Below are 912,154 nucleotides of genomic sequence, written 5' to 3'. Positions count from 1 at the left end.
GCGGATACCGGGCAGGCCCCCGAACGCATCTTTGAAGATTCCCTGCACGACCACTGGTATACGGCGCGGGAGGCCCTGGACTATGGGTTCATCGACGAGATTGTGACCGATTTTTCCCTGATCGCTCCCCCCGCGCGATACGCCGCGGGCCTCGGCGGAGAGCTGGCGCGGGCATGAGCGAGTATCTGATTCCCAATGTGATCGTGCAGCATCCGCGCGGCGAACGGGTCATGGACGTATATTCGCAGCTGCTCTCCGAGCGCGTGGTTTATCTGGGCACCCCGATCGACGCGGGCGTGGCCAATGCGCTGATCGCCCAGCTCCTGCATCTGGAATCGGAGGGGCCGGACCGGGATATCCAGATGTATATCAACTGCGCGGGAGGCGATCCCGGCGCGATGCTCGCGATCTATGACACGATGCGTTTTATCCGCCCCGATGTGGCCACCACCTGTGTGGGCGCGGCGATTGCCGCGGGGGCGGTCCTCGCTGCCGGGGGTGCGCCGGGAAAGCGCGCGGCACTGCCGCATGCGCGGCTGGCGCTGCATCAGCCGGTGGCGCAGGGCCGCGGCACTATTCCCGATCTGATTCTGCAGGCCGAGGAGGTCATCCGGGTGCGCGCCGATATCGAGGGGGTACTCGCGGAGCATACCGGGCACGATATCCGGACGCTGCGGGCCGATACCGATCATGACCGCGTGTTTACGGCGGCCCAGGCCCGGGACTATGGGTTGATCGACCTGGTCCTGGATCGCCGCTAGGCGGCGAGCGCAAACGCCGCCGCCCGCACCCGCGGGGATTCGGGCGCGCGGCCGTCGAGGCGGTGCAGCTCGGCGGCCACCGCGAGGGTCAGATCGATCAGGGTCAGGCCGAGGGCCCCGGCCACCGCCTGGAGGATCTCGCTGGAGGGATCCTTCAGCCCGCGCTCCAGCTCGGAGAGATACTGCGGGGAGACGCCGGCGCGCGCGGCGGTCTGCACGAGGGTAAACCCGCGCCGCTGCCGGAGCCGGCGCAGCAGTGCGCCCACCATATGTCGCCACAGCGGTTCCGGGCCGGGCGTGACTGGGCGGGCGGGGTGAGATCCGAGGGGGTCCATATTCCCCATGCTAGGTGCCGTCCCGCCCGGAGCGCCCCGCGTTCTGCTCAGGGCAGAACGCGGGCGCCCCCCACCTAAACGGGCCCGCCGGTGTCCCCGCGGTTGCGGGGACACCGGCGGGCCCGGATGGGTTAACGCCTAGCCTAGGCGGCGACGACGCGCATAGAACACGGCGCCAAGACCCGCGGCGAGGCTCGCGAGGACACCCAGCAGCAGGCCCGCGGCGGGCAGGTTCGCACCGGTCTGGGCCAGTCCACCGGCCTCGGGGGTTACCGGCGGGGTGGCCGGATCGGTCGGGGCCACGGGAGGATCGGTCGGGGTGACCGGCGGAATGACGGGGCTTCCGGCACCCACCACAACGTTATAGGTGTGGTCGATCATATTTCCGTAGGCATCGGTGCGACGCACCGAGAGCGGGAACGTGCCCTCCTCGGTGGGGGTTCCGGTGATGGCGCCCTCGGCGTCCAGGCCGAGCCCGGGGATTTCTCCCGCGGTCACCGAGAACGGTCCGTCCACGAAGGACGGGGTCACGGCCAGCTGGAACTGATAGTCGGCACCCACGGTGGTATTGGGCAGGTCGGCATTAATATAGTCGGCGCGCGTGATCGGGTAGCTCAGCGTGGCCGAGTATCCGGCGGTGGAGCCGGGGAGCGGGTTGCCCGAGATCTGGGCCTCCAGCGCGGTGGCATCCGCGGGGATATCCGACCAGATGGTCAGCCCCTCGGGGGTGGTGATGGCCTCACTCGTTGCGTTTAACACCACACCGGGGAGCATCGTGAAGGGTGCGGTGGTGGCCTGGGTGGTGCGATAGGTCGACTCCGTCGCCGATGCCACAACCGGGATTCCGGTGACGCGCTGGTTGAGGAAGCCCACCTGGCGCAGTGCGGGCCAGGTGTCCAGCATGCTCAGGTCGGACACGCGGGCGCCGTTCACGTTGATGATCGAGAGCGTGGTGCTTCCGGCCAGCGGCGAGAGGTCAGAGACCTCCGTGCTGGGTGCGGATACCGCGTTCAGCTTGGGCTTGCCGGCCAGCGGGGAGAGATCGCTCACCCCGGTCTCCTGCAGGTAGATGCCGATCAATTCGTTGAGGTTCTGTACCGGGTCGATGCTGGTGATCTGCGTACCGGCGGCCTCGATGCGCCACAGCTTGGTGGCGTTACGCAGCGGCTCCAGGTCGGCCACCTTGGTCCAGTTGAACCGCACATAGTCCAGGATCGGCAGGGTGGAGAGCGGGTCCAGGCTGGTGATCGCGGTGCTGCTCACGTTGAGCTGGCGAATCTCGGTGAGGCCGCGCATCGGCTCAAGCGTGGTGATGGGGTTTTTGCTGAGGTCCACCAGATCGAGCTGGCTGGCATATTCCAGCCCGGTCAGATCCGTAATGCCCGCATCGGGCGCCATCAGGTCCCGCAGCGATCGCAATACTCCCCGGGTGAGCGTGGGCTGCTGGGTCTTTTGCAGGATGGCCGCGCTGAGTGCGGCATCGGGCATGTTCACGAGTTCGTTATCGTCCGGGAGCGCGGCGCGGGCCTGCGCGGAACGGGCGATATCGGGGCGGGCGACGGGATCGGATTCCGGGCCACCCTGGCCCAGGGGGATGGAGGTCACGCCCGCGGCGGCGGGCGCGCCGATGGCCTGGGCCATACCGGCCGGGGTGAGGAGCGCGGCCGCGGCAATGGTTGCCGCCACCACGCTCATTTTGGTCAATCGCATGGGGTACCTTCGGGGTTGGGAGCTTGGCGCGAATTCCCGCACCGTACCCCTTTTGGGGGGCTCGCATTTAGCCTAACAGCGCAAAAACCCCGCCCGAGAGATTCGGTGCCTCTGCCCAAAACCTACACATAACAGGCGACAGGAATATGGCAAAAATTCCCGAGTTTCCGGCCATCGCTCCCCGCAAAAACGACGCATTTTCATGCGGCATTCCGTCAGTCAAAAGTGCAATTTGCGCCAGTTTCCCCTCGCCGCATCACGGCCGGCATACTCGGTTCTCCCGAGCCGGCAACTACATGGAGTACGGAGGTTTTGCTCCTCGCGGACGATCCATCACCCACCCGGAGCAGCCGATACCCGTCCGTCCGGTACCCCGTATCTTGGTGACGGAGCCCACCGCGCCCCGCCGTGGGAACCCCGCGCACCGCGTTCGGGAGGAGAGAAACCCGGGCGAATGAGCTGGCCTTTCGGGTTTATGGGCGACTCAGCGAGGACACGTTGACGATCTCGCCCCGCGCTGAAAACCGTTGTGCCGAGAAGGAGACGCGGGGCCATCGGCGCCATTTGCGGCCGCCGGGCCCGGGGCTCTGGACAAGCGCGGGCACCTTGCCGGATCGGCCGGTCGCTTTCCGGACTGTCACCCTCCCGCCGTATTGGGGGTCGTGATCGCCTCGCCTCGCTCTGCGCGGTAGCTTCCGCGGAAACAGGTGGATCCGGTCCCGGGTCGCGCGCATCCACGCGCTCCCGATCCCGGTTGGCACGCGGTTGCGAGAGCGGTGCGGCGCGATCCCCGGGGCGCCGGCCGCCCCCGCGCCTGTGCGAACGCGACCGCCCCGCACCGGGTGTGCCCGGAATCGGGCCGGCCTCCGGACGGGGGCTCCTTCTCCCTGCGGTGGCGCGTTAATCGATCGTTGAGCGAGCGTCCGAGTCCTCCCGCGGCGATGGTGCGCAGCATCCACGCCCCGTGCCCGCGCTCATCACCGGCCCCAAAACCGTCATCGCGGCGGGGCGAACCCGCCGGTCGGCAGAGGAGCGGAACCCGTCAGAGAAAAACACGGGGACCCTCTCAGTGGCCGCTTAGTGGCTCGCGCCCCGTCCGCCCTTCCTCGTCGGTCACCGCGCCTCATCCACGTGCCTCCGGGTGCGAGAGCTAGCCCGCACGGGAGCCGGCCGAGAACCGGTGCAGCGCCTCGGCATATTTGCCTGGATGCTGGCGGGTGTCATCGGTGATCAGGAGCGTTTCTGGTTCGAAAATTCGTGTATATGTGTCAACGCAGGGGATCGTGATGACCCGATTTAATCCGTTTTTCCATGCCGGGATGAGCGCGTCGATCGCGAGACGTTCGGGGGTTGCGTCCACAGGTATTGCGTTTCTGCGGTTGACCTCGTGGTGGTGCTGATCCAACCAGGCATCAAATGATGTGGTGAATGCGGCACTGCCGAATGCCTGCTGCACGCTGGGGCCCGCGATATCGGCGAGTAATGTGGCGCGCTCGGGTGACCCATCCGCGGTGGACAGGAGGCGCTGAATCGCCCGCGGGTCTGAGCCAGAAACGGCGTGATCGAGGCATTCGCTCCACAGCCGCGGCCAGAGTTCCGCCCATTTTTCCGGTGGTGTGGTTTCGGATTCGGGCCGGGTGTTGAGCCGAGGGGGCTGGTCGCCGTGTGAGGCCAGCCCCCAGGCCTCGCGTATCCAGAGCAACTCCAGGAGAGCAGGCGGGGAGTCGTCGATGCGGATCATCATTCCCGCGGGCCATGAGCCCGTCGTGGTACTCGGATCGGTGTTCATCAGGCCTGTCTCCCCTCAAAGCCGCACGAAAGGTTGCATACTGCGTAGATATATGTGGCGCGACGTCGGAGGTCCGAAAAACCATTCATCATGCCACATCGACGGAGTGCGAGACAAAATAGTACGCAACGACTTCGGGCTCACCGACAGGGCGCCCGTCAACCTCAATCCACGCGTGAGCGGTGAACGGCTCGATGCCAAATCCAATTCGCCAGTTTGGTGCGCTGCCGTACAGGCGGCACAGAATCACCACTGCAACGGAGCGCTGTACACAGCCCTGCCCTGCACATCGCCGACTGAATCGGCAAATCTGCTCCCTCGCAGTGCCAGCTTCACTGAAAGTCGCACGTCGTGTGCCGCGGCTGATGCTGTGCACAAGTTGATGCATACGGTTAGGAGGCAGATAGGAAACTAAGCGGGCAGCCGTGATTGCGGTGCGCGCCGCAACCAAGCGTAGTATCTTGCTCGTACTGTAGTGCACGGAAATCTCCTGCTATATCTGGATGAGGCGGGCATCTCTTAGCCGTGCGAGCAAGTTGTCAAGATCGAGTCGGACGCGTTCGGCCTCAACGCCGAACTCTTGCGCCACGCAGTTGCTCACGGATTCCTCTGACTTCCCCTCTAGTAGAAGTTTGAGGATCCTCGTGCCGACCTGATTGAGTCGGTAGTATGATGCGTTTCGGCCACCACTAGTCAGAATCGCCTGCTCATTCGTTTCGGTGAAGGTCGCACCGCGAGTTAGCTGGATCGTCATTATCGTTCTTTCATGGCGTCCGACCCATGGCGTGTACACCGCGGAGCCAACGTTCCGCCGTCGCAATCCGCTCGACGTCGAGAAGGCCAACGTCGTTGCTGGATGGCTCATAGACCACCGATACGATCGTTGGCCGTTCAACTAGGTCATGCTCTGCGAGAAGACAGGACTCGAATTCCTCTGCGAGGGCACCTCTGCGACGCCGGTGCTCAGCATAGATGTCACTTGTGAAATCACTTCGGCCTCGCTTCGCATAAAAGTCCGGCAGGGCAGCATTGCCGATCGCTGCCGCAAGCAGTGGTTTGTCATTTATCGTGGAAAACCGTGCAGTTGCAGGGGCTCGGAGCACGGCTCGGAGCACTCGCACATCAGTAAAGGGACCTCGCCAGTCAATATCGAAATTATGAAACAGCTCGCCGAACTGCCTTAGGATCTTCCCCTGGAATGCGATGGATTCGGTTGTCTGTTGTGCGGCAGGATCTTTACCAAGTGGAGACGGCGGGTCTTCAGCCACTTTCTTGATTTCCTCGACGATGATCGTACGGGCTTTTTGGCTTAGCCATGTGGGCAACACTATCGGCGGGAACCACGAGTATGCGTCAGCGGGACGCAGGTCTGAATCACCGCCATCTAATGCTCGGGCTACACGCAATAGATAGTTAGCGTAGTGCTCCTTACTGGCGGCACCTTTCAGTAGAGGCCGCGGGTCGATTCGCTGACTGAGCTGAAAGTGGCGAATCAAAGCTAGGGCACGGATCCTGTTCTCACGCCAGACGGATCGGAACAGTCCTGGGACGAGGTCGAACAACTCGTCGCCTCCCAAACCCGTGAAGTGGACGTGAGAACCGTCCCGCGCGATCGTAGGAGCGAGAGCTTCTACGTATCTGCGCGAAGCCGCCCAAACTAAAGGTCCTTCCAGAAGCGCACGCGAATTCGTCTCGATGTCGAGATCGAAAGCGGAACTGCTTTCTGCAAGCGGAGCAAACTCCCGTAGCGGAATGTCAAGCTCGCGTGCCACAAGTCGAGCCCGTTCCGTTTCATCGTTTGAAGCGCTCAGGGAGGACGTCCTATAGGTCGTGAAGTCATGTCCCAGATCATGAAGAATGAAGCAGATGCTGGTGGAGTCCAGCCCCCCAGAGAGATCAGAACTCACTAGCGCGCTTTCGATGGATGCCTCCCCAACCGATGAGCAGAGCGCGCTACGCACCGCGAGCGTCGCCTGGCTGCAGTCCAGATCACGTCCGGGGTCCCACCACCAGCGCTCCTCCCTGACTCGACCTGCCGTATCGAAAGTCAACAAATGGCCGACACCGACGGCATGGATGCCCTCCCAGGGCGTCCGTCGAGCGAAGGGCTGGATCGGCAGGGAAGAGATCAGCGAAAGCGTAAGCGCAATCTCGTCAATCGAGGGGTTCAACAGATGATGAAGGATTTTCAACGTGTTCGTAGCCACAGGCACGCCGTCGACGACGCCCCAAAAGATCTGCCTGTCTGTACTGATCGTTCCTCGCACGCGAGACACCTTGTCGATGGTCGTAAGGAAGAACGTATGGATCGTAATGGTGCCAGCGAGCTGGTCGAGATACTGAGGATCGGCGATGGATTCGTTTGGTAATTGCATGCCGATACCTCGCTCCTCGGGTACTGCGACTCGCGCACCTCGGCCAGGTGTTAGCACCCTCCAGCGATCAGGTGCATCAGAAAATAGCCAAGGTCGCCCGGAAGGATGAGTCGAGACGGCTGTGAGCCCGAGGGCGAGCAACGCATCGGTCAGATCACGCTGCACCTCTCGGTCCGGCAATACTGCAAACTCCATGTCGGGTCCTTCTCGTCGTAGTGGCGGTAGATGGGAGTGTGGGCGGGAGGCTAATCTCCCGCCCACAGCGGTTCGTTAATCACCAGGGGGCGATGAACGTGCGCCCACCGAAGACATCGCGGTGGTCCCACCAGGGGTAACCGTTCGTCGCTTCATGGAAGGAGCCAATCCGCTCGAGCGCGGGAGCCATGTAGGTCTGCTTAGTCATGTGATTCACCTCCCTTGCCGATGTAGCACGGACTGCGAGCAGGTCGGTCGCCACCGTGGCGGACCCGAGAAACCTTGGTGCCCCGTTCCGTCCGATCAAACTAACAGAATCGTTACACGCCTGTCTATAATGTTTTTAGTATTGTGATCGATTATTTGAGCGCATAACCCGATAAAAAAGGAAGGCAGCGTAACGCAAGGTGTGGAGTCTTTGGCCGGATAGCGAAGGCTCCGGGCCTAATCCTGCTCCTCCGGGGCAGCGGTGGTGTGGGGACGCTTGCGGTTGCCATCAGCGCGCTGGAAGCGTTGACATCCCTCGCTCTTCCTTCGTTGCTGAATCCGCTGATGCCCGGGGTGAGCGACAGCGGAGGCGTAGGTCACTCACTGCGCCAACCACTTTGGCGTACTCGTTGTTGCTGATCTCTGGTGAGCTCGATGCAATCCAGCAGTATTTACTCGGTCGAGCGGGCCAAAACCCCGTGTTTAACGCCCGACGGATCACGATCCGGGCTTTGCCTCGCCCGCCCATTCGCGAGTTCGATACACAGCCAATCAGTGATCTTATTTCCCACGTCGCAAGTGACACGTGCGTGCAGCAATAAGCGCTCAGGCAAGGGTTTCTCGCATCTGTGTGCGGAGTGGCGACAATGGCGGGTACGATCGTTGCACTGTTCGTCATCGATCCGGGACGGATGGGCCTAATACCCCCGATCTTGGCACTGTTTGCGCTTCTGACTTTTCTCAAATCCGTGGTCGCGCGCGGAGTGCTAGCCGTAGTCTTCAACAACGGATTAGGTTGTTATCAGCAGCGGTTGGCCGGGCAATCCTTGGCATCCGTATAATTCGCGCCGAGAATGCCAGTGACTGCGAAGAGGCTGGTCTCATCGATGTTGCGGCGCAGGAGCGCGCAGGAGTGATGCGGATCACGAAGTTCACTGCCCTCATTGTGCCTATGTAAATGAGGTCCATGCAGAGAGCAGCACTTACGATACTGGCCGTAGGCGGCTCTGGCGTTACCATCGGTGAGCTTTCGGTTGCCAACTTGATTTCGGTCATCATGTACGTATTCTTGCGAGTCGCTCCGCTCAGACAACTATCCTCTTCGCTCGCCTCACTAAACGCCGCGCTCAGCGTAGTTGATCGGATAGGGAAACTCATAAGCATCGCGTCCGAGCGCAATGCCGCTCGTAAAACGGGCCCCGCCTCACTGGGCCAGCGGCCGATCAGTATCGAATTTGAAGACGTAAGTTTCGGCTACATCCCGCGATATAGCGATTGAGCAATAGTCAGACTTGAGCACGTTTCCTTCCGCATTGAGGCTAGACAACGCATCGTCTTCGTCGGCCCGACAGGTGCTGACAAGAGCACGCTCCCTAGCCGGATCGTCCGCGTCTACGAGCTGGCCGCCGGTCGGGTTGTGCTCGATGGGGCAAACAGGTCAACAGTGAGTCCTACGGAATCACGAAGCGGTGTTTCATGCGTTGAGCAGGATTCCCCAGCGTTGCCAGGCACGGTGCGGGAGCGCGTTGCTGTTGTCTCCGGATGCGATCGACAAGGATTAATGGGCTATTTTCGAGTCCAGGCAACTCGACGCGATGGTTCGAGCGCTCCCCCATCATCAACTAGTGGAAGAGGCGGGTGAGCTCCTCTCCGATGGAGAATAACAGCGCATTGCAAGTGCTCGCACCTTGCTAAGCGATCCCCCACCGCTTTTGTTAGATGGATCAACGGCGAGCCTGGATCGTCGAACGTTAACGATCATCCGTGGCGTGCTAGGCAAGGTTGGCCAGAACTGGACCACGGCGACTATCTTCCATCGCCTCGCGGCTGTTCGAGACGCCAAAGCCATCATTCTTCTGGATCGCGTTCATATTATTACTCAAGGCACGCACGCTGATCTCATGACGGACAGTCGTCTCTATCTAGATCTGGCTCCTAACCAAATCATCTCGCAGCAGCGATAAAGATTATCAGGATTGGGTTTTGTGTGGTGCCGGAACGAGCAGCCCACTCTCATAGGCCGCGATGACCAGCTGAGCGCGGTCTCTCGCTGCGAGTTTGGCGAGAAGACTGCTGATGTGGGTCTTGACGGTGTTGCGTGACACGGTCAGGGTAGCCGAGATATCGTCGTTGGGCAGGCCTTTGCCGACGAGGGCAAGAACCTCCTTCTCTCGGGTGGTGAGCCTCGACAACCGTGCCGGATCGGTCTTTTCGGTCACGGCCCGGTGTCCGAGGTAGTACTCGACCAGGGTAGTGAGGATCGTCGGCGCGAAAAGAGACTCCCCTGTGGCGACGCGGCGGATGGCGTCGACCAACTCCTCCGGGCGGGCGTCTTTGAGTAGGAACCCGCTCGCGCCGGCCCTCAAGGCTTCATAGAGATACTCGTCGAGCTCGAACATGCTGAGGATCAGGATGCGCGTGTGATCGGGTGCTGCGTCGTCGATGATCTGCCTAGTCGCCTCGATGCCGTCGATCTCGGGCATTCTGATGTCCATGAGCACGAGGTCGGGGCGCAGCACCCTAGCAGCGGCAATCGCCTCCGCTCCCGTGCCGGCCTCGCCGACGACTGTCAGGTCGTATTCACGATCAATCGCGATACGGAGGCTGCGACGCAGCAACGCTTGGTCGTCGACCAGCAGGAGACGGGTGGGCTGGATCTGGGGATGAGTGGCCACGTAGTGCGCCGTCATAAGGACCCTCCCGGGATCTTCGCGAGGAGATGGAACCCCGTGCTTGTGTTCTCGATTTTGAGCGTACCGTGGTGCACTCCGAGGCGTTCTTCTAAGCCGCGGAGTCCCATTCCGGCGCCTGGGCTCGGAGACCAGCCCGGTGCAGGGCCTTCGTCCTGGATGTCGATCGCGATGCCTGTCGCAGAGCGTTCGATCGTAACGTGAATACTGGTGTGACCGGCGTGCCGCAGAGCATTAGTAAGGCCTTCGCGGACAAGAACGCAGATCGTCAGCTGAATCGCCGGTGCAACATTCCTCAGATCACTCTGTTGGTAGATGACAACGAGTCCGGCGTTCCTCGCCTCCTCGAAGATGCTCGGCAAATCAGGAAAGGGTTGTGTCGGGCGCAAGGGGACGGGGTGTTCTGCGCCGGTGGTGCGTAGGAGCGCGAGCATGCTACGCAGCTCCGAGGTAGTCTCGCGGCTGAGCTGCTCGATGTCCCGCAGCGCCTGCCGACGCTCGGCATCGTCATCGTCGGCAGTGAGATTTGCGGTCGCGGCGCGAACGGTCATCAGTCCGAGCCCGTGAGAGGCCAAATCGTGCAGGTCCCGAGCGATGCGCAGCCGCTCAGCTTGTACCGCGCGGTCAGCGGCGAACCGGACTAGCTGCTGCTCGTATGCGCGCCGGGCGCGACGAGTGCGTAGCAACGCCCAGGTCGTAGTCCCAACTGCAATGGTGACGATCGCCACGATCGCAGCCATCACATATGGCGCGCCCCGTCCGAGCGCCATCAGCACAAGCAGAAGGACAACGACTACGCATGCGGTGATCAGCCATGCGGAGGTGATGTTCCGTCTGTCGGCATTCTCCATACTTTCATCATAGAAATTAGACGACGGATAGTCTTCACCCCAGGGGAGGAGAACGAAAATCAAGATCACCCCTGGCTGTGGTGTTCTACCTTCAATCATCTGCTGGTCTGGAGTCATGTTAACTTTCAAGAACGTGACAAAAATGCGAGGCAACCGCTCCATCCTCACCGGCATCACTTTCACCGCGGATCCTGGCCGGGTCACCGGATTTCTCGGCCCTAATGGAGCGGGCAAGTCCTCGACCCTGCGGATACTACTCGGTTTGGACCGCCCGACGTCAGGCCAGGCACTCGTGGACGGCCAACGTTTCACCACTCTTCGCGATCCACTGCGCCGTGTGGGTGCGGTGCTCGACGGTTCCGGGGCCCATCGTTCCCGAACAGGACGCGCGCACCTGAAATGGGTGGCGCGATCGGCAGGGATCGGCAACGATCGCGTTGAGGAAGTCCTCAAACTCGTGGGAATTCAGGAGGCCGCGGGCAAACGCGTCTCTACGTATTCACTGGGCATGGGCCGAAGGCTGGGACTGGCGACGGCGTTGCTCGCCGAGCCCGAGGCTCTCGTTCTCGACGAACCCGTGAACGGTCTCGACCCCGATGGCATCCGCTGGATCAGGCTCTTTCTGAGGGAGCAGGCTTCGGCAGGGCGCACCGTCCTGGTCTCGAGCCATCTGATGGGCGAGCTCGCCGAGACCGTCGATGACGTGGTGGTGATCCGCGAAGGGCAGATCGTTGCGGATGGCACCCTCGCAGAGGTCACCCGTGGATATAAAAGTCTCGAGGAAGCCTTTTTCGCGCTCACAGGCGGTAAGGGCTTGCAATGAGGGCATTGCGTGCGGAACTGATAAAGCTCGTGAGTCTCCCTTCTGGGTGGGTGGCTCTCATCGCCGGGCTCGTGATCCCAACGGGTATCTGTGTCATCACTAGTCTCACCTCGCAACCGGGCCCCGACACGGGATTCTCCGAGCTGGCGATCGGTGTGCTCGGCGCGATTGTACTCGGCGTCGTCGCGATCGGGAGCGAGTACACCACGGAAGGCGAGGAGTCTGCAGGAGGTCGACAGATCACCACCACACTGACCGCGATACCTTCGCGCACACGGCTCATGATTGTCAAGATCATCACGGTGATGATCGTCGTCGCTGCCCTGGCGATCGTCGCAGTTCTGCTGGCGCATACGACGGTTCATCTGCTGCTCGGCTCGCAAGCACCCGATATTGACGGGGAGACGCTCGCTCGGGCCGGTGGAGCGGTCGCCTACTGGGTGATGATGGCACTACTCGGGTTCGGGCTGACCGTTCTCACCCGCAACGGCATTGTCCCCATGGCGGTTCTGGTCGCCAACTCCTCAGCCGTGACCGTCACCTTTCTGCTGGCGCAGAACTTCCCGGTGGCAAACTACCTGCCCGACCTGGCAGGGATGCGCATGTTCACCACGCTGCACACGAGCGTCGAGATCAACCCGGTCGCCGGCGGATTCATTATGGCCGCTTGGGTAGCGGCAATGCTGGTCGCCGCGGGCATTGTGTTCGTACGGAGGGATGCATGACCACGACGCATGACGCTTCGCGGACACGCGGGCGGGCGTTCGCGCTCGCAGCGGGCGCGGAATTATCGAAGCTCATATCCTTGCCGGCGACCTGGCTCGTACTTGGCGGCACGTTTGTGATCACCATCGTGCTATCGATCGCGTTCGGGACAAGCGTTCCCAATGGGGGCGGCGGACCTTCCGGAGCGAACATCCTCGATTACGGAGTGACCGCGGTGACGTGGACCCAATGTGGATTCTTCCTGCTCGGCGTCATCGCCTCAAGCTCCGAGTACATCGGCGGTCAGATCCGCACCACCCTTATCGCCATACCCGACCGTGTCCGATGGCGCGCAGCGGCCACGCTCGCGCTCGCTCCGCTTGCGCTGTCCGCAGGAATAATCGTCGTGCTCGCCAGCGTGACTACGACCCTCCTGACAGCGCGCATCTCGATGACCGACATCGATATTGGTACCGCTGTGCGCATCGTCCTCAGCGCCGCGGTGTACCTCACGCTCATGACAGTGCTGAGTTCTGCCCTCGGACTCCTCATCCGCAGGGCGATCCCTGCAGCAGCGATGCTCCTGCTGTATCTGATGATCATCAGTCCGCTACTGCAGAGCCAGAACTGGTACTTCCTCCCAGACATAGCCTCATACACGCTCTGGTTCGCCAGCATCCCGAGTACAGCGCCACCCGCGGTCGTATCCTGGCTGGTGCTGCTGGCCTGGACGCTCGCCTTCCTCCTGCCATCCATCATCATCGCCACGCGGCGCGACACCTAAAGCTGTAGGTTCCGGTTTCAGCCAGTGGTCCTTCCAACGCGGCGACCGAGAAACCGGGTCTCCGGAACATCACGGACGAGGCGAGATAGCGATTCAACTCGATTGCCGGTATAAGCCGTAACCACGAATACTCAACCAACGCAATACTTCCGCACAGGCGGTCTGCTTGCGGGTTTCACATGCAACACCGATTCATAATGTCTCCCCTCAGTTGCTGATTTTCCTCATCATGCACCTCAGCGAAACAAGGCCCACGAACCTTCGATACGGGCAACCTATTACGCGTTTTGGTGCGCCTAGGGCAGAGGATACACAGTTCTGTGGCGGTGTCTGAGAGATATCGGTGACACGCGTGATCGCTACTGCTCCGCTGCATCGCTCTCTGTGTTCGCGGGGTTCTACTCCTAAGACCTTGCCATTAGGAGGTGAACGAGCGAAGCCGTTCACCGTTTTCCCCTAGCCAGAAATACGGCGTGGAGCGGTCGCGTGCTCTGAGTACGATGAATGGGCCGAGACCGACGGCCGAGCTGCGACACGCGCCAACGATTCGCAGTTTCGAACATCAAACATTGGTGCCCCTGGAGGGATTCGAACCCCCAACCAGATCCTTAGGACGGACATGCTCTTCCATTGAGCTACAGAGGCGCGGGGCACGCACGGGTGCGGGCCCCGCGGCCGCCTCGGGAATACCCGCAACGGCTGCATATCCACTGTAGCGGAAGTGCGGACGGGCACCGAGACTAACGGTGCCCGGCGCAGGTTAAGACGTGGCCCGGGGCTAGCCGCACGTGGCGGCGGTATAGGCCTCGATCGAATCGGCCTCGCGCACGGCCTCGTCCAGATCGGCGGGAACAAAAACGTCAACGTGTTGCAGGCTATCGGCCACCACCACGGTGAGATAGGAGAGCGTGTCCACCGAGTCGACGATGTCATCCGGCGCCGAGAAGCTCAGGCTATAGGCGTCATCGGCGATCTCGTAGAGCAGATCGGTGGGGCCGGTCAGCGCCTCGTCATCCCCCGCCCGAAGTGCCGCCTCCAGGGCGGTGGCGTCCAGCGCACGCAGTTCGGCGAAGGAGCCCACGAGCGCGGGGGCCTCCCCACAATAGAGCTCGCGCTGCTCGGTATCGCTCAGGTCCTGATAATCGCCATAATCGCCAAAGGAGGAATCGCCCACGCGGTCGGCGGTGGACGCGGCGAAGCCGAGGAAGGCGGCCCCAAAGACCATGGTCATCAGCAGGCCGAGGCCGATCAGGAGGGTGCTCAGCGCGGTGAGGATCGAGCCTACCCAGATCGAGGCCACGCCCAACCCGGACATGAGCCGCCGCTCGCGGCGGGCGCGGGCCGAGGAGACCAGGCCCAGGATCAGGCCCACCACGGGGGCCAGGATCGACAAAATAAACGCGACGATATCAAACGTCTCGGCGGGGGGACGCTCGTTGCCCCGCCCGGCCGGATACTGCCCGTAGCCACCCGCGGGTGCGGAGCCGGGATAGCCACCATAGGGCGGCTGACCGCCCGGGGCCTGCCCGGGCGGGGCATAGGACGGCGCATAGCCCGCGGGCGGAAGATCCGCGGGGGCGTGGGGATATTCGCCGGGTGCGGAAAAGCCCGGGGCAAACCGATCCTGCGCGGGCGGCACAAAGCCGGCGGAATCCGGGCCCGCCCATTCCGGGTGCGCCGCGGCGGGCTCATCGCCGGGGGTGGGATTGGGCGAGTTCGGGTTTTCGCTGGTCATCGGATGGCCTTTCGCGGCGGTGAGGGGAGGTGCCCCCGCGCAGTGATGCCGCGACGTGGAATACACGCGCGGCATCACTGCGCAAAAAGCACACGGCTGCTGCCGCAATACTATCCGCCACCGGCCCGTTCGGGCTGATAATTACCGGCGGAAATATTCCGCTCGGTGGTGACCCTAGCCGCAGTTGGCGGCGACGTAGCTCACCACATCGCGCTGGTCTCTGGCGAGCCCGGTGAAGTCCGAGGCGTCCAGGGAATAGCCATTCGACAGGGCGCGCGCGATGCTTTCGGAGTGGGAGGTGAGGTCCAGGAGCGGGTCCTCGATATCCGTGGGTGAGATCATAAACAGGTCATCGGAGTTAGTGGATACCCGCTCCAGCAGCGCGATCTCCTCGCTCGCCGCGCCCTCGGGACGTTCGGCGAGTTCCATGATGTTGAGTGCGTCCAGGGCGGGGAAATCGCTCGCCAGCACGGGATAGGCATCGCAGAAGCGCTCCATCGTTTCATCGCTCGGGGCCACGCGGGGCAGCGACGTGGTGGGCAGGCTGGTGGGCAGATTGGTGGGCAGGCTGGCGATCACGCTGCTACTCACAAACGCGGTGCCCGCGATCACGACGATCACCATAACAACCGAGAATACGATCCAACCGGCGGTGAGGATTGCCCCCACCCAGACGGAGGCCGCGGCCATACCCGAGGCGCGTCGCTGCTCACGACGGGCCCGCGAGGTGGCCACAATTCCCATGATCAGACCCACGAGCGGGGCCAAAATCGACAGCACAAATGCCGTGATATCAAACCCGGAGGCGGGCGAACGTCCCGAGGAGGGGCCGGCCTGTCCCGCGGGATAGGTGGGGGCGCCGTACGCGGGGGCGCCATATCCGGGGGCCTCGGCGCCATAGGCCGGTGCGCCGTATCCGGGGGCGCCGTTGCCGGGGGCGGGCATCTCCGCACCGGGCACCGGGGGCGCCATCGGTGCACCGGCGGTCGGGGAGGATCCAGACTCGCCATAGTTCGGGGTGGAATAATCCGTCGGGCCCGCCTCGGGGGCCACAAACTGCTGGTGGGCGGGATCGCCGGCACCCGGTACGGAGGCGTCCGGGTTCTCGGGGGTGGGCTGTGAATCGGTCACGGTGGGGCCTTTCGCTGCCGGGAGACCGGACACTCACCGCCAAGACCGGCAAGAAGCGCACTGGTTCCCGCCTATGGAATCGAACACCCCATACAACCCCAAACGGGGGGTATTTATATCACCTGTTGGCGGGCTTTGACGGTACGCGTGTCGCATCCACCCGGCCGCGCTCTCGCTACGATGGACGTCATGGAATCCCCCTCCGCCCCCGAATCCGGATCGCGCCGACCCACCACCGCAAGACGCCGCGAGGAGATCCTGCGGGTGGCCCTGGAGACCTTTGGCCAGCGCGGTTATGCGGGCGGCTCCCTCACGGAGATCGCCTCCCAGGTGGAGATGACCCACGCCGGGGTGCTGCATCATTTTGGCAGCAAGCGCGGCCTGCTGCGCGATGCGCTCTCCCAGCGCCGGGCCCAGGATGCCGACCATTTTCGCGCCGCGGACTCCCCCGCGGGCGCGGCCCTCTTCCACCACCTCACCGAGACCGGGCGCGATAATGCGCAACACCCGGATCTGGTGCGCGCCCATACCGTGCTCTCCGCCGAGGCGGTGATCGAGGGCCATCCCGCGCGCGAGCATTTTCGGGAGCGCTATCGGGCGCTGCGGGCCACGGTGCGCGCGGCCTTTTGCACCTATCAGGGCAGCGAGTATGTGAGCGAGGAGGAACTGGACGCTGCCTCCGCGGCCATCCTGGCCGCGATGGATGGCCTGCAGGTGCAGTGGCTGCTGGATCCCGAGGAGGTGGATCTGGCCCGGGCCACCGAGTATGCGATCGATGCCATCGTCGAGGCCACGATCGCGCGCGCCTCCGCCCGCAGCGTGCCTTAGGGGCGGGATTTCGGCGGAAAAACGGCGCTCCGGTTAGGCTGAGGGGATGAAACTGAGCGTTTTTGCCGATGTGAGCCTGCGGGCGATCCTCGTGCTCGCGGCGCTCGAACCGGGCACCACGCTCTCCAGCCGCGCGATCGCGACCGCCGTGGGTATCCCCTTTAACCACGTCAGCAAGGCCGTCTCGGGCCTGGCCCGGCACGGCCTGGTGGAGGTCACGTTTGGGCGCACCGGCGGGGCCCGCCTGAGCGTGGCCGGGCGCACCGCGAGCGTGGGCCAGATCCTGCGCCTCCTGGACTCCCGGGACGATGTGGCCGATTGTGTGGGTGATCACGCAACCTGCCCGCTCATCGGCGAGTGTGCACTGCGCCATGCCCTGGCCGATGCCCGCGAGGCGTTTTATGCGGCCCTGGATCATCTGGTGGCCGCCTCGCTCCCCACCCCCGGACAGATGACGCCTGTCTTTGCCACGATTGGGCTGCGCCCCCACCTCTAGCCGGCGCCCGCCGCGGCGGAGCACCCCGGAGGTTTTCCACGCCACCCGATTGCGCGGTGCGCCGTCCGGGCACGCCTTTTGCGCCCGGATGGCCCGGCGGCACGTTCAAGCGAGCACACTGGCATCAATATACGCATATTAAATGCGCATATTCACCCCGGGGGTACTACCGGGGTGCCGTCTAAAGAAAGGGCCAGCCATGCTCTCCGAAAAATCCCGCCCCGTGATCGAGGCCACCCTGCCGCTGATCGGCTCGCGCATCGGTCATATCACCCCGGTGTTTTATCAGAAGATGTTTGCCGCCCACCCGGAGCTGCTGGACGGCGTTTTTAACACCGCCAATCAGGGCAGCGGGGAGCAGCCCCAGGCCCTCGCCGGGAGCATCGCGGTCTTCGCCACCCACCTGCTGGCCCACCCCGATACCTATCCCGAGACCATGCTCTCGCGCATCGCCCACCGCCATACCTCCCTCGGCGTCACCGCTGAACAATACGACATCGTCTATGAGCACCTCTTTGCCGCGATCGCCGAGGACCTCGCCGAGGTGATTACCGCCGAGATCGCCGATGCCTGGACCGAGGTGTACTGGCTCATGGCCCACGCCCTAATTGCCCTGGAGCGCGATCTCTACGGAATCCAGGCCAATAACCAGCACTGGGCCCCGTGGCGCATCGTCCACCGCGAGGAGCATGGCGATAGTGCCGTGACCCTCGAATTTGAGCCCGCCGATGAGACCCCCGTGACCGCCGCGGTCGCCGGTCAGTATGTGAGCGTGCGCGTGGCCCTCCCCTCGGGCCTGCGCCAGGCGCGCCAGTTCACCCTCACCGGCGGCCGCGGCACGGGCCGCAGAATCACCGTGCGCCGCGATCGCGATGGCGCGGTATCCCCCGTGCTCTGCGATGCCCTGCCCGTGGGCTCGATCGTGGACCTGTCCAATCCCTATGGGGATGTGGTCCTGGCCACGGGTGAGCACCCGCTGATCCTGGCCTCCGCGGGAATCGGCAGCACCCCCACCGCCGCGATCCTGCGCTCCCTCGCCGAGGATCGCTCGACCCGCGCGGTCACCGTGTTGCATGCCGACCGCTCGGGGGCCGACTGGGCCCTGCACGCCCAGATCGCCGCCGATATCGCCGCACTGGAGTCCGCGACCCTGCGCACCTGGATGGAGGAGCCCGAGGAGGGCGCCCACGGCGGCTATATGAGCCTCGACGGCGTGGATCTGCCCGCAGATGCCGAGCTCTATATCTGTGGCCCGCAGCCGTTCATGAAGTCGATCCGCGAGCAGGCCCTCGCGGCGGGCCTTCCCGCGCGCAGCATCCACTATGAGATCTTTGGTCCCGATGTCTGGCTGCCCGCCACGGCCTAACCCACCCGGGCGCGTGGCCGCGGGATCGGGGTCTCCCCGTTCCCGCGGCCACGCGTGGTTAAGCCGCTAGCGCGCGGCGTCCACCGCGGCGATCAGCGCATCGATCTGCGCGCTATCCACCGCACCGAAGGTCACGAGCAGGCGCAGCGGCATCTGCTCGGCCATCTTGGCCATCTCGGGGTCACCCAGGGCCCCGCCCATCGCGGCACCACCCTCGCCCTGCGCGGTCAGTGCCGCCTGCAGGATCGGGCCTCCCACCGGATCGCTAAACCACTCGCTGAGCGTGGAATCCCCGCTCAGCCGCGCGGGGTTGGCATCCCCCGCGATTGCCACCGTGGAGACGTGGCGCAGATCCCGCGAGGAGGCCCCGACCTCCACACGATACGTGCCGGGTTCCACCACCCAGGCGCCGGCGTCCACGTGATAATAGGCGAGGTCGCGCACAGCAAAGCCCAGGCTCACCCGCGCGGTCTGCCCCGCGGCAATCGCCACCGCGCTAAAGGCGCGCAGCTCGTGCACTGGGCGGCTCACGGCCGCACCGTCGAGCCCGGTATATACCTGCACGATCTCGCGGCCATCGCGCTCACCGGTATTGGTCACGTCGAGGTCGATCACCACGCGATCGCCCTCCACCCGCACGGTGGGCTCACCATAGCTAAAGGTTGTATAGGACAGGCCAAAGCCAAACGGGTAGGCCACCGCGGCGTCGCGGGTATCGTAGTGGCGATACCCCACGTAGAGCCCCTCGCCGTAGTGCACGCGGCCCTGCTCGCCCGGGAAATTGGTATAGGCGGGTACGTCGCACAGGCGCTCGGGAATGGTCTCGGCGAGGCGGCCCGAGGGATTCACCCGGCCAAAGATCACGTCCGCGAGGGCGCCACCCCCGGCCTGGCCCAGGAGCCAGCCCTCGAGCAGCGCGGGCACCGTGCCGGACCACGGCGAGAGCCGCACCACGCCGCCGTTGCTGAGCACCACGATAACGCGGGGATTCACGCGGAGAAGCTCGGCCAGCAGGCCGAGCTGATCGGCGGGCAGATCGATATCGGCGCGGTCAAATCCCTCGGATTCGGCGGCATCGGGTAGACCGCAGAAATACAGCACGGTCTCGGCCTCCGCGGCCGCGGTGATTGCCTCGGCGGTGAGCCCCGCGTCCCGGGTTCCGTCGAGCCGGAAGCCCGCGGCAAAGCTCACCTCCAGGGTGGGGGCCAGCGCGCGGATCTCGTCCAGGGCGTTATCCAGGCGGGTCGGCACGATCTGCGAGCTGCCCGAGCCCTGATAGCGCGGGGTGCGGGCAAATTCGCCGATCACCGCGAGCGAGCCCGAATCGGTGGGCAGCGGGAGGATCCCGCCCTCATTGCGCAGCAGGACCACGCTCGCGGCCGCCGCCTCGCGGGCGAGGGCATGATGCGCGTCCACATCGATACTGGTCTCGGGGCGGCGGTTTTCCACCCCGCGCAGCGCGAGCTCAATCACGCGCGCCGCGGATGCGTTCAGCACATCCTCCGGGAGCGTTCCGGCACGCACGGCGGCCACCACCTCGGCATCGGTGCGGCCACCCGTGGTGGGCATTTCCAGGTCCAGTCCGGCCGCGAGTGCCGCGGGCCGATTGGATACGGCGCCCCAATCGGACACCACCAGCCCGTCAAAACCCCAGTCCTCGCGCAGTACCTCGGTGAGCAGCCAGCGGTCCTCCGAGGCAAATACCCCGTTGATGCGGTTATAGGAGCACATCACGGTCCACGGGGATTCCTCGTGCACGATGCGGCGGAACGCGGGGAAATAGAGCTCCCGCAGCGTGCGCTCGTCCACCTCGGCGCTCACGCGCATCCGGTCGGTCTCCTGATTATTCGCGGCGAAGTGCTTCACCGAGGCCCCCACACCCCGGGACTGGATGCCGCGCACGAGGGCCCCGCCCAGCACGCCCGCGTGCAGGGGGTCCTCGGAGAGGTACTCAAAATTGCGGCCACAGCGCGGATCGCGCTTGATGTTAATGCCGGGGCCCAGCAGCACGCTCACGTTCAGCGCGAGCGCCTCCTGCCCGAGCGCGCGCCCCACCCGCTCGATCAGCTCGCTGTCCCAGCTGGAACCGAGCCCGGTCGCGGGCGGGAAGCAGGTTGCGGGTTCCCCCGAGAGCAGGCCCAGGTGGTCGCCGCCCGTGGCCTGCTTGCGCACGCCGTGTGGCCCATCGGAGACGGCTATCGAGGGGACCCCTGCCCGCTCGATCGCCACGGTGCTCCAGAAATCGGCGCCGCTGAGCAGCGAGGCCTTCTCCTCCAGAGTGAGGGTGGACAGTATGGACGCAACCTGGTTTTTCTGCATGATCCGTGGATCCCTTCGCGGGTAGTGCTCCGGCCTTTTGAGAAAGCATACAGTGTTCGGTTTTGCGGATGCAATGCCCCGGCTGGGATACGATGGTGGGCATGCCGGGAAGAGGAAGCTCCACCAAGGGCGCGGCCAAGCGCGAGGAAATTCTGCGCTCCGCGCTTGAGCTCTTTGCCGTCGAGGGCTACCGCGGCACCTCGCTGCGCACGCTCGCCCAGCGCTGCAATATCAGCCTCGCGGGCCTCATGCACTATTTTGATTCGCGCGAGGACCTCCTGGTAAAAACGCTGCAATTACGCGATGAGGTGGCCCGCGCAAATACCGAGGGCCTGCCGCCGATGCGGGGCTTTATCGCCGTCCTGCGTGCAAACGCCAATGAGCCGGGCCTGATCGAGCTATTTGTCACCCTCCTGGCTGCCGCAAGCGACCCCGAGCACCCCGCCGCGGCGTTCATGGCCGAGCGCTTTGATCGGCTGATTACCGGGCTCTCCGAGCTGATTTGCACGCAGCCCGATGGCCGGGAGCTCTCCCCCGCGCAGGTGCGCTCGCATGCCCGCCGCCTGATTGCCGTGGCCGATGGCCTGCAACAGCAGTGGGTTGTGGACCGCGGCATCGATATCGCGGAGGAGTTCCTGGCCTATACCGCCGCCCAGCCCCTCGCGGGCCTGAAGCCCTAAGCACCCGCACCCGCGCCCGTCGCCGCTCCCGGGAGGGAACGGCCGGACCCTAGGCCGCCTGCTCCAGATACTGCTCCCAGGACGGCAGCGCCCGGTCCGCCCCGCGCATGGTCCAGGTGGCCCCGCGCGGCGGCACGGGCGCCCAGCTCAGGCTCCAGCCCATCTCCCGCGGCGTGCGGTCGGCCTTCTGGTTATTGCAGCGCGTGCAGCAGGCCACCAGGTTCTCCCAGGAGCCGGCACCCCCGCGCGAGCGCGGCAGCACATGATCGATGGTATTGGCCGGCAGCCCACAATAGGCGCATGTAAACGCGTCGCGGCGCAGCACACCGCGCCGGGTAACCGGCACCCGCCGCGTGCGCGGCATGCGCACATATCGGCCGAGCACGATCACGAGTGGGCGCTCATAGCTGGCGTCCGCACCGGTCACGGGATGTTCGGCGTCGGCCTCGATGATCGTGGCCTTGTGGTTAAGGACCAGGACCAGGGCGCGACGGAAGGAGACGATGGCAAGCGGTTCATAGCCCGCGTTGAGCACAAGTGTACGCATGGGTATTTTTCCTCTCGAATGGCCGTGACGGCTTCGCGGTTATTCGACTGCAGTACCGCAGCGGGAAGCGGGCCCCCGGAAAACAAAAATGGCGCCGTCTTTTCAGACAGCGCCACGGTGGCAGACTTCACGTCGGCCGATATCCGGGGGGAAAACCACATCTCTCGCACACCACGAGCATCCTTGGGTGGGACGCCGGGTATTCGGGCCATGATCTTCCGCTCCTTCACTACGAGGTAACGGCTTTACCCTAATACACCAAAGGCGCGTTTTCCGAGGAAAACGCGCCTTTTGGTCGGAAGCAATTATGGAATTAGATTCCCACGCGGACGATCGACCAGTTCTTGGCGTAGATCGGACCGATGCGCAGCGGGGTTCCGGGCTGCGAGGCGTGCAGGATCATTCCGTTTCCGGCGTAGAAGCCGATGTGTCCGGCACTCACCACGAGGTCACCGGGCACGGCATCGGCCACGGCGATCTTCTTGCCCATGTTGCCCTGGGTGGTGGAGTTATGCGGCATGTTGATGCCGAACTTGGCGAAGACGTACTTCACAAAGCCCGAGCAGTCGAAGCCGGCGGGGGTGGCCCCACCAAAGACATACGGGACACCCTGGTACTTCAGGGCCTCGCTGAAGACGGCCGAGAGGCTGTAGTCGGGCATTGCGGCACCCGAGGTGGAGAGCAGGTCGCTTGCGCTCGGGCCGCTATAGGCTGCCTGCTGCGCGGCGAACTGGCTGCGACCGGCGGCGGCCTGCTCGGCGCGAGCCGTGGCGGCGGCGACCTGGGCGGCCTGGGCGATCTCGGCGTCGCTCGTGGCGGTATAACCCTCACGAGAAACGGCGGTGGCCTCGCTGGCCTCATCGGCGGCGGGGGCGGTGAACGCCTGGGCGCCCGCGTCCTTGGCGTCCTGAAGCGAGGTGCCGGCGGCGTCCGTGTTGTTATTGATGGCATAGGCCGGGAGGGCCACGGTGCCAAAGAGTGCGGGGACGGCCAGGGCCACGGCTACCGTGGAGCCCCAGCGGCGGCGCGGGGCCGCGGGTGCCGGTGCGGCTGCCTGGCGGCGGGGAGCGGGTGCTGCGTCACGGGCCAGTCGGGTCTCCCGACGGGTCATCGCCTGGGTCCGTGCGACGGTCAAGGAGTCTGCGTTCGACTCGTTGGTACCTACTTCAGCCAAAGTTGTAACCTCCGACGCCCCCACAACATGCAAGTTGCTCGTCCACATCAAGAATTCTTGGTGTCTCGATAGCGAGGAGACGATTGGGTAGGCGCCTCGCATCGGGTCCTGCGACCTAGTTAGGCCTTCGGACTCAACCGAGAATACGCGAAGATGAGCCCGTTGTCATCTTCTGGGGGGATATTTCTAACAAATTGGTAACACGACTGTCGCATTGTCCCCCTTAAAGAGGACGAGCCTCCCGTCGTGTCCACCAAATGGTGGAACGAGGGAGGCCCGTAGATCCGCGGAAACTAGAGGGTTTCTGCGTAAATATGGGTGGCTACCTCATTCGGCAGCTCAAGTCCATCACCAAAACCTTCAACCTGTACAAGAACGTAAGATCCGGCCTTGGAAAACTCGCCCACGCCGCCGGGCATCACGCCGGCCTGCTTCAGCTGAAGCAGCAGCTCGGGCTCAAATTGCACCGGCTCGCTCAGGCGGCGAATGGTGCCGCGCACGGGTGCCTCGGCCTCGGCCACGAGGTTCACCAGGCTGGTGACGCCCGTGATGAACTCGGGGGCGGCCACGCCGCCCAGCTCGGACAGCCCCGGGATCGGGTTGCCATAGGGGGACTCCGTGGGGTGGCCCAGGACCTCCAGCAGCTTGCGCTCCACCTGCTCGCTCATGACGTGCTCCCAGCGGCAGGCCTCATCGTGCACAAGCTCCCACTCCAGGCCGATGACATCGCTCAGCAGGCGCTCGGCCAGGCGGTGCTTACGCATCACATGGACGGCCTTGCGGCGCCCCTCGGCGGTGAGCTCCAGGTGGCGGTCATCGGAGACAACCACCAGGCCGTCTCGCTCCATGCGCCCCACGGTCTGCGAGACCGTGGGTCCCGAGTGTCCAAGGCGCTCCGAGATCCGGGCGCGCAGAGGAATGATGTTCTCCTCTTCCAGGTCCAGAATGGTTCGGAGGTACATCTCTGTGGTGTCAATGAGGTCAGCCATCGTTCTCCCTAGTCGCCCGCGGGGGTCGGTGTTAGCTTACTGGGTTACCCCGACAAGCTGTCGATAGCGTGGCCTGCTCGGCGTGCCTTTCGACCGAAACGGAGCAGGGTGCGGGCGCCAAGACCCCTAGAATCGTTTCATGCCTGAGATTTCGATCCCCACCGACCTCCTGCCCGCCGACGGCCGCTTTGGTTGCGGCCCCTCGAAGGTCCGTCCCGAGCAGATCGCAGCCCTGCTCGCCTCCGGTTCCGAGCTCCTCGGAACCTCCCACCGCCAGGCCCCCGTGAAGAACCTCGTGGGCCGCGTGCGCGAGGGACTCTCCGAGCTCTTCCGCGCCCCCGCGGGCTATGAGATCGTCATCGGCAACGGCGGGTCCACCGCGTTCTGGGATGCCGCCGCGTTTGGCCTGATCGAAAAGCGCGCCCAGCTGCTGAGCTTCGGCGAGTTTGGCTCCAAATTTGCCAAGGCCGCGGGTGCCCCGTGGCTCGAGGCCCCCGATGTGCGCACAGCCCCGGGCGGCTCGCGCAGCGAGTTTGAGGCCGTTGCCGGCGTGGATGTCTACGCCTGGCCGCATAACGAAACCTCGACCGGTGTGGCCGCGCCCGTCACGCGCGTGCACGGCGATGACGGTGCACTCACCGTGATCGACGCCACGAGTGCCGCGGGTGGAATCGACTTCTCCGCCGCCGAGGCCGATGTTTATTATTTCGCCCCGCAGAAGAACTTCGCCTCCGATGGCGGCCTGTGGTTTGCCCTGATGTCCCCCGCGGCCATCGAGCGCGTGGAGCGGATCGCGGCCTCGGGTCGCTATATCCCCGAGTTCCTGAGCCTGAAGAACGCCGTGGATAATTCGCGCCTGAACCAGACCCTGAATACCCCGGCCCTCGCAACCCTCGTGATGATGGATAGCCAGGTGCAGTGGATGAACGGCAACGGCGGACTCGCCTGGGCCCACTCCCGCACCGCGGAAAGCTCGGGACACCTCTACGACTGGGCCACGCGCACCGAGTACACCACCCCGTTTGTGGTAAACCCCGAGCACCGCTCGCAGGTGGTTGTCACGATCGACTTCGAGGACGGCATCGACGCAGCCGCCGTGGCCAAGGCCCTGCGCGCCAACGGCGTGGTGGACACCGAGCCCTATCGTAAGCTCGGCCGCAACCAGCTGCGCGTGGCCACGTTCACCGCGATTGACCCCGCCGATGTGCGCGCCCTGACGGCCAGCATCGACTACGTGGTCGGCGCCCTCTAGGCTCCCCAGCATAAAACGGCCCCGCCCCCGGATCTTGTCCGGGGGCGGGGCCGTTTTGCGGTGGGATCGCGCCTAGCGGCGACGTCCGCGTCCGCCACCGCGCGAGCGGTTATAGCGGTCTACATCGCGATAGGTGTCCTCATACTCGTCAAAGGCCGGTGCCCGCGTGCGTCCGCGGCGGGCGGTCTTGCGCGAGTATTCACCCTCGGCATCGCTCTCGAGCGCGGGGGCGGGCTCGGCCTCGGGCTCGGACTCGTCTTCCTCATCCTCATCCGCGTCGTCCGCGGCGAGCGCAAGCGCCTCGTCCACGTCCACGCCGTCGATATCCCCGCCGTGCAGCAGTGCGCCGCGCTCGTCGAAGTCATCCTCGTGATCGTCTTCGTGGTCATCGTCTTCGTGATCGTCGTCGAGGTCATCCTCGTGATCCTCGGCGGCGAGGAGGGCCGCGGCCTGCTGCGTGGCACGATAATCGGCCAGGCGCTCGGACCACGGGATCCACTCGGGAGAGAGGAGGGCCTCGGTGAGATTGGGCAGCAGCGAGATTTCCAGCACATTGGGCTCGGACTGCGCGTCCACGCGCCCCATCGTGACGCTCCAATACCAGCCCGGATAGCCGCGCAGGCGGTTCTCAAAGAGCAGCGAAAGCGCAAATTCGCCATCGGCCTTATTGCCCACGTGACGACCAATATCGGATTCCGGAATCACCTCAAGCAGTGCCGCGCGGGCCTGCTCCACTGCCACGGCCAGGACGGGGTCCGGGGCGTAGATCACGGCCTCGGGGGCGGCCTCCTCGGGCTCCGGGGCAGCCTCGGGCTCCGCGGCGGCCTCGGCCACCGGGGCAGCCTCGGGCTCCGCGGCGGCCGGCTCGGCCTTCGCGGCGGGTGCCTGCGTCCGGGCCTCGACGGGGGCGTCCGCGTCGGCGGTGACGGCCGGGGACTCCTCGCGCGCGGCGGAACCTGCACGCGAGCGGCTGCGGCGCGAGCGACCCCGAGCCGGGGACTCCCCCGCGGGCTCCTGGTCGGTGCGGGGCTCCTCCGCGGCACTCGGCTCGGCCACGGGCTCGGCGATAACCGGCCGCTCCCGCCGCGTGGTGGGGGCGGTGCGGGCCGGGCGCTCGGGCGCCTCGGTCACGACGGCCGCCGCCTCGCGGGCCGCGAGCGGCTCCCCATTGGCGGTGATTTCGGTGCCGGCCACGGCCACCGATACCCGGCGCGAGCGGCTCTTGGCCGCGGGACGCTCGGTGACCACGGGGGCCACCACGGGAGCGGGGGTCGCGGGAGCGCTCTGAGCGGGGACCGCCGGGGCGGCCTCGGGGACGATCAGTCCGGTGCCGCCGGTGCTCACCACGGACGTGGTGGCGCGGCGCGAACCCGTGCGACGCCGGGGCGCCTCGGGTGTCTGCTTGCTGTCTTCGGTCACGATCTCCTCGTTGGTTCTATCGCGGGCATCGCCCGCGGGATCGGCGAAATCTCCGCCGGAAGTGGTCACGCGTCCAGCTCGTCGGCGACGCGGCGCATCAGCTCGGCCACCTTATGCGAGTGCGCGTTATCGGGATAGCGGCCCTTGCGCAGGTTGCCGCCGAGGCCGTCGAGGACCTTAACGAGGTCCTCGATGATGATGGCCATATCGTCGGCGGGCTTGCGCTTCAGCTTGACCATCGAGGGCGGTGCATCCAGGACGCGCACGGAGAGGGCCTGCGCACCGCGCTTGCCATCGGCAATCCCAAACTCGAGACGCATTCCGGGCTTCACCGCGGTCACGCCGGCGGGCAACGCGGAGGCGTGCAGGAACACTTCCTGTCCATCGTCGCTGGAGATAAAGCCAAAGCCCTTATCCTCGTCGTAAAACTTGACCTTGCCGGTAGGCATCGGTGTAACCTCACCCCGTTGGGGATCGCGCATCGCGGCGATCCAACCTGAAGCACCCGGCCGTATGGAGGGCGCTACGAACGTAACGTCCGTGAGGCCCAGCTTACCGGGCCAGCCCCCAAAAAGGCGGCTCCGTGCCGCGGCGATGTTCGCCCCGACACGCTGGGGCGACTATCCTGAAGGGGTGACTACCGACAAGACGAGAAGTGTTTCCCGCGTGGAACGCAGCCTGGCCTATGTGCTCGTGGCGCTGATCGCCGTGTCCGTCATCGCGTTCTTCGCGATTATGATCGGCACGGGGAACGGAATGGCCCAGGCCGATTTTGATACCCCGCTCTGGCGTGCCATTACGTTTGCGCCCTGGGTGGGTCTGCCCGGTGCCTTTATCATCGTGATCGCCCTGGTCCTCGGCGGAGGCCGCGGACGTTCCCGGGCCAATTCCCGCTCCGGGGTCACCCACTGAACCCCACGGGCGGTTCCCCGGTACCGGATCTCCGGTCCCTCGCCACGTCCCTCGCCGGTCTCGACCCGGTGAGCCTGGGCACACTCCTGCACGCCCGCTGCGTGCCCGGCAATACCCGGGTGGCCGATTTTTTTGATCTGGCCGATCTGCTCCTGAGCCGCGAGTCCATCGCCCGGGCGCTGACCCACCTGGATCGCGAGGCACTCGCCCTGCTCCGCGAGCAGCCCGACCGCCCCGCCCCCGCGCTGCGTGCAGTGCTCGCCGGGCTGGGCCTGATCCTCCCCACTGCCGAGGGCACCGACGCCAAGTATCTGGACTCCGTGACCGAGGCCGTGACCGATCTCGCGGGCGCCTCCCTGGATACGCCCGAGCTTCCCGCGGGCCCCGACCCCGTTCCCGGTCTTCCCGGAATTGGCCGTGCCGTGCGCGGCGTGGGCATCATCTCCGAGCTGGTGCTGGGCCTGGGTGAGACCCCGGCCCGCGAGCTCAGCCGCGGCGGACTATCCCAGCCCGAGACGCGACGCCTCGCGGCCGAGCTTGATGTGGACCCCGCGATCGTCCTGGACACCCTGCACCTGGCCCGCGGGGCCGATCTGGTCTCCCTGGAGCCCGAGGGCTGGCTGCCCACCGAGGCGGGCGAGCGCTGGCTCCTGCTCTCCGCGGCCGAGCGCTGGGTATCCCTCGCCGCTGCCTGGGCCCTGGTGCTCCCCGCGTCCTTTCCCACCGCCGTGGCCGCCCACCCCACCGACGATCTGGGCACCCTCTTGCGCTGGTGGTATCCGGCCGGGGGCGAGATCATCGCCGCCGAGCTGGCTACGTTCCTGCTCCAGGGTGAGCTCCTGGGCCTGCAACAAAACGGCCGCCTGGAGGAGGCGGGGCTGCGCGCCCTGACCGCCCCCGAGACCCTCACCGAGCTGCTCACCGATGCCTTCCCGCCGCCCGTGGCCGGTTTTTATCTGCAGCACGATCTCACGATCATCGCCCCGGGTGTCCTGGACTCCGAGGTCGAGCGCACGCTGCGCGGCTTTGCCGATCTGGAGGTGCGGGCCGAGGCATCCAGCTATCGCCTCGGCGAGACAAGCATCATGCGCGGCCTGAGCACGGGTGTTACCGCCGAGGAGATGCTCGAGTTCCTGGGCCGGGTATCGCTCTCCGGGCTGCCCCAGCCGGTGTCCTATCTGATTAATCAGTGTGCCGAGAGATTTGGGTCGATCCGGGTGGGCCAGCTCTCGCCGCCCGTGGACGGCCACTCCAGCTATGTGCGGGCCACCGATGCGCGGGTCCTGGACCAGATCATGGTGGATCGCAACCTGATGCCGCTCTCGCTCCTGCGCGAATCGGATCTGGGTGCCGTGAGCCGCTTTGATTCCGAGGTGCTGTTCTGGGCCCTGGCCGATGCCAAATATCCCGCGGTGGCCGAGTCCGCCGATGGCTCGTTCCTGCGGCTGCGCCGGCGCCGCGTGGGCCGCTCCGGGACCGGCACGGCTGCGCCCGACTATACCGAGCTCATGGCCCGCCTGCACTCCGCGGCGGCCGCCCTCCTGAATCACGGCGATGAGGCGTGGCTCGCCCGCCGCCTCCTGGTCGCGCTGAAGGCCAAGACCACGCTGGAAATCACCGCGGTTCTCCCCGGCCGGGGCGAGGTCACCTTTGTCTTGGAGCCCACGGGCATCGCCGGTGGTCGCATCCGCGGCCTGGATAAGGCGGCCGATACCGAGCGCACACTCCCGCTATCCCTCATCACGAGCGTCACTGAACGGACGAGTTCCTAACCGGTGTTCGCCCGAGTAAGCTTATAGGTTATGTCAGACGGCCCCCTCATTGTCCAGAGCGATCGCACGGTCCTGCTCGAAGTAGCCCACCCCCTCGCCGAGGATGCGCGCCACGAGCTTGCGGTATTTGCCGAGCTGGAGCGCGCGCCCGAGCATATCCATACCTATCGGATCACCCGGCTGGGGCTGTGGAACGCGCGTGCCGCGGGGCATAGCGCGGAGGACATGATCGGCACGCTGGAGCGCTTCTCCAAGTTTGCGATCCCGCCGAGCGTGACCCTGGATATCGCCGATACCGTGAACCGCTATGGCCGCCTCGTGATCGAGCGCGATGCCGAGGGTGCGCTGATTCTGCGCTCCGAGGACGAGGCGGTCCTCGCGGAGGTCGCCGGGTCCAAGCGCATCGCACCGCTGCTAATCGGCAACCCCACACCCGGCACCTATCTGGTGGAGCCGTGGGCGCGCGGGCAGCTGAAGCAGGACCTCGTGAAGATCGGCTGGCCCGCGGAGGATCTCGCGGGTTATACCCCGGGTACCCCGCACGAGATCACGCTGCACCAGGACGGCTGGGAGCTGCGCGGTTATCAGCAGAAGGCGATCGATAATTTTTTTGCGGGCGGCTCGGGTGTGGTGGTGCTGCCCTGTGGCGCCGGCAAGACCCTGGTGGGCGCGGGGGCCATGGCCACCGCGGGCACCAATACGCTGATCCTCGTGACCAATACGGTCTCGGCGAGGCAGTGGCGCGATGAGCTCCTGCGCCGCACGAGCCTGACCGAGGAGGAGATCGGCGAGTATTCCGGCCAGACCAAGGAGGTTAAGCCGGTGACGATCGCCACGTATCAGATCCTCACCGCGCGGCGGAAGGGCGAATATGCCCACCTCGCGCTCCTGGACGCGATGGACTGGGGCCTCGTGGTCTACGACGAGGTCCACCTGCTGCCCGCGCCCGTGTTTAAGCTCACGGCCGAGCTACAGGCGCGCCGCCGCCTGGGCCTGACCGCCACGCTTGTGCGCGAGGACGGCCGCGAGGGCGATGTTTTCAGCCTGATCGGGCCCAAGCGTTTTGATGCACCGTGGAAGGAGATCGAGGCCCAGGGCTTTATCTCCCCCGCGGAGTGTTTTGAGGTGCGCGTGGATCTGCCGCACGGCGATCGCATGGCCTATGCCGCGGCCGCCGATGAGGACCGCTATCGGCTCGCGGCCACCGCGCAGGCAAAGCTCCCGATCGTGCGCCGCCTGCTCGAGCGTCACCGCGGCGAGCGCATCCTGATCATCGGCCAGTATTTGGATCAGATCGATGAGATCGCCGAGGCCCTGGGTGTGCCCCAGCTCACCGGTTCCACCGATGTAGACGAGCGCGAGCGCCTCTTTCAGGCGTTCCGCGTGGGCGAGATCGAGGTGCTGGTGGTCTCCAAGGTGGCCAATTTCTCGGTGGATCTCCCCGAGGCGAGCGTGGCCATTCAGGTCTCCGGTTCCTTTGGCTCGCGCCAGGAGGAGGCCCAGCGCCTGGGTCGCCTGTTGCGGCCCAAGGAATCGGGCAAAACCGCGCATTTTTATACCCTCGTGGCGCGGGATACCCTGGACCAGGATTTTGCGCTGAATCGCCAGCGGTTCCTCGCCGAGCAGGGCTATAGCTATACGATTCTGGACTCGGATTCGGCGGAGCTGGACGCGCCCCCGGTCGGGGCAGGGGACGACGCCGCCGCGCTTCTCCGATAACGTTCAGGATTTATCCAGACAGCTCGCAGATACTGAATACATGACCGGACCAAGAATTCTCATTGTCGACGATGAACCCAATATTCGCGACCTGCTGACCACAAGCCTGCGCTTTGCCGGCTTTGCGGTACGTGCGGTGGGAAATGGCGCACAGGCCATCTCCGCCGTCCTGGAAGAAGAACCAGACCTCATCATCCTCGATGTCATGCTCCCCGATATGAACGGCTTCGGCGTCACCAAGCGCCTGCGGGCCGCGGGCTATACCGCCCCCATCCTGTTCCTCACCGCGAAGGACGATACCGAGGATAAAATCACGGGCCTCACGGTGGGCGGCGACGACTATGTCACCAAGCCCTTCAGCCTCGATGAGATCGTCGCCCGCATTAAGGCCATCCTGCGCCGCACGATGCAGGCCGATGAGGACGCCATCATCCGCACCGGCGAGCTCACCATGGACCAGGACACCCACGAGGTTCTGGTCGGCGAGACCCCGATCGAGCTGAGCCCCACCGAGTTTAAGCTCCTGCGCTATCTGATGCTCAACCCCAACCGGGTGCTCAGCAAGGCGCAGATTCTTGACCACGTGTGGGAGTACGATTTTAACGGCGACGCCGGCATCGTGGAGAGCTATATCTCCTATCTGCGCCGCAAGCTCGATCAGTACTCGTCCGAGCCCCTCATCCAGACCAAGCGTGGCTTTGGATATATGCTCAAGACCTCGAAGGCGTAGCCCCGAAATACATGCATGACTCGATCAGCGAGTGGTGGAATACCGTCTCGCTTCGGTCGAAGATCACCGGCGTCACCGTCCTGGTCTTGGCCTTTGGAATTCTCGTCGCGGGCATCGGCACGATGGCGATGCTCAAGCCTGCCGTGCAGGGCCAGCTCGACGCGAAACTTAAGGCCACCGCCGAGAGCTACCTGAATAATAATAAGGTCATCCGGCCCACCGCCTCGAGCGGTGTGGCCGGCTCGGGCTCCGGTAACGACTATTACACCGCTGTATTTGAGCCCACGCGCGGGGTATTCCTCACCTCCAACTGGATGGAAAAGCCCGCGGGTCAGCGACCACAAATCCCCGCCACCCTGGTCATCTCCGATGCCGTGGGCAGTGCGGGCATCCCCTTCTCCGTGGATAGCGTGGACGGCAATACCCATTTCCGGGCCGTGCTGCTGCGCGCCACCATCTCCAATTACGATGAGCCCGGCGTGCTGATGGTGGCCGTCTCCACGGCGGAGACCGAAAAATTCATCGCGATGTATCTCACGATTTTCTTCGGCCTGGGCCTGGGCGTCATTCTTTTTGGCGCCGCCCTCACCCGCCTGCTGGTCACCAGCACCTTCACTCCCCTGCGCGAGGTGGAGCATATGGCCGCGGCCATCGCCGAGGGCGATTTCAGCCAGCGGCTTGCCGTCTCCACGCCCAATACCGAGGTGGGCAGGCTAAACCGCTCGCTCAACACCATGCTGAACCGCATCGATCGGGCCTTCTCCGATCGGGCCAAAACCATCGGCCAGATGCGGCGCTTTGTGGGCGATGCCAGCCACGAGCTGCGCACCCCCCTGGTCACCGTGCGCGGCTATGCCGAGCTCTACCGGATGGGCGCCCTGCAAACCGATGAGGACGTGGCGCAGGCCATGGAGCGCATCGAGAAGGAGGCGATCCGGATGGGCACCCTCGTGGAGGACCTCCTGGAACTCGCCCGCCTGGACGAAACCAAGCCGCTGAACCTCGCCGTAATCGACCTGGCCGCAATCGCGCGCGATTCCGTCATGGACGCGCGCGCCGCCTCCCCCGGGCGCACCGTTAACGTGGTGATCGACCACCCCGAGCCCGTTGCCCCCGCCGTGCCTGCCGCGCCCGAGGCGGCGGATACCGGCGAGGCCACCGCGATTCCCCCGCGCCCGCCGCTTCCCCCCAATCACGATGCGCTGGGCGGCCACCCGCCACTCACGCGCCCGCCCGCTACCGATGAAATCCCCGGCGTGGGCGTTGAGCCCGCCGCCGCGAAGCCGGGTGCGCGCGGGGCCGGCCGCGGCCGCGGCGCACGCGATCAGGCCGGCGCCGAGGCCACGCCCAGCGGGGCAATAGCGCTGGTTTCCCGGCTGCGCGGACGCCGACCCCGCCGCGCGAGCGAGCGCGGGGCCGCCGCGGAGCTGCCGCCCACGCCCATCGCCTCCACGACCCCCCGCGTTCCCACGCTGGAGGTCCCCGCGATGGTCCTGGCCGAGGAAAATAAGATTCGCCAGGTGGTCACCAACCTGATCGGTAACGCGCTGCGCTTTACCCCCGTGGAGTGCCCCATCGAGATTGGCGTCTCCGCCAATCCCGAGACCGGCGAGGCCACGATCGCCGTGATTGACCACGGCGAGGGTGTCCCCGAGCAGATCCGCGAGAAGATCTTCCAGCGCTTCTGGCGCGCCGATACCTCGCGTGCGCGGGAGACCGGCGGCAGCGGCCTGGGCCTGGCGATCGTCTCCTCGATCATCACGGCCCACCGCGGCTCGGTCACCGTGGGAGAGACCCCGGGTGGCGGCGCCACGTTCCGGGTGCGGCTGCCGCTGATTGCCGCGACCCCCGAGGCTCCCGAAGCGGACGCGGAGCCCGGGGCCTAGCCCTCGACCCGCAGCAGCACCGCGAGCATCACCCGGGTGGCCGGATCGCCGAGGTCCAGCCCGCTGATATCGGCGATCCTTCCCAGCCGATAGCGCAGGGTATTGGGATGAATCCCCAGCGCCGATGCCGCGGTGCGGACATCGGAGAACGCATCCAGATACGCGCGCAGCGTGGGCACCAGCGCCCCGTCCCCGCCCGCGTCGTGTTTGTGCAGGAGGTGCAGGCGCGGATCACGCAGCGCGGGTTTGGCCGCCACCAGGTCGATGATCTCGCCGAGCAATACCTCGGAGCGCAGGCCCGCGAGGGTCACCACACTCGGATGGCGCGGATCGGGACGCCGGGAATCGCTGCGCAGGGTATCCAGCAGGTGATCCACGGAGATTCGCGCCGCGGGGAGCGTGGGAATATCCTCCGGCGCCTCCGCGAGGCCCGCGCGCAGCCCGGGGCCAAAGCGCCCGCGGGAGTCCTCGATCGCCACGCTCGCCCAGCGCTCCAGGTGCGGTATCGCCGCCGTTGCGAGCACACCATAGAGGCGTCGGCCGTGCCGGGCCAGCGGCAGGGGCCGCCGGAAGCTCGCGGCATGCAACCGCAGATAGCGGGCAATCTCCGTGAGGATCTCGCCCGGATCGTCCTCCCCGGGCGCCGCTCCGGGTGGCAGCCACTCAAAGCCCACCACCGCGAGCATCTCGCCCGCCCGCGGATTTACCTGCGCGGCCAGCGCATAGCTCTCGGTGATGCTCGGGGCCTCGCCCGGGGCGCCGAGCCCCAGGCCCAGCAGTACCAGCCTGTCCTCGCGCGGGGCCACGGCCACCCGGCCGCGCATAATCTCGGCCGCGAGCCGCGCGGCCCCGGGCACCAGGGTCTCGGCATCCGCGGAAAACTCCTCGCTGCCGCGCTGCACCCAGAGGTTGCCGAGGTGCTCGCCGTCGTGGAAGATCCCCGCGGCGAGCCGGGCCTCGCGGCGCAGCTCGGGGGCGGCGGGCACCCGCAGCACCCCGCCCTCGCGGGCCAGCGCCGAGAGCACACCCTCATCGCTGAGCCGCCGCATCTGATCGGCGGGCCCGCGGCGGCCGAGAATCGAGGAGATTCGGAGTTCATCCGCGCCCGCCGTGACCCGGGAATAGGCCAGCACGTCCCCGCCCAGGTCCTCGATGGTTACCAGGCCGCGCACCTGCGCGGCAATATTCTCGGCGAGGGCAAAGAGGTCGCCGCGTTCAGCACTCTCGGCCCGGGTGCCCTCGTTTTCGGCAAGCAGGCGCTGCAGGATGCCCGTGAGCTGATCCCAGCCCGCATCGGGGTGCACCCGCACCAGGGCCAACCGGCGGCGGCGGATCAGGGCCATAATCGCGGGATCCGCGGCCGGATCGGCGTGCTCGGCGAGCTTCATGAAGACCACGGTGCCCGGGCGCACAAGCGGCAGGAGCGCGGGCAGGTCGCTTTCGCGGGCGCCGATCACAAGGAGCGCATCGGCGCCGGGCAGGCTCGCGGAGCGCAGCTCCTGGGCCTCCACCACCGCGACCGAGGCGAGCGGGATATGCCCCGTGGAGGCGGGGGCCACGAGGCGGATCAGCGGCTGGCCCACCGTGCGCAGCACCCCCGCAAGCGTGACCGCCGCGCCCCCGGTTGATTCCGCCATACCGTTCCCCCAACCACTCCGTGACTCTTGTTCAATTGAACCATGAACCAGCCCACCATTAGTGCAATCGACCTAATGATTGGGGGGATGGGGCTCGTATATTAAAGAGCGAGTATGCCCGTCCCCGGACGGGAGCGCATGCTCGCCCTCATCAGTGCCCCGCAACGAAGGATCCTCATGGCCGATTCCCCCTCTCCCTCCACGCCCCGCACCGAGGTCTCCGGCGCGGATGCCGTGGCCCTCGTCGAAAAATGGCTCACCGCGAGTGAGGCCTTTGCGCCGAGCAAATCCGCGTCGCTGCTCGCCGAAACCCTCAAGGATCCCGCCGGGCTGGACTTCACCCTCGGCTTTGTGGACCGCGTGGTGCGCCCCGAGGATCTCTCGGTCGCCGCACGCAACCTGCGCCTGCTGGCCAAGGACGCCCCCGGCTTCCTGCCCGCCTATATGCGCGGCGCAATCGCCCTGGGTGGCGCAATGGCCCCCGCCTTCCCCGGAATCGTGGTGCCCATCGCCCGCAAGGTCCTGCGCGGAATGGTTGATCACCTGATCCTGGATGCCCGCGAGCAGAAGCTCGGAAAGGGAATCGCGCACCTCACCGCCGAGGGCAACCGCCTGAATATCAACCTGCTCGGTGAGGCCGTGCTCGGCGATGCCGAGGCCAACCGCCGCCTCGAGGGCACGCGCACGCTGCTGAGCCGCCCCGATGTGGACTATGTCTCGATTAAGGTCTCCTCGGTCGTTAACGAGCTGAGCCTCTGGGACTATGACAATACCGTGGCCAAGGTGGTGGAGCGCCTGACCCCGCTCTATCGCCTCGCCGCCTCCTCCCCCACCCCCAAGTTCATCAACCTGGACATGGAGGAATACCACGATCTGCACCTCACGATCGACGTGCTGAAGGCCATCCTGGACCGCGAGGAATTCCTCACCCTCGAGGCCGGAATTGTGCTCCAGGCCTATCTGCCGGACGCCCTCGGGGCCCTGCAGGACCTGACCGCCTGGTCGCAGAAGCGCCGGGCCCGCGGCGGTGCCGCGATTAAGGTGCGCGTGGTGAAGGGTGCCAACCTCGCGATGGAGAACGTCGCCGCGATCACCCACGGCTGGCCCCTGGCCACCTATAACACCAAGCTGGATTCGGATACCAACTATAAGCGTGTCCTGGACTGGGCCCTCACGCCCGAGAATACCGATGCCGTGCGCCTCGGAATCGCCGGACATAACCTCTTTGATATCGCCCACGCGCACCTGCTCTCGCAGAAGCGTGGCGTGGAGGACCGCGTCGAATTTGAGATGCTGCTGGGCATGGCCGAGGGCCAGGCCAAGGCCATCACCCGCGATGTGGGAACCCTGCTGCTTTATACGCCCGTGGTTGCCCCGGAAAACTTCGATGCCGCGATCAGCTATCTGGTGCGCCGCCTCGAGGAAAACGCCAGCACCCAGAACTTCATGTCCGCCGTGTTTGAGCTCACCAAGAACCGCGAGCTCTTTAACCGCGAGCGCGATCGTTTCCTCTCCTCGCTGGCCGCCGTGGATGCCACCGTGCCCGGCCCGAACCGGGTGCAGTCGCGCCTGCACGATCTTGCCCCGCTGCCCGCCGCAGCCTTCGAGAACACCCCCGATACCGATTCCTCGCTGCCCGATAACATCGCTTGGGCCGGTGCCATCGTGGACCGGATCCCGGAGTCCGTGCTGGGTGTGGCCGGGATCGAGGCCGCCGCGATCACCGATACCGGAGCGATCGACGAGGCGATCCGTGGGGCGCGTTCCGCCCAGGCCGCCTGGCACTCGGGTGGGGCCTCCGCGCGGGCAGATATCCTGCGCCGCGCCGCCCAGCTGCTCGAATCGCGCCGCGGCGACCTGATCGAGGTGGCCGCGTCCGAAACCGGCAAGACCGTGGACCAGGCCGATCCCGAGGTCTCCGAGGCCATCGACTTCGCCGTGTACTACGCCGAGCGCGCCGCGGAGCTGGACCAGGTTCCCGGTGCCGCATTTACCCCCGCCACGCTCACCGTGGTGACCCCGCCGTGGAACTTCCCGATCGCCATCCCGACCGGTTCGATGCTCTCGGCCCTGGCTGCCGGCAGCGCCGTGATCGTGAAGCCCGCGCCGCAGGCCAAGCGCTGTGCCGCCGTGATTACCGAGATCCTCTGGGAGGCCGGTATTCCGCGCGACCTGCTGATCCTCGCCGATATTGCCGAGGGCGATCTGGGTCGGCACCTGATCTCGCACCCGGACGTGGATCGGGTGATCCTCACCGGCGCATTTGAGACCGCCGAGCTGTTCCGCTCCTGGCGCGATGATCTGCCACTGCTCGCGGAGACCTCGGGGAAAAACTCGATCATCGTGACCCCGAGCGCCGATATTGACCTCGCCGTGGCCGATGTGGTCTACTCCGCCTTTGGCCACGCCGGGCAGAAGTGCTCCGCCGCGAGCCTGGTGATTCTGGTGGGCAAGATGGGCACCTCCGCTCGCTTCCTCGACCAGCTTGTGGACTCGGTCTCGAGCCTGCGCGTGGACTATCCCACCAACCGCGCCACCCAGATGGGACCGATCATCGAGCCCGCCGCGGGCAAGCTGGAGTGGGCACTGACCACGCTGGATAGCGGCGAGTCCTGGGCCGTACAGCCCCGCCAGCTGGACGAGAGCGGCCGGCTGTTCTCCCCCGGCGTGCGCCTCGGCGTGAGCGAGGGAAGCCGTTTCCACCGCAATGAGTTCTTTGGCCCGGTGCTCGGCGTGATCTCCGTACCCACCCTCGAGGATGCCATCCGGGTGCAGAACGGCACCGAGTTTGGTCTCACCGCCGGGCTGCACTCGCTGGACCCCGAGGAGCTGCGCACGTGGCTCGCGAGCGTTGAGGCCGGAAACGTCTATGTGAACCGCGGCATCACCGGTGCAATTGTGCGCCGGCAGCCCTTTGGCGGCTGGAAGCGTTCGGCTATCGGTGCCGGGGCCAAGGCCGGCGGACCGAATTATCTGATCGGAATGGGCTCCTGGCGGCCCACCGAGCTGCCCGCGGTGGGCGAACTGCCGCTGGGCGGCGACGTATCCGCAATCCTGACGGCCGCGCTGGCCGAGACGGGCGTGGATGCCGCCGCACTGACCACCGCCGCCAACCTGGATGAGGCCGCGTGGCGCGCACACTTCGGCGCCACCACGGATGTCTCGGCCCTGGGTGTGGAGCGCAACGTATTCCGCTATCTGCCCGCACCCGCGGCGATTCGTATCGCCGAGGATGCCACGCTGAGCGATGCCGTGCGGGTGATCCTGGCCGCCGTGCGCGCCGGAAACCCCGCGCCGGTATCCGTGGGAATCATGGTGCCCGCCGCGGTCACCGCGGCCGCCTTCGCGGCCGGAGTATCCTTCACGGCACAGACCGATGCCGGCTGGCTCGCCTCGCTGGCCACGGCTGCCCCGGCCCGTATCCGCCTGGTGGGTGGCTCCGCCGCGGCCGCGCATACAGCGCTGGGTGGCCGCCCGGATGTGGCCCTCTACGCCGATCCGGTCACCGTGGCCGGACGCCTGGAGATGCTGCCGTTCCTGCGCGAGCAGGCCGTCTCGATCACCGCGCACCGTTTTGGTAACCCCGATCCGTGGTCCGAGGCCGTGATCTAAACAGGTTTTTCCACCCGCGGGCGCGGGATCCTCTGCGGAGGGTCCCGCGCCCGCGGCGTTAAGCCGTGGGCGGTGCGGTGCGCCGCGTGCGACCTGCCGGGTGCGTCCCCTTGGTCCGTCCTCCCGGGTGCGTGCTCCCGGGCCGTCCTCCGGGTGCGTGCTCTCGGTCCGTCCTCCCGGGTGCATCCTCCCGGGCCGTCGTCCCGGGTGCATCCTCTGGGGCCGCCCTCTGAGTCCGTTCTCCCGGGCCCGTCCTCCCGGGTGCGTCTTCCGGGTGCGTCTTCCGGGTCCGTCTTCCGGGCCCGTCCGCGCGGGTCCGTCCTCCGGGCAGCGGTTATGCCCGCCCGCCGCGGGCCGCGCGCCACCCGGTTTCCCGCGGGGCAACCCCCGGCGGACTATCCCCGGGCTTAAACGCCGCATGGGCACCCTCCCGAAGGAGGATGCCCATGCGGACTGCGGAGGATCCGCGGGGGATGGACTAGAAGTCCATACCACCCGTGGGGTCGCCGGCCGGAGCGGCATTGCGCTCGGGCTTATCGGCCACAACAACCTCGGTGGTGAGGAACAAGCCGGCGATCGACGCGGCGTTCTGCAGCGCCGAGCGGGTGACCTTGGCCGGGTCGATGATGCCCTGGGCAATCATGTCGCCGTACTCGCCGGTGGCGGCGTTGAGGCCGTGTCCGACGGGCAGCTCGCGCACCTTGGCGGCCACAACACCGGGCTCGAGGCCCGCGTTGAGTGCAATCTGCTTGAGCGGGGCCTCGATGGCCACGCGCACGATGTTTGCACCGGTAGCCTCGTCGCCCGAAACCTCGAGCTTCTCGAAGGCGAGCTTGCCGGCCTGGATGAGGGCCACGCCACCACCGGCGACGATGCCCTCTTCTACGGCAGCCTTGGCGTTACGCACTGCATCCTCGATGCGGTGCTTGCGCTCCTTGAGCTCCACCTCGGTGGCCGCTCCGGCCTTGATGACCGCAACACCGCCGGCCAGCTTGGCCAGGCGCTCCTGCAGCTTCTCGCGGTCGTAATCGGAGTCGGTGTTCTCGATCTCCTTGCGGATCTGCGAGACGCGACCCTCGATGGCCTCGGCATCGCCGGCGCCCTCGACGATGGTGGTCTCGTCCTTGGTGATGACAACCTTCCGGGCACGGCCCAGGAGGTCCAGGGTCACGTTCTCGAGCTTCAGGCCAACCTCTTCCGAGATGACCTGGCCGCCGGTGAGGATCGCGATGTCCTGCAGCTGAGCCTTGCGACGGTCTCCGAAGCCGGGGGCCTTCACGGCTACCGACTTGAAGATGCCACGGATCTTATTGACCACCAGGGTGGCCAGGGCCTCTCCGTCAACGTCCTCGGCGATGATGAGGAGCTGCTTGCCGGACTGGATGACCTGGTCAACGATGGGCAGCAGGTCCTTGATCGCGGAGATCTTGGAGTTGACGATCAGGATATAGGGCTCTTCAAAAACAGCCTCCTGACGGTCGGGGTCGGTGACAAAATAAGCCGACAGGTAGCCCTTATCAAAGCGCATACCCTCGGTCAGCTCAAGCTCGGTGCCGAAGGTATTGGACTCCTCAACGGTGACCACACCCTCCTTACCGACCTTATCGATGGCCTCGGCGATGATCTCACCGATGCCCTTATCGGCGGCGGAGATCGAAGCCGTGGCGGCGATCTCTTCCTTGGTCTCGATTTCCTTGGCGGCGCTGGTCAGCTCGGCGCTGACGGCGGCCACGGCCTTCTCGATACCCTTCTTGAGGCTGATGGGGTCGGCTCCGGCTGCGACGTTGCGCAGGCCTTCGCGAACCAGGGCCTGGGCCAGGACAACCGAGGTGGTCGTGCCGTCACCGGCGACGTCGTCGGTCTTCTTGGCGACCTCCTTGACAAGCTCCGCACCGATCTTCTCGTACGGGTCGTCGAGCTCGATCTCCTTGGCGATGGATACACCATCGTTGGTGATCGTGGGGGCGCCCCACTTCTTCTCGAGGACTACGTTGCGACCGCGCGGGCCAAGGGTGACCTTGACGGCGTCGGCCAGCGTGTTCAGTCCACGCTCAAGACCGCGGCGGGCCTCTTCGTCAAAAGCAATGATCTTTGCCATGTGGTTTTTCGTCCCTCCCGGACGTCGAAATCTGGGTTAGCACTCTGGGATTGTGAGTGCTAACTCGATTCTGGCACTCTCCCTGCGTGAGTGCAAGCCGGTGAGCCTGTGTTAAGCCTGAACAACGATACGGATTCGCGCAGCGCGAACGCGCGGGCACTACTCGGACAGGAAGGCCACCTCGGCGCCCGAGATCAGCGGCACCAATTCGATCCAGGTATTGCCGGGGGCCAGCAGTGCGGGATTGCCATCGGCCAGGGTCAGCGTGATCGGGTCCTTCGCGGTGGCCTTCGACCAGGTCACCGCAACCGACTGACCGCCCGTGGCGATGCGCCCCTCGCCCGTGCCCTCGAGCATGGTCATCGGGACGCCCTCATAGCGGTTATCGATATTCACGCGCAGCACAATGACGTTCTGGGCGCTCAGCACCCGATCGTTTTCCCCGATATCGGGCTTATCCTGCTGCGAGCGCTCATAAACCCCGGCCTCGGCGCTATAGGCCCAGGACTGGCGCCGGCTCGTGGAAAACGTGGCGTTGATCCGGGTGGCGGGCTCACCCGCGGTCGCGGAGGGGCTCTCCTCGCCCACCGCATAGGAGAACTGCGCGGGCGGCGGCGCGAGGTCGCTATGCGCCTCGATCAGCTTCTCGGCGCGCAGCACCACGTTATGCGGGGCCTTGCGCTTGGTCGAGCGATACATAAACGCATCGGTATTGGCCTGGCCGTGGATCGCGTTAAACAGGCCGGTATCGCGCATCTGATTCACAAAGATTTCCTGGCCACCCGAGTAGGCCACGATCCCGCCAAACGGCGAAATGATATCCGGGTCCATCGGCCGGATCGAGCGCAGCGGGCCAAGCTCCTCCGGGATATCCGAATGCCATACCGCGACATAGCGGGTAAGCCCGCCCTCAACAAGCTCCTCGATCACGATATCCGCGCGGTCCAGGCCCCACTGGGGGCGGGCCTCCACGTCGTTGCCGATCTTTGCGGCGATCGACGGGTGGAGCACCGCGGAGCCCTGCACGGGGGTACCGCGCAGGGGAAAGAGTTCGGGGGCCGGCGTGCTCGGCGAGGGGCTGGCCGGGGCGGTGACCGCGGGCTCGGGTCGCGTGGCACAGCCGGCAAGCAGCAGCGCGGCACCGCCGGCGATCCCTCCGAGGAATGCTCGGCGGCTGGCGGGCACGGAAAAAACGGGGAGATTCGCGCGATCCATGCGGCTACAGTATCCCGCGAATGCGCTTTGGGCGCGCCGACGGGCGGATCCGGCGGAATTTTCGGCGGATCCGCTCCGCCGCTAACTCACGTGAACGTTTTCGGCCTGGACCCCCTTGGAGCCCATTCCCACCTCAAACGTGACCCGCTGCCCCTCGTCGAGCAGCTTATAGCCGCTCATTTCGATCGCCGAATAGTGCACAAATACGTCCTCACCATCGTCCATGGTGATGAAGCCGTAGCCCTTATCCGCGTTGAACCATTTAACGACACCCGTCGCCATGATGTTTCCCCCGTTACTCGTGTTGACCCGGGAAGGCCGTTCGCCGCCCGGACGGCCGCACCGGGAGTTGATACCGGGTACAACCGGTCACGAGTAAAGCGCATAAAGCCGGGGATTTCTCGGGAATGGGCTGGCATCACGCGGGCCGCAGGCCCACCCACCGCGCCGCGCTAGGGTGCGGGAACGTAGTCGGCGCCCAGCACCACCACAAGCTGCAGGACCGGCTCGGAACCATCCGTGGGCACCACGGCGTATTCCTCCGATTGCACCGGGGTTCCCACGCCAAGCGCCTCCACCAGGCCGCGAGCCGAGGCCTCCTGCGAGGCGTTCTGATAGTAGACGATGGTCTCGGTGGCATCCCGCTGCTCGGCATCGCCGGGCTCGATGTCCTGGGTCCAGCCGGCGGTATTCAGCTGGTGGATGGCCTCGGCCGCAAGACCGCGCGTGGAGGTGCCGTTGAGCACACGCACCGCGGCCTCGGTATCCACCGTGGGCTGCGCCTCATCGGGGGTCTGCGCCTCCTCGGAGGAGCTTGCACCCGGGAATACCCGATCAAAGTTCAGGTTCATATTTAGCACGCCGATCGCGATCACGCCGGCGATCACGAGTGCAGCCGTGGCGCCAAGCGCAATGAATACACCCCGGCGGCGCGGCTTTCGCGCGCCGGCCGCGCGGTGCGAGCCCACGCGCTTCAGATCCGAGGGGGTGCTGTCAAAGCGATCGTGCGGGAAACGTTCTGGCATAGCTAGGAGCTTATTCCATGCCGGTAGCGCGGCGCTCCCGCGCGGCCAGTCTGGCCTGCCGCAGCCGCAGAAGCCGCTTCACCAGCATGGGGTCAAAAATGAGGGCATCGGTGCGATCGATAAGCCCCGAAAGAATCTGATAATACCGGGCAGGCGAGAGCTCAAGCTCGGCCCGAATGGCCTCTTCTTTAAGCCCCGCGTGCTGCCACCAGCGATTCTCGAAGCTGAGAATTGCCTTATCGCGCTCGGTGAGGCCGTGTCGGGGGGAGGTCTTGTCGTGCGTCGATTCGGTAGCCACGATGTTTTCCCCCACCCGTTAGTGTCCGGTGCCGCGATCATTGCGACTCCCCTGGGGCCCAGTCTAACCCGATTTTTTGGCCGGCTCGGCGCGCCGCCGGGCCCACGCGACGGAATATGTCATTGCGCGGAACATAACGACACCGGAGCGCGTTAGATTATTCAGAAGAACGTTGATCGGAGTGGGCATGGAATATCAGGTACAGAAGACCGATGAGCAGTGGCGCGAGGAACTCTCGCCCGAGGAATACGAGGTCCTGCGCGGCGCCGCTACCGAGCGCCCCTGGACCGGCGAGCTGCTCGATGAGGAGCGCGGCGGGGTATATACCTGTGCGGCGTGTAACGCGGAGCTCTTTAAGAGTGGAACCAAATTTGATTCCGGCTGCGGATGGCCCAGCTTTTATGAGTCGGTCCGCCCCGAGGCGGTGCAGCTGATCGAGGACACCAGCCTGGGCATGGTGCGTACCGAGGTGCGTTGCGCCGCGTGTGGCTCACACCTGGGCCACGTTTTTGACGATGGTTTTGGCACCCCCACCGGAGATCGCTATTGCATGAACTCGATCGCCCTGGACTTCTCCCCGGCGGCCGAGTGAGCGACGGCGCCTACCGGGCCGCGCTGGCCCGCAGATCCTGGTCGAAGGTCACGCCCGAGGCGCCGAGTCACGAGGAGCTCGCGCGCCTGGTGGCCGCGGCCGGCCGCGTGGCCGACCACTCCTCCCTGGCGCCGTGGCGCCTGATCGAGCTGCGCGGCGAGGATCGCCTGCGCCTGGGTGAGGCCCTGGCCGAGGCCGAGGGGGAGAAAAAGCCCTCCTCCAAGCCCCTGCGGGCCGAGCTGCTGATCGCGGTGGTGGTCTCCCCGCGCGAGAGCAAAAAGGTGCCGTACTGGGAGCAGGAGGCCGTGGCCAGCGGAGTGGCTCATGTGCTGAGCCTGCTGCTGCACGAGGCCGGCTGGGGTGTGCTCTGGCGCACCGGCGGACTCACGCGCAGCGAGCCCGTGGCCCGCATGCACGGGCTCTCCCACGGCGAGCAGCTTCTTGGCTGGCTCTATGTGGGAGGCATTCCCGCCGATGCCAAGCCCGGACGCCGCAAGGAGATCGACCCCGAACGCTTCCTGGGCACCCTGTCCTAGCCCATGGCAAAACGGCCCCGCTCCCGAAGGGGAGCGGGGCCGTTCTGGGTTTCTAGGACAGCGGGTCCACGATGCGGTGTCCACGCGCGAGCGCCGGGGAGGGCAGGCTTGCAATCAGCGCCGCGATCAGGGCCAGCGCGGCCCCACCGATGGTGGAAAACCCCACCCCGGCCACCCCGTGATCCACGATGTCCAGGATCACCCCGGTGATGAGCTGACCGGCCACGGTACCCATTCCGAGGAGCAATACCCCTGTGTGCTGCACGATAAACGCCGAGAGTGCGATGAAGGTGACCCCGAGCACGCCGCCAAGATACAGCAGCGGGTTGGAGGGAAATACCAGCGTATGCGGCTGGAGAAGCCCATGAATCAGGGCCACCGAGGTGAGCACCACGCTGCCCACGATGAAGTTGATAAAGGTCGCGGATAGGGTGCTGCCGGCGGCCACGCGCACGCGCCCGTTTACGGCCTGCTGCAGGCCCACCAGGATTCCCGAGATCACGGGCAGGGCAAGCGCCCCGATTCCGATATTCTCCGCGAGTTTCCCGGAGACCGACCAGCCCACGGCCCCGAGGATCAGCACGGCCCCGCCCAGCCGGGCCACGGTGAGCGCCACGCGGCCGCTCGGGCCAAAGCCCACGCCGTCGATCACCAGCCCGGAGAGGGTTTGTCCGGCCACGACGGCCACACTGAACATGGCGATTCCCACGAGCGCCCCCACCAGGCTCTGGCTCAGCACAAAAAAGGCACCACCGAGGCCACCCAGCACGGTAAACCAGGGAATGCTTCCGTCGCGCAGGCCACGGACCACCCGGCGCAACCCGGCACGGGCCACGGGCGAGAAACTGACCGCGATCAGGCACAGCAGGAACCCCATGCCAAAGGCGCTCGCGGCGGCCGTGAAGCCATCGTCCAGGCGCGAACCGAGTTCGCCGTTGATCCGCACCTGGGTCGCCATCATCGCGCCCACGAGCATCGCGATCGGCAGGGCTATCCAGCGCGGAAACGGGTGTTTCTGTGCGGTCTGCGGCATCGGGGTTCCTCCGTCCTCAAAGACCCCAGCCTAGCCCTCCCGCTAGCGCACTCCCGCAAAGAGTCGCAGGATGGGGCCACGCAGGAGCAGCAGCGCGAGCCCGATCACGATGGACACGGCACCCAGAATTCCAAAATACGGAACCTCGGTCTGGGCCGAATAGAACTGGGCGAGCGATCCGGACAGCGCCGAACCCAGCGAGACCGAGAGGAAAAAGAGCGCCACCATCTGGGTGTGGAACGCGGCCGGGGCCAGCTTGGTGGCCACCGACAGGCCCACGGGCGAGAGCAGCAGCTCGGAGACCGTGAAGATGAACAGGATACCCACCAGGGCCAGCAGCGGTGCACTGCCGGGGCCACCGCCGGACATCGGCAGGAACAGGAGGAAGGCCACACCGATACCGATGATCGAGAGGCTGAACTTGACCGGGGTACTGGGCTGGCGATTACCCAGCTTGGTCCACAGTGCCGCGAAGACACCGGAGAGGATCATGACAAAAATCGGGTTGATCGACTGCACCCAGGACGGCGGCATCTCCCAGCCGAATACCACGCGGTTCAGGCGGGAATCCGAATACGCGGCAAGCACGGTGAACTGCTGCATATACAGGGCCCAGAACGCCACGCTGCCCAGGAAGAGCGGAATAAAGCCGTATACGCGGCGACGCTCGATGGTGGTGATCTTTTTGCTGGAGAGGATCACAGCAAAATAGACGACCGCTGCCGCGCTGATCAGGATGGACACGCTCACGGCGATATTTTCGGCCGTCACCACACCCGTCAGCAGCAGAACGGCGATCACGGCAATCGCCGCAATGGTGATCAGGATCCAGCGCCCGCGCTCGGCACGCGGCAGCGGATTGGCCACGGCCTGTGCGGCAACGGGCAGGCGGCGACGGCCAAAGGCGTACTGGGTCAGGCCCGCGGCCATGCCCAGCGCGGCGAGGCCAAACGCATAGTGGAATCCGACCGTGCTCTGGACCAGCCCGGTCAGGATCGGGCCGAGGAAGCCTCCCACGTTAATTCCGAGGTAGAACAGCGAGAAGCCCGCATCGCGGCGCGAATCCTTGGCCGTATAGAGCAGACCCACGATGCTCGTGGCATTGGCCTTCAGCCCACCACTGCCCAGGGCCACAAAGACCAGACCCACGGCCACACCGATAAAGCCGGGAATCACGGCGAGGCAGATATGTCCCAGCATGATGACCACGGCGGAATAGAACAGCACGCGCTCGGGGCCGAGGACCCGGTCGGCGAGCCAGGCGCCGACGATCGTGAACAGGTAGACGGTTCCACCATAGGCGCCCACGATTCCCAGGGCGGTGGACTGCTCCATGCCCAGGCCGCCGTCCACGGCGGAGAAGTAGAGGTAGAACGCGAGGATGCCCTGCATTCCGTAGAAGGAGAAGCGCTCCCACATTTCCACACCAAAGAGTGTGGCCAGGCCGCGGGGCTGTCCGAAGAAGCTACGGTCCCCCTCCTCGGGTTCAACGTGTCTCACCGGTACGGCCTCTTTTTCGCTATTCACCGGCCCATTTTCGCATAGGTTTGCCCGATCCCCCGAATTATTCGCGGGTTATTGGTCCTCCCGAGGCCGGGTGCGTGGGTCAAGAATCCCGGAATTCCGCGCCTCCCACGGGGGACCGAGAATTGTATTCAATATTCAGAATAAGGATTCCGGAGTGGGTTTTCCCCTTAAAAACAACACCGCCCGGCCGGGGAATCCGGACGGGCGGTGGGGTGGAGCCGTTTGCGAGAATCGAACTCGCGACCTTCGCATTACAAGTGCGGTGCTCTACCAACTGAGCTAAAACGGCGGTTGGTGCCGCGGTCGGCACGGTCCAATTATAGGGCACGGAGGCGGGCCTGCCGCCACCCGCGCACCGGTGTGCCGCGGCGCGGACTAGCCCGCGGCGGGGGCCTCCTCGGCGGGAGCCTCCTCCGCGGGGGCCTCCTCGGCAGGCTCGGGGGTTGCGCTCGCGGTGGCCTTATTCTGTGCCTCGCTCGCAACGGAGAGGACAAACGCGCGGAATTCCTTGCTATCGCCGGGGGCTCCGGTATAGACCTTATCGTTCACGATGATGGTCGGAACGCCCTTCAGGCGGTCGAGCTTGGAGTCCGGAATCGGATCCGCGAGGGCGCGATCGGTGGCATTGGACACCCAGGTCTTATAGGTGACCTTATCGATGCACTTACCGATCTCGCGGGTATCGCTCGCCCCGGCCTGCGATGCGATGCTCAGCAGCTTCTTATCGTCGTGGCCCGTGGTGCCCTCGGTGGGCTGATCGGCAAAGAGCGCCTGGTTAAAGGCGAAGAACGTATCGGGCGAATAATTGGCCACGCAGGCGGCGGCATTGGCCGAGCGCAGCGAATACTGGCTGCCCGCGGACTTACCGGTGAGGATGGCCAGCGGGTGAATCTCCACCGTGGCCACGCCGTCCTGGGCGAAGCCCTTCAGCAGCTCGCCATTGGCCTTCTCAAACTCGCCGCTATCGGCGCTGAGGTAGTCGATATAAACCCGAATATTGGGGACGGCCGGATCGATCGGCGTGGGTCGGGGGGCATCGGTCACGGGAAGGGACTCGGTGCGCACGGTTTTCAGATCGGCGCCCACCACGGCACCGTTGCTCGCCATATTGGCCGGCCCGGTATTGGCCGAGGTCTCGGTGGTGGCGAAGGTCATGGTCACGGCGACCACGATTGCGGCAACCACGATCACGCCCGCGCCGATCAGCAGGGAGCGGAGCGCGATGTCTTTTTTGCGCTGCGCGCTACGGATTTCCGCGGCACGGACGCGCACCGATTCGCGTACCGATGAGCCTTCCTGGCGATCGGGTTCGGTGCTGTTACTCATAGATCCTCGCTTCAGATACGTGCGCTCTGTGCCATCCGACACGGCACACACCTACCTATCGTAAATGTCCTGCCTGCATAATAGCCAAACGAATGGAATTGAATTGTTATTTTGTATACAGTTCGCGTCGTATCAAAAGCGTGCCATACTGGCCTAGCGCCACTGTCGTCGCACCCCCGCACGTGTTATCGCGGCGGGGTATCCATCACAACGGATCGTCCGGCACGTACCTGCCGGTGAAGGAGAAGAAAATGGCTTCGGTCACTTTTGATAACGCAACACGCATGTACCCGGGCGGAACCCGCGCCGCGGTAGATAAGCTCAACCTCGAGGTCGCGGATGGCGAATTCCTCGTCCTGGTTGGCCCCTCCGGCTGTGGTAAGTCCACGTCGCTGCGCATGCTCGCCGGCCTCGAAGAGGTTAACGACGGCCGCATCCTGATCGGTGACCGCGACGTCACCGATATCCCCCCGAAGGACCGTGACATCGCCATGGTCTTCCAGAACTACGCGCTCTACCCCCACATGACCGTGGCCGAGAACATGGGCTTCGCCCTGAAGATCGCCGGCGTGGGCAAGGAGGAGCGTGCCGCTCGTGTCCTGGAGGCAGCCAAGCTCCTCGACCTCGAGGACTACCTCACCCGCAAGCCCAAGGCCCTCTCGGGTGGTCAGCGTCAGCGTGTGGCCATGGGTCGCGCAATCGTGCGTCAGCCCCAGGTATTCCTCATGGACGAGCCGCTGTCGAACCTCGACGCCAAGCTGCGCGTACAGACCCGTACCCAGATCGCATCGCTGCAGCGCCGCCTCGGCGTCACCACCGTATATGTGACCCACGACCAGACCGAGGCGCTCACCATGGGTGACCGCATCGCCGTGCTCAAGGACGGACTGCTCCAGCAGGTGGGAACCCCCCGCGACCTGTACGAGAAGCCCGAGAACGTCTTCGTGGCCGGCTTCATCGGTTCGCCCGCAATGAACCTGCTCCAGGTGGGCCTGACCGACGGCGGCGCCCAGTTCGGTTCCTCCATCGTCCCGGTGGAGCGCGAGACCCTCTCGCAGACCTCCGCCCCCAAGGCCACCATCGGTGTGCGCCCCGAGGACATCCGCGTCACCGAGGACCCCAACGCGGGCCTCGAGGTGGTTGTTGACCTCGTGGAGGAGCTCGGAGCCGATGGCTACCTCTACGGTCACGCCGATATCGACGGCATCCGTACCGACCTGGTTGCCCGCGTTGACGGCCGCATCCACCCCTACGCCGGAGAGACCGTGCGCCTGGAGGTTCTCCCGAACCACCTGCACGTCTTCGACGTCGAGTCCGGCCTGCGCCTGAGCAAGCCCACCGTTTCGGCCTAATCACGGCCCTCGCGTTCGCGGTGTCGGGGTTTCCCCGGCACCGCGAACGCATCCGTACCCCGCGGTTTCGAGCTCGGTTTCGACTCGGCTCATTGCCGAGCGAGACCGATTTTTGCGTTAAGGAGCACCATGAGTGGATCGCTGAATATCACGTCGGCCACCGTTGACCCCGCCCTGCTGGACCTCCCCTGGGACCTGCCCCTCGAGGCCTGGCCGAGCGAGACTATCGCGTCACTGCCGAAGGGAATCTCGCGCCACCTCGTGCGCTTCGCGAATCTCTCCGGCTATGTGGTGGCCGTGAAGGAGACCACCACGGAGATGGCCCGCGGCGAATACGACATGTTGCGCACGCTGCAGCGCCTTGATATCCCCTGCGTGGACCCCCTGGCCGTCATCACCGGCCGGGCCACCGGCCACGGCGATGAACTGCCCTCCGTGCTGGTCACGCGACACCTGCGCTTCTCGCTCCCCTATCGCGCGCTATTCTCGCAGCAGTTGCGCCCCGATACCGCGACGCGGCTGGTGGACGCCCTCGCGGTGCTGCTGGTGCGCCTGCATATCGTGGGCTTCTTCTGGGGCGATGTCTCGCTGTCCAATACGCTCTTCCGCCGCGATGCCGGCGCATTTGCCGCGTATCTGGTGGACGCCGAAACCGGCAAGCTCTACCCGGGCGGGCTCTCCAACGGGCAGCGCGAAAACGACCTCGAGATCGCGCGCGTAAATATCGCGGGCGAGCTGATGGACCTGGAGGCGGGGGGCCGGGCCGATGAGGACCTGGACCCCGTGAAGCTCTCCAATGGAATCGTCGCTGCCTATCGCTCGCTGTGGACCGAGCTGACCGAATCCGAGTCCTTCTCGTCCACCGAGCGCTGGCGGATCAGCTCGCGCGTGGACCGCCTGAACGAGCTGGGATTTGATATCGAGGAGCTCGCGATCCGCACCGATGAGGCCGGCACCACCGTGCGCATCCAGCCCAAGGTGGTGGACGCCGGACACCACCAGCGCCGCCTGCTGCGCCTCACGGGCCTGGACACGGGAGAAAACCAGGCCCGCCGACTCCTGAACGACCTCGACGCCTATATCGCCGCAAACGGCAAGCAGGACCTGGACGAGGAGATGGTGGCACACGAGTGGCTGATCCGCGTCTTTGAGCCGGTCGTGAAGGCGATCCCGCGCGATCTGAAGGGCAAGCTGGAGCCGGCCGAGGTCTTCCACCAGCTGCTGGAGCACCGCTGGCACCTCTCCGAGATGTCGGGGCGCGACGTGCCGCTCGCGGAGGCGCTCAGCTCATATATCAACGATGTGCTGCGTCACCGCCGCGATGAGGCCACCGTGATCGCCCCCGCGACCGAGGCAATCACGCTGCCCGAGGATATCGAGGAGGCCCCGCCCGGCACCGATTGGCGCGACCTGGTCTAGCGCTTAAAATAAAAACCCCCGCATTCCGGCCTGGCCGGAATGCGGGGGTTTTTCTCACCGCTATTTTTTGGCGGCCGCGGTCTCGGCGCGCAGGCGCGAGATCTCGTAGAGCGTGACCGACGCAGCAATACCGGCGTTCAGCGACTCGGTGGCCGCGCTGATCGGAATCGAGACGATCGCATCGCAGTTCTCGGTAACCAGGCGGGACAGGCCCTTGCCCTCGCTACCCACCACGATCAGGATCGGGCGATCGGCCAGTTCCAGGCCCGGAAGCATGGTATCGCCGCCGCCGTCGAGACCAATCACAAAGACGCCCGCCGCCTTAAAGGCCTTGATGGTCTGCGTGAGGTTGGTGGCCATCGCCACGGGGGTACGCGCCGCGGCACCGGCCGACGTGCGCCAGGCCGAGGCGGTCATGCCCACCGAGCGACGCTGCGGCACGATAACGCCCTGCCCGCCGAAGGCGGCGGTCGAGCGCAGGATCGCGCCGAGGTTGCGGGGATCGGTGATGCCGTCCAGGGCCACAAACAGCGGCTTCTGGGCGCGCGAGATGGTCTTCTGCAGCAGCTCCTCGGGGTGCTCGTACTTATACGGCGGCACCTTCAGCGCGAGGCCCTGGTGCACCGAGTCGAAGCTGACCATGCGGTCCAGCTCGGGACGCATGACCTCAAGAATCGGGATGCCACGACCCGTGGCGATCGTGATGATCTCCTTTACGCGCTCATCGTATTCGATGCGCGTGGCCATATACAGGGCACTCGCGGGGATCTTCGCGCGCAGCGCCTCAAGCACGGCGTTGCGACCGGTGACGATCTCCGACTCATCGGCCTGGCGGGCCTTCTGCCGGCGCGGCTGGGGGGCCGGGGCGGCGGTGGAGGAATTGGCATCGGTGCGCTTGGAGGCCGCGGGTCCACGACCGCCGCGCGCGGCGGCGAGGCGCTCCTGGGCGAGCTTACGCTTGCCGGCCACGTGATACGTGCGGTCCTCGGCCTTGGGGGTCGGGCCCTTGCCCTCGAGGGACTTGCGGCCGAGGCCACCGGTGCCCTTGCTGGCACCCTTCTTCGCCTTGCGCATCGCGCCCGGACGTCCGTTATTACTAGCCATCAATACTCCAATGTGCCCCGGAGGGGGTGTCTTCAATCGTGATCCCCGCGGCCTGGAGGTCATCACGGATACGGTCAGCGGTGGCGAAGTCTCGGTCGGCCCGAGCCTGTTCGCGTTGCCCCAGCAACCGCTGAACCAGGGGGTCCAGTGCGAATAGTGCCGCGCTCTCCCCCGTCTCGTTCCAGGTTGCCGAAAGTGGGTTGATGCCGAGGATATTGGTCATGGCAATGACCTCGGCCTGGGCGGTAGCGGCGGCGGCCAAATCATCGCCGTCGATTGCGGCATTACCCGAGCGAATGGTGTCGTGCAACACCGCAAGCGCCTGGGGAACGGCCAAATCATCGTCCATCGCCGCCACAAAATCCGCGGGCGGCACGGGGGTACCGGACCCGGCAAAGCGGGTCTCGGCCAGGCGGCGCTCCACCCGATCGAGGAAACTCTCGATCCGGTCCAGCGCCGCGGCGGCCTCATCGAGCGCGCCGTCGTGGAAATCAATCGTGGAACGGTAGTGGGCCTGGCCCAGGTAATAGCGCAGCACAATCGGGCGGGCCGAGGCCAGCAGATCGGCGGCGAAGAGCGAGTTACCGAGGGACTTGGACATCTTTTGTCCCCCCACGTTCACGAGGCCGTTATGCACCCAATAGGAGGCAAAACCGTCTCCCGCCGCGGTGGACTGGGCCAGCTCGTTCTCGTGATGCGGGAAGCGCAGGTCGAGCCCACCGCCGTGAATATCAAAACTGCCGCCGAGATAACGGCTCGACATGGCCGAGCATTCGATATGCCAGCCGGGGCGGCCGGGGCCCCACGGGCTTGACCAGGTGGCGGAGGCGGGCTCGCCGTCCTTGCGGCCCTTCCACAGCGCAAAATCATGCGGATCGCGCTTACCACGCGGATCGGCGTCGGTGGCGTCCTCCATGGCGTCCACGCTCTGGCGCGTGAGCGCACCATAGGCAGGCCAGCTGCGCACATCAAAATACACATCGCCCGAGTCATCGGAGGCGGCATAGGCATGGCCACGATCGATCAGGCGCAGGATGATCTCGTGCATCTGCTGGATACTCGCGGTCGCGCGCGGCTCATAGGTGGGCGGGGCGATGCCCAGCGCCCGGTAGCCGTCGTTAAACTCCAGCTCCATGCGATACGCGAGGGCCCACCAGGGCTCGGCGTCGGTGGCATTGGCCAGGACCTTATCGTCGATATCGGTGACATTGCGCACGAGGGTCACGCGATAGCCCGAATAATCGAGCCAGCGGCGCAGCTGATCATAAACCAGCGCCGAGCGCAGATGGCCGATATGCGGGGAGGACTGCACGGTGGGTCCACAAACGTAGATACCCGCTTCACCCGGATTTAACGGGGTAAATTCGCGAAGTTCTTGAGCCTTGGAGTCATAGAGGTGCAGTGCCACGCCTCTAAGACTACTTGGCGCGCGGGCTCTCGGCACGCCGGGCACCCAATATCTCGCAGGATTTCCCGGAGAATCGGGTGAACTAAGGGTGTTATCCGGCGGTGGTGGCGCGCAGCGAGGCCGTGGCGATTGCCGTGAGGCCCTCGCCGCGGCCGGCAAAACCCAGCCGGTCCGTGGTGGTGGCGCTCAGGCTCACGGGTGCCCCGATCAGGCCCGAAAGCACGGCCTCGGCCTCGGTGCGGCGCGCGGAGAAGCGCGGGGAGTTACCGATCACCTGCACCGCGACGTTTTCGATATGGAATCCCGCGGCGATCAGGCGCTCGCGCGTGGCAATCAGGAAGACCTCGCCGCAGGCCTGCGCAAACCGCGGGTCATCGGTGCCAAACATCGACCCGATATCGCCGAGGCGCGCGGCGCTGAGTAGAGCGTCGGTCATGGCATGGGCCACGGCATCGCCATCGCTATGCCCGGCCAGCCCGGTCTCCCCCGGCCAGTGCAGCCCGGCCAGCCACAGCTCCTGATTATCGTCATAGGCGTGCACGTCCACGCCGACCCCCACGCGGATGCCCTCCGTGCCGCTCGGGCGCAAGAGGTGTTCGGCGCGGTTCAGGTCCCAGGGCGTGGTGATTTTAAAGGCGCGGGCGTCCCCGGGGATCAGCGCAACGCTGCCGCCGGCCGCGGCAAAGAGCGCGGCATCATCGGTATATTCGCTATCCGCCCGGGCATATGCGGCATCCAGCGCGTGGCGCGGGAAACCCTGCGGGGTCTGCATCGCGCGCAGTTCCTCGCGGTCCACGGTCTCCACCACCATCTCCTCGGAGTCCACGCGTTTAATGGTGTCGGTCACGGCAAGACCCGGGACGATGCCGCGGGCATTGGCGGCCACGGCGTCCACCACGTTATCCAGCAGGCTCACCGGGGTCAGGGCGCGCGCGGCATCGTGTACCAGCACGATCCGCACCGAGGGCAGGAGCGCACCAAGGCCCGCGGCCACGGACTCCTGGCGGCTGGCCCCACCCACCACCACGGAGGCATACTCCTGGGCGGCACCCGCCACGTGGGTCAGCATCGTCTGTGCCTCGCCCCGAAAGGCCTCGGGGGCGACCACGACCACCTGCGCCTCGCGGCGCATCTCAAAGACCGGATGCAGTGCGTGTTCCAGGATGCTGCGGCCCGCGAGCGGGCGGAAGGCCTTGGGCAGATCGCCGCCGAGGCGGGTTCCACTGCCGGCGGCGACGACGATTACGGCCACAACGGGTTCAACACTCATGTTTCGAGCGTAGCGGGCACTTCGCCGCGGCGGGGCAGCCCGCGCGTATCGGGCCGGGACGCGCCCGCGGCGAGCACGGCGGCACGGCGTTTTCCGGGCCGGCCGCTCCCTGTCATTATGCTCCGCGGTTTCCCGCGAACCGGCAACGGTATGTGATAATACTCGTTTTGCGGTCACGCGCCCGCAACCACTCAGGCTAGACTGGTGGTTGTTCTAGCCCTCGCATGCGTGTAATCCTGCGCGCCTGCCACCCGTCTTGTTCTTGGAGGACCAGTGAAGGCGCGTTACTTGACCACGGCCGTTCTTGCCGCAACCGTTTTGATCGGCACCGCCGGCTGCAACATGATTGCCCCGCAGGCCACCCTGAAGCAGTACGATGCGAGCGACGGAATCGGCACCAACGTGGGTTCGCTTGATATCCGCAACGCCCTGATCATCGCCGATGGCAAGAAGAACGGCGTGCTTGCCGTCACCGTGATCAACCAGGGCGATAAGCCCCAGGACCTGCTGATCGAGTACCCGGGTGGCTCCGTCACCGTCGAGGTGAAGGCCTCCGGCTCCACCGCATTTGGCGTGGGCAAGGAATCCGGCATCCTCCTCGAGGGCCTCACCACGCCCTCCGGTGCCGATGCCGCCGTGTTCTTCCAGTACGCCGATGAGACCGGCTCCGAGGTGCGGGTTCCCGTGCTCGACCCGGTCCTCGAGGAGTACAGCAACCTGACCCCGGAGCCGATCCCGAGCTCCTCGGCCACCGTGGAAATCGACGACGCCGTGGACGGCGCCACCGAGCAGAAGACCGGCCACTAACCGATCCTCTCCACCAGCACAAAGGGCCCCCGTCACCGACGGGGGCCCTTTGTGCTGCTGCGCCGGTTATCCCTCGAAGCGGTAGCCCAGGCCGCGCACGGTCAGCAGCATCTTCGGCTCGGAGGGCACATCCTCGATCCGCGAGCGGATGCGCTTAATGTGCACGTCCAGCGTCTTGGTATCGCCAAAATAATCGCTGCCCCAGACCCGGTCAATCAGCTGACCGCGGGTGAGTACGCGGCCGGTATTACGCAGCAGCATCTCCAGCAGCTCAAATTCCTTCAGCGGCATCGCGACGTTTTCTCCGCGCACCTGCACGGTATGGCGGTTCAGGTCCATGACCACGGTGCCCGCGCCCAGCACGGTATCGTCCAGCCCGGGATCCTCCTCCTCGCTCACGCGGCGGCGCAGAACTGCGCGCACGCGGGCCAGGAGCTCGCGGCTCTTATAGGGCTTGGTGATGTAGTCATCGGCCCCCAGTTCCAGGCCCACCACGATATCCACCTCATCGGATTTTGCGGTGACCATGATGATGGGCACGGCCGAGTCCTGGCGGATCTGGCGGCATACCTCGGTGCCGGGCATCCCGGGGAGCATCAGGTCCAGCAGGATCAGGTCCGCGGGCGTGGCCTGGAAAGCGGCCACCGCGGCGGGGCCGTCCTCGGCGAGCTCCACCGTATAGCCCTCGCGCTCCAGCAGATAGATGAGCGGTTCGCTGAGCGAGGGTTCGTCCTCGACGAGCAGGATGCGGGGCATTTAGTTCTCCTCTGTGCTGGTACTGGCTGAAAGCTGGTCAATCTGGGCCCGGGCATCGGCCGAGGCCTCGGGCAGGCGAATGGTGAACGTGGACCCCTGGCCCACGCGGGACCATACCCGCACCTCTCCGCCGTGATTCTGCACGGTGTGCTTCACGATGGACAGGCCCAGGCCGGAGCCGCCGGTATGGCGCGAGCGGGCCTGATCCACCCGGAAGAAGCGCTCAAAAATGCGATCGCGTTCCTCCTCGGCGATTCCGGGGCCCTGATCGGTCACCGCGATCTCTACGATGCCCTCGCGCACGGCCACCCCCACACCCACGCGGGTGTGATCCGGCGAATAGGTGATGGCATTGGCGATCAGGTTATGCACGGCGACCACCAGCAGGGCACGGTCGCCGATGACCACCACATTTTTTTCGGTGCGGGCAAAGATATCCACGTGATGACCCTCGGCCACCACCCGATTCTGGTCGATGGCCGCGGCCACCACCTCGGAGATATCCACCAGATCGGGTTTACCAATCGCATCGGCCGCCTGCAGCCGCGTGAGCTCGATGATATCCCCGGTGATTTTGGTCAGGCGCTCGGCCTCCAGCTCAAGCCTGGTCGCGAAGGAGCGCACGCGCTCGGGGTCATCCGCCGCCGGGTCCAGGGCCTCGGCCAGCAGCGCGACGGCGCCGATCGGGGTCTTCAGCTCGTGGCTGATATTGGCGATAAAATCGCGCCGCACATCGTCCAGCCGGCGTCCCTCGGTGCGGTCATCCACCAGCAGCAGGATATAGCGCGCACCGAGGCGGGCGCCGCGGGCCACGAGGTGCCGGTCGAGCTCCCCGAATTTATCGCCGCCGAGATCAAACTCGCCCATCGTGGTTTCGCCGGTATCGCGCACCACCGTGGCCAGATCATCCAGCGCGCCGTGGGTGATCACGCCATCGCGCACGAGGCCGAGGGTATAGGCACCATTGGAGGCCTTGACCACATTGCCCGAGGGATCCACCACGATTCCCGCGCCCTCGAGGGCATCCAAAACCTGCTCCACCCCCTCGGGTACGCGCGGGGCAGCCACGGCCGCGACGCGTTTTCCGCGGCGAGAGGCGAGGATAAAGAGCAGTGTGAAGCCGGTACCGAGGCCCAGGCCCAGGGCCAGCGCGGCGATCACCAACCAGGTGGAGTGCATAGGACTAGATTAGAGGGTAGGCAGCACCGGACACCGGAGGGCTACCGTACCGACCAGGGTTTTTTGTTATTAGTTCAGGTAAACGGCACCAAGTGTTTACCTTCACAGGCGATCCTGGGACAACGCGCCCGGGTTCGGGCCCCGGCTTTTTGCCGCACCGTAATTTTTTGAGGAGAAGTATGCGCCAGGTATTCCAGCAGGAGTTGCGAGAGGTTCAGGACCGCCTAATCGCCATTTCGGAACTGGTTGTTATCTCCATCGAGAACGCCGTACGCGCGTTTAACGAAACCGATGTGGCCGTGGCCGAGGAGGTCATCGAGAACGATACCCGCATCGATATCCTCACCAAGGCGCTTGATGAGCTGGCCATTAACATCCTCGCCCGCCAGCAGCCTGTGGCCCGCGATCTGCGCACCGTGGTGAGCGCGCTGCGCATCTCCGCCTCGCTCGAGCGCATGGGCGATATGGCCGAGCATATTGCCCAGCTCGCCCGCTACCGCTTCCCCGAGCGCGCCGTGCCCAAGGGCCTGCGCTCCACCTTCGCCGAGATGGGCCGCCTCGACGTGGACATCGCGCGCAAGCTCACCGAGCTGCTGCGTAATCAGGACGTGGAGCTCGCGGAGGAGATCCAGCGCGAGGACGACCGCATCGACAGCCTGCACGTGGCCGTCTTTGAGAAGGTCCTCGGCGATAGCTGGAAGGGCGCCACCGAGGCCACCGTGGATGCCACCCTCGCCTCGCGCTATCACGAGCGTTTTGCCGACCACGCGGTCTCGATCGCCAAGAAGGTCCAGTATCTCGCCACCGGCGACTGGGCCCCGGAGCCCCTCGAAGACTAGTCCACGGACCGCGGCGCCCGTGTCCCCCTCGGGGGCACGGGCGCCGCGGCGTTAAACGGGACCGGGCCCCGCCCCCGAGGGGACGGGGCCCGGCCGGCCACTACTACTTCTTGGCGCCCTGCGCGGCGACCGCGGCGGCTCCCGCTGCGGCGGCCTCGGGGTCCAGATATTCGGCCGGGGCGATGGGCTTGAGGTTTTCATCCAGCCGGTACACCAGCGGGATGCCCGTGGGGATATTCAGCTCGGCGATGTCCTCATCGGAGATGCCATCGAGGTGCTTCACGAGGGCGCGCAGCGAGTTGCCGTGCGCGGTGACCAGGACGGTCTTGCCCGCGGTGAGCTGCGGGGCGATGGTGCCCTCCCAATAGGGGAGCATGCGGTCGATGACGTCCTTCAGGCACTCGGTATCGGGGATGGCTCCGTCGATATCGGCATAGCGGGGGTCGTTTACCTGCGAGTACTCGCTGTTGTGGTCCAGTGCGGGCGGCGGGACGTCGAAGGAGCGGCGCCAGGTCTGGAACTGCTCGGGGCCGTATTCGGCGAGGGTCTGGGCCTTATCCTTGCCCTGGAGCGCACCGTAGTGGCGCTCGTTCAGGCGCCAGGAGCGGGTGACCGGGATCCAGGCGAGGTCGGCGGTATCCAGCGCGAGGTTTGCGGTCTGGATGGCGCGGGTGAGGACCGAGGTGAACAGCACATCGGGGCGCAGGCCGGAGTCGGTCAGAAGCTGGCCGGCACGGCGAGCCTCCTCGACGCCCTGATCGCTCAGGCGCACATCGACCCAGCCGGTGAACAGGTTCTTCTGGTTCCAGTCACTATTACCGTGACGGAGAAGGATGAGGGTATAGGGCTCAGACATGCCCCCAGTCTATCGGCGACACCACAAAAACGGGAGGTTTATCCGCTGCACGGATATCCGCGATTCGCGGCCCCATACGCGCGCGAACCGAGCCCGCGCGCTAGCGGCGCGCGCCGAGCCGCGGAAGCTTGGGAATATCGGCAACCGACCCGGCATCGGAGGGCACAATGACCTCCTGGCCGGCGGCAATCCAGCCCTCGTCCTGGGCCACGCTCAGGTCGATCGTGGGATCCACCGCGCGGCGGATCAGCGCGAGGGCGATCGGCCCGAGCTCATAGTGCAGCGCCGAGGAGGTAATGGCCCCCACGATGCGCGGCTCGTCATTGCGGAACGCCCGCACCTCGCTGCCGGGATCGGGGAGGAACCCCTCGGAGCCGTCGAGGTTGAGCATGACCAGGCGGCGCGGCGGATGCCCCAGGTTATGCACCTTGGCCACGGTCTCCTGCCCCCGATAGCAGCCCTTATTCAGGTGGACGGCGGTGCGCAGCCAATCGCTCTCATGCGGGATGGACTTATCGTCCACCTCGGTGCTCTCGCGCGGACGCCACGCGGCAATGCGCAGCGCCTCGGCGGCCAGGGAGCCGGCCACGGGATGCGCGGCGGCAAGCGCACCCAGCCCCGAACGCTCCAGCAGAACCTCGCGCCAGGCGAAGCCATCGCCGGGGTGTCCGCCCGCGGAATCGGCGGCGGCATACTGCCATCCGCCGGGCACCACGGCGGCCCAGGGATCGCGCCAGATCAGCGGGACCCCGTGCGGGGCCACGGCGTTCAGCGAGGAAAACAGCGGGGCATCCGCGCGCTCCATCACGCCAATGCGGGCGTAATCGGCGGTGCGATCGAGGATCTCCACGCGCGAGCGGAAGCGCATCTTCAGCAGCCAGGCCCAGAGCGCGGGGGCCGAGGAGGCCTCGGGCAAGAGCCAGAGCGAAACGCCGTCCTCGATCAGCGGCACCGCGTGCTCGATGCGGCCCTGCGGATCGAGGAAGAGGGTCTCCCCGGAGTCCCCCGGGGTCAGCGCAAGCAGATCGGCCGAGGTGATCGAGTTGATCCACGTGAGGCGATCCTCGCCGCGCAGCTCAAAAACCGGACGCGTGGACAGATCCACAAGCGCCAGGCCCTCGTCGAGCCGGCGCTGTTCGGCAAGCGGATTGCCGTAGTGGCTCGGGACTCCGGCGTCGGCGGCCGACTCGAGCGCCACGGCGGAGGGCAGCCCGAGGAACGGCGAGGGGTCCACTACTCCGCCTTGGACAGGCGGGCGGAGGCGTGCGAGCGCAGGTCCTGGCCAAGCGCGGCGATATCCCAGGCCCAGAGCAGGTGAGCATCCACCAGCCCATACATGCGGGTGGCGGCCGTATAGTCTTTGGAACCCGCGGCACGCAGCACGGCATCGGTGCTGATATCGATGCGCGGGCCGTTGACCTGACCCAGATAGAGTTCGCTCACGCCATCCGGGTGGATGATCGAAGCCTGAATATCAAAGCCCCCGGCCTCATTGCGCAGGGTTTCCACGGACTCGGCGTCGGTGAACCCGGCGGCCTCGCGCGCCGGCAGCATGGCCGGGCCCGGGTCTCCGGGGGTGAGGGCGCGGTGCAGGCGCCAATAGCCGGTCTCGGCGGCGAGCGGCTGCACGGGATCCTCCGGGTTTTCCCCGAGGACCCACGCATAGGAGCTGTAGTTGAGATAGGGCTGGCCGTCGTGGCTGAAGCTCACGCGCTGACCGAACTCGCGTTCGATTCGCTCCTCGCCCACGGTATAGGAGAGCACACCGGTGCCCTCCCAGACCCCCAGAAGCCAGGACAGCGGGACGATCTCGGCGGGAAGGCCGACCGGAATCTCAATCACGGCCGTGGACCCTAGCGCTGACCGCGGAAGAGGTTCACGACGACGACGCCGGCGACGTAGAGGATGGCGAGGGTGGCAAGACAGAGCAACCCGATGAAAAACAGTTCAAGTGCGAGCATGAACCTAGTCTAGCCCGCGAGGAGCTTTCCGAAACCCATGATGGTGCTCATGACACCCAGAATCACCACGGAACCCCCGATACTCGCGGCCACCCGATCAATAAATCCGGTTTTTTTCGCGCCGTAGAGCTGTATCCCAAATGTGACCATGGTGGCCACGGCGAGGGTGATCGCGAGCCAGGTGAAGGCGGAGGTGCCGGGGGCAAAAATCCAGACCAGGATGCCGCCCACGAGGGCCACACCCCACACCACGAAGATATCGCGGCGGCGGGGGACGGCGACTTCGGAGAATTGGTTCACACCCCCATTCTGCCCGATTCCGGCGGCGCTGGCCATCGCCCCTAGTCACGGGGAGGAAATTCACAACAGTAGGATGGGCCTAGATCACCACCGGAGGAGAACGAACCCGTGGCACGACTCTTGATACTCACCAACCAGGGAGAGACCGAGGTGCTGCCCGCGCTCGGATTGCTCTCGCATCAGGCCCGCCAGGTTCCGGCCCGCGCCGATCGACTCGCGGCGGCCCCCGATTCGGATGCCGTGATCGTGGACGGCCGCGGCGATCTCGCGGCGGCCCGCTCGCTGTGCAAGATCCTGCACGGCACCGATCCCTCCACGCCGCTGTTTATTGTGCTGACCGAGGGCGGGCTGTCGGTGGTGAACGCCGACTGGGGCATCCACGATGTCCTGCTCGCGGGCATCGGCCCGGCCGAGCTGGACGCCCGCCTGCGGCTGGCGCTGGGCCGCGCCCCCAGCGAGCCGGCCGCGCGGCGCATCCAGACCTCGGGTGTCACGATCGACGAGACCAGCTATTCGGCCCGGGTCCAGGGGCGCGCGCTTGATCTGACCTATAAGGAATTTGAGCTGCTGCGGTTTTTTGTGGGCAACCCGGGGCGGGTATTTACCCGCGAGCAGCTGCTGAGCGAGGTCTGGGGTTATGACTATTTTGGCGGCACCCGCACCGTGGATGTCCACATCCGGCGGCTGCGCGCCAAGCTCGGCGATATGGAACAACTGATCGTGACCATTCGCAATGTGGGCTATCGCTTTAACCTCGCCGAAGACACCCCAGAGGAGACATCATGAGTAGTCCCCGGATTCGCCCCGCCGCCGATCTCTCCGAGCTTGAGGACCTCGCCGGCCGGGCCGCCGCGGTGGACGGCCAGCGCGCGTTTAACGATCAGGCGCTCTTCGCCGCCCGCGCGGGCTCCCGCACGGCCACGGTCCTGGACTGGGACGGCGAGATTCTGGGCGCCGCCCTCACCGGGGAGGGCGAGCTGGAGGCCGTGATCGACCCCGAGTATCGCCGCCGCGGCCTGGGCGAAACGCTGCTGAACGCGGTGCTGCAGCCGCAGATTCACGCGGCCTGGGCGCACGGCGATCACGAGGGGGCGCGGGCCCTCGCCCTGAAACACGGTTTTCGCCGCGACCGGGTGCTCTTCCAGCTGAGCGCCCCGCTCTCCGGCGAGGCGGCCCCCGCCGAGTCCTTTTCGACGTTTATCCCGGGCCGCGATGAGGAGGCCTGGGTCGCGCTGAATGCGCGGGTCTTTGCCGATCATCCCGAGCAGGGCAAGATCACGGTGGCCGATGTGCTCGCGCGCGAGGCCGAGCCGTGGTTTAGCGCGGAGAACTTCCTGCTGGCCCGGGAGGGCAATAACATCCTGGCCTATCTCTGGCTCAAGGTGGAGCCGGGGGCGAGTGACGGCGAGATCTATGTGATCGGCGTCAACCCGGAAAATGCCGGCCAGGGGCTGGGGCGTCGGCTCATGAATGCGGGGCTCGCCCGGCTGCGCGCGCTGGGGCTGAGCACCGCGAGTCTCTACGTGGACGAGTCCAATAGCGGGGCCGTTGCGCTCTATCGCTCGCTGGGTTTTATCGAGGCCACCGTGGATGTGCAGTACCGGAGGATATGAACGGCGAGTTAAATCGCTCGGGGATCGCGAAATATTCTTGGCGTTACCCCGAATAAGGTGCCACGATGGGTCAATGGCACTGCAAAATATTCCGATGGATACCGGCCTGGGCGGCGATGACGACGATTTTGATATCGAGGTCGACGCCATGGACCCGAGCCTCCCCGAGGGTCGCTATCTCGACCGCGAGCTGAGCTGGCTGGCATTCAACCAGCGCGTCCTGGAGCTCGCCGAGGATCCCACGATCCCCGAGCTGGAGCGCGCCAATTTCCTCGCGATCTTTGCCTCCAACCTCGACGAATTTTTCATGGTGCGGGTGGCCGGGCTTAAGCGCCGCATCCTGACCGGCCTGGCCGTGCCCACCAATGTGGGCCGCGCACCCTCGGATGTGCTGGGCGATATCTCGCTCAAGGCCCACGAATTGCAGGAGCGCCACGCGCGCGCCTGGCGCACCCTGGTCTCCCCCGCCCTCGGCGAGGCCGGCATCGGTGTTGTGAACTGGAGCGATCTGGACGCCGCCGATCGGGAACGCCTCGACGTCTATTTCGCCGATCAGCTCTTCCCCATCCTGATGCCGCTCGCGGTGGACCCCGCACACCCGTTCCCCTATATTTCGGGGCTGTCGATTAACCTCGCCATCCGCATCCGCAATTCCAAGACCGGCAGGCAGGAGTTTGCACGCCTTAAGGTGCCGCAGATGCTGCCGCGGTTCATTCGCGTGGACCGCTCGGAATCGCTGCGCAACGCGCGCTTCATCTCCCTGGAGGAGGTGATCGCCAACCACCTCGACGATCTATTCCCCGGCATGGAGATCCTCGAACACCACGTGTTCCGGGTCACCCGCAACGAGGACGTAGAGGTCGAGGAGGACGAGTCCGAAAACCTCATCCAGGCGCTCGAGCGGGAGCTGCTGCGCCGCCGCTTTGGCCCGCCCATCCGGCTCGAGGTCTCCGAGGATATGGACCCGGTCACGCTTGGTCTGCTCGTGCGCGAGCTGGATATCACCGAGCAGGAAATCTATCGCCTCCCGGCCCCGCTGGACCTCGGCGGCCTGTTTAGCCTGGGCGGGGTGGATCGCCCCGATCTGCGCTTCCCCAAGCGCCTGCCCACCACCGCGCTCGCCCTTCAGCCCTCCGAGGCCAATGGCAAGGTGGACTTCTTCGACGTGATCTCGCGCGGCGACGTCCTGCTGCACCACCCCTATGAGTCCTTTGCCACGAGCGTGCAGGAGTTCCTGGAGCAGGCAGCGGCCGATCCGCACGTGCTCGCCATTAAGCAGACGCTATACCGCACCTCGGGGGACTCCCCCATCGTGGAGGCCCTGATCCAGGCGGCCGAGGCCGGCAAGCAGGTGCTGGCGCTGGTGGAGATTAAGGCGCGCTTCGATGAGCAGGCCAATATCACCTGGGCACGCAAGCTGGAAAAGGCCGGCGTGCACGTGGTGTATGGCCTGGTGGGACTCAAAACCCACTGCAAGCTCGCCCATGTCATCCGCGCCGAAAACGGCCGGCTGCAGAGCTATAGCCATATCGGTACGGGCAATTACAACCCCAAGACCAGCCGCATCTATGAGGACTTCGGGCTGCTGACCGCCGATGCCCAGGTGGGCAAGGACCTCACCCGCCTCTTTAACGAGCTCTCCGGTTATGCCATCGAGAAGAAGTTTAAGCGGCTGCTGGTGGCACCCCTGCACCTGCGCAAGGGCCTGCTGAAGCATATCGATACCGAGCGTCGCAATGCGCTTGAGGGCAAGCCCAGCGGCATCCGCATTAAGGTCAACTCGATCGTGGACGAGGCGATCATCGACGCCCTGTATCGCGCAAGCAATGCCGGGGTGCCCGTGGAGGTCTGGGTGCGCGGCATCTGCAGCCTCACCCCCGGCGTGCCCGGGCTGAGCGAGAATATCCGGGTGCGCTCGATCCTCGGTCGCTTCCTGGAACACTCCCGCATCTTCGCCTTTGAAAACGACGGCGACCCGCATACGTTTATCGGCAGCGCCGATATGATGCATCGCAACCTCGACCGCCGGGTCGAGGCGCTGGTGCGGCTCGTGGAACCCGCCCACCTCCAGGAGATTCACGAGATCTTTGACCTCGCCATGGACCCCGGCACCTCGGCCTGGAATCTGGGTCCCGATGGCGTCTGGACGCGACACAGTTTGGACGCCGAGGGCGCGCCGCTGGTTGATCTGCAGGATAAACTGATGCAGCAGATCACGACCCGTCGACGCCCGAGGACCCGTAGGTGAATGAATAAAGCCGTTTATGCCGCCGGAGCGCTGTGCTGGCGCCCCATCGAGGGCAAGATCCACATCCTGGTGATCCACCGCACGGAATACGCCGATATCACCATTCCCAAGGGAAAGGTTGATCCCGGCGAGACGCTTCCGCAGACCGCCGTGCGCGAGATCAAGGAGGAGACCGGCCTCGGTGTGCGCCTGGGGGTACCCCTGGGCGTGAGCCGCTACCCCCTCGCCTCCGGCAAGGAAAAGGTGGTGCACTACTGGGCGGCCAAGGTCACCGAGGCCGCGGTGCGCGAGTCCACGTTCCGCCCCAATGGCGAGGTGGCCGCGCTGGAATGGGTCACGCTGCGCAAGGCCAAAAGCTATCTGAGCTTCGCCCACGACGTGGAGATCGTGGAGCAATTTGAGCGGCTTGTGGCCGAGGGGGTCACCGATACCTTCTCGATCACCGTGCTGCGTCATGCCAAGGCCACGTCGCCCTCGGAGTGGAACGGCCCGGATGCCACCCGCCCGCTGACCCCGCGCGGGGCCCGTCAGGCGCAGGCAATTGTGCCCACGTTGGAGGCCTTTGGCCCGCGCCGCATCGTGACCAGCGATGCCGTGCGCTGCGTGACCACGGTGGCGGCGCTCGCGGCCAGCACCGGAATCGAGCCCAAGCGCACGGCCCGGATCAGCCAGGACTCCTTCGAGGAGGGCACGGCCGATCCGCGCTCGGTGGTGGGTAAGCGCGTGCGTTCGGGTAAGAATGCCGTGATCTGCTCGCACGCCCCGCTGGTGCCCGAGCTGCTGCGCGAGATCGCCCTCGCCACCGGCAGCGTGACCGGCTCCTATCTACACAGCGCCGCGGCGCTGGGCACCGCCGCCTTCTCGGTGGTGCACCTCTCGGCGAGCAACCCGAGTTCGGGCATCATCTCGATCGAAACCCACGACGCACCCGACGTTTAGGCCCCCGGACCCCGCCCGGCGCGCGCCGGGCGGGGCCTATCGCGCCCCAAAATCGATGTTCCCTGTCCCCCTTGGGGTGACACCGGGCGGCACCGTTCCGCGTGTTCCCGAGGAAAATCGGCCCGCGGCACCGAGCATTCACTCGCGTTAACCTTCCGTTTACCCACGCATGGCAAGTTGGTCACCAACGGCGCATAGCGTACAGAACGAGCCCGCACCAGGAGCTCGTCCTGTGTTCATAACGAATGGATTTACTCGTGAAGTTTTCCCCGGTAGCCCGCGTCTCGGTCATCGCGGCCATTAGCGCCCTCGCTCTCACCTCCTGTGCGGCAAACGAGGGTGGCGCAACGCCCTCCGAGTCGGCCAGCGGAGCCCCCGCCAGCACCCTCTCGGGTGAGCTTGTTGGTATCGGAGCCTCCAGCCAGGGCACCGCCCAGGACACCTGGATCGCCGCCTTCCAGACCGCCAACGAAAAGGTCACCGTCAACTACGACCCCTCCGGTTCGGGTGCCGGCCGCAAGGCCTTCATCGCCGGTGGCTCGGCCTTCGCCGGTAGCGACTCGGCCCTGTCCGATGAGGAACTCGCCGGAAGCTTCGGCACCTGCAAGGCCGATACCAAGGCCATCGACATCCCCGTATATATCTCCCCCATCGCCGTGATCTTCAACGTCGAGGGAGTGAAGGACCTGAACCTCGACGCCTCCACGCTGGCCAAGATCTTCGCCGGCCAGATCACCTCGTGGAACGACCCCGCGATCGTGGCCCTCAACGCCGATGCCAAGCTCCCCGATGCCAAGATCAACGCCGTGCACCGCTCGGACGGATCGGGTACCACCAAGAACTTCGCCGACTACCTGAACCAGAACGCCGCGGATGTCTGGACCGAGAAGCCCGCCGATGACTTCCCCGCCGGCTTCGGCGGCGAGGGTGCCAACGGCACCTCCGGTGTGGTTGACGCCGTGACCAACGGCACCAACATGATCGGCTATGCCGACGCCTCGCGCGCCGGTTCGCTGGGTGTTGTCAAGATCAAGGTTGGCGAGAAGTTCGTTGGTTATAGCGCCGAGGCCGCCGCGGCCGTGGTTGCCGAATCGCCCCTCGTTGAGGGCCGCTCCGCCAATGACCTCGCGATCAAGCTCGACCGCAAGACCACCGACCCCACCCACTACCCGATCGTGCTCGTGAGCTACGCCATCGCGTGCGAGGAGTATAACGACGCGGCCCAGGCCGAACTGGTCAAGGGTTACCTCGGCTATATCACCAGCGAGGCCGGCCAGAAGGCAGCCGCGGAGAAGGCCGGAAACGCGCCCCTCTCGGCCGACCTGAGCGCCAAGGTCGCCACCGCGATCGCCAGCATCAAGTAATACACCCCACCCAGGCGTGGCCCGGCCTTTCTCAAGGCCGGGCCACGCTTTCGACCGAAGGATCACAGGGCCTCGCCTACCATGACCACAGAAACCGCACGGCCCAAGCCCGTCATCCGCCTGGGTGACCGCGTTTTTGCCCGGAGCAGCCTGATCGCCGGAAGCCTGATCCTCGTGGCCCTCGCCGCCGTGGCCATCTTCCTGGTGGTCGAGGCGATCCCCGCCTTCTCGGCCGATTCCACCCAGCTCAAGGGCTCCCCCTCCAGCTTCTGGGCCTATGTGGGCCCCCTCGCCTTCGGAACCATCTGGGCCGCGTTCCTCGCCCTGATCATGGCCGTTCCGCTGGCCACGGGCATCGCGCTGTTTATCAGCCACTATGCCCCGCGCCGCCTCGCCCAGACCCTCGGCTATGTGATCGACCTCCTCGCCGCCGTGCCCTCCGTGGTATTTGGCCTGTGGGGCATTAAGGTCCTCGCCCCCGCGGTGCAGCCGGTATATACCTGGCTCACCGAAAACATGGGCTGGTTCCCCCTCTTCGCCGGTCCGGTCTCCGGAACCGGCCGCACGATCCTCACCGTGGCCATCGTGCTCGCGGTGATGATCCTTCCGATCATCACGGCCATGGCCCGCGAGATCTTCCTGCAGACCCCCAAGCTGCACGAGGAGGCCGCCCTGGCCCTCGGCGCCACGCGCTGGGAAATGATCAAGATGGCCGTGCTGCCCTTTGGCCGCTCGGGCCTGGTCTCCGCCTCGATGCTGGGCCTCGGCCGCGCACTCGGCGAGACGATGGCCGTGGCGATGGTGCTCTCCCCGAGCGTCGTGGTGAGCTTTGTGCTCCTGCAGTCCACCAACCCCAATACGATCGCCTCCAATATCGCCCTGAACTTCCCCGAGGCACACGGCGTGGGCATTAACGTGCTCATCGCAACCGGCCTCATCCTGTTTGTGATCACGTTCGCGGTGAACTTCGTGGCCCGCGCGATCGTGGCCCGCCGCAAAGACTTCTCGGGAGCCAACTAATGTCGCATACAGCGCCTATTGCCAATGCCCTCACGGCCGGCAAGCTGCCCAGATTTGCCCCGCTGTGGATCTGCCTGGTCTCGCTCGCCGTGACCGCCGCGGTCTTCCTGATCCTCGGGAATGACTCGATTGCCGGAATCATCGTCACCGGGGCAATCCTGTTTGTGGTGCTGGTATATACCCTCTCGCTCGCCGTGGAGGGTGGCCGCAAGGCCAAGGACCGGCTGATGACCGCGCTGGTGACGCTCGCGTTTGCGCTCGCGCTGGTACCGCTGATCTCGGTGGCCGCCACCACGATCGGCATGGGCATGGCCCGTTTTGACCTGGAGTTTTTCACCTCCTCGATGCGTAACGTGACCGATGCGGGCGGTGGGGCGCTGCACGCGATCACCGGAACCCTGCTGATCACGCTGGCCACCGCGATCATCTCCATCCCGATTGGTATTCTCACCGCGATCTATCTTGTGGAATACGGCCGCGGCCGCCTCGCCAAGTGGATCACCTTCCTCGTAGACATCATGATCGGTATCCCGTCGATCGTTGCGGGTCTCTTCGCCTATGCCCTATTTGGCCTGATCTTTGGGCCCGGGGTGCGCATGGGTATCGCCGGTTCGATTGCGCTCTCGCTGCTGATGATCCCCGTGGTGGTGCGCTCGACCGAGGAGATGCTGAAGCTCGTCCCGAATGAGCTGCGCGAGGCCTCGCTGGCCCTGGGTGTGCCCAAGTACCTCACGATCCTGAAGGTGGTCCTGCCCACCTCGCTGGCCGGAATCATCACCGGCGCGCTGCTGGCCGTGGCCCGCGTGATCGGCGAGACCGCCCCGCTGCTGGTGGTGGCCGGATTCACCCAGTCGATGAATTACAACCTCTTTGATGGCCGCATGATGTCGCTGCCGCTCTTTGTATATAACTCCTATGCCCAGCAGGGAGCCGATCCGCAGCCCTATCTTGACCGGGCCTGGACGGGCGCGCTCACGCTGATTCTGATCGTGATGGCGCTGAACCTCATCGGCCGCCTGATCGCCCGCATCTTCTCCCCGAAGTTTTCCCGATAGAACACCCGAAGGATAACCGTGTCTAAGCGCATCGAGGTCCGCGACCTCAACGTCTATTACTCCAAGTTCCGCGCCGTGGAGGGTGTTTCACTCACGATCGAGCCGCGCAGCGTTACCGCGTTCATCGGCCCGTCCGGCTGTGGCAAGTCCACGTTCCTGCGCACGCTGAACCGCATGCACGAGGTCATCCCGGGTGCCCGCGTGGAGGGCGAGGTGCTCATCGACGGCGACGACCTCTACGGTCCCGGCGTGGACCCGGTGCTGGTGCGCCGCCAGGTGGGTATGGTGTTCCAGCGCCCCAACCCGTTCCCCACGATGTCGATTAAGGAGAACGTTCTCGCGGGCGTGAAGCTGAATAACCGACGTATGGCGAAGTCCGATTCCGAGGCCCTGGTGGAGTCCTCGCTGCGCGGCGCAAACCTCTGGAACGAGGTGAAGGACCGCCTGGATAAGCCCGGTTCGGGCCTGTCCGGTGGCCAGCAGCAGCGCCTGTGCATCGCCCGCGCGATCGCGGTATCCCCCGATATCCTGCTGATGGACGAGCCCTGCTCGGCCCTCGACCCGATCTCGACCCTCGCGATCGAGGACCTCATGGAGGAGCTCAAGCAGGAGTATACGATCGTGATCGTGACCCACAACATGCAGCAGGCCTCGCGGGTATCCGATAAGACGGCATTCTTTAACATCGCCGGAACCGGTGCCCCCGGAAAGCTCATCGAGTACGCGGATACCAATACGATCTTCACGCAGCCCTCCGTGCAGGCCACCGAGGACTACGTCTCCGGCCGCTTCGGATAGGCCCTCCCCGCGGCGCGGCCCGATACCCCGGATCATCTCCCCGATGATCCGGGGTTTTTATATCCCGGCGAACCCCGATCGGGGAGCGGGAAATCGCGGCAGGATCGATACCCGGGCGGCGGGGGACATCCGCCGGGGGCCAAGCGCGTGCGGCTTAAAAGAAGGTGCCAGGCCGCAGGAACGCCTCTCGGCGGAAGGCCGCTCGCGGCGGCAAAAATTGGAGCCCGGGGTTCTGCGGCCCGGCGTATTTAGTGTAACAAATCTCCCGCCGCGGTGTTCCCGCCCGGGGCCCAAATTTTTCGTTGAGCGCGAACGGGCGCGGAATCCGCGGCGCGGCGGAGGCCAAAAATATTCGTTTAGTCCAGCGAGTCGGTGCGCCAGAGCCGGGCGCAGGAGGCGAGATCGGAGGCGAATGTGCTGTAGCGCAGCGCGCGCCGCGTGAGCTCCCGTGCCCGCTCGGGGTGGATCAGCTCGGCATCCGCCGCGAGGGCGAGGCAACCGGCGGCACTCACACGGCAGAAGGCGGCGGCGCGCTCGAGGGCGATCGCAAAATCTCCCTCAAAGATGCCGCGCAGGATCTCATCGGCCAGGGCGGTGATCTCGGCCACGCTGGTCGGCTCGGCCGCGCCGGCCACCACCGGGTCGATGGTGATCAGTTCCTCCACGCCGCGGCGATAGACATAGCTCGCGGTCTCGGAGTCCTGGTGCACCAGCAGGCGGATGAGATAGATGCGCCAGAGCGCACCCGGCAGGCTGCGCGCGGTCGCGGAGGACCAGAGTTCGGCGATGGTCTCGATGCCGTGGTCATCGGTATAGGCGATCAGTCGATCGAGGATGCCTGAATCGGGATCGGCCCGCACCCGGGACAGCAGTGCGTGCGCGGTCTCATGCGAGATCCGGCTGGTTTCGGCCGGATCGGCTCCCCCGATAAACGCGGCAAAAAGCGCGCCGGGAAAGAGCGTGGGCTTATGAAATTCTTCGGCGATGACTGGGGTCCTTCCCGCGGATAAACGACGATTTCCAGGCTACCGCCACACCCGGCGAAACACTGTCCACGAACGGTCAGCGAAATCCGTTACACTGGTGATGTTCACCTTTTTATGATGGTCATTGGTCACGCCACTTTCCACCATAATTTGAATGAAATGTTGGGCCTGTAGCTCAGTTGGCAGAGCATCGGACTTTTAATCCGCGGGTCGCGGGTTCGAGCCCCGCCGGGCCCACTTCCTGGGGCGTCTTGGACGCACCCTTCTCCGGGCGGTCGCCTCGCGCACAGCGCTAATTGCGGCGCCCGCACCGCCGGTTTCTGCGCGGGCAGGGGCGGATGCGCGCCGCCCCGGGCCGATCCGCCAGGCGGGCCATCGGCGCCGGAAAATTCCTCACGAAATTCACGGGGTGCGCCTACAATACAGTGACATACCACCTGATATCTGCGTGGTGTGAACAAGGGGATACACCCCCGGTGACGGCGGGTGTGAAATAGGAAGCGGCGGCTCGGGGCGGTCTGTGGGCTCCCGCCGAGAGGGGCACACGGGACTCGTGTTGCTCCCTGATAAGGGGAAAAATGAATACACGTTCACACGCACGTCCGTCACGCCCTCCGCGGCCGCGACGCTCGCGGCTCGGCGGTGCACTTGCGCTGGGGCTTGCCTCCCTCCTCGCCCTCGCCGGGCTGAGTGCCCCGGCGAGCGCCACGCAGCTTGAGGGCATCACCCCCGGAAGCATCAGGATCACACAGACCTCCGGCGGGGTACCCCCGGTGATGCTCTATGACACGCTACGCGTGGATGCGGACTGGAGCGTTGATGCCTCCGCACAACCCGGCGATGTATTTTCCCTGCAGCTTCCCCTCGAGTTTCAGGTCAACGGCGGAGACCCCTTCCCCCTGGAAACCACGTCCCTCCAGCCGGCCGGATCCTGCACCGCGGTTCCCGCGCAGCTGCCCCTCCCCGCCCGCATCGACTGCATCCTCTCCGATTATGTGGCCGGCCGCGACTTCGTGGCGGGGAAACTCTGGTTTATCGTGAACGCGGTCACCGTGACGGAGAGCACCACCGTGGTTTTTGGCCTGGAAAGCGGCAGCGTCGCGATCCCGCTTCCCGGCGGAACGGGAATCGTCCCCCGCCCCTCCCCGATGCCCACCGAGATACAAAAGGGCGGCTTTGTGGTGCCGGGCAATGAGGACGTCATCGCCTGGAAGCTCGTGGCGCCCGGGGATCAGGTCAGCGGAGCGGGTGACCTGGTGATCCGCGATGTTTATGCCAATGACCTGGAACTGATCAGCGATAACCCAAGCTTCCCGTTCCTGGTGCACTCGATGCCCCGAACACAGGAGGCCTGGGAGGCGAATATCTGGGACCCGATCACCACCGCCACCGTGACCTTCGACCCGGAGAACCACGAGTTTAGGGTGAGCATCCCCGGCCCCATCGACCCCAATCGGTTTTATGAGGTCTTTTATCACACCCGCATCGCGGTGCCCCATTTCCCGGGAGATACCTTTTCCAATAGCGCAAGCTTTAACGGCATCGAGCGCACCGGCGTTGTCACGCTCAGCGAGACCGGCGGCGGAACCGGATCCGGCATCCCGCGCGGCGGCATCACCCTGGAAAAGCGCGTCCTGGGCGGGGCCCCCGCCGATATCCGATATACGGTGCGCGCCGAGTTCACCCGCTTTGGCGTGGCCGAAACCCGCGTCCTCACCCTCATCCCGGGATCCGCACCGGAGTCCCTGAATAACCTTCCCGCGGGCACCGAGGTCACCCTGAGCGAACAGCCGCCCGAGGGCGCCACCGCGCTGCCCTGGAATACTCCGCTATTCCAGGGCAACGGCGTGGTGGACCACGGCGATGGCACCGCGACGGTCACCGTGATCGCCGATGCACACATCAACATTCTGCTGATCAACAGCCTGCTTCCGCTGGAGCCCGGCAGCGGCGGACTCCGCATTACCAAGACGGTCACGGGGCTAAACACCGCGTCCCTCGCCCCGGGATCCACGTTCACCGTGGGCTATAGCTATCCCGCCGGGGAGGGCACCAGCACCGGAACCCTGACCCTCGCCCGGGATGGCTCGGCGGTACTCGAGGGGCTGCCCGCGGGAACCCTCGTGACACTCCACGAGGCACCCACCGCCGCGATGACCTCCGCCTCGGGGGAGGCCATTGCCTGGGGCGCACCGGAGTTCCGGATAGCCGGGGTGGCTCAGGGTGCAACGGCCACCGTCGCGATTCGCGCTGAGAGCACCGTGCAGGTTGATCTGGTGAACCCCGCGCTTCTCACCCCGACCGGCGCCGGAACGACGGGGCTCTCCGCCACCGGAACCTCGCTCGGCGATATCGCCCCGGCCCTGGGCGCGGCGCTGCTGCTTCTTCTCGGCGGAGCGCTTCTGCTCCGGAGGCGGGCGCACCCGGCGCATACACACTGATCGATAGAGAAGGGGGCCCGCTCCGCCATAACCGGCGCGGCGGGCCCCCTCCGTGGTACTGTCCGCGGTTCCGTACCCGGGCAAGGGGGCCCGGACCCGGGCGGAGAGTACCGGGTGATCTCCCCTCCCCCGCTCGACAAGATTGCGCTGCCGGCGAGGGGGCACCGTGCGGAAAATCGGAGCACGGAGAGGGGATTGCTGACCACCCATCGGACCGATCCTAGGCACCACAGCCCCGAGCCGGCCCGACAGAGATAAAGCGTTGGACTGTTTTGTCCGTCGCTATATCTAATCACTAACACTTGTAATCTGCCACCCGGACGGGGGGTATGTCGGGATTTTTAATGCGCCCTGTCGCCTAGCCGAGGAGCCGCCAGGGGTCCTCAACGAGGCCGCGCAGGGTCGCCAGGAACTCGGCGGCAAGCGCACCGTCGATGATGCGATGATCCGCGGAGAGGGTGAGCCGCATCCGCTCCCCGGGAACCACCACCCCCGCGCGCACCACGGGTTCCGCGAGAATCGCCCCCACCGCGAGGATCGCGCCCTGGGGCGGATTAATAATCGCATCAAAATGGGCCACACCAAACATGCCCAGATTGCTCACGGTAAACGTGCCGTGGGCCATCCGCTCCGGGGTGAGCGTGCGATCCTGGGCCGCCCGGATCAGCTCGCGGGAGAGGGCGGCCAGCGAGTCCAGCGCCCGGATATCCGCGTCCCTGATCACCGGGACCACAAGTCCCGCGGGTGCGGCCACGGCGATTCCGATATTCACAGCGCTATGCAGCAGCGTGGCGCCTCCCCCCTCGGGATCATGGGAGGCGTTCACCCCGGGGTGCGCGCGCAGCGCGAGGGCACTCGCGCGCAGCAGCAGATCGTTTACCCCGATACGCGGGCGGCCCGCCTCCTCCCGACCCTGGTTCAGCCGGGCCCGCACCTCCAGGAGGGCTCCGGCATCCGCGATGACCGTCACGCTGAAATGCGGGATATCCCGCGCGCTCTGGGCCAGGCGCGCCGCGATCACGCGGCGCACGCCGTCAAAGGGGACCCGCGTGGGCTGCCGGAAATCGGCCGCCTCCGGGATCAGGGGCGGCAGCGGCTCGGCCGCCGGCTCCGCGCCGGGCGCGGCACGCAGCGCCTCCACATCGGCGCGGATGATGCGTCCGCCCGGGCCACTCCCGCGCAAGGCGCTCAGATCTAGCCCCTCCTCGCGCGCGATTCGGCGCACGAGCGGGCTCGCCGGCGGGCGGACGCCGCGCCCATCGCTGCGGCTCGCGGCGGGCGCGGGGGCAGCCGCTGCGGGGGCCGCGGCCTCCCCCGCGACGGGGCCGGGCAATTCGGGCCCGGAGCCATCGTCCAGCAGCGCAATCGGCGTGCCAATCTCGGCCACGGTGCCCTCCTCCACGAGGAGGCGGTGCAGGGTGCCGGCCTCATAGGCCTCCAGCTCCATCGTGGCCTTATCGGTCTCGATCTCGACCAGGACATCCCCCACGGCCACCGTGTCCCCGGGGTGCTTGAGCCAGCGCGCGATCGCGCCCTCGGTCATCGTGTCGGATAGGCGGGGCATCATGATGCTAAGCACGGGTTTCTCCCGGGGTCTGGCGACGCCGTCCCACGGCGTCGAGGGTATCGTGGATGGCGGATTCCAGGTCCGCCTCGGAGGGGAGTGCCGCGGCTTCCAGCTCGGCGGCATAGGGCAGCGGCACCTCGGCCATGGCCACCCGGCGCACGGGCGCGTCGAGATAATCAAAGGCCCCATCGGAGATGGTCGCGGCCAGCTCGGCCCCGATCCCATAGGTGAGCCAATCATCCTCGATGATCACGGCGGCCCCGGTTTTTTGGACCGAGGCGATCAGGGTGGGCCGGTCCAGCGGGCGCAGGCTGCGCAGGTCGATTACCTCGATATCCAGCCCCTCGGACTCGGCCAGGCGCGTGGCCACCGCGAGTGCCACCGCGGCGGTGCGCGAATAGCCGATCAGCGTGAGGTCGGCACCCGCGCGGCTGATCCGGGCGCGGCCGATCTCCGCGGGTTCCAGATCCTCCGGGACCTCGCCGCGGGTGTTATACAGCGAGAGGTTTTCCAGGAAGAGCACGGGATCGTCATCGCGGATCGCGGCCATCAGCAGCGCCCGGGCATCGGCGGGGGTACTCGGGGCTACGACCTTCATGCCGGGGATAAACGCATAAAAGAGTTCGATATTTTGCGAGTGGGTGGCGCCGAGCTGTTGCCCGCCGCCGCCGGGCGTGCGGATCACCAGCGGCACACTGGTCTGGCCGCCAAACATGCCATAGATTTTGGCGGCGTTATTAACGATCTGGTCCAGCGCGAGCAGGGAGAAGTTAATGGTCATGATCTCCACAACCGGCCGCAGCCCCAGCATCGCGGCGCCGATCGCGGCCCCGGTGAACCCCTCCTCCGCGATCGGTGTATCGCGCACGCGCAGCTCACCAAACTCGGCCAGCAGGCCCTGGGTGATTTTATAGGAGCCCTCAAATACCCCGATCTCCTCCCCCATCAAAAACACGTCTTCATCGCGCAGCATTTCCTCGCGCAGGGTCATCCGCAGCGCCTCGCGGTAGGTCATCTCACTCATGCGTGGGCTCCGGGGATCGGGGCGGCCGGATACAGGGCCTCGCCCGGTAGCCTCCGCGAATCATTGGCCACCGCGGTGGCATAGGTATAGTCAAATAGCGTGTCCACGGCGGGCGGCGGGCTCGCCTCGGCGCTCGCGACGGCCGCCGCCACGATGCCCGCGATCTCCGCCTCGAGGGCGGCATCGGCCGCGTCGTCCAAGACCCCGGTTTCGCGCAGGCGCGCGCGCAGACCGGCCACCGGATCGGCCTCGCGCAGCGCGGCCACCTCCCCGGCATCGCGATAGACGGCGGGGTCCACCACCGAGTGTCCGCGCAGCCGGCCGCTCAGGGTTTCCAGGAGGAACGGGGTGCCCGCGCGGGCGCTTAAAATGGCCCGCTCGGCGGCGGCCCGGACGGCCTCGGGATCATTGCCGTCCACGCGCTCGGCGGGCATCCGATAGGCGGCGGCGCGGCGATAGAGTTCGGGTTCCGCGGAGGAGCGCTCCACGGTGGTGCCCATTCCGAGGCGATTATTAATCACGACAAATACGATCGGCAGGCCCCAGAGGGCCGCGATATTCAGCGATTCGTGGAACGCCCCAATATTGGTGGTGCCGTCACCCATCAGGCACATCACCACCTCATCGCCGCCGCGATAGTGGATGGCCTGGGCCGCGCCGGTGGCCAGCGGGATCTGGCCACCCACGATTCCATAACCTCCGAGCAGCCGCGCCTCGCGATCAAAGATATGCATCGAACCGCCCCAGCCGCGCGAGACGCCACCCGAGCGGCCGTAGAGCTCGGCCATAATCCGTCCCGGCTCGATTCCGCGCGCAAGCGCATAGCCGTGCTCGCGGTAATTGGTATAGAGATAATCGCTGGGCCGCAGGGCCGACATCAGGCCCACCACGGTGGCCTCCTCCCCGAGGTTCAGGTGGCAATAGCCGCCGATCTTGGCCTCGGTATAGGCGCGGGCGCTGCGCTCCTCGAAGCGCCGAATCAGGAGCATCTGCCGATAGTCCTCGAGGGCGCCCGGCGGGGAGCCCGCCTCCTCGGGTGTGCGTTTGGGGCGGGATTTATCCGGGGTATGTGCGCGTGCTGCCATCGTAGTTTTCCTCTCGGCGAACCCTCGTGAGGCCCATTTCCTGGGGCGCGCCGCGGGGAAGCGACACACCCCCTCGTTAATGACACTGAATCGTATCATTAAGTATCGCGGGATACGGAACCAACGGAACCCGGGGAAAAACACGGGCGGCGATCCCGGAACCTCCGGAATCGCCGCCCCCTACGCCGCCAAATCTAGGCGCGCGATGCGCGCTGAATCGTGCGATAGACCACCGTATGGTCCTCGCCACCCTCACCCGCGTCAACAACCCGCTCAAAGAGCGAACGCACGCCCTCGGTCACCACCAGATCCACGCCGCGTTCACGCGCGGCCTCGCGCACAAAATTCAGATCCTTAAGCTGATAATCCGCGCGACCACCCGGCTCAAAACGCTCATGGAGCCAATGCTCGCGTTTTTGCGCAAGCACCTCGGAGGATGCCAATCCCCCCGAGAGCACCTCCAGCAGCGACGCAATATCAAGACCGGCGGAGCGCGCCAATACCATCGCCTCCGAGATACTGGCCACCGTGGCGGCGACAATCATCTGATTACACGCCTTGGCCAACTCCCCCGAGCCCACCGGCCCCAGATGCCGCACGGTAGTCGCCATCGCCGCGCAGACCGGAAGAACCCGCCGCACATCGGCGGATTCCCCGCCAAGCATGATGCTCAGCCGGCCGCTCTCGGCCCCGCGGACGCCGCCGCTCAGGGGTGCGTCCACCACCCGCACCCCCTCCGCGGCGAGCTCCGCGGCATATGCGGCGAGCGCCACGGGGGAGACGGTACCCATCACAACAAGAATGGGGGCCTCCGCACCGCGCTCGCGCCACCCCACGAGAAGCCCGCGCGGCCCCTCCACAACGGCGCGCACATCGGGGAGATCCGGGAGCACGGTCAGGACGATATCGGCCGCCGCCCCCGCGGGGTCGGTGGCCACCCGCGTTCCGCGCCCGGCAAATTCGAGCGTTTTTGCGAGGCTGCGATTCCAGACGGTGAGGTCAAATCCCGCGGCCTCGGCATTGCGCGCCATCGGCAATCCCATCGCGCCCAGACCGAGGATCGATACCGTGTCCCGAATACCCACCGCGGCTAAACCTCGAGGAAGGTATCCGAGACCAGGGCCTCGGTCTCGCGGCGCAGCGTGATGGCCTCGCTCAGGCTCTCATCGATCACCACATCCTCCCAGCGCACGATCTGCCCCTTGGCGATCGGGTTTTTCAGCACCACGTGATGGGCCATCGCCACGGGCAGCGCCCCGGCGTCCACCGAGGCCTGGGCGGAGATGAGCTTGCCCCAGACGGTATAGCCACCCTCGCCGTCGAGAATATCCCCGGCGGCGAGATCCTTCTTCGCGGTGGCAACCACATCGGCATAAAATCCCACGGGCGCACCGGTGGGCACCCCGCGCAGCACGGCATTGGCGATCGAGATATTCAGCTCCAGCCCCACGTAGTGATACGGGCGATAAAGCGCCGCGTACTGATTGGTGGGGTCGCGGTGCCAGGGGTATTCGGCAAAGCAGCTCGCGACATAATCATTATTCGCCTTGACCACCACAAATACGCCCTCCTGGGTATTGTGATCAATCCACTCGCCGTCGCGCGTGACACTGGACATCACGTCCACGGTTCCGGAAACCTCCAGAACACCACCCACGGATTCGGGGCGGCAAATGGTCGCGATCTCCTCGAGGTTGCCGGGGGTAAAGGTCAGCCCCGAATCGGAGGGCTTAAGGCGCGCGGCATTGGCCACCGCGGCCATCTCGATCGCGGCCTTGGTGCCATCGCGGAACGACGTGTGCATATAGGGGTTGAGCTGGCCGGAATCGGTCAGTTCCTTGGAGAACTCCCAGTTCTCCCAGACGTTATCGGGGTTCATCTCGTGATAGTGCGGCAGGTACTTCGCACCCTTACCCGCGCAGACCACGTCAAAGCCCGAGGTGCGCGCCCAGTCCACAAGCTCCCAGATGAGGGCGGGCTGATCGCCATAGGCGAGCGAGTAGACCACTCCGGCCTCCTGTGCGCGGCGGGCCAGCGCGGGCCCGGCGAGGGCATCGGCCTCGACGTTCACCATGATGATGTGCTGCTTCTGGGCAATCGCGGCGAGAGCGTGACGGATGCCGATGATCGGATTTCCGGTGGCCTCCACAATCACGTCGATATCCGAACCAAAGAGCGCACCCGAATCGGCGACGATCGTGGTGGAGCGCGCGGCGAGGGCCTCGGGGATACTCTCGGCGATCGCCTCGGCGGGCCAGTCCACGAGCGCGAGTGCGCCGCGGGCGCGCTCGGTATTAATATCGGCAATCGCCACCACGTGAATGCCGGGGATATTGCGGGCCTGGGCGAGATACATGGTTCCGAAGCGTCCGGCACCGATGAGTCCCACCCGGATGGGGCGACCCGCTTCTTCGCGGTCGGTTAGGAGTGCATGGAGGTTCATTGCGGGGTCCTGTCTGGGGTAGTAGATCTGTGTTCTGAACGTGTGTTCATGAAAAGTGTAACCGATACCACTTTTGTTACATAGCGATTTTCTGTAAACGTTTTACTACACGCGCTAGACTCGTTCTCGCTCCGCCTCACCGCGGGGATAGAGCGAGGAGAAAGAATTGGCGAAACCAGCAACCATCCGGGATGTATCCGAGCGCGCGGGCGTGTCGATCGCGGTCGTCTCCCGCGTCCTCAACCCGGGATCCGGCCCCGTGGCCCCGGATACCAAGCTGCGCGTGCAGCAGGCCATCGGGGAGCTGAGCTATCGCCCGCGCACCGCCGCCCGCGAGCTGAAGAGCCCGGGAACCACCACGCTGGGCCTCATGCTCGCGGATGTGGCAAACCCCTTTTTTGCGCGCCTCGCCGATAAAATCGTATGGGAGGCCCGGGCCCGCGGAGTGAACGTTCTCCTGATGACCACACAGGAGGATCAGCACCTCGAGGAAGAGTGCCTGAACACCCTGTACGAGCGGCGCGTCGCCGGGGTCATCGCCACCCCCACCTCAACCAACCGCGCCGCCTGGGAAAAGCTCGATGACCTCAATACCCGGGTCGTTTTTGTGGATCGCACCATCGAGGGTGTGGACTTCGCCGATAGCGTGGGCATCGATAACGATCTTTCCGCTCGGCGAGCCACCGCCCACCTGGTCTCGCTGGGACATACCCGCATCGGCTTTGTCTCCGGCCCCACCACTACCAGCACCGGACGGGCCCGCACCGAGGGCTATCGGCAGACCCTGCGCGAGCACGGCCTCGACGTGGACGAGAGCCTCATCCGGCATATCCCCTTCCGCGGCGACCAGGGCTCCGATGCGGTCAACGCCCTCCTGAGCCTGCCGCAGCGGCCCACCGCGCTGATCATCGCCAATACCGCCCAGGTCATTCCGAGCCTGCGCCGGCTGGCCTTTTCCGGGCTGAGCATCCCCGAAGACCTCTCCGTGATCGTTTTTGATGACGACCCTTGGACCGAATTATTCACCCCGGCTCTGAGCATCATTAAGCAGCCCACCGAGATGCTTGCAGCCCATAGCATCGAGCTTGCGCTTAACACAGCCGGCGAGCGCGGGCGCACCAACCTCCTGGTGCAGGCCGAATTTATCGAGCGCGGCAGCACGGCCCCTCCCCGCGGCAGCACGCCCCCACGCGACTAAACAAAAAGAAAACGGGCCCCGGTTGATGATCAACCGGGGCCCGTTTCTAGTGCGCTACTGCCCGTCCTGGATCTGCGTGATCCACTGCTGAACCTGCGGGGCGAGGGTGCCATAGATGGGCTTCACGGCCTCCACCCACTGCTCACGATCGGTGATCTTATTAAACGTGGCCCCACCGTTTTCAAGATCCTCGCGGTACTTCTTGGCGCTATCCACCGTGGTCTTCGAGTATTCCCCACCCACAACCTCGGCCGCCTCGCGGATAATCTTCTGGGCATCCTCCGGGAGCCCGGTGAGATAGTCCTCCCACATGATGAAGTGATAGTTCGCGTAGACGTGACTCGTGAGGTTAATATTCGGGGCTACCTCGTACATGCTGGTGAACAGGATCGAGTCCAGCGGGTTCTCCTGCCCATCCAGAACACCCGATTCCAGCGCCGAATAGGTTTCATTCGCGGGCATCGCCTCGGCGCGCGCCCCGAGCTCCTTCCACGTCGCGAGCATGGTCGGGGCCGAAGGCGTGCGGATGGTCATGCCCTGCAGCTCGGAGAGCGTGGTGACGGGCTTTTTGGTATTCAGCTCGCGCGGGCCGCGATAGAGATTACCCAGCAGCTCATATCCCGAGGCCTCGCTCACCGCGGTTTTAATCTCCGTGCCCAGTTCACCATCCCAGACTTTAAAGAAGTCCTCCTGGCTGTCGTAGAGGAACGGTGCGGTCTCGATACCCGAAAGATCGGTATAGGACTCCACGGCCAGCATCGACTCGATCACCACATCGGTGGTGCCCAGTTGCAGGCCCTCGATCATTTCCTCCCACGTGCCCAGGGTTGAGGAGGCGTAGATTTCCACGGTGATATCGCCGCCGCTCTTTTCCTCCACGATCTCCTTAAGGCGCGTCGCGGCCACCTGCCGGGCATCGGTCTCATTGCCGGCATGACCCAGCGTGAGCGTAATCTTTTTTTCCCCGCCGGAACCGGCCTCCGGGGATCCCGATGAGCATCCGGTCAGAACGAGGGTTCCCGCCGCGAGACCGGCAAGAACGATTTTTGTGATTTTCATAATCACTCCTTTGTGAGTAGGGGTATTACAGGGGATGAATGATCGCGCGCGGGCGGCCGCTAGGGCATAAGCCAGCCGGGCAGCCAGAGCGAGATCTGGGGGATATACGTAATAAGCAGGAGGAAAATACCCGAGGTGATGAGGAACGGCCAGACGGCGCGAATCGCGCTCACCATATTCACCCGCGCTATCTCCGCGGAGAGCATCAGGGTGAGTCCCACGGGCGGGGTGATCAGGCCGATGCCGAGGTTACCCACGATGATGACACCCAGATGCACGGGGTCCACCCCCATCTCGATGGCGAGCGGGAACAGGATCGGGGTCAGAATAATCACGGCGGCATTGGCCTCGAGGAACATACCGATCACGATCAGGAGCACGTTAATCAGCAGGAGCAAGACCAGGGGGTTCTCGGTGACCGAGAATAGGCCATTGGCCAGGGCCTGCGGGACCCGCCCCTGGGTCAGGGCCCAGGAATAGAGCTGCGCGGCGGCCAAAACAAGCATGATCAGACCCACCACCATGCTGGAATCCACGAGCGAGTGAATCAGATTTTTGATCTTCAACTCGCGGTAGAGGAATGCCCCCACGATGAGTGAGTACAGCACCGCGACGGCGGCCGCCTCGGTGGGGGTGAAGATTCCAAACCGGATTCCCACCAGGATGATCACGGGCATCAGCAGGGCGGGGATGGCCTCATAGAGCGAACGCCAGAACCGCGGTCGGTCCGCGGGGGCGGTCTTCCCGATCCGGGACAGGTCTCCCTTGGCCTCAAGCAGCGCCTCATCCGTGAATCCGCGCTTACGCACCACGAGGTGCACCGTGATCATCAGCAGCGCGATATACAGGAAGGCGGGGATCAGCCCGGCAAAAAAGAGCTTACCGATCGAGGTACCGCTCACCACGCCGTAGACGATCATCGCGATGCTCGGCGGCATCAGCGGCGAGACCACGGGGGCCGCGGCGGATACGGCCGCCGAGAAGGCAGCGGTGTAATTGCGCTGCTTCATCGCGGGGATCAGGATTCGACCAAAGCTCGATACGTCCGCCACGGCGGATCCCGAAATGCCACCAAACATCAGCGAGGACAGCACATTGGCCTGGGCCAGGCCGCCGCGCATTCCCCCCACCACGGCATCGGCGAGATTCAGGAGGCGCTTGGTGATTCCCCCGGCGTTCATGAGCCCACCGGCGAGCACAAACAGCGGAATCGCAAGGAGCGGGAACGGCGTCATGCCCGCGACCACGCGCTGCGCACCCACGGTCAGGGGCACATCGGACATGATCCACAGCGTGATGAAGGAGGCCAGGGCGAGGGCAAAGCCCACGGGGATTCGGGCCAGGAGCGCGAGGAAAAAATTCCCCAATAGTGAAATACCCACGGTTAGATTCCCTCGGTAGCGGGCTGTGTGGCCTCGGATTTTTGGAAGAGGATGGGTGCGGCCAGAACATCGGTATCCCGCGGGGCATGGAATACCTTCCACCAGGCCTCAATGGCAAAGATCAGGCTGACCAGGCATCCCACCGGGACGGCAAGCGATACCCAACCAAACGAGATTCCGAGCCCGGGTTGGAGGCGGCGAAAGGCGGGGCCAAGCATTTCAAAGCCAAACCAGATCAGCAGGACCAGCACCACGGCGACGCCCAGCGCGGCGATGGTATCGATCGTGCGAATAAGCCAGCGTCGATAGGGCAGATACTCCCAGATATCGAGCTTCATATGGCGTCCGCGACGCACGCCGAGGGCAATGGCAAACATCGCGAGCCACACAAAGGCCATCGACGCAAGCTCACTGGTCCAGGCGGAGGAGGCCGAGGAAACATAGCGGGCAAAAACCTGCCAGCAGACCGCAAACGCGATCAGAAGCAGGAGGACGGCCACAAGAATCTGGACGATCTTGTCGAGGCCCCCGAGCAGGCGGGCAATGAGGGATGAATCGTGAATGATCGCTCCTTTGCGGGGTCAAACGGGGAGGAACAGGGGCCCGGAGGCGCGAGTGCGGATCGGGTGGGGCGGCGGGAGGGTGCCGCAAGGGGGAAGGGCCGGGGCGAGGGCCTAAAGCGCGCCCAGCCGGACATCTCCCGCGGGCACGGCTGTGAACCGCTCAACCAGGACGGGGCGGGCAAGGAACGGGGCGATCGCGGCATCCAGATCCCGCACGGCGGGACCGGCGGCATGGGCATCAAGCAGATCCGCGCTGCTCCACTTCTCGATCATCAGGAGTTCGCCCGAGTCATGGGAGTTCAGGGCGTAGAGCTCGCAGCCCGCCTCGGCGTGGACCGGGGCGATCGCCGCGATGAGGGCCTCGACCAGGGCCGCCTCCTGCCCCGCGCGGGGGAAAAAACGTGCGTTAACGATCACGGGCGTGGTCATGGGATCTCCTTTGATTAGTAAACCGATACCACTTTAGTTCCATTTTATGGTTTACAACAAGGCGGAGAAGAGAAATTACCGGAAAGACGCCAAATATTGCCACGGCAGGGAGGCCGGATAACCCATATACGAGGCCGCGGCCCCGATGATCGGGCCGGGCATAATAGGGGAAAAGGAAGGCCTCCGGACAGGAGGGGGAAGCGCGGGTGGTTTAGGGCCGGCCCTCGCCCAGGCCCAGGACACGCAGCGCCGCATCGGCATGCCGCGCAACCTCGGAATCGGTGATCGGGCCGAGGATCCCCAGCAGGCGGCGGCGATGGGCCTCGCCCAGCAGCAGGGAGAACAGTGCCTCGGCGAGCGCCTCGCGGGCGATACCCGAGCCCGCGGTGGCGATCAGGCGTTCGGCCAGCAGCGCGCGATAGCGTTCGGGGCCGGCCCGATAAAACGCCGCGGCCAGATCGGGGAAGCGGCCGGATTCGGCAATCACCAGCCGGTGCAGGGCCACGGCCTCCGCCGAGTGCAGGGTGCGCACGATGCGACGCGAGAGCTCGGGAAGGCGCTCGGCGCGGTCCTCGGCCTCCCGAATCACCCGATCGTGCAGGCGCCCCACGGCCGCGGCAAAAATCTCGGATTTATCGCCAAAATAGATATACAGGGTGCGCTTGGTGACCCCCGAGCGCTCGGCAATCGCGTCCACGCTGACATGCCCATAGCCCTCGTCAAGAAAAAGCGCCACGGCGGCATCAAGAATAATCTCGCGGCGCTCCTCGCGCTCGCTCGCGGTGGGTCGCCCGCGCTTACGCTCGCCGGTCTGCCCCGTCATCCTGGCCTCCGTCCGCGCCCCTGATCGCCCCGCACGGGGCTCCCCCCGATACTATCGGCCCTCCCCGCCGCGCGGCCACGCGAGACTCACAACGGCCCGCCGCGCGGGCACGCGAGACCCACAACGGGGAGGCGCGGACCCTCGTGGTCCACGCCTCCCCGTTGTTCTGGATGCTAGGCGGCGGGCAGGAACTCCGCGATCGCGCGTCCCGCGTATTCCGGGACACACAGCCCGGTCAGGCGCAGCTCCTCCACGCCCAGGTCCCGGGCCGTCCACTCGGCGCCGTAGAGCACACCCGCGGCAGCCCCCACGAGCGCCGGCAGCGAGGCCGCGTTACGCCCCTGGGCCAGCGCCCCGAGCAGCAGCGACTCCGCGTTTTGGGCCCGCGATACGTGGGCCAGCAGGAATCCAAACGTCTCCGGCGCGGTCACCGGATAGCTATATACCCAGTCCCCCAGCTCGGTGCTCAGGCGGCGGGCCAGATCCAGCGGCCCGGCGCTGCCAGCGGCGATCTCCAGAGCGCCCGCGGCCATCCGCGCGCTCCAGGTCTCGGGCGGAAGCGAGGCGGCCGCGACCGCGGCGGCCTCGGCCGGGGCATCCCCCGCGAGCAACCGCGAGAACAGCAGCGCGGTTCCGCGGGCACACCAGACGCCATCCAGCGAGTGGGTGACCTCGGCATCGGCCACCGTGGCGGCGAGGATCTCCTCCTCGTTGCCCGCATATTCCACCACGGCGGCGAGCGCACGCGACATCGCAATATCGTCAAAATAATGCGCATTATCGTGACCCGATTGCGGCGGGCGGAGCCCATTGCGCAGATTGGTCAGGGCCAGGCGCGTGCCGATCCGCGAGCGCACGGGCTCGGGACGCTCGGCAAGATCAATCCAGGCGGCATGCAGCAGGTCCCGCGATCCCGTCCCCGCGGTGGCGCGATGCCCCGCGAGGGTAAAGGCAAACCACTCGAGGTTATCCCCCGCACCCGGGTGCAGCGCCGCGGGCGGCGTGGCATGGGCAAACGGCCGCGGCACAATCGTGGTGCGATCATCATCGCCGAGCTTGGAGAGAATGCGCAGCCGGTTCACGCGCTTGGCGGGGAGCGAGAAGATGCGGAAATCGGCGTTCATCCAGCCCGCGGCCTCCCCCGCACCCATCCCGCGCACCAGGTTTCCGATCACGTCTGCACTCATTTTGCTTCACTTTCAATCAGGCGCACGAGATCCTCGGCGGCGTCCAGGGGGTGGATTCCCGCTACCGAGCGGATGCACGAGCCCACCACGGGCGCAAGCCCGTCGAGCCACTCGCGCGGAAAGGAATCGGCGCCGGAGATGGCCCCGGCAATGCAGCCCGCGATGGCCGCCGTGGTATCCGCGTCGCGCCCCATATTCACCGCAAAGAGCATGCTCTCCGCGAAGGCACCATTGCCGTGCAGCACCGAGGCCATGGCCAGGCCCACGGCCTCGGGGGCGATATCCGCCCAGAAATAATCCACCACGGCCAGGCGGTCGTGCAGGGCCACGGCAAGCGCATCGGGCTCGAGGCCCGAGTCCACCAGGTCGCGGGCATCACGCAGATTGCGCGCGGTCCAGGAATCCTCGGGAATGGCCGCGAGGCCACCCTCGAAGCACTCGCGGGCGCTGCCGCCGGTCATCGCGATCGTCACGGCCACCGATACCACCACCCCGGCAAGAACCCCCTCCCCGCTGTGGCTAACCACGCCGTCCTCGGTGGCCAGGTGGGCCGCCAGCGCGCGGTCACCATTGGCCACCACACCCAGCGGGGCCACACGCATCGCGAGGCCATCGCTCCAGGCGTGCACGTGATCGCCGCTCAGGGGCGGCTCGATCCCGCGGCGCAGGTTATCAATCGCCGCCATCTCGCTAAATCCGCCGCCCTTAAAATCATCGGCCTGCGGCAGCACATCCTCGCGCCAGGTCTCGGCAAAATCATGGCGCGAGGCCCCGAGCCCCACCCGATGCACGGTCTTGGCGGTGAGCAGCGCATATTCGGTATCGTCGCTGCCCGCGGGCTCATCGTCGATATAACCGGTGACCCGGCCGTATTGCTCCTGGATCTGGGTCGCGGAGAGCCCCTCGACGGGGCGGCCGATGGCGTCCCCGATGGCGAGCCCGGCGAGGGAGCCGCGGGCGCGGTCGCGCAGGGAAATCTGCGGTGAAGCGGTCATGTCACTTGCTTTCTGTGAGGAAGTTATGGGCCAGGGCGCTCGTGCGCGCGGCCAGCGAGCCGATGCTCGCGTTATGCATTCCGGGCAGGCTGGTGGCGATGCGGTTATCCAGCGGGTCCACCCAGCGCGATTCCAGCGCGGCGGTTCCCCCCAGTGCCCCCGCGATCGAGCCCACGGTGGCCCCCGCGGAATCGGTATCCCAGCCGAGCATCACGGCCGCGGGCGCGGCACGGGAAAACTCGCCCTCGCTCGCGGCGAGCGCATAGGCGATCGACGCGGCATTATTTACGGTGTGGACCCAGTGCAGGCTGCCAAACTCGGCATGCAGCATATCTAGTTCGGCGTCCAGCCCGCGTCCCGAGCGGCCGATTTCGGCCCCGCGGATCACGGCCCGGGCCAGGTCGCTCCCCTCGGGAATCACGCCGATCCCCGCGGCCAGGACCTCGTCCACGCCGGAGCACACCAGCGAGGCGGAGGTCAGGGCGGCCGCCCACATTGCGCCATACACTCCGTTGCGGGTATGGCTCAGGCGGGCATCGGTCCAGGCCATGCGGGCGGCCTCGCGCGGGTGGCCCGGCGCGGCCCATCCATAAACATCGGTGCGGATCAGCGCGCCGATCCACTCCCGGAACGGGTTGCGCACCCGGCCCGCGTGGCCCGGCTCCACCCCGTCCAGCAGGTTGCGATAGGCGATGCGCTCGGCGGTAAAAACGCGGCCCGCGGGCAGATCATTCAGCCAGGCCCGCGCCACGTCCTCGGTGCTAAAGCCCCGCCCGTGGCGCTCCAGCAGCGCGAGGTTCAGCAGCGGATAGTTCAGGTCGTCATCCTCGGGCATGCCGTCGATATTCTCCACGAGGGACGTCGCGCCGGAGACCTTATTCCACGGCCAGCGTTCACTCACCGCGGCGGGCACGCCCGCGGCGCTGAAATACTGCGTGAGCGGCCAGCGACCCGCGGATTCCAGCAGCGCCCGGATTCCCTCGCGCGGAATCTTCTCCACGGGCTTGCCCAGCAGGCAGGCCGCCGCGCGTCCGCGCCAGGCGGCAAGGATGCGGTCGTCCAGATCCGCCCCGGCCGCGGGCAGTGCGGCGGGTTCGGGCGGCAGCAGCCGCAGCATCTGCTCCCAGGTATCGGGCTCCTGCGCGGCGGCGGAGACCCGGTCGAGCCGCTCAAGCAGGTCCCGGGCCACGCGCAGGCGCGCCTCCGGGGCCCGCGCGGGGGAGGCCCCTCCGCGCGGCGGCACGGGGTCTCCTCCGGCCGCGATCCACTCGGCGGTGAATCCGCTTATATCCGCGCCCTCCGCGCGGGCCTGCGCGAGTTCATGCGCAACCAGGTCCTCCGGTTGGGTCCAGGTGACCCTCATCGGGCGGCCGCCACGGCCTCAAGGCTCGCGATCTGGGCGCGGGCCCGGTCCAGGTCGAGCGCGGCAATCTCCTCGGCCACATCCGCGAGCTTTTCCGCATAGTGGCCAAAGTCCATGCGGCTCGCCTCGGCGATCGCGTCAAGCCAATCGGTGGCCACGGCCTCGGCACCGCCCAGGGCCCCGGCGATCGAGCCCACCATGCTCGCGATGGAATCCGAATCGCGGCCATAATTCACGGCACCGAGGATGCTGCCGCGGAAGTCCCCCGCATAGGCGATAAGCATGCCCAGCGCCACCGGGAGCTCCTCGATGGCCTTGGTGCGCGAGGGGATCCGGGCGTCCATATTGGGTTCGCGATATTTTTCGCCCACGGTATCAAAGGGGCGGATCGCATCGCGCAGCACCGCGATGATGTCCTCGTGGCTTGCGCCCGCGGGCAGGGCCCGGGCGGCGGCGGCCACGGCCTCGATCGCGGCGCGCGTGCCATCGTGGGCATAATTGATGCTCACCGCGATTACGGAGTCCACGGTTGCGCCCGGCGTCATGGCCTCGGCCACGGCGGCGGCGAAGATTCCCGCGGCCTCGCGGCCATAGCTGGCCTGGTGGGCGCCGGCCATATCAATCGCCTCGTCATAGGCGCGGCGGGGGTTACCGGCGTTCACGATTCCCACGGGGGCCATATACATCGCGGCGCCACAGTTAATCACGTTACCCACTCCCGCCTCGCGGGGGTCCACATGCCCGTATTGGAGGCGGGTCACGAGCCATTTTTCGGCGAGGAAGACGCGCTGCAACAGGATCGACTCGCGTTCCAGCTCGGGGATCCACCGCCACTCGGTCTGCAGCAGCGGCACCAGATCGGAGGCCATTGCAAAGGCGTCCAGGTGGTCGCGGCGCTGCGCATAAACCTGAATCAGCGCCTGGGTCATCAGTGTGTCGTCAGTGATGTGCCCGTCACCCTTATGGTACGGACTCACCGGCCGCTGGGTCTTCCAGTTTTCGTAATACGGGGGCACGATGCCCTCGACCCGTCCGCCATAGCGCTGGCGAAGCTGTTCGGGGCTGAACCCCTCGGTGGCGCCGCCCAGGGCATCGCCGATGGCGGATCCCGCCAGCACGGCCGCCGTACGCTCTCGTACCCAATTCATCGCAAAGTCCTTCTGTGTTTGATGGTGAGTCTCCGCCGCGCGACCGGGAGCCGGCCGCGCGGCGGGGAGGGAAAAATCTACTTATTTACCTGGGCCCAGCCGGCCTCAAGATCGGTCGCGAGCCGGGCTCCGTCGATCTCCTTGCCGAGGAACTTCTGGAATCCGGGGGTGGCCACGGTGTCCTTCCAGCGCACATAGCCGTCGGCACCGAGGAACGTGGGGCCCTTCAGCCCGGCCGCGGAGGCGAGGATCGCGTCCCATCCGTTCACGCCGGCGTTCTGCTCGGCGATGGCCGCACGGGCCGAGGTGGTGGTGGGGATGAGCCCATCGGCGGTATTCATCTTCACGAGGTTGTCGGTCTGCATGAAGTAGTCGATGAACTCGGCGGCCTGCTTCTGCACCGCGGAGTCGATGTTGATCGACAGGGTCTGCGGGGTGGCCGCCTGGGCGATACCGGCGCTTCCCTCCAGCGGGGGCAGCACAATCCAGTCCATATCGGCGGGCGCATCGGCCGCGACATTGGCGATCTGATAGGAACCCTGCACGGTCATGGCGGCCTTGCCCCCGTAGAACGTGGCAAGCACATCGGAGCTGGACTGGGTCACACCGATCGGGTCCAGCGATCCGGCGTCGATCATGGCGCGCACCCGGTTGGGTACCTCCATCTCCTTCTCGCCCACGGTCAGGCTGACGTCCTTACCGGTTCCAAAAAACGTGCCGTCAAAGCCCAGGCCGAGGCTGAGGAACGCCGCGGTGGGGCTCTTCAGGCCCCAGGCAGCGCCGTGAACCTCGGGGGTGGTGGAGGCCTTGGCGATCTCGGCGAAGGTATCCCAGGACATCGAATCCCCGGTGGGGATGCTCACGCCGGCCGATTCCAGCAGGCCCTTATTGGCAAAAACCACATAGGTCTGTAGCTCGGTGGGCGCTCCCACGATCTTGCCGTCCAGGGTCACGGAGTCCAGCACACCCGGCTCGATATCGTCGAGGGTCTTCTGCGAGAGCAACGAGGAGAGATCGGCGATATAGCCATCGCGCGCAAACGGCGCGATGCCCTGGATCTCGTAGTGGATGATATCGGGGGCAACCTCGCCCGCGAACTGCGTGGTGAGCTTATCGTCGAGGCTATCCGAGGGGGCCTGGATCAGCTTGATCTGGGAGTCAGCGTGGTCCTTATTCCACGCGGCCACGATCTCCTCGGTCGCCGCGATGGCCGCGGGCTGATCCGAGAACGACTGGAATTTAATCTCCACGGGGCCCTCGGACTGCGCGGGGGTTCCGCCCGCGGAGCACGCGGCGAGCGAGAGGGATACAACCGCCATGGTGGCGACCGCTACGGTGCGGTGAAGCTTCATTACGTCAACCTTTCTCTGGTTATGGGGGTAATACGGGAAATCTGGGGTTAGCCCTTGACCGCTCCGGTGAGCAGCCCGCCGGCGAGGCGTTTTTGCAGGAGGGCAAAGAAGATCACGCTGGGGATGCTGGAGAGCAGTGCTCCCGCCGCGAGGGGGCCAATCGCGACCTTGCCCTCGCCTCCCACAAACGTGCTGAGCGCCACCGAGAGCGTGTAGTTCTCGGGTGATTGCAGGAGCACCAGCGCGAAGAAAAACTCGTTATAGGAGGACACAAACGTGAACATCGCGGTGGCTACCAGGCCCGGGGCGAGCAGGGGGAAGACCAGCTGTCGCAGCACATTGAACTTATTCGCGCCGTCGATGGATCCCGCCTCCTCGATATCAAACGGGATGGAGGCCACATAGCCCTGCAACATCCAGAGCGAGAACGGGAGGGTATACACCACGTGCACCACGATCAGTCCGAGCAGGGAGTCCACGAGTCCCACGGAGCGGAGAATAAAAAACAGCGGGATGATCACCAAGATCACGGGGAAGATCTGGCTGATGAGCACATAGCCGGTGCCGATCGTGCGCAGCTTGCCCTGGAAACGCGCCATGACATACGCGCCGGGCACGGACAGGAGCGTCACGATCAGCGTGGTGACCAGCGCCACGATGAGGCTATTCATGGCCGAACGCAGCAGGCCCTGCCGGTTCAGCGCAGCCGTGAAATTCTCCAGGGTGGGGGAAACGGGGAAGAGGTTTACCGCGAGCGAGTTGATCTCGGCGGAGGATTTAAACGCCGTGGACAGCAGCCAGATCAGCGGGAATCCGAGGAAAATCAGGAAACCAAATAGCGCAAGATACTGCAGGGTTTTCACGAGTGTGCGGTTCACTTGGGGATCCTTTCGCCGCGCAGCTGACGCCAGAGATAGGCCACAAGAATCACGATGAGGAAGAGCACGATGACATCACCCATCGCCGCGGCGGATCCGGTATGGCGCGATTTAAACGCCTCCAGATAGGTAAAGAGCATCGGGAGCATGGTGCGCCCACCCGGGCCTCCCTCGGTCATCACATAGACGATGCCGAAGGAATTAAAGTTCCAGATGAAGCTGAGTGAGGTGATCGAGATGATCACCGGCTTAATCGCCGGGAACGTCACGTGCTTAAAGCGCGACCAGGCGCCCGCACCGTCCACCGCGGCGGCCTCGGAGAGTTCCGCGGGAACCTGTTGCAGGCCCGCGAGCAGCGTGATCGTATTCTGCGGCATTCCCACCCAGACCCCAACCAGGATCACGGCGGGCAGGGCGAGCGAAAAATCGCCGAGCCAGTTAATGCGTTCGGGGCCGCCGAGGGTGCCGATCAGCCAGTTCAGCGGGCCGTTGGTGGGCGAGTAGATCATCTGCCACATGATCGCGACCACCACGGGCGGCATGGCCCAGGGCATGAGCGCAAGCAGGCGGGTGAGGCCCTTAAATTTCAGGTCGCTATTCAGCAGCAGCGCGAGCGAGAGGCCACCCAAAAATTGCAAGACCGTGACCGAGACGGACCAGATAATGCCGATGCCAAAGGACTGCCAGAAGAGCGAGTCGCTGCCCAGGTTGATGAAGTTTTGCAGGCCCACAAACGAGGTCTCGTGATTGCGGGCGAGGGTGGAATCGGTGAAGGCCATGCCGATGCCGATCAGCAGCGGGATGACGCTGAGCAGCACGACGGGGATCAGCGCGGGGATCACCAGGGCGGCGGCCTCATTGCGGCGGGCCCGGGCGAGGCCCCCGGCGCGGGGCTTGGGGGGAGGGTTATGCGCCCGCTGGGGGCGAAGTGCGGTCATGAGGTGGGATCGCTTTCGGACGGGTGGGTGGACGGGGACGGGGTGCGGACGGTGGACTGGCGGATCTTCAGTTCCGGCTGCACGGTCAGGGTGTGGTGATCGCGCGAGGGGTCCTCGAAGCGCTCCAGGAGCAGCCGGGCGGCCAGTTCCCCGCGCTCCCCCGCGCGCAGGGACACGCTGGTCAGGGTGGGGTTATAGACCGAACCGATCTCGGTATCGTCGATGCCGGTGATCGCAAGGTCCTCGGGGATGCGCAGCCCGCGGCGGGTCGCGGCGCTGATGGCCCCGACCCCGATCAGGTCATTCGCGGCCACGATCGCGTCGATGCCGGGATCGGCGTCCAGGAGCCGTTCCGCCGCAGCCATTCCGGCGGCCACGGTGAAGTCCTCCGCGGCGCGCAGGTGTTCCGGGTTGATGCCGCGGCCGAGCCGCTCCATCGCCGCGAGGAAACCGCGACGGCGCGCGGCGCCGGGGTTGGTATCCATCGGCCCGTTGATCAGGGCGATGCGCGAGCGGCCCAGCGCGTGCAGGTGCTCCACGGCCATGCCCACGGCGAGCGCGGAGTCCACGCGGACGCTATCGATATCGATCTCGCGGTGGAGCGAGCCGATGACCACCACGGGCACCACGGCATCCAGGAGCGCGCGGCGCAGTTCCGGGGTGACCCGGATGGGCGAGATGATGAGCCCATCACCCAGACCCATGTTCATGCTGCGGACCAGATCCACGGTCTGTTCGGGGCGGCGGCCCGTGGCGGAGATGCTCAGGCGCAGCCCGGTATCGCCGAAACTGCGTTCAATCGCGCGCAGCATCTCCACATAATTGGGGTTGCCAATATCGTCCACGGCAAAGATCACCTGACGGGTCCCGCCGAAGCGCAGGGAGCGGGCGGTGGCATCGGGCAGATAGCCGAGTTTTTTGGCGGCTCCGCGGACACGACGCACCATTTCGGGACTCGCGGAGTTGCCGGTGAGGGCGCGCGAGGCGGAGGCGAGGGACACCCCCGCGGTCTCCGCGACCTGGTGCAGTGTGGGTTTGGCCTTCATGGATCTCCTCATTGAGAGTGTGAATGGTGATGCCGTGTGGATACGTTTCCAGGAGCCATTTGGAAACGTTTCCAAATTGGGCCGTAGGGAAGTGATGTCACTGTAGACAGGTTCCCCCCGGCTGTCAATAACGTTTTCCGGCCCTCCCCGCCGCGCGCCCCGTAGCCAACCGTCATCGGGGCGTTACGCGCCGGAAATACGGGGCTGTCAGGATGGGGTTGTGCGCAACGGTCGACAGCAACGGCCGCGCACGGCCCTCCCCCGTCGCTGGGGAAAAATCTGGGGCATCTACTGGCCGCGGCAACGATTACTGCCTTGATCGTTGCCGCGGCGCACCGGACCGGCGGGTCCCGGGGAGGGTACAGAGGGCTCCCCCGGGCCCGTTGTCGCGGCGGCGCGATCCGGCCCGGACCCACGGATCCGCGGGGTCCGCGCCCGGGGACCCCATCCGGGCAGCACTCGCGCGGGTCTGCCCGGCATCGCCTCGCGCCCCGGCAAAAAACGGGCCCCGCGGGATCCACACCGCGGGGCGCACAACCCTCCCGCCGGGGCCGCGGCGCGGGCCCGACGGGAGGAAACCGGCTATCGCGGCGCGACCTCCCCGGGGTCCCCCGCACGCACCGCGGCGGCCACCGCCGCGGCCACCGCATCGGCCACGCGCGGATCCATCGCGCCCGGCACAATATAATCGGCCGCGAGATTATCGGCGGCCAGGGCGGCAATGGCCTCGGCCGCGGCGATCTTCATCTCCGGCGTGATCCGGGTGGCACCCGAGTCCAGCGCCCCGCGGAAGATTCCGGGAAACGCCAGCACGTTATTAATCTGATTCGGGAAATCGCTGCGGCCCGTGGCCACCACGCGCGCATATTTCGCGGCGAGCTCGGGCGAGACCTCGGGGGTGGGATTGGACAGCGCAAAAACAATCGCGTCCTCCGCCATTCCCGCGAGGTCACCCTCGGGCACCACCACGGAGGAGACACCGATAAACACATTTGCCCCGGCCAGCGCCTCGGGCAGCGCACCCCGCCGGTCTTCGGGATTGGTCCGCGCCGCATACTCGGTCTTGATCTCGGTGAGATCCCCGCGCCCGGAGTGGATGATTCCGCGCGAGTCCACCAGCACCACATTGCGCACACCCGCGTTCAGGAGCATCTCGGCACACGCGATACCCGCGGCACCGGCCCCCGAGATCACCACGCGCAGATCGGCCACCTCGCGGTTGATCACGCGGGCAGCGCCGATCAGCGCGGCATAGACCACCACGGCTGTGCCGTGCTGGTCATCGTGCATCACCGGGATATCCAGCGCCTCGATCAGGCGGCGCTCGATCTCGAAGCAGCGCGGGGCGGAAATATCCTCGAGGTTGACCGCCCCAAAGCTGGGCCGCAACCGAATTACGGTCTCGATGATCTCCTCGGTATCGGTGGTATCCAGCACCAGGGGGATCGCGTTCAGCCCCGCAAACGTGCGAAAGAGCGCGGCCTTACCCTCCATCACGGGCAGCGAGGCCGCGGGCCCGATATCGCCCAGGCCCAGCACGGCGGTGCCATCGGAGATCACGGCCACGAGGCGGCCGGCCCAGGTATGGGATTCGGCGAGCGTGGGATCGGCGTGGATCGCGGAGCTTACCTCGGCCACGCCGGGGGTATAGGCGATCGATAGGTCGCGCTGGCTGGCCAGCGGATGGATCGTATGCATTGCGAGCTTGCCGCCCACATGGGCCTCAAAAATTTCCTCGCTGCTGGGGCGCGTGGTGACGGGGGTGGGAACTACTGCGGACATAAACAACACCTTCCTCGGGGCGAAATCTGGGATGCCGGGAGTATCGACGTGCACGGTTCCGAGGATCTCTCGGGACCGGGGGCGACGCTCGACCGGGCACTAAGCCGGTGGTGATGACTGACCGCAACCATAACAACTTCGCACCCCCGCGCCCCGGGGTTTTGTCGCGTTCCACGCCTTAACTTCGGGGATTCTTAATAAATTCGAAAACTCGGCGCGGTGCCGGATGCCACCCCGATGGGTCCTAGCCGCAAAAACATATGCCTTGTAATGTTTAGCCATGACGATCCTCCCGCCGCGCCGCCGAGCGCCGCTTCCCCTGCTTGCGCTCACCGCCGCCCTGGTCCTCCTGGCCGCGCCGCTCTCCGCCGGAGCGGCACCGCGACCGGACCCGGATCAGAGCCACCGCAGCGCCTCCTCCCCCACCTCGTTCCGGCAGGCCGATGCCGTATACGTGGCGCAGCCGTTCCGCCCCCTCCGCGATGGCGACGCCGCCCGGATGCACGTCTGGTTTTTTGAAACCGCGCATAATACGGTGGCCTCGGCGGCCATCCACGCCTGGCCCGAGGACGCGGCCGAGCCCGATGCCGCGCCGCTGGCCGGGGGCCGGGGCACGCTGAGCTATCCGGAAACGGATCAGGACTCCTTCCCCACCCCCACCACCGTGGGTACCGTGCGGGTGGACTTCCCGGGCCATCCCACACTCGCCGCGGGCACCCGCTATGCGCTGGTGCTGGATACCACGGACGGCTCACCGCCGATCTCGCTGCTCCACACGCTCTCCTGGACGCCGATCGAGAATAAGGTGATCTGGAAAAATACCCGGGGCACGATCGGCGCCAATACCGCCTATCTCTGGCATGACCTCTTCCTACTCGCCCCCGGACAGGAGGAACCCACGGCCACCCCCACGGGCGATAGCGCCACCCCCACCGGGCCCGCACTCCCCACCGATACCGGCACGGCCACGGGCACCGCAACACCCCCGGGGACAACCCCCACCGGTTCCGCGGATGGACACGGAGACTCCGCGCCGACCCCCGCGATCACCGCTGAAAGCGAATACTCCGCCAGCCCGATCCCCCCGGGAACCACCGCGGGTGGTGCCGGCCTGGCCACTACCGGATCCCCCGGCTCGGCGCTGCCCGGAACCGCCGCGCTTGTGCTGCTCCTGGCCGGCCTGCTCGCCCTGGGATATCACCGCTCGCGGCTCACCGGGCTGCGCTGAGCCGACCGGGCTGCGCCGATCCGATAGGCCGCACCGATCCGACCGGCCGCGTTCCGGGCACCGCCCCCGAACGCGGCCAACGGAGCCATAACGCCTAGAATGGGGGTATGGCTCGTGCACGCTTTTCCCCCGTCCGCGCCGTCGTTTCGGCGGCGGCCCTCGACGCGCTCCTGATCATCATTTTTGTCATGATCGGGCGGCGCAGCCACGAGGAGAACGGCGATTTCCTGGCCGTGCTGAATACCGCGTGGCCCTTCCTGGCCGCGGCCGCACTCGGTTGGGTGGTCACCCTTGCGTGGCGCAATCCGATCGCGCTGCGCTGGACGGGACCGCTGATCTGGCTCTCCACCGTGGTGGTGGGTCTTCCCCTGCGGGTCTTGGCCGGGGGGAATGCCCCGATCGGGTTTATCATCGTCACCGCCGTGGTGCTCGCGGTCTTTTTGATCGGCTGGCGGGCGCTCGCGCTGCTCGTGATCCACCGCCGCTCGCGCGCCGAGAAGCGCCCCTAGCCCCAATAAAATTCGGCGCGGAATGGCCATGCCATTCCGCGCCGAACCCGATGCGTATCCGCCGCGATCACCCGGATCGCCGCGGAAAGTTACCGCCTAGTCGCGCAGCTTATCCTTGGCGTCATTGCGCGCCTTCACGGAATCGCGCTCGGCCTCGGCCTTCTTAACATCGGCGTCGGCCTTGACCTCGTCGATTTTATCCTTGGCCTTATCTACGGCGTCATGCGCGGCGCGGGAGACCTTCTCTGCTCCGGCTTCAATGGTTTCTTTTGCGTCGTCGATGAATCCCATATTTCCTCCTTGAGCGAATTGATACTTAACGTTATTGACTCTTCCTGAAAGCGAACTGGGAAGCAATGCCCCGGGGGAAAATGAAAAACCCCGTCCGGGGGACGGGGTTAACACGGGGTGCGGGCCAGGGGCTAGCCGCGGCGAACGCGGCGGCCGGTTCCCGTGCGGAAGCGCACAAATACGCCGATCGCGTGGATGATCAGCGAGGCGATCAGCACGCCCAGCCCGATAAACGTCTGCGTGGGGCTCAGGTGATATACCGCAAAGCCCACCAGGACCAGGCCGGCGATGATGCCCAGAATGCCAACCGCCGAGCACGCCGCCGCAATCAGGGTGGTGGCGCGCGGCCCGGAGGCCGAAACTTCTACGTTTTTTGCAAACATGCGGGTCCGGGGTTAACGGCCTCGCATCATGTTTGTGGGGATCGCGACGCCGACGGAAACGGCGATGATTCCGGCGAAAAAGACGAGTGCCTGGAACTCCTCCAGGTTAAACGCGAGACCAAAGAGGTAGATGCCACCCAGGAACAGGACCACTGCAAGTACGAAAGCCATACCTACAGCATACCGAGGAGTTGCCGAGAATCTCGATTCGGGCCCTTTTCTCGTGCTACTGAAAATCGCGGGAGCGGGTTCCGGGGGCAATCGCGAGGGTCTCAAAATTATCGGCCAGGAGGTTGATGATGCCCTCGGGGCTGCGCTCCAGAATGCCCCGCACCAGGAGCGCGGGGGACTCGCGGACCACCGCGCGATGACGCTGCCAGAGCCCCACCCCGCAGATAACGTTCACAAGACCACTCTCGTCCTCGAGGTTGATAAACGTGATGCCCGAGGCGGTGGCGGGGCGCTGGCGATGGGTCACCACGCCCGCGATCCAGACCCGGCGGCCGGGCTCGGCCTCGCGCAACTGCGCGGCGCTGAGGATGCCGCGGGCGCGCAGGCCCTCGCGCAGGGGCCGCAGCGGGTGGTCCCCCGGGGAGATTCCGGTGGCCCAGAGATCGGAGACCAGCGCCTCCTCGGGGCTGAGCAGGGAAAACAGCGGGGGCTGAATGCTGACCGCCGTGCCGGGGAGGTGATCGGGGCGCTCGCGCGCGGCCGGCCCCGCCTGCCAGAGCGCCTGGCGGCGATCCACGGACAGGCAATCGCAGGCCCCCGCGGTGGCGAGGGCCTCCAGCTGGGCAGCGTTCAGCCCCACCCGACGCGAGAGATCGGCGAGGTCCAGATAGTGCCCGCCGCGCTCGCGCTCGGCCACGATCTTAGCGGCGAGGGGGCGGCCGATCCCGGTGATTCCGGCCAGGCCGAGACGCACCCGATGGCGACCATCGCGGCGATGCTCGGCGTCTCGCACGGGCGCCTCGGGATCAAACGGGCCGGGCTTCTCGGCCGGGGAAACCAGGCACTCGGGCATCCCCGTGCCGCCCGCGGCGCCGGCCTCCCCGGCGAGGGGTTCCAGGCCCGCCTCGACCCCGGAGAGGTGCAGATCGGGGCGCAGGGTCTCCACGCCGTGCCTGCGGGCATCGGCCACAAGCGATTGTGCGCTATAAAACCCCATGGGCTGGGCCCGCAGCAGGGCGGCGAGGAAGGCCCCCGGATAGTGCAGGCGCAGCCAGGCGCTGGCATACACGATCAGGGCAAAGCTGATGGAGTGGCTCTCGGCAAAACCAAAATTGGCGAAGGCCTGGATGCGGCCGTAGATTTGATCGGCCTGCTCGCCGCGGATGCCGTTTTGGGCCATACCGGCATAGAGTTTTTCCCGCAGCGAATCGATTTTTTCCAGGCCGCGCTTGGAGCCCATCGCGCGGCGGAGGAGGTCGGCATCCTCGCCATCGCAGCCCCCCACCACCATGGCCATCTGCATCAGCTGCTCCTGAAACAGGGGGATGCCGAGGGTGCGTTCGAGTACCGGTTCCAGGCTTGGATGCAGATAGCTGACCGGCTCCACCCCCGTGCGGCGCTTGATATAGGGGTGGACGGCGCCGCCCTGAATGGGGCCGGGGCGCACCAGCGCCACCTCGATCACAAGATCGTAGAAGGTGCGCGGGAGTAGGCGGGGAAGCATGCCCATCTGGGCGCGGCTCTCCACCTGAAAAACACCGATGCTATCGGCGCGGCAGAGCTGATCATATACACCGGCCTCCTCCTTGGGCAGGCTGTGCAGGTCCCAGGTCTCCCCGCAGTGTTCCGCGACGAGATCAAAGCAGTACTGGATGGCGGCGAGCATGCCCAGCCCCAGCAGATCAAATTTCACCAGGCCCATCCAGGCGCAATCGTCCTTATCCCATTGCAGGACGGTGCGGCCGGGCATGCGCGCGTGCTCGATGGGGCAGACCTCCCCCACGGGGCGATCGGTGAGGACCATGCCGCCGGAGTGAATCCCGAGGTGGCGGGGGAAACCCAGCAGCTGCCCGGTGAGATCGCGCAGGTCCTCGGGGATCTCGGTATCGGCGGCGAGGCTGTGCGAGCGCTCGACCCGCTTGGACCAGGCATCCTGCTGGCCCGGGCTATATCCGAGGGCCTTGGCCATATCGCGGATGGCAAATTTGGGGCGATAGGTGATCACATTGGCCACCTGGGCGGCGTTATAGCGGCCGTATTTTTCGTAGACGTATTGGATGACCTCCTCGCGGCGGTCGGAGTCGAAGTCCACATCGATATCGGGTTCCTCCTCGCGCAGGCTGGAGAGGAAGCGCTCAAAGGGCAGCCCATAGTCGATCGAGTCCACCGCGGTGATCTCCAGCAGATAGCACACGGCGGAGTTCGCGGCCGAGCCGCGGCCCTGGCAGAGAATGCCGCGCCCGCGCGCAAACTGCACAATATCGTGCACGATCAGGAAATAGCCGGGGAAATCCTTTTCCTCGATGACAGCGAGCTCCCGCTCGATGCGTTCGCGCGAGCTCTCGGGCATATCCGGATAAAACCGGGCCGCGCCCTGCCAGGTGAGGTGCCGCAGCCAGCTCATCGGGGTATGCCCCGCGGGGACCTCCTGTTTGGGCAGGCCCGGGCGCACCGCGCGCAGCCGGAAGGAGAGGTCATCGGCCACCTCCACGGTATGCGAGACAGCTCCCGGATAGCGCTGGAAGAGCCGGGCCATCTCCGCGCCGGAACGCAAAAAGGCGGTGCCCGAGCCGGGCAGCCAGCCCTCAAAATCGGTGAGGCTGCGCCGGGCGCGCACGGCGGAGAGCGCCTCCGCGAGGCGGTGCTGTTCGGGCCTGGCATAATGCGCCGCGGTGGTGGCCACCACGGGCAGCACGAACTCGCGGGCGAGGGCCGCGAGGGCATCATTGCGGGCGGTATCGCCGGGATGGGAGTGGTCGCTGAGTTCTATCAGCACACCGTCGCGCCCAAAGAGGGAGACGAGGCGGTCGAGTTCCCGGCGCGCTGCCTCCGGCCCGCCCGTGGCGAGGGCCTGGGGAACCGCGCCCTTTCGGCATCCGGTGAGGACCATCGCATGATCGCGCACGGCGGCGGCGGTCTCCTCCAGCCGATAGCGGGGTGCGCCCTTCTCTGCACCCTCGGCCAGCTGGGCGCGGGTCACGGTGGAGGCGAGGCGATGATAGCCCTCGGTTCCGCGGGCGAGGAGGAGGAGATGGGACCCCGCGGGATCAAGTGCGCCGTTTTGTGGGGCGTCGAGGCCCAGCGATAATTCCACCCCAAACATGGTGCGCAGGGTGGGATGGCGTTCGGCGGCCTCGGCGGCACGCACCGCGCCGTAAAAGCCGTCGTGATCGGTGAGCGCAAAGCCGTGCAGCCCCAGGCGGGCGGCCTCGGCGATCAGGGCGGAGGGCTCGGAGGCGCCGTCGAGGAAGCTGAAATTGGAGTGCGCATGCAGCTCGGCATAGCCGATGCTCTCGGCCGGGTCGGTGGGCTCGGGGGCGGGTTCGGGCGCGCGGGGGGCCTCCGGCTCCGGGGTGTCGGGCGCGGCGGCGCCGGATGCGCGCCCGCGCAGGCGACGCTCAAATTCCGACCAGGGGATCGGGGGATTAGAAAAGCCCATCGGGGGCACTCCTCTCGGGATGGGACGGGGTGAGGTCGGGGCCTGCAGATGCGGTGCCCGGGCGGCCGAGGGTGTCGAGGTGGCCGGGGACCCCGGGAACGGCGGGTATTCCCCTCGGTATCGCGGTGAAAGAGCCGGGGTGCACTCGCGTAGTGGGCCACAAACCGGGGGCGCTACTCCCGGGGACGGGACGGGCCGAGGCCGTGGGATTCGGGGTCGCGGAACCGGCGGCGATAAAACCGCGGAACCGGGAAGCGGGGGTGGCGCGGCTAGTCATAGCGGGCCTCAACCCACCAGGAGTGTTCACCGTGAACGGCCAGCCATCCGTGTCCGCTCTCGTCCACAAGCTGGAAGCGGTCGGCCCGCCCCGAGGCCGCGGAACCCGCCCACCAGCGTTCCCGCACGGGCCAGGGCCCCGCCCAATCGCCGAGCGCAAACGCGCGCTCCCCCGGGACCGCGCGCGGCGCCCCGGAAGAACCCGCGGCCGGGGCCGGATCCGTTCGGGCGGGAGGGAGCCGCCCCGCGGGTGGATCGGCGGGAAACAGGGCAACCACGCGCGATTCCGGCCCGCGCGGCAGGCCGCGGGACTGCCCCGAGACCTGCCCCGCCACCGCGCCGCCACGCGCCGCACCCCCGCTCACCGCCGTCCCCCGCCCTTCGCCCGCACTCGCCGCAATCCCGCCGGCCACGGCCCCGGCCCCCGTCTCGGCGGCGGGCGTCGCCCCCAGGAATAATATGCGCGGGGCCGCCGAGACAGCCCCCCGCTCGTCTACCGTGACCGCCTCCCCCGCGGCATCGCATACGCGCGCTGGACGCGGCGGATCAAAAACGAGCCCCGGGGCGGAGCCCGGCAGCCGCCCGGGCCACGGCGCCGACTCCCCCGCGGCCGCGGGTGCGCGATCACCCCAGGGCACCAGCGTGGTGCGTTCGCGCGGGGAACGGCCGCCCGTGATCGCCGCCGTGAGCACACCATCGTGGCCCACCATCCCCTGTAGCCTGGTGAGGCCGTTATGGATGCGGGTATCGGGGCCCCCGCCCCAGAGGCCGGGCTCGTGGGTGCCCGCGGATTCCAGGGTCTCCGGCTCCACCCGCAGCCGCGCCACGGCCTCGGCCAGGCCGCTGCCCGCGCCGCCCGCACCCTGCAATTGCCAGCGCACGCGGTCAAGCACATCGCCCGCGTTAAGCCAGCGCGGATGCAGCCAGCTGCGCGCCGAAAAACCCCCGCGCTCCCCCGTGACCTCCACCCGGATGGCCGTGGCCACCAGCTGCACCTCGGCAAGCCCGTGGATAAACCGTTCGGCGGCCGAACGGAAGCCAAACGCGATCTGATCGGCGCGATCCAGCGCCGGCTCAAACTCCACCATAACCGCGAGCTCGGCCGCGGGGATCCGCGGGCGCACCCGGCGCGGATCCTCCCCCGCGGCGATCAGGTGGGCCTGCACGCCCTCGGCCCCAAACCGCTCGCGCACCGCCGCGCGATCAAGCCCGGCAAAGGCCCCCAGGGTATGCAAACCGAGCTTATGCAGCAGCACCGCGAGCTCGGGCAGCCCCAAAACATCCACCGGCAGCGGCGCCAAAAACGCGGGCGAGGTATCCGGGGCGGCGCTGCGCACGCGGCCCGGACCCGGCGTAAAGGCCACCCGCTGGGCGGCAAAAATACCATCGGCGATGCCCACCACGGCGCCCGTGGCAAGCGGATCCTCCAGCGCCGCAAGCAGCCGCTCCGCGGCCTCGGACTCTCCCCCGTAATAGCGGGCGGGGCCGCGCGCGGGCAGCAGGCAGAGGCCGGGCCGCAGCAGTTGAATGCCCGGCACGATCTGTTCCAGCAGGGCAATCAGCGGATCAAAGAGGCGATGATCGGCCGCCTCATCATAGGGAATCACCACGAGTGTGGCGCAGCGCTCCTGGGCCTCGCGCAGCCGCAACCCCCGCCGGATACCTTCCCGGCGGGCCGGCGCGTTGGCCGCAAATATCTCTCCGCGCAGGGACAGCGCCACCGGGGCCTCCGCGGGCAACCGTTGCTCGCGCGCGGCGGCATGCACCGACCAATCGGGGATCCACAGGGCCATCACCCGGGCCGCGCTCATCGGGGCACCCCCGAGACGTCTCGCGGGAGACGGCGCGGGCCACGCGCGGTTTCGGGCACGGCCAGCGATATCGGCACGGATACCGGGGCCCCGCCGCCAAGCCCACGCCCGGCCGGGGAGGGCTCGGGGGAAAATAAAAACCCACGCGCGAGCGCCGCGCGCGGCCGGCCCGGCGCACCGGGGGTTGCCCCCCGGTGCGGGCTGGGCCCCGACCCGATACCCCGGGCCGGGGCCGCGGCGGGCGTCCCCTCCGCACCCGCGGCGGCGCGCCCGCTCCGGGCCTCACCCTCCACGGGAAATACCCCGGGGCCCTGCGGCAGGGCAACCCCGCCGGCCTCGGGAAAGCGCAGCGCACCGCGCCGCGCTCTCCCCGCGCGGTCGGTGATATCGATCCCCACCTCGCGGGACCCCAGATAGCCGTGCCCCGCGCCGATCTGCTCCCAGCGGCTGCCGCGCGCCCGGAGCGTGGCCTCGCTCTGCGGCCAGTCGCCCAGCGTGATGAGGGTGGCACCGCGCTGCCGCAACCGCGAGCTCAGCCGGGCCACCTCGCCCGCGGGCAGCCGGGAGGGAGGGCTCGCGAGCACCACGGTGACCACATCGGCGAGCGCCGCCGTGACCTCCAGCCATTCCCGCCCCGGGCGAGGAACCAGCACCAGGCGTTCGAGGTTGATGCCGATCTGCGCGGCCGCCTCGAGCCCAAACTCGGGCAGCCCCACCACCCCGCACCAGGCCCCGGCCGCGCTGGGCCCGGCCATGAGGGCCATCGCGAGGGAGACCGAGTCTTGCACCGAGTAGACGGCGCCCGCCCGCAGCGCCCGCCCGGGAAGGAGCCGTGCCACGGGCTCGGACGTCGGTAGCGGCTGGGACTCTAGTTCCGAGCGCTGCATCGAGGAGATGCGCTCGCGTAGCCGCGCCACGGTATCGGATTGTTCCGGCACCGCGGCGCCCGGGGCCGACCCGGCGGGGGCCGGATCGGGTACGGAGGCAAACGCAAGAGACATGCCCTAATATTCGAATAGATATTCGATTAAGTCAATTGCCGCGGCGTGTCCGCCCCGCGCCGCCACCACGCGCAGAAACGACCGCAATTACGCGTATTTATGGGCCTTAATCGCAAAAAGCCCGCCGAATAAAACCCCTATTTAGCGATAAAAGACCCCCGGGCAACCCTCGAGTAAAGAGTGAGGTAATTAGAATATTTATTCCCCTCAGACCCGGCCCCGCGGCTTAGATTCCGTGCGTAGTGACACCCCAGCTGGCACCCCAGGTCTCGCCCGGCGCAATCCGATACAGCCCCTCCCCGGAGTTAAACGCATTGGCCGGGGCGCTCATCGGTTCCAGGGCCACCACGGCATGGGGTCCGGGATAGCTCGTGGGGTTAAAGACCTGCCAATAGCCCAGCGCCTCATCCCCCCATACCCGCACCTCGCGTCCGCGGTCATCGGCCAGCACATGCGTCACGCGCCCGTCCACCACCGCGCCGCCGGTAAATCCGTGATCCAGCACTACCTCGGAGAGCGGGCGTCCCGCGCGCAGGTCAAAATCTCCCGAGACCGGCACGGCACCGGTGGGGATCTGGTTTCCGTCCACGGTGAGCACCGTATCGCAGGCGAGCGTGAGCGTGAGCTTTTCCGCCGGCACCCCCGCGATCGTGAAATACGGGTGTGCCCCGAAGCCCGCCGGGGCCTCCTCGGCCGAAAGATTACGCAACCGGTGCGTGACCGTGAGGCCCGCGCCGGAGAGCCGATACTCCACCTCGGTATCCAGGTGGAACGGGTAGCCGTGCTGCGGATAGACCGTGGCGGCGAGCGTGATGGCCGCCTCCTCGCGCGCCAGCACCCGATACGGGCTGAAGCGCAGCAGCCCGTGGATCGCATTGGACTGCGCGGGCTCGGTGATATCCAGCTGCTGCGGCTCACCCCCGTGCTGCCACAGCCCGCCGGCCACCCGGTTGGGCCAGGGGGCAAGCACAATGCCGCTGGCCATCGGCCGCGGCAGATCCGCCGGATACGGGGCCAGCACGTCCACGCCGCGCACGTTCAGCACACGCAATCCCGCCGCCACCTCGGTGATTTCCGCCCGAATCTCGCCCGCGGAATCGCGATGGATCAGCTCAAAGATTTCACCATTGGGGCCGGGGGTCTGGGCGGTATCGCTGAGCATGGGGCTCTCCTTCGATTGCGGGTTCTTCTCCGAGCGTAGTGGGTGATGTCACCCCCTTCCAGTACCCTGTTTTTATGTCACTTAGCTTTGGATTTATTGGCCTCGTTACCCGCGATATGGCCGCCACCCTGGGGTTCTATCGCACGCTCGGTTTTGAGATCCCGGCCTCCGCCGATACCGAACCCCATGTGGAGCTCACCCCCTCGCCCGGCGTGCTGATCGCCTGGGATACCGAGGAGACCATCCGCGGCTTTGACCCCTCCTGGGTGGCCCCCACCGGCTCCCACCGGGCGGCCCTCGCCTTTTCCTGCGAGAGCCCCCTCGAGGTGGACACCACGTATGCCACGCTGGTGGAGGCCGGCTATCGCGGGCATGTTGCGCCCTGGGATGCCTTCTGGGGTCAGCGCTATGCCACGCTCCTCGATCCGGACGGCACGTCCGTGGATCTCTTCGCCGCCCTCTAGGAGCGCGCCGTCTCGCCGAGCCCACCCCCGGTTGTTATCTCCAGGTGCAGGGTGATTCCCAGCCGGCCCAGGAATTCCTCATCGTGGCTGACCACCAGGAGCGCCCCGTGGTATTCCCCCAGCGCCTCGACCAGGCGATCCACGCTGCCGATATCGAGGTTATTGGTGGGCTCGTCCAGGATCAGCAGCTGCGGCGGCGGATCGGCAAAGAGGAGCCGGGCGAGCGCCACCCGGAAGCGTTCCCCGCCCGAGAGTGAGCCCACGGGCCGGTTCACGGAATCCCCGCGCAGGAGCAGCCGGGCGAGCAGGTTGCGGATCTCCCCGGGGCTCGAACCCGGGGCCACCTCGGCCACGTTATCCAGCGCGCTGGAGTGGGCATCCAGGCCGTCCAGGCGCTGGCTGAGATAGCCCACCCGCTCGGTCAGGAGCCGGCCGGCGGGTCCCGGCCCGGAGATCAGCGCCCCGAGCAGCGTGCTTTTACCGCTGCCATTGGGCCCGCGCAGCGCCACCCGCTCGGGCCCACGAATCACAAATTCGCGGTCCGGGCCGCGCAATTCGGCGATGCGCCGGCCGGCGGCCACCTCCGGATCGGGCAGCGTCAGGTGCAGGGTCTCCTCCTCGCGCACCCGGGCCTCGGCCGCGCGCGCCGCGTCCCGCGCGGCCTCCAATCTTTCGCCGCTGCCGGTCTTCAGCTTGCCCGCGGATACCTGCGCCGAGGCCTTATTCTGGTTCATCACCAGCTTCGAGGCGGTGCGGTTCTCGAATTTTTTCTTGCCCGTGCGCACCCGCCGCGCGAGTTTAATCTCCGCCTCGGCGCGCTGTTTTTTCTCCGCCCGGATCGTCTGTTCGGCGGCGCGCCGGGCCTGGATCGCGGCTGCCTGTTCTCCGTCCAGGGCCTCCCGCCAGGCGCTATAGGGCCCGCCAAATACAGTGAGTTCCCCGGCATAGATCTCGGCGGTATTATCCATTTTTTCCAGCAGTTCCCGGTCGTGGCTCACGATGATGAGCGTTCCCGGCCAGGAGTCGATCAGCGTATAGAGGTGCTCGCGCACGCGGCGGTCCAGGTTATTGGTGGGCTCATCCAGCAGCGTGATCGGGGTGCGGCGCACCCGCAGCCCGGTCAGCGCGATCAGCATCGCCTCGCCGCCGGAGATGCCGTCCACGCGCCGCTCCAGCGTCGTATCCGCAAGCCCAATCGCGCGCAGTGCCTCGATCGCGCGGGACTCGATATCCCAGTTATCGCCCACCGTCTCAAAGTGTTCCTCGGCGATATCTCCCGATTCGATCGCGCGCACGGCGCCCAGGATCGGCGCTATTCCCAGCAGATCGGCCACGCTGGCCCCCACGTCGAGGATCAGGTTTTGCGCCAGATAACCCACCTCCCCGCCGGTACGAATCTCCCCGGTCACGGGCTGTAGCCGCCCGGCGATGAGCCGCAGCAGCGTGGATTTGCCGGAGCCATTGGCCCCGATCAGCCCGGTTTTTCCGGGCCCAAAGCTGCCCGAGATCGCGGCCAGGGCGGGCTCGCCATCGGGCCAGTGGAAACCGACATTATTCAGGGTGATCGAGGAGTGTAGTGCTGATGACACGATGGTGTCCTTCCAAAAATGCGCAGGCTGCGCCCGGGATGCCCCGCGTGCGGGACGGAAGGGAACCCGCCGCGGCGGGCGTGCCCCTCGCGCGCGGGCACGCCGAAGGGCGATCCCACGCGGGAGATAGACACCGGGGGTGGACGGGAGCCGGAATACCGGGACTCCGCCGACGCGGGTGGGAGCCTTTGCTCAACCACCTGCACCACCCTGCGGGAGGGTTAGGCCCTGTCTATCTCGTCAATCTCCATGCCTCGACCGTAACAGCCGCCCCGCGGGCGGTCAATTCGCCCGCTGCCCACGCCCCCGGCGCGGGAGCCGCGCGCGCAAAAAAAGAAGGGGATATCGCGCCGCGATATCCCCTCCCGTATTCCGAGTATTAGAGCCGCTCGGCGGCCTCAACCACATTTTTTAACAGCAGTGCCCGGGTCATCGGACCCACCCCGCCCGGATTGGGCGAGAGGAAACCTGCCACCTCGGCCACGGCCGGATCCACGTCTCCTGAGAGCTTGGCCCGTCCGCTTTCGGTGGTTCCCACGCGGGTCACGCCCACGTCGAGTACCGCCGCGCCGGGCTTCACCCAGGAGGCCTGCACGAGGTGCGGGACACCCACGGCGGCCACCACGATATCGGCGCGGGAAACCTCCGCGGCCAGATCGGGGGTGCGCGAGTGGGTCAGGGTCACGGTCGCGTCGATGCCCTTGCGGGTCAGCAGCAGCGAGAGCGGGCGCCCCACGGTGATGCCGCGACCGATGATGGTCACGTGCTTTCCGGGGATGCTCACGCCGTTGCGGGTGAGCAGCTCCACGATTCCGGCGGGTGTGCACGGCAGCGGCGAGTCCAGCTCGCCGCCCACGCCCAGCACCAGCTTGCCGAGGTTGGTGGGATGCAGGCCATCGGCGTCCTTGGCGGGGTCGATGAGCTCCAGCATTTGATTCTCGTTGATGCCCTGCGGAAGCGGAAGCTGCACGATATACCCGGTCACGGCCGGGTTCTCGTTCAGCTCGCGGATGGCCGCGCTAATGGTCTCGGCATCGGCGGTCGCGGGCAGGTCCACGCGGATCGACTCGATTCCCACCTCGGCACAATCGCGGTGTTTGCCCGCCACATAGGAGCGGGAACCCGCGTCATCCCCCACCAGAAGCGTGCCCAGGCCCGGGGTGATTCCCCGGGCCCGCAGCGCGTCGATGCGGGTGCGCAGCTCCTCCTTGATGGCGGTGGCCGCGGCCACCCCATCCAGTCGCTGAGCCGTCATTACTGGGCGAGGCCCGGGTACAGCGGGAAGGCCTCGGTCAGTCGGGCCACGCGGGCGCGCAGCGCCGGGAGGTCCGCACCCGGGCGCAGGGCCAGGGCGATCACATCGGCCACCTCGGTGAACTCGGCATCGCCGAAGCCACGGGTTGCCAGCGCGGGGGTTCCGATGCGCAGACCCGAGGTGACCATCGGCGGGCGGGGGTCAAACGGAACCGAGTTGCGGTTCACGGTGATGCCCACCTCGTGCAGCGCGTCCTCGGCCTGCTTGCCGTCCAGCTCGGAGTTGCGCAGGTCCACCAGCACGAGGTGCACATCGGTGCCCCCGGTGAGAACGTCGAGGCCCGCGGCCTTGGAGTCCTCGGCGGTCAGGCGCTCGGCGACGATCTTGGCGCCGGACAGCGTGCGGCGCTGGCGGTCGGCAAATTCGGGGCTCGCGGCGATCTTAAACGCGGTGGCCTTACCGGCGATCACGTGCATAAGCGGGCCGCCCTGCTGGCCGGGGAATACGGCGGAGTTGATCTTCTTGGCCAACTCCACCTCATTGGTGAGGATGAAGCCCGAGCGAGGACCACCGATGGTCTTATGCACGGTGGAGGAGACCACGTGGGCGTGGGGCACGGGCGAGGGGTGCACGCCGGCGGCGACGAGCCCGGCGAAGTGGGCCATGTCCACCCACAGGGTGGCACCCACCTCATCGGCGATCTCGCGGAAGGCCGCAAAATCAAGCTGACGGGTATAGGCCGACCAGCCGGCGATGATGACCTGCGGCTTATGTTCGCGGGCCTGGGCGCGTACCACGTCCATGTCTACGAGGAAGGTTTCGGGGTCTACACCATAGGACACGGCGTTATAAAGCTTGCCGGAGAAGTTGAGGTGCATTCCGTGGGTCAGGTGGCCGCCGTGGGCGAGCTCCAGGCCGAGGATGGTGTCGCCGGGCTTGGCGATCGCGGCAAGAACCGCGGCATTGGCGGTGGCGCCGGAGTGCGGCTGTACGTTGGCGTATTTGGCTCCGAAGAGCTCCTTCACGCGGGCAATGGCGAGGTTCTCGGCCACGTCCACGGCCTCGCAACCGCCGTAATAGCGGCGGCCGGGGTAGCCCTCGGCGTATTTATTGGTGAGCACGGAGCCCACGGACTGGAGCACGGAGACGGGAACAAAGTTCTCGCTCGCGATCATTTCCAGATAGTCGCGCTGGCGGGCAAGCTCCTGATCCAAAACCGCGGCAATTTCCGGGTCTACCTCGGACAGGGGGGCGTTAAATACATCGGTCAAAACTGGCTCCTTTTATGACATCGGCGGACAGCAAGGGTTATCCGTATCGGCCCAGGCGTGCGGTCGAATCCGTGTCGGTCGCTCCCCGATGGTGACCATCTTGAGCGGATCACCGAGGTGAACCCACATACGCCAGTCGCGACGGATTCAGCCTAGCATCTGCGCGCACCCCGCGGGGTGAAAACCCGGGGGCGGGGCCGTCCGGCTCCTCCACGCACGGAGGAACCATGGGGCGAATTCCCGGCCGATTCGCGCGGCGCGGTGCCGTGATCGGCCTCTCCTCGTTTCTCCCCCGCAACGCATAAGGACGGTGAGTCTCAGTGAACGCAGCCCTCCCCGGGCGCGACCCCGCGCCTTCCCCGGTATATGTCATCCCGGGCACCGCCGCCGCAACCGCCGCGGGTTTATGGCTCGGGGCCCGGGGCCCCTTCGCGGGCCCGCTGCTCTCAGCACTCGCCGCGCCGGGAATAGCCGCGACCACGGCCGCGCGCACGGGCCCACCGTCCCGGCCCCTCGCCCCGCCCTCGCCCCGGCTGCGGTCGCTCGCGATCGGCCTGGCCTGCGTTGAGTTCATCCCGTCAGTGCACTCCTGGCGGCACCCATCGGTCCCGCCTCCCGCCGCGCTCTGGCCACTCCCCGGGCTCGCGACGATCTCCTATCGGCTGCTGGTGCTTCTGGTGCTGCGCCTGACCGGGCCCGCGCCGATGCCTCCGTGCGCGGCAGGCCGGGCCCCGGCGCCCTAGGGCGCGGAGGGCTCGGCAGCGAGCAGCGCGAGGGCGTCCTGGACCGGGCCAAAATAGATCATCGGATCGAGGACCGGGGCGGCTCCGGGATCGGCCACCTGGAGGGTGATCGCATAGAGTGCGCCCTCCGGGCCGGCCACCAGCCAGCTTCCGGCGAGGACCCCGGGGGCACTGCCTCCCTTAAACGAGAGGATATCCAGCCGGTCCGAGGGAACGGGCAGGCCCGGATTGGCCGCAAGAATCTCGGCCAGGGGCTCCCCCGCGGGGGTCTGGGCACGGCGGTGCAGGGCAAGCTGCGCGGCCTCCACCTCGGCGGGCGAGGCAAACCAGTCGAGCCCCTCGGTCCAGACCGGGCGCGTGAGTGCCGCCGGGTCCACCGTGATGGCGCCCGTGGGCACCCCCGCGAGCAGCGCGCGGCGCGCGCTCTCATCGCCGGTTTTCCAGGACTCGCGCACCCCGGGCTCGGCCGCCCAGCCCAGCCAGAACAGGTCGCGGGTGGTCAGGAAGGGAACGTTGCGGGCGGGCTGGCCGGGCTCCTCCCGCTGCCCCATCCGCGGCAGCACCGCCTCCACGGCCTCGCGCCCGAGGGCGGCGATCAGCAGGTCGGTGCCGGTATTATCGCTGATTTCGATGGCCTTTTGCGCTGCCTCACGCACCGTCACGGTGGCGCCATCGGGCAGGTTTTGCAGCTGCCCCGAGGGCAGGGAGCGGGTGCCCTCGGTCACGGTGAGCTCATCGTCCCAGCCGATTGTGCCGGCCTCGATGGCATCCACGAGCGCGCCCAAAACATAGAGCTTAAAGATGGACCCAAGCGGGCGCGGCGCGCTCTCGCCGGACTCCACGATCACCTCGGGGATATCGCCGTCCACTCGGGCCACGCGCAGCGAGGTATTGGAGGGCAGGCCCACCACCTCCTTGCCCACCTCCTCCCAGCTGGTCGCGGGAGTGCGCGGCGGGGCCACCGCACCAAACCACAGGGTTTCGATCAGATCGGATTCGTCCAGGATCAGCCGCATCGAGAGCTCCCCCGCCCCCTTGGACCCGGAGATCACACCCTCGGCCGCGACGTCCAGCGAGTCGAAGGAGGTGAGGGTCCAGGGCCGCGCCTCCTGCAGGTTTTTAAAGACCTCGATAAAACCCGCGGGGGTCACCTGCGCGAGGCTTCCCGGGGCCAGCAAAGCGGTGAGTTCGGCCTCGGTGGGCGGGGAGGCGGCGTTGAGCAGCTGGAGGACGGCACCGGCGCGCTGCCCCACCACGGTATCGGGAAGGACCGGCGGCAGAGACTCCGCGGAGGCACTCGCGGGCGAGCCCTCAGTGGGAGTAGCGGCGCAGGCACCCAGCCCCAGCAGCAGCGCGGAGCCCGCGAGCAGCGCCACAACGCGGCGCGAGGCGCGCCCGCGCGGGCGGGGTCCGGGGGCGTGCGGGGAGGGCCGATCCAAAAAAACCATATAACCAGTCTGCCCCGGCCTTCCGGCACGGTCCGGCCAAATCGGGAATTCGTTGGAGAGGTGTTACTTTCGCGCGGGCGCGGTAGGCTCGATTTATGCGCACCCTGATCCACTCTGCCACCCTGATCACCGGCGGCGTAGCCGTAAAACACGGCTGGGTCGAGTTCTCCTCCGATGGCCGGATCCTTGCCCGCGGCGAGGGTGATTCCTGGCGGCTGCGCGAGGAAACCGCCGAGCTCATCGACGCCTCGGGACAGATCCTCACCCCCGGTTTTATCGATATCCACGCGCACGGCGGCGGCGGGTTCTCCTATGAGGACGGCCCCGCGGCGGTGGACGCCGCGCTCTCGCTGCACCGCGCCCACGGCACCACCCGCTCGGTGCTCTCCCTGGTCACGGGGGATGTGGAGGAGCTGATGCGCCGCGTCGGGGTGATCGCCGATCTGGCCGAGGATAACCCGCTCATCCTGGGTTCCCACCTGGAGGGCCCGTTCCTCGATCCCGGGCATCGCGGGGCACACGATCCCGAGTATCTGATCGAGCCCGATATTCGCGATGTGGATCGCCTGATCGCGGCGGGCCAGGGCACCATCTGCCAGGTCACGCTTGCCCCCGAGCTGCCCGGTTCGGCGGAGGCCATTCGCCGCTTTACCGCCGCGGGAATCGCCGTGGCGGTGGGCCATACCGATGCCGATTATGAGGGCGCGCTGGCCGCGTTCTCCGCGGGAGCCAGCATCCTCACCCACGCCTTTAACGCGATGAACCCCATCCACCACCGCGCACCGGGCCCGGTCCTGGCCGCCGCCGATAGCCCCCATGTCACGCTGGAAATCGTGAACGACGGCGTGCACGTGCACCCGAGCGTTGTTGAGCTCGCATTTGAGATGGCCCCGGGCCGCGTGGCCCTGATCACCGATGCCATGGCCGCCGCGGGCAATCACGATGGCCACTATCTGCTGGGTACCCTCGGCGTCATCGTGACCGATGGTGTGGCCCGGCTCGAGGAGGGCGGGGCCATCGCCGGTTCCACGCTGACCCTCGACCAGGCGCTGCTGCGGGCCGTGCGCGATTCCCATATCCCGCTGCCCGAGGCGGTGCGGGCCCTCACCGAGACGCCCGCCCGCACGATCGGCCGCGGCAATGAATTTGGGGCACTCGACGTGGGCTTCGCCGCCGATATTGTGCTCCTGGATCAGGACCTGAGTGTGCTGCGCGTCTGGGCCGATGGCGAGCCTGTCCCGCGCGATTAGCGGCCCCGGGAAAACGGCACCGCGGTCCCGTTCCGCCCGCCGCGAGTCCGCACCGGGCCCGCGGCCGGGTGGCGCTTAGGCCCGCGTGGGGTCTTCGTCGATTGCAGGCTCGGCGGTGGGCTCCGAATAGTCCTCGGGATCGGGATAGTCCAGGCCCAGCAGGTGATTGCGCCCGCGCAGCTCATCGCGGATCAGCACATCACTGGTGAACTTCCCCGTGCGATAGGCCGCGCGGCCCACCATATGCGCCGAGATCGGGGCAGTGAGCGCCTGGAAAAAGATGATCGAGAAGCCCATCGTGATGGTGCCCACGGTGGGGGTGGAAAACACCACATCCGCGACCACCAGGATCACACCCAGCACCTGCGGCTTGGTGGCGGCGTGCAGGCGGGCAAGCACATCCGGGAACTTCAGCAGGCCCACGCCCGCGGCCAGACACATGATTGCAGCGCCCAGGACCAGCACCAGCGTGACCAGGTCGCGCCAGAAATCTCCGGTCAGCTCTCCCGTGGTGCTCGGATTGCCAAAGCCGTCCTCCACCATCGTATAAAGCGTGCGCATCACGCCTCCGCCTGATTCGACATAAAGCGGGCCACGCTCACGGAGCCGACGATCGCAAACATCGCAAGCACCAGCATGACCGGCAGGGTATTGGTATGGCGGTTAATGGCCATCTCGGCACCCAACGAACACATGATCGTGGCGACCAGCACATCCGAGGCCACCACGCGGTCCAGCAGGGTCGGGCCGGTCAGGATGCGATATACGGCGCATAGCGCCGAGGCACCAAACATGGCCACGATAATCCAGAGGATGACGGTCATCATTTTACCTTCCCCTTTTCGCATTTTTCGCGGTGGGCCCGGGTGACCCGTTCGGCCTCCACCCGGGAGCCGATCGCCATCACGAGGCGGCGCTCCGTGTCCAGGACCTCGCCGATGAAGTGCTGAATATCTTCCTCGTTATGCACGTCGAGGACGTGCACATAGAGGATGGAACTATTGCGGTCCAGGTCCACCACGATCGACCCCGGCACGATGGAAATGGCCGTGGCCGTCCAGCTCATGATCAGATCCGAACGGGTATTCAGCGGGATACCCACGATGGCATTGCTGGGCTTATAGCCCGGACCCAGCGAGAGCCACGCGATCTGAATCGATGCCCGCACGATGTCATAAAGCAACACCGCAAAAAAGACGATCACGCGCCAAATATTCACGCGCCCGCTGAGCTCCACGCCCGGCAGATAAAACACCACCGAGACACCCACCGCCACGATAAACCCGGTGAGGATCGTCAGCAGCGTGAAATTGCCCCAGAGCAGGCACCACAGCAGCACCAGGCCGAGGGCCAGCAGGAGCCGGCTAATGCCGGCGAGGCGTCGCTTTTCGGGACTGGGACTCATTGGAAGCCTCCCGGGAACACGGCGTTGACATAATTGGAGACGTCACCGATGGTGATCGCCGCGCGCTGCGCATAGGCGAAGATCGGGCCGGCGAAGATCGTCAGCAGCAGGGTCAGGCCCACCATTCCGGCGGTGGCCCCGACCATCATCTTGGAGGTCTGCTTGGTGGCCACGGTGCCCGAGTCCTCGGGGCTCTCCGCGAGCGATTCCAGCAGCGGCGAGGAATAGCCGTCCACCTCGCCGCGGGTGCGCCAGAACGCCATATTCCAGACGCGGGCCAGCGCATAGAGCGTGAGCAGCGAGGTCGCGGCTCCCGCGGCGATCACGATATAGGACAGCACGGTGCCGTTTTCCACGCCGGCCTGGAACAGGCCCACCTTGCCGAGGAAGCCCGAGAACGGCGGAATACCGCCGAGGTTCAGCGCCCCGAGGAAAAAGAGGACCGCCACAAATGGCGCTGCCTTAAGCAGCCCGCCGAGGCGGGAAATCGAGGTGGTTCCGCCCACGCGTTCGATCAGACCGGTGGAGAGGAAGAGCGTGGTCTGCACCACAATATGGTGCACCACGTAGTAGATGGTCGCGGTCAGCGCCATCTCGCCACCCACCGCGATGCCAAAGATCATATAACCGATATGGCTCACCAGGGTGAACGAGAGCAGCCGCTTAATATCGGCCTGCATGACCGCACCCATGATGCCCACCAGCAGGGTGAAAAACGCTATCACCATGAGGGGAACCTGCAGGGGCACGTCCACAAACATCACGGTATCGGTGCGGATGATCGCATAAACACCCACCTTGGTGAGCAATCCGGCGAATACCGCGGTGACCGGTGCGGGGGCCGTGGGATAGGAATCGGGAAGCCAGAAGGACAGCGGGAACACCGCCGCCTTGACCGCGAAGCCCAGCAGCAGCGCGGCGCATAATATCCACTGCACGTCCATCGGGAGATCGCGCACCCGCTCCGAGATCAGCGCAATCGTGACGGTGCCCGTGGCCCCATAGATCAGCGCAATCGCACCCACAAACAGCAGCGAGCTCATCAGGCTGATCACGATATAGGTCACGCCCGCGCGGATGCGGGCGCCGGTGCCGCCGAGGGTCAGCAGCACATAGCTCGCGCCGAGCAGCATCTCGAAGCCGACGTACATGTTAAAGAGGTCGCCCGCGACAAACGCGTCAAATAGACCCGCGGAGAGCACCAGATAGGCGGGGTGGAAGATCGAAACCGGAGTCTCGTTATCGTCGTCCACGATGCCCTGGCCGATTGCGAAGATCAGCACTCCCAGCAGCATCAGCGCCGAGACCAGGAGCATGATGGCCGAGAGCCGGTCCACCACCAGCACGATGCCCCAGGGTGGGGCCCACTCGCCCACGTTGACCACCACGGTGCCGGTCTGGTCCACCGCAACCAGCAGGACCGCGCTGATGGCCACCACGGCGGTCAGCGCAAGCACGCTCACGGTGATCTGAATCTTGGGGCGCTGACCAAAGATCAGCGCGATGGCCGCGCCGAGCAGCGGCAGGGTGACTACGAGGGGTACCAGCGCGTTCATTTGCCGGCCTCCCCTCGGTTATCTTCGGAAATCTGTTCGGATTGCGCGGGGATCATGCCGGTCGCGAACTCACCCGAGAAGCCCTCGCTGTGCTCGTTACTGGCGTCCAGTACCCGCTGAATGGCCTCATCGTCCTCGTCCACCTGGCGGAAGGCCTCCTCGGAGTCCTGCTCGGTATCGTGCAGGTGGTCATCGGGCAGGGTATCGCCCTCATCGCCGAGCTGCGCGAGCCACCAGGTGCGGTAGATCAGCGCAAGCACAAACGCGGTGACACCAAAATTGATGACAATCGCGGTGAGGATCATGATCTGCGGCAGCGGGTCCACCATGTCGGCATCGCCCGGGCCGCCCGTGACCAGGGGCGCGTTTCCGCTGTGCCCACTCATCAGGAAGATCAGGATATTGGTGGCGTTTCCCACCAGCAGGAAGCCGATCAGGAAGCGGGTCAGGCTGCGCTCAAGCATCACATAGATGCCCACCGAGTACATCAGCGACATCAGCAGGACGAGGGTGAGGGAGGCGCTCATTTTTTCTCTCCTCGTCGGCTCGAAATCCAGGCATCGTCATTGGGTTGCTGCTGGCCGGGGCTGAACTCATCGGTGCTCTCATCGGCGATATTGGCCAGGTCCTGCTGGCGGTCCACCTCGGCACCCAGCGAGCGCAGGATATCCAGCACCAGGCCCACCACCACCAGATAGACGCCAATATCAAAGATCGTGGACGTGCCAATGGAGATATGTCCCAGAACCGGAATATCCGTGGAGAGATATGCCGTGGTGAGAATCTCGGCGCCAAAGAACAGCGAACCAATCGCGGTACCCACGGCCAGGAACAGCCCCAGGCCGAGGAGTTTTCCGGCGTCGATCGGGATGGCCTCGCGCAGTTCGTGGCGGCCCCCCGCGAGATAGCGGAATACCAGGGCGAGGCCCGCGAGCAGGCCGCCGGCAAAACCGCCACCGGGCGAGTTATGCCCCACAAAGAGCAGGAAGATCGAGACCACGATGGCCGGGTGGAACATCAGGCGCACCAGCACCTCAAGCAGGATCGAGCGGTTGGCGCTCGCAATCGAGCCGCCGCCCACGAGCCAGGACTGGCGCTCCTCCAGATGGGTATTGGGCACATCGGGATCGGGCAGCGGGGCCATCCGGCGGGCGCGGGCACCCACCACGCGGCGGGCCACGCGCGGCAGCAGATCCGCGCGGCCGGAGACAAAGAGCAGGCTCGCGATACCGGTGGCAAAAACCACCAGCACGGAGATTTCGCCCATGGTGTCCCAGGCACGGATATCCACGAGCGCCACGTTTACCACATTGCGGCCGTGGCCCTCCTCAAACGCCAGCTGCGGCAGCTTCAGGGCGATCGTGGGCTCGCCGCGGGCACCCAGCGCGATCAGCGCGATCGCGCCCATGACCGCTCCGGTACCGATCGCGATGATCGCGCGGCGCACGCGGTGCACCCGGTTCACCAGCTTCTGGCTCTTGCCGGGCAGGCGACGCAGGACCAGCACAAACGCGATGATCGTGATGGTCTCGACCAGCGCCTGGGTCAGCGCGAGATCCGGGGCGCCGTGGAAGGCAAAAAGCGCGACCATTCCGAAGCCGGTCACGCCGACCAGGAGCACCGCGGCCATGCGCTTGCGGGTCCAGGCGGCGCCGAGGGTGGCCAGGGCCATGACCACGGCGATCACAACCTGCTGCGGATAGTCGAAGAGGCGCACCTCCTCGGGCCAGCTGCGGCCGATCACCGCGAGCGTGCCCAGGGTGAGAACAAAGACCACCAGGATCGTGGACAGATACTGGGGCAGGCCGCCGCGCTGGCCAAAGATTGTGACCTTCGCCGAGACGCGGTCCACCACGCGGGTGACCGTCCAATAGCCGCGCGAGGAGTCCACGAGGGGCGGCAGTGCCTCCTGCAGGCGGGCCACGCGGGCGCGCTGCCAGAAGATCAGGCAACCGATCAGGATCACCACTGCGGACAGGCCCAGCGCGGGCTCAAAGCCGTGCCACAGCGCGAGGTGCGCATGCCCCTCGCCCGGGAAGCTGCGCGGATAGGCCTCGACCCAGGGGTTCAGCGCGGTGGCGAAGATGCCCAGGCCAATCGAGGCGAGCGAGAGAATCGCGGGGGCCACCAGGATTCCGCGGTCGCGGTGGTGCAGCTTGGTGGCCTTCTGACCGCGGCGGGTGGCAAATGCTCCCCAGAAGAAGCGCACGCTATAGGCCACGGTCATGGCCGAGCCGAGCGCGGTACCGATCAGCGCAATCCAGCCAAAAACATCGCCGTGCAGCGCGGCATCAAAGAACGCACCAAATACGGCCTCCTTGGCGACAAAACCAAACAGGGGTGGCAGGCCCGCCATCGAGGCGATTGCGATTCCGGCGATCACGGCGAGGCCCGGCATGCGCCGGCCCAGGCCCGAGAGCTGACGCCAATCGCGGGTGCCCGCGGTGTGGTCGATGATACCCACCGAGAGGAAGAGTGTGGCCTTATAGACGGCATGGGCGAGCAGCAGCGCGATACCCGCGAGCGCGGCATCGGGCGTACCAAAGCCCACCACCACCATCAGGAATCCGAGCTGGCTCACGGTGCCATAGGCCAGGACCAGCTTCAGGTCGTATTGCCGCAGGGAGCGCCAGGCGCCCACGAGCATGGTCCAGACGCCCAGGCCGATCAGCACGGTCTTCCAGCCGGGGGTATCGGAATAGCCGGGGGCGAGGCGGGCCACCAGATAGATGCCGGCCTTGACCATCGCGGCGGCATGCAGATAGGCGCTCACGGGGGTCGGGGCGGCCATCGCGGCGGGCAGCCAGAAGTGGAACGGGACGATCGCGGACTTGGAGAGTGCGCCCACCAGGATCAGCAGGATGGCCACGGTGGTGGCCGGGCCCGTCAGCGCGGCCGCGACGATTCCCGAGAGCGAGGTGGTGCCCGCCTGGACCGAGATCATGATGACACCAACCAGCATCACGAGCCCACCAAAGGTGGTGACCAGGAGCGCCTGAAGCGCGGCTCCGCGGCTCTCCTTCTTGCCCGTATAGTGGCCGATCAACAGATAGGAGAGCACACTCGTGATCTCCCAGAACATGAACATCAGGATCGCGTCGTCAGCGGTGACCAGCCCAAACATGGTGCCGGCGAAGGCAAAGAGGAGCGCGGCAAAGCGGCCGAGACCGGGCTCGCGCGGGCTGAAATAGCGGGCGCAATAGATCAGGACCAGCGCGCCCACGCCGGACACAACCAGGGCCAGCAGCCAGGCGAGGGTGTCCATGCGGAAGGAGAGCGCCAGGTCCAGCTGCGGTACCCAGGGAATGAACTCGGTGATCGCGCCGTGCTCGCGGATGGTATTTCCCTGCAGCAGCGTCCAGACGAAGGTGCCGGCGGGGACGAGGGCGATGACGTAGAAGACCCTCGTGGAGAGGACACGGGTGAGAAATGGAGTCGCGACGGAGAGCACCAGGAAGATGGTCAAAATCGTCGCCATGAGGTCTCCGTCACGTGGGTGGCCTGAGGTAACCAATCTACCAAGTCCGCGCGGGGTCGCCCTACCGGTACGGCCAAAATTCCGGAATATTTCTGTCAATCGGGCCAAATTGGGACCCCAATTCGGAAAAATACGCGGAAAATTATTCGCTGTGCGCTCGCGGCGAACGGCCGTGTCCCGGCTTCCCGGCGGCACGGATATCGCGCCGAATATTGCGTCTTGCACGAATGTTATGTAGCCTCGCTTGCGCGTCTTGATACCCCATACGGCGGAAGCCCGCCCGCAGGACGTCTCCGGAGTTGCGCCCCGGAATTGCAGTGAAGGAAGGACTACCCGTGTCCGCGATCAACCCGAACGACCCGCGAACAGATGCCGCACTAATTGCCGCCGTCAGAGCCGGAGACCAGCGCGCCTTCGCGGAGCTCTGGCGCAGGCACAGCCCCGCCGCCCTCGCCGTGGCCCGCGCCACCACCACGCGTTTTGACGCCGAGGACCTGGTGCAGGAATCATTTAGCCGGATCTATCGTGCACTCCTGGGCGGGTCCGGCCCCGAGAGCGCGTTCCGGGCCTATCTCTTCACCACCGTGCGCAATACCGCCGCCGCCTGGGGACGCGGCCAGCTCGAGGACGCCGATCCGTTCCTCGACGAGGTGATTCATCCCGATTCCAGCGAGGAGGCGCGGGCCCTCGAACTCGACGGCACGTTTCTTGGCGCCGCCTTTCGCACGCTCCCCGAACGCTGGCAGGAGGTGCTCTGGTATACCGAGGTAGAGCGGCTCAGCCCGCGCGAGCTCACGGTGGTCCTGGGCACGGATTCCAATTCCATCTCCGCCCTCGCCTATCGGGCACGCGAGGGGCTGCGCCTGGCCTGGGTCCAGGCGCACCTGGCCGAGCCCGGCCTCAACCCCGAGTGCGAGTGGAGTGTGCCCCGGCTCGGCTCGCATGCCCGCGGCGCGCTCTCGGCCCGGCATCGCGAGCGGCTGAGTGCCCATCTTCTGGGCTGTGTGTCCTGTAGCGCGGCCGATCATGAGGCGCGCGAGGTGGTCTCGCATCTGCGGGTATTGCTGGCCCCGCTGCTGCTCGGCGGCGGCGCGGCCGGTTATCTGGCCTGGCTGGATCTGGGCTCCTCCGCCGCGGTCGCGGCACCGCTGCCCGCGACGCTCGCGACCGATCCCGGGGCCGCTATTCGGCCCACCTCGGTGGGGACAACGGCATCCGTCTCCGCCTCCGCGGCCCTCACCCTGGCGCTGGTGGTGGGAGGCGCGGTGCTGGCCGCGAGCGGTGTCGCCGTGTTTTATCCGCAGATCTTTGGTGGTTCCGAGGCGGCGGCCCCGGGCAGTTTAGGTGCGCCGGGGCCCGCCGAACCGGGAGATTCCACGCCCCCGGCCACCCCCTCCCCCGGGCCGCTCCCGGGCGCGCTGCCCGCCGAGCCCCGGCGCGGGGAGGCCTCCGCGGAACCCCTCGGGCCCGGGGAATCCCCGCTCCCCTCCGCCGCACCGCTCCCGGCGATGGGGACTCCGCTGCGGCCCGCGCCCACCCCGGTTCCCTCGCCCACCCCCACCTCCACCTCCACCCGGGTTCCCACGCCCACCCCCACACCTACCTCGGCTCCCTCGCCCACGCCCACCCCGGTTCCCACGCCCTCTCCCACCGGGGACCGCCCCTCGCCCGTCCCCGCGGTTCCCGGCTCGCTCGCGGTGGATACCGCGGGCGGCACCCTCGCGCCGATCCTCTCGGGCAGCGGGGAGCCCGGCGCGCTCCTGAGCATCCACGCGGAGGCGAACGGCCCCGCGCTGGCCACGCTCACGGTGCCCGGCTCGGGACTCTGGGTATCCCCGCCCGTGACGCTGGCGCGCGGGGAGCACACCCTGATCGTGCGGCAGGAACTAAATGGCCGGGTCTCCCCGGATGCGGAACCGCTGCCGGTCACGCAGGAATCCCCGCGCTTTCAGCTGCCGGAGACCCTGCGGCTGCCCGCGATAGACGGCCGCTATCACGTGGCCGTGACAGGGATCCCCGGCACCCGCTTCCGGCTGCTCTCCGCCGGGGTAATCCTGGACGAGGGCAGCATCCCCCCGCATGGCGTGGGGCTCGCACAGATCGAGTCCGCGGATATTGCCCCCGGTGAGCACACCCTGGAACTGCTCTATCGGGACCCGGCGGGATCGGAACGGATCGGCCCCTCGCGTTGGCTCAGCACCCGGGTGGGTCCGGGCTAATCCTCGCGGGAGTGATTGGCCCCGTCAGATTCATACACGGAGCCATCCCCGCGCGTGATTTTAATGCTCACCCCGAAGTCCTCACCCGCGAGAAATTTACGCTCCAGCTCCTCGGCATCATCGGCGATTTTTTCGCCCTCGGGGGTGCCCGAACCCGTGATCTGAACGGCGAATTTCAGGTCGTTAAGCAGGTAGAGGAAATCGCGTGCATAGCGTTCGCCGGCCTCGGTCTGCGGCACCTTCGCGCGGGCCTCGCCGCGCATCCGGTATTTTTCGTCGAGCGTAAGCACCCGCACCTCGGCATCGTCCAGGGAAGGGGGCGGTCCCGCGGTGATGCGGGGCCACGAGGACGGGTCCGGGGCGCGGGTGGGCAGGGAAGTGGGGGTGGGCGCGGGGGCCTCGGCCCGGTCGGAATGCGCGGGAAGAAGGCCGGTGTGCGGCTCCGCGGGAGGCGAGAGTAGGGCGGCCACGATCAGCACGATCGCGACCACCAGGAGCGCTGCCCCGCCAAATACCAGCCCCAGGAGCCAGCCGCGCTGGACCGGCTGCCCCTCGGGACCCGGATAATCCGGAGGCGCGGCCGGGGGAAACCCATCGGGAGGAAAACCCCCCGGCACGAAACCGTCATGGGGGCCACCCGCCGGGGGAAAACCGGCGGGGCCAAGAGGCGGCGGCTGTGCGTGCCCAGAGGCGGGAGCGGGACCACCGGCGGGAGCGGTATGAGCGGACGACACAACCGGACCACCCGGCGGGGGAAACTCCCCGGCAGGAGCGGGGCCACCGGCGGAAACAGGCCCACCGGTAGGAGAGGCGGGAGCGGGCGACACAACCGGACCACCCGGCGGGAAAAACTCCCCGGCAGGAGCGGGCCCACCGGCGGAAGCAGGACCGTTGACGGGAGCGGGCCCAGAGGCGGGAGCAGGCCCAGAGGCGGGAGCGGGCGACACAACCGAGCCACCGGCCGCCGGCCCAGCCGCGGCGGTGGAGGGGCCAACTCCCGGAACCTCGGGAGCGGGTCCGGGACCGGAGGGAATGTGCGGCGGCGGCACGGGACCGGCGCCGGATGGGGGAAGTCCCCCGGTGGGAGCGGCGGGGGCCTCGGGAAAAAGCAACGGCGGGCCCGAGGCCACACGCGGACCGGGCGAGGCTGGCGGGGCTGGCGGGGCGGGTGGGACTGACGGCCGACCCGGCGGGCCCGCATTCTCGGCGTCGGCCTCGCGCTCGCCCTCGGCCTCGGCCTCGGCCGGGTGATAGATCCTGACCGGCGGCAGATCCGCGATGGGCCCATAGCTGGGCAGCCCAAAGGCGAGCACCCCCGGCTCGGGGCTCTGATATTCCCCGGGGGCACTCGCCCCGCCCGCGGCCTCCGCCCCGGGCGCGGGCGCGGGCGCACCCTCGCCGGTGGCCCCGGAGGTGGGGGCGCCCTCCCCGGCCGGAGGCGGCTCGACCGCGTCCGCCCCTGCGGGTGTTCCCGGCCCCGGGGTATGGCCCGGGGTATGGCCCGGGAGATCCCCCGGATCCGGGGTTTTGCCCGTCTTTTTTATGCCCATGCGATTCCTCCACCTCGGACCAGCGGGCGGCAACCGGGCCACCCTGCGCAGCTAATAAGCCCGCACTATACCGATCGAGCCCCGGAACCACCTGCGGATTCGGAGGAAAATTTCCGCGCGGTGCCGCTAGGAGTTGCGGGCCACCGCGTCCACAATCGTGCGGCGCGAGATCAGGAAGAGGATCAGCGCCACCGCGGTGAGCGTCGCGGCAAATACCGGCAGAGCACCAAGCCCGATATTTTCCAGCAGCACGGCCCCCACGAGCGCCCCGCCACCAATACCCACGTTAAACGCGGTGGTATAAAACGCCCCGGCCGTATCGCGCTGCCGCGGCGTGGCCGAGCGCAGCATCGTGGTCTGCGCGAGCGGGGGAACCAGCCCAAAAAAGAACCCCCAGAGGCCCATCGCCGCGAGCACGAGCCACGGGATATGCGCGGAGACCGCCACGATACTCACCGTCACGGTGATCCCGGCCAGGCCAATCACCACTCCCGGAATCGGGTAGCGGGTGAGGATTCCGCCGGTGAATACCAGCGACAGGGCCCCCGCCGCACCAAAGACCAGCAGCGCCACACTCAGCAGCTCCACCGGCAGCCCCACCCGATCCAGCAGGAACGGCGCAATATAGGTCAGGAACGAGTAGTACCCGGTCATCGTGAGCGCCACCACCACACAGAGCAGCGCGATCGGCGCAATATTACGCGATCTGGGTGCACCCTCCTCGCGCGGGGGATCGGCGGGATCCGCGGGCACCCGCGGCAGGAAAATCGCCACGGCAATCGCCCCGATCAGCAGCGCCACGGCCACCCCGGCGAAGGCAAAACGCCAGCCCACCGCGTGTCCCAGCGCGGTGCCCAGCGGCACACCCAGCACCATCGCGAGCGTGCCACCGGTCAGGGCGATGGTGATCGCGCGACCGATCAGCTCGGCGGGCACCAGCCGCGCCGCATAGGCGGGGGTCAGCGCCCAGAACATGCCGTGGGCGAGCCCGCCGATCACGCGCGCCGCCACGATCCAGCCATAGCTGGGCATCACGGCGGTCAGCACATTACATACCGCGAGCGTCACCAGGATCGCGATCATCAGGGCATGCCGCGGCAGCCGCTGCGTCACCCGGATCAGCGTGGTACTTGTGAGCACCACGGTAAACGCGAAGATCGTCACGAGCAGGCCGATCTGGCCCTCGGAGACGCCAAGCTCGGCGCTCATCTCGGGCAGCAGCCCGGTGGGCATCATCTCGGCGGTGATCGAGAGAAAAACGGAAAAGGACAGCGCAAGCAGCCCCAGCATCGGCAGGCGGGTGCGTGCCGGCGCCGCGGGAGCGGACTGAAGAGAGGAGGTCATCGGAAAAATTTCCCATGATGGCGTTCACCCGTCATAGCGCACGGGCACACCGTGCTGCCGTGCCGGCTAGATTCGCGCCCACCGGGGGAATACCAAATCTTCAGTGCCGACGGGTTCGTCTACGCGCCGATGTGCGCGCCCAGGGCCCCAAGAAACGTCGGAACCGTTGGCCAGTCTACCCCCAGATCGGACAGAATTCCCAGTATTCTCCAACAGGCAATACTCTAGAGCGGTGATTACCAATTCCGAAGCCCCCGCCACACCGCACCACTGGGTCATGACGCTGAACTGCGCCGATCGACCCGGAATCGTCCACGCCATCAGCGGCGCGATCGTGGCCGCGCGCGGAAATATCACCGAGAGCCAGCAGTTCTCGAGCGCCGATACCGGCCGCTTTTTCATGCGTCTACAGGTGGAGTCCCTCACCGAGCAGTCCATATTTGCCGAGGCACTGCGCGAGATCGCGGCTCACTATGACATGACCTGGACCCTCGACGAGGTGGGCCGCCCGCTGCGCACCCTGGTGCTGGCAAGCAAGGCCGCGCACTGCGTGAACGACCTGCTCTTCCGCCAGCGCGCGGGACAGCTGCCCGTGGAGATCCCGCTGGTCCTCGCCAATCACCCCGATCTTTCCGATCTGGCAGCGTTTTATGGCGTCCCGTTTGAGTCCCGCGCGGTGACCGATCCGGCGAGCAAGGCCGCATTTGAGGAGCGCGTGCTGGAGGCCGTGGCCGAGCACGATATCGAGCTGGTGGTGCTGGCGCGCTATATGCAGATCCTCTCCCCCGAGCTGTGCACGGCGCTCGCGGGTAAGGCCATTAATATTCACCACTCCTTCCTGCCCGGCTTTAAAGGGGCAAATCCCTATCGCCAGGCGCATGCGCGCGGCGTAAAGCTGATCGGTGCCACCGCGCATTTTGTCACGAGCGATCTGGACGAGGGCCCGATCATCGAGCAGAACGTGGTGCGCGTGGATCACTCGCGCTCGCCCGAGCAGCTCATCTCGATCGGCCAGGACGAGGAGAGCCGCACCCTGACCCAGGCCGTGCGCTGGTTCTCCGAGGATCGCATCCTGCTCGATGGTGCCCGCACGATCATTTTCCGCTAGCGTCGCACCCGCAATTCGCGCGGCCATGGCCCATAATGGAGCCGTGACCGCCGCCACCCCGTCCAGCCCGGGCTCCCAGACCCTCTCCCGCGGGATTCGTGCGCTCGAAATCCTGGCCGAGTCCCCCGCCCCGCTCATGATCGGGGACCTGGCCGAGCGCCTCGGGGTGCACCGTTCGGTGGCCTATCGCATCGTGCGCACCCTCGAGGACCACTCGCTGATCTCTCGGGATGACGCGGGCAGGCTCGCCCCCGGCCTGGGACTCGCGGCGCTCGCGCGCGGGGTCTCCCGCGATCTGCAGGCCACCGCGCTTCCGGTGCTCACCGCACTCACCGAGGACCTGGTGATGACCACATTTATCGCCGTGCTCGACCGCACCGAGGTGGTCACGCTGCTGAGCGTGGAACCGCGGCATGCGGTGGCCACCGTGGCGCAGCGCCCGGGCACCCGGCATCCGCTGTCCGAGGGGGCCCCCGGGCACGCGATCCAGGCCTCGCTCTCCGCCACCGAGCACACCCTCCTGGCCGGGGGGATCCCGCGGGCAGCGGGGGTGGACGCAGTGATCAGCAGCGGCTATGCCACGAGTCATGACGAGGTCATCGCGGGGCTCTCCAGCATCGCCGTCCCGCTGCGTATTCCCGGCAGCGCACCCGCCGCACTGGCCGTGGTCTTTGCCGGGACACCCCTGGGGGATGAGCAGATCGCCGAGAGGCTGAGCGCCGCGGCCCGTGCAATCCGCGTCGCTTTTCCCTAGGCATACATACGCCACCAGGGTCTGGCTGATAGCATCGCGGCATCGCGGCAGCCCGCCGCGCCGTCGATCGCACACCGAGGTGATGAATCGTGACCAGCCTTGCCCCGCGGGCAGCCCCGGATCTCACGCTGAGCGAGTTCCGCCATGCCGTCTCCGCGTCCTTTGTGCCGCTGCGGGTGGACAGCCCCGAGGGGCACGCGTTCCGCGGCCGCATCCGCAGCGCCCAGACCGAGGGCATCCACTTCACGGAGGTCTCCGCGGGCCCACACCGGGTCGAGCGCACCCCCGAGCTCATCCGGCGCACCCGCCGGCAGTTTTATAAACTCAGCCTGCAGCTCAGCGGCACCGGCACGCTGCGCCAGGCCGGGCGCGAGGCGGTGCTGGGTCCCGGAGATATCGCGCTCTACGAGACCGACCGGCCGTATCGGCTGGAGTTTTCCGGCCCGTTCCGGGTGCTGGTGGTGATGTTTCCGCCGCGCGTTCTTGCGCTTCCGCCCGAGGTGGTCTCCACCCTCACGGCGGTGCGGGTGGGTTCCGAGTCTCAGCTCACCGCGCTGATCACGCCGTTCCTATCCGGCCTCGCCGATCATTTTGAGCTGCTCGGCGGGGAGACCGGCCGCCGGCTCGCCCATAATGCGCTGGATCTGGTGTCCACCGTCTTCTCCCATGAGTGGGCCCCGCGGCGCGATGCCGAAAGCCCCCGGCACGCGCTCCTGCGGCAGATCCTCGAGTTCATCTCCGACAACCTGGGGGTCGCGGGGCTGGGCCCGGCCAGCATCGCCGAGGCCCATTTTATGTCAACCCGCTATCTGCATGCGCTCTTCCACGAGCGCGGCACCACCGTCTCCTCCTGGATCCGCACGCAGCGGCTGGAATATGCGCGCCGCGATCTGGTCTCCCCCGCCCGGGCAGCCGAGCCCATCGCCGCGGTGGCCGCGCGCTGGGGTTTTCCGGATGCCGCGCATTTCAGCCGCGTTTTTCGGGCCGAGTTTGGCCAGTCCCCGAGCGGCCTGCGTCGGCTCGCGCTGAACGCCCCGCATCCGGCTCCCGCGCCGCCCGGCTAGCCCGCGGCTTGTCTGCCCGCGCAGGAACTGGACGGCAACGCACGATCCGGCCCGCGCCCGAATATCGGTGTCAGGATGGGCTCGCGGGACGCGTCGCGGAGGCCGAGGAACGCCCCTGAACCGCGGGGAAACCCGGGCTCCCCCACGCGCCGCATCCACAATATTCAGGCAAGGGAGCGCTGCAATGACCACCCAACTTTTTATCAACGGCGAATGGGTCCCCGGCTCGGCGGCCGCCATCAACACGCTGAATCCCGCCACCGGGGAGGTGATCACCGGGGTGGCCTCGGCCTCCCCCGCGGAGGTGGACGGCGCCGTGGCCGCGGCCCGCGCCGCCCTCGCCGCCCCCGCCTGGGCCGGGCTGCTGCCCGTGCAACGCGCCGCCCTGCTCTTCCGCCTCGCCGATCTGATCGAGGAAAACGCCGAGGAGCTCGCCCGGCTGGAAACCACCGATCAGGGCCAGCCGCTCGCGATCTCGCGCGCCGTCTCGGTGACGGGCGCCGCCGAACACTTCCGCTATTTTGCCGGCTGGGTCACGAAGATTCAGGGCAGCACCAATCCGATCTCCTATCCGGATACGCTGCACTATACGCGGCGCGAGCCGATCGGGGTGAACGCGCTGATCACGCCGTGGAACTTCCCCCTGATGATCCTGTCCTGGAAGCTGTCACCGGCGCTGGCCACGGGCAATACCGTGGTGATTAAACCCTCCGAGGTGACCCCGCTCAGCGCGCTGCGGCTCGTGGAGCTTGCGGTCCGCGCCGGTTTCCCGCCGGGCGTGATCAATCTGGTCACCGGGGATGGCGCGGTCGGGGCGCTGCTCTCCGCGCATCCCGATGTGGACCACCTCTCCTATACCGGCTCCACCGCGGTGGGGCGCGTCATCACCCGGGCGGCGGCCGATTCCAATCTGAAGCGGCTCACGCTGGAGCTCGGCGGGAAGGCCCCGTCGATCATCGCGGCCGATGCCGATATCGACGCCGCCGTCGCGGGGAACCTCGCCGGGGCGATCCTCAATAGCGGGCAGGTGTGCGCCGCCTATACGCGGTTTTATGTGGACGCCGCGCGCGAGGCCGAGTTTGTGGACAAGATGGCCGCGGGCCTCGCGGCACTGCGCCTGGGCCCCGGGCTCGAGGAGGGCACCCAGCTGGGGCCGCTGGTATCGGAGCGGCACCTGACCCATGTGCGCGACCTGGTCGCCGGCGGCCTGCGCGCCGGCGCCGAGGTGATCACGGGCGGGCAGCGGGCCCCGGGCGCGGGCTATTTTTTTGAGCCCACGCTCCTGACCGGGGTGCGGGATGACATGGCCATCATGCACGAGGAGGTATTTGGTCCCGTGCTCGCCGTGACCGCCTATGACGCAGCCGAGGAACTTGATGCCGTGATCGCGCGGGCCAATAACACCGAATACGGGCTTGCCGCCACGGTGTGGACCCGGGATATCGCCACCAGCCAACGCCTGGCCAATGGCATCCGCGCGGGTGCGGTCTTTGTGAATATGCCGCCGATCCCGGATATGGCGGCGCCCTGGGGCGGCTATCGTGCCTCGGGCTGGGGCCGCGAGATGGGGCCGCAGGCCCTCGACGCCTATACCGAGACCAAGGCGGTCTGGCTGCATTACGGCCGGGAATAGGCGGGGATCACCCCGCCCCGGTCGCTCAGCGAGCGGGGGCCCGGCCGCGCACTCGGCGCGGCCGGGCCCCTTCGGGGTGCGGCTATTCGCCGTTATTGGCGGCGCCCTGGGCGGCGATCTGCGCGCGCACATCGTCCATATCCAGGGCCTTCACCCCGAGCAAGACGGTGTCCAGCTGGGCTGCATTCAGCGCGCCGGGCTGCGAAAACACGATGATATTCTCGCGGAAGGCCATGAGCGTGGGGATCGAGGTGATCTGAAAACCCGCGGCCAGTTCGCGCTGCGCCTCGGTATCCACCTTGCCAAATACCACGTCCGGGTGGGCCTCCGAGGCCCCCTCAAATACCGGGGCAAAGGCGAGGCACGGGCCACACCACTCGGCCCAAAAATCCACCAGGACGATGGGGTTCTCGGTGATCGTGGTTTCAAAATTTTCGACGGTGATCTCGCGCGTGCTCATGCCCTCAAATATACCCAGAATGCGCGGGCGCGTCCCCGTGATCCCTGCGCCGTGCGCGAACGGGGACGCCCCGCCCGGCTAGCCCTCGGCGAGCATCAGATCGGCGGCGCGCTCCCCGATCAGCAGCGCCACCGCATTGGTATTGCCCGAGGTGATCGTGGGCATGATCGAGGCATCCGCGATGCGCAGGCCACGCACCCCGTATACGCGCAGCTCGGGATCCACCACCGCCAGATCATCCACCCCCATCCGGCACGTCCCCACGTGGTGGTGATAGGTGGTCACATAGCGGCGCATATATTCCTCCAGCGCCCGCTCATCCTCGCCCTCCGGGCCCGGATAGATCTCGCGCGCACCCCAGTCCCGCAGCAGCGCATCCTGCGCACCGATCTCGCGACACTGCCGCAGCGAGGCGAGCAGCGCGGCGGTATCCCGCGGGTCCGCCAACACATTGGGATCGATCAGCACGGGCTCGCGCGGATCGGCCGAGGCGAGCGTGACCCGGCCGCGGCTATACGGGGTGATCAGCCCGGCCATCAGGGAGAATCCGTGCTCGGGCGCGCTCATGCCCTCCTGCACCATCGGCCGGTGAAAAGCCAGCGGCTGAGTATCGGGCACCTCGAGCCCGGGGCGGCTGCGCCAGAACCAGTGCACCTGGCTCACCGGGACCCCCGAGATCGGTTCGCCCACGGCCCGGGAGGTCTCAAAGATCACGGGCACCAGGAGATGATCGTGCAGGTTTTCTCCCACCCCGGGCAGATCTTGCAATACCGGGATGCCCAGCCGCCGCAGGTCCCCGGCCGGGCCGATGCCCGAGTGCAGCAGCAGTCGCGGGGAATCCAGCGCCCCCGCGCATAACACCACCTCCGGCGCCCGGAACTCGCGCGGCCCCCGATCGGTATCGGCGGAGACACCCACCACCGCGCCGTCCTCGATCAGCAGGCGGTGCACCCAGGTATGGCAGTGGATTTCCAGCCGCGGATTTTCCCGCTCCTCGTGCAGATATGCGCGATAGCTCGAGAGCCGCCTCCCCGCGCGCAGGGTGAGCTGCTCCCAGGACACCCCCTCCGGATCGCCCACGTTATAGTCGGCGGTGGCGGGCAGGCCCCAGGCCAGTGCCGCGTCGTGGATCGAGTGTGCCAGCGCCGAGTGTGGGTATTTTGTGGTCACGTCCTGCGGCCCCGCGAAGCCGCGGCGGGGATCGGCGGGGCCGTCCCAGTTTTCGATCCGCCGATAGAGCGGCTCGATGCTCTCCCAGCCCCAGCCGGTGGCGCCCCGGGCCTCCCAGCGGTCAAAATCGGCGGGCTGGCAGCGCACCCAGATCGCCGCGTTCAGGGAGTGCGAGCCACCCAGCACCCGGCCGCGCGGCAGTTGCATGCGCAGGCCGCGGGCGTGGGCCTGCGGGACGGTGCGATAATTCCAGTCGTCCTCGGATTCCCAGAGCGCGCCCATCCGGGAGAGATCGTGGATATCGGGGTTGCTATCCGGGCCGCCGGCCTCCAGCAGGACCACGTGATGGCCCGCGTCCAGCAGCCTCCGCGCCAGGACGGAACCCGCGGAGCCCGCCCCCACGATAATGACCCGGCGCTCGGCCGGGGTGGACTGTACCGATGTGGTCATCACAGAATCCCTTTTCTCCCGCGCCGCGCGCCGCTGCGCAGCCCCGGGAATCCCACGCTACGCCCCGCGTTCGGGGCACGCTTGCCCGCGAGTGAACACTCCTTGTCTGCGCGGGAACGGGTATGGCGCACGCATAGGCAATGCGGGCCGGACCCTGGACGACCCCGCGCACATCGTATACGATCACAGATACGGGTGTTCCCGTCCCCGATGAACACGAAAAGAGGTGTGCTCAGTGCTGAGCCCCGAACAGATCACCGAGATCGCCGATGAGCTCCTCGGAGCCGACCGCTCGCGCGCCACCGTGCCGCTGCTGAATACCCGCTATCCGGGCATGGAGGTTGAGGACTCCTATGCGGTGCAAACGCTCTGGAAGCGGCGGCGCATCGAGGCCGGCCATCGCGTGATCGGGCGCAAGATTGGGCTGACCTCCCGGGTGATGCAGGTGGCCACGGGGATCACCGAGCCCGATTATGGCGTGATCTTCGCCGATATGGTGCACGAGAACGGCGCACGCATTCCCTTCGATTCCTTCTCCAATGTGCGGATCGAGGTGGAGCTCGCGTTTATCCTGCGCGAACCCCTCGAGGGCCCACACGTCACGCTCTGGCAGGTGCTCGACGCCACCGCCTATGTGATGCCCGCGCTGGAGATCCTCAGCTCGCGCATCGAGATGACCGGGCGCACAATCGTGGATACCATCGCCGATAACGCCGCTCTTGGCGGGATCGTTCTGGGCGGCACCCCCGTCGCGGTGGATGCCGTGGACCTGCGCTGGGTCTCCGCGCTGCTCTATCGCAATCAGGAGATCGAGGAAACGGGCGTGGCCGCGGCAGTGCTGAACCACCCGGCCTCGGGCGTGGCCTGGCTCGCCAATAAGCTCGCCCAGCACGGCGGCCGACTGGAGGCGGGCGAGGTGATCCTCGCCGGCTCCTTTACCCGGCCGATGTGGGTTGAACGCGGCGATACCGTATCGGCCGATTATGGAACGCTGGGGACGATCACATGTCGTTTCGAGTAGCGCCCACGTTTGCCGAGGCGCTGGCCGGCTCCGCGCACCCGCTGCACGGCATGTGGATTTGCTCGGGCAGCCCGCTGATCGCCGAGATCTGCGCGGGCGCGGGCCTCGACTGGCTCCTGATCGATTCCGAACACTCCCCCAATGGCCTGGAATCCCTGCAGGCCCAGCTGCAGGCCGTGGCGGCCTCCGCTACCCCCGCTATGGTGCGGGTGGCGGCGGGAGATACCGTGCTGATTAAGCAGACCCTGGACCTGGGCGCGCAGAATATTCTTGTGCCGATGGTGGATACCGCCGAGCAGGCCCGCGCCGCGGTCTCCGCGATGCGCTATCCCCCGCTCGGCGTGCGCGGCGTGGGCTCGGCCCTGGCCCGGGCCAGCCGTTGGAACCGGGTCGAGGACTATCTCGCCCGCGCCCACGAACTGGTCTCGCTCTTTGTGCAGGTGGAGACCGCCGAGGCGGTGCGCAATATCGATGCCATCGCCGCGGTGGACGGCGTGGACGGCGTCTTTTTGGGCCCCTCCGATCTGGCCGCCTCGCTGGGCCACCTCGGGCAGCAAAACCATCCCGAGGTGATCGCCGCGGTGGAACACGGCATCCGCCGCACCCGGGCCGCGGGCAAACCGGCCGGGGTCAACGCCTTTGATCCCGAAATCGCGCGGCGCTATCGGGAGGCCGGTGCCACGTTTATCCTGGTGGGCGCCGATGTGGCGCTGCTCGCCCGCTCCACCGAGGCCCTCGCGGCCCTCCATCACGTCCCCGCCGAATCGGGGAGGGACATCCGCCCCAGCTATTAGGGTGGGAGTTCACGCATCAACACTGTTCGACGGCATCGGCGCCGTTGTGTTCGAAAAAGGGACACGAAACAGCGGGACCGGGAGTCTTGCTGCGAGACATATACGGATTAATCACCGCTATCTGTCTTGCAAAGGAATACCCATGACCTCAGTATCGGCGCTGATCGCGCGCACCCTCTCCACCCATGTCTCCGAGGTATTTGGGGTGATGGGCAACGGAAACGCCCATTTCCTGAACGCCCTGCTGGAGGGCGAAACCGCGTTTACAGCGGTGCGCCACGAGGCCGCGGCGGTGGCCGCCGCGGACGGCTATTATCGCGCCTGCGGACGCCTCGCCGCGGGCACCGTCACCTATGGCGCGGGCTTCAGCAATACCGCCACCGCGCTGGCCGAGGCCGCGCAGGCGGGGATCCCCGTGGTCCTCGTGGCGGGGGATGCCCCCGGCAGCGGGCCGCGGCCCTGGGATATCGATCAAGTGGCGCTGGCCGCGGCGCTCGGCGTGAGCACCATCACGGTGACCGCCGAGAACGCCGCGGAGTGCACCCACGAGGCGGTCGCGCGGGCGCTGAGCGAGCGCACCGCGGTGATCCTCGCGATTCCCTATGACCTGGTGGAGGCTCCCGCCGCCGCGGGCGGCGCGGACCCGCTGCCCCGCCGTGCGCCGGACGCGCCCGCGCCCGATCCGGCCCGGATCGCCGAATATGCGCACGCGCTGCGCGGGGCCGCGCGGCCGCTGATCCTCGCCGGGCGCGGGGCCTGGGTCTCCGGGGCCGGGCCGGCCCTCACGGAGCTCGCGGCATCACTCGGCGCCCTCACCACCACAACGGCGCTCGCGCGCGGGCTCTTTGCCGATGCCTCGGGAGACCTCGGGGTATGTGGCGGTTTTGGCCAGGAGGCCGCGATGGCGCTGGCCGCGCGCGCGGACGTGGTGCTCGTGGTGGGTGCCGGAATGAACCAGTTCACGCTGGGCTTTGGCTCCGTGCTCGGGCCCGAGGCGCGCGTGCTGCGCATCGATGATCGGGCCCGCCCCCATCCCCGCGTGGACGACTCCCTGATCGCCGATGCCCGGCTCTCCGCCGAGGCGCTGCTGCGCGCGATCCGCGGCGAGCAGCGCGCGCTTCCCGCGCGCTGGGGCGGCGACGCCCCCGATCTGGAGAGCGCCGAGTTTCGGGCGCGCGCGGAGGGGCGCGGCGTCCTGGCCGATGGCCTGCTGGACCCGCGCTCGGTGGCCGCGCGGCTGAATCGGATCCTGCCCGCGGACCGCGTCTCGGCCACCGACGGCGGCCATTTCATCGGCTGGGCCAATACCTATTTTGACGTGTCCTCCCCCGATCGCCAGATCATGGTGGGCACCGCGTATCAGTCGATAGGACTGGGGTTCCCCAGCGCCGTGGGGGTGGCCCGGGCCCGGCCCGAGGCCACCCTGGTGCTGCATACAGGGGATGGCGGCGGCCTGATGGCGCTGGCCGATCTGGACTCCGTGATCCGGGCCACCCGGCGCGGGGTTATCGTGGTGTGGAACGATGCCGCCTATGGAGCCGAGGTGCACGTATACGGGCGGATGGGCCTCAACCCCGGGCCGATGCGGATCGGCGGGGTGGACTTCGCGGGGATCGCGCGCTCGCTCGGCGCGCGCGGCGATATCATCCATACGCTTGAGGACCTGGACGCTGTACACGCGTGGCTGGCCTCGGGCCAGGAGGGTGTATATCTCCTGGATTGCCGGGTGTCCCCCACGGTGACCGCCCCCTTCCAGGAGGAGATCTACCGGGTTAATAGCGCCGCCCGGCACGCATAGGGGCCCGGCCGATCCGCCTTATCGAGGCCGGATCGGCCGGGCCCAGGGCCGCGCACCCCCGCGCGCGGCCGCCGCCGGGGTCTAGGAGGCCATGCCGTAGATCTGCCCGGTGGTCTGTTCCTCCTCGTGATCGGGTCCGAGGGGGATATTGGTGCGGTCGCGCAGCAGCAGCGTGGCGGCAAATGCGATCAGCGTGAGAATCGCCAGATAGAGCGTGACCGAGAAGGTGGTGCCGGTGCGCTGAACCAGCCACGTGGAGATCATCGGGGCAAATGCGCCGCCGAGGATCGCGCCGAGCGCATACGTGATCGAGACCCCGGAATAGCGAATCGACGCGGGGAAAAGCTCGGCGAAGAAGGCCGCCTGCTGGCCATAACTAAACCCGTTGCCCATCGTAAACAGCGATAGGCCCAGGAAGAGGAACCAGATATTGCCGGTATTCACGAGGGGGAACAGCAGGAATACGGTGCCCAGCTGCAGGGTCCAGCCGATGATATAGGTATTGCGGCGCCCGATTTTATCCGAGACGCTGCCCGCAATCCATGTGAAGATCAGCCAGATCACCGCGGAGCCGGTCACCGCGAGCAGCACCGGGGTGCGCTCGAGCCCCACCGGGCCCTCCGGGTTGGTGGCATAGTTTTGGATATATCCGCCCGTGGTCATATATCCGGCGGCGTTATTACCGGCGAAGGTCAGTGCGGCCAGGATCACCAGAAGCCAGTGGTTTTTAAAGAGCTGCACGATCGGCACGCGGGTCTGCTCCTTGCGCTGCGCGATCTCCTTAAATACCGGGGACTCATCCACGCGGTGGCGCACGATAAAGCCCACGATGATCAGGATAAAGCTGAGCAGGAACGGGATCCGCCATCCCCATTCCAGGAACGCCTCGCCGGGCGAGATCACGCCGGTCATCAGGGCGAGGACGCCCGATGCGAGCAGCAGGCCCAGCGGCACACCGATCTGCGGGAACGCGCCATAGCGGCCGCGCTTTCCCTCGGGTGCGTGCTCCACGGCCATCAGGGCGGCCCCGCCCCACTCGCCTCCCGTGGACAGGCCCTGCACGATCCGCAGCAGAATCAGCAGCAGCGGCGCGGCTATGCCCACCTGGGCATATGTGGGCAGGACGCCGATCAGCGTGGTGGCGGTGCCCATGGCAATCAGCGTGATTACCAGCATCGCTCGGCGGCCGATCCGGTCGCCGAAGTGCCCCGCGAGCGCGGCGCCGATCGGGCGGAAGAGGAAGCTCACACCCACCGTGGCGAAGGAGACAAGAATCGCCAGATCCTTGCCCATCGGCTCAAAAAACAGGTGCGAGAACACCAGGCCCGCGGCGCTGGCGTAGAGGAAAAAATCGTACCACTCGATCGTGGTGCCGATCACGGTGGCCAGGGCCACCCGGCGATGATCATTGGAATAGCGTGGGGACGCTTTTTTGGCTGCAACAGACATCTCTTGACTCCCTTGTCGTCGAGGAAGATCCGCGCAGAACCCGGCGATTCCGGGAGGGGCACGGTTCTCTAGCGTCATCGTATACGACTTCTGATGTACGTCAAATAAATTTTTTGGCCACCCCGCGAGCCCGCGCCCCGCGGCACCCGCCGGTTTTCACCGCGAGATCCCGGGGCTCGGGGTCTCGTGGGACGATCCGCCCCGGCGACCCCTTGCGAGATTATCCAGATCGTATATCATTTGGAATATACGCATTCCGAGACGAGGAGGTCACGATGCCCGGCAGCATAAGCACCGCGGTACCCACCGCCCCCGGCAAGATCATTGCCGTCCACCTGAACTACCGTTCGCGGGCCGAACAGCGCGGGCGCACTCCCGACTTCCCCAGCTATTTCCTCAAGCCCGCCTCCTCGGTCACGATCGGCGAGTCCACGATCACCCGCCCCGCCGGCACCGAGCTACTCGCCTTCGAGGGGGAGATCGCGCTGATCATCGGCCGCCGCACCCGCCGCGTGGGTGTGGCCGAGGGCTGGGCCGCCGTATCCGCCGTGACCGCCGCCAATGATTTTGGCATCTACGATCTGCGGGCCGCCGATAAGGGCTCCAATGTGCGCTCCAAGGGCGGCGATGGTTTCACCCCCCTCGGGCCCGTGGCCCTGGCTGCCGCCGGGCTCGACCCGGCCACGCTGCGCGTGCGCACCTGGAAAAACGGCGAGCTGGTGCAGGAGGACACCACCGCGGGTCTGCTCTTTCCGTTTGGCCAGCTGATCGCCGATCTCTCCCAGCTGATGACGCTGGAACCCGGGGACGTTATCCTCACCGGAACCCCCGCGGGCTCCTCGGTGGCCGCCCCCGGTGATGTCATCGAGGTGGAGGTGGATGCGCCCACTGCGGAGGGCTCCCCGGGCACCGGCCGCCTGCGCACCACCGTGATCGCGGGCACCGATGCCTTTGGCGAGTTTGGCCTGGGCCCCGTCGTGGACGACAACCAGCGCGCCGAGGCCTGGGGTTCGCGCGAGGCAGCGGGGCTGGATACCGCACCCGCCCCGTTTATCCTCACCCCGGAGCTCGCCGAACGGATCAACTCGGTGGGGGTGGCCACGCTCAGCGCCCAGCTGCGCCGCCGCGGCTATAACGCCGTCTCGATCGACGGCCCGCGCCCCACCCGCCCCGAGGCCCGCCTGCTCGGCCGCGCCCGCACGCTGCGCTTCATCCCCCAGCGCGAGGATCTCTTTGCCGCCCACGGCGGCGGCTATAACGCCCAAAAACGCGCGGTGGACGGCCTCAACCCCGGCGATGTGCTGGTGATCGAGGCCCGCGGCGAGACCGGCACCGGCACCATCGGCGATATTCTCGCGCTGCGCGCCCAGGTGCGCGGGGCAGCGGGGATCGTGACCGATGGCGGCGTGCGCGATCTCGCCCTCGTGGCCGCGCTGGATATCCCCACCTATCACAACGGGGGCCATCCGGCGGTGCTGGGCCGCCGCCATGTGCCCTGGGATACCGATATCACAATCGCCTGCGGCGGGGCCTCGGTCCAGCCCGGGGACGTCATCGTGGGCGACTCCGATGGTGTCATCGTGATCCCCCCGTTTCTTGTGGCCGAGGTGGTCGCGGATGCCCTGGAACAGGAGGCGGAGGAGGTTTTTATTGCCGCCCGGGTCGCCGAGGGTGAGAGTGTAGACGGACTGTATCCGATGAATGCCGCGTGGCGCGCGGCCTATCAGGCCTGGAAGGCACAAAATGACCCCCGATAATCTCCCCTCCTCCCCCGCCCCGGCGCTCAGCAAGTCCCAGCGGGCCTATGACTGGATCCTGGAACGCATTAACGACGGTCGCTATGTGCCCGGCTTCCGGCTCGTGCTGGGCAAGATCGCGGAGGAACTGGATATCAGCGTGGTGCCCGTGCGCGAGGCGATCCGTCGCCTCGAGGCGCAGGGGCTTGTGACCTTCGAGCGAAACGTGGGCGCGCAGGTGGCCCTCGTGGAGGAGACCGAATACCTGCATACGATGCAGACCCTCGCGATCATCGAGGGCGCCGCCACCTCGCTCTCGGCCCCGTATATCGACGCGCAGGATATTGCCCGCGCCCGCGCGATCAACGCCCGGATGATCGAGAGCCTGAATAATTTTGACCCGCAGCTTTTTACCGCGCTGAACCAGGAGTTCCACTCCGCGATCTTCACCGCATGCCCCAACCCGCATATTCTCGACCTCGTGCACCGCGGCTGGAATCGGATGGCCGTGCTGCGCCACTCCACGTTTAGCTTTGTGCCGGGCCGCGCCCGCGAATCGGTGGACGAGCACGAACAGATCCTGCGGTTAATCGAGACCGCCGCCGATGCGGAGGATATCGAGCGGGTGGTGCGGGCCCACCGCACCGCGACCCTCGACGCGATGCTTGCGCATCAATCGCACCAGAAGCCCCCCAGTGAAGGAAAGAGTCAACGATGACACATCACGTTCCCGAGGGCCTGCCCTCGACCATTCGGCACTATATCGACGGTTCCTTTGTGGACAGCGTGGGCGGCGAGACCTTTGAGGTTCTTGAGCCCGTGGCCAATACCGTTTATGCCCGGGCGTCCGCCGGCCAGTCCGCCGATATCGATCTTGCGGTTGCCGCTGCCACCCGGGCGTTCACCACGGGGCTCTGGCCGGGCATGCAGCCGCGCGCCCGCGCCCGGGTACTTAACCGCATCGCCGATCTGGTGGAGGCCCAGGATGCGCGCCTCGCCGAGCTGGAATCCTTCGACTCGGGGCTGCCGATCACCCAGGCGCTGGGCCAGGCCCAGCGCGCCGCCGAGAACTTCCGGTTTTTTGCCGATCTGATCGTGGCCCAGGCCGATGATGCCTATCGGGTGCCCGGCCGCCAGATCAACTATGTTAATCGCAAGCCCACGGGTGTCGCGGGGCTGATCACGCCGTGGAATACGCCGTTCATGCTGGAGAGCTGGAAGCTCGCCCCGGCGCTGGCCTCGGGCTGCACCGTGGTGCTGAAGCCCGCGGAGTTCACCCCGCTCTCGGCCAGCCTCTGGGCGGGGATCTTTGAGGAGGCCGGGCTGCCGCGCGGCGTATTTAACCTCGTCAACGGCATCGGCGAGGAGGCCGGGGATGCGCTTGTGAAGCACCCGGACGTGCCGCTGATCTCCTTCACGGGGGAGAGCCGCACGGGGCAGCTGATCTTCGCCAATTGCGCGCCGTATCTTAAGGGCATGTCGATGGAGCTGGGGGGCAAGTCCCCCGCGATCATCTTTGCCGATGCCGACCTGGATGCGGCCCTGGATTCCACTCTTTTTGGGGTGTTTTCCCTGAACGGCGAGCGCTGCACCGCGGGCAGCCGCATCCTCGTGGAGCGCCCGGTCTATGACGCGTTTATCGAGCGCTTTGCCGAGCGCGCCCGCGCGATTGTGGTGGGCGATCCGCAGGATCCGCGGACCGAGGTGGGGGCGCTGGTGCATCCCGAACATTTTGCCAAGGTCATGAGCTATGTGGAGCTGGGCAAATCCGAGGGTCGCCTGCTTGCCGGCGGCGGCCGCCCCGAGCACCTGCCCGAGGGAAATTATGTGGCCCCCACGGTATTTGCCGATGTTTCAGCGGATGCCCGCATCTTCCAGGAGGAGATTTTTGGGCCGGTCGTGGCGATCACTCCCTTTGATGCCGAGGAGGAGGCGCTGGAACTGGCCAATGGCGTGCGCTATGGGCTCGCCGCCTATGTCTGGACCAGCGATCTCACCCGCGCCCATAATTTTGCGCAGTCCATCGACGCCGGAATGGTATGGCTGAACTCGCATAACGTGCGCGACCTGCGCACCCCGTTTGGCGGCGTGAAGGCCTCCGGGCTGGGGCACGAGGGCGGCTACCGTTCGATCGATTTTTATACCGAGCAGCAGGCCGTTCATATCACGCTGGGCGAGGTACACACCCCGCGCTTTGGCGCCCACTAGAACCACCCCGAAAATTTCAACGAGGAAATGATCATGACACGTATTAATACCCCTACCGCGACCCCTCCCGATATTCTGCGCTGCGCGTATATGGAGCTGGTGGTCACCGATCTCGCCCGCTCGCGCGAGTTCTATGTGGATATCCTCGGCCTGGTGGTCACGGAGGAAACCGAGAACGAGATCTATCTGCGCTCCTTTGAGGAGTTCATCCACCATAACCTGGTGCTGCGCCTGGGCCCCGTGGCCGCGGTGGCCGCGTTCTCCTATCGGGTGCGCGCCCCCGAGGATCTGGATCGGGCGGTGGCGTTTTATGAGGAGCTGGGCTGCCGGGTGGAGCGCAATCCGCGGGGCTTCACGCGGGGCATCGGCGATTCGGTGCGCGTGGTGGATCCGCTCGGGTTCCCCTATGAGTTTTTCCACGAGGTGGAGCACGTGGAGCGCCTGGCCTGGCGCTATGACCTCTATGGCGCGGGGGCCCTCGTGCGGCTGGATCACTTTAACCAGGTGACCCCGGATGTGCAGCGGGCGCGCGGCTATATGGAGGACCTGGGATTCCGGGTAACCGAGGATATCCAGGACGAGAACGGGGTGACCTATGCCGCGTGGATGCGACGGAAGTCCACGGTGCACGATACGGCGATGACCGGGGGTGATGGCCCGCGCATGCATCACGTGGCCTTCTCCACCCACGAGAAGCATAATATTCTCTATATTTGTGACAAGCTCGGGGCCCTGCGTAAATCCGATCTGATCGAGCGCGGCCCCGGCCGGCACGGCGTCTCGAATGCGTTTTATCTCTATCTCCTGGACCCGGATGGTCACCGCGTGGAGATCTATACCCAGGACTATTACACGGGCGACCCGGATAATCCGGTGGTCACCTGGGATGTGCACGATAACCAGCGCCGCGATTGGTGGGGCACCGCGGTGGTCCCCTCCTGGTATACCGAGGCCTCGCTGGTCCTCGACCTGGATGGCAACCCGCAGCCGGTGGTTCATCGTGATGAGCCGAGCGAGCTCGCGGTCACGATCGGCGCGGATGGCTTCTCCTATACCCGCGAGGGTGATCGAGACGAGGGCTATAAGCTCGGCCATACGCTCTAGGCCGCGCCGCGGCGGTCAAAGGTCAAGAAAATGTTGGGCTCAGCGCGAGAAAAAGCCAAAACATGTAATCGCGTCATATATACGCGGTGCGATCTGCCCAAGCAAAGACCTCCGCAAAAGCGCGAGGATTTCGAATGAAGCCAGTGAGCCACGAACTAACGCACAAATCGAAATTCCACTTTCCCCAATGACCGATCGACACGCACCGAAAATGTTTCTCAGCTCTCCCCTGTTTAAACCAGATCTCTCTTCATCACTTGGTGACGTCTTATCCAAATAAAACGGCGACTCTGCACGGGGTCAGAGAGCGACACACGGTACGCTTTGTGCACCTGTTCTTCAAGTGAATTATTGTTCCGCTCTCCTGAAAGGAATCTGCCTAGAACAACCACTAACCATGATTCCTCAGAAAAGCTTTCCAGGCACGATTCCGTTCATTGGAGACTGACTCAGGAACCTCAAATTTAAGCGGCACTGTCAACGAAATGTTTTCTCCCTGAGACAGTCGAGGACTAATCCCATCCGCGAGATCACGATAATCAAACACAAACCGATGCATCGCCTCAATAGGTTGATCTGCAAAGGCTGAAATCGCTTTAATCACCATTCGACCTTCATCCGATTGGGCCGCAAATGACAGCATTGTTGCTTTCCAATTCAAAAGTCTCTCGTAAAGTGTGATAACACGTTCGGCGAGGCTTTCGATCAGAGCCGGATTCCCCTCTTGCCCCGGTTTACCAGTTGCCTCTTCCTGTGCAGGTCCTAGCAATAGCGATTCGAGCATATCTGCTATAGCGCTAGGGATGATGACTTGCTGCGAAACAGTTTCGCCCAAATCTTCATCCGCGAGGAATACATCAGGTATCGCAAAACCAAGTCGATGATCAGCATATTGCCGCTGCAATAATTCCATTTTATTAAAAAGATGATATGCCAAAGAGAGATACTCCCATGCGGGAGGACGCTCTCCAAGCAGCACCCCGTGTTCAGACGCCGTCCGAGGCACCCTCCCGTTAAAAAGACGAGCACCATCTTCGACTACGCCTGAAGCACCCAGCTTTCTACAAATTGCCGTTGCGACCTCAGCAGGTTTTTCTAGCTGTGCATCGAGATATCCAATTGTTTCACGTACACCGGGAAGATTCGTAGAATCAATTCGTACCGGAAGCAGGTAACTCTTTTTTTCGTTTAGAGCGCGGGCTAGGACACTACGCCGCTCTAACCGAGCCCAAGGTTTGACCGCATAATTTTTTGAAATGAACATCACTACATAACGTGATCGACGCTCATAAACATCCGGAAAATATTCGGTGAGATCCTCGCCCCAAAATTCAACTTTTTGGTCTTCGTCATAGAAAACCTTAAATCCAGCATCCTTCACAATTTTTACTACGCTTTCAACATATGCACGGTCTTCTCCAGCGAACGAAACTGCAACGTCAAAATCATGGTCCGTCATGCGTCTATCCTATTGAACTCAAACGAACATAACCGAGCGCGTCTTCCCTCGTTGGACTAAACCGGGTGCCCCGCGCCCACGTACCGGACCGGGCGTCGGCATCGCCTAGACTGGAGGGGTGTCTGACGCAACCTCACGCCCCCGGTTTGGGCCCAACGATATCCTCCGCTTTTTCCTCGAGCTCGTCGCGATTGCGGCCGTGGCAATGTGGGGTATTTTCTCCTGGCCGTTCCCGTGGAATATCGGCGTGGGTATCGCCGCCCCCGCGCTGGTCATCCTGATCTGGGCGCTGTTCAACTCCCCGCGCGCGGTTTTCCACCTGGATCTTTTTGGCCGCTCGCTGGTCGAGATCATCGTGATGTTCGCCGCCGCGCTTGCGCTCTTCAGCCTGGGTGGGCCGATGCAGATCGTCGCCGCCGTATTTGCCGTGGTGGCCGCCGTCTCGGGCCTGATCCACGGCCGCCGCCAGCTGGCCGACTAGCCTCCCCTCGTTACCGCGCACCGTAGAGCCACCCCCGGGTGGCACTACGGTGCGCGGTTTTTTGCGCCCCTAGGCTACTACCGCAAGACCGCCGCGGGAGAAAAAGCATGACCTCACATGACGACACATGACAGCACATGACGGGGTGCCCGGCGGGTGGTCGCCTCCCCCGCCTAGGGTCAAGGGAATCTTTTCCCCCAGCAGAATGAGGACACCACCCATGGCTCCCCGATCACTCCGCGCCGGCGCGACACTCCTCGCCGCCACGCTTGGACTTGGTGCGCTGGCGCTTGGCCCACAGGCCGCCGCCTCCGCCGAGGATGACCTCGCGTATCTCTATACCGTGCCCGCCTCCGCGGCCGCGCAGATTCAGGACCTGGATATCGTCACCTCCGAGGGTTCCTCCCTCGTGGTTCTTGGCGATTCCCATACCCGCACGCTCCTCGGCGAGCGCGGCATCAGCATCACCCGCTCGGGCACCTATGCCGAGAGCCTCGGCGCGGCACCCGCCGCCCGGTCCTCCCTCGCCCGCGCCGCGGCCCCCGCCTATCCCCTGCCCGAGCGCCTCGCCGGCACCGAGTATGAAACGTATTTTGGGGGTTACCGCACGGTGGCCTCCTATGAGCGCTTTGCCGCCGATGTGGCCGCCGCCTATCCCGAGCTGGCCCAGCGCGTGGACTATGGCGATTCCTGGCTGAAGACCCAGGGCCGCGGCGGCCACGACCTGATCGCGCTGCGCCTGACCGCGGGGGTGCAGTCAGCGCCCTCCTGGACCGATGGCCAGGAGGGTAAGCCCCGCTTTGTGCTGATCGGGCAGACCCATGCCCGCGAGGTCATCGCGGGAGAGTTTGCGTGGCGCTATGCCACCGAGCTGCTGAACGGCTATGGCACCGACCCCGAGGCCACCAGCCTGCTGGATAGCACCGAGGTCTGGGTCATCCTGACCCATAACCCCGATGGTGTGGAGCTCGCCCAGGCCGGGCTCTCCGATCCGAACCTCGTGGTTAACGCCGCGGGCGATGCGGCCCCCGCCGCCACCAGCACCGCGTGGCAGCGTAAAAATGCCAATGACACGGATTTTGTGCAGACCAGTACGCGCTGGAACAGCGTCCAGCCGGGCGTGGACCTCAACCGCAATTGGGGCACCGATTGGGGCGGGGTGAATACCTCCGCAATCCCGACCTCGCTCACCTATAAGGGAACCGCCGCGCACTCCGAGCCCGAGGTATACCACCTTGAGGCGCTGCTCAAGAATCTCTTTGGCACGTATCGGGTGGGCGAGACCACCCGCGCCCCCGATACCCGCACGGGCACCTTTGTGACGCTGCACTCCTCCTCAAATTATGTGATCTATCCCTATGCCTATAACAAGACCGCGCCGGTCCCCAACCTGGACGCGCTGGTCGCCTCGGGCTTCCGCCAGTCGCTGAGCAATGGCTATCAGACCGGTAAGGCCGGGGAGATCCTCTATAACAACGCGGGAAACGATATCGACTGGATCTATTCCGAGCTGGGTATCCCCGCCTTCACCTATGAGATCGGCAATGGAGACACGGGTGGTTTTTATCCCGGTTATGGCCGCGCCGAGGCCCTGTGGTCGGTGAATCGTCCCGCGGTGAACGTGGCCGCCCACGCCGCCCGGGCGCCCTATACCGCGCCCCTGGGCTCCACCATCACGGAGCTCACCGCCGAGCGCGACGCGGATCTGTCGATCTCCGTGTCGGGTGCCGCGAGCGATGATACCTATGGCACCGCCGCGGCCTCGGCCGCGCGCCGCCCCGCCGTGCGCGATATCACCGCCGTCGAGGCCGCCGTGGCCGCCGATAGCTCCCGGATCGGCAGCACCGTTGCGCTGAGCGTCGAGGGAGAGGGCCCTAGCGTGACCTTCTCCGGTTCCCTCCCCGCGGAGGCCACCACCGCCGCGCATACCCGCGTATTCACCCGGGCCCAGAACTCCTCGGGGCACTGGGGTCCGTGGCGGGCGGCATTTGTGGAGGCGGCCCCGCGCGCCGGGGTCTCGCTGACCCTGTCCACCCTGACCCCGAAGGCCGGCGAGACGATCAGCGCGACCGTCTCCGGGGTGGACGCCCTGGGTACCGTGCGCGAGGATCTCACCGCGAGTGCCGTGCTCACCAGCTCGGTGGACAGCGATGTGATCGTGGGCAATACCGTGACCTTCCCCACGGCGAGCCCCCACGTGATCACCGCTACCGTGGGTGAGTTCAGCGCCTCGGTCACGGTGCAGGTCACCGCCGCGAGCGTGGTGGACACCCCGGGTTCCACGCCCCCGGCCGAGGCCGTGACAAACCCGGCGGTCGGTGCGGGCGATAAGCCGCGCCCCGCGCTCTCGGCTACCGGTGCCGCGCCGGGTCTGGCCGCGGGCCTGGCCGCGCTGCTGCTGGCCGCCGGTGCCGCGCTGCTCGTACGCCGACGCCTCCGCGCCTAGCCACGGAGGGCGATTATTCGCGGGCCGGACGGAACATAAAACCTATGTTCCGTCCGGCCCGTTTTCCGTGGCCCGGTGCCCGCCCCGCGCGGGAAGGATGGACACCCCCGATGTTTGTAAAGTATCCTCACTTAACCCGTGTTTTTGCGCCGTCGCACCCGCGTGCGTCCGGCGTTCCCGGGACCCGCACCACACGCTCGCGCCCCGCGCCAGAACCACACGGAGAAAAATGAGCACCGCCGCTTCCCGGATCATCCCGCTTCCGCTGCACCGCGAAATCCACGAGGGGGATACCGGCTTTAACCTGGCCGATGCCCGCATCATCAGCGGCATCGCCGAGGAGGCCGCCGCGACACTGCTCGCCGCCGCCCTGGATATCCCCTTTGCCGAGGACTCCGAATACGCCACCGTGACCCTGCATATCGACGGGGCCGGTGCCCCCGAGTCCTCGCGCATCGAGGTCTGGAGCGAGGGCATCCATGTGCTCGCCGCCGATGCCGCCGGGCTGTTTTATGCCGTGCAGACCCTGCGCCAGCTCCCGGGCGAGGACGGCCTGATCCCCGCGCAGACCATCGAGGACTCCCCGCGCTTTGCGTATCGCGGCGCGATGCTTGACGTGGCCCGGCACTTCTTTGATGTGGCCACCGTGCGCGCCGTGATCGACCGCCTCGCGCTGCTGAAGCTGAACCACCTGCACCTGCACCTCACCGATGACCAGGGCTGGCGCCTGGAGATCGCCTCGCGCCCGCGCCTGACCGAGGTGGCCTCGGGCACCGCGGTGGGCGGCGGCCCCGGGGGCTTTTATACGGCCGCTGACTATCGCGAAATCGTGGACTATGCCGCGCGGAACCATATCGTGATCGTGCCCGAGATCGATATCCCCGGCCATACCAATGCGGCCCTGCTGGCCTATCCCGAACTCGCCGATGCCGGCGTGCTGGTGGAAAACTATACGGGCACCGAGGTGGGTTTTTCCAGCCTCGCGATTAACTCCGAGGCCAGCTATGACTTCCTGCGTGATGTGCTCGCCGAGGTGGCCGCGCTGACCCCCGGCCCCTATCTGCATATCGGCGGGGACGAGGCGCTCAAGACCGAGCCCGAGGACTTCCTGACCTTTATTGCCCGCGCCGGACGCATCGCCGCCGATACCGGCAAGACCGTGCTGGGCTGGCACGAGATGGGCCGCAGCAGCGATCTGCCGCGCGGCAGCATCGGCCAGTACTGGAGCCTCACCACCCCGCGCGAAAACGCGGCGGCCGAGATCCTCTCCTTTGTGAACCAGGGCGGCTCCGCGATCCTCTCCCCCGCCGACCGCATCTACCTGGATATTAAGCACACCGCCGCCGATCCGCTGGGCCTGGTCTGGCCCGGCGGACCGGTCTCGGCAAGGCAGTCCTATGAGTGGGAGCCGAGCGAGCTGGTGGCCGGCCTGGATGAGCCCTCGATCCTCGGCATCGAGGCCCCGCTCTGGACCGAGACCGTGGCCACCCTCGCCGATATCGACGCGATGTATTTCCCGCGCCTGCTGGGTGTGGCCGAGACCGCATGGTCCCCGCGCGCCGGCGAGACCCGCCCCGAGCGCTCCTGGGAGTCCTTCGCGCCCGCCGTGGACGCGTGGTTTGAGCGCGTGGGTATCCCCGCGGGCATCTCCTTCACGCGCGATGCCGGAATCGAGTGGACCGGCGAGCACGGACGCACACTGCCCGCGGCCTAAACAGCAAAAGGCCCGCCTTCCCCGAGGGGAGGCGGGCCTTGTGGCCGCTACCTAGATGGTCTGCCAGGCGGGCTTATTCTCATAGGAGTCACGGTAATAATCGGCATGTGCCAGCTCGGGCGCACACTGCCCGCGGCCCAATCAGCAAAAGGCCCGCCTACCCCGAGGGGAGGCGGGCCTTGTGGCCGCTACCTAGATGGTCTGCCAGGCAGGCTTATTCTCATAGGAGTCACGGTAATAATCGGCATGTGCCAGCTCGGTGGCCGCGGCCTCGTCGATGACCACGGTGACATGCGGGTGCAGCTGGATGGCCGAGGCGGGCATATTGGCGCTCACGGGACCCTCGAGGGCCTCCGCGATGGCCTTGGCCTTACCCGCACCAAATGCGAGCAGCACGAGGTGACGGGCGCGCAGGATGGTGCCCAGGCCCTGCGTGATCGAGTGGGTGGGAACCTGATCCAGGGAGTCAAAGAAACGGGCGTTATCGGCGCGCGTCTGGCGGGTCAGGGTCTTGATCCGGGTGAGCGAGGCAAAGGAGGAGCCGGGCTCGTTAAAACCGATATGGCCATCGGTGCCGATACCCAGAATCTGGATGTCCACGCCGCCGGCGGCGTTAATGGCCGCCTCATAATCGGCACCCGCGTGCCGGATGGTCTCCTCGGCACCCACCGGTACGTGGATGCGCTCGGGGGTCAGCCCCACGGGCTCCACGACCTCGCGCGTGATCACGCTGCGATAGCTCTCCGGGTGGGAGATGGGCAGGCCCACATACTCGTCCAGGGCGAAGCCGGAGACCCGCGAGAGGTCGGTATCCCCGCGGCGCTCGGCGAGTGCCCGATATACCGGCAGCGGGGTGGACCCGGTGGCCAGGCCCAATACGGCATCGGGTTTGGTCCCAATCAACCGCAGAATCGCGTCGGCGACGAGGTCGCCGGCGGCCTGGGCATTTTCTACAATGACAACTTCAGCCATGGTTCTTTCTTTTGTTGTGCCGGAAGGGCGGGCACGCGCTGTTGCGGGCCCACCCTCCGAGCGTATCGGGTTTCCGCAGGGTGTGTTATCCCTTCACGGCTCCGCTCACCAGGCCGCCGGTCATCCGGCCCTGCACGATGAGGAAGAAGATCACCACGGGGATCGCGATCAGCGTGGATCCGGCCATGATCGCCGCCCAGTTGGTGGCCCCAGTCGCCTGTTGGAAGGCCCGCAGCCAGATCGGCAGGGTATAGGAACCCGGGCCCTGCATGATGATCAGCGCCATCAGGAACTCGTTCCAGGCCTGGATAAACGCAAATACCCCCGTGGAGACCAGCCCCGGCGCGAGCAGCGGGAACGTGATCTTCCAGAACGCCTGGGCCCGGGTGCAGCCGTCGATCATCGCTGCCTCCTCCAGATCCGCGGGGACCCCCGCGACAAACCCGCGCAGCGTCCAGATCGTGAACGGCAGTACCCCGGCCAGATAGACGATGGTCAGGCCGATCATCGTGCCGATCAGGTGCCAGGCGTCGATCATGCCAAAGATGGTGAACATCATCGCCTCGCCCGGGATCATCTGCACGATCAGCAGCGCGATCACAAACTGGCGGCGGCCCTTAAATTTGAACCGGGATACGGCGAGCGCCCCGAGGAAGGCAAAGACCAGGCAGATGACCAGCGTGGTCAGGGTGACCCCGAGGGACATCATCAGCGCGGAGGGGAAATTGGCGCGATCGGGCCGGGCCGGCTCAAACATGACCGCGACATAATTGCGCAGCGTGAAGTTCTGCGGCCAGAACTGCGGCACCGGGGAGATCACATCGGCATTGGGTTTAAACGACGTGTTCAGCATCCAATACACGGGGAATACCGAGCAGATAAATACCACGATGGATGCGGCACCCAGCGCAAATTTACGCCCGGTGGAGCGCGCGGCCACCGCGGGCGGCTGCCGCCGCTTGGCCATCTTAATCGCGCGCGGCGGGGACCCGGCGATGCCGGAGGTGCGGGTTGCGAGACTCATATTTCTTCGTCCTTCACGGTCTTGCGCACGTAGTAGATCGAGATCACCAGCATCATGACCACCATGATGAAGGAGACGGCCCCGGCGGCCCCGAGGTTGGAGGTGCCGAGGTGGAAGATATAGGTTCCAAAAACATCGGTCTGATCGGAGATACCGCCGAGCGATTGCAGGGTATAGACCTGGGTGAATACCCGCAGGTCCCAGATCATCTGTAGCACCACGGTCACCAGCAGGATGCTGCGAATATAGGGCATCACGATCAGGAAGAAGCGCTTATAGCCGCCCGCCCCGTCCAGCTGTGCGGCCTCCAGCACCTCATCGGGCACCTGGGTCAGGGCCGCATACATCACAAAGGCCACAAACGGCACCGACTGCCAGGTGATGATGACAACCAGCACGGCAAAAAACGAGGCGGGGTCCATGAGCCAGGAGTGATCGGTGAAATTATCGGTCCCGGTGATTTGGTTCAGGGTCCAGTTCAGGAGGCCATATTTGGTATCCACGATCCAGCCCCAGACCACCGTGGCCGAGAGCGGCGGCATGGCCCAGGCCAGCAGCAGGCCGATCGAGACCAGCAGCCGGAAGAAGCGGTTGAGCTTGGTCATCATGATGGCGATGCCCATGCCGAGCACCATCGTGCACACCACGAGCACGGCCATCAGGCCAAAGCTGCGGCCCGCCACGGCCCAGAAGGCCGGATCGGTGAGGGCCTTGGTGTAGTTACTCAGGGCCACCCACTCGGGCGGTGCCCCAAAAATCTGTGCCTTCCCGTATTTCTGGAAGGAGTTAATCAGCATCCGGATAAGCGGATAGCCCGTCATCACCAGCAGGACCAGCGCGGCGGGTGCCAGCAGCATCCACGGGTAGAGTGCGCCGCGGCGGCGGGCCTTTTCCGACGTGGCCGGGGCGTCGGGTTCCGGGCGGCGGGTATCGCCGGGCGGGTTAAGCGTAGCGGTCAATTCCGGCTCCGTTTCTAGGTGAGATCGATCCGGGTACGGCGATCACCCCCGCCGTGGCCGCGGGTGGGCGGCCACGGCGGGGAGGAACCGTCTCGGTGAGAGGGGTGAGGCGGCGCTTAGCCGTTCAGCGTCTTCTCGATCTCGGCGTCCAGATCGGTCGCGATCTGCTTCACCTCTCCGCCCTGGGCGATCTTGACCAGCGCATTTTTGATGACCTCGGAGGCCTCCACATCGGCCCACTTGGGTGCCGCGGGGGTCAGCTTAGCCTTGCTTGCAGCCTCGGCCGCGGCCTTGGTGATCTCGTCATCGGGCAGCGCGGAGGCGGCGCTGGTCAGGGCGGGGATCATGCCCTTGGCGGCGAGCAGCTTCTGGTACTCGGGAGAGAGCAGGATCTGCAGGGCGCTATAGGCCTTCTCCTGGTTTTTGCTCTTGGAGGCGATGGCGATATTCGAGCCACCCGCGAAGGCCTGGGCGGGGCCGCCGTCCTTGCCGGGGAGGGCAAAGGCGGCGAGGTCCTTACCGAAGGTATCGGGGCAACCGGGGGTATCGGCATCCGCCGCGGCACCGATCGAACCGGCGAACCAGCTCGGGGCCGAAACAAATCCAACCTTGCCCTCACAGAAGGGAACCTGGGCGTTGGTCTCGTCGCCGTCCTTGGGTGCGGATGTGGCGTTGAGGAATACCTCCTGGAGCTGGGTCAGGCCGGCCACGCCGCCCTCACTCGAGAATCCGGCCTTCCACTTATCGCCCTCCTGCTTGGCGATAAAGCCGTCGTTCTCCCAGATATAGGGGAGCATGTTGTACCAGTCCTTGCCGGGGGCATAGATGCCCGAGGCCACGCCGGCGTCCTTCATGGCGATTCCCGAGGCCACGTATTCATTCAGGGTGGTGGGGATCGCGCCGGTGACCACCTGCGGGCTATAAAACACCACGCGGGCACCGGAGTAATAGGGCATCGCAAATTTTTTGCCGTCATAGCTGCCGGCCTCAACAAAGCCGGGCAGCAGGTCCTTGCCGCCGAGCTCCTCGTATTTATCGCTCAGGTCGGTGAACGCGCCCGCGGAGGTGAAGGCCGCGGCCTGGGTATTTCCGATCTCCACCACATCGGGGGCGTTTGAGCCGGATAGCGCCGTGGTGTACTTATCTACCAGGCCGTTCCACTGCTGTTCCTCGATCACCAGCGTGGAGCCGGGGTTTTTGTCCTCAAACGTCTTTTTGAGATACGCGCGGGCGTCGTCGGGGGTATCCGTTCCGACGAGCCAGACGCGGATCTTCGCGTCATCCGAGGACGCGGCGCCCCCACCGTCTCCGGTTGAACAGCCCGCGAGTGCCAGCGCCGCGACGGCGCCGATTGCCAGAATGCCAAGTTTTCTCATCGTTGAGTTCCTCTGTTTCTAGGTGATCGTTATGTGATTGCAGGTGGGGTGTCTAGGACACTCCAAGGCGGTCCAAGAGGACCATTACGGCCGATCCGCGCAGGACGATATCCCGGCCCAGATCGGTGGTTCGAAGCCGCACATCTCCAAAAACATCGGACATGGTGCGGCCACGCAGGGTCTCGAGGCAGGCGGTGGACAGCTCGCCGTCGAGAAGATGAGGGGGTCCGGCCAGCACAACCTCGGTGAGGTCCAGCGTGGCCAAGACCGGGGCCAGGGCGATGCCCAGGCGTTCGCCGGCCTGGCGCAGGAGCCCGGTGATGGCCTCCTCGCGTGCGGCCTCGGTGGGCTCGGTCGCGGTGATGCGCGCGATCTCGGCATCCAGGCGGGGCGTGGCGAGCCAGGTCTCCAGGCACGCCTCCTTGCCACACGCGCACTGCGGTCCGCCATCGGTGCCCACGCTCACGTGGCCGATCTCCCCCGCGGCGAAGCGCGAACCCACAAGCGGACTGCCGTCCACGAGCAGGCCGGAACCCACACCGTGACCGATCCGGATCAGGATGAAATTGGAATCGGCGCCGCCGAAGCCGTGCTCGGCGAGTACCGCGGCATTGGCATCATTGGCGACGATGACCTCCTCGCCGGTGGCCGCGGAGAGCAGGGCGCGCAGGGGAACGTTTTTCCAGCCGAGGTTGGGGGCCCGCAGGATCACGCCGTCAAAATCGACGATACCCGGGGTTCCCACCCCGATGCCCTGCAGCGGCTTGGTCGCGCGGGCGGCCATGGCCCGGGCCAGCTCGATCACGAGGTTCAGGGCGTCCTCGCCGTGGGCCCCGGCCAGGGGGATCGAGAGCCGGTCGAGGATCTCGCCGTCCAGGTTCATCAGGGCGGCGTGAAATGCGTCGTGCTCGGAGAGGTCCATGCCGATGATCTGGTGGGCCGCGCGGTCCACGTCGAGCAGCGTGGCGGGCTTGCCGGGGCGCGAGCCCTCGCGGGGCCCGAGGTCGAGGATGAGTTCCTCGCTGATCAGATCCGCCACCAGATCGGAGACGGTCACGCGGGTCAGCCCGGTCTCGCGCGAGACATCGGCGCGGCTCATCGGGCCGGAGGCGTACAGGGTTTGCAGGACGAGGGAGCGGTTATGGCCGCGAGCGTGCTCGGGGAGAACCTTGGCGCTCGGACGCAGCGGGCCGCGGGCGCCAAAGACGCTCGCCGCTCGTGTGGCCTCCGAGGAGGGAACGCTGCTCTGCGTTTCCGAAGTGTTCATGTTTGTTAGTAAACCTTACGAACTATCATTGCGCAAGCATTAAACCGACCTTAATCGAGTTGTTACCTGTTTGGCCTGCGCGGGGGACGGAAGAGGAATCGCGGCCGGTGGCCGCCATCATGACGCGGGGGCCGCCGCGCAACGGCGCGGCGACCCCCGCGGGATCTCGGAGACCCGGTGAGATCGAGCCTATTCGGGAAGCGCGATATTGGCGGCCAGCTCGCGCTGCAACGCCAGCCGCGCCTCGCGCGTCGTGGGCTTACCGGGCACACCCGGGCGGGTCTGCTCGGGCAGCGGCCCCGACTCGGGACGATAGGCCACACCGAGGGCATCCAGGCGGGCGCGGTGCGCAATCATCCGCTCCGAGAAATCCGCAAAATCGCGGGCCTCGGGCGCGCTCCAGACCACCTCGGCGAGCGCGCACAGGCGCGGGAATACCCGATAGTCCACAAAGCTCGCGGAGTCCATGTGCTCGCTCCAGATATTTGCCTGGCCCCCGATGATAAATTTCGCCAGGTCGGTTCCGCGCAGCGCGGCGGGGGTCGGCTCAAACTCGTATACCTCGGCGAGCGAGAGCGGAATCCCCACGGGGATCGGCTCCTCAGGGGAATCGGATTCGCGATAGTCCAGGTAGACCCGATCATCCGGGCAGGCCACCACGTCGTGCCCGGCATGCGCGGCCGCGATGGCCCCGTATTCGCCGCGCCAGGAGGCCACGGTCGCGCCGGGAGCCATGTTATTTCCCTCCAGCATCTCGTCCCAGCCAAACGCGCGGCGGCCGTGGGTGGCGAGGTGATCGGAGAGGCGACGCAGGAACCAGCTCTGCAATTCCTCCACGTTCGCAACACCCAGCTCGCGCATCCGCTCGGCCACCCGCGGGCTATTTTCCCACTCGGTTTTTATGGCCTCATCGCCGCCGATGCCGATCCACGGGGAGTCAAAGATCTCGCAGAGCTCGTCAAAAACGTGCTCAAAAAACTCCACGGTGGATTCCTCGACGTTTAACACGGTGGTGTTAATGCCCCAGCGCGTCCACACCTCCAGCTGCTCGGCGCGGCCATCGGAGGCGGCCACCCCGAGCTCGGGATAGGCGGTGATCGCGGCCTGGACATGGCCGGGGGAATCGATCTCGGGGATCACGATAATGCCGCGCTCGCGGGCATAGGCCACGATCTCCAGCAGGTCCTCCCGGGTATAAAACCCGCCGTGCGGGCGGCCATCGCCGCGGGCCAGGGGGCCGTGCCCATACTGGCTCTCGGAGCGACGCGATCCGATCTCGGTCAGCAGCGGATAGCGGCGAATCTCCACGCGCCAGCCCTGATCATCGGTCAGGTGCAGGTGCAGGCGGTTGAGCTTATGCAGCGCCACCAGGTCGATAAAGCGCAGCAGGTCGTGCTTGGGGAGGAAGTGGCGGGCCACATCCAGCATCACCCCGCGCCAGGAGAAGCGCGGACGATCGGCCAGGTGGATGCCCGGGAGATCCCAGTCGGCCTCCGCGGTGGCCCGGCGATAGATCGCGGGCGGCAGCAGCTGGCGCAGGCTCTGCCCGGCATAAAACACTCCGGCGGTATCCCCCGCGCGAATGTGCACACCCGCGGCATCGGTATCGAGGGTATATTCCTCGGGGGCCAGGGCGGGGTCCAGGGCGATAGAGATGATATTAGTCCCGGGCTCGCCCCCCTCGATCACGGGCAGCGCAAAGCCCGTGGCGGGACGCAGGACCGAGGCGAGAAAGCGCGCGGCCCCCGCCCCGGCGGAATCGGTGATGATGCGGGTATCGGCGGTGAGCTTAAAACCCTCGGGACGGGATTCCCGGTGCAGCGGTGCGGGGATAATCACGGCGGTTGTGTTCCTCTGTTTGGTGTTCCGAAGCGGCGCTGGATGCCGCCGGAATCGTCTCGCTCACCGTAGAACTTCGCGGCGGACCCTGTCAATCTGGACAGCGGCAGGGCGTCTCCCAGGCGCCCATTGCTAAGCTGTGCCGACGGAGGAACGATGAAAAAATCTCGGCGTTTACGCTCGCTCACCACCACCCTGGCCCTGGCCGCCCTCACCCTGCCGGCCCTCGCGGCCTGCTCGGCCAATCCCGATCAGACGCTTGAGGAGGCCTGTTCCAGCATCCGCTCGCTCGCCGAGAGCGCCCCCACCGAGATCACCGAAATCCAGGCCCAGGCCGCGGAGGACCCCGCGGGGGCCGCCGCGCGCGCCGCGCGCCTGATCGCCTCCTCCACAACCACCCTCGCGGGCATCGGCAATACCGAGATCCGCCCCGAGGTGGACGCACTCACCACAAGCATCGGCGAGCTGCTGGGTGCCGGCAGCGATCTCCTCTCGGGCGGCTCGCTGCCCGGCAGTGCGGAGGCCACAAAGGTCACCGCGGTGAGCGATGCCGCGGCGGCGCTGATCCGGCGCTGCGCCTAGCCACCCCCGTTGTTGAGAATAAGGAGCCCCCGCATGTCCCGTATTTCCGGCCGCCATACCGCGCTGTCCCTCGGCCTTCTTGGCCTGACCGGCCTCGGCCTCGTGGGCTGCGCCGGCGGCGCGGGTGAGCAGAGCGTGGCCGAGGCCTGCGCCGCGATCATGGATACCCGCACCCAAAAAATTGCCGAGGTGGAAAAGAATATGGCCGAGGTGCAGGAGGATCCCGCCCGCGCCACGGCCCTGGTGAACGATACGATCGACGCACTGGATCGCGAGATCGCCGCGCTGGGCAATGCCGAGGTGCGGCAGAGCGCCGATACGTTCACCAATGCGATGCGCAACCTCGCAAATTTCTTTGATACCGCGCAGGCCTCGCCCTCGCCCGATGACGAGACCAAATATAACTCGCTCACGATGGAGCTCGAGGCCGCCGATCAGGCGCTTAACGACCTGTGCGGATAGCCGCTTAAAACACCGCGGCCCGGGAATCCTAGGATTCCCGGGCCGCGGTATTTTCCGCAAGCGGATTAGGCCAGGCGGGCCTTGAGGTTATCTGCCAGCTCCGCGAGGAATTCCTCGGTGGTCTGATAGGGCTGCTCGGGGCCGACCAGGAGCGCGAGGTCCTTGGTCATCTTGCCGGACTCGACGGTCTTGATGACAACGTCCTCAAGCGTGAGCGCGAAGTCGATGAGCTCCTGGTTGCCGTCCAGCTTTCCGCGGTGGTTCAGGCCACGGGTCCACGCGAAGATCGACGCAATCGGGTTGGTCGAGGTGGGCTTGCCGGCCTGGTGCTGGCGGTAGTGACGGGTCACGGTGCCGTGGGCTGCCTCGGCCTCCACAACCTTTCCGTCCGGGGTGGCCAGAACCGAGGTCATCAGACCCAACGAACCAAAGCCCTGGGCCACGGTATCGGACTGCACATCGCCGTCGTAGTTCTTGCAGGCCCAGACGTAGCCGCCCTCCCACTTCATGGCCGAGGCGACCATGTCGTCGATGAGGCGGTGCTCATAGGTGAGCCCGGCGGCCTCGAAGGCCTCCTTGAACTCGGTGTCGAAGATCTCCTGGAAGAGGTCCTTGAAGCGACCGTCATAGGCCTTGAGGATGGTGTTCTTCGTGGAGAGGTACACCGGGTAGTTACGGGTCAGGCCGTAGTTCAGGCTCGCGCGAGCGAAGTCGCGGATCGAGGAGTCGAGGTTGTACTGAACCTGGGCGATTCCGTCTCCCGGGGACTGGTAGACCTCAAACTTCTGCGGCTCGGAGCCGTCATCGGGGGTGAACTCAACCGTGAGCTTACCCTCGCCCTTAAACAGGAAGTCGGTGGCGCGGTACTGGTCGCCGAAGGCGTGGCGGCCGATGATGATCGGCTTATTCCAGCCGGGAACCAGGCGCGGGATATTCGAGATGATGATGGGCTCGCGGAAGATCACGCCGCCGAGAATATTGCGGATCGTGCCGTTGGGGCTCTTCCACATCTTCTTCAGGCCGAACTCCTCAACACGCGCCTCATCGGGGGTGATGGTGGCACACTTTACGCCCACGCCGTGCTTCTGGATGGCGTGTGCCGCGTCGATGGTGATCTGGTCATCGGTCTCGTCACGCTTCTGAATTCCGAGGTCGTAATACTCGAGATCGATGTCGAGGTACGGGTGGATCAGCGTGTCCTTGATGGCCTGCCAGATGATGCGGGTCATCTCGTCGCCGTCGAGCTCGACAACGGTACCCTCAACCTTGATTTTGCTCATAATGAGAACTCCTCAGAAACGGGCCGGTTCCGGCCGTAGCCCAGCTTACCCGAGCCGGATAACTATCTCGACATCGAGACAGATATCCGGCCGGGCGTTCCGTGCACGAGCGTGCAGCCACCTATCCATTCCCCTCCCGAGTGGCTACCCTGGAGTTATGACCGAGCTCAGACTGGAAGAACTGTCCGCCTCGACGATCGTCGAGGTGAACACACTCACGCTTAAGCCCGGGCAGGAGCAATTTATTGCCCCGGTGTCCTATTCGGTGGCCGCCGCGGTTTCCGATCCCTCCACCACCTGGCAGCGCGTGGTCCTCGATGGCGATCACGTGGTGGCGTTCATCCAGGGCAGCTTCGACGAGAGCGCCCCCGCCGAGGAGTTCCGCAGCATTCTGTGGCGCATCAACGTGGACGCCGACCGCCAGGGCGCGGGTCTCGGTTCCTTTGCCGTGGAGGCCCTCGCCCAGGAGGCGCGGAAGCGTGGCCTAGATCACGTGAACGTCATCTATGAGCCCGGCGACGACGGCCCCGAGCTGTTCTTCCAGCACATGGGCTTTGCGCCCGTCGGGGAGACCCCGTATGGCGAGGTCATCGCCCGCCTGTCCCTCGCCTAATTTGCGGGAGCTTCCCCCACCACCCGGCGATGCCGAGGCCTTTATCGAGGGCGTCTACGAGGTGGTATTAGGTATCCCCCCGGGACGGGTCATGAGCTATGGCCAGGTGGCCGCCCACCTGGGGTCGCGCGCGTCCCGGCAGGTGGGAAAGATCATGTCCCGGCACGGCCATGAGCTGCCGTGGTGGCGGGTGATCCGCGCCGATGGCTCGCCGCCCGCCGGGCATGAGGAACGCGCCCGCGCCCACTATGCCGAGGAGGGAACCGCGCTGCGCGAGTCGGTCCGCGGGGGCTATCGCGTGGCCCGCGCCGCGTTTGTCCCCTAAAACGGGGACCGACCGGCGTTTTCTCGCGAAATATAACCGAATCGTTGCAATTGCGCCGGGCGGCCCTGAGCGCACTCAGTTTTACGGCGCTATTCCGCATGGGCGTGCGGAACTGGCGTAAATTATGCGCCCGCGCGGCGGATGAATCATCCCCGCGAGGGACCTCGCCTCCCCCGTGGGAGCGATGCCCCGGCCCGGATTTCGGGGTCTAATGGAGATATGCGTCACTCATCCACACTCACCCGTTTTTCCCTCGGAATTGCCGCCACCACCCTCGGTGCGGTGGCCCTCTCCGGGTGCGCCGCCCTCGCCCCCCTTACCAAGGAAGCGCATAACGGCATCTACAATAATCTGGGCGAGTATACGGCCGCCAAGCTGCCGTTCCCCGATACCGAGTGGATCCCCGAGGACGCCAGCAATATTCGCGTGAAATACCGCGGCGACCGCGACGGCGCGCTGCTGATGTACCACTCCGCGCAGGAGGTCACCCACGAGGGCTGCGCCCTCGCCGCCACCCCGGATTCCCCCGCCCTCAACGAGAGCTGGTGGCCCGATGATATCCCGGAGGAATCGCTGAACTGCGGCGACTGGTCCATTTTTAAGGTTGGCGAGACCACCTATGCCGAGACCAACGTGGCGCTGCGCTAGCGGCCCGACCGGTTAATCGAGCGGGGGCGTGTGCCTCACCCATAGGGTGAGGCACACGCCCCCGCTTTATGCCGCCGAAGCTAGACCAGCGAGTTGAGCCACGCGGCATGCAACGCCGCAAAGCGACCGATGCCGCCGATCAGCTCCGCAAGAGTGAGACACATGCCACCCCTCTATGCCGCCTTTATACGCCGCGACTAGACCAGCGAATTACGCCACGCGGCATGCAGCGCCGCGAAGCGACCGGTGCCGCCGATCAGTTCCGCGGGGGTTCCATCCTCCACGATCCGCCCCTGTTCCATCACCAATACCCGATCGGCGATGGCCACCGTGGACAACCGGTGGGCGATGATCACGGCCGTGCGATCGGAGAGCAGCGTCTGCAGCGCGTTTTGTACCGCGCGCTCCCCCGGGATATCCAGCGAGGCCGTGGCCTCGTCCAGGAGGAGCACCGCGGGATCGGCGAGGAACGCGCGCGCAAACGAGACCAGCTGGCGCTGGCCGGCCGAGAGCCGCCCACCGCGCTTATTCACGTCGGTATCGTAGCCGCCGGGCATCGCGGTGATAAACGCATCCGCGCCCACCGCGGTCGCGGCCGCGATGATCTCCTCGCGCGTGGCCGAGGGCTTTCCGAGGGCGATATTATCCGCGATGGTGCCGCTGAAAAGATAGGCCTCCTGGGTCACCATGACGATGGCCCGGCGCAGATCCTTCGGGTGCAGCTCGCGCAGATCCACACCGTCCAGGCTCACCGTGCCGGTGCTCGGGTCATAAAACCGCGACATGAGCTTGGCGAGCGTGGTCTTCCCGGCACCCGTGGCACCGACCAGCGCCACCGTCTGCCCCGCGGGCAGGTCCAGAGAAAACTCGGGCAGGACCTCCACCCCGTTGCCATAGGCAAAACTGGTGCCGCTGAAGTTGAGGTGCCCGCGGGCCTCCCAGAGATCCACGGGGTTCTCGGGATCGGCCACCCCGGGCCGCTCCTCCAGCACACCCGAGATTTTTTCGAGCGCGGCCGCGGCCGACTGATAGGAGTTATAAAACATCGCCATATCCTCGATCGGGTCGAAGAACCGGCGCGCATAGAGCACCACCGCGAGCAGCGTTCCCACGGCGAGCGCGCCATCGGCCACCCGCAGGCCGCCCACCAGGACCACCACGGCCACGGTGAGGTTGGCGATCAGGATCAGCGCGGGATCAAAGATTCCAAAGAGCCCGATGACCCGGGCGTTCACATCGCGCAGCTCCTCAACCTTCTCGCCGTATTCGGCCTCATTACGGCGCGCGGCACGGAAGGCCTTCACGGCGCGGATGCCGGTCATGGTTTCCACAAACTTCACGATCACGCGGGCCGAGGCCACGCGCGAGCGACGGAAGAGCACCTGCGCGCGCTTCTGGAACCAGCGGGTCAGGAAATACAGCGGGATGAGGGCACCGGCCAGCACCAGCGCACTGATGGGATCCATCAGGGTCAGTGCCGCGGCGGTGAACCCCAAATAGAGAATTCCGGAGATGAGCTGGTTAATGCCCGAGTCCAGCAGCTCCCGGATGGCGTCCAGATCGCTGGTCTGCCGGGAGATGATTCTGCCCGAGGTATAGGTTTCATGGAAGTCCAGGCTCAGGTCCTGGGTATGCGTGAATACCTGAAGCCGCAGATCCAGCAGGATGGCCTGGCTCACGCGCGCGCTCAGCACCGTATACCAGGCGATGAGTGTGGCGCTGAGGATTCCGGCCAGCACAAACCCGCCCACCACCAGCGCGGTGGGGCCCCAGTCGCCGCGCTCCAGCACGGCGGGCAGCGCGGTATCAAGTCCCGCGGCAATAAGCGCGGGTCCGGCGGCCCCCGCGGCGGTGGCCACGATCACCACGGCCAGCGTCAGGATCACGCGGGTGCGCACGGGGCGCAGCAGCCTTCCGAGCAGGCGCAGCGAGCGGCGGCGAATCTGCGCGGATTCCTCGGGGGTGAGGTTATCGCGCTCCTCGCCGCGCACGCCGATCACGGTGTTATTGGTCATCGGGTTTCCTCCTCGTCCAGGCTGGACAGTACAAATCGGTAGTGTTCGTTGCTGGCCATCAGGTGGCTATGTGTGCCCACGGCCTCGACCCGACCCTCGCGGATCAGGGCCACCCGGTCGGCCCCCGCCACGGTGGACGGGCGGTGGGCCACGATCAGCGTGCTGACCGCACCAAACTCGCGGCGCATGCCCTCGTCCACGCGGGCCTCGGTATTAACGTCCAACGCCGAGAGCGGATCGTCCAGCACCAGAATCTGCGGATCGGCGGCGAGCGCGCGGGCCAGGGCCACGCGCTGACGCTGACCGCCGGATAGGCTCATGCCCTCCTCGCCCACCACGGTATCCACGCCCTCGGGCAGGGTATCCACAAAGGCCGATTGGGAGACCGCGAGTGCGCGCCGCAGCACGGCATCGGACTCGGCGCTGCCGGGCGTGAGGTCATCGCGGCCGAGCAGAATATTATCCCGGATCGACGCGCTAAACAGCGTGGGCTCCTCAAAGGCCACCGCCGCGTGACGATAGATATCCTCGCGCCGCAACTCGCGCAGGTCCACGCCGTCCAGGAGGATCGCCCCGCCCGTGACCTCATAGAGCCGCGTGGCCAGGGCCGTGAGCGTGGACTTCCCGGAGCCGGTGAGCCCCACAAGAGCGAGGGTTTCGCCGGGCTCCACGATCAGGTTCACGCCGTCGAGCAGATCGCGGGTGCCCGCGAGGGCATCGGGGAAGCGGAAGTGCACATCGCGGAATTCCAGGCGTCCGCGCGGTTCGGCGATCTCCCGGGGGTTTTCCGGATCGGCGATGGTCACCGGCTCGTCCATGACCTCAAAAAAGCGATCGGCGGCGGCGCGCGCATCGAGGGTCATCGCCATCAGGAAACCCATCGATTCGAGCGGGAAGCGCAGGATCGCGGCGGTGGCAAAAAACGCAAAGAGCTCACCCACGGTGATCTGGCCGAGCGAGGCCAGCCAGATTCCGGCGAGCAGACACAGCGCAAAGGCGAGGTCCGGGAGCCAGACCAGCCACAGCAGGAGCGAGCCGAGCGCGCGGGCCTTTTTAATCTCGGTGCCGCGCAGCGATTCGGCCTGTGCGGTGAATCCGCGCAGCGCGTGCCGGCCGCGGCCAAAGGCCTTCAGCACCCGGATTCCGTGCACCGATTCCTCCACCGTGGTGGCGAGGTCGCCGGTCTGGTCCTGGCTGAGCCGGGAGACCACCGCATAGCGTTTTTCGAAGATAAATCCGTAGATCCAGATCGGGATACACAGGGTCAGGAAGATGATGCCCAGCAGCGGGTGCCAGTTAAAGAGCAGGAAGGCGCCCACCACGATGGTGATGGTATTGACGATCAGCATCATCAGGCCAAATGCGAGCCAGCGGCGGATGAGCCCCAGGTCGCTACCCGAGCGCGAGAGGAGCTGCCCGGACTGCCAGCGATCGTGGAAGGCCACGGGGAGATCCTGCAGGTGGCGGTAGAGCGCGTTGCGCATCGAGGCCTCCACCAGCGTGCCCGGGGTGAGTACCAGCCAGCGGCGCAGGGCGATGAGCACGGCCTCGGTGACACCGAGGCCCAGCACCAGCACCGCCGCCCAGACGATCAGCGTGCGGTTGCCGGAGGAGATCGGGCCGTCCACGAGGCCCTGCAGCACCATCGGAATGGACAGCGCGATAAGACCGGCCAGCAGCGAGGCGACCGCTCCCAGGATCAGCCGCTTCAGCGCGGGACGGGCATAGGGCAGGAGGCGCGCCAGGGACGCAAAAACGGTGGGCTTTTTAGACATGAAAACCTGTGACGGTGAAGAAGTGGCTATCGGGGGGCGTGTTCACCCGCGATACGCGTCGTCGACATCTGACGAACAGCCTTTCAGGATATCGACGGCCGGGAGAAAAGCGCAACCCGGGCGCGTCGCGCCGCAAAAATCCCGCAATGTTTGGTCAACCGGTTATCCGTAGGCTAGGGTGAGGGCATCGCTTTGGTCAACCGGTTAGACAATTGGGGGCCCGCCCCACAAAAGGGAGCGATCACAATCGGTACTCATCACAGACAAAGGAGTCGCAGTGTCACAACCCGTGGCGTCACCGCCCGATCAGACCGCCGTAGAAAAATCCACGATGCGCAAGATCAGCATCCGCCTGGTGCCGTTTGTGGCACTGATGTTTTTTATTAACTACCTCGACCGCACCGCGATCAGCTTCGCCGCCCCCAATGGCATGAATACCGACCTCGCCCTGAGTGCCGCGCAGTTTGGCTTCGCCTCGGGCGTGTTTTTTATCGGCTATATCCTGCTTGAGGTACCCAGCAATATGGCGCTGCACCGCTTTGGGGCGCGCCGCTGGCTCTCCCGCATCATGGTCAGCTGGGGCATCGTGGCGCTGCTCTTCACCTGGGTGGGCAATTTTGAACAGCTCGCGATCCTGCGCTTTATCCTCGGAGTGGCCGAGGCCGGATTTTTCCCCGGCGCGATCCTGTTTCTGAGTCTCTGGGTCCCGGCAAAACACCGCAGCAAAACCCTCGCGCTGTTTTATCTGGCCCAGCCGCTGACCACCGTGATCGGTGCGCCGCTGGCCGGGCTCCTGATCAATCAGCACGGCGTGTTTTTTGGCCTCGAGGGCTGGCGGTTTATGTTCCTCGCGGTGGCCGTGCCCGCGATCGTGGTGGGTATCCTCGCCTGGTTTGTGCTCTCCGATAACCCCGCCGAGGCGCGCTGGCTGAGCACCCCGGAAAAGACCTGGCTGATCGCCGCGCTGAGCGCCGAGCGCGCCGCCACCGAGGCCAAAAATGCCGGCACGCGCAAGCCGCGCGGCGGGCTGCGCACAGCATTTGGCAGCGGCCGCGTCTGGGCACTCTCGGCCGTGTATTTTGGGTTCATCTATGGGCTCTATACGCTCGCGTTTTTCCTGCCCACCATCATCGGCGGCTTCGAGGAGCAGTTTGGTACCACGTTCTCGGTATTCGAGCGCGGGCTGATCACCGCCATCCCGTATCTGCCCGCCGCCGTGGTGCTCTACCTGTGGTCGCGGCACGCCACCGCACACGGCCTGAAGCCGTGGCATATCTGGCTCCCCGCGCTGATCGGTGGGCTGAGCATTCCGCTGGCGCTGTCCGCGGGCTCACCCGCCGCCACGGTGGCCGTGATCACGGTCACCGCGTGTGCGATCTTCGCCGCGCTGCCCAATTTCTGGACGCTCCCGACGCAGTTCCTCACCGGTGCCGCGGCGGCCGCGGGGGTCGCGCTGATCAATACCGTGGGTAACCTCGCCGGATTCTCCGCACCCTATATCACCGGGGCCCTGGCCGATTGGACGGGCAATTATCACGCGGGCATGTGGGTTGTGGGCGCCTTCATGCTGGCATCCGCCGCGATCATGCTGGGTCTGGCCCGGCGCGGACGCGCGGACTCGGGCCTCCCGGGCGCGGGAACCACCTCCAAAATTCTTGACTAACCCTGGCACTGGCCACCAACCCTCAAAGGAAAAATCATGACGGAAAACATCCTCACCATCGCGGTCATCGGGGCCGGCGGAAAGATGGGTATGCGGGTATCCAATAACCTGCAGAAGACCGCCCATACCGTGTTCTATAGCGAGGCCTCCCCCGCCGGACGCGAGCGCGTGAGCGCCGCGGGCCGCGCTGTGAGCGAGACAGCGGATGCCATCGCGGATGCCGATGTGGTGATCCTCGCGGTGCCCGACCTCGTGCTCGGCTCGGTCTCCGAGTCCGTGGTACCCGCGCTGAAATCCGGCGCAATTGTGCTCACCCTGGACCCGGCGGCGGCCTATGCCGGGCTGCTCGCGACCCGCGAGGACATCGAGTTTGCCGTGGCACACCCGTGCCACCCCTCGGTATTTGTGGAGCGCCATACGCCCGAGGAATACGCCGATACGTTTGGGGGCATCGCCGCCAAGCAGGAGGTGGTGGCCGCGCTGGAATCGGAAAACGAGACGGCTCGTGCGGTGGCCGAGGAGGTTATCCGCGCGATCTATGCGCCCGTGGTGGCCGTGCACTGGGTCACCGTGAAGCAGCTCGCCTATCTGGAGCCCACGCTCGTGGAGGTGGTGGCCTGCATGATCGGCGACCTGCTGAAGGAGGCGCTGCACGAGACCGTGCACACCGCGGGTGTCCCCGAGGCGGCGGCGCGCGCGATGCTGCTCGGACATACCCAGGTGGCCCTCGCGAACTCGCTCCAGGGGGATAACCCCTTCTCCGATGCGTGCCTGATCGCGATGGACTACGGCCGCGAAACAATCATTCGCGAGGATTGGAAGAAGATCTTCTCGGATGAGCAGCTGGACCTCGTGATCGCCCGCATGCTCAAGCTTGAGGGTGGCATTCGCCGCTAGCCGATACGACAAAACGGGGCCGGGTGAGAATACTCACCCGGCCCCGTTTTTGGTTTAGTCCTCGTCGCGGCGAATATCCGCGTACATCGTGCGGTCACGCACATCGTCCTCAAACCACTCGGCGGAGCGCACAAGCAGGCCGCGCAGGGCCTCCTCGGAGGCCTCCATGGTTTCCCAGATGCGCACCAGGCCGGGGATCGCGATGAACTCATCGTCATCGTTGCGGGCGGCCTCGGCGCGGGCCCAGGCCCCCTCATTATGCGAGGCGAGGGCCGCATAAAGATCGCGCTGGGCGTCGATACGCGCGGCCGCCTCGATCAGGTCCTCATTGCCCTCGCCGATATTCTCCAGGAGCTCGTGCAGCTCCTCGGGGATATCCTCGTCGTCATCGTCCTCAAGGTCCTCGAGGTCGTCCTCGGTGGCCCCCTCGGTGGCCTCATCGTAGTTATCCTCGGTGATCCACCGTGCGGCCTCGCCCAGCAGGCTGCGGGTCAGCCGCTCACGCTTTTCCAGGACCGCGATCATGCGCTCCTCCTCCGCGGTGAACGGACGATCAAACTCGCTCTCGGGGTCCTCGGCCAAATCGGCCGCCACCTCGACGCTGATGAAGTGCTCACCGAGCGCAAAAAACCGCTCGCGCATCTCGGACCAGTCGGCAATCAGGCTCGCAAGACGGGCATTATCTGCCTCCACGGCGGCCACAACCAGATCGGTGGTCGCGGACGGGGTGGGATCGGAATTGGGCTGGGACATGGCGAGGGCTCCTCGGGGATTCAATGGACGAGACGAGGGTGATGAGCGGGGTACCGCCCACTCAGCCTAGGCGGTTCCGGGCGACACGGCATCCCCTCCGGCCGAACTCGCGGGGTGGCCGGAGGCGATGCCGGGGTTATCCGAGGATAAACGCGCTCCCCGGGGTGCTCGGGGCGGCCTCCACCACGGCAAAGCCCAGATCGGTGAGGGTGCGGGAAAGGTCGCTTTGGCCCGGCGCGACCAGGATCGTCACGGCATCCAGGACGGTGGCCGCGGGATCGCCCGCGCATCCCCGCACGGGCGGCAGCAGCTCGGGGTTCGGGAACGCCGCGGGATCGGCAAGAATGCTGCCATCGGGCAGGGCCACGGCGGCCCGGCCGAGGCTCCGGCCGGCGGCCACGGGCACAACACGCAGGGCGCGGCCGAGGGGCTCCAGGATGACCCGCAGCCGGTGGATTCCCTCCACGTTGGTGGTGGCGCTTAGCGCCACGTAGATGGTATCGGCGGCGATCAGGAGGTCGTCCCGGTGCAGCAGGGCGCCGCCGTCGATGCGGCGGGAGTGCAGGCCGAGGCGTTCGCCCAGCGCCGAGTGTGCGCGGGTGATCAGGACCCGGCCGATATGTGCGATCTCGGGGGCGTCGGGGGCCGAGTCGAGCGAATCCGATTCCTCGATCAGCCAGTCGGCGTCGATAAAGTGCTCACGATAGGAGAGGTCGGCGGCGTCCACCGGGGCCGGGGTGGGGGCGGTTTCCTCGGTTGTAGCTTCCGCCTCGGGCTCCGCCGGGGTCGCGGGGGTGTTTTCGGGAGCGAGGGATTCGGTGGCCGGCTCCGCGGCAGGGTCCCCGGCCGGGACGGTGTCCGCGGGCTTGGCGGCGGGGGCGGCCGCGAGCAGCAGGATCGGACGCGAGCCCGGCCGCTCGTCCGTGTCCTCCGCGGGGGCCGACTCGGGCATTACCGCGCGATAGATTGCGCGGCCCAGCGTGGGCACGGCAAGAACGGTCACGATGAGATAGGCGAGGTTGGAGTTCAGCAGCGAGTTGAAGATCGAGTCTATGGTGCCCGCGTTCAGCGGCGAACCGCCCGTGACCACCAGGATTCCCGCCCCGATAACCGGGGCCATAAAGGCCGCCACCACACCCGTGAGCACGGCCAGCCAGGACCGGGTGAGTCCTCCCGCGAGCGCCAGGATCGCGACCACCACAAAGAGCACCAGGGTGTTATAGAGGTAAAAGCCGTTCAGAATGCCGAGGGACTCGGGGGCGAAGTTTTGCACGAGGTACATCGGGAAGATGGCCAAAACGTGGGTAATAAGGGCGACCGCGGCGGCGGCCAGCAGGGAGGCGCCAACTCGGCGCAGGGAGGCAGGATTCATGCTCGCCACCCTAGCCAGCGCGACTGACCGTCCCCTGATGACCACCGATGAGTGCACTATGCGCCGGACGGGGCTAGACGGGAGATGTATCCGCTGTTAGCCTTAATGGGTAGGACGCGAAAGCCTCCCACATCTGCCAACGCCCCGCTTGCGGGGCGTTGTGTTTTAAGGCCAGACGGCCTCCGTCACGTTGCTGAGGCAAGTTCTCCCCTCGATCCGGCCCGTGTTCATCCGGGCTCCCCGGGATCTGGGTGAGTGCAACGCGGCGGGGATGCGGTGTGTGGCAGTGGTTGAGGCATTTGATGCTCATTCATTCGGTCACGATGAGGCGGGGGAACTCTTCCCCGCAGGTCGCGGCTACCGCCGGCTAGATCACGATTACACGCGGAACGATCATCACGCCTCCCGCATCGGCTAGGCCGGATTCCGGTCTTCAGTATCCCGCCGATCCTCTGAGTCCGCGGCTCGCTGCTGCTCGTCCTCTTTTTGGCGCATCTTCTCCAGGCGACGTGGGTCTTGGCCCCGCGCCAGGGGGTCTTTATAGTCCTCGGGTCTGCGATTCGCGGGCACCCAATCTGGGGGAAGCCGGCTATGGGAAGCCGATGCGGTTTGGGCGGGCACCGGCACCCGCGAGACGAAGCTCGCGCCTTCTCCTTTTTTGGAATGCTCACCGTTGCACAACTTTTTTTCTCGTTTGCGTTGGGCCAGTATCGCGGCGGATTCTTCCGGGGAAAACTTGGATTCACCGGAAATCTTCCGGGTCTCCACTGCAGCGGGTTTCCCATCGCTTATGCGCAGTCTGACCGCAGCGATATTACGCGCGGGTTGCCCCCGTTTACGCTCCTCATTCATGTTCCGAATATAGTGGCTTCCGGGAAATTGCCTGATTATTTTATCGAGAATAAGTCAATTTTTTTTCCGAGGCTTCGCGGCCGGCTGGTCCTGATAAATGGGCCCACTCATACGATCGGATACAAACGGCCGACGTTGCCGTGGGGCCCCGGGGCGCATCCGCGCTGTCCGCCGGCGCTGCATAATGTTCTTCGCTCGTGCAAGAGGGGCTTGCAGGCGCGCGGCCGCCCACGTAAGGTTGGGGATGCAGGAAGGAAACTTCCCGCCTTGCCAAACCCTCACCGCCGGTGGGGGTTTTGTGCTGGGGGCCATAGTCTTATGCTCCCGCGCGGCCAGGTGGCGGCAGGCTCGATAAGCGCCCATAACTCCTCCTGGGCGCGGAGGGCTCGAGGGTTGATATCCCTCATCGTGGTAACCCGGTTAAACAGATAGGTAACCAGATCGGCCGCCTGCAGGATTCGGTTCGAATGCGAGTCGATAAAACAAAACTCGGGGCTTATCCTGGCGAGTGTGTTGTTGTGATGACCCGCGGTTCCGGTGATTTTATAGCGTCGAAAATTGCTGCGGCTGACCTCCGCGGTGTGATGGTTATCGGCAAAAATCTGCACGCTCTCGGCCGCCGTTCCGCAATCGTTGATGCGCTCAAAAAGGTGGCTGAAGGCGAGCTCACGGGCGGGCGTGCGATTCCGGAACCCCTCACCCTTCTGCCGAGCCACGTCGATGCCCTCGATAAAAATGCGTCCCCTGCTCGCAACGAGTGCCTGAAGCACCTCCCGAAATATCCGCAACCGAAGCCGCACGGGAACCCCACGCCAGGGTGCCGAAGCCGCACGGGAACCCCACGCCAGGGTGCCGCGGCCGCTCGCATCATTGCGCTGGCATGGAACTCCTCCGCCGCGGAGAGGAGTGGATTCGACCGGGAGTGTTTCGCCATGATTCGGTGGAGCCTCATAGACAGCGCAAAGGCCTCGGGTTCATCCACCACCACCGCCCCCAGGAAATAAAAATCTTCGTCCCGCTCGGACTCATCAACGAACGCAAATTTCATAGGGCATATCTTGCAGCACCGCGGGGCGGCCGGGGAAGCCTCGGGCCGCGTTGGTGCGGCGGTATTGGGCGCAATAAGCGCCCTCCCCGCCGGGGTGAACCCGCGCCCAAGACCCGAGGTGACCGCGGTTCCGGGCGGGCGGGCCGCCCGCGCGATCGATCTCCCCAACCGCCCGAAGAAAGCCCTCACCCGGGACGCATGGTTCCTCGTTTGGAGCCTCGTTTCGCTCCCCGTTTGGGCGCAAAAACAAAAGCGGCCGACGGCGATCAGGGATCGTCGTCGGCCGCCCGGGTGTGGAGCCTAGTGGAAGAAGTGGCGCTCACCCGTGAAGTACATCGTGACGCCCGCGGCCTCGGCCGCGGCGATCACCTCGGGATCACGCACCGAGCCACCGGGCTGGACCACCGCACGCACGCCGGCCTTCAGCAGAACCTCCAGGCCATCGGCAAACGGGAAAAACGCATCGGAGGCCGCGACCGAGCCCAGCGCGCGCTCACCGGCGCGGCTCACGGCCAGCTGGCAGGAGTCCACGCGGTTGACCTGGCCCATGCCCACGCCCACCGAGGCGCCGGCGCGGGCGAGCAGGATTGCGTTGGACTTCACCGAGCGGCACGCCTTCCAGGCGAAACGCAGATCGGAGAGCGTGGCCTCATCCGCGGGCTCACCCGTGGCAAGCGTCCAGTTGGCGTCGATATCACCCTCGCCAAAACGGTCCGATTCCTGCACCAGCAGGCCGCCGGAGATCTGCTTGGTCTCCATCGTCTCGGGCTCAAAACCCTCGGGCAGCTGCAGCAGGCGCAGGTTCTTCTTGGTGCGCAGCACCTCAAGGGCCTCGGGCTCAAAGCCGGGGGCCACAAGAACCTCGGTGAAGATTTCCTTAACGGTCTCGGCCATCTTCAGCGTCACGGGACGGTTCGCGGCGATCACGCCGCCAAAGGCCGAGACGGGGTCGCACTCGTGCGCGCGCTGATGGGCACTCGCGATGGCGTCCGGGGCCTTGGGCGAGGCAATCGCGATGCCACAGGGATTGGCATGCTTGATGATAGCGACGGCGGGATTCTGGAAGTCATAGGCGGCACGCACCGCTGCATCGGCATCCACGAAGTTGTTATAGCTCATCTCCTTGCCGTGCAGCTGCGTGGCCTGGGCGATACCGTGGCCGCCGGCGCGCGAGTACAGCGCGGCCTCCTGATGCGAGTTCTCGCCATAGCGCAGCACACCCTGAAGCTCGGCCTGAATCGTGAGCGAGGCACCAAAACCCTCGGCGGTATCGGTGAACCAGCCTGCCACCGCGGTGTCATAGGCGGCGGTATGCGAGAACGCCTGGGCGGCCAGCTCGCGGCGCAGCCCCAGCGTGGTGCCCCCCTCGGCCACCGCGGAGATCACGCGGGTATAGGAATCGGGCGAGACCACGATGGCCACATTGGGGTGGTTCTTCGCGGCGGCACGCACCATCGCCGGGCCGCCGATATCAATCTGCTCCACCACGTCATTGCCCTGCGCGCCCGAGGCCACGGTCTCCACAAACGGGTAGAGGTTCACCACCACGAGTTCAAAGGGCTCCACCCCCATATCGGCGAGCTGCTTCTCGTGGGATTCCAGGCGCAGATCGGCCAGCAGGCCCGCGTGGACCCCGGGGTGCAGGGTCTTCACACGGCCGTCGAGGGCCTCCGGGAAGCCGGTGACCGCGGCCACATCGGTCACGGGATGCCCGGCATCGCGGATGGTCTGGGCGGTGGACCCGGTGGAGATAATCTCCACTCCGGCGCCGGCCAGCGCGGCGGCCAGGTCAAGCAGTCCGGTCTTATCGCTGACCGAGATCAGGGCGCGGCGGACGGGGATAAGATCGCGGTTTCGGTAGAGGCTTGCATCGTGGCTGGGACCGGCCATGGGAGGTTCTCCTAGGAATTTTGGGTTGTGAGGGACTGCAAATCTAGGCCGTTCGCGATATTGCGCACGGTATCCACGAGCAGCCGGCGTTCCACCGGTTTAATCCGCTCGTGCAGGCTTTCTTCGGTATCGCCGGGCAGCACGGCAACGCGCTCCTGAACGATGATCGGTCCGGCATCCACCCCGCCGTCCACGACGATAATCGAGGCCCCGGTCCGGTCGGTGCCGGAGGCCAGCGCATCGCGCACACCGTGCGCGCCGGGGAACTCGGGCAGATACGCCGGATGGGTATTAATCAGGTTCGGGGTCAGCGCGTCCACCACGTTATGGGGGACCAGGCGCATCAGGCCGCTCAGAACCACCAGATCGGGCCCAAACCCGCGGATCTGTTCCAGCAGCGCCGCGCCCCAGTCCTCGCGCGAGGCATACTCGCGGAACGGCACGGTGAACGTGGGAATCCCATACTCGCGCGCATGTTCGAGCCCCGCGGCATCGCGGTCGGCACCCACGGCCACTACCTGCGCGGGGAACCCGGGTTCGCGGGTAGCGTCGAGAAGGGCACGCAGATTGGATCCGGTCCCGGAGATCAGCACGATAAGTGAGAGCACCCGTCGAGTCTATCCTGAGAATCGACCGCCTAGATGCGCCCGGAGATTTGCCGGGCGGAACCGGAAATCAGGCCCAGCAGGCCGCCGATGGCGATCTCGGCGAGGAAGACCAGCCCCACAAGCCAGGCCACGGGGCCCATCTCCGCCAGACGCCCCGGACCAAACGAACCCGCGGCAAACCAGGCCAGCAGGCCGAGGGCGATTCCGGCCACGGCGGCACTCGCAGCCACGGCCACGGCGCCCTCGCGGATCGATAGCTCCCCCGCGTCCACGCGCGAACGACGAATCCACAGGCCCACCAGGAATCCGCACAGCAGCGGCACCAGGAGCAGCGCCCAGGACATCGCCACCGAGCCGGAGGGCAGGACACCAAAAATGGGCAGGGCGGGGATGGGCCCGGCGCTGGTGCCCAGCGGGGAGAACAGGCTATCGGTGCCGAGGGCAAAGCCCGGACCGGCGAGCCAGGCCGCGGCCCAGATGATAAATGTTGGCAGATAGAGCAGCTGCGCGAGGGTCACCACGATGCCGCCCCCCACCCCCAGCTGGGTGCTCTCATAGAGGCCCGTGATCAGCGGATAGTTGATGATCAGCAGGATCGTGACGATCAGCGAGGCCGCCCCGATCATCGCGGCCAGGCCCAGGGCGCCACCCCGCAGCCCCGTGCGCATAATGGAATTGGCGGGCTCGTCGAGGCGGTCCAGCGCCGCGAGGCGGCCGCCAAAAACCGGCTCGCCGCGGCGGGACTGCCGCACGGCGATGCCGAGCGCCATGCTCGCACCAAATACCAGCGGGGGGAACAGGAAGCCGCTCACGCGGCCCGCCTCGATCACCTCGCTGCCCGCGGCAAAAACCACAAGCGTGGAAAACAGCGCAAAGCTCAGCACACCGGCCACCAGCGCCACGATTGGATGGTCGGCCTCGGCCGAGCGCGAGCCCGCGCGAATACCCAGGAAAACCATCAGGGCGGTGACCCCCAGCGGGGCGAGGCTCAGCACAAAGGGATCCGAGGCCCCCAGCACGCCCAGGCCCCCCACCAGCGCATCGGGCAGCGTCACCGAGAGGTGCACGCCGTTGCCCAGCAACCAGAAGTCCACCGCCGCATGCCAGAAGATGGCCCAGTTTTCGGAGAAGCCCGTGCCGATGGCCCAGATCAGGGTAGCGGGCACCACAAGCACCCCCACCCCGATGACCAGCGCGATAAGCGCTTCGAGGGCGGCGAGCAGTGCGACGGGTGTGCGTTTCATACCTGTCCCAGCCTACAAGCTTCGACCGACGATCCCGGTGTTGACCGGGGGTGAGCCTCCGCCGTCAGGGACGCGCGATTGCGGTTTCCACGAGTATGCGCGCGATGCCGGGATAGTCGAGCCCCCGGGCCGCCCAAATATTGGGGAACTGCGATTTGGCGGTCATGCCCGGGAACGTATTAATCTCGTTAAACACGGGGCCGTTCTCATCCACGAAGAAGTCGATGCGGGCCAGGCCGCGCACCCCCAGCGCGCGGAAGATGCGGCCCGCGTTCTCGGCCAGGGCCGCGTTGAGATCGGCATCGATGCGCGCGGGCACCTCAAAGCGGGTATCCCCGCTCGCGTATTTTGCGGTGAAATCAAAAAAGGGCTGATTGGGATCGCTCAGGATCTCCAGGGGCGGGCCAATCTCCAGGCGACCATCGGGCATTTCCAGCACGGCAATATCGATCTCGCGGCCGCGAATCTCGGTCTCGATCAGCACGGCGGAGCCATCCTCGGCGGCGGTCTCCACCGCGGCGGGCAGCCCGGCGGGGTCCTCCACGCGGGTCACGCCGATGCTTGATCCGCCGCGGTTGGGCTTCACAAATACGGGGAAATTAATGCCCTCCGCCGCGAGGCGTCCGGTCAGCGCGGCGGGCTCCCGCCGATACTCGTCCACATCGCGGGTATCAAGCATCAGGCCCGGGGTGATCCGGCCACCGATCGAGGCCACCACGGCCTTAGACCACCACTTATCCATCGCGAGGCCACTCGCGCCGGTGCGGCTGCCCACATAGGTGATGCCGGCGGTCTCCAGGAGGCCCTGAACGGTGCCGTCCTCGCCGCCCTCACCGTGCAGCGCGGGAATCACGGCGTCCACGCTCGCGAGCAGTTCCAGCACCGCGGGCAGGCCGCGCACGCCGCGCGCGGTCCAGGTGCCATCGCGTTCGATCAGGACGGGCAGGACCTCGGCGCCGAGGTCCTCCAGCGCGCCCACCAGCCCGGTACCGCTCTTCACCGAAACCTCATGCTCGGTGCTGATGCCGCCGAAGATCACGGCGACGCGGCGATCATAGGGCTCAAGTGCGGGTGTGGTTTCACTCATCGGAGGTGCTCTCTTCCTGGGAGAAAATATAGCGACGGTTGATGCGGGAGCCGATCCCGCAATAAATCTCGTGTTCGAGGGTCCCGGCCCAGCCTGCCCATTCGGCCGCGGTGGGCTCGCCGTGGGTGCCCGGGCCAAAGAGGGTCACGCGATCGCCCACGGCCACGGGCAGATCACCCATATCCACCATGATTTGGTCCATCGAGATGCGCCCGGCCACGGGGCGCCGCCCGCCCGCAAAGCCCACCTCGGCGCGGCCGTGCGCGGCCCAGGGCAGGCCATCGGCATAACCCACCGCGATCAGCGCGAGGGTGGTATCCCGTGGGGCGCGATAGGTATGGCCATAGGACACACCCTCCCCCGCCTGCACACGCTTGGTTTGCATCACCCGCGCGCTCAGGGTCATCGCGGGGTTCAGGCCGATGCCCACCTCGTCGATGCCGTATACCCCCGCGCCGAGGCGCACCATGTTATAGGCGGTGGGGTCGATCAGGGCGACGCCGCTGGAATTGGCCAGGTGGGTGAACTCGGGGGTGAGCCCGGCCTCGCGCGCCGCGGCGATCGCGGCCCTCAGGCGCTGATCCTGCGCGCGGGAGCGGGAGATATCGGCATCGGAGGCATGGGACAGATGCGACCAGATGCCGCGCACCCGGATCTGGCCCGCGGCCTCAAAGCGGCGCGCCTCGGCAATAAACTCGGCCCAGTCCTCGGGGCTGGTGCCGCCGCGGTTGAGGCCGGTCTCGACCTCCAGATGCACGGCGACGCCGCTGTGTGCCGCGGCGATCTCGCGCAGGTTTTCCAGCCCGGAGACGCTGATATCTATATCGGCCGCGGCCGCGAGTGCCGCATGATCGGCCACATCGTTCAGCCACGCAAACATCGGGGCGTCCTGGCCGGAGGCACGCAGGGCGAGGGCCTCGCTGAGCCGCGCAAATCCCAGCATGCTTGCGCCCGAGGCCATCGCCACGCGCGCCACCTCGGCGGCGCCGTGGCCAAAGGCATTGGCCTTCACGGCCACGCAGATATGGCCCTCGGGATAGAGCTCGCGGAAGCGGGAAATATTGGCGGCGATCACGGCAAGATCCACAACGGCCTCGGCCGCATAAACATCGCCGGACACCGAGGGGGTTTGGACTTCGTGACTACTCACCTCTTTACCCTAGGCAATCGAGGGCCGGTTGGAATCCATCTGGCGAGGTATTCTTTCCCGCGCCGCGCCCACCAGCGGATGAGCCGGGGCGCGTTGTGCCCGGTAATCCCGGGGGTTTTCGGCGCGGGCCGGGGCTGTGCGGGTAGCGCCGCGGGGCCCAAAAATTCCCCCGCGCCACACCCATAAACAGGCGCGGCCCCCCACCCGAGGGTGGGGGGCCGCGCCGCGAAGCGTCGAGTGCTAGAGACCCTTGATGATCTCGCGCATCAGGTCTGCCGCCTGCGACGGGGTCTTTCCGACCTTCACGCCGGCGGCCTCGAGGGCCTCCTGCTTGGCCTGGGCGGTACCGGCCGAACCGGAGACGATTGCTCCGGCGTGACCCATGGTCTTACCCTCGGGGGCGGTGAAGCCGGCCACATAACCCACAACGGGCTTGGTGACGTGGGCCTTGATATAGTCGGCGGCACGCTCCTCGGCGTCGCCACCGATCTCACCGATCATGACGATGGCCTTGGTATCGGGGTCGGCCTCAAACGCGGCGAGCGCGTCGATGTGGGTGGTACCGATGATGGGGTCACCGCCGATGCCGATGGCGGTGGAGAAACCGATCTCGCGCAGCTCATACATCATCTGGTACGTGAGGGTACCCGACTTGGAGACCAGGCCGATGGGGCCGGTTCCGGCGATATTGGCCGGGGTGATGCCCACGAGGGCCTCGCCCGGGGTGATGATGCCGGGGCAGTTCGGTCCGATGATCCGGGTCTTATTGCCCTTCTCCTGGGCGTAGGCCCAGAACTCGGCCGAGTCGCCCACGGGGATACCCTCGGTGATGATGACCAGCAGGGGGATCTCGGCGTCGATGGCCTCGATCGCGGCATCCTTGGAGAAGGCCGGGGGCACAAACGCGATGGACACGTCGGCTCCGGTGGTCTCCATGGCTTCCTTCACGCTTCCAAATACCGGAAGGGTGATATCGCCGTGGGTCACGGTGGTGCCGGCCTTGCGGGCGTTGACGCCACCGACGATGTTGGTACCGGCCGCGAGCATGAGGGCGGTGTGCTTGGAAGCCTCGCCGCCGGTAATGCCCTGGACGATGACCTTGGAGTCCTTATTGACAAAGATAGACATGGGTGTATTTCGTCCTTACTTCGAAGCCAGCTCGGCTGCCTTAGCGGCACCCTCGTCCATGGAACCCGCGATGGTGATCAGCGGGTGGTTGGCGGCGGCGAGGATCGCGCGACCCTCGTCTACCTTATTGCCGTCGAGGCGTACAACCAGCGGCTTGGTGGCGGCGGATCCGAGGATCTCCAGCGCCTTGATGATTCCGTTGGCCACGGCGTCACAGGCGGTGATGCCACCAAAGACGTTCACAAAGACCGACTTGACCTGCTCGTCGCCGAGGATCACGTCGAGTCCGTTGGCCATAACCTCGGCCGAGGCTCCACCACCGATGTCGAGGAAGTTGGCGGGCTTTACGCCGCCGAAGTTCTCTCCGGCATAGGCGACCACGTCGAGCGTGGACATCACGAGGCCGGCACCGTTACCGATGATGCCCACCTGGCCGTCGAGCTTCACGTAGTTGAGGTCGTTTTCCTTGGCCTTGAGCTCAAGCGGGTCGGTGGCGTCGTTATCGGCCAGCGCCTCGTGCTCGGGGTGGCGGAAGTCGGCGTTCTCGTCGATCGAGACCTTGCCATCGAGGGCGACCACGTCGCCCTCCTCGGTGAGGACCAGCGGGTTAACCTCAACCAGCGTGGCGTCCTCGCCCTTATAAACGTCGTAGAGCTTCACGAAAACATTCGCGACCTTCTCCACAAGCTCCTCGGGGAAGTTGGCGGCCACGGCGATCTCGCGGGCCTTGGCGGCATCGATGCCCGTGAGCGGGTTGATCTCGATGCGGGCGAGGGCCTCGGGCTTCTCGACGGCGAGCTGCTCGATCTCCATGCCGCCCTCGACGCTCGTGAGCGACAGGTAGGAGCGGTTGGCGCGGTCCAGCAGCACGGAGAAGTAGAACTCCTGCGCGATGCGGGCACCCTGTGCCACCATGACGCGCTTCACAACGTGTCCCTTAATGTCCAGACCGAGGATGGCCTGCGCGGCCTCAAAAGCCTCGTCGGGGGTCTTGGCGACCTTCACGCCGCCGGCCTTGCCGCGGCCTCCGACCTTAACCTGCGCCTTTACTACTACGACGCCACCGATCTTCTCGGCCGCCGCTCGTACTTCTTCGGGGGTGTCCGCGATGATACCGGCGAGCACCGGTACCTCGTACTTCTCGAACAGGTCTCGGGCCTGATACTCGTAAAGATCCACGTGTGGTTCCTATCCGCAATGAGGTGTTTTTGGGAATGTGTGCAGTCCCGGCGTCTGGCATTTAACTCGACGTCAAGATAGCCGTCTACGACTCTACCCCTTGTCAGCTGTGAGGGACAGCCGGGCACACGTTTCCGAACGCCTCGATACCGCTATGTGACCTAAAGGGCGTTTCCGGCACGTTTGTGCGGCCGGGATGGGCGCCGTGGCCCGGGCTCCGCCCCCGCGAGGGGTGCCGGCCGGCTCCCGGATCGGCCGCGGGCCTCCCGCGCCCGGGCGGGCATACGCCGGCCCCGAGAGCATTCGGCGCCGGGTGAGTGCGCTCGGTGCGCGTGCCCTAATTGCCGCGCGGCCGGTCTCCCCGCACCCGGTGCCACTGCACCGCGTCATAGGTGCGCCGCAGCGAGTCATTCATCGAGTCAAAAAGAAGCTGGGCCACGCGCACAAACAGCACGTCGATCACGGCGAGCTGCGCGATCCGGCTGGAGGTGGCACCCGAACGGAAATGCGATTCGCGCGCCTGGGTGGTTAATAAAAAATCGCAGTGCTCGGCGAGCGGCGACTCGGGATCATTGGTCAGGCCGATCGTGGTGGCCCCGCCCTCGCGCGCGATCTGCAGCAGGTGAATCGTCTCGACCGTGAGCCCGGAATGCGAGATACCAAACGCCACCGACCCCGGGCCGAGCAGCGCCACCTGGGCAAGCCCCAGGTGCACATCGGAGTGCTGATGCGCGATCCGGCCGATGCGGCTGAGCTTGGTATTCAGGTCCTGCGCGCTCAGCGAGGAGGAGCCAAAGCCGATGATTTCCAGGCGGTCCGCGGCAATAATCGCGGCCACCGCGGCATCCACCACGGTCAAATCCAGAGAACGCAGCGTCTGCGAGATCGCCTGGGTTTCCAGGAACTGGATCTTCGCCACCACGTCCTGCGCGCTGTCCTCCGGGTCAATATCGCCCGTGGTTACCTGCGAGTGTTCGCGGTCCGCCTGATCGCGGCTCATCGCCGCGGCCACCTCGATCCGAAAATCCCGGTAACCCCCATAGCCCAGGCTCTGGCAAAATCGCGCCACCGTGGCCGGCGAGGTATGGCAGGCCCGCGCAAGCTCGGTGATGGTGGATTCCACCACAAGCTGCGGGCGGTCGATGATCACATCGGCCACCCGCGTCTCCGCCGCGGTCAGGCGCGGATGCGCCTGTTGCAGCGCCACGAGCGGATTAACCGACACGACTCGCAGTACCCTCGGCGATCGCCGGGCGCAGATAGCCCTCGTTCTTGGTGAGCAGTTCCACGGCGGTGGCCGCGGGAAGCCCGGTGCTGATCACGAGGATTGCGGCCTTTACCCAGCCGTCTACCTCCGCGAGCACGCGCGCCGCGGTCGCGGCATCGGTGCCGGTCGCGAGGATCACGGTGCGCTCGCTGCGGGCGCGCAGCTTCTCATTGGTCGCCTTGAGGTCCACCATGAGGTTGCGATAGACCTTGCCCAGGCGCACCATCGAAATGGTGCTGAGCATATTGAGCACAAGCTTCTGCGCGGTGCCCGCCTTCAGCCGGGTGGAACCGGTAAGAATCTCGGGGCCCACCTCGGTCTCGATGGCCACCTGCGCGGCGGCACCGATCGGCGAATCCGCGTTGCAGGAGTGAGCCACGGTGAACGCGCCGCGCTCCTGCGCCCGGTTCAGCGCCGCCACCACATACGGGGTGCGGCCCGAGGCGGAGATACCCACCAGCGTGTCATTGGGGCCGAGGTCCAGGCGATCAACATCGGCGATGCCCATCTCCTCGCTGTCCTCGGCGTTTTCCACGGCGGTATGGATGGCCTTCTCGCCGCCGGCGATCAGGCCGATGATCACATCATCCGAAATACCAAACGTGGGCGGTGCCTCGCTGGCATCCAGTACACCCATCCGGCCCGCGGTTCCCGCGCCGATATAAACGAGGCGTCCGCCGCGGGACAGGCCCGGAACGATACCGTCGATCGCGGCGGTGATCTGCCCGGCCTGCGAACGCAGGGCCTCGCCCACGGCGCGGTCCTCCTCGATCATCGCGGCCACCAGCTCGCCGTTTTCCATCAGGTCCAGATCGGTATTACGCTCCGAGACGCGCTCGGTCGAGAGCGTTCCCAGCAGCGCGCGCAGCTGCGCGTTTTCGGTGTTATCCACGAATGATCCGCCCCTCATAGCCCAGGGCCAGATTATCAATAATGATCCCGGCGCCGTCCAGGGCATCGCCCTCAACCGCGCGGATGCGCAGGCCGCGGGCGGCGAAGGCCGCGTGCAGACGCTCGGAGAAATAGGGGTGCTCACTGATGCCACCCACAACACACAGCGTGGGCTGTCCCGCGGCGGCCGAGGTCTCGGTGAGCAGCGCACACGCGCGCTCCACGATCTCGCGCGCCACGGGGTCTCCCGCGGCGGCGGTCTCCAGCACGCGCGGCGCAAAGGAGGCGAGCTGGCGCGCGGGTGCACCCTCGGAGCTGACCCAGTTGGGCAGCGCCGGGATATTACCCGCGTGGGCCTCGGCCTCGGCGCTCAGCGCGGTGGCCTCGCCGCGGCCATCCAGGGCGCGCAATGCCGCAATCAGGCCCTGCTGGCCGATCCAGCGGCCGCTTCCATCATCTCCGAGCCAGGGGCCCCAGCCGTCGATCTGATGGGTGGTCCCGTCCTCGTCCACGGCATAGGCGATCGCGCCGGTTCCGGCGATCAGGACCACGCCGGGTCCGCCGGAAAACGCCCCGGCATGGGCCGCAAGCGCGTCGTTAATCACGGCCGTGGGCACATCGAGGCGGCCGCGCAGCAGCGTGATGAACTCGGCGGTGGCCTCGGGTGCGGCCTCCACACCGGCCGCGCCCACACCCACGCCGCGCACGGAGGCGAGCAGGGCGGGATCGATGCGATCCAGCTGGGCGGCGACGGACTCAAAGGACAGGCGGGCGCCGTGCTGCTCGGCGAGGCCGGGCGCACCGGCACCCTTAACCTCGGCCAGCACATTACCGGGGGTGCCCACGCGCACGCGACAGGAGGTCTTCCCCAGGTCTACGGCTAAAACCAGCGGATTAGTCATTGCGGTGTTCACTTTCATGCGAATTACGGTCGGGGGAGAAAATATGGAGCCCGGCGATGCCCAGGAGCGGCTCGGGCAGGCGCAGGGGCGCGATTCCGGCGCTGAATACCCCGGCGATGCGCGGGTTCTCGGCGCGCAGGGACAGCGGCAGGCCGTGCCAGGACAGATAGCCGATCAGCGCAAATAGGAGGGACTCTTTAAACCCGGGGTCGATCCCGTGCTCGGCGCTCGTGGCCAGCTCCACCCCGGCGGGCAGCGCGGCCCGCAGCTCGGCGAGCAACGTGGGATTATCCACGCCGCCGCCCGAGGCGATCACGAGGCCCAGATCGGGGGCCGCGGCATGCAGGGCCCCGGCCACGCTCACCGCGCTATAGCGGGTGAGGGTTGCGAGCAGGTCGGAAAGACCGAGGTCCCGCGCGCCGGAGGCGGCCAGTGCGGCATCCACCACGTCCAGCGTGAAGGTTTCCCGGCCCGTGCTCTTGGGGGCGGGGCGCGCCAGATAGGGGTGAGCAAGCAGTGCCGAGAGCACCCCGTCGTGGACGGTTCCCGCGGCGGCATGGGACCCATCGGGGTCATAACCGAGGCTTCCGCCGCTGGAGCGGGCGATCGCGGCATCAATCAGGACATTGGCGGGCCCGGTATCAAAGGCGAGGATCTCGCCCGAGGCCAGGACAATCTGAAGGTTGGCGATGCCGCCGAGGTTCAGCGAGGCGGCGGGCACGTTATCGCCAAACCAGGCGCGGTCGAAGATCCCCATCAGCGGGGCTCCCTCTCCCCCGGCGGCGATATCGGCGGCGCGCAGGTTGGAGAGCACAGGTGCCCCCACGGCCTCGGCGATCCAGGCGGCCTCGCCGAGCTGCAGCGTGCCGCGGGCATGGCCGTCCTCGACCCAGTGATAAACGGTCTGGCCGTGTGAGACCACCAGGTCCACGGGGCCAAAGCGGGCACACAGATCGGCGGCGGCCGCGGCAAAGGCCCGTCCCGCCGCGGTGGTGAGCCGGGTCAGTGCCCCGGCGTCCAGGGCCGCACCATCGGCAAACGCGAGCAGGTCGCGGCGCAGCTCGGGGGCCCAGTCCACGGTCTCCGCGGCGATCTGACGCAGCGTCAGTTCCGGCCGGCGCGGGTCATCCCCGGCGGCCGTGAACTGCACGATGGCGGCGTCGATGCCGTCGGCGCTGGTGCCCGACTGCAAGGACAGGATCCTCATGCGCGATCGACCCCGTAAATAAGCTCGGCCACGCGCCGCGCGGAGAGTGCGGAACCGGCGAGGGCGTCGATGCGGGCCAGCCCGGCACCGTCATAGCCCGGGGCGGTGATGCCCACGTTAACCACCACGGCGGGCAGCCCGGCCGCGGCGATCGCCGCGAGGGCCTCGCGCTGTTTGCCGGGGATACCGATCCGATCCACCAGGACCAGCAGGTCTTCGTTCTCCGGAATCGTTTCGAGTACGGCGGCGAGGGCGGCGGCGGGGTTCTCCCCGCCCAGGACGCCAATTCCCATCCGGGTGGGGGTGGCAATGGGGCGCAGCGCGGCGCCAAAGGCATCGTTATCGGCGGCGACCGCGATGGTCACCCGATCGCGCAGATCCAGCAGGGTCACGGCCGCACCCGAGCGGGAAATATCGCCCGTGGTACGGATCGCCCCGGCCACCATAGCGGCGGCGTCCGCGGCGGAAAGTTCGGCGCGACCCAGCGCGGACTGGGCGGCCAGGCGACGGGCCAGCGCGAGGTTACGCTCGCCGGCCACGCGCAGCAGCTCGGGGTCCAGCTCGCCCGAGCGGACGGCCTCGATCAGTGCATCGCGCACCTCAAGATAGTCGTCGCGGTCGATCTCGCCGGCGCGGTCCTCGCCGGGTTTGGTCACGGGGTTACCGATGCACAGCAGGTCGGCACCGGCCCGGATGGCCAGTACCGCCCCGGGGCCGGCCCCCACGCTCTCGCGCACGGCGGCCATGTCCAGGGCATCGGTCACGATGACGCCCTCAAAGCCCATATCCCGCAGGCGACCCAGCGCCACCGGGTTCAGCGTCGCGGGCAGTTCGCCCCAGGCGGGCACAATAATATGCGCGGTCATGATGACCTCAACCCCGGCGGCAATTGCCGCGCGGAACGGGGCCAGGTGATCGCGAATGATCTCGTCCTCGGGCACGTCGATGCGCGGCAGCGAGGTATGCGAATCGGAGTGGGTATCGCCGTGTCCGGGGAAGTGCTTGGCACAGGCGGCCACGCCGCGGCCCTGCATTCCGGTGATCGTGGCGGCCACCTGGGCCGAGACGATCTCGGGATCGGATCCAAACGAGCGCACCCCGATCACGGGGTTTGCCGGATTGGTATTCACATCGGCCACGGGGCCGAGGACCACGTTGATGCCCACGGCCGCGGCGCGACGACCCAGCTCGGCTCCCACCGCGGCGCTGGCCACGAGGTCGCCCAGCACGGTCAGCTGCGCGGGGCCGGGAAGGCTTGAGCCCGCGGCGGCCTCGAGGCGGGTGACGGTGCCACCCTCCTCGTCCACTCCCAGCAGCACGTCCGGCGCAATGGCCCGGAACTTTGCCGAGAGGTCGGCCACCGCCGCGGGGTTGTCCTGGTCGAGGTTATGTCCGAAGTACACAACCCCGGCCAGGCCCTCGCCGAGAGCCTCGCGCACCCAATCGGGTACGTTTTGGCCGAGAAAGCCCGGCCATAAAACGCCGTTTACCAGGCGCGTAAGGTTCGGCTCGGTGATCATCCCTTGACCGCTCCCGCCACCAGTCCGGAGGACAGCTTGCCCTGGACGAGGATGAAGAAGATCATCACGGGGATCGTGATCAGAGTCGAGGCGGCCATGACATAGCCCCACTCATTGGAGTGCTCGCCGAAGAACTGCTTAAGTCCGATGGCAACCGTATAGTTCTCGGTGCTTCCCTGCAGCATGGTCATCGCGAAGATGAACTCGTTCCAGGCGGTAATAAAACTGAATACGCTGGTGGCCACCAGTCCCGGCATAACCAGGGGCAGCATCACGGAGCGGAACATGCGCCACCAGGAGGCACCGTCGAGGTATGCGGCCTCTTCCAGTTCCACGGGGACGGCGGCCACAAATCCGCGCAGCATCCAGATACCAAACGGCAGCGAGATCGCGACATATACGATGACCAGACCCAGCAGGGTATTCAGCAGCTGAAGATCACGAACCTGCACAAACAGCGGGATCACGAGCGCCTCAAGCGGAACCATCTGGACCACGAGGATCATCAGCAGGATTCCGGTGCGGAATTTGAACTTGAACCGGGCCACGGCCACCGACGCCAGGAGCGCCAGCACGGCCGAGATCAGGACCGTGGCGAAGGCCACGATCACCGAGTTGCGCAGGAACACACCAAATCCACCGTCGTTGATGACGTAGATGAAGTTATCCAGCGTGAACTCGGCGGGCACGATGCCCTGGTTACCGGAGCCGGCGCGCGCATCAAAGGCGCTCGACATCATCCAGTAGGCCGGGAACAGGGTGAAGAACAGCAGCGCGGCGATGAGGATGCCGCGCACCACCTTCAGGCGCGTCTTTTTGGCAGAGGTCTGACTCACAGCTCATCCTCTTTCATCAGGGCGCGGATATAGATAATGGTGATGACCAGCAGGACCAGGGTCAGCAGCACGGCGATGGCCGAACCAAACCCGTAGCGGTTCTGTCCGAAGGACTCGACGTAGGACCACACGCCGAGGTTCAGGACTTCTCGGTTGGATCCGCCACCTCCCGGCATCAGATAGACCTGACTGAATATCTTGAAGTCCCAGATCGTGGACAGGATGATCACAACCGTGAATACCTGCTTGAGCGAGGGGAAGATGATCTGGAAGAAGCGGCGGAAGGGGCCCGCGCCGTCCATTTCGGCGGCCTCAAGCATTTCCTTATTCACGCCGAGCAGTCCGGCCAGAACGGTGATGGCTACGAAGGGGAATCCGTGGTGAATCACGTTGATCAGGACGATCGCGTAGAAGCTCCAGCGGTTCGTGAACCAGTTAAAGGGCTCGTCCATCAGTCCGGCACCCATGAGGAGCTTATTGACGATTCCGTTATCGGCGTCAAAAATCCAGATCCACACATAGGTACCGGTCACGGCGGGCATGGCCCAGGCGACCATGATGGCGGAGCCAACGATGGTGCGCCAGGTCTTGCCGAGCGAGCTCATGAGCAGCGCAACCAGTGTTCCAAAGATCACGGTTCCGGCCACGGCGGCCACGGCGAATACAACGGTGTTGGGGAGTACTACCGACCACAGCTGAGGGTTGGTAATGGCCTCAAGGTAGTTAGCACCACCGTTGAAGTTTGTTTTCCCGCTGACAATTTCGCGCAGGCCGTAGTCCTGGAACGAGAAGAGCACAACGCGGATCAGGGGCCAGAGCAGGAGCACGGCCAGCACAAAGAGTGCGGGCGCGAGCAGGAGCCAGGGCCGTGCGGCGAGCACAGTGCGTGCCCGATTGCGGCGGGGAGGCCCGCCGGCCGCCCCGGAACCAAGGGTTCCGGGGACAGCCGCGGGTGATACCAATTTTGACATCTACTTCTTATCGTTGAGCAGCCCGGTCATTTCCTTGGCGGCGTCGGTGGAGGCCTGCTCCACGGTCTTGGAACCGGAAAGGATCGACTGGATCATGGCGTTGGTGGTCTTCTTGGCCTGGACGGCTCCGAAGGTGGGGGTAACGGGAACGGAGGCTCCTCCGTTGACCATCTGCTCGGCGAAGGGCTTCACGAGCGGGTTATCGGACTTCTGTGCGTCGTCGAGCAGCGAGGTCTGGCCGGGGAAGTATCCGGTCTGCTCGGCCCACTTCTCGGCGTACTTGCCGGTGCCCATCATCTCGATGAACTTGAACGCGAGTTCCTTGTTCTTCGAGGTGTTGAACATACTCAGGTGCGATCCACCCAGAACGGAGGGGCTGATGCCGCCGTCCTTGCCGGGGATCGGGGTGGCGGCGAACTTGCCCTCAAGCTCGGGAGCCTTCTGGATGATGGTCGCGGGGGTCCAGGAACCCTGGAGCGACATGGCTACCTTGCCCTGGGTGAAGTTATCCAGAACGTCGGTCTCCTTCCAGGTGGTGGCACCCGAGGTGGAGGAACCGTGCTCGGTCGCGAGACCGGTGTAGAACTCGAGTCCCTCGCGCGACTTGGCGCTGTCCATCTCGCTGGTCCAGGTGCCGTCCTTCTCGGTGGCTACCTCTCCGCCGGCGCCCCAGACCCAGGGGTATACCTGGAACTCGGCGTCTCCGGGAACGGGGAAGGGGATCATATCGGGCTTGGCTGCCTTGATGGTGGCCACGGCGGCCTCGATCTCGGCCCAGTTGGTGGGAACCTTGATGCCCAGCTCGTCGAAGACATCGCTGCGGTAGACCATGGCGCGCACTCCGGCGTACCAGGGCATGCCGTAGAGCTCTCCGTCGTAGGTACCCGACTTCACAAGACCCTCAACGAGGTCATCCTTCAGTCCGGCCTTATCAACGTATTCGGTGATGGGGGCCAGTGCGCCGGCATCGGCGAACTCGGCGGTCCAGGTGGTTCCGGTCTCGGCCACGTCCGGGGTCGTGCCTCCGGCAATCGACGTGACAAAACGGTCGTGAGCGTCGGCCCACTGAACGTATTCGACCTTGAGGTCCGCGCCGGTCTCCTCCTTGAACGACTTGCCTACCTCGGCAAAGAAGTCCTCGGAGTTCGGGTTGGTGCCCTGCATGATCCAGACCTTCAGGCTCTGGCCGTCACCATCTACTTTTCCTCCATCGGCAGGTGCGCTCGAGGAGCACGCGGCGAGGCCGAGTGCTGCTGTTGCGAGTAGTGCGATGGGAAGATAACGCTTCTTCATTTGTGCTGTCTCCTCGTTGAAACGTCGAGCCTGGAGAGTCCCAGACCACGCTGTTGGAAATAGTATTCACCAAATAATTTTTACGTGCAAACCATTTTCAAGGGCGAAAACCCGCGCGACCCGACCGTCAATTTTCTTTTGTAAGGATACATAACAATCCCCCCTCGCGCACGCCGCGGAATCACGCCGAAGTTGCCAATTTTGCGCCGCCGCGCACTCCGGGGCCCGCGCGGGACTCTCGTTATACTTTTGTTATAAACGACGGGTGTTTTCCGCCCCGTGTCGCGCCAAATTTTCAGCATATGACACAACATTAAGCGGCTGCCGCAACCCCACCGCGCGGGGTGCCCGGGGCCCGGGGCGGGCGCGTCCGGGCGCGGCAGGCACCGCTAGCGGCCGGAGGGCCACGCACCGCGGGCAGCGCGAAGGGCAGCCCGGATATCGGCAGCGGCCCGCGGCAGGCAGCGCGCCCCGGACGAGTGCCCCGGCCCGCCGCGATCACACGCGGCGGCGGGGCCAGGCCCGCTTAGCCTCGGGGCTTCAAAAAGCGCGCGAGCAGATCGTGATAGGAGGCATCGGGCAGATCCAGCCCGGCGGCCTCCTCGATATCCACCCAGCGCAGTTCCACATGCTCCTCGGGCGCGAGGTTTTCCGGCTCACCGGTCCACTCATCCAGCACCCAGAGCGAGATCTCCGCCTCGCCCAACCTAAAAAAGGCATCCGGGATCGGCCCCGGGCGCATGATCCCGATGCCCAGCTCCTCGGCCAGCTCGCGGCGCAGCGCCTCGGCCGCGCTCTCGCCCGCCTCCACGTGTCCACCCGGGAAATCCCAGACGCCGGGGAAACTCTCCCGCCCGGGTGCCCGCAGGCACAGCAGTGCGCTGGTCCCGCGCCGCAGCACGGCCACGGCCACGGCCTCCACGCGGTCGCCGGCGTCAAAACCCCCGGGTCGCTGTCCCCTGCGTGAAATCACCATGGCCGCGTTCTCCTAAATCTTCTCGATCGGCGCGATCTTAATCAGCAGCTTCTTAAAGCCCGCGGCATCAAACTGCACGTGGGCAATGCGCTTATTACCCTCGCCCGTGATCTGCTGCACGCGGCCCTCGCCGAAGTCCACATGGCGGATGCGATCACCCGCGGCCAGCTCCAGCCCGGCGTTATCGCGCACCTGGCCCGTGATCTTATTGGGCCACTCCTTTTTTTCCGCACGCGGGAGCGCGGGCGGCTGCCCCGAGCCGCCACCCGAACCGGGCCAGCGCCGCGTGGCATTCAGCGCGCGCGGCTGGGTGCCGCCGCGGGAATTGGCCGAGCCGGGCGATTGCCGCCACTCGATCAGCTCCGCGGGGATCTCCTGCAGATAGCGGCTGGGCATCGCGATGGCGGTCTCGCCATATTGGGCGCGCGTCATCGCGAGCGAGATAAACAGCCGCTGCCGCGCGCGCGTGATGCCCACATAAAATAACCGGCGCTCCTCGGCGGGGCCGCCGGGCTCATTGGCGGACATCTTATGCGGGAGCAGATCCTCCTCCACGCCGGTCAGGAATACCGCCTCATATTCGAGGCCCTTGGCGGTGTGCAGGGTCATCAGGGAGACCGTGCCGGTGCTCGAGTCGAGGTCATCGGCCGCCGCCACGAGAGAGACCTCGGTGAGGAAGTCGATCAGCGTGCCATCGGGGTTATTTTTTTCGAACTCCTTGGTCACCGCCATCAGTTCCTCGATATTTTCGGCGCGCGCCTCGTCCTGCGGATCGCGGCTATTACGCAGCGTCTCCAGCAGCGCGCTCTTGGTGACCAGGAGCGTCAGCACATCGGCCACCTTGCCGGTATCGGCCAGGGCCGCCGCCTCGTCCAGCAAATCGGAGAGTGCGGTGATCGCGCCCGTGACCTTGGGGCCGAGGCCCAGGCCCTCGGCATTGCGCATGGCCTCGCGGAAGCTGATGGCGTTATTTTCCGCGAAGCTAAAGAGCTGGGTCTCGGTGGCCGGGCCGATGCCGCGCTTCGGGGTATTCAGGATGCGGCGCAGCGCCAACGTATCGTCGGGATTGGCCACGGCGATCAGATAGCCAAAGGAGTCTTTAATCTCGGCACGCTCATAAAACTTGGTGCCGCCCATGATCCGGTAGGGCAGCGCGGAGCGGATGAAAATTTCCTCCAGCGCCCGGGTCTGGGCATTGGTGCGATAAAACACCGCGATCTCGTTATAGCCCATGCCCGCCGAGTGCAGCTTCTCGATCTCATCGGCGATGAACTGCGCCTCATCATGACCCGAATAGCCGGTGAATCCGATGATCTTCTCGCCGTCTCCGCCATCGGACCACAGGCGCTTTTCCTTGCGGTCGAAGTTATTGGAGATCACGGCGTTTGCGGCCGAGAGAATATTTTGGGTGGAGCGATAATTCTGTTCCAGGAGGATCACCTTGGCCCCCACAAAATCGCGCTCAAACTCCACGATATTGCGGATATCCGCGCCGCGGAAGGCATAAATCGACTGATCGGAATCGCCCACCACGGTGAGCGAGGCACCGGCCAGCGCGGCCGGTCCCGCGCCCTCGAGGAAGCCGTCGGGCTCGGGCTCGGGGGCGCGGGTGAGCTCGCGGATCAGCGCATACTGGGCGTGGTTGGTGTCCTGGTACTCGTCCACCAGGATGTGCCGGAACCGCTTCTGATACTGCGCCGCCACGTGCGGGAAGGCGCGGAAGAGGTAGACGGTCTGGCCGATTAGATCGTCGAAGTCAAACGCATTGGCGCGGGCCAGCTCCCGCGTATAGCGCCGGAATACCTCCACAAACATGACCTCATTGGGGTCGGAGAGGTTGGCATTGCGCGCATAGCTATCCACATCGGCGAGCTCGTTTTTGAGCTTGCTGATCTTATTGGAGACATTCGCCGGGGTGAGCCCCAGCACATCGGCGTCCAGTTCCTTAATGATGCGCTTAATCAGCACGCGCGAGTCATTGGAATCGTAGATCGTGAAGTTCTTTTTAAAGCCGAAGTTCTCGGCCTCGCGGCGCAGGATGCGCACACAGGCGGAGTGGAACGTGGCGATCCACATGCCCTCGGCCGCCCCGCCCAGCTGCTGCTGCACGCGCTCGCGCATCTCGGCGGCGGCCTTATTGGTGAACGTGATCGCGAGGATCTGGCTGGGCCAGGCCTCGCGATTGCGGATCAGGCCCGCGATGCGCTGGGTGAGTACGCGGGTCTTGCCGGAGCCGGCCCCCGCGACGATCAGCAGCGCCGGGCCACGATAGACCACTGCCTCGCGCTGCTGCGGGTTAAGCCCGTGCAGCGTGGGGTCCTCACCTTCGGGAACGTTCTGGCCAAACTGGGCCGAGGCATCATAGCGACCGGCCTCGCCAAACGCGGGTCCTGCGCCGGGGGGCAGCACGATCGGGGTCTGCTCGGAGTTCACGGAGTCACTGTGGTTGGCCATATCTCCTCAAGTCTAGGCGCTACCGCCGACGCGCTCCCCGACCGGCGACGCGCGGCGTGATGCCCGCGGCCGCGGCCCCCGCGCCGATCAGGCCAGAACCGCGGATATGCCCGCCCGAGCATGTTCCCGGGCGAGCCGGCCCAGATCGGGGTGATCCACAAAGATGCCGTCCACCCCGGTGCGGATAATCTGCGCAAACTCGGTGCGCCAATCGCCAAATTCCGCGGGGTCTTCCGAGCTGCGCGCGGCCGGCGCGAGGAAACGGTTTTCCGGGCGCAGCGTCCAGGTGAACACATCGAGTCCCAGCGCGTGCGCGGCCTCCACGAGTTCGCGCCCGCCCGCCGCCACCAGATACGCGCGGCTCAGGCTGATGCCGTGGACCCGGCCCGCGAGGGCCCGCAGGCCCGCGGGGGTGGCCATCTCGGCATAGGGGGTGCCGCTGCCGCCGTGCTCGGGCCGCTCGTCCTCGGCGATGCCGGTTTTATCCAGGAGGTAGACATAGCGCGCCTCGAGCCCGCTCGCGCGCAGGCGCTCCAGCACCCCGAGCTCAAAGCTCTCCACCACGAGGGTGCCTCCCCCGCTCCAGCCCGCGAGTTGCTCGCGCAGCAGATCCTCCATGATAAATCCGCGCTCAGCGAAATAGGTGGAGTGCTTAATCTCGGCCACCATCCCGAGTGCGCGCCCGGCGTCGAGGGAGCACTCGTTAATGATCTGGATCAGATCGGCGAGGCAGAGCAGCCGCTCCGTGTTGTTATATGTGGCGCTCGCGGCCCGCAGTTCGGGGAGGCGTTCGCGGCAGTGCAGGGTGGCCAGCTCGGCCCAGGTGAAGTCCTCGGTGAACCAGCCGTCGTGCCGCTCGCCGTCTACCATCCGCACCGTCCTGCGGCCCGCAAACTCGGGGCGGCTGGCCACATCGGTGGTCTCGGTGATGTCATTTTCGTGCCGCAAAACCAGCACACCATCGCTGCTGACCACGAGGTCGGGCTCGACAAAATCGGCGCCGAGGGCAAACGCGAGCCGGTACGCCGAGGCCGAGTGCTCGGGCCGATAGCCCGAGGCTCCACGGTGACCAATAATGACGGGTCGAGAGGGCGCGATCATGCCTCCCAGCCTAATCTCTGGGCGTCATCCCGCCGAATGAATTTTGGGTAAATAGGTTCGGATCCGTCTCCGGCCCGGGTGCTTCCCAGTAAATTCCGGTAGATTATTGATAACGAAGGCCCTGACGGGCCCTGTTGTGACCCCAGCCCGAGAACTCCCAGAACACTGAGAGAGCAGGACCATCCAGATGGCAAATAACCCCGCATTCAATAATCCGGCCTTTAAAAACGGCGGCCAGATGCAGGCTGCCTCGGCCGCGATGACCGCCGAGCAGCTTCAGCACCAGTACGACCAGCCCATGGCCTCGGTCGATGTCACCGACCGCATGACCATCGAGGACACCGTCGTCAAGACGGCCGTCGCCTTTGTTGTGATGCTGGCCACCGCGGCAATCGGCTGGAACATGCCCGGCATCATGCTGCCCGCCGCGCTTATTGGCTTTGTCCTCGCGATGGTCAACATCTTCAAGAAGGTGCCCTCCGCTCCCCTCGTCCTGGCCTATGCCGCCGTGCAGGGCCTGTTTGTCGGCGCACTCTCCGCCTATTTTGAGACCGCGTGGCCCGGCATTGTTGTCCAGGCCGTCATCGCCACGTTTGCCGTGGTTGGTGTCACCCTGGCCCTATTTGCCAGCGGCAAGGTGCGTGCCTCCAAGAAGGCCACCAAGATCTTCATGGTCGCGATGATCGGTTACCTGGTCTACTCGCTGGTCAACATGGTTCTCATGATGACCGGTGTGGTCAGCGGCTTCGGCATGAGCAGCGCCACCATCGGAAACACGGGCATCCCGATCGGCGCCGTCCTCGGCATCTTTGTGGTTATCCTCGCCGCCTACTCGCTGGTACTCGACTTCGATAGCATCCAGCGCGGCGTGCAGAACCGCGCCCCCAAGGTCTACGCCTGGGCCGGTGCCTTTGGCATCATGGTCACCGTGATCTGGCTCTATACCGAGCTGCTGCGTTTCTTCGCCATCCTGCGCGATTAATCATCATAAAAGAAACCGCCGTCTCCCCTCGGGAGGCGGCGGTTTTTTATGCCCCGGTGGCGGTTAGGGGGCGGTGGCGGCGCCCAGAATGCGCATAAACAGCGCACTGCCCGCGGCCAGGCGCGCGCCCGGGCCGCCCGCGAGCTTGATCCCCTCGGCACTGGCCAGGATCAGCCCGGCCAGCTCCCGCGGGGTGGCCCCGAGGGCGGAGAGCCTAATCTCCCCGCGGGTATCGGCCTCGGCCAGCACCTCGGCGATCCGATCCGTGAGGCGGCGGCGGGCAGCAAGCGTAATATCCGCCGAGAGCTCCAGATTGGAATCAAAGAGTTCGCGGCCATGCGGGCTCGCGCCGATCTCCTCCATGAGCCCGCGCAGATACGCGTTCATCGCGGCATCGATCCGCCCGATGGCCGGGCCTTCGGCACCCAGCCGCTCCTCCACCTCGGCCATGACCGCCGCATGGGCCCGCTCCGAGCCGGCGCGGAAGACCGCCTCCTTATTGCTGAAGTGCAGATAGAGCGTGGCCCGGGAGACCCCCGCGGCCCCGGCCAGGTCGCTCATCGTGGTCTTGGCAAAGCCATAGCGACAGAATACGGCGAGGGAGGAGTCGAGGATCTGCTGCGTTTTGGGGGATGCGGTCACACCCCCGATCCTGACACTTCAGGCAAAAAATGTCCATCTTGTACAGGTGGACATTTTCTGTCATTATGTCCAAAGTGCGCATAAGCCTATGCCACACCCCGAATCTATCCCGCCCCGGGAGAGGAATCCTGATGACCGGCACCGCCACGGAAGAACTCATTATCGCCACCGAACGCGCCCGCGTGCGCGCGCTCGTGGCCGGGGATATCGAGGCCGCGCGCTCCGCGCACTCGCCCGAGTTTCAGCTGATCACGCCCATCGGCGCGGCGCTGGATCGCGAGCAATACCTCGGCGCGGTATCCAGCGGGCAGATCAACTACCTCGCCTGGGAACCGGGGCCCATCGCGATCCGCGTGCGCGGCGAGATGGCCACGATTCGCTATCGCGCCGAATTAGAGGTGGAGTTTGGGGGCCACCGGGTACCCCGCGCCACGTACTGGCACAGCGATAGCTATGAGCTGATCGCGGGCGCCTGGGTGGCCGTCTGGTCCCAGGCCACCACCATCGCCTAGGCCGGATGCCCCGGCAGCCACTTGGCCAGCACGGAAACCTCGGAATCGGTATAGCCCAGGTGCTCATAAAAGCCCGCGGCCTCGGCATTGCCGTGACGCACCATCAGCTGCACCTTGACCGCCCCGCGCTCGGCCAGCCAATCCTCGGCGGCGGTGATCATTCGTGCCCCGAGCCGACGCCCACGCAGATCGCGGACCACCGCCACATAGTAGATCCAGCCGCGATGACCGTCCTCCCCCACCATCGCCGTGGCCACGAGGTCCTCGCCATCAAAACACCCCAGCACGGTTGAGCGCTCCCCCGCGAGCGCGCGGCGAATATCGGCGCCAGGATCATTCCACGGGCGGGTGAGATCGGCCTCGGTCCAGAGGGCAGTGGCGGCGGCAATATCGGTCACCACGAGGTCGCGCGTATCCATGGGGCCAGGCTAGCAGCGTGGCACCCGCGCCCGCGAGGGGACGCGGGTGCCACGGGACCTAGTCGAGGTCGGAGCGCCAGCGCAGCAGCCATCCCAGGCCCAGCAGGAGCAGCGCGGTCGCGGCGAGTACCACCCCGCCCCAACCCCGGCTCAGGATTGCCGGGTCCAGGCCCGCGAGCGAGGGATCCAGCGAGCCCATACTCGTGAAGATTCCGCTGCCGATAAACGCATCGGTCGCGGCACCCGGCAGGAATTTTCCGATCGCCGCGCTCCAGTCCCAGAGGCCCGAAACCATCCGCAGGATCGGCTGGACAAACTGGGAGAAGCCGAGGGCAATCACGATTACCACCGCCTGCGAGCGCACCAGGATACCCAGGCCCAGGCCGATCAGCGCCCAGAGCCCCATCGCGGGCACGGTCCGCAGCGCAATGCCCCAGGTAGCGGCCTCGCCGAGGAACGCATCGCCCCCGCCCGCCCCCGTCACGAGCGCCCCCACGCCCAGGGCACCGAGCGCACCGAGCAGCCCCAGCAGCGCACCCGCGCAGAAGAGGACCAGGGCCTTTGCCGCGAGGACAATGCCGCGCCGCGGCTCGGCGGTGAAGGTTCCGGCCAGGGTGCGATTGCGATATTCCCCACTCACCCCAAGGGCCCCCAGCACCAGCGGGATCACATAGAGCAGCGACGTGGGGGCGCTATAGACGAGGCCCGCGGCGGCGCGCGGATCGATCGGCGCCACCATCGCCCCCGATTGCATCCCGAGGGGCCCAAACATCGCGGCAAAGAGCCCGGCGGCCCCGGCCGCGAGGATCAGCATCAGGGCAGCCAGCATCCAGCCGGTGCGGGTGGCGCGGAGCTTCAGGAACTCGGCGGAGACGCTCCGCATCAGGCGGGCCATCAGCGCACCTCCCCCGTCCGGAGGCCGGATAATTCGGGGCCTACGCCCCCGGTGAGATCAAAAAAGACCTCCTCCAAGCCCTCGGATTCCACGCTCAGGTGGCGCAGGATGATGCCCGCATGGAAGGCAGCGGCGGCCAGGTCGTCCACGCCGATCCCGCGCACCCGCAGCCCGGCCCCTCCGCCCTCGGCCGCGGGGAGACCCAGGCCGGCAATCAGGGCAAGAAGCGCGGGGCGATCGGCGGAGTCCACGATCACCGCGCCCCCGGCGCGGGCCTCGAGCGCCGCGAGCTCCCCCGCATAGACCACGGCGCCCTCGCGGATCACCACCACGTCATCCACCGTTTGTTGCACCTCGGCGAGGAGGTGGGAGGAGAGCAGCACCGTGGTGCCGCCCGCCGCCAGGCTGCGCAGAAAGCCGCGGATCCAGCGGATCCCCTCGGGGTCGAGGCCGTTTATGGGCTCGTCGAGCACCAGCACCTCGGGGTCGCCCAGCAGCGCGGTGGCCAGCGCGAGGCGCTGGCGCATTCCGAGCGAGTAGCCCCCGATTCGGCGGGGCCCGGCCTCGGCCAGCCCCACCAGCGCCAATACCTCGGCGGCGCGGGTCGCGGGAATGCCGCTGGCCGCCGCGGCAATGCGCAGGTGCATGGCCCCGGTATGCGCGGGATGGAAGCTGGCCTCGAGGGCCGAGCCCACCGTCAGGGCGGGCCGGTCGAGCCGGTCATAGCGGGTGCCCCCGATAGTGGCGGTGCCGGCATCGGGGGCGATCAGCCCCAGCAGCATCCGCAGGGTGGTGGTTTTTCCCGAGCCATTGGGCCCCAGGAATCCGGTCACGCGGCCGGGGCGCGCGGTGAAGCTCACCCCGCGCACGGCGCGCACAGCGCCGAAGCTCTTCTCGAGTCCACTCACGATGAGGGAGGTGTCCCGTGACATATATACCCACTTCCGTGTCGTATTGTTCTAGTTATACTAGAACAAGTCCCGCGGGGCAAGGCTCCCGCCGACGGGAGTGCACGCCGCGACCCTCGCACCCCCGGGGCACGGCGATACCGCGCAAGGCTCCGGGCACGCGGATCCGGGCGCGCAAAAACCCCGCACCTTCCCCTCTCCGGCGCGGGAGGGGGAAGCCGCGGGGCCCACTCAGACCGCGCGCAGCGTGCGGATCTGCTCGTTGATATAGGAGGCGGAGAGCACGTGGTTTCCGGCCATCACGCCGGCCCCGATGATGCCCGCATGGGCCCCCACGCGGGACTGCACAATCGTCAGATTCTCGGTGGCCAGCGGGATTGAATTGGAGTACACCACCTCGCGGATACCGGCGAGGAGGTGATCACCCGCGGTGGAGATTGACCCGCCGATCACAATCACGGAGGGGTTAATGATGCTCACGCATGTGGTGAGCACCTCACCAATCGTGCGCCCGGCCTCGCGCACGGCCCCGGTCACCGTGAGGTTGCCATTAAGCGCGAGGTCCACAATATCGCCGTTACTCTCGGCGGCGATGCCCACCGCACGCAGATTGCGGGCGATGGCCGGGCCCCCGGCGGTGGCCTCGAGGCAGCCAAAATTGCCGCAGGTGCACTGAATCTCGGCACCCTTGGAAACCCGCACATGGCCGATATCCCCGGCGATGCCGCGGGAGCCACGCTGCAGATCGGAACCCGAGATGATCCCCGCACCGATTCCGGTGGCGACCTTCACATAGATCAGCTCACTCACCTCGGGCCAGCGCACGGTGCGCTCACCCAGCGCCGCGATATTTACGTCGTTATCCACGAGGGTGGGGACGTCAAAGGTCTCCCGCACACACGCGGGCACATCAAAATCATGCCAGCCGGGCATGATCGGCGGGTTATCCGGGCGGCCGGTGGCAAACTCCACCGGGCCGGGCAGGCCGATCCCCACGGCCACCACGGTATCGCGCGCGCGCCTATTTTTTTTCAGCAGCTCGGTCGCGGTGGCGAGGCACTCCTCGATCAGCGCGCGCGGGCCACGGGCGATATCCATCCGGCTCGTGGTGGTATCAATCACGGTGCCCAGCACATCGGTCAGGCCCACCGAGCAGTGGGTGGCCCCCATGTCGATCGCGATGATGATGCGCCCGGTGGCGTTGAGCTCAAACCGGGCCGAGGGGCGCCCGCCCGTGGAAATGGCATCCTCGGTCGAGACGATCAGGCCCAGCCCCATCAGCTCATCGATGCGCTGCGCGATTGTCGAGCGGGAGAGACCGGTGCGCTGTGCCAGCTCGGAGCGGGTGCGCGGTGCGCCATCCCGCAGTAATTGCAGGAGCTGGCTCGCGGAGAATGTCCCGGTCAGGTTGTCGAAGGTTTGGTTGGTTGCCACAGTTTATTATCTCGATGCGGTTGAATATTGCCAGTGTTATGTCGAATAATGTGTAACTTACGCCGAGTTTACACATAAATCCCCCTGGCTGATATTCGGCGAACCAGAGATTGCGATAACAATGACGATAGAGAACTCTGCCCCCCACATCATCGAACTCACCTCCTCCTGGACGGGGGAGCGCGGCGCGGATGGCCGCCCCCGCGTGGCCGATGACATCCTGCAAAAACTCGCGTTTGTGAGCACCGAACACGCCTGGCATGTGCTCGACGCCGCGGGCTATCCGTATCAGTTCTGCGGCGGCTGGCAGGCCACCCGTCCGGGCTCCACCCTGGTCGGTCGCGCGGTCACCTCGCACTATCTGCCACACCGCCCCGATCTGCGCGAGGCCACCGAGCGCGCGGGGGAACGCCTCGGCTATCCCGCGGGCACCCAGCCCAATGCCTGGGTCGTGGATATCCTCACCCCGGGCGACGTGATGGTGGCCGATATTTTTGGCAAGGTCTCCGAGGGAACCGTGATCGGAGATAACCTCGGAACCGCCATCGCCAGCCGCACCGGCGCGGGCGCGGTGATCGATGGCGGCGTGCGTGACCTGCGCGGCCTCCGCGGCCTCGATAACGCCAATTTTTTCTATCGCGCCGCCGATCCCACACCGATCCGCGACGTGGTGCTCGCCTCGGTGAACGGCCCCGTGAGCATCGGCGGGGTGAGCGTACTCCCCGGGGATATTGTGCTCGGCACGGAGACCGGGGTCACGTTTATCCCCGCGCACCTCGCCGCGGAGGTGGTGGCGGCCGCCGAGGAGATTGGCAACCGCGATCGCTTCAGCCAGTCCCGCATCGCGGCGGGAATCTATACCAGCGCGGCCGTGGATATCCCCGTCTGGCCCGCCCCGGTCGAGGAGGACTACCGCTCCTGGCTCACCACGAATTTCCGCCCCCTCGGCGCCTAAATACCCCAACGCAATGGAGCACAGCATGAAGAAAAACACGCTCGGAAACACCGGCCTGGAAATCACCGAGGTCTCCCTCGGCACCGCCTTTGTGGGATCGGACCGCGAGCGCGGCGAACCCGTTTCGGAGGAGGCCATCGCCGCGGGCCGCGCCATTTTGAACAGCCCGTTTACGATCACGGATACCTCCAATAGCTATGGCCACGGGCGCAGCGAGATCGCCCTCGGCCACGCCGTGCGCGCCAACGGCGGCCTTGCCGAGGGCAGCCTCCTGATCACCAAATCGGATCGCGACCGCGATACCGGCGTATTCACCGGCGAGCGCGCGCTGCGCTCCTTTGAGGAATCGGTGCAGCGGCTCGGGGTGGAGTATTTCCCGATCTATCAGCTGCACGATCCGTATTCGATCACATTTGAGGAGGCAATGGCCCCGGGCGGTGCCGTCTCCAGCCTGATCCGCCTGCGCGAGGAGGGCCTCGTGGGCCACCTGGGCATCGCCGCCGGGTCGCTCTCGCTCCTTGAACGCTATCTGAACACCGGGGTCTTTGATGTGGTGCTGACCCATAACCGCTATACCCTGCTCAACCGCAGCGCCGAGCCGTTTATCGAGCGCGCGCATGAGCGCGGGATCGGCGTATTTAATGCCGCCCCCTTCGGCGGTGGACTGCTCGCCTCGGGCGCACGCGAGGGCGCAAGCTATGCCTATGAGCCGGCCTCCGCGGAGACGCTCGCCTGGCTCGAGCGCCTGGACGCGGTCTGTGCCGCGTGGCAGGTGGACCTGCGTGCAGCCGCGCTGCACTTCTCACTGCGTAACCCGCTGATTTCCAGCACCGTGATCGGCACCGCCCGGGCCTCGCGGGTTCCGGAGTTTGAGGCGCTGGTGGAGGCCCGGATCCCCGAGGGATTCTGGGATGCCGTGGCGGCACTGGGCACCCCGCCCACGTCCTTTGGAACCGACTAGGGCCACCCCCGTATTGCGATTCCACAAAAACAGGTATATGTTCAAAGCACGAACAACTTACGTTATTATTTGACATAAGTTGCTCGAAGGTTATTGCAAATGACCGAGCCAATCCATTCAACGACGAATCCCGGAGATCCCCCCTCAGCACTTTGCACATCACACCCCGGCCGGAGCCCGGCCCCGGGGACATCATTTCCCCACCGCTTATCCCATCCGTGTTGAGGCCCACCCGGCGTCAACGGCTCCCCACCTTGAGTAGCCCCGCACCCCGGATGCCCCACCCCGGCATCCAGCACTACCAAGACCTGTAGTTCCTTTCGAGGCGATGTCGCCTACGATCAGGCCGGCCCCGGCCCCTCAATACCCCGCGGCCCGGCATTACACAGAGAGAGAAAATCCCCCATGGGCATGAATAAACGCATCAAAATCTCCGGCCTCGTGGCCGCGGCCGCCGCACTCGCGCTCGTCGCGACCGGCTGCTCCGCCACCGACTCCCCCGGCGATAGCTCCAGCATCACCTGGTGGTCCCCGAACTGGGACGAGGCCAAGGGCAAGGAGCTCGTCGCCGCGTTTGAGAAGGAAAACCCCGGCACCAAGGTGAATATCGTGACCACCACCAACGACACGATGGCCAATAAGATCAAGACCACCCTGGACTCGGGCTCCACCCCCGATGTGATGACCGAGCTCGTCTCGCGCGTCTCGCTCTATGCGTCCAAGGACCAGCTCACCGATGTCACCGACTGGTATGACTCCTCGATGCCCGTGGATGACTTCAATAGCGAGGCCATCGCCGCCGTCTCCAATAAGGATAAGGTCTACGCCGTGCCGTGGCGCTGGGACGCCTCGAGCCTGATCTATAACAAGGACATGTTTGCCGAGGCAGGCATCACCGAGGCCCCCACCACGTGGGCGGAACTCCAGGCCGATGCCAAGATCGTCAAGGATAAGCTCGGCATCCCCGGCTTCGCCTGGCCCTTTGGTAGCGACTCCAATACCCAGACCCGCTGGCTCACCGCGTATTACAGCAACGGTGGAACCTTCACCGAGAAGTCCGATGGCTCGGTAGAACTCAACGCGGCCGCATCCGAGGCGGCCCTGGCCAGCTTCGCCGATGGGTTTAAGGACGGCATCGTCAGCCAGGCCTCGTTCGAGTCCGATAACACCGCCGTGCAGCAGCTGTTTATTAATAAGCAGATCGCGTTCTACTCCGATGGCGCCTATGCCCTCGCCCCGATCGAAAAGGGCGGCATCAACGCCGGAACCGCGATGTGGCCGGGCCCGGACGGCCCCGGCACCGTGGGCACCAACGGCTGGGCCTATATCGTGCCCAAGGCCGCGAAGAACCAGGAGCTGGCAAAGAAGTTTGTGCAGTTTATGTCCACCCCGGACCACCAGGCCGAGATGACCCTGACCTTCCCGGCCCGCCTGAGCGCCGCGGAAAACGAGAAGTTCTCCGACCCGCTGCTCGCCCCGTTCCTGGAGCAGCAGAACGAGCACGGCAAGGCAGTTCCCCCGTATTCCGGCTATGCCCAGATGACGCAGACCATCTATAGCTCGGTCCAGGCCGTGGCCCTCGGCCAGCAGAGCGCCAAGGATGCCAACCAGGCCATCATCGACCAGGCGGCAAACGTCCTCAAGGCCAATTAGCACCACCCCGCGTCACCTCTGACCGCGCCGGGCAGCCCGCCCCTCCCCGTTCCCGGGAACGGCTGCCCGGCGCATCCCCCAAAAACTCTCCCCACACATTCCCGAAACCACCTTGGAGGTGACGATGGACACCCTGACACGGGAGGCGCCGCAATCGTCAACAACCCGCACACACGCCCAGGACCGGGCAGCCACCGCCTACCGCCGGATCACGATTAAGGGCTGGCTGCTCTCGCTGCCGTCCATCCTCGTTCTGATCGCGCTGGCCGGAGTCTCGGTCTTCACCGTCATCATCGGCGCCTTCTCCCCCGAGGGATTTGGCGCCTTCCAGACCATTATTAAGAGCCCGCGCTTCGGCCAGATGATGGCCAATACCGGCATCTGGGTCCTGATCAGCCTCGTGGGTGCCATCGTGGTGGGTTATCTCGCGGCACTCGCCCTGAATAACCGCCGCGTGAAGTTCACCGGAATCTGGCGCTCGCTCCTGCTGATCCCGTGGATCACCCCGACCGTGGCCGCCGCCACCGCCTGGAAGTGGATCTTCAGCCGCGATTTCGGAACCCTGAACGGCTTCCTGCAGGGCGCCGGAATCATTAATGAGCCCATCAGCTGGCTCACCGACCCGTATCTGGTGCTGCCCGCCCTGGCCATGGTCCAGGTGTGGTGTACGTTCCCGTTTGTCATGCTGATGGTGACCTCGGGCCTGCAGGCCGTGCCGGATGAGATCTATGAGGCCGCCCAGCTCGACGGCGCCAACTGGTTCCACACCCTGCGCTATATCGTGCTCCCCGCGCTGCGCGACGTGACCTTCATCCTGATTTTGATCGTGACCGTCTGGGCGCTGAACTCGTTTATCCCCGTCTGGGTGATCACCAAGGGTGGTCCGGCGGGAGCCTCCACCATTCTTCCCATCGAACTTTATCAAGCGTTCCAGAACGGCAGCACGGCCAGCATCTCCGTGATCGCCCTGTTCCAGCTGCTGATTAGCATGACGCTGGCCTGGTTCTATGTTCGTCAGACCCAGAAGGACGATTAGCATGACCGTCACCGCCGCCGAAATCACCGCCCGCCCACGCCGCCTGCCCGGGAGAAAAAAGGCCCGCGGACCGCAGAGCTTCATCGGGACCACGCTGTCCTATGCGTTCCTCGCCGTCCTGACCTTCACCGCGATCCTGCCGCTCGCGGTCATGCTCGCCACGTCGTTTAAGCCCGCCGCCGAGATCTTCGCGATCCCGCCGAAATTCCTCGCAAGCAATCCGACGATCGCCAATTATGTGACCGTGCTGGCCGGCTCCGAGATGCCGCGCGCGCTGCTCAACAGCGTCTCGGTGGGTGTGCTCACGACCATCGTGACGCTTATCCTCGGCTGCTCCACCGGATATGCGCTCTCGCGGTTCCGCTTCCGCGGGGCCCGCCCGCTCGCGATCACCCTGCTGCTGGGTCAGCTGCTGCCCGCGACCGTGCTGCTGCTGCCGATCTATAAGCTGATCGCCGGCCTCGGCCTGCTGGACACCATCCCCGGCCTGTCCATCGCGATGCTCGTTTTTGTGCTGCCCGTGGTCACCTGGATGCTCAGCTCCACGTTTAACTCCGTGCCGATTGAGCTCGAGGAGGCCGCGATGATCGACGGCTCCACACGGTTCATGGCCGTGATCCGCGTGGTGCTGCCCGTGGCCGCGCCCGGTATCGCCTCGGTGGGAATCTTCGCGTTCCTGCAGTCCTGGAACGAGTTCCTCTTCGCCTCGGTCATGACCACCTCGATCGCGTCAAAAACCGCGCCGATCGCGCTGACCGATTTTGCCAATGAGTTCACCGTGGACTGGGGCGCAACGATGGCCGGAGCCTCCGTGATCTCCGTACCGATCACCATCGTGTTCCTGTTTGTGCAGCGGTTCTTTGTGCGCGGCATGGCCGCGGGAGCGGTCAAGGGCTAACCATGGTCACCGCGGAATCCGTTTATGCGGCACTCGGCGTGCGCCGCGTTATTAACGCCGCCGATACCTATACCGACCTCGGGGGTGCCCGGCTTCCCGATGAGGTGGCCGCGGCGATGCTCGCGGGATCGCGTCATCAGGTGGATATCCGCGAACTCCTCGCCCGCTCGGGCGAGCACCTCGCCGCGGCGACCCGCAATCCGGCGGCCCTCGTGGTCAACGGGGCGGCCGCCGCGGTGGCCGTGACCGTGGCCGCGGCCGGTGGCGGGCTCGCCGCCCGGCACGCGACCCCCGCGCACGTCCTGCGCGAGCGCGGCGCCGAGGTGATTGTGCTGTGCAGTCAGCGCAATCCCTATGACGCCGGGATCGAGCTGGCCGGCGCGCGCATCCGCCAGGTGGGCTATTCCGATAGCCTGCCCCGGCACGAGCTGACCGCGGCCATCGGCGAAAATACCATCGCCATCATGTGGTTTGCGGGTACCCAGTTTGAACGCTATTCCCCGCCGCTGTCCGATCTCGCGGCACTCGCCCGCGAGCACGGCATCCCGCTGATCGTGGATGCCGCCGCGCAGTTCCCCCCGGTGGAAAACCTGTGGCGCTATCGCGAGGAGGGCGCCTCGCTGGTATTTTTCAGCGGCGGCAAGGGGCTCAAGGGCCCCCAGGCCAGCGGCCTGATCCTCGGCGAAAGCGAGTGGGTGGCGGCCTGCGCGCTCAACTCCTATCCCAATCACGGTACGGGCCGCGGCATGAAAACCAGCAAGGAAAATATCCTGGGCCTCGTGGCCGCGGTGGACCGCGCGCTGGAACTGGACTGGGAGGCCCAGTATGCCGCGTGGACCGGCCGGCTCGAGGATACCGCCGCCCGGCTGCGCGTGCTGCCCTGGCTGGACACCCGGATCGACCCCGCGGGCCGCCAGGGGCAGGCCTGCCCGCGGCTCTTCCTGTCCTGGCCCGCCTCCGCCTGTGCCGCGACCGCCTCCGAACTGGCCGCGCACCTCGCCGCGCTGCCCGTCTCGATCCGCATCGACGCCAATGAGGCCGATGCCCGCACCGCACTCATCAACCCCTATTCGCTGCTCGACGGAGAGCTGCACCTCGTGACCGAGGCGCTGATCTCCGCGCTCACCTCACTCCGGGAGAATCATGCCTAACCCCACCCCCTGCGATCTGCTCATCACGGGCGGCCTGCTGGCCTCCGGCGCGGGCTGGGCCCCGGGCATCGTGGCCATCCGGGGCGAAAAGATCCTCTTCAGCGGCGCGGGCTCCGCGGCCGATTTTGCCGCCGAGCGCGTGATCGACGCCCGCGGGGGCCACGTGGTACCCGGCCTGATCGACCTGCATACGCATACCTACTGGGGCGGAATACGCCTCGGCATCAACCCGGATAAAATGGCCGCGATCAGCGGCGTGACCACGTGGGTGGACGCCGGTTCGGCCGGCGCGGGCGGCTTCGAGGGCCTGCTGCGGCATATCTCCGATCACAGCGCCGCGGAGATCGTGCCGTTCCTCAACTTCTCCTATATTGGCCTGGGTACCGCGGGCATGATGACCCGCGAGGTGGGCGAACTCTGGGACGCCTCCTTCGGCGATCTGCGCGCAGTGCTGCGCACCGCCGAGGAACACCCGGGCGCGATCCGCGGCATTAAGGTGCGCGCGAGCGCAAATGCCATCGGCGATAACGCCCGCCTGATCCTGCCGCAGGCCCGCGATGCCGCGGATGAGCTGGGCGTGCCCCTGATGATCCACGTGGGAATGGCCCCGCCCGTGCTGGGCGAGGTCCTGCCCTTCCTCGGCCGCGGGGATATCCTCACCCACTGCTTCCACCCGCATGCGGGTGGGCGCATCGTGGACGCCCGCGGGGCCGTGCGCCCCGAGCTGCACGAGGCCGTGGCGCGCGGCGTGATCCTCGATGTGGGCCACGGCAATGCCAGCATCTCGCATGAGATCACGCTCACCGCGCTTAACGAGGGCCTGCGTGATTTCACGATCAGCTCCGATATGCACTCCGAGAAGGCCCCCACCATGGTGAGCCTGCTCACCGTGGCCGAGATGTTCCTGGCGATGGGCCTGAGCTTCGCCGAGGTCATCGAGCGGATGACCGCGACCCCCGCCGCCGCGCTCGGCCGCACCGATATCGGCTCGCTCGCGGCCGGCACCACCGCGGATATCGCCATCTTTGAGCTGGAGGACGCCGCCACCGTGAAGGCCGATTCCCTCGGCCACCGGCTCACCCTGAACACGCGGATTTTGCACAGGCTCACGCTGCGCGCGGGCCGGGAGCTCCTCGCCCCCGAGGATGACCGCCGCGAGTTTTTTGACTCCCCCTGGGCCTCCAAATTTGCCCAGACCCCCGATGCAGCACCCACCCCGAAGGAGAACCGATCATGAGCACCCCCCAGCAGACCATCGCCGCTCTGGGCATCGAAATGCCCACCAAGATCCCGCGCGGTAAGGGTGGCGTGGCCGCGTGCCGCCAGGTGGGAAACCTGATTTTTGTCTCGGGCCACGGACCCGAGGATAACGAGGACAACCTGCTCTATCGTGGCCAGGTGGGCGGGGAGGTGAGCCTAGAGGAGGGTTATGCCGCCGCGCGCGCCACCGGAATCCAGCTGCTGCGCAGCCTCCAGGATCACCTCGGCAGCCTCGACCGTGTGGACTTCATCGTGAAGGCCCTCGGCTTTGTGAATAGCGCGGAGGGCTTCTACGAGCAGCCCGCCGTGATGCACGGGTTCTCCGATCTGATGACCGAGGTTTTTGGTCAGAACGGTATCCACGCGCGCTCGGCCATCGGCACCTCCTCGCTGCCGATGAACCAGCCCGTGGAGATTGAACTCATCGTCGCCGTCCGCGATTAATATCCCCAGAATTTAGAAAGCAGTACAGCTGTGAAAATCACCGCGGTGAAAATTGCCGTCCTGGGCAATAGCCCGATCGTCCGCATCGTCACCGATGAGGGGGTGGATGGGCTGGGCCAGATCGAGTCCTCCAAGCCGTTTATGCGTCCCGCGCTGGAGATGCTCGCCCCGATGCTGATCGGGCTCGACCCGACCAATGTGGAGGCGTGTATGCGCCAGATCCGCCGCCTCGGCGCGTTTAAGCCCTGGGGCAGCGCCGTCTCGGCCGTGGAGATTGCGCTCTGGGATATCGCCGGTAAGGCCGCGGGATTGCCCGTTTATAAGCTGCTCGGCGGCAAGGTGCGCGATCGGGTGCGGGTCTATAACGGCGGCATCCGACCGGTGCTTGCCGGCCACGAGCCCGAGGATTATGCGCGCTCGATGCAGGAGATGAAGGACGCCCCCGAGGGCTTCACGATCATCAAGGAGGGTGTGGGCTATCACGGCTTCATGGCTCCCAATGTGGAGGGCTACGCCTATAACGAGATGGTGGTGGGTCCGCGCCACCCCAACCGCGGCCCGCTCACCGCGCGCGGAATCCGGCATACCGTGGAGACCGTCGCCGCGATGTGTGACGTGCTGGGGCCGGATATCGCCCTGGCCCTGGACATGGGCCCGGGCTGGACAGTCTCGGATGCGATCCGCATCCTGCGCGAGCTGGAACCGTTTAATATCCTCTGGGCCGAGGACCTGCTCACGGGCGATTATGTGCCGTGGGTCGGGGCCGAGCAGTATCGGGAGATCACGCGCGGCACCACCGTGCCCACGCATACCGGCGAGCAGATCTATCTGCGGAATAATTTCCAGGACCTGATCGAGAAGCAGGCCGTGCGCGTGATCGGCCCCGATCCCCTCGATGTGGGTGGGCTTGCCGAGCTCAAGTGGATCGCCGAATACGCGGATCTGCACGGCGTACAGATCGCCCCGCACGGGGTGTTGGACGGGCTGATCGGCCTCGCCGCGCTCACCCAGGTCTCGGCAACCCTGCCGGATAATTTCATCGCCTTTGAATATCCGGTGGCCGAGCACGACTGGTGGTACGACATCCTCGAGGGCTCCTCACGCACCCCGGTACAAAACGGCTTTATCACCGTGGGCGACCGCCCCGGTCTGGGCGTGACCTTTAACGTGGAGGCCGCCAAGCGCTATCTCCTCCCCGAGGACGCCGCCTTCTTTAGCAACGACTAAGAGCCGAAAGGAACACAGAATATGAGTGAATCACCGTGGCGCACACTTCTTCCCGGCCAGGTCTCCCGGGTCTGCATCTTTGATACCCATACCGATCGGGTCAGCGTGGTACTCGAAAACGCGGACGTCATCGTCGAGGCCCCCAATTGGCATCCCCGGAGCAATGAGCTGGTGGTGAACGCGGACGGCCGCCTCTATCGCATCGCCCCCGGGGCCACCGGCCTCGGTGAGCCCGTGGAGGCCGGCACCGTGACCGATGCCAATAACGATCATGTGCTCTCTCCGGACGGGTCAACCGCGTATATCTCGGCCCGCGATGGCCATCTTTATGCCGCGCCCCTGGACGGCGGGCAGGCCCGCCGCGTCTCCAATGAACACCCGGAACCGTTTGCGTATTATCTGCACGGCGTCTCCCCCGATGGCTCCACGCTGGCCTATATCGGCCATAACCGCACCGAGGGCACATTTGATGTTTATACCGTGCCCGCGGCGGGCGGGCCGGATACCCGCGTGACCGTGACCCGCGCCCATCACGACGGCGCCGAATATACCCGCGACGGCACACGCCTCCTGGTCAACTCCGAGCGCAATTCCACGCTGCCCGGCCACTCGCAGCTCTTCAGCCTCGCGCTTAACGGCGGCGACGTGCGCCAGCTCACCACGGATGAGCGCGTGAACTGGTTCCCGCATGCCAATCCGGTGACCGAGCAGATCGTCTACCTGAGCTATCTGCCGGGCACCACCGGCCATCCGGCCAACCGCGAGGTGGAGCTGCGGCTGCTGGAAACCCCCGATGCCCACCCCCGCGTCCTGCGCACCCTCCTGGGCGGACAGGGCACCATCAACGTGAATAGCTGGTCCCCCGACGGACGCTATTTTGCGTTTGTGGAATACCCCCTCGCCGCGGATACCACGGAACCCGATCCCCAGAAAGTAGCCACCTCATGACCCACCCCCTGCTGTCGGTTCAGCTCTATACCGTGCGCACCGCCTTTGAATCCGATGCGCTTGGCGCCCTGACCCGCCTCGCCGAGATCGGCTATACCCACGTGGAGCCCTACCGGTTCAACGTGCACGAGGAGGCCCTGTTGCGCGCGCTCGGGGAGACCGGGCTATCCGCCCCCACCGCGCACGTGAAGCTGCTGGGACAGGACCTGCACGAGATCTTCTCCGCGGCCCAGCGCCTCGGCATCTCCACCGTGATCGACCCCTTCGCCCCGCCCGAGCGCTGGACCAATGCCGCGGAGATCTCCGCGGTGGCCCGCGACCTGAACGAGGCCGCCGTGGTGGCCGCCGAATACGGCATCGAGGTGGGCTATCACAACCACGCCCATGAACTCGCCGATGCCGCCAACGGCGGCACACTGCTGGATAGCCTGATCGATCAGCTCGCCCCCGAAATCCTGATCGAATTGGATACCTACTGGGTGGCCGTGGCCGGAAAGGACCCCGTGGCGGTCACCACCAGCCTGTCCGATCGCCTGGTGGCCCTGCACATTAAGGACGGCCCCGGCACCCCCGAGACCATCGACCAGGTGGCGCTGGGCCGCGGCATCATGCCGATCCGAGCGATCATTAACGCCGCGCCGCATGCGCTGCGCGTGGTCGAGCTGGACGACTCCCGCGAGGATCTCTTCACCGCGCTTGAGACGAGCCGCACCTTCCTCATTGCGGAGGACCTGGTATGACCCTTGGGCTCGACTCCCAGACCCTGACCGCCGATGCCCCGGGGCGGGTGCGTCCCGTGCGGGCGGCGTTTATCGGCGGCGGCTTCATGGCCAGCGTGCACTCCCGGGCCGCCCGGGCCGCGCGCGCCGAGCTGATCGGCGGGGTCTCCTCCTCGCCCGAGAGCTCGCGCCGCGCCGCCGCGGAATATGGCCTCGACCGCTCCTATGACTCGCTTGAGGAGCTGCTCGCCGATCCCGAGGTGGACGTGGTGCACGTGTGCACCCCCAATGCGCTGCACTTTGCGCAGGCGCATGCGGTCATCGCCGCGGGTAAACACGTGATCTGCGAGAAGCCGCTGGGCATCACCGCCGCGGAGGCGCTGAGCCTGACCGAGGCCGCCGCGGCCGCCGGTGTGGTTGCCGCCGTGCCGTTTGTTTATCGTTTCCATCCGATGGTGCGCGAGGCGCGGGCGCGCGTGGCCTCGGGCGAGGTGGGCCGGCTGCTGAGCATCCACGGCTCCTATCTGCAGGACTGGCTGGTCTCCAGCACCGATGACGACTGGCGGGTGGACCCCGAGCACGGCGGACGCTCGCGGGCCTTTGCCGATATCGGGTCACACCTGGTAGACCTCGTGGAGTTTGTCACGGGCGACCGGGTCTCCCGCGTCTCGGCCACCAAGCGCACGTTCTTCGCGGAGCGCGCCCGGAATAAGGCGATCAGCACGGAGGACGCAATTGCGATCACCGTGGAGACCGCCGCCGGGGCCCTCGGCACCCTGCTGGTATCGCAGGCGGCCCCGGGCCGGAAAAACCGGCTGGAGCTGGAGATCGCGGGCGAGAATCAGAGCCTGATGTTTAACCAGGAGCGCCCCGAGGAGCTGTGGATCGGCCGCCAGGACGGCAATAGTGTGCTGCTGCGCGATCCGGCGACGCTGAGCCCCGATGCGGCAAGGCTGTGCACGGTCCCCGCCGGACACGCGCAGGGCTATCAGGACGCCTTTAACGCGTTTATCGCCGATGCCTATCGGGCCATTGCGGGGCAGGTCCCCGAGGGATTGCCCGTATTTGCCGATGGCCTGCGCGCCGCGCAGCTGACCGAGGCCGTATTTGAATCCGCCGAATCCGGCAGCTGGGTATCCACCGCCGAGACCCTGATCGAGGAGAAGCGATGAGCGCAACCCACCCCGTCACCCTGTTCACCGGGCAGTGGGCCGATCTGCCCCTCGAGGAGGTGGCCCGCCTGGCCGCCTCCTGGGGCTATGACGGCCTGGAGATTGCCGCCTCCGGCGATCACCTCGACCTGAAGCGCGCCGAGGAGGAGCCCGGCTATCTGGACTCCCGGATCGAGATCCTGAAGCGGCACGGGCTCGCGGTGCACGCGATCTCCAATCACCTCACCGGTCAGGCCGTCTGTGATGACCCGATCGATTTCCGGCACCGGGCCATCGTGCGGCCCTATACGTGGGGCGATGGCGAGGCCGAGGGTGTGCGCGAGCGCGCCGCCGAGGATATGAAGCGTGCGGCGCGGGTGGCCCGCGCCCTGGGGGCCGATACCGTGGTGGGATTCACCGGCTCCAAGATCTGGCCCTATGTGGCGCAGTTTCCGCCGGTTCCGGAATCGGTGATCGAGGACGGCTATGCCGATTTTGCGCGGCGCTGGAATCCGATCCTCGACGTCTTTGATGCCGAGGGTGTGCGCTTCGCCCACGAGGTGCACCCGAGCGAAATCGCCTATGACTATTGGACCAGCGTGCGCACGCTGGAGGCGATTGATCACCGTCCCGCATTTGGTTTTAACTGGGATCCCTCGCATATGATGTGGCAAAATATCGACCCGGTGGGCTTCATCTCCGATTTTGCGGACCGCATCTATCACGTGGACTGCAAGGACACCCGCCTGCGCCCGGCCAATGGCCGCTCGGGTGTGCTCGGCTCGCATCTGCCCTGGGGCAATCCGCGCCGCGCCTGGGACTTTGTATCCACCGGCCACGGCGATGTGCCCTGGGAGGACTCGTTCCGCGCGCTGCGCTCTATCGGCTATGCGGGCCCGATCTCGATCGAGTGGGAGGACGCCGGCATGGACCGCCTCGTGGGTGCCCCCGCGGCCGTGGAATTTGTGCGCTCGCTGCTGTGGAAGACCCCGGAATCCTCGTTTGACTCCGCCTTCTCCAATCAGGACTAGCCCTCCCTGGCCGCGAAAAACGCCCCGTCATCGGATTCGATGACGGGGCGTTTTCTGGTGTTCTAGCGGGGGATTACTCCCACTCGATCGTTCCCGGCGGCTTGCTCGTGACGTCCAGAACCACGCGGTTCACGCCGTCCACCTCATTGGTGATGCGGTTGGAGATCAGCGCGAGCACCTCATAGGGCACGCGGGTCCAGTCGGCGGTCATGGCATCCTCGGAGCTCACGGGACGCAGCACGATCGGGTGACCATAGGTGCGGCCATCGCCCTGCACGCCCACCGAGCGCACATCGGCCAGCAGCACAACGGGGCACTGCCAGATCTCGTCGTCCAGGCCCGCGGCGGTCAGCTCGGCGCGCACGATGGCATCGGCCTTGCGCAGCAGGTCGAGGCGCTCGCGCGTGACCTCGCCGACGATGCGGATTCCCAGGCCGGGGCCGGGGAAGGGCTGGCGGCCCACGATGATCTCGGGCAGGCCGAGCTCGCGGCCGATGGCCCGTACCTCGTCTTTAAACAGCGCGCGCAGCGGCTCCACGAGCTCAAATTTGAGGTCCTCGGGCAGCCCACCCACGTTGTGGTGACTCTTAATATTGGCGGTGCCGGAGCCCCCGCCGGACTCCACAACATCCGGGTACAGGGTGCCCTGGACGAGGAAACGGATGGGGTCACCATCGGTGGCCTTGGCCTCCTCGATCAGGTCGGCCTGGGCCTTTTCGAAGGAGCGGATGAACTCGCGGCCGATGATCTTGCGCTTGGTCTCGGGGTCGGTGACCCCGGCCAGTGCCGATTCAAACTCCTCGCGGGCGTCGATCGTGACCAGGCGCACACCGGTGGCGGTGACGTAGTCCTCCTCCACCTGGCGACGCTCGTCCTGGCGCAGCAGACCGTGGTCCACAAATACACAGACCAGCTGATCGCCCACGGCCTTATGCACCAGCGCGGCGGCCACGGCGGAGTCCACTCCGCCGGACAGGCCACACAGCACCTTGCCGGTACCCACCTGGGCGCGGATCTTCTCCACCTGCTCGGCAATGACATTGCCCGAGTTCCAATCGGCGGGGATGCCGGCGGCGCGGTGCAGGAAGTTTTCCAGCACGTGCTGGCCGTGCGCCGAGTGCTTAACCTCGGGGTGCCACTGCACCCCGTAGAGGCCACGCTCGGGGTTGGCAAAGGCGGCCACGGGGGTGGACGCGGTGGAGGCGAGGACCGTGAAGCCCTCGGGGGCCTGCGATACCGAATCGCCGTGGCTCATCCAGGTGGTCTGGGCGGCCGGCTGATCGGCCAGCAGGACGCCGCCGTCGCCGACGATGGCCGTCTGCGTGGAACCGTATTCGCGCTGCCCGGTATTGGATACCGTGCCGCCGAGGGCCGTGGCCATGACCTGGAAGCCATAACAAATTCCGAGGGTCGGAATACCGAGGTCAAAGATGGCCGGGTCAAACCCGGGCGCACCCTCCTCATACACGCTGGACGGGCCACCGGAGAGAACCAGCCCGAGGGGGTTCTTCGCGGCCACCTCCGCGGCGGTGATCGAGTGTGCGACGATCTCGGAGAACACTCCGGCTTCGCGCACTCGGCGGGCGATCAGCTGCGCATACTGCGCACCAAAATCTACGACAAGAACCGGTCGGTTCTCCAGGGTCTGCTCGCTAATGGGAGGACTCCACTTCTATATTTTGAGCGTTGGGATCTGCGGTGGCGGCGTCTTCGCGGCCGGAAAGATAGGTGTTGACCCGGCGGGCGATGCGGCCCTCCAGGAAAAACGACAGGAACGGGATGATGCCACCGAGGGCGATCAGCAGCAGCGTGGGCAGGCCCCAGCGCATCATGTTCCAGACCCGGAAACCGGAGAATAGATACACCACATAGAACCAGCCGTGCACGATCAGGATGGCCATCGAGATATTCACGGCCAGGATGGTGCCCTCGGGCACAAAGGCCAGGAACCCAAAGGCCCCGCCCATCTCCAGCTCATAGCCCCAGTAATACTTGATCAGCATTTCCGCACATAGGGCAAGGAGAAGCACACCGGTGATCACCGAGGCGATCATATAAAAACGGAGTGCTCCGGGAATCCGGGGAATATCGCGTTCGCGAGGCTCGAGGGGCATGGGCCTAGTCTACCCTCCGCGGAGAAGAGGTACACCGTGCTCCACTATTCAAAGGGCGAGGGCTCCCCGCGCGAGGCGGCATTGGTATCCACTTCCTTCTCCCAGGCATCGCGCGCGAGGCGATACCAGAGGAATACCGCGAACCCGGCAAAGACTGCCCACTCGATGGCGTAGAAGATATTCAGCCAGTTGATCTCGATGCCCGATTCGGGGCGCGGGGCGTCGATCGGCTCGAGCATGGAGGGGGTATCAAAGCTCACCATATAGGCGAGATATACCGGGGAGTCCGCGTCGGTCTCCCAGACGTTAATGAGCTGCGCGACCGACATATCCACGAGCAGGAACGGGTCCTCGGCCTTCATATCGGGCGTGGACGGGCCCTGGCTGGGGATCAGCCGACCCTCCAATTCTCCGGGCGGCTCGGGGAAGGAGTTCAGGGATTCCGCGGCCGCGCGGGCCGTGGCCAGATCCGGGGCCCAGCCGCGGGCCACGGCGATCACGGGGTGATCGGGCTCATCGGTGATAAAACGTCCGGTGACCCAGTAGCCGAGGTCATCGCCGTGCAGGCGATTGCCAACCACCACGGCGTTGCCCGGATCAAAATGTCCACTCACGCGCACCTTCTGTGCCACGGCAATATCGGGCAGGGGCGCGCCGGGAACCATGAGGTCGCCGAGCTCCGCGGGGGTGCGCACGATCTCGGTGGGGGCACCCAGCGTGGGGTCGGCCGCCACGGCGCGGGCGAGCTGCCACTGGCCAAGCCAGGCGAATGCGGCGGCCACCGCGAGGGCCAGCACAAGCATTCCGATCCAGCGCGGGCGTTTCATCACGGAGCCCAGCGTGGGGTCGGCCGGATTGAGCTCGATATCGCGCAGCTTGGGCTTCTTGGGACGCCCGGATCGGTCGTCGATGTTTTGCGGTGTGCTGGAAGTCATCGGGCCGGGGCCTTTCTTGCCGTGCGGCGTAACGGAAACGCCATACCTCCATGATCGGGCACGCGGGCCCATTCCAAAAATCGGGGCACCCGGATCGCACGCTCGTCGGCCGCTCCGCGGGCGGCCGGGCGGATAAAAAGCGGCCCCGGTTCCGCGCGGAACCGGGGCCGCTCGGGGTGCGGCTAGGCGACCGGCGCGAGCCTCCCCGCGCGCTCATATGCCGCGCGCGGAATCTGGGTGGCAAATTTGCCGCCACTCACATCATGCAGCGCCCCGCTGATATAGCGGGCCTGGTCCGAGGCGAGGAAACACAGCAGATTGGCCACGTCCTCCTTGCGCCCCCATTCGCGCAGGCTCAGCGTGTCCAGCAGGCGCTCCTGGGAGGCCTCGGGCAGCAGTGCAAAATTATTCAGCGTGGTGGGGATCATGCCCGGCGCATAGCTATTGGCGGTGATCCCCCAGGGCCCCAGCTCCCCGGCGAGCGTGCGCGTGAACTGCACCACGGCGGCCTTCGCGGCGGCATAGGCCGCGCTTCCGGCACTCGGCATGATTGCGGCAAAGGACGCCGCGTTAATGATGCGGCCCCCGCCGCGACGCTTCATATGCGGCGCGACGGCCTGGCACATCAGGAACGTCCCCTTCACGTTGACGTCAAAACAGAAGTCCCAGGCCCGCTCGCTGATCTCATCAAGCCAGCCATCGCCGGTGACCCCGGCATTATTAATCAGGATATCGATGCCGCCGAAGCGCGCGGCCACGTCCTCCATCGCCGCGGTGACCGCATCGCGGTCGCGCACGTCCAGGAGAATCTGGGCGCCCGGATAGCCCGCCTCGGCAAATTCCGCCCCCAGGCTCTCCAGGTCCTCGCGGTTAATATCCACGGCGATTACCACGGCACCCTCGCGGGCAAAGGTGTGCACAATCTCGCGCCCGATCCCCTTACCCACCCCGGTGATCACGGCAACCCTGCCGTTCAGGTCAATCTTCATGGCCGCGCCCCTATCCCTTGGTTGCCCCGGCACTCAGGCCGGAGACGATGTATTTTTGCGTAAACAGGGCCACCACGATCACGGGGATCGTAATCACCACGGAGGCCGCCATGAGCCCGCCCCAGTCGATCGCCGCATAACCCACAAAGTTAAACAGGGCCAGCGGGAGCGTGCGGGTCTGATCGCTGGCCAGCGTCAGCGCAAAGAGGAAGTTATTCCAGGAGAAGATGAACGCGAGGATACCCGCGGTGGCGATGCCCGGGGTGGACAGCGGGAGGGTGATCCTCAGGAATGCGCCGATCGGGGTGAGCCCGTCGATCTCCGCGGCCTCCTCGAGTTCCAGCGGCAGCCCCTCAAAGAAGGACATCATGATCCAGACGATCAGCGGCAGCGATACAAACATATGGCTGATGATGAGCACCGTGAAGCTGCCCACCAATCCGAGGTTGGAGAATACGTAGTACCAGGGCACCAGCAGGCTCACGCCCGGGATGATCCGCGCGACCAGAACCATGCCCGCGGAGCGCTTCATCGAGAACCGCGCAAGCACATAGGCGGCGGGAACCCCGAGCAGGATCGACAGCGCCGTGGATGCAAAGCCCACCCAGAAGCTGTTAAAGATATAGGGCAGGAAGTTCTGCTGATCAAAAACCCGCACAAAATTATCGATCGTGGGGGTGAAGTTGAGCAGCTTCGAGGGGTCGGTGATCTCGAGGCTGGTTTTCATCGAGGCCATCACCATCCAGGCAAAGGGCACCAGGAAAAACAGCAGGACGGCGATGATCGCGATGACCCGCAGCGCGGAGGCCACGCGGGTCTTGGCGGGGCGGCGACGGCGACGCGGGCGCACCGCCGCGGGGCTGGGCGCGGGCGCGGCCTCGCGAGGGAGTGTGGTGGTCATTACAGTGCCCTCTTTCGACGGGTCCAGATCAGCAGGCCACACAGGCCCACGATCATCAGGAAGAACAGCACGAGCACGGCCGAGGAAAGCCCGTAATCGTTATAGTCAAAGCTGTAGCTATAGGCCAGCACGTTCAGCGTCTCGGCCTCGTGGAAGGACCCGCCTCCCTTACCCTTGGTGGCGTAGAGAATATCGAAGGTCTTGAGGGCGTCGATGCTGCGCAGCAGGACCGCGGTGACCATGGTCGGGGCCAGCAGCGGCAGGGTGACATACCAGAAGCGCTGGAGCGAGCTTGCGCCGTCCACGCGCGCCGCCTCATCGGGCTCCTCGGGCAGCGAGGTCAGCCCGGCCAGCAGGATGATCACCACCATCGGGGTCCACTGCCAGATATCCACAAACATCAGTGTGGGCAGGGCCTGGGTGCGCGAGGAGATCCAGCCCTGCGGCGGGATTCCGAGGAAGCGCAGCAGCTCATTGGCCGCACCGATGGTGGGCTCAAAAATCAGCAGCCACATCATGCCCACGGCCACGGGGGTGGCCACGAGGGGCAGCAGCACGGCCACGCGCACCCAGCGCTCGCCCCGGAAGGAGCGGCGCAGCAGCAGCGCGATGGCCATGCCGAGGGAGAGTTCCACGATCACGGCACCGCCGGTGAAAAATACCGTGCGCCAGACCGCGGGCCAGAAGCGATCGGTATCGCCCAGCAGCTCGGCAAAATTATCAAAGCCGTTAAAGTTCACGTCGGCACGCACCGAGCCCGAGGCATCGGTCATGCTCAGATAAAGCGTATAGACGAGGGGGAAGGCGACCATCGCGATAATAAACGCGACGGCCGGGCCGGCGAGCACCAGTGCTCGATGCCGGTTGGCGAAGCCGACCAGTCTCTGGCCGACCGAGGGGGTGGTGTGGGTCATGGGGATGCGTCTCGTTTCTCACCGCTGGTGCCGCGGGCGGCGCGACCAGTGCTGGCCGCGCCGCCCGGGCGCGAATCGGAAAAAGGGGGAGGTTATTTTTCCTTGTCCAGGAACTCCTGGTAGTTGGTCTGCGCCTTCTTGGCGGGACCCACCACATCGCGGCCCTCGATACCCTCAACGATGGGGGCGCCCACGATATCGCGCGCCTTACCCACCTGGGTGACCAGCGGGCGGTCGTGTCCCACACCGTTCTTGGCGCTGACCTGGATGACCTCCACCAGCTGCTCCGGGAATCCGGCGGTGCCCGCGGGGTTATCCCAGGCGGAATCGCGAGCCGAGGGAACACCGCTGGCCTGAATATCCAGGGTCAGCTTCTCGCTTGTGGCCCACTGGATGAACTTCCACGCGTTGTCCTGGTTCTTGGAGAACTCGTTGACGCCCGCGGCCCAGGAGGGGATGTTATAGGGCTTGGATCCGGCGGGACCGGCGGGGAAGGCGGCAAAACCGACCTTGCCAATCACCGAGGATACCGAGGGATCATCCATGTTGTTATAGAGGCTATCGGCATCGGTATAAAACGCCGCCTTACCCTGGGCGAAGATCGCGAGGGCCTCGGGCCAGCTCATATTGGTGGTTCCGGGAGGGCCATATTTATTCAGCAGTCCCGAGTAATACTCATAGGCCTCGATGGCCTCGGGGGTGTCCACGGTGGCCTTATCGCCGGTATTAAAGTCTCCGCCGAAGCTAAACAGATAGCTGGAGAACTGGGTCACGGCCGCGGCCATCGCGCCGCGGGCGACAAATCCGAAGACTCCGTTATCGGGATCGTGCAGGGCCTCCACGGCCGCGGCAAATTCCTCGGTGGTGGTGGGCACCTCGATGCCGGCCGCCTCCAGGAGGTCGGTGCGATAGTAGACGATCTCGCGCTCGGTCACGAGCGGAACGCCGTAGACCTTATCGTTGATCGTCACGGCATCGCGCGGGCCCTGCTGGAAGTCGTCCCAGTTCCAGTCCTTATCGGTGAGCAGCGATTCGGGGGCCTCCTTAAGCCATTTATTCTGCACAAATTGGCGGCCCTCCTGGAGCGGACGGAACATCAGCACATCAAAATCGCTTGAACCCGCGTTGAGCTTCACGTTGTACTGATCCGAGAGCTGGTCCTCGCCGAAGGTATTTACCTTCACCGTGATGCCGCTCTCCTTTTCGAATTCGCCGATGCGCTCCTGGATCGCGGTGGTCCAGGTGTGGTTGGGCAGCGAGACGTTAACGGTGCTGGATCCCTCGTTGCCGGCATCGCCGCTACAACCGGATAGGACCAGGGTGGCTGCGGCGATAACCCCTACGCCGAGAGTCAATTTTCTGGGTGCAAAAGACACGTTGTTCCTCCTTGAACAATTTCTGCTGTATGCGCCGATCGGGGACCGGTTGAACAAGAACATAGCATAAGTATGATCTATCTGATAAGAATAACTTGAAGTTTATTCCGGGCGGATTTTGGCGCACACGGACGTGCCCCGAGGCCCCCATCACCCCCTATTTCATGCACGGGAGACCCCAATGACCACACTCAGCCCCACCTCCATCCGCGGCCTCACGCGGGAAAATCTGCGCACCCCGCTGGTGCAGATCTCCCTGGATCTGACCAATAACACCGAGGCCTTGCGCACCGCCGCGATCGCCGTGGAGGCCGGCGCCGATTGGATCGAGGTGGGCACCCCGCTGGTGCTCGCCGAGGGCCTACACGCGGTTCGTGCGCTGCGCGCCGAGTTCCCCGCACACCCGATCATCGTGGATCTAAAAACCATGGACGGCGGCTATCTGGAGGCCGAGATGATGGGCGATGCCGGCGCCGACGCCGTGATCGTGATGGGCCAGGCCCACGATGCCACGATCGAGCGCGTGATCGAGGCGGGCGACCGCTTTGGCATGCTGGTCATGGGCGATGACCTGGGCGCACGCGACCGGGTGGCCGAGTGCGCGCGCCTCGAACGACTCGGGGTGGGCATGGTCATCCACCACATCGGCTATGACCACCGCAATGCCAACCCGCAGCTGGGCCTGACCCCGCTGACCGATCTCCCGGCCATCGTGGCCGCGACCACCGTGCCGGTGCAGGCCGTGGGTGGGCTCAGCATCGACCAGGCGGTGAGCTGCCCGGGACTGGGCGCGCCCGTGGTGGTCTTTGGTGCGCCGCTGGCCATCGACGGCGAATCCTTCACCGCCGCCAGCGATAACCTGCTGCCGATCCTGACCGAGGCCTGCGCCCGCGTGCACGCCGCCGAGATCCGCTACCCGGGCTAGGCACCGGGAGGTGGGGGCACACGCGTGTTGCCCCCACCGCGCGGGGCGCCAGCTCGGCTAGGCCCCCTGGCCCGCGAGCTCGTCCAGGGTCTGGGCGACCAGCTGGGTGGAGAGGCGATCGGCGCGGTCGGCATCCCGATCCACCAGCGCCTGCGCAAGATCCACGTGCAGATCCACGGCGGCCTTCACGAGCCGCGTCTCGGCCAGATGGGTGCGGCTGTGCAGCACCGCGCCGATGGTCCCCGCGAATTGCTCCATCACGCGGTTTCCTGCGCCCTCCAGGAGCAGGCGGTGAAATAGCGCATCGGCATCAAAAAACAGCGTGCCATCATCGGTCTCCTGGGCGGTGCGCATCTGCAGTGCGGCGGTGAGCAGGGCCTGCGCGGCGTCATCGCTCATCCGCTCGGCCGCCAACCTGGCCGCAACCGGCTCCACCCCGAGCCGCACCTCGAGCAGCTCGCGCTGCTGCGTGGCCGCATGCCGCCCGCGGCCACGCCAGGCGATGATCTGCGGGTTTAAGAGGTCCCAGTTTTCGATGGCCAGCACCCGCGTGCCCACCTGCGGCCGAGCCTCCAACAGGCCCATCGAGGACAGCGTGCGCACGCTCTCGCGGACAACCGAGCGCGAAATACCAAAGCGCTCGCTCAGGCTCTCGGCATAGATCAGCTCCCCCACCGCGAGCCGCCCGTCCACGATTTCCTGGCCGAGGGTCTCCACGACATGCGCATAGAGCCCGCTGCCCATGCGGCTATGACGGCGAGCCTCCGCCGATTGCGGGGTACGTTCTCCGGGGGCCTTCATGCGAACTCCTCGCTGTGAAACGATCACGAATGGTGATCCTTTAGATGATATCGACAGGTCCGAGTGGGCCTAGCGAGCGACGCGATTACGAAGCGGCAGATTCTCGGTGAATAGCCGAAGGTTTTCCGCGACCAGGGCCTCCGCCCCGAGGGGCCGGCCCCCCGCCGAATGCGGCGTGATCAGCACATTGGGCAGGTCCCAGAGGGCCGAGTCCACGGGCAGCGGCTCGATCTGGGTGACATCCAGTGCCGCCCCGGCCAATGCGCCCGAGCGCAGTGCTGAAAGCAACGCATCCTCGTCCACGGTGGAGCCGCGCCCCACGTTGACCAGCCACGCATGCGCGGGAAGCGCGGCCAGCAGCTCGGCCGAGAGCACCCGGTTCGTCCGTTCTCCCGAGGGCAGGATCATGATCAGCAGATCCGTATCGGGCAGCAGCCCGGCGATCTCCCCCACCGCGTGCACGGGATAGCCATCCACGATCCGCGGCGAGCGGGCGATACCGCGCACCTCGGCCCCGAGCCCGCTCAGCAGCGGGGCGAGCGTGCGGGCGATGCCGCCAAAGCCCCAGATCAGCACGCGGGCATCGCGCAGGGTGTGCAGGCGCGCCCCGTGGTCGGCCTGCTCCGTTCCCCCACGCTCCTGCGCCCAGCGGTGCCCGATCTGGGCGCGCAGCAGCTCCGGCAGGGAGCGCACCGCCGCGAGCGAGAGGGCCAGGGCGTGTTCGGCCACGGTCGCATCGTGCAGGGACTGCCCCGACGTGATCTGCACCCCGGGCCCAAAGCCCGCGGCGAGCACCGAGTCCGGGCCCGCCGCGAGGGTCTGCACCCAGCGCAGCCGCCCCAGCCTGAGGGCGGCGTCCCGCAGCAGCTCCGCGGAGAGGCCCCAGGCCACGAGGGCCTCGGCATCCTCGTGTTCCGCGGGAATCGGCCGGGTCACGTCGTATATAACGATATCCGCATACGGGGTATCGGGTGCGGGCAGGATATCGGGATAGAGCAGCTTCATCGGGCATCGCCGAGCACGCGGAACGGCACGCCGTGGGCCTCGCCGAGCGCGGTCAGTTCCGCGACGGTCTCGGGGCCAATCGTGATCCCCGCGGCGGCGCGGGCCGCGCGCGTGCGCTCCTCGGGCTCTCCCGGGACCAGGACCTCGGAAAAGCCCTCGGCCGGCCGCGCGGCATGGGCCTCGGCCACGAGGGTATCCATGCGCGCGAGGAATTCCTCGCGCGGCAGGAAGTGCTCGATATTCAGCGCGATCAGCGCGTGCCCAACATCCTGCGGCCGCTCAAAATTATCGTACATTGCACCGATTCCGGAGGCCATCGCGGCCCCGCTCAGCGCGCCACCAAGTGCCTCGACGAGGAAACCCATGCCATAACCCTTGGGTCCGGCAAAGGGCAGCAGTGCGCGCACCGCGGCGGGATCGGTGGTGGGCCGGCCCTCGGCATCCACGCCCCAGGTATCCGGGATCGTCTCGCCGAGGCTCTCGGCCAGGAGCACCCGGCCCATCGCGCTGGTGCTGGTGGCCATGTCCAGGCTCAGGGGCGCGCCCGAGGTGGGCACGGCAAAGGCAAACGGGTTGGTTCCAAACAGGGCGTCGCGCCCACCAAAGGGCACCACGATGGGTTCGGAATTGGAGACCACGATGGCCACGGCACCGCGCTCGGCGAGCCAGCGCGCATAATATCCGGCGGTCCCAAAATGGGCGCTACCGCGCACCACGGCGGTGGCGATTCCGTTTTCCCGGGCCGCGTCGAGGACCGCGGCGGCGGCATCGCGCGCGGCGATCTGCCCGGCGGCGAGGTTACCGGCCACGCGGATCACCGAGCCGCGGCGCTCCAGCAGCGGCACTGCCTTCGGGTCGATCAGCCCCGCGTCCACCCGGCGGGCATAGGCGGGAAGGCGGATCACGCCGTGGGAATCGGTGCCGCGCAGATTGGCCTCCACCAGGGTATCGGCGATGAACTCGGCGTCCTCGCGCGAGTACCCCCAGGAGCGGAGCAGGTCGGCCGCCCACGCGGCGAGCGGGGCGGGCAAAAATGTGGTCATGGGGTTCCTTTCGGGCCGGGGAGGCGACGATGCGTCCCGGGGCGATATGTGGATCACAGCAAGTTAATCATACTTATAAGAAGAAGTATTGCGGGGAGGCTTCCCGACGCGCTAGCGTGGGCCTAGTCATATAGGTCATACTTATGACGCATACCCCCGAATCAACGACGATAAGGAAGTGCCGCGGGTGCGAATTAGCGTGTTCCCCAAGGGCGAGATGGAAGCCATCGCCACAGATAAAACCATGACGGTCTTCGAGTGGATCACACTCGCCCGAACCCTCCCCATCGAGGGGCTGGAGCTCTATTCCCGCTTCTTCTGGGACCGCCCCGCGGGCTTCGTGGAGGCCGTGGGCGATGCCCTCGCCGCGGCCGATTTTGAGATGCCGATGATGTGCTCCTCCCCCGATTTCACCCACCCCGATCCCGAGGTGCGCAAGCGCGAGCTGGATCTGCAGCGCGATATCATGCTGGTCACCCACCAGCTGGGCGGGGCCGGGTCCAGCACCCGGGTACTCTCCGGCCAGCGCCACCCCGGTGTCTCCGTGGAACAGGGACTGGACTGGGCCACCGAGGCCATCCAGGAGCTGCTCCCCCTCGCCCACGAGCTCGACATCACGCTCGGGCTGGAAAATCACTATAAGGACGGCTTCTGGGCCTATCCCGAATTTGCCCAGCGCCCCGAGGTCTTCCTCGCGCTGCTGGACCGCATCGAGGACCGCACCCATTTTGGCGTGCAATTTGATCCCTCCAATGCCATCACCGCGGGCACCAACTCCGCCGATTTCCTGGAGTTGGTGATCGATCGGGTGGTCACCATGCAGGCCTCCGACCGCCGCCTCGCCCCCGGCGCGACCCTCGAATCGCTGCGCGGCAGCGACGGCACAATCGGCTATTCCCCCGATCTGCAACACGGCGTGATCGGCGAGGGCCTCAACGATTATGACCGGATCTTTAACACCCTGGTGGGTGCGGGCTATGACGGCTGGATCAGCGTAGAGGACGGCGTGAACGGAATGCACGAGATGCGCGCCTCGGTGGAATTCCTGCGCGAGGCCCGCGATCGCTATTTTGGCGGCTCCACCGCACTGCACGTGGAAAACCACGAGCGCGCACGCGCCGCCGCGGGAGAGCGCTCGCTGGATAAACCGAACCTGGAGAAGGGACAGAACCGATGAGGGCAATCATCAAATACGGGCTGAACGACGGCGATATCGAGGTGCGCGATGTTCCGGAACCCGAGCTGCTGCCCGGCACCGTGCTGCTCGCCGCCCGGGCCGTGGGCGTCTGCGGCTCGGATGTGCACATGTGGCGGAATAACCAGAGCTGGGAGGTGGCCACCCCCGTGATCATGGGCCACGAATCGGCCGGCGTTATTGCCGCGGTGGGCGAGGGCGTGACCGGCTGGGCCGTGGGCGATCGGGTGGTCTGCGAGACCGCGGCCTCGATCTGCGGGGAGTGTGCACTGTGCCGCACGGGCCGCTATAACCTGTGCCCGCACCGCGAGGGCTTTGGCAACCTGCGCGATGGCGCATTTGGCGAACTCCTCGTGGCCGAGCCGCGCGTCCTGCACCGCATCCCGGAGGGCGTGGGTTTTGCCGAGGCGGCCATGACCGAGCCCTTTGCGGTGGCCTATAACGCGCTGGTCGAGCGCGCGCAGATCAACCCGGGGGACCTGGTGGTGATCCAGGGCTTCGGCGCCATCGGCGCGCTGGCCCTCCAGATCGCGCGGCTGCGCGGGGCCGGCACCATCGTGGTGCTCGGAACCAATGGCGATACCCTGCGCCTGGCCAAGGCCCGCGAGGCCGGCGCCGATCACGTGGTGAACGTGCAGGCCGAGGATCCGGCCGAGCTGCTGCGCACCCTCGGCGACGGGCTCGGCGCGGATGTCGTGGTGGATGCCACGGGGGTGAGCATCGCGCTGAAGCAGGGCCTGGACCTGGTGCGGCCCTTTGGCTCGATCGCGAAGATCGGGTGGGGCCCGCAGCCGCTGGGCTTCAGCCTGGACCCGCTGGTGGCCAAGGCCGTAACGCTCTATGGCTCGTTCTCGCATAGCTGGAATACATGGGAGCGCGTGCTGGGGCTCTTTGCCTCGGGCCGCCTCGATCCGGCCTCGGTAATCGGCGGAGAATACGCCATCGAGGACTGGGAGGAGGCCTTTGAGGCCATGGAATCCGGGCGCAATATCAAATCCGTGATTCGGATGTCCGCGGACTAAAACCCCGCAAAGATGGCCCCGGTTCCACCCGGAACCGGGGCCATTTTATGTTGCCCTAGGCGTCGTGAATCTCGGGGGCCTCGAGGCGCACCCTGTCGGCCGAGACGTCATCGGGCTGCTCCTGCGAGGCCCGCTCGGCCTCGACCCGCGCCAGATAGAGCGCGACCTCCCGATCGATGCGGGCGCGATCCCAGCCCAGGGTCTCGCCCAGCAGCTCCGCGGCCACCGGGGCCGCCGAGACGCCGCGATCCCAGGCCTCGATCGAGATGCGGGTGCGCCGGGCCAGGACATCGTCCAGGTGCAGGGCACCCTCGTGGCTCGCGGCATATACCACCTCGGCCCCCAGATAGTCATCGGCGCCGGGCAGCGGCTCGCCCAGCTCGGGGCGCTCGCGGATCAGATCCAACACCTCATTGGCCAGCGTGCCATAGCGGTTCAGCAGGTGCTCGATGCGCGCCGGATGGACGTTAAAGGCCCGGGCGATCTTGGCGCGCTTATTCCATGCCGCCTGATAGCCCTCGGCACCCACCAGCGAAATCTCCTCGGTCGTGGACTTCGGGATCTTGCCGTCGAGGGCATCCACCGCCGCGTCAATCGCGTCCTTGGCCATGATTCGGTATGTGGTCCACTTACCGCCGGCCACCACCACCAGGCCCGGGACCGAATGCGTCACGATATGCTCGCGCGAGAGCTTGGAGGTCTGATCGCTCTCTCCCGCGAGCAGCGGGCGCAGGCCCGCATATACGCCCTCCACGTCATCGCGCGTGAGCGGCACCGCGAGGATCGAGTTCACGTGCTCCAGCAGATAGTCGATATCGGCCGAGGTGGCTGCGGGATGGGCCTTATCCAGGTCCCAATCGGTATCGGTGGTGCCGATCAGCCAGTGCCGGCCCCACGGAATCACAAAAAGCACGCTCTTCTCGGTGCGCAGCAGCAGGCCCATCGTGGACTGGAAGCGGTCGCGCGGCACCACGAGGTGGATGCCCTTGGAGGCCCGTACCCGGAACTGCCCGCGCTCACCCACCAGCGCCTGGGTGTCATCGGTCCAGACACCCGTGGCGTTAACCACCTGCTTGGCGCGCACCTCAAAGTGCTCGCCGGTCTCCAGGTCATGCGCCTTGACCCCCACCACGCGCTGGCCCACCTTCAGGAAGCCCTCCACGCGCACGCGGCTCGCGGCATGCGCGCCATAGCTCGCGGCGGTGCGCACGGCCGAGGCCACATAGCGGGCATCGTCCACCTGCGCATCGTAATAGGTGAGGCCACCCACAAAGGCCCTATCGCGCAGCGAGGGAATCGCGCGCTGAACCTGGCGGCGGGTGAGGTGGCGGTGGTGCGGAACCCCGGGCGGGCGGCCGCCGGTATAGCTGAAAATATCGTAGAGCAGCATGCCCGCACCGATATAGAGGCGCTCAAATACCGGACGGTTCAGCGGATATAAAAAACGCACCGGTTTTACCAGGTGCGGGGCGAGGCGTTGCAGCAGGAGACCACGCTCGATCAGGGCCTCCCGGACGAGCCGGAAATCGAGCTGCTCCAGATAGCGGATCCCGCCGTGGACAAGCTTCGAGGAGCGGCTCGACGTTCCGCTGGCCCAGTCCCGGGCCTCCAGGATGCCCGTGCTCAGGCCCCGGGTCACGGAATCCAGTGCGGCCCCGGCCCCCACAATTCCGCCACCCACCACGAGGATATCGAGCTCTTTATCCTTGAGGGCGGCGATCGCCTCGGCGCGCTGCTGCGGGCCCAGGCCCTGCCGACGCGGCTCCCCGGCGCGGGATTCACCCGCCGCGGATGAAGCCGTTTTATTCGTTGCGTTCTTGGATTTCTGCGTGGCCATTGTCACTCCCATTCTTCGCTGCTTCGAGCTTAGCCAGAAGCATCCGAACACAATAGGTATGTGACGATATTGCCGAGCGCATAAAAACGCGGGGCCCGGCGATCCTGTGGATCACCGGGCCCCGCGCCAGGGAAAAACTACATGCTGCGACGGGTCACCAGCGGCGCACGCTGGAACTCGCGCAGATCCGAATAGCCCGTGGTGGCCATCGCGCGGCGCAGGGCACCCACGAGGTTGGCGCTGCCATCGGTGCTCGTGGCGGGACCGTGGAAGATCTCCTCCATCGAACCCACCTGGCCCACCTCCACGCGGTTGCCGCGCGGAACCTGGGGGTGATAGGCCTCGGCTCCCCAGTGGAAACCTCCGCCGGGGGCATCGGTGGCGCGGGCGAGCGTGGTGCCCAGCATCACGGCATCGGCACCGCAGGCAATCGCCTTGACGATATCTCCCGCGGAACCCAGCCCACCATCGGCGATGACCTGCACATAGCGGCCACCCGATTCGACCATATAGTCGCGGCGGGCACCGGCAACATCGGCCACGGCCGTGGCCATGGGAGCGTGGATGCCGAGGCTCGCGCGGGTGGTGGAGGCGGCACCGCCACCAAAGCCCACCAGCACACCGGCGGCACCGGTGCGCATGAGGTGCAGGGCGGTGGTATAGGTGGCGGCGCCACCCACGATCACCGGGACATCAAGCTCATAGATGAACTTCTTCAGGTTCAGGGGCTCCTGCTCGCGCGAGACGTGCTCGGCGGAGACGGTGGTGCCGCGGATCACAAAGATATCCACGCCGGCGGCCACCACGGTATCGGACAGCTCCTGGGTGCGCTGGGGCGAGAGGGCACCGGCCACGGTGACACCGGCGGCGCGGATCTCGGCGAGGCGGGCGGTCACCAGCTCGGGCTTAATCGGCTCGGCATAGATCTGCTGCATGCGCGCGGTCGCGGCGGCGGCGGACAGGTCGCGGATCTCGGCGAGCAGCGGCTCGGGGTTCTCATAGCGGGTCCAGAGGCCCTCGAGGTCCAGCACACCGAGGCCACCGAGCTTGCCGATCGCGATCGCGGAGGCCGGGGAAACCACGGAGTCCATGGGGGCCGCGATAAACGGGGTCTCAAACGTGAAGGCGTCAATCTCCCAGTTCACGGAGACGTCGCGGTGATCGCGGGTGCGCCGATCGGGGACGATGGCCACATCGTCAAAGCCAAATACGCCACGGGCGCTCTTACCGACACCGATCTCAATTTCATTGCTCACCCGATAACCTTAGCGTGAGCACACCAATTCCGGGATTCCGCCTAGAGATATTCGCCGGGTTCGGCCTCGCGCACGAGCCTGCCCAGCGCGCCAATCACGGCCTCGGTGGCCCCCGAGGGCTCGCGTCGGGTTGCGCGATGCCGGATCGTGAGGTGTCGCGAGCCAAGCCCGGGCCGGTCGATCACCACTACCCCCTCGGGCAATCCCTGCTGCAATACCAGATCGGGCAGCAGCGTGATGCCCTGGCCCGCGGCCACAAGCGCGAGTGCCGTCTGAAAATCGTCATAGCCGTGCACGGGCGGGGTGCTCACCCCGAGGCTCGCGCGGGCGCGCTCCACCGCGCGCACCGAGGCCCCCACGCTGGCGACCCCCAGCCAGGGCAGCTTGGCGATCTCGGCCGGGCCCAGCTCGGCGGTGGTGCCCTGCGGCGCCACCAGCCGCCAGGGCTCATCCAGGAAGGGCACATCGGCGGTATGTGGCGGGGTGCTATCGTCCAGTTCGCGGTCCAGGATGATCAGGTCCACCTCGGCGGTGCGCAGCATCCGCGGCAGGCGCGCGGTGGTGCCATCGCGCAGCGTGATCGAGATTCCCGGCAGCTCGGCGTGTAGCTCGGCCAGGCGCGGGGCGAGCAGGCCGGAGATCACGGTCTGGAAAGCGCCGATGGCCACGGTACCGGTCACGTCCTCCTGGGTTTCCACCAGGCGCGAGCGGGCCTCGATCAGCTCCCGCTCGATGGATTCGGCGGTCTCCACGAGGATGCGTCCACCGGGGGTCAGGGTCACGCCGCGCGGCCCGCGATCCAGGAGCAGGACGCCCTGTTCGCGCTCGAGTGCGCTCACCTGCTGGGATACAGCGGAGGGGGTGAGATGCAGCGCATCGGCGGCCGCGAGGATGCTTCCGTTGCGGGCCACGGCGAGCAAAAAGGCGAGCCGCTTGGGGTCGATTTCCATCATAAGCTCAGCTTAGTAGGCGGATCAGAATTCGTTATTTGCGCTAATTGATTAAGTGTTTCAGAATGAATGCTCACCCACCCATTTTCCGCTGCCCTCACCGGGCGTTCCGGAGCGTTGTTGAAAGAGTATTGCCGTGGAGATTTCCGCCCTCGTTGTGGCCGCCGGCTGGATCGGTGCCGTATGCACCGTGCTTGCATACGGGCTACTCAGTGCGGGAAAACTCGGCCCGGAATCGATGTTCTTTCAGATCGCCAATGTGGTGGGCGCGGGCCTGCTCCTGATCAGCGCTGCCACCAATGGCGCGTGGCCCTCGGCCGTGGTTAACGGCATCTGGATCCTGATCGGCGCCCACGCCGTCTTTGGCCTCGCGCGTTCGCTGCGTCGCCGCCGCAGCGAGGCCCTCGCGGCCCAGACCTCCTTCGCCGGCTCCGAGTTTAATAGCGAGTCCTTTGAGGCCGAGGCTGAATATGTGGAGCTTGCACCGACGCTGATCATGCCCGTCATCACGGCCGACATGATCGCCGAGGCGCGCGAGGAGCGCCGCCTCGATGTCTCGGCCGATACCGGCCGCCTCTCGCTCGCGGGCTAGGGTCCGCCCGCGGCCGGGCCCCGCCCACCCGCCGAACCCAGCACAGCGGATAGTTCCGCGCGGCGGGAGATTCCGAGCCGCGTGAAAACATGCCCCAGGTGCGTATCCACCGTGCGCACCGAGAGATGGAAGCGCTCGGCGATCTCCGCGCTGCTATAGCCCGCGGCCGCCTGCCCGGCAATCTCATACTGCCGGGCGGTGAGGAGCGGTCCGCGGGCCGCCGCCGGGACCCAGAGGCCCAGGCGATTAAGCTCGGCCTCGGCCAGTCCCGCGGCCCGGTGGTCCGCCCGCACCAGCGCATCGGCATGCGCGAGCAGCGCCGCCGGGAACGCGCCGTCCATCCCCGCCCCGGCCTCGGCCAGCTCCGCGCGGGCCCGCTCGCGCTCGGCCCCCGCGGTGGCGAGCACCAGCAGATATCGGCCACGCACCTCGGCCACGCGGGAATCCGAATGGGCGGCCAGGAACCGGCGCACGCGCGCCGCAAACTGCGGCTCGCCGAGGGCACGATCCACCAGCAGCAGCTTAAACGCGCTCTCGCTCGCGACCGAGTGCCGGGACGTGGCGGATTCCGCGCGGGAGCGATCGCGGGCGGCCCGCGCCCCGGGCAGATCGCCGGACATCGCGAGCGCCAGCGCATAGCCCGCCCAGGTCATCGCCCGGGAACCCAGCGGATCGGTCACCGCAAGATGGGAGAGCGCCCCGCGATAGCTGCCCAGCGCATTGGTCCAGCTGCCATAGGCCGCGCTGATATGGGCGATGCCGGCCTGCTCCAGTCCCCCATCAAAATGATGGCCGGCATGCTCACTCGCGGAATAGATCTGTCGTGCCCGCACGGGGTCCCCGAGCCAGAGGCAGGCCCAGAACCGCGCGGTGATTAACTCGGTGCGTAACCAGTGATGCTCGGTGGGCCCGCGATCGATCGCGGCGAGCGCGGCGGTGGAGAGCGTAAGCGCCTCGGTCAGCCGGCCATCCAGCGCGAGCCCCAGGGCAAGCGCGGGGATCAAAACCACGCTTCCGGCATCCCGCCCGGCCGGCCCCGAGAGCCATTCCCGGAGGGGTGTGATCGCCTCGACCCCACGGCCGGCCGGGGGCATCCGCAGCAGTAGCTCGGTGCCCAGACGGAGCCGGGCACGCTCATAGTCCGGGCCGCCTCCCGCGGGGAGCGCGGCGAGGGCCGCGAGTATCGGGGCGCTCGCGCGCTGCGGGCCCGCGCCGGCCGGGGGCAGGAGATCCGCGGTGACCACCGCGAGGTGCGCCTCCAGCAGCGCCCGTTCCCCGCCGGGTGCACACCCCACCAGGACGCTCTCGGCGCGCCGGACATCGGCGCGTGCGGCGTGGGTATCTCCGCGTTCGCGGCGCATCGCGGCACGCAGGATCAGCGCCGCGGCGAGGTCCGGCTCCGAGCGCATTGAATGCCCGATGATCCGGTCACACAGCGTGATCGCAAGCTCGGGTCTTTGCAGGGCATCGGCGGCGTGCGCGGCGTGCAGGAGAAGCGCGGGGTCGGGCTGGAGGCCGCCCTGGATCATCCAGTCCACCCGGCGGTAAAGCGCCGCGGGGGTCTCCGGGCCCCGCCCCGGCGGAATCCGGGCGAGGAGTTCGCGGCGGCGCGCGGGATAAACCAGACCCCGCAGTACCTCGCCGTGGAGGGGATGGGTGAGGGCCGCACCCTCGGTATCCGTGCGCACAAAACCGCGGTCGATCAGCGCCCCGAGAGCTGCATCCGGCACCACGCCGGCCAGCAGATCCGGCGGGATTATTCCGGCGAGCGAGAGCACGTCCAGAAGCTGCCGTTCCTCTGCGCTAAGCGGTTCGAGGTCCATGCGTACCGCGTCGGATACGCGGCGATCGGGCAGCAGCGGGGCTGTCCACACCCAGGAATACCGGTCGCGCGCCAGGTCACCGTTCTCAAGCAGTGCCCGGGTGAGCTCGCGCAGATAGAGGGGATGTCCCGCGGTGAGATGGTGCAGCCGATAGGCGGTCTGCTGGGCGGGCAGGTCTCCCAGGGCGGCACTCAGCACGGCCAGCACGGTCTCCAGGTCCAGGCCATGCACCTCGTGCCGGGCCAGGAGGTCCGCGCGCACGAGGGCGAGCAGCGGCGCGGGCAGCGCGGCACCGTGATGCGCGGTGAGGAGGAGGGTGAGGCTTCCGGCGCGCACGCGCCGGGCCACGCGCGTGACAAGATCCCCGGAGAGCGTGCGGGGATGATCGATCAGGAGCACCGGGGCGCCCTCGGCGGGGCCGTCCTCGCCCAGCCAGGCGCAGAGCGCCCCCTCCTCGCCGTCGTGGGTATATCCGATGCGCCCCTGCGCCACCAGCCGGGCCAATGCCGCGCGGGCGAGGGTGGTCGCCCCGATACCGGGCACCCCGAGCAGGAGGACGCCTCCGGGCGCGACGGATTCCTCCGTCGCGGAACTGGCGGCGATTATCGCCGCCAGTTCGGCCGCGCGGAATAGGACCGGCCAGGGTCGGGGGGAGGGTGCGGGCATGGCTATCTCTACGGGGGAGGGAACACGGGACTAAATCGCGATGATTCGTCGCGTTTGAGCGTACTCCCTCCCGGGCTACCCGGGAAATCCGCACTTCCACGCGATTTACGTATTTTCTACCGATGCCTCGGGGACGCCTCTCACCCTACCCTCGGGACTGGATATCCCTGCCCCCGGGCGGGGATAATCCTCCCCCAAAATTCTTGTGAAAGGCATTCCCATGCAGCAACCCCGCCACGCGTCGCCCCCGCGACCCGCGCGCCTTACCCGAAAGATCGGGGCGCTCACCACGGCCCTCGCGCTGTGCGCGACCGGCCTTATTGCCGCCGGCTCCCCCGCGTTTGCCGCCCCGAGCGAGCCCGAGATACAGACGGTGACGCTTGCGAATAACGCGAGATGGACGGTTCCCGACAACGTGACCAGCGCGTTTATCAAGGTGGCCGGGGCCTCCGGCGGCGATACCGCAAGCGCCCAGGGCGGCGCCGGCACACTCCTCACCGGCAACCTCCGGGTGAAGGCGGGCGAGGTTTATATCGCCACCGTCGGCACCCGGGGTGCCACCTCCGGGGCGGCCGGCCGGGGAGCCGGTAACGCGCCCGGTGCCGGCGGCAGCGGCGTCGCCGGCACCGGCGCGACGGCCGCGGCCGGCCAGGGCGCGGGCGGCGGAGGCGCGAGTTCACTCGAATATAGAGGATTCCCCCTCGGTAGCATCATGGCCATCGCGGCCGGCGGAGGCGGCGCGGGTGGCGGTGCTACCGCGTTGACCAACGGCCCCCTCGCGTGTGCGGGTGGAAACGGCGGATCCAACCAGGGTGCGGGTGCTCCCGGAGACCCCGCCTGTGCGGGTGCGGGCGCGGGCGGGGTCGCCGGCTCGAAGCTCTTCTATGGCGTCGCGGGCGAAAAAGCCGCGGGCCCCATCCGGGCTGCCGCCCTCTCCGGTGGAGGCGGAGGAGGCGGAGGCGGTAACGAGAGCGGCCGCGGCGGAGCGGGCGGAGATACCAAGTATCAGCGCCCCACGGCACAGGATGGCGCACCGGGTGGCGGCGGAGGATCCGGCATCTCGGCATCGGTGGATCGCAACTATCTGAGCGAGCGAACGCTTTCAGCGGCAACCCCGGGTGCTCCCGGAAGCGTCGTGATCTCCTTTCAGGTGACCGATCCCACCACCACCACGATCACGGATATCCCCGGCTCGGTGGTATCCGGACAGCCCGTGAACCTCACCGTCCGGGTGGCCAATAACAACACCAATATTCCCGCCGGCGAGCGGAGGGTGCCGCGCGGCACCGCCACGATTTCGCTGAACGGCACCGCCGTTAAGGCGGTTGCGGTCGACGGAACAGGCGTGGTCAATACAACCCTGGACGGAATGCCGCGCCGCGCCGCGGCGCACGAGGTGCGGGTGAGCTATGTTCCGGCCGATAGCACCTTTGCGGCCTCGCAGTCCTCAATCTCCCGGTTCACCGTGCAGACGGCCGATACCGTCACCACACTGACCACCGAGCGCGCCCGGGCACCGATCGGGGTGGACCGAGTCCTCACCGCACAGGTATCCGCGAAGGCCCCCGCCGCGGGCGCCGTGGGTGCGGGCAAGATCATCCTCATGAAGCGCGTGGGCGGCAGCTCCACCCAGGTTTCTACGGCCGATTACAGCGGCTCCCCCGTGGACTTCACGGTGCCCGCGCCGAGCGTTACCGACGCCACCGGCACGCTCTATTACGCCCAGTTTATTCCGGCTAATTCGAATACCGCGTTCCGCGGCTCCATCGGCGCGGATCTGGGAATCATCGCCTTTAAGCCCACGAGCAGCATCCTGCTCGGCCTGGATAAAACTCACTCCGTGGTGGGCGAGCCCCTGTCCCTGATCGCCACGGTTCGGGCCGAGGAATCTGTGCCCACCGGTGAGGTCACCTTCACCGTAAACGGCGATTTTCATAGCGTAAACCTGGTGCCCGCGACCGATGGCAGCGCTGTGTCCACCGCGACCCTGGCCATTCCGGCCGAGGCCCTGGCCGATACCCGGGTCCTTCTCTTTGGCGCCCGCTATGAGGGCACGCCGCTGATCTCGGGCTCCACCGCGAACGCGGTGAGGTATATCCCCGGCAATGCCTCGGCCACGATCACCGCGACCCCCGCCACAGCGACTCCGGTCTCCGGCGACTCCGTGGACTATACGGTCACGGTGGCCGTGACCGAGCCGGGTGTGGCCTCGCCGAACGGTCGTGTGATCCTGCGCGATTCCACCGGCACCGAGCTGGGTGGCGCCGATCTGACGGTCACCGCAGGCACCGGAACCGCCACGGTGAACACCGGCGCACTGCGCGGTGGCACACACAGCATCCACGCCGAGTATGCCGGTAATGACAGGGTCAACGCCGCAGTCGGCGAGCCCGCCGACCTCGTGGTGGCGGCCACCGCAACCACGGTCACCGTGCTCCCGATGCAGGAATCGGTGCGCCTCGGCGCGACCGCCCGCTTTACCGTTCTGGTCTCCGCGGGCGAGAACGCTCCCGAGGTAAATATTGCAGGCACGCCGTTTGCCCGCTTTAGCGCACTCGCGGGCCCCGAGCCCGTGACCGGACAGGTTCAGTTGAACGTGGATGGCGTCCCGGTGGGCGATCCCGTGGATCTTAATAACGGGATCGCGACCCTCGCGACCACCCCCTCCGCGGCGGGTGAGCAGGAGATCACCGTGGACTATCTGGGCAGCGCGGACTCCGCGGCTCGCACCAGCACCCCGTTCACCCTCACGGTGGACAAGGCAAGCAGCGCGGCGCTGATCTCGGCCGATAAGAGCTCCTATTTCTTTGGAGACACGGCCGTCGTGACCGTGGTGATTCCCGGCGTGGGTGACATTCTGCCCACCGGAAACGTTGTATTTGACCTTGCGGGAGCTCAGACCACGGTCCAGCTCCTCGCGGGCCAGGCGCAATATACCATCGCCGTGGACGAGGGTTCGGCCCCGGATAAAGAACCGCGCAGCCTTCTGCTGAGAGCCACCTATTCGGGGGATGATAACTTCGCCGCGGCTCCCCGCGTGGAGACGACCGTGACGTTCAGCGCTCGGGACACCACCCCGACAGAGAACCCCACGGATAACCCCACCGGGAACCCGACGGACAACCCCACAGGGAACCCCACGGATAACCCGACCGGAAACCCGACGGACAACCCCACAGGGAACCCCACGGACAACCCGACCGGAAACCCGACGGACAACCCCACAGGGAACCCCACGGACAACCCCACCGGGAACCCCACCGAGAACCCCACGGATAACCCGACCGGTAACCCCACGGGTACCCCGGGCGATACTCCCTCGGGCGCCCCGACCGGCACCCCGGGCGATTCCGTCACCGCGACGGCGCAGCCCGGCGCCGGGTCCACCACGACGGGTACCCCGGCCCCGGCCGCCCCGGTCGTGAAGGACGGCCTGGCCGGCACCGGAGCCGAGGGAGCCCTGCCGCTCGCCGGTCTCGCCCTGGTCCTGCTCCTCGGCGGCGTGCTGATGCGTGCCCGTCGCCAGGCGGCACGCGGCTAACCCGCCCCACGCCTCGGCCCCGGCGCGCACTAGCGCGCCGGGGCCGAGGCTTCTCTCCCGGGCCCACGGCTTGGGGAAACGGCGGGGCGTCAAAACCTCCCTTGCACCACAACGGGGCCTCGCCATTCGGCGAGGCCCCGTTGTGGTGAATACCGGCCTAAACCGCGTGGATCTCCGGATAGGTATAGGTCTCGTTCAGGATCGCCTCCCCCGGCACATACAGCCGCAATACCAGGCGGAATGCCTCCCCCGGGGTGGGCAACCAATTGGCGCGTTCCTCCGCATCGCGCGGCTCGTCGTGGGCCAGCGTGATCCGCAGCGATCCGTCCTCCCGATAGGAAATACCGGCCGTGCGATCCCCGATTGAATAGCGATCGATCGGGTTATCTACCAGGTAATAGCGCGGAATATCGTAGAGCGTGATCGACCAGAATGCCCCCACCGGCGGCCGCTCCGCAAATATAATCCGATACGTCTTCTCCCCGCTCAGCGGGGCACCCTCGATATCCGTGAAGGCCTGCGCATATACGGCCTCATAGGCGTGGTTGCCCCAGAGCCCCAGGCGGCAGGCCACCGCCCGATCCACGATGCGCTGCTCCGGATCGGTATTCTTCCAGCGCGGCTCGTCCACCGTGCCCAGGCCCAGCGCGTAGAGGTTATAGTCAAAAAGATGCAGGCCCACGGTCCAGCCGTTATAGACCGGGGCAGTACCCGCGAGGCACTCCCGTTCGAGCTTCGCGATCCCCTCGCTATAGGCGCGCTCCCGCTCATCCGGGCCCGCATCCCAGAGGGGACTCAGCTCAGCGATCAGCCCGGCCTCCTCGACCGGCGGTATAAACGCGCGCGACCAGGACTCCGCCTGCGCCCAGAACTCCTCCGCCGCCGAGGACTCCGCGGCCGGGGCCTCGGGGATCCCGGCGAGCGCCGCATCGGGATTCACCGGGATCAGGAGCGTGGCGTCCTGCACGGCCGCCACGGCCGCCACATCCTCGGGGCCGGTGCAGGCGAAGCGCCCCACGATCGAGAGCACCGCGGTGGAGGAGCGGATCAGCGGGAGCCGCGTCTCGCCCTCCCAGCCGGGCGGGACAATCAGGAAGCTTCCCGCGCGGTTCCCCGTGGCCCGCGTTCCCACATAGGCGATGTTATTGGTCCAGGCGTCCACAAATTGCAGCACATAATAACGATCCCCGGTATCCGGTACCTCGAGGCGCACGGGGCCTCCCGAGAGGTCCAGCTGCGCCATCGAATAGATCGTGTCGTTATTAATGGTGACAAAGGTATCCTCCGGGCCCGCGAGCTTGCGCGCATGGGAGAACGTATTGGCCGCGGCCGCCGGATTGGAGCCGATTCCCGTGGTCAGATACCGGCGCACCTGACGCAGGTTCTCCACGAGCGGGTAATAGTACAGATAGGGATCGGCGGTCATCGCTTCTCTCCCTCGGTCTGCAGGGCGGTCACGGGCGGCAGCGCCCAGCTATGGTCCAGGACCTCGGGGCGCGGACGGTAATAGCGCACCAGGAAGTTCCAGCCCGGCATGATGCTCAGATAATTGGGCCGGGAGAAGTCCCCCGTGCCGAAGTTCACGGTGGCCGAGCCATCGGCATTACGCTCCGCCGTGATGCTATTCACCGTGTTCAGGCCGTGCTCGGTGGGCACAAAAAACCCCTCGGCGTTATAGAGGGATACCGACCAGAAGGCATCCACCGGGACATCCGCGATCCGCAGCTCATATTCCCCCTCGGGCAGGCCAAGATCCACGTTTTGATAATAGGCCTCGGTCTCGGGCAGCCCGCCCCAACCCGATGCGGCACCCAGCAGATGCCGGATCGGCTCTACCTCCGTGGCCGCCCCAAAGGCCCCCGAGAATCCCTCCAGGCCGCGCGAGAGTTCCAGCAGAGCGTTGCGGGTGGCGTCCAGGGACGCGGGCTCATAATCGGGCAGGATAAACGGCCGGGACGCCGCCGCGTTCACGCTCAGCTCGTCCTGCAGCCGGTTCACGGCCTCCACATCGGCCGGGTCCGTGGGATCCACAAGAATCCGCACCGCGATGGCCACAAAATCCGTGCCCAGTTCCTCGGCCGAGAGCCGATAGGTTCCCGGAGCGTGGATCACACGCGGAATATAGTGGTCCTGGGTGATCAGCGCCACCGAGAGATAGCGGTCACCGGCATCGGGCACACTCAGTACCGCGCCCGCCGAGACATCCACCACCGCGACGCTATAGAGCGTGTCTCGGTTCAGGCGGATCACCACCTGTTTGCTCAGATCGGCGGGAACCCGATAGTGCTTCCACCGCCCCACTCCCCCGGTATCGGCCAGGAGGCCCGCAAACATGCGGTTGCTCTCCGCCCGAATAAAGTTTTCCACGGTTACCCGTATTGCGCTCATACTGCCTCTCCAATGCTCATAAACGATGAATGAGTTTTATTAAATTTTCTCGACGCATCTGCCCCGTCGGCGCTAGCGTGAGGCTGATTCCACGGGGTCCAACCGGGCCCCGATCGACCCTCAGCCAAAGGAGAACCCATAATGGGTCCCGCACTCGGAGATTCACTCCCCCTCATGATCGGTGTGGCACTGAGCCCGGTCCCGATCATCGCCGCCATCCTGATGCTGCTCTCGCCGCGCGCGCGATCCACCGCGCCGGCCTTTTTGATCGGCTGGTTCCTGGGCATCGCGATCGCGCTAACCGCGTTCAGCCTGCTCGCCTCGATCCTCCCCGAGTCGGGCGAGCCCGGCCCGCAGCCGATCATCGGCACGATTAAGATCCTGCTCGCGGCGGGCCTGCTCTTCCTGGCCATCCGCCGCTGGCGCGGCCGCCCCGCCCCCGGCGAGGATGCCCCGCTGCCGGGCTGGATGTCCTCGATCGATAGGCTGCACGCACCGGCCGCCCTGGGCCTGGGCCTGGCGCTCTCGGCGCTGAACCCCAAAAACCTGGTACTCGCGGCCTCGGCCGGGCTGATCGTGGGAGCGGCCGGGATGGCCACGGGTTCGCTGGTCGTGACGCTGCTGATTCTGGCGCTGCTCGCCTCGCTCACCATCGCCGTACCGGTGTTGTTATACCTGGTACTGGGCGCCCGGCTCGCGGGAACGCTGGACACGCTGCGCGTCTGGCTGGTCCACAATAACGCCACGGTCATGGCCACGCTCCTGTTGGTCTTCGCGTTTGTTGTGCTGGGCAAGGGCATCGCAAGCTTTTAGCTCCGATGCCCCCAGCCTCGCGCCCCGGGGAGGTCGCCACAAGACTTCCCCGGGTAGATTCATCCAGAGATGATGACCTAGAGCCGGAAGCGAATCGCCTCGCGGCGCGTGCCCACCCCGAGCTTCAGATAGATCGACCGCTGATGGGTGCGCACCGTATTCACCGATACGTGCAGGGTGCGCGCGATTTCCTCGGCCGTCATCGTGGTGCGCAGATAACCAAAAACATCGCGCTCGCGCGGGGAGAGCCGCGCACCGGCCCGGCCCACCTCGGAGGGCACGAGGCGGGTGGCAAGAAACTCCTCGTGGGCGCTGCCCCAGGCGGCGTGATCATCGAGGAACGCGGCGAGGTCTCCCGCGGCGGCAAAGGGCCGCAGCACGTTCTCGGGCGCTCCCCGGTCCAGGGCCCGTTCCAGGAGTTTATGGGCGGCCGCGGTCTCGCCGCGTTCCCGGCGAATCAACGCGGAGGTAACCAGCGCACTCGCGGCGATATAGGACGCGCTCGCGCCCACGGAGATCTCGCCCAGTGCGCGCAGTGCCGATGTGGGGTCCCCGGCGCGGCGATAAATCTCCGCGGCAAGCACCCGGGTCACGGGTACGTGAGGGGAGGCATCCGTCTCGCGTAAGACCGCACATGCGGCGCGCAGGTCCCCCTCGGCTGCGCGCAGCTCGGCCTCCGCAATGCGGCGATAGACCGGCCACGGCACCCCGTAGGCCTCGGTATCGGAAATTCCCGAAAGATGGCGCGCGGATTCGGCGATATCGCGGGCATCGCCCGAGGCGGCCGCGGTCAGCACCGCGTAGATCCGGGCGAGGGCGGGATAGGAGGTCCGCTCCGTGCTGCGGCCCAGTATCTCCGAAAAACGCTCGCGCGCCGCGGGCAGATTATTCTGCCAAAAATCGATAAATCCCTCGGCAAATACGGTGATTTCCCCGTCGAGTCCGGCGCCCGGATCGGGCACCGTATCCGCCCGCAGCGAGCCAATTAATGCGCCGGCCGCGGCAAAATGTCCGCCAAAACTCAGCGCAAATATCAGGTTGCCCGAGATTCGTCGATCCAGCAGTTTCAGCCCGGAGGCGCGGGCCTCCGCCCCGGCGGAGCGGAGGAGGCGCACGGCATCCCCCGGGTTGCGGCGCAGGCGCAGCTCCGCACGGCCGAGCAAAAACAGGGAGTAGGCGCTGGGGCCGGCCGCGGAATCCGCGGAGGCCATCAGCGCACGCATCCGATCGGCGGCCCCGAGCAGCGTGTCCCGGTCATTGGCCAGCAGCAGTTCCGCCCCGGCACGCGTGGCCGCGGCCCGGGACAGGATCGGATCGGGCAGATCCGGTGCCGAGGATCCTGGGGCCCGGCGCTCCGGGTCGGGCTCGCCACCGTCGCGCTCCACAAAGAGCGCGCGGGCGCGCGCCGCGAGGGTGAGCGAGCCGGGGGTATCCCCCAGCGATTCCAGGCAGCACGCCCGGATCAGGAGGATTTCGGGATCGCTATCCCAGGGGGCCGGGAGCGCGAGGCAACACTGGTTCAGCGCCGAGGCATCGGACTCGCTGACCAGGCGCATCCAGGACCCCCGGATGATCTCCACCGCATGCTCGGTATCCCCCGCGCGCAGGGCATGCCGGATGGCCTCGGTGGGGAAACGCTGCGCCAGCTGGAGCGCGGCCGTGCTATTCAGCGCGCGCAACAGCTCGGGGTTGTCCCGTCCCAGCGCGAGGCGGCAGTGGCGGGCAAAAATATCGTGCCAGCGGTAGACACACTCGCCGTCCTCGCCGAGGAATCGCGAGAGGAAGAGCCCCTGCCGCACACACTCGTCCAGTAGCGCGGCCGCATCGCTGCGCCCGGTGAGCGCGGCGGCCAGGCCGTCGCCCACGCGTGAACACGTGGTGGCGCGGCGGATGAACTCCGCGAGGTCGGGGCGCAGGGAGCCGAGGATGCTCTCGGAAATAAAATCGGTCAGCAGTGGGTTCAGGGCCGGTTCGGCATCCGTGACCCCGGCCGGGAGCGGGTTATCCGCGCGCAGCGCGAGGTCCACGGCCACGGGCCATCCCCCGGTCAGCTCGGCCAGCTCCCGCACCCGCGTCTCCGGGAGCGGGCGCTCCCGCTCCCGGGCGGTTGCGGCGATCTCCTCGGCGTGCAGGCGCAGGTCCTCCCCGTCGAGGACCCGGGCATCGCCCGCGATCAGGGCCCGGTTAAAGGTTTTTTCCAGCCCGCCGGTGCCGGCGAGGACCAGGCGCAGCGCGGGTCCGGCGGAGTACGCGAGGGCGCGCAGCAGTGCCCGCGCCTCCTCGCTCTCGGCCCGATGGGCCTCGTCGATCACCAGGGTCAGCGGTATGCGCCGCGAGCGCAGGGCCTCCACTAGCCGGTCGAAGGCCGCCTCGGTGCTCTCGGCGCGGGGCAGCGGCGCGGCGGGATCGCCCTCCTCCCATACGCGCTGGAGTGCGCTGAGGATCGCGGTGAGTACCCGGCCGGGGCTGCGATCAAACTCGGTCAGGGTGATCCAGGCCACGGGCCGCGGATGCCGCCGTGCCCAGTCGGCGAGCGCCGTGGTTTTGCCATAGCCGGAGGGGGCACACAGCAGCAGCGGGGAGTATGTGGCGCTCGCGTGATCCAGGAGGTCACTCACCCGGGGACGCGCCGCGATGCCTGGTCGCGGCTGCGGCGGCACGGTCAAAAACCAGGGGGCCTCGGCCCAGGTTTCGACGTCACTTCCTTCCATAACGGCAGTGTATTGCGAACACTCGTTAGCTGGCGCTATTTCTCCAAATATCTCATGTGCAACTGATGACTTCTCTCCGGAAGGCTCGGTATCGGCCGCCGCGGGCGACACACTGGATGCCGGGCGAAAGGTGGACGGTCATGAGACTTCCGTGGAGTGGGCTGGGTCGCACAACCCTATTCGGCGAGATCACGGCGGGGATCACGCTACTCGCGATCTCGGTGCCGCTGAATATCGGATATGCCCAGATCGCCGGGCTCCCCGCCTCGGCCGGGCTCTATGCGCTGATCGTCCCCACCCTGATTTACGCATTTCTGGCCTCCTCCAAACACGTGGTCGCCTCGCCCGATGCCGCCTCGGCGGCCCTGGTCTTTTCCTCGCTCGCGGGGCTCGGCATCGCGGGCGATAACCTCCCGGTGATGGCGGCGGCCCAGGCCCTGCTCAGCGGGCTACTCTTCGCCCTGGCGGCGATCTTCCGGCTGGGGTTTTTGGCCACGTTTCTCTCGGCCCCGATCCTGATCGGGTTCATCTCCGGGCTGGCCCTCGAGATTCTGCTCTCCCAGATCGCAAAGATGCTGGGGATTCCGCTGGAACACAACGCCGGCTTTGCCCGCGGCGTCCTCACCCTCCTGGGCTCCCTGGGACAGACCCACGGCTGGTCGCTGCTGATCGGCGGGGGCTGTCTTGCGGTCCTGATCCTGGGGCGTCGTTTTGCCCCGCGGGTCCCCTGGGCCCTCGTGGTCCTGGTCCTCGCCGGTGCCGCGGTGCAGGTCTGGGGCCTGGCCGCACACGGAGTTGCCGTGCTGGGGGAGGTTCCCGCGGGCCCGCCCGTGCTGGAGATCCCCCTGGTTCCCTGGGCCGCCTGGCTCTCGCTATTACCCTCGGCCGCGGCCCTGACCCTGGTGACCATGGCGGAGGGCCTGCTGCTCTCGCGCTCCTATGCGGAAAAGAACGGCGAGACGGTCTCGCCCAATCGGGACCTGCTCGCATTTGGCGCCGCGAATCTCGCCGCGGGGGTCTCCGCCTCCTTCTCGGTGGGCTCCTCAACCTCGCGCAGCGCGGCCATGGACCAGCTCGGGACCCGCACACAACTGCCCAGCCTGGTACTCGCCGCCGGCACCACCGTATTGCTACTGTGCGGCACCGGGCTCCTCGCGGTGATCCCCGCGCCCGCAATCGGGGCGGTGGTGGCGATCGCCGTATTCCGGCTACTCGGCTATACCGAGTTTTTCCGGCTCTGGCGGCGCTCGCGCGGCGAATGGGTGATTGCCCTCGCCTGTGTCCTGGGGGTGCTGACCCTCGGCCCGCTTGGTGGGCTCGGCGTGGCATTTATTCTGTCGCTGATCGCGCTTGCCCGGCGCGCGGCGGCGCCCCCGATCGATATTCTCCTGGGCTCCACCGATCCCACCGTGTCCCTCCTGGACGGCGTGGGTCCCGGGGAGCAGACCGCCCCCGGGGTGCGGGTCCTGCGCTTCGCCGCCCCGATCTTTTTTGCGAATGGCGGATTGCTGGCCTCGCGACTCACGGAGGGCCTGGACGGGGCCGTCCCGCCCATCCATGCGGTCATCCTTGACCTGGAGGCGGTGACCGATATCGATATCACCGGGGCCGATGCGCTGCGCGGGGCCCGGGACCGGCTCACCCGGCGCGGCATCTCCTTCGCCTATTCGCGCATGCGACCGGGGCTGCGCGCGCGGCTCGATGAGCTGGATCTACTGGCCGGCACCCGCGAATTCCCGACAAACCGCGAGGCGCTGCACTCGGTGCTGCGCCTGCCGGATACCGCCCCGGGCCCGGGGACAGAAAAGGGCCCGGCCACCTCGCGGTGACCGGGCCCGATGAGCGGAGACTATCCGCGATAATTGGGGGCTTCTACAACCATCTGGATATCGTGCGGGTGGCTCTCCTTGAGGCCCGCCGCGGTGATCCGCACAAACTTGCCGTTCTGCTTAAGCTCGGCAATCGTGCGTGCGCCCACATAGAACATCGACTGGCGCAGGCCACCGATCAGCTGATAGGCCACGGCCGCGAGCGGGCCGCGGAAGGGCACCTGACCCTCGATGCCCTCGGCGATGAGCTGGTCATCGCTGGGCACATCGGACTGGAAATAGCGGTCCTTGGAATAGGACGTCTTTTTGCCGCGGGTCTGCAGCGCGCCGAGCGAGCCCATGCCGCGATACTTCTTAAACTGCTTGCCGTTAACAAAGACCAGGTCGCCCGGGCTCTCGGTACATCCGGCGAGGAGCGAGCCCAGCATCACGGTATCGGCGCCGGCCACGAGGGCCTTGGCGATATCACCCGAGTACTGCAACCCACCATCGGCGATCACCGGAACCCCGGCCTCGCGCGCGGCCAGCGAGGCCTCGTAGACGGCGGTGACCTGGGGAACACCCACGCCGGCCACCACGCGGGTGGTGCAGATCGAGCCGGGGCCCACGCCCACCTTAATGGCGTCGGCACCGGCGTCAATCAGCGCCTGGGCGCCGGAGCGGGTCGCGACGTTTCCGCCCACGATATCCACCTTATTAAAGCTCGGGTCGGCCTTGAGGCGGCGGATGATATCAAGCACTCCGGCGCTATCGCCGTTGGCGGTGTCCACCACGATCATGTCCACACCGGCATCGCGCAGGGCGCAGGCGCGCTCCCAGGCATCGCCGAAGAAACCGATTGCGGCACCCACCCGCAGGCGGCCCTCATCGTCCTTGGTGGCATCGGGATACTGCTCGGATTTTTCGAAGTCCTTCACGGTCATCAGGCCGCGCAGCTTGCCGTCCTCGTCCACCAGCGGAAGCTTCTCGATCTTATGCTCGGCAAAGAGCGCGAGGGCCGCCTCGGGGGCGATGCCCACGGGGCCGGTGATCAGCGGCATCGGGGTCATTACGGCGGAAACGGCGGTGGTCTCCACCTCGGCGGTGGGGACAAAACGCATATCGCGGTTGCTGATGATACCCACCAGCGTGCCGTCCTCGGTGACCACGGGCAGGCCCGAGACCCGGAACTCGCCACAGATCGCGTCGACCTCGGCCACGGTGGCATCGGGGCCGGTGGTCACGGGGTTGGTGATCATTCCCGATTCGCTGCGCTTGACCTTATCCACATAGGCGGCCTGGTCCTCGATCGAGAGGTTGCGGTGAAGCACACCGATGCCGCCGTGGCGGGCCATCGCGATGGCCATCCGGGCCTCGGTCACGGTATCCATCGCCGAGGACAGCAGCGGGGAGTTCATCGTGATGCGCTTGGTCAACCGGGTGGCGGTCTTCGCCTCACTCGGAATGACGTCGGTGTGCCCGGGAAGGAGCATCACGTCGTCGTAGGTCAATCCAATGAAACCGAAGGGATCCGGCTGATCCATATTTCCCCTTTTGTGAAGGCCCGCGCACGGGAAAGTGAATGTGTGGCTCGGGGCCTGGGATAAAGCTCCGATAGTCCATGTTAAGCGAAAACCGGGAGGATTTATTTCCACCCCATTCCCGCACACCGCCGCCGCGGGCCGGCGCGCCCCGCTACGGCCCGATAACGGGCGGAATTGGGCCGGTAATCGGCGGGATCTCGCGGCGATTGCGGCGGGCGCTGACCACCAGGTCCACTGAGAGAATCACGAGCGAAAGCCAGACGATTCCAAATCCGATCCAGCGCGCCACCGGCATCTCCTCGCCGAGCACCAGCCAGCCGATCACAAACATCATGGTGGGGGCGAGATACTGCGCAAAGCCGATCGCGGTGAGCGAGATGCGGCGCGCGGCCGCGGCGAAGAGCAGGAGCGGCACGGCCGTGGTGATTCCGGTGCCGATCACCATCGCGGTCACGAGCGGCGGCGAGTGGAATAGGTCCAGCGTGCCGCGCGTGGATTGCAGATAGCCGAGGATGATCGCGGCCACCGGCAGCAGCATCAGCGTCTCCAGGAAGAGCCCGGGCAGCGCGCCCACGCGGCCGCCGAGGCCCTTCTTCAGGAAACCGTAGATGCCAAAGGAGAACGCCAGCAGCAGCGCAAACCACGGGAACGTGCCAAAGCCAATCGAGATGATCACAAACGCCACGGCGGTGGAGCCCAGGGCAAACCACTGCCAGAACCGCAGCCGCTCGCGCAGGAAGATCACACCGAGCAGGATCGTGACCACGGGGTTCACAAAATAGCCCAGCGCGGCCTCCACGATATGACCGGTGGAGGTGGCCACCACATAGGTCTGCCAGTTGAGATAGATCACGAGGCCCGCGACGGCGATGATGCCCAGCAGCTTGGGCGAGCGCAGCAGCCGCGTGGTCTCTCCCCAGCCGCGCGTGATCGTGAGCAGGAGCGCACAGAGGATCAGCGTGAATACGATTCGCCAGGCCACCACCTCAAAGGGGTTAACGGCGGCGATATAGACAAAATAGAGCGGTAGGAGGCCCCACAGCAGATAGGAGCCGAGGGCATAGGCGAGGCCGCGACGGGTCTCCGAGATCGAGGTGGGTGGCGCGGCGGCCATGAAATACGTCCTTTAGTGCATGGGTGGGGGCTGTGGCCGATCGCCGAGGGGATCGGGCGCACAAAAAATCTCGACGCCCGGATGGCGAACCATCCGGGCGTCGAGAGCAAAACTCTGCGAGTTAAAAACTCGGGTACTAGCGAACCACTACGGCGAGGACGTCGCGAGCCGAGAGGACCAGCAGGTCTTCCCCACCGAACTTCACCTCGGTTCCGCCGTACTTGGAGTAGATGACCTTATCGCCGACGGCGACGTCGAGGGGGATGCGGTTGCCGTTATCGTCGATGCGGCCGGGGCCTACGGCCACAACCTCGCCCTCCTGGGGCTTCTCCTTGGCGGAGTCAGGGATAACAAGGCCGGAAGCAGTGGTCTGCTCCGCCTCTACCTGCTTGATGACGATGCGATCCTCGAGCGGCTTGATGGAGACCGACACGTTTGACCTCTTTCTACACTAAGACTTGAGTTAGCACCCTCACGTCGAGAGTGCTAATAGACAGTCTAGGGAGTCGTTGGCACTCACGCAATGCGAGTGCCAACCGGGGGACGCAATTCACAGTGATTACGGACAGTCAGTGCCGCGGGCCGCGCGCCGATTGGTAGGTTGGGAGCCGTGGAGAGAAACGAATTACTCGAGCTGCTGACCCCGGAGGGGCTGCGGCTCCTTGATATCCTCTCCGCCGAGGAGAATCCGGGCGATCCGGTGGCCCGCGTGAGCCGCCTGCGCGCCGCGGGGCACTCGCCCACGCTCGTGGCGGCGGCCCTCACCCAGGATCGGCTGCGGCGCAAGGCCACGGGCAAATTTGCGGAGTTCGCGGGCCGGATGCTGTTTACCCAGGCGGGCCTGGAGCAGGCCACCCGGCTGCGTGTCGCGGCACTGCACGCGGGACGCTTTCGCGAGTTGGGGGCCACGAGCCTGGTGGACCTGGGCTGCGGCATCGGCGGGGACGCACTGGCCGCGGCCGCGCTGGGCATCACGGTGACCGCGGTGGAACGCGATGAGATTACCGCGACGCTCGCGAGCTATAACCTCGCGCCCTTTGATAATGCCCGGGTTGTGCATTCCCCGGCCGAGGAGATCGACCTGGGCGCGTTTGACGCGATTTTCCTGGATCCCGCGCGGCGCACGGCGGGGCATGCCGAGACATCGCGGCTGACCCGCGCGGCCGATTATTCGCCGTCCCTGGATTTTGCGTTTGGCCTGGCCGAGACCACCCCGGTGGGCATTAAGCTTGGTCCCGGATTTGACCGCGAGGATATCCCGGCGGGCTGGGAGGCCCAGTGGATCACGGTGGACGGGCAGGTGGTTGAGCTCGGGCTCTGGTCGCCCGCGCTCGCGCGCCCCGGCATCACCCGGGCGGCCCTCGTGATCGGCGCGGACGGGATGCACGAACTCACGGCCGCGGAGGACAGCCCCGATGTGGACGTGCGGGACCTGGGTGAATATATTTATGAGCCGGATGGTTCGGTGATCCGCGCCCGCCTGATCGGCGATCTGGCGCGCACGCTGGAGGCCGGGATGCTCAGCCCCGGCATCGCCTATCTCACGGGCGACCTCGCGGCGGATACCCCGTTTGCCGCTCGTTTCCGGGTGGTGGAGCGGTTCAGCCTGGACGAGAAGCTTTTGAAGCGCGAGCTGCGGGCGCGGGATATCGGCACGCTTGAGGTGAAAAAGCGCGGAGTGGATATCGATCCCGCGGCCTTCCGCAAGCGGATGGCGCTAAAGGGGAAGGCCGCGGCCACGCTGATCCTCACCCGCATCGACGGCCGCCATGCCGCGCTGCTGGTTGAGCGCGCCTAGCCGAGAATCAGGCCAAAAATACGGATGATGCTATAGACCATCCAGAGCGCGCTGAGCAGGATGCCGATCAGGCCGAGGGTGCGGGCGGTGCGGGCGCGGGCCGAGGCGGGGTCGCGGGAGAGACCGCGCGCGGCCAGGATCACGGCAAGAATGCTCAGGGGCAGGGTCCAGCCAAAAACGATCCCGCCCACCACCCCGATGAGGCCCAGGATAAATGCCGCGGTGGTCCCCGCATCGGCCGGCAGCGCGGGCGCATAGCCCGCCCCGGGATATTGCGCGTGGGGCCCGGGCGACGCGGTCGCGGCGGCGGGAATGGTGGCGGGTGCCGGGGCGGCGGGAACCCCGCCGATCGAGGGCTGCTCGGGGATATATGCGGGCTCGGCGGGCACGCGGGCGGCGCTATCGGGGGCAATCCCTGTCACCGGGACGGCGGCACCAAAGCCGGGGTCGCTCGGGGCGGCGAAGGCGATCGCGGGATCCTGCGCGGCCGCGTCACCCTCCTCGGGTATCTGTGCGTGCGTCATGACCGCCCCTTCCGTCTCGGAACTCGTGTGTGGTTCGAGGCTAACCCATTCGGATGCGGAGCATCCGGCGGGGGCGCGGAATTTCCCTATTCCACGTCCGCGCCGGTGCAGCGCACCCGCATCTCAATCGACCCCGCATAGCGATCGCTGTCCGCGAGTGTTGGGGTCGGAGTCTCCGGCTCGGTCATCGCGATCGGATCGCTCACCACCACCTCGCCCTCGGTCGCCGTGACCACATAATCAATCGCGCCCCGCCCATTCGGGATCGCCTCAATCTGCGGATCTTTGGACACGAATAGTATAAGTTTTTTATCCTGCACCCACGCCGATACCTCTCCGGGGCTGGCATCAAGTACATCCACCTGGTAAAACGGCTTCTGCGCGAAGCCCAGGCCGGAGGCCCCAATCCAGTCGCAACGCAGATCTCTGGGGAAAAAACTCACCCGCTCAACGCCGTGCTCCGTCTCATAGGTAATCGTCACCACCGACGTCTCCGCGGCACATCCAGAGAACCCCAATACGGCCGCCACCATAAGCCCGGCACCGGCCACGCCCTTGCCCCACCACGCGCGCGTCACATGCGCCATACCAGCTGCCCCCTCAGGTTCGCCGCCGAGGCTATCGCACGGTCGCCCCACGCCCGGGGTCGCTGTCCGATAGTGGGCTCCCCAACGCGGAGACCCTGGCAGGGTACGATCCCAGGTCCCGGACGGCCCGCAAGATTGCCCTATTCCACGTCCGCACCGGTGCAGCGCACCCGCATCTCAATCGACCCCGCATAGCGATCGCTGTCAGCGAGTCCTGGGATCGGTATCTCCGGCCTATCGCTTATCAGCGGATCGCTCACCGCCACCTCGCCCTCGGTCGCCGTGACCACATAATCAATCGCGCCCCTCCCATCCGGGATCGCCTCAATCTGCGGATTTTTGGACACAAATGAAATAAGTTTTTTATCCTCAACCCATGCCGTTACTCGCCCGGGGTCGCCCTGTTGGATACTCACCCGATGATAGGGCTTACTCGGAAAACGGATCCCACTCGCCCCGCTACCAAGGCAGCGCAGGTCCCCGGGGGAAAAACTCACCCGCTCAACCCCGAGCTCCGTCTCATAGGTAATGGTCACCACCGACGCCTCCGCGGCACACCCCGAGAAACCCAATACGGCCGCCAACATAAGCCCGGCACCGGCCACGCCCTTGCCCCACCACGCGCGCATCAGAGATGCCATACCGATGCGCGGCGGCGATCGAAAATTTCGAAGGACTCAATTGTCGAATCGGCCTGCGCGGCCGCGCTTTCCGCCGCCGCTCGGAGCCCGTCAAGCGAGGACTGTGCTCGCGCCATTGAGCTTGCGAAAGCATCGCGGGCATCCCCGTTCCAGAGGCCTTGAAGTACACGGGTCTCGTATCGCAGATCGTCGAGCCAGGTTTGTATGCCGTCTAGCTCCTTACGGATACGCGCGATCGAACCGCGGGTCGCGCCTGCCTGTATTTTTATCCCCATCGAATACCCTCCTCGGGTTGGTCTGCCGTGTGCACCCCACCGGGTTCAGACTCATCGGACGGCAGAAATAGGGCGTCATTAAGCATCCGCGAAAGCGGCACCTCGCCCTTCAACGTCGCCTCGATAAGCGCGCGGGCCGCCGGGGGAGTATCGGAAGATTTTACGAGCTCGCCGAGTGCATCTCGGAGATAGCTCATTGCGAGCGAATCAGACGGGATGGATGCCAGCAGGGTGGGGGGATGCTCTCCGGACGAATCGCCCTGCGCGCTAAAGAGCTGCTGGGGAGTTAGTTCGGGGCCATTATTCATGAGGTCTCCACCATATAAGGGACCTTCAGGTCCGTTATAAAGTCATCAAGGTCGGCGTTAAACGCTCTTAACGCCATCAAAAGGTAATAGAGCTTCTCCATGGTCTGGAACACGTCCCGGATCCTGGACCAGATTCTCATGGCCTCGCCGATGGCCACCGCCGCGGCGCCTTCGCCCAACGCCCAACCAATGACGCTCTTTTTCCCCAAAGCCTGGGCCACTGCGGCAAAAATTACGGTGTCGCATAGCGCCTCAATCTCGCCGCCCAGATAATCGGCAAAGCTCATGACCGCGTCAACATACTCGTTGAGTGCGTCCGAAAATGCAACGCTACCTTTCACAGCTTCTTCGATCCCGTCAAGCATGACCCTAAAATAGGCAGCCGCGCTATTTGCCGAATAGCCCTGCCAGTAGATCAAGACCGAGCCGATCGTCGGGATAAGTGATGAATGGACATCAAAGAGAAATTTGCTGAGGCCATCGATCTTATGGGCATACCAGCGCAAAACCGACCAGTCACCGCCAAACGCATTGAGGATCTGTTGCCGATAGCTAAGCGCGCCGATCTGCTGCAAAACGGTTCGAATCCAACCGGTTGGGCTCATAAGGTCCTCGGGGAAGAGCCCGTTGGTGAACTCATTCGTCCCGCGAAAAGCCCCGGGGCCGGCATCAAGATAAGATCCCGACATCGAGGCCGACGGGGGGAAAACGGGGGCCGTCGGCTCGTCATAACGATATTCCGGGGGAGTCAGCGAACCGGCATCGGGGTCGGAACCGTCCAGCGGTTTTCGACTAAACCAGTTATATTCGCTCGGGTCATATTTATCGAGTCGCGCCGCGGCCTCGAGGTCCATCGACCGGCCCACCACCGCGACGTGGCGCAGCTCGGTGCTGACGCTTTCTAAAACGTTTTGCATATGCGCCATCCAGCGCAAGATCGCAGTATGTAAAGTGGCTGCCTGCTCCATGGCATGGTTATATATGCCTGCTCCAGGCTCACCCTCGAGAATGACCTTCGCGAGTGATGCGTTGATAGTGCCGAATTCTCGACACCACTGATCGATCACCCCCGCCTGTTGCTCTAGCCCTTCCGGTAGTAGCCAGAAGTCGGTTTCAGATGACATATTCGGCCCCCCATTGCCCCGGCCGATGCTATCGCACGATCTCCCCACGCCCGGCGCCGCTGTCCGGAATCCGATCCTCCGCCGGGTGCATCGCCCGCGCGCCCCGGCTAGGCCACGGCGTCCGCGGAGAGCTCACCCACCTGGATCTCGGTGACCGGCAGCGTGGAGTCCGCGGCGATATTGAGGTGTGAGGGTTGGTGTCCCGCGCGGATCAGCTGGGCGGCGAGCGCCGCGATCATCGCGCCATTATCGGTGCACAGGCTCAGCGGCGGGATGCGCAGCGCCACCCCGGCCGCGGCCGCGCGTTCCTCGGCCACCACGCGCAGCCGGGCATTGGCCACCACACCCCCGCCGAGGAGCAGGCGCGGTACGCCCAGATCGGCACACGCGTTCAGGGCCTTCGTGATCAGGACATCCACCACTGCCTCGCGGAAGCTCGCGGCCACATCGGCCGTGGGGATCTCCTCCCCCGCGTCCTCGCGCTGCTCCACCCAGCGGGCCACGGCGGTCTTCAGCCCCGAAAACGAGAAGTCATAGCGGTGCTTTTCCATGTCCTTGGGGAGGCTCAACCCGCGCGGGAAACGGATGGCCCGCGGGTCACCCTCCGCGGCGGCGCGGTCGATCTGCGGCCCGCCCGGATAGGGCAGCCCCAGCACGCGGGCCACCTTATCAAAGGCCTCGCCCGCGGCATCGTCGATGGTCTCCCCCAGCAGTTCCACATCGTTTACGAGGTCACGCACGAGCAGCAGCGAGGTATGTCCGCCCGAGACCAACAGCGCAATCGTGGGGTAATCAAACGGTTCCGAGCTCGCGTCGAGGATATCCGCCCCCACGTGACCCACGAGGTGATTCACGGCATAAAACGGTTTTCCCGTGGCCACGGCGAGCGCCTTAGCGGCCCCCACACCCACCATGAGCGCACCCGAGAGACCCGGGCCGCTGGTCACCGCGATGGCGTCCAATTCCTCAAAGGTCACCCCGGCCTCGGCCATCGCTGCCTCGATCGAGGGCCCCATCGCCTCCAGATGGGCGCGCGCGGCCACCTCGGGAACCACGCCGCCATAGCGTGCGTGCTCATCCATCGAGGAGGCGATCGTATTGCTCAGCAGTGTGCTGCCGCGCACGATTCCGATGCCGGTCTCATCGCAGGAGCTCTCGATGCCCAATACCAGCGGGTTTTCGCGGTTCATTCGCGGTCCTTTTCTCTGTAAATCTCTGGGCCGCTAGCCGCGGCCAATTCCGGTTTCCCGCGCGGGGGTGATCCGCAAACGCATCACCACGGCATCCACGTTATCCGGCTGATAATAGCCGCGGCGAATCCCCAGCTCCTCAAATCCCAGGTCGAGATAGAGCGCCCGGGCACCCGGGTTATCCTCGCGCACCTCCAAAAAGAGTTCGCGCACCCCGCGCCCGCGGGCCTCGTTGATGAGCGTGCCCATCAGTGCCCGGCCCAGGCCGCGGCGGCGGGCATGCGTGGCCACCGCGATGGTCTGCACGTCGCCCTCGGGGGAGCCCGCGGGCGCAAAGAGTCCCGCATAGCCGTCCAGCGGGGTATCGCCCCCGGCCACAAAATAGGCGGTGTGTTCCGAGGCAAGCTCCCCGGCCATCAGCGCGGGTGACCAGGCATCGCGGAGGAACTCGGCGGTCTCGATGGCCATGATCGCCTCGAGGTCGGCGGCACTCGCGGGGCGAATCGGCGTACTCACGCGCGGCTCACTGGCTGACCCGCTTCTTCGGGCCGGCCGCGGCAATATCCGGCGAGCGCAGATAGAGCGGCTCATCCGCGGCAAATGCGGCACCGGCGGCGTGGATGCGCCCGGCCAGGATGCCCAGCGCCCCGGCGGAGATCCCCTCGGCATCGATGCGGTGTCCCGCGCCATCCGCGATCTCCGCGGGCACGGCGAGGCCGGGCCCCGCGAGGCGCACCGGGATGCCGTGGGCATCGAGCCCGCTATAGCGGGACCAGTACAGCTCGCGGCGGCGCGCATCCGTGGTCACCAATAATTCGCCCGTGCCACCCGCGCCATACCATTCCAGGGCCACCGCATCATGGCTGGTCAGCGGCAGCACCGGGATGCCGGCTCCCTGCCCAAACGCGCGCGCGGCGGCGATGCCGATCCGCAGGCCCGTGAACGGCCCCGGGCCCATGCCCGAGATCACCCCGGATAATTCGCGCGGGGAGACGCCGGTCTCGGCCAGGACCTCAAGGATATAGGTGCCCACCACCTCGGCGTGACGCATGGTTTCGGGCAGCAGGCGGGACGCGCGGATCTCTCCCGCGGCGCTCACCACGGCCACACTGGTTCCGGTGGAGGTATCAATGGCCAGGTACATGCTTCTAGCCTACCCGCGTCGGGCCTACGCGCCCGCGTGCCGCCGGGACAGGATGACGCGCCGCGGCTCGGACTCCACATCGCCGGCCTCGCCCGCGGTCGGCCGGATGATCTCGATCTCCCACCACCGCTCGGCGAGGATCGAGGCCACGTCCCGGCCCCATTCCACGATCACCACGCTGCGCGCGAGATCCAGGTCCAGATCGTCCACCTCCAGCGCACTGCCCAGGCGATAGGCATCCACGTGCACGAGCGGTGCGCCGCCGATCAGGCTCGGATGGGTGCGCGCCAGCACAAACGTGGGGCTGGTCACCGGTCCGCGCACCCCGAGGCCCTCGCCGATGCCGCGGGTCAGGGTGGTTTTCCCGGCGCCGAGCGGGCCGGTGAGGATCAGCAGGTCGCCCGCTCCCAGCGCGCGGCCAAGGTCCACGCCAAAGCGATGCATATCCTCGGGGGTATTCAGGAGATATTCGCCCTCGGCGGGCAGGGATGCACTCATGCGGGGGTGCCCTCCGATACGTATTCGCGGATCACGCGCGGGCCGATCCGGGTGATGATTTCATAGCCGATACTCTCGGCCGCGTGTGCGAGGTCCCAGGCCGAGGGCACGCCGGTTGCGGGATCGCCAAAGACCACCGCGCGATCGCCCACGCTCACGGCATCCTCGCCAATTTCCAGCACACACTGGTCCATCGCGATCCGGCCGCGCAGCGGATAGTTTTTACCGTTGATATTCACGAGTGCGCGGCCCGAGGCATGCCGCGGCAGGCCATCGGCATAGCCCAGCGGTATCAGTGCGAGCGTGGTCTCGCGCTCGGTGCGCTGGGTATATCCATAGGAGATTCCGGTGCCCGCGGGCACGCGGCGCACGGCGATCACGGGTGCGCCAAGCGTCATCGCGGGGCGCAGCCCGGGCAGCGTGGGGGTGGCATCCTCAAACGGGCTCACGCCATAGGTGCCGATCCCGATCCGCACCATGCCCAGGCGCGCCTCGGGGAGGGTGAGCGCCCCCGCGGTCGCCGCGATATGGGTCAGCTCGGGGCTAAGTCCCGCGGCCCGGGCCTCGGCCACGCCGCGGTTAAACAGCGCCAGCTGCGCGGCATCGGAGGGGGCATCGGTATTGGACAGGTGGCTCATGATGCCGCTCACCCGCAGCGTGCCCGCGGCCTCGAGCGCGGCGGCCTCGGCAAAAAGCGCCGCCCAGGCATGCGGTTCGGCACCGTTGCGGGAGAGCCCGGTTTCCAGCTTCAGCTGCACATGCGCCGCGGTATCCCCCGCGGCCGCGGCCATCGCGCGCAGCTGCGCGAGCGAGGATACGGCCACGCAGATATCGGCGGCCACCGCCGCGGCAAAATTGGTATCGGGTCCGTGCAGCCAGCACAGCAGCGGGGCGGTGATGCCCCCCTCGCGCAGCGCGAGTGCCTCGCGCAGATCGGCGGTGCCAATCCAGTGCGCCCCGGCGTCCTGCGCGGCACGGGCCACCGGCAGCGCGCCATGCCCATAGGCATCGGCCTTCACCACGATCAGCACGCGGGAGGGGGCCATCTCGTGAATAAACGCCCGCACGTTTCCGGCAATCGCCGCGAGGTCCACCCGCGCGGTCCGCATCTCACCCATCAGGACTCCATCCGTTCGGCCACCACAAAGGCCATCGCCCGCCCGGCATCGTGGGTGATCGACAGGTGGACGGTGCCGATGCCCAGGCCGCGCACCCGCTCGGCCGTGCCCCCGCTGAGGCTGAACGACGGCGCACCCTCGGCATCGGTCACCACCTCAACCTCCTGCCAGCGCAGGCCGTCGCTGCCGCCGAGGGCCTTAATCAGCGCCTCCTTGGCGGCAAAGCGGCCCGCGAGGGAGCGCGGCGCGAGGCCACGCTCCCCCGGGCAAAACAGGCGTTCCCGCAGGGCGGGGGTGCGCCGCAGCGAGTGCTCAAAGCGCACCATATCCACGAGGTCCACTCCGATGCCGGAGATCATTTGGCGTCCTATTCGACGGTGACGGATTTGGCGAGGTTACGCGGCTGATCCACGTCCAGGCCCTTGGCATTGGAGAGCTCCATCGCGAAGATCTGCAGCGGGATCACGGCCAGCAGCGGCTCAAACATCGGGGCCGCGAGCGGAATGTGGATGACCACATCGGTGAACGGCAGCACCGCGGCATCGCCGGCCTCGGCGATCGCGATGACCTTCGCGCCACGCGCCCGGATCTCCTGAATATTGGATACCACCTTGGAGTGCAGCGTGGCGGAGCCGCGCGGGCTCGGCACGATCACAAATACGGGCTGGCCCGGCTCGATCAGCGCGATCGGGCCGTGCTTCAGCTCGCCGGCGGCAAAACCCTCGGCGTGGATATAGGCGAGTTCCTTAAGCTTCAGCGCGCCCTCCAGGGCGATCGGGAAGCCCACGTTGCGGCCGAGGAACAGCACCGCACGCGAGTCGCTCATCCACTGGGCCAGCTGGGTGATGGTGTCCTTTTGTTCCAGGACCTCCACGATCTTCGCGGGGATCGCGGCGAGCTCCGCGGCAAACTCCGAAAGCTCGGCGGCGGGCACCGTGCCGCGCAGGCGCGCGATATGCAGCGCGAGCAGATAGGTCGCGGTGATCTGCGCCACAAAGGCCTTGGTGGAGGCCACGGCCACCTCGGGTCCGGCGTGGGTATACACCACGGCATCGGATTCGCGCGGGATGGTGGCGCCCTGGGTATTACAGATCGACAGGGTCTTGGCCCCGGCCTCGCGGGCGTATTTCACGGCCATCAGGGTGTCCATGGTCTCGCCTGACTGGCTGATCGACACCACGAGGGTGCGCGCGGTCAGGACCGGATCGCGATAGCGGAACTCGTGGCTGAGTTCCACGTCCACGGGGATGCGGGCCCATTTTTCGAGCGCGTATTTTCCGACCTGCCCGGCATAGGAGGCGGTGCCGGCGGCGACCACCACGATGCGGTCGATATCGGCGAAGAACTCGTCGAGGCCGTCCAGCTCGGGGATGACCACGAGGCCGTCCTCGGTCACGCGGCCACGAATGGTATTGGCCACGGCATCGGGCTGCTCGGTGATTTCCTTGGCCATGAAGCTGGGCCAGCCGCCCTTTTCGGAGGCGGAGGCGTCCCATTCCACCTCAAAGGGCTCCACGGTCACGGGGTTGCCCTCAAAATCGGTGACGTCCACGCGGTCGGCGCCGATCGTCACGATCTGGTCCTGGCCGATGGCCAGCGCGCTGCGGGTGTATTCGATAAATGCGGCCACATCGGAGCCGAGGAAGTTTTCGCCCTCGCCGAGCCCAATTACGAGCGGGGAGTTGCGGCGTGCACCCACCACCACATCGGGCTGGTCCTGGTGCACGGCGAGGAGGGTGAAGGCACCCTCGAGGCGGCGCACCACGGCGCGGAAGGCCGATTGCAGATCGCCGGTCTCGCGGTATTCGCGGCCGAGCAGCACCGCGGCCACCTCGCTGTCGGTCTCGCTCAGGAACGTATAGCCCTGGTCGAGGAGCTCCTGCTTCAGCGGGGCAAAGTTTTCGATGATTCCGTTGTGGATCAGGGCCAGGCGGCCCTCGTCGCCCAGGTGCGGATGCGCGTTCTCGTCGTTGGGTGCACCGTGGGTGGCCCAGCGGGTATGGCCGATTCCCACGTGCGAGGCGGGCAGCGGCGCGACCTCCAGGTCGTGGGCAAGCACGGCGAGCTTGCCGGCGCGCTTGCGCGAACGCAGGGTACCGTTCTCGTCGATCACGGCCACACCGGCCGAGTCATAGCCGCGGTATTCGAGTCGGCTCAGGCCGGACATCAATACTTCAATACTTGCGCCGTTGCCGACGTAACCCACGATTCCACACATAGGAATCACAATACCGGTAATGGAAATGGATTCGCGGCAATAGAATGTCTGTCTATGCCCGATCAGCACAGCGATACCCCGTCCGGCCCCCACAGCACCCCGTTTCTGGAAATTGGCCGGGAAGAATGGGCCCGGCTCGCTCCCGCCCAGGACTCGCCGCTCACCAGCGCCGAGATCGTCCAGCTGCGCGGGCTTGGCGACCGCATGGACCTGGAGGAGGTCGCGCAGGTTTATCTTCCGCTCAGCCGCCTGCTGAGCCTCTATGTGGCAAATGCCAAGAAGCTGCACGCGGCCACGAGCGCATTTTTGGGCACCAGCAGCCCTCCCACCCCGTTTGTGATCGGTGTGGCCGGCTCGGTGGCGGTGGGCAAGTCCACGGTGGCCCGCCTGCTGCGGGAGCTGATGTCGCGCTGGCCCGATACCCCGCGCGTGGAGCTGATCACCACGGATGGCTTTCTTTATCCCAATGCCGAGCTCGAGCGCCGCGGACTGATGGGCCGCAAGGGTTTCCCCGAGGCCTATGATCGCCGCGCGCTGCTGCGTTTTATCGCCGAGGTGAAGAGCGGCAGTGCCGAGGTACGGGCGCCGTTTTACTCGCATCTGCGTTATGACATCGTGCCGGATGCCACCGTGGTGGTTCGTCGCCCGGACGTGCTGATCGTGGAGGGGCTGAACGTGCTGCAGCCGCCGCGCGACGGCCGCCTCGCGATCAGCGATCTTTTTGATTTCAGCATCTATGTGGATGCCCGGTCCAGCGATATTGCCGCGTGGTACGAGGAGCGGTTTATGGCCCTGCAGCGCGGCGCGTTTACCAATCCAAACTCGTATTTTAATGTTTATGCCGATCTCACCGAGGAGCAGGCGCGCGCCCAGGCCCGCTATTTCTGGAACGAGGTGAACCGGCCCAACCTGATCGAGAATATTCGCCCCACGCGCGCCCGGGCCAAGCTGGTGCTGAAAAAAGACAGCGATCACAGCGTGAGCTCGGTCCTGCTGCGCAAGATCTAACCCCACCGGGAATTCCCCAGGCGGGGCGCGCTAGCATGTGCTCATGGCACACGCCCTCCTCTTTGATTTTTTTGGCACCCTGGTCAGCTACGACGCCGATCACGCCACCACCGGCAATGCGGCCCCCTTTGAGTGGGCGCGGGAGCACGGCTTCCCCGGCACCGCCGGGGATTTTGATGAGCGCTGGCGCGCGCTCTGGGAGCGCTGGGAGGAACATGCCGAGCGCACGCGGCGCGAGTTTTCCCTCACCGCGCTGAGCCGCGAGTTTCTGCGGGAAAATCTGCCCACGCCGGTATCGGATACCGAGGTGGCCGCGTTTATCACGGTCTATCTGGACGCCTGGACCGCGCCGATCCGGCCGGTCGCCGGGCTTCGGGATCTCCTCGCCGAGCTGGGCCGGGACTGGCGCATCGTGGTGGTCAGCAATACCTATCACGCGCCGCTGGTGCCCGCGCTGCTGGAGCGCTTTGGTGTGGACTCCCTGGTGCACGGCGTGGTCACCTCGGTGGAGCTGGGGCGGCGCAAGCCGGATCCGCGGATCTATGAGCGCGCGCTCGAGGTGGCCGGGGTGCTGGAATCCAATGCCGTGTTTATCGGGGACTCCTTCATCCCCGATTTTGCCGGGCCCACCGCGAATGGCATCCGCGCGTATCTGCTGGATCCCGAACGACGCTTTACGCTCCTGCCCGAGGAGAACCGGCTCGACTCGCTCGCCGATCTCCCGGAACGGCTCCTCCGGGCCGAGACGGCTTCTCCCGCGCTACGCTAACCGCGGCTGGCCGCGTAGGTCACGCGGGAAAGCGCGGCCTCGATGGCCTCCCCCGTGCCAGGCTAGCCGCGGTTGGCGGCGTAGGTCACCCGAGAGAGCGCGGCCTCGATGGCCTCGACGCAGGCGCGCTCGGCGCCGCTGCGCCGCGCCGCGATCACGTTGCTGGCGGCACCGGTACCGGTGGAGGTGATGAGTGCGAGGCGTTCGGCAAAGGCATCCAGGGCCGCGGCGGCCTCGGCGGAGATCGCGGAGAACTCGTCGAGTTCGGCCCCACGCTCGGCGAGGCGGGCCACCCAGTCCTCCGCCTCCGGCCCGCGCCAGCTCAGCGGTACCTCGCCGATTATCGTGCGCAGTGCGGCGCTGGCCTGGGCCACCGTGCGGCTCTCGGCGAGCAGCGCGGCCCCCGTGGCGGCAAATTCGGTGGAACCATCACCGCTGCGCCGCGGGGCCCAGGGAGACTCGGTGGATTCGTGGCTATTGGCCATTATTAGTTCCTCTCCTCGGGGAAAACATCGGTACTAAACTCGGCCTCCAGTGCCGCGCCCGCGGCGGCACCGGCCTCGGCAACGGCCCGATTTAATCCGAGGGTGGCATTCCACAGGGCGCGCTCGCGCCAGTGCATCAGCGCCGCGAGGGCCATGGCAATTCCGGAGCTGGACCCGTTCCCGGTGAGGGTACCCTCGGCATGGATACCGCCGTCGGAGGCGGTACGCGGCAGCGTGCGCCCAATAGCCGCAACTTCCCCGGCCAGACTCGATACCGCCAACGCGTCAACCTCGCTGTTGCCCATCATGTGTTTCCTCCGTCGGGTATAGTCGCCGCTAAATTAGCATCGTTATGTGTCGAGTAGTTCGTGCTGACATATACGGCACCACCGGCTGTCCGCCTGTGCGCCACGGGCGTCGCCGGCCCCGCGGTCTGCCCCGCCGGGCCCCGTCCCCCCGGGCGGATCGACGGCACCCCTGGGGGCGCCTCTCCCCCCAGAATAGGGGGTATTAGGTAAGACTTATAAACCGACGTTCCGAGAGTCGCAAAACGACCCTCCGGGCAAGAAAAAAAGGGCCGGTATCCCGGGAAAAATTCCCGGGATACCAGCCCTCTTTTATGGAACCTATATGGCCAGACGCGCGCGCGCAACATCCGCGAGGCGGTGGGCCAGCGCATCGGCGGTAGCCTGATCGGCCGCCTCCACCATGACCCGCACCAGCGGCTCGGTGCCACTCGGGCGCAGGAGAACGCGGCCGGTTTCACCCAGCTCCGCCTCGGCCTCGCGCACGGCCTCGGCCAGCACGGCATCGCTGTGCAGTAGATCGCGGTCCACGCCGGACACGTTAATGAGGATCTGCGGATAGACCGTCATGACGGAGGCAAGCTCGGCAATGGACTTGCCGGTGCGCGCCATCTCGGCCACGAGGTGAAGACCCGTGAGGATTCCGTCTCCCGTGGTCGCAAACTGGCTCATGATGACATGACCGGACTGCTCGCCACCGAGCGAATACTCGCCCTCGTTCATGGCCTCCAACACATAGCGGTCGCCCACCTTGGTCTGCAGCATGGAGATGCCATTTTCGGCCATCGCGATCTTCAGGCCGAGGTTGCTCATGACCGTGGCCACGAGGGTATCCCGGGCCAGCAGGCCGCGCTCCTTCATCGATACCGCGAGGATCGCCATGATCTGATCGCCGTCGATCAGGTTTCCGCGGGCATCCACCGCCAGACAACGGTCGGCATCACCGTCGTGGGCGATACCCACATCGGCGCCCGCCTCGAGCACTGCCCGGGCCAGGTTATCCAGGTGGGTTGAGCCCACACCGTCGTTGATATTCATCCCATCGGGGTCATTCCCGATGATGGTGACCGTGGCTCCGGCATCACGGAAGGTCTCCGGGGAGACTCCGGCCGCCGCGCCGTGCGCGCAGTCCAGCACCACATGGATGCCTTCGAGGCGATGCGGGAGCGACTGCAGCAGGTGCAGAACGTAGCGGTCCTCGGCGTCGGCGAAGCGGCGGATGCGCCCCACGTCGCCGTCGGTGGGCAACAGATTCGGCTCGCTCAGAGCCTCCTCGATACGCTGTTCCACCTCGTCCGGCAGCTTGGTGCCACCGTACGCAAAAATCTTGATGCCGTTATCCCGGGCGGGGTTATGCGAGGCCGAGATCATCACGCCAAAATCGGCGTCGATGCTCCCAATGAGATAGGCCGCGGCGGGCGTCGGGATGACCCCGGCGTCCAATACATCTACGCCACTGGAGGCGAGCCCCGCGGCCACGGCGGCACCGAGGAAGTCCCCGGACACCCGCGGATCGCGCGCGAGCACGGCCACCGGGCGCTTGCCGGTGGCGCGACGGGCCTCAGCACTACGGCCCCGCCCAAGCACCGATGCGGTGGCTTGAGCGAGGCCGAGAGCGAGGTCTGCCGTCAACAGGCCGTTCGCGAGACCGCGAACGCCATCTGTTCCAAACAGGCCAGCCATGAAGGTTTCGGAACGCTTAGCGCTTCGAGAACTGCGAAGCCTTACGGGCCTTCTTGAGTCCAGCCTTCTTACGCTCCTTGATGCGAGCGTCGCGGGTCAGGAAGCCGGCCTTCTTGAGGGCGGCACGGTTGTTCTCTTCGTCAACCTGGTTGAGCGAACGGGCAATGCCAAGACGCAGGGCGCCGGCCTGACCCGAGGGGCCACCACCGGAGATACGAGCGATAACGTCGTAGCTTCCGTTGAGCTCCAGGAGGGTGAAGGGATCGTTGATGAGCTGCTGGTGCAGCTTATTGGGGAAGTACTCCGCGAGCTCACGGCCGTTGACCGTGATAACGCCGGTACCGGGGATCATGCGCACGCGGGCGATGGCCTGCTTGCGACGACCGACGGCTGCACCGGGGACGGAGACGACGCGCGCGGGCTTTACGGCCTCGGCGGTGGGGGTTTCGGTCGAGTAGCTCTCGGGAGCCTGCTCGGTGGATTCTGCGATGTTCGCCACGTTATTGTCCTTTAAGTCTGACTCGGCGCTTACTGCGCGACCTGGGTGAGGGTGTACTGCGTGGGCTGCTGGGCAGCGTGGGGGTGCTCGGCACCCTCATAGACCTTGAGCTTGCGCATCTGGTCGCGGCCGAGGCTGGTCTTGGGAAGCATGCCACGGATGGCCTTTTCCACGGCGCGAACCGGGTTCTTCTCCAGGAGCTCGGCATAACCGATGGACTTCATTCCACCCGGGTAACCGGAGTGGCGGTAAGCCCGCTTCTGCTCGGCCTTCTGGCCGGTCAGGGCAACCTTGTCCGCATTGATGATGATGACAAAGTCACCCATGTCCATGTGCGGGGTGAAGGTGGCCTTATTCTTTCCGCGCAGCAGGATAGCTGCGTGGCTGGCCAGGCGGCCAAGAACGATGTCATTGGCGTCAATGACAACCCAGTTCCGCTGGATTTCACTGGCCTTCGGGGAGTAAGTGCGCGTCACGATAGTGCTGCTTTCTCGTCGTAAGTTGGATGTTCGTGAATCCCACTCCGTGTGGTGTTCCAAGAATTGGAACACACAAGGTGGAGGGCTCAACTTCGGGCATGTGATCTGCAGAGATACACATACCAAGGAGCCATGTTACGGCAGAGCGCCCCCGCGGTCAATTCGAGGCCGCGGAACTACGCGGTTTCTCCCGGGAACGGGGTGGTGTCCAGGCGACGCTGGCGCGTGAGTTCGGCCCGCGCGGCGAGGAGGGCATCCTCGGGATAGGAGACCCCGGTGAGCACAAGCCCATGGGCGGGGGCCACGGCATAGTCGAGTCCCCGATCGCCCTGGTCAAAAAGTTCCTCGGCCTCGCCCGGTTTCATCCGCCCCTGACTCGTGGCGATACACGCCCCCACCAGCGAACGCACCATCGAGTGGCAGAACGCATCCGCGGTCAGCTCGGCGATAAGCACACCATCGGCCTCGCGGGTCCAGCGAAAATCCGTCAGGTTGCGGATCGTCGTGGCCCCGGGGCGCGGCCGACAATACGCGGCATAATCGTGCAGGCCCACGAGGCGGCGCGCGGTCTCGTCGAGCACATCCAGGTCCAGCCGCATCGTGTACCACAGCGTGGTACGGCGCACGATCGGATCCTTGCGGGCGAGGGTATCGGCGATGCGATAGCGATAGCTGCGCGAGAGGGCCGAGAAACGCGCATCAAAATCCGGGGACACCACGCGGGCATCGTGCACCCAGGCATCGGCATGCGCCCCGAGTACACCGTTGATACGGCGCTTGAGGGAACCGGCGATATTCGGATCGGGCTTGCCGTCCATGCCGCGCAGCTTGGCCAGGCGGGCCACCTTTTCGGGAGGCAGGTCCAGGTGCGCAACCTGGGCATCCGCGTGCACCCCGGCATCGGTGCGGCCCGCGACGGTCAGCACGATCGGATCACCCTGATAGCCAAAGAGCTGATGCACCGCGGCCTCCAGCTCGCCCTGCACGGTGCGCAGGCCCGGCTGTTTCGCCCATCCGGCATAATCGGTGCCGTCATAGCCGAAATCCAGGCGTACGCGGGTATATTGCTCGGAGGTCACCCGCCCAGTTTATCCCGCTATCGGACCGCGCCCGCCCGCGGGCCGGAAAACCTGGTTACGCTATAACGATCGCCATGAGCATTTCTTCCACCATCCCCGCCCCGCCCGCGGCCACGCCCGGTGCCGCCACGCTTCGGCGCGCCCGCTTCTCCGGGCTGGATGGCCTGCGCGCTATCGCCGTGCTGCTCGTGATGATTTATCATTTTTTCCCCGCGTTCTCGCCCGGCGGGTTTATCGGCGTGGATATGTTTTTTGTCCTGAGCGGATTCCTGATCACCGCGCTCCTGCTGCGCGAGCGGGCCGCGACCGGCCGGATAGCCCTGGGCCGCTTCTGGCAGCGCCGCGCCCGCAGGCTCCTCCCGGCCCTCGCCGCGGTGGTCCTGCTGTGTTCCTCCGTGGCCGCCCTGATCGGCGGGGATGTGCTGGTGGGGATCGGCCGCCAGGTGCTCGGGGCATTTACGTTTAGCTATAACTGGCTCGCGGTGGCCGGCGGCAGCGATTATTTTGAATCCACCACGCTTGAGCTCTTCCGCAACCTGTGGTCACTTTCGGTCGAGGAACAGTTTTATCTGCTCTGGCCGCTTCTTTTCCTCGCGGTCCTCTGGATACCGCGCGCCCGCATGCGCGTGACCGTGCTGCTGGCCGGCGCGCTCGCGAGTGCGGGCTGGATGTGGTTCCTCACCGCGCACGGCGCCGATGCCACCCGCGTGTACTACGGCACCGATACCCACTCCTTTGGCCTCCTGCTGGGTGCGGCCCTCGCGATGCATCTGCACCGCCGCGAGGATGCCGCCCCCGGTTCGCTGCCCGCCCGGGGGCGTGTGCGCCGCGCACTCGATCGCCATCACGCGCTGATCGGGACCGCCGCGGTGCTGGGCCTGCTCGCGGCGGCGTGGTTCCTGCGGGAAACGGGCAATTCCACGTTCCGCTGGGGCCTTCCCCTGGTCTCGGTATTTAGCGCCCTCGCGATCTGGGCCGCCGTGCGGGGCGGTCGCTGGGGCCGCGCCCTGGATAGCGCGCCGCTGCGCTATATCGGTGAGCGCTCCTATGGGCTGTATCTCTGGCACTGGCCGGTGCTGGTCCTGCTGCTCGCGGCCAATCCCTCCGCGCTGGGCTCGGGTTTCCCGGAACCCTCGGTCGCGCTGATCGCGCTCCTGCTGACGTTCCTGCTCGCGGGGCTGTCCTACCGGTTTATGGAGTTACCGATTCGTCGGCACGGAATCCGCCCGTTCCTGCGCCGGATCGCCGCGGGCCTGCGCGGCTCCGCGCTCCGGCCGCGGATCGCGGCGCTCGGCGCGGGTGTGCTCGCCGTGGCCCTGCTGGGCGGGACCACCGCCGCGATCCTGATCGCGCCCGACCGCAGTTCCGCACAGCTTTTTATCGAGCGCGGTGCCCATTCGCTACAGGAGACCGCTCCCCCGGTGGCCGAGGCCGCGCCCCCGGGCCCGGCCGAGGACCTAACCGATGGCAATCGCATCTCGGCGATTGGCGATTCGGTCATGCTCGCGGCGGCCCCCGCACTTCAGGCCGAGTTCCCGGGCATCGCCGTGGATGCGGCCGTGTCCCGCTCGCTGCGCGTGGGCCTGGAGATCATCCGCGAGCAGGCCGCCGCGGGCACCCTGCGCCCCGTGGTTGTGGTGGGCCTGGGCACCAACGGGCCGATCACGCGCGATCAGCTCGATGAGCTGCGCACGACGATTGGGCCCGACCGCGAGCTCCTGCTGGTGGATGCCTCGGCGCCGCGCGCCTGGATCCCCGAGGTGAATCAAACGCTGCGCGAGTTCACGGGCGGAAATCCCCGCGTGGGCCTCGCCGATTGGTCGGGCGCGATCGAACCGCGCGCGGGAGAGCTCCTGGCCCGCGATCGGATCCATCCCGGCGATGCCGGCGGGCTGCTCTATGCGCAGACGGTACACGCCACGCTGGGACGGATGATGCTGGTGCCCGAGGGGCTTCCGCCCGGAGCCGAACAGCACCGCCAGGGCACCCGCTAATACTCCCGCACAAACGCGTCAGAACGCCCCACCGGGATAAACCCGAGCCGCTCATAAAGCGTATTGGCGCCCGTGGGGCTTCCGCCCGGAGCCAAACAGCACCGCCAGGGCACCCGCTAATACTCCCGCACAAACGCGTCAGAACGCCCCACCGGGATAAACCCGAGCCGCTCATAAAGCGTATTGGCGCCCGTGGGGCTCGCGGAGTCCACCTCCAGGGTGACCGAGGGCAGCCCGGCTTCGCGATGTGAGAGCAGGAGCCGGGAGAGCAGCGCGGGCGCGAGCCTCCTCCCCCGATAATCTCGGATCACGCCCACCAATTCGATAAAGCCCTCCTCGGCGGGCGCGGTCACGGTGCTCAGGGCAAAACCCACCACCCGCTCCTGCTTGCCACCCTCCGCGGCCACGGCGATCCAGGAGAGGTCGCGTCGGAAGTGCCCACCCGCGACCAGGCGATTCCAGCGCTCCTTGGTATTGGGTTGGGTACCCCAGTGATCGCGGAAGGCGTCATTGCGCGCCACCCGGGTGCGTTCAAAATACTCCTCGGAGCACGGAATGATCCGCACCCCCTCGGGGGCCTCAAGCACCGGGATCTCGCCGTCCAGCCCGTGCTCCATCTCGGCAAAATAGCGCTGCACGTTCAGGCCGGCCCGCCCCGCCAGCGTCGCGAGCGGGGTATTCCGCGCGTCCACATAGAGCATCGTCCATCCGGGCAGGGCGAGCTCACACTCGGAGAGCTGCTGGGCCGAGCGCGCGATCTGCCAGCGGAAGAGTTCCCCGCCGATCCCGCGGCCGCGCCAGAGTGGATGCACGGTGCCCAAAAGATAGGACTGAACGCGGGTGGCATGACCGCCGGCCACCACCACAAGGCCGTGGGCGAGCAGCTCGCCGTCCTCCCCCTCGGCCACAAGCGTATCCACCGCGGGGTCCACGTTTGAGGTCTCAAACGTCTCGGTGATAGCGCTGCGCGGGCTCAGGGCGCCGGGATGATCAACATCATCGGCGAGGCGCTGCAACCGCCAGATCGCGTCGATATCCTCGGGCCCGGCCGCCCGCCAGCGCGCGACGTCCCCGTGCCGGGGAACGGGCAGCTCGGGGCGCTGCGGAAACCGGTCGCGGAGTGCGGTGCGCTCGTTCATAGCCCCAGGCTACGCCGGGAGGCGGGGATTAGCGAGCCCCCCAAATATCCGCCGCGCGCGCGTGCGCCCGGCAGCACCTCCCGAGGAATACGCAGAAAAACCCACTACGCTCCGAATGAGGAAACTTCCAGCGAAAGGCCAGAAACGCGATGAACGCCCCGTCAACCGAGGACCTAAAAAAGATCCGGAATGAACTCACCCGGATGATGATGGCCTATCGGTTTGGACTCAATGAGGTGTCCACCAAGATTAATATTCTGCGCGATGAGTTTAACTACGTGCACGAGTACAACCCCATCGAGCATGTCAGCTCGCGGCTCAAATCGCCCGAGAGCATCCTGGAGAAGGCCAAGCGGCGCGGCGTGGGCCCGTCGATCGCCTCGCTGCGCGAGCAGGTGCGCGATATCGCCGGTATCCGCATCACATGCAGCTTTGTCCCCGATATCTATACGGTCTACGAGATGCTCGCGGGCCAGCAGGATGTCACGGTCGTGGAGGTGCGCGACTATATTAAAAACCCCAAGCCAAACGGCTATCAGAGCCTGCATGTGCTGGTGGAGGTCCCGGTATTTCTCTCCGACCGGGTGGAGCCCGTGCTGGTGGAGATTCAGATCCGCACGATCGCCATGGATTTCTGGGCCAGCCTGGAACATAAGATTTACTATAAATATGGCCGTTCGGTGCCGGATAATCTCCTGGCCGAGCTCAAGGAGGCGGCCGATACGGCCAGCGCCCTGGATGCCAAGATGCTGCGCCTGCACCACGAGGTGCGTCGCCACGAGGAGGCCCATCCGGTGCCCGCGCGGGCCGAGTCCCTCGAGCTGGCCACGGCCCTGCGTTTGGTGGAGTCGTTTATGCTTGGTGCCGCCACCGAGTCCTAGAACACAGAAAACCGCCCACCTGCCCCGGAAATCCGGGAGCGGGTGGGCGGTTTTTAGTGGGGGCGAATTACTTCGCCTCCTCCTCGGCGACAACCTCGGCCGCGACCTCTTCGGTCACGACCTCGGGGGTCTCCTCGGCGACAACCTCGGCTGCAACCTCTTCGACCTTGGCGGTCTTGGCGGCGGCGGGCTTGGTGGCCTTCTTCTTCGGGGTGACGGGCTCAAGAACGAGCTCAATCACGGCCATGGGGGCGTTATCGCCCTTGCGGTTCCCGATCTTGGTGATGCGAGTGTAGCCACCCTCACGCTCGGCAACCTGGGGTGCGATCTCCTCGAAGAGCTCGTGAACGATGCCCTTATCGGTGATGGCGCCCAGGACGCGGCGACGCGAGGACAGGTCGCCACGCTTGGCGAAGGTCACCATGCGCTCGGCGACCGGCTGCATACGCTTTGCCTTGGTCTGGGTGGTGGTGATGCGCTTGTGCTCGAAGAGCGCAGCGGCGAGGTTGTTGAGCATCAGGCGCTCGTGGGCGGGACCGCCTCCGAGACGGGTGCCCTTAGTAGGCTTAGGCATTTATGTTCTCCAAAAATATGAACAGTTTCGTTCGTCGCGAGACGAGCGGGAAAGGTTAGTTGCTGGTCTCGTCTTCGAAGCCCGAGTAGAAGTGGGCGCCGTCGAAACCGGGGACCGAGTCCTTGAGGGACAGACCCATCTCTACAAGCTTGTCGCGAACCTCGTCCACCGACTTCTGTCCGAAGTTGCGGATGTTCATCAGCTGGGTCTCGGAGAGAGCTACGAGCTCCGAAACCGTGTTGATGCCCTCGCGCTTCAGGCAGTTATACGAGCGGACCGACAGGTCCAGGTCCTCGATCGGGATCGAGAGCTCGCTGGAGAGGACGGCGTCAACCGGCGCGGGGCCGATCTCAATGCCCTCGGCGGCGGTGTTGAGCTCGCGAGCCAGGCCGAACAGCTCGACCAGGGTGGTGCCGGCCGAAGCGATGGCATCCCGGGGCGTGATGGCGGGCTTGGACTCGACGTCCACAACGAGGCGGTCGAAGTCGGTGCGCTCACCGGCACGAGTTGCCTCGACGCGGTAGGTGACCTTCAGGACCGGGGAGTAAATCGAGTCGATCGGAATCTGACCGGCCTCGGAGAACTCGTTGCGGTTCTGTCCGGAAGAAACGTAGCCACGACCGCGCTCGATGGTCAGCTCAAGTTCAAACTTGGCCTTATCGTTCAGGGTCGCGATAACCAGCTCGGGGTTGTGTACCTCGACACCGGCCGGAGCCGAGATGTCGGCGGCGGTAACCTGGCCGGAACCGGTCTTGCGCAGGTACGCGGTGATCGGCTCGTCGTGCTCGCTCGAGACAACCAGGCCCTTGATGTTCAGGATGATCTCGGTGACATCTTCCTTCACACCGGGGATGGTGCTGAACTCGTGCAGGACACCGTCGATGCGGATGCTGGTAACAGCGGCTCCGGGGATCGACGACAGCAGGGTACGACGCAGAGAGTTACCCAGGGTGTAACCAAACCCGGGCTCGAGCGGCTCAATGATGAACCGGCTGCGGAACTCGGAAATGTTCTCTTCGGTGAGCGTGGGGCGCTGTGCAATAAGCACTATTAATTCCTTTCGGCCAAGTGTCCGCTATATGACACTTGCGTTTGCGAGGTATCGACGTGTAGTGCTGAATCCGTGGCCGAACGGGTTACCCGCGAGGGAACCCGCCCGGCCACAGCCCAGAGGAAAGGCTTAAACGCGGCGACGCTTGGGCTGGCGGCAACCGTTGTGAGCCTGAGGGGTCACATCGTTGATCGAGCCAACCTCGAGGCCAGCGGCCTGAAGCGAACGAATTGCGGTTTCGCGACCCGAACCCGGGCCCTTCACGAAGACGTCTACCTTCTTCATGCCGTGCTCCTGCGCCTGACGCGCAGCCGACTCGGCGGCCAGCTGAGCGGCGAAGGGGGTCGACTTACGCGATCCCTTGAAGCCCACTCCACCGGAGGATGCCCAGCTGATTACCGCACCGGTGGTGTCGGTGATCGAGACGATCGTGTTGTTGAAGGTCGACTTGATGTGGGCCTGGCCCACAGCAATGTTCTTCTTTTCTTTCTTACGCGGCTTGCGTGCAGCCGACTTGGTTGAAGCCATTACAAATTCTCCTTAGGTCCTATTGGCGAGGGCGCTGGCGAGGCCTAGCGCGCCTTCTTCTTGCCGGCTACGGTGCGCTTGGGACCCTTACGGGTACGCGCGTTGGTCTTGGTGCGCTGTCCGCGGACCGGAAGACCACGACGGTGGCGGATGCCCTCGTACGAGCCAATTTCGACCTTGCGACGGATGTCGGCGGCAACCTCACGGCGGAGGTCACCCTCAACCTTGAAGTTTCCTTCGATGTAGTCACGGAGCGCGACGAGCTGGTCGTCGGTCAGGTCCTTAACGCGAATGTTGCCATCGATGCCCGTGTCCGCAAGAGTCTTGAGGGAACGGGTGTGGCCAACACCGAAAATGTACGTCAGTGCGATTTCCACGCGCTTATCGCGGGGAATGTCTACGCCGGCGAGACGTGCCATGGTGGCTTCTCCTATGGAGTAAGTGGAGGTGTGGAGCGATTCAGGAACCCGGGCCTCCTGCCCGGGGTGTCCGCGCCAGCCCGTGGGGCCGGCGGTTCTTAGAAGCGCAAATTTATGGAGTTACGGTATTGCATGCTGCTCCCCGAGGGGAGGCAACGATCACGGCCTTGCGGCCGCAAAAATTTCGGGAATTAACCCTGGCGCTGCTTGTGACGCGGGTTCTCGCAGATGACCATAACGCGGCCGTTACGACGAATAACCTTGCACTTCTCACAAATGCGCTTAACGCTGGGCTTAACCTTCACGGTTTCACTCTCTTTCGCTGTCCTCGTACCCCCACATAATGCGGGGGCCGTTACTTACAGCGGCACCAAAAATGGGGCCGCTGGTCGGGCGGAAATAGGCACGTCGAAACGCACATAAAATACCAAGGGTCAAGACTACGTTATTTCGGGCCAAGATGCCACCCGGGCGTGTCGTTATGACCCACGGGGGCTCATTCGGCGCGGCGGGCGCGCAGCTGGGTCGGGGTCTGTTCCATGACCTGGCCCATGACGCGGCGCAGCTGATTCGCCCCGGCAAATCCCGAACGCACCGAAATATCGTCGATCGAGAGGCCGTCAAAGCGCGCGTCCAGGAGCATCGAGACCGCGTGTTCCAGGCGGCGCTGGCGGATCACATTGGAGACGTTCTCGCCGTGATCGGAGTACAGCCGTTGCAGGGAGCGCGCGGACATTCCATAGTGCTCGGCAATCGCGGCCACGCTCAGATCGGGGCGGGTGAAATGCGCGGCGATATACCCCCGCACCACCGTGCGCTCCTCCACGCGGCGGGCCGCGGCGGACTCGCGGTTGGGGGTGGTGGCCACCAGCACCTCGTTGATGACCTTTGCGATTGCGCGCGATACCCGCAGCTCGTCCACGGGCGCGAGCGGAAATGCCACGGGCCGCAGCAGGGCCTCAAAGAAGGAGGCGGCGGCGCCGTTAAACATCTCATCGCGCGGGATATACCGCATCGTGCGATCCTCTGGCAGCCCGCCGGGAAAGGGAATCATCGAGTCCACGGTCACGGAGACAAAGCGCACCCGCTCGGGGTATTCCACGTCCGCCGAAATCTCGTCAAAGCCGATCACCGCATCGCCCGCGCGCAGGACCTGCTTGCGCCCGCGCTGGCGGATGATCATGGTGCCCTCGCGCAGGAACGTAAAGCGGATCGTCACCGGGTTGGTGGGGTCCAGCCGGCGCTCCACCATATTCAACGGCTCGGTGCGCACACTCTGAATCCGGTAACAACTGATGCGGGCCACCCGGGTGCGCAGGTCGAAGTGTTCCGGATCGCCCACCACCATGCCGTCCATCGCGTGTAGCTGGGCGGCACCCTCGGCACCAAAATAGGCGCGGTCGGAGATCGAGTTATCGGCCGCCTGCGGGTCGAGCAGCCTGCGGCGTGCCTCACTCATTGGTGGCCTCCTGAATCAGCCGAAGCTCATCACGCAGGCTGCGCGGAGCGTTTTGGAATAGGCGCTGCAGGGAGCGCGTGGACATGTTGTAGTGTTCGGCCACGCTGGCCACACTCACGGCCTCGCGTTCGGCGCGGGCGCGCGCAAATTCGAGGATCGCATCGCGCTGCTCGGCGAGGCGATCATCGGGGTCCTTGGACTCCTCCACATAGCCGAGATGCAGCTCCACCATGAAGGTGTCAAATACCCGCGTGAGACGCGTGGTCTGTTCGAGGCTCAGCGGATAGAGGCGCGCCTCAAATAGACCCATAAAAAAGCCGGTCATGCCGTTGGCCAGCAGCGAGGGTGCGGGCAGCTTCCGGACGGCATGCGGATAAACGATGCCGCGGGAGTCCAGCACATCGCGGCCAAGCGCGGCACCGATTAGCATGGTCGGCTCGAGGATCTCCGCCAGATAGGGCTGCCACCCGATGGTGACGGCGCTATCGCCGGGTCCCAGCGTGACCGTGCGTCCGGCCTGGGTCAGCGTCATGCGACCGCTGAGGATAAAAAAGAACCGAATCTGCCCGCGGGATTCCGCGGTATCGGGACGGTTCAGCACAACGGGGGTCAAACTGATCCGTCGAAACAGGTATCCCCCGATGCGAACGGCATCCTGCGTATATAAAAAGTCTTCAGGTTTCTGACCGGGTAGCGCTTGCAACCCGACCAGTGAGTGCGTTCCCTCGAGTCCAGCGATTCGCTGGTGCTGAAGCTGATTGCTTCCGCGCGTCCCGAGGTTCCAAATCTCTATTGGCTCTGACACCGTGACACATCCCCCCGCTAAATCGGACGTTGCTCGTCCTATTTAGCCCCCAACATTAGCGTGCGATAAACAGGGTGCGCCAGACCCCTTCTGGCGACCCTGCTTGTGGTTAGTTTCCCTACTTATAGCGGTAGACGATGCGACCGCGGGTGAGGTCGTAGGGGCTCAGCTCCACGATGACCCGGTCCTCGGGAAGAATTCGAATGTAGTGCTGACGCATTTTGCCGCTGATCGTAGCGAGAACCTTGTGTCCGTTGGTCAGTTCCACGCGAAACATCGCGTTGGGAAGTGCCTCAACTACCTGGCCCTCGATCTCGATGACGCCGTCTTTCTTGGCCATAGCCTCACTGTCGCTCAAAGTTGTAAGTCCGGGGGCCCGCGCGGGGCCGATGGGCCACTAAACGTGTGCCCGTTCCGGGGTGCACCAATGGCGCACCAAGACACTAGACTATGTTATTTCGGGCGTCATGGCCAATTTTGGCGCATCATTCCCGGCCTGGACCGGGCTTTTTTTGGCGGCGTTCGCTATGATGCTCGCCGCTCGAGGGCGGCGTTCAATTCCGCCGTAAGCTCCGCGTCCATCGGCACGGTGCGGTTATCTAGGCTGCGCACGGGTGCCGCGAGCCGCAGGCTCGACAGCAGCCATACCCCGTCGGCACGCCCCAGAACATCCCGCGTAATATGTCCGAATTCGCACGCCTTCCCGGCGGCTCGCAGCCAGGCGAAGGCGTCGTTAAGCGTGGTGCCCTCGAGGATGGCCTCCTCCGCGGGGGGCGAGAGAAACCCGCCGTCCACCCGCACCAGGAGCGAGGATGTAGGACCTTCCAGGACATAGCCCTCATTGGAGAGAAACAGCGCATCCTCGGCGCCGCGCCGCTCGGCCTCGCGCAGGGCGGCCATGTTGATCGCATAGGACAGCGTTTTTGCACCCGTCAACAGCCACGGCGCTGTGCGTGCTGAGTGCACCGAGATCCCGCGCTCCAGCAGCACCACCGCGATGCCCTCCGCGCGGGCGCGGGCCAGGTCCCGCGCGGTCTGCGCGGAGACCGGGGTGGCCACGGCCCAGCCGCTCGGGCCACCGCCGGGCACGCCCCGGCTCAGGGTCAGCCGGATACTGCCCGAGCCCGCGGCAGGCAGGGTCTGCGCGGCGAGATCAATCGCCGCGGCCCACTGCGCAAGATTGGGGGCCGGAAGATCCAACAGCGCCGCGGAATGCGCGAGCCGGTTCAGGTGACCCGCGCGGGCGTGCACGCGGCGGTCCACCACACCCAGCGTCTCAAAAACGCCATCGCCGCGGGTCACCGCAAAATCGAGCAGGTCCACGCGCCCGGCATCGTCGCGATGCACCGTGGCGGCATAGTCCACCGCCGCATCGGCCGAGGCGGGAAGGACGTCGAGGAAAAACACTGAGCTCATGAATTGAGCATAATCGCCCAGCGGTCCGCGCGGAATACTACGGAATCGGAACGGGCGTCACGCCAAAGGGCGCGAGGCCCGCGGCGCCGCCATCCACCGCTGTGAGCACCCAGATGCCGCCGGGATGCACGGCAACGCTGTGCTCCCAGTGGGCCGCGGGTTCGCCATCGGCGGTGGTCACGGTCCAGTCGTCATCCTGGATGATCGTATCGATTGAGCCGCGCACCACCATCGGCTCGATGGCCACCACAAGCCCGGGCTTAACCTCGGGTCCGCGCGGGCGCACGCGGTAGTTATAGACCGGCGGCTCCTCGTGCATCGACTTGCCGATGCCGTGCCCCACATAGTCCTCGAGGATTCCGTAGCGGTGGCCGCGGCCGTGCTCAACGATATAATCCTCAATGGCCGCGCCCACCTCGTTGAGGTGGCGGGCCGAGGCCAGCGCGGCGATCCCGGCCCAGAGCGAGCCCTCGGTGATATCCGCGAGGAGGCGGCGCTCGGCCACCAGATCGGGGCGCGTGAAGTCCTCCAGCACGATGGTCATCGCGCTATCGCCGTTCCATCCCCCGAGGATTGCCCCCGAGTCGATCGAAACGATATCGCCCGGCTCAAGCGGGCGGTTATTCGGAATCCCGTGCACCACATCGGCATTCACCGACGCACACACGGTATGCCGATAGCCGGGCACCAGCTTAAAATTGGACTCCCCGCCGGCGGCGATGATCGCCGCCTCGGCGAGGGCGTCCAATTCCAGCGTGGTGATACCCGGCCGGATTGCGGCGCGAACGGCCGCGAGCGAAGCCGCCGTAGCCAGTCCCGGCTCCACCATCTTGCGGAGCTGGGACGGGCTCTTATAGATCGACTTCTTAAACAATGTGGCTAGGCCGCGAGAAGCCCACGAGAGACGAGTTCGGCGCGAATGCGACCGAGGACCTCATCGATGGTTCCCACGCCGTCCACGGTGGCAACGATGCCGCGCTCACGGTATACGTCGAGGATCGGGGTGGTCTGCTCCTCGTAGATCTCGAGGCGACGCTTGATGCCGTCCTCGGTATCGTCGGTGCGGCCCTGCTCGGCGGCGCGGGTCACGAGGCGCTTCAGGCTCTCCTCGCGCGGCACACCAAGCTCGACCACGAGGTCCAGCTTCTCGCCGCGCTCCGTGAGGAAGGCGTCGAGGTCGGCAACCTGCACGAGGTTGCGCGGATAGCCGTCCAGCAGGAAACCCTCGGCGGCATCGGCCTGGGCCAGGCGGTCGCGAACGACCTCGCCGGTCAGAGCATCGTCCACGAGGTTACCCGCGGCGACGATGGACTTGATCTTCAGGCCGAGCTCGGTTTCTCCGCCGATATTGGCGCGGAAGACATCACCGGTGGATACGGCCGGAATGTTAAGAAGCTTGGCGATTTCGACGCCCTGAGTTCCCTTGCCGGAACCCTGGGGGCCAACGATTAGCAGACGGCTCAACGGAGCAACCCTTCGTAGTGACGCTGCTGGAGCTGCGAGTCGATCTGCTTGACCGTCTCAAGACCAACACCGACGATGATCAGAATCGAGGCGCCACCGAACGGGAAGTTCTGGTTTGCACCCACCAGGCCCAGCGCGATCAGGGGGATCAGCGCAATCAGACCCAGGTAAACCGAACCCGGGAGGGTCACGCGGGTGAGCACGTAGTCCAGGTATTCGGCGGTCGGTCGGCCGGCACGGATGCCGGGGATGAAGCCACCGTAGCGCTTCATGTTATCGGCAACCTCTTCGGGGTTGAAGGTAATTGCCACGTAGAAGTACGTGAAGCCCACGATCAGCAGGAAGTACATCAGCATGTACAGCGGGTGATCGCCCTTGGTCAGGTAGTCGTTGATCCAGGTGACCCAGGCCGCCTGCTCCTGGCCGGCGGCGGGCTGGTTGAACTGGGCGATCAGGGCGGGCAGGTACAGCAGCGAGGAGGCGAAGATCACGGGGACCACACCGGCCATGTTGACCTTGATCGGGATGTAGGTGTTATTGCCACCATAGGTGCGGCGACCCACCATGCGCTTGGCGTACTGCACGGGGATGCGGCGCTGGCTCTGCTCAACAAAGACCACGAGGGCCATGATGACGATACCCACGGCGATAACCATGAAGAAGATCTCCGCGCCCTTGGCGGACCAGATGGCGCCCATGGCTGCGGGGAAGGTGGCCGAGATCGAGGTGAAGATCAGCAGCGACATTCCGTTACCGATACCGCGCTCGGTGATGAGCTCACCCATCCACATGATGAGGCCGGTACCGGCGGTCATCGTGATGACCATGAGGAGCACCGCGTACCAGGTGTCAGTGGTCAGCAGCTGGGTACACTCGGCGGACGTATTTGTCCCGAAGAGTGCGCCGGTGCGGGCCACGGTGATCAGCGTGGTGGACTGCAGCACGCCGAGGAAGATGGTGAGGTAACGGGTGTACTGGGTCAGCTTGGCCTGGCCGGTCTGACCCTCCTTGTGCAGCGTCTCGAAGTGCGGGATGACCACGCGCAGCAGCTGGGTGATGATCGACGCCGTAATATACGGCATGATTCCCAGCGCAAAGATCGACAGCTGAAGCAGGGCTCCACCCGAGAACAGGTTGATGAGCTCATAGGCTCCGGAGGTTCCCCCCTGGCCCTGTGCCAGACACGCCTGCACGTTTTTGAAGTCCACAAACGGCGCCGGGACAAAAGAACCCAGCCGGTAAATCGCAATGATTCCGAGCGTGAATCCGATCTTGCGTCGAAGATCGGGGGTGCGGAATATCCGCGCTACGGCACTAAACAAAAAAGGCCTCCTGGTTGCGTGCCTTCCGGCGCGAACTCTTCTTACCTACTCTTGGCCCCGGAATTGAAAAAGGGCCCGATAATCGAATCTACTCGATTATCGGGCCCATTTAACAATTCAGACCGTAATTGCGGTGTTATTTGCCGAAATTAGGTGAATTATCGGGGTGTTACTTTACCGATCCACCGGCCGCGACAACCTTTTCCTGGGCGGAGCCCGAGATCTTGTCCACGGAGATGTTCAGCTTGACGGCGATCTCGCCGTTGCCCAGAACCTTAACCAGCTCGTTCTTGCGAACGGCACCCTTGGCCACGAGGTCGTCGACGGTTACGTCGCCGCCCTTGGGGTAGAGCTCGGCGAGGGTCGAGAGGTTCACAACCTGGTACTCGACGCGGAACGGGTTCTTGAACCCGCGCAGCTTCGGAGCACGCATGTGCAGGGGCAGCTGGCCACCGGCGAAGCCGGGGCGAACCTGGTAGCGAGCCTTCGTACCCTTGGTACCACGGCCCGCGGTCTTACCCTTGGAACCCTCACCACGACCCACGCGGGTCTTGGCCTTCTTGGCACCCTCGGCGGGACGCAGGTGGTGAACCTTGAGGACCTGGGGGCGCGCGGCCTCCGTGGTCTCCTCGGTCTTCTTGGCTGCGGCAGCCTTGGTTGCGGGCTTCTTGGCGGCGGGAGCCTTGGCGGCGGCCGCGGGAGCCTTCTTAGCGGCGGGTGCCTTGGCAGCCGTCTTCTTCTCGTCGGCTACAGCCTTTTCCTCAGCCATTAGTCGACCTCCTCAACCTTCACAAGGTGAGCAACAGTCTTCACATAACCGCGGTTCTGCGAGTTGTCCTCACGGACAGTCACGGCACCGATGCGGCGAAGACCCAGCGAGCGAAGCGTGTCGCGCTGGTACTGCTTCTCACTAATTTTGGACTTGATCTGCGTGATCTTCAGCTTGGCCATTAGGCACCTACCTTTGCGGCGGCCGCTGCGGCTGCGGCGCGAGCCTCAACCTGGAGCAGCTTGGCCGGAGCGATCTCGTCATACGACTTGCCACGACGAGCAGCTACGGCACGAGGCTCTTCCAGCTGCTTAAGCGCGGTCACGGTCGCGTGAACGATGTTGATGGTGTTCGAGGAACCGAGCGACTTCGAGAGGACGTCGTGGATACCTGCACACTCGAGGACGGCGCGCACCGGACCACCGGCGATTACACCGGTACCGGCAGCGGCCGGACGCAGCAGGACTACACCGGCTGCGGCCTCACCCTGTACGGGGTGGGGGATGGACGAACCGACGCGGGGAACGCGGAAGAAGTTCTTCTTCGCTTCCTCAACACCCTTCGAAATGGCGAGGGGAACTTCCTTCGCCTTTCCGTAGCCAACGCCTACCAGGCCGTTACCGTCACCAACAACGACGAGTGCGGTGAAGCTAAAGCGACGACCACCCTTGACGACCTTGGATACACGGTTGATGGTGACGACGCGCTCCAGGAACTGGCTCTTATCGGCATCACGGCTGTTACGGTCACGGCCCTGGCCGCGCTCGCGACCACCCTGACCGCCACGGCGGTTGTTATCGCGGCCATTGCCACGACCGGACTGGTCGGTACCGGCAGCGGTCTCAACCGGCTTCTCGACGACGGCTTCTTCAGTAGCCACGGTCTGCTCCTTGCTTGCCTCGGTCACAGGTTCAACCCACCCTCACGAGCTCCATCGGCGATCGCGGCAACACGACCGGCGTAGCGGTTTCCGCCACGGTCAAATACAACATCTTCAACACCGGCGGCCTTGGCGCGCTCGGCAACCAGTTCACCGATCTTGCGGGACTTCGCGGTCTTATCGCCGTCGAAGCTACGCAGGTCGGCTTCCATGGTGGAGGCAGAGGCTACGGTGTGGCCCTTGCTGTCATCGACTACCTGAACGAACACGTGACGTGCCGAACGGGTAACAACGAGACGGGGACGCTGCTCGGTGCCCACAACCTTCTTGCGCAGACGCGCGTGACGGCGGTTACGAGCAGCTGATTTTGACTTTACAGCCATGGTTACTTACCAGCCTTTCCGGCCTTGCGACGAACGATCTCGCCGGCGTAACGCACACCCTTGCCCTTATAGGGCTCAGGCTTGCGAATCTTGCGAATGTTGGCGGCAACCTCACCGACGGCCTGCTTGTCGATACCGGCGATGGTGATCTTGTTATTTCCCTCGACGGTGAAGCTAATGCCGGCGGGAGGGGTCACTACGACGGGGTGTGAGAAACCGAGGGCGAACTCGAGGTTTGCGCCCTTGAGAGCAACACGGTAACCGGTACCAACGACCTCAAGGCCCTTGGTATAACCCTCGGTCACACCGATGATCTGGTTGTTGATCAGGGTACGGCTCAGTCCGTGCAGCGAACGCGAATCGCGCTCGTCGTTGGGACGGGTAACCAGTACCTGGTTCTCCTCGATGGCAACCTCAATGGGGTTGGCAACGACGAGGCTCAGCTCACCCTTGGGTCCCTTAACCGCAACGGCCTGGCCGTCGATGGTTACGGTGACTCCGGCGGGAATCTGAATGGGAAGTCTTCCAATACGCGACATGTCGGATTACCACACGTAGGCGAGAACTTCTCCGCCTACGCCCTTCTTCTCAGCCTGACGGTCAGTCAGCAGACCGGAGGAGGTGGACAGGATGGCGACGCCGAGGCCGCCGAGAACCTGGGGGATTTCGGTGGACTTTGCGTATACACGCAGGCCCGGCTTCGAAACGCGCTTGATTCCGACGATGGACCGCTCGCGGTTGGGGCCGTACTTGAGGTCGAGCGACAGAGTCTCACCCACGCGGGCAGCCTCCACCTTCCAACCGGCAATATAACCCTCACGCTCGAGGATGGTCGCGATGTTCTTCTTGAGCTTGCTGCTCGGCATGGACACGGAGTCGTGGTGAGCCGAGTTAGCGTTGCGCAGTCTGGTCAGCAGGTCTGCGACCGGATCTGTCATTGTCATGTATAACTTTTCCTTTAAACACCAGGTTTCGACTGCCGTTACACGACAGGCGACCTGTGGTGGGAGGGGTGCTGCGGTTGCGAGCACCCCGAGTACCGCCCGAAAACGGGCGCGGTGCATACTTTACAGCATGAACCGCGCCCGAGTTCAATCGGTCACTATTTACTTAGCGGCCTTGAACGGGAAGCCGAGCGCCTTGAGCAGCGCACGACCCTCCGCGTCGTTCTTGGCGGTGGTGACGACGGTGATGTCGAAACCACGCACGCGGTCAATCTTGTCCTGGTCGATCTCGTGGAAAACGCTCTGCTCGGTCAGACCGAACGTGTAGTTTCCGTGACCATCGAACTGCTGGTCGCTGAGTCCGCGGAAGTCGCGGATGCGGGGCAGGGCGAGGTTGATCAGGCGGTCCAGGAACTCCCAGGCACGGTCTCCACGCATGGTGACGTGGGCGCCGATTGCCTGACCTTCGCGCAGCTTGAACTGTGCGATGGACTTGCGGGCGAGGGTTACCTGAGGCTTCTGGCCGGTGATCTTGATGAGGTCGGCAATTGCGCCCTCGATCACCTTGGAGTCGCGAGCGGCCTCACCAACACCGGTGTTCACGACAACCTTTACGATTCCCGGAACCTGGTGGATGTTACCGAAGGCAAACTCTTCCTTCAGCGCCGGAACGATCTCGCTCCGGTACTTCTGCTTCAGGCGAGGCTGGATCTTGCCAGCCGGCGCGGCAGTGTCAGTCATTACAGGTCCTTACCAGACTTCTTTGCGTAGCGAACGCGGACCGTCTTGGTGACGCCGTCCTTCACTACCTCTTCGTTGCGGTGACCGACACGGGTCGGCTTCTTGGTCTCGGGGTCAACCACGGCGACGTTCGAGATGTGGATGGGAGCCTCGTGAGTCTCGATTCCACCGGTCTTCGAACCGCGCTGGGTCTGGCCCTGACGGATGTGCTTGGTCACATAGTTGACGCCCTCAACCAGAACGCGGTTGGTCTCGTTGTTGATCGAGATAACCTTGCCCTGCTTGCCGCGGTCGCCGCCACGTGCCTGGGTTGCACCCGTGATGACCTGAACCAGGTCACCCTTCTTGATTTTCGCCATGATTAAATAACCTCCGGTGCCAGCGAGATGATCTTCATGAACTTCTTATCGCGAAGCTCGCGACCGACCGGTCCGAAGATACGGGTGCCGCGAGGCTCGCCGTCGGTCTTCAGGATCACTGCGGCGTTCTCATCGAACTTGATGTAGGAGCCGTCGGGACGACGGGTTTCCTTCTTGGTGCGAACGATGACGGCCTTAACGACGTCACCCTTCTTGACGTTTCCACCGGGGATAGCGTCCTTGACGGTTGCCACGATGGTGTCCCCGAGTCCGGCGTAACGACGGCCGGAGCCACCGAGAACGCGGATGGTGAGAAGCTCCTTGGCGCCGGTGTTATCCGCTACCTTGAGCCGTGATTCTTGCTGAAGCACTGTTTATCTCCTTCTACAAAGTAGGCCCGAAGGACTACTTAGCCTTCTCGAGGATCTCAACCAGGCGCCAGTGCTTGGTAGCACTCAGCGGCCGGGTCTCGCTGATGAGAACGTGGTCACCGATACCGGCGCTGTTCTCCTCATCGTGAGCCTTGATCTTCGAGGTACGGCGGATGATCTTGCCGTAGAGGGCGTGCTTTACGCGGTCCTCAACCTCGATGACGATGGTCTTGTCCATCTTGTTGCTGACAACGTAGCCACGACGGGTCTTACGGTAACCGCGAGCGGTCTCCGTGACGTCGGCTGCGGCCGCGGTTTCTTTAGCGGTAGCCATGCCTAGGCCTCCTTCGTGTCTACGACCTCGGCCTCAGCGGCCTCGGTCTTCTTGGTCTTCTTAGCAGCAGCCTTCTTCGGGGCAACTTCCAGCGGGGCCGGAGTTGCGCGAATACCCAGCTCGCGCTCGCGGATCACCGTATAAATACGGGCGATGTCGCGGCGGACGGCGCGGATGCGACCGTGGGTTTCCAGCTGGCCGGTTGCGGACTGGAAGCGAAGGTTGAAGAGTTCTTCCTTCGCCTTAGCCAGTTCCGTAACCAGGCGTTCGTTTTCGAATGTATCGAGCTCGGTCGAGACGAGCTCCTTGGAACCGATCGCCATTATGCGTCGCCCTCCTCGCGCTTGATGATGCGTGCCTTGAGGGGCAGCTTGTGAATTGCACGGGTGAGTGCCTCGCGGGCCAGGGTCTCAGAGACTCCGGATACCTCGAAGAGCACGCGGCCGGGCTTGACGTTGGCGACCCACCACTCGGGCGAACCCTTACCGGAACCCATGCGGGTTTCGGCGGGCTTCTTGGTCAGCGGGCGGTCGGGGTAGATGTTGATCCACACCTTTCCACCACGCTTGATGTGACGGGTCATGGCGATACGAGCGGACTCGATCTGACGGTTGGTGACGTAGGCGGGGGTGAGTGCCTGAATGCCGTACTCACCGAAGCTTACGACCGTACCACCGGTGGCCTGACCAGTACGGTGAGGACGGTGCTGCTTACGGTGCTTTACGCGACGCGGGATCAACATTAGGCGCTTGCCCCTTCCGTGACCGGAGCCTCGGCGGCACGAGGTGCACGACGGGGACGGTCAGTCCGCTCGTTGCGGCCCTTGGAGTTGGCCTGCTCGCGAGCGAGTTCCTTGTTGGTGATGTCACCCTTGTAGATCCAGACCTTAACGCCGATCCGACCAAAGGTGGTCTTGGCCTCGTAGAAGCCATAGTCGATGTTCGCACGAAGGGTGTGCAGCGGCACGCGACCCTCGCGGTAGAACTCCGAGCGGCTCATCTCGGCGCCACCCAGACGACCCGAAACCTGGATGCGAACACCCTTGGCTCCGGCGCGCTGAGCGCCCTGCAGGCCCTTACGCATTGCGCGGCGGAAGGCCACACGTGCGGTGAGCTGCTCGGCGATGCCCTGGGCAACCAGCTGAGCGTCGGCCTCGGGGTTCTTAACCTCGAGGATGTTCAGCTGAATCTGCTTGCCGGTGAGCTTCTCGAGGTCGGCGCGGATGCGCTCGGCCTCGGCGCCGCGGCGACCGATGACGATTCCGGGGCGAGCCGTGTGGATGTCCACGCGGACACGGTCACGGGTGCGCTCGATTTCGATGCGCGAAACGCCGGCGCGGTCGAGGGAGGTCTGCAGCAGGCTGCGGATCTTGATGTCCTCGGCTACGTAGTCGGCATAACGCTGGCCCGGCTTAGTGCTGTCGGCGAACCAACGCGACACGTGGTCGGTGGTGATGCCGAGGCGGAAGCCGTAAGGGTTTACTTTCTGACCCATTACTTCGTACCCTCCTCAGGAGTGGCGAGCACAACAGTGATGTGGCTGGTGCGCTTCTTGATCTGGAAAGCGCGGCCCTGAGCACGAGGCTGGAAACGCTTAAGCGTCGTACCCTCGTCAACAAATGCGCTGGTGATGTAAAGGTCGGCCTCGTCAAGGAAGGTGTTTTCCTTGTCTGCCTTGACCCGTGCGTTGGCCATAGCGGAGGCAACGAGCTTATAAATCGGCTCGGATGCACCCTGCTGGGCGAACTTCAGGATGGCGAGGGCCTCAACGGCCTGCTTCCCGCGGACCAGGTTGATAACGCGACGGGCCTTCATGGGGGTGACGCGGATGTGTCGCACGCGTGCGATTGACTCCACCATTATTTCCTCCTAATCGTCGCCGCCTTAGCGGCGACGGCCCTTCTTGTCGTCCTTCACGTGACCGCGGAAGGTACGAGTGGGAGCGAATTCGCCCAGCTTGTGTCCAACCATGGTTTCGGTGACGAATACGGGGATGTGCTTGCGACCGTCGTGCACGGCGATGGTGTGACCCAGCATGGCGGGGACGATCATCGAACGGCGCGACCAGGTCTTGATCACATTCTGGCTCTTGGCCTCGTTCTGCTTGACAACCTTGCGAAGCAGGTGGTCGTCAACGAAGGGGCCCTTCTTAAGACTGCGTGGCATCTTCTACGTCCTCTACTTGCGCTTCTTGCCGACGGTACGGCGACGAACAATGAGCTTGTCGCTTTCCTTATTGGGGTGCCGGGTCCGGCCTTCCTTCTTACCCCAGGGGCTGACGGGGTGACGTCCACCGGAAGTCTTACCCTCACCACCACCGTGCGGGTGGTCAACGGGGTTCATGGCGACACCACGCACGGTCGGGCGAACGCCCTTCCAGCGGCTACGGCCGGCCTTACCCCAGTTGATGTTCGACTGCTCGGCATTGCCGACCTCGCCGATGGTTGCACGGCAACGAGCGTCTACGTTGCGGATTTCACCCGAGGGCAGACGAAGCTGCACATAGGGGCCATCCTTGGCGACGAGACGAACCGAAGCGCCTGCGGAACGAGCCATCTTGGCACCGCCACCGGGGCGGAGCTCGATGTTGTGGATAACCGTACCGGTGGGGATGTTCTTCATCGGCAGGTTGTTACCGGGCTTGATATCGGCGCCGGCACCGGACTCAACGATGTCGCCCTGCTTCAGCTTGTCCGGAGCGATGATATAACGCTTGGTTCCGTCGAAGAAGTGCAGAAGCGCGATACGCGCGGTGCGGTTGGGGTCGTACTCGATGTGGGCGACGCGAGCGTTCACGCCATCCTTGTCGTTACGACGGAAGTCGATCACGCGGTACTGGCGCTTGTGGCCACCACCGATGTGACGGGTCGTGATGCGACCCTGGTTGTTACGTCCACCGGTCTTCGACAGGGGGCGCAGCAGCGACTTCTCGGGAGTGGAGCGGGTGATTTCAGCAAAATCGGCAACACTGGAGCCACGACGACCAGGGGTCGTGGGCTTGTACTTACGAATTCCCATTATTTTTCCTTAGCCCCTTAGCCGACAGCGGTGAAGATGTCGATGGAACCCGACTTGAGCGAAACAATGGCACGCTTGGTGTCCTTGCGCTTGCCCATGCCGAACTTGGTGCGACGGGTCTTACCCTTGCGGTTCAGCGTGCTGATCGAGTCGACCTGTACGTTGAAGATCTTCTCGATAGCGAGCTTGATCTCGGTCTTATTCGAGCGGGGGTCGACCTCGAAGGTGTACTTACCCTCGTCGATCAGACCGTAGCTCTTCTCGGACACTACCGGGGCGATGATGACGTCGCGGGGGTCCTTGTTTACGATGCTGCTCATGCGGAGACCTCCTCGGTACCCTTAGCCGACTTCGCGGCAATGAATGCCTCGATTGCGGCCTTCGTGAAGACGATGTCATCCGAGATCAGAACGTCATAGGCGTTGAGCTGATCCTGGGTGATGACGTGGACCTCGGGGATGTTACGGATCGAGCGTTCGCTGATCTCGTCGTTGCGCTCCAGGACAACCAGTACGTGACGGGTCGACGCGATGGTGTCCAGGTAGGTAGCGGCTGCCTTGGTCGAGGGGGTCTCTCCGAGGGAAAGGCTCTCAACGATGTGCAGACGCTCGCCACGGGCCCGGTCGGACAGTGCTCCGCGCAGGGCGGCGGCAATCATCTTCTTGGGGGTGCGCTGCGAGTAGTCGCGGGGAGTCGGTCCATGGACGATTCCACCGCCAACCATCTGAGGGGCGCGGATCGAGCCCTGACGAGCGCGACCGGTTCCCTTCTGCTTGAACGGCTTGCGACCGGCGCCGGAGCGCTCTCCGCGGTTCTTGGTGCTGTGCGTACCCTGACGTGCGGCAGCGAGCTGCGCGACAACGACCTGGTGAATCAGCGGGACATTGGTCTCAACGTCGAACAGCTCGGCGGGAAGCTCAACGGCTCCGGCCTTCTTGCCCTTAACGTCGAGAACGTCAATCTTGGTAGCCATAGTAATTAGGCTCCCTTCACGGCGGTGCGGACGAATACGAGACGACCACGCGCACCGGGAACAGCGCCCTTAACGAGCATGAGACCCTTGTCGGCGTCGATGGAGTGGACGTGCAGGTTCATCACCGTGACACGCTCACCACCCATGCGGCCGGCCATGCGCTGGCCCTTGAAGACGCGACCCGGGGTGGATGCTCCACCGATCGAGCCGGGCTTGCGGTGGTTGCGGTGAGCACCGTGCGAAGCGGGAGCTCCACCGAAGCCGTGACGCTTCATGACACCGGCGAAACCCTTACCCTTGCTGGTACCAACGACGTCGACCTTCTGGCCGGCTTCGAAGGTGGCCTCAACGGTGAGCTCCTGACCGAGCGAATACTCGGCGGCGTCGTTGGTGCGAACCTCGGTGAGGTGGCGGCGGGGGGTAACCCCAGCCTTTTCGAAGTGACCGGCGTCGGGCTTATTTACCTTGCGCGGGTCGATCTGGCCGGCAGCGATCTGCACGGCGGTGTAGCCATCGGTCTCGATGTTGCGCACCTGGGTGACAACGTTCGGAGCAATCTCGATGACGGTGACGGGAACGAGCTTATTATTCTCGTCCCATACCTGGGTCATGCCGAGCTTGGTGCCGAGCAGACCCTTAACGGTCTTGTTCTGCGTAACCATATCCGCCCCTACAGCTTGATCTCGATGTTGACATCCGCGGGCAGGTCGAGACGCATCAGCGAGTCAACGGCCTTGGGAGTCGGGTCAACGATGTCAATAAGACGCTTGTGGGTGCGCATTTCAAAGTGCTCCCGGCTGTCCTTGTACTTATGAGGAGAACGGATTACACAAACCACGTTCTTCTCGGTCGGCAGCGGCACGGGGCCAACTACGGTTGCGCCGGCGCGAGTGACCGTGTCAACGATCTTGCGCGCCGAGGAGTCGATGACCTCGTGGTCATACGACTTAAGTCGAATGCGGATCTTCTGTCCCGCCATTTGTGACTCTCATTCTGTCTTGCGTCTTACGGTCTCCCGCATTGGACGCTCTTCCATATCGCAGATCGGGGCACACCCTTTCGGACGTACTCCTACCCACCGGGCACTACTGGATGTCGCACCACTATTTTCGATATCAACGTGACCAGCTCACGGCTTCGGCTTGCACCGGTTCCGGAAACGGGCTCCAACCCACACGGATACCTCGGGACTCACGCTGTGGGTCTCGAGGCGAGGTGGGTGGATTTTGTTGTGTCCTCCCGGCCGCGGCCCCGCCTTTCCTCCGCAAGACCGCGAGGTCAGGGGCTGAATCTAGGGCACTGCCGGCCGGTTTTTTCCGGGCCACGCGGGGCGCTTTCCGGAAAATGTCGAACCCCAAGAGTCTGACAGGTTTTAGCCCATTGTGCAACCCGCGCGTGTCGCTCGGCGTGGCGCATGATTCCGCGGAAGTACATCAAGACACGCGCGGGATGCAGGAACCACTCGCGCGGGGCGTTCCCGCCGCCCCGAAGCCACCGCGCGCGGGGAGGGTGCGGGGCCCGCACGCGGCGCCGGGGGCAAGACAAAACCCGCCCCTGCGGGAGGGGCGGGTTTTGCACTTTTGCTCGGGTGAGCAGGAGCCTGTTATTCGTTGCCGATCGCCTTATCTGCGGCGTCGCGAGCGGACTGTACCTGCTCGGTGAATTTGCCACCCGTAAGCTTATTGGCTAGGTCGGCGGCACCGTCCAGGAAGTTATCGCTGATCTCCTCGGCTTTTTCGCTCTTGATCACATCGTTGACCGCCGCGGCGTTATCGCTCACGAGGCCCTTGGCCTTGTTCACCAGATCATCAATTGCCATAGTGTCCCCTAACCAATAGGTGCGCGCGCCGGGAGTGGTGCGTTGCTCATATTATTGTCCCGAAGCCGACCCCACGCAAGGCTCCCGGTCACCCCCGTGCGGGGGTGGCCGGGAGGGCGCCTATGCGTCCCCAAACGCAGCCCGGCGGAATCCGCGCGCGCGGTGCTCCTCGGGCAGGAACGGGCCGTGGCCAGGGAAGAACTTTTCGCGCAGGGTTCCCGGGCGGTAGCGGTCCTGCATCAGCCCGCGCGAGACCAGCTCGGGCGCCACATGATCCACAAAGTCCTCGAAGGTTCCGGGCGAGGTGACGTATTGCACGTTCAGCCCGTCCACCCCCGCGTCGCTCCACCTCTGGATGTGATCGGCAATCTGCTCCGGGGTGCCCACCACACGCAGGTTGCCATACCAGCGCACAAGCTCCCCGATCGTGAGGCGGCGGTGCGGGGCCATCTCGATCAGGCTCGCGACGATCCCCGTCTGCCCCTCGGGGCGCCGCGCGATCTCCGAGATGGGTTCCTTCGGATCGTATTGGCTGAAGTCATGCCCGAGGAAGACGCTCTGCTTTGCGAGGTTGGCCTCGATCGACTGGAAATCGGTGATCTCCTCGTGCAGCCTGCGCGCTTCCTCCTCGGTGCTGCCCACCACAAAGCCCAGGATGGCCAGCAGGCGCACGCGGTCGGCGCTGCGGCCCGCCGCGACCGTGGCCGCGCGGACATCGCGCACGATGGGGGCAGCGTCCTCGGGCGTGAGCGAGTTAATAAACAGCGCCTCGGCGTTGGCCCCGGCAAAGGCGCGGCCCCGCGGGGAGACACCCGCCTGCACAAGCAGCGGCGTGCGCTGCGGGCTCGGCTCGCTCAGGTGCGGGCCCACCACGTCATAAAAGGGACCCACGTGGTTGATCTCGTGGATCTTCCGGGGATCGCTATAGCGCTGTGTCGCGCGGTCGCGCAGCACCGCGTCGTCCTCCCAGCTGGCCTCCCAGAGCTTATATACCACCTCGATAAAGTCCTCCGCGCGCGCATAGCGGTCGCCGTGCTCGGGCAGCCCCCCAAAACCCAGGTTGCGCCCGGCCCCGGGCAAAAACGTGGTGACAATATTCCAGGCGATGCGGCCGCGCGAGAGATGATCCAGCGTGGACATCTTGCGCGCAAACGTATACGGAGGCTCCTGCAGGATGTTCTGGGTCAGCACAAACCCCAGGTCCTGGGTGGCATAGGCCAGCGCGGGGATCAGCTCCCCCGGATCGTTAATCGGGAACTGCATACCCGCGGCCACCGCGAGATCGCGCGAGTTGGCAAATGTCTCATAGGGGGCCAGCACATCGGCAAAAAACAGCGTATCGAAGTGGCCGCGTTCCAGCAGCCGCGCCAGATCCACCCAGTAGTCGATGTTGTTATATTCCAGCTGGCGGCTGCCCGGGAAGGCCCACATCCCCTGATCGTGATGCGAGGCCGCAAAGATATTAAACGCGTTAAAGATGAGGGGGCGGTCGCGGGTCATGCGCGGGCCTCCTCGGCGGTGACGCCGAGCACCTGGGCGCCGATCTCGCCGGCCAATACCTCGGTGGAATAGGCCATCAACTGCCCACCCAGCGCATTACGCAGGTGGCGCTGGATCGGGGAGGTCTTCAGATAGCCCGAGGCCCCGCCGATGCGCACAGCGAGCTGCGCGATCTCCACCGCGATCTTATTGGCCAGATATTTGGAGCGCCCGAGGTTGGCAAAACCCTCGGGGTCGCCCGCGTCCAGCTGCCACAGCGTCTGCCGGATAAAGGCGCGCACCCCCTCGAGCCGGGTATGCACATCGGCCACCTCAAACTGCACCCACTGCTGATGCGAGAGCGGTTTGCCGAGGATAATGCGCGCGGAGGCGTGTTCCACGATTGCCGCGAGGGCCGCATCCGCGATGCCGAGGGAGATCTGCGGCAGGCCCGCGCCCACCGCGTTAAAGTCACCCGGGCCGGGGAGGCGGCCGCGCAGGTCCTCGCGCAGCAGCGTGTGGTTAAAGCTCAGCAGCTGGCTGCGTGTCGCGCGCAGGCCGAGAGTATCCCAGATCGGGATGATGCTCACGGTCTCGTCCGGAATCACGGCAAAAAAGGCGGGTGCGTCTCCCACGCGCGCATTCACGAGCAGATAATCGGCCAGCTCGCTCCCGGAGACAAAGCGCTTTGCGCCGTCGAGCACATAGCCTCCCGGCGCGGCGGGGGCCTCCTGCTGCGGGTTCAGGAAGCGGTTTCCGCTCGCGGGCTCGCTCAGGGCATTGGCAAAGTGCTTGCCCGCGAGGAACTCCTCGGCAAAAAAGCCGCCGCGGGTCTCCGCCGTGATGGCGGCCAGGCCCACGCCCGCCCCGAGGTGCATGAGCCATACGGTTGCGGTGGAGGGATCGGCCTCGGCGAAGATGCGCGTGATCTCGCCAAAGGCCTGATAGCTCAGGCCCGTGCCGCCCAGGGCCGCGGGAAGCACGGCGCGGTTGAGCCCGGCCTCGTGGATCGCACGGAGGTTCTCCACGGGCAGGCTGGCCTCGTCATCGTGCCGTGCGGCGCGCTCGGCGAAGCCCACCGCGAGCTCGGTGGCGGTGGCAATCAGCGCGGTTTCCGCCGCGGAGAGGGTATAGGGGGAGGTCATGGAACTCTACTTTCTAGTGGGCGGCGGCCGGGACGGCCAGGAGTCGGGTCCGGCGCCAGTGCCGCCGCGAGGCGAACGCCAGGATGAGGAGGGTGACAAGATACGGGAGCGCCTGATACGCCTCGATGGGCAGGCCCAGGTCCTGGGTCTGGGCGAGCAGCGCGAGGCTGTTAAACAGGGCAAAAAGCAGTGCGCCCCCGAGCAGGCCCCACGGGGTGCGGCGCGCGATGATCACCACGGCCAGCGCTATAAACCCCGCACCCCCGGTCATGCCCGGGGTGAACGTGCCGATGCCCGAGAGCGAGACGGCCGCGCCGCCCAGGCCCGCGAGGGCCCCGGCGATCAGGGCCGCCACGAGCCGATAGCCGGACACGGAGAGGCCGCGGTCGGCGGCAATCTGCGGGGAGTCGCCCACGGCCCGCAGGCGCAGGCCAAAGCGCGTATAGCGCAGCACGAGGGAGCTGAGGATCACCAGGAACAGGGCGAGATAAAACAGCGTCCCGGCCCCGGCCAGACCGCGGCCCAGCAGCGGAATCCCGGAGAGAAACTGTGCGCTCCACACGGGCTGGGTGGGTGCCGTGACATTGCCGCCTCCCACCACGAGCACCTGATAGATCGCGGTGCTCAGGCCCGCGCCCAGCAGCCCCAGCGCGATACCCACGATGATGATATCGGCGCGGCCCGCGGTGGTGGCCAGGCCCAGGATCAGCCCGAGCAGCAGGCCCGCGCCGATCCCGGCAAGCACACCGATCCAGAAGCCGCCCGCGAGCGAGCCGGCCACGCCGCATACGGCACCCACCAGCATCATGCCCTCGATGCCGACGTTAAAACCGCCCGCGCGCTCGAGGAAAATCTCGCCAAGCCCTGCAAAAATCACGGGTGCGCACAGGGCAAAGGCCCCGGCGATCACGGCCGTCCAAAACTCAACGCTGCCCATCGGGTAGTGCCTTCCGTATCTGAGGGGTCCGGCGGCGGGCGCGCGGGACGGCAAGAATGAGGGCGGCCGCGAGCAGCAGGATTCCCTGGCTGACCGTGCCCACCGCCGCGGGTGTGCTGCCCGTGGCCACCTGGATACCGTTCGCGCCGGTGGTGAGCGAGGCATAGACCACCGCCGCGGCGAGGATCCCCAGCGGGTGATAGCGGCCGAGTACCGCGACCGCGATTCCGGCAAAGCCGATACCGGCGCTGACCCCGGGCTGCAGGCGCTCGTCCACGCCCATCAGCTGCATCCAGCCGGCGAGCCCGGCGAAGGCCCCGGAGACCAGCATCGTGCCCAGCACGGCGCGGGTCTGTCCGAGTCCCGCGCGCGCCGCGAGCAGCGGGCGCTGGCCATAAACATCAAGCAGGAATCGGCGCTTACCGCGGCCGAGGTACAGGGCCACCGCGATAATCAGCAGCACCAGGAGCAGGCCCGCGTGCAGGCGGCCCGCCACGGGCAGCTGCGGCAGCAGGAAGGGTTCGGGGATGGGCGCGCTCTGCGGGGTGGCCGAGCCCGCGGGATTGCGCAGGTCGGTGCGGAGCAGATATTTCAGGAGATAGCCGGCGAGGTAATTGGCCAGGAGCGTGGCGAGAATCTCGTTCATGCCCCAGCGCGCGCGGCCCAGCGCGGGCAGCAGCGACCAGGCAGCGCCCGCGGCGGCGCCGGTCAGTGCGCCCAGCGGCAACGCGATCCAGGCGGGCACGCCGGGGCCGATCCCGAGCGAGAGCGCCGTGGCGGCAATTGCCCCCACGATCATCTGCCCCTCGGCGCCCACCGTGATGATGCCGGCGCGCAGCGCCCCGGAGACCCCGAGCGCCACCACCGCGATCGGAAGCGCATAGACGAGGGTCTGGCTCACGGCATATCCTGTGCCAAAGGCGCCGCGGAACCAGCCGCCGGCCGCGACCCCGAGCTGGCCACCGGTGGCGAGGATCAGCGCCCCGAGGATCGCGGCACCCGCGAGGGCATAGGTCACGCGCAGGGCGGGACCCGAGCGCAGCGAGCGAATCAGGTCAGTCATGGGAGGTTGTTTCCGTGAGGCCGGCCATGGCGCGGCCGATGCGATCAAGATCAAAGTGTTCCCGCGTGAACTCCGCGGCGATCTCGCCGTGGGCAAGAACCAGCGTGCGATCGGCCAGCTCGCGCACCTCGTCGAGGTCCGCGGAGATCAGGAGCACCGCGGTGCCCGCCGCCGCGGCCTCGCGCACGCGCGAACGGATCGCGCCCGCTGCCTGCACGTCGAGGCCCTGGGTGGGTCCGTGCAGGATGAGCACGGCGGGCTCGGTTGCCAGTTCCCGGCCCACGAGCAGCTTCTGGGCGTTTCCCCCGGAGAGGGTTCCGGCGGCCACCGCGGGATCGGGTGGGCGCACGTCGTGGCGCGCTATCAGCTCGCGGGTGATCCGGGTGATCAGGTCCCAGCGCAGCCTTCCACGGCGAATCACCCCGGGAACCGCGAGGGAGCCCAGCGCGACCGAGTGGGTCAGCGGGGAGCGCGGCAGCAGCGCCTCGCGGCGATCCTCGGGCACATAGCCCACGCGCGCGATCGCGGCCGCGCGCGGTCCCGCCGCGAGGGTAGTGCCGTCCACGATGATCTCGCCCTCCCGGCGGGGCAGCGCACCAATAATGGACTCGGCGAGGGCACGCTGGCCGTTGCCGGCCACCCCCACCACTCCCAGGATCTCCCCGCGGGCCACCGCGAGGCTCACCAGGTTCACGCGCTCGGAGCCGCCACCCGCGCTCACCCCGCTCAGGCGGAGGCGCTCCGGGCCTCCCGGAAACGGCCGTCCCGGGGAGGCGGGAGGCAGCTCACCGACCATCGCGCGCACCAGCTCCGCATCGCCCACATCACGCACGCGGGCGCGCATCGTGACCCGGCCGCGGTTAAGCACGGTGACCTCATCGGCCACGGCACGAACCTCCGCGATCCGGTGCGTGATCAGGACCACGGTGACCCCGGAATCGGCGAGGGCGCGCACGCGATCAAAGAGCCCCCGGGTCTCCAGCGGGCCCAGCGCACTCGTGGGTTCGTCGAGGAGCAGGATGCGGGCACCCTGGGCCAGCGCGATCGCGAGCTCCCCCAGCTGGCGTTCGGCCAGGCCCATGAGGCGCACGGGAATATCGGTGCGCACCGGGATGCCGGCCTCCGCGGCCGCGGCCGAGAGCCTGCCCGCCGCGTATTCGCGGCGCACCAGGCGGCCCGCCGCGGAGGCGGCGATATTCTCGGCGAGCGTGAACTCGGGCAGCAGGCTCAGCTGCTGCGGGACCAGGCCGATGCCGTGGCCGATTGCGGCGGAGCGGGAGCCAAGCTCGGCGGGGACTCCCCCGATCACCACCTCGCCCGCGGTGGGGCGTTGCAGCCCCGCGAGAATGCGCACCACGGTGGATTTTCCGGCGCCGTTTTCACCCACGAGGGCGTGGACGCTGCCGGGCACCAGGTCCAGGGAGACGTCATCCAGCGCGCGGACCGCGCCAAATTGCTGGGTTATGCCCCGGAGCGCAAGCGGCGGAACCGCCGCGCCCCGGGCCTGTGCGGCGCTAATTACTTCTTCAGTTCGGGAAGAGTAAACGAACCATCGGCGAGCGAGGCGGCCAGGGCGGCCACCTGCTCGTCCAGATCGGCGGGAACATCGGGGGCCGCGGCCACCGTGTTCACATCGCCCAGCAGCAGACCCTTATTCGCGATCGTGGAGGTATAGGAGTGGTTGCCAAATTTGCCAGCTTTAAGCCGGGCGAGCGCCTCGGTCAGGGTCGGGGTGAAGTCCAGCTTCACGAGGCCCACGTTGACCTCGGCGGCATCGGCCGTGGAGGCATTGGACGCGCCGATCGTGGCGATCCCGGCGGTCTTCGCGGCCGAGATCACTCCCGGGGTGAAGCCCTCACCCGCGGTGATGATGAGCTTGGCACCCAGATCGGCCTGGGCCTTGGTGGCCTGCGCGGCGAGCTGCGCGTCCTCCCAGTTGCCGGTGAAGATGGGCTTCAGCTCCACGGCCGCGGGGTTGGCATCGGTGATGCCGAGCGAGGTATAGCGGTAGCTGATCTCGTTAAAGGGGGCCAGTTCCCCGTCCACCACGGCGATCGGCGAGAGCCCGGTCTTGCCGGCGAACCAGCCGGTCAGATAGCCGGCCTCATCGGTGGCATAGGTCCAGGTCTCCACATTTGCGGTGGACTTTTCGAGGATATCCGCGCCGCCGGTGGCGATGAAGTGGGTATCGGGCAGTTCCTGGCCCACCTTGAGGATCGAATCGGAGAAGCCCAGGCCCCAGCCGATCACGAGGTCAAATCCCTCCGCGGCGAACTGCCGGAAGATTGGCTCGGCATCGCTCGGGTTGACCACCGATTCGCGGATCTGGATATCGAGGTTCTCGGATTTTTCCAGGTTGTGCACGGCATCGGCCGCGTACTGGTTAAAGCCGCCATCGGTTGCGACGCCGCCGAGGACCACGGCGACCTTCACAGTGGCATTGGCGGAATCGGGGGTGCCGGGCTCGGCCGAGGCGGAGCATCCCACCAGGACGCCCAGGACGGGGACGGCGAGGAGGGCGAGCAGGGAGGTACGACGTTTCACGGGGATGCCTTTCGGGGAAAACACCGCGGCCGCCGCTGGGGGATTGCGTCCGGGTGTGGTGCAGGAAACACACTCTATCCGCGCTCCCCCGGCGCCAAAATCGGCCCGCGTCACGCATCGACACCGGCGGTCATAAACGGTCATCTTGCCGTCGCGCCACCCCGAAATGACGCCCCCAAAAACGACAACACCCCCGCGGGCCGAAGCCCGCGGGGGTGTTGTTTAGCGTAACGCTAGATCAGGAAGTGAAATTACTTAATGATCTTCGTAACGGTACCGGCACCTACGGTGCGGCCACCCTCACGGATAGCGAAGCCGAGGCCCTCTTCCATGGCGATGGGCTGGATCAGCTCAACGGTCATGTCCACGGTGTCACCGGGGAGAACCAGCTCGACACCCTCGGGGAGGGTGATGACGCCGGTCACGTCGGTGGTGCGGAAGTAGAACTGGGGGCGGTAGTTCGCGTAGAACGGGTTGTGGCGTCCACCCTCATCCTTGGAAAGGATATAGGCGGTTCCCTCGAAGTTGGTGTGAGGGGTAACCGAACCGGGCTTTACGATAACCTGACCGCGCTCAACGTCCTCGCGCTTGGTACCGCGAAGCAGCAGACCACAGTTCTCGCCGGCCCAAGCCTCGTCGAGCTGCTTGTGGAACATCTCGATACCGGTAACGATGGTCTTCTGCGTAGCGCGCAGACCAACGATCTCGATCTCCGAGTTGATTGCCAGGGTGCCACGCTCGGCGCGGCCGGTGACAACGGTTCCACGACCGGTGATCGTGAAGACGTCCTCAACGGGCATCAGGAAGGGCTTGTCGCGGTCACGAACGGGGTCGGGAACGTTGGCGTCCACGGCGTTCATGAGCTCAACGATCGAGTTGACCCACTTCTCTTCGCCCTCGAGGGCCTTGAGTGCGGATACGCGAACGACGGGGGCGTTGTCGCCATCGAAGTTCTGGCTCGAGAGGAGTTCACGAACCTCGAGCTCTACGAGCTCCAGGATTTCCTCGTCCTCAACCATGTCGGACTTGTTCAGCGCGACGAGCAGGTAGGGAACACCAACCTGCTTGGCGAGCAGAACGTGCTCACGGGTCTGAGCCATCGGACCGTCGGTAGCGGCAACCACGAGGATTGCGCCATCCATCTGAGCGGCACCGGTGATCATGTTCTTGATGTAGTCGGCGTGACCCGGGGCGTCAACGTGTGCATAGTGACGCTTCTCGGTCTCATACTCCACGTGGGAGATGTTGATCGTGATACCACGCTGGCGCTCCTCGGGAGCGGAGTCGATGGTAGCGAAGTCGCGCTGTACGTTGGTCGCGGACGGGTATACGTCAGCGAGAACCTTCGAGATGGCCGCGGTAAGGGTGGTCTTACCGTGGTCAACGTGACCGATGGTTCCGATGTTTACGTGCGGCTTGTTCCGCTCGAACTTGGCCTTAGCCACTGGGTCCTCCTCAGGACTTTGTGCAGCAACACCGCATGCTGGATTGCACGAGGGCTACTACAGGGTTTGTCAATTTTATGTTACTAGGTTTCGTCGGCGTTACGGCGCGTCGCCGCGGTTGTAGAGTCTACCCCCGCGGCAACACACCGGAAAACCGCAGAGGCTATTCGCCCTTGTTCTTCTGGACGATCTCCTCGGCTACTGCCTTGGGGACCTCAGCATAGCTGTCGAAGGTCATCGAGTACACCGCGCGGCCCGAGGTCTTAGACCGCAGATCGCCGACATAACCGAACATTTCCGACAGGGGGACGTTGGCACGGATCACCTTGATGCCCGTGGCGTCCTCCATCGACGAGATCTGTCCACGGCGCGAGTTAAGGTCACCGATGACATCTCCCATGTACTCTTCGGGAGTACGAACCTCAACGGCCATGAGCGGCTCGAGGAGGACCGGGCTCGCCTTGCGGAGAGCCTCCTTCATACCGATCGATCCCGCGATCTTGAACGCCATTTCGGACGAGTCAACATCGTGTGCGGCACCATCGAGAAGCGATGCGCGGACGCCCACCATGGGGTATCCAGCGAGGATACCAACCTGCATGGCGTCCTTGAATCCGGCGTCAACGGAGGGGATGTACTCGCGAGGAATACGGCCACCGGTGACCTTATTTTCGAATTCGTAAATCTTGTCTTCGGTAACTTCCATCGGCTCAATCGCAAACTGGATCTTTGCGAACTGACCCGAACCACCGGTCTGCTTCTTGTGCGTGTAGTCGTGCTTCGGGACGGCCTTACGGATCGTCTCGCGGAAGGCAACCTGGGGCTTACCCACGTTGGCCTCAACCTTGAACTCGCGCTTCATGCGGTCAACGAGGATGTCGAGGTGAAGCTCACCCATACCCTTGATGACGGTCTGACCGGTCTCCTGGTTGAGCTCCACGCGGAACGTGGGGTCTTCCTCGGCCAGCTTCTGAATGGCGGTTCCGAGCTTCTCCTGGTCGGCCTTGGTCTTGGGCTCAATTGCAACCTCAATGACGGGCTCGGGGAAGGTCATCGACTCAAGAACTACCTGCGAGTTGGGGTCGGTCAGGGTGTCACCGGTGGTGGTGTCCTTCAGTCCGATAACCGCGTAGATGTGGCCGGCGGTCACCCGGTCAACGGGGAGCTCCTTATTGGCCTGCATCTGGAAGATCTTTCCGATGCGCTCCTTCTTGCCCTTGGTGGCGTTATAGATGCCCTCACCGGAATCGGCGGAACCCGAATAAACGCGCACGTAGGTCAGACGACCGAAGAAGGGGTGAACGGCAACCTTGAACGCAAGAGCGGCGAAGGGCTCGTCGGCGTCGGGACGACGCTCGATGATCTTCTCTTCGTCGCGCACGTCGCGGGCCTCGATGGCACCCACGTCGAGCGGCGAGGGGAGGTAGTCCACCACGGCGTCGAGCATGGGCTGAACGCCACGGTTCTTGAAGGCCGAGCCACACAGCACGGGGTAGATCTCCGAGTTAACGGTGAGCTTACGGATCGCGCCCTTGATCTCGGCTACGGTCAGCTCCTCGCCACCGAAGTACTTCTCCATGAGTGCATCGTCGGTCTCGGCGACGGTCTCGAGCAGCAGGGTGCGGTATTCCGCAGCCTTCTCCACGAGGTCCGCGGGGATCTCCTCGATGGCGTACTTGGCGCCCATCTGGACGTCACCCTTTGCGTCTCCACGCCAGGTCAGTGCACGCATCTCAACGAGGTCAACAACACCCTCGAACTCGCTCTCGGCGCCGATGGGCAGCTGGATAACCAGCGGCTTGGCTCCGAGGCGGTTGATGATGGTGTCTACGGTGTAGTAGAAGTCGGCACCGAGCTTATCCATCTTGTTTACAAAACAGATGCGCGGAACGTTGTACTTATCGGCCTGACGCCACACGGTCTCGGACTGGGGCTCAACGCCCTCCTTGCCGTCGAACACGGCGACGGCGCCATCGAGGACGCGCAGCGAGCGCTCTACCTCAACGGTGAAGTCAACGTGACCGGGGGTGTCAATGATGTTGATCTGGTTCTTATTCCAGAAACAGGTCACGGCGGCAGACGTGATCGTAATGCCGCGCTCCTGCTCCTGCTCCATCCAGTCGGTGGTGGCACCGCCGTCGTGGGTCTCACCGATCTTGTGGTTAACACCGGTATAGAACAGGATGCGCTCGGTCGTAGTGGTCTTACCAGCATCGATGTGCGCCATGATGCCGATGTTGCGGACCTTATTCAGGTCGGTGAGCACGTCAAGTGCCACGGGGTTCCTCCGATTTGTTGTAGGTCTTGAAGACAAACGAGGTTTCCGGCCCGGCCGGGGGCGCCCATCCGAGGATGCGCACCCCCGACCGTTCCGGAGTGCTCGCTACCAGCGGTAGTGAGCGAAGGCCTTATTCGACTCGGCCATCTTGTGGGTGTCTTCACGACGCTTCACAGCGGCGCCCAGACCGTTCGACGCGTCGAGGATCTCGTTGGTGAGACGCTCGGTCATCGTCTTTTCACGACGGCCCTTGGCGTAGGACACAAGCCAACGCAGAGCAAGGGTGTTGGCACGGTGAGGCTTAACCTCAACGGGCACCTGGTAGGTCGAACCACCGACACGACGGCTGCGAACCTCAAGGGTGGGGCGCACGTTATCGAGTGCCTTCTTGAGGGTTACAACGGCGTCCTGGCCGTTCTTGGCGGACACTGCGGAGAGTGCATCGTAAACGATGCGCTCGGCGAGGCCCTTCTTGCCGTCAACAAGAATCTTGTTCACGAGCTGGCTGACAATCGGTGCGCCGTAAACCGGATCGGCTACGACGGGGCGCTTCGGAGCGGGTCCCTTACGAGGCATTACTTCTTCTCCTTCTTGGCGCCGTAGCGGCTACGAGCCTGCTTGCGGTTCTTCACTGCCTGAGTGTCGAGCGCGCCGCGAACAATCTTGTAACGCACACCGGGAAGGTCCTTTACACGACCACCGCGCACGAGCACCATCGAGTGCTCCTGCAGGTTGTGGCCCTCGCCGGGAATATAGGCGGTGACCTCGGTGCCGTTAGAGAGCTTCACACGGGCGACCTTACGCATCGCCGAGTTGGGCTTCTTCGGGGTGGTGGTGTAAACGCGGGTGCAAACACCACGCTGCTGGGGGTTGGCCTTCAGAGCGGGAGCCTTGGTCTTGGTGACCTTCGGCGTACGCCCCTTCCGGACCAACTGCTGAATAGTTGGCACAACTTCTCCTTGTTTTTGCTGCACGGTGACAGCTGCTACGTGTTTCGAGCATTCGTGATCGCGGTTTTTCCCGGGGGAAAGCGCCGGCAATCTCGAGTTCATCTGGACCCATCGAATCGGGGGTTGAGCCCTGAATCGGAACTGACGGGTATGCCGTGGGGGTCACTCATCGTGGATGAGCGCACCCGTAGTGTGTGTTCCACCGGCGTGACCACCGCAAATCCGAGGATTTTAGCGGACACGCGCGACAAAGCGCACACCTCAAAAATAGTAGTTGCTCAGGCGGTGCAGGTCAAACGCCCGGGCGCGTCGCGTCGGCGTGGCGGACGGGCCCCCTAGCCCCAGCGCGAGGGCGGTGCGTCCAGGGTGTTATGTAAATCGGCGAGAAGCGCGGCGATCTGGGGTTCCACAAAGCGCTCGACCTCCGCGGCGATGCGCTCGCGGTGTTCGCTCAGGGCGCGCACCATCAGCCGTCCGGCATGCCCGGCACACTCATCGGCGAGGCGCACCTCGGTGCGCAGGGCCGTCTTGGCCTCCTCGCTCAGCGGCGCGGGCACCGGATCGGGGGAACCGGGCGAGGCCAGCTCGGCGAGGGTAAAAAGAAACGGCTCCCCGGGCACGGGCTCGGGGTCGCAGGGCAGTCCATCGTATTCGGGATCAAGCCCCGCCTCGGGGCGATAGCCGTGCGCCTTGGCCGCGGCCATCCGCGCGAGTTCGGCCTCCAGGAGCGGCAGATTGCGGCGGGTATAGCCGTCCACCTCCTCGTCGATCACGCGCTTCAGCCGCGTGGAGAGCCCGTGGGTCACCCCGTGTGGCACATCCGAGCCGAGCCCGGCCGCGCCAAGCAGCGGCGAACCCAGGCAGATCCGGCAGATGCGCACGCGCCCGCGATGCGAGGCCGGCTCCCAGCGCGGCAGCCAGCGCAACCAGGCGTCTACCGCCTGCGCCGTGCGCTGTTCCAGGGTGCGCTCCATGACACGAGCGTAGCCGGAGGACGGCCTAAAAGACCAGGTTCCGGGGAAAATACGGTGGTCGCGGCGGCGCTAGGAATCCTCCTCCCAGTGCCAGCGGGTGGGCGTATGGCCGCGGCCCGCGGCGGCCGAGAGGGCCAACAGGGAGGGCAGAATCAGCGCGGCGAGGACCCCCGCGGTGAGCGAGAACGGGCGCAGAAGCGCGTGCAGGGCGGCGTCGGTCCCGGCGGCGAGCGTGCCCGCGGCGAGCAGTTGCCCGGCCCCGATCGTGGCCGCATAGGCCACCCAGATCAGCAGGCCCAGCGCGATGCCCGCGGCAATGCGCGACGGGACCCGCGCGGGTTCGGAACCGGTATCGCGGTGCAGGGACCGCAGCGCGGCCAGCGCAAAGATCAGCGCGGCCATCAGCGCGGCAAGCGGGCCCAGCAGCGGCCCGGCCCCCGGAATATCGATGACCTCCTCATCGCTGAAGAGGCTGATCATGCCGAAGGCGGCAACCAGCGCCGCGAGAAAAATGAGGGTCGCGGCGAACGTATATCCCAGCGCGCGGGCGAGGCTGGGTCGCGGTGCTGTCACGGCGCGGGCCTCCTCGGTTTTGGATTCCGGTCTGTTTTGATCCTAGGCGAGCGCGCGGGGAAGCAAAAATACCCCGGTCCGCGCCGAGGCGGGACCGGGGTATCCGGGCGGTGGACTAGCGTCCCTGAAGCTGCGGGCCGTTATCCAGCAGGTGCTCGTATTCCTCGCGGGCAGCGGCATTGCGGGCGTTCATTCGGCGGCCGCGCGCGGCACCCCAGAGCCCAAACCAGATCGGGATCTCGCGGCCGAGGATAAACGCCGCGAGCGAGGTCACGCTGAACAGCCGCACCAGGGTCGCGGTGAGAACCTCATCCGAGTAGATGGTCTGCGCATCGGCGATCAGCTGACCACCGGTGGCACCGATGGCCGCGAAGAGGCCAATCAGCAGGCCGCCCAGCACGTGGGCCCACCATCCGGCACGGTTCACGATGGCGGCGATCAGCACGCTGCCCAGGAAGTACATGGCCACGGCGAGCCAGAACCACAGCGAACCGAGGAATTCCAGCGGCTCGCGGGACTCCCCAAAATACTGGCCGTGCAGATAGGTCACGCCGCAGAGCAGCGCGGCAAAAACGATCGTGGACGGGATCGAGATCAGGATTCCGGCCACGCGGTTTCCCGCGGCACGCGGGGCCACGGGGGCCTCAACATATACGGGAACCGGACGCGCCGGTGCCGCGGGCGCGGCCGCCACCGGGGCCGCGGCGGCCTCGGGATATTCGGGCAGGCCGGCGCGGGAATCGGCAACCGATTCCGGGTGAATAAAGGCGCGCGCGGGCAGGTGGTGGGGGCCCTCATCCGGCGCCGCGGTGGGGACCGCATCCGATTCCAGGACCGGGGGCATAATCGGGGTGCTGCGGGCCTGCCCGGCCAGCCCCCGATCGGGCTGGGGTGCGGGATCGGGCACGCTGCCCTCGTGGCGCTGCGGCACGGGCTCGGCCGCCGGTGCCGGGGCGGCGGCCTCGGCATCGGGGTGACCCGCGGGAACCTCGGAGGCGGCGGGGGTCGTGGGCTCGGCCGGAGCGGCGGGCTCCGCGGGCGCGGCGATGCCCTCGGCGATCGGGGAGAACGCGGCGGCGGGCAGCACCACCGGTACCGTCTCGGCGGGCTCGGCCGAGATCACCGCCTCGAGCGGCTCGGCCGGGGCCTCGGTGCCGCGGGCCGGGGGCTTGGTGAGCGGGGGTGTTGGCGTAGCGGGGGGCTCGTCCTCGCCGATCGGATCCGTGCCCACGGGCTCGGTCAGAACGGCATCGATCAGCGCCTCCGAGAAATGCTCGGGCGCGGCCGGCTTCTCCCCGGGATCGGGGGTGTGCGCGTCCTCGGGTCCGGTGGTGTTCTTCGACATCGGCGGGCTCCTCACTTAAGGCGGTGGACCGAGAGTTCCTCTTGGTTTCCGTCGCCACACTTTACCGCCGTTTTGACTCAAAACGGTGGATTAACGTCACTAACCGGGGAAAAGGGTTTCCACGATATCCGCGGTATAGCCGGTGGGGGCGGTCTTTTCCCAGGCCGTGGCCAACCAGATGCCCTCGCGCAAGAAATGTGATTCCCCGCGCGCACCCTCGGCGGTATCCCGGGAGAGCAGGCAGCGCGTGCCGGCGTTCTCGCGCGTGCACTTGGCGCCGATTGTGGTCAGGCGGGCGATCGTGGCCCTCTGCGCGGCCGCATCCACGCGGGTGAGGTTGGTGGTCAGCGCGGAGGCGCCCACGCTCCCCCAGGTGCAGCGCAGCCCCGGATTTGCCGCGAGTTCCGCGGAGAGGGTGGCATCGGCGCTGCCCACGCTGCCCTCCAGGCCGGGATCGTTCAGCGGGCCAAAGCGGTGCAGCTTCTCAAAATAGGCGGGGCTATAAAGTGCGGCGCAATTCTGCGGATTTGGCCGGGTATCCGGGCTGCCCAGCGGCGCGGGCGCTCCGGGGGCCGCTGGGGCGGGGCGATCCGGAACGGGGGCGACGCTCGGCTCGGCGGTCTCCGGGATCTCGGCGTCGCCACCGCCGAGGTTAATGCCGTTATTGGCCACCGCGATAAAGCCCACGATCATGATGCCCAGCACCCCGATGGACGCGATAAAGCCGATCAGGAAGCGCAGGCCACGCCCGCGTCGCGGGGCGGGAGCGGGCGCTACCGGCCGCGGGTACGGCGGGGTATTCGGGTCCGTCACGATGATCCTCTCGTTGCGGCGAGGGCGAAACGCCACTCAGAGTCTATCCGGCACACCCGGGAGGCCCCGTGCGCCGCTTTGCGGGCCGCGCGCGGCGCGCGGGAACCACGGGGCGTCCCGCGCCTCCCGTGGCGGAGGCGGGCCCGTGCGGGCCTTGGCTAGGGCCACAGGGTCGAGGCGATGTCCTCGGTATAGCCCTTCATCTCGCCGCCGCCCCAGTGGGTGGCGATCCAGACGTCATCGCGGAAGAAATGGGATTCACCGGCCTGCAGGTCGCCATCCACCCAGCCCTCGGTGCCGGGGCCCACCAGGAGCTTCGCGCAGAGCTCCCCGCCGCGCTCCTCGGAGCATATAAAACCCTCCTGGGCCAGGCGCGCGCGCACGAGGTCATGGGTCGCGGTATCCACATGGACAATATTGGTATTGATGCCAAACTCGCTCGGGAGTCCCCAGGAGCAGTGCAGCCCCGGGTCCTCATCCAGCAGCCCCACCAGGACCTCGTCGTTGCTGCCGCGCGAGTCGATGAGGAGCGGATCATTTAACGGAAAATCGGGTGAGTCCAGGGAGGAGAACATCGACTCCGAATAGATATCACGGCAATCGCCGGGGTGGGGAGAGCCCGCCTCGGCGGTGGCGCCGGGTTCCGCCGAGGCGGTGGGTGCCGGGGAAGTCGGTTCCGTGGCGGAGGCAGAGGGGCTGGGCTTCGCCGCCGGGGTGGTGGTGCCCAATGCGATTCCCAGCGCGATACCCGCGGCGATAAATACCCCCAGCACCACCCAGATGACGATCCAGCCGCGCGAACGCTTTTCGGCGGTGTTCTCGGGGTGACGGGGCTCGCTCATGGGGGTCCTTTGATCGGGCGGGGATTAACCACGAGGGTGGCCGGGCCAACGGCCCGACCACCATGCTACGCGAACGTGGTCGCTAGGAACCAAACACGTGATCGATGATCTCGCCCGTATAGTCGTAGCGGTAGAAGTTCACCTCAACCGAGCTCAGCCAGATGCCATCCCGCAGGAAGGCGGTCTCGACGCGGCCGGCCTTCTTGCCGTATTCCGGGTCCTCATAGTGCACCTGTTCGCACAGCGTGCCACCGCGGGTCTCCTCGCACGTGGCACCCAGGGTATTCAGGCGCTGCATGATGACGGCCTGCTGCTCCGCGTTTACCTGCGCGATGCTGGTGCCCGCCCCGGACTCGCCCGCGCTATTCCAGGTGCAGGTCAGGTGCGGGATCGAGTTCAGCAGCGCCGAGAGCTCGGGGTCTTCAACACCCTCCAGCTGATTAGTCGGATCGTTCATCGGTACACCGATTTTATTTTTAAAGTCCTCGGAGAAGAGGTCCTCGCACGTGGCGGGCACCGCGACCGGGGCCGCACTGCTGGGGCTGGGCGAGGCCTCCCCCGTGGGGCTCGGGCTGGGAGCCGGGGTTGTCGGGGCGATGCTACTGGCCGAGGGCGCGGGCTCCTCGGGCGCGGCGCTCTTGGCCACCACGGCCCAGACGATCAGGGCGATGACCACCACCGCGGCCACGATGATTCCCACCCACAGGCCGGTTTTTTTCGCGCGCGCTGCGGGTGCTGTACCCTCGCCGGCCGGGCCGTTTGGATCTTGCGCCGGGCCCGTGGGTGGCAGAGAAGTAGACATAAGGTTTCCCCCCAAATAATGTGATTTATACCCACCTTAGGGGGCAACGCCACGCAAAAACGCCACGCGGGTGAGGCGTTCTGGATTTGTTATCGGCGACGGTTTCTACTGCGCGGAACCGAAGATCTTCCCCGCGATGGATTCGGTGTAATTCGGGGGTGCAATCATGGACCAGTGGGTCGCCACCCACAGCCCGTCCCGGAGAAATGCCGATTCGCCGGCACCATAGGAATACATCGGATCCGTCTCCGCGGAGAGCCCCCACGGCATGGCCTCCCGGTCTTCCTCGGTCAGGTCCTTGGGATCCACTAAGAGCTTTGAGCAGCGCGTGCCGCCCGCGACCTCACCACAGGTAAAACCGGTGGCACGCATCCGTGCAAGAACGTCCGCGGACTGCGCCTCGGTCACCCCGGTGACATTGGTGACCAGCCCGACCTCCCCCGGGGGCCCCCAGGTGCAGGTGAGGTGCGGGGTCGCCGTGATGAGGGCCTGGAGCTGCGGGTCCAGGCTGCCGATTCCGGACGTCTGTTGGCCGTGATTCTCATCCAGCCCGGTCCCGCGCAGTAGGGTCAGCATCGCCGGCGTGTAGATCTGCTCGCAGCTCGACGGCACCCCAACCCGCACCGCGGTGGGCTCCGGCTCCGGCTCGGGCTCGGGCGCGGCGGTGGGCCCGGCGGGCGTAGCCGAGACTTCAATCGTGGGAGTGGTGGTCGGTGACGGGCTAGACCCCGTGGCCTCCGGCTCCGCGGCGCCCCGGGTGATCCCGATGGTCACGGCAACCGCCGCGATCACCACCACGGCCCCCGCCGCGATCAGCCAGTTTCGTCGGGCCGTGCCCGGCGAGCTGGCCGCATCGCTGCCCGTCTCCTCGGGCCCGTTGTCTTCCGACAGGTGCTCACGATCCACCATTATTACCCCCTTGTATACAGATGTTTCTTCGACCCTACCCGGAGAGGCTCGCCGATTATTGCGCGCACCCCCGACCGTAATCGGTTTGTTAATAACAAAGCGGCCGCCCACCCGAGGGTGGACGGCCGCCGCGTTATCGACGCTCGGACCTAGTTATAGGTACCGGGGGTGAAATCGTCTCCGGTGAAGGAGTCGAAGTCCACAAACGAGAGGTCGTTCTCGTCGAATACACCGTCGGATGCGAAGATCCGGTTCGGGTAGCGCTCGGCCTTGGCCTCCTCCGTCGCGTCGACCGAGACGTTGCGGTAACGCGCAAGTCCGGTTCCGGCGGGGATGAGCTTACCGATGATGACGTTCTCCTTGAGGCCCACCAGCGGGTCGGACTTGCCCTCCATGGCCGCCTGGGTCAGAACCCGGGTGGTCTCCTGGAAGGACGCGGCCGACAGCCACGACTCGGTCGCCAGCGAGGCCTTGGTGATACCCATGACTTCCTGACGGGCCGAAGCTGTGCGCTTGCCCTCGGCGAGGGCGGCACGGTTGAGCTCGTTATACCGCGAACGGTCAACCAGCTCACCCGGCAGCAGATCGGTATCGGCGTGGTCAACCACGGTTACCTTGCGGAGCATCTGACGGACGATGACCTCGATGTGCTTATCGTGAATCGGCACACCCTGCGAGCGGTATACGCCCTGCACGCCACCCACGAGGTGCTTCTGAACCTCGCGGACACCCTGCACGCGCAGAACCTCCTTGGGGTCCACGGCACCGATGTGCAGCGGGGCACCAAGCTCCACGTGCTGGCCGTCCTCAACGAGGAGAACCGCACGCTTCAGCACGGGGTAGATGACCGGCTCGTCGCCGTTATCCGGGGTCAGGATCACCTTACGAGACTTATCGGTCTCGTCGATGGTGATGCGACCGGCGGCCTCGGCGATCGGGGTGGCCCCCTTGGGGGTACGCGCCTCGAACAGCTCCTGCACGCGCGGCAGACCCTGGGTGATGTCATCGGCCGAGGCCGAACCACCCGTGTGGAAGGTACGCATGGTCAGCTGGGTACCGGGCTCACCGATGGACTGAGCGGCAATAATACCGACGGCCTCACCGATGTCCACGAGCTTTCCGGTGGCGAGCGAGCGACCATAGCAGGCAGCACATACACCCACGGCGGACTCACACGTCAGTACGGAGCGCACCTTGATCTTATTCACACCGGCCGAAACCAGCTCGTCGATCAGGACGTCTCCGACATCCGCGCCGGCCTCGGCAATAACCGTGCCGTTCTCGGCCACGGCGGCTGCCGCGAGCGAGCGAGCGAATACGGAGTTCTCCACGTTGGGGTCCTTGGTCAGGACACCCTCGGCGTTCACAGCCGCGATCGGCAGCTCCAGGCCCTTACCGGTACCACAGTCGTCCTCACGGATGATGACGTCCTGCGAGACATCCACCAGACGACGGGTCAGATAACCCGAGTCGGCGGTACGCAGTGCGGTATCGGCCAGACCCTTACGGGCACCGTGGGTTGCGATGAAGTACTCCGCAACCGACAGACCCTCACGGTAGGACGAGATGATCGGGCGAGGGATGATCTCACCCTTCGGGTTGTTCACCAGGCCTCGCATACCCGCAATATTGCGGATCTGCAGCCAGTTACCACGGGCTCCCGAGGTCACCATGCGGTTGATGGTGTTGTCCTTCGGGAAGTTCGCGCGCATGGCCTCGGCTACCTTATCGGTGGCCTCGGTCCAGATCTCGATGAGCTCGGCGCGACGCTCGGCGTCGGTGGTCAGACCCTTATCAAACTGGCTCTGAACCTTGGCGGCCTTCTTCTCGTAGCCGGCCACGATCTCGCGCTTATTCGGCGGGGTGAGAACGTCCGACAGGGCAACGGTGATTCCCGAACGCGTGGCCCAGTAGAAACCGGCGTCCTTGATGTTGTCCAGCGTCGCGGCAACCACGTTTTTCGGGTACCGCTCGGCGAGGTCGTTGACGAGGGTCGACAGGCGACCCTTATCGGCAACATCCTGCACATAGGGGTAGTCCGCGGGCAGCAGCTCGTTGAAGAGTGCCTCACCCAGCGTGGTGTCCACGATGATCGGGCCGTCCACATAACCCTCGGGCTTGGCCTCGGGATAGAAGTGGACGTTATTCAGACGGATCTTCACCATGGCGTTGAGGTCCAGGGTGCCCTGGTCCTTGGCCATGATCGCCTCGGAAACCGTGGAGAAGGCGCGGCCCTCTCCGATGGCACCCTCGGTGACGGTGGTGAGGTGGTGCAGACCGATGATCATATCCTGCGAGGGCAGGGTCACCGGGCGGCCGTCCGAGGGCTTCAGGATGTTATTCGAGGCGAGCATCAGGATGCGAGCCTCGGCCTGGGCCTCGACCGACAGCGGCAGGTGAACTGCCATCTGGTCGCCATCGAAGTCGGCGTTAAACGCGGCACAAACCAGCGGGTGCAGCTGAATGGCCTTACCCTCAACGAGCTGAGGCTCGAAGGCCTGGATACCCAGGCGGTGCAGCGTAGGTGCACGGTTCAGCAGAACCGGACGCTCACGGATGATCTCCTCGAGCACGTCCCAGACCTCGGGACGGGCGCGCTCAACCATGCGCTTTGCGGCCTTGATGTTCTGGGCGTGGCTCAGGTCGATCAGGCGCTTGATCACGAACGGCTTGAAGAGCTCCAGAGCCATCTGCTTGGGCAGACCACACTGGTGCAGCTTCAGCTGCGGGCCCACCACGATGACCGAACGGCCCGAGTAGTCCACGCGCTTACCCAGCAGGTTCTGACGGAATCGACCCTGCTTACCCTTGAGCATGTCGCTCAGGGACTTCAGGGCGCGGTTACCGGTACCGGTGACGGGGCGACCACGACGACCGTTATCGAACAGTGCGTCCACGGCCTCCTGGAGCATGCGCTTCTCGTTATTCACGATGATCTCGGGGGCACCGAGGTCAAGCAGACGGCCCAGACGGTTATTGCGGTTGATCACGCGACGGTAGAGGTCGTTGAGGTCGGAGGTCGCAAAGCGGCCACCGTCCAGCTGAACCATCGGGCGCAGCTCCGGCGGAATCACCGGAACAACATCCAGAACCATCGCGGCCGGCGAGTTGCCGGTCATGATGAAGGAGTTAACCACCTTGAGGCGCTTAATTGCGCGGATCTTCTTCTGACCCTTGCCCTCGGAGATCTGCAGGTGCAGGAGCTCCGACTCGGCGGGGAGATCGAAGGAGAGCAGGCGCTTCTTGATGGCCTCGGCACCCATGAATGCCTCGAAGTACACGCCGTAGCGGTCCTGGAGCTCGTGGAACACGGAGTCCTCGGGCTTCAGGTCGCCCACCTTGAGGGTGCGGAAGTCTTCCCACACGCGCTCCAGCTGGGCGATCTGCTCGTCGAAGGACTTACGCGTCTGCGTCATTTCCTTCTCGGCGGCATCCTTGGCGCGACGCTTCTGGTCGGCCTTGGCACCCTCGGCCTCAAGGGCCGCGAGGTCGTCCTCGAGGCGCTTCAGGCGGTCGGCGATGCGGGCATCGCGCTGGTCACCCAGGGTCTTGAGCTCAAGCCGCAGCTCGTTCTCGAGGCCCGGAAGATCGGCGTGACGGCCCTCTTCGTCCACGGAAATCACCATATAGGCGGCGAAGTAGATGACCTTTTCGAGGTCCTTCGGTGCCATATCGAGGAGGTAGCCGAGGCGGCTGGGGACACCCTTGAAGTACCAGATGTGCGTGACGGGCGCGGCGAGCTCAATGTGGCCCATGCGCTCGCGACGAACACTGGACTTGGTGACCTCTACGCCACAGCGCTCACAAACGATGCCCTTAAAGCGGACACGCTTGTACTTGCCACAGGAACACTCCCAGTCCCGCGAGGGTCCGAAGATCTGCTCGCCGAACAGGCCGTCCTTCTCGGGCTTCAGCGTGCGGTAGTTGATGGTTTCGGGCTTCTTAACCTCACCGTGCGACCAGCGACGGATGTCGTCGGCGGTGGCCAGGCCAATGCGAAGCTCGTCAAAAGTTGTTACATCGAGCAATTTCTCTCCTAAAGAAAGGTCTCTAAAACTCTGCGTTGACCGGCTGGTTAGATCTCGTCAACAGACGAGGACTCGAACCGGGAGGAAATGTTGATACCGAGTTCTTCGGCGGCGCGGAATGCGTCGTCATCGGTGTCCTTGAGGCTGACGACCTGTCCATCGGCCGAGAGGACCTCGACGTTCAGACACAGCGACTGCATTTCCTTGATCAGAACCTTGAAGGACTCGGGGATACCCGGCTCCTGAATGTTCTCGCCCTTGACGATGGCCTCGTATACCTTCACGCGGCCCAGGATGTCATCGGACTTGATCGTCAACAGTTCCTGGAGGGCATAGGCGGCACCATAAGCCTCAAGTGCCCACACCTCCATCTCACCGAAGCGCTGTCCACCGAACTGTGCCTTACCACCCAGCGGCTGCTGCGTGATCATGGAGTACGGACCCGTGGAACGAGCGTGGATCTTATCGTCCACCAGGTGGTGGAGCTTCAGGATGTACATATAACCGACCGAGATGGGCATCGGGTAGGGCTCACCGGAGCGGCCGTCAAACAGCTGCGCCTTACCGGAGTGGTCGATCAGGCGATCGCCGTCACGGGTCGGGATGGTGGAGTCCAGAAGACCCGCAATCTCGATCTCGGACGCGCCGTCGAATACCGGGGTGGCTACCTTGGTGCCGGGCGCGGCCTCGCGGGCCTGCTCGGGGAGGTCCTTGGCCCAGGACGGCTTGCCCTCGACCTTCCAACCCTGAGTCGCGATCCAGCCGAGGTGCGTTTCCAGCACCTGACCGAAGTTCATTCGACCGGGGATACCCATCGGGTTCAGCACGATGTCCACGGGGGTTCCATCGGCGAGGAACGGCATGTCCTCTACCGGCAGGATCTTCGCGATGACACCCTTATTACCGTGACGACCGGCGAGCTTATCGCCCTCGGTGATCTTACGCTTCTGGGCGATATAGACCACAACGCGACGGTTCACGCCGGAACCGAGCTCGTCGTCGCCCTCCTCGGAGTTGAACTCCTTGACGGCGATGATGGTACCGCGCTCACCGTGGGGAACCTTCAGCGAGGTATCGCGAACCTCGCGGCTCTTCTCGTTGAAGATGGCCCGGAGCAGACGCTCCTCGGCGCTCAGCTCGGTCTCGCCCTTGGGGGTGACCTTACCGACGAGGATATCGCCGGGGCGAACCTCGGCACCGATGCGGATGATGCCGCGCTCGTCGAGGTCCTTCAGGAGCTCGGGCGAGACGTTGGGCAGATCGCGGGTGATCTCTTCCTTACCCAGCTTGGTATCGCGGGCGTCAACCTCGTATTCCTCGATGTGAATCGAGGAGAGGGTGTCGTCCTTTACCAGGTTCTGGGAGAGGATCATGGCGTCCTCGAAGTTATAACCTTCCCAGGTCATGAAGGCCACGAGGAGGTTCTTACCGAGTGCCAGCTCACCGTTTTCGGTGGCGGGACCATCGGCGATAACCTCGCCGGCCTCGATGCGGTCGCCCTCGGTGACGATGACGCGGTTGTTATAGCTGGTGCCCTGGTTGGAGCGGTCGAACTTCCGCAGGTAGTAGTCCTCGGTGCCGCCCTCGTCCAGCTGGACGGTGACAACCTCGGCCGAAACCTCGGAGACCACACCGGAACGGTTGGCGGTGACAACATCGCCGGCGTCGATCGCGGCGAAGCCCTCCATACCGGTACCCACGATGGGCGAGACGCTGCGCAGCAGCGGCACGGCCTGACGCTGCATATTGGCACCCATCAGGGCGCGGTTAGCATCGTCGTGCTCGAGGAACGGGATGAGCGAGGTGGCCACGGAGACCATCTGGCGGGGCGAAACGTCCATATAGCCGATTTCGGAGTGGGCGAAGAGGTCTACCTCGCCACCCTTCTTACGGGCCAGAACGCGCTCCTCGGTGAACGAACCATCTTCGTTCAGCGGTGCGTTGGCCTGGGCGACGATGAAGTCGTCCTCTTCCATCGCGGTGAGGTAGTCGATGTTCTTGGTGACCACGCCGTCAACAACACGACGGTACGGGGTCTCGATGAAACCAAAGGCGTTGATGCGGGCGAACGATGCGAGCGAACCGATCAGACCGATGTTCGGGCCTTCCGGGGTCTCGATCGGGCACATGCGGCCGTAGTGGGACGGGTGAACGTCTCGCACCTCAACACCGGCGCGCTCACGGCTCAGACCACCCGGGCCCAGCGCGGACAGACGACGCTTATGCGTCAGGCCGGCGAGGGGATTGTTCTGGTCCATGAACTGCGACAGCTGCGAGGTACCGAAGAACTCCTTGATCGCGGCGACGACGGGGCGCACGTTGATCAGGGTCTGCGGGGTGATGGCCTCGATGTCCTGCGTGGTCATGCGCTCGCGCACCACGCGCTCCATGCGGCTCAGACCCGTGCGGACCTGGTTCTGGATGAGCTCACCCACGGCACGGATACGACGGTTACCGAAGTTATCGATATCGTCGGTATCGATGCGGATCTCCGCCGGGGCGCCCTTGCGGACCCCGGTGAAGTGGCTCTCGCCGGCGTGCAGACGCACCAGGTACTTAATGGTGGAGACGATGTCTTCCACGGTGAGTACCGAATCGGTGAGGGGAGCCTCAAGACCAAGCTTCTTATTGATCTTATAGCGACCCACCTTGGCCAGGTCATAGCGCTTGGTGTTGAAGTAGAAGTTGTCGAGCAGCGCGCGGGCGGCCTCGGCGGCAACCTGCTCGCCCGGACGGAGCTTGCGGTAGATATCGCGCAGCGCGTCTTCCTTGGTGAGGATGGTGTCCTTCTCCAGGGTGAGTGCAATCGACTCGTACCCGGCGAACTCCGCCATGATGTCCTCGGTGGTCAGGCCCAGGGCCTTGAGGAAAACGGTGACCGACTGCTTACGCTTGCGGTCGATGCGGACACCAACCTGATCGCGCTTATCGATCTCAAACTCGAGCCAGGCTCCACGGCTGGGGATAACCCGAGCCGAGTAGAGGTCCTTATCCGAGGTCTTCTCGGGGGTGCGCTCGAAGTACACGCCGGGGCTACGCACCAGCTGAGACACAACAACACGCTCGGTACCGTTGATGATGAAGGTACCGCGCTCGGTCATGAGCGGGAAGTCGCCCATGAAAACGGTCTGAGTCTTGATCTCACCGGTGAGGTGGTTCATGAACTCGGCCTCGACATAGAGAGGAGCGGCGTAGGTCTTGCCACGCTCCTTGCACTCGTCAATCGAGTACTTCTCCGGCTCCAGGAAGGGGGCGGTGAAGCTGAGCTGCATCGTCTCGCCCAGGTCCTCGATGGGAGAGATCTCCTCGAAGATCTCATCGAGGCCGGAGTTAGTCGGCAGGTCGTTACGGCCCTCGGCAGTTTCTTCGGCGACGCGGGTTTTCCACGCCTCCGCTCCTACTAGCCAGTCAAAGCTCTCCGTCTGCAATGCAAGCAGGTCGGGAACAGTGAGCGTGTCCGTGATCTTTGCGAACGACAGGCGGGAGTGCCCGCGGCCGTTCTTGGGTGAAGTGGTGGATGCGTTGCGCGCAGCAGCCAAGGAAATAACCTCCGTGGACCCCGTCGGGCCTAAGTTACCGTGAGTAAGGTGGAGTACTCGCAGAACGTACAGTGCGGACACTTCTTAACCCCGATATATGGGTAGTGAAGCACCGAGGCCGACCGCAATATGAAGGCGTGGTGAAACGTCTGGGAGCGCAAAGATCAATCATATGCGTAAAACCCGCGGATGTCCAGCGGGTAGCTTGAAAAGATTGGGCCGGTCCGGTATAAGGCTCCGGGCCCGTGGGGATATGCGGTCGAGCAGTGCGTAATTTCTTAGCGCACGGCAACAGCATAATGCGAGCGGGTGACAAATTGCACATCGGTGGCGCGCGCGGGTGGTGGCGGGGCTCCCGCGGGCGCCGCGGCCGAGCCGGAACGCGCCACGCAGGATACACTCGGGGCGTGGCACGCACAGAGGATCACCCCAGTATCAAGCTTAAGCTCAGCGGCTATCGCGCCCAGATCGAGCCCGACCGCTTTGTTCCCGGCAGCTTCCAGCTGGTCGTGGATGGCACCCCGCAGTCCCATGTGGACCTGGATAAGCCCGATAACCTCTTCTTTGAGTACGTGCAGCGCATCGGCCATATCGTGGACCTCGTGGACGAGCCCGGCAAGCCGATCACGGCCGTGCACCTCGGCGCGGGGGCGCTGACCCTTCCCCGCTATGTGGAGGCCACGCGCCCCGGGAGCCGGCAGCAGGTCCTGGAGATCGAGCAGGACCTCGTGGATTTTGTGCGCGAGCATCTGCCGTGGTCCAAGCGGGCGTCGATCCGGGTGCGCTACGGCGATGCCCGGGACACGCTGGGTAAGCTTCCCGCGGGCATGCACGGGGCCGTGGACCTGCTGATCGTGGATATCTTCTCCGGGTCGCGCACCCCCGCCCACGTGACAAGCGTGGAGTTCTATCGGGAGGCAGCGAAGTTCCTGAAGCCGGATGGCATCATCGCGGTGAATGTGGCCGATGGGCCCGGGCTGAAATTTGCGCGCGCGCAGGCCGCCACGCTGGCCTCGGTCACCGAGCATGTGGCCGCCCTCGCCGAGACGCAGATTCTTAAGGGCCGCCGCTTTGGCAATATCGTGATGATCGGCTCGCACTCACCCCTGCCGATGGATTTTGTGCCGCGCCTGCTCGCGGGCGGACCGCATCCGGCCAAGGCCGTGGTGGGTGCCGAGCTTCGCGCGTTTATGGCCGGGGCGGTGCCGGTGACCGATGCCGATGCCACCTCCTCCCCCGATATGGATCGCGGCGTTTTCAGCTTTAAGGCCGGCCAGTAGCGGTGCCTCCACCCCCGCGCGGGATGAAAATGTCGGTGCGGGGGGATAGCGTGGGTCTATGGCCGATCTAAATCGCGTGCGCGTCTGGGCCCAGGCCCTGATCGAGCTGCACCTGCCCGGGCAGGGCTGGACCTTCCGCTTCGATAATGCGAAGCGGCGCGCGGGGCTGTGCAACTATACCCAGCACGAAATCTCCGTCTCGCGCTATCTCGCCGCGCGCTATGAGGACGACGAGATCCACCAGATTCTGCTGCACGAGGTGGCCCATGCCCTCGCGGGCTCGGCCGCCGGGCACGGCCCGGCCTGGCGCGCCGTGGCGGCCGACCTTGGCTATGAGGGCTCCCGGCTGCACAGCGGGGCCACCGCGGATGAGCTCGCGCCCTGGGTGGGCACCTGCCCCGTGGGCCACGAGATTTTCCGGCATCGCAGGCCCACGCGCCGCAGCTCCTGCGCGGTGTGCTCGCGGAAATTTGCGCCCGAGTTTGAGATCACCTGGGTGCACCGCGATATCACGCACTCCATCCGGCGCGCGGCCACCGCCGCGGCCTCCCCCGCCGCGGGCGGCAGCCTCCCGGCGGCCGGGAGGTGAGCACTACCACGGTGGCGCTGCTGCGCGGCATAAACGTGGGCGGGGTGCGGGTGGGTGCCGCCGATCTGCGCGCCGAGTTCGCGGCGCTGGGTGCCACCTCCGTGCGCACCGTGCTCGCAACCGGCAATGTGCTCTACGATTCCCCCGGGCCCGATCCCGAGGCCATCGCCGCCGCGCTCTCCGCGCGCTTTGAATATCCCGCCCGGCTCCTGGTGCGGCCGCGGGAAAATCTCGCGGCCGCCGAGGCCGCCTATCCGTTTAGCGAGGATGCCGAGCATCACGCCTATGTCGTCTTTCTCGCCGATCCCGGGGCGCTGCTGGACCGGTTCCGGGCGGCCCATCCCGATTCCACGGAATCGGTGGCGGCGGGCGAGGGGGTCCTGCTCTGGCGCGTGCCCCGCGGCTCCAGCACCCAGACGGCCCTGGCCCGAGAGCTTGAGCGCGCCAATCGGGGCGGGCTGCTCAGCACCACCCGGAACCTGCTCACGCTGCGCCGTATTTTGCGCGCCTAGCCGGGCACCCGACAGAAATATCGTCTAATCGCGGAAAAATGCGCCGCGCGATTTCCCGAACGCCCAAGCACTCAATAACCTAATGGGGTGATTGATCAAAACGGGAATACCGTCATAACGGGACAAAATTTCCTCTCCAGTGAAGGCATCAACTGGTTTTTCGACAGCGGAAGCTGCGCCCTCGACTTTTGTTATACCGGTTCTTGGGCCGCGGCCGATGGCCGGCTGGACCGCGCCGTGGAGACCCTCACCGACCCCGAGGCGCTCACCGCCTGGCTTGGTGCGCTGGTGCCCTGCTCCCCCGCAAATGATCGTGATCTTCAGGATGCCCGCGCGCTGCGCGAGGCGATTGCCCGCATCGCGCGCTCCCTCGCCTCGGAATATGAGGCCCCGGGCACCGATATCGACATGCTGAACCTCTACGCGGCCACCCCGGATGTTCCGGCCCGGCTCGCGGGCGGGCTGCGCCAGGCTGGGCGCACCGAGCCGCGGGCGGCACAGGTGCTTGCGAGCATCGCCCGGGACGCCGTGGCGCTGTTTTCCGGGCGCACCGCGGGGCGGCTGCGGCACTGCGCCGCCGAGGACTGCGACCTGATTTATTTTGATGCCTCGCGCGCGGGCAGCCGCCGCTGGTGCTCGATGCAGCGCTGCGGAAACCGCGATAAGGTGCGCCGCCATCGGGCACGCCTGGCGGCCGCGAAGGCCTAGCCCCTAAACATCAAAACCGGCCCCTCCCGAGTTCTCGGGAGGGGCCGGTTTTTGCGTGGGGGGGGGCTAGCGGCGCAGGCCGCGGTTTTTTCCGCGCGGGCGGAAGGTCTGCTCCGCGGCGGGCTCGGCATCCGGGAGAACCTCGCCGGAGGGGCGCTCAAGCGTCTCGGTCCGGGTGACCGGCTCCGCCGGGGCCCAGGCGGGCATCGCGGGGATCTCGGCTACCGGGGCACCGGCGGGGGCCTCTCCGGCGCCGGGATGCGCGGGCATCGGAGGAATAGTGGCGGAGGCCGCGGGGGCCACAGCCTCGGTCGCCCCGCTCATGAACGCGGGGAGTTCGGGGAGGGCAGGTTCCGCGACCGCCGGCATCGCCGGGACCGCCTCGGCCGCGGGCGGCACCGAGGCGGGCTCAATGTTTTCGGTCGCGGCAATACCCGGGACCTGTGCCACCGGTGTGGTGGTCAGCGGCGTCAGCGGAAGCGCACGGGTGGCGTTATCGATCGGGGCACCGGGGGCGGGCACCGGATCGGCGGCGGCCTCCTCGGGGGTGAGCACAGGCGCAATCGGCGCGGTGGCAGGCACCGGATCCGCGGCGGCCTCCTCGGGGCTGAGGACGGGCGCAAGCGGCGCGGGGGCGGCCGCGGGGGCCGGGGTGGGGGCCGGGGTGGGGGGCGCAAAGATCGTGAGGAAGTCCTCATCCTCCATCTCCGGTGCCGGGGTCGCGGGCGTCGGCGCGGGGGCCGTCACGGGGGCGGGATCGGCTTCCGGGGTGTCCGCGGCCGCTTCCGCATCCGCATCCTCCGCACCCTTCTCCTCCTCGCGCGGCTTTCGCGTGCCCGGAATCAGGTACAGGGCCACGATAAGCGCGGCTGCCGCGATCAGCAGCAGGATTCCGGGGCGGCTCTGAATCGCGCCCGAGACATATCCCAGGAACGGAATATGGATCTGATATTTGGCACCCTCGGTGATGTTATAGACGGAGGCATCGGCGACCTTATTGGCGTCACCGCGCATGATCATCGTATAAACGCCCGCCCGCTGGGGGTTCTCCTCGATGCTCTCCACGCGGTGTGTAATCAGCTCATCGCTGCCGTTACGCACGGTCGTGATGACGTCGCCGACCCGGATCTCCGAGGCGGGAATCGTGCGGCTGAGCACCAGCGAACCCGTGGGAATCCCCGGCTCCATCGAACCCGAGACCACGTTCAGCGGCCGGAGCCCCGCGATCAGCGCTACGGCAAATACCACGATGCACACGGCACCGAGGATCGAAAAGGCCGTGAGTATAATCGACCGAAAACCGCGGTAGATCATCCGCATTTTAACTCCCCCGAAAATGGATTTATCCGCCACGCCGGAATGCCGCCGCCCGGAAGGTTTCCCCTCCGGGCGGCGGCACCCGGCGCGCAGATACGGCCAGTGGCCGCTATTTAGTAGATTCTGCGTTCACGCGCAGCTTGATGGCCGCCTGTCCGCCGTTCAGCGCGGCCGTGGCGGGATCGTCCAGATAGTGCACGGTCAGCTTGACGGTTTTTTCGCTACCCGGGGCACCCGCGGCGTAAACCGCACCCTGGGCAAGCGCCGCCGAGCCGCGGGATTCCAGGATCCCGAGGGCGCCCTTGGCCGTGCCCCACTCCGCGTCGGTGAAGATCGCGGTGCCATCCACCTCGGCGCTGAAGCGCAGGAACGGGGTGATATTGGGCACGCCCGCCACCTCGCCGGTTCCGCCGGAGGCCAGCACCTCGATGTCCACGGCCGAACGCAGCCGCGGCACATTGCTGAAGAACGGGATCTCCGTGCTAATCGTGGAGCCCGGGATCATCGTGGCCGCCTCGGGGATCTCCCAGTCAAAGCCGGCGGCCCCATCGGCCTGCTCCACGGTGCCGTCCTGCGCCACGAGGGCGATATCAAAACGATCGCTTGAGCCCACGCCGCGGTCACTCTCGGACGTGATATTTACGTTGGCCACGTCGTTGACCGCGGCCACGGTGGCCAGGGCACCCACGGCCATAACCGTGCCGAGGCCCAGCAGGAGCCGCGCCTTGCCGCTGCGGGGCAGGAAGCCCCATGCGCGAGCGGACTCTGTGGTGTTTTTTGTCATGTCCGTCCCTCTCTAGGGGGTTACCAGGGCGTCGAGGCCCAGGCTCGGGGAAATAACACGGAGGGCCGAGCCCGCGGATCCGGCCGGCCCGGTGCCGTAGGGAGCACCGATTTCGCCGTACTGGTTCCTGCCGGACCCGCGGAACAGTCCATCGTCCCCGCGCCAAATGATGTGGCGCTGGCCGTGGAAGATCGTATTCACGCTGCGGGCGATCAGGGCGGGACGGTTCTCGGGGAGGATCTCATAATTCACATGAGAGCCAAATCCGTAGACGTCACCCTTGGAGTCCATCGCCATCCACCCGGTGAACGAGTGGGTCACGTTGACGATATCGCTGATGCCGGGCACCACCGCGGGGCGGCGGGTGTGCTGGCCGTTGGTCGGGCGACCGATCCGGTCGGTGGCCCCTCCCCAGGTGAGCAGTCGCCCATCGGAGAGCAGCGCGGCACCCATATCGATGCCTCCGCGGATATCCACGATATAGCCGGCTCCGGGAGCCACGTTGCCCTTAAACCAGGGGGCCATCGACTTGGACAGCGACGCGCCATTGGGCGAGTCATATTCCTGATAGGCGGTGGATCCGGCCTCTCCCCAGTAGTAGATCTCGCCGTTGGCGAGCATAACCCACAGGTTCTCATAGCCGGCCGTCACGGCCACGGGCATATTGCCGCCGCCGGGTGCCGCGGGATCGGGCAGCCCGGGAACGCGGCTCGCGCCGCGATCGGAGAGCCCACCAAAGGCGCGCTTACCCCAGGCCCAGACGGAGCCGTCGCGGCGGATGGCCGCGCCGGCCTGCGAGGAGTGGGCGATCGCGGTCACCTGGTCCAGCAGCGCTCCGCCGCCGTTCCAGTTGGTCTGAATGCGTACCCGCTCGGGACGCCCATCGGGCCGGCTCACGCCGGTTCCGTCGTTGAGCGGCTGGCTGCCCCAGCCCCAGACATAACCATCGGTGTCCAGGGCGTTAAAGTTCAGTCTTCCGCCCGCGAAGGACACAATCTTGCCCTCGGGAAGCCCGCTGACCTTGGTCACGGGCTGGCGGGTACCGCCGCGGTTATTTCCGGCCATCGTGAGGTCGGTGCGACCCCAGATATAGGCGTTGCCGTCGTTGCCCAGCGCGGTGCCGGACTCGATCACGCGGGCCGAGGTGCTGCCCCCGCCGCCAAAGGTGCGCGGAATATTCGCGGTGATCTGCTCGGAACGGGTAAACGCCTCATCGGTATAGGCGGCACCGCTGGGCACGCCGGCCAGCAGCAGTGCGCCCACGGCGGCCAGGCCGGTCAGGCCCATCAGGGTGCGACGACGACGCGGGCGAGGCCCGGTGGTCACGGTAGTGGGCGTCATGAGTGCTCTCCTCTCAGGGCACGGGCGCGGGCCAAAGCCACACCCGTCAACACGAGAACGGCGGCGGCGATTCCGCCGGCCAGGGGCGAGACACCGGTCGTGGCGAGGCCACGGTCGGCGGCATCGGCCTGCACGGTGACCACGGCGAGCGCAAGCTCGGAGTCCAATGCCTGATATTCGTTTCCCGCCGCATAGGGAAGGGTCAGCACAACGGTAAACGTTGTGGTGTCCCGCGCGCCGAGGGCGGCGAGCGGGGTGGGATTATTAATCAGCTCGCGGGCGTTATCCACGCGGACGAGGCTGCTGCCCGCGGCGTCCAGGAGCTCCATTCCGAGCGGGTGATCGCCGCCAAAGAGCAGCGATTCCTCCACGGAGTTAAGCTTCACGAGCAGATCCACCGGTTCATCGGTGAGATTGGTGACACCAAAGTCCAGCTCGGTGGCCTTACCCGGATCGGGCACGGTCAGCTGATCGGCCCCGGGGGTGATCTGCACCACATCTCCCGCGGCCAGGGCCGCGGTGGGTGCACCCCAGAGGAGACCGCCAATAAGGAGTGCGGCACCCAGCGTCAGGGTTCGTTTCCTCATAGTACGCTCATCCCCTTGAAGGTCACACCGAAGGCGGTGTGGGCACCGTTCAGTGCCGGGTCGGTTGCGGGATCCGCGGTGATGGACAGCAGCAGGCGGTGTTCCTCGCCCGCGTTGACCCCGCGATAGATGTGATCGGCGTTGGCGTTAAACTCCGCGACCGTCATGCCCTGTCCCAGCGGCGTATTATCCTTCGTGACGTCGATGCGCATGGCATCAATCAGCTGCGAGCACGTTGTATCGCAGCCGGGAAGAGTGGTGATCTGGGGGATGACCTCGCCGCGCGGGGAGTTGACGTCTACGCGGAAACGAGCCTCGTAGATCATCGGCACGGTGGTCGACAGAATGGCCTGGGGAGTGACCGGGAGCACAACCGCGGAGGCCTCGTTCTCGGCCTCCTGCCAGTTCTGTGCCGCGTCCTTTACCTGGATATTAAAGCGCTGCGCGTTGCCCAGGGCTCCGGCAGCTCCGAGATTTACCTCGGCGTGATCGTGGAATGCGGCCGCGGTGGCCGTGGCGGTACCCGCGAGCAGGAGGCCCACGACACCAATCACAAGGAAACGCTTACGCGGGATACTCATGGGTTGATCCCCTCGAAGCTAAAGGTGAGGTCGGTGGAGGCCATTTGCCAGCGGTTGTCCAGCTCACTCGGCATGTGGATGGCCACGTCGAGAATGAGCTGCTCACCGGCGGGGAGATCCCCGGGCCAGATGATGGTGCGCAGGTCTTTACCGGGCACCGCATCCGCAAGAAGGGTTGCCCCATCGCGGATGGTGAAGTTCAGGTGGTCAAAGAGTTCCAGGTAGTTCCCCGTGACGGGGTCCACTGCCTCGCCGCGCGGCCAGGGATCAACGATGGTGAGTTCAATCTCACCCGCGCGGTTGCTGCTGTTGTTTTTTACTGCGACCCGGACATCAAGCGTGGATCCGGGGGCCATCAGATAGCCCGATCCGTCCGAGGTCAGCTGGATGCGATAGTCGTCCTCGGGGTTTGCCTGTGCCCAGGAGTCCTCGGTTGGGGTCCAACCGGGTTCCGAGGAGCCCGCGGCCACCAGGTTAAAGATGTCACCGTTGGAGATAACGGGAATCCGGAGTTCCTGCTCCCCCGTGACCGCCGCGGCGGTCAGCAGGGCCGAGATTCCCATCAGCACACCTGCCGATACCAGGGTTCGCTTGGTTCCCGAGCGTGATACTGGAATCACGTTCTTCCTCCCATTTAGTTGGTTTTATTGCCCGTTGAGCGGAAAGGTGGGCCTGCCGAGGCAGGCCCACCCTCGTCACGTATTGCTCGGAAACTACCGAGGACCTACGGGGTGACCGAGTCTGCGTTGAAGTGCAGCTGGGCGAAGGAAACCTTCTCGGAGAGCGCGTTATTGGCGGCCTCGCTACCCTGGTCCGGCAGCGAGATGCTCAGGCGAACCGAGCTCTCGGTTCCGGCGGTGAAGGTACCGGCGTCGATGGCGTTGAACTGTGCCTGGGTGCCGTTGCTGAGCAGCGAAACGCCGTTCACAACAACGCTGTAGCGCAGTGCGGCAACCATCTCGGGGTCGCTTACCTTGCCGGCGCGGTCGTTCAGGCTGAGGTCGATGTCAGCGGAGAGCTTGGGGCTCTCGTTGCGGAACGGGATGTCCACGGAGATGGTGTCTCCGGGGGTCAGGGTGTCGGCACCGGGAACGGCGATGTTAACACCATCGGCGGTGTCGGCTTCCTGCCACTGGCCCAGGATCGGTGCGCCGGCGGCGTCGGTTGCAACAACCTGGATGTTGAAACGGTTGTTTCCACCGATACCCGAGTCATCGGTTCCGTTACCGATGTTCAGGTTTGCAAAGTCGTTAAACGCTGCGGTGGTCGCAAGTGCGGCCACGGCCAGGAGTGCTCCTCCGGCAACGTAAATGCGCTTGCGGCCGGTCTTCTTGTTGATGGTCTCAGACATGTAGTCGTGAATTCCTTTCTTGGACGGGATTCCCCGCGCCCCGTCGCCTCACCCCCTCGGTGAAGCGGAGTCGATCGCCTTGACGATTCGGACTCGTTAGTGAGTGGCGAAAGGTTCGTTTTTGTTACGGGAGGTAAATAGTACAGATGTTTGCATTTGCCGTTTTGCCCCGGAATCACGCGGAATTTTTGAAAAAACTCGCGCCATAACGACGTCCTAAATGCGTCAGTAGCCCGTCTTAAATATTTCTCGAATTAGGTTCGGAAGTAACAAGAAATCACCCGACATCAAATCTCTCGGAAGGGGGGACGAATGAAAAATACGACCGAACTCTTTGCCTCGTTGCAGCCCAAACTCTGTGCCTATTTGCGCCGGCTCGGCGCCACCGAGCAGGACGCCGAGGACGCCGTGGCCGATGCCTTTGAGGTGCTCCTCGAGCGCGCCTCGGCAAGCTCGGAGGAGCGCATTAACGACAGCGCCTTTCTCTATACCGTCTCGCGCCGCAATCTCTATGCGATCTGGGCGGCGCGCAGCCGCACCACGATGCTGGAGCCCGCCAGCCTGGAGGCCGTCAGCGAGGCGGTGACCCCGCTGGAGGTGGCCGAGAGCCCGCTGGTGACCCTGCTGGAATCGGAGCTCTCGGCGCAGGCGCTGCGCGCGCTGACCGCCCCCGATCAGCAGGTACTGCGCAAGGTTTATTTTGAGGGCAAGGGGCCCCGGGAGATCGCCGTTGATCAGTCCCGCGTGCCCGGCGCCGTCCGCACGCACCTGCATCGAGCGCGTTCGCGGTTCCGCGAGCAGTATCTCAACGCCTATGCCCGCCGCAATGGCCGCCCGGGCTGCGAGGATCGCACCGCGCTGCTGTGTAAATGCGCGCTGGATACCGCGACCACGCGCCAGGCCACCGAAATGTCGCTGCACCTCAGCGAGTGCATGGACTGCCGCGATCTCATCTCGGACCTGCGCGATGAGCGCACCTCGCTGGGAGGATAGCCGCCGTTACCCGGGCGGCCTCGGGCGAGGGGAGGCTAGGCCTCCGCGCCCTCGCGCAGAACCACCACCTCGGTCTGCGTATCAATCTGTGATGCGGCCTTGACCGGCTCGGCGCTCAGCCGGTTGCGCACCAGCTGGCCCACGATCGAGGCCGTAAACAGGTGCCCGGTGGCCCCGCGCAGCCCGGCAAAGGCGGCGGCGGCCACGGCGGCCTCGGGCGAGGTGAAGTCGATGCCGCGCTCGGCGAGCGCATCGGCGATCGCCCCCGCGGCCAGGAAGTCGTGGGTGGCAAAGCCGCCCTCAAAGCCGGCACCCACGAGTGCCACGGTGAGGCGGCGGCCGAGCGCCACCTGGCGGCCGAGGATCCACTCGGCCACGGCCGTGCGGGAGTTCAGGCTGCCGAGGATGATGGCCGTATGATCGCCCAGCCCGTCTAGCGCCGGAATCGAGCCTGCCTCGGGCAGCGAGTCCACCCAGACCAGGATGTCCACATCGCCGAGACGACGCAGGCCCTCGGGCCCAAAATCAAACCGGACCTGGTAACGGCCCTGGGACGGCGGGGAAATCTCGGGTGCGCTTGACTGGTTCACCCCGTCAGCTTAGACGCAGCGGGTGCCGGGCGCATCCTCGAATGTCGCAGTATTACCGGGTTAGCGCGGCGGCTGCGCCATCCGCTCCTCGGGTGCGGGTGGGGCCATCGCGAGGCGCAGCGTATTAAAGTCATTTTTGCTCAGCGGGATGAGGCCGCGGCGCAGCGGTTCGGCCCAGTTGATCCCGGTGGAGGTGAGATCCAGCACCGGGCTCATCAGCCGCAGCGGTACCGGGGTGATCTCGGGCGCAAAATCCACGCGCCGCCGCCACGGCCGCCAGTGCTCGCCGGGCACGGTATCCCCGTCCACCCGCACCGGGCGCTTATCGGCGATCCGGCCGATCGCCGTGAAGTCCCGCAGCGGCTCGTCCTCCCCCGCCCGCATCCGCGGCGAGTACAGGACCAGGCCGTCAAAGAGGCCCATCTCGGAGAGCGTCTCGTGCAGGCCCGGGGATACCTGAAAGGAGCCGTTGCGCCTCGCCCACTCGGCCTGCGCACCGCTCACCACCCCGAGCCAATATCTGATCACCACCCTCTATTTCTAGCGCACGTTGGGCCCGGGCCCTGGCGCGCGCGGCGGCCAGCGGTCAGACTGGGGGTATGTATGTTCAGCTGAGGTTCCCGATCGAGTGTTCCCCCGAGGAGGCCTGGCGCGCGCTGCGCTCGGTGGCGGTGGTGCGCGAAATCTATGCGCCGCTGCTGGATGTGCGTCCCGTATCCCCCTTTATCCCCGCGGAGCCCGGCGCGAGCCTCGCGGCCGAGGACGTCCTGGCCCCGGGCACGATGTGGGAGCCGGGCGAGGTGGAGTGCGAGATTCGCCTCCTGGGCGTGATCCCCCTCGGGCGGCAGATTATCCGGGTGAATTTTGAGCGCTCCCGGGACGGCTCGGCGGATATTTTTGTGGATACCGGCGGGGCCACCGCGGGCCCGCTGAAATTCCTCCGCGGCTGGCGTCATCGCATGGCCGTGGCCCCCGATCCGGCCGATCCCACGCGCACCCTCTGGCGCGATCGCGTGGAGTTCCACGGCCCGGCAGCACCGGTGTTTTGGTTCCTGCTGTGGTCGCTCTGGCAGGTGCGCGGCGCGAGCATCCGCCGCCTCGCCCCGGGCTGGTCGGAGAGCGTGCGCTCCTAGCCGCGCGGGTGCACTCCCAGAAACGTGCTGTAGGGTGGGGGTACTTGCGGTAATTTCCGGGCTGTTCGCGGCCCGCCTCCCGCTTGCGTCGTAGAACGCTCCCTCTCTCGTCGGCCCCGCCGATTCGATGACACTTCATACGGCGAACGGATGCGCACACCTGCGCCTTCGCCACCCTGCCCCGAAGCACAGCGCCCCGCGCTGGTGCCCGCGGGGAAATGATGCCCCGAAAGGCACCACCTTGTCAGAAACCACTTTTAGCGCCCTTGGCGTGCCCGCACCCCTCGTGAAGTCTCTTGCCTCCGAGGGCAAAACCGAGGCGTTCCCCATCCAGGTGGATACCCTCCCCGATACCCTTAACGGCCGCGATGTGCTGGGCCGCGGAAAGACCGGCTCGGGAAAGACCCTGGCCTTCTCGATCCCGCTGGTGGCCCGCCTGGCCACCGAGCTCTCCGGCGGCGCGCGCCGTCCCGGCCGCCCGCTGGGCCTGGTGCTCGCACCGACCCGCGAGCTGGCCACCCAGATCGCCGCCGTAATCACCCCGCTGGCCGAGGCCTATGACCTCAAGGTCACCACGATCTTCGGTGGCATCAACCAGACCCGTCAGGTAAACGCACTCAAGGCCGGCGTGGACATCGTGGTGGCCTGCCCCGGCCGCCTCGAGGACCTCATGAAGCAGGGCTTTGTGAAGCTCGACGCCGTGGAGATCACCGTGATCGACGAGGCCGACCACATGGCCGACCTGGGCTTCCTGCCGATCGTCACCCGCCTGCTGGCCGCAACCCCCGAAAACGGGCAGCGCATGCTGTTCTCCGCCACCCTGGATAACGGTGTCGATAAGCTGGTCCGCCGCTTCCTGCACAACCAGGTGCTGCACTCCGTGGACGAGGCCACCTCGCACGTATCGGCCATGACCCACCACGTCTTCGCCGTGAACTCGCTCGACGAAAAGAAGGACCTGATTAAGGTTCTCGCCTCGGGTACCTCCAAGCGCATCCTGTTCACGCGCACCAAGCACCAGGCCAAGAAGCTGGCCAAGCAGCTCACCGAGCAGGGAATCCCCGCCGTGGATCTGCACGGTAACCTCTCCCAGCCCCAGCGTGACCGCAACCTCGCGGCCTTCGGAACCGTGGGTCCCGGCGGCGTGCGCGTGCTGGTCGCAACCGATGTGGCGGCCCGCGGAGTGCACGTGGACGGCGTGGAGCTTGTGGTCCACGTGGATCCCCCCATGGAGCACAAGGCATATCTGCACCGCTCGGGCCGTACCGCCCGCGCCGGTAGCGAGGGTGACGTGGTGACCATCGTGATCCCGAGCCAGACCGAGGATCTGAAGAAGATCATGCGCAAGGCCGAGATCAAGGTGGAGTTCCAGCAGGTGCGCCCCGATAGCGCCCCCGTGACCGAGCTGGTGGGCCCGGTTGCCCCCTATGTGAAGCCCGTAAAGGTGGCCGCACCCGCGCAGGGTGGCGGACAGAGCCAGGGCGCCAATGCGCAGCGCAAGCGCAATGCGCGTGCCGGTGGCGGCGAGCGCGGCGGAGCCTCCCGCGGCGGCGCCCAGGGTGCCGGTCGTGGCGATGGCCGTGGCCGTCCCCGTCCCGCCGGTTCCGGCGGCGGCGAGCGCAGCGGTGGGGCCGGTTCGGGCGCCTCGCGCGGCCGCAGCCAGGGGAGCCGTCGCGCCTCCAGCGCACGCTAAACCCACCTCTTAAAAAGACCCCCGGGATCGGACATTATCCGCGTCCCGGGGGTCTTTTATTTGCCCCGCGGGATAGGCTCGAGGGATGACGGTCAGCCCAGAATCCTCGATCCTGCCTCCCGCCCTCACGCCCCAGCCCGATCCCGGACGGCGCCGCAAGGTGGCCATCGCCTCGGGCATCGTGGCACTGGCAATAATCGGCATTATCGCCGCACTCTTTATCCTGCCCGGCCGCCTGCTTCCGCCGCCGCCCGCCGAGGCCTCTCCCCCGGTGCGGGCCGCCGCGGAGGATGCCGCCGCGAGCCTCGGCACCGCGGAGAACCCGGCCCCGCTCTCCACCGAGATGATCCTCGCCGTGGACGGGCAGGACCGCTATCGGATCGCGCTGGGTACACCGATCCTGGACGATACCGACGCGATGCTCGCGGCCATCGCCGCGACCCGGGCGGAGGCGGCCGAGGCCGGAAACGAGATCTTCGAGGAGGAGGATACCGCGCTGCCCGAGGGCTATCGCTGGGCCACCGTGCCCGTGACCGTGACCTCCCTGGACGATAGCCTGGGCGTTCCGCATCGCGATATCTCGGTGCGCTATATCGCCGCCGATGGGCAGTCCACGGATGCGCTGATTCGGTTCACGTTTGCGCCCGAGCCGAGCCTATCCGCCTTTGATGTGCTCGCCCGAGGGGAGAGCGTGACCGGTAATGTCGCGATGCTTCTGCCCGCGGTGGATCCCGAGGCCGGGCAGTTTGAGGTGGCACCCGCCTGGGACCCGAGCGGATTTCGCTTTCACGTAAAGTAAGGCTGGCTCCTCAGAAACACTCGGTTTCGGCTGTTAGTTTCGGGGCATGTCCACGCCCCTGCCGGTCCCGCCCGCTCTCCCCGAAAGCATCGTCATCCCGCCGCGGGGGCCGGCGCCCGGCCTCGCCATCGGCTCGGTGCTGCTGGGTATCTGCGGGCTTATCCTGGCGCTGCTTCCCGTGCTCACCTATATCGGGGTGGCGCTCGGGGCCGCGGGTGTACTGATCGGGGTGCTGGGGGTGCTGCGGGCACGCGGATCGCGGCGACGCCCGCTGATCGGCACGGTCATCAGCGCGGCGGCGCTGGGCGTGGCGCTGCTGATGACGGGCGTCTACGGCGGGCTATTTTCCGCCGCTCCCGTGCCCACACCGGGCACCGTGGGCACCATTACCGCCGCCGATCCCGATGCCGGCACCCTCGGCAGCGATACCAACCCCGCCGCGCTGAGCACCCCCGTGGTGCTGACCATCGCCCCGGGATCCACCCTGCAGATCGCGCTGGGCATTCCCAACCTCGACGATGATGCGGCCGTGCGGGCAGCGAGCACCGCGGCCGCGCGCGATGATGCAGCCAATCACCCGCCGGTTGATCCCGAGGACACCGAGGACCCCATCTCCGCGGCCACCCCGCCCGAGGGATATCGCTGGGCCACGATACCGGTCACGGTGAGCTATCACGGCCCGCTCACCGCCACCCCCGCCGAGCTCCTCAACCTGCGCTATCTCGCGGAGGGCGCGGGCCCGGATACCGAGGCGGCCGCCCGCGCCGAGGGCGAGGTGGTCTCCCCCGCCCCGGCCCTGAGCGATTTTGACGGCCTGGGAGACGGCCAGGCGGTCACCGGAAACGTCTCGTTCCTGGTGCCGCTGAAAAATCCGGAGCGCGGCACGCTGCTGCTGGGCTCGGCCGATTCCCCCACCGGCTTTAGGTTTAAAATCTCCTAGCGCAGCGCGCCCACCGAGGCCAGGGCCGAGCGCAGGAGCGTGCCGCGGCCGCCCTCCATCTCGGCACTCACGGCATCACTCGAGGCCTCCTCGGGCGTGAGCCAGGTGATTTCCAGGGCGTCCTGGCGCGGCTCGCACGTGCCGGTGACCGGCACCACATAGGCGAGGGATACGGCGTGCTGGCGATCATCGGTGAAGGCCGAGAGGCCCGGGAGCGGAAAATATTCGGCCACATGGAAGGGCACGGGGCTCGCGGGAAGCAGCGGAAAGGCCATCGGGCCCAGATCCTTTTCCAGGTGCCGGAAGAGCGAATCGCGCAGGGTCTCGCCGTACATAACGCGGCCCGAGACGATGGTGCGGGTCATCGCGCCGAGGGCGGTGCCGCGCAGCAGGATACCCACCTCGGTGACCTGCCCGAGGCCGTCCACGCGCACGGGGATGGCCTCCACATAGAGGATCGGCAGGCGGTGCCGGATCTCCTCCAGCTCCACATCGCTCAGCCAGCCCGGGGTGAGGGGGCGCTGGGGCTCATCGGGTGTCTGATCGGGATCCGGGGTACGCACGCTCATGCTTCATTGTTACAAGTTTCCGCGCGGTTAGCGACCCGGGGAGGCAATACCCGATGCCGCCCGAAGCGAAATCCCTTTCCGATGTCGGAGGATGCGCCTAGTCTGGGAGTGCGCAGAGCCCACCGCCGCGAGAAAAGGAATCCCGCCATGTCGCCCCGTCCCGTGATCGACCCCGAAGCCGTCCTCTGGTCCGCGCCGGAGGCCGAGCGCGCCGGCCGCCCCCTGCTCCTCCTGCTGCACGGCTATGGCTCCAATGAGGCCGATCTCTTTGGCCTCGCCCCGTATCTCCCACTCGACCCGGTCATCGCCTCGCTGCGCGCGCCGCTTGCCGCGCCGTGGCCCATCGACGGCTGGTCCTGGTTCCCGCTGGATGTGCCCGGTTCCCCCGCCCCCGCCGGGGTAGACGCCGCGGCCGATGCCATCCTGGAGTGGCTGGATTCCCTGCCCGTGGCTCCCGCCTCGGTGGCCGCCGCCGGCTTCTCCCAGGGCGGCGCGCTCTCGCTGCACCTGCTGCGCCGCGCCCCCGAGCGCCTGTCCTTTGCCGTGAACCTCGCGGGCTTTGTGATCGACGGCCCCCAGCCCGGCGATGCCGCGCTGGCCGAGTCGCGCCCCCCGGTATTCTGGGGCCGCGGCACCCAGGACGAGGTCATCGCCGAGGACGCCATCCTGCGCACCACCGCCTGGCTTCCGGGGCACTCCACGCTCTCCGGGCGCATCTATGAGGGGCTGGGTCACTCCATCTCCGAGGCCGAGCTTGCCGATGTTCGGGCGTTCCTCGAGCGCCGCTATGCGGGCGAGCCCGCCCCCGGTGGCGCGGCCGAGGGCACGGCCCCCGGCGAGGCCTAGGGGCCGGGGATCTCCGCGCACTCCGCCGCGGCCGATCCGCTGGGGCGGTTCGGCGCGGCCACCCGGGAATGGTTCCGTGGGTCCTTTCCCGCGCCCACCGCGGCCCAGGCCGGCGCGTGGCAGGCCATCTCGGGCGGCCATCACGCGCTGATCGTGGCCCCCACCGGCTCGGGAAAAACCCTCTCGGCCTTTCTCTGGGCCATCGATACCCTCACCGCCACGCCGCGACCCGAGGGCGTGGGCACCCGGGTGCTCTACGTCTCGCCGTTGAAGGCCCTCGGGGTGGACGTGGAGCGCAACCTGCGCGCCCCGCTCGGCGGTATCCAGCACACCGCCACCCGGCTGGGCCTGCCCGCCGAACCGGTGAGCGTGGGCGTGCGCTCGGGCGATACCCCCGCGGCCGAGCGCCGCACCCTGATCAAAAATCCGCCCGATATCCTCATCACCACGCCCGAATCGCTCTATCTGATGCTCACGAGCCAGGCGCGCGAGAGCCTGCGCGGCGTGGAGACCATCATCATCGACGAGATCCACGCGGTGGCCTCAACCAAGCGCGGCGCGCATCTTGCGCTCACGCTGGAACGCCTGGACGAGCTGGTGGACTCCCCCGTGCAGCGCATCGGGCTCTCGGCCACGGTGCGCCCACGCGAGGAGGTGGCCCGCTTCCTCGGCGGGGTGGCGCCAGTCATGATCGTCGCCCCGGCCTCCCAAAAAACCTTCGACCTGCGCGTGCTGGTGCCCGTGCCGGATATGACCGATATCGCGCCCCGGGCCTCCGCCGAGGGGGCCACCGAGGGCGCGCTCACGGGCGAGGACGCCGCGGATCGCCCGGGATCAATCTGGCCCGCGATCGAGGAGGCCATCCTCGGCCATGTGCTTGCGCATCGCTCCACGATCGTTTTTGCCAATTCCCGCCGGCTCGCCGAGCGGCTCACAGCGCACCTCAACGAGCAATATGCGCTGCTCCTGGAGGCCGAGGGCGGCCTCGGCGAGCGCGTGCTGCCGCGCCTGCCGCCCGCCGAGCTGATCGGCGGAAGCGGCCAGACCGGCGGGCTCCCAGCGGATGCCCCGCTGCTGGCGCGCGCGCATCACGGGTCGGTCTCCAAGGAACAGCGCGGCGAGATCGAGGACGCCCTTAAATCCGGCGCTCTGCGCTGCGTGGTGGCCACCTCCAGCCTGGAGCTGGGCATCGATATGGGCGAGGTGGACCTGGTGATCCAGGTGGAATCACCCCCCTCGGTGGCCAGCGGGCTTCAGCGCGTGGGGCGAGCCGGGCACCAGGTGGGCGAGGTCTCCCGCGGGTTCCTCTATCCCAAGCATCGCGCCGATCTGCTCGGTTCCGCGGTGGTGGCCGAGCGCATGGTGGCGGGCTCCATCGAGGCCATCCGGGTGCCCAGCAATCCGCTGGATATCCTCGCGCAGCAGACCGTCGCTGCCTGCGCCCTGGAACCCATCGACGTCGAGGAGTGGTTTGCGGCCGTGCGCCGCAGCGCGCCGTTTAACGGCCTGCCGCGCTCGGCCTTCGAGGCCACCCTGGACCTCGTGGCGGGGCGCTATCCGAGCGATGAATTTGCCGAGCTGCGGCCGCGCGTGCTGTGGGATCGCGAGGCCGGCACGCTTGAGGGCCGCCCCGGGGCGCAGCGCCTCGCGGTCACGAGCGGCGGCACGATCCCCGACCGCGGGCTCTTTGCGGTTTACCTGATCGGCTCGGATGCCTCGGGCACGGGCTCGCGCGTGGGTGAGCTCGACGAGGAGATGGTTTATGAATCCCGCGTGGGCGATGTTTTTGCGCTGGGCACCACCAGCTGGAAAATCCAGGAGATCACCCATGACCGCGTGATCGTGGTTCCCGCCTTTGGCCAGCCCGGGCGGCTCCCGTTCTGGCGCGGCGATGGCATCGGGCGTCCCGCGGAACTGGGCGAGGCCGTGGGGGCGTTTATCCGCGAGACCGGCGGCGGCACCCGCGAGGCCGCGCTGGCCCGGGCGGCGGCCGCGGGGCTCGACGACTACGCGGCCGATAATTTATGGTCCTATCTGGATGAGCAGCGCGCCGCCACGGGTGTCCTGCCCACCGATCGCTCGCTGGTGGTGGAGCGCTCGCGCGATGAGCTCGGCGATTGGCGGGTCATCCTGCACTCTCCCTATGGCATGCAGGTGCATGCCCCGTGGGCCCTCGCGGTGGGGGCGCGGCTGCGCGAGCGGCTGGGGCTGGACGGCTCGATCGTCGCGAGCGATGACGGCATCATCGTGCGCCTGCCCGATGCCGAGGCCGAACCCCCGGGCGCCGAGCTTTTTCTCTTTGATGCCGAGGAGCTGGAGGAGATCGTCACCGAGGAGGTGGGCGGCTCCGCGCTCTTCGCCTCGCGCTTCCGCGAGTGTGCGGCGCGGGCCCTGCTGCTGCCCAATTATTCGCCGGGCAAGCGCGCGCCGCTGTGGCAGCAGCGCCAGCGTTCGGCCCAGCTCCTGGACGTGGCCAAAAAATATCCCACGTTCCCGATCCTGCTGGAGGCGGTGCGCGAGTGCCTCCAGGATGTTTATGATGTGCCCGCGCTGCTTGCGCTGATGCGCCGCCTCGCGGCCCGCTCGGTGCGCATCGCCGAGACGGCCACGGAGTCCCCGAGCCCGTTTGCCAAGTCCCTGCTCTTTGGCTATGTGGGCTCGTTTATGTACGAGGGCGATAGCCCGCTGGCCGAGCGTAAGGCCGCGGCCCTGGCCCTGGATCCCGGGCTGCTCGCGGAGCTGCTGGGCAGGGTGGAGCTGCGCGAGCTCCTGGATCCCGAGGTATTGGAGCGCACCGAGGCCGAGCTGCAGCGCCTCGCACCCGATCGTCGCCTGCGCGGGGTCGAGGGCACCGCGGATCTGCTGCGCCTCCTCGGCCCGCTCTCCGTCGCGGAGGTCGCGGGGCGGTTGCGCGGCAACGGGGAGGATCCCGAGTCGGCGCCCGCCGAGCCGGCCGCGGCGGCCGAGTATTTGGAGGCCCTGCGGGTCGCGCGGCGCGCGCTGGCGGTGCCGATCGCGGGTGTGGAGCGGTGGATCGCCGTGGAGGATGCCGCGCGCGTGCGCGATGCGCTGGGCACCCCGCTGCCGCTGGGGCTTCCGCAGGCCTTCACCGAGCCGGTGGCCGATCCGCTGGGGGATCTGATCGCCCGCTTTGCGCGCACCCACGGCCCGTTCCGGGTGGGCGCGCTGGCCGATCGGCTGGGGTTGGGTGTGGCCGTGGTCGCGCATGCGCTTGGCCGCCTGGCCGATGAGCGGCGCGTGGTGCGCGGCGAGTTTTTGCCCTCCACGGGCGTCGCGGGTGAGGCCGCGCGCGACCAGGAGTGGTGTGATACCGAGATTCTGCGCCGGATTCGGGTGCGCTCGCTGGCTGCGCTGCGGCAGGAGGTGGAGCCGGTGGATCCGGCCACCTTTGGCCGGTTCCTGCCGTCCTGGCAGGGCATCGGCGGCGGGCTGCGCGGGGTGGATGGCGTGGCCACCGTGATCGATCAGCTGGCCGGAGTGTATCTACCCGCCTCCGCATGGGAGAGCCTCATTTTGCCGCAGCGCGTAGTGGATTATTCGCCCGCGCTGCTGGATCAGCTCACGGCCGCGGGCGAGGTGCTGTGGTCGGGCCGCGGTGCACTGCCGGGCCGCGATGGCTGGATCGCCCTGCATCCCGCCGATCTGGCCCCGCTCTCGCTGGCCCTGCCCGCCGAGGAACCCCGCGAGTTCTCCCCCGCCCAGGAGGCCGTGCTGGGGCAGCTTGCCGGCGGCGGGGCATATTTTTTCCGGCAGCTCGCGCAGGCGCGGCCCGATATCGGGGAGGCGGAGCTGGGCGAGGCCCTCTGGGAGCTGGTGTGGGCGGGGCTGATCGGCAACGATACCCTGGCGCCGCTGCGCGCCCTGACCGGCGGGGGCGGGGCGCATCGTCAGGCCCCGGTCACGCCGCGCGCGCGAATGCATCGTGGCCGCCTGGGGCGGGCCGGTTCGCTCGGCGCACTGCCCAAAAACGGGCCCGGCGGTTATGCCGTTCCGGGTTCGGTGGGCGGCCCGAGCCTGCCCGCGGCCGTATCCGGGGCGGGCCTGCGCGGGCTGCCCGAGGAGCCTGATCGCGGGGAGCCGGGAGCCCTACCGCGTCGCCCCACGCTGCCGCGGCGCGGCCTGCCGCCGCGCTCCTCGGAGGCCCCGATCACCGCGGGCCGCTGGTCGCTGTTGCCCGAGCCTGTCGGCGATGTCACGGTGCGGGCGGCGGCGGCCTCCGAACTGCTGCTTGAACGCTATGGTGTGCTGACCCGCGGCTCGGTCATGACCGAGGGCACCCCGGGTGGTTTTGCGCTGGCCTATCGGGTGCTTTCGGGGATGGAGGATGGCGGCAGCGTGCGCCGCGGCTATTTCATCGAGGGGCTCGGGGGTGCCCAGTTTGCGCGTTCGGCCACGATCGACCGGCTGCGTCAGGCGGCACTGCCCGATGATCCCGATCCCGCGCGCACACCCGTGGTGGTCACGCTGGCCGCCACCGATCCCGCAAATCCCTATGGGGCCGCGCTGGCCTGGCCCGAGGTGGCCGGGAACCTGGAGAAGAAGCATCGCCCGGGCCGCAAGGCCGGCGGCCTGGTCACGCTGGTGGATGGCCGCCTGGTGTTGTTTATGGAGCGCGGCGGCAAGAGCCTGCTCGGGTTTTCCGCGGAGGAGCCCACGCTGGCCGCGGCAATAGACTCGCTCGCCGCCGTGGTGCGGGCGGGGCGCGTGGACAGGCTCGCAATCGAACGCTTTAACGGCGAGTTTGTCCTGGCCAGTGCTGTCTCCGCGGCGCTGCGGGCGGCGGGCTTCACGGAGACTCCGCGCGGGTTGAGGCTGCGTCGTGCCTGAGGGAGATACGCTTTTTCGGGCGGCCCGCAATCTTAACCGCGAGCTCGCGGGGCATGTGGTCACGGGCTGGGATCTGCGGGTGCCCGAGTATGCCACCTCCGATCTGACCGGCGCCCGGATCCACGGGGTGATCGCGCGCGGAAAAAATCTGCTGCTGCGGGTGGATGAGTTCACGCTGCATACCCACCTGCGCATGGAGGGGTCCTGGCACCTATATCGCCCGGGGTCGCCGTGGCGGCGGCCCGCGTTTCAGGCGCGCGCGGTGATCGATACCGAGCCGTGGCAGGCGGTGGGTTTTGATCTGGGCCTGGTGCGCCTCTTCCCCACGGCGCGCGAGGCCGAGGAGTTGGGCCATCTGGGGCCGGATCTGCTGGGCCCGGACTGGGATGCGGCGGAGGCGGTGCGCCGGCTCACCTCCGATCCCGCCCGGCCGATCGCGGTGGCCCTGCAGGATCAGCGTAACCTCGCGGGTCTGGGCAATGAGTATGTGAATGAGCTCTGTTTTTTGCGCGGGGTGCTGCCCACGCGCCCGGTGGCCGCGGTGGATCTTCCCCCGCTGGTGGATCTTGCGGCCCGGCTGATCCGGGCCAATCGCGATCGGGCCCAGCGCATCACCACGGGAGATGCGCGTCCCGGCCGCAGCGACTGGGTATTTGCGCGCGAGCGCCGCCCGTGTCGGCGCTGCGGCACGCCGATTCGGAAGGGCCGGATTGGCGCGGATGCCACGCGGCTGCGCGATAGCTATTGGTGTCCGCGCTGCCAGACCTAGCGGGGCGGCACGCCGGATTTCGCGGATTCCGTGCCGGCGGGCTGAATATCCTATAGGATTCTTATGCACGCTCGAATGCGTGGCCGCCCGGGAGGGCGGGCCGCCACGCAGGACCGCCAGAAGCGGGTAGCGTGCACACGTTTGTCCCAAAGGAGGGTTCACCGTGCCGCCAGAATCGCGCCCATCGGCCGGCCATAGCCGTGCCGAGAGCCCCGCAGAATACGCGTTTTCAGTGCTCTTTAACGGCCTCCTCGCCGGGGACTATCCGGTGGGCACGGATCTTAATATCGAGCGTCTCACCCGCGAATTCTCCCTCCCCTCCGCGGCCCTGCGCGTGGCGCTGGCCCGGATGGCCGAGTCCGGCCTGGTGCAGCGCAGTGGGCTCGACTATCGGGTGGCCCCGCCGTGGACCCCGCGGGAACTCGCCGACCTGATGGACGCGCGCCTCGTGATTGAACCCGAGATGACCGCGCTCGCCTGCCGCCGCGCTGCACCCGATTTTCTCGCGGAACTCACCGCCGCCCACGAGGACCTGATCCTCGCCGCCGCGGGAGAGCGCCCCAATGCCCACCGCTTCTGGGCCGCGGATGAGCGCTTCCACCGGGTGATCGCCCGGCACTGCGGCAACCGCCCACTCGGCAGCGCCTATACAGCGCTCGGCGGGCACGTGCAGCACTTCCGGCTCTATGGCGCGCGCGGATTCTCGGATGCCGAGCTTGCGATCGCCGAGCATGCCGATATCCTCGCGGCAATGCGCGCGGGGGACGAACCCGCCGCCCGCTCAGCGATGTGCGCGCATGTGGACAGGGTACGCCATCACGCGCTGGCCGACCGCGCCGCCGCACGACCCTAGCCCGGCGCAGCACCCGCCGGACCGTTAACGGGGACCGAGCGCGCCACCACGCACCGGCCGGCCCCGCCGCCGCCGCCGCAGGATTCTCGCCCGGCGCGGCGGCCGCTAGGGTGGGGTTGCCCGGAGGTTTTACCGGGTTGTCCACGGAAGGAAATTCACGGCATATGGGTATGGAAATGGGTCTCTGGCGGGCCGATGGGGAGCGACTCACCCGCATTATCCCCACCTCGGTGGGGTTGGAGGCGCAGCTGGAGGGCTATATTGAATCCGATCCATCGATGCTCGGCGAAACCCTCCTGATCATCGGCCGGCAGGTGGCCACCGCGTTTGGCGGTTTCATCGATCTGCTGGCCATCGACGAATCGGCCACGGTGCACGTGATCGAATTGAAGCGCGACCGCACCCCGCGCGATGTCACGGCCCAGGCCCTGGACTATGGCTCCTGGGTATCCACCCTCGGCCGCGCTGATATCGATACAATCTTCGCCGCCTATCGCCCCGGGGTGGCCCTCGAGGAGGCGTTTGAGGAGCGCTTCGGCGGGATCCTCCCGGAGGAGGTGAATGCCACGCAGGTCTTCACAATCGTCGCCGCGTCCGTGGATGCCGCCACCGAACGCATCGTGCGCTTCCTCAACGAGGACTTTGGCATCCCCATTAACGTGGTCTTTTTCCGGCATTTCCGAGATGGCGCGCAGTCCTATCTGGCCCGCACCTGGCTCGTGGAGCAGGAGACCGCGGCGCTCGCGGCCGGCACGCGGAAGACTAAATCCCGCGAACCGTGGAACGGGCAGGACTGGTATGCCTCGTTTGGGGAGGCGCCGGGCGGGCGACAGTGGAGCGATGGGCTCACCTATGGCTTTGTCTCGGGCGGCGGCGATCTCTGGTTCTCTCGCACCCTCAAAAACCTGCTCCCCGGGGCGCGCGTGTTTGTGTGCATCCCGAAGGTGGGTTATGTGGGTGTGGGCACGGTACTGGCTGAGGCCACACGCTTCCATGCGGCCCGGGTGCTGCACGAGGGTATTTCCCGCCCGCTACACGAGCTTCCGCTCGCGGGTGATTATGGCCGCGCCGAGGACGAGGATAATGCCGCGGAGTGGGTGGTCCCGATCGAGTGGACCCATGCCGTGCCGCGCGAGCGGGGATTCTGGCGGCCCGGTATGTTTGCCAATCAGAATACGGCGGCCAAGCTACGCAATCAGTTCACGATTGATCAGGTCTCCGCGGCCTTTGGTCTGATCGACTAGCGCGGCTCCCCGGGGCGGCACGACTACGGCCACGCGGGCAGATGCCCGCGTGGCCGTAGTGTGTTGTGTGTTCCGGCTCCGGGGTTAGGCCCGGCGGCGCCGGATCAGGCCCAGGGCGGTAATTCCCGCGGCCAGGAGGACGATCCCAAGACCGGCCCAGGCACCGGGTGAGGCCCCGGTATCCACGAGTCCGCCGGGCTGCTGAGCGGTCCCGGCCGACTGCGTCGGGGTGGGTGCGGGCTGCGTCGGGTTCGCGCCCGGAGCGGTGGGGGTCGGGCTCGGCGTGGGCGTGACCGCCTCGGTAGAGGCTGGGTACAGGATCACTCCGGCCGCACTCGCAATCACACCAACCTCCGCATAGGCGCTCGGATTCATGAGCTCAATCCGGAAGTCACGGTCATAGGCCGCATAGGTTCCCGTGGGGGCACCCGCGGTAGTCACCCGCACGGTCTTGGGGGCGGTATCCCCCGCGGCCCAGGTCAGCACGCTGGTCACGGCGGTGTACTGCTCCCCCGCCACGGCCGTTCCATTGGAGGTACGCACGCCCACGCTTACGGCGCCGTCCCATCCGCCCTCGGGCACGGTGCGGCGCACGGTGAACTCAAATTCTTCACCCGCGTTTTTCTCCTGATCCGGACCGATCACAAACACGCTGCTGCGCAGCTGCACGGCCGAGATGGTGATCTCCTGGGTGATGGTATTGCCCAGCGCATCCACGGCGTTCACGGTGACCTGTGTATCGCCGGGGGTGGGCGGGACACCGGTGAGGACCCCGGTGGTGGTATTCAGTTCCAGCCAGTCCGGGGCATCCCCACTGAAACCGTATTCGGTCACGGGAAAGCCCTCGGTGATCGTGAGCTGGTGGCTGAATCCGCGGTCCACCGTGGCGTCGATGCTATCCACGCTCGTGAATACGCTGTCCACGATGGGGAGCGTGACCGCACCACGGAAGGTGGTGCCGGACTCGGACCTTAAGAACTCATAAATCAGGGGCTGGCCACTCGCCAGGCCGGTGAAGCGGAGCACGGGCAGAGCGGGGTCGGCACTGACCCGGGAGGCATTATTTCCGAGGGGGTTCAGCCCGGGGAAGGTCTCTCCGTCGCGCAGTGTCACCTGGCCCGCGGCATCCATGCGAAAGCTTGTGGCCCCGAGCGGCACGTACTGCACCGGTCCGGCAAAGTTCTGCGCACTAACCTGCAGGCTGGAACTACTATCACCCACCCAGAGGCCGACCAGGCTCGAGATTTCATTGCCCGAGGCGTTAAGAGAGGTGAGCTGCGTGCTGGCGGCCAGCGGCGCCAGCGTGCTGGTCTTGGTGGCTTCGATGTCCAGGTTTGTCAGCATCGGCTTATTCGCGAGGGCATCGATACCCCCGGTGAGCTTGCTAAAGCGCACAAAAACGGTGCGCAGCTGGTCCAGGTTTTCGATTCCCGCGAGGGAGGTGATGCCGGTGGAAATCGCACTCAGCGAGCGCAGGTTGAGCATTCCGGCGATCGGCTCCAGCGTGGTCACCCCGGTACTGGATAGCGCGAGTGAGGTGAGCCCGGTGAGGCCCGCGATCGGGGTCAGGTCACTCACCCCCGTGGAACCGAAGTTCAGGGTGCGCAGGGCCGAGAGCGTGCCGAGGGGCGTCAGATCGGTGAGTGTGGCATTTTCGGAGATATTCAAGCTCGTGATGCGGGAGAGGTCCGCGAGCGGGGTCAGGTCGGTCAGGGCCGACAGCTTGGTCAGGTTCAGCGTTCCCGAGAGCGGCAGACCGCTGAGGGGCGAGAGATCGGTGAGCACCGGGCTTCCGGAGATCGTGACCGTGCGCAAGCGCGGGGCCGCAGCCAATCCGGCGAGCGCGGCATTGCTCAGGGAGGCTACGTTAAGTGTCATGGTGGTCACGGCCGGTGCCGCGGCGAGCCCGTCCAGAGCGGTGGGGGCATCCAGGGTATGCTTATACCCCTGCAGGTTCACATTGCTTACCCCGGTGGCACCCGCAAAACCATCGAAGCTGCTGATGGCCTCCTTGGCACAGGTCAGGGTGCCCGAGAGCGCGGCCAGATCCTCGGTGGTGATATCGGCGGTGGCGGCGCGGTCGCCGCCCAGCTCGGCGTTAATACACGCGGCAAGCGCCTCATCGGTGATTTCCCCGTACGCTGCATGCGCCGGTGCGGCGGCCATGAGCCCCGCGGGTACTGCTATCGCCACGGCGGCGATCGCTACCCCAAGCCGTCGCCACCCCCGCGCCTTAGTTTCATGAATATCGTTCATTAGGCCTCCCGGCGTGCGTCACTGCTACTCCAAGGCATTCGCTGCCCCCGGGCCGAGGGTATAACAGTCGTCATCCAATTACTAGAACCCGGTTCCGGTGCCCCGCGTTTATGGGGCAAAAGACCCAAAAATCGAATCTACGCCCCCGCTTCCCGCGCGAATAGCCACCTGTGGATGCCATCCACCGCTAGCAGAAGCGACTCCGACCACCTGTCATCATGCCTTTCACTCGGGGTGGGACTGGGCCTCGTGAACGATACTATTCACCCGTGATAACCACATTCCAGCCACGGCTGTATGGGCTATTCATCGGAGTTGCACAGCGATGCGGGCCCGTGCTCTTAGCCCACCGCCGGCTTTCGCGGCGGTGTCACTATGAACGGCTGGTGGTTAAAGAACCCGTTTCTCGCCTCGAGGATCAGCCGCTGACCCGCGCCGATCTCCACCCTGGATTCCACCAGGCCGAGTGCGCCCGTGCCACCGCGATATCGAGCCCCGACGGCGATCCGATGGACCCCCGCACCGGCATCAACCCGATATGGCTGCCCCCATCGCGCGGTGTGGTCCACGCCGTCGAAGCGGATAACCGGACGCGCGAAGAGACGCAAAAACCATCCGTTGATCCAGTGCGTGCGGGGCGTCACCACAACCGAGGAGTTCATGCTCACCATCCTGCCATCCCCGCAGGGCGCCGGCCCGTGACAGGTGTGTGACCGAGCCCGGGACGCGGGAGGCCCTCCGGCTATTCTTGGCACCCGAGGAAATAAAAACCCCCGCAGTTCTGAAAACAGAACCTGCGGGGGTTTTAGTGGCGGTGACGGTGGGATTTGAACCCACGGTAGGGGTGAACCTACACAACATTTCGAGTGTTGCACCTTCGGCCGCTCGGACACGTCACCGAGAACGAGTTTAGGGGATCGTGGCCCGCGATGCGAATCGAGGCCCAAAAAGGCTTTTTCCGCGTGTCGGGGGTGGGCGCTACGGTGGAGACATGGCCAAGATCGTTTCCCCCTTCATCTGTAGCGAGTGCGGCTGGAAGGCCGCCAAGTGGATCGGCCGCTGCGGGGAATGCCAGCAGTGGGGCACCATCGTGGAGGTGGGTCACGAGCCCGGGGCGCCGCGCGTGAGCGCCGCCAATGTCTCGCGCGAGCGCAGCGCCCGCCCCATCACCACCGTCACCGAAAACGAGCTCACGCACTGGCCCAGCGGCATCGGCGAGCTCGACCGCGTGCTCGGCGGCGGCATCGTCCCCGGCGCGGCCATCCTCCTCTCCGGCGAGCCCGGCGTGGGTAAGTCCACGCTCCTGCTGGAGGTCGCCGCGCGCGTGGCCCGCTCCGGCGCCCGCGTCCTCTACGTCAGCGCCGAGGAATCGGTGGGGCAGGTCACGCTGCGCGCCAAGCGCACCAACGCCCTCGAGGAATCGCTTTATATCGCCTCCGAAACCGACCTCTCGGTGCTGCTCGGCCAGGTAGAGGCCATCAACCCGCAGCTACTCATCGTGGACTCCGTACAAACCATCTCCAGCGAGGCCTCCGATGGCCTCGCCGGCCAGCCCGCGCAGGTACGCGAGGTGGCACAAACCCTCGTGCGCCTCGCCAAGGCCCGCAACCTCCCCGTCCTCATCGTGGGCCACGTCACCAAGGACGGCAGCATCGCCGGCCCCAGGCTCCTCGAACACCTGGTCGACGTGGTGTGCCATTTTGAGGGCGATAGGCAGACCGCCCTGCGCTTTGTCCGCGCCCTCAAAAACCGTTTTGGCCCCACCGATGAGGTGGGCTGTTTTGAAATGACCGGCGACGGCATCGCCGAAGTCCCCGACCCCAGCGCCCTATTCATCAGCAAGGGCGAGCCCGTCTCCGGCACCTGCGTCACCATCGCCATGGAGGGCCGCCGCCCCCTGCCCGTGGAGGTGCAGGCCCTCGTGAGCGCCTCCAGCACCCCCAACCCCCGCCGCGTCACCAACGGCGTAGACGGCGCGCGCGTCGCCATGATCCTCGCGGTCCTGGAACGCCGCGCGGGCTTTAAAGTCTCCGATAAAGACGTCTACGTCTCCACCGTCGGCGGCGTGCGGCTCAGCGAACCCGGTGCCGACCTGGCCATCGCCATCGCGGTGGCCTCCTCACTCAAAAACTTCGCCGTGCCACATACCCTCGCGGCCATCGGAGAAATCTCCCTCGCCGGCGAGGTGCGTCCAGTGGTCGGGGCCCGCCAGCGCGCGGCCGAGGCAGGCCGACTCGGCTATTCCCGCGTACTCGACCACGAAACCGCGGGCATTAAAGTAGCCCTGATCGAGGCCGAATCCGCCGCGGGCTCCGCGCGCGACCGCGAACTCGATCGCGCCTTTTAAAGGTCCAAAACCCGCATAATCTCCGCGGCCGGGGCCTGCATCGGATGCGGCCCGGCAATATCAAAAAACACCGTATCAATATCCTCGCCATGCAGGCGCAGGAAATCATGCAGCCACAGCCCCTTATGCAGCGCCACAAACGGCGGCAGCGCCGCCGGCTTATTGGCCGCATCGGAAAACAGCAGCAGCGCGAGCTTGCCGCTCTCCGGCTGGCGATAAAGCCACACATCGCCGGTATTGGTATCGGTGGGCTTATCGCGCTGCCCCGGCTTCATCAGCGGCACCACAAAGGTGTCATTGCGCAGGGCAAAGGCCACGGCCGCCATATCCTGCTTTTCCAACGCCTCCGCGAGGGCATCGGAACGGAAACTCGGCTGCTTCTTTTTTGCCATACCGACCATTGTGCCAGGAAGGTTACTCGAGCACGAACTGCTTCGTATTGGTGCTCTTAATGCCGTCCAGGCTCACCACCAGATGATAGGAGGCGCCACCCGTGGGAACCGGGGCACGCTCCTCCTCACAGGTCTTCACATCGGAACGGGTGCGGTCCCAATCCAGGGCCGCCGAGGACTCCACGGTCTCGCCCGATTTCAACACGCTCGTCTGATCCGAGGGCTGCGTCTGGCAATCGGTGGAACGCCAATAGGTTTCCGAGCCGCTGCTGATCGTAAAGACCTGCTTGCTGGTGCCCACATTCAGCGAGCAATCGGCATTGCCGGTATTGGTGATCGACAGCTTCAGCTTCGGATTCTCCCCCGCCGCATAGGAGGACTTATCGGTGATAGCGCTCACCACCACCGCCGAGGGATCACACGCGGGCTCCGCGTTTTTGGCCTCGGCCCCGGGGGACGCCGTGGCCGAGGACGTCACGGGCAGCGGATCGGTTTTTGCGTTGGGCTTATCCGAACGCGAACCGGGCTGCCAAATCAGCAGGGCGATCACGGCCACCACCGCAACCAGGACCAGCAGCACCGTTAGCCGCCGCCGCGCATATACCTTCTTGGGCAGCCGCTGCCCACCGGTCTCGTTCGTGCTCATGCACTTTAGGATATCCGCGACACGCCCCGTTTGGGGCTCGCCCCGCCCGCCACGCGGCCGATACCCGGGATTCGGCCGAAAAAGCCGCCCACGCCGACGCATCCCACCCCAAAAACACCGGGGCCCGGCACACCCCCAAGGATGTGCCGGGCCCCGGCAGGAACAGGCAGCCTAGGCGGCCTCGGCCCCCGCCTCGCGGCGGCGCAGCAGGAACACGGTGGCCCCCGCCGCCAGCAGCAGGAACGCAATGCCTCCCACTGCCCAGGGCACGGTGGTACCCGTTCCCGGCAGGGCGCCGGCGTTACCGCCGCTACCCGGCTGAGTCACGCCCGGCGTACCCGGCGTCTCTGCACCCGGCGTCTCGGCACCCGGCGTACCGGTCTCGGCGGCCAGCACGGTCACCGCGGTCCAGCCGAGGACGTTGCCGGCCTCATCCTGCACCGACAGGCGGTGTGCACCCAGCGCAATATCCGCGGGGATCAGCACACTGATGCGACCCTCGGCACCCGCGGGAACTACCCCCGCGGTCAGCGCGGCGGGCGTGGAATACAGCCAGGCGCTCACGCTCTTCTCGCGCAGCACATCACCGGATACCGTCACGGTGGCACCCGGCGTGACCGTACCGGTCACGGAGACCAGGTCACGCAGGTCGGCGGTCAGCGCCTCCGGGGCGGCCGGGGTAACCCCCGAGGCCACACCGATGGTCAGCGGAACGCGCACCACGGTCTTGGACTCCATGGCCGTGAGCACGAGGCTCGTGGCCCCGGCCGCGGCATCGGCCGGCACCTGGAAGGTGACCCGGCTGGCGCCCTCGGCCACGGTGGCGGTGCCCAGCGGCACGCCGCCCAGCTCGATACCCAGCGTGGTGTTAAGCGGCGAACCCTTGGAGGTCAGGTCCAGCTTGGACACGCTCAGCGTCACCGTCTCGCCCGGGGCCACGGCCGCGGTCGGAACTCCCTGCACCTGCACGCTGCGGCGGGCAAAATCGGGGCCAACCGGGGCGTGGGCGCCCAGATAGCTGACCCAGGCATCGCGGTCGATCAGGCCCGAATCGCGGGTGTCCTTACCGTTCTTGAACTCCCAGAAGTTATCACCACCGGTCAGCAGGAAGCTGAACGATCCGATGCGATACTCACGCTCGGCATCGATCGGAGCCCCGTTGACGGAGATCGACGTGATCCGGTCTCCCTGCTTCCGCTCGGCATCAAACGTATAGGACACGTTCTTCGACAGCCCCAGCTGCAGATACGGGCGGGACGGCACCTTGCCGTCCTTATCCAGCTGCCACTGCTGCTCCAGGATCGTCTTGAACTGCGCACCGGTGAGGGTGGTGGTCCACAGGTTATTCAGGAACGGCAGCACCGCATTGGCATCGGCAAAGGACACATCGCCCTTGGGGAGCTCCTCGCGCATTCCGCCGGGGTTCACGACGCCGATCTCGGCACCGCCCAGGCGGGGATCCCGGAGCGAGTCCAGGAGCGAATCGGCCACCAGGCCACCGAGGGTGGACTCGGCCGAGCGGTCATCCTTCACACCGTTATTAAACGCACGGGTGATATCGGCGGAGGCCTCCGAAACCTTCTTATTGCCCAGCTCATCGGCCTTGGCCAGGGCGTCGGCCACGATCGTGTTGACCTCGGCCACGGCCGGGAACTGCGCGATCAGATCGGCATCGGCGGTGCTCACGCGCGAAACATTGCGTGCGGTATAGGCCGAGACAGTGCCGGTGGCGCGCTCCACGGTCAGGGTGATCTGGCCGATGCGCTCGCCATAGCTACCGGTCTGCAGCACGGGGCGGGTCTTGCCTGCCACACCGGGAACCGGTGCATCCCAGGCATATTCCTTATGCGTGTGGCCCGTGAAGATCGCGTCCACAGCGGGGCTGGTCTCGGTCACGATCCGGGTAAACGCACCCGGGATCTTCAGCTCATCGGCCAGCGTGGCCCCATCGAGAGCGCCGGCACCGGCACCCTCGTGATACTCGGCCACGATGATATCGGCCTCGCCATTGGCGGGGTCACCATCGGTCAGGGCGGCGGCCACGCGGTTCACGGCCTCAACGGGGTCACCAAATTCCAGATCGGCAATACCGTTCGGGGACACCAGCGTGCCGGTCTCCTCGGTGATCGCGCCGATCACGGCGACCTTCAGGCCGTCCATCTCGAGGATTTCATATTCGGGAAGGGCGGGGGTTGTGGTGCCCTTGCGATATACATTGGCACCCAGATAGGCCCAACGGGCGTTTTTGCCGCCGTCGATCACGCGATCGGTCAGATCGGACATTCCCTGATCAAACTCGTGGTTTCCCACGGCCGAGGCGCGCAGGTTCAGCGCGTTCAGCACGTCGATTGCGGGCTGATCCAGCTGGCTGGAGGACGCAAACTCGCTCGCGCCGATATTATCTCCGGCGGAAAGCAGCGCGCTCTGATCGGGGCGCAGCCCCGCCTTCAGGCCCTCCACGGTTCCGGCAAACTTCACCGTATTCGGGTTGATGCGGCCGTGGAAATCGTTGATATTGAGCAGGTTCACGGTGGCCGTGGCGGGGGCGGAGCCGCCCGCGTTGAAGCCCACGATCACGGGATCGTGATCGCTCGAACGGAAGGCATCCGCCCGATACAGATCGGTCACGTTATTGTTATAGCGCGAGTATTCCAGGCCCACCGACTCCACCGAGTTGATATTCCAGACATCGGCTCCCACCACGGCGGCATCGGCCGCGGGCGAGGCGAAGACGTGGTCGAGCGAGCCGACCGCGCCGTCATAGGCATATGTGAACTTGCCGGTCTTGGCCTCCTGGCTGATATAGCCGGCGGAGGTCAGCACCAGGATCGGGTCCTCGGCGTCATAGGAGTTGAAGTCTCCCACCAGGAAGACCTTCTCCGTCTTGACCTGCTTCTTCATGGAGTCGGCGAAGGCCACGAGGGCCTGGGCCTGCCGGGTGCGGTCGCCGTTAAAGCCACCCACGCCGTTTTTGAGATCCACGTTATCCCCGGTGGCTCCCGTGGAGCCCTTGGACTTAAAGTGGTTGGAGATCACGAGGAACTTCTCGGCGTCGCCGCCGTTTTTGGTGGTGAAGGGCTGCGCATCGGGCTCGCGGGCGTTCTTAAACGCATCGCTGCCCTTCAGAATCTTGCCCTCGCCCGCGGGCTTCACCACGGCGGGGTTATAGATAAATCCGGTGCGGATCACGTCCTCGTCCTTCGCGTCGGGACGCTCGTTCGGCGAGGTCACCGCGGCCCAACGCTCGGAACCGGAGGCACGATTCAGCGCCGCCACGAGGGTTTTCAGGGCCGCATCGCGGTCCTGTCCCAGCTTGGCGGAGTTCTCGATCTCCTCGAGGGAGACCACATCGGCGTCAAGCGCGTTAATGGCCGCGATGATCTTGGCCTGCTGGCGCTCGAGGCTCTGGGCCGTGGCCGCTCCGCGCACACCACAGCCGGGTGCATCGGACTTATTCACCGTGATCTTATTGCCGTCACGGTCGGTATAGAACGTGCAGCCGTTGCGGGACTCCCCCGTGGTGGGGAAATAGTTCAGCACGTTAAAGGTGGCGAGCTTCACGTCTCCACCCACGGGCCGCGGGGCCTCGGTGCGGGTGTTTTCAAACGTCGCGGGCGCGTTCTGGCTACCGGATACGGGCGCGGTGGGCTGGAAGCGCCACGCGTCGTTGCGGTAGTCGAGGATGACCGGCGCGGTGAAGTCCACGGCGGCACCCACGCGCACGGGGTTTTCATTGCTCAGATAGGACACCGGGATGGCCTTATTGGCGGCACCGAGGAAATTGGTCGAGGCTCCGTCATCGAGGCGCACGGCCTCGGCCTGGATGCGCTTCTGCGCCGCCTTATATTCGGCGCTGCCCACCGGGCCCAGCACGGTCGGGTTCACGAGGGGGCTGCCCGAGGCGGCCAGACCGATATCGCCATACTGGTTGGTGGTATAGGTCTCGGTCACGGTGAATGCGCCGGTCGGGGCGAGCAGCATGCCCTCGAGCGCCTCGCGCTGGGTCTCATCCGCGGGGAAGGGCACGGCCGCGGGCAGCGGCGCGGTCAGTCCCGTGGCATCCAGCTTCTTGGCCACATCGGACGTGATCTGCGTCATGCCGAAGTATTCGGCCACGGGGCCACCCACCTCAACATAATCGCCCACGGCCACGGAACCCACGGCCTTCGGGGAATAGATAAAGATCGCATCGGACGCCTTGTGGGTGTCCAGGTTCACGGCGCCGCCGGTACCCGCGGTCTGCAGGTAGAAGCCGTTATAACCGCCGGTTGCATAAACGGCGGTCACAAAACCGGTGGTGGTCACGGTCTTGCCCACGAGGGGGCTCTCGGTTCCCGTGCCCTGAATCTCGGCGATCGTCGCGGGGACGATATCGCCGGGCTCCACGGGCGGGATGACCGGGGGCGTGGGGGTGGTGACCGGTGCGCTGGTCTCGCCCTTCGCATTGGTCGGGGTGATCGCCTCCAGCACCTTAAAGTCGTTGCCGTTATGGTCGGTATCCACCCCGCCGGTGCGGTTCAGCGAGCGCGGCTCGGTATTGGGCGAGGTATAGGCCGCGGGTGCGCCCTCAAAGGTATCGGCGGTGCCATAACCCAGCAGGTCCACCACTGCGGGATCCGGCACGGGTGCGCCGGGCTCGCCCGCGAGGGTATTGGCGGGCAGCGCCGCGGTACCGTTCACGAGGGCAATCACGCCACCGGCCGCCGCGGGGGACAGCGTGGACTTGAGGTCGGGGGTGGGCAGCTCGGCACCGTTGGTATCGTTGCTTCCCCCGGAGATCAGGTAGTGGCCGCCCGCGGGGATGCTTCCGCTCAGCGCAATCACCGTGCCGAAGGGCTTATCGCCGTTCTTCGCGGGGCGATACTGCAGCGAGAGCCCGGCGAGGGACTTCTCGGCATTGGTCGGGTTATAGAGCTCCACAAACTTATTCAGGAATGCGGCGTTTCGGCTCCCGCCGGAAATATAGGCTTCGTTAATCACCACCCCGGTGCCATCGGGTGCGGCCGCCGCCGGAAGCGCCACGAGGGGCGCTACGGCAAGACCACACAGGGAAGCGATTGCTACGGCCCGCCAGGGGTGCGTAAACAGCGACATCGATGTGTCTCCAAAGGAGTCAGTGTGCAGGGAGATGAAGGGAAAAGTCGCACGGGCGACGGTGCCGGCTGTGACGCTAAAAACGCCGTGGCACCATTGCTCACGCTATGTGTATACGATATGCAATCGGTATACGGCGGGTAAACCCCCCGTTAACATTATTTTTCTCCCGGGACACCGCGGCCGCGTAATTCCGCGGCCCCGCCCCCTAACCCTGCGGCGCGAGCGTCTTCAGCATGCGGGTATTGCCCAGCGTATTGGGCTTCACGCGGGCCAGATCCAGGAACTCCGCCACACCCTCATCGGGTGAGCGCACCAGCTCGGCATAGATATCCGGGCTCACGATGCCCTCGCCAATCTCGTTAAACCCATTGCGGCCAAAAAAGCCCGTCTCGAAGGTGAGGCAAAACAGCCGGGTCAGCCCCAGGCGGCGCGCCTCGGTCTCCAGGTGGCCCAGGAGCACGGCACCAACGCCGCGGCCGAGCCAGTCCCGGGAGACCGCGAGGGTGCGCACCTCGCCCAGGTCCTCCCAGATCACGTGCAGTGCCCCCACGCCGATCAGCTCCCCCGCGGCGGTCTCGGCCACGATGAACTCCTGCACGGCCTCATAAAAAACCACACGCTCCTTGCCCAGCAGGATTCTTTGATCCACAAGCGGCTGGATCAGGTCCTGGATCCCGGGAACATCGGCGGTGCGCGCGCGGCGCACGGTGAACGGTGCGGAGGTCATGCCTCCAGGGTAGTGCGGTTTAGGCGCGCCCCGCGGCGGCACGCAGCAGCCGGGCGGAGTCGGGAGAGCCGGCGGGGGCAAAATAGGGGGCCTGCCAGCGCTGGGTCGCGGCGGCCTGGGCGCTGGGCACCGTGACCCACGCGGGATATACCCGCAGCGCCCGCTTGCCCTCCCGGCCCGGGGCTGAGAGCACCCCGCGCCGCAGCAGCTCGCCCGCGGGGAAATAAAATCGGCCGTGCAACGGGGGCGCATCGGGGAGCGGCTGCATGCAGTCCACGATCACCAGATCGGCGCCGTCCTCCGCGGTCAGCGGCCGGATCGGCCCGCGCGCGGAGCGCACCCACAGCGTAAAAAACGCCCCCACCTTGGTCGGGGTGATCTTGGCCTCGCGATAGCGCACCCGCAGCTCTCCGCTGCTCCAGCGATGCGCGGCATACTCGGCGCCCTCGGGCTCGGCAATCGGCTCCGTGGATACCGGCGGGGCCAGGGCGGCGTCCAGTTCGGAGCGCAGGGCGGCGAGGCGCGGGGTTGTCATGCGGGGGCTCCTCGGAACGGAATCGATCTCTCCAGTCTGCCCGATCCCCGCGGCGGGTGGGCGCGGCGCGGCGACAGCGGGTAACCCGATCGGGTGCGGCGGCGGCAAATCTCCCCCGCCGCCACGCAATACTAGCGTTATGAGTGCCGATCCCAACGCCGTCCTGGCGGCCTATGCAACCGTCTTTGCCACGATCCTGGTGGCGCTCTCCATCGGGCAGGCCGCGCGCACTGCCCGCACCGCGCTCGGCGGCTGGCTGCATCTCATCAGCCGCTATTTTGGGTTTATGTGCTGCGCCTTTGGGCTGGTTTATATCTTCCAGACCTGGGTCGGTGGGACCGGGGAGGCCGTGGTCTCCCCCGTGCTCTGGCCCACCCTGATCGGCGCGCTGGTCTCGCTCGGCGGGATCTTTTATGCCCATTTTGCGGCCGAATACGACGAGCTCGTGCGCGGGCGAAACTACTGGTTCCCGTGGCGGACCGCGCGATCCGAAGCCGCGGAATCCCCGGCCGAGGACACTCCCGGCGCATAAAAAACCGGCCCACCCTCGCGGGTGGGCCGGTTTTTAAGGGGTGCTATTCCCCGCTGACGGCGAGGTCCGGCGTGGCCGGGCCCGTGCCGAGCATCGGAACGGGAAGCTCGCTACCCAGCGCATTCGCGCGGCGCGACGTGGTGAACTCGAACTTATTCTCGATAAAGTCCACAAACACGTGATCGCCGGGGTTCAGCTCGCCGTGCAGGATCTTCTCGGAGAGCTGATCCTCGATGAGCTGCTGCATTGCGCGGCGCAGCGGCCGGGCACCCAGGCTCGGGTCGAAGCCCACGTCGATCAGGCGCTCCTTGGCGGCCACCGACATGTCGATGGTCATATCGCGGTCCATCATCCGGTCGTTAAGGCGACCCAGGAAGAGGTCCACGATCTGGAGCAGCTCGGCCTTGCTCAGCTGCGGGAAGACGATGACGTCGTCCACGCGGTTGAGGAACTCGGGCTTGAAGTGGTTCTTCAGCTCCTCGGAGACCTTGCCCTTCATGATGTCGTAGGTCACGCTGGAATCGCCGGTGGCCTGGAAGCCCACGGGTCCGCCCGCAATACCCTTCGAACCGAGGTTGGTGGTCATGATGATCACGGTGTTCTTAAAGTCGATCTCGCGACCCTGGCCATCGGTCAACCGGCCCTCCTCCAGAATCTGGAGCAGCGAGTTGAAGATATCCGGGTGTGCCTTCTCGATCTCGTCAAAGAGGACCACGCTGAACGGCTTGCGGCGCACCTTCTCGGTGAGCTGTCCACCCTCCTCGAAGCCCACAAATCCGGGGGGAGCACCAAAGAGGCGCGAGACCGTGTGCTTCTCGCCGTATTCCGACATGTCGAGCGAGATCATGGCGTCCTCGTCGTCAAAGAGGAACTCGGCGAGGGCCTTGGCCAGCTCCGTCTTACCCACACCGGTGGGACCGGCGAAGATAAACGAACCGGAGGGACGCTTGGGGTCCTTCAGGCCCGCACGGGTGCGGCGGATCGTGCGCGATAGGGCGTTGATGGCCTCGTTCTGGCCGATCACCCGCTCGTGCAGGGCCTTCTCCATGAAGATGAGTCGAGCCGACTCCTCCTCGGTGAGCTTAAACACGGGGATACCGGTGGCCTGGGCCAGAACCTCGGCGATCAGACCCTCGTCTACCGTGGCATTGGTGGAAACCTCGCCCGAGCGCCACTTCTTCTCGAGGCGCAGACGCTCGCCGAGGAGGTTCTTCTCCTCATCGCGCAGGCTTGCGGCCTTCTCGAAGTCCTGACCCTCGATTGCGGCCTCCTTGCGGGTGCGCACATCGGTGATCTTCTCGTCGAATTCGAGCAGCTCGGGCGGGCTCGACAGCATCGAGAGGCGCAGTCTGGCGCCGGCCTCATCCAGCAGGTCGATGGCCTTATCCGGCAGGAAGCGATCGGAGATATAGCGGTCGGCGAGGTTCGCGGCGGCCACGATGGCACCATCGGTGATGGAGACCTTATGGTGCGCCTCATAGCGGTCGCGCAGACCCTTGAGGATGTTGATCGTATGCGGCAGCGAGGGCTCGCCCACCTGGATCGACTGGAAGCGGCGCTCCAGCGCGGCATCCTTTTCGAAGTGCTTGCGGTACTCATCAAGCGTGGTGGCACCGATGGTCTGCAGCTCGCCGCGGGCAAGCAGCGGCTTCAGGATCGAGGCGGCGTCGATGGCACCCTCGGCGGCACCGGCACCCACGAGGGTGTGGATCTCGTCGATGAAGATGATGATATCGCCGCGGTTGCGGATCTCCTTGGTGACCTTCTTCAGGCGCTCCTCGAAGTCACCGCGGTAGCGGCTTCCGGCGATCAGCGAGCCGAGGTCAAGCGAGTAGAGCTGCTTATCCTTGAGGGTCTCTGGAACATTGCCCGAGACGATGGCCTGCGCGAGGCCCTCAACCACAGCGGTCTTACCCACGCCGGGCTCACCGATCAGGACGGGGTTATTCTTGGAACGACGAGACAGGATCTGCATGACCCGCTCGATTTCCTTCTCCCGGCCGATGACCGGGTCAAGCTTATTATCGCGCGCGGCCTGCGTGAGGTTGCGGCCAAACTGGTCGAGGATGGCAGAGCCACCCTGCGGCGCAGCCTGCTCGGGGGCACCGGCACCGACCGAGGCGGTCTCCTTGCCCTGATAGCCCGAGAGCAGCTGGATGACCTGCTGGCGCACGCGGTTGAGGTCGGCGCCGAGCTTCACCAGGACCTGGGCGGCGACGCCCTCACCCTCGCGAATCAGGCCGAGCAGGATGTGCTCGGTGCCGATGTAGTTATGGCCGAGCTGAAGGGCCTCGCGGAGGCTGAGCTCCAGGACCTTCTTGGCGCGCGGCGTAAACGGGATGTGGCCGGTGGGCTGCTGCTGGCCCTGACCGATGATGTCCTGCACCTGCTCGCGCACGGCGTCGAGGGAAATCCCGAGGGATTCGAGCGCCTTGGCGGCCACTCCCTCACCCTCGTGGATGAGACCAAGCAGGATGTGCTCGGTTCCAATGTAGTTGTGGTTGAGCATCTTGGCTTCTTCTTGGGCCAAAACGACAACGCGACGGGCGCGATCCGTGAATCTCTCGAACATTTCACTCCTTAAACGCCGCGGCGTGGGTCGGCGTCGTTATATCGAGAATAACGCGGGAGGGCACCGAATAGTCCCCTGTTCGCCGTGGGCGTGACTTCCGCCGAAACGCGGGCCCGCGCGGGTCCCCGGGTGGGGCTACGGGGCCTCGGTCTCGGCGGCGTCGCGCGCATCGCGGGCGGCACGCGCGGCGGCCACCTTCTTGCGGCCCGAGCGCACCATGATGCCGATCGAGACGCCGGCGCCCACCAGGAAAACCAGGGAGATGATCAGGGTGACCACCTTGATCGTGACATCGTCCACAAACGTGGACACCATTGCGGCCGCGACGCTCGCGACGGCGAGGCAGATGCCCACAATATAGGAGCGGGTCATCGGGATGCGTGCGGGAGTAGTCATGGGATCCACGCTAGCAGGCCCACGCCGCCGCTATTGCAGTGCCGAGGTGAGGCGCGCGAGGTTATCCAGGATGGTGGAGCGCAGCGGCTGGCGCTCCCACTCGTCAAGCGTGAGTTCCCGGCTGACCGCGCGATACTCGTCCTCGATCGCGCGCATATCGCGCACAAAGGATTCACCGCGCACCAGCAGGGAGACCTCGAGGTTGAGACCAAATGAGCGCATGTCCATATTGGAGGAGCCGATCACGGCCACGTCGTCGTCGATCGTGAAGTGCTTGGAGTGCAGGATATACGGCGCGGGATACATAAAGATGCGTACCCCCGCGCGCAGGAGCTCCTCATAATAGGAGCGCTGCGCGTGGAATACCACCGCCTGATCCCCCTCCTCGGAGACAAAAAGATCCACCGGGACGCCGCGCTGCACGGCGGTGGTCACGGCATACATGAGGGCCTCATCGGGCACAAAATACGGGCTCGTGATCACGATGCGTTCCTCGGCGGCATAGAGCAGACCGAGGAAGAGGCGCAGGTTATTTTCGCCGTCAAATCCGGGACCGCTGGGCACCACCTGGCAGTCGAGCACATCGGGGGTACCCTCGGGCACCGCCTCGGCCATGTCCAGGCGCAGCGCGATGATCTCGCCGGTCTCCGCATACCAGTCGCTGAGGAAGATCACGTTGAGGGCGTCCACGGTGGGACCCACCACGCGCACCATCAGGTCCTTCCACTTCAGGCCGCGCTTCAGGTTGCTGCGCTTAAGGTAGGTGCGGTCCACGAGGTTCTGCGAGCCCATATAGCCCACGCGGCCGTCCACGATCATGAGCTTGCGGTGATTGCGCAGGTCGGGGCGCTGATATTTTCCGCGCAGCGGCTGCACGGGCAGCATCATATGCCACTCGGCGCCCACCTCGCGCAGGCGCTTTTTGGTCTGCTTATAGCGCGGGGAGCGCAACGAGGCGATGTGGTCAAAGAGCACGCGCACCTTGACCCCACGCGCGGTGGCGTGGCCGATCGCGTCAAAAAACTCCGCGGTGATCTCGCTCGAGGACATGATATAAAACTCGATATGCACGTATTCGGTGGCGGTATCGATCTCGCGGCTCATCTGTTCCAGCGTGTTGTTATAGTCGCCGTTCAGCGTGGCCGTATTGCCGCCCAGCAGGGGTAGCGCGCCGAGGTTGCCGTTGAGCTCCACAAGCGAGTCGAACCACTTGGGTGCGCCGGGCTGGAGTTCCTGCTTGGGCAGCAGCTCCACGCCCTCCTTCACGGTCGCGTTGATCTCCTCCTGGATCAGGCGGCGCTTGCGCGGAAGCTTGGGGTTTCCGATCAGCAGGAAGATGAGCATACCCACGGCCGGCTGAATAAAAATCAGCATGAGCCACGCGGTGCCCGCGGTGGGTTTGCGATTGCGCGGTACCACGATCACGGCCACGATCCGGATCGCGATATCGATGATCAGATAGAGCACACTCCACCCACCCCAGCCCGCGATGAAGGGTTCAAACGTCATCAAACGGCCTTTCGCGGGTGGCGGAGCGGCGGCCCGGGCAACGGGCCGACACACTAATGAGCCCCAGCTTAGCGAGTCGGGGCCCCGCGAACCGGGAGCGGGACTTCCCGCGGCGCGCCCGGAAGCGCCACCCGGGGGCGCGGGGCAGAAAAAACGCGGCACCATATCCGCGGGGGATATGGTGCCGCGTCGAGCCGCGAACGGCTAGTGGCTATTGGGTTCCGCGGGTGCGGCCACGGGGGGGCAGGCCCATGCGGGCGCGCTCGCGCGATTCGAGGTCGGCATAGGCCGCACGCTCGTTGCGGTCGGCGCGGATAATCGAGCGCACGATATACCAGAAGATGAGGCCGATCAAAACGGTCGGGGTGACCGACCAGAGCGCGTTTAACCAATAATTATCCATGACCCCTCCAGGGTACCCCGGGAATGCGTTTTCCGCATATCGCTATTGGGTGAGCAGGCCCCATACGCCCTGACCGATAAAGATCAGGCCGATGCCCCCGGCCACGGCCCAGAGGATCAGGCGGCTCTTATCGGGACCCTGCCGGTCCTCCTCGGGGGTGCGGGGCTCAGGCACGGGACTTCCCCCAGGCGGCGCGCAGCCAGAGAACGTCCACCACGATGATGGCCACACCCAGCAGGCCCGAGAAGAGGTCGCCGATAAGCAGGCCCATCACGCTAACCGTGGCCCCGACCAACCCAATCGAGCAGAATACAGTGCCCAGAACCCGCGCCCAGGGCTGGCCCTTCATGAGCGGGAAATATACCAGCGCGTAGAGGCCCGCGACAAAAACGAGGCCAAAGAGCATTCCGGCGGTCACGGAGCCGGCGCCGAGGCTGGAGGTGGCGATCTGGTCCAGCTGGGCATTGGTGCTGGTGACGTTGATCAGCCCGTTCACCATCGTCAGCGCAAAGGCCGCGAGGGTCAGCGGTTTCAGCCGCGCAACCGTATCGGGGTGCAGCGTGGTCGGGCGCAGGGGCCGATCGGAATACGGCTGGTTTCCATAACTCATGGCCCCAGCCTAGCGAAAACGCCCGCGGGGCCGTGGGGTTTTCTCTCCCCACGCCCGCGGGCGTCCTCGTTTTAGTGGCCGTTTAGGCGCGCTTGCCCCAGGCTGCACGCAGCCAGATGATGCCCACGGCGATCATTCCGGCGGAGATGACCCCACTCAGGACCGCGCCGACCGCATAGCCGGAGCCCAGATAGGAGCCAAAATAGGAGCTGGCGGTCATCAGCGTCGAGATCATGCCAAAGATCGCCATGACGGAGGCGGCCAGGTTCAGGCTGCAGAATACGGTACCCAGCACGCGGGCCCAGGACTTCCCCTGCGCCAGCGGGAAATAGACCAGGGCGTAGAGACCGAGGGTGATGATCAGCCCAACGATGCCGCCCACGATACCGCTGAGGGCCATTCCGCCCCCGAATTCGCCCAGCCCGGCATACGTGCTGGTGGTGGTGAACATGCCCACGATGCTGCCGAGCACCGAAACGCCCGCGGCGATCAGGGTGAGGGGCTTCAGGCGGGCCACGACGGCGGGGTCAAGCAGTGCGCCGCCGGGGGCGGCATAGCCGGCCGGGTAGCCCTGCTGCGGATATCCCTGCTGCGGATATCCCGGCTGCTGGCCATAGCCACCCGGGGTCTGCTGCGGATACCCGGGCTGGGCGGGCTGACCATAGGGCGACTGCTGGCCATAGCCGGGCTGCGGCTGCTGGCCATAACCCTGCGGGGGCTGCTGGCCGTAGCCGGGCTGGGCCGGCTGGCCATAGGGCGACTGGCCATAGGCGGGCTGAGCGGGCTGGCCATAACCGGGCTGGGGCTGCTCACCATACGCGGGCTGCTGACCATAGGCAGGCTGAGCCGGCTCGCCATACGCGGGCTGGGCGGGCTGACCATAACCGGGCTGCGGCTGCTCACCATACGCGGGCTGCTGACCATAGGCAGGCTGAGCGGGCTCGCCATACGCGGGCTGAGCCGGCTGACCATACGCGGGCTGAGCGGGCTCGCCATACGCGGGCTGAGCCGGCTGACCATACGCGGGCTGGGCGGACTCGCCAGGGGCGGGCTGGCCATAACCGGGGGCCGCGGGATATTCCGGGGCCGCGGGCGGGGCAAAGGACTCCTGGTTTGCCGCGGCGGGAGCCGGCGCATAATCGGATGCCGCGGGATAATCGGCGGCGGGTGTGGACTCGGAGGGCGCCTGCGGAGCCTCGGGGGCCTCGGGAGCCTCGGGGAGGTCCGTATTGTGGGGCTGCTGGGGCGTTTCGCCTGGCTGGTTGTCAGTGCTCATGGCGACAGCATACCGATTCCACTCCGAATTTGGCCCACAACGGGCGCAATCACCGCACATCAAGACGCAACCAGGACCCCGGCCGGTCGCCCCGCATCCCCCGGCAGAAACGGCAACGCCCGCGGGAAAAACTCCCGCGGGCGTTGCTATAGCTCCGACCGGCGCGCTATTTCACCAGCGGGAACAGAATGGTTTCGCGAATGCCAAGGCCAATCAGGGCCATCATCAGGCGGTCGATGCCCATGCCCATGCCTCCCGACGGCGGCATACCGTGCTCCAGTGCGCGCAGGAATTCCTCGTCCACGCTCATCGCCTCGACGTCTCCACCCGCCGCGAGCTTGGCCTGCTCAACAAAGCGCTCGCGCTGAATCACCGGGTCTACCAGCTCGGAATAGCCGGTACCCAGCTCAAAGCCGCGGATGTAGAGGTCCCATTTTTCGACCACGCCGGGCTTGGAGCGGTGCTCGCGCACGAGGGGCGAGGTATCCACGGGGAAGTCCATCACAAACGTGGGGCGCACGAGGGTGTCCTGCACAAAGTGCTCCCACAGCTCCTCCACATACTTGCCGTGGATCGGGTGGGCCACCACCACACCCTGCTCATCGGCGAGCGCCTTAAGCTCCTCGATCGGGGTCTCCGGCGTGATCTCGCGGCCCGCGGCCTCCGAGAGCGACGTAAACATATCGATGCGGTCCCATTCGCCGCCCAGATCAAACTCGGTGCCATCGGCCCAGGTCACCACGTGCGAACCGGCCACGGCCATCGCGGCGTTCTGCACGAGCTTCTGGGTGAGGTCGGCAATCGACTGATAATCGCCATAGGCCTGATAGGCCTCGACCATCGCAAACTCGGGGCTATGCGTGGAATCGGCACCCTCGTTGCGGAAGTTGCGGTTGATCTCAAATACCCGGTCGATGCCGCCGACCACCGCGCGCTTCAGGTAGAGCTCGGGGGCGATGCGCAGGTAGAGATCGGTATCAAATGCGTTGGAGTGGGTCACAAAGGGGCGGGCCGAGGCGCCGCCGTGCATGACCTGAAGCATGGGGGTTTCGATCTCCAGGAAGCCCAGATCGGTGAAGGTCTTGCGCAGACTTGCCATGGTGGTGGCGCGATCCACCACCGTCTGCCGGGCGCGATCGCGGGCGATCAGGTCGAGGTAGCGGCTGCGTACCCGCACCTCCTCGCTCAGCTCGTTATGCAGATTGGGCAGGGGCTGCAGGGCCTTGGACGCAATCTGCCAGTCGTTTACCATGATCGACAGCTCGCCGCGGCGGCTGGAGATGACCTGGCCCGAGACGAATACGTGATCGCCCAGGTCCACCAGTTCCTTCCAGCGCGCGAGCGAGTCCTCTCCCACCTCGGCGAGGGAGACCATCGCCTGGATGCGCGAGCCATCGCCGGCCTGGAGGCTCGCGAAGCACAGCTTTCCGGTGTTCCGGGCGTGCACCACGCGGCCGGCGATTCCGGCGATCACGCCGGTCTCGGCGCCCGCCTCAAGCTCGGCGTATTCCGCGCGCAGGGCGGGGATCGTGCTGGTCACGGGGACCGAGACGGGATAGGCGCCGCCCGCGGCATCGGTGCGCTCGGCGATCAGCCGTTCGCGCTTACCCAGACGGACCGCTTTCTGCTCGAAGATCTCGGCATCGGTGGGTGCGTCGGGGGTGGTGTCGCTCATGTCTGTTTTCTCCTCGCGGGGCGGATACGTCTCAGCCAGTTTAGCCGGGCTCCGCGGCCGCTTAGGCCAGGTCCTCGGGAGCCTCGCGATGGCCGCCCTCGCGCAGGGCGAGGTCCACCGAGCTGCGCACCAGGGAGGAGAGGAATCCGCCGGGGTTTTCCACGCCGATTTCGGCGAGGATTCCGGTGGCCTGGCGCACGATCGAGCGCGAAAACTCGGTGGCCGTGGCAATGGCCTCGGCATAGGCGGCCCGGTCGGATTCGGCCACGATCACCGGTTCCGCCCCCATCTCCACCACGAGTGCCTGGCCAATCGGCTGCACCGGGGTGGGCGCGGTCACGGCCACATAGCTCTCGGCGAGACGCTGCAGGTCCATGCTGGTTCCCGTGAAGGTGAGCGCGGGATGCAGCGCGAGGGGAATCGCGCCGCGGGCCGCGGCGGGCAGCAGGACCTCCACACCCAGCCCGGGGGCGGTATGGGCCAGGATCTGGCCAGGCTGCCACGCACCGGTCTCGGCGAGCCCGGATACCAGCGCGGCGATTTCCCCCTCCGGGATGGCGAGGATCACGAGTTCGCTGCGTTCGATGATCTCCGGGATCGGCAGGATCGGGACGCCCGGCAGGATCGCCTCGGCACGATCGCGGCTGCGCTCGGAGATCGCGCTGATCCCGGTGATGGCATGGCCGGCCCCGGCCAGCGCGGCCCCCAGCACGGGACCCACGTGGCCGGCACCGATGATGCCCACCCCCAGGCGCCCGGCGCGCGCGCTCATCGGCCCTCGCCCGGATCGGCGGAGGGTGCCCGGAAACGCGAGTCATCCCCCGGGAGGGCCGGATTCAGCGGCGGGTGCACCACCTCCGGAGACGGCGCGGGCGCGGCGGGGCGCGGCGGCGCGGCCACCCCGGGATAGCGTGCGGCGGCACTGTCGCCGGTGGCCGGGCCATCCGCGGCAAGCGCAACCTCCTGCTCGGCGGAGGGGGTCCACTGGCCCAGATCCAGGCGCGGCGCACCCGGCACGGGGCCGGCGGCCCGCGCGCTGGCCCAGCGGTGGGTCTCATCGGCGTTCATCGCCACCACGGTGGCCGCCGAGACCCGTTCAAAGAGGTCCACGGTATCGCTGGCCGCCATATGCGGAAGCGCGGGCGTGACCGGCCCCAGCACGGTCTGGACCAGCACCGAGGCCACCCGCAGGCGCCGCTCGATCGGCCCCTGGGTCATGCGCACGCTCTGCGTCCGCGCGAGCGGAACCAGGTCGAGGTGTCGCCAGACCAGGCCGCGGCGGAAGATCAGCAGATCGCCGGTCACGGTATAGCCCGTGCGGCTCCAGGACAGCGGGTTCAGCCAGGCGGCCCGGCGTGGGCTCAGGATAAACCCGGCGCGCGCCGGATCGCCCAGGGCATCCCCGAGCAGCCGGCGCACGGGCTGATAATAGGGCTGGTTCAGCAGCAGTCCCACAACCGCGGCGGCATCGTCGAGCTTGCCCACCTGCAGGATCGTGGTGCCCCCATTGGCCATGTCCTGCACCGAGGTGCCGGCCCGGTTAATCTGCACCTGCCACCAGCCAAAGGGCCGCCAGAGCAGCGGCTGGGTCACCCGCACCGCGTGCACCCGGCCCGGGGGCACGGTGTCATTGGAGGTGGACAGCAGGCCCGAACCCACCCGGATACCCGAGGGGGTGCTGGCCACCGAATAGCGCAGCGATTTGGAAATCTTCGACCAGTAATAGCCGCCCACACCGATCAGCACGGGCAGCAGCGGGAAGAGCGCCCAATAGCGCCCCTGCACGACCTGCGTGATCACAAAGACCAGCGCGGCCACGGCAAAAACGGTGGCGAGGCTCACGATCGTGGAGAGGATCACGCGGCCCGCGGGAATGCGCACAACCGAGGTGGCCTGCAATTCCTGGGCGTTTAGCTCGGGCGCAAGCAGATCGTTCACGCGGGAGTTGACGAGGTTTTCCAGGCGCCCACCCGCTGCCCCCGTGCCCGCTGCCGCGGCGGCGGCCTCGCGCTCGGCGAGCTTCACGCCCGAGGCGAGCGTGAGCAGGTCCCGGCGCAGCGGTTCGGCATCCCGGCCATAAACATATTCGAGCGAGACATTGGAGTTTTCCCCGGCCACGGAGACCTCCACCTTGGCCGCACCGAGGAGGCGGGCGAGGAAGGGGCGCACGATATTCACCGACTGGATGCGGTCCAGCTTGGCCTGGCGGTGGCGGCGCATCAGGATTCCGCTGCGCATCTCCACGGCATCCCCGGTGATGCGGAATGTGCCCATCCGCCAGGAAACATAAAAGAACACAAAGAGCAGCAGAAGGCCCGCCAGCACGATCCCGAGGATCAGCAGCAGATACGGGCTATTCAGCATCAGGGTGACCGGATCGTAGTCATCGGTGCCCTGGAACGCGGGCACAAACATCGCCACGAGGCGTTCCCGGAAATTCGCGATCACGATACCGAGGATCACGATAAAGGCCACCCCGCCGCGCAGCAGCGGCGTCACCGGATGCAGGTGATGCCACTGCCCGTCGGTGAGGTTATCGGATTCGGGGGACCGCTTGCGGCGGCCGCGCGTGGGCTCGCTGGTCATAGCCCGGTGCGCCGGCTCTCGGCCACCTCAACCAGGCGGTCGCGCAGGGCCTCGGCCTCGGCGATCGGCAGCCCGGGGATGGTCACATCGGTTCCCGCGGAGGCCGTGACAAATTTGAGCTCGGCCAGGCCAAAGCTGCGCGCGATGGGGCCACGGTTAATATCGATCAGCTGCATCCGGCCATAGGGCACGGCAACAAAACGCTGCCACATCAGTCCGCGGCGAAACAGCAGGTCGTCGGCGCGCAGGCGATATCCGATGGAGCGGGCGCGGCGCGGCGTCACGATCATCACGATCACGGTGATCAGCAGGACGGCCCCGCCCACCAGCAGGGGCCAGATCTCCTCGCTCAGGAAATAGACCACGGCGGTGGCCACGGCCACGATTACAAAAAAGAGGGCATTGCCGATCTGCTCGATCAGCGCATATTTACGCGAAATACGCTGCCAGTCCTGGGTGGCGAGCTCCAGCCGAGACAGGCTCTCGGGGGTGCTCGCGGCGGCATCAGGAAGCGGTGGCTGCTCCGGGTAGGTCATCGTCAGTATCCTTTGGCAGTGTGCACAGGTGTTCGGTGATCATTCCGGCCACGCACAGCAGAAGGGCGCCCGCGCTCGCGGCGATCACCGGTCCCCATGAGCTTACCCCGGGCAATACCGCGCGGCTGAGCATAAAGCCCAGCAGGCCCAGGCCAAAGCCTGTGAGCAGCGCGCCGCTCAGGGCATCGGCCTTGCCCAGCACGAGGATGCGCATCGCGTGGAACGGGTCCACATGGCGGCGCGGGGTGGCCCGAACCGCGCGATAAATGGGCACGGCCAGGGCCACGGTGATCGCGGCGATCAGGATAAGCGTGACCGCGAGCGAGAGCGCGGGCACCAGGAGCGGCTGACCCACCGCCGCGAGCAGGAGGTTCAGGAGCGCGCCAAGCGCCGCGCCAATTACGGCCACGCCGATCAGCTGGGCCGCGGACGTACGCTTCACGGGGTCTCCTCACGCAGGCGGGCGAGCACCTCGGCCACGGGACCCGCGCCGGGAAGAACGGCCGCGGGATCGATCTCCAGCCACGGGGCGAGCACAAAATCGCGCTCGGCAGCGCGCGGATGCGGGATCACCAGGTCCGGGGTGCGCACCCGCTCCTCGGCGTAGGCGATGATATCGATATCTAGGGTGCGGTCGCCCCAGCGCTCGGAGCGTTCGCGGCCGTGCCGGCGCTCGATTGCGGCGGTGGCCTGTAGCAGCGCGCGCGGGCTCAGCGTGGTCTCGATCAGGCCCACGGCATTCAGATAGCCGGGGGCATCGGGATCGGGCCCGGAGAGCTTCACGGCCACGGAGTCGATCGCGGTGGACATCGCGATCACGCGAATTCCCGGGGTATCCCCGAGGCCGGCCTCGGCCGCGGCGAGGGTCGCGGCGCGCTCGCCCAGGTTGGAGCCAAAGGCGAGCACCGCGCGCACCGGGGCGGCGGGCACCTGCTCGGCCGCAAGATAGTATTCGTTCACGCCGCGCACGGGTGGCACGAGCCGCGGGGGAATCAGCGGGCTCATCGGCCGCGCTCGATCGTGACCGAGACATCCCCGAAGGGCACGGAGATCGGGGCGTCGGGCTTATGCACGGTGACCCGGGTGCGCTGCGCCGCGGAGAAGGACAGGGCCACCGCGGCGACCCGCTCGGCCACGGTCTCGATCAGGTCCACCGGGTCGGAGGAGACCGCGGCGGTCACGGCCTCGGCGAGCTCGCCGTAGTGCACGGTGGCGGCGAGATCATCGCCCCCCGAGGCGGGGGCCAGATCGAGCCAGACCACAACATCGATCACGAAGTCCTGGCCCTGCTCGCGCTCAAAGTCAAAAACACCGTGGTGGGCGCGCACGCGCAATCCGGTGAGGGTGATGAAATCGGTGGCAGACACGCTCCCAGTTTAGGGTGCCCGCGGGCTTTTGCCATATGGAACGCCGCAAACCCCGGGCCCGGCACCCGAAGGATCTGCACCCGGAATCGGACAGCTTATCGCCCGGGATTGGAAAGGCCCGGGATTGGACGTATGGTAATCCGGATCCCCCGTTTGGGGGACCCGCCCTCCCCCTGCGGGTCCCCCACCTTTGCCTCAGCCCTGCGCCGCATCCTCGGCAGCGTCCTCGCCCGGGTCATCCCCCGCGCCGCGCGCGATGAGTGCATCCGCGAGTTCATCGGATTGCCGCAGCGAGAGCACCATAAGCGGCAGCACAAGCGCCCGGATGCTCCAGCGGCCGCCGCGGGCCCGCTGGGCATCGCGCAGCTGGGTACTAAACCCGGCGATCACCGGGATCGTGCGGATCGTGAGCGAAAACGCGAGCCCCACCCGCTCGGGGTCCACGCCAAATACCCGCAGCGGGCGCAGCACCCGCACCAGCGCGTCCAGAATCTCCGTGGTGCGCGTGGTGAGGGTCAGCAGCGCGGCCGTGAGGATCACGATGGTCACACGGGACACATTGGCCCAGGCCTGCGCGGGATCCAAAAACAGCACCTGGCTCACGAGCAGGATCGTGATGATCACCCGGGCGGAAATGATCTGCCGCCAGATCTCCGCAGGACCAAATCCGCCCAGGAGATAGAGCCCGATCATCACCGCGGCGGCCCCGCTAAATAGCGCGATACTCGGCGGGGGCACCGAGACAGCGAGGGCAAAAATAAACAGCGCAAGCAGCTTGCTGCCGGCCCCGAGCCGATGCAGCGGGCTGTGTCCGGGGCGGTAGAGGCCAATCACGACGCGTGTTCGCGGCGATAACGCCCCACGACCTCCGCGGGATCGCCGCTCTCCACGAGCCGCCCGCCCTCGAAGCGCAGGGCGATATCGCAGCGTTCGGCGAGGTCGAGGTTATGGGTGAGCAGCACCAGCTGCTGATCGAGGCCCAGCAGCAGATTGCCGATGCGGCGGGTATTGGCCGCGTCCAGGAGCGTGGTGGGCTCATCGGCCACCAGCAGCCGCGGCTCACTCACCAGCACGGAACACAGTGCCAGCAGCTGCTTTTGCCCGCCCGAGAGCGTATAGGCTGGGGCATCGTGATGCTCGGAGAGGCCGTTCTCGGCGAGCACCCGGGCCACCCGCTCGGCAATTTCGGATCGGCTCAGGCCGCGGCCGCGCAGCGAGAATGCCACGTCCTCGGCCACCGTGGGCATCACGATCTGCGCGTCCGGATTGGTAAAAACAAAACCCACGCGGCGGCGCAGCGCCGCCACCCGCCGGGCCGGGTCGATGCCGTGCACGCTCAGGCTGCCGTAATCGGCGCGGTTAAGCCCGTTCAGCAGCCGCGCAAAGGTGGACTTACCCGAGCCGTTGGAGCCGATCACGGCGATCCGGCGCTCCTCCAGGTGCACGCTGACATCGCGCAGCACGGGCCGGCCGCCCAGGTCCACGCCCACCCCCTCAAGGATGATCGCCTCGCTCATGCCCGGACCTCCGCGCGGCGGCGCCGGGTGAACGTAAACGCGGCCGGATAGGCGCGCCAGAGGGCCATGCTCAGCAGCACCGCGAGCACCGCCTTCAGCAGGTCACCCGGCACAAAAATCAGGTTGGTGCGGGCGGCATCGGCCAGGCTCATGCCCGAGATCAGGGAGAGCCCGGGGATGCCAAATAGATAGATCACGCCGATTCCGCCGATCACGGCGCCGAGCGCCACGCGCCACCAGCGCAGCGTGCGCGCGCCGGCCTGCACGATCAGGCCCACCACGGCGACCCCGAAGATCCAGCCCACCAGATAGCCCACGGTGGGGCCCACAAAAACTCCCGCACCGCCCTTGCCCCCGGCGAGCAGCGGGAGACCGGCGAGGGCAAGCACCAGCAGCAGGAGCACCGCGGCCATGCCGCGCCACCAGCCGAGAATCGCCCCCGCGAGCATCACACCAAGCGTCTGAAACGTCACCGGTACCGCGCCGCCAAAGAGCGGAATCTGCCCGGCCACCCCGAGCACCGCGATCAGCGCCGCAAACGTGGAAATGCGCGCAATATCGCGCATCGGGGACTTCTCGTAACCGCTCATTTTTCTATCTTCGCAGGTGGGCCCACGAAGGCCGCTATCGGCGCAGGTGCTCCCAGACGTCCAGGGCCGCGGCGGTGGCCGCCGGCTCATGCACGCGCACCCCCCAGATGCCGCGATCGGCCAGCAGCGCCGAGAGCACGGCGGTGGGTAGATCGCGGTCGTGAACGGTGGCCTGCGCGGGCAGGAGCTCACCCAGGAAGCGTTTGCGGCTCGCACCGATTAGCAGCGGATAGCCGAGCCGGGAGAGCTCGTCGAGCCCGCGCAGCACCGCCCAGTTATGTTCCCCGGTCTTGGAAAAGCCCAGGCCCGGATCGAGAATCACGCGCTCCCGGTTGATGCCCGCGGCCGCGAGGCGCCCGGCGGTGGCGGCCAGCTCGGCGGCCACCTCGGCGGCCGGATCGGCATAGTGTGCGTGGCTATCGGCGGGATCGAGGAATCCGCGCCAGTGGCCCGCGATGAAGCCGGCATCGCCCGCGGCCACCACCCTCAGCATCTCGGGATCGGCGCCCCCCGAGGAGACGTCGTTGATATAGTCCACGCCCGCGGCCAGCGCGGCGCGGGCGGTGGCGGCGTTCATGGTGTCCAGCGAGGTGGTGATGCCCTCCGCGTGCAGGGCCTCCAGCACGGGAAGCACCCGCGCGATCTCCTCCTCGGAGCCCACGCGCACGGCGCCGGGGCGGGTGGACTCGCCGCCCACATCCACGATCTGTGCGCCCGCCGCGACCAGCTCCCGGCCGCGGGCAATCGCGGCAGCGTGGGCCAGATAGCGGCCGCCGTCGCTGAAGGAATCCGGGGTCACGTTGAGGACCCCCATCACGAGCGGCCTAGCGGTCACCGGAGGGCCCGCCGAGACCGCCGATCAGGGCAAAAACCTCGGCCCGGCGCAGCGGATCGCTCAGCTCGCCGCGGCTCGCCATCGTGACCGTGGAGGACCCTGACTGCCGGGAGCCGCGGGCCGAGACGCAGCCGTGCTGGGCGTCCAATACCACCAGAACGCCGCGGGCGTCGAGCCCGGAGCTCAGGGTATCGGCGATCTCATCGGTCAGGCGCTCCTGCAGCTGCGGGCGCGAGGCGATGGTATCCACGACGCGCGGCAGCGCACCCAGACCCACCACGCGGGTGCCCGGAAGATAGGCCACATGCGCGACCCCGAGGAAGGGCAGCAGGTGGTGCTCACACATCGAACGGAACTCGATATCGCGCAGCAAAACGATCTCGCCGGGGCCTGACTCCCCCGTGACATCCGCGGAGGAATCCAGCGGTACGGTATCCGCGAGCAGGGTGCGGGCGTCCACCCCCAGCCCGGAGAAATACTCCGAATAGGCCTCGGCCACGCGGCGCGGGGTGTCCAGCAGCCCGGGTCGGGCGGGATCCTCCCCGATCGCTTCGATCAGTTCGGATACCGCCCGCATGACCCGTTCGCGGTCAACCTCGCTCATGGCCTAGGACTCCGGGGTATCGGGAGCGTCCGTGGCCTTCTGCGCCTCGGCCTCGGCCTGCTTCTTCGCCTCGGCGCGCTTCTTGGCCGCGGCTGCCCGCTTACGCGCGGCCTCGGCCTTCTTCTTTGCGGCGGCCTCGGCGGCCTCCGCCTCGGCCTTTTCCTGCGCGGCGGATGCCTCGGCGGCCTCGGCCGCGGCCCGCACGGGGGTCTGCTCCGCGGCGATACCGGCCTCGGCGATCGCCTCATCGGCGGCCACCTCGCCCGCGCTCAGGTTGCCCTCGAGCGGCGAGGCGGAGGACTCCACGGAGCCCTCGGTGATGGCCTCGCTGATCGGCGCCCGGTTCTGCGGCATGGCCACGGGGGGCAGGTCGCTCACGGGGCGGTCGATGCTGGAGAGCCACTGCTCGCGCTCGGGCAGCTGCTCGATGCCGGAGAAGATCTCGGCGAGCTGGTTATGGTCGAGGGTTTCCTTTTCCAGCAGCTCCAGGGCGAGGCGGTCGAGGATGGCACGGTTGGCCGTGATCACCTTCCAGGCCTCATCGTGGGCCTGCTCGATGAGCGCACGCACCTGGGCGTCAACCTGCTCGGCGACTCCCTCGGAATAATCGCGCTGGTGTCCCATATCGCGGCCGAGGAACATCTCTCCGCTGCCACCGCCGAGCTTAATCGCACCGATTCCGGCACTCATGCCGTATTCGGTGACCATCTTGCGGGCGATGCTCGTGGCCTTCTCGATGTCATTGGAGGCACCGGTGGTGGGGTCGTGGAACACCAGTTCCTCGGCCACGCGGCCACCCATGGCATAGGCGAGCTGATCGAGCAGCTCGTTGCGGGTCACGGAGTACTTATCCTCCAGCGGGAGCACCATGGTGTACCCGAGGGCGCGTCCGCGCGGCAGGATGGTGACCTTGGTCACGGGATCGGTATTGCGCATCGCGGCGGCCGCGAGTGCGTGGCCTCCCTCGTGATACGCGGTGATGAGCTTTTCCTTATCGTTCATCACGCGGGTGCGGCGCTGCGGGCCGGCGATCACGCGGTCGATGGCCTCGTCCAGCGCGCGGTTATCAATCAGCTGCGCATTGGAGCGCGCGGTGAGCAGCGCCGCCTCGTTGAGGACGTTGGCAAGGTCGGCACCGGTGAAACCGGGGGTCTTCCGGGCCACTACCTCGAGGTCCACGGAATCGGCGAGGGGCTTGCCCTTGCCGTGCACCTGCAGGATCTTGCGGCGGCCCTGCAGGTCCGGCGCGTCCACCCCGATCTGGCGGTCAAAACGGCCCGGGCGCAGCAGCGCGGGGTCGAGGATATCGGGCCGGTTGGTGGCCGCGATGAGGATCACGTTGGTCTTGGGGTCGAAGCCGTCCATCTCCACCAGGAGCTGGTTCAGGGTCTGCTCACGCTCATCGTGACCGCCGCCCATTCCGGCCCCGCGGTGGCGACCGACGGCGTCGATCTCGTCCACGAAGATGATCGCGGGGGAGTTTTCCTTGGCCTGCTGGAAGAGATCGCGCACGCGGCTCGCGCCCACACCCACAAACATCTCCACAAAATCGGAACCGGAGATCGAGTAGAACGGCACCCCGGCCTCGCCGGCTACGGCGCGCGCGAGGAGGGTTTTACCGGTACCGGGGGGACCGTAGAGCAGCACACCCTTGGGGATGCGGGCACCCACGGCCTGGAATTTCGCGGGCTCCTGCAGGAACTCCTTAATTTCGGCAAGCTCCTCGAGGGCCTCGTCGCTTCCGGCGACGTCCTCAAACGTGACCTGCGGGGACTCCTTGGTGACAAGCTTCGCCTTGGACTTGCCAAAGGACATCATCTTGCTTCCGCCGCCCTGCATGCGCGAGAGCACAAACCAGAACACCACACCGATGATCGCGAAGAGGATCAGGGGCTGCAAAATTGCGCCAAACCAGCTGGCACGGGGCACCTTATCGGTGAAGCCGTCCTTGGGCTTGGCCTCGTCCACGGCCTTCACCACATCGGCCGCGCGGGCATCGATGTAGTTGAACTGGACGCGCTTGCCCTTGTCTTTAAGCTCCTCGTTCAGCGTCAGATCGGCGCGGTTTTCGCCCGCGGTGAGGGTTACTTCCTTCACCTTGCCGTCGTTGAGGAGCTCCAGGCCCTGGTTGGTGGGAATTTCACGGAAGCCGTTGAGGCCCGAAATGATGTTGATGCCGATCAGAAATACAACGATGGCAATGAGCACGTATGGCAACGGCCCCTTGAGGAAGCTCTTGGATTTCATGTGCGAGTGAGCGGGCGCTCAGACCTTTCTGCAGGTGAGGTCAACCGGAACCAACACGGAACCGTAGTGTCCAGATTAGTCCGTGAAGTCTGAATGGCGCCCCTCTGTTCGCCGTGGGATGAACGCGCCGTCGCCCCCGGGAGCAGCGGGCAGGCAAAACGCCCCCGAATGCGAGGCATTCGGGGGCGTGATGGGGGAGGCTAGGAGGCGGTCTCGTAGACGTGCGGGGCGAGGATCGCCACATCACGCAGGTTGCGATAGCGCTCGTCGTAGTCGAGGCCGTAGCCGACCACAAAATCGCTCGGAATATCAAAGCCCACGTATTTGCAGTCGATCTCTACCTTGGCGGCATCGGGCTTGCGCAGCAGGGCGCAGACCTCCAGCGAGGCGGCACCGCGCGAGGCGAAGTTTTCCAGGAGCCAGCTGAGCGTGAGGCCCGAGTCGATGATGTCCTCAACGATCAGGACGTGGCGGCCCGCGAGATCGGTATCGAGGTCCTTGCGGATCTGCACCACACCGCTGGACTTGGTGCTGCTGCCGTAGGAGGACACGGCCATCCAGTCGGTTTCGACGTGGATCGACAGGGCGCGGGAGAGATCGGCCATGGTGACCACGGCACCCTTGAGCACACCCACCAGCAGCGGGTCCTTGCCGGCGTAATCCGCGTCGATGCGGGCCGCGAGTTCGCGGAGCTTTGCATGAATTTCGGCCTCGGTGACGAGGATTTCGGTCAGATCATTGCGGATGTCGCTGGATTCCATGAAATAAGTCTATGCCGCCCGGCCGCGCTTTGGGGACAGCCCACTCAGACCGGGGCGTCGGCGGCGGTAAATACCAGGAGGCCACCCTCGCGATGCACCCGGATTCCCGGTACGTCGATGGGCCCCTGGCCGCGCCAGCGCGTGACCAGGCCCGCAATCTCGAGGGTATGCGAGCGCTCCAGGGATACCCCAAACTCGCTGCGTGCCACGAGCCGGATGATGCGATTGCGCAGCGCCGCGGGGTTCGCGGCGAGGGCCCCGATCTCCACCGCGATGCCGGCCTCGGCGGGCTCGCAGATCTCCTCGATGAACTCCTCGATCATGTCCTCAAACGCCTCGGCGTCCTCGCGGGCCTGATCGGCGGTGCGCGCGAGGGCCTGGGCGATGCCCGGGCCCAGCTCGGCCTCGAGCAGCGGCAGCACGGTGGAGCGCACGCGCACCCGGGCAAATGCCGGATCGGCATTATGCGGATCGGTCCACGGGTCGAGCCCCAGCGCGAGGCACGAGGCGTGGGTGGCCTCGCGGCGCAGCGCCAACAGGGGGCGGCGGTAGATTCCGGCCACGGGGGCCATTCCGGACAGGCTGGTGCCGCCCGAGCCGCGGGCGAGGCCCAGCAACACGGTCTCGGCCTGATCGTCGAGGGTATGCCCCAGATAGATGGCGGCGGCACCCAGTTCCGCGGCCACGGATTCCAGGGCCGCGCGGCGGGCGGTGCGGGCGGCGGCCTCGGGGCCCCCGGCGCGCTCCACGCTGACGCGTTTGATTCGCACGGGATCCAGGCCCAGGGCGGTGGCCGCCGCCGCGGCGGTCTCGGCGATCCGCGCCGAATCCGGTTGCAGCCCGTGATCCACGATCACGGCCCCCGCCGCGCGTCCGGCCCGGGGGGCCTCGAAGGCGAGTGCCGCGGCGAGGGCGAGGGAATCGGGTCCGCCGCTGAGCGCCACCAGCACGGGGCCCGCGGGGATATCCGCGGCCAGTTCGGTCAGGCTCGCGCGCACGGCGCCGCGCACGGAGGCGGTGGCCGCATCCAATCCGGGGCGTCGGGGTTCTTGTGTGTTCTCGGGCATCAAGTAACGTTATTACAGACTTGACCTCTATATCCGCAATAGTTCTACTAAGGAGAACCACAATATGGCTGCTTACGACGTTGTCGTAGAGATTCCTAAGGGAAGCCGCAATAAGTATGAGATCGACCACGAGACCGGACGGGTATTCCTCGACCGCGTGCTCTTCACGTCGTTTGTATACCCCACCGATTACGGCTATTTCGAGAACACCCTGGGCCTGGACGGCGACCCCGTTGACGCCCTCGTGCTGCTCGAGTTCCCCGTGTTCCCGGGCGTGGGCGTGAAGGTTCGTCCCGTGGGCGTGCTGAACATGTCCGATGAGGCCGGCTCCGATGCCAAGGTTCTGGTGGTTCCCGCGAAGGACCCGCGCTGGTCGCATATCCAGGACATCTCCGATGTTTCGGAGCAGACCAAAAACGAGATCGAGCACTTCTTCACCCGCTATAAGGACCTGGAGCCCGGCAAGTGGGTCAAGGTTGATGGCTGGGGAGACGCCGCCGAGGCCGAGCAGATCGTCACCGACGGTTTTGCCGCCTTTAAGGCCGAGGGCTCGCACTAGTCTCAATTTCGGCGTGGCGCGCACCCCGCGCCACGCCGAAAAACCCCCGGAATTCCGGGGCGCAACGCCGGGCGCGCGTGGTCGATTTTTTGTCTGGGCCATTATCCCCATATACTGATTTCAGGCAGCAATGCGGGAAAGAAGTTCGCCGGTTTGGGAATTGAGAAAACGTCTAGTAGCCTGTGTAATCGGTAGTTATGGAGTTCTTGAACTCCGAGGCCCCATCGTTTAGCGGCCTAGGACGCCGCCCTTTCACGGCGGTAGCACGGGTTCGAATCCCGTTGGGGTCACTCGGCTACCGAAACATGCAGTACAATTCAATATGTAAGGCCCTGTAGCGCAGTTGGTTAGCGTGCCGCCCTGTCACGGCGGAGGTCGCGGGTTCAAGTCCCGTCAGGGTCGCCAGGTGAAGGACCCTTCCCATGTGGAAGGGTTTTTCTACCTCTAGGCGATGTTATATCGTCTAGGCTCTGTAGCTCAGTTGGTAGAGCGTTCGACTGAAAATCGAAAGGTCACCGGATCGATGCCGGTCGGAGCCACTGAACCCCTGTAAGGCTTCTACTTACGGGGGTTCTTTTATTTAAGCCGCGCCCGCCCCTACCGCGGGGCGCTTCCCCCGCGGCCGCGAAGCGCCAGGAACAGCGCGGGAATGCCGCAGCCGAGGCCGGCCCCGAGCAAGACGGGCAGCAGCGCCCCGGGCACATCCGCCCACGCGCGGGCCCCGGCCAGGGCCTGAATGCAGAACCCAAGCAGGGTTCCACCCACCACGAGCATCCAGAGCAGGCCGAGGTAGCGGGCAAGCTCGCGCGGGTTCCGGGCGTTCACCGGGCGCGTGAGCAGATTCTTTAGCGCGAACACGGGTCGGCGCTCCGCGGGCCGCGCTGCGGCGGCGAAAGAGTCGTGAGTATCATCGTGGAACCTCCCCCTCGAGTGCCACCCGGGCGAGCGTGCATACCCGGCTGACCCCAGGCTATCAGGGCCTCCCGCGCGAATCGAGGGCCGCAACCCGAAGAGGGCCATCCCGGGGAGGCCTCCGCGGGCCCGTGCGGCCGCGGAACGCGCGTGAGGCACCCGCGGGGGCCCCACACCCACACGCGGGCGGCACGGGCCGGGTCGGGCGATACACTCGGTTTATGCCCCCGCGTTCCCCCCTTCCCCAGCGCCTCGGCCTGGATGCCGCCTGGCTGCGCACACGCGATGGCAACGCCGGGGAACCCGCGCCGTGGGCATCCATGCGGGAGTGGCTCGGCGAACGGCTTTCCCAACACGTGGACGTGGAGGCCTTCCTCGCCGATAAACGCTTCGTTTATCAGGACGGTTCCGCCGTGCACGGGGACGACCCCTACCGCGATAACCTCTTTGTCTGGTTTCATCGGGATCTGCGCGAGGAACCCCCGGTTCCCGGAGCCATCCGGGTGATCCACCGGGACGAGCGCATCGTGATCATCGATAAGCCCGCGTTCCTCTCCTCGATCCCGCGCGGGCGGCACGTGGCCCAGAGCGTCGTGGTGCGGCTGCGCGCCGAGCTGGGCCTGCCCGAGCTCGCGCCGATGCACCGGCTGGACCGGATCACCTCGGGCCTGCTGATGCTGGCCACCGAGAAGCGCTGGCGCGCCCCCTATCAGAGCATGTTTATGCACGGCGAGGTGGGCAAGACCTATCACGCGATGGCCGGCATCCGCGCGGACCTGGAACTTCCGGTCACGGTGCGCAACCACCTGGCCAAGCGGCGCGGCATACTCCAGGCCGAGGTGATACCGGGCGCGGAACCCAATGCCGAATCCGACGTGGAGTTCGAACGCGAGCTGGCCCCCGGCGCGGAGGGCGAGCGCCGCGGCGTTTATCGGCTGAGCCCGGTCACCGGTAAAACCCATCAGCTGCGTTTACATATGTGGGGGCTCGGGATTCCCATCGCGGGCGACCCCCTCTATCCCGACGTGCAGGATATCGCGGTGGATGATTTTTCCACCCCGCTGCAATTGCTCGCCAGCGAGCTGCGGTTCCGCGATCCGATCGACGGCTCCGCGCGCACCTTTAGGAGCGCCCGCGAGTTTCCACTGACCCCCGAGACCGCCTAACCGCCTCCCCATGACAGAACGCCCGGGCCCCTCACGGGACCCGGGCGTTCTGCGGTAGCTGGTGCCTAGGCGTTACCCTCGCGGCGGCGGCGCAGGAGCAGTGCTCCCCCACCCAGCAGCAGCATCATCAGCGCGGCCGAGAGCAGCGGCCCCGGATCGCTACCGGTGGTGCTCAGGCCGGGCTTACCCCCGGTACCTGGTGTGGCCGCATAGGTATTAACGATCCGCACCTCCGTGGGTACCGCGGCACCCGCGGCATCCGGGCCGCGCAGCGCGATCAGCGCGGAATCGGCCCGCTCGGATTCATCCACGACGCCCGCGGTCACCGGATCCACCGTGACGCTCTCCGCACCGGCCAGGTTCGGCTCGGTCACGGCACATCGCGAGCCCTCGGGCAGATTCGGCACCGTCGTGGGTGTCCCCGGCGTGACCGAGACCACACCGTTGAAGTCGGTCACGGTCAGCTCCCGGCCTCCCACGGTCAGATCGCGGGTACACATTGCGGCGACCTCGAAGCTCGCCGGCACGCGGGACTCCGCGGCACCGGGTCCGGCCACCCGCTTATCCAGGCTCAGTGCGGCCGGGGAATAGCGGTTGACCATCTCCACGATGACCTCGGTATCGGCCAGCACGGTCGCGGTGCGATCCGGGGCGGCAATATTGGCGCCACCCGCATCGGATTCATGCACCACACACTCGGCGCCCACGGGCAGCCCCTCCAGGCTGATACTCGCGGAGGTTTCACCCTCCGGAATGCTCAGGCCCAGCGTCGCGCGGTCACCCAGGTCCATCGGGAACCCGCCGAGGGTGCAGGTGAGCTCAAAGCTCACATCGCCCACCGCGGTCCCGGCGGCCGGGGTCTCCACGCGCTTCAGGATGGTGAGATCGCCACCGGCCTCAAAGAGGTTCACAAAGTGAATCTCGTGTGCGCCCGGGTCGAGTGCGGTCGCGGTCAGCGAGCGCTCCGCGGTCAGCGGTGCATCCGTGCCGTCCACGGTGGCGGTGACCGTGGAGGCCCCGCGGTGCTCGGTCTCGGTGGTGAGACAGTTCGCGCCCACCGGCAGGTTCTCCACGGTATGCGTCTCACCGTCCCGCAGCGAGAACGGACCGTAGTCGCGGGTGAACCCGCCAAACGAACACTGCATCGCCACATCAAACGTGGCATCCGCGGGCAGATAGGAGGCGGCATTTCCGGCCACCGAGACGCCCAGCTCCACCGAGGTCGGGGTGAATAGGTTGGTCACCGCGATCACGTTCAGCCCAGTATCGGCGTCCAGGATAATCGCATCGGCCGGATCGCTCCCGAAGGAGAATCCGCTTGCGCCATCCTCCACGGAACCATACTGGCCCGGGGCGGTCACCGAGACGGGAACATAATTCTCGTCCACGATCGCACACTCGGCACCGATCGGCAGGTTACTGATCAGCGCGGATCGGGTCCCCGCAACGGTATCAATGCCGTCCAGGGTCACCGTGTTGCGCACCGGGTCGGTTGCCCCCGGGGCGAGGCAGGAATACGTCAGTTCGTATTCCTCGGCATTCAGGTGCCACGGCGTGATCTGGTCATCGGTCAGGGCCAGGGTGATCCGCAGATCGGTATCCTGGGCCCGGGCTCCCGAGCGCGGAGACTCGGAGGCGGGCAGCCAGTTGCTGATTGCGGAGGCGCGGCCGGTTGCGGCCGCCGAGTTCCAGGCGAGCTTGGCCACATCACCCGTGGCGGGGACCGTCAGCTCAAATTCCACAACCACATACTCGCCGCCCCGGAGCCGATTGGCCTCGTCAAAGACGATGTCTCCACCCAGCGAGGCGCTGCTCGTGGTGGGTGTGGCGCTCCAGGTACCCGCATCACAGCTCAGGGTGCTACCGCTGGCAAAGCCATCGGGTCGCAGCGTACAGGCCTTGGCGCTGGAGGAATAGCGGAAGCCGCCGGCCGAGAGTGCGCCGTCGCCGCGTGCCCCCAGATCCGTGGCCTCGGTGCCGCCCAGCAGGCGAACCGATCCGGGAACCAGGCTGGGGCTCCAGGCCGAGTTACGGGCGGCATCCAGGACCGTTCCCTGGTCACCGATGCGCGGCAGCTCGTCCACAAAGCGCATCTCGGAGAGCTCGGAGTTACCCGAGTTGATGAGCTTTGCGCGATATTTCAGCGTGGCACCCACCGTGGTATCGGTAATGCAGGGGTTGCGCACCCACTTGCCGTCACCCCACTCGGCGAAGGTCGAGTCATCACAGACAGCCCCATCGATCATGCTTGCGCCGCCGATGGAACTATCAATAAAGGACTCCACGCGCACGGAGTCGCTGCGCAGCGAGATCACATTGGCCGTGGCCAGACAGGACGCATTTGTGGAGGCGGGGTTTTCACAGACCGACGGGACCGTGGCCCCCTCGATGCCCTCACCGATCAGGCGCACGGCGTTCTGTCCGGAGCCCCCGGTGGGGACTCCGTCGCTCACCTGCAGCGGCACGCGAATCACGATTCGCCCTCCCGGATGCAGGACCTGATCCGTGGGCCAGGTCCAGGTCATCGTGGTGGGCGATGCGGCACCCACCTCCAGGGTCGGAGTGGTGGAGATCCCCTCCGGGGCCGAGATCACCTCCCAGTCCTGGGCGGGGCTCATGGCGTTATAGTGCAGCTCATCCGGGAGGGTATCCACCACACTCAGGTTATAAAGATCGCTGCTGGCATTGCCGCGGTTTTCCAGCGTGACAAAGAAGTTCACCCAGGAGCCGGGGTTGGCCTGCGTGCTGGTGGTGCCCACATTCGTGCCCACCGAATAGTTACGCGCATATTTACGCACCAGCGGTCCGGGGGCACCGGGGCTGATCACCGCGGCGGCCGGGGCCGCCGTGACCTGGGCCAGCGGGGCAATAAACGTTCCGATATAGGAGGCTCCCGCACCGGTCATCGGCACTGTCCACTGGGCCTTATCCGCGGGCAGCTCCGTGCCCGGCGCGCGCTCACTGGAATCCGTGCGCAGGTTCTGGCGCAGGGTGGTCTCGATGATGAGGTTACCCAGGCCCTGCTTGGCGATGCGTTGACGCAGCGCCTCATTGCCGTCAAACTGCACCCGGAAGCCCGTGACCTCGGCCCAGTTTTTGGGCCCGTCGCCGGTCTGCGGGAGCGTCAAATTTGATCCGTTGCCGGCGGCGAACCCGGCGCTCCAGGCCCCGTCCTCGCCGCGCACGGATACGGTCGCGCTGGACGCGCCCGCGGGATAGGTCACGCTCGCCCGGGTCACGTTGAACGCGTCAAAGACCGAGCCGCGCTCAAGCGTATAGCCGGCGGGATCGCCGCCGTCCCAGGTGGCGGCATCAAGCAGTTCGCTGGCCGTGGCCATCCGCAGCGAGGACACCGGGATATTTCCGGTATTGCGGGTATTCAGTGTCCACTGGGTGCTGGGGAGCAGGTCGCGGTTAAGCGCGGCGGAGCCGGTACGTGCCACGTTGACGGCCACGGTGCTCTGTGCCACGTCGATGGCGATCTGGTTACTGGGAACCACGGCGGTCTTTTCCAGGTCGTCCAGGTCGATCCGATAGTCCACGTTCTGTACCGCAAACTGGTCCACGGTATTCCCGGGGATCTGGAACGCCCCATCGATGCTCGCGCCGGACTCGAGGCTCTGCGGCACACCCTCGCTGAACGTATAGCGATAGCCCTCGCGCACAAAATCACGCAGGCTGGAGCCAAAGATCAGCTGCCCCTGGCGTTCCCCCTCGGTGCGCTTAATGCCCACGTAGCGGCCGTCCTGTTCCCAGGTGATGCTCACGCCCACGACCTGAGGCCAGCGCGCGGCATCCGGGTTCAGGCTCGCGGGGTTTGCCCCCACGGGTGCCGGAACCACCTGGGTGGAGCCATCGGCAAAGAGATAGGTGATCGCGCCGGCGACCTGCCTCTCGGCGAGGGTCCCCTCCTGCGGGGCTCCCTCACGATCGGGCCAGAGCACGGAGGTAATACCCTCAAAATCCGTGATGGCAAACGGGTTTGCGGCACCCTCGGGGGTCCCACCCACACCAACGGTCATGCTCTTCACACCCACGGCGATGCTGCCGGAGGCCTCCCACTGGTTCTCGGGAAGAACCTCGGAGACGCCCAAGGCCGTCTTATTGGAGGCGTCCAGGCGCACTCGGGACAGCGTCTGGTTTTGCGCCACCAGATACGCGGTGCCATCGGCGGCATCCCAGTGCGCCGTGGCATCCCCGAAGAGTGCGGTGGCGGCATAGACGGTATAGCGGGCCGAACCGGTGAGCTCCTCGGTCCAGGCTCCGCCGGGTGCCTGCGAGGAGATACGGGCGATATTCAGGTAGACGTTTCCGCCGAGCGATCCGGAGACAATATTTGCCGGATTGGACAGGAACGTCGAGCGCAGGTTGAGGTCAAGAATCACGGCAAATGCGCCATAGCGTTGCAGGGCAATACTTTTGTTGGAGCGTGTCACGTCTACCTGGACGCTGAACACGCGCTCCATCTCGCCATCGGCCCACTCCTCGCTCCATTCCAGATCCCGCGGAGTGCGCTGAAACTCCAAATAGCGAGAGTTCTGCGAATCGTCGATTTCATCCTGGCTGAGCGTGACGCCCTCTAGCTCTCTGCTGGCCTCCACGACTGCCGTGGGCCCGATCGGGTCGCCCGCGCGGTCCAGGAAGCTCACCGTCATGGTCTGGTCGGGACCCACCCGGGCCTCGCGCAGGCCGGCCAGGGCAAATACATCCAGCGAGGAACCACTGCTGCCCCCGTCCACGATGCGTGCCGCCACGGCTTCGCCGTTGGCGGGGACGCCCGAGAGCAGGAACGCCGTGGGCGAACCCTGCCCCTGGATCCCATAGGACCGGGCGTCCTTGGCATAGTTCTTATATACCGAGGCCCGCTCCAGATCCACCAGGTAGAGCTCATCGCTACCGGTGGCCGTGGCGGTATTCAGGCCGGTGGTCAGCTCCGCGGTATTACCCACGGCCAGCAGGCCCGGGGTATCTACGGATCCGACGGTGCCGGGCGAGACGATCTTGCCATCGTTCACGCGGTTATCGCGGAATTTAATCTTCGCACCGGGGGCGGTGGAACAGCTCACGTCCACGGGAAAGCGGCGGCTCTCCGGGGTGATCGTGGTCTCAAAACCCACCACAAGATCCAGGTTCATTCCCGCAACATACGGGGTCTGGGTCAGTGACTGCGGGTCCTCCAGCCGGTCCAGGATCCACACCTGATGCTCCGTGGTGCTGGCCACGGGCGAACCATCCTCGGCGGTACACTGCGCCGCGGCGGTGGGCAGCACCGTGAGCTTAATAACGTTAAACGGGTTATGGGCGAGGTTGGCGAGGGTCGGCTCGGTCTGCGGATCGGCGATCCGTAGCACATCGGCTCCCTGCGCCTCCGTCGCGTTTTCGCTCGGGCTGGTCGAGGCGGTCAGTCTCAAGGCATGCTCGGTGAAGTCCTGCACGGTCTTGGTGGAGTCAAAGATGTCTCCGGCCTTGGCCACACCCGTGAGCGGATAGACGGTCTGATCGCTGCCGTCACCAATACGCTTGCTGAGCTTGGCGTTGAACTGCGGCTTCACGATCGACAGTCGTGCGTTATTACTGCTCTGCCTGATCTTTGAACCGGTGGCCGCGGTGGCCCGAATCTCGGCCATCAGGTCCACCGATGTGGTCCCGGGGTTGGACTCGGGCGGGGTGATCGGGGCATTCGAGGTGAGCTGCTTATCGCGCAGCTTGGCGCTGAGCGTGATGCTGGCCACACAATCGGCGAGGATTCCGTCCACCGGCTCGAGCGCACAGCCACCCAGAATGCCGCCACCCGCGGCCAGGAAGGTCACGATGATTCCGGAGATCTCTCCCAGTTCACGCTCGTCCCCCTCGGGGCCGGGCACGGCTGCGCCCGCGGTGAAGGCCTGGGCGGCACCCTCGCGGGGGGCCGTGGCATAGCGATACTGAATCGTGGCGGAGGTGGCCCCGGCCGGGAAATGGATCTCGGGGATCGCGGTGAGTTCCTGGAACTCAAAGTATTTTTCGGTGCCCTCGGGCAGCGTCACGGTCAGGTCGGTCAGGACCGGAACACCTGAATTGGCCACCAGCAGGGTGGCGGTGGAACCCTCGCCCGAGCCATAAACGGAGTTCTGATCGCCGGAGGAGGTGACCCAGGTCAGCAACTGCGCCACGGTGGGCACCAGGGCGGCGACGGTGATATCGCGACGATTCTGCAGCGTCGCGGTCGCGGAGGATCCAGGAGCATTATCGGTCACGGTATCGGTGGCCTGCATGGTCGCGCGCACCTGGCGTGCGGTGGCGGTCGGGTCGATGATCTGCCCGCCGGTGCTGCGGCGGGTATCGCGCAGGGTATAGGCGGCCTCAACCGTCACTGTGCGCTGCGCCTCCTCGGAGGAGGCCGCGGAGGGCAGCCCGGTCACGGTGACCTCATAGGCCACGGTATCCGCGGGGGCCGTGGCCACCAGGTTTCCCGCGGTCAGCGGGACGTCCACGGTGCCGCCATCGGCGAGGGTGAAACGAACGGTGGCCCCGGCGGGGTTCTGGTTCAGCGTGAGTGTACCCAGGTTAAAAACCTCGGAAACGGCCAGGCTTGCACCGGGGATCGCCTCGGCGCTGGGGGAGCGCAGGGTCAGCGAGCTTAGGGAGTTTGCGGAGGCGGTGGCTCCCACGGTTGAGGTGACCTCGGCGCGGCTGCCATCGGCCACGGAGTTTTCGGACCACGTCTGTGTGCCCTTAATAACGCCGGGACGCTCAAAAACGCGGAGGGTCACGGTGGCCGAATCATCGATGCGGGTGATGTCCTCCCCGCTGCCCGCGTTCATCACGGCAACGGCTTCCTGCTGCGTGCCGTTCAGCACAAAATCGGTATCCACGGAGACCTTGGCGGGAAGAAACAGCACGGCGGTGCCGTCGAGGTTATCCCACTGCACGGTGAGGGTTTTGCCGGTTGCGGGCAATCCCGGGGGCGTCACCTCGAAGGTGGCCCCATTGGGCGGATTAAAACCGCCCGCGATGAACTCCACCTCGGAGGGGAACTCCACGCTGAGGGTTGCGGGCCCACAGCCCGAGGGATCGGGGCAGCCCACGCTCGCGACATAGGAAAACTCTTTCCCCGCCTCAATCTGGGCGACCGGGGCGCCCGTGGACAGATCCGCCGCGGCGATCGCAAACGTAACCGGCGGCCCCGCGGCGAGCGCGGGTGCCACAAACATGCCACCGCCGGTGCCGATCAGTGCGCCGATCAAGACGGCGACGATGGCTATTTTTGATCGAGTTTTTTGTGAAGGCTTCACAATTATTCCCCCCAGAGGATCAGCCGCGCGGCATTTTTGGCTCTCTCGACTGAGAGCCCTCTCCCTACAGAGAACCGCTAGACATTCCACACGTTATCAATAGAATCCGTGATCGCCTAGCCAAAAAAATGCGGATCAGGGCGAAGAAACCCAAACGGGTGACAAAAAAATGACCCCCAATCGGGGGTTTTTTCGAGGCGAAACACGCGCGAGATTCTTTAAAAAAAGTCCCCCGGGAGGGGGACGCGGGGTGTGCAGGGGCGCCCGAATGACCGGGAGCGCCCGGATCCGGCTACTCGGATCGGAGGGGCGCCGGGTGATCGCGCAGCCGGGTGATCCGGGTGCGAATGCCCTGCCGCCCGGCCGTGCCATCGGGCAGGGGATCACCCTGCTTATCAAAGCGCTGGAAGCGGAAGCCATCGCGCTCCCATGTGATCTCGGAGCTGATGCCCGCGCCCTCGGGCGTATTACGCAGGCGGTTGGTGAACCAGGTGCGCGGCCGATCGGTGCGCTGCGCCGCCTCCTCGATGGTGAGGCCGGGCAGCGCGGGGGCCGGGGCCACCTGCCGGTCCCGATGGCGCAGGATCGCGGGATTCACCCGGATGAGATCGCCGATCCGGGTGAGGGACAGCCCCTCCCGGCGGGCCTCATCGATCGCCTCGCGGCGGGCCTCCTGGGCCCGGGCCACGGCCGCCTCGGCACGCTCCAGATCCCGCTGGACCCGGAGCAACCGGGCCGTTATTTTCTCGGGGGTGCTCACGCGGGCAATGCTATCGCAGAGGCGCGGCAAATGTACCCCTCTCGACGGTGACAGGATTCTCTCCCCAGGGTTATCCACAGGAGAAAACGAATTACACACATGTAACCCCACAGTTTTGGGGGTTTATCCCCAAGATTTCCCACAGGGGTTGTGGATAACTTTTCCGGCCCGGATCGCCGGAACGCGGCGGAATATCCCGGGGCGCGGCGACGTTATCCCCGGGGCGGGTGACGCCCGTGAATCCCCTGTTTATGGATTCGCCGCCCCGCCGCCGGGGACCCCACCCGGGCTATTCGCGATAACGTGGACACGGGGCTCGCGCTGGTCGCGCCCTCCATATTTCTATTTGAGAGGACCGCAATGAGCTCAAAGCGCTCCGGCATTTTCCTCGGCGTATTCTCCGTGCTGCTCGGCGCGGTACTCCCCGTGATAATCCTCGGCCTGGTGCTGATCGGGGGGCTCGGTACCCTGTACTGGTTCCCCGTGGTTTTTATGATCTTTCCCGCGAATATTTTACTCGCCGCCATGGTCCTCACCGCCGCCGTGCTGGGGTTCCTGGCCCTGCGCCACCGCGGCGCAGGCCGCAAATGGGGCATCGTGGGCCTCTATCTGGTTCTTCTCCAGCTCATCGGCTTCACCTCGCTCATGATCAGCATCTATCTCACGGAGCACTAACCCCCCAACCCCCTCCCCCGCGCCGCAGCGTGAGCCGCGACCCCCACCCAAAGGCAGTTCCCGCATGGCCACCACTCCCCCCGATCCCGATCCCGAGTCCTGGCTCAGCCCGGCCGAACGCGCCCGGCTCAGCCGTCCCCTCCCCGAGGGGGCCATCATCGGCAGCCTCGCCTTCACCGGCCTCGTCGCCGCGTTTATGATGACGCTTGTCACGCCGCTGATCCCCGCGCTCCCCGACCTGCTGGGGGTATCCGCCACCGATGCAATGTGGGTGCTCAGCTCCACGCTCCTGGCCGCCGCGGTGGCCACGCCGATCGCGGGCCGCCTCGGGGATCTCTACGGCAAACGCCGCATGGTGCTGCTCCTGCTGGGCCTGATGGTGATCGGCTCCGTGCTGGCCATATTTAGCTCCACCCTGATCCCGCTCGTCATCGCGCGGGCGCTCCAGGGAACCGCGCTTGGTGTGGTCCCGCTCGGGGTCAGCATCCTGCGCGATGTGCTGGGGCCCGATCGCCTCGGCAAGGCGGTGGCCCTCGTGAGCGCCACGATGGGCATCGGCGGGGCTGTGGGGCTGCCCGTGGCCGCCGCGATCTCGCAGTTCCTCTCCTGGCACCTGCTTTTTGTGCTGGCTGGGCTCCTGGGCCTGATCGGCATCGTCCTGGTCTGGAAATTTGTTCCGGTCAGCACGCTGCGCGCGACCGGCACCTTTGATGCCCTGGGCGCGGTGGGCCTGGGCCTCGGCCTGGTGGGAATCCTCCTGGCGGTATCCAAGGGCAATGAGTGGGGCTGGGCCAGCCCGCTTACGCTCGGATGTGGAATCGGTGGCATCCTGGTGATCGGGTTGTGGACGATCTACGAGCTGCGCATCAACAGCCCCCTGATCGATATCCGCATCTCGATGCGCCGCAGCGTGCTGCTCACCAACCTCGCCTCCATCACGGTGGGCTTCGCATTTTTTGCCAGCACCGTGCTGCTCCCCCAGCTCCTGCAATCACCCACCGATACCGGGGTGGGCCTGGGCCAGAGCATGCTCATCGCGAGCCTGTGCATGATGCCCAGCGGGCTGATCATGTGGGCCATGTCCCCGGTGGCCGCGCGCCTGATTGAGCGCGCCGGGCCGCGGGTGAGCCTGGGCCTGGGAATCTTTATTATCGCGGCCGGCTATTTCCTCACCATCGGATTCATGACCGAGGTATGGCACGCGGTACTCACCGCGACCGCGGTGGGCTTCGGCGTGGGATTTGCCTATGCAGCGATGCCCACCCTGATCATGGGGGCCGTTCCGGCCACCGAGACGGCCGCATCCAACGGGGTCAACTCGGTCATGCGCACGCTCGGCTCCACGAGCGCCAGCGCCGTGATGGGTCTTGTGCTCGCGGCCAATCTGGTCACCAGCAATGGCGTGAGCACGCCGAGCGCGGGGGCCTTCCATGCGGGCTTTATTATCTCGGGCGTCGTGGCGCTTGCCGGGCTCGGCCTGACCCTGGCTATTCCGCGCCGCCCGCGCTCCTACCGCGATGCGAGCCTGCCCGGATAGCATCCAGCACGCCGTTACCCGCGCACCACGCGATCGCGATCGACATCGCGATGAACTCGCACAGGGCCCCCAGATCCACGGCCACGTGGAAGAGCGCAAGCAGGCCACCGATCCCGGCAATGCCCGCCACACACAGCGCCGAGACCAGCGCGATCCTGCGATCTCGCGGTTCCCGCCCCAGGATCGCCTCGGAGAACATCGCGAGGCAGACCAGGGCAAAACCGGCGATCGCCGCCGTGAGATGCACGGTATCGCGGGGCGTATGGGCGAGGCTGCCCGGCACCGGGCAGCCCGCGGTACACGGATAGGCGGCGGCCACCGCAAAGCCAATTCCGGCGAGCAGCAGCGACCAGCCCACGATCAGCGATCCCATCCGCAGGGTGCGCGCGCGGCGGCCCGGGCCGGCATCCAGCGGCAGCGCGCAGAGCCGGGCACTGCCCAGCAGCGCACCCGCGCCGGCCACCGCAAAGAGCGCGATCCGGAAGCCTTCCGCGCCCGGGGCACCATCGCCCCCGAGCTCGCTCACATAGACCGCCCGATCCAGGTCGAGGCGCAGCAGCCAGATTCCGGCCAGCGCGGCGAGGGCCAGCGCGGAGCCGGCCAGGCCCAGCCCGCTTAATAAAACGCGCGAGGCCCGCGCCGTTGCGGGCCCACTCACGAGGGTCATTTTTGCAGCCGCGCGCCGGTATGGGCGTCCACAAAGGCCACGATGCGATCCAGCGCGGCATCGGCCTCGGGAGTGCCCAGATTAAACTGATATTCGTGGTCGAGGGCGGGTTCGTGATCGGCGGCATAAAACAGCGCGTCCACGGGCACCCCCAGCTCATCGAGCCGGGTCGCGAGCGCCTCGGACTGCGGCAGCAGCGCATCGGCATTACCCGCGGTGATAAACGAGGCGGGGAAATCGGCCGTCACAAAATTCAGCACCGAGGCGCCCGCGGTGCGCGGATCATCGGCATAGTCCCGGGTGCCGGTATAGGACCACAGCACCGTTTTCAGGAACGAGGAGAACGCGCCCGGCACATCGGCCAGGCTCAGGTCATAGGCCCCACAGGTGAGCACGGTGGCCGCCAGCTGGCGCGGTTCAAGCGTGGGCGCGATGCCCAGGTCGCGCGCATAGGCCGGGCTGGTGATCAGCGTGGCCAGCTGCGCGGAGATCTGCGAGCCCGCGGAATCCCCCGCCAGCACGATGTTATTGGCATCCACCCCCAGCTCCTCGGCATGGGTATTGAGATAGTCCAGCGCCGCCATCGTCTGGGTCACGGGGGTGGGATAGGTGGCCTCGGGGGCGATTGTATAGTTCACGCCCACCACGGTGAAGCCGCGCGCCGCGAGGATGCGCAGATAATTGGCGATCTGGTCCTTATCCCCCGAGATCCAACCCCCGCCGTGCACCCATACCACCGTGGGCAGCGGCACGTTCTCGGCCGAGAGCGGTCGGAAGACATCGAGCCGGGTATCCTCGCCCTCCAGATAGGAGATATCCAGCTGCTCGGAGATCTCGTCCGCGAGAACATGCGGCGCAAGCGCCTCGTTTACGCGCATCCCCTCGCGGTCAAACATCGAGCGGATCACGAGGGCCGAGGGCCACGGGCTCCAGCGAAACGCCGCCCAGGTCCCGAGGCCCAGCACCAGCAGAACGCCCAGGATGATGGCCAGCACACGCAGCACCGGATGCCGCCGACCCCACCTCTTTTTTTCCATTTCCCCAGCATATTGGACGGCCGCCGGGGTGGGCGAGAGGCCGCGGGGTGTCCCTAGAGCCGGCCCCCCGCCGCAAACGTATTGCAGGTTGTCGCGCCGCCCTGATAGCCGGTGAGGAACCAGCGCTGGCGCTGCTCGCTGGACCCGTGGGTCCAGCCCTCGGGGTCCACCCCGCCCGTGGCCTGCTGCTGGATGCGGTCGTCACCCACGGTCGCGGCGGCATCCAGCGCGTCCCGAATCTGATCATCGGTGGGCGGCTGGAGCAGGGTGGCGCCGTTTTTATCGCGGGTGCTGGAGGCGGCCCCCACCCAGGCCCCGGCATAGCAATCGGCCTGAAGCTCGATCCGGACGGTGCCCGAGAGCGGGCCCGTCTCGCGGCGGTCCACGCTATCAAACGTGCCCTCGAGCTTTTGGATATGGTGACCCCATTCGTGGGCCACGATATACAGTTCGCTGAGCGGGCCGCCCTGCGCGCCAAACTGCGAGCGCAGCTGATCATAAAACGTGGTGTCGATATAAATCGTGCGATCGCCCGGGCAATAAAACGGCCCGGTCGCGCTGCTTGCGGCGCCACAGGCGGTATTCACGCGCCCGCTAAACAGCTCAAAACCGGGGGTGCTATACGCGGTCCCGGGGGCGATCTCGGGAAACTCACCCACCCAGAAGTCCTCGAGCGATACCGCGGCGCCGGCCATGCGGCAGTCCACGCTGGCATTGGCATCGGCGCCCGTGCGGCACTCATCCAGGGACGCCCCCTCGATCACGGGGCTCTCCGCGGTGCTGTCCTGTTCCCCGAGGAAACCGCTGATATCCACTCCCGTGAACTGCGCGATAACAAAGATCAGGACGATGCCCAGCCCGCCGCCGCCGATGGCGAGTCCGGTGCGGCGGCCCGAGCCGCCGCGGCGCACCTGGGATCCGCTGATATCGGATTGTGGGTTAAAGGTCATGCGGGGCGCTCCTTCGCTCGGAGCCACAATATCGCACCACCGTTATCCGCGGCCAGCGCCACGGGCCTAACCCAAACGTCCCCCGCCTCCACGGGGAGACGGGGGACGCGCGGTGCGAGGACTAGGCGTCGCGACGGACCAGCGCAATGCCGCCGGCCACCAGCGCCACCGCGGGCCACAGCAGCAGATAGAGGATATTTAGTCCGGTATCAAGATCGCTCGGGAACGTTCCCATGAGGGACTGGCCGAGGTTTCCAAACAGGTACGGCTGCAGGTCATTCAGCCACTCCAGCGGAATCAGCTGGAAGATCAGCGGGAGCACCAGCAGGGTTCCCAGTGCACCGGCAATCGCACCGGCACCGCTGCGGATCAGCGCACCGAGGCCCAGGGCAAAGATCGAGACACACGTGATGAAGAGGATTCCGCCCCCGATATAGGCCGGGGTATCTCCCTCAAAGAGGGGCGCGTCAAAGCCGCGGGCCATGAGGGTCAGGGCGGAGGCGAGATAGGCGGCAGCCACACTCACCACGCTGACCGCGGCGGTGGTCACTGCAAGCACCACGGCCTTGGCGATATAGGCCGATACCCGCTTGGGGGCGGCCGTGAGCGTGGTGCGGATCATACCCGTGGAATATTCCCCGGTGATCACCAGGGCGCCCAGTACCGCGGCCACCAGCTGCGAGAACATGAAGCCGATCAGCACCGACATCTGCACGGCCAGGGCCGGGGTGACCTGATACATATCGGGTGTAGTGGAGATCTCCGAGGTGGCGGAGAACAGCACACCCATGCCCGCGGCGATCAGGACCATCAGGCCATAGGACCACAGGGTGGAGCGCAGCGAACGCAGCTTAATCCACTCGGATTTGAGGAGTCCGCCGAAGGTCAGGCGGGGCAGGCGCACGGTGGCTGCCTGGCGGGTGGTGGTGGTCATCGGGTGCCCTCCGGTCCGGCGTGGGGTGCGGTGGAGCCGGTGCGGTATTCCACATCGTCCGCGGTGAGTTCCATATAGGCCTCCTCAAGCGAGGCCTTAATCGGGGAGAGTTCGTGAATCGAGATGCCCAGCACCGCTGCGGCATCTCCCACGGCGGCCGCGGACAGACCCATGATGCTGAGCTCCTGGGCGCCGACGGTATTAATCAGGAGCGAGCCCGCGGGGGCGCCGGCCTCGGGCGCACCCGAGCGTTCCAGGGCGGCGGCGAGTTCCAGGGCGCGCGGGCTAATCACGCGCACGCTCTCATGGGTGGACCCGGCGATGATCTGGGACACGGGGGCATCCGCGATGACGCGGCCCTTGCCCAGCACGATCAGGTGATCGGCGGTCAGGGCCATCTCGCTCATCAGGTGGCTCGAGAGCAACACGGTGCGGCCCTCGGCGGCGAGTCCGCGAACAAGCTGGCGGACCCAGCGCACACCCTCGGGGTCGAGGCCGTTCACGGGCTCGTCCAGGATCAGGGTCTTCGGGTCGCCAAGCAGTGCGGCGGCGATGCCCAGGCGCTGGCCCATGCCGAGCGAAAAACCGCCCACGCGCTTATTGGCCACGGCCCCCAGGCCGGTAAGTTCAATGACCTCGCGCACGCGGCCGCGGCCGATGCCGTGGGTGGCCGCGAGGGCGAGGAGGTGGTTATAGGCGCTGCGCCCGGTGTGCACGGCCTTGGCGTCGAGGAGCACACCAACCTCGTGCAGCGGCGAGGCGTGGTCGCGATAGGGCTTGCCGTTGACGGTAACGGAGCCCGCGGTGGGACGGTCGAGCCCCACGATCATGCGCATCGTGGTGGACTTGCCGGCACCATTGGGGCCGAGGAAGCCGGTAACCATACCCGGGCGTACCGAGAATGAGACCGCATCGACCGCTTTTTTCGGTCCGTACTGCTTGGTCAGGAGATTTGCTTCGATCATATTGACAGCGTATCCAGGGGGGATTCCCGGCCGCGTCCCCCCTCGGGGCCAGAAATAAAACGGGGTCGTCATCCGATCGGATGACGACCCCTCATATCCCGGTCGGGGTTAACGCTGCTTTTTAATCAGGGTTTTTTCGTCCACGGGGGCCGCACCGGACGCGCGCAGATCGCGATAATACGCGCGCGCCTCGTCCTGCCGCTCGCGCTCGGCCCCCGAGGTCACCTTCGCCCGCAGGTGATCCTGGGTATAGCCAAAGGCGTTCACGAGGTCGAGGGCGTGCGGGCGCAGGCGCGCCACGAGCCGATCGATATAGGCGGTCACGGCCTGGGCCCTGGCGGGCGAGAGCCGGCCGTTGATGAGGTACCACGCGGCATGCTTCTCGATCAGGGACAGCCCAAAGAGATCGCGCAGCCACGTGACCACCGTATGGGTTCCGGGATCGGTGATTCCGGCCAGCGCATCGGTGAAGGACTCCCACTGCAGCAGCTCGGCATGGGCGCGGGCGGCCTCGATCAGCTCGTTTTGCTGGGTATTAAACAGCTCGGCCGCGGCGGCCTTATCCAGCTTGGCGGCGGGACGCAGCCGGCCGGCCACCTCGCCGATCATGGTCTCGACCCGATCGGTCAGCAGCTGGCGCTGCTCGTTTTCCTCGCGCACATGCCCCACCGAGCGGGCCACCGAACCGAGGTCGGCCACGTTCTGGCCGAGGCGGCGCAGGCCCGAGCCGTGGAAGGCACGATCGGCGGCCTGACCCACCGCAAATTTTGCCAGGTCGGCGCCGCCCGCACCCTTAAACTTGCGCGCATAATCGCCGAGCAGGCGCTTGGCCACGAGCTGCAGGAGCACGGTGTTATCGCCCTCAAATGTGACATATACATCCAGGTCGGCGCGCAGACCCGTGAGCCGGTTCTCGGTGAGGAACCCGGCACCGCCGCAGGCCTCGCGGGCCTCCTGGATGGTGTCCAGGGCGTTCCAGGTGGAGAGAGATTTCAGGGCCGCGGCGAGCGTCTCCAGGTCCTGACGATCGTCATCGGTATCGTGCTTACCACTGAATACGCCGTCGAATTTTACGAGCAGGCGATCATGCGCGAAGTTTTGCGCATAGGTCTGGGCCAGCAGGGGGATCAGGCGGCGCTGGTGGCGCTGATAGTCAAGTAGCACCTCCTCATCCGTTTCCGAGGCGGCGTTAAACTGGCGGCGCTGCGTGCCATAGATGATCGCGATCTGGAGGGCTACGGCGCTCGCGGCGGTGGCGGCACCGTCGAGCGAGACGCGACCCTGCACCAGCGTGCCGAGCATCGTGAAGAAGCGGCGGCCGGGGCTCGCGATCGGCGAACTATAGGTGCCGTCCGCGGCCACATCGCCGTAGCGGTTAAGCAGATTGGTGCGCGGGATGCGCACATTGCTGAAATGGAGGCGGCCGTTATCGATGCCGTTTAATCCGCCCTTTTGGCCGTCGTCCTCGCCGCCCACTCCCGGCAGGAAATTGCCCTCGGCATCGCGGATATCGATATAAAACGCGTGCACACCGTGGTTGACGTTATTGGTGATCAGCTGCGCAAAAAGCACCCCGGCGATTCCGTGCTTGGCGGCGTTGCCCAGATAGTCCTTCCACGCCCCGCGGAACGGGGTGTTCACGATGAACTCCTCGGTGGCGGGATCGTAGGTGGCGGTGGTGCCGATCGAGGCCACATCCGAGCCGTGGCCGGTCTCGGTCATCGCAAAAACGCCGGGGATCTCCAGGCTCATGATGCCGGGCAGCCACTTCTTATGGTGCTCCTCGGTGCCGAGGTGCATCACCGCGGAACCAAATAGGCCCCACTGCACGCCCGCCTTAATCTGCATCGAGGGATCGGCCGTGACCAGCTCCTCAAAGCCCGCGATATTCGCGCCGTGGTTTTCGCCACCACCCACCGATTTGGGGAACGCGGCGTGCACCTGGCCATCGGCCACCAGCAGCTTCAGCTGGCCCAGAACACGCTCGCGGTGCTCGGCCATCGCGAGGCTGTCATCGCGCTGCATCTCCGGACGGGCGCTCAAATCGCGCGAGTGCTGCCGGGCCTCGGGCCAGGTTCCCAGTAGGGCGGTGTTCAACACCGAGAGGTCTACCGCGGCCCGGGCCGCATCAACGGGTGACGGGGTGTTGGTGGTCGTAGCTGACATCACAAACCTTGCCTTTCCGGACATCATTATCGTGGTCCCACGCTACGTTCCGGGATGCCGGGAGGGAAATATCCCGTGCCCCGGCTACAAACGGTGCGCGGGGCGATTGGGTATTCCTGTGGGAACCCCACTAACGGCGAGCGCGGCCTCCGTGGGATACCGCCAAATATGCGCGGGTGCGCGGCGGCCCGGGCTAGGGTGATGTCACGTCATAACCACCGGGGGAGCGATAATGCGTTTTCTGTATGCGATCGGCTATCTGGTGGCCGGGGTGAGCCTCCTACTCCTCTTCGCCAACGTTATTTACCCCGAGCCCTCGGCCGCGCGGACCGTGCTTCTTTTACTCCTGAGCTGCGCCTTTAACGTGGGCGGCGGGCTCCTGGCGCGGCGCTATCTGAGGAAACCGCGCCCGACGCGGGGCGGCTAGCCGCGCGGGGTTTCGCCCAGCAGCCCCAGGCGGCTAATCGTGCGGGTGATATCGGTGGGCAGATCCACGCCCTCGGTGAAGGCCGCGCGCGGCACCAGCGCCTGCACGTGCAGCGTGCGATCCCGGTCCACCAGCACATCCACGAGGTTCACAAAGCGCTGCTGCGCGCGCGGATTGGCCTCGGCCAGCGCGGGCACGTCCTGCACAATCCAGGTTGGGTAGCGATCGGCCCAGACCAGCAGATCGGATACGGAGGTATCGGCCACCATCAGCTCGGCGAAGCCAAAGCGCAGGGTATCGGCGGAGGCGGCGCGCACGGTGAAGTGGTGTCCCCCCGCGGAAATCAGCGCGGGCTCGGCGGTATCGGGTGCCGTGGGTCGCTCAAGCGTGGTCCAGGTGCCCGCGGCAAATCCCGTGGCCCGCGCGGCGGGCGCCGCATCGGCCCGGAAGTCCTTCCCCGGACCGATCTCCACCACGGCCAGGCGCGCGCCCAGCAGGCGGATGCTGTCCTCAAAAAGATCGTGGAAATTCTCGTGCGGCAGCAGGCCCTCGGGGGCATAATTTGAGCTCAGGATCAGCGTGATCCCGCGCTCGGCCAGCGACTCCAGGAACGGGATAAACAGCTTGGCATCGCCCACATCGTGCACGTGGAACTCGTCAAAGGCCAGCACGCTCACGCCGCGCAGCACATCCTCCAGCGCCGCGGCCCCGGCACCCGCGCGCCGGAAATGGGTCGCGGTGGCCAGCTCCAGCTCGCGGAAAAAATCGTGGAAGTGCACCCGGCGCAGATCCGCGGTGGGCAGCTGCGCGGCATAGGCGTCCAGGAGCCAGGTTTTTCCGCGGCCCACCGCACCCCAGAGATAAAAGCCCCCCGCCCCGGGACGGCCCTCCACCGCGGCGGCGAGCGCCGCACTGAGCGGTTCCAGGGCCGCAAGCTGGGCCGCATCCAGCACCAGGCCGTCGGCCTCGGCGCGGGCAATCACCCCGGCGCTCAGCTCCCGGGCGCGCACCGGGATGCGCTCCTCGCGGGCGCGCTCCTCGGCCAGGATCCGCTGGGCCTCGGCCGCGATGGCCTCGGCCGGGGAGAGTTCTGCGGGGGTATCGCTCGGATGCGGGGTCATGGGGTCCTATTCGCCTTCATAGCCGGTGACAACGCCGATCAGGCCCGCACCGTATTTTTCGAGTTTTTTCTCACCGATACCGGTGACCCCGTCCAGCCCGGAGAGTTCGGTGGGCCGCTCGGCCGCCACCTGGCGCAGGGTGGCATCGCCAAAGACGATATAGGCGGGCACCCCCTGCTCGGTGGCCTCGGCCGCGCGCCAGGCCCGCAGCGCCTCAAAGAGCCCGGCATCGCGCGGGTCCAGCTCGGGATGCGCGGCGCGCCGGGCACCGCCGCCGCCGCGCGATTTCGAGCGCTCGGGTTCGCTGCGCATCGGCACGGTACGACCGCCCGAGAGCACCTCGGGGCTGGTCTGGGAGAGCGCCAGCGTCCCGTATTCGCCCGTGGTCAGCAGCAGGCCGCGCGCGAGAAGCTGGCGGACAACACCGCGCCACTGCTGCTCGCTGAGATCCTGGCCGATCCCCCACGTGGCGAGGGTCTCATGGCCCCACTGGGTGGTGCGTGGGGTGGTCTTGCCGCGCAGAATATCGATGATCTGGCCCGCGCCGAAGGACTGGTTGCGTTCGCGCTGCAGGCGCACAATTGTGCTCATGAGCTTCTGCGCGGGCACCGTGCCGTCCCAGACCTGGGGCGGGGTCAGGCATACATCGCAGTTGCCGCAGGGCTGCGAGGGCTGACCAAAATAGGTCAGCAGATTCACGCGGCGGCACTCCACGGTCTCGCACAGCGCAAGCATCGCGTCGAGGTGCGCGGACAGGCGGCGGCGATGGGCCATATCCCCGGGGGACTCGTCGATCATCCGGCGCTGCTGCACCACATCGGCGAGGCCATAGGCGAGCCACGCGACGCTCGGTTCGCCGTCGCGACCCGCGCGCCCGGTCTCCTGGTAATAGCCCTCGATGCTCTTGGGCAGATCGATATGGGCCACAAAACGCACATCGGGCTTATCGATGCCCATGCCAAACGCGATCGTGGCCACGATCACCACGTTATCCTCGCGCAGGAAGCGCGCCTGGGTGCGCTGGCGCAGGCCCGCGTCGAGCCCCGCGTGATACGGCAGCGCATTTACGCCATTGGCCTGCAAAAACTCGGCGGTTTTTTCCACCGTCTTGCGGCTCAGCGCATAAATAATGCCCACCTGGCCGGCACCCTCGGCGCGGATAAACTCCAGCAGCTGCTTGCGCGGCTCGTTTTTATTTACGATCCGGTACTGAATATTGGGCCGGTCAAAGCTCGCCACAAAATGTTCGGCGTTTTCCATCCGCAGCCGCGTGGTGATCTCGCGGTGGGTGGCCTCGGTGGCGGTGGCTGTCAGGGCGATCCGCGGCACATCGGGCCAGCGATCGGCGAGCTCACTCAGCGCGAGATAATCGGGCCGGAAATCGTGCCCCCACTGCGCCACACAGTGCGCCTCATCGATGGCAAAGAGCGAGATATGGCCGTTGCCGAGGAAACGCTTGGTCTGCTCCGAGGACAACCGCTCGGGGGCAACATAGAGCAGGTCCAGTGCACCGTCCAGATAGGCGCGCTCGACCCGCTCGCGCTCGGCGGCATCCTGGCTGGAGTTCAAAAATGCTGCACGCACTCCCACGGCGAGCAGCGCATCCACCTGGTCCTGCATCAGGGCGATCAGGGGCGATACCACAATCGCCGTGCCCTCGCGCAGCAGGGCGGGCACCTGATAACACAGGCTCTTTCCGCCACCGGTGGGCATCAGCACCACGGCATCGCCGCCGGCCACCACGCGGTCCACGATGGCCGCCTGATCCCCGCGGAACGAGTCATACCCAAATACGCGCTGCAGGATATCGATGGCCGTGGGTGCGCTCGAGGTCTCCATTTGTCTAAGGCTACCCGGTATCCCCGGGGCCGGGAGCGGCTCGGGCCGGGCGGGGGCGATATCCCGTGGGTATCGATCCCGCCCGGCCCGAGGCTCGCGCTAGGCGCCGGTAGTGCCCGGGGTATCCCCCGGCGTGCGCGCCTCGCGCTCCACATCGGCGCGGCGGCGCTGACGCAGCAGCAGGACCAGCATCACGAGGCCACCGGCGAGGATCACGCCGATCGCGCCGAGGATCCAGCCCAGGTCGGCGGTGATCCCCGAGGGGGCCGTGGTGGAAGGTGCCGCGGAGGAGTCCTCCCCGGGGGTGGCCGCGGGCGTGGAGACGCTCGGCGATTCGCCGCCCGCGGCCACGCCACACATCGGCCGCTGCGGGACGCCCACGGCGAGTTCCTGATCGGCGGCGGGCTGCCACTCAAAGCCGAACTCATCCGAGACCGGGTGGCCATCGGTGGAGACCACCTGCCAGGTCACCGTATAGTGGCCGGGCGCACCCAGCTGGGCCTCCATGATCATCGCGGGACCGGTCACGGCCACGCAGCCATCGCCATAAAACTCGCCGTTGGGGCCCGTGATGGTCATCGCATTGGCGCCGTTTTGCTCGCCCGTGCTGAGCAGGTTGTCATTGGTGGTGACGGCGATCTTCCCGGGCTGTTCCGTAAGGGTGGAATCGGCCTCCGGATTGGTGCTCACCACATAGTTATGGGCCTGCGCGGCGGGCGCACCGGCAAAAACACCCAGCCCCAGGACCGCGGCGGCCAGGACCATACCCGCGCGGCGGGCCCGCGCGGGGGTACGCACTACCGCGGCGCTCATGCCTTGGCCTCCCGTCGGGCGCGCAGGCCCAGGGTGCCCACGATCACTCCCACCACACCCACGGCGATACCGCCCAGGCCAAAGACGCGCGCAAGCACGTCCTGCTCGGCGGCGGCCGGCGCGGCCTCGGGGGTGGCCGTGTGCTCGCCGTGGGCCTCGCTCGCGGCGGTGATGGTCACGCTCGGGGCGGGTGCGGCCAGGTCGTGCTCGTCCTGGCCCTCGGCGGCGATCTCGGACCAGTCGGTGGAACCGGTCTCACAGGTCTGCAGCGTGGGGAATACCAGGGTCTTGCCCGCGCTATCGGGCAGCTGCAGCGAGAGCTCAAAGGCGTCCCGGAAGCCATCGGCCAGGGGCTCCTTGGCGGTATAGGTGACCGAGCCCACGCGCTGCACCAGCGAGTTGCCATGCGCATCGGTGATCGGATCGGACAGGTCCACCATGTCCTTGGTCACGGTCCAATTGGGGTTCACCGTGGGGGTCACGCCGTTGATCTCCTCGGGGATCTGGATGCTCACCGCGGTGGTGCCGGAACCATCGCAGCCGTGGGGCACCGAGAAGGTGAGCAGGCTATAGGAGCCGGCCGCCGTATCCGAGGGGGTGACCCCCACGTGGGCGCTCGCGGCGAGCGGGCCGCCGAGGGCAAGGAGGGCACCGGCGATCACGGCGCCGGAAACGATCAGGGGAGTTTTTTTCTGCATGGGAAATCCTTATTGGGGAAAGACTGGGGGGGCTCCGGGCGGGGCCGGAGCGTGAGGGGGCGCGGCACGGGGCGGCGGATACCGGTATCACCGGCAGCGGGGGTGCGGCGGAGGCACCCCGGGGGAACCGCGGACTAGGCGGGCAGTGCGGCCGGCGCGGGCGGGCCGCGGCGCGAGAGCGAATCGGCGAGGGCGGCACACGTGCGGGCGGGAATCCGCCGCACGGACGCGGGGATCGGCACGGGCCAGCTGCGGCGCAGCGGCGCGATCAGGTGCGCGGCCCGCAGCAGCAGCGCCAGCAGCCGCACCAGGGTGCGCACGGCGCGCTCGCCGAAGATCAGTGCGGCGGTGGTGGCCACCGCGGCGAGCGCGTGTGCGGCCCACATCGCGGGGGAATTATGGTTGATGACGCCCGTGCCGGTGCCGATCAGCTGCACCGGTCCGTGGTGCGCGGGGGTCCCCACCACGCTGGCTCCCCCGGCGGGAATCGCGAGGAAAAGCACGTGATAGAGGCCCTGGCTGGCGATCACCGCGAGCGCGATCCGCACCCGCGAGAGGCCGTTGCCGGAGAGTGCCACGCAGATGAACGTGGCCGAAATCAGCGCCAGGAGCAGCGCCACGGGCGAGATCTCACACGCCCCGGCCACCCCGTGCGAGAGGGCCGCGAGGAAGGTCGCCAAAAACGCCGCGATCGTGCCGCGTAACGCCCGGGTGCGCCTACTGTCCATCGTGATCTTGGGTCTCGCCTCTGTGGTGGTGTCTCTAGCGTACTTCACCCCCCGCGCGGGCGCCGCACCGGGGCCGACAGCCACCCATGCGCGCGGGTTCCCTTATTATGCGGATCGCGCACCCTCGGGTAAATTAGAGTTGACCTGTTATTTATCGGGGTTCTCTCTGCGGAAGTGAATGGCTCGCATCATGCACAAAACCAATACCCGGCTCCTGCTCACTTGCGCCGCGATCGGCGTGGGGGCGGGAATCCCCCTCGCGGTGGCCGGCTATATGCATGTTGTGGTGTTGGGTTTTGTCCCGGTGCTTTATGGCTTCCTGCTGGGCCTGTATTTTTTCCCCGGCGTAATCGCGCAGTGGCTGCTGCGCCGCCCGGGTGTGGCCATCCTGACCGGCCTGATCGCGGGCCTCACGAGCGCGGCCCTGGACCCCACACAATATGCCCGCCATATCGGCACGGGCCTGCTGATCGGGCTGATTCAGGAGCTTCCGTTTGCCCTCGGCCGCTATCGCTATTGGGCGGCCTGGCTGTATTACAGCAGCGCCCTCTTTGGCGGCGTGGTGATCGCCGTGATCATGTCGCTTGCGCTGGGCACGACCCATTTTGGGCCCGTGGCGCAGGTAATCTCGGTGGCCGTTTATGTCCTCTCCCCCGTTTTCTTTACCTGGCTTGCGCGCCAGATCGCCGGCGGCATCGACCGCACCGGCGTGGTGCGCGGCATTCAGTATCCCGTGGACCGTCGCCGGCCGCGCGGGGGTGCCGCGCTGCGCGTGGCACTCGCCTAGGGAACGGTGGATTTCCCCCTCTCCCTCACCGATGTGCGCATCGGCCACGAGGATAACCCGGGCTTCACCCCGGATGGCGTGAGCTTCGACCTGATCCCGGGCGAGGTGCTGCTGATCCTCGGCCCCAGCGGATCGGGCAAGTCCACGCTCGCGCTGGCCCTGAACGGCCTGGTGCCCCACGCGGTCTCGGCGCGGCTGCAGGGCGAGGTACACGTGGGCGGGCTGCGCACCGTGGGTTCCTCGGTGGCGCGGCTGAGCGAGCACGTCGCGATGGTATTCCAGGATCCCGATACCCAGATGATCACCGGCACCGCGCTCGACGAGGTGTGTTTTGGCCCCGAGAATCTGGGGCTGCCCGCGGAGGAGGTCCTCGCGCGCGCCGAGCAGGCCCTGCGCGAGGTGGGGCTCTGGGAGCGCCGCGGCGATAATCCCGACCGGCTCTCCGGCGGCGGCCGGCAGCGCCTCGCGATCGCGTGTGCGCTCGCGATGCGCTCCCCCGTGCTGGTGCTCGACGAGCCCACCGCAAACCTGGACCCCGCCGGTATCGAGGAGGTCTATCGGGTGCTGGCCGGCGTGGTCTCCCGCGGCGACCGCTCGGTGGTGCTGATTGAACATAATCTGGATCCCGCGATGGACCTCGTGGATCGGGTGCTGGTGCTGGACCGCGAGGGGCGGCAAATCCTGCTGGGCCCCGCCCGCGAAATCCTGGTGACCCATGCCGAGGAACTGGACCGGCTGGGCGTCTGGCTTCCGGTATCCTCGCTGGCCGCGCTCCGGCTCGCGCGGGCCGGGGTGGTGCTGGATCCGCTGCCGCTGACCCCGCGGGAACTCACCGCGGCGCTAGATGCCGTGGAGCTGCCCGAGCGGCTGCCCGCCCCCGAGACCGGGCGCGGCGTCTGGGATGCCGCGCTGATCACGGTGCGGGATCTGGAAATCATCCGCAACCGGGTATCGATCCTACGCGGGGTGAACCTCACGCTGAACCCGGGTTCCTTCCTGGCCGTGGTGGGCACCAATGGCGCCGGAAAGACCACCCTGGTGCAGGCCATTGCCGGGGTGGTGCGCCCGCCGCGCGGCAAGATCGCCCTGGGCGGGCTGGACCCGGCCCGCATGGACGTGCGCACCCTGACCTCCCGGATCGGTTTTGTTTTCCAAAATCCGGAAAACCAGTTTGTGACCTATACCGTGGGCGATGAGCTCGCACACGGCCTGCGGCTGCGCGGAATCGAGGAGCCCATCGTGGAGGCCCGCGTGCAGGATATGCTGCAGCGCTTTGGGCTGGTCGGCGAGCGCGAGCGGCATCCGTTCCTGCTCTCCGGCGGGCAAAAGCGGCGGCTCTCGGTGGGTACCGCGCTGGTCACGGGCGCCCCGATCCTCGCGCTGGACGAGCCCACCTTTGGCCAGGATCAGGCGCGCGCACACGAGCTGCTTGGGCTGTTGCGCGAGCTCAACGAGGCCGGCACCACGGTGCTGGTGGTCTCCCATGACCTGCAGCTGGTCGCCGATTATGCCAGCCATGTGGCCGTGATGAGCGGGGGCGAACTCGTGGGCTTCGGCGAGACGGACGATATTCTCAGCGATGAGGAGCTGATCCTCTCGGCCGGGCTGCGCCTGCCGCCGCTTGCCCGGGCGATGCGCGATCTCAAAAATCATCCAGCGTGGAACTCGGTGACGCGCCTGAGCGAGCTGCCGGAGGCGCGCGCATGAGCCGCGGTGCGGCGCCGGCCTTTGACGCCTATAGGGCCGATATTCAGGCCGAGCGCGCGGGCGCCCGCCACTACCTCTACCGACTGAATCCCCTGGCCAAGATCTTTGGTCCGGCACCCGCGATGATCTGCGCGCTGCTGTCCAAAAACATGTTCACGCCCGTGTGTTTTATTGCGCTCTGTGCGCTACTGATGCTCACGGGGCTGCGCTGGCGGCGTTCCTCCCTGCTCACCCTCACGCTGGGTCTGCCGCTTTTTGTGCTGGTCTTCGGGCTGAGCTTTTCGGTATGGACGGATGCGGTGCGCGCCGGGCAGCCCGAGGTGGCGCTGGCCCTCGGGGCGTTTGAGCTGACCGTGGGGCAGCTGACCACGGGCTTCACCACGTCGCTGCGGCTGGCCTCCCTGTTTGGCCTCGCGCTGATCGGCGGGCTCAGCAGCACCGGGCCGGATCTGGTGCGGGCGAGTATTCAGCAGCTACGAATGCCGTATCGCATCGGCTATACCGCGCTCGCCGCCTATCGTTTTGTGCCGCGCTTTGGGCATGAGCTGGAGACCATCCGGCAGGCACACCGGGTGCGCGGCATGAGCCCGGGGCGCGGACCTATCGCCACGATCCGCCGCTCCAGCGGCTATGTGGTGCCGCTCATGGCGGGCGCGATCCGGCATGCCGAGCGGGTATCGCTCGCGATGGACGCCCGGGCCTTCGGCGCGCATCCCACCCGCACCGAGCGCTATCGCATCCCGTTCCGCACCCGCGACTGGGCCTTCATGCTGGGCTTCTGGGCATTCACCGCCGCGGTCGTGCTCGCCTCCGCGCGGGTGGGCTAGCCCCTCTGCGCCCGCGAAAAGGCTGCCCACTGTGCCGCGATTGCGGCGGCCGCGGGCTGCGGGCGGCCGTGGAGCAGCGAGTGCTCGGCGATGCCCAGCCGGCCCAGTTCCGTGCCCGCCGCCGCGACCAATCGATGATCCTCGGGACGGATGGCCCATAACCCGCGATCAAAAGCGCGGTGATGATTCGCGCACAGGGGCAGGCCGTTTCCGGGGCTATCGCTCCCCCGATCGCTCTTGGCCCGGATATGGGCGGCGTCAAGCAGCTCCCGCTGCGTGAGGGGGCATACCGCGCAGCGCCGGCCATAGCGGGCAAAAACCGCGTTCGCGAAGCGCAGCTGGTGGGGACGCGCGATCACCGATTGGAGTCTTCGCCGAATATCCTCCCGCATGATGGATTCATCGCGGAGGGGCTCACCCGTGAGGGGCGGATCGGGGATGCTGCCATCGATAAAGCTCACCAAAACCGAGCGTTCGTCCTCGTTGATACTCTCGATGATTCCGCGGCCGATCCTCACTCGATTCCGCCCGTGGACGTGCGCCCCGAAAACGGATGCACCATACCCGCGTGTGGCCTTGCGGGCTAATTTTCGCGCGGCAGGATCAGCGGGCGGGCCAGATAATAGAAGAAAAACGACAGCAGGGCCGCCGCCAGCGCCCCCGACAGCCTCTCAAAAAACACGTGATACAGCGCCGTGAGAACGAGGAGTGTGATGGCGTCCTCGAGGAGGCTTTATGCGCGAGATTTTCCCGGAAATAGCCGCCGGCTCGACCGTTCCAGGACGCTGATCAGAACGCAGAGCAGAGCATAGATCCAGAGGAAATGCAGCAGCGACCACCAGGAGAACGGGGTGCGTGGCTCGCCCCACACCGGAACCAGCCGGATGATGCTCACGCCCAGGGCCAGGGGAAGTGCCGCCAGGGCGATAGTCGTCACCACGACCCCGAGGATCCCGGCGGTCTCGGTGCTTCGGCGATTCTTCCGAATCATAGGCTCCCCCTCTCGGAACATCCCGTCACGGATACAGCGGAGCGCGGGCCGCGGCACCCGATGACCTCAAGATTTTTAGGCACCCTATCCGAGCGAACGGAAAGGATGCTGCATATCCGGGGCACTAAAAAACCGCCCGCCACCGGAAGGTGACGGGCGGTTCTCTGTAGGGCGGCTAGCGGCGGTCGGTGCCGTCGAGCTTGCCGATCGGGGCCTGGCGGCCGGCCAGCTCCTCGATGATGTCATCGCCGAGGCGGGCATCCACAAACTCGGCCTCGATCTCGGCGCGGCCGAGCAGCTCCTCCATGCGGCGGCGACGCGAGCGGGGAATCAGGGTGACCACGATTCCCTCCTTGCCCGCACGACCTGTACGACCCGCACGGTGGGTATAGGTCTTATACTCATCCGGCGCATCCGCCTGAACAACCAGATCAATATCGTCCACGTGGATTCCGCGGGCGGCCACATCGGTGGCGACCAGAACGTTCACGCGGCCGCTTGTCAGCTGCTGCAGGTTGCGGGTACGGCGGGCCTGGTTGAGGTCTCCGTGCAGCGCGACGGCGCGGATTCCCGCGTCCTCCAGCTGATCGGTGAGGCGCTCGGCATAGGCGCGGGTGCGCGAGAAGATCAGGGTCTTGCCCTCGCGGTCGGCGAGCTGCTCGATCATGCGATCCTTATCGCGGTGCTCCACCACAAGCACGCGGTGGTCGATGGTCGAGGACGCCTGGTCCTCGCCGGCCACCTCGTGCACGGCGGGCTTATCCAGGAACTCGTTCACAAGCATCGCCACACCCTTATCCAGCGTGGCCGAGAACAGCAGCTTCTGGCTGTCATCGGCGGTCTGCCGGATGATGCGCTGCACGGGCTCCAGGAAGCCCAGGTCGCACATGTGGTCGGCCTCGTCGAGGACGATGATCGAGACCTCGGACAGGTCGAGGCGGCCCTGGTTAATCAGGTCCTCCATGCGTCCCGGGGTACCCACGATGATGTCCACGCCGCGCTGCAGCGCACCCACCTGGCGGTGCTGGGGAACTCCACCATAAATCTGGGTGGTGAACAGGCCCACGGAGCGGGCGATGGGCTGCACGGTGCGGTCGATCTGCAGCGCGAGCTCACGGGTCGGGGCGAGGATCAGCGCGCGGGGCTTGCGGCCCGGGCGACGGTTCTTGCCACCGCTGTTCTCCATCAGGCGCTCCACGAGGGGGGCACCAAAGGCAATGGTCTTACCCGAGCCGGTGCGACCGCGGCCCAGCACGTCCTTCCCGGACAGCACGTCCGGGATGGTCGCGGCCTGGATCGGGAAGGGGCTGGGGGCACCCAGCTCGGCGAGGGCGGTCACGATATTGCCGCCGAGGCCCAGGTCGCCGAAGGTTACGCCCTCGACGTCCACGGCCTGGATCGCGTCGGCCTCGAGGCGCTCCAGCACCACGTCATCCTGCGGCGCGAAGCCACCGGACTTGGCGGGGTACATGCTGGAGCTGCGCGCGGGGCGCTCATCACGATCAAATTTACGGGCCGGACGCTCGCCGCGGTCAAACGAGCGGGGAGCACGGTCGTCGCGGTCAAACTTACGGGGGGCGCGGTCGTCGCGGTCAAACGAACGCGCGGGGCGCTCGTTGCGGTCAAACGAGCGGGGAGCACGGTCGTCGCGATCGAACTTGCGCGGGGCGCGGTCGTCGCGGTCAAACGAACGCGCGGGGCGCTCGTTGCGATCAAAGGAGCGGGCCGGGCCACGATCATTACGATCAAAGCTGCGCGGCGCACGATCATCGCCGCCACGGGCGGGACGCTCGTTACGATCAAACGAACGGGGAGCCCGGTCGTCACGATCGAACTTGCGGGGACCGCGGTCATCGCGATCAAACGAACGCGCGGGACGCTCGTTACGATCAAAGGAACGGGCCGGGCCACGATCATTGCGGTCAAACGAGCGGGGAGCCCGGTCGTCGCGATCAAATTTGCGCGGGGCGCGGTCGTCACGATCAAACTTGCGGGGACCGCGGTCATCGCGGTCAAACGAACGCGCGGGACGCTCGTTGCGGTCAAAGGAACGGGCCGGGCCACGATCATTACGATCAAAGCTGCGCGGCGCACGATCATCGCCGCCACGGGCGGGACGATCGTTGCGATCAAACGAGCGGGGAGCCCGGTCGTCACGATCAAATTTACGGGGACCGCGGTCGTTGCGGTCAAAACCGCCACGGGCATCGCGACCGGCGCCACGCGGCGAACGGTCATCGCGGTCAAAACCCTGGGGCGAGCGCTCGGAACGAGCCTCGGCCGAATAGCGCGAACCGGCGGTGCGCTCATCGGCGTTCCAGCGGGCCTTGCGGGGGCCGCCCTCGGGCTCCTCGCGGAATCCGCGGTGTCCGGGGCTGCGGCTGCCGGCCTTGGGGCCACCCTTGGCGGGGCGCTTGCCGTAGCTGGGATCGTAGTTCTTGGCCGGACGTCCGCCGGCGGAGTTCTTATTTTTAGGCATTATTAATTTTCCGGGTTATCTCATGCATGAAACAGTGAGCGCTCGCGAAAGGCGCGGCACTCTGATACCCGGGCGTCTTTTGGCCGGGACCGTTTTCACATCGTGTGAATCTGTACACGCGTATTCGTGTACAAAACCGGCCCACCAGACTTACAAACCCTTCCGCGGTTACAATCCGCGGTGTCTAGAGCCGACCTACATACGATACTCCACCACATCGCATAAGTCACGTTTTCTTTTTTCCCGCGCGCCGTCATATGCCGTTAACCGAACATAAATCCCCGGTCAACCGCGTTTCTTTCGCGGGGGACTAGCGCCCGGTGGATAACAGACGCTAGCCTAATTTCCCATCGACGGTATTCCATCCGGAATGCCGCGACATCAAAGAGCCATACAGCAGGAGGTAGAAACATGAATTTCATCGCTTTCCTTATTTTGGGTCTGATCGCCGGATCCATCGCGAAGGCCATTCTTCCCGGACGCCAGAACGGCGGGTGGTTCTCCACCCTGATTCTGGGAGTCATCGGAGCGGTTGTGGGTGGATGGATCGGCAGCCTCCTCTTCGGGGCAAAGGTAGACGCGTTCTGGGACCTGGGTAGCTGGGTCCTCGCGATCGTGGGATCGATTGTGGTCCTCGCCATCTTCGGGGCAATCACCGGACGCAAGAAGGCCTAGCGCCTCCTCCTCCGGCCCGGGCCCAGGCCCCGCCCGCCGCCTCCCCGTTCCACGGAACGGGGAGGCGGTTTCTATTCCCCCGCGCGGCGCGGCCGATGGGTGTCGGGAGGCGCCGCGGCCGGTCATGACGCACACTAGAGGTATGGGACACAATGCCATTACGGTCTCCATCGAGCGCACGGTAGACCCCGCGCGGCTCGACGAGGCCACCGTCTGGATCCAGGCGGGAATTAATCTTGCAAATAAATACCCGGGCTTTCTCGGCTCCGGCTGGGTGCGCTCGGGGGAGGATGCCACACGCTGGCATATGCTCTACCGCTTTAGCGATGCCACCACGCTCGATGCCTGGGAAAACTCCCCCGAGCGCCGCTGGTGGTTGGGCACGGGAAGCGAGTTTGCGCACGAGGATCGCACCGAGCGCCGCACGGGCATCGAGGGCTGGTTTGATACGCCGATCAGCGTCGCGGCGGAGGACACCATCGCCACCGTGATCGTGCCGCCGCGCTGGAAACAGGCGGTGAGTATCTGGGTGGGCTTTTTCCCGCTTAACCTCGCGTTCACGCTGCTCGCGGTATGGCTGATCCCGGGCTGGGAGGACTGGGGAACCGCGCCGCGGGTCCTGGCAAGCACGCTTGTGCTCACGCCGATCATGGCGTACTGGGGCCTGCCCACCGTGACCCGGATTCTGCGGCCCTGGTTGCAGCGCCCGCCGCGGCAGCCGCGGAAATAGCGGGGCCTCCTCCCGGAGGCAGGACAGACGTCATCCTGTGGGGTGAGGGGTATAGCCGGGCGAGGGATGCCGGGCCCGCGGCGCGTGCCTAACGTGGATTATGGGACGCAGCACGCCCCCGCCGAACGATTGGCTCCACCCTATGCAGTTCCTCACCGATGCCATCCTGGCCGTGGCCACCTCGCCGTGGATCTATCTGATCGTCCTGGGCATGGTGCTCGTGGACGGATTCTTCCCGCCGATTCCCGGCGAGACCGTGCTCGTGGCGGTGGCCGCGATCGCGATGAGCTCGGGCTCCCCCAATCTCTGGCTGCTCCTGCTCGCGGGGGCCCTCGGCGCGGCCGCGGGCGATAATATCGCCTTTGCGCTGGGTCGCCGGGTGGGCACCGAACGCTTCGCCTGGATGCGCGGTGCGCGGGTCGCGGCCGCGCTGGACTTTGCGCGGCGCGGGCTGGCCCGCCGCGGCACGCTGCTGGTGCTCGGCGGACGCTATATTCCCGTGGGGCGGCTCGCGATTAATATGACCGCGGGCGCCACCGGGTTTCCCGCGCGCCGCTTCGCCGGGCTGAGCCTGGTCGCGGGCGCGCTCTGGTCGGCCCATGCGGTGCTCATCGGCGTGCTGGCCGGGCACCTCACCGCCGGCAATCCCCTCTTTGGCGCGGCGATCGGCATCGCCCTCGCCCTGATTCTGGGCGTGATCATCGACCTGATCGGCCGCGGCCGCCGCGCGCTCCGGCGCCGCCGCGTCGAGCGGGCCGGGACCGCACCCACCCGGGCCCCCGGGGACGCGGCCACGGCGCGGGAGATCCGCGACCGCGAGATCGCTGCCCTCGGCGCGGAGCTGCGGGTGGAAAATACCGCCGATACGGGCGAGCTGGAGCCCCTGCGCCGATAGCGCCCGCCTGGAAACGGAACGGGACAGGCACCGAAAAGACCGCGCCGATCTCCCCCAGCCGATAGCGGCCCGCCCAGAAACAGGAACGAGACAGGCACCGGAAAGACCGCGCCGGACTCCCCCGGCCGATACCACCCCACCCGGAAACGGGAACGGGAACGGGAAAGACCGTAGTGGTCTTCCCCGGGCCCGCCCGGATCGCGGCTAGGCCGCGGCCTTCGCCGCCCGTTTCGCCTCGCGCCGCTCGCGCGCACCCTCCACGAGGTTATAGAGCGAGGGCAGGACGATCAGGGTGAGTACGGTGGAGGAGATCAGGCCGCCGATCACCACGATCGCGAGGGGCTGCGAGATAAAGCCGCCGTGGCCGGTGATGCCCAGCGCCATCGGGATCAGGGCAAAGATCGTGGCGAGCGCGGTCATCAGGATCGGGCGCAACCGTCGCGCCGACCCGTGCCGCACGGCCGAGATCACGTCCATGCCGCGGGCCCGATACTGGTTCACGAGGTCCACCAGCACAATCGCATTGGTCACCACGATTCCCACCAGCATCAGCACACCGATCAGCGAGGGCACCCCGAGCGGAACACCCGTGGCCACCTGCAGGCCAATCGCACCCGTGGCCGCAAACGGCACCGAGACCAGCAGCAGCAGCGGCTGACGCAGCGAGCGGAACGTGGCCACCATCACGATATATACGATCAGGATTGCCGCGAGCATCGCGAGCCCCAGCTGGCGGAAGGCCGTGGCCTGATCGGCGCTCACGCCGCCCAGGGTCACGTTTGCGGCCGCGGGCACCGCGGTATCGGTGATCGCCTGCTGCACCTCCGCGCTCACCTGGGACAGGTCATCGCCCGCGGGGGTGACCGTGACATTTGCCGAGCGCTGGCCCTTCACGGTGCTGATGCTGGCCGGCCCATCGGCCTGCTCCACGCTGGCCAGCTGATCCAGGCGCACGGGCCCGGTGAGCGTGGGAACGGTGATCTCCCGCACCTCGGCGAGGGTGGCCGGCGGGTTATCGCTGGCCAGATAGATATTCAGGTTGGTCTCGTTAATCGCCACGGAACCGATCTGGCCGGGGCGCATCGCCTGGGCCACAAGACCGCCCAGCGCCACCTCGGAATATCCGGCACGCGCCGCGGCATCCCGGTCAACCTTCACCTGGATATAGGGGCGCGACTCGGCCAGCGAGTCCTCCACCTGGGATACCCCGTCGAGCTTCTCCATCGCGCGGTGGATGGCCGTGGTGGCCTCGGTCAGCTCGGCGGAGGTCGGGGCCTGCACGCGCACGATCACATCGCTTGAGGCGCCAAAACCGGAGCTTGAGGCCAGGGTGATCTCACCCACATCCTTGAGGTCGTCCAGGCGCTTGCGCACAGTGTCCTGCAGCGCCTCCTGATCGGCCGATTCATCCGTTGTGATCGAATAGCTGATCTGGCCCGAGCCGCCGCCGCTAAAGGCATCGGCGAGCGCGCTGCCGCTGGACCCGATCGAGGCCTGCACGGTCTCGATGCCGTCGATCCCGCGCAGGGTCTCCTCGACCTTCTTGGCCGCGGCATCCTGGGCCGCGAGGCTCGCACCCTGCTCAAGCGTCTGGCTGATGCTGAGCGTGTTCTGGCCCGAGGCGCCGAGGAAATTGGTTTTCATAAACGGCACCAGCGCGAGCGTGCCGCCGAGCACCAGGACCGCGATCAGCAGCGTGGCCGCGGAGTGGCGCAGCGTCCAGTCGATGATCGGCAGATACGCGCGCTGCATGCGCGTGGGGGTATCCAGCTCATCGGGCAGTTCGCCCCCGGCGCGGCGCGAACGCCGGGTGCCGCCGACCACCGCGAGTGCCCCGGTATCGGTGAGGATCGGGTCCGCGGGCCGCGTATTCAGCGGGCGGGTATAGCGTTCGCTGACGATCTGCGGGGCCGGGGCCTCCGCGGCCACGGCGGCCACGACGGGCTCGGGGGCCGCCGGGACCGCCGCGGGCTCGGCGGGTTTTTTATCCTTCACCCGCAGGAACCAATAGGCGAGCACCGGCACGATGGTCAGCGCCACCAGCAGCGAGGCGAGCAGCGCAATCGTCACGGTCAGCGCAAACGGCCGGAAGAGCTCCCCGGTCATATCGCCCACAAATGCCAGCGGGAGGAAGACCGCAACCGTGGTGATCGTGGAGGCGGTGATGGCCCCGGCCACCTCGCGCACGGCGGTGAGGATCGAGATCACGCGGCCCGCCGGTGACCGATCGGTGGCGGCCTGGAGGTGGCGCTTAATATTTTCAATCACCACGATCGAGTCGTCCACGACCCGGCCGATTGCAATCGTCAGCGCGCCGAGCGTCAAAATATTGAGGGTATAGCCCGAGACCTGCAGGCCAATAAACGTGATCAGTACCGAGGTGGGGATCGAGATGGCCGTGACCAGCGTGGCCCGCACATCCATCAGGAACAGCAGGATCACCAGGACCGCAAAGACCAGGCCCAGCAGGCCCTCGGTGGACAGCGCCTCGATGGACTGCTCGATAAACGGTGCCTGGTCAAAGACCACGGTGAGGCTCACGCCGGAGCCGAGGTTCTTTTCGATCTGGGGCAGCAGATCGCGCACTGCCTGCGATACCGCCACGGTATTGGCATCGGGGGTTTTGGTCACGGCGATCGTGATGGCATCCTTGCCGTCCACGCGCGAGATCGACGTGGTGGGATCATTGCCCTGCACCACGGTTGCGAGGCTGCCAAGCGTGACCACGGGGGCCGCGGGATCGGTGGGGGTGGTGGCCACCACGGGCAGCGCCTGGATATCCTCCACGCTGCCGAGCTGGCTTCCGGCCTGCACCGAGAACGTGTGGTCACCCTCGGTGATCTCACCCGCGGGCAGCAGCACACCGTTTTGTTTCAGGGTATCGGCGAAGATCGCCAGGCTCAGGCCCTGGGCGGCGAGCGCCTCGGGGTTCGGGGTGATCGTGATGCGCTGCTGCGGGGCGCCCACCAGGGCCGCCTCGCGCACGCCCTCCAGATCGGAGAGATCGGGCACGGCATCGCGGCGCAGGAGGTTGGCCAGCTCATCGGCGCTGCCCCCGCCGGTCGCGGAGATCTGGATCACGGGCAGGTCATCAAAGCTCCCGGAGATCACCTGCGGATCGCTGTTATCGGGCAGCGAGGACTTAATCCGGTTTACGGCCTGCGTGATCTTCTGTTCGGCGGTGGCCAGATCGGTGCCATAGCGGAACTTCGCCGTGACCATCGAGACATTGGTATTGGAGGTGGTTGCGGTGCTCTCGAGGCCGGGGACGCCCTGAATGGCCGTCTCGATCGGCGTGGAGAGGTCGTTATTCACGACCTCGGGTGCCGCGCCGGGATAGCTCGTGAGGATCACCAGCTGCGGGAATTGCACGCTCGGCGCGAGCTCCTGCTTCAGGGAGGTCATGGCGAGCCCGCCGAAGAGCGCGGCCACCACCGTGATGAGGGCAATGAGCGCACGGTTTTTCATGCTGAGCACGGCGAGCTGATGCACGGTTCTCCCTGAGTGTTGGTATCGCGGGGCGGGTGGGCCCCGCGAAAAAACGTTGCCTGTCGGCCATTCTTCCATGTCACGTCGAAATACGAGCGCTATCCGACCGGGATTGGGCTTCGGCGTGTTATGCGATGTGGTGGGGCCCGCTAGGACGCGCCCTCCTCCAGGTCCCGCCAGCTGGCCGCGAGCGCGCGCAGCGCGGTCTCCGTGACCTCGCGCGGGGAGGTGATGGGGATCCGCAGGAAGCGCTCAAAGGCGCCGTCCGCGCCAAACCGGGGGCCCGCCGAGAGCAGCAGCCCATGCCGGCGCGCGGCGAGCGTGAGCCGGGAACTCTCGGGGCGGCCCAGGCCCACCCAGATCGCCAGCCCGCCGTGAACATGCGGCACGCTCCACTCGGGAAGCCACTCGGGCAGGAAGGATTCCACGGCATCGCGGGTATCACCGAGCTGGCGGCCGCGCAGCGCGATAATCGCGTCATAATCGCGGAAGAGTTCCAGCACCGTGAGCTGTTCCAGGATCGAGGTGCCCAGGTCCGAGCGCGAGCGCGCGGCCACGAGGCGGCGGATGGTCCCGGCCTCGGCGCGCACCCAGCCCAGCCGGATTCCGCCCCAAACGGTTTTTCCCACGGTGCCCACCGTGATGATCTCGGCCCCGGAGAGGTTATCCACGGCAAACGGGCGCGGCGGTTCCGGGCGGTCAATATTCAGCTCGGCGGTGGTCTCGTCGATCAGCAGTACCGTGCCCTGCCGGGCCGAGGCGGCGCATACTGCCTGCCGCGTCTCGCGCGACATGCTCGCGCCGGTGGGATTATGAAAATCGGGCATCAGATAGGCCAGCGCGGGGCTTGTGCGCTCCAGCGTGCGCACAAACTCCGCGGTATCCCAGCCCTCCTCGGCGGTGACCGGCACGGCCACCACGCGCGCGCCGAGCGAGCGCATCGTATCGTGCGCATAGGGATAGCTGGGGTGTTCAATCAGCGCCCGGTCGCCGCGCGCGAGCAGCAGCCGGGTGACCATACCGATGGCATGCTGGGCGCCCACGGTCACCATGATCTGATCGGGTTTGGTGGGCAGGCCCGCGGCCACATAGCGCGCGGCTATCGCGGCGCGCAGCTCGGGCAGACCCACCGGGTCCGAATCGGCGTCCAAATAGCGCGGCAGGGCCCGCGCCGCGGCGAGCGCGGCCTCGGGCAGCTGCGGGGCCGCGGGAAGCGAGGCGCGCGCGAGGTCCAGCAGCACCGGGCGGCCGCCGGGTTCGCGCGCGAGCCGCGCGGGGTTGATGCGGGCCACGCTGCCCGAGCCGCGCACCGATTCCAGGACGCCGCGCTCGCGCAGGTCCCGATAGGCCGCGCTGATCGTGGCGCGGCTGAGGTGAAGCCGCTCGGCGAGTTCGCGCTCGGCCGGGAGCCGGGTGCCCGAGGGAACCCGGCCATCGAGGATCAGCAGCCGAATCCGGTCGGCCAGCGCGCGATAGGCGATGCCGGAGCCGCGCCATTCCCCGAGCAGCACCGCGAGGGTGCGGGCGGGGAGCGCGGGATCATTCATAGTGCCATCCTAATCAGGGACGGGCATCCCCCGAAGGCGCAGCCGGGGGGCCGGGCCCGCGCCGGAGGCCACCGCGACCGAGACGATCAGCTCGGCACCGGGATCGGTATGCACCCACCATGCCCGATCGGAGGAGGGCTGCCAGCCGGGCACCCACTCGGGCAGCAGCGGCAGATCCCCCGGGCCCGGGCGGCGATGGGCCTGCCCGCGGGCCTTGAGCAGCGCCTCGCACTGCGTCCAACGCTCGATATCGCGCACCCGGGTTCCCGTGAGCCTCTGTAATAGGGCAAAGGCCGCGGGCCGCTCGCGCCGCGTTTCGATATCCACCCCGACGGGGAGTGCGGCGCGCGCCACGGCGATCATGGCGCCGGTATGCGAGACCGACCAGCGATCCCCGCAGCGCTCACAGCGATACGGGGCAGCGGCAATCACGCAGCCGCCGCTGCCGCCCGCGCACGGCTCGGCCGCCGCGATCCGGCGCAGCCCGGCCCGGCCCGAGGGCGAGCGGGGACGCGAGAAATCATCGCGCCCGCCCGCCCCCGCGGACCAGACCCAGAGGTCAATCACCGGGACCCCGCGGCTCAGGGGGTGGAGACCAGTACCGACTGGAAGCTGCCACCCACCTCATAGCTGGACACGAGGGTGTTATGCACGGAGCCCGCGCGACCCTCGGCACCCAGGAAGCCCTCGGGGGCGGTGCCGCGTTCGCCGGCGTTGCCGTGAATGCGTCCCTCCTCGGCCATCCAGATCGCCTGGGCCACACCCAGCAGCCCGGCCGAGGCACCGGCATCGCCCACGATGCCCTTGGGGGCCAGCAGGGGGCGATCGCCGAGCCCGGCGCGGGTGAGCGCGGCGGATTCCACATCGTCGATCTTGGGCAGGCCACAGGCCGAGGCGATGACCACATCCACCGCTTCCGGGGTGATCCCGGCCTCGGCCATGCCCAGCTCAAAGGAGCGCGACCAGCCGGTCGGGTCCTGCGCGATCCGGCCGTGACCGCTGGTATCCCCGGTCAGGCCATAACCCGAGATGCGGCCGCGCACGGCGTCCGGCTCCACGAGGTCCTCGCGCTCAAGCAGGATCGCCACGGCGGCCCCGCCGATCAGGCGGCCCTGGCCGGTGAACGGTGCCGAGACGCTGCGCGCCAGATAGCCCGGGATGCGGGCATAACCGGCGAGCATCGCGCGCGGGGCCTCATCGGCCGAGAGCACGATGATGCGCTCGGCGCGGCCGCGACGGATCAGGCTCTCGGCGAAGTGCAGCGCGGTGATTCCCCCGGTATTGCCGCAGCAGATCGTGGCCGTGGGGCCCTGGATCTTATTCAGCAGCGCCACGTGTCCGCCCGCCGCGTTCATCACGGTATTGGGGAAGAGGCGGGTATTACCCGTGCCGTTGAGGATCAGGTCGCGCTCAAAGGCCTCCACGGTGGACAGCGGGCCGATACCCGTGGCAAAAATCAGCCCGGTCTCGGCGAGCTGCTCGCGGGTGAGCCCGCGCTCGCGGATGAGCTGCGCGGTGGCCACCGCGGCGCGGCGACCCAGCGTGTCCATGCGGCGCAGCTGCGCGGGGTTAATGCCGCGCTTCAGGTTGCCCTCGGGGATCTCGGCCACGGGCAGGTGGCCGTATTCCTCCACGTCCACGGTCATCTCGCCATAGGCGGGGGTGGCGCTACTCAGGGCCTCGCGCACGTCCTCGGTGGTCGCGGCGCTTCCGGCAATCGCGCCGATTCCGGTGATGACCACCGGGATATCCTCGATCGGCGCGGAGGGCTCCTCGAGCGGGCGATAGCGCTGCAACAGCAGCGAGGCGTTATTACCGCCGAAGGCGAAGGAGTTGGAGAATGCGTTCCGGATATCCGCGGGGCGACCCTCGGTGACGATATCCAGGTCCGCGGGCACATCCGCGGGATCGGCGATGCGCGTGGGCGGCAGCTCGCCGTTTTCCAGCGCGAGCACCGTGATCACGGCCTCGATGGCCCCGGCGGCGCCGAGCGTATGACCCACCATCGACTTGGTGGAGCTGATCGGGAGCATCCGGGCATTGCCCAGCGCACCCTCCACAAACTGGCGGGCCACGCGCGTCTCCGCGGCGTCATTGGCCGGGGTGCCCGTGCCGTGGCCGTTAATATAGTCGATATCGTCCAGCGTGATCCCGGCCATATTGGCGGCCGAGGTCATCGCGCGCACGGCGCCGCGGCCCGTGATATCCGGGGCGGTTGCGTGATGCGCATCGGCGCTCAGGCCATAACCGGCCACCACGGCGTGAATCTTCGCGCCGCGGGCGAGGGCGTCCTCCTCGCGCTCCAGGATCAGGAAGCCCGATCCCTCGCCGAGGTTCAGCCCCGAGCTGCGGCTATACGGCGCGCAGTGTTCGGGGTCAAGGGCGCCCAGGCAGGAGAATCCGCCGAAGGAGAAATAGGCGAGCGGGTCCACGCCGCCGGCGACCATCACATCGGCCTGGCCCGAGAGCAGCAGCTCCACGCCGTAGCCGATGGCCACGGTTCCCGCGGCGCAGGCATTGGACTGCACGCTGCGCGGCCCGCTCAGTTCCAGTTCGGCGGCGAGGAAATCGGCCACCGCGTGCAGCGGATACTGCCGCAGCAGCCCGCCGTTGGCGCGGCGCAGGCCGCCCTCGATCCACTGCCGGTGGAAGGACTCACCGCTGCGGGCCCCGCCCAGGGCGGTTCCCACGGACAGGCCGATCCGGGTGGGGTCCAGGCTCGCGCGGTCCAGGCCGCTGCCCTCAAGCGCCTCCACGGCACCCGCGAGTGCAAGCCGGTTACAGCGATCCAGATAGCCGCGGGAGGAGCTCGGCTCCCCCTCCTCGACCATGCCGCGCACCTGGCCGGACATGCCGGAGATGAGCTGATCGGTGGGCACAATATCGGTGGGCCCAATATTGGAGACACCGGCGAAGATGGTTTCCCGGCTCTCGGCGAGGTTCATACCCGCGGCCGAGCGCAGGCCCAGCCCGGTGACAACGATACGCATGACCGCGGCCTAACCGATCGCCTCGACCCACGAGCGCGGGTCGGCGGCGGGACGGGATACGGTGCGCAGGGCTACACCATCGGCGTTCAGGTCCAGGCCGGGAACGTTAAAGGGCAGGTCCACGAGGGCCAGGCCAAATCCATCGGCCTCGCCCGCGGCGGGCAGCGCGAGGTGGATCGTGCCGATCACGGTCTCGCCCGCACGCACCTCGGCGCCCGCGGGAACCTCGGCGCCGGTGGCGCGCACGGCGATCAGCGAGCGGGTAGCCGCCACATCGGCCAGCGCGGCCGAACCCAGGAACTCGTCATCGCGGTCGGGCGAGGTGAGCCAGACGGCCCCCGCCTCGCGCACATTCAGGCCCGTGAACTGCTCGGGAACCACGGGGTGGCTCACCTCGGCCTGCGCGCGGATCAGCGCGGCGCGATCGGTCACGCCGCCACCCACCGCGAGCGCACGCTCCGTAGCGCAGGCCAGCAGGGCCTCCGCGGACAGACCCTCGGTCACGATCAGATAGCCGTATTCGGCGGTGGTTCCGGTGCGATATACGGTGGCCGAGGCGGCGCCGGGCACGGTGGCCGGGGTGGACTCGCTCAGCAGCAGGCTGGAGACCTCCAGCTCGATCAGCGGCTCGATGGCGCGCCAGGACGCGGGGCCCTCGATCGCGGCCAGCGCGATATCGGGGCGCGGGGTGCAGGTCACATCGTTAAAGCCGCCGGCGGCGAGGGCCGCACGGACATCAAAAAACTCGGGCAGCTCGCTGACGAGGAGCACCTCGTCCTCGCCGATCAGGGCCAGGACAACATCCTGGATACCGCCCTCGGCGTTCAGGACGGCGGATTCCACGAGGGTGCCGGGCTCGGCAAACTCGGTGCGCTTGGCCAGCAGATAGGACAGCGCGGCGAAGCGATCGGGTCCGCCCAGGGCGAGGACGGCGTCCCCGCGACGGTAGGCGGCGGCGGTGTCACGAATGTTGCGGTAGCCCGCGGAGGTGGTGTTCGTCATGGTGTTCTCCAGATATTCACTGTGGGAAGGAAAGAGGGTTAAGTTCGGGATGTGGTGCGGCGTCGAGGATCCAGCTGGCCAGACCCGGTTGCCCGCGCGGAACGCGATGCACGAGTGAGGCGAGGACCCATTTGGGATGCGCGCGCACCAGGATTTCATCGGTCTCATCGGAGACGGACCGCAGTTGTAGGGTGTGTCCGCTCGCGTCATCAAAGCGGGCGGCGCGGGCCGTGGCCCGCCACGGGTGGGCGCCCTCGCGGGAAAATACCTGCTCGGGTTCCCCCGGGCTGCCGCCCAGGCGCACGGTGCCCGCGCCGGCCGGCGCGATATGCACCGCGAGTTCCCGATCGGAGCGCGAGGGTGGTACCCGCACATCGAGCCGCAGCCGCGTCAGATCGGGGCCGATCCGGGTCAGCGACCACCCCTCATCGGGGCCGGTATCGGCGATATCCAGGGGCGGAAGGCGGCGACCCACCCCCCATTCGACCCCCTGCTCGGGATGCTCGCGCGGGCCCTGCACGCTGACCCAGAGGCCCGCGCGGCCATCGGGCACCGCCCCGATCGAGCGCGGTGCGGGGAAGGAGGAGGCGAGCACGCGGCGGCCACCGGTTTCCCAGTTCACCACCCCGAGCTCGGGCACAACCCAGAGGGCCTCGCCCTCGCCGTGCCCCGCGGCCTCGTGCACCTCGGCGCAGCCGCGCCGGTGTGGCGTCCAGACCGGGGCCTCGGCCCGCTCCTGGGTATATATCGGCGGCAGCGGTTCGGCGGCCCCCACCGAACGCAGCGAGATGCGATAGTCCACCCGGCCGCCGGGGGAAATATTCAGGGGCAGGCTTCCGCCCTCAAAACGCAGTTCGCCGTCGGTATACCAGGTGATGCCCACCTCGAGCCCCAGCCGCGGCTCGATCCAGGTGGTGGTGGCTCCGCGGGCGGGTTCGCTCTCCAGCGCCGCCTCATAACCCATCACCTCGGCCGGCCAGTGGCCGCGGGCCACGGCGTGCACCTCGGTGCCGCGCACCCCGCAGTGCTCCACATAGGCGCGGCGCATTCCGTTCCAGGGCACCACGGCCACGCGATTGCCCGCCCCGGCATCCACGCTCAGGCGCAGCCCGTCCTCGTCCACGGTCAGCTCGCGGGAAACGGCGGGGCTATCGTCCCGGGCGGGCACACTGCTGTGCCAGCCGGAGGCTGTCAGCAGGGTGGTGACCCGGAGCCGCTCGGGGCGGCGCGCACCATAACGGCGCACGGGGGAGACGGGGAAGTGTTCGGTTAGCAGCGGGCCGAGGTGCTGCGGGTGTTCCACGCGCAGCGTCCCTGCCTCGTCCACGGATACCAGGAAATCCCCCACCGCGGCCGAGACCACGCGCCGCGGCAGCGTTCCGGTTTCCCCGGGCTCGCGTGCGGCGGGGCGCACCCACGGCTCCTCGTTCACGAGGGTGCCGCGCGGCCTGCCGCTGGCCAGGTCCACGCGCACGCGGATCCGGCCGTCGTCCACGTTAAACACGTATTCCACGATGTCCTCGCCCCCCTCCCGGGTCACGCCGTCATGCAGCGTTCCCGAGCGGGCGCGTTCCATCGTGCGCCAGTGGAACCCGGAGTCCCCGCCGCGCGGGTCCTCCCCGAGGTCGGCCAGCAGGTCGATCACCACACCGGGGAGGTGGCTGATCAGCTCCAGATAGCCGTTCTCATCGGGCTCCGTGCCCTCGGGCGCGCGGAAGCCCACGCGCAGATAGAGGGGGAAGGCCCTCACGTTTACGGGGTCCACCTCGAGGCGGAGGGTGCGAATGCCCATCTCCACGATCCGTTCAAAGGATTCCAGGAAGAGCCTGCCCGCGAGCGGCCCGGTGCGATGCGCCGGATCGATCAGGAACATGCCACAAAACAGCTCGCCCGCCGGGGCCACCCGGCGGCCGGAGACCGCAAAAAATCCGATGGTTCCCACGACGGTGTTCTCCTGCACGGCCACCAAAAAGATGGTGGTTCCGCGCTCGTCAAGCACCGCGTTCAGCGAGCGCGCGTCGAGCGGGACACCGCTGGCCGCGGCCGCATAGCGGAGCCGGTTAAACAGCGCCGCCACACCGGCGCCGTGCAGCGCCGGGTCATAGGGAAGGATCTGGAGAGACATGATCGGGTTTAGGCGTCCCCGAGGGCGATGACCACGTTGCCCGAGGCCACCACGGTGGACCCGTTGCGCAGCTCCACGGCAAAATCGGTGAGCGCCCCGAAGCCGGAGCCTCGGGTCGCGGAGATGCGCAGGCTATCGCCCGGGCGCACGAGCTCGCTGAAGCGGAACTTCTTCACCGCGGCCAGATAGCCGATGCGCGGCTCGGTCTGGGCGCTATCGCGGGAGAGGATGATGCCGCATAGCTGCGCGGCGGCCTCGATCATAAACACGCCGGGGTAGATGGGTTCCCCGGGGAAATGGCCCTGGAATACCGGATCGGAGATCGTGATATTTTTCAGGCCGATGCCGGATTTTCCGGGGATCAGCTCGGTCACGCCATCCAGCAGCACCATCGGGTGACGGTGCGGCAGGAGGGTCATCAGCTCGGCGGCCCCGAGGGTTTCGGGGGTACTCACTTGGCCTGCTCGCGCTCGATCAGGTCGCAGATCTTATTAATCGAACCAAAAACAAACTTCTCGTCATCGGTGATATACACCTCAAACTCCTCCTCCACGAGGCTGACGATTTCGAGGGTGTCCAGCGAGTCGAGTTCGAGTCCGCGGCCAAAGAGCGGCTGGTCATCCTCGATCTGGTCCCCGCTCACGGGAAGGTCAAGGCCCTCCGCGATCAGGCGCTTCAGGGTGCTATTCAGCTGCGTGCGGGCGGTGGCCCGCTCCAGGATCTGGGCGTGGGTAGTCATGATTTCCTTTTCTGGGTGGTTAGGCGGTCAGTCCGCCGTCTACGGCGAGAATCTGTCCGGTGATATAGGAGGCGGCGGGTCCGGAGAGGAAGGCCACCACGGAGGCGACCTCCGCGCTCTCGGCGACCCGGCCGAGGGGAATATGGGCGGTCATGGCCGCGCGGGCCTTGGCATCCATCGAGCGCAGCATGTCGGTATCGGTGAAGCCCGGGGCCACGGCGTTAACGCGGATGCCAAAGCCGGCGGCCTCCTTGGCGAAGGCCTGGACCATGGTGTGCAGCCCGCCCTTGCTCGCGCTGTAGTTCACCTGTCCGGCCTGGCCGCTGATGCCCGAGGTGGAGCCGATCATCACGATGCTGCCCCCGCCGCGGCGCATGGCCTTCACGGCCTCGCGCGCGATCAGGAAGGAGCCCGTGAGGTTGGTCGCGATCACGCTGTCCCAGCTGGCCAGCGACATCGTGGCGGCGAGCCCATCGGCGGTGATGCCGGAGCTGATCACCACGTCGGTGAGGGTGCCCAATTCGGTGCGCACGGCGCGGAAGGCCGAGCGGACCTCGGCCTCCTCGCGGACATCGGTGCGCAGGGCGATGGCCCGGCGACCCAGCGCCTCGATCTCGGAAACCACCTCAAGCGCGGCGTCCTCCGCCGAGTGATAGAGCACGGCCACATCGCGGCCCGCGGCGGCGAGGGCCAGCGCGCTGGCCCGGCCGATTCCGCGGCTACCGCCGGCCACCAGGGCGACGGGGGTGGGCGTGGGGTCGGTCATGATTTTCTCGCATTTCTGGCATAGGCATCGTCGATGGTGATCGGGGCTACCCCGGGAACCCCGCGGCGGCCGAGCCCAACGAGGGCGCGGCCGGGGCCAAATACCGCCCATTGCGGGGACTTCGCTGTGCGCTTCAGCACGCGGTCCCAGCGCACGGGCGAGCGCAGTCCCCCGCGCAGGTCCTCGCGCACCTGTTCCGGGCTGCCGGCGAGCTGCCCGCTGGCGCTGCCCAGATAGCCGCTGCGGCCGGGCTTAAAGGTGACCTCGTTAAGCAGCTGGGACCAGCCCGGCAGGATCGGGTCCATCAGCCGGGAGTGGAATCCGTGGCTCACGCGGAGCGGGCGCGAACGGGCCCCGAGGCGCTCATGGGCCACCGCAACCCCCTCGACCCGGCCCGAGAGCACCAGCTGCCGGTCGCCGTTATAGGCGGCCACATCCAGCCCACACTCCTCGGCGATGCGCAGGGTATCGCGGCGGTTCTGCACCGAACCCACGGCCACGGCCAGCATCGATCCGCGGCCCGGGGCCTGGGACATCAGCAGCCCGCGCGAGCGCGCGAGCCGGGTGCCCTCGGCGATGGTCAGCGCGCCACAGGCGATTGCGGCCGAGAGGGCGCCGATGCTGTGCCCACAAAAGGCCACGGTATCGCGCTCGCTTTCGCGCACGCGCTCATCCCATACTCGCCAGGCCGCCACGCTCACGGTGACGATGGCCAGCTGGGCGTTCTGGGTCTGCGCGAGATAGTCCTCGGATGTGCGCTCGCACAGCGCCACCACGTCTATTCCGGTGGATTCGGAGGCGATTTCATATACCTCCTGGGCCTCGGGAAAGGTTTCGCGCAGGGCGCGGCCCATGCCCAGGCTCTGGCTCCCCTGGCCGGGGAACTGGCCCACCTTGAGGATGGGGTGATTAGAAACTTCTCTGGTCATAGTTCACGTATCCTTCCAAAATTGTCATCGAATGCTCCGGCCGATTCGCCAGGAGCCGCACAGCACAAACACCACAAAGATTCCCGCCATGATGCCGAGGATCATCCCGTTGTTCAGGTCAAAATCGCCCACGCTCAGGCTGATGCCATAAAACTCGGACAGCTCCGTGATCGCCTCGGAGTGGCCATCCGCCAGGTCCTCCAGCGCGTTCGCCGTGAGCGGCTGGCGCATGAGGGCCGCCGATTGCGCAAACGGCAGCGCATTCATCACGTTGACCACGCCGCTGGGCAGCGTGCCCGCGGGGATATAGGCCCCCGCGAGAAAACCCACCACGGTGCCCACGATGGTGCTGAGCGCCGAGAAGGCCCCGTTGGAGCGGATGAATGTCACGATAAAGCTGGACAGCGCCGAGAAGGCCGCGGCCGAGAGCGCGATATAGCCCAGGAGGGTCAGGGCCTGCACGGCGTTCATGAGCGGTTCGCCGCGGATCGCGAGATATACCTGCCCCACGATCGCCACAAAGATGGTCATGACGAGTGCCACCACAAAGCTCGCGATCAGATAGCCGAGGATCAGGTGCGAGCGCCGAATCGGGGAGACCAGGAAATCCCGGAAGCGCCCGGTGGAGCGGTCCTCCACGAAGATGCCAATCGCGGCGAGTCCCGTGGTGAGCGAGGTGATCATGATGATTCCCGCGAAGACCCAGGAGTTCACAAACGCACTGATCTGCTCATCGCTGGCCCCGGGCACGGCCTCGCGCAGGTTCAGCACCTGGAGGTTACCGAGGAACAGGGCGTAGAGCGCGATCAGGATCAGCGCCGAGAGCAGGGAGAAAAATACCTGGGTGCGGTCGCGGAAAAACAGGCGCAGGTTACGCATGGCCAGCAGATAGACGGTCATTCGGTGACTCCCGTTCCGGTCAGCGCCAGGAAAACGTCGTCCATCGTGCCGTGGCGGAATTCAAAATCGGCGACGTCCTCGCCCAGCGCCGCCAGGATATGGCGGGACTGCATGCTGTTTTCGACGGTGATGCGCAGCACCTCGCCGGCCTCGCACTCCATTCCCCAGGAGGCCAGGGCGGCCGTGATGCGCTCGGTGCTGCCGGGCACGGGGGTGATCGAGAGGATGCTGCGGCTATATTCGCGGCGCAGCTGCCCGGGGGTGCCCTCCGCGACGATTTCGCCGCGGTCGATCACGCAGACCCGATCGGCCTCCTCCGTCTCCTCCATATAGTGCGTGGTGAGAAAAACGGTGAGTCCCACGTTTTTATTCAGCGCGTGGATCGTGGTCCAGACCTGTTCCCGGCTCTGCGGGTCCAGGCCCGCGGTGGGCTCATCCAGGAAGAGAATGCGCGGGCGATGCACGAGCGCACGGGCGATATCGGCGCGCCGTTTTTGCCCGCCCGAGAGCTGCCCATAGGGCCGGTCGAGGAAGTCGTCCAGGGCCACGAGGCCGGAGAGTTCGGCGATGCGTTCGCGCCGTTCGCGCCCGGAGATTCCATAAAATCCGGCGCGCACGGTGAGGTTTTCGCGCACGGTGAGTTCGGAGTCGAGGATCGACTGCTGGAAGACCACGCCGATCTGGTGGCGGATCGCGGTATCGTCGCGGCCCACGGTCAGGCCCGCGACGAGGATGGTTCCGCCGTCGAAGGGTGTGACGGTGGTGATGCAGGAGATGGTGGTGCTTTTCCCCGCACCGTTGGTCCCGAGGAACGCAAAGATGGATCCCTCGGCCACCTCAAAGGAGAGGTCTCGAACGGCACGGACCCGTCCGTAGCGTTTCTTTAAATTGGCGACACTAATCCCCACGCGTCATTCCTCTAACTGTTCTGGGGGTGCCGTCGCCAATTAATCCCCACGATATGGGGTCGATCGGGTCGGGGCACCACGGTTTTGGATGCCCCTAGCGCACCCAAAATCAGGTCTTATCGACGCGCCGGAATTCCCCAATCGGCCCCCGCTTCGGGGTCGGACGGAACGATCCCAGCATCGCCCAGACACACACTACCCCCCGGTCGAGGGCCGTTTTTCAAACCCATTGTTTTTGTTTGAAAGGGGGCCCGGGTTTGGGATCGGCACCGCCGATTTTGGGTGGTTTTCTGGCGGGATTTCGGGCGCGCTTTTCGACCGCGACGGGCGAGAGCACCACGGCGGAAGGCCCCGAAATCCTTGGAAAGACGTGGGAATCCAGTTCGGAATTTTGGAGAGAGCGGGGCAAAAAGACTATTGTTCACGAGTCGCGAGGGCGTTTGCCCCCCTAAGCGCCACGGGGCGGGGCCATTTCGGACATTGCGCGGGATCCGCCGCGCGAAAACGGAGACGCGACAGCCGCAAGTCACGATATAGCGCGATATATTGACGGAACCGATATCGAGATATATCGTGTTTTAAATCAACCGCAGTGAAAGGGGGCCCGCGTGGCTCAGGAGGAATGGGTGGTGCCCTCGGGGCAGACCCGCGTGATCGATATCGAAACGGTGCGCCGGCTGCGCATCAGCCTCGTGGGCGGGCAGATCGACGTGATCGGCCACGATGACCCCGGTACGCGCGTCGAGGTGCACTCGGTGCGCGGCCGCGATCTGCGCATCACCCTGGACGGCGATTCGCTCGAGGTGGACCATATGCGGCTGGGCTGGTCGAGCCTCATGGATATCGCCCGCTTCCTCGGTCCGGATACCGCGCGCGCCCGCATCAGCATCCTCGTCCCGCGCCACACGGCCCTGAACCTCGGCACCGTCACCGCGGATGTCCTGGCCTCGGGCCTGATCGGTTCCGCCCGGATTAATACCGTGAGCGGGGAGATCCAGGTCGAATCGCACCGCGGCGATGTGGCTGCCCGCGCGGTCTCGGGCGAGATCGGCGTGAGCGATCATCACGGCCCGCTGCATACCCAGACCGTCTCGGGCGAGATCACCGCCTCGGGGGCCATCTCCCCGTTTGACTCCGAGACGGCCTCGGGCAAGACCTTCCTGGATATCACCGGCCCCGCCGGGCATATCGCCACCAAAACGGTGAGCGGGCACAGCACCGTGCGCGTGGACGGCGATCTTGGCGTGCACTATGCGCTGAACTCGGTCAGCGGAAAGGTCAGTATCGACGGCCAGGTCGGCGATCTGCGCACGGGACAGCTCCCCGGCGGGGGCGAGACGGTCGAGATTACGGCCAATTCCGTCTCCGGCAGCCTCACGATCCTGCGCCGCGGCACGGCGGATGCCTCGTGACCCCGGTTTTCCCGCACGGCGGGCTGCGCCTCTACCTCCTGCACCTGCTCGATGAGCAGCCCCGGCACGGCTATGAGCTCATCCGGGAGCTGAGCACACGCTTCGGCGGAACGTATTCGCCCAGCGCCGGCACCGTCTATCCGCGCCTCTCCAAGCTCGAGAGCGAGGGCCTGGTCTCGCGCAGCACCGAGGGCCGCAAGACGGTTTATACAATCACCCCGGCCGGGCGCGAGGAGCTGCGGGCCCGCGGTCCCGAGCTCGAAAAAATCGAGCACGGCGTCACGGAGAGCATCCGCGCCCTGGCCGATGGTGTGCGGGTCGAGGTGGCGGGCGCCATGAAAACGCTGCGCGCCGATCTGGCCGCCGCCGCGCGCGAGGCCCGGGCCGGCGCGACGCGTCCCCCCGCGGCACCCGCCGCCCCGGCCCCGGAGGCTCCCGCCGATCCGGCGCCGGATGCCCGGGCCAACGCCGTGCCCGAGTGGTTCCTCTCCGCTGGCGAGGCCGCTGATGACCCGGGGCCCGCACCCGCCGCCGGACCCCGGGATTCCCGGGCCCTGCTGCGCGAGGCCGAGCTGCTGATCAACGGGTTCCGCCAGGAGGCGCGCCGCGAGCTCCGGCGCGGTGCCGCGGCGGGCACCCTGAGCGCGGAGGTGGTAGCCACCCTGCGCGATGGCCTCGCGGCCCTGCGTCGCGGGCTCTAACCCGCGAGAAACCCCAGGGCATAGCCCAGGCCCGCGGCCAGGACGCAGGCCGCGAGGCCACCCAGCCCATTGCCGAGGGCCGCCAGCGGGCGGCCCTCGCGCAGCAGCCGCACGCTATCCACACTCGTGGTGCTGAAGGTTGTATACCCACCGAGGAATCCCACCCCCGCAATGAGGAGCCAGGGCGAGGGCAGCGCGGCGGCGGCCGCGAGCCCCACGAGCACCCCCAGCGCAAGCGATCCCGAGGCATTCACCAGCAGGATGCCCCACGGCATCCGCTCGCCAAGGAGCGCGCGCAACCGGAGGTCCAGCACATAGCGCGTCGCCGCGCCGAGCCCACCGGCCAGCGCGATCCCCGCGAGCAGCAGCGGGCTCATGCCCGCCCCCGCTTCCGCGCGAGGCGCGCACCCAGGAGGATGCCCAGCCAGGCCGCCACCGCGCCACACAGGACCGAGCCGAGCGCATAGGCGAGCGCTGCCAGCGGGCGGCCCAGCGTGAGCAGGTGCACCGTATCCACGGCGAGGGCACTAAAGGTGGTGAAGCCCCCCAGGACGCCCGTGCCCAGCAGGAGCCGGAGGGTGCGCGAGCGCGGGGACTCGGCCTCGCCCGGGCGCGGGATGAGGGCCTCCAGCAGCAGGCCCAGGGCAAATGCGCCGCTAATATTTATCAGGATGGTGATCCAGGCGAGCCCATCCGAGGCCGGAAAAGCCTCGCCCAGCAGCGCGCGGGCGGCGACGCCAAGCGTGCCCCCCAGGAAGACCAGGGCCACGGTATGCAGTGGCGGGAATGCACGGATGGGCATCATCTACGCGCCTCCTCGTGGCTTGCGGTCGCGAACCACTATATTCAAAGTATGGGCAGCCGACCTGGAGCCCGCGCCGGAGTACCGCTCCCGGGCAGCCGCATCCCGCGGCGTGGCCGAGATTCACCCCACATCATGCTACGATCAAGGTTAGTCTTTATCGTTCCCTGGTTGGTGAAACCATCGGGCGGAGTTCTCCGTTCGACAAACTGATTCGTGAGGGGGTCTCGCATGGGGCGCGGCCGTCAAAAGGCAAAGCACACCAAGATCGCTCGTGAGCTGAAATCATTCAGCCCCGAGGTCAATTATGATGCGCTTGAGCGTGAGCTCACCGGACATGAGCCCGGTGATCATTACGACGCCGAAATTTCTAAATGGGCAGAATATGCCGACGACTACGAGGGTGAAACCAAGCACGCATAGCGCGCCGGTTTCACCGCCTCAAAACGCTCGATCCCGATGACGGGTCGGGCGTTTTGCGTTTAAGTCGCGGGATGGATCGGGCGCCGACACGCGGCCAATCGCGGCCGGGCCGAACCGCAGTCTCACAAAAAGATAACGTTCCTGACCCTCTTTATGGGGTGCCCGCCAGGGGGTAAAAGCCATCCCCGATCCACCCGGGCGATCCCCGTGTTTCCGCGTCGGAAGCGCCCATTAATCGTGTCATCACGAGACAGCGCCGATACCCCTCTCCGGTACGGAATCACGCGCGCACCCACCGCCGTTTTGGCCCGGGGCACCCGCACGCGCCACCCGCAATAATGCTACGTTGCTTAGGTAACCCTTGCCTTACTGATGCCGCGACTTTCTGTGTTCCGCGGCGGGGGCTCAACCACAGCAAAGGAGATCTCACACTCATGACGTCTACGATTCGGCGCTCCCTCCTGGGGGCCACCGCGCTCCTCGCGGCACTTGCCCTGGCCGGCTGCTCCACCGCCAGCACCCCGGAAAAATCGGGCGAGGCCGCCTCCACCATCACCGTGAAGGCCGCCAACGGGTCGATCGAGGTTCCGGTGAACCCCCAGAAGGTCGTGGCGCTGGATAACACCTCCTTCGAAACGCTGCGCGACTGGGGCATCACCCCCGTGGCCGTCCCCAAGCCGCTCCTGCCCAAGAAGGGCTATGAGGAGTGGATCAATAATAAAGACATCGTGGATATCGGCAATCACCGCGAGCCCGATCTTGAGGCCCTGTCCGCCGTGGACGCCGACCTCGTGATCGGCGGCTATCGCTTCGGCGAGTACACCGAAAAGATCACCGAAATGGGCATCGCCCCGGTCATCGATATCTCCGCCGATCAGGATGCCGCGGGCGGCTGGACGGGGTCCCTCAAGACCCAGACCACCACGCTCGGCGAGATCTTCGATAAGAAGGATAAGGCCGCCGAAACGGTCAAGACCTTCGAGGCCGCCGAGAAGAAGGCAGGCGATGCCACCTCGGGCGAGAGCGTTTTCCTCGGCGTGGTCTCGGGCGGCAAGCTGGATAACGGCGCCAAGCGCATCGGCCACCTGCTGGAGCCGCTGAACCTCAAGGATGTATTTGCCGGCGAGGGCGGGGATGTGCACGGCGACTCCGGGCTCGCCCCCGAGACCATCGCCCAGGCCAATCCCGACTGGGTCATCGTGATGGACCGCGACGCGGCCGTGGGCGGAAAGGATGTCTCCCCCGCCAAGCAGATCATCGATGCGCAGGAGGCGTTTGCAAATACCACGTTTGCGCAGAAGGGCCACGTCATCTACCTCGACCCGTTCTTCTACACCCGCGAGGGTATCCAGTCCTATACCGAGGCCTTTGACCAGATCGCCGAGGCGTTCACCAAGGGCTAGCCCCTCCGCCCCGCGGCCGTGCCCTCCCCGAGCGGGGGCGCGGCCGCGGCCAGTCCCCCACCCAGCCCATCCCGGGAGAGTATGTTTCGCCTTCGCCGCACCGTTGTCCTTCCGCTGCTTATTGCACTCACGGTGGCCCTGATCATCACCTCGCTGCTTGTGGGCGGCTATGACATCACGCTTGCCAATCTGTTCACCGATCCCGATGCCCGGGAGATGTTTTTTATCTCCCGCATCCCGCGCACCCTCGCGCTCATTTTTGCCGCCGTGGCGATGAGCGTATGCGGCGTCATCATGCAGGCCATCACCCAGAATAAATTTGTGGAGCCCACCACCGTGGGCTCCAGCCAGTGGGCGGGTCTGGGCATCCTCGTGATGCTGATCCTCGCCCCCAATGCCGCCCCCATGCCGCGCATGATCGTGGCGAGCGTTTTTGCGTTTATCGGCACGATGCTGTTCATGTTTGTGCTGCGCCGGATCCCGCTGCGCTCCTCGATGGTGGTGCCGCTTGTGGGCATCATGCTGGGCGCCGTGGTGGGCGCGATCACCACGTTTATCGCGGGCCAGTTTAACCTCCTTCAGTCCATGTCCTCCTGGGCCTCGGGGGGCTTCAGCGGCATCGTGCGCGGGTTCTATGAGCCGCTCTGGGCCACGGTGATCGTGGCGATACTCGCGTTTTTCCTCGCCAATCGCTTCACCGTCGCGGGCCTCGGCCGCGACCTCGCCACCAATATCGGGCTCAATTATGAGCGCACGGTCCTGATCGGGATCCTGATGGTGGCACTGGCCACGGGCGTGACCAGTGTGGTGGTGGGTTTTATCCCGTTCCTGGGCCTGGTGGTACCCAATATCGTCTCGATGCTGCTCGGCGATGACCTGCGCCGCAACCTGCCCTGGGTCGCGGTGGTGGGCATCTGCTTCCTGCTGGCCTGCGATCTGATCGGGCGCGTGATCGTGGCCCCGATGGAGATCCCCGCCTCGGTGATCCTGGGCTTTATCGGTGCGGCCGTGTTTATCGGCCTTGTTCTTCGGCAGCAGCGTCGTGTCGGCGCCTAGCCCGCGCGCGGCGCGCCCGCTGCTGCGCCTCGGGATCGTCGCTCTCATCGCGGCGCTGGTGGTGGCCGGCTTCCTCCTGCTGATGATTCGCGGCTCGTTCTCCTATAGCCTCGGCGTGCGATCGACGATGCTCGGGGCCATGATCATCGCCGCGTTCACCCAGGGCGTGGGCACCGTGATCTTCCATACGATCACCCAGAACCGCATCCTCACGCCCTCGATCATCGGCTTTGACTCGATGTATACGCTCATGCAAACGCTGATGGTCTTTTTCTTCGGCGGCACCGTGATCTCCAATACCGAGGGCATCCCCAAGCTGCTCGCGCAGACGCTGCTGATGGTGATATTTGCCACGCTGCTCTACCGCTGGCTCTTCTCCGGAAAATTTGGCAGCCTCTATCTGCTGCTCCTGGTGGGCGTGGTGATCGGTATGGCGTTTTCCAGCCTGTCGGTTTTCCTGCAACGCCTGCTGTCCCCCACCGAATTTGATCTGCTCTCGGTGAAGCTTTTTGGCCGGATCTCGGCGGTGAATCCCGAGTATCTGCCGCTGGCCTTTGGCATCTGCGCGCTGATTGGCCTCGTGATCTGGCGGCGCCGGCATCGCCTCGACGTGCTCCTGCTGGGGCGCGATGCCGCCACGGCCGTGGGGGTCAATCATCGGCGCGAGCTCACGATCATGCTGATGCTGATCGCGGTTATGGTGTCCTTCTCCACCGCCCTGGTGGGGCCAATGACCTTTTTTGGGTTTATTGTGGCGACACTCGCCTACCAGGTTACCGGCTCTCATCGCCACCAATACGTGCTGCCGATGGCCTTCCTCCTGGGGATCATCACGCTCGCGGGTGGCCAGTTCATTCTGCAAAATATCTTCTACGCCGGCGGCTTCCTGACCGTGATCATCGAGTTCGTGGGCGGCATCCTCTTCCTGGTCCTCCTGCTTCGAAAGGGCACCCCGTGATCGAATTCTCCGACGTCCTGAAAAGCTATCCGGGTGGCACCGTGCTGGGCCCGGTCTCCGGGAGCATAGCCGAGGGCGGAATCACCTCCCTGGTCGGCCCCAATGGCGCGGGCAAGTCCACGCTCCTGACCATCATCGGCCGCCTGCTGGAGCCCACCGCGGGCACCGTGAGCGTGGCCGGGATCCCCGTGATCGCCGCGCGCTCGGAGGAGCTGGCGCGCCATCTCTCGATCCTGCGCCAGGAGAACCACATCACGGCGCGCCTCAGCGTGCGCGATCTGGTGGGGTTTGGCCGCTTCCCATATTCGCGCGGGCGGCTGCGCCCCGAGGATCACGAGGCGGTGAATCGCGCGCTGGAGTTTTTAAACCTCGTGCCGCTCGCGGATCGTTTCCTCGATCAGCTCTCGGGCGGCCAGCGCCAGCGGGCGTTTGTGGCGATGGTCCTCGCCCAGGACACCCGCTACGTGCTGCTTGACGAGCCCCTGAATAACCTCGATATGAAACACGCGGTGCTCATGATGCGGCAGCTGCGCCGCGCTGCCGATGAGCTGGGGAAAACCATCGTGCTGATCATCCACGACGTGAACTTCGCCGCGGCCTATTCGGATCGGATCATCGCGCTGCGCGATGGGCTGATCAGCCACTCCGGGACGGCAGCCGAGATCATGCGCTCGGAGATCCTCAGCGATGTTTTTGATACGCCCGTGCGTGTGCACAGCATCGACGGCCAGCTCACCGCGGTTTATGCCCGCTAGGGTCGCGGGGAGATCCGGCGCACGCGGCGCACCGTCATCCACACCAGGAGCGCGATGAAGAGGATCGCCCAGATTCCCGCGCCGGAGAGGAGCAGGCGCGAGGCCAGGAGCGCGCGCTCATCCACCACATTGGTGCCGGCGATCACGTCCGAGAGGATCTCTCCCGCGCGCCGCCCGCGGGTCTGCACCCGCTCGGTGGCGCGCAGGGCCAGCACACCGCCGGAGATTCCGAGGCCCGCCAGGAGCACCAGGCCGAGGCCAAAAAAGCGGTTGATGGCGGGGGTCCAGAGCGGCGGGTGCGGTGCGGGAGAGGTCACACCACAGAATAACCCTTGCTATCTATGTGCGGCCACCCGGGCCCGCCACTCCGCGCGCAGGATGCCGCAGCGAATCTCATCGTGCAGGCGCCCCTCGTGCAGGCTCACCTCGCGGCGGCGACCCTCCACGAGGAACCCCGCGCGCTCATAAACCCGGGCTCCGCGGGAATTAAAATCGTAATAGCCCAGCTCCACCCGGTGCAGATCCAGCTCCTCAAAGGCCAGCCGCAGGAGCAGCTCCACCGCATCCGTGCCATAGCCGCGATTGCGATATTCCGGGCCGATCATCAGGCCCATCGTGCCGATCCGGGGCACACCCCCATAACCCCACAGCGCCACGTGGCCCACCAGCTCGCCCTCCGCGGTGGTGATACACAGGCCCAGCGAGGAATCGCTGCCCGCATCCCACTCCCGAAACATCGAGGTGGTGCGCTCGGCGGAGAGCGGCAGGGCGGTGCCGCGCTGGGAACGCGCGGTCTCGGGATCGTTCCACCACGCGCACAGGCGCTCCAGATCGGCCTCGATCAGGTGGCGGACCCGCACGCTGCCCCGGATCAGGGCATCGGTTCCGGGTATGGGTATGGGTATGGGGGTAGCCTCGCTGCTGCTCATAGCCTCGACACTACCCCCGCACCGGGGGAGTTTCCCCTAGATGGCCGACCAGCCCCCATCGGAGGGCAGGATCACGCCGTTCACATTCTCGCTATCGGCACTCGCGAGCCACGTGATCGCGGCGGCGAGCTTATCGGCCGAGGCCGGAGTGGGGACCACCACCTGCATCAGCGGGCCGAGGGTCGCGGCGGCGAGCTCGGATTTCATGGGGGCCTCGATATTGGTGATCACGGCACCGGGGGCCACGGCATTCACGCGGATTCCCTGCTTGGCGTAGAGCACCGCGGTGTTTTTGGTGAGCCCGGCCACGGCGTGCTTGGAGGCCGTATAGGCCACGCCCGCCGCCGAGCCGCGCAGCGCCGCCTCGGAGGCCACGTTCACAATCGCGCCGGAACCCGCGGCGACCATGAGCGGCAGGACCGCGCGGCTCAGCCGCATCACGGCCGTGACATTCACGGCAAATACGCGCTCCCACGTGGCGTCATCCACCTCGGCGGCGGGGAGGAAGGAGTCCATGATGCCCGCCACATTGGCCAGCACATCCACGCGGCCCGCGGCCGCGGCGATGATCTTCTCCACGCCGGACTCGGCGGTGATATCACCCACGACGGGCACCAGGTCCAGCCCGGGGTTTTCGGCCAGGAGCGCATCGAGGCGCTCGGAGGACACATCGGCGGCGATCACGCGCGCGCCCTCCGCGGCGAAACGCAGCGCGCTCGCCTGGCCGATGCCCGAGCCGGCACCGGTAACAATAACGGTCTGATTCTGAAAACGAGGGTTGGTCATGATGATCGGGGAAACCTTTCTTCGTGGAGTTCCCCAATTATGACACTTAGTGCCATAAATGACCAGGGGTGCGCCGCGGCGGTAGCATGGGGAATCATGACACTCCCGTCCATCCCGCGCGGCCGCCCCGCCCGCATCACCCCGGAACATATCGCCGATAGCGCCGTCACACTCTTTGAGGAGCGCGGTTACGATGCCGTGAGCATGGATACCGTGGCCACCCATGCCGGGATCAGCCGGCGCAGCCTCTTTCGCTATTTCCCCACCAAGGGAGACCTGGTATGGAGCGGCGTGGGCCCCGTGCGCGAGCACCTGCACGCGCGCCTGGCCACGATTCCCGCGGGGCAGTTCCGGCTCGCGGAACTGGGCGAGGCAATCATCGACTCGATCCTCTCGCTGGATTTTGGCAGCGGGGTCACCCGCACCCGGCTGCGCATCATCGCCGACCATCCGGATCTGCTCGCGGCCGGGCCCGGCAAGCTGGAGGACTTCTGGGGCGAGCTGGAAAAATTCCTCGGGGAACACCTGCCCGGAAACGAGCGGGCCACGGCACGGGCCGTCCTCGTGGATGCGCTCAGCTCCGTGGTATTTGGCGCGCTCGTGCGCTGGGCGCGCGGGCAGAACGCCACCCCGGAACGGGACCTGCGCGCGGCCCTCTCCGCGCTGCGCGGCCTGGATGCGCTCTAGCCGCTAGCGGCGGTCCCACATCTCGCGCTCGTCCCCGCGCGAATCGTTAATCGTGGCCGAGACCGCGTCAAAGCGCATCTCGGTGCGGGTGGTGGTGTCATAGGCGGGCCAGCCCGGATCCCCCGTGCAAATAAAACTCACCCAGGCCGCGTGCACCGTATCGGCGAGCGACTGCGGCGCGGATCCCCCGGTGAGGCCGTCATAGCCGGGCTCATCCAGCAGATCAAAGACAAAGGCCAGCTCCAGCGCATGGCAGGCCCCGAGCTGCCCGTCATAGGCGGGCGAGCGCCAGGCAAACTCATATACATGGGTTCCGGGCCGCGCCTCGGCCAGGCGCAGCGCGGGGATCCGATACATCCAATCGGTCATGATCGCCGAGAGGGCATCCCCGGGCAGGGCGTCGAGCCGGTTCCGGCGATAGCGCCGGGCCCCCGCAATCCCCAGGCCATAGGCATGCGCCTTCAGCCCCACAAAAAAGCCGGGAACCTTGCGAATGATGCCCGTGGGCACCAGGAAGAGCCGGGTCTCCTCGGCATTGGTTCCCACCAGCAGCTGCACCCCCGCGGAGGCCCCCGCGCCGATCGCGTTAATGGGAAACTCGGGCAGCACCATCCCGTCCACCACGGGCTCAAAGGGCATAATATTGCGGGCCACCTCGCCCCAGCGGCGCGGGCTCGGGCGGGCCGAAACCTCCTTTGCCAGTGCCACCTGCGCGGCCACCACCGTATCGAGCGGAAGCGCGGCGATCGCCTCTCGCGTGGGCTCCACCCCGAGCAGCGCCGCCAGGCGCGTGCCGATCTTGCGGGCGGTCGCGGGCGAGACGGCGTGGTGCGCGGCGCCCGATTGCAGGATCGCCCGCTGGAATAGGCCCGCGGCGGCGGGCATCGCGAGCAGGCAGCCCACGCTCATCGCGCCCGCCGATTCCCCGCACACCGTGACGGAGGCGGGATCGCCGCCAAAGGCCGCGATATTCTCGCGCACCCAGCGCAGCGCCTGAATCTGATCCAGCAGCCCCAGATTGGCCGGGCCCTCGCCAAACCACAAAAAACCGTGCGCACCCAGCCGATAGTTGATGGTCACCACCACCACGCCATCGCGCGCAAAGCGCCGCCCGTCATAGCCGGGCACCGCGCCCGAACCGCTCGTAAACGAGCCGCCGTGAATAAAAACCAGCACCGGGGCGCGCCCGCCCAGCCCCGGGGTCCATACGTTGAGGTTGAGGATATCCTCGCCCGGAATGATCGTATTGGGTAGCAGCCTCGCGGCCTCCCCCGTGGACGGCGCCTGCGCCGAGGTGGGCCCAAATTCCCGGGCCGGGCGCACCCCCTCCCAGGGCACGGGAGGCTGCGGCTCGGCAAAGTGCAGCTCCCCCACGGGCGGCGCCGCATAGGGAATCCCCCGGAAGACCAGCCCCGCCTCCGGCAGGCGCTCCCCCTCGACGATTCCGGCGGTGGTCACGGCCTGGGTCGTGCTGCTGGCGCTCATGGGCGTCTCCTCGGGTCGGGGATATTCCCCCGCGTCTCTCGGGCGGGGCTGCGGGCTCTTAGCGATCCCCCAGCGTGTCACGATGAGACGGTGCCGGGCAACCCCCGCGCGGGGAAAAAAGAAAACGGGCGTCGCAGATGCGACGCCCGTTTTTGGGGAGACCCGGCGGCCTAGGACAGCTGGGTGCGCTCGACCCACTCCAGGTATTCGGGGGTCACGGTGCCCGTGACATAGTCTCCCGTGAAGCAGCTCATCTCGAGTTCGGTCACCGCGGAACCCTCGATGATCGCGCTCTGCATATCGGCGATCTCCTGATAGATCATGTGATCGGCGTTCAGCTCGCGCGCGATCTCCGGGATCTTGCGGTTATGGGCGATCAGCTCCTCGCGCGAGGGCATGTTGATGCCATAGACGTGGGGGAAGCGCACGGGCGGTGCCGCGGACGTGAACGTGACCTTATTGGCCCCGGCCTCGCGGGCCATCTGCACGATCTGCTGCGAGGTGGTGCCGCGCACAATCGAGTCGTCCACGATCAGGATGTTTTTGCCGCGGAACTCGCTGCCCATCGCGTTCAGCTTCTGGCGCACGCTCTTCTGGCGCTGCTCCTGGCCGGGCATGATAAACGTGCGGCCGATATAGCGGTTCTTATAAAAACCCTCGCGGTATTCGATGCCCAGCTTCTGCGATACCTGCATTGCGGCGGGACGCGAGCTATCCGGGATGGGCATAACCACGTCCACATCGCCCAGGGGCATATGCTCGGCGATGGTATCGGCGAGGCGGTTACCCAGGCGCAGGCGCGCGTCATAGACGCTGATGCCGTTCATCACGGAATCGGGACGGGCCAGGTATACATATTCAAAGGCGCAGGGAACCAGGCGCGAGAACTTCGAGCACTGGCGCGAATAAACCTCGCCGTTTGCGGTGATAAATACGGCCTCGCCCGGGGCGATATCGCGCACAAATTCATAGCCGGCACTCTCCAGGACCAGCGACTCGGAGGCCACCACATAATCGTCCTGGGTGCCCTCGCCCGCGCGGCGACCCAGAACCAGGGGGCGGATACCAAAGGGATCGCGGAAGGCCAGCATGCCGTGGCCGGCGATCATCGCGATGGCCGCATAGGAGCCCTCGACCCGCTCGTGCACCTGGGCGACGGCGCTGAAGATCTGATCGGGGTCCAGCTCGAGGCCGGTGATCTTGGACTGCAGCTCGGTGGCAAGCACGTTCAGCAGCAGCTCGGTATCGCTCGTGGAGTTCACATGGCGGCGATCCACGTGGAAAAGATCGCGGGTGAGCTCGCGGGTATTGGTGAGGTTACCGTTGTGCACCAGGATGATGCCATAGGGCGCGTTTACATAAAACGGCTGCGCCTCCTGCTCATTGGCCGCGCTGCCGCTCGTGGCGTAGCGCACGTGGCCCAGCCCCATATTGCCGGTCAGGGCGCGCATATCGCGCGTGCGGTACGCCTCGCGCACCTGCCCCTTGGACTTATGGATATGGAACGTCGCGCCATCCGCGGTGGCGATTCCGGTGGAATCCTGACCGCGGTGCTGCAGGAGCAGCAACCCGTCATAGACCTGCTGGTTGGCCGGGCTGGATGAAACAATACCAACAATGCCGCACATGCGTCGTTGCTCCCTGTTTGAGGCTGTAGGTGTTTAGTTGTTATAGCTGCCGACGAGGCGAACCGCTCCGCCGTTGACGCCCTTGGCGCCCTGTTCAAAACCGCCGAGGTCGCGCTCGCCCATCCCGATGCTGCCCACGGCCCAGGTGGGGATGCCACCCTCGGTGAGTGCGCGCGAGATTGCGGCGGCGTGCTCCGCGGCAACCACCGCGAAGAAACCGATGCCGAGGTTCCAGGTGCCCTCGGAGCTTTCCAGCGAGGTTCCGGCGATATCGCTCAGGACGCGGAATACGGGAGCGGGAGACCACGTGGAGCGATCCACCTCGACCCAGGAACCCACGGGCAGCACGCGCGCGAGGTTCGCGGCGATGCCACCCCCGGTGACGTGGGAGAGCGAGTGCACCGCGCCGTCGAAGCGGGCGTCCTCCAGCAGGGAGATCAGCGGCGAGGTATACAGGCGCGTGGGCTCCAGCAGGATCTCGCCCACGGTGCCGCCGAGTTCGGCGCTGTGATCGCCAAAGCCGATCTTGGCCTGGGCGAGGATATGGCGCACCAGCGAATAGCCATTGGAGTGCAGTCCCGAGGATTCCAGGGCCAGCACCACGTCTCCCTCGCGCACGCGCTCGGCGCCGAGGATGCGGTCGGCCTCAACCACGCCCGTCGCGGCACCCGCGACGTCATAGTCATCGGGGCCCAGCAGGCCCGGGTGCTCGGCGGTCTCGCCGCCCACGAGGGCGGTGCCGGTGGCCGAGCAGGCGCGGGCGATGCCGGCCACGATATCGGCGATGCGGGTGGGGTGGACCTTGCCGCAGGCGATGTAATCGGTCATGAAGAGGGGCTTGGCACCCACCACCACGATATCGTCCACCACCATACCCACGAGGTCCTGGCCGATGGTGTCGTGCTTATCGATGGCCTGGGCGATGGCCACCTTGGTGCCCACGCCATCGGTGGAGCTGGCCAGCAGCGGGCGGCGATAGCCCAGCAGCGCGGAGGCATCAAAGAGGCCGGCGAACCCGCCCACACCCCCCAGTACCTCGGGGCCGTGAGTGGCCGAGACGGCCGATTTCATCAGCTCGACGGCGAGGTCTCCGGCCGCGGTGTCTACACCGGCGTCACGATAGGAACTGGAGGCAGAGGTCATGAGTTGTGGTTACCCTCGGTCGTAGTGGGAGGCACCTGAACCTGTTCGGCATCCGCCGAATCCGCGGGGTGCACGTATAGCTTATCGGCTTCCACGACCCGCACCTTGCGCCCCACGACCCGGTCGAGGATGAGGGCGATGCAGCAGAACACGGCCACACCGATGACCACCGAGACCAGCGCCACAAATCCGAAGACCTGAAGCGGCGTGAACTTATCGTTCTCGGGGAAGGCGAGGGTCAGAATTACCGCCGCAATGAGGCCAATCGCGGCACCCAGGACGATAAACGTGACGTATTTGGGCGAGCGGCGTACCTGCACCCGGGTATGGGTGCGAGCCTCGATGGGCTCGGAGGGAATCTGCTCCGGGGAGTCATTCATGGTTCTATTCTCCCCCATGTCGTGCGCGGTGAGAAACCGCCGGGAAAACGCCACCGGCCCGGCCCTCCCCGCGAGCGGGAGGGGCCGGGCCGGTGCGGCGGCGGGGCGGGCTATTCGGCCGCGATACCCGCGCGCTTGCGGCGGATTGCCACGATGGTGATGGCGGCGGCGGCGCCGAGGAGGAGGATGCCACCCCCGGTCCACCACATCCAGGAGTTATCAGCTTCCTCAACCACGGCGGAGGTCACGGTGGCCTGCACGGGCTTCGGATCGGCCTTGGTCTCCGTGACGGGCGCGCTGCCGCAGTCGGCGGGCAGCGGAACCTCGAAGGTCACCGCGTCCAGGGCCTCGCCCGCGGGATAGGTTCCGAAGGCCGCGGAGCCCTCGGCCGTGAGTGCGGCCGGGATGGCCGTGCCCACGAGTGCATCGCCCGAGCGGGTGAGGTTGCTGCCGTCCACGGCGAGCGTGGCGAAGCGCACGGACTTCTGATCCACCGCGGCCCCGTCCTGCGTGGTGCCGTGGATATCCAGGAGCAGGAAGGCGGTGGAGGCGTCCACCAGCTCGATGCGCGGGTTGGAGACCGTGGTATCGAGGATTCCACCGTGCCCGGTGAAGTGGATGCTACCGGGCCAGGTGACCAGGCCCGAGGCCTTCTCGCTCAGGTAGTGCCCGGTTCCGGCGGTGAAGCCGAAGGCGGGATACGTAAACGTGGCGCCGTCTCCGGCCACATACTCGCCGCGGGCGATGCCCTCGATGTAGTTGAGGAACGAGGCCTTAAAGCCCCAGCTGAGCGTGGCTCCCTCGACCGTGCATCCCTCGGCGAGGTCGGGGGCGGCGACGGTGATCACCACTCCCTTATTCACCGAACCCTGGAACGTGAGCGTGTGCTCGCCGGGCTCAAGCGTGGCGGGCAGCGATCCGGTCCAGCTGGCCACTCCCGCGGCATTCGCGGAGATGGTGCCCAGCACGATGGGGTCCGAGTAGACGATCACGCGGATGTTTTTCTCATTGGGCTGGAAACCATCGGCGGTGACCGTGCCGACCTCGCCATTGGCGAGTGCGGCGAGGGTGGCCTCGTCGAGGATCAGGCCCGTGCTGGCCGGCGGGGTGGCCGGGATGGGCAGGGCGGCGGCCTTGGACGCGGCCGAGGCGGCCAGGACGGTTCCGCTGGCACCCGCGGGGGCGGCGGCGGGCGCACCGATCGTGAAGCTCAGCGGGTCGGCCGAGTCATAACGACCCTGGAAGAGCTCCCCACCGGCGGCGGTCACGCTCACGGGAACGCCCGACCATGTGGTGGCCGCGCCGTTCTCCGAGCGGGTGGCCGCACCCAGGTTCAGCGTGCCGAAGACGATGCTGCGGCCGTTAAGCGTGGTGGTGAGTGTGGCGGAACTCGGCGAGTTAATTGTGATCACCGGATTGGCAAGCGTGAAGTTCAGCGCGCCGTTATGGCCCGAGAAATTCACGGCTCCCGAGTAGCTCACGCTTCCGGTTCCGGACTGGCGATCATAGGAGCTGATCGCCGCCTGGCCGAACTGGAACACGCCGTTGGAGCGGGTGGCTCCCGCGAGGGCGCTCACCGAACCCTTGGCAATCGGACCCTGCACATAGTCGTTGTACTGGTTCTTAATCGACCAGCGCAGCGATCCACCCGCCACGGCCGGGGTCACCGGGGCAACCACCACCGGGTCGGTGGGCGGCACGATCGGGGTGGTTCCGCCGCCGGCGGAGATACCCAGGGTGGTGAACGTGTCCAGGCTGCGATCGGTCACGGATAGGCCGTGCGCGGCCGAGGTCACGAGCTGATAGGCGACGCCGTCCCGGAACGCGCCCGCGGGCACGGTCAGCGTGGCGATAAACGAACCGTTAATCACCGCTCCCGAGGGAATAAGGACGCTCGTGAGCCAGCCGTCTCCGTCGGGGAGCGGGCCGTTGCCGGACCAGAACGACTTTTCGCCGATCAGGATATAGACGCCGTTGGCGGCGCCCTCACCCAGGAAGTCGGAGCCGGTCACCGTGAAGGTATTGGCCACGGCGGGGTTAATCCGGTTCTGCGGGGTGACGCTTACGCGCGGTCCCGAGGTGACCGGCTGCTTGATCGTGATCTCGGCAAAGGCGTCGAGGCTCCGATCGGTCGCGGACAGGCCGTGCGCGGCCGAGGTGGCCGCGTGATAGCGCACGCCGGGCTCAAATTTCCCGGCCGGGATCGTGATCTTCACGCTGAAGGTTCCATCGGCGGCAATCTTGGCCGGCGGAATGAATTCCTCGGCAAGCCAGCCACCCGAAGGCAGCGGCCCCTGACCGGACCAATAGGACTGCTTGCCGATCAGCACATAGGCACCAAACTGGGCCGAGCTGCCGGTGAAGCCGGAGCCACGAACGGTAAAGACGTTATCAATATTGGGCTCAACGTTATTGCTCGGATCCACCGTGACGGTGGCCCCATTGGGGTGCACCACGGCGATCGGGGCGCGGGCGCTAAAGGTATCCACCGCGGGGGCTCCCACCGTGCGGGCGGCGACCACCGCCTGATAGCTGACGCCCTTCAGGAAGGCCCCGCGCGGGACCGAGACCTTGGCGCTAAAACGGCCGTCCTTCACGCTCTCGGCGGTGACAAAACCCTTGCCCACCCAGCCCTGTTCGGGGAGTGCACCCGTACCGTTCCACAGCGCAATATCGCCGATCCGCACCTCAAGCCCGGTCAGGGCGGCATTCGCCGAGGCGATGCCATCAAAGCCGGTTCCGGTGATGGTGAACTCATTGGCGACCCCGGCGTTGATGTTTCCGCCGGGAGCCACGGTGATCTGGGGCACGGGGACGCCGGCGCGAATGGCCAGCGGAGTGTGGGTATCCAGGCCGCGTTCGGCGCCTACCAGCCCGTGGGCGGCCGAGGTGGCCACCTGATAGGACTGCGTCGGGTCGAAGGACCCCGCCGGGATCTCGATGGTGGCGGTGAACGATCCGTTCACGATCTCAGTGGGCTGAACCCAGCCGGTTTTAATCCAGCCGGCCATGGTCGGGGGCGTGGTGGAACCGGCGGGCCAGGAGGAGCTGAGTCCGGCATAAAGATAGGTGCCAAATTTGGCCGCGGGTCCGGTGAAGTTTTTACCGGTCACGGTGAGCGTGTTCTTTACGGTGGAATCGATATCGGTATTCGGGGTCACCGTGACCTGGGGAATAACCGGCTCCTCAAACACCACCGGGGTATACGTCTCAAAAAGAGGCTCGGTCGCACGACCACCCGGATACGTATAAATACCATACGAACCCTCGGCCAACTCCCCCGCAAAACCCTTCTTCACATTAATCTCAGCCGTGAAATTACCCTCTGCATCAATCACAATCGCACCAGCGGACGCACCACCAACCCGATCAAACTCAGACTCATGAACACCCCACCGCTGATGGAACGTCTTCCGCGCAGCCGTAGCAGCACCCTCGGACGCCTTCCACACCGGAGCAAACTTGCCAAACGCCACATAAGCGCCACCAAACTTACCCGTCAACGGCTGACCCAACGCAGTGGTCTTATCCGTGGGAACAAAACCCGAACCGGTAACCGTAACCGTCTCACCCTCCGGGTTCAACCCCTCGGTCTTCGACACCTTCACCTCAGGAACAACCGGCTCCTCAAACACCACCGGGGTATACGTCTCAAAAAGAGGCTCGGTCGCACGACCACCCGGATACGTATAAATACCATACGAACCCTCGGCCAACTCCCCCGCAAAACCCTTCTTCACATTAATCTCAGCCGTGAAATTACCCTCTGCATCAATCACAATCGCACCAGCGGACGCACCACCAACCCGATCAAACTCAGACTCATGAACACCCCACCGCTGATGGAACGTCTTCCGCGCAGCCGTAGCAGCACCCTCGGACGCCTTCCACACCGGAGCAAACTTGCCAAACGCCACATAAGCGCCACCAAACTTACCCGTCAACGGCTGACCCAACGCAGTGGTCTTATCCGTGGGAACAAAACCCGAACCGGTAACCGTAACCGTCTCACCCTCCGGGTTCAACCCCTCGGTCTTCGACACCTTCACCTCAGGAACAACCGGCTCCTCAAACACCACCGGGGTATACGTCTCAAAAAGAGGCTCGGTCGCACGACCACCCGGATACGTATAAATACCATACGAACCCTCGGCCAACTCCCCCGCAAAACCCTTCTTCACATTAATCTCAGCCGTGAAATTACCCTCTGCATCAATCACAATCGCACCAGCGGACGCACCACCAACCCGATCAAACTCAGACTCATGAACACCCCACCGCTGATGGAACGTCTTCCGCGCAGCCGTAGCAGCACCCTCGGACGCCTTCCACACCGGAGCAAACTTGCCAAACGCCACATAAGCGCCACCAAACTTACCCGTCAACGGCTGACCCAACGCAGTGGTCTTATCCGTGGGAACAAAACCCGAACCGGTAACCGTAACCGTCTCACCCTCCGGGTTCAACCCCTCGGTCTTCGACACCTTCACCTCAGGAACAACAGCGGCGGGGGGCTCTACAACCGGAGGCTCCACAACGGGAGGCTCCACAACCGGGGGCTCTACAACCGGGGGCTCCACGACGGGAGGCTCCACAACGGGCTGCTTCACCGTGATCGGCTTAAAGGCATCCAGAGTGCGGTCGCTCGCGGAGGCACCGTGCGCGGCCGAGGTGGCCACGTGATAGGACTTCTCCGGGTCCAGCGCCCCCGCGGGGACCTGGAGCGTATAGCTGAACGTGCCCGCGGCGGCGTTAAAGCCGGTTCCCGGGGACACAAATTTTTCGACCACCCAGCCGCCGCTCTTCAGCGGCTCATTACCCGACCAATAGGAGGTCTCCCCGAGCATCAGGTACACACCCTGGAAGGCATTGGGGCCAAAATAGCCCGAGCCCGTGACGATGATGTCGTTGGCCTTCGTGGAATCAATTTCCGCACTCGGCGTCACCGTGAGGGTCGGGGCGGCGGGCGATGCCGCCACGGCGCTGGCCGGGCCCGCTCCCGCCATCACGCCACCGGCAATAAGCGCCAGCGCGATGATCGGGGCGAGGGCGACCCTCAACCGGGAATTCAGGGCAGAGAGAAACACGGGGTACTCCTGGGTGTGTGGGTGCTGTGGTGTCCCCGGTGGGGCAGCGGCAAAACCCGGGGAGGTTCAGGCCGGACGCAGGGACATATAGAGAGGTACAAAAACCTATTAAGGTGAGGCTATGCTTAGAAGGTAATCCGAGTATGGTCCGAATGTCAAGCTGAGGGTACCCTTACCTCAATAATTCGGCCTTTTTCCCCACAATTGGACGGTCATGCAGCAGCTTCGCCCCGCGGCGCGCCTCGGCGCCCTCCTCGCCCTCGGCGCCCTTCTTCTGTCCGGATGCGCCGCGCAGACCCCCGCCCACGAGGTGGCCGGCTGCCCGGATGTGGCCATCGCCGATCTGGATATCGGCGTAGCCGCCAAGGATATTAAGGGCACGTCCACCGCGTGCCTCGCCAATCCGGTGATCGATCCGATCGATAACCCCGGCACCCCCGCGCTGCCCGCCACCGTGACCGATGACAGCGGCACCGAGGTCACCGTGACCGATGTCTCGCGCATCCTCGCCCTTGATATTTCCGGCACCCTCGCGGCCACCGTCTGGGGCCTGGGCCTCGGCGAGAACCTCGTGGGCCGCGATGCCGCCACCCAGTTCCCCGGCACCGAGGACCTGGAGATCGCCACGGGCGCAAGCCATACCCTGAATGCCGAGGCCATCCTGGCCCTCGAACCCACCGTGTTATTCCTCGACGGCAGCCTGGGCCCGAAGGCCGTGCGCCAGCAGCTCGCGGAGGCCGGAATCCCCGTGGTCATGATCACCCAGGACCGCACGATCGATAATATTTCCGAGATCGTGGACTCCGTGGCCGCGGCCCTGGGCCTGTCCGAGACCGGCACCCGCCTGGATACCCGCATCGCCCAGGAGCTCGCGGCCAGCCAGGCGGAGATCGATAAGATCGTGCCCACCGCCGAGGCCGATCGCCCACGCGTGGTCTTCCTCTACGCCCGCGGCGGCGCCGGCATCTACTATCTTTTTGGTGAGGGCTCCGGGGCCGATGCCCTGATCCGCTCGATCGGCGGCGTGGACGTGGCCGAGGAAATCGGCTGGACCGGAATGAAACCGATGACCGCCGAGGCACTCCTGGACTCCCGTCCCGACGTCCTGCTGATGATGACCGATGGCCTGGAATCGGTGGGCGGCGTGGACGGCCTCCTGGAACAGATCCCCGCGCTCCAGCAGACTCCCGCCGGGCTGAACCGGCGCATCGTGGACATGGACGGCACCGAGATTCTGGGTTTCGGCCCGCGCACCCCGCGCATCATCGAGGCGCTCGCGCGCGCCCTCTATACCGAGCCCGCCGCGGGCAATGAGTAGGCGCCCCGCCGCCACGGCCACCCCGAAACACGTGATCGGGCGGCGCGTGGCCCTGTTCTCCGGCCTCGGCATTGCCCTGATCGCCGCGGTCATCTTCTCCCTCGGGGTGGGCCAATTCCCCATCACCCCGGGCGAAATCCTCAACTCGATCCTCGCCAAGATCGGCTTCGATGTGCCCGCGCCCACGCGCGTGAACGCCGAGGCCGCGCTGTGGACCATCCGCATTCCGCGCCTGCTGCTGGGCCTGTTTATCGGGGCCGCGCTGGCCGGCTCGGGCCTGCTATTGCAGGCCATCTTTGGCAATCCCCTCGCCGATGCCGGCGTGATCGGAATCTCCTCCGGTGCCGCGCTGGGCGCCTCCGCCGCGATCGTCACGGGCATCGGGGTATTTGGCCAGTGGACCATCCCGGCCATGGCGTTTATCGGCGGCCTGGTCACGGTGATCGGCGTTTATCTGGTCTCGCGCTCGGGGGGAAAAACCGAGGTGGTCACGCTGATCCTCACCGGTATCGCCGTGAATGCCATCGCGGGGGCCGGGATCGCGTTTATGACGTTTATCGGCACCACCAGTTCGCGCGAGCAGATCATCTTCTGGCAGATGGGCAGCCTCAACGGCGCGCGCTGGCAGCAGGTGCAGCTCGTGATCCCGCTGGTGGTAATCGGCCTGCTGATCGCCTATCTCCTCTCCCCCAAGCTTGACCTCTTTGCGCTTGGCGAGAAGAGTGCCCGGCATCTGGGGGTGAATGTGGAGGCGCTGCGCATCGGCGTGATCCTGCTTGTCGCCGTGCTGGTCTCCGCCGCCGTGGCCTTCGCGGGCATCATCGGCTTTGTGGGCCTCGTGGTGCCACACCTGATGCGGATGATCATCGGTCCCGCGCATCGCCCGCTGCTGATCGCCTCGGTGCTGGGCGGCGCGCTGCTGATGGTGCTCGCCGATCTGGTGGCACGCACCACCGTGCCCATGGCGGACCTGCCGATCGGCATGGTCACCTCGCTCGTGGGTGGCCCCTTCTTCTTCTGGCTGCTTATCCGCACCCGCAAGCGCTCGGGAGGCTGGGCATAATGACACTCACCGCCACCCTCGGCGCCAGCAACCTGACCGTGACCCTCTCCGGTCGCGCGATCCTCTCCGATGTGTCCATCCGGGTGCATCCCGGCAGCCTGCACGCCCTGATCGGCCCCAACGGTGCCGGAAAATCCACGCTCCTCGCGGCCCTCGCGGGAGATCGTGCACCCTCCTCCGGGCGGGTATTCCTCGGCGAGCGCGATCTGGCCGACTGGCGCGTGCGCGATCTGGCCCGCGAGCGCGCGGTCCTCGCGCAGGAGAACACCGTATCGTTCCCGTTCACGGCCGCGCAGGTTATCGAGATGGGTCGCGCGCCCTGGCAGCGTACCCCCGCCGAGGACGAGGATGAGGCGGCCATCGCCGAGGCCGTGGCACAGACCGATGTGGGGCACCTGCTTGAGCGCACGGTCCCGGCGCTCTCCGGTGGCGAGCGCGCGCGCGTTGCGCTTGCCCGGGTCCTCGCCCAGCGCGCCCCGATCCTGCTGCTGGATGAGCCCACCGCGGCGCTCGACCTGCGGCATCAGGAGGATGTGCTGCGCATCGCCCGGGAGCGGGCGCGCGCGGGCGATGCCGTGGTGGTGGTGCTGCACGACCTCAACCTGGCGGCGGCCTATGCCGATACCATCACGCTATTGGGTCGCGGAACCGTCGCGGCCAGCGGAACCCCCACCGAGGTCCTCACCGCCGAGCGCATCCTCGAGGTTTATGGCCAGGAGGTTGAGATCATCTCCCGTCCGGGTCGCGCGAATGTGATCGTCCCGATCCGTTAGCCCCGGGGCCTCGTCCAGAATCAGCGCGGACGCATGATCATCCACGGGGGCCGGATCGGCCGAGCGCGTCTCCCCGGGGAAGAGCAGCCCGGAGGAACCCGGAAGCGGCTGCGGCGCGGGGTGACCGCGCCGGCGCGAGGCCATACGGACGATATAAAACACCGCGAGCGCGGGGAGCGCCAGGGCCGCGGCCACGCCCAAAATATCCGCGACCGCCTGCCCGCTCATGCCGCTCCCGCCACGCGAATAATCGTGCCCCCGGTATAGCCGGCCTCCTCCCCGAGCAGCCAGTGCACGGCGGCGGCCACCTCCTCGGGATGCCCCGCGCGGCCAAACGGGATGCGTGCGGCGGCGGCCTCCGCGCGGCCGGGGGCCCCGGCCTCGGCGTGCAGATCGGTGAACGTGGTGCCGGGGGCCACCCCCACCACGCGGATGCCGCGGCCCGCGACCTCCGCGGCCAGGCCCACCGTGAGGGCCTCGACCCCGGCCTTGGCCGCGGCATAGTGCACATAGCTACCGGGGGCCCCGGTCTGGGCGGCGGTAGAGGAAATATTCACGATCACGCCCGGGCCCTCCTGCCGCTCAAAGGCGAGTACCGCGGCGCGGGCCAGCAGGACGGTCGCGGTGAGGTTGGTGCCGATCACCGTGCGGATGATGTCCTCGGGGGTGCGCGCAAGCTCGCCGAGGTGCAGCGTGCTCCCGGCGTTATTCACGAGGGCGTCGAGGCGGCCGAAGCGCTCCCGGGCCGCCTCGATCAGGGCCAGCTCGGAGCCGGGCACGGTCAGGTCCCCCGCGCAGAGCCCCACCTCGGCGCCTTTCGAGCGCAGCTCGCGCGCCAGCTCCTCGGCCTCCGCGCGGCGCGAGCGATAGCCCAGGATAAGGCGATCCCCGTCGGCCGCGCAGCGCCGGGCGATGGCCGCACCGATCCCGCGGGTCCCGCCGCTGATCACGATCACTCTCGAAGCGTTCATGGTCCCCAGGGTACGGGGTGGCGCGTTAGGGGCGCGAGGGGGCGGCGTAGATTCCGCGCAGCAGCGGAATCACCGCGGAAATATCGGCGCGCTGGCCCGAGGCCTGCACGAGGTTCCCGGAAAGCGCCTCCTCCCACGTGATCACGCCGCGGGCCAGGTCGAGCCACACCGCGGCGCGCATCTCCACCACATTGGGCGGGGTGCCCCGGGTATGGCGCGGCCCCTCGATGCACTGGGTGGCCCCAAACGGCGGCACCCGCACCTCCACGGTATTGCCCGGCGCGCGCTCGGCGAGCAATTGCAGGGTATAGCGCACGGCCAGTGCCGTCTGGTCTCGGGTGGGATTTTCCCCGGAAGCCGCTAAAACCGCCGCTAATCCGGGCTCATCGTGTATCTGTGCGCGTGCCATGCCTCTAGGCTAGTACTCGTGAAGATCCTGGTACTCGGCTCCGGTGCACGCGAGCACGCAATCATCCTGTCCCTGCTCGGCGAAAATGCCGGCCACAGCATCGTGGCGGCGCCCGGCAATGCGGGCATCGCGGGCGATGTTCCCGTGGTGGCGCTGAACGCCACCGATTCCGCCGCCGTGGTGGCCCTGGCCCAGGCCGAGGCGGTGGACCTGGTCATCATCGGCCCCGAGGCCCCGCTCGTGGCCGGCGTGGGAGACGCCCTGCGCCGCGCGGGCTTTGCCGTTTTTGGCCCGGATCGTGCCGCCGCGGCCATCGAGGGTTCCAAAAACTTCGCCAAGCGCATCATGTCCGAGGCCAATGTGCCCACGGGTCGCGCCCACCGCGCGGGCACCCTCGAGGAGGTTGCCGCCGCGCTGGACGACCTCGGCGCACCCTATGTGGTGAAGGCCGATGGCCTGGCCGCGGGCAAGGGTGTGCTGGTCACCTCCGATCGTGCCGCCGCGCTCGCCCACGCCCAGGAATACCTCGGCGATGGGTCCATCCTGATCGAGGAGTTCCTCGACGGCCAGGAGGTCTCGCTGTTTTTCCTGAGCGATGGCCGGACCGTGCTGCCGCTCTCGCCCGCCCAGGACTTTAAGCGCCTGCTGGACGCCGATGCCGGCCCCAATACCGGCGGCATGGGCGCCTATTCCCCGCTGCCCTGGCTGGATGAGCACTTCGGCAGCGAACGCGCGTTTATCGATGAGGTCCTGCATACCGTGGCCGAGCCCGTGGTGCGCCAGCTCGCCGCCGAGGGCACCCCGTTTGTGGGTCTGCTGTATGCCGGGCTTATCCTCGTGGATGGTGGGGCCACCATTAAGGTCATCGAGTTTAATGCCCGCTTTGGCGATCCCGAGACCCAAATTGTGCTGCCGCGCCTGCTCACCCCGCTGTCCGGGCTGCTGCTGGCCGCGGCCACGGGCGAGCTGCACACGCAGCCACGTCCCGAGTTTTCCCCGCTCTCGGCGGTCACCGTGGTGCTCGCGAGCGAGGGCTATCCCGAGGCGCCGATCACCGGGCGCGAGCTGCACGGGCTGGAGGCCGCGGGCGCGGTCCCGGGCGTGCACGTTACGCATGCAGCCACCGCCCTCCAGGAGGGCACCCTTTTTGCCACGGGCGGCCGCGTCCTGAACGTGGTGAGCCTGGGTGAGGGTTTTGCGCAGGCGCGCGCGGGGGCGTATCACGCACTCGGCCTGATCGAGCTGGAGGGCGGCCAGTACCGCACCGATATCGCCGCGAAGGTGGCGAATTAACCGAGTTCCACAAGCTGCTCGATGAGCCGCGGGGAGAGCGGGCGGTCGGCGTAGATGCGCCGCCGCAGGTGTCGGGTGTCCAGCGGATCGGTGGGATGGCGCTCGGGGCTTGCCCCGATCCAGACCGCCTCGAGCCCGAGGTTTTCCAGCACCCGGATCGAGGCCGGATTATTTTCCAGGACCCGCGCGGTGATCGCGCGGGCGGGGCCCGCCTCGCGCGCCGCCCGCACCGCGGCGCGCGCCACCTCGGTGGCAAAGCCGCGCCCCCAGGAGGCTGGGTCGAGGCGATAGCCCAGGTTCCAGGCGCCGCCGACGGTCAGCGCGCAACCCCCCGAGCCGATGATGGTTCCGGCCCGGAGCGCGCGATCGGCGGTATCCTCGCGCACGCGGATGGTCCACTGGCCCAGCCCGCCGTCGATCCAGCTGCGCTCGGTGCGCTCGATATGATCGGCGGTCTGCACGAGGTCGCGGTGGCGTCCGGCGGGCAGGTGCAGCCACGTGCCCGGATCGGAGTAGATGCGGTGGATATCCTCCAGGTCAGCGGGGCTCACCGGGGTCAGCAGGAGGCGCGCGGTGCGCAGCATCGCCGGGGAATTAGTCATAGGGGTATCGTCTCACCCACACCCGACCGCGCACATCCCCCCGGTCGCCGGGTGACGCCTCGCGCGGCGGTGCGCCCGCGAGCCGCAAAACCTGAGTGTTTGCCTGGTATGGCCTCCCCGGCTTGCTCGATTCGTGCAGTCACTGCATAATTTACTTATGTGCAAGATTGCAGTACCCGCATCGAAGGATTATTAACATGAACGCCGCCCAGGATCCCCCCGCCACGGCCGCGCAGTGCGCACCGGCCGAGCCGGGCCTGCGCGAGCGCAAGCGCGCCGCCACGCAGCTGAAGATCGAAAAGATCGCCGTGGCCCTCGCCGAGACCCACGGCTATGAGCACGTCACGGTCGAGATGATCTGCGAGGAGGCCATGGTCTCCCCGCGCACGCTGTTTAACTACTTCGGCACCAAGGAGGGCGTATTCCTTGGGCCCACCCCGCCGATGCCGGCCCCCGAGGTGATCGAGGGCTTTATCCACGGCCGCCCCGGCAGCGTCCTGGGTGATCTGGTAGAAATCTTCCGCACCCTGATCGTGGGCACCAGCCCGGATATCGAGTTTCTGCACGCGCGGCGCGCCCTGATCCACTCCACCCCCGACCTCGCGGTGCGCGAGCTGGCCCGCATGGGCGGCATCGAGAAGGGCCTCACCAAGCTCATCCTCGCCCGCTATCGGGCCGAGGGGCGCACCGATGAGGACCTCGCCAATGAGGCCCGCATGGTGATCGCCCTCGCCGCGGGGGTCATGCGCACCACGATGCACCGCTGGCTGGATGATCCCCAAAACCTCGACCCGAGCGAGCTCTTCGCCGAGTCGATCCAGCTCATCCGCCGCATCACCGGGGATGCCCCCTCGGGCTAGCCTCCCCGCAGCACCCCTCCCCCTCGGCCCACGCCGTCCGGGGATATCAGTCTTTCCCTCCCGCCGAAAAACGCCGTCGTGTTTTCGACAGTTCCCCCGTCCCCGCCCACGGCGTTTATCCCACAGAACCGGATTCTCCTATGACCTCCACCACCCTCGCCCCCGCGCCCACCCGGCGCCATATTCTGCTGGTATTTGCCGGCCTCATGGTCACCATGCTGCTGTCCTCGCTGGATCAGACCATCTTCAGCACCGCGCTCCCCACCATCGTGGGAGAGCTAAACGGTGTGGACCATATGCTGTGGGTCACCACCGCGTATATCCTCGCCTCCACGATCATGCTGCCGGTCTACGGCAAGCTTGGTGACCTGATCGGCCGCAAGGGCCTGTTCATCGCCGCAATCGCGATCTTCATCCTCGGCTCGATCGTGGGTGGCCTCGCGCCCGATATGGCCTGGCTCATCACGGGCCGCGCCATTCAGGGCCTCGGTGGTGGTGGGCTAATGATCCTGTCCCAGGCGATCATCGCCGATGTGGTTCCCGCCCGCGAGCGCGGGAAGTACATGGGAATCATGGGTGGAGTCTTCGCCCTGAGCTCGGTGGCCGGCCCGCTGCTGGGTGGCTGGTTCACCGAGAGCATCGGCTGGCGCTGGGCCTTCTGGATGAATATTCCGCTGGGTATCCTCGCGATTATCTCCGCCGTGGCCTTCCTTAAGCTGCCCAAGAACAGCACTGCCCGCCCCACCCTGGACGTGGCCGGAATGCTGCTGATCGCGCTGGCCTCGACCGCGCTGGTGCTGGTCACCACCTGGGGTGGCACCACCTATGACTGGGATTCCGCCGTGATCATCGCCCTGATCATCACCGCGATTGTCTCGGCCGTGGCCTTTGTGATGGTCGAGCGCCGCGCCGCCGAGCCGATCATGCCGATGCACCTATTCCGGGACCGCAACTTCAACCTGACCACCGTGGCCGGGCTGATCACCGGTATCGCGATGTTTGGTGCGATGGCCTATCTGCCCACCTATCTGCAGATGGTCACGGGGGCCAATGCCACCGAGGCCGGATTCCTGATGATCCCAATGATGGCCGCGCTGCTGATCAGCTCGATCGGTTCGGGCCAGCTGGTGAGCCGGACGGGTCGCTATAAGTGGCTGCCGATCACCGGCACCGTGCTGGTGGCGGTTGCGCTCCTGCTGCTGTCCACGATGACCGCGGGGATGGCCGTATGGATCATCTGCGCCTATCTCGCCGTGATGGGTCTGGGCCTCGGAATGAGCATGCAGATCCTGATCCTGATCGTGCAGAACTCCTTCCCCCTCGCCGAGGTGGGCACCGCAACGGCCTCCAATAACTACTTCCGCCAGATCGGTGCCTCGATCGGTTCCGCGGTGGTGGGCAGCCTCTTTGTGGCCCGCCTGCACGATCTTTTCGCCGAGCGGATGCCCGCCGCCGCGGGTGGCGCCGTGGGTGGGGCGGGCGAGAACTCGCTCACCCCGGCCGTGGTCAAGGGCCTCCCCACGGAGATCAAGGACATCGTGATCGGTTCCTATAACGACGCTCTGACCCCGGTGTTCCTGTATATGGTGCCGCTGGTGATCATCGCCGTAATCCTGCTGTTCTTTGTGGTCGAGAAGCCCCTGGCCACGACCCTGGACCGCGGCGTTCCGGCCGAGACCCCCGCCGAGGACCTCGTGGGTGTCACCAGCGCCCATACCGGTTCGATCTCCGTGCAGCCCGGCACCGGGGAGCGTCCCGCCCCCGAGTCCCGGGCCTAGCCCGCGCCGCCCCGGATCGCTCCGGGGCGGCCCCCAGCCCGCCGCCGCATCCGCGTCGAGCCCATACCCCTTTTACTCTCTCCGGGTTTTTGGTGTGGGATCGGCGGTGGATGCGGCGGTGTTTTATTCGGCGGCGAGCGGATAGCTCACATAGGCGAAGCGGCTCCCGCCGGGCTCCCAGCTATTCACGTTGATGGTGCCCTGCCCGCCGTGGAGGACACGCACCGTGCGCACATGCGCGGCATCGGGGGTGGCCAACCGCAGCTGCACGGTCACATTCGCGGGGTGCCCCAGCGTGCCCGGGGGATAGCTCAGATAGAGCAGGCGCAGGCCATCCCCGGAGAGGTGGGGGAACCAGTTCACGCGCTCATCCCGCGTGAGCTGTTCCGCGACGCCCTCGTCCAGGTCCATCCGGAAGAGCTGGGCATGGCCGGGGGCGGCACCCCCGGGCTCGGCGTTAAAGTACAGGCGGCGGCCGTCGGGATGAAACTCCGCGCCGTCATGCGGGCGCTCGGAGGCGGTATGCGCGGTCATCTCGCCGGTCCGCACGGAGGCCGTATATACGTTAAAGCGCACCGCGCCGCCCAGCTCATGCGCGGCGATCAGGGACAGCCGGGAGCCATCGGGATGGATCCCGTGCAGATAGCGTTTTTTGAGGCCGTCACCCGAATCCGTCACGGGGCGAGGCGTTCCGCCGGCCACCGGAATCTCGTAGAGGTGGCCATTTTTGGAGGACGCATAGATAAAGCGGCCATCCGGGGACAGGAGATGGTCGTTATTAAAATCGGTGATCTCGCCGGTATTCACCACGGCGGGTTCCCCGCCGGCCAGCGGGATGCGGTAGAGGCGGCCATCGCGGTTCACGAGGAACCACCGCCCATCGGCGCTCCAGTTGGGGGCCTCGATCACGGCCTCATCCGTGGCGTAGACGAGGGTATCCTCCCCGCTCTCCGCATCGTAGATGCGCAGTTCGCTGCGCTGCCCGGGCTCCAGAGTGCGCCAGTCTGGCCGGGTGTAATCGGGCCCGGGCGGCGCGGGGTGCGCGGCCTGCGGGGTGGGCCGCACCGCCGCGGGTATTGCCGGAGACGCGGCCTCGCGGGCCACCGCCGCGGGGCCAAAGGCCGAACCGGGTGCGGCGGAGGGTCCGGGCGCGGCGGGTGCCTCGGGGGATCCGGGTGCGGCGGGGGATGCGGGACGGGGCGGAACCGGTATCGCGCTCATGGGGGCCTCGCTCTCTGTGGAAAGAACGCCCCCGCCCGGTCCGGACAACGACGCCAGAATAATACTCAGTATGCACCCCGTCGGGGGAAAAAGGCCGGATGCCACCGGGAAAAATTTCCGGCCCCTGATAAAACGCCGGGCCATCCCACCCCCGGAGGGAATGTGGATGGCCCGGCGTAGAGGGCGCGGAGAGGAGGCCCCGGCTAGCGCATACCGGCCGTGGAGGCGGTGCGCTTGGCAAAAAACAGCGTGACGATCATGCCGATCACGGCCACCGCCGCGGGCAGCATAATCGCCTGGCTCATCGCCGCGGAGAAGCCCTCGTGCAGCGGCGCGGGCAGCGCCCCGCCAAACCCGCCGGCGCCCTCGGCACCGGCACCCAGCTCCGCGCTGAGGCGGGCCTGGATCAGGGCCGCGATCGCGGCGCTTCCCAGCACCGCACCCACCTGACGCGTGGTGTTATACACACCCGAACCGGCACCGGCCAGCCGCGGCGGAAGGTTATAGGTGGCGCTCGTGGACAGCGGGCCCCAGATTCCGGCATTGGCCACACCGAGGATCGCGCTCGGGAAGAGCAGGATCCAGAGCGGGGTATCCGGGCCCAGCAGCGCCGCATACCAGAACAGGCCGATGGCCATAAAGGCCAGGCCCGCGGTGGAGATGAACTTGGGATCGGTGCGGTCGATGAGCTTACCCGCGAACGGCGCAAGCACACCCGAGATCACGGCCATCGGCACCAGCATCAGTGCCGACTGGGTGGGCGTGAGCCCACGCACCGTCTGGAAGAAAAACACCAGCGGCAGGCTCAGGCTCGTGACGGTGAAGCCCACGGTGGTGATGGCCAGGTTGGCCACCGAGAAGTTGCGGTCTTTAAAGAGGTTCAGCGGCAGGAGCGGCTCGCCCTTATTTACCCGCTGCCACAGCACAAATACGATCAGCACCACGATGCCGGTGATAATCAGCGACCACACGCTGATCGGGCCCCAGATGGTGCCCCAGTGATAGCTTTCGCCCTCCTGGATTCCAAAGACCAGCAGGAACATACCCACGGCGCTGAGAATCACGCCCGGGATATCAAATTTATGCGGCGAGGTCTTCAGCGCGGGAACGTATTTCATGGCGAGGAAAAAGCCCACGATACCGATCGGCACGTTAATAAAGAAGATCCACTCCCAGCCGAGGCCGTCCACGAGCAGGCCGCCGAGGATCGGGCCCAGCAGCGTGGCCATACCGGCGGTGGCTCCCCACAGGCCCATCGCCGCACCGCGGCGCTCGGGCGGGAAGATGCGGGTAATCACGGCCATGGTCTGCGGCGTCATGAGCGCGGCGCCGAGGCCCTGGAAGACCCGGGAGATGACCAGATGCGAGATATCCCCCGCGAAGCCACAGGCCAGCGAGGAGACGGTGAACAGCACCAGGCCGATCAGGTAGACGCGCTTGGGGCCAAAACGATCGCCGAGGCGACCGGTGATCAGCAGCGGCACGGCATAGGCCAACAGATAGGCACTGGTGGCCCAGAGGGTGGCGTTAATTCCGGCGTCGAGGCCCTCCATGATGGCGGGGTTGGCGACGGAGACGATGGTGGTGTCGATCAGGATCATAAAAAATCCGACCACAAGCGCCCAGAGGGCGGGCCACGGTTTAGCGATTTGTTCCACGAGGGCGAGGTGCCTTTCATACATGTTTCATCGCCGAAGCATCGACTAAGCGGATGCCGTCTGCGATGAGGGAAGAGTCTGTGGAGGGAGAACGGATCGAATCTTCCGGTCCCTAAGAATTTAACCGGGCCCCGGTATGGGGTTGGCCCGATTCCGCCGCGAACCCTCCGCCCGCGACAAATCCATAGGTTCCCTATCGTAGACGAGTCCACCGACGCGGGGAATCCCCCTTCCCGGGAAGTTCGCGGGCGGCGCACGCCCGCACGCGAATACCCGATAATAGAGGCGTGACCGATTATGCAGAGCTGCCCGGATGGACCCACTTCTACTCCGGGAAGGTGCGCGACCTCTACCGTCCCGCGGGTGTGCCCGCGGATGCCCCCGCCCCCGAGATCCTCGTGGTGGCCAGCGATCGGGTGAGCGCCTTCGATTTTGTGCTCTCCCCCGGCATCCCCGAGAAGGGCGCGCTGCTGACGAGCCTGAGCAACTGGTGGTTTAACCAGCTGCCGGATGTCCCCAATCACCTGCTGCCCGCCGAGACCATTCCGGCGTCCGTGGCCGCGCGCTCGATGCGCGCGAAGACCCTGAATATGTTCCCGATCGAGGCCGTGGTGCGCGGCTATCTCACCGGTTCCGGCTGGGCCGAATATCGCGAGACGCAGAGCGTGTGCGGCATCCCGCTGCCGGCGGGCCTGAAAAATGGCGACCGCCTGCCCGAGCCGCTCTATACCCCCGCCTATAAGGCCCCGCTGGGTGAGCACGATGAAAATATCAGCTTCGAGCGCTCGGTGGAGCTCGTGGGGGCCGAGGATGCCGCGGCCCTGCGCGATCTGGCCCTGGATATCTACCGCCGGGCCGCGGCCATTGCCGAAAAGCGCGGCGTGATCCTCGCCGATACCAAATTTGAGTTTGGCCGCAATCCGGAAAACGGCGAGATCACCCTCGCCGATGAGGTGCTCACCTCCGATTCCTCGCGCTATTGGGATGCCGAGGTATATGCCACGGCCGGCGATCCCGCCGCCCGCATGGCGAGCTTCGATAAGCAGATCGTGCGCGATTGGCTCGCGGCAAACTGGGATAAAACCGGCACCCCGCCCGAGCTTCCGGTGGAGATTCGCGAGCGCACCGCCGCGCGCTATCGCGAGCTGCTGGAGCGCCTGACCGGACACTAACCCTCCGCCCGACCGAAGGAGCCGCCATGCCGATGGACCCGTATTTTGAGGCACAGCTGCGGCAGCGCCGCGCCCAGGTTGTCGGCGGGGTGCGCGCCACCGTCGGTGCGGCACTGCGCTCGCTGCCCGCGCGGCTGCGCGGCCACTCCCCCGCGCGCTCCGCGGGGGAGGCGCTCACACTGGTGCATGCCACCGGCCCGGCCACCCGAGCCGCCGAAGCGCCGCCGAAGCCCGAGGCCCCCGAGGCACCCGCCGAGCGGGCACCGCTCGCGGAGTTTTCCGATGCCACCGAGCTGGTCCCGGCTCCGGCCGATAGCGTGCGCCCCGCGCGCACGGCCCCGCCGCGCGGCACCCCCGAATGGGAGCGCCGCAACGCCTGGAAATGGGATATTAAGCTGCACGGCCTGGTGGGAATCAACGGCCCCGTGCTGCCCACGCGCGAGTTTTTGATCCCCGTGCCCGGCTATCCCGCTGTGCGCGTGCGGCTCTATCTGCCCGCGACCCCCGCGGCGGGGCCGCTGCCCGCGGTGATCGCGTTTTTTGGTGGTTCCTTTCATCTCGGCGGCATCGACTATGCCAGCGTGGACCACGCGTTTCGCCGCCGCACCGCCGATTCCGGGGTGGCCACCCTCGCGGTGGACTATGCCCTCGCCCCCGATCATCGTTTTCCCACGCCCGTGGAGCAGGGCTATGCCGCGCTGGACTGGTTTTTCCGGCACGCCGCGGAGCTCGGGATCGATCCCACCCGGATCGCCATTAATGGCACGTCCTCGGGCGGTAATATCGCCGCGGCCACCACGCTCCTCAACCGCGCCCGCCGGGATCACCCGCTGGCCCTCCAGGTCTTGGAGGTGCCCACCACGGATCTGACCGGGCGGCATATCGACTTCTGGCCGCTGCGCCGGATGGGTGTTCCGCGCCCGCTGGCCGCGCGCGAGCTGCGCAAGATCCGCACCCGCTATCTGGGCGATGCGCGTCTGGCCCGCACGGATCTGGCCTCGCCGCTGCGCTCCCGCAATCTGCGCGGGCTGCCCCCTGCCTTTATCCTCACCGCCGAATACGATGCGTTGCGCGGGGACGGCCGGGATTATGCCGATGCTCTGCGCCGCGCGGGGGTCGAGGCGAGCGCCGTGCAATATCAGGGTGCCACCCACGAGGCGGCAATGTATACCGCCGAATTACCGCTGGCCCGGCGCTGGCATGCGGATATCGTGACGATCCTGCGCACCCTGCACGGGGATTCCGCGGCGGCGGACACGCTGCCCCGGGACTAACCGGGGCAACACATCCGCCACGGGGGCCGGCTAGCGCGCGGGCGTGCGGCGGGGCCCCGCGAGCAGGAAGGCTGCCACCGCGAGCACGGCGCTCGCGAACATCACCAGCCCCAGCGGCAGGGCGCTGGTCTCGCCGGCCAGGCCCACCAGCCCGGATACCAGCGCCCCCAGGACGTATTGCAAAAATCCGAGGATGGCCGATCCGGTGCCGCTGGCTCCGGGTGCGGCATCCAGCGCGAGCGCGGTGGCATTGCCAAAGATGAAGCCCATCCCCGCCACCATGATAAATAGCGGCAGGAGCAGCGTGATCGGGGGTACCCCGGTGAGCGCGATCAGGAGCACGGCGAGCCCGCCGATCAGGATCATGACCAGGCCCACGCCCAGCAGCGAGCGCACGGAACGCGTCGCCGTGAGCCTCGCCGAGACGCCGCTGAATACCGCAATCCCGGCCGCATTTGCCGCGAAGCTCAGCCCATAGGCCACCGGGCCGAAGCCCATCATGGTCTGATAAATGAACGGTGACGCCGCGATATATCCCATAAATGCCGCAAAGCTCAGCGCAAAAACCAGCGTATAACCCAGATAGCTCCGCGAGACGAGGGCCCGATACGGGGACCCGGTGAGGTGGCGCCCCGCGATCAGGGCCCGGCGTTTGGCCGCCCCATGGGACTCGGGAACCCCAAAAATCACCGCAAGAAGCATCAGCACGGCCAATCCCGCGACCACCCAGAGCAGCCCGCGCCAGCCGAGCGGCCCCACGAGGAGGCTCCCGGCGACGGGACCGATCACGGGGGCGATGCCGCCCACGATCATCATCAGGTTCAGGCCGCGCGCGGCGGCGGCTCCCACCGCAAGATCGGCGATGATCGCGCGGCCGATGACCATTCCGGCGGCACCTGTCAGCCCCTGGATCACGCGGGCGGCAATCAGCACCTCCACGTTGGGAGACAGCGCGGCCAGTGCGCTGGCCAGCACACACAGGAGCGCACCAATAATCAGGGGCAGGCGTCGCCCAATACGATCCGAAAGCGGCCCAAATACCAGCTGTCCCAGGGCGAGGCCCAGCAGGAATGCCGTCAGCGTGAGCTGCACGCCGGTGGCCGTGGTGCCGAGGCTGCCGACCATTTCGGGGAAGGCGGGCAGATAGAGGTCGATGGCAAACGGGGCCAGCGCCGAGAGCAGCGCGAGCATAATCAGCAGGCCGCCGCCGAGCCGATCGGGGGCCGTGGCCCGGGGCGGGGTGGATGAATCGGGCTCCGCGGCAAAACCGGCTTCGGGGGATTGGGACTTCACGTATCACTCCATATTGATTATGTTTTTATAATTATGTTCATATTATGGCATAGACTTGGGGCATGGAACCCGCGCTGAATCCACACGATCTCGCCGACCTCGCCGATCTGATCGTCACCGTCGCCCGAGAAATCACGCTGCACCGGGATGGCGAAACCCCCAATATCACGCTGACATCCAGCGCGGGGAACGTCATGCGCTATATCGACCGCAACCCCGGATCCACGGCCGGCGCCGTTGCGCTTGGCACCGGCCTACACCGCGCCAATCTCAGCACCGCACTCGGCGAGCTGGAACAGCTCGCGTTTGTGCGCCGGGAACGCGATGAAAACGATCGCCGCAATATCCGGCTCTATCCCACCGCCACCTCCGCCAAAAACCTGGTGCACCTGCGCGAGGAATGGGCCCAGCTGATCGCGGATGCCCTCGCCCCCGCGGAAACATCCGCACCGGTGGCCACCGCCACCGTGGGCGATACGCTCGCCCTCCTGGAACGCCTCGAAACCGGGCTCCTTCGCCGTCGCGGTATCGGCACCGAATAACCGGCGTCTGCCCCCTCCGGGCGCGGTCCGCGAACTACCGTCGGCCCGACTAGACTAAAACCGTATCCGCCCCTGACACCCGGGAGACACTGATGCCCACAATCATCGTAGAAGTCATGCCTAAGGCCGAACTGCTGGACCCTCAGGGTAAAGCCGTCGCCGGAGCCCTGAGCCGACTCGGACACGGTGCCATCACCGACGTCCGCATCGGCAAGCGCTTTGAACTCACCGTCGAGGGCGAGGTGACCGAGCAGGTGCTGGCCGATGTGGCCACCCTCGCCGACGAAATCTTCTCCAATCAGGTGATCGAAGACGTCACCAGCATCTCCGTGGAAGAGGCGACTGTATGACCACGCCGCGCATCGGCGTTGTCACCTTCCCGGGCTCGCTGGATGATCGCGACGCCCAGCGCGCGATCCGCATCGCGGGTGCCGAGGCCGTAGAGCTCTGGCACGGCGATCACGACCTGCGCGGGGTGGACGCCATCGTGCTGCCCGGCGGATTTAGCTATGGCGATTATCTGCGCGCCGGCGCGATTGCCGCCCGCGCCCCCATCATGAGCGAAATCATCGACGCGGCGGGGAAGGGCATGCCCGTCCTCGGAATCTGCAATGGTTTCCAGATGCTCACCGAGGCACACCTGCTGCCCGGCGGCCTGATCCGCAATGAGCGCGGCAATTTTATTCGCCGCGACCAGAAGCTCAGCGTGGAAACCACCGATACCGCATGGACCAATGCGTTCAGCGCGGGCCAGGAAATCATCATCCCGCTGAAAAACGGTGAGGGCGGATTTATCGCCTCCGATGAGGAGCTGGATCGCCTCGAGGGCGAGGGCCGCGTGGTCTTCCGCTATCTTGAGACCAATCCCAATGGCTCGATGCGCGATATCGCCGGCATCGTGAATGCCGCGGGCAATGTGGTGGGGCTCATGCCGCACCCCGAGCACGCTGTGGAGCCCGGCTTTGGACCCGATACCGCGGGCGCCATGCGCTCGGGTACCGATGGCCTCGGGTTCTTCGACTCCGCGATCGCGGCGCTGCTCGCCGTATAGGCACGCCACTCGCGCTGCGCGCCCCCGCCTCGGCGGGGGCGCGCAGCGCGTTAAACGCGGGTGCGCCCGCGGAACAGGGCGGCAATTCCCACCATGAGCACGGTGATGCCGAGGATCCAGGCGGCCGCCACGGGGCCCGGAAGCAGCGTGCTCACCGCGCCGGGACGGCCGGCGATGCCCACGACCCCCGCCGCGGCATCGCTGAGCGAGGAGGGCAGCCGGCGGGCCAGCGGCGCGAGCGCGGGATGCATAAGCGCGGCTGCGCGCAGCCCCAGGTCCACCGCCCCGCCCAGCAGGATCAGCAGGCTCGCCGTGCGGCGCGAACGCAGGATCACCGCGAGCGCGGCACCGGCCACGCCCCAGAGCGTCAGGACGGCGGCGCAGCGGGCGAGAATCCCCCAGGTATGGGGAATACCTAGCAGCAGCGGCTGACCGATCACCACCTGCACCACCACGGCGCCAAAACCCGCCCCGAGCAGCATCAGCACCGCCGCCGCCGCGCCGGCCAGCGCGCCCGCGGCCAGGCGCCGGGGCAGCGCGGTTGCGCGCACACGCCGCGCTGCGGCGGCCCGCGCATCCGGGCCCGTGGCCTCGGTCGTGGCCGCGAGGGCCCCCGCGAGCACCGCGCCCGCGACCCCCAGCCCGCCACCCAGCACATATACCGAGGCGGTGATCCGGGGATCCCCGAGCGGGGTGAGGGGCAAGAGCCCGGGGGCGACCGGTTCGCGCGGGATGACCAGGCCCAGGTAGTAGATCGCATAGCCGGCGATCAGGGCGGAACCCGGGAGCAATACCCAGGCCAGTGCCCGCCCCGCGCGGCTGCGCGCCAGATCACCCAGCGGGCGGAGCGCGTGGGCCAGGCGCGCGCCCCGGTGCGGCGAGGATTTGCTATGACTCATGGGTTGCGGCGTCCTTTCCCGTGCCGCGCGCCGAGGGGCGAAAGCGTCACGTTTTCTAGGATGCACCGCCCGGGTGCCTCGCCCTATCCGCCGCCGGGAATCTTGATCGTTCCCCCAGCAGATTCCCATTCTGCGCCGGGGGCCCTAGCGCGTGGGGACCGGCTCCCCCGCGCCGAGCCGCGCGTCCACGACCGTGCTGCCCGAGAGCGCACAGGCCAGCCCGCGACGATCGGTGGTGGCCCAGACGGCGATGATCGAGGCCAACACAAATAGCGGCACGATCAGCGCGGTCACCGGGGTATCCAGGGCGGTGAGCACCGTATAGCCGCCGATTCCAAAGATAAAGCGCAGCGGCCGGGCCAGGGCAATCGGAACCCGGCCATAGCGCGGCGCGAGCAGCACGGCGCTCTCCCCCACCGTGGTGCCGCGCAGCAGCACCCACAGCAGCTGGATGCCGAGCGGGATGGCCAGCCCAAAGATCCACTCGGTACCGTCGTTGATCGCCTCCACGCTCATCCCCAGCACCAGCCCGCGGTAGAGCCGCCAGCCGATCACCAGCAGGAACCCCAGCAGGCTCACAAACATGAAGTCACACAGCATCCCGAGGAAGCGCCGGCCGGCGGTGACCCGGCGCGGCTCGCTCCGCGTGCCTTCCTCGCGCCGGGCAAAGCCCACAAAGAGGAATGCCACGAGGGAACCGAGGAGCGCGCCGAGGGTATTGGCCAGCAGATCATCCACATCAAATACGCGATACGGGCGCGGGAACAGGCCCCATACGGCGGTGAGCTGGGTGAGCTCGACCAGCAGGGAGAGGGCAAAACCGGAGAGGGTGGCGATGATAAAGCCGCGCCGAAACAGCGTGCGGATCAAAAATCCCAGCGGCATAAACAGCAGCACGTTCAGGGCCACCTGTTGCACGGCCTCATTGCGCAGCAGCTGACCCACCGAACCGTGTGCATAATTTCGGATATCGCGCACGCTCTCGAGCGGGATCAGCTGGGTCCCGGAGGCCCGATAGGTATCGGTCTCGGGCAGCGGCAGCAGGGTATAGGTCCAGATCGCGAAAAAATAGATCAGCAGCGCAAGCCAGCCCACCGCGCGCCAAAACGACAGCCTCCCGTGCCGGCGATAGCTCAGCGCGATAAACGGCACCATCAGTATCACGGCGAGGAAACCGCCCACGAGCAGCGCAATCACACCCAGCATCAGCATATTTCCCATGCTCGAACGGTAGCAGGCACACGCGCCCGGCCGGCGTGATTTCCGGCGATCTACATCATCCGGATGAGTGGGTTTCATCCTCGCGTCCGGCCCCATCGGGCGCGATGCCTGGCCCCTCGCAAAACCCCTTAGGATGGGAGATGTCCGGCATCAGCTGCTTCGAGGAGAAATCGACACCCGTGACCGCTATTCCCACCCCCGTAGAATCCTCGGCCGCCGTGGCCGATACCGTCGCCAATGCGATCGCCACCCCGGAGCACGAGCAGCCCTATGCCGCTCTTGGCCTCGCGGATAACGAATACGCAAAAATCCGCGAGATCCTCGGCCGCCGCCCCACCTCGGGCGAGCTAGCCATGTACTCGGTCATGTGGAGCGAGCACTGCTCCTATAAGTCGAGCAAAAACTACCTGCGCCAGTTTGGCAAAAAGGTCACCCCCGAGATGACCAAAAACCTCATGGTTGGCATGGGCGAGAACGCCGGTGTTGTGGACGTGGGCCAGGGTTGGGCCGTGACCTTTAAGGTCGAGAGCCATAACTCCCCGAGCTATATTGAGCCGTTCCAGGGCGCCGCCACCGGAGTGGGTGGAATCGTCCGCGACATCATCTCGATGGGTGCACGCCCCGTGGCGATCATGGATCAGCTGCGCTTCGGAAAGATCGATCACCCCGATACCGCGCGCGTGATGCACGGTGTGACCGGCGGCATCTCCTTCTACGGCAACTGCCTGGGCCTGCCCAATATCGGCGGCGAGACCATTTTTGATCCGGTATATCAGGGCAACCCGCTGGTAAACGCCCTCGCCGTGGGTGTCCTGCGGCACGAGGACCTGCACCTGGCCAATGCCTCGGGCGTGGGCAATAAGGTGGTCCTCTTTGGTGCCCGCACGGGTGCCGATGGCATCGGCGGGGCCTCGATCCTCTCCTCCGTGGCCTTCGAGGAGGACGGCCCCTCCAAGCGCCCCGCGGTGCAGGTGGGTGACCCCTTCGCCGAGAAGGTGCTGATCGAGTGCTGTCTCGAAATGTATCGCGATGAGCTGGTCGAGGGTATCCAGGACCTCGGCGCCGCCGGAATCTCCTGCGCCACGAGCGAGCTCGCGGCCAATGGCGATGGCGGAATGTTCATCGAGCTGAGCAATACCCTGCTGCGCAACCCGAATCTGACGCCCGAGGAAATCCTCATGTCGGAATCGCAGGAGCGCATGATGGCCGTGGTGACCCCCGAGAAGCTTGACGCCTTCCTGGCCGTGGCCGCAAAATGGGACGTCGAGACCTCCGTGATGGGCGAGGTGACCGATACCGGCCGCCTGATCATCAACTGGCACGGCGAGGAAATCGTCAACGTGGACCCGAGCACCGTGGCCGTGGACGGCCCGGTCTATGACCGTCCCGTGGCCTATCCCACCTGGATCGACGCGCTGCGCGCCGATCGCGCCGAGGCCCTGCCCCGCGCCACCGAGGGCGCCGAGCTGCGCGAGCAGTTCCTGTCCCTCGTATCCTCGCCCAATCAGGCGGATAAGTCCTGGATCACCGATCAGTACGACTATTACGTGCTGGGCAATACCGCGCTGTCCTTCCCCGATGACGGTGGAATGATCCGCGTGGACGAGGAGAGCGGCCTCGGCATCGCGATCGCCACCGATGCCAACGGTCGTTACTGCCAGCTCGACCCCCGCCAGGGAGCCCAGCTGGCCCTCGCCGAGGCCTATCGCAACGTCTCCGTCACCGGCGCCACCCCGGCCGCCGTGACCGACTGCCTCAACTTCGGTTCCCCCGAGAACCCCGAGGTGATGTGGCAGTTCTCCGAGGCCGTGGCCGGACTCTCCGATGCGTGCCTGGAAATGGGCATCCCGGTTACCGGCGGAAACGTCTCGTTTTATAACCAGACCGGCGATACCCCGATCTTCCCGACCCCCGTGGTGGGTGTGCTCGGCGTGATCGAGGATGTGGCCCACCGCACCCCGAGCGGCTGGCAGGATGACGGCGAAAACCTGTACCTGCTGGGCGTGACCCGGGAGGAGCTCTCGGGCTCGGCCTGGGCCGGCACCGTGCACGATCACCTCGGCGGTACCCCGCCCGTGGTGGACCTCGCGGCCGAGGTAAACCTCGGTGGCCTGATGCAGGCCGCCGCCGCGCAGGGTCTGGTGGGTTCGGCCCATGACCTCTCCGATGGTGGACTCGCGCAGGCCCTGGCCGAGGGTGTGCTGCGCTTCGGCGTGGGTGCCCGGATCTGGTTTGGCGAGATCATGGAGCGCGATGGCGTAGACATCACCACCGCGATGTTCTCGGAGTCCACGGGCCGCGTGCTGGTCTCCGTGCGCCGCGAGGATGACGTGCGTTTCCGGGGCCTGTGCGCCGGTCGCGAGTATCCGGTGCTGCGCGTGGGCGTGACCGATGCCACCTCGCAGACCCTTGAGTTCCAGGACCTCTTCACGGTGGGCCTGGACGAGCTGCGCACCTCGCATACCGAGACGCTGCCGAAGCACTTCGCCTAGGCACCATCCCCTCTCCGACACGGGTCGGCCGCCGCGGCGGCCGGCCCGTTGTCCGTTTCCGGGCGGGTAGTGTGCCGCCGAGAACGCATCATCGCGGACAATCGCGGCCCGAGGGTGCCCCCGGGCCGAGGGGGCCCCGCGGCGCGTGCCCCCGCGCGCCGCCTCTCCCAAATAGTCGCCCCGAACGGGGATTTAACAACCTTCGCGGCCGCCTCCACTCCCGGATTTTGCCCCGGGAACCGCGTGCCTCTCCGATATGGCCTCCGCGGATCGGCGGGATTTTTGGGGTATCGCGCGTACCCTGGTCCACCACCGGCACGGGGCCGGTGCGTGAGTATTCCGGGAGGGCGGGATGAAATTTGAGGTGAATACGGACGGGCTGGCGGGGGTGCTCGGGGGGCTAAGCTCCGTTCTGGACGTGCTGGGCGGGGGCGGGCTGGGCGATGGCTATCCCTCCCGGAGCGAAGGCGTGGTGAGCGCTCTAGCGGAGTTTTTGGCCTGGCGCCGTCGCGAGACCGCCACGAGCACCGAGACCATCACCGCCCTGTGGATGGAGGGCGGGGCCGCCGTGACGTACTATCTGCAACGCGATCGCGATGTGGCCAATCAGGCGGAGGCGAGCGGCTAATGGGGTGGCCGGATAGCGAGCCGGAGGCGGGAGATTTTGAGGAGCTGGCCCAGACGGCCCATAGGCTGATCCGGGAGGCCGAGGACCTCGTCGCCCCGATCACCATCCTGGCGCAGGTGATTGTGCACTCGGCCATCGTCTGGACCGGTCCCGGGAGCGAGCACTGGAGGGCCCGGATAGCAGCCCAGCAACACGCCCTGGTGGCCCGGGCCGAGCGCGAACGGGAGGCCGGCGAGGCGCTTCGCACGTGTGCACGCGCGCTTGAGGATATTGTCTGGGAGGCGCGCATGCTGAAGCTGCGCCGGGACTCCGCACTCGAGGATTATCGGGCGGCCCTGCGGGTGATGCAGTCCCGGGGGGAATGCCTGTATATGCCCAATACCCCCGCCACGGGTCCGGGGCCCATGCTCGCGGGGCGGGCGGAATATGCCGCCGCCGATCGTGAGCTGGAGCGCGTCGCCAAGCATCGACACGAGGTCGAGGCCACCTGTGAGAATAGGATCCACGACCTGCTCCCGGATTCCTGGGCCGCGCTGGGCCGGGTGGGTTCGATAGCCGGGGTCGCCCCCTCGACCCTGACCCCGGCGGCCCTCACCGCGGCGCTGGGATACTGCTCCGAGCCGCAGATCCGCGAGTATCTTGATTCACTCACGGCCGCGGAGGTGGCGACGCTCTGGCCGCAGCTCCCGGAGGATCTGGTCCAGCGCCTGCTCCATGCGTCGCCCCATTTTGTGGGCAATCTAAATGGCGTGCCGTTTCGGGTCCGGGACGAGGCCAATGTACTGGCCCTCACCCGCGACCACGAGGCGCTCACGGACCGGCTCGCGGAGCTGGACGGGCTCATCATCACCACCCCCGCGGGGGCCAGCATCACCCCGGAGACCCCCGAGCAGATACGCCTCATCCAGGAGCGTAATGCGCTGCGCGAGCGCCTCGCCGATCTCGATGAGCTCTGGACCCTATTCCAAGAAGGTGATGGCAGGACCGTCAAACCACCGCGCCGGCTGATCGCCTATGAGCCCCAGGCCGAGGGGCCCCCGCTGGTCTCAATCGCGCTGGGCGACCTCGATAATGCCCATAATATCTCCACGTTTATACCCGGCATGAATAGTTCGGCCGCGCATCCCGGCGGCTACCTGCAGGGTGTGAAAAATATCATCGGGCTCGATCACGATCAGGCTGCCGTATTATTCCTGGGCTACCGGAGCCCGGATCTGATCTCTGTGAGCGGCGAGGGGCTGGCCCGGGAGGGTGCACCCCGCTTTAATCGGCTTCTCGCCGGGATCGCCGCGGTGCGCGAGGGCGAGGATACCCGGCTGAACGTGATTGGCCATTCCTATGGCACCACGATGCTCGCCTATGCCCTCTCCCGGAACCGGGTCCCGATTAGTTCGGTGACCTTCCTGGGGTCGGCGGGCATCCCGCCACAGTTCCGGGGGAATAGCTTGCGGGTTCCGCCCAGCCGGATCTTTGTGACCGAGGCCCACGGCGATGTCCTGGCCGATACCGGGCGCGCCCTGAGCATGCGGTGGAACCCGGAGCATCCCGATTTTGGGGTGACCATTTTTGGCTCCGATGGCACCACCCTGCCCGATGGCACGGTGCTCCTGCCGGTGACCGATCATCACGCGGAGGTGAGGGGCGATGGGAAATATAGCGGCGCTTATTTAGACCGCGATACGGAGGTTATCCGGAACATCAAAAAAATTATCGCGGGTAGATTTGACGATCTCACCCCGGGCGATGATAGCGATGCTACCGGGATTCGGCTGGGGCCCTGGGTCTGGAATACGGATTCGCCCGGGGAGGAGAGCGATGAGGATTCCGAGGATGGCTAGCCGCGGACGCCCCATTGCTCCGCGGGTGCCGCCGCGCCGCGGGCGGTGCCGCGCGGCGCCCGCCAGGAGCGGGTTCCGGCGCGGGAGCGGGGTATGCGCCCTCCTGCTCGCCACTGCGTTCTGGGCGGCAGGCTGCGGATATGACACCCCCAATGCCACGACGCCCTCGCGCAGCGAATCCCAGATGATCGAGGACGCCCTGCAACAGCGCGAACAGTTCTGGACCGAACTCGACCAGGTCCAGGACATCATCGGCGGGGACTGGCAGCGCGAGGACAACCCGATCGCGGACTTCTGCGAGGACGCGGAACATAAAAAATATCTCTATAGCGGCGCACGCCTGCGCAGCGAACCCCTACCCGACCCGGTCGCCACCGGCAAACGCCTCCGCACCTACTGGGAGGAACAGGGCTATACCGTCACCGAACGGTCCTTTGACCATAACCACCGCAACGCCGTGGCGGAAAACGGAAACGGCCGAAAAATCATCCTGGAAACCGATACCATCGCCGAACTCAACCAAACCACTCTCACCGCGGAAACAGGCTGCTTCACCGGGGATGTGGGGGTCATCGCCCACTATCTCGCTCAGGCCGTGCGAGCGTCCCAGGCGGCGGACCCGCCCTCACCCAGCCCCGAACCCTAGGCCTCACTCATCACCCGGAGCCCCGCGATGAACACACCACACGCCGCACACCGAATAGGCGCCCATGCCCTCCTGCTCGCCACCGCGTTCTGGGCGACAGGCTGCGGATATGACACCCCCAATGCCACGACACCCTCGCGCAGCGAATCCCAAATGATCGAGGACGCCTTGCAACAGCGCGAACAGTTCTGGACCGAACTCGACCAGGTCCAGGACATCATCGGCGGGGAATGGGAGCGCCACGATAACCCGCTCGCGGACTTCTGCGAGGACGCCGAACATAAAAAATATCTCTATAGCGGCGCACGCCTGCGCAGCGAACCGTTACCCGACCCGGTCGCCACCGGCAAACGCCTCCGCACCTACTGGGAGGAACAGGGCTATACCGTCACCGAACAATCCTTCACCAAAAACCACCGCAACGCCGTGGCGGAAAACGGAAACGGCCGGCAAATCATCCTGGAAACCAAGACCCTCGCAGGGGTGACCCAGACCGCCCTTTTTGCGGAAACAGGCTGCTTCACCGGGGACGTGGGCGTCATCGCCCACTATCTCGCTCAGGCCGTGCGAGCGTCCCAGGCGGCGGACCCGCCCTCACCCAGCCCCGAACCCTAACCCGCCCGCCGGGGGCGGCCCCGCCTCCCCGCGGGCACCGGGGCGCTAGGAACCGGGCTCGTCCAGGGGCGTGGTGAGTGCGCGCACAAAGAGCGAAATGGTATCGGCCACCGCGTCGATCGCATCCGCGCCGGGGCTATCGGAACCCGCGAGCACCATGTCCTGCATGCCCGAGGTATACATATCGGCCAGGACCCGCGCCATGATCTCGGGGTCGATCGTGAAGCGCAGCCCCACCGCCGCGAGCATCGCGGAAAGGCGCTCGGCGAGCTTGCCACACATCATCCGCTCACCCTCAAGATAGGCCTTGCCCAGCTCGGGATCGCGCATCGCCAGGAGGCTGAACTCGCTCTGCAGCAGGAACCACATGCGGTCATCGGGTTGCAGCGAGAGGAACTCGCGCACCACCTGGGTAATCTGCTCGGCACTGAGCGCCCGGGGCCCGGAATCCTCCGGCAGATACGTGGCGATGCCCGCCTCCAGGCGCTCAAAACGCACGCCGTTTTCCTGCTCGGCGAGCGCAAAAAACAGCTCCACCTTGCTCTCAAAATTGGAGTAGAACGCGCCGCGGGTAAAGCCCGCCTGCTCCACGATGTGCTCCACCGAGGCCGCGGCAAAGCCCCGCTCGGCAAAAACCGTATAGGCCGCATCGATCAGGCGCTGTCGCGTTTTGAGTCGCCGCGAGGATTCGGCCGCCGGGGCCTGTTGCCCCGCCGGTTGGCCGATCTGTTCGCTGTTAGTTGTCATGGAATCTATCCGTTTCCCGCTACTCGGATTGCGATACACCAATGTATCGAATACATTAACGTATTGGATACATAAGTGTATCGAACTTCTTGGTTATCTGTCCCGCCCGCGCCGTACCCATCGTCTCAGGAGCCTCATCCGTGTCCTCACTTCTCTACTCGCTGGGCCGCTGGGCCTTCGGGGCCCGCAAGCTGGTGCTCGGTGCCTGGCTCCTGCTCCTGGTGCTGCTCGGCGCCGGCGCGGGTCTCTTCTCGCAGGGTACCGAAAATAACTTTACGATTCCCGGAACCGAATCGCAGGAGGCACTGGATAGCCTCGCCACCACGTTCCCCCAGATCAGCGGAGCCTCCGGGCAGGTTGTGGTGGTCACCAAGGACGGCCTGAGTGTATCCGATCCGGCCGTGGTGGCCGATATCACCACCGCCGTGGCCGATCTGGGCAAGGTCCATCAGGTCGCCGGGGCGGTGTCTCCCTTTGATTCCACCGTGACCGGCAGCGTGTCCTCCAATGACCGCGCGGCGCTCATCTCCATCCAGTTCGACGGCGATATGACCGAGGTCTCCGAGCGCACCGTGGAGGATATCCGCCACGTCGTGGATAACCTGCGCGAGTCCCTCCCCGCGGGCAGCACCGCGACGCTCGGCGGCGAGGTCTTCGCCGCGGCCATCCCGGAGATCGGAATCTCCGAGGGGCTCGGCGTGATCGTGGCCCTGATCGTGCTGATCTTCACGTTCGGCTCGTTTGTGGCCGCCGGAATGCCCCTCATCAACGCGCTCCTCGGCGTGGGCGTCTCGGCCCTCGCCATCATGGGCGTCACGGCGTTTGCCCCGATCCCCTCCACGACCCTCATGCTCGCGCTCATGCTTGGGCTCGCGGTGGGCATCGACTATGCGCTCTTTATCATCGCGCGGCATACCGAACAGCTCGCGCGCGGCATGGAGGCCCGGGAATCCGCGGCCCGCGCGGTGGCCACCGCCGGATCGGCCGTGGTCTTTGCCGGACTCACCGTGATCATCGCCCTGATCGGTCTATTTGTGGCCGGAATCCCCTTCCTCACCATCATGGGTATCGGGGCCGCCGGCTCCGTGGCCGTGGCCGTGCTGATCTCCCTCACCCTGGTCCCCGCGATGCTCGGCTTTGCCGGGGATCGCCTGCGCCCCAAGACCGGCAGCCGCGGCGAACGCCGCGCCCTGAAGCGCGCGGCCGGCCGCGAGGCCCGCGCCGCCGCCCGCTCCGGCGAGCGGGTCCCGGCCGAGCAGAACACCCCCGCGGCCGAGGCGCACTCCCCCGCCGATCACCCCGCGGGGCCCCCGCCCAACCGCTTCTTCCTGGGCTGGGTGCGCGCGGTCACGCGCTTCCCCCTCGTCACCATCATCGTGATCGTGCTGGGGCTGGGCGCCGCGGCCCTGCCCGCGCTGCACCTGCGCCTCGCGCTGCCCGATGCCAGCACCCAGGCCCCCAGCAGCGAGGCCCGGCAGACATTCGATAGCATCACGGAAAACTTCGGCGCGGGCTTCACCGGGCCGCTGATCGTGACCGGCACCATCGTGAAATCCACCGACCCGCTGAAGCTCATGGCCGATATGGCCGAGGAGATTCGGGGGCTGGACGGCGTGGAATCCGTGCCGCTGGCCACACCCAATGAGAGTGCCGATACCGGCATCATCCAGGTGATCCCCACGGGCGGACCCAATTCCCCGGAGACCCAGGAGCTCGTGGCGGAGATTCGTTCGCTGCACGATCACTTCGAGGATAAATACGGGGTATCCCTCTCCGTCACGGGCTATACCGCCATGGCCATCGACGTCTCCGCGCGCCTCGGCGAGGCACTGCTGCCCTTCGGAATCCTCGTGGTGGGCCTCTCCCTCGTGCTGCTGACCATGGTCTTCCGCTCGCTCTGGGTCCCCATTAAAGCCACGCTCGGCTATCTGCTCAGCGTGGGCGTGAGCTTCGGCGTGGTGGCCGCGGTCTTTGAGCTGGGCTGGGGTGCGGAGTTCTTCAACCTGCACTCCACGGGGCCGGTGATGAGCTTCATGCCGATCCTGCTGATGGGTGTGCTCTTTGGCCTGGCCATGGACTATGAGGTCTTCCTCGTGGCCCGGATGCGCGAGGAATACGTGCACGGGGCCACCGCCCGGCAGGCCATCGAGCGCGGATTCACCGGCTCGGCCAAGGTGGTTACGGCCGCCGCGATCATCATGTTTGCGGTATTCGCCGCCTTTGTGCCCGAGGGAGATACCAGCATTAAGCCGATCGCGCTGGGCCTGGCCGTGGGTGTATTTGTGGACGCGTTTATCGTGCGCATGATGCTGGTGCCCGCGGTCCTCGCGCTGCTGGGCGACCGCGCCTGGTATATGCCGCGCTGGCTGGACCGCATCCTGCCGTCCTTCGATGTGGAGGGCGAGGGCATGCAGCACGAGATCGCGATGCGCGACTGGCCCGAACCCGGCAATGACGATGCCCTGGTGGGTGCCGATCTGCGCCCCGGGGGCACCGGATTTGCCCCGTTTGGCATCTCGGTGCGCCCCGGACAGACCCTCCTGGTGGACGGTCCCCCGCAGGCGGTCACCACCACGCTGCTCACCCTCACCGGGCGGCGCACACTCCAGGACGGCCTCCTGAAGGTGGCCGGGCTTGCGCTGCCCACCCGGGCCGCGCTGGTGCGCCGGCGCGCGGGCTTTGCCAATATGCCGCGGATGAGCCGCGAGGGGCTCGAACGACTCCTCTCCGAGCGGCCCCGCATCCTTGCGCTGGACGGGGTGGATCGGCTGGATCCCGCCGGCCGCGCCGCCCTGCGCGCCCGCCTCGAGCGGGCCCAGGCCGAGGCCGAGGGGCGCGGCGAGCCGCTGACCCTGATTCTGGGCGTGGAGGATCTTGATCTTGCCGCCGATGTCCTTCCCCCCACCGCGCGGATCGTGCGCGCCAGCCTGGTTGCCCGGGCCACTACCGAAAGTGAGGTGCGCGCATGAGCGCCCTGACCGATATTTTGCAGCGTCCCGGGCGCAATCCGCGCCGCCGCATCCTGTCCCTGATCGGTATTCTGCTGGTGCCCTTTGTGGTGGCCGGGGTGCTGGTCTGGGCGCTATGGAACCCCACCGAACGCCTCGAAAACGTGAACGCCGCGATCGTGAATAACGATGAGCCGGTGACGGTGGACGGCCAGCTGGTACCGCTGGGGCGCCAGCTCAGCGCGGAACTTGTGCGCGCCCCGGGCAGCGATGTGCAGAACTATAACTGGACCCTCTCGGATGATACCGAGGCCGCGGCGGGCCTGAAATCCGGCAAATATGTGGCCGTGATCACCATCCCGAAGGATTTCTCGGCGGCGGCCACCTCGGCCGCGGGTGATCACCCCAAGACCGCAACGATCGACGTGGCCACCAGCGATCGCTCGCGCCTCGTGGACGATGCGATCAGCAATACCATCGCCGGCACGGCCGCCTCGCTGGCCGGAAACCAGATCACCACCAACTATCTGGAAAACGTGCTGCTGGGCTTTAATACGCTCGGTACGCAGCTCGGGGAGGCCGCCGATGGCGCCCGCCAGCTGGGTACCGGCGCGGGAGCGGTGAATGACGGTGTGGCCGAATTGGGCGACGGTGTTGCCCAGCTTGGTGCCGGGGCCTCGCAGCTGAGCTCGGGTGCCTCACAGCTGAGCTCGGGCACCGCGGGGCTCGCCTCGGGTGCGGGAGCACTCAACTCGGGCGTCTCCCAGCTCGCCGCGGGCTCCGCCCCGCTCGCCTCGGGGGCCCGCGATCTCGCGGGCGGACTCGGCGAGTACTCGGCGGGCGTATCCTCGCTCGCGGGCGGACTCGACCAGAGTGTTCAGGGGGCCAACGGGCTGGTCGCCCTTGCTCAGAACTCGTCCGCTATGGCTAACGGTCTAGCCACTCAGGCGACCGCCCAGGCCACAGCCCTCTCGGGACTCCTCGCGCAGTGCGAGGCCGCCGACCCTAGCGGCTGCGCCGCTCTGCGCGATGCTCGGGATGCCGCGATGGCCATGGCGCATGACGCGACGGTTCTTTCGATGCTCACCGGTACGGGTGTGCACGGGAACCAGCCGAACGCGATTCCGGGGCTCGCTAGCGTCGCGGAATCTCTCGCACAGGGCCTGGGAGCGGCGTCCGCCGGCGCCCGCACACTGAGCGAAAACGGCCCGGCCCTCGTGGCCGGCGCCCAGGGCCTGGCCGATGGCGCCGGGCAGCTGAACTCGGGCGTGCAGCAGCTCTCGGGCGGGGCCTCGCAGCTCGCCTCCGGCGCCCGGCAGCTCGCGGGCGGGGCCTCCGGGCTCGCCTCCGGGGCCGCGGGACTCAACGGCGGAATCGGCGCGCTGGGCGAGGGCATCGCCCCGCTCGGCGAGGGAACCGAACAGATCAAGACCGGCATCGATTCGCTCGGCGAGGGCCTGAACCAGGCGGTGGATCAGCTGCCGAGCTATACCGAGCAGCAGCGCAAGAAGCTCTCCGAGGTGGTGGCGACCCCCGTGACCACGGGCGGCTCCTCCTCGGGCACCGCGTCGATCGGCGAGGGACTCGGCTCGGCCGGGGCCCCGTTCTATGCCGTCCTCGCCCTGTGGCTCGGCGCACTCGCGAGCTTCCTCGTGCTGCGGGCCCTGCCGCTGGGCGCCCACGGATCCACCCGCCCCTCCGCGCTCCTCACGCTCCGGGCATTCCTGCCCGGTGCCGTACTCGGCGCACTCCAGGGTGTGCTCGTGGCCGGGCTCCTGCAGTTCCTGCTGAAGCTGGACACCGGGGCCTGGATCGGTTTTGCCGCGACCGCCGCGCTGGTGGGCATCGCCTTTGCCGCCTCCAATCAGGCGCTGAGCGCGCTCTTTGGGGGTGCCGGGAAATTTATCTCGATGATCGTGGCCCTCGTGGTCATGGCCACCGGAATCATCGCCACGGTACCCGCGGTACTCACGGGCCTGGAGTCCTGGCTCCCGGTGGGCCCCGCGGCCGCCGCACTGCGCGGGATCGCCACGGGCACCGGGGTGGGCGGGGCAATCGCCGCGCTAATCGTCTGGACCCTCGGCGCGCTTATCGTGACCACCCTCGCCGCGCGCCGCGCCCGGCAGCACCCCGAGGTCACGGCGGCCTAATCGCCACAAAACACGCGGCGGGCCCGGGGATATCCCCGGGCCCGCCGCGTGTTTTGATCGGGATTCGCGCACCCCGGTAGTCTTAGCCCATGGACGGCGTACTCACAGGCTTTGGCATCATCGCGGCCATCATCGTCGCCGGATATTTCCTGGAGCGTTCGGCGGTGGCCGGGCCGCAGGCCCAGTTTGCGCTGAACCGGGTGGCCTTTTTTGTGGCCACCCCGTGTCTGCTGTTTTATACGCTGGCGCACTCCGAGATTGCCGCGCTTTTTTCCAGCCGGCTTCCGCTCGCCGCGCTCTCGGCCTTCTCCGCCGCGCTGGTATTTATCGTGCTGAGCCGCCTGTTTTTGCGTCGCGCCCGGCCACGGACCGCCGCCGAGATGACCATCGGTGCGCTCTCGGCCTCGCTGCTCAACGCCAATAACATCGGTCTTCCGGTGGCGATCTACGTATTTGGGGACTATACCGAGGTGGTTCCGGTATTGCTTTTCCAGCTGCTGATCATGAACCCCATCGCGCTCAGCATCCTCGATTTTTCCACCGCCAAGAAGGTCACGCTGGGGTCGATCCTGTCCCAGCCCATTCGCAATCCGATGGTGATCGCCTCGGCCATCGGCGTGCTGGTGGCCGTGAGCGGGGTCCACATCCCGGACGCCGTATTTGAGCCGTTCCATATCATCGGGGGCGCGGCCATCCCCATGATTCTGCTGACCTTTGGCATGTCCCTGCACGGCTCGAAGCCGCTGCGCGGCGGCCCCGATACCGGCGATATTTGGCTCGCGAGCCTGATTAAGGTGGCCGTGATGCCCGCGCTGGCCTATCTCTTTGGCGTCTATCTGCTCGGGCTGGAGGGCCCCACGCTCACCGCCGCGGTGATGGTCTCGGCCCTCCCCACCGCGCAAAACGTTTATAACTTCGCGAGCCGCTATAACGTGGCGCTCGTGATGTCACGGGATACGGTGTTATTAACCACGGTGCTCTCGATTCCGGCGCTCTCGCTGATCGCCGTGCTCATGATGTAGCTAGGCCGTGAGGTGTACCCCGAGCATGGCCGCGAGCAGCGGGCTGAGCCGGGCAAACTGCTCCTCGCTCATGGTGACCCCGGCGAGCGATTCCAGGCCGCGCAGCGAGCGCAGATCCAGACCCCGCAGATCGGCATCCACCAGCGTGGACCCCGTAATATCGAGGTTATCCAGGTCGCTCCCGGAGAAGGCCATCCGGGTTACCCGGGCACCGCCGAGGTCGAGCTCGTCGATGGTGCAATCGGTGAACCGGAGGTCGTGGATGGTGGCCCCGCGCAGGTTGAGATAGCCGATCTTGGAGCCGATGAACTCCACCGACTGCCAGGAGGACTCATAGAGATCTCCCGAACCGATGCGGGAATTACTCAGCCGCACATCCCGCATCGAGGAGCGCGCCGCCTTCAGCACCGGGGCATTGAGCCGCTCGATGCGGGAGTCCACAAAACGCACCCCGCGCAGCTCAACCTCGGAGAGATCCAGGCCCAAAAACTCGCACTCGGCGAACTCCGCTCCCGCGAGGGAACCGCCGGAAACCTGGGCATCGCTAAAGCGCAGGCCATCGTGATGCGACCCCGCCTCGAGCTCGCTCTCATAGCCCTCGGCGAGATCCTGGAGCAGGATGGGGTCGAGGCGCGGGGCACGCAGGCCCTTGCGGGTGGCCACGGCTAGGCCTCGCGTGCCTCGGCGAGCGAGACGTGGTGGTGGATCACCTCGGCCACCACAAATTTGAACCACTTTTCGGCAAATGCGGGATCAAGCTCGGCGGACTCGGCGAGCGCCCGGAGGCGGGCCACCTGGGTTTCCTCGCGCGAGGGATCGGAGGCGGGCATGCCGTGTTCGGCCTTCAACACACCCACCGCCTGGGTGCAGCGAAAGCGTTCGGCCAGCATGCTGACCAGGGCGGCGTCGATATTATCGATGCTGCGGCGGAGGCGTTCAAGCTGTTCTTGGGGAGTGGGTTCGGCCATGACGTTAATCTATCGTGCCGGGGTGACACCGTGCATCCCGCGCCGCCGCTTGTGGAAAACCTGGCGGCGCGGGGGCGGCTGTGGACTATACCCGTTCCGGCTCGTTCAGCACCCGGGTCAGCACCGGGCGCGTGGCGCGCACCGAGAGCCACACCAGCCCGATCCCGCCGGCCAGGCTTCCCCCCACCACCAGCAGGGTGAGGGGGTTCAGGAGCAGCGCGAGCCCGGTCAGGGGAAAGACCACCAGCGCGCCCGCGAGGGCCGAACCCACCGCGACCATTCCCACGGGGGCCACCGCCTGGGTCATCCGCGCCGCCTCGATCATCTCGCGCGACATTCCGAGGCGATCCAGGCTCACCGAGAGCTCGCGCCGATCCAGCACGCTTGCGGCCTGGTTCACCCCCACCGATGCGGCCACCATCAGGAACGACCCAATCAGGGTCACCACTATGCCCGTATACATATCGGCGAATAGCTGCGCGGACTCGGGATCGGACTCGCCCGCCATGCCCATCAGCGCCACACCGGTTCCGGCCACCACCGCCACAAAGCTCGTCATCGCGACCCCGCCGACCTGCCGCCACGCGGCCCCCGGATTATCCAAAACCCCGCGCGCCGCCAGCAGCCGCGGCACGGTTTTTGCGCGGCGCAGGCGCACCCGGGCCCAGACCGAGAGCACCCAGGGACCCACGAGGGAGAGCACCCCCAGGCCGAGGGCAAACGCGAGGATAAACACGCCCAGCAGCACGGCCTCAAATTGGGCGAGGGCACCAAAGGCGCTCAGCACGGTGAAAATAAGGAGCAGCGAGGCCGCGCCGATCACCGCGCGCAGCCAGTGCGGCTGCGGGCGACGCTGGCGCGTGCGCACTCCCAGGGGCGAGATCACCACCCGGCGCAGGCCCACCGCGGCACTGGCCCCGGCCAGCACCGTGATCCCCAGGACCACGGCGGCCACCGTGCCGGGGCCCAGCAGCAGGGCACCGGCCCCGATCGGCCCGCCGAGGAAGTGGATCAGGCCCACGAGCGGTAGCAGGGCCAGCGAAAGCAGCGCGCCGGCGATGGCCCCGACCAGCGCAACCGCGGTGGACTCGATGATGGTCACGGCGATCACGTCCCGCCCGGTGGCCCCCAGCAGGCGCAGGGACGCGAGGCGATCATCGCTGCGCCGCGCGGACAGCCTGGCGGCGGCAGCCCCGAGGCTAAACAGGGGAACGATCAGCAGCGCGAGGGCGAGCCCGCTGAGCAGGCGATAGATCATGTCGTTCTGATCGTCCACGCGGAAAAACATGCTCACGCCGCCGATCACGATCAGGATCAGCGCCGTGGTCACGGCGAAGGCCACCGCGGGCAATATCAGCGTGGCAGGGCTCTGCGCACCCGGGCGCGCGAGCATCCAGGCGAGACGAAATACGGGGGTACGCCGCGGGCGCGTGGGACGCAGCGGGGCGGCGGGGAAAACGGCGGCGGTGCGCTCGGCCACGATCATGCCCCCGCCCCCGCGGGACGGGCCCAGCCCGGACCCACAAAGGCCGGGCGGCCCGGGGAACCCACGGCGGAGGCGGCCACGTGCACGGCGGCCGGCGCGCGCCCCGGGGTGGAGGGGGCCGGGGTGGAGGGCGCCGGGGAGGAGCCGGGAACCGCGGAGGCCGCGGGATCGGGGGTGCGCTCGATCGTGGGCCACTGCGAGCTGAAGGTATCCTCCGCAGCGGAGTGGATGCGGCCATCACGCAGATAGATGATGCGGGAGCAGCGCTGTGCCACCGCCAGGTCGTGGGTGACCACCACGAGGGTATGGCCCTGGCCCACGGTGGAGCCCAGGAGTGCATCCATCACATCGGAGGACGTGGCGGAATCGAGGGCCCCCGTGGGCTCATCCGCGAAGATCACGGTGGCACCGGTGACCTGGGCCCGGGCGATGGCCACGCGCTGGGCCTGGCCCCCGGAGAGTTCGCCGATGCGGCGGCCCTCCATGCCGCCGAGGCCCATGGCCTGCAGCCAGCTCGCGGCGTGTGCCTCGCTCTCGGCCCGCGGATAGCCCGCGAGCATCATCGGGACGGCGACGTTTTCTCCCGCGGTGAGTTCGGGGATGAGCAGGCCCTGCTGAAAAACAAAACCGAAGGACTCGCGGCGCAGCCGGGAGCGGTCGGCCTCGGAGAGTGCACTCACGTCCACGGTGCCCTGCGGACCGGAGAAGTTCACGCGCCCACCATCGGTGGGGATGATGCCGGCGAGGGCGTGTAGGAGGGTGGTTTTGCCGGAGCCGGAGGCCCCCATGATGGCCACGGATTCGCCCGCGGCGATGCTGAGGTCCACCCCGGCGAGGGCACGGGTATGGCCGTCATAAACCTTTACGAGGTTTGCGGCGCACAGCACCGGCCGGGCTTCGGAAACTCGATTTTTGCTCATGACTCCATCCTCCGCCCGGGGGTGGGGGTGGGGCATCGCTCGGGAGGGGGAAGAGGATCATCCGGGAGAGGTATCCCCGGGTAGGCCCCGCGGGGAGTCGGCGGGCGGGACGGGGCATACATAAATCCCCTGGTTCGGGGCATTTTTATGCGGCGGCCGCCGGGTGGGGAGGCGCGGCCGGGGCCGGGAAGGCGCGGAGAGCGCGGGTTTTACACAGGCCCGGTGCCGATGACCAACCGTCCACAGGAGCGATTATTCCGCGGCGCGCGGCTGCCTCCGGTGCTGGACTGGGGACATGACTTCACTCGGCCACAACATCCCGTCCCCGCCCGTCGCCCTATTCGCGCAGATCCACCGGCCTGGTCCAGCGCGCCAGGCGCGACTCAAGCCCCGCGCGCACCGCGGGCCACTCATCAATAATGATCGAATACAGCGCCGTGGTACGCCACGTGCCGTCCGCGCGCTGCTGATCGCGGCGCAGCAGGCCCTCAAATTTTGCGCCCAGTTTCAGGATGGCCGCGCGCGAGTGGCTATTCAGCGCATCCGCCTGAATCCGGATCCGCCCAAATCCGTTATCAAAGGCGAGGGTGAGCAGGAGCAGCTTCGCCTCCACGTTGACCGAGGTTCCCCATACCCGCGGGTCATATGCGGTCCAGCCCAGGTGGGCCGATTCATTCGCCTGGTCAAAATCACCCAGCGTGGTGGTACCCACCACCCGGCCGTCGTGCTCCCCGCCCACGAGGCGCACGGTAAAGGGCTGCTTGCGCGTGCGCCCATAATAGCGCGAGGCAAAGCGCCGGAACCCCGCGAGGGTCTTGGGCATCGCCGCGAGTCCCCCGCCATAGCCATCCGCAAATACCTGGGGCTTACCGATGGCCTCCCACAGTTCGGGGAGGTCGGTGTCCACCATCGGATCGAGACGAATAAAACGCCCCACGATCGGGGCGGGGGTGGGCGTGCGCGCGGTCATTCCCCGATTCTACGCGGTTTCCCGCGAAAGCCCGACAATCTGTCGGCAAATTTCGGCGGGCACCACCCACCCACCCCGGGATTGCCGCGGTCCCGGCCGGGGTGGGTGGGTCGCAGGCTCCTAGGAGGCCACCAAAAGACACGTGGGCGAACCCGCGTCGATGGTCCCCACGAGGCGGCTCGGCAGCCCGCGGGCGTCCAGCTGGAAGCTCGCAATATTATTCGACAGCTGATTGGCCACGTGCAGCATATCCCCGTCCAGCAGGTGGTGCCGGGGCCAGTTTCCGCCGGCCTCCCGGTCCCCCAGCGGGCGCAGGGTCGAGCCGTCGCCGGTTATCTCCAGCGTCGCGATGCGGTTGCTTCCGCGCACCGATACATAGAGCCGATTGCCCGACTCATCGCGGCTGATCTCCGAGGGATAATCGCCCTCCTCCGGGCCGTCCGATACCGCGGAGACGCCGTTAAGCACGCGCCAGCGGCCGTCCCGGGCCGAGCCCAGGGTAAAAATCTCCGTGCTGTATTCGGTCACCACAAACAGGTGGCCACTCTGGTGGGTCACCAGGTGCCGCGGGCCCACCCCGAGCGGCAGGGCCACCGTATGGTCCAGGGCCACCCCCGTGGGGGTGCGCCGCCAGATCCGCACGGCATCATGGCCCAGATCGGTGCTGGCGATGCGCCCGTCCTCCAGTTCCACACTCGCATGGGCGTGGGAGGCCCGCGGCGGGGCCTGCTCGGCCACGATACTCCCGAGCGAGAGGTCGATCAGCGCGCTCTCTCCAAATTCCCCGCCCAGCTCCCCCGCGGTAAACGGGCTGCGGTGGGGGTCCACGGAGTCCACGGCCGGCCGGGCCGGGCCGAGGATCGCCCCATCGGGTCCCAGCGGGAAGGCCAGAAACGCGCCGTCGCCGTAGCAGGCAGCGAGCAGCAGCGCGCCATCCGCGGTTACGGCCAGATGACAGACCGAATCCCCCGCCGCCACCGAGGGGCCAAAACGCGAGGGGCGGGCGCGCGCATGATAGGCCTGCACCCGGCCGGCGCCCTCCAGCGCCCCATAAAACACATCCAGTGTGGGGTGCGCGGTCAAAAACGAGGGGGAGGTTTCCTCAAAGGAGTTCACCTGGCGCAGCGAGCGATCCTCGCGCACCTCAAGCGAGGAGATCCCCTCGCCCACCCCGTCCATATCGGCCGTATACGAGCCCAGCCACAGGCGAGTCGCTCCCTCGCGCATCATCGCCGTTCCGCCAGATTGCTTAGGCCGCTACGCAGATACTCCCACAGCCCGTCCGCGTCCACCCGGGTGAGCACACGGGCATTGGGGGTTACCGAGGTAAAGTCGGCCACCGTCATCCCCAGCGTAAACTTTCCGTCCAGCTCAATATCCACACGGGCGGGCGTGGCCTCAAACAGCTCCGGGCGGGCCAGTGCGGCCACCGCACAGGAGTCATGCATCGCCGGGCCCTCCTCGGGGTCATTGGTCGGGCCGCCGTTAAACGTCAGGAAGGGGGTAATAAACTCATCCGAAAAATCGCCCAGCTCCAGCAGCTCCCCCACGCGGGTGAGCGTGCCCAGGGCATGATTGGTCACGTCCAGCCCGGCCATCGTCACGGTCCACCCGGCGTTAAACACCACCGAGGCGGCCTCCGGGTCGGCGTAGATATTAAACTCCGCGGCCGCGGTCACGTTGCCCCCCGCCGCGGCGCCGCCCATGATGGTCAGCGAGCGCGCCCATTCGGCCACCCGCGGTTCGGCCTGCACGGCAAGCGCAATATTGGTCAGCGGGCCCACGGCCACCAGGTCAATCTCCCCCGGGCGCGCGGCCAGGGTCTCGATAATCGCGGCGACGGCATCATCGCGGTCCCTCGAATCCCGGGCGGGCCCGTTCGGGCGCAGCGAAATATTCGCCAATCCGTTTTCCCCATGAAATTCCGGGGCGTGTACGGCGGGCCGCTGCAGCGGGGCGTCGGCGCCCAACCACACGGGGATATCGGCTCCGAGGTAGTCACGAATCTGCTTGGCATTGCGTCCCGTATCCGCGAGCGATACGTTTCCGCTCACCGCCGAAATCGCCAGAATATTCAGGTTCGGGTCGGCCCAGGCCAGCGCGATCGCAATGGCATCGTCGACACCGGGATCGCAGTCAATAATCACGTTTTTGATCATGTCCCCAGCGTAGTGGTAGCTCCAACACGCGGCTCCTTGTTCAAGTCTTGAGGTTGGGCGCGCGTAAATCTTGAGCGTAGAACCGCACACTTATATCTACGTGACCACTTTTACGATGGCCACCCCCAACGTTGCTTTCCCCCGAAGGCAGTTAGACGAAAGGCTCCAGATGAGCTCAGGTTCCGAGAACCCCCCGCTCCTCGACCCCGATGAGCTTGACCGTCTGTGCGCCGCACTTAACGGCGATCACGAGGCCTGCCACGCATTTGTGCTGTCGTTCTGTGAGCGCTGGCCCCAGCGCCTCAAGACGCTGCGCGATAGCGTCGAGAATATTCAGATCGTGGGCGCGCTTGATGCGGCGCTGAGCCTCAAAACCTCCAGCGCGATGCTCGGGGCTCTTCACCTTAATGCCCTATCCGGGCATATCGAGGATGCCCTGCGCGAGAGTGACCGCGAGCGCGCGGGCCACCTCCTCACCCAGATCCGGGAGGTTGGCGAACGCACGGTCGCCCTGCTTCATGTGCGCCTCGCGGCGGGCCCCCAGGAGCACTAGCCCCGCGCTCGCCCCACGCCCGAACCGGCCGCGGGCATCTCCGTCCGAGCCGGACCCGAACGGCCAACCGGGGTACACAGCATGACGCGCCCCGGGCCCCGCTCCGCGGCGGTCCGATCCCGCGGCGGTCCGATCCCTCGGCGGTCCGATCCCTCGGCGTTCCGGACCCGCGGTGTTCCGGCCCCGCAGCGGTCCAACCCCCAGGGCGGGCCAACCCCAGGGAGGTCCAGCTCCGCGGCGATCCGACCGCGCAACGGTCCGCCCCCCGTAGCGGTCCGATCCCGCGGCATTCGAACCTAATGGTGGTCCGGCCCAATGGTGTACGACCCCGTAGCGGTCCAACCTCCTAGCGTTCCCACCCTATGGAGGTCCACCCCATGGCGCTCCGACCCGATGGTGTTCCGACCCCATGGCGGTCCCGCCTCATGGAGGTCCAGCCCCAGGGAGGTCCATCTCCGCGGCAGCCCGACCCCGTCGTTTTCCAGCTCCGCGGTGGTCCGGCACTATCGGGGTCCGGCTCCGTTGTGTTCCGACCCCGCGGCGGTCCCGCCTCATGAAGGTCCAGGCCCATGGCGGGCCGGATCCGCGGCAGCCCGACCCCGTCGTTTTCCGGCTCCGCGGTGGTCCGGCACTATGGTGCTCCGGCTACGCTGCGTTCCGGCCCCGCAACGGTCGAACACCATGGTGTTCCGAACCTATGGCGGTTCAAACCCGCAGCGTTCCAGCCCCGCAGCGTTCCAGCCCCATGGAGCGCGGGCCCCGCAGCGGTCCCGCCCCATGGCGGGCCGGCTCCGCGGGCGGACCTACCCCGTCGTTTTCCGGCTCCGCGGCGTTCCGGCACTATGGTGTTCCGGCTTCGCGGCGTTCCTACCCCGCGGCGGGAATACTATCCCGCGGGGTGTGCCGCCGGGCGCTCGGGCGCAAGCCGGTAGCCCACACCGCGCACGGTTTCCACCCAGGCGGGGTTGCGGGCATCATCCGCGAGCTTGCGCCGGAGGTTACCAAAATGAACCTCGATCGAGCGCTCCTCGGCCTCGCTGACATAATCATTCACCACGTACTCGCCCGAGCGTAATTCGCGCACAAGCTCGGCCTTGGAGCGCACGCGCCGCCCCGATTGCAGCAGCGATGCAAGCAGATCAAATTCGGTGCGGGTGAGCACCAGGGTATCCGTGGCGCGTTCCACCGTGCGGGTATCCAGGTCAAGAGTGAGTCCGTTATGGGCAAACCTTCGCCGGCCCTGCTCGTCGGGCGTGGGTGCCGCGGCGGGCTGGGCGGAGACGGCCTGGCCCGCTGCCCCCGTACCGATACCGCCGGGCGCCGCGGCGTCCGGGCCCGCGCCGCTCGGATCCGCGGGGGCCACGATGGCCCCGGCAGCTATCGGGGCATTGCCCTGCCGCGGGCGGCGCAGCATCGCCTCGATGCGGGCGCGCAGCTCGCGCGGACGGAACGGCTTCACCAGATAATCATCGGCTCCGGATTCAAGACCAAAAAGAAGATCAACCTCCTCGGACTGCGCCGTGAGCATCACGATATAGCAGTCGCTGAACAGGCGGATCCGGCGGGCCACCTCGAGGCCGTCGATATCGATCAGGCCAATATCCAGCGTCACCACGTTGGGGTTGGTCTCGCGGACCAGTTCCACGCCCTCCACGCCGCTGGCCGTGGCCGAGACGGCAAAACCCGCCTGGCGAAGAACGGTACCAATGAGGCCGCGAATATCCGCGTCATCCTCGATCACCACCGCGGTGCGGGTGAATTCCTGGGTCATAGTGCTGTTGTGCTCCGAGCTTCCGGCAAGAGTGCGCGCAGAGAATCACGCCACGGAACAGGATAGCGGTTATTGTGCAAAAATGGCCCAGAAGAATTGGGGGCGCATCGGGCATTCCCCTCGCGGCCATCATCCGGGCCCCGCCCGGGACGGGCCGGACACGGCGATACCACCGCTGGGGGCAATAGCCGGGTCAGTGCTCGCGCCCGAAATCGGGTGCCGGATCGGGGCCGGGGGCACGCCCGCACCCGAATACAGACGCGGAATCGGAACGGGGTGGATCCGCGGCATCAACCGGCGGCTGCGGGCCGGCTCCGTTAATCTGGAGCATTCCGCGCGTGGTGTGCTCGATTTCGATAAATATCTGCACGCGATGCCCGGGGCCCCCGGTGCGTCGATGCCCAATCCAGCACCTCATATACGTTTGTCACCCCCGTGAGGCGCCACTCCGCGCAGGCACCCGCGGGGTCCCAAAAATACACACGATAGGTGCCCGCGTGGCCCTCCCACGTGATATCGCGTGGGTCTGTCGGATGTGCGTGTACAGCCATAGCCGCAACATAAACATAATCCCGGGCACGGCGCCAGAGCCGTGGCCGATCCCAGTCTCATCCCGGCCTTTTCCCGCCCGCCGCCGGGCCGGAGAAATAATGCATCGCGGTCCCGGGTGGCCGTACGTGCGCCCGACTCAACACCGCGGTTTTCTATTCCGCCCGCTACGCTCTACCCGATTCTCGCCCCGCCCCGCCCCGCGCATCATCCCCCGGCCGAGGGCACGATTCACGTATCGCGGGCAGCCACGGGATCACCGACCGGACCGGGCCGCCCGGCGCGGGAAGAGGTCACCCCCGGGAGGCCGCGTCCGGGAGGCCTCGTCCGGAACCGGCGCGCGCGGCTTCGCCCAGAGCGGGCTAGGCGCGTGAACGCCTCCGGCGGCGCAGCGCGCCGATGCCCAGGCCCAGCAGCACCAGGCCGCCGGCCACGATCAGGGCATCGCGCGCGTTTGTTCCGGTGCCGGACAGGCCTCCGGCCCATCCGGCGCTCCCCGGGATGGCCGATCCCGCCGGGCTGGCACCCGGCCCACCGGCCCCGGAGCCCGAACCGCCCGGGGCGCCCGTAGAGATTTCCCCGGGCACGGTCACGCCCGAGTCCACCACGGCGGTGGCCCGCACGATAAAGGGCAGGCTCAGGTCGCGGGTAATATTGGTGGCCTCCTCGGGCAGGGAGACCGAGATCTGCACCGGCACGCGGGTCTGCGCCCCCGTGCCCAGATCCAGGCGCTGCCCATCGCCCACCAGGCTCGCAAACTCCCCGCTCAGCCGGTGACCGGCGGCATCCACCGTGAGGATCGCATCCCTCGCGAGGGGGCTCGCCGCGGCGAGACCCGAGTCCAGGCGCAGGGTCAGGCTTGAGGCCACCCCGCCGAGGCGAACCACCTCAAAGGAGGCCGTGATTTTTCCGCCCGGGATCAGGTGTTGATCACCAAAGAGCTGGCCCAGCGCGGCCTCGCCCTCCGAGGCCAGCGCGATGCTGGCCGGGGTGCGCTCGTCCTGGCCCGCCGGGGCGGATCCGCTCGGCGTCGCCGCCACACCCGTGGCGGGCAGGAGCAGCAGCGCGAGGGCCAGCGCGGCGGATAACGCCGCCGCCCGGATTTTCCGCGGGGCACTCACCCGACAAACACCTCCACCTCGACGCTCGGCGGCGGCGTGGCACCGGTCCACTCGATCACTACCCATTGCAGGAGTCGGCCGCTGGTATCGGCCAGGGGGTTGGCAAACCCGGGGGAGGCCACCTTGGTGGGGCTCGCCGCGGGGGCCGCCGCGCTTCCATTGGCGTTCACGGGCCAGGTGCCGCCCTCGGCATAATATTTGGAGGCCAGATAGGTCACGGAGTTTCCCACCACCGCGCCGGAGGCGGGGGCGGCCTCGTTCAGCGAGAGCGCCGAGGAGAACGAGGCACCGGTCTTGCTCGGGGCCACCACGCAGGACTTATTCCCACAGGCGGGATTCGCGGCAGATTTTGCGCCGCGATCGCGCGTGGAATCCAGCAGCCAGCTATAGCGCGAGGTGGAGGCGCTTACGCCGGTGGACGGGTCCACGCCGCCGGGCACGCTCGACCCGCTATGCAGGTTACGCAGCTCCGTGCCCAGGGTTCCGGCGGGGTTAAGCCGCGCCGAGGCATAGGAGCCATTGGCGGGGGCGGTGATCCAATCGCCCGCCGTGGGTGCGCCGGACCCGCGCCAGGCGGTGACCTTAAGCGCGGAGTTGGTGACATCGCCGCAGCCCCAGACCCGGATGCCGAGGCGGCCGGATTCGGCCGGGGTATCGGTGGCCAGATACTCGCCCGCGGGCACCACCGGGACGATGATCATCCGGGTCCCCGCGACGCTGGGCAGGGTGGAGAGCGGATGCACGTTCTTTTTGGTCGTGGGGTTGGGCGTGGAGCACCACTGTCCCATGCCAATCGCCGCGGAGGCCTGCGCCTGGGCGGTGAAGTTTGCGCCGGTCACCGCCGTGGGAATACCCACGGCCAGGAGGGCCAGGGCGCCCACGGCGAGGGCCGCGCCCGCACGCGAGCGCTTGGTGGAAAACAGGCGGGCGATCATGGGCGTTCCTCGGCTCGGGGGACCTGGGTCAGGGTGGCGTTGAGGTCAAAGGACCCCACGGTGCTCGCGCGCAGGCCACGCAATTCGCGGGCCAGGTCTAGGCCGTTCACGGTTGCGGGAATGCTCGCGCTGATATCAAAGGTGCAGGATTCACCGGGCTTCAGGGTATGCCCGGGGGCGGTGGCGATGGTGGTCTGCAACCGGCCATCCACGATGGCGGGGTTCTGCCCGATCACACACCCCGTCGAGGCGGAGGAGGCCAGGAGGAGGAACCCGCGGTTATAAATCTCGCTGCCCTGCGCCGTGCCGCTCGCCGAGACGGTGCCGGACAGATAGGACTGCACGGGTGTTCCCGCCCCGATGGTCACCGTGAACCGGTAGTTCAGGGAGCGTACCCCCGGGACCAGGCCGTCGCCGGGCGCGGCCACGACCGAGCCGGGGGCGCCGGGAAGGGCGCGCGATTCCACGCTCGCGGCGGCCGTGGCGCTGATGCCCGGGGCCGCCTGGATTGTGGTCTTCGGGGCTGATTCGGCATCGGAGAAAAACGCGAGCGTTCCCGGTCCGCCCAGCAGCGCAAGCGCGGCCACCACGGCGATGCCGGCGATGATCAGGGGGCGGCGCAGGCCGCGCGAGCCGGTCACGAGGTGGCTCCGGCGGGGCGCTGGGTCAGCGTATAGTCCATACCTAAGATTACCGAGGCACTCCCGGAACCGGTGGCGCTCCACGGAAGAGATACCGCGACCACCACGGGTACGGTGGCCCCGATGCCGGGGCGCAGCGTGACCGATCCGGGGCTCGCGGGGGCCGGGGCCTGCCCGTTAATGCTGATGATGCGGGTGCCGAGGGAGGCGGCGAACGCGGCATCCGCGGCCGTCTTGCCCGTGGGGGTTACGCTCAGGCGGCTCAGGGCGAGATCGGCCACGAGGTTCTGTCCCACCAGGGATACGGGCACGTTGACCGTGGCGGTCAGGACATCCCCCGGGACCAGGGCCTGACCCGTGAAGGGCACCGCGTTGGAGGCGGGGCGTCCGGGGATTTCCTGGGCCAGGGTCCAGGTCATTGCGGAGGCGCCGATCGGGCCGAGGTCCAGCGAACCGGAGGAAATCTTCACGGGGGTCGCGGTGCGGGTATCGGTCCAGGAGGCCATCGTGCCCTCGCCGCCGAGGAGCAGCGCGGCACCCAGCACGGCGGCGATCACGGGGAGGAGAAGGTTGCGACGCATCGGAACACACTCTCCTTCGGGACCGGGATGATCGGATTATGGCCCCGTGAGCGGGGTGACTCACGGGGCCGGGCACATCATCGGGGGGATTTCGCGCCCCGGGGGGAGGGGCGGCGAAGACGCGATGGTGCCGGCATATCGGGTTCGGGCCCATATGCCGAGGGGGTGTTCCCCGCTCCGTTCGGGCGGTGCGGGAAACCTTTTGGGGGTCTGGGGGGGTGTCGGCGGCCGGCCGGGAGTGAAACTCAACCGGCCGGCCGCCGAGCGGGTGATATCCGCGGCGCCGAAAACCAATGGGGGGAGAGGCAGACGACGAGGCCGTGGATATCCAACTTGGGGCGATAACTATAGGGGGGAGGATTATCGCCGCCAAGAAGCTTAGGAGCCGGCGGGCACCTGGGTCAGGGTATAGCTCGAGGTGATCGAGGTGCTCTGCATCTGCTCGATCGCGGTGGCCGCGGTACCAAAGGGGAAGGTCACGGAGATCACCACGGGCACCTTGCCGTTATTGACGCTGGTGGGCGTCAGGGCCACGGCGGCCGGGGTGGAACCATTGGCGTTGACGGCCTGGCCGTTGATCGATACCACCGTGGCGCTCAGGGCGTTCTTCAGGTTGTTATCGCCGACCAGCTGCGGGCCCGCGACCGTGAGGTTGGCCTTGAGGTTCTCACCCACGAGGGTCACGGGGACCTGGACGGTCTGGGTGAGGACGTCACCGGGAACGATGCGGGTATTCGAGTTGAGGTCAACCAGCTGCGACTTCTTATCTCCGACGACGTTCTGGATCTTCCAGTTACCCGACTCCAGGGCACCAAGCGAGAGGTTTCCGGAGTTGATCGTCTGGGTGGCGGAGGTCTTGGTATCGGTCCAGAAGGCCAGCGTGCCGGCCCCTCCGAGGAGCAGGGTGGCTCCAAGAGCGGCGGTCAGGGCGACGGTGGTGGTCTTCTTCATGGGTAGTCCTTTTTCTCGGGTTCCCGTCTTCGGGGGGAGGTATGTGACGAGTATGTGATGTTCTCCGGGGCGACTTCGGGTGAGCGCTTCCGACAACATTGATATTTCCGACCGGGGCTCAAGAAGAACCCGCAGGATCGCGAAACGTTGCACAAGTTTCGGCGCGGGAGTCAAGGGGCGCCCGGTTTCGCCTCAAGAATCCCTCAAGGCCCACGCAGTTTCGGGGCCGCGTCCCCCGCGCGGGGGTGAAATTACGCGGCGGAACGCGGGGCGCGGAAGGGGCCATGCGCGGCGGTCCCGTCCGCGGATCGTTCCCGGCGCACCGGCGTCCGCGGCACGGCGCGCGCCGCACGGCCCTCCGCCCGGGCGCGCGCCGCACGGCCCTCCGCCCGGGCGGGCGGGGCCGGGCGCGACGGGATTGCGCGGCGCGGATAACGGCGGCGCGGCACGGGAGGATAAAAGCCCGGCGGAAAAACACGCCGGGGCGTACCGATTAGCGGGTGGGGTGCTCCGCGGCGGTGGCCTCGGCCTCCGCGAGTGACGGCTCCGCGGCGGTGGCGGCGGAATCCCTCTCCTCCGCGCGGGTCTTGGCGCGGCCGCGCACGGCTAGCACCACGGTCACCGCGGCATAGCCCAGCAGGGCCACGCCGAGTCCGCGGGCGATCCAGGTGCGGGTATCACTCGTGACGCCCGAGCTGAAATAGCCGATCAGGGGCGCCCAATACCAGGCCTTGCCGCGCACCTGCTCCTCGCGCACGGGGGTGGGGTCCTCGGCGGGGTTGGCATCCCCCTGGGTGCGCAGCCGCGGACCGTCCGGGGTGATGTCCACGCCCACCACGCGGTGGGTCACCACCTCGGGTTCCCCGGAGCTGAGCTGATAGGTGATTACGTCGCCCACCCGGATCTGGTCAAAGGGGATCGGCTTCACCACCACCGTGGTGCCCGGCGGCATGAGCGGCTCCATCGATCCGGTGAGCACCGTATAGGGCACGGAACCGGTCACGCGCGGCACCACCACAAAGGCGAGGATCAGCAGGACGGCCACCGAGATCACACACCAGCTGACCACGCGCAGCGCGATTGCGGCGATCCGCACGGGAAGCGGGCGCCTGGCCGCGGGTGCCGCCTCGGTCTGGGCGGCATCCCCGGGCGCCGCGGCGTCCCCGGAAACGACCAAACCCGCGGACTGCCGCGCACGCTCCCGCGCCTCGCGGCGGGTGAGTGGGGCGGAGTCCACGGGTTTAATCGGTTCCGTCATGCGGGTTTTAGTCGATCAGGTCGTGACGCACGATGATGGCGTCGCGGCCGGGGCCCACACCGATCGCGGAGATGCGCGAACCGCTCATCTTTTCCAGTGCAAGCACATAGTTCTGGGCGTTCAGGGGCAGGTCCTCAAACGTGCGGATACCTGAAATATCGGTCTCCCAGCCGGGGAACTCCTCATAGATCGGCACGGCGTGGTGGAAATCGGTCTGCGAGACCGGCACCTCATCGTGACGCACACCGTCCACGTCATAGGCCACACACACCGGGATGGTCGCGAGCTCGTCGAGGATGTCCAGCTTGGTCAGCACAAAATCGGTCACGCCGTTGATGCGCGCGGTATAGCGCGCGATCGGGGCGTCATACCAGCCCACGCGGCGCGGGCGGCCGGTGGTGGTACCAAACTCAAAACCCTTGGCGCGCAGGTGATCACCCGAGGCATCAAAGAGCTCGGTGGGGAACGGGCCGGCACCCACGCGGGTGGTATAGGCCTTCACGATACCGATCACGCGGGCGATGCGGTTGGGGGCCACACCGGAACCGGTGGCGGCACCACCCGAGGTGGCCGAGGAGGAGGTGACAAAGGGGTACGTGCCGTGGTCGATATCAAGCATCGTGGCCTGGCCACCCTCAAAGAGCACGTTCTCGCCGCGGTCCAGCGCGCGGTTGAGCTCCAGAGAGGCATCCACAACCATGGGGCGCAGGCGCTCGGCATAGCTGAGCAGGTCCTCGACGATCTCGTCCACGGTGATCGCGCGACGGTTATATACCTTGAGCAGCAGGTGGTTCTTAACGCCCAGGGCGCCCTCGACCTTCTGCCGCAGGATGTTCTCGTCGAAGAGGTCCTGGATGCGGATTCCCACGCGGTTGATCTTATCCGCGTAGGCCGGGCCGATGCCGCGGCCGGTGGTGCCGATCTGGCGCTTCCCGAGGAAACGCTCGGTGACCTTATCCAGCGTGCGGTGGTAGTGCGTGATGACGTGGGCGTTGGCGCTCACGCGCAGCTTGGAGACATCCACGCCGCGGGCCGAGAGGGCCTCCAGCTCCTGGAAGAGCACCGAGAGGTCCACCACCACACCATTGGAGATGACGGGGGTCACGCCGGGGGTGAGGATTCCGGAGGGAAGAAGGTGCAGGGCGTATTTTTCGTTGCCCACGACCACGGTATGACCCGCGTTATTTCCTCCGTTGAACTTCACAACGTAGTCGATACGACTACCGAGCAGGTCGGTGGCCTTGCCCTTTCCTTCGTCGCCCCACTGGGCTCCAACGATCACGATTGCCGGCATGGCGGTGTTCCCTCGTTCGGTACTGCGCTAACAAAAAAGCTGATGTGTGTCCGGGGACACGGGGGCTGGGGCTAGTCGAGCCCGCGAATAAAAAACGCCTCGGTGGCGGGGGCGGGCTCGCTGGGGCTGCCCTCGTTGAGGATCTGGGCGACGGCCGTTTCATCGGCATCGCGCAGGAAATCGGTCAGGCGCTGCACCTCGGCCTCCTCGCCGATGGCCTCCGCCGCGCAACGCAGCAGATAGAGCGAACGCAGCACGCCGCGGTTGGGCTCATGCGACCACGGTACGGGACCCTGGCCGCGCCAGCCCGCCTTGCGCAGGGCGTCGAGCCCGCGGTGATAGGCCACGCGCGCAAACGCATAGCCGGTGACGGGGCGCGCGGGATCGGCCGCGGCCTCGGCGAGCGCCGCCCAGGCCAGCGAGGACGCCGGATAGCGGGAGGCGATGGCTTCAAACTCCTCAAGCTCCACCGCGGTGGCGAGCGCGCGCTCGACCTCCGGTTCGGCCGGGAGGCGGGTTGCCGGTATTCCGAGCAGGTTGCTATCAGTCACCCCTCCAGACTACCGCGCCGCGTGCGCGGGGGCCTCCCCCGGGCCAGATTTGGCAAAACTTCCCCGATTTTGCGGCCCCGGCCCCAAACAAGACCGCCGCCTCCCCGAGGGGAGGCGGCGGCCGTGTGTACCCGCGCTAGTTGAGCTTCTTGGCGGCGAGCCAATCGGCGGCGAGCTTCTTGGCGCCCGCCTTCTCCGTGCCCTGGTTGCGGGTATTCAGCTCGATCAGGTCCTCGGTGGTGAGCTTGGCCGAGACCGCGTTGAGCACGCTCACGACCTTATCCACGTTGGCCTTCTCGCTCACGAGCGGGATGACCGCCTGCGGCAGGATGAGGTTTTCCGGATCGGTCAGGGTGATAAAGCCGTTCTCGGCAATCGCCGGGGTGGTGCTGAAGATATCGGCCACCTGCACGGTGCCGTCCCGCAGCGCCCCCACCGTGAGCGGTCCGCCCGAATCGCTCAGCGGCACAAAGCTCATCCGGTCGGCCGGCACGCCGTATACGGCGGTGAGCCCCTCGGGGCCATAGGGCCGGGTGGCCAGCTCGGGGTTGCCCCCCACGGCGAATTTTTCGGTGAGGTTTTTCAGGTCGGTCAGGCTCGCCAGCGCGTTGCTCTCCGCGAATTCCTTGGTGACGTTATAGCTGTCTTTATTTTCCGCGGGGGCCGCCTCAAGAACGGCGAGGTTCTTGGGCAGCGCCTCGTGCAGTGCGTCCACCACGGCCTCGGGGGTTTTTGCGGTGGAGTCCTGATCAAATGCCTGCAGGAGGTTACCCGAATACTCGGGCACGATATCCAGGGAGCCGTCCTGAAGCGCCGCAAGATAGACCTCACGCTGCCCGATCTGGCCGCGGAAATTCACCTTCACATCGGCGGCCTCGAGGGCCTGCGCATAGATCTGCGCGATGATCTCGTTCTCGGCAAAGGCCGCCGAACCGATCGAGATGGTGTTGTCGTTTTCGCCCCCGCCGCCGAGCGGATTGGAGTTGCCGGAGCAGGCGGCGAGCGAGAAAATTGCGCCCGCGGCCACCACCAGGGTGGCGACGCGCGAAATCCTTGAGTTTTTCATGATGTCCTCTCGGTGGGCTGTTTTTTCTGAAGTGGTGCGCGGGTGACCCGGACGCCCGCGGGCAGGACTGCCCGGGAGATCAGGATCAGGAATAGGTCAAGCAGCAGGGCCAGGGCCGCCACCAGGATGGCGCCCGCCAGCATCTGCGGATAGTCCTGTACGGGAAGGGCGTCAAAAAGATAACGCCCCAGCCCGCCCAGGGAAATATAGGCGGCGACGGTGGCCGTGGCGACCACCTGAAGCACCGCGGAGCGCAGGCCGCCGAAGATCAGCGGCAGCGCCAGCGGAAACTCCACCCTCCACAGGATCTGCCACTCGGTCAGGCCCAGCGCACGCGATGCATCCACGGTAGCGGGAGCCACCGACTCGATCCCGGCATAGGCGCCGGCGAGGATCGGCGGAATCGCCAGGACCACCAGCACGATCAGGGTGGGGATAATCGCGAGCCGCACACCAAACCCAAATTGCACGGCCAAAAATACCAGCAGTCCCAGCGTGGGCATCGCGCGCAGCGCACCGCTGAGCCCCACCACGAGGCCGCGGCCGCGGCGGGTATGGCCGATATAAAATCCGGCGGCCAGCGCGATGGTCCCGGCAATCAGGATCGTGGCCCCGACCAGGCCCAGGTGTTGCAGGACACGGGTGGGCACTCCGCCCGGCCCCTGCCAGTGCGCGGGGTCCAGGAGCCATTCCCAGGCGAGCGCGATCATGCGGTGACCTCCACAACCGTGCGCAGCCGGCGCGCCCGTGCGGGTGTGCGCGCCCAGGGCAGCAGCAGCCTGCCCAGGAGCACCAGCGCGAGGTCAAAGATCACGGCCACCAGGATGGTGCCGATGATGCCCACGAGGATCTCCAGCGGGAATGCCCGCTGGAAGCCATCGGTGAAAAAATAGCCGAGCCCGCTCATGCCCACCAGCGCGCCCAGGGTCACCAGGCTCACCGTGCTGGAGGAGATCACGCGGGTTCCGGCGAGGATCACGGGGCCCGCGAGCGGCAATTGCACACCCCAGAAGCGCCGCCACGGGCCATAGCCCAGCGCCACCGCGGAGTCCAAGACGGTGGGATCCACCTGGTCAAAGGCATCGGCGGCGGTGCGCACCATAAGCGCCACCGCATAGAGCGTGAGCGCGACGATCAGGTTCAGGGGGTTCAGGATCTGGGTGCCCAGGATGCTCGGCATCGCCACGATCAGCGCGAGCGAGGGAATCGTATAGAGCAGGCCGGATATCCCCAGCAGCACGCCGCGACCCCAGCGATAGCGGTGGGCCACCCAGCCCAGCGGCACGGCGATCAGTACGCCCAGCAGGATCGGGGGCAGGCTCAGCGCCATATGCGTGAGCAGCAGTTCCCCAATCTGGTCGAGGTTTTCCCCGATCCAGGTCATCGGGTTGCACCGCCCTCGGCGGAGAGCACCCCGGCGATGCGGCCCTCGCCGTCCACCACCACGGTGCGGCCATCGGTCTCGCGCAGGGTCAGGGCGCGGCGGCCGCGGTCGGCGCCGATGAACTCGGCCACAAATTCGCTCTCCGGATTTGCGAGGATCTCCTCGGGGGTTCCGCGCTGGGCGATCTGGCCCCCGCGGCTGAGGATCACCACCTCATCGCCGAGCAGGAATGCCTCGTCGATATCGTGGGTGACAAAAACCACCGTCTTGCCGAGCGTGGATTGCAGGCGCAGCAGCTCGGCCTGCAATTCGCGGCGCACGATGGGGTCCACGGCCCCGAAGGGCTCGTCCATCAGCAGAATATTGGGGTCCACCGCGAGGCCGCGGGCCACGCCCACGCGCTGCTGCTGGCCTCCCGAGAGCTGGCCCGGATAGCGGCCGGCCTGGGCGCGGTCCAGCCCCACGGTATCCATGAGTTCCAGGGCGCGCTCGTGGGCTGCCGCACGCGGCATGCCGTTCAGGAGCGGGACGGTGGCGATATTTTGCAGCACCGTGCGGTGGGGCAGCAGGCCGGAGTTTTGCATCACATAGCCGATTCCGCGGCGCAGCTTTACGGGGTCCAGTGCGGCGATATCCTCGCCGTCGATCAGGACGCGGCCAGCGCTGGGGTCCACCATCCGGTTAATCATGCGCAGCAGGGTGGTTTTTCCGCTGCCCGAGGAGCCCACAAAAACGGTGGTGCGGCGCGAGGGAATGCGCAGGGAAAAATCCCGTACCGCGATCGTGCCATCCGCGAATCGTTTAGAAATGCCGTCAAACTCAATCATCGTTTATCCTCATTTCGCACGATTTTCTCGTGACGCTGAGTTCCCAGCGTAGACAGTGTTGTCTCCCGATGCGACGTAATTTTTGGTCGCAGTGATCATTCGGAGCCGGGGCTTCCGCGGATTGGTGCGGATCGCGACGAATTAAAAAATATTCGTGGAAGGGGGAATGTCGCGCGCCTATGATTAGTTGCATATGAATGGAACCGCGGGTATTGGACCTGACCGGGCCGCTTTTGTTGATTTATAGAAAGAAGTTCTCATGACCTCGCTTCGCATCGGTTACCTCGTTGGCAGCCTCTCCGCAAACTCCATCAACCGCAAGCTCGCCCTGGCCCTGAAGCGCCTCGCGCCGGCCGATGTTGAGCTCTTTGAGATCGAGATCAAGGATCTCCCCCTCTATAACCACGACCTGGACGGCTCCTACCCCGAGGTCGCCAACGTCCTGAAGGCCGGCTTCGCCGATGCCGACGGAATCCTCTACGTCACCCCCGAGTACAACCGCACCATCCCCGGCGGACTCAAGAACGCGATCGACTGGGCCAGCCGCCCCTGGGGCCAGAGCTCGCTTGGCAAGCCCTCCGCCGTGATCGGCGCCTCGATCGGGGCCGTCGGAACCGCCGTGGCCCAGCAGCACCTTAAGGGTGTCCTGAACTTCTCGGATGCCCCCCTGATGAACCAGCCCGAGGGCTATATCCAGTTCACCGAGAACCTGATCACCGCCGATGGTGAGGTCACCAACGAGGGCACCTCGGACTTCCTCAAGATGTGGATCGCCCAGTTCTCGGAGTTTGTGGCCGCACACGCAGCCAAGTAATACCCCCTAAAAAAAATAGCGTCCTTACCCGGATCAACGCGCACCCGTCACCTCCCGCACCACCCGCTCGGCCAGGCCGAGGGTGCGGCGAGGGGGCGGGTGTTTTTTGTCCCGTGCCCCCTGTCGCCGGGCGCGGCCGCGTGCCATAATCAACCAGGCCGCGGCACCGCCGCCCGGCCCGCCCCAGGCGTCCCCAGAGAAACACGGACATGACCTCCCCGCATACAGCCCCCATCCCGCTGCCGCTTCCCGATCAGAACCCGCTGCGCGCGTTTTTGGGCCTGCTTCGCCCGCATCGCGGCAAGCTGACCCTCGCCGCGCTCGCGTTTATCGTGAAGGACAGCCCGCTGTGGCTGATGCCCGTGATCACCGCGAATGTGATCGATATCGTGGTGGATCGCCGCTCGCTCGGGGAACTCGCGATCAGCGCGCTGCTGGCCGTGTTGCTGCTGGTGCAGAACTATCCCAATCACATGGCCTTCACGAAGCTCTTCAGCGGGGTCACCCGCCGCCTCGCGGCCGATCTGCGCAATACCCTGACCGCCCACCTGCAGGGGCTCTCGATTGGATACCATAAGCGCGCGAGTGCCGCGGTGATCCAGACCAAGGTGGTGCGCGATGTGGAAAACGTCGAGCTGATGATGCAGCAGGCGTTCCCCGCGGCGCTGTCCTCGGTGGCCGCGCTGATCGGGGCCATCGTGATGACGGCGATCTCCGTGCCCCAGTTTGTGGCGGTATTTGCCCTGACCGTTCCGATCGCCGTGCTGCTGATGCGCTATGTGCGGGCGCGCTCGCGGCACCGCAACGAGGCATTCCGCCGCCAGGTGGAACAGTTCTCGGCGGGCATCGGGGAGATGGCGAGCCTGATCCCGATCACGCGCGCCCACGGCCTGGAAAAGGTGGCCGTGGATCGGGTCTCCGATCGCACCGAGGAGGTGCGCAGCGCGGGCATTAACCTCGACGTGTTAAACGGCCGCTTCGGCGCGATGTCCTGGGTGGCGTATCAGCTGCTCGGGGTGTTTTGCCTGGTGGCCGCGGCCGCCGCGGCACTCACCGGGGTCCTGCCCATCACGCCCGGGCAGGTGGTGCTGCTGAGCACCTATTTCACGATCCTCACCGGCGGCATCGTGGCGCTGCTCTCGCTTATTCCGGTGTTCACGCGCGGCCTGGAATCGATCCGCTCGATCAGCGAGGTGCTCCAGGATCCCGATCTGGAGGAGAACGACGGAAAGGCCGTACCCGAGACCGTCGCGGGTGACCTGGAATTTGAGGACGTCTCGTTTATCTTCCCGGGGGATGATCGCGCCGCCATCGGCCACCTGAATCTGCATATCCGCGCGGGCGAAACCATCGCGTTTGTGGGGGCCTCGGGCTCGGGCAAGTCCACGCTGCTTAACCTCGTGCTGGGCTTTTTACGCCCCAGCGGGGGCCGCATCCTGCTTGATGGTGTGGACATGGAGGCGCTGGATCTGCGCGCGGTACGCACCTTTGTCTCGGTGGTGCCTCAGGATTCCGTGCTCTTTGACGGGACCGTGCGCGATAACATCACCTACGGCCTGGAGGATGTCAGCGATGAGCGCGTGCTGCGCGCCCTGACCGATGCACACGCGCTGGATATCGTGGAGCATCTGCCCCTCGGCTGGGATACACCCGTGGGCGAGCGCGGTGCCACGCTCTCGGGCGGGCAGCGCCAGCGGCTCGCGATTGCCCGCGCGCTCGTGCGCGATCCGCGTATCCTCTTCCTGGACGAGGCCACCTCGGCGCTGGACTCCGAATCCGAGTCGCATATTAAGCAGGCGCTGGAGGGGCTGATGCGCGAGCGCACCACGCTGATCGTGGCCCACCGGCTCTCCACGATCCGCTCGGCCGACCGGATCGTGGTGCTGCGCCGCGGGGTGATCGTGGAGCAGGGCACCCATGCGGAACTGCTCGCCGCCGAGGGACACTACGCCCGGCTGCACCACGCCCAGAATGGCTAACCCAGCACGGCTAACCCAGCACGGCTAGCCCGCGGGGGTGCGCGCCGCTGAAAGCGGCAGGATCACCCGGAAGACCGTGCGCCCGGGCTCGGATTCCAGGTCCACCCGGCCCCCGTGTGCGGCCACAACCGCCGAGACAATCGACAGCCCCAGCCCGGAGCTGCCGGCCGTGCGCGAGCGCGAGGCATCCCCGCGCACGAAGCGTTCAAATACGTGATCGTGCAGCTCGGGGCCGATCCCGGGCCCGTTATCGGCCACCTCCAGGATCGCCTCGTTTCCCGCGGGATCCACGCCCAGCCGCACGTCGATGCGGGTTCCGGGCGGGGTATGCACCCGGGCATTGGCCAGCAGGTTCAGGACCACCTGTTGCAGCCGGGCGGGATCGCCCGTGACGCGCACGGGCGTGTCCGGGACCGCCAGCTCCACCTCGTGCTCGGGGCCCGCGGCACGCGCATCGTTCACGGCATGAAACAGGGTATCGGTCAGATCCACGGGGGCCGCGGTGAGCTCGCGCCCCTCGTCCAGGCGCGCGAGCAGCAGCAGGTCCTCCACGATCCCGGTCATCCGGATCGATTCCGAGCCGATCCGATCCAGCGAGTACTGCACGTCCCGCGGCAGGTCCCCGCCGATACGCGCGGCCAGCTCGGAATAGCCGCGGATCGAGGCCAGGGGCGTGCGCAATTCGTGGCTGGCATCCGAGACAAAACGGCGCAGCTTCACCTCGCCCGCGCGGCGCACCCGCAGCGAGTCCTCCACGTGACCAAGCATCCGGTTAATCGAGGCCCCCACGCGGCCCACCTCGGTGCGCTCATCGGCATCGCGCGCGGGCACCCGCACCTGCAGGGCCTCCTCCCCGCCCGAGAGCGAGAGGCGGGAGACCTCGGCTGCGGTGGCGGCCACCCGATCCAGCGGGCGCAGCGCGAGCCGCACCACCACGTAGGCGGCCCCCGCGGTGAGCAGCAGGACCAGCCCGGCGAGCGCCGCGATCAGCCCGATCAGCTGCGAGAGGGTGAGTTCCATCTCGGCCAGCGGGAGCCCCAGGATGGCCACGCCCTCCTGCGGGGCCAGGCCCGCCCCCGAGCTCAGCAGCACGGGCTGGGCCACCACCCGATAGTGGCCCACCGTGCCGAGGTCCACGGTTTGTGGGGTGCCCCCGGTGGGGATCGCGGCGAGCGTGGCCTCCTGGGCGGGCGTGAGGGTCACGGGGGTGCCGTCCTGCGCGAGATAACCCGAGTACAGGGTTTGGCCGCCGACGATCACGGCGCCCAGCGCGCCGGGGCCCATGCCCGGGGAGCCGATAAAGGACGGCGGTTCGCGCCCGGGCAGCCCCGGGATCGCCAGCGCGCTATCGGAGCGGTTCACGGCATGACCGAGCTGTTCGTCCACGCGATCAAGCAGGAGCGAGCGCACGCTGAGAACGGCGGCGCCGCCGATGATGATGCTGGCCAGCGCGAGGCTCGCCACCACCACGAGCACGATGCGCTGGCGCACACCCAGCGGGTGGCGGCCGCGGCCGGCGCGCGCGGCACTCGGGGTGCCGGGGGCCCCGGGCGTATTTTTGGGGAGCGGGGGGCGCGGGGGAATCACGGCGCCGGGGGCGCTCATTCCGCGATCCGCGCGGGCTTGATCATATAGCCCACCCCGCGGGAGGTATGGATCATGGGTTCCCGGCCGGCGTCGATCTTTTTCCGCAGATAGGAGATATAGAGTTCCACGATGCTGGTGCGCCCCTCAAACTCGTAGTTCCAGACCCGGTCCAGGATTTGGGTTTTGCTGAGCAGGCGGCGCGGATTGCGCATCAGGAAGCGCAGCAGTTCAAACTCGGTGGCGGTGAGGTCGATCGGGGTCCCCGCGCGCTCCACCTCGTGGGAGTCCTCGTTGAGGATCAGGTCACCCACCTGCACAAGCGGGCCGGTGTCCTCGGTATTCACCAGCACCGAGCGGCGCAGCAGGCCGCGTACCCGCGCGATGACCTCCTCGAGGCTGAAGGGCTTGGTGACATAATCATCGCCGCCCGCGGTGAGGCCCGCGATGCGGTCGTCAAGCGCGTCCTTGGCGGTGAGGAAAAGCACGGGGATCGCGGCGTCGCGATTGCGCAGCCGGGCCAGCACCGCGAGCCCGTCCAGGTCGGGCAGCATGATGTCCAGGATGACCAGATCGGGTTGGAAGCGGCGTGCCGCGGCGAGCGCGCCGGCGCCATCGCCCGCGGTCTCCACCTCCCAGCCCTCGTATTTCAGGGCCATGCGCAGCAGATCGGTGAGGCTCGGCTCATCGTCCACCACGAGGATGCGCAGGGGGCTGCCATCCGCGCGGGTGAGGACCGGGCGCGGGGCGGAGGAGAGGAAGGGACTGGTCACCCTTCCAAGTATCCGCCCCAACCTATGAGAAGGCTATGCGTCACATCGGTATTGCGTGCACGCCATCGATTCATAGGTTCCGCATAGCCCACGCCGGGCCCCGGCATAGCCCGCGTCCGTAGCGTCGGCCCCGGGCGGCACCATTCCCGGAGGCCGCGGAAAGCGAAACCGATCCACCATGTTCTATACCTCCCTTAAGCGCGAGCTGCTGGGCCGCAGGAAACAAACGGCCATCGTGGCCGTGGGCCTTGCCCTGGCCGTGACCCTCGTGATGCTGATCGGCGGTGTGGCCGCGGGTGTGCGTACCGCACAGGCCGAGGTCCTCACCTCCATTTACGGAATCGGCACCGATATTACGGTGTCCGGAACCCCCACCGCCCCGGGCGAGGGGGGCGAGGGCGGCCGCGGCGAGCGCTTCGATTTTGACTCCGGCACCGAGAACGCCGATGGCGGCACCAGCGTGGCCACCTCGCGCCTCACCCCCGAGCGCGGGGCCCCCACGATTGCCGCGGATACCCTCTCCCGGGCAGCCTCGGTCGCGGGAGTCTCCGCCGCCGCGGGCGCACTCGCGCTGAGCAATATCAGCTTCGATGGCCAGCTGCCCGCGGCGGGCGAGACCCGCACCGCGCCCGGCGCCGGCCAGGAGCCGCCCGCCGGTGGCGGTGGCGGCGGCAGCTTTAACGTGGACAGCACGTCGGTGCTGGGCATCGATCCGTCCGCCGTCGCGCTGGGTCCGCTCTCCGGCATGACCCTCGCCACCGGGCGCACGCTCGCCGCGGGGGATGCCACGGCGAGCGTCGCGGTACTGGACTCCGCCTATGCCACCACCGCGGAGCTCGCGGTGGGCGATACCGTGAATCTCGGCGGCAGCGACCTGGAGATCATCGGCACCGTGGACGGCTCCGCGGGCACCGCCGCCGCCGATGTATTTATCCCGCTACAGACCGCGCAGCAGCTTTCGGGGCAGACCGATCTGATCTCCACCGTATATGTCCAGGCCGATTCCGCCGAGAATATCGCGGCGGTGACCGCGGCCCTGGAGGAGGAGCTGCCCGAGACCACGGTATCCACGCAGGAGGATCTGGCCGCGAATGTCTCCGGCTCGCTGTCCTCGGCCTCCGATCTGGTGGGATCGCTCGGGACCTGGCTTTCGATCATCGCGCTGTCCGCGGCCGCCCTGCTGGCCATCCTCTTCACGGTATCCGGGGTGACCCGGCGCACGCGGGAGTTTGGCACGCTGAAGGCGCTCGGCTGGAGCAACCGCCGCGTGGTGGGCCAGGTGGCCGGAGAATCCGTGGTGCAGGCCCTGATCGGCGGCGTGATCGGTGTGGCCCTGGGCCTGATCGGCATGGTGGTGGTGAACCTGATCGCCCCGACCATCGGCGGCGCCTCCGCCGCGAGCACGGCGGAAACGGGAATGCCCGGGGCGGGCGGGCCCGGCGGCTTTGGCGGCGCACCCGGTGCCGCGGGCGGGGGAAGCACCGCCGAGGTGGCGCTGCACCTGCCGTTTGATCCGTGGCTGATCGCCGCGGCCGTGGGACTCGCGGTGGCCAGCGGGCTGCTGGCCGGGGCCGTGGGGGGCTGGCGCGCCGCGCGCCTGAGCCCGTCCGAGGCGCTGCGCGCCGTCGTCTAAGCAGCATCCGATCCAAGGAGAACATCATGTATAACCTGCTGAATATCGGCAAGACCTATCAGACCCCGCGCCGCAGCGTGACCCCGCTCTCGGGGGTGAACCTGCGCATCGAGGACGGCGAGCTGATCGCCATCCAGGGGCCCACGGGCGGCGGAAAATCCACGCTCCTACAGATGCTGGGCGCGCTGGATCGCCCCAGCACCGGGTCCATTCACCTGGCCGGGGAGGACCTCGGGGCCCTCTCGGAATCCCGCCGCGGCGCGATCCGGGCGCGCGAGATCGGCTTTATCTTCCAGGGCTTTAACCTGCTGCCCACGCTCACGGCGCGCGAAAATGTGGAGACCGCGCTGGTTCCGCTTGGCGTGCGCGCGGCCGAGCGGGAGGACCGCGCCCTGGAGGCCCTCGCCGCGGTGGGATTAGCGGATCGCCACGGGCATCTCCCGGGCGAGCTCTCGGGCGGGCAGCAGCAGCGCGTGGCGATTGCCCGGGCCCTGGTAAAAAAGCCGCGGGTGATCCTCGCCGATGAGCCCACGGGCAACCTGGACGAGTCCACGCGCGACGATATCCTGGCGCTCCTCGAGGGCCTATGGCGCGAGGAGGGGCTCACCATGATCATCGTGACCCACGATAGTGCGGTGGCCGCGCGCGCCCCGCGCCGGCTCTATCTGGGGGGCGGCAGCGTGCGAGAAATGACAGCAAGCGGGCGCTGATTCCGCGCCCAGCCCCGGGTCCGGGCGGGCCCGGGGCCCGGCGGTCCGCCAGCCGCCCGGATGTAGTTGACATTTATCAACGATAAAAATATAGTTGACCTTTCGCAACTATTAATGATCGTTTTTCGGAGCCGCATCCCCCATGACACAGTCCCCACCCATCACCTCGGATCGCCACCCGGCGTCCACCCCCGCAGACCAGTCCGCCCCGATGAGCCACCCCGCGGTAATGCGCGCGCTCTCGGGCCTGCTGATGGGCATGTTCGTCTCGATCCTCGCCGGCACCGTGGTCTCCACGTCGATGCCGCGCATCATCTCCGAACTCGGCGGCAACCAGGCCGCCTTTACCTGGGTCATCACCTCGACCCTGCTGGCCACCACGGTGTCCACACCCATCTGGGGTAAGTTCGCCGACCTCATGAACCGCAAGCTGCTTATCCAGATCGCGCTGGTCATCTTTGTTCTGGGTTCGGCCCTCGCCGGATTCTCGCAGGACACCGGCACCCTGATCGCGTTCCGTGTGATGCAGGGCCTCGGCGGCGGCGGCCTGGCCGCACTGAGCCAGATCATCATGGCCGATATCATCAGCCCGCGTGAGCGCGGCCGGTATATGGGCCTCTTTGGCGCCGTGATGGCCGTGGGTACCGTGGGTGGCCCGCTCGCGGGCGGCATGATCACGGACGCCTTCGGCTGGCGCTGGAACTTCTTTGTGGCCCTCCCCTTTGCCCTCGCCGCGATCCTGCTGCTGCAGCGCAACCTGCACCTCCCGGTGCGCGCCAAAATCAAGGCCCGCATCGACTATCTCGGAATGGTCCTGATCGGCGGCGGCGTCTCGCTGCTGCTGATCTGGGTGACCCTCGCCGGCCACGATTTTGAGTGGCTGTCCCCCACGAGCCTGATCATGGTGGGTGTGTCGATCGTGATGCTCGCCGTGGCCGTGGTGGTCGAGCTGCGCGTGGCCGAGCCCATCATCCCGATGTCGCTGTTTAAGAACCGCACGTTCACCCTCGCCGTGATCGCCTCGATCTCGGTGGGTGTGGCCATGTTTGGCACGTCGGTCTTCCTCGGCCAGTACATGCAGCTTGCGCGCGGTGCCACCCCCACCCAGTCGGGCCTGCTCACCCTCCCGATGATCGGCGGCCTGCTGATCTCCTCCACCGTGGCCGGAATGCTGATCAGCAAATACGGCAAGTGGAAGGTGTATATGGTCACGGGCTCAATCGCCCTCGCCGTGGGCATGTTCCTGATGGGCACCATCCACTACGACACCAATTATGTGTTGGTCTCCGTCTATATGTTTGTGCTCGGCGTGGGCGTGGGTATGGTCATGCAGAACCTCGTGCTGATCGTGCAGAACGCCGTGGAGCCGCAGGAGCTGGGTGTGGCCAGCTCCGGTGTGACCTTCTTCCGCAGCCTCGGCGGTACCATCGGTATCTCCGCGCTGGGTGCGGTCCTGGCCACCAAGGTGGCCGATGGCCTCACGGCACGCACCGCGGATCTGCAGTCCGCCCTGGCACAGCTGGGCCCCTCGGGCGCCGAGGTGGGGGCGTCCCTGAACTCGGGCACGATTCCCCAGATGGATCAGCTGCCCGTGACGATCCGCACGATTGTGGAATCCGTATACGGCCAGGCCGTGGCCGATATCTTCATGATTGCCGCGCCGCTCGCGCTGATTACGATCCTGGCGATCGTATTCCTGCCGAATAAATCACTCAGCAATAAGACCACTCGCCAGCGCCTGGCCGAACAGGAGGGTGACGTGCACACGCCGACCTCCGATACGCTGGTGGCGGTATCCGAGGCCTCGGTGGCCGGCGCCTCCGGGTCGCTGCCCACGGGTTCCATCTCCGTGATCCCCGCCCCCGCGGAGGACACGCCGAAGCCTCCCCGCGATCAGAAATAGGACGGACGCTCGATGAGCACTGCGGTAATCGACGAGCCCGAGGCCGGAACCCCCGCATGCGGCGATGCCGTGCCGGAGGTCCGGCCGGGGCAGGATCCCGAGCTGGATGCCGCCGTGGAGCTCCTGGAGCAGCGTGTTATTGGGCTCTTTGCGAAGGTCCGGGTGAGCATGCGCGAGCGCGCGGAACTGCTCAGCCCGGGCCTGCAACCGAGCGCGCTGAAGGCCCTGAGCTTTGTGATCATGGCCGGCCGGGTGACCGCGAGCGAACTCGCCGATCATATTAACAGCGATCGGAGCACCACCAGCCGCCTGATCCGGCAGCTGGAGGAGCACGGGCTTGTGGCCCGGGTGGCCGATGAGCGCGATGGCCGCGTGGTGAATATCAGCGCCACGCCCGAGGCCATCACGCGCGTGCGTGCCCTGCGCGAGAAAAACCGCAATCAGCTTTATGAGCGCATGCGCGAGTGGGACCGGGAGGACGTGAATCGCCTCTCGGGCCTGCTCGAACAGCTCACCGAGCTGGTCTAAGCGCGCTCCCGGGAAAATCCGGCCACCCCGCGGGGTGGCCGGATTTTTCCGTCCGTGGGCGGATACGGCCGGGCGGATCCTTTGCGCGGGAGTGCGGGCAGCATCGCGGGGCGGGGCCTGTTCCGGGCGCAAAATACGGCGTCCCGGAACAGGCCCGCAGCGGCACCGTTGGTCCGGCCGCGGTCAACTCGACCGGCGGGCCGACCCCGGGTGCGGGCTCGGGTCCACGAACGGACTCGGGTTCGGGCTCGGGCTCGAGTACCGTCGCGAGTGCTCGCCCCGATGCCGGAAGCGGGTACTGGCCGTGGCCCGGGTACTGCCCCCGAGGCGAGTGCCGGCTCCGGCGCGGGCTATGGGCCCCGGAGCGAGTATTGGGCCCCGGCGCGAGTATTGGGGCGGGTGCTAAAGCGGGGGCCGGGCGCGCGCGACCAGCTGGCGCAGCGCCGGTACGGAGCGCGGCGCGGGGGCCGTGGCGGCTGACTCCCGCACGGGTGAGCCCAGGGTGGAAGCCCCCTGCACGGGTGAGCCCAGCACTGAGGAACCCTGCACGGAGGAACCCCGCGCGGCCGCACGCCCCACACCCGGGAGGGTGGCGGGGCGCGAATCGCCCGCGCGCGGGGCCTCGGGGCCGGCCTCGGAGACGCGCATCTCCCCCACCCAGGCCCCCGATGGCCGCGCCTCGGAAGCGCGGACGCCGCTCGTGCGCAGGTCCACCGAGCCCAGCGCGGACAGCGCCCGCACCGCGGCGGCGGAGGCCAAAACCACCACCACGCGCGGGGCGGCGCCGTCGCATTCGGCGGCCACCCAGTCCAGCAGCTCCGCGTCCGGGGCCACCACCACCAGCGCGTCGAGGTCTTTACCGCCGGGGCCCGTGCCCACGCTATGCGCCCAGGCCGAACGAATATCGAGGCGGCGCGAGAGCTCGCGCACGGCCTCCTTCTCGGCCACGGAGGTTTGGCTCGTGGAGACCACAAGCCCCACGGCCTGACAGGATTTCAGCCACGAGGCCACCAGATCGGCGCCCTCACCCAGGCCGGGCAGGCCGGCGGCCAACCCCACATGCGCTAACGAGTACTGTCCCATGTCCTCTACCGTGCCATCCACCACCGACATTGCGCCCGGGGCGTCGGATGAACGTTTATCAAACGTCGCATGCATAGTGCCTGTTGACCGCGGTTTTCCGGGTATTTTATGCGCGCGCGCATGCGCCCGATCGGCCTGCAAAAACCGCCACCCGCCACGCCCCCGGGCCGCCCCGACCGCGTTTTGGCTCGGGGCTCCCGGAATACGGAGGACAATGGAGGGGTGACATCTAGCTATTTGGATCGCTTTGTTGCCGATTCCACCGACCGAGTCTCCTGGCTGCGCGCCCGCTCCCGCGGCATTACCGCAACCGATGTGGCAAAGCTCTCGACCCCGCGCTCGATCGAGACCGCCGCCGAGGCCAAACTCAACGGCACCGGTTTCACGGGCAACGCCTTCACCGATCACGGCCGCCGCCGCGAGCCCGAGATCGCCGCCTGGGTCGCCGCGACCCACGGCATCCAGCCCTCCTCCTCGCTGTATCACGCCGCCGTGGAGCGCCGCCACCTGGCCACTCCCGATGGCGTAACCACCACCCCCGAGGGCGTGGTGATCCTCTCCGAGATCAAAACCACCACCAAGCCCTGGCGCTCGGTTCCGCGCAATTACCTGCGCCAAATCTTCTGGCAGCAATACGTCCTCGGCGCCGAGCGCACGCTGGTGGTCTGGGAGGAGCATCGGAATTTTGTGCCCGTGGGCGAGGAGCCGCTGTGCCGCTGGATCGACCGCGATGAGGCGGAGATCGGCAAGCTGGTGGGCCTGGCCAATGACCTGATTAACGAGCTGCACCGGCGTACAACCGCCCCGGCACCCCGCACCGAGAGCGCTCCCGATCCCTTTTATTACTAAATCACGGCGTCGCCTAGTGCACGCCCCCCTGACGGATATCCGCGCCCCGCGCGGCCGCCCGGCCCGCGGCCGTTCCGGACTCCCCACCGCCCCACACGCCGGGATCCGGGGGCCGTTCTCCCCCGCGGGCACCCCGCACCGCCGCGTGCCCCCTCCGGGGGACCGGGTTTTTCTCCCGGAAGGTTTGATTTTTCTCGGGTTGACAGGGTACTGTGCGGGGGTTGGCCAACCGGTCACCTCCGGCGTCACGAGGCGTCGAGATGCACAGAACAGGGCAGGCCGCGCGTGCCCCGAGCGCCGCGGCGGAAGGAACCGTTCAGCACCATGACCCCCAGCGATCCCCTCGGCACCCCGAGCGAGGCCGAGATGGCCCGAGCCGCCGATATCCTCGGCACCGTTTCCCGCGCATATTCCAGCAAGATGGTGGGCCAGGAGCGCCTGCGCACCAGCCTGCTGACCGCGCTGATTGCGGGCGGCCACGCCCTGCTGGAGAGCGTGCCGGGCCTGGCCAAAACCACAGCCGCGAGCACCCTCGCCGATACCGTGCAGGCCGAGTTCCGCCGCATCCAGTGCACCCCCGACCTCCTCCCGAGTGATATCACCGGCACCCAGGTTTACGATGCCAGCACCGGCAGCTTCCGCACCGTGCTGGGCCCCGTGCATGCCAATTTTGTATTGCTGGACGAGATCAACCGCTCGAGCTCCAAAACCCAGAGCGCGATGCTGGAGGCCATGCAGGAGCGGCAGACCACGATCGGCGGCGAGGTCCACCGCCTCCCCAAGCCCTTCCTCGTGATCGCCACCCAAAACCCCATCGAGCAGGAGGGCACCTATGAGCTGCCCGAGGCGCAGATGGACCGCTTCCTTCTGAAGGAGATCGTGGGCTATCCGAGCCCCGCCGAGGAAATGGAAATTCTGCACCGCATCGACACCGGCGTGCTGAACCCCGAGCTGCACGGCACCGCCTCCGTGGCGCTCTCCGATATCGTGTTTTTGCAGTCTCTGGCCGCGCGCGTTTATGTGGCCCCCGCGGTGCGCAACTATATTGTCTCGCTGGTTTTTGTCACCCGCAGCCCCGCCGAATATCTCTCCCCGGAGAGCGCCGCGGCCATCCGCTATGGGGCGAGCCCGCGCGCGAGCATCGCCTTCCTGCAGGCCTCGCGGGCCCTCGCGCTGCTGGCCGGTCGCTCCTATGTGATCCCCGAGGACATCTCCTTCCTGCGCCACCTGGTGCTCCGGCACCGGGTCCTGCTCACGTTTGAGGCCGAGGCCGATGGGCTGCGCAGCGAGGACATCATCGACCAAATCTTCGACGCCGTCCCGGCCCCGTAGGAGCATCCCGTGGCCAGCCTGCTGCGCCGGGTGAAGGCGAGGGTAGCCCTCGCCTCCTCCCGCAAAACGCTGCATCCGCTCGAGGGAGCGCATGCGGCCGTTCGGCGCGGGCGAAGCCTCGATTTTGATGATCTGCGCCATTATGAGCCGGGCGATGAGGTGCGCGATATCGATTGGCGGGCCACCGCCCGGCAGGGCCAGCTGCTGGTCAAACAGTATGTCGCCACGCGCCGCTATAGCCTCGCGCTCGCGGTGGATACCTCCCCGCGGATGTCCGCCCTCGCCGCCGATGGCACCCCCAAGCGCGATCTCGCGGTACTCGCCGCGGGCGTGCTGGGGTTTCTCTCGCTGCGCAACGGCGATGAGGTGCGCGCATTCTGCGGCGAGGGTGAGCGCATCCGGCGCACCCCCGCGGGCGGCTCCGAGGGCCGCCTCGAGCAGCTGCTGCGCACGATCGATCGCAGCGTCGCGGGGCCCGCGGCCACGCGCGCGGAACTGCTCGCGGCCGTGGCCCGGGATAGCAATCGCCGCCTGATCCTCGTGATCATCGGCGATGAGAGCCCGCTGCTGCCCGAGGAGATTCGGCAGCTGCGCCGCCTGCGCGCGCGCCACGAGGTTCTCTGGTTCACCATCTGCGAGGAGCCCCTGCTGGATCACGCGCCCCGCAGCCGCCCGCGCGTGGATATCGACAGCGGGTGGGAGATCCCCGAGTTCCTCGCCTCCGATCCGGCGCTGCTGGCCGAGCTGGAACACCACGATCGGGATGAGCGCGAGCGGCGCACCGCCGCGTTTGCGGAGCTGGGGATCGATCACCGCGATCTGCATACCGATGCCGAGGTTGTCCCGGTGCTGCTGGATGTCCTGGAACGGAGGCGACGTGCCCGACGGTAACGGACTCTATCCCCCCGCCCAATATGGCTGGGGCTGGCTACTCGTGGTGCTCGCGGTGCTTATCGTGGGCATCACCGTGGCGCTGCTGATTGCGCACTTCACGCGCGCCGACCGGGTGGCCGCCGCGCCCCCGCTGCCGCCGCAGCCCCCCGCGGACCCCGTATTCCCCGATCAGATCCGCGCCGATTATCTCCACCGCCTGCAGCTGATCGAGGCCGAGTTCCGCGCGGGCCGCCTCGATGGCCGCGAGGTCAACCGTCGGCTGAGCCAGCTGGTGCGCGGCTTTGTGCACGAATATAACGGCCTGGAGGCCCCCGTGATGACCCTCGGTGACCTGGTGGAGCGCGGGGTGCATCCCGCGCTGATCGACGCGATCGGCCGCCACTATTATCCGAGCCTGTTCCGCCGCAATACGGTGGTTGATCCCATCGCCGGCATTAACGCCGCCCGAACGGTGGTGCAGGTATGGAACTAACCACACCCTGGCTGCTGTGGCTCGCCCCCGCACTCCTCATCATCGCGCTGGGCCTCGGGCTCTGGCGCGGCACCCGGCCCCCGCGAAACGCCCCCGAGGTCTCCGGCATCGCGGTCACCCGCAGTGCGCGCCTGCGCGCCCTGCCCGGCTTTGAGCGCGCGCTGCGGCGGCGCAGCCTCGCCCTCATCTCCGTGCTCCTGGTGGGCGTTATCGCCCTGGGCCTGGCCGCGGTGCTGGCCGCGCGCCCCACGGTGGCCAAGACCGTGCAACCCATTAATACCAACCGCGACATCATGCTGTGCCTGGACGTCTCCGGGTCGATGACCGATGTGGACTCCGAGGTGGTGGAGACCTTCCAGCGCCTCGTCACGGGCTTCACGGGCGAGCGCATCGGGATGACCATTTTTAACAGCTCCTCGGTGCAGATCTTCCCGCTCACCGACGACTATACCTATGTGCAGCGCCAGCTGCGCACGATGCTCGACAGCTTCAATTCCGATGGCTATGAGATCCCCGATCACTGGCGCGGCACCCTCAACGGCGCCGGGGCATCGCTGATCGGCGACGGCCTCGCCGCGTGCGCGATGCGCTTCGATAATCTGGATACCGAGCGTTCCCGTTCCATCATCGTCTCCACCGATAACGAGGCCTTTGGGGCCTCGATCGTCTCGCTCCAGGAGGCCGCGGCCTATGCCGCCGAGCGCAGCATTCGTGTATATGCGCTGAACCCCGTGGACGATTCCGCGCAGCGCGATTCGGTCGAGTTGCGCGCGGCCGCGGAGAGCACGGGCGGCGCGTATTATCCCTTGCGCGAGGCCACCGCGGTGGACGATATCATCACCCGGGTAAATACCGAGCAGGCCCGCGAGCTGCGCGGCGACCCGCAGATCATCCGCGCCGATGACCCCGCGCCGTTTGCCGTGGCGCTATTCCTCGCGGGGCTGGCGTTCCTCGGCCTGCTCTGGAGGTTCCGACTATGATCTTCCAGCCGGTCCTGAGCCCCCTCCTGCTTATTCTGTTTTTCCTGCCCGTGATCGGCCTGATCCTGTGGTTGCTGCGCGGTTCCCGGCAGCGCTGGCGCTGGATCGGCCGGCTCGGCATGGTGCTCCTGCTGCTGCTGATCCTGCTGCGCCCGGGGATCCCGGGCGGGGAGACCAAAACGCTCGCCACCGATATGGATATTGTGCTGGTCGTGGATAATACCGCGAGCAGTATTGCGGAGGACTGGGGCGATCCCGCCCAGCCGCGCAGCGTGGGCATGCGCTCCGATATCCAGGCGATCATCGAGCGGTATCCCGGCGCGCGCTTTGGGCTGATTACCTTTGATGCGGCCGCGGAGATGCGCGTCCCGATGACCACGGATGTCACCGCGCTGCGCTCGGGCCTGGACCTGCTGACCCCCGAGGTCACCACCAATTCCCGCGGCAGCAGCATCTCGGTGGCGCGGGATCTGCTGCGCGATACGCTCGCCTCGCTGCGCCTGGCCAATCATCCGCGCGCCGCGCTCGTATTCTATTTTGGCGATGGCGAGCAGACCGCCCAAAACTCCCCCGAGAGCTTCGAGGACTCGGCATCGCTGCTGAACGGCGGCCGGGTCTTTGGTTATGGCACCGAGGCGGGTGGCCCGATGCTGCAGACCACCGGCCGGGTGGATGGCGGCACGGACCGGGAGTATATCCAGTACCAGGGTTCGCGCGCGCTCTCCACCATCGACGAGGCCAACCTGCGCGCGATTGCCGAGCAGCTCGGGGTGGACTATGAGCGCCGCAGCGCCGGGTCCGCACCCTCGCTGCCCGATCCCGCGGATGAGTCCTCGGGGTATAACGTGAGCGGCACCGTGGGCACGGTCACCGACCTGTACTGGATCCCCGCGATCCTGCTGGCCGCGTTACTTGCCGCGGAGCTGAGCATCGCCACCACCAACCTGGTGCGCATGCGCCGCCAGGCACTTCCGCAAAAGAGAGGGGAGGGATCCCGTGAATAGCCGCACCGAGGTGGGCCCCGGCCCGCACCCCGAGGATCCGCACACCCCCGTCCCCGAGGCGGAGGGTTCCGGGACCGGCACCCCGGCCCCCGCTCCGGCACGCGCCCGACGCCGCCCGGCCCCCGATTCCCCGGCCGCGCGCCGCCGGCGCCGCCGCCTCCGCATCACGCTCGCCACCCTGCCGCTGAGCCTGGTTGCCGCGCTGCTGGTGGTGAAGCTTCTGAGCATGTATGGGCTTGCCCACGCCGCGATCCTCAATGTCGCGGCGGCCAATTATGAGGCGAGCACCGCGGCGAGCCGCTGGCTGCAGCCGCTGAATTTTTTTGAACGCTATAAGGCGCCGTTTAACCTCGGTGTGGGCCTCGCGAGCGAGGGGCGGGCCGCCGAGGCCCGCGAGCTCTTTGAGGAGGCCCTGCCACTCGCCCACGATATGGAGGTATGCGGGATCCGCGTGAACCTCGCCATCGTGATCGAGATGCAGGGTGATGAGGCCCGCGCCGCGGGTGATCTCCCCACGTCGCTGCTGTATTTCCGCGAGGCGGCCACGGTGGTCCAGGAGACCCCCGCCGAGTGCCGCAGCGAGGAATCCGATAAGTCCTCCTCGGATCCGCGCCGCAGCCTGGGTGATGCACTCGACGAGCTGGAGCGCGATCTGAACGGCAAAATCCAGGAGGGGGAGGGCACTCCCCCCGAGCAGCCCGATCCCGGCGAGGGCGACCAGCCCTCGGGCGGCGGCGAGGGCGAGCAGGAGCAGCCCCAGGGGCCGTCCCCGGAGCAGCTCGACCGGCTGGATCAGCAGCTGAAGCAGGGTGAGCGCGAGCGCCAGTCCGGCGGCCCAAACGGCCCGGGTGGCGGCGGCGGAACGGATCGACCATGGTAACCCCCACGCCCCAGTCCCGCTATGTGGAGGGCACCGAGGGTGCGCCCCCGCTGCCTCCCCCGGGCGGCTATCGCGCCGGTCGCGGCGGGCCGCGCCGCGCGCCGGCGACCCCCGTCGCGGGGTCCGAGCCTCCCGCCGCACCCGCGGCGAAGGCCGCGCGGGCGCCGCGCCCGCGGGCCTCGCTCGCCGCCAAGATCATCCTCGGCGTCGCGATTGCCCATGCGCTGGGCCTGGCCGCCTATGTGTGGTTTGGCCGCGGCAGCAGCTATTTCCTCTCGCTGAACGCCGTGGTCTTGCAGCTTGTGGTGCTCGCCGCGGTGATCGTGGTGCTCCTCTCCGCGCGCGGACGCCGCCTCGGCACGATTGCCCTCGTGATTACGCTGCTGCTGAATACCGCGACGCTCGGCGGTGTGCGCGCCGTTGTGGCCGCCCAGACCGGCGACTATAGCGATTTTAAATCCAGCGATCAGCGCTATTGGGAGGCCTATCCCGGCCTGCGCGATGTGCCCGCCTCCGAGCTTCTCTCGCAGCCCTCGATGGAATCCCTGCGGGAGCGATCCACCGCGATCATGGCCGATCTGCGCGAGCGCATCTCGGCCGAGTTTGGGGTCACCTGGGTGCGTTCGGGTGATGAGGGCCAGCGCAATAAGCGCAATGGTTATGGCGGCGAGTCGATGGCCGTGGACTGGACCTCCGAGACCTGGTCCACCGTGGAGCCCTTCCGCAACCTGGAGGATAAGCGCCGCCTGATGGCGCTGGTCTCCGAGGTTTTTGTCTCGCACGGCTTCCGCTATCCGGTGGCGCTGAATACCGGCGGGGGCGTTTTCACCCCGGATATCCTCACCAAAATGTTTGGGGCCGCCGAGCCGGAAAACCAGCATTCCTGGAGTACCTATAGCGAGTATCCCGGCTCAAACCTGGGCTTTTATGTGGATATCGACGATCTCTCGCGGGACCCCACGGGCCAGTTCCGCGCCGAGCGGGAGGCCCTGGCCGAACGCTATGGCAAGCCGCTGGAGGGCATCACCCTGATGGGGCGCGCCTGGAGCGTGCTGAGCGAGGAGCGCCTGCCCGAGTTCCGCGCCGCGATGGAAAACTATCGTTCCAGCTAGCGGCCCGCGGAGCTAAAAGGGCACGCCCGAACGCAGGATCACGTTTGCATAGGGTGTGGCCTCGCCCGTGCGCACCACAAAGCGCGCATTGCCGCAGAGTTCTTTAAGACGCGCATGGGACACGGTTGCGGGCTGGGCGCCGCGCGAGACCAGGCCCTCGGCAAAGGCGGTCCCCACGGATTCCTCGGCCACCAGCATGGCCTCCACCACCACCTCGTCCAGGATCGCGTCGAGGACCACAAAAATCCCCGGCGTTCCGGCCACCACGGCCAGATCGATCACGGGTACCCCGGGCGGGACCGGCAGCCCACAATCGGCGACCACAAAGGTATCGGTGTGTCCGAGGCGTCCAATGGCGCCCAGGAGTTCGGCATTCAGGATTCCGGTTTTCTTCATAAAACGAGTGTGACATATCTCCCCGTCGTGCATCGCTATCCGTCGGCCCGGGCTCAAATTTCCAGAATCGCGTGGCAGAATCTAGCCATGAGCCCAGAAGAATTTAAGATCCCAGAAAAAATGGTCGCCGCTGTTTATGACGCGGTGGGCCCCGCCGAAAACATGTATCTCACCGAGATCACCCCTCCCCTGCCGATGACCGCGGATGTCATGGTGCGCGTGGACTATAGCGCACTGAATCCCATCGACGTCAAAACCCGCGCGGGCGGCGGAGCCTCCCCCGGGGTGCTCAATTATCCCGCCGTGATCGGCTCCGATTTTGCCGGTGTGGTTGTGGCGGCGCCCTATGCCGCGCATCCCCTGCAGCCCGGTACCCCCGTTTACGGCATGAATCCCGTGCCGCGCTATCCCGGCACCTATGCCGAGTACACAGCGGTGCCCAGCATGTCGCTCTCGCGCATGCCCACCACGATCGGCGCGGATATCGCGGCGGCCGTGCCGCTCGCGGGTATGACCGCATGGGGCATGGTTGAGCTCGCCGAGGTCGCGGCCGGCCAGCGCGTGCTGGTGCATGCCGGAGCCGGCGGCGTGGGTCATTTTGCGGTGCAGTTTGCCGCGCTGCGCGGCGCCCATGTGATCGCCACGGGTTCGGCCCGCAACCGCGAGTTTCTGCTCTCGCTGGGTGCCGCCGAGGTGATCGACTATCGCTCCGAGCGTTTTGAGGAGGTGCTGCGCCCGGTAGACGTGGTCATCGACCTGATCGGCAATGTGCACGATAATACCGGCACCCGCTCCCTGCAGATCCTCCGGCCCGGCGGTTATCTGGTGAACGCCCCGAGCTTCAGCTGGCCCACGATGGCCGAGGAGGCCGAGGCCGCGGGCGTGCGCGCGAGCCTGTATAAGGTCTCGCCCGATGCCCGCGTTCTGGACCAGATCACCGCGCTGATCGACGCCGGTAAGCTCACCGTGCACGTGGACGCGCTCTACGATCTGGCCGATATCGTGCAGGCGCATAACGCGCTCGAGCAGGGGCATACCCGCGGCAAGATTGTCCTGCGCATCCCGCACGACTAGCCAAAAATGCACCCGGGGTCGCTTCCGAGGGCCCCGGGTGCTTCGCGCCCGGCTAGGGTGCGAGCACTGCCTCCAGGGCCGCCGCCTCCCGCGCGGTGGCGGGCAGATAGGGGCCGCGCGGATCGGCCGTGCCGATACCCAGCGCGCGGGCCGCGGCATGCAGGCCACCGAGGGGGCTCGAACCCGCGGCGAGTGCCGAGGCCAGGGCGATCAGGCGGTCGCGGGCGGGGGAATTATCCACCGCGAGGGCCCCGCGCTCGGCCCATACGCGCACGTATTCCTCGGGCAGGAGTGCGGCCAGCCCGGTATGCCAGGCGTCCACCACGGGCGGGTGGTCAAGCAGCCCCAGATCGCCGCTCAGCCCGATCGCCAGCTCGGGGCCGGTGCCCGAGCACAGCTCGCGCATGCGGCGCGCGAGGGGCGGTTGGCCGGCCGGACCCGGCCGCACCGAGGGCTCCTTAATGCCGCGCACGCGCGCCTGCGCCACAAGCTCGGCCAGCAGCTCGCCGTCCACGTCGAATGACAGCTGGGCCGGCTTATTATAAAAACAAATGGGCAGTGCGCTGGCATCGCTCACGGCGGCAAAGAGCGCCCGCACGGCATCGCGCGTGAGCGGCACATAGGCAAAGGGCGCAAGCAGCACACCCGCGAGGCCCGCCGATTCGGCATCTCGCGCATAATTTTCGCTCTCGCGCGTGGATGCGGCCGTGACGGCCGCATAAACCGGCACCGCCCCCGCCACCGCTGTCATCGTGGTTTCCTGCACCCGCTGCCGCTCGGTGCGGCTAAAGGTCACCCCGGCACCCGAGGTGGCCAGCACGCTGATTGCGGAGACCCCGGCCTCCACCGTGCGCCCCACCAGCTCGCCGAGGGCCTCGTGGTCCACCGCGCCCGAGGGCAGCAGCGGGGTGATCGGATAGGCGATGAGCCCGCGAAAGACGGACGCGGTTTCCGGCGGGGAGAATTCGAGCGGAGGCATATCCCGATTATGGCACCGCGCCCGCGAGCACGCCCGGCGAAGTCCTTGATTGTGTCCGCTATTTTCGCCTCGGGAAAATAATAGGGCCACCCGCCGAAGCGGATGGCCCTATTAAGAATGCGTCGAGACTAGATGCTGTTTACATCCAGGGCGATGCCGGGACCGAAGGTGGTCGAGACGGCGCCCTTCTGGATGTAGCGGCCCTTGGAGCTGGACGGCTTCAGACGAACAACCTCGTCCAGTGCGGCGGTGATGTTCTCGTTGAGCTGCTCGGCCGAGAACGAGGCCTTGCCCACAACGAAGTGCACGTTGGAGTGCTTATCAACGCGGAACTCGATCTTTCCACCCTTGATCTCGGAAACGGCCTTGGCCACGTCCGGGGTCACGGTACCGGTCTTCGGGTTAGGCATGAGGCCACGGGGACCCAGGACCTTACCCAGACGACCGACCTTACCCATGAGCTCGGGGGTCGAGACGGCGGAGTCGAAGTTGGTATAACCCTCCGACACCTTCTGGATCAGCTCGTCGCCACCAACCTCGTCGGCGCCGGCGGCGATAGCTGCCTCGGCGGCCGCACCGGTTGCGAATACGATAACGCGGGCGGTCTTACCGGTTCCGTGGGGCAGGATGACGGTTCCACGAACCATCTGGTCTGCCTTGCGGGGGTCTACACCGAGCTTGAGGGCAACCTCAACGGTGGAGTCGAACTTGGTCGAACCGGTCTCCTTGGCGAGCGCTACTGCGTCGGCCGGGGTATAAACGGAATCGGCGCCAACCTTGGCGGCTGCGGCCCGGTAGGCCTTAGACTTCTGTGCCATTTTTTTCTCCTATGAGAACGTGGTCATATATGCGCCTGGCCGGCGCTGCCACTGATGAAAAGTTTTGTGAGGGTGATTTACGCGGGTGCGTAAATTACTCGACGGTGATACCCATCGAACGAGCGGTACCGGCGATGATCTTCGCGGCGGCGTCGATGTCGTTCGAGTTAAGGTCCGACTTCTTCTGCTCGGCGATCGCACGGACCTGGTCCATGGTGATCTTCGCAACCTTGACGGTGTGCGGGGTTCCGGAACCCTTGGCAACTCCGGCAGCCTTCTTGATGAGCTCCGCGGCGGGCGGGGTCTTCAGGATGAAGGTGAAGGAGCGGTCCTCGTAGACGGTGATCTCTACGGGGATAACGTTGCCGCGCTGCTGCTCGGTAGCCGCGTTATACGCCTTGCAGAACTCCATGATGTTCACGCCGTGCTGACCCAGGGCGGGGCCGATGGGCGGTGCCGGGTTCGCGGCGCCAGCCTGGATCTGCAGCTTGATCAGACCCGTGACCTTCTTCTTCGGTGCCATGTTTTTATCCTTTATTTGAATGTCGAGCAGGGGGCGGTTGCCCGATGCTCTCCCGCCGACCCAGTACTGGGCCGCGGTGGTGTGAAAAATCGAGGGGTTTATGCGCTGCCCGCGAAGCGGAAGACACAAACCTGCATAAGTCTACGCGAAGCGCCGCCAATTAGCGAGTCGGGGCCGCGCGCCCGGCAAAGCGGAACGGCCCGCGCACTCGGGAGAGTGGGCGGGCCGTTCCGGGAAAAACCTAGAGCTTGGTGACCTGGTCGAAGCTGAGCTCCACCGGGGTCTCGCGCTCGAACAGGGATACCAGCACGGTGAGCTTTCCGCTCTCCGGCTTGATCTCGCTGATCGAACCGGGAAGACCCGCAAACGAGCCCTCCTTGATGGTGATGGTCTCGCCGATTTCGAAGTCAACCTCGGCGGGGATCACGCGGCCGGTCACGGGCTTACCCGCGGCCTTGGTCGCGGCCACCTCGGCCACCTCAACGAGGCTCTTCAGCATGTTGAAGGACTCCTCGAAGCGCAGCGGGGTGGGGTTATGGGCGTTGCCCACAAAGCCGGTCACACCGGGGGTGTGCCGCACGACGGACCAGCTGTCCTCGTTCAGGTCCATGCGCACCAGCACATAGCCGGGGATGCGCACGCGGGTGACCATCTTGCGCTGGCCGTTCTTGATCTCAACCACGTCTTCCATGGGGACCTCAACCTGGTAGATGAAGTCGGCCACGTCCAGCGTGCCCTTACGCTGCTCGATATTCGCCTTCACCTTGCGCTCAAAACCGGCGTAGGAGTGAATGACGTACCACTTACCCGGGAGGGTGCGCAGCTCGGCGCGGAAGGCGTCGTAGGGGTCGATCTCGGCGGCGGGCTCGGCGTCTGCCTCGTCCGCGGCGTCGGCGTCAACCTGTACGTCGTCATCGGCGGCGACGTCGGCCACGGGGGCCTCCGCTTCCGTCGCCTCGACGGCCTCGGCAACCTCGACGGCCGATTCCTCGGCGGCTACGACGTCGCTCTCGTTCAGATTATCTGACACCTGATCTCATTCCTTAGTTCTGTTGCCGTCCGGGGGAGTGCCGCGGGCGGGCTATGCCCGGGAACCGTTTGGGAGGCTCCCGTAGTGAGCGGAAAGCGTGTGGGTTAGACCGGGGCCCCGAAGACCAGCACGACCAACCAGGCGAACAGGCGGTCTACGCCATACACCAGACCCATCATGATCAACACAAACACGAGAACAACCAGCGTGAAGTTGATCAGTTCCTTGCGGGTGGGGGTGACAACCTTCTTAAGCTCGGCCACCACCTGCTTGAGGAACAGGATGATTCCGGCAAACGGACCACGCTTCTCGGAGCGTGCCTGCTTTGAGGCAGCGACGATTTCCTCACCGGGTTCGTCGATTACGTTTGCGGCCACGTGTTTACACCTTTCATGTGTCGATGCTCTTCACATCGACGCGCAGGGCGGACAGGACTCGAACCTGCAACCTGCGGTTTTGGAGACCGCTGCTCTACCAATTGAGCCACCGCCCTATGGATCGATTTCTCGATCACAGGATGCGAAACCAACTTTACTATAGTGCTCACACTTCCACCGAATTGAGGGGGAAAATGGGCGCAAAAAAGCTTGGCAGGTTTCTCTTACTGCGCCAGTCTAAGCGAGACTGACGCGAGAGTAAAGCCGGGAAGCCCCCCGCGACGGATTTTGAGTCCGGGCGAGCGCGGCGGGCGTGTCGGGCGGGTTTCGCCTCAGCGATCCACGGCAAATGCGCCCGAGAACACGCCCAGCACGGCATCCACCGTGTCGTCCCGGGAGCGTCGCGGATCAAAGACCACCCATTCCAGGCCCGCGACAAGCACCGCACCAAATACCGCGCTGGCCATGATCGACGCGGCCGGCTCGGTCACCGTGCCCGTCTCGCGCAGGGCCTCGGCAAAGATGCCGATGGCCTCGGAGCGCACCTTATCCAGGGACTCCCGCCAGACCCGATCGGTGCGAAAGAGCTCGGCCACCAGAAGTTTCGACATCGCCTGATTGGCGCGAATGCGATCCAGCGTGGCCTCCACCAGCGCGCGCAGAGCCACCACACCGGTGCGCTCACCCTTGGCCTCGTGCAGGCTCGCGCTGAGCGCACCAAGACCGTCGTCCAGGAGCGCCTCGAAGAGCTGATCCTTGGAGGAGAAGTTGTAATACAGGCTGCCCTTGGCCACCCCTGCCCGCTCGGCCACATCATCCATCGTGGTGCCGCTGATGCCGCCGCCCGCGGACAGCTCCAGCGCGGCATCGAGGATCGCACGCTTGGTCTTGGACAGTGGTGCCGCGGTCATCGGGTTCTCCTTGGAAAGATTATGCGGATTATGGGTACGGTGTGGCGGGGCCTAAGCCCCGCCACACCGCTTCCGAGACCTAGCCTAGATGGCGAGCTCGGGACGCAGGCGCTTCATGGTCCAGACCTTCTGCTTTCCGGCGGCAATGGCACTCACCGCGAAGGTGATCACCAGCAGGCCCACCATATAGGCCAGGGCGATCCAGAAGCGCTCGTCCACGCCGCCGGTGATCAGCTGGCGCAGGCCGTTGACCACATAGGTGGCGGGCATAAACGGGTGCATGATCTGGAAGAAACCGGGCGTGGTCTGCACGGGATAGGTACCACCCGAGGAACTCAGCTGCAGCATCAGCAGCACGAGGCTGATGACGCGACCCGTGGCGCTGCCAAACAGGATGATAAACATCTGCTGGAGCGAGAGGAACGCAAGCGTCGTGAGGTACATAAACAGCGCGGTGCCGATCCAGTTATCGGGACGCAGCCCGATGGCATACACCAGGACCACCATCATGATGGCGACCTGTCCGGCACCGATCAGGGCCGCCGGGACAAAGCCGGTCAGCACGGAGCGCATGCCCGAGGTGCGGCTCGCGAGGGCCCGCGTGGGCAGTGCCCGCAGGATCAGCCACGTGATGAGTGCCCCCACAAACGCGGCCAGGGCGATGAAAAACGGGGCGAAGCCCTCGCCGAAGCTGCTTGCCTTATTCTCGTTGGTCTCGCTCAGGCCGATCGGATTGGCCACAACCTCGGTCATCTTATCGATGCGCTGGGCGTCATAGGAGGGGGCCTCCTCGGCGCCCTCGGCGAGCTTGGTGGCGAGTTCCCCGCTGCCATCGGCGAGCTTCTGGGTGCCCTCGAGCAGGGTGTCACCGCCGCTGGCGGCGGTATCCGCCCCCGCGGCCAGTTCCCGGGTCTTCTCGGAGAGGGTGCCCGCGCCGGCGTTGAGCGTCTGCGCGCCGCTCGCGAGTTCCCGGGTCTTTCCGGCGAGGGTGCCCGCGCCGCCGGAGAGCGTGGCGGCACCATCGGCGAGCTGGGTGGCCCCGGGGACCGCGTTATTCAGGCTCGCGGACAGCGTGCCCGCCCCCGCGGACAGGGTGCCCGCGCCCGCGTTGAGTTTCTGTACGGCGTCATTGACCCCGCCGGTACCCGCGGCGAGCTGATTAATACCCACCACGAGTGCGGGCACGCTGCCGTTGAGCTGGCCGGTTCCGGCCGCGAGACTCGCGGCCCCCGAGCCGAGGGCCGAGTCGGCGGCGGTGGCCGCGGCGAGGCCGCCGGTGGCGCCCACCAGGCCGGTCATCGTGGCGGGCCCCTGGGCGAGGAGCTCGTTCAGCTGGGCCACCGTGAGGTCCTTATTATTGGGATCCGCGAGGATGCCCTGGATCGTGGTGGCCAGATTCTGCGTGGCCACGGCGTTCTGATGCAGGGTTCCCACGCCGGTATTCAGCGCGGCGGCCCCCGAGTTGAGCCGCTCGGCCTGGGCGGGAAGGTTTGTGGTCTGCGATTGCAGGTTCGCGGCCCCGTCGCGCAGCGGCACGGTGTTCTGTGCGAGCTGGCCGAGTCCCGCGGCCAGGTCCTGGGCGCCCCCGGCGAGGGTGCCCGCGCCGGTTGCGGCCTGGGACATGCCCGCGGCGAGCGTCTTATTTCCCGCGGCGAGGGTATCGGCCCCGCCCGCGAGGGTGCCCGCACCCGCGGCGAGCTGACCGGCTCCGCCGCTCAGGGTATTCACGCCCCCGGCGAGGGTGCCCGCGCCGGCGGCCAGCTGATCCGAGCCATCGGCGAGCGCGCCGAGGCCCAGCACCAGTTCGCCCGCGCCATCGGCGAGGGTGCCCACGCCCTCGTTGAGTTCACCGGCGCCATCGGCGGCGGTGCGAATTCCATCGCCCAGCTTATTCACGCCGACCAGCATGGTATCGGCGGTGGTGGCGCTGATCTTCTCGGCCACCGCGTTGCGCACCAGGGTCATGGCCGACTGGCCGAGGGTCGAGGCCAGGAAGTTATTGGCGTCGTTAAACTCCACCTGGATCTGGGCCTGGGCGGGGTTATCGCTGTCCACCGAGACGGCGTCCTCGGAGAAGTTCTGCGGCAGGGAGACCGAGAAATAATAGGTGCCATCGGCCACGCCCGTGCGGGCGGTCTCGGCGTCTACCTTCTTCCAGTCCAGGTCCTTGCCGTCAAGCAGTTCCTTCACCACATCGTCACCCGCGTGGACCGCCTGGCCATCGCTCAGGCTCGCACCGCGGTCGTCATTCACGAGCGCCACCGGAAGATTTTTCATCTCCTCGGTCGGGGCCCAGAACGCCCAGAGATAAAGCGCCCCATAGATCAGGGGGATAAACAGAAGGACAACAAGGGCCAGCTTGGGAAGCTTTCCCTTTTTAAAACGGGTGAGTTCGGTACCCGAAGAGGCGAACGAGATCATACGAGCTGCTCCTGGCGCATGGGGACGACCTGAATATCGGTCGCTACGTCTTTATAGAGGGCCGGCGTATAGCCCGCGGTGGTGACCACGACGGGGGTTCCGGAGGCGGCGAGCGCCCCGAGCCGGGTGAGGACCGCGGCCTGGCCGCGGAGGTCGTGCACGTGGTCAACATTGTCCACGAAGAGAATCCGGGGATCGTCCAGCAGGGCCAGGCCGATGCGCACCAAAAGCTTGGCGTCCTCGTCGAGGTCCCAGATCATGGTGTCCGCGGAGGGGACGGGGATCTCCCCAAATGCGGGCGCGAGGGCGCGGCGCACGGCGCGGTCATCGGCGCGGGGAACGCGGGTATACCAGGGGGCGTTCCAGCGCAGGCGCTCGGTCACGGCATTGCCCACCGTGACGGAGTCTTCGAGGCCGTCGATTCCGTAGAATCCGGCGATCGCGCTCTGGTTCTGTAGGGCCTTCACCCCCGCGCTTCCCGGGGTGCCGAGGACGTCAAACGTTCCCTCCCCGGCGCGCATGCGGCCGGCCAGGGTGAGCAGGAGGCAGGTCTTTCCGCTGCCCCGGGAGCCGGTGAGGACTCCAAAGGGGGCGTCCAGCGACACATCCAGCGGGCCGTAAATGGGGCCGCGATCCGCGCGGAGGGCGAGTCCGCTCGCCCGAAATGTTGTTGTCACGAAGGTGACCTTCTTTCCATTCTTTGTACTGACTGGTCAGTTTACTCGGATGAACGGAAAACGCAAACCGCGGCTGGCAGGAGGCTGGGAATGGCAGCGCGGCGCGCGGGGCGAGGCCCCCTCGGCGGGGCCACTCACCCACGCCACACGGCGCCGCCGGGGAGGCGCGGGGCGGCCTCACCGCGCGCGCCCACCCGCCGGGATACTGCCGCCCGCGGAACAAAAAAGCCCCCGTCCCCACCCGCGGTACGGGTGGGGACGGGGGTGCGTGCGGGTCGCGGCTAGAAGCTCACGTGCTGCATGACCCACGCGTGCATCGTGACCGCGGCGGCGGCCGAGGCGTTCATCGAGCGGGTGGAGCCAAACTGGGTAATTTCCACGATCGAGCGGGAGGCGGCGATCGCCTCGGCGGAGAGCCCCGGACCCTCCTGGCCAAAGAGCATCAGGCTGCGCTCGGGGAAGGAGAAGGTCTCGATAATGACCGAGCCGGGGACGTTATCGATGCCGATGATGGGCAGGTCCTCGGCGGCACACCACTCCACAAGCGCCTCGACGCTCTCGTGATGCAGGACGTGCTGATAGCGGTCGGTCACCATTGCGCCGCGCTTATTCCAGCGCCGGCGACCCACGATATGCACCGTATCGGCCCCAAAGGCATTGGCGCTGCGCACGATAGACCCGATGTTCATATCGTGCTGCCAGTTCTCGATGGCCACGTGGAACGGGTGTCGATGCTCGTCCAGATCGGCGATGATCGCATCCATATTCCAATAGCGATAGCGGTCGATCACATTGCGGGTATCGCCGCGCTCCAGGAGTTCCGGATCGTAATGAGCCTCCGTGGGCGGCTCGCCGCGCCACGGCCCAACCCCCGAGGTGGAGAGTTCATGGGTGGGATTGGCGGGGATCTGACTCATGCCCCCAAGCGTACTCGCTGTCGCGGGTGCGGCCCTTCGCGGCCATCCCCGTTCCACCTCTGGCCGCGGGTTTCGGTGCACCGAAAATTAAGCTATGTTTTCGGTATGCCTAAATTTCCCTCGATCCTCGCCCTCGCCGCGGTGGCCGGGCTCACCCTCGCCGGATGCACCTCCTCACCCGATCCCGCCCCCACCGATAACCGCCCCGTAGTCCTGGCCACCTTCACCGTGATCGCTGATATGGCGCAGGTGGTGGCCGGCGATGACCTGCGCGTGGAATCGGTCACCCGGCCCGGCGCGGAGATCCACGATTATGAGCCCTCCCCGCAGGACCTCCGCCGCGGCCAGGGCGCCCAGCTCATCCTCGAAAACGGCCTCGGCCTGGAAACCTGGTTCCAGCGCTTCACGCAGGATATCGACGCCCCCACGGTCACCCTCTCGGAGGGGGTCACCCCGATCCCGGTGGCCTCGGGCGAATATACCGGGCGCGATAATCCGCACGCCTGGATGTCGCCGATCGTGGCGCAGACCTACGTCAAAAACATCGTCACCGCCTTCTCCACACTCGACCCCCAAAACGCCGCGGGCTATCGCGAGCGCGGCGAAGCCTATTCCCGCGAGCTCGGCAGCGTGGCATCCGAGCTCAGCGCGGCCCTGGAGACCATCCCGGAAAACCGCCGTTTCCTCGCCACCTGCGAGGGGGCGTTCAGCTATCTGGCGCGCGATGTGGGCCTGGACGAGGGCTTCCTCTGGGGGGTGAACCAGGAAAACGAGGGCACCCCGCAACAGATCTCCGGGCTCATCCGCGAGGTTAGGGAACGCGAGGTCCCCACGATCTTCTGCGAGTCCACCGTAAACAACAGCGCCCAGCGCCAGGTCGCGGCCGATAGTGGCGCCCAGCTCGGCGGGCTGCTCTATGTGGACTCGCTCTCGGATGGTCCCCCCGTGGGCAGCTATCTGGATCTCCTGCGTCACGACGCACAGGTCATCGCCGAGGGGCTCACCCGATGACGCCCACGGCCACCCCGGCGGTGAGCATCTCCGATATCAGCGTGCGCTACGGCAGCGTCAGCGCCCTGGAACACGTGGACCTCCACATCCCGCGCGGCCGCGTTGTGGGCCTGGTGGGCATGAACGGCTCGGGTAAATCCACGCTGTTCTCCGCGATCATCGGCCTGGTCACCCCCGAGAGCGGAACCGTGCGGGTTTTTGGGCAGGACAACCGCCAGGCCCGCAAAAAAAATCAGATCGCGTTTGTCCCACAGACCGAGGCCATCGACCGCGATTTCCCGATCAGCGTGCGCGAGGTGGTGATGCTGGGCCGCTATGGCCGCCTCGGCTTCACCCGCCGCCCGCGGGCCGCCGATCACGCCGCCGTGGATACCGCGCTCGCCCGCGTGGGCCTGAGCGATCTTGCCGACCGCCAGATCGGGGCCCTCTCGGGGGGTCAACGCAAGCGCACCTTTGTGGCGCGCGGCATCGCGCAGGACGCCTCCCTGCTGCTCCTCGACGAGCCCTTCGCCGGGGTGGATACCACCAGCCAGGCCATGATCACCGCCCTCCTGCGCGAGTTGCGCGCCGAGGGCCGCAGCCTGCTGGTCTCCACCCATGACCTCGCCGGGATCCCCGAGCTCTGCGATGAGGTGGTGCTCCTGAACCGGCGGGTGCTCTTCCAGGGTCCTCCCGCCGAGGCCCTGCTGCCGGAAAATCTCGTGCTGACCTTTGGAGTGACCCCGTGAACGACATCCTGAACTTTCTGACGGAACCCTTCACGCACCCCTTTATGGTGCGTGCCATCGTGACCACCGTGATCGCCGCGGTGAGCTGCTCGATGCTCTCCTGCTGGCTGGTGCAGATCGGCTGGTCGCTTATGGGTGATGCCGTCTCGCATGCGGTGCTCCCCGGGGTGGTCATCTCCTATGCGCTCGGCTGGCCGTTTGCGATCGGCGCATTCATCTTTGGGGTGGGGGCCGTGGCAATCATCGGCGGGCTCCAGTCCAGCACCACCCTCAAATCCGATACCGCGATTGGGGTGGTGTTCACGAGCCTCTTTGCCCTGGGCCTGGTGCTGATCACGCTGGTGCCCAGCCAGGTGGACCTCAACCATATTCTGTTTGGCAATGTGCTCGGCGTGAGCCCGGGTGATCTTATCCAGGGCGCGATCATCGGCGGCATCAGCTGCTCGCTGCTCCTGCTCAAGCGGCGAGACTTCACGCTATTTGCCTTTGATCCGGTGCACGCCCACGCGCTGGGCATTAACACCCGTGTGCTGCGGATGATGCTGCTGGGCCTGCTGGCGCTTGTGGTGGTGATCTCGCTGCAGTCGGTGGGAATCATCCTGGTGGTGGCGATGCTGATCATTCCCGGCGCCACGGGCCTGCTCGTGAGCGCCCGGATGGGGCGGGTGCTGATCGTGGCGGCCGTGGCCACGGTCCTGGCCACGCTCGTGGGGTCCTATGTGAGCTATTACGCCAATATCTCCACGGGCGGTTCGATAGTGCTCGCGCAGTCCACCCTCTTTGCGCTTGCCTATCTGCTGGGGCCGCGCGGGGGAATCATTCCGGGGCGGCTGCGGGCACGGGCCGCTACGCTGGAGGTTGCACCGAAGGTCGGGGCGGTACTGATCAAGGGATAACCGCATGTTCAGCTCGGGCCGGGAGAGCGCTCACGAGGACTACCTCAAAACCATCTACGCCTATACCGAGTGGCAGGATGATCCGATCACCCCCTCGGTCCTGGCCGGCCGGCTGGGGCTTGCCCCCTCCACGGTCACCGAGATGGTCAAGAAGCTCGCGGCCGCGGGGCTGGTCTCCCATGTACGTTATGGGGCGATCTCCCTGACCGAGGAGGGCCGGATGCGGGCGCTGGCCGTGGTGCGCCGGCACCGCATCGTGGAGACCTGGCTCGTGCGCGAGATGGGTTATGCCTGGGACGAGGTGCACGATGAGGCCGAGGTCCTGGAACACTCGATCAGCGATCGCCTGCTGGAGGCGATTTCCGCCCGCATGGGACACCCCACGGCCGATCCGCACGGCGACCTGATCCCCGATGCCGCGGGCCACGTGGTGCGCCCCGAGACCCGCACGGTGGCCGCGGCCGGGGTGGGTGCCGAGGGGCCAATCGTGCGCATCCGGGACCGCGATCCGCGGGTCCTGCGCCAGCTCGCCGAAAACCGGCTGGGCCCGGGAAGCATCATCCGGGTGGAGGCGCTGACCCCGCTCCCCGTGCTGGCGGCGGGGGACGCCCGGGTGGAATTGCCCGAGGGCGCCGCCGAGGCGATCTGGATCGGTGAGCTCGCCCGATCCGGCGGGAAATCCGAAATATAGATTTCACACCCCGGGCCTCCCCGGGGTGACACCGGTCGCCTAGACTGGACCCGATGGCTACAGCAGAAGGAGTTTCGCGAATGCAGCAGAAGCGCGCCGAGGTTGAATGTTGGCTCACCGATATGGATGGGGTTCTTGTTCACGAGAATAAGGCCATCCCGGGGGCCGCCGAGCTCCTCCAGCAGTGGCGGGACGAGGGCAAACCGTACCTCGTGCTCACCAATAACTCCATCTTCACTCCCCGCGACCTGAGTGCCCGCCTGCGCGCCTCGGGCCTCGAGGTCCCCGAGGACCGCATCTGGACGTCGGCGCTGGCCACGGCCGCGTTCCTTAAGGGTCAGAAGCCCGGCGGCACCGCGTTTGTGATCGGTGAGGCCGGAATCACCACGGCGCTGCACGAGGCCGGTTTTATCATGACCGAATCCAACCCCGATTATGTGGTGGTGGGCGAGACCCGCAATTACTCCTTTGAGGCGATCACCAAGGCCATTCGCCTGATCAGCGGGGGCGCGCGTTTTATCGCCACCAACCCCGATGCCACCGGCCCGAGCCGCGAGGGCCCGATGCCCGCGACCGGCGCCATCTCGGCGCTGATCACCAAGGCCACGGGCTTTGAGCCCTATGTGGTGGGCAAGCCCAATCCGATGATGTTCCGTTCCGCGCTGAATAAGATTGGCGCGCACTCGGAAAACACCGGAATGATCGGTGACCGCATGGACACCGATATCGTGGCCGGAATCGAGGCCGGGCTGCACACCGTGCTGGTGCTCACCGGAATCAGCGATGAGGCCGAGATCGGCCGCTATCCGTTCCGCCCCGATGAGATTCTGGGCAGCGTAAAGGACCTGCTCTCGGATTCCCCCGTGGAGTCCGAGGTCGTCTAATCCCGCAGAGCCCAAAACGGCCCTTCCCCACTCGGTGGGGAAGGGCCGTTTTTATGTTTATGCTGCCGGCTATTGCACCGGGGCGAGGCTCCCGGTGAGGGGCGCGCCATCCGGGCGGGAGATAAAGCAGTCATAGGAGCGCTGCCCGGCGGCCCACTGCTCGGCCGTGATCGGATACGTGGCCTGGATCAGCAGATCCGGGAACGCGGCGGCGGCCTCGCGGTTGAGCACCGTGGGGGCGGAGCAGGCCAGCGCGGAGCGGGCGGCGAGGGCGGCCTCGCCGGGGAATACGGCATCGGGGGCCTCGTCGATCACAACGCTGGAAACAAACTGGCCGTTGTGTTCGGTGGCGCAGTCCACCACGGTGAACTCGCGGGCCCAGCCGTCACTAAACGGCGCGAGGCATTCGCCGCCGCGCAGCTCATCCCAGGCATGGGTTCCCGCGGGGAGCGGGCCCGTGGCGGGCGGCTCGGGTTCCGTGCTCGGGGTGACCTCGGCGGAGGCGCTGGGCGCGGGTTCCGCGGGGGATTTCAGCGAGGATGCGATGGTATTGCTGAGGAAATAGAGCCCGATCAGTGCGGCAATCGCTGCCACCGCGATCAGCGGGAAGAACCATCCGGGGCGCTTGCGTCCGCGCGGGGGCGGCGGGGTGGCCCCCGAACCGGAGCCCGGGCCGCGTACCGGCGGGACCGGCGGCGCGGGGGGAACGGGCACGCCGATGGCATCGGCCAGTTCCCGGTTGGTGAAGGCCACGGTCTCGCCGGGATCGGCGGCCGCGGCGGGGGATTCGGGGGTCGCGGGGGATTCCGCGGCGGCCACGATGGCATCAAGATCCACGATGCCGGTAGTGGTGATAAACGGAATCTCGGCGGTGATCGGCGGGATTTCGACCGCGGCCGGGGGCAGATCAGGATCGGGGGTATGGCTCTCGCGCACGCGGTTCACGAGGTCCAGAACCGAGGGCTCGGCGGGGTCGGCGGGGTCGGCGGGGTTGGCCGGGTTGGCCCCCGGCGGCACGATATTAATCGGGCCCGAGAGCGGGGAGGCATCGGCCATTCCGGCCAGGCCCGCGGCACCGGCGGCACCCGCGGCGAGGTTTCCCGCGATCAGGCCCGCGGCGGCGGACGCCGCGGAGTCGGTGGGCGCATCTCCGAGATATTCGCTCATATCCACCGCCACCGTCTCGGTGGTGAGGGCCTCGGGGCGGGTGAGCCCCGCGGTCTCGGTGGCCTCCTCCGCGGGAAGGGGCTCCGCGCTCTCCGCGTGCACACGCGGGTCGAGCCGGTCGTTCGGGGTCAGCGCCCAGCTGAACGGGGCACCGGTTTCGGCGAGGTTGGGCTGCGCCGCGGCGGGGGCCTCGGCGGTGGGGTCCAGATCGCGGGCGTTGCGCGGGGTGGCCTGCTCGGAGAGTACCGGGAGGCGGCCCGAGAGCGGGCGCGAGGTCTCGGGATCATCGGGCAGCTCCAGATCGGAGTGCGGGGCGTGGAGGATCTCCTCGATATGCTCCGCCTCGACGATGATCTCATCGGGGTCGGTCTCGGGGGCGGGGCGCTCCCAGGACTCGAGATGGGTGCCCGGCTCGCCCGGCGCGGGCTCGGGCTCTACGGACTCAGGCTCGGCGAGCGCAGGCTCGGGCTCGGTCGGTGCGGGCTCGGCGGGCTCCGGTACGGGCGCATGCTCGACCGGCACGACCTCGGGCTCCGGCGTCGGCTCGGCCTCAACCGGTACGGCCTCAACATGTACGGGCTCAGCGGTCGCGGGTTCAACCGGCGCAGGATCGGTCGGTACAGGCTCGGTCAGCGCGGGCTCGGTCGCTGCCGGCTCGGCGGGCGCAGACTCGGTCGGTGCCGGCTCGGCGGGCGCGGGCTCGGTCACTGCCGGCTCGGCGGGCGCGGGGCTGCCCACCACCGGGATCGCTCCCGCGAAGGTTTCGGAATCGGCGACCTGCTCGGCGGCCACCTTGCGGGCGAGCGGGGTCTCGAAGGTCGCGGGGGCGCCGTCCTCCACCGAGGTGGAAAACAGCGGGGAGCCGCCGGACGGCGCGGGGGTTTCCCCCTCCGGGGTCTCGGAGACGGGGCCCGCTACCACGCGGTCGCTGCGCTGGAACGGGGCGGTATCACCCTCGGCGCGAATGATCGGAATCGAGGTGGCAAAACCCTCGGAATTGGCCTCGGCGGCGGGAAGCTCCGCCGCGGACGATACCGGGGCGACAGGCTCGGGCTCCGCCGCGGACGATACCGGGGCGACACTCTCTGGCTCCACGACGGACGATACCGGGGTGACAGGCTCGGGCTCGGCGACGGGCGGTGCCGGGGCGGTCGGGGGCGCGGAAACCGCGTCGCTCTCGCCCGCGGGAAGCGGCACGGAAAGAATCTCGGTGGCCGGCTCGGGCTCCGCGGCCGGGGCCACGGGCTCGGCGGGCACGGGGTGCAGCACCGGCTCGGCGGACAGAACGGGCTTGGCGGACACGGCGGGCTCGAGCCCCTCCGCGGGTGCACTCTCCGCCGCGTCCTCGGGAAGCGTGGGCAGCTCGATCGCGCCGGTCTCCTCCAGCTCGGATAGCAGCCACTCGGTGCCCAGCGGCTCGGAAACGGGCGTGCCGTCCTCGGCCGGGGGCCAGGTGAGGGCCCAGCGCGAGGCGCGCTGCTCCCACTTATTGGGCTCGTGCCCGGCCGGCTCTATCGGCTCGGCCGGGGCCTCGCCCTCCACGGCGGTGGACTCGGAAATCGGGGACGAGTCGGAACCGTTGGCGGCATCCACGCCCTCGCGCGATGTGCGCTCGGCCGGAACCCCCTCGATATCCTCCGGGCGGCGCTCCTGTGCGTCCCGCTCGTCCCCGGCCATTAGACCAGGCCCAGGTCGTGCAGGCCGATGGCCGAGAAATACGGATAGCCGGCGGCCTCGATAATCTCCTTGGCACCGGTATTACGGTCCACCACCACGGCCACGCCGGCGATCTCGGCGCCCACCTTCTTCAGCGCCTCGATGGCCTGCAGCGGGGAACCGCCCGTCGTGGAGGTGTCCTCCAGCACAATCACGCGCTTTCCGGCAAGATCGGGGCCCTCAACCTGGCGGCCACGGCCGTGATCCTTGGGCTCCTTGCGCACCACAAAGGCGTCATAGGATTCCCCGCGGGCCGCGCCCTGGTGCAATACGGCGGAGGCGATGGGGTCGGCGCCCATGGTGAGGCCACCCACGGCCACCACATCCGGGATATCCCGGATCAGGTCAAGCATGACCTGACCGATCAGCGGGGCAACCCGGTGATCGAGGCTGACCCGGCGAAGGTCAACATAATAGGTGGCCTTCTTCCCGCTGGTGAGCGTGAAGTCGCCGTGGAATACGGCGTCGGCCTTAATAAATTCAATGAGTTTCTGGCGTGCGTCGGTCACACTCCCTAGCTTACGGGTGCGGCGGCGTTAGACACAGCCCGCGGGCCAATCCTCCCGCGGTGCCGTTACGGTAGAGGCATGCGAATTGCCACCTGGAACGTAAACTCCATCCGTGCCCGCGTCGATCGCGTCGTGGACTGGCTCATCCGCGAGGACATCGATGTGCTCGGAATGCAGGAGATTAAGTGTCGCCCCGATCAATTCCCCCGCGAGGCCTTTGAGGCGGCGGGCTATGAGCTGCACGTGCACGGGCTTAATCAGTGGAACGGCGTGGCCTTCGCCAGCCGCCTTCCCCTGGAGGATGTGACCATCGGGTTTGACGGCATGCCCGGTTTTGGCAAGCCCGCCGCGCGCCCGCGCCTGAACTTCGAGGGGTTCCCCACCGAGGATGCCGCGGGCGTTCCGCTTGAGGCCCGCGCGATGGGGGCCACCGTAAACGGCGTGCGCCTGTATACGCTCTATATCCCCAATGGCCGGGCCCTGGATGATCCGCACTGGCACTATAAGCTCGCCTGGCTCGACGCGCTGCGGGCCAATACCGAGCGCTGGCTCGCGGAGTCCCCCGAGCTGCCGCTGGCCCTGATGGGCGATTGGAATGTGGCCCCCCTGGACTCGGATATGGGCGATCCCTCCTTCACCCTGGGCTCCTCCACCCATGTGTCCCCGGAGGAGCGTGCAGCCCTGGCCGCGTTTGAGACCGCGGGCCTGAGCGATGTGGTGCGCCCGCTGGTGCCCGAGGGCTTTACGTTCTGGGACTATACCCAGCTGCGGTTCCCGCGCAACGAGGGAATGCGGATCGACTTCATCCTGGGCTCGCCGGCATTTGCCGAGCTCGTGACCGAGGCATCGATCCACCGCGAGGAGCGCAAGGGCGACGGGCCCTCCGATCATGTTCCCGTGGTGGTGGACATTTCCCTCGATGAGGACGACGATGACCGGCCGATGATTTTTGGCTAATCGGAGCGCCTTTCCGGTCGCCCGACGTCGGAAAACGATTGCTATTCTGTCGGGTTCGGGGGCGTCCCGAATTTTAATTAACCGCCCCCTCCCGCAGAACCACGCGGATCCTCGTTATGTTTCCGTTATATAACGGCAAAAATCCAGGCAGGATCGCGAAAACTCCGGTAATCTTGAATGGTTGCCGCGGGTGATTCACACGGCAACCAGGTGAGAGCCCGGCCGTTCCGGGCAAAAAACTCACCCCCATCATCAAAAAAACGGCGCGGAACCCTCCCCCATTCACGCGCCGCACGGAGAACACGTTGACCGAAAGCATCACCCCCGAGTCCGCTCGGGTCGCTGCCGAGGTACCGCCTACCCGCCGGAGCCTGCGCGAGGCCGCCGCACGGCGCGCCGCCGAGGAGGCGGCTTCGCTCCCGGCCCCCGCCGTGGCACCGATCCTCGATACCTCCGTGCTGCACCCCGCGCCCGCGGAGAGCCCCGCCGCCCCGGTTCTGCAGAGCGCGCCCGCGGACGCCCCCGTGCTCGACGCCGCGGCGGTACACCCCGCGGATGCCGCGGTCACCCCGTCGCTCGCCCGCCGCTTCCGCCGCGCAACCCCCGATGCCAGCGCCCCCGCCGCCCGGGCCACGGCCACCGCCGAGCCCCGCGTGGACGCCGCACCCGCCGTCGCGGCCGAGGCCCCCGCGGAGGAGCCCCGCACCCGCACCGCCTCCCCCACGGATCCGATCCTGCTCTCGCTGCCCTTCCCCGAGACCACCGGCCCGATCCGCACCCAGTCCTCCGCACCCACCGAGGAGGCCACCCACGAGGCCCCCTCCCGCGGCCGCCGCGCACCGCGCCGCGCCGCCGGTCGCCGCGCCAGCTTTGTGGCCGCACCGCGCGAGCCCCGCCGCCGCATGCGTTCCACCGTGATCGCCGCCCTCATCGTTCCGGCACTCTTTGGCACCGCGGGCCTGCCCGCCTTTGCCACCACCGATAGCGCCCAGGCCTCGAGCGACGGCGTGATCGTAAGCACCTCCGCCACCGCGCTGATCCGCGGGGAGGTCCGCCCCGCGCAGTCCCTCACCGTGAGCGATACCGTGTCCGCCGAGGTCCTCGATCGCGGCAGCTATTCCACCGCCAACGGCGCACTGAAGCCCTCCGAATACGATAGCCTCACCGCCCTCGGCGGCTATTCGGGCCCGTCCTCGCAGGGCTGGTGGCGTCCGCTTCCCGGGCCGATCACCTCGCCCTATGGCCCCCGTAACCTCATCTGCAATAGCGTGGGTTGCTCCAATAGCTTCCACGAGGGCATGGACTTCGCCGGCTCCTCGGGCACCCCCATCCGCGCAATCGCCGATGGCGTGGTGACCTTCGTGGGCAATGCCGGAGCCTATGGCAACCGCGTGATCGTGGACCACGGCGAGGGTGTTTCCTCGGTATATGGCCACCTGCTCACCGGCTCGGCCAAGGTGGCCGTGGGCGATACCGTCCAGGGCGGCACCGTGATCGCCGGCGTCGGGGCCACGGGAGTGGTCAGCGGTCCGCACCTCGACCTGAAGATCGAGATCTTTGGCGAGATGACAGATCCCGCCGCCTTCCTGCGCAGCAAGGGCGTTCCCGCCGTCTAACCCAATCCCGGTCCGAAAAAGCACGTCGGACCGTCCGGATGGGGGCGTCGTTTTCCGCACCCATTTACCCAAAAACCCGCGTGATTACGCGGGTTTTTTGTTGTCGCTTTAGATATCGAATCTAATCTAGACCAAGGTTTGTTTTCCCCCGGCCCGTTTTGACTGTCGCCTATGCCACGATCGGGGCATAGGGAGAGTGCCGCCGCGATGACACGTGAGAAGAGGCTTTTCCAGCTCATTACTCACAGAAAACAGGGATATGAAACCTCGTCCATCATCCATGCGCCGCGGGATCGGGGCGCTCGGCGCCGCGGGCATCGCACTGCTCGCCGCCGGCCTGGTTCCGCTCACCGCGGCCCCGGCCCCGGCCTCCGCCGCACCGGGCACCCCCGCACACGCCGTGCAGGATCTTGCCTATTGCTCCAATAATTCGCTCGACCGCGGGATCGGCGTCTCCAGCCCCGCCGTGGCGCTGCCGTTCCCCATCGGCTATTTTGGCCAGACCCATAACGAGCTTTACGTGAACTCGGTGGGCAGCGTCTCCTTCGGGTCACCGGTGACCGAGCCCGGCTATGACGACGGCGTGGGAATTTCCGAGTGGCACTCCGAGCAGATCGCACCGTTTTACTCGCTGCTGGACACCTCCATCGCCGGTTCGGAGGCCATCACCTATGGCGCGAGCCCCGATGGCTCGACGTTCTGCGCCAACTGGGTCGGCGTCGCCGCGGGGGACCGCTATGACGCCATGGGTATACCCGCGGGAACCAACTCCTTCCAGCTCCTCATCCGCGATCGCTCCGCCCTGCCCGGCGGCACCGTCGGCGATGTGGACGTCACCTTCAATTACGACTCAGTGCAGAGCGCCGGGGCCCACGACGGCTTCTTCCGCGGCTTCGCGGGCATGATCTCGCATGATGAGCCCAATGCCATCTGGCGCACCGCGCTTCCCGGATCCGGTGTACTGATCCCCGCCCCCGAAAACGCCGGGCTCCCCCAGGAGATCTCCGTCCTTACCGACGGCCAGGAGTGGGCCCTGACCGCGGGGAGCCTGAACTCCCCCGGCACCCTCGGGCGCTATACGTTTAACCTGCGCGCGGGTCAGCTCCCCACCCCCTCCGGCAGCCTCAGCGGCACGGTCCGGGATGACCGCGGGCGTCCGATGCCCGGCGCCATCGTGCAGGCCAGCCCGAGCCGCTATAACGGGAGCTATAACATGGTCACCACGGATGCCCAGGGACGCTACCTGCTCCCAAACCTCGAAGGTTCCCAGCTTGTGATAGCAAGCCCCGCGCCGAATACCAGCTATCTCTGGCCCAAATCCGTACAGGTCTCGATTCTGCCCGCGGAGCAGAAGACGGCGGATATTCAGCTCCCTCGCCCGAACCGCGTTCCGCCCGAGGGCACCACCCTGACCAAGCTGGACGGCACCCTCGTAGACTCACCCAAGTGGCGCGAGGCCACGATCATGACCGTGACCGCCTGCTCGTCGGGCAGCGTAAACTTCGGGATTTACGCCCCTAACGGGCGGAGGGTCTGGTCTGACAACATGGTGCCGGACACCCAAAACCGCGGGCTCTATCGGGCAACGATTCCCGCCACGATCGACCTCGAAAGCTACGGACCCGTAGAGCTGCGAATCACAAAGCTCTGCCCGGGTGAGCTGGGCGTGACGACCACAACCGACCTGTATATCGACCCGAGCGGCACCATCGTGGATACCGCCGATAAGCCGGTGGCCGATGCCACCGTGACCCTGCTGCGTGCCGATAGCCCCGAGGGCCCCTTTATCGCCGTGGAGGAGGGCAGCGCCCTGATGTCGCCCAACAACCGGAAGAACCCCGATGTCACGGGAACCGACGGCGCCTTCGCGTGGGACGTGATGGCCGGCTATTACGTGGTCGAGGCCAGTGCGGAATCCTGCCACGCACCCGGCAGCACCGAGGCCACGGTCCGCACGGATGTGCTCCCCGTGCCGCCCGAGCAGCTGGACCTCAAGCTGGTCCTCGAATGCGCCGAGCCGGGAGAGGTCATCATCGACCCCGCACCCGAGACCACCCTGGCGCTCGAACTCGGCAGCGATTCCGTCCTGCCCGGGGCCGAGCTGGCCCTGACCGGCAGCGGCTTCGCCGCCGGCGAGGAGATCGCGATCTGGCTGCACTCGACCCCCGTGGTCCTGGCCACCGTGACCGCCGATCCCGCGGGTGCCGTAGCCACCACGGTCACGATTCCCGCCGATGCCGCCGCCGGTGCCCACCGCGTGGAGCTGCGTGGCGTCACGAGCGGCTCGGTTTTTGCCGCCCTGACCGTCGCCGACCCGGCCGGTAGCAACCCGGCCGGCGCTCTCCCGGAGGCCGCCAAGCCTGCTCCGGGGCTCGCGTCCACCGGATCGGATATGCTCCCCGCGGCCGCGCTTGCGCTGCTGCTCCTCGCGGCCGGAACGGTCTTTACCGTGCGCCGCCGGGGCGCGCGAGCCTAACCGGCTCGGCCCCCTCGGGCGCGGACCCACCGCGCACCCCCTCGCGGGCGGCATCGGAACCCCTACGGTCCCGATGCCGCCCGTTTCTCCGCCTAGAGCCAGTGCTTCTTTTTGAAGATGAGATAGAGCACACCGGCAAAGGCCACCATCAAAAACATGGCAAACGGATATCCCCACGTCCAGTGCAGCTCCGGCATGATCCGAAAATTCATGCCATAAATCGAGCCGATCAGGCTCGGCGCGAAGATGATCGCTGCCCAGCTGGAGATCTTTTTCATCTCCTCGCTCTGGCTCAGGCTCGCCTCCGAGAGCAGCCGGGTCTCGTCGTTCTGGCGCTGGCCGACCAGCGAATAATTCACCGTGAGGGCGCTCTGCAATAGCGTGCGAAATCCCTCCAGGCGCTCCACCACCCGGGTGGCATGATCACTCACATCGCGCAGCCGCCGCCGCGCCTCCACCGGGTTTCCGGTCTCGCCCACGGCATCGTGCATCTCGCGCAGCACCGCGAGCAGCGGCACGGCCGCGCGCTGAAACTCGATCACCTCGCGATTAAGCTGATAGATGCGCTGGGACTGCTCGTGCCCCTCGGCAAACAGGGCGTCCTCGATCTCGTCGATATCGTTTTCCAGCCCCGCCACCACGGGCTCATAATCGTCCACAATCCGGTCCACGATCGCATAGAGCACGGCCCCCGGACCCCCCGCGAGCCGCGCGGGATCGGCCTCCAGCTCGGCGCGAACCGCGGCCAGATCGGGGGTTTCCGAGTGCCGGATCACGATCACAAAATCCGCCCCGGCCACGATATGCACCTCGCCAAACTCCACGCGCTCGCTCTCGTCCAGATAGCGCGCGGGGCGCAGCACGGTAAAAACCGTGTCGCCATAGCGCTCGATCTTGGAGCGCTGATGCCCCAGCTCGGCATCCTCCACGATCAGCTCGTGCAGGCCAAACTCGGCCGCGAGCGATTGCAGCTCGGAGGGCTCGGGACGATAGAGCCCGATCCAGGCCATCGCGCCGGGCCGCGCCCTCAATTGCGCATAGGTCTCCTCGAGGGAGGCGGGGGAGGCTGCACGCGCCCCGTCCACATAGATCGCATTATCAACCATGACCATGAGCCGTCCCCTTTGCCGGCCGCGGTACCGGCCCTCCCGCCACCGTAGCGGCTGTCCCGGCAGGGAAGCGGCTCCCACGCATGACGAACTATTACGCGGGATTGCACCGCGCGTCGCGGCTCTGGTTACCGTGGGCTGTAGAGCCCCTAAAATTTTTCCCCCTATCCACCATCAGTTCAGGAGAACCCCCGCATGTCCGCCAACTCCAGCGCCGCGAGCGTACACTTCCGCGGCATCGGCCGCACCTTCGCCGGTGCGCGTGCGGAGGACGCCCGCCCGGTCATCCGCGATATCGATCTTGCGGTCGCCCCGGGCGAAATCATCGCGATCCTGGGCCCGAGCGGCTGCGGAAAATCCACGCTGCTGCGCATCCTCGGCGGCCTCGACGTGGCCAGCACCGGAACCCTGCTGCTGGATGACACCGCGATCAGCGGGATCAACGCCCGCACCGCGATCGGCTTCCAGGAGCCGCGGCTGCTGCCCTGGCGCACCGTGCGCGCCAATGTGGCCCTCGGGCTGCCGCGCGGCACCCCGCGCGCCGAGGGTGCCGCGCGCGTGAACCGCCTCCTCTCGCTGGTGGGCCTCGCCGATTTTGCCGATCACCGCCCGCGCGAAATCTCCGGCGGCATGGCCCAGCGCGCCTCGCTGGCCCGCGCCCTCGCCCGCAACCCCGGGGTGCTTGCGCTGGACGAACCCTTCGGCGCGCTGGACGCCCTGACCCGGCTTAATATGCAGGACCTCCTGCTGGATATCCACGGCGCGGAACCCGCCACGATCCTGCTGGTCACCCACGACGTGGACGAGGCACTCCAGCTCGCCGACCGGGTGATCCTGCTGGGCCACGAGACCGGCACCGCGGGTGCCGTAATCACCCAGGAGATCACCGTGCCCGGCGCCCGCCCCCGCGATCGCGGATCGGCCGAACTCGCCGAGCTGCGCGGCCGCCTCCTGGCCGGCCTCGGCGTCTCCCGCCACGGGCAGAACCGCGGCGATGAGGCCCTCCCCAGCATTCCCCATTTTCCGTACTAAACAGCAAGGACATCCCCGTCATGAAGCTTTCTCGTTTTGCCCTCGCCGCGGTCCTCGCCGCGGGCGCACTTGTGCTCTCCGGCTGTGTGGCCGGGGAAAAGGCCCCCGATGCAGAGTCCGGCGCAGGCTCCGAGGCGAGCGTGCTGAATATCGATTTCGCCACGTATAACCCGCTCTCGCTGATCATCAAGGAAAAGGGCTGGCTCGAATCCGATCTCGCCGCCGATGACGTGAAGGTGAACTGGATCCAGTCCGCGGGCTCCAATAAGGCCAATGCCGCGCTGCTGGCCGGGGCGCTGGACGTGGGCTCGACCGCCGGTTCGGCCGCGCTGCTGAACCGCGCCAATGGCTCGCCGATCGAGGCGATCGTGGTGGCCAATAAGCCCGAGTGGGCCGCGCTGGTCGTGGGTGCCGATTCCCCGATCACCGACGTCGCCCAGCTCAAGGGCAAAAAGATCGCCGCCACCCAGGGTACCGACCCCTATTTTTTCCTCCTGCAGTCGCTTGAGGAGGCCGGCCTGAGCGCCGAGGACGTGACCATCGAAAACCTGCAGCACGCCGATGGCTGGTCCGCGCTGCAGGGCGGCTCGGTGGATGCCTGGGCCGGTCTTGACCCGATCATGGGCACCGCGGTGACCGATGGCGCGCGCTTCCTGTACCGCAATGTGGACTTTAATACGTATGACATCGTGGCCGCGACCGAGGACTTCCTCACGAAGAGCCCCAAGCTGGCCCAGTCCGTGGCCAATGCCTATGCCGATGCCCGCGTCTGGGCGCTGGCCAACCCCGAGGAGACCGCGAGCATCCTCGCCGAGGCCGGTGGGCTCACCCCCGAGGTGGCCACCCAGGTGATCACCGACCGCACCAATTTTGATATCGATCCGGTGCCCGGGGCCGCCCAGAAGTCCGTCCTGACCACCGTGGGCCCGATCTTTGTGGAGATCGACTCGGTGGACACCCAGGACAAGGTAGACACCGCCCTGAAGGGCCTCTTTAACGCCACGTTCGCCCAGAACGCGGTCACCACGGACCGGAAATGAGCACCGCCGCCACCCTCGCCGCACCGCGCCGGACGCTCGCCGCCCGGCGCGGGGTCATCGTCCTCGGCGGGGTACTGCTCCCGCTGCTGATCCTGGCCGCGTGGCAGGTGGCGTCCACGAGTGGGCTGATCCCCAGCTCGCGCCTGCCCACGCCCGCGATGGTCTGGGAGGCCGGGGTCAACCTGGCCGCGAGCGGCAAGCTGGGGCTCTATATTGCCATCTCCCTGCAGCGGGTCCTGATCGGCTTTGCCGTGGGTGCCGCCGCGGGCCTCTTCCTCGGGGCCATCGTGGGCCTGTCCCGCGCGGGCGATATCCTGCTGGCCCCCACGCTCGGGGCCATCCGTGCGGTGCCCTCGCTCGCGTGGCTGCCGCTGCTGGTGCTGTGGATGAAGCTCGGCGAGAGTTCCAAGATCACGCTGATCGCGATCGGCGCGTTTTTCCCCGTGTACACCACGGTCTCCGGGGCGCTGCGGCACGTGGATAAAAACCTCGTGGAGGCCGCGCGCGCGTTTGGCCTCAACGGTGTGCGCCTGTTCACCACCGTGCAGCTGCCCGCGGTAATCCCCGCGGTGATCTCGGGCCTGCGCCTCGCGCTCGCCCAGGCCTGGCTTTTCCTCGTGGCCGCCGAGCTGCTCGGGGCCTCGATGGGGCTCGGCTATCTGCTCAGCGAATCCCAGGGCAACGGGCGGCTGGATCGGATTTTCCTCGCGATCATCCTGCTGGCCGTGATCGGTAAGCTCACCGATGCCCTGGTGGGCCTGCTCGGCCGCTGGGCACAAAACCGCTGGACCTAAGATCCGTCCCCCGGCGGATGTCGCCGCGGGCCGCGCTCACTAGGCTGAGGGGATGAACCGCTCCAGCCTCGTCTTTGATCGCGCGCTCGCGGCGATTTTATCCGTATGCGGTGTCCTGAGCCTGGTGCTGTTTATGCAGATGGGTTTTGTCAAGGATCCGCCGCCGCTCTGGGCCAGCCTCATCTGGTGTCTGGTCATGACCGTGCCGCTGGCCTGGCGGCGGGTCTATCCCGGCAGCGTGCTCCTGCTCGTCTCGGCGGCCTTCATGATCGGCGGCAGCGCGCGCGTTCCCGAGACCCTGATCTCCAATGTGGCGCTGTTTCTGGCGGTATATACCGTGGGGGCCTGCGTGGCCGATCGCCGGCGCGCGTTTGCGCTGCGCGCCCTCGTCATCATCGCGATGTTTATCTGGCTCATCGTGAACCTCTTTGCCTCGGCCACCGATCCCGCGCTGCTGAAGGTGTATTCGGGGGCCGGGGCGCTCTCCCCGCTCCTGGCCTTCCTGCTGGTGCAGCTGCTCACCAATCTGCTCTATTTTGGCGGCGCCTATTTTATGGGCGACCGGGCCTGGGCCGGGGCCGAACAGCAGCGCGCCCTCGCGGCGAGCTCCGAGGAGCTGCGCCGCGAGCGCGAGCGCACCGCCGCGCAGGCCATCGAGCTTGAGCGCCTGCGGATTGCGCGCGAGCTGCACGATGTGGTGGCCCACCACGTCTCGCTGATGGGGGTGCAGGCGGGGGCCGCGCGATTCACGCTGGAGAGCGATCCGGACGTGGCCCGCGACGCGCTGAGCGGGGTCGAGGCGAGCGCCCGCTCCGCGATCGAGGAGCTGCGGGTATTGCTCGGCACCCTGCGCCGCCCCGAGGCCGAGCGCCCCGATACCGAGTCCAATTCCACGGTGGGCCTCGCCGCGCTGCCCGCGCTGGTGCAGGAAAACCGGGTGGCCGGGCTCTCCACCCGCCTGGAGACCCTGGGCGAGGAATATCCGGTGGAGACCCTCACCGGCTTTACGCTCTACCGCGTGGCCCAGGAGGCGCTCACCAATGTGCGCAAACACGGCGGCCCCACCGCGACCGCCGATCTGCGCCTCCGCTATCTGCCCGCGGGCCTGGAACTGGAGGTGGGCAATACCGGTTCGGCCCCGCGCGCGGGGCTTGGCACGGGCCTGGGCCATCTCGGCATGCGCGAGCGGGTCGCGGCACTCGGCGGCGAGATTGAGCTGGGGCCCAAGCCGCGCGGCGGATATCTGGTGCGGGTCTTCCTGCCGCGCATAATCGGTGCGACCACAGATAGTCCCCCGCTGTCCGGCGGGACCGAGCCCGCTCCCGGCCCCGCTAACGTGGGACTCACCCGGCCACCAACCGAAGGACCGTCCGCATCATGACCGCCACCCCCACCCGCATCCTTCTGGTTGATGACCACGAGATGGTCCGCGCCGGCTTCCGCATCATCCTCGGCTCCCAGCCCGATCTGGAGATCGTGGCCGAGGCCGCCACCGGGGCCGAGGCCCTGCTGCGCGCCCGCGAGACCCACCCCGATGTGATCTGCATGGACGTGCAGATGCCGGATATGGACGGGCTAGAGGCCACCGCCCTGATCACGGCCGATCCCGCGCTGCGCGCCGCGGTGCTGATCCTCACCACATTTGACCGCGACGACTATCTCTTTCGGGCGCTGCGGGCCGGCGCCGCGGGGTTCCTCCTCAAAAACTCCACACCCGAGCAGCTGATCGAGGCCGTGCGCGTGGTCTCCCGCGGCGATGCGCTGCTCGCGCCCGAGCTCACCCGGCGGGTTATCTCCCGCTTTGCCGAGACGCCCTCCTCCCCGGCCGCCCCGGCAACACCCCCCGCCTGCCTCACCGAGCTCACCGACCGCGAGCGCGAGGTCCTCGGGCTGGTGGCCCGCGGCCTGAGCAACCTGGAGATCGCCACGCGGCTCTTTGTGGGCGAGGCCACCGTGAAGTCTCACGTCTCCAAGGTGCTGCAAAAGCTCGGGGTGCGCGATCGGATCCAGGCCGTGGTGTATTCCTATGAGCACGGAATTATTGTGCCGGGTGGCCTCGAAACATAGCGGGTCGCCCCGATCACTGGGTAGCGTGGGCCCATGGACTTTAGATATCTCGGAAACAGCGGTCTCAAAATCTCGGAGATCATTTTTGGCAACTGGCTCACGCATGCCTCGCAGGTGGAAAACGATATCGCCACCCGCAGCGTCCGCGCGGCCCTCGACGCCGGCATCAGCACGTTTGATACCGCCGATACCTATGCAAATACGGCGGCGGAGACCGTGCTGGGCGATGCCCTGCGCGGCGAGCGACGCGAGTCACTGGAGATCCTCACCAAGGTGTACTGGCCCACCGGCCCCAAGGGTCATAACGACTCCGGGCTGAGCCGCAAGCATATCTTTGAGTCGATCAACGGCTCGCTGCGCCGCCTCGGCACCGATTATGTGGACCTCTATCAGGCCCACCGCTACGATTATGAAACCCCGCTTGAGGAGACCATGCAGGCCTTCGCGGATATCGTGCGCCAGGGCAAGGCCCTGTATATCGGCACGTCGGAGTGGAACGCGCAGCAGCTGCGCGAGGGTCAGGCCCTCGCGAGCGAGCTGGGTTTCCGGCTGATCTCCAATCAGCCGCAGTACTCCGCGCTATGGCGCGTGATCGAGGCCGAGGTGGTTCCCGCCTCGGAGGAGCTGGGGATCTCCCAGATCGTCTGGTCCCCCGTGGCCCAGGGTGTGCTCTCGGGCAAATATGTGCCCGGGCAGGAGCTGCCCGCGGGCAGCCGCGCGACCGATGAGAAGGGCGGCGCAAATATGATTAAGAACTATCTGCGCGAGGACGTCCTCACCGCCGTGCACACAGGTTTTGCGCCGATCGCCGCCGATCTGGGGCTGACCCCCGCGCAGCTTGCGGTGGCCTGGGTTCTGCAGAATAAAAATATTGCCGGCGCGATCGTGGGGGCCTCCCGCCCCGAGCAGGTCGCCGATAACGCGCGCGCCTCGGGTGTGGTGCTGGAGCCCGCCGTGATGAACGCAATCGATGTGGCCCTGCACCCCGTGGCCGAGTTTGATCCGGCCAAGACGCTCTCCCCCGAGGTGCGTCCCTCCTAATCGCTGTTCGCGGGCCACCCGTGGGGTGGCCCGCGGGAAGCGGGTCTAGCGCATCATCAGCCCGCCGCCATCCACCATGAGCGTCTGCCCGGTGATATAGCAGGAGGCCTCGCTCGCGAGGAACACCACGGCCGGCGCGATATCGCTCTCGATGTCCCCGATCCGGCCGAGCGGCACCTTGGCCAGGGCGGCGGCGGCCAGCTCGGGATAGGTCTCGGACCACCACTGCACCCCCTCGCTCAGGGCAAACGGGCACACCACGTTGACGCGGATTCCGTCCACGCCCCACTCATTGGCGGCCACGCGGGATACCCCGCGCACGGCCTCCTTGGCCGCGGCATAGGAGCCCTGCAGGGGATCGCCGCTCAGGCCCGCGCCCGAGGCGAAGTTGATAATCGAGCCCGAGGACTGCGCGAGCAGTTCGTGGCACGCCTGCATCAGCGTGAGCGTGGGGGTGAAGCTTGACCCAAAGGCCTGCGCGAGGTTGTCCTCATCCGCGAGCAGCAGCGGGGCGGGGGTCGAGCGGTTGGCATTATTCACGAGGATATCCAGCCCACCAAATGCGGCCACCGCGGCATCGCGGATGGTTTCCGCCGCGCCCGGCACGCTCAGGTCAAGCCGCAGGAAGCGCGCGCGGTCCCGGCCCAGCTCGGCCTCGAGGGCGGCCCCGTTCTCGGCATTGCTATCCACAAAGAGCACGCGGGCCCCCTCGCGGATGAATACCCGGGTGATGCCGCGGCCGATGCCTCCGGCGCCCCCGGTGACGATTGCGACCTTATTGGTTAGTTGCATTGCTCCTCCTGGGATCTGGGTACCGTGCCCGCCGCGGGTAACGGCGGGCGTGGCGTTAACCATGGCACACTGTGCCACTTTGGCGCAATCTGTCAGCAATGCGCTATCCTGGGAGCGTGCACACCCCCGATCCCACCGCGACGCCCCCCGGCGACCTGCGCGAACGCCGCCGCGCCGAGACCGGCGCACAGATCACCGCGGCCGCCCTCACCCTGATCGAACGCGAGGGCATCGAGCGCACCACCGTGGCCGATATCGCCCGCGAGGCGGGGATCTCCCCGCGCACCTTCTTCCGCTATTTCCCCTCCAAGGAGGCCGCGGCCGTAAACGGCCAGATCGCGTTCACCGCCGCGATTCAGGCGCTGGCCACCACCGAACCGGCCCCCGCCTCCGCCCTCGATGCCATCGTGGCAAATATGCGCGCCGGCGCCCCGCTGCTGCCCCAGCTGGAATCCGCATATCGCCGCGTCCTGCTGAGCCTGGAGCGGGAGCGGGGCGATACCCGGGAGCAGCTCTTCCGCATCCGTACGCTGATGCTGCGGCACGCCAGCCTGCGCGCTGCCTCGCTCCTCTACGAGGATAATAACGACCTCCGGCTGGCCCGCGCGCTGAGCGAGCGCCCCGCGCCGGCCGCCGATCTGGACGAGTGCCTGCTGATCGTGCACGCAGCCTCGTTTGCGCTGCGGATCACCTTTGACGAGTGGGTGCGCCGCTCCGGCGAGCTCCCCGCGGTCTCGCTCACCGAGATTTATGACCGGGTGACCTCGCTTCAGCGCCGGGTGCTGGGCGCCTAGCCCGCTTCCGGGTTTATACTCGACTACATGATGTCCCTCAATCGACAGTGGTGGTGGCCGCGCTAGCGGCCTCCCCGATTGAGCCACGCGTTCACGAGGGTAGCTGCACGAGCAGCCGCCCCCGGGGAACGCCATTTTTTTTGCCCCGTCGGCCCGCATCCGGCCCGTGTGGTTTCCCTCCCCTAGGAAAAGGAAAACCCATGACCCCCATCAGCACCCCCGGATTTGCCGCCGCCCTCGCCCGCTCCGAGGCGGTCACCCGCGAGGTGGAGCTGCGCCCCGAACGCTTCCGGGTCCTCACCGGCGAGCGCCCCACCGGGCCGCTGCACCTCGGCCATTATTTTGGCAGCATCGCCGAACGCGCCCGCCTCCAGCGCCTGGGCGTGGACGTATTTTTGGTGCTCGCCGATTATCAGGTGATCACCGACCGCGAGGGCACCGGCAATATCCGCGAGAACGTTCACGGCGCGGTGCTGGACTATCTGGCCGCCGGAATGGATCCCGAGCAGACCACGATCTTCACGCACTCCGCGGTGCCCGCGCTGAACCAACTCCTGCTGCCGTTTTTGAGCCTGATGTCCGAGGCCGAGCTGCACCGTAACCCCACGGTCAAGGCCGAGCTTCAGGCCTCGGGCCGCGCACTGAGCGGGCTGCTGCTGACCTATCCCGTGCATCAGGCCGCGGATATCCTGTTTTGCGGCGGGAACCTGGTGCCCGTGGGGAAGGATAATCTGCCACATGTGGAGGCCACGCGGCTGATCGCCCGCCGCTTTAACGAGCGCTATGAGCCCATCTTCCGCGAGCCCGAGGCGCTGCTCACCCGGAGCCCCGAGGTGCCGGGGCTGGATGGCCGCAAGATGTCCAAGAGCTATGGCAATGCGATCGCGCTCGGGGCCAGCGCGGATGAGACGGCCGCGCTGATTCGCGGCGTGGCCACCGATTCGCGCCGCGAGATCACGTTTGACCCGGGGGCCAGGCCCGGGGTCTCGGCCCTGCTGAGCACCGCGGCGCTGTGCACGGATCGCACCCCCGAGGAGATCGCGGCCGAGGTGGGCGGCGGCGGCTCGGCCGCGCTGAAGGCACTCACCACCGAGGCCGTGAACGAGTTTCTTGCCCCGCATCGCGAGCGTCGCGCCCGTATCGCGGCCGATCCCGGCACGGTGCGGGAGGTGCTGCGCCGCGGCAATGAGCGCGCCAACGAGATCGCGGAGGTCACACTGGATCGGGTGCGCTCGGCGATGGGCATGAGCTACTAGGCCCGCCGCGGGGTCCGGGCCGCGGCCCGGACCCCACGCCCTAGCCGGCGAGCGCGGAAATAATGGCCGCGGCGAACGCGTCCACATCCCCCTCGGTGGTATCAAATGCGGTCATCCAGCGCACCTGCTCGGTCGCGGCATCCCAGTCGTAGAAGCGGAAATCGGCGCGCACCCGATCGGCCGCGGCCGCGGGCAGCGAGGCAAAGAGCGCGTTGACCTGCGTGGGCTGGGCGAAGCTCAGCCCGGGCGCGCGGCCCTCGGCAATGGCCCGATCCAGCGTGCCACGCAGCCGCGCGGCCATCGCATTGGCATGCGCCGCGCTGCGCAGCCAGAGGTCACCCTCAAGCAGCGCGATCAGCTGGGCCGAGACGAAGCGCATCTTGGAACCCAGCTGCATGTCCATCTTGCGCAGATAGTCCACGCCGCTGGCCGAGTCAGGGTTCAGAACCAGCACGGCCTCGCCAAAGACCAGGCCGTTTTTGGTGCCGCCGAAGGACACCGTATCCACCCCCGCATCGGTGGTGAACGCGCGCAGCGGCAGATCCAGCGCGGCGGCCGCATTGGCCAGCCGCGAGCCGTCCACGTGCACGCGCATATTTTGGGCGTGGGCATACTCGGTGATCGCGGTGATCTCCGCGGGTGTATAGAGGGTGCCCAGCTCGGTGGACTGCGTGATCGAGACCACATGCGGCTCGGCCCGGTGCACATCGCCGAAGCCCCAGGCCTCGGTGGCGATCAGCTCGGGGGTGAGCTTGCCATCCGGGGTGGGAACGGTCAGCAGTTTCAGCCCGCCGATGCGCTCGGGGGCCCCGCACTCGTCGTTATTAATATGGGAGGTTCCCGCGGCGATCACCGCGCCCCAGCGCGGCAGCATCGCCTGCAGGCTCACCACATTGGCCCCGGTGCCGTTAAAAACCGGGAACGCCCGCACCCCCTCGCCAAAATGCCGGGCGAATACCTCACCCAGGTGTTCGGTATAGAGGTCGTCGCCATAGGCGGGCTGATGACCCCCGTTGGCCGCGGCGAGCGCCGCCAAAACCTCGGGATGCGCCCCCGCATAATTATCGGAGGCGAAGTGGCGGACGGAGGCGTTGTGCAGGGTGGTCATGATTCCATGAAATCATGAATTCATGACAACCACCCTTTCCCCCATGCCCAGCGAGCGCCTAGCGTCCTGGATGGACCGCGTTGCCGCGGAATATGAGGCGTCACGCCTCCAGGCCGGGGACTCCCCCGAGGAGGCGCGCACCCGGGCCCAGGCCACGCGCGATAACTATCTGCCGGGCGGCTCCCCGGCCCCGGATCACCTCATTTTTGATGTGCTCGCGGGCGCGGAGCCCGGGGCCGAGCGCGTGGGTTATCTCTGGATTGGCGTGCGCGAGGCGGGCGAAATCGAGAACTGGTGGGTCTGGGATATTGAGATCGACGAGCCCCACCGCGGGGCGGGCCACGGCCGTGCCGCGATGAGCCTGGCCGAGCGCGCGGCCGCCGAGCACGGGGCGCTCACGCTGGGCCTGAATGTATTTGGATATAACACCGCCGCGCGTGGCCTCTATGAATCGCTCGGCTATGACGTGACCGCGCTGCAGATGCGCAAGGACGTCGCCTCCGCCTAAAAAAATACGGCCATCCTTCCGCGGGAGGATGGCCGTATTTTGCGCCGCTTAGCCGCGCAGGGCGTCCGTGAGTTTCATGGTGCCCCCGGTGTGCAGCAGCGAGGCCCGATAGATGCGCGCCGCGAGGCCGATCACCAGCACCGTGCTGATCAGCAGGATCGCGAGCGAGAGCACGGGCTCCCACCACTGGGCCTCGCCCGAGAACATCCGCACCGGCATGCCCACCGCGGCCGAGAACGGCACATAGGACATCACGGTCATCACGGTCTCGTTGTTATTAAAGGCGATCACCGCGATATACGGGATCATGATCAGCGTGGTCACCGGCATCACGGCGGTGCCCACATCCTCCTGGCGCGAGACGAGCGAGGCGAAGGCCGCAAACATCGAGGCCAGCAGCACAAACCCAAAGACAAAGAAGATCACAAACCAGAGGATCGGCGCGCCGATTCCCTGCAGGAGTGCGTCCTGGCCGGTCACGGTGAGGCCAATCACGGCGATCGCCGCGATCAGGGCCACCTGCGCAAAGGCGAGCAGGGAGTTGCCCAGCACCTTACCCGCGAGCAGGGCCCGCACCGAGACCGTGGAGATGAGGATCTCGACCACGCGCGTGGATTTTTCCTCCACCACCGACTGTGCCATCGCGGTTCCAAATGTGACCGCGGAGAACATAAAGATGATGCCAAAGGCGATCGATACAAAATAGCGCAGCATCTGGTCCATGGAATCGGGCTGCAGAAGCTCCACCGTGGGGGTCAGCGTGAGTGCCGAGACCAGCGAGCCGGGGACCTCGCTCTCCCCGATCACGGTGAGACCCTCGGTGCCCGCAAGGACCGCGGCGTCCGCCTCCTCCGAGCGCACCCGATCGCGCGCCTCCTCCGCGTCGGCCACCACGGTGATATTAAATGCGGCGGGGTCGAGGTCAAGCTGCGCGGAGACCTCGGCGGTGGTGGCCACCCGCACGGCCTCGTCCTCGGAGGCAAATGCTCCCTTGGCGGCGAAACCACTAAAGAGCACGCTGCCGAGGACAATCAGCATCAGGACGCCCGTGGAGATGAGGAATGCGCGCGAGCGCAGCCGGGCGGACATCTCGCGCTCGGCAACCAGCCAGATGACCTGACCGGTGCCGGCGGTGGGGGTGGTGGTAGGGGTGCTCATTAGATGACCTCTCGGAAGATCTGCGCGAGTGTGGGACGGACGGGGGTGAAGGAGGCGACGGGCCCGCGCGCAAGCGCCCCGCGCAGGACCTCCTGGGCGAGCTCGGGCGTTGCCGCCTCAAACTCCACGTTGCCGGCATCAAAGCCCAGCACGGAGACTCCGGGGAGATCGCGCACCCAACCTGAATCGGCGGCGCCCTCCAGGACGTAGCGGTTGCTGCGGTGCTGCTCTCGCAGGGCCTGCGCGGACCCGGAGGCGCGCACGGTTCCGCCGGCGATGATCACGAGGTCGTCACAGAGCCGCTCAACGATATCCAGCTGGTGGCTGGAGAAGAGCACGGGCACGCCGGAATCGGCGCGTTCCTTCAGCACGGAGACCACCACGTCCACGGCGATCGGGTCGAGGCCCGAGAACGGCTCGTCGAGGACCAGTGCGATGGGATCGTGCACAAGCGCCGCGGCGATCTGCGCGCGCTGCTGGTTTCCGAGAGAGAGGCTCTCGAGGTTATCGCCCGCGCGCTCGGTGAGCCCGAGCTGCCCCAGCAGGGTCTCGGTATTGGATTTGGCCCTGGCGGCGCTCAGGCCGTGCAGGCGGGCCAGATAGGTGATCTGTTCGGCCACACGCATCTTCGGGTAGAGCCCCCGCTCCTCGGGCATATACCCAAACCCGCGGCGGTCCTGCTCGGTCACGGGGGTGCCGTTTAGGAGCACATCGCCGCCATCGGCGCCCAGCACGCCCAGCAGGATTCGCATCGTGGTGGTTTTTCCCGCACCGTTGCCGCCGACAAAACCTGTCATCCGGCCGGGTTCAATCCGGAAGGTGATGTCATCAAGCACCCGCCGCGTGGCGTAACTCTTGGTGATGCCGCGTAGTTCCAGCATGTATCCGGCCTCCTGAGGTCTGTGTGGATGATTCCAGAATAGGGAGCGCCCACCCCCGGGCGAATCCGCCCCGGGAGGGGTTTTGCCCTCCCCCACACGGGGGAGACCGCGCCGCCCTGCCCCGGATTCGCAAAAAAGACACCTGTTCAGGGCTCATTTTTGGCCCAAACGTGACCAATTATTCCGAAAAACTACTTTTTCCTTGACCGATTACATAAACATCGTGATCCTAGTGGTGGAGTCGTGTCCGTGTCTTGGGGGAGGAACCCGGATATCGAACGCGCCGACACACCTTTATCCATCGTCACCGATGAACCGAATGGAAGATGTTATGAACGCAACTCCCCTGATCGCCCCGCGGAGGTTATTTCAGACCTCCGCCGCGATCATAACCGCGAGCGCCCTCCTGGTCGCCGCCCCCCTCGCCGCCCAGGCCGAGACAGCCCCGACCACCGTGACCGTGGCGGCGGAAGCCTCCATCCAGGCGGCCCTGGACCTCGTCGCCCCGGGCGGCGTTGTGACCCTCGAGGCCGCAACCTTCACCGAGGACCTGCGCATCACCCGCCCCGTGACCCTGCGCGGCACGGCCGGGACCGTTCTGCAGGGCGTGCGCTCCGGCAAGAACATCGATATCACCAATACCACGGGTGTCACCATCGAGAACCTGCAGCTTGAGGGTAACCCCGCGGTGAATTCCACGGGCATCGACGCCAACGGCGTGCGGGACCTGACCCTGCGCAATCTTGAGGTCTCGGATTACGCCAAAAACGGCATCGCGATCACCAACCGCTTTAGCTCCGATTCCGCGGTCACCTCGGCCGATATCACCATCAGCGGCGTCACCTCCGCGGATAACACCTGGGCCGGACTGGCGTTTTATACCAAGAGCTCGCGCGGTGTCGAGGTCGATATCAATAACGTCGCTTTCGCCGGCAACAACTCTTTCTACGGCAATGCCTATAACCTGCAGTTTGGTGACCCGGGCAATACCGCTAAGGTCACCGGCGCCGCGGGCGGAGCCGTCTCCCTCGCCGGAGTCACCGTGGGAGCCCGCTCCTCGGACGCGCTCGCCTCGATCTTTGTGACCGATAAGAGCACCGTGGCCGCCACGGCCACCACCAAGCTCCGGACCGGCACGGGAACCCGCGCGGTCTCCCTCTACGACCTGCCCGGCGGAGTCACCCTGAACGCCGATTCGATCGCCGTGCCCGCGGGCAAGTCGATCCAGCGCGCGCTGGATGCCGTGAACAGCGGCGGCACCGTGAGCGTGGCCGCCGGCACCTTCGCCGAGGACCTGAACATCACCCGCCCCGTGACCCTGCAGGGCGCCGCGGGAGGAGCCACCGTGCTCTCCCCCGTTGCCGCCAATAAAAACATCGCGATCACCGATGTCACGGGCGTGACCGTGCGCGATCTCACCCTCGCGGGCAATGCCGTAAACGCCAGCGGTATCGACGCCAACGGCGTCGCCACCCTGAACCTGAGCGATCTGAAGCTCTCGGGTTATGCCAAAAACGGTATCGCCATCACCAACCGCTTCGCCCCGACCAGCGCCGTCACCTCGCGGGATGTGACCCTGAATAACGTCACCTCCGTGGATAACGCCTGGGCCGGTGTGGCCCTCTATACCCGCAGCTCGCAGGGAGTGAACGACGATATCAACAACGTTCTCTTCACCGGCAGCAATACCTTCGCGGGTAATAAATATGACGTGCAGCTCGGCGATCCCGGCAATACCGGTAAGGTCACCGGCGCCAACGGCGGACCCGTACACCTCGGCGCCGCGACCCTCGGCCTCAAGCAGAACGTCACGCCCGAGCAGGCGTCGATCTTTATCGCCGATGCCAGCGCCGCAACCGTGGATGCCGCCGCCCAGCTGCGCACCGCGGCCGATAGCACCCGCAAGATCACCGCGGCCGACCTGCCCGGCGGAGTCACCCTGATCGGTGGCGTTGTTGAGAAGGCCAAGACCACGCTGAGCGCGGTGGCCGGAAGCGTCTCGGTCACCGTTAACTCCTCGGTCACCGTGACCGGCACCGTGACCCCCGCCGTGGACGGCATCGTCTCCGTCCGCATCGCCGATAGCCAGGGCCCCGTCCGGACCGTCCCGGTGGTGGCCGGCGCGTTCAGCGTCTCGTTCCCGTTCCCCACGGCCGGCACCTATGCCCTGGCCGCGGAGTTCACCCCGAGCGATGCCGCGGCCTATGAGGGCTCCTCGGCACGGACCGCCACGATCACCGTGACGGCCCCCGTTGTGGTTGCGCCCCCGGCACCCGCCGCGGACTCGGCCGGGCTGGACCGCCTGATCGCCGAGCAGAAGCTTGATGTGGCCGCCGCCACCGCGAGCTTTGTGGCCCCGGCCGGCGTCCTGCTCAACTCGCTGAACTTCAAGACCCTGTTTTCGGGCAACCTGCCCTGGGCCGCCGAGGACACCGAGGTTGACGTCTTTGCCTATTCCACGCCCCTCTACCTGGGTACCTTCCCGGTGGTCAACGGCCAGGTTGTCCTGACCGATGTTGACCTGTCGGCCCTCGAGGCCGGCGGACACCGCCTCGTATTCCAGGGCAAGCAGTCGGGCACGGTTGCCGTGATCGCGATCCGCAGCGCCGAGGGCACCCCCGTGGTTGTCACCAAGCCCGGCACCACGGTTGTGAAGCCCGGAACCACCATCACCAAGGCCGGCGGCTCGCTGGCCCACACCGGTAGCGATGCGGGTTCCTTTGCACCCGTGATTGCGCTCACGCTGCTGCTCGGCGGGGCCGCGGTCCTGCTGCGTCGCCGCACCCGGGCCTAAGCGCCCATAAGAAGGGCCCGGTACCGTTCGCGGTACCGGGCCCTTTTGGTTGCGCTAGGAGGCCAGCAGCCCCAGCGCCGAGACGGCCTCGCGCTCGGCCTCCAGCTCCGCGACCGAGGCATCGATGCGGCCGCGCGAGAACTCGTCCACGGAGAGCCCCGGAACGATCTCCCAGGCGCCGTTCACGCTGCGCGCGGGGAACGAGGAGATCAGGCCCGCGGGCACACCATAGGAGCCGTCCGAGACCAGCGATACGCTGGTCCAGCTCTCGCCCGGGGTACCCCGCACCCAGTCGCGCATATGATCGATTGCCGCGGAGGCCGCACTCGCGGCCGAGGACAGCCCGCGGGCCGCAATGATCTCGGCACCGCGCGCGGCAACACGGGTGATATAGGCATCGCGGGCCCATGCGGGATCCACGCTGGCCAGGGCGGGAACGCCGCCGATCGTGGCATGGCTCAGATCGGGATACTGGGTGAGGGAGTGATTACCCCACACCGTGACGCCCTCCACCTCGGCCACGGGAACCCCCGCCTGCGCCGCGAGGATGCCGCGCGCGCGGTTATGGTCCAGCCGGGTCAGGGCGGTAAAGCGCGAGGCCGGGATATCCGGGGCATTGCGCTGCGCGATCAGGGCATTGGTATTGGCGGGGTTACCCACCACGATCACGCGCACATCATCCGCGGCATGATCGTTCAGGGCGCGCCCCTGCGGGCCGAAGATCCCGCCGTTGGCCTCAAGAAGATCCGCGCGCTCCATGCCGGCGGTGCGCGGGCGGGCCCCCACCAGGAAGGCCTGGTTCACGCCATCAAACGCCGAGGCGGCATCGGTATGCACCGAGACGTCCTCGAGCAGCGGGAATGCGCCATCGATCAGCTCCAAAACCGTGCCCTCCGCGGCGGCGGCACCCTGCGGAATCTCCAGGAGTCGCAGCCGCACCGGCGTATCGGGACCCAGGAGATCCCCCGCCGCGATGCGGAATAGTGCCGCATATCCGATATTTCCTCCGGCGCCGCTCAGGGCGATAGTGACCGCTTTTTTGCTCATGCCTCCGAGTCTAAACACGATCCCCCCAAAAATGTCCTGTTACGGTCGGTTACGGGTAGCCCGGCGCGACGCGCGCGCGATGCCTACCCTGGGGATATGTCCACCACGCTGCCCGCATCCCCCGCCTCCCTCTCCGCGCCCGAGCCCGAATTGCAGGCGCTCCTGGCCGAGACCCGCGCCTTCCCGGCCCCGGCCGAATTCGCCGCGACCGCCAATGTGGACGGCACCTGGAAGGCGCGCGCGGATGCCGATCCCGAGGCGTTCTGGGCCGAGCAGGCGCGGCGCCTGGACTGGGCCACCCCGTGGCACACCACGCATACGTGGGAGCCCGTGCGCGAGCTCGCGGATGGCACGCTGAGCGTGCCGCGCGCAGAGTGGTTTGCCGGGGGCACCCTGAATGTCGCGGTGAACTGCGTGGACCGACACGTGGCCGCGGGCCGCGGGGATAAGGTGGCGCTGTATTTTGAGGGCGAGCCGGGCGATCGCCGCGAGATCACCTATCTTGAGCTTCAGGAGGAGGTCTCGCGCGCGGCCAATGCCCTGACCGAGCTGGGCATCGGGCGCGGTGACCGGGTGGTCATCTATCTGCCCGTGATCCCCGAGACCGTGGTGGCCACGCTCGCGGTGGCCCGGATCGGGGCCATCCACTCGCTCGTTTTTGGCGGCTTCAGCGCCGAGGCCCTGCGCTTCCGGGTGGAGGATACCGGGGCCAAGCTGCTGATCACCACGGACGGCCAGTTCCGCCGCGGCAGCGCGGTGGCCGTGAAGGCCAATGCCGATGCCGCGGTCGCCGGGGTGGATAGCATCGAGCATGTGTTGGTGATCCGCCGCACCGGCAGTGAGATCGACTGGACCCCGGGCCGGGATATCTGGTGGCACGAATCGGTCGAGCCCGCCTCCCCCGTGCACAACCCCGAGTTTTTTGACTCCGAGAACCCGCTGTTTATCATCTATACCTCGGGCACCACGGGCAAGCCCAAGGGGCTTGTTCATACCTCGGGTGGCTATCTCACCCAGGCTGCGTTTAGCCACTGGGCCGTTTTTGATGCCAAGGACAGCGATGTGCACTGGTGCACCGCCGACCTGGCCTGGGTCACCGCGCATACCTATGAGATTTATGGGCCGCTTGCCAATGGCCTGAGCCAGGTCATCTATGAGGGCACCCCCAATACCCCGCATCCCGCGCGGCACCTGGAGATCATCGAGCGCTACGGGGTCACCACGTATTACACGGCCCCCACGCTGATCCGCACGCTGGCCACCTGGTTCCCCGATGGGCTGCCGCCCGAATATGACCTCTCCAGCCTGCGCCTGCTGGGCACGGTGGGTGAGGCGATTAACCCCGAGGCCTGGGTATGGTTCCGGGAGAACTTCGGGCGCGGCGAGCTGCCGATCGTGGATACCTGGTGGCAGTCCGAGACCGGTTCGGCCATCCTCGCCCCGCTGCCCGGGGTCTCCACGCTGAAGCCGGGCTCGGCCACGCGCGCGCTGCCGGGCGTCAGCGCGATCATCGTGGACGAGAATGGCGCGCGGGTGCCCTACGGTTCCGGGGGCTATCTGGTGGTGGACCGGCCGGGCCCGGCGCTCGCCCGCACCGTATGGGGCGATCCGGAACGCTATCGGGATTCCTATTGGACGCGCTTCCGCGAGCAGGGCTATTTTTTCTCGGGAGACGGCGCAAAATGGGATGCCGAGGGCGATATCTGGGTGCTCGGCCGCGTGGACGACGTGATTAACGTCTCGGGCCACCGCCTGTCCACGATCGAGATCGAGTCCTCGCTGGTCGCGCATCCCGACGTGGCCGAGGCCGGCGTGGTGGGCGTGCACGATCCGATCACGGGTCAGGCGATCGCCGCGTTTGTGATTCCCGCGCGTAATGCGCCGGGGGCCGCGGCCGATGGCCTCGAGGACCCGGCCGCGTGGAACGCGCGGGCCGCCGCGCTGCGCGAGAGCCTGCGCGCGCATATCGGCACGCAGATCGGGCCGGTGGCCAAGCCGCGCGATGTGATCGTGGTGCCCGATCTTCCCAAGACCCGCTCGGGCAAAATCATGCGCCGACTGCTGGTGGACATCGCCGATGCCCGCCCGCTCGGCGATGTCACGAGCCTGCAGGATGACACGGTTCCGGAGCGCATTAAGCGCATCGTGGACGCGCGCTGATAATGCGCCGCGCCTAGCCCGCGGGCGACTCCGGGCACGCGGCCGCGGGATCGGTATCGTTCATGAGCTGGCTCACGCGCTGCGGGGTCAGCCGCAGCAGCCGGGCGATATCGGCCTGGCTGAGCCCCTGCTCGGCGAGCGAGCGCAGGGTATCCCGGCGCAGGCGCGCGGCCTCGATGATCTCGGCGCGGCCGCGGGCCTCGCGCTGATTGGCCTCGGCCCAGATTCCGGCGGCGGCACCGGGAAGCTCAATCGCTGTCCTCACCTCAAGCGTGCACGGCTCCACGGCGAGGTATTCGCCGGCGATCTCCGCGGCGATCTCGGGGATCTCGCGGATCGAGGGCGATTGCCCACCCGTGTTGAGCTCGGGGATATCGATCTGCCACCAGCGGCCGCGGCGGCTCGCGGTGGCGCTGAGAACTCGGGAGGTAGAGGGGATGGTCATGGGGGTCCTCTCGCGTCCCGGGGCGGAACGCTCCCGTCGATCGTACACGCTTTTTTGGCACGCAATCCAGGGCCCCTAGACGCCGCCGGAAAATCCCGCGCAACTTTTTTGGACTTCCGGGAATACCCAACCCCGTGACGGGGGTTATTACCCGTGTACCCCGGGCCTTGCGGTCGCAGACTCGCCCGGTATGTGCACCGCCTCCGCGTACCGCACCGCCCCTCGAAAGGAACCTCCCGCATGACCATCACCGATACCTCCCGCCACGCCCAGACCTCGGCCCCGATCAGCCAGGTACTCGCCGCCCGCTGGAGCCCGCGCGCCTATGTTCCCGAGGCCATCATCAACGAGACCACCCTGACCGCCGCCCTCGAGGCCGCGCGTTGGAGCCCGAGCGCCAATAACAGCCAGCCCTGGCGGTTCATCCTGGCCCGCCGCGGCACCGAGTCCTTCCAGAAGGTTGTGGATGCCCTCGTGGGCTTCAACCAGGCCTGGGCCCACCGCGCGAGCGTCCTGCTCGTGGCCGTGGCCGAGCCCACGGATGCCGAGGGCAACGCCCAGCCCTGGGCCTATTACGACCTCGGCCAGGCCGTGGCGCACTTCAGCGTGCAGGCCCATAAGGACGGCCTGTTTGTTCACCAGATGGCCGGATTTGACGGTGCCGCCCTGAGCACCGCGTTCTCGCTTGAGGAGCGCCTTGTGCCCTTCACCGTGACCGCCGTGGGCGAGCTCGCGGCCCCCGATACCCTCGAGGACGGTTTCCTGCGCGAGCGCGAGACCGCCCCCCGCGAGCGCAAGGCCCTCGCGGATATCGTCATCGTTAACGACTAAGGAATCCCCATGGCCCTCCTCCCGAATCACACCACCCGCCCCGCGCGCGCCGTGCGCATGTGCCTGCGCGGGCTGGCGCTGCTCCGGCTGCGCCTCGTTCTGATGAGCGTGGGCCTCACCCGGCTCGGGATGCACCGGATCGAGGCCGATTTTGCGGCCATCGAGGCGCATCGCGAGGCCGCGGCGCGTGCCGCCGAGGCGCCGCGGTTATGCCCCGCCGCCTAGCCTAAAACGGCCGTCGCCCACGAGTGTGGGCGGCGGCCGTTTTATTTAGGCGAGGGTCAGGAAGAGCTTTTCCAGTTCCGCGAGGCTCAGCGCATCGGGATCGGAGGTTTCCCCCTCGGTCACGCACTCCTTCAGGGCCTCGGTCACGATCGCAAACCCCGCGCGATCCAGCGCGGCGGTGCACGCGGAGAGCTGGGTAATCACGGTGCGGCATCCGGCCTCGGCCTCCACCGCGGTGATCACCGCGGCCAGCTGGCCCTGCGCGCGGCGCAGCCGGTTCAGGATCTTCCGGCGGGCCTCATCCTCCGCGGGCGACTGCCCCGGGCCACTCATTCCGCGCCGCCCGGGCCCGCGGCCACCGGCAGCCCGGCCTGGGACCAGGCCCCCATGCCACCGAGGACGTTCACGGCCTCGATTCCGCGCTGCTCCAGATAGGCAACGACGCGCGCGCTGCGGCCTCCCGCGGCACAAATAATATAGAGCGGGCCCTCCTCGGGCAGCTCGGCCTCGCGCTCCATGAACTGGCTCATCGGCAGCAGCGTGACCCCGGGTGCCACGCCCTGGGCATGCTCCTCGGGCTCGCGCACGTCGATGATGGTTTTGTCGAGGCCAAGTGCGGCCAGTTCGGTGACGGTGATTTCCTGCATATTCTGATTCCTCACGATGGGAGACGGGATTAGGGGGTCTGCGGCCTCGCCGCGGCGAGGGCGTCCACGCCGGCCCGCCAGGTGACATAGCCTCCGTCCAGGTTACGCACCTCGCGGCCGAGCTGCGTCAGCAGGCGCTGCGCCGTATGCGCACCCTGGCCCACGCGGCAGTGGATGATGAGCGGCCCGGGCGGCAGCGTGGGCTCAACCTCGCGCAGCATTTCCACGGGCACATGCCGGGACCCGGGCACGAGGCCCTCGGCGAGCTGGGCCCCGCCGCGCACATCGAGGAACGTGGCGCCGGTGTCCAGGGCCGCGGCCAGCTCGTGCCATTGCAGCGTGGGATCGGCCCCGAGCGTCTGATTGCCCGCGATATAGCCGAGCATATTCACGGGGTCCTTGGCCGAGCCAAATTGCGGGGCATAGGCCAGCTCCAGGTCGGCGAGCGCGCTCGCGGTCACGCCCGCGGAGATCGCGGTGGCCAGCACGTCGATGCGCTTATCGATCCCGTCACGCCCCACGGCCTGGGCCCCGAGGATGCGGTCGTTCCCGGGGTCCACCAGGAGCTTCAGCGATATCGGTTCCGCGCCCGGATAATAGCCCGCGTGGCTGGCCGGGTGGGTGTGGATGATCCGCGGGACGATGCCCCGCTCGCGCAGTTCGCGTTCGTTCCAGCCCACGGCGGCGGCGGCGAGGCCGCGGAATTCCACGATTGAGGTGGCCAGTGCCCCGCGCTGGTGGGCGTCCAGCCCGGCGATGCGATCGGCCACGGCGCGGCCGTGCCGATTGGCGAGCCCGGCGAGGGGAATCAGCCGGGGCTCGCCCAGGATCAGGTCGGTTTTTTCGGCGGCGTCCCCCACCGCATAGATATGCGGGTGGCTGGTGCGTCCGGTGGAGTCCACGCGGATGCCGCCGGTCACGCCAATTTCCAGCCCGGCGGCCGCGGCGAGGCCGGTTTCGGGGCGCACGCCGATCGCCGAGACGATCAGCGCGGCCTCGACCCGGGAGCCATCGGAGAGCAGGAGCCGCCCGTCCTCATAGCCGATCGCGGTGGTATTAAGGCGAAGGTCCACCCCCGCGGCCCTCAGGTGGGCGGCCACGGGGCCGGCCATCTCGATATCCAGTGCGCGCAGGATCTGGCCGCCGCGCTGCACGAGGGTCACGTCGAGGCCGCGCGCCCGCAGGTTCTCGGCCATCTCCACGCCGATGAATCCGCCGCCGAGCACCACGGCGCGGGAGCCGGGGGCCGCGGCGGTGATGGCTGCCTGCAGCGCATCGGTATCGGCGATATCGCGCAGGGAGAGGAGCGCGGCGGGGTCCAGCCCGGGGATGTTGGGCCGCACGGGCGCGGCTCCGGGGGAGAGGATCAGGGTGTCATAGCCCTCCTCGGCGAGCGCGCCGGTGGCGAGGTTGCGCACGCTCACGGTGCGCCGCCCGGGGTTGATCGCCACGGCCTCGTGCCGCACGCGCACGTCGAGCCCAAAGCGCCGCCCGAGCCCGGCGGGGGTCTGCGGCAGCAGTGCGTCCCGCTCCTCGATTACGCCGCCGAGATAATACGGGAGCCCACAGTTCGCGAAGGACACGTGTTCCCCGCGCTCAAGCACGATAATCTCGGCGGTCTCATCGAGGCGGCGCAGGCGTGTGGCGGCGGACATCCCGCCGGCCACCCCGCCGATAATCACGGTTCTAGACATACCCCCTAGGGTATACCACGCGGGGGCGAGACGCGAGGAAAAGTGCTGCGGGCGCTCGCGATCGCACCCCGGGACAGCAAAAGCGGGGTGCCGCTCCCCGAGGGAAGCGGCACCCCGCCGGGTAGTGCCGGGGGCTAGGCGCCGACCGTGAGGGTATCCCCGGACTCGGCCAGGCCCACCTGCACGGTATCGCCATCGCGAATCGAGCCGTCCAGCAGCGCGGTAGCGAGCCGGTCGTCGATCTCCTTCTGCATCAGGCGACGCAGCGGGCGGGCACCATACATCGGGTCATAGCCGCGCTCGGCGAGCCAGGCCCGCGCATCCGGGGTGACCGCGAGGGTCAGCCGGCGCGAGGACAGGCGGCGCTGCAGGCGATCGATATAGAGCTCCACGATCTGACCGAGGTCGGCCTCGGTCAGGGCCTGGAACACCACGATATCGTCGAGGCGGTTCACAAACTCGGGCTTAAACGCCTGCCGGACCGCCTGCTGCACCGCGGCCTCCTTGGTGTCCAGGTCCAGCGTCGGATCGATCAGCACCTGCGAACCCAGGTTCGAGGTGAGGATCAGGATCGTATTGCGGAAGTCCACCGTGCGGCCCTGGCCATCGGTCAAGCGGCCGTCGTCCAGCACCTGCAGGAGCACGTCAAATACCTCGGGGTGAGCCTTCTCCACCTCGTCCAGGAGCACCACCGAATACGGGCGGCGACGCACGGCCTCGGTGAGCTGACCACCCTGCTCATAACCCACGTATCCGGGCGGGGCACCCACCAGCCGGGAGACCGCGAATTTCTCGCCGTACTCCGACATATCGATGCGTACCATCGCCTTCTCGTCGTCAAAGAGGAACTCCGCAAGCGCCTTGGCCAGCTCCGTCTTACCCACACCCGTGGGTCCGAGGAACATAAAGGAACCCGTGGGACGGTTGGGATCGGAGATTCCGGCCCGGCTGCGGCGCACCGCATCGGCCACCGCGGCCACGGCCTTCTTCTGGCCGATCAGGCGCTTTCCGAGCTCACCCTCGAGGTGCAGGAGCTTCTCGGTCTCGCCCTGGAGCAGGCGCCCCACCGGGATGCCCGTCCAGGCGGCAATCACCGCGGCGATATCATCGGAGCCCACCTGGTCGTTCACCATGCGCTCCCCGTGGCTCTCGGCGCTCTCCGCCGCGGCGAGCTCGCGCTCGATCACGGGGATCTCACCGTAGAGCAGCTTCGAGGCCTTCTCCAGCTTGCCCTCGCGCTGGGCGCGATCGGCGTCGATGCGGGCCTGATCGAGCTTTTCCTTGAGCTCACCCACGCGGTTAAGGCTCTTCCGCTCGGCCTCCCAGCGCTCCTGGAGGCCACGCAGGGTCTCCTGGCGCTCCTTGAGGTCGGCGCGCAGATCCACGAGGCGCTGCTTCGAGGCGTCGTCCTTCTCGCGCTTGAGCGCAAGCTCCTCCAGCTTCAGCCGGTCCACGCTGCGGCGCAGCTCGTCGATCTCCACGGGGGCGGAGTCGATCTCCATGCGCAGCCGGGACGCGGCCTCATCGATCAGGTCGATGGCCTTATCCGGCAGCTGACGCGCGGGGATATAGCGGGCGGAGAGCGATGCGGCGGCCACCAGGGCGGAATCGGCGATCGTGACCTTATGGTGCGCCTCATAGCGCTCCTTGAGCCCACGCAGGATCGCGATGGTGTCCTCGACCGAGGGCTCGCCCACATAAACCTGCTGGAAGCGGCGTTCCATCGCGGCATCCACCTCGATGTACTGGCGATACTCGTCCAGCGTGGTGGCACCGATCAGGCGCAGCTCACCGCGGGCGAGCATGGGCTTGAGCATATTGGAGGCCGCAACCGACCCCTCGCCCGCGCCCGCGCCCATCAGGGTGTGCAGCTCATCGATGAACGTGATGATCTGCCCGTCGGCGTCGTTAATCTCCTTAAGGACCGCCTTCAGGCGCTCCTCAAATTCGCCGCGATATTTGGCCCCGGCCACGAGGGCTGCCAGGTCCAACGAGACGATCTGCTTGCCCTTAAGTGAGTCGGCAACATCGCCCGCGACGATGCGCTGGGCGAGGCCCTCAACCACGGCGGTTTTACCAACGCCGGGCTCACCAATAAGGACGGGGTTGTTTTTGGTGCGCCGGGTGAGCACCTGGCTCACGCGGCGGATCTCGGCGTCGCGGCCGATGACGGGGTCGAGCTTGCCGGTGGCGGCAATCTCGGTGAGGTTAACCCCGTACTGTTCGAGCGCGCTCTTCATTTCTTCCTGGGGTGGCTGCTGACCTGGCTGCATATGTTTTACCCTTTCGCTCGTGTACGGGGGCCCCGGAGCGGGGCCCTCGCGGGGTGCGCCGGTCCGGCGCTACCCCAAAAGTTGAGTGTTGATGACTCAAGTTTACCTCGCGCGGGGCGGAAATACCAGATCCAAAGCTGTATGATTTCTGAGAATTTCCTGGTCGGGGCTTGTTTTTAACGCGACTCGCGGCAAGGGCGCCCGCACATACCCGGGATGCGGGCCGTCACACCGGTTCCGCGCACCATAAACCCGCACCCGCCCGCCCCGGCGCGGAATTATCCCCGATCAAATCGGGGAACACGCCCACCAAACGCGACGGGGGTTTGCTTTCCTCGCGTAGGTTTGTTGTAATCGGTTCGGGCGTGTCCCTAGTTCGGGGTGCGCGAAATCCGGCGCACCAGCAGTTGCGCCGAAAAAGAGCCCCTGCTGGAAGGAACCACTCGTGAGAGCACGTACCCGCGTCGGCGCGGTCACGATCGCCCTATTTGCGCTGATCGGCACCCTGGGGGTCACCACCCCCGCGTCGGCCGCCGGAGACTACCCCTCCTGGGAGGACGTCGAGCGCGCCCGCCAGAACGAAACCTCCGCCGCGGCCGAGGTCACGCGCGTCGAGGGCCTGATCGAATCGCTGAATAACACGGTGGCCGAAACGCAGTCCGCCGCCAATATCGCGGCCAATGAGTTCCAGACCGCCGATGCCAATGCCACCCAGGCCGAGATCGAGTCCAACCGCCTCGCGAGCGAGCTCGAGACCGCCACCGCCGCGGCCGAAACCTCCGCGGGCCAGGTCGCCGTGCTGATGGCCAAGATGGGTCGCGGTACCGGCTCCTCCACCTCCCTCGAACTTCTCGCCGATCCCGGGGCTGCCGATGACGCGCTCTATAAGCTCGGCGCCATGACCAAGCTCACCACGCGCTCCACCGAGGTGCTGGAAAAGGCCAAGCAGGACGCCAACCTCGTCACGAGCCTCAACGACCAGGCCGAGGTGGCCACCGGCATCCTGCAGCAGGCCCGCGATGACGCTTCCGCCTCGCTGCAGCGCGCGACCGACACCGCCAACGCCGCCCAGGCGGCCGTGGCCGAGCAGGAGGCCAATCAGGGTCGCCTGATCGAGCAGCTCGCCTCGCTTAAGGGCACCCGCGTCGAGGAGGAGCAGCAGTACGCCGTGGGCGTGGCCGTTCGGGCCGAGGAGGCCCGCAAGCGCGCCGAGGAGGAGGCCCGCCGCCAGGCGGAGGCCCGCGCCGCGGCAGCCGCCGCGGCCGCGGCAGCCGAGGCCAATAAGCCCCGCCCCGGTACCGGCGGAGGTGGCGGAGGCGGCGGAGCCGTGACTCCCCCGCCGCCGCAGACCGGAAACGGCACCGGCACCTACTTCGCCCCGTCCAGCTCCGGCTGGTGGCGCCCCGCGCCCGGTGGAATCACCTCGTGGTACGGCCCGCGCCCCGTGATGTGCCCCAACGGCTGCTCGGTTCCCTTCCACGCCGGCCTCGACTTCGGCGGCGCGAGCGGAACCCAGATCAAGGCAGTACAGGCCGGAACCGTCATCTTTGTGGGCAACGCCGGAGGCTTTGGTAACCGCGTGATCGTGGACCACGGCGGCGGAGTGCACTCGGTCTACGGCCACCTCAGCGGCTATAACACCCGCGTGGGCGCCCAGGTCGCCGGCGGCCAGGTCATCGCCTATATGGGCATGACCGGTGTGGCCACCGGCCCGCACCTCGACCTCAAGATCGAGATCAACGGACGTCATACCGATCCCGCCGCTTTCCTGCGGGCGCGAGGCGTGCGGATCTAGCCCTCCCAGAAAAAACCCGGTTCCCCCTGAGGGGAACCGGGTTTTTTATTTACTGGGGAACCGTGGAGACGTTCACCGTGAACTTCGGATTGCGCCCGCGCTGCCGGGTGGGCCCCACCAGGGCCTCGAGGGCCCCGCGATAGCCCAGGTGCGAGTTATATACCGTCCATAGCTCGCCGCCCGGGCGCAGCACGCGCGCCGCCTCGGCAAAGAGCTCGCGGGCCAGGCCCGCATGCACCGTGGCCCCGGTATGGAACGGCGGGTTCAGCAGCACCAGGTCCACCGAATCGCTCGCGACCTCGGAGAGCCCAATATCGCGCTGCGCCGTAATCCGGTCGGCAAAACCATTTGCCTCCGCAGTCGCGGCGGTCGCTGCCACCGCATCCGCGGAAATATCGCTCGCAATAATCTTCAGTTCGGGGCGGGCAGCGGCGAGGCTCGCCGCCACCAGGCCCGTGCCGCTGCCCAGATCCACCGCGAGGCGCGCCTCGGGGGCCATCTCCGGGATCAGCTCCAGCAGGCAGCGCGTGCCGATGTCCAGGGTGGCGCCGGCAAACGTGGCCCCGCCCGCGCAGACCCAGAGCCCCAGCTCATCCAGATAGGCGCGGCTGGGCTCGGCGGGCGATACCTCGCGCGGGCCCGAGGCGATCAGCAGGCGGGACTTCTGCCGCGCCAGCGAGGCGTGTACCGAGGTAAAGGACTCCTCGAGGATGCCGTTCATCGCGGGGCTCAGGTGCTTAATGCGCCCGCCCGAATACACCACCACGTCGGGGGCGGCAAATGCGGCAATCAGCCGCGCGATCTCGTTCAGCGCGGCGAGCTGACGCGGCAGCTGCACCAACACCACGCGGGCCCCGGCGATAAGCTCCGCGGTGAGCGGCAGCGAGCGCACGCGCCCGGTCAGCCCCGCGCGATGCGCGTTGCCCTCGAGCGCGTACTCGCCAATCAGCGAGTCCTGATGCACCCGGATACCGCTCAGGCCGTGGGCGGCCGCGGCCCCGAGGGCCAGCGCACCGTAGCGGTCGCCGATCACCACAACATCCTCGCCGGAATCCACCGCGCCGAGCGCGGCGGCGGCCTCATCCAGAATGAGGCGGTCACTCGCATCGGCCGCGTGCAGGTTTTCTTCCTCCACATCGGGGAAGCGGCGGAGGGCGGAAAAATCGAGGTCGATCGGGGAAAGTTTCACCCGTACAGACTACCGTCGGGGCACCCCGCACGGGCAATCGCGCATTAGCGGCCGCGGCGCTCCCCGGGCTCAATCGCGCGCTGCACGCGGGCGAGTCTGCCCGTGCGCTGCGGGGCGTCTTCCTCGGCTGCGGCACGCGGGGAACGGCCCGGGCTCCAGATCATCATTTCATTGCGGCGCTGGGCGCGCATGCCGTGGCGCAGGCTGATCACATCGCCCTCGGTTCCCGCGGCAAAAACGCGGCGGCCCGGGCTCTTCAACATCTCCGAGGCGAGCGCATGCTCGAGCTCGCGCACGCGCTCGGTGAGCGTATCCACCTGGTTTTCCAGCGTGAGAATGCGGGCGATGCCCTCGAGGCTTACCCCCTCGGCGGAGAGCCGGGCGATGGTCTTAAGCTGGGCGATATCGCGCATCGAATAGCGGCGGGACTTACCCGCTGTGCGCGTGGGGCGGACCAGGCCAATGCGATCGTATTGGCGCAGCGTCTGCGGGTGCATGCCGGCCAGCTCGGCGGCCATGGCGATGGCAAATACCGGTGAGTGCTCGTCCATCAGATGTGCTCCCTCCCGGCCTGCCCGGCCGATGATCGATTTCGCAAAAGTGTGTCACCCAAAAATTGGGAATTACCCGGTGGCCGGGGCGCGGGAATGATCCGCGTCCCGGCCACCGGGTGGTGCCGGTTAGCCCCGGGCCCGGGCGAGGAGATCCTCGCGGGGGTTTTCCTGGGGCTCAACCTCATGGAATTTCTCGAGGGCGGCGCGCGCCTCGGGGGTCAGGTGTCCGGGGACGGCCACCTGGACCACGGCGAGCAGATCGCCGGTGCCCTTGGCGCTGGAGACGCCGCGGCCCTTGACCCGGAGAATCCGGCCCGAGGGCGTCCCGGGGGCCACCCGCAGTTTCACGGGATCGCCACCGAGCGTGGGCACCTCAATCGTGGCGCCCAGCGCGGCCTCCACAAACGTGACGGGAACGGTCACCCGGAGGTTAAGCCCATCGCGTTCAAAGACCGGGTGCTTACGCACGTTCACGGTGAGCACGAGGTCGCCATCGGCTCCGCCGTCCGGGGACTTGCGTCCCTTTCCGCGCAGCCGGATCTTCTGGCCATCGCTCACCCCCGCGGGGATCTTCACCTTAATGGTGCGTCCCTCACCGGTCTGCAGGCTGACGGTGTCTCCCTGCGTCGCGGTGATGAAGTCCACCGTGGTGCTGGCCGTGACGTCCTGGCCGGGCGTGGGCCCGCCAAAACCCCGGTATCCACCGGAGCTCTGGCTGAAACCGCCGCCGCCAAACATCCCCCCAAACAGATCCTCGAAGCCGGTCTGCTGACCACGACCGCCGAAGCGCCCGCCAAATACGTCCTCAAAACCCTGCCCACCCTGGGTTCCGCCGGGAGCGGTAAACCGCGCCCCGGAACCCATTGCGCGCATCTGATCGTATTCGGCACGCTGCTCGGGATCGTGCAGTACCGAATAGGCCTCGCTGATCTCCTTGAACTTCGCCTCGCTCGCGGCATTTCCCGGGTTGGAATCGGGGTGGTGCTTGCGGGCGAGTTTACGATAGACCTTTTTGAGTTCGGCCTCGGAAACGTCCTTAGACACCCCCAGAATCTTATAGAAGTCCTTATCGAACCACTCCTGGCTTGCCATAAGCGATACTCCTATTCGGTGGGAATTGCGACGACTACCTTGGCTGCCCGGAGCAGGGTGTCACCGATGAAATAACCGGTCTCCACCACATCCGCCACGGTTTCCACCGTGACGTCGGCACTGGGCTGCTGGAAGATCGCGTCGTGCATATTCGGGTCGAAGGCGTCACCGGCCTCGGCGAAGGGCTTCAGGCCCATGCGCTCGAGCGTGCCGCGCAGCTTTTCACCCAGCAGGGTGAAGGCCGAGCCCTCGACCAGATCGCCGTGCTTGCGGGCACGATCGAGGTCGTCGAGGATGGGCAGGAGTGCCGCGAGGACGGAGCCGGTGGTGCGCTCCTTCTCGATATCGCGGTTGGCCTCGGTGCGCTTTCGGTAGTTGGCGTACTCGGCGTTCACGCGCTGGAGATCCGACAGGATTTCCTCGGCCGATACCTGACCGGAGAGCATGGCTAGCTCCTCGTCGGTGATCGACTCGGCGGAATCCGCGGTGGGCTCGGAGGCCGCGGCATCTTCCGATGCCCCGGAACCGGGGGCCGAGGCCCCCGGTTCCTGCTGCGACGAACGAACCTCGCCGTTATCCGCGGTTTCCTCGGCGCCGTTTCCGGTGGTGGGGTCTTCGGGATTCTGGTTCTGGTTCTGCTCGGTCATTTTTTTACTTCTTCTCCGACTCGTCGTCCTCGATAACCTCGGCGTCCACAACATCCTCATCGGATGCGGAATCGGCCGCGGGGGCACCCTCGTTGGTCTCGGCTGCCTCGGCCTGGCTCTGGGCGTAGATTGCCTCGCCCAGCTTGCCCTGGCTCTCGTTCAGCTTGTCGAAGGCAGCCTTGACGGCGTCCTCGTCCTCGCCGGCGAGCGCGCTCTTCAGTGCGTCCACATCGGCCTGGACCTCGTTTTTGATGTCCTCGGGAAGCTTCTCGGCGTTATCCGCGATGAGCTTATCGATCGAGTAGGCGAGCTGCTCGGCGGAGTTGCGGGTCTCGGCCTGCTCGCGACGCTTGGCGTCCTCGGCGGCGTGCTCCTCACCCTCGCGCACCATGCGCTCGATGTCTTCCTTGGAGAGCGAGGATCCACCGGAGATGGTGATCTTCTGCTCGGTTCCGGTGCCCTTATCCTTTGCCGATACCTGGACGATACCGTTGGCGTCGATGTCGAAGGTCACCTCAACCTGGGGAACTCCGCGCGGGGCCGGTGCGATACCGGTCAGCTCGAAGGTGCCGAGGTTCTTATTATCGCGGGTGAACTCGCGCTCGCCCTGGAAGACCTGGATGGCCACCGAGGGCTGGTTGTCATCGGCGGTCGTGAAGGTCTCGCTGCGCTTGGTGGGGATGGCGGTATTGCGCTCGATCAGCTTGGTCATGATGCCACCCTTGGTCTCGATACCGAGGCTCAGGGGGGTCACGTCGATCAGCAGAACGTCCTTGCGCTCACCCTTCAGCACGCCGGCCTGGAGGGCGGCGCCCACGGCGACAACCTCATCCGGGTTAACACCCTTATTGGCGTCGCGACCGGTCTCGGCCTTAACCAGCTCGGCCACGGCGGGCATACGGGTCGATCCACCCACGAGCACGATGTGCGCGATGTCCTCAACCTTAACGCCGGCCTCGCGGATGACGTCCTGGAAGGGCTTCTTGGTGCGGTCGAGGAGGTCCTTGGTCATCTGCTCGAACTGGGCCCGGGTGAGGGTCTCGTCGAGGTTGGCCGGGCCGTTCTCGGTGAGCGAGAGATAGGGCAGCTGGATGCTGGTCGAGAGCGAGGAGCTGAGCTCCTTCTTGGCCTGCTCGGCTGCCTCCTTCAGGCGCTGCAGGGCGATCTTGTCACCCGAGACGTCAACGCCCGTGGTCTCCTTGAACTTCTTCACCAGGTGGTCAACAACGCGCTGGTCCCAGTCGTCGCCGCCGAGGCGGTTATCACCCGAGGTGGAGCGCACCTGAATGGTCGAGAAGTCGTCATCCTTGCCCACCTCGAGGAGGGAGACGTCGAAGGTTCCACCACCGAGGTCGAAGACCAGGATGAGCTCGTCTTCCTTACCCTTATCAAGGCCATAGGCGAGGGCGGCGGCGGTGGGCTCGTTGATGATGCGGAGCACGTTGAGGCCCGCGATCTCACCGGCCTCCTTGGTGGCCTGACGCTCGGCGTCGTTAAAGTAGGCGGGTACGGTGATGACCGCGTCGGTTACGGTATCGCCCAGATACTGCTCGGCATCGCGCTTCAGCTTGGCGAGGATACGAGCGGAGATCTCCTGCGGGGTGTACTTCTTGCCGTCCACATCGAAGGTCCAGTCGGTACCCATGTGGCGCTTTACCGACGCGAGGGTGCGGTCAACATTGGTGACGGCCTGGCGCTTGGCGGTCTCGCCGACCAGAACCTCGCCGTCCTTGGTGAACGCAACGATGGACGGGGTGGTGCGCTGACCCTCGGCGTTGGTGATGACGGTGGGCTCGCCACCCTCAAGCACGGACACCACCGAGTTAGTGGTACCGAGGTCAATTCCTACTGCACGTGCCATGTGATTCTCCTTCTGTCACGCTCCGGGGAGCGATGTGCCGTGAAATGGCTCGGCCGGCGGGGGGACCCGGGGGCCGAAGTTATCGGAGGCTCTAAGTTGAGCTTCCTGCACTCAAGTTTACCGATGAGATTTTAGCTGTCAACTTTTCTCAGGAAACATTGAGCCAACTCGACTCAACTTTTTTGCGACGCTCCGGGTAACACCGGGGGAAACCCTCATCCGAAATCGCCAACCTGTGACATAGAGTGGGCGTTATGAACGAATCGCAGCCAGACGAGCCCCGTCCCGAGGAGACCCCCGAGACCGGCGCGGCACCCGAGGGTATCGCGGGCGAGCCGGGAACCACCGGACCCCAATCCGGGGCCAACCCCAGCACGGCACTCCCCAACTATCCGCCCGTTATCCCCGGCACCGATCCCACCCCCGCGACCCCCGTCGCCCCCGCCGCGGACGCCTATCCCGGGGGGCCGCTCCCCTATGACCCGCAGGCCAAGAGCCGCCTCACCGCGGGCCTGCTGGGCATCTTCCTGGGCGGCTTTGGTGTCCACCGCTTCTATCTGGGCTATACCGGAATCGGCCTGCTCCAGATTTTCCTGACCCTCATCACGTTTGGTTATGGCGCGCTCTGGGGCATCGTGGAGGGCATCATGATCCTCTCCAAGGCCCGCCCCTTTGCCACCGACGCCCTCGGCCGCCCGCTGCGCGATTAGCCACTCATTCCGGAAAAATAGTTCACCCCCGGGCGCACCCGCTGGCTAGTCTGGGGAGATGAACGCGAGCGCGCTATTAAACGAGGTTGCCGATCTCTCCCCCGCCGCCCGGCGCTCCCGGCTGGCCGAGGTGGCCCGCGCCGCGGACGGGGACCTCGACGCACTATGTCGCGACCTCGAGGCCCACTCGACCGCGGGGGCCGAGACGGCCATCGCGCTGGCCCGGGCCGCGGGCCTCACGGAGGCGCTGCGCCGCGGCCTTGATCACGCGGATGGCCGGGTGCGCGCACTCGCCGCCTCCGCCCTGCCCGCCGCCGCGGACCTGCCCGCGAGCGTCCTTCTCGCCGCCTACCGCGGGGCCTCCACGCGCGAACGCCGGGCACTTTTGCGCGGCATCCTCCGGGAGCGGCGCAGCCACGCGGCCGATGTGCTCATCCCCGAGGCGCTGACCGCGGGACGCACCCGGGACGCCGTTGCGCTCCTGCCGCTATCCGGCGAAGAGACCTATCTTTTTGAGCTACTCCCCCTCGCCGCCGCACCCGTGCGCGCCGTGCGCGGCCGGGAGGACCTCGCCCGGCCGCGCCTCCTGGAGCTGCTGCGCGAGGCCACGCCGCTCGGGCGCGAACGAGCCTGGGCCCGCTATGCCCCCGCCCTGACCGCGCGCCTCGGCGACCCCGAGGCCGCCACCCAGATCCTCGACACATTCGCCGCGGTCCCCCCGCTCACGGGTTGGGGTGGCGCCCAGGGCGGGCTCTGGGATTCCCTGCTGGGGCTGCTGCCGGAGGAGACCAGCGCCCTACTCACCCGGCTCCCCGCCGCCACGTCCCGGCCCTATCGCCCCTCCTCCCGCATCGCCCGCGGGCTCGCCCAAAACCCGGGGGATGCGCTGCTGGGGCTGCTGCTTATGCCCGATCCCGCGGGCGGGCCCAGCGCCCTGCTGACCCGGATCGTGGCGTCGGCCGAGCCGCCCCGGGCCACCGCCCTCCTGACCACCCTCCTGGATCGTGGCCTGCCGGTACCCGCCCCGGGCTGGCCCGGGGAGCACCGCCTGCCCGCGGCCGCCCGGATCCGGGCCGCACGGGAGCGGGTCCGCGCGCGGCCCGGGACGGTGGGCCCGGAGCTGGCCCGGCTGGCCTTCCCCGAGGCCCTCGCCGCGCTCACCCCGCTGCGGGAGAGCCCCGAGGCCGAGCTGCGCGGCACGGGCTACGCCCTGAGTATCACCGCCGCGGGCTTTGGCACCGCGGCCGATCTGAACGGGCTCCTGACCGGCCTCACCCGGCTGGCGCGCGAGCGTGATCCGGTGCGCGAACACGCCCTCTCGACCCTCGCGGGGCTCCCGCTGCGGGCACTCGGGGGGCTGGAAACCGGGGTGATGGCCACCCTCGCGCGCGATGCCCTGGCCGCCGCCGATCGCTCCGCGGCTACCCTCGCGGCGCTGCGCAACCTGGCCGCGCGCCTCCTCGCCCCGGGCACGCGGGTTCGCGCCGAGCTACGCGCGGAGGCGGTCTCGGTGCTCATCGCCACGGTCCCGGCCGGCGGCTACTGGCCCGATCTTGCACATATCGCGCCCTCCGAGGCGGAGACGCTATGCACCCGGGCGCTGGGCGGCGGCCCCCTCGCAAACCCGGTGCCGCTGCTGCGCGCGCTGGGACCCCGGGCCCGGGGCAATGCCGCGGGCGAGGCCGCGCTCCTCGCGGCCCTACCCGAGCCCGAGCACTCCCGCGCGGTGGTCTCGCTCCTGCTCGCCGATCCGGCCACGCGCGTGAACCGCACCCGCACCCTGCTCGCCGCCGATCCCGGGTTGATCACGTACCCCGGCATCGCGGACGTGGTCTCGGGCGCGGCCAGCGATCTGATCACCCCCGCACTGCTGCACGGCCCCGCCGGGTTCCGGCCCGATACCGCGCGTTCTGCGGGCTGGGACGGGGGCCGCCGCACACTCGTGGCCCACACCCTGATCGCCGATGACCGGGCGCTCCGCGCGGCCGCCGCGGGCCACCCCGAGGAGTGGGCCACCCTGCGCCGCCTCAGCGCGCTGGCCGGCATCCCCGGGGAGGGCCTGGGGTATCTGCGCGAGCGCGCCGGCGAGGCCGATCCCGCGGACCCCTCGGCCGTGCGGGTGCGCGAGCGCGTCCTCTTATTACTCGGGGCACGCACCGAGGACCACGCGGGCGATGATCTTCTCCTCGACGGGCTGGGCGGCGCCTCCGCCTCCGCGGCGGGCGCCGCGCTGATCCGCCGCGCGGGTATCCTGCGTCCCGCGTCCGCCCTGGGCCTGATCCAGACCGCGGCCTCGGCCGCGATCGGCGTGGTCGCCCGCAAGGCTCTGCTGGAGGCCGTGGACCGGGTGGACCCCGCCGAGCGCGGCGCCGAGCTCGCGGCCGTGGCCGGTCCCGATCCGCATCCCGATGTGGCCTTCGCCGAGGCCTCCGTGGCCGCGCGCCGCCCGGCCAGCGCCGAGGGCCTGACCGCGCTGCGCGCCGCGGTGCCCGGCGGGGTGCGCGGGATCACCCTGCTGTCCCGGATCGACCCGGATACGCTGCCTCCCGCCTATCGCTCGGAGTATGCGGCCCTCCTGATTTTCCTGTGCGGCTCCCCCGAGTCCGCCTCGATTACCAGCGCCCTGACCCTGATCCCGCGCTGGGTGGGCACGGATCCCGCGCTTGATAGCGCCTTCTGGGCGACCCTCCCCCTTCTCCCGGCGGGGGCCACCCCCGCGCGCGCGGCGGCACAGATGCTCTCCCTCGGTGCCGTCACGGGCTTTCCCGAGGCGATAGCCGGCCTCCTCGCCCGCGATATCCCCGCGCGCGGCCGCCTGCGGGCGCTGCTCTTTCCGCCCACGCTGGCCGCGGCCGGGCCGCTGCCCGATGCCGCGGCGCGCGCACTCCTCGCCGCCGGGGAGGCCCTGACCGCCGCGGGTCTCCACGCGCGCACGGCCACCGCCCTCGGGATGCACGTCCTGATCTTCTCCGCGCTCCCCGTGGCCGAGGTGGCCGCGGCGCTGCGCGGATTCCTCGGCGAGCGCGGCTCGGTTGCGGCCGAGGCTGCGGCCGGAGACCTGCCTCTCGGGGCCCCCGCGGCGGCGGCCGGCCGGCTCGGCGAGGCCGCCGATGTCCTCCTGGGACCGCCCGGCCCGGTCTCCCCCGCCCGCGCAATCCTCGCGGTGGAATTTGCGCGCCGCGCACTCACCGCCCCCGCGGTACCGGTGGGCGCGGTGGAACGGCTGCGCTCCTATCGCGCCGGGCTCCCGGAGGAGGCACGCGAGAGGGCGCTGGACATCGCGCTCCCGGAGGGGCCCGATCCCGCGGCATAATTCATCCAGGTTTGCGCTACCCTCCGTTTGCCCACACGCGATAGCCTGGGCCCATGACACACGATGCCCTCCGCAGCGCCCCGGAACACGAGGTCGCCGACCCGCGACTGTTCAGCAAAAAGGTTCTTGCCTGGGGCATGTGGGACTGGGGTTCGGCCGCGTTTAACGCCGTGGTCACCACGTTTGTTTTCAGCGTATATCTCACGTCCTCGCCCGAGTTTGGCGGCGAGGCCACGGTCTCCGCTCAACTCGCGTGGTGGATGTCGGGGGCGGGCCTCGTGATCGCGCTGCTCGCGCCGGTCACCGGGCAGCGCTCGGATCGCTCGGGCCGCCGCAAGTTTTGGCTCGGGGTGAATACCTATATTGTGGTGGCCATCACCGCCGCCCTGGTGTTTATCGCCCCGGACCCCAACCTGCTCTGGGTGGGCCTCTTCCTGATCGCCGCGGGAAATATCTTCTTTGAGTTTGCGTCGGTGAACTATAACGCCATGCTCAGCCAGGTCTCCACGCCGCGCACGATTGGCAAAATCTCCGGCTTCGGCTGGGGCCTGGGCTATATCGGCGGCATCGTCCTGCTGCTCTTCCTCTACTTCGGGCTGATTAACCCCGAGGTGGGCCTGTTTGGTGTCACCAGCGAGGGCGGCTGGAACGTGCGCATCTCGATGCTGATCGCCGCGCTCTGGCTTGGCCTCTCGGCCCTGCCCGTGCTGCTGAGCGTTCCCGAGAACCGCCAGGAGGACGGTCCCGGGGCGAAGATCGGCCTGATCGGTTCCTATCGTAAGCTCGGCCGCGATATCGCCGAGCTCTGGCGCAACGACCGCCAGCTGGCCCGCTTCCTGCTCGCGAGTGCCGTATTCCGCGACGGCCTGGCCGGTGTATTTACCTTTGGTGGGGTGCTCGCGGCGGGCACGTTTGGGTTCTCCCCGGGGGAGGTCATCATCTTTGCGGTGGCCGCGAACCTCGTGGCCGGTGTATCCACGATTGCGCTCGGTGCGCTGGACGACCGGGTGGGGGCCAAACCCGTGATCCTGATCTCCCTGATCGGCCTGGTGGTCTGTGGCCTCGCCGTATTCTTCTTCCACGCCGATGGCCAGACCATGTTCTGGATCTTTGGGCTGGGCCTGTGCCTCTTTGTGGGCCCGGCACAATCGGCCTCGCGCACGTTCCTCTCGCGCTCGATTCCCGCGGGCAAGGAGGGGGAGCTCTTTGGCCTCTATGCCACCACGGGCCGCGCCGTTTCGTTCCTGTCCCCCGCGGCCTTTGGCCTCGCGGTCACGCTCGGGGGTGCGCAGTATTTTGGAATCCTCGGAATCGTGGTGATCGTGCTGCTGGGCCTCGCGCTGATGCTGCCGGTGCGCCAGAACACCCCGCTAGAGCGCACGGCCCTGATGGTGGATACCGACGCCTAGCCGATCCGCACGTACCAGATCAGCAGCAGGGTGATCGCGGCGCCCGCGAGAAAATTCAGCCAGAGGAAGCGTCGCCAGCCGGCGTTCGCGGCCTCGGCCCCGGCATCGCTAATGCGCCAGAACGGCGCCACGTTCAGCAGATAGGGCACGGCCAGGAGTGCGGCAAGCGGGCCGGGCCACGCGGTGAAGAGCATCAGCGCACCCGCCAGCAGATAGCACGCGGCCGCGAGGCGCACGGTCGCGCGCGCCCCGATCACGGTGGCCACGGAGGCGAGGCCTCCCGCGCGATCGGCCAGGACATCCTGCACCGCGCCAAACGCGTGGCTGGCCATTCCCCAGAGGAAAAAGGCCGCCAGGAGGCATAGCAGTCCGGGCTCGGCCAGGCTTCCCCCGGCCAGCACGATGCCATAAACGGCGGGGCTCACAAAATGGGTGCTGGAGGTGAGGGAGTCCACAAACGGGCGCTCTTTAAAGCGCAGCCCGGGGGCGCTATAGGCCAGCACCGCGGCCACGCTGATCGCGAGGATCAGCCAGCTCAGCGGGGAACCGAGCAGGATCAGCGCCACCAGGAAGGGGATATTGGTGATCAGCACGGCCCAGAGCGTGATGCGGTGCATTCCGCGATCCAGCACCGCGCCCTCGACCCCGCCCTTGCGCGGGTTGCGCAGATCGGACTCATAATCAAAGACGTCGTTAATGCCGTACATCGCGAGGTTATAGGGCACCAAAAAATAGAGTGTGCCGATGATCCAGGCCGCGTCGATCTCGCGCGCGGTGAGCAGATAGGCCGCGGCAAAGGGATAGGCGGTATTCACCCAGCTCAGCGGGCGCGAGGACAGGGTCAGCGTGCGCAGGATACTCATCGTTTCTCCTCCGAGGTGGGGCGGGCGGGGAGGAGCAGCCAGAGCGCGGGCAGCCCGAGCGCCGCGGCGATGGCATAACCGAAGTCTTCGAGCGGCGCAAGACCGAGGAACGCGCCGCTGATCTTCTCCTCGCGATAGCCAAAGAGGTCCACGGCGATCATGAGATTATCAAAGACGGCGGTGGCCGCGAGGATCACGGCGAGGGTGGCCAGCGCCGCACGCCACGGTAACCCGCGAGGCCGGTGTCGGTGGCGAATCAGCACCGCCATCCAGGCCAGCGCAACCACCGCGAGGAAACACGCGTTGAGCGCCCAATAGGTCATGCCCGGCCCCTTCCGCGGGGGCGGCTAAACCAGCCAAACGCGTTCATCGCGCAATAACACAGCAGCACCAGAAAAAAGAGTTCCTCGAGTGGCAGCTCGGGGGCCAGCAGAATCCCGGTCATAAACTCCGTCTCCCCGCGATAGAAGATATCGAGCCCGATGCCCAGCAGGTCCCAGGCCAGAAAAAACAGCACTCCCGCCGCGAGGGTGATTCCCGCGCGGCGGGCATCGCGCCAGAAGAATAGCGCGAAGCGGCGATCCAGCAGCAGCATGCACCCGATCGAGATCAGGAGCGCGCCCAGATAAAACAGCGGCATCACGCCCCCCGCGCGGGAGGCTCGGGCAGCGGCTCGGTTCCGGTCTCGCCGAGCCAGCGCTTAAGCACAAGCTCCGCGCTGATCAGGCACATCGGCAATCCGATGCCGGGGATCGTGGAGCCGCCGGCATAGACCAGGCCGCCCACCCGGGCCGAGACGTTTTTGGCGCGGAACATCGCGCTCTGCCGTAGCACGTGGGCGGGGCCCAGCGCGGTGCCGCTCCAGGAGTTCAGCTCGTCCACAAAATCTGCGGGCCCGGTCTCGCGGCGCACCGTGATCCGCCCGGCCAGATCGGGGATTCCCGCCCAGTCCGCGACCTGGGAGATCGCGGCATCGGCGATCTCCCGCACCCGCTCGGAGCCGCGGCCGCCGATTCCCGGATCGGCCGGCACCGGCACCAGGATAAAGAGGTTCTCCTGCCCCGCGGGGGCCACGGTGTCATCGCTTGCGCTCGGGCGGCAGACATAGATCGAGGCGGGATCCGGAACCGACGTGGGTTCCCGGAAGATCCGGGAGAAATTATCGCGCCAATCGGTGGTGAAAAACAGGCTGTGATGAGCGAGCTCGGGCAGCTCCCCCGAGACGCCCAGCGAGACCAGCACGGCGCTGGGCCCCGCCACCGCGCGGTCCCAATACTCCTGCGGATAGGTGCGCAGCCGCTCGGGTAGCAGCCGCGTTTCCAGGTGGTGCAGATCGCTCGCGCCCACCACGTATTCCGCGGGCAGCGTGTGGTCCCGGCCCCCGGCATCGGTATAGGCCACGCCCGCGACGTGATCGGCGGAATCGGTGAGGATCGCCGTGGCGGTGGCCTCGGTGAGGATGTTCACCCCGGCCTCGCGCGCGAGGCGTTCAATCGCGGAGATGATCTCACCAAAGCCCCCGCGCGGATAATAAACGCCGTCCTCGAGGTCCAGGTGGCTCATCAGGTGATACATGCTCGGTGCGGTATATGGCGAGGAGCCGAGGAAAACGGCGGGATAGCCAAGCACCTGGCGCAGCCGTGGGTCGCTGAAATATTTGCCGGTGAGGGTATTCAGCGGGGTCAGCAGCAGGCGCGCGAGCGTGGGAAAGCGGCCCAGCACATCGCGCCGCAGCAGCCCCCGATAGGATGCAAACGTGCCGTAGAGGAAGCGTTTTTTCGCCACCTCATAGGTATCGCGGGCCGAGGCCAGATAGCGTTCCAGGCGGGCCCCGGCGCCGGCCTCGACCGATTCAAAGAGCGCAATATTTTCGGCGCGGGTGGCAGCGATATCCAGCGCCGGCAGCCCGCCCTCAAAAAATACCCGGTAGCCGGGATCCAGCTTCACCAGGTCCAGCTCGCGCTCCGAGGAGGTGCCCAGGAGCCGGAAAAAATGATCAAAAACCTCGGGCATCAGATACCAGCTGGGGCCGGTATCAAAACGAAATCCGGCCTCCTCATAGACGCCCGCGCGGCCCCCCAGCTCGGAATTTTTCTCCAGGAGAGTGACGTTATGTCCGGCGCGGGCCAGGAGCGCGGCACTCGCGAGGCCGCCGATGCCGCCGCCGATGATCACTGTCTGTGCGGGGGGACGGGGGGCACTCATGCGCGACTCTTTTCTGTGGGGATGGGGGTCATCGGGGGAGCCTACCGAGCAGGACGCCCGCGGCCAGGCGGGCCTTCACCGGATCGGGGACCCGCACCCGGGTATGGCTCAGCCGCGCGGCCGGGGTGGCCTCGATCCGATCGGTGAGCTCCGTAAAGAGCGCCTGGGCGAGTGCCACCGCGCGCCGCGAGGAGCGCGGCAGGCCGGGAAGCACCGCGGCGGAGGCCGCCAGGTCCTCCCGGATATCGGCAACGAGGTGGGCCTTGGTGTCCTCGGTCAGATGATCGATATCCACCCCGGGGAAATAGGCTCGCCCGAGCCCCTCCTCATCGGCGGCGATATCGCGCAGGAAGTTCACCTTCTGGAATGCGGCACCGAGGCGGCGCGCACCGGCGGTGAGCCGCTCGCGCTCGGCCGTATCCGCGGGGCTCTCGGAGAGGAAAACGCGCAGGCACATCAGTCCCACCACCTCGGCCGAACCAAATATATAGCGTTCAAAGCTCTCCGCGGAGTGCTCGCTGCGCAGGCAGTCGGCGCGCATCGAGGCAAAAAATGGCTCGGTGAGATCGGTGCCGATGCCGTGCTCGCGCGCGCTCAGGGCAAAGGCGTGCACCACGAGGTTGGCGCTATAGCCGGTGCCCAGGGCGTGCACGGTCTCGGCCTCGAGGGCATCCAGCGCCGCGAGCACCGCGGGCTGGTCGAGCCCGGCCGAGGCGGCCACGCCGTCCACCACCTCATCGGCCACGCGCACCAGCGCATAGAGGTTTTTGACGTGCGGGCGAATATTTTTCCCAAGCAGCGCGGTGGCCATGCCGAAGGACGTGGAATAGCGGCGGATGACCACCGCGGCGGTTTCCACGGCCACCCGGTCATAGAGCGCGCGTTCGGCGTCGAGGGTCATCGGGTGCGCTCCAGGACACCGCGGATCAGCGGGGTCAGCTCGGTGCGTGTGCGCTCGGGAATCAGCGGATCATGGAGCGCCTCCCACCCGCGGTTCGCGGCATCACGCGCGAGGTTCAGCGCAAACTCCCGCGCGCCGGTGGCCTCCACCAGCCCGCGCAGGTGGTCGATCTGGGCGGGTGTGGCCTCGCTGCTGCCGAGGGTTTCCAGGATCTCGGGCCAGAGTTCGCTGCCCGCGGCATGCGCTATCAGTACCGTGCGCTTGCCCTCGCGCAGGTCGCCGTCCACGCTCTTCCCGGTGAGGGCCCGGTCGCCAAAGACCCCCAGGAGGTCGTCGATCAGCTGATAGGCGATCCCGAGGTGGCGGCCCACGTCGGCGAGTGCCCGGGCCCGTTCGGGTTCGGCGCCGGCCAGCAGCGCGCCCGAGCGCAGCGGGGCCTCAAAGGAGTACACCGCGGTTTTCATGCGTGACATCGCGAGGATCTCCTCCACGGTGGGCATGACCCCGGATACCGAGAAGTCCACATCGGCGAGTTCCCCCGCGGCGGAGGCCTCGATCGCATCGTCAAAAACCTCGCGCAGTTCCGCCGCGCGTTCGGGCTCTATCCCGGCCACGGCGCCCTCAAGCAGGCGGTGGGCGCCGGCGAGGGTGAGATCCCCCGCGATGACCCCGGCGGAGAGCCCGCGGTGTTCGGCGGTGGGCAGCTGCAGGCCCGCGGTATGGGCGATATCGCGATAGCGGCCCGAGACATTGGTGCGGCCGCGGCGAATAAAATCGCGATCGATCACGTCATCGTGTTCCACCAGCGCGGCGTGCAGGAGCTCATAGGCTGCCGCCAGGTTTGCGGCGGCGGCCACATCACTGCCGCCGAGGGATTCAAAGGCGGTCATCACCAGATACGGGCGGAAGCGCTTGCCCCCACGGGTGCCCAGCGCAATATTTTCCCAGAGGGCACGATAGCCCTCGCCATAGCGGGTGGAGGCGGAGATCCGGGCCCGAAAGAACCCGTTCAGTGTGTCTTCCACGGTCTGTCGCCGGTGAAATACCGGCATACCGGGTTGGTCGGAGTCCATTTTATGAGGTTACGGCATTTTTCCCCGGCGTGCGGCACCATTCCGGGCCGCGCGGATCGGGTCGCGTTAGGGGAATACCGCGGAGTCGATAACAATGGAGTCATGGATACCCGCGAATTTGTGCAGCTGCTGGCCGAGGACGGCTCCCCCATGGGGGTGGCCGATAAGGCCGAGGTGCACGGGCTTGATACGCCGCTGCACCTCGCGTTCTCGTGCCACCTGCGCGATGAGGAGGGGCGCGTGCTGGTGACCCGGCGGGCGCTGGGCAAGATCGCATGGCCCGGGGTCTGGACCAATGCGTTTTGCGGGCATCCCGCCCCCGGCGAGGGCTTCGAGCAGGCCATCGCCCGCCGCGCACTCCAGGAACTGGGCACGCAGGTTACCGATATTCGGCCGCTGCTGCCCGAGTTCCGCTATCGCGCGGTGGATGCCAGCGGTATCGTCGAGAACGAGATCTGCCCGGTGTTTTCAGCGCGGATCGTGGCCCCGCTCCTACCCAATCCGGCCGAGGTCTCCGAGTATTTTTGGGTGGAGATGGCCGATCTGGATCGCGCCGTGCATGCCGCGCCCTGGGCGTTTAGCCCGTGGCTCGGCGATCAGCTCGCGCAGCTGCGCGAATAGCGCCGCTCCCGGCTAGCGGCCGCGCGCGGGGTCGCTGAGGAACGCCCGCAGCAGGCGATCGGTCACGCCAAACTCGGCGGCCACATCGGCCTGGCTGGCCCCGCGATCAAGCGCACCAAGCACCTTGGCGGGGCTCAGCAGCATTCCGGCGGCACGACGATCGGCCTCGGCCTCGGTCTTTCGGGTGCACAGCGTATGGCCCAGTTCGCGATGGGCGATCTCGTGGGCGAGCACGCTGCGCTCCTGCCGCGCAGACATTCCGGGGCGCAAAAAGATGGTGTTCAGGCGCGGCACCCAGAGGCCGGTTTCCCGGCCGAGCGAGCGATGGGCCACCTTCACACCGAGGGCCTCGGCGTGGTTATAGGGGTTATAGGAGCTCATGCCTAACCGCCGAGGCTTCCGGCGTCCACGCCCGAGACATCGGTTTTATGGAAGTTCTGGAACGAGCGCGAGGCCGTGGGGCCACGCTGGCCCTGATAGCGCGACCCGTATTTGGCCGAACCATAGGGGTTTTCGGTGGGGCTGGAGAGCTGGAAGAAGCACAGCTGGCCGATCTTCATGCCGGGCCATAGGGTGATCGGCAGGGTGGCCACATTGGAGAGCTCCAGCGTGACGTGCCCGGAGAACCCGGGGTCGATGAAGCCCGCGGTGGAGTGCGTGAGCAGGCCCAGCCGGCCCAGCGAGCTCTTGCCCTCGAGCCGGGCTGCCACGTCATCGGGCAGGGTGACCTGCTCATAGGTGGCGCCAAGCACAAACTCGCCCGGGTGCAGGATAAACGGTTCGCTCGGGTCGATCTCCACCATCCGCGTCAGCTCCGACTGATCCTGGGAGGGATCGATATACGGGTAACGGTGGTTATCAAACAGCCGGAAGTAGCGGTCAAGACGCACGTCCACGCTCGAGGGCTGGACCATGTCCTCGTCATAGGGGGCCAGGCCGATGCGGTTGGCGTGGACCTGGGCTTTAATATCGCGATCTGAGAGCAGCACGGTGCCCAGTTTAGCTAAAAACCGGGCCCGTGCCGCCGCACCGGTATTACCGGGCCGTGATTAGCGCGGATCGTGGGGCCGCCCCCAGCCCGATCCGCTGCAGCCAGGCGTTAACCCGTTCGATCGCCATGATCCGGGTGAGTACCGCCTGCACCGCAAGCAATTGCACGGCAATCCCCGCCCAGGCCTCCGAGGGCCACTGCTCGCCGATGATCGCGAGCGCCTCGGGAAGCACGCTCAGGAGCGCGCATATTCCGGAAAAAAGCGTGCGCCAGACGCGCTGGTTTTTCCACCAGATCGTGGGGTGTGATTCAGCGGTCATGGCCCTTTCCCTTCAGGTGGTTATCGAGGCGCAGATCGGTGGATCTTCCGGCCGCCCGCAGGAGCCGGATATCCTCGCGCAGGTCGTGTAGGTCCCCGCGCGTGGTGCGCAGCTCGGTGAGCGTTTCGCGATGCTTATTATCCATGTCCTCGCGCAGGTTCGCCGTGGCCAGCGGATCCATTTGGTGATCGTTTTCGAGCTGGGCCCGCGAGGAGCGGGTATCCCGTTCCACGCGCCCCACCCGCCGGTTCACCAGCGCCGTAAGCGCAACCGAGGTGAGCATGCCCAGCGTGCCGATTAATTCGATCAGCACCCCCTCCCCACTCATCGCGGCTCCAGCGCGGCGGCGATGCGGTTAAACGCCCGGGTATAGGCCGCGGCGAGCGCCTCGGGCGATACGTCGGCCTCGGGTACTCCCCCGAGGGCCGCGGCGAGCGCGGACGCCAGCTTCAGCGGGTCGATCGACTCGCTCCGGGGCGCCTGCAGGAGCCGGGTATGGGCCTCCATGATCTCTCGCTCGGCCCGGTGGAATTCAGCGGGTTTCCCCGCCACGGCACCCGGGACAAACGCCGTCATTTCGGCGCTAAACGGCGTGCGCAAGCGTTCGGCATTAATGCGTCGATAGAACAGGTTATAAACCTCGGGATTGGGGAGGGGGACGCTGCCCTGATCGGTACCAAGCCAGCCGGTGCCGTCGGTTGTCCAAAAGAGGTGCATGGTGGGTTCTTTCTCCGGAAGGGATTGTCTGGGTGGCGGGATCTGGGCGGCGGGCGCGCCCGTGATGATGTTGTGGCCGAGGAAATAATCGGACCAGCCGAGGTAGCGGCGCCCGCCCCACGCCCGCTCGATCGCGGCGATGGTTGTGCGTCCGGTGTGTCCGGCTCGCGGTTGATCGGTCGAGGCCAGCGCGTCCCGGTCGCCGAGGGCAATGGCAATATGGCCCGCGGCGACCGGGTGTGCCCGGTTCAGGAAGTAGACCACGGCACCCAGCGGCGGGTTGCGGTCGGTATGGCGGCGGTTGACCGGGGTATTCTCCCAGCCGTGTCGGGCCAGCGAATACGGGGATTTACCGTCCCCCGCCGGGCGGCCAAAGGCGTTCCAGACGGCGTTGAGGCACATTCCGGTTTGCCAGGTGCCATAGCCGAGTAGCCGCGCGGCCGCGGCGGCTCCGTCGAGATTCATGATGCTGTGTGTCCTGAGTGGTCGTGAGAGTTTTCGGAGAATTCCGATGAGCGGTGCCCACCGTTCATACCCCTGCCGCGCCGGCGGCAGGGACGGATATGGGCCGACCGCCGCGCGACGTCCGGCCCATATCGTCATCGCTTACTTCTTGTTGTTGATGCTGTTGACGATGTTTGTGACCTGATCGCTATAGCGGAAGAAGTCCGCGATCACGTCCCATTCGCGGTCGCTCACGGACTGCGGGCTTGCACCCACCGTGCCGAGGAGAATCTGCAGCCGCTCGGTACCCGCGATTTCGCGGACGAATCCGGGGCCGGTGACGAGGAATCCGCGTCCGGCTGCGTGATAAATGGTGATGGTGTCTTTCAGTGCCAAAATGTGCTCCAATTCGGGATCGATGGGAGGGGTGGTTCCGCCTCCCAGGTTGTTGATGTTCTTTTCGGGGTCCACGGCGGTGCCATAAATCGGGTCCGTGAATGAGTGATTACGCACCTCAAAGTGCAGGTGCGGGCCGGAGGATACTCCGTATTTGGGGCCTACGACGCCGATCATGGCGCCCTGCTCCACGCGTTCGCCCTTCCGGGGGCCCGCGGCGGATCCGAGCATGTGATAGCGGGTATACCAGCCATTGGCATGCTCAACCTCCTTCCACCAGTTATAGGAAGATGACTGCCCAACACCGGTCACGGTGCCGGCGGCCGCGCAGGCGGCCGAGGCCCCGACGATCCCGCCGAAGGAAAAGTCCATTCCCTTGTGATATGGGTCCCGGGGGAACTCCGGCCGGTATCCAAACTTCTGCGACTTGGTAGAAAGCGGAAACGGAAACTGTGCCATGAAGACTCCTTTCTCTTAGTTGTTTTTCGGATGATGTGCACCGGGTGAAACCGGGGTTTCTCTCGGTGTGGTTATGAATTTATGGGCGCCCCCTGACCGCTTTTCCGGGGCGAGTTTTTCCCGCTCCGCCGGGATCAGGACCGCCCCGGGCCGCGCGAATCGTGCCGCGAGCGCGGGTGGCCGCCGCCGCGCGGGGTACCGCCGCCACCCAGGGCCAGCCGATGCCGTGCGCGGTGCACGGTGCGGCTGGTAATGCCCACCTCGTGTGCGATCTGGGTGGCGGAGAGGCCGCGTCGGGTCAGCTCCCCCACCCGTGCAATTTCCTCGGGTGTCAGTCGGGCCCCGGGCGCGCGGCTCGAGGTGACGTAATAGCCGCGGCCATCCGGGCGGGCAAACTCCTCGGTGGTCACCGGGCGCTCCACCTCAAGCACATCGCAGCAGTCGATACACAGGCCGGGCTGCAGGACCTGGATTCCACAACGCCCACAAAAAATCATTTCCTCGCCGCGCCCCGGGGGCCGGCTCCCGTTGATCGCCATGATCACACCTCTTTCTGGCCCGTTTTTGGGCACGCTAAACGACGCCCCGGGGGCGTTGATGACTGGTCGGGTGGCGGCTATACCGCCTCGATGGGGTTAGCCGAGGGAGGGCTCAGGCTTTCGCGGGGGCCGCGGGTGTCCGTGCGCGGGCACCACCTCCAGGACCTCCCCGGGGCTCAGGCCGAAGGCCAGACAGATTCCCAGGGTCAGGGCGGGGGACGGGGCACTCCCGCACTCCGCCCGGTAGAGCGTGGTGCGGCTGACCCCGATGAGCTCGGCCAGCGCCTCATCGCTGCACAGCCCGCGAATCTCCCGAAGCCTCGGGAGGAGACCTTCCCGTACCCGCAATACCTGTTTCACCAATAACCCCCGTAATGCAATAACTCACTGTTGCATTGCAAGTGTGCATCATTTGGAGACAGCAAACAACCTCACGCGGTGCACTGATTCATAATCTGCACACGCCAGTCCGGGGATCGCGGGAAATCCAGATTGAAAGTGTTGCAAAATTGCACCATACTTGGAGTCATGTTAACGATAGGACGCGACTTCCTGCACGGCATTACCGGCGAGCGCAGCATGCGGGCCATTGCGCTGCGCACCGGGATGGACCCCAGCACGCTGAGCCGGCAGCTCGCGTCCGGCCTCAAGCCGGATACCCTCTCGGCGATCGCGCGCGCCTTTGGCCAGTCCCCCATCTCCGCACTGATCGCGGCCGGGTTTTATACCGCCGACGAGGCCCGGCAGGCCGGGCGCGATATTGCCCTCGCCGAGGTGAGCACCCCCGAGCTGCTACGCGAGCTGCTGCGCCGGGCCGAGGCCACCCCCTCCCCCAACGTCGTACCTCTGCGCCATGATGTAGACCTGCATACCGTGGACCTGAGCCAGGAACTCGCCGCGGCCACCGATGACGATGGGGGGCAGGAAGAGTTTCCGAATGGATAAGTGATGAACGGCTATGACCCACACGCGCACGCACTCGATCTGGGTGTGCGCGTGGTGCACCGTCCTCTGGGGAAACTCACCGGCCTCTGGGTTCCGCGACACGGCGCAATTTTCCTGCGCCCCGGCATGACCCGCCGGCATGAGCGCTCGGTTCTTGCCCACGAGGTTGCCCATGTTGAGCTGGGTCATGTACTGAGCACCCGGCGCACCGAGGCCGCCGCCGATGCCCGCGCCGCCCGATTGCTGATCGACCCGGCCGAGCTTGCGGCCCAGATGCGCTGGTCGCAGGAGGTCGCGGAGCTGGCCATCGAGCTGGGGGTCAGCGAGCGGATTCTCCTGGCCTATCTGCGGGCACACCCTCCCGCCTAGGCGCCCCCCGGTCGCGCAACCGTGTGCTAGGTTTTATTCATCGCCGGTTTCCGGCGATGCGCGGATGTAGTTCAATGGCAGAACTTCAGCTTCCCAAGCTGATAGCGCGGGTTCGATTCCCGTCATCCGCTCCACCCGGTGCCGCGCCCCTATCCGCGCAGGCGCACCACATTCCAGCCCAGATCGCTTGCGGTATCGGCAAAGCGTTCCGCGTTTTCCGCGCAACGCGAGGTATCTCCGCCGCCCTCATAGTGCATGCGCACCACCTCGGCGGGCACAAAGCGGCCACCCAGTACGGTGCCGGGTTCCGCGTTGCGCTCCTCCCACCAGCGCCGCAGCGCGCGCTCCACGGCGGTGGCCTCGGGCACCTCCACGTCGAATACCGTGATTTTTTGATAGCCGTGCGCGCTCAGCCGGGCCAGCAGGTGCGTGGCGTATTCGGCGCTCGCGAGGGTGCCGTGGATCACCACGTTCTCGCCGCGACGCAGGCTCTCCTCGCGCATCATATTGGCCACCTCGGTGGATTCCGCGTGCACATAGGAGGATAGCTCGCGCAGCGCGAGCGGCTTTCCGTCAGCCAGCACCTGACGGCGCCATTCCTCCAGGCGTCCGCGGCGATGCTCCTCGCGCAGCAGGGGGTCTTTAAAACCATCGGCGTCGATATCGCGAAACCCCGCAAATTCCGGGAATTGCCGCAGGCGCGAGGTTTTCCCGGCCCCCGGGGGCCCGGCGGTGATCACGACGCCGAGCGCCTTATCCCGCGATACGTCTCCGCGGGCGCGGAACTCGCGCGCGATCAGGGCCCCCTGAAAATCCAGCCGGGCCAGCGTATAGAGGCCCGAATGCGGGGCATATTCCGTGCGGGTGGAGGTGCCGGGCACCTCGGACCAGGGATCACGCAACCCCCAGTCGCCCAGTAAACCCGAGAGCTCGGCCGCGACACGATCGCGCAGCGCGCTCACGGCGCGGGGTGGGTATCGCGGGCGATGTTTTGTCGGATCTGCTCATAATCGGCCCGCGAGAGAATACCCTCCAGATAGGCCTCGGCGAGCTGCTGCAATACCGCGGCATCCCCGGCCCCGCCGTCAAATGCGGCGGCGCCGCGCGGCGGTGCGGGCCGGAAGTCCACGCGCGCCAGCGCGTTAAAAAACCCCGAGCGGTCGATCTGGTGCAGGTGCCGGCGGAGGATCAGCTCGCGCACCTGATCCTCGGTGCTGGCCAGGCCGCGGCGGCGCAGGCGGCGGGAGACCTCGGGCTGGGACAGCCCCACCAGCTCGGCGATGCCGCGCTGCCCCACCCCGCTATCGGCGAGGCGGAATACCATGCGTCGCTCGGCGATCTCGGCAAGCTCGCGCAGATAGCGCGACTCGATCAGCGCCTGCGCGCTCTCCTCCAGCTCGAGCCGATCGGCATCCAGCGCGGGATTGCGCCGGGTCGCCAGCTCGGCCCAGGCCTTGGCGGCGCGGGCCGGACGGCGGCCGGCATAGGCGGGCGGCTGCTCCGCGGCAGCGAGTAGCGGGCGGGCGGTGGCGGGCACGGGCATCACATCCTTTGATACCAAAAGTATCACCCCTCCCACCCTCGCACCAGGCCCAAAACGTGATTTAGTCCAGGGTCACATAGGCGGTGCCGCGCACGTTTGGCGCGGAGCGTCCGGCGGTGAGCTCGGCGATGCGCGTGGCACAGGCCTCGTATTCGGCGGGCGGGATCGAGATTTGCAGCGCCACCTCGGCACCGTATTCGGCCCCGAGGATCACCCAGCCGCGGCGGTGCGCCTCGGCCTCGATAAGCGCCGCCGCGGCATAATCGGCGTCCACCACCACCGTGATCCGGCGTTCGCGCACCACGATCCGCGCTGCCTCCACGGCCTCGGCCACCGCGGCGCGATAGGCCCGGGTGAGCCCACCCGCCCCGAGCAGGACACCACCAAAATAGCGCACCACCACCGCGGCCACATCGCTCAGTTCCGCGCCCAGCAGCGCGTCGAGCATCGGGGCCCCGGCCGTGCCCGAGGGCTCGCCGTCGTCATTGGTGCGCTGCAATTGGCCGCGCTCCCCGATCACAAAGGCCGAGCAGTGATGTCGCGCCTTGGGATGCTCGGAGCGGGTGCGGGCGATCAGCGCTCGCGCGGCATCCTCGGAGTCAGCGGGCACCAAAAAACACAGGAAGCGCGAGCGGCGAATCTCCAGCTCGGTCTCCACGGGCGCGGCAATCGTGCGGTAGGGGGCCGCCTCCCCGAGTTCCGAGATCACGCCTCCAGGCTACGCGGTTTTGGGGCGCTTAATCGCCTGCAGGGTATAGCTGAGCGGGAACGGCGCCGGGTCCTGGTTCAGATACCATTCGTCGAGTTCCCCGCGCCGCATCTGGCCGGGCAGCGCCTCCCACGGCACCGAGACGTGCTCGATAAACTCGGTGAGCTCGAGCCCCTGGCCGAGCAGGGCCGTGAGAATCTCGCCGATTCCGTGATTCCAATCGGCCGAGCGCGAGGACACGATGGGAGTATCGGTATCCACATAGGTGCCGGGCTCGTCCCAGATCATCGGGTCGTCCTGCTCAAAATACGGGCGGGTCAGCGCGAGCACATCCGTGCGCTCATCGTCGAGTGCCCAGAGCACCGGATGCCCCTCGCGGATGAATAGGCGGCCGCCCGGGCGCAGCAGCCGCGCGACGGTCTCCGCCCAGCGTTCAATGCTCGGGAGCCAGCACAGCGCGCCGATACCGGTATAAACAAAATCGAATTGTTCCTCGCCCAGGGCCTCCACGGCCCCCTGCACATCGGCGGCCACAAAGCGCACGTCGGCCCCGGTTTCGGTGGCCAGGTCGCGGGCCTCCGCGAGCGAGGCGGTGGAGAAGTCCAGGCCCGTCATGCGCGCGCCGAGCCGGGCCAGCGAGATGGTATCGGTGCCGATATGGCACTGCAGGTGCACGCCGCGCAGGCCCGCGATCTCGCCCAGGCGCGGCAGGTCATAACGCACCACGTTGCTCAGGAACCGCGGATCGCGGCGGAACTGATCCAGTGCATAGCCGGGCGATGCGGCGTGCAACGGGGCGCGCTCGTCCCAGTTGGCGCGATTAAGTGCCAGATAGTCTTCCATCACGAACCCCCTTGGTTTTCGCCCGAGACCTTCGAGCCTTTTAGACTAACAGCCGCGCCCGGGCGGCAGCGGATACGGCGGTTCATGACCCCGGATGACGCCGGGACTCCCCGGGCCCGGCGCGCTACGATGGGGGCCATGTCTCCCGCACTCTCCCCGTTTACCGTCGCCATCTATACCGGCTCCGCCCCCGGCTCCTCGCCCGTCTTTGCTGAGGCCACGGCCCTGGCCGTGCGGGCAATCATCGCCCGCGGTCTGGGCGTGGTTTATGGCGGTGGCAAGGTGGGCCTGATGGGGGTCGTGGCCGATACCACCCTGGCCGCCGGCGGCCGTGTGACCGGGGTGATGCCGCGCTCGCTTGTGGACGGCGAGATCGCCCATACCGGGCTCACCGAGCTCGAGATCGTCGCGGATATGCACGAGCGTAAGGCCCGCATGGCCGCACTCGCCGGGGCGTTTATCGCGTTCCCGGGCGGCTCGGGCACCCTCGAGGAGCTCTTTGAGGTGTGGACGTGGCAGCAGCTGGGCCTGCACCATAAGCCGGTTGCGCTCTTCAACGTGGACGGCTTCTGGGATCCGCTGCTCGCGGCGATCGACGCCATGGTGTCCACGGGCTTTATCGCGGCGCGCTATCGGGAGGCGCTGATCGTGGATGCCGATATCGAGTCACTCCTGGACCGCGTGGATGCGTGGCAGCCTCCCGCGGCGAAGTGGCCGGCCCCCGCGGCCGATCCGGCCGTGCCCGAAATTTCCTAGGACCCGGCACGGCCGAATTTTGGGGCAATACCGGTGCGACACGGCGGCATCCCGCGCCCGACCGGCCCGCAAATTTTACTCCTGGGAATCTTCCCTACACACTGTCGGGAAAATCGCGATATGCTCAGTAAGGCAACCCTCACTTCCCTAGGAGTTTATCCCGCCCATGAGCGCATTTATCTTCGCCCCCGATGTTGTAGCCGGCGTGCTGCACCACATGAATGACGACCATAACGACGATAATCTGCTTATCGCGCGCGCCTTCGGCGATACCGCGGCCACCGCCTCCGTCATGACCGACCTGGACGGCGACGGCGGGGTGTGGACCATCACGGTTAATACCGAGGCCCGCGAGCTGCGCGTACCGTGGACGGACCCCATCACCGAGCGCCCCGAAATCCGGCGCGAGGTTGTGGTGCTCTACGATCGGGCCTGTGAAATCCTCGGCGTGACCCCGCGCCCGCACGCCTAAACCCTCCCCCAATTTCCCGCAATTCCTTCCGATCCGGAGACATTATGACCACCGAGACGCCGTTCTCCACCCTCGTCCGCGAGCGCACCCGCATGGACCACTCCTCGAGCGAGGGCGCCGATTTTATGACCGACCTCATGCGCGGCCGCGGCACGCGCGAGGACTATGTTGCGCTATCGGCACAGCACTATTTCATCTACGAGGCCCTCGAGGCCGCGGGTGAGGCCCAGCGCGGCGATGCCGTTGCCGGCCCCTTTGTTTTTGACTCGCTGCTGCGCCTGGACGCCCTGCGCGCCGACCTCGAGCACCTGATCGGCGAGAACTGGCGCGAGCAGATCGCGCCGCTGCCCACCACGGTTGAGTATGTTGCCCGCATCAACGAGGTGGGCCCGAGCTGGGCCGGCGGCTTCATCGCCCACCACTACACCCGCTATCTCGGCGACCTCTCGGGCGGCCAGATGATCGCTCGCCTGATGAAGCGTCAGTTTGAGCTCACCGATGCGGGCGTGGAGTTCTACGCCTTCCCCAAGATCGAGGATATCGCCGCGTTTAAGGATGCCTATCGCGAGCTGCTTGACGGCGTGGACTGGACCGAGGAGGAGCGCGAGCGCGTTATCGCCGAGGTAGTCCTGGCCTATAAGTACAACACCGAGCTTTTTGTGGACCTCGGCACCGCCAAGGCGGCCGCCGCGGCCTAGCCCGGCACCCTCAGGACGGCCCCGGAGCGATCCGGGGCCGTTTTAGTTTTCGGCGCGCGGCGTGGGGCGCGCCCCCGCCGCCGGCTCCGGGTTCACGCTCTCCCGGCCGCTCATGAAGCGCGCCACATCGGCATCCACGATCACATCGCTCGGGCGCAGGGGGCGGCTCAGATAGAGGCCGTCGATACTCGTGAGCCGGCTCAGTGCCACATAGGTTTGGCCCGGGCTGAAGGCCCGCGCCCCGAGGTCCACGATGGCCCGGTCATAGGTTTTGCCCTGGGATTTATGGATGGTCACGGCCCAGGCCAGGCGCAGCGGGAACTGCGTAAACTCGGCCACGATCTCGCGCTTAAGCTGCTTGGTGGCGGCCGAATAGCTGTATTTATATTTCTCCCAGACCGCGGGCTCCACCTCGTGCACCTCGCCGTCCACCTCCACATAGACATTGGCGTCGATGCGGGTCACGGTGCCGATGGTGCCGTTTACCCAGCGCTGGCCGTCGGGGCCCGCGGTGTCATTGCGCAGGAACATCACCTGGGCACCCACCTTCAGCTCCAGCTTTTCATCCGCCGGATGTGCGGCCTTGCCAAAATCGCCGTTTACCTCGGCCCGCGCGGTGAGCAGCTTCCCGGGGAGCTTTTTGAGTTCGGCCGCGTTGATCCGGGTCACCGCGTCATTACGCGAGGCGAGCGTGATGATGCTGCCATCATCCGGGATGGGCCGCTCCCCCGCGGCGTTTAGCTTGCCGCCGATCTCGGCGTCCACGGTGCCGTGGCGCACGGCCGTGAGCATGCGCCGGAACTCGCTATCGGCCTGGCGGTGGATCTGCACGAGCTCGATCACGCGCAGCGGGGTCTCCTGCCAGACGCGGGCATCAAAGAACCAGAACGAGCGATACGTATCGTTGATATAGTCGCGTTCCTCGCCGTGCCCGGGCACGGGGGCGAGCTGATAGGGGTCGCCAAAAAGCACCACCTGCACGCCGCCAAAGGGCTCGGATTTACGCGCCCGCGCCTGGCGCAGGCTGCGGTCCATTGCGTCCATGAGGTCGGCATTCACCATCGAGATCTCGTCGATCACGAGCGTATCGATGGTATTCAGGAGCTTTTTTGTCTGGTCGTTTTGTTCGATCTCGGAATCGGCGATGAGCCCGATCGGCAGGCGAAACAGCGAGTGGATGGTCTGGCCACCCACGTTCAGCGCGGCCACGCCCGTGGGTGCCGCGATCACGATCTGCTTTTCGGTATTCCAGGACAGGTGATTCAGCAGCGTGGACTTGCCGGTGCCGGCCCGGCCGGTGACAAAAATATTATCCCGGGTACCCTCGATCAGCTCGAACACGGCCTTCTGTTCGGCACTGAGATCGGGGCGTGAGGGGAGGGACACCGGGGAAACCTTCGTTCTAAATCGACAACCCTCAGGATACCCCGCCGCAACCCAAAATGACGTTCCCGGTTTCACTATTACGCAATCCGTAGTAGTGTGCGATGTGTTGAAGGGAGAATCTATGGATACCACGCAGCTCCTCAAGGGGGTGCTTGACGTCGCAGTCCTCGCGGTGATTCGCGAGGAGGACGGCTATGGCTATGACATCGTGCGCCGCCTGCGCGCCGCCGGCCTCGAGGACGTCGGCGACGCCTCCGTCTACGGCACACTCCGCCGCCTCTACGCCTCCGGGGCGCTCTCCACCTATGTGGTGCCCTCCGAGGGTGGCCCCCACCGCAAGTACTACGGGATCAACCCCCAGGGCCGGGACATGCTCGCCCAGCAGACCATTAGCTGGAATGCCTTTGCGCATACCCTCGGCGCCCTCATTAATGCCACGCCCGCAAACGGAGAAGAATCATGACTCAGCCCATCAGCCTCGATGCCCGCGTGCGGGCCTTCGCCTCGGATGTCCGCTTCCGCCTGGGCGACCTCGGCGAGGAGGAGATCACCGAACTCACCGATGGCCTCGAGGCCGACCTGAGTGAGCGCCTCGCCGATACCGGCGAGCTGGGCGATCCCGCCGCCTATGTTGCCGAGCTGCGCGCCGCCGCGGGCCTGCCCGACCGGGTGGCCGCGCCCGGGGCCCTGCGTGTCATGGTCACGGATCTGCGTGCGAGCTTTAACACGCTCCCGGCGCGGATTCGCGAGAGCCCCACGGGGGCTCGGCTCCTCGACTTCTTTATCTCCCTGCGCCCCGTGTGGTGGGTGCTGCGCGGATCGCTGATCGCCTTCCTGGTGCTGCTGGTGCTCAACCTGCGCGTGGAGAATAATGCTCTTCTCTGGGTGCTGATCGCGGGCTTTATCCTGCTGAGTGTGCAGTGGGGACGCGATCGCTGGCTGCCCTGGGGCTGGCTCCGGGTCGTCCGCGTCCTGGCCAGCATCGTGGCCATCCTGGCTTTCCTCCCGGTCGCGGCCACCACGATGAACCGCCTCACCTATGGCTCCATCGGCGGCCCAAGCATCGACTATATCGATAACGCCGGGCTGCGGCTGGACGGGCAGGATGTCGCGAATATCTTCGCCTATGACTGCAATGGCACCCCGCTGGAGCATGTGCAGCTCTTTGACGGTTATGGCGAGCCGCTGAGCCTGGGAGGCTCCGAATCCGCCTCGGATCGCCTGATCTATACCTCCACCGAGGACGGGGAATCGCTCACGCTGCGCCCCGGCGTCCCGGGTGGCGACACGATGCTCTATAACGTCTATCCGCTGCGCGCCGCGGGCGAGGAGGGGGCCACCACAAGCCCCGGAAATAACACCTCCTCCTATCCCGCGCCCCTGCCCCGCACCACGGTGGCCCCGCTGCCGGGCTGCACGCTCGCGCCGGTGGCGCCCGAGGGCGAGGCCCCCACGGAGCCGAGCCCGGGGGAGACCGCGCCCGAGAACCCCGAACAGCCCACACCCTAATCCGCATCCCAGCTAAGGAGTAACCCGTGCCCACCGATCAGGAGTCTTTCCGCGTCCACCCGCCCCGTCCGGCACCGCCCACACCGCAGGCCAATCCGCGCACCTATTCGGTGGGAATCGATATCGCCCCGTGGCTGGATGCCAGCGCGGCCTCCCCCACCCGGCCACTCGCGCCGGGCGACCACTAAAGAAAACGGCCCGGGGCATCCGCCCCGGGCCGCGTGGGTTTAGGCCCCAGCCTCGCTATCACGCGCGGCAATCTTTGCCAGGCGCTCGTTATAGGCGTTGAGCTCGGAATTGCCCGTGCGCTCCTCGCGCCGATCCTCGCGCTTTTGCCGCTTCACGTCATCGCGGCTCCACTGCACCATGACGGCCACCGCCAGGGCGAGCGTGGGTATCTCCCCCACGCTCCAGGTGATGCCGCCACCCACGCCCTGGTCCACCATCGGGGTATCGCCCCAGGTGCGGCCCATCGCGCCAAACCAGTCGGCCACAAAGAGGCCGGTATTGCTCATGATCGCGAGGCCAAAAAAGGCGTGGAAGGCCATCGTGCTGATCAGCAGGATCAGCCGCATCGGATAGTCCAGGCGGCGCGGGACCGGGTCGATCCCGATGATCGTCTGCACAAAGAGGTAGCCGGTGATCACAAAGTGGATCACCATCCACTCGTGACCGATATGGTCCACCATGCTCCAGCGCAGCAGATCCGTATAGTAGAACGCCCAGAGCGATCCCACAAAGAGCACCGCGGTCACGATCGGGTTGGTGATGATCCCGGCAAACTTCGAGTGAACGGCGGTCAGGATCCACTCCCGGCCCCCGCGCGAGCCATCGGTGCGGCGCGCGATCGCGCGCATCGCGAGGGTCACCGGAGCCCCGGGCACCAGCAGCACGGGCACGGCCATCGTGAGTGCCATATGGCCCAGCATGTGGGTACTAAACAGATAGCGCTGGTAGACGTTGATCCCGCCGTTGGTGATCCAGAACAGCAGCAGCAGCCCGGTCACCCAGGCCACGGTGCGCAGCACGGGCCACTTATCGCCGCGCTTGCGCAGGCGGTACACACCCATCAGATAGAAGAAGATTCCAAACGCGCACAGCAGGAGCCAGATCAGATCGATCTCCCACATCGTGAACAGTCGGTCCGGGCTCAGCGGCGGCGGGAGCGGGTCCCCCGTGAGGATCTCGGCGGGGGTGCGGGTGGGCGAGATATCCTCGACCACCGGGGTCGCGGTGCGCGCGAGGGCCGCGGCCACACCCGAGGCGATACCCATGAACCCCAGCTCGGCCACGACGATCCACCAGAACGTGGAATTGGCGCCCTTCTTCGCGAGCCGGCCGATCATGGCGAGGCGGTAATAGGCCCCAAATACGCCCAGGGCCAGCAGCACGGCCACCTTGGCGAGAACCAGCACACCATAGGGCGTGGCCAACTCGGCGAGGGAACCCAGGCGCAGCGCGGCGCTGGCATAACCGGAGATCGCCACCACGATAAACGCGATCAGCGCGATCGTGGAATAGCGCCGCAGCACCGTGACCAGGCGTCCAGCCTCCAGCTGCGGGCGCAGGATCACGAGGGCCACGAGGCCGCCCAGCCAGACGGCGGCAAAAAGAATGTGCAGGCCCAGCGAGGTCACGGCCTGGCCGTGGCTCGCGGCACCCGCCGCGTGCCCCTGCTGCGCCATGGGCAGCAGCGAGAGGGCCGCGAGGACCGTGACAAAGAACAGGGCGGTCTGGCCGCGCACGGCAAAGCACAGCACCGTCACGGCGGCCGCGATCAGCGTGGTGTACATCCACGCCTGCCCCACCTCGATCGTGGTGAAGAAGGCCCCGATCTTGGAGCCAAACGCATCGGTGAGTTCAAACGGGGTCTGGGTCACGTTGAGGAACGTAAACAGCCCGGTGGCCGCGGAGGCCACGGTGAGGACGGCGGCCGAGGCGGAGGCGATATCCACCGCGAGGGCAAACTCGCGCCGCTTGGGGCTCAGCACAAAGAGCGCAAGCGTGAGGGAGCCGATGGCCCCGGCCGCGGAGATATTTACGAGCAGCTTGGCAAGCGGCAGGCCCAGCAGAACCACAACTCCCGGATCGGAGAGAACCTGCGGCTGCGCACCCCCACCGATGGCGAGGGCGATAAGTGCGGACAGCAACGCAAGCAACAGGAGGGCTGCGGGACCGATGATGCGGGTTAGACGTGACACCTCCCTAGACTACGCGAGTGCGGCAGTCCCGGGGCACCGGCGGCGGCGACCCACACCCCGGAGACACAAAAGGGATGACCGCCGAAGCGGGCATCCCTCTTGAGTGTGCTGGTGCGAAGACTACTTGGCGGCAGCCTTGAGCTTCGAACCGGCGGAAACCTTTACCGAGTGACCGGCCGGGATCTGGATCTCGGCGCCGGTCTGCGGGTTACGACCGGTGCGAGCGGCACGTGCGGTGCGCTCCACTGCGAGCCAGCCGGGAATGGTTACCTTGACGTCGCTGGCAACCGACTCGGCCAGAACGTTGAACAGAGCGTCGAGCACGCCGCCGACGGCAGCCTGGCTCTGGCCGGACTCGGAAGCGATCTTCGCAACGAGCTCGGTCTTGTTAAGAGTCTTATCAGCCATGAGTGTCCTCCTCGGACTTTCTTGCAGTCTGTAACTGGTACTTTCCACGAGCTCGCCTGAGTTCGTAGCTGGTCCACCGGACCGCCTTGAATGTACCAGAGATCCGCATGATTTCGCGGATATTCGACATAAAACGGCATTATTTGCCCGCGTGTCGCGGCAATATTTCCCCCGCCGCGTAAATTTTCCGAGCCGCCATCGTGCCGCTCGGGGGCTCCGCGCCACCCCGCGCCCGGACGGGCAAAAATCCGCGTGTTTTCGGGGTTTTTGCCGCCGATAGTGCGCCGCCGCGGCGCAAATTCTGGCCGCGCGGAGGGGGATTTGGGGGCCGGGATCGGGGCATCAAGCGGCCACGGAGGCGATTTCCCGTGTAAACGCCCGGAAAATCGCGCTTTTCCCGGCGTGTTGTGCGTTTCGGGTGCGGCGGCAACACAAAGGGGCGCCCACCGAAGTGGACGCCCCTTGGAGTAGTTAAACCGTTACCAGCTCGACTTGGTGATACCGGGCAGCTCGCCCTTATGTGCCATGTCGCGGAAGCGAACACGGGAAACACCGAACTTGGTGAGGATACCGCGGGGGCGTCCGTCTACGGCGTCGCGGTTGCGCACGCGCACCGGCGAGGCGTTGCGGGGCAGCTTCTGCAGGCCGAGGCGAGCGGCTTCGCGCTGCTCATCGGTCGACGTGGGGCTAACCAGGGCCTTCTTGAGTTCGAGACGCTTTTCGGCGTAACGCTCAACGATGACCTTGCGCTGGTTGTTCTTAGCGATCATGCTCTTCTTAGCCATGGTTTAGCGCTCCTCTCGGAATTCAACGTGCTTGCGCACTACGGGGTCGTACTTCTTGAGGACAAGACGGTCGGGGTTATTCCGACGGTTCTTGCGGGTTACGTAGGTGTAACCGGTGCCCGCGGTGGAACGGAGCTTGATGATCGGACGTACGTCCTGGTGCTTAGCCATGATTAAATCTTCCCTCCACGAGCCAGAATGTCCTTGACTACCGACTCGATACCGCGGGCATCAATTACCTTGATTCCCTTGGCGCTGAGGGTAAGAGTGACCTTACGACGAAGCGACGGCACGAAGTACGTCTTCTTCTGTACGTTGGGGTCGAAGCGACGCTTGGTGCGTCGGTGCGAGTGTGAAATGTTGTGTCCGAAGCCGGGTACGGCGCCGGTCACCTGGCACACTGAAGCCATAGTGATTCTCCTTGAATACCGCGAAACATGAGTTTCGCCCAAGATCTCTTGTCGGCACAGATTGACCCAGATTTATCAAAAATTTGGGGTGCTGTGCGATCCGAACGGGGGAGTCCGTCCAGCCAAGGTTCTATTCTAGGCGAGGATCGGCCCGCGAGCAAACCGAGGGGCGGCACAGACGGCGATGCCCCGCCCCGGAACGGCGGGGCGGGGCAACGGCCGGCGTGCGCTAGGACCCGAGAGCCGCGAAGCGGGTGACCGCGAGGGTAAAGAGCTCGCGCCCGAGGGCAAGATCGCCGTCGAGATGCAGCCGATAGCGAATACCCGAGAGGGTGTCGATATACAGCGCCGCCTCGACCCGCGCGCGGTCGGCGTCTACGCCGTGGGCCCGCAGCCAGGCCTCCGCGCCGTTAAGCCAGTTGTGGTGGACCTCAAGCAGGACCCCACCCTCGGGCTCGCGCAGGGTCTCGGTGACGCCGGCCTCGAAGGACAGCCGACTCGTGAGCAGCCCCCGGCGGGAGACGCTGTCGTCCCACATCTGGGTGACCACGGCGATATACGACTCGGGGTCCAGCCCCTCCGGGTCAAAATTCGCGAGGGCCGAGGCCTGGCGCTCGCGCACCACGCCGATGATCTCGCGATCCAGCTGCTCTCGATTTCCAAAATGATAAACAAGCGCAAACGTGCTAACCCCTAGCGCGTCGGCAAGCGCCCGGAACGACGCCTGTGCGAGCGGTACGCCCACCAGATACTCCATGATCTGATCCAGCAGCTCGCCCTTGCGCTCCGGATTTCCCGATCTTGCCATATTCCCCCCTTGATCCTTCTTTACTGTCGGCGGCTAAAACTGCGCCGCCCCGTGGCAACCGGTACCACCGACTAACATTCTAAGAACAGATGTTCTGGAAACTGGCTGGGAGTTGACTTCCGCATGCAGCCTTCTCCAGAAAATAACTGTTATTCTCTCCGTTATTGATAACGGAAGGAGAGTGACCATGGGCCGTCCGCCTAATCCCAATCGTAAGCCCGAACTAATGGGCCAGATTCTGCAACACGTGGCCACAGCTTCGCTTGCCCAGATGACTTTCCGCAGCCTCGCGTCGGCACTCGGGGTGAGCACCTATGTCCTGGTTTACCACTTCGGATCCCGCCAACAGCTCATCGACGCAATCCTTGACGAGTCCGTTCAGATGCGCCGCCAGGCGCTCCAAGGACACGATATCGCAAGCTTCGATCGCGCAACAATGGCCGCGTGGATGCGCGAGTCTTTCCGGGTTTCGCTCGAGCCACGGCATGCCGCGGGTATCCGGTTACAGTTCGAGGCGGGGGCACTGGAACGCATCGATCCGGACATCGGTCAGCGCATCACCGAGTCGCACCGGGTATGGACCGAATTATTCGAGCTCTGGCTCACCCGACAGGGCCTGGAGGCCTCCCGGGTGCCGGCCACCTCGCGGCTCATGACGGACACGCTTTTTGGCACCCAGTTTGGGTATCTGATGCATAACGATCTCGACCGAACCCTCGAGTCTTTTGAGCTTGCGCTCGACCTTTTGATGGGTCAATTGGATACGCCACGGGTACGGGCGTTTTCGGCCTAGGCCTTCGCGGCGGAGGCGCTTTCGGCACTGCAGGAGGCGCATAGGCCAAAAATATCGACCACATGGCGCGCCTCGGTGAACCCGTGTTCGGTGGCAACCCGCTTCGCCCAGACCTCCACCTCGGCCGCCTCGATCTCGGCCGTGAGGCCACAATTGCGACAGATCAGGTGGTGGTGGTGCTCGGTGGACTCACACGAGCGATAGAGCGATTCACCCTCGGGCGATTGCAGGGAGTCGGCCTCACCCTCGGAGCTCAGATCGGCGAGGGCGCGATAGACCGTGGCCAGGCCGATGGGGGACCCGGTTTGGTGCAGCGTGGTGTGCAGAGCCTGGGCGCTAATAAAGCCCTCCGTGTGCTCAAGCGCCTCACGAACTGCCTCGCGCTGCCAGGTATTACGCCGAATAGCCATGTCACTGCCTTTGGTCGGTGACGATCAGTGTGCGGACGCCGGCACCCTCGTTCGGAAGGTGCGGGCCCGCGACCGCCTGGCCCCCCAGGCCCAACAGCCCAGGTAGATCGCAAACGAGATCGTGGTGATGTACGGGCTGATCGGAAGCGATCCACCCAGTGCCAGCAGGATACCGCCCACGGCTGCAATAAAGCCAAATAACATGCTCAGGAGCGGAACCCAGAGGGGCGAGGAGGACACCCGCATCGCCGCGGCGGCGGGGGTCACGAGCAGCGCCATAACCAGCAGGGCGCCGATGATCTGCACGGAAACGGCCACGATCAGCCCCAGCAGGACCATAAAGGCCAGCGCGATAAACCGGGTGGGAACGCCGCGGGCGGCGGCCACATCGGCATCGAGGCTATCGAAGCTCAGCGGGCGCCACATAATCAGCAGCAGCACCAGTACCAGTGCGCTGATGCCGATCAGCCATACCAGCTGCGGGTCGTCCACCGAGATGATCTGGCCGGTGAGGAGCCCAAATTTATTGGCGCTACGCCCGGGATAGAGCGCCAGGAACAGGATGCCCAGGCCCAGCCCAAAGGGCATCAGCACGCCGATGATCGAGTTGCGGTCCCGCGCCCGGGCCCCCAGGACCCCGATCAGGATTGCGGCTATCAGGGAGCCCATAAGCGAGCCCACAACAACATTGGCCCCAAACAGCAGCGCCGCGGAGGCCCCCGCGAAGGAGAGCTCGCTGATCCCGTGCACCGCGAAGGCCATATCGCGCTGCATCACAAACACGCCGATCAGGCCGCCCACGATGCCCAGCACGGCGCCCGCGATCAGCGAGTTCTGGACCAGGCCCAGCAGCTCGCCATAATTTTCAAAACCAAACATGCGCGACCATAGGTCATCGCTCGCGAGGCGCAAGTGCGCCCCGGTGATCAGGGAGTTCATGCGTGTATATCCGCTCCGGGAGTGGCCGCGGGATGCGGGTGGGGATGTTCGTGGGAGTCCGGGATACCCATGACCACTACGCGGCCGCGGGAACGGAAAACCTCCACCGGGGTGCCATAAAGCTCGCTCAGGACATCGGTGCGCAGCACCTCGTCCGGGGTGCCCTCGCGGAAGCGTCCCCCCGCCAAATAGAGGATGCGATCCACCATGCCCAGCACGGGGTTCACATCGTGGGTGACAAAAACCACGGGGGTGCCGTGCGAGAGGCGGCGGCCGTTTATCAGCTCGGAGACCTCGCGCTGATGGTTCAGGTCCAGGCTCAGCAGCGGCTCATCGCAGAGGAGCAGGTGCGGGTCACCGGCGAGGGCCTGGCCCACGCGCAGGCGCTGCTGCTCCCCGCCGGAGAGGGTGCCCACGGGCGCGTCGGCAAACTCGGTGGCGCCCACGGCCTCCAGCAGCTCGTCCACGCGCTCACGCTCGGCCCGGCGCGTGATCGGCAGGCCAAAACGATGGCCGTTCACGCCGAGGGAGACCAGGTCGCGGGCGCGCATCGGGGTGCCCGCGGGAATCATTTTTTGCTGCGGGATATAGCCGATGCGGCGATCCCCGCGGTGCACGGGATGGCCGTCAAAGCTCATGCTGCCGTGATCCAGGGACTGCTGGCCCAGGATGGTCTTCAGCAGGCTGGACTTGCCCGAACCATTGGGCCCCAGCACGGCCAGAAACTCCCCCTCGCAAACATCGAGGGAGAGTCCCGACCACAGGGTGCGATCGCCAAAACCGAGTTCGGCATCGCGCAGACTCAGCACCGGCGGCCCGCTGGTAGCGTGCGCGTGAGGGTTCACGGGCGCGGCCATCGGTGCGTCGCTCACTTGCCGAGTGCCTTTGAGATGTTGTCGAGGTTCTCCTGCATCCAGCTCACATAATCCTTATTCTCGGGGAGGGTCTCGGTGAAGTTCACGATCGGGACACCCTCGGTTTCGGCGGCGGAACGAACCTTCTCGGTCTCGGAACCACTCGTCTGTTCATTGTAGGCGAGCAGGGCAAGCGAGCCGTCGCCCATGATCGACAGCGTTTCGGCCATCGTGGCGGGGGATACGTCGGTGCCCTCCTCGATGGCCTCGCTGAAGGCCTCGGGGGTTACGTTCTTAAGGCCCACGGCCTCCAGCAGATACAGCGGCACAGGCTCGGTGATCGCGGCGTTTTTGCCCGCGGTCTGGGCGTGCAGCGCGTCGGCCTCGGCCAGGAGCGCGTCGATCTTGGCGTTAAAGTCCTCGTAGTTTTTGTGGAAGTCCGCGGCGAACTCGGGGCGCAGATCGCCCAGCTCATGCGCGAGGTCATGGGAGACGGCCTTCATACCCTCGAGGCTGTACCAGACGTGCTCATTAAAGCCCTCGATATGATCGTGGCCCTCGTGACCCTCCTCCTCGGCGGCGTGATCATGCGCGTCCTCGGTGGCGGGCTCCTCGGAGGAGTGCTCATGGGAATCCTCGGCGGAGTGATCGTGTGCCTCGTGGCCCGGCATCAGGCCGGAGGCCTCGGAGGCGTTCAGCACCACGGGCGCCTCGCCCTTGGCGGCGCTGAGCAGGGAGTCGATGAAGCTATCGTAGCCACCGCCGTTTTTGATCACGAGGTCGGCCTTGGAAATAGCCAGGGTGTCCTGCGCGTTGGCCTCATAGCTATGCGGGTCCTGCGCGGCGGAGGTCACCAGGCTGGTCACCTGGCCGTGCCCGCCGGCGACGGCCTCGGCAATCGATCCATAAACATTGGTGGACGCCACGATGGACACGGTATCGGCGGCGGGGGAACCCGAGGCTCCGGGCGCGGCGGTGGTCGAGCAACCGCTCAAGACCAGGGCCAGGGCCGGGACGGCCAGCAGGGAAAATCGAAGGGATTTTTTCATAACCCCCACACTAACAGTAATGATAACCATTCTCAATTTGGGTGGTGGGTATGACTACAGGCCGTTTGGAGGCCGGTATACGCGCCGGCGGCGGGGCCAGATAACCCCGCCGCCGGGCGCCCGCCCCGCTATTGCGCGAGCGTCGCCACATACTCCGGGTTCTGATCCATCCACTCGCGCACCAGCTCCGAGAGGTCTCCCTTGCGGTCGTTAAACATCGCGTTTTCGAGCGAGTTGAGGGTGTCGCCATCCATCCTAAACTCCGAAATCCAGCGGTGCAGCGTGGGAAAACGCGTGCCAAACTCCCCGCTGGCCACCGCGTGGACCCCCTCGGTTTCCCCCAGCGAACCCTTCGGATCGGGCAGGTCCTTCAGCTCAAAGGCGTCATAGGCCCAGTGCGGGTGCCACATCGTGACCGCGATATTTTCGCCCTTGCCCAGCGCGGTCTTGAGCTCCGCGAGCATCGCCGGGGTGGAACTCGTGGCGAGCGTAATATCGGTCAGCCCATAATCGGGAATAAGCCGCTCCTGCACCGCCTTCATATAGCTCGCCCCGGACTCGATCCCCATAATGCGGTTACCAAATTCGCCCGCGTGCTCCTGCAATTCCTCGAGCGTATTAATCGGCGCATCGGCATTCACCGCAATCGTGAGCCTGCCATCCGGGAACCACGCCCCCAGATCCTCCACATCCGCACCGTATTTTTTGAGATATTCGCCGTGCATCACCGGCAGCCAGGAGTCGAGCACAAAATCATAATCATTGGCCGCCAGGCCCGCAAAAACCGGGGCCACATCGGCGTATTTCAGGGTGACGTCATAGCCGCGCTCGGTGAGGACCGCCCGCCATAGCTCGGATGCGGCGATGCCCTCATCCCAGCCGTTAAATACCGCGAGCGTGACCTTTTTTTCGTCGCCGTTGGCAAGCTTCTCCGCGGCCGGTGCCGAGCAGCCGCCGAGCATCAGCAGCGCCGCCGTCGCGGCCGCCGCGAGCGATATTTTTTGTCCAAACCTCATTGTTTTTCCTCTCATCGGGCCCGGAAAGCCCGGGCAAAACCACAACCGGCGGCCGGGCGCCCCGGAGCGAGTGCTCGGCGGGATGCCTGGCCGCCGGAAAGCGGTGCGGGGTGCTACTTGGTCAGCGAGTCAACGTAGTCCTGGTTCTCGGAGATCCACTTCTTCACCACGGGGGTATAGTCGTCGATCTTGCCCGAGTTGAACATGGCGTTCTCAAGCGAGTTCAGCTGATCGCTGGACATCGTGAAGTTCTTAATCCAGCCGGCCGCCTCGGGGAAGCGGTTCTCAAACTCCTTGGTCCCCACCGAGTGCACGCTCTCGGCAACGCCGAGGGTGTTCTTGGGGTCCTTCAGGTCCTTGATATCAAACGCGTCATAGGCCCAGTGCGGGCGCCACAGCGTGACCACGATATTTTCGTTTTTATCCAGCGCGGTCTTCAGTTCGGAGAGCATCCCGGGGGTGGAGCTGGTGGTCAGGGTGAATTTTTCGTCGAGCTTATACTCGGGAATCGTATTGTCCTTGACCTGGGTGGTCAGCCCGGCGCCGGGCTCGATCCCGATGATCTTGCCGTTAAAGGTATCGGCATTGGCAAGCAGCTCATCGATCGAATCGATCGGGGCATCGGCGTTGACCGCGAGCGTGAGCTTGGCCTCGTCGTACCAGGCCCCGAGGTCCACGACCTTATCCTTATTTTTTTCCATATAGGTTTTATGGGTCGTGGGCAGCCAGGTATCCAGCACCACGTCATAATCGCCATCGGAGAGGCCCTGGTAAATGGGGGCCACATCGGCGGGGGAGAGCTTCACGTCGTAGCCCTTCTCCGTGAGGATTTCCTTCCACAGCTCGGACGCGGCCACGCCCTCATCCCAGCCGTTAAAGACCGCGATATTCATGGCCTTCTCGTCGCCGTTATCGTGCTTCACGGCCTCGGCCTGGGAGCTACATCCGGTGATGGCCAGCAGGCCCGCGAGGGCCACTCCGGCCCCGGCAATTTTTAACTTCGTGTTCATGATGTTTCCTTTCCTGCGCGGTCACGCGGACCGCGAGTTGGGGTTATTTCAGAGAGAACGGTATTTAGGCGGCGGGCTCGGGCTTCGAGCGCTTACGCCGCGGCTTGGACAGCGCGGCCGTGATCCGGTCGAGGTAGATCGCGAGGATCACCACACCCAGTCCGGCCTCCACGCCCAGGCCCACATCCAGTTGCATCAGGCCGGCCACGACGTCCTTACCCAGGCCGTCGGCGCCCACCATTCCGGCGATAACCACCATCGACAGCGAGAGCATGATGACCTGGTTGACACCGGCCATGATCGTGGGCAGGGCCAGAGGGAGCTGAATCTGGCGCAGGATGCGCCCGGGGGAGGCACCAAAGGCCTGCCCGGCCTCCACAACCTCGCTGTCCACGCCGCGGATACCCAGCTCGGTAAAGCGCACACCGGGGGCCATCGCAAATAGGATGGTGGCCACGATTCCGGGCACCACTCCCACCCGGAACAGCACCAGCGCGGGGATCAGATAGACAAACGCGGGCATGGTCTGCAGGAAATCCAGGATCGGGCGGATGATGCCCGAGGCCAGATTGGAGCGGGCCGCCAGAATACCCAGCGGCACGCTGATGAGGATCGCGATAAAGCTCGCGACCAGGACCAGCGCGAGGGTATGCATGGCGTTATCCCACTGCGCCATCAGGAAGATCAGGGTGAGCCCCACCAGGGTGCCCACGCCAAAGACCCAGCCGCGCACCCACCAGCCGAGGCCGGCCAGGATAAGGATGACGATCCAGAACGGGGGAGCGGAGAAGATAAAGTCGACGCCCTCGTACATGCCGAGGAAGACCGAGCGGATCACGTCAAAGAGGCCCGAGAAGGCCCCCGTGATGAATTCCACAAAATCCTCGGCCCATTCGCCGAGGGGAATCCGGGGATTGGCCAGGAAGTCGTCCCAGGCATTCAGGCGCAGGGTGGCGGCGATCATGAGGCGCTCCCCTCGGTAGTGGCGGCGGCCCGCGTGGCATCGTCCTCGCCGAGCTTCTCGGAGGCCGAGCGCAGGGTCGCGGTGATGACATCCACGGGAACCGTGGGGGCGGGCTCGATGACGGCGTTCTCGCCCGTGGTGGTGGCCGGAACATTGGCCATTGCCGCGAGCAGCGTGACCCGGGGGACCACACCGATCAGGCGCACCTTATCGTCTACCACGGCCACCGGAAGCGAGCTCTCGGCGGAGAGCTCAAAGAGCTCGGTGAGGTGAACATCGCCCGCCACGGTCGCGGCGTCATTCCGCACCACTAGCGAGAGGTCGGTGATACCGGCGCGCACCTGTTGCAGCACATCGCGATCGCGGGCCACACCCAGCAGGCGGCGGCCCGGGCCGATCACAAATACCGCGGAGGTCTGCTTATCGCGCATGATGCGCAGCGCGGCGCGCGGCCCGGCGGAGACCTGGACCACCGCATGCGGTGCCTCCATGACCCCCGCGGCGGTGAGCACGCGGGCGCGGTCCACATCCTGCACAAACTGGGCCACATAATCGGTGGCCGGATCGGTGAGGATATCGTCGGGCGTGCCCACCTGCACGATGCGGCCATCGCGCATCACGGCGATGCGATCGCCGAGGAACATGGCCTCGTTGAGGTCGTGGGTGATGAAGATGATGGTTTTGCCCAGCTCGCGCTGGAGGTCTACCAGCTGCTCCTGCATCTCGCGCCGGATCAGCGGGTCGAGCGCGGAGAACGCCTCGTCCATGAGCAAAATATCGGTATCGGCGGCGAGGGCGCGGGCGAGGCCCACGCGCTGCTGCATGCCTCCGGAGAGCTCATGCGGGAACTTATCCTCCCACCCGGATAGGCCCACGCGGCCCACCACGTCCAGCGCGCGGGCGCGGCGCTCGGCAAGCGGCATTCCCTGGATCTCCAGGGCATAGGCGGCGTTGTCCAGTACGGTGCGGTGCGGAAGCAGGGCAAAGTGCTGGAAGACCATGGACACGGATTTGCGGCGCACGGCGCGCAGCTCGGCCGCCGGGATCCCGGCGATCTCGTGTCCCTGGATCCGGACCGAACCCGAGGTGGGCTCAAGCAGCCCGTTGAGCATACGAATGAGGGTGGATTTTCCGGAACCTGACAGCCCCATCACCACAAAGATTTCTCCCTGCGCCACGGTGAATGACGCATCGATGACCGCGGCGGTGCCCAGCCCGGCGATTTCCTCGCGGCTGGCACCGGACTGGAGGCGCTTCAGCGCCTCCTTCGATTTTCGGCCAAAAATTTTATAGAGGCTTTTTGCCTCGACGGCGAAAGTGTCTGACACAGATTTCCCTGGCCGTTGACGAGCGAACATTAATGTCGTCAACGACACTTGCTGTTTGCGTCCGGGTACGAGGCATCCGGTGCGGCTTCCCCCCAATCAAGCCCCGCCGCGTCCCCTCAGAAAGGGGCCGCGACCGGGCGAATCGGTGCCACACCCGGCTCGATCATGGGGATCGCAGCCGATGCAACGGACCATACGGTCGAGCGGTCTCGTCCGAGGAAAAAACCACTCGCTCGCGGGCTAGTTTTTGGACCCTAAGGCCTCCACCACGCTAACAAGGTGCCCGGAAATGCACCAACCCTCGGCCCCGGAATCCCGGGCGTTTATGCGGTATGTGCGAATGTTTTACCCGGGTAAAGGGCAGATCAGCACGGGAAAGGGCGCGTGTTACTTGATCGTTACGTAAAACCCGTGTTGCACCCCGCCACCGGGGGCCATTACGGACCGATTGCGGCCCCAAAAACCAGCGGCCCGGACCCGCGATCTCCGAGGAAATCGTGGGTCCGGGCCGGGCCATTAAGAGGTGCAGATTAGTCGAGCAGCAGCGCCGGCTCCTCGATGATCGAGGCCACATCGGCGATGAATCGCGACACCACATCGCCGTCCACCACGCGGTGGTCAAAGGAGCCACCGATCGTGGTAACAAACCGCGGGCGCACCTCGCCATCCACGACCCAGGGCTTCTGCTTAATCGTGCCCAGCGCCACGATGCCCACCTCGCCCGGATTCAGAATCGGGGTGCCGGTATCCATCCCGAATACACCGATATTGGTGATCGTGATGGTGCCGTCCTTCATCTCCGCGGGCGAGGTCTTGCCATCGCGCGCGGTGAGCGTGAGGTTCTCCAGGGCCTTGGCCAGCTCCAGGAGCGTCATCGACTGCGCCTCCTTCACATTCGGCACAATCAGCCCCCGCGGGGTCGCGGCGGCCACACCGAGGTTCACATAATGACGCACCGTGATCTCCTCCTCGGTCCACGTGGCGTTAACCATCGGGTTGCGGCGCACGGCCCAGATCATGGCCTTGGCCATGATCAACAGCGGGGATACCTTGACCCCGGCAAAATCGGGGGAGGCCTTCAGACGCTTCACAAACTCCATCGTGCGGGTGGCATCCACGTCCACAAAAACGCTCACATGCGGGGCCGTGAAATAGCTCGTGACCATGGCCTGCGCGATGGCCTTGCGCATGCCCTTCACGGGAATGCGCTCCTCGCGCTCGGGGGCCCACGCGGGCGTCTCGATATTGCGGAAGACGCTGGCCTGACCCGCGGAACGGATCACATCCTCGCGCGTGATCTCCCCGGCCAGGCCCGTGCTCTCCACCTCGGCGAGGTTCACACCCAGGTCCTTGGCAAGCTTGCGGATCGGCGGCTTCGCGATGATCGGCAGGGCCTGCGAGGCGGGCACCGACTGCGGGCGCTGCGGCCGCACGACCGGCGCGGCGGGACGGCCGCGGCGGCGCGAGCTCACCGCTCCCGCGGTGCCATAGCCCACCAGCACGGCCCCGCCACCGGCGGAGTCCTCGGGCTCGGCAATCGTGTCCTGGGTATCCCGCGCGGCCTGCGCGGCCTCGGCGCTGAGCGCGGGGGCCGCGGGGGTCTCGGCGGCGGCCCGGCCATCGCCGATGGTCACGATGATGGTGCCCACGTCCACGGTCTCACCCTCGGGGACCAAAATCTCCGAGACGGTACCCGCAAACGGGGAGGGCAGTTCCACGAGGGATTTGGCCGTCTCGATTTCCACGAGGGTCTGATTGACCTCCACGGTATCGCCCGGTGCCACCTTCCACGAGACGATTTCGGCCTCGGTCAGGCCCTCGCCCACGTCCGGGAGGGGGAAGCGCTGTTCGCTCATGATGTCTCCTTGATCGGTACTAATAGGCCAGGGCGCGGTCAACCGCATCGAGGATGCGGTCGGCGTCCGGCAGGTAGAGGCCCTCGAGCTTAGCCGGGGGGAACGGCGTATCAAATCCGGAGACCCGGAGCACCGGGGCCTCGAGCGAATAGAACGCCTTCTCGGCCACGGTTGCGGCGATCTCGGAGCCGATCGAGGCCTCGCCCGGGGCCTCCTGGGCCACGATCACGCGGCCGGTCTTGCGGGCACTCTCCAGAATGGGCGCATAGTCGATCGGCGAGAGGCTGCGCAGGTCGATGACCTCGGCGCTCACGCCCTCCGCCTCGGCGAGCGCCGCGGCCTGCAGCAGCACCGAGACCATTGCGCCGTGACCGACGAGGGTCACATCGGTTCCGCTCCGGGCCACACCCGCTGCATGCAGAGGCAGCACGGGGGAGTCCAGGTTTACCTCACCCTTATGCCAGTAGCGGCTCTTGGGCTCAAAAAACAGCACGGGGTCGTTGCTGAGCACGGCCTCCTGGATCATCCAATAGGCGTCATTGGGCGTGGACGGGCTGATCACGCGCAGGCCCGCGGTATGCGCAAAATAGGCCTCGGGGCTCTCCTGGTGGTGCTCGATTGCGCCGATATGTCCGCCATAGGGCACGCGGATCACCACGGGCATGGCCTGGGCCCCCTCGTGGCGATTGGTCATCTTGGCCAGCTGGGACACGATCTGGTCAAAGCCCGGATAGATGAAGCCGTCAAACTGGATCTCGCATACGGGGCGGAAGCCGCGCATCGCGAGCCCGATCGCGGTACCGATGATCGCGGATTCGGCGAGCGGGGTATCCATGACCCGGCGCTCACCAAACTCGGCCTGAAGCCCCTCGGTCACGCGGAAGACGCCGCCGAGCGGGCCGATGTCCTCGCCCATCAGCAGGACGCGGGGGTCCTCGCCGAGGGCGGCGCGCAGGCCCGCGTTAATGGCCTTGGCCATGGGCATGGTCACGATATTGCTCATCGGGTCTCCTCGGCTTCTCCGGCGGCGTTCATGCCTGCCTCATACTCGGTGAGCCACGCGAGCTGCTCCTCCATCTGGGGGTGCGGATCGGTATAAACGTGCTCGAAGATTTTCTCGACTGCGGGATCGGCGATCTCCAGGGTGCGGCGACGGATATCGGCGGCCAGATCGCGCGCCTCCTCCTCGGCCCCGGTGAATACGGATTCCTCGGCCCCGCGCGCGCGCAGATACTTCTCAAACCGGATGATCGGATCCCGGGCGACCCAGGAGGCGAGTTCCTCCTCGCTGCGATATTTGGTGGGGTCATCGCTGGTGGTATGGGCTCCCACGCGATAGGTGAGGGCCTCGATGAAGCGGGGGCCGCCGCCCGCGCGCGCGGCGTCGAGCCGATCGGCGCTCACGGCATAGCTTGCCAGGACGTCGTTGCCGTCGATCTGGATGCTGTTGATGCCAAAGCCCTCGCCGCGGCGGAACAGCGGCGTGCGCGACTGGATGCTCACGGGCACGGAGATGGCCCAGTGGTTATTCTGCAGGAAAAATACCTGCGGGGTCTGATAGCTCGCGGCGAAGACCAGGGCCTCGTTCACGTCGCCCTCGGAGCTGGAGCCATCGCCGAAATACACCATCGTGGCCTGATCGGTCTCGGGGTTGCCGGTGCCGGTGGCCCCGTCCAGGACCTGGCCCATCGCATAGCCCGTGGCGTGCAGGGTCTGCGAGCCGAGCACCAGCGTATAGAGGTGGAAATTGCCGTTTTTGGGGTCGTTGGGATTCCAGCCGCCGTGGGTCACCCCGCGCATCAGGCGGATGATGTCCAGCGGGTCGATTCCGCGGATCATCCCCACCACGTGCTCCCGATAGGACGGGAAGATATGGTCCTGCGGGCGGGCGGCGCGGGCCGAGCCCACCTGGGCGGCCTCCTGCCCGTGGCTCGGCGGGTAGAGGGCCATCTCGCCCTGGCGCTGCAGGTTGGTGGCCTCGCGGTCAAACGCGCGCACGGACACCATGTCCCGATAGAAACGGGCGTGATCGGCGTCGCTCAGGGCGTCGAGGCGGGCCAGGAAGGGCTCGGCGGCGGCATTGGGCGCAAACGTGCCGTCCGCCTGGAGAATTCGGACGGGCTCGTGCTCGGCCGGCTGGTTCTGCTGGTTCATGGGTATTACCTCGCCTTGGCGGGATGGAGGGCGGGAAGAAGATTCAGGATGGCATCGGCGGCGTCCAGAATGGGGGTGAGCGATTCGCGTTCGCCGATACTGATGCGCACGCCATCACCCGAGAAGGGGCGGGCCACGAGGCCGGCGTCCCAGAGAATCTGTGCGGCCGCGTCGGTGTATTCGCCCGTGGCCAGCCAGATGAAATTGGAGCCGCTCACGGGGATATTCCAGCCGCGTTCGCCGAGCCCTGACAGCAGCTCCTCGCGGCGCGATACCAGCTCGGAGACGCGCTCAAAGAGCTCCTCCTCGAGCTCCAGCGAGGCGATAGCGGCGGCCTGGGCCACCCCGGTCACCGAGAGCGGGATTGCGGTGGCGCGCGCGGCGTCGAGGATGGCCTCGGGGCCCGTGGCCCAGCCCACGCGCAGCCCCGCGAGGCCATAGGCCTTGGAGAAAGTGCGCAGGATCACGAGGTTGGGATAGCGGCCCACGAGGTCGCGGCCGTTAACCGCCTCGGGGTCCACCACAAACTCGGCATAGGCCTCGTCCAGGAGCACAAGCAGGTCCGCGGGGACCTCGGCCATGAACGCCTCAAACTCGGCGCGGGTCACGGTCACCCCGGTGGGGTTATTGGGGCTGCATACGATCACCACGCGGGTTGCGGGGGTGATCGCCGCGGCCAGGGCCGGGAGGTCGTGCCCACCATCGGCGCGGTTGGGCACGGGAACGCTGCGCGCCCCGGCCACGGTCACCAGCGTGGGATAGGCCTCGAAGGACCGCCACGAGTACACCACGTCATCGCCCGGGCCGGCGGCGGCCGTGATGAACTGCAGGAGCAGCGCCACCGACCCCGAGCCCACGATGATCTCCTCGGCTCGCACGCCGAGGCGCTGCCCGAGGGCCACCCGCAGGGCGCCCGCGGTGGCATCGGGATAGCGGTTAAAACCGAGTTCGGCGGTGACCGCCGCGGCCACTCCGGGAAGCGGCGGGAACGGATTCTCGTTGCTGGAAAGCTTAAATGCCTCCGCGCTGGCGGGCTTGCCCTGGCGATATACCGGCGAGGCCAGGATCTCCGGGCGCAGCCTCACGGCGCTTTTCTGTACGTTGTCCACCACCAAAGTCTATTGATCTGCCGATTCCCGCGCGCGTATGTAGTGCGACTCGCCGCAAGAACTGCAATAGTTGGTCCTATGGGAAAGTTTCTTCTCCGAATTATCATCAACGCCGTGGCCATCTGGCTCACGACGCTGCTCGTGTCGGGCATCAGCGTGCGCCCCTATGCCGATGACTCCTGGGGCCCCATCGCGCTGAGCTATCTGGCCGTGGCGCTGGTCTTTGCCCTGGTGAATGCGATCCTCGGCACGCTCATCCGCATCGTTGCCTTCCCCCTGTACATCATCACGCTGGGCCTGATCTCCTTCCTTGTGAACGGCGCCCTGCTGATGATTGTTGCCTCGATCACGCAGAGCTTCGGCTGGGGCCTGAGCGTGGAAAATATCTGGTGGGCCATCCTCGGCGCCATCGTCATCTCGATTATTAACTCCATCCTGGGCTCGATCCTGCGCCCGCAGCTGAACCGCCGCTAGGCGTACCGGTGCGAGGACGCGGAAAATGATGCCGATAGCTGCCCCGAGCGACGCCCCCGCGCAACCATTTGCCGTGACCTTTGTCTGCTCGGGAAATATCTGCCGTTCCCCGATGGCCGAGCTGATTTTCCGCCGCCTCGCCGCGGCCGCGGGCCTTGAACACGCTCTCCATATCTCCTCCTCGGCCACGGGGGACTGGCACGTGGGTGAGCGCGCCGATTCGCGCACCGTGGACTCGCTCGCGCGGCACGGGCTGGACGGCAGCGCCCATCGCGCCCGCAAATTTCAGCCCGAACACTTCCGGGAATTTGATCTGGTGGTGGCCCTGGATCGCAGCCATGACCGCGTCCTGCGCGCCTGGGCACCCGGCCCGGAGGACGCGGATAAGGTCGCGCTGCTGCTGAGTTTTGATCCCGCGCAGGCCCATCTGGCCGATGTGCCCGACCCGTATTATGCCGACGATGCGGTATTTGACGCCGTATTCGGCATGATTGAGGGGGCATGCATTCAACTTTTCCGCCAAATACAACCCGCGATTCAACAGGGAGCTCCTCGATGACCTCACTTCCCACCCAGCCGCTCAGTCCCCTCGACGGCCGCTACCAGGCCGCCGTGAGCGGCCTCGGCGAGTACCTCAGCGAGGCCGGCCTGAACCGTGCCCGCGTCCAGGTGGAGGTCGAGTGGCTGATCGCCCTGACCGGCCGTAGTGCCTTCGGGTCCTCCCCGCTGACCGAGGAGGCGACCACCGCCCTGCGCGCGCTCTATACCGAGTTTGGCCAGGCCGATATCGACTGGCTGGCCGAGAAGGAGGCCGTGACCCGGCACGATGTGAAGGCCGTGGAATACCTCGTCCGGCACCGCCTCTCGGAGCTGGGCCTGGACGCCATCGCCGAGCTCACCCACTTCGCGTGCACCAGCGAGGACATCAACAACCTCTCCTATGCGCTCACGGTCTCGGCCGCCGTGCAGGAGGTCTGGCTGCCCGGCCTGCGCCGCGTGATCGATATCCTGCGCGAGCTCGCCCATACCCACCGCGCCGCCCCGATGCTCTCGCATACCCACGGCCAGCCCGCCACGCCCAGCACGATGGGCCGCGAGCTTGCGGTGACCGCATGGCGCCTGGAGCGCATCGTCGCCCAGATCCAGGACACCGAGTACCTCGGTAAGTTCTCGGGGGCCACGGGCACGTTCTCGGCCCATGTGGTGGCCGAGCCCGGCGCCGATTGGCCCGCGCTGTCCAAGGAGTTTGTGGAGGGCCTGGGGCTCACCTGGAACCCGCTGACCACCCAGATCGAATCCCACGACTGGCAGGCCGAGGTCTACGGCAAGATGTCCCATGCCAACCGCGTGCTGCACAACCTGGCCACGGATATCTGGACCTATATTTCGATGGGCTATTTCACGCAGATCCCGCAGGCCGGCGCCACCGGCTCCTCCACGATGCCGCATAAGATCAACCCGATCCGCTTCGAAAACGCCGAGGCCAACCTGGAGCTCTCGAGCGCGATCCTGGACTCGCTGGCCGCCACGCTGGTCACCAGCCGGATGCAGCGCGACCTCACCGATTCCAGCGCTCAGCGCAATATCGGCGTGGGCTTTGGCCACTCGCTGCTGGCGCTGGATAACCTCGCGCGCGGTCTGCGCGAGATCTCGCTGAACGAGCAGGCCCTGCTGGACGATCTGAACGCCAACTGGGAGATCCTGGGCGAGGCCATCCAGACCGTGATCCGGGCCGAGGTGGCCGCGGGTCGCTCCACGATCGAGGACCCCTATGCGCTGCTCAAGGAGCTCACGCGCGGCAAGCGCATCGGCCAGGCCGACCTGATCGAGTTTGTGGAGAAGCTTGATATCGGTGCCGAGGCCAAGGCCCGCCTGCTGGCGCTCACTCCCGCCACCTATGTGGGGCTGTCCGCGGAGCTTGTGGACTACCTGCCCTAGGCGCATAAAAAGTGGCCACCCGGGATTCCCGGGTGGCCACTTTTTTATTAACACCCCGCCTGGGGATAACCGCCTAAAGAAGTGTCCACATGTGGATAACTTTGGGGATAACCCTGTGTAGAGGTGTGGAAACTCCTAGCGCTTGGGCTTCTGATCCTGCTCGCGGATATCCGTAACCTCGAGGTCATCGGGCTTCACGGCGAGCGAGAACATCGCCAACCCGATCACGCCCACGATAAAGGCGATGCCGGCAAGAATGGCCGAGAGCATCGGATCCCGCGAGGACATCAGGGCGATCAGCCCGGCAAATACCGCAAAGATGAGCGCCATCACAAGCAGCTCGGCGGGGCGCAGAATCTCGCGCCGGGTGGGCTTGCGGGTGCCCTCGGGCAGGCCGTTTTCCGCTGAATCCTTCATAAAAACCTATACACCTTCCGTGACGCGATCCGCCGTTTTGGCGGTGCCGGCCCAGCGCAGGGACAGGCCGGCGATGCCCTGGAATACCGCGGAGATCGCGGCATAGGCACCAAAAAGACCCACGCCCATGATGGACGCGGTGAGCACTCCCGGCGGGACCTTGCCGTCGCCACCATAGGGGTGGTTAAACTCGGGACGAACCAGGACAAAAACCAGGGCGAGCAGCAGCGTGAGGCCACCGATCGTGAGCCAATCGCGGGCGCCCTCCACCCGGCCGCGAGCGCGCAATCCGCTCACCAATTCCAGCACACCGCTGAGCAGGGCCCAGGCGATGACCAGGCCCAGATAGGCCACGAGGCGCGCATCCGGGAGCGTGGCGGCGAGGATCAGTGCCGCGGCACCCAGCACCACGCCCACGATTCCCTGCAATCGGAACAGCCCGCCGGAGATCACGCGCGGCAGTGCCCGGCCCGAGAAAATCAGGAGGACCAGGCCCTCCAGCACGGCAAAGCCACCAAAGGTATAGAGGCCAAAGAGTGCGGAGTGGTCGCTCGAGAAGGTGATGACAAGGGCCACCACCGCGGCCACGATCGCGCGGGCGATCGGGAGGGTCCAGGAGCTGCGGGGAAGTACGGGTGCGACGGCGCCGGGGGGCGCGGCATCGACGGGTGTGGCCACGATAGTGCCTCTTTCGCAGGAAATTGATTATCCCGCCCAGTCTACGCCAGGGTGGTCGCGCCCGCTTCGGCCGGGGGGCGCTGGATAAACTCCGCGATGATCAACAGCAAGAGTGCACCCAGGATGGTGCCGATCACCAGCCCGGGGGTGAGCGGGCGAATCAGCAGGATCGCGCAGCCCGCGGCCACCCCGATCAGCGCGCGCAGTGCGTGCCGCACCCGATATACCCGCTCCCCGAAGGCCCCCGTGGACAGCCCAAATTTCTCGCCCAGGGTGCGTGCGGCCCGGCATACCGCGGAGCCCAGGCCGCGCAGGCGCACAGCCACGCTGCCGGGTCCGGAGAACCAGGCGGAGACGGCCACCGCCACGGCCAGTACCGCTATCGCGGTGGCGAGGCTGAGGGTGAAGCGGGTCAGCGCGTCATATACCAGCTCCGCAACCTCGCGCGAACCGAGGCTCTGCGCGAGGCCCGGGACCACGAGGCCGCGCGCGATGCCTAGGCCGACCACGGTCAGGATCAGCACACCCGCGAGCAGGCCCGAGGCCCAGATCAGCCCGGCCCGGCGGCGCGGGGCAAGGAGAATGCCGCCGCCGAGGATCAGCAGGGCCAGGAGCGGCAGCCACGCCCCCACTCCCACCGCGAGCGCATAGAGCGGCTGGGCCCGCAGTATCTCCTCGGACTGCGCGATTACGATTATGCGATCCAGCTCCGGGATGGCCGCGGCCACCGAGAATCCCTGGCCGATAAGCGCGGTCTTGACGGCCGCGATGACCGGGGCCAGCTCGATCCCCACCGCGCCATCGGCCCCGATATTCACAAGCGTCCCGGAATCGCCGCGCAGCGTTCCCGTGATTTGTGCGTGGGTGCGGGACAGCACTGCGGAGGACAGGGACGTAAACTGCTCGGAATCAAGATAGCCAGCGACGGTGCGCTCGATCATCGTATGCAGTCCCTGCGTGGCCGCGCCGCGAAGTGCGCCGAGTGCGGCCGCGGAGCGCGGCGGAACCCCCAGCCCCTCCAGCCCATCAAAGGCCTGCTCGGTGAGGCCAGGGATATCCACGGCGGCGGAGATTGCCACGGTCACCTCGGCGGCAATACGCTCCTGCACCGCGCTCTCGCGCAGCAGCGGCTCAAAGGTCGCGATGAAGGAATCGGTATTATCCAGCTGCTGGCCCGCCCAGTGGGCCAGGATGGACACGGGCGCCAGGAGCGCGCCGATTGTGATCAGAACACCCGCAGCGAGGGCTCGGCCGCGCCCCGTGCGGGGCCGCGGGGGCCGCTCCCGCTCGGCCCGCAGGCGCGCGTTCTCCGCGCGCAGATCGTTCACGAGGGCGCTCAGCTCCGCCTCGCCGGTGGCCGGGGGAGTGCCGGGGGTTCTTTGAGTCACGCTGGCCGCCAGTCTGCGGGGAGGGTCGCGTCGAACGCGCGACTCCGCCTCCCCATATAGCGGATGTTATCTAGCGCGGGGAGCGCGTGTCAAAGATATTCACCCACCCGGCCTCGCGACCGGGCGCACGCTACATGGCCGGGGCGAGATCCGCGAAGCGCGAATAGTGGCCGTGGAAGGCCACCGTGACGGTGCGGGTGGGGCCGTTACGGTGCTTGGCCACGATCAGATCGGCCTCGCCCGCGCGCGGGTTGTCTTTTTCGTAGGCGCTCTCGCGGTGCAACAGGATGACCATATCGGCGTCCTGCTCAAGCGAACCCGACTCTCGCAGGTCCGAGATGGCGGGCATCTTATCGGCGCGCTGCTCGGGACCACGGTTCAGCTGGGACAGGGCGATCACGGGAACCTGAAGCTCCTTGGCCATGAGCTTCAGCGAACGCGAGAACTCCGACACCTCCTGCTGACGGCTTTCCACACGCTTACCCGAGGTCATCAGCTGCAGATAGTCGATGACCACCAGCTGCAGGCCCACGCGCTGCTTGAGCCGGCGGCACTTGGCCCGAATCTCCACGAGGGTCATATTGGGGCTGTCGTCGATATAGAGCGGGGCGTCGTTAATCTTGCCGCGGGTGGCGGCAATTTTGGTCCAGTCGCGCTGATCCACCGTGCCCTTACGCATGCTCTGCAGCGGCACCGAGGCCTCGGCGGCCATGAGGCGCATCGCGATCTCGGAGCGGCCCATTTCCAGGGAGAAGAAGATGGAGGGCATATCGTTGCCGATGGACGCGGCGCGCGCGAAGTCGAGGGCCAGCGTGGACTTACCGAGGGCCGGACGCGCGGCCACGATGATGAGCTGGCCGGGGTGGAAACCGTTGGTGAGCTCGTCCATCTCGATGAAGCCGGTGGGCACGCCGGTCATCATGCCGTCCTTGCCCGCGGCGGCCTCGATCTCGTCGATTGCGGCACCCAGGGCATCGGTCAGCGGCACGTAGTCTTCGGTGTCCACATTGCCGTTGACGGCATAGATCTCGGCCTGCGCGTTATTTACGAGGTCAAGCACCTCGCCCTCGCCCTGATAGCCCATCTGGACGATGCGGGTGCCGGCCTCCACGAGGCGGCGCAGCAGGGCGCGCTCGGCCACGATGCTTGCGTAATAGCCGGCGTTGGCGGCGGTGGGCACGAGGCTCGTGAGGCTGTGCAGATAGTCGGCGCCGCCCGCGCGCGAGAGCTCACCCTGCTTGATGAGCTCATCGGTGACGGCGATGACATCGGTGGGCTCGCCGTGGGAATAGAGCGAGAGGACCGCGTCGAAGATGATCTCGTGCTTGGGGATATAAAAATCGACCGCGCGCACGGACTCCACCACATCGGCCACGGCGTCCTTGGACAGCAGCATGCCGCCGAGCGCCGATTGCTCGGCCAGGAGGTCATGCGGAGGGGTGCGCTCGTGACGGGCACCCTCGTTGAGAGAGGGATCTGACAGGCCCAGGTCCGCGATCGACACCGTATTTACCTCCGCTTTCACCGCGAATAACCCCGGCGGGAGCCGGCGGAAACTCGCCCGTGGATAGTTCAACATGAACCACCGACACGTTGCGCCGGGAGGGGCCCGACGGGACCCTCGATATGACGCCTCCCCCACGCTACGGGAGCGCATTACGGATTGACAAATGTGCCTGTGGATAACTCTGTGAGTAATCTGCGGGAAACGCCGCGCTGCATGTGCACAACCTGTGGAAACTACTGTGGAATAATAATAATTTTTGATCGCAATATAACGGATGACCAGCTGTTTTAGTGTCCACAACCGGTGGTGTGGAAAACTCTTTAGAGCGGCAGTTGAATGTTGACAACTCAGGGTGTGCCTGTGTACAGATCCGGGGTTGACCGGCGGCCCCGCGGGGGTGTACCTTGCGCACTCGATGGCTCCGCGGGCGGCCGCCACATAGCGGGCGCCCCGGGGTCACGCGCGAGGACGGGGCCCGGGTCCGGCGGGTCCGGCGGGTCCGGCGGGTCCGGCGGCGGCCGAGGGCCACGCGGGCCGCCCGGGGCCCGCCGCGCGGGACCCGGCGCCTACCGCTCCCCGCGAGGCGCGCGCCAATAACCACAGAACATCAGATCCGAACGCGCCACCCCGGCGGCCACCCAGGATCGGCGCAGTTCCACCGCGAGCGACTGTTCGCCCGCCACCCAGCCATAGAAGGGCTCCACGGCGCTCGGGAGGTCGCGGGCGGCCGCGAGGGCCAGCGCGCCGGGGCGATCGCCCAGATCCGCGCGCGGGAGCCAGTGCACACGCACCCCGCGGGGGTGGGCGAGGCGCTGCTGATCGGCCTCCTCAGGCACCTCGATCAGCGCGTGGCCCGTGGCTTGTGCGGGCAGCGACGCCAGGATTCCGGCGATCGCGGGCAGGGCCGTCTCGTCCCCCACGAGCCGCACCGCCGTGCGCCCGGGGAGTGGATTAAACCCGATCCCCTCGTCCAGGAGGGCCACCACGTCCCCCGGCTCGCAGGCCAGGGCCCATGAGGCCGCGGGCCCCGCTGTGCCCGCGGCGGCATCGCCGTGCAGGACAAAATCCACGTCGAGCTCGGGGCCCTCCGGACCGGACTCCCGATACGCGCGCACCGAATAATTGCGCAGCACGGGCCGGGTGGCCTTCGCGAGGGTGAGATAGCGCGCATAGGCCAGCATGTTAAGCCGCTTCGGCAGCCGCGCGAGGCCGGAATCCTCGGCCACCGGGATAAAAAGCCGGAACCACTGATCAAACCCCATATATTCGAAGCGGCCAATATCGCCGCGGCCGAGCGTGACCCGCATGAAATGGGGGGACAGCCGCGTGCGCCGCAGCACGTGCAGGGTCATCAGTTCGGCGGCCTCGGGCTTAATGCGGGTGGCGGCCAGATTGGTTTTGGTCATGGGAGCGTACCTTTTCCGCGCGTGGTCTTGCGGTGGATACCCACCCGCGCTCCCTCTAGTTTAGGTAACCCTAACCTTGCCTGGCTACCCGTTTCTATCGCATACCCGACAGCACGGCAAAACGGCGCCGACCCCTCCCGAGGGAGGAATCGGCGCCGTTATACGCTCAGCGAATTACTTCGCTGCAACCACCTGAAGGGTGATCGTGGCGCTGATCTCGTCGTGCAGACGCACGAGAACCTTGTGGTCACCAACGGACTTAATCGCGTTGGGGATCTCAACCTTGCGCTTATCGATCTCACCGGCGCCGGCAGCCGAAACTGCGGCGGCGATGTCGGCGGTCTTGACGGAGCCGAAGAGGCGTCCTTCGCGACCGGCCTTAACCGAGAGCTTAACCTTGGACTTCTCCAGGTCGGCCTTCAGGGCCTGAGCTTCCTCAACGGTCGCCAGTGCACGAGCGGCACGGGCGGCCTTGATCTGCTCGACCTGCTTCTCGCCACCGCGAGACCAGACCACAGCAAAGCCCTTGGGTACGAGGTAGTTACGGGCGTAGCCGTTCTTTACCTCGATGACGTCGCCGGGGGTACCGAGACCGGTCACCTCGTGGGTCAGAATAACCTTAGACATTTGCTACTCCTTAGCGGCCGGAACCGGCGTAGGGGAGAAGCGCCATCTCGCGTGCGTTCTTAACGGCACGGGCGATGAGACGCTGCTCCTGGACGGAAACACCGGTGATGCGGCGGGCGCGGATCTTTCCACGCTCGGAGATGAACTTGCGCAGGGTAGGGACGTCCTTATAGTCAATGACGCCGACGCGGATAGCCTTCGCGGGAGCGACGACCTTTGCGCCCTTACCGCGGGCAGGCTTGCGGCCAGGGCCGCCAGACTTTCCAGCCATAATAATTCCTTTTTGTGCTACTTCCCACCGCGAGGCGGGAAGAAATTTTCTTAGAAGGGAGTGTCGTCCCCGTAGGAGCCCGGAGTGTTCCAGGCGTCCGCGGACGAGTTATTCGAAGGCGCATTATTCGACGGCGCGGCGCTAGCCCACGGCTCGTCCTGCACGGCACTCTGCTGCTGCTGGGGGCGACCCCCACCACCACCCGAGGACTGGGCACGGCTTACCTGAGCGGTGGCGTATCGCAGCGACGGACCGATCTCGTCGACCTCCAGCTCGATCGACGTGCGCTTTTCGCCTTCCTTCGTCTCATAGGAACGCTGCTTCAGGCGACCGGTCGCAACGACGCGGCTTCCCTTGGTCAGCGAACCGGCGACGTGCTCGGCGAACTCGCGCCAGACGGACGCGCGCATGAACAGCGCTTCGCCGTCCTTCCACTCGTTCGTCTGACGGTCGAAATTGCGCGGCGTCGATGCGATCGTGAAGTTGGCAACAGCCAGCCCGCCCTGCGTATAACGCAGTTCCGGGTCCGCGGTGAGGTTTCCCACTACCGTGATGATCGTTTCGCCAGCCATCGAATCTACTCTGCCTTTGCCTCGGCCGGAGCGGCCTTCGCGGGGGCCTTGGCGGCGCGGGCAGCCTTGGCGCTTGCACGCTCGGCTTCGGCGGCAACCTGAGCAATCGCTTCCTCGGCACGGAGTACCTTGGTGCGCATGACGGCCTCGGACAGCTTGAGCTGACGATCCAGCTCGGTGGTGGCCTCGGCGGTAGCGGTGAAGTCTACGACGGCGTAAATGCCCTCGGCCTTCTTGTTGATCTCGTAAGCCAGGCGACGGCGGCCCCAGATGTCAATCTTCTCGATGGTTCCACCATCGTTGCGGATGACATTCAGGAACTTGTCGAGGCTCGGTGCAACCGTGCGCTCGTCAATCTCCGGGTCGAGAATAACCATGAGTTCATACTGATGCGTCACTAACCCACCTCCTTCGGACTCGAACGGCCACAGACTTTCTGTGACAGGAGGGTAATAGCATCGGTGCCTAAATCGGGTTTCCAGAATGGAACCCAAGATGGACAACTTTCTTAGTGTAGTAGATTTTGCCCGGGCGCGCCGACATTCCCGGGAATCCGCACCCGCGGGCACACGCGTTAACGGCGCGGGGCCCGGGGGAAAATCCCCCGGGCCCCGCGCCATCCGCGTGAATATTAGCCGGCGAGGGCGGCGTTGCCCGCGTCCTGCGCCTTCTTCAGCCCGTCACGCACCTCGATCTGACCCGCGAAGATCTGATCAAAGATGGGCTTATAGGCCGCGGCGCCGGATTCAAACTTCGGGCCCGTGAACGCCGGGATGGTTTTATTGTCCTTGATCACGTCGAAGAAGGGATCCACGTCCACGTTCTCCTTCTTCCAGTAGTCGAAGAAGGACTTCTGGGCCTCGGTCACCGCGGGGATATGCGAGCCCTCGGCGCCGATGAAGGTGGCACCCTCGGTGGAACCAAACCAGGCCAGCAGCTTCTTAATCGCGGGCTGGGAGTCCTTATCGGCATTGGCATTTCCGGCCAGCGCCACACCGTTGGTGACCGAAACGCGGCCCTCGGGGCCGGCGGGGAGCATCGCCACGCCCCACTTAAACGCGGCACCCTCGGAAACATTCTTGAGGTTATACACCCCCGACTGGAACGTGGCCAGGCGACCCTCGAGGAACGCATCGCGCGCATAATCGCCGCTCGCATTGGTCTCGGCGGCCGGGGGAGCCACCTTCGAGGTATTAATCGCGTCCACGAGGTATTTCACCGACTCGGTGGTCTGGGCATTGGCGAAGTTAAAGTCATCGCCGTCCTGGAACGTGCCGCCATTGGAGCCGGTGAACGGAAGGATGATGGCCTGGCCGTCATTGGACAGGCTGGTTCCGTACTGCACGGGGGTGCCGTCAAAACCCTCGACGTCCACGGGCACACCCGCGGCATCACGCGTGAGCTTCTTGGCCAGCGGCAGATAGGTGTCCTTTTCCACATCGGGGGACCACGTGAGGTCGTTCAGTTCCTCGGGGTTTACCTCGGCGGCGGCCAGCAGATCGGCGTTATAGTACACGGCGATTCCGGCGTCATAGAGCTGCGGAACGGCCCAGAGCTTATCGTTGCGGGTGTACTGATCCACCACGCTCGGCTCCCACGCGTTTTTGGCATTTACACCCAGGGTGGTGCCGATATCCAGCAGGTTTCCGCTGTCCACATAGGCCGAATAGCTTGAGGCATTCACCATGAAGAGGTCATCGGCCTTTTTGGTGGCCACGTCCTGGCGCAGCTTGGTCCAGTAGTCGGTCCACGGGACGATATTAATGTCCACGTTAATCTCGGGGTTCTCGGCCTCAAACGCGGAGATCGACTTCTCATAGGATTTGGCGACGGTTTCGTCCCACATCCGGAGGGTCAGGGTGGTGCCGGAGGTATCGGAGGCTCCCGAGGACTCGGGGCTTCCGGCGCAGCCGGCGAGCGTCAGCGCGGAGGCGCCGAGGATCGCGGCGAGGGAGAGCAGCTTGCGGGTCATAGCGGGGAATAGTCCTTTAGGGTGGGTCAAAAATCTGTTGCGGGAGCGGGGGAAGGCAGAACGCTCCTGAGAAACTATTTCACTGACACCCGCGAGATTCAAGGTGGGCGACGCCCCACGATCACCCCCCGACGCATTACCGTGCACCGTTTGGGCCCGGGAACTCGCGGCCCCGGGGAGAAGACACCGCCCCAAAAGAATTTTCGGCGGGACCGGGAGAATTGTGCAAACTCCCGGGCGTTTCCCGGTTAGGCCGGGCGCGAGGCCCACCACTCGCGGAGGCGACGGGCGGCCTCCTCGGCGCCCAATGGCCCCTCGTCGAGGCGCAGCTCCAGCAGCCAGCGATAGGCCTCGCCGATCTCCCGGCCGGGGGCGATTCCGAGGATCTCCTGGATCTGGTTGCCGTCCAGATCCGGGCGCACCGCGTTCATCTCCTCCTGCTCCGCGAGCACCCGAATGCGCTCCTCCAGATCGTCATAGGCAAACGCCAGACGATCGGCCTTGCGCTTATTACGGGTGGTGACATCGGCGCGCGTGAGCATGTGCAGGCGCTCCAGCTGATCGCCCGCATCGCGCACATAGCGGCGCACCGCGGAATCGGCCCAGGCCGCCTCGGAATACCCAAAAAAGCGCATATGCAGTTCCACGAGGCGCGCGACGGCCTTGATGGTATCGCCGTCATAGCGCAGCTCGCGCAGGCGCTTCTTGGCCAGCTTGGAACCCACCAGATCGTGGTGGTAGAACGTCACGGTATTGCCCGGGCCCATTTTTCGGGTGGCGGGCTTGCCGATATCGTGCAGCAGCGCGGCCCAGCGCAGCACCAGATCGGGCTCGGCCCCCGGGTGCCGCTCGCGCTCATAGCTGATAGCCTGCTCCAGCACGGTGAGCGAGTGCTCGTATACGTCCTTATGGTGGTGGTGCTCATCGGCCTCGAGGCGCAGCGCGGGCAGCTCGGGCAGGACCCGATCGGCGAGGCCCGAGTCCACCAGCAGCTCGATTCCGGGGCGCGGATCATCCGAGCCCAGCAGTTTGCTCAGCTCGGCCTGCACGCGCTCGGCGGAGATATGATCGATGGTCTCCACGCGGTCGGCAAGCGCCGCGCGGGTATCCTCGTCCACGAGAAAACCCAGCTGGCTGGAGAAGCGCGCGGCGCGCATCATCCGCAGCGGGTCATCGCCGAAGCTCACGGCCGGATCGATCGGGGTGCGCAGGGTATGCGTCAGCAGGTCTTCCACGCCGCCCGTGGGGTCCTCGAGGGCCACCTCGGGCAGGCGCAGGGCCATCGCGTTTACCGTAAAATCGCGGCGGTTCAGGTCGCCCGCGAGGCTCTCGCCGAAGGCCACCACGGGCTTGCGGGTCAGGCCGTCATAGGTATCGGCGCGATACGTGGTGATCTCCACGATCTCGCCGCGCACGCGCGCGCCGATCGTGCCAAACTCGCGGCCGATATCCCACTGGGCATCGGAGATCGGGGTGACGATGCGCAGGATGTCATCGGGCCGGGCATTGGTGGTGAAATCCAGGTCGTTTACGGTGCGGCCCAGCATCGCATCCCGCACGGGACCGCCCACAAGCGCCAGCTCATACCCCGCATCCCGGAACGCGCTCGACAGGGTCGAGACGATCGGGGAGGCGGCGAGTTCTTCGAGCCGCACGAGGGCTTCAGCCATTCTCACCATGCGGGCAATTCTACTCGGTCGCCGGGAGCGCCCCGCGGCGGGACGGTGCTAGAGCGGAAGCCAGCGGCCCTTTTCCCGGCGCGTGATGATCGAGCGGGGGACCTCGGCGAGCGTGCGGGCGCGGGCCGCGGTATGGGTGGCCACCTCGATTGCGCGATCGGCATCCTCCGCGGTGAAGCGGATGACCAGCTGCGCGGTATAGGACACCACGCGCACCTCGCTGGCCTCCACCACGGCGCGTTCGGCCGCGGCGGCGGCCACCGCGGGCAGCAGCTCATCCGGGGCGATCCCGGGGTTCAGCTCGCCGATGCTCAGGGTCACCCGATACGAGGGCATTAGCGCCGCCCGCGCTTTTTGGCCGAGGGCTTGCGCGTGATGCGCTGATAGCTGCCGGTCTTTTTTTTCGGGGCGGGCTGCTGCACGCGCTTCTTCGCGGGCTTCTTCTCGGGCTCGGCCGGGGCGGCCCCGCGCGAGCTATTGGCCGTGCGTCCGCGCACCACGCCGATAAAGTCCTCCACCCGCGCGGCCAGCTCCTCGCTATCACCCTCGATGCGCCAGGCGATTGCGATGCGGGTGCGATCCACGTCGATCACCGGGCGATGCACCACGTCCTTGCGGGCGTGCAGGCGCGCGAGCGACTGCGGGATGATCACAAAGCCGATACCCGCGGCCACGAGTTCCACGGCGTCCTCCACGCGCTCGGGGGCGGGCAGATCCGGGCGGGTACCCGCGGTCATCTCCTCGCCCACGCGCTCCCAATCGGGCACCTCGGCGGGGTCCTGGATGAGGTGCAGGTGGGCGAGTTCCCCCAGCGCCAGCTCCTCTTTTGTGGCGAGCTCGTGGTCCTTGGGGAGCACCGCCATCGGCACCTCGCTATAGAGGGGGATCGCGTGCAGGTCATCACCGCGGTCGATCGGCATGCGCACAAAGCTGACATCCGCGAGGTCCTCGCGCAGCACCGAGACCTGTGTCTCGGCGCTGGTCATCTCGAAGCTTGTGCGGATCTTCGGATTGCGTTCCTTCCACGCGGTGCCCCATTTTCCGAGGGAAACACCGGGGATATAGGCGATGCGGAACTGCGCGGGAAGCTCGGCGGGCGTGTCTTCCTCGGGCCGCTCCGATGCGTTCTGGGTGCTGTCCGATGCCACGGTATCCTCCTAGCGGCGGGTCAGATTACCCGCGAGGGTATAAGCCTACGGCAGGGATCGCCGGGAATGATTGGGTCGATTCCGCCACGCCGGTTACGCTATGACCATGAGCGCGCAGCAGCAACAGACGATGAAACCCGCGACTGCGGCCAAGAAACTGGGTATTTACCTGCCGGCAACCCCGGAACAGTTCCAGGCCGAGCCGATCACCCGCGAGGCCTTCCTCGCCCTTCAGCAGACCCCTCCGGAGTGGCTCGTTGAGCTGCGCCTGAACGGCCCGCACCCCCGCGATGAGGTCGCGCGTAAGCTCGGCGTCTCGATCTCCGGTCTCGCCCGCGCCCAGATGGCCGATGAGGCCCTGACCACCGCGCAGATCAAGGAACTCCTGACCGACCCGCCGCAGTGGCTGGTGGTTGAGCGCGCCACCCAGGCCGAGGTGCGCGCCACCAACGCCCGCACCAATGAGCGCAATGAGGGTCGTCGCATCCTGCGCGAGGAGCAGGGACTCGAGTAGGGAAAACCCTCCCGCGGCCCCGGCCGCGCGCGTCGAGGGGCCCCGGACACCACACGGTGACCGGGGCCCCTTTGTGTATGCCGGAACGGCTAAAACACCAGTACCGCGGTGAGGGCGAGCAGGACCGCTGCATGCAGCGCCGCGGGGATCACGCTGCGGCCCCTGCCGCGGCCGGCGCGCAGCGTGGGCCAGGTCTCCCAGCGCCAGATCAGCGCGGTCACGGCGCCCGCTATGGGGAGGACCGCGAGGAACCACAGGCCGGGCCATACCTCGCCCCAGGACACGATCCGATGCGCGAGGAGCATCGCCACGGCCGCGTCCAGGATTCCGAGGATCACATCTACGCGGGATGGCGAGACGGGAACCCCGCGCCGCATCCGCGTGCCGTTCAGGGCAAGGGCGGCAAAAAACACCGCGAGGAGTAAACCGATCCAGGCCACTAGGGGGCCTCCCCCAACAGGGCGATCCCGACGTCATCCACCGGATTGGCTGCGGAGGACAGGATGATCACCGCGCGACCGGCGGAGCGATCCAGGGCGATAAAACTGGAATAGCCACCTGTACCTCCGTTATGCCAGGTGATGTTCTCGGGGGTGATAAACCAGCCGAGACCGATGTGCCCACCCTCGCCGGCCTCCGCGCGCGGTTCAAGCGCCTCGATTCCGGGGGCCGTGCCGTCCAGAAGCGCCCGGGTAAACCCGGTCATCTCCGTGGCCGTGGCCCGGAGGCCTCCGGCCGGCGCATAGGCGTGCATCGTCCACGGGGCCGCGGCGCGTCCCGCCGCGGTGACCCCGGTGGGCGCGTGTGCGGGGAGACGGGCCGGGGTGAGGGGGAGCGCGTTTGCGGTCATGCCCAGGGGTTCCAATACGCGCGCGGTCAGCAGGGAACGGTAGTCGGTATCCGCGGCGGCCGCGAGCCCCTGCCCCAGCAGGGCCACCCCAAAATTGGAATAGCTCACGGTACCCGCGTCGCTCAGCTTGGCGGCGCGGGCCTGCTCGATCAGCTCGGGCACCTCCCAGTGATAGGGATCGGACGCGCGATACTGCGACAGGATCGCCGACAGGATCACGCCCGGGGTCGCGGGCAGACGCGGCAGGCCGGACGTATGCATCGCGAGGCTTTCGAGCGTGATCCGGGACGCGGGGGAATCCCCCAGGTCAAGCAGCTCACCAAGCCGGGTATCCGCGCGCACCTCTCCTCGCCGGATCGCCTCGGCCAGCAGGGCGGCCGTAAGGGTTTTGGTGATCGATCCGATCTCAAACGCGGTCTCGCGGTCGGCTCCAAATTCGGCACTGCGGGTGGCCTCCCCCTCGATCACCGTCACGGAGACGGTGTTATCCACGCCGCCGCGCGCGGCCAGGAGGTCGCGGGTGCGTTGGATCAGGGCGGCATCACCCGTGGCCTCCGCGGCGAGTCGCGGGGGAGAGGGAAGCGTGCAGATTCCCAGCAGGATCACCAGGGCCCCGGCCAGCGCGGCGAGAATCGCGCGGGACCTCATGCTCCCCTCCGCACGGCCGCGAGGATCGCCAAGAGCGGCACCACGCGCTCGGGAGGAATGCCAAATTGGCCGCGACCGGCGGCCAGGAGCCAGCCCCCGGCCACGAGCTGGTTGAGGTGGTGATAAAGCTGTCCGGTCGTGCCCAGCCGCGCATCCTCGGCGAGGTCACCCACGTGCGTCACCCCACCCAGAATTGCATGCAGGAGCGAGAGGCGCAGCGGGTGAGCGAGTGCGCTCAGCACGGGGGCGGCCGCCGACCACTCGGCCTCCAGCAGGCTCTCCACGGGCACCCCCATCTGCCACTCCACGGGCCCCGCGGGGGTGCTCACGGCACCCGCATAGGCCACCACCCCGGGCGCGGCATGGCGCGCCTTCAACCCCTCCAATATCCAGAAGGGATCGGGGTCCGCGGCCTCCCGGGTGGCGGGGGGCGGAACGGTTTCGAGCGCGCCGATTCGGGCACTCAGCGACGCTAGTTCCGCGCCGAGCGCCCGCACCCGTTCCGAAAGATCCTCAACGTTATCCATAATTCCAGTATTACGAATAACTGGAATTAAGTCGAGGATCCCCGTGGATTAGCGGCGGCCGGGGCGCACCATCGACGTGCGCGTGGGCTCGGCAAAACCAAATTTCTCGTAGAGTCCGTGCGCGCTGGAGGTGAAGAGGGTCCAGCGGAAATCCGCGCCGGGGCCCTCATCGATCATCGTGGCCACCAGGCGCTCGCCCAGCCCGTTGCCGCGGTGTTCGGGCAGCACATATACATCGGCCAGATAGGCGTCGTTCACGCCGTCCGAGAGCGCGCGGGCAAAGCCCACCTGGCTCCCGTCCTCGGCGTATACGCCCACCACGCGCCATGCGCCGCGGATCTGTTTTTCCACATCCGCGCGCGAGCGCCAGCGGTGCCAGGGGGCCTGGGTGGAGAGGAATTCCCAGATGGCCGAGAGGTCGAGGCGATCGGGATCGGAATCAAACACATAGTTCACGATTTATTCTCGCACCCCGGCGGGTAACCGCGGGGTGAATAGTGCGGGAAGGGCGGATGATCCCGACGCGATCGCCATACTCGGCGCGCTCACCCCCGCGAAAAACCGGTGCGTCGGCCCGGGCGATATAGCCCCTCCATTGAGCCCCTCAGGAGCCCCTCTCCGAACGAAGCGGCTCCCCCGGAAGCAGATTGCTCATCGCTCAAGAACGAGAAATTGCGCGAGGGGTGCCCTCCGGACTCAATCGGTTGGTCCCCGGGTGCATCCAGGCAGGGACAAACCGGGGCACCGGCCACGGGCGCCGCCGGGCGCGCTAGGGGCGGGTGATGCTGACGCGATCGCCAAACTCCGCCACCGCGAGCCCGTGCCGGGCCGCGAGCCGCCGGAATAGATCGCGCGCCTCCTGCGCCACGGAGAATCCAAACGCGGCATACACCACGTGCCGGCCCACCGAATAATCGGTGAGCCGGTCCTCGAGACCCTCATCCGCGTCCAGCGCATCATCATCCGGGGAATCCGGGCCGTTCAGCGGGGGAAAGCGCGCGATGAGCTCGCGATAAAACGCACCCAGCGCGGGCACACATACGTCCGGATTATCGTAGCTATGCGGCTCGGCCCATTCCGCCTGATCGTCAAACCACACAGGGAAATGGGCGTCGTCCGTGGCCTCCGGATCAAACGCGAGGATGTTATCGCTCATGACTGGATGATACGCCTAGGCCCCCGCATAAAAGGCACCGATGGCCGAAGACAGCGCAATCGGATCGTTCACGTGGCAAAGCTCGCGCGCCGAGTGCATCGACAGCAGCGGGATGCCCACATCCACCGTGCGGATACCCAGCCGGGTGGCGGTGAGCGGGCCAATCGTGGAGCCACAGGGCACGGTGTTATTGGACACAAAGTCCTGATAGTCCACGCCCGCGGCGCGGCATGCGGCGGAGAACAGCGCGGCACCGTGGGCATCGGTGGCATAGCGCTGATTGGCGTTGATCTTCAGCAGCGGGCCCGAGCCGGCCAGCGGCCGGTTTTTGGAATCGTGGCGCTCCCCATAATTGGGGTGCACCGAGTGCCCGGCATCGGCCGAGAGGCACCAGGAGCGGGCCAGCGCGCGGGCCACATCCTCCGCGTTGGAGCCCAGGCCGTCATAGATGCGGTTAATCACATCGGCCAGGAACGGACCCGAGGCACCCGAGCGGGTCTCCGAGCCCAGCTCCTCGTGATCAAACGCGGCCAGCATCACGATCTCGGTGGGGTCCTGCGGCAGGTCGATCAGCGCGCGCAGCGCGGCATAGACCGAGGAGAGGTTATCCATTCGTCCCGCGGCAAAGAGCTCCCGGTCCCGGCCAAAGCGGCGCGGCTCCTGGGTATCGGCGGTCAGGATGTCATAGCCGGCCACGTCCTCCGCGGCCACACCCGCGAGGCCCGCGAGGTGTCCCAGCACATCGGCCTGCGCGAGGTCGCCCACGCCATAAACGGGCTGAGTATGGCGCTGGCGGTCAAGCGTCAGCCCCGAGTTGGCCTCGCGGTCGAGGTGAATCGCCAGCTGGGGGATGCGCAGATACGGGCCCGTGCGCACAAGATGCTCGCTACCATCGCGCAGCACGAGGCGGCCGGCGAGCTCAATCTCGCGGTCCAGCCAGGAGTTCAGCAGCGGCCCACCATAAACCTCCACGCCGGCCTGAAGCCATCCGTCCGAGCCCGTGGTGGGGGAGGGCTTGAGCTTAAAACCGGGGGAGTCGGTATGCGCGCCGAGCACCCGCACCGGGGTTGTTACGCCCGCGGATTCCGGGCGCACCCAGGCGATGATCGCGCCATCGCGCACCACCAGATAGCGGCCGGCGGCGGTGGGCCAGGCGGCATCCTCGGCGAGCGCGGTGAAGCCCGCGTCCTCGGTGAGCAGGCGCGCGGCCTCGGCCGCCGCGTGATACGAGGAGGGGGAGGCGGCGATAAACGCGCCGAAGCCTTCGAAGAAACTATCGGTATTCTGCATACCCCCATCCAATCACTCCCCACGCCGCTCCGCATCCACAGGGAATAACAACGCGCCGTGCCTACCCTGTGTCGCATGAGCGCACTTCCCACCCCACGGCACTCGGTGGCCGGCAACGTCCTGCGCGGCAGCCTCGGTAACCTCATCGAGTGGTACGACTTCTATACGTTCACGATCTTCGCCACCTATTTTGGTGCGGCCTTCTTCCGGGCCGATGCCGAGCTGGATCGTCGGCTGGATGCCTTTGCCATCTTTGCGCTCGCCTTTGTGCTCCGGCCGGTGGGCAGCTGGCTCTTTGGCCGCCTGGCCGATCGCCGCGGCCGGCGCATCTCGCTCACGCTGAGTATTCTGCTGATGGCGGGCGGCTCGCTCCTGATCACGCTGACCCCCGGGCACGAGGTGATCGGCTTCTGGTCGGTGATTCTGCTCCTGCTCGCCCGGCTCCTGCAGGGGCTTTCCGTGGGGGGCGAATACGGCACCAGCTCCACCTATCTCTCCGAGATCGCCCCTCCCGGCCGGCGCGGATTTTTTTCCAGCTTCCAATACGCCACGCTGATCGGCGGGCAGCTCGCGGCGCTGATCGTGCAGATCCTCCTGCAAACCCTGCTCAGCGAGGAGCAGCTCGCCGCCTGGGGGTGGCGCGTGGCGTTTGGCATCGGGGCGCTCGGGGCGCTGATTGTGCTCTGGCTGCGCCGCGGAATGGACGAAACGCTGCCCGCGGGTCAGCGCGAGCTCTCGCGCGCGGGCGGCGGCGAACCCGCGCCGGGCTCGCTGCGGCTGCTTGCGCGATACTGGCGTCCGGCACTGATCGTTTTTGGGCTTACCTGCGGGGGAAGCCTCGCGTTTTATACGTTCACCACCTATACCAAGGCGGCACTGGATGGCGCGGGCCTGATTGCCCGCCCCACGGTGTCACTCATCATGTTTCTCGCCCTGACGCTGTGCCTGGTCCTGCAACCGCTCTTCGGCTGGCTCTCGGACCGGATCGGGCGCACCCCCCTGCTGGTCTTTTTTGGCGTGGGTGGCATCCTCGGCACCTGGCCGATCCTCTCCACGCTGGCGCGCACGGATAGCCCCGCGCTGGCCTTCTGCATGCTGGCCGCGGCGATGGTCATCATCTCGGGCTATACGTCCGTGAATGCCATCGTGAAGGCCGAGCTCTTCCCCGCCTCGGTGCGCGCGCTCGGCGTGGGCCTGAGCTATGGCATCGCGAATGCCCTCTTTGGCGGCACGGCCACCTATGTGGGCACCACCTTTGAGAAATGGGGCCACCCCTGGGGCTTCTCCGCCTATGTCATCGTGATCATCGCGGCGAGCCTGATCGTGGTGGTGTGCGCCCTCCCGCATCGCGCCCCGAATCACCTGGATCCGGGGCACAACGCGGGCGGCACGCGCGCCTAGCAGCAGCGCCCCTCGGGGCTCGCCCCCTGTTCGGCATAGCGCGCCCGCCAGAACTCGCGCTCGCTGGGCACCGGCCGATCGGGGTGGGTGCGCCGCAGATGCGCCACATAACCCGCATAGGCGGTGTCGCCCATCATCGAGGTGAGATACCAGCGCACCGCCGCATAGGCGCGCCCGAGCGCGGCGAGCATCAGTGCCCCCCGGGCCCGCGCCGCAGCTCGGGACGGGCATCCCACTGCTTCTGCACGGCCTTCTCCGCGGGCGTGGACAGGAAGCCCGCGCTCGCGAAGATCCGCGAGGGTGTGGCCGGGTCCTCGGTATTGGGTCCGCCCCCGCGCAGGAGCGCCTGAGCGGTGGTGCGCAGGGCCGCGATGATCACGATCAGCGAGAGCACCACAAATACGATCGACAGGGTGCCCTGCACCAGCGTATTGCGCACCACCGCCTCCATCGCCTCCACGCTGCGGGCGGCCCCGAGCTCGGTCTGGCCCGCGTCAAGCGCCTCCCGATAGGCGAAGTGTTGCGCCCAATAGCCCACCGCGGGCACGGGGGAGAAGATCTTATACATCGACGCGGTCACGGTGACCACGGTGGCAAACGCGAGCGGCACCGCGACGATCCACAGCCAGCGTCCCACCCGGGCCCGGGCCGCGATGGCCAGGCAGATGGCCAGCGCGATGGCCGCCAGCAGCTGATTGGAGATTCCAAACAGCGGGAAGAACGTGTTGATTCCGCCGAGTGGATCGGTGACCCCGAGGATCAGGATCGCCCCCCACGCTGCCACCATCACGGCCGTGCAGAGCCAGGCCCCGAGCCGCCAGCCGGTGTCCTTAAACTTCGGGAAGATATTGCCGAGGCTGTCCTGCAGCATAAAGCGGGCCACGCGGGTTCCGGCATCCACGGCGGTGAGGATAAACAGCGCCTCAAACATGATCGCGAAGTGATACCAGAACGCCATCATCTCCTTGCCGCCGATCAGGTTTTGCATGATGTGGGCCAGGCCCACCGCGAGCGTGGGCGCACCACCCGTGCGCGAGACGATGGACTCCTCGCCCACATCCTTCGCGGTCTGCAACAGCATGTCCGGGGTGAGGTTCACGCCGGTCAGGCCGAGGGAGTTCACAAATGCCACCGCGCCCTCCACCGTGCCGCCGGTCATTCCCGAGGCCGAGTTCATCGCAAAATAGATTCCGCGGTCGATCGAGATCGCGGCCACGAGGGCCATGATCGCCACGAAGGATTCCATCAGCATTCCGCCGTAACCGATCAGGCGGGTTTGCCGCTCCTTCTCGATCAGTTTGGGGGTGGTGCCCGAGGCGATCAGCGCATGGAAACCCGAGAGCGCACCACAGGCGATGGTCACAAATAGGAACGGGAACAGCGGCCCGCTAAAGACGGGACCGGTCTGGCCCCCGGCGAACTCGCTGATCGCGGGCACGGTGATCTCGGGGCGCACGATCACGATCGCCCCGGCGAGCATCACGATCACGCCGATCTTCATAAACGTGGACAGGTAGTCGCGCGGCGCGAGCAGGAGCCAAACCGGGAGCACCGCGGCCACAAAGCCGTAGATGATGATCGCCCAGGCAATCGTGACCCGGTCCAGGTGGAAGACAGCCTGGCCCCAGTCGGTGCCGGCAACATAGCCGCCGCCGATGATCGCGGCCATCAGCAGGATAAAACCAATGATCGAGACCTCGGTGATTTTTCCCGGCCGCAGATAGCGCAGATAGAGGCCCATAAACAGGGCGATCGGGATGGTCATTGCCACACTGAACACGCCCCACGGGCTCTCGCCCAGGGCGTTTACCACCACGAGTGCGAGGATCGCCACGATGATCACCATGATCAGCAGCGTCGCGATCAGGGCCGCGGTGCCCCCGATCACGCCAAACTCATCACGCGCCATCTGGCCCAGCGAGCGGCCCCCGCGGCGCATCGAGAAGAACAGCACCAGATAGTCCTGCACGGCACCTGCCAGCACCACACCCACGATGATCCAGATGGTGCCCGGCAGATAGCCCATCTGCGCGGCGAGGATCGGGCCCACGAGGGGGCCGGCGCCGGCGATGGCCGCGAAGTGGTGCCCAAAAAGCACCCGGCGGTCGGTGGGAACAAAATCCTTCCCATCGGCCAGATACTCCGCGGGGGTGGCCCGCACGTCATTGGGTTTGGTGATGAATTTTTCAATCACCTTCGAATAAAAGCGATATCCGATCAGATAGGTACATACGGCGGCAAATACAAACCAGATGGCGTTTACACTCTCGCCGCGCACCAGGGCCAGCATCACCCAGGCGATACCCCCGAGCAGCGCGATGGCCGCCCAGATGATGACCTTCAGCGGCGTCCAGGACCGCTCCTGTTTCTCCAGGACCTCCGGATCCACCGCGACCGGCGGCAGTGTTGGATCCTGCACCGGCGGCGATGTGTTTCTCCCCCGAGTATTATTTTTGGCGTCATTGCTCATGGCTTCTCTTCCCCCATTGTCAGAGTCTTGCCTTATCGCCCCGAAACTAGCAGGAGGTGATCCCGCACTTCAAGGCGGCCGACCGACGCGGGCGGATAGGCTGGGGGCCTCCCGTCAGAAAGAGCCCCACCCGTGTTTTTCTCCCCCGCTCCCGCGCAGCCGCTTCCCCTCGCCGAACTGCATATGCATATCGAGGGCTCCCTGGAGCCGGAGATGCTGCTGCGCCTCGCGCGCCGCAATGCCGTCTCGCTGCCCACCGAGGACCTGGAAACGCTGCGCGGCCGCTATAAATTTGACGATCTACAGTCGTTTTTGAATCTCTATTATGAGTCGATGCGGGTGCTGCGCACCGAGCGGGACTATACCGAGCTGGCCGATGCCTATCTGGAGCGCGCGGCGCGGGCCGGGGTGGTGCGCGCGGAAATCTTCTTTGACCCGCAGACCCACCTGGAAAACGGCATTCCCCTGGACGTGGTGTTTAACGGCCTCTCGGCGAGCCTGGACTCCGCGCGCGAACGCTTCGGCGTCTCGGCGGATCTGATCCTCTGCGTGGAGCGGCACCGCGGACCCGAGGCCGCCGAGCGCGTGCTGCGCGAGGCGCTGGAGTTCCGGGATCGGTTTATCGGCCTGGGCATGGACTCCGCCGAGGTGGGGTATCCGCCCGCGCCGTTTAAGCCCGTCTACGATATTGCCCGCGCCGAGGGCCTGCACCTCGTGGCGCATGCCGGCGAGGAGGCCGGGCCCGACTATATTTGGCAGGCGCTGGATGTGCTCGGGGTGGAGCGGATCGACCACGGGGTGCGCGCGCTGGAGGATCCGGCGCTCGTGGATAGGCTTGTGGCCGAGCAGATCCCGCTCACGGTATGCCCGCTGTCCAATGTGAGCCTGAAGGTCTTCCGCGAGCTGGGCCATCACACGCTACCGGAGATGATCGGCCGCGGCCTGATGGTGACGATCAACAGCGATGACCCGGCCTATTTTGGCGGCTATCTGGACGATAATTTTGCGGCGCTGCGCGGCGAACTCGGGATCGACGAGGAGACCGTGGCCCGGCTCGCGGAGAATTCGATCCGGGCCTCGTTTGCCCCCGAGGCCGAGAAGGCGGGCTGGCTCGCGCAGATCGCGGCGGCGCGCGGGGCGGATGCCTAGGCCCGCGCGGGGGAGTGGCCCCGGGAAGGATCCGGGGCAGGAACCGGGGCAGGAACCGGGGCGGGCCCGGGGAATAGATGTGCGGTGGCGGGCCCTCACCCTTGCCGGGGCCCTGCTGCTCCTGATTCCGGTGGGCCTGCTTGCGAGCCGCGGGATCCCCGGCGCCACGGGCGATATTCTCGGCGATGTGCTCTATGCGGTTGCGGTCTATCTGGGCCTCGCGCTGCTGCTGCTCGCCTCCCGGCGGGGCCGGGCGCGTGTGGCGCCGTGGGCCCTCGGTGCCGCGGCCCTGCTTCTGTGCGCCGGGATCGAGGCGTTCCAGGCCACGGGCATTCCCGCGCGGCTGGGGGAGTCCTGGAGCGGCTGGCACTATCTGCTGGGCAGCACGTTTGCGTGGCGCGATCTCGCGGCCTATGCCCTCGGCGCGCTCGGCGCCGCGGCGCTGGATCGCGCTAGCGGTCGATTCCGGGGCTCCAGCGCAGGCTGATCCCGTCCTCACCCGTCAGCACCAGCTCCTCGCCCTCGCGGGCAGCGGCGTTGACGCCGTTCAGGGCGCGCTCAAACCGCTCGTCAAAACTCATTCGATCGGGGTTGCACCCCACCTCGGTGCGGCCACCGCCGGACAGGATGCGGGTGCGGGTCAGGTCGCCCGTGACGGTATTACACGCCATCGTGCTGCGCACCTGATCATCGGCCACCTCGAGGGTGACATCGGAATTAAAATCGGCGGGCAGCGCACCCGCGGAATCCTGCGCGGAGACCAGGGTCCACTCGCCGTCCACCGCCGCGGCATCCACCGGGGCGGGCGCGCATCCGCTCAGAATTAGCGCGAGTGTTCCCGCGGCCAGCAAGCCCCACCACCTGTTTCCCATGGGAAGAGCCTACTGCCTGAGACCACGACCCGCGCCGGGGCGGCGCACACCGACCTATCCGCGAGGAAGCGTTCCCGCGTCCTCATCGTGTGCGATCAGGGCCAGCACCACACACTCCTGCAGATAGCCGAGCCAGTCATAAAGCGGCTCCAGCTCATTCTCGGCATCGGGCTCGGGATTCTGTGCCGAAATATTCAGGCGCTCGGCCAAAACCTGGCGCAGATCGGCGAGCGCGCGCATGACCCGCTCGGCCTCGATCCGGTCCAGGCGCGGCGGCGCGGTCTCGGCATCGCCCACGGCCCGCGCCAGCACGCGCGCACCCTCGCTCTTCTCGGAGAGCAGATCGTGCCGGGTGAGCCGGCGAAACTCAGTGGAGGCCTCGGCATCGCCCGGATAGGCATCGGGGAAGAGGCGCTCGCGCACCGGATCGTCCTGCTCGCCCAGCACGGTGTCCAGCTGCTGCGCGAGCGAGGCCAAAAGCACCCGCTCATCGGCGGTGAGCTCCAGCTCAAACCCGCCCTCGCGGCGATTCACCCCGGTCATAGCGATTCCCCCTCGCGGCGAATCGTGGCCCACAGCCCATAGCCGTGCATGGCCTGCACGTGGCGCTCCGCGGTTTCCCGGCCGCCGCTGGCCACCACCGCGCGGCCCTCGTGATGCACCGCGAGCATCAGCGCCTCGGCCTCGGCCGCGGAATAGCCAAAATAGCTGCGGAACACAAAGCTGACATAGGACATCAGGTTCACCGGGTCGTCCCATACCACCACCTGCCACGGGAGGTCCGCGGCGAGCGAGAGGTCAAGATCGGGTTGTTCCAGGAGCTGCGTCACCTCTCCAGGATAGGCACGGCGACTACAGGAAGCGAATACTTGACTGCAACGCGCTGCGCAATTCAAAAACATCGCTCAGGCTGCCGCGATCCAGGCCCGGGATTCCGTTGCGCAGCACGTGCGCGAGCATCGAGCGGCGCAGGATCAGCGTGGACGCGTGCCGGCCGCGGCCCAGCGCCATCACGGGCTCCTCCAGCGCATCATCGGGCACCACGATTAGCTGGCCCGTGAACTTCACGCGGCTGGCCCGAGCAAACGCGCGGGCCGAACGGGTCAGGCGGCGCACGGGCTGCTCCAGCGGGCCGATATTATCGCCGATTAATTCGCCACGCTTGAGCCGAACCGGGCAGCCCCAGTCCTCCGAGGCCACGGCAAAGAGACCCGCGGGGCCAAGCACAATATGGTCCAGTCCGCCCTCGTTCCCGGCCACCACCTCGCTCCACAGGGTGAAGCCCATGCCGAGGTCGGCCACGCCGCGGGCCACCGATTCCTCGGCGAGCGCCTTGGCCAGGCAGCGCCGGATCTCGGGCGGGGCCGAGCGCACCAGCGCCGGGGCATAGGGATCGGGGATCTCCACGCCGCGGCCCACCCACTCGCGCAGCAGGGTCAGATAGCGTTCCCGGGCGCGCCCGCCGGGGTGGCCGTGCACGCGGGCCTTGGGGCGCGAATCGCGCTGCGGCTGACGGCCGGCGCCCCCCGTGGACCACGCGGTTGCCGGCTCCTCACCCGGGACGGAGGAGAGGCTGCCGCGGTCATAGGCGGAGCGCGCCTCCGCGGTACCCACGCGCTCCCAGGCCAGCTGCACCTCGCGGAAGGCCACGGCGCTGCCGCCGGTATCGGGATGGGTCTGCCGGGCCGCGCGACGATACGCGCGACGCAGCTCCTCCTCGGTCACGGAGGCGGCCACGCCCAGGACCTCATAGGGGGTCCGATCGGCGGGGCTGGCGGCCATGGGGCTCCTTCGAGGGCTTAAGAATTGCCGGTCGCGAATACGCGACGCCCCTCCATTGTTATAGATCGTGGCGGCCCCCGGGTAATCCGGGGACCCAATTTCGCTCATGGAGTAGTGTGCGGCGAAATCCGCGGCCCTCGATAGAGTGGAGAAGCGGCACGGATAATAAGGAGACATATGTCGGAGACCCCCTGGCTGGACGAGCGGGAAATGCGCGCCTGGCTGCGCCTGATCGCCGTGGTCCAGCTCCTTCCCGGCGCCCTCGAGGGCGAGCTGCAGCAGGACGCCCAGCTCACCCATTTTGAATATTTCACGCTCGCGATCCTGTCCGAGGCCCCCGAGCGCACGCTGCGGATGACAGCGCTGGCCGATTCCACCAATGCCACGCTGCCGCGGCTCTCGCACGTGATCCGCCGGCTGGAGGATCGCGGCCTCGTGCGGCGCGGCCCGTGCCCCACCGATGGCCGCGCCACCAATGCCCACCTCACCGAGGCCGGCTGGGACGTGGTGGTCGCCGCGGCCCCCGGGCACGTGGCCACCGTGCGCCGACACGTTTTTGACGTACTCACGCCCGAACAGGTGGGCCAGCTTGATGCGATCGGCACCAGCATCCTGCGCACGCTGGACCCCGAGAACCGGCTCTCGGCGCTCGATGACGTGCGCGATCAGCCGCTCCCGCGGTGACCACCCTCCCGCGGCCCACGGAGGTCGTGATCATCGGCGGCGGCCAGGCCGGGCTCTCGGCCGCCTATTATCTGCGTGAGCGCGGGCTGCGCAATTTTATGATCCTGGATCGGGGGCCGCTCCCGGGCGGCGCCTGGCAGCATCGCCGGCGCGCGCTGCGCCTGGATCTCACCCACCGGGTCAACGATTTACCGGGCCTGAACACGCTCGGGCTGAGCTTCCGCACCGCACCCGGCGATCGGCCCGCGCGCGAGATCGTCTCCGAGTACTACGGCCGCTATGAACGGGATTATGACCTGCCCGTGCGCCGCCCCGTGGAGGTCACCGCGGTCGCGCCCGGTCCCGGGGAACGGCTGCTGGTGCACACCCGCAACGCGGTCACCGGGCAGGCCACCGAAAGCTATCTGGCCCGCGCCGTGGTGAATGCCTCGGGCACGTGGGAGCGCCCCTATCGCCCCGCGATTCCCGGGGCCGAGACCTTTGCCGGCCGCCAGTATTCCACGCCACAGATCGGCGAGCTGGAGCGCTTCGCGGGGCGGCGCGTGATCGTGGTTGGCGGCGGAACCAGCGCGCAGGAGTTTATCCTCGGCCTCGAACCGCTCGCCTCCCGGGTGTCCTGGGCCACGCGTTCACCCGTGCACTTTATTCCCGCCGCGGATCTGAGTGCGGAGCTCGGCCGGGCGGCGGTGGCCGATCAGGACCGGGCCGCGCGCGCGGGCCTGGTGCTGCCCAGCATCGTCAGTGGAACCGGTGTGCCCCTGACCCCGGAGCGCGCGGCGGCGCGCGAGCGCGGGATCCTCGTGGAGCGCCCGATGTTCCGGGAGATCACCCCCACGGGCGTGATCTGGGACGATGGCGAGGCACAGGAGGCCGATGACATCATCTGGGCCACCGGTTTTCGCGCGGAGATCGAGCACCTCGCGGGCACCGGAATCCTCGAGCCCGGGGGCGGAATCCGGGTGGAAAACGGGGTCGCGGCGCGCGATCCGCGGATATTCCTCGCGGGCTACGGGCCGCAGGCCAGCACGATCGGCGCGGCGATGAGCGGCCGGGCCACGGCACGCTCGGTCCTGGCGCTGCTCGAACGCCCCGCAAAAACTTAGGGTTCTGGACCGGGAGCGTGTAGATTGGGCTCGTTGGACCACATAACTTTATATGCCATTAAGTCGCCGCGGGAGAGTCCCGAGTTTTCGGGCGCCGAAGGAGCAAACCCTCCCCGGGAATCTCTCAGGCCCCCCGTACCGCAGCGACGCGGCAACTCTGGAAAGCGGCGCCCCGGGCGCCCACCGACGGTGCAAGTGCTTCGGCACGAAATCTCTCAGGTATAGGCCACAGAGCGGGGAGGAAAACCACACCGATACCGGCATGCCCGCATGCCGGCTTCCGATTGGAGTTCCTCGATGACGCCCGAAGCCATTCCCACCGCCTTTATTGATCGTCATATCGGCGCGCGCCGCGAGGCCGATATCCGCGTGATGCTCGACGCGATCGGCCAGCCCTCCGTGGATGCCCTCGTGGATACCGCGGTGCCCCGCGGCATCCGCCAGTCCACGCCGCTCGCGCTGCGCCCCGCGCGCAGCGAGGTCGAGACCCTCACCGAGCTGCGCGAGATCGCCGCGAAAAACGTCACGGCCGTGCAGATGATCGGCCAGGGCTATTACGACACCATCACGCCCGCCGTGATCCGCCGCAATGTGCTTGAGGGCCCCGCCTGGTATACCGCGTATACGCCGTATCAGCCGGAGATCTCCCAGGGCCGGCTCGAGGCGCTGCTGAACTTCCAGACCATGGTGCAGGACCTCGTGGGCCTGCCGATTGCCAATGCCTCGCTGCTGGACGAGTCCACCGCGGTGGCCGAGGCCGCGATCATGATGCGTCGCGCCAATAAAAAGAACGGCGGCAAGACGGTCATCGACGCCGATGCCCTGCCGCAGACCATCGCGCTGCTGCGCGGCCGCGCCGAGGCGCTGGGCTTTGAGGTGGAGGTCGCCGATCTCTCCACGGGCGTGCTGCCCGAGGGGGAGATCAACGGCATCGTGCTGCAGCAGCCCGGGGCCTCCGGCACGATCCACGATCACGCGGCCCTGATCGCCGAGGCCAAGGAGCGCGGTGCGCTTGTGACCGTGGCCGCCGACCTGCTGGCGCTGACCCTGATCACCCCTCCCGGGGAGCAGGGCGCCGATATCGCCGTGGGTTCCACCCAGCGCCTGGGTGTTCCGCTGTTCTTCGGCGGCCCGCACGCCGCCTATATGGCCGTGCGCCAGGGCCTGGAGCGCTCGATGCCCGGCCGCCTCGTGGGTGTGTCCAGCGACGATGCCGGGCGCCCCGCCTACCGCCTCGCGCTGCAGACCCGCGAACAGCACATCCGCCGCGAGAAGGCCACATCCAATATCTGTACAGCCCAGGCCCTGCTGGCCGTGGTGGCCTCGTTTTATGCCGTCTATCACGGCCCCTCGGGCCTGCGGGCCATCGCCGAGGGGATCAACGCGCGCGCCCTCACGCTGCGCGCCTCGCTCGCCGCCGCGGGAATCAACACGGTGAATGCCTCCGCCTTTGATACCCTCACCATCGCCGTTCCCGGCCGCGCCGCGCAGGTCATTGCCGCGGCCGAGGCCGCCGGCATCAACCTGCGCGTGATCGACGCCGATCACGTGGGTGTCTCGGTGGATGAGACCACCACGGGCGCCCACGTGAGTGCCGTGCTGCGCGCAATCACCGGAAAGGCCGAGGTGGTTGCGGCCCCCTCCGCGGTACCCGCCCAGCTCGTGCGCACCTCGGAGTATCTGACCCACCCGGTCTTTAATACCTACCGCTCGGAAACGCAGCTGCTGCGCTATATTCGCCGCCTCTCCGATCGTGACCTCGCGCTGGATCGCACCATGATCCCGCTCGGCTCGTGCACCATGAAGCTCAACGCAACCGCCGAGATGGAGGCCATCTCCTGGCCCGAGTTTGCCTCGATCCACCCGTTTGCGCCCGAGCATCAGACCATCGGTTGGCGCGAGCTGATCGGCGGGCTGGAGGAGGGCCTCGCCGAGATCACCGGTTATGACCGGGTCTCGATCCAGCCCAATGCCGGTTCGCAGGGTGAGCTTGCGGGCCTGCTCGCGATCCGCGGCTATCACCACTCGCGCGGCGATGAACAGCGCACCGTATGCCTCATCCCCGCCTCCGCACACGGCACCAATGCGGCCTCGGCCGTGCTCGCCGGAATGCGCGTGGTGGTGGTGGCCACCGCCCAGGACGGCACGATCGATCACGATGACCTGCTGGCCAAGATCGAGACCCACCGCGAAAACCTCTCCGCGATCATGATCACCTATCCCTCGACCCACGGCGTCTTTGACGGCGATGTTCGCGAGGTCTGCGATGCCGTGCACGCGGCCGGCGGACAGGTTTATATCGACGGCGCAAACCTCAACGCCCTGGTGGGCCTGGCCAAGCCCGGCGAGTTTGGCGGCGATGTTTCGCACCTGAACCTGCATAAGACCTTCTGCATCCCGCACGGCGGCGGCGGACCCGGCGTGGGCCCGGTCGCGCTGCGCGAGCACCTCGCGCCGTTCCTGCCCGGTGATGCGCATGATCCCGCCGCCGGCGGGGGAGCACCCATCTCGGGTTCGCGCTATGGCTCGGCGGGTGTGCTGCCGATCAGCTGGGCCTATCTGCGCCTGATGGGCGGCGAGGGGCTCACCGAGGCCACCCGCTCGGCGCTGCTCTCGGCCAATTATGTGGCCGCGCGCCTGAACGAGTATTTCCCCGTCCTCTATACGGGCGAGGGTGGGCTCGTGGCCCACGAGTGCATCCTGGACCTGCGGGCACTCACAGCGCAGACCGGGGTGACCGCGGAGGATGTGGCCAAGCGCCTGATCGACTTCGGATTCCACGCCCCCACGCTGTCCTTCCCCGTGGCCGGGACCCTCATGGTCGAGCCCACCGAATCGGAGGACCTTGCCGAGATCGATCGTTTCATCGAGGCGATGATCCTGATTCGTGGCGAGATCGATGCCGTGGCCGCGGGCGAGTTTGCGGTGGCCGAGAGCCCGCTGCGCCGCGCGCCGCATACCGCCTCCGCGCTGATCGGCGATGACTGGGATCGCCCGTATTCGCGCGAGCGCGCCGCGTTCCCCGTGGCGAGCCTGCGCCAGGATCGCTATTTCCCGCCGGTGGGACGCATCGACGGGGCCGCGGGCGACCGCAACCTCGTCTGCTCCTGCCCCCCGATCGAGGATTTTGAGGACTAATCATGAGCGAAAAGCACACCCCCCTCTCCGCGGAGCACGCCGAGCTGGGCGCGTCCTTCACCGATTTTGGTGGCTGGCAGATGCCGCTGAAATACGGTTCCGAACTGGCCGAGCACCGCGCCGTACGCGAGGCCGCGGGCCTATTTGATCTCTCGCATATGGGCGAGGTTTATCTGGAGGGGCCCGGCGCCGGCGCCGCGCTCAACTACGCCCTGATCGGGCTGTTCACGGGCATGGCCGTGGGCAAGGCCAAATACTCGCTGATCGTGGCCGAGGACGGCGGCATCGTGGACGATCTGATCGTCTATCGCCTGGGCGAGGAGCGCTATCTGGTGGTGCCCAATGCGGGGAACGCCGAGACCGTCGCGGGCCTGCTTGCCGAGCGCGCCGCGGGCTTTGATGTGGTGGTTCACGATGCCTCCGCGCAGACCTCGCTCGTGGCGATCCAGGGGCCGCTGGCCGAGGAGATCCTGCTGCGCACGGTCCCCGCCGCGGAGAGCGACGCGATCACCGGCATGAAATATTATGCCGCCGCCGAGGTCACCGTGGCCGGGGTTCCCGCGCTGGTGGCCCGCACCGGCTATACCGGCGAGGACGGCTTTGAGATCATCGTGCCCAATGAGCAGGCGGCGCCGCTCTGGCGCACGCTGCTGGCCGCGGGCACGGACTCCGGGCTGATCCCCTGCGGCCTGGCCGCGCGCGATTCGCTGCGCCTCGAGGCCGGAATGCCGCTCTACGGTAATGAGCTGCGCCGCGATCTGGATCCGTTTACCGCGGGCATGGGCCGCGTCGCGGCACTCGCCTCGGAGGTGGATTTTGTGGGCCGCAGCGCCCTCGAGGGCTTTGCCGCCGAGGGCCGGGGAGGCGCCGTGGGGCGCCGCCTCGTGGCGCTGCGCGGCCTCGGCCGGCGCGCGGGTCGCGGCGGCTATCCCGTGACCGTGGACGGCGCCGTGATCGGCGAGATTACCAGTGGCCAGCCGAGCCCCACGCTGGGCTATCCCATCGCCTTTGCCTATGTGGACGCGGCCCATTCCGAACCGGGCACCCGGGTCAACGTGGATCTGCGCGGCAAGGAAGAACCCTTTGAGGTTGTCAGCACCCCGTTTTATCGGCGTTCCGTCTAAATTTTCGTATCAAAGAAAGGCATCATCATGAGCAAGGTAGTCCAGAACCTGAAGTATTCGGCCGAACACGAGTGGGTCGCCGAGGGTGCGCCCGCGCGCATCGGTATCACCGCCGTGGCCGCGGATGCACTGGGCGATATCGTCTATGTGGATCTGCCCGCCGTGGGCTCCACCGTGACCGCGGGGGAGACCTGTGGCGAGGTGGAATCCACCAAGTCGGTATCCGATCTCTACGCGCCCGTCTCGGGCGAGGTTATCGAGATCAACCAGGGCGCCATCGACGACCCCGCGAGCATCAACTCCGATCCCTATGGGGCCGGCTGGCTGTTCACCGTGGCCGTAACCGAGGAGGGCCCGCTGCTGAGCCCCGAGGATTACGCCGCCGCCAACGACGTGGAAATCTAACCCCGTCCCATCGCTCCATCACCGCTTCGCGAGAGGAGTCGACAATGACCGTCGGCGTCTTTGATCTGTTTTCCATTGGAATCGGACCGTCCAGTTCCCATACCGTGGGCCCCATGCGGGCCGCGGCCGTCTTTGCGGCGGAGCTGTCCGAACGCGGGGTACTCTCCCGGGTCCGGGGCCTGCGGGTGGACCTCTATGGTTCACTCGCGGCCACCGGGCACGGGCACGGCACGTTTACCGCCGTGCTGCTGGGCCTGGAGGGGCGCGAGCCCGAGCACATCCTGCCCGCGGAGGTGGAGGAGCGCCTCGCGGCCTTTGCCGCGGGGGCCGATCTACTGATCGGGGGAGAGGTGCCCCTCGCCTTCGGGGCCGGGGATATCGTCTTGCACCCGCTGACGATCCTGCCGCGGCATACCAATGGCATGCGCCTGAGCGTGAGCGATGCGGCGGGGGAGGAGGTGCACTCCGCCACGTTTTATTCGATCGGCGGCGGATTTATCACGCGCGATGGCGCCGAGGACTCCGACACCGCATCATCCGGTTACGATGCAGTGCCCGCGCAGCCCTATCCGTTCCGCACCGCCGCCGAGCTGCTCGCCCACTGCGCCGCAACCGGCCTAAGCTTCAGCGGCGTGATGCTCAAAAACGAGGAGGCGCTGCGTCCCGAGCCGGAGGTTCGCGCGGGCCTGCTGCATATCCGCGATGTCATGGAGGAGTGCAAAAACTCCGCACTCGAGCGCACCGGCCTGCTGCCCGGCGGGCTAAAGGTGCGCCGCCGCGCCCCGGGTTGGCATGCCCGGCTGCGCGCCGAGGACCCCAATCGCGATCCCGAGTTCTGGCAGGAATGGGTGAACCTCGTGGCCCTCGCGGTCAACGAGGAGAACGCCTCGGGCGGCCGCGTGGTCACCGCCCCGACCAATGGTGCGGCCGGAATCATCCCCGCCGTCCTCTTTTATGCCACGCACTATACGCCCGGGATGCGGCACGCGAGCGCCGAGGCGCGCGATGACGTGACCGTGCGCTTCCTGCTCGCCGCGGGTTCGGTCGGGGTGCTCTATAAGGAGCAGGCCTCGATCTCCGGCGCGGAGCTCGGCTGCCAGGGCGAGGTGGGCTCCGCCTCCTCGATGGCCGCCGCGGGCCTCGCCGATATCATGGGCGGCACCCCCGCCCAGATCGCCAATGCCGCCGAGATTGCGATGGAACATAATCTGGGCCTCACCTGCGATCCGATCGGCGGCCTGGTGCAGATTCCCTGCATCGAACGCAATGCGATCGGTGCCGCAAAGGCCGTAAACGCCGCCAAGATGGCGATGTGGGGAGACGGCGTACACCGGGTGTCGCTCGACGAGGTGATCATCACGATGCGCGAGACTGGAAAAGACATGAGCAGTAAATATAAGGAGACCGCAATGGGCGGTCTCGCGGTTAACGTCGTGGAGTGCTAACGGGGCTCGCCCGTTCTCGGGTTTTCCCCGGATAGTGCGCGTAATCTGCTGACGTCCGTTCACGCACACAGAATTAGGGGCGCCATGAACCCGGAGCAAGACACCGCAGAGGCACCGGCGGTCGGACGCTGGCACCCCCGGCGATTGCGGGCCGCCGCGATTCGCATCCCGTTCACGCTGAGCCTGTTCGCGGTGATGTTTTTTATGGCCATCACCACGGCCGCCCTCTGGGAGCCCATCCACGAGCGCCGCTTTTTCCCGGCCATCGCCTATGGCCTGCCGTCCTTTGAGAAGGGCCACTGGTGGACGCTGCTGACCGGAATGCTCTGGGAGCCGCGGCCCGCAATGTATATCGGGCTGATCATCCTCATCCCCGTCTCGGTGATGTGGCTCGAATTGCGCCGCGGCAGCGCGGTGGCCGCGCGCTATTTCATCTTTGGTCAGATCGCCGCCGTCCTGCTGTGTGCGCTTTTCCTCGCCCTGGTTTCGGGGGTGGACTGGGTCTGGGCGGATAAGCTCGCCAATGGCCTCGCCGTGGGCCCCGGCCCCGGACTCTTTGCGTGTCTCGCGGGGGCCGTGAACAGCCTGCGCGAACCGTGGCGGCGCCGCGGACGCCTCATTCTGCTGTATGTCATGGTGGTCTCGGTGCTCTTTGTGGGGGCGCTGGTGAACGTCTTAAATGCCGCCGCTATCGGCCTGATCCTGCTGCTGGGCATGCGCCATCAGCCGCGCGCCGCGAGCGTGCACGAGCGCCGCTTTACCTCCTTTGTCTCGATCCTCGCGCTCGGGGCCATGCAGCTCATCCTCACCGTGGTGCAGACCAGCGGCCCCTTCGGTACCACCGAGCTCTTTGACGGTGCCTGGCCCCATGCCCTGATCAACGCCGCCATCATCCTGGTGCTCGCCAATGGCCTGCGGGTGGGCCGCCGCCTGGCCTGGGTGCTCACCCTCCTCCTGGTGATCTTTAATATCCTCGCGGGCGCGATTGTTTTTGGAATCCTGCAGATCGACCTGCCCGAGCTCGAGGAGGTCACGGCGTTTGTCAGCGGCTCCACCGTGACCATCGCCAATGCCGTGCTGTGGTGTGTCTTCCTGGTTTATCTGCTGGTCGCGCGCGGCGCCTTTACGGTCCCGATCCGGCGCCGCCTTCCCGGCGTCGCGGGTGGACCCGAGGAGAGCGTGCGCACGCTGCTGCGCCGCGAGGGCGGCGGCGATATGTCCTGGATGGCCACGTGGCCCGATAATCGCCATTTTTTCAGCGCCTCGGGTCGCAGCATGCTCGCGTATCAGGTGCATGCCAAGACGGCCATTGTCCTGGCCGATCCGGTGGGCCCCGCCGAGGAGCGCACGGCGGTATGTGAACAGTTCATCGCCGCGAGCGAGCGGGCCGGCTTTGTGCCCTGCTTTTTTGTGGCCAGCGATGCGCTGCGCGCGGAGTCGCTGCCGCAGTGGCGTTCGCTTCAGGTGGCCGAGGACACCATCATCGATCTGCCCGGCCTGGCCTTCACGGGCAAGCGCTGGAACTCGGTACGCACCTCGATTAATAAGGCCGAGCGCGAGGGCATCACGTTCCGACTCACCCACCTGTCCACCGAGCCGCGGCGCGTGCAGCAGCAGGTGCGCGCGATCTCCGAGGCCTGGCTGGGCGATAAGGGCCTGCCCGAGATGGGCTTCACGCTCGGGGGAGTGGACGAGGCCCTCGACCCCGATGTCCGCCTCGCGCTGGCCTATAACGCCGAGGGGGAGATCGACGGCTTCCTGAGCTGGCTCCCGGTATTTGCGCCGGGCGGAGAGATCCACGGCTGGACGCTAGACCTGATGCGTCGCCGCGAGGGGGGCTTTGGCCCGGTCATGGAGTATCTGATCGGAAGCTCCGCGCGGGACTTCTCGGCCGAGGGGGCGCAGATCGCCTCGCTCTCGGGCGCACCGCTGGCCAATATCGGCCAGCCCGGGGCCACCCTGATCGACTCGCTCGTGAATGGGCTGGGGGAGGCCATCGAGCCGCTCTATGGCTTCCGCTCGCTGCACGCCTTTAAACGGAAATTTAATCCGCGCTATGAGCCCGTTTTCCTGCTCTATCGGGACGAGGGCGATCTGGCAAGAATCGGAATCGGCCTGAGCCGTGCGTTCCTGCCCAATGCAAGCCTGGCCTCGCTCGCGCGCGGCCTGCGCCACGATCTGCACGAGACAAACGCCTAGCCGGGCGACGCGGGTGTGGGCGGCCCGATAAACGTCGGCGGATCCTGCGAGACTGGGGGTATGTCCTCCTCGCAGACGCAGCTTGATGCCCTGGCCATTCTGGCCGACCTCACCGGGGTTCCCGGCGCACAATTCCACGACGGCCAATACGAGGCCATCTCCACGCTGGTGGAGCAGCGCCGGCGGGCCCTCGTGGTGCAGCGCACGGGTTGGGGAAAATCCGCGGTCTATTTCATCGCCACGCTGCTGCTGCGCCGGCGCGGTGCCGGCCCCACGCTGCTGGTCTCGCCCCTGCTCTCGCTCATGCGCGATCAGGTCTCCGCGGCCGCGCGGGCGGGAGTGCGCGCGGTGGCCATTAACTCGGCCAATGCCCACGAGTGGGAGAGTGCGCGCGCGGCCCTCGCGGCCGATGAGGTAGACGTGCTGCTGGTCTCGCCCGAGCGCCTGAATAACCCGCGCTTCCGGGATGAGCAGCTGCCCGAGCTGATGTCGCGGATCGGCATGCTGGTAATCGATGAGGCCCACTGTATTTCCGATTGGGGCCACGATTTCCGTCCCGATTATCGCCGCCTGGCCGAGCTCATCCGCTCGCTCCCGGAGGATCTGCCCGTCCTGGCCACCACCGCCACGGCCAATGCCCGCGTGGTCACCGATATCGAGGAGCAGCTGAGTGTGGACGAGGCCGGGGTGGTCACCATCCGCGGCTCCCTCGCGCGCCGCTCCCTGCGGCTGGGGGTATTGGATCTCGCCGATTCCCGCGCCCGGCTGGGCTGGCTGCTGAGCCACCTCGGTGATCTCACCGGTTCGGGCATCATCTATACCCTCACGGTCTCGGCCGCGGAGGATACCGCGCGGCTGCTACGCGAGGCGGGGCATAACGTGCGGGCGTATACGGGTCGCACGGATACCGATGAGCGCGAGGAATCCGAGCTGCTCCTAAAAAATAATCAGCTGAAGGCGCTCGTGGCCACGAGCGCGCTGGGCATGGGTTTTGATAAGCCCGATCTGGGCTTTGTGGTGCACCTCGGTGCCCCCTCCTCGCCCGTGGCCTATTATCAGCAGGTTGGTCGCGCGGGCCGCGGCACCGATAGCGCCGATGTCCTGCTTCTTCCCGGCTCGGAGGATCGCGAGATCTGGCATTATTTTGCCACCGCGTCAATGCCCGATGAGGCCCGCGCCGAGGCCGTGCTCGCGGCACTAGATTTTGACCGCCCCCTGTCCACCCCGGCCCTCGAGGCGCGGGTAAATATCCGGCGTTCGCCGCTGGAGCTGCTGCTTAAGGTGCTGGATGTGGACGGCGCGGTGCGCCGGGTCGAGGGCGGCTGGGTGGCCACGGGTGCGCCGTGGCACTATGACGCCCCGCGCTACGATCGGATTCGGCGCGCACGCCTGGATGAGCAGCAGTCGATGATCGATTATCAGCGCGGCCCGGGCTGCCGCATGGAAACGCTTCAGCGCGATCTTGACGATGCCACGGCCGCCCCGTGTGGCCGCTGCGATCGCTGCACACAGGCCTGGTATCCGAGCGATGTTGCGGCCGAGGCCGCGGGGGTTGCGGCGGCCTCACTGGATCGGGTGTCGGTCGAGATCGAGCCGCGCCGGCAGTGGCCCACGGGGGCCGATCAGCTCGGCGTCCTGCTGGATGGCTCGCCCGTGCGCGGCAAGATTCCCGAGTCCCTGCGCCTCGAGCCGGGCCGCGCGGTGGCGCGCCTCACGGATCTGGGCTGGGGCAATACCCTGCGTGAGCTTTTTGCCCCGGGCACCCCGGATGCCCCGGTCTCCGAGGGCCTGCTGGGCGCCAGCGTGCGGGTGCTCGCGGAGTGGGGTTGGGCGGAGCGTCCGGCCGCGGTGGTATCCCTTCCCTCGCGCTCGCATCCGCTGCTGGTGGACTCGGTGGCGCGCGGCCTGTCCCGCGTGGGTCGGCTCCCGTATCTGGGGTCCCTGGATCTGCTGGGCGAGGGCCCGCGCGGTTCCTCGGGCGGAAATAGCGGCTATCGGTTGGCCTCGGTCTGGGACGGCTTCACTCTGGGTCCCGAGCTCGCCGCGGCCCTCGAGGAGTATCGCGGCCGGCCCATCCTGCTGGTAGACGATCGGGTGGATAGCCGCTGGACCATCACCGTGGCGGGTGGCCTGCTGCGCCGCGCGGGCGCGGGTAGCGTGCTTCCGTTTGCCCTCGCGCTCACGGCTTAGGCCGCCCCGGGGAAGTCACCCACATCCGTAACCACATAAACGGGTGTGGGCTCGCGTCCTAGGACGCGCTATTAAACTCCGCGGGCACCAGGAAGCCCTCGTCGAGCAGCTCGCGCAGGCGCGGGAGAAGCTCGGCCGCGAGGGCCGCCTCGTCCACCTCCAACAGCTGGGCGATCGCCCCCACCAGCACCCCGGCCGGCAGGGTCCCATCGCTCGCCCCCACGATCGCCGCGAGCCCGGTATCCAGGTCCACGGAACGGCTAAAGCCCGCGCCCTGGTGCAGGATCATCACGGAGGGATCCTCGGATCCGGGCCAATAATGGCGCTCCTCGGTGACATCCCCGCTCACCAGGAGCGATTCGGCGGCCAGCTCGGCATCGGTGCGCGCAGCCTGCCAGTCCCGGGCCGCCACCACCTGGGCGACGTGGCCACCCAGCCCACCCACCACGCGCGAGTCCACGCGCTCAAAGCGCCGCCAGATCGGCAGGTCCCCGGTCGCGCGGCGCAGGAAAACATAGCCAAAGCCCACTCCTGTCACGCCGCGATGTTCAAAATCATCCAGCCATGCGGTGGCCAGCTCCTCAAATGCGGCGGTGCCGGGCACGGTGCCGCCATCGCGGATCCAGGTCTCGGCATAGCGCACGGGGTCCTGGCGCTCGCGCTCCACGATCCACGCATCCACGCCGGCGTCGAGCCAGCCCCGGATGCGATCAAAGGCGTCCAGCTCCCCGCGATACTCCCAGTTGCCAAGCATCTGCGCGATTCCGCCGGGGGCCAGGTGGCGCGGGGCCTGGGTCATCATGGCCGCCACGATCGCGTCGCCCTCAAGCCCGCCGTCGCGATATTCATAGGTGGGGACCCCGTCCATCCGGGGGGTGATCACAAACGGCGGATTGGATACGATGCGATCAAAGGTCTCGCCGGCCACGGGCTCAAAGAGGCTGCCGAGCCGAAACTCGATATTTTCCACGCCGTTAAGCGCGGCGTTAAACGCGGCCATCTCCAGCGCGCGCTCGGAGATATCGGTGGCGATCACGCGCTCGGCAAAGCGCGCAAGATGCAGCGCCTGGATGCCACACCCGGTCCCGAGGTCCAGCGCGAGCCCCATCGGTTCGGGAATGATCAGCCCGGCCAGCGTGCGGCCGGCCCCGCCGATTCCCACCACGTGGCCCTCGCCCAGCGCGCCGCCGCGGACCATCTCGCCGAGGTCCGAGACGAGCCACCAGTTCTGTTCACCCAGTGCATCCACAAACGCATAGGGGCGCAGGTCCACGCGGGCGCGGGCGCGGTCGCCCTCCACGGCCACCAGCCCGGCGTCCACGGCACCCTCAACCCCAAACCGGGGGAGGGCCTCCGCGAGTGCGTCCACGCCCACGGCATCGCCTACGAGGAAGAGTTGCGCAAGCGTCGCGAGGGGCTCGATCCGGGCGGCGGCGAGGACGCGGCGCGCGGGGAGGCGATTGGCCCGGGTGAGGGCATCCGCGGCGGCCGGGCCCCAGAGTTCCGCGAGGCGCGGTTCCCGGTAATCGGCGGCGTCGAGATCGGAGACGAGGTCACTCAGGCGGTTCTTATTCACGCCCCCTATTCAACGGCATTTTTTCGCGCCGCGCTCACCACCGAAACCGGATGCGGGGGTTACTGCGAGTGTGTCGGGTCCTCAAGCGGGCGTCCGCCGCGCCCCACCACGGTGGCCGCGTCCGCGCCAAATTCAAAGTCCTCGTCCACGCTGCCGCCCGCGAGCACACCGGGCAGCCAGAGCCGGGCATCGTCCCACATCAGGTCAAAGGGAATCTCCGCCACGGGTACCCACCGCAGTTCCAGCTCATCGGAGTGGGTGGCCTCGCCGGAGAATACGTCGGTGCTAAATACCCAGGACACCTGGCTCCACTCGGGGCGATGCGGGAAGGCATAGCGGTTCACGCCGCACGCGCGCAGGTCGCCCGCCGCCACCACCAGCCCACTCTCCTCGGCCACCTCGCGGATGACCGCCGCCTCGGGGGTCTCCCCGGGCTCCAGCTTGCCTCCGGGTGCCACCATTTTTCCGGCGCCCAGCCCGCGCAGCTTAAGCCCGAGCAGCACCTCGCGGCCGCGGGGGCCGTCACGCAGAATAAAACACACACAAACCTCGGGATGAGCCATGGGTTTAGGGTATCGCGGCGCGCGGGAACCCCGCGAAGCGCGTACCCTTGAGGGGGCACTTCCGGCATCCCGGCCGCGCCCCGGTTTATCTCCCGCGGAAGGAGCGGTCACGATGGGCATCACCTCCCTCGACCTGGCACGACTCAGGCGCGACGCCACCCTGGAACGTTCGGTTCTGATCGAGAACCGTTGCCGCGCCGGGGAGGACCCACACGATTTTTTGGCCGAGCTCCCCACGATCGACGAGCTGGTGGTTCAGGAGCTGCGTGCCGAGGCGATCGAGGAGCGCGGGCTGACGGCCCAGTATTTGCTCGCCCGACTCGCCTCGCGCAGCAGCCGCGAGAATGCCGCCGAGCACCGTCGCGATGCCGACCAATTGGAGCGCGAGGTGCTGCGCGAGATCGGCCTGCGCCACCCCGATCTCACCCGCACCGTCTGGCACCTGATGGGAGATCTGGGGTCCTGAGCGCACCCGGCTCCGCCGCCGCGGAGCGGCGCACCGCACACACCCAGGCTTAACGCCTAGAATCGGGAGTTATGCTGTGTGCCCTCATGCACACCACACACTACCTATGACGAAAACACGGATCCTTCCGCCGCTGCGGACCCTGATCGCCGCCGCTAGCGCCGTGGTGGGGCTGTTGCTGGTGCCCGCGGCCGGACCCGCCGCCGCACTAACCAGTCAGACCGGTGTCGGCACTCCTGTGGTGCGTCTGGAGCCCGCCACGGTTGAGGTAAAGCCCACCATCACGCTCAGCGGTTCGCTGGATGTTTTGGCCCCCGGCGGGGAAATCACGTTTACCTCCACCATCACCAATACCACCGCCGAGACCCTGCCGGCGGGCCGCGCCACACTCAGCTCAAGCGATCGCCCCCTGTCCACGCGCAAGATCCTCGACGGCTGGCTGAGCGGCGCGAGCGACCTGCGCCTGCCCGGCGCACTCGATTCGGTTTCCGTGCCCGAGCTGGCCCCGGGGGCATCCTATGGTGTGCCCCCGGTCACGCTCACGGCCGATCAGCTGGGGCTCTATAGCCAGTACGGTAATTATCCGGTGCGCGCCTATTATCGCGGGGGCGATGTCACCGCCGAGGATCGTTCCTCGATTCTTTTTGATACCGGCGATATTCCGGCCCCGGTGGGGGTGGCCCTGGTGGTGCCGATCACGGTACCCACGAGCGGCGATGGGCTCATCCCCTCGGAATCACTCGCGCAGTGGACGGCGCCGGGGGGTGTGCTCACCCGCCAGCTGGATGAGTCCACCGGCCGGGCCGTGACCCTCGCGATCGATCCGATGATCCTCGCCTCCATCCGGGTTCTTGGCAGCGCCGCCCCGGAATCCGCGCGCGCATGGCTGCAGCGCCTCCAGGATTCCCCCAATGAGAGTTTCCTGCTGCAATACGGGGATGCCGATGGCAGCCTGCAGGCCCAGTCCGGCCTCCCCGTGCTAAATGCCCCCGCCTCGCTGCTCTACGGCGTCGCCGCCGAAAATTTCGCCGAGACCGCACCGACCGCGCAGTCCGAGCCCTCCCCCGAGCCCACCACCGCCGAGGAGCCTCGCCTGCCCACCCTCGGGGAGTTAACGGCCTGGCCCGCGTCGATTTCGGGCCTGCTATGGCCCACGGCAAATACCACTTCCGCCGCCGATCTGGGTGTTTTTGCGGCCTCCGGGGTCTCCACGACCATTCTGGAAACCGGCCAGGTCGCGAGCAGCGAGCTCACCACCCCGGGCTCCCTGCGCACCCTCGGCGACCGCTCGGTCCTGGTAAACGACACCGCCCTGACCCGGTTGCTCACCGAGGTGGCCTCCGGGCAGTCCCCGGAGCGCAGCGCCCGGGCCTCCGCGGATCTGCGCCGAATCTTTGCGGCGATGGCGCGGGAGTCCGGCGCCGAGTCGCACCGCCATCTGGTGGCTCTGGATCGCGGCTGGGTGGATCGGGTAGCGGGCCTGGATACGGCCCTCGCCACGCTAAACGAGCTGCCCGAGTCCACGGTTATATCGCTCGCTGCCGTGCTCGATCAGGAGTCCTCCTCGGGCTCGCTGATTCCCTCGGTGGCTCCCGCGGATCGGGTCACGCTCGGAAAGCAGCTCACCACGGATCTGGAATCGATCACCCGTTTTGCCGATGTCCTGGAGCAGCCCGAAATGCTGGTGGGCAAGGAGCAGGCCCAGCTCGGCTCGCTATTTTCGGTGTCCTGGGCCGGTTCTCCCGAGCGCTGGCAGGAGGCCGTGACGATTCATAACGAGGCCACCCGCACCACGCTATCCTCGATCACCCTCGCCACGACCGAGCAGTTTAATATGGTCAGCTGGCAGTCCACGCTCGGATTTTCAGTGCGCAATAACCTGCCTTATCCGGCCCGCGTGACGCTGCGGATCGAGAGCGATAACCTGCGGCTGTCCCTGGATAACGAGCTCACCAAGCTCATTCCCGCCTCCACTACCGTGAAGTATTCGGTTCCCGTGCGTGCCCGCATCGGCAACGGCCAGAGCGTCCTGGCCCTGGGTCTCTACGGCCCGACCGGGGTAAATCTGGGTGCCGATACCTCGGTGCCGGTAAATGTGCGCGCCGATTGGGAGATTATCGGTGCCTCCGTCCTGATCGGTCTGGTTGTTCTCCTCCTCGGTGGCGGCCTGACCCGAACCATCCTGAAGCGCCGGCGTGCCCGCCGCTCGCCCGAGACGCTCCCCGCCGACCCGGCAGAAAGTACTTCCCTCAATGGCTAAAGCGGTTTCTATTCCGGGGATTGGGCGCGCGAGCGCGTTCCTCGCCTCGGGCACGATGGTGTCGCGCATCCTCGGATTTGTGAAGGCCATCCTGCTGGCACAGACGATCGGTCTGACCAGCATCGGCGATGCCTTTGGTACCGCCAATCAGCTGCCAAATACCATCTTCACGATCATCGCGGGCGGTGTGCTCAGCGCGATTCTGGTGCCGCAGATCGTGAAGGCCGCGATGCAGCTGGATCGTGGCCAGGCGTATATCAATAAGCTCATCACGATCACGCTGAGCGTGCTCACGGCCGCCACCCTGGTGGCCCTGGCCTGCGCGCCGCTTCTGGTGCGGATCTACGCAAATTTCCCGGAACAAAAGCAGGCCCTCACGGTGGCCTTTGCGCTGTGGTGTATTCCCCAGCTGTTCTTTTATGGCCTGTATTCGGTTGTGGGCGAGATCCTGAACGCCCATAAGCTTTTTGGCCCGTTCACGTGGTCTCCCGCGCTTAATAACGTGGTGGCCATCGCGGGTCTGTTTATTTTCATCGGCGCCTTCGGGGCCGATCCCGATGGCCTGCGCACGGCGGCCGATTTTGATCCCCTGATGATCGCGGTGCTCGCGGGCACGGCCACGCTGGGTGTGGCCGCTCAGGCGCTGGTGCTGTTCCGCTATTGGGGCCGCCTGGGCCTGAAGTTCCGCCTCGATTTTGATTGGCGCGGCGTGGGTCTGGCCGAGACGGGCCAGCTCGCCGGCTGGACCTTCGGCATGATCATGCTCACGTTTGTGGCCGGTATCGTCCAATCGCAGGTGGCTAACTCGGTCTCGGGTGACGGTAATGCCTCGGTCGCGGTGATGCAGAATGCCTGGCTTATTTTTATGCTTCCGCACTCGGTCTTGGCGGTCTCGCTGACCACCGCGTATTTCACGCGGATGGCCGAGCATGCCGCCACCAAAAACCTGGAGTCGTTGAAGCAGGACGTATCGGCGGCCCTGCGCAATGTCAGTATGCTCATCGTGCTCTCCGCGGCCGTGCTGCTGGCCGTGGCGTTCCCCTTTGCCCGGGTCTTCACCCCGTCGCCGGGGGCGCTGGGCTGGGTCATCATCGGCTATGCGGTGGGTCTTGTGCCGTTCTGTTTCCTGTTTGTGCTGCAGCGCACGTTTTATGCGCTGGGGGATACCCGCACACCGTTCTTCTTCACCCTGTTCCAGGTGGTGCTGTTCAGCCTCCTGGCCACGGCATCGCTGCTGCTCCCGGAAAATATCACCACCTTTGGTGTGGCGCTCTCGCAGTCCATCGCCGGCACGGCCCAGGCCTTCCTGGCGTTTTTCCTGCTGCGTCGCCGCCTGCACGGGCTCGATGTACAGCAGATCCTGAACAGCATGTCGATCTTCTCGTTCTCCGCGATCCCGGCGTTTATCGTGGGTATGGTCAGCGTGGTCCTGATGGGCGGGTTGAATATCGCGGGCTGGGGCATGGGCTCCACGCTCGCCGCCATCATCACGATGTGTGTGGCCGGTGCCGCGACCGCCCTCACCTATTTTCTTTTCCTCTGGGTTTTGCGGGCCCGGGAGCTTTCCACCGTCTTCGGGCCCGCCCGAAAGATCATCCGTCGCATCGTGCGTCGCTGATCCCGATCCTCGGGAATGCGGCGCGCATAGAATGTGTTCTACCCCTCAACGGGACACTCTAAAGGGAGCCTAATTGCGTAACGTCATCATCATCGGATCCGGCCCGGCCGGCTATACCGCCGCCATCTATGCCGCGCGTGCAAACCTCGCGCCGCTGCTGATTGCCTCGAGCGTTCAGGCCGGCGGTGAACTCATGAATACCACCGAGGTCGAGAATTTCCCCGGTTTCCCCGAGGGAATCCAGGGCCCCGAGCTCATGAATAAGATGCAGGAGCAGGCCGAGCGTTTTGGCACCGAGGTGCTCCTGGACGATGTCACCGAGGTGGATTTCTCCGGCCCGGTCAAGAAGGTCAAGACCGGCTATTCGGGCGATTTTGAGGCTTCCGCGGTGATTTTTGCCACGGGTAGCGCCTATCGCAAGATCGGCCTGGCCGATGAGGAGCGCCTGTCCGGGCGCGGCATCTCCTGGTGCGCCACCTGCGATGGTTTTTTCTTTAAGCAGAAGACCATTGCCGTGGTGGGCGGGGGAGACTCCGCGATGGAGGAGGCCACGTTCCTCACCAAGTTCGCCGATAAGGTTTATGTGATCCACCGCCGGGATACCCTGCGGGCGTCGAAGATCATGCAGGACCGCGCGTTTGCGAACGAGAAGATCGAGTTCATCTGGAACTCCGAGGTCACCGGCATCAGCGGCGAGAACGCACTCGATGGCGTGACCCTGACCGATACCGTTGATGGTTCCACGCGCGAGCTGCCCCTGGACGGCATGTTTGTGTCTATCGGTAACGATCCCCGCACCCACCTCATCCACGGCCAGCTGGACCTGACGGCCGAGGGCACGATCGCGGTGGATGGTCGTTCCTCGCGCACCAGCAACACCGGTGTCTTCGCCGCGGGCGATGTCATCGACCCCACGTACCGTCAGGCGGCCACTGCGGCCGCTTCGGGCACCGTGGCGGCCCTGGATGCCGAACACTATCTGGCAAGCCTGTAGGGGCGCTTCAGGCGCCTCTCAGAACCATACCTATCTCAACACCCAATCTAAGGAGAACATTATGAGCGCACGTTCCGTATCGGAGGCCACGTTCCAGAGCGAGGTCCTCGACTCCGCCAAGCCCGTCCTGGTCGATTTCTGGGCCGAGTGGTGCGGTCCCTGCCGCATGGTTTCGCCCATCCTGGATCAGATCGCCGCCGAGCACTCCGAGAAGCTCGACATCGTGAAGGTTAACGTGGACGAGAACCCGCAGCTGGCCGCGAAGTACATGATCACCTCTATCCCGGCGCTTAAGGTCTTCAGCGCCGGCGAGGTGGCCAAGAGCATCATCGGTGCCAAGCCCAAGGCGGCCCTCGAGGCCGACCTGGCCGATTTCCTGGCCTAGGCCACACACTCCCGCTGAACATATAAGGCGCGCATCCCTTGGGATGCGCGCCTTTTATGTTGTGTACTCGCGGGGGATACCCACCTTTATATACAAAAATGCCCGATAAACACGATAATTTGTCGATGCGCGGTGGCGCGTATTCCGCGGCCGCGGCTGGCGTGCCCCGGGGGCCGGGGGCTAGCCCTGGTAGCCCGGCTGGCCCAGCTCCGCGAGGATGCGGTTAAGGTCGCCGATGGTGGCAAAATCGATCGTAACGGAGCCCTTGCGTGCCCCCAGCGTGACCTTCACCTTGGTATTAAGTCGGTCACCCAGTTTCTCGGCGACCTCGTCGAGGTGTCCGCGCCGGTTTCCCGGCGCGGGAGTGGCCTTTCGCACGGGGGTGGACTTGGCGGCCGCGGCCTCCGCGGCGCGCACGGAGAGTTCCTCGTTGATGATTTTATCGGCGAGGTTCTGCATGCGCTCAACGTCGTTGACGGAGAGGATGGCCCGGGCATGACCGGCGCTGATCACGCCGGCCGCCACCTTTTTTTGCACGGAGGCGGGAAGCTTCAGCAGGCGCATGGTATTGCTGATCTGGGGTCGGGAGCGCCCGATGCGGCTGGCCAGCTGCTCCTGGGTGATGCCAAAATCGCTCAGCAGCTGCTGATACGCGGAGGCCTCCTCCAGGGGGTTAAGCTGCGAGCGGTGCAGGTTTTCCAGCAGCGCATCGCGCAGCATGTCCTCATCGGCGGTTTCCTTCACCACGGCGGGGATGCGGTCGAGACCCACCTCCTTGGTGGCGCGCAGCCGGCGCTCACCCATGATCAGTTCGTATTTGCCGCGCTTGGTGGGGTGAGAGCGAACCACGATGGGCTGGAGGACTCCCACCTCGCGGATACTGATCACCAGTTCCGCCAGCGCCTCGGGCTCAAAATAGGTGCGCGGCTGCACGGCGTTGGGGATGATATCCGCGGGGTTAATATCGACGAGGCGGGCACCCGGGACGGCGACGAGGCCGTCCTGGTCGTTCTCGCGCGCCTGCGCCGTATTGGGGAAAAAGACGTCCACGGGGCGCGGGGCGCCGGGGGAGTCGGTGGTGGGGATCAGTGCGCCGATTCCGCGGCCCAGACCCGTTCGCTTTGTCGCCATTATTTTGTGTCTCCCATTCCCGCCGATTGTGCCCGCTGTTCACTCTTGCGTCCCCATACGGCGATCTCGGCGGCGGCCTCCAGATAGGACACAGCTCCGAGGGAACCGGGGTCATAGGAGATCACGCTCTGCCCGAAGCTGGGTGCCTCGGAGATGCGCACGGTGCGGGGGATGACCGTGTGGAGTACCTGATCGGGGAAGTGTGCACGCACGTCCTCCGCAACCTGATTGGAGAGGTTGGTGCGGCCGTCAAACATAGTGAGCAGGATGGTGGACAGGCGCAGCCCGGGGTTGAGGTGGCTCTCGATCATCTGGATGCTGTTCAGGAGCTGGCTCAGGCCCTCCAGTGCGTAGTACTCACACTGAATCGGGATGAGGACTTCCCGTGCCGCCACAAAGGCGTTGATGGTCAAGAGGCCCAGCGATGGCGGGCAGTCGATGAATACATAATCGAATTTTTCGCCCTCGTCGTCGAGGAGCACCTGCACGGCCTCGCGGAGGAGGTGTTCCCGGCGTTCCTGCGAAACCAGCTCGATTTCCGCGCCCGCGAGGTGAATCGTGGACGGCGCGCAAAACAGGGTGTCAAATTCCGGGCTCGGCTGGATGACGTCCCTCACGGTGAATCCGTCGATGAGGACATCGTAGATGCTTGGGGTCTCCGAGTTATGCTCAACCCCGAGTGCGGTGGAGGCATTGCCCTGCGGATCAAGATCGATCACCAGTACCCGCGCACCATTCTTGGCGAGGGCGGCGGCGACGTTCACGGTGGTGGTGGTCTTGCCCACCCCACCCTTTTGGTTCGACACGGCAAAGACCCGTGTTGAGGAGGGAAGCGGCACCGGGAAATTGGTGATGATCCGCCGCCGCTTACTCAGGTCGGCGATTTCTCGCGCGAGTGGCGTGCCCGCGTCGTTGGACGCGCTACCGCTGGACTTCTCGCGGTTAGATTCAGGTTGTTTCACGTGAAACGCACTCCGTTCTGTGTACCCCTTAACCGTACCTGACTGGGCCGACAATCGGGCACACTTCGCCGCATCCGTGCGCCGCTGATTCCGCCGTTTTCCGGGGTTGCGGGCGGGGGAGTGCCCGCCGGACCTCACCACGGCGCCGCGGAATCCGGCCCTCACCTGCCGTACCCCAACGGGAATTCTCGCGTGCCAATATTTGCGCGGGCACGCTCACCGCGTCACCTTCGGGGGCGGGAAGATATGGCCTCGGGCCTGCGCCCGGTAGACGGCGCACACCACACCGAATACACAACGGCCCGCGCCCGCGCGGGCGCGCCTCCAAGTGGTCGTGGGGTCAACCGGAATTCACGCCGGCCTGATCGGACCGGCGGTGAATATACGCCGCAATCCCGACACACGAAGATATGCCGCATCGCATGATGTCCCGCATAGTCTCCCGTCCCCAACACTCCCGCCATCACATATCCCCAGCGGTGGACCCACCCCGTCCCCAACGGACCCGGATCCGTTCGCCCCGCAGGTTCCATCACTCGCATCAGCCTGTGGTTCCGCCCACACCCGGGGTTCCATCACGCTCGGGGTGCCATCACGCTCGGGGTGCCACCCACACCTGAGGTTTCACTCACCCACGCCGCACACCGGGGCTTCCACACCACGACTGACGCTCTTGCCGACACCCTCGTGCACCCACGTCTGGGGCCGCCACTCGCCCACACCCGAGGTTCCATCCCCTAGGGTGCCGCGCGCGTATTAACCTGCGTTTGCGAGTATTGGCTCATCGGCGTTTTCGCACCCGGATGGGTTGCCTCCGATCAACAGCCCTAATCCGCACGCTACGGCCAACGGGTAGATCGGGGTTCCGCCGGTGTTCCTCCCGCGCATGGCCCCGTCCACCCCATCGCATCCTTCCGCATACCCAGGTTTCGGAATGTGTCGGCTTCCGGGAGGTGACCGTGATGTCTTCGCATCGAGATGGGTTATCACCGCGAATCCATGGATCGCGGCCCGCGCCACCGCGCCGGGATCGGTCCCTGTCGGTGAACCAATCCCCACGCAGAAGCCTCCACCCACCCGCCGTGTGGTTCCCTGTACGTCTAAACCCCACGTGCAAAAGACACCTTTCCCGGCAGGCGGAGTAGTGATGCTTTGACCTCCACCTGATCCTCTTCGTCACGTCCGCGCCCAATAGTCCCTCGCCGCCACCTCAGATTGGTCCGGGTTCCCGCGATAATTCGTATATACGCGCGCACCCACCGCCTCGCTGTACCCTCACCCACCCCGGGGCTACATAAGGGGAGTTGCCCTCGGATAGGTGGGTTTAAAGCCCCAATGCTTTCCTTTCCGCGGGCGACGCTCCGCCGGCCTTAATCACCAATTTCGGTACCCGAACCGCGGCTTTGCTTCTGGCGCCAATAAGCGTGCGTTGATGTGTCCACCTCATCCAGTCCGGATCGCGCGTGATGGCGGCAGACGCGCATAGCTTTCGGCGCACCTGCGTCAGGCCCGCTGCCCCCACACCACATTGGGCACCACCCACCACCAGGCCCGCCTACAGTGGACGCAAACTTGCCCCGACACTCCACCGAGCGGCCCCGCGCTGCGCGGCTACTCAGTCGCCTGGTTTCCGGGATGCCAGGAACACCACTTACATATCCGCCGAGCGTTTCACGTGAAACACTTCGTCGGGGCGGGCCCGAAGAATAGCGGGGGATACAGCAGTAATCGCCGTCATGCGGCTCGCCTCTCCCTCAAAAGACCGCGCCACCCCGGTCCCGCCACGACCCGGACGCCGGGACACATACGCGCCCATCAACGCCGGGCATAAGTGAAATTCCCACGATAAGACACCCCTATGTGGCGCCATAATCAACGCCCCAAGTTCTGCCTGCATGATGCCGGCGCGGAACGGGTACCGCGAGATCAACGTGACTGCGGCGCCTTCTCGGCGCTCGCGCCATCACCCATTAGCGGGTCAGGTCACCCATCATCGCCCCGCGAATCAGAGCTACGTACACAGCAATATAGGCCGAAGCCGCCGGATGGGCGCAAGAAATCGCTGGGTCCGCACGTCTATCACCTTCCACGGAAATCCCCTCAGTGGCGTATTCGCGGGTACTACAAACCCCAGGAATGCCCCTCCTTCCAAAGCGAAGGCCTGGCACGCGCAACAATAAATGCACCTAGGATTCGGAGCCACGGGCTCACTTCCCAGCCGGGCAAACCTTCGCATCCAGCGACGATATGGCCTCGCCCCAACGGCAATTAGCCAGCCCCCTATAAGCAGGGCGCGAAGATTAGAATGCGACCCACGTAGAGCTATCGCGGAAAGCAGCGTTAAACGCTGCCACAAGGTTTCCGGCGCGAGAGACGGACGCATTCGACCCGTGATCGACCACGGTATGCCTTCCACAAACACGCCAGCCAAACTGGGCGCGCCACCGAATGGACGCCTGGATCGCTTCAAGAACAAAGGCGTTTTCGTGGGGTGGAGACCAACTTTTATACCCTCGGCGCGGCCAAAATTCGATGCCGCCATCCGAACACCGCCGATTATTCACCACCGGGCAAAAGACGGAATAGTGCCCTTCCGGCTCAGGGTTGCCCCTGGCGACCGGAGGCAAACCTGCGTGATTGCCCCCATCCTGGCCGGCGACCTTTATGCATCGGCGCGCGCTCCAGGGCATAAGCCATCTATTCGAGTGCTCGGCAGTCGCGTTGCGGAACGCCCGACCCTGCCACCTATGCCTTGTTCGTACGCTCTCCATCCCCACGCATCATGCCCAAAATTCTGCGCATCGGGCGCAACGGGGGAGCGGGGGCGCGCCCGAGCCCCGCGAAATGCCACTCAAATACGGTCATACGGTGTGGGTAGAACGAATACGTGACGGCGCAAATTTGCCCGTAAGCTCCTCCGATGAGACCCGAAAGCAACCTCCACACCAAACGACGAATCCCGTTTCGACGACCCATAAACCGGTTGCAAACGATGGCCTAGGGACTGCCGCAACCCACGCAAATAAACAGGTCGGCGAGCCACGGGGGTCAAGAAAATAACACCGCAGGTGTGGAAGTCCACCATAGTTTCACGTGAAACATACTGCGCTTCCATCACCTCCGCAGCCTTTTCCCTCGCGCAAACCGCGACCCCAGGATGCGGTGAGGTGGGTGATATCGAGCACCCGACTGACCCTCCGGCACGCGTTTTACGGGCAATCTACGAATAGATGTTGTCCAATAATCGCAGTAATGAGACCGACGGAATTCGTCCTCGGGCACACCCGGTCTCCCGGAGCTGGAACCGAATCGAGCTCTCTAAGCACAGCAAAATTGGCGTCCGGCACTCAAATCACTACACCCGTTTGACCCGTTGATCTTGAATCGTTTCACGTGAAACACGACGGCGAGGGTTTCCGCATTCCTCATACGTGGTCAAATTCATGGCGCAAAATCCACGCCGGAACACCATCGGCGGGCACCGCCCGCGAGCACTGAGGTGGATAAAAGACGGGGGAGCAGCGCCTCAAAATGCCACAACGCGACCCTCATATACAACGCACCCAACACGATTTTATCCAGCCCTGCATCTCCCAAAACGTCACGGGTGGGGGAGGCGTCTCCAACCACTGTTTAAGATCAGAGGCTCTCCATCTCCGGTTGCGTGGTGCAGGCCGATAAACGGCGGCACAAAATCGGGCGCGGACCCAAATGTCCCCAAATAGGCAGCGCAGTATCCCTCGCGCCCCAAAATGAAACATAAAAATGCAGATCAGAAGCTTATTCAGGCACGCAATTTAACTAAATTGATTCTGACGGCGTCTCCCGCAAATACCTGGGAGCTTGCCTTCGCTATTTTGCTTAGGATTGATCTGGACACACCACTTTTTGACATAAAAGACTCTCGCCCAGGCGCACGCGCTCTGCTCGGAAATGGGACACCGGTCTCTACGTCGCTCGGGCACACACGTCGCCCTCTCGAAACAGGGCCGATCTGAAACTTATCCATGGAATAGGGCCGATCTGAAACTCATCCATGGAATAGGGCAACGCGCCGCTCGTTCGAAGTCTCGCCGAAGCATAGGGTCATCGCGAGTTGATCAAACTCGGCAGTCGGAGGGCATTCCAATCGTCGGCCCAATATTCTGATCTGTGTCTCGTGGTGGGGATTCCGACTCGCCGGACACCGGCTGGCACTAATCGATGCCAACGCGGGGCACGATAGAAAGCAGCGCAGCCGCCGAACATAAGGCGTGCGGAAAGCCAAACGAGCCATCGAATAGGAGCCGCTCGCGCCGGCTACACCCGTCTACGAATACAGCATCAAAAAGAAAACAGCAGATCAATTTTGATTTACGTACGCAGTCCGCAGTACCTAACCCCAAAAGACAAGCTTCGGTCGCGGCAGGGAATCGCTACCCGCGAAACGGGGCGCGCGCCCCTACGCAGCCAAAAAACACTCCAACGGCGCCACCAGACGAACACATCGAGGCGGGGGAGGGGCACGGCCTCACAGAGCCCCAGACGGGCTTAGGAGGCGCGCACAAACCCGCGCACTACACGGGTGACCTCGGGCGTAATGCCCTCGCCCAGCACGTCCACACGAATATCCGAGACCTTAAAGCGCCGGATCTCCTTGGTGGCCGCAGCCACCTCGGCCTCCGCGTTAATGCCCTTCATCAAGACCAGTTCTCCGCCGTTACGGAGCAGGGGAGCGGTCCACGGAAGCAGCTTACGGAACGCGCTGACGGCACGCGCGGTGACCTGATCCAGGGGATCGGGCAGCGATACCTCCTCCGCGCGGGCGCGAATCACCGTGACATTTTTCAGCCCCAGCTCGGATACCTGATCCTTAAGCCACGCCACGCGGCGCTCCATCGGCTCGATTAATACAAAGTCCACATCCGGCCGAGCGATGCCCAGAACGAGGCCGGGAAGGCCCGCACCCGAACCGATGTCTCCCACCAGGCCCGGGCGCAATAGGGGTGCCACCAGGGCGGAATTGAGTACGTGTCGCGACCACAGCCGCGGCAGCTCGAGGGGACCAATCAGGCCGAGTTCCTCGCCATGGGTCGCGAGGTTCCGCGTGAACTCGCGCGCAAGCGGGAGACGATCGCCCAGAATAACCTCGGATTCCGCGGGCTCTACCTCAAGATTTTCGATACTCATTTTCTGTCCCTTTGAAATAGGTTCGGGTCGTGTTTCACGTGAAACACGACCCGAGCCACAAAAATAATACGTCGTCCGCCAAGCTGGCTAGGACATTAAGACGTGGTGATCACCGTGTGTCGCTCGCGGCCCTCGCCCGAGGAATTCGAGACATAACCACGATCGGCAACAATATCGTGAACCAGCTTGCGCTCATAGCTCGACATCGGAGGCAATGCCGCCGTGCTTGCCCCGCCCTGGATCTGGACGATCGCCGAATCCACGAGAGCGGAAAGCTCCGCCTCGCGGGCCTCGCGTGATCCACCAATATCCAGGATCAGGCGGGAGAAGGCTCCGGTCTTGCTCTGCACAGCGAGGCGCGTAAGCTCCTGCAGCGCGTTCACGGTCTCCGACTTGGCCAGGGTATCCAGGTTGGAATCGGAGTCATCGCTGGCGTTCACTGCGATATAGGCACGACCATTGCGCACATCGATATCGATATCGCCATCCACGTCGGCGATATCAAGGAACTCCTCGATATAGTCCGCCGCTACCTCGCCCTCCTCCTCGAGCTGAGCCAGGGTGGGTTCGGTATCGCGCAGTTCACGGGTGGATGCGGGGCTATCGGTCATCGCTATTTCTTTCCGCTCGGATCAACGGGGGGAGTGCTGGGAGTCGAACCGTCCTCGGTCGGACGGCCCTGCTGGGCCGCCTTCTTCGCGCGGTTTTTACCCATCGGCTGCTGGCGCTGCGCGGGCTTCTTTTCCTCGATCACGATGGTCTCACCGGCGTCATCGGTCTTCTCGGACTTGCCCTTACGGGCCAGGCGCTCCTCTCGCTCACGGGCGGCCGCGGTTCCGGGCATCGGCATGCTGCGGATGATCAGGAACTGCTGAACCATGGTCCAGATATTGGTGGTCAGCCAGTAGAACATCACACCGAGGGGGAAGGCGAAACCGGAGAACAGGAAGACGAAGGGGAGGATATAAAGCAGGATGCGCTGCTGCTTGAACATCGGCGAGGCCTTGGTCTCATCCGAGATGTTCTTCGACACGATCTGCAGCTGGGTGATGAACTGCGAGGCGGTCATGATGACCACCATGATCGCGGCGATGATCATCACGGTGACCTGCGGGCCGGCCGGGTCGTTCATGGCGGCCTGGAAGCTGCTCTTCAGCGGGGCAACACCAAAGAGCGAGGCGCTACCAAACTGTGTCGCAAGATCGCCGCGGAGCAGGCCCACGCCGTCCGTGCCGTGCTGGGCGTTATTCAGCACCGAGAACAGCGAGAAGAAGATCGGCATCTGGATCAGGAGGGGGAGGCAGGAACCCAGGGGGTTGGTGCCCGTGTCCTTATAGAGCGCCATCGTTTCGCGGCTCATGGCCTCGCGGGAGAGCTGATCGCGCTTACCCTTGTACTTATCCTGAATCTTCTTCAGCTGCGGGGCCACCGTCATCATGCGACGCTGGTTCTTGATCTGCTTCACAAAGAGAGGGATCAGCAGGGTACGCACCACAAGCACGAGGCCCACGATCGAGAGTACCCACGTCAGACCGGCCGCAGCGTCGAGGCCAAGGGCCGTCAGAACGGTGTGCCAGGTCACCAGAAGGAGCTCGACCACCCATTTCAGTGGCCACAGAATAGTTCCTAGGAAGTCCATGGTGCGGGTTAGCCCTTTCTCTGGCGTGGGGGTACGACAAAACCGTGCGTCGTGACCGTGTAACGAAAGTTTTTCTTAGCTGGCGCATCATCGATGCCGCCCTCGGCCCAGGGGTGACAGCGCAGAATGCGGCGGGCCCCAAAAAACGAGCCCACTATCAAACCGTGCTGTTGAACCGAGTGCACCGTATAGGCGGAACACGAGGGGTAATACCTACATACGTCACCATAAAGAGGCGAAATAACAGTGCGATAGGCCTTGAGTAACGCGAGGCCTAGGTTTCGCGGGGCCGTGAGTGCCCAATCCAGTGCGATCATTGCTGACCGACTCGACCGGATACCTTCTCAAGATCGGCTAGTAGCGCCCGATAATCGGCATCTGCCGATGTGGGAAATGCCCGAAACACCACTTCGGAACCCGCCGGGAAGCGGTCGCGCAGCTCAAAGCTTGCGGCTTTGAGCCGGCGGCGCACCCGATTGCGCGTCACGGCGTTTCCGACGTTCCGGGCAATAATGAACCCGAATCGCGGACTTCCGCCATTCGGGTTCACCTGTGTATATGCAACAGTCACCGCGCCAACTACCCGTCGACCCCGGCGTACCAGCCGCTTATAGTCGGCGGCAGTGGTAATCCGGAGCTCGGGAGCTAGCACGGTGATGTGCGCTTAGTCGCTAATTGGCGATTTAGGCCGACAGCTCGGTACGACCCTTGCGGCGACGTGCCGAAAGGATCGAACGGCCGGCACGGGTACGCATGCGCAGGCGGAAGCCGTGCACCTTGGCGCGACGACGGTTGTTCGGCTGAAAAGTTCTCTTGCTCATAATCACTCACTCTGGGTTGGGACATTCACTGCCGCAATTAGTGATGGCAGGGAAAAACTGGGTGCCCGAAGGCTACGTCAACTAATTAAAACTACGGCGGATCAGGCCCCAGGTCAAACTGAGCGCACATAAAGGCATAATTATCCACAGTTTCCACAGGCTTGTCGAGACTGATGTTCCGCCAGACTTTCCGCTAGATTTGGCCTCTCGAAGCATTACCGGTTAACTTGAATAATCAGTTATCCCCAGATCCGGGCCCTCACAACCCGGTAGATACGCCGTTGTTACGATTTCCGTGGATAAACCTGTGAATAACTTTTGGGGAGAAATGTCCGATCAGAACGACGCAACAGTCAAATCTTGGCAGTTGGTGCTGGATGCAATTTCGCAGGACGAGCGCATCACACCGCCCCTCCATGGCTTCCTGAATCTCGTCATTCCCAAGGGAGTGATGGCGGGAACCTTCTATCTTGAGGTGCCCAATGAGTTCACCGCCGGGCAGCTCAACACCCGCATGAAGGCCCCGCTGCTCTCGGCTCTGGGATCAACCGAGGCCGATCACGGCGCGCGCACCTTCGCGGTCGTGGTGAACCCCGACATGATCGAGGACGCACCCGAGCTTGCTCCGCCGGCGCCCGCGAGCGGCGAACCTGTCTCCTATGCCGAGGCACCGGCCACGGTTCCCTCGCAGGGCCCGGTTTCGGAGACGATTCACCCGGCGCGGCAGAACGATACGCGGCTTAATCCCAAATACTCATTTGATAATTTTGTGATCGGTCAGTCCAACCGTTTTGCCCATGCGGCCACGGTCGCCGTGGCCGAGGCGCCGGCTAAGGCCTATAACCCGCTCTTTGTTTATGGCGAATCGGGACTTGGTAAAACGCACCTGATGCACGCCATCGGTCATTATGCGATGAGCCTGTATCCCGGAATCCGTGTTCGCTACGTCAGTAGCGAGGAATTCACCAACGACTTTATTAACTCGATCGCCAATAACCGCGGATCCGCATTCCAGGCGCGATATCGCGATATCGACATTCTGATGATCGACGATATTCAGTTTTTGCAGGGTAAGGCGGAGACCCAGGAGGCCTTCTTCCACACCTTCAATACGCTGCACGATCATAATAAGCAGGTTGTGATTACCAGTGACCTTCCGCCCAAGGCCCTCACCGGCTTTGAGGATCGGATGCGTTCGCGCTTTGAGTGGGGCCTCATCACCGATGTTCAGGCACCGGACCTCGAAACCCGAATTGCCATCCTGCGAAAAAAGGCCCAGAGCGAAAAACTCCTCATCCCCGATGAGGTCCTCGAATTTATCGCCTCCAAGGTGTCCTCGAATATCCGAGAACTCGAGGGAACCCTGATTCGGGTCACCGCCTTTGCGAGCCTCAACCGCACCCCGGTGGATATGACGCTTGTCCAGACCGTGTTGAAAGATGTGATCACACTCGATGAGGACAACGTCATCTCGCCGGTGGACATCATCAATACAACCGCCTCGTATTTTAAGCTGAGCGTTGATGACCTCTACGGTTCAAGCCGCTCGCAGGCCATCGCCACCTCCCGCCAGATTGCGATGTATCTCTGCCGCGAGCTGACCAACCTCTCGCTGCCCAAGATTGGTCAGCTATTCGGGGGTCGGGACCACACCACGGTGATGTATGCCAATAAGAAGATCGGTGACCTCATGCAGGAGCGTCGATCCATCTATAACCAGGTGACAGAGCTCACCAGCAGAATCAAGCAGGGACACCGTTTTAACGGCTAATTCAGTTTTTCCCCGCCCCGAGCGAGGCCCCCAGGGCCTCCTCGGGGTATTTTTTTGCCAAAAACAGGCTCCCAGATTGATTATGAGCGAGGCAAAAAAGGCGCCCAAATGGCTAAAACTGCCCAGGACGCGCCCAAAACACACCAGCACGAGGGCTCTCGTTAAAGAAATTTAAATGCCTCAGGCGGCGATTATGGCGGGGTTATCCACAGATTAGAGGGAACTATCCCCAAGTACACACTGTGGATAACTGTGTGGAAACCTGTGGAAACTACCGTGGAAAGGTGTTGAAGTTTTGCCTCGACCTGTGAATACCGCCCCGACGACCGCGAGATTCCGCCTCAGGCTTCCACAACGATCACACAAACCGCCAACAAGTCACAGACCTGTAGTTCCCTTTATTCATATGGGCTCGACGAAGTTATCCACAGTTTCCACAACGGTTAACACGATTAAAGAATCTTTAACTAAATTTGGCCCCCGATAACCTTTTGCGCCGCGGCGATGATTTTTCGGGCTGGGAAGAAGCACCTATGGCGATGCACTCAACCCATAGGGCTCCGTTCCCGGCTAACATGGTGAATCCAGAGCTAGAAAACGACAGGGGATAAAAAGTGCGATTTAGCGTCAATCGCGATGTCTTTAGCGAGGCCGTCTCGTTTGCAGTCAAACTGCTTCCGCAGCGGACCACTTTGCCGATTCTCAGCGGTGTGCTGATTGAGACCAGCGAATCCGGCCTGACCCTGTCGAGTTTTGACTATGAGGTTTCCGCTCAGACGCAGATTGTCGCCGATATCGAGGAATCTGGATCGATCCTGGTCTCCGGGCGACTTCTCGCCGATATCGCCAGCCGCCTGCCGAATGCACCGGTGCAATTTGCCACCGATGACAACCGCATTCAGGTCACCTGTGGTTCCGCGAGCTTCACCCTGCTCTCGATGCCCGTGGAGGAATACCCGAGCATCCCCGAGATTTCCGGCAGTTCCGGACTTGTCCCGGCCGAAGAATTTGCCACCGCCGTGGCCCAGGTGGCCGTCGCCGCCTCGCGTGACGATGTCACCCCCGTCATCACCGGCGTGCAGCTCGAGGTTTCCGATAATCACCTCGGGCTTGTGGCCACCGACCGCTATCGCGTTGCGGTCCGCGAGATTGAATGGGATTCCGGGCAGGTCGGCGGCGGAGAGCCGATGACCGCACTGGTTCCCGCCCGCACCCTGCAGGAGGTGGGCAAGACCTTTGGTCATTCCGGAAATATTTCCGTGGCATTCACGAATAAGGACGATCGCGAGCTCATCGCCTTCTCCGCGGATAATAAAACCGTTACGTCGCTGCTGATCAAGGGTTCGTTCCCTCCCGTTCGCCGGCTCTTCCCCGAAACCACCGAAAACTACGCCGTGATCAATACCGGCGAGCTGATCGAGGCCGTGCGCCGAGTGTCCCTCGTGCTGGAGCGCGAGGCGGCGCTGCGTTTCTCGTTCTCGATCGACGGTCTCATCATGGAGGCCGTGGGTTCCGAGCAGGCTCAGGCCTCGGAAAAAATCGATGCGCTGCTCACGGGCGACGACATCGTGCTATCGCTGAAGCCCGCGTTCCTGATCGATGGTCTGAACGCCGTGCGCAGCGAATTTGTGCGCTTTTCGTTCACAAAATCCGAAAATACCAATAAGCCCGGCCCCATGCTGATGACCGCTCAGTCGTCCAAGGAACAGCCCGGCGCCGATAGCTATCGCTACCTGCTGCAGCCCAACCTGCTCCTTCGCTAAATATTTTCGGAGTACGGTTGATATCAAGTAGTTCTGCGAAAAGGGTATAAAAATGCATATTGGTCTTGTCGGTCTCGGAAAAATGGGTGCAAACATGCGCACCCGTCTTCGTAACAACGGAATCGAGGTCACCGGTTTTGACCGGAACCCCGAACTCACCGACGTTGCTTCCCTCCCCGAGCTGGTAGCCGCACTGCCCGCACCGCGCACGGTGTGGGTCATGGTTCCGGCCGGAAAAATCACGGATTCCGTGATCACCGAACTCGAGGGTCTCCTCGAAGAGGGCGATCTGGTCATCGATGGCGGCAATAGCCGCTTCACGGATGATTTTGCGCACGCCGCGCAGCTGTCCCCGAAGGGCATCGACTATATCGACGCCGGAGTTTCGGGTGGAGTCTGGGGCGTGGAAAACGGATATGGCCTCATGGTCGGCGGAAGCGCCGAGCAGGTGGAGCGCCTCATGCCCGTTTTTGATGCGCTTCGTCCCGAGGGACCGCGCGAAGAGGGCTTTGTCCACGTGGGCGAGGTCGGCGCGGGACACTACGCCAAGATGGTGCATAACGGAATCGAATATGCGCTGATGCAGGCATATGCCGAGGGTTTTGAGCTTCTCGAGACGCGCAAGGACATCATCAAGGATGTTCCGGGCACGTTTAAGGCCTGGCAGCGCGGAACCGTTGTGCGCTCCTGGCTCCTGGAACTTCTGGTTCGCGCCCTGGACGAGGATCCGAAGCTCAAGGACATCGAAGGCTATGTCGAGGACTCGGGCGAGGGTCGTTGGACCATCGAAGAGGCCATCGAAAATGCCGTACCGGTGCCCACCATCTCCGCCTCGATCTTCGCGCGATTTGTTTCGCGCCAGGATGATTCCCCCGCGATGAAGGCGGTGGCCGCGCTGCGCAATCAGTTTGGTGGCCACGCCGTAAAGCCCTCCGAGTAGTGACTCTCCGTGGTGTCGGCGACACACGTCGTCGGCACCACGGGATAGTGTGAAGCCGTGATCGTTACCCAGCTAAACCTCGCCGATTTTCGCAATTATGCGGCGGCGGATGTTGCCGTCCATCCGGGCGCCAACCTTTTTGTGGGAAAAAACGGCCAGGGAAAAACCAATCTGGTGGAGGCCCTGGGCTATCTCTCCACCCTTGGCTCGCACCGGGTATCCAGCGATCAGGCGCTTATTCGCGCCGGCCAAGACTCCGCGGTTATTCGCGCCAAACTGCATCATGATGGCAGGGACCTCCTGGCCGAGGTGCAGATTAATCGCAGCGGAGCCAACCGCGCCCAGGTCAACCGCGGCCAGATTCGTCCGCGGGATTTGCCCCGATATTTTACGAGCGTGCTCTTTGCCCCCGAGGATCTGGGGATCCTCCGCGGCGACCCCTCGGCCCGTCGCCGCTTTCTTGATCAACTGCTGATCCTGCGCACACCGCGTTTGGCGGGAGTGCTGGCCGATTACGATCGGGTCCTGAAGCAGAGAAACACGCTCCTCAAATCATCCAGGGGCTCGGGTCTGCGCGAGAATCAGCTCACCACGCTGGAAATCTGGGACGATAAGCTCATCGCGCTCGGCTCCGAGATTATTAGCGAGCGGCTGCGTCTTGTGGCCGAGCTTCGCCTGCCGATCCGGGAGGCCTATGCCGCCGTGGTCGGGGACGACCACGGGCCGGCGATTATCCCCGTACTCTCGATAGCCGGAAACGATGCCGAGGATGAATCCTCCGTGGATTCCGGTGCTGTCCCCACCGAAAATACCTCGCGCGAGCGTATCGCGGAGGTATTTCGGGAGGCTTTGGGGGCAAAACGGCGCCTGGAGCTTGATCGTGGGCTCACCCTGATCGGCCCGCATCGTGATGATGTGCGTTTTGATCTCAACGCGCTGCCCGTGAAGGGCTATGCGAGCCACGGGGAATCCTGGTCTTTTGCGCTGGCGCTGAAGCTCGCCTCGGCCGAAATTTTGCGGCGCGATTCCCCCCTGGGCGACCCAGTATTGATCCTGGACGATGTTTTTGCGGAATTAGACCAGCGCAGGCGTGCGCGATTGGCCGTGGCGATCTCTCGATACGAGCAGGTTTTGATCACGGCGGCCGTCCTGGACGATATTCCCGAGGAGCTCACGGCACACGTGGTACATATCCGCGCCGGTGCGGTCCTGGATCCCGAGGCGGTGGGCGATGCCTTCGCCTAGGGATAAAAAAGAACGCGCCGCCGAGGCCGTTGCCGTATATGAGCGCTTTAAATTTCTTTTCACCGGCAATCGCCCAAAACCCCGTAAACGTGCGGGAAAACCCGGGGATCCGGGCGAGAGCGTGCCCTATGGAAAGGGGCGCGAGCCCCGCGGCCTGGGAGACGTGATGGAGGCCCTGACGATCTCCTTGGGATGGGACTCCAATCTGTCGCAGGCCGAGCTGATGGAAAACTGGACGGCACTCGCGGGTGAGGAAACCGCCCGTCATTCCACCCCGATCGCGATTGAAAACGGCACGCTCAGCGTGCAGTGCGAGTCCACCGCTTGGGCCACCCAGCTGCGCCTGATGCGGATGGAAATCATGAAGCAGATCGCGCTGCGCTATCCCGAGGCCGGCATCGAGGGGATTCGATTTGTGGGACCCAACGTCCCGTCCTTCAAACGTGGCCCCAGGTCGGTTCAGGGCCGTGGTGTGCGCGATACCTACGGGTAATCAGACAAAACTGGTCGATAGGGCAAAAAAAGCGGCTTAGAAGGCTAAATAGCCACGTAAATCCGGCAATCCTTGGTAGACTGGGAAGGTCGAATTCACGACGGTTTGGAGCCCAATTTCATATGTCATCAGAACCGAATATGTCGGCTAATTCCGGCGACTACGGCGCGAGTCAGATTCAGGTTCTTGAGGGTCTTGAGGCGGTCCGCAAGCGGCCCGGTATGTACATCGGATCCACAGGACCGCGCGGTCTGCACCACCTGGTTTACGAGATCGTCGATAACTCGGTAGACGAGGCCCTGGCCGGCTACTGCGATTCAATCGACGTGCGCATCCTCGAGGATGGCGCCGTACGCGTTGCCGATAATGGCCGTGGTATCCCGGTGGACATCCACCCGGTAGAGGGAAAATCAACCGTGGAGGTTGTTTTGACCATCCTGCACGCCGGAGGAAAATTCGGCGGTGGCGGATACGCCGTCTCCGGTGGTCTGCACGGTGTGGGTAGTTCCGTCGTGAACGCCCTCTCGACGCGACTCGATGTTGAGGTCCGCCGTCAGGGACACGTCTATCGGGCCACGTTCCACGACGGAGTCGCCGATGCGCCGCTCGAGATGGGGGAGGCCACCGAGGAGACCGGCACCACCATCACCTTCTGGCCAAACGCGGACATCTTCGAGACCGTGGACTTTGACTACGACACCCTGCGTACGCGCTTCCAGCAGATGGCCTTCCTCAATAAGGGTCTGCGCATCGAATTAACCGATGAGCGCGTCGAGGAATTTGACGACAGCGTGGAGCTCGCCGAGGGCGAGGAGGCTCCGGCCCCCACCAAGAAGCACAACGTCTTCCACTATGAGCGTGGTCTGGTGGACTACGTGGAATACCTGAATAAGGCCAAAAAGACCGAGCTGGTCAACGAGGAGATCATCTCCTTCGAGACCGAGGACACCGATCGTAAGATCGCCCTCGAGGTGGCCATGCAGTGGACCACGCAGTACACCGAGAGCGTGCACACCTACGCCAATACGATTAATACCCACGAGGGTGGAACCCACGAGGAGGGCTTCCGCGCCGCGCTCACCACGCTGGTGAATCGCTATGCGCGCGAGAAGAACATCCTCAAGGAAAAGGACGATAACCTCTCGGGCGATGACGTCCGCGAGGGCCTGACCGCGGTGGTGTCGATTAAGCTCGGCGAGCCGCAGTTCGAGGGCCAGACCAAGACCAAACTGGGAAATACCGAGGCCAAGGCATTTGTGCAGAAGGTTGTCGGCGATCAGCTCGGCGACTGGTTCCAGCGCAACCCCGCGGTGGCCAAGGAAATCATCATGAAGTCGATCTCGGCGGCCACCGCCCGGATGGCAGCCCGTAAGGCCCGCGAAACCGCGCGCCGCAAGGGTCTGCTTGAGGGTGGCGGTATGCCCGGAAAGCTCAAGGACTGCCAGTCCAAGGATCCCTCGGTCTCCGAGATCTTCATCGTGGAGGGTGACTCGGCCGGCGGTAGTGCCGTGCAGGGGCGTAACCCCGAAACCCAGGCCATCCTTCCGCTGCGCGGAAAGATCCTGAACGTGGAGAAGGCCCGCCTCGATCGGGCGCTGGCAAATACCGAGGTCCAGGCGATGATCACGGCATTTGGTGCCGGCATCGGCGAGGACTTCAACCCGGATAAGGCGCGCTATCACAAGATCGTGCTGATGGCCGATGCCGATGTTGATGGTCAGCACATCACCACCCTGCTGCTCACGCTGCTGTTCCGCTATATGCGCCCGCTGATCGATCACGGCTATGTCTATCTCGCGATGCCGCCGCTGTTCCGCCTCAAGTGGAGCAACTCGGCACACGAGTATGTCTATTCCGATGAGGAGCGCGACGATAAGCTCGCGAAGGGCCTCGCGATGGGCAAGCGCATCCCCAAGGACAACGGAATCCAGCGTTATAAGGGTCTGGGTGAGATGGACTATAAGGAACTCTGGGAGACCACGATGGCCCCCGAGACCCGCACCCTGCGCCAGGTCACCATGGACGATGGCGCGGCCGCCGATGAGATTTTCTCGACCCTGATGGGCGAGGATGTCGAGGCCCGCCGCACGTTCATCCAGCAGAATGCCAAGGATGTGCGCTTCCTTGATATCTAATGGCCTCCCCGAATTCCGTGGAAACGCGTTTTCCGCAGTCGAGATTCTGTAGCGAAGAGACGAATACATGAGCGACGAAAAAAATATCGAAGAAGCGCCCGATCACGGTGATCACGGCGTCCACGGCAAGATCGACCAGGTTGATCTTCGCCTAGAGATGCAGCGCAGCTACCTCGACTACGCGATGAGCGTGATCGTGGGCCGCGCCCTGCCCGAGGTGCGCGATGGAATGAAGCCCGTGCACCGTCGCGTGATCTACGCGATGTACGACGGCGGTTACCGCCCGGAGAAGGCCTTCTCCAAGTGTGCCCGCGTGGTTGGCGACGTGATGGGCCAGTTCCACCCGCACGGTGACTCGGCAATCTACGACGCCCTGGTGCGCCTCGTGCAGCCCTGGAGCCTGCGCTATCCGCTGGCCCTGGGCCAGGGAAACTTTGGTTCCCCCGGAAACGACGGCGCCGCGGCCCCGCGATATACCGAGACCAAGATGGCCCCCCTGGCCATGGAGATGGTTCGGGATATCGACGAGGATACGGTCGATTTCCAGGACAACTACGACGGACGCACCCAGGAGCCCGCGGTTCTGCCCGCACGCTTCCCGAACCTGCTGGTGAACGGTTCGGTGGGTATTGCCGTGGGTATGGCCACCAATATCCCCCCGCATAACCTGCGTGAGGTTTCCGAGGGCGCCCTGTGGCACCTCGCCAATCCCGAGGCCGGCCGCGAGGAGCTGCTTGAGGCCCTGATGGAGCGCATCAAGGGACCGGACTTCCCCACGGGAGCCCAGATTCTCGGTGTTAACGGCATTAAGGATGCCTATCGCACGGGCCGCGGTTCGATCACGATGCGCGCCGTTGTAAACGTGGAGGAAATCCACGGACGCACATGCCTCGTGGTAACCGAGCTGCCGTATCAGGTGAACCCCGATAATCTCGCGATTAAGATTGCCGACCTCGTGAAGGACGGCAAGATCGCGGGAATCGCGGATATTCGTGACGAGACCTCGGGTCGCACCGGCCAGCGCCTGGTCATTGTGCTGAAGCGCGATGCCGTTGCCAAGGTGGTGCTGAATAACCTCTATAAGCACACGCAGCTGCAGGAAAACTTCGGCGCCAATATGCTCGCGATCGTGGACGGCGTGCCGCGCACGCTCGCCCTCGACGGCTTCATCACCGCGTGGACCGCGCACCAGATCGAGGTCATCGTCCGCCGCACGCAGTTCCGTTTGCGTAAGGCCGAGGCCGATGCCCATATCCAGCGCGGATATCTCGCGGCGCTTGACGCGCTCGACGAGGTTATCGCCCTGATCCGGCGCTCGCCCGATGTGGACGAGGCCCGCACGGGCCTGATGGAGCTCCTGAAGGTGGACCAGCTCCAGGCCGATGCCATCCTCGCGATGCAGCTGCGCCGCCTGGCCGCCCTCGAGCGTCAGAAGATCATCGATCGTAATGCCGAGCTGGAGCGCGAGATCGCCGAATATAAGGCGATTTTGGATAGCCCCGTGCGTCAGCGCGAGATCGTCAGCGATGAGCTGGGCGAGATCGTCGCAAAATACGGCGATGATCGCCGCACCGAGATCATGTACGGTTTCGATGGCGATATGAACATGGAAGACCTCATCCCCGAGGAGGAGATGGTGGTCACCGTGACCCGCGGCGGCTATATCAAGCGCACGCGGAGCGATAACTATCGCTCGCAGCACCGCGGCGGCAAGGGTGTTAAGGGCGCGCAGTTGCGCGCCGATGACATCGTGGAACACTTCTTTGTGACCACCACTCACCACTGGCTGCTGTTCTTCTCAAATAAGGGTCGCGTGTATCGCGCTAAGACCTATGAGATCCAGGAGGCCGGCCGCGATGCAAAGGGTCAGCACGTCGCCAACCTGTTGGCCATGCAGCCCGATGAGGAAATCGCGCAGATCCTGGATATCACCGATTATCAGGCCGCCGAGTATCTTGTCCTCGCCACGCGCGATGGTCTGGTAAAAAAGACCGCGCTCAGCGAATACGACACCAACCGCACCGGTGGAATCATCGCGATCAACCTGCGTGAGGGTGATGAGCTGGTCTCCGCGCTGCTCGTGGAGCAGGATAGCGACCTCATGCTGGTGTCTCGCCAGGGGATGTCAATCAGATTCACAGCAAATAATGAGGCTTTGCGTCCGATGGGGCGCTCGACCTCTGGTGTGACCGGTATGAAATTCCGCGGAGACGACCAGCTTCTCTCGGCCTCCGTGCTTCCCCCCGAGGGCGAAGAGGGCTTTGTTTTTGTGGTCACCGAGGGCGGATTCGCCAAGCGCACCGCCGTGGAACAGTACCGTTTGCAGAACCGCGGCGGCCTGGGAATCAAGGTGGCCAAGCTCAACGAGGATCGCGGTGAGCTCGCCGGGGCCCTCGTTGTGACCGAGGATGACGAGGTTCTCGTGGTTCTCGCCAGCGGCAAGGTGGTAAGGTCTGCCGTGGCCGAAGTTCCTGCAAAGGGACGCGACACCATGGGTGTTGTCTTCGCACGATTCGCGGAGAAGGACAGAATCATCGCCCTGGCTAGAAACAGTGACCGTAATTTGGACTCCCAGAACGCCGACGCCGAAGACACCGACCCGGCGGCGACTGAGGATTCGTCCGAGAAGGAAGTTTAAGCATGAGTAGTAGCGTCGCCGAGAAACTCGCAAAGAAGTCGCCGAAAAAGCCCAGCACCAAGCAGGTCCGCCTGAAGCTGGTCTATATCGACTTCTGGTCGGCCCTGAAGATGTCTTTCCTGGCTGCCGTGGCCCTGGCCGTGGTTACCGTGGTGTTCTTTTTCCTCGTCTATACCGTTCTCCAGCAGACCGGCGTATTTGACCAGGTGAACGCCCTGTACGTGTCCGTGGCCGGAGGCGATGGACAGGACGGCGGCAAGGCCACCAACGACCTCACCGCGATCTTTGACCTCGGTCGAGTGATGGGCTTCGGCGTGGTTATTGCGATCCTCAACCTCGTGGTCGTGACGGCCATCGGTGCGATTACGGCGGCTCTTTATAACCTCGCGGTGAAGATCACCGGCGGCGTTCTGGTGGGTTTCACCAATAACTAAATAGCTTTTGAGGGGCGTTTCGGATGGTCCCAGGACCATCCGAAACGCCTTTATTTTTCGCCTTTTCCCGGGGGAACACGCCGCTGAGTTTCTCGATTTGGGAAATGGTTACTCTCTCCGGTAATGTCATTTATGCCCAAAGGGGGCTATAGCTCAGGCGGTTAGAGCGCTTCGCTGATAACGAAGAGGTCCCAGGTTCAAGTCCTGGTAGCCCCACTGCAAGATAAGAAATTATTATTGCGTATTACACCCCTTTTGGGGCCTTAGCTCAATTGGTAGAGCGCCTGCTTTGCAAGCAGGAGGTCAGGAGTTCGATTCTCCTAGGCTCCACAAATATAAAGGCCAAATCCTCCCCGAGGATTTGGCCTTTTATGTATTACCGCACCGGTTTCACTCGTCGGGGGTGAGTGCCCACTCAGCGGCGTCGCGAGGCCGGGGGAGTACCCCAACCGAACAGGGCCCTCTTTGGCTCCTCAGCGGGCGGCAGGGGCCCGCTCAGGATGCAACGGGTAACGTAGACCCATGGATATACGTGTGGCGGCCTATGCGCTGATAATCGAGGGTGATCGAATTCTGCTTGCGCACTGGAACGAGCGCGGACGATCGGGCTGGACACTGCCCGGGGGCGGAATCGATCCGGGCGAGGATCCGGCCGCCGCAGCGGTCCGGGAAATCTTAGAGGAAACGGGGTTTCGCGCGGAGCTTGATGGCCTGGTGGGAATCGATTCAATCGTGACCCCCGCCGAGCGCCGGCTGGATCCCGAGGTCACCGTGCCGTTGCACAGCATCCGGGTGATCTATCGCGCGCATATCACCGGCGGGGAGCTCACCTATGAGCAGGACGGCTCCACCGACTGGGCCGCGTGGCACTCGCTCTCGGAGATCAACAGCCTCGGGACGGTGAGCCTGGTCCCGGCGGCATTGCGCCTGCTGCGGGACGCGGGGAACGATCCGCGTTAACGCCGAAGGGGCCCCGAAAAATCGGGGCCCCCTCGTCGGATGATTCTTAGGCGTTGGGGAGCAGGGGCTCGTCCTCGGAGACCCAGAGCTCGTCATCGGCACGGAAGGTCTGCCACAGGGCATAAACCACACCGGCCGCCGCCAGCACACCGGCACCGATGGCAAGAACTCCGCCAACGCTGCGCTTCTTCTTTTCGGGAGCGGCCACGAACTTCACCTTTGACTTCGGGTTGACCCGGGCCAGGGCGTTACGCACGCGGTGATCGCGCGCGATATCGCCGATGGAAAGGACGGTTCCCACGGCGCTTCCGAGCGCCGGAACGACCGTGTGGTCGATGCTTCGCTTGGTGGCATCGGCCAGATCGCGGCCGATGGAGGCTCCGCGGTCGAATACCGGCTGTACCCGCTGCTCATAGGTGTTTACAACACCCGGAACAACCTGTTCGCGCCCGTAGTTGCCTACCTGGCGTCCGGCCTCGCGAGCTACGCCGTTGGCGTGCTCAAGAAGCTCCTGCTGAGCGGCCCAGAGGGCGCTAGCCTCACCCTTGAGACGCTTGATCTCTTTCTTGCGCTTGCGCGTCAGATTCACTGCGGACCTCCATAGATCGTTTTGGATGCGTCAATTAACCATCTTGCCATTGAATCGCTCGAACACAGCCTGAGAGTCACAAACTAGTATGCGAGAATTGATTTATGTCAAAGCACACCGCTGTCGCAACCCTTCACACCAACTACGGAGACATCGTCGTCAACCTTTATGGCGACCACGCTCCGAAGACCGTGCGTAACTTCATTGGCCTCGCCACGGGCGAAATCGAATGGACCGATGAGCGCACCGGAGAAAAGAAGCAGAACACGCCTCTTTACAACGGAGTGGTCTTCCACCGCATCATCCCCGGCTTCATGATTCAGGGTGGAGACCCCCTGGGCAATGGAACCGGCGGACCGGGCTATAAGTTCGACGATGAGATCCACGGAGACCTCACCTTCGACGAGCCCTATATCCTCGCCATGGCCAACGCCGGAAAGATCGGCGGCAAGGGCACCAACGGCTCGCAGTTCTTCATCACCGTGGGGAACACCTCCTGGCTGCACGGAAAGCACACCATCTTTGGTGCCGTCGAGGATGCTGCCAGCCGCAAGATCGTTGATAAGCTCGCCGAGGTTCCCACCGACGCCCGCGACCGTCCGATCGACGACGTCGTGATCGAGAGCATCGACATCACGCAGCTTTAATAATCGCGATCGACCCGGGAGTCATCAATGAGTCATAATTCCGAGTCCCGGGTCGACGCGAATAGCGTCTGTTACCGGCACCCGAATCGCCACAGCTATGTGCTGTGTCAGCGGTGCGGACGCACCATCTGCGGCGAGTGCCAGACGCCCGCCGCCGTGGGCGTAGTCTGCCCCGAGTGCCTGCGCGAGCAGCGCGCCAACCGGACGCCCTCGCAAAAGCGGGCGCAGTCCTGGGCCGCGCGCGGCGCGGCCACCGGAATCTTCTCCTCCGTCACCAACGTCCTGATTGTGGTGACCGTATTTGTGTTCATCCTGCAGCTGGTATTCCGGCCGCAGGTGACCGAGGCCCTGCAATATGCGGGCCTGTATTCCACGCCGTATATGTTTGAGCCGTGGCGCATGATCACGTCGATCTTCACCCACTCAACATCATTCTTCCTGCACGTGTTCCTCAACATGTACACGCTGTGGATCTTCGGCAGGGCCCTGGAGCAGATGCTCGGGCGCTGGCTCTTCCTCACGCTGTATCTGGCCTCGGGCCTGGCCGGCTCACTCGCCGTCATGTTCCTGAGCGATCCGCGGGTCCCCGTGGTGGGTGCCTCCGGGGCGATCTTTGGTGTGATGGCCGCGTTTGTGGTCATCCAGCGCCGGATGGGCAACCAGATGAGGTCGCTCCTGGTGCTCCTGGCACTCAACCTCGCAATCGGCTTCATCCCGGGCACCAGCATCGCGTGGCAGGCACACCTGGGTGGCGTGATTGGCGGTGCCCTGATCGGGCTTATCGTCTTTGAGAACCGCGCGGTGAGTCAGCGGAGGCGGCTGTGGACGTGGCTGATCGCGCTGTGTACGATCCTGGTGCTGCTGAGCTTCACCTGGCTGGTCTTTCCCCCCTTCTAGATATTGGGGTGGATAGCGATATCCAACACAGCATATTGTGGGTTCTCCACATGGTTGTCAACAGGTGGAAACTCCGCCTCCGTGGGGCCCCGGTCGATATCGACCGGGGCCCCACGGGCGTTAAGCAGGTTGTTCCCTCGCCGGAGGAAGACTTGGCGGCATAGATTCCGCCGGCCATCTCGCGCGGTACGATCCGGTAATTAACGGGCCGCGCGGGGCCGACCGGCGGCGCAAGGCGGCGCGGTCGCGGAATGGGTCTTAGCCTGACGCATCCCGAACGGCGGGAAATAAAAACGACGCCCGCCCCGGAACCGCGCCCAAGAGAGGGCGCCGGTTGAGGGGAGAACGTCGTTTTACACAGGTCGCTCCACAGGAGTTTCCACAGAGTTATCCACAGCTTGGGGATAATTACATCCTTGTAATTGTCCACACTGTGGAGAGCGCTGTGGATTAAATTACATTCGCGTAATTAGCGCCACTGCGTGGTCATAAGGAAGCCCACAAAGGCGATTCCAAAGCCCACCAGGATGTTCCAGGAGCCAAGCGAGGGGACCGGAAGGGTGCCCTGGCTGAGATAGAAGACGATGATCCAGACGAGTCCGATCAGCATGAAGCCAAACATGACCGGCTTGAACCAGACGGCGTTGGGCGCCGGTTCGCCGGAGTTCTCGGTGCCCTGTACGGGCCGGTTCTTATTGGTTTTTGCACGTGCCATGTCCCCGATTGTAGCCGAGGCGAGGCACCTCTCCCAGGCATAGCGCCAAACCATCACCGTTTATTCCGATTCGGCGGATAGAATTACCGCCATGTCCACACCTCCCGAAGACGATGTTCCCCTGACCCGTGCCGCTCGGCGCGCGGCGGAACGAGCCGCGGGAGCGGAATCGGTAGAGCCGATTCCCTCCGTATCGCCCGCCCCCTCCGAGTCCGCCCCCGAGCGTGGTGCAGAATCCGCCACGGTTCCGGCCGAATCCGCGGATCCCGGGGCCGTTACCCGCGCCGCCGCCCCCACCAACTCGGCCGACGCGGCCCCGACGCGCGCACTCCCCGTGGTGGAGCCCTCGGGGATGGACGCCCTCTTTAACCCACCCACGGATGAAACCCCGGAGGTAGCACCGGTGACCCCGCGTAAAACTGCCCCCGTGGCCAAGCGTCGCCCGCGCACATCCGTTGTGGGAGTCCTGGGCGAGTTGCTCATCACCGCCGGGGTATTGGTCATGCTCTATCTGGTGTGGCAGCTGTGGTTTAACGACATGGTCGAGCGCAATCAGCAAAACGCCGCGGCGGTGGATCTGAGCCAGCAGTGGGATGCCGACGCCGCAAAAAACCCGCCCGTCTTCCCCGAATCGGGCGAGCCGCCCGCGATCGCCCAGCCCGAGGACGGCGTGGAATTTGCCATTCTGCAGATTCCGCGCTTCGGTGCCGATTATGGTGCGCCGCTGGCCGGCGGCGTCTCCAAGGCCAAAACCCTCGATAAGGCGGGGATCGGCCACTACCCCGATACCCAGCTGCCCGGGCAGCCCGGAAACTTCGCCCTCGCCGGTCACCGTAATACCCACGGTGCGCCGCTGAACCTCGTGGCCGACCTGCAGCTCGGCGATGCCATCGTGGTGGCCACCCCGGAGGGTTGGTATACCTATCGCTATCGAAACAGCGAGTACGTGACGCCCTCCGCCGTGGAGGTCCTGAATCCGATCCCGCAGTCCGACTCGGCCGAGATCAGCGATTCAGTGATCACCCTCACCAGCTGTAACCCCAAGATGTCCACCGCGGAGCGCATTATTTCCTATGGCGTCTTCGAATCCTTCACCCCGCGCGGCGATACCCCGCCGGCCTCGCTCGCATCCCCCCAGGAGGGCTAATATGTACGCAGCACTCTGGCGCATCCTTCCGGGCCCGGCCTGGGTCCGAATTATTTTGCTCCTGATCCTGATCGCGGTTGTTCTCTACGTATTGGTCACCTGGACCTTCCCGTGGGTACAGTCGATTGTGGATAACCAAGAAGTCACCCTAGAGGAATAAACACCACCATGACCCGTGTACTCGTGATCGATAACTACGACAGCTTCGTCTATACGCTGAACGGGTACCTGCAGCAGCTGGGCGCGGAAACCGATGTGGTGCGCAATGACTATTTTGCCGAGGAGGATGCGGCGGAGTGGGCCTCGCGCTACGACGCCATACTCGTCTCTCCCGGCCCGGGAACGCCCGCAGACGCCGGGGTGTCCATTGCGATGGTTAGGGCGGCGCTGGCCGCCTCCCAGCCCCTCCTGGGCGTCTGCCTGGGGCACCAGGCGATCGCGGAGGCCTTTGGCGCCACCGTCACGGTGGCAGAGGAGCTGATGCACGGCAAAACCTCGCTGGTCACTCACGACGACGGCGCGTTCTATCGCAACGTGCCCCAGCCGTTCACCGCCACGCGATATCACTCGCTCGCGGTTGTGGCCGATACGGTCCCCGAGGAGCTCATCGTCACGAGCAGCACCGATGGCGGGGTCATCATGGGCCTGCGTCACGCCACCGCCCCCATCGTGGGAGTGCAGTTCCACCCCGAAAGCGTATTAACCGAGGGCGGCTATCAGATGATCGCGAACTGGCTCGAAACCGCCGGGCTGAGCGAGGCCCCCGAGCGCGCCCGCGGGCTCTCGCCGCTCGTGCGCTTCGAAGCCACCGCGTAGCGTCCGACGCTACGGCGCCGCGGGCGTATCGCTCGGCGCCGTAGGCGTGGCACCGGTGCAGTATTCGAGCACGATATCCGAACCCTGGGGGACGCTGCCCGCGGGCAATGACTGCGCGGTGACCAGATCGCCCGACTGCCGCACACAGGAGGCATCGGGCTGGGAGATAACGTTCAGGCCGGCCTTGCTCATGGTGTCGCTGGCCACGGTCAGCGGCTGTCCCCGGACGTCCTGAATCGAGGTCTGGCCATCGGATACGGTGAGATCCACCGTGGAGCCCGGGGCCACGGCCTCACCCGCGGCCGGGAGCGTGGAGAGGACGATGCCCGCCGCTGCCGCGGGGGCGCTCTGCGTGGAGACGGCCCCAAGCAACAGGCCCTGCTCCTTAAGCTTGGCCTCGGCCTGTTCCCGGGGGAGGTTCATCAGGTTCGGGACGCTGACGGTTTTTGCGCCGAGGGAAATAATCACGCGGACAACCGAACCGCGCTCCACGAGCGTCTTGGCACCGGGATCGGTGCGGATGACATTACCCGCGACCACTTCTGAGCTGTTTTCCTCCACGACGCTACTGACCAGGTTTAGATCCCGCAGCGTATCCGTGGCGTTTTCCTGGCTCATGTTTACGAGGTCGGGAATCTCTTGGGATTGCGCGTTCACCGGGGGTACCGCCGAGAGCGACATGACCCAGATCATGACCGCCACGAGGATCACGGCGACCACAACCACCCCGGCCCAGATCCAGACCACCGGGGGGCGGCGCTGGGTGCGGGTGACCGTGGTGTCCTCCGTGAGCTGGCGCAGTGCCTGCTCGGTGGGGGAGGCCGCGGCGGAGGGGCTGCCAAATAGGGCGGTGCTGGCGTCTACCTCGGGCCGGGCGGCGGGCAACTGGCCCTCGCCCGCGAGGATCAGTTCCTCGCGGAACTCCGCGGCCGTCTGATAGCGCTCATCGCGGTTTTTGGCCAGCGCGTGATGCACCACCATATCGAGCGGGCGCGATACCGCCGGATTAATCTCCGAGGGCTTAACGGGCGCCTCGCTCACATGCTGATAGGCCACCGCCACGGCGGTATCGCCGCGGAACGGGGCGCGGCCGGTGAGCATTTCGAATAACACAACGCCGGTGGAGTAGAGGTCGGTGCGGGCGTCAACCGTTTCGCCCTTGGCCTGCTCGGGAGAAAAATATGAGGCGGTGCCCAGGATGGCGGTGGTCTGGGCCACCGTGGCCGAGGAATCGGATACGGCGCGGGCGATACCAAAGTCCATGACCTTGACCGCATCATCCTCGCCGAGCATGATGTTCCCGGGCTTGATATCGCGGTGAACCACGCCGGCACGGTGGGAGTATTCGAGCGCAGTGAGGACGCTCGCGGTGATTCGAACGGCGCGCTCGGGATCCAGCGGTCCATCGGAGATGACGGACTTGAGGGTGCGGCCCGAGACAAACTCCATGATGATGAAGGGCTCCAGGACCGGGTTGCCGTTGGCATCGGCGGCGTGATGCTCACCCGCGTCATAAACGCGAACGATCGTGGGGTGAGCCATCCGGGAAGCCGCCTGGGCCTCCTGGCGGAAGCGGGAGCGGAACGTGGGATCGAGGGCCAGATCGGCCTTGAGGATCTTGATCGCCACGGTGCGACCGAGCTTGGTATCGGTCCCCTGATAGACGTCGGCCATTCCGCCTCGGCCGATCAGCGCGCCCACAACATAGCGCTCCGCAAGAAGACGATTCTCGTCTGACACCCGTATTCCCCCTGCTTCGTACCGAAATTCTTAGAACTTCAGCATAACGTGACAAACCGAGTGGGCCCCATACCTACCCTGCGGTAAATATGGGGCCCACGAACTTTAGTTGCTTGGTGACGGCGCGGTTGGTGCCTGAATCGGAATATTTGTTGTGGGTGAGGAACCGGACTCGCCGTTCTCCCCACACTTGACCGAGTAGCTCACCGTGGCCGGGCCGGGGGCCCCACCGAGGATGATCGACACGCTCGTAGTATTCGGGCCAAGCACATTGGTTGCCGGGTTACCGGCAATCGTGGCACCGTTCAGGTTCAGCGTATATCCGGTGGTGCGCTGCGGCGCCGGGCACTGGTTGAAGGCGGGCCAGCTGACCGTGGCGGTTCCTCCGCTCACGCAGACACCACCATCACAGGCGACCGAGGGCTGACCGGAGGGCGTGGGGATCTCCGCGAGGGGGCCCAGAACGGTCACGGTGACCTGGGTACCCGGGGCGAGGTTTCCGCTCGGCGATACGGCCGAGACCGTACCCACCTTGCTGCTCTCGGTGGCGGCATTGCCGGTGGTCTTCTGCGCGTTCAGTCCCAGGGAGTTCAGTTCGGCGACCACCTGGTCACCGGGCTGACCCAGGTACTTATTGGCGTCCACCGCAATCCGCTCTTCCTCGGTGGGCTCGGGGCTGGGCTCCTCGGAGGGCTCCTCGCTCGCGGAGGAGGAGACCGACACGCTCGGGGAGGGCTCCTTCTCGCCACCGGTATTGGACAGCGCAAAAATCACGCCGGCCAGCACCAGGACCAGAACACTGATGAGGATGATGAGGGGCCACGTCCAGGGGCTCCGCTTCTTTTCCTCCTCGCCCTCCTCCTCGCCGGCCTCGCCATCCACGAGCGGCATGCTCGAGGTGGTGGCCAGAAGGGTGGTGGCGGCATCGGTGGGGGAGAGGATCTGCGTGGCCTGGGTGCCTGCAACGCCATCGGCGATCGCGGAGACGGCGACCGTGGCGGCCGCGATATCTCCCCGGCGCAGGGCCTGCGCCGCGCGCGCCACATGGGCCGCGGACGCCGGACGATCCGAGGGGTTCTTTGCGATCATCGAGAAGACGAGGTTGCGTACCGTCTCGGCCACCGTGACGGGCAGCTCGGGCGGGGCCTCGTTGATCTGCGCCATGGCGATCGCCACCTGGGACTCACCCGTGAATGGGCGCTTCCCGGCCAGCGCCTCATAGGCGACAATTCCCAGCGAGTAAATATCGGTCGACGGCGAGGCCGGCTGACCGGACGCCTGCTCGGGCGAGAGATACTGCACGGTTCCCATGACCTGACCGGTGGCCGTGAGCGGCACCTGATCGGCGATGCGGGCGATACCAAAATCGGTGATCTTCACGCGGTGATCGGGCGTGATCAGCAGGTTTCCGGGCTTAATATCGCGGTGCACAAGGCCCGCGGAGTGTGCCGCCTGCAGCGCGAGTGCCGTCTGGGCAACGATATCCAGGACCTGATCGGCCGGGAGTACACGCTCGCGCTCCAGGATCGTGGACAGGGCCTCGCCGGGCACCAGCTCCATGACCAGGAAGGCGCTACCCTCCTCCTCGCCGTAGTCATAAACATTGGCGATGCCCTCGTGGTTCACCAGGGCAGCGTGGCGCGCCTCGGAGCGGAAACGCTCGAGGAAATTTGGGTCGCCGAGATACTCGTCCTTGAGGATCTTGATCGCGACCGTTCGTCCAATTATGGAATCGGTGGCCTGCCAGACCTCGCCCATACCGCCAATGGCGATCCGCGAAACCAGCTCATAACGTCCCCCGAAGGTGAGTCCTGCCGTGGGTCTCATTTATTCAGCACCGCCTCTATCACTTTCTTTGCAATTGGCGAAGAAATCCTGTTTCCTGAGGTGTGGTAACCCAGGTTTGCATCATTTTCTACCACGACCGCCACCGCGACCCGGGGGTTTTCCGCGGGCGCGAACCCGGTGAACCACAGACTATAAGGCTCGTTATTGCCATTTTCTGCGGTACCCGTTTTCCCGGCCACATCAACCCCATCTATTCTTGCATTATTGGCCTGTCCGGTAGCCACTCCCGCGACCATGATTTGTGTCAATTGAGTCGCAACTTCGGGCGTAACCGCGTTATTTAACGTTTCGCTGTCAAAAGTCTTCACAACTTCGAGGTTCGGGCCGATCACGCGGTCCACGAGGCTGGGCTTTTTGAGCTCGCCCCCGTTGGCAATCGCGGCCGATACCATCGCCATCTGCAGCGGCGAAGTACGCACATCCCACTGGCCAAACGCCGACATTGCGGTATTGGGAACGTTGCCGTCCTTGGGATAAACGCTGGGCTCCACCGCGAGCGGAATCGACAGCTTCTTGTTAAAACCAAATTTCTCGGCCTGTTCGCGCAGGGCATCCGCCCCAAGCGCCATTCCAAGCTCCGCGAGCGGCACATTACAGCTCTGTCGGATGGCCTCGGCAAGCGTGACCGTATCGCCGGGTCCACATTTGCCGCGGGTGAAGTTATAGACCCGGGTATTGGTGCCGGGCAGCGTGAGCGACTCGGGGTTATCAAACTCGCTCTCGGGCGTGTAATTTCCCGAGGCGAGGGCGGCGGCGGCGACAACCACCTTAAAGCTAGAACCCGGGGGGTTCAGATTGCCGGAGATGGCGCGGTTGATCAGCGGGTCCTGCGGGTCGGCGATGAGCTCGTTATAGAGGCTGGTCACGGCGCTGTTATCGTGCGCCGCCATGCCGTTGGGATCAAATCCCGGGCTTGTGACCATCGCCAGGATCCGGCCCGTCTTCGGCTCGATGGCCACCACCGCGCCGCGGAGATCGCCGAGGGCATCCGAGGCCGCCTGCTGCACGGTGGAATCCAGGGAGAGTTCCACGCGGGAACCGCGCTGCGGCTGGCCGTCAAAGATGCGGCCCAGGTCGGCGAGGAACTGGGAGTTGCTGGTGCCCGAGAGATAGTCGTTCATCGCGTATTCGATGCCCGTGGCGCCCTGGACCGGGTTGAAATAGCCGGTCACGCCGGAATAAAGCGATCCCTGGGGATAGCTGCGCTGGAATCGGAACTGGTCATCGCTCGGAACGGATTCCGCGATCACCGTGCCATCGGCCAATACAATCGGGCCGCGCTCGATCTGATAGCTATCGTTCAGGATGCGCGTATTACGGGAATCCTTGGCCAGGTTATCCGCCTGCACGGCCTGGATAAGCGTGGTTGATATAAAGAGTGCGGCAAACATGCCCACCACCACAACGCCGACGCGGCGTAGTTCCTTATGCATCGGTCTTCACCTCCACCTCGGGCTTAACCCCGTCGCTGAGTTTCAGGAGGAGCGCCACAATGATCCAGTTGGCCACCAGCGCCGATCCACCCGCCGCGAGGAACGGGGTGGCTAGTCCGGTGAGCGGGATCACGCGGGTCACGCCGCCGACCATGATAAAAACCTGAAGCGCGATCGTGAACGCGAGGCCCACGGCCAGGAGCTTCCCGAAGTCATCGCGCGTGCTGAACCCGATGCGCAGGCCGCGGGCCACAATCACGAGGAACAGCGCCAGGATCGCAAAGAGACCGGCCAGACCCAGCTCCTCGCCGAGGCTTGTGATAATAAAATCACTCTCGGAGAGCGCGGTCACGGTGGGCTGCCCCTGGCCCAGGCCGGTTCCGGTCAGGCCGCCGTGGGCCAGGCCAAAGATGCCCTGCACGAGCTGCCAGCTACCGCCGACCTTCTCATAGTTCTCCTGCGAGAACGGATTCAGCCAGCTCTCGAATCGGCTGTGCACATAGCTGAGATTTTGGGCGGCAAAAAACGCGCCACCAAAAAAGAGCGCAAGCCCGATGAGGACCCAGCTCAGCCGACCCGTGGACACGTAGATCATGATCGTAAACATGCCGAAGTAGAGCAGGGCCGTTCCCAGATCGTGCTGAAAAACGATGATGCCCATCGACAGTGCCCAGACCACAAAAATGGGGCCCAGATCGCGCAGCCGGGGCAGGCGAATGCCCAGGAACTTCTTTCCAACAAGCGCGAGCGTATCCCGGGTACGGACCAGATAGCCGGCGAAGAAGATGGCCAGTGCGATCTTGGCGATCTCACCGGGCTGGAAGTTCAGCGAATCGCCGATGCTGATCCAGACCCGCGCGCCACCCACCGATTTTCCGAGGCCCGGAATCAGGGGCAGCAGCAGCAGGACAAACGCGAGGAGCCCAAAAATATAGGTATAGCGAAAGAGCACGCGGTGGTTGCGCATGATCAGGATCAGCGCGATTGCGGCGATGATCGCGAGGGCGCTCCACGTGATCTGGCGCGTCGAGGCGGCGGCCCAGCCGCTCGCCCCGCGGGAGAGATCGATGCGGTAGATCATTGCGACCCCGAGCCCGTTGAGCACGGTGGCCACGGGTAGCAGGATCGGGTCGGCATCGCGAGCCACAAAACGCAGGCAGACGTGCAAACCGATCACGAGGGCCGCAAGGCCCGCGCACAGATAGAGCACGGTGGCATCCACCCGCCCGATCGCGCCCAGCTGCACCGTGACCAGGGCCGCACCGTTGACCAGGCACGCAAAAATCAGGAGCGCGAGCTCACGGTTGCGATGCGCCTTGGGAAGGCGCAGCTTGCGCATCGTGCGGATCACGCCGGTATCGGCCCGGAAGAGTTCCTCGGGGTGTTCCGTGGTGACCACGGGGCCGGCCTGGGCGCGGGTGGGGGTCTGGTCCTGGGACACTAATTTGACTCCCTGCTCAGGGTACGCAGGCGCTCCACGATGGCCTTGGCCTCATCGAGGCTATCGGCACCGATTGAGCGTTCCACCTGATTGCGGTCATACGCGGAGAGCTTGGAGAGCTCAATTCCGGTATCGGAATATTCGTGGGAGAGCGAGATGGGACCGAGGTCCTGCTGCACACCCTGATAGATCATGACGGTCTGCTTATCCGGGCTTGCCCGCACAAAATAGCGTGACTGGGTCCAAGAATAGGCGACGAGGGAACCGAGAGCGATCGCCAGTACTACCACGATGGCGCCCACCGACCAGGTCAGCCGGCGGCGGCGCACCCGCCGGGCGTCCTCCTCGATGAGCTCCCCGTAATAATCCTCGGATTCGGGCTCAAAATGGCTCGGACCGGACGGCGCCGAGCGGCCGCCGTGCAGCCGCAGCGTCGGCAGAATGCTGGTGCGGCGCGGTGCTGAAAGTTCAAATGCGAGCGGCTTTGAGGCCGAACCCACGGTGACGGGTTCGGTGCGCGGCCGATCATCGCCCACATCGTAAATGACGATGGTGACATTATCGGGGGCTCCGCGATCCAGCGTGTATTTCACGAGGCGCTGGCCCACCTGATAGGCGTTTAACCCGGAGAGCAGGGTGGCCCGGATCAGGTCGTTATCCACCACACCGGAGAGGCCATCGGAGCACAGCAGCCAGCGATCCCCGGGCCGGGTCTCGAGCACCATCGTGTCCACCTCGGGAGCCTGGTCCACATCGCCGAGGACCTTCATGAGCACCGAGCGCCGCGGGTGCACCATCGCCTCCTCCTCGGTGATGCGGCCGGCATCCACGAGGCGCTGAACAAACGTATGGTCCGTGGTGATCTGCGTAAGTTCGTTATCGCGCAGCAGATAGATGCGGGAATCGCCGATATGGGCGATCGCAACCTGGTCACCAACCACGGCGAGGGCATCCACGGTGGTGCCCATGCCGGTGAGCTCGGGATGCTCAAAAACCGCCTCATTAAGCTGCGAGTTCGCGGCGATGATCGCGGTCTGCAGGGCGGCCGCGGCATCCTCGGCCGTGGGATAGTCGATATCGGCCTCGATGATGCGGCGCAGGGCCACGGCCGAGGCCACATCGCCTCCGGCGTGCCCGCCCATGCCATCGGCCACCACAAAGAGTTGGGTTCCCGCATAGCCGGAATCCTGATTATTCGAGCGCACCTTGCCGACGTGGGAGACGGCGGCGCTATCGCCGGTATAGGTCATGGTTTATCGCCGCAGCTCAAACGTGGTGGCGCCGACCTTGATGATGTCGCCGATATGGATCGGGGTGGGCGCGGAGATGCGCTTACCCGCCAGGAAGGTGCCATTGGTGGAATCCAGATCCTGGAGCATCCAGTCATCGCCCCAGAGCAGCAGGCGGGCGTGGTGCGTGGAGGTGTAATCGTCCTTGAGGATCAGGCCCGAATCGGCGGAGCGACCGATGGTCAGCTCGGGGCCGGAGAGGGGGCGATCCTGGCCCGCGCGCGGGCCCCCGGTGATCGCGAGACGGGACACATTATGAACCGTGGCCCGGTCGCCGACGGCGGGTGCCGGACGCGCCGCGGGAGCGGGAGTTGGTGCCACGCGGGCGGGTGCCGGTGCGGCCTTGGGGGCGGCCGCCGCGGTGGCCACGGCGGGCTTTTTCTTGCTGGAGCGCCCAAAGAGATCGGCGCGCAGGGCATAAACCACGGCAAAAACAAAGACCCAGAGCAGGAGCAAAAAGCCAAAACGCAGGACCAGGAGTAGCAGTTCACTGGGCATTAATTGGACCCCCAGAATCCGTCGCTGCCGCCCGCGGGGCCGGCGGATCGCCGCGCTGTCTGCGCGAGAAGTCGATAGGTGATTTCGGTGCGACCGATCAGGATCACGGAATCGGGCTCCAGGAGGGCCTGGCCCACCTTATGGCCGTTGAGCTTGGATCCGTTGGTGGAGCCCAGGTCGCGCACCTGGGCGCGCTTGCCATCCCAGAGTATTTCAACGTGTTTACGGGAGGTACCGGGATCGGCCACAGTGATATCGGCATCGCTTCCGCGGCCAATCACCGTGCGGCTCTGCGTGATCGGGAAGCGGCGTCCGTCGATATCCAGCACCGGGGTCCAGACCACGTCGGTCTCGGCATCCGCGGTATCAATATTCATCATGCCCTCGGAGAGGCCGGTGTCCTCCACCAGGGCAATGGAGACGCGGCCCGGAAAGGAATAGCCCTGGGCTGCGCCGTAACGCTCCACGATGCCGGTCAGCTCGGAGACGAGGGCGGAGCCCATCTTCTGCATGCGCTCATAATCGCCCGGTGCCAGATTTACGCGAAAATTATGCGCGGCGAGGATGCGATCGCGGCTGACAACGGCGGCGGTGGTATCGAGTTCTCGTTTCAGCGCGGAGGAGATTTCCACCGGCTGCAACCCCGAACGAAAGGTCTTTGCAAACGCGCCATTTACGGCGCGCTCGAGTCCCTTCTCGAAATTGTCCAGAATGCCCACAGATCTCCCCGGGGTGTCGTTTGAGGTGCCGATCGGCTAGAGCCATGTTAGTCGGCGCGACTGAGACTGGCACCTTTTCGAGAGATGGGGCGCGCGCCACGCCGTAGATTCGGGGGTCTCATACCGCGGAACTACGCGGCGGTGGGCGGATTCCGCCACTCCCAGGAATTCTCGATTCGCAAACGCACTACGCGCTGTGATAATCTCACTAAGTCCGCACGAGAGTGGGGATAAAACATGTGAAAGCATGTGTAACTGCGCGAGTGGCGGAATTGGCAGACGCGCTGGCTTCAGGTGCCAGTACTCGCAAGGGTGTGGGGGTTCAAGTCCCCCCTCGCGCACAGTTATGAGGGAGCCTCTCCCTCGGACTTCGGTCCGGGGAGAGGCTCCCTTTTTTATGCGTGCCGCGGCCCGAAACCGGGGCGACAGCGCAGCGCCCGTTCGGGGACAGCACAGGCTGTGTACCATCGCGCGTTCCCCGAAAAGCCCGGTATTTCCTCGCGCCCGATCCCCGACGGCGCCCTCGACCGTGGCCTCAACATCCGCTAGCCTGCAAGCAGTGAATCTTATGTTTTCCCTGTGACCCAGTGTCCCGTGAGTGTTTTTCGTCTGTCTGCCCGGGCAGCGGTGATTTTCTGCGCCCTCCGGGGGAGCTTCTCCGGAAGTTCCCGACCCCAGGCCCAGAAAAATCTCACTCCTGAAGGATCACTAAATGTCCACCATCAGACTGCCCGACCCCAGATTTGGAACCCCGGATCGCGACGCGCTGCGCGCCGATTGTGGGAATTGTTTTGCCCTGTGTTGCACGGCCCTGGGCTTTGCCCGCTCGGCCGATTTTGCCCGGGATAAACCCGCCGCTACCCCGTGTTCCCATCTCTCCGCGGAGTTTTCCTGCACCATTCACACCGCCCTCCGCCCGCGGGGTTACCGGGGCTGTACGGTATTTGATTGCTTCGGTGCCGGCCAAAACATCTCCCAAAATTTCTTCGAGGGCAAAAGCTGGCGGGCCGCACCCTCCAGTCGAGACGTGATGTTTGGGGCTTTTGGGGCCGCCCGGCAGCTCCATGAACTGCTCTGGTACCTGGCCGAGGCGCAATCGCGCACGTTTGATCCGGAGTGCGCCGCGACCGCGCGGGTCCTGAGCGCGGAGATCGGCGAGCTGCTGGGTGGTGGCCTCGAGGCTCTATTGGCCGCCGACCTGCGCGAGATTCATGCCCGGGTCCGGGTGGTGCTGATGGAGGTCAGTGAGCAGGTGCGGGAATCGCATCTTGCGGGGGGAGCCGACCATCTGGGTACCGGGCTACATCCGGGTGCGGATCTAATCGGCAGCGACCTGCACAACCGCCCGCTGCACGGCGCCGATCTGCGCGGCGCGTATCTGATCGCGGCGGATTTGCGCGGTAGCGATCTCTCCGGCGTCGATCTGCTGGGTGCCGATCTGCGCGATGCCCGCCTGCACGGTGCGGATCTCTCGTGTGCTCTGTATCTCACCCGCCCGCAATTGGCGGCCGCCGCGGGGGACGCGAGCACGCGCCTGCCCGCGGACCTGGAGGCCCCGCCACACTGGGGTGGCTAGTACCCCGGCACGACGAGAATCCCGTTCCCGTCCGGGTCTTCGCCCGAAACCCCGGACGGGGTGATGCGGAGCCGGGTACCCGCGGGTACCCGGCTCCGCTCCGGGAGCATCCCCAGGGGTGCCCCGGGGAGGCCCGGCTATTTGCCCCGGGCGAGGATCTCGCGTACGGCCGGGATGACCTCGGTGCCGTAGAGGCGGATGCTCTCCAGGAGCGTCTCGTGCTGCATCGGCCCGCTTGCATATTTCAGGTCAAAGCGATCCAGGCCCAGAATGCCGGCTGTCTTGGCAATCTTCGCCGCGACCGTTTCGGGGGAGCCCACATAGAGCGAGCCGTGTTCGATCTCCTCCACGTATTCGCGTTCGGTCACGGGAGGCCAGCCGCGCTCGGCACCGATGCGGTTGCGGTTCTCCCGGAAATGAGGCCAGAGCTGCTCACGCGCGAGCTCATCGGTGGCGGCAATATGACCGGGGGAGTGGGTGCCCAGGGGCATATGCGGCAGGCCCTGCTCGTCCTGTGCCCGGTGGTAGAGGTCCACATAGGGGGCAAAGCGCGCCGGGTCACCGCCGATGATGGCCAGCATCATCGGGATGCGATAGCGCACGGAGCGAATCACCGATTCCGGGCTGCCTCCCACGCCGATCCAGGTCTTAAGCGAGCCGGACTCGGTCTTCGGGAAAACATCCTGATTATGCAGGGGTGCGCGGTGTGTGCCCTCCCAGCTCACCGGCTTCTCGGTGAGGAGCTGTGAGAACAGGTCCAGCTTTTCGTTAAAGAGCACCTCATAATCGGCGAGGTCCAAACCGAAGAGCGGGAACGACTCCGTAAAGGAGCCCCGACCCAGAATCACCTCGGCGCGACCGGAGGAGGCCGCATCCAGTGTGGCAAAGCGCTCAAATACCCGAACCGGGTCGTCGCTGCTGAGCACGGTTACGGCGGTGCCGAGGCGAATGCGCTCGGTGCGGCCGGCAATCGTGGCCAGCACCATATCGGGAGCGGAGATGGCGAAGTCATCGCGGTGATGCTCGCCAATGCCGATGAAGTCCACGCCCACGGAGTCGGCAAGTTCGGCCTCCGCGATCACATTGCGAATGACCTGCGCCGAGGAGAGCGGGGTCCCCGCCGCGTCCACCGTCACATCGCCGAAGGTATCAAGCCCGAGTTCGAGCGGTGTAGACATCATGCCTCTTTCTTAAAGTATTCAAATGAATCAATTACCGGAACCGACGCACCCGGGAAAACATTCCCAATCGCCAATATTGCCGCGAACGCCACGATTCTGATGCCCTCCGATGCCTGGGCGAGAGCCCGGAAGTGGTCCCTCTTATATACAAGCCTCGCCGAGGGCCTCAAAATGACCGCGACACGCCTAGCGACGGGGTCGATTTGCCGCTTCTGTGGATCGCACGTATAGTTTTACCTATCACCCCAAAGGTGCGGCCAAGCGGAATGCGGGTCGGCCTCAAGCGGGGATCATCCCCACCAAATATTCTGAACTTGTTTCGGTTGTGTTTGTGTGGCAGGATGGGAATCCTTCACTTCGGATGCCCCACTCAAAGCCTTTAGGTTTTGGAAGCGAGTTCGTGGTGGATGGTGATGTATATCGTGACCCCTAGGAGAAGCACCCGTTTGTGGTGTGGAAATGGGGAGTATCCGATCCTTGAGAACTCAACAGCGTGCACAATGTCAAATGCCAAAAACCTCGGCCACTTTTTAGTGGTGGAGATTCCTTTGGAAAACATTTAAACAACAAAGCAAGTCAGTAATGATTTGTTCTGTCAGTTTCAAACTCGCAGTTCTCGTCCTATTCCGGGCGGGTTCGGCATAAAATGTCCCGGCTTTTAGTCGTGGAGATAAACATTTACGGAGAGTTTGATCCTGGCTCAGGACGAACGCTGGCGGCGTGCTTAACACATGCAAGTCGAACGATGAAGCCCAGCTTGCTGGGTGGATTAGTGGCGAACGGGTGAGTAACACGTGAGTAACCTGCCCTCCACTCTGGGATAAGCGCTGGAAACGGCGTCTAATACCGGATATGAACTTCCACCGCATGGTGGGGGTTGGAAAGAATTTCGGTGGGGGATGGACTCGCGGCCTATCAGCTTGTTGGTGAGGTAATGGCTCACCAAGGCGACGACGGGTAGCCGGCCTGAGAGGGTGACCGGCCACACTGGGACTGAGACACGGCCCAGACTCCTACGGGAGGCAGCAGTGGGGAATATTGCACAATGGGCGAAAGCCTGATGCAGCAACGCCGCGTGAGGGACGACGGCCTTCGGGTTGTAAACCTCTTTTAGCAGGGAAGAAGCGAAAGTGACGGTACCTGCAGAAAAAGCACCGGCTAACTACGTGCCAGCAGCCGCGGTAATACGTAGGGTGCAAGCGTTGTCCGGAATTATTGGGCGTAAAGAGCTCGTAGGCGGTTTGTCGCGTCTGCTGTGAAAACCCGAGGCTCAACCTCGGGCCTGCAGTGGGTACGGGCAGACTAGAGTGCGGTAGGGGAGATTGGAATTCCTGGTGTAGCGGTGGAATGCGCAGATATCAGGAGGAACACCGATGGCGAAGGCAGATCTCTGGGCCGTAACTGACGCTGAGGAGCGAAAGGGTGGGGAGCAAACAGGCTTAGATACCCTGGTAGTCCACCCCGTAAACGTTGGGAACTAGATGTGGGGACCATTCCACGGTCTCCGTGTCGCAGCTAACGCATTAAGTTCCCCGCCTGGGGAGTACGGCCGCAAGGCTAAAACTCAAAGGAATTGACGGGGGCCCGCACAAGCGGCGGAGCATGCGGATTAATTCGATGCAACGCGAAGAACCTTACCAAGGCTTGACATATACCGGAAACGGCTAGAGATAGTCGCCCCGCAAGGTCGGTATACAGGTGGTGCATGGTTGTCGTCAGCTCGTGTCGTGAGATGTTGGGTTAAGTCCCGCAACGAGCGCAACCCTCGTTCTATGTTGCCAGCACGTTATGGTGGGAACTCATGGGATACTGCCGGGGTCAACTCGGAGGAAGGTGGGGACGACGTCAAATCATCATGCCCCTTATGTCTTGGGCTTCACGCATGCTACAATGGCCAGTACAATGGGCTGCGATACCGCAAGGTGGAGCGAATCCCAAAAAGCTGGTCCCAGTTCGGATTGAGGTCTGCAACTCGACCTCATGAAGTCGGAGTCGCTAGTAATCGCAGATCAGCAACGCTGCGGTGAATACGTTCCCGGGCCTTGTACACACCGCCCGTCAAGTCATGAAAGTCGGTAACACCCGACGCCGGTGGCCTAACCCGTAAGGGAGGGAGCCGTCTAAGGTGGGATTGGTAATTAGGACTAAGTCGTAACAAGGTAGCCGTACCGGAAGGTGCGGCTGGATCACCTCCTTTCTAAGGAGCAACTGGCACTTTATGTGTCCAGGCCCCAGATCAGAACGACTGTTTCTGCTGGGAGCTCATGGGTGGAACATTGACATTGCTGTGCATGAAGTTTTGTGTGGTTAGTACGTCTTCTTTGAGGATGGGAACGCTGTATGGGATGGAGTGTGCAGGTGCACGTTGTTGGGTCCTGAGGGACCGGGCCGAAATTTTGTTTCGGACGGCCTTCTGGGCTAAAGCTGAGGGACATTTTTTGTCGTGATGTTTTAGTACCGCCCGTACTTTGAGAACTACACAGTGGACGCGAGCATCTTAAAATTCAAAGCCTTTATGGTTTTGTTTTGATAATAAGATGATCTATTTATAGATCATTGGTCAATTTCTAAGAGATTTCTTTTAGGTTTGATCGATTTTTATACTCATGTGATTTCAAATTTTTAAGAGCAAACGGTGGATGCCTTGGCATCTGGAGCCGAAGAAGGACGTAGTAATCTGCGATAAGCCTCGGGGAGCTGATAAACAAGCTGTGAGCCGAGGATTTCCGAATGGGGAAACCCCGCTGCGCGTGGCAACATGACGTAGTGACTCCCGCCTGAATATATAGGGCGGGTAGAGGGAACGTGGGGAAGTGAAACATCTCAGTACCCACAGGAAGAGAAAACAATAGTGATTCCGTCAGTAGTGGCGAGCGAACGCGGATCAGGCTAAACCGAGCATGTGTGATATCCGGCAGGAGTTGCATGTTCGGGGTTGTGGGACTTTCCAGGATCATCTGCCGATGGTCGAACATTAGAGAGCGTTATAGACGAATGGTCTTGAAAGGCCAGCCAGAGACGGTGCCAGCCCGGTAGTTGAAATGACGTAATCGTGTGGAGAGTATCCCAAGTAGCACGGGGCCCGAGAAATCCCGTGTGAATCTGTCAGGACCACCTGATAAGCCTAAATACTCCCAGATGACCGATAGCGGACAAGTACCGTGAGGGAAAGGTGAAAAGTACCCCGGGAGGGGAGTGAAATAGTACCTGAAACCGTTTGCTTACAAACCGTCGGAGCCTCCTTGTTGGGGTGACGGCGTGCCTTTTGAAGAATGAGCCTGCGAGTTAGTGATATGTGGCGAGGTTAACCCGTGAGGGGAAGCCGTAGCGAAAGCGAGTCTGAATAGGGCGATTCAGTCGCATGTCCTAGACCCGAAGCGAAGTGATCTATCCATGGCCAGGTTGAAGCGTGTGTAAGAGCACGTGGAGGACCGAACCCACTTAGGTTGAAAACTGAGGGGATGAGCTGTGGATAGGGGTGAAAGGCCAATCAAACTTCGTGATAGCTGGTTCTCTCCGAAATGCATTTAGGTGCAGCGTTGCGTGTTTCTTGCCGGAGGTAGAGCTACTGGATGGCCGATGGGCCCTACAAGGTTACTGACGTCAGCCAAACTCCGAATGCCGGTAAGTGAGAGCGCAGCAGTGAGACAGTGGGGGATAAGCTTCATTGTCGAGAGGGAAACAACCCAGACCACCATCTAAGGTCCCTAAGCGCGTGCTAAGTGGGAAAGGATGTGGAGTTGCAGAGACAACCAGGAGGTTGGCTTAGAAGCAGCCACCCTTGAAAGAGTGCGTAATAGCTCACTGGTCAAGTGATTCCGCGCCGACAATTTAACGGGGCTCAAGCACGCCACCGAAGTTGTGGCATTAATATTTTTGGTAGGCCTTCGTGGTCCAGCCGTATTGATGGGTAGGAGAGCGTCGTGTGGCCAGCGAAGCGGCGGTGTAAACCAGCCGTGGAGGCTACACGAGTGAGAATGCAGGCATGAGTAGCGAAAGACGGGTGAGAAACCCGTCCTCCGAAAGACCAAGGTTTCCAGGGCCAGGCTAATCCGCCCTGGGTAAGTCGGGACCTAAGGCGAGGCCGACAGGCGTAGTCGATGGACAACGGGTTGATATTCCCGTACCGGCGAAGAACCGCCCAAGCTAATCCAGTACTGCTAAGTGTTTCGAAACCATGATGACCGAGCCCTTCGGGGTGGAGCTTTATGGCAACGCACACGACCCGATCTGGTGCGGTTAGCGTATTAACAGGTGTGACGCAGGAAGGTAGTCGGTCCTAGGCGATGGTTGTCCTAGGCCAAGATTGTAGGCCGGGAGATAGGCAAATCCGTCTCCCATATAGGCTGAGAATTGAAGGGGAACCCGTAAGGGTATGATCCGATGATCCTATGCTGCCAAGAAAAGCATCGACGCGAGGTTCTAGCTGCCCGTACCCCAAACCAACTCAGGTGGTCAGGTAGAGAATACTAAGGAGATCGAGATAATCACGGTTAAGGAACTCGGCAAAATGCCCCCGTAACTTCGGGATAAGGGGGGCCTAGCATGTCAATGGATTTACTCCAGGTAGCGTGTTTGGGCCGCAGAGACCAGTGGGAAGCGACTGTTTACTAAAAACACAGGTCCGTGCTAAGTCGCAAGACGATGTATACGGACTGACGCCTGCCCGGTGCTGGAAGGTTAAGAGGAACGGTTAGCCGTAAGGCGAAGCTGAGAATTTAAGCCCCAGTAAACGGCGGTGGTAACTATAACCATCCTAAGGTAGCGAAATTCCTTGTCGGGTAAGTTCCGACCTGCACGAATGGCGTAACGACTTCCCAGCTGTCTCAACCGTGAACTCGGCGAAATTGCATTACGAGTAAAGATGCTCGTTACGCGCAGCAGGACGGAAAGACCCCGTGACCTTTACTACAGCTTGGTATTGGTGTTCGGTGTGGCTTGTGTAGGATAGGTGGGAGACGTTGAAGCATGCACGCTAGTGTGTGTGGAGTCGAAAGTTGAAATACCACTCTGGTCATATTGGATATCTAACTTCGAACCGTGATCCGGTTCAGGGACAGTGCCTGGTGGGTAGTTTAACTGGGGCGGTTGCCTCCTAAAAAGTAACGGAGGCGCCCAAAGGTTCCCTCAATCTGGTTGGCAATCAGATGGCGAGTGTAAGTGCACAAGGGAGCTTGACTGTGAGACTGACAAGTCGAGCAGGGACGAAAGTCGGGACTAGTGATCCGGCAGTGGCTTGTGGAAGCGCTGTCGCTCAACGGATAAAAGGTACCTCGGGGATAACAGGCTGATCTTGCCCAAGAGTCCATATCGACGGCATGGTTTGGCACCTCGATGTCGGCTCGTCGCATCCTGGGGCTGGAGTAGGTCCCAAGGGTTGGGCTGTTCGCCCATTAAAGCGGTACGCGAGCTGGGTTTAGAACGTCGTGAGACAGTTCGGTCCCTATCCGCTGCGCGCGCAGGAAATTTGAGAGGATCTGACCCTAGTACGAGAGGACCGGGTTGGACGAACCTCTGGTGTGTCAGTTGTTCCGCCAGGAGCACCGCTGATTAGCTACGTTCGGGATGGATAACCGCTGAAAGCATCTAAGCGGGAAGCCGGCCTCGAGATGAGATTTCCATCCCTTAGGGGGAGAGGCTCCCAGTAGACTACTGGGTTGATAGGCCGGATGTGGAAGCGAGGACTACAGACTCGTGAAGCTGACCGGTACTAATAAGCCGATAATTTGATAATCATTACTCAGACACAGTTTTTAAAGGTTGGTGTCTGGGGTCCAGAGTGATGTTTGCGTCCACTGAGTGGTTCTCGATGTACGGTCGAGAACCAAACAACAAGCCACTTTTGTGTGGTGTGTTGTTTGATTCGTGATTGATATGTCTATGTTTGTTTCGGCGGCCATAGCGAGAGGGAAACGCCCGGTTACATTCCGAACCCGGAAGCTAAGACTCTTTGCGCCGATGGTACTGCAGGGGGGACCCTGTGGGAGAGTAGGACACCGCCGGACTTATTTTCGTGAAGAGGCCACCCGTGAGGGTGGCCTTTTCCATTTAACACACACACACCACAAGGGGGTGTGTGGTGGCCTCCCGCGGGAGGCCTTTCGTGTTTAACACGCACACCCAGGATGGGTGTGTGTTGGCCTCTTCCGGGAGGTCTTTTGTGTTTAACAGACGCACTGGTTGTGTGTAGGTGGCTTGCTGCGGGAGGTCTTTCGTGTTTAACAGACGCACTGGTTGGGCCCGTGATGGTCTCCCGGGAGAGGCCTTCCGTGTTTACCGGGCACACTGGTTGTGTGTAGGTGGCCTCCTGGGGGAGGCCTTTCCTGTTTCACGGGCACACCGGTTGGGGGTGTGGTGGCCTCCTGCGGGAGGCCTTTCCTGTTTACCGGAAGCACTGGTTGGGCGCGTGGGGGTCTCCTGGGGGAGGCCTTTCCTGTTTACCGGGCGCACTGGTTGGGTGTGTGGGGCTTCCATGGGGAGGCCTTTCTGTTTAGCCAACACCAGCCCACAGGCACCAGGATGTTAGACCAGCGTCGGCGAGTGGCAGGCATGCGCGGTCGTCACGGGGTACAGAGGCCTTCGATCTTGCCGTTTGGTGCCGTGGTTATCCCGAGGGTTTATGGCGGGTGCCGAGTACCGAGCGCGGAAGCAGGAAGGCATAAATGCGGGTGCGGCGGGGAGAGGCCCGGTGCAGATAGCGCGTGACCTCGCGCAGCAGCAATATGGGCGGCCGCGTTGGCTCCGCGGGGTCGGGGTGAGGGGCATAGGACTCCCGCTCCACGGCCTCAAGCAGCGACCAGAGCGCGGCGGGGGCGGGCGGCAGCGTGGCCGCCAGGTCTCGCGCGAAGGCGCGCGGGGTCCGGGTAGCGTCCGGCGCCAGTCCCAGATCCGTGGCCCGGTCCAGCAGCTCCTCCCAGGCGCCCGCGGCGGGCGTGCCCGAGGCGAGGGAGTGGCGGCCACGCCGCACCGTGCGTCGAAGCCTCAGTAGCCGCGGGGCAAGCAGGATCAGGGCGGCCACCAGCGCGATCAGACCACCGCCGATAATCCGGGTGAGGTCTAAGCCGGCGCCGGCCGCAGCCTGACCGGTGGGCGCGGTACCGGCGTCGGTTCCGGGCGTGGGAACCTGCGTGCCGGGCGTCGGCACGGGAGCGGGCACCGTCGGGGGTGCCGGGAGCGCGGTGGAGGCCGAGGCAAAATTGGTGGGGGTACCGCGCGAGGCCGTGGGCTCAAACGGGACCCACCCCACGGATTCAAAATAGAGCTCGGGCCACGCATGCAGTTGCGAACTGGAGACCGCATAGCGTCGCTGCCCCGTATCGGGATCGGACTCGGCAATACCCGGCAGATAGCCCAGCGCGAGGCGGGCCGGGATCCCCAGCTGCCGCGCCATGATGGTCATGGCGGAGGCAAAATGCACACAATAGCCGCGGCGAAGCTCCAGGAAACCCTCGAGGGCGGAGGCGGCGCCGCCGTTTGGGCCGTCCCCCACCGGGGCCTCTTCGGAATAACTAAACTCCGAGCGGAAGAAGCGTTGCAGCGCGAGGGCGCGATCATAATTCCCCGCCTCCCCGGCCGCGACGCGGTGTGCCGTCTCGAGGACTATCGGGGGCAGGGCCTCCGGGACGGCGAGATAGGGTGCGGCCCACTCGGCATCAACCGGTGTTGTGGCCTCGCGCAGCTGCTCGGCCGTGGGCGAGAGACTAAGCGCCTCCACATGATAGGACTGCCCCAGGGTGGTGGTGGCGGAGGCATAGGCGGTGAGGCCGGCGGCCTCCCAGCGCCAATCTCCGGGAAGCCCGCTCACCGCGCGGGCGGGATAGGGCAGGGGAAGCCGATCGGCGGAGAGCGAGACAATCGTGATATCCATCGCAAATGGCGCAGCGGGAGTATCCGCGGCAAGACCGGGGACGGGACCAAAACCGTCCAGGAGATTCAGGGGTTCCCCGCTAAACGGGGTGGGGCCCCAGATATCGCCGCCCAGATCCTCGATATTAAGTAGCTTCAGATACGGGGCCCGCGCCGCGTCCGTGCGATAGGTGAGGGCCACCGTGGGGGTGGGCCGGGTGAGTTCGCGCCCGAGCTCCACGAGCGGATCTACCCCGCCCGCCCACTGCCCGCGAATGCCGGAACCCGAGGAACCGGGGGGAGCGGTGGGGACCGGGAGAGCGGGTGTGATTACGAGGGTTGTGATCAGGGCAACGGCTCCGAGGCCCAGGGCAACCGGGCGGTTCCCGCGCGCGCGGAGGATCACCCGATCGCGGCGCTCGGCCCTTCGGGCCGTGGACTCCGCGAGGAGCCACAGCGTGGCCACGGCGCATAGCACGCACGTGGGCATATCAAACCCGGGCGCAATGGCTACCAGCGGCACCAGCACCAGTGCGCCCGCGAGCAGCGCCGCGGGCAGCGCGGCATCGGCGAGCAGGGTGAGGGCGGACAGGATAAGAATCAGGACCGCGGCGATGAGCGCGGTGAGGAGGGTCACGTTCCAGGACACCTGCATCGGCGCGCGGCCCGCGGCCAGTTCCGCGAGGCCCGCGCCGATCACCTCGGAGATTCCGGCGCGGGTGGACGGGGTGGGAATAACGCCCCACAGGGCCGTGCGGGGTGCCCAGAGCGCCGTGAGCAGCAGCACTCCCGTGAGCGCCCCGGCACCCCATGCGAGCAGCTCCCGCGGGAGGGCCCGCCGCATTCTTGGCGATAAACCCTGCCGCATCAGCCCGATAATAAGCAGAATTACGGCGGCCACCGCCACGGATACCCACCACCAGCCCCTCCCGGCAAATACCGGGCCAAACCCCCAGAGGCCCGCGGCCAGTACCGCGAGCGTGGCCGCCGCGATCCGCCACTCCCGGGTGGCGCACGGACGCACCGGGAGAACCGGCCGGCTCACGGGTGCACCTCCCGGCGGGCGGCCCCGGCCTCGGCATCCGCCAACAGATCCACGACCCGCCAGCCCGCCGCGAGGAGCGCGTCCCGCGGTCCCGCGCCGAGCCCGGCCGGGGCCAGCACGATGGCGCGGCGGGCCCCGCGGGCCAGGCCCAGCAGCTCCCGCGTGGAGGCCATATCCAGCGCGCCCACCACCGCGATCACCGTGGAGGCAGGTTCGCCCCCCGGTGAGCGCGGGAACGCCGGGCCGGGCAACCGGGTGGAGACCGTGGCCAGCGCGCGCCGGGCACGCTGCGGACCCGCGGATACACCCGCGCCGCCAAACACGCAGTCGAGGCCGCCCGCACCCAGGAGCCGCGCGCGCCCGCCGGACTCGGCCACCTGCTCCACGGCACCGGCCGCGACCGAAACCGCCCGCTCAAAGAGCGGCAGGGCCCCGGGCCGCGGGCCGGGCGTGAGCGCCCAGTGGGCGTGCGCGGTATCCAGCACCAGCCAGATCAGCGGGGCCACCGGCGGCTCCTCCTGCCGCACCATCAGTTGATTGCGGTGTGCCGTGGCCCTCCAGTGCACGCGACGCGGGGAATCCCCGGGAACATAGGGTCGTGCCGAAAGATCGCTGTGCCCGGCCGCGGTACCGCCGCCGGTCAGCCCCTCGGCGATGCCCGCCGCGGACACCCCGGGGAGCGGGACGGACAGCACCCGGGGCAGGACGGTGAGTATCGCCGTATCGCCCAGGAGCACGGAGCGCTCGGCAAACCCGAAGGGATCGGCGCGGATCATGCGCAGCGGCCCCAGCCGGTGCTCGCCGCGGTGCTGCGGCATAAATTCATAGCTACACGCGAGGCTGCGGGAGCGCCCGCGCCCGGTCTGTTCGAGGCGGGCCACGCCCGCTGGATGCGCGGTACCGTCCTCCCAGCGCGCCGCGCGCGCAAAAAACGCGGCGCGACCGCTCAGGCGCACCCCGACCCGGACGCGCTCGCCCACCCGCGGCGAGGATGTCCCGAGAGACCGGGTCACCACCGCGCCACCGAGGGGAATCAGCAGCATCAGCAGCGAACCCAGCACCGCCGTGAGCAGGAAAACCCCCGCGGCACCCAGCTGCGGGCTGGGCAGCATCAGCCCCGCGCCGAGGGCGGCCGCGCCGGAACCGAGGGCCCCGATACCGCGCGCACGCAGCACCGGGCCCCGGGCCGCCGCGCTCATGGGCGCACGGAGCCCGCGCGCGGCACGGCAACCGTGGCCAGGATCGAGCGCAGGATCTCGGTGATCGCACGCGCACCCGAGGGATCCTGTTCGGTCAAAACGCGCGGCAACGGAACCAGCCGATGGGCCAGCACCGGCACCAGGAGCGCCACAATATCATCGGGCAAAATAAACTCGCGCCCGTCGAGTCCCGCGTGCACCTTGGCTGCGCGCACGAGCTGAAGCGTGGCCCGCGGGCTCGCCCCGAGCCGCAGATCGGGATGGGTGCGGGTGGCACGCACGAGCGCAACCGCATAGCGCTCCACGAGGGGGGAGACATAGATATTCCGGCCCCGGGTGATCAGCTCGCTCAGCTCCGCACGGGAGATCACCGGGCGCAGCGTATCCAGCGGGTTATGCGACTCGCGCCGCGCGAGCATCTCTCGCTCGGCCTCGGCATCGGGATAGCCCATTGCGATACGCATCATGAAGCGATCGCGCTGGGCCTCGGGCAGCGCATGGGTGCCCTCCATATCCAGCGGGTTCTGCGTGGCCACCACCGTAAACGGGCGCGGCAGGGGATGCGTCTGGCCGTCGATCGTGACCTGGCGTTCCTCCATGGCCTCCAGCAGGGCCGACTGGGTCTTGGGGGAGGAGCGGTTGATCTCATCGGCGATCACCAGGTGGGCAAAAATCGCGCCCGGCTGAAACTCAAATGAGCCCTCCGCCCGGTTAAATACCGAGACACCCGTGATATCCGAGGGCAGCAGATCCGGGGTGAACTGGATCCGGCGCACCGAGCACTCCACCGAGGCCGCCAACGCCCGGGCCAGAACGGTCTTACCCACCCCCGGGACATCCTCGATCAGCAGGTGGCCCTCCGCGAGCAGGGCGATCAGCGCCATCCGGGCCGCCTCGGGCTTGCCATCCAGCACGGCGCCAATATTATCGAGGATGCGCCCGCCGAGGGTAGAGAATTCGGCGGCGGGGGAGCTCATGCGCGCGCCCCCGTGCGATCGCGGCGCAGGGCCAGCCGGAATATGAGCCCGGCGAGGATCAGGACGCCCACGGGAAGCAGCCGGGGGGCAAATGCCCCGATCAGCGCCTGGGTGGTGTAATCGGTGGTGGGCGCGGAATCCAGGGAATAGCCGTCGAAGCCGCCGAGGCTAAATACGCCGTCGTTGGCGCCATTAATGCCCCATAACAGCAGGAAGCTGCCCAGGATCAGGGTGGTCGAAAGCACCCAGAGCAGGATAATCCACGGATTGCCGCGCGGGAGTTCCGCGGGAAAGGACTCCGCCTCGGGCGGGAGCGGGGCGAGCGGCTCCGGGACGGGTGCCGGGGCGGGCGGGGCCGGGCTGGGCGCGGACCCGAGCGTGCGGGCACCGCTCTCAAATGCGGCCAGGAGCGCGGAATCCTCGGGTTGATCTTGGTTATTCACGTGCGGTTACCCCTCGCTCGGCCGCATCGGCGCGGCTTCGGTCCGATGCCACGATCCTAACCAATGCCCCGGCAAACGCGGTGGGTTCGCCGGGATTTGACGCCTCCGGGAGGTACCGGAGTCCAAAAAGCCCGCCCCCGGCGGGCGGGGGCGGGCGTGGAAGGGGGCCGGGCTAGGCGGTGGGCAGTGCGCCCTCGATGAGCGCGATGATCGCCGGATCATCGGGGAGGGTGGTGCTGCGGAAGCGGTGCATTTCGCCCGAGGGGAGCACGAGGAACTTCTCGAAGTTCCACAGCACGGGGCCGCGCAGGCCCGCGGAATCCGGGGCGGTCACGAGCTCCTTATAAAGCGGGTGCCGATTGCGGCCGTTGACCTTGGTTTTGGAGAACACGGGGAACGTGACGTTCCAGGTGACCGAGCAGTACTCGGCGATCTGCTCATCCGAGCCGCCCTCCTGCAGGAACTGATTGGAGGGGAAACCCAGCACGGTGAACCCGCGGTCGGCGTATTTTTCCTGGAGGGCCTCAAGCTGCTCATACTGCGGGGTGAAGCCGCATTTGGACGCAAGATTGACCACCAGCAGCACCTTCCCCGCATAATCGCCGAGGGGCTGGGTGGTGCCGTCGATGCGGGTGAGTTCAATTGCCGGGTTAACCATGAGCCCAGACTACGCCCCCGCGGGTGGCCACACCAGAAAAAATACGACCGCCATACGGGTAATGCTCAGCTAGTGGCTTCCGCCGGGCGGGCCGATCAGCAGCAGTGTGGTGGTGATGATCACCACGGCCGCGATAAAAAGCGTAACCAGGGTCTTGGGGTGGGTCAGCATCCAGCGCAGGAGGCGCGCGATCCAGCCCGCATCGCGCGGGTCCGCGGAGGGCTCGGTGCGCCAGGGGCCGTCCAGGCGGCCGCGGCGATCGGCCCAGATATCAAAGGGGATCGTGGCATAGGGCACCACGGCGGTGGCCACGGCGAAGGCGATCAGACCCAGCGACCAGCGCTGGTTCACACCCACCAGGACCGAGGTCAGTGCATAGGTGATAAAGACCACGCCGTGCAGGCCGCCGGCGATCGTGGTGACAAGGGGATTCGCATGGAATCCGTATTTGAGGATCAGGGAGGTGATCAGGAGGGTCCAGGTGACGGCCTCGGCGATGGCGATGACGCGGAAGAAGCCGCGGGGTGTGATCTTAACGGGGTGCTCCAGAGGTTGGGGGTGGATGCCCCTCCAGCGTATCCGACAATATGTCGGCATATAGGGCAAGAAAAAAGCCGGTGCGGATCAGGGACTGATCCACACCGGCTATTTTGGCGGAAAACTACTGAGCGGCGACCTTGGCCACAAAGGCGAAGAAGTCGTTCGAGTCGCCCCAGCCGGTGCCCTTGGTGGGGCCGTACTGCTCGCCGTTCACGAGGATCGTGGGCGTGCCGGTGACCTTCTCGACATCGGTATTGGGCAGCGGGCCGTCCAGGACGCGCTTGGTGGAGGCATCCACCCAGTTGCGGAACTCACCATCGGTCACACACGTGGCCACCTGGGCATCGTTGATGCCGGCGTCCTTAAACGTCTGGGCGATCACGCTGTCATTGGGTCCGGCGGTATTCTCCTGCGGCGCAGCGGCAAAGAGCGCGGCGCTGGCATCGAGGAAGCTATCGGGGGCGTAGTTCGCCACGCAGGCCATTGCGGCGGCCGAGCGGGTGGAGTACTTGGTACCCGCGGCGAAGCGGTCCAGCAGCGAGATCGGGTGGATTTCGAGGGTGGCATCCCCGGCCCCCACCATATCCTTCAGGCCCGCGATATTGGCCTCCTCAAACTGCTTACAGAGGGGGCACAGGTAGTCCAGATAGATCACGATATTGGTCTTATCGGCATCGGGCTTCGTGGGGGTGGGCTTCTCGCCGGCCGCGGTGGCGGGCGTGCTCACGGGAACAACCTGGGCGTCGGCGGAATTGGTGAAGAGGATGCCATCGCTCGCCATGTTCTGCGGGCCGGGGCGGTTGGCCTCGACATTGGCGTTCACAATCATCGTGACCACGAGGGCCACGACGGCCAGGGCACCCACAACCACACCGATCTGGGTGAGGATGCGATTGCGCTTCTTGCGCTTCAACTCCTCGGCGCGACGAATGCGGGCCACCTCGCGAAGGTGCTCGCGGCGGTCCTTCTTGCTCATCTTGCTGGGGTCGTTCTCGAAGTCATTCGAAGCCATGGCTGATCCAATCGGGTCTCGCTCGGTGCCCGCCCGTGACGAACACACTCAAAGCAAATCGTAACCGAACGGGGCCCAGGAAACCTGTTATCTTGCCGAACGGTATGTTTTCGGTGCCCGGTTAGCCCAGGAGGCGCTCGCCGAGGACCTCGGCGGTGGCGATTACCTCGAGGGCACCCGCCTCCTCGCCCGGCTTGGCATAGCCCCAGGACACCAGCAGGGTGGGGATATTATGCGCCGCGGCACCGTCGATATCGTGGTGGCGATCGCCCACCATGATCGGGTTGCTCAGGTCAACATCAAGCTCGCCGAGCCGGCGCAGGGCCTCGGCGATCACATCGGCCTTGGCACTGCGGGTCTCGTCATCGCTCGCGCCACAGATCACCGTGAAATCGGCGGTCATGCCAAAGTGCTCCAGGATATCCAGGGCCTGCGACTCGGGCTTGGAGGTGGCCAGCGAGAGCGGGATACCCGCCGCGCGAATAGCGCCCAGCAGCTCGGGCACCCCGGGATAGGTCTCGGAATTATCGGAGGCACCCACGGAGGCCACGAGGCGGCGATAGGCGTGCACACCCTCCCAGGACCCTGCCTCATCCAGGCCCGCATAATCGCGGAAGGAATCCAGCAGCGGCGGACCCACCCAGCGCATGAGCTCGGAGGGGGACTGGGCGGGCAGGCCCAGCTCCTCGAGGGTCAGCGCGAGTCGGGCGATGATCCCGGGGGCAGAATCGACGATTGTGCCATCCAGGTCAAAGAGGATGCAGCTCCAGGCTGTGCTCTCGGCGCTCGTGGCATCGGCCTGCGCGGAGGAAAGTTGAGTGGACATATGGACCCCATCTTACGGAACTCCCCGGGAAAAGGGCAGACGGGTATGACGGGGCTAGAACAGGCGGGAGCCGCCATCGTCGAGCCCACGCATCTCGTCATAGTCGAGGATGACGCAGCGAATGCCACGATCCTCGGCGAGGGTGCGCGCCTGCGGCTTGATCTCCTGGGCCGCAAAAACACCCTGCACGGGGCGCAGGCCCGGATCGCGATTCATCAGTTCCAGATAGCGGGTGAGCTGCTCCACGCCGTCGATCTCGCCGCGACGCTTAATCTCCACGGCCACGGCACCACCATCGGCATCGCGGGCGAGGATATCCACCGGCCCAATCGCGGTCATATATTCGCGCCGCACGAGGGTATGTCCGGCGCCCAGCATCTCGATCTGCTCGGCCATGAGCTCCTGGAGATGAGATTCGGCGCCCATCTTCTGCAAGCCCGGATCCACGCCGAGATTATGGGAGCTATCGTGCTCGATGTGATAGATCGACACCACCAGCTGATCGCCGGTTTTGCTGTGGGCCACGCGCCACAGCTCCTGCACGCCGGCCTCGGTCTCCTCCGCGGAGGGCTCCTCGGTGCGGATCGTGCACGGGGGGCTCATCCAGTTCAGCGGCTTATAGCTCCCGCCGTCACTGTGAATCAGGAGGCTGCCATCGGACTTCAGCATCAAGAGCCGGGTCGCCAGGGGCAGATGGGCAGACAGCCGCCCGGTATAGTCCACGGAACACTTCGCAATAACCAAACGCACCCAGTGAGTGTATCGCTCCCCGGGCCCGGCCACGTAGCCCTGGCGGTGGATATGGTGTGAATTCGGGAGGCTAGTGGCCGGGGAGTTCGGCCCAGCCGAGCAGATCGGTAACCCCCAGGCGGCCGCCGTCCTCCCCGCTCACCCAGCCCGTATAGTGCCCAAAATGCTGGCGCGTGAGGCTGCCCACGGTGCCGGGATTGCCGCGCGAGCGGCGGCTGGCAAACGGGGTGAAGGAAAGATCCAGGGCCTCACCCGAGACGCGCCACGGGGCGCGATCCGAGGCGCTCCAGGCCGCGCCGCCGGCCAGGCGATGCAGGCCACCATCAAGAAAATACGCGCTGTGTTCCCCGAGGCTCAGCCCCACCCGGCGGCCGGCCTCGACGCCCGCCGCCGCGCCACAGCCCCCGGGGTGGGAGCCGCTGCGGCCGCGGCCGTGATCCAGCATGGCCCAGGACTCCGTGGCGGGCAGCACATGGGAGACCCCGTCGATGCTCAGCCGACCCGAGACCGGGCGCGCCAGATCGGAGACTATATAGTCGAAGCCGTCGTTGCCGCGCGGGCAGACGCTCCCGAGACTCTCCTGGCCCGAGGGGCGGGAAATAAAGGCGTCCAGCTGCACGCGCGCGGTCTGGGCGCGCACGCGGGTGCCGCCGGGAACCTCGTCGATGCTGATATCGATATCGCGGCTCCAGGCCCGGACCGGACCATCGCCGAGGCTACCCGGGAGGATCACGTGGCCGCCGAGCGGGGAGAAGACCGTGCGGTCGAGCTGGGTTCCGCTCGCGCGGTCCAGGGTCCAGAGCTGATGGCGGGAGCCGCGATCCAGGCTCGCGGCGGTGAGCGCCACGATATGCGTGGGTGTGATCAGCGCCCAATACTCCCAGCGCCTCCCGCGCGAACGCGGAAAGCGGGAGCGGCCGACAGCCGAGCTATCGTGCACGGGCGTGCGGGAAAACCCCACGGCCTCCGGGTTCAGGCCGCCCGAGGCCAGGCACAGTGCGATGGGCTCCGTGATTTCACGCTCAAGATAACCGTGGGACATAGCGGCAGAGTATCGAGGGCGGGCGAGGGGCAACAGAACCATGGGAGATTATTCAGCTAACTCTCAGTGAACGCGGGAAGCGGCGGCGCGCTCATGCTCGGGGGTGCGGGTGGCGGGGGCCGCGGCGAAGGCCACCACCATCAGGATCAGCACCGGGATCAGTGCATAGAGCAGCCCAAAATGCTCACCGAGGAGGCCAATCAGGGGAGGCCCGGCGAGGAACGCCAGATAGCCCATCATGGCCACCGCGCTCACGCGCGCCGCGGATTCGGTGGGGTGCTCGGCCGCCGCGGACATTCCCACGGGGAAGCCCAGGGCGCAGCCGATGCCCCAGAGCCCGGCGCCGATCACCGCGAGCCAGAACTGGCCGCCGAAGATGAAAAAGAGCAGGCCCAGCACGCCGATGCCCGCGCTCACCCGCAGGGAGGCCACGCGGCCGAAGCGGTCGATCAGCGGGCCGCCCAGGAACCGGGCCGCGGTCACGGCCAGGACAAATACCGCATACACGGCGGCGCCCACGGCGGGCAGGCGGTCATATCCGTCCACGACCGCCTGGGCGATCCAGTCATTGGCGCTGCCCTCGGCGAAGGACATCCCCAGCATGACCAGCCCAATCAGCAGCATCCGCGGATTCTTCCACACCGACAGGTTACGGCGAATGCGCTCGCCGCGGGGCGGCAGATCGGCGGCCTGCGCGCGGGTGACGGGCGGGCGATGCGGGATAAACCGCACCACCACGGCGGCCGAGACGACCATGAATCCGGCGATCACGGAGGCATGGATCAGCAGCGGGATATGCAGGGACGCGGCGAGGGCGCCGAGGCCCGCGCCGGCCACCGTGCCCACGCTGAAAAAGGCGTGCATCGCGGGCATCACCGTTTTATTAATCTCGATCTCGGCGGCGGCGCCGTCCAGATTCATCATGACGTCCACCGAGCCATTGCCAAAGCCAAAGATAAACAGGCCCGTGAGGACAAGGCTAAACGAGGAGTCCGCGCCGATTCCGATCAGCGCCAGGCCGAGGGCCGAGACGGTAAAGGATGCAAAGATGCCGGCGCGCGGGCCGAGGAGGGATAAAAACGCCGTGGAACCGGCGAGGCCGATGATCGCGCCCGCGGACATGCCAAAGATCAACAGGCCCAGGGTGCCGGTATCAATATCGAGGCCATTACGAATCGCGGGGACGCGGGAGGCCCAACTGGCCACGCTCAGGCCGCTCAGCGCAAAAATAAAAAACACGGCATTGCGCCAGGCCAAAAGCTCGGCGTGGGGGCGGCGCGTGGCGGCGTCGGTGGTCATGGAATTCCCTGTCATTTTGTGGTGTCGAATCGTTTCGATCGGGCGCTTCGCCTAAGCTATCCGAGACGACAGACTTCGGTCAAGCACGCCGAGGGTGGAGGGGGATATCAGCATGGATTCTCGGGATGATCCCGCGCAGTCTCGGATAACGCTGGCCGCGGTGGCCGCTCGGGCGGGGGTCTCACCCTCCACCGCCTCGCTGGCGTTCAGCGGACGCGGCCCGGTATCGGATGCTACGCGGGAAAAGGTACTGGCAACTGCACGGGAGATGAATTATGCGGGTCCGGATCCGCGCGCACAATCGCTGCGCCGCGGATCCAGCGGCATCGTGGGGGCGCTGATCTCGGACCGAATCGGGGTATCCTTCCGCGATCCCGTGCTGATTCAGACCCTCGACGGGCTCGCGGAGGAGCTCACCAAGATCGGCGCCTCGCTACTGCTGATCCCGGAATCGGAATCGGGTTCGGTGACCGTGGCCACCGCCCCAATCGACGCGCTCGTGATGATGTGTGCCAGCGCCGATGCACAGGAGAGCGCGCGCACGCTCGCCTGCCGGGGGATCCCGGTGATTCAGGTGGAGGGCCCGGATATCGAGGACGCCGTGAATATTCGGGTGGATAACCGGGGTGGCTCGCGCCAGCTCGCGCAACACCTGCGCGACCTCGGCCATACCCGCGTGGCCGTGGTGACGCTCGGCGTGGACCGGCATCGCCGCCTCGCGCCGCTCACGCCGGAGGCGGAGGCCACGGCCACCGTGGAGACCACGATGCAGCGCCTGCACGGCGTGCGCGAGGTATTCCCCGAGGTAGGGGGAATGATCGCGGGCAGCAGCCGGGTGGACGCCGGGAGGGCAGCGGCGCTTGCCCTTCTCTCGGTGGAGAGGGAGCTGCGGCCCACCGCGATCATCGCGCAGAGCGATCTGCTGGCCAGCGGCGTGCTGGCCGCCGCCGAGGAGCTAGGGCTGCGGGTGCCCGAGGATCTGAGCGTGGTGGGCTTCGACGGGATCCGCGTGGACGGGCTCGAGCGAAGACTAACCACCGTCTGGCAGCCCGCGCAGGGCAAGGGACTCGCGGCGGGCCGGACCGTGCTCGCGATGCTCGCGGGCGAGGCCGTGGCCGATACGGATTTTGAGGTCTCGCTGATCCTCGGCGATACCTCGGGCCCGGTGCCCGCGGCGGCCCCGGCGGCATAGCGACCCGGCGCGAAGTGATGCCAGAATGGTTGGGGCCGGGGTTAAAGCCCTGATCAATTAGCCTCTTCCCCGCGTAGCGGGGGTGATGCCTGCAAAAACGCCGCCCGGGGGGCGGCACCCACGCTTCTCCCCGCGTAGCGGGGGTGGGCCCACCCCCGCCCCGGGCCGCGGAACCGGGCGGAGCGCGGGCTAGGCGGGCGCGGCCGCGGTGAGGAGCGCGGACGCGAGGTCCGCCGGGCGGCTCCACATCGGCCAGTGGCCGGTGGGGAGGTCCACGAGGGTGAGGTCGCGGAGGGTCAGGAGCTCGGCCATCATCGGGTTGCCCTCGCGGGCCAGGCGCATCGTGAGTTCCGCGGGATAGGAGCAGCAGATGATCGTGGAGGGCACATCGCGGCGGGCGTTATTTACGAGGGTTACCGGCTCGCGGATGATGGCCGCGGGCATCGGGACGGCGCATTGGCGGAGGAGTGCGAGGGTCGGTTCATCCAGGCCCTCGAGGCTCGCCGGGAGCTGATCAAACGGGGGCAGCGGGACCTCGTGGACCTCGGCGGGCAGCGCCGGGTTAAAGGCCAGGCCATCGGAAACGGGGCCGCTATCCACATAAACCACGCGTTCCACCAGCGTGGGCTCGCGATCCAGCAGCAGCGAGGCCAGAAAACCCGCTCCGCTATGCGCCACCAGGACAACGGTCGTGCCCGTTTCCCGCAGTGCCGCGATCTCCGCGCGCAAAAAATCGGCCTGATCCGCGAGGGTGCGGCCTGCGCGATCGGGATCCCGGGGATCCAACCCCGGCAGCGTCACGGCGGTCACGGTATGGCCTCCGGCCCGCAGCGAGGCGGTGACGGCATCCCAGGCCCAGCCTCCCAGCCAGTGGCCGGGAACCAGAATAAACGAGAGAGGGGTAGGGGTATCAGTTGTCATCTCCCCATCCTCGATCGCCGAGTGGACAGCAGTATGTCACTATTCATTTCACTAATTAGAAATCTCTGCAAAACTTGGTTCATGAATAGGACCGAGCGCCTCCACGCCCTCACCGAGACCCTGCGCCGCGCGGGCCCGCGCGGCCGCACGGCGCGGCAGCTCGCCGAGGAATTTGAGGTCACGGTTCGCACGATTAAGCGCGACCTCTCCGCGCTGGAATCCGGCGGCCTCCCCGTCTGGGGAAAAACCGGCCCCGGGGGCGGCTATGGCCTCACCGAACGCGGAACCCTGAGCCCGGTGAGCCTCTCCGCGACCCAGGCCCTCGCGCTGCATGCGGCGGTGGCCGCGGCCGCGCAGGCGCCGTTTTCGGACTCCGCCCGGGCCTCGGTGCGCAAGGTCCTGGACGTGCTTGACCCGGCCACGCGGCGGCGGGCCACCGCGCTCGCGGGCCGGGTCTGGGTGGATACCGGGCCCGCCCCGGAACGCCGCATCATGTCCGCGCTGGAGCAGGCGATGATCGATCAGGTCACCGTGAATATCACCTATGGTGATGCCCGCGGGCGCGAAACGCGGCGCGAGGTGGAGCCGATGATTTTTGCCCTGCGCTCCGGCACCTGGTTTCTGGCCGGCTGGTGCCGCCTGCGCGCGGATATTCGCTGGTTTGCGCTGTCCCGCATCCGCCGGGCCGACGCGACCCGCACCCCGTGTGCAGGTCACTCGATCGCGGCGATCGGGGAACCCCCGGCGCTCGCGCGTTCAGCCGAACTCTGAGCCGCGAACGCCCGGGCTAGACCCCCGTGCGCATCCACGCGGTGCCGCGGGCCCGCAGCCCGAGCGTGAGCGCGCGGGCCCCGATATAGCCCAGGGCGAAGGCCGCCGTGAGCCAGGCGAGCCCCTCCGCGCCGGCCGTACCCCGCGCCAGGACTGCGAGGGCCAGGGGGATAAAACAGGCGAGGTTAAGCAGGCCGGTCAGGGCTAGATAGCGGGCGTCACCCGCGCCGATCAACACCCCGTCCAGCACAAAAACAAACCCCGCAAGCGGCGCCCCCAGGGCCAGGATCAGCAGGCTCGGCACGAGCATCCGGGACAGCGCGGGATCGCTCGTGAGCAGCGGGCCGATCGGCCCGGAAAGCGCCGCCACGAGCAGCCCAAATACAGCGCCCGATCCGATCCCCCACAGCACGCAGCGGCGCAGCACGGCGCGCACCCCGAGCGGATCGGAGGAGCCCAGGCCCTTACCCACCAGCGCCTGAGCCGCGATGGCCAACGCATCCAGGGCAAAGGCCACCGTGGAGAAAATGGTCATCACCAGCTGGAAGCCCGCGAGCTCGCGCGTGCCCAGGCCCGTGGCCACAAAAATCGCCAGCAGCATCGCGGCCCGCAGTGCCGCCGTGCGCAGCAGCAGCCAGCCGCCCGCGCGCGCCGAGCCGCCGATGCCCGCGCGATGCGGGCGCGGATCGGCCCCCGTGCGCCGCACGTGCCGGGCCACCACCAGAAGATAGGCACCCACCATCGCCCACTGCGCGATGACCGTGCCCGCGGCCGAGCCCGCGATGCCCCATCCGGCCAGATAGATAAACGCGTAATTCAGGGCGATATTGGCGGCAAAACCCGCGCCGGCCACCCAGAGCGGCGTCATCGTGTCCTGGAGCCCGCGCAGCAGCCCGGTCGCGGCAAAAACCAGCAGCATCGCCGGGATCCCCGCCATCGAAATCGACAGATACGTGGTGGCCTGCGCGGCGACGCCGGGGGCGGCGTGAAATAGACCCACGAGTGTCGGGCTCAGGAGCGCGCCCGCGGCCCCCAAAACGATGCCCAATCCCAGCGCGAGCCACAGCCCGTCCACACCCACCGAGACCGCGCCGCGCTCATCACCCGCGCCGATGCGCCGCGCGACCGCCGGGGTGGTGGCATAGGCCAAAAACACCATGAGCCCAATGATTGTCTGCAATACCGCGGCGGCGAGGCCCAAACCCGCGAGGGGTTCCACACCCAGATGGCCGATCATCGCGGTATCGGCGAGAAGAAAAAGGGGTTCGGCAATCAGCGCGCCGAGAGCCGGAACGGCGAGCCGCAGGATGGAACGATTCAGGGAGGCCACGGAGTCCTACGCTACGGTACGCGCGCGATACCCGCCGGATATTACAAACCGTGGGCGCGTGTCGGCTGCCTAGATTACGCTGTACCTATGAGTGAATCGTCGCTGGCTTCCGGAATCGCTGTATCCGACCTCGATCGCGCCGTTCGGGCGCAGGACGACCTCTATAGGCACGTTAACGGTGCGTGGCTTGAGCGCACCGAGATCCCCGCCGATAAGGCGCGCTGGGGCTCGTTCTCGCTGCTCGCCGAGGAGGCCGAGGCGGCCGTGCGCGATATCATCGTGGAATCGCAGCACGCCGAGCCCGGCACCGAGGCCCGCAAGATCGGCGACCTCTACTCCAGCTATATGGACAGCGCCCATATCGAGTCCCTGGGGGCCACCCCGCTGGAGCCCACGCTCGCGCTCGTGGACGCCGTATCCGATATCTCCGCGTTTGTGCGCACGGCCGCGTCCCTGGACCGCGCCGGAGTGGGCGGCTTTTTTGGGGTCTGGGTAGATAACGACCCGGGCAACCCCGAGCGCTATCTGGTCATGATGCAGCAGTCGGGCATCACGCTGCCCGATGAGAGCTATTTCCGCGAGGAAAAATTTGCCGATATCCGCGAGGCCTATCTGGGTCATATCCAGAACCTCCTGGGCCTCGCGGGCCTCGACGATGCCGCCGGTCGTGCCCGCCGCGTATTTGACCTGGAAACCCGCATCGCCGCGCTGCACTGGGATAACGTGGCGGCGCGCGATAGCCAGGCCCAGTACAACCTCTTCACCTGGGCCGAGGCCCGCGCCGAGTTTGCCTCGGCCGGAGACCCCGCGCTTCTTGATACCTGGCTCGCGGGCCTGGGTGCCCCCGCCGGCGCCTTCGAGGAGCTTGTGGTGCGCCAGCCCAGCTATTTTGCCGGCATCGCCGGGCTACTCGTGGAGCCCGAGCTGGAGGCCTGGAAAGACTGGCTGCGCTGGAAGATCGTACACGGCTCGGCCGCGTATCTGGGCGCCGATATGGTCGAGGAAAACTTCGATTTTTATGGCCGCACCCTGTCCGGTGTGCCCGATAACCGCGAGCGCTGGAAGCGTGGTGTCTCGCTCGTGGAGGGCCTGCTCGGCGAGGCCGTAGGCAAGGTCTATGTGGAGCGTCACTTCCCGCTGGAGTCCAAGGCACAGATGGACGTGCTGGTGGCCAATCTGGTGGAGGCCTATCGCCGCTCCATCCGCACCCTCGAGTGGATGAGCGCCGAGACGCGCGAGCGCGCGCTGGAGAAGCTCGAAAAATTCACCCCGAAGATCGGTTTCCCCGATGTCTGGCGCGATTATTCCGCGCTTGCGGTGTCCCCCGATGACCTCATCGCCAATATTCGTGCGGGTGCCGCATTTGAGTTTGATCGCGAGCTTGCCAAGATCGGCAAGCCCATCGACCGCAGCGAGTGGTTCATGACCCCGCAGACCATCAACGCCTATTACAACCCCGGGTTTAACGAAATCGTGTTCCCCGCGGCCATCCTGCAGTATCCGTTCTTCGATCCGAAGCGCGATGCCGCGGCCAATTACGGCGCGATCGGTGCCGTTATCGGCCACGAGATTGGGCACGGCTTCGACGATCAGGGCTCGCGCTATGACGGCGATGGCAAGCTCACCGACTGGTGGACCGAGGCCGATCGTGCGGCCTTCGAGGAGCGCACTGCCTCGCTCATCGAGCAGTACAACGCCCTCGCGCCCGCACAGGTGCCCGATCACCACGTCAACGGCGCCCTCACGATCGGCGAAAATATCGGCGACCTCGGCGGGCTATCCATCGCCTGGGACGCCTATGTGCTCTCGCTGGAGGGCCGCGACCCCGCCATCATCGATGACCTCACGGGCGCCCAGCGCTTCTTCCTGTCCTGGGCCCAGGCCTGGGCACAGAAGTCCCGGGATGCCGAGGCCATCCGCCTGCTGTCCATCGACCCGCACTCTCCCAATGAGTTCCGGTGCAACCAGATCGTGCGCAATATCGACGAGTTTTATCAGGCGTTTAATGTGCACGAGGGCGATGCCCTGTGGCTCGCCCCCGAGCAGCGCGTGACCATCTGGTGACCCACGCACAGCAGGGGGTTACCCGGCGCTCGCGGGGGCGGGCGTCGGGACCGATCGCGCCCGGTAGCCGGCGCGCCCGTCGGGATGCCGAGATTTCCGACCGCGGTTTTGAACACGCCCTGGGCGCCCTCGGCACGCTCGCCCAGGCGGGCGTGCGGGTCTCCGCGCGCCTGAACGACCTCGCCACGGGCGAACCGCTGCTGCGGGTGGACGATTATTTTGTGGCGCAGACCGGCTCAATCGGCAAGGTTTTGCTGCTGATCGAGGCGGCCGTGCGCTGCGATGGTGGGCCCGGCCCGATGCTCGTTCGCGAACCCGGCGATGCCGCGGCCGGCGCGGGGCTCTGGCAGTCCCTCACCCAGGACCGGCTGCCGATGGCCGATGTGGCGGCGCTGATCGGTGCGCATAACGATCATTTAGCGAGCAATGTATTGCTTCGACAGGTGGGGTTGGAGGCCATGGCGCAGCGCGCCCAGGACCTGAAGCTGCGGCATACCCGGCTGCTCGACGGCGTGAGTGCGCGCTGGGATCTGCCGGGCCGCGCCGCGCTCTCGCGCTCCACCATGACCGAACTCAGCGAATTATTTTGGCGCCTGGATCGCGGCGAGATCGTCAGCCCCGAGATTTCCGCGCGGGTTGTGGGCTGGATTCGCGGCGGGGCCGACCTCGGCATGATCGCGGGGGCGCTGGGCCTGAACCCGCTCTCGCACGGGATCCCCAGCTATGGCCTGGAGGCCTATGCCATGGTCACGCGGGACCGCGGGTTGCGTGCCGAGGCCGGGGTGGTCCGCGGGGAGCGGGCCGGCGTGTGCTATTCGGTGAAGGCCGCGTTCACGGAGGATAACCTCAGTAGCGGTTATGCCGTGCAGGAGACGCTGCGCACCGTGGGCCTGGACCTGCTGGAGTATGTGAGCGCCTAGGCACGCGGCGCCGGTGCGCCATATGGCGATCCCGCGGCGGTGATCGCGGCGGTGCCGCCGCCCGCCCGGGGCGTGTGGCGACGAGCGCGCGGCCGGGGGTACTTGGCCGCCGGTGGGCGCGTGGTCCGGGAGTCCCTGCGGGCGTGTGCGCTCGCGGCGCGGAGACCGGGTTCTCCGCGGATATCGGTGGGTGCGTGACGGGCGAGCCCTCGCCCGGGAGCGTGAGCACGGAGCACGGGGGCCGCGGGATGAAGCGGATGCTGCTGGGCGCGGGATGCGGGAATCCCCGTTCGGGTCGTGAGTCCGGGATATCTGGGTCGGGTTTTATGCGAATGCCGGTGGACGTGTGGTGGGGGAGTCCTCGCCCGTGAGTGTGAGTGTGAGCCCGGGTGCGGAGGTCGTGGGGTTTATCCGGATGACGGTGGGCGCATCGCGGGGAATGCTCGCCCCGGGGTGTGGGCCCGGGGCGCACAGGCATCGGAGCTAACCGGGTGCCGGTGAGCGCGCGAAGCGGGAGTACCCGTGCGGGTGTGGGGCCGTAAGTTTATGCGGATGACGGTGGGCGCATGGCGGGGAATGCCCGGCCAGGGGTGTGCGTCCGGGGCGCGCAGGCAGCGGGGTAACCGGGTGTCGGTGGGCGGGCGAAGCGGGAGTGCCTGTCCGGGTGCGGAGGCCGCGGGATTACGCGGATGCCGGTGGGCCCGCGGGGGAGTCCCCGCCCGGAGGCCCGGGACGCGCGGCCCCCGCCCCGGTAGCACCAGCCCCGGTAGTCCCCGCCCCGGTGGCCCCCGTCTCGGCAGCACCCGTCTCGGTAACCCCCGGTGCAGGTGTCGGTTCCGTTGCGGGATCCGCGGGCACCGGCGGCAGCAATACCGCGGCACCCCGCGCCGGGGCCGCGAGCAGAAAAATACTCACGAGCCAGAGCAGGATTACGAGGGTCAGCAGGAGCCGCGAGGCCAGCGCGATTGCCGGGGGCAGATCCGCGAGGGCCCGCGGCAGGCTGGGCAGCCGGCCGGCGGGGGACGCGGGCGGCGGAAGCGCCACCGTGATCAGCACCAGGACCCAGAGGATCGGCGTGAGCGCCACATAGCCGGGCGGGAGCGGCAGCCCGCGGCGCAGGAAACGCCGCCGGGCAATCAGCGGACCCAGCAGCAGGCCGCCCAGCAGCGGCGGCAGGATATACAGCAGATCGGGGCCCATATTTTGGGGATGATCAAAAATCAGGCAGCGGGCGATAAAAACCAGAGGCGCGAGCACCACCATGATCCACCCGCCCCAGAGAACCCAGGCCCGGGAGCGCGCGGGGGCCGCGGCCGGCGCGGGCACGACCGGCGGCGCGGGCTGCTCCGCTGCCTCGACCCGCACCTGATGCCGCGCATGGCTCACCAGGATGACAATGCTGATGATCGCGGCCAGCAGCGCGAGCCGGGAATCCAGCGCGAGCGCGGGGGAGCGCATATTCCAGGTAGCCCAGTGGATCGCGAGCGGCCGGCCCAGCCGCGCCAGCTCACACGCCTCCAGGACCAAAAACACCACCGTGGCGACCACGCCACAGAGATAGGCCACGGGGAGTCGCCGCGAGGCCCGCAGCGGGCCCGAGACAACCGTCATCAGGGGGCCCACAAGCAGCGGAACACCCGCCGCGACCGTGCCCAGAATCACCCAGGCGGTGGTGGAGGGGTGTACCTGCGCGATGCGCGAGGAGACCGAGGCCAGGAAAGCCATCGCAAAAATATAGCCGCCGCCGAGCACCCACTGGAAGAGGAAGATGCCGCGCGGGAAGCCGCCGCGGCCGCCCGGCGACGACTGCACGTGGGCGATGAGGAACCAGATCGCCACCATCGGCGCGATGATCGTGATCAGATCCGCGAGCGGGGCACCGGGCGCGGGCCGGTTTGTGCTCCAGGCCTCGGACCAGAGCGCGAGGGTGGCCGCGAGGGACACCACCCAGCCAATCACCGAGGCCACGGCATAACCGGTGGGAACTGATTTTCGCAGCACACCCTCGCGCGTCACGAGGGTCAGCAGGGGACCGAGGAGAACAAACGGCAGATCGGTGACAAAGGACTGCGTGGCGACGCGGCCGTGGGAGCCGGCCAGGGAGGTTTGCAGCCAGAGCAGCAGGACCGGAACGATCCACTGGGCCACATAAAACACCCGGATGGTACGCGCAACGACGGGGGTCGTGGCCGCCTCGGTGCTCATTCGCCCATGTTACGGCGCGGGGCGCGCGTCAGCCTGTGAATTCGCCGAGGCGCGGCCCACCCCGTTCCGTGGGAGACGGGGTGGCCCGCGCAGACTATTCCCGCTCGGCGGCCGCGCGCGCGGCCGCGGCCTCCTCGTGTCGCTCGAGGCTTTCCAGGACCGACCCGAGTTCCAGGTTCAGCCCAATAAACGGCGGGGTGCCCGGCGCGAGGCGGTCGATTGCCGCGCGATACATCGGCACGGCCTCCTCCAGACGCCGGGACTCGCCGAGCGCCCGCGCCACAAAGAGCTCGGCCATGGCGGCATTGCCCTCGTCTCCGCAATCGGCAAAGGCGTCCGCTGCCCGCAGGGCCGCCGCGATGGCCTCATCGCCGCGGCCCAGCGCACCCAGCGCGCGGGCCGTGGAATCGGTGACCTCCGCGATCAGCCAATCGGCGCCCTGTTCGCGTGCAATCTGCTCCACGGCCGCCAGATCCTCCAGCCCCGCGGGATCGCCGTGGGCGGCGCGGGCCTGGCCCAGGCGATGCCGGGCCATCGTGGACATCGTGGCGTCCTCGGCCAGATCGGAGTGCGCGAGGGCGCGTTCGAGCACGGCAACCGCATCGGGATCATCAAACTGGGCCAGCAGCTGACCCAGCGTAATGCCGGCGCGGGCCGCGAGCGGATAGGCCTCGCCCTCCTCCGCGAGTTCAATCGCCTGGCTCAGTGCCCCATAGGCCAGGCCGTTCTCCTCGGCACCCTGCGCCGCCTGGCCGAGCCAAAACAGCGTCTCGGATCGCTGGGTTGCGGGAACCTCGGGGCCCTGCGCGCGGAAGACGGCGTCCAGGTTTTCCACGGCCGCGGCATTTTCGCCCGCCCAGTGCTGATAGCGGCCGAGCAGGAAACGCAGGGCGTTCTGCTCCTCGGATTCCGCGAGCCGGGCGTGCTCCAGCGCATATTCGATCCGCGCCGCGGCCTCGCCGTCGCGGTTATCATCGCTGAGCAGGTTGGCGGCGAGCTGGGCCGCCAGGATCACGCCCTCGCGCGAGCCACTCTCGGCCACAAGCGTGAGCATCTGATCGGCCAGGGCCGCGCCCTCGGAGGGCTCACCCGAGGCGCCGTGAACCTGTGCCCGCAGGCGCAAAACATTCACCCGCATCGGGGCCACCAGCGGGGAGGCGAGGAGCGTATCGAGGTGTACCACGGCGGCGGGCATATCGCCGTTATTCAGCTCCGCATAGGCGGAGACGAGGCGCGCGGTGACCCGCATCTGCTCCAGATCGTTGTCCTCCGCCAGCACCAGGGCCTCGGCCGCGAGCGGGAGTGCGGCGCCGTGCCGCTGGCCGCGCATGTGCAGATCGGCGGTGGTCAGCAGGAGATCGCTGAGCACAATCGCGGGGGCCTGCTCGACCCGGGCCCGCTCCAGTTCCGCGGTTAGCACTGGGAGATCCTCCTCGCCCGCGGCACCAAAAAGCAGCACCCCGAGCCGGTCCTCCACCGCGGCCTGGGCCTCGCGGCCCGCGGCCCGAAGCTCCTCGGCGCGCAGCGCGAGGAAGCCCGCGGCATCCTCCGTGCGCTCCAGCGTGAGCAGCGCCTGCGCCCCGCAGCCGAAGAGGCTCAACCGGGAATCCAGATCGCCATCCTCCACCGCGAGGCCACTGCCCACGGCGTCCAGGATGTCCTGCGCATTCTCGGTCAAAAACGATGCGCGGGCGCGACCCAGCCAATCGGCGGAGCTCACGGGCTCGGTATGGGTGGTCGGGGAGGGCGGCGTGAAGCGTTCGCCCTGCAGCGGCAGATCGTAGTGCTCCTCGGCCAGCGCCCGCGAACGGTTGAGACGTAGCGTGAAATAGTCGTTGCCATTGCGCGCATTAAATTCCGCGGCGAGGGTCTGTGCCCGCTCCCACATCCGCGCGGCAAGGTCGCTGGCGTTCCAGGGGCCGTCGTGCGGGCCAAAGAGCCCCAGCAGATCGGGGTTTTCAGCGCCGCGCACGGGGGTATCGCCCGCGCCCGCGGCGGTCACGGCATCCAGCAGCACCGCGATCGCGCTGGAGACGGAAAACAGGAGCGAGCGGTTAAGCGGGTCCAGGGTGACCTCGCCCAGCTGGCGTTCCAGGATCGATAGCCCGCGCGATTCATTGCCCGTAACCGCGCAGAAGACCAGGTGGTTGGCGATGATGCCGAGGCTATCGGGGGAATACCGGGCCACGCGATAGCTGCGCAGGTGTGCCCGGCGGGCATCGTCCAGGCGGCCCGCGCGCAGGAACGGCAGCAGCGCCTGGGCCTCGCTCGCCTCGGGCTCCTCGCCGCAGGTCAGGTGGCCGTCAAAAATCTCATCGTAGAGGCGCAGCGCCGTCTCATCCTCGCCCAGCTCGGAGAAATAGAAGGCATCCTCGCTGCGCACGCAGGCCTCGCAGTGGCTATAGTCATCGCGCGGAATCAGCTCGCGCTCCTCGCGATAGCGCCCGGCCGCGCGCAGCTCGCCGGTGTCCATCGCGGTCGCGAAGCGGCTCTGCAGGACCCCCGACTGGCTCACGCCCGCGCGGCGATAGCGCTCCGACATATCGGCATGGATGGCGTCGAGCTGGGAGAGCGGAAAGGAGGGGTTGGTGGCGAGGCGGCCCGCCATCCACTTGTACTGAAACAGCAGGTCATTGCCCTCGGAGATCAGCGGGAACCGCGCCGCATCCTCGTCGTTTTTTCCCACGCACCAGCCGAAGGAGGAGAACATCGCATCGGTATCGCCGGACATATGCGCCGAGGTGGTGAGCCGCAGCCGCAGCTGGAACGCCCGATCGTCATCGGCGGCCTCCTCGGCCAGCGCGAGGGCGCGCGCGATCAGGTCTCGTTCCTGGGGTCCGACAGGGGTGGTATCGATCTCCGCGATCAGGTCGTCAATGGCGGTGCTGGAGGAGGAAGACATGGGGTCCTTTCTAGAGGCCGATGCTGAGCTGGACAAGGTCGGTCATGGCGCCGGTCAGCAGCGCCCGGTCCGCGGGGGACAGGGGGCGATGCCCGGCGAGCATGGCCTGCACATAGAGCAATTCGATGCTGCGCCGGAAGACCAGCGGATCGTCCAGCGCGGCCAGGCGGCGAATCAGGGGGCTGTCCCAGTTCAGGCACAGCCGGGCCCGGGCGGCGGGGTCCTTCCCCGCGGCCTCGGCGTGTTTGGCGAGCAGGCCATCGGCGGTTCCGATCACCGCGGACCACAGCCCCGGCGCCATCTCGCTCGCCTTGCTGCGCTCGATGCGGCGCAGCACCTCGGGATCGGCCACATAGAGCGCGGGCAGGTCCGCGGGGGCAAAGCGGCGCACGGAGACCCTGGTCTCCACGCCGGAGAGTACGTCCTCGGCCCGGGATTCCAGCGCCACGGTCTCCCCGCGCTCGGAGAGATCGGGGGCCTCCAGGCTGTCGAGCTCGCCCGCGACATCCACGCGGCGCACGGAGGCGCCCACAAGCTCGGGGAGCCGGCGCAGCAGCGCGGCATCGTAGATATAGCCGCCGTTGACCACGGGCACATCCTGCGCGGTGATCGCGGCGATCTGCCGGAACTCATCCACCGTCTCGGTATAGCGCAGCTCGCCATAGCGTTCCAGGTATTCGGAGATTGTCATCTCGCCCGCGGAGGTCTCGATGCGCAGCCACGGCAGCATCAGCCCCGCGAGCTCATCATCATGCACGGCCATCGACTTCAGCGCAAGCTGATGCACCTTCACCAGTTCGGCGAGCTTATAGGGGCGGGTGGCGGCCTGCAGCAGGATCCAGCGGCGCAGCGCCTGCCCCAGCTCGGTGCGGGTATATTCCAGGGCGTCGTTTTCGACAAAGCCCTCGCGCGAGGCGGTGGGGGCCAGGCCGGTGGTATCGATCACGCAGCGCACAAAAAACGCCCACTCGGGGAGGAGATCATCCACGCGCTCGCCGAGGAGCATCCGGCCCAGATAAACGCGGTTGGCCTGCTTGGCCCCGGGCGGCGGGGCATAGGGCAGCACATAGGCGATGCCGCGGGTGCCGGTGCCGGGCACCACGAGTTCAATCGCGGCGAGGGGGCGCGCACCCAGAAGCTCGCGGCCAAGCTCCAGCTGGGCCTCCTCGCCCGGGGAGCCCTCGATCACAGGTTCCAGGAACGGCGCCGGGACCGTGAGCGTGGTCCAGGAGCGATCGGCCTCCTCGATCTGCACATCGAGTGGCAGATAGCGGCCATAGAGTGCGGCCAGGGCGCGCACCCGCTCGGGGCCCAGTAGCGCGGCATCATCGGGGCGCGGGCGCAGCGAGACCTCGGTCCCCACGGGCAGCCCGGCGGCCTCCTCCGCGCCGAGCTCGCGCACGCTGAAGGTGCCATCGGAGCGGCCGAGCCACTCGATCGGCGCGGAACCGTGGGCGTCGCGCGAGCGCACCATGATCTCATCGGAGACCATAAAACAGCTCAGCAGGCCGATTCCAAACTGGCCCAGGAAGTCCTCGCGGCGCAGGTTCAGGACCTCATCGCGTTTGGAGCTGCGCCCCACGGTGGAGAGCAGCTCCGCGGCCTGATCGGCGGTGAGACCCACGCCGTTATCGGTAAAGCGGAAGACCGGGTCCTCGGGGGTGGCCGGGCTGATGCGCAGCAGCCCCGCGGGGGCCTTTGCCTCGCCCGCGCGGGCGGCCACCGCATCGCGCCCATTTTGTAGCAGCTCGCGCAGATAGACCTGCGGGCTGGAATAGATATGGCGGCTGAGGAGATCCACGACGCCACGCAGGTCCACCTGGAATGGGCGGGCCCGGCCCGCGGCGGGCTCGGGCAGATCGGAGGCTGACTCGGCAATAGACACGTGGGGCTCCCTGCTGGCGACCAGGATTGGTTCTCGGCGGCTCGTGGCCACATCGGGTGGCCTCATTCCAGGCTAGGTGATGCCCTCCCGGTTATGCACATCCCGGGCTTGGGCTTCGCTCAACGCGTATCCCGTGCTGACGCATTTGGGGGAGTGGCGCGCAGAATCTCGGCCAGCGCGCGCTCCACCGCGTCCCGCGTTTCGATGCCGCGCAGGATGCGGAAATGCCCGGAAATGGGAACGGGGAGGTTGATCCCACCCGCGAGATGGCTGCCCTCGGTCACATGCGGATCATAGGGACCGTAGATGGATACGATGCGGGCGTTAAACTCGGCATGCCGGCCCAGGCCCACGATGGTGGAATTGGTGGGGAGGAATGCGCGCAGGCTCGGATCGAGGATATAGCGCGCATGCTTGGACCCGGCAAACGGGCTCGCGATGGCCACCACCCCGCGGATCTGCAGGGCCTCGCCGTGGGCCACCATGAGCTGCTTGCCGATCAGCCCACCCTTGGAATGGGCCAGCACAATCCGCCCCGCGGAGGGAACCGGCCCGCGGCCCAGGGCGCGCGCGAGGCGCTGAGCGGTCTCGATGATGGGCAGCAGGTTATAGCCCAGGCCGCGCACAATCGAGATCCGATAGCCCGCGCGGTGCAGCCGCTCCGCGATGGGTTCCAGGAAGGCCCAGGTCTCATATACGCCGGGCAGGATCAGGATCACGGGCAGGCGCGGATCGCCGTTGCGAAAGCGCCGCGGAAAACGCTGAAACGGGGCGCGCACATGCAGGGTCACGGCCAGTGCCGTATCGGCCAGCAGCACGCCGGCGCGCCGAAAAATATTCAAGCCCGCCCCCCTTTCTCCCGCACTGCGATTGTGTCAGGGTTTGCCGCCCGCCGCCGGAAAATCTTTGTGTTAACGGCCGCGGCCGCCCTCCTCCCGGGGGAGAGGGGCGGCCGCGGGGGACGCGGGGTTAGGCGTCCGTGGTGGCGTGCGCGGGATGCTTGCGCTCAAGCGCGGCACCCTCCACGTCCACATTGGGCAGGATGCGGTCGAGCCACTTCGGGATCCACCACGCGGAGTCCCCGAGCAGGTGCATCACGGCCGGGATCAGCAGCATGCGCACGATAAACGCGTCCAGCAGCACACCAAAGGCCAGGCCAAATCCGATCGAACGGATCATCGCGGACTCGGCGAAGATGAAGCCACCAAACACCGAGATCATGATGATTGCCGCGGCGATCACCACGGTGCGTCCGGCATGCAGGCCGCGCTGCACGGCGAGGCGCGCGGGCGCCCCGTGGGCGAAGGCCTCGCGCATTCCCGAGACGAGGAAGAGCTGATAGTCCATCGCCAGGCCAAACAGGATTCCGATCAGGATCGTCGGCAGGAAGCTCAGGATCGGGCCCGGATCGTGCACCCCAAATACGCTGCCGAGCCAGCCCCACTGGAAGATCGCGGTGATGCCACCAAACGTGGCCGCGAGCGAGAGCATAAATCCGATGGTCGCGGTCAGCGGCACCAGGATCGAACGGAAGACGAGGATCATGATCAGCAGCGAGAGGCCCACAACCACGGCCAGATACAGCGGGAGGGCCGCACCGAGCTGCTCGGATACGTCGATATTTCCACTCGCGCTTCCGGCCACACCCAGCTCCACGTCCCCGCTCAGGGGCGAGAGGCCGCGCAGGTCACGCACGAGCTGCTCGGTCGAGGCGCTCGAGGGCCCCTCGACCGGAACCACCTGGAAGGCGAGGACCGTGCGGTCCTCGGAGGCGCCGATCGGGGCCACCGCGGTGACATCCTCCTGGTCCTTCAGCGCCTGGCCGATGCGCACCTGCTCGGCGAGCACCTCGTCCTCGGTTGCGGCCTCGGGCAGCGTGGCCACCACCAGCAGAGGGCCGTTCACGCCGGCCCCAAACTCGGAGGCGGTGAGCTGATACGACTTATACTGCGTGGAGTCCACGGCCTCGGAGGAACCATCGGGCAGCCCCAGGCGCATATCCAGCGCGGGCAGGGCCACGATCACGAGGGCCGCGAGGCCCGCGATCAGGGTGACCACGGCGCGGCCCGTGCGCATGGGCTTCACCTCGGCGGTTGCGGGCAGGGGAGTGCCGATCAGGGCGCGCTCGCGCTTTTTCAGCACCCGGTTGCCCACGAGGGCGAGCAGCGCCGGGGTGAGGGTCACGGCGAGGAGGATCGCGACGGCCACGCAGATCGCGCCGACGGTGCCCATCAGGCCGAGGAAACCGATTCCGGTGACGTTCAGGGCGAGCAGCGCGATCAGCACGGTGGAGCCGGCAAAAACCACGGCGTTTCCGGACGTGCCATTGGCCAGCCCGATCGACTCGTGCAGTTCCAGGCCCTGGCGCAGCTGCTTGCGGTGCCGGTTCAGGATAAATAGCGAGTAGTCGATACCCACCGCGAGTCCCAGCATCACGCCGAGCACGGGGGTGATCGAGAGCATGTCCACCACGCCCGAGAGCGAGAGCGCGGCGGTCACGCCCACGCCCACTCCCACGATCGCGCTCACGAGCGGAAGCGATGCGGCGATCACGGTGCCCAGCATCACCAGCAGCGTGATCGCGGCGATCAGCAGGCCCACGGCCTCGCCGACGCCAAAGATGCTCGGCACACCCTGGGTGAGTTCGGCGGAGAACTCCACGTCCACGCCCGCGGGGGCTCCCGCGGCGGCCGCGGCCACCACGGCGTCCTTCTCGGCCGGCGGGATATCCAGCTGGGCCTCGGTGAAGACAATATTGGCCACGGCCGTGGCCTCGTCCCGGGACACGGTGCGAATCTCGGCGGACATCGCCAGCAGCTGCTCGGAGAGGTCCAGTGTGGTGGTGTTTTTGGCGATCTCGGCGAGGCCCTCGCTCAGCGTTTTCTGCTGCGTGTCGAGCTCGCTGCGGGCGGCATCCAGCGTGGCCTGCTGGGCCTCAAGCGCGGGCAGTGCGGCGGCGGGGGCCTGGCCGCGCGCGGCGTCCAGCTGGGCCTGACCCGCGTCCACCTGGGCGCGTCCGGCATCCAGGGCCTCCTGGCCGGCCTCGGCCTGCGCGCGTCCCTCGGTGATCTGGGTGCGGCCATCGGCCACCGCGGCCACCTGCTCGGCGATCATCGCCTGGGTTTCAAACGGATCGGTGGTGGTGCTCACGCCGTCCAGATCGCGCAGGTCGGTCAGCAGCTCGCCGATCTGGCTGCGCTGCTCGGCGGTCAGTGCGGACCCATCGGAGGAGTGGAACACCATGGTGCCGCTGCCGCCGCTCACGCTCGGGAAGGTCTCCGCGAGCTGATCGGTGACCTTGGCGGTCTCGGTGCCGGGGATCGAGACCCCATCGGAGAGGGTGCCGCCGACGATGAAGAAGGCGGAGACGGAGATCCCGAGGATCACCAGCCAGGAGAGGAGAACCGCCCACGCGCGACGCGCGGAGAATTTTCCGAGGCGATATAACAGTTCGGCCAAGGGGGAGCTCGTTTCTGTATTAGGGGAATGCGGGACGGACGGGGGGAACGGGCTACTCGGGCGGATAGCCGATGCGAACGCTGTGGATCACGCGTTCCAGCAGGCTGTACCAGAGATCACGGGCGTCCTTGTCCGTGGCGGCATTGGTGGCGGTGAGCCAGTGCATTGCGACGACCTCGAGGCCGTGCATGAGGGAGGAGACCAGGAGTTCGGCCTCGAGCTGGTCCACCTCGCGGTTTTGGGCCGCGAGTTCCTGGGCGAGCTCCAGCGCTGTGCGCGAGAACGTGGCCTGGAAAATCTGGGAGGGGCGCGGATCGCCCGCCTCGAATCCGCCGAGTGCCTGCCAGAGATAGGAGATCACGCCGGGGATATCGGTTTCGCGGAGCACCGTCACGACGTGCTCAAACATCGAGGAGCGGCTGCCGCCGCCGGGGGGCGCAGCGCCCACCGAGGCCTTAATGCTGTGTACGAGGATCCCCAGCGCCTCGGTGCACGAGGACGTGACGATATCGTCGATCGACGCAAAGTGGTTAAAAACCGTGCGCCGGGATACCCCGGCGCGCTCGGCGAGGGTGTCCACGCTGAAGCCGGCCACCCCGTTTTGGGCGATGAGGTCGCGGGCGGCATCAAGAATCGCGCGATGCGAGCGCTCGCGCAGGGGATGCGGGCGGGGCGCGGGGGTGGAAACGGTCACCCCATTACACTAAGTGCAGTCTTGCACTCAGTGCAAACCGGGGAGGTCATCCCCGTCCGGCAAGCCGAGGTGTGTGCGGATCGCCGCGGCCACCTCCGGATAACCGGTAATCATGGTTTCATGGCCGTGTCCGGGCACCTCGACCAGGCGGGCATCGGGGATCAGCCGCACCACCTCGCGCGCCCACCCGCGCGGGGAAATCCGATCGCGCTCGCCGCGGACCACGAGGGTATGCGCCCGGATCAGCGGCATCCTCAGCTCCACATGATGGCGCATCATCGTGCCGAGCTTCTTCAGGTACCAGCGCGGCCCGGCCTTCACATAGTAGATCGCGCCGTAGTACATCGTGGTGAGCTGCGGGGTGATCATGTCCTGCACCAGGCGCAGGCCCTGCCGCAGATACGTGCGCTCGGCCGGGTTCACCGTGGGGGCCAGCAGCACCAGCTCGGGAAAGAGCTCCGGGTGGCGGCAGGCGGCCTCCACCGCGAGCTGGGTGCCCATCGAGTGGCCGATCAGCACCGGGCGGGTGATCCCCAACCCGCGGATGAGCTCGGCGATCAGATCGCCCGAGCCCGGCATATCCAGGGGTTCCTCGGGCTCGGGGGCATCACCAAAACCGGGGAGATCCAGCGCATACACCGTGCCGGATGTGCCCAGATCCGCGGCCAGGCCGCGCCAATAGGCGTGCCCCATCCCCACGCCATGCAGCAGCACAAAATCGGGGCCGTCCTCGCGGCCGGAACGATAGACCAGGGTGGTGCGGCCCGCGTGAATAAACGGGCGTGGTGCGGCATCCTCGAAGTCCTGCGTGCGGGTCATGAGCGCTAGTTTAGGCGGTCCGCGCGGCCCGTGCCCGCCGCACGGTCGCGGCCATCCGGGTCACGGCCTCGCGCAGCAGCGGCCGCGGCAGCGCCAGGATCAGGCGGGCAAAGCCGGGTGCCCCGCAGGCCGCCCCATCGGTCAGCAGCACCCCGTCCGCGGCCCAGGCGGCCACCGGATCGGGCAGATCCAGGCCGCGCAGATCCAGCCAGGCCACATACGTGCCCTCGGGCGGGGAATAGCCCACCTCGGGCAGAAGCTCGGCCAGCAGCGAGCCCAGCTCCGCGCGATTGCCGTCCAGATACTCGAGTGCCTCGCGCAGCCACGGGCCGCCCTCGCGATACGCGGTGATGCCCGCGATCACCCCGAGGGTGGAGGCCCCGAGCGCGGTGAACGTGCCAAATTTTTCCCAGACGGCGAGGTCGGCCTCGTTATGCGTGATCAGCTGGGCGGTCTTCAGCCCGGGCAGGTTCCAGGCCTTGGAGGCGGAATAGCCCGTGGTGGTATGCGCGGCCGTGTGCTCATTCAGCCCGGCATAGGGCACATGGGTATGGCCCGGATAGATCAGCGGCGCCCAGATCTCATCGGCAAATACCCGCCCGCCCGCGGCGGTGACCACCGCGGCTACCCCCTCCAGCTCGCCGCGCGTGAAGACGCGGCCCACGGGATTGGAGGGGTTACACAGGATCAGCAGCTCGGCCCCCGCAGCAAAGGCCCGGGCGATGCCCGCGGGATCGGGGGTGGGGCCGTGCGGGCCGGGGATCAGCGGCACCCGGATCACCTCGCGGCCCAGGGTCGGGGGCAGGTCCAGGAAGGGCATATAGGCGGGGGTGGGCACGATCACGGGGGAGCCCGGGGAGGTGAGGTGGGTGATCGTAAACGCGAGCGCGGTCAGGACATCGGCCACCTCGTGCACGTGCTGCGGCGGGATCTCCGCGCCGAGTTCGGTGCGATAAAACGCGGAGGCCGCCTCGCGCAGCCCCCGGGACCGGCCCGGCGTGAGATAACCCAGCTCCCCGCGCCCCACGGCCGCGGCCAGCGCGGCACCGATCTCGGGGGCCGTACCAAAGTCCATCTCCGCTACAAAGGCCCCGATGCTGCCGGGTCCACCCGTGGTCCACTTCAGCCCGCCGCGCTCGCGCAATTGCGCGGCGGTGGTGGCATCCCAGCTCTCCTGCAGCGTCATGATCGGGGTCCCTTTCTTGCCTGTGGGCCCACTCTATCCGGGCGGGAATCTTCCCCGCCCCGGCGTGTACTCACTACACTCATAACCATGGCTGCCTCCACGAATTCCGTGCCCACGATTCTGATCCTGAACGGACCCAACCTGAATCTGCTGGGAACGCGCGAGCCCGAGCGCTATGGTCGGCATACGCTCGCCGATGTGGAGGCGCTCGTGGCGGCGGAGGCCGTGGACCTCCGGGCCGAGGTGGAGTTTCTGCAGAGCAACCACGAGGGTGTGCTGATCGACGCGATCCACGCCGCGGCCGGCCGCGTGGACGGCATCGTGATTAATGCCGGGGCCTATACCCATACCTCCATCGCCCTGCGCGATGCACTCTCGGCGGTGGCCATTCCCCTCGTGGAGGTACACGTGACCAATGTGCACGCGCGCGAGGAGTTCCGCCACCACTCCTATCTCTCCGATATTGCCCGCGCCGTGATCGCCGGCGCCGGCATCCGGGGCTATGTCTATGCGCTGGATCTCCTGGTGCGCGAGGCCCGCGCCTAACGACCCAGGGTTCCGGCGAGCACCGCGCCGAGCTGCGCGTGCAGATCCGTGTGCAGCGCCTCGGGCGGGGTGGAGCCCAGCCCCACGCGGATAACCTCCAGCTGGAACGCGGAGAACATGGTGCGCGCGGCGAGCGTGGGGTCCAGCCGCGTCCGCACGCCGAGGGCCATCGCATGCTCGCGAATCAGCGCTGCCAGCGTGGCCTCCAGCCGTTCGATATCGGCGAGGGCCGCGAGCCGATACTCGCCCTCGGGGGCGCCAAAGAGCACCTCGCGCTGGAAGAGGGCGGTGTTTTTTCCCGCCCGGATGGAGGCCTCCAGCAGCGGGAGTAGCAGGGCCTCGAGCCGCTCGATTCCGTTCTCGGCGGGCAGCGCGCGGGCGGCGGTTTCCCCCGCGGCCACGGCCTCGGCCACGCGGCGCTGGGTCACCATGAGGAGCAGCTCGGACTTGGACGCGGCATAACGAAATACGGTGCCCGCGGCCACATCGGCGCGATCGGCCACGGCCTGGGTGGTGACACCCTCATAGCCGTGGGTATCAAAGAGCTCGCTCGCGGCGCGGAAGATGCGCTCAAATTTATCCAGCTTATTGCGCTCGCGGCGGCCGCCCGCGGCCGGGGATCCGGTGCTGTCCGTCATGGCGTCCCTCGTCTCTGCGCAGCGAAGCTCCCATTCTAGCGGTAGAGGAGTACACTCATTATTGATTAGACTCATTAATTTTGGAAAGGGTGATCACGATGGCTCGTGTATCCGGAAAAATTGCATTGATCAGTGGCGGCTCCCGGGGCATGGGCGCGGCGCACGCCCGCAAGCTGGTGGCCGAGGGCGCGCAGGTGGTCATCGGAGACCTGCTTGATGCCGAGGGTGAGGCGCTGGCCGCCGAGCTCGGCGCAAACGCGCGCTATATCCACCTCGACGTGACGCAGCCCGGCGACTGGGAGAAGGCCGTGGCGCTCGCCGTGGCCGAGTTTGGTGGGCTCAACGTGCTGGTGAATAACGCCGGTATCGCCAATGGCGCCCCCGCCGAGGACTTTAAGCTTGAGGACTGGAATAAGATCCTCGATATTAACCTCACCGGAACCTTCCTCGGAATGCAGAAGGCCATCCCCGCGATGAAGGCCACGGGCCCCGGCTCGATCATCAACATATCCTCGATCGAGGGCCTGCGCGGCAGCCCGCTGCTGCACGGCTATGTGGCCTCCAAATTTGCCGTCCGCGGGATCACCAAATCGGTGGCCCTGGAGGTGGCCGAGCACGGTATCCGCGTGAACTCGATCCACCCCGGCCTGATCGAGACGCCGATGACCGCGGGCCTGTCCGCCGAGCGAATGAGCATTCCGCTCGGCCGCGGCGCGAAGCCCGAGGAGGTCTCCGACCTCGTGCTCTTCCTCGCCTCGGATGAGTCCGGCTATTCCACGGGCTCCGAGTTTGTGATCGACGGCGGCCTCACGATGGGCGTCTCGCTGAAGTAGTCGCGCCCCACCTCATACCGCGCCGCTCCCCCCCCCGGGGGAGCGGCGCGGTGTTTTATGGATCAGTCCCGGTAGGGATCGGCGGGATGGGTGGCAAGCGGATGCACCGTGATATCCATCCAGGCGTATAGCGGTAGCGAGGCGAGCAGCCCGTGCAGCTCGGTCGCATCGGCGACACGATAGAGGCTCCAATTTGCGCGCCGCCCGGGCACGCGCCAGATCCGGCTCAGCGCCCCGGAGGCGGTGAGCTCCGCGGCCCGCGCACCCTCGCGGGCGTAGAGATCCTCGCGCAGCGCGGGGTCCGTCTCGGGGGGCAGGTTAATGCTGATCTCCACCAGAAATTCCATGATCACTCCTTCTTAAGGGTGCTGTGCGCGGAGGCCGTGCGGGCCACCGCCTCCCAGTCCAGGGGGAGGTCCAGCCCGGGCCGGGTCGAGTGGCTCCAGCGGCCTCCCGAGATCGGCATGGGTTCGGTCAGGATCCGGGACAGCGGTTCCGCCCCGACATATTCGGGGATGACCTCCAGCGCTCGCACCGCCTCCGAGCGCTCCGCGAGGGCCGCGTGCAGGTGCGGCCAGACATGCGGCAGCACGCTCCCGGGTGCGGCCGAGTCCAGCCCCGCCCGCGCGAGGGCCGGGCCGCCCACGGTGGTGGCATCCACGCGCAGATAGCGCACGCCGTGCCCGCTCAGTTCCCGATAGGCGGACGGCGTGATCACGTCCTCGCCCGAGGCGATATCCAGCCCGGCCGCGCCCACACAGCGGCCCACCTCCCGGGTCTCAAACGCGGGCACCGGGTCCTCGGCGAAGAGCAGCCCGAGGTCGGCCAGCCCGGCGCTATGCCGGGCATAGTCCTCGGCGCGATGAAAAACCCCGTGGAAATCGGCCGCGAGTTCCACGCCGGCCGGAAGGATCTCGCGCGCCCGCGAGAGCGCCCGCAGATCCTGGGCGGCGTCCACGCCCTGCACCATATATTTCATGATCGTATAGCCCTCGTCCACAAACCGGCGGATCTCATCCAGCACGGCCCCCTCCGGGCGGCGGTCCGGGAAATACCCGGCCACGGCCATCAGCGGAACCGGGGTGGCGCGCGGGGCCGCCTCGGGGGCGAGGGCCTGCGCGAGGGGGACCCCGAGTGCGCGGGCCCGGATATCCCAGAGCGCACCATCGATCAGCGAGGCCGCCCGCACGAGTGCCGCCCATCCCGGGGAGAAGCGCGAGCGCAGGGTCGCGGACACCGCCACGGGATCGGCGGGCTCCCCCAGAATCTGGGCGGCCAGGCCCGCGGTGGCCTCGTGCAGCGGCGTATTGCGGGCATAACCCACGGCCCGCCCGCTCAGGCCCCCCGCGGTATCGATGCGCAGCACCACATAATCGCGCGTGACATAGGAGATGGGTCCCAGCCGCAGCGGATAGGGCAGGGGCAGGGCGCACGTCCACACGCGCACGCGGGTGATGCGATCCGCGGAGATTTCAGGTTCCATGCTGTGATGTCCTTTGGGCGTTAACGACCCGGGTGGGTGGGGGCACGGCCTCGTGCCCCCACCCACCCGGTTTTCCCGAAATTACTTTGCGGCCTTGCCGCTCAGGGCGATGCTCAGGTCCATGCCGGGGGTCCACTTCTCGCTGAACCAGTCGGCGAAGAATCCGGGGGAGACCAGGTCCTGGGCGAAGGCATTACAGCCGGCCTCAAGCTCCGCGAGGGAACCAGTCTCGCATACCTTGACCTCGTCCTGGGTGACCCAGCCGAAGCCCACGTTCACGTTATGCTCCACGTCCTTGCCCTCGAGTGCATCCACCGCGAGGTGCAGTGCAGCGACGCCCTGATACTGGGGTGAACCCACCGAGGCACCCACGAGGCCCTTGGCGGCATAGGCGGGATCGGCCAGCGCCAGGCGCCACGCGTTTTCACCCTCGGAGAGGATCGGTACATAGGGGCGGTTTGCGGCATCAAAGGCGGCGGTCAGCGAGACGCCACCGGCCTGGGACCAAACGCCGTCGATATTATCAAACGCGGCGAGGAAGCGGGACATGCACTCGCCCGAGGGGCCCTGGGCCCAGTCTCCGGCGCACTGGTCCAGCACCTTGATGCCGTTTTTCTCGAATGTCTTAATCGCGGCGGCATTGCGGTCCTCATCGGTCGAGGTGCCCGCGACGCCCGTGATCATCACAACATTGCCCTTATTGCCCATGAGCTTCGAGAGGTGCTCGGCGCTCTTGGTGGCGTATTCGGCCTGGTCGTAGGTGACGTTATAGGCGCAGGGCTCGGTCACGGTCGCGTCATAGGCGAAGACCTTAATGCCCGAGTCGCAGGCCATCTTAATGGTCTGGTTCAGCGCGGTGGGGGAGATCGGGTAGACGATGATCGCATCATATTTCTGCGCGATCATCTGCTGCAGCTGCGAGATCTGGTTCTGTGCCTCGTCGCCCGAGACAAAAACATCCACGCCCGCGACCTTATCCTTCAGCGGGTCCATCTCGGCCGCGGCCGTGATCAGGTTGCGCGAGGTGGCCTGCCAGTCGTTGCCGGTATAGCTCATGCTCAGGGCCACGCGATAGCCCGAGCCATCGCCCGAGGCCTGGGGTGCGGCCTCGCCGCTACAGCCCACGAGGGTCAGTGCGGCGGCGGCCAGAAGCGCGCCTGCCGAGATTAGTTTTGAGGTTTTCACCGTGTTTCTCCTTTGAAAGTCGGTACTGCGGGGGTGGGGAGGGGTTTTTGGGGGGAGCGCCGGCGCGAGCGCAGCGTCCCGGCAATGATGGCCACGAGGATCACGGCACCAAAGGCGATCTGTTTTACCGCCTCGGGCAGCTGATATGTGGTCAGCAGCGAGGTGAGCAGGCTCAGCAGAATGCCGGCGCCCACGGTGCCGAGGAAGTGCCCGCGACCACCCGAGAAGGCGGCGCCCCCGAGTGCAACCACGGCGATGGACCCCAGCAGATAGGGATCACCCATGCCCAGATAGCTCTGCGAGGCGAGGCCCGAGAGCATGATTCCGGCAAGCACCGCGCAGAGCGAGGACAGCACATACATCAGGACGGATAGGCGCGCGGAGGAGGTTCCGGCGAGGCGCGCGGACTCGGGAGCGAGGCCCACCGCGTTGAGGCGGCGACCGAATGTGCCGGAGCGCAGGACGAGGGTCACGGCGAGGACCAGCACCAGCATGACCCAGAGGATCGGCGCGATGCCCAGCAGGTCGCCGGTCATCAGCCAGCCGGCCTCGGCCGGGGGTGAACCGGTCACGGAGCCGCCGGTATAGCCCAGGGTGGCCCCCTGAAGAACGGCGTTCATCGCGAGGGTCATCACCACCGGATGCACCCCGAAGCGGATGCTGCCGATTCCGTTTGCAAGCCCCACCCCCACGCCCAGCGCCAGCGCTGCCAGCAGGCCCGGCAGCAGCAGCTCGGAGCGGCCGCCGGTGATTCCGGCAAAGAGGATCGCGGAGGAGCTCATCGTCCACGGAATCGAGAGGTCGATTCCGCCGATGAAAATCACGGCGCCCTGGCCCAGGCCCACCATGATGGTGATGGCCGCGAGCACCAGGATGGTCTCCAGGCTCGCGGGGCGCAGGAGGGCGGGGCGCACGATCAGGACCAGCGCGCACATCAGGGCGAGCGCGATCCAGATCGCGGCCACGGGGCGGCCGGCGGTACCAAAATCGAGGAGGCCGCGGGAGAACAGCCCGGTAAACGGGCGGCCGCGGGTCGCGGCGGGGGCGGTCGTGGTCATCGCGGGGACCTTTCACTGGCGGCGGGGACCTCTCCCACGCGGATGGGTGGCGGAGTGGGGCGGGCCCGGCGCAAGAGCAGCACGGCCACCGATTGCAGGGCGATCGCGAGTAGCAGCAGCAGGCCGCGGGCGATCGTGGACCAATAGCTGGCAAAGCCCAGCACAAAGAGCACGTTGACGGCGATCGTGATGGTGATCGCCCCGAGCAGCGCGCCCGAGATCGAGCCTCGGCCGCCGCCGAGGCGCAGCCCGCCGATCACCACGGCGGCAAAGGTGCCCAGCAGGAAGCTGCCGCCCGTGAGCGGGTCCCCGCCGAGCGTCTGCGAGGTCAGCGCGATTCCGGCCAGCGCATAGAGCGCACCCGAGCCGGTGAAGGCAGCGAGCTTGGTGCGGTTCACGGCGATCCCGTTTTGGGCCGCGGCCTCGGGATCGCTTCCCACGGCGATCAGGGCGCTGCCAAAGCGCGAGCGACGAATCGCCCACCAGCCCCAGAAGATCAGGGCGAGCACAAGCGCGCCGATCGGGATTCCGAAGATTTCGCCGGTCACCACCGAGACCACGCCGGTGGCCGAGGGGTCGATGCCCGCGGGCTTGGGCAGCAGCAGGAGGGCCACGCCGCCGAGCACAAATCCGGTGCCGAGGGTTACCACCACGGGTTCCAGCCGGAAGCGGGTGACGATGAATCCGTTGAGGAAGCCGATCACCGCGCCGAGCGCGATCACCGCGAGCAGCACCAGGATCTGGGTCAGAATCCCGCCGCGCAGCTGGGTGGTCAGGATCGCGTTGCTCACGGCGATCACCCCGGCCACGGAGAGATCCAGGCCGCCCACGAGCACCACCAGGGCGAGCCCGGCGGCGGCCAGGGCCAGCGCGAGGCTGGCGTTAATAATGAGATAGCGCAGCTGGGTGGGTTCGAGGATGCTGGGCTGGCGCGCGATCAGGACCGCAAAGAGCCCGATCAAAAACACGGCCGAGACCAGCACGCCACTCTCCACGCCGCGGCTCACGGTGCCCAGGAGCCGGGACTGAAGCCGGTGCGTACTGGCGGTCATGCGGATTCCCTTTCGGTGGGGGAGCCGAGGGCGGCCCCCATAAGCGCGGATTCGGTGATCGCGTCCCCGCGCAGCTCGGCCACAATCTCGCCGTTATACATCACGAGTACGCGATGGCAGATATTCACGAGCTCGGGGATTTCCGTGGAGTACATCAGCACCCCCGTTCCCGCGGCGGCGACCTGCTGGATCAGCGCATAGAGTTCAAATTTGGTTCCGATATCCACGCCGCGCGTGGGATCGTACAGAAGAAGGACGCGCGGATCGGTCACGATGGCCCGCGCAAAGACCACCTTCTGCTGGTTTCCGCCGCTCAGGGCGCGCACGGGGGTATCCAGGCGGTCGAGGTTCACGTCCACGGCGCGCAGGGTTTTTTCCACCAGCGCCGATTCGCGCCGACGCGAGATGAAGCCCGCCCGGGATACCCGGGAGAGCACGGTCAGCGCGGTGTTTTTGCGCACGCTCAGGTCAAGCACGAGGCCCTGGGTTTTCCGCTCGGGCGGCACAAAGGCGATCCCGCCGCGGCGCTTTCCGAGGCGCAGGGCGGCGCGGGGCGAGTGGATCCGGCGCGGTTCGCCCGCGAAGACGATGCTGCCTCCGGTCTTGCGCAGCGCCCCCGCGAGCACCTCAAAGAGTTCGCGTTGGCCCTGGCCCTCCAGCCCGGCCACGCCCACGATCTCGCCCTCGCCGAGGGTCAGGGTTGCGGAGGTGAGCCCGTGGGCGGCGCGCAGGTCCCGGGTTTCCAGGAGCGGTGCGGCATCCGCGGCGGCGGGGGTTTTGGGGGGATAGGCGGCGCCGAAGGAGCGTCCGATCATCTGCTCGATGGCGGCGGGCCGGGAGAATTCGGCGATCGGCACGGTGGCGATATGGCGGCCGTTGCGCTGCACGGTCACGGAATCGCAGAATGCCTCAACCTCGTCGAGCATATGCGAGATAAACAGGGTTGCGCAGCCGCCCGCGGAGAGCCGGCGCAGCACGCCGTGCAGCCAGGCGGTGTCCTCGGGGAGCAGCGAGGAGGTGGGCTCGTCGAGGATCAGCACGCGCGGTTCGCGCACCACCGCCCCGAGGATTTCCACGAGCTGGCGGTCGCGCAGCGAGAGCGAGGCGATCGGCGAGGATACGGGCAGATCGTGCAGGCCCCAGCGTGCCGCGAGTTCCGCGGCGCGGGCCTCGCGGGCGCGGCGGGCGCGGGGCCAGGGGGCGCCGGGGGCCACGGTGGAGAGGATGAGGTTTTCCGCGACCGAGAGGTCGGGGATGAAGCTCAGCTCCTGGAATACCGTGCAGATTCCCGCGGCGCGGGCCTCGGGTACCGAGCCGATGCTGAGCGGTACCCCGTCGATCAGGAGCTGGCCGGAGTCGATCTGGACGAGGCCGCTGAGGGTCTTCACGAGCGTGGATTTTCCCGCGCCGTTCTCGCCGATCAGGCCGGTCACGGTGCCCGCCCGCAGGCGGAGGGCCGCCCCGTCCAGGGCCCGGGTGGCGCCATAAACCTTATGGGCGTCGCGGAGTTCCAGGAGTGGGGGCTGTCCGGGGGAGGAAGCGTCGGGTGCGCTGCGGGTCACGAGGGGTCTCCGTCTTCATTGGCGAGCGTGGCTGCTGAAGGTTAGAGTCACAGAATTTTTCTTAATTGTCAACAAATGGAGCTAATTTCAGATAGTCGAAGTAAACGGGTGCTTTTGGGGAGATTTTCCCAAGATTTGTTCTATCTGAAAGAAATTCGATCAAGTTGATTTTGGCCGGGTCGCGGATAGGATACTCACACCCGAAGACTCACATTGGAGAAAACATGACCGTGAACATCGACGTTCTCTGCGATATCAAGAACCACCTCGGCGAGGGGCCGCTCTGGGATGTGGAGCAGCAGCGCCTGTACTGGATCGACAGCAAGGTGGGGAATATCTATCGTGCCACGGCCGATGGCCGCGAGCTGCGCGCCTGGGACGTGCCGGGCCAGATCGGCTCGATGGCCCTGCGCCGCGACGGCGAGGGCGCCGTGGTCTCGCTGGACTCCGGCTTCCACTTTCTGGACCTCGCCACGGGGGATACCGAGTTCATCGTGGACCCCGAGCCGGATCGCCCCGTGAATCGGCTCAACGACGGCAAGGTGGATCGCGCCGGGCGCTTCATCGTGGGATCGATGCACGGCACCGAGGACGAGGCCTCGGGCCGGCTCTACCGGCTCGACCCGGATCTCTCGGTCCACGTCCTGGACGAGAACATCATCGTCTCGAACGGCCCGTGCTGGAGCCCCGGGGGCGAGACGTTTTATTTTGCCGATTCCTGGTCCGGCGAAATCTGGGCCTATGACTACGACCTCGCGACCGGCTCGGTGAGCAACCGCCGCACGTTTGCCCGCATCGATGCCGATACGATCGCCGCGGCCGATGGTGCCACCGTGGACTCGGAGGGTTATCTCTGGAGCGCCCACGTATTTGTGGGCAAGATCGTGCGCTATGCGCCGGATGGCACCGTGGACCGCGTGATCGATATGCCGGTCCAGAAGGTGACCAGCGTGATGTTTGGTGGGGCCAACCTCGACACGCTCTATGTCACGTCGATGGCCAAGCGCTATAAGACCCGCTATCCGGCCGATGGCATCCAGCGCGGCAGCATTTTTGCCGTCACGGGTCTCGGGGTGACCGGGGTGCCGGAATCGCGATTTGGGGCCTAAATACCCCGAATAACTCTCACTATCTGAAACAACATCAAAATGTTGACAAAATATTAATAACGGTGTCACACTGCCGGGGTACTCGAACCGACCCTGAGGAGCACGTGATGACCAGAGAAGATCTCACACCGGCCGCGGCCTATCTACAAATGCTGACCATTCGCGCGAGCGAGGAAAAAACCCTCGAACTCTCCCGCGAGGGTCTGGTGGCGGGCTCCGTGCACCTGTGCCTCGGCCAGGAGGCCATCCCCGTGGGTGCCGCCGCGGCGCTCGGGGAGAACGACGTGGTGCTCTCGACCTATCGCGGTCACGGCTGGGCCCTGGCCCTGGGGTCCAGCCTGACCGCGGTGCTGGGTGAGATCGCGCAGCGCGCGGGCGGCACCAACGGCGGCCGCGGCGGATCGGCGCTGCTGAGCGATCCCGATACCGGCTTCCTGGGGGAAAACTCGATCGTGGGCGCGGGCTATCCGATCGCCGCGGGTGTGGGGGTGTCCTCGCGCCTGCTGGGCAGCGACCGGGTCACGCTCACCAGCATCGGCGATGGCGCGATGAACCAGGGCGCCTCGCTCGAGGGCATGATCTTCGCCGCGGCCCGCAACCTGCCCGTGGTTTTTCTGTGTGAGAACAACGGCTGGGCCGAGATGACCCCGCTTGAGGCCACCACCCGCAGCGCGGACCTGGTCGAGCGCGCGCGTGGCCTCGGCATCGACTCCCGGATCGTGGACGGCGGCGACCCCTTTGCCGTGCGCGATGCCGTGGCCGAGGCCGCCGCCGCATGTCGCCGCGGCGAGGGCCCGGTCTTCCTGGAGCTGAAGACGGTGCGCCTATCCGGGCACTATAACAAGGACATCCAGCACTATCGCCCGCGCGAGGACCAGGAGGCCGCGGAGGCCGCCGATCCGATCGCGCGCTTCCGCGCCCGGGCGCTGGGCGAGGGCCTGCTGACCGAGGCCGAATGCCTCGCGGCCGAGGCCGAGGCGCTGCGGGCCGTCGCGGAGGCGGAGACCGCCGTGCGCGCGATGCCGCTGCCGGATACCGCTGGCGTTTTTGAGCACCTCTATGCCGAACCCGTGACCGATCTGGCCAATCCCGATGTGGGCGAGACCAAAAACCTCACGTATCAGCGCGCGGTGAATCTCGCGCTGCGCACCGAGCTGGAGCGCCGCCCCGAGACCATTCTTTACGGGGAGGACGTCGGATTTGCCGGCGGAATCTTCGGCGTGAGCCGCGGGCTGCACCGCGAGTTTGGCGACGAGCGGGTCTTTGATACCCCGATCGCGGAGGCCGCGATCCTGGGCTCGGCGGTGGGCGCGGCGATGACCGGGGCCCGGCCGATCGTGGAGATCATGTGGGCCGATTTCACGTTTGTGGCATTTGATCAGATCATCAACCAGGCATCTAACGTGCGCTATATCAGCCGCGGTCGTCTCTCCGCCCCGCTCACGATCCGGATGCAGCAGGGCGTCACGGCTGGCTCCTGCGCGCAGCACTCGCAGAGCATCGAGGCGTTTTTTGCCCATATCCCGGGCATTAAGGTGGGCCTGCCGGCCACGCCGCAGGACGCCTATGACATGCTCCGCGCCGCCGTGGCCGATCCCGATCCCACGGTGGTCATCGAGGCCCGCTCGCTCTATCAGATGGAGGGCGAGGTGAACCCCAACGGGCCGCTGCAGCGCGTGGAGGGTGCCCGCACCCATCGCGAGGGCGCCGATCTGGTGATCTTTACGTGGGGCGCGATGCTGGGCACCGTGCTGGAGGCGGCCGAACTGCTGGAATCCACCGAGGGCATTTCCGCCCGGGTGGTGGACCTGCGCTGGCTGCGCCCGCTGGATGACGCCGCGATCGCCGAGGCGATCCTCGCCACCGGGGGCCGCGTGCTGATCGTGCACGAGGCCACCACCACGGGTGGTTTTGGTGCCGAGGTGGCGGCGCGGATCGGGGAGTCCCAGTTTGAAAACCTGGACGGCCCCGTGCTGCGCCTGGGCACCCCCGATATTCGGATGCCCTCGGCGCCCAATCTGCAGGATGCCGTGCTGCCGGGTATCGCCGCGATTCTTGCGGCCGCGCGCCGCGCCGTGGCCTAGCCCCGGCTTTTCCACGCGGCCCGGCGATCACCCGCCGGGCCGCGTGCGGTTCCGTGTAACACGAGTGTGGGGAAGATATGGTTGAGAGTATGTCCGATAAAGCGCTAACGAAGGCGGAGAAGCCGGGGACCACCACGATTCAGTCCGTGGCCCGGGCCTCGCGCATCCTGATCGCGGTGGCGGGTACGGACGAGGGGCTCCTGGCCAAGGAGGTCGCCGATGCGCAGGGTCTGTCCCTGCCCACCGCCTACCACCTGCTGGCCACGCTGGTGCAGGAGGGCCTGCTCTTTAAAGACAGCCGCCGGCGCTATGTGCTGGGCCCGCAGGCCGAGGTGGTCGCGGCCGCGATTGAGCGCAATTCCGCCGCCCCCGAAAACTATCTGGTATTCCTGCGCCAGCTCGCCGCCTCCACCGAGGAGACGGCCTATCTGAGCGCGTGGCGCAACGGCGAGATCGCCGTGCTGTCCTCGATCGAGGGCTCGCGCGCCGTGCGCGTCTCGGGCCTGACCGGCTCGCACTCGGACGATCTGCACGCCCGGGCCAGCGGCAAGCTGCTGCTCGCCTATGGCACCCCGGAGCTGCGCGAGCGGGTGATTGCGGCGAGCGGATTCCATCCGCGCACGGCCAATACGATCACCTCGGCGAAGGCCTTCCGCGCGGAGCTGGAGGAGATCCGCCGCGTGGGTTATGCATTTGATCGCGAGGAGTTTGAGCTCGGCGTGATCTGCGTGAGTGCACCCATTCTGGTGGGTGGCACGATCGTGGCCTGCCTCACCGTCTCCACCCCGAGCGAGCGCTTCCAGCAGAACCGCGAGTTCATCGTGGACGCCGTGGTGGCCGCGGCACACGCCGCGAGTAGCTAACCGGCATAAATTTTTTTCGGGGCCCACACGGAGGTGGGCCCCGCATCCCGACGTTAAGGAAAACATCGTGAAGCTGGGCCTGGAAAATAAGGTAGTTCTGTGCACGGGAGCCGCGGGTGGCATCGGCCGCCCCACGGCGCGAATTTTTGCCGAGGAGGGCGCGCGGGTTATCTGCGTGGATCGCGATGCGTCCGCGGTGGAGGAGCTCGTGGCCTCGCTCCCGGGGGAGGGCCATACCGGGATAGCGCTCACGGTGCACGATCGGGCCACGGCCGAGGAGGTGGTGGCGCGCGTGCTGGCCACCTATGGCCGAATCGACGTGCTGGCCCATCTCGCGGCGATGCTACAGACCGTGGAGCTCACCGAGGTCACCGAGGAACAGTGGATGGCCCATATGAACGTCAACGTGAACGCCACGTTTTTCCTCGCGCGTGCCGCGGCCGAGGCGATGTGTGAGCACGGCGATGGCGGCCGGGTCACGATCATCTCCTCGGGTGCCTGGCTCTCCGGCGGACTGTCCACGCGCCTGCCCTATGCCACCACCAAGGGTGCGGTGACCACGATGGCGCGCGGGCTCGCGAAGGCCTATGGGCCGCGCAATATCACGGTGAATACGATCGCCCCGGGCCTGATCGATACCGCGATGATGCGCGATGGCCTCACCCCGGAGCGCCGCGTGGAGCTCGAGGAGGCCACGCCGCTGCGCCGATTTGGCACGCCCGAGGAGATTGCCTCGGTGATCGTCTTCACGAGCTCGGCACCCGCGAGCTTCATCTCGGGCGCGACGCTGAATGTCTCGGGCGGCAATACCCTCTACTGACGCGAGGCCGCCGCCCCCGGCCCGGCCCCTAGCGGGCCGCGCCGGGGGTGTTATTTTCCCCCGGGGCGGGCGCGCTTCCGTGCTCGGCCGGGCCATAGGCGGGGGGAGGCGATTGCTGGCCGGGTGCCGGGAACTGCTGTGCGGGTGCCGGGAACTGCTGTGCGGGCCCGCCGGGCGGCGGAGCGCCCGGCGCCGCGGCTGCCGGGGCCAGCGCGAGGCCCACGAGCGTGCCCAGCCAGGCGAGTATCGCGATCATCGCGAAGAGATACATGAGGGACTCCGAGACATCAACCGGGATCACCCCGTCCAGGATATGTGCCTCGGGAGGGCCGTCCCCGGCATCCCGGATAAACAGCCCGGCGAGGAAGACCCCCGCCCAGAGCGCGAGCGTGCCGATCACATAAACCGGCCCAAGCGCGCGCTTTCGCCGCGAGGGAATACTCGTGATGATCGGCGCGATCAGCAGCGCAATGATGATCAGGGGGCTGATCATGATCAGGAGCACGCTATACCAGCCCAGCCCGCCGAAGATCTGGCGGCCGAGGATCAGATAGAGCGGGATGCCCGGCACGGCCACCCACTGGCCCACGCGGATCACGGACTCCAGAACCGGATGCGGCGCCGAGAGCGCGCGATTTTGCGCCGGGCCCGCGGCCACGGGTCCGACACCCAGGCCGCGCAGCAGCAGGCTCAACGCGAGGATCGCCAGCACCCAGGCGGAGAGTTCCACGAGCGTCGCGAATCCGCCCAGGAGCTCGCGGCCCGGCAGATCCGGGCCCAGGACCCCGCCGTTGATGAGGAGCAGCATCGAGAGCGTGTGGAAGAGCTCCTGGAGGAGAAAAAGCCCCACCGCGATCCCCAGCAGCAGGCCAAACCGTGGCGGCAGGTTGCGGCCGCGATACGCGGCCCAGAGCACAAGGGAGATCGCGAGGAACGGCCCCGTGGAGACGGCATAGATCGGCGCCTGGATCAGCGCCCAGAGCGAGCCGAGCGAGGGCTGATACCAAAACTGCGTGCTCAGAATCGCGATGCCCACGCCCAGCAGCAGCGGCAAAATATGCAGAGTGATGCGCCCGCCACCCACGGGCCGCGGGCCCACGCCCCAGAGCCGCGCCACGGCCAGGGCTGCGCGCAGCGAGGCAAAAAGCACGGCCACCGCCACCAGAATATTTAACCCCAGGCCCAGCGCCAGGCTGGTGAACAGGTTGAAATCGAAGCGGTCGGCGTTATTAGAGAGCAGTGCCGCCTGCACCACCAGCACAACCCAGATCGCGATCTGCGGATAAAACAGTCGCGGCGGTACCGCGCGTGCGCGCAGCGCCCCGGGATAGGCCAGCAGCACCGCGGGGGTCACCAGGCCGTATGCGAGCAGCGGGAGGAGCCGATCGAGTCCCGCACCATAGCCGCCGCGGGGTATCGCGATTAGGATCACGGCGATCAGCAGCGGCATCATCCACTGCACCCAGAACAGGGCTCGGTCGAGGGTGGGCGGGGCCGTACTCCGGTGAGGGTCCATGACGGAAACCCTATAACGGCAGATATTCCCGCGGGGGATTATTTTCCCCCGCGGCGTGGATTCCCGCCCGGTTGCGCGGGGCAGGGGGTGCGGATGGAATGGTCATGCCGCGAACCTAGCCCCGGTGGCTGTAAATTGCGCGGGGGCGCGGAGGCGGCGCGGGATCCCGCCGGGTCTAGTCGATCAGCCCGTCGGCGAAGAGCCGGGCGAGCACCGCGGCCCCCGCGGGCGGGCAGCGAGGAGCATCGGCGGTACTCGCCCAGTGCAGGGCGCTCACCTCGCTGCTCGGGGTGGGCTCGGTCGCAAGCTCCCCGCGGAAGACCCGCATCTCCACGAGCCGCCCCTCGGGCTCACCGTGGGCCTGCAGGGCGAGGTCAAAATATTCGTGCAGGGTCTCCGGGATCAGCTCGGCCCCCACCTCCTCGCGGACCTCACGAATCACCGCCTCGCGCGCGCTCTCGCCCGCGTCGATCTTGCCGCCGGGTAGATAGATGACGTCCCGCCCGCGCGCGGTGACCATCAGCATGCGCCGGTCGCGAATAAACGCGAGGGCGGCCACGGGAATATGGGGAAGCGCGCTCTGGGTCATCAAATTAGTCTATGCCGCGGGGCAGGGCACGCCGGAAATGGGTAAACTGGGGCGTTAATGCCCGGCACCCGGTCGGGTAATCAGTGCAAACTTCAGGAGCCACAGTGGCAGCCAGCCGTCTCGATAAAGTCATCGCCCTCGCCCGTCATCGCGGATTTGTCTTCCAGGCCGGTGAAATCTATGGTGGATCGCGTTCCGCATGGGATTACGGCCCTCTCGGTGTCGCGCTTAAGGAAAACATCAAGCGCCAGTGGTGGAAAACCATGGTCCAGGGTCGCTCCGACGTCGTGGGACTCGACTCCAGCGTGATCCTTCCCCGCAAGGTCTGGGAGGCCTCGGGACACGTGGAGGTCTTCACAGATCCCCTCGTGGAATCCACCATCACCCATAAGCGTTACCGCGCGGATCACCTGTGGGAGGCCTTCGAGGCCAAGCACGGCCGCGAGCCCGCGAGCTGGGACGAGATCCCCGACCCCGATACCGGAGTCCGCGGAAACTGGACCGAGCCCAAGGCCTTCTCCGGCCTGCTCAAGACCACGCTGGGTCCCGTGGAGGACGAGTCCGGAATGCACTATCTGCGTCCCGAGACCGCCCAGGGTATCTTCGTGAACTTCGCCAACGTGCTGCAGGCCTCGCGCCAGAAGCCGCCGTTTGGAATCGGCCAGATCGGAAAGTCCTTCCGTAACGAGATCACCCCCGGAAACTTCATCTTCCGCACGCGCGAATTTGAGCAGATGGAGCTGGAGTTCTTTGTGGAGCCCGGCACCGATGAGCAGTGGCACGAGTACTGGCTCGAGGAGCGCATGAAGTGGTATACCGACCTGGGTATCGACCGCGATAACCTGCGCTTCTTTGAGCACCCCAAGGAAAAGCTCTCGCACTATGCCAAGCGCACCGTGGACGTGGAATACCGCTTTGGTTTCCCCGGCGGCGAGTGGGGCGAGCTGGAGGGTGTGGCCAACCGCACCGATTATGACCTCAAGACCCACTCCGAGGCCTCGGGCAAGGACCTGTCATATTTTGACCAGCCCAAGAACGAGCGTTGGATCCCCTATGTCATCGAGCCCGCGGCGGGTCTGACCCGCTCGCTCATGGCGTTCCTCGTGGACGCCTATGACGAGGAGGAGGTTCCCAATTCCAAGGGTGGCGTGGATACCCGCACCGTCCTGCGCCTCGACCCGCGCCTGGCCCCGGTCAAGGTGGCCATCCTGCCGCTGAGCCGGAACGAGGCGCTCTCGCCGCTGGCCCGCGAGGTCGCCGCCGAGCTGCGCGAGACCTGGAACGTGGACTTCGACGATGCCGGCGCAATCGGCCGCCGCTACCGCCGCCAGGACGAGGTGGGTACGCCCTTCTGTGTCACGGTGGACTTCGATTCGCTCGAGGATAAGGCCGTCACCGTGCGTGACCGCGACAGCATGAAGCAGGAGCGCGTCGCGATTGCCGACCTCTACCTGTACTTCGCCGAGCGCCTGCGCGGAGCCTAGGCTTCACCGCTCACGAGCCCCGCGGGTCATCCCGCGGGGCTCGTGTCGTTAAGACACAGATTTCTCTGCGGATATCCATCCGGGGCGGCTAAGATCGGGGCGTCGGAGGCGGAGCGTGTCCGCCCCACGGGGAGAGATAAACCATGACCTATGAGCAGCCCGCGGGCCCCCAAACCTCTGCAGCCTCGGCGCCCGTTATGCCGGGCTGGAACGTCCTGGCAATCATCGGGTTTATCGTTTCCGTGCTGGGTATGCCGGTCGTGGGAATTGTGCTCGCGGCCGTGGGCCTGGGCCAGATTCGGCGCACGGGCGAGCGCGGGCGGGGCCTGGCGATAGCCGGCATCATCGTGGGTTCGGTGGTGGTGCTGGCCTATATTGCGCTGGGCATCTTTCTGCTGGTGGGGCTCCTGATCGTATCCTCCTCCTCCGGCGATGCCCTCGCGCTCATTGCGGGATAGGTCCGACAGCCATGCGGGCGGTTTGAGGGCAAGGCGCTACGCTGGGAAGATATCTGACCGATGAACGAGGGAGACATGATGCGAGGCAAAATTCTCTTTGTCGCGGGACTGGCCACCGGGTATGTCCTGGGAAGCCGAGCCGGGCGCCAGCGCTACGAGCAGATCAAGAGCGGCTGGCTGAGCGTATGGCATACAGCCCCGGTGCAGAACCAGGTGGAGAAGGTACAGTCCTTCGCCAAGGCCCGCGTGAGCGAGGTCCCCGGGATGCTCTATAGCGGAGTGCGTAAGGTCGCCACGGTCATCGCGAGCGATTCCCCGGCCGAGCCCGCCGCCAAGGAGGCCAAGCCCGCTGCCAAGAGCGCGGGAACCTCCACCACGAAGGCCGCAGGCGCCTCCAAAAAATCCGCGTCCACCAAGCCCGCCGCGGGTAGCACCGGCGCCGGGGCAAAGAAATAGAGTCGCGGCATGAGTGATTCCTCCAAGCGTTCGCTGATCGCGCTGATCGCCGATCTGCCGGGCCAAATCTCGGCGCTCGTGAAGGCCGAGATCGAACAGGCCAAGGTTAAGGCCATCCACCTCGGCAAAAACGCCGGAATGGGTGCGGTTTTTGTGGCCGTGGCCCTGATCTTTGTGTTTTTTGCCGTGGGTACGCTGGTGGCGGTCATCATCCTGGCGCTCGCGCTGGTGATGCCCGCATGGCTCGCGGCCCTCATCGTTTTTGTGCTGTTTATTCTCCTGGCCGCCGTATTTGGGTATATCGCACTGCGATACTTTAAGCGCCTGAGCGAGGAGCAGGGCCCGATCGAGGGTCTGCAGAAGGATTTTCGAGCGGTAAAGGGAGTGGGCGAATATGAGCGTAAATAACGCACAATCACCCGAGCAGGCCCGTCAGGACCTGGTCGCTACGCTGAACGCGATTGAGGATAAGCTCAACGTCCCCAAGCGGGTCTCCCATGCCGCCGACCGCGGCAAGATCCGCGCGCGCAGGCTGCGTGCCAAAAACCCCGCGGGCTTTTATGCCGGGGCTGTTGCCGTGGCGGGTGCCGCGGGCCTCGTTGCCTGGGGCCTCGTGCGGGCGCTGAGCCGCTAGACCACGCGCCAAGAAAAGGGCCGTCCCGGACAGGGGCGGCCTTTTCCGTTCCCGTAATCGCCGTTCACCGCGTGTATTCCCGGCCGCCCGATTTCGCCTCTGGACCATTAAGGGCGATCATGGGTAGGGTAGGGCACGTCCACCGTGCCCTTTGCCGCCCCCGCAAAGTGAGGTGCGGCCGCGATCGTTCCACAAAGGCAACCCGATGACTACAGCAGATTTGTCCTCCAAGCCGCTGGCCGGCTGGCGGATCCTGGTGCCCCGAGGAGGGCCCTGGGGAGACGGCGTCGCCGCCGAGCTTCGCAGCCGCGGAGCCACGCCGGTGATCGCCCCGATGGTGAATTTTGCGCCCACGGATGATCCCGAGGCCCTGGCCTCGGCGCTCGAGGCGCTCCAGCAGGGGGCCTTCGACTGGCTCACCCTGACCAGCGCCACCACGGTGGATGTGCTGTATTCGCAGGGGGTGAAGATCCCCGCCCATACCAAGATTGCCGCGGTGGGAGAGACCACTGCGGCGGCGGCACAGGCAGCGGGGTTTACCGTGAACCTCGTGCCCGAGCAGGATAATTCCGCCTCCGGCATGGTGCGCGAGCTGGCCGAGCGCGAGCCCGAGCCGCGCCGCTTCCTCACGCTGCGCGCCGAGGATGCCAAACCCGTTCTTACCCGCGGCCTGATCGCCGCGGGACACGATGTCCTCTCCGTGATGGCGTTTCGCACGGTCGGCGAACCGGTCTCGGAAAAGGTGGTCGCCGATGTCCACAGCGGCCGCATTAATGCCCTCCTGGTGACCTCGGGCAGCATCGCCGAGCAGGTGGTGAAGCAATTCGGGGCGATCCCGCAGAGCACCCTCGTGGCCGCAATCGGCCCCCGCACCGCAAAGGACGCCGCCGCGGTCGGCCTCGAGGTGCACCTTGTCGCCCGCCATCAGACGGTTACCGCGCTGCTGGATGCGGTGGTCACCGCATCCGATAACGGCGCCACTTTCCGCCGCTGAGTTCCCGGGGTGGGCGGTGTCGCCCACCCGCGTGGCCCGCGCGCCGAGTGGCCGAGTGGCCTCGTGCCCGGGGTGGGTGGCGTCGCCCGCCCGTGTGGCCCGCGCCCCGAGCGGCCTCATGACCGGGGCGGGGTGCTTCCGCGGGCGGCTCCGCTCTCGCCCGGGTGGGCCTCGAGGTGCACCTTATTGCCCGCCATCAGAGGGTTACCGTGGTGCTGGATGTGGTGGTCGCTGCCTCCGATAAGGGAGCCACTTTCCGTCGCCGAGTCCCCGAGGTGGGTGGCGTCGCCCGCCCGTGTGTCCCGCGCGCCGAGTGGTCTCGTGCCCCGAGCTGCCTGGTGCCCGGGGGCGGGGTGCTTTCGCGGACGGCCCCGCGCTCGCCCGGGGCGGGCCTCGACGTGCGCCTTGTTGCCCGCCATCAGATGGTTACCGTGCTGTTGGATGTGGTGGTCGCTGCCTCCGATAAGGGAGCCACTTTCCGTCGCTGACCTCCCGGGGTGGATGGCGTCGTCCACCCGTGTGGCCCACGCGCCGAGTGGTCTCGTGGCCGGGGTGGGGTGCTTTCGCGGCCGGCTCCGCTCTCACCCTGGGGTGGGCCTTGCGGTGCGCGTTATTGCCCGCCAGCAGATGGTCGCCGTGCTGCTGATGTGGCGGTCATTGCCTCCGATAACGGCGCCACTTTCCGTCGCTGAGCCCCGGGGTGGGCGGCGTTGCCCGCCCGTGTGGCCCGCGCCCCGAGTGGCCTCGTGCCCCGTGTGGTCTCGTGCCCGGGGGTGGGGTGCTCCCGCGGGCGGCCCCGCTCTCGCCCGAGTGGCGCAGATCCGCCGCCGCCGAGCGGGCGCGTGGCCGTATTCTCCTCCGGGGTCTGCCCGTTTCACCGCGGGTGGCTTGGGCTCCCATGTGGATGCCGTTCCGGGTTCGCGGTGATGCCGCCCGTTGCGGGGAGTATTGCCGCGGGTTTGTTGATCCCGGCGCGGTACACGATATTTGGGTGTGCGTCGGCCGCCCCTCGCGGCCACTGCCGCCTCCGCGGCCACCGCCCCGGGCGGGAGTGGAACGGGCCCGCGCCGCGCCCTCCCGGGATGCTTGTTATGACTTTGTGAGGTGTCTTCACCCCATTATCAGGGGGAAGAGTGCAGACTAGTCAGTATGGCTAGCCTCCTTCTGCACCCCGACCGTCTCGAAGTGAAGCTAACGGCGGCGGAAAAGGCCTTCTCCTGGCGCAAAGACAACGTCATCATTCCGCGCGAGGCCATCCGCTCGGCCACGATCACGGAGGATCCGTGGATCTGGCTGCGCGGCATCCGCGCACCCGGCTGGAGCATCCCCCTCACCCTCGCGGTGGGCCAGTGGAAATTCCACGGGGGCAATGATTTTTTGGTGATTCGGGGATCAAAACCCTCGGTGGTTTTTGACCTGATCGATAGCGATTATAGCCGCGTCATCGTCACCACCCGGCATGCGGCCGAGCTCATCGCCGCGCTGCGCCTGGACACCCCCAAGGCCCGTCCCGGCCGTCGCCCGGCCGGGGGCAAAACGACCCGTGCCGCCAGGATCGACGCCCGTCGCGCCACCGAGGCAGACGTGGCCGCGCTGATCGAATCCGGTATCGATGTCTCCCCGGCCTCGGTCACGGGCGTGAAGCCCGGGCTGATCCATAAGCTTCGGGCCCGCAAGGCCGAGGGTGTGGACCTGATGTCGGGTAAGCCGGTTGAGCCCACCCCGGAACAGCCCACCACGGCCGCCGTACCCGCGCCCGTGGAGAGCGTGAACGCGGCGGGTGAGACCATCATCACCGATACCTTCCTGGAGTTCTCGGAGAAGGCCGCCCCCAAGACCATCACCACGGTCACGCGGGTGAAGGCCCCGGGTGCCCCGGCCGCCGCGGCGAAGAAGCCCGCGGCCAAGAAGCCTGCCGCGAAGAAGCCCGCGACCAAGAAGGCCGCGGAGCCGACCACGGTCACGCCCGCGGAGAAGAAGGCTACGGCGAAGAAGGCCGCGGCTCCGAAGGCCACCGGCACCCGGAAGCCCGCTGCCCCGGAGGTCGCCGCGAAGAAGTCCGCGGCCCCGAAGACGGCGGCAAAGGCCCCGGCGAAGAAGGCGCCGGCCGGCGCCGCCGCGGAGCCCACCACGCCCGTATCCACCACAAAGCCCGCCGCCGCAAAGGCTTCTGCGAAGAAGGCCGCCTCCGCCACCTCCTCCACACCGGCATCGGCGACGTCCAAGGCTGCCGCCAAGAAGGCCGCGACTCCCGCGTCCACTCCCGCCGCCGAGACGACCGTCGCCAAAAAATCGTCCGCGCCCGCGGCCAAGAGCACCGCGTCGAAGCCTGCCTCGGCATCCTCCGCCAAAGCCGACACCACCCTAAAGGGTGCCGCCTCCGCGACGGCCGCCTCAAAGACCGCCGCATCCGCGTCCGTCGCGTCGAAGTCCACGGCATCGAAGTCTGCGGCCCCGTCATCGTCGGAGTCCCCGGCGGCGGAGCCCAAGTCCACGACCTCCAAGCCCACGACGGCTTCCGCGTCGAAGCCCGCGGGGTCCGCGTCCGGGGCCACCGCGTCTTCGGGTTCGAAGTCCGCCGCGTCGAAGTCTGCCGCATCGGAGCCCAAGTCCGCGACGGCTTCTGCGTCGAAGTCCGCGGGGTCGACTCCCGCGTCGTCGAAGGCCAAAACCTCCACGCCCGCCGCGTCTAAGTCTGCCGTGTCGAAGTCTGCCGCGTCGGAGCCCAAGTCCGCGACGTCTTCGGCATCGAAGCCCGCCGAGACTAAGCCGGCAGCCGCGAAGGCCGCGGCGATAAAGTCGGGGACTACCGCGTCCGCGGAATCCACTCCCGCGACCCCGAAGCCCGCAAAGAGCAAATCCGCGGCCGCCACGTCGACACCCCCGTCGCCGGCCGATGCTCGCCCCGAGCCGGCCAAATCCGCGGCAAAAAAATCCACCGACACGACCTCACCCGCCACGCCCGCAGAGGAGAAGACGCCCGCTAAACCGGCGGCCACGAAGGCGAACGCGTCGCCGACCACCGCGCCCGCGCAATCCTCCCGCCCCCGGGCAAAAAAGGCTCAGGCCCCCGAGGAAAACTAGCACCGGGCGTGTTCCGGCCGCCGCCGGCGGGCGGAACACCCCCGTGTTTTCCCGTGGCACGGATCATGCCTGGCTGAGGCTTTGGCCACACCTATGTTTGGCTTGGATTGGACCACACTCGCGTTTGGCCTGGGACCGGACCACGCCTGCCTCCTGTTTTGGCTTGGGCTCGCCCGCGGCCCGGGTTCATTGGGGGAGGGGCCCGCCGGGTGGCCGAGGCCTGGGTCTATTGGTCTGGTGTCCTCGTGTGAGCAGGTTCCCGTGCCGGATGGCCACCGTTGCCCACCGGGCTTGGCCGGGGCCGGGTTTGGGGGTGATTTAGATCTGCCGCGTGAAGATTCGACGGGTGCGCCCTCGGCGTGGGCTTCCGGGCCACACCCGTGTTTATTCGTGGCGGGGGCTCGCCCGCGACTTGGGTGCGTTGGGGGAGGGCTCCGCCGGGTGGCCGGCGCCCGGGTCTATTGGGGTGGTGTCCTCGGGGGAGCAGGTTCCCGTGCCGGATGGCCCCATTGCCCATCGGGCTTGGCCGGGTTGAGGGATGTTCAGGATCTGGCAGCGCGAAGATTCGGCGGGTGCGTCCTCGGCAGGGGCGGCCGGGTCATACCCGTGTGTGTTCGTGGCGTGGGCTCGCCCGCGACTCGGGTCTATTGGGGTAGTGCCCGCGGGCGATTGGACTCTCGTGTCGGGTGGCCACCGTTGCCCACAGGGTGGCAGGGGTCGGGTTGAGGGTGGATCAAGATCTGGCCGCGTGAAGAATCGGCGGGTGTGCCCCCGGCGTGGGTGGCCGGGCCGCTTTTGTGAGGGCCGTCGGCGGGAGCCCGGACGCGGTCCGAACTACCCCGGTTCGTCGGCCGGAACGAGGCTATGGGATTGGTCGGGCCGTGCATAATTAGCGTGGAGCGCCTGCCGTGCGGGGCCGGGCGAGCCCGGGGCCGGAGTGGCGACCGCACCGGCGCCTGCCTAACCGGGGATGGGTTTCGCGGCGGCCGGCCACTCGCTATCGTGCAGGATCAGCTGGGAGAGCACGTGATCCTGCCAGGTACCGGCGATTTGCAGATAGGCCGGGGCGAGCCCAATCTCGTGAAACCCCGAGGCCCGGAGCACCGCGCGCGAGGCCGCGTTATGCGGCAGTGCGGCGGCCTGGAGGCGATGCAACCCCAGGCTGTTGCGCGCAATCTCCGCGGTGCGCGCGATCGCCGCACGGGCAAGCCCGCGCCCCGTGAATTCCGCATCCACCCAATAGCCCAGATTGGCGCTGCAAAACGGTCCGCCGGAAATTCCCGAAAGCGTCGCGCGGCCGATGATGCGGTCCCCGGCACAGAGCACCAGCGGAAGCATTTGCCCATCCCGGCAGGCAGCGTGCAGGTTAAGCGCCTCCACCGACTGGGCATCGTCGCGAAAAAAGGACTCGCTGCGCAGCGGATCCCAGGGTGCAAGATGGGCCCGATTTTTGCGATGGGCCGCCGCGAGGGCGGGCCCATCACCCCCGGCGATCGGCCGCAGCACGATATCGGGTGCGATCTCCCGGTGGGCCCAGAGATCGCTGTTGGCGGGTTTAGGCGTCGACATCCACGACCGTTCGGCCGCGGAGTTTCCCGGCGAGAATCTGTTCGGCCGCCGTGCCCGCCTCATCCAGCGCGATGGAACTCGTCAGCGAGTCGAGAAGCCCGATGTCCAGGTCGCGGGCGAGACGCTGCCAGGCCCGCTCCCGCAGGGCGCTCGGGGCGTATACCGAGTTGATTCCGGTCAGGCTCACGCCACGCAAAATAAAGGGCATCACGGTACCCGGCAGATCGATTCCCTGGGCGAGGCCACAGCTGGTGGCGACGCCACCATAATCAAGGCGGGCAAGAGCGTTCACCAGTGTATGGCTGCCAACCGAGTCCACCACCGCCGCATAGCTCTGCTTCTGGAGGGGCTTGCCGGGCTCGGATAATTCGGCGCGATCCAGGAGCGCGGAGGCCCCCAGATGCCGCAGGAAATTTCCCTGCTCGGCGATGCGACCGGTGGAGGCCACCACTTCATAGCCGAGGCCGGCGAGGAGCGCCACGGCGATGCTGCCCACGCCGCCGCTCGCCCCCGTAACCAGGACCGGTCCGGAGGAGGCGGTGATGCCACGATCCTCCAGCGCAAGCACCGAGAGCATCGCGGTGAACCCGGCGGTACCGATCGCGGCGGCGCGAAAATTGCTCAGCGTCTCGGGCACACGAACCAGATCATCGCCGTTTACCCGGGCAAACTGCGCCAGCCCTCCGTTATGGGTCTCGCCGAGCCCGGCACCGTTGATAAGCACGCGCTCGCCCACGCTCCAGCGCTCCTGGGTGGAGGAGCGCACCATTCCGACCAGGTCGATCCCCGGGATCAGGGGAAGCGTGCGCAGCACGCCGGGACGCCGGCTCAGCGCCAGGCCGTCCTTATAGTTGATGCCGGAAAACTCCACGCGGACCAGGGTGTCGCCCTCGCCCAGCTCCGCGGTGGACGTGGGCCGGATATGGGTGTCATCCTCGCCCACCCACCAGGCGTTAAACATCTCTGTCTCAGTCATGATCCCAGCCTATCCAGCACCACCGGGGAAACCCAGGGCGGCAGGGCAAACGACTAAAAACCGAGTGCGGTGGCGCTGGCGCGCAGCGCCGCGGCCGAGGCATGGAATTGCGCAAGCTCGCGTGTGTCCATGGGAACCTCCAGCAGGCGCTCAACCCCGCGCGACCCGACAACCGAGGGCACGCTGAGCGCAACACCGTCGAGGCCACGATAGCCTCGCAGCAGCGAGCTCACGGGTAGCACCGCCTTTTCATCGCGCAGGATTGCCTCCACGATGCGGGCGGCCGAGAGCCCAATCGCATAATTGGTGGCCCCCTTGCCCTCGATCACCGTATAGGCCGAGTTCACCACCTCGTGGTGCAGCCGCGAACGTACCTCCTCGGTGAAAAGGGGGAGCCCATCGGCGCCCGCCCATTCCGCGAGCGGGGTGGGGCCGATCTTTGCCTGGGACCACAGCGGAAACTCGGTATCGCCGTGCTCGCCGATGATGGCGGCATGCACACTGGCCGGTGCCACCCCCGCGGCGCTGGCCACGAGCCAGCGCAGGCGCGCCGAATCAAGAACCGTGCCGGAGGAGAAGATGCGTCCCGGGGGCAGATCCACCAGGGTTTCGGCCTTCACGGTGAGAACATCGCAGGGGTTGGTGACCAGGATGAAAACGGCGCGGGGCGCGAGTTCCACGAGGGTGGGGAGGAGCGATTCCAGGATGCGCGCGTTCACCCCGGCCAGATCAAGCCGGGTCTGGCCCGGGAGCTGTTTTGCCCCCGCCGTGATGACCACCACGTTTGCATCGGCCACCACCGAGATATCGCCGCCGCCGCTGACCACCGTGGCCCCGGTGAACGGGGACCCGTGGGAGAGGTCAAGCACCTCGGCCTCGGCCCGCGCCGCGTCCACATCGTAGAGGGCAATCTCCCGGGCTGAGCCGCGAATCAGCGCCGCATAGGCAAGCGAGCTACCCACGCTGCCGGCACCGATGATGGCCAGCTTGGAGTTTTCGATCATGCCGTCACGGCAACGTGCGCGGGGCAGAGCGGCTCCGCCGCGGAATGCTCGGCGCACACCACAAGCTGTGATCGGCAGGAGGGCTCGGCACAGTTTTGCATGAGGTTGGTGAGGGAATCGCAGGTCACGCAGTGACCGATCCGCGGGGTATCGGGACCAAAATCGAGGGATCCGCGACGGTCGAAGACGTAGAGGGAGCCCTCCCAGAGCCCCGTGTCTCCGAATTTCTCGGCATAGCGCACGATTCCGCCGTCGAGCTGGTAGACCTCGTCAAAGCCGCGGTTTTTCATGAGGCCGGAGAGTACCTCGCAGCGAATTCCGCCGGTGCAATACGTGACGATGGGGGAGCCCTTGAGGTGGTCATAGCGCCCGGAGTCGAGCTCGGCGACAAAGTCTCGAGTGGTGGAAACATCGGGGATCACGGCATTTTTGAATCTGCCGATCTCGGCCTCAAACGCGTTTCGGCCGTCAAAAAATACGACGTCTTTGCGTGAGGCGACGAGTTCGTGGAGCTCCTCGGGCGCCAGGTGCACTCCGCCACCGACCACGCCGTTTTTGTCCACGACCAGTTCGCCGGGGGCGCCGAAGGACACGATCTCATCGCGTACCTTCACGCTGAGCTTGGGGAAATCCAGGCTGGAGCCGGACTCATCGAGCCCGCTCCCCTCGGACCATTTGATGTCCATGTTTTTGAACGCCGGGTATTCGCGGGTCTTGCGCAGATAGCGTTTCACCGCGGAGAGTTCCCCGCCAACCGTGCCGTTCATGCCATCGGCCGAGAGCAGGATCCGTCCGCGCAGCCCGAGGGACTCGGCCAGGTCGCGCTGCCACAGGCGAATCGCTTCGGGGTCCGCCAGCGGGGTGAAGACGTAATAGAGCAGGATCTTCGAAATGGCCATACGGTCAAGTTTAGCCGCGGGAATACCGGGAGGCCGCCGCTTGGAGAAGTCACCCGGGGATTGCGAGAAGGATTGTAGGGTGGCCACAACTGGGTGGGCGTGGTTTCGGGGGCCCGTGGCCGCTTCCGCACAAGGTTGGGCACGGCCACCCGCGGCGTCGCCTAGGCTCAACCGAGACGAATGGAGATAGCGATGACGCTCGATGATCCACGGAATAATATTTTGTATCGGGTTGACGCCGGCCTGGCCCGGATCACCCTGAACCGTCCGCAGAGCCTGGGGGCGATCGACCGCGATTCCGCGCTGCTCTGGCTGGAGATCGCCCGCGATCTGCGTGATCGGGACGATGTGGGTGCGGTGATTTTTGACTCGAACGGGCCGGCCTTCTGCGCGGGCGGCGATGTGCTCTCGTTTGCGCGGCTGGGCGAGGGGGCGGCCGCCGCGGTGGGCGAATTGGCCGACGTGATCCACGAGGGGCATCGAATTTTTGCCTCCATTTCCGTGCCCATCGTGACCGCCGTGCAGGGGGCCGTGGCCGGCGGAGGGCTGGGTTTCATGCTCGTGGGTGATTATGTGGTGGCCGCGAGCCGTGCCGTATTTGTTTCTAAATACGCCGATATCGGGCTGACCCCGGACTGCGGCGTGAGCACGCTGCTCCCCGAGGCCGTGGGAATGCGGCGTGCGCTGGAACTCACCCTCACCGATCGGGTCTTGGATGCCGATACCGCACTGGCCTGGGGGCTGGTGAATGAGGTGGTTGCGCCCGAGGAACTGGCCTCGCGCGCTGAGGCCGTGGCCGCACACTGGATGAACGGTGCCACCGCCGCCTTTGGTCAGGCCAAGCGCCTGCTGCGCGCCGGAATTGCGCGACCGTATGCCGAGGGGCTGGACGATGAGGCGCGCACGATCGCCGCGGCCGTGGCCAGCGAGGCCGCCCGCACTCGAATTGCCGCGTTTGCCGCCCGCTCGAATAAGGGAGAGAAGTAGATGACAACCACACTGCAGGGAAAAACGATTCTGATGTCGGGTGGAAGCCGCGGTATCGGGCTGGCCATCGCGCTGCGCGCGGCCGCCGATGGCGCGAATATTGTGATGCTGTCCAAGACCGATAAACCCCATCCGGCGTTGCAGGGAACCATCCACACGGCCGCCGAGGAGATTCGCGCGGCCGGTGGCCAGGCGCTCGCCGTGGTGGGGGATGTCCGCAATGACGATGATGTGCTGCGGGCCGTACTGGAGGCCGTGGGCGCCTTTGGCGGCGTGGATATTGTGTTGAATAACGCAAGCGTTATTAACCTGTCGGGCACGCTCGAACTGGAGCCCAAGCGGTTTGACCTGATGCAGGATGTGAATATGCGGGGCACGTTTATGCTGTCTCGCGCGGCACTGCCCGAGCTGCTGAAGGCCAAAAACCCGCATATCCTCTCGCTGTCGCCGCCCGTGAGCCTCGACCCGCGCTGGCTGGGTGCGCACACCGGCTATACCCTGGCCAAATTTGGAATGTCGCTGGCCACCCTGGGTATGGCCGCGGAATTTGGGGAGCGCGGGGTGGCGGCCAATACGCTGTGGCCCAAGACCACGATCCGCACGGCGGCGGTGGCGAATATCCTCGGGGGTGAGGAGCTGATGCGGCGCAGCCGTACCCCCGAGATTTATGCGGATGCCGCCTATCTGGTCTTGACAACGCCCTCGCGTGAACTGAACGGACGGTCGTTGATCGTGGAGGATGTGCTGGCCGAGCACGGAATCACGGATCTGTCGAAGTATTCGCCCGGCGTGGACGAGTCCGAGCTCTTCCCCGATATTTTTCTCTAGGAACCCCACACCATGCACATGATCTTTCGCACCATGATGGTGATGGCGCGCGCCCGGCGGAGGGCCAAGCGCGGCGATACCGTGGGCTTTTTTGACGTGGGCTATCTCACGTTGCGCACGCTTCCCACCGACCTGGACGTGCTGTGGCACATGAATAACGGCGTTTACCTGTCGATTTTTGACCTGGGACGTTTTGACCTCATGGTGCGCAACGGGATGTGGGATCAGTTCCAGGAGCGCGGGTGGTACCCGGTGGTCTCGAGCCAGAGCGTGACGTACCGGAAGTCGCTGCGGCTGTGGCAGCGCTTCACGGTGGAAACCCGCGTGATCGGCATGGACGAAAAGGCCGGTTATATCGAGCACCGCATGGTTGTGAACGGGGAAATTTATACCCGCGCCATTATGAAGGCGCGGTTCCTGCGCAAGAGCGGCGGGACGGTGCCCATATCGGAGCTGATGGAGGCCGTGGGCATCCCCGATCCCCGGCTGCCGATGGAAGAGTGGATCGAGCCCTGGGGAGCGGCGGTGGCCCTGCCTCCCACCAAGGCGCCCGCGCCCAGCGAGTGGGACTAATGTGCGGGCCCCGCGCGCGGATCCGGCGCAGATTCGGGGAGGGGCCAGGCGCGTGCAGCCCGCCCATAGCGGGGCCGCGGGTTGCCCGCACCCGGGGCGCCCCCGCGATGAATAGGACCGGGGAACATCCCGTTCACGCCGAGAGTTCGGGCCCCTGGGCACGTCGCGATCGGTTCCGCGAGGGGGAGGGCTTACTGTCAGAGCATGGCCGATAGCAATACCTCCGACGATATCGATTATGACCGCCTTGCCGCGGACGCCGCCGAGCTCGCCCTGACCTGGGTGGGGCGAAGTGTTGAGATGCCCGTGGACCCCGCCGCCGAACGACTCGCCGGTATCCTGAAGGACCCCCACGGGCTGGAGTTTTCGCGCGGTTTTGTGGACGGGGTGATGCGCCCGGAGAGCGCCTATGTGGCCGGAAATAACCTGGCGCGCATCGCGCATATCGCCCCCGAGTTTTTGCCCCCAACGCTGCGGGCGGCCATCCGCACCGGGGGTGTACTGGGCCCCGTGGTGCCCGCCGCGGTGATTCCCGTGGCCCGTCGGGTGCTGCGGACGATGGTGGGGCACCTGGTCTTGGACGCCACCCCGCATAGGCTGGACGAATCTCTCGGGGCACTGCGTGCAAACGGGACGCGGCTGAACCTGAACCTGCTGGGTGAGCCCGTGCTCGGGGACCATGAGGCGGCGCTGAGGCTTGAGGGGACGCGGGTGCTGCTGGAACGCCCGGACGTGGACCATGTATCGCTTCGGGTTTCGGCCATCGCCGCCCAGATCTCGCTGTGGGCGTTTGACGAGACCGTGGACCTCATCGTTGAGCGGCTGCTGCCGCTGTATCGCCTCGCGGCTGCCGCACCGGGTGGGCCAAAGTTTATAAACCTCGATATGGAGGAATACCGAGACCTCGACCTCACCATTGCGGTTTTCACCCGGGTGCTGGACGACCCCGCCCTGCGCGGGCTCAGCGCAGGGATCGCGCTGCAGGCCTATCTGCCCGATGCGATGGAGGCGATGGGGCGGCTTCAGGAGTGGGCGGCCGCGCGCGTGGCCGCGGGTGGGGCGCCGATCCGGGTGCGCCTGGTGAAGGGGGCGAACCTGCCGCTGGAACGGGTGGACGCAACCCTGCACGGCTGGCCGAGCGCGCCCTATCTGAATAAGCAGGACACCGACGCCAACTATAAGCGGGTGCTTATCTGGGCCCTCACGGCCGAGCGCACCCGGGCCGTGACCCTCGGGGTGGCCGGACATAACCTGTTTGATATTGCGTTTGCCTGGCGCCTGGCGCAGAGACGCCGGCTCACCACCGCCGTGGAATTCGAGATGATGCTGGGGATGGCTCCCGCCCAGGCGGAGGTGGTGCGCCAGGAGGTGGGCGCCATCCGGCTGTATACGCCCGTGGTGCACCCCGGGGAATTTGATTCCGCGGTGTCCTATCTGGTGCGCCGGCTGGAGGAGGGGGCCCTCGAGGAAAACTTCCTCTCCGCCATTTTTGAGGTGGGAACGGACCCGATCCTGTTTGAGCGGGAGCGCGAGAGATTTGCGGCTTCGGTGCGGCAGTTGAAAACGGAACGCAGATTCCTGCCCGAGCCGCGCCGCACACAAAACCGCGAGAGCGAGTGGAGCCTGGCGGAGCCGTATGCGCCCGTGCCCGATGCGCCCGAGGCACCCGAGGCATTTACCCGGCCGGCGGCGGACGAGGACGAGGTGGGCATGACCGAGCAGGTGCTGGGGCTTGAGCGCCGAAATTATTCCGCGGGGCTGTTTGACTCGGTGCGGATTTTTGATTCCACAACCATCGTGGAATCCGCGGCCACCACCCACGGCGCCCCGGGGTTTAGTAATGCCCCCGATACCGACCCCACGCTCGCCGCCAACCGCGCCTGGGCCCGCCGGGTGCTGGCCCGGGCCGAGGAAAGCGAGCTGGGAAACCAGACGGCCGCCGACGCCCGCGTGGACTCGGCAGAGACGCTTCAGAAGATACTGGCCGAGACGCAGCGCGCCGGGCGCGAGTGGGGGCTCAACCCCGCGGCCGAGCGCTCGGCCCTGCTGCGACGCGCGGGATTCTCGCTCGCGGCCAATCGCGACCGCCTCCTGGAGGTTATGGTGAGCGAGACCGGTAAAACGGTGGCCGAATCGGACCCGGAAATCAGCGAGGCCATCGACTATGCGCATTATTATTCGGCGATCAGCCGAGAACTTGATAGCGTGCGCGGCGCCCGCTATCGCGCCCCCGGGCTGATCGTGGTGGCCTCGCCGTGGAGCTTCCCCGTGGCGGTGCCCGCGGGCGGGGTGCTCGCCGCGCTCGCCGCGGGCGCCGGAGTGATTCTGAAGCCGGCCCCGCAGGCCCGCCGCAGCGCGGCCGTGCTGGCTGAGGCCCTGTGGGAGGCGGGTGTGCCGCGCGAGCTCCTGCGCCTGGTTGATACGGGGGAGGGCGAGGACACTCTCGACCGGGCCCTGATCACCGACCCGCGCGTGGACCACGTGCTGCTGACCGGTGAGCTGGACACGGCCGAGCTGTTCCGCTCGTGGAAACCCGAGCTCTCGCTGCTGGCCCAGACCGGCGGGAAAAACGCCATTATTGTGATGCCGAGTGCCGATATTGACCAGGCGGCGGCGGATGTGGTGGAGAGTGCGTTTGGCCTCGCGGGCCAGAAGCGTTCGGCCGCGAGCCTGGTGATCGTGGTGGGCTCGGCCGCCCGCAGCGAGAGGTTCCGCCGCCAGCTCGTGGACGCCACGCTCACGCTTGCCGTGGGGGAGGCCACGCATCCCGGAACCCGGGTGGGGCCGCTGATCGAGCCCGCCGCGGGCCCCCTCCTGGAGGCGCTGACCGTGCTTCCGGGCAATGAGAGCTGGCTGTTGCAGCCCCGCCGCCTCGATGATGCGGGCCGGCTGTGGAGCCCCGGGATTCGCGAGGGCGTGCAGCCCGGCTCGGATTTTCATCGCACCGAGTATTCGGGGCCGGTGCTGGGGCTGATGCAGGCGGGATCGCTGAAGGAGGCCGTGCGCTATGTGAATATGGCCGATTCGGGGCTCGCCTCGGGGCTGCACACGCGCGAGGCCGGGGACCTCGCGGACTGGCTTGAGCTTGTCCAGGCGGGGAACCTGTATGTGAACCGCGCCATCACTGGGGCGATCGTGCAGCGCCAGCCCTTCGGCGGCTGGAAGAGCTCCGCCGTGGGCACCGGAACAAAGCCCGGCGGGCCCAATTATTTGGTGGGCCTGGGGAGCTGGGAGGCCGATACCGGGGCCTCGAGCTCGACCCTGCACCTGCGCGGGCTGGACCCGCGCATTCGCAAGCTCATCGAGGCGGCACAGCCCGCCCTGAGCTATCAGCGTTTTGACCAGCTGCGGCGCGCGGCCCTTTCCGATGCGATCGCCTGGGGCACTAATTTTGGTGAGACCGTGGATGCCGCGGAACTCGGGGTGGAACGAAACCTGCTGCGTTATGTGCCCGTGCCGGTGGCCATCCGCGCGGGGGAGTTCGCCGAGCTCGACGAGGTGTTGCGGGTGATCATTGCCGCATTGCGCGCAAAATCTGCCTTTAGCGTGAGCCTTGCCACCGGTTTGCCCGCCGCCGTGCGTGCGGTACTTGGGGAACTGGCCGTACCCATTTGGCTGGAAACCGATGCCGAGTGGATTGACCGCTTTGCCGAGGCGGAGCCCGAGGGGCGCCGCCCGGCGGCATCCGCCGCACCGGTGGCCCGGGTATCGCGCGTGCGACTCGTGGGCCCCGACCGCGCCGCCCTGCACGCGCGGCTGGCCGCGGCCGTGGGCGGCGATACCACGCTTGCCATTTATGACGGGGCCGTGACCCCCGCCGGGCGGGTGGAGCTGTTGGCCTATCTGCGAGAGCAGGTTATTTCCATTACCGCACACCGGTTTGGGGCGCCCGACCCGTGGAGCGAGGGCGTGATCTAGGGCCGAGGGCAACAAGGCAGCAGCAGCTAGCGTGGCGGTGGTGCCGGGAGCAAATTGGGTTTTTATCATGACCCCAGTTCACTCCGGCTCCGCCCCCACCGGGGCATTCCCCGATGATCTGTGGATAAAACCCCCACCGATTTCGCCTGTGGAAACCTCCCCACGCCGCCACTACCGCGGCCCCGGCCTCCTAACCGGCGATACCCAGCAGCGCGCCGAGTTCGGCATCAAAACTGCCCGGATCGATCCCGCTCCGGGCAAGCCACGCCTCGTCGTAATAGGTATCGCGATAGCGCTCGCCGCCATCACACAACACCGTCACCACGCTTCCGCGCTCTCCCCGCCCCCGCATCTCGGCCACGATGTGCAGCGCACCCCAGAGATTGGTTCCGCTTGATCCCCCCGGATCGGTACCCAGGAGACCCCCGAGCCGGCGCATCGCCGCGATACTCGCCCCGTCCGGGACCCTCTCCATCCGGTCAATCACGCCCGGGATAAACGAGGCCTCCACGCGCGGCCGCCCGATCCCCTCGATCCGCGAACCCACCCCGGTGGCCTCCGGATCACCCTCGGTCCAGGCTCGATAAAACGCGCTTCCCTCCGGGTCCACAACGCATACCCGTGTGCCCAGCCCGCGGTAGCGGAAATGCCGCCCTAGCGTGGCCGAGGTTCCCCCGGTTCCGGCCCCCATGACCGCCCAGAGCGGCTCCGGATAGCGTTCGTCGGAGAGGTCGGCCAGGATCTCCCCGGCCAGCCCGGTACTCGCCCGCCAATCGGTTACCCGCTCGGCGTGGGTGAACTGGTCCATAAAATGGCCCCCCAGCTCCGCGGCGAGGGCGGATGCCTCGGCGCACAGCAGCTCGGGGTGATCGCTGAAGCGGCAGGAACCGCCGGCCTCCTCGATGCGCGCAATCTTTTCCGCGCTTGTCCCCCGAGGCAATACGGCGATAAAGGACACCCCGATCAGCCGCGCAAAATATGCCTCGCTGACCGCCGTGGATCCGCTGGAGGCCTCAACCACGGTGCCGCCCTCCTTGAGCTGCCCGCTGCACAGCGCCGACAGAAACAGGGAGCGCGCGAGGCGATGTTTCAGGCTGCCCGTGGCATGCACGGTCTCGTCCTTGAGATAAAGATCGATGCCCCAGTGCTCGGGGAGCGCCAGCCTATGCAGCGGAGTGGGCCCGTTCCCGGCCTCCTCGGCGCGGATCTTTTCCACAGCCGCGCGGGACCATTCTCGCGCGGCCGTGGCGGCGGGGTTGGGGATCGTCATGCGGCCGACACTATCCCCGTTTCCCCGCCCCACGCCCGGGATTTTCCCGTGTTGATGCACCCCATAGGGCATTCGTTGAGGCTCCCAAATTTTCCCCGATGGGTCAGGCGACGGGTCGCCGCACCACCCAGGCCGTGCGGGGCCCGCGAAACTCGAGATCCGTGCGGTTGGAGAGGGCGTGTGGTCCCTCGGGCGCGAGGAGGAGATCCAGCACCGCGGCGTCCTCCGCGGATAGTCCGGGTCGGGCTCCGCCCGCGATCTGCGCAAAATAGAGCTCCGCGAGTTCCGCGACCGCCGGGTTTTCCGGGCCGCCCGGGACGGTGATGTTAAAGACCCGGGTGGCCACTTGATCCAGCCCGGCCTCGGCCAGGAGGTCGGTCCAGTCAGGGTGGGCGTTTGGCCCGCGTCGCGCCCGCGCGGCGGCGAGGCGGAGCCTGTCCTCGAATCCCGGCTCGCCCAGCCCCAGCTCCCGGGGGAGGAATCGCGGCGGTTCGTTCATCTCGATCACCGCGAGTACGCCCCCGGGCCGGAGCCCGGCGCGGATTTCGGAGAGCACCCGTCCCGGATCGGTCATCTCGTGGAGTGATGCCGAGGCCCAGGCCGCGTCGATCGGTTCGGCCAGGGGCCAGCCCGCGTTCACATCGGCGAGGAGCGTGTCCACGGCCGCGGCCACGTCGGTGTCCCGGGCGCGGTCCCGCACGCGGGTGAGCATATCCGGTGTGCGGTCGATTGCGGTGACCCGGGATCCGGGGAATGCCCGTGCGAGGGCCACCGTGCCGGAGCCGGTTCCGGCGCCGATATCGGCGATCCGGGGGCGTGGTTGCGCCCCGGTTACCTCCCGGAACCAGGTGGTGACCTCGGTCAGGAATTCGCTGAGCACGCGGGCGTCACGGTCAAGCAGGGTGGCGAGGCCGTGGGAGGAGTGGTGATGTGTCATGGTTCCAGGCTAGCCACGCATTGCCGTAAAGGCATAGAATATTGCGCATGACGCAAGAAACGGATCTGGACGCCCTCATTCGGCAGCGCATCCGCGGCCTGCGCGTGGCCCGCGGCCTCTCGCTGGACGCCCTCGCCGCCCGCTGCTTCCTGAGCCCGTCCACGCTTAGCCGCATCGAAACCGGAAACCGGCGCATCGCGCTGGACCAACTGGTGCCGATCGCGCGCGCCCTCGGGAGCACCCTCGATCAGCTGATCGAGGCACCCGATGACGAGGACGTGGTCATCCGGCCGCGCCGCGATCGCCGCCGCGGCTCCACCACCTGGCTCCTGTCCCGGGATCGCGGCACAGGCGGCCCCACCGTGGCCAAGATGCTTTTTACCCCCGTGCGCCGCTCGGGGCCGCCCGAACTCGGCGTGCACCCCGGCCGCGATTGGTTCACAGTGCTCTCGGGAACCGTGCGCCTGCACCTCGGCGAGCGAACCATCCTTGTGCAGGCGGGGGAGTCCGCCGAGTTCTCCACGATGGTCCCGCATGCGATCGAGGCCCAGGACGGCCCCACCGAGATCATCACCATCCTGGATCACGACGGTGAGCGCGCGCACCTTCAGCACGACGCCGCCCACGAGTCTTGATACGGTCGGCAGAGAACATCATCGTGAAGGGGTGAGACGCGCATGGATACCCGACTCCTCGAAATCTTTTTAGAGGTCGTGAAGACCGGCAGTTTTTCCGCGGCCGCGCGCTCCCTGAACTATTCCCAACCCTCGATCAGCGGCCATATTCAGGCGCTTGAACGCGAGCTGGGGGTGCGCCTCTTCACCCGGGTGGGCCAGACCCGCCGCCTGACCGAGGCCGGCGTGGCCCTGGTGGGGGAGAGCGCCCAGGTTTTTGGTGCGGTGCGTGGCATGCGCGACCGGCTGCGCGGGGCCGCGGGGCTTGGCGCCGATCGCACCCTGCGGGTCGCGGCCTTCCCCAGCGCCCGGGCCTCGCTATTGCCGCGCGCGATTGGCCTGCTGCGCGCGGCCGATCCCTCGCTGCGCGTGGACGTGCTCGACGTGGAGCCCCCGAGTGCGCCCGAGGTGCTTGCCCGCGGGGAATGCGATCTGGCCCTGTCCTTCACCTATGAACCGGTGGAGCCCTCGATCTCGATCGCCACCACCCGCCTCTTCACCGATCATCAGGTATTGCTGGTGCCCTCCGATCATCCGGCGGCCGGGCGCTCGAGCGTGTCCCTGCGCGATGTGGCGGAGGAAAACTGGATCGCCGGCTGTCCCGTGTGCCGACATGCCTTCGAAAACCTCTGCCGGGAGCAGGGTTTTATCCCGCAGGTGGTGTGTTCAACGGATGATGTGCTTGCCGTGCGGGAGCTTGTCGCCTCGGGGGTGGGTGTGGCCGTGCGTCCCGATCTCCTGGGCTCGCTCGCGGGGGATTCCCGCACCACGAGCGTGCCGCTCTATCCGCGGGTGGAGCGCGTGGTTTCCGCGAGCATTCCCCGCGAGAACGCGGCCGATCCGGCCCTGATCCTGCTGCTCGACTGCCTCGCGGGTGCCGCGCGCGAGCTGGGGGCGCTCCCCGATCTCTAGCGGGTGCCCCCGCCGCCCAGGGCCGCCGCGACGAGTGCCAGGGCCTCCTCGCGATCCATTCCGACCCGGCCCACCCGCTGCGCAAATTCCCGCGCGGCCAGTTCAATCTGCTGCCGGGCCGAATCGGCGCGGGCGGCGATCACGGAGCCGGAGCGGCCGTGGGTTTCGATCACGCCGTCGGTCTCCAGCTGCCGATAGGCCTTGGCCACGGTGCCGGCGGCGAGGCCCAGCTCGGCCGCGAGCCCGCGCACGGTGGGAAGCCGGGTACCCGCGGGCATTATGCCCTCGGCGGCCGCGGCCACGATGGCCGCGCGGATCTGCTCGAAGGGCGGGGTGGGGTCCTGCGGATCGATCTGCAACATGCTCCCACTGTAACTCGCGGATTTCGGCGTGTCCGGGATTGCCCGGTTGACCACCTAGGATATTGCGTATGAATAAGAGTGGTGGCACTGGGCGCGCACTCGGAAGACGCGTTCTCGCCGATACCGTTCACGAGGAAATCCTCGCCGCCCTCCTAGACGGCCGATATGAGCCCGGCGCGTCCCTGAGCATTGACGGCCTGGCCCGCGAATTTGATGTATCGCCCACCCCGGTGCGCGAGGCACTCGCCCGGCTCGAAAGCACCGGTATGGTGCAGCGCTTTGCCCTGCGCGGCTATCGCGTGGCCTCGCTCCTGCAGGAGGAGGAGTTTGTGGACCTGATGGAGGCGCGGCTCGCGATTGAGCCCGTGAACTCGCGCCTGATGGCCACCCGGCGCACCGAGGAGAGCCTGGCCGCCCTGCGGGCAGCGGTGCACGATCAGGCCACCGCGCAGCGCGGGCCCTCCTTTGCCGAGTTCCGCGATTATTATGAGGCCGATGAGCGCTTCCATCAGCTGATCGCGCAGAACTCCGGCAATCAGTTTTTGCTCACCGCGCATAATTCGCTGGGTGGTCTGGTGCAGCGTTTCCGCCTGTTCAGCGGTGTGGGTGTGACCGATGCCGATACCGCGGTGCCCGAGCATGAGGCCATTCTGGCCGCGATCGAGCGCGGTAGCGCGGAGGATGCCGAGGCCGCGATGGCCGCGCATATCTGCCTGGTGCGCGATCGTTCGATCTCGGAGCTGCGCGCGCATTAGCGCCCCCGGGGCGGGACGGGCGGGTGCTCTCCCGCCCGCGGTGGTAGCGTGGGTCGGTGCTTTCCGCCCAAGACCCCGTGACCTGGAATCCCGCCCGCATCGCCGTGGCGGGGGTGAGCGGTGTGGGGAAAACCACCCTGGCGCGCTCGATGGCCGCCGCCCTGGATATTCCCCATACGGAGCTCGATAGCCTGTTTCACGGCCCGAACTGGGAGCCTCTTCCCGGTTTTGAGGGTTCGGTGGCCAAGCTGATCGCCGGTCCGCGCTGGATCACGGAGTGGCAGTATTCCTCGGCCCGCGATCCGATTGTGGCCCGCGCCGATACCCTCGTCTGGCTGGACTTTCCGTCGCGCATCACGATGTGGCGCGTGATCCGGCGCACGGTGCTGCGCCGTGTCCGCCGCGAGGAGCTGTGGAACGGCAATATCGAGCCGTCGCTGGGGACCATCTGGAGCGATCCCGAGCATATTATTCGTTGGGCCTGGGGCACGCGGAAAAACTATCGTGTCCTGGTGCCGGAGAGTGCGCAGCGTCATCCGGGGCTGCGCGTGGTGCGCCTGCGCACACCGCGCGAGGCCCGGCGCTGGGTGGCCGCGCTGCCTCGTTCCTAGCCCGTTTTTTAGCGGCGACACGCCGCCGTGCGTTCCGGGCGGCGGCGTCTTGACAACCCCACTCCTTTCGTACATCCTATAGGAAACAGGATTTCGCCACAAAGGAGTGAATAGTGCGTTACACCGCAGAAAACTGGCCGATTGCCGCTGCGCTGCTGCAGTTTCCCGGCACCAATGCCGCCGGACAGCACATCAACGACGCCGATCCCAGCGCCTGGGAGAAGGTCTTTACCGAGGTGCGCGACGCCGGTTTTAGCAACGTAGACCTCACCGATAGCTGGGTTCGCCCCGGCGATCTGTCCCCCGAGCGCCTGGAGGCCTTCGCCGCCTCCGCCCGCAACGTGGGCGTGGGCCTGCCCTCGCTGTCCTCCATCCGCCAGAGCATCATCCAGGACAACGGCTGGGAGGAGAACCTCGCCTATGCGCACCGCACGATCGATGCCGCCGCCGCCCTCGGCTGCGAGGTTGTCTCGATGGGCCTGCACCAGGCCCTGACCGAGGAGCAGAAGCGCCAGTTCTGGTTCTGGACCGTGCAGGGTCATACCGACCCCGTGGGCGACGCCGAGGTCTGGGGCAACGCCGTCTCGCGCTTCCAGGAGCTCGGACGCCACGCCGCCGAGGTGGGCCTGCTGCTCTCGCTCGAAATGTACGAGGACACCTATGTCGGCACCGGGGACTCCACCGTGGCCCTGATCACCGATATCGGCCTCGATAACGTCGGCGTGAACCCGGATATCGGAAACCTCGTGCGCCTGCACCGTCCCATTGAGGACTGGCGGGAGATTGCCGCGAAGGTCCTCCCGTATTCCAATTATTGGCACGTGAAGAACTACAGCCGCGATGAGAACACCGCGGCCGGCACCTTCACCGCGATGCCCGCGCCGATGGAGAGCGGCCTGATTAACTATCGCGAGCTCTTTGCGCTGGCCATCGAGGTGGGTTTCCAGGGCGTCATCTGCACCGAGCACTACGGCGGAGACGGACTGAGCGTCTCGGCCTCGAACCAGGACTACCTGCGTAACCGCATCCTGCCCAAGACCGAGGACTACACGCTCGGAACCAGCCTCGTGGCCCAGGGCCGTTACGCCCCGGTCTCCCGCTAAACACCCCCGAAGAAACAGGATCAGCGACGATCATGACGCGACTCTTTGATAACCCCGCCACCTTCGCCGAGGACGCCCTCGACGGTTTTGTGGCCGCCCATCGCGAGCACGTGGCCCGCGTGGACGGCGGAGTGGTCCGCGCCACCGAGATGAACCCCGGCCAGGTTGCCGTGGTCATCGGCGGCGGCTCGGGCCACTACCCCGCGTTCTCGGGCCTCGTGGGCCCCGGGCTGGCCGCGGGTTCGGCCTGCGGCAATATGTTTGCCTCGCCCGCCGCCGGCCAGATCTACCGGGTGGCGCGCGCCGCCGAAAACGGTGGCGGGGTGCTGCTGAGCTATGGCAATTATGCGGGCGATGTCCTGCACTTTGGCCAGGCCCAGGACCGCCTGCGCTCCGAGGGAGTGGACGTGCGCACGGTTCTTGTGACCGATGACATCGCAAGCGCGCCGGTCGAGCAGATTACCAAGCGTCGCGGCATCGCCGGGGACCTCACGGTCTTTAAGATCGCCGGGGCCGCCGCCGAGGCGGGCCATGATCTGGACGGGGTGGAGGCGCTCGCGCTGCGCGCGAATGACCGCACCCGCACCCTCGGTGTGGCTTTCGCCGGGTGCACCCTGCCCGGTGCCGATGCCCCCCTCTTTACCGTCCCCGAGGGCAAAATGTCCCTCGGACTGGGCATCCACGGAGAGCCCGGAATCCGCGATCTGCCGCTGCCCAGCGCCACCGAGCTGGCCACCCTGCTGGTCGAGAGCCTCCTGGCCGAGCGCCCCGAGGGCGCCGATAACCGCGTGGTGGTCCTGGTCAACGGCCTGGGTACCGTGAAATACGATGAGCTTTTCCTGCTCTTTGGCCGGATCGAGGCGCAGCTGGTCGAGGCTGGCCTCGAGGTGCTCGCCCCCGAGTGCGGCGAACTGGTCACGAGCCTGGACATGGCGGGCGTGAGCCTCACCCTGTTCTGGGTGGACGATGAGCTCGCCGAGCTGTGGACGGCCCCCGCCGATACCCCCGCATTCCGTCGCGGAAACCTGGCGCCCCGCGCCCGGCGCACCGTGATCGACCGCGCCGAGAACACCCGGGCCGCCGAGACCGCGAGTGCCGCATCCGCGCTGCTCGCGGGCAGCGCGGTGGAGGCCGTGGAGATTATCCGGGCCACGATTGAACTGCACGAGGAGGACCTCGGCCGCCTCGATGCGATCGCCGGAGACGGCGATCACGGCATCGGAATGCGCCGCGGGGTGGAGGCCGCGGCCGCCGCGTCCCGTGCCAATCCCGGGGCCGGCGTGCGCGAGGTCCTGCGCGCCGCGGGTGAGGCCTGGGCCGAGAAGGCCGGCGGGACCTCGGGTGCGCTATGGGGAGCCGCGGTGGTCGCCACGGGCGAGTCCCTGGCCAACCGCGAGGACTATGCCGCGGCCGATGCCGGTGCGGCCGTGACCGCCTTTGCCGAGGCCATCACGACCCTGGGCAAGGCCGATCCGGGCGATAAGACCATGGTGGATGCCCTCCTGCCGTATCGCAATGCGTTCCTGGCCGCGCTGGAGACGGGGGCCACCCCCGCCGAGGCTGCGCTGGCCGCCGCCGAGGCCGCCGAGGCCGCTGCCGAGGCCACCTCCCTGCTGGTGCCGTTGCGCGGACGCGCCCGGCCCCTCGCCGAGAAGAGCATGGGCCACCCCGATCCCGGTGCGGTTTCCTTCGCCCGGATCGCCCGGGCCCTCGCGACCCACTGGTCAGCACACTAGAGATAAAGGACATACGGACAATGACGACCGAAACTTCCCCCGCCTGGCGCATCGTCATCGGAAACGATGAGGCCGGCGTGGAGTATAAAAACGCCCTGCGCACCCTGCTGGAGGCCGATCCCCGCGTGGCCTCGGTCACCGATATCGGTGTTCCCGAGGGCGATAATCGCGCCTATCCGCACGTGGCCGTGGACGCCGCCCGGCTCGTCGCGGCGGGCGAGGCCGATCGTGCACTGCTGATCTGCGGCACCGGCCTCGGCGTCGCAATCGCGGCCAATAAGGTCCCCGGAATCCGCGCCGTCACGGCGCACGATGCATACTCGGTGGAGCGCGCGGTCCTGAGCAATAACGCCCAGGTCCTCACGATGGGCCAGCGGGTCATCGGGCTGGAACTGGCCAAGAAGCTTGTCACCGAGTGGCTCAGCCACCGCTTCGATGAGTCCTCCGCCTCGGCGGAAAAGGTGCGGGCAATCTGCTCGTACGAACCCGAATCCGCAGCGAACTGATAGAAGAGGAATACAACATGACCAACGCAGAAATTACCTCGCTCGAGGGTCGCCGGTTCGCGGTAGTCGGCTCCGGTTATATGGGTGGCGGCATCGCCCAGGTGCTGGCCCTCGGCGGTGCCACCGTGGCCCTCGCGGATATCTCCGAGGAGATCGCCGTCAAAAACTACGAGCGCCTGCTCACCGAGTCCGATCAGTTTGTGGCCGATGGCCTATTCCCCGCGGGCGCCACCGAGCTGCTGCGCGTGAACCTGCGCCCCGCCGCGAGCATCGAGGAGGCCGTGGCCGATGCCGAGTTCATCGAGGAGGCCGTGCCGGAGATCCTCGCGATTAAGCATGAGACCCTCGCCCGCATCAGCGCCGCCGCGCGCCCCGATGCCGTGATCGGTTCCAATACCTCCACCATCTCGATCGCGACCCTCGCCGAGGCCGTGCAGGGTCCCGAGCGTTTCCTCGGTGTGCACTATTCCAACCCCGCACCCTTCATCCCGGGTGTGGAGATCATCGGTCACGCGGGTACCTCCGCGGCCACGATCGGCACCGCCCGCGGTCTGGTGGAGGCCGGCGGGAAGCACACGGCCTCCGTGGCCGATGTCACCGGTTTTGTGCTGAACCGCCTGCAGTATGCGCTGTTCCACGAGGCGGCCCAGGTTGTGGAGGCCGGAATCGCGACCCCCGAGGACGTGGACACGCTGGTGCGCACCACGTTTGGTTTCCGCCTGCCGTTCTTTGGCCCGTTTGCGATCGCCGATATGGCCGGACTGGATGTGTATAACTTCTGCTACGCCTCGCTGCAGACCGGTTTCCCGGAGCGCTTTGCCACCCCGAAGATCCTCACCGATCTGACCGATGCCGGAAAGCTTGGCACCAAGACCGGCGGCGGTTTCCTCGACGTCCCGGCCGAGCGCCTCCCCGAACTCATCGCCTACCGCAACCGCGCCTATGTCGGTATGCAGAAGCTGCTGGATGAGCTCGGCCCGGCCCCCATTAACTAACCCTCAGTAACACCCCTTTTTTAGACCAAGGAGAACACCATGAATGTCTTTCCCGAAGAGCGCTCGGTCATCATCACCGGCGCAGCCTCCGCGCGTGGCATCGGCCGCGCCACCGCCTCCTACCTTGCCGAGCGCGGCTGGGCCGTGGGTGTCATCGACCTCGACGATGCGGCCAGCAAGGCCGTCGCGGCCGAGCTGACCGAGAAGTTTGGTGTGCGTGCCCACGGCGCGGGCGCCAACGTGGCCGATGAGGCCTCGGTGCGCGCGGCCGTGGACGAGCTCGAGGCGAACCTGCCGCAGATCGTCGCCCTCGCCAATGTTGCGGGTGTCAGCTCGCCCACCCCGTATCTGGAGCTGGACTCCGCCGAGTGGGACCGCGTGCTGAATATCAACCTCAACGGCGTGCACTATGTCACGCGTCGTGTTGCGGAGACCATGGTGAAGAACCGCCTGGGCCGCATCGTGAATATCTCCTCGGTCTCGGCACAGCGTGGTGGCGGAACCTTCTCGAAGACCCCGTATTCGGTGGCCAAGGCCGGCGTTATCGGTCTCACCCGCTCGGTGGCTCGCGAACTTGGCCCGTTTGATGTCACCGTGAACGCGGTTTCGCCCGGACCGATCGATACCGACATCATGGGCGGCACCCTGAGCGATGAGCGCAAGGACGAACTCGTCGCCGATCTCGTCGTCACTCGCGTGGGAACCCCCCGCGATATCGCAGCGGCAATCCACTTCCTCATCGGCGAAGACGCGGGATATATCTCGGGTCAGACGCTGAATGTGGATGGTGGACTCTACATGCACTAGGAGAGATGGTTATGCCCGAGAAATTTTTTGGAACGTGGAGCCGCGGACGGGTCATTTACCTGTGCGTGGGCATCGTCTGCTGCCTCGCCGGCATCGCGTTCATGGTCTTTTCCTAGTCACCCTATTTTTTAGCACCGCGCTCAAAGGAGAGTTAGATGTCAACACGTGAGTCCGATACCCAGGACCTCCTCAATTCACCAAAGCTGAAATCGGCGATTTCTAAGGCGTCCCGGCGCCTCATGCCGATGCTGGTCATCCTTTATGTGGTGGCCTTCCTCGACCGCACCAATGTGGGCTTTGCCCAGCAGGCATTGGAGATCGACCGCGGAATTGGTGCCGGGGCCTATGCCCTCGGTGCCGGTATCTTCTTCATCGGTTATGCGATCTTTGAAATCCCCAGCAACCTGTTGCTGACCCGGTTTGGCGCGAAGATGTGGCTGGCCCGCATCGCCATCTCGTGGGGTATCGTCTCCGCGTGCTTCGCGTTTGTACAGGGCGAGACCTCGTTTATCATCCTGCGTTTCCTGCTGGGTGTCACCGAGGCCGGTCTGTTCCCCGGTGTCATCATGTTCCTCGCCGCGTGGTTCCCGAATAAGTCCCGCGTGCGCATGTTTGCGATCTTCTACCTCGCGCAGCCGTTCTCGCAGATGATCGGTGCACCGCTCTCGGGCTGGCTCATCAATATCGGTGACCAGATCCCGGGTGTCCACGGCTGGCAGGTTATGTTTGCCGTCGAGGGTCTGCTCGCCGTATTCGCCGGTATCGCCGCGTTCTTCTTCCTGGTTAATAGCCCCCAGGAGGCGAAGTTCCTCGATGATGACGAGAAGAAGGCCCTGCGCGATGTGATGGCGTTGGAGGATTCCGTGAAGGAGGAGACGGGCCCCAAGGGTGTGTTCTCCGCGATGGGTAATGGTCGCGTCTGGTACTTCACCATCATCTACTTCTGCCTGCAGATTGCCGTTTATGGTGTCACCTTCTACCTGCCGCAGCAGGTTGCCCAGCTCGTGGGCAAGGAGGTCGGCTTCGAGGTGGGCCTGCTCTCCGCGATCCCGTGGTTCTTCGCCCTCTTCGCCTGCTATTTCGTGGGCAAGCACGCCAATACGGTGCTGCGTCGTCGCCGGATGGGTGTCTTCTTCTACCTGTCCACCGCGATGTGCATCTTTGGTTCGGCCTGGGCCGGCGCCAATGCGCAGCCGTTCCTCGGCATCCTGTTCATCACGCTCGCCGTGTGTTCGTTCCTCGCCGTGGGCCCGATCACCTGGTCCTACCCCACCGCGTTCCTCACGGGAACCGCGGCCGCGGCGGGTATCGGTCTGATCAACTCGCTGGGTAACCTCGGTGGATTCGTGGCACCGATCCTGCGCACCTGGGTCAACGACATCACCAACTCCGATACCGGTGTTATGGGTGTCTACGCACTTGGTGTCATGCCGCTGCTGGCCGCGGCCATGATGTTCGGTACGCGGAAGTTCAAGCTCTCGGGCGATAAGCTTCTGGAAAAGGAGTAGTTTCCTCCGGAAGACCAGCGACGGTCCCCGCACCCTGGGTGCGGGGACCGTCGCGGTTTTATGGGGGAGTGTCCGCGCATCTCGCGGACACCGTGGGGAAACGCAATTGAGGGGTCGATCAGGATGTTCCCAGTAAAAGATCGGGATACTGGTTCAATGCAGACGAATAGGTGGGCGGCACTGGCCCGCCTTCCGCGACCCATCTACGCACTGATCGCGGGCGTTATCGCCACGTTCATCAGTGCGCTTGGCTCGGGCAACGCGTCCTATTGGGGCGATGAGGCCGCGAGCGTGATGTCGGCCACGCGCTCCCTGGACTCCCTGTGGCCCATGCTGGGCACGGTGGATGCGGTGCACGGTTTATATTATGTTTTCCTGCACGGATGGATCGATATCTTCGGTCCGAGTGAGTTCTCGACCCGGATGCCCGCGGCCATCGCCGTCGGGTTTGCCGCCGCGGGTCTTTTGCTTTTGGTCTGGCGGATGGCGGGACCCCACCTGGCCGCGATCGCCACGGTCATCTTTGCCGTCCTTCCCCGCGTCACCAATATCGGTTCCGAGGCGCGCGGTTATGCCCTGGCCGCGGCCGGCGTGGTCTGGATTGTTTATGGCCTGATCGCGCTCCTGGATGCCTATCCGCGCCGCCGCTGGCTGTGGTGGGTCTGGGCCATCTGCCTCGCCCTCACCGCCACGATGTTTATGTATTCGCTGCTGATCCTGCCCGTCCTGGGTGTCTGGCTGCTGCTGAACCGGCGCGGTCCCGACCGCTTCTGGCGCACAGTGATCTTCGGGTGCATCGCGGTGGTCTTCAGCCTCCCGGTGATCGTGATGGGCTATCTGGAGCGCGATCAGATCGGCTTCCTGGCCAACCGCCCGCCCGGCTGGGACGGCGTGTTTATCACGCAGTGGTTTGGCAGCGGGGCGCTCGCGATCCCCGCCTGGATCCTGATCGTGATCGCTATTGTGGGGATGGTCCTGCGCCGTCGCGAGAAGCAGCCCCTGGAGACGCTCGCGCTGGCCTGGATGATCCTGCCCCCGATCCTGCTGGGCCTGATCAGCATCGTTTCCCCGAGTTATTCCCAGCGCTATCTCTCGATCTGCACCCCCGCGGTGGCCATCATGATGATGCTGGGAATCCGTGAGATCGCCCGCCGTATCCGCCCGCTCTCGGCATCGGCATCGGTATCGGTGCTGGTGTCCTGGGTGCTGGTGGTGGGCCTGGTCCTTGCCTCCGCCCCGAGCTATCTCTCGCAGCGCTCGGCGTTTGGAAAGGACGGCAGCGACCTGCGCGAGATCTCGGAGGTTATTGCCGAGCAGGCGGAGCCCGGCGATGCCGTGATCTTTAACGACGATATTCGTCCCTCCCGGAAGCCCCGCCTTGCGCTGCGGCTCTATCCCGAGGCGTTTAGCGGCATCCTCGATCCCGGGCTCACCCGCGCGTTTGACCGCACCGATTTTCTCTGGGATGAGGCGCTACCCGCGGCCGAGACCCCGGTCCCGGCCGAGGTGGATACCCTCTGGTACGTCATTTCCGGTTCCGATAAGCCGGAGCGCGCCCCGAAGGATCTGGCGACATTCGAGGCGCAGGGTTTCAGCGTGGATGAGCTCGTGAAGATCAAGCGAACCTGGGTTTACCGTCTGGTCCGTGACGTGGGATAGCTCCCCGCCCGGGCCTGCCGGTTATCACATTTTGGTCCGCCCTGGTCTCGGCCGGTGTCCGGCCGGGTGATACTGGGTACTGGTTCATTCCGCCGCCGTTTAGGGTGGTTTCAAAATTTTTGGTTTTCACCCGCGGGTGAGCCGCATCAACAGCAGAATCTGAAGGAGGCGCCGTGAGCGTTCCGACCGTCGTGATCATCCCGACCTATAACGAGCTGGAAAACCTTCCGCTCATCGTGGGACGCGTACGCGCAGCCACCCCGGAGGTCCACGTTCTTGTGGCCGACGATAACTCTCCGGATGGTACGGGGGCCCTCGCGGATACGATGGCCGCCGAGGATGATCACATCCACGTTCTGCACCGTCCCGGTAAGCAGGGACTCGGCGCCGCCTATAAGGCCGGCTTCGCCTGGGCCTTTGACCACGGGTTTGAGCGCATGGTGCAGATGGACGCCGATGGTTCGCATCAGCCCGAGCAGCTGCCCGCGATGCTCGCCAAGGCCGATGAGGGTTATGAGCTGGTGATCGGTTCGCGCTATATTCCGGGTGGCAAGGTGGAAAACTGGCCGCTGCACCGCCTCCTGCTCTCCCGTGGGGGAAGCGCCTATTCCCGAATCATGCTGCGCCTGCCGGTTAAGGACGTCACCGGTGGCTATCGGGTATTCAGTGCCCGCGCCCTGCGGGAACTGAATATCGATGATGTCCAGAGCGCCGGCTATAACTTCCAGGTGGACATGCTGTGGCATACCCAGCGTGCGGGCCTGAGCATCACCGAGGTTCCGATCACCTTCATCGAGCGGGTGCACGGTACCTCAAAGATGAGCGGCAATATTGTGTTCGAGGCGATGTGGCGGGTAACCCGCTGGGGAGTCCAGGACCGTTTCGGTTCTAAGAAGACCACACCCGCGGCGGAGTAGGACCCGTCCGCCCGGCCTACTGGCCCCGTTACCCGTGCGACTCGCCCGGGCAGCGGGGCCATTATGGTGTTTAGGCCCATTTTCCCCGCAACATCGGCCGCCGGGGGTACCGGGTACCGCGCCGGGGCAAATCGGGAGTTCCGCGTGTTTCCGGGGGAGTGGTGATGCGACACGCCTAGCGACGGGCTCGATTTGCCGCTTCTGTGGATCGCACGTATAGTTTTACCTATCACCCCAAAGGTGCGGCCAAGCGGAATGCGGGTCGGCCTCAAGCGGGGATCATCCCCACCAAATATTCTGAACTTGTTTCGGTTGTGTTTGTGTGGCAGGATGGGAATCCTTCACTTCGGATGCCCCACTCAAAGCCTTTAGGTTTTGGAAGCGAGTTCGTGGTGGATGGTGATGTATATCGTGACCCCTAGGAGAAGCACCCGTTTGTGGTGTGGAAATGGGGAGTATCCGATCCTTGAGAACTCAACAGCGTGCACAATGTCAAATGCCAAAAACCTCGGCCACTTTTTAGTGGTGGAGATTCCTTTGGAAAACATTTAAACAACAAAGCAAGTCAGTAATGATTTGTTCTGTCAGTTTCAAACTCGCAGTTCTCGTCCTATTCCGGGCGGGTTCGGCATAAAATGTCCCGGCTTTTAGTCGTGGAGATAAACATTTACGGAGAGTTTGATCCTGGCTCAGGACGAACGCTGGCGGCGTGCTTAACACATGCAAGTCGAACGATGAAGCCCAGCTTGCTGGGTGGATTAGTGGCGAACGGGTGAGTAACACGTGAGTAACCTGCCCTCCACTCTGGGATAAGCGCTGGAAACGGCGTCTAATACCGGATATGAACTTCCACCGCATGGTGGGGGTTGGAAAGAATTTCGGTGGGGGATGGACTCGCGGCCTATCAGCTTGTTGGTGAGGTAATGGCTCACCAAGGCGACGACGGGTAGCCGGCCTGAGAGGGTGACCGGCCACACTGGGACTGAGACACGGCCCAGACTCCTACGGGAGGCAGCAGTGGGGAATATTGCACAATGGGCGAAAGCCTGATGCAGCAACGCCGCGTGAGGGACGACGGCCTTCGGGTTGTAAACCTCTTTTAGCAGGGAAGAAGCGAAAGTGACGGTACCTGCAGAAAAAGCACCGGCTAACTACGTGCCAGCAGCCGCGGTAATACGTAGGGTGCAAGCGTTGTCCGGAATTATTGGGCGTAAAGAGCTCGTAGGCGGTTTGTCGCGTCTGCTGTGAAAACCCGAGGCTCAACCTCGGGCCTGCAGTGGGTACGGGCAGACTAGAGTGCGGTAGGGGAGATTGGAATTCCTGGTGTAGCGGTGGAATGCGCAGATATCAGGAGGAACACCGATGGCGAAGGCAGATCTCTGGGCCGTAACTGACGCTGAGGAGCGAAAGGGTGGGGAGCAAACAGGCTTAGATACCCTGGTAGTCCACCCCGTAAACGTTGGGAACTAGATGTGGGGACCATTCCACGGTCTCCGTGTCGCAGCTAACGCATTAAGTTCCCCGCCTGGGGAGTACGGCCGCAAGGCTAAAACTCAAAGGAATTGACGGGGGCCCGCACAAGCGGCGGAGCATGCGGATTAATTCGATGCAACGCGAAGAACCTTACCAAGGCTTGACATATACCGGAAACGGCTAGAGATAGTCGCCCCGCAAGGTCGGTATACAGGTGGTGCATGGTTGTCGTCAGCTCGTGTCGTGAGATGTTGGGTTAAGTCCCGCAACGAGCGCAACCCTCGTTCTATGTTGCCAGCACGTTATGGTGGGAACTCATGGGATACTGCCGGGGTCAACTCGGAGGAAGGTGGGGACGACGTCAAATCATCATGCCCCTTATGTCTTGGGCTTCACGCATGCTACAATGGCCAGTACAATGGGCTGCGATACCGCAAGGTGGAGCGAATCCCAAAAAGCTGGTCCCAGTTCGGATTGAGGTCTGCAACTCGACCTCATGAAGTCGGAGTCGCTAGTAATCGCAGATCAGCAACGCTGCGGTGAATACGTTCCCGGGCCTTGTACACACCGCCCGTCAAGTCATGAAAGTCGGTAACACCCGACGCCGGTGGCCTAACCCGTAAGGGAGGGAGCCGTCTAAGGTGGGATTGGTAATTAGGACTAAGTCGTAACAAGGTAGCCGTACCGGAAGGTGCGGCTGGATCACCTCCTTTCTAAGGAGCAACTGGCACTTTATGTGTCCAGGCCCCAGATCAGAACGACTGTTTCTGCTGGGAGCTCATGGGTGGAACATTGACATTGCTGTGCATGAAGTTTTGTGTGGTTAGTACGTCTTCTTTGAGGATGGGAACGCTGTATGGGATGGAGTGTGCAGGTGCACGTTGTTGGGTCCTGAGGGACCGGGCCGAAATTTTGTTTCGGACGGCCTTCTGGGCTAAAGCTGAGGGACATTTTTTGTCGTGATGTTTTAGTACCGCCCGTACTTTGAGAACTACACAGTGGACGCGAGCATCTTAAAATTCAAAGCCTTTATGGTTTTGTTTTGATAATAAGATGATCTATTTATAGATCATTGGTCAATTTCTAAGAGATTTCTTTTAGGTTTGATCGATTTTTATACTCATGTGATTTCAAATTTTTAAGAGCAAACGGTGGATGCCTTGGCATCTGGAGCCGAAGAAGGACGTAGTAATCTGCGATAAGCCTCGGGGAGCTGATAAACAAGCTGTGAGCCGAGGATTTCCGAATGGGGAAACCCCGCTGCGCGTGGCAACATGACGTAGTGACTCCCGCCTGAATATATAGGGCGGGTAGAGGGAACGTGGGGAAGTGAAACATCTCAGTACCCACAGGAAGAGAAAACAATAGTGATTCCGTCAGTAGTGGCGAGCGAACGCGGATCAGGCTAAACCGAGCATGTGTGATATCCGGCAGGAGTTGCATGTTCGGGGTTGTGGGACTTTCCAGGATCATCTGCCGATGGTCGAACATTAGAGAGCGTTATAGACGAATGGTCTTGAAAGGCCAGCCAGAGACGGTGCCAGCCCGGTAGTTGAAATGACGTAATCGTGTGGAGAGTATCCCAAGTAGCACGGGGCCCGAGAAATCCCGTGTGAATCTGTCAGGACCACCTGATAAGCCTAAATACTCCCAGATGACCGATAGCGGACAAGTACCGTGAGGGAAAGGTGAAAAGTACCCCGGGAGGGGAGTGAAATAGTACCTGAAACCGTTTGCTTACAAACCGTCGGAGCCTCCTTGTTGGGGTGACGGCGTGCCTTTTGAAGAATGAGCCTGCGAGTTAGTGATATGTGGCGAGGTTAACCCGTGAGGGGAAGCCGTAGCGAAAGCGAGTCTGAATAGGGCGATTCAGTCGCATGTCCTAGACCCGAAGCGAAGTGATCTATCCATGGCCAGGTTGAAGCGTGTGTAAGAGCACGTGGAGGACCGAACCCACTTAGGTTGAAAACTGAGGGGATGAGCTGTGGATAGGGGTGAAAGGCCAATCAAACTTCGTGATAGCTGGTTCTCTCCGAAATGCATTTAGGTGCAGCGTTGCGTGTTTCTTGCCGGAGGTAGAGCTACTGGATGGCCGATGGGCCCTACAAGGTTACTGACGTCAGCCAAACTCCGAATGCCGGTAAGTGAGAGCGCAGCAGTGAGACAGTGGGGGATAAGCTTCATTGTCGAGAGGGAAACAACCCAGACCACCATCTAAGGTCCCTAAGCGCGTGCTAAGTGGGAAAGGATGTGGAGTTGCAGAGACAACCAGGAGGTTGGCTTAGAAGCAGCCACCCTTGAAAGAGTGCGTAATAGCTCACTGGTCAAGTGATTCCGCGCCGACAATTTAACGGGGCTCAAGCACGCCACCGAAGTTGTGGCATTAATATTTTTGGTAGGCCTTCGTGGTCCAGCCGTATTGATGGGTAGGAGAGCGTCGTGTGGCCAGCGAAGCGGCGGTGTAAACCAGCCGTGGAGGCTACACGAGTGAGAATGCAGGCATGAGTAGCGAAAGACGGGTGAGAAACCCGTCCTCCGAAAGACCAAGGTTTCCAGGGCCAGGCTAATCCGCCCTGGGTAAGTCGGGACCTAAGGCGAGGCCGACAGGCGTAGTCGATGGACAACGGGTTGATATTCCCGTACCGGCGAAGAACCGCCCAAGCTAATCCAGTACTGCTAAGTGTTTCGAAACCATGATGACCGAGCCCTTCGGGGTGGAGCTTTATGGCAACGCACACGACCCGATCTGGTGCGGTTAGCGTATTAACAGGTGTGACGCAGGAAGGTAGTCGGTCCTAGGCGATGGTTGTCCTAGGCCAAGATTGTAGGCCGGGAGATAGGCAAATCCGTCTCCCATATAGGCTGAGAATTGAAGGGGAACCCGTAAGGGTATGATCCGATGATCCTATGCTGCCAAGAAAAGCATCGACGCGAGGTTCTAGCTGCCCGTACCCCAAACCAACTCAGGTGGTCAGGTAGAGAATACTAAGGAGATCGAGATAATCACGGTTAAGGAACTCGGCAAAATGCCCCCGTAACTTCGGGATAAGGGGGGCCTAGCATGTCAATGGATTTACTCCAGGTAGCGTGTTTGGGCCGCAGAGACCAGTGGGAAGCGACTGTTTACTAAAAACACAGGTCCGTGCTAAGTCGCAAGACGATGTATACGGACTGACGCCTGCCCGGTGCTGGAAGGTTAAGAGGAACGGTTAGCCGTAAGGCGAAGCTGAGAATTTAAGCCCCAGTAAACGGCGGTGGTAACTATAACCATCCTAAGGTAGCGAAATTCCTTGTCGGGTAAGTTCCGACCTGCACGAATGGCGTAACGACTTCCCAGCTGTCTCAACCGTGAACTCGGCGAAATTGCATTACGAGTAAAGATGCTCGTTACGCGCAGCAGGACGGAAAGACCCCGTGACCTTTACTACAGCTTGGTATTGGTGTTCGGTGTGGCTTGTGTAGGATAGGTGGGAGACGTTGAAGCATGCACGCTAGTGTGTGTGGAGTCGAAAGTTGAAATACCACTCTGGTCATATTGGATATCTAACTTCGAACCGTGATCCGGTTCAGGGACAGTGCCTGGTGGGTAGTTTAACTGGGGCGGTTGCCTCCTAAAAAGTAACGGAGGCGCCCAAAGGTTCCCTCAATCTGGTTGGCAATCAGATGGCGAGTGTAAGTGCACAAGGGAGCTTGACTGTGAGACTGACAAGTCGAGCAGGGACGAAAGTCGGGACTAGTGATCCGGCAGTGGCTTGTGGAAGCGCTGTCGCTCAACGGATAAAAGGTACCTCGGGGATAACAGGCTGATCTTGCCCAAGAGTCCATATCGACGGCATGGTTTGGCACCTCGATGTCGGCTCGTCGCATCCTGGGGCTGGAGTAGGTCCCAAGGGTTGGGCTGTTCGCCCATTAAAGCGGTACGCGAGCTGGGTTTAGAACGTCGTGAGACAGTTCGGTCCCTATCCGCTGCGCGCGCAGGAAATTTGAGAGGATCTGACCCTAGTACGAGAGGACCGGGTTGGACGAACCTCTGGTGTGTCAGTTGTTCCGCCAGGAGCACCGCTGATTAGCTACGTTCGGGATGGATAACCGCTGAAAGCATCTAAGCGGGAAGCCGGCCTCGAGATGAGATTTCCATCCCTTAGGGGGAGAGGCTCCCAGTAGACTACTGGGTTGATAGGCCGGATGTGGAAGCGAGGACTACAGACTCGTGAAGCTGACCGGTACTAATAAGCCGATAATTTGATAATCATTACTCAGACACAGTTTTTAAAGGTTGGTGTCTGGGGTCCAGAGTGATGTTTGCGTCCACTGAGTGGTTCTCGATGTACGGTCGAGAACCAAACAACAAGCCACTTTTGTGTGGTGTGTTGTTTGATTCGTGATTGATATGTCTATGTTTGTTTCGGCGGCCATAGCGAGAGGGAAACGCCCGGTTACATTCCGAACCCGGAAGCTAAGACTCTTTGCGCCGATGGTACTGCAGGGGGGACCCTGTGGGAGAGTAGGACACCGCCGGACTTATTTTCGTGAAGAGGCCACCCGTGAGGGTGGCCTTTTCCATTTAACACACACACACCACAAGGGGGTGTGTGGTGGCCTCCCGCGGGAGGCCTTTCGTGTTTAACACGCACACCCAGGATGGGTGTGTGTTGGCCTCTTCCGGGAGGTCTTTTGTGTTTAACAGACGCACTGGTTGGGTGTTGGGAGCCTCTTCCGGGAGGTCTTTTGTGTTTAACACGCACACTGGTTGGGTGTTGGGAGCCTCTTCCGGGAGGTCTTTTGTGTTTAACACGCACACTGGTTGGGTGTTGGGAGCCTCTTCCGGGAGGCCTTTCGTGTTTAACAGACGCACTGGTTGGGCACGTGGCGGCTTCCTAGGGGAGGCCTTTCTGTTTAACATGCACCAGCCCGTGGCCGCGGTCCCGTGCCGCCGGGCCCGCGATCCCACCCCATGGGCGACACCGCACGCGGATGCGGGCGCGCGACATGGCAGGATGGGACGCTGGCCGCAAAATACGGGGGAAGAGTGCAGCAGTCATCGATCTTTGATCCGGCGGGACGCAGCTATCGCGCATTCCGGGAGCGCCCCACGTCCGCGCAATTGGCGACCTTCACCCGCTGGCTCCGGCAGGCCTATCCCGGCGCGGGATCCCGCGCGAATATCCGCGTATTCTTTGCCCTCATGGCGGCGCTGATTCTCCTGCCCGTGATGGCCGGAACCGCCTCGGCGCTCTTCACCGCGCTAGCGCGCGGCGAGGACGGCAAGGCCCTGGCCGCGGGCATCGGGCTTCTGGTCGAAATCGCGGCCGGCTTCGGAACGGTGCGGCTATTCACAAAGCTTGGCGGCCCGGTGAACCTGGGCTATTACCAGCTGAGTGAATTTGCGCGGGAAAACGGGATGCAGTTCACCGGCGTTACCCCGGACCCGTATTACCCCGGAATGATCTTTGGCGCGGGAAGAACGCGGGCGTCCTATGGGCGCGTGCATTCCCGGCCGGGCGAGCGATTCTTTGATATCGGGACCTATCGCTATACGATCGGGACGCGCGAGCGCCAGCGCGTGGTGGTCTACGGCTATATGGCCTTCCAGATCGACCGCCGCCTGCCGCATATCGTGCTGGACTCGCTGCAAAATAACGTGAGCCTTTTTGGCCTCGGTATGAGCAACCTGCCCGCCTCCTTTAGCCGGGACCAGCGCCTCTCCCTCGAGGGTGACTTCAACCGCTATTTCACGCTGTATTGCCCGCGCGAATATGAGACCGATGCGCTCTATATTTTGACCCCGGATATGATGGCGCTCCTGATCGACCACAGCGCCTCCTTTGACGTGGAGATCGTGGACGACCTGGTATTTATCTACTCGCCCACGCCCTTCTATAACGGAGACGAGAACCTCCTGCGGCGCGCATTTGGTGTACTGGATATCGTGGGCGGGCAGACGCTGCGCCAGACCCGGATGTATAGCGATGACCGCACCGGCGGGCGCGAGATCAACCGGGTAGCCGAGGGCGGGCGCCGGCTGCGCCGCGGTTGGCTGACTGCGCTCATCCCGATCGGCATCGGCGTGATCTATCTGACCTGGCAGATCATTTCCGCCGCCATGTGGCGCCTTTAATTCGAGGGCCGGCCGAGATCCAGGCCGGAGCGGGCGACCAGCACCGCGATCTGCGTGCGGTTCTTGGTGCCCCATTTGGTGTGAATCGCCGCGAGGGTGGACTTAATGGTGGACTCGGCCACGTGGAGCGTGGCCGCGAGCTCCCGATCGCCCGCCCCGGTAACCAGGGCCAGGGCAATATCGCGTTCGCGCGGGGTCAGGAGCGCCATCTGCTCCGTCGCATCCCTGTGTGCGAGGGCCGAGGAGGACTCGCGGACCCAGCGCGTTAGATGCCCCGCGCTGCGCCCCGAGAACGCCGCCTCCCCCGAGGCGACATTGCGGATAGCCGCGATGATGCCCTCGGGCCCCTCGTCCTTCAGGAGGAAGCCCGTCGCCCCGGCGGCGATCGCGTCCAGAACCTTCGCGTCGTCATCAAAGGCCGTCATCATCAAAAAGCGGGTGGATACGGGCAGGCCCTGGGCCAGCTGCACGGCTGCCACTCCGTCCACGCGGGGCATCCGGACATCCAGCAGGGCCACATCGGGGCGCAACTCGAGCAGGGCGGCATTCACCTCGATACCATCGGAGCGCTCACCCATCACCTCGATATCCGGGGCATAACCCAGGAGGGCCACCAGGCCGCCCCGGGAGAGCGCATCATCATCCACGATAAGAACCCGAATCGGCGAGTATGCGGCGGCGCGATTCGGGGAAGTAGTCACCCCGGTAGTCTAGCGAGCCGCGGTCGGCTCCGCGGTGGTGGGGGCGGCAACCCACGGCAGCCAGGCGGTCAGGGTGAACGTATCATCCAGCGTGGGCTGGGCCGAGAACGTGCCACCCACCAGGGCCGCGCGCTCGCGCATACCCAGCAGTCCGTGGCCCCCGCCCACCGAGCTGGGGACGGAACCGTGCACCAGATCGTTGACCACGCGCAGGCTCAGCCCGGTACCCGGTCCGCCCTGGAGGCTCAGCCTTATGGCCGCGCCCGGGGCGTGTCGGCGGGCATTGGAGAGCGCCTCTTGGATCAGCCGGAAGCACGCATGCGCGACCGCGGGATCGCAACCCTGGGGATCGGAGAGCACGATGCTGGAACGCAGCCCCGTGCTCGCCCCGGCCTCATCCAGCAGCGCCGTGATATCGGCGAGCCCCGTGCGCCCCGCGCCGATCGGAAACCCCGTGACCGGGTTACGAAGCACCTCGACGACGTGACGCAGATCGTCCAGCGAGTTCTGGGCGGACTCGCGCACCACGCGGGCTGCATCGGCGATGCCGCGGTCCGATTCGGTGGCGGAGAGCTCCAGGGCGCCCGCGTGCAGGGAGAGCGAGGAGAGCCGCGAGGCGAGCGTGTCGTGAATCTCGCGTGCCACCTCCTGGCGCTCCTGCTGCCGGGAGACCTCGCCGCTGAGCGCGGTGGCGCGCTCGGCGGTGGCGAGGGACAGGGAGCGGGCGGAATCGCGTTCGCGGCGGGCGCGGCGGATGAGGCCCACGCCGATAAACGGCGCGAGCTGGAGCAAAATCAGCAGCGGGATCAGCCACGGCAGATGGGCCTGCACCTCGGCGACGCTCGGCTGCGCGCCCGAGAATAAACCGATCCAGCCCTGATCGCCCGCGGCCGTATCCCAGATCGTGGTGACCGTGACCGCGAGCGCCGCGGCGGCGGCGGCCAGCCATACCTGCCCGCCGCGCCGGGTGGCCACGACCAGCCCCAGCCCGATCAGCGCCGGGAGGGGCGTGGACGGGAAGCCTGCCGCGACCCCCGCGGCGGTGAGGGTGAGGGCCAGCGGGATCTGCCTCCGCCAGAACAGCATGACGCACACGCCGAGCATGGGAAGCAGCCCGATAAACGACAGGATTGCGGGGAGCGAATTGGGTAGGTGGTTTTGGTGCTGGCCGATCGGGAGCGCGGCCAGCAGGAACGTGCACAGCGCCAGGAACGAGGTGAAAAGAATCGAGCCCACGCGCCGCCATCCCGAGGGCCCGCGGGGGGAGGTCTCGTCCCGCGACGCGGGCCGCGGGGGCCCGGCGGGCAGGGGAGGGGGTGGAGGGTACACGGAGGACATGATCACATCATATGGGGCCGCCCGGGCGGGGATCTCCCCTCAAACGGTTATGGTCGCTCGCGCCAATTCCCCCCTTTTGGTGGCCCGGTTATCGCCAAATGGCGGGAGCGCGGGGCGCGCCGCTTGGCCAGGCTGGAGATAGCCGCGGAACCTGCCGCCGCAACGCACAGCTACGAAGGATTCACACTATGACCACTCAGCCTCCCGCACCGGAAACCCCGCTCGCCGCCGCACCCAAGAAGAAGAACTTCTTTGCCCGGCATAAGGTGCTCACCGTGATCGGTGCGGTGATTGCCGTGATCATCATCGCCAATATCGCAAACGGTGCCGGAACGGATAAGACCGCCCAGGGGCCGGCGGAGACCGCCGGCGGACAGACCCAGGCGGCCGGGGAAAAGCCCGCCGAGAAGCCGGCCGATGACGTACCCGGATTTGGGACGCCGGTCACGGCGGGCAAGCTGGAGTTCACCGCAATCGCACTCGACCCCGCCGGGACCCAGGTGGGTGGCGAATACCTGAACGCCACCGCGCAGGGCCAGTTCATGCGCCTCCAGATTCGCGTGGCCAACGTGGGGGATAAGCCCGCGACGTTCACCGTGAACAGCCTGAAGCTCACCGATGAGAGCGGCCGCACCTTTGACGCCGACTCCTCCGCCACGGTTTATGACCAGCCCGACTCGCAGACGTGGATCGCGCAGATCAACCCGGGCAATGCCGTGGAGGGCGCCGTGATCTTTGATATCCCCGCGGATGCCACCCCGGTTGAGCTGACCGTCTCCGATAACATGTTCTCCGGCGGCAAGAAGATCGCCCTGCGTTAGCCCCCCCAAACGGCCGAGAACTCGCCCGCGAAGCACAGCCCATACATAACGAACGCTCAGGTGGAACGGGCCTAATGGTTCTCGACGGGAATTACCGCCATTTACCCGGAGCCGGCCCCGGTGACACCTCCCCCCTTCTTGTCCCGCGGCCGGCCCCGGTTCCCGACCCATTCGGGTGGGTCGCGGCGTGGCGCGGTGGGTCGTTTTGGTAGATGGTCCCCGCGTCCCCTAAACTAAAAACATATCCACGAAATGCTGTTTCGGTGGCCATAGCAAGAGGGAAACGCCCGGTCACATTCCGAACCCGGAAGCTAAGACTCTTTGCGCCGATGGTACTGCAGGGGGGACCCTGTGGGAGAGTAGGACACCGCCGGACTTATATTTCATGAGGGCCCGATCGCCACGCGATCGGGCCCTTTGGAGTTAACCCCGCCCCAGCCGCGGAACCCAGCAGCGCACGCGCGCGCAATAGGCCATAAACTCCTCGCCAAACCTCTCCTCCAGGTCGGCCTCCTCGACCGGGCGAATAATCCAGTTCCAGACCAGCGATCCGCACAGCGCATAGGCCACGATGAGCCAGGACCCCGCGATCAGGCCCACGGCGACCCCCTGCGCGATCCCCGCGACGGCCATCGGATTACGCACAAACCGGTAGGGCCCCGCCACCACCAGCAGCCGCGGCATCGCCGAGGGCAGCGGGGTACCCTCCCCGCGCGTGGACATCGAGACGGCCGACCAGATCCCGAGCGCGCTGCCCGCCGCGAGGAGCGCGGCCCCGCCCAGACGCACCGCGAGCGGCATCTCAATATGCAGCCCCCAGCGGTATTCCAGCGGCAGGATCGCGGCGGGAATCAGCAGCAGAAACAGGCCCCAAAATACCGTGATCTGAAGCCCCGTGCGGCGCAGATTGCTGCGCCTACCGGTGCGGGAGGCCGGGCGAAACGCAAACGGCCCGCGCGCGATGATCTCGCGCGGCAGCCGCCCCCAGAGCACCAGGCAGCCGGCGACCGAGCTCGCGACCGCGGAGGCGATCATCAGCAGGGCACCCCAGCCGGCCTCCCCGGAGATCGTGGCATAGGCCACCATGCCGAGTGCCACCAGGATTGTCCACGGCGCGATGACCCAGACCGCCGCGCGCACACCCAGCGCCACCAGCAGCGAGGCCAGGACAAAGAGGGGCAGATCCAGCGCCGCCATCGGCACGGGGGCGATCCCGCCCAGAGTGGCCTCGCGAATGCCCGGAACGCTAAAAACCCCGATCCACCACGCGGCCCCGGCCAGCGCCTGCACGGCAAAATAGGCGCGCCCCCAGCGGGGATCGTCGATGCGGCTGGGCCGGTGCGGGGCGGGGGAGGGGCGTTCGCGGGGCGGCACTGACATGCGCACCAGCATAGCGGTGCCAAACGCACGAGGCCCCTCCGCTCGCCGCGGCGAGGGAGGGGCCCGTGGGTATTCCCCTGGAGAGAGGAAGTCTTAGCGCGCGAGCGTGGAAGCCGCGCTCAGCGGGACCAGCCGCGCGAGCTGGGTGACATGGCCCGGCTCCAGCTCGTCCAGGCTGGAGACCCCGAGCAGGCGCATCGTGCGCGCGATCTCCTCGGAGAGGATCTCAATCGTGCGATCCACACCCTGCCGGCCGCCGGCCATCAGGCCATAAAGATACGCGCGCCCGATCAGCGTGAAGCGCGCACCCATCGCCACCGAGGCCACGATATCGGCGCCGTTCATGATGCCCGTATCCAGCATCACCTCGGTATCGTTCCCGACCTCGGCCACCACCTTGGGCAGCAGGTGGAACGGGATCGGGGCGCGATCAAGCTGGCGGCCGCCGTGATTGGAGAGGATGATGCCATCCGCGCCCAGATCCACCGCGAGCCGGGCATCGGCGACCGACTGAATACCCTTCACCACCAGCTTGCCCTCCCACTGCTGGCGGATGAAGCGCACCTCCTCCGGGCCCACCGTGGGGTCAAACATGGTGTCGATGAGCGCCGCCACCGTGCCCGACCAGCGGTCCAGCGAGGCAAATGCGAGCGGCTCGGTGGTGAGGAAGTTGATCCACCACGCGGGGCGCGGGATCGCGTTAACCACGGTCTTCGGGGTGAGGGTGGGAGGGATGGTCATGCCGTTGCGGACATCGCGCAGGCGGGCACCACCCACGGGGGTATCCACGGTGACCATCAGCGTGTCATAGCCCGCCGCCGCGGCACGATCCACGAGGGCCAGCGAGCGCTCGCGATCGGTCCACATATAGAGCTGGAACCAGTTGCGGCCGTTCGGTGCCGCGGCGGCGACATCCTCGATCGAGGTGGTGCCCATGGTGGAGAGGGTAAACGGGATGCCGGCGGCCTGCGCGGCAGTGGCGCCCGCGCGCTCCCCCTCGGTCTGCATCATCCGGGTAAAGCCGGTGGGGGCAATACCAAACGGCTGGGCCACGGTCTTGCCCAGCACCTCGCGGCTGGTATCCAGCTGGGCGACGTTACGCAGGACCGCGGGGTGAAACTCGATATCCTCGAAGGCCTGGCGCGCACGGCCGAGCGAGATCTCGCCCTCGGCGGCGCCATCGGTATAGTCAAATGGCGCGGTGGGGGTGACCCGCTTGGCAATGGCCCGCAGATCGGCGATGGTGCTGGCCGCTGCCAGGCGGCGGGTGCGGGCGTTAAACTCGGGCTTCTTAAACTGCATAAGGGGCGCGAGGTCGCGCACCTTGGGAATGCGACGTTCTACCATGATTTAGTTCTCCTCCGGGGATGAATCGGTGACGGGCTGGCCGGAGCCGGGGAGGCCGGATTCGACGTAATAGCCAGTGATATGGGCGCGAATGGCCTGGCGGGCGAGCTTGGCGTCCCCCGCGGCAATCGCATCGGATACGGCGCGGTGCTCGTGGCGCAGCCGCAGCGAGGTGGTTTTCCAGGAGGCCAGCCCCGCGAGGCCCTGCCGGGCATAGCCCTCGACCGAGCTGCGCAGCCCGGCCATCGTGGCGGTCAGGACGTGATTGCCCAGGGCCTCGGCGAGGGAGAGATGAAACTGGGTATCGAGTGCCAGAAACTCCTCGGGGCTGAGGTCCGTGGACTCCATCGCGGCGAGCAGGCGATGCGAGGGCTCCAGGTCGTGGGGGGTTGTGGCCCGGGCCAGCTTGGAGACCACCTCGGTCTCCAGGATGAGGCGGGTATCCACCAGATCGGCCACACTAAAGCCGCGCGCGGCCACCTGCATTCGCATGAGCGCGGACATGCCGCCCCCGGGCACGGAAATAATGATGGCCCCGGAACTGGGTCCGGAGCCGCTGGCGGTGCGGATGAGTCCCAAAACTTCAAGAACTCGCAGCGCCTCGCGGACGCTTGAGCGACCCACGCCGAGGTCGGCGGCAAGGGAGCGCTCCCCGGGGAGGCGGTCGCCGGGTTTGAGTACCCCGGACAGGAGATCTTTTTCGATATGTTCGAGGACCACCTGCCAGGCGCGTGGTTCATCGGCCATGAAGGCTCCTTTCATCGGTGAAAGCTTGTGGTCAGACCACATACACTAACACGAAACCAGGCCCGCGGCGGCCCGCGCGAAAATTTAGGCGCGAATTACGATGTTCTCGACCGGATCCCCGGCGCGCAGGTGGGCGATCTGGCGGTGCAGCAGGGCGGCCATGCGCGGCATCATCGCGGTGGATGCGCCACCCACATGCGGCGTGATCAGCACGTTCTCCAGTGCCCACAGCGGATGATCGGCGGGCAGGGGTTCGGGATCGGTCACATCGAGCGCAAAACGCAGGCGGCCCGACCGCGCCTCGGCAAGGGCCGCCGCGGTATCCAGTACGGGACCGCGCGCAATATTCACGAGAAGCGCCCCATCGGGAAGCGCAGCCAGGAAGGCCGCATCGGCCAGGCCGCGGGTCTCCTCGGTGAGCGGAACCGCGAGGATCACGATCTCCGCCGCGGGCAGCAGCCCCGGCAGCTCATCCAGCGCGAGGATGGGGCCGTGCAGGCCGCCGCGCGCCGAGCGGGCCACGCGCGTGACCTCGACCTCAAAGGGGATGAGCCGCTCCTCGATGGCCTGGCCCACGCCGCCATAGCCCACGATGAGGACGCGGCGATCGGCGAGGCTTGCCGAGCGCAGCGGCGCCCAGCTGCCGGACTCGGACGCGCGAACGGCGGCCACAATATTGCGCTGAACGGCCAGGATCAGGCCCAGGGTGAGCTCGGCGGTGGAGGCCTCGTGCACGCTCGCGGCATTGGCAAACGTATGTCCCGGCGGCAGGGCCTCGGCCACGCCGTCATAGCCGATGGACTGGCTCTGCACCAGGTCGGTGGTGATCGGGGCGAGCGCGGCCAGCGCGTTTTGGATGCCCATATACGGCGGAACCACGATGTTAATATGCTCGGCCGGGGCCGGCGAGGCCAGGTCCCAGACCCGCACCTCCACCCCCTTCGGAACCGGGCCGAGGGCCGTGAGGAGCGTCGCGCCGGGAACGGTAACCAGGAGTTCGGGGGGTGTCATGACACCATGCTAGGCGAGCGTCCGGCCCCGCGTCATCCCCCGTTTCGCGGTGCGAGTAATTCGGTGACATATCTGCCGTTTTCAGGCCGGGGGGACTAGCCTCGGAGGACAGTATTCCCGCGTATCGAAGGAGCAATAATGACAGTCTCACCGTCTCGCATCGGATCCTCGGACCTGGAGGTTGCGCCCCTGGCCCTGGGTGGCAACGTCTTCGGCTGGACCGCCGATCGTGATACCTCCTTTGGGGTGCTGGATGAGTTCACCGCCGGGGGCGGCAACCTGATCGATACCGCCGATGGCTATTCCGCGTGGGTCCCGGGTCATGAGGGCGGCGAATCCGAGTCGATCATCGGCGAGTGGATCGCGCGCCGCGGAGGCGCCGAGGACCTGGTGATCGCCACGAAGGTGAGCACCAAGCCCTCGCGGGCGGGGCTCGCCCCCGAGAATATCCGCGCCGCCGCCGAGGAATCTCTCGCGCGGCTGGGCACCGATCATATCGACCTGTACTACGCACATTTTGATGACCCGAGTGTGCCCCTGGCCGAGACCGTGACCGCGCTCAGCGAGCTCGTGGACGCGGGCAAGGTGCGCTATCTGGGCATCTCCAATTACGATGCGGCGCGCATCGACGAGTGGTTTGCGATCGTGGCCGAGCGTGGGTTGCACGCCCCCGTGGCCCTGCAGCCGCACTATAACCTCGTGGAGCGCGAGTTTGAGGCGGAGCTTGCGCCGCGCGCGGAAAAATACGGGCTGGGTGTCCTGCCCTATTTTGCGCTCGCCAAGGGCTTCCTGACAGGAAAATATCGGGACGGAGTGAGCGTGGATAGCCCGCGCGCGGGACAGGCCGAGGGATATCTGGACGAGCGTGGCCGGCGCGTGCTGGCCGAGCTGGACGAGATCTCGGCGGCCCACGGCGTGACGCTGGCCACGATCTCGCTCGCCTGGTTGCGCCAGCAGCCCACCGTGGTGGCCCCGATTGCCAGTGCACGCAACCGCCAGCAGCTGCCGCCCCTGCTGGACTCGCTGAATTTTGAGCTCTCCGCCTCCGAGCTGGATCGCCTCACCGGGGCAAGCGAGGCCCGCTAGCGAAGGGCCCCGCCGCCGCGGCGCTAGATTGGCGTCGCGGCGGCGAGGATCGCGGGCGGAAGCACGCCCGTGGCGCCGAGAATCTCGATGCCCAGGAGATGCCCGCGGCGATCAAAATCGAGGATGACCTCGCCGAGCCCACCCGGGGTGGCCAGGGCGTCCGTTTGGGCCACGCTCTCGCCGGCGGCGATGGACTCGGCAATGTAGATATACGCGGCGTTGGCATCGGCGTCATACGTGATTTTCATGATGGGGCACATCCTCTCACGCCCGCCCGTGCGCGGGCTAGGACTCGGTATCGAGTTGCCCCTCCACCCGCTGCGCGGCGGTGCGCATATGCCCGGTCATCGCGGCCTCGGCGGCGCGCGGATCGCGGGCGCGCAGCGCGCCGAGGATCTCGCGGTGCTCGCGGGCGGCGTCCCGTGCCTGCTGTTCGTTTTGGAGTGCCCGCTCGACCCAGAGGCGGAGCAGGGAGCGCACGGTGAGGAGCAGATCGCGCAGCACCATATTTCCGGAGCTGGTGGCGATCTGAAGGTGGAAGCGGGCGTCGGCCTCGATAAACGCCTCGACGTTTTCCAGGTTGTGTTCCATCGTGGTGACGTATTCGTCGAGCCGCCCCAGTGCGGCGGCGTCGATGCGGGCGGCGGCGAGGGTCACGGCCTGCACCTCGAGGCCCGAGCGCACCTCGATCAGTTCCGAGGTGCTGCTCGCGGAGAGCATAAGGCCCCAGCTCAGGGTGGTGGGCAGCAGCTCGGAGACGCTATCGCGTAGATACGTGCCCGAGCCCGGTTTTACGGTGACGATGCCCAGGATTTCCAGGGCAGCCAGCGCCTCGCGCACGGCCGAGCGACCCACGCCGAGGGATTCCGCGAGCTGGCGCTCGGGGGGAAGCCGCGAGCCGGGGGCCAGCCCGCCGCGGGTCAGGAGCGTGGTGAGCTGTTTGGCGACCTCGGCCACGGCGGTGCCGCGTGGCATCGCCCGCAGCTCCAATTTGAGGAGGGCGGGATCGTCTTGGGGGTAGGCCGGCATTTCTTGACCGTATCAAGGACCCGAACCGGTTGCCCACTCGGCGGCGGATTATTTCCGATATTGCTATGATTGGCTAACCGGTTGACAGGTATCGAGGTTGCCGGACACTATGGGGTGTGGGGGTTACCGCACCCCGACCGAAAGGACCCCATGACCGCGACCCCGGCAGTGCCGCCCCGGATCGGCCTGAGCAGCTACGCGTTTTTCTGGCGCGGGTCGGACCTCGTCAGCACACCCCTGGACCTCGACGGGATGCTGCGCGAATGCGCGCGACTCGGGGTGCACCGCTTTCAGATCTGCGACCGGCCCGAGATCGAGGACTACGATCCCGCCCGGCTGGCCGCGCTGCGCACCCTGGCCGAGGAGCTGGACATCGCCCTGGAACTGGGCACCCGCGGGACCGATCCCACCCACCTGCGCACCTATCTGCGCCTCGCCACCGCGCTGAACGTCACGCTGATACGCAGCATGTGGAGCGCGGGGGAGGACCACCCCGATGCCGCCGAATCCGAGCGCAGGCTGCGCGAAATCCTGCCCGAACTGGAGGCCACCGGGATCACGCTCGCGCTGGAAACCTATGAGCGCGTTACCACCGCGGAACTGATCACCCTGGTGCGGGCCCTGGACTCCCCGCGGATCGGCATCTGCCTCGACCCCGCCAATACCGTGGCGAATTTTGAGGAACCGATGGACGTGGTCATCCGCTGCGCGCCCTATACCGTGAACTGGCACGTAAAGGACTTTGCCTTCAGCCGCTCGCCCGGCTGGGTGGGCTTTGCCTATGGCGGAACCGCGCTTGGCCACGGCCGGTTTAACTATGACCGCGCGCGCGAGATTCTGCGCCCCGCGGAGCGCGGAATCTCCGAGATCGTGGAGTTCTGGCTGCCCTGGCAGGAGGACGAGGCCCACACGATCCGGGTCGAGGCCGAGTGGACCCGGATCACCCTGGACTATTTACTGAGAAAAAACGGGAGAGAAAAATGAGCGCAAGACTGCACGGAAAAACCGCACTCGTGACCGGGGCCGGATCGGGCATCGGCCGCGGCGTGGCCGAGCGCTTTGCGCGCGAGGGTGCGCGCGTGGTGTTCTCCGATCGAGACCTGGACGCGGCCGAGGCCGCCGCCGCGGGGATCCCGGGCGCGCGAGCACTGCGCCTGGATATCGCGAGCGAGGTCTCGGTTGAGGAGGGCTTCGCCGCGCTCGCCGCGGGGGGTTATGCACCCGATGTGGTGGTGGCCAATGCCGGGGTGCAGCTTTTTGGGGCCGATGCCCCGATCGCGGACCTGGACCTCGCCACCTGGCAGCGCACGATCGATATCAACCTGACCGGTACGTTCCTCACGGTAAAGCACGCGGTGCGGGCAATGCGCGGGCGCGGCGGCTCGATCATCCTCACCGGCAGCCCCACGGGGCTCAACGGAGAGGGCCGCGATTTCACCGCCTATTCCTCCTCGAAGGCGGGAATTCACGGGCTCGCCCGCACCGTGGCCGCGGCCTATGCGGCCGAGGGTATCCGGGTGAATACCGTGGTGCCCGGCTATACCGAGACGCCGTTGGTGAGCGCAATCTCCGGAGACAGCGCTGCCCGCGCGGCCATCACCGGGCGGATTCCGCTCGGGCGACCGGGGCGTCCCGAGGACGTTGAGGGCGCGATGGTGTACCTTGCGAGCGATGAGTCTTCTTTTGCCACCGGCTCGCTCCTGCGGGTTGATGGCGGCATGACCACCCTTTAACCCCGGAGCGTAAATCATGACGGTGCATCCCCCCACAGACCTGCTGACCCCCGCCGAGCGCGGGGCCCGCACCGTGACCTACGGCCCGTGGGAGATCGCGCTGCGCGGCGCGGAGCTCGACGATATTCGCTATCACGGCCGCGCGGTGCTGCGCAGCATCCGCGCGGTCACCCGCGATCGGGACTGGAATACCCTCCCGGTCACGGTGCTGGACGTGGCCGAGGACGGCGGAAACCTGATCGTGACCGCGCGCCACGGCGTGGAGGGACAGCCGGTATTTGACTCGGTGCTGACCGCGCGGATGGGCAAGGACACCCTGAGCGTGGAGGTGGAACTGCGCGCACTGCGCGATTTCCTCAGCAACCGCACCGGGCTGATTATGCTGCATCAGCCGGCCCTCGCGGGCAGCGAACTGCTGGTGGGGCACGGCGCCGGCGAGCCCACCCGCACCCGCTTCCCCGCGACGATCTCGCCGCATCAGCCCGCGTTTAACATCGCCTCGCTCGCGTGGGATCACGCGGGGGTCGCGGTGACCACGGAGTTCTCCGGAGCCGTATTTGAGATGGAGGACCAGCGCAACTGGACCGACGCCTCGTTTAAAACCTATTCCACCCCGCTCGCCGAACCATTCCCGGTGGCGATCGCCGCGGGCAGCGTGATCCGGCACGGTGTGCGCGTGGCCTGCGCGGTGAGCGGGGACGCCGTTGCCCCCGCCGCCGTGACCGCGATCATCGTGGACCCCGCGGGGCGCCTCGCGCCGCTGCCCGAGATCGGCGTGGGCGTGAGCACCGCGGCCGATACCGGGCGCACGGCACATCCCGGGCTGCCCGAGGGCATCCGCACGCTGCTGGTGGAGATCGACCCCTCCCGCGAGCAGTGGCTGGCCGGAATCGAGCGCGCACGGGAGGAATCCCGCGCGGGAGGCCCCGCCGGGCCGCTTGGCCTGGACCTGCGTATCCTCGTGGGCGAGGGCTCCGAGATCGGGCCCGTGCTGGACGCGGTGGCCGAACTAAAGGTGCGCCGCCTCGCCGTATTTGACCGCGAGAGCCTGCTGGCCACCCCCGGGCTCGTCTCGGCCCTGCGTGCCGAGCTGGCCGCGCGGGGGGATTCTCCCGCCGTGATCGGCGGCACCCGCTCACACTTCACCGAGCTCAACCGAGGCAGCACCGAGATCGAGCCTCGCGGCCCCGTGGCGCTGAGCCTGATCCCGTTTATGCACGAGCGTTCCGGGCATCAGCTGGTGGAATCCCTCGGGGTGCAGGCCACCGTGCTGGAAAATACCCGGGCCCTCGTGCCGCACCGGGCGCTGCATATCGGGCCGATCACGCTCGGCGCGCGCTTTAACGCCGTGGCCACCGCCCCGGCCGCGAGCGAGCACGCCTCTCCCGCCGCCGCGGCATTTGGAACCGACCTGGTGCCCGGCAGCACCGATCCCCGCCAGCACGCGGTCTCGCTCGGGGCCTGGACCCTGGGCAGCATCGCGGCGCTCGCCGGGGAGGACGTGGCCTCGCTGAGCTATTTTGAGTCGCGCGGACCGCGCGGAATCCACGATCCCGATGCCGCGCTCAGCGGCGCCGGGCGGGCGCTAGCGCTCGCCGCGGGCCTGACCGGGCTGACCCGGCTGGCCGCCCAGGTGCCCGCGGGGCTCGTGGCGCTGGCCGCCGAGGGCCTGGACGGCGGCGTGGAACTGCTGATCGGAAACCTCTCGGATGCGCGGGTGGGCACCCGCATCGAGGTGCTTGGCGGGCGCCACGAGGACGCGGCACTTCCCGTGAGCCTGGCCCCCGGGGAGCTCGCCCAGATTCGGATCTCCCGCCTGCCGCGCTAGGGCCGGGCTCCCGGATCGCGGGGGCCCTCGCCCGAGCGCGGTGGCGCGGGCCGCAGCTTGGGGAGCGTGATCGGTGTGGTCTCGGCAATGGCATCCGAGAACTGCTCGGGGACCACGTCCTCCTCGGCGGGCAGATCCGCGCCATCGTGGACCACCCGCAGGCGCCACGGCGAATCGGTGCGCCGCGCGAGGCGCAGGTGCTGGGCCAGGACCATCCAGCCCAGGCCGATCAGGCACGCGAGCAGCGCCGTAACGGCCGCGACCCCGAGGGCCCAGCGCGGGCCCCACTGATTGGCGACCCAGCCCATGATTGGCGCACCCACCGGGGTGCCCCCCATCAGGATGGCCATATAGAGCGCCATCACGCGGCCGCGCATGCCCGGATCGGTGCTGGTCTGCACATAGCCATTGGCCGTGGTGAGCATGCTCACCGAGGTAAAGCCGAGCAGGATCGTGGAGATCGCAAACGAGGTGAACGTGGGCATCACGGCGCTCACCGCGGCCGCGAGGCCATAGCCCCCGGCCGACAGGATGATCACGCGCATCCGCGCGCGCGGCCGCCGGGCGGCGAGCAGGGCGCCGGTCAGGGAGCCGATCGCGAGGATCGAGGACAGCAGGCCGTATTCACCCGCGCCGCGCCCAAACTCCACGGCCATCGTGGAGGAAAAGATGGGGAAGTTCAGGCCAAAGGCCCCGAGCAGGAAAACCATCACAAAGATCACGACGAGGTCGGGGCGCGACCCCACATAGCGGAAACCCGCGATCAGCTGCCCGCGCTGCGCCTGCTTCTTGGGGCGCTTGCGCAGCTCGTCCAGCCGCAGGTTCATCAGCACCGCGATCATCGCCAGGAACGTAAACGCGTTGATCACAAAGACCCAGCCCGCGCCGACCAGCACGATCAGGGTTCCGGCCACCGCGGGGCCCAGCATGCGGGCGGCGTTAAACGAGGCAGCGTTCAGGGCCACCGCATTGGACATATTATGTTCGTCCACGAGGTCGGAGACAAAGGTTTGCCGGGCGGGGGCGTCGATCGCGTTGATGATTCCGAGCATCAGCGCAAAAAGATACATATGCCAGAGCTGCGGATCGCCGAGGATCAGCAGCAGGCCAAGGGAGAGGCCCAGCAGGGCGAGGGCGGTCTGGGTGACCAGGAGAATCTTGCGCCGGTCGAAGCGGTCGGCAACCCAGCCGCTGACCGGGACCAGCAGGAGCTGCGGACCAAACTGCAGCGCCATGGTGGTTCCCACCGCAACGGCATCGTTATCGGTGAGGTCCGTCAGGACCACCCAGTTTTGTGTGGTGGCCTGCATCCAGGTGCCCACGTTGGAGACGAGGGCGCCGATGAACCAGAGGCGATAATTATGTGTGGCGAGGGAACGGAACATGGCACTCACTGGGTGGCGAGCCTCCTCATGATTTCTGCCGCGCGGGCGATGGTATCGCGTTCCTCGGGGGTGAGGGTCAGCAATTGTTTGGAGATCCAGGCGTCGCGCTGGGTCACGGTATCGCGGACCAGGGCCGTGCCGGCCTCGGTCAGGGCGATGGTGACGCGGCGGCGATCCGCCGGGTCCTCAAGCCTGCTCAGATACTCGTTTTTTTCGAGGCAGTTCACGGTGCGATTCATCGACGGGGGTGAGACGTGTTCGCGTTCCGCGAGGGCCCCGAGGGTATGGGGGCCGTGGACATAGAGAGCCGCGAGCACGGAAAACTGGCCGTCGCTGAGTTCGTCATCGGCCTTTTCCGCGCGCAGGCGGCGGGCCAGTTGAAACGTTCCCAGGCGCAGCTGTGTGGCGTGCTCCGAGAGGGTGAGAGGCATGATTATTTAGCCTAGCTTATTAGCCTTGCTAAGTAAATGCCGGGGTGCGTGGTTTAGGCTGGGCGCGTGAGCGATAATAAATTTTCCCCCGAGATCGATGCGGCCACCGGGGCCCGCGTGGGCCGGATCATGGACCCCGATGGCGTGGGGATCTATACCTATACCTGGGAGGTCCCGCGGCCGCGCGCCGTGATCCATATCGCGCACGGCGTGGGGGAGCACGCTCGCCGCTATGCGCCGCTCGCGCGCGAGCTGAACGCCGCCGGCTATACCGTGGTGGCCGATGACCACCGCGGACACGGCCGCAGCGGTCTCGAGGCCGGCGGACTGGCCGACCTGGGGCCCGGGCGCGTGCGCGGGGCGATCAACTCGCTGCGCAGCGTGGGCGAGAGCATCCGCGCCGATTATCCCGGGCTGCCGCTTGTGCTCCTGGGTCACAGCTGGGGCTCACTGATGGCCCAAAAAATCGTAAATACCACCACGATCTACGATGCCGTGGTGCTCTCAGGTTCGAGCCTCGCGGTGCCCGGAGTGCTGAACGCGGGCGACCTGAATAAGCGCTGGCGCGGCCCCGAGTCCACCGGGCTGGAATGGCTCGGCCGCGATCCCGCGGTGGGCGAGGCCTTCAGCGCCGACCCCCTGAATTTTGATATTGCGGTGACCCCCGCGTGGAGCACCTTCGAGGCGCTGGGCCTGCTGGGCCGGCCCCCGCGCCGGATGCCGCGGGATATCCCGATGCTGATCCAGGGCGGCGAGGACGATCCGCTCGGCGGCCGCCGCGGGCTCACCAAGCTGGACGCCGCCTATCGCCGGCGCGCGGGGCTGAGCGATGTCACGCTGCAGATCTATCCCGGCGCCCGCCACGAGATCTATAACGAGACTAACCGGGACGAGATCATCGCCGATCTGATCTCCTGGCTCGACGCCCGAATGCCCGCCGCGCAGGCCCCCGCGGGCTAGTGCGTGGGGGTATTAAACCCGATCAGCGCGGGGCCGCGCTCGCCGAAGCTAAACGTGGTGCGGCCGCAGTTCAGCATCTCCGGCATCAGATCCCGATAGCGATTGGGATCAATCCCGAGTAGCTCACACGCCAGCAGGCGGATCGCCGTGCCATGCGCCACCACCAGCACGCGGCCCGCCGGATACTCCGCGCGGAGCCGGGCTATCACCTCCAGATAGCGATCTATCGCCGCCCGGCCCACCTCGCCGCCCGGCAGCGGGCTATCGGCCGGGGCCGCCTCAAAGGCGGCCACCGCCTCGGGATAATCCGGCCGCAGCTCGCTGATGGTTTTGCCCTCGCCCACGCCAAAATCCACCTCGACCAGCCCCGGGTCGATGCGCAGCGGCAGGCCCGTCGCGAGCGCGCTGGGCCGCGCCGTATTCACGGCGCGAATCAGCGGGGAGACCAGGATGGCGTCCAGGCGGGCACCCTCCGACCACCGCGCGAGGGACTGCGCGGCGCGCGCCCCCTCATCGTCTAGCGGAATATCGCTGAGCCCGGCATAGCGGTGACCGGTATGCCAGATGGTTTCGCCGTGTCGCGCCAGAATAATGGTTGTCATAGGGGCATTCTGCCCTCTTCCCCTGAATAAAGCCCGGTCCCGGACGGGAATCGCTAGGCTGGGGGCATGCACGGTGAATATAAGGTACCCGGCGGCAAGCTTGTTGTCGTGGACCTCGATGTGGTTGATGGTGTCCTGGCGAATTTCCGCCTCGCGGGCGATTTTTTCCTCGAACCCGATGACGCGATCGACCTCATCAACGCCGCGGTAAACGGGCTCCCCGCGAGCGCCGATGCCACCACGATTGCCGCCGCCGTGCGCGAGGCCCTGCCCGAGGACGCCCAGCTGCTGGGCTTCGCCCCCGAATCCGTGGCCACCGCCATCCGCCGCTCGCTCACCTCCGCCGCCGATTGGCGCGATTTTGACTGGCAGATCATCCACTCCCGCGCTGTATCGCCGCGCCTGCACCTCGCGCTGGACGAGGTCCTCACCACCGAGGTGGGCCTCGGGCACCGCGGCCCCACCCTGCGCATCTGGGAATGGGACGAATCCGCCGTGGTGATCGGCAGCTTTCAGTCCCTGAAAAACGAGGTGGACCTGGAGCAGGCCCGCGCCCACGGCTTTGACGTGGTGCGCCGGATCTCCGGGGGCGGCGCGATGCTCATGGAAAAGGGCTCGATCATCACGTATTCGCTCTATGTGCCGGCCGAGCTGGTGCAGGGCATGACCTTCGCCGAGAGCTATGCCTATCTGGACGACTGGGTGCTGATCGCCCTGCAGGGCCTGGGGATCGCGGCCACCTATAAGCCGCTGAACGATATCACCTCGCCCTCGGGCAAGATCGGCGGGGCCGCGCAAAAGCGGCTCGGCAGCGGCGGTGTGCTGCACCACGTCACGATGAGCTACGACATGGACGGCGAGCTGATGGCCCGCGTGCTGCGGATCGGGCGCGAGAAGCTGAGCGATAAGGGCACCACCTCCGCGGCCAAGCGCGTGGACCCACTGCGCAGCCAGACCGGACTCGAGCGCTCCGAGATCATCGACGCGATGAAGGCCACGTTTATCTCGCTCACGGGCGCGGTGCCCGGGGAGATCACGGAGGCCGAATATGCGCGCGCCGAGGAACTCGTGGCCGAGAAATTCGCGACCGCCGCCTGGCTGAATCGGGTGCCGTAACCGTGGACGCGCCCACTACGCTTCCCGGCGATCCCCGGGAGGGCGAGGCCGCCGCGGGGGACCCCCGCACCCTGCCCCCGACCAGCTCGATCCTGCACGGCAATAACCTCGATATTCTCGCGAGCCTGCCCGATGAGTCGATCACGGTTGTTTATATCGACCCTCCCTTTAACACCGGGCGCACCCAGAACCGGCATACCACCACGGGGGTGCGCAGCAAGCCCGGGTTTTCCGGCAGCGTGGGCTTCCAGGGCAAAAGCTATCAGCGCATCCGCGGGGAATTGCGCGCCTATGACGATAGCTTCGACGATTATTGGCGCTTCCTTGAGCCCCGCCTGCTGGAGGCCTGGCGGCTACTGGCCGAGGATGGCACGCTATATCTCCACCTCGACTATCGCGAGGCGCATTATGCCAAGGTCATGCTGGATGCGATCTTTGGCCGCGAGTGCTTCCTGAACGAACTGATCTGGGCCTATGACTACGGGGCCAAGTCCACGCGGCGCTGGCCCACCAAGCACGATACGATCCTGGTCTATGTGAAGGACCCCGCCAAATATCATTTTGATTCCAGCGCGGTGGATCGGGAGCCCTATATGGCCCCGGGCCTGGTGACCCCCGAAAAGGCCGAGCGCGGCAAGCTGCCCACCGATGTTTGGTGGCACACCATCGTCTCGCCCACGGGCAAGGAAAAAACCGGCTATCCCACCCAGAAGCCGGTGGGCATCCTGCGCCGCATCATCGCGGCCTCGAGCCGCGAGGGTGACTGGGTCCTCGATTTTTTCGCGGGAAGCGGAACCACGGGGGATGCCGCGCGCCAGCTGGGCCGTAATTTCCTGCTGGTGGACCGGAATCCCCAGGCCATCGAGGTCATGCGCGCGCGCCTCGGGGACGATGTTCACTACCGCGAATTTCCGGAGTCCGAGCCGGCCTGAGCGCCCGCGGTGCTGGCGTTGAGGCCGCCGGGGTAGGATATTCCCCATGGCTACGCCAGCACTCCCGTGTTGGATATCCGGCCTTCCGAAGGGATCTTTGTGCCACGAACGACGCAAGCCGCCGCGGCTTTTCCTCCCCCTCGCCATGCCAAACGCAGTACCCATCCGGTGCTGGTCTGGACGGCCACCCTCACCGCCATGGTGATGATGTGTGTGGGAGGCTTTGCGGCCACCGCGTATCTGCGAGTATTGGGTAATATCACCGAGAACGTCGTGGCCCGGCCCGGATCCACCGAGAAGACCGTGGAAATCCCCGACTGGGACGGCCCGGTAAACCTGCTGATCATGGGTTCGGATACCCGCGACGGCCAGGTCACCGGAGACTACGGGCAGGATGAGCACGGGGCCCGCTCCGATGTGCTGATGCTCCTGCACGTCTCGGCCAATCACGAGGACGCCACCCTGGTGAGCTTCCCGCGCGATACGATGATGCCGATTCCCTCCTGCACCGATGCCGCGGGCAATGTCTCGCGCGCGCAGCGCGTGGGACAGATCAACAGCGCGCTGGGTTATGGCCCGCACTGCTCCCTCGACGCGATCCGCGAGTTCACCGGCCTGGACATCGATCATTTTGTGGTGGTGGACTTTGATGCCGCGATCACGGTGACCGAGGCCATCGGTGGCGTGGATGTATGCCTCGCCGAGGACGTGGACGATAAATATTCGGGACTGAACCTCCCCGCCGGAATGCATAATGTGCAGGGCGCCGAGGCGCTGGCCTTCCTCCGCACCCGGCACGGCTTCGGCGACGGCAGCGATATGGGTCGCATCGCCGCGCAGCAGTCCTTCCTCTCCGCTCTGGCCCGCAAGGTAAAGAGCGCCGGAACCCTGAGCAACCCGGTGGCGCTATTCTCCCTGGCCGATGCCGCCTCCAAGTCGATCAGCGTGGACCAGGCGCTGGGCTCGCTCGGCAGCATGGTGGGCCTGCTCGGAACGCTCGCGGGTGTGGACCTCGAGCGCATGGTGCTGATTCAGCTGCCCGTGCAGGACTATCCGGCCGACCGCAACCGCGTGGAGCCGATTAAATCCGAGACGGACCAGATCTTCGCAGCGCTGCGCGCGGATGTGCCCCTGGTGCTGGCCGGCTCCGAGCCGCCCGCAACCGATCCGGCCACCACCGATCCCGCGGCCCCCGAGACCCAGGCCCCCGCGGTGCCGGAGACGCCCGCGGCCCCCGAGACCGGCGCGGCCAGCCCGCCCCCGACCGTTCCCGTCCCGCTCCCGACCACGCTGCGCGGGCAGACGGCCAATCAGGAGACCTGCGCAAAATAGCGCGTGTCGAAATATATGCGCGGATTATCGGATACCGAGGTCGCCGAGCGGATCGCCTCCGGGCGGGCCAATATCGTGGAGCGCACCACGAGCCGTTCCCCGTGGGACATCATCCGCAGCAATGTATTTACCCGCATCAACGCGATTTACGCGATCCTCTTTGGGATCGTGGCCTTCACCGGGCACCTGATCGACGGGCTCTTTGGCGCGCTCATCCTGGTGAATAGCTCGGTGGGCATGATCCAGGAGTTCCGGGCCAAGCGCACGCTGGACCGCCTCGCGATCATCGGCCGGGTGGACCCCACGGTGCTGCGCGAGGGGGAGCGCCGCTCGGTGCCCGCCGCCGAGCTGGTCTGTGATGACGTGGTGATCCTCGCCAGCGGGGATACCATCATCGTGGACGGCCCCGTGCTGACCGCCGTGGGCCTCGAGGTGGACGAGTCGATGCTCACGGGCGAAAGCGATCCGGTGCTGAAAAATCCGGGCGATCGTGTGCTCTCGGGCAGCTATGTGGTGGCCGGTTCGGGCTCGTTCCGCGCCGACCGGGTGGGAGCGGATGCATTTGCGCAGCGCCTCGCCGCGGAGGCGCGCGGCTTCCGCCCGGTGCGCAGCGAATTGCGCGCCGGGATCGACCGCATCCTCAAGGTCATCACCTATGTGCTGATCCCGGTCGGGATCCTCACCATTTTTAACCAGCTTTTTCGCAATAATCAGCCGCTGGACGAGGCGCTGCGGGGCATGGTGGCCGCGCTGGTGCCGATGGTCCCCGAGGGGCTGGTCCTGATGACCAGCGTGGCGCTCGCGGTGGGAGTGATCCGGCTGGGCAAGCGCAACTGCCTCGTGCAGGACCTGCCCGCGATCGAGGAGCTCGCGCGCGTGGACGTGGTGTGCACCGATAAAACCGGCACGCTCACCGAGAACGGCATGACCCTGGACGAGGTGCGCCCGCTGGCCGAGGACGGCGAGATCGAGGACGCCCTGCGGGCCCTGGGCGGGGCCGAGGAGCGGCCCAATGCGAGCATCGCGGCGATCATCGCCGGGCTGCCCGGAGACAGCGCATGGGAGCGCGTGGGCAGCGTGCCGTTTTCCTCCGCGCGCAAGTGGAGTGCGGGCGAGTTCCGCGATCGCGGCGCGTGGATCCTCGGCGCCCCCGATGTGCTGCTTCCCGAGGCCGATCCCGCGCGCGCGGAATCCGAGGCCCTGGCCGCGCGCGGCCTGCGCGTGCTGCTGCTCGGGCGCATCGGCGAGCTCCCGCCGGCCGAGCAAATCCCGGGCACCGTGACCCCCGCGGCACTCGTGGTGCTGGGGCAGCGGGTGCGGCCCGAGGCGCGCGGCGCACTCGATTATTTTGCCGAGCAGGACGTGGCCGTGAAGGTCATTTCGGGCGATAACGCGGCCAGCGTGGGTGCGGTTGCGGCGACGCTGGGTATCCCCGCCGCCGAGACCCCCGTGGATGCCCGCACGCTCCCCGAGCCGGGCGAGGAGTTTTCCGATCGGATCGCCGCGGGCACCGTCTTTGGCCGGGTTAATCCCGAGCAGAAGCGCGATATGGTGCGTGCGCTGCGGGCCGAGGGGCACGGCGTGGCCATGACCGGCGATGGCGTGAACGATGTGCTTGCACTCAAGGAGGCCAACGTCGGGGTGGCGATGGGCTCGGGCAGCCCCGCGAGCCGCGCGGTCTCCCGGATCGTGCTGCTGGACGATAGCTTCGCAACCCTGCCGCATGTGGTGGCCGAGGGCCGCCGCGTGATCGGCAATATCGAGCGCGTCTCGACCCTGTTCCTCACCAAGACGGTGTACTCGATCCTGCTCGCGATGATCACGGTGATTGCAGCGGTACCGTTCCCGTTCCTGCCGCGGCACATCACGATCATCGCGTGGTTCACGATCGGCATTCCCGCGTTCCTGCTCTCGCTGGCCCCCAATACCGAGCGGGCGCGGCCGGGCTTTGTGGGCCGCGTATTGCGGATCGCGATCCCCGCGGGGGCGTGGATTGCCGCGGCCACCATGACCACCTTCCTGGTGACCTTCGATCGCCATGCGGCGCTCGGCGAGGCGCAGGTGCAGGCCTCCACCTCGGCGCTGATCACGGTGCTCGCGGTGGCGCTCTGGGTGCTCGCCGCCGTGGCGCGCCCCTATGTGCCGTGGAAGGTGCTGCTCGTGGCGGCGATGGCCGGCGCGGTCACGCTGCTGCTGGTCACCCCGTGGGGTGGCAAGATTTTCCAGTTGGACCCCGGAAACCTGGCCTTTACCGGCTTTGCCCTGGTGTCCGCGGGGATTGCGATCCTCGGGATCCTGGGTACGTGGCGGCTCATGGCCTGGCGTTCGCGCCGCGCGCGGGCCCGCGCGGGGGCCTAGACCCGCGCGGAGGAGTGGTCGAGCGCCCAGCCCAGCAGGCTCTCCATATGGCCCGCGAGCTCGCCGCCCGCCTCGCTCAGCCGGTATTCCACATGCGGGGGCACCACGGGATAGGCATGGCGGATCACCACGCCATCGGCCTCCAGGGTGCGCAGCGTCTGCGCGAGCATTTTTTCGCTGATGCCCTCGATGCCGCGCAGCAATTCGCTCCAGCGCAGGGTGCGGCCGTTGAGGCTCACCACCACGAGCACACCCCATTTGCCGGTCACATGATCCAGGAGTGCGCGGCTGGGGCAGGCGGATTGGAGGACGCCGTCCACGGCGCCGAAGCGCGCGAGGTCGGCGCCAAGCTCGGTAGTCATTTTCTAAGCTTACCTAAAAGTGGGTACCCCCCAAATGGAATGTATGGGAAAGTGGGAGGGTTCCTCCTTATGAAGCACATCGCCCCCGGGCATTTAACCCATAGCCGCAGGAAAGGTACATCATGTCAATTCTTATCACCGGAGCCACCGGATCGCTGGGTCAGCTGGTCATCGCCGAGCTGCTGGGCCGCGGGGTCCCCGCCGGGCAGATCACCGCGGGTGGCCGCAACGAGGTGGCCCTCGCCGAGTTTGCCTCGCGCGGGCTGAAGACCGCCCGCCTCGATTATCGCGATCCCGAATCCCTGCGCGCCGCATTTGCCGGGCAGGAGCGCGTGCTGCTGATCTCCTCCAATGACATGAACGACCGTGCCGGCCAGCACGCCAATGCCGTGGCCGCCGCCGCCGAGGCCGGGGTGGGCCACCTCGCCTATACCTCGATCCTGGACGCCCAAAACTCCAGCCACGTCCTGGCCCCCGATCACGCCGCCACCGAGCGCGTGATCGAGGCCTCGGGAGTGCCGTTTACGTTCCTGCGTGACGGTTGGTATAACGAAAACTATCTGCCCATGCTGGAGCAGGCGCGCCAGACCGGGGAGATCTCCTCGGCCACCGCGGGCGGGCGCATCGCGAGTGCCGCGCGCGCCGATTATGCCGCGGCCGCCGCCACCGTCCTGACCGGCGAGGGGCACACCGGGCGCACATATGAGCTCGCGGGCGATACCGCCTGGAACTTCGCCGAGTTGGCGGATATCCTCGGCGAGGTACTGGGCACCCCGGTCAGCAATATCGAGCGCACCCCCGCCGAGCAGGGTGAGGCGCTCCGGGCCGCGGGGCTCGACGCGGGCACCGCCGGTTTCCTGGTGGCGATGGACGAGGGTGTGGCCGCGGGCACGCTGGATAATACCTCGGGTGAGCTGCGCGAGCTGATCGGCCGCCCCACCCGCACGCTGATCGATACCCTGCGCGACGCCTAGAGGGAACTCCCCGGGCGCGGGGACATCCCGGCGGCGCGATAGGCGTCGTCGATGAGGTTCATGACCTCGAGGGTGTCCCCGGGCGTGACCGGGAACGGGGTGACCCCCCGCACCGCCGCGGCAAAGGCCTCCAGCTGATACGCATAGGAGCTGCGGGTGCCGAGGTGCTCGGTGGACTCACCGGCCGCGGTGCGCAGGATGAGCCTGTCATCGCGGTGTGGCAGCACAAAACACGGCAGGAAGAGCTCGCCGCGCTCGCCGGAAATCCGCAGCGAAAACTCCATCTCCCGCGCGTTCATCGCGGTGCGGAGCCGCACGGCGGGACCCGTGGGATAGCCGAGGGTGATCTCCATCGCGCGATCCATCTCGGGATCCGCGGGATCGGCCTCGGCGACCGCCGAGAGCACGCGCGCCGGGCCGCCCAGATAGCGGCCGAGCGCGGCCGCGGCGTGCAGGCCATAGCAGCCCACGTCCATGATGGTGCCGCCGGCCAGGGCCGTATTCCAGCGCGCATCGGTTGCGGGAGGTGCCGGAATCACGCAGATGATCTCGGCCCCGGTGACCCGGCCGATGGCCCCCGCGGAGAGCAGCTCCCGCAGGCGCAGGAGCAGGGGGTGCAGCGCATAGTGAAAGGCCTCCGCGGCCACGAGCCCGGTGCGTGAGGCCACGGCCAGGACCCGGCGGGCCTCGGCCGCGCTCGAGGCGAAGGGTTTTTCGACGAGGACGTGTTTACCCGCGAGGAGGGCCCGCTCGGCCCAGGGCCCGTGCAGCCCATTGGGCAGCGGGATATATACCGCCTCGATATCGGGGGAGGCGAGCAGGGCCGCATAGGAGTCCTCGGAGCGGGCAAAGCCGTGCTCGAGCGCATAGGCGGTGCCGCGCTCGGGGGAGCGGGCGGCCACCGCCACCAGGCTGTCCCCGGTGCTGCGGGAGGCGTCGATCAGCGCATTTTTGGCGATCGAGGCGGCGCCAAGCTGGCCGAGGCGCAGCGGCGGAGGGGCGGGGGTGGACGACGGTGTCATGGTGGGGCTTCCTGCTGGGGGTATCGCGGGGTGCGCGTTCCGCCACCGTATCCGATCGCGCGGCCCGGCCGCCAGTGCCGCGCAGAAACGCGGGCCCCGTTCCACCCGGAACGGGGCCCGCGAGGGATGGCCTCGGTTAGGAGGCCGGGGTCTCGGCGCGGCGTGCCCGCAGGCGGGTGGAAATCGGGTGGTCCAGGGCGAAGGCCCCCGGGCCGGTCAGCGCGAGGGCCACGCCACCCGCGGCCAGGGCGAGCACCAGCTCATAACCGCCGGCGTCCACAAAGATGCCCGCGGAGGCGTGCACAAAGATCAGGGCGCCGAGCATATCGGCGGCCAGGAGCGCGCCGAATACGCGCGTGGCGAGCCCGAGGATCAGGGCGGCCCCACCCACCAGCTCCAGGATCGCGACGGCGGGACCCACCAGCTCGGGCAGGGGCACGCCCATGCCGCGGAAGGCCTCGGTGGTGCCGGAGAGGGTGAACTCGGTGATCTTCTGCCAGCCGTGGGCGAGGAAGATGATGCCGAGGGCCACGCGCAGGATTGCGAGGCCGAGGGAGGTTCTGATCGAAGGGGTCATATTGGCTCCTAGGTGCACCCCGGGGGTGCTGGTTGCACGGAAGAGGCGAGGGAAGGAACCCCCGCCTTCACTTGTAGCAACAACCTTGTCAGATTGTCCGCCCCCGCGCGAGGGCCACTCCCTGCTCCCAGAGCTTTATCAGGCTTTCGCCTCCAGCAGGGCACCCTCCAGCGCGACCCAGGCCAGCATCGCGCACTTCACGCGGGCGATATAGCGGGATACTCCCTCGAGGGCCGCGGCATCGCCGAGCGGCTCATCGTCCTCGACCCCGGCACCCTTGGACTGCATCAGCTCGCGGAAGAGCGCGATCCGCCCGGGCAGCTCGGCCACGGGCAGGCCCGCGGTCAGATCGGTCAGGAGCGAGGCCGAGGCCATCGAAATTGAACAGCCCGCACCCTCCCAGGCCAGCTTCTGCACCGTGCCGCCCGCGGGATCGGTCACCAGCTGCAGCGTGATCTCATCCCCGCACGTGGGGTTGAGCTGATGCGAGCTCGGCAGCTCCTCGGGATGCAACCCAAAGCCGTGCTTTTGCTTGGAGGCCTCAAGAATGACCTGCTGATACAGGGAGGCAAGTTCGGGTGAGCTCATCGGTCTGCTCCAAAATAACCGCGCACCTCGGCCAGGGCCGCAAGCGTCGCGTCAATATCGTCGGTGGTGTTGTACAGATAGGGGCTGATGCGGGTGGACGCGGTCACGCCCAGCCGGCGGTGCAGGGGCTGCGCGCAGTGATGACCCACCCGGATCGCGATGCCGCGGTCGTCGAGGAACTGGCCCACATCGTGTGCGTGCACGCCGTCCACGTCCAGCGCAACCACGCCGGAGCGCCGGGCCATATCGGCGGGGCCCAGCACGCGAATGCCGGGGATCTCCCGCGCGCCCGCGAGCATGCGGGCACCGAGGGTATGCTCCCAGTCGTGGATCGCGTCCATGCCCACGGCGTCCAGATAATCGGCCGCCGCGGCCAGCGCGATGGCCTGCGCGACCTGCTGCGTGCCCGCCTCGAAGCGCATCGGCGCGGGCAGATACTCGGCGGATTCCAGCGTGACCGTGGTGATCATCGAGCCCCCCGTGAGAAACGGCGGCAGCGCGTTCAGCAGCTCGGAGCGCCCATAGAGCGCACCGATTCCGGTGGGGCCCAGCATCTTATGGCCCGAGAACGCCGCAAAATCCACGTCCAGCTCGGCAAAATTTACAGCCTGATGCGGCACCGACTGGCACGCGTCGAGGATAATCAGGGCATCCACCGCGCGGCCCAGCGCCACCAGCTCGGCCACGGGGTTGATAACCGCCGTGACATTGGAGACATGCGTGAATGTGAGCACACGCACGCGCTCATCGATCAGCGTGGCGGCCGCGGCCATATCCAGCGTGCCGTCATCCAGAATCGGGATGACCCGCAGCGTGGCGCCCGTGCGGGCCGCCAGTTCCTGCCACGGGATGAGGTTGGCATGATGCTCGCCCTCGGTGGTCACGATGACATCACCCTCGCCCAGCGCAAAGCGCCGCGCGGCCTCGCCGCCGCGGCCAGCACTGGCATTGGAGAGGCCATAGGCCACGAGGTTCAGCGCCTCGGTGGCATTTGCGGTCCAGACGATCTCGTCCTCGCGCGCCCCCACAAACCGGGCAAGCGTGGCCCGGGCGGCCTCAAAACTCTCGGTGGCGAGGGCCGCGAGGGTATGTGCGCCGCGATGCACGGCGGCGTTCTGGCCCTCATAAAACTCGCGCTCGGTATCCAGCACGGCGCGCGGTTTCTGCGCGGTGGCTCCCGAGTCCAGATAGATCAGCGGGGAGCCGTTCACCTCGCGCCCCAGCAGCGGAAAATCGGCCGCCAGCGCGCGGGCCGCGGCATTATCTAGCGCGGGGCGGGCGGGGGAGGGGGTGTCTGCCATGATGGGGCCTTTCAGCCGGGACCCGGGGGCCCGGGAGAGTCTGGGGCGATTGATTCCGCGCGGCGGGGCCGGCACTGCGACGCACCGCCCTCACGGGGAGCAACACATCCGCGGGGCCAATCATTCCCCCGCACCCTCTATTGTGCTCGCCCCGGGCCGCGCATGCCACCCCGGGGCGGCGCGGTGGTGGGTGACGGCAACATAAACGCCGTCATGCCATACCGGGCGGATACACGGGTGGCGTCGTTTACGATGGGACACGGGCTCCCCGGGCCCAGAATTTTCCCCTCGTGAAAGGTGGCCGACCCGTGTCGTCATCCCGGATGCATCTTTTTGCCGTGACCGGCGTGCTCGCGCTTGCCCTGACCGGCTGCGCGCAGGCGGCGCCCTCTGTTGAGGGAACCCCCGCGCCCGCCGCGTCCTCCGCGGCCCCCGGCGCGGCCGCGCTCGCGGCGGTATCCCCGGCCGAGGGCGGCCTGGTGGGCGGCGAGCGGGTCACCCTCACGGGCGAGCACCTGGACGCCGTGACGTCCGTGCTCTTTGGCGAGGAGGCCGGCACCGATCTGCGCGTGGAGGGTGATGGTTCGCTCAGCGTGATCGTCCCGGCCAAGCACGGCTTCCAGCCGGGCGCCGTGGCGGTCACCGCACTCACCGCCGAGGGCACCGCGGTGGCCGGCGGCGCAAATTTTGACTATCGGGCCGTGGCCCCCGTGGATCACCAGATGCAGTATCTGTTTACGCACTGGAATAACTACAACACCTCGGTCTGGGGCAATATGAACCCCTCCGGCGGGGACTGCACCAATTTCACCAGCCAGGGCCTGATCGCCCGCGGCTGGGCGCAGAGCCCGCAGTGGAATAGCCCCGGCGTGAATGCCCCGGCCTCCACCGAGAGCTGGCGGTTCACCCCGAGCATGGATCAGTGGCTCGCGAGCGATGCCAGCCGCGGGGCCAAGCGCCTCGAGCTGGACCAGCGCGATCAGCTCAAGATCGGCGATATCGGCATGTTCCTGTGGACCGGCCAGGGCCGCCCGGATCATGTGATGACGGTATCCAGCGTGAAGGTCGTGGACGGCCAGACCAAGGTGGCGTTTGTGAGCCATAACCTCGACGGCGATTATCGGGACCTCGACGAGCTGATCGCCGAAAAGAACGCCGCCAATACCGGCGGGGCCCAGATGAAGGCCTGGTTCTACTCGATCCCCTAACCGGGAGGGGCCCGGGGCTCACGCACCCGGACCCGGCAAAGCGGGGCTAGCCCGCGAGGGCGGCGGCCACGATCTCGCGCGCCTCGGCCTGCACGCGCGCGAGGTGCTCCTCGCCGCGGAACGACTCGGCGTAGATCTTATAGACGTCCTCGGTGCCGCTGGGGCGTGCGGCAAACCAGGCGTGCTCGGTGACCACCTTAAGGCCGCCAATCGCGGCGTCATTGCCCGGGGCATGGCTGAGCGCGGCGATAATCGGATCGCCCGCGAGCTCGGTCGCGGTCACGGAGCTCGGGTCCAGCCGGGCCAGTGCCGCCTTCTGGGCGGGGGTGGCCGGGGCATCCACGCGGCGATAAACGGGATTGCCGAAGCGCTCGGTGAGCCCGGCATAAAGCTCGGAGGGGCTCTTGCCGGTGACCGCGCGAATCTCGCTCGCGAGCAGCGCCAGGATGATGCCGTCCTTATCGGTGGTCCAGACCGAGCCATCGCGGCGCAGGAAGCTCGCGCCCGCGCTCTCCTCGCCGCCGAAGCCCACGGAGCCATCGATCAGGCCCGGAACAAACCATTTAAAGCCCACCGGCACCTCCCACAGGGTGCGGCCGATCTCGGCGCTGACCCGATCGATCATGGTGCTGGAAACCAGGGTTTTTCCCACCCGGGCCTCGGGCGACCAGCCGGTGCGGGTGCGGAATAGATACTCGATGCATACCGCCAGATAGTGATTGGGGTTCATCAGCCCGGCATCGGGCGTGACGATTCCGTGGCGATCGGCATCGGCATCATTGCCGGTGAGGATATCGAAGTCCCCGCGGTGTTCCAGGACCGAGGCCATCGCGTGGGCGCTGGAGGGATCCATCCGAATCTTGCCGTCCCAGTCCAGCGTCATAAAGGACCAGCGCGGATCCACCTCGGGGTTCACCACGGTGAGGTCCAGCCGATAGCGCTCGGCGATGGCCTGCCAATAGTGCACACTCGCGCCGCCCAGCGGATCGGCCCCGATGCGCACGCCGGCCTCGCGGATCGCGTCGAGGTCGATGATCTGCGCCAGATCCTCCACATAGGCCCCGCGGAAGTCATAGCGCTCGACCAGCTCGGGCAGGTGGTCAAAATCGAGGGGGTCCACGGCCCGCACCTCCGCGAGGCCACCCGCGATCAGCTCGTTTGCCCGCGCGGCAATCCAGCCCGTGGCATCCGAATCGGCGGGGCCGCCGTGCTCGGGATTATATTTAAATCCGCCATCCGCGGGCGGGTTATGGCTCGGCGTCACGATGATGCCATCGGCGCGCTCGCCGCCCTCGCGGCCGCGGTTATAGGTCAGGATCGCGAGGCTCAGCGCGGGGGTGGGCACAAAATCATCATTGCCGTCGATGAGCACCCGCACGCCGCCGGCCACCAGCACGCGCAGCGCGGTCGCGAGGGCGGGGGCGCTGAGCGCATGGGTATCGGCGCCCAAAAAGAGCGGGCCGTGCAGTCCGCGACTGGCCCGATACTCCACGATCGCCTGGGTGATCGCGAGGATATGCGTCTCGTTAAACGCGGTGTTCAGCGAGGAGCCGCGGTGTCCGCTGGTGCCAAACGCCACCGCCTGCTCGGGGACACTCACATCGGGGACGCGGGAGTAATAGGCCGCGATCAGCTCATCGAGGTTGATCAGATCGGCTTCTTGGGCACGGGTGCCGGCACGGTCATTCATACCCACATTGTGCCATCCCTTCGAAAAATCCCCGAGATTGCGCACTATGCTCGTAGCATGTCCGCCGAAACCGTGCCCGCGCCCACCCGTAGTTATAGCTATCTGGGTCCCCGCGGAACGTTTACCGAGCGGGCCCTCGCACAGGTGCCCGAGGCCATCGGACAGACCTGGCGTCCCGTGCAGAACCTCGGTGAGGCCCTGGACGACGTGATCACCGGGCGCAGCGATGCCGCGATGATCGCTATTGAAAACTCGATTGACGGCGGGGTCTCCGTGGCGCAGGACGCCCTGGCCACCGTTCCGGGCCTGCGGGTGATCGGGGAATATCTGGTGCCCGTGAGCTTCGATCTGGTGGCGCGCCGCGGCACCCGGCTCGAGGATGTGCGCGTGGTTAATGCGCACCCCGTGGCCTATGCCCAGAGCCGCGAGATGCTGGACCGCACGCTCTCGGGCCACGGCCATATTCCCTCCGCGAGCAATGTGGCCGCCGCCGCCGATCTGCTGCTGAACGACCATGCGCAGGCCGCCGTGGCCCCTCCCGGCATCACCGAGCATTACGACCTGGAGATCCTGGAACGCGATATCGGCAGCAATAAAAATGCCGTGACCCGCTTCCTGCTGGTGAGCACCACCACGGCCATTCCGCCGCGCACGGGGGCCGATAAAACCAGCCTGATCGCCGAGCTGCCGGATAACGCGCCGGGTTCCCTGCTGAACCTGCTGGAGCAGTTTGCCACGCGCGGCGTGAATATGTCGATGATCGAGTCGCGCCCGGTGGGCGATGAGCTGGGCCGCTATCGGTTCATCATCGACGCCGAGGGGCATATCCTCGATGAGCGCGTGGCCGAGGCCCTGCTGGGGCTGCGCCGCACGAGCGAGAAGCTCACGTTCCTCGGCTCGTTCCCCGCCGCCGACCGCACCCATATCGAGGTGGATCCGCGCTTTGGCGATCCGGTATTCACCGAGGCCCGCGAGTGGCTGCGGCATATCCTCACGGGCGGCACCCCCGCGCCCTAATCCGGGCCCGGCCTCCCCTGCGATGCCGGCCTGACGTTTTGGGTCGCCGTATCGTCATCCTGGTGAGGGCAAAAAACGGCCCCGGGAAAGGTGGCTTCACATGGTTCGGAGTACGGGTTTCGCGCCCCCGCGCAATATCGTGATTTTGGGGGCCGGATATGCCGGGGTCATGGCCGCCAATCGGCTACTCGCGACCCTGACCGATGCCGAACGTGCCGGAACCCGGGTCACGGTGGTGAATCCCCGCGACCGCTTTATCGAACGGATCCGGCTGCACGAGGTGGCGGCCGGCAGCGCTGCCGATGCCTCCCTTCCCCTTGCCGAAATACTGCACCCGGATGCTCACGTGCTGATCGGCGAGGCCCGGCTGATCAGTCCCGAGCGCGATATCGTGCAGATCAACACCGCCACGGGCCCCGTGGAGCTCGCCTATCAGGAGCTGATTTATGCCGTGGGAAGCGCCGCCGCCCCGCGGGTGCCCGGGGCCCGGGAACACACCTATTTTGTGGGTGACGCCTCCCGGGCCGCGCGGGCAGCCGCGAAGCTGGCCGAGCTCCCCGCCGGGGGCCGCGTGATCGTGGTGGGTGGCGGGCTGACCGGCATCGAGACCGCCAGCGAGATAGCCGAGCACCGCCCCGATCTGCGCGTCGCCGTGCTGGTGGGATCGGGCCTGCTGCCCGGATTTGGGGCCGGCGCCCGCCGCTGCGCCCGCCGCGCCCTGGGGCGCCTCGGCGTGCAGATCATCCCCGGCGAACGGGTGCGGGAGGCCCGGCCCGGCTCGCTCCTGGCCGACTCGGATCGGCAGTTCCCCTATGACGTGTGCATCTGGGCCGCGGGTTTTGAGGTTCCCGATCTGGCCTCCCGCAGCGGCCTGGCCGTGGATGATGCCGGGCGGCTCCGCGTGGGCGAGGACCTGACCGCGCTCGGCGCCGCCAATATTATCGGCGCCGGGGACTGCGTGGTGCTGCCCGCGGCACGCGGCGCACACCTGCGCATGGGCTGCGCCGCGGCCCTCCCCCTCGGCGGGCATGCAGCCCGGACCGTGCTGGATCACGCGCGTGGCACCGCCACCGCCCCGGCCTCGGTGGGGTTCCTGGTGCAAAATCTGAGCCTGGGCCGCCGAAACGGGGTGATCCAGCCGGTGCACGCGGATGATCGCCCGCGCCGCCTCTTCCTCGCGGGCCGCGCCGCCGCCTGGTTTAAGGAATATATTTGCCGACTCACCGTGAGCGGGCCGCGCCGCGAACGCACCCACCCGGGCTCCTATCGGGCCCCCGCCGGGCCCCGGCACCCGCGGAATGCGGGCGCCGCATGAGCGCGGCGGTGCTGCCCGAAGCCGACCGCCGCCGGCTCGGTGCCGTGGCCTATCGCATCCTCGGATCCTTTCACGATGCCGAGGACGTGATCCAGGAGACGCAGATACGCTGGGACGCCCTGGGTGAGGAGGGGCGGGCGCGCATCCACGAGCCGCGCGCCTGGCTCACCACGGTGGCCTCCCGGATCGCGCTTGACCTACTCGGAAGCGCGCGCTCCCGGCGCGAGGCGGCCGCGGGGATCTGGCTGCCCGAACCCGCCCCGGACGCCTATCTGGGGAGCGCCCCCGCGGATCCCTCCGCGCTGGCGGACCTGGACGAGTCGATTGGCCTCGCGCTGCTGATCGCGATGGAGACCCTCACGCCGGCGGAACGGGTGGCGCTGATCCTGCACGACTCCTTTGGCCTCTCCTTCCGGGAGATCGCCGAGATCCTCGACCGCACGGCCCCCGCCGCCCGGCAGCTCGCCAGCAGTGCCCGCCAAAAACTCCGGCGGCGGCCCACGCCCGATCCGCAGTCGCCGGCCCGGGACCGGGTGCTCCTGGCCTTTCGCGAGGCCTGTGCCACGGGTGACCTCGCCGCGCTTATTGCCGCCCTGAGCCCCGAGGTGATCTCCCGAGCGGACGGCGGAACCCTGATCCGTACGGCGCCGCGCCCCGTGATCGGGGCCGACCGGGTGGCCCGCTATCTGCTGGGCATCCTCGGCCGGGAGGAGCCGCGGGAGAACGTAACGGCGCAGATCGTCCGGGCCAATGGCTTTGGGGCGCTCGCCATTTTTCGCGGCGAGGACCCGATCGCGCTCCTCGACCTGGATATCTCCGGGGGGCTGATCCGGGAGATAGCGTTTATCGTGGACCCGGAAAAGCTCACGGCGCTGCGCCGCCCCTGAGTGGCAGTATGCGGCCCGGACCCCGTCGCCGGTGATCATCAAAATTTTTCCAAAAATTTGGCTAGACTTCCGCGGAATTACGCGGAAGTTATGATTCGCGGCGGTCACCAAAGGTTGCCCCAGAGGCATCTCGGATTGACTCGGGGGCCCTTCTCGGGTCAAACTAGCGAGGGCCTCATAAGGGCTCTAATTCGCAACGCTGCGTTTTCCACAGGAGTGGCCGGCGCACGCTGCCGGCCCGAAAGCCGCTAGCGTTCCGCCCGTTCGAGAGAGTCTTCCTTCGTGTCTCACGCTTTTGCGTCCTCCGACGCCGTTCGTCCCGTATTCGAAACCGCCATCGCCCGGAACCCCGGCGAGCCGGAATTCCACCAGGCCCTGCACGAGGTGCTGGAGTCGCTGGCCCCCGTGCTCGCGGAGCACCCCGAGTACCAGGAAGCCGGCATTCTGGAGCGCCTCGTGGAGCCCGAGCGCCAGATCATGTTCCGCGTGCCGTGGGTGGATGACTCCGGTACCGTGCGCGTTAACCGCGGTTACCGCATCCAGTTCAACTCGGCCCTCGGCCCGTTTAAGGGCGGCCTGCGCTTCCACCCCTCGGTGAACGCCTCGATCATTAAATTCCTCGGCTTTGAGCAGATCTTTAAGAACGCGCTCACCGGCCAGGGCATCGGCGGCGGCAAGGGTGGATCCGATTTTGATCCCCACGGCAAGTCCAATGCCGAGGTGATGCGCTTCTGCCAGGCCTTCATGACCGAGCTGCACCGCCACATCGGCGAGTACACCGATGTGCCCGCGGGTGATATCGGAGTGGGTGGCCGCGAGATCGGCTATATGTTTGGCCAGTACCGCCGCCTCACCAACCGCCACGAGTCCGGAATCCTCACCGGCAAGGGCATCGGCTGGGGTGGTGCGCAGGTGCGCACCGAGGCCACCGGTTATGGTGCCGTGTTTTTCACCCAGGAGATGCTCGCGACCCGTGGTGAGCAGATCGAGGGCAAGACCGCCGTGGTTTCCGGTTCCGGAAACGTCGCGATCTACGCCATCCAGAAGGTTACCCAGCTCGGCGGAACCGCGATCACCGCATCCGATTCCTCCGGCTATGTGGTGGATGAGGCCGGAATCGATCTGGAGCTGCTGAAGCAGATCAAGGAGGTCGAGCGCCTGCGCATCTCGGTCTACGCCGATCGCCGCCCGAGCGCCCGCTTTATCGCGGGGGGCAATGTCTGGGACGTGCCCGGCCAGATCGCCCTGCCCTGCGCCACCCAGAACGAGCTGAGCGCCGAGAGCGCCCGCACCCTGATCAAGAACGGCGTCCAGGCCGTGGCCGAGGGCGCAAATATGCCCTGTGTTCCCGAGGCAGTGGAGGCCTTCCAGGCCGCGGGTGTGCTGTTTGGACCGGGTAAGGCCGCCAACGCCGGTGGTGTCGCGACCTCCGCGCTGGAGATGAGCCAGAACGCCGCACGCCAGCACTGGAGCTTCTCCGATTCGGAGATGCGCCTGCACGGCATCATGTCCGGCGTGCACTCCGCCGCCTATGAGGCCGCCGAGCGCTATGGCCACCCCGGCAATTATGTGGTGGGCGCCAACGCCGCCGCATTTGTGCGCGTGGCCGATGCGATGCTCGCGCAGGGTGTGATCTAAGACCCCCACAAAAAGGCCGCCGGTTCCCTCGGGAACCGGCGGCCTTTTTATGCCCGATCGGTCGCGGGCACCCGCACCAGGAGGGCATGCGGATCGGTGCGCACGGTGACGGAGCGGGTCACGCCCATCTGATCGCCGTCGAGCTCCACCCCCTGCGGCTCATCGAGGCGTACCGTGACCGAGCGCGTGCGCAGATAGCTGATGGTTTTTGTGCCCTTGCGGCCGCGCGTGACCGTGATGATGCGCTGGCCGATCCGGGACCTGCGCAGCGAGCCGTTCTCCCAGCGCAGCTTGCGCCAGATCCGCACCCAGCCGAAGAGGCCCGCGGGCTGGAGCACCGCGAGGTCCAGCTTGCCGTCGTCCACCGAGGAATCCGGCAGCAGCTCAAGCCCACCCGGGAGGCTTCCACAATTCGCAAACAGAATTGTGGAGACGTTCACGCTGTGCAGCGAGCGGCCCTCAAGCCGATAGTGCAGGCGGAATGGTTTGGCCGTGGCGAGGGTGCGCACGCCGGCATCCACATAGGCCAGCCATCCCACCGTGCGCTTCAGCATCGCGGAGGTATTGGCCATGATCGTGGCATCCAGCCCAATGCCGGCCATGACGAGGAACGCGTGTTCCTCGGGCGGCGCATCCTCGCGCTCGATACTCATCACGCCCATATCGATCGGGCGGCTATGCCCGGTGAAGCCGATCAGCGCGGCCGTGGCCAGATCGGAGAGCGGCAAATCCAGGTTGCGGGCCAGCAGATTTCCGGTACCGCTGGGCACGAGGCTCAGCGGGATGCCGCTGCCGCGCAGGGTCTCGGCCACCGCGCGCACCGTGCCGTCCCCGCCCGCGGCGAAGACCAGGCTCGCGCCATCGGCGATGGCCTCGGCGGCGATCAGGCCCCCCGGATCCTCCACCGAGGTGGGATACCAGCGCGTGCGCGCCCAGCCCGCGGTGGTGGCGGCCGTATTGATTTCGGCCTTGAGCTCGGGCAGTTTCACCTTGATCGGGTTATAGATCACCGCGGCACGGGGCCGGGATCGGGAGGGACGCGTCGATGTCATAACCCGAACTTATCGCCCTTTTGCTCCGGATTCACTCGGGACACCCGAGGCACGGCCTAGACTGGTGGGGTGATTGATCCCGTACTTCTTCGTGAAAACCCCGACCGTGTCCGCGCCTCGCAGGCTGCCCGCGGCTCCTCCGTGGAGCTGGTAGACCAGGCGCTCGCCGCCGATTCGGCCCGCCGCTCCGCGATCGGAGCGTTCGAGGAGCTGCGCGCGGAGCAGAACACATTCGGGAAATCCGTGGCCAAGGCCCCCAAGGAGGAGAAGGCCGCGCTCGTCGCGCAGGTCCAGGAACTCGCGGGCCGGGTAAAGGCAGCGCAGCAGGTGGCCAACGAGGCCGAGGCCGAGTTCACGCGCCTGGCCGGGTCCATCGAAAACGTCATCCTGGACGGCGTGCCCGCCGGTGGCGAGAAGGACTTCACCACGCTGCGCGAGGTGGGAGAAAAGCCCACCTTCGATTTTGAGCCCCGCGATCACCTGGAGCTCGGCGAGCTGCTGGGTGCGATCGATATGACCCGCGGCACCAAGGTGAGCGGATCGCGCTTCTATTTCCTGCGTGGCATCGGTGCGCGCCTCGAGATCGCCCTGATGAATATGGCCCTGGATCGCGCCCTCGAGGGTGGTTTTGTGCCGCTGATCACGCCCACGCTGGTGAAGCCCGAGATCATGGCCGGCACCGGTTTCCTCGGCGAGCACTCGGACGAGATCTACTATCTGCCCGCCGATGACCTCTACCTCACCGGCACAAGCGAGGTGGCCCTGGCCGGCTATCACTCCGATGAGATCATCGACGTGAGCGAAAACGCCGCCCGCTATGCCGGCTGGTCCACGTGCTATCGCCGCGAGGCCGGCTCCTATGGCAAGGACACCCGCGGCATCATCCGGGTGCACCAGTTTAATAAGCTTGAGATGTTTGTTTATACCCGTCCGGAGGATGCCGAGGCCGAGCACCTGCGCCTCGTGGGAATGCAGGAGCGCATGCTGCAGGACCTGGGCCTGAGCTATCGCGTGATCGACACCGCCGCGGGTGACCTCGGCTCCAGCGCCGCCCGCAAATACGATATTGAGGCCTGGGTTCCCACCCAGGGTGCCTTCCGCGAGCTCACCTCCACCTCCAATTGCACCACCTATCAGGCGCGCCGCCTGTCCACGCGCTATCGCGATGGCTCCGGCAAGACCGCCCCGGTCGCCACCCTGAACGGCACGCTGGCCACCACGCGTTGGCTCGTGGCTATCCTCGAAACCCACCAGCAGGCCGATGGCTCCGTGGTGATCCCCGAGGCGCTGCGTCCGTATCTGGGCGGCCTCGAGGTCGTGCGCCCCTAACCCGTATCCTCCCGCGTTCCGCGGCCAATACCAAGGACGTTCCACCGTGACCCTCGATGCACCCCTGACCACCCCCGGCGCGCCCGGTTCCGCGGATTCCTGGCTGGTGGCGCTGGATATCGACGGCACCCTGGCCCATGAGGACGGCAGCATCTCGCCGGCCGTGGTGGCCTCGGTGCGCGCCGCGGAGGCGCGGGGGCACCGGGTCATGCTGGCCACGGGGCGCAGCTGGGGGGCCACCCATATTATTCTCACGGCCCTGGGCATCACCCCGCGCTATGTGGTGTGTGCCAATGGTGCGATGATCATGCGCCACGATCCCGATGCACCCGATGCCGATCACGGCTATGTGCGGGACGCCGTGGAGACGTTTGACCCCGATGAGGTGCTGCGCATCATCCGCCCGCACCTGAGCGATGGCCGCTATCTGGTGGAATACCCGGATGGCTTCCGCCGCTATACCCGCGGCATGACCGAATGGGATCTTGAAAACGCCGAGGAGGTCGAGTTTGAGCGGCTCATGGGCCTGCCCGTGATCCGCGTTGTGGTGGTCTCCCCGGAACACGACGAGGCGCAGTTCTCCGAGATCGTCTCCGCGATGGGCCTGCACCAGGTGGCCTATGCCGTGGGCTGGACCGCGTGGATGGATATCGCCCCTCTGGGCATTAATAAGTCCACCGCGCTGGAATCGGTGCGCGAGTGGCTGGGTGTCCCCACCGACCGGGTCATGGTGGCCGGAGACGGCCGCAACGACCTGGAGATGCTGGCCTGGGCGCGCGATCGCGGCCGTGCCGTGGTCATGGGACAGGCCAGCCCCGAGGTGCGCGCGGCGGCGGGCGAGATTGTCCCGAGTGTCTATGAGGACGGCCTGAGCGTCGCCCTCGACTCCCTGCCCTAGCCGATCCCACCCACCTGCACGCGGACTACCGGTGCGGGGGAGTGCGCCGAGAGCTCGGCGCGCAGGGCCTCGGCCGCGGCGCGGGCCACGAGCGGGGTGGACAGATCGCTGCCCACCCGGATCCGGGCGCGCACCTCCAGCCGGTCGCCGCTGCGGGAGATTGCCAGGAGGGCGGGTAGCGCGGGCGTCGCCGGGTAGAGCGCGGTCACGCCGGGCACGGCGAGGACCAGTGCGCTGAGGCGGGCCTCGAGGGTGCTGTCATCGGTCATCGGGGTCTCCCGCCTTGGTGCCGGGTGCATGGACATCGGTCACGGTCACGTGGACCGCGGCCAGCGCCAGCTCGGTATGGGTGGTGAGCGCGGAGCTTACGGCCTCGCGCACGCGCTCGGCGAGCTCGGGGAGCGGCGTATGGGCCCGCGCCGAGACGGTGACGTTGACCACGATCGGGGCGCCGGGGGAGGAGACATCGCCCTCGAGGCGACAGCTACCAATCAGCGCCCCGGGTACGGCATCCCCGGCCTCGCGCACGAGCGAGCGCACGGCACCCTCGGTCACGCTCAGGTCCAGATCCTCCACGGGCGCGGAGAGGGGAATGCTGCGCCCGGCCCGCGCCTCGCGGGCAATATTATTCATGATCCCGGAAAACCAGGAGGGATCCGGGGCGGAGGAATCGCGCGCATCGGATTCCAGGAGGTCGCGCGAGAGCCGGCGCAGGCGGGTCAGTGCCGCGAGAACCTTCTGGGCTTCGGGATCGTTATCGATCCGCGGATCGGCGGGGGTGCACCCGGCGTCCAGGTACTCGGAGAGCTCCTCGATTGTTTTACCCGGGGTGGAAGCGGCGCGGGGATCGGGTGAGTGTGTCACTGCCAGGCCTCCATTCCTCGAAGTAGTGCGGTGCGGGCCCGGGCCAGGGCCCCGCGGACGGTGGGTTCGGGGAGATCAAGCTCCTCGGCTATTTCGCGATAGGAATACTCGCCGATCTCCTTGAGGACCCAGCACTGGCGCTGGGTATCGGGAAGTTCCTGCAGGATGCGCGCCACCGCCTCCAACTGTGAATCTACCTCGGCGCGCCGCTCGGGGCCATCCCGCGCGGGCGCGGGGGCATCCCAGTCCTCGAGTCCGCTCTCGGCGCGCCGGGCCCGGATGCGATCGATGGCCTTGCGCCCCGTGATCTTCATGAGCCAGGATTTCACGGCGGCCGGATCGGCCAGCCCGTCGAGCCCGTTCCAGGCGGTGATGAAGGTGTCCTGCACCACATCGTCCGCATCGGCCCAGGACCCGGTGAGGCGGCGGGCATAGGCCCGCAGGAGCCGGGCATAGCGGTGCAGCAGGATTTCAAAGGCCCGGACGTCGCCGCCGAGTGAGCGCTCGACCAGGAACGAATCCTCCGCGGCCCGCAGCGCGTCATCCGGCATGAGAACCCCCGTTCCCCAAAAATCTTTTCTCGATTTTGTGACGAATCTGGTCTTCGACTCGTCCTATGGATAACGATAGGTTGCAAGTTCGATTATGACAACAGTTGTAATCTCGGCAACCGCGATAAAGGAGCATTGATTATGGCAAACGCACAGAACCCCATCACTCCCGCCACCCTCGCCGCCGCGACCGCCGGCCCCGTCACCGGAAATACCGTGATCGAGGACGGCGTGATCGCCAAGGTTGTGGGAATTGCCGTGCGCGAGGTTAACGGCGTTTATGGCCTCGGCGGCGGAGTGGCCCGCGTGATCGGTGCCGTGCGCGATGCGGTGGGCAATACGGACCTCTCCCAGGGTGTCTCGGTAGAGGTGGGCGAGACCGAGGTGGCCGTGGACGTCTCCCTCGTCGCTGCCTATCCCGTGCCGCTGCAAAAGATCGCCGATGAGGTGCGTCATGCCGCCGCGAAGGCCATCACCGACCTGGTGGGCATGAGCGTGGCCGAGGTCAACGTCACCGTCTCCGATGTCCACATCCCGAGCGATGACGACCAGGCCGAGCCCGCCGAGCCCGCGGAAGCGCGCGTCCGGTGAACCACACGCTGATCGGGATGGCCGTCGGGGCGGTGCTCGCCCTCACCTGGATTGCCTTTGGTTTTTGGGCGTTCCTCTTCGTCGCGGTGGCCATCACGCTCGGCGCCGGCGTGGGGCGGGTACTCGAGGGGAAGCTCTCGCTCGCCGGCCTCGCCGACGTCCTGCGGGGGCGAAAGTCATCATGACCGATACCGCCCCGATCCCCGGGAGAACACATATCACCGCCCGCGCCCTGGGCGCGGTGGCGACGGGAGTGGCCGCCTCGGTGCTGGGGGTTCCCGCCGGACGGGTCCGGACGGAGATCGGCGATATCAACGGCGCCCTGGCCCTGAGCGTCACCGCCCCGCTACGCACCGGATCGCTGCGGGCCTCCGCGAGGACGCCGCCGGTCACCCTGCTGGAGCGCGCCGAGAGCGCGCGCGAGGAGATCGCCGAACGCGTGGCCGCGCTGGCCGCACGCCGCGTGGGCCGCGTGGACCTGAGCTTTAACGCCGCCGAGATTCGAGAACCGGGGAGGGTGCAATGAGTACCTCGTATTATCGCCACACGCTGCGCCGCGAACTGCACTCCCCGCGTAGCACGGCCGCGATTCTTGTCCTGATCGTGGCGATCCTGCTGGTGGCCTGGATCGCCGTGGAGACGGTCCTGCGGCTGCTGGGCTCCCCGGCCCTGCTGATCGAACCCTCCGCACTCGCCGAAGCGATCGTGGAGACCCCCAAAAATCCGGCCACCGCGCTGATTGCCGGCGGTGCGCTCGCCGCGCTGCTTGGCCTATGGCTCCTGGCCCTGGCCCTGGGGCCGGGCCGCCGCGGACGGCGCAGCCGAAACTCGCGGCGGGCCGCCGTGATCGTGGACGACGGCGTCCTGGCCTCCGCGCTCGCCGAGGTGGCAGCGCGCGAGGCTCATCTGCCGCCGGGACAGGTGCGGGCCAGTGTGGGGCGCCGGGACGTTTTTTTGCGGGTCATACCGACCACGGGGGTTCCCGTGGACACCCCGGCCTTGACCCGAGCCGTCGCGGATGCCGTGGCCGAATACGATCTGAACCCCACGCTGGGCGTGCGCGTCCACGTGGCACCCCGAGGAACGGTGGGAACATGAATCGCACACCGCGGGCATTGAACCGCCTGATTCTCTTTTTTTCCGGCCTGGTGCTGCTGATCGGCGGGGTGGGCGCGATCCTCGTGGCCACCGTTCCGGCGCTGGCCGAGGCCTGGGCCGCGGGCGCCGGTGCCGCGCACGAGGCCACCATCGGGCTCTGGGCAGCCACACCGATCATGGGGACACAGCACTCCTGGATGTGGGCCGCGGTTATTGCCGCGAGTGTGCTCCTCATCGCGATTGCCGTGCTGGTGATCTCGCGCGAGGGCCGCGGCCGCACCGGTCGCCTCTTGCGGCGCGAACCGGGTGGAACGCCCGGTTCGATCGAGCTGGGGGTGGGCGTGGCCGAGGATCTCCTCAGGGAATCGATGTCCGGGGTGCCGGGTGTGGTGGCCATGCAGGTGGGCGGCTTTGAGCGCGGCGGCGAAACCGCGATTAAGGTCTCAATCTCGGCACGACGGGGGACATCTCCGGCCGCGCTGGTTAGACTCCTGGAACACCGGATTGACGCGTGGGATAGCGCGCTTGGCGAGCAGATCCCGATCGTCATAGAAATAACCGGCGGCCTGCGCACGCGGGTAAGCCACCCCCGTCGGGCGCACTAACCCGCCCGCGGGCCTCTCGAAAGGAACGACATGAAACTCAAAACCATCCTGATCATTGGCCTCGCCGGAGTGGCCGGTTATGTGCTTGGCTCCCGTGCCGGTCGCGCCCCCTATGAGGAGCTTGCCGAGGGAGCTAAGAAGGCCTGGAATAGCCCGGAGGTAAAAAAGGCGGTGCGCGAGGCCAAGCGTGATCTGAAGCGCGCCGGCCGGAAGATCACCCGCTAGCCCGCGGCCACACCCGCCCGGCCGCGTCCGCTAGACTTAACCCGAGTATCCGCCACGCGGATATTCACGGAGGGTTGTCCGAGCGGCCGATGGAGCTGGTCTTGAAAACCAGTGGGCAGCAATGTCTCGTGGGTTCGAATCCCACACCCTCTGCCCCTGCCCCCGGTACACATCGATGCATGTGTTCCGGGGGCCTTTCTTTTTGGGGCGCGTTTTACCGGTCGCCCCGGGCTCTTCCACCCGGGGGAGCGCATCCACGCCCGCGCCCCGGGGCGCGCCCGCGCCGAGGTCCTGCTATTCTGAAATAAATCGGACGTATTTACTGCGGCCGGGGCACACCGCCGAGAAAGGCCATCCAATGACGCAGAACCTCTTTGATCTCACCGGGCGCCTCGCGCTGGTGACCGGCTCCAGCCGCGGCATCGGCCGCACGATCGCCCGCGGGCTCGCCGAGGCCGGGGCCAGCCTCGTCCTGCACGGCCGCGATCCCGAGCGCCTGGCCGAGACGGCCGCGGAGTTCACCGCCGAGTTTGGTGCCGAACGCATCCACCACATCGCCTTCGATATCACCGATGAGGCCGCCGTGGCCGCCGGAATCAAGACGATCGAATCCACGATGGGGCCGATCGAGGTCCTGGTGAATAACGCCGGCGTGCAGCACCGCGTGCCGCTCGTGGAGCTCGCCGTGGAGGACTGGGATCGCGTGCTGCGCACCAACCTCACCAGCGCCTTCCTGGTGGGCCGCGAGGTGGCCCGCGGGATGATCACGCGCGGCTCCGGCAAGATCATCAATATCGCCTCGGTGCAGACCGACCTGGCCCGCCCCACCATCTCCGCCTATACCGCGAGCAAGGGCGGAATCCGCAACCTCACCCGCGCGATGACCGCCGAGTGGGCCGGGCATAATATCCAGATCAACGCGCTCGCCCCGGGCTATATCCACACCGAGATGACCCAGAAGCTCGTGGACGATGAGGCCTTTAACTCCTGGATCCTCGGCCGCACGCCGGCCGCGCGCTGGGGCAGCACCGAGGACCTCGCCGGTCCCGCCGTATGGCTGGCCTCGGCCGGTTCCAATTTTGTCAACGGTCAGGTCATCTTCATTGATGGCGGCATGACCGTGGTTGTTTAGTTTCTGATCCGAGCGAGGAAAATTATGAGCACAGTAAATATCGCCGTCATCGCCCACGCCAAGGATGACCTGCGCGTCGAGGAGATCGCCGAGCCCACGCCCGCCGTGAACGAGGCCGTTATCAACATCGCCTATGGCGGAATCTGCGGATCCGATCTGCACTATTGGACCCACGGCGCCGCGGGCGAATCCGTGCTGATCGACCCGCTGGTGCTTGGGCACGAGGTTGTGGGAACCGTCGCGATCGCGGCGGCCGATGGCACGGGACCGGCCGCGGGCACCCGCGTGGCCGTGCACCCGAATACCCCGCACCCCGTGCCGGGCGTGCGCTATCCCGAGGAGCGCCCCAACCTCGCCCCCGCCTCGACCTATCTGGGCAGCGCCGCGCGCCACCCGCATACCGAGGGGGCCTTTGCCCGCCGCGTGGCCCTGCCCGCGGCAATGCTGCGCGCGCTTCCCGCCGGGCTCTCGCTGCGCGAGGCCGCCCTCGCCGAGCCCGCCGCGGTGGCCTGGCATGCGGTCTCCCGCGCCGGGGACGTGGCCGGAAAAACCGCCCTGGTGATCGGTACCGGCCCGATCGGGGCGCTCGCGATCGCCGTGCTGAAGCGCGCGGGCGTGAGCTCGATCACCGCCGTGGACATGCACGAGAAGCCGCTGGAAATCGCGCGTGCGCTCGGGGCCGAGCACACGCTGAAGGCCACCGATACCGACGCCATCGCCGCGGTCCAGGCCGATATCGTGATCGAATCCTCGGGTAATTATCGCGGGCTGGCCTCGGCCGTGCGCGGCGCCACCCGCGGCGGAACCGTGGTCATGGTGGGCCTGCTGCCCTCGGGGGAGCAGCCCGCGCTGATCAGCCTGGCGATCACCCGCGAGCTCACGCTGATCGGCTCGTTCCGCTTTAACGACGAGATCGACGAGGTGATTGCCGCCCTCGCCGATGGTTCGCTTGAGGTGGGCCCCGTGGTCACCCACGAGTTTGGGGTGGAGCGGGCGGCCGAGGCCTTTGCCGTGGCGCTGGATTCCGCGACCAGCGGCAAGGTGCTGCTGAGCTTCGAATAACGATAATTGGGCCCCGGGATATCCCGGGGCCCTTTTTCTTAGTGCTCGCGCACGAAGCGGTGCACCACCGCAAGATCCTCGGGGCCGAGCCCGGCGGCGACCAGATCGTCAAATACCGTGCGCACGGTGTCCAGCTGCGGCGTGCGGGTGGCGGTGCGCGCTGCCTCCGCGGCCGCGGCGGTGAGGTCCTTCACCATAAACGCGGCCACCCCGGTGGGGGTGTAATCGCGCCGGATCAGCCGGTCCTGCTTGGTTTCCAGCACGCGCGATCCGGCATAGCCGGCCTGCAGCAGCGGCAGCAGCACCGCGAGGTCGATGCCCGAGCGCTCGGCGATCACGGCCGCCTCGGAGATCGCGGTCATCGTGGCCGCCACGATCATCTGGTTGCAGGCCTTGGCCACCTGTCCCGAGCCGAGCGGCCCGAGGTGCACGGGGGTGCCCATCGTGGCCAGCACCGGGGTCACCCGGGCCACGGTCGGGGCATCGCCGCCCACCATGATCGAGAGGGTTCCGGCCTCGGCGCCCTCGGTGCCGCCGGAGACGGGGGCATCCACAACGCGCAGCAGCCCCGCGGTATCGGCGTCGAGCCGTTCGGCCAGCGCGCGCACCCCATCGGGTGAGACCGAGGAGGACACCACGAGCACCGTGGGCCGTTCGATCCCGGCGAGCAGGCCCTCGGGGCCCGCGAGAACCTCGGTGATCTGCGGAAGATCGGGCAGCATCAGGATGATGGCCTCGCTCGCGGATGCGAGTTCGCGCAGCGATCCGGCGGCCCGGGCCCCCGCGGTAACCAGCGGGGCCAGCCGTTCGGGGGAGCGGGCGTGCACCGTGACCGGGACGCCCTCGGGGCGGTGGGCAAGAAGGTTCAGCGTCATGGGGGCACCCATTGAGCCCACCCCCACAACTCCGACGGAGGATACGGCCTCTGCGGGCCAGCACTGGCGAGTCATGGGGCCACTATAGCGAACATTGTTCAACCCGCTGTATGGACCGCTAGGATGGTGTCACCGTTTCCGTGCCCCGAAAGGACAATGACGTGACCCAGGACCAGAAAACGCTAAGGGTGGTTATTGCGACCCCCCTCCCCGAGGACCTCGCCGCGATGATCGTGGAGGCCGAGCCCCGCATCGAGCTGATCCGCGAGCCCGACCTGCTTCCCCCGATGCGTTTTGCCGCCGATTTTGCCGGGGATCCCGCATTCTCACGCACCCCCGAGCAGCAGGCGCGCTTCGAGGCACTGCTGGATTCCGCCGAGGTGCTCTACGGCATTCCCGATGTGGACCCCGCGGCGCTCGCGCGCACCGTCTCCGCCAACCCCGGGCTCGCCTGGGTCCAGATCATGGCGGCCGGTGGCGGCGGCCAGGTTAAGGCCGCCGGGCTCTCCGATGCCGAGCTGGACCGCGTGGCATTCACCACCTCGGCCGGCGTGCACGGCGGGCCGCTCGCGGAGTTCGCGGTATTTGGCGTATTTGCCGGCGCAAAGACCCTGCCGCGCCTGAACGCGCAGCAGGCCGAGCACCGCTGGAGCGACCGCTGGGAGATGGGCCAGGTCTCCGAGCAGGAGATTCTGGTGATCGGCCTCGGCGGCATCGGCGCCGAGGTGGCCCGCAAGCTCTCCGCGCTGGGTGCCCGCGTGATCGGCACGAGCCGCCGCGCCGTGGAGGTGGAGGGTGTGGATGAGCTGATCCACCCCGATAATATTTCCTCCGTGATCGGGCGCGTGGATGCCATCGTGGTCACCCTGCCCGGCACCGCCGAGACCGAGAAGATGCTCGGGGCCGAGCTGCTGGCCGAGGTGAAGCCCGGCGTGACCGTGGTCAACGTGGGCCGCGGCACCGTGATCGACGAGGAGGCGCTCGCCGCCGCCCTGACCGATGGGCGCGTGGGCTTTGCCGCCCTGGACGTTTTTGCCGCCGAGCCGCTCTCGCCCGAGAGCGTGCTGTGGGACATGCCCAATGTTTTGGTGAGCCCGCATACCGCCGCACTAAACTCCGCCGAGGAGCGGCGCATCGCGGAGCTCTTTGCGCGAAACGCCACCGCCTTCCTGGATGGCGAGCGGATGCGCAATATCGTGAACACCGTTCAGTTCTACTAGGAGGTCCGTCATGGGCAACGAATCCGGCGCCGAGCGCAGCAATGCACCGGCGGTCACCCGCTCCATCGCGATCCTGAATCTGCTGGCCGAGGCCCGCGGGGCGGAGATCGGGTTGAGCGAATTGGCGCGCACGCTCGGAATCGCAAAGTCCTCCACCTCCAATCTGTGTGTCGCGCTGGAGGAGGGTGGGCTCATCCAGCGCGGCGAGCAGGGCTATCGCCTCGGGCGACGCACCGTGGAGCTGGGTGGCGCCTATCTGGCCAGCTTTGATCAGGTGCGCGAGTTTTATCGTGTGTGCTCGGAATCGGCGGAGCTGAGCGGGGAGCTTGTGCAGATCGCGATGCTCGATGGCACCGATGTGCTCTATCTGGCCCGGCACGAGGGGCGCGCCCCGCTGCGCCTGACCGCGGGCATCGGGGATCGTTTCCCCGCGTCGCTCACGGCCGTGGGGAACGCGCTGCTGGCGCGGCTGGATGACGAGGAGATCCGGCGTCGTTTTGCCGATCCGGCCACGCGCCCGCGCGTCACGGAGGCCTCGGTCACGTCCCTGGACGGGCTCCTGGAAAAGGTGCGGGCCACCCGGGAGCGGGGCCATAGCGTGGACGAGGGGGAGATGTTCCCGAGCGTGATCGGCGCGGCCGTGGTGATCCCGCCGCGTAATATCGGCGATCAGCCGCTGGCCCTCGGTGTGTCGATGATGCTGCCGGTGGCCACCGAGAAGCATCGCACCCGCGTGATCGCGCAGTTAAAGACCGCGGCGGATGCCCTGTCGAACCCACTCCTGGTCGGCGCATAGCGACATTCAGTTCAGCAGGTTGTACTTCGTTCAGCATGTTGGTACGCTGACGGAACGGGCAAGGATGCCCGGTGAGGTCGATCCTCAGGTCAACGACGACAAAAATCGCGATGACCGCGGGACCAGATTCCGAAAGGTACAACCCAGTGAGTCAGAGCACAACCGAGCACCCCGAGCGGGGCTCCAATGATCCGGAGTACGCGGCAAACCTGCGCCGTGCGACTCTCGCCTCCAGCGTCGGCAGCGCGCTGGAATATTATGACTTCGCCCTCTACGGGCTCGCCTCGGCGCTGATCTTCGGTCAGCTCTTTTTCCCCGCGCTGGGTGCCGGGGCGGCCGTGGCCGCCGGATTTGCCACCTATGCGGTGGGCTTCTTCGCCCGCCCCTTCGGCGGAATCGTCTTTGGTCTGCTCGGCGATAAGCTCGGCCGCAAGTGGGTCCTGATGGCCACGATCGCCCTGATGGGTGGCGCGAGCACGCTGATCGGCGTGCTGCCCACCGGCGAGCAGATCGGCATCTGGGCCCCCATCCTCCTCGTGTTCCTGCGCATCCTGCAGGGCCTCGGCGCGGGCGCCGAGCAGGCCGGAGCCACCACGCTCATGGCCGAGTACGCCCCCGTGCGTCGCCGCGGATTCTTCTCCGCCCTCCCCTTCGTGGGCATCATGGTGGGAACCGTGCTGGCCTCCGTGGTGTTTTATCTGCTGGGCCTCGTGGACGAGCAGATCGTGCACGACTGGCTGTGGCGCGTACCGTTCCTCGCCTCGATCCTGCTGATCGCGGTGGCCGTATTCATCCGCTTCCGCCTCGCCGAGAGCCCCACCTTCGTGAAGCTCGAGAAGCAGGAGCAGGAGACGCACAGCCCGCTGAAGGAGATGTTCAGCACCTCGTTCCCGAGCGTGCTGCGCGGAATCGGCCTGCGGATGGCGGAAAACGGTGGTTCGGCCATCTACCAGACGCTCGCCGTGAGCTATATCACCGTGGTGGTGGGCGCCGAGCGCTGGACCGGTCCGCTCGCGATCGCCCTGGGTGCCGTGATCGGTGTGGCCATCATCCCGCTGGCCGGCGCGCTGAGTGACCGCTACGGCCGCATGCCCGTCTACCGGGTGGGTGCCATCGTGCAGCTGGTGCTCGCGATCCCCGCGTGGTGGTTGCTCTCGAGCGGCAATATGGCGCTGATTGTGCCCGTGCTTGCGCTGAGCTATACCCTGAGTGTGAACATCATGCTGGGTGCCCAGTGCGCCACGCTCCCGGAACTCTTTGGTAACCGTCACCGCTATGTTGGGGTGGCCGTATCCCGCGAGTTCTCCGCGGTGCTGGCCGGCGGTATCGCACCGTTTATCGGTGCGCTGCTGCTGTCCGCCTCGGGTGACTCGTGGTGGCCGCTGGCCATCTATGTGATGGTCCTCGCCTCGATCTCGCTCTGGGCCACGTTTATGACCCCGGAGACCCGGGGCCGCGATCTGAACCTGGTCAACGACGCGATGCAGGATAGCGCCGAGGACATCGCCCGTCGCCCCTCCGCAACGGTCTCCCGCAGCGCCCACTCCTCCCACTAATACAGAAAACGGATATCCCCCGCATGCGTTTAGCCCGAATCTCCACCACCGATGGTCCGCGCGAGGTAGTCCAGCGCGGCGAAAACTGGCACGGCATTGCCGATATCTTTGCCCGCCCGCCGGTGGAGACGGGGGAGAGCTGGCCGGTGGTCGGCAGCGAGCTGCTGGCCCCGGTCGAGCCCCGGGTGATCCTCGGGATGGCCCATAACGGGGCTCCGGGCGACCGCGAGCTGCCGCCGCAGGCGTTCATGAAATCGGCGCGCACGGCGGTGGGCCCGGGCGATGCGATCATCCTGCGCGCGGGCACCGGCGTTGTGGTGGGCGAGGGCGAGCTGGCCGTGGTGATCGGTGCGCGCTGCCGCGATGCGCGCGCCGAGGATGTCCCGGGCCTGATCCTGGGCTATACGATCGGCAATGACGTGACCGCCGTGGACCAGGTCCCGCTGGACGAGAAGATGACGCAGTCTAAAAATGGCGATGGCTTCACCCCGCTCGGCCCGTGGATCGAAACCGATCTGGACCCCGCGGATGTGACTATCGCGGTGAGTGTGAACGGCGAGCCCCGGGTCGAGAGCACCACGGCACGCCTGGCCTATAACGTCGTGGAGCAGGTGGTCTACCTGAGCTCCTGGCTCGAGCTGGGCCCGGGGGATATTATCCTGACCGGCTCTCCGCAGACGGCCACCCCGATCCTGCCCGGCGACGTGGTGGAAATTGAGCTGACGGGGCTCGGCGTCCTCGCCAATCCGGTGCACTAAGACCCTCAATCAGTTGCGGCCGTTCTCCCCCCTGGAGAACGGCCGTTTTCTGTTGACGGGCACCTCCCTCAAACGGGGGTATTCCGCGCAATTCCGCGCAAGAACTGCGCAAAAACCTGCCCCCAGTTAGGGGGAAATAGGCCCATTTTGGTCAATCGGAGCCCGCCGAGATGGCATCGTAGAAACGATGCTCTGGATGGGAATCCTTGCATCGCGTTGCCATGATCCCGGTATGCCTACCCTCATACCCACCCAGGGAAAATGACGGCGCCCCTTCCCACACTGTGACCCGAACTCAGTACGGAGATTTTTTCATGCTCGGCAAAAAGAGCCGCTATTTGGCGCGCCATAAATCAGCTACACCCTCCCCCCGAACCTCGCCGTGGACCCGCGGTATCGCGGTTATTGCCACCGCCGTCAGCGCCCTGCTGGTGGCCGGTTCGCTGACCGCCGCCCCGGCCCTCGCGGCCCCGCAGGCCATTAACGCGGGACTCACGATCGCCAAGGTCGTGAATAACTCCAAGGCCGTGGACGTCAAGCCGGGTGGGGAGTTCACCTATAAGGTGACGATCGGCTGTGACGAGCAGGACTGCATCAACGCGTCCTTTACCGACGCACTGCCCGCCGAGCTGGCCGGCTTCGATTTTGTGGGTATCTCCAACCCGCCCGGAGTGAACGTCACGTTCACTCCCGAGGGCAAAAAGGTGGGAGCCAACTCCGTACTGCACGGTGTATTCACCAATAAGCTTCCCGGCACGACCAATGTGGGTCTGCCCGTGGATAAGTCCATCGACATCACCCTGACGCTGCGGGCCCCCGCGGATCTGCCCGCGAGCTGGGCCTCCAACGGTGTCCCGATCGTGAACACCGCCACGGTGAGTGCCGATAACGCCGCCACCGAGACGGATACCGCCTCGGTCACGGTGAAGGTTGATAAAAAGACCGGCGTGAACACCACCAAGAACTGGGAGCCCAAGAGCCAGCAGTTTAAGCCGGGCGATACCTCCACCATCACGCTGGGCGTGGGCAATACCGGAAATATCAACGCCACCGAGCTGGATATTCAGGACCCCAAATCGGCCGTGGAGGGTGCCACCGCACTCGGCGCCGATAACCCCTTCTCGATCGTGAACTTCACCGGCTTCGGCCCGGTGACCCTCGCCGAGGGGGCCACCCGCGTGGCCGTGGACGCCTATGTGTATAACAAGACCACCCTGAAATGGGAGTGGATCACGGGCGAGCCCACCGATGCCGCGGGAATCACGCTTCCCGCCTCGGTGAGCAATGAAGATGTTGGCGGACTTCGGATCCGTCAGCTCGGAACGGACGACTCGATCGTTTATGGCGGCAAGGCGGGTTCCTTCCCCCTGACCGTTGAGCAGCGTTCCACCAAGCGTGGCGGAAGCCCGGAGCAGGGCCTGGCTTCGGGTGCCAAGGTCACAAATATCGCCGAGGGTACGGCGACCTATCCGGAGCTTCCGCCCGTTAGCACCACCGCCACGGCCGATTTTGCCGTGGGAGCACTCACCGTCGCCGTCACCGCGACCAAGACCATCGAGCCCAAGGAGATCCCCGCCGGAGGCCGTGCCTCCGCCGAGATCACCGCAAAGAACACGTCGAACGGCCCGGTCAACTCGATCACGCTGAGTGACCGCGATTATTTCAGCGATACCCTGACCTTCGGCGGCTTCGCCGCGGCCGGTCTGGCCTATCCCGCCGGTGCCACCGCCGGATCCATCACCTGGGTACTCGCCACCGGCGAGACCCAGACCGTGAGCTTCGGCTCCGGGGAGAGCCCCGTGGCCCCCGCCGGAATCACCGGTTTTGATATCACCTATACCGGTTCCATCCCGCAGGACACCATCGCCTCGGTCGATTTTGTGATCGCGCCGACCTTCGACCACGTGGAGAAGGGTAAGGCCGTCGAGAAGACGAAAAATACCCTCAACACCTCCGCGACCAACGCCGTTGGCACCGCCACGGCCACGGATACCAAGCCCCTCGACATCTACTTCCCCAGCATCGACATGACGCTGAAGAAGAACATCCGCCCCGGCGGAGCCGTTGAGCCCGGCGGACTTGTGGTCGCCCAGCTGCAGGGAACCACCTCGACCGAGTCGAAGTATGTGAACCCGACCAGCATTGTCGTCACCGATGAGTGGGATCCCAAGGACCCCGCCACCAATTTCTGGGACGCCTTTAACCCCGTATCGATCGCCTCGACCCAGGTGATTGCCGGCTCGACCCTCCTGGTGGAGTACAAGGTAGACGGCAAGTGGATCGTTCTTGACTCGCTCACCGCGGTGGGCAAGGCCGAGTTCTTCCGCGCCGATCTGCCCACGGGTGTGGACATCACCGGCCTGCGCTATACCTTCACCAATGAGGCGGGCTTCGCTCAGGGCACCACGGTGAGCCCCAACGCCACCTTCGAGGCGCGCGAGAAGCTGCGCTCGGATGACACCAAGCTGACCGCCGTTCCCGCCGCGAAGCCCCAGCCCACCGAGTATAAGAACCACGCCACGGCCCAGGCCGCGGCTAAGGGGCCGACCCCCGAGTCCTCCGTGACGAGCGATGTGAAGGAGGCCGTGGCCCCCGCGAAGATCCAGATCACCGAGTATCCGGGCGGCACGGGTCCGCGCCCGCTCGCCTCGAAGGACTGGTATGACGCCAATAACGGCAAGAAGCTCGGCGATCTGAACTCGCAGTCGGGCGATCGCGCCGTGACCCGCCTCGGCTGGGGTGTCACCAATACCGGCTTTGACAAGATCGTGATCTCCGACCCCAACGGCAAGGAGTCCACCCCCCAAGGACACCGTCTTCCAGGCATTTGACCTGATCGCCGTCCAGCCCGTGAGCTATAACAGCGATCCCCTCCTGTACTGGGATACCGTCAGCGCGGTGGAGCTGTATAACTCCGACCTCGGCGCCTGGGTGACCGTTACGGCCCCCGCGACCGGCTGGATGAATAACACGGGCTTCAGCGGTCACACGCTGACCGCCGAGGAGCGCGCCAGCACCACCGGAATGCGCCTCACCGTGGTACCCAATACCACGGCCCGCACCGCCGCCGCCGATAACGCGATGGCCCCGCCCGTGAACTCGGGTATCGCCACCAGCACCAGCGGTTCGGTGCGCACCATCCCGCTGCTGTGGGAGCTGCGTAATACCCTGCGCGTACCCTCGGGAGACTCCAAGTGGGTCGAGGCGGAGACCGCCCTCAACGCCGATAAGGGTGCCGTGGAAAACACGGTCCTGGTGACCGGTACCCGCGGAGATAAGACCTCGTCCAATACGGACAAGGACACGATCTCGCTGACCAATTCGACCCCCGCCGTGAAGGTGTCCAAGGTCGCCGATAAGAAGACCAACGTGCTTCCGAACCTCACGGACGCCACGCCCGCCGATTTCCCCGTCGTGACCTATACGATGAAGGCCGCCAATACGGCCGGATCCTCGGCCTCCTATCTGCGCCTGACCGATCCGTGCGCCGTGGCCTCGAAGTGCGCGACCGGTCCCACCGAGTGGAACGCCAACGTCTTTGCCGGTGCGACCTATGACGAGAACAACCCGTTTGAGCGCATGACGCTCACCGGAATCACGTTCCCGGACGCTTCCCAGATGGCCGACCGCGACGCCTCCCAGGTGCTGCTGTGGGACCGCGCCGAGGATGGCACGCTGTCCACCCGCGCCCCGCTGAGCATCAACGCCGCCGAGGCCCTGACCCCCGCACAGCTCACCACCGTGGTGGGTGCGAGCGTCCTGTTCCAGGGCACCGACCCCGCGCGCGATGGTGGAAAGCTTAAGGCAGGTAACCTCGCGACGGATACGGTTGCCGAATCCAATGTGCTGGGAATGACCCTGGTCACCCAGGTGCGCGCCTATGAGCGCACGAGTGGCGCGGTTGTCACCCCGGACTCGGTGAATAAATCCAATATCAATAACGTGGTTCATTCCCAGAGCTATGACCCCGTCCTGGCCCCGGAGAACACCCCCACGAGTGTTGAGAACGAGAGCGTAAAGGTTGTCTCCGGTGAGCTGAAGATCGCCACCACCAAGACCATCTCGCCCTCGAGCCTGACCGAGGTGCAGCGTCATACGCCGCTGACCCTGACCCTGGCCGCGAACGATAATAACTCGACCGTGTCCACGGGCAAGGTTGTTGTGGAGGACAGCACCGAGGAGTTCTGGAATACCTATCGCCTGACCGGATTTAACCCGGCCCAGGTCACCCTGCCGGCCGGCGCCGACCGGGTGCAGGTGGACCTGCGCACCGGAACCGCTAAGGATGCCACCTGGCATAACGGAACCGCCGCGGCCGCCGCGGCACTGCCCGCGGGCGTCGAGCTGGACGCCGTCACCGGTATCCGCTTCACGTTCACGAAGCTCAACGCCGTGGCGTTCTCGCGGACGACCCCGCCCGCATCCTGGAATACCAATATCGTGCTGCCCCTGGCCCTGCGTGATGTCACGCTCGCCGGCGAGGAGATCGTATTTGCCGGAAGCATCGATAACGTCATCACGGCCGAGACCAGCCGCAACGATAACCCGCTGATCTACCCGTCGAAGGACGCCAAGAACGAGGCGTCGATCTCGCTGGGACTCGGCACCCACTCGCTGGACGTGAGCAAGGCCCCGGCCCAGCAGACCGTTCAGGTGGACGCCGATAACCTGTGGACGCTGACCTTCACCAATAGCCGCAATAGCTACCTCAACATCACCGAGCTCGTGGACATCATGCCCGCGACCCTGAAGTGGGACGAGGAGGAGCCCACCTTCAGCACCTCGGAGGGTGGAACCCTCTCGACCGATGTCGTCACCCGCCTGGACCGCGAGACCAATACCCTCCACTTCACGTGGCCCGAGGGTGCAAACCGGATGGCTCCGGGGGAGAAGTTCACGGTCACGATGAACATGCCGCTGCAGCCCGGGCTGGAGCCCAATGGCAAGGCGATCAACCAGATGGTTGTGACCACCGCGCAGCAGCTGGATTCCTGCACCAATACCTCGGTCCCGACCGAGGGCAAGATCCCCAACCTGCCGGGTAACCAGTGTGGAACCACCAACTACGTGCAGCAGAGCACGGGTGGACTCTTCCAGCTCTATAAGACCGTCAAGGGTGAGCTGCGCGAGAACGCCGAGGATAAGCTCGTCTCCGGTGCGACCAATAAGATCCCCGGTCGCGATTGTGTTGCCGACGCCGATGGGTTCTTCGGACCCGAGTGTGCCGCCAATACCGTGGTGGGTGGCACGGACGCCTGGCGTCTGCGCATCGCCAATACCGGTGACCAGGCCATCTCCTCGGCCACCATCGTGGACGTCCTGCCCGCGACCGGTGACCGTACCCTCGTGGCCGGTACCTCGCGCGAGTCCACCTTCCGCCCCCTCTTTGATGGTGCGCACGGTGTGCAGCTGCTCGGCAACCTCGCCGGAGCCAAGATGACCTGGCAGGTCACCACGGGCACCAGCGTGTGCACCGGCCCGAACTCGGGCAGCACGTGGCGCGCAAACCCCACCTGTGAGGCAAGCACCTGGATCGACTCGGATAAGTTCAACCTGGCCGAGGAGTCCGATTCCATCACCGCGATCCGCGTGAAGTATGACTTCAGCGGAATGACCGGTGGCGGCCTCGCGCCCAATGCCTCGGCAAGCGTGGACTTCCAGACGATCAACGTGCCCCGCTCGGATGCGTTTAGCGATGGTGCCCCCGTGGTTGCCCCCGTCGACGGTGTGGTGGCCTGGAACCAGGCCGGTGCGCTTGCGAACTTCGTGAATAACGAGTCTCTGACCCGTGCACCCAAGGTTGTTGGTGTGCGCATCCAGACCGGCGCGCTGGCGATCGCCAAGCAGATGGTCGGTGAGGCCGCGGAGCTTTACGCCCCGGGCTTTGCCGGAGCGGCCGTGCAGTGTCGTGTACCCAGTGGCCTGCTGGCCGAGGACGGTACCCCCGCCTTTGCCAAGCTCACCATGCCGGGTAACGGAAGCTACGGACTGAATACCGAGAACGAGTTTGCACGCACCATCACGGGTCTGCCCCTGGGCGCCCTGTGTGACGTAACCGAGGCCGGAGAGCGTGGACTCTACGGAGAAACCCGCCGTGGTGGCGGTGCGCAGAACGTGATCATCGTGAATAACGAGGTCACCGACCTGGCCCCGATCGTGCTCGAGAACACCTATGACTTCAGCAACCTGAAGATCGTCAAGCAGGTGGACTCGCTCGCCCAGGGCGTGAACTTCGGTACGTTCTCCTTCTCGCTGCAGTGCACCGCCGCCGTGAGCGGAGTGCCCGTGCTGTGGGACGGCGAGGATCGCCTCGACTTCACCCTGCTGGACGGCGAGGAGAAGATCGTTGATCGGATCCCGGCCGGCGCCTCCTGTGAGCTGACCGAGACCGATAACTCCCTGGCCAATGAGACCCGCATGGTTGTTAACGGTGTGGACGTTCATGCTCCGCGGCTGCTGGCCGCGGAGGAGGAGGGTTCCGAGGAGCCCGAGACCGCCGCTCCCGTGAGTGCCACGTTCACCGTGAACCCGCTGGACGAGGACTCCAAGAACGACGCCGCCAATACCGCGGTTGTGCACAACGTTTATGCCACCGGAACGCTCTCGGTCTTCAAGAACGTGGCCGGTAGCGGAGCCGATGTCTTTGGTAACGGCCCCTTCACCGCCGCGATCACCTGCACCTATGGTGACCAGGAGCTCTACGCAAATGGCTCCTTCGCGATCACCGGTGGCGAGTCCACCCTGGTCACCTCCGAGCAGGAGCCCGAGGGTGTGCAGTTCCCCTATGGCACCGTCTGTGGCGTGACCGAGGTCAAGACCGGTGGGGCTAACCACACCGAGAACCCCGATGCGATCACCATCGGCGAGGCCGCCTCGACCGTGGACATCACCAACTACTTCGAGGTTGGCTCGCTGGAGCTGATCAAGGAGCGCACCGGAAGCGGCGTGGAGAAGTTCGGAAACGACGACTATACGGCCGCCGTGACCTGCACCTGGCAGCGCGATGGTGAGACCATGACCGTGGCCCTGCCGAACTCCGGAGTTGTGGTGCTGAGCGCCTCGCAGGACTACCGCGCCACGATCGAGGGAATCCTCGTGGGTGCCGAGTGTGCGGTCACCGAGACCGACGCCGGACTGGCCGTGGCCACCGCGTATAGCCCCGAGGACGGAATCGTCACGATCCTGGACCCGGAGACCGAGCAGGAGCCCGCACAGGTGATCATCACCAATACGTTCCTGACCGGTTCGCTGGAGATCACCAAGACCGTGGCGAGCCCGATGGCCTCGCTCGGTGAGCCCGTGAACTACACCATCCTGGTGCGCAATACGGGTGAGATCGAGGCGAAGAACGTGCCCGTCACCGATACGCTGCCCGCGGGTGCCACCCTGGTATCCGCCCCGGGTGCCACCGCGGCCAACGGAGTCCTGACCTGGACGATTGACGCGCTGGAGCCCGGCGCCGAGAAGTCCTTCTCCGTCACGGTGACCTATGCCGCCGCCGGTGAGATGGTCAACTGTGCCTCGCTCACCACCCCGGTGGGACCGTGGGATAAGACCACGGTGAAGAACCCCGGCACGGACCCCGAGAGCTCCTGCGCCACGGTGCAGATCCTCCCGCTGCCCGCGCTCGCGGGTGGACTGCCCAGCACGGGTGGAACGTTCCTGCAGCTGGGTGGGCTCGCGCTCGCGCTGATGCTGGCCGGTCTTCTGATCGCACGCCGCAACCGTCGTGAGGAGCTGGGCAGCAACGCCTAGTCGCTAGCGACCAACGGTGCGCGGCGGGTGGGGCCGGGAAGCAATTGCTTCCCGGCCCCACCCGCCTTTTAAATGCGCGCCGCGGTGGGACGGTGCCGCCTGGACCGGCAACACCCCCGAAAACCGCTGTCAGGAAATCCACGGGAAATGCTGACATGCTGTTCTTCCCTCCTCTGCCTAGGGCGCGATACCCCGTGTCGGCCCGTCCCGGCGGCCCGGCGAAGATCGCACCCGGGCGGGGGTTCCCCATGTTCTCCGAAGAAAGGAGCAGTGTGAGTCCCGCTCATCAACGCTCTCAGCAGTCCGCGGCCGTGCCCGGCGCCCGCCACGGACGCCTCCGGAAGTCCTCCCCGTGGCTCACGGGCATTAAGGCCACCGCGGCCGCCCTGGCCGTGGTCATGGTCAGCGGTGCGGGTGTGGCCGCCTATGCGGCCTGGGATATCGTGAATACCGCGAAGCCCTCCGTGACCCTGTCCAATACCGCCGAGGTCCCGCCGATCGATGAGATCAAGGGCGGCGTGAATCTACTGCTCGTGGGCAGCGATAGCCGGCAGGGCCAGGACCCCTCCTTTGGTGACCCCACCAAGGAAACGGGCGTGCTGAACGACGTCACGATGCTGCTGCATATCTCCGAGGACCACAGCGCCGCCTCGGTCGTGAGCTTCCCGCGGGACATGTTTGTGGATGTGCCCGAGTGTGTGGGGCCGGACGGGCAGAAATATCCCGCGATGCGTTCCGCGAAGATCAACTCCACGCTGGCCCGCGGCGGCCTGGCCTGCACGGTGTCCACCGTGGAAAAGCTCACCAACCTCTCCATCCCCTTTGCCGCCGAGGTGCAGTTTAACGGCGTGATTGAGCTCTCCAATGCCGTGGGTGGCGTGGAGGTCTGTGTGGCACAGGAGATCTCCGACCGCTATACCGGCACGTTCCTGGAGCCCGGAATGCATAACCTGCAGGGCCTGGACGCGCTGCAGTTCCTGCGCACCCGGCACGGTGTGGGCGATGGCTCCGATCTGGGCCGGATCAGCAATCAGCAGGTATTCCTCTCGGCGCTGGTGCGCGAGCTCAAGGACTCCGCCACGCTCTCCGATCCCACCAAACTCTTCTCGATCGCCAAGGCGGCCGTGAGCAATATGACGCTGTCCAGCAACCTGAATAACATCAATACGATGGTGCAGATCGCGCTGGCGCTGAAGGCGATTCCGCTGGAGCAGGTTGTTTTTGTGCAGTATCCCAATGCCCTGGGCAGCTCGGGTGGGCAGAGTGGTGTGCTCCCGCTGAAGGGCCCGGCCGATGAGCTCTTCGCCGCGATCAGCGGGGATAAGCCCATCTCGCTCTCGGGCGATACCGGGCTCGGCTCGGTAAAGGAGGACCCGGCCACCCCGGGCGCCCCGACCGAGAGCGCCACGCAGGCCCCGGCCACGCAGGCGCCGGCCACGCAGGCTCCGGCCACGCCGGACGCCGGCACCGGCACGCTGGCCCCGACCGACGGCGGCGCCGTGGTGCTCCCGCCGAGCGTGCAGGGCCAGACCGCGGGCGAGTTTACCTGCTCCGCGGGTAACGCCAAGCCCAAGCGCTAGGCCGCGTCGGCGCGCGGGTCCCGGCATCCCCGGGGCCCGCGCGCCGTGCTTTCCGGGCGAATCCGCCACGCGAGAGAAAAGAAACTCCCGCCAGGATTCGGAACCTCGGCCCGGTTCGGATATGCTTATGCCGTACCTCTCCTCGGAGAACGTACGGAGACGTCGCATAGTGGCCTAGTGCACCACCCTGCTAAGGTGGAGTCCCTGAATGGGGACCGCGGGTTCAAATCCCGCCGTCTCCGCCACCACAGGATAAAAGGGCCCCGGATTCCGGGGCCCTTTTGCGTGCCCGGGCTAGGCCGCGGGGGAGGCCGGGCCGCGGGCCGGGGCCACCCGGAGCTGGCGCGCCAGCGTGCGGGAGGCGCGATCCACGCCCGCGGCAAAGCTGCGCGCGGGAATGCCCGCCTCCGGGAACTCGCCGCGCAGCAGCAGCTCACCCCCGGTGCGCTGGGCGTCCACGCGGCCCACAAAACGACCGCCGTGCAGCACGCCCAGTACGTAGTGTCCGTAGACGCGGGTCTCGGCGGGCTTATAGGCCTCAAAAAGATAGTCAAAACTAAAAACTCGGCGCGCGCGATCGCGGTCGCGCAGCAGCGAATCAAACGGGCCGATCAGGCGGCTCGGGAGCGCCGCGGCGGGGGCCGCGAGGCGCTCGGCGGCCGCGGGGGATACCCAGGCCGGATCGGCCCAGCCGGCTACCCGCACCGGGACCGCGGCGGAGAGCTCCAGCGCGCGCACCGCCTCCACCCGGGACAGGCCGTAGTGGCGGGCCAGATCGCGCGCGGTGGCGATGCCAAGGGAGGCGATCCCCAGCCCGCCGAGGGACGCAAGCGTGGCCTCGGGGGAGAGCTCCGCGTGCAGCAGCTCCGCCGGAATGCGGCGCTCGGGCAGATCAAAGACCCGCTGCCCCTCGATCCGGTGGGTGACCACCAGCGCGCCCGTGCGCACCAGAAACTCCGCGACCCATTTGCGTCGCGACCACTCCCAGCCCGCGGTGCGCCGGCCCTCGTGCTCCAGCACGCCGATCGTGACGCCCGCGGGATGCTCCGCCACGAGCGCCAGAATCTCGGCGGCCTCCGCCGCCTCGGGGGCATTGGGGCGCGCGGCCAGGCGGGCTCGGATGGGGGCAAAGAGGGGCCAGTGCGCGAGCGGATATACGCAGGCCACGCCGTTGAGCAGCTCAAAGGTGACGGCGGGGCCCGGCCACAGCGCGGAATCCACCGTGTGGATACCGGCGGAGGAGGGCAGGCGGCTGAGCAGGGTGAGGCGATGGGCGCGGTCTACCCGGCGCAGGGGATCAAGCTGGAGCACCCCGAGGCGGTGAAAAACCTCCGCGGCCCCCGCGCGCTCGCCCGGCGCAAACTGCGCCTCGAGCGCGAGGGAGCGAGCCCGCTCCGCGGTAATTTCCGGGCCCGGCCCCTGGGTGCTGATCACGATCCCAGGCTAGCGGATGCCCCGGACAGCGCCGGGCCCGATTGCCCGGCTAGTCCTCGCCGCGCACGGGCGTGAGCTCCATCTGCTCGGCGAGGGTCTCGAGGGCGTCCCCCACCGCCTCATGGAAGATGATCGGGCACTGATTGGGTTCCACAAACTCGCGCGCGATCCGCAGCTTCTTTCCCTCGCGGCGGGCATCCACCCGGCCGAGGAATTCCGAACCCAGCAGCACCCCCAACACATAATGTCCGTATACGCGCTTGGCCGCGGGCTTATAGGCCTCAAATGTATAGTCAAAATCGAAGAGCCGGCGGGCGCGCTCGCGATCGCGGATGAGCGGGTCAAACGGGCCGATGAACCGCGGTTCGGCCGCGATCTCCGGGCAGATCAGCGGGCCATCGCCCGGCGCGCAGGAGCCCCCGGCGAGCAGCGGGCAGGCCTCCGCCGGAACCCAGGAGGTTTCGTCCCAGCCGTCCACGGTGACCGGAATGGAGGTACCCAGCGCCAGGCCCGCGCGGGCGTGGGGGAGCGCGAGGTTATAAAAATGGGCCACATCGCCCAGCGTGGCGATCCCGAGTGAGCGCACCGCACGATCGGTCAGGCCCGCAACCGTATCCTCGTACTCGAGGCGGGTCTCGGCGATCTCGCGGGGGATGCGGCGCTCGGGAATATCGTAGATGCGGCGGTTCAGGCGGCGATCGGTGGTGACCAGATCGCCGCGCCACACCAGGTGTTCGGCCGCGCGCTTGCCCTCGATACAATCGCCCGCGCAGCTCTTGGCTGCGGACTCCTCGATCCGGCGCAGCGTCACGCCGTGGTTACTCTCGGCCACAAAATCACGCACGCTACGCAGCGTCGCGAGCGCGGGGGAATCGCGGCGCTTGGTGGCCAGCGAGCGGAAGAGATGGAAGAGGGGCCAGTCCTCGATCGGGATGAGCACCGCGGCGTGTGTATAGGTTTCAAAGGAGAGCGCCTCGGCGCGCGACCACAGCGCGCCGTCGATATCTGCCGCGCGGGCCTCGCGCGGAAGCCGCGCCAGCACGGTGAGCCTGTGTGCGCGATCCACACGGGCCAGGGCGTCCAGCTGAATGAGGCCCAGGGTGCGCAGAACCTGCAGCGGGTCTGCGCCGGCGCCGGGGACCCCCTGCGCGGTAACGGCCAGGGTGCGGGCCTCCTCGAGGTTCAGATCCAGTGCGGCTACCGGGGGTTTATGCATGGTGGACAAGTGTTTCTCCGTTCGGGTTGATTCCGGCGGCCCGCAGAGGGGGCCACCGGCGTAGGCGCGGATGCGTTTTTGCGCGCGAAGGAGACACTGTGAAGATCCCCCTTCGTGGCTCGGCGCGGATGTCATGCGCGTTACGCCGCCCAAAAGTTATCCCCCGAACCTGTTTTTTAAACCCCAGGCGGTTGCGAGATTGCTGTGTTTCCGGAAGGGTTTTTCGGGGCGTATTACCTTGCGTGACGCGCATGCTGGCGGGCAAGGCGCGGAAAAACTATCGTCGTTGCATGACCTCTCTCAGCGCACCCACCCTCTCCGCGGCCGATGTGGCCGCCGCCCGCTCCGAGCGCCTCGGAACCGCCGGTGCCGCCTGGCATGAGCGCATCGCCGCGAATCCCGCCGCGGCCACCATCCACCCCTCCGCGAGCGGCGTGGCCGAGGGTGGCGTGGCCACCCGCGTGCGCGCCGGCGGTCACGAGTTCATCGTGGACGAGCCCGCCGGGCTCGGCGGCGAAAACACCGGCGCGAACCCCGTGGAATACGCCCTCGGTGCGCTGATCGGTTGCCACGTTGTGGTCTATCGCCTCTATGCCGAGGCCCTGGGCATCGTGATCAACAGCATCACCGCCGAGGCCGATGGCGATCTTGATGTCCGCAAGCTCTTTGGCATCGACGAGACCCTGCGCCCCGGCTTCTCCGATATCCGCATTAACGTCACCATCACCGGCCCCGAGAGCGCCGAGCGCTATGCCGAGCTGAAGGCCGCCGTGGATGCCCACTGCCCCGTGCTGGATCTCTTCCAGAACCCCACGCCCGTGGCCACCACCCTCATCACCGCCTAGGGATTTCCTCCGGGGGGAGGTAAACAAAGGGGCCCGGGTGCCGCGCGTTCAAAAGACGCGCGGCACCCGGGCCCCCGGCGTTAGGGGTTAGAGAGCGCCGGTATCAAAGAGCAGACCCAGGGCATAGGTGATGCCCGCGGCCCCAAATCCGATTGCGAGCTGGCGCAGGGCGCGCTTGAGCGGGGAGGCCCCACTCAGCACACCCACAACCGCCCCGGTGCCCAGCAGCGCGGCACCCACCAGGCCCGCGGCCATCAGCACGGCCCCGATGCCGCCCATCCCAAATAGATACGGCAGCACCGGGATGATCGCGCCCGAGGCAAAAAAACAGAAGCTGGAGATCGCCGCGCCCCACGCGGTGCCCAGCGATTCGTGCTCGGGCTCGGGGGCGCGCTCGGCGGCCTCGCGGATCTCCTCGTGGGCGCACTCCAGATCGGTCAGCGTCTCGAGGGCGTGCTCATTGGCCTCCTCCTCGCTCATGCCGCGTGCGCGATAGACCAGCGCCAGCTCATTGGCGTTAACGTCGAGGTGGGGAAGCGCGGTATTGGCCTCGGGGTTGGGGGTCGAGGCATCCAGCAGCTCCCGCTGCGAACGCATCGACACGTATTCTCCCGCGCCCATCGAGAGGGCCCCGGCCAGCAGGCCCGCGACGCCCGCGGCGAGGACCACGCCGTTGCCCACGCCGGTCGCGGCCATACCAAGCACCAGGGCCAGGTTGGAGACGAGGCCGTCATTGGCGCCAAATACGGCGGCGCGGAACGACCCTGAGAGCTGGATGCGGCTGCGCGCGGCGAGCCCACGCACCACCTCCTCGTGGATGCGCTCATCGGCGGCCATCGCATCGGTCGCGTCGGCATCCTGGCTATAGGGGGAGCGGGCCTCGGTGCGCTGCATCAGGGCCAGCACAAATACCGGACCGAAGTGGCGGGCCAGGAAGCAGCGAAAGCGCGTGCGGAAGGCCACGGGGCGCGGCCTGCCCACGCGCTCGCCGAGGAGATCCACCCAGTGCTGTTCGTGGCGGCGCTCGGCCTCGACCAGGCCCAGCAGGATCTCGCGCTCCTCGCCCTCGCGGCGTTCGGCGAGGTCGCCATACACGGCGGCCTCGGCGCGCTCATCGGCCAGATAGCGGCGCCAGCGGCGGACCTCGGCGGAGGTGGGGGTTTTGATGGTTTCGGTCACGATGTGGCTCCTGTACTCGGGCCGGAACCTGACTCATCGCAACGAGGGGACCGGCCACGGGGTCAATAATGTGGCCGAAGGTCTCGCTCGCCCTGCAGCGGGGCGGGGTGGGCTGCCGGGCTTGCGCCAGTATGTCGACAGACCGCCTATTCGGAAAACCTGGGTTTTCCGAGGGTGGGAGCTACTCCCCTTCGATCTGTCCAGTGTAGCGTATTACGCTCTGATCAGGGATTCGGTGTACCGAAGTTTAGCCGACGGGCGTGCTCAGGGGGTGGCTGGCCGGATCGGCGGCGCGGATTACATCGTGCAGGGTCTCGCGCAGATGGGTCAGCTCGGGCAGGCTCATGCCCAGCTCGGCGATGATGCGCGGGGGGATTCTCTCGGCGCTCGCGCGCAGTTCGCGGCCGGCCTCGGTGAGCTCGATATCCAGGACCCGCTCATCGCGGGCGCTGCGGGTGCGGGTGATCAGGCCGGCGGATTCCAGACGCTTCAGGAGCGGCGAGAGGGTGGGGGGCTCCAGCGCGAGCGCGCTGCCCAGCTCCTTTACCGAGCGTGGGCTGGTCTCCCAGAGCGCCAGCATGACCAGATACTGCGGATGGGTGAGCCCAAGCGGTTCGAGGATGGGGCGGTAGAGGGCGAGGACGCTGCGCGAGGCCACGGCGAGGGCAAAACACACCTGGTTTTCCAGGGTGAGCAGGTCTGCTTCTTCGTTGCTCATGCGGTCCTCCCGTGATGATTTCTCCCAGTCTAACGAATATACGTATACACTAATAGTTATGGCACGAACTAAAGGTGAACCCGGTGGCATTAAAGCCGCGGGCGGCTTCACAAACTGGCTGAACGGAAAACTCCGACCCTATATTGGGCCGCCGCCGCTCGGGCCGTTTAACGAGGAACCGCTCCCTCCCACGGCACAGGCACCGTGCCCGATCTGCGGCAACGTGATGTCCGAGCACATCGTGGACCGCAGCGGGGAGCGCACGCAGCTGCACTGCCCCAAAAAGACCCCGGCGGCCCCCGCGGCCTAGCCGCTGATCGCCGGAAAGACCACGCGCATCCGCAGGCCCCCGGCCTCCCCGGGGGTCGCGGTAACCTCCGCGCCGTGCGCCGCGGCAATCTGGCGCACCAGCGCGAGCCCGAGGCCGTGCCCGCGCGGTGCACCCGCGGTCGCGGCCAGCCGGCCCCCACCGCGCATAAACGGTTCAAAAAAGGCGTGGATCCGCTCCGGGTCCAGTACCGCCCCGCCGCTGTCCACCGTGAGGATCGCGCCCCCGGGCGCATTCTCCACCCCGAGCATCACCGCGCCCTCGCCGTGCCGCAGCGCGTTCTCCAGCAGGTTCTGGGTGAGCTGGCGCAGCAGATCGGCATCGCCGCTCACCGGCGCGGGCCCCATCGCGAGGCGCAGCTCGCGGCCAGAGAGCCGGGCCTCGCCCGCGACGGTGGACGCCGCCTCCTCCGCGATGGCCGCAAGATCCAGCCGTAGCGGAACCAGCCGGGCCGAACCAATCTCGGAGAGGGCAAGCAGCGCCGTGACGATGCGCGAGCCGCGCTCGTTCACCTCCAGCAGCCGCGCGGTCAGCACGTCATAGTCCTGATGCGCGGGATCGGCCCGCGCCACCTCCAGCATCGTGCGCGAGATCGCGAGCGGCGTGCGCAGCTCATGCGAGGCGTTTGCCGAGAACCGGCGCTGCGCCTCAAATGAGGCCTGCAGGCGGTCCAACATATGGTCAAACGTATCCGAGAGATCGGTGAACTCATCGCGCGGCCCGGTCAGCGCGATCCGATGCCCCAGCGAACCCTCCGCCGCGCGCCGCGCGGCATCGTTAATATTTTGCAGCGGGCGCAGCACGCGGCCCGAGATGAACCACCCCGCGCCGAGCCCAATCACCGCGAGCAAAACCATCGCGAGCACCGAGGCGTTCAGCAGCGCCGACATGATCTCCCCGCGCGAGGCCGCCGCCATCTCCGGGAACTGCGCGGAGGACAGCGGATAATCGGGGATGAACCGCATCACCACAAAGATCACCGCGAGGGCCACGGCCCCCGCGATCATCACAAATAGCGCATAGCTCAGCGTGAGCCGGGCCCGGGCGCTGATCCGCGGGCGCGGCCGGCTCATGCGCCGCGCCCCAGGCGATACCCCACGCCCGAGACCGTCTCGATGGGGTCGGGGGCACCCAGGCGTTTGCGCAGCGTGGAGATCGTGATGCGGATCGCGCTGGTGAACGGATCGGCGTTCTCATCCCAGGCGCGCTCCAGGAGTTCCTCGGCGCTGATCACGCCGCCCCCGGCGGCCATCAGCACCTCCAGCACCGAAAACTGTTTCCGGGTGAGGTGCACAAAGCGGCCCTCGCGATAGACCTCGCGCCGAAACGGGTCCAGCCGGATCCCCGCTGCCTCCAGCACCGGCGGGGTACCGCGCGCGGGGCGGCGGGCGAGGGAGCGCAGGCGCACGATCAGCTCGCGCAGCTCAAAGGGCTTGGTGAGATAGTCATCCGCGCCCAGCTCAAAGCCCTCGACCTTATCGTCAAGATCCTCCGCGGCCGTGAGCATCAGCACGCGCGGCCCCGCGCCCGCCGCCACGATCGCGCGACAGACATCATCGCCGTGGGTGCCGGGGATATCGCGATCCAGCACCACCACGTCATAGTCATAAACCGCAAGACGTTCCAGGGCGGCATCGCCATCGCCCACGATATCCGCGGCGATTGCCTCGAGCCGCAGCCCGGCCTGGAGGGCCTCGGCCAGATAGACCTCGTCCTCGACCACGAGTACCCGCATCACAGAGCCGCCTTCCGCCCCGGGCGGGGCCTGCCCCCAGTGTAGGCCGCGGCCTGTATTGAAAATGTATCGATTTTCCGGAACATCCTGGCTACACCCGGGCGGGTGTACTGGGGGGAACCCCATTGATCCCCGAGGAGAAACATGTTTTTATCACCCCGCCTGGGCGCACTCGCCCTGCTCGCCGTAGTATCGCTATCCGGGTGTGCGCCGGGGGAGGCCGGCGCGCGGCCGAGCGGGCCGATCGGGGAGGAGGACGGCCTGATCCACGTGGACTCCCCGCTTGATCCGCTCGCCGTGACGGTGCCCGCGATCTCCCGCCTGGAACCCGGGCTACGCGCCGCTGTGCGCGAGGCCGCGGAGGATGCCCGGGCCGCGGGAACCCCGCTGTTTATCACGTCGGGCTGGCGTCACGAACGCTATCAGCGCAGCCTCCTGGAGGAGGCCATCTCCACCTATGGCGGCGAGGAGGAGGCCCGGAAATGGGTTAGCACCCCCGAGTCCTCGCGGCACGTCACGGGCAATGCCGTGGATATCGGCCCCACCGATGCCAATTCCTGGCTCGGCCAGCACGGGGCGCGCTACGGCCTGTGCCAAACCTATGCCAATGAGCGCTGGCATTTTGAGCTGGCCACGACCCCCGGGGGCACCTGCCCCGCGCAGCTCGCCGATGCGAGTGAGGGCTGAAAAATACCGTGGCGGCGGCCCGTGCCGGGGCACGGACCGCCGCCGCGGTGGAGGAGAGCCTAGAGGTCGGAGGATACCGACCACAGGTTCACGCCGGCGTCGCTTCCGGCGGCGGCATCAATCTCGGCCAGCTCGGCCGCGCTGAACTCCAGGTTGCGCAGGGCCTCCAGGTTTTCGTCCAGCTGCGCCACCGAGGACACACCGATCAGGGCGCTGGTGACCCCACCCGGGCGCAGGACCCAGGCGATGGCCATCTGCGCGAGCGTCTGACCGCGGCGCTCGGCGATCGCGTTCAGGGCGCGCAGCCGGGCGAGATTATCCTCGCTCAGCATGGTGTCCCGGAACGACGGGCGCGGCACTGCATGCGAGGCCGTGGGATCCTGCAGATACTTATTGGTGAGCAGGCCCTGCGCGAGCGGGGTAAACGCGATCGAGCCCATGCCCGCGGTATCCAGCGTGGAGAGCAGGCCGTCCTCGACCCAGCGGTTCACGATGGAATAGGACGGCTGGTGAATGACCAGGGGCGTGCCGAGTTCCTTCGCGACCGCAACCGCGCGCTCGGTGCGCTCGGGCGAATACGAGGAGATACCCACATAGAGTGCCTTACCCTGACGCACCGCGGTGTCCAGGGCGTGCACGGTCTCCTCGATCGGGGTATCGGGGTCTACCCGGTGCGAATAGAAGATATCCACGTAGTCGGTGCGCAGGCGCTCCAGCGACTCATCCAGGCTGTTCAGCAGGTATTTGCGGCTGCCAAAATTGCCGTAGGGGCCCGGCCAGTGCGGCCAGCCCGCCTTGGTCGAGACGATCAGCTCGCTGCGGTACGGCTTAAAATCGGTATGCAACATCCGGCCGAAGTTATACTCGGCCGAGCCATTCGGCGGGCCGTAGTTATTGGCCAGATCGAAGTGGGTGATGCCACGATCAAACGCGTGCTGCAGGATCTCGCGCTGGGTATCAAAGGGGCGGTTATCCCCGAAGTTGTACCACAGGCCGAGGGAGATGGGAGGCAGCAGCAGGCCGCTATTGCCCACCCGGCGGTAGCCCAGGTGGGTATAGCGGTCGGCGGCGGCCTGATAGGGGCGGTGCGTTTCATACACCGACGCGTCGAAGCGAACCTCGTTGCTCATTTACGCGGACCTTTCTTAGGTATAAAGCGAAATGGGCTGCAGCTCTCCGTTGAGATAGTGCGCGCCCACCTCAAGCTTCTTATAGTCCACCGGGTCATGCAAGGAGTGGGTGCGGATATTGCGCCAATAAATATCCAAACCCACCCGGGTGAGGGCCGAACTGGAACCGGTCACCTCAAAAATGCGGTTGGCCACGGTCACGGCCACGTCATCGGTGACCACCTTAAGCTGGGCGATCTGGATCGCGATCTCGCCGCGCTCGGCGGCCGTGAGATCGGCGCCGCGCTCGATCGCGCGGTCAAAAAGCACGTTCACGCGGTCGGCGAGTGCCTCGGCGGCGGCGATCCGGGACACAAACTCGCCCACGGTGCGCTGCACAAACGGGTCGTTGCGATAGAGGTCGGCGCTGCTCAGGAACCACGCATTGGCGCGGGCCCGGAGGATCTCAGTGCCGCGCTCCAGCGCGCCCTCGGCGATACCCAGGTAGAGGTTGCCAAAGGCCAGCTGAATCCCGGGGGTCACGAGGCTCGAGAAGGGCTCCTCCGAGTCCAGGCCCAGCAGATCCGCCGGCTCGATCCGCACATCGGTAAAGCGCACCGAGCCGCTTGCTGACAGGCGCTGGCCCAGCGCGTCCCAGTCACCCAGATAGTGCACACCCGCGCGGGTATGTTCGAGGACCGCATAGGCGAAACGTCCGGTATCGGGACCCTCCGAGACGCGCGCATTCACGAGCGTGACATCGCCCACGGAGGCCCCCGTGGAGAACCGCTTCAGGCCGTTTAGGATATAGCCCTCGCCGTGCGGCACGAGGCTCAGGGCGGGGTCCACCGGATTGACCGAATCGCCCCAGACCCAGTTGCCGGCGGCGCTGCGCCGGAACCACTCGGCCTGTCGCTCGCCGGGGAGGTTAAAGACGATGCCCGCCGAGTTCACATAGTGATAGGCGAGTACCTGGGAGACCGAGGCATCGGCGCGGGCGAGGATGCGGATCGCGAGGAAAGCGCTCTCCCAGTGGGCGCCGCCCCCGCCGTATTCGGCGGGGATCAGCAGGTTCACCAGCCCGGAGGAGCGCAATAATTCCAGCTCCACGTGCGGGTCGAGATTGGCGCGATCGCGCTCCACGGCATCCACCGCGAGGGTTGCGGCCACGGTCTCGGCCACGGCCCGCCAGTGGGCCAGCTCGGCGGGATCGGCGGTGCCGTGCCAGGGGGAACGGGAGGTGAGTGTCTCGGTCATGCTGCGGTCCCTTCGCGGGTCGGTGCTGCGGTGGTGGGGGTGGCGGGGATCCCGGCGCTGCCGTCGGCGGCCGAACGGGCCCCGGCATAGGCGCCGCGATATTGTGCCCCGGGATGGGTATCGGCCAGGTGCGGGCCCGCACCGCTCAGGCGCTCGCGCAGGGTGCCCTCGGGATAGTCCTCCCAGACGCGGCCGCGGCGCTGCAGCTCGGGGACCACGAGGTCCACGATGTCCTCGAAGCTGCCCGGGCTCACGGCATAGGCGATGTTAAAGCCGTCCACATCGGCCACCTCCACCCAGCGCTCCAGCTCATCGGCCACGGTGCCGGGGCTGCCCACGATCACCGGGCCGATTCCGCCGATTCCGAGGTATTCGGCGATATCCAGCGGGGTCCACTCGCGCTCCGGATCGGAGATGGTGAACGAGGCCAGGGCGGAACGCGCCGCATCGGTATCCACGTATTTCAGCGGCTCATTGGGATCAAACTGGGACAGGTCCAGCCCGGACCAGCCGCCATAGAGCGCGAGTGCCCCCTCGGAGCTGGCATAGGAGAGATAGTCGGCATATTTTTCCCGCGCGAGCTCATCGGTCTCGGCGGTGATGATGGTGACCAGCACGATGACCTTCACGGCATCGCGCGGGCGGCCCGCGGCCTCGGTGGCATCGCGGATGGCGTCCACGTTTTTGCGGGTGATCTCGGGGCGGTTACCGTTCAGGAACGAGGCCTCCGCGTGCCGGGCCCCAAAGACCTTGCCCTTGCCCGAGGTGCCGGCCTGGAAGATCACCGGGGTGCGCTGCGGGGAGGGCTCGGACAGGTGGATGCCCGGGACCGAATAGTGGGTGCCCTCGTGGCCGATCGGATGCACCAGACTGGGATCGGTGAATACGCCGCTCTCGCGATCGCGCTTGACCGCGCCGTCCTCCCAGGAACCCTCCCAGAGCTTATAGGTGACGTCGATGAACTCCTCGGCGATCTCATAGCGCGTATCGTGGGCGATCTGCTGGCCCAGGCCGAGGTTGGTCGCGGCGCTATTCAGATAGCTGGTGACCACGTTCCAGCCGATGCGGCCGTTGGTGAGGTGATCCAGCGTGCTGAAGGTGCGGGCGAGCGCATAGGGCTGCTCATAGGTGAGCGCCACGGTCACGCCAAAGCCGAGGTGCTCGGTCACGGCGGCCATCGCGGTGATCGGCAGGATCGGGTTGATCAGCGGGACCTGCGCGGCGTCCAGGATGGGCGGGGCGGCGGAATCGCGGTAAACATCGTAGATGCCCACCACATCGGCGAGGAAGAGCGCGTCAAATTTGCCCCGCTCGAGGAGCTTGGCCAGATTGGTCCAATAGCCGAGGGTGTTATATTCATCGGCGCGGTTGTCCGGATGCCGCCACAGGCCGGGGGACTGATGCGTGACACAACCCATGTCAAACGCGTTCAGGATGATGCGAGAAGCCACTATTTCCACCTCGTCAGATTGCCCGGCGACCGAATATTCCGCCGTGTATTTCTCGAAACTAACAGCGCCGCGCGGCGGGCCCAAGGCGGTGCGTAACACACGGGCCCGGGCGGGGGTTTTATGACCGTTCATGACGGAGTATGTCAAAAATCGAGGGGGTGGGGGCGGGACAGGCGGTACCGAAAACGGGGGTCGTGTGCGACCCGGGGGAGCGGCCGCGGGGCGTGCGCCGGCGCGGTATTGCGCGGCAGAACCCGCCCCGAACTCCCCCTGGTCAGCGGCCGCCGGGGGAGGTAACCTTCCACTATGGTCCTGCACCGTTATCGTGTCTTTGCGATCCTCGGCCTGCCCCTCGGTGCCCTCGCGGGCCTGCTCTGTGGCCTGTATTATCGCGCGGCCGGGGGCGGCCTGATCTTTGCCGTGTCCCTCGGCACCCTCGCGGGAATCCTCGCCGTCTCGGGCGCGCTGCTTGCGCTCTGGCTCGGCGACCGGAACCACGCGCGGGCACCCGGGGTGCGGGTGGCGCTCGCCGCGGGGGGTGCGCTGCTCGCGCTCCTGGCGGTGGTCTGCGCCGCGGGCCTCGTGGTGGTGCCGGATGCCAACCCGGGGTATCTGGACCCGGTGGGTTTTATTCTCCGGGTGACAACCATCCCGCTGCTGCTGGCCGCGCTCGTCTCGGGCCTCCTCGCGGCGGCCGTGGAGGCGCACGCGGGAGCCTCCGCCGCGGCCCCCGCGCCGGAGACCCACCCGCGGCCGGGGGTGCGTGGTTTTATGCGCGCCTATCGCTGGCCGATCCTCCTCGCGATCCCCGCGGGCTATGCGCTCGGGGCGCTCGCCGCCCTCCCGATTCTGGGCGGGGGCGCGGATGGGGGAGGGGCGATTAACGCGCTGAGCACCGGATTTGCGGGGGCCCTCTTTGCGGCGGCCGCGCTTGCCGGTGCCCTGTTTATGGGGTTACGGACGGCGCATGCCCCGCCGCCGCGCCGCTCGACCCGGATGTGGCTGGCCGGCGCGGGGGCCGGCGGCGGCGTATTTCTGTTTATCATCGCGGGGCTCCTGGTTTCGGACCCGACCTGGCTCGGGGCAGCCGTGCCCTTTGCCCTGGGGCTCGCGGCGCTCGGCGCGGCCGCGGCGATGGCCCTGGTGGGGGTGACCGAATATGCGCTGGGTCGCCGGGAACACCCGCGCGCCTCCCCGCGACCGGGCGCCCCCGCGGGCAACCCCTAATATTCGTTATTTGTTTTTCGCACGGGGCCCGGGCGGCGGCGCAAAAATCCGCGTAATTCCGGGCGACACGGCGGGGGATTATCTCGATTCGCGCGAGTGGAAATCCTACGCTAAGCTATCTAATGGCCCAAGGGGATAAGAAATTATCTCGCCGGGTCACATAAATGAATATCTGCGCCCGTAGCTCAACGGATAGAGCATCTGACTACGGATCAGAAGGTTGGGGGTTCGAATCCCTCCGGGCGCACATCTCGGAACTTGCCTCGTCTTCGGACGGGGCATTTTTCGTTAACGCCTCCGCCCGGGGTGGCGTACTGGGCTCAGCGCCGAGAATAGATTCCCATTGCCGCGATGGTGGGGGAATCGGTGATCTCTCCCCGCGCCACCAGATCCCAAAACTCGTGCCGGTCCACCCAGAGGATGCCCGAGATTATCTCGGTGGGTTCCGGCTGTGCGGCGGCCTCCGCCTCGATCTCCGCGGCGAAGAGGTGGCACCGGCTGGCGCTGATCCCCGCGGACTCGTGAATGCTGCCGAGGGGTTCCAGGGAGCGGGCGATCAGGCCCGTTTCCTCGCGCAGCTCCCGGAGGGCCTCCTGCTCCGCGCTCGGCCGGGGCCCGGCATCCTGCGTCGAGCCCTGCGGAAACTCATAACCCCACCGGCCCACCGGATAGCGATATTGCCGGACCAGGCACACCCGGTGCCCTGCGAGGGGAATGACGAGGGAGAAATCCGGCTTCTCGAGGATCGCGTAGCCGCCCGTATGGGTGGGCGAGAACTCCACGCTGTCCTCATAGAGGGTCAGCCACGGATTGGAGAATTTCTCCACGCGCGACAGCCGGCGCGGAAGCGGAATCTGAGGAGGGCGGAGGTTCATCCTTCGACACTATGACACGGCGTGATCCCGGGCGGTCCCGGCCCCGATCTGGGGGTGCGGGCCTCGCGGGCCGCCGCGGGGGACCCTCGGTAGCCTGGGCGCACGGGGAGGCGGGGGCGAAACTCGCTCATACGCGGCCGGGAACGAGGGGCATGATGACCGGGCATGATACGGACGAGGGTGGAAACGAGACCGCGGATCCCCGCGCCCGGCGGGCGGGCGAACGCGACGCGTTTGCGATCGTGGGGCGCGTGGCCACGGTCACCGCGATCCTGATGTATGTGTCCTATATTCCGCAGATCATTGGCAACCTGCACGGCGATAAATCCTCGCCCGTGCAGCCGCTCGTGGCCGCGATCAACTGCACACTGTGGGTGGTTTATGGGTTCTTTAAGAAGGAGCGCGACCTGCCCGTGGTGATCGCCAATCTCCCGGGCATCCTGTTTGGGATCTTCGCCGCCCTCACCGCGTTTTAGGCCCCGTCGCCTGTCGCCGCATACGGGGGTTGCCCCGCCCGGGGATCGCCCGCGCGGTGGTCCCCTTCCCGCGACGTTATGGCATCGGAGTGGGTCCAGAGCAGCACCAGTACACCAAGGAACACGGCTACCACATTATTCACGAGGCCACCCCAGAGCAGAGCGTTCTGCGCGGCGAGGGTCAGGGCCCCACTTCCGGCGAGGAAGACCGTCTGAGTGATGAGACCGACGAGGGCCAGGGCCCCCAGCGCCCAGGTGGGGGCCCAGCGCCAGCGCGGCGGGAGCCCGGGGAGGCGAGCAACCTGAACGGCCACGATCAGCGCGGTTATCAGGGTGATAAAGTCCAGGGCTTGCAGGAGCAGAACCCCGCTCTCCCGCAGCGGTGTCAGCAGCCCGGGATCCCCACCGGCGGGACCAAAGATCAGGCTCGGCAAGACGGCTCGGGCGAGGATGAGGCCCGCAAGCAGGAGCAACGCGGTGGTACCCAGGGGTCGACCACGAAAAATATTTCGGGATACGCCGCCGCCGAGAGCGAGGAGAAGTAGCGCCGCCGCGATCAGGAGGGTGCGCGCGAGGGGGAGGTCAAACGGTGCGGGGAGGGGAGACCCCGCCAGAAGGGCGGAGAGGATCAGGAGCGAACCGCCCCAGTAGTGGAATCTGAGCCCCACCGGTGTCTCGGACATCGCTACCCCCTCGTCGCGTATCCCTGTCACGCTATCTCGCATCGGGGCTCGGGGCAAGGGTCGCTGGGAGCGGCGCCCTGGCCGGACAGCGTTATCGTCTTGCGGCCTTGAGGCGCCTCCGCGATCGGGGCCGTGATAATTGCGATCCCACCCGTGGACCGGATGGTTCGGGCCGGTGCCGCTATCTGCGGGGCATTCAGCGTCTCGACGGGCTCCACAAGATGAGGGGTTTTAGCCGAGACGACCCCGCCGGCTAGGCCCCCGCGAGGAGGAGCGCGACGCTGTCCCTGGCTGTCCGGAGCGGAGATGGCGCAAACCGCGAATTCGGGGGTGAGTGCAAGGGGTGCGTGAGTGCGGCTGCGGGAAGCGGCGGCCGCATATGAGCTCAGGCCCGTGAGGGGGCGGATGCCGCCGCGAGTGCGGCCAATACCGGGGCGATTGGGCCCGCATCCACGACCCCGCTACCGGCCGCGCGCTCGGTGGCCGCGGGCAGCAGGGCGGCCCGCGCACGGTCGCGGGAAGGGGCGTGATCGCTCAGCAGGGAGGCCTGGGCGACCAGGACCCAGGCGGCCTCGCGGAGCAGATCGGCGGGCGGATCGGGCAGGATATTCAGGGCCCCGCGTGCCTCCTCCAGGGCTCCCGCATGGGCGAGGACGAGCGGCCGTGCCCAGGGTTCCAGGGGCCCAAAATCCGCATCCCCCGGAGAATCCGTACCGTCCTGGCTCACGAGGTGTCTCAGCTCGGGCAGGCCCACCGAGAACCCGGGCATCTCGGGGGAGTGGGCGGGCTCATCCCCGGTCCCAAGAACCCCGTAGCGAAACCAGGCCGTGAGGACCGTGGCGAGGGGGCGCTCGTGCAGCAGCGCCAGCATCTCCACCGACTCCGCCTCGGATATCGCCTCCGGGTATCGGCTCAGTGCGCTCAGCGCCTGCATTCGGCTGAGCCTGCCGTAGATCTCAAATGTGGGGAGCTCCGCCGCGACGGCCAGCGCGGTCAGCTCGGCCGCGAGGGCCTCGCGCTCGGCGGCCAGCCCGCAGCGCCCAAACTCCTGCATGACCCGCGCCGCCAAGGCAAAACAGATCAGCGCGGGATCGCCCAGGCCACGCGCGAGCCGCTCGGACTCGTGCGCCTCCGCAGACCGGGAGGCCGTACCACGGGATTCCATCGCGATTACGGCGAGTAGCCGGGCGCGCACCCGAGCCGAGGCATCCGGGGGGAGCCGGGCGAGTGTGCGCAGGGCGGCGGTCACAATTTGGTCCGAGCGTTCGGGGTCGTCCGATCGTGTCCAGGCACCCGGCACATCATAATCACCGATGATCCTAGCCGTGAGCTGCGGATCGTTAAACTCCTCGGCCGCCGCGATGATATGAATGCGCCGGGCCTCGGCAAAGCGCAGCCCACCCGAAACTGCAAGCCGGGGCAGGAGGCTACTCGCCGATTCCAGCCGCGTTCGGGCCCCCGTATGAGAGTGTGCGGCGGCGGCATCCGCGAGCAGCGTGCCGCTCGTGGCGAGGTCGAGCGCCGGATCCGAGCGGAGGATCGAGAGCTCCAGGTCGGCGAGGGCACGTCCCGGATCGAGCCCGAGGCTATCGGCCAGATAGGCGCGGGCGCGGCGCAGGGTTTCCAGCGCCTCCGCGCGCCGGAGGCCACGATGCAGTGCGAGGGCGAGCAGCCGCCAGCCCTCCTCTCGCCAGGGATAGGAGGCTACGTGTTCCTCCAGTTCCGGCACCGCCCGTGCGTTCTCCCCGCGTTGGAGCCATCCGTATGCCAGCTCCTCCATTGCGCCTGCCCGTACCTCGGCGAGGTGAGCGCGCTCGGCCCGGGCCCAGGGCCGCTCCCGAAACTCCTCAAAGGCTCCCCCGCGCCAGAGGGACAGGGCCTCGGCACGTAGCCCCTCGGCGGCAAGCGGTTCCGCCTCACGGGCTGCGGCAAGTAGCGATTCCGCATGCCAGAGATCCACATCCGCGGGGCTCAGCCGGAGGGCATAGCCCATAGCCGAGGACACTAAAATTTGCGGGGGTGTGCGTGCGGGCCGCCCCGGTTCCAACGCGCGCCGCAGCTCGCCGATGAAGGTCTGGACGGCACCGACCGATCCGGTCTCGGGTTCGTCCCAGAGATCCTCGCGCAGGCGTGACATCGAGACCGGGCGTCCGCGTGCGGCGGCCAGGAGCCCGAGGATCTCGCGATGCCGCGGCCGACCCGGCACGGAGGAACCGTGCGGCCCAAATTCAATCGGCCCGAGGACCCGAATCAGCGGCGTCTGCATGGGCCCAGTCTAGTTGCGCTGAGCGGACGCTGATTGGGGTGCGGCACCGTAGGACTCATCATAATTTTGAGGAGAAAACCCATGACCCTAACTCTTTCCCAGGCCGAATACCATCGCATCACCGTGGCCGAGGGGGTGGCCCTCAACGTGGCCGTTGCCGGCTCCGGACCCGCGGTAGTGCTGCTGCATGGTTTCCCCGAAACCCACGTGATGTGGCGGCATGTGGTCGCCAATCTCGCCGCCGATCACACGGTGATCGTGCCGGATCTACGCGGATATGGTGCGAGCGATAAACCCGCAGAGAAGGATGAGGATACCTATTCCAAGCGCGTCATGGCCGCCGATATTATCGAGGCGGCTCGCGTGCTTGGCCACGAGAAATTTGCGTTGGCCGGCCACGACCGTGGCGCGCTCGTGGCGATCCGTGCGGCGCTGGATCACCCCGAGGTCGTGACCCACCTGCTCTCTCTGGATGTGCTCCCGACCCTGGACATGTGGGATATTCTGCGGGGGGTGGACGCCCGCGTGGCCTGGCATCTCTACCTGATGGCCCAGCCCGCCGGAATTGCCGAGCCCATGATCGAGGCCACGGCGGATACGTTTTTTGCGTCCTTTATCGACGGTTGGGTATCCACCCCCGAGGCCATTCCGGAGGAGTATCGCGCAGAGTATCTGCGGGCCTCGCGCGGCGCGGTGACCTCAATCGTGGCGGATTATCGGGCATCCGCGGGTGTCGACCTGCGGCACGACCGGGAGGACCGAGACGCGGGCCGCACGCTGGCTATGCCGGTCATGGTGATCCAGCAGGACTGGGGTGTGCAGCTTGGTTTTGACGCGCGAGCCCTGTGGGGTGCCTGGGCCAAGGACCTGGATCATCGCACGCTCGCCGCCGGCCACTTTATGGCGGAGGAGGACCCGGCGGCGATCATCGCGGCGATCCGCGAGCTGCTCGGGCGCTAGCCTCGGGAGATCAGGCGCTGCGCGCTCTCGCGGGCCACGCCGAAGGGATCCGCGAAGGTGCCCATTCCCGTGGTCACGAGGGCGCCCTCATAGAGCAGCATCAGGGCATCGGCGAGGGGTCCCGGATCGGCGAGGCCGGCGGAGCGGCATTCGCGTTCAAAAATATCGCGCAGCCATTTCTTTTGACGGATGGCCTCGTGGGCGATGGGATCGGCGGGGGACTCCACCTCGGCGCGGGCGTTGATTGCGCTGCATCCGCGCGCCCCGTGAAGATCGGCCCAGGCGCGGGAAATATCAAAGAGGGCACCCACGCGCCCGGGTCCCGCAGGCAGCGCCTCCAGCTCGGATTCGAGATATTCGCGCCAGCGGGAATCCCGGCCGCGCAGATAGGCCACCACGAGGGCCTCCTTGGAACCAAAACGATCGTAGAGCGTTTTTTTGGTGACCCCCGCGGCCTGGGCGATGCTATCCACGCCGACCGCGTGAATGCCCTCGCGATAAAACAGATCCGAGGCCGCGTCGAGCACGCGCTGCGCCCCCGGCGTATAGCGCGGCTCGGGCTCGGGGAGGTGATCGCTGGTCATGCGTCGAGTATACAGCTCTGTATACTCGACGCATGACTATACAGATCGGTATACCTCGGGTGGTGGTCCTTATCGCGGCCGCGGCGGCCTTCGTCCTGAGCTGGAGCTCCGGCTTTATCATCGCGAAATACGGCACCGATGCGGCCCCCGCCACGACCGTGCTGTTTTGGCGCTTCCTCTGTGTGGCCGCGATCCTGGCCGTCGCGGCGCTCGCGCGCACCCCGCGCCGCGGCCGGCCACGCCCGCCAACCTGGCGCGACGCAAGGCCACACCTGCTTATCGGGTTATTAAGCCAGGTGGGTTACGTCCTGCCCATCTACCTGGCGGTGGCCGCTGGGGTATCGGCGGGCACGGTGGCGCTCATCGACGCCGTGCAACCGCTCCTGATTGCCACCCTGATCGGGCCGCTCCTCGGGCTGCGGCTGCGCTCCGCGCAGTGGGTCGGCCTGCTCCTCGGCGCGCTCGGAGTGACGCTGATCGTGGGAGCCGATGCCGCCGCCACCGCCGCGTTCTCCCCGGCCTATCTGCTGCCCCTGATCTCGCTCGCGAGCCTCGTGGCGGGCACCTTTGTGGAGAGGCGCACGCCCGTGCGGCTCGCGGTGGGCACCACCCTCGCCGTGCACTCGGGCGTGGCCCTTATCGTTTTTGCCCTGCTCGCGGCGGCCACCGGAACCCTCGCGCCCCCGGCCTCGGCGCAGTTCTGGCTGGCCACCGTGCTCACAGCCGTATTTCCCACGCTGATGGCCTATGGGCTGTACTGGTATCTGCTGCGCCGGATCGGCATCACGCCGCTCAACGTGCTGCTCTATCTGGTGGCCCCGACCACGGCCCTCGCCGGCACGATGCTCTTTGGCGATCCGTTTACGCCCGCGACCCTCGCGGGCCTGATCCTGGGGGCGCTCGCTGTTCTCCTGGTGCTCCTTCCCCCGCGTCGCACGGTATTCTCCTCCGGGCATATTCGCCGGGAGCGCCGGCTACCCCCGTCGTAACAAGCATGTGAACATCGTGTTTCCCGGGGCTTTTTGGGCATCCCGCGCTGATAGCTTTCCCTCAATCACGCAGACAGCACGCGCTCGGAGGGGTGGGCCCCGGCGCGCTCGTGAGAATCCATCCCCAAGATCACATCACAAGGAGTTCCGTGCACCCGTATCAACGCACCCCCAGACGACTGGGCATAGCCGCCGCGCTCTGCCTCCTCGCCGTTCCCCTCACCGCGGTGGTTCCCGCCGCCGCGACCCCGCAGAATCCCGTGACCCGCAGTGGCGATAACTGGAGTATCGAGGCCGCCGCGGGCGGCTATGTGGTGACGCTCGACCTGGAGAGCCCGCTGCCGATGCGTGCCGCCTCCCCGAGCCTGCTCGCCGATGGGATCGACCTCGGCCCCGCAATCGAATCCGCGGATGGGCTCAGCCTGAGCCTGGTCACGGGCGATCCCGACGTACTGAAAACCGATTCAATCGAGCTGGGCTGGGACGGCGCCCCCGATGCGGTGGCCGCGGCCCCCTCCCGCGCGCGCTCCCTCGCCCCGGACACCCCCGAGACCGCGGCCCTGGGCCGCATAATCGACGCCGATCCGAGCGCCCCCGGGGCCTTCAGCGTGGCCCGCGCCGATTATGACCTCGGCGATGAGGCCATCGCCCTGGCCGGGATCGGCGGGATCCGTGGCGAGCTCACCGGCGCGGTCTACTATCCGCGGGAAAAAACCGATGCAAGCCCCGTGGTGCTTCTCCTGCACGGGCGACACACGTCCTGCGCGGGCAGCGGGGCCAACCCCAACCGCTGGCCCTGCGGCCCGACCCAGACCAATATCCCGAGCTATCGGGGCTATGACGATACCGCCAATGCGCTCGCGAGCAACGGCTATGCCGTGGTGTCTATCGCCGCCAACGCGATCAACTCCAACGATAACCAGCTCGCGGCCGACCGCGGTGCCCTCGCCCGCGGCCAGCTTGTGCTGGACAGCCTGGACCTACTGGCCCGCGCCAATGCCGGAACCCAGCCCGGGCTGGACCCCGCGCTGATCGGCCGCCTGGATCTCGGACATGTGGGCCTGATGGGCCACTCCCGCGGCGGCGACGGCGTGGTGCGGGCGGCACTGCTGAACGCCACGCGCGCCGAGCCCTATAACATCGAGGCTGTGCTCCCGCTGGCCCCCACCGATTTTGGCCGGATGACCCTCCCGGATGTGCCCACCGCGGTGATCCTGCCCTATTGTGACGGCGATGTCTCCAACCTGCAGGGCCAGCACTTCATCGATGACTCGCGCTACGCATTTGGCGATTCCGTGCTGCGCTCCTCGGTACTGATCATGGGCACCAACCATAACTACTTCAATACCATCTGGACCCCCAGCATCTACCCCACATCCTCCTCCGATGACTGGGCCGCCCAGGACCGGCCCCAGGCCAATCCCGACTGTGGCTCCGCGCAGGCACCCGCCCGCCTGAGCGATACCGAGCAGCGCGCCGCGGGCACGGCCTATATGAGTGCCTTCTTCCGGCTCACGATGGGCGGGGACACCCGGTTCCTGCCGCTCTTTGACGGCTCCTCCGCCACCGTGGCCTCCGCGGGCCGCGCCGATGTGCGGGTGACCGCGCATCAGCCCGCCGAAAACCGCACCGATATTGCCCGTTTGACCACCCCGGGAGGGGTGACCACCGCGGGGGCCGCGCGGGCCCAGACCTGCGCAAGCCTGAGCGAGCGACCCGTGGCCGGAACGCTGCCCTATTGTGCCAGTGCCCTCGGATCCGCCCAGGTGCCCCACTGGACCCCCGCCACCTATGCACCCTCGGTCGCGGCCAGCCCGATGCTGCGCTTCACCTGGAGTGCCGCGAACGGGGAACTGCGCATTCCGGTGCCCGCCGCGGCCCGCGATGCGTCCTCCCGGCAGAACCTGAGCCTCGCGATCGCCCCCGATGAGAGCGTGGTGGGCGGCACCGACCTGCGCGTGAGTGTGCTCGACGGAGCGGGAAAAACCCAGTCGCTCCTGGTGTCCTCGCTCGGCAATGCGCTCCAGGTATTGCCGGGAACGGCCGCGCCGCTGCGCAAGGTCCTGCTGCAAAACGTGCTGATTCCGGTGGCCGAACTGAGCGAGGTGAATATCGCCGATCTGCGCGAGATTCGGCTCGGGGCCACCACCCCCGCGGGCGGCGTTTATGTCTCCGATGTGGCGCTCACCACACCCGGCGTGGGCACCGCGAAGACCTCGGCCCGCCCGTCGGTGAGCGTGGCCGATACCATCGTGGAAGAGGGCAACGGCCCGGCCACGGCCGGAGTGGCCGTGCTCCTCTCGCGGGCCTCGACCGTTCCCGTGGTGGCCGAGCTCAGCGGGCTCGGCGCGACCGGGGGCCGAATGGGGCTCTCGCTGGATACCGTGACCTTCGCCCCGGGCGAGACCTGTAAGGCCATCTCGGTGCCGCTCTACGGCGATAGCGCGCCGGGAACCGCGGCCTCCGTGTCCTATCCGGTTGTGGCCAGCGTGCTGCAAAACGCCACGATGGGTCAGCCCTATGGCGCGCTCACCGTGCGCGAGGATGACGGCGTGATCGTGGCCGGTACCGCACGCGATTCCCTCCCGCCCGTGGGCGTGCAGGGTGATGCCTGTGCCGAGGCCACGGCCGCCCCGGGAACCCTCGCGGTCAGTGCCGCGGATCCGCGCCCGGGCCAGAGCCTGAACCTGAGCGGCAGCGGATTCCGGGTGGGGGAGGCAGTGACGCTGAGCCTGCACTCCGACCCGGTGGAACTGGGCACGCTGATCTCCGCCGACGGGGGCTTCGCCGCCCCCGTGACCATCCCCGCCGATACCGCGTTTGGGGCGCATGAGTTGCGCGCCGTGGGTTATGGTTCGGGCTTTGCCGCATCCGCGGCGATCGGCGTGGTGGACCCGGATGCCGTGATCGATCCGGGCACGGACCCCGGCACCGATCCCGGAACGGATCCGGGTACCGATCCCGGCGCAACCCCGGGAACCACCCCGACCGGGGCCGCCACCGCGGGAACCGCGGCCCCCGCGGGCCTGTCCACCACCGGTGGGGATCTGCTCGCCCCGCTTGCCGCGGCACTCGTGCTGCTTGCACTCGGCGCGGGCGCCCTGATCCTGCGCCGCCGCCCCGCGGCCGAAGAGGGCTAACCACCGGGCCCGCCCCGGGACGATATTTCCGTCGTCCCGGGGCCGGGCCTCCCGGACGATCGGTTCCCCGCGGCGGACGATCCATCGGATGCACACACCGCCACGCGGCCAGACTCGAAGAATGACCACTCCCGTTTTATCCCCCGCCGAGCCCCGCACCGCGTGGGCCGGCATCGCCGTCCTCATGGCCACCAGCTTCATCCTGGTGACCGCCGAGTTCCTGCCGCCGAGCCTGCTGCCCACGATGGCGGCCTCGCTCGGCATCACCGAGGGGCAGGCCGGGCAGGCAGTGACCGCCACCGCGATCATCGGATTCCTGACCGCCCCCACGATCGGCATCATCTTCCCGCGCCTGGACCGGCGCACCCTGCTTGCGGGGCTGGCGCTGGCCGCGGCGGTATCCAATATCCTGGTGGCCCTCGCACCCAACCTGATCCTGCTGCTGATTGCCCGGCTCCTGCTCGGCGCGGCCATCGGCGGATTCTGGGCGATGTCGATCGCGGTGACCGCGCGCCTCGCCCGGCCGCGGCACCTCGGCCGCGCCCTGATGCTGGTTAATACCGGCACCACCGTGGCCACCGTGGCCGGGGTGCCGCTGGGCATTTTCCTCGGCTCGATCTTTGACTGGCGCGTGGTCTTTGCCGCGGCCGCCGCGCTCTCGCTGATCGTGGCGGTGCTGCTGCGCTCGGTCCTGCCGCCCGTGGCCCCCGCCGCGAGCACCGGTTTCCGGGCCCTCGGCGAGACGCTGCGCGTCCCCGGAATGCCGCTGGGGCTACTTGGTCACGTCCTGGTGGTGCTGGGACATTTTGCCGCGTTCACCTATATTCGGCTCGCGCTGGAACGCGTGCCCGGGATCGACGCGGGCGGAATCGCGGCGCTGCTCGCGGCCTTCGGGCTGGGCGGAGTATTTGGTAACTTCATCGTGGGGTTGCTGGTGGATCGCCACCTCGCACTGATGCGTTTCCTCGTGCCGGCCCTGATCGGCGGCGGCATCGCGGCACTCACCATTTTCCCCGGCCAGCTCTGGATCGTGGTGATCGCGGTGGCCCTCTGGGGCATCGGCTTTGGCGCATGGCTGCTGGTGGTCTCCACCTGGATGGGCCGCCTCGCTCCCGAACGGATGGAGGCCGGCGGGGGCCTGCTGGTGGCCGGATTCCAGCTGGCCATCACGATCGGTGCGGGCATCGGGGGCCTGCTGGTGGACGGCGTGGGCATCGCCGTGACCCTCGTGGCCGCCGCGATCTCCACCCTGCTCGGCGGCGCGCTCTTTGGGGCCGCGCGCCATACGCACCCGGCCTCGGCCTCCCCCGCGGCGGAGGCGGTGCCGGTGCGGACCTAGGCTGCGCGGTGACCCTCGCGCCAGAGCGCGGGGGTCTGCCCGGTATGGCGGCGGAATGCGCGGCTGAAACCGGCCTCGGACTCATAACCGAGACGGCGCGCGGTATCGGCAATGCTCAGGCCCTCGCGCAGCAGCAGCCCCATGCTCTCCTCCATTCGCACCCCGGTGAGATAGGACGCGGGGGTCTTCCCCACCAGCCCGTGGAAGCGTTCGGCGAAGGAGGAGCGCGACATTGCGGCCACCCGCGCCAGCTCCTGCACGGTCCAGGGATGACCCGGATCGGCGTGCAGCGCATCCAGGGCGCGGGCAATATAGGGGTCGCTCACGCGGTGCAGCCAGCGCTCGGGTGCGCAGCCCAGCTCGGCCCAGAGCCGCACGGATGCCGAAATAATCGTGGTGGCAATCAGGCTACACACCACGATATCGCCGTCGCGGCGCGGGGCCGTGGTGACGCGGCCCGGTGCCGCGGCGGTGGCCGGGCCGCAGGCCATCGACTCGATCAGCCGGGCGAGATTGGGTTCCCGCTCGCGGAAACCGGTCACGCGCAATGCATCGGGAAAAATGGTGAGCGCGTTGCGGGTGGTGGCGGCCGGGACCACGGTCGCGTCGAGGAGGGAACCGGCCTCCCGGGCGCGGATCTCGCGGCGGGCCCCGCGCGGATAAAACAGCAGATCGCCCGCGGCCAGCTCGGTCCAGTGCTCGCCGATCCGGATCGCGGCGCTGCCCGCGATCAGATAGCTAAAGCCCGCATCGGGCGAGGGCACCATCCGCTCGCCCGCGGCCAGCTCAAGATGGGTGGACTCGCGCAGGGTCCAATCGAGCGCGGCGAGTGCCCGGTCGAGGGCCCCAAATACGGGCGCGGGTTCGAGGAGCGGTGACATTCCCGATATAACCGCGGGAACCGGGTGCTGTATTCCCCGCGGCATTAGGCTGGGTCTCGGATCAGCAATCGAGGAGGAACCGATGAGCTTTCTGGGTGATACCGTGCCTTGGGGCAGCCCCACCGTGGCCGATATTCCGCTGCCGCCCTTCGCCGATGAGGCCGAGCATCGCCGCTATCTGCGCGCGCTGCAACTGCATATAGCGCTGCTGGATGACGCGGGCCCCGCCCTGCCCACGATTGCGCTCGGGGCCCTCCTGGAGCCTGCCCGCTCGGCCCCCAAATCCGCGTGGCGTTGGCCCAGTGCCGCGGCGCTGAGCGCGAGCCTGAGCACCTGGTTTCCCGCGCCGTGGACCCCGGAAGCCCTCGCCGAGACGCTGGAGCGCGTGAATAACGATGCTCCCGGGAATACCGGTGTGGCCTGGCGCTGGGGCGGTGACCCCGATTTTTCCGCGCGGCCGAAGGACGGCGGCGGGTGGGAGATCACCCGGCACGAGCGCGGGGCCCTGGAATACGAATCGCTGCGCGATGACCGCGACCTCGTGCTGTTCTGGATGGGGTACTACCGGGCGCGCTTTGTGTTTCCCCTGGGCTGGCGCTATGAGGACGAGGACGTCCGCGCGATGGCCCCCGCCACCCGCGCGGTGCTCGCCGCGGACGCGCGCGATGCGGAGTACGCGTATCGTTCGTCCTGGCGCTCGAAGCGCGCGGGTTTCCTCGCGGGGGACTAACCCTCCGCGGCGGTCACCGCCCGGGCCGCGCGATTGGCCGCGCCGCCCGCCGCGAGTGCCCAGGCCACAACCCAGACCGAGGTGGCAATAATCAGCGTCGCAATTGCCGAATTGGTGACCATTTCGGAGCCCCCGAGCAGCGGCAAAAAACCCGCCAGAACCCCGAGTGCGGCTCCGATCAGCGCGCCGAGACCGCAGACGCGCAAGCGCGCCCCGCCCGCGCGATGCCCGGCCTCCCAGGCCGCATCCGAGGCCAGGGTCGCGCGCGAGCGAATACCCACCGAACCGTTGCGGGCCAGGGTGCCGCGCTCGCTCGAGCGGGCAATGCCCAGCGCGACGAAGGCCACGATCAGCAGCATCGCCGCCGAACCCATACCGATCAGGATGCTCGCCGTCATGGCCCCAGTCTAGCCGACGCGAATCGCTAGACTCGGGGGCATGGATACCCCGCCCATCGCCACCCGCCGGCCCGTATTTCCGCGCAGCGGGACGGTGTGGGCATGAGCGCGCGGCGGAAATCTGCCCCCGTGGGGCGCACCCTGGTGCGGACCGACGCGGAGAATGTGACCGTGATCCCGCGCGGCCTGGACCGCCTCTGGTGCTTCCGGCGCAGCGTGATCATCCCCCTCGCCCGGATCGACGCGGTGGGGATCGAGGCCGCCCCGCACCGGGTCGCGACCGGCTGGCGCGGCCCCGGACTGGACTTCCTCGGCAAGCTCTGCGGCACGTTCCATCCGGACGGCGAGCGACACTTCTGGAACTACTCCGGCTCGGGCGAGGCGCTGCGCATCGACGTGGCCCCCGGGCAGCATTTTCGGCGACTCTATCTCTCGGTTGCCGATGCCGAGGACTCCCGGCGCGCGCTCGCCGCGGCGCTATCCGCGCGCGCGGAGGGCTAACGAGTGCGCGGGATCGGCCGCGCGATCATCGGCGCGCGACGGGCGGGGCAGGTCACCCGCGGCGGGCCGGGCCCGGGCCGCAGTGCCGGTCACGCCGGTGCGCCCGGGGGCGCCGAGGCCGCAGACGCACTGATTTTCATGCGGGCAATCTGGCCCAGGACAATGCCAAACCCGAGATTATGTCATCCGAGCCCACGCGGCGGCGCTGATAGCCTGAGCCCATGACCCCTCGGAATTTCTGGCGGAACTGCCGCGATATCCTGCCCGGTCTGCCCGCGGAGGCCCCCGAATCCTGGGCCTTTGGCGCCACCCCGGAGCATGCCGATGGCCTGCTGGCCCTCGTGCTCGCCGGCACCAAAACCGCCACCGCATCCGCGCTCTGGGACTACGAGTTTTCGGGGGAACGGCTGCCCGAGCCGGGGCTGCTGAATATCATTCTTGACGGATCCGGGCGGCCGCGTGCCCTGGTGGAAACCGTGATGGTTGAGGTGATCGCCTTCGACCGGGTGGGCGCGGATCATGCCCGGGCCGAGGGGGAGGGCGACCGGAGCCTCGCGTATTGGCGCGAGGCGCATCAAAAATTTTGGCGGGAGCACTCGGAGAACCCGCGGGGATTTGAACCCGATATGCCGGTGGTATGCGAGCGTTTCCGGCTGCTGCATGTCGCGGCCGACCCGCGCTAGCGACTCCCGGCAAAATCCTCGGCCCCGCCCGAACCCCGCCACGTATCCGTGAGGGTTCAGAGCAGGAACTCGTATCTATACGTATCCCCGGAGCGTGCCACGAGGGTGAGCCCGGCCCCGGTCAGCACGCGCTGCGAGGCCAGATCTATATATCCGGCGCCCGGTCAGAACTCTGGGATGAAATCCTCTCTGCCTTCCCACCGAATGTGCTGCGCTATCTCCAGATCATCGTTGGCCAAGCGCTCACCGGCTACCAGCCGAGCGATGCGTCGATCTTCTTCTTCAGCGGCGGCGGGTCAAATGGTAAGAGCACTTTTCTCGATGTGATCAGCGCGATCATGGGTGACTATGCGGACACCCCTGATTCCAGCGTTCTGTCCTCTGGTGGAGCGGATAGCTTCAGCCGAAGTGTATTCAAGGGGCTGCGTATGGCGCTCCTTGAGGAGACCGCTGAAGGCCAGTGGCTCGATGACAAGATAGTGAAGAAGCTCGCAGGTACAGACAAGATGCGCGGATCGAAGAAGTTCCAGGACGAGGAGACATTCAAGGTAGTCACCACGATCTTCATCACTACCAATGACCTACCTCAGGTGAGTGCAAATCACGATGGAACCTGGCGAAGGCTCGAACTCTTCCCTATGCCCTACAAGTATGTTCCCGCTCATCAGTACGACCCTAAGACCTCACCTGAACATCACCGTCCTCGCAATCCGAAGCTCACACGAGCTAATGAAAACCTTGAGATTCTGGAGGCTGCACTGGCCTGGGCTGTCGAAGGGGCGAAGCTTTGGTTCGAGAACAGCAAACAGGAGCTGCCTGTGCCAATGGAGATGGAACTGGAGCAGGCTGAATGGAGAATGCGGCAGGACAAGATCGGCTACTGGTGGAGCGAATAGATCGTCACCGATCCCAATAGCTTCGTGCTGATCCCGGATCTCTACGAGACCTTTAAGTAGTCCGCGAAGGATTCTGGCCCTGAAGCTGGATCGAAGCAAAAGTTTCTAGCAGCGCTCACGGGCCACTCGCTCTTCGAGAATAGCAATGCTGAGTATGTCAAGCAGCAGCGCGCGCCCCGCGAGTTTATCCACTCTTCCTACATCCCTGAAAAGCGTGGGCGGGGTTCCTACGAAGATGATCGTGAGCCGCTCTCTGTGGTAGGTGCCCGTTACTTCGTCCGGGGCATCCGCTTTGTCTCAGAACAAGATCTCCCTACGGCGCTAGAGGCCGCCTAAACAGACACCAAACCCGCTTAGGCGGGAGGAAGCAGGAACTGATGAGAAATGGAAATCAAAACGCACAAGCTGGCACATTCCCCTTTGGGAAGTACCGGGGAGCACCACTGGCGCGTGTAGCCGAGGACACCGCCTATTGCAAATGGCTTTTCAGTAGCGCTGATCTCAAAGAGAAACACCCTGAACTGGCTGAGTGTCTCTCAGATCTCGTCTCGTTGAGAAGGTTCATGCGCGAGACGCGAATCAGTCTGTACTAGCCGGTGTGCGAGTTACCTGGGCCGCGATCCATCCGCGGATCGTGGCCCATTCGACTTTTTTCCTAGCTCACCGTCCGTTGTGGAGAGCATCGATCTCTTCGCAAGGGAAGCATAGCCATCTGTGTCCACTCGGGGTCGCTTCGGGCCAGACGGCAGCCCCTTCAAGCGAGCTTGTGCCACTGTCGCTGCTCGCCCCCATTCCTCAAGTGTGGGAACTGTGACTTCGATCTCCAGCAGGCGATCCAGGAAGTTCTTTGAAAATGCTTCGATAGCTTTCTCGAGAGGAAGTGGGGCCCAGAGCAGAGACCCCGAGAGTAGTTCCGCAGCAGAGCTGATGAAGACTACCTGGGGAGTTTGAAGCCTTTGCATGATTACAGCGGCGTCGAGATTGAGGTCAACCTGCTGAGGTGCATCCACAAACATTACGGCTCGTTCGACCCCAGCTTCCTTGCATTCGTCCGCAAAGGTCGTGAGATCTGTTGCCTTTACGGTTTTGCCTTTGACCTCCATAGACATGGCGACGACTTTGCCGAGTAGTACTTGGACATCACCGGGAACATGCGCCGAAGGATCGTTGATTCGACGAGACTTTACATCTTGATGAATAAGGTCAAGGCAAGCTGCGGCAAACGCCTGAAGTCGTCTCGGTCGATCAGGCGCGTCATCGCGCAGGAAATCTTCGACGGCGATCTTTGCACCGTGCGCGGTTAGCCCCCCGGCTTTCACAGACACGCTTCGAGTCGCTGCAGCCACAGCCAGGGCTTCCCTCAAGAACGCTGCGAGTGCGTCAAGCGCTTGGTCAGCGGAGAGCTTATTCGCCTGCTCCACGACATCGAAGAAGTACTCGCGGTCGACTGGTTTGCGTACGCGGTCGATCTTGTCGATTCGGTCATAGCGGAAGAACGGTTGGTTGTTGAGTGGCTCAGGTCCTTTATTTCGGATTGAGAAGTTGTGGTTGACTGCCGCGGGGACCAAAATCTTGTGGCAAAGACTGCGGGCGCTGTAGGCGTAGGGATTGCCAGATTCTGCTTTAAGGCTCATCGTGTCGACTCGACTATCGGTCGCTTTCGCGAGCAACATGGTTGCGAATGCAGGAGTCCAGGTCTTCGATTCAAGCGCGAAGACGGTTCTTGCGTGACTTCTCCATTCGACAGGTAGCCGCCTATCGCTACTTGCGATCGCCAATGCATCGAGGAGGACTTGTTCGGCTGCTTGGTAATCGATACTGATTGGCAAGAGGGGCCTCTCTCGGGCCCTCACGCCATCTTCAGCTGATCAGGACCGCACTACTCGTGGATCGTACGAGCCGATCATCGTTAACTGTCTCAGGATCAACATAGCCTAGCTGCAGGGTTAGCGCTCGGAGAACGGCCTTGCCTAGCTCCATCGGGACCGCGTTTCCCAGCTGACGCTGAATGTCCGCTCTACTGCCGATGAGACGGAAGTCGTCCGGAAAAGTCATGAGCCGAAGTAGCTCCGGCACCCTCAACCGGCGGGCTCTCAAATTGCCTTCTTCGTTGGGAAGATTCTCCCAGTGGAACGGCCCTACATATGGACCTGGCTGGGCTTGGAGTGTGGAGCTTGGTTTGTCTGCCGCGAGTCGGAGGAGGAATGTCCAGTAGCGCGAGCGCCACTCGAACTCGTCGCGGCCTCCGTAGCGAGAAGTATGCCAAAGATAGTTCTGTCCACCCGGAATCTCGGCAGCCAGCTCGCCATACTTTCCCTCGAGAAGCTCCCCCTTTTCTGGTGTGGTGACAAGACCCTCAAATGCTTGCTGCGCGGTTACATGGGGGAGCTTGGAAAGGTCCCAAGTTCGCGTTGTTTCACTCGGCCCAGCATGGGTTGGCTCAGGAAACTTATATGCCTTACCATCGCGCCGCCCGACGATGAACACTCGCTTACGAAGCTGGGGTACGCCATAATCTGCAGCGAGCAAGGTCTTCCACTGTGGGTTGTAGCCCAGTTCAGTCAGTGCGCTGAGGAGCTGATCGAAGTGAGCCTTGTGTGTCTTGTAGGTCAAGGCTTGAACATTTTCAAGCACAAACGCCTCAGGTTTCGACTGTGCGACAACCCGCACATATTCTTCGAGCAAAGATGCATTTGGATCACGAGACTCTCGCTTCTCCGCGAGCCAGAAACCCGACTTCGAGAAGGGAGTGCACGGAGGCCCGCCGATCACGAGCGCAGCGTCGCCTGAGGCCATCGACCCCGCACGCAGGAGTTCAGAGGTCGAGGTTTCCCGAATGTCTCCAGATAGCGTTACTGTCCCCGGAAGGTTTAGTGCCAGTGTGTCCAAAGCTTGGGGTGCATAGTCAGTGGCGACCGCGACGCGATATGGGCCAGGTGTTGGGCTGGATGGGCTAGAGAGCGGCGCATCAGCTACTCGCTCGACAGCCAAATCGAGTCCTCCGGCTCCTGCGAATAGGCTAATTACTGGAAGCTGAGAGCCCCGCGATGAGGGTGTCGGTCGTAGTTCTGCGGGCATAGGGTCAATTGTATCGCGCACCAATGACACAATCTCGTGCAGTTGGAAACGGTCCGTGCTTCAGGTCCATCGTGCCTCACTAGTCGAACATTCTCGGAAAGCTCGGAGCCTACGGCGGAACCGAATAGTGCAGAGCGCCGCCTGGAGTGAATGTGAAGTGAAGGAGTAGTTACTTCCCGCTCAAGTAGAGTAATGGCCGACACCGGTGATTATTCAAAACAGTGGACGGGCGGTCATCGGCACGGGTGGCATGTTGTTGCCAAACGAACAATTGTGGGCAGTGCTAGAAGCACGGTCCTCTCAAAGAGGCTGTGGAGTCACGATCCAGCCTCGAATTGCGATCCGTTTGCTGGTCTGGCCTTGAGGTAATGGTAGTGTGACACACCAATTCTCGGTGGTTGTTAAACGAGCGTTTAACAACCACCCATGTTCGACCGTTATAGCGATATGTCTAATCGTGGTTGTAAAGAATCACCGAAGGAGACAGCTATGAGTACCATCCACCGAATCGGCTACACCAGAGTGAGCACGGTCAAACAGGAACTCGGCCTCGAGGCTCAGCAGCAGCAGCTCATCGGCTACGGAGTCGCTAAAGAGAACATCTTCGTAGATAGGGGAGTGAGTGGAACCACGAACGCTCATTCCAAGAAGATGAACCAGCTCATGGCGGCGGTCAGAGCCCATGAAGGAAAAGTCGAGGTCGTCATGGCGAAGCTCGATCGCTGGGGGCGAGAGCCTGAGGAGACAATCGCCTTACTCAAGCAGCTTGAACCCATCAGCGGATGTCTAACCTCGCTTGCGGATGGAGTCAGCATGGTGACTCCAAAGCACAGTGTAGGCATGCTCATCATCAGGGTGATGCTTGCGGTTGCTGCTCAGGAGCGAGACCGAATCGCTGAGCGAACTCGGGAAGGTCTGGCCGCAGAAGCTGCCCGGGGTACTCCACTAGGCCCACCGCCGAAACTCACAAGCAAGGATGTCGCCTGGATTCGGGAGAAGCACGAGAAAGACCGCTGGGGCTCACAGCGCATCATGAAGGCGCTTCCCGAGGAACGGAATGTGACTGTAAGCAGATACACAGTGCAAGTCGTGCTCGGTCAGGTCAAGCGGGCCAAGCCCTATGTGCCGAAGGACAACCACAAGTATGTGAAGCGCGGCGAGGCAGCGGCTCTCAAGGTCGCCGCCAAGAGCAAGTCCCCATGAGCTGCTGCGACACAACTATGGCCGAGGATGTAACTCGAAAGTTCCGGCTCTTGCCGCGTGCAGAACAGGCCGAGACGGCATGCTCGGGCAGTTGCTCGACCTAAGCGCACATCCGGCGCTCCGTGAGCCGATGGGCTGAGATATAGACCTCCCACCATGTGTAGCGCAGCACGCATCCAAAGTTGGGCGACTCGCTAAGCTTATAAAATGCAAACTCTTCACATCGAGCTTCGCAACTGCCACGGGATCCGAGAGTTCGATGCTGTGCTCCCATTCGACAGGAAGAGAGCCGTTGCCATCTACGCGCCGAACGGGACGATGAAGTCGAGCTTCGCCCGTACCTTCCTGGACTTCTCGCGAGGGGAAGATTCGGCCGATCATGTCTTCACCGATCGTGAGACGATCCGCAAGATCGTCGATGGGAACGGGGCACAGCCGGACCCCTCAAGCGTGGCCGTTTTCCTGGCGTACGACGAGCAGTACGCTCCGGACGAGTTCGCTTCGACACTCCTCGTCAACGCGCCGCTTCGCACTGAGTTCGAGGTCATCAACAAAGAGCTGATGAAGCTTGAGGTCGAGCTGACTAAGGAGCTGAAGAAGACGGCTCGGACGAAGCAAGATGTCGCAACGCTCGTGTCACAGATCTTCACGAAGGAAGATGGCAACTTCTTCGGTGCCCTGGCGCGGGTCAGCTACGAGGTCGAGCAGCTGGAGGATGCTCCGTTCGCCGATCTCCCGTATGACACGATTTTCAACGCCAGCGTAGAAAAGGTATTGGCCGACCCAGCACTTCGAGGTTCCCTCAGCGACTATGTCACCCGGCTCAACGAGTTGCTGGATCGCTCGATCTTCTTCAGTCGGTCATCATTCACTTACTACAACGCTGAAACGGTGAGCAAGAGCCTGGTTAACCAGGGTTTCTTCACGGCCAAGCACGCGCTACTCCTCGCCGGCGACGAGAGCCCCCGAGAGGTTTCGAGCGAGAAAGAACTGACTGCCCTGATCGCGGATGAGAAGCAGCGGATCTCGGACGACGATGAGCTGACGAAGCGACTTGGGGCGCTGGAGAAGGCCCTGAACGCTAACCAGGCTACTCGCGACTTCTTCAAGCTCGTTTCCGACCGGCCTGAGCTTCTTGCCCAGTTCCAGAACATCGAGCTGTTCAAAGAGAAGCTCTGGGTCTCGTATCTGAAGGTGTCGGAGCAACTCTTCTTGGAGGCGGTCGCTACTCACAAGTCCTCCGAGGAACGGCGCAAGGCGATCCTCAAGCAGGCAGCGGCCGAGCGAACGCGTTGGGAGGAAGTGATCGAGCTTTTCAACACAAGGTTCTCCGTGCCGTTCACGCTCGTTCCTCGGAATCGGGAGAAGGTGATGCTCGCCCAGGAACCCTTCCTGACGCTCGACTTCGAGTTCAAGGACGGTGGTGGCTCATCCCGCGTTGACCGGGAACACCTGCTCCGAGTGCTGAGTACCGGAGAGAAGAAGGCTCTCTACATCCTGAACATCCTGTTCGAAGTGGAGGCCCGGCGCGGCACCGGGGAGCTGGCGATTTTTGTCATCGATGACATCGCTGACTCCTTCGACTACAAGAACAAGTACGCCATCATCTACTACCTGCAGGAAATGGAGCAGGAGGAGAACTTTCGACTTCTGATCCTGACTCACAACTTCGACTTCCTGCGGACGATCTACGGCCGAGGCGTCGTGGGTTGGGGACACTGCTTCATGGCTGAAAAGAGCCCCGAAAGAGTAAAGCTCAGCGAGATGAAGGGCAATACCATCAAGAACCCCTTCACACTCGACTTCAAGAAGGAGATCTTCAGCGATGGGATGAAGCGGATCGCCTGCATACCCTTCGTTCGGAACCTCATCGAGTACAGCCGAGGCACCGATGATGGCGATTACCTGAAGCTAACTTCTCTGCTCCACCGAAAGGGCGACACTGCGTCCATCACGCAAGATGAGCTAGACACCATATTCAGAAACGCTCTAGCAGGACTACCCGCTCAATCCTGGGCTGACCCGAGCGAGTCAGTGGTCGACATGATCTACCGCGAGGCAGATGCATGCCTCGAGGCGGACGAAGGTGTGAATTTCGCCAACAAGATCGTTCTCTCAATAGCTGTTCGCCTTCGCTCCGAGTCATACATGCTGGGTCAGATCAATGACCCGGCAACCACCGACGCGATCACCAAGAACCAGAACTGGGAGCTCTTCAAGCTCTTCGATCAGCGTGAACTTGGCTCCTCTGTTGAGCTTGCGCTCTTGCGATCGGTGCTGCTGATGACTCCGGAGAACCTGCACATCAACTCGTTCATGTATGAGCCGATCATCGACATGTCTGACGGCTCCCTACGCGATCTGTACTTGATGATCACGGGGCTCGACGAGGCGGCAGCCTAAGCGGGGTCTCCAACGGCTCTTTTGCACGCCCTGGCTGCGATCTCAGTGCGTCTTAGCCAGCCCTCGACCGAGTGTATCGGGGCAGAGAGTCGCGCCTAGATCGCGTCTCCCTCGACGGGGCCCTCTGTGTTTGGCTTCCAGCCAAGCGAGGGAGCTACATGCTTAGCTATAGATTCCAGAATATGTGCACAATAAGCAACGCCCAACTGATTGGGCACGGTGAGCAGCACGGTATCGGCCGCCTGCACCGCGGCATCGGCCGCGAGTTCCGCCGCGAGCACATCGGGCTCGCCCGTATAGCTCTTGCCGAAGCGCGCGATGCCGCCGTCGATATAGCCCACCTGATCGTGGGACTCGCCCCCGCGGCCACCAAAATAGGCACGATCCTCATCGGTGGTGATCGGGATCACGCTGCGGCTGATCGAGACGCGCGGGGTGCGCTCCCAGCCGGCCTCGGCCCAGGCCGCGCGATAGAGCGCAATCTGCTCGGCCTGAAGCTCGTCGAAGGGCACGCCGGTGTCCTCGGTCAGCAGCGTGGAGCTCATCAGGTTCATGCCCTGCTCGGCCGCCCAGCGTCCGGTCGCGCGGCTTCCCGCGCCCCACCAGATGCGATCGGCCAGGCCCGGGGACTGCGGCTGAATCGCGAGTGGTTCGTAGTTGCCGGTCATCTGCGGATTGGGTTCGGTCACGCCCGCGCCGGAGATTGCGGCGCGGAAAAGCTCGGTTTTGGTGCGGGCCAGATCGGCATCGGTGCTGCCCTCGGCCGGCACATAGCCAAATGAGCGGGCGCCGTTGAGTGCGGGCTCGGGTGATCCCCGGCTCACGCCGAGCTGCAGCCGGCCGCCCGAGATCAGGTCGGCCGCGGCCGCCTCCTCCGCCATATAGAGGGCGTTCTCATAGCGCATATCGATCACGCCCGTGCCGATCTCGATGCGCGAGGTGCGCGCGCCGATTGCCGCGAGCAGCGGGAACGGTGAGGCGAGCTGCTGCGCGAAGTGGTGCACGCGGAAATAGGCGCCGTCGATGCCGATCTCCTCGGCGGCCTCGGCCAGTTCGATCGATTGCAGCAGCACGTCACTCGCGGTGCGCGTGCGCGATCCGGGGATGGCCTGATAGTGCCCAAATGAGAGGAATCCGATGCGTTTCACCTCCGGTATAGCACCCGGGTATGGCAAAAAATTCCCGGTCAGCTCCCCGAGAGCCGCTCCGGGACCTCGGGGGAGGTGGGGGCGCGCCAGATCGTAACATTGGCGGTGAGGGGCAGCGCACACGTGGGGCACCAGTCCGCCGACGGGGGCCGGGTCTCGCAGCGCGCGCAGCTGATATCTAGGGTGCCGTGATCGGGGGTATGTCGGGCGCCCCAGCGGGAGAGTGCGTGCAGGATCGGCAGGGTATCGGCGCCCGCCGCGGTGAGGCGGTATTCGTGGCGTTCGCGGCCGCCCTCGCGATAGGGGACCCGGATCACGAGGCCGGCCTCCCGCAGTGTGGTGAGGCGCTTGGCCGTGACGGAATCCGAGCAGCCCGTGGCCGTCACCAGCGCATCAAAGCGGTGGGTGCCGCGGAAGAGTTCGCGCAGCAGCAGGAGAATCCAGGGATCGGCGAGCACATCCGCGCCGCGTGCAATCGAGCACGCCTTCGCGGAGAGGTCGGAACGCAGGGCCATAATGGCCACCTTACCCCCGAAACTGCACTATCTTAAAGAAAGCCAGCTCGGAGTTTCCCGTGAAACTCCGTCCCCCACCCACCGAAATGAGGAGTGCATGACCCCGCACCCCGAGGCCCCCGCCCGCCGGTTCCACCCGGCCTGGACCGTGGCCGCCGTTGCCTTTATCGCCCTGCTCGCCGCCGCGAGTTTCCGCGCCGCCCCGAGCGCCCTGATGCTGCCCCTCGAGGACGAGTTCGGCTGGTCCCGCGGGGAGATCTCCGGCGCGGTCACGATCAACCTGCTGCTCTACGGGCTGATGGCCCCGTTTGCCGCCGCCCTGATGGCGCGCTTTGGCGTGCGCCGCGTGACCGTCGCGGCGCTGCTCCTGATCGCCCTCGGCGCGGGAGGCAGCATCTTTGCCACCGAACCGTGGATGCTCATGCTCACCTGGGGCCTGCTGATCGGGGTGGGCACCGGATCGATGGCCCTCGTTTTTGGTGCCACGATCGCCAATGCCTGGTTTATCAGTCACCGCGGGCTGGTCATGGGTATCCTCTCGGCCGGGGGAGCGGCCGGGCAACTGGTATTCCTTCCCCTCGTGGCCGCGATCGCCACCGATGCGGGCTGGCGGCTCGCCACCCTCGTGGTCACCCTCGCGGCCCTCGCCGTGATCCCCCTCGTGATCGGATTCCTGCGCTCCAGCCCCGCCGACCTGGGCCTCGCCCCGCTCGGCGCGCCCGCGGGGTGGACCCCGCCGGAGCGTCCCCGCGGAAACCCCGCGGCCAACGCGCTGCGCACCCTCGCCCGGGCCGCCCGTACCCGCACCTTCTGGGCCCTCGCCGCGGGGTTTGCGATCTGCGGCGCCACCACCAACGGCCTCGTGGGCACCCATTTTATTCCGAGCGCCCATGATCACGGCATGCCACAGACCACCGCCGCGGGGCTGCTCGCGATCGTGGGCATCTTTGACATAATCGGCACAATCGCCTCGGGCTGGCTGACCGATCGGGTGAACCCAAGAATCCTGCTCGGTGCCTATTATGCGGGCCGCGGCGTGGGCCTCGCGATCCTCCCGTTCCTGCTCTCGGAGAGTGTGCACCCGCCGATGATCGTCTTCATTGTGATCTACGGGCTGGACTGGGTCGCGACCGTGCCGCCCACCGTGGCGCTCTGCCGCGAGGTCTTTGGGGAGGACGGCCCCGTGGTCTTCGGCTGGGTCTTCGCCGCGCACCAGATCGGGGCGGCGGCCGCGGCCACGATCGCGGGAATCGTGCGCGATGTCTCGGGAGAATATACCCTCGCCTGGTTTGGGGCCGCCGCGCTCTGCATCGTGGCGGCGGTGGTATCGCTCGCGATCAGGCGCACGCGCCCCCCGGTTGTGTCGGCCTAGCCGCGCTCCACGCGCAGGCCGCGCGAGCGCTCGCCGCCGAGACCCGCGAGCACGCGCTCGCGCACCCCGCGGCTATGGTCCGCGACCAGGCCCGCGGCGGCCGCGGCATCGCCGCGGCGCACGGCCGCCATGATCTCGCGATGCTCGCGCGCGCTCTGGGTGGGGGTGGCCGTCTGTGCCTCGACCCAGCGCACGCGCGAGAGCCGGGTCAGCGCGGTTTCCAGCGCGTCCAGCAGAAACGGATTGCCGCCGAGTGCGGCCAGGCTCAGGTGGAAGCGGTCGCCGCGGCGCACGATGGCCGCGGGGGCCGGAATATCCTCCCCCAGTTCGGCCTCCAGCGCGTCCAGTTCCGCGCCCAGATCCTCACCCGCCGCGACCCGTTCGGCCACGAGCCGCACCGCCGCGCATTCCACGGCCTCGCGAAACCCGCTCAGGTGGTGTACCTCGTCCTCGCTCAGCGGCGCAACCGACCAGGCCCGCGATCCGCGGCGCACCAGGCCCTCCGCTTCCAGCCGGAACAGCGCGGCGCGGATCGGCGTGCGCGAGGCCCCGAGGGTGGCCTCCAGCGCGCGCTCGCTGAGCGGCTCGCCGGGGGGCAGATCAAGCGTGAGAATGCGGGTGCGCAGCGTCTGTAGCACCCGATCCGAGGTGCTGGGCAGCACGGGACCCCCTGGTATCGATTGGTATACCAGCACGGTACACCAGTAGCCTCGCGGTATGACTTCCAGCGCCCGCATCCCCCGGCCGTGGCTCATGCTTGCCGTGGGGGTCTTCGCCCAGGCCTCGGCCACCGTGGTTGTCACCGCGCCCGCCTTTTTTATCCCGTTCCTGCATACCCGGCGCGGATTCTCGCTGATCGAGGCCGGTACGCTCGCGGCGGCCCCCAACCTCGGGCTGGTGCTCACCCTTGTGCTGTGGGGCTGGATCGTGGATCGCCGCGGGGAGCGCTGGGTCCTGACCCTGGGCATGGCGGCCACCGCGCTGATCACCGGGGCGGCGGTGCTCGTGGCCGGGACCCCCACCCCGAGCTTCGCCGCGCTATTCCTCCTCTTTTTGCTCGCCGGGGCCGCCACCGCCTCGGCCAATTCCGCGAGCGGCCGCGTGGTGGTGGGCTGGTTCCCGCGCGAGCGCCGCGGCCTCGCGATGGGGATTCGGCAGACGTGCCAGCCGCTCGGCGTGGCCGCCGCGGCGCTCGCTGTACCCGCGCTGATCGCGGGCGGCTCCCTCGCCCCCGCCCTCGTGCTGTGCGCCGCACTCGTGGCGTTAAGCGCGCTGCTGTGCTGGGCCGTGATCGTGGATCCGCCGCGCCCGCCCCGCCCCGCGCCGCAGGGCGCCCCCGCCGCAAACCCCTATCGCTCCTCCGGGGTGCTCTGGCGCATCCATGCCGCATCCGCGCTGCTGGTGGTGCCGCAGTTTACGCTCACCACCTTTGGCCTGGTCTGGCTCATGGCCGATCAGGGCTGGGGCGCGCTCGCCGCCGGGGTGCTGGTTGCCGTGGCGCAATTCCTCGGCGCGCTCGGCCGGATTGGTGTGGGCGTGCTCTCCGACCGGGTGGGTTCGCGGTTGCGCCCGCTGCGCTGGGTCGCGGTGGCCGGGATCCTGGCGCTGATCGTGATGGCGGCCGCGGGGGCCGCGCACTGGCCCTGGGCGGTTGCGCTGAGCTATGTGCTCGCGAGCTGCATCGCCGTGGCCGATAACGGGCTCGCGTTTACCTCGGTCGCGGAGCTCGCCGGGCCACACTGGTCGGGCCGCGCACTGGGCGCACAAAATACCGGGCAGTTCCTCGCGGCCGCGTTTGTGGGGCCCGTGATCGGTGCGTTGATCGCCGCGGTGGGCTATCAGTGGGCATTTTTCCTGATCGCCCTGGCCCCCGCCGCGGCCCTGCCCGTGGTGCCGCGCCCCGCGGTGGAGCGGGAGCCGGCGGATTCCCCGGCCTGACCCTCCCGCGGTTCCCGGGCTTGACCCTCCCGCGGCGTGAGGCGGCACCCTGGGGTCATGACCACCTATTTTGATGCCTTTGATATCGGACCCGTGCCCGCCCCCGGACCCGGGGCCGTAGCCCCCGAGCCCTTCCGCGGGATCTACGGAATGCCCGCCTTTATGACCCTCCCCACCGCCAATCTCGCCGAGTCCGTGGACTTCTGGGAGCGGGGCCTGGGGTTTATTAACCTCTTTACGATCCCCGATCGCCTGACCCATCTGCGGCGCTGGGCGTTTCAGGACGCGCTGCTGATTCCGGGGGAGATCCCCGCGCGGCCGCCCGCGATCAGCCTGAGCTTCGCGTGTATGCGGGATCAGAGTGAACAGATTGCGCGCAACTGCGAGCGGGTGCGCCCGGGCAGCGTGAGCGGCCCGCGGCATACCCCGTGGAATAGCGTGGAGCTGGAGATCATCACGCCGGAAAACGCCCGTATCATCATGACCGCCGCGAAGGAGCTGGACCCGGCCGGGCCCGAGGCCCGCTCGCTCGGGGAGATGGGCATCGCCGTGCCCGGGGCCTAACCGGCCATGCGCACCGGCACCGTGCGCACTCGGCGACCCTCCTCCAGGATCGCGCCGAAGCGCTTGGGCGTGGAGAAGTTGATCGAGCGATCGGCCACCTGGAGCGAGGGCTGCAGGCGCGCGAGCCGCGCCTCCACCTGGTGCAGATGCGAGACCGAGCGCAGCCACAGCGTGAGGTGCACATTGGCCTCGCCCGCGATCAGCAGCGCCGAGCGGATCTCCGGAAAGGATTCGGGGCCCGAGCGGGTATCGCGCAGCAGCGCGGCAAAACCGTCCATCTGATCCACCGGAAGCCGGCACCAGAGCGTGGCCGCGACCGGCCAGCCCACGTGGGTGGCGGAGACATCGCAGCGCAGCGCGAGCCGATCGGTGCGGAACATGGCCGCAATCTGCCGCCGCACGCTGCTCAGGCTCACCTCAAAATTCTCCGCCTCGGTGAGGTGCTTCCAGACCTGGGTGGTGGACATGCGGCCGTCCAGATAGAGCAGCTCCAGGATGGCGGTGCTGAGCGGGCTGGACAGGTTGGTCTCGCGCCCGGGCCCCGATTTTTCCGGAGCCGGACCGGGTGCGAGGGCCGCGACCGCCTGCGCCTGGCCCGGGCTGAGCCCATCGGCCTGCCACATGCCGCCGTGAAAGAGCAGCTGTGTGCACGGGAGTACCCGATAGGAGCGGATGCCGTCGATGCGGCCGATGCGGTCCACGAGGTAGCCCTCGATATCGGCGATATCCATGCTCATCAGCATCAGGATGTCGTAGGTGCCGGTCATCAGGTGCACGGTCTGGGCGGGGGCGTCCTCGCGCACCGCATTGGCCACATCGCGCAGCCGGCCACGCTCGCACTGCACCTGGATGAATGCCTGCGGGGAGAGCGTGACCGAATTGCGCACATGCGAGAGCGTGACCCAGGCGAGCCCCTGCGCGGAGAGTGTCTGCCAGCGCCGGGCGAGGGTCGGGGCGCTCTGGCCGAGGATCGGGGCCAGATCGGTCCAGGACGCGAGCGGGTGAATCTGTAACGCCGTGACCAAAGCCAAATCCTGGTCGTCAAACATGAATAATTCCTTCATTAGAGGGCCACCCAGGGCGCTAAATAAACGTATTTCAACCCTGAAACGTCACCCGCCTAGTGTTGCATTATTCCGACCAACTAGCGAAAGTGGGCCAATGGTGGCCGAACTCACCCGTGAAAAATTTGGCAGGCGTCTGGCCGATTCCGTCCTCGGAGGAATCGAGCGTACGGGCAATAAGCTGCCGCATCCGTTCTTCCTGTTTTTATATATCTTCGGCATCGTCGCCGTGGTCTCCACGGCGCTCGCGCTGTTTAACGTCGCCGTCACGATGCCGGGCACCGGCGAGGTTATCCCCGTCCTGGGATTCTTCACGAGCGAGGGCATCCTCTGGTTCCTCGATAATTTTGTGAAGAACTTTATCCAGTTCCCGCCGTTTGGCACCGTGGTCATGATGCTCATGGCCGTGGGGCTCGCGGAGCGTTCGGGCCTGCTGGGCGCGGCCGTGACCGCGATGTTTGCCCGCGCCCCCAAGCGCATCCTGCCCTATGCGGTGGCGCTGATAGCGTGCCAGGGACACATCATGAGCGACGTGGCCATGATCGTGCTCCCGCCGCTGGCCGCGCTGGTCTTCCTTAAGGCCGGGCGAAACCCGCTGGCCGGCATGATCGGTACATTCTCCTGTGTGCTCGCGGGCTATGCGGGCGGCATGTTTGTGGGGGTCCTGGACACGCTGCTGCTGGGCATCACCGAGCAGGCAGTGCTGATCCTGCCGATGGGTGCCGAGCTTGAGCTCAACCTGCTGATGAACTACTTCTTTACCGCGATCTCGGGAGTGATCCTCGGATTCCTCGGCGGCTATCTGATCGACCGCGTGCTGGAGCCGCGCCTGGGCACATTTGTGGCCCCGGAGAACTTCAGCATCGACGAGGGTGACCAGCTCACCACCACCCCGCTGCAGCGCCGCGGCCTGCGCGCGGTCCTGATCGCCCTCGCCGGCTATTTTGTGCTGGTCATCGGGGCCTGGGTATTCCCGGGCAGCCCGCTACAGGGGCCGGGCGGCACGCTTGTGCCCTCCCCGCTGCTGAGCAATATGGTGCCCATTATCTTCGGCGCGTTTATGCTCATCGGCGTGGTCTATGGCATCGCGGCCAAGACCTTCACAAGGGGCACCGATGTGCCCAAGATGATGAGTGAATCCGTGGCCACGATGTCCAATTACATCGTGCTGATCTTTGTGATCGCGCAGATGATCGCCCTGTTTAAATGGTCCAACCTCGGCACGTTCCTCGCGGTGAAGAGCGCCGCGGGGCTGCAATCGATGAACCTCACCGGGTTCCCCGCCGTGGTGCTTTTTGTGCTGCTGATCGCGGTGCTGAGCCTCGTGGTGACCTCGGGCTCAGCGCTCTGGGCGCTCGTGGCACCGGTATTTGTGCCCGCGTTTATGCTGCTGAACTACGATCCCGCGCTGACCCTCGCCGCCTATCGCATCGGAGATTCGGTCGCGAGCCCGCTGAGCCCGCTGAACCCGTATCTGCTGGTGCTCCTGGTGGCCGTGCAACGCTATGAGCCCACCGCAAAGCTCGGTACGCTACTGTCCCGAATGGCGATCTTTGTTTTGCCGTTCCTCGTGGTGTGGCTTGCACTGCTGGCAATCTTCTTCTTCTTTGACCTGCCGCTGGGACCCGGCGCCGGCATCCACCTGAACTAGCCTCCCGGTTAGAGAGAGAGAGTTTTCCCGTGAATAACACCGATATCATCGCGCTGCGGCGCGATCTGCACCGCAATGCCGAGCTGGGTTTTGTGGAGTTTTATACCGCGAGCCGGGTGCTTGACGCACTCGAGGATCTGCCGGTGAGCGTGCGCACAGGCGCGGAGGCCATGAACGTGGCGGAGATCGTGAACTATCCCGATGCCGAGACCCGCGAGGAGTGGGCGGCGCGCGGGATCGCGGCGGGAGGCAATCCCGAACGCATCCGCTATCTGCGCGATCACGGCTCCGCGGTGGTGGCCGAGATCACCGGCAACCGGCCCGGGCCGGTATGGGGGCTGCGCGTGGATATGGACGCGCTTCCCGTGGCCGAGGCCGCCGATGAGCGCCACCTGCCGGCGCGCGAGGGGTTCCGTTCCGTGACCCCCGCGATGCATGCCTGTGGCCACGACGGCCACGTGGCAATCGGCGTGGGGCTGTTGCATCGCCTCGCCGATCACGATTTTCCGGGCACCGTGCGGATCCTGTTTCAGCCCGCGGAGGAGGGCGTGCGCGGCGCGCGACCCATGGTCTCGGCGGGGGTCGTGGAGGGCGTGGAGCGCATGCTCGCGGTGCACCTCGGCCATGATCGCCCGACCGGGCTGATCGTGGGCAGCGGGGTGGACGCGATGGCCACCACCAAATACGTCCTGGACTATCGCGGGGTTGCGGCGCATGCCGCGGCGAGCCCGGAACACGGCCGCAATGCCCTTGCGGCGGCGGCCACGGCGACGCTGGGGCTGCTGGGCATCCCGCGCGTGAGCTCGGGGGAGACCCGCGTGAACGTGGGAACGCTGCGCGCGGATGGCGCGGCCAATATCATTCCCGCCGCGGCCCGGATGACGTTTGAGACCCGCGGCACCAGCAATGCCGCACACGAGGAGATCGACCGCCGGGCCAAGGAAATCGTGGCCGGGGCGGCCAGTATGCACGGCGTGGAATATGAGCTGCGCGTCACGGGGGGCGCACCCAATATGGTCCCCGATGAGGCCATGATCGACCTGGTGGGGGCCGCGGCCGCGGCGCTGCCGGGCGAGATCAACTTCCACCGCACGATCACCACCACCGGAAGCGATGACGCCAATATTTTCATCCGCGCGGTGCAGGAGGCCGGCGGCCAGGGCGCCTATGTGCAGGTGTGCAGCGGCAACCCCGGCCCGCATCACAGCGAGTATTTTGACGTGGATGAGGCGTCGATCCTGCTCGCGGTGGACCTGCTGGAAAACCTGCTGCGCGCGGGCTAGGCGCGGGTGGGTCGTCGCCGCCGCGCGGCGACGACCCACTCGGAGGGGCTAGTTCCAGCCCGCCACGAACGAGCGCGTGAGCCACACGGGATCCACAATCGCGGAGCCCACAACCACCGCATGGGCCCCGCGGGAGCGTGCCTCGGCCAGGTGCGCGAGGGTGCTATAGCCGCGCTCGGCCACCACGGGAACCCCCGCGCCGGCCACGAGCGTGGAGACCAGATCCAGATCGGGGAGCGGCCCCACGCTCACGCCCGCGGGATAGCCCATCGTGGAGGAACTGACGATCACCGCTCCCGCACGCACAGCAACGAGGGCATCCGCGAGATTGGGCACGCCCGCCTTCACCGGTCGGCCCAGCGCACAGATCTGCGCGATCAGCTCGGCCATATCCTGGCCGTCGGCGCGACGCGACGCGGAATCGGCCTCGATCTCCACCACATCCGCCCCGGCCTCCACCAGCTCCCGGGCGTGCTCCAGCGTGGGCGTGATCCGGACCACACCGCCGTGCGATCCGTCGATCGACACCGCGAGGAGCGGAAACTCGGGAAGAACGGCGCGCACGGCGCGAATCGCGGCGGGACCGTCCACCTTCACGGCACTCGCGCCGCCCTCGGCGGCGGCCACCGCGAGCCGGGCAATATCTCCGGGCGTGCGCCACGGCGACTCGAGCGAGGGGGTCAGCGAGACGATCAGTCCCGGAGCGAGGACGCTCATGCCGCCACCTCGATTCCCGCGCGCAATACGCGGGTGATGCGTAGCTCATCATCGGCGATGATCAGATTCGCGGGCCGGCCGATCTGGAGCTCGCCCACCCCACCCAACCCATAAAAACGGGCCGGGGCGCGCGAGGCGAGGTTGACCGCGCGATCCAGCGCCCACCCGCGCTCCACCAGCTTTGCTACCTGTTCAAATAGGGTCACGGTGCTCCCCGCGAGGGTCCCATCGGGAAGCCGCGGCACGCCCTCGGTCACGGTGATCTGGAATCCGCCCACGGTAAACGTGCCATCCCCGGCACCGGCCGCGGAGGACGCATCGGTCACCAGCATGATGCGGTGCTCGGCGGCGCGTACCGCGAAGATCGAGGTCTCCGGCGAGAGATGGATATCATCGGCGATCAGCTGGATCGCGATATCCTCGCGCGCAAGCGTGGCCCCGGCGATCCCGGGGGAGCGGTGGCCAAACGCGATCATGCCATTAAAGAGGTGGGTGACCGCGCTGGCGCCGGCGTTAAAACCGGCATTCGCGGTGTCCACATCGGCCCCGGAATGCCCCGCCTGCACAATCACCCCCGCGGCCGCCGCACGCTCGATCAGCTCGCGCGCCCCCGGCAGCTCGGGGGCCACCGTGATGGTGCGCAGCGGTCCCGCCGCGAGCATCCGCCGGACGATCTCAAAATCGGGATCGCGCAGATATTCGGGGCGATGCACCCCGCGATGCGCGGGGGATAGGAACGGCCCCTCCGCGTGGACGCCCACGATCCGGGCCTCATCCGCGCGCGGCTCCAGGCCGCCCAGAACCCCGAGCCGGTGGGCGATATTCTCCTCGGAATCGGTGATCAGGGTGGGCTGCACGTGCAGCACCCCGTCCCGGGCCAGGGCGCGCAGGGCCGCGCGGGCCTCGTCCTCGCCCGCGGCGTTAAAGTCCACCCCGCCATAGCCGTTGACCTGAAGATCCACGAGGGTGGGTACAACCGACCCCCGACCCGTGGACGGCAGCCCCACCCGGGTCAGGATGCCCTCCTCCACCTCGATATCGCCGCGAACCCAGGCGCCGCCGATGACCGCGCCGCGTGTTGATATTCTCAATTCCGTACCCTTGCCTTATCTGCTCTGAAGCCGCGGCCGGTTGGCTCATCGGCGGTAGTACCCGCGCGGGAGGGGCGCTGTGTGCCCTCCAAATCCGCGCGGAATCGGTAGCGGTCGCCGCGATAAACGCTGCGGCCCCACTGCATGACCCGATCGTTCTGGTCATAGATGGTTTGGATGATTTCCAGGACGGGATCACCCGGGGCCAGGCCCAGCCCATCGGCGATCTCGGGGCTGGCGCCGCGCGCCTCGATTGCGCACTGGGCGCGCACGGCGTGCAGCCCATAGCTATCGGCGAGCGTGTGATACAGCGAGCCGTGTGAGAGATCCACCGCGCCGAGGCCCGGGGCGAGTGCCTCGGGAATCAGCGTGAAGTCCATCAGGATCGGGATGGAATCCAGATAGCGGATCCGCACCAGATCCACGATCGGTGCCCCGGGGGCCACCGACAGCAGATCGGCCTCATCCAGGGAACCGGGGCGGGTCTGCATCGTGAGGATCGTGGCACTCACCGTGAGCCCATTGGCCGCGGCCAGATCCGAGAAGCTGACCAGGCCGGTGGCACCCTCCTCGAGGGAGTGCGAGGAACGACGGGCCACCGAACTCTCGGTATGCTTGCGCACCCAGCGCACACCCCCGATCACCTCCACCAGCCCCTGCGCCTCCAGATCGCGCATGGCCTGCCGGATCGTGACCCGGCTCACCGCAAATTGCTCCGCGAGCACGCGCTCCGAGGGCATCCGCGAGGAGGGCTGAATCACGCCGGATTCGATGCGCTCGCGCAGATATACGGTGACCTGGCGGTGCAGGAGCGTGGAGGTGGCCATATGCTGTCCTTCCCTGGTTATTCGTTATCGTCGAGCTTTGTGCCGGTATCGAGGAAGAGGAACTCATCCGGGTCGATCCCCGCCTCGGCACAGTATTGGCTCGCGACCCGTTGCAGCAGTGCCGCGAGATAAAGCGGAACCTCAAGCTCGCTCAGCGCCGGGATCTCGATCCGCAGCGTGCCGGGGATCGCCGCGGACCCCGCGGGGCACAGGTCCAGCACGCGCCGCCCGAGCGAGGTGAGGGCCGCGAGTACCTGGCCGTTATCCTCCCCGCGGTAAACGAGGTGGATCGTGGATTCGCGCGTGGACTCCATGAGCCCGTGCAGATACTGCCGGGTCTCAAACGCGGCCGTGGGAATGCGGGTGACCTCGCGCAGCAGGAGCGCCCCGGCCTCGGCCCCACCAAACTGGGCCTCGGGTGCCGTGAGGTCTATGCTCTCCGCGGCATGTGCCCAGCCGACGAGGGTATTCACGCCCGCGGTATTGGCCGCGAGGAACGCCGCGAGGCGCCCCCCGATGCCCGACCAGGAGTCCCGCGGTGCGCCGTGAACCCAGGTTTCGGCGAGCATCGAGACCGCCGCCGCGGAGGCCGTATAGCCGATCGTGGAGGCCAGGCTATCGGAGAGATCGCCGAGTTCCAGCACCGCATCGGAGGCCTGGGCCAGGGGGGAGCCGGATACGTTGACCACCGCAAGATTGGGGCGTTCGCTGCGCCGGATCATCTCCACGGTTTCCCGGCTGCGCCCGGACTGGGACAGCGCGAGGATTGACTCGGCGGGATCAAATCGCGGATCGCCACCCGAGTTCACGCGGCGCGCGGGGATGCCATGCGCATCAAGATAATGCGCGGGGCCGCCCTCGGCACCGAGGCTCGCCCCGATCCCGATCAGCGCGACCTTGCCCGGGGTTCCGAGCGTTCCGGCCGCGTGGGCCGCGCGCTCTGCCAGCGCCGGAATCAGCTCGTCGAGCCGCTCCCACTGGGTCTCCAGCGCGGTGTTAAAGGGGATAAAGCCCTGTCGAAGAAATGCCTGAATACTCATCGGCCGCTGGCCACCCGTCCTCGTCGTGAAAGTGAATCGATAACTACCGCCGCCACCAGGACCATCCCGGTGATGACATATTTGACCGCGGAGGTCTGGTTGAGCAGGTCCATGCCATTGGAGACGGCCCCGATCACCAGCATTCCGAGCAGCGCCGAATACGCCGATCCGCGGCCGCCGAAGAGGCTGGTGCCGCCGATCACCGCCGCCGCGATCGCGTTCAGCAGAATGTCGCTGCCGCCGCTGGCCTGGTTGACCGCAAAGAGCCGCGAGGCCGCGAGCACCCCGCCAAAGGCCGCGAGGGCCGAACAGATGGTGAACGCGATGACCTTCACGGCGTTCACGTTAATGCCCGCGCGCCGTGCCGCCTCCGCATTGCCGCCCACCGCAAAGAGCTTGCGGCCAAACGTGGTTCCGCGCAGCACCAGATCGGCGATGACCACGAGGAAAACAAAGATCAGCAGCGAGAGCGGGATGCCCTGCCACAGGCTGAATACATAGGAGGCCACCAGGATCAGCGCGGTGATCACCGCGGTGCGAATATGGGGCCCCGTCTGCGAGTACTGGCGCAGGCCGTGTTCGGCGCGCAGCCGGGCCCGCCGCCGCTGGGTCAGCACGGCAAATAGTGCATAGCCCGCGGCCACCAGATAGCCGATCACCGCGGGCAGCGTGGTATTGGCCAGCGCGGCGATCAGCCCGTCATAGGGCAGGTTGATCGTGCCCTGATTGCCCAGAATCAGCAGCTGCACACCCTGCCAGGCCATCAGCCCGCCGAGCGTGAGCACAAAGGAGGGAACCCCGAGCCGGGTGAAGATCATGCCGTGCAGGAGGCCGATCCCGGCGCCAAAGGCCACGGCGATAAGAATCGCGGCGAGCGGCGGCCACCCGTGCATGATATTCAGCACCACCATCGCGGCCGCGGTCACGCCGCTCACCGCGCCGGCCGAGAGGTCGATCTCGCCGATGACCAGGACAAAGACGATACCGAGGGCGATCACGCCGGTGGAGGCGATCTGCATGCTCAGGTTAAAAATATTCTGCGGGGAGAGGAAGCGATCATTGGCCAGCTGGAAAACCACGGCGATGATCACGAGCCCGAGGATCACCGGGACGGGCCCAAAATCTCCCGAGCGCAGGCGCTGGAGCCGCTCCTGGAACGGGCTGCTGGGCGGCGGGGCCAACGGGTCGGCCGCCGATACGCGCGACATGCTCACGGTCATGAGAGTTCCTTTCCGGCACGGCGGGTGCGCCGTTTCTGGGCGTTACTATCGTGAATTCCGGTGATCGCGGCGACCACCTGCTCCTCCGTGACCTCGCCGACGGTGAAGCTGGCCACGCTCTGGCCGAGCCGGAGGCAGACGATGCGATCGGCGACGTCAAAAACATCGCCGAGGTTATGGCTGATCATGAGCACCGCGTGCCCCTCGGCGCGCAGCCGCTCGATCAGTTCCAGCACCTCCGCTGTCTGCTCCACGCCGAGCGCCGCGGTGGGTTCGTCAAGCACCACGAGGCGCGGGTTTCCGAGCAGGGAGCGGGCGATCGCGACCGATTGTCGCTGGCCGCCCGAGAGCGAGGACACGGGGACCCGGATATCGGAGATCTTCACCGAGAGCCGGGTCAGCAGCTCCATCGCGACCTGTTCCATCTTGAGTGGTTGCAAAAAGCCGAGGGCATTATCTTCGCGGCCCAGGAACAGATTGGAAACGATGTCGAGGTTATCGCACAGCGCAAGGTCCTGATAGACGGTGGCGATGCCCAGGCGCGTGGAATCCAGCGGGTTGCGCGGCGAGACATCCTCGCCGCCCACCCGCATCGTTCCGTTATCGCGCGGGTGCGCACCCGAGATGGTTTTGATGAGCGTGGATTTGCCCGCGCCGTTATCTCCGACGAGGGCCACCACCTCACCGGGATAGATGGTGAGGCTCACATCGCGCAGGGCGTGAACCGGCCCAAAACTCTTGGAAATATGTTGCAGATCGAGTACCGGAACCGGGGGCGGCAGCGTTGCCGACGGGGCGGGTGACATGGTTATCCTTTCGAGGTTACGGGGAGGTGGAGGGGGGAGCCGGTGGCCTTAAACCAGGCCGCGGCCCCGGCGAGGCCGGCGTCATCGCCCAGGGCTGCCCCGCGGACACTCACGGGCCAGCCCACGTGGTGGGTGGCCTCATCCGCGAGTGCCGCGGAGACCTCCTCGAGGAGCGGGGCGCCGAGTGCGCGGCCCAGCCCACCGCCGATCACAAGCACCTCCGCGGACGTGCTATGACAGAGCAGGACCGCGCAGGCGATTGCCGCGGCGGAGAGATCGGCGCGCGCGGAGCGGGCCGCGGCGGCCGCGGGCCCCTCGCCGCGGGCAAGGTCCTCGAGCTCAACCACGGTGCGGACCTCGCGCCGAATCTCGCGGGAGAGCAGGTGCAGTCGCTGCCCGGATCCGAGCACATCCACCATGGGACGGTCGGTCCCGAGCAGGGGGAGGAAGCCAATTTGAAAACCGGATTGGAGCCCCGCGAGGAGGGTCCCTCCGCTGACCGCCGCGGCCCCGACCCCGGTGGAGAGGGTCAGATACGCGGTGGTGACCGTGCTCTCGCCCGCCCCAAAATAGGTTTCCCCCAGGGCCGCGAGTTCGGTATCCCCCGCGAGCGTGATCTCCAGCCCACTCTCGCGCCGCAGCGAGAGGGCGGACAGGGTATCCAGCGGGGTGCCCGGCAGGTTGCGGGCCCGGCCCACCTCGCCGCGCACATGGTGCACCCGGCCGGGGACTCCGATCACGGCGCGCTCTGCCCCGCTGCGAGTGGCGGCCCCGCGCAGGAGGCGCGCCACCTGGTCGCGGCAGGAGAGGGGATTCACCGGTTCGCGGTGGATATCGGTCACGGTGCCATCGGGGGAGACGGCACCCACGCGCACGGTGGTCCCCCCGATATCCACGGCGATCAGCGGCGAGGACACCTAGCGCAGCCCGGCCGAGCTACACGCCGCGGCATACTCCGGCGTACAGATCTGCTCGATCGTGAGATAGCCACTGTCGATCAGAATCTCGCGCATATTTTCCATCGTGACGGCGATGGACTCCAGCAGATAGGCGGGAACCTTCTGGCTCTGGTCGTCCACATCGCCGTTGACCAGATCGCCCGCGGGGACCTTGCCCCGGGCCAGCTCTGCCGCCGCGCGGGCGGCGATCGTGGCCTCCTGCTCCACGGGCAGATACGTGCTCTCGTAGAGGTCGCCGGCGACCATCTTCTGGATCGCATCCAGCTGGGTATCCAGCCCGGTCACCGGGGGCATCGGCGAGACGCCGGCGCTCTTCAGTGCCGCGATCACACCCGTGGCCATGCCGTCATTGCCCGCATAAACGCCGTCGATATTTTCGGCACCAATCGCGGTGATGGCCTGCTGCATCTGATTCTGGGCGTTTTCCGCCGACCACTTTTTGGTGTCGTATTCGGCGGCGATGGTATAGCCCGAGCCGTCGATGACGCTGTGTGCGCCGCGCTTTTCCGGTGCGGCTCCCGAGTCCACGGGATCGCCGTTCATCATCACGATATTGCCCGAGGTTTTGCCCTCGGCGGCGAGCTTATCAAGCAGCGATTTCATCCCGACCGCGCCCTGCTGCTCGTTATCAAACTTAACCGCATAATCAACGTCTGCGTTATAGATCACGCGGTCATAGCTCATGACGGCCACCTTCTGCCGCTTGGCGGAGCCCACCATCGACGCGGCGGCATTGGAGTCCACCGGGTCGATCACGAGCACCGCGGCACCCTCGGTCAGCGCCGATTCGGCCTGGCTGAGCTGCTTATTGGCATCGCCCGCCGCGTTGTAATACTTCAGGACACACTCGGGACAGCTCTTTTTAAGCTCCGCCTCAAACGTGGGCTTATCGCGGGCCTCATAGCGAGAGGTCTGGTTTTCGGGGAGGAGAAGGGCCACGATGGGGGCATCGCCCCCCGCGCCCCCCGCCGCCGGATCGGAGGTGCTACACGCCGAGAGCGTGAGTGCCAGGGTGGCCAGGGTTGCCGCCGCGAGGAGCGATCGCCTAGCCCGGGGAATATGAGTCATCATTACGTCCGCCTTTGGAAGTAGTTGAACTAAGAGTGACCATAATCTAGGGATAAAAAATACCGCCGGTCAATGATTCCGAACCAACTGGCCCCGAAAAACAGGTACCACTGGTATTACCCGGGCACGCGACACGGGGCGACCGCGGCGTCCGAATATCGGGTGGCCGCGGGGATCGGGAACGCGGCGTTCCGGGCCGCCCGCCGCCGCCGCGAGAGGCCACAACCGCGGCCGCAATTCCGGGAAAAATGGGGGCTCACCGGGGATTCGCGCGCATGGCCGCGCCGCGGGATTAGCCGGCACGCGCGAGCGCCGCGCGGGGCGGGGCCCGGCGCACGGACACTCTTTTTGCGCCGCCCGCGGGGGCGTCCGGGCGGGGGTGGAGCCCGCCGCGGCCACCACTGGTCCTAACCACCGGTCCGGCCGGTGCGAGCGCGGGCTAGGCGCGGGGTGCGCGCACGCTCGGCGCGAGGATGACCCCGCATACGCAGAACAGCAGGGGCAGGATAAACGCGAGGGTCAGCCCGATTCCGCCGCCGAGGAATCCGATCACGGCGGGCCCCGCGAGCATGCCGATATAGCCCGCGCCCACGACGCGGGAGATGATCAGGCCCGAGCGGGCGGGATCCACGTTGCCCGCGGCCGTGAAGATCTGCGGGATCACACCTGACAGGCCCAGCCCAAATACGGCCCAGCCCAGAAGGGTCAGCCCAAAAATGGGGGAGAGCACCACGATCAGCAGGCCCAGGGCCCCCGCCGCCGAGCCATAGCGCACGACGTTCAGGGGGCCCACCGCGAAGGACACGCGGTCGGCGAGGAAGCGGCCCACGGTCATCGTGATCGCAAAGGTTCCATAGGCGAGCGAGGCCTGCGCCTCCGAGCGGCCGAGGTGTTCCACCGCATGCAGCGCGCTCCAGTCATTGGCAACTCCCTCCGCGAGCATCAGCACAAACGCGAGGAAGGCGAGGGCGATCACGCGGCGGCGGGTCGCACCGCGCGCGGCGGGCGCTGCCTGCCCGGGCTCGACGGTGGGAGTATCCGCGCGCTCCTCGCCGCGGGAGAGCAGCGCGGGCCCGGCGATCAGCGCGAGCACCGCCGCGATCACGGCGGCACCAAGCAGCGCCCAGCGCACGTCGAGCCCCGCGGCCTGGGTGCCCGCCCCGAGCAGCGCACCCGCGGCCCCGCCGAGCGAGAAGAAGGCGTGGAATGCCGACATGATCGGCCGCCCATAGCGCCGCTCGACCACGACCGCCTGGTGGTTCATTGCCACATCGGTGGCGCCGTTTCCGAGGCCAAAAATAAACAGGGCAACCCCGAGGCTCGTGGCGTCCCCGGCCATCCCGGGCAGATTCACCGCGAGCACCATCAGGACCACCCCGGCGAGTGAGGCGCGGCGGCTCCCCACCCGATCGATCAGTGCCCCGGTGATCTGCATTCCGATAAACGAGCCGAGGCCAAAGACCAGGATCAGGCCGCCCAGCACGGCATGGGAGACGCCGGTGCGCTCCTGGATCGCGGGGATATTCACGAGCCAGATGGCCATCAGGAATCCCACCACAAAAAAGATGCCAAAAACACCGAGGCGGGCGCGGCGCAGGCGCGGGGTGGGTGGGGTGAGGGTGCTCATGGGGCTCTTTCGGGGAGGACTGCGGGCTGGAACACCGACGCTATCTTAAACAAACATTAAATGCGACCGTTCGAACATATTTAATGTATGTTTAAGGCATGGCCCCGCATCCCCGACACGAACAGATCCTCGACGTCCTACACCGGGAGGGCCGCGTGGAGGTGGCCGAACTGGCCGCCCTGCTCGCGGCCTCCGAGGTGACGATCCGCCGCGACCTGGACCAGCTGGCACTCACGGGAGTCCTGCGCCGCGTGCACGGCGGGGCCGTGAGCACACTGCTGCGCGGCGAGGGTCAGCCCTATGCGATGCGCGAACCCGATGCCGCGGCCGTGAAGGCGCGGATGGCCGCCGCCGCCCAGGCCCTGCTGGTGCAGGGCGAGGCCGTGGTCCTGGACAGCGGCACCACGGGCGAGGCCGTTGCCCGCGCACTGCGCCCGCGCCGCCTCACCGTGATGCCGTTCTCGATTCAGGCGATTGCGGCCCTGGCCGGCGCCCCCGAGATCACCCTGCACCTGCCTGGCGGAACCGTGCGCCCCGAGGAGGGCTCGGTGGTGGGCCCGCTTGCCGAATCCGCGCTGCGCGATCTGCGCTTTGATACCGCCATCATCAGCTGCTGTGCCGCCTCCGCGGGGGACGGGCTCCTCGCCTATGACCTCCAGGATGCGGCCGTGAAGCGCGGCATGATTGCGTCCTCCCGGCGCGTGATCGCGGTGGCCGAGGGGGCGAAATTTCGGCGCTCGGCGATGGCCGTGATCTGCGCCCTGGACACCCTCGATGTGCTGATCACCGATGCCGCGGCCCCGCCGGAGGCGCTGGAGGAGCTGCGCGCGGCGGGGGTCGAGGTCATCGTCGTTTAGGCCGCCACGGAGCGCCGGGCATCGGTGCGCGCAATGACCAGCGCGAGGGGCAGGGCGAGCAGCATCAGCCCGGCCGCGATCGGGATCAGCGGCGTGGGGCCCCAGCCCGCGAGCACCGCGCCCCCCGCGGCGCCGCCCAGCGCAATCGAGATATTCCAGATCGTGACCAGCGCCGATTGTGCGGCATCCGCGGCCGCGCCGCCCGCGCGGGCCACGGCGATCTGGAAGAGCACCGAATAGGCCCCAAAGGCCAGGCCCCAGGCCGCGGCCGAGAGCAGCAGGAGCCACGGGGCCGGGGTGAAACCAAATACCGTCAGGCCGATCACGCCGATCGCCAGCGCGGAGATCAGCACCGGGCCGAGCCGGCGATCGGCGAGCCGGCCCGCCCCGAGCGTGCCACCCACCGAGGCCACGCCAAAGGCCGCGAGCACGAGGCTCAGTGGCACCGGGCTGCCCCCGAGAGCGAGGGACGGCGCCAGATAGGTATAACCCATATTCTGTCCCACGACGCACAGCAGCGTGGCCAGGATCACCACGAGTACCGCGGGCATCCGCAGCGCGGACATCAGGCTCGCGCCGCCCGTGGAGGGCACACCCGGCACGCGCGGGGCCATCCACAGCGCGAGAATTCCGAGGGCCACGGTGATCGCCGCGATGAGCATAAACACCGCGCGCCAACCGAGCTGGGTGGCCAGAATCGTGCCCACGGGCACGCCGAGGGCCATCGCGAGGGTCGCGCCCGAGAGCACCACGCCGAGCGTGGCCCCGAAGCGATCGGGGCGGGTGAATCCGCGGGTATAGCCCGGCTGCATGGCCCAGACCAGGCCGGCCGCGAGCCCCGCGATAAAGCGCGAGACGAAGTGGGTGGGCAGATCCTGGGCGAGGGCCGTGCCCAGATTGGCCAGGGCCGAGACGGCGAGGATAAGCAGCAGCAGGGTGCGCCGATCCAGGCGCACGGTGGCCCGGGTCAGGGGGATCGCGGCGGCGATACAGCCCACGGCAAAGACGGCGACGGTCTGGCCCATCACGGGAATGGAGGTGCCCAGATCGGCGGCCATCTCGGGCAGAACCCCCGCGGGGAGGACCTCGGTGAGCAGCGTGATAAAGCCCACGCAGGCGAGGAGGAGTGCCACGGAGAGCGGGGAACGGGACCCGACGGGGGTGGCGGAAATATTGGTCATGATCGAAGTATGATCGGCTACCACTAGTGTCAGGGTCAAATCGGGCACCCCCGCGCGCCGAAAAAGCCGGGAATAGGCGTCGGACCGCCGGGGTTGGGGCAAGGGGCGACAGCGCCCCCATGCCCGTTCCGGAGGACCAAAAATGCGCATTGGCGAGATGGCCGCACTCACCCAGACCACGCCGCGACTCCTGCGCTATTACGAGGAGCAGGGCCTAATTACGCCCACCCGCGGACCCAATGGTTATCGCGAATACGGGCCCGAGCTGGAGTTTAAGATCGGGAAGATTCGCTGCCTGCTGGCCACCGGGATGCCCACGCGGCTGATTCAGCTTGTGCTGCCCTGTTTTACCACCGAGGCCGATGTGCTTGAGGTGACGCCCGAACCCGGGGTGCGCGCGAGCCTCGTAGAGTATCGTGATCGCCTGGATCACAGCATCGAGCGCCTGGCCGCGAGCCGCGATGCGATCGATCGCTATCTGGCCCATGTGGGCGGGGCGGCGACGCCGGTAGCGCCGCTGCCCGAGCCGGTTCCTGCGCCGGATGCGGCGGTGAGCCGGGCGGCGCCGCGGCTCCCGCGCCCCGCGTCCGGCGCGGCCCGGGGGCGGCGCGTGGCGGTGCCCGCCGCCTAGTCGTGCGCGCAGGGGCGTGCCTGGATGCGCCCCGGCGCGGTCCTCCTTTTTTCGTGGTCTTGCGTCACTATACATTGAGTGTATAGTCGCGGTATGGATAAAGCACAGACGCTCCTTGGGCTGCTCGGCACGGGCCCCACCCACGGTTATGACCTCAAGGCCGATTATGATCGCTTCTTCGGCACCCGCAAGCCCCTCGCCTTTGGCCAGGTATATGCCACACTCGCGCGGCTCATCCGCGATGGGCTGATCCTCGCGCTGGGCGAGTCCAGCGGCGACGGCGGGCCCGATCGCAAGAGCTATCAGATCACCCCGGCCGGGCGCACCCGGGTGGAGGAGTGGATGTTTACCCCCGAGACCCCCGAGCCCGATCTGCAATCAAATCTTTTTGCCAAGACGATCATCGCGCTGCTCCTGAACGCCGATGCCGATCGCCTCCTGGACCTCCAGCGCGCCGAGCACCTCGCCCGGATGCGCGTGCTCACCCGCGAAAAACAGGGTGCCGACCTCGCCACCGTGCTGATGTGTGACCACGCCCTATTTCATATCGAGGCCGATCTGCGCTGGATCGAATTAACCAGCGCCCGCCTCGGCGAGCTGCGCGGGCAGGTGAGGGGAGCATGAGCGAGCACCTCCCGCAGACCCCGCTCATCTCGGCCCGAAACCTCAGGGTCACCTTCGGCCAGACCCAGGCCCTGCGCGGCGTGGACCTCGATATCTATTCCGGGGAAATCCTCGCCGTCATGGGCCCCTCGGGCTCCGGTAAATCCACGCTGCTGCACGCGCTGGCCGGGGTGATCGCGCCCGATTCCGGCACGGTGGAGTGTGGGGGAATGGTCGTCTCCGCGCTCTCCGAGGCCGAACGCTCCGCGCTGCGCCTCTCGGAATTTGGCTTCATCTTCCAGTTTGGCCAGTTGCTGCCCGATCTCAGCGCGCTGGATAACATCAGCATTCCGCTGCTGCTGAAGGGCATGAAGCGCGCGGATGCGCTGCGCCAGTCCCGCACCTGGCTGGACCGCCTCGATCTGCGCGGGCAGGGCGAAAAATTTCCCGCCGAGCTCTCCGGGGGCCAGGCCCAGCGCGTGGCCATAGCCCGTGCCCTGGTGGGGGGCCCGCGCGTGATTTTTGCCGATGAGCCCACGGGCTCGCTGGATTCCCTCGCGGCCGAAAACGTCATGGTGACCCTCACCGAGCTGGCCCGTTCCACGGGGGCCACCGTGGTGGTCATCACCCATGATCCGCGCACGGCGTCCTATGCCGACCGCGAGATCATGGTGCGCGACGGCCATATCAGCGGCGGCCTGCCCGTGGCGGCTCTGGGTCGGGCATGAGCCTCACGCTCACCCGCGTGCTGCTCGCGGGTAATCGCCAGGGCCAGGCCCGGCTCGCGGGCATCGCGGCGGGCATCGCCGCCGGGGTCACGCTATTCCTCCTCCTCTGGGGTGCCTATGGTGGGCTTGAGGCGCGTGATCTGCGCGGCGCGTGGTCCTCAATCGCCTATCAACCCGGTTCCGAGGATGCCCCGGAGCCCGCGGCCGGCGCGGGCCAGACCCTCGGGGTGGAGCGCATGGATCGCTTCGGCGAGTACGAAATCACCCGCCTGGACGTCTCGGGCCCCGCGGACCCGGTGTCCTTTATCCCGGGGCAGGAGGGCATCCCCGCGCCCGGCACCTATTTTGCCTCGCCCGCGCTCCAGGAGCTCATCTCCGGGAGTGCCGAGCTGGGCCCGCGCTTTGGCACATTTGCCGGGTTGCTTCCCAATGCGGCGCTGCCGAGCCCGGACTCGCTGACCGCGGTGGTGGGCGCGAGCGAGGAGCAGCTGCTCGGCTATCACGGCATGGAAAGCGTCATCGTGGAGAGGGCACCGGTGGCCTTCGGGGGAAGCCCGGTTTATAGCCTGATTGCGGTGATCGGCGGCTTTGCGATCCTGATCCCGGTGCTGCTCCTGGTGGGCATCGTGACCGATCTTGGGGCCGCGGCGCGGCGCGAACGCTTTGCGATGCTGCGCCTAATCGGGGCCACCCCCGCGCGCCTGCGCCGGATCGCCGCCACCGAAATGCTGATCGCCTCCGCGGTGGGCACGGTGGCGGGTGTGCTGCTTGCCTGGCTGCTGCGCCCGCTCGCGGCCCGGATCGAGGTGGGCCCGGGGAGCTTTTTCACCGAGGATCTCTCGGTGAGCGTCGCGCCCACCGTGGGGATCGCACTGATCACCGTGGTATCCAGTGTGGCCGTGGCGGTCTGGCGCACCCGGCGCGCCAATATTGGGCCGCTGGCCACCGATGTGACCGCCGCCGAGCGTCGGCCGCGGCCCTGGTCGCTGATCCCGCTGCTGCTGGGCCTGCTCCTGATGGTCGGGGTATCCTCGCTCGCAATCGCCGGGTTCGGCAATTATGCGATGGGGCAATTGATATTGCCGGGCTTTATTCTCACCCTGGTGGGCCTGCTCCTGGCCGGCCCCTATCTCACCTATCTGCTCAGCTCCCTGCTAGCGCGGCGCGCCAGCAGCGCCGCCGGGGTGATCGCCCTGAGCCGCATCGCCCGCGGCCCGCGCGCCACGTTCCGCACCGTGAGCGGGCTCGTGATCGCCGTATTCCTGGTCTCGATGTTCTCGCTCGCGATGACCACGCGCGAGGATCTGCCCCCGGCCGAGGCCGGTACCCAGCGCCTGGACCTGAGTACCCTGAGCGTATCGCCCCCCTATGGCCTGGGCTCCCGCAATACGGAACAGGTGGCGGCGCTCGCAGATATGCCGGGGGTGGAATATGCGGTGCCCGTGTATTTTGACGAGGGTTCCGGCGGTTGGCTCCTCACGCGGGCCGATGCCCGCACCGCCGGTCTGGACGTGCCCGGGGGCGCGCCCACCGATACGGTACGCGTAAACGAGGGCTATGTAAATAACCGGGACGGCCGGGTGAGCGAGGCGGAGGGCGCCGAGATTGGCGACGCCGAGGTACACCTGGTCCTGATCGGCACGGATGGCACCCCGGAGGGGATCGAGGCCGCGCGCACCTCCGCCTGGCTCGCGTTCCCGCAGGACCCGTTTGGGCCCATCACGGTGAGCGAGCGCTGGACGGATACCAGCATGAGCTATATCGCCCAGTTTGAGGGGCTCGCCAATCTGGGCATCCTCGTGGCCACCCTGATCTCCACCGTCTCGCTCGCGGTGGCCACGGTCGCGAGCGTGCTGGACCGGCGGCGCGCACTCGGGCTGCTGCGCCTGATGGGGATGCCGCTGGGGTCGTTGCGGCGAATCATCCTCGGCGAGACCGCCCTGCCGCTGCTCGCGGTATTCGGGGGCGCAATCGGGCTGGGCTTTATCTCGGCCTGGGCCGTGGTGGTGGGCCTGACCGATGGCAGGCGCTCGCTGGGCTGGCCAGCGCCCGGGTTTTATCTGGTGCTGGCGCTGTGCCTGGCCCTCGCCGCGCTCGCGGTGATCGCCACGTTCCGCACGGTGCGCACCGCCACCGGGCTCGCCGCCGTGCGCGAGGAATAGCGGGCGCGGGGCGGGCGGGTATTCCGGCCCGCCCCGCCGCGCGCTACTGTGGGGTTCGGGGCGGCGAGTGCGCCCGCGGAAGGAACCGATGAGCGAAGTCGCCCAGAATCAGCGCGGGGCCCGCGCCCGCCGAGCCGCGATTCTGGGGCTTGTGCGCGAACGCGGAAGCGTGGCCGTGACCGAGCTTGCACCGCGGTTTTCCGTCTCGGCCGAAACCATCCGCCGGGACCTGCGCGCGCTCGAGGCCGAGCGGGCCCTGGAGCGACACTACGGGGTGATCCGGGTCGTGGAGAGCGGCCTGATCGAGACGGCCCTGGACTTTCGCGCCACGCACCATACGGCGGAAAAATCCCGCATCGCGGCCGAGGCCGTGCGCCGGCTGGGGGACGCCGGCACCGTATTTATCGACGAGGGTTTTCTGCCCTCGCTTGTGGCCGAGGCGCTGCCCACCGACCGCCCGCTCACCGTGCTGACAGCGTCGATCCCCGTGGTCCTGCACCTCGTGGGGCGGCCGCAGACCGAGGTGATCATGATCGGCGGCCGCGTGCGTGCCGGAACCCTGGGGGCGGTGGACGCGCTCGCGATCCGCGGCCTGGAGGGGTTTGCGCCGGATCTGGCGATCCTCGGGGCCAATGGTGTCTCGGCGGACGGCGCGCTGACCACCCCCGATCCGGCGGTGGCCGCGGTAAAGCAGACGGCGCTGCGGGTGAGCGCGCGGGCACTCTTTGTGGGCGGGCACGATAAATTTGGCCGCTCCAGCTTTGTGCGCTTCGGGACGGTGGATGAGGTGGAGGCGCTGATCACCGGGACCGAGCTTCCCGCGACGCTCGCGCGGGATTTTGCGGCGCTGGGTACCCGGGTGGTCCGGGTCTAGGCCACATAAAACCCACATAAACCGGTTGGCGTTTGCGGGGAAACGGGCATGATACGGGCCGCGCCGCGGAAATCGCCGCGGTTTTCCGCGGGGTCCCTCCCCAGACAACGGTCACTTATTCCGGTGCGGAGGGGGATGACCCGCGCGCCGCCGCCTGCCAGTCTGGAAGGGCCTCCCCGTCATCGAAGAATCGAGTGCCCCGTGTCCCTTCCCCTGTCCCAGCTGCACGGCCACCGCCCCGCGGGGGATATCCCCGTGGCCGTGCCCGCCTATGACCGCTCCGCGCTCGGGGTCGGGATTATCCACTTCGGCCTGGGCAATTTCCATCGCGCCCACGAGGCGATGTACCTCGACCGGCTGCTGGCCGCGGGCGAGGACCCCGGCTGGGGAATCTGCGGCGTGGGGGTCATGCCCGGCGATGCCCGGATGCGCGATGTCCTCGCCGCGCAGGACAACCTCTATACGCTGGTCCTCAAGGCCGGCGACGGCGGCCTGGAGGCGCGCGTGATCGGCTCGATCGCCCGCTTTCTCTATGCGCCCGATGACCCGGAGGCCGTGCTGCGGGCGCTCGCCGCCCCGGGCACCCGCATCGTCTCACTCACGGTCACCGAGGGGGGCTACCGCCTGCCCGAGGCCGCGGATTCAGCGGGGGTATTTGCGCTGATTATTGCGGGGCTGGCCCGCCGCCGCGCGGCCGGGATCGCGCCCTTCACGGTGCTCTCCTGCGATAACGTCCCGGGCAACGGCGATGTGGCGCGCTCGGTGGTGCTGGACTGTGCCCGGCGCAGCGATCCCGCGCTGGCCGAGTGGATCGCCGCCGAGGTGGCCTTCCCCAATTCCATGGTGGACCGGATCACGCCCGTCACCACCGATGCCGACCGCGCGCTGGTCGCCGAGCGGCTGGGTCTTGAGGACGCATGGCCCGTGGTCGCGGAGCCGTTTGTGCAGTGGGTAGTGGAGGATCACTTCCCCGCCGGACGCCCCGCCTGGGAGCGGGCCGGGGTGCAGCTGGTGGAGGATGTGGAGCCCTATGAGCTGATGAAGCTGCGCCTGCTTAATGCCGCGCATCAGGGCATGGCCTATACCGGGCTGCTGCGCGGGTTCACATTTGCGCATGAGGCCGCGGCCGATCCGGTGATCGCCGGTTTCCTACACCGCTATCTGGCCGAGGCCCGCGCGAGCCTGGAAGCGGTCCCGGGCATCAACCTGGACGACTATATTCGGCAGCTTTTTATCCGCTTCACCAATCCCGCGATCGCCGATACCCTCGATCGGCTCGCCACCGATGCCGTGAATCGCATCCCCAAATTTGTGCTGCCCGCGGTGCGCGATAACCTCGCCGCGGGCCGGCCCGCGGGGGCCGGGGCGCTGCTCGTGGCGGCCTGGGCCGAGTGGGTGGCCCGCTCCCCGGAGCCCGGCGATCCGCTGGAACACGAGGTGTGGACCCGCGCGCGAAACCTGGGGGAGGACCCGCTCGCCTTCCTGCGCTGCGAACAGGTCTTTGGGGAACTCGCAAATAACGCTATCTTTAGCGAAGGATATATCGCCTCCCTGGAGGCCATTCGCGCCCACGGCATCGACGCCGCACTGGAAGGATCCCCCGAGTGAGCCCTGAACCCACCGCCTATGTGATTGGCGAGGCCCTGACCGATATCGTGGACGGGCCCGAGGGAATCCACGAGCATCCCGGGGGAAGCCCGATGAACGTGGCGATCGGCCTGGCGCGGCTGGATATCCCCGTGGTTTTGCATACCCGTTTTGGCCGCGACGAGCGCGGCGCGGCCATCAACCGGCACCTGGAGGCCAGCTCCGTGGCGGTCACCGCCGGGTCCCGCGATGCGGGGGACACCGCGACGGCGCGCGCCACGCTGGATCGGGACGGGGCCGCGAGCTATCGTTTTGAGATCACCGGGGCGCTCACGGAGCCGGAGATCCCAGCGGATGTGCGCCTGGTGCATACCGGGTCCATCGCCGCGTATCTGGAGCCCGGGGCCGATCTGATCGAGGCCGCACTCGGCGCCGTGCGCCCGCGCGCGCTGGTGAGCTTTGACCCCAATATGCGCCCGCTGATCATTCCCGAACATCAGAGCGTCGTGGAGCGCACCGAGCGCCTGGCCGCGCTCGCGGATATCGTGAAGCTCAGCGATGAGGACGCCGAGTGGCTCTATCCGGGGCTCGCCCTGCCCGCGGTCCTGGACCGTCTCGCCTCCCGGGGCGGGGCCGGGCTGGTCGCGGTGACCCGCGGCGCCGAGGGCTGCCTGATCCTCGCGGGCGGCGAGCTCTATACCCTGCCCGCCCCGCGCGTGAGCGTGGTGGATACCATCGGTGCGGGGGATTCGTTTATGGCGGCGATGCTCGCCGCGGTGCTTGAGGTGGGCGCGGATGAGGCCGTGCGGGCGGGCACGCTGGATTCCCCCACCCTCACCCGGATCGGCGAGACCGCGCTGCGGGCAGCGGCGATCACGGTATCCCGGGCCGGGGCCAATCCGCCGCGGCGCGCGGAGCTTTAGCGCGCGCGCCCGAGCACGCGCGCCCCCATCCAGAACCCCAGGCCGAGCAGGCCCAGGGAGGCCAGGCCCAGGCCCGCCCAGGAGGTGGGTCCCAGGAGTGCGCCCGCAAACGGATTCTCGTGCAACGGATCGCTCGCAAAATAGCCCGCCTCCACGGGGGACATCCCCAGCAGGAAGAGCACGCCGCCCACGAGGAGGAGCGCCCAGGCCCCGAGCCCCACCCAGTTCAGGGTGGCGGCGAGGGAGCGATCGGTGGCCGTTGCGGTCGGGGTCATAGCCAAATTCTAGGCGGGCGCGCCCCGGCGCCGAAATGCCAGCAGCGCGATACCGGCGATCAGCAGCGGCGCGAGCAGATACCAGCCGGCCACCGCGAGCAACAGGGCCGAGGACACGGTGGCGCCGAGCGCAAGAGAGCGGCCCGCGGAGCGGCGCGGCAGCAGCATCAGCCCCGCCGCGGAACCGATGAGCAGGACCGGGATCTGCGAGGCCGCCGAGAGCGATACAAAAAGCTCCGTGGCCTGCGGCAGCAGCGGGGCCGCGGCCAGCGCCAGCACGGTCAGCCCCACCGGGATGGCCGTGAGCATGACCCGTCCAGCGCTCGGCAGCAGGCCCTCGCGCGCGAGCGTGCCACCCACCGCGACGAGGCTCGCCAGATAGGCGTTCATATTGCCGAGGGTCAGGATCACCGCGGTCACGGCCCCGAGCGCGGGACCGGCCGGGCCCAGCGTGATCGCGAGCATCGCGCCGATCGGGGCGCCCTCCGTGGCAGCGGGCCCCAGCGCGAGCACCATCACGAGGCAGACCGCGGCAAACGTGGCGGCGAGGATCACCAGCGCGGCCACCGTGATCGGCAGCAGCCGGCGGCGCGGATCACGCAGCAGCCCGGTGAGATTGGCGGCGGCCTCCCAGCCGGTGAGAAACCAGACCAGGATCAGCGCGGCGGGCAGAATCGCCCCCCAGCCCTCGGGCGCAAACGGGTGCAGGTGGGAGGCATCGGCGGCGGGCAGCGCGAGGGTCACCGCAAGCCACAGCAGCACTAGGAGCGTTCCGGTCAGGATCAGTTGCAGCCCCGCACTCAGCCGCACCCCCGCGAGGCTGCCGAGGGTCGCCACGGCGAGCAGGATCGCGGCGGTGCCCACCACGGTCACGAGGCCGCCGCCGATCAGCCCGCGCACGTATTCGCCCGCGATCAGCCCAAGCGCGGCCATGCCCGGGGTCACCCCAAAATAAAACCAATAGCCCACGATCGCGCCGCCGCGCGCCCCAAAGGCCGAGCGCACATAGCCGGCAATATCCGAGCCCTCGTTGCCGCGCCGCCCCAAAAATGCAAATGTCAGGGCGATAAATACCGACATTATGAGGATGCCGCCGAGGGCCA

General features: G+C 66.4%; 838 protein-coding genes, 15 tRNA genes, 7 rRNA genes, 3 pseudogenes and 3 riboswitches (2 of these 866 only partly in view). Of the genes and pseudogenes, 341 read left to right on the top strand and 522 right to left on the bottom strand.

What is annotated here, in order from left to right:
• Together KXZ72_RS12865 and KXZ72_RS12860 are read left to right on the top strand one after the other, a co-directional pair.
• Positions 1-177 carry the final stretch of a ClpP family protease gene (locus KXZ72_RS12865; RefSeq protein ID WP_226081329.1) on the top strand. 447 nt of this gene lie to the left of the window's left edge, so 177 of the gene's 624 nt are visible here — the last part of the coding sequence; the start codon falls outside the window, past its left edge; the stop codon is at positions 175-177.
• Positions 174-761 (top strand): ClpP family protease, encoded by a 588-nt coding sequence (locus tag KXZ72_RS12860; protein ID WP_226081328.1) that lies wholly within the window; start codon positions 174-176, stop codon positions 759-761. Before KXZ72_RS12865 ends, KXZ72_RS12860 begins: the two co-directional genes overlap by 4 nt.
• Here KXZ72_RS12860 and KXZ72_RS12855 read toward each other — a convergent pair.
• The 7 genes from KXZ72_RS12855 to KXZ72_RS12825 all read right to left on the bottom strand — a co-directional run bounded on the left by KXZ72_RS12855 (position 758) and on the right by KXZ72_RS12825 (position 7,373).
• A complete protein-coding gene (locus tag KXZ72_RS12855) occupies positions 758-1,096 on the bottom strand; it encodes a helix-turn-helix domain-containing protein (RefSeq protein ID WP_226081327.1) in 339 nt (112 codons plus the stop codon). The genes KXZ72_RS12860 and KXZ72_RS12855 overlap by 4 nt on opposite strands.
• Positions 1,097-1,234: 138 nt before the next feature.
• On the bottom strand, positions 1,235-2,806 hold the full coding sequence (locus KXZ72_RS12850; RefSeq protein ID WP_226081326.1) for a leucine-rich repeat domain-containing protein: 1,572 nt from the start codon (positions 2,804-2,806) through the stop codon (positions 1,235-1,237).
• 1,150 nt (positions 2,807-3,956) lie between these two features.
• The gene (locus KXZ72_RS12845) at positions 3,957-4,550 is read right to left on the bottom strand and encodes a hypothetical protein (protein WP_226081325.1); all 594 of its coding nucleotides are present in this window, start codon (positions 4,548-4,550) and stop codon (positions 3,957-3,959) included.
• Positions 4,551-4,683: 133 nt separating this feature from the next.
• A complete protein-coding gene (locus tag KXZ72_RS14810; protein WP_226081324.1) occupies positions 4,684-5,076 on the bottom strand; it encodes a lasso peptide biosynthesis B2 protein in 393 nt (130 codons plus the stop codon).
• A 12-nt stretch (positions 5,077-5,088) separates the two neighbouring features.
• On the bottom strand, positions 5,089-5,349 hold the full coding sequence (locus KXZ72_RS12835) for a PqqD family protein (protein WP_226081323.1): 261 nt from the start codon (positions 5,347-5,349) through the stop codon (positions 5,089-5,091).
• Positions 5,350-5,359: 10 nt separating this feature from the next.
• A complete protein-coding gene (locus KXZ72_RS12830) occupies positions 5,360-7,165 on the bottom strand; it encodes an asparagine synthase-related protein (protein WP_226081322.1) in 1,806 nt (601 codons plus the stop codon).
• A gap of 79 nt (positions 7,166-7,244) precedes the next feature.
• Positions 7,245-7,373 carry a lasso RiPP family leader peptide-containing protein gene (locus tag KXZ72_RS12825; protein ID WP_226081321.1) on the bottom strand — a complete coding sequence of 43 codons (129 nt, stop codon included), beginning with the start codon at positions 7,371-7,373 and terminating at the stop codon, positions 7,245-7,247.
• Positions 7,374-8,654: 1,281 nt separating this feature from the next.
• Between KXZ72_RS12825 and KXZ72_RS14805 the strand changes: the two genes are divergently transcribed.
• Positions 8,655-9,014, top strand: a complete 360-nt coding sequence (locus KXZ72_RS14805; RefSeq protein ID WP_226083529.1) for an ATP-binding cassette domain-containing protein — start codon at positions 8,655-8,657, stop codon at positions 9,012-9,014.
• 328 nt (positions 9,015-9,342) lie between these two features.
• On the opposite strand, the gene KXZ72_RS12815 is transcribed toward KXZ72_RS14805, so the two are convergent.
• Together KXZ72_RS12815 and KXZ72_RS12810 are read right to left on the bottom strand one after the other, a co-directional pair.
• A complete protein-coding gene (locus KXZ72_RS12815) occupies positions 9,343-10,062 on the bottom strand; it encodes a response regulator (RefSeq protein ID WP_226081320.1) in 720 nt (239 codons plus the stop codon).
• A complete protein-coding gene (locus tag KXZ72_RS12810) occupies positions 10,059-11,030 on the bottom strand; it encodes a sensor histidine kinase (RefSeq protein WP_226081319.1) in 972 nt (323 codons plus the stop codon). Before KXZ72_RS12810 ends, KXZ72_RS12815 begins: the two co-directional genes overlap by 4 nt.
• Here KXZ72_RS12810 and KXZ72_RS12805 point away from each other — a divergent pair.
• The 3 genes from KXZ72_RS12805 to KXZ72_RS12795 are packed head-to-tail and all read left to right on the top strand — an operon-like array spanning position 11,029 to position 13,225.
• Entirely contained in the window at positions 11,029-11,736 is a 708-nt protein-coding gene (locus tag KXZ72_RS12805; protein WP_226081318.1) for an ABC transporter ATP-binding protein, read from the top strand. The genes KXZ72_RS12810 and KXZ72_RS12805 overlap by 2 nt on opposite strands.
• A complete protein-coding gene (locus KXZ72_RS12800; RefSeq protein ID WP_226081317.1) occupies positions 11,733-12,461 on the top strand; it encodes a hypothetical protein in 729 nt (242 codons plus the stop codon). The genes KXZ72_RS12805 and KXZ72_RS12800 overlap by 4 nt, the downstream gene beginning before the upstream one ends.
• Positions 12,458-13,225: a hypothetical protein gene (locus KXZ72_RS12795; RefSeq protein ID WP_226081316.1), complete on the top strand. Its 768-nt coding sequence runs from the start codon at positions 12,458-12,460 to the stop codon at positions 13,223-13,225. Before KXZ72_RS12800 ends, KXZ72_RS12795 begins: the two co-directional genes overlap by 4 nt.
• A gap of 570 nt (positions 13,226-13,795) precedes the next feature.
• On the opposite strand, the gene KXZ72_RS12790 is transcribed toward KXZ72_RS12795, so the two are convergent.
• From KXZ72_RS12790 to KXZ72_RS12780, 3 genes are all read right to left on the bottom strand, one after another.
• Positions 13,796-13,870, bottom strand: a tRNA-Arg gene (locus tag KXZ72_RS12790).
• A gap of 133 nt (positions 13,871-14,003) precedes the next feature.
• Complete coding sequence (locus tag KXZ72_RS12785) at positions 14,004-14,960, bottom strand: hypothetical protein (protein WP_226081315.1); 957 nt, start codon at positions 14,958-14,960, stop codon at positions 14,004-14,006.
• Between the two features lie 174 nt (positions 14,961-15,134).
• Positions 15,135-16,091 (bottom strand): DUF4190 domain-containing protein, encoded by a 957-nt coding sequence (locus KXZ72_RS12780; protein ID WP_226081314.1) that lies wholly within the window; start codon positions 16,089-16,091, stop codon positions 15,135-15,137.
• 189 nt (positions 16,092-16,280) lie between these two features.
• On the opposite strand from KXZ72_RS12780, the gene KXZ72_RS12775 reads away from it, so the two are divergent.
• The 3 genes from KXZ72_RS12775 (at position 16,281) to KXZ72_RS12765 (ending at position 18,781) form a co-directional block, all read left to right on the top strand.
• Positions 16,281-16,919 (top strand): TetR/AcrR family transcriptional regulator, encoded by a 639-nt coding sequence (locus tag KXZ72_RS12775; RefSeq protein WP_226081313.1) that lies wholly within the window; start codon positions 16,281-16,283, stop codon positions 16,917-16,919.
• 46 nt (positions 16,920-16,965) lie between these two features.
• Positions 16,966-17,415: an RrF2 family transcriptional regulator gene (locus KXZ72_RS12770; protein ID WP_226081312.1), complete on the top strand. Its 450-nt coding sequence runs from the start codon at positions 16,966-16,968 to the stop codon at positions 17,413-17,415.
• 199 nt (positions 17,416-17,614) lie between these two features.
• The gene (locus KXZ72_RS12765; protein WP_226081311.1) at positions 17,615-18,781 is read left to right on the top strand and encodes a globin domain-containing protein; all 1,167 of its coding nucleotides are present in this window, start codon (positions 17,615-17,617) and stop codon (positions 18,779-18,781) included.
• 66 nt (positions 18,782-18,847) lie between these two features.
• On the opposite strand, the gene KXZ72_RS12760 is transcribed toward KXZ72_RS12765, so the two are convergent.
• Positions 18,848-21,100 (bottom strand): glycoside hydrolase family 3 C-terminal domain-containing protein, encoded by a 2,253-nt coding sequence (locus tag KXZ72_RS12760; protein WP_226081310.1) that lies wholly within the window; start codon positions 21,098-21,100, stop codon positions 18,848-18,850.
• Between the two features lie 101 nt (positions 21,101-21,201).
• On the opposite strand from KXZ72_RS12760, the gene KXZ72_RS12755 reads away from it, so the two are divergent.
• Positions 21,202-21,780, top strand: a complete 579-nt coding sequence (locus KXZ72_RS12755; protein WP_226081309.1) for a TetR/AcrR family transcriptional regulator — start codon at positions 21,202-21,204, stop codon at positions 21,778-21,780.
• Positions 21,781-21,829: 49 nt separating this feature from the next.
• On the opposite strand, the gene KXZ72_RS12750 is transcribed toward KXZ72_RS12755, so the two are convergent.
• The 3 genes from KXZ72_RS12750 to KXZ72_RS12740 all read right to left on the bottom strand — a co-directional run bounded on the left by KXZ72_RS12750 (position 21,830) and on the right by KXZ72_RS12740 (position 24,490).
• Positions 21,830-22,327, bottom strand: a complete 498-nt coding sequence (locus KXZ72_RS12750) for an HNH endonuclease (protein WP_226081308.1) — start codon at positions 22,325-22,327, stop codon at positions 21,830-21,832.
• Positions 22,328-22,640: 313 nt separating this feature from the next.
• Positions 22,641-23,462: a C40 family peptidase gene (locus KXZ72_RS12745; RefSeq protein ID WP_226081307.1), complete on the bottom strand. Its 822-nt coding sequence runs from the start codon at positions 23,460-23,462 to the stop codon at positions 22,641-22,643.
• A gap of 332 nt (positions 23,463-23,794) precedes the next feature.
• Positions 23,795-24,490 (bottom strand): metal-dependent transcriptional regulator, encoded by a 696-nt coding sequence (locus tag KXZ72_RS12740; protein WP_226081306.1) that lies wholly within the window; start codon positions 24,488-24,490, stop codon positions 23,795-23,797.
• A gap of 139 nt (positions 24,491-24,629) precedes the next feature.
• On the opposite strand from KXZ72_RS12740, the gene serC reads away from it, so the two are divergent.
• Positions 24,630-25,742 carry a phosphoserine transaminase gene (gene serC / locus KXZ72_RS12735; RefSeq protein WP_226081305.1) on the top strand — a complete coding sequence of 371 codons (1,113 nt, stop codon included), beginning with the start codon at positions 24,630-24,632 and terminating at the stop codon, positions 25,740-25,742.
• 72 nt (positions 25,743-25,814) lie between these two features.
• Here the strand turns inward: serC and KXZ72_RS12730 are convergent, their stop codons facing one another.
• Both KXZ72_RS12730 and KXZ72_RS12725 read right to left on the bottom strand, forming a co-directional pair.
• The gene (locus tag KXZ72_RS12730; protein WP_226081304.1) at positions 25,815-27,230 is read right to left on the bottom strand and encodes a DUF3027 domain-containing protein; all 1,416 of its coding nucleotides are present in this window, start codon (positions 27,228-27,230) and stop codon (positions 25,815-25,817) included.
• Positions 27,227-27,610, bottom strand: coding sequence for a cold-shock protein (locus KXZ72_RS12725; protein WP_226081303.1), 384 nt, complete (start codon positions 27,608-27,610; stop codon positions 27,227-27,229). Before KXZ72_RS12725 ends, KXZ72_RS12730 begins: the two co-directional genes overlap by 4 nt.
• A gap of 217 nt (positions 27,611-27,827) precedes the next feature.
• Between KXZ72_RS12725 and KXZ72_RS12720 the strand changes: the two genes are divergently transcribed.
• From KXZ72_RS12720 to KXZ72_RS12700, 5 genes are all read left to right on the top strand, one after another.
• A complete protein-coding gene (locus tag KXZ72_RS12720) occupies positions 27,828-28,073 on the top strand; it encodes a multidrug ABC transporter ATPase (RefSeq protein WP_226081302.1) in 246 nt (81 codons plus the stop codon).
• 68 nt (positions 28,074-28,141) lie between these two features.
• Positions 28,142-29,845, top strand: a complete 1,704-nt coding sequence (locus KXZ72_RS12715; protein WP_226081301.1) for a helicase-associated domain-containing protein — start codon at positions 28,142-28,144, stop codon at positions 29,843-29,845.
• A gap of 30 nt (positions 29,846-29,875) precedes the next feature.
• Positions 29,876-31,564: a DNA repair helicase XPB gene (locus KXZ72_RS12710; RefSeq protein WP_226081300.1), complete on the top strand. Its 1,689-nt coding sequence runs from the start codon at positions 29,876-29,878 to the stop codon at positions 31,562-31,564.
• 40 nt (positions 31,565-31,604) lie between these two features.
• The gene (locus KXZ72_RS12705) at positions 31,605-32,294 is read left to right on the top strand and encodes a response regulator transcription factor (RefSeq protein ID WP_226081299.1); all 690 of its coding nucleotides are present in this window, start codon (positions 31,605-31,607) and stop codon (positions 32,292-32,294) included.
• A gap of 11 nt (positions 32,295-32,305) precedes the next feature.
• Positions 32,306-34,180, top strand: a complete 1,875-nt coding sequence (locus KXZ72_RS12700; RefSeq protein WP_226081298.1) for a sensor histidine kinase — start codon at positions 32,306-32,308, stop codon at positions 34,178-34,180.
• Here the strand turns inward: KXZ72_RS12700 and KXZ72_RS12695 are convergent.
• Complete coding sequence (locus KXZ72_RS12695; protein WP_226081297.1) at positions 34,177-35,817, bottom strand: PucR family transcriptional regulator; 1,641 nt, start codon at positions 35,815-35,817, stop codon at positions 34,177-34,179. The genes KXZ72_RS12700 and KXZ72_RS12695 overlap by 4 nt on opposite strands.
• 177 nt (positions 35,818-35,994) lie before the next feature.
• Between KXZ72_RS12695 and KXZ72_RS12690 the strand changes: the two genes are divergently transcribed.
• On the top strand, positions 35,995-39,429 hold the full coding sequence (locus KXZ72_RS12690) for a bifunctional proline dehydrogenase/L-glutamate gamma-semialdehyde dehydrogenase (RefSeq protein ID WP_226083528.1): 3,435 nt from the start codon (positions 35,995-35,997) through the stop codon (positions 39,427-39,429).
• Between the two features lie 478 nt (positions 39,430-39,907).
• Here KXZ72_RS12690 and groL read toward each other — a convergent pair whose 3' ends face one another.
• The 5 genes from groL to KXZ72_RS12665 form a co-directional block, all read right to left on the bottom strand.
• Entirely contained in the window at positions 39,908-41,527 is a 1,620-nt protein-coding gene (gene groL / locus KXZ72_RS12685; RefSeq protein WP_226081296.1) for a chaperonin GroEL, read from the bottom strand.
• A gap of 159 nt (positions 41,528-41,686) precedes the next feature.
• Positions 41,687-42,742, bottom strand: a complete 1,056-nt coding sequence (locus tag KXZ72_RS12680) for a DUF3048 domain-containing protein (RefSeq protein ID WP_226081295.1) — start codon at positions 42,740-42,742, stop codon at positions 41,687-41,689.
• A gap of 81 nt (positions 42,743-42,823) precedes the next feature.
• The gene (locus KXZ72_RS12675) at positions 42,824-43,024 is read right to left on the bottom strand and encodes a cold-shock protein (protein WP_226081294.1); all 201 of its coding nucleotides are present in this window, start codon (positions 43,022-43,024) and stop codon (positions 42,824-42,826) included.
• A gap of 170 nt (positions 43,025-43,194) precedes the next feature.
• On the bottom strand, positions 43,195-43,767 hold the full coding sequence (locus tag KXZ72_RS12670; protein ID WP_226081293.1) for a LytR C-terminal domain-containing protein: 573 nt from the start codon (positions 43,765-43,767) through the stop codon (positions 43,195-43,197).
• A 10-nt stretch (positions 43,768-43,777) separates the two neighbouring features.
• On the bottom strand, positions 43,778-44,065 hold the full coding sequence (locus KXZ72_RS12665; RefSeq protein WP_226081292.1) for a DUF3263 domain-containing protein: 288 nt from the start codon (positions 44,063-44,065) through the stop codon (positions 43,778-43,780).
• Between the two features lie 187 nt (positions 44,066-44,252).
• On the opposite strand from KXZ72_RS12665, the gene msrB reads away from it, so the two are divergent.
• Together msrB and KXZ72_RS12655 are read left to right on the top strand one after the other, a co-directional pair.
• Positions 44,253-44,657, top strand: a complete 405-nt coding sequence (msrB, locus tag KXZ72_RS12660) for a peptide-methionine (R)-S-oxide reductase MsrB (RefSeq protein ID WP_226081291.1) — start codon at positions 44,253-44,255, stop codon at positions 44,655-44,657.
• Positions 44,654-45,193, top strand: coding sequence for a nitroreductase family protein (locus tag KXZ72_RS12655; protein WP_226081290.1), 540 nt, complete (start codon positions 44,654-44,656; stop codon positions 45,191-45,193). The genes msrB and KXZ72_RS12655 overlap by 4 nt, the downstream gene beginning before the upstream one ends.
• Positions 45,194-45,245: 52 nt before the next feature.
• Here the strand turns inward: KXZ72_RS12655 and KXZ72_RS12650 are convergent, their stop codons facing one another.
• From KXZ72_RS12650 to KXZ72_RS12635, 4 genes are all read right to left on the bottom strand, one after another.
• Positions 45,246-46,226, bottom strand: coding sequence for a DMT family transporter (locus KXZ72_RS12650; protein ID WP_226081289.1), 981 nt, complete (start codon positions 46,224-46,226; stop codon positions 45,246-45,248).
• Positions 46,227-46,268: 42 nt separating this feature from the next.
• Positions 46,269-47,726: a peptide MFS transporter gene (locus KXZ72_RS12645; protein ID WP_226081288.1), complete on the bottom strand. Its 1,458-nt coding sequence runs from the start codon at positions 47,724-47,726 to the stop codon at positions 46,269-46,271.
• 240 nt (positions 47,727-47,966) lie between these two features.
• A tRNA-Thr gene (locus KXZ72_RS12640) sits at positions 47,967-48,042 on the bottom strand.
• A gap of 86 nt (positions 48,043-48,128) precedes the next feature.
• Positions 48,129-49,079, bottom strand: coding sequence for a DsbA family protein (locus KXZ72_RS12635; RefSeq protein ID WP_226081287.1), 951 nt, complete (start codon positions 49,077-49,079; stop codon positions 48,129-48,131).
• Between the two features lie 251 nt (positions 49,080-49,330).
• On the opposite strand from KXZ72_RS12635, the gene KXZ72_RS12630 reads away from it, so the two are divergent.
• Together KXZ72_RS12630 and KXZ72_RS12625 are read left to right on the top strand one after the other, a co-directional pair.
• Positions 49,331-50,431 (top strand): ABC transporter ATP-binding protein, encoded by a 1,101-nt coding sequence (locus KXZ72_RS12630; RefSeq protein WP_226081286.1) that lies wholly within the window; start codon positions 49,331-49,333, stop codon positions 50,429-50,431.
• Between the two features lie 129 nt (positions 50,432-50,560).
• On the top strand, positions 50,561-51,850 hold the full coding sequence (locus tag KXZ72_RS12625) for a DUF4032 domain-containing protein (protein ID WP_226081285.1): 1,290 nt from the start codon (positions 50,561-50,563) through the stop codon (positions 51,848-51,850).
• 60 nt (positions 51,851-51,910) lie between these two features.
• On the opposite strand, the gene rlmB is transcribed toward KXZ72_RS12625, so the two are convergent.
• The 3 genes from rlmB to ispD all read right to left on the bottom strand — a co-directional run bounded on the left by rlmB (position 51,911) and on the right by ispD (position 55,632).
• Positions 51,911-52,954, bottom strand: coding sequence for a 23S rRNA (guanosine(2251)-2'-O)-methyltransferase RlmB (gene rlmB / locus KXZ72_RS12620; RefSeq protein ID WP_226081284.1), 1,044 nt, complete (start codon positions 52,952-52,954; stop codon positions 51,911-51,913).
• Complete coding sequence (cysS, locus tag KXZ72_RS12615; protein WP_226081283.1) at positions 52,947-54,362, bottom strand: cysteine--tRNA ligase; 1,416 nt, start codon at positions 54,360-54,362, stop codon at positions 52,947-52,949. Before cysS ends, rlmB begins: the two co-directional genes overlap by 8 nt.
• 91 nt (positions 54,363-54,453) lie before the next feature.
• Positions 54,454-55,632, bottom strand: coding sequence for a 2-C-methyl-D-erythritol 4-phosphate cytidylyltransferase (gene ispD / locus KXZ72_RS12610; protein ID WP_226081282.1), 1,179 nt, complete (start codon positions 55,630-55,632; stop codon positions 54,454-54,456).
• Between the two features lie 288 nt (positions 55,633-55,920).
• Between ispD and KXZ72_RS12605 the strand changes: the two genes are divergently transcribed.
• A complete protein-coding gene (locus tag KXZ72_RS12605; RefSeq protein ID WP_226081281.1) occupies positions 55,921-56,439 on the top strand; it encodes a hypothetical protein in 519 nt (172 codons plus the stop codon).
• Positions 56,440-56,505: 66 nt separating this feature from the next.
• Here KXZ72_RS12605 and KXZ72_RS12600 read toward each other — a convergent pair whose 3' ends face one another.
• The gene (locus KXZ72_RS12600) at positions 56,506-57,195 is read right to left on the bottom strand and encodes a response regulator transcription factor (RefSeq protein WP_226081280.1); all 690 of its coding nucleotides are present in this window, start codon (positions 57,193-57,195) and stop codon (positions 56,506-56,508) included.
• Entirely contained in the window at positions 57,196-58,374 is a 1,179-nt protein-coding gene (locus KXZ72_RS12595; protein ID WP_226081279.1) for a sensor histidine kinase, read from the bottom strand. It abuts the gene before it with no gap.
• 179 nt (positions 58,375-58,553) lie between these two features.
• Between KXZ72_RS12595 and phoU the strand changes: the two genes are divergently transcribed.
• Positions 58,554-59,213, top strand: coding sequence for a phosphate signaling complex protein PhoU (phoU, locus tag KXZ72_RS12590; protein WP_226081278.1), 660 nt, complete (start codon positions 58,554-58,556; stop codon positions 59,211-59,213).
• A gap of 103 nt (positions 59,214-59,316) precedes the next feature.
• On the opposite strand, the gene KXZ72_RS12585 is transcribed toward phoU, so the two are convergent.
• From KXZ72_RS12585 to KXZ72_RS12570, 4 genes are all read right to left on the bottom strand, one after another.
• A complete protein-coding gene (locus KXZ72_RS12585; RefSeq protein ID WP_226081277.1) occupies positions 59,317-60,069 on the bottom strand; it encodes a phosphoglyceromutase in 753 nt (250 codons plus the stop codon).
• Positions 60,070-60,169: 100 nt separating this feature from the next.
• Positions 60,170-61,303, bottom strand: coding sequence for a CAF17-like 4Fe-4S cluster assembly/insertion protein YgfZ (gene ygfZ / locus KXZ72_RS12580; protein WP_226081276.1), 1,134 nt, complete (start codon positions 61,301-61,303; stop codon positions 60,170-60,172).
• Positions 61,303-61,911 (bottom strand): FABP family protein, encoded by a 609-nt coding sequence (locus tag KXZ72_RS12575; RefSeq protein ID WP_226081275.1) that lies wholly within the window; start codon positions 61,909-61,911, stop codon positions 61,303-61,305. The genes ygfZ and KXZ72_RS12575 overlap by 1 nt, the downstream gene beginning before the upstream one ends.
• A 128-nt stretch (positions 61,912-62,039) precedes the next feature.
• A complete protein-coding gene (locus KXZ72_RS12570; protein WP_226081274.1) occupies positions 62,040-62,330 on the bottom strand; it encodes a hypothetical protein in 291 nt (96 codons plus the stop codon).
• 108 nt (positions 62,331-62,438) lie between these two features.
• On the opposite strand from KXZ72_RS12570, the gene KXZ72_RS12565 reads away from it, so the two are divergent.
• From KXZ72_RS12565 to pstB, 8 genes are all read left to right on the top strand, one after another.
• Positions 62,439-63,116: a winged helix-turn-helix transcriptional regulator gene (locus KXZ72_RS12565; RefSeq protein WP_226081273.1), complete on the top strand. Its 678-nt coding sequence runs from the start codon at positions 62,439-62,441 to the stop codon at positions 63,114-63,116.
• Positions 63,113-63,943 (top strand): mycothiol synthase, encoded by an 831-nt coding sequence (mshD, locus tag KXZ72_RS12560; RefSeq protein WP_226081272.1) that lies wholly within the window; start codon positions 63,113-63,115, stop codon positions 63,941-63,943. Before KXZ72_RS12565 ends, mshD begins: the two co-directional genes overlap by 4 nt.
• A gap of 73 nt (positions 63,944-64,016) precedes the next feature.
• A complete protein-coding gene (locus tag KXZ72_RS12555) occupies positions 64,017-66,191 on the top strand; it encodes an RNA degradosome polyphosphate kinase (RefSeq protein WP_226081271.1) in 2,175 nt (724 codons plus the stop codon).
• Positions 66,192-67,130 carry an NUDIX hydrolase gene (locus KXZ72_RS12550; RefSeq protein WP_226081270.1) on the top strand — a complete coding sequence of 313 codons (939 nt, stop codon included), beginning with the start codon at positions 66,192-66,194 and terminating at the stop codon, positions 67,128-67,130.
• Positions 67,131-67,387: 257 nt separating this feature from the next.
• Positions 67,388-68,494, top strand: a complete 1,107-nt coding sequence (pstS, locus tag KXZ72_RS12545; protein ID WP_226081269.1) for a phosphate ABC transporter substrate-binding protein PstS — start codon at positions 67,388-67,390, stop codon at positions 68,492-68,494.
• Between the two features lie 81 nt (positions 68,495-68,575).
• Positions 68,576-69,514 (top strand): phosphate ABC transporter permease subunit PstC, encoded by a 939-nt coding sequence (pstC, locus tag KXZ72_RS12540; RefSeq protein ID WP_226081268.1) that lies wholly within the window; start codon positions 68,576-68,578, stop codon positions 69,512-69,514.
• Entirely contained in the window at positions 69,514-70,569 is a 1,056-nt protein-coding gene (gene pstA / locus KXZ72_RS12535) for a phosphate ABC transporter permease PstA (RefSeq protein ID WP_226081267.1), read from the top strand. Before pstC ends, pstA begins: the two co-directional genes overlap by 1 nt.
• A gap of 18 nt (positions 70,570-70,587) precedes the next feature.
• Entirely contained in the window at positions 70,588-71,367 is a 780-nt protein-coding gene (gene pstB, locus KXZ72_RS12530; RefSeq protein ID WP_226081266.1) for a phosphate ABC transporter ATP-binding protein PstB, read from the top strand.
• Between the two features lie 356 nt (positions 71,368-71,723).
• On the opposite strand, the gene KXZ72_RS12525 is transcribed toward pstB, so the two are convergent.
• Complete coding sequence (locus KXZ72_RS12525; RefSeq protein ID WP_318999872.1) at positions 71,724-72,227, bottom strand: DNA-directed RNA polymerase subunit beta; 504 nt, start codon at positions 72,225-72,227, stop codon at positions 71,724-71,726.
• A gap of 290 nt (positions 72,228-72,517) precedes the next feature.
• Here KXZ72_RS12525 and KXZ72_RS12520 point away from each other — a divergent pair.
• Positions 72,518-72,590: transfer RNA gene (locus tag KXZ72_RS12520), tRNA-Lys, on the top strand.
• Between the two features lie 341 nt (positions 72,591-72,931).
• Entirely contained in the window at positions 72,932-74,794 is a 1,863-nt protein-coding gene (locus tag KXZ72_RS12515) for a DUF5979 domain-containing protein (RefSeq protein ID WP_226081265.1), read from the top strand.
• Positions 74,795-75,152: 358 nt separating this feature from the next.
• Here KXZ72_RS12515 and KXZ72_RS12510 read toward each other — a convergent pair whose 3' ends face one another.
• From KXZ72_RS12510 to KXZ72_RS12490, 5 genes are all read right to left on the bottom strand, one after another.
• Positions 75,153-76,361 carry a dihydrolipoamide acetyltransferase family protein gene (locus tag KXZ72_RS12510; RefSeq protein WP_226081264.1) on the bottom strand — a complete coding sequence of 403 codons (1,209 nt, stop codon included), beginning with the start codon at positions 76,359-76,361 and terminating at the stop codon, positions 75,153-75,155.
• A 4-nt stretch (positions 76,362-76,365) separates the two neighbouring features.
• Complete coding sequence (locus tag KXZ72_RS12505; RefSeq protein WP_226081263.1) at positions 76,366-77,385, bottom strand: alpha-ketoacid dehydrogenase subunit beta; 1,020 nt, start codon at positions 77,383-77,385, stop codon at positions 76,366-76,368.
• Positions 77,382-78,470: a pyruvate dehydrogenase (acetyl-transferring) E1 component subunit alpha gene (gene pdhA / locus KXZ72_RS12500; RefSeq protein WP_226081262.1), complete on the bottom strand. Its 1,089-nt coding sequence runs from the start codon at positions 78,468-78,470 to the stop codon at positions 77,382-77,384. Before pdhA ends, KXZ72_RS12505 begins: the two co-directional genes overlap by 4 nt.
• A gap of 194 nt (positions 78,471-78,664) precedes the next feature.
• Positions 78,665-79,555 carry an NAD(P)-dependent oxidoreductase gene (locus KXZ72_RS12495; RefSeq protein ID WP_226081261.1) on the bottom strand — a complete coding sequence of 297 codons (891 nt, stop codon included), beginning with the start codon at positions 79,553-79,555 and terminating at the stop codon, positions 78,665-78,667.
• A 5-nt stretch (positions 79,556-79,560) separates the two neighbouring features.
• Complete coding sequence (locus KXZ72_RS12490; protein ID WP_226081260.1) at positions 79,561-80,913, bottom strand: NAD(P)H-dependent oxidoreductase; 1,353 nt, start codon at positions 80,911-80,913, stop codon at positions 79,561-79,563.
• Positions 80,914-81,079: 166 nt separating this feature from the next.
• Here KXZ72_RS12490 and KXZ72_RS12485 point away from each other — a divergent pair, with 166 nt between their 5' ends.
• Positions 81,080-82,111, top strand: coding sequence for a LacI family DNA-binding transcriptional regulator (locus KXZ72_RS12485; RefSeq protein ID WP_226081259.1), 1,032 nt, complete (start codon positions 81,080-81,082; stop codon positions 82,109-82,111).
• 54 nt (positions 82,112-82,165) lie between these two features.
• Here KXZ72_RS12485 and KXZ72_RS12480 read toward each other — a convergent pair whose 3' ends face one another.
• The 14 genes from KXZ72_RS12480 to KXZ72_RS12415 all read right to left on the bottom strand — a co-directional run bounded on the left by KXZ72_RS12480 (position 82,166) and on the right by KXZ72_RS12415 (position 97,056).
• Entirely contained in the window at positions 82,166-83,170 is a 1,005-nt protein-coding gene (locus KXZ72_RS12480) for a TRAP transporter substrate-binding protein (protein WP_226081258.1), read from the bottom strand.
• Between the two features lie 59 nt (positions 83,171-83,229).
• Positions 83,230-84,552, bottom strand: coding sequence for a TRAP transporter large permease (locus tag KXZ72_RS12475; RefSeq protein ID WP_226081257.1), 1,323 nt, complete (start codon positions 84,550-84,552; stop codon positions 83,230-83,232).
• Positions 84,553-84,554: 2 nt separating this feature from the next.
• Positions 84,555-85,052 (bottom strand): TRAP transporter small permease, encoded by a 498-nt coding sequence (locus KXZ72_RS12470; RefSeq protein WP_226081256.1) that lies wholly within the window; start codon positions 85,050-85,052, stop codon positions 84,555-84,557.
• Between the two features lie 174 nt (positions 85,053-85,226).
• A complete protein-coding gene (locus KXZ72_RS12465) occupies positions 85,227-85,544 on the bottom strand; it encodes a putative quinol monooxygenase (RefSeq protein ID WP_226081255.1) in 318 nt (105 codons plus the stop codon).
• 211 nt (positions 85,545-85,755) lie between these two features.
• Positions 85,756-86,367: a TetR/AcrR family transcriptional regulator gene (locus tag KXZ72_RS12460; RefSeq protein WP_226081254.1), complete on the bottom strand. Its 612-nt coding sequence runs from the start codon at positions 86,365-86,367 to the stop codon at positions 85,756-85,758.
• 173 nt (positions 86,368-86,540) lie between these two features.
• Positions 86,541-87,554, bottom strand: coding sequence for an ADP-ribosylglycohydrolase family protein (locus KXZ72_RS12455; RefSeq protein WP_226081253.1), 1,014 nt, complete (start codon positions 87,552-87,554; stop codon positions 86,541-86,543).
• Entirely contained in the window at positions 87,551-88,549 is a 999-nt protein-coding gene (locus KXZ72_RS12450; protein WP_226081252.1) for an ADP-ribosylglycohydrolase family protein, read from the bottom strand. Before KXZ72_RS12450 ends, KXZ72_RS12455 begins: the two co-directional genes overlap by 4 nt.
• Before the next feature lies 1 nt (position 88,550).
• Positions 88,551-89,912 carry an ADP-ribosylglycohydrolase family protein gene (locus tag KXZ72_RS12445; RefSeq protein ID WP_226081251.1) on the bottom strand — a complete coding sequence of 454 codons (1,362 nt, stop codon included), beginning with the start codon at positions 89,910-89,912 and terminating at the stop codon, positions 88,551-88,553.
• Positions 89,909-91,060, bottom strand: coding sequence for an ADP-ribosylglycohydrolase family protein (locus KXZ72_RS12440; RefSeq protein ID WP_226081250.1), 1,152 nt, complete (start codon positions 91,058-91,060; stop codon positions 89,909-89,911). Before KXZ72_RS12440 ends, KXZ72_RS12445 begins: the two co-directional genes overlap by 4 nt.
• A 77-nt stretch (positions 91,061-91,137) precedes the next feature.
• On the bottom strand, positions 91,138-92,412 hold the full coding sequence (locus KXZ72_RS12435; RefSeq protein WP_226081249.1) for an ABC transporter substrate-binding protein: 1,275 nt from the start codon (positions 92,410-92,412) through the stop codon (positions 91,138-91,140).
• 47 nt (positions 92,413-92,459) lie between these two features.
• The gene (locus KXZ72_RS12430; protein WP_226081248.1) at positions 92,460-93,290 is read right to left on the bottom strand and encodes a carbohydrate ABC transporter permease; all 831 of its coding nucleotides are present in this window, start codon (positions 93,288-93,290) and stop codon (positions 92,460-92,462) included.
• Positions 93,287-94,228 carry a carbohydrate ABC transporter permease gene (locus tag KXZ72_RS12425; RefSeq protein WP_226081247.1) on the bottom strand — a complete coding sequence of 314 codons (942 nt, stop codon included), beginning with the start codon at positions 94,226-94,228 and terminating at the stop codon, positions 93,287-93,289. Before KXZ72_RS12425 ends, KXZ72_RS12430 begins: the two co-directional genes overlap by 4 nt.
• Positions 94,225-95,274 (bottom strand): LacI family DNA-binding transcriptional regulator, encoded by a 1,050-nt coding sequence (locus KXZ72_RS12420; RefSeq protein ID WP_226081246.1) that lies wholly within the window; start codon positions 95,272-95,274, stop codon positions 94,225-94,227. The genes KXZ72_RS12425 and KXZ72_RS12420 overlap by 4 nt, the downstream gene beginning before the upstream one ends.
• 582 nt (positions 95,275-95,856) lie before the next feature.
• Positions 95,857-97,056, bottom strand: a complete 1,200-nt coding sequence (locus KXZ72_RS12415; protein WP_226081245.1) for an NAD(P)-dependent malic enzyme — start codon at positions 97,054-97,056, stop codon at positions 95,857-95,859.
• A 280-nt stretch (positions 97,057-97,336) separates the two neighbouring features.
• Between KXZ72_RS12415 and KXZ72_RS12410 the strand changes: the two genes are divergently transcribed.
• Both KXZ72_RS12410 and KXZ72_RS12405 read left to right on the top strand, forming a co-directional pair.
• Positions 97,337-98,284 (top strand): hypothetical protein, encoded by a 948-nt coding sequence (locus tag KXZ72_RS12410; RefSeq protein WP_226081244.1) that lies wholly within the window; start codon positions 97,337-97,339, stop codon positions 98,282-98,284.
• 107 nt (positions 98,285-98,391) lie between these two features.
• A complete protein-coding gene (locus KXZ72_RS12405) occupies positions 98,392-98,793 on the top strand; it encodes a DUF3054 domain-containing protein (RefSeq protein ID WP_226081243.1) in 402 nt (133 codons plus the stop codon).
• A gap of 96 nt (positions 98,794-98,889) precedes the next feature.
• Here the strand turns inward: KXZ72_RS12405 and KXZ72_RS12400 are convergent, their stop codons facing one another.
• The 7 genes from KXZ72_RS12400 to KXZ72_RS12370 form a co-directional block, all read right to left on the bottom strand.
• The gene (locus tag KXZ72_RS12400; protein WP_226081242.1) at positions 98,890-99,084 is read right to left on the bottom strand and encodes a hypothetical protein; all 195 of its coding nucleotides are present in this window, start codon (positions 99,082-99,084) and stop codon (positions 98,890-98,892) included.
• A 131-nt stretch (positions 99,085-99,215) separates the two neighbouring features.
• Positions 99,216-99,467, bottom strand: a complete 252-nt coding sequence (locus KXZ72_RS12395) for a hypothetical protein (protein ID WP_226081241.1) — start codon at positions 99,465-99,467, stop codon at positions 99,216-99,218.
• 12 nt (positions 99,468-99,479) lie between these two features.
• Positions 99,480-99,638, bottom strand: a complete 159-nt coding sequence (locus tag KXZ72_RS12390; protein ID WP_226081240.1) for a hypothetical protein — start codon at positions 99,636-99,638, stop codon at positions 99,480-99,482.
• A 55-nt stretch (positions 99,639-99,693) separates the two neighbouring features.
• On the bottom strand, positions 99,694-103,077 hold the full coding sequence (locus KXZ72_RS12385; protein ID WP_226081239.1) for an error-prone DNA polymerase: 3,384 nt from the start codon (positions 103,075-103,077) through the stop codon (positions 99,694-99,696).
• Positions 103,078-103,346: 269 nt separating this feature from the next.
• Entirely contained in the window at positions 103,347-105,164 is a 1,818-nt protein-coding gene (locus tag KXZ72_RS12380; RefSeq protein WP_226081238.1) for a DNA polymerase Y family protein, read from the bottom strand.
• A complete protein-coding gene (locus tag KXZ72_RS12375; protein WP_226081237.1) occupies positions 105,161-106,165 on the bottom strand; it encodes a hypothetical protein in 1,005 nt (334 codons plus the stop codon). The genes KXZ72_RS12380 and KXZ72_RS12375 overlap by 4 nt, the downstream gene beginning before the upstream one ends.
• 226 nt (positions 106,166-106,391) lie before the next feature.
• Positions 106,392-107,327, bottom strand: coding sequence for an aldose 1-epimerase family protein (locus tag KXZ72_RS12370; RefSeq protein WP_226081236.1), 936 nt, complete (start codon positions 107,325-107,327; stop codon positions 106,392-106,394).
• A gap of 74 nt (positions 107,328-107,401) precedes the next feature.
• On the opposite strand from KXZ72_RS12370, the gene KXZ72_RS12365 reads away from it, so the two are divergent.
• Entirely contained in the window at positions 107,402-107,791 is a 390-nt protein-coding gene (locus KXZ72_RS12365) for a VOC family protein (RefSeq protein WP_226081235.1), read from the top strand.
• Here KXZ72_RS12365 and KXZ72_RS12360 read toward each other — a convergent pair.
• The 3 genes from KXZ72_RS12360 to glyA form a co-directional block, all read right to left on the bottom strand.
• Entirely contained in the window at positions 107,788-109,380 is a 1,593-nt protein-coding gene (locus KXZ72_RS12360) for an ABC-F family ATP-binding cassette domain-containing protein (protein WP_226081234.1), read from the bottom strand. The genes KXZ72_RS12365 and KXZ72_RS12360 overlap by 4 nt on opposite strands.
• Before the next feature lie 379 nt (positions 109,381-109,759).
• Positions 109,760-110,635 (bottom strand): bifunctional methylenetetrahydrofolate dehydrogenase/methenyltetrahydrofolate cyclohydrolase, encoded by an 876-nt coding sequence (locus KXZ72_RS12355; protein ID WP_226081233.1) that lies wholly within the window; start codon positions 110,633-110,635, stop codon positions 109,760-109,762.
• Positions 110,635-111,906, bottom strand: coding sequence for a serine hydroxymethyltransferase (gene glyA, locus KXZ72_RS12350; protein WP_226081232.1), 1,272 nt, complete (start codon positions 111,904-111,906; stop codon positions 110,635-110,637). Before glyA ends, KXZ72_RS12355 begins: the two co-directional genes overlap by 1 nt.
• A 42-nt stretch (positions 111,907-111,948) precedes the next feature.
• Positions 111,949-112,056: riboswitch (ZMP/ZTP riboswitch) on the bottom strand.
• A gap of 170 nt (positions 112,057-112,226) precedes the next feature.
• Here glyA and KXZ72_RS12345 point away from each other — a divergent pair.
• Positions 112,227-112,649, top strand: coding sequence for a hypothetical protein (locus KXZ72_RS12345; RefSeq protein WP_226081231.1), 423 nt, complete (start codon positions 112,227-112,229; stop codon positions 112,647-112,649).
• Here the strand turns inward: KXZ72_RS12345 and KXZ72_RS12340 are convergent.
• The gene (locus tag KXZ72_RS12340) at positions 112,646-114,097 is read right to left on the bottom strand and encodes a serine hydrolase (protein WP_226081230.1); all 1,452 of its coding nucleotides are present in this window, start codon (positions 114,095-114,097) and stop codon (positions 112,646-112,648) included. The genes KXZ72_RS12345 and KXZ72_RS12340 overlap by 4 nt on opposite strands.
• Before the next feature lie 95 nt (positions 114,098-114,192).
• On the opposite strand from KXZ72_RS12340, the gene nagA (KXZ72_RS12335) reads away from it, so the two are divergent.
• Positions 114,193-115,347 (top strand): N-acetylglucosamine-6-phosphate deacetylase, encoded by a 1,155-nt coding sequence (gene nagA / locus KXZ72_RS12335; protein WP_226081229.1) that lies wholly within the window; start codon positions 114,193-114,195, stop codon positions 115,345-115,347.
• A gap of 75 nt (positions 115,348-115,422) precedes the next feature.
• On the opposite strand, the gene mnhG is transcribed toward nagA (KXZ72_RS12335), so the two are convergent.
• From mnhG to KXZ72_RS12305, 6 genes are read right to left on the bottom strand one after another with little or no spacing between them, the layout of a single operon-like run.
• Positions 115,423-115,908: a monovalent cation/H(+) antiporter subunit G gene (mnhG, locus tag KXZ72_RS12330; protein ID WP_226083525.1), complete on the bottom strand. Its 486-nt coding sequence runs from the start codon at positions 115,906-115,908 to the stop codon at positions 115,423-115,425.
• Positions 115,908-116,174 carry a monovalent cation/H+ antiporter complex subunit F gene (locus KXZ72_RS12325; protein WP_226081228.1) on the bottom strand — a complete coding sequence of 89 codons (267 nt, stop codon included), beginning with the start codon at positions 116,172-116,174 and terminating at the stop codon, positions 115,908-115,910. The genes mnhG and KXZ72_RS12325 overlap by 1 nt, the downstream gene beginning before the upstream one ends.
• Entirely contained in the window at positions 116,171-116,752 is a 582-nt protein-coding gene (locus KXZ72_RS12320) for a Na+/H+ antiporter subunit E (RefSeq protein WP_226081227.1), read from the bottom strand. Before KXZ72_RS12320 ends, KXZ72_RS12325 begins: the two co-directional genes overlap by 4 nt.
• On the bottom strand, positions 116,749-118,308 hold the full coding sequence (locus tag KXZ72_RS12315; protein ID WP_226081226.1) for a Na+/H+ antiporter subunit D: 1,560 nt from the start codon (positions 118,306-118,308) through the stop codon (positions 116,749-116,751). The genes KXZ72_RS12320 and KXZ72_RS12315 overlap by 4 nt, the downstream gene beginning before the upstream one ends.
• The gene (locus tag KXZ72_RS12310; protein WP_226081225.1) at positions 118,305-118,835 is read right to left on the bottom strand and encodes an NADH-quinone oxidoreductase subunit K; all 531 of its coding nucleotides are present in this window, start codon (positions 118,833-118,835) and stop codon (positions 118,305-118,307) included. The genes KXZ72_RS12315 and KXZ72_RS12310 overlap by 4 nt, the downstream gene beginning before the upstream one ends.
• Positions 118,832-121,786: a Na+/H+ antiporter subunit A gene (locus KXZ72_RS12305; RefSeq protein ID WP_226081224.1), complete on the bottom strand. Its 2,955-nt coding sequence runs from the start codon at positions 121,784-121,786 to the stop codon at positions 118,832-118,834. The genes KXZ72_RS12310 and KXZ72_RS12305 overlap by 4 nt, the downstream gene beginning before the upstream one ends.
• Positions 121,787-122,121: 335 nt before the next feature.
• Here KXZ72_RS12305 and KXZ72_RS12300 point away from each other — a divergent pair, with 335 nt between their 5' ends.
• Complete coding sequence (locus KXZ72_RS12300) at positions 122,122-124,005, top strand: sigma-70 family RNA polymerase sigma factor (RefSeq protein ID WP_226081223.1); 1,884 nt, start codon at positions 122,122-122,124, stop codon at positions 124,003-124,005.
• On the opposite strand, the gene KXZ72_RS12295 is transcribed toward KXZ72_RS12300, so the two are convergent.
• Positions 124,002-124,622: a hypothetical protein gene (locus KXZ72_RS12295; RefSeq protein ID WP_226081222.1), complete on the bottom strand. Its 621-nt coding sequence runs from the start codon at positions 124,620-124,622 to the stop codon at positions 124,002-124,004. The two genes, KXZ72_RS12300 and KXZ72_RS12295, sit on opposite strands and share 4 nt — an antisense overlap.
• Positions 124,623-125,681: 1,059 nt before the next feature.
• Positions 125,682-126,899, bottom strand: a complete 1,218-nt coding sequence (locus tag KXZ72_RS12290; RefSeq protein ID WP_226081221.1) for an MFS transporter — start codon at positions 126,897-126,899, stop codon at positions 125,682-125,684.
• 277 nt (positions 126,900-127,176) lie between these two features.
• On the opposite strand from KXZ72_RS12290, the gene purU reads away from it, so the two are divergent.
• The 4 genes from purU to KXZ72_RS12270 all read left to right on the top strand — a co-directional run bounded on the left by purU (position 127,177) and on the right by KXZ72_RS12270 (position 131,458).
• Positions 127,177-128,007, top strand: a complete 831-nt coding sequence (gene purU / locus KXZ72_RS12285; RefSeq protein ID WP_226083524.1) for a formyltetrahydrofolate deformylase — start codon at positions 127,177-127,179, stop codon at positions 128,005-128,007.
• A 25-nt stretch (positions 128,008-128,032) separates the two neighbouring features.
• Entirely contained in the window at positions 128,033-128,761 is a 729-nt protein-coding gene (locus tag KXZ72_RS12280; RefSeq protein ID WP_226081220.1) for an IclR family transcriptional regulator, read from the top strand.
• Between the two features lie 89 nt (positions 128,762-128,850).
• Positions 128,851-129,825: an AraC-like ligand-binding domain-containing protein gene (locus KXZ72_RS12275; protein WP_226081219.1), complete on the top strand. Its 975-nt coding sequence runs from the start codon at positions 128,851-128,853 to the stop codon at positions 129,823-129,825.
• Between the two features lie 184 nt (positions 129,826-130,009).
• The gene (locus KXZ72_RS12270; RefSeq protein ID WP_226081218.1) at positions 130,010-131,458 is read left to right on the top strand and encodes an aldehyde dehydrogenase family protein; all 1,449 of its coding nucleotides are present in this window, start codon (positions 130,010-130,012) and stop codon (positions 131,456-131,458) included.
• A gap of 82 nt (positions 131,459-131,540) precedes the next feature.
• Here the strand turns inward: KXZ72_RS12270 and KXZ72_RS12265 are convergent, their stop codons facing one another.
• Positions 131,541-131,918, bottom strand: coding sequence for a thioredoxin family protein (locus KXZ72_RS12265; RefSeq protein ID WP_226081217.1), 378 nt, complete (start codon positions 131,916-131,918; stop codon positions 131,541-131,543).
• A gap of 78 nt (positions 131,919-131,996) precedes the next feature.
• The gene (locus KXZ72_RS12260) at positions 131,997-133,538 is read right to left on the bottom strand and encodes a GMC family oxidoreductase (protein ID WP_226081216.1); all 1,542 of its coding nucleotides are present in this window, start codon (positions 133,536-133,538) and stop codon (positions 131,997-131,999) included.
• A gap of 235 nt (positions 133,539-133,773) precedes the next feature.
• Here KXZ72_RS12260 and hpaH point away from each other — a divergent pair, with 235 nt between their 5' ends.
• The 3 genes from hpaH to KXZ72_RS12245 all read left to right on the top strand — a co-directional run bounded on the left by hpaH (position 133,774) and on the right by KXZ72_RS12245 (position 137,151).
• The gene (gene hpaH / locus KXZ72_RS12255; protein WP_226081215.1) at positions 133,774-134,559 is read left to right on the top strand and encodes a 2-oxo-hept-4-ene-1,7-dioate hydratase; all 786 of its coding nucleotides are present in this window, start codon (positions 133,774-133,776) and stop codon (positions 134,557-134,559) included.
• Positions 134,544-135,353, top strand: a complete 810-nt coding sequence (locus KXZ72_RS12250) for an HpcH/HpaI aldolase family protein (protein WP_226081214.1) — start codon at positions 134,544-134,546, stop codon at positions 135,351-135,353. Before hpaH ends, KXZ72_RS12250 begins: the two co-directional genes overlap by 16 nt.
• Positions 135,354-135,495: 142 nt before the next feature.
• Positions 135,496-137,151, top strand: coding sequence for a thiamine pyrophosphate-binding protein (locus KXZ72_RS12245; protein WP_226081213.1), 1,656 nt, complete (start codon positions 135,496-135,498; stop codon positions 137,149-137,151).
• A gap of 81 nt (positions 137,152-137,232) precedes the next feature.
• Here KXZ72_RS12245 and KXZ72_RS12240 read toward each other — a convergent pair whose 3' ends face one another.
• Positions 137,233-138,600: an MFS transporter gene (locus KXZ72_RS12240; protein ID WP_226081212.1), complete on the bottom strand. Its 1,368-nt coding sequence runs from the start codon at positions 138,598-138,600 to the stop codon at positions 137,233-137,235.
• A gap of 275 nt (positions 138,601-138,875) precedes the next feature.
• Here KXZ72_RS12240 and KXZ72_RS12235 point away from each other — a divergent pair, with 275 nt between their 5' ends.
• From KXZ72_RS12235 to hpaD, 4 genes are read left to right on the top strand one after another with little or no spacing between them, the layout of a single operon-like run.
• On the top strand, positions 138,876-140,357 hold the full coding sequence (locus KXZ72_RS12235) for a fumarylacetoacetate hydrolase family protein (protein ID WP_226081211.1): 1,482 nt from the start codon (positions 138,876-138,878) through the stop codon (positions 140,355-140,357).
• Positions 140,344-141,054 carry a GntR family transcriptional regulator gene (locus KXZ72_RS12230; protein WP_226081210.1) on the top strand — a complete coding sequence of 237 codons (711 nt, stop codon included), beginning with the start codon at positions 140,344-140,346 and terminating at the stop codon, positions 141,052-141,054. The genes KXZ72_RS12235 and KXZ72_RS12230 overlap by 14 nt, the downstream gene beginning before the upstream one ends.
• Positions 141,051-142,544: a 5-carboxymethyl-2-hydroxymuconate semialdehyde dehydrogenase gene (gene hpaE / locus KXZ72_RS12225; protein WP_226081209.1), complete on the top strand. Its 1,494-nt coding sequence runs from the start codon at positions 141,051-141,053 to the stop codon at positions 142,542-142,544. Before KXZ72_RS12230 ends, hpaE begins: the two co-directional genes overlap by 4 nt.
• A gap of 33 nt (positions 142,545-142,577) precedes the next feature.
• Positions 142,578-143,648 carry a 3,4-dihydroxyphenylacetate 2,3-dioxygenase gene (gene hpaD / locus KXZ72_RS12220; protein WP_226081208.1) on the top strand — a complete coding sequence of 357 codons (1,071 nt, stop codon included), beginning with the start codon at positions 142,578-142,580 and terminating at the stop codon, positions 143,646-143,648.
• 391 nt (positions 143,649-144,039) lie between these two features.
• Here the strand turns inward: hpaD and KXZ72_RS12215 are convergent, their stop codons facing one another.
• Positions 144,040-145,107, bottom strand: a complete 1,068-nt coding sequence (locus KXZ72_RS12215; RefSeq protein ID WP_226081207.1) for a toll/interleukin-1 receptor domain-containing protein — start codon at positions 145,105-145,107, stop codon at positions 144,040-144,042.
• Between the two features lie 118 nt (positions 145,108-145,225).
• Here KXZ72_RS12215 and KXZ72_RS12210 point away from each other — a divergent pair, with 118 nt between their 5' ends.
• The 3 genes from KXZ72_RS12210 (at position 145,226) to KXZ72_RS12200 (ending at position 149,748) form a co-directional block, all read left to right on the top strand.
• Entirely contained in the window at positions 145,226-145,588 is a 363-nt protein-coding gene (locus KXZ72_RS12210) for a YrdB family protein (protein ID WP_226081206.1), read from the top strand.
• Between the two features lie 220 nt (positions 145,589-145,808).
• Entirely contained in the window at positions 145,809-148,034 is a 2,226-nt protein-coding gene (locus KXZ72_RS12205; protein WP_226081205.1) for a M14 family zinc carboxypeptidase, read from the top strand.
• Between the two features lie 229 nt (positions 148,035-148,263).
• Positions 148,264-149,748, top strand: a complete 1,485-nt coding sequence (locus KXZ72_RS12200) for a family 20 glycosylhydrolase (RefSeq protein WP_226081204.1) — start codon at positions 148,264-148,266, stop codon at positions 149,746-149,748.
• 192 nt (positions 149,749-149,940) lie between these two features.
• Here KXZ72_RS12200 and nagB read toward each other — a convergent pair whose 3' ends face one another.
• The 6 genes from nagB to KXZ72_RS12170 all read right to left on the bottom strand — a co-directional run bounded on the left by nagB (position 149,941) and on the right by KXZ72_RS12170 (position 157,185).
• Positions 149,941-150,720 carry a glucosamine-6-phosphate deaminase gene (nagB, locus tag KXZ72_RS12195; protein WP_226081203.1) on the bottom strand — a complete coding sequence of 260 codons (780 nt, stop codon included), beginning with the start codon at positions 150,718-150,720 and terminating at the stop codon, positions 149,941-149,943.
• 85 nt (positions 150,721-150,805) lie between these two features.
• Positions 150,806-151,744 carry a carbohydrate ABC transporter permease gene (locus KXZ72_RS12190; protein WP_226081202.1) on the bottom strand — a complete coding sequence of 313 codons (939 nt, stop codon included), beginning with the start codon at positions 151,742-151,744 and terminating at the stop codon, positions 150,806-150,808.
• Positions 151,741-152,703 (bottom strand): carbohydrate ABC transporter permease, encoded by a 963-nt coding sequence (locus tag KXZ72_RS12185; RefSeq protein WP_226081201.1) that lies wholly within the window; start codon positions 152,701-152,703, stop codon positions 151,741-151,743. The genes KXZ72_RS12190 and KXZ72_RS12185 overlap by 4 nt, the downstream gene beginning before the upstream one ends.
• A 116-nt stretch (positions 152,704-152,819) precedes the next feature.
• Entirely contained in the window at positions 152,820-154,079 is a 1,260-nt protein-coding gene (locus KXZ72_RS12180) for an extracellular solute-binding protein (RefSeq protein WP_226081200.1), read from the bottom strand.
• A gap of 52 nt (positions 154,080-154,131) precedes the next feature.
• Positions 154,132-155,346, bottom strand: a complete 1,215-nt coding sequence (locus KXZ72_RS12175) for an ROK family transcriptional regulator (protein WP_226081199.1) — start codon at positions 155,344-155,346, stop codon at positions 154,132-154,134.
• 189 nt (positions 155,347-155,535) lie between these two features.
• Entirely contained in the window at positions 155,536-157,185 is a 1,650-nt protein-coding gene (locus KXZ72_RS12170) for a beta-N-acetylhexosaminidase (protein WP_226081198.1), read from the bottom strand.
• Between the two features lie 156 nt (positions 157,186-157,341).
• Between KXZ72_RS12170 and KXZ72_RS12165 the strand changes: the two genes are divergently transcribed.
• Both KXZ72_RS12165 and KXZ72_RS12160 read left to right on the top strand, forming a co-directional pair.
• Entirely contained in the window at positions 157,342-157,767 is a 426-nt protein-coding gene (locus KXZ72_RS12165; RefSeq protein WP_226081197.1) for a hypothetical protein, read from the top strand.
• A 33-nt stretch (positions 157,768-157,800) separates the two neighbouring features.
• Positions 157,801-158,229 carry a hypothetical protein gene (locus KXZ72_RS12160; RefSeq protein WP_226081196.1) on the top strand — a complete coding sequence of 143 codons (429 nt, stop codon included), beginning with the start codon at positions 157,801-157,803 and terminating at the stop codon, positions 158,227-158,229.
• A 65-nt stretch (positions 158,230-158,294) separates the two neighbouring features.
• Here the strand turns inward: KXZ72_RS12160 and KXZ72_RS12155 are convergent, their stop codons facing one another.
• A complete protein-coding gene (locus KXZ72_RS12155) occupies positions 158,295-159,509 on the bottom strand; it encodes an NADP-dependent isocitrate dehydrogenase (RefSeq protein WP_226081195.1) in 1,215 nt (404 codons plus the stop codon).
• Positions 159,510-159,666: 157 nt separating this feature from the next.
• Between KXZ72_RS12155 and KXZ72_RS12150 the strand changes: the two genes are divergently transcribed.
• The 3 genes from KXZ72_RS12150 (at position 159,667) to KXZ72_RS12140 (ending at position 161,095) form a co-directional block, all read left to right on the top strand.
• Positions 159,667-160,122: a GNAT family N-acetyltransferase gene (locus KXZ72_RS12150; RefSeq protein ID WP_226081194.1), complete on the top strand. Its 456-nt coding sequence runs from the start codon at positions 159,667-159,669 to the stop codon at positions 160,120-160,122.
• Between the two features lies 1 nt (position 160,123).
• Positions 160,124-160,447 (top strand): MGMT family protein, encoded by a 324-nt coding sequence (locus KXZ72_RS12145; protein WP_226081193.1) that lies wholly within the window; start codon positions 160,124-160,126, stop codon positions 160,445-160,447.
• Positions 160,448-160,666: 219 nt separating this feature from the next.
• Complete coding sequence (locus KXZ72_RS12140; RefSeq protein ID WP_226081192.1) at positions 160,667-161,095, top strand: hypothetical protein; 429 nt, start codon at positions 160,667-160,669, stop codon at positions 161,093-161,095.
• Positions 161,096-161,292: 197 nt separating this feature from the next.
• Here KXZ72_RS12140 and KXZ72_RS12135 read toward each other — a convergent pair whose 3' ends face one another.
• Both KXZ72_RS12135 and KXZ72_RS12130 read right to left on the bottom strand, forming a co-directional pair.
• Positions 161,293-163,110 carry an ABC transporter ATP-binding protein gene (locus tag KXZ72_RS12135; RefSeq protein ID WP_226081191.1) on the bottom strand — a complete coding sequence of 606 codons (1,818 nt, stop codon included), beginning with the start codon at positions 163,108-163,110 and terminating at the stop codon, positions 161,293-161,295.
• A complete protein-coding gene (locus tag KXZ72_RS12130) occupies positions 163,107-164,885 on the bottom strand; it encodes an ABC transporter ATP-binding protein (RefSeq protein ID WP_226081190.1) in 1,779 nt (592 codons plus the stop codon). Before KXZ72_RS12130 ends, KXZ72_RS12135 begins: the two co-directional genes overlap by 4 nt.
• Before the next feature lie 331 nt (positions 164,886-165,216).
• Here KXZ72_RS12130 and KXZ72_RS12125 point away from each other — a divergent pair, with 331 nt between their 5' ends.
• Positions 165,217-166,548, top strand: a complete 1,332-nt coding sequence (locus KXZ72_RS12125; protein ID WP_226083523.1) for an MFS transporter — start codon at positions 165,217-165,219, stop codon at positions 166,546-166,548.
• A 36-nt stretch (positions 166,549-166,584) separates the two neighbouring features.
• Positions 166,585-167,445 (top strand): phosphogluconate dehydrogenase C-terminal domain-containing protein, encoded by an 861-nt coding sequence (locus KXZ72_RS12120; protein ID WP_226081189.1) that lies wholly within the window; start codon positions 166,585-166,587, stop codon positions 167,443-167,445.
• Positions 167,446-167,499: 54 nt separating this feature from the next.
• On the opposite strand, the gene KXZ72_RS12115 is transcribed toward KXZ72_RS12120, so the two are convergent.
• The 22 genes from KXZ72_RS12115 to KXZ72_RS12010 all read right to left on the bottom strand — a co-directional run bounded on the left by KXZ72_RS12115 (position 167,500) and on the right by KXZ72_RS12010 (position 193,174).
• Positions 167,500-168,198 carry a hypothetical protein gene (locus KXZ72_RS12115; protein ID WP_226081188.1) on the bottom strand — a complete coding sequence of 233 codons (699 nt, stop codon included), beginning with the start codon at positions 168,196-168,198 and terminating at the stop codon, positions 167,500-167,502.
• A 136-nt stretch (positions 168,199-168,334) separates the two neighbouring features.
• The gene (locus KXZ72_RS12110; RefSeq protein ID WP_226081187.1) at positions 168,335-169,570 is read right to left on the bottom strand and encodes a hypothetical protein; all 1,236 of its coding nucleotides are present in this window, start codon (positions 169,568-169,570) and stop codon (positions 168,335-168,337) included.
• Between the two features lie 414 nt (positions 169,571-169,984).
• The gene (locus KXZ72_RS12105; RefSeq protein WP_226081186.1) at positions 169,985-170,422 is read right to left on the bottom strand and encodes a chlorophyll a-b binding domain-containing protein; all 438 of its coding nucleotides are present in this window, start codon (positions 170,420-170,422) and stop codon (positions 169,985-169,987) included.
• A 278-nt stretch (positions 170,423-170,700) separates the two neighbouring features.
• Positions 170,701-171,192: a DUF3800 domain-containing protein gene (locus KXZ72_RS12100; RefSeq protein ID WP_226081185.1), complete on the bottom strand. Its 492-nt coding sequence runs from the start codon at positions 171,190-171,192 to the stop codon at positions 170,701-170,703.
• Between the two features lie 578 nt (positions 171,193-171,770).
• A complete protein-coding gene (purH, locus tag KXZ72_RS12095; RefSeq protein ID WP_226081184.1) occupies positions 171,771-173,360 on the bottom strand; it encodes a bifunctional phosphoribosylaminoimidazolecarboxamide formyltransferase/IMP cyclohydrolase in 1,590 nt (529 codons plus the stop codon).
• 11 nt (positions 173,361-173,371) lie between these two features.
• Positions 173,372-173,968: a phosphoribosylglycinamide formyltransferase gene (gene purN, locus KXZ72_RS12090; RefSeq protein WP_226081183.1), complete on the bottom strand. Its 597-nt coding sequence runs from the start codon at positions 173,966-173,968 to the stop codon at positions 173,372-173,374.
• 29 nt (positions 173,969-173,997) lie between these two features.
• Positions 173,998-175,212, bottom strand: coding sequence for a cell division protein PerM (locus KXZ72_RS12085; protein WP_226081182.1), 1,215 nt, complete (start codon positions 175,210-175,212; stop codon positions 173,998-174,000).
• 64 nt (positions 175,213-175,276) lie between these two features.
• The gene (locus KXZ72_RS12080) at positions 175,277-176,299 is read right to left on the bottom strand and encodes a D-alanine--D-alanine ligase family protein (protein WP_226081181.1); all 1,023 of its coding nucleotides are present in this window, start codon (positions 176,297-176,299) and stop codon (positions 175,277-175,279) included.
• On the bottom strand, positions 176,292-177,449 hold the full coding sequence (gene alr, locus KXZ72_RS12075) for an alanine racemase (protein WP_226081180.1): 1,158 nt from the start codon (positions 177,447-177,449) through the stop codon (positions 176,292-176,294). Before alr (KXZ72_RS12075) ends, KXZ72_RS12080 begins: the two co-directional genes overlap by 8 nt.
• A 240-nt stretch (positions 177,450-177,689) precedes the next feature.
• Positions 177,690-178,577 carry a succinate--CoA ligase subunit alpha gene (gene sucD, locus KXZ72_RS12070; protein WP_226081179.1) on the bottom strand — a complete coding sequence of 296 codons (888 nt, stop codon included), beginning with the start codon at positions 178,575-178,577 and terminating at the stop codon, positions 177,690-177,692.
• A gap of 15 nt (positions 178,578-178,592) precedes the next feature.
• Complete coding sequence (gene sucC / locus KXZ72_RS12065) at positions 178,593-179,756, bottom strand: ADP-forming succinate--CoA ligase subunit beta (RefSeq protein ID WP_226081178.1); 1,164 nt, start codon at positions 179,754-179,756, stop codon at positions 178,593-178,595.
• A 337-nt stretch (positions 179,757-180,093) separates the two neighbouring features.
• Positions 180,094-180,981: a MurR/RpiR family transcriptional regulator gene (locus KXZ72_RS12060; RefSeq protein ID WP_226081177.1), complete on the bottom strand. Its 888-nt coding sequence runs from the start codon at positions 180,979-180,981 to the stop codon at positions 180,094-180,096.
• On the bottom strand, positions 180,971-181,915 hold the full coding sequence (gene murQ / locus KXZ72_RS12055; RefSeq protein ID WP_226081176.1) for an N-acetylmuramic acid 6-phosphate etherase: 945 nt from the start codon (positions 181,913-181,915) through the stop codon (positions 180,971-180,973). Before murQ ends, KXZ72_RS12060 begins: the two co-directional genes overlap by 11 nt.
• Complete coding sequence (locus tag KXZ72_RS12050; protein ID WP_226081175.1) at positions 181,908-182,816, bottom strand: N-acetylglucosamine kinase; 909 nt, start codon at positions 182,814-182,816, stop codon at positions 181,908-181,910. The genes murQ and KXZ72_RS12050 overlap by 8 nt, the downstream gene beginning before the upstream one ends.
• A complete protein-coding gene (locus KXZ72_RS12045; protein WP_226081174.1) occupies positions 182,809-184,023 on the bottom strand; it encodes an anhydro-N-acetylmuramic acid kinase in 1,215 nt (404 codons plus the stop codon). Before KXZ72_RS12045 ends, KXZ72_RS12050 begins: the two co-directional genes overlap by 8 nt.
• Positions 184,020-185,543 (bottom strand): glycoside hydrolase family 3 protein, encoded by a 1,524-nt coding sequence (locus KXZ72_RS12040; protein WP_226081173.1) that lies wholly within the window; start codon positions 185,541-185,543, stop codon positions 184,020-184,022. Before KXZ72_RS12040 ends, KXZ72_RS12045 begins: the two co-directional genes overlap by 4 nt.
• Positions 185,540-186,379: a carbohydrate ABC transporter permease gene (locus tag KXZ72_RS12035; protein WP_226081172.1), complete on the bottom strand. Its 840-nt coding sequence runs from the start codon at positions 186,377-186,379 to the stop codon at positions 185,540-185,542. Before KXZ72_RS12035 ends, KXZ72_RS12040 begins: the two co-directional genes overlap by 4 nt.
• A complete protein-coding gene (locus tag KXZ72_RS12030; protein WP_226081171.1) occupies positions 186,376-187,350 on the bottom strand; it encodes a carbohydrate ABC transporter permease in 975 nt (324 codons plus the stop codon). Before KXZ72_RS12030 ends, KXZ72_RS12035 begins: the two co-directional genes overlap by 4 nt.
• Entirely contained in the window at positions 187,351-188,643 is a 1,293-nt protein-coding gene (locus tag KXZ72_RS12025; protein WP_226081170.1) for a sugar ABC transporter substrate-binding protein, read from the bottom strand.
• Positions 188,644-189,169: 526 nt separating this feature from the next.
• Positions 189,170-189,619 carry an NUDIX domain-containing protein gene (locus KXZ72_RS12020; protein WP_226081169.1) on the bottom strand — a complete coding sequence of 150 codons (450 nt, stop codon included), beginning with the start codon at positions 189,617-189,619 and terminating at the stop codon, positions 189,170-189,172.
• Between the two features lie 12 nt (positions 189,620-189,631).
• A complete protein-coding gene (locus KXZ72_RS12015) occupies positions 189,632-192,073 on the bottom strand; it encodes an ATP-dependent helicase (RefSeq protein ID WP_226081168.1) in 2,442 nt (813 codons plus the stop codon).
• An 87-nt stretch (positions 192,074-192,160) separates the two neighbouring features.
• A complete protein-coding gene (locus KXZ72_RS12010) occupies positions 192,161-193,174 on the bottom strand; it encodes a glycerophosphodiester phosphodiesterase family protein (protein WP_226081167.1) in 1,014 nt (337 codons plus the stop codon).
• A 187-nt stretch (positions 193,175-193,361) separates the two neighbouring features.
• On the opposite strand from KXZ72_RS12010, the gene KXZ72_RS12005 reads away from it, so the two are divergent.
• Complete coding sequence (locus KXZ72_RS12005) at positions 193,362-194,156, top strand: Bax inhibitor-1/YccA family protein (RefSeq protein ID WP_226081166.1); 795 nt, start codon at positions 193,362-193,364, stop codon at positions 194,154-194,156.
• Between the two features lie 63 nt (positions 194,157-194,219).
• On the opposite strand, the gene KXZ72_RS12000 is transcribed toward KXZ72_RS12005, so the two are convergent.
• Positions 194,220-194,798, bottom strand: a complete 579-nt coding sequence (locus KXZ72_RS12000) for a TetR/AcrR family transcriptional regulator (protein WP_226081165.1) — start codon at positions 194,796-194,798, stop codon at positions 194,220-194,222.
• Between the two features lie 131 nt (positions 194,799-194,929).
• Here KXZ72_RS12000 and KXZ72_RS11995 point away from each other — a divergent pair, with 131 nt between their 5' ends.
• Positions 194,930-195,310 carry a nuclear transport factor 2 family protein gene (locus KXZ72_RS11995; RefSeq protein ID WP_226081164.1) on the top strand — a complete coding sequence of 127 codons (381 nt, stop codon included), beginning with the start codon at positions 194,930-194,932 and terminating at the stop codon, positions 195,308-195,310.
• Here KXZ72_RS11995 and KXZ72_RS11990 read toward each other — a convergent pair.
• From KXZ72_RS11990 to KXZ72_RS11975, 4 genes are all read right to left on the bottom strand, one after another.
• Entirely contained in the window at positions 195,307-195,729 is a 423-nt protein-coding gene (locus KXZ72_RS11990) for a GNAT family acetyltransferase (RefSeq protein ID WP_226081163.1), read from the bottom strand. The two genes, KXZ72_RS11995 and KXZ72_RS11990, sit on opposite strands and share 4 nt — an antisense overlap.
• A gap of 58 nt (positions 195,730-195,787) precedes the next feature.
• Positions 195,788-196,624, bottom strand: coding sequence for an ABC transporter permease (locus KXZ72_RS11985; protein WP_226081162.1), 837 nt, complete (start codon positions 196,622-196,624; stop codon positions 195,788-195,790).
• Entirely contained in the window at positions 196,624-197,556 is a 933-nt protein-coding gene (locus KXZ72_RS11980) for an ATP-binding cassette domain-containing protein (protein WP_226081161.1), read from the bottom strand. The genes KXZ72_RS11985 and KXZ72_RS11980 overlap by 1 nt, the downstream gene beginning before the upstream one ends.
• Positions 197,557-197,763: 207 nt before the next feature.
• A complete protein-coding gene (locus KXZ72_RS11975; RefSeq protein ID WP_226081160.1) occupies positions 197,764-198,966 on the bottom strand; it encodes an ROK family transcriptional regulator in 1,203 nt (400 codons plus the stop codon).
• 121 nt (positions 198,967-199,087) lie between these two features.
• Between KXZ72_RS11975 and KXZ72_RS11970 the strand changes: the two genes are divergently transcribed.
• The 13 genes from KXZ72_RS11970 (at position 199,088) to KXZ72_RS11910 (ending at position 212,400) form a co-directional block, all read left to right on the top strand.
• Entirely contained in the window at positions 199,088-199,921 is an 834-nt protein-coding gene (locus KXZ72_RS11970) for an RraA family protein (RefSeq protein WP_226081159.1), read from the top strand.
• Positions 199,922-199,946: 25 nt separating this feature from the next.
• Complete coding sequence (locus tag KXZ72_RS11965; protein ID WP_226081158.1) at positions 199,947-200,882, top strand: aldo/keto reductase; 936 nt, start codon at positions 199,947-199,949, stop codon at positions 200,880-200,882.
• Between the two features lie 411 nt (positions 200,883-201,293).
• Positions 201,294-202,535, top strand: coding sequence for an ABC transporter substrate-binding protein (locus tag KXZ72_RS11960; protein ID WP_226081157.1), 1,242 nt, complete (start codon positions 201,294-201,296; stop codon positions 202,533-202,535).
• A 124-nt stretch (positions 202,536-202,659) separates the two neighbouring features.
• Complete coding sequence (locus tag KXZ72_RS11955) at positions 202,660-203,571, top strand: carbohydrate ABC transporter permease (RefSeq protein WP_226081156.1); 912 nt, start codon at positions 202,660-202,662, stop codon at positions 203,569-203,571.
• 1 nt (position 203,572) lies between these two features.
• The gene (locus tag KXZ72_RS11950) at positions 203,573-204,469 is read left to right on the top strand and encodes a carbohydrate ABC transporter permease (RefSeq protein ID WP_226081155.1); all 897 of its coding nucleotides are present in this window, start codon (positions 203,573-203,575) and stop codon (positions 204,467-204,469) included.
• A 2-nt stretch (positions 204,470-204,471) separates the two neighbouring features.
• Complete coding sequence (locus KXZ72_RS11945) at positions 204,472-205,620, top strand: hypothetical protein (RefSeq protein ID WP_226081154.1); 1,149 nt, start codon at positions 204,472-204,474, stop codon at positions 205,618-205,620.
• Entirely contained in the window at positions 205,613-206,857 is a 1,245-nt protein-coding gene (locus KXZ72_RS11940; protein WP_226081153.1) for an amidohydrolase family protein, read from the top strand. The genes KXZ72_RS11945 and KXZ72_RS11940 overlap by 8 nt, the downstream gene beginning before the upstream one ends.
• Positions 206,854-207,324, top strand: a complete 471-nt coding sequence (locus KXZ72_RS11935; protein WP_226081152.1) for a RidA family protein — start codon at positions 206,854-206,856, stop codon at positions 207,322-207,324. Before KXZ72_RS11940 ends, KXZ72_RS11935 begins: the two co-directional genes overlap by 4 nt.
• 30 nt (positions 207,325-207,354) lie before the next feature.
• A complete protein-coding gene (locus tag KXZ72_RS11930; protein ID WP_226081151.1) occupies positions 207,355-208,551 on the top strand; it encodes a mandelate racemase/muconate lactonizing enzyme family protein in 1,197 nt (398 codons plus the stop codon).
• 21 nt (positions 208,552-208,572) lie between these two features.
• Positions 208,573-209,499 carry a TolB-like translocation protein gene (locus KXZ72_RS11925; protein ID WP_226081150.1) on the top strand — a complete coding sequence of 309 codons (927 nt, stop codon included), beginning with the start codon at positions 208,573-208,575 and terminating at the stop codon, positions 209,497-209,499.
• Positions 209,496-210,239, top strand: a complete 744-nt coding sequence (locus tag KXZ72_RS11920) for a sugar phosphate isomerase/epimerase family protein (RefSeq protein WP_226081149.1) — start codon at positions 209,496-209,498, stop codon at positions 210,237-210,239. The genes KXZ72_RS11925 and KXZ72_RS11920 overlap by 4 nt, the downstream gene beginning before the upstream one ends.
• Positions 210,236-211,390 carry a Gfo/Idh/MocA family protein gene (locus KXZ72_RS11915; protein ID WP_226081148.1) on the top strand — a complete coding sequence of 385 codons (1,155 nt, stop codon included), beginning with the start codon at positions 210,236-210,238 and terminating at the stop codon, positions 211,388-211,390. The genes KXZ72_RS11920 and KXZ72_RS11915 overlap by 4 nt, the downstream gene beginning before the upstream one ends.
• Positions 211,387-212,400, top strand: a complete 1,014-nt coding sequence (locus tag KXZ72_RS11910) for a sugar phosphate isomerase/epimerase family protein (protein WP_226081147.1) — start codon at positions 211,387-211,389, stop codon at positions 212,398-212,400. Before KXZ72_RS11915 ends, KXZ72_RS11910 begins: the two co-directional genes overlap by 4 nt.
• A 73-nt stretch (positions 212,401-212,473) precedes the next feature.
• Here KXZ72_RS11910 and guaA read toward each other — a convergent pair whose 3' ends face one another.
• The 7 genes from guaA to KXZ72_RS11875 all read right to left on the bottom strand — a co-directional run bounded on the left by guaA (position 212,474) and on the right by KXZ72_RS11875 (position 219,608).
• Positions 212,474-214,057 carry a glutamine-hydrolyzing GMP synthase gene (gene guaA / locus KXZ72_RS11905; protein WP_226083522.1) on the bottom strand — a complete coding sequence of 528 codons (1,584 nt, stop codon included), beginning with the start codon at positions 214,055-214,057 and terminating at the stop codon, positions 212,474-212,476.
• Positions 214,053-214,514 carry a DUF3817 domain-containing protein gene (locus tag KXZ72_RS11900; RefSeq protein ID WP_226081146.1) on the bottom strand — a complete coding sequence of 154 codons (462 nt, stop codon included), beginning with the start codon at positions 214,512-214,514 and terminating at the stop codon, positions 214,053-214,055. Before KXZ72_RS11900 ends, guaA begins: the two co-directional genes overlap by 5 nt.
• 44 nt (positions 214,515-214,558) lie before the next feature.
• Positions 214,559-215,449 carry an SURF1 family cytochrome oxidase biogenesis protein gene (locus KXZ72_RS11895; protein WP_226081145.1) on the bottom strand — a complete coding sequence of 297 codons (891 nt, stop codon included), beginning with the start codon at positions 215,447-215,449 and terminating at the stop codon, positions 214,559-214,561.
• Between the two features lie 182 nt (positions 215,450-215,631).
• A complete protein-coding gene (locus tag KXZ72_RS11890; RefSeq protein WP_226081144.1) occupies positions 215,632-216,438 on the bottom strand; it encodes an SDR family NAD(P)-dependent oxidoreductase in 807 nt (268 codons plus the stop codon).
• Positions 216,439-216,448: 10 nt separating this feature from the next.
• Entirely contained in the window at positions 216,449-217,339 is an 891-nt protein-coding gene (locus KXZ72_RS11885) for a carbohydrate ABC transporter permease (protein ID WP_226081143.1), read from the bottom strand.
• On the bottom strand, positions 217,339-218,253 hold the full coding sequence (locus KXZ72_RS11880) for a carbohydrate ABC transporter permease (protein ID WP_226081142.1): 915 nt from the start codon (positions 218,251-218,253) through the stop codon (positions 217,339-217,341). The genes KXZ72_RS11885 and KXZ72_RS11880 overlap by 1 nt, the downstream gene beginning before the upstream one ends.
• A 92-nt stretch (positions 218,254-218,345) precedes the next feature.
• Entirely contained in the window at positions 218,346-219,608 is a 1,263-nt protein-coding gene (locus tag KXZ72_RS11875) for an ABC transporter substrate-binding protein (protein WP_226081141.1), read from the bottom strand.
• A gap of 202 nt (positions 219,609-219,810) precedes the next feature.
• Between KXZ72_RS11875 and KXZ72_RS11870 the strand changes: the two genes are divergently transcribed.
• Positions 219,811-220,554, top strand: coding sequence for an orotidine 5'-phosphate decarboxylase / HUMPS family protein (locus tag KXZ72_RS11870; RefSeq protein WP_226081140.1), 744 nt, complete (start codon positions 219,811-219,813; stop codon positions 220,552-220,554).
• 57 nt (positions 220,555-220,611) lie between these two features.
• Here the strand turns inward: KXZ72_RS11870 and KXZ72_RS11865 are convergent, their stop codons facing one another.
• The 3 genes from KXZ72_RS11865 to KXZ72_RS11855 form a co-directional block, all read right to left on the bottom strand.
• Positions 220,612-221,355, bottom strand: a complete 744-nt coding sequence (locus tag KXZ72_RS11865) for a FadR/GntR family transcriptional regulator (protein ID WP_226081139.1) — start codon at positions 221,353-221,355, stop codon at positions 220,612-220,614.
• A gap of 69 nt (positions 221,356-221,424) precedes the next feature.
• Positions 221,425-222,360, bottom strand: coding sequence for an NAD(P)-dependent oxidoreductase (locus tag KXZ72_RS11860; RefSeq protein WP_226081138.1), 936 nt, complete (start codon positions 222,358-222,360; stop codon positions 221,425-221,427).
• Positions 222,357-223,403, bottom strand: coding sequence for an Ldh family oxidoreductase (locus KXZ72_RS11855; protein WP_226081137.1), 1,047 nt, complete (start codon positions 223,401-223,403; stop codon positions 222,357-222,359). Before KXZ72_RS11855 ends, KXZ72_RS11860 begins: the two co-directional genes overlap by 4 nt.
• 187 nt (positions 223,404-223,590) lie before the next feature.
• Between KXZ72_RS11855 and KXZ72_RS11850 the strand changes: the two genes are divergently transcribed.
• Entirely contained in the window at positions 223,591-224,580 is a 990-nt protein-coding gene (locus KXZ72_RS11850) for a sugar phosphate isomerase/epimerase family protein (RefSeq protein ID WP_226081136.1), read from the top strand.
• Positions 224,577-225,620 carry a zinc-dependent alcohol dehydrogenase gene (locus KXZ72_RS11845; protein WP_226081135.1) on the top strand — a complete coding sequence of 348 codons (1,044 nt, stop codon included), beginning with the start codon at positions 224,577-224,579 and terminating at the stop codon, positions 225,618-225,620. The genes KXZ72_RS11850 and KXZ72_RS11845 overlap by 4 nt, the downstream gene beginning before the upstream one ends.
• A 55-nt stretch (positions 225,621-225,675) precedes the next feature.
• Here the strand turns inward: KXZ72_RS11845 and KXZ72_RS11840 are convergent, their stop codons facing one another.
• From KXZ72_RS11840 to KXZ72_RS11830, 3 genes are all read right to left on the bottom strand, one after another.
• The gene (locus KXZ72_RS11840; RefSeq protein WP_226081134.1) at positions 225,676-227,457 is read right to left on the bottom strand and encodes a glycerol-3-phosphate dehydrogenase/oxidase; all 1,782 of its coding nucleotides are present in this window, start codon (positions 227,455-227,457) and stop codon (positions 225,676-225,678) included.
• 137 nt (positions 227,458-227,594) lie between these two features.
• Positions 227,595-228,713 carry a GuaB3 family IMP dehydrogenase-related protein gene (locus KXZ72_RS11835; RefSeq protein WP_226081133.1) on the bottom strand — a complete coding sequence of 373 codons (1,119 nt, stop codon included), beginning with the start codon at positions 228,711-228,713 and terminating at the stop codon, positions 227,595-227,597.
• Positions 228,714-228,754: 41 nt separating this feature from the next.
• Positions 228,755-229,666 (bottom strand): LysR family transcriptional regulator, encoded by a 912-nt coding sequence (locus tag KXZ72_RS11830; RefSeq protein WP_226081132.1) that lies wholly within the window; start codon positions 229,664-229,666, stop codon positions 228,755-228,757.
• Positions 229,667-229,799: 133 nt separating this feature from the next.
• On the opposite strand from KXZ72_RS11830, the gene KXZ72_RS11825 reads away from it, so the two are divergent.
• A complete protein-coding gene (locus KXZ72_RS11825) occupies positions 229,800-230,255 on the top strand; it encodes a CBU_0592 family membrane protein (protein ID WP_226081131.1) in 456 nt (151 codons plus the stop codon).
• Here KXZ72_RS11825 and KXZ72_RS11820 read toward each other — a convergent pair.
• Positions 230,252-232,744, bottom strand: a complete 2,493-nt coding sequence (locus tag KXZ72_RS11820; RefSeq protein WP_226081130.1) for a helix-turn-helix domain-containing protein — start codon at positions 232,742-232,744, stop codon at positions 230,252-230,254. The genes KXZ72_RS11825 and KXZ72_RS11820 overlap by 4 nt on opposite strands.
• A gap of 220 nt (positions 232,745-232,964) precedes the next feature.
• Here KXZ72_RS11820 and KXZ72_RS11815 point away from each other — a divergent pair, with 220 nt between their 5' ends.
• A complete protein-coding gene (locus KXZ72_RS11815) occupies positions 232,965-236,285 on the top strand; it encodes an Ig-like domain repeat protein (protein WP_226081129.1) in 3,321 nt (1,106 codons plus the stop codon).
• A gap of 157 nt (positions 236,286-236,442) precedes the next feature.
• Here KXZ72_RS11815 and KXZ72_RS11810 read toward each other — a convergent pair whose 3' ends face one another.
• Together KXZ72_RS11810 and KXZ72_RS11805 are read right to left on the bottom strand one after the other, a co-directional pair.
• Positions 236,443-237,711, bottom strand: coding sequence for a DUF1254 domain-containing protein (locus KXZ72_RS11810; protein WP_226081128.1), 1,269 nt, complete (start codon positions 237,709-237,711; stop codon positions 236,443-236,445).
• Positions 237,708-238,673, bottom strand: coding sequence for a DUF1254 domain-containing protein (locus KXZ72_RS11805; protein ID WP_226081127.1), 966 nt, complete (start codon positions 238,671-238,673; stop codon positions 237,708-237,710). Before KXZ72_RS11805 ends, KXZ72_RS11810 begins: the two co-directional genes overlap by 4 nt.
• 141 nt (positions 238,674-238,814) lie before the next feature.
• On the opposite strand from KXZ72_RS11805, the gene KXZ72_RS11800 reads away from it, so the two are divergent.
• Positions 238,815-239,486, top strand: a complete 672-nt coding sequence (locus KXZ72_RS11800) for a GAP family protein (protein WP_226081126.1) — start codon at positions 238,815-238,817, stop codon at positions 239,484-239,486.
• Positions 239,487-239,563: 77 nt separating this feature from the next.
• On the opposite strand, the gene KXZ72_RS11795 is transcribed toward KXZ72_RS11800, so the two are convergent.
• Positions 239,564-242,197: an AAA family ATPase gene (locus tag KXZ72_RS11795; RefSeq protein WP_226081125.1), complete on the bottom strand. Its 2,634-nt coding sequence runs from the start codon at positions 242,195-242,197 to the stop codon at positions 239,564-239,566.
• A 140-nt stretch (positions 242,198-242,337) separates the two neighbouring features.
• On the opposite strand from KXZ72_RS11795, the gene KXZ72_RS11790 reads away from it, so the two are divergent.
• A complete protein-coding gene (locus KXZ72_RS11790; RefSeq protein ID WP_226081124.1) occupies positions 242,338-244,026 on the top strand; it encodes a SulP family inorganic anion transporter in 1,689 nt (562 codons plus the stop codon).
• Positions 244,027-244,046: 20 nt separating this feature from the next.
• Here the strand turns inward: KXZ72_RS11790 and guaB are convergent, their stop codons facing one another.
• The 3 genes from guaB to groES form a co-directional block, all read right to left on the bottom strand.
• Positions 244,047-245,549, bottom strand: a complete 1,503-nt coding sequence (gene guaB, locus KXZ72_RS11785) for an IMP dehydrogenase (protein ID WP_226081123.1) — start codon at positions 245,547-245,549, stop codon at positions 244,047-244,049.
• A gap of 151 nt (positions 245,550-245,700) precedes the next feature.
• Positions 245,701-246,663, bottom strand: a complete 963-nt coding sequence (gene rarD / locus KXZ72_RS11780) for an EamA family transporter RarD (protein WP_226081122.1) — start codon at positions 246,661-246,663, stop codon at positions 245,701-245,703.
• 136 nt (positions 246,664-246,799) lie between these two features.
• On the bottom strand, positions 246,800-247,096 hold the full coding sequence (groES, locus tag KXZ72_RS11775; RefSeq protein ID WP_226081121.1) for a co-chaperone GroES: 297 nt from the start codon (positions 247,094-247,096) through the stop codon (positions 246,800-246,802).
• A gap of 177 nt (positions 247,097-247,273) precedes the next feature.
• On the opposite strand from groES, the gene KXZ72_RS11770 reads away from it, so the two are divergent.
• Complete coding sequence (locus tag KXZ72_RS11770; RefSeq protein WP_226081120.1) at positions 247,274-248,461, top strand: THUMP-like domain-containing protein; 1,188 nt, start codon at positions 247,274-247,276, stop codon at positions 248,459-248,461.
• Here the strand turns inward: KXZ72_RS11770 and KXZ72_RS11765 are convergent.
• The 13 genes from KXZ72_RS11765 to glmS form a co-directional block, all read right to left on the bottom strand.
• Positions 248,458-248,985 carry a hypothetical protein gene (locus KXZ72_RS11765; protein ID WP_226081119.1) on the bottom strand — a complete coding sequence of 176 codons (528 nt, stop codon included), beginning with the start codon at positions 248,983-248,985 and terminating at the stop codon, positions 248,458-248,460. The two genes, KXZ72_RS11770 and KXZ72_RS11765, sit on opposite strands and share 4 nt — an antisense overlap.
• An 86-nt stretch (positions 248,986-249,071) precedes the next feature.
• Positions 249,072-249,572 carry a hypothetical protein gene (locus KXZ72_RS11760; RefSeq protein WP_226081118.1) on the bottom strand — a complete coding sequence of 167 codons (501 nt, stop codon included), beginning with the start codon at positions 249,570-249,572 and terminating at the stop codon, positions 249,072-249,074.
• Positions 249,573-249,712: 140 nt separating this feature from the next.
• Positions 249,713-250,108, bottom strand: coding sequence for a hypothetical protein (locus tag KXZ72_RS11755; protein ID WP_226081117.1), 396 nt, complete (start codon positions 250,106-250,108; stop codon positions 249,713-249,715).
• A 92-nt stretch (positions 250,109-250,200) separates the two neighbouring features.
• Positions 250,201-250,488: a WXG100 family type VII secretion target gene (locus tag KXZ72_RS14800; RefSeq protein ID WP_226081116.1), complete on the bottom strand. Its 288-nt coding sequence runs from the start codon at positions 250,486-250,488 to the stop codon at positions 250,201-250,203.
• Positions 250,479-250,796 (bottom strand): hypothetical protein, encoded by a 318-nt coding sequence (locus KXZ72_RS11745; protein ID WP_226081115.1) that lies wholly within the window; start codon positions 250,794-250,796, stop codon positions 250,479-250,481. Before KXZ72_RS11745 ends, KXZ72_RS14800 begins: the two co-directional genes overlap by 10 nt.
• Positions 250,793-251,920, bottom strand: a complete 1,128-nt coding sequence (locus tag KXZ72_RS11740) for a hypothetical protein (protein ID WP_226081114.1) — start codon at positions 251,918-251,920, stop codon at positions 250,793-250,795. The genes KXZ72_RS11745 and KXZ72_RS11740 overlap by 4 nt, the downstream gene beginning before the upstream one ends.
• Positions 251,921-252,027: 107 nt before the next feature.
• Entirely contained in the window at positions 252,028-253,110 is a 1,083-nt protein-coding gene (gene tsaD / locus KXZ72_RS11735; protein WP_226081113.1) for a tRNA (adenosine(37)-N6)-threonylcarbamoyltransferase complex transferase subunit TsaD, read from the bottom strand.
• A gap of 33 nt (positions 253,111-253,143) precedes the next feature.
• Positions 253,144-253,626, bottom strand: a complete 483-nt coding sequence (gene rimI, locus KXZ72_RS11730) for a ribosomal protein S18-alanine N-acetyltransferase (protein WP_226081112.1) — start codon at positions 253,624-253,626, stop codon at positions 253,144-253,146.
• A 7-nt stretch (positions 253,627-253,633) separates the two neighbouring features.
• Positions 253,634-254,254: a tRNA (adenosine(37)-N6)-threonylcarbamoyltransferase complex dimerization subunit type 1 TsaB gene (gene tsaB / locus KXZ72_RS11725; protein WP_226081111.1), complete on the bottom strand. Its 621-nt coding sequence runs from the start codon at positions 254,252-254,254 to the stop codon at positions 253,634-253,636.
• Positions 254,255-254,278: 24 nt separating this feature from the next.
• Positions 254,279-254,752, bottom strand: coding sequence for a tRNA (adenosine(37)-N6)-threonylcarbamoyltransferase complex ATPase subunit type 1 TsaE (gene tsaE, locus KXZ72_RS11720; protein ID WP_226081110.1), 474 nt, complete (start codon positions 254,750-254,752; stop codon positions 254,279-254,281).
• Positions 254,749-255,870: an alanine racemase gene (gene alr / locus KXZ72_RS11715; RefSeq protein ID WP_226081109.1), complete on the bottom strand. Its 1,122-nt coding sequence runs from the start codon at positions 255,868-255,870 to the stop codon at positions 254,749-254,751. Before alr (KXZ72_RS11715) ends, tsaE begins: the two co-directional genes overlap by 4 nt.
• A complete protein-coding gene (locus KXZ72_RS11710; RefSeq protein WP_226081108.1) occupies positions 255,870-256,229 on the bottom strand; it encodes a holo-ACP synthase in 360 nt (119 codons plus the stop codon). The genes alr (KXZ72_RS11715) and KXZ72_RS11710 overlap by 1 nt, the downstream gene beginning before the upstream one ends.
• An 8-nt stretch (positions 256,230-256,237) precedes the next feature.
• Complete coding sequence (gene glmS / locus KXZ72_RS11705; RefSeq protein ID WP_226081107.1) at positions 256,238-258,088, bottom strand: glutamine--fructose-6-phosphate transaminase (isomerizing); 1,851 nt, start codon at positions 258,086-258,088, stop codon at positions 256,238-256,240.
• A gap of 54 nt (positions 258,089-258,142) precedes the next feature.
• Here glmS and coaA point away from each other — a divergent pair, with 54 nt between their 5' ends.
• The gene (coaA, locus tag KXZ72_RS11700; protein ID WP_226081106.1) at positions 258,143-259,096 is read left to right on the top strand and encodes a type I pantothenate kinase; all 954 of its coding nucleotides are present in this window, start codon (positions 258,143-258,145) and stop codon (positions 259,094-259,096) included.
• A 43-nt stretch (positions 259,097-259,139) separates the two neighbouring features.
• Entirely contained in the window at positions 259,140-259,865 is a 726-nt protein-coding gene (locus KXZ72_RS11695; RefSeq protein ID WP_226081105.1) for an HAD family hydrolase, read from the top strand.
• A gap of 62 nt (positions 259,866-259,927) precedes the next feature.
• On the opposite strand, the gene KXZ72_RS11690 is transcribed toward KXZ72_RS11695, so the two are convergent.
• The 6 genes from KXZ72_RS11690 to truA form a co-directional block, all read right to left on the bottom strand.
• Positions 259,928-260,350 carry a hypothetical protein gene (locus KXZ72_RS11690; RefSeq protein WP_226081104.1) on the bottom strand — a complete coding sequence of 141 codons (423 nt, stop codon included), beginning with the start codon at positions 260,348-260,350 and terminating at the stop codon, positions 259,928-259,930.
• A gap of 2 nt (positions 260,351-260,352) precedes the next feature.
• Positions 260,353-260,658 carry a hypothetical protein gene (locus KXZ72_RS11685; RefSeq protein ID WP_226081103.1) on the bottom strand — a complete coding sequence of 102 codons (306 nt, stop codon included), beginning with the start codon at positions 260,656-260,658 and terminating at the stop codon, positions 260,353-260,355.
• A 318-nt stretch (positions 260,659-260,976) separates the two neighbouring features.
• Positions 260,977-262,338: a phosphoglucosamine mutase gene (gene glmM, locus KXZ72_RS11680; RefSeq protein ID WP_226081102.1), complete on the bottom strand. Its 1,362-nt coding sequence runs from the start codon at positions 262,336-262,338 to the stop codon at positions 260,977-260,979.
• Between the two features lie 16 nt (positions 262,339-262,354).
• Positions 262,355-262,837 (bottom strand): 30S ribosomal protein S9, encoded by a 483-nt coding sequence (gene rpsI / locus KXZ72_RS11675; protein WP_226081101.1) that lies wholly within the window; start codon positions 262,835-262,837, stop codon positions 262,355-262,357.
• A 29-nt stretch (positions 262,838-262,866) separates the two neighbouring features.
• Entirely contained in the window at positions 262,867-263,313 is a 447-nt protein-coding gene (gene rplM, locus KXZ72_RS11670; RefSeq protein WP_226081100.1) for a 50S ribosomal protein L13, read from the bottom strand.
• Positions 263,314-263,492: 179 nt separating this feature from the next.
• Positions 263,493-264,395 (bottom strand): tRNA pseudouridine(38-40) synthase TruA, encoded by a 903-nt coding sequence (gene truA / locus KXZ72_RS11665; RefSeq protein WP_226081099.1) that lies wholly within the window; start codon positions 264,393-264,395, stop codon positions 263,493-263,495.
• A gap of 74 nt (positions 264,396-264,469) precedes the next feature.
• On the opposite strand from truA, the gene KXZ72_RS11660 reads away from it, so the two are divergent.
• Positions 264,470-266,389, top strand: coding sequence for an acyltransferase family protein (locus tag KXZ72_RS11660; protein ID WP_226081098.1), 1,920 nt, complete (start codon positions 264,470-264,472; stop codon positions 266,387-266,389).
• A gap of 116 nt (positions 266,390-266,505) precedes the next feature.
• On the opposite strand, the gene KXZ72_RS11655 is transcribed toward KXZ72_RS11660, so the two are convergent.
• Positions 266,506-267,528, bottom strand: coding sequence for a GNAT family N-acetyltransferase (locus KXZ72_RS11655; RefSeq protein WP_226081097.1), 1,023 nt, complete (start codon positions 267,526-267,528; stop codon positions 266,506-266,508).
• Between the two features lie 149 nt (positions 267,529-267,677).
• Here KXZ72_RS11655 and KXZ72_RS11650 point away from each other — a divergent pair, with 149 nt between their 5' ends.
• Positions 267,678-268,409, top strand: a complete 732-nt coding sequence (locus KXZ72_RS11650; RefSeq protein WP_226081096.1) for a GTP pyrophosphokinase — start codon at positions 267,678-267,680, stop codon at positions 268,407-268,409.
• A 67-nt stretch (positions 268,410-268,476) separates the two neighbouring features.
• Here the strand turns inward: KXZ72_RS11650 and rplQ are convergent, their stop codons facing one another.
• The 52 genes from rplQ to rpoB all read right to left on the bottom strand — a co-directional run bounded on the left by rplQ (position 268,477) and on the right by rpoB (position 313,703).
• Positions 268,477-268,983 (bottom strand): 50S ribosomal protein L17, encoded by a 507-nt coding sequence (gene rplQ / locus KXZ72_RS11645; protein WP_226081095.1) that lies wholly within the window; start codon positions 268,981-268,983, stop codon positions 268,477-268,479.
• A gap of 55 nt (positions 268,984-269,038) precedes the next feature.
• Positions 269,039-270,031 (bottom strand): DNA-directed RNA polymerase subunit alpha, encoded by a 993-nt coding sequence (locus KXZ72_RS11640; RefSeq protein ID WP_226081094.1) that lies wholly within the window; start codon positions 270,029-270,031, stop codon positions 269,039-269,041.
• Positions 270,032-270,163: 132 nt separating this feature from the next.
• Positions 270,164-270,562, bottom strand: coding sequence for a 30S ribosomal protein S11 (gene rpsK / locus KXZ72_RS11635; protein WP_226081093.1), 399 nt, complete (start codon positions 270,560-270,562; stop codon positions 270,164-270,166).
• Positions 270,563-270,606: 44 nt separating this feature from the next.
• Complete coding sequence (gene rpsM / locus KXZ72_RS11630) at positions 270,607-270,981, bottom strand: 30S ribosomal protein S13 (protein WP_226081092.1); 375 nt, start codon at positions 270,979-270,981, stop codon at positions 270,607-270,609.
• A 191-nt stretch (positions 270,982-271,172) separates the two neighbouring features.
• Positions 271,173-271,286 (bottom strand): 50S ribosomal protein L36, encoded by a 114-nt coding sequence (rpmJ, locus tag KXZ72_RS11625; RefSeq protein WP_226081091.1) that lies wholly within the window; start codon positions 271,284-271,286, stop codon positions 271,173-271,175.
• Positions 271,287-271,477: 191 nt separating this feature from the next.
• Positions 271,478-272,440: a helix-turn-helix domain-containing protein gene (locus KXZ72_RS11620; protein WP_226081090.1), complete on the bottom strand. Its 963-nt coding sequence runs from the start codon at positions 272,438-272,440 to the stop codon at positions 271,478-271,480.
• Positions 272,433-273,053: a cupin domain-containing protein gene (locus KXZ72_RS11615; RefSeq protein ID WP_226081089.1), complete on the bottom strand. Its 621-nt coding sequence runs from the start codon at positions 273,051-273,053 to the stop codon at positions 272,433-272,435. Before KXZ72_RS11615 ends, KXZ72_RS11620 begins: the two co-directional genes overlap by 8 nt.
• Before the next feature lie 310 nt (positions 273,054-273,363).
• Positions 273,364-273,585 carry a translation initiation factor IF-1 gene (infA, locus tag KXZ72_RS11610; RefSeq protein ID WP_226081088.1) on the bottom strand — a complete coding sequence of 74 codons (222 nt, stop codon included), beginning with the start codon at positions 273,583-273,585 and terminating at the stop codon, positions 273,364-273,366.
• A 185-nt stretch (positions 273,586-273,770) separates the two neighbouring features.
• A complete protein-coding gene (locus tag KXZ72_RS11605; protein WP_226081087.1) occupies positions 273,771-274,661 on the bottom strand; it encodes an aminotransferase class IV in 891 nt (296 codons plus the stop codon).
• A 37-nt stretch (positions 274,662-274,698) separates the two neighbouring features.
• A complete protein-coding gene (gene map, locus KXZ72_RS11600) occupies positions 274,699-275,490 on the bottom strand; it encodes a type I methionyl aminopeptidase (protein ID WP_264159503.1) in 792 nt (263 codons plus the stop codon).
• A 50-nt stretch (positions 275,491-275,540) separates the two neighbouring features.
• Positions 275,541-276,125, bottom strand: coding sequence for an adenylate kinase (locus KXZ72_RS11595; RefSeq protein ID WP_226081085.1), 585 nt, complete (start codon positions 276,123-276,125; stop codon positions 275,541-275,543).
• Entirely contained in the window at positions 276,122-277,447 is a 1,326-nt protein-coding gene (gene secY / locus KXZ72_RS11590; protein ID WP_226081084.1) for a preprotein translocase subunit SecY, read from the bottom strand. The genes KXZ72_RS11595 and secY overlap by 4 nt, the downstream gene beginning before the upstream one ends.
• Before the next feature lie 169 nt (positions 277,448-277,616).
• Complete coding sequence (gene rplO, locus KXZ72_RS11585) at positions 277,617-278,216, bottom strand: 50S ribosomal protein L15 (protein WP_226081083.1); 600 nt, start codon at positions 278,214-278,216, stop codon at positions 277,617-277,619.
• Entirely contained in the window at positions 278,216-278,398 is a 183-nt protein-coding gene (rpmD, locus tag KXZ72_RS11580; protein ID WP_226081082.1) for a 50S ribosomal protein L30, read from the bottom strand. The genes rplO and rpmD overlap by 1 nt, the downstream gene beginning before the upstream one ends.
• The gene (gene rpsE, locus KXZ72_RS11575) at positions 278,398-279,123 is read right to left on the bottom strand and encodes a 30S ribosomal protein S5 (protein WP_226081081.1); all 726 of its coding nucleotides are present in this window, start codon (positions 279,121-279,123) and stop codon (positions 278,398-278,400) included. The genes rpmD and rpsE overlap by 1 nt, the downstream gene beginning before the upstream one ends.
• On the bottom strand, positions 279,120-279,479 hold the full coding sequence (gene rplR, locus KXZ72_RS11570) for a 50S ribosomal protein L18 (RefSeq protein ID WP_226081080.1): 360 nt from the start codon (positions 279,477-279,479) through the stop codon (positions 279,120-279,122). The genes rpsE and rplR overlap by 4 nt, the downstream gene beginning before the upstream one ends.
• 2 nt (positions 279,480-279,481) lie before the next feature.
• Positions 279,482-280,018 carry a 50S ribosomal protein L6 gene (gene rplF / locus KXZ72_RS11565; protein ID WP_226081079.1) on the bottom strand — a complete coding sequence of 179 codons (537 nt, stop codon included), beginning with the start codon at positions 280,016-280,018 and terminating at the stop codon, positions 279,482-279,484.
• Positions 280,019-280,024: 6 nt separating this feature from the next.
• Positions 280,025-280,423 (bottom strand): 30S ribosomal protein S8, encoded by a 399-nt coding sequence (gene rpsH, locus KXZ72_RS11560; RefSeq protein WP_226081078.1) that lies wholly within the window; start codon positions 280,421-280,423, stop codon positions 280,025-280,027.
• A 162-nt stretch (positions 280,424-280,585) separates the two neighbouring features.
• On the bottom strand, positions 280,586-281,164 hold the full coding sequence (gene rplE, locus KXZ72_RS11555) for a 50S ribosomal protein L5 (RefSeq protein ID WP_226081077.1): 579 nt from the start codon (positions 281,162-281,164) through the stop codon (positions 280,586-280,588).
• Positions 281,164-281,523, bottom strand: coding sequence for a 50S ribosomal protein L24 (rplX, locus tag KXZ72_RS11550; protein WP_226081076.1), 360 nt, complete (start codon positions 281,521-281,523; stop codon positions 281,164-281,166). The genes rplE and rplX overlap by 1 nt, the downstream gene beginning before the upstream one ends.
• A gap of 2 nt (positions 281,524-281,525) precedes the next feature.
• Positions 281,526-281,894: a 50S ribosomal protein L14 gene (gene rplN, locus KXZ72_RS11545; protein ID WP_226081075.1), complete on the bottom strand. Its 369-nt coding sequence runs from the start codon at positions 281,892-281,894 to the stop codon at positions 281,526-281,528.
• A 34-nt stretch (positions 281,895-281,928) separates the two neighbouring features.
• Entirely contained in the window at positions 281,929-282,228 is a 300-nt protein-coding gene (gene rpsQ / locus KXZ72_RS11540) for a 30S ribosomal protein S17 (RefSeq protein ID WP_226081074.1), read from the bottom strand.
• 2 nt (positions 282,229-282,230) lie between these two features.
• Positions 282,231-282,551 carry a 50S ribosomal protein L29 gene (rpmC, locus tag KXZ72_RS14755; RefSeq protein ID WP_318999871.1) on the bottom strand — a complete coding sequence of 107 codons (321 nt, stop codon included), beginning with the start codon at positions 282,549-282,551 and terminating at the stop codon, positions 282,231-282,233.
• A complete protein-coding gene (rplP, locus tag KXZ72_RS11530; RefSeq protein ID WP_226081073.1) occupies positions 282,551-282,970 on the bottom strand; it encodes a 50S ribosomal protein L16 in 420 nt (139 codons plus the stop codon). Before rplP ends, rpmC begins: the two co-directional genes overlap by 1 nt.
• On the bottom strand, positions 282,970-283,722 hold the full coding sequence (gene rpsC / locus KXZ72_RS11525; protein WP_226081072.1) for a 30S ribosomal protein S3: 753 nt from the start codon (positions 283,720-283,722) through the stop codon (positions 282,970-282,972). Before rpsC ends, rplP begins: the two co-directional genes overlap by 1 nt.
• The gene (gene rplV, locus KXZ72_RS11520; protein ID WP_226081071.1) at positions 283,722-284,087 is read right to left on the bottom strand and encodes a 50S ribosomal protein L22; all 366 of its coding nucleotides are present in this window, start codon (positions 284,085-284,087) and stop codon (positions 283,722-283,724) included. The genes rpsC and rplV overlap by 1 nt, the downstream gene beginning before the upstream one ends.
• Positions 284,088-284,111: 24 nt before the next feature.
• Positions 284,112-284,393 (bottom strand): 30S ribosomal protein S19, encoded by a 282-nt coding sequence (gene rpsS / locus KXZ72_RS11515; RefSeq protein ID WP_030147991.1) that lies wholly within the window; start codon positions 284,391-284,393, stop codon positions 284,112-284,114.
• A gap of 12 nt (positions 284,394-284,405) precedes the next feature.
• Positions 284,406-285,245: a 50S ribosomal protein L2 gene (gene rplB / locus KXZ72_RS11510; protein WP_226081070.1), complete on the bottom strand. Its 840-nt coding sequence runs from the start codon at positions 285,243-285,245 to the stop codon at positions 284,406-284,408.
• Between the two features lie 17 nt (positions 285,246-285,262).
• On the bottom strand, positions 285,263-285,565 hold the full coding sequence (gene rplW / locus KXZ72_RS11505; RefSeq protein WP_226081069.1) for a 50S ribosomal protein L23: 303 nt from the start codon (positions 285,563-285,565) through the stop codon (positions 285,263-285,265).
• Positions 285,562-286,218: a 50S ribosomal protein L4 gene (gene rplD / locus KXZ72_RS11500; RefSeq protein WP_226081068.1), complete on the bottom strand. Its 657-nt coding sequence runs from the start codon at positions 286,216-286,218 to the stop codon at positions 285,562-285,564. The genes rplW and rplD overlap by 4 nt, the downstream gene beginning before the upstream one ends.
• Before the next feature lie 5 nt (positions 286,219-286,223).
• Positions 286,224-286,880 (bottom strand): 50S ribosomal protein L3, encoded by a 657-nt coding sequence (gene rplC, locus KXZ72_RS11495; RefSeq protein ID WP_226081067.1) that lies wholly within the window; start codon positions 286,878-286,880, stop codon positions 286,224-286,226.
• A gap of 8 nt (positions 286,881-286,888) precedes the next feature.
• Positions 286,889-287,197 (bottom strand): 30S ribosomal protein S10, encoded by a 309-nt coding sequence (rpsJ, locus tag KXZ72_RS11490; protein ID WP_030147986.1) that lies wholly within the window; start codon positions 287,195-287,197, stop codon positions 286,889-286,891.
• Positions 287,198-287,821: 624 nt separating this feature from the next.
• Positions 287,822-288,037, bottom strand: a complete 216-nt coding sequence (locus KXZ72_RS11485) for an antitoxin (RefSeq protein ID WP_226081066.1) — start codon at positions 288,035-288,037, stop codon at positions 287,822-287,824.
• A gap of 120 nt (positions 288,038-288,157) precedes the next feature.
• Positions 288,158-289,537 (bottom strand): LLM class flavin-dependent oxidoreductase, encoded by a 1,380-nt coding sequence (locus KXZ72_RS11480; RefSeq protein WP_226081065.1) that lies wholly within the window; start codon positions 289,535-289,537, stop codon positions 288,158-288,160.
• Positions 289,534-290,661, bottom strand: a complete 1,128-nt coding sequence (locus KXZ72_RS11475; protein ID WP_226081064.1) for an acyl-CoA dehydrogenase family protein — start codon at positions 290,659-290,661, stop codon at positions 289,534-289,536. The genes KXZ72_RS11480 and KXZ72_RS11475 overlap by 4 nt, the downstream gene beginning before the upstream one ends.
• A 13-nt stretch (positions 290,662-290,674) precedes the next feature.
• Entirely contained in the window at positions 290,675-291,598 is a 924-nt protein-coding gene (locus tag KXZ72_RS11470; protein WP_226081063.1) for an ABC transporter permease, read from the bottom strand.
• Entirely contained in the window at positions 291,585-292,661 is a 1,077-nt protein-coding gene (locus KXZ72_RS11465) for an ABC transporter permease (protein WP_226081062.1), read from the bottom strand. Before KXZ72_RS11465 ends, KXZ72_RS11470 begins: the two co-directional genes overlap by 14 nt.
• Positions 292,654-294,048 carry an ATP-binding cassette domain-containing protein gene (locus KXZ72_RS11460; RefSeq protein WP_264159366.1) on the bottom strand — a complete coding sequence of 465 codons (1,395 nt, stop codon included), beginning with the start codon at positions 294,046-294,048 and terminating at the stop codon, positions 292,654-292,656. The genes KXZ72_RS11465 and KXZ72_RS11460 overlap by 8 nt, the downstream gene beginning before the upstream one ends.
• 131 nt (positions 294,049-294,179) lie before the next feature.
• Positions 294,180-295,205 (bottom strand): BMP family ABC transporter substrate-binding protein, encoded by a 1,026-nt coding sequence (locus KXZ72_RS11455; protein WP_226081061.1) that lies wholly within the window; start codon positions 295,203-295,205, stop codon positions 294,180-294,182.
• 251 nt (positions 295,206-295,456) lie between these two features.
• Positions 295,457-296,650, bottom strand: coding sequence for an elongation factor Tu (gene tuf, locus KXZ72_RS11450; RefSeq protein WP_226081060.1), 1,194 nt, complete (start codon positions 296,648-296,650; stop codon positions 295,457-295,459).
• Positions 296,651-296,813: 163 nt separating this feature from the next.
• The gene (gene fusA / locus KXZ72_RS11445) at positions 296,814-298,928 is read right to left on the bottom strand and encodes an elongation factor G (RefSeq protein ID WP_318999870.1); all 2,115 of its coding nucleotides are present in this window, start codon (positions 298,926-298,928) and stop codon (positions 296,814-296,816) included.
• 105 nt (positions 298,929-299,033) lie between these two features.
• Positions 299,034-299,504 carry a 30S ribosomal protein S7 gene (gene rpsG, locus KXZ72_RS11440; RefSeq protein WP_226081059.1) on the bottom strand — a complete coding sequence of 157 codons (471 nt, stop codon included), beginning with the start codon at positions 299,502-299,504 and terminating at the stop codon, positions 299,034-299,036.
• Positions 299,504-299,878, bottom strand: coding sequence for a 30S ribosomal protein S12 (gene rpsL, locus KXZ72_RS11435; protein WP_030147978.1), 375 nt, complete (start codon positions 299,876-299,878; stop codon positions 299,504-299,506). The genes rpsG and rpsL overlap by 1 nt, the downstream gene beginning before the upstream one ends.
• Before the next feature lie 335 nt (positions 299,879-300,213).
• Positions 300,214-300,852: a spermidine/putrescine ABC transporter substrate-binding protein gene (locus tag KXZ72_RS11430; RefSeq protein WP_226081058.1), complete on the bottom strand. Its 639-nt coding sequence runs from the start codon at positions 300,850-300,852 to the stop codon at positions 300,214-300,216.
• A 69-nt stretch (positions 300,853-300,921) separates the two neighbouring features.
• Positions 300,922-301,425: a hypothetical protein gene (locus KXZ72_RS11425; protein ID WP_226081057.1), complete on the bottom strand. Its 504-nt coding sequence runs from the start codon at positions 301,423-301,425 to the stop codon at positions 300,922-300,924.
• A gap of 115 nt (positions 301,426-301,540) precedes the next feature.
• Positions 301,541-302,770 (bottom strand): MFS transporter, encoded by a 1,230-nt coding sequence (locus KXZ72_RS11420; RefSeq protein WP_226081056.1) that lies wholly within the window; start codon positions 302,768-302,770, stop codon positions 301,541-301,543.
• Between the two features lie 99 nt (positions 302,771-302,869).
• Positions 302,870-303,583: a hypothetical protein gene (locus KXZ72_RS11415; protein ID WP_226081055.1), complete on the bottom strand. Its 714-nt coding sequence runs from the start codon at positions 303,581-303,583 to the stop codon at positions 302,870-302,872.
• Between the two features lie 158 nt (positions 303,584-303,741).
• Positions 303,742-304,425 (bottom strand): hypothetical protein, encoded by a 684-nt coding sequence (locus tag KXZ72_RS11410; protein WP_226081054.1) that lies wholly within the window; start codon positions 304,423-304,425, stop codon positions 303,742-303,744.
• Positions 304,426-304,507: 82 nt separating this feature from the next.
• Positions 304,508-305,227, bottom strand: coding sequence for a hypothetical protein (locus tag KXZ72_RS11405; protein WP_226081053.1), 720 nt, complete (start codon positions 305,225-305,227; stop codon positions 304,508-304,510).
• A gap of 105 nt (positions 305,228-305,332) precedes the next feature.
• Entirely contained in the window at positions 305,333-306,136 is an 804-nt protein-coding gene (locus KXZ72_RS11400; protein WP_226081052.1) for a hypothetical protein, read from the bottom strand.
• 149 nt (positions 306,137-306,285) lie between these two features.
• A complete protein-coding gene (rpoC, locus tag KXZ72_RS11395) occupies positions 306,286-310,164 on the bottom strand; it encodes a DNA-directed RNA polymerase subunit beta' (protein ID WP_226081051.1) in 3,879 nt (1,292 codons plus the stop codon).
• A gap of 47 nt (positions 310,165-310,211) precedes the next feature.
• Positions 310,212-313,703 (bottom strand): DNA-directed RNA polymerase subunit beta, encoded by a 3,492-nt coding sequence (rpoB, locus tag KXZ72_RS11390; protein WP_226081050.1) that lies wholly within the window; start codon positions 313,701-313,703, stop codon positions 310,212-310,214.
• A gap of 407 nt (positions 313,704-314,110) precedes the next feature.
• On the opposite strand from rpoB, the gene KXZ72_RS11385 reads away from it, so the two are divergent.
• The 4 genes from KXZ72_RS11385 (at position 314,111) to KXZ72_RS11370 (ending at position 316,792) form a co-directional block, all read left to right on the top strand.
• Entirely contained in the window at positions 314,111-314,983 is an 873-nt protein-coding gene (locus KXZ72_RS11385) for a spermidine synthase (RefSeq protein WP_226081049.1), read from the top strand.
• Positions 314,984-315,041: 58 nt separating this feature from the next.
• The gene (locus KXZ72_RS11380; protein ID WP_226081048.1) at positions 315,042-315,572 is read left to right on the top strand and encodes a SprT-like domain-containing protein; all 531 of its coding nucleotides are present in this window, start codon (positions 315,042-315,044) and stop codon (positions 315,570-315,572) included.
• Positions 315,569-316,084 (top strand): DUF1697 domain-containing protein, encoded by a 516-nt coding sequence (locus tag KXZ72_RS11375; protein ID WP_226081047.1) that lies wholly within the window; start codon positions 315,569-315,571, stop codon positions 316,082-316,084. The genes KXZ72_RS11380 and KXZ72_RS11375 overlap by 4 nt, the downstream gene beginning before the upstream one ends.
• A gap of 87 nt (positions 316,085-316,171) precedes the next feature.
• A complete protein-coding gene (locus KXZ72_RS11370) occupies positions 316,172-316,792 on the top strand; it encodes a CGNR zinc finger domain-containing protein (protein ID WP_226081046.1) in 621 nt (206 codons plus the stop codon).
• 66 nt (positions 316,793-316,858) lie between these two features.
• Here KXZ72_RS11370 and KXZ72_RS11365 read toward each other — a convergent pair whose 3' ends face one another.
• From KXZ72_RS11365 to KXZ72_RS11335, 7 genes are all read right to left on the bottom strand, one after another.
• Positions 316,859-318,112 (bottom strand): signal peptidase I, encoded by a 1,254-nt coding sequence (locus KXZ72_RS11365; protein ID WP_226081045.1) that lies wholly within the window; start codon positions 318,110-318,112, stop codon positions 316,859-316,861.
• 106 nt (positions 318,113-318,218) lie between these two features.
• Positions 318,219-318,893, bottom strand: coding sequence for a hypothetical protein (locus KXZ72_RS11360; protein WP_226081044.1), 675 nt, complete (start codon positions 318,891-318,893; stop codon positions 318,219-318,221).
• Between the two features lie 12 nt (positions 318,894-318,905).
• On the bottom strand, positions 318,906-320,234 hold the full coding sequence (locus KXZ72_RS11355) for an RCC1 domain-containing protein (RefSeq protein ID WP_226081043.1): 1,329 nt from the start codon (positions 320,232-320,234) through the stop codon (positions 318,906-318,908).
• Positions 320,231-320,821 carry a hypothetical protein gene (locus KXZ72_RS11350; protein WP_226081042.1) on the bottom strand — a complete coding sequence of 197 codons (591 nt, stop codon included), beginning with the start codon at positions 320,819-320,821 and terminating at the stop codon, positions 320,231-320,233. Before KXZ72_RS11350 ends, KXZ72_RS11355 begins: the two co-directional genes overlap by 4 nt.
• On the bottom strand, positions 320,818-321,402 hold the full coding sequence (locus KXZ72_RS11345; RefSeq protein ID WP_226081041.1) for a hypothetical protein: 585 nt from the start codon (positions 321,400-321,402) through the stop codon (positions 320,818-320,820). The genes KXZ72_RS11350 and KXZ72_RS11345 overlap by 4 nt, the downstream gene beginning before the upstream one ends.
• The gene (locus KXZ72_RS11340; RefSeq protein ID WP_226081040.1) at positions 321,399-322,022 is read right to left on the bottom strand and encodes a hypothetical protein; all 624 of its coding nucleotides are present in this window, start codon (positions 322,020-322,022) and stop codon (positions 321,399-321,401) included. The genes KXZ72_RS11345 and KXZ72_RS11340 overlap by 4 nt, the downstream gene beginning before the upstream one ends.
• A gap of 104 nt (positions 322,023-322,126) precedes the next feature.
• Entirely contained in the window at positions 322,127-322,753 is a 627-nt protein-coding gene (locus KXZ72_RS11335) for a hypothetical protein (RefSeq protein WP_226081039.1), read from the bottom strand.
• Between the two features lie 312 nt (positions 322,754-323,065).
• On the opposite strand from KXZ72_RS11335, the gene KXZ72_RS11330 reads away from it, so the two are divergent.
• Positions 323,066-323,746 carry an RNA polymerase sigma factor gene (locus KXZ72_RS11330; RefSeq protein ID WP_226081038.1) on the top strand — a complete coding sequence of 227 codons (681 nt, stop codon included), beginning with the start codon at positions 323,066-323,068 and terminating at the stop codon, positions 323,744-323,746.
• A gap of 35 nt (positions 323,747-323,781) precedes the next feature.
• Here the strand turns inward: KXZ72_RS11330 and KXZ72_RS11325 are convergent, their stop codons facing one another.
• Positions 323,782-324,336 (bottom strand): 2-phosphosulfolactate phosphatase, encoded by a 555-nt coding sequence (locus KXZ72_RS11325; RefSeq protein ID WP_226081037.1) that lies wholly within the window; start codon positions 324,334-324,336, stop codon positions 323,782-323,784.
• Between the two features lie 60 nt (positions 324,337-324,396).
• Positions 324,397-324,867, bottom strand: coding sequence for an EVE domain-containing protein (locus KXZ72_RS11320; protein ID WP_226081036.1), 471 nt, complete (start codon positions 324,865-324,867; stop codon positions 324,397-324,399).
• A 68-nt stretch (positions 324,868-324,935) separates the two neighbouring features.
• Here KXZ72_RS11320 and KXZ72_RS11315 point away from each other — a divergent pair, with 68 nt between their 5' ends.
• The 4 genes from KXZ72_RS11315 (at position 324,936) to KXZ72_RS11300 (ending at position 328,901) form a co-directional block, all read left to right on the top strand.
• Positions 324,936-325,469, top strand: a complete 534-nt coding sequence (locus KXZ72_RS11315; RefSeq protein WP_226081035.1) for a hypothetical protein — start codon at positions 324,936-324,938, stop codon at positions 325,467-325,469.
• A 241-nt stretch (positions 325,470-325,710) separates the two neighbouring features.
• Positions 325,711-327,162, top strand: coding sequence for a DEAD/DEAH box helicase (locus tag KXZ72_RS11310; RefSeq protein WP_226081034.1), 1,452 nt, complete (start codon positions 325,711-325,713; stop codon positions 327,160-327,162).
• Positions 327,163-327,247: 85 nt separating this feature from the next.
• Positions 327,248-327,961: a hypothetical protein gene (locus tag KXZ72_RS11305; RefSeq protein WP_226081033.1), complete on the top strand. Its 714-nt coding sequence runs from the start codon at positions 327,248-327,250 to the stop codon at positions 327,959-327,961.
• Between the two features lie 46 nt (positions 327,962-328,007).
• The gene (locus KXZ72_RS11300) at positions 328,008-328,901 is read left to right on the top strand and encodes a hypothetical protein (protein ID WP_226081032.1); all 894 of its coding nucleotides are present in this window, start codon (positions 328,008-328,010) and stop codon (positions 328,899-328,901) included.
• On the opposite strand, the gene KXZ72_RS11295 is transcribed toward KXZ72_RS11300, so the two are convergent.
• The gene (locus tag KXZ72_RS11295) at positions 328,898-329,470 is read right to left on the bottom strand and encodes an NUDIX hydrolase family protein (protein WP_226081031.1); all 573 of its coding nucleotides are present in this window, start codon (positions 329,468-329,470) and stop codon (positions 328,898-328,900) included. The two genes, KXZ72_RS11300 and KXZ72_RS11295, sit on opposite strands and share 4 nt — an antisense overlap.
• A 147-nt stretch (positions 329,471-329,617) precedes the next feature.
• Here KXZ72_RS11295 and KXZ72_RS11290 point away from each other — a divergent pair, with 147 nt between their 5' ends.
• From KXZ72_RS11290 to KXZ72_RS11270, 5 genes are all read left to right on the top strand, one after another.
• Positions 329,618-330,316: an alpha/beta hydrolase gene (locus KXZ72_RS11290; protein WP_226081030.1), complete on the top strand. Its 699-nt coding sequence runs from the start codon at positions 329,618-329,620 to the stop codon at positions 330,314-330,316.
• A 9-nt stretch (positions 330,317-330,325) separates the two neighbouring features.
• Entirely contained in the window at positions 330,326-335,164 is a 4,839-nt protein-coding gene (locus tag KXZ72_RS11285; RefSeq protein WP_226083518.1) for an ATP-dependent helicase, read from the top strand.
• Positions 335,157-335,933 (top strand): DNA-formamidopyrimidine glycosylase family protein, encoded by a 777-nt coding sequence (locus KXZ72_RS11280; protein WP_226081029.1) that lies wholly within the window; start codon positions 335,157-335,159, stop codon positions 335,931-335,933. The genes KXZ72_RS11285 and KXZ72_RS11280 overlap by 8 nt, the downstream gene beginning before the upstream one ends.
• Before the next feature lie 232 nt (positions 335,934-336,165).
• Entirely contained in the window at positions 336,166-336,786 is a 621-nt protein-coding gene (locus KXZ72_RS11275) for a GntR family transcriptional regulator (protein ID WP_226081028.1), read from the top strand.
• Between the two features lie 176 nt (positions 336,787-336,962).
• Entirely contained in the window at positions 336,963-338,030 is a 1,068-nt protein-coding gene (locus KXZ72_RS11270; protein ID WP_226081027.1) for a PDDEXK family nuclease, read from the top strand.
• An 84-nt stretch (positions 338,031-338,114) separates the two neighbouring features.
• Here the strand turns inward: KXZ72_RS11270 and KXZ72_RS11265 are convergent, their stop codons facing one another.
• The 3 genes from KXZ72_RS11265 to KXZ72_RS11255 form a co-directional block, all read right to left on the bottom strand.
• Complete coding sequence (locus tag KXZ72_RS11265) at positions 338,115-340,223, bottom strand: Calx-beta domain-containing protein (protein ID WP_226081026.1); 2,109 nt, start codon at positions 340,221-340,223, stop codon at positions 338,115-338,117.
• 404 nt (positions 340,224-340,627) lie between these two features.
• Complete coding sequence (locus KXZ72_RS11260) at positions 340,628-340,948, bottom strand: hypothetical protein (protein ID WP_226081025.1); 321 nt, start codon at positions 340,946-340,948, stop codon at positions 340,628-340,630.
• A gap of 147 nt (positions 340,949-341,095) precedes the next feature.
• A tRNA-Ser gene (locus KXZ72_RS11255) sits at positions 341,096-341,185 on the bottom strand.
• Positions 341,186-341,277: 92 nt separating this feature from the next.
• Here KXZ72_RS11255 and radA point away from each other — a divergent pair.
• On the top strand, positions 341,278-342,633 hold the full coding sequence (gene radA, locus KXZ72_RS11250) for a DNA repair protein RadA (RefSeq protein WP_226081024.1): 1,356 nt from the start codon (positions 341,278-341,280) through the stop codon (positions 342,631-342,633).
• Here radA and KXZ72_RS11245 read toward each other — a convergent pair.
• The 5 genes from KXZ72_RS11245 to KXZ72_RS11225 form a co-directional block, all read right to left on the bottom strand.
• Positions 342,630-343,025 (bottom strand): SseB family protein, encoded by a 396-nt coding sequence (locus KXZ72_RS11245; protein WP_318999869.1) that lies wholly within the window; start codon positions 343,023-343,025, stop codon positions 342,630-342,632. The two genes, radA and KXZ72_RS11245, sit on opposite strands and share 4 nt — an antisense overlap.
• 22 nt (positions 343,026-343,047) lie before the next feature.
• Complete coding sequence (locus tag KXZ72_RS11240) at positions 343,048-343,671, bottom strand: hypothetical protein (RefSeq protein WP_226081022.1); 624 nt, start codon at positions 343,669-343,671, stop codon at positions 343,048-343,050.
• A gap of 171 nt (positions 343,672-343,842) precedes the next feature.
• Positions 343,843-348,765 carry an ExeM/NucH family extracellular endonuclease gene (locus KXZ72_RS11235; protein ID WP_226081021.1) on the bottom strand — a complete coding sequence of 1,641 codons (4,923 nt, stop codon included), beginning with the start codon at positions 348,763-348,765 and terminating at the stop codon, positions 343,843-343,845.
• 208 nt (positions 348,766-348,973) lie between these two features.
• Positions 348,974-349,495 (bottom strand): amino-acid N-acetyltransferase, encoded by a 522-nt coding sequence (locus tag KXZ72_RS11230; protein ID WP_226081020.1) that lies wholly within the window; start codon positions 349,493-349,495, stop codon positions 348,974-348,976.
• A 19-nt stretch (positions 349,496-349,514) separates the two neighbouring features.
• Positions 349,515-350,030 carry a MepB family protein gene (locus KXZ72_RS11225; RefSeq protein WP_226081019.1) on the bottom strand — a complete coding sequence of 172 codons (516 nt, stop codon included), beginning with the start codon at positions 350,028-350,030 and terminating at the stop codon, positions 349,515-349,517.
• Between the two features lie 139 nt (positions 350,031-350,169).
• Between KXZ72_RS11225 and KXZ72_RS11220 the strand changes: the two genes are divergently transcribed.
• A complete protein-coding gene (locus KXZ72_RS11220; RefSeq protein WP_226081018.1) occupies positions 350,170-350,562 on the top strand; it encodes a hypothetical protein in 393 nt (130 codons plus the stop codon).
• Between the two features lie 43 nt (positions 350,563-350,605).
• On the opposite strand, the gene KXZ72_RS11215 is transcribed toward KXZ72_RS11220, so the two are convergent.
• The 22 genes and pseudogenes from KXZ72_RS11215 to tilS all read right to left on the bottom strand — a co-directional run bounded on the left by KXZ72_RS11215 (position 350,606) and on the right by tilS (position 371,113).
• Positions 350,606-353,134: an ATP-dependent Clp protease ATP-binding subunit gene (locus tag KXZ72_RS11215; protein WP_226081017.1), complete on the bottom strand. Its 2,529-nt coding sequence runs from the start codon at positions 353,132-353,134 to the stop codon at positions 350,606-350,608.
• A gap of 135 nt (positions 353,135-353,269) precedes the next feature.
• Positions 353,270-353,530: a hypothetical protein gene (locus tag KXZ72_RS11210; RefSeq protein ID WP_226081016.1), complete on the bottom strand. Its 261-nt coding sequence runs from the start codon at positions 353,528-353,530 to the stop codon at positions 353,270-353,272.
• Positions 353,531-353,560: 30 nt separating this feature from the next.
• The gene (gene cls / locus KXZ72_RS11205) at positions 353,561-355,039 is read right to left on the bottom strand and encodes a cardiolipin synthase (protein WP_226081015.1); all 1,479 of its coding nucleotides are present in this window, start codon (positions 355,037-355,039) and stop codon (positions 353,561-353,563) included.
• 211 nt (positions 355,040-355,250) lie between these two features.
• Complete coding sequence (locus tag KXZ72_RS11200) at positions 355,251-355,442, bottom strand: hypothetical protein (RefSeq protein ID WP_226081014.1); 192 nt, start codon at positions 355,440-355,442, stop codon at positions 355,251-355,253.
• 42 nt (positions 355,443-355,484) lie between these two features.
• Positions 355,485-355,616, bottom strand: coding sequence for a hypothetical protein (locus KXZ72_RS14720; RefSeq protein WP_264159365.1), 132 nt, complete (start codon positions 355,614-355,616; stop codon positions 355,485-355,487).
• The gene (locus tag KXZ72_RS11195; RefSeq protein ID WP_226081013.1) at positions 355,609-356,052 is read right to left on the bottom strand and encodes a hypothetical protein; all 444 of its coding nucleotides are present in this window, start codon (positions 356,050-356,052) and stop codon (positions 355,609-355,611) included. The genes KXZ72_RS14720 and KXZ72_RS11195 overlap by 8 nt, the downstream gene beginning before the upstream one ends.
• Positions 356,053-356,134: 82 nt before the next feature.
• Complete coding sequence (locus KXZ72_RS11190; RefSeq protein WP_226081012.1) at positions 356,135-357,328, bottom strand: hypothetical protein; 1,194 nt, start codon at positions 357,326-357,328, stop codon at positions 356,135-356,137.
• Between the two features lie 166 nt (positions 357,329-357,494).
• Complete coding sequence (gene lysS / locus KXZ72_RS11185; RefSeq protein ID WP_226081011.1) at positions 357,495-359,003, bottom strand: lysine--tRNA ligase; 1,509 nt, start codon at positions 359,001-359,003, stop codon at positions 357,495-357,497.
• Positions 359,004-359,064: 61 nt separating this feature from the next.
• Complete coding sequence (locus KXZ72_RS11180; protein WP_226081010.1) at positions 359,065-359,775, bottom strand: DUF2520 domain-containing protein; 711 nt, start codon at positions 359,773-359,775, stop codon at positions 359,065-359,067.
• Entirely contained in the window at positions 359,772-361,589 is a 1,818-nt protein-coding gene (locus tag KXZ72_RS11175) for a PH domain-containing protein (protein WP_226081009.1), read from the bottom strand. Before KXZ72_RS11175 ends, KXZ72_RS11180 begins: the two co-directional genes overlap by 4 nt.
• A complete protein-coding gene (locus KXZ72_RS11170) occupies positions 361,586-362,125 on the bottom strand; it encodes a PH domain-containing protein (protein WP_226081008.1) in 540 nt (179 codons plus the stop codon). Before KXZ72_RS11170 ends, KXZ72_RS11175 begins: the two co-directional genes overlap by 4 nt.
• Positions 362,094-362,567 (bottom strand): DUF3180 family protein, encoded by a 474-nt coding sequence (locus KXZ72_RS11165; protein WP_226081007.1) that lies wholly within the window; start codon positions 362,565-362,567, stop codon positions 362,094-362,096. The genes KXZ72_RS11170 and KXZ72_RS11165 overlap by 32 nt, the downstream gene beginning before the upstream one ends.
• Positions 362,564-363,130 carry a 2-amino-4-hydroxy-6-hydroxymethyldihydropteridine diphosphokinase gene (folK, locus tag KXZ72_RS11160; protein WP_226081006.1) on the bottom strand — a complete coding sequence of 189 codons (567 nt, stop codon included), beginning with the start codon at positions 363,128-363,130 and terminating at the stop codon, positions 362,564-362,566. The genes KXZ72_RS11165 and folK overlap by 4 nt, the downstream gene beginning before the upstream one ends.
• A complete protein-coding gene (gene folB / locus KXZ72_RS11155) occupies positions 363,127-363,492 on the bottom strand; it encodes a dihydroneopterin aldolase (RefSeq protein ID WP_226081005.1) in 366 nt (121 codons plus the stop codon). The genes folK and folB overlap by 4 nt, the downstream gene beginning before the upstream one ends.
• Before the next feature lie 195 nt (positions 363,493-363,687).
• Positions 363,688-364,326, bottom strand: coding sequence for an energy-coupling factor transporter transmembrane component T family protein (locus KXZ72_RS11150; protein WP_226081004.1), 639 nt, complete (start codon positions 364,324-364,326; stop codon positions 363,688-363,690).
• Positions 364,323-365,009, bottom strand: a complete 687-nt coding sequence (locus tag KXZ72_RS11145; RefSeq protein ID WP_226081003.1) for an energy-coupling factor ABC transporter ATP-binding protein — start codon at positions 365,007-365,009, stop codon at positions 364,323-364,325. The genes KXZ72_RS11150 and KXZ72_RS11145 overlap by 4 nt, the downstream gene beginning before the upstream one ends.
• A complete protein-coding gene (locus tag KXZ72_RS11140) occupies positions 365,006-365,599 on the bottom strand; it encodes a biotin transporter BioY (protein WP_226081002.1) in 594 nt (197 codons plus the stop codon). Before KXZ72_RS11140 ends, KXZ72_RS11145 begins: the two co-directional genes overlap by 4 nt.
• A 34-nt stretch (positions 365,600-365,633) precedes the next feature.
• Positions 365,634-366,434 carry a dihydropteroate synthase gene (folP, locus tag KXZ72_RS11135; protein ID WP_226081001.1) on the bottom strand — a complete coding sequence of 267 codons (801 nt, stop codon included), beginning with the start codon at positions 366,432-366,434 and terminating at the stop codon, positions 365,634-365,636.
• Positions 366,424-367,038: a GTP cyclohydrolase I gene (gene folE, locus KXZ72_RS11130; protein WP_226081000.1), complete on the bottom strand. Its 615-nt coding sequence runs from the start codon at positions 367,036-367,038 to the stop codon at positions 366,424-366,426. The genes folP and folE overlap by 11 nt, the downstream gene beginning before the upstream one ends.
• A 297-nt stretch (positions 367,039-367,335) precedes the next feature.
• Positions 367,336-369,285, bottom strand: a pseudogene (gene ftsH / locus KXZ72_RS11125) (ATP-dependent zinc metalloprotease FtsH); the annotation flags it as partial.
• A 200-nt stretch (positions 369,286-369,485) separates the two neighbouring features.
• Positions 369,486-370,046 carry a hypoxanthine phosphoribosyltransferase gene (gene hpt / locus KXZ72_RS11120; protein WP_226080998.1) on the bottom strand — a complete coding sequence of 187 codons (561 nt, stop codon included), beginning with the start codon at positions 370,044-370,046 and terminating at the stop codon, positions 369,486-369,488.
• Between the two features lie 44 nt (positions 370,047-370,090).
• Positions 370,091-371,113, bottom strand: coding sequence for a tRNA lysidine(34) synthetase TilS (tilS, locus tag KXZ72_RS11115; protein WP_226080997.1), 1,023 nt, complete (start codon positions 371,111-371,113; stop codon positions 370,091-370,093).
• A 64-nt stretch (positions 371,114-371,177) separates the two neighbouring features.
• On the opposite strand from tilS, the gene ppa reads away from it, so the two are divergent.
• From ppa to KXZ72_RS11095, 4 genes are all read left to right on the top strand, one after another.
• Positions 371,178-371,672, top strand: a complete 495-nt coding sequence (gene ppa / locus KXZ72_RS11110; RefSeq protein ID WP_226080996.1) for an inorganic diphosphatase — start codon at positions 371,178-371,180, stop codon at positions 371,670-371,672.
• A 217-nt stretch (positions 371,673-371,889) separates the two neighbouring features.
• A tRNA-Glu gene (locus tag KXZ72_RS11105) sits at positions 371,890-371,962 on the top strand.
• Positions 371,963-372,000: 38 nt separating this feature from the next.
• Positions 372,001-372,077, top strand: a tRNA-Asp gene (locus KXZ72_RS11100).
• 61 nt (positions 372,078-372,138) lie between these two features.
• Positions 372,139-372,211: transfer RNA gene (locus KXZ72_RS11095), tRNA-Phe, on the top strand.
• A gap of 58 nt (positions 372,212-372,269) precedes the next feature.
• On the opposite strand, the gene KXZ72_RS11090 is transcribed toward KXZ72_RS11095, so the two are convergent.
• Positions 372,270-372,530, bottom strand: a complete 261-nt coding sequence (locus KXZ72_RS11090) for a hypothetical protein (protein ID WP_226080995.1) — start codon at positions 372,528-372,530, stop codon at positions 372,270-372,272.
• Between the two features lie 275 nt (positions 372,531-372,805).
• Here KXZ72_RS11090 and KXZ72_RS11085 point away from each other — a divergent pair, with 275 nt between their 5' ends.
• On the top strand, positions 372,806-373,750 hold the full coding sequence (locus KXZ72_RS11085) for a pseudouridine synthase (protein ID WP_226080994.1): 945 nt from the start codon (positions 372,806-372,808) through the stop codon (positions 373,748-373,750).
• A gap of 65 nt (positions 373,751-373,815) precedes the next feature.
• Here KXZ72_RS11085 and KXZ72_RS11080 read toward each other — a convergent pair whose 3' ends face one another.
• Complete coding sequence (locus KXZ72_RS11080; protein ID WP_226080993.1) at positions 373,816-380,976, bottom strand: DUF5979 domain-containing protein; 7,161 nt, start codon at positions 380,974-380,976, stop codon at positions 373,816-373,818.
• A gap of 340 nt (positions 380,977-381,316) precedes the next feature.
• A complete protein-coding gene (locus KXZ72_RS11075; RefSeq protein ID WP_226080992.1) occupies positions 381,317-381,784 on the bottom strand; it encodes a hypothetical protein in 468 nt (155 codons plus the stop codon).
• Between the two features lie 360 nt (positions 381,785-382,144).
• Here KXZ72_RS11075 and KXZ72_RS11070 point away from each other — a divergent pair, with 360 nt between their 5' ends.
• Together KXZ72_RS11070 and KXZ72_RS11065 are read left to right on the top strand one after the other, a co-directional pair.
• Complete coding sequence (locus tag KXZ72_RS11070) at positions 382,145-382,459, top strand: hypothetical protein (RefSeq protein ID WP_226080991.1); 315 nt, start codon at positions 382,145-382,147, stop codon at positions 382,457-382,459.
• Between the two features lie 64 nt (positions 382,460-382,523).
• On the top strand, positions 382,524-383,996 hold the full coding sequence (locus tag KXZ72_RS11065) for an MFS transporter (protein ID WP_226080990.1): 1,473 nt from the start codon (positions 382,524-382,526) through the stop codon (positions 383,994-383,996).
• Here KXZ72_RS11065 and KXZ72_RS11060 read toward each other — a convergent pair.
• The 6 genes from KXZ72_RS11060 to KXZ72_RS11035 form a co-directional block, all read right to left on the bottom strand.
• Positions 383,947-384,654, bottom strand: a complete 708-nt coding sequence (locus tag KXZ72_RS11060; RefSeq protein ID WP_226080989.1) for a DUF998 domain-containing protein — start codon at positions 384,652-384,654, stop codon at positions 383,947-383,949. The two genes, KXZ72_RS11065 and KXZ72_RS11060, sit on opposite strands and share 50 nt — an antisense overlap.
• 5 nt (positions 384,655-384,659) lie before the next feature.
• A complete protein-coding gene (locus KXZ72_RS11055; protein ID WP_226080988.1) occupies positions 384,660-385,700 on the bottom strand; it encodes an alpha/beta hydrolase in 1,041 nt (346 codons plus the stop codon).
• 53 nt (positions 385,701-385,753) lie between these two features.
• Positions 385,754-386,650, bottom strand: a complete 897-nt coding sequence (gene ypfJ, locus KXZ72_RS11050) for a KPN_02809 family neutral zinc metallopeptidase (RefSeq protein WP_226080987.1) — start codon at positions 386,648-386,650, stop codon at positions 385,754-385,756.
• A gap of 121 nt (positions 386,651-386,771) precedes the next feature.
• Positions 386,772-387,584: an ABC transporter permease subunit gene (locus KXZ72_RS11045; RefSeq protein WP_226080986.1), complete on the bottom strand. Its 813-nt coding sequence runs from the start codon at positions 387,582-387,584 to the stop codon at positions 386,772-386,774.
• Positions 387,581-388,549, bottom strand: a complete 969-nt coding sequence (locus tag KXZ72_RS11040) for an ABC transporter ATP-binding protein (protein ID WP_226080985.1) — start codon at positions 388,547-388,549, stop codon at positions 387,581-387,583. Before KXZ72_RS11040 ends, KXZ72_RS11045 begins: the two co-directional genes overlap by 4 nt.
• 108 nt (positions 388,550-388,657) lie before the next feature.
• On the bottom strand, positions 388,658-390,715 hold the full coding sequence (locus KXZ72_RS11035; RefSeq protein ID WP_226080984.1) for an acyl-CoA dehydrogenase family protein: 2,058 nt from the start codon (positions 390,713-390,715) through the stop codon (positions 388,658-388,660).
• A gap of 232 nt (positions 390,716-390,947) precedes the next feature.
• Here KXZ72_RS11035 and KXZ72_RS11030 point away from each other — a divergent pair, with 232 nt between their 5' ends.
• Positions 390,948-391,142, top strand: a complete 195-nt coding sequence (locus KXZ72_RS11030; RefSeq protein ID WP_226080983.1) for a hypothetical protein — start codon at positions 390,948-390,950, stop codon at positions 391,140-391,142.
• On the opposite strand, the gene zapE is transcribed toward KXZ72_RS11030, so the two are convergent.
• The 5 genes from zapE to KXZ72_RS11005 form a co-directional block, all read right to left on the bottom strand.
• The gene (zapE, locus tag KXZ72_RS11025) at positions 391,139-392,263 is read right to left on the bottom strand and encodes a cell division protein ZapE (RefSeq protein WP_226080982.1); all 1,125 of its coding nucleotides are present in this window, start codon (positions 392,261-392,263) and stop codon (positions 391,139-391,141) included. The two genes, KXZ72_RS11030 and zapE, sit on opposite strands and share 4 nt — an antisense overlap.
• Positions 392,264-392,269: 6 nt before the next feature.
• Positions 392,270-394,102 (bottom strand): DNA helicase RecQ, encoded by a 1,833-nt coding sequence (recQ, locus tag KXZ72_RS11020; protein ID WP_226080981.1) that lies wholly within the window; start codon positions 394,100-394,102, stop codon positions 392,270-392,272.
• A 99-nt stretch (positions 394,103-394,201) separates the two neighbouring features.
• The gene (locus tag KXZ72_RS11015) at positions 394,202-394,915 is read right to left on the bottom strand and encodes a copper resistance CopC family protein (RefSeq protein WP_226080980.1); all 714 of its coding nucleotides are present in this window, start codon (positions 394,913-394,915) and stop codon (positions 394,202-394,204) included.
• Positions 394,912-395,613: a YcnI family copper-binding membrane protein gene (locus KXZ72_RS11010; RefSeq protein ID WP_226080979.1), complete on the bottom strand. Its 702-nt coding sequence runs from the start codon at positions 395,611-395,613 to the stop codon at positions 394,912-394,914. The genes KXZ72_RS11015 and KXZ72_RS11010 overlap by 4 nt, the downstream gene beginning before the upstream one ends.
• A gap of 134 nt (positions 395,614-395,747) precedes the next feature.
• Complete coding sequence (locus tag KXZ72_RS11005; RefSeq protein ID WP_226080978.1) at positions 395,748-396,341, bottom strand: hypothetical protein; 594 nt, start codon at positions 396,339-396,341, stop codon at positions 395,748-395,750.
• 190 nt (positions 396,342-396,531) lie between these two features.
• Between KXZ72_RS11005 and KXZ72_RS11000 the strand changes: the two genes are divergently transcribed.
• Genes KXZ72_RS11000 through KXZ72_RS10990 form a run of 3 tightly spaced genes read left to right on the top strand, consistent with a single transcriptional unit; the run spans position 396,532 to position 399,662 of the window.
• Positions 396,532-397,128, top strand: coding sequence for an ECF transporter S component (locus KXZ72_RS11000; protein ID WP_226080977.1), 597 nt, complete (start codon positions 396,532-396,534; stop codon positions 397,126-397,128).
• A gap of 6 nt (positions 397,129-397,134) precedes the next feature.
• Positions 397,135-398,835 carry an ABC transporter ATP-binding protein gene (locus KXZ72_RS10995; protein ID WP_226080976.1) on the top strand — a complete coding sequence of 567 codons (1,701 nt, stop codon included), beginning with the start codon at positions 397,135-397,137 and terminating at the stop codon, positions 398,833-398,835.
• Complete coding sequence (locus KXZ72_RS10990) at positions 398,832-399,662, top strand: energy-coupling factor transporter transmembrane component T (protein WP_226080975.1); 831 nt, start codon at positions 398,832-398,834, stop codon at positions 399,660-399,662. Before KXZ72_RS10995 ends, KXZ72_RS10990 begins: the two co-directional genes overlap by 4 nt.
• Here the strand turns inward: KXZ72_RS10990 and KXZ72_RS10985 are convergent.
• The 3 genes from KXZ72_RS10985 to KXZ72_RS10975 form a co-directional block, all read right to left on the bottom strand.
• The gene (locus KXZ72_RS10985; protein ID WP_226080974.1) at positions 399,659-400,180 is read right to left on the bottom strand and encodes an HNH endonuclease; all 522 of its coding nucleotides are present in this window, start codon (positions 400,178-400,180) and stop codon (positions 399,659-399,661) included. The genes KXZ72_RS10990 and KXZ72_RS10985 overlap by 4 nt on opposite strands.
• 215 nt (positions 400,181-400,395) lie before the next feature.
• Positions 400,396-400,653, bottom strand: coding sequence for a hypothetical protein (locus KXZ72_RS10980; protein WP_226080973.1), 258 nt, complete (start codon positions 400,651-400,653; stop codon positions 400,396-400,398).
• Between the two features lie 175 nt (positions 400,654-400,828).
• Complete coding sequence (locus KXZ72_RS10975) at positions 400,829-403,132, bottom strand: DEAD/DEAH box helicase (RefSeq protein WP_226080972.1); 2,304 nt, start codon at positions 403,130-403,132, stop codon at positions 400,829-400,831.
• 411 nt (positions 403,133-403,543) lie between these two features.
• Between KXZ72_RS10975 and KXZ72_RS10970 the strand changes: the two genes are divergently transcribed.
• The 3 genes from KXZ72_RS10970 (at position 403,544) to KXZ72_RS10960 (ending at position 405,432) form a co-directional block, all read left to right on the top strand.
• The gene (locus KXZ72_RS10970; RefSeq protein WP_226080971.1) at positions 403,544-403,807 is read left to right on the top strand and encodes a GlsB/YeaQ/YmgE family stress response membrane protein; all 264 of its coding nucleotides are present in this window, start codon (positions 403,544-403,546) and stop codon (positions 403,805-403,807) included.
• A 142-nt stretch (positions 403,808-403,949) separates the two neighbouring features.
• Positions 403,950-404,537 carry an antibiotic biosynthesis monooxygenase gene (locus KXZ72_RS10965; protein ID WP_226080970.1) on the top strand — a complete coding sequence of 196 codons (588 nt, stop codon included), beginning with the start codon at positions 403,950-403,952 and terminating at the stop codon, positions 404,535-404,537.
• Positions 404,538-404,679: 142 nt separating this feature from the next.
• Positions 404,680-405,432 carry a DedA family protein gene (locus tag KXZ72_RS10960; protein ID WP_226080969.1) on the top strand — a complete coding sequence of 251 codons (753 nt, stop codon included), beginning with the start codon at positions 404,680-404,682 and terminating at the stop codon, positions 405,430-405,432.
• Positions 405,433-405,636: 204 nt separating this feature from the next.
• Here the strand turns inward: KXZ72_RS10960 and KXZ72_RS10955 are convergent, their stop codons facing one another.
• The 12 genes from KXZ72_RS10955 to KXZ72_RS10900 form a co-directional block, all read right to left on the bottom strand.
• The gene (locus KXZ72_RS10955) at positions 405,637-408,924 is read right to left on the bottom strand and encodes an efflux RND transporter permease subunit (RefSeq protein WP_226080968.1); all 3,288 of its coding nucleotides are present in this window, start codon (positions 408,922-408,924) and stop codon (positions 405,637-405,639) included.
• Positions 408,925-409,070: 146 nt separating this feature from the next.
• Positions 409,071-410,468, bottom strand: a complete 1,398-nt coding sequence (gene yczR, locus KXZ72_RS10950; protein ID WP_226080967.1) for a MocR-like transcription factor YczR — start codon at positions 410,466-410,468, stop codon at positions 409,071-409,073.
• Positions 410,469-410,477: 9 nt separating this feature from the next.
• Positions 410,478-411,035 carry a 4'-phosphopantetheinyl transferase family protein gene (locus KXZ72_RS10945; protein ID WP_226080966.1) on the bottom strand — a complete coding sequence of 186 codons (558 nt, stop codon included), beginning with the start codon at positions 411,033-411,035 and terminating at the stop codon, positions 410,478-410,480.
• 14 nt (positions 411,036-411,049) lie between these two features.
• On the bottom strand, positions 411,050-413,458 hold the full coding sequence (locus tag KXZ72_RS10940; RefSeq protein ID WP_226080965.1) for a beta-ketoacyl-[acyl-carrier-protein] synthase family protein: 2,409 nt from the start codon (positions 413,456-413,458) through the stop codon (positions 411,050-411,052).
• 9 nt (positions 413,459-413,467) lie between these two features.
• Positions 413,468-414,460, bottom strand: a complete 993-nt coding sequence (locus tag KXZ72_RS10935) for an aminomethyltransferase family protein (RefSeq protein ID WP_226080964.1) — start codon at positions 414,458-414,460, stop codon at positions 413,468-413,470.
• Positions 414,461-414,476: 16 nt separating this feature from the next.
• Positions 414,477-416,585, bottom strand: coding sequence for a GNAT family N-acetyltransferase (locus KXZ72_RS10930; protein WP_226080963.1), 2,109 nt, complete (start codon positions 416,583-416,585; stop codon positions 414,477-414,479).
• An 8-nt stretch (positions 416,586-416,593) separates the two neighbouring features.
• Positions 416,594-417,040, bottom strand: a complete 447-nt coding sequence (fabZ, locus tag KXZ72_RS10925; RefSeq protein WP_226080962.1) for a 3-hydroxyacyl-ACP dehydratase FabZ — start codon at positions 417,038-417,040, stop codon at positions 416,594-416,596.
• Complete coding sequence (locus KXZ72_RS10920) at positions 417,037-417,324, bottom strand: acyl carrier protein (RefSeq protein WP_226080961.1); 288 nt, start codon at positions 417,322-417,324, stop codon at positions 417,037-417,039. The genes fabZ and KXZ72_RS10920 overlap by 4 nt, the downstream gene beginning before the upstream one ends.
• A gap of 19 nt (positions 417,325-417,343) precedes the next feature.
• Positions 417,344-418,090 (bottom strand): SDR family oxidoreductase, encoded by a 747-nt coding sequence (locus KXZ72_RS10915; protein WP_226080960.1) that lies wholly within the window; start codon positions 418,088-418,090, stop codon positions 417,344-417,346.
• On the bottom strand, positions 418,087-419,019 hold the full coding sequence (locus KXZ72_RS10910) for an ACP S-malonyltransferase (RefSeq protein ID WP_226080959.1): 933 nt from the start codon (positions 419,017-419,019) through the stop codon (positions 418,087-418,089). The genes KXZ72_RS10915 and KXZ72_RS10910 overlap by 4 nt, the downstream gene beginning before the upstream one ends.
• A 24-nt stretch (positions 419,020-419,043) precedes the next feature.
• Positions 419,044-419,919 (bottom strand): ABC transporter permease, encoded by an 876-nt coding sequence (locus KXZ72_RS10905; protein ID WP_226080958.1) that lies wholly within the window; start codon positions 419,917-419,919, stop codon positions 419,044-419,046.
• A complete protein-coding gene (locus KXZ72_RS10900; RefSeq protein WP_264159364.1) occupies positions 419,916-420,755 on the bottom strand; it encodes an ABC transporter ATP-binding protein in 840 nt (279 codons plus the stop codon). The genes KXZ72_RS10905 and KXZ72_RS10900 overlap by 4 nt, the downstream gene beginning before the upstream one ends.
• Positions 420,756-421,435: 680 nt before the next feature.
• Between KXZ72_RS10900 and KXZ72_RS10895 the strand changes: the two genes are divergently transcribed.
• Positions 421,436-422,239 (top strand): DUF4097 family beta strand repeat-containing protein, encoded by an 804-nt coding sequence (locus tag KXZ72_RS10895; RefSeq protein WP_226080956.1) that lies wholly within the window; start codon positions 421,436-421,438, stop codon positions 422,237-422,239.
• Positions 422,236-422,940 (top strand): PadR family transcriptional regulator, encoded by a 705-nt coding sequence (locus KXZ72_RS10890; RefSeq protein WP_226080955.1) that lies wholly within the window; start codon positions 422,236-422,238, stop codon positions 422,938-422,940. Before KXZ72_RS10895 ends, KXZ72_RS10890 begins: the two co-directional genes overlap by 4 nt.
• Here KXZ72_RS10890 and crcB read toward each other — a convergent pair.
• On the bottom strand, positions 422,937-423,317 hold the full coding sequence (crcB, locus tag KXZ72_RS10885) for a fluoride efflux transporter CrcB (RefSeq protein WP_226080954.1): 381 nt from the start codon (positions 423,315-423,317) through the stop codon (positions 422,937-422,939). The genes KXZ72_RS10890 and crcB overlap by 4 nt on opposite strands.
• Positions 423,314-423,745 carry a fluoride efflux transporter FluC gene (locus tag KXZ72_RS10880; protein WP_226080953.1) on the bottom strand — a complete coding sequence of 144 codons (432 nt, stop codon included), beginning with the start codon at positions 423,743-423,745 and terminating at the stop codon, positions 423,314-423,316. The genes crcB and KXZ72_RS10880 overlap by 4 nt, the downstream gene beginning before the upstream one ends.
• 228 nt (positions 423,746-423,973) lie before the next feature.
• On the opposite strand from KXZ72_RS10880, the gene KXZ72_RS10875 reads away from it, so the two are divergent.
• From KXZ72_RS10875 to KXZ72_RS10855, 5 genes are all read left to right on the top strand, one after another.
• Positions 423,974-424,165: a DUF3073 domain-containing protein gene (locus KXZ72_RS10875; protein ID WP_226080952.1), complete on the top strand. Its 192-nt coding sequence runs from the start codon at positions 423,974-423,976 to the stop codon at positions 424,163-424,165.
• A 434-nt stretch (positions 424,166-424,599) separates the two neighbouring features.
• Positions 424,600-425,568 carry a siderophore ABC transporter substrate-binding protein gene (locus KXZ72_RS10870; RefSeq protein WP_226080951.1) on the top strand — a complete coding sequence of 323 codons (969 nt, stop codon included), beginning with the start codon at positions 424,600-424,602 and terminating at the stop codon, positions 425,566-425,568.
• An 81-nt stretch (positions 425,569-425,649) separates the two neighbouring features.
• Complete coding sequence (locus KXZ72_RS10865; protein WP_226080950.1) at positions 425,650-426,624, top strand: ABC transporter permease; 975 nt, start codon at positions 425,650-425,652, stop codon at positions 426,622-426,624.
• Positions 426,611-427,582 carry an iron chelate uptake ABC transporter family permease subunit gene (locus KXZ72_RS10860; protein ID WP_226080949.1) on the top strand — a complete coding sequence of 324 codons (972 nt, stop codon included), beginning with the start codon at positions 426,611-426,613 and terminating at the stop codon, positions 427,580-427,582. The genes KXZ72_RS10865 and KXZ72_RS10860 overlap by 14 nt, the downstream gene beginning before the upstream one ends.
• A complete protein-coding gene (locus KXZ72_RS10855) occupies positions 427,579-428,337 on the top strand; it encodes an iron ABC transporter ATP-binding protein (protein WP_226080948.1) in 759 nt (252 codons plus the stop codon). Before KXZ72_RS10860 ends, KXZ72_RS10855 begins: the two co-directional genes overlap by 4 nt.
• Here KXZ72_RS10855 and KXZ72_RS10850 read toward each other — a convergent pair.
• From KXZ72_RS10850 to KXZ72_RS10840, 3 genes are read right to left on the bottom strand one after another with little or no spacing between them, the layout of a single operon-like run.
• The gene (locus tag KXZ72_RS10850) at positions 428,334-428,654 is read right to left on the bottom strand and encodes a hypothetical protein (RefSeq protein WP_226080947.1); all 321 of its coding nucleotides are present in this window, start codon (positions 428,652-428,654) and stop codon (positions 428,334-428,336) included. The genes KXZ72_RS10855 and KXZ72_RS10850 overlap by 4 nt on opposite strands.
• A gap of 18 nt (positions 428,655-428,672) precedes the next feature.
• Positions 428,673-429,266, bottom strand: coding sequence for a GNAT family N-acetyltransferase (locus KXZ72_RS10845; protein WP_226080946.1), 594 nt, complete (start codon positions 429,264-429,266; stop codon positions 428,673-428,675).
• A 36-nt stretch (positions 429,267-429,302) separates the two neighbouring features.
• A complete protein-coding gene (locus KXZ72_RS10840) occupies positions 429,303-430,052 on the bottom strand; it encodes an SDR family NAD(P)-dependent oxidoreductase (protein ID WP_226080945.1) in 750 nt (249 codons plus the stop codon).
• Positions 430,053-430,148: 96 nt separating this feature from the next.
• Between KXZ72_RS10840 and KXZ72_RS10835 the strand changes: the two genes are divergently transcribed.
• Complete coding sequence (locus KXZ72_RS10835; RefSeq protein WP_226080944.1) at positions 430,149-430,739, top strand: TetR/AcrR family transcriptional regulator; 591 nt, start codon at positions 430,149-430,151, stop codon at positions 430,737-430,739.
• 3 nt (positions 430,740-430,742) lie between these two features.
• On the opposite strand, the gene KXZ72_RS10830 is transcribed toward KXZ72_RS10835, so the two are convergent.
• The 5 genes from KXZ72_RS10830 to KXZ72_RS10810 form a co-directional block, all read right to left on the bottom strand.
• Positions 430,743-432,224: a carboxylesterase/lipase family protein gene (locus tag KXZ72_RS10830; protein WP_226080943.1), complete on the bottom strand. Its 1,482-nt coding sequence runs from the start codon at positions 432,222-432,224 to the stop codon at positions 430,743-430,745.
• Positions 432,225-432,394: 170 nt separating this feature from the next.
• Positions 432,395-433,852: an amidophosphoribosyltransferase gene (purF, locus tag KXZ72_RS10825; protein ID WP_226080942.1), complete on the bottom strand. Its 1,458-nt coding sequence runs from the start codon at positions 433,850-433,852 to the stop codon at positions 432,395-432,397.
• A 33-nt stretch (positions 433,853-433,885) separates the two neighbouring features.
• Positions 433,886-434,995: a phosphoribosylformylglycinamidine cyclo-ligase gene (gene purM / locus KXZ72_RS10820; protein ID WP_226080941.1), complete on the bottom strand. Its 1,110-nt coding sequence runs from the start codon at positions 434,993-434,995 to the stop codon at positions 433,886-433,888.
• Positions 434,992-435,375, bottom strand: a complete 384-nt coding sequence (locus tag KXZ72_RS10815; RefSeq protein ID WP_226080940.1) for a hypothetical protein — start codon at positions 435,373-435,375, stop codon at positions 434,992-434,994. The genes purM and KXZ72_RS10815 overlap by 4 nt, the downstream gene beginning before the upstream one ends.
• A gap of 110 nt (positions 435,376-435,485) precedes the next feature.
• The gene (locus KXZ72_RS10810; RefSeq protein WP_226080939.1) at positions 435,486-440,462 is read right to left on the bottom strand and encodes an HtaA domain-containing protein; all 4,977 of its coding nucleotides are present in this window, start codon (positions 440,460-440,462) and stop codon (positions 435,486-435,488) included.
• A 214-nt stretch (positions 440,463-440,676) separates the two neighbouring features.
• On the opposite strand from KXZ72_RS10810, the gene KXZ72_RS10805 reads away from it, so the two are divergent.
• Genes KXZ72_RS10805 through KXZ72_RS10795 form a run of 3 tightly spaced genes read left to right on the top strand, consistent with a single transcriptional unit; the run spans position 440,677 to position 443,616 of the window.
• On the top strand, positions 440,677-441,780 hold the full coding sequence (locus tag KXZ72_RS10805; protein ID WP_226080938.1) for a heme/hemin ABC transporter substrate-binding protein: 1,104 nt from the start codon (positions 440,677-440,679) through the stop codon (positions 441,778-441,780).
• Positions 441,773-442,843 (top strand): FecCD family ABC transporter permease, encoded by a 1,071-nt coding sequence (locus tag KXZ72_RS10800; protein ID WP_226080937.1) that lies wholly within the window; start codon positions 441,773-441,775, stop codon positions 442,841-442,843. The genes KXZ72_RS10805 and KXZ72_RS10800 overlap by 8 nt, the downstream gene beginning before the upstream one ends.
• Positions 442,843-443,616, top strand: a complete 774-nt coding sequence (locus tag KXZ72_RS10795; protein ID WP_226080936.1) for a heme ABC transporter ATP-binding protein — start codon at positions 442,843-442,845, stop codon at positions 443,614-443,616. The genes KXZ72_RS10800 and KXZ72_RS10795 overlap by 1 nt, the downstream gene beginning before the upstream one ends.
• 224 nt (positions 443,617-443,840) lie before the next feature.
• On the opposite strand, the gene KXZ72_RS10790 is transcribed toward KXZ72_RS10795, so the two are convergent.
• Complete coding sequence (locus KXZ72_RS10790; protein WP_226080935.1) at positions 443,841-444,587, bottom strand: SDR family NAD(P)-dependent oxidoreductase; 747 nt, start codon at positions 444,585-444,587, stop codon at positions 443,841-443,843.
• Between the two features lie 25 nt (positions 444,588-444,612).
• Positions 444,613-444,996: a sterol carrier family protein gene (locus tag KXZ72_RS10785; RefSeq protein WP_226080934.1), complete on the bottom strand. Its 384-nt coding sequence runs from the start codon at positions 444,994-444,996 to the stop codon at positions 444,613-444,615.
• Positions 444,997-445,014: 18 nt separating this feature from the next.
• Here KXZ72_RS10785 and purD point away from each other — a divergent pair, with 18 nt between their 5' ends.
• On the top strand, positions 445,015-446,289 hold the full coding sequence (gene purD / locus KXZ72_RS10780; RefSeq protein ID WP_226080933.1) for a phosphoribosylamine--glycine ligase: 1,275 nt from the start codon (positions 445,015-445,017) through the stop codon (positions 446,287-446,289).
• On the opposite strand, the gene KXZ72_RS10775 is transcribed toward purD, so the two are convergent.
• Positions 446,286-446,891, bottom strand: coding sequence for a GNAT family N-acetyltransferase (locus KXZ72_RS10775; protein ID WP_226080932.1), 606 nt, complete (start codon positions 446,889-446,891; stop codon positions 446,286-446,288). The genes purD and KXZ72_RS10775 overlap by 4 nt on opposite strands.
• 197 nt (positions 446,892-447,088) lie before the next feature.
• Here KXZ72_RS10775 and KXZ72_RS10770 point away from each other — a divergent pair, with 197 nt between their 5' ends.
• Positions 447,089-447,751 (top strand): TetR/AcrR family transcriptional regulator, encoded by a 663-nt coding sequence (locus KXZ72_RS10770; RefSeq protein ID WP_226080931.1) that lies wholly within the window; start codon positions 447,089-447,091, stop codon positions 447,749-447,751.
• Between the two features lie 140 nt (positions 447,752-447,891).
• Positions 447,892-449,529, top strand: a complete 1,638-nt coding sequence (locus KXZ72_RS10765; RefSeq protein WP_226080930.1) for an MDR family MFS transporter — start codon at positions 447,892-447,894, stop codon at positions 449,527-449,529.
• Positions 449,530-449,652: 123 nt separating this feature from the next.
• Here KXZ72_RS10765 and KXZ72_RS10760 read toward each other — a convergent pair whose 3' ends face one another.
• Both KXZ72_RS10760 and KXZ72_RS10755 read right to left on the bottom strand, forming a co-directional pair.
• Positions 449,653-450,750, bottom strand: a complete 1,098-nt coding sequence (locus KXZ72_RS10760; protein WP_226080929.1) for a TolB-like translocation protein — start codon at positions 450,748-450,750, stop codon at positions 449,653-449,655.
• Between the two features lie 203 nt (positions 450,751-450,953).
• Positions 450,954-452,408, bottom strand: a complete 1,455-nt coding sequence (locus KXZ72_RS10755) for a DHA2 family efflux MFS transporter permease subunit (RefSeq protein ID WP_226083512.1) — start codon at positions 452,406-452,408, stop codon at positions 450,954-450,956.
• 287 nt (positions 452,409-452,695) lie between these two features.
• Between KXZ72_RS10755 and KXZ72_RS10750 the strand changes: the two genes are divergently transcribed.
• Positions 452,696-453,580: a phosphoribosylaminoimidazolesuccinocarboxamide synthase gene (locus KXZ72_RS10750; RefSeq protein WP_226080928.1), complete on the top strand. Its 885-nt coding sequence runs from the start codon at positions 452,696-452,698 to the stop codon at positions 453,578-453,580.
• Between the two features lie 26 nt (positions 453,581-453,606).
• On the top strand, positions 453,607-454,854 hold the full coding sequence (locus tag KXZ72_RS10745; protein ID WP_226080927.1) for an alpha/beta hydrolase: 1,248 nt from the start codon (positions 453,607-453,609) through the stop codon (positions 454,852-454,854).
• A gap of 30 nt (positions 454,855-454,884) precedes the next feature.
• Here KXZ72_RS10745 and KXZ72_RS10740 read toward each other — a convergent pair whose 3' ends face one another.
• The gene (locus KXZ72_RS10740) at positions 454,885-456,147 is read right to left on the bottom strand and encodes a multidrug effflux MFS transporter (protein WP_226080926.1); all 1,263 of its coding nucleotides are present in this window, start codon (positions 456,145-456,147) and stop codon (positions 454,885-454,887) included.
• Positions 456,148-456,209: 62 nt separating this feature from the next.
• Between KXZ72_RS10740 and KXZ72_RS10735 the strand changes: the two genes are divergently transcribed.
• The 3 genes from KXZ72_RS10735 to purQ all read left to right on the top strand — a co-directional run bounded on the left by KXZ72_RS10735 (position 456,210) and on the right by purQ (position 457,740).
• Positions 456,210-456,689: a MarR family transcriptional regulator gene (locus tag KXZ72_RS10735; protein ID WP_226080925.1), complete on the top strand. Its 480-nt coding sequence runs from the start codon at positions 456,210-456,212 to the stop codon at positions 456,687-456,689.
• Positions 456,690-456,781: 92 nt separating this feature from the next.
• Entirely contained in the window at positions 456,782-457,039 is a 258-nt protein-coding gene (purS, locus tag KXZ72_RS10730) for a phosphoribosylformylglycinamidine synthase subunit PurS (RefSeq protein WP_226080924.1), read from the top strand.
• Positions 457,036-457,740, top strand: a complete 705-nt coding sequence (purQ, locus tag KXZ72_RS10725; RefSeq protein WP_226080923.1) for a phosphoribosylformylglycinamidine synthase subunit PurQ — start codon at positions 457,036-457,038, stop codon at positions 457,738-457,740. The genes purS and purQ overlap by 4 nt, the downstream gene beginning before the upstream one ends.
• 50 nt (positions 457,741-457,790) lie before the next feature.
• Here purQ and KXZ72_RS10720 read toward each other — a convergent pair whose 3' ends face one another.
• The gene (locus tag KXZ72_RS10720; protein WP_226080922.1) at positions 457,791-458,639 is read right to left on the bottom strand and encodes a hypothetical protein; all 849 of its coding nucleotides are present in this window, start codon (positions 458,637-458,639) and stop codon (positions 457,791-457,793) included.
• 144 nt (positions 458,640-458,783) lie between these two features.
• Positions 458,784-459,860 (bottom strand): VanZ family protein, encoded by a 1,077-nt coding sequence (locus tag KXZ72_RS10715; RefSeq protein ID WP_226080921.1) that lies wholly within the window; start codon positions 459,858-459,860, stop codon positions 458,784-458,786.
• Positions 459,861-460,000: 140 nt separating this feature from the next.
• Here KXZ72_RS10715 and purL point away from each other — a divergent pair, with 140 nt between their 5' ends.
• The 5 genes from purL (at position 460,001) to KXZ72_RS10690 (ending at position 466,079) form a co-directional block, all read left to right on the top strand.
• Positions 460,001-462,352 (top strand): phosphoribosylformylglycinamidine synthase subunit PurL, encoded by a 2,352-nt coding sequence (gene purL / locus KXZ72_RS10710; RefSeq protein WP_404823650.1) that lies wholly within the window; start codon positions 460,001-460,003, stop codon positions 462,350-462,352.
• Positions 462,353-462,704: 352 nt separating this feature from the next.
• On the top strand, positions 462,705-462,980 hold the full coding sequence (locus KXZ72_RS10705; protein ID WP_226080920.1) for a hypothetical protein: 276 nt from the start codon (positions 462,705-462,707) through the stop codon (positions 462,978-462,980).
• Entirely contained in the window at positions 462,980-464,818 is a 1,839-nt protein-coding gene (locus tag KXZ72_RS10700; protein WP_226080919.1) for an alpha/beta hydrolase, read from the top strand. The genes KXZ72_RS10705 and KXZ72_RS10700 overlap by 1 nt, the downstream gene beginning before the upstream one ends.
• A 184-nt stretch (positions 464,819-465,002) precedes the next feature.
• The gene (locus KXZ72_RS10695) at positions 465,003-465,464 is read left to right on the top strand and encodes a hypothetical protein (protein ID WP_226080918.1); all 462 of its coding nucleotides are present in this window, start codon (positions 465,003-465,005) and stop codon (positions 465,462-465,464) included.
• A gap of 27 nt (positions 465,465-465,491) precedes the next feature.
• Entirely contained in the window at positions 465,492-466,079 is a 588-nt protein-coding gene (locus KXZ72_RS10690) for a hypothetical protein (protein WP_226080917.1), read from the top strand.
• Between the two features lie 45 nt (positions 466,080-466,124).
• On the opposite strand, the gene KXZ72_RS10685 is transcribed toward KXZ72_RS10690, so the two are convergent.
• The gene (locus KXZ72_RS10685; protein ID WP_226080916.1) at positions 466,125-466,826 is read right to left on the bottom strand and encodes a TetR/AcrR family transcriptional regulator; all 702 of its coding nucleotides are present in this window, start codon (positions 466,824-466,826) and stop codon (positions 466,125-466,127) included.
• Between the two features lie 140 nt (positions 466,827-466,966).
• Between KXZ72_RS10685 and KXZ72_RS10680 the strand changes: the two genes are divergently transcribed.
• From KXZ72_RS10680 to KXZ72_RS10670, 3 genes are all read left to right on the top strand, one after another.
• Positions 466,967-469,795 (top strand): MMPL family transporter, encoded by a 2,829-nt coding sequence (locus KXZ72_RS10680; RefSeq protein ID WP_226080915.1) that lies wholly within the window; start codon positions 466,967-466,969, stop codon positions 469,793-469,795.
• Positions 469,792-471,924, top strand: coding sequence for a YhgE/Pip domain-containing protein (locus KXZ72_RS10675; protein WP_226080914.1), 2,133 nt, complete (start codon positions 469,792-469,794; stop codon positions 471,922-471,924). Before KXZ72_RS10680 ends, KXZ72_RS10675 begins: the two co-directional genes overlap by 4 nt.
• Positions 471,925-472,013: 89 nt before the next feature.
• Positions 472,014-472,946 (top strand): AEC family transporter, encoded by a 933-nt coding sequence (locus KXZ72_RS10670; RefSeq protein WP_226080913.1) that lies wholly within the window; start codon positions 472,014-472,016, stop codon positions 472,944-472,946.
• Here KXZ72_RS10670 and KXZ72_RS10665 read toward each other — a convergent pair whose 3' ends face one another.
• The 7 genes and pseudogenes from KXZ72_RS10665 to KXZ72_RS10635 all read right to left on the bottom strand — a co-directional run bounded on the left by KXZ72_RS10665 (position 472,947) and on the right by KXZ72_RS10635 (position 479,449).
• Positions 472,947-473,609 carry a pentapeptide repeat-containing protein gene (locus tag KXZ72_RS10665; RefSeq protein ID WP_226080912.1) on the bottom strand — a complete coding sequence of 221 codons (663 nt, stop codon included), beginning with the start codon at positions 473,607-473,609 and terminating at the stop codon, positions 472,947-472,949.
• 2 nt (positions 473,610-473,611) lie between these two features.
• Positions 473,612-473,914 (bottom strand): chorismate mutase, encoded by a 303-nt coding sequence (locus tag KXZ72_RS10660; RefSeq protein WP_226080911.1) that lies wholly within the window; start codon positions 473,912-473,914, stop codon positions 473,612-473,614.
• Positions 473,915-473,999: 85 nt separating this feature from the next.
• Complete coding sequence (locus tag KXZ72_RS10655) at positions 474,000-475,400, bottom strand: FtsX-like permease family protein (protein ID WP_226080910.1); 1,401 nt, start codon at positions 475,398-475,400, stop codon at positions 474,000-474,002.
• A gap of 227 nt (positions 475,401-475,627) precedes the next feature.
• Positions 475,628-476,320, bottom strand: a pseudogene (locus KXZ72_RS10650) (ABC transporter ATP-binding protein); the annotation flags it as partial.
• A 337-nt stretch (positions 476,321-476,657) separates the two neighbouring features.
• Positions 476,658-477,290, bottom strand: a complete 633-nt coding sequence (locus KXZ72_RS10645) for a GNAT family N-acetyltransferase (protein ID WP_226080909.1) — start codon at positions 477,288-477,290, stop codon at positions 476,658-476,660.
• A 120-nt stretch (positions 477,291-477,410) separates the two neighbouring features.
• Positions 477,411-478,520: a lactonase family protein gene (locus KXZ72_RS10640; RefSeq protein ID WP_226080908.1), complete on the bottom strand. Its 1,110-nt coding sequence runs from the start codon at positions 478,518-478,520 to the stop codon at positions 477,411-477,413.
• Positions 478,517-479,449, bottom strand: coding sequence for a nucleoside hydrolase (locus tag KXZ72_RS10635; protein ID WP_226080907.1), 933 nt, complete (start codon positions 479,447-479,449; stop codon positions 478,517-478,519). Before KXZ72_RS10635 ends, KXZ72_RS10640 begins: the two co-directional genes overlap by 4 nt.
• A gap of 169 nt (positions 479,450-479,618) precedes the next feature.
• On the opposite strand from KXZ72_RS10635, the gene KXZ72_RS10630 reads away from it, so the two are divergent.
• A complete protein-coding gene (locus KXZ72_RS10630; protein ID WP_226080906.1) occupies positions 479,619-480,002 on the top strand; it encodes an Hpt domain-containing protein in 384 nt (127 codons plus the stop codon).
• Between the two features lie 886 nt (positions 480,003-480,888).
• Here the strand turns inward: KXZ72_RS10630 and KXZ72_RS10625 are convergent.
• The 13 genes from KXZ72_RS10625 to KXZ72_RS10565 all read right to left on the bottom strand — a co-directional run bounded on the left by KXZ72_RS10625 (position 480,889) and on the right by KXZ72_RS10565 (position 492,931).
• Complete coding sequence (locus tag KXZ72_RS10625; protein ID WP_226080905.1) at positions 480,889-481,773, bottom strand: response regulator transcription factor; 885 nt, start codon at positions 481,771-481,773, stop codon at positions 480,889-480,891.
• 911 nt (positions 481,774-482,684) lie between these two features.
• Positions 482,685-483,443 (bottom strand): hypothetical protein, encoded by a 759-nt coding sequence (locus KXZ72_RS10620; protein ID WP_226080904.1) that lies wholly within the window; start codon positions 483,441-483,443, stop codon positions 482,685-482,687.
• A complete protein-coding gene (locus KXZ72_RS10615; RefSeq protein WP_226080903.1) occupies positions 483,440-484,378 on the bottom strand; it encodes a hypothetical protein in 939 nt (312 codons plus the stop codon). The genes KXZ72_RS10620 and KXZ72_RS10615 overlap by 4 nt, the downstream gene beginning before the upstream one ends.
• Complete coding sequence (locus tag KXZ72_RS10610; RefSeq protein WP_226080902.1) at positions 484,375-485,019, bottom strand: SipW-dependent-type signal peptide-containing protein; 645 nt, start codon at positions 485,017-485,019, stop codon at positions 484,375-484,377. Before KXZ72_RS10610 ends, KXZ72_RS10615 begins: the two co-directional genes overlap by 4 nt.
• Positions 485,016-485,600, bottom strand: a complete 585-nt coding sequence (locus tag KXZ72_RS10605) for an alternate-type signal peptide domain-containing protein (RefSeq protein WP_226080901.1) — start codon at positions 485,598-485,600, stop codon at positions 485,016-485,018. The genes KXZ72_RS10610 and KXZ72_RS10605 overlap by 4 nt, the downstream gene beginning before the upstream one ends.
• A gap of 378 nt (positions 485,601-485,978) precedes the next feature.
• Complete coding sequence (locus tag KXZ72_RS10600; RefSeq protein ID WP_226080900.1) at positions 485,979-486,551, bottom strand: alternate-type signal peptide domain-containing protein; 573 nt, start codon at positions 486,549-486,551, stop codon at positions 485,979-485,981.
• A 493-nt stretch (positions 486,552-487,044) separates the two neighbouring features.
• Complete coding sequence (locus KXZ72_RS10595; protein WP_226080899.1) at positions 487,045-487,809, bottom strand: signal peptidase I; 765 nt, start codon at positions 487,807-487,809, stop codon at positions 487,045-487,047.
• A 7-nt stretch (positions 487,810-487,816) separates the two neighbouring features.
• Positions 487,817-489,103 carry an adenylosuccinate synthase gene (locus KXZ72_RS10590; RefSeq protein WP_226080898.1) on the bottom strand — a complete coding sequence of 429 codons (1,287 nt, stop codon included), beginning with the start codon at positions 489,101-489,103 and terminating at the stop codon, positions 487,817-487,819.
• A gap of 71 nt (positions 489,104-489,174) precedes the next feature.
• Entirely contained in the window at positions 489,175-489,654 is a 480-nt protein-coding gene (locus KXZ72_RS10585) for a DUF3151 domain-containing protein (RefSeq protein ID WP_226080897.1), read from the bottom strand.
• 136 nt (positions 489,655-489,790) lie between these two features.
• Positions 489,791-490,720, bottom strand: a complete 930-nt coding sequence (locus tag KXZ72_RS10580) for an ABC transporter substrate-binding protein (RefSeq protein ID WP_226080896.1) — start codon at positions 490,718-490,720, stop codon at positions 489,791-489,793.
• The gene (locus KXZ72_RS10575; RefSeq protein ID WP_226080895.1) at positions 490,717-491,430 is read right to left on the bottom strand and encodes an ABC transporter permease; all 714 of its coding nucleotides are present in this window, start codon (positions 491,428-491,430) and stop codon (positions 490,717-490,719) included. Before KXZ72_RS10575 ends, KXZ72_RS10580 begins: the two co-directional genes overlap by 4 nt.
• A complete protein-coding gene (locus tag KXZ72_RS10570) occupies positions 491,427-492,104 on the bottom strand; it encodes an ABC transporter permease (RefSeq protein WP_226080894.1) in 678 nt (225 codons plus the stop codon). The genes KXZ72_RS10575 and KXZ72_RS10570 overlap by 4 nt, the downstream gene beginning before the upstream one ends.
• On the bottom strand, positions 492,101-492,931 hold the full coding sequence (locus KXZ72_RS10565; RefSeq protein ID WP_226080893.1) for an ABC transporter ATP-binding protein: 831 nt from the start codon (positions 492,929-492,931) through the stop codon (positions 492,101-492,103). Before KXZ72_RS10565 ends, KXZ72_RS10570 begins: the two co-directional genes overlap by 4 nt.
• A gap of 259 nt (positions 492,932-493,190) precedes the next feature.
• Here KXZ72_RS10565 and KXZ72_RS10560 point away from each other — a divergent pair, with 259 nt between their 5' ends.
• Positions 493,191-493,745, top strand: a complete 555-nt coding sequence (locus KXZ72_RS10560) for an NADPH-dependent FMN reductase (RefSeq protein WP_226080892.1) — start codon at positions 493,191-493,193, stop codon at positions 493,743-493,745.
• 209 nt (positions 493,746-493,954) lie between these two features.
• Entirely contained in the window at positions 493,955-495,724 is a 1,770-nt protein-coding gene (locus tag KXZ72_RS10555; RefSeq protein ID WP_226080891.1) for an ABC transporter ATP-binding protein, read from the top strand.
• Between the two features lie 24 nt (positions 495,725-495,748).
• On the opposite strand, the gene KXZ72_RS10550 is transcribed toward KXZ72_RS10555, so the two are convergent.
• Both KXZ72_RS10550 and KXZ72_RS10545 read right to left on the bottom strand, forming a co-directional pair.
• Complete coding sequence (locus tag KXZ72_RS10550) at positions 495,749-497,329, bottom strand: sensor histidine kinase (RefSeq protein WP_226080890.1); 1,581 nt, start codon at positions 497,327-497,329, stop codon at positions 495,749-495,751.
• Positions 497,326-498,081, bottom strand: coding sequence for a response regulator transcription factor (locus KXZ72_RS10545; RefSeq protein WP_226080889.1), 756 nt, complete (start codon positions 498,079-498,081; stop codon positions 497,326-497,328). The genes KXZ72_RS10550 and KXZ72_RS10545 overlap by 4 nt, the downstream gene beginning before the upstream one ends.
• A 178-nt stretch (positions 498,082-498,259) precedes the next feature.
• On the opposite strand from KXZ72_RS10545, the gene KXZ72_RS10540 reads away from it, so the two are divergent.
• The 4 genes from KXZ72_RS10540 (at position 498,260) to KXZ72_RS10525 (ending at position 502,855) form a co-directional block, all read left to right on the top strand.
• Positions 498,260-499,714, top strand: coding sequence for an ABC transporter permease (locus KXZ72_RS10540; RefSeq protein ID WP_226080888.1), 1,455 nt, complete (start codon positions 498,260-498,262; stop codon positions 499,712-499,714).
• 26 nt (positions 499,715-499,740) lie between these two features.
• The gene (locus tag KXZ72_RS10535; RefSeq protein WP_226080887.1) at positions 499,741-500,424 is read left to right on the top strand and encodes an ABC transporter ATP-binding protein; all 684 of its coding nucleotides are present in this window, start codon (positions 499,741-499,743) and stop codon (positions 500,422-500,424) included.
• A gap of 211 nt (positions 500,425-500,635) precedes the next feature.
• Entirely contained in the window at positions 500,636-502,327 is a 1,692-nt protein-coding gene (locus KXZ72_RS10530; RefSeq protein WP_226083508.1) for a DHA2 family efflux MFS transporter permease subunit, read from the top strand.
• Between the two features lie 12 nt (positions 502,328-502,339).
• Complete coding sequence (locus tag KXZ72_RS10525; RefSeq protein WP_226080886.1) at positions 502,340-502,855, top strand: MarR family winged helix-turn-helix transcriptional regulator; 516 nt, start codon at positions 502,340-502,342, stop codon at positions 502,853-502,855.
• Between the two features lie 402 nt (positions 502,856-503,257).
• Here the strand turns inward: KXZ72_RS10525 and KXZ72_RS10520 are convergent, their stop codons facing one another.
• Positions 503,258-504,013 (bottom strand): hypothetical protein, encoded by a 756-nt coding sequence (locus KXZ72_RS10520; protein ID WP_226080885.1) that lies wholly within the window; start codon positions 504,011-504,013, stop codon positions 503,258-503,260.
• Positions 504,014-504,160: 147 nt separating this feature from the next.
• On the opposite strand from KXZ72_RS10520, the gene KXZ72_RS10515 reads away from it, so the two are divergent.
• The 8 genes from KXZ72_RS10515 to KXZ72_RS10480 all read left to right on the top strand — a co-directional run bounded on the left by KXZ72_RS10515 (position 504,161) and on the right by KXZ72_RS10480 (position 511,461).
• The gene (locus KXZ72_RS10515; RefSeq protein ID WP_226080884.1) at positions 504,161-504,787 is read left to right on the top strand and encodes a YqaJ viral recombinase family protein; all 627 of its coding nucleotides are present in this window, start codon (positions 504,161-504,163) and stop codon (positions 504,785-504,787) included.
• A 324-nt stretch (positions 504,788-505,111) separates the two neighbouring features.
• Positions 505,112-506,119 carry an AAA family ATPase gene (locus KXZ72_RS10510; RefSeq protein WP_226080883.1) on the top strand — a complete coding sequence of 336 codons (1,008 nt, stop codon included), beginning with the start codon at positions 505,112-505,114 and terminating at the stop codon, positions 506,117-506,119.
• 9 nt (positions 506,120-506,128) lie between these two features.
• Positions 506,129-507,010, top strand: coding sequence for a DUF58 domain-containing protein (locus KXZ72_RS10505; RefSeq protein ID WP_226080882.1), 882 nt, complete (start codon positions 506,129-506,131; stop codon positions 507,008-507,010).
• Positions 506,997-507,485, top strand: coding sequence for a hypothetical protein (locus KXZ72_RS10500; protein ID WP_226080881.1), 489 nt, complete (start codon positions 506,997-506,999; stop codon positions 507,483-507,485). The genes KXZ72_RS10505 and KXZ72_RS10500 overlap by 14 nt, the downstream gene beginning before the upstream one ends.
• Positions 507,476-508,465, top strand: coding sequence for a vWA domain-containing protein (locus KXZ72_RS10495; protein ID WP_226080880.1), 990 nt, complete (start codon positions 507,476-507,478; stop codon positions 508,463-508,465). Before KXZ72_RS10500 ends, KXZ72_RS10495 begins: the two co-directional genes overlap by 10 nt.
• Positions 508,462-509,469, top strand: coding sequence for a vWA domain-containing protein (locus KXZ72_RS10490; protein WP_226080879.1), 1,008 nt, complete (start codon positions 508,462-508,464; stop codon positions 509,467-509,469). The genes KXZ72_RS10495 and KXZ72_RS10490 overlap by 4 nt, the downstream gene beginning before the upstream one ends.
• A complete protein-coding gene (locus tag KXZ72_RS10485; RefSeq protein ID WP_226080878.1) occupies positions 509,462-510,349 on the top strand; it encodes a tetratricopeptide repeat protein in 888 nt (295 codons plus the stop codon). Before KXZ72_RS10490 ends, KXZ72_RS10485 begins: the two co-directional genes overlap by 8 nt.
• Positions 510,343-511,461: a glutathione S-transferase family protein gene (locus KXZ72_RS10480; protein WP_226080877.1), complete on the top strand. Its 1,119-nt coding sequence runs from the start codon at positions 510,343-510,345 to the stop codon at positions 511,459-511,461. Before KXZ72_RS10485 ends, KXZ72_RS10480 begins: the two co-directional genes overlap by 7 nt.
• A 12-nt stretch (positions 511,462-511,473) precedes the next feature.
• On the opposite strand, the gene rbsD is transcribed toward KXZ72_RS10480, so the two are convergent.
• Positions 511,474-511,857, bottom strand: coding sequence for a D-ribose pyranase (gene rbsD / locus KXZ72_RS10475; protein ID WP_226080876.1), 384 nt, complete (start codon positions 511,855-511,857; stop codon positions 511,474-511,476).
• Positions 511,858-511,944: 87 nt separating this feature from the next.
• On the opposite strand from rbsD, the gene KXZ72_RS10470 reads away from it, so the two are divergent.
• Complete coding sequence (locus KXZ72_RS10470) at positions 511,945-512,931, top strand: NADP-dependent oxidoreductase (protein ID WP_226080875.1); 987 nt, start codon at positions 511,945-511,947, stop codon at positions 512,929-512,931.
• Positions 512,932-512,983: 52 nt separating this feature from the next.
• Here the strand turns inward: KXZ72_RS10470 and KXZ72_RS10465 are convergent, their stop codons facing one another.
• From KXZ72_RS10465 to KXZ72_RS10420, 10 genes and pseudogenes are all read right to left on the bottom strand, one after another.
• A complete protein-coding gene (locus KXZ72_RS10465) occupies positions 512,984-513,910 on the bottom strand; it encodes a dihydrodipicolinate synthase family protein (RefSeq protein ID WP_226080874.1) in 927 nt (308 codons plus the stop codon).
• 128 nt (positions 513,911-514,038) lie between these two features.
• Positions 514,039-514,728: a 50S ribosomal protein L1 gene (gene rplA, locus KXZ72_RS10460; protein WP_226080873.1), complete on the bottom strand. Its 690-nt coding sequence runs from the start codon at positions 514,726-514,728 to the stop codon at positions 514,039-514,041.
• Positions 514,729-514,822: 94 nt separating this feature from the next.
• A complete protein-coding gene (rplK, locus tag KXZ72_RS10455; RefSeq protein ID WP_226080872.1) occupies positions 514,823-515,251 on the bottom strand; it encodes a 50S ribosomal protein L11 in 429 nt (142 codons plus the stop codon).
• A 241-nt stretch (positions 515,252-515,492) separates the two neighbouring features.
• Positions 515,493-516,119, bottom strand: a pseudogene (gene nusG / locus KXZ72_RS10450) (transcription termination/antitermination protein NusG); the annotation flags it as partial.
• 266 nt (positions 516,120-516,385) lie between these two features.
• Entirely contained in the window at positions 516,386-516,658 is a 273-nt protein-coding gene (secE, locus tag KXZ72_RS10445; RefSeq protein ID WP_226080870.1) for a preprotein translocase subunit SecE, read from the bottom strand.
• Between the two features lie 43 nt (positions 516,659-516,701).
• Positions 516,702-516,774, bottom strand: a tRNA-Trp gene (locus tag KXZ72_RS10440).
• A gap of 216 nt (positions 516,775-516,990) precedes the next feature.
• Positions 516,991-517,569 (bottom strand): TetR/AcrR family transcriptional regulator, encoded by a 579-nt coding sequence (locus KXZ72_RS10435; protein WP_226080869.1) that lies wholly within the window; start codon positions 517,567-517,569, stop codon positions 516,991-516,993.
• An 84-nt stretch (positions 517,570-517,653) separates the two neighbouring features.
• Positions 517,654-519,990 (bottom strand): YhgE/Pip domain-containing protein, encoded by a 2,337-nt coding sequence (locus KXZ72_RS10430; RefSeq protein ID WP_226080868.1) that lies wholly within the window; start codon positions 519,988-519,990, stop codon positions 517,654-517,656.
• Positions 519,987-520,667, bottom strand: a complete 681-nt coding sequence (locus KXZ72_RS10425; protein WP_226080867.1) for an AAA family ATPase — start codon at positions 520,665-520,667, stop codon at positions 519,987-519,989. Before KXZ72_RS10425 ends, KXZ72_RS10430 begins: the two co-directional genes overlap by 4 nt.
• A gap of 281 nt (positions 520,668-520,948) precedes the next feature.
• Positions 520,949-521,584, bottom strand: coding sequence for a TrmH family RNA methyltransferase (locus tag KXZ72_RS10420; RefSeq protein ID WP_226080866.1), 636 nt, complete (start codon positions 521,582-521,584; stop codon positions 520,949-520,951).
• A gap of 105 nt (positions 521,585-521,689) precedes the next feature.
• Between KXZ72_RS10420 and KXZ72_RS10415 the strand changes: the two genes are divergently transcribed.
• From KXZ72_RS10415 to KXZ72_RS10395, 5 genes are read left to right on the top strand one after another with little or no spacing between them, the layout of a single operon-like run.
• Positions 521,690-522,595: a metal ABC transporter substrate-binding protein gene (locus KXZ72_RS10415; RefSeq protein WP_226080865.1), complete on the top strand. Its 906-nt coding sequence runs from the start codon at positions 521,690-521,692 to the stop codon at positions 522,593-522,595.
• Entirely contained in the window at positions 522,592-523,323 is a 732-nt protein-coding gene (locus KXZ72_RS10410; RefSeq protein WP_226080864.1) for a metal ABC transporter ATP-binding protein, read from the top strand. Before KXZ72_RS10415 ends, KXZ72_RS10410 begins: the two co-directional genes overlap by 4 nt.
• Positions 523,320-524,219: a metal ABC transporter permease gene (locus tag KXZ72_RS10405; RefSeq protein ID WP_318999868.1), complete on the top strand. Its 900-nt coding sequence runs from the start codon at positions 523,320-523,322 to the stop codon at positions 524,217-524,219. Before KXZ72_RS10410 ends, KXZ72_RS10405 begins: the two co-directional genes overlap by 4 nt.
• Positions 524,220-524,223: 4 nt before the next feature.
• Entirely contained in the window at positions 524,224-524,910 is a 687-nt protein-coding gene (locus tag KXZ72_RS10400; RefSeq protein WP_226080863.1) for a metal-dependent transcriptional regulator, read from the top strand.
• A gap of 53 nt (positions 524,911-524,963) precedes the next feature.
• A complete protein-coding gene (locus KXZ72_RS10395) occupies positions 524,964-525,794 on the top strand; it encodes an HAD-IIA family hydrolase (protein WP_226080862.1) in 831 nt (276 codons plus the stop codon).
• A 69-nt stretch (positions 525,795-525,863) separates the two neighbouring features.
• On the opposite strand, the gene KXZ72_RS10390 is transcribed toward KXZ72_RS10395, so the two are convergent.
• Together KXZ72_RS10390 and pyrE are read right to left on the bottom strand one after the other, a co-directional pair.
• On the bottom strand, positions 525,864-528,638 hold the full coding sequence (locus KXZ72_RS10390; protein WP_226080861.1) for a hypothetical protein: 2,775 nt from the start codon (positions 528,636-528,638) through the stop codon (positions 525,864-525,866).
• Positions 528,638-529,186 (bottom strand): orotate phosphoribosyltransferase, encoded by a 549-nt coding sequence (gene pyrE, locus KXZ72_RS10385; protein WP_226080860.1) that lies wholly within the window; start codon positions 529,184-529,186, stop codon positions 528,638-528,640. Before pyrE ends, KXZ72_RS10390 begins: the two co-directional genes overlap by 1 nt.
• Positions 529,187-529,264: 78 nt before the next feature.
• Between pyrE and KXZ72_RS10380 the strand changes: the two genes are divergently transcribed.
• The 3 genes from KXZ72_RS10380 to KXZ72_RS10370 all read left to right on the top strand — a co-directional run bounded on the left by KXZ72_RS10380 (position 529,265) and on the right by KXZ72_RS10370 (position 534,235).
• Positions 529,265-530,143, top strand: coding sequence for an exodeoxyribonuclease III (locus KXZ72_RS10380; RefSeq protein ID WP_226080859.1), 879 nt, complete (start codon positions 529,265-529,267; stop codon positions 530,141-530,143).
• A 305-nt stretch (positions 530,144-530,448) separates the two neighbouring features.
• Positions 530,449-531,759 carry a M23 family metallopeptidase gene (locus KXZ72_RS10375; protein ID WP_226080858.1) on the top strand — a complete coding sequence of 437 codons (1,311 nt, stop codon included), beginning with the start codon at positions 530,449-530,451 and terminating at the stop codon, positions 531,757-531,759.
• Between the two features lie 259 nt (positions 531,760-532,018).
• A complete protein-coding gene (locus tag KXZ72_RS10370) occupies positions 532,019-534,235 on the top strand; it encodes a carboxypeptidase-like regulatory domain-containing protein (RefSeq protein ID WP_226080857.1) in 2,217 nt (738 codons plus the stop codon).
• Positions 534,236-534,327: 92 nt separating this feature from the next.
• Here KXZ72_RS10370 and KXZ72_RS10365 read toward each other — a convergent pair whose 3' ends face one another.
• The gene (locus KXZ72_RS10365; RefSeq protein WP_226080856.1) at positions 534,328-535,347 is read right to left on the bottom strand and encodes a magnesium and cobalt transport protein CorA; all 1,020 of its coding nucleotides are present in this window, start codon (positions 535,345-535,347) and stop codon (positions 534,328-534,330) included.
• Between the two features lie 192 nt (positions 535,348-535,539).
• Here KXZ72_RS10365 and KXZ72_RS10360 point away from each other — a divergent pair, with 192 nt between their 5' ends.
• Genes KXZ72_RS10360 through KXZ72_RS10335 form a run of 6 tightly spaced genes read left to right on the top strand, consistent with a single transcriptional unit; the run spans position 535,540 to position 541,318 of the window.
• On the top strand, positions 535,540-536,376 hold the full coding sequence (locus KXZ72_RS10360; RefSeq protein ID WP_226080855.1) for an ABC transporter ATP-binding protein: 837 nt from the start codon (positions 535,540-535,542) through the stop codon (positions 536,374-536,376).
• A gap of 20 nt (positions 536,377-536,396) precedes the next feature.
• Positions 536,397-537,416, top strand: coding sequence for an aliphatic sulfonate ABC transporter substrate-binding protein (locus tag KXZ72_RS10355; RefSeq protein WP_226080854.1), 1,020 nt, complete (start codon positions 536,397-536,399; stop codon positions 537,414-537,416).
• A complete protein-coding gene (locus KXZ72_RS10350) occupies positions 537,413-538,210 on the top strand; it encodes an ABC transporter permease (RefSeq protein WP_226080853.1) in 798 nt (265 codons plus the stop codon). Before KXZ72_RS10355 ends, KXZ72_RS10350 begins: the two co-directional genes overlap by 4 nt.
• A 52-nt stretch (positions 538,211-538,262) precedes the next feature.
• Positions 538,263-539,591 (top strand): sensor histidine kinase, encoded by a 1,329-nt coding sequence (locus tag KXZ72_RS10345; protein ID WP_226080852.1) that lies wholly within the window; start codon positions 538,263-538,265, stop codon positions 539,589-539,591.
• Complete coding sequence (locus KXZ72_RS10340) at positions 539,588-540,277, top strand: response regulator (protein ID WP_226080851.1); 690 nt, start codon at positions 539,588-539,590, stop codon at positions 540,275-540,277. The genes KXZ72_RS10345 and KXZ72_RS10340 overlap by 4 nt, the downstream gene beginning before the upstream one ends.
• Positions 540,278-540,310: 33 nt before the next feature.
• Positions 540,311-541,318 (top strand): aldo/keto reductase family protein, encoded by a 1,008-nt coding sequence (locus KXZ72_RS10335; protein WP_226080850.1) that lies wholly within the window; start codon positions 540,311-540,313, stop codon positions 541,316-541,318.
• A 45-nt stretch (positions 541,319-541,363) separates the two neighbouring features.
• Here KXZ72_RS10335 and KXZ72_RS10330 read toward each other — a convergent pair whose 3' ends face one another.
• The gene (locus tag KXZ72_RS10330; protein WP_226080849.1) at positions 541,364-542,110 is read right to left on the bottom strand and encodes an SDR family NAD(P)-dependent oxidoreductase; all 747 of its coding nucleotides are present in this window, start codon (positions 542,108-542,110) and stop codon (positions 541,364-541,366) included.
• 116 nt (positions 542,111-542,226) lie between these two features.
• Here KXZ72_RS10330 and KXZ72_RS10325 point away from each other — a divergent pair, with 116 nt between their 5' ends.
• On the top strand, positions 542,227-542,904 hold the full coding sequence (locus KXZ72_RS10325) for a TetR family transcriptional regulator (protein ID WP_226080848.1): 678 nt from the start codon (positions 542,227-542,229) through the stop codon (positions 542,902-542,904).
• 200 nt (positions 542,905-543,104) lie between these two features.
• Complete coding sequence (gene trpS, locus KXZ72_RS10320) at positions 543,105-544,160, top strand: tryptophan--tRNA ligase (protein ID WP_226080847.1); 1,056 nt, start codon at positions 543,105-543,107, stop codon at positions 544,158-544,160.
• Between the two features lie 40 nt (positions 544,161-544,200).
• Here trpS and KXZ72_RS10315 read toward each other — a convergent pair whose 3' ends face one another.
• A complete protein-coding gene (locus tag KXZ72_RS10315) occupies positions 544,201-545,268 on the bottom strand; it encodes a threonine aldolase family protein (protein WP_226080846.1) in 1,068 nt (355 codons plus the stop codon).
• 22 nt (positions 545,269-545,290) lie between these two features.
• On the opposite strand from KXZ72_RS10315, the gene KXZ72_RS10310 reads away from it, so the two are divergent.
• Positions 545,291-545,776, top strand: coding sequence for a GNAT family N-acetyltransferase (locus tag KXZ72_RS10310; RefSeq protein WP_226080845.1), 486 nt, complete (start codon positions 545,291-545,293; stop codon positions 545,774-545,776).
• A gap of 48 nt (positions 545,777-545,824) precedes the next feature.
• On the opposite strand, the gene KXZ72_RS10305 is transcribed toward KXZ72_RS10310, so the two are convergent.
• Both KXZ72_RS10305 and KXZ72_RS10300 read right to left on the bottom strand, forming a co-directional pair.
• Positions 545,825-546,934: an ABC transporter permease gene (locus KXZ72_RS10305; protein ID WP_226080844.1), complete on the bottom strand. Its 1,110-nt coding sequence runs from the start codon at positions 546,932-546,934 to the stop codon at positions 545,825-545,827.
• Complete coding sequence (locus KXZ72_RS10300; RefSeq protein WP_226080843.1) at positions 546,934-547,815, bottom strand: ABC transporter ATP-binding protein; 882 nt, start codon at positions 547,813-547,815, stop codon at positions 546,934-546,936. The genes KXZ72_RS10305 and KXZ72_RS10300 overlap by 1 nt, the downstream gene beginning before the upstream one ends.
• Before the next feature lie 331 nt (positions 547,816-548,146).
• On the opposite strand from KXZ72_RS10300, the gene KXZ72_RS10295 reads away from it, so the two are divergent.
• Positions 548,147-550,609, top strand: a complete 2,463-nt coding sequence (locus tag KXZ72_RS10295; protein ID WP_226080842.1) for an LPXTG cell wall anchor domain-containing protein — start codon at positions 548,147-548,149, stop codon at positions 550,607-550,609.
• Between the two features lie 54 nt (positions 550,610-550,663).
• Here the strand turns inward: KXZ72_RS10295 and KXZ72_RS10290 are convergent, their stop codons facing one another.
• A complete protein-coding gene (locus KXZ72_RS10290) occupies positions 550,664-551,656 on the bottom strand; it encodes a malate dehydrogenase (protein WP_226080841.1) in 993 nt (330 codons plus the stop codon).
• A gap of 96 nt (positions 551,657-551,752) precedes the next feature.
• Between KXZ72_RS10290 and acs the strand changes: the two genes are divergently transcribed.
• The gene (acs, locus tag KXZ72_RS10285) at positions 551,753-553,816 is read left to right on the top strand and encodes an acetate--CoA ligase (RefSeq protein ID WP_226080840.1); all 2,064 of its coding nucleotides are present in this window, start codon (positions 551,753-551,755) and stop codon (positions 553,814-553,816) included.
• 13 nt (positions 553,817-553,829) lie between these two features.
• On the opposite strand, the gene KXZ72_RS10280 is transcribed toward acs, so the two are convergent.
• Positions 553,830-554,261, bottom strand: a complete 432-nt coding sequence (locus tag KXZ72_RS10280; protein ID WP_226080839.1) for a hypothetical protein — start codon at positions 554,259-554,261, stop codon at positions 553,830-553,832.
• A gap of 240 nt (positions 554,262-554,501) precedes the next feature.
• Between KXZ72_RS10280 and KXZ72_RS10275 the strand changes: the two genes are divergently transcribed.
• Together KXZ72_RS10275 and KXZ72_RS10270 are read left to right on the top strand one after the other, a co-directional pair.
• The gene (locus KXZ72_RS10275; protein ID WP_226080838.1) at positions 554,502-555,092 is read left to right on the top strand and encodes a nitroreductase family protein; all 591 of its coding nucleotides are present in this window, start codon (positions 554,502-554,504) and stop codon (positions 555,090-555,092) included.
• Between the two features lie 9 nt (positions 555,093-555,101).
• Complete coding sequence (locus KXZ72_RS10270; RefSeq protein ID WP_226080837.1) at positions 555,102-555,317, top strand: hypothetical protein; 216 nt, start codon at positions 555,102-555,104, stop codon at positions 555,315-555,317.
• A gap of 45 nt (positions 555,318-555,362) precedes the next feature.
• Here KXZ72_RS10270 and KXZ72_RS10265 read toward each other — a convergent pair whose 3' ends face one another.
• The 4 genes from KXZ72_RS10265 to KXZ72_RS10250 all read right to left on the bottom strand — a co-directional run bounded on the left by KXZ72_RS10265 (position 555,363) and on the right by KXZ72_RS10250 (position 559,931).
• On the bottom strand, positions 555,363-555,650 hold the full coding sequence (locus tag KXZ72_RS10265; protein ID WP_226080836.1) for a metal-sensitive transcriptional regulator: 288 nt from the start codon (positions 555,648-555,650) through the stop codon (positions 555,363-555,365).
• Positions 555,647-555,964: a rhodanese-like domain-containing protein gene (locus tag KXZ72_RS10260; RefSeq protein ID WP_226080835.1), complete on the bottom strand. Its 318-nt coding sequence runs from the start codon at positions 555,962-555,964 to the stop codon at positions 555,647-555,649. Before KXZ72_RS10260 ends, KXZ72_RS10265 begins: the two co-directional genes overlap by 4 nt.
• 29 nt (positions 555,965-555,993) lie before the next feature.
• Positions 555,994-557,658, bottom strand: a complete 1,665-nt coding sequence (locus KXZ72_RS10255; protein WP_226080834.1) for an FAD-dependent oxidoreductase — start codon at positions 557,656-557,658, stop codon at positions 555,994-555,996.
• A 134-nt stretch (positions 557,659-557,792) separates the two neighbouring features.
• The gene (locus KXZ72_RS10250) at positions 557,793-559,931 is read right to left on the bottom strand and encodes an ATP-dependent Clp protease ATP-binding subunit (RefSeq protein WP_226080833.1); all 2,139 of its coding nucleotides are present in this window, start codon (positions 559,929-559,931) and stop codon (positions 557,793-557,795) included.
• 445 nt (positions 559,932-560,376) lie between these two features.
• On the opposite strand from KXZ72_RS10250, the gene KXZ72_RS10245 reads away from it, so the two are divergent.
• Positions 560,377-561,726 carry a M23 family metallopeptidase gene (locus KXZ72_RS10245; protein ID WP_226080832.1) on the top strand — a complete coding sequence of 450 codons (1,350 nt, stop codon included), beginning with the start codon at positions 560,377-560,379 and terminating at the stop codon, positions 561,724-561,726.
• A gap of 49 nt (positions 561,727-561,775) precedes the next feature.
• On the opposite strand, the gene KXZ72_RS10240 is transcribed toward KXZ72_RS10245, so the two are convergent.
• From KXZ72_RS10240 to dnaK, 5 genes are all read right to left on the bottom strand, one after another.
• Positions 561,776-562,915 (bottom strand): class I SAM-dependent methyltransferase, encoded by a 1,140-nt coding sequence (locus tag KXZ72_RS10240; RefSeq protein ID WP_226080831.1) that lies wholly within the window; start codon positions 562,913-562,915, stop codon positions 561,776-561,778.
• A gap of 44 nt (positions 562,916-562,959) precedes the next feature.
• Positions 562,960-563,466 (bottom strand): heat shock protein transcriptional repressor HspR, encoded by a 507-nt coding sequence (locus KXZ72_RS10235; protein ID WP_226080830.1) that lies wholly within the window; start codon positions 563,464-563,466, stop codon positions 562,960-562,962.
• A gap of 129 nt (positions 563,467-563,595) precedes the next feature.
• The gene (locus KXZ72_RS10230) at positions 563,596-564,561 is read right to left on the bottom strand and encodes a DnaJ C-terminal domain-containing protein (RefSeq protein ID WP_226080829.1); all 966 of its coding nucleotides are present in this window, start codon (positions 564,559-564,561) and stop codon (positions 563,596-563,598) included.
• An 11-nt stretch (positions 564,562-564,572) separates the two neighbouring features.
• Positions 564,573-565,208, bottom strand: a complete 636-nt coding sequence (locus KXZ72_RS10225) for a nucleotide exchange factor GrpE (RefSeq protein ID WP_226080828.1) — start codon at positions 565,206-565,208, stop codon at positions 564,573-564,575.
• Between the two features lie 4 nt (positions 565,209-565,212).
• Complete coding sequence (gene dnaK, locus KXZ72_RS10220) at positions 565,213-567,069, bottom strand: molecular chaperone DnaK (RefSeq protein ID WP_226080827.1); 1,857 nt, start codon at positions 567,067-567,069, stop codon at positions 565,213-565,215.
• A 254-nt stretch (positions 567,070-567,323) separates the two neighbouring features.
• Here dnaK and KXZ72_RS10215 point away from each other — a divergent pair, with 254 nt between their 5' ends.
• The 3 genes from KXZ72_RS10215 to KXZ72_RS10205 are packed head-to-tail and all read left to right on the top strand — an operon-like array spanning position 567,324 to position 572,501.
• Positions 567,324-567,779 (top strand): TM2 domain-containing protein, encoded by a 456-nt coding sequence (locus KXZ72_RS10215; RefSeq protein WP_226080826.1) that lies wholly within the window; start codon positions 567,324-567,326, stop codon positions 567,777-567,779.
• Between the two features lie 58 nt (positions 567,780-567,837).
• Positions 567,838-571,092, top strand: coding sequence for a hypothetical protein (locus tag KXZ72_RS10210; RefSeq protein ID WP_226080824.1), 3,255 nt, complete (start codon positions 567,838-567,840; stop codon positions 571,090-571,092).
• Positions 571,093-571,145: 53 nt separating this feature from the next.
• Positions 571,146-572,501 carry an MFS transporter gene (locus tag KXZ72_RS10205; protein ID WP_226080823.1) on the top strand — a complete coding sequence of 452 codons (1,356 nt, stop codon included), beginning with the start codon at positions 571,146-571,148 and terminating at the stop codon, positions 572,499-572,501.
• Here KXZ72_RS10205 and KXZ72_RS10200 read toward each other — a convergent pair.
• The 6 genes from KXZ72_RS10200 to KXZ72_RS10175 are packed head-to-tail and all read right to left on the bottom strand — an operon-like array spanning position 572,498 to position 577,543.
• Positions 572,498-573,364 (bottom strand): prenyltransferase, encoded by an 867-nt coding sequence (locus tag KXZ72_RS10200; RefSeq protein ID WP_226080821.1) that lies wholly within the window; start codon positions 573,362-573,364, stop codon positions 572,498-572,500. The genes KXZ72_RS10205 and KXZ72_RS10200 overlap by 4 nt on opposite strands.
• Positions 573,361-573,687, bottom strand: a complete 327-nt coding sequence (locus KXZ72_RS10195) for a lycopene cyclase domain-containing protein (protein WP_226080819.1) — start codon at positions 573,685-573,687, stop codon at positions 573,361-573,363. Before KXZ72_RS10195 ends, KXZ72_RS10200 begins: the two co-directional genes overlap by 4 nt.
• Positions 573,684-574,004 carry a lycopene cyclase domain-containing protein gene (locus KXZ72_RS10190; protein WP_226083505.1) on the bottom strand — a complete coding sequence of 107 codons (321 nt, stop codon included), beginning with the start codon at positions 574,002-574,004 and terminating at the stop codon, positions 573,684-573,686. The genes KXZ72_RS10195 and KXZ72_RS10190 overlap by 4 nt, the downstream gene beginning before the upstream one ends.
• Entirely contained in the window at positions 574,004-575,569 is a 1,566-nt protein-coding gene (gene crtI / locus KXZ72_RS10185; protein ID WP_226080817.1) for a phytoene desaturase family protein, read from the bottom strand. Before crtI ends, KXZ72_RS10190 begins: the two co-directional genes overlap by 1 nt.
• A gap of 28 nt (positions 575,570-575,597) precedes the next feature.
• Positions 575,598-576,470, bottom strand: coding sequence for a phytoene/squalene synthase family protein (locus KXZ72_RS10180; protein ID WP_226080809.1), 873 nt, complete (start codon positions 576,468-576,470; stop codon positions 575,598-575,600).
• On the bottom strand, positions 576,467-577,543 hold the full coding sequence (locus KXZ72_RS10175) for a polyprenyl synthetase family protein (RefSeq protein ID WP_226080807.1): 1,077 nt from the start codon (positions 577,541-577,543) through the stop codon (positions 576,467-576,469). Before KXZ72_RS10175 ends, KXZ72_RS10180 begins: the two co-directional genes overlap by 4 nt.
• A 102-nt stretch (positions 577,544-577,645) precedes the next feature.
• On the opposite strand from KXZ72_RS10175, the gene idi reads away from it, so the two are divergent.
• Entirely contained in the window at positions 577,646-578,164 is a 519-nt protein-coding gene (idi, locus tag KXZ72_RS10170; RefSeq protein WP_226080805.1) for an isopentenyl-diphosphate Delta-isomerase, read from the top strand.
• 12 nt (positions 578,165-578,176) lie between these two features.
• On the opposite strand, the gene KXZ72_RS10165 is transcribed toward idi, so the two are convergent.
• The 8 genes from KXZ72_RS10165 to KXZ72_RS10130 all read right to left on the bottom strand — a co-directional run bounded on the left by KXZ72_RS10165 (position 578,177) and on the right by KXZ72_RS10130 (position 582,390).
• Positions 578,177-578,545, bottom strand: coding sequence for an ImmA/IrrE family metallo-endopeptidase (locus KXZ72_RS10165; protein WP_226080799.1), 369 nt, complete (start codon positions 578,543-578,545; stop codon positions 578,177-578,179).
• Between the two features lie 2 nt (positions 578,546-578,547).
• Positions 578,548-579,153: a dCTP deaminase gene (gene dcd, locus KXZ72_RS10160; protein ID WP_226080797.1), complete on the bottom strand. Its 606-nt coding sequence runs from the start codon at positions 579,151-579,153 to the stop codon at positions 578,548-578,550.
• Between the two features lie 46 nt (positions 579,154-579,199).
• Positions 579,200-579,475 carry a hypothetical protein gene (locus KXZ72_RS10155; RefSeq protein WP_226080795.1) on the bottom strand — a complete coding sequence of 92 codons (276 nt, stop codon included), beginning with the start codon at positions 579,473-579,475 and terminating at the stop codon, positions 579,200-579,202.
• Positions 579,465-579,788, bottom strand: coding sequence for a hypothetical protein (locus tag KXZ72_RS10150; protein ID WP_226080794.1), 324 nt, complete (start codon positions 579,786-579,788; stop codon positions 579,465-579,467). The genes KXZ72_RS10155 and KXZ72_RS10150 overlap by 11 nt, the downstream gene beginning before the upstream one ends.
• A gap of 11 nt (positions 579,789-579,799) precedes the next feature.
• Positions 579,800-580,657 (bottom strand): hypothetical protein, encoded by an 858-nt coding sequence (locus KXZ72_RS10145; RefSeq protein ID WP_226080793.1) that lies wholly within the window; start codon positions 580,655-580,657, stop codon positions 579,800-579,802.
• A gap of 141 nt (positions 580,658-580,798) precedes the next feature.
• Positions 580,799-581,404, bottom strand: coding sequence for a M23 family metallopeptidase (locus KXZ72_RS10140; RefSeq protein WP_226080792.1), 606 nt, complete (start codon positions 581,402-581,404; stop codon positions 580,799-580,801).
• A 221-nt stretch (positions 581,405-581,625) separates the two neighbouring features.
• Positions 581,626-582,030, bottom strand: coding sequence for a helix-turn-helix transcriptional regulator (locus tag KXZ72_RS10135; protein ID WP_226080782.1), 405 nt, complete (start codon positions 582,028-582,030; stop codon positions 581,626-581,628).
• Positions 582,031-582,126: 96 nt separating this feature from the next.
• Positions 582,127-582,390, bottom strand: a complete 264-nt coding sequence (locus tag KXZ72_RS10130; RefSeq protein WP_226080780.1) for a helix-turn-helix transcriptional regulator — start codon at positions 582,388-582,390, stop codon at positions 582,127-582,129.
• Between the two features lie 168 nt (positions 582,391-582,558).
• Between KXZ72_RS10130 and KXZ72_RS10125 the strand changes: the two genes are divergently transcribed.
• From KXZ72_RS10125 to KXZ72_RS10115, 3 genes are all read left to right on the top strand, one after another.
• Entirely contained in the window at positions 582,559-582,975 is a 417-nt protein-coding gene (locus KXZ72_RS10125) for a hypothetical protein (RefSeq protein WP_226080778.1), read from the top strand.
• A gap of 3 nt (positions 582,976-582,978) precedes the next feature.
• Positions 582,979-583,344, top strand: coding sequence for an ImmA/IrrE family metallo-endopeptidase (locus KXZ72_RS10120; RefSeq protein WP_226080777.1), 366 nt, complete (start codon positions 582,979-582,981; stop codon positions 583,342-583,344).
• Between the two features lie 60 nt (positions 583,345-583,404).
• A tRNA-Gly gene (locus KXZ72_RS10115) sits at positions 583,405-583,478 on the top strand.
• A 15-nt stretch (positions 583,479-583,493) separates the two neighbouring features.
• Here KXZ72_RS10115 and KXZ72_RS10110 read toward each other — a convergent pair.
• From KXZ72_RS10110 to KXZ72_RS10095, 4 genes are all read right to left on the bottom strand, one after another.
• Positions 583,494-584,306 carry a zeta toxin family protein gene (locus KXZ72_RS10110; protein WP_226080775.1) on the bottom strand — a complete coding sequence of 271 codons (813 nt, stop codon included), beginning with the start codon at positions 584,304-584,306 and terminating at the stop codon, positions 583,494-583,496.
• Positions 584,303-584,881, bottom strand: coding sequence for a hypothetical protein (locus tag KXZ72_RS10105; protein ID WP_226080774.1), 579 nt, complete (start codon positions 584,879-584,881; stop codon positions 584,303-584,305). Before KXZ72_RS10105 ends, KXZ72_RS10110 begins: the two co-directional genes overlap by 4 nt.
• Before the next feature lie 67 nt (positions 584,882-584,948).
• Positions 584,949-585,596, bottom strand: coding sequence for a YigZ family protein (locus KXZ72_RS10100; protein ID WP_226080773.1), 648 nt, complete (start codon positions 585,594-585,596; stop codon positions 584,949-584,951).
• 9 nt (positions 585,597-585,605) lie between these two features.
• Complete coding sequence (locus KXZ72_RS10095) at positions 585,606-586,439, bottom strand: class I SAM-dependent methyltransferase (RefSeq protein ID WP_226083503.1); 834 nt, start codon at positions 586,437-586,439, stop codon at positions 585,606-585,608.
• 138 nt (positions 586,440-586,577) lie between these two features.
• Here KXZ72_RS10095 and KXZ72_RS10090 point away from each other — a divergent pair, with 138 nt between their 5' ends.
• From KXZ72_RS10090 to KXZ72_RS10080, 3 genes are all read left to right on the top strand, one after another.
• Positions 586,578-587,195 (top strand): LOG family protein, encoded by a 618-nt coding sequence (locus tag KXZ72_RS10090; protein WP_226080766.1) that lies wholly within the window; start codon positions 586,578-586,580, stop codon positions 587,193-587,195.
• 166 nt (positions 587,196-587,361) lie between these two features.
• Entirely contained in the window at positions 587,362-587,667 is a 306-nt protein-coding gene (locus tag KXZ72_RS10085; protein ID WP_226080765.1) for a DUF2470 domain-containing protein, read from the top strand.
• A 44-nt stretch (positions 587,668-587,711) separates the two neighbouring features.
• A complete protein-coding gene (locus KXZ72_RS10080; RefSeq protein WP_226080764.1) occupies positions 587,712-588,365 on the top strand; it encodes a biliverdin-producing heme oxygenase in 654 nt (217 codons plus the stop codon).
• Positions 588,366-588,407: 42 nt separating this feature from the next.
• On the opposite strand, the gene KXZ72_RS10075 is transcribed toward KXZ72_RS10080, so the two are convergent.
• The gene (locus KXZ72_RS10075) at positions 588,408-589,751 is read right to left on the bottom strand and encodes an ATP-dependent DNA helicase (RefSeq protein ID WP_226080763.1); all 1,344 of its coding nucleotides are present in this window, start codon (positions 589,749-589,751) and stop codon (positions 588,408-588,410) included.
• A gap of 121 nt (positions 589,752-589,872) precedes the next feature.
• Here KXZ72_RS10075 and KXZ72_RS10070 point away from each other — a divergent pair, with 121 nt between their 5' ends.
• The 3 genes from KXZ72_RS10070 to KXZ72_RS10060 are packed head-to-tail and all read left to right on the top strand — an operon-like array spanning position 589,873 to position 591,448.
• Positions 589,873-590,214 (top strand): PadR family transcriptional regulator, encoded by a 342-nt coding sequence (locus KXZ72_RS10070; protein WP_226080762.1) that lies wholly within the window; start codon positions 589,873-589,875, stop codon positions 590,212-590,214.
• Complete coding sequence (locus KXZ72_RS10065; RefSeq protein WP_226080761.1) at positions 590,211-591,260, top strand: hypothetical protein; 1,050 nt, start codon at positions 590,211-590,213, stop codon at positions 591,258-591,260. Before KXZ72_RS10070 ends, KXZ72_RS10065 begins: the two co-directional genes overlap by 4 nt.
• 26 nt (positions 591,261-591,286) lie before the next feature.
• Positions 591,287-591,448 carry a hypothetical protein gene (locus KXZ72_RS10060; RefSeq protein ID WP_226080760.1) on the top strand — a complete coding sequence of 54 codons (162 nt, stop codon included), beginning with the start codon at positions 591,287-591,289 and terminating at the stop codon, positions 591,446-591,448.
• Between the two features lie 39 nt (positions 591,449-591,487).
• Here KXZ72_RS10060 and KXZ72_RS10055 read toward each other — a convergent pair whose 3' ends face one another.
• From KXZ72_RS10055 to KXZ72_RS10030, 6 genes are all read right to left on the bottom strand, one after another.
• Positions 591,488-593,461: a cytochrome c oxidase assembly protein gene (locus KXZ72_RS10055; RefSeq protein WP_226080759.1), complete on the bottom strand. Its 1,974-nt coding sequence runs from the start codon at positions 593,459-593,461 to the stop codon at positions 591,488-591,490.
• Between the two features lie 120 nt (positions 593,462-593,581).
• Complete coding sequence (locus KXZ72_RS10050; protein ID WP_226080757.1) at positions 593,582-593,869, bottom strand: HU family DNA-binding protein; 288 nt, start codon at positions 593,867-593,869, stop codon at positions 593,582-593,584.
• Between the two features lie 479 nt (positions 593,870-594,348).
• Positions 594,349-594,654 (bottom strand): 30S ribosomal protein S14, encoded by a 306-nt coding sequence (rpsN, locus tag KXZ72_RS10045; protein WP_226080755.1) that lies wholly within the window; start codon positions 594,652-594,654, stop codon positions 594,349-594,351.
• 3 nt (positions 594,655-594,657) lie between these two features.
• Entirely contained in the window at positions 594,658-594,825 is a 168-nt protein-coding gene (rpmG, locus tag KXZ72_RS10040) for a 50S ribosomal protein L33 (RefSeq protein ID WP_226080753.1), read from the bottom strand.
• A 2-nt stretch (positions 594,826-594,827) separates the two neighbouring features.
• The gene (rpmB, locus tag KXZ72_RS10035) at positions 594,828-595,064 is read right to left on the bottom strand and encodes a 50S ribosomal protein L28 (RefSeq protein ID WP_226080751.1); all 237 of its coding nucleotides are present in this window, start codon (positions 595,062-595,064) and stop codon (positions 594,828-594,830) included.
• 229 nt (positions 595,065-595,293) lie between these two features.
• Entirely contained in the window at positions 595,294-595,872 is a 579-nt protein-coding gene (locus tag KXZ72_RS10030; protein WP_226080749.1) for a TetR/AcrR family transcriptional regulator, read from the bottom strand.
• A gap of 271 nt (positions 595,873-596,143) precedes the next feature.
• On the opposite strand from KXZ72_RS10030, the gene KXZ72_RS10025 reads away from it, so the two are divergent.
• A complete protein-coding gene (locus tag KXZ72_RS10025; RefSeq protein WP_226080745.1) occupies positions 596,144-596,665 on the top strand; it encodes a TetR/AcrR family transcriptional regulator in 522 nt (173 codons plus the stop codon).
• On the opposite strand, the gene KXZ72_RS10020 is transcribed toward KXZ72_RS10025, so the two are convergent.
• The 12 genes from KXZ72_RS10020 to KXZ72_RS09965 form a co-directional block, all read right to left on the bottom strand.
• Positions 596,662-597,075, bottom strand: coding sequence for a Fur family transcriptional regulator (locus KXZ72_RS10020; protein ID WP_226080743.1), 414 nt, complete (start codon positions 597,073-597,075; stop codon positions 596,662-596,664). The genes KXZ72_RS10025 and KXZ72_RS10020 overlap by 4 nt on opposite strands.
• 24 nt (positions 597,076-597,099) lie before the next feature.
• Entirely contained in the window at positions 597,100-597,954 is an 855-nt protein-coding gene (locus tag KXZ72_RS10015; protein ID WP_226083502.1) for a metal ABC transporter permease, read from the bottom strand.
• 56 nt (positions 597,955-598,010) lie between these two features.
• Complete coding sequence (locus KXZ72_RS10010; RefSeq protein WP_226083501.1) at positions 598,011-598,871, bottom strand: metal ABC transporter ATP-binding protein; 861 nt, start codon at positions 598,869-598,871, stop codon at positions 598,011-598,013.
• Positions 598,872-598,882: 11 nt separating this feature from the next.
• Positions 598,883-599,917 carry a metal ABC transporter solute-binding protein, Zn/Mn family gene (locus tag KXZ72_RS10005; protein ID WP_226080741.1) on the bottom strand — a complete coding sequence of 345 codons (1,035 nt, stop codon included), beginning with the start codon at positions 599,915-599,917 and terminating at the stop codon, positions 598,883-598,885.
• A gap of 128 nt (positions 599,918-600,045) precedes the next feature.
• Complete coding sequence (locus KXZ72_RS10000) at positions 600,046-600,933, bottom strand: glycine betaine ABC transporter substrate-binding protein (RefSeq protein ID WP_226080740.1); 888 nt, start codon at positions 600,931-600,933, stop codon at positions 600,046-600,048.
• Between the two features lie 113 nt (positions 600,934-601,046).
• A complete protein-coding gene (locus KXZ72_RS09995; protein ID WP_226080739.1) occupies positions 601,047-601,943 on the bottom strand; it encodes a glycine betaine ABC transporter substrate-binding protein in 897 nt (298 codons plus the stop codon).
• Between the two features lie 64 nt (positions 601,944-602,007).
• Entirely contained in the window at positions 602,008-602,907 is a 900-nt protein-coding gene (locus KXZ72_RS09990; RefSeq protein ID WP_226080733.1) for an ABC transporter permease, read from the bottom strand.
• On the bottom strand, positions 602,904-604,265 hold the full coding sequence (locus KXZ72_RS09985; protein ID WP_226080732.1) for a quaternary amine ABC transporter ATP-binding protein: 1,362 nt from the start codon (positions 604,263-604,265) through the stop codon (positions 602,904-602,906). Before KXZ72_RS09985 ends, KXZ72_RS09990 begins: the two co-directional genes overlap by 4 nt.
• A 500-nt stretch (positions 604,266-604,765) precedes the next feature.
• The gene (locus KXZ72_RS09980) at positions 604,766-606,091 is read right to left on the bottom strand and encodes a dihydrolipoamide acetyltransferase family protein (protein WP_226080731.1); all 1,326 of its coding nucleotides are present in this window, start codon (positions 606,089-606,091) and stop codon (positions 604,766-604,768) included.
• Positions 606,092-606,110: 19 nt separating this feature from the next.
• Positions 606,111-607,094, bottom strand: coding sequence for an alpha-ketoacid dehydrogenase subunit beta (locus KXZ72_RS09975; RefSeq protein ID WP_226080730.1), 984 nt, complete (start codon positions 607,092-607,094; stop codon positions 606,111-606,113).
• Complete coding sequence (locus tag KXZ72_RS09970; protein WP_226080729.1) at positions 607,091-608,245, bottom strand: thiamine pyrophosphate-dependent dehydrogenase E1 component subunit alpha; 1,155 nt, start codon at positions 608,243-608,245, stop codon at positions 607,091-607,093. The genes KXZ72_RS09975 and KXZ72_RS09970 overlap by 4 nt, the downstream gene beginning before the upstream one ends.
• 5 nt (positions 608,246-608,250) lie before the next feature.
• Positions 608,251-609,354 (bottom strand): histidinol-phosphate transaminase, encoded by a 1,104-nt coding sequence (locus tag KXZ72_RS09965; protein WP_226080728.1) that lies wholly within the window; start codon positions 609,352-609,354, stop codon positions 608,251-608,253.
• A gap of 78 nt (positions 609,355-609,432) precedes the next feature.
• Here KXZ72_RS09965 and KXZ72_RS09960 point away from each other — a divergent pair, with 78 nt between their 5' ends.
• The 3 genes from KXZ72_RS09960 to purB are packed head-to-tail and all read left to right on the top strand — an operon-like array spanning position 609,433 to position 611,766.
• A complete protein-coding gene (locus tag KXZ72_RS09960; RefSeq protein WP_226080727.1) occupies positions 609,433-609,828 on the top strand; it encodes a phage holin family protein in 396 nt (131 codons plus the stop codon).
• A gap of 25 nt (positions 609,829-609,853) precedes the next feature.
• A complete protein-coding gene (locus KXZ72_RS09955) occupies positions 609,854-610,387 on the top strand; it encodes a low molecular weight protein-tyrosine-phosphatase (protein WP_226080726.1) in 534 nt (177 codons plus the stop codon).
• Complete coding sequence (gene purB / locus KXZ72_RS09950) at positions 610,384-611,766, top strand: adenylosuccinate lyase (protein WP_226080724.1); 1,383 nt, start codon at positions 610,384-610,386, stop codon at positions 611,764-611,766. Before KXZ72_RS09955 ends, purB begins: the two co-directional genes overlap by 4 nt.
• A 135-nt stretch (positions 611,767-611,901) precedes the next feature.
• On the opposite strand, the gene KXZ72_RS09945 is transcribed toward purB, so the two are convergent.
• The 13 genes from KXZ72_RS09945 to KXZ72_RS09885 form a co-directional block, all read right to left on the bottom strand.
• Positions 611,902-612,183, bottom strand: a complete 282-nt coding sequence (locus KXZ72_RS09945) for a hypothetical protein (RefSeq protein WP_226080723.1) — start codon at positions 612,181-612,183, stop codon at positions 611,902-611,904.
• A gap of 6 nt (positions 612,184-612,189) precedes the next feature.
• A complete protein-coding gene (locus KXZ72_RS09940) occupies positions 612,190-612,861 on the bottom strand; it encodes a DUF308 domain-containing protein (RefSeq protein ID WP_226080721.1) in 672 nt (223 codons plus the stop codon).
• Positions 612,862-612,902: 41 nt separating this feature from the next.
• Positions 612,903-614,249 carry a hypothetical protein gene (locus KXZ72_RS09935; protein ID WP_226080719.1) on the bottom strand — a complete coding sequence of 449 codons (1,347 nt, stop codon included), beginning with the start codon at positions 614,247-614,249 and terminating at the stop codon, positions 612,903-612,905.
• 130 nt (positions 614,250-614,379) lie between these two features.
• Positions 614,380-615,753, bottom strand: a complete 1,374-nt coding sequence (gene dnaB, locus KXZ72_RS09930; protein ID WP_226080718.1) for a replicative DNA helicase — start codon at positions 615,751-615,753, stop codon at positions 614,380-614,382.
• A 569-nt stretch (positions 615,754-616,322) separates the two neighbouring features.
• A complete protein-coding gene (locus KXZ72_RS09925; protein ID WP_226080717.1) occupies positions 616,323-617,162 on the bottom strand; it encodes a siderophore-interacting protein in 840 nt (279 codons plus the stop codon).
• Positions 617,163-617,336: 174 nt separating this feature from the next.
• Positions 617,337-617,789: a 50S ribosomal protein L9 gene (gene rplI, locus KXZ72_RS09920; protein WP_226080716.1), complete on the bottom strand. Its 453-nt coding sequence runs from the start codon at positions 617,787-617,789 to the stop codon at positions 617,337-617,339.
• Positions 617,790-617,799: 10 nt separating this feature from the next.
• The gene (gene rpsR / locus KXZ72_RS09915) at positions 617,800-618,060 is read right to left on the bottom strand and encodes a 30S ribosomal protein S18 (RefSeq protein WP_226080715.1); all 261 of its coding nucleotides are present in this window, start codon (positions 618,058-618,060) and stop codon (positions 617,800-617,802) included.
• A gap of 50 nt (positions 618,061-618,110) precedes the next feature.
• Positions 618,111-618,632, bottom strand: coding sequence for a single-stranded DNA-binding protein (locus KXZ72_RS09910; RefSeq protein WP_226080712.1), 522 nt, complete (start codon positions 618,630-618,632; stop codon positions 618,111-618,113).
• A 5-nt stretch (positions 618,633-618,637) separates the two neighbouring features.
• The gene (gene rpsF, locus KXZ72_RS09905) at positions 618,638-619,009 is read right to left on the bottom strand and encodes a 30S ribosomal protein S6 (RefSeq protein WP_404823684.1); all 372 of its coding nucleotides are present in this window, start codon (positions 619,007-619,009) and stop codon (positions 618,638-618,640) included.
• 254 nt (positions 619,010-619,263) lie between these two features.
• On the bottom strand, positions 619,264-620,604 hold the full coding sequence (locus KXZ72_RS09900) for an ABC transporter substrate-binding protein (protein ID WP_226080710.1): 1,341 nt from the start codon (positions 620,602-620,604) through the stop codon (positions 619,264-619,266).
• A gap of 248 nt (positions 620,605-620,852) precedes the next feature.
• Positions 620,853-622,283, bottom strand: a complete 1,431-nt coding sequence (locus KXZ72_RS09895) for a CCA tRNA nucleotidyltransferase (protein ID WP_226080709.1) — start codon at positions 622,281-622,283, stop codon at positions 620,853-620,855.
• Between the two features lie 48 nt (positions 622,284-622,331).
• Positions 622,332-622,619, bottom strand: a complete 288-nt coding sequence (locus tag KXZ72_RS09890) for a hypothetical protein (protein WP_226080704.1) — start codon at positions 622,617-622,619, stop codon at positions 622,332-622,334.
• A complete protein-coding gene (locus KXZ72_RS09885; RefSeq protein WP_226080702.1) occupies positions 622,619-623,431 on the bottom strand; it encodes a LysR family substrate-binding domain-containing protein in 813 nt (270 codons plus the stop codon). The genes KXZ72_RS09890 and KXZ72_RS09885 overlap by 1 nt, the downstream gene beginning before the upstream one ends.
• A 130-nt stretch (positions 623,432-623,561) precedes the next feature.
• On the opposite strand from KXZ72_RS09885, the gene KXZ72_RS09880 reads away from it, so the two are divergent.
• The gene (locus KXZ72_RS09880) at positions 623,562-623,945 is read left to right on the top strand and encodes a DUF5997 family protein (RefSeq protein ID WP_404823683.1); all 384 of its coding nucleotides are present in this window, start codon (positions 623,562-623,564) and stop codon (positions 623,943-623,945) included.
• Between the two features lie 89 nt (positions 623,946-624,034).
• Here the strand turns inward: KXZ72_RS09880 and KXZ72_RS09875 are convergent, their stop codons facing one another.
• From KXZ72_RS09875 to KXZ72_RS09850, 6 genes are all read right to left on the bottom strand, one after another.
• On the bottom strand, positions 624,035-624,385 hold the full coding sequence (locus KXZ72_RS09875) for a hypothetical protein (protein WP_226080698.1): 351 nt from the start codon (positions 624,383-624,385) through the stop codon (positions 624,035-624,037).
• A complete protein-coding gene (locus tag KXZ72_RS09870; protein WP_226080696.1) occupies positions 624,385-625,443 on the bottom strand; it encodes a serine hydrolase domain-containing protein in 1,059 nt (352 codons plus the stop codon). The genes KXZ72_RS09875 and KXZ72_RS09870 overlap by 1 nt, the downstream gene beginning before the upstream one ends.
• Positions 625,440-625,970, bottom strand: coding sequence for an ArsR/SmtB family transcription factor (locus KXZ72_RS09865; protein WP_226080695.1), 531 nt, complete (start codon positions 625,968-625,970; stop codon positions 625,440-625,442). The genes KXZ72_RS09870 and KXZ72_RS09865 overlap by 4 nt, the downstream gene beginning before the upstream one ends.
• Positions 625,971-626,018: 48 nt before the next feature.
• The gene (locus KXZ72_RS09860; RefSeq protein ID WP_226080694.1) at positions 626,019-626,426 is read right to left on the bottom strand and encodes a GNAT family N-acetyltransferase; all 408 of its coding nucleotides are present in this window, start codon (positions 626,424-626,426) and stop codon (positions 626,019-626,021) included.
• A 313-nt stretch (positions 626,427-626,739) separates the two neighbouring features.
• A complete protein-coding gene (locus KXZ72_RS09855; protein ID WP_226080693.1) occupies positions 626,740-627,126 on the bottom strand; it encodes a hypothetical protein in 387 nt (128 codons plus the stop codon).
• A gap of 15 nt (positions 627,127-627,141) precedes the next feature.
• Complete coding sequence (locus KXZ72_RS09850) at positions 627,142-628,416, bottom strand: M18 family aminopeptidase (protein ID WP_226080691.1); 1,275 nt, start codon at positions 628,414-628,416, stop codon at positions 627,142-627,144.
• Between the two features lie 75 nt (positions 628,417-628,491).
• Between KXZ72_RS09850 and KXZ72_RS09845 the strand changes: the two genes are divergently transcribed.
• Complete coding sequence (locus KXZ72_RS09845) at positions 628,492-629,817, top strand: MFS transporter (protein WP_226080690.1); 1,326 nt, start codon at positions 628,492-628,494, stop codon at positions 629,815-629,817.
• Here the strand turns inward: KXZ72_RS09845 and KXZ72_RS09840 are convergent.
• Together KXZ72_RS09840 and KXZ72_RS09835 are read right to left on the bottom strand one after the other, a co-directional pair.
• The gene (locus KXZ72_RS09840) at positions 629,814-630,008 is read right to left on the bottom strand and encodes a YbdD/YjiX family protein (protein ID WP_226080684.1); all 195 of its coding nucleotides are present in this window, start codon (positions 630,006-630,008) and stop codon (positions 629,814-629,816) included. The two genes, KXZ72_RS09845 and KXZ72_RS09840, sit on opposite strands and share 4 nt — an antisense overlap.
• Complete coding sequence (locus KXZ72_RS09835) at positions 630,008-632,287, bottom strand: carbon starvation CstA family protein (RefSeq protein WP_226080682.1); 2,280 nt, start codon at positions 632,285-632,287, stop codon at positions 630,008-630,010. Before KXZ72_RS09835 ends, KXZ72_RS09840 begins: the two co-directional genes overlap by 1 nt.
• Positions 632,288-632,419: 132 nt before the next feature.
• Here KXZ72_RS09835 and KXZ72_RS09830 point away from each other — a divergent pair, with 132 nt between their 5' ends.
• Positions 632,420-633,436 carry an adenosine deaminase gene (locus KXZ72_RS09830; protein ID WP_226080680.1) on the top strand — a complete coding sequence of 339 codons (1,017 nt, stop codon included), beginning with the start codon at positions 632,420-632,422 and terminating at the stop codon, positions 633,434-633,436.
• Positions 633,437-633,515: 79 nt separating this feature from the next.
• Positions 633,516-633,923, top strand: a complete 408-nt coding sequence (locus tag KXZ72_RS09825) for a DUF2809 domain-containing protein (RefSeq protein ID WP_226080678.1) — start codon at positions 633,516-633,518, stop codon at positions 633,921-633,923.
• Here the strand turns inward: KXZ72_RS09825 and KXZ72_RS09820 are convergent.
• Genes KXZ72_RS09820 through KXZ72_RS09805 form a run of 4 tightly spaced genes read right to left on the bottom strand, consistent with a single transcriptional unit; the run spans position 633,889 to position 636,090 of the window.
• Entirely contained in the window at positions 633,889-634,308 is a 420-nt protein-coding gene (locus KXZ72_RS09820; protein ID WP_226080676.1) for an META domain-containing protein, read from the bottom strand. The two genes, KXZ72_RS09825 and KXZ72_RS09820, sit on opposite strands and share 35 nt — an antisense overlap.
• Before the next feature lie 54 nt (positions 634,309-634,362).
• Entirely contained in the window at positions 634,363-634,851 is a 489-nt protein-coding gene (locus tag KXZ72_RS09815; protein WP_226080674.1) for a DUF2017 family protein, read from the bottom strand.
• Positions 634,848-635,138, bottom strand: a complete 291-nt coding sequence (gene clpS / locus KXZ72_RS09810; protein ID WP_226080672.1) for an ATP-dependent Clp protease adapter ClpS — start codon at positions 635,136-635,138, stop codon at positions 634,848-634,850. Before clpS ends, KXZ72_RS09815 begins: the two co-directional genes overlap by 4 nt.
• A 22-nt stretch (positions 635,139-635,160) precedes the next feature.
• Positions 635,161-636,090, bottom strand: coding sequence for a J domain-containing protein (locus KXZ72_RS09805; RefSeq protein WP_226080670.1), 930 nt, complete (start codon positions 636,088-636,090; stop codon positions 635,161-635,163).
• A gap of 177 nt (positions 636,091-636,267) precedes the next feature.
• On the opposite strand from KXZ72_RS09805, the gene KXZ72_RS09800 reads away from it, so the two are divergent.
• The 8 genes from KXZ72_RS09800 (at position 636,268) to KXZ72_RS09765 (ending at position 648,378) form a co-directional block, all read left to right on the top strand.
• On the top strand, positions 636,268-636,774 hold the full coding sequence (locus KXZ72_RS09800) for a MarR family winged helix-turn-helix transcriptional regulator (protein ID WP_226080669.1): 507 nt from the start codon (positions 636,268-636,270) through the stop codon (positions 636,772-636,774).
• Positions 636,771-637,877 (top strand): FAD-dependent oxidoreductase, encoded by a 1,107-nt coding sequence (locus KXZ72_RS09795; protein ID WP_226080667.1) that lies wholly within the window; start codon positions 636,771-636,773, stop codon positions 637,875-637,877. The genes KXZ72_RS09800 and KXZ72_RS09795 overlap by 4 nt, the downstream gene beginning before the upstream one ends.
• Positions 637,878-637,936: 59 nt before the next feature.
• Positions 637,937-638,028: riboswitch (glycine riboswitch) on the top strand.
• Positions 638,029-638,119: riboswitch (glycine riboswitch) on the top strand.
• A 55-nt stretch (positions 638,120-638,174) separates the two neighbouring features.
• Complete coding sequence (gcvP, locus tag KXZ72_RS09790; protein WP_226080665.1) at positions 638,175-641,015, top strand: aminomethyl-transferring glycine dehydrogenase; 2,841 nt, start codon at positions 638,175-638,177, stop codon at positions 641,013-641,015.
• 2 nt (positions 641,016-641,017) lie between these two features.
• Positions 641,018-642,139, top strand: a complete 1,122-nt coding sequence (gene gcvT / locus KXZ72_RS09785) for a glycine cleavage system aminomethyltransferase GcvT (RefSeq protein WP_226080663.1) — start codon at positions 641,018-641,020, stop codon at positions 642,137-642,139.
• A 27-nt stretch (positions 642,140-642,166) separates the two neighbouring features.
• A complete protein-coding gene (gene gcvH / locus KXZ72_RS09780) occupies positions 642,167-642,544 on the top strand; it encodes a glycine cleavage system protein GcvH (RefSeq protein ID WP_226080659.1) in 378 nt (125 codons plus the stop codon).
• A gap of 44 nt (positions 642,545-642,588) precedes the next feature.
• A complete protein-coding gene (locus tag KXZ72_RS09775) occupies positions 642,589-643,989 on the top strand; it encodes an L-serine ammonia-lyase (protein WP_226080656.1) in 1,401 nt (466 codons plus the stop codon).
• An 84-nt stretch (positions 643,990-644,073) separates the two neighbouring features.
• Complete coding sequence (locus tag KXZ72_RS09770; protein WP_226080654.1) at positions 644,074-646,188, top strand: bifunctional lysylphosphatidylglycerol flippase/synthetase MprF; 2,115 nt, start codon at positions 644,074-644,076, stop codon at positions 646,186-646,188.
• Between the two features lie 60 nt (positions 646,189-646,248).
• On the top strand, positions 646,249-648,378 hold the full coding sequence (locus KXZ72_RS09765) for a RecQ family ATP-dependent DNA helicase (protein WP_226080653.1): 2,130 nt from the start codon (positions 646,249-646,251) through the stop codon (positions 648,376-648,378).
• Between the two features lie 58 nt (positions 648,379-648,436).
• Here the strand turns inward: KXZ72_RS09765 and KXZ72_RS09760 are convergent, their stop codons facing one another.
• On the bottom strand, positions 648,437-649,954 hold the full coding sequence (locus tag KXZ72_RS09760; protein WP_226080651.1) for a DUF7059 domain-containing protein: 1,518 nt from the start codon (positions 649,952-649,954) through the stop codon (positions 648,437-648,439).
• A 59-nt stretch (positions 649,955-650,013) separates the two neighbouring features.
• Entirely contained in the window at positions 650,014-650,517 is a 504-nt protein-coding gene (locus tag KXZ72_RS09755; RefSeq protein WP_226080650.1) for an 8-oxo-dGTP diphosphatase, read from the bottom strand.
• Between the two features lie 112 nt (positions 650,518-650,629).
• Here KXZ72_RS09755 and KXZ72_RS09750 point away from each other — a divergent pair, with 112 nt between their 5' ends.
• The 5 genes from KXZ72_RS09750 (at position 650,630) to trxA (ending at position 656,240) form a co-directional block, all read left to right on the top strand.
• Positions 650,630-650,983, top strand: a complete 354-nt coding sequence (locus KXZ72_RS09750; protein ID WP_226080648.1) for a hypothetical protein — start codon at positions 650,630-650,632, stop codon at positions 650,981-650,983.
• A 106-nt stretch (positions 650,984-651,089) separates the two neighbouring features.
• The gene (locus KXZ72_RS09745; protein WP_226080646.1) at positions 651,090-653,243 is read left to right on the top strand and encodes a DUF6049 family protein; all 2,154 of its coding nucleotides are present in this window, start codon (positions 651,090-651,092) and stop codon (positions 653,241-653,243) included.
• Complete coding sequence (gene murJ / locus KXZ72_RS09740) at positions 653,236-654,861, top strand: murein biosynthesis integral membrane protein MurJ (RefSeq protein ID WP_226080644.1); 1,626 nt, start codon at positions 653,236-653,238, stop codon at positions 654,859-654,861. The genes KXZ72_RS09745 and murJ overlap by 8 nt, the downstream gene beginning before the upstream one ends.
• Before the next feature lie 73 nt (positions 654,862-654,934).
• Positions 654,935-655,855: a thioredoxin-disulfide reductase gene (gene trxB, locus KXZ72_RS09735; protein ID WP_226080642.1), complete on the top strand. Its 921-nt coding sequence runs from the start codon at positions 654,935-654,937 to the stop codon at positions 655,853-655,855.
• Between the two features lie 61 nt (positions 655,856-655,916).
• Complete coding sequence (gene trxA / locus KXZ72_RS09730) at positions 655,917-656,240, top strand: thioredoxin (RefSeq protein ID WP_226080640.1); 324 nt, start codon at positions 655,917-655,919, stop codon at positions 656,238-656,240.
• Positions 656,241-656,420: 180 nt separating this feature from the next.
• Here trxA and KXZ72_RS09725 read toward each other — a convergent pair whose 3' ends face one another.
• From KXZ72_RS09725 to rpmH, 8 genes are all read right to left on the bottom strand, one after another.
• Positions 656,421-657,371, bottom strand: coding sequence for a ParB/RepB/Spo0J family partition protein (locus KXZ72_RS09725; RefSeq protein WP_226080639.1), 951 nt, complete (start codon positions 657,369-657,371; stop codon positions 656,421-656,423).
• On the bottom strand, positions 657,371-658,333 hold the full coding sequence (locus tag KXZ72_RS09720) for a ParA family protein (protein ID WP_318999867.1): 963 nt from the start codon (positions 658,331-658,333) through the stop codon (positions 657,371-657,373). Before KXZ72_RS09720 ends, KXZ72_RS09725 begins: the two co-directional genes overlap by 1 nt.
• A 4,530-nt stretch (positions 658,334-662,863) precedes the next feature.
• Entirely contained in the window at positions 662,864-663,502 is a 639-nt protein-coding gene (gene rsmG / locus KXZ72_RS09715) for a 16S rRNA (guanine(527)-N(7))-methyltransferase RsmG (protein WP_226080636.1), read from the bottom strand.
• Between the two features lie 95 nt (positions 663,503-663,597).
• Entirely contained in the window at positions 663,598-664,113 is a 516-nt protein-coding gene (locus tag KXZ72_RS09710; protein WP_226080635.1) for a Jag family protein, read from the bottom strand.
• Positions 664,114-664,115: 2 nt separating this feature from the next.
• Positions 664,116-665,141, bottom strand: a complete 1,026-nt coding sequence (gene yidC / locus KXZ72_RS09705) for a membrane protein insertase YidC (RefSeq protein ID WP_226080633.1) — start codon at positions 665,139-665,141, stop codon at positions 664,116-664,118.
• Between the two features lie 8 nt (positions 665,142-665,149).
• A complete protein-coding gene (yidD, locus tag KXZ72_RS09700; protein ID WP_226080632.1) occupies positions 665,150-665,458 on the bottom strand; it encodes a membrane protein insertion efficiency factor YidD in 309 nt (102 codons plus the stop codon).
• Positions 665,455-665,793: a ribonuclease P protein component gene (gene rnpA / locus KXZ72_RS09695; protein WP_226080631.1), complete on the bottom strand. Its 339-nt coding sequence runs from the start codon at positions 665,791-665,793 to the stop codon at positions 665,455-665,457. The genes yidD and rnpA overlap by 4 nt, the downstream gene beginning before the upstream one ends.
• Positions 665,794-665,824: 31 nt before the next feature.
• Positions 665,825-665,962, bottom strand: a complete 138-nt coding sequence (gene rpmH / locus KXZ72_RS09690) for a 50S ribosomal protein L34 (protein WP_055810406.1) — start codon at positions 665,960-665,962, stop codon at positions 665,825-665,827.
• A 328-nt stretch (positions 665,963-666,290) separates the two neighbouring features.
• Here rpmH and dnaA point away from each other — a divergent pair, with 328 nt between their 5' ends.
• The 11 genes from dnaA to KXZ72_RS09635 all read left to right on the top strand — a co-directional run bounded on the left by dnaA (position 666,291) and on the right by KXZ72_RS09635 (position 678,341).
• Positions 666,291-667,733 (top strand): chromosomal replication initiator protein DnaA, encoded by a 1,443-nt coding sequence (gene dnaA, locus KXZ72_RS09685; protein WP_226080630.1) that lies wholly within the window; start codon positions 666,291-666,293, stop codon positions 667,731-667,733.
• Positions 667,734-668,347: 614 nt separating this feature from the next.
• Entirely contained in the window at positions 668,348-669,496 is a 1,149-nt protein-coding gene (gene dnaN / locus KXZ72_RS09680) for a DNA polymerase III subunit beta (RefSeq protein WP_226080629.1), read from the top strand.
• Positions 669,497-669,548: 52 nt separating this feature from the next.
• On the top strand, positions 669,549-670,436 hold the full coding sequence (gene gnd, locus KXZ72_RS09675) for a phosphogluconate dehydrogenase (NAD(+)-dependent, decarboxylating) (protein WP_226080628.1): 888 nt from the start codon (positions 669,549-669,551) through the stop codon (positions 670,434-670,436).
• A 57-nt stretch (positions 670,437-670,493) separates the two neighbouring features.
• The gene (gene recF, locus KXZ72_RS09670; protein ID WP_226080626.1) at positions 670,494-671,681 is read left to right on the top strand and encodes a DNA replication/repair protein RecF; all 1,188 of its coding nucleotides are present in this window, start codon (positions 670,494-670,496) and stop codon (positions 671,679-671,681) included.
• Positions 671,682-671,802: 121 nt separating this feature from the next.
• Entirely contained in the window at positions 671,803-672,174 is a 372-nt protein-coding gene (locus KXZ72_RS09665) for a DUF721 domain-containing protein (RefSeq protein WP_226080624.1), read from the top strand.
• Positions 672,175-672,296: 122 nt separating this feature from the next.
• Positions 672,297-674,309, top strand: a complete 2,013-nt coding sequence (gyrB, locus tag KXZ72_RS09660; protein WP_226080622.1) for a DNA topoisomerase (ATP-hydrolyzing) subunit B — start codon at positions 672,297-672,299, stop codon at positions 674,307-674,309.
• Positions 674,310-674,376: 67 nt separating this feature from the next.
• Positions 674,377-676,947, top strand: coding sequence for a DNA gyrase subunit A (gene gyrA / locus KXZ72_RS09655; RefSeq protein ID WP_226080620.1), 2,571 nt, complete (start codon positions 674,377-674,379; stop codon positions 676,945-676,947).
• Positions 676,948-676,949: 2 nt separating this feature from the next.
• On the top strand, positions 676,950-677,381 hold the full coding sequence (locus KXZ72_RS09650; RefSeq protein WP_226080618.1) for a DUF3566 domain-containing protein: 432 nt from the start codon (positions 676,950-676,952) through the stop codon (positions 677,379-677,381).
• 142 nt (positions 677,382-677,523) lie between these two features.
• Positions 677,524-677,597, top strand: a tRNA-Ile gene (locus KXZ72_RS09645).
• Positions 677,598-677,638: 41 nt separating this feature from the next.
• Positions 677,639-677,711: transfer RNA gene (locus KXZ72_RS09640), tRNA-Ala, on the top strand.
• 192 nt (positions 677,712-677,903) lie between these two features.
• Positions 677,904-678,341 carry an NUDIX hydrolase gene (locus KXZ72_RS09635; protein WP_226080615.1) on the top strand — a complete coding sequence of 146 codons (438 nt, stop codon included), beginning with the start codon at positions 677,904-677,906 and terminating at the stop codon, positions 678,339-678,341.
• Positions 678,342-678,387: 46 nt separating this feature from the next.
• Here KXZ72_RS09635 and KXZ72_RS09630 read toward each other — a convergent pair whose 3' ends face one another.
• Positions 678,388-678,930, bottom strand: a complete 543-nt coding sequence (locus KXZ72_RS09630; RefSeq protein ID WP_226080612.1) for a DNA helicase — start codon at positions 678,928-678,930, stop codon at positions 678,388-678,390.
• A gap of 104 nt (positions 678,931-679,034) precedes the next feature.
• On the opposite strand from KXZ72_RS09630, the gene KXZ72_RS09625 reads away from it, so the two are divergent.
• Together KXZ72_RS09625 and KXZ72_RS09620 are read left to right on the top strand one after the other, a co-directional pair.
• The gene (locus KXZ72_RS09625; RefSeq protein ID WP_226080610.1) at positions 679,035-679,577 is read left to right on the top strand and encodes a peptidylprolyl isomerase; all 543 of its coding nucleotides are present in this window, start codon (positions 679,035-679,037) and stop codon (positions 679,575-679,577) included.
• 27 nt (positions 679,578-679,604) lie between these two features.
• Entirely contained in the window at positions 679,605-680,474 is an 870-nt protein-coding gene (locus tag KXZ72_RS09620) for a rhomboid family intramembrane serine protease (protein ID WP_226080608.1), read from the top strand.
• Positions 680,475-680,943: 469 nt separating this feature from the next.
• Here the strand turns inward: KXZ72_RS09620 and KXZ72_RS09615 are convergent, their stop codons facing one another.
• Positions 680,944-681,189, bottom strand: a complete 246-nt coding sequence (locus tag KXZ72_RS09615) for a cell division protein CrgA (RefSeq protein ID WP_226080606.1) — start codon at positions 681,187-681,189, stop codon at positions 680,944-680,946.
• Positions 681,190-681,280: 91 nt separating this feature from the next.
• Between KXZ72_RS09615 and KXZ72_RS09610 the strand changes: the two genes are divergently transcribed.
• The 3 genes from KXZ72_RS09610 to KXZ72_RS09600 are packed head-to-tail and all read left to right on the top strand — an operon-like array spanning position 681,281 to position 683,152.
• The gene (locus tag KXZ72_RS09610; RefSeq protein ID WP_226080604.1) at positions 681,281-682,336 is read left to right on the top strand and encodes a class E sortase; all 1,056 of its coding nucleotides are present in this window, start codon (positions 681,281-681,283) and stop codon (positions 682,334-682,336) included.
• Between the two features lies 1 nt (position 682,337).
• The gene (locus KXZ72_RS09605; RefSeq protein WP_226080601.1) at positions 682,338-682,496 is read left to right on the top strand and encodes a hypothetical protein; all 159 of its coding nucleotides are present in this window, start codon (positions 682,338-682,340) and stop codon (positions 682,494-682,496) included.
• Between the two features lie 8 nt (positions 682,497-682,504).
• Positions 682,505-683,152, top strand: a complete 648-nt coding sequence (locus tag KXZ72_RS09600; RefSeq protein ID WP_226080599.1) for an anthranilate synthase component II — start codon at positions 682,505-682,507, stop codon at positions 683,150-683,152.
• A gap of 9 nt (positions 683,153-683,161) precedes the next feature.
• Here KXZ72_RS09600 and pknB read toward each other — a convergent pair whose 3' ends face one another.
• The 7 genes from pknB to KXZ72_RS09565 all read right to left on the bottom strand — a co-directional run bounded on the left by pknB (position 683,162) and on the right by KXZ72_RS09565 (position 692,120).
• Entirely contained in the window at positions 683,162-684,892 is a 1,731-nt protein-coding gene (pknB, locus tag KXZ72_RS09595) for a Stk1 family PASTA domain-containing Ser/Thr kinase (RefSeq protein WP_226080598.1), read from the bottom strand.
• Positions 684,893-684,997: 105 nt separating this feature from the next.
• A complete protein-coding gene (locus KXZ72_RS09590; RefSeq protein ID WP_226080596.1) occupies positions 684,998-686,719 on the bottom strand; it encodes a protein kinase domain-containing protein in 1,722 nt (573 codons plus the stop codon).
• Positions 686,716-688,173 (bottom strand): peptidoglycan D,D-transpeptidase FtsI family protein, encoded by a 1,458-nt coding sequence (locus KXZ72_RS09585; protein ID WP_226080582.1) that lies wholly within the window; start codon positions 688,171-688,173, stop codon positions 686,716-686,718. Before KXZ72_RS09585 ends, KXZ72_RS09590 begins: the two co-directional genes overlap by 4 nt.
• Positions 688,166-689,512 carry an FtsW/RodA/SpoVE family cell cycle protein gene (locus KXZ72_RS09580; RefSeq protein ID WP_226083499.1) on the bottom strand — a complete coding sequence of 449 codons (1,347 nt, stop codon included), beginning with the start codon at positions 689,510-689,512 and terminating at the stop codon, positions 688,166-688,168. The genes KXZ72_RS09585 and KXZ72_RS09580 overlap by 8 nt, the downstream gene beginning before the upstream one ends.
• Positions 689,513-689,613: 101 nt before the next feature.
• Positions 689,614-690,864: a Stp1/IreP family PP2C-type Ser/Thr phosphatase gene (locus KXZ72_RS09575; protein WP_226080579.1), complete on the bottom strand. Its 1,251-nt coding sequence runs from the start codon at positions 690,862-690,864 to the stop codon at positions 689,614-689,616.
• 3 nt (positions 690,865-690,867) lie between these two features.
• The gene (locus tag KXZ72_RS09570; protein WP_226080577.1) at positions 690,868-691,401 is read right to left on the bottom strand and encodes an FHA domain-containing protein FhaB/FipA; all 534 of its coding nucleotides are present in this window, start codon (positions 691,399-691,401) and stop codon (positions 690,868-690,870) included.
• The gene (locus KXZ72_RS09565; protein WP_226080575.1) at positions 691,401-692,120 is read right to left on the bottom strand and encodes an FhaA domain-containing protein; all 720 of its coding nucleotides are present in this window, start codon (positions 692,118-692,120) and stop codon (positions 691,401-691,403) included. Before KXZ72_RS09565 ends, KXZ72_RS09570 begins: the two co-directional genes overlap by 1 nt.
• A 257-nt stretch (positions 692,121-692,377) precedes the next feature.
• Here KXZ72_RS09565 and KXZ72_RS09560 point away from each other — a divergent pair.
• Positions 692,378-692,461: transfer RNA gene (locus tag KXZ72_RS09560), tRNA-Leu, on the top strand.
• Positions 692,462-692,832: 371 nt separating this feature from the next.
• Positions 692,833-693,696, top strand: a complete 864-nt coding sequence (locus tag KXZ72_RS09555; RefSeq protein WP_226080573.1) for a pentapeptide repeat-containing protein — start codon at positions 692,833-692,835, stop codon at positions 693,694-693,696.
• Between the two features lie 137 nt (positions 693,697-693,833).
• On the opposite strand, the gene KXZ72_RS09550 is transcribed toward KXZ72_RS09555, so the two are convergent.
• Entirely contained in the window at positions 693,834-694,874 is a 1,041-nt protein-coding gene (locus tag KXZ72_RS09550) for an LLM class flavin-dependent oxidoreductase (protein WP_226083498.1), read from the bottom strand.
• 680 nt (positions 694,875-695,554) lie between these two features.
• Here KXZ72_RS09550 and KXZ72_RS09545 point away from each other — a divergent pair.
• From KXZ72_RS09545 to rrf (KXZ72_RS09535), 3 genes are all read left to right on the top strand, one after another.
• Positions 695,555-697,074, top strand: a 16S ribosomal RNA gene (locus tag KXZ72_RS09545).
• 415 nt (positions 697,075-697,489) lie between these two features.
• Positions 697,490-700,611 (top strand): 23S ribosomal RNA (locus tag KXZ72_RS09540).
• 154 nt (positions 700,612-700,765) lie between these two features.
• Positions 700,766-700,882, top strand: a 5S ribosomal RNA gene (rrf, locus tag KXZ72_RS09535).
• Together the 16S, 23S and 5S rRNA genes form the textbook arrangement of a ribosomal RNA operon.
• A 599-nt stretch (positions 700,883-701,481) precedes the next feature.
• Here rrf (KXZ72_RS09535) and KXZ72_RS09530 read toward each other — a convergent pair.
• From KXZ72_RS09530 to KXZ72_RS09480, 11 genes are all read right to left on the bottom strand, one after another.
• Positions 701,482-703,767, bottom strand: a complete 2,286-nt coding sequence (locus KXZ72_RS09530) for a transglutaminase family protein (RefSeq protein ID WP_226080571.1) — start codon at positions 703,765-703,767, stop codon at positions 701,482-701,484.
• Positions 703,764-704,966 (bottom strand): DUF58 domain-containing protein, encoded by a 1,203-nt coding sequence (locus KXZ72_RS09525; RefSeq protein WP_226080569.1) that lies wholly within the window; start codon positions 704,964-704,966, stop codon positions 703,764-703,766. Before KXZ72_RS09525 ends, KXZ72_RS09530 begins: the two co-directional genes overlap by 4 nt.
• Entirely contained in the window at positions 704,963-705,943 is a 981-nt protein-coding gene (locus tag KXZ72_RS09520) for an AAA family ATPase (protein ID WP_226080566.1), read from the bottom strand. Before KXZ72_RS09520 ends, KXZ72_RS09525 begins: the two co-directional genes overlap by 4 nt.
• Positions 705,940-706,386 (bottom strand): hypothetical protein, encoded by a 447-nt coding sequence (locus KXZ72_RS09515; RefSeq protein ID WP_226080564.1) that lies wholly within the window; start codon positions 706,384-706,386, stop codon positions 705,940-705,942. Before KXZ72_RS09515 ends, KXZ72_RS09520 begins: the two co-directional genes overlap by 4 nt.
• 172 nt (positions 706,387-706,558) lie before the next feature.
• Positions 706,559-707,044 (bottom strand): glutathione peroxidase, encoded by a 486-nt coding sequence (locus KXZ72_RS09510; protein ID WP_226080562.1) that lies wholly within the window; start codon positions 707,042-707,044, stop codon positions 706,559-706,561.
• Between the two features lie 69 nt (positions 707,045-707,113).
• Complete coding sequence (locus tag KXZ72_RS09505) at positions 707,114-707,641, bottom strand: DUF3817 domain-containing protein (RefSeq protein WP_226080558.1); 528 nt, start codon at positions 707,639-707,641, stop codon at positions 707,114-707,116.
• Positions 707,642-707,705: 64 nt separating this feature from the next.
• Positions 707,706-708,596, bottom strand: a complete 891-nt coding sequence (locus tag KXZ72_RS09500; RefSeq protein ID WP_226080556.1) for a DsbA family protein — start codon at positions 708,594-708,596, stop codon at positions 707,706-707,708.
• A 121-nt stretch (positions 708,597-708,717) separates the two neighbouring features.
• On the bottom strand, positions 708,718-709,422 hold the full coding sequence (locus tag KXZ72_RS09495) for an HAD hydrolase-like protein (RefSeq protein WP_226080555.1): 705 nt from the start codon (positions 709,420-709,422) through the stop codon (positions 708,718-708,720).
• 54 nt (positions 709,423-709,476) lie between these two features.
• Positions 709,477-710,172, bottom strand: a complete 696-nt coding sequence (gene nucS / locus KXZ72_RS09490; protein WP_226080552.1) for an endonuclease NucS — start codon at positions 710,170-710,172, stop codon at positions 709,477-709,479.
• A 70-nt stretch (positions 710,173-710,242) separates the two neighbouring features.
• Entirely contained in the window at positions 710,243-711,214 is a 972-nt protein-coding gene (locus KXZ72_RS09485) for a DUF2804 domain-containing protein (RefSeq protein WP_226080549.1), read from the bottom strand.
• Between the two features lie 63 nt (positions 711,215-711,277).
• Positions 711,278-712,513, bottom strand: a complete 1,236-nt coding sequence (locus tag KXZ72_RS09480; protein ID WP_226080544.1) for an MFS transporter — start codon at positions 712,511-712,513, stop codon at positions 711,278-711,280.
• Positions 712,514-712,625: 112 nt separating this feature from the next.
• Here KXZ72_RS09480 and KXZ72_RS09475 point away from each other — a divergent pair, with 112 nt between their 5' ends.
• Positions 712,626-713,705 carry a LacI family DNA-binding transcriptional regulator gene (locus tag KXZ72_RS09475; RefSeq protein ID WP_226080543.1) on the top strand — a complete coding sequence of 360 codons (1,080 nt, stop codon included), beginning with the start codon at positions 712,626-712,628 and terminating at the stop codon, positions 713,703-713,705.
• Between the two features lie 189 nt (positions 713,706-713,894).
• On the opposite strand, the gene KXZ72_RS09470 is transcribed toward KXZ72_RS09475, so the two are convergent.
• The gene (locus KXZ72_RS09470; RefSeq protein ID WP_226080537.1) at positions 713,895-714,626 is read right to left on the bottom strand and encodes an alpha/beta fold hydrolase; all 732 of its coding nucleotides are present in this window, start codon (positions 714,624-714,626) and stop codon (positions 713,895-713,897) included.
• An 81-nt stretch (positions 714,627-714,707) separates the two neighbouring features.
• Between KXZ72_RS09470 and KXZ72_RS09465 the strand changes: the two genes are divergently transcribed.
• Positions 714,708-715,397 (top strand): helix-turn-helix transcriptional regulator, encoded by a 690-nt coding sequence (locus tag KXZ72_RS09465; RefSeq protein ID WP_226080535.1) that lies wholly within the window; start codon positions 714,708-714,710, stop codon positions 715,395-715,397.
• Between the two features lie 16 nt (positions 715,398-715,413).
• Here the strand turns inward: KXZ72_RS09465 and KXZ72_RS09460 are convergent, their stop codons facing one another.
• Entirely contained in the window at positions 715,414-716,727 is a 1,314-nt protein-coding gene (locus KXZ72_RS09460; protein WP_226080533.1) for an MATE family efflux transporter, read from the bottom strand.
• Positions 716,728-716,814: 87 nt separating this feature from the next.
• On the opposite strand from KXZ72_RS09460, the gene KXZ72_RS09455 reads away from it, so the two are divergent.
• The gene (locus KXZ72_RS09455; protein ID WP_226080531.1) at positions 716,815-718,791 is read left to right on the top strand and encodes a M13 family metallopeptidase; all 1,977 of its coding nucleotides are present in this window, start codon (positions 716,815-716,817) and stop codon (positions 718,789-718,791) included.
• Positions 718,788-719,711: a serine hydrolase gene (locus tag KXZ72_RS09450; RefSeq protein WP_226080530.1), complete on the top strand. Its 924-nt coding sequence runs from the start codon at positions 718,788-718,790 to the stop codon at positions 719,709-719,711. The genes KXZ72_RS09455 and KXZ72_RS09450 overlap by 4 nt, the downstream gene beginning before the upstream one ends.
• A gap of 681 nt (positions 719,712-720,392) precedes the next feature.
• Here KXZ72_RS09450 and KXZ72_RS09445 read toward each other — a convergent pair.
• From KXZ72_RS09445 to KXZ72_RS09410, 8 genes are all read right to left on the bottom strand, one after another.
• On the bottom strand, positions 720,393-721,916 hold the full coding sequence (locus KXZ72_RS09445; RefSeq protein ID WP_226080528.1) for a hypothetical protein: 1,524 nt from the start codon (positions 721,914-721,916) through the stop codon (positions 720,393-720,395).
• A gap of 94 nt (positions 721,917-722,010) precedes the next feature.
• The gene (locus tag KXZ72_RS09440) at positions 722,011-724,818 is read right to left on the bottom strand and encodes a hypothetical protein (protein WP_226080526.1); all 2,808 of its coding nucleotides are present in this window, start codon (positions 724,816-724,818) and stop codon (positions 722,011-722,013) included.
• 10 nt (positions 724,819-724,828) lie between these two features.
• Entirely contained in the window at positions 724,829-726,703 is a 1,875-nt protein-coding gene (locus KXZ72_RS09435; protein WP_226080524.1) for an HSP90 family protein, read from the bottom strand.
• Positions 726,704-726,822: 119 nt separating this feature from the next.
• On the bottom strand, positions 726,823-727,545 hold the full coding sequence (locus KXZ72_RS09430; RefSeq protein WP_226080523.1) for an esterase/lipase family protein: 723 nt from the start codon (positions 727,543-727,545) through the stop codon (positions 726,823-726,825).
• 127 nt (positions 727,546-727,672) lie between these two features.
• A complete protein-coding gene (locus tag KXZ72_RS09425) occupies positions 727,673-730,162 on the bottom strand; it encodes an MMPL family transporter (protein WP_226080521.1) in 2,490 nt (829 codons plus the stop codon).
• 52 nt (positions 730,163-730,214) lie between these two features.
• Positions 730,215-730,856 (bottom strand): TetR/AcrR family transcriptional regulator, encoded by a 642-nt coding sequence (locus tag KXZ72_RS09420; protein WP_226080519.1) that lies wholly within the window; start codon positions 730,854-730,856, stop codon positions 730,215-730,217.
• Between the two features lie 27 nt (positions 730,857-730,883).
• The gene (locus tag KXZ72_RS09415) at positions 730,884-731,675 is read right to left on the bottom strand and encodes an alpha/beta fold hydrolase (protein WP_226080518.1); all 792 of its coding nucleotides are present in this window, start codon (positions 731,673-731,675) and stop codon (positions 730,884-730,886) included.
• A gap of 10 nt (positions 731,676-731,685) precedes the next feature.
• The gene (locus KXZ72_RS09410; RefSeq protein WP_226080516.1) at positions 731,686-732,861 is read right to left on the bottom strand and encodes a MalY/PatB family protein; all 1,176 of its coding nucleotides are present in this window, start codon (positions 732,859-732,861) and stop codon (positions 731,686-731,688) included.
• A gap of 87 nt (positions 732,862-732,948) precedes the next feature.
• Here KXZ72_RS09410 and aroQ point away from each other — a divergent pair, with 87 nt between their 5' ends.
• On the top strand, positions 732,949-733,407 hold the full coding sequence (gene aroQ / locus KXZ72_RS09405) for a type II 3-dehydroquinate dehydratase (RefSeq protein ID WP_226080514.1): 459 nt from the start codon (positions 732,949-732,951) through the stop codon (positions 733,405-733,407).
• Here the strand turns inward: aroQ and KXZ72_RS09400 are convergent.
• Positions 733,404-734,045 (bottom strand): TetR/AcrR family transcriptional regulator, encoded by a 642-nt coding sequence (locus tag KXZ72_RS09400; RefSeq protein ID WP_226080512.1) that lies wholly within the window; start codon positions 734,043-734,045, stop codon positions 733,404-733,406. The two genes, aroQ and KXZ72_RS09400, sit on opposite strands and share 4 nt — an antisense overlap.
• Before the next feature lie 98 nt (positions 734,046-734,143).
• Here KXZ72_RS09400 and KXZ72_RS09395 point away from each other — a divergent pair, with 98 nt between their 5' ends.
• Positions 734,144-734,878, top strand: a complete 735-nt coding sequence (locus KXZ72_RS09395) for a glucose 1-dehydrogenase (protein WP_226080507.1) — start codon at positions 734,144-734,146, stop codon at positions 734,876-734,878.
• A gap of 62 nt (positions 734,879-734,940) precedes the next feature.
• Here the strand turns inward: KXZ72_RS09395 and KXZ72_RS09390 are convergent, their stop codons facing one another.
• The 6 genes from KXZ72_RS09390 to KXZ72_RS09365 form a co-directional block, all read right to left on the bottom strand.
• A complete protein-coding gene (locus KXZ72_RS09390) occupies positions 734,941-735,225 on the bottom strand; it encodes a muconolactone Delta-isomerase (RefSeq protein WP_226080506.1) in 285 nt (94 codons plus the stop codon).
• 2 nt (positions 735,226-735,227) lie between these two features.
• Positions 735,228-736,361, bottom strand: a complete 1,134-nt coding sequence (locus KXZ72_RS09385; RefSeq protein ID WP_226080505.1) for a mandelate racemase/muconate lactonizing enzyme family protein — start codon at positions 736,359-736,361, stop codon at positions 735,228-735,230.
• A gap of 81 nt (positions 736,362-736,442) precedes the next feature.
• Complete coding sequence (locus KXZ72_RS09380; RefSeq protein WP_226080504.1) at positions 736,443-737,546, bottom strand: sugar ABC transporter substrate-binding protein; 1,104 nt, start codon at positions 737,544-737,546, stop codon at positions 736,443-736,445.
• The gene (locus KXZ72_RS09375) at positions 737,543-738,604 is read right to left on the bottom strand and encodes an ABC transporter permease (protein WP_226080503.1); all 1,062 of its coding nucleotides are present in this window, start codon (positions 738,602-738,604) and stop codon (positions 737,543-737,545) included. The genes KXZ72_RS09380 and KXZ72_RS09375 overlap by 4 nt, the downstream gene beginning before the upstream one ends.
• Positions 738,601-739,656, bottom strand: coding sequence for an ABC transporter permease (locus tag KXZ72_RS09370; RefSeq protein WP_226080501.1), 1,056 nt, complete (start codon positions 739,654-739,656; stop codon positions 738,601-738,603). Before KXZ72_RS09370 ends, KXZ72_RS09375 begins: the two co-directional genes overlap by 4 nt.
• Positions 739,653-741,218: a sugar ABC transporter ATP-binding protein gene (locus tag KXZ72_RS09365; protein WP_226080500.1), complete on the bottom strand. Its 1,566-nt coding sequence runs from the start codon at positions 741,216-741,218 to the stop codon at positions 739,653-739,655. Before KXZ72_RS09365 ends, KXZ72_RS09370 begins: the two co-directional genes overlap by 4 nt.
• Positions 741,219-741,442: 224 nt before the next feature.
• Here KXZ72_RS09365 and KXZ72_RS09360 point away from each other — a divergent pair, with 224 nt between their 5' ends.
• The 4 genes from KXZ72_RS09360 to KXZ72_RS09345 all read left to right on the top strand — a co-directional run bounded on the left by KXZ72_RS09360 (position 741,443) and on the right by KXZ72_RS09345 (position 746,094).
• A complete protein-coding gene (locus KXZ72_RS09360; protein ID WP_226080499.1) occupies positions 741,443-742,327 on the top strand; it encodes an SMP-30/gluconolactonase/LRE family protein in 885 nt (294 codons plus the stop codon).
• Positions 742,328-742,434: 107 nt separating this feature from the next.
• Positions 742,435-744,411 (top strand): alpha-ketoacid dehydrogenase subunit alpha/beta, encoded by a 1,977-nt coding sequence (locus KXZ72_RS09355; protein ID WP_226080497.1) that lies wholly within the window; start codon positions 742,435-742,437, stop codon positions 744,409-744,411.
• An 89-nt stretch (positions 744,412-744,500) separates the two neighbouring features.
• The gene (locus tag KXZ72_RS09350; RefSeq protein WP_226080495.1) at positions 744,501-745,274 is read left to right on the top strand and encodes an IclR family transcriptional regulator; all 774 of its coding nucleotides are present in this window, start codon (positions 744,501-744,503) and stop codon (positions 745,272-745,274) included.
• Positions 745,275-745,341: 67 nt separating this feature from the next.
• Entirely contained in the window at positions 745,342-746,094 is a 753-nt protein-coding gene (locus KXZ72_RS09345) for an SDR family NAD(P)-dependent oxidoreductase (protein WP_226080492.1), read from the top strand.
• Between the two features lie 28 nt (positions 746,095-746,122).
• Here the strand turns inward: KXZ72_RS09345 and KXZ72_RS09340 are convergent, their stop codons facing one another.
• Together KXZ72_RS09340 and KXZ72_RS09335 are read right to left on the bottom strand one after the other, a co-directional pair.
• Complete coding sequence (locus KXZ72_RS09340; protein WP_226080490.1) at positions 746,123-747,610, bottom strand: hypothetical protein; 1,488 nt, start codon at positions 747,608-747,610, stop codon at positions 746,123-746,125.
• 175 nt (positions 747,611-747,785) lie between these two features.
• On the bottom strand, positions 747,786-748,199 hold the full coding sequence (locus KXZ72_RS09335; RefSeq protein ID WP_226080488.1) for an NUDIX hydrolase: 414 nt from the start codon (positions 748,197-748,199) through the stop codon (positions 747,786-747,788).
• 104 nt (positions 748,200-748,303) lie between these two features.
• Between KXZ72_RS09335 and KXZ72_RS09330 the strand changes: the two genes are divergently transcribed.
• The 8 genes from KXZ72_RS09330 (at position 748,304) to KXZ72_RS09295 (ending at position 755,309) form a co-directional block, all read left to right on the top strand.
• Positions 748,304-749,683 carry a glycine--tRNA ligase gene (locus tag KXZ72_RS09330; RefSeq protein WP_226080483.1) on the top strand — a complete coding sequence of 460 codons (1,380 nt, stop codon included), beginning with the start codon at positions 748,304-748,306 and terminating at the stop codon, positions 749,681-749,683.
• Positions 749,684-749,826: 143 nt separating this feature from the next.
• Positions 749,827-750,141, top strand: coding sequence for a DUF4190 domain-containing protein (locus KXZ72_RS09325; RefSeq protein ID WP_226080481.1), 315 nt, complete (start codon positions 749,827-749,829; stop codon positions 750,139-750,141).
• A 75-nt stretch (positions 750,142-750,216) separates the two neighbouring features.
• Positions 750,217-750,597 (top strand): hypothetical protein, encoded by a 381-nt coding sequence (locus tag KXZ72_RS09320; protein ID WP_226080479.1) that lies wholly within the window; start codon positions 750,217-750,219, stop codon positions 750,595-750,597.
• 9 nt (positions 750,598-750,606) lie between these two features.
• Positions 750,607-751,005: a phage holin family protein gene (locus tag KXZ72_RS09315; RefSeq protein WP_226080477.1), complete on the top strand. Its 399-nt coding sequence runs from the start codon at positions 750,607-750,609 to the stop codon at positions 751,003-751,005.
• The gene (locus tag KXZ72_RS09310) at positions 750,992-751,231 is read left to right on the top strand and encodes a hypothetical protein (RefSeq protein WP_226080475.1); all 240 of its coding nucleotides are present in this window, start codon (positions 750,992-750,994) and stop codon (positions 751,229-751,231) included. The genes KXZ72_RS09315 and KXZ72_RS09310 overlap by 14 nt, the downstream gene beginning before the upstream one ends.
• 205 nt (positions 751,232-751,436) lie before the next feature.
• Positions 751,437-752,225, top strand: a complete 789-nt coding sequence (locus KXZ72_RS09305; RefSeq protein WP_226080473.1) for a uroporphyrinogen-III synthase — start codon at positions 751,437-751,439, stop codon at positions 752,223-752,225.
• A gap of 176 nt (positions 752,226-752,401) precedes the next feature.
• Positions 752,402-752,713, top strand: coding sequence for a hypothetical protein (locus tag KXZ72_RS09300; protein ID WP_226080471.1), 312 nt, complete (start codon positions 752,402-752,404; stop codon positions 752,711-752,713).
• 661 nt (positions 752,714-753,374) lie between these two features.
• Positions 753,375-755,309, top strand: a complete 1,935-nt coding sequence (locus KXZ72_RS09295; protein WP_226080469.1) for a hypothetical protein — start codon at positions 753,375-753,377, stop codon at positions 755,307-755,309.
• A gap of 960 nt (positions 755,310-756,269) precedes the next feature.
• Here KXZ72_RS09295 and KXZ72_RS09290 read toward each other — a convergent pair.
• The 4 genes from KXZ72_RS09290 to trhO are packed head-to-tail and all read right to left on the bottom strand — an operon-like array spanning position 756,270 to position 759,757.
• A complete protein-coding gene (locus KXZ72_RS09290) occupies positions 756,270-756,878 on the bottom strand; it encodes a GNAT family N-acetyltransferase (protein WP_226080468.1) in 609 nt (202 codons plus the stop codon).
• Entirely contained in the window at positions 756,865-757,854 is a 990-nt protein-coding gene (locus KXZ72_RS09285; RefSeq protein ID WP_226080467.1) for an MDR family oxidoreductase, read from the bottom strand. Before KXZ72_RS09285 ends, KXZ72_RS09290 begins: the two co-directional genes overlap by 14 nt.
• A 53-nt stretch (positions 757,855-757,907) precedes the next feature.
• Positions 757,908-758,858 carry an L-lactate dehydrogenase gene (locus KXZ72_RS09280; protein WP_226080466.1) on the bottom strand — a complete coding sequence of 317 codons (951 nt, stop codon included), beginning with the start codon at positions 758,856-758,858 and terminating at the stop codon, positions 757,908-757,910.
• Entirely contained in the window at positions 758,855-759,757 is a 903-nt protein-coding gene (gene trhO / locus KXZ72_RS09275) for an oxygen-dependent tRNA uridine(34) hydroxylase TrhO (protein WP_226080465.1), read from the bottom strand. Before trhO ends, KXZ72_RS09280 begins: the two co-directional genes overlap by 4 nt.
• 192 nt (positions 759,758-759,949) lie before the next feature.
• On the opposite strand from trhO, the gene KXZ72_RS09270 reads away from it, so the two are divergent.
• The 4 genes from KXZ72_RS09270 (at position 759,950) to KXZ72_RS09255 (ending at position 766,063) form a co-directional block, all read left to right on the top strand.
• Positions 759,950-760,744 carry an enoyl-CoA hydratase/isomerase family protein gene (locus KXZ72_RS09270; RefSeq protein ID WP_226080461.1) on the top strand — a complete coding sequence of 265 codons (795 nt, stop codon included), beginning with the start codon at positions 759,950-759,952 and terminating at the stop codon, positions 760,742-760,744.
• Positions 760,745-761,572 carry an SDR family oxidoreductase gene (locus tag KXZ72_RS09265; protein ID WP_226080459.1) on the top strand — a complete coding sequence of 276 codons (828 nt, stop codon included), beginning with the start codon at positions 760,745-760,747 and terminating at the stop codon, positions 761,570-761,572.
• A gap of 12 nt (positions 761,573-761,584) precedes the next feature.
• The gene (locus tag KXZ72_RS09260; protein ID WP_226080457.1) at positions 761,585-762,145 is read left to right on the top strand and encodes an acyl-CoA thioesterase; all 561 of its coding nucleotides are present in this window, start codon (positions 761,585-761,587) and stop codon (positions 762,143-762,145) included.
• A gap of 204 nt (positions 762,146-762,349) precedes the next feature.
• Positions 762,350-766,063: a proline dehydrogenase family protein gene (locus KXZ72_RS09255; protein WP_226080455.1), complete on the top strand. Its 3,714-nt coding sequence runs from the start codon at positions 762,350-762,352 to the stop codon at positions 766,061-766,063.
• A gap of 190 nt (positions 766,064-766,253) precedes the next feature.
• On the opposite strand, the gene KXZ72_RS09250 is transcribed toward KXZ72_RS09255, so the two are convergent.
• Both KXZ72_RS09250 and KXZ72_RS09245 read right to left on the bottom strand, forming a co-directional pair.
• Positions 766,254-767,333, bottom strand: coding sequence for a PLP-dependent cysteine synthase family protein (locus tag KXZ72_RS09250; protein WP_226080453.1), 1,080 nt, complete (start codon positions 767,331-767,333; stop codon positions 766,254-766,256).
• A 103-nt stretch (positions 767,334-767,436) separates the two neighbouring features.
• Positions 767,437-768,270 (bottom strand): class I SAM-dependent methyltransferase, encoded by an 834-nt coding sequence (locus KXZ72_RS09245; RefSeq protein ID WP_226080450.1) that lies wholly within the window; start codon positions 768,268-768,270, stop codon positions 767,437-767,439.
• A gap of 47 nt (positions 768,271-768,317) precedes the next feature.
• On the opposite strand from KXZ72_RS09245, the gene KXZ72_RS09240 reads away from it, so the two are divergent.
• On the top strand, positions 768,318-768,905 hold the full coding sequence (locus KXZ72_RS09240; RefSeq protein ID WP_226080449.1) for a helix-turn-helix domain-containing protein: 588 nt from the start codon (positions 768,318-768,320) through the stop codon (positions 768,903-768,905).
• Positions 768,906-768,947: 42 nt separating this feature from the next.
• Positions 768,948-769,856, top strand: coding sequence for a LysR family transcriptional regulator (locus KXZ72_RS09235; RefSeq protein WP_226080447.1), 909 nt, complete (start codon positions 768,948-768,950; stop codon positions 769,854-769,856).
• Here the strand turns inward: KXZ72_RS09235 and KXZ72_RS09230 are convergent.
• Positions 769,853-770,218 carry a GntR family transcriptional regulator gene (locus KXZ72_RS09230; RefSeq protein ID WP_226080445.1) on the bottom strand — a complete coding sequence of 122 codons (366 nt, stop codon included), beginning with the start codon at positions 770,216-770,218 and terminating at the stop codon, positions 769,853-769,855. The two genes, KXZ72_RS09235 and KXZ72_RS09230, sit on opposite strands and share 4 nt — an antisense overlap.
• Before the next feature lie 68 nt (positions 770,219-770,286).
• On the opposite strand from KXZ72_RS09230, the gene KXZ72_RS09225 reads away from it, so the two are divergent.
• The 14 genes from KXZ72_RS09225 (at position 770,287) to KXZ72_RS09160 (ending at position 788,406) form a co-directional block, all read left to right on the top strand.
• Complete coding sequence (locus KXZ72_RS09225; protein ID WP_226080443.1) at positions 770,287-770,973, top strand: GntR family transcriptional regulator; 687 nt, start codon at positions 770,287-770,289, stop codon at positions 770,971-770,973.
• Positions 770,974-771,029: 56 nt separating this feature from the next.
• The gene (locus tag KXZ72_RS09220) at positions 771,030-771,584 is read left to right on the top strand and encodes a P-loop NTPase family protein (RefSeq protein ID WP_226080441.1); all 555 of its coding nucleotides are present in this window, start codon (positions 771,030-771,032) and stop codon (positions 771,582-771,584) included.
• A gap of 113 nt (positions 771,585-771,697) precedes the next feature.
• The gene (locus KXZ72_RS09215; RefSeq protein WP_226080439.1) at positions 771,698-772,687 is read left to right on the top strand and encodes a sugar phosphate isomerase/epimerase family protein; all 990 of its coding nucleotides are present in this window, start codon (positions 771,698-771,700) and stop codon (positions 772,685-772,687) included.
• 32 nt (positions 772,688-772,719) lie between these two features.
• The gene (locus tag KXZ72_RS09210) at positions 772,720-774,423 is read left to right on the top strand and encodes a dihydroxyacetone kinase family protein (RefSeq protein WP_226080437.1); all 1,704 of its coding nucleotides are present in this window, start codon (positions 772,720-772,722) and stop codon (positions 774,421-774,423) included.
• A 20-nt stretch (positions 774,424-774,443) separates the two neighbouring features.
• On the top strand, positions 774,444-774,929 hold the full coding sequence (locus KXZ72_RS09205; protein ID WP_226080435.1) for a ribose-5-phosphate isomerase: 486 nt from the start codon (positions 774,444-774,446) through the stop codon (positions 774,927-774,929).
• Positions 774,930-774,946: 17 nt separating this feature from the next.
• Positions 774,947-775,924: a 3-hydroxyacyl-CoA dehydrogenase family protein gene (locus tag KXZ72_RS09200; protein WP_226080434.1), complete on the top strand. Its 978-nt coding sequence runs from the start codon at positions 774,947-774,949 to the stop codon at positions 775,922-775,924.
• Positions 775,925-775,963: 39 nt separating this feature from the next.
• Positions 775,964-776,731, top strand: coding sequence for an SDR family NAD(P)-dependent oxidoreductase (locus tag KXZ72_RS09195; protein WP_226080433.1), 768 nt, complete (start codon positions 775,964-775,966; stop codon positions 776,729-776,731).
• A gap of 155 nt (positions 776,732-776,886) precedes the next feature.
• Positions 776,887-778,239: an MFS transporter gene (locus KXZ72_RS09190; protein WP_226080429.1), complete on the top strand. Its 1,353-nt coding sequence runs from the start codon at positions 776,887-776,889 to the stop codon at positions 778,237-778,239.
• Between the two features lie 156 nt (positions 778,240-778,395).
• Positions 778,396-779,898 (top strand): glycosyltransferase family 39 protein, encoded by a 1,503-nt coding sequence (locus tag KXZ72_RS09185; protein ID WP_226080426.1) that lies wholly within the window; start codon positions 778,396-778,398, stop codon positions 779,896-779,898.
• Positions 779,899-780,071: 173 nt separating this feature from the next.
• Complete coding sequence (locus tag KXZ72_RS09180; RefSeq protein ID WP_226080424.1) at positions 780,072-780,815, top strand: polyprenol monophosphomannose synthase; 744 nt, start codon at positions 780,072-780,074, stop codon at positions 780,813-780,815.
• A gap of 666 nt (positions 780,816-781,481) precedes the next feature.
• A 16S ribosomal RNA gene (locus tag KXZ72_RS09175) occupies positions 781,482-783,001 on the top strand.
• A 415-nt stretch (positions 783,002-783,416) separates the two neighbouring features.
• A 23S ribosomal RNA gene (locus tag KXZ72_RS09170) occupies positions 783,417-786,538 on the top strand.
• Between the two features lie 154 nt (positions 786,539-786,692).
• A 5S ribosomal RNA gene (rrf, locus tag KXZ72_RS09165) occupies positions 786,693-786,809 on the top strand.
• Between the two features lie 508 nt (positions 786,810-787,317).
• Positions 787,318-788,406, top strand: a complete 1,089-nt coding sequence (locus tag KXZ72_RS09160) for a DUF3137 domain-containing protein (RefSeq protein ID WP_226080422.1) — start codon at positions 787,318-787,320, stop codon at positions 788,404-788,406.
• Here the strand turns inward: KXZ72_RS09160 and KXZ72_RS09155 are convergent.
• Together KXZ72_RS09155 and KXZ72_RS09150 are read right to left on the bottom strand one after the other, a co-directional pair.
• A complete protein-coding gene (locus tag KXZ72_RS09155; protein WP_226080419.1) occupies positions 788,403-789,107 on the bottom strand; it encodes a response regulator transcription factor in 705 nt (234 codons plus the stop codon). The two genes, KXZ72_RS09160 and KXZ72_RS09155, sit on opposite strands and share 4 nt — an antisense overlap.
• 9 nt (positions 789,108-789,116) lie before the next feature.
• On the bottom strand, positions 789,117-790,343 hold the full coding sequence (locus KXZ72_RS09150) for a sensor histidine kinase (protein WP_226080418.1): 1,227 nt from the start codon (positions 790,341-790,343) through the stop codon (positions 789,117-789,119).
• 290 nt (positions 790,344-790,633) lie between these two features.
• Between KXZ72_RS09150 and KXZ72_RS09145 the strand changes: the two genes are divergently transcribed.
• Together KXZ72_RS09145 and rrf (KXZ72_RS09140) are read left to right on the top strand one after the other, a co-directional pair.
• A complete protein-coding gene (locus KXZ72_RS09145) occupies positions 790,634-791,266 on the top strand; it encodes a DUF4352 domain-containing protein (protein WP_226080417.1) in 633 nt (210 codons plus the stop codon).
• Between the two features lie 259 nt (positions 791,267-791,525).
• Positions 791,526-791,642, top strand: a 5S ribosomal RNA gene (rrf, locus tag KXZ72_RS09140).
• A 47-nt stretch (positions 791,643-791,689) separates the two neighbouring features.
• On the opposite strand, the gene KXZ72_RS09135 is transcribed toward rrf (KXZ72_RS09140), so the two are convergent.
• The 4 genes from KXZ72_RS09135 to KXZ72_RS09120 form a co-directional block, all read right to left on the bottom strand.
• Positions 791,690-792,646, bottom strand: coding sequence for a methyltransferase family protein (locus tag KXZ72_RS09135; RefSeq protein ID WP_226080416.1), 957 nt, complete (start codon positions 792,644-792,646; stop codon positions 791,690-791,692).
• 93 nt (positions 792,647-792,739) lie between these two features.
• Entirely contained in the window at positions 792,740-793,993 is a 1,254-nt protein-coding gene (locus tag KXZ72_RS09130) for an alpha-hydroxy acid oxidase (RefSeq protein ID WP_226080415.1), read from the bottom strand.
• 3 nt (positions 793,994-793,996) lie between these two features.
• Complete coding sequence (locus KXZ72_RS09125; RefSeq protein WP_226080414.1) at positions 793,997-794,740, bottom strand: FadR/GntR family transcriptional regulator; 744 nt, start codon at positions 794,738-794,740, stop codon at positions 793,997-793,999.
• An 84-nt stretch (positions 794,741-794,824) separates the two neighbouring features.
• Positions 794,825-795,751: a 2-hydroxyacid dehydrogenase gene (locus tag KXZ72_RS09120; protein ID WP_226080413.1), complete on the bottom strand. Its 927-nt coding sequence runs from the start codon at positions 795,749-795,751 to the stop codon at positions 794,825-794,827.
• Positions 795,752-795,889: 138 nt separating this feature from the next.
• Here KXZ72_RS09120 and KXZ72_RS09115 point away from each other — a divergent pair, with 138 nt between their 5' ends.
• Positions 795,890-796,837: an aldo/keto reductase gene (locus tag KXZ72_RS09115; protein ID WP_226080411.1), complete on the top strand. Its 948-nt coding sequence runs from the start codon at positions 795,890-795,892 to the stop codon at positions 796,835-796,837.
• 23 nt (positions 796,838-796,860) lie between these two features.
• On the opposite strand, the gene KXZ72_RS09110 is transcribed toward KXZ72_RS09115, so the two are convergent.
• Positions 796,861-797,085 carry a DUF2283 domain-containing protein gene (locus KXZ72_RS09110; protein WP_226080409.1) on the bottom strand — a complete coding sequence of 75 codons (225 nt, stop codon included), beginning with the start codon at positions 797,083-797,085 and terminating at the stop codon, positions 796,861-796,863.
• A 37-nt stretch (positions 797,086-797,122) separates the two neighbouring features.
• A complete protein-coding gene (locus KXZ72_RS09105; protein ID WP_226080407.1) occupies positions 797,123-797,866 on the bottom strand; it encodes a FadR/GntR family transcriptional regulator in 744 nt (247 codons plus the stop codon).
• A 150-nt stretch (positions 797,867-798,016) separates the two neighbouring features.
• Here KXZ72_RS09105 and KXZ72_RS09100 point away from each other — a divergent pair, with 150 nt between their 5' ends.
• The 3 genes from KXZ72_RS09100 to KXZ72_RS09090 are packed head-to-tail and all read left to right on the top strand — an operon-like array spanning position 798,017 to position 801,427.
• Positions 798,017-798,850, top strand: coding sequence for a sugar phosphate isomerase/epimerase family protein (locus KXZ72_RS09100; protein ID WP_226080405.1), 834 nt, complete (start codon positions 798,017-798,019; stop codon positions 798,848-798,850).
• Positions 798,847-799,599 (top strand): SDR family NAD(P)-dependent oxidoreductase, encoded by a 753-nt coding sequence (locus tag KXZ72_RS09095; RefSeq protein WP_226080403.1) that lies wholly within the window; start codon positions 798,847-798,849, stop codon positions 799,597-799,599. The genes KXZ72_RS09100 and KXZ72_RS09095 overlap by 4 nt, the downstream gene beginning before the upstream one ends.
• A 16-nt stretch (positions 799,600-799,615) precedes the next feature.
• The gene (locus KXZ72_RS09090; protein ID WP_226080401.1) at positions 799,616-801,427 is read left to right on the top strand and encodes a hypothetical protein; all 1,812 of its coding nucleotides are present in this window, start codon (positions 799,616-799,618) and stop codon (positions 801,425-801,427) included.
• Here KXZ72_RS09090 and KXZ72_RS09085 read toward each other — a convergent pair.
• Positions 801,424-802,812, bottom strand: a complete 1,389-nt coding sequence (locus KXZ72_RS09085) for an MFS transporter (RefSeq protein WP_226083497.1) — start codon at positions 802,810-802,812, stop codon at positions 801,424-801,426. The genes KXZ72_RS09090 and KXZ72_RS09085 overlap by 4 nt on opposite strands.
• Before the next feature lie 5 nt (positions 802,813-802,817).
• Positions 802,818-803,243: a MarR family winged helix-turn-helix transcriptional regulator gene (locus KXZ72_RS09080; RefSeq protein ID WP_226080399.1), complete on the bottom strand. Its 426-nt coding sequence runs from the start codon at positions 803,241-803,243 to the stop codon at positions 802,818-802,820.
• 66 nt (positions 803,244-803,309) lie between these two features.
• Between KXZ72_RS09080 and KXZ72_RS09075 the strand changes: the two genes are divergently transcribed.
• Positions 803,310-804,203 (top strand): alpha/beta fold hydrolase, encoded by an 894-nt coding sequence (locus KXZ72_RS09075; protein ID WP_226080397.1) that lies wholly within the window; start codon positions 803,310-803,312, stop codon positions 804,201-804,203.
• Here KXZ72_RS09075 and KXZ72_RS09070 read toward each other — a convergent pair.
• On the bottom strand, positions 804,200-804,805 hold the full coding sequence (locus KXZ72_RS09070; RefSeq protein WP_226080396.1) for a histidine phosphatase family protein: 606 nt from the start codon (positions 804,803-804,805) through the stop codon (positions 804,200-804,202). The genes KXZ72_RS09075 and KXZ72_RS09070 overlap by 4 nt on opposite strands.
• A 66-nt stretch (positions 804,806-804,871) precedes the next feature.
• Here KXZ72_RS09070 and KXZ72_RS09065 point away from each other — a divergent pair, with 66 nt between their 5' ends.
• From KXZ72_RS09065 to KXZ72_RS09050, 4 genes are all read left to right on the top strand, one after another.
• On the top strand, positions 804,872-805,921 hold the full coding sequence (locus tag KXZ72_RS09065; RefSeq protein ID WP_226080395.1) for a lipoate--protein ligase family protein: 1,050 nt from the start codon (positions 804,872-804,874) through the stop codon (positions 805,919-805,921).
• 71 nt (positions 805,922-805,992) lie between these two features.
• Positions 805,993-806,853 (top strand): DNA-methyltransferase, encoded by an 861-nt coding sequence (locus KXZ72_RS09060; protein ID WP_226083495.1) that lies wholly within the window; start codon positions 805,993-805,995, stop codon positions 806,851-806,853.
• Positions 806,854-807,021: 168 nt separating this feature from the next.
• Positions 807,022-808,185 carry an LCP family protein gene (locus KXZ72_RS09055; protein WP_226080394.1) on the top strand — a complete coding sequence of 388 codons (1,164 nt, stop codon included), beginning with the start codon at positions 807,022-807,024 and terminating at the stop codon, positions 808,183-808,185.
• A gap of 3 nt (positions 808,186-808,188) precedes the next feature.
• Complete coding sequence (locus tag KXZ72_RS09050; RefSeq protein ID WP_226080392.1) at positions 808,189-810,543, top strand: HAD-IC family P-type ATPase; 2,355 nt, start codon at positions 808,189-808,191, stop codon at positions 810,541-810,543.
• On the opposite strand, the gene KXZ72_RS09045 is transcribed toward KXZ72_RS09050, so the two are convergent.
• Positions 810,540-810,905 carry a winged helix-turn-helix transcriptional regulator gene (locus tag KXZ72_RS09045; protein ID WP_226080390.1) on the bottom strand — a complete coding sequence of 122 codons (366 nt, stop codon included), beginning with the start codon at positions 810,903-810,905 and terminating at the stop codon, positions 810,540-810,542. The two genes, KXZ72_RS09050 and KXZ72_RS09045, sit on opposite strands and share 4 nt — an antisense overlap.
• 122 nt (positions 810,906-811,027) lie before the next feature.
• Between KXZ72_RS09045 and KXZ72_RS09040 the strand changes: the two genes are divergently transcribed.
• Entirely contained in the window at positions 811,028-811,879 is an 852-nt protein-coding gene (locus KXZ72_RS09040; RefSeq protein WP_226080388.1) for an SDR family oxidoreductase, read from the top strand.
• Here the strand turns inward: KXZ72_RS09040 and KXZ72_RS09035 are convergent.
• From KXZ72_RS09035 to KXZ72_RS09020, 4 genes are all read right to left on the bottom strand, one after another.
• Entirely contained in the window at positions 811,876-812,901 is a 1,026-nt protein-coding gene (locus KXZ72_RS09035; RefSeq protein ID WP_226080386.1) for a Gfo/Idh/MocA family protein, read from the bottom strand. The two genes, KXZ72_RS09040 and KXZ72_RS09035, sit on opposite strands and share 4 nt — an antisense overlap.
• Positions 812,902-813,037: 136 nt before the next feature.
• On the bottom strand, positions 813,038-813,478 hold the full coding sequence (locus tag KXZ72_RS09030; RefSeq protein ID WP_226080384.1) for a DoxX family protein: 441 nt from the start codon (positions 813,476-813,478) through the stop codon (positions 813,038-813,040).
• A 138-nt stretch (positions 813,479-813,616) separates the two neighbouring features.
• Entirely contained in the window at positions 813,617-814,066 is a 450-nt protein-coding gene (gene sufU / locus KXZ72_RS09025; RefSeq protein ID WP_226080380.1) for a Fe-S cluster assembly sulfur transfer protein SufU, read from the bottom strand.
• On the bottom strand, positions 814,063-815,367 hold the full coding sequence (locus tag KXZ72_RS09020) for a SufS family cysteine desulfurase (protein ID WP_226080379.1): 1,305 nt from the start codon (positions 815,365-815,367) through the stop codon (positions 814,063-814,065). The genes sufU and KXZ72_RS09020 overlap by 4 nt, the downstream gene beginning before the upstream one ends.
• 308 nt (positions 815,368-815,675) lie before the next feature.
• Between KXZ72_RS09020 and KXZ72_RS09015 the strand changes: the two genes are divergently transcribed.
• The gene (locus KXZ72_RS09015) at positions 815,676-816,575 is read left to right on the top strand and encodes an amidase domain-containing protein (protein WP_226080377.1); all 900 of its coding nucleotides are present in this window, start codon (positions 815,676-815,678) and stop codon (positions 816,573-816,575) included.
• A 46-nt stretch (positions 816,576-816,621) separates the two neighbouring features.
• On the opposite strand, the gene pgm is transcribed toward KXZ72_RS09015, so the two are convergent.
• On the bottom strand, positions 816,622-818,265 hold the full coding sequence (gene pgm, locus KXZ72_RS09010; protein ID WP_226080375.1) for a phosphoglucomutase (alpha-D-glucose-1,6-bisphosphate-dependent): 1,644 nt from the start codon (positions 818,263-818,265) through the stop codon (positions 816,622-816,624).
• A gap of 57 nt (positions 818,266-818,322) precedes the next feature.
• Between pgm and pheA the strand changes: the two genes are divergently transcribed.
• From pheA to gdhA, 4 genes are all read left to right on the top strand, one after another.
• Positions 818,323-819,282: a prephenate dehydratase gene (gene pheA, locus KXZ72_RS09005; protein ID WP_226080374.1), complete on the top strand. Its 960-nt coding sequence runs from the start codon at positions 818,323-818,325 to the stop codon at positions 819,280-819,282.
• 100 nt (positions 819,283-819,382) lie between these two features.
• On the top strand, positions 819,383-820,597 hold the full coding sequence (locus KXZ72_RS09000) for an NAD(P)/FAD-dependent oxidoreductase (RefSeq protein WP_226080369.1): 1,215 nt from the start codon (positions 819,383-819,385) through the stop codon (positions 820,595-820,597).
• Positions 820,594-821,484: a sigma-70 family RNA polymerase sigma factor gene (locus KXZ72_RS08995; RefSeq protein ID WP_226080368.1), complete on the top strand. Its 891-nt coding sequence runs from the start codon at positions 820,594-820,596 to the stop codon at positions 821,482-821,484. Before KXZ72_RS09000 ends, KXZ72_RS08995 begins: the two co-directional genes overlap by 4 nt.
• Before the next feature lie 282 nt (positions 821,485-821,766).
• Complete coding sequence (gene gdhA, locus KXZ72_RS08990; protein WP_226080367.1) at positions 821,767-823,122, top strand: NADP-specific glutamate dehydrogenase; 1,356 nt, start codon at positions 821,767-821,769, stop codon at positions 823,120-823,122.
• Positions 823,123-823,169: 47 nt separating this feature from the next.
• Here gdhA and KXZ72_RS08985 read toward each other — a convergent pair whose 3' ends face one another.
• Positions 823,170-824,174, bottom strand: coding sequence for a diacylglycerol/lipid kinase family protein (locus KXZ72_RS08985; RefSeq protein ID WP_226080366.1), 1,005 nt, complete (start codon positions 824,172-824,174; stop codon positions 823,170-823,172).
• Positions 824,175-824,243: 69 nt separating this feature from the next.
• Between KXZ72_RS08985 and serS the strand changes: the two genes are divergently transcribed.
• Positions 824,244-825,503, top strand: a complete 1,260-nt coding sequence (serS, locus tag KXZ72_RS08980; RefSeq protein ID WP_226080365.1) for a serine--tRNA ligase — start codon at positions 824,244-824,246, stop codon at positions 825,501-825,503.
• Between the two features lie 46 nt (positions 825,504-825,549).
• The gene (locus KXZ72_RS08975) at positions 825,550-826,401 is read left to right on the top strand and encodes an HAD family hydrolase (protein WP_226080364.1); all 852 of its coding nucleotides are present in this window, start codon (positions 825,550-825,552) and stop codon (positions 826,399-826,401) included.
• On the opposite strand, the gene KXZ72_RS08970 is transcribed toward KXZ72_RS08975, so the two are convergent.
• The 3 genes from KXZ72_RS08970 to KXZ72_RS08960 are packed head-to-tail and all read right to left on the bottom strand — an operon-like array spanning position 826,398 to position 827,816.
• Positions 826,398-826,670 (bottom strand): hypothetical protein, encoded by a 273-nt coding sequence (locus KXZ72_RS08970; RefSeq protein WP_226080362.1) that lies wholly within the window; start codon positions 826,668-826,670, stop codon positions 826,398-826,400. The two genes, KXZ72_RS08975 and KXZ72_RS08970, sit on opposite strands and share 4 nt — an antisense overlap.
• Complete coding sequence (locus KXZ72_RS08965) at positions 826,660-827,265, bottom strand: Asp23/Gls24 family envelope stress response protein (RefSeq protein WP_226080360.1); 606 nt, start codon at positions 827,263-827,265, stop codon at positions 826,660-826,662. Before KXZ72_RS08965 ends, KXZ72_RS08970 begins: the two co-directional genes overlap by 11 nt.
• A complete protein-coding gene (locus tag KXZ72_RS08960) occupies positions 827,262-827,816 on the bottom strand; it encodes an RNA polymerase sigma factor (protein ID WP_226080358.1) in 555 nt (184 codons plus the stop codon). Before KXZ72_RS08960 ends, KXZ72_RS08965 begins: the two co-directional genes overlap by 4 nt.
• Positions 827,817-827,957: 141 nt before the next feature.
• Here KXZ72_RS08960 and KXZ72_RS08955 point away from each other — a divergent pair, with 141 nt between their 5' ends.
• The 9 genes from KXZ72_RS08955 (at position 827,958) to KXZ72_RS08915 (ending at position 832,529) form a co-directional block, all read left to right on the top strand.
• A complete protein-coding gene (locus tag KXZ72_RS08955; protein ID WP_226080356.1) occupies positions 827,958-828,407 on the top strand; it encodes an Asp23/Gls24 family envelope stress response protein in 450 nt (149 codons plus the stop codon).
• Positions 828,404-828,592: a DUF2273 domain-containing protein gene (locus tag KXZ72_RS08950; RefSeq protein ID WP_226080355.1), complete on the top strand. Its 189-nt coding sequence runs from the start codon at positions 828,404-828,406 to the stop codon at positions 828,590-828,592. Before KXZ72_RS08955 ends, KXZ72_RS08950 begins: the two co-directional genes overlap by 4 nt.
• Entirely contained in the window at positions 828,589-828,933 is a 345-nt protein-coding gene (locus KXZ72_RS08945; RefSeq protein ID WP_226080353.1) for a hypothetical protein, read from the top strand. Before KXZ72_RS08950 ends, KXZ72_RS08945 begins: the two co-directional genes overlap by 4 nt.
• A complete protein-coding gene (locus KXZ72_RS08940; RefSeq protein ID WP_226080351.1) occupies positions 828,930-829,505 on the top strand; it encodes a hypothetical protein in 576 nt (191 codons plus the stop codon). The genes KXZ72_RS08945 and KXZ72_RS08940 overlap by 4 nt, the downstream gene beginning before the upstream one ends.
• Positions 829,502-830,110, top strand: coding sequence for a hypothetical protein (locus KXZ72_RS08935; protein ID WP_226080349.1), 609 nt, complete (start codon positions 829,502-829,504; stop codon positions 830,108-830,110). The genes KXZ72_RS08940 and KXZ72_RS08935 overlap by 4 nt, the downstream gene beginning before the upstream one ends.
• Before the next feature lie 30 nt (positions 830,111-830,140).
• Positions 830,141-830,335 (top strand): hypothetical protein, encoded by a 195-nt coding sequence (locus tag KXZ72_RS08930; protein ID WP_226080345.1) that lies wholly within the window; start codon positions 830,141-830,143, stop codon positions 830,333-830,335.
• A gap of 68 nt (positions 830,336-830,403) precedes the next feature.
• Positions 830,404-830,488: transfer RNA gene (locus KXZ72_RS08925), tRNA-Ser, on the top strand.
• Positions 830,489-830,693: 205 nt separating this feature from the next.
• The gene (locus KXZ72_RS08920; protein ID WP_226080343.1) at positions 830,694-831,467 is read left to right on the top strand and encodes an SDR family oxidoreductase; all 774 of its coding nucleotides are present in this window, start codon (positions 830,694-830,696) and stop codon (positions 831,465-831,467) included.
• A gap of 24 nt (positions 831,468-831,491) precedes the next feature.
• The gene (locus KXZ72_RS08915; protein WP_226080341.1) at positions 831,492-832,529 is read left to right on the top strand and encodes an L-idonate 5-dehydrogenase; all 1,038 of its coding nucleotides are present in this window, start codon (positions 831,492-831,494) and stop codon (positions 832,527-832,529) included.
• Positions 832,530-832,567: 38 nt separating this feature from the next.
• On the opposite strand, the gene KXZ72_RS08910 is transcribed toward KXZ72_RS08915, so the two are convergent.
• Positions 832,568-833,416 (bottom strand): NAD(P)-dependent oxidoreductase, encoded by an 849-nt coding sequence (locus KXZ72_RS08910; RefSeq protein ID WP_264159334.1) that lies wholly within the window; start codon positions 833,414-833,416, stop codon positions 832,568-832,570.
• A 176-nt stretch (positions 833,417-833,592) separates the two neighbouring features.
• Here KXZ72_RS08910 and KXZ72_RS08905 point away from each other — a divergent pair, with 176 nt between their 5' ends.
• The 8 genes from KXZ72_RS08905 to KXZ72_RS08870 all read left to right on the top strand — a co-directional run bounded on the left by KXZ72_RS08905 (position 833,593) and on the right by KXZ72_RS08870 (position 847,314).
• Positions 833,593-834,624, top strand: coding sequence for a D-2-hydroxyacid dehydrogenase (locus KXZ72_RS08905; RefSeq protein ID WP_318999866.1), 1,032 nt, complete (start codon positions 833,593-833,595; stop codon positions 834,622-834,624).
• A 10-nt stretch (positions 834,625-834,634) separates the two neighbouring features.
• Positions 834,635-835,420: an IclR family transcriptional regulator gene (locus KXZ72_RS08900; protein WP_226080338.1), complete on the top strand. Its 786-nt coding sequence runs from the start codon at positions 834,635-834,637 to the stop codon at positions 835,418-835,420.
• A gap of 146 nt (positions 835,421-835,566) precedes the next feature.
• On the top strand, positions 835,567-836,976 hold the full coding sequence (locus KXZ72_RS08895; protein ID WP_226080337.1) for an MFS transporter: 1,410 nt from the start codon (positions 835,567-835,569) through the stop codon (positions 836,974-836,976).
• A 23-nt stretch (positions 836,977-836,999) separates the two neighbouring features.
• On the top strand, positions 837,000-837,734 hold the full coding sequence (locus tag KXZ72_RS08890) for a fumarylacetoacetate hydrolase family protein (protein WP_226080336.1): 735 nt from the start codon (positions 837,000-837,002) through the stop codon (positions 837,732-837,734).
• 314 nt (positions 837,735-838,048) lie between these two features.
• Positions 838,049-840,565 (top strand): COG1361 family protein, encoded by a 2,517-nt coding sequence (locus KXZ72_RS08885; protein ID WP_226080335.1) that lies wholly within the window; start codon positions 838,049-838,051, stop codon positions 840,563-840,565.
• A gap of 19 nt (positions 840,566-840,584) precedes the next feature.
• Positions 840,585-845,489 (top strand): DUF5979 domain-containing protein, encoded by a 4,905-nt coding sequence (locus tag KXZ72_RS08880; protein ID WP_226080334.1) that lies wholly within the window; start codon positions 840,585-840,587, stop codon positions 845,487-845,489.
• A gap of 272 nt (positions 845,490-845,761) precedes the next feature.
• Complete coding sequence (locus KXZ72_RS08875) at positions 845,762-847,069, top strand: LCP family protein (protein ID WP_226080333.1); 1,308 nt, start codon at positions 845,762-845,764, stop codon at positions 847,067-847,069.
• Positions 847,070-847,224: 155 nt separating this feature from the next.
• Positions 847,225-847,314: transfer RNA gene (locus KXZ72_RS08870), tRNA-Ser, on the top strand.
• A 49-nt stretch (positions 847,315-847,363) separates the two neighbouring features.
• On the opposite strand, the gene KXZ72_RS08865 is transcribed toward KXZ72_RS08870, so the two are convergent.
• Positions 847,364-848,503 (bottom strand): DNA glycosylase AlkZ-like family protein, encoded by a 1,140-nt coding sequence (locus tag KXZ72_RS08865; protein ID WP_226080332.1) that lies wholly within the window; start codon positions 848,501-848,503, stop codon positions 847,364-847,366.
• A gap of 49 nt (positions 848,504-848,552) precedes the next feature.
• Entirely contained in the window at positions 848,553-849,719 is a 1,167-nt protein-coding gene (locus tag KXZ72_RS08860) for a DNA glycosylase AlkZ-like family protein (protein ID WP_226080330.1), read from the bottom strand.
• 290 nt (positions 849,720-850,009) lie between these two features.
• On the opposite strand from KXZ72_RS08860, the gene KXZ72_RS08855 reads away from it, so the two are divergent.
• A complete protein-coding gene (locus KXZ72_RS08855; protein ID WP_226080328.1) occupies positions 850,010-850,564 on the top strand; it encodes an OsmC family protein in 555 nt (184 codons plus the stop codon).
• Positions 850,565-850,651: 87 nt separating this feature from the next.
• On the opposite strand, the gene KXZ72_RS08850 is transcribed toward KXZ72_RS08855, so the two are convergent.
• Positions 850,652-851,743, bottom strand: coding sequence for a VIT1/CCC1 transporter family protein (locus KXZ72_RS08850; protein ID WP_226080326.1), 1,092 nt, complete (start codon positions 851,741-851,743; stop codon positions 850,652-850,654).
• A gap of 247 nt (positions 851,744-851,990) precedes the next feature.
• Entirely contained in the window at positions 851,991-852,461 is a 471-nt protein-coding gene (locus tag KXZ72_RS08845) for a MarR family winged helix-turn-helix transcriptional regulator (RefSeq protein ID WP_226080324.1), read from the bottom strand.
• Positions 852,462-852,519: 58 nt separating this feature from the next.
• Here KXZ72_RS08845 and KXZ72_RS08840 point away from each other — a divergent pair, with 58 nt between their 5' ends.
• Positions 852,520-852,771 (top strand): hypothetical protein, encoded by a 252-nt coding sequence (locus tag KXZ72_RS08840; protein WP_226080322.1) that lies wholly within the window; start codon positions 852,520-852,522, stop codon positions 852,769-852,771.
• On the opposite strand, the gene KXZ72_RS08835 is transcribed toward KXZ72_RS08840, so the two are convergent.
• Both KXZ72_RS08835 and KXZ72_RS08830 read right to left on the bottom strand, forming a co-directional pair.
• Positions 852,768-853,862: a sensor histidine kinase gene (locus tag KXZ72_RS08835; RefSeq protein ID WP_226080320.1), complete on the bottom strand. Its 1,095-nt coding sequence runs from the start codon at positions 853,860-853,862 to the stop codon at positions 852,768-852,770. The genes KXZ72_RS08840 and KXZ72_RS08835 overlap by 4 nt on opposite strands.
• Complete coding sequence (locus tag KXZ72_RS08830; protein WP_226083491.1) at positions 853,859-854,524, bottom strand: response regulator transcription factor; 666 nt, start codon at positions 854,522-854,524, stop codon at positions 853,859-853,861. Before KXZ72_RS08830 ends, KXZ72_RS08835 begins: the two co-directional genes overlap by 4 nt.
• A 144-nt stretch (positions 854,525-854,668) precedes the next feature.
• Here KXZ72_RS08830 and KXZ72_RS08825 point away from each other — a divergent pair, with 144 nt between their 5' ends.
• Positions 854,669-855,211, top strand: a complete 543-nt coding sequence (locus KXZ72_RS08825; RefSeq protein WP_226080318.1) for a M15 family metallopeptidase — start codon at positions 854,669-854,671, stop codon at positions 855,209-855,211.
• A gap of 59 nt (positions 855,212-855,270) precedes the next feature.
• Here KXZ72_RS08825 and mgrA read toward each other — a convergent pair whose 3' ends face one another.
• Genes mgrA through KXZ72_RS08810 form a run of 3 tightly spaced genes read right to left on the bottom strand, consistent with a single transcriptional unit; the run spans position 855,271 to position 859,028 of the window.
• Positions 855,271-856,341 (bottom strand): L-glyceraldehyde 3-phosphate reductase, encoded by a 1,071-nt coding sequence (mgrA, locus tag KXZ72_RS08820; RefSeq protein ID WP_226080316.1) that lies wholly within the window; start codon positions 856,339-856,341, stop codon positions 855,271-855,273.
• Between the two features lie 15 nt (positions 856,342-856,356).
• Positions 856,357-857,577, bottom strand: a complete 1,221-nt coding sequence (locus KXZ72_RS08815) for an acyl-CoA dehydrogenase family protein (RefSeq protein WP_226080315.1) — start codon at positions 857,575-857,577, stop codon at positions 856,357-856,359.
• Positions 857,574-859,028 (bottom strand): LLM class flavin-dependent oxidoreductase, encoded by a 1,455-nt coding sequence (locus KXZ72_RS08810; RefSeq protein WP_226080313.1) that lies wholly within the window; start codon positions 859,026-859,028, stop codon positions 857,574-857,576. Before KXZ72_RS08810 ends, KXZ72_RS08815 begins: the two co-directional genes overlap by 4 nt.
• A 306-nt stretch (positions 859,029-859,334) precedes the next feature.
• On the opposite strand from KXZ72_RS08810, the gene KXZ72_RS08805 reads away from it, so the two are divergent.
• Positions 859,335-860,255: a hypothetical protein gene (locus KXZ72_RS08805; RefSeq protein WP_226080310.1), complete on the top strand. Its 921-nt coding sequence runs from the start codon at positions 859,335-859,337 to the stop codon at positions 860,253-860,255.
• 174 nt (positions 860,256-860,429) lie between these two features.
• Positions 860,430-860,502 (top strand) — tRNA-Arg (locus KXZ72_RS08800).
• Between the two features lie 73 nt (positions 860,503-860,575).
• On the opposite strand, the gene KXZ72_RS08795 is transcribed toward KXZ72_RS08800, so the two are convergent.
• Positions 860,576-861,130 carry an NUDIX domain-containing protein gene (locus KXZ72_RS08795; RefSeq protein ID WP_226080309.1) on the bottom strand — a complete coding sequence of 185 codons (555 nt, stop codon included), beginning with the start codon at positions 861,128-861,130 and terminating at the stop codon, positions 860,576-860,578.
• A gap of 152 nt (positions 861,131-861,282) precedes the next feature.
• Here KXZ72_RS08795 and KXZ72_RS08790 point away from each other — a divergent pair, with 152 nt between their 5' ends.
• Positions 861,283-861,606: an SWEET family sugar transporter gene (locus tag KXZ72_RS08790; RefSeq protein WP_226080308.1), complete on the top strand. Its 324-nt coding sequence runs from the start codon at positions 861,283-861,285 to the stop codon at positions 861,604-861,606.
• Here KXZ72_RS08790 and KXZ72_RS08785 read toward each other — a convergent pair.
• On the bottom strand, positions 861,603-862,289 hold the full coding sequence (locus KXZ72_RS08785; protein ID WP_226080307.1) for a hypothetical protein: 687 nt from the start codon (positions 862,287-862,289) through the stop codon (positions 861,603-861,605). The genes KXZ72_RS08790 and KXZ72_RS08785 overlap by 4 nt on opposite strands.
• 385 nt (positions 862,290-862,674) lie before the next feature.
• The gene (locus KXZ72_RS08780) at positions 862,675-864,555 is read right to left on the bottom strand and encodes an AfsR/SARP family transcriptional regulator (RefSeq protein ID WP_226080306.1); all 1,881 of its coding nucleotides are present in this window, start codon (positions 864,553-864,555) and stop codon (positions 862,675-862,677) included.
• A gap of 81 nt (positions 864,556-864,636) precedes the next feature.
• On the opposite strand from KXZ72_RS08780, the gene KXZ72_RS08775 reads away from it, so the two are divergent.
• Complete coding sequence (locus KXZ72_RS08775; protein ID WP_226080305.1) at positions 864,637-865,515, top strand: alpha/beta fold hydrolase; 879 nt, start codon at positions 864,637-864,639, stop codon at positions 865,513-865,515.
• Here KXZ72_RS08775 and KXZ72_RS08770 read toward each other — a convergent pair.
• Positions 865,512-866,099, bottom strand: coding sequence for a TetR/AcrR family transcriptional regulator (locus KXZ72_RS08770; protein ID WP_226080304.1), 588 nt, complete (start codon positions 866,097-866,099; stop codon positions 865,512-865,514). The genes KXZ72_RS08775 and KXZ72_RS08770 overlap by 4 nt on opposite strands.
• 32 nt (positions 866,100-866,131) lie before the next feature.
• On the opposite strand from KXZ72_RS08770, the gene KXZ72_RS08765 reads away from it, so the two are divergent.
• The 3 genes from KXZ72_RS08765 to KXZ72_RS08755 all read left to right on the top strand — a co-directional run bounded on the left by KXZ72_RS08765 (position 866,132) and on the right by KXZ72_RS08755 (position 871,567).
• The gene (locus tag KXZ72_RS08765) at positions 866,132-867,088 is read left to right on the top strand and encodes a DMT family transporter (protein ID WP_226080303.1); all 957 of its coding nucleotides are present in this window, start codon (positions 866,132-866,134) and stop codon (positions 867,086-867,088) included.
• A 149-nt stretch (positions 867,089-867,237) separates the two neighbouring features.
• A complete protein-coding gene (locus KXZ72_RS08760; protein WP_226080302.1) occupies positions 867,238-870,228 on the top strand; it encodes an alpha/beta hydrolase in 2,991 nt (996 codons plus the stop codon).
• 121 nt (positions 870,229-870,349) lie between these two features.
• Complete coding sequence (locus KXZ72_RS08755; RefSeq protein ID WP_226080300.1) at positions 870,350-871,567, top strand: MFS transporter; 1,218 nt, start codon at positions 870,350-870,352, stop codon at positions 871,565-871,567.
• On the opposite strand, the gene KXZ72_RS08750 is transcribed toward KXZ72_RS08755, so the two are convergent.
• The gene (locus KXZ72_RS08750; protein WP_226080299.1) at positions 871,564-872,448 is read right to left on the bottom strand and encodes an AraC family transcriptional regulator; all 885 of its coding nucleotides are present in this window, start codon (positions 872,446-872,448) and stop codon (positions 871,564-871,566) included. The genes KXZ72_RS08755 and KXZ72_RS08750 overlap by 4 nt on opposite strands.
• An 82-nt stretch (positions 872,449-872,530) precedes the next feature.
• Here KXZ72_RS08750 and KXZ72_RS08745 point away from each other — a divergent pair, with 82 nt between their 5' ends.
• Complete coding sequence (locus tag KXZ72_RS08745) at positions 872,531-873,178, top strand: hypothetical protein (protein WP_226080297.1); 648 nt, start codon at positions 872,531-872,533, stop codon at positions 873,176-873,178.
• On the opposite strand, the gene KXZ72_RS08740 is transcribed toward KXZ72_RS08745, so the two are convergent.
• Positions 873,175-873,576: an SdpI family protein gene (locus tag KXZ72_RS08740; protein ID WP_226080295.1), complete on the bottom strand. Its 402-nt coding sequence runs from the start codon at positions 873,574-873,576 to the stop codon at positions 873,175-873,177. The genes KXZ72_RS08745 and KXZ72_RS08740 overlap by 4 nt on opposite strands.
• A gap of 102 nt (positions 873,577-873,678) precedes the next feature.
• On the opposite strand from KXZ72_RS08740, the gene KXZ72_RS08735 reads away from it, so the two are divergent.
• The 3 genes from KXZ72_RS08735 (at position 873,679) to KXZ72_RS08725 (ending at position 875,656) form a co-directional block, all read left to right on the top strand.
• Positions 873,679-874,077, top strand: coding sequence for a hypothetical protein (locus KXZ72_RS08735; RefSeq protein WP_226080293.1), 399 nt, complete (start codon positions 873,679-873,681; stop codon positions 874,075-874,077).
• A 221-nt stretch (positions 874,078-874,298) separates the two neighbouring features.
• Positions 874,299-874,760, top strand: coding sequence for an ASCH domain-containing protein (locus tag KXZ72_RS08730; protein WP_226080291.1), 462 nt, complete (start codon positions 874,299-874,301; stop codon positions 874,758-874,760).
• Positions 874,761-874,966: 206 nt separating this feature from the next.
• The gene (locus KXZ72_RS08725; RefSeq protein WP_264159333.1) at positions 874,967-875,656 is read left to right on the top strand and encodes a phage/plasmid primase, P4 family; all 690 of its coding nucleotides are present in this window, start codon (positions 874,967-874,969) and stop codon (positions 875,654-875,656) included.
• Positions 875,657-876,261: 605 nt separating this feature from the next.
• On the opposite strand, the gene KXZ72_RS08720 is transcribed toward KXZ72_RS08725, so the two are convergent.
• On the bottom strand, positions 876,262-877,485 hold the full coding sequence (locus tag KXZ72_RS08720) for a restriction endonuclease, SacI family (RefSeq protein WP_226080289.1): 1,224 nt from the start codon (positions 877,483-877,485) through the stop codon (positions 876,262-876,264).
• A gap of 31 nt (positions 877,486-877,516) precedes the next feature.
• Positions 877,517-878,734, bottom strand: a complete 1,218-nt coding sequence (locus KXZ72_RS08715; RefSeq protein WP_226080287.1) for a DNA cytosine methyltransferase — start codon at positions 878,732-878,734, stop codon at positions 877,517-877,519.
• Between the two features lie 489 nt (positions 878,735-879,223).
• Between KXZ72_RS08715 and KXZ72_RS08710 the strand changes: the two genes are divergently transcribed.
• The gene (locus KXZ72_RS08710; RefSeq protein WP_226080286.1) at positions 879,224-879,937 is read left to right on the top strand and encodes a recombinase family protein; all 714 of its coding nucleotides are present in this window, start codon (positions 879,224-879,226) and stop codon (positions 879,935-879,937) included.
• Between the two features lie 207 nt (positions 879,938-880,144).
• Positions 880,145-882,340, top strand: coding sequence for an AAA family ATPase (locus tag KXZ72_RS08705; RefSeq protein ID WP_226080285.1), 2,196 nt, complete (start codon positions 880,145-880,147; stop codon positions 882,338-882,340).
• Positions 882,341-882,435: 95 nt separating this feature from the next.
• On the opposite strand, the gene KXZ72_RS08700 is transcribed toward KXZ72_RS08705, so the two are convergent.
• A complete protein-coding gene (locus tag KXZ72_RS08700) occupies positions 882,436-883,488 on the bottom strand; it encodes an LLM class flavin-dependent oxidoreductase (protein WP_226080283.1) in 1,053 nt (350 codons plus the stop codon).
• A 38-nt stretch (positions 883,489-883,526) separates the two neighbouring features.
• Positions 883,527-884,003, bottom strand: coding sequence for a winged helix-turn-helix transcriptional regulator (locus KXZ72_RS08695; protein ID WP_226080282.1), 477 nt, complete (start codon positions 884,001-884,003; stop codon positions 883,527-883,529).
• Positions 884,004-884,100: 97 nt separating this feature from the next.
• Here KXZ72_RS08695 and KXZ72_RS08690 point away from each other — a divergent pair, with 97 nt between their 5' ends.
• The gene (locus KXZ72_RS08690; protein WP_226080280.1) at positions 884,101-885,375 is read left to right on the top strand and encodes an MFS transporter; all 1,275 of its coding nucleotides are present in this window, start codon (positions 884,101-884,103) and stop codon (positions 885,373-885,375) included.
• Here the strand turns inward: KXZ72_RS08690 and KXZ72_RS08685 are convergent.
• Positions 885,372-886,037, bottom strand: coding sequence for a GntR family transcriptional regulator (locus KXZ72_RS08685; RefSeq protein WP_226080278.1), 666 nt, complete (start codon positions 886,035-886,037; stop codon positions 885,372-885,374). The genes KXZ72_RS08690 and KXZ72_RS08685 overlap by 4 nt on opposite strands.
• A gap of 55 nt (positions 886,038-886,092) precedes the next feature.
• On the opposite strand from KXZ72_RS08685, the gene KXZ72_RS08680 reads away from it, so the two are divergent.
• Positions 886,093-887,313 (top strand): MFS transporter, encoded by a 1,221-nt coding sequence (locus tag KXZ72_RS08680; RefSeq protein ID WP_226080277.1) that lies wholly within the window; start codon positions 886,093-886,095, stop codon positions 887,311-887,313.
• 57 nt (positions 887,314-887,370) lie between these two features.
• Positions 887,371-887,877 (top strand): VOC family protein, encoded by a 507-nt coding sequence (locus KXZ72_RS08675; protein ID WP_226080275.1) that lies wholly within the window; start codon positions 887,371-887,373, stop codon positions 887,875-887,877.
• Here the strand turns inward: KXZ72_RS08675 and KXZ72_RS08670 are convergent.
• On the bottom strand, positions 887,874-888,926 hold the full coding sequence (locus KXZ72_RS08670) for an Lrp/AsnC family transcriptional regulator (protein ID WP_226080273.1): 1,053 nt from the start codon (positions 888,924-888,926) through the stop codon (positions 887,874-887,876). The genes KXZ72_RS08675 and KXZ72_RS08670 overlap by 4 nt on opposite strands.
• A gap of 112 nt (positions 888,927-889,038) precedes the next feature.
• On the opposite strand from KXZ72_RS08670, the gene KXZ72_RS08665 reads away from it, so the two are divergent.
• Positions 889,039-890,592, top strand: a complete 1,554-nt coding sequence (locus tag KXZ72_RS08665; protein WP_226080271.1) for an AbgT family transporter — start codon at positions 889,039-889,041, stop codon at positions 890,590-890,592.
• A 29-nt stretch (positions 890,593-890,621) separates the two neighbouring features.
• Positions 890,622-891,875, top strand: a complete 1,254-nt coding sequence (locus KXZ72_RS08660) for an amidohydrolase (protein WP_226080269.1) — start codon at positions 890,622-890,624, stop codon at positions 891,873-891,875.
• Between the two features lie 48 nt (positions 891,876-891,923).
• On the opposite strand, the gene KXZ72_RS08655 is transcribed toward KXZ72_RS08660, so the two are convergent.
• The 9 genes from KXZ72_RS08655 to KXZ72_RS08615 all read right to left on the bottom strand — a co-directional run bounded on the left by KXZ72_RS08655 (position 891,924) and on the right by KXZ72_RS08615 (position 901,230).
• A complete protein-coding gene (locus KXZ72_RS08655; protein ID WP_226080268.1) occupies positions 891,924-892,592 on the bottom strand; it encodes a beta/alpha barrel domain-containing protein in 669 nt (222 codons plus the stop codon).
• Complete coding sequence (gene nagA / locus KXZ72_RS08650) at positions 892,589-893,683, bottom strand: N-acetylglucosamine-6-phosphate deacetylase (protein ID WP_226080266.1); 1,095 nt, start codon at positions 893,681-893,683, stop codon at positions 892,589-892,591. The genes KXZ72_RS08655 and nagA (KXZ72_RS08650) overlap by 4 nt, the downstream gene beginning before the upstream one ends.
• Positions 893,680-894,510, bottom strand: coding sequence for a GntR family transcriptional regulator (locus KXZ72_RS08645; RefSeq protein ID WP_226080264.1), 831 nt, complete (start codon positions 894,508-894,510; stop codon positions 893,680-893,682). Before KXZ72_RS08645 ends, nagA (KXZ72_RS08650) begins: the two co-directional genes overlap by 4 nt.
• Before the next feature lie 17 nt (positions 894,511-894,527).
• Positions 894,528-895,550 (bottom strand): SIS domain-containing protein, encoded by a 1,023-nt coding sequence (locus KXZ72_RS08640; protein WP_226080262.1) that lies wholly within the window; start codon positions 895,548-895,550, stop codon positions 894,528-894,530.
• Entirely contained in the window at positions 895,547-896,770 is a 1,224-nt protein-coding gene (locus tag KXZ72_RS08635) for a sugar ABC transporter permease (RefSeq protein ID WP_226080260.1), read from the bottom strand. The genes KXZ72_RS08640 and KXZ72_RS08635 overlap by 4 nt, the downstream gene beginning before the upstream one ends.
• The gene (locus tag KXZ72_RS08630; RefSeq protein WP_226080258.1) at positions 896,767-897,576 is read right to left on the bottom strand and encodes an ATP-binding cassette domain-containing protein; all 810 of its coding nucleotides are present in this window, start codon (positions 897,574-897,576) and stop codon (positions 896,767-896,769) included. The genes KXZ72_RS08635 and KXZ72_RS08630 overlap by 4 nt, the downstream gene beginning before the upstream one ends.
• A gap of 2 nt (positions 897,577-897,578) precedes the next feature.
• Complete coding sequence (locus KXZ72_RS08625) at positions 897,579-898,493, bottom strand: ROK family protein (protein ID WP_226080256.1); 915 nt, start codon at positions 898,491-898,493, stop codon at positions 897,579-897,581.
• Positions 898,494-899,606: a substrate-binding domain-containing protein gene (locus KXZ72_RS08620; protein ID WP_226080254.1), complete on the bottom strand. Its 1,113-nt coding sequence runs from the start codon at positions 899,604-899,606 to the stop codon at positions 898,494-898,496.
• 436 nt (positions 899,607-900,042) lie between these two features.
• Positions 900,043-901,230, bottom strand: coding sequence for an MFS transporter (locus KXZ72_RS08615; protein ID WP_226080252.1), 1,188 nt, complete (start codon positions 901,228-901,230; stop codon positions 900,043-900,045).
• Positions 901,231-901,328: 98 nt separating this feature from the next.
• On the opposite strand from KXZ72_RS08615, the gene KXZ72_RS08610 reads away from it, so the two are divergent.
• Complete coding sequence (locus KXZ72_RS08610) at positions 901,329-902,087, top strand: DeoR/GlpR family DNA-binding transcription regulator (RefSeq protein WP_226080250.1); 759 nt, start codon at positions 901,329-901,331, stop codon at positions 902,085-902,087.
• Here the strand turns inward: KXZ72_RS08610 and KXZ72_RS08605 are convergent.
• Positions 902,084-903,268, bottom strand: coding sequence for an MFS transporter (locus KXZ72_RS08605; RefSeq protein ID WP_226080249.1), 1,185 nt, complete (start codon positions 903,266-903,268; stop codon positions 902,084-902,086). The genes KXZ72_RS08610 and KXZ72_RS08605 overlap by 4 nt on opposite strands.
• Before the next feature lie 142 nt (positions 903,269-903,410).
• Between KXZ72_RS08605 and KXZ72_RS08600 the strand changes: the two genes are divergently transcribed.
• From KXZ72_RS08600 to KXZ72_RS08570, 7 genes are all read left to right on the top strand, one after another.
• The gene (locus tag KXZ72_RS08600) at positions 903,411-903,899 is read left to right on the top strand and encodes a MerR family DNA-binding transcriptional regulator (RefSeq protein WP_226080247.1); all 489 of its coding nucleotides are present in this window, start codon (positions 903,411-903,413) and stop codon (positions 903,897-903,899) included.
• A gap of 93 nt (positions 903,900-903,992) precedes the next feature.
• On the top strand, positions 903,993-904,523 hold the full coding sequence (locus KXZ72_RS08595) for a PadR family transcriptional regulator (RefSeq protein WP_226080245.1): 531 nt from the start codon (positions 903,993-903,995) through the stop codon (positions 904,521-904,523).
• Entirely contained in the window at positions 904,520-905,230 is a 711-nt protein-coding gene (locus tag KXZ72_RS08590; RefSeq protein WP_226080243.1) for an ABC transporter ATP-binding protein, read from the top strand. Before KXZ72_RS08595 ends, KXZ72_RS08590 begins: the two co-directional genes overlap by 4 nt.
• The gene (locus tag KXZ72_RS08585) at positions 905,227-907,392 is read left to right on the top strand and encodes an FtsX-like permease family protein (protein ID WP_226080242.1); all 2,166 of its coding nucleotides are present in this window, start codon (positions 905,227-905,229) and stop codon (positions 907,390-907,392) included. The genes KXZ72_RS08590 and KXZ72_RS08585 overlap by 4 nt, the downstream gene beginning before the upstream one ends.
• A gap of 88 nt (positions 907,393-907,480) precedes the next feature.
• Entirely contained in the window at positions 907,481-908,266 is a 786-nt protein-coding gene (locus KXZ72_RS08580; protein WP_226080241.1) for a DeoR/GlpR family DNA-binding transcription regulator, read from the top strand.
• A 201-nt stretch (positions 908,267-908,467) separates the two neighbouring features.
• Positions 908,468-909,874: a mannitol dehydrogenase family protein gene (locus KXZ72_RS08575; protein WP_226080240.1), complete on the top strand. Its 1,407-nt coding sequence runs from the start codon at positions 908,468-908,470 to the stop codon at positions 909,872-909,874.
• Positions 909,871-910,776: a carbohydrate kinase family protein gene (locus tag KXZ72_RS08570; RefSeq protein ID WP_226080239.1), complete on the top strand. Its 906-nt coding sequence runs from the start codon at positions 909,871-909,873 to the stop codon at positions 910,774-910,776. The genes KXZ72_RS08575 and KXZ72_RS08570 overlap by 4 nt, the downstream gene beginning before the upstream one ends.
• On the opposite strand, the gene KXZ72_RS08565 is transcribed toward KXZ72_RS08570, so the two are convergent.
• Both KXZ72_RS08565 and KXZ72_RS08560 read right to left on the bottom strand, forming a co-directional pair.
• Positions 910,773-911,051 carry a hypothetical protein gene (locus KXZ72_RS08565; protein ID WP_226080238.1) on the bottom strand — a complete coding sequence of 93 codons (279 nt, stop codon included), beginning with the start codon at positions 911,049-911,051 and terminating at the stop codon, positions 910,773-910,775. The two genes, KXZ72_RS08570 and KXZ72_RS08565, sit on opposite strands and share 4 nt — an antisense overlap.
• A gap of 9 nt (positions 911,052-911,060) precedes the next feature.
• Positions 911,061-912,154, bottom strand: partial view of an APC family permease gene (locus tag KXZ72_RS08560; protein ID WP_226080237.1) — the 3' portion only. 142 nt of this gene lie beyond the right edge of the window; 1,094 of the gene's 1,236 nt are visible here — the last part of the coding sequence; its start codon lies beyond the right edge, outside the window; it ends in the stop codon at positions 911,061-911,063.

The sequence above is a fragment of the Mycetocola spongiae genome (assembly GCF_020424085.1).
In the GTDB taxonomy this organism is placed as follows: Bacteria; Actinomycetota; Actinomycetes; order Actinomycetales; family Microbacteriaceae; genus Mycetocola; species Mycetocola spongiae.
This window is presented reverse-complemented; position numbering and strand designations above follow the sequence as displayed.

What these genes read in the sequence shown, in the direction of transcription:
- KXZ72_RS11695 (WP_226081105.1), top strand. Translation starts at nt 259,140, where the DNA reads ATGGCACACGCCCTCCTCTTTGATTTTTTTGGCACCCTGGTCAGCTAC.
- KXZ72_RS09650 (WP_226080618.1), top strand. Translation starts at nt 676,950, where the DNA reads ATGAGTAGTAGCGTCGCCGAGAAACTCGCAAAGAAGTCGCCGAAAAAG.
- KXZ72_RS11870 (WP_226081140.1), top strand. Translation starts at nt 219,811, where the DNA reads ATGACCACACTCAGCCCCACCTCCATCCGCGGCCTCACGCGGGAAAAT.
- KXZ72_RS09250 (WP_226080453.1), bottom strand. Translation starts at nt 767,333, where the DNA reads ATGACGATCCCCAACCCCGCCGCCACGGCCGCGCGAGAATGGTCCCGC.
- KXZ72_RS10875 (WP_226080952.1), top strand. Translation starts at nt 423,974, where the DNA reads ATGGGGCGCGGCCGTCAAAAGGCAAAGCACACCAAGATCGCTCGTGAG.
- KXZ72_RS10470 (WP_226080875.1), top strand. Translation starts at nt 511,945, where the DNA reads ATGAGCCCAGAAGAATTTAAGATCCCAGAAAAAATGGTCGCCGCTGTT.
- rplB (WP_226081070.1), bottom strand. Translation starts at nt 285,245, where the DNA reads ATGGGAATTCGTAAGTACAAGCCCACGACCCCTGGTCGTCGTGGCTCC.
- yidD (WP_226080632.1), bottom strand. Translation starts at nt 665,458, where the DNA reads ATGATCGCACTGGATTGGGCACTCACGGCCCCGCGAAACCTAGGCCTC.
- KXZ72_RS08970 (WP_226080362.1), bottom strand. Translation starts at nt 826,670, where the DNA reads ATGACCGATGACAGCACCCTCGAGGCCCGCCTCAGCGCACTGGTCCTC.
- gyrA (WP_226080620.1), top strand. Translation starts at nt 674,377, where the DNA reads ATGAGCGACGAAAAAAATATCGAAGAAGCGCCCGATCACGGTGATCAC.
- KXZ72_RS12125 (WP_226083523.1), top strand. Translation starts at nt 165,217, where the DNA reads ATGCGCAAGATCAGCATCCGCCTGGTGCCGTTTGTGGCACTGATGTTT.
- KXZ72_RS12750 (WP_226081308.1), bottom strand. Translation starts at nt 22,327, where the DNA reads ATGCGTACACTTGTGCTCAACGCGGGCTATGAACCGCTTGCCATCGTC.
- KXZ72_RS10965 (WP_226080970.1), top strand. Translation starts at nt 403,950, where the DNA reads ATGGGACACAATGCCATTACGGTCTCCATCGAGCGCACGGTAGACCCC.
- KXZ72_RS09750 (WP_226080648.1), top strand. Translation starts at nt 650,630, where the DNA reads ATGGGCATCACCTCCCTCGACCTGGCACGACTCAGGCGCGACGCCACC.
- KXZ72_RS12455 (WP_226081253.1), bottom strand. Translation starts at nt 87,554, where the DNA reads ATGAGTGCAGACGTGATCGGAAACCTGGTGCGCGGGATGGGTGCGGGG.
- KXZ72_RS10370 (WP_226080857.1), top strand. Translation starts at nt 532,019, where the DNA reads ATGAAACCTCGTCCATCATCCATGCGCCGCGGGATCGGGGCGCTCGGC.
- KXZ72_RS08730 (WP_226080291.1), top strand. Translation starts at nt 874,299, where the DNA reads ATGACCCCTCGGAATTTCTGGCGGAACTGCCGCGATATCCTGCCCGGT.
- KXZ72_RS09615 (WP_226080606.1), bottom strand. Translation starts at nt 681,189, where the DNA reads ATGGCACGTGCAAAAACCAATAAGAACCGGCCCGTACAGGGCACCGAG.
- KXZ72_RS10205 (WP_226080823.1), top strand. Translation starts at nt 571,146, where the DNA reads ATGACACACGATGCCCTCCGCAGCGCCCCGGAACACGAGGTCGCCGAC.
- KXZ72_RS09295 (WP_226080469.1), top strand. Translation starts at nt 753,375, where the DNA reads ATGGCTAGCCTCCTTCTGCACCCCGACCGTCTCGAAGTGAAGCTAACG.
- KXZ72_RS08955 (WP_226080356.1), top strand. Translation starts at nt 827,958, where the DNA reads ATGGCAAACGCACAGAACCCCATCACTCCCGCCACCCTCGCCGCCGCG.
- KXZ72_RS08915 (WP_226080341.1), top strand. Translation starts at nt 831,492, where the DNA reads ATGAGCACAGTAAATATCGCCGTCATCGCCCACGCCAAGGATGACCTG.
- mshD (WP_226081272.1), top strand. Translation starts at nt 63,113, where the DNA reads ATGAGTAGTCCCCGGATTCGCCCCGCCGCCGATCTCTCCGAGCTTGAG.
- KXZ72_RS08585 (WP_226080242.1), top strand. Translation starts at nt 905,227, where the DNA reads ATGAGCCTCACGCTCACCCGCGTGCTGCTCGCGGGTAATCGCCAGGGC.
- KXZ72_RS10655 (WP_226080910.1), bottom strand. Translation starts at nt 475,400, where the DNA reads ATGATCGTGGCCGAGCGCACCGCCGCCGTTTTCCCCGCCGCCCCGCTG.
- KXZ72_RS08985 (WP_226080366.1), bottom strand. Translation starts at nt 824,174, where the DNA reads ATGACATCGACGCGTCCCTCCCGATCCCGGCCCCGTGCCGCGGTGATC.
- KXZ72_RS12805 (WP_226081318.1), top strand. Translation starts at nt 11,029, where the DNA reads ATGTTAACTTTCAAGAACGTGACAAAAATGCGAGGCAACCGCTCCATC.
- KXZ72_RS10540 (WP_226080888.1), top strand. Translation starts at nt 498,260, where the DNA reads ATGTTCTATACCTCCCTTAAGCGCGAGCTGCTGGGCCGCAGGAAACAA.
- KXZ72_RS10300 (WP_226080843.1), bottom strand. Translation starts at nt 547,815, where the DNA reads ATGCTGGAACTACGCGGCATCACCAAGAGTTACGCCACGCGGCGGGTG.
- KXZ72_RS09765 (WP_226080653.1), top strand. Translation starts at nt 646,249, where the DNA reads ATGTCCTCCTCGCAGACGCAGCTTGATGCCCTGGCCATTCTGGCCGAC.
- KXZ72_RS08945 (WP_226080353.1), top strand. Translation starts at nt 828,589, where the DNA reads ATGACCGATACCGCCCCGATCCCCGGGAGAACACATATCACCGCCCGC.
- KXZ72_RS09400 (WP_226080512.1), bottom strand. Translation starts at nt 734,045, where the DNA reads ATGACGGACAGCACCGGATCCCCGGCCGCGGGCGGCCGCCGCGAGCGC.
- KXZ72_RS09125 (WP_226080414.1), bottom strand. Translation starts at nt 794,740, where the DNA reads ATGGCCGATGAACCACGCGCCTGGCAGGTGGTCCTCGAACATATCGAA.
- KXZ72_RS08740 (WP_226080295.1), bottom strand. Translation starts at nt 873,576, where the DNA reads ATGACGGCGAGCATCCTGATCGGTATGGGTTCGGCGGCGATGCTGCTG.
- KXZ72_RS12190 (WP_226081202.1), bottom strand. Translation starts at nt 151,744, where the DNA reads ATGAGTCTCGCAACCCGCACCTCCGGCATCGCCGGGTCCCCGCCGCGC.
- KXZ72_RS09090 (WP_226080401.1), top strand. Translation starts at nt 799,616, where the DNA reads ATGACGGTGCATCCCCCCACAGACCTGCTGACCCCCGCCGAGCGCGGG.
- KXZ72_RS11420 (WP_226081056.1), bottom strand. Translation starts at nt 302,770, where the DNA reads ATGTCGAAGAACACCACCGGACCCGAGGACGCGCACACCCCCGATCCC.
- KXZ72_RS10350 (WP_226080853.1), top strand. Translation starts at nt 537,413, where the DNA reads ATGAGCACCGCCGCCACCCTCGCCGCACCGCGCCGGACGCTCGCCGCC.
- KXZ72_RS09105 (WP_226080407.1), bottom strand. Translation starts at nt 797,866, where the DNA reads ATGCCGGCCTACCCCCAAGACGATCCCGCCCTCCTCAAATTGGAGCTG.
- KXZ72_RS09555 (WP_226080573.1), top strand. Translation starts at nt 692,833, where the DNA reads ATGTCCACCATCAGACTGCCCGACCCCAGATTTGGAACCCCGGATCGC.
- KXZ72_RS09260 (WP_226080457.1), top strand. Translation starts at nt 761,585, where the DNA reads ATGCACATGATCTTTCGCACCATGATGGTGATGGCGCGCGCCCGGCGG.
- KXZ72_RS11260 (WP_226081025.1), bottom strand. Translation starts at nt 340,948, where the DNA reads ATGAACTCCTCGGTTGTGGTGACGCCCCGCACGCACTGGATCAACGGA.
- KXZ72_RS09455 (WP_226080531.1), top strand. Translation starts at nt 716,815, where the DNA reads ATGAGTGAATCGTCGCTGGCTTCCGGAATCGCTGTATCCGACCTCGAT.
- pdhA (WP_226081262.1), bottom strand. Translation starts at nt 78,470, where the DNA reads ATGGCAGCACGCGCACATACCCCGGATAAATCCCGCCCCAAACGCACA.
- pheA (WP_226080374.1), top strand. Translation starts at nt 818,323, where the DNA reads ATGTCCGCCGAAACCGTGCCCGCGCCCACCCGTAGTTATAGCTATCTG.
- KXZ72_RS12115 (WP_226081188.1), bottom strand. Translation starts at nt 168,198, where the DNA reads ATGTCCCAGCCCAATTCCGATCCCACCCCGTCCGCGACCACCGATCTG.
- KXZ72_RS10575 (WP_226080895.1), bottom strand. Translation starts at nt 491,430, where the DNA reads ATGATCGCGCTCGCCTGGGAATGGCTCCTGGACCCCGCGCACTGGCAG.
- KXZ72_RS11830 (WP_226081132.1), bottom strand. Translation starts at nt 229,666, where the DNA reads ATGATGGAAATCGACCCCAAGCGGCTCGCCTTTTTGCTCGCCGTGGCC.
- KXZ72_RS11965 (WP_226081158.1), top strand. Translation starts at nt 199,947, where the DNA reads ATGAAGAAAAACACGCTCGGAAACACCGGCCTGGAAATCACCGAGGTC.
- KXZ72_RS09910 (WP_226080712.1), bottom strand. Translation starts at nt 618,632, where the DNA reads ATGGCTGGCGAAACGATCATCACGGTAGTGGGAAACCTCACCGCGGAC.
- KXZ72_RS08670 (WP_226080273.1), bottom strand. Translation starts at nt 888,926, where the DNA reads ATGTTTGACGACCAGGATTTGGCTTTGGTCACGGCGTTACAGATTCAC.
- KXZ72_RS08920 (WP_226080343.1), top strand. Translation starts at nt 830,694, where the DNA reads ATGACGCAGAACCTCTTTGATCTCACCGGGCGCCTCGCGCTGGTGACC.
- hpaD (WP_226081208.1), top strand. Translation starts at nt 142,578, where the DNA reads ATGACACGTATTAATACCCCTACCGCGACCCCTCCCGATATTCTGCGC.
- KXZ72_RS11970 (WP_226081159.1), top strand. Translation starts at nt 199,088, where the DNA reads ATGACGATAGAGAACTCTGCCCCCCACATCATCGAACTCACCTCCTCC.
- KXZ72_RS10305 (WP_226080844.1), bottom strand. Translation starts at nt 546,934, where the DNA reads ATGAGCACCCCTACCACCACCCCCACCGCCGGCACCGGTCAGGTCATC.
- KXZ72_RS09570 (WP_226080577.1), bottom strand. Translation starts at nt 691,401, where the DNA reads ATGCCCAGTGAACTGCTACTCCTGGTCCTGCGTTTTGGCTTTTTGCTC.
- KXZ72_RS12635 (WP_226081287.1), bottom strand. Translation starts at nt 49,079, where the DNA reads ATGAGTAACAGCACCGAACCCGATCGCCAGGAAGGCTCATCGGTACGC.
- KXZ72_RS10295 (WP_226080842.1), top strand. Translation starts at nt 548,147, where the DNA reads ATGAACGCAACTCCCCTGATCGCCCCGCGGAGGTTATTTCAGACCTCC.
- KXZ72_RS10700 (WP_226080919.1), top strand. Translation starts at nt 462,980, where the DNA reads ATGGGGTGGCCGGATAGCGAGCCGGAGGCGGGAGATTTTGAGGAGCTG.
- KXZ72_RS12695 (WP_226081297.1), bottom strand. Translation starts at nt 35,817, where the DNA reads ATGGCGGAATCAACCGGGGGCGCGGCGGTCACGCTTGCGGGGGTGCTG.
- KXZ72_RS11350 (WP_226081042.1), bottom strand. Translation starts at nt 320,821, where the DNA reads ATGAGGAAACGAACCCTGACGCTGGGTGCCGCACTCCTTATTGGCGGT.
- KXZ72_RS11985 (WP_226081162.1), bottom strand. Translation starts at nt 196,624, where the DNA reads ATGGCCCGCCTGATGCGGAGCGTCTCCGCCGAGTTCCTGAAGCTCCGC.
- rplI (WP_226080716.1), bottom strand. Translation starts at nt 617,789, where the DNA reads ATGTCTAAGGTTATTCTGACCCACGAGGTGACCGGTCTCGGTACCCCC.
- KXZ72_RS09585 (WP_226080582.1), bottom strand. Translation starts at nt 688,173, where the DNA reads ATGCATAAGGAACTACGCCGCGTCGGCGTTGTGGTGGTGGGCATGTTT.
- KXZ72_RS09035 (WP_226080386.1), bottom strand. Translation starts at nt 812,901, where the DNA reads ATGACACCGTCGTCCACCCCCGCCCCTCCGCCGCTGCGCCTCGGCCAG.
- KXZ72_RS09710 (WP_226080635.1), bottom strand. Translation starts at nt 664,113, where the DNA reads ATGACCGATAGCCCCGCATCCACCCGTGAACTGCGCGATACCGAACCC.
- KXZ72_RS09985 (WP_226080732.1), bottom strand. Translation starts at nt 604,265, where the DNA reads ATGTTCGCTCGTCAACGGCCAGGGAAATCTGTGTCAGACACTTTCGCC.
- KXZ72_RS11010 (WP_226080979.1), bottom strand. Translation starts at nt 395,613, where the DNA reads ATGCAGAAAAAAACTCCCCTGATCGTTTCCGGCGCCGTGATCGCCGGT.
- KXZ72_RS09500 (WP_226080556.1), bottom strand. Translation starts at nt 708,596, where the DNA reads ATGGCTTCGAATGACTTCGAGAACGACCCCAGCAAGATGAGCAAGAAG.
- KXZ72_RS10830 (WP_226080943.1), bottom strand. Translation starts at nt 432,224, where the DNA reads ATGAGCGCCAGCAGCACGACCCAGGCCGTGACCACCGCCGGAATCGTC.
- KXZ72_RS10805 (WP_226080938.1), top strand. Translation starts at nt 440,677, where the DNA reads ATGCAGCAGCTTCGCCCCGCGGCGCGCCTCGGCGCCCTCCTCGCCCTC.
- KXZ72_RS11900 (WP_226081146.1), bottom strand. Translation starts at nt 214,514, where the DNA reads ATGCCCCTCGAGCCTCGCGAACGCGATATTCCCCGGATTCCCGGAGCA.
- KXZ72_RS12505 (WP_226081263.1), bottom strand. Translation starts at nt 77,385, where the DNA reads ATGAGTGAGATGACCTACCGCGAGGCGCTGCGGATGACCCTGCGCGAG.
- KXZ72_RS10085 (WP_226080765.1), top strand. Translation starts at nt 587,362, where the DNA reads ATGAGCGCATTTATCTTCGCCCCCGATGTTGTAGCCGGCGTGCTGCAC.
- rsmG (WP_226080636.1), bottom strand. Translation starts at nt 663,502, where the DNA reads ATGAGTATCGAAAATCTTGAGGTAGAGCCCGCGGAATCCGAGGTTATT.
- KXZ72_RS12380 (WP_226081238.1), bottom strand. Translation starts at nt 105,164, where the DNA reads ATGAGCGCGGCCCGGGTGATGGCCCTGTGGATCCCCGATTGGTCGGTG.
- KXZ72_RS11400 (WP_226081052.1), bottom strand. Translation starts at nt 306,136, where the DNA reads ATGGTGGATCGTGAGCACCTGTCGGAAGACAACGGGCCCGAGGAGACG.
- KXZ72_RS11065 (WP_226080990.1), top strand. Translation starts at nt 382,524, where the DNA reads ATGGCCACCACTCCCCCCGATCCCGATCCCGAGTCCTGGCTCAGCCCG.
- KXZ72_RS08750 (WP_226080299.1), bottom strand. Translation starts at nt 872,448, where the DNA reads ATGTCACCGCTCCTCGAACCCGCGCCCGTATTTGGGGCCCTCGACCGG.
- KXZ72_RS12080 (WP_226081181.1), bottom strand. Translation starts at nt 176,299, where the DNA reads ATGAGTGAAACCACACCCGCACTTGAGCCCTATGATCGCCGCGTCGCC.
- KXZ72_RS11710 (WP_226081108.1), bottom strand. Translation starts at nt 256,229, where the DNA reads ATGATCTCCGGCATCGGAGTGGACCTCGTGGATATGGTGCGCTTTGAG.
- KXZ72_RS12800 (WP_226081317.1), top strand. Translation starts at nt 11,733, where the DNA reads ATGAGGGCATTGCGTGCGGAACTGATAAAGCTCGTGAGTCTCCCTTCT.
- KXZ72_RS12815 (WP_226081320.1), bottom strand. Translation starts at nt 10,062, where the DNA reads ATGACGGCGCACTACGTGGCCACTCATCCCCAGATCCAGCCCACCCGT.
- KXZ72_RS12315 (WP_226081226.1), bottom strand. Translation starts at nt 118,308, where the DNA reads ATGAACGCGCTGGTACCCCTCGTAGTCACCCTGCCGCTGCTCGGCGCG.
- KXZ72_RS08755 (WP_226080300.1), top strand. Translation starts at nt 870,350, where the DNA reads ATGACCACTCCCGTTTTATCCCCCGCCGAGCCCCGCACCGCGTGGGCC.
- KXZ72_RS11650 (WP_226081096.1), top strand. Translation starts at nt 267,678, where the DNA reads ATGAACGCCCCGTCAACCGAGGACCTAAAAAAGATCCGGAATGAACTC.
- KXZ72_RS09270 (WP_226080461.1), top strand. Translation starts at nt 759,950, where the DNA reads ATGACGCTCGATGATCCACGGAATAATATTTTGTATCGGGTTGACGCC.
- KXZ72_RS12390 (WP_226081240.1), bottom strand. Translation starts at nt 99,638, where the DNA reads ATGGCTTTCGTACTTGCAGTGGTCCTGTTCCTGGGTGGCATCTACCTC.
- mgrA (WP_226080316.1), bottom strand. Translation starts at nt 856,341, where the DNA reads ATGAGCAACGAGGTTCGCTTCGACGCGTCGGTGTATGAAACGCACCGC.
- KXZ72_RS12460 (WP_226081254.1), bottom strand. Translation starts at nt 86,367, where the DNA reads ATGACGGGGCAGACCGGCGAGCGTAAGCGCGGGCGACCCACCGCGAGC.
- KXZ72_RS12215 (WP_226081207.1), bottom strand. Translation starts at nt 145,107, where the DNA reads ATGACGGACCATGATTTTGACGTTGCAGTTTCGTTCGCTGGAGAAGAC.
- KXZ72_RS08845 (WP_226080324.1), bottom strand. Translation starts at nt 852,461, where the DNA reads ATGAGCAACGAAGAAGCAGACCTGCTCACCCTGGAAAACCAGGTGTGT.
- KXZ72_RS12690 (WP_226083528.1), top strand. Translation starts at nt 35,995, where the DNA reads ATGGCCGATTCCCCCTCTCCCTCCACGCCCCGCACCGAGGTCTCCGGC.
- rplQ (WP_226081095.1), bottom strand. Translation starts at nt 268,983, where the DNA reads ATGCCTAAGCCTACTAAGGGCACCCGTCTCGGAGGCGGTCCCGCCCAC.
- KXZ72_RS10770 (WP_226080931.1), top strand. Translation starts at nt 447,089, where the DNA reads ATGAACGCCGCCCAGGATCCCCCCGCCACGGCCGCGCAGTGCGCACCG.
- KXZ72_RS12710 (WP_226081300.1), top strand. Translation starts at nt 29,876, where the DNA reads ATGTCAGACGGCCCCCTCATTGTCCAGAGCGATCGCACGGTCCTGCTC.
- KXZ72_RS10030 (WP_226080749.1), bottom strand. Translation starts at nt 595,872, where the DNA reads ATGGCAAGATCGGGAAATCCGGAGCGCAAGGGCGAGCTGCTGGATCAG.
- murJ (WP_226080644.1), top strand. Translation starts at nt 653,236, where the DNA reads ATGGCTAAAGCGGTTTCTATTCCGGGGATTGGGCGCGCGAGCGCGTTC.
- KXZ72_RS10560 (WP_226080892.1), top strand. Translation starts at nt 493,191, where the DNA reads ATGACCTCGCTTCGCATCGGTTACCTCGTTGGCAGCCTCTCCGCAAAC.
- KXZ72_RS09800 (WP_226080669.1), top strand. Translation starts at nt 636,268, where the DNA reads ATGTCGGAGACCCCCTGGCTGGACGAGCGGGAAATGCGCGCCTGGCTG.
- KXZ72_RS09290 (WP_226080468.1), bottom strand. Translation starts at nt 756,878, where the DNA reads ATGTCGACGCCTAAACCCGCCAACAGCGATCTCTGGGCCCACCGGGAG.
- KXZ72_RS10645 (WP_226080909.1), bottom strand. Translation starts at nt 477,290, where the DNA reads ATGACCGCGCGCACGCCCACCCCCGCCCCGATCGTGGGGCGTTTTATT.
- KXZ72_RS08790 (WP_226080308.1), top strand. Translation starts at nt 861,283, where the DNA reads ATGATGACCGGGCATGATACGGACGAGGGTGGAAACGAGACCGCGGAT.
- KXZ72_RS10795 (WP_226080936.1), top strand. Translation starts at nt 442,843, where the DNA reads ATGACACTCACCGCCACCCTCGGCGCCAGCAACCTGACCGTGACCCTC.
- KXZ72_RS11860 (WP_226081138.1), bottom strand. Translation starts at nt 222,360, where the DNA reads ATGAAGCTGCTCTATCCCGATATCCTGCCCGCACCCGATACCCCGTAT.
- KXZ72_RS11035 (WP_226080984.1), bottom strand. Translation starts at nt 390,715, where the DNA reads ATGTCAGCTACGACCACCAACACCCCGTCACCCGTTGATGCGGCCCGG.
- KXZ72_RS11955 (WP_226081156.1), top strand. Translation starts at nt 202,660, where the DNA reads ATGGACACCCTGACACGGGAGGCGCCGCAATCGTCAACAACCCGCACA.
- KXZ72_RS11200 (WP_226081014.1), bottom strand. Translation starts at nt 355,442, where the DNA reads ATGGATAATTATTGGTTAAACGCGCTCTGGTCGGTCACCCCGACCGTT.
- KXZ72_RS12045 (WP_226081174.1), bottom strand. Translation starts at nt 184,023, where the DNA reads ATGAGGATCCTGTCCTTGCAGTCGGGCACCAGCGCCGACGGCATCGAC.
- KXZ72_RS09185 (WP_226080426.1), top strand. Translation starts at nt 778,396, where the DNA reads ATGCAGACGAATAGGTGGGCGGCACTGGCCCGCCTTCCGCGACCCATC.
- KXZ72_RS12855 (WP_226081327.1), bottom strand. Translation starts at nt 1,096, where the DNA reads ATGGACCCCCTCGGATCTCACCCCGCCCGCCCAGTCACGCCCGGCCCG.
- KXZ72_RS12415 (WP_226081245.1), bottom strand. Translation starts at nt 97,056, where the DNA reads ATGTCCGCAGTAGTTCCCACCCCCGTCACCACGCGCCCCAGCAGCGAG.
- KXZ72_RS08935 (WP_226080349.1), top strand. Translation starts at nt 829,502, where the DNA reads ATGAATCGCACACCGCGGGCATTGAACCGCCTGATTCTCTTTTTTTCC.
- KXZ72_RS08695 (WP_226080282.1), bottom strand. Translation starts at nt 884,003, where the DNA reads ATGGCCCTGCGTTCCGACCTCTCCGCGAAGGCGTGCTCGATTGCACGC.
- rpmC (WP_318999871.1), bottom strand. Translation starts at nt 282,551, where the DNA reads ATGGCGATCGGTTCCAAGGAGCTCGTCTCGACCGAGCTCGATACATTC.
- KXZ72_RS10025 (WP_226080745.1), top strand. Translation starts at nt 596,144, where the DNA reads ATGACTTTCCGCAGCCTCGCGTCGGCACTCGGGGTGAGCACCTATGTC.
- dnaA (WP_226080630.1), top strand. Translation starts at nt 666,291, where the DNA reads ATGTCCGATCAGAACGACGCAACAGTCAAATCTTGGCAGTTGGTGCTG.
- KXZ72_RS09235 (WP_226080447.1), top strand. Translation starts at nt 768,948, where the DNA reads ATGGATACCCGACTCCTCGAAATCTTTTTAGAGGTCGTGAAGACCGGC.
- KXZ72_RS09980 (WP_226080731.1), bottom strand. Translation starts at nt 606,091, where the DNA reads ATGAGCGAACAGCGCTTCCCCCTCCCGGACGTGGGCGAGGGCCTGACC.
- purH (WP_226081184.1), bottom strand. Translation starts at nt 173,360, where the DNA reads ATGGCCGGTCCCAGCCACGATGCAAGCCTCTACCGAAACCGCGATCTT.
- KXZ72_RS10800 (WP_226080937.1), top strand. Translation starts at nt 441,773, where the DNA reads ATGAGTAGGCGCCCCGCCGCCACGGCCACCCCGAAACACGTGATCGGG.
- KXZ72_RS12365 (WP_226081235.1), top strand. Translation starts at nt 107,402, where the DNA reads ATGTCACTTAGCTTTGGATTTATTGGCCTCGTTACCCGCGATATGGCC.
- msrB (WP_226081291.1), top strand. Translation starts at nt 44,253, where the DNA reads ATGGAATATCAGGTACAGAAGACCGATGAGCAGTGGCGCGAGGAACTC.
- KXZ72_RS10735 (WP_226080925.1), top strand. Translation starts at nt 456,210, where the DNA reads ATGGAACCCGCGCTGAATCCACACGATCTCGCCGACCTCGCCGATCTG.
- KXZ72_RS09395 (WP_226080507.1), top strand. Translation starts at nt 734,144, where the DNA reads ATGGCTCGTGTATCCGGAAAAATTGCATTGATCAGTGGCGGCTCCCGG.
- KXZ72_RS09520 (WP_226080566.1), bottom strand. Translation starts at nt 705,943, where the DNA reads ATGAGCTCCCCCGCCGCCGAATTCTCTACCCTCGGCGGGCGCATCCTC.
- KXZ72_RS10315 (WP_226080846.1), bottom strand. Translation starts at nt 545,268, where the DNA reads ATGACCACCCTGCACAACGCCTCCGTCCGCCACTTCGCCTCCGATAAT.
- KXZ72_RS10675 (WP_226080914.1), top strand. Translation starts at nt 469,792, where the DNA reads ATGAGCGCCCTGACCGATATTTTGCAGCGTCCCGGGCGCAATCCGCGC.
- KXZ72_RS12835 (WP_226081323.1), bottom strand. Translation starts at nt 5,349, where the DNA reads ATGACGATCCAGCTAACTCGCGGTGCGACCTTCACCGAAACGAATGAG.
- KXZ72_RS10615 (WP_226080903.1), bottom strand. Translation starts at nt 484,378, where the DNA reads ATGATCGCCCGCCTGTTTTCCACCAAGCGCTCGCGTGCGGGCGCGGCC.
- KXZ72_RS08840 (WP_226080322.1), top strand. Translation starts at nt 852,520, where the DNA reads ATGGCACGAACTAAAGGTGAACCCGGTGGCATTAAAGCCGCGGGCGGC.
- KXZ72_RS08795 (WP_226080309.1), bottom strand. Translation starts at nt 861,130, where the DNA reads ATGAACCTCCGCCCTCCTCAGATTCCGCTTCCGCGCCGGCTGTCGCGC.
- KXZ72_RS09505 (WP_226080558.1), bottom strand. Translation starts at nt 707,641, where the DNA reads ATGCCGACATATTGTCGGATACGCTGGAGGGGCATCCACCCCCAACCT.
- KXZ72_RS08930 (WP_226080345.1), top strand. Translation starts at nt 830,141, where the DNA reads ATGAAACTCAAAACCATCCTGATCATTGGCCTCGCCGGAGTGGCCGGT.
- KXZ72_RS10870 (WP_226080951.1), top strand. Translation starts at nt 424,600, where the DNA reads ATGACGTCTACGATTCGGCGCTCCCTCCTGGGGGCCACCGCGCTCCTC.
- KXZ72_RS09970 (WP_226080729.1), bottom strand. Translation starts at nt 608,245, where the DNA reads ATGAACCAGCAGAACCAGCCGGCCGAGCACGAGCCCGTCCGAATTCTC.
- KXZ72_RS12440 (WP_226081250.1), bottom strand. Translation starts at nt 91,060, where the DNA reads ATGAATTGGGTACGAGAGCGTACGGCGGCCGTGCTGGCGGGATCCGCC.
- KXZ72_RS09845 (WP_226080690.1), top strand. Translation starts at nt 628,492, where the DNA reads ATGAGCGCACTTCCCACCCCACGGCACTCGGTGGCCGGCAACGTCCTG.
- acs (WP_226080840.1), top strand. Translation starts at nt 551,753, where the DNA reads ATGTCCACCACGCTGCCCGCATCCCCCGCCTCCCTCTCCGCGCCCGAG.
- KXZ72_RS10640 (WP_226080908.1), bottom strand. Translation starts at nt 478,520, where the DNA reads ATGATGCGCGAGGGAGCGACTCGCCTGTGGCTGGGCTCGTATACGGCC.
- KXZ72_RS09375 (WP_226080503.1), bottom strand. Translation starts at nt 738,604, where the DNA reads ATGACCACGACCGCCCCCGCCGCGACCCGCGGCCGCCCGTTTACCGGG.
- KXZ72_RS12105 (WP_226081186.1), bottom strand. Translation starts at nt 170,422, where the DNA reads ATGAATGAGGAGCGTAAACGGGGGCAACCCGCGCGTAATATCGCTGCG.
- KXZ72_RS12150 (WP_226081194.1), top strand. Translation starts at nt 159,667, where the DNA reads ATGACCGAGCTCAGACTGGAAGAACTGTCCGCCTCGACGATCGTCGAG.
- KXZ72_RS09255 (WP_226080455.1), top strand. Translation starts at nt 762,350, where the DNA reads ATGGCCGATAGCAATACCTCCGACGATATCGATTATGACCGCCTTGCC.
- KXZ72_RS08860 (WP_226080330.1), bottom strand. Translation starts at nt 849,719, where the DNA reads ATGCATAAACCCCCGGTAGCCGCACTGGATCTGAACCTCGAGGAGGCC.
- KXZ72_RS12135 (WP_226081191.1), bottom strand. Translation starts at nt 163,110, where the DNA reads ATGACCAATAACACCGTGATCGGCGTGCGCGGCGAGGAGCGCGATAAC.
- KXZ72_RS10975 (WP_226080972.1), bottom strand. Translation starts at nt 403,132, where the DNA reads ATGCCTAAAAATAAGAACTCCGCCGGCGGACGTCCGGCCAAGAACTAC.
- KXZ72_RS12270 (WP_226081218.1), top strand. Translation starts at nt 130,010, where the DNA reads ATGACCACCCAACTTTTTATCAACGGCGAATGGGTCCCCGGCTCGGCG.
- KXZ72_RS09925 (WP_226080717.1), bottom strand. Translation starts at nt 617,162, where the DNA reads ATGACCAAAACCAATCTGGCCGCCACCCGCATTAAGCCCGAGGCCGCC.
- mnhG (WP_226083525.1), bottom strand. Translation starts at nt 115,908, where the DNA reads ATGCGCACGCTTTATACGATGGTGGAGGACGGCTTTGGCAATCCGAGC.
- KXZ72_RS10195 (WP_226080819.1), bottom strand. Translation starts at nt 573,687, where the DNA reads ATGACCTATTGGGCGCTCAACGCGTGTTTCCTCGCGGTGGTTGCGCTG.
- KXZ72_RS08705 (WP_226080285.1), top strand. Translation starts at nt 880,145, where the DNA reads ATGCAAACTCTTCACATCGAGCTTCGCAACTGCCACGGGATCCGAGAG.
- glmS (WP_226081107.1), bottom strand. Translation starts at nt 258,088, where the DNA reads ATGTGTGGAATCGTGGGTTACGTCGGCAACGGCGCAAGTATTGAAGTA.
- KXZ72_RS10580 (WP_226080896.1), bottom strand. Translation starts at nt 490,720, where the DNA reads ATGAAAAACTCAAGGATTTCGCGCGTCGCCACCCTGGTGGTGGCCGCG.
- KXZ72_RS10570 (WP_226080894.1), bottom strand. Translation starts at nt 492,104, where the DNA reads ATGACCTGGATCGGGGAAAACCTCGACCAGATTGGGGAACTGCTGCTC.
- KXZ72_RS10290 (WP_226080841.1), bottom strand. Translation starts at nt 551,656, where the DNA reads ATGAGCAAAAAAGCGGTCACTATCGCCCTGAGCGGCGCCGGAGGAAAT.
- KXZ72_RS12510 (WP_226081264.1), bottom strand. Translation starts at nt 76,361, where the DNA reads ATGATGCCCCGCCTATCCGACACGATGACCGAGGGCGCGATCGCGCGC.
- KXZ72_RS12825 (WP_226081321.1), bottom strand. Translation starts at nt 7,373, where the DNA reads ATGACTAAGCAGACCTACATGGCTCCCGCGCTCGAGCGGATTGGCTCC.
- KXZ72_RS10550 (WP_226080890.1), bottom strand. Translation starts at nt 497,329, where the DNA reads ATGAGCGCCCCCGGCGCCGTGATTCCCCCGCGCCCCCCGCTCCCCAAA.
- rplR (WP_226081080.1), bottom strand. Translation starts at nt 279,479, where the DNA reads ATGGCTGTAAAGTCAAAATCAGCTGCTCGTAACCGCCGTCACGCGCGT.
- KXZ72_RS09045 (WP_226080390.1), bottom strand. Translation starts at nt 810,905, where the DNA reads ATGACTACCGAGCTTGGCGCCGACCTCGCGCGCTTCGGCGCCGTGGAC.
- KXZ72_RS12465 (WP_226081255.1), bottom strand. Translation starts at nt 85,544, where the DNA reads ATGACCACGCCCGTGATCGTTAACGCACGTTTTTTCCCCCGCGCGGGG.
- KXZ72_RS12405 (WP_226081243.1), top strand. Translation starts at nt 98,392, where the DNA reads ATGGCTCGTGCACGCTTTTCCCCCGTCCGCGCCGTCGTTTCGGCGGCG.
- rpsK (WP_226081093.1), bottom strand. Translation starts at nt 270,562, where the DNA reads ATGGCTTCAACCAAGTCGGCTGCACGCAAGCCGCGTAAGAAAGAAAAG.
- KXZ72_RS12040 (WP_226081173.1), bottom strand. Translation starts at nt 185,543, where the DNA reads ATGATCACCGAGCCGAACCTTACGCGCCTGGTAAACGGCGTTTTATGG.
- map (WP_264159503.1), bottom strand. Translation starts at nt 275,490, where the DNA reads ATGGTGGAGCCGGGACTGGCTACGGCGGCTTCGCTCGCGGCCGTTCGC.
- KXZ72_RS09340 (WP_226080490.1), bottom strand. Translation starts at nt 747,610, where the DNA reads ATGGACCCTCACCGGAGTACGGCCCCGCCCACCCTCGACCGAGCCCTG.
- KXZ72_RS10660 (WP_226080911.1), bottom strand. Translation starts at nt 473,914, where the DNA reads ATGGCCGAACCCACTCCCCAAGAACAGCTTGAACGCCTCCGCCGCAGC.
- KXZ72_RS10635 (WP_226080907.1), bottom strand. Translation starts at nt 479,449, where the DNA reads ATGATCAAAAACGTGATTATTGACTGCGATCCCGGTGTCGACGATGCC.
- KXZ72_RS08805 (WP_226080310.1), top strand. Translation starts at nt 859,335, where the DNA reads ATGGTCCTGCACCGTTATCGTGTCTTTGCGATCCTCGGCCTGCCCCTC.
- KXZ72_RS09775 (WP_226080656.1), top strand. Translation starts at nt 642,589, where the DNA reads ATGACCGTCGGCGTCTTTGATCTGTTTTCCATTGGAATCGGACCGTCC.
- KXZ72_RS11925 (WP_226081150.1), top strand. Translation starts at nt 208,573, where the DNA reads ATGAGTGAATCACCGTGGCGCACACTTCTTCCCGGCCAGGTCTCCCGG.
- folK (WP_226081006.1), bottom strand. Translation starts at nt 363,130, where the DNA reads ATGAGCCCGCTGATTCCCCCGCGGCTCGTGCCACCCGTGCGCGGCGTG.
- KXZ72_RS10865 (WP_226080950.1), top strand. Translation starts at nt 425,650, where the DNA reads ATGTTTCGCCTTCGCCGCACCGTTGTCCTTCCGCTGCTTATTGCACTC.
- rbsD (WP_226080876.1), bottom strand. Translation starts at nt 511,857, where the DNA reads ATGAAGAAAACCGGAATCCTGAATGCCGAACTCCTGGGCGCCATTGGA.
- KXZ72_RS10345 (WP_226080852.1), top strand. Translation starts at nt 538,263, where the DNA reads ATGAACCGCTCCAGCCTCGTCTTTGATCGCGCGCTCGCGGCGATTTTA.
- KXZ72_RS10775 (WP_226080932.1), bottom strand. Translation starts at nt 446,891, where the DNA reads ATGACTAATTCCCCGGCGATGCTGCGCACCGCGCGCCTCCTGCTGACC.
- KXZ72_RS10510 (WP_226080883.1), top strand. Translation starts at nt 505,112, where the DNA reads ATGACCCCCAGCGATCCCCTCGGCACCCCGAGCGAGGCCGAGATGGCC.
- KXZ72_RS10070 (WP_226080762.1), top strand. Translation starts at nt 589,873, where the DNA reads ATGGATACCACGCAGCTCCTCAAGGGGGTGCTTGACGTCGCAGTCCTC.
- KXZ72_RS11190 (WP_226081012.1), bottom strand. Translation starts at nt 357,328, where the DNA reads ATGAGCACTGACAACCAGCCAGGCGAAACGCCCCAGCAGCCCCACAAT.
- KXZ72_RS10915 (WP_226080960.1), bottom strand. Translation starts at nt 418,090, where the DNA reads ATGACCGACCCCACGCCCACCCCCGTCGCCCTGGTGGCCGGCGGTAGC.
- guaB (WP_226081123.1), bottom strand. Translation starts at nt 245,549, where the DNA reads ATGGATCAGCCGGATCCCTTCGGTTTCATTGGATTGACCTACGACGAC.
- KXZ72_RS12860 (WP_226081328.1), top strand. Translation starts at nt 174, where the DNA reads ATGAGCGAGTATCTGATTCCCAATGTGATCGTGCAGCATCCGCGCGGC.
- coaA (WP_226081106.1), top strand. Translation starts at nt 258,143, where the DNA reads ATGCCCGATCAGCACAGCGATACCCCGTCCGGCCCCCACAGCACCCCG.
- KXZ72_RS08610 (WP_226080250.1), top strand. Translation starts at nt 901,329, where the DNA reads ATGGCCCCGCATCCCCGACACGAACAGATCCTCGACGTCCTACACCGG.
- KXZ72_RS10695 (WP_226080918.1), top strand. Translation starts at nt 465,003, where the DNA reads ATGATCGAGGACGCCCTGCAACAGCGCGAACAGTTCTGGACCGAACTC.
- KXZ72_RS09495 (WP_226080555.1), bottom strand. Translation starts at nt 709,422, where the DNA reads ATGTCCACTCAACTTTCCTCCGCGCAGGCCGATGCCACGAGCGCCGAG.
- zapE (WP_226080982.1), bottom strand. Translation starts at nt 392,263, where the DNA reads ATGACCCCGCATCCGAGCGATACCCCCGCAGAACTCTCCCCGGCCGAG.
- KXZ72_RS11820 (WP_226081130.1), bottom strand. Translation starts at nt 232,744, where the DNA reads ATGCCCGCACCCTCCCCCCGACCCTGGCCGGTCCTATTCCGCGCGGCC.
- rpsN (WP_226080755.1), bottom strand. Translation starts at nt 594,654, where the DNA reads ATGGCTAAGAAGAGCATGATCGCTAAGAACAACCAGCGCAAGGTCATC.
- KXZ72_RS08835 (WP_226080320.1), bottom strand. Translation starts at nt 853,862, where the DNA reads ATGAGCCGGCCGCGCCCGCGGATCAGCGCCCGGGCCCGGCTCACGCTG.
- KXZ72_RS11290 (WP_226081030.1), top strand. Translation starts at nt 329,618, where the DNA reads ATGTCGCCCCGTCCCGTGATCGACCCCGAAGCCGTCCTCTGGTCCGCG.
- rplK (WP_226080872.1), bottom strand. Translation starts at nt 515,251, where the DNA reads ATGGCACCGAAGAAGAAGGTCACGGGTCTGATCAAGCTGCAGATCCAG.
- KXZ72_RS12775 (WP_226081313.1), top strand. Translation starts at nt 16,281, where the DNA reads ATGGAATCCCCCTCCGCCCCCGAATCCGGATCGCGCCGACCCACCACC.
- KXZ72_RS12650 (WP_226081289.1), bottom strand. Translation starts at nt 46,226, where the DNA reads ATGCCGCAGACCGCACAGAAACACCCGTTTCCGCGCTGGATAGCCCTG.
- KXZ72_RS10435 (WP_226080869.1), bottom strand. Translation starts at nt 517,569, where the DNA reads ATGACCGCGGCACCACTGTCCAAGACCAAGCGTGCGATCCTCGATGCC.
- KXZ72_RS11660 (WP_226081098.1), top strand. Translation starts at nt 264,470, where the DNA reads ATGAGCATTTCTTCCACCATCCCCGCCCCGCCCGCGGCCACGCCCGGT.
- KXZ72_RS11360 (WP_226081044.1), bottom strand. Translation starts at nt 318,893, where the DNA reads ATGACAAAAAACACCACAGAGTCCGCTCGCGCATGGGGCTTCCTGCCC.
- KXZ72_RS11140 (WP_226081002.1), bottom strand. Translation starts at nt 365,599, where the DNA reads ATGAGCGGTTACGAGAAGTCCCCGATGCGCGATATTGCGCGCATTTCC.
- KXZ72_RS10015 (WP_226083502.1), bottom strand. Translation starts at nt 597,954, where the DNA reads ATGTTTGGTTTTGAAAATTATGGCGAGCTGCTGGGCCTGGTCCAGAAC.
- KXZ72_RS12515 (WP_226081265.1), top strand. Translation starts at nt 72,932, where the DNA reads ATGAATACACGTTCACACGCACGTCCGTCACGCCCTCCGCGGCCGCGA.
- KXZ72_RS09310 (WP_226080475.1), top strand. Translation starts at nt 750,992, where the DNA reads ATGAGCGTAAATAACGCACAATCACCCGAGCAGGCCCGTCAGGACCTG.
- KXZ72_RS11690 (WP_226081104.1), bottom strand. Translation starts at nt 260,350, where the DNA reads ATGGCCAATAGCCACGAATCCACCGAGTCTCCCTGGGCCCCGCGGCGC.
- KXZ72_RS08580 (WP_226080241.1), top strand. Translation starts at nt 907,481, where the DNA reads ATGAGCGAAGTCGCCCAGAATCAGCGCGGGGCCCGCGCCCGCCGAGCC.
- KXZ72_RS08590 (WP_226080243.1), top strand. Translation starts at nt 904,520, where the DNA reads ATGAGCGAGCACCTCCCGCAGACCCCGCTCATCTCGGCCCGAAACCTC.
- KXZ72_RS10200 (WP_226080821.1), bottom strand. Translation starts at nt 573,364, where the DNA reads ATGAGTATCCTGCGCACGCTGACCCTGTCCTCGCGCCCGCTGAGCTGG.
- KXZ72_RS12370 (WP_226081236.1), bottom strand. Translation starts at nt 107,327, where the DNA reads ATGCTCAGCGATACCGCCCAGACCCCCGGCCCCAATGGTGAAATCTTT.
- KXZ72_RS10745 (WP_226080927.1), top strand. Translation starts at nt 453,607, where the DNA reads ATGCCGATGGACCCGTATTTTGAGGCACAGCTGCGGCAGCGCCGCGCC.
- KXZ72_RS10525 (WP_226080886.1), top strand. Translation starts at nt 502,340, where the DNA reads ATGAGCACTGCGGTAATCGACGAGCCCGAGGCCGGAACCCCCGCATGC.
- trxA (WP_226080640.1), top strand. Translation starts at nt 655,917, where the DNA reads ATGAGCGCACGTTCCGTATCGGAGGCCACGTTCCAGAGCGAGGTCCTC.
- KXZ72_RS12705 (WP_226081299.1), top strand. Translation starts at nt 31,605, where the DNA reads ATGACCGGACCAAGAATTCTCATTGTCGACGATGAACCCAATATTCGC.
- ypfJ (WP_226080987.1), bottom strand. Translation starts at nt 386,650, where the DNA reads ATGACCTTTAACCCACAATCCGATATCAGCGGATCCCAGGTGCGCCGC.
- KXZ72_RS10250 (WP_226080833.1), bottom strand. Translation starts at nt 559,931, where the DNA reads ATGCAGCCAGGTCAGCAGCCACCCCAGGAAGAAATGAAGAGCGCGCTC.
- KXZ72_RS12010 (WP_226081167.1), bottom strand. Translation starts at nt 193,174, where the DNA reads ATGATCGCGCCCTCTCGACCCGTCATTATTGGTCACCGTGGAGCCTCG.
- KXZ72_RS09230 (WP_226080445.1), bottom strand. Translation starts at nt 770,218, where the DNA reads ATGTTGCAGATCGATCCGCAGGACCCCACCCCGCCCTTCGAGCAGATC.
- KXZ72_RS10125 (WP_226080778.1), top strand. Translation starts at nt 582,559, where the DNA reads ATGTTAACGATAGGACGCGACTTCCTGCACGGCATTACCGGCGAGCGC.
- KXZ72_RS09080 (WP_226080399.1), bottom strand. Translation starts at nt 803,243, where the DNA reads ATGCCTCTCACCCTCTCGGAGCACGCCACACAGCTGCGCCTGGGAACG.
- tsaE (WP_226081110.1), bottom strand. Translation starts at nt 254,752, where the DNA reads ATGAGTGCATCCCTGCCCGCCGAGGGCGAATATCTCCTGAATACCCCC.
- KXZ72_RS09510 (WP_226080562.1), bottom strand. Translation starts at nt 707,044, where the DNA reads ATGGTTAACCCGGCAATTGAACTCACCCGCATCGACGGCACCACCCAG.
- yczR (WP_226080967.1), bottom strand. Translation starts at nt 410,468, where the DNA reads ATGAATGATCCCGCGCTCCCCGCCCGCACCCTCGCGGTGCTGCTCGGG.
- KXZ72_RS11960 (WP_226081157.1), top strand. Translation starts at nt 201,294, where the DNA reads ATGAATAAACGCATCAAAATCTCCGGCCTCGTGGCCGCGGCCGCCGCA.
- KXZ72_RS12625 (WP_226081285.1), top strand. Translation starts at nt 50,561, where the DNA reads ATGAGTGGATCGCTGAATATCACGTCGGCCACCGTTGACCCCGCCCTG.
- ppa (WP_226080996.1), top strand. Translation starts at nt 371,178, where the DNA reads ATGGCTGCTTACGACGTTGTCGTAGAGATTCCTAAGGGAAGCCGCAAT.
- sufU (WP_226080380.1), bottom strand. Translation starts at nt 814,066, where the DNA reads ATGAGCTCACCCGAACTTGCCTCCCTGTATCAGCAGGTCATTCTTGAG.
- KXZ72_RS12555 (WP_226081271.1), top strand. Translation starts at nt 64,017, where the DNA reads ATGGCACTGCAAAATATTCCGATGGATACCGGCCTGGGCGGCGATGAC.
- radA (WP_226081024.1), top strand. Translation starts at nt 341,278, where the DNA reads ATGGCCAAGATCGTTTCCCCCTTCATCTGTAGCGAGTGCGGCTGGAAG.
- KXZ72_RS12445 (WP_226081251.1), bottom strand. Translation starts at nt 89,912, where the DNA reads ATGAGGGTCACCTGGACCCAACCGGAGGACCTGGTTGCGCATGAACTC.
- KXZ72_RS12265 (WP_226081217.1), bottom strand. Translation starts at nt 131,918, where the DNA reads ATGAGCACGCGCGAGATCACCGTCGAAAATTTTGAAACCACGATCACC.
- KXZ72_RS09865 (WP_226080695.1), bottom strand. Translation starts at nt 625,970, where the DNA reads ATGGATAACGTTGAGGATCTTTCGGAACGGGTGCGGGCGCTCGGCGCG.
- KXZ72_RS12385 (WP_226081239.1), bottom strand. Translation starts at nt 103,077, where the DNA reads ATGGGCTTTTCTAATCCCCCGATCCCCTGGTCGGAATTTGAGCGTCGC.
- KXZ72_RS10495 (WP_226080880.1), top strand. Translation starts at nt 507,476, where the DNA reads ATGGAACTAACCACACCCTGGCTGCTGTGGCTCGCCCCCGCACTCCTC.
- KXZ72_RS09200 (WP_226080434.1), top strand. Translation starts at nt 774,947, where the DNA reads ATGACCAACGCAGAAATTACCTCGCTCGAGGGTCGCCGGTTCGCGGTA.
- KXZ72_RS11805 (WP_226081127.1), bottom strand. Translation starts at nt 238,673, where the DNA reads ATGAGCGCAATACGGGTAACCGTGGAAAACTTTATTCGGGCGGAGAGC.
- KXZ72_RS11815 (WP_226081129.1), top strand. Translation starts at nt 232,965, where the DNA reads ATGCAGCAACCCCGCCACGCGTCGCCCCCGCGACCCGCGCGCCTTACC.
- KXZ72_RS12845 (WP_226081325.1), bottom strand. Translation starts at nt 4,550, where the DNA reads ATGATGATCCGCATCGACGACTCCCCGCCTGCTCTCCTGGAGTTGCTC.
- tsaD (WP_226081113.1), bottom strand. Translation starts at nt 253,110, where the DNA reads ATGAACCGCGAAAACCCGCTGGTATTGGGCATCGAGAGCTCCTGCGAT.
- KXZ72_RS10430 (WP_226080868.1), bottom strand. Translation starts at nt 519,990, where the DNA reads ATGATCTCGTTCGCCTCTTCGGGTACCGAACTCACCCGTTTTAAAAAG.
- KXZ72_RS10765 (WP_226080930.1), top strand. Translation starts at nt 447,892, where the DNA reads ATGACCTCCACCACCCTCGCCCCCGCGCCCACCCGGCGCCATATTCTG.
- KXZ72_RS09635 (WP_226080615.1), top strand. Translation starts at nt 677,904, where the DNA reads ATGGATATACGTGTGGCGGCCTATGCGCTGATAATCGAGGGTGATCGA.
- KXZ72_RS11945 (WP_226081154.1), top strand. Translation starts at nt 204,472, where the DNA reads ATGGTCACCGCGGAATCCGTTTATGCGGCACTCGGCGTGCGCCGCGTT.
- KXZ72_RS11195 (WP_226081013.1), bottom strand. Translation starts at nt 356,052, where the DNA reads ATGAGTTATGGAAACCAGCCGTATTCCGATCGGCCCCTGCGCCCGACC.
- KXZ72_RS08615 (WP_226080252.1), bottom strand. Translation starts at nt 901,230, where the DNA reads ATGAGCACCCTCACCCCACCCACCCCGCGCCTGCGCCGCGCCCGCCTC.
- KXZ72_RS11430 (WP_226081058.1), bottom strand. Translation starts at nt 300,852, where the DNA reads ATGGAGCGCACCCTGGAACAGCGCACGGCGCAGGCGGTAGACGCCTGG.
- KXZ72_RS09070 (WP_226080396.1), bottom strand. Translation starts at nt 804,805, where the DNA reads ATGACAACCATTATTCTGGCGCGACACGGCGAAACCATCTGGCATACC.
- KXZ72_RS12050 (WP_226081175.1), bottom strand. Translation starts at nt 182,816, where the DNA reads ATGACTAATCCGCTGGTTTTAGCCGTAGACCTGGGGAAGACCTCCTGT.
- KXZ72_RS08680 (WP_226080277.1), top strand. Translation starts at nt 886,093, where the DNA reads ATGACTTCCAGCGCCCGCATCCCCCGGCCGTGGCTCATGCTTGCCGTG.
- KXZ72_RS11355 (WP_226081043.1), bottom strand. Translation starts at nt 320,234, where the DNA reads ATGACGCCCACTACCGTGACCACCGGGCCTCGCCCGCGTCGTCGTCGC.
- KXZ72_RS11950 (WP_226081155.1), top strand. Translation starts at nt 203,573, where the DNA reads ATGACCGTCACCGCCGCCGAAATCACCGCCCGCCCACGCCGCCTGCCC.
- KXZ72_RS09855 (WP_226080693.1), bottom strand. Translation starts at nt 627,126, where the DNA reads ATGAGCGATAACATCCTCGCGTTTGATCCGGAGGCCACGGACGACGCC.
- KXZ72_RS12785 (WP_226081315.1), bottom strand. Translation starts at nt 14,960, where the DNA reads ATGACCAGCGAAAACCCGAACTCGCCCAATCCCACCCCCGGCGATGAG.
- KXZ72_RS09085 (WP_226083497.1), bottom strand. Translation starts at nt 802,812, where the DNA reads ATGTTCCGTTCCCTCGCCACACATAATTATCGCCTCTGGTTCATCGGC.
- KXZ72_RS09130 (WP_226080415.1), bottom strand. Translation starts at nt 793,993, where the DNA reads ATGGTAGAACGTCGCATTCCCAAGGTGCGCGACCTCGCGCCCCTTATG.
- KXZ72_RS08600 (WP_226080247.1), top strand. Translation starts at nt 903,411, where the DNA reads ATGCGCATTGGCGAGATGGCCGCACTCACCCAGACCACGCCGCGACTC.
- KXZ72_RS11405 (WP_226081053.1), bottom strand. Translation starts at nt 305,227, where the DNA reads ATGTCTACTTCTCTGCCACCCACGGGCCCGGCGCAAGATCCAAACGGC.
- KXZ72_RS10910 (WP_226080959.1), bottom strand. Translation starts at nt 419,019, where the DNA reads ATGACCAGAGAAGTTTCTAATCACCCCATCCTCAAGGTGGGCCAGTTC.
- infA (WP_226081088.1), bottom strand. Translation starts at nt 273,585, where the DNA reads ATGGCCAAGAAAGACGGCGTCATCGAGATCGAGGGCCAGGTAGTTGAG.
- KXZ72_RS11070 (WP_226080991.1), top strand. Translation starts at nt 382,145, where the DNA reads ATGAGCTCAAAGCGCTCCGGCATTTTCCTCGGCGTATTCTCCGTGCTG.
- KXZ72_RS10565 (WP_226080893.1), bottom strand. Translation starts at nt 492,931, where the DNA reads ATGATTGAGTTTGACGGCATTTCTAAACGATTCGCGGATGGCACGATC.
- crcB (WP_226080954.1), bottom strand. Translation starts at nt 423,317, where the DNA reads ATGAGCCCGCTGCTGCTCGCGGGGATCGCGCTGGCCGGTGGGCTCGGC.
- rpsS (WP_030147991.1), bottom strand. Translation starts at nt 284,393, where the DNA reads ATGCCACGCAGTCTTAAGAAGGGCCCCTTCGTTGACGACCACCTGCTT.
- KXZ72_RS12140 (WP_226081192.1), top strand. Translation starts at nt 160,667, where the DNA reads ATGCGTCACTCATCCACACTCACCCGTTTTTCCCTCGGAATTGCCGCC.
- rpsC (WP_226081072.1), bottom strand. Translation starts at nt 283,722, where the DNA reads ATGGGTCAGAAAGTAAACCCTTACGGCTTCCGCCTCGGCATCACCACC.
- KXZ72_RS09020 (WP_226080379.1), bottom strand. Translation starts at nt 815,367, where the DNA reads ATGGCAGACACCCCCTCCCCCGCCCGCCCCGCGCTAGATAATGCCGCG.
- KXZ72_RS09410 (WP_226080516.1), bottom strand. Translation starts at nt 732,861, where the DNA reads ATGACGCTGCAGGAGAGCTGGGATGCCACCACCGCCGCGCAATTGCGC.
- KXZ72_RS08775 (WP_226080305.1), top strand. Translation starts at nt 864,637, where the DNA reads ATGACCCTAACTCTTTCCCAGGCCGAATACCATCGCATCACCGTGGCC.
- KXZ72_RS10330 (WP_226080849.1), bottom strand. Translation starts at nt 542,110, where the DNA reads ATGCAACTAACCAATAAGGTCGCAATCGTCACCGGGGGCGCCGGAGGC.
- KXZ72_RS10400 (WP_226080863.1), top strand. Translation starts at nt 524,224, where the DNA reads ATGTTCAGCTCGGGCCGGGAGAGCGCTCACGAGGACTACCTCAAAACC.
- KXZ72_RS12260 (WP_226081216.1), bottom strand. Translation starts at nt 133,538, where the DNA reads ATGACCACATCGGTACAGTCCACCCCGGCCGAGCGCCGGGTCATTATC.
- KXZ72_RS11940 (WP_226081153.1), top strand. Translation starts at nt 205,613, where the DNA reads ATGCCTAACCCCACCCCCTGCGATCTGCTCATCACGGGCGGCCTGCTG.
- KXZ72_RS08655 (WP_226080268.1), bottom strand. Translation starts at nt 892,592, where the DNA reads ATGAGCGTCCTCGCTCCGGGACTGATCGTCTCGCTGACCCCCTCGCTC.
- purM (WP_226080941.1), bottom strand. Translation starts at nt 434,995, where the DNA reads ATGACCTCTGCCTCCAGTTCCTATCGTGACGCCGGTGTAGACACCGCG.
- KXZ72_RS10020 (WP_226080743.1), bottom strand. Translation starts at nt 597,075, where the DNA reads ATGGCTATTCGGCGTAATACCTGGCAGCGCGAGGCAGTTCGTGAGGCG.
- KXZ72_RS09525 (WP_226080569.1), bottom strand. Translation starts at nt 704,966, where the DNA reads ATGAGCGCGGCGGCCCGGGGCCCGGTGCTGCGTGCGCGCGGTATCGGG.
- KXZ72_RS11795 (WP_226081125.1), bottom strand. Translation starts at nt 242,197, where the DNA reads ATGGAAGGAAGTGACGTCGAAACCTGGGCCGAGGCCCCCTGGTTTTTG.
- KXZ72_RS11605 (WP_226081087.1), bottom strand. Translation starts at nt 274,661, where the DNA reads ATGAGCTCAGTGTTTTTCCTCGACGTCCTTCCCGCCTCGGCCGATGCG.
- KXZ72_RS08665 (WP_226080271.1), top strand. Translation starts at nt 889,039, where the DNA reads ATGGTGGCCGAACTCACCCGTGAAAAATTTGGCAGGCGTCTGGCCGAT.
- KXZ72_RS12025 (WP_226081170.1), bottom strand. Translation starts at nt 188,643, where the DNA reads ATGAAGAAGCGTTATCTTCCCATCGCACTACTCGCAACAGCAGCACTC.
- KXZ72_RS09245 (WP_226080450.1), bottom strand. Translation starts at nt 768,270, where the DNA reads ATGACACATCACCACTCCTCCCACGGCCTCGCCACCCTGCTTGACCGT.
- KXZ72_RS12020 (WP_226081169.1), bottom strand. Translation starts at nt 189,619, where the DNA reads ATGGTGATTTCACGCAGGGGACAGCGACCCGGGGGTTTTGACGCCGGC.
- KXZ72_RS12375 (WP_226081237.1), bottom strand. Translation starts at nt 106,165, where the DNA reads ATGTCTCTTGCGTTTGCCTCCGTACCCGATCCGGCCCCCGCCGGGTCG.
- KXZ72_RS09360 (WP_226080499.1), top strand. Translation starts at nt 741,443, where the DNA reads ATGACCGTGAACATCGACGTTCTCTGCGATATCAAGAACCACCTCGGC.
- KXZ72_RS08885 (WP_226080335.1), top strand. Translation starts at nt 838,049, where the DNA reads ATGCTCGGCAAAAAGAGCCGCTATTTGGCGCGCCATAAATCAGCTACA.
- KXZ72_RS08765 (WP_226080303.1), top strand. Translation starts at nt 866,132, where the DNA reads ATGACTATACAGATCGGTATACCTCGGGTGGTGGTCCTTATCGCGGCC.
- KXZ72_RS09000 (WP_226080369.1), top strand. Translation starts at nt 819,383, where the DNA reads ATGGTTCGGAGTACGGGTTTCGCGCCCCCGCGCAATATCGTGATTTTG.
- KXZ72_RS11170 (WP_226081008.1), bottom strand. Translation starts at nt 362,125, where the DNA reads ATGACCTACCCGGAGCAGCCACCGCTTCCTGATGCCGCCGCGAGCACC.
- KXZ72_RS10135 (WP_226080782.1), bottom strand. Translation starts at nt 582,030, where the DNA reads ATGGCGATCAACGGGAGCCGGCCCCCGGGGCGCGGCGAGGAAATGATT.
- hpaE (WP_226081209.1), top strand. Translation starts at nt 141,051, where the DNA reads ATGACACATCACGTTCCCGAGGGCCTGCCCTCGACCATTCGGCACTAT.
- KXZ72_RS12480 (WP_226081258.1), bottom strand. Translation starts at nt 83,170, where the DNA reads ATGAAAATCACAAAAATCGTTCTTGCCGGTCTCGCGGCGGGAACCCTC.
- KXZ72_RS08690 (WP_226080280.1), top strand. Translation starts at nt 884,101, where the DNA reads ATGACCCCGCACCCCGAGGCCCCCGCCCGCCGGTTCCACCCGGCCTGG.
- KXZ72_RS10845 (WP_226080946.1), bottom strand. Translation starts at nt 429,266, where the DNA reads ATGAGCAGCAGCGAGGCTACCCCCATACCCATACCCATACCCGGAACC.
- KXZ72_RS11840 (WP_226081134.1), bottom strand. Translation starts at nt 227,457, where the DNA reads ATGGCCACGCAGAAATCCAAGAACGCAACGAATAAAACGGCTTCATCC.
- rpsG (WP_226081059.1), bottom strand. Translation starts at nt 299,504, where the DNA reads ATGCCTCGTAAGGGACCCGCTCCGAAGCGCCCCGTCGTAGCCGATCCG.
- KXZ72_RS10420 (WP_226080866.1), bottom strand. Translation starts at nt 521,584, where the DNA reads ATGAGTCAGATCCCCGCCAATCCCACCCATGAACTCTCCACCTCGGGG.
- tilS (WP_226080997.1), bottom strand. Translation starts at nt 371,113, where the DNA reads ATGCCCGAGAACACACAAGAACCCCGACGCCCCGGATTGGATGCGGCC.
- KXZ72_RS09600 (WP_226080599.1), top strand. Translation starts at nt 682,505, where the DNA reads ATGACCCGTGTACTCGTGATCGATAACTACGACAGCTTCGTCTATACG.
- idi (WP_226080805.1), top strand. Translation starts at nt 577,646, where the DNA reads ATGGATACCCGCGAATTTGTGCAGCTGCTGGCCGAGGACGGCTCCCCC.
- KXZ72_RS09145 (WP_226080417.1), top strand. Translation starts at nt 790,634, where the DNA reads ATGACCACTCAGCCTCCCGCACCGGAAACCCCGCTCGCCGCCGCACCC.
- KXZ72_RS12595 (WP_226081279.1), bottom strand. Translation starts at nt 58,374, where the DNA reads ATGCACTCCACCTGGTTGGTGATCGCCGCGCTGGCCCTGGGCCTGGGC.
- KXZ72_RS11380 (WP_226081048.1), top strand. Translation starts at nt 315,042, where the DNA reads ATGGCCGATCTAAATCGCGTGCGCGTCTGGGCCCAGGCCCTGATCGAG.
- KXZ72_RS09850 (WP_226080691.1), bottom strand. Translation starts at nt 628,416, where the DNA reads ATGCAGAATACCGATAGTTTCTTCGAAGGCTTCGGCGCGTTTATCGCC.
- KXZ72_RS12130 (WP_226081190.1), bottom strand. Translation starts at nt 164,885, where the DNA reads ATGTCTAAAAAGCCCACCGTTTTTGCGTCCCTGGCGCGCCTCCTGCCC.
- KXZ72_RS11885 (WP_226081143.1), bottom strand. Translation starts at nt 217,339, where the DNA reads ATGACCACCACACTCCCTCGCGAGGCCGCGCCCGCGCCCAGCCCCGCG.
- crtI (WP_226080817.1), bottom strand. Translation starts at nt 575,569, where the DNA reads ATGAGTGCCCCCCGTCCCCCCGCACAGACAGTGATCATCGGCGGCGGC.
- KXZ72_RS10480 (WP_226080877.1), top strand. Translation starts at nt 510,343, where the DNA reads ATGGTAACCCCCACGCCCCAGTCCCGCTATGTGGAGGGCACCGAGGGT.
- KXZ72_RS10215 (WP_226080826.1), top strand. Translation starts at nt 567,324, where the DNA reads ATGAACGAATCGCAGCCAGACGAGCCCCGTCCCGAGGAGACCCCCGAG.
- KXZ72_RS10280 (WP_226080839.1), bottom strand. Translation starts at nt 554,261, where the DNA reads ATGACCATCCCCTCTACCTCCCGAGTTCTCAGCGCCACCGCGAGCCGC.
- KXZ72_RS10720 (WP_226080922.1), bottom strand. Translation starts at nt 458,639, where the DNA reads ATGAGTCATAGCAAATCCTCGCCGCACCGGGGCGCGCGCCTGGCCCAC.
- KXZ72_RS12680 (WP_226081295.1), bottom strand. Translation starts at nt 42,742, where the DNA reads ATGGATCGCGCGAATCTCCCCGTTTTTTCCGTGCCCGCCAGCCGCCGA.
- KXZ72_RS08910 (WP_264159334.1), bottom strand. Translation starts at nt 833,416, where the DNA reads ATGGGTGCCCCCATGACGCTGAACCTTCTTGCCCACCGCCCCGAGGGC.
- KXZ72_RS09030 (WP_226080384.1), bottom strand. Translation starts at nt 813,478, where the DNA reads ATGACCCCTTCGATCAGAACCTCCCTCGGCCTCGCAATCCTGCGCGTG.
- KXZ72_RS08710 (WP_226080286.1), top strand. Translation starts at nt 879,224, where the DNA reads ATGAGTACCATCCACCGAATCGGCTACACCAGAGTGAGCACGGTCAAA.
- KXZ72_RS09280 (WP_226080466.1), bottom strand. Translation starts at nt 758,858, where the DNA reads ATGATCGAAAACTCCAAGCTGGCCATCATCGGTGCCGGCAGCGTGGGT.
- KXZ72_RS10980 (WP_226080973.1), bottom strand. Translation starts at nt 400,653, where the DNA reads ATGATTCGGAAGAATCGCCGAAGCACCGAGACCGCCGGGATCCTCGGG.
- KXZ72_RS10905 (WP_226080958.1), bottom strand. Translation starts at nt 419,919, where the DNA reads ATGACCGTCTATCTGCTGGCCATGCGTAACCTGCGCCTGTTTTTCCGC.
- KXZ72_RS10395 (WP_226080862.1), top strand. Translation starts at nt 524,964, where the DNA reads ATGGCTACAGCAGAAGGAGTTTCGCGAATGCAGCAGAAGCGCGCCGAG.
- KXZ72_RS12810 (WP_226081319.1), bottom strand. Translation starts at nt 11,030, where the DNA reads ATGACTCCAGACCAGCAGATGATTGAAGGTAGAACACCACAGCCAGGG.
- KXZ72_RS11990 (WP_226081163.1), bottom strand. Translation starts at nt 195,729, where the DNA reads ATGGATACGCGCGACCTCGTGGTGACCGATATTGCCGCCGCCACTGCC.
- rplD (WP_226081068.1), bottom strand. Translation starts at nt 286,218, where the DNA reads ATGGCTACCAAGATTGACGTTCTCGACGTTAAGGGCAAGAAGGCCGGA.
- KXZ72_RS11270 (WP_226081027.1), top strand. Translation starts at nt 336,963, where the DNA reads ATGGGTCTCTGGCGGGCCGATGGGGAGCGACTCACCCGCATTATCCCC.
- rpmD (WP_226081082.1), bottom strand. Translation starts at nt 278,398, where the DNA reads ATGGCCAAGCTGAAGATCACGCAGATCAAGTCCAAAATTAGTGAGAAG.
- rpsQ (WP_226081074.1), bottom strand. Translation starts at nt 282,228, where the DNA reads ATGGCTACCGCTAAAGAAACCGCGGCCGCAGCCGACGTCACGGAGACC.
- KXZ72_RS11005 (WP_226080978.1), bottom strand. Translation starts at nt 396,341, where the DNA reads ATGGACAGTAGGCGCACCCGGGCGTTACGCGGCACGATCGCGGCGTTT.
- KXZ72_RS08780 (WP_226080306.1), bottom strand. Translation starts at nt 864,555, where the DNA reads ATGCAGACGCCGCTGATTCGGGTCCTCGGGCCGATTGAATTTGGGCCG.
- KXZ72_RS10815 (WP_226080940.1), bottom strand. Translation starts at nt 435,375, where the DNA reads ATGAATGACTCCCCGGAGCAGATTCCCTCCGAGCCCATCGAGGCTCGC.
- KXZ72_RS11800 (WP_226081126.1), top strand. Translation starts at nt 238,815, where the DNA reads ATGGGTCCCGCACTCGGAGATTCACTCCCCCTCATGATCGGTGTGGCA.
- KXZ72_RS09195 (WP_226080433.1), top strand. Translation starts at nt 775,964, where the DNA reads ATGAATGTCTTTCCCGAAGAGCGCTCGGTCATCATCACCGGCGCAGCC.
- KXZ72_RS10630 (WP_226080906.1), top strand. Translation starts at nt 479,619, where the DNA reads ATGAGCTCAGGTTCCGAGAACCCCCCGCTCCTCGACCCCGATGAGCTT.
- KXZ72_RS12740 (WP_226081306.1), bottom strand. Translation starts at nt 24,490, where the DNA reads ATGGCTGACCTCATTGACACCACAGAGATGTACCTCCGAACCATTCTG.
- KXZ72_RS11345 (WP_226081041.1), bottom strand. Translation starts at nt 321,402, where the DNA reads ATGAGTATCCCGCGTAAGCGTTTCCTTGTGATTGGTGTCGTGGGCCTC.
- purB (WP_226080724.1), top strand. Translation starts at nt 610,384, where the DNA reads ATGACCTCACTTCCCACCCAGCCGCTCAGTCCCCTCGACGGCCGCTAC.
- rplX (WP_226081076.1), bottom strand. Translation starts at nt 281,523, where the DNA reads ATGGCGAAAATCAAGAAGGGTGACCTGGTTCAGGTCATCACGGGTGCA.
- KXZ72_RS11330 (WP_226081038.1), top strand. Translation starts at nt 323,066, where the DNA reads ATGAAAAATACGACCGAACTCTTTGCCTCGTTGCAGCCCAAACTCTGT.
- nagA (WP_226081229.1), top strand. Translation starts at nt 114,193, where the DNA reads ATGCGCACCCTGATCCACTCTGCCACCCTGATCACCGGCGGCGTAGCC.
- KXZ72_RS09115 (WP_226080411.1), top strand. Translation starts at nt 795,890, where the DNA reads ATGACAGTCTCACCGTCTCGCATCGGATCCTCGGACCTGGAGGTTGCG.
- KXZ72_RS10340 (WP_226080851.1), top strand. Translation starts at nt 539,588, where the DNA reads ATGACCGCCACCCCCACCCGCATCCTTCTGGTTGATGACCACGAGATG.
- KXZ72_RS09320 (WP_226080479.1), top strand. Translation starts at nt 750,217, where the DNA reads ATGATGCGAGGCAAAATTCTCTTTGTCGCGGGACTGGCCACCGGGTAT.
- KXZ72_RS09135 (WP_226080416.1), bottom strand. Translation starts at nt 792,646, where the DNA reads ATGTCAGTGCCGCCCCGCGAACGCCCCTCCCCCGCCCCGCACCGGCCC.
- KXZ72_RS12120 (WP_226081189.1), top strand. Translation starts at nt 166,585, where the DNA reads ATGACGGAAAACATCCTCACCATCGCGGTCATCGGGGCCGGCGGAAAG.
- KXZ72_RS10050 (WP_226080757.1), bottom strand. Translation starts at nt 593,869, where the DNA reads ATGGCTGATAAGACTCTTAACAAGACCGAGCTCGTTGCGAAGATCGCT.
- KXZ72_RS10145 (WP_226080793.1), bottom strand. Translation starts at nt 580,657, where the DNA reads ATGAATCTCGACGGAGCCGCCGCGGCCGCGCGGCTACTCGGCTATGGC.
- ispD (WP_226081282.1), bottom strand. Translation starts at nt 55,632, where the DNA reads ATGAGTGTTGAACCCGTTGTGGCCGTAATCGTCGTCGCCGCCGGCAGT.
- KXZ72_RS10970 (WP_226080971.1), top strand. Translation starts at nt 403,544, where the DNA reads ATGAATTTCATCGCTTTCCTTATTTTGGGTCTGATCGCCGGATCCATC.
- KXZ72_RS11685 (WP_226081103.1), bottom strand. Translation starts at nt 260,658, where the DNA reads ATGATGGGCAACAGCGAGGTTGACGCGTTGGCGGTATCGAGTCTGGCC.
- KXZ72_RS11040 (WP_226080985.1), bottom strand. Translation starts at nt 388,549, where the DNA reads ATGATCGAAGCAAATCTCCTGACCAAGCAGTACGGACCGAAAAAAGCG.
- KXZ72_RS08745 (WP_226080297.1), top strand. Translation starts at nt 872,531, where the DNA reads ATGAGCTTTCTGGGTGATACCGTGCCTTGGGGCAGCCCCACCGTGGCC.
- gcvT (WP_226080663.1), top strand. Translation starts at nt 641,018, where the DNA reads ATGAGCGAAAAGCACACCCCCCTCTCCGCGGAGCACGCCGAGCTGGGC.
- KXZ72_RS10595 (WP_226080899.1), bottom strand. Translation starts at nt 487,809, where the DNA reads ATGACGGAACCGATTAAACCCGTGGACTCCGCCCCACTCACCCGCCGC.
- KXZ72_RS08900 (WP_226080338.1), top strand. Translation starts at nt 834,635, where the DNA reads ATGGGCAACGAATCCGGCGCCGAGCGCAGCAATGCACCGGCGGTCACC.
- KXZ72_RS08635 (WP_226080260.1), bottom strand. Translation starts at nt 896,770, where the DNA reads ATGACCGTGAGCATGTCGCGCGTATCGGCGGCCGACCCGTTGGCCCCG.
- KXZ72_RS12240 (WP_226081212.1), bottom strand. Translation starts at nt 138,600, where the DNA reads ATGTCTGTTGCAGCCAAAAAAGCGTCCCCACGCTATTCCAATGATCAT.
- rpmG (WP_226080753.1), bottom strand. Translation starts at nt 594,825, where the DNA reads ATGGCTAAGCACCAGGACGTACGTCCGATCATCAAGCTCCGTTCCACC.
- serC (WP_226081305.1), top strand. Translation starts at nt 24,630, where the DNA reads ATGCCTGAGATTTCGATCCCCACCGACCTCCTGCCCGCCGACGGCCGC.
- KXZ72_RS11655 (WP_226081097.1), bottom strand. Translation starts at nt 267,528, where the DNA reads ATGAACGAGCGCACCGCACTCCGCGACCGGTTTCCGCAGCGCCCCGAG.
- recQ (WP_226080981.1), bottom strand. Translation starts at nt 394,102, where the DNA reads ATGGAGACCTCGAGCGCACCCACGGCCATCGATATCCTGCAGCGCGTA.
- KXZ72_RS12030 (WP_226081171.1), bottom strand. Translation starts at nt 187,350, where the DNA reads ATGTCAAAATTGGTATCACCCGCGGCTGTCCCCGGAACCCTTGGTTCC.
- KXZ72_RS09470 (WP_226080537.1), bottom strand. Translation starts at nt 714,626, where the DNA reads ATGACAACTGATACCCCTACCCCTCTCTCGTTTATTCTGGTTCCCGGC.
- KXZ72_RS11760 (WP_226081118.1), bottom strand. Translation starts at nt 249,572, where the DNA reads ATGGCGCATGTGACGCGCGCGTGGTGGGGCAAGGGCGTGGCCGGTGCC.
- KXZ72_RS10935 (WP_226080964.1), bottom strand. Translation starts at nt 414,460, where the DNA reads ATGACGAACACCACCTCCGCGGGCTACCGCAACATTCGTGACACCGCC.
- rpsF (WP_404823684.1), bottom strand. Translation starts at nt 619,009, where the DNA reads ATGGTTATTCTCGACCCGGAGATTGACGAGCGCACGGTTGCACCGAGC.
- KXZ72_RS11240 (WP_226081022.1), bottom strand. Translation starts at nt 343,671, where the DNA reads ATGAGCACGAACGAGACCGGTGGGCAGCGGCTGCCCAAGAAGGTATAT.
- cls (WP_226081015.1), bottom strand. Translation starts at nt 355,039, where the DNA reads ATGACGTTTGAACCCTTCATCGCGGGCTGGGGTGGGTGGAGTGTGCTC.
- KXZ72_RS09955 (WP_226080726.1), top strand. Translation starts at nt 609,854, where the DNA reads ATGATGCCGATAGCTGCCCCGAGCGACGCCCCCGCGCAACCATTTGCC.
- KXZ72_RS09065 (WP_226080395.1), top strand. Translation starts at nt 804,872, where the DNA reads ATGCACGGTGAATATAAGGTACCCGGCGGCAAGCTTGTTGTCGTGGAC.
- KXZ72_RS08995 (WP_226080368.1), top strand. Translation starts at nt 820,594, where the DNA reads ATGAGCGCGGCGGTGCTGCCCGAAGCCGACCGCCGCCGGCTCGGTGCC.
- KXZ72_RS12180 (WP_226081200.1), bottom strand. Translation starts at nt 154,079, where the DNA reads ATGAGAAAACTTGGCATTCTGGCAATCGGCGCCGTCGCGGCGCTGGCA.
- KXZ72_RS08645 (WP_226080264.1), bottom strand. Translation starts at nt 894,510, where the DNA reads ATGGCCACCTCCACGCTCCTGCACCGCCAGGTCACCGTATATCTGCGC.
- KXZ72_RS09960 (WP_226080727.1), top strand. Translation starts at nt 609,433, where the DNA reads ATGGGAAAGTTTCTTCTCCGAATTATCATCAACGCCGTGGCCATCTGG.
- KXZ72_RS11915 (WP_226081148.1), top strand. Translation starts at nt 210,236, where the DNA reads ATGACCCTTGGGCTCGACTCCCAGACCCTGACCGCCGATGCCCCGGGG.
- KXZ72_RS09445 (WP_226080528.1), bottom strand. Translation starts at nt 721,916, where the DNA reads ATGAGCACCGAGGCGGCCACGACCCCCGTCGTTGCGCGTACCATCCGG.
- KXZ72_RS09480 (WP_226080544.1), bottom strand. Translation starts at nt 712,513, where the DNA reads ATGACCACCGACGCCGCCACGCGCCGCCCCCACGCCGAGCTTTTGGCC.
- KXZ72_RS09995 (WP_226080739.1), bottom strand. Translation starts at nt 601,943, where the DNA reads ATGAACACGAAGTTAAAAATTGCCGGGGCCGGAGTGGCCCTCGCGGGC.
- KXZ72_RS10790 (WP_226080935.1), bottom strand. Translation starts at nt 444,587, where the DNA reads ATGAACGCTTCGAGAGTGATCGTGATCAGCGGCGGGACCCGCGGGATC.
- KXZ72_RS10010 (WP_226083501.1), bottom strand. Translation starts at nt 598,871, where the DNA reads ATGGCCGCGCCCGTGAACCCTCACGCGCACGCTACCAGCGGGCCGCCG.
- KXZ72_RS09485 (WP_226080549.1), bottom strand. Translation starts at nt 711,214, where the DNA reads ATGTCCCACGGTTATCTTGAGCGTGAAATCACGGAGCCCATCGCACTG.
- phoU (WP_226081278.1), top strand. Translation starts at nt 58,554, where the DNA reads ATGCGCCAGGTATTCCAGCAGGAGTTGCGAGAGGTTCAGGACCGCCTA.
- KXZ72_RS10715 (WP_226080921.1), bottom strand. Translation starts at nt 459,860, where the DNA reads ATGGGAAATATGCTGATGCTGGGTGTGATTGCGCTGCTCGTGGGCGGT.
- KXZ72_RS12305 (WP_226081224.1), bottom strand. Translation starts at nt 121,786, where the DNA reads ATGGCGACGATTTTGACCATCTTCCTGGTGCTCTCCGTCGCGACTCCA.
- purL (WP_404823650.1), top strand. Translation starts at nt 460,001, where the DNA reads ATGTCCGGCATCAGCTGCTTCGAGGAGAAATCGACACCCGTGACCGCT.
- KXZ72_RS14800 (WP_226081116.1), bottom strand. Translation starts at nt 250,488, where the DNA reads ATGGGGATAAAAATACAGGCAGGCGCGACCCGCGGTTCGATCGCGCGT.
- KXZ72_RS11470 (WP_226081063.1), bottom strand. Translation starts at nt 291,598, where the DNA reads ATGGGCAGCGTTGAGTTTTGGACGGCCGTGATCGCCGGGGCCTTTGCC.
- rpmB (WP_226080751.1), bottom strand. Translation starts at nt 595,064, where the DNA reads ATGGCTTCAGTGTGCCAGGTGACCGGCGCCGTACCCGGCTTCGGACAC.
- KXZ72_RS09605 (WP_226080601.1), top strand. Translation starts at nt 682,338, where the DNA reads ATGTACGCAGCACTCTGGCGCATCCTTCCGGGCCCGGCCTGGGTCCGA.
- KXZ72_RS11480 (WP_226081065.1), bottom strand. Translation starts at nt 289,537, where the DNA reads ATGACCCGCGACCGCCCCCTCATCTTTAACGCGTTTAATATCTTTGCG.
- KXZ72_RS09890 (WP_226080704.1), bottom strand. Translation starts at nt 622,619, where the DNA reads ATGCCCTCGTATCGGGTGACCCTGAGCATCGGCGAGCTGAACCCCGGG.
- KXZ72_RS10175 (WP_226080807.1), bottom strand. Translation starts at nt 577,543, where the DNA reads ATGGACTCCGACCAACCCGGTATGCCGGTATTTCACCGGCGACAGACC.
- KXZ72_RS12245 (WP_226081213.1), top strand. Translation starts at nt 135,496, where the DNA reads ATGACCTCAGTATCGGCGCTGATCGCGCGCACCCTCTCCACCCATGTC.
- KXZ72_RS10255 (WP_226080834.1), bottom strand. Translation starts at nt 557,658, where the DNA reads ATGTCTAGAACCGTGATTATCGGCGGGGTGGCCGGCGGGATGTCCGCC.
- KXZ72_RS12005 (WP_226081166.1), top strand. Translation starts at nt 193,362, where the DNA reads ATGGCAAATAACCCCGCATTCAATAATCCGGCCTTTAAAAACGGCGGC.
- KXZ72_RS10490 (WP_226080879.1), top strand. Translation starts at nt 508,462, where the DNA reads ATGATCTTCCAGCCGGTCCTGAGCCCCCTCCTGCTTATTCTGTTTTTC.
- KXZ72_RS11245 (WP_318999869.1), bottom strand. Translation starts at nt 343,025, where the DNA reads ATGGCAAAAAAGAAGCAGCCGAGTTTCCGTTCCGATGCCCTCGCGGAG.
- KXZ72_RS10380 (WP_226080859.1), top strand. Translation starts at nt 529,265, where the DNA reads ATGCGAATTGCCACCTGGAACGTAAACTCCATCCGTGCCCGCGTCGAT.
- rplP (WP_226081073.1), bottom strand. Translation starts at nt 282,970, where the DNA reads ATGTTGATCCCGCGTCGCGTAAAGCACCGTAAGCAGCACCGTCCTCAC.
- KXZ72_RS09350 (WP_226080495.1), top strand. Translation starts at nt 744,501, where the DNA reads ATGTCCGATAAAGCGCTAACGAAGGCGGAGAAGCCGGGGACCACCACG.
- KXZ72_RS08735 (WP_226080293.1), top strand. Translation starts at nt 873,679, where the DNA reads ATGAGCGCGCGGCGGAAATCTGCCCCCGTGGGGCGCACCCTGGTGCGG.
- KXZ72_RS10140 (WP_226080792.1), bottom strand. Translation starts at nt 581,404, where the DNA reads ATGGACTTTTCCTTCGGCGGGATCGTCGGGGCCTCGGCCGCCTGCGCG.
- KXZ72_RS09390 (WP_226080506.1), bottom strand. Translation starts at nt 735,225, where the DNA reads ATGGAATTTCTGGTGGAGATCAGCATTAACCTGCCCCCCGAGACGGAC.
- rplO (WP_226081083.1), bottom strand. Translation starts at nt 278,216, where the DNA reads ATGGCTGAGGAAAAGGCTGTAGCCGACGAGAAGAAGACGGCTGCCAAG.
- KXZ72_RS10605 (WP_226080901.1), bottom strand. Translation starts at nt 485,600, where the DNA reads ATGCGTCGCAACCTTCTCCTCCCCGTGATCGCCGCCGTGCTGGGTGCC.
- gcvH (WP_226080659.1), top strand. Translation starts at nt 642,167, where the DNA reads ATGAGCAAGGTAGTCCAGAACCTGAAGTATTCGGCCGAACACGAGTGG.
- KXZ72_RS09225 (WP_226080443.1), top strand. Translation starts at nt 770,287, where the DNA reads ATGAATAAGAGTGGTGGCACTGGGCGCGCACTCGGAAGACGCGTTCTC.
- KXZ72_RS09285 (WP_226080467.1), bottom strand. Translation starts at nt 757,854, where the DNA reads ATGACTGAGACAGAGATGTTTAACGCCTGGTGGGTGGGCGAGGATGAC.
- KXZ72_RS12290 (WP_226081221.1), bottom strand. Translation starts at nt 126,899, where the DNA reads ATGACCTCCTCTCTTCAGTCCGCTCCCGCGGCGCCGGCACGCACCCGC.
- KXZ72_RS09550 (WP_226083498.1), bottom strand. Translation starts at nt 694,874, where the DNA reads ATGTCTACACCGCTCGAACTCGGGCTTGATACCTTCGGCGATGTGACG.
- KXZ72_RS10880 (WP_226080953.1), bottom strand. Translation starts at nt 423,745, where the DNA reads ATGATGCCCATCCGTGCATTCCCGCCACTGCATACCGTGGCCCTGGTC.
- KXZ72_RS09415 (WP_226080518.1), bottom strand. Translation starts at nt 731,675, where the DNA reads ATGACCCGCACGCAGGACTTCGAGGATGCCGCACCACGCCCGTTTATT.
- KXZ72_RS10335 (WP_226080850.1), top strand. Translation starts at nt 540,311, where the DNA reads ATGGACTTTAGATATCTCGGAAACAGCGGTCTCAAAATCTCGGAGATC.
- KXZ72_RS12630 (WP_226081286.1), top strand. Translation starts at nt 49,331, where the DNA reads ATGGCTTCGGTCACTTTTGATAACGCAACACGCATGTACCCGGGCGGA.
- KXZ72_RS11895 (WP_226081145.1), bottom strand. Translation starts at nt 215,449, where the DNA reads ATGACTTCCAGCACACCGCAAAACATCGACGACCGATCCGGGCGTCCC.
- KXZ72_RS11220 (WP_226081018.1), top strand. Translation starts at nt 350,170, where the DNA reads ATGAGTGCCGATCCCAACGCCGTCCTGGCGGCCTATGCAACCGTCTTT.
- KXZ72_RS10000 (WP_226080740.1), bottom strand. Translation starts at nt 600,933, where the DNA reads ATGAGGTTTGGACAAAAAATATCGCTCGCGGCGGCCGCGACGGCGGCG.
- KXZ72_RS10840 (WP_226080945.1), bottom strand. Translation starts at nt 430,052, where the DNA reads ATGACCAACCCTCGTTTTCAGAATCAGACCGTTATTGTTACCGGTGCC.
- KXZ72_RS11995 (WP_226081164.1), top strand. Translation starts at nt 194,930, where the DNA reads ATGACCGGCACCGCCACGGAAGAACTCATTATCGCCACCGAACGCGCC.
- KXZ72_RS09870 (WP_226080696.1), bottom strand. Translation starts at nt 625,443, where the DNA reads ATGAGGTCCCGCGCGATTCTCGCCGCGCTGGCCGGGGCCCTGGTGATC.
- KXZ72_RS09475 (WP_226080543.1), top strand. Translation starts at nt 712,626, where the DNA reads ATGGATTCTCGGGATGATCCCGCGCAGTCTCGGATAACGCTGGCCGCG.
- KXZ72_RS11880 (WP_226081142.1), bottom strand. Translation starts at nt 218,253, where the DNA reads ATGACCCACACCACCCCCTCGGTCGGCCAGAGACTGGTCGGCTTCGCC.
- KXZ72_RS11855 (WP_226081137.1), bottom strand. Translation starts at nt 223,403, where the DNA reads ATGACCACATTTTTGCCCGCCCCGCTCGCCGCGTGGGCGGCCGACCTG.
- yidC (WP_226080633.1), bottom strand. Translation starts at nt 665,141, where the DNA reads ATGGACTTCCTAGGAACTATTCTGTGGCCACTGAAATGGGTGGTCGAG.
- gcvP (WP_226080665.1), top strand. Translation starts at nt 638,175, where the DNA reads ATGACGCCCGAAGCCATTCCCACCGCCTTTATTGATCGTCATATCGGC.
- KXZ72_RS09580 (WP_226083499.1), bottom strand. Translation starts at nt 689,512, where the DNA reads ATGCGCAAGCTGCGCCTTCCCAAGGCGCATCGCAACCGTGAGCTCGCG.
- KXZ72_RS09990 (WP_226080733.1), bottom strand. Translation starts at nt 602,907, where the DNA reads ATGATCGCCGCCACCCTGCGCCTGAATGCCTGGGACGACTTCCTGGCC.
- KXZ72_RS12160 (WP_226081196.1), top strand. Translation starts at nt 157,801, where the DNA reads ATGTCCCGTATTTCCGGCCGCCATACCGCGCTGTCCCTCGGCCTTCTT.
- KXZ72_RS10625 (WP_226080905.1), bottom strand. Translation starts at nt 481,773, where the DNA reads ATGACCCAGGAATTCACCCGCACCGCGGTGGTGATCGAGGATGACGCG.
- KXZ72_RS11235 (WP_226081021.1), bottom strand. Translation starts at nt 348,765, where the DNA reads ATGTCGCTGTTTACGCACCCCTGGCGGGCCGTAGCAATCGCTTCCCTG.
- KXZ72_RS09040 (WP_226080388.1), top strand. Translation starts at nt 811,028, where the DNA reads ATGTCAATTCTTATCACCGGAGCCACCGGATCGCTGGGTCAGCTGGTC.
- KXZ72_RS11145 (WP_226081003.1), bottom strand. Translation starts at nt 365,009, where the DNA reads ATGAGCGAGGCGATCATCCTTGAGGGGGTGGGCGTGGACCTGGGCGGC.
- rpsM (WP_226081092.1), bottom strand. Translation starts at nt 270,981, where the DNA reads ATGGCACGTCTCGCCGGCGTAGACATTCCCCGCGATAAGCGCGTGGAA.
- KXZ72_RS08855 (WP_226080328.1), top strand. Translation starts at nt 850,010, where the DNA reads ATGACCTCTCTCAGCGCACCCACCCTCTCCGCGGCCGATGTGGCCGCC.
- alr (WP_226081109.1), bottom strand. Translation starts at nt 255,870, where the DNA reads ATGGGTGAGATGCGGACCGCGCGGGTGGACCTCGCGGCGATTGCCGGA.
- pstA (WP_226081267.1), top strand. Translation starts at nt 69,514, where the DNA reads ATGTCGCATACAGCGCCTATTGCCAATGCCCTCACGGCCGGCAAGCTG.
- KXZ72_RS10760 (WP_226080929.1), bottom strand. Translation starts at nt 450,750, where the DNA reads ATGAGCGCGATACCGGTTCCGCCCCGTCCCGCATCCCCCGCCGCACCC.
- KXZ72_RS10005 (WP_226080741.1), bottom strand. Translation starts at nt 599,917, where the DNA reads ATGAAAAAATCCCTTCGATTTTCCCTGCTGGCCGTCCCGGCCCTGGCC.
- KXZ72_RS11845 (WP_226081135.1), top strand. Translation starts at nt 224,577, where the DNA reads ATGAGGGCAATCATCAAATACGGGCTGAACGACGGCGATATCGAGGTG.
- KXZ72_RS11865 (WP_226081139.1), bottom strand. Translation starts at nt 221,355, where the DNA reads ATGAAGGCCCCCGGAGAACGTACCCCGCAATCGGCGGAGGCTCGCCGT.
- KXZ72_RS10270 (WP_226080837.1), top strand. Translation starts at nt 555,102, where the DNA reads ATGGCCCTCCTCCCGAATCACACCACCCGCCCCGCGCGCGCCGTGCGC.
- KXZ72_RS08770 (WP_226080304.1), bottom strand. Translation starts at nt 866,099, where the DNA reads ATGACCAGCGATCACCTCCCCGAGCCCGAGCCGCGCTATACGCCGGGG.
- KXZ72_RS10155 (WP_226080795.1), bottom strand. Translation starts at nt 579,475, where the DNA reads ATGACCGCTGAATCACACCCCACGATCTGGTGGAAAAACCAGCGCGTC.
- KXZ72_RS10165 (WP_226080799.1), bottom strand. Translation starts at nt 578,545, where the DNA reads ATGAGCTCCTATAACCCCTATAACCACGCCGAGGCCCTCGGTGTGAAG.
- KXZ72_RS09900 (WP_226080710.1), bottom strand. Translation starts at nt 620,604, where the DNA reads ATGACCCGCAAGCTGCTCTCCCTCGCCGCGATCCTCGGCGCCTCCGCG.
- KXZ72_RS09975 (WP_226080730.1), bottom strand. Translation starts at nt 607,094, where the DNA reads ATGAGCAATATCGTGACCATGCCCATGGCCAAGGCCATTAACGCGGGC.
- KXZ72_RS10690 (WP_226080917.1), top strand. Translation starts at nt 465,492, where the DNA reads ATGAACACACCACACGCCGCACACCGAATAGGCGCCCATGCCCTCCTG.
- KXZ72_RS09805 (WP_226080670.1), bottom strand. Translation starts at nt 636,090, where the DNA reads ATGGCCGCCAGCCCCGCCGATCGGACCCCCTATGAGGTCCTGGGCGTG.
- KXZ72_RS12490 (WP_226081260.1), bottom strand. Translation starts at nt 80,913, where the DNA reads ATGAACCTCCATGCACTCCTAACCGACCGCGAAGAAGCGGGTCGCCCC.
- KXZ72_RS10225 (WP_226080828.1), bottom strand. Translation starts at nt 565,208, where the DNA reads ATGACCGAGCAGAACCAGAACCAGAATCCCGAAGACCCCACCACCGGA.
- KXZ72_RS10360 (WP_226080855.1), top strand. Translation starts at nt 535,540, where the DNA reads ATGTCCGCCAACTCCAGCGCCGCGAGCGTACACTTCCGCGGCATCGGC.
- KXZ72_RS09625 (WP_226080610.1), top strand. Translation starts at nt 679,035, where the DNA reads ATGTCAAAGCACACCGCTGTCGCAACCCTTCACACCAACTACGGAGAC.
- rlmB (WP_226081284.1), bottom strand. Translation starts at nt 52,954, where the DNA reads ATGGCTAGTAATAACGGACGTCCGGGCGCGATGCGCAAGGCGAAGAAG.
- KXZ72_RS12325 (WP_226081228.1), bottom strand. Translation starts at nt 116,174, where the DNA reads ATGATGACCGTCATCCTCTGGATTATCGTGGCCATGTTTGGTGCCTCG.
- KXZ72_RS09620 (WP_226080608.1), top strand. Translation starts at nt 679,605, where the DNA reads ATGAGTCATAATTCCGAGTCCCGGGTCGACGCGAATAGCGTCTGTTAC.
- KXZ72_RS11030 (WP_226080983.1), top strand. Translation starts at nt 390,948, where the DNA reads ATGCGTTTTCTGTATGCGATCGGCTATCTGGTGGCCGGGGTGAGCCTC.
- trhO (WP_226080465.1), bottom strand. Translation starts at nt 759,757, where the DNA reads ATGGCCATTTCGAAGATCCTGCTCTATTACGTCTTCACCCCGCTGGCG.
- KXZ72_RS11890 (WP_226081144.1), bottom strand. Translation starts at nt 216,438, where the DNA reads ATGAAGATTGACCTGAACGGCAGGGTTGCCGTGATCACCGGGGTGGGT.
- KXZ72_RS10670 (WP_226080913.1), top strand. Translation starts at nt 472,014, where the DNA reads ATGGACGGCGTACTCACAGGCTTTGGCATCATCGCGGCCATCATCGTC.
- KXZ72_RS09840 (WP_226080684.1), bottom strand. Translation starts at nt 630,008, where the DNA reads ATGCTCGCCGCGCTCGGGCGCGCCTATGCGGCGGTGCGCTGGTATCTC.
- KXZ72_RS09880 (WP_404823683.1), top strand. Translation starts at nt 623,562, where the DNA reads ATGAAACCCGCGACTGCGGCCAAGAAACTGGGTATTTACCTGCCGGCA.
- KXZ72_RS08630 (WP_226080258.1), bottom strand. Translation starts at nt 897,576, where the DNA reads ATGTCACCCGCCCCGTCGGCAACGCTGCCGCCCCCGGTTCCGGTACTC.
- KXZ72_RS10410 (WP_226080864.1), top strand. Translation starts at nt 522,592, where the DNA reads ATGACGCCCACGGCCACCCCGGCGGTGAGCATCTCCGATATCAGCGTG.
- KXZ72_RS10600 (WP_226080900.1), bottom strand. Translation starts at nt 486,551, where the DNA reads ATGAAGAAGACCACCACCGTCGCCCTGACCGCCGCTCTTGGAGCCACC.
- KXZ72_RS10930 (WP_226080963.1), bottom strand. Translation starts at nt 416,585, where the DNA reads ATGTCTCTCCAGATCCTTCCCTATGACCCGGCGCTGCACGGCGCCGGT.
- KXZ72_RS12850 (WP_226081326.1), bottom strand. Translation starts at nt 2,806, where the DNA reads ATGCGATTGACCAAAATGAGCGTGGTGGCGGCAACCATTGCCGCGGCC.
- KXZ72_RS09205 (WP_226080435.1), top strand. Translation starts at nt 774,444, where the DNA reads ATGACGACCGAAACTTCCCCCGCCTGGCGCATCGTCATCGGAAACGAT.
- KXZ72_RS09820 (WP_226080676.1), bottom strand. Translation starts at nt 634,308, where the DNA reads ATGGGAAACAGGTGGTGGGGCTTGCTGGCCGCGGGAACACTCGCGCTA.
- KXZ72_RS10310 (WP_226080845.1), top strand. Translation starts at nt 545,291, where the DNA reads ATGACAACCACCCTTTCCCCCATGCCCAGCGAGCGCCTAGCGTCCTGG.
- KXZ72_RS10785 (WP_226080934.1), bottom strand. Translation starts at nt 444,996, where the DNA reads ATGGCACGCGCACAGATACACGATGAGCCCGGATTAGCGGCGGTTTTA.
- KXZ72_RS12280 (WP_226081220.1), top strand. Translation starts at nt 128,033, where the DNA reads ATGGCCCATAATGGAGCCGTGACCGCCGCCACCCCGTCCAGCCCGGGC.
- KXZ72_RS08830 (WP_226083491.1), bottom strand. Translation starts at nt 854,524, where the DNA reads ATGCGGGTACTCGTGGTCGAGGACGAGGTCTATCTGGCCGAGGCCCTC.
- KXZ72_RS12765 (WP_226081311.1), top strand. Translation starts at nt 17,615, where the DNA reads ATGCTCTCCGAAAAATCCCGCCCCGTGATCGAGGCCACCCTGCCGCTG.
- KXZ72_RS12250 (WP_226081214.1), top strand. Translation starts at nt 134,544, where the DNA reads ATGTCGTTTCGAGTAGCGCCCACGTTTGCCGAGGCGCTGGCCGGCTCC.
- KXZ72_RS10390 (WP_226080861.1), bottom strand. Translation starts at nt 528,638, where the DNA reads ATGGCCGGGGACGAGCGGGACGCACAGGAGCGCCGCCCGGAGGATATC.
- KXZ72_RS11475 (WP_226081064.1), bottom strand. Translation starts at nt 290,661, where the DNA reads ATGACCTCCCCCTATACCCTCTCCGCGGCGGAAACCGCGCTGATTGCC.
- KXZ72_RS12420 (WP_226081246.1), bottom strand. Translation starts at nt 95,274, where the DNA reads ATGAAGGCCAAACCCACACTGCACCAGGTCGCGGAGACCGCGGGGGTG.
- rplA (WP_226080873.1), bottom strand. Translation starts at nt 514,728, where the DNA reads ATGGCACAGAAGTCTAAGGCCTACCGGGCCGCAGCCGCCAAGGTTGGC.
- KXZ72_RS11810 (WP_226081128.1), bottom strand. Translation starts at nt 237,711, where the DNA reads ATGACCGCCGATCCCTATCTGTACTATTACCCGCTCGTGGAGAACCTG.
- KXZ72_RS10920 (WP_226080961.1), bottom strand. Translation starts at nt 417,324, where the DNA reads ATGACTACCCACGCCCAGATCCTGGAGCGGGCCACCGCCCGCACGCAG.
- KXZ72_RS08960 (WP_226080358.1), bottom strand. Translation starts at nt 827,816, where the DNA reads ATGCCGGATGACGCGCTGCGGGCCGCGGAGGATTCGTTCCTGGTCGAG.
- KXZ72_RS10465 (WP_226080874.1), bottom strand. Translation starts at nt 513,910, where the DNA reads ATGCCTCCGCTCGAATTCTCCCCGCCGGAAACCGCGTCCGTCTTTCGC.
- KXZ72_RS09895 (WP_226080709.1), bottom strand. Translation starts at nt 622,283, where the DNA reads ATGGTGAGAATGGCTGAAGCCCTCGTGCGGCTCGAAGAACTCGCCGCC.
- KXZ72_RS12400 (WP_226081242.1), bottom strand. Translation starts at nt 99,084, where the DNA reads ATGGGATTCATCGACGACGCAAAAGAAACCATTGAAGCCGGAGCAGAG.
- KXZ72_RS11180 (WP_226081010.1), bottom strand. Translation starts at nt 359,775, where the DNA reads ATGAGCGCGCGCGCCGGGCGCCTGGGGGTGGGCATCATCGGTGCCGGC.
- rpsJ (WP_030147986.1), bottom strand. Translation starts at nt 287,197, where the DNA reads ATGGCGGGACAGAAGATCCGCATTCGACTTAAGTCGTATGACCACGAG.
- KXZ72_RS10535 (WP_226080887.1), top strand. Translation starts at nt 499,741, where the DNA reads ATGTATAACCTGCTGAATATCGGCAAGACCTATCAGACCCCGCGCCGC.
- KXZ72_RS12165 (WP_226081197.1), top strand. Translation starts at nt 157,342, where the DNA reads ATGAAAAAATCTCGGCGTTTACGCTCGCTCACCACCACCCTGGCCCTG.
- KXZ72_RS11305 (WP_226081033.1), top strand. Translation starts at nt 327,248, where the DNA reads ATGACGGTCAGCCCAGAATCCTCGATCCTGCCTCCCGCCCTCACGCCC.
- KXZ72_RS08640 (WP_226080262.1), bottom strand. Translation starts at nt 895,550, where the DNA reads ATGAGTATTCAGGCATTTCTTCGACAGGGCTTTATCCCCTTTAACACC.
- KXZ72_RS12200 (WP_226081204.1), top strand. Translation starts at nt 148,264, where the DNA reads ATGAGCACCGCCGCTTCCCGGATCATCCCGCTTCCGCTGCACCGCGAA.
- KXZ72_RS09370 (WP_226080501.1), bottom strand. Translation starts at nt 739,656, where the DNA reads ATGACCGCCAGTACGCACCGGCTTCAGTCCCGGCTCCTGGGCACCGTG.
- KXZ72_RS11465 (WP_226081062.1), bottom strand. Translation starts at nt 292,661, where the DNA reads ATGACTGACCTGATTCGCTCGCTGCGCTCGGGTCCCGCCCTGCGCGTG.
- KXZ72_RS10230 (WP_226080829.1), bottom strand. Translation starts at nt 564,561, where the DNA reads ATGGCAAGCCAGGAGTGGTTCGATAAGGACTTCTATAAGATTCTGGGG.
- KXZ72_RS08825 (WP_226080318.1), top strand. Translation starts at nt 854,669, where the DNA reads ATGTTTTTATCACCCCGCCTGGGCGCACTCGCCCTGCTCGCCGTAGTA.
- gyrB (WP_226080622.1), top strand. Translation starts at nt 672,297, where the DNA reads ATGTCATCAGAACCGAATATGTCGGCTAATTCCGGCGACTACGGCGCG.
- KXZ72_RS09945 (WP_226080723.1), bottom strand. Translation starts at nt 612,183, where the DNA reads ATGAAGGATTCAGCGGAAAACGGCCTGCCCGAGGGCACCCGCAAGCCC.
- KXZ72_RS12795 (WP_226081316.1), top strand. Translation starts at nt 12,458, where the DNA reads ATGACCACGACGCATGACGCTTCGCGGACACGCGGGCGGGCGTTCGCG.
- KXZ72_RS11365 (WP_226081045.1), bottom strand. Translation starts at nt 318,112, where the DNA reads ATGCGGATGATCTACCGCGGTTTTCGGTCGATTATACTCACGGCCTTT.
- gnd (WP_226080628.1), top strand. Translation starts at nt 669,549, where the DNA reads ATGCATATTGGTCTTGTCGGTCTCGGAAAAATGGGTGCAAACATGCGC.
- KXZ72_RS11790 (WP_226081124.1), top strand. Translation starts at nt 242,338, where the DNA reads ATGAGACTTCCGTGGAGTGGGCTGGGTCGCACAACCCTATTCGGCGAG.
- KXZ72_RS12830 (WP_226081322.1), bottom strand. Translation starts at nt 7,165, where the DNA reads ATGGAGTTTGCAGTATTGCCGGACCGAGAGGTGCAGCGTGATCTGACC.
- hpt (WP_226080998.1), bottom strand. Translation starts at nt 370,046, where the DNA reads ATGGAATCCAGCGACATCCGCAATGATCTGACCGAAATCCTCGTCACC.
- KXZ72_RS11315 (WP_226081035.1), top strand. Translation starts at nt 324,936, where the DNA reads ATGTATGTTCAGCTGAGGTTCCCGATCGAGTGTTCCCCCGAGGAGGCC.
- KXZ72_RS11335 (WP_226081039.1), bottom strand. Translation starts at nt 322,753, where the DNA reads ATGTCTGAGACCATCAACAAGAAGACCGGCCGCAAGCGCATTTACGTT.
- KXZ72_RS11000 (WP_226080977.1), top strand. Translation starts at nt 396,532, where the DNA reads ATGCACAAAACCAATACCCGGCTCCTGCTCACTTGCGCCGCGATCGGC.
- trpS (WP_226080847.1), top strand. Translation starts at nt 543,105, where the DNA reads ATGACCCCCATCAGCACCCCCGGATTTGCCGCCGCCCTCGCCCGCTCC.
- KXZ72_RS10090 (WP_226080766.1), top strand. Translation starts at nt 586,578, where the DNA reads ATGTCTCCCGCACTCTCCCCGTTTACCGTCGCCATCTATACCGGCTCC.
- KXZ72_RS11295 (WP_226081031.1), bottom strand. Translation starts at nt 329,470, where the DNA reads ATGAGCGTGCGTACCCCGGATCCCGATCAGACACCCGATGAGCCCCAG.
- KXZ72_RS12155 (WP_226081195.1), bottom strand. Translation starts at nt 159,509, where the DNA reads ATGAGCAAAATCAAGGTTGAGGGTACCGTTGTCGAGCTCGACGGCGAC.
- pstC (WP_226081268.1), top strand. Translation starts at nt 68,576, where the DNA reads ATGACCACAGAAACCGCACGGCCCAAGCCCGTCATCCGCCTGGGTGAC.
- KXZ72_RS09095 (WP_226080403.1), top strand. Translation starts at nt 798,847, where the DNA reads ATGAGCGCAAGACTGCACGGAAAAACCGCACTCGTGACCGGGGCCGGA.
- rpsH (WP_226081078.1), bottom strand. Translation starts at nt 280,423, where the DNA reads ATGACAATGACAGATCCGGTCGCAGACCTGCTGACCAGACTGCGCAAC.
- KXZ72_RS11085 (WP_226080994.1), top strand. Translation starts at nt 372,806, where the DNA reads ATGCCCCCGCGTTCCCCCCTTCCCCAGCGCCTCGGCCTGGATGCCGCC.
- KXZ72_RS12670 (WP_226081293.1), bottom strand. Translation starts at nt 43,767, where the DNA reads ATGCCAGAACGTTTCCCGCACGATCGCTTTGACAGCACCCCCTCGGAT.
- KXZ72_RS09725 (WP_226080639.1), bottom strand. Translation starts at nt 657,371, where the DNA reads ATGGCGACAAAGCGAACGGGTCTGGGCCGCGGAATCGGCGCACTGATC.
- KXZ72_RS12015 (WP_226081168.1), bottom strand. Translation starts at nt 192,073, where the DNA reads ATGGCCAACCACAGTGACTCCGTGAACTCCGAGCAGACCCCGATCGTG.
- KXZ72_RS10940 (WP_226080965.1), bottom strand. Translation starts at nt 413,458, where the DNA reads ATGCGTATCGTTGTCACCGGGCTGGGCCTGCGCTCGGCCGCGGGTATG.
- KXZ72_RS11055 (WP_226080988.1), bottom strand. Translation starts at nt 385,700, where the DNA reads ATGGAAAAAAAGAGGTGGGGTCGGCGGCATCCGGTGCTGCGTGTGCTG.
- KXZ72_RS12175 (WP_226081199.1), bottom strand. Translation starts at nt 155,346, where the DNA reads ATGAACACTTCGGAAACGCAGAGCAGCGTTCCCTCCTCGGAGGCCACA.
- KXZ72_RS09745 (WP_226080646.1), top strand. Translation starts at nt 651,090, where the DNA reads ATGACGAAAACACGGATCCTTCCGCCGCTGCGGACCCTGATCGCCGCC.
- KXZ72_RS08565 (WP_226080238.1), bottom strand. Translation starts at nt 911,051, where the DNA reads ATGACCCCGACCGCAACGGCCACCGATCGCTCCCTCGCCGCCACCCTG.
- KXZ72_RS10685 (WP_226080916.1), bottom strand. Translation starts at nt 466,826, where the DNA reads ATGACAACTAACAGCGAACAGATCGGCCAACCGGCGGGGCAACAGGCC.
- KXZ72_RS12340 (WP_226081230.1), bottom strand. Translation starts at nt 114,097, where the DNA reads ATGGTTTTTTTGGATCGGCCCTCCCCGCACGCCCCCGGACCCCGCCCG.
- KXZ72_RS08595 (WP_226080245.1), top strand. Translation starts at nt 903,993, where the DNA reads ATGGATAAAGCACAGACGCTCCTTGGGCTGCTCGGCACGGGCCCCACC.
- KXZ72_RS11980 (WP_226081161.1), bottom strand. Translation starts at nt 197,556, where the DNA reads ATGTCACGGGACACCTCCCTCATCGTGAGTGGACTCGAGAAGAGCTTC.
- KXZ72_RS12355 (WP_226081233.1), bottom strand. Translation starts at nt 110,635, where the DNA reads ATGACGGCTCAGCGACTGGATGGGGTGGCCGCGGCCACCGCCATCAAG.
- KXZ72_RS09610 (WP_226080604.1), top strand. Translation starts at nt 681,281, where the DNA reads ATGTCCACACCTCCCGAAGACGATGTTCCCCTGACCCGTGCCGCTCGG.
- KXZ72_RS10555 (WP_226080891.1), top strand. Translation starts at nt 493,955, where the DNA reads ATGACCTCCCCGCATACAGCCCCCATCCCGCTGCCGCTTCCCGATCAG.
- KXZ72_RS12770 (WP_226081312.1), top strand. Translation starts at nt 16,966, where the DNA reads ATGAAACTGAGCGTTTTTGCCGATGTGAGCCTGCGGGCGATCCTCGTG.
- KXZ72_RS11910 (WP_226081147.1), top strand. Translation starts at nt 211,387, where the DNA reads ATGAGCGCAACCCACCCCGTCACCCTGTTCACCGGGCAGTGGGCCGAT.
- KXZ72_RS12760 (WP_226081310.1), bottom strand. Translation starts at nt 21,100, where the DNA reads ATGCAGAAAAACCAGGTTGCGTCCATACTGTCCACCCTCACTCTGGAG.
- KXZ72_RS12550 (WP_226081270.1), top strand. Translation starts at nt 66,192, where the DNA reads ATGAATAAAGCCGTTTATGCCGCCGGAGCGCTGTGCTGGCGCCCCATC.
- KXZ72_RS09210 (WP_226080437.1), top strand. Translation starts at nt 772,720, where the DNA reads ATGACGCGACTCTTTGATAACCCCGCCACCTTCGCCGAGGACGCCCTC.
- groL (WP_226081296.1), bottom strand. Translation starts at nt 41,527, where the DNA reads ATGGCAAAGATCATTGCTTTTGACGAAGAGGCCCGCCGCGGTCTTGAG.
- rpsR (WP_226080715.1), bottom strand. Translation starts at nt 618,060, where the DNA reads ATGGCTGGAAAGTCTGGCGGCCCTGGCCGCAAGCCTGCCCGCGGTAAG.
- KXZ72_RS10235 (WP_226080830.1), bottom strand. Translation starts at nt 563,466, where the DNA reads ATGGACGAGCACTCACCGGTATTTGCCATCGCCATGGCCGCCGAGCTG.
- KXZ72_RS12600 (WP_226081280.1), bottom strand. Translation starts at nt 57,195, where the DNA reads ATGCCCCGCATCCTGCTCGTCGAGGACGAACCCTCGCTCAGCGAACCG.
- purS (WP_226080924.1), top strand. Translation starts at nt 456,782, where the DNA reads ATGCCCACAATCATCGTAGAAGTCATGCCTAAGGCCGAACTGCTGGAC.
- KXZ72_RS09815 (WP_226080674.1), bottom strand. Translation starts at nt 634,851, where the DNA reads ATGACCGGGGTGAATCGCCGCGAGGGCGGGTTTGAGCTGGAGCTCACC.
- KXZ72_RS10080 (WP_226080764.1), top strand. Translation starts at nt 587,712, where the DNA reads ATGACCACCGAGACGCCGTTCTCCACCCTCGTCCGCGAGCGCACCCGC.
- tsaB (WP_226081111.1), bottom strand. Translation starts at nt 254,254, where the DNA reads ATGTACCTGGCCATTGATACCTCCACCGGAACCAGTGTGGCCGTGGTG.
- KXZ72_RS12425 (WP_226081247.1), bottom strand. Translation starts at nt 94,228, where the DNA reads ATGACCGCACTTCGCCCCCAGCGGGCGCATAACCCTCCCCCCAAGCCC.
- KXZ72_RS10095 (WP_226083503.1), bottom strand. Translation starts at nt 586,439, where the DNA reads ATGGAAGACTATCTGGCACTTAATCGCGCCAACTGGGACGAGCGCGCC.
- KXZ72_RS12585 (WP_226081277.1), bottom strand. Translation starts at nt 60,069, where the DNA reads ATGTCTGAGCCCTATACCCTCATCCTTCTCCGTCACGGTAATAGTGAC.
- KXZ72_RS11485 (WP_226081066.1), bottom strand. Translation starts at nt 288,037, where the DNA reads ATGGCAATTGATGATCTGGTGAACAAGGCCAAGGGCCTCGTGAGCGAT.
- KXZ72_RS11745 (WP_226081115.1), bottom strand. Translation starts at nt 250,796, where the DNA reads ATGAATAATGGCCCCGAACTAACTCCCCAGCAGCTCTTTAGCGCGCAG.
- purQ (WP_226080923.1), top strand. Translation starts at nt 457,036, where the DNA reads ATGACCACGCCGCGCATCGGCGTTGTCACCTTCCCGGGCTCGCTGGAT.
- KXZ72_RS12085 (WP_226081182.1), bottom strand. Translation starts at nt 175,212, where the DNA reads ATGAAACGCACACCCGTCGCACTGCTCGCCGCCCTCGAAGCGCTTATC.
- KXZ72_RS09465 (WP_226080535.1), top strand. Translation starts at nt 714,708, where the DNA reads ATGAATAGGACCGAGCGCCTCCACGCCCTCACCGAGACCCTGCGCCGC.
- KXZ72_RS10210 (WP_226080824.1), top strand. Translation starts at nt 567,838, where the DNA reads ATGAACGCGAGCGCGCTATTAAACGAGGTTGCCGATCTCTCCCCCGCC.
- KXZ72_RS09265 (WP_226080459.1), top strand. Translation starts at nt 760,745, where the DNA reads ATGACAACCACACTGCAGGGAAAAACGATTCTGATGTCGGGTGGAAGC.
- KXZ72_RS08785 (WP_226080307.1), bottom strand. Translation starts at nt 862,289, where the DNA reads ATGTCCGAGACACCGGTGGGGCTCAGATTCCACTACTGGGGCGGTTCG.
- KXZ72_RS09325 (WP_226080481.1), top strand. Translation starts at nt 749,827, where the DNA reads ATGACCTATGAGCAGCCCGCGGGCCCCCAAACCTCTGCAGCCTCGGCG.
- KXZ72_RS11935 (WP_226081152.1), top strand. Translation starts at nt 206,854, where the DNA reads ATGAGCACCCCCCAGCAGACCATCGCCGCTCTGGGCATCGAAATGCCC.
- nagB (WP_226081203.1), bottom strand. Translation starts at nt 150,720, where the DNA reads ATGGCTGAAGTTGTCATTGTAGAAAATGCCCAGGCCGCCGGCGACCTC.
- KXZ72_RS11765 (WP_226081119.1), bottom strand. Translation starts at nt 248,985, where the DNA reads ATGACGCACGCACAGATACCCGAGGAGGGTGACGCGGCCGCGCAGGAT.
- KXZ72_RS10190 (WP_226083505.1), bottom strand. Translation starts at nt 574,004, where the DNA reads ATGCCGCTGTTTTATCTGGGCGCGCTCCTGATCTCGATCGGGTGCATG.
- rplE (WP_226081077.1), bottom strand. Translation starts at nt 281,164, where the DNA reads ATGACTGACACTGCCGCGCCGGCTGGCAAGATCCAGCCTCGCCTGAAG.
- KXZ72_RS11620 (WP_226081090.1), bottom strand. Translation starts at nt 272,440, where the DNA reads ATGAGTGAGGCACGCCGCAGGCTGCTCGACCCGCAGGCGGCCGATAAC.
- KXZ72_RS09590 (WP_226080596.1), bottom strand. Translation starts at nt 686,719, where the DNA reads ATGAGACCCACGGCAGGACTCACCTTCGGGGGACGTTATGAGCTGGTT.
- dnaK (WP_226080827.1), bottom strand. Translation starts at nt 567,069, where the DNA reads ATGGCACGTGCAGTAGGAATTGACCTCGGTACCACTAACTCGGTGGTG.
- KXZ72_RS10065 (WP_226080761.1), top strand. Translation starts at nt 590,211, where the DNA reads ATGACTCAGCCCATCAGCCTCGATGCCCGCGTGCGGGCCTTCGCCTCG.
- rplF (WP_226081079.1), bottom strand. Translation starts at nt 280,018, where the DNA reads ATGTCGCGTATTGGAAGACTTCCCATTCAGATTCCCGCCGGAGTCACC.
- KXZ72_RS09335 (WP_226080488.1), bottom strand. Translation starts at nt 748,199, where the DNA reads ATGACCCAGAGCGCGCTTCCCCATATTCCCGTGGCCGCCCTCGCGTTT.
- KXZ72_RS10835 (WP_226080944.1), top strand. Translation starts at nt 430,149, where the DNA reads ATGACACTCCCGTCCATCCCGCGCGGCCGCCCCGCCCGCATCACCCCG.
- pgm (WP_226080375.1), bottom strand. Translation starts at nt 818,265, where the DNA reads ATGAATGACCGTGCCGGCACCCGTGCCCAAGAAGCCGATCTGATCAAC.
- rplC (WP_226081067.1), bottom strand. Translation starts at nt 286,880, where the DNA reads ATGGTTACGCAGAACAAGACCGTTAAGGGTCTGCTCGGCACCAAGCTC.
- KXZ72_RS09110 (WP_226080409.1), bottom strand. Translation starts at nt 797,085, where the DNA reads ATGAAAATCACGTATGACGCCGATGCCAACGCCGCGTATATCTACATT.
- KXZ72_RS10355 (WP_226080854.1), top strand. Translation starts at nt 536,397, where the DNA reads ATGAAGCTTTCTCGTTTTGCCCTCGCCGCGGTCCTCGCCGCGGGCGCA.
- aroQ (WP_226080514.1), top strand. Translation starts at nt 732,949, where the DNA reads ATGGCTGCCTCCACGAATTCCGTGCCCACGATTCTGATCCTGAACGGA.
- KXZ72_RS11410 (WP_226081054.1), bottom strand. Translation starts at nt 304,425, where the DNA reads ATGAGCGAGCCCCGTCACCCCGAGAACACCGCCGAAAAGCGTTCGCGC.
- purU (WP_226083524.1), top strand. Translation starts at nt 127,177, where the DNA reads ATGACGCTGAACTGCGCCGATCGACCCGGAATCGTCCACGCCATCAGC.
- KXZ72_RS09315 (WP_226080477.1), top strand. Translation starts at nt 750,607, where the DNA reads ATGAGTGATTCCTCCAAGCGTTCGCTGATCGCGCTGATCGCCGATCTG.
- KXZ72_RS10990 (WP_226080975.1), top strand. Translation starts at nt 398,832, where the DNA reads ATGAGCCGCGGTGCGGCGCCGGCCTTTGACGCCTATAGGGCCGATATT.
- KXZ72_RS12435 (WP_226081249.1), bottom strand. Translation starts at nt 92,412, where the DNA reads ATGAAGCTTCACCGCACCGTAGCGGTCGCCACCATGGCGGTTGTATCC.
- KXZ72_RS09440 (WP_226080526.1), bottom strand. Translation starts at nt 724,818, where the DNA reads ATGTCTTCCTCCTCCAGCACCGCCATTGACGACCTGATCGCGGAGATC.
- KXZ72_RS08715 (WP_226080287.1), bottom strand. Translation starts at nt 878,734, where the DNA reads ATGCCCGCAGAACTACGACCGACACCCTCATCGCGGGGCTCTCAGCTT.
- KXZ72_RS11225 (WP_226081019.1), bottom strand. Translation starts at nt 350,030, where the DNA reads ATGACAACCCCGCGCCTCGCCGCCCTGCGCTCCGAACTGGACGCCGCC.
- KXZ72_RS10415 (WP_226080865.1), top strand. Translation starts at nt 521,690, where the DNA reads ATGCCTAAATTTCCCTCGATCCTCGCCCTCGCCGCGGTGGCCGGGCTC.
- KXZ72_RS09305 (WP_226080473.1), top strand. Translation starts at nt 751,437, where the DNA reads ATGACTACAGCAGATTTGTCCTCCAAGCCGCTGGCCGGCTGGCGGATC.
- KXZ72_RS10180 (WP_226080809.1), bottom strand. Translation starts at nt 576,470, where the DNA reads ATGACCCTCGACGCCGAACGCGCGCTCTATGACCGGGTGGCCGTGGAA.
- KXZ72_RS10365 (WP_226080856.1), bottom strand. Translation starts at nt 535,347, where the DNA reads ATGGTCATGGTTGATAATGCGATCTATGTGGACGGGGCGCGTGCAGCC.
- KXZ72_RS09120 (WP_226080413.1), bottom strand. Translation starts at nt 795,751, where the DNA reads ATGACACCCCCCGAACTCCTGGTTACCGTTCCCGGCGCGACGCTCCTC.
- sucD (WP_226081179.1), bottom strand. Translation starts at nt 178,577, where the DNA reads ATGTCTATCTTTGTCAATAAGGACTCCAAGGTCATCGTCCAGGGCATT.
- KXZ72_RS09770 (WP_226080654.1), top strand. Translation starts at nt 644,074, where the DNA reads ATGAACCCGGAGCAAGACACCGCAGAGGCACCGGCGGTCGGACGCTGG.
- KXZ72_RS11740 (WP_226081114.1), bottom strand. Translation starts at nt 251,920, where the DNA reads ATGTCATCTGAAACCGACTTCTGGCTACTACCGGAAGGGCTAGAGCAA.
- KXZ72_RS08940 (WP_226080351.1), top strand. Translation starts at nt 828,930, where the DNA reads ATGAGTACCTCGTATTATCGCCACACGCTGCGCCGCGAACTGCACTCC.
- KXZ72_RS10260 (WP_226080835.1), bottom strand. Translation starts at nt 555,964, where the DNA reads ATGCAGGAAATCACCGTCACCGAACTGGCCGCACTTGGCCTCGACAAA.
- KXZ72_RS11920 (WP_226081149.1), top strand. Translation starts at nt 209,496, where the DNA reads ATGACCCACCCCCTGCTGTCGGTTCAGCTCTATACCGTGCGCACCGCC.
- KXZ72_RS10520 (WP_226080885.1), bottom strand. Translation starts at nt 504,013, where the DNA reads ATGCATGCGACGTTTGATAAACGTTCATCCGACGCCCCGGGCGCAATG.
- KXZ72_RS12230 (WP_226081210.1), top strand. Translation starts at nt 140,344, where the DNA reads ATGACCCCCGATAATCTCCCCTCCTCCCCCGCCCCGGCGCTCAGCAAG.
- KXZ72_RS09755 (WP_226080650.1), bottom strand. Translation starts at nt 650,517, where the DNA reads ATGGCTCATCCCGAGGTTTGTGTGTGTTTTATTCTGCGTGACGGCCCC.
- rplV (WP_226081071.1), bottom strand. Translation starts at nt 284,087, where the DNA reads ATGGTGGAGTCAATCGCACGCGTGCGACACATCCGCGTCACCCCCATG.
- KXZ72_RS12110 (WP_226081187.1), bottom strand. Translation starts at nt 169,570, where the DNA reads ATGAATCCTGCCTCCCTGCGCCGAGTTGGCGCCTCCCTGCTGGCCGCC.
- glmM (WP_226081102.1), bottom strand. Translation starts at nt 262,338, where the DNA reads ATGGCTGGCCTGTTTGGAACAGATGGCGTTCGCGGTCTCGCGAACGGC.
- KXZ72_RS10265 (WP_226080836.1), bottom strand. Translation starts at nt 555,650, where the DNA reads ATGAGTGGCCCGGGGCAGTCGCCCGCGGAGGATGAGGCCCGCCGGAAG.
- KXZ72_RS12320 (WP_226081227.1), bottom strand. Translation starts at nt 116,752, where the DNA reads ATGAGTCCCAGTCCCGAAAAGCGACGCCTCGCCGGCATTAGCCGGCTC.
- KXZ72_RS12450 (WP_226081252.1), bottom strand. Translation starts at nt 88,549, where the DNA reads ATGACCGCTTCACCGCAGATTTCCCTGCGCGACCGCGCCCGCGGCTCC.
- KXZ72_RS10590 (WP_226080898.1), bottom strand. Translation starts at nt 489,103, where the DNA reads ATGCCGGCAATCGTGATCGTTGGAGCCCAGTGGGGCGACGAAGGAAAG.
- KXZ72_RS08620 (WP_226080254.1), bottom strand. Translation starts at nt 899,606, where the DNA reads ATGATGACTCATATTCCCCGGGCTAGGCGATCGCTCCTCGCGGCGGCA.
- rpmH (WP_055810406.1), bottom strand. Translation starts at nt 665,962, where the DNA reads ATGAGCAAGAGAACTTTTCAGCCGAACAACCGTCGTCGCGCCAAGGTG.
- KXZ72_RS11230 (WP_226081020.1), bottom strand. Translation starts at nt 349,495, where the DNA reads ATGACCTCCGCACCGTTCACCGTGCGCCGCGCGCGCACCGCCGATGTT.
- KXZ72_RS12725 (WP_226081303.1), bottom strand. Translation starts at nt 27,610, where the DNA reads ATGCCTACCGGCAAGGTCAAGTTTTACGACGAGGATAAGGGCTTTGGC.
- KXZ72_RS12755 (WP_226081309.1), top strand. Translation starts at nt 21,202, where the DNA reads ATGCCGGGAAGAGGAAGCTCCACCAAGGGCGCGGCCAAGCGCGAGGAA.
- KXZ72_RS12205 (WP_226081205.1), top strand. Translation starts at nt 145,809, where the DNA reads ATGGCTCCCCGATCACTCCGCGCCGGCGCGACACTCCTCGCCGCCACG.
- folE (WP_226081000.1), bottom strand. Translation starts at nt 367,038, where the DNA reads ATGAGCGAGGTTGACCGCGAACGGGTCATGCGGGCGGTATCCGAACTG.
- KXZ72_RS08675 (WP_226080275.1), top strand. Translation starts at nt 887,371, where the DNA reads ATGACCACCTATTTTGATGCCTTTGATATCGGACCCGTGCCCGCCCCC.
- KXZ72_RS09240 (WP_226080449.1), top strand. Translation starts at nt 768,318, where the DNA reads ATGACGCAAGAAACGGATCTGGACGCCCTCATTCGGCAGCGCATCCGC.
- KXZ72_RS10530 (WP_226083508.1), top strand. Translation starts at nt 500,636, where the DNA reads ATGAGCCACCCCGCGGTAATGCGCGCGCTCTCGGGCCTGCTGATGGGC.
- rarD (WP_226081122.1), bottom strand. Translation starts at nt 246,663, where the DNA reads ATGGCCGCCGCGCCACCCACCTCGATCTCGGAGACCCGTCGCGGCCTC.
- KXZ72_RS08605 (WP_226080249.1), bottom strand. Translation starts at nt 903,268, where the DNA reads ATGACCAATATTTCCGCCACCCCCGTCGGGTCCCGTTCCCCGCTCTCC.
- KXZ72_RS10705 (WP_226080920.1), top strand. Translation starts at nt 462,705, where the DNA reads ATGAAATTTGAGGTGAATACGGACGGGCTGGCGGGGGTGCTCGGGGGG.
- KXZ72_RS12700 (WP_226081298.1), top strand. Translation starts at nt 32,306, where the DNA reads ATGCATGACTCGATCAGCGAGTGGTGGAATACCGTCTCGCTTCGGTCG.
- KXZ72_RS09385 (WP_226080505.1), bottom strand. Translation starts at nt 736,361, where the DNA reads ATGGAACCTGAAATCTCCGCGGATCGCATCACCCGCGTGCGCGTGTGG.
- KXZ72_RS10120 (WP_226080777.1), top strand. Translation starts at nt 582,979, where the DNA reads ATGAACGGCTATGACCCACACGCGCACGCACTCGATCTGGGTGTGCGC.
- KXZ72_RS10960 (WP_226080969.1), top strand. Translation starts at nt 404,680, where the DNA reads ATGCAGTTCCTCACCGATGCCATCCTGGCCGTGGCCACCTCGCCGTGG.
- KXZ72_RS08890 (WP_226080336.1), top strand. Translation starts at nt 837,000, where the DNA reads ATGCGTTTAGCCCGAATCTCCACCACCGATGGTCCGCGCGAGGTAGTC.
- purF (WP_226080942.1), bottom strand. Translation starts at nt 433,852, where the DNA reads ATGTGCGGCATTGTTGGTATTGTTTCATCCAGCCCGGCCAACCAGCAG.
- KXZ72_RS10275 (WP_226080838.1), top strand. Translation starts at nt 554,502, where the DNA reads ATGACCATCACCGATACCTCCCGCCACGCCCAGACCTCGGCCCCGATC.
- KXZ72_RS11215 (WP_226081017.1), bottom strand. Translation starts at nt 353,134, where the DNA reads ATGTTCGAGAGATTCACGGATCGCGCCCGTCGCGTTGTCGTTTTGGCC.
- KXZ72_RS09190 (WP_226080429.1), top strand. Translation starts at nt 776,887, where the DNA reads ATGTCAACACGTGAGTCCGATACCCAGGACCTCCTCAATTCACCAAAG.
- KXZ72_RS12675 (WP_226081294.1), bottom strand. Translation starts at nt 43,024, where the DNA reads ATGGCGACGGGTGTCGTTAAATGGTTCAACGCGGATAAGGGCTACGGC.
- KXZ72_RS12235 (WP_226081211.1), top strand. Translation starts at nt 138,876, where the DNA reads ATGCCCGGCAGCATAAGCACCGCGGTACCCACCGCCCCCGGCAAGATC.
- KXZ72_RS11045 (WP_226080986.1), bottom strand. Translation starts at nt 387,584, where the DNA reads ATGACCACCACCACCCGCCAGGCAGCCACCGTGCGCCTGCCCCGCCTG.
- KXZ72_RS11210 (WP_226081016.1), bottom strand. Translation starts at nt 353,530, where the DNA reads ATGACTACTCCCGCACGCATCCCGATGACCCGCTCCTATATTGTGGGC.
- KXZ72_RS08815 (WP_226080315.1), bottom strand. Translation starts at nt 857,577, where the DNA reads ATGACCGAGACACTCACCTCCCGTTCCCCCTGGCACGGCACCGCCGAT.
- KXZ72_RS09835 (WP_226080682.1), bottom strand. Translation starts at nt 632,287, where the DNA reads ATGAGCAATGACGCCAAAAATAATACTCGGGGGAGAAACACATCGCCG.
- rplW (WP_226081069.1), bottom strand. Translation starts at nt 285,565, where the DNA reads ATGAGCAGCATCGTAAACAAGGACCCCCGCGACGTCATCATCGCCCCG.
- KXZ72_RS09100 (WP_226080405.1), top strand. Translation starts at nt 798,017, where the DNA reads ATGACCGCGACCCCGGCAGTGCCGCCCCGGATCGGCCTGAGCAGCTAC.
- KXZ72_RS11175 (WP_226081009.1), bottom strand. Translation starts at nt 361,589, where the DNA reads ATGACCAGCGAGCCCACGCGCGGCCGCCGCAAGCGGTCCCCCGAATCC.
- KXZ72_RS11300 (WP_226081032.1), top strand. Translation starts at nt 328,008, where the DNA reads ATGTCCACGCCCCTGCCGGTCCCGCCCGCTCTCCCCGAAAGCATCGTC.
- lysS (WP_226081011.1), bottom strand. Translation starts at nt 359,003, where the DNA reads ATGAGCGACACCACCCCCGACGCACCCACCGATGCCGAGATCTTCGAG.
- KXZ72_RS12395 (WP_226081241.1), bottom strand. Translation starts at nt 99,467, where the DNA reads ATGTTTGCAAAAAACGTAGAAGTTTCGGCCTCCGGGCCGCGCGCCACC.
- KXZ72_RS12410 (WP_226081244.1), top strand. Translation starts at nt 97,337, where the DNA reads ATGACGATCCTCCCGCCGCGCCGCCGAGCGCCGCTTCCCCTGCTTGCG.
- KXZ72_RS09575 (WP_226080579.1), bottom strand. Translation starts at nt 690,864, where the DNA reads ATGACCTATACCGGCGATAGCGCCGCCGTCTCCCACGTCGGCAAGGTG.
- KXZ72_RS09355 (WP_226080497.1), top strand. Translation starts at nt 742,435, where the DNA reads ATGACCAGAGAAGATCTCACACCGGCCGCGGCCTATCTACAAATGCTG.
- KXZ72_RS12310 (WP_226081225.1), bottom strand. Translation starts at nt 118,835, where the DNA reads ATGAGCGCCTCCCTCACCCTCGTCCTGCTGATGTCGCTGATGTACTCG.
- KXZ72_RS11015 (WP_226080980.1), bottom strand. Translation starts at nt 394,915, where the DNA reads ATGAGCGCCGCGGTAGTGCGTACCCCCGCGCGGGCCCGCCGCGCGGGT.